Source organism: Amycolatopsis japonica (assembly GCF_000732925.1).
In the GTDB taxonomy this organism is placed as follows: Bacteria; Actinomycetota; Actinomycetes; order Mycobacteriales; family Pseudonocardiaceae; genus Amycolatopsis; species Amycolatopsis japonica.
Genome location: NZ_CP008953.1, coordinates 3741713 through 4659299, shown reverse-complemented (window position 1 = coordinate 4659299; position 917587 = coordinate 3741713). Strand labels below are relative to the sequence as shown.

Genomic DNA, 917587 nt, shown 5'->3' with positions numbered 1-917587 from the left:
GTTCTTCGCAGGAGTAGGCCCAGGCCGAGCAGGTAGAGCAACGCGCCCACCGCGAACGCGACCACCCGGCGGAACGGGGTCGCTCCGCCTTTGTCGGGGAGGTAGTGCCAGCAGAAGTACCCGCCCGCGAAGCCGATCCCGATCGCCAGGAAAAGGTGACCCGGCGGGCTGAACCACTCGTTCGTGCCGACCGACACCGCGCCCCACGCGAGTAACGCGGCGACGACACTCCACAAGGGAGCGAGGAAGCCGATCAGCAGAGGCGGCACGACCATGGGCTTGGTCACCGCGAACAGCGTCCGTCCCAGTTTGGCGCCCTTGCTCGTTCCCGCCGGTTGGATCGCCCGCCAGGTGACCAGGCCGAGGCGTAGGCCCGCTCTTCGGAGGTGGGGGCGTTTGAAGAGCACGCGCACCGTTTCGGCGCCGACCTTCCCGAGAACCTGGGCCTTGTCCGAGAGCCGGGCGACAGAGGTGCCGGTCGCTTCCTTGAGCTGCGTGCCGGTAGGCGGGATGTCGCCGTTGTGCCGCAATTCGGCGAGGCCGGTGAGCAGCGGGATCTCCTGTTGCAGGATGTTCCAGTGCAGCCAGGTGGTGAGCAGGATCGGGAGCTTGTGCCGGACGTTCGCCGGGGTCACGCCGAGTGCTTCCCAGGGGCCGATGAGCCCCGCCAGTTCGGGACGCGCGTCGAGGTCGTCCGAAGTCTTGCCGAACACGTGGACATACTGCTCGGCGTAGAGATCCCGGAGCCACTCGACGAGTTCGGTGTCCTTCCTCGCCTGGAGACGCTCGCTCCTGGCGACGACGTCGACCAGTGAACAGGCCGCGTCGAGGCGGCCCCAGGTCCAGTCGTTGAGCCGCCAGCGCGAGGACAGGAAACTGGCGAAGTTCATCAACTGGTTCCCGCTAAGCTTGCGCTCGACCCGCTGGATGTCGTCGACCGGTGGCTCGGCCAGCAGGATCGGCTCCAGGGGGCTTTTGGCGACCGCGGACATGGCGTGCACGCGGATCCGGCTCGGCTCGGAGAGCGGATCGGGGCGGAGGGGACCGATCAGGAGTTCGGCCACGGCGAAGACGTCGAGCGTCGACTTCAGGTCGATGCGTGCCGCCTCGTAGAGCGCGGTGAACCCCGGTGCCTTCGCGCGTTTCCCCAGCGCGGAGACGAGTTCCCTGGCCAGCTTTCCGACCCGGCGCCAGATCGGGATGAGGAACGGCTCCGGGAAGTCCGGCGCGACGGGGAGTAGATCCGCGTGGACGGCGTGTTCGGCGACGTCGGCGATGGCGCAGCACCAGTTCTCTCCGGACCGGAGTCCGCCGGCGGTCTCGATGAAGCAGGCGAGACGACGGCAGGCGGCCATGACCCAGGGAAGGACCTCGAAATCCGGTGAGCCACCGCGGAGGAGCAGCCGATCGCGGCAGGCAAGGAGGACTTCGCAGGCGAAGCGGGTCTCGTACAGCTTGTCGCGGATCGAACTGAGCGCCGCCTTCTGCTTCTTGTTCAGGCTTTGCCCGGCTTCGATGGCCTGGACCCAGTCCAGGACCAGTGCGACGGCGCGCGGGTGCCAGCAGGGAACGGAACCACGAAACGGTGAGCTTCTTCGCTCCGGGCACACAGACGAGATCGGGAACGGCGGGGCCCCGCAGGAGTTCGAGGATCGGAGCCGCGGCCTGCCCGGAGGTGAACGTGCGGCTGTCGGGGATCGGAAGCGGATCGGGACCGGTCAACGAGATCGGGTCGTCGACCAGTCTCGCCAGCCGGTCGGCCTCCACGGAGGCCACGGCCTCGGCATAGCGCGGCATCAGTTTCCGGCGTGCCTTCGGGCCGGGGAGATTCCGCAGGCCGGGGTCTCCGGGAAGGCCGCCGGCGGTGCCGTGCAGCCGTTGCGCGGACGTCCAGGCGTCGCTGAGCTCGGCCGCGTCGTCCAATAGGGACTCGCTGTTCATCTTGGTGCGGATCAAGGCCTTGACCACCCGTGCCAGCCGGGCGAGCGAGCCCTGTTCCTTGCTGTTGGCGGGGAGTTTGGCCGGCGTCGGCGGCACCGGCTGCAGATAGAGCAACCAGCGGTCGACGGGTGCCTGAGCGGGCGCGCCGGCGACCGCGCGGATGGCCCAGGAGAGCGGGATGTTGTCGAGGACACCGCCGTCCATCAACTGCGCCTGGGTCCCGCCCACATCCGGGACGCCGGTCTCGCTGCACGTGCCGACGGCGTCGAGCCACGGTTTGTCGTCGACGATCTCGGGACCGGTCACCGTCAACCTCGCCGGCTCGAAAGCCCCGGGGAAGGACGACGTCGTCCGCGCGGCGTAGGCGAGCCGGTCGAGATGCGCCGTCGAACCGGCGGGGAAATCGCTGAAGATCGGGTGGGCGACCCCGCATTCGGTCCGGTAATGGCGAAAGGCGAGATGAGCCTGAGACCAGCTCGCGAGCAGGGCCTGTCCGACGGAAGGGCGCAGGTATTCATTGCGCGGGAACAGTCTCGTGGCGGTGAGGATGAGGCGGACGAGTCGAGGGGAGGCATCGGTGCGCAAGGGATTGCACGACGAGGTGTCGAGCAATTGTTTCACCTGTTCCGCGAGCTTCGCGTAGAAGCCGCCGTCGCCGTCGAGCAGAGAAGGCGGGATTCCGTGCCCGGGGTGCCGGGTGAGCAACTCGAGATCGCCCAATTTGAGCCAGATGTCCCGGATTCCGTCGTCGAAACGCATTCCGTAGACGAGATGACTGGCGAGCAGCGCGCCGTTGAGCCCGCCCGCGCTGGTCCCGGCGATGACGTCGACATCGACGTGCTCGTATCCGGCGACGGTGAGGATCTTCCGGTAAATGGCGCGTTGGGTGATATCCCGTGCCGTCACCGCTTCCGGCGAATCCTGGGAACCGTCGGCGGAACGGAGCGCGGTGATTTCGCGGCACGCGCCACCCATCCACACGGCGAGGCTGACACCACCACGCATGCAGAGCGCAAGGCGGAGATCATGCGGACGTGCGGAAGAATTCATGACGGTCATCGCTGCCTCCCTGTGAAGAGGTCGGCGATTCCGGAACAGGGGTTACTGGAATGCGTAAACGATGAGTGGTCGTGACGCAGTCGAGGCTGATCCGCTTTGCCATTGCGAATATCTGCCAGCGAACGAGGGCCCCGGTCTGGTAGTCATCGGTCATGAGCGATGAGCCCACCGCGGCGGAATTGGCGGACGAACTCCTCGACGTCCTCGCGACCGAGCTTCCCTTGATGGCGACGTTCGACAACGTCCCCGGGCACGACCACGAATTGCGGGACGTTTCGAAGGCGGGGGACGATCGGCTGCGGGAGCGGGCCGTCCGGATCGCCGGGCTCGCCGCCCGGTCCACCGATCCGGATCGGATCACCCTCGGAGTCATCGCCCATCACACGGAATCGCTCCTGACCAGGCTGGATTCGCGGCTGACGGAATTCGTCCTCGCCGATCCGATGGCGGCCGAGGGGATCGGGGTGCTGGCGTGGCTTCCGCAGCTGGAGCCGTCGGGGGAGCAGGCGGAGGAGGACTATCTGGCCAGGCTGGCGGTGTTCCCGGAGTTCTTCGCGGCACTGGCCGAACGCCATCGTGCCGGGATCGCGGCCGGCCGGACCCCGGTGGAACGCGCGGTACGCAACGCCGTCGACTACCTCGACCGGGTCCTGGCCGCCGAACGCCACCCGTTGCTCGTCCCGCCGCTGACCGGCGACCGCGTCGCGCGACGGGAGCGGCTGTTCGCCGAGCGGGTGCGGCCGGCGCTCGTCGCCTACCGCGAGATGCTCGCCCGGGAGATCGCCGGACACGGCCGCCCCGACGACCGGCCGGGTCTCTGCTGGCTGGATGGCGGCAAGGAGAGCTACGCCGGCCTGGTCAAGACGCACACCACCACCGGGATCTCACCGGAGGAACTGCACGAGACCGGTCTCGAACTCGGCCGGGCGCTGGACGAGGAGTACCGGCGGCTCGGCGCGGCCGTCTTCGGCGAGGACGATCCCGTCGCGGTCCGGCGGCGGATGCGCACCGATCCGTCGCTGCGCTGGCGGGACGCGGACGAGATGATCACGACCGCGACGGAAGCGGTCGTGCGGGCCGCGGCCGCCGCGCCCGGCTGGTTCCGGCGGATTCCGTCGGCGGAATGCGTCGTGCGTGCCGTGCCGGAAGCCGACGGGCCCTCCGCCGCGCAGGCGTACTACATGCCGCCGTCGGCGGACGGCAGCCGTCCCGGCGTCTACTCCACCAACACCTACCGGGTGACCGAACGGTTCCGGTTCATCGCCGAGTCGGTCGCCTTCCACGAAGCCGTTCCAGGGCACCATTTCCAGGCCGGTGTGTCCTACGAACTCGAGGAAGTGCCTCGGCTGCGCAGGCTCGTCCCGCTCTCGGCGTTCGACGAGGGCTGGGCGCTCTACACCGAACGGCTCGCCGACGAGATGGGGCTGTACTCCGACGACGTGATGCGGCTCGGCATGGTGGCCGAGGATTCCTTGCGCGCCGCGCGGCTCGTCGTCGACACCGGACTGCACGCGCTGGGCTGGAGCAGGCAGCGATGCGTGGATTACCTCGGCGAACACTGCGTGCTCAGCGATGTCGAGGTGCAATCGGAGACCGACCGCTATATCGAATGGCCCGGTCAGGCGCTGTCGTACATGACGGGCAGGCTGGAGATCCAGCGGATGCGCGCCTTCGCCGAGGAACAACTTGGCGAGACGTTCGACATCCGCGACTTCCACGACGTCGTCCTGAAGAACGGGCAAGTGCCGTTGCCCGTGCTCGGCGACATCGTGCGGGGATGGGTGACGGACACGCGGCGCCGGGAGTGACCCGGCGCCGCGTGCTCGGGCTCAGTCGCGCTTCGCGAGCGTCGCGACCTCGGCGTCGGACAGCGGCCGGTCGTAGAGCCGGACGTCGTCCACCGCGCCACGCAGGAAGTCGACCTGCTGACCGCCGTACTGGCCGCGGCCGATCACCGTGTGACCGGTGCTCGGGGCGGCCGAGCAGGCGTTCTGCGAGGCGACCTTCGCGCCGTCGACGTACAGCGACAACGTGCCCGCCTTGGCGTCTCGAACGCCGGTCAGGTGGTACCAGCGGCCGACTTCCGGCTTCTCCGGCGACAGGGCGCGGAGGCCGACGAAGCTCATCGCCCACCGCTGGTCCTGCCCGGAGTACTGCAGGAAGAAGGCGCTGTCGCGGCCGGTGTCCTGGCTGACGACGGTCTGGAACGCGCCGCTCGCCTCATCCAGCTTCGCCCACGCCGAAACCGAGTAGCTGCCCGCCGTGTTGACGAGGTTCGCCCCGGTGTCGGCCTGCCCGTTGCCGGCGAAGGCCAGCGCGCCGCCTTCGACGCCGCCCGCCCACTGCGCGTTGGTCAGCGTGGCGTGCGCGGTGCCGACGGAGTCCTTGGCGCTGGAACCGGTGCCCTCGTCGAACTTGTAGGCGTGCACGCCGTCGATCCCCGGAGTGCCGGGGCCGGGGTCGGGTGCGCCCGAACCGCTGCCGTCGGCGTTGCGGATGATCGCCTGGTTGACCGCGCGCACCTGCGCGAAGTCCATCTTCTTCACCTGCCTGTCGTAGGTGAAGAAGCCGTTGACCTCGTGCTCGACGTCGGTGATCTGCGTGTAGATCGAGCCGCTGATACCGCAGCTCTGCGCGGACGCGAGCACGTCGCGCTGGTTCTGGACGTAGCGGCTGTTCAGGGTCGCCTGGTCCTTCACCATTTCGTAGGCGTGGCCTTCGCCGAACCACATGTGGTCCTGGACTTCGAGGCCGTAGCCGCCGTGCTCGCCGTCGATCGAGATCCGCTTGGCGTCGGGCATCGGCTTCGCGGGGCCAGGGTAGGAATGCCAGTCGAGGACGTCGCCCTTGCCCGAGTCGCCGAGCGAATCGCAGCAGTTGACCCCGCTGTGCGCGTTGACCAGCCGCGTCGGGTCCTGGGCCTTGACGCTCTCGGCGACCTGCCCGGTCTCCTCGCGCGACCACTCCGCCCAGCCCTCGTTGAACGGCACGTAGCCGACGATCGAGGTCCAGTTCTTCTTCTGGTCGACCAGTTCCTTCAGCTCTGCCTTGAACTGCCGTTGAGCGTCGACGGGCGGGCGGCCACCGGTGCGCATCGACGGCATGTCCTGCCAGACGAGCAGACCGAGCTTGTCGGCGTGGTGGTACCAGCGGTCGGGTTCGGTCTTGATGTGCTTGCGGACCGTGTTGAAGCCGAGGACCTTGTGCTGTTCTAGGTCGAAGCGCAGCGCCTGGTCGGTCGGCGCGGTGTAGATGCCGTCCGGCCAGTAACCCTGGTCCAAAGTGGACTGGAGGAAGAGGATCTTGCCGTTGAGGGTGAACCGGAGTTTGCCGTCGGCGCCCTTCGCGGTGCCGAATTCACGCATGCCGAAGTAGGACGACACCTTGTCCACGGTGCGGCGGCCGTCCTTCAACTCGACGTCGAGGTCGTAGAGGAACGGCGAATCCGGCGACCAGAGTTTCGCCTGGGGCACCGGCAGCGAGATCGTGCCTGCCGCGGACGCCTTGCTGCGGCTGACCACCTTCCGGCCGTCGCGGACCACGGCCTCGACGGTCAGCCCGGAGTTCCCGCCGGTGTCGACGGTGAGCTTGAGCGTGGAGGATTTGAGATCGGGGACCATGCCGAGCGTGCCGACGTGCTTGGCCGCGACCGGTTCCATCCACACCGTCTGCCAGATTCCCGACGCGCCTTCGTAGAAGATCCCGCGGTCGGGGACCCGGCGCTGTTTGCCGACGGGCTGCCAGGTGGCGTCGGTACGATCCTCGACGCCGACGATGATCTCCTGCTCTCCCTGGGGTTTCAGCGCCGAGGTGACGTCCGCGGAGAACGCGCCGTAACCGCCCTGGTGCGCGGCGACCTCCTTGCCGTTGACGTAGACCTTCGCCTTGTAATCGACCGCGCCGAAGTTGATCCGGAGGGTGTTGTCCTTGCCGACGTTCCAGTTCCGGGGCACGGTGAACGTGCGCCGGTACCACATGAAGTCCTCGTGCCGCTGGATCCCGGACAGCGCCGATTCGGTGGGGTAGGGGACCAGGATCTTCTCGGCGAGCTTCTCGCCGAAGGGCGGGACCTCGCCGGGTGCGGCGCCGGCGAACTCCCAGACCCCGTTGAGGTTCTGCCAGTTCTCGCGCACCAGTTGCGGCCGCGGGTACTCGGGCAACGCGTTGGTGGGCGAAACCTGGTTCGTCCACGGGGTGGTCAGGCGTGGCTTGCCCATCTTCCAGCCGCTCTCCGCGGCCGTCGCGGCCCCCGGCGTCGACGCCAGGGCAGTGAGGGCGACCACCGCGGCGGTCAGGGATTTCCGGAAGCGTCTCGGCCTCCGGGGGCGTTGTGGTGACAACGTTGGCAACATCTGCTCGACACCCTTCTCCGGGGGCGGCCGCCTCGGCGGAGGTGCGCCTCCCACTGGACCTGTGCAGGCGTGAAACCACGACCCCGTGGCCGGTGGGAACCGGTGTGAGCCGGGCCACGGCTGGCCGTCAGGATGTTTTTACATCGTTGATACAACGTTGTAAAGCGTCGAAGGCGTCGAATCGGTCGTGGGCGGGAGAGCTGTCCGGTGTGTCAGGGGCGGCGGGCTCCAGGTTCGGTCCGTGAAGGCCTCCTTGAGGGACCCTGGGTCCCTCAAGGAGGCCTTCACGGACCCTCGTCGTTGATCCAGGCGAACGGGCGACCTTGGGCGTGGTCCAGGAAGGGGCCCAGACGAGTTCGCCGGGAAGGGCTCACAACCGCGATCCAAGGGAGTGTCTTGGGAGCGGCCGTCACGAAGACGCACGTTAGCGGTCTTCGCAGTCCACCCACTCGAAATACCCGGTCCCCGAAACCGCCCGGCTCCTGAACGCGCCCTCGAACGAGTACGCGCCCACGTAACCGCGCCCATGCCCGTAGCGCAGCGGCGTGTCCACGGTCCCGTCGAGCACGGCGACCTCCTCGTCGCCGTCCCGCACGGTCCAGCGGAATGCTCGCGGAACACGCATCGCGCGTCCCTGCGGGTCGATCTCGGGCTCCTCGCGGGGAGTCACTTCGACCGAGACGTCCTGGAACACCGTCGCCGAACCGCCCAGAGTGCGCAGGTGCGCCAGCCGGCAGGCGGTCGCGCCCGCCGCGCGGACGTCGGTGAGCAGCAGCTGGGTGCGCTCGTCGAGGTTGATCACGTGGTAGGTGAAGAAATCGACCGGCAGCTTCCAGCGTGGCGACACCGGGTTGCGGAAGAGTGCTTGCGGCGTAACGCATCGCGCGTATTCGACGGTGCAGAGACCATCGACTTCGACACGTCCGGCTCCGTCGGTGACGGTCCCGCGATAGGTCGCCAGCAGGCTGAGATGGTCGTAGATCGGCGTCCGCACGAAGTACGAGACCTGCGGCGTCGTGGTGATCGCGAGATCCGCGCCGAAGCCGCCGTAATCCGCGCGCAGGCGGTACTCCGGATGGTCCGCCTCGATGACCAGATCCTCGCCCCAGGCAAGACGTGACCCGTCGGCGGCGAACCGGCAATCCGTCCGGGTGTCGTAGGCGCGGTAGTGATGGTGTCCCGGTGCGGCGGTCGAGGACAGGACCGTGGCGGTGCGGCGGGCGTCCGGCCGGGCGAGGTAGTCGTTGTCGAAGCACACCGTGCCGGTGGCGCCGATGAAGGTCATGGTGTTGAGGTAGCGCAACGGCGCTGGCAGCCGCGGCACGAAGACGCCGTAGTGCGTCCACGCCCAGGTCCGTGAATCCACGTGCGGGCGTAGGAGTCCGGGGCGGCTGAACGGGCGCCGTGATCCCTCGATGCGGTGATCCAGCCGGGGCAGGATCCGGTCGACCAGAACGGGGGCGGCTTTCCGCAGCAGCCCGGCGGTGCGGTGCTCCATGCGTTGACACGGTAACTGACTGATGAGTAACTTACTAGAGAGTCAGATCGAACGGAGGCGACGATGCCGGCCGAGGAGCGTTCGTGGTGGGGCTGGGGCACCACCGACGGCGAACTGTCCAAGGAAGAGTCCGACGCGCTGGTCGCCCGCACCTCGGGTGTGCTGCCCGGCCACGACTTCACCGACCACGCGCCGCCGGACCCCGCGGATCTCGACCTCCCGGCGCCGAGGATCCGGCCGCCCGCGACGCTCGCCGCGTTGTGCAATGACCGAGCGGTCGATCGGTTGTCCCACGCACGCGGCAAGGCGTTCCGCGACATCGTCCGCAATCTGCTCGGGCGGCTCGACCACGTCCCGGATCTGGTCGCCCGCCCGCGTACGGAACAGGACGTCGTCGACCTCCTGGACTGGTGCACGGCCTCCGGGATCCCGCTGATTCCTTACGGTGGCGGCAGTTCCGTGGTCGGCGGGGTCGAACCGCGGTTCGACGGCCCCGCGGTCTCGATGGATCTGGCCGGTCTCGGCGAGGTGCTCGAAGTGGACACGGTCAGCCGCGCGGCGCGGATCCAGGCCGGGATCTTCGGGCCCGCGCTGGAAGACCGGCTTCGCCCGCTGGGGCTGACCCTGCGGCATTTCCCGCAGTCGTTCGCCCATTCGACGCTCGGCGGCTGGCTCGCCACGCGCGCAGGCGGGCATTTCGCCACCCTCGCCACACATATCGACGATCTCACCGAATCGCTGCGCGTCGTCACGCCCGCCGGGATCAGCGAATCGCGGCGCCTGCCGGGATCGGGCGCCGGCCCCTCGCCGGACCGGATGTTCCTCGGCTCCGAGGGCACGCTCGGCGTGATCACCGAAGCCTGGATGCGGCTGCAGGACCGGCCGGTCTGGCAGGTGACCGCGTCCGTCGCCTTCGAACGGCAGGAAGACGCCGTCGCCGCCACCCGTGCGATCGCGCAGTCCGGGCTGTACCCGTCGAACTGCCGTCTGCTCGACCCTGCGGAGGCGTTCATCAACGCGGGCGCGAGTGTGGGCGGCGGCCTCCTGCTGGTCGCGTTCGAATCCGCCGATCACCCGGTCGACACCTGGCTCGACCGTGCGCTCGAACTGACCGCGGGCCACGGCGGTGTCGTGAAAGCCCGGCGCAGCAAGGATTCCGCCGGACAGGACAGCGCATCGGCCTGGCGGTCGTCCTTCTTGCGGATGCCCTATCAACGCGACGCGCTGGCCCGCCGCTCGCTGATCGTGGAGACCTTCGAAACCGCGTGCACGTGGGACGGCTTCCCGGAGTTCCACGACGCGATCACCTCGGCGGCCCGTGCCGCGATCGACGAGGTGTGCGGCGGCGCGGGTGTCGTCACGTGCCGATTCAGCCACGTGTACCCCGATGGACCCGCGCCCTATTACGGGATCTACGCCGCCGGGCGCTGGGGGAGCACGGTCGCCCAGTGGGACGAGATCAAGACCGCCGTCTCCGAGGCGATCGCGGGCCACGGCGGCACGATCACCCATCACCACGCCGTCGGCCGCGATCACCGGCCCTGGTACGACCGGCAGCGTCCCGACCCCTTCGCCGTCGCGATCACCGCCGCCAAGACGGCGCTCGACCCGGCGGGAATCCTCAATCCGGGAGTGCTGATCGGCTGACCGGAGGGCGGACGAACGACGTCAGCAGCGTGGTGAACCGCATGGCGGCCAAGGACAACGTCCGCCCCGCCATGGTCTGCACCTGGGCTTCGCGTTTGCGGAACACGGCGTTGTCAAGCAGCACGTAGGCGACCCCTTCGGTGGCCGCGTCCTGCTCGATGTCACCCAGCCCGCCGACCAGGGCGATCCCGCCGCCGCAGCGGACGAACTCGTACTTCGGGCTCAGTTCGTTGCACTCCAGCACCGGATGCGCCGTGAGATTCTCGATCCGCGCGGCGATGTCGAACAGGTCGCGCAGGCTCTGCCCCGGCGCCGGCAGCGCGAGCGGATGCTCGCACAGTTCGGCGAGCCCGACGGCGTCACGGCTGGTCAGCGGATGATCGAGCGGGACGATCGCGTAGACCGGGACCACGACGGCACTCTCGACGCGCACGCCGTGCTGAGGCCCGGTCGCGAACGTGACAGCGACGTCGGCCGCGCCTTCGAGGACGCGGCGCGTCGCCTCGTCCCTGGTCACCACGTCGATGTGGAACGAGACGTCGTGATCGCGCCGGAACGCGGCGATGGCCTGCGGGACCACACGGCGTGCGAACCCCTCGGAACAGGCGACCGTCAGGGACCGGGCGTGCAGCCCGCGGCCGGTGCGGAGTTCGTCGACGAGAACGGCGGATTCGGCCTCGCTGCGCCGGACGTGGTCCAGCAGCCGGGTCCCGGCCTCGGTCGGCACCATGCCCCGCGGATGCCGGACGAACAGTGGAACCCCGATGCCCGCTTCGAGTTTGGCGATCTGACGGCTGATGGCCGAGGGGGCCACCGTCAGTTCCGTCGCCGCCTCGGATACCGAACCGGTGCGGGCGACTTCGAGGAAGTACGTCAGCGCGATCGGCAGTAGTCGCATCAGGGGCTCCGCAGGTTTGCCGCAATGAGAACGCGGAGCACGGTAAACGGCAATGGTCAGGGTACGCAAACCGACTTACGCTCCTCTGCGACACTCGACGAGCGAATCGGGAGACAACGCGGTGATCCCAGCGGAACTGGTCACGAAGGCCCACGAGCACGTCGACTCCGGCGCGTTCTTCGCCGAACTCGCCGAGCTCGTCCGATATCCGACGGTGAGCGACCATCCGAGCGGCCGCGTTGCCATCAAGGCATACCTGGACGAGGTGCTGACCCCGGCGCTGACCGCGCTCGGCTGCTCCGTGGAGACTTACCCGAACCCCGACCCGGACGGCGGCCCGTTCCTGATCGGCACCCGTATCGAGCGCCCGGAGCTGCCGACCCTCTTGTGCTACGGCCACGCCGACGTCGTCGACGGGCACGAAGGCCGGTGGAGCGAGGGCCGGGACCCGTGGACGCTGACCGCCGACGGCGAGCGCTGGTACGGCCGCGGCTCGGCGGACAACAAGGGACAGCACCTGGTCAACCTGACCGCGCTCAGGCTCCTCCTCGCCGAAACGGGCTCGCTCGGTTTCAACGTCAAGTTCCTGTTCGAGACCGGGGAGGAGATCGGCTCGCCCGGGCTCGACGAGTTCGTCGAGGCGAACCGGGAGGCGCTGAGCGCCGACGTCCTCATCGCGTCCGACGGTCCGCGTCTGGACGCGGCGACGCCGACGCTGTTCCTCGGTGCGCGGGGCAGCGTCCGGATCGCGCTCGACGTCGATCTCCGGCCTGACGCCTACCATTCGGGGAACTGGGGTGGTGTCCTGCGTAATCCGGCCACCACCCTCGCCGGGGCGATCGCCTCTCTCGTCGACGGGCACGGCCGCGTCCAAGTGCCGGAACTCCTGCCGCCCGAGCTCCCCGACAGCGTCCGTGCGGCGCTCGCCGGCCTCGAGATCGGGAACAAACCGGGGGATCCGGCGCTGGACGACGGCTGGGGCGACACCGGCCTGACCGCGGCCGAGCGGCTGTACGGCTGGAACACGCTCGAAGTCCTTTCGCTCGGCGCGGCCGACATCGACCGCCCGGTCAACGCGATCCCTGGCCGCGCCCGGGCGATGCTGCAGCTGCGCTACGTCGCGGGGACCGACGTCGACGGCGTGGGCGAGGCGATCACGAAACATCTTGCCGCGAAAGGGTTTTCGATGGTCGACGTGACCGCGGAGGGCAGCTTCGTCGCCAGTCGCACGCCTGTCGACGACCCGTGGGTCGGCTGGGCGAAGAGCGTGCTCGACGAGGTTTCCGAGCAGCGGACGGCGATCCTGCCGAGCTTCGGCGGGGGATTGCCGAACCATGTGTTCACCGACCTGCTCGGCCTCCCGACGTTGTGGCTGCCGCACTCCTATCCCGGGTGCCTGCAGCACGCGCCCGACGAACACCTGCTCGCGCCGATCGCCCGGGAAGGGCTCGTCCTCGCCACGGCGCTGTTCCACGCGCTCGGACGGCGCGGGGAGGAGGCATGACGACCGACCAGACGGTGGCCAAGCCCCGTACGCCGTCGTCGACGCGGCGTGCGATCGCCGCGGCGACCATCGGCAACGCGCTCGAATGGTTCGACCTCGGCGTGTACGCGCTGATGGCGGCCTACATCGGCAAGACCTTCTTCCCCGGCGGGAACGCCGCCGTGCAGCTCGTCCAGGCGTACGCCGTCTTCGGCATCACGTTCCTCGTGCGCCCGCTCGGCGGTCTGGTGCTCGGCGCCTACGCCGACCGGTTCGGCCGCAAGAAGGCACTGGTACTGACCATCTGGCTGATGGTCATCGGGACGTTCCTGCTCGCGGTGATGCCGGGATACGCGACGATCGGTTTCCTCGCGCCGGTCGGCGTGATCGTCGCGCGGCTGATCCAGGGATTCGCCGCGGGCGGGGAATTCGGGGCGGCCACGTCGTTCCTGATCGAACAGGACGATCGCCGCAAAGGCTTCCTCGGTAGCTTCCAGTTCGCCAGCCAGGGTTTCGCGACGCTGATGTCCGCCGGGTTCGCCGCCGGGCTGACCGCTTCCCTCAGCGCCGACGCGATGACGTCGTGGGGCTGGCGGATCCCGTTCGTCTTCGGGCTGCTCGTCGGCCCGGTCGGCTACTACATCCGGCGTCACGTCGACGAACCCGAAGCCGCTCAAGGGAAACAGCCGACGTCGACGCCCGTCCGGACGCTGTTCCGGTTCCATTGGGGCGGTCTGCTGATCGCCGGGGGAGCGCTGGTCGTCTCGACCTCGCTGAACTTCATCCTGCAGTCGCTGCCGACGTTCGCGATCAAGAATCTCGGCCTGGACGACTCGCTGTCGTTCGTCGCTCTGATGATCACCGCGGCCATCCTGACCGTCGTGACGCCGATCGTCGGACTGCTCACCGACCGGCACGGCCGCATCCGGATCATGATCGGGGCGGCGGCGGTGATCGGGGCCGGCGTGGTGCCGCTGTACCTGTGGGTCACCACCTCGCCGTCGTTCCTGACTCTCACGGTGACGATGACGATCCTGGGACTGTTGAAGGCGACCTACTTCGGCGCGCTTCCTTCGGTGATGGCCGACGTCTTCCCGGCCCACACCAGGGCGACAGGGCTTTCGTTCGCCTACAACGCCACCGTCGGGATCTTCGGCGGATTCACGCCGACCATCGCGACCGCGATGATCGCGGCCACCGGATCGCCGGTTTCGCCCGGCTATTACCTTTTGGCGACCGCGTCGCTCAGTATTGTCGCGCTGGTCGCGGCGAATCGACGGCGCGGGATCCGGTGAATGGTGGTCAGTTCTGCTCGGGGATCGCATTCTTCAGGGCGTAACCGGGTGCCGTGCCCGGGCATGCCGAGGGGCCCGTCGCCAAGTTGGTCGGCGGGCTTCCTCGGGTTCAGCGGTGGTTGTGGCGGGGTGTTTGGAGCGGGTCGAGGTATTGCGGTGGGATGAATTCGGGTCGTCCGTTGGTGATGTGGACTGTCCAGCCGGATTGGCCGTGGATGACCATGTGGTGGTAGCGGCAGAGCAGGCAGAGGTTGTTGAGGTCGGTGTCGCCGAGCTGTCCCCACGGGAGGATGTGGTGGGCTTCGCAGTGTTTGGGTCTTCGTCGGCAGCCGGGGAATGCGCATCCGTGGTCGCGCAGGTTCAAGGCGCGTCGTTGGGCGGGGGTGACGCTGCGGGCGGCGCGGCCGATGTCGAGGGGTTCGCTTTCGCTGCCGAGGATGGCGGGGATGATTTTGGCGTCGCAGGCCAGCATGCGGGCGTGCCGGGCGGTGATCTGCGCGACCCCGTCCACGCAGGCCGCCCCCAGCCCCGAGGTCAGAGTCTCTAGGGGGATGGTGACCACGACGGTGGTGCGGTCTCCGGAGAGGGTGGGGGCTTTGTCGTTGGTCATCGCATAGTGGATCGCGTCGAACAGTGCGTCCCCATGGCGTTCGCCTGGGGTGCGGGGGTCGCGGTTGCCGTCCTCGTCGACGGGTCTTCGCTGCCCCCAGGTTTCGAACAGGGCGTTCGCGCGGGCCCCGAATTCCGGGTCGAGGAGGCCGTTGAGCCGCCACCACCCGTCGTCACGCTTGTGCAGATGCACCTCGCGTGACGGGGGTTTCAGGTCCTCGTCCTTGGGCTCGTTCCCATCGGGGTCCATATGTGCCAAGAGTTCCGCGCCGACGTTGGCGATCTCCTGCGGCCCGGCGTGGCGGGCCAAGGTGACCAGGATCTGTTCGGCGCCGGTCCGGTCATCGGCCGAGACTTCGGCCGGGATCTTCTTCAGCACCGCGAGGATCGGATCCAGCTGCTGATGCCCCAAGTCGCCCTCCGCCGCGGCGGCACCGGCGATCGGCGCGAACGCCGGGGCCGGGGTCCCGTCCAGATTCCGGCTCTCGTTCAACGCCAGAGCGCGGGCCACCGTGTCACCGGCTTCTTTCGGGCTGACCCGCGCGGTCTCGGAAAACCAACCGGCGGTCGAACCGTGCCCGAACAACTCCATCGGGCCCCGGGACTCGATCTCGACCAGGAACTGCCCGACCTCCGCCAACGCCTGCCGCGCCACCGACAACCGCTCCACCACACCATGCGCCAGCTCCCGCGCACCGGCACGCCACAACTCCTGCGGCGGTTCGAGGATACGTTGTCCGGACACCCCACAAGAATACCGTACATCGAACAAGTGTGCGAATGTGAAATAGATTCTCGAAAATCGTTCTAATTTGTGGATTAGTGTGGTGACAGGTGATATTTGGCATCTACGGGAGATAACTGGTCCAGTCATTGCCGCTAGAACGCTCAACCATCGAGACGATGGCGTGCGTTCGTTGCAACCGCCGCAGGATCTTGATCGTCTGCTCGTCCGAAAAGCCTGTCGTGATCGACCAATCCAGGCCAGATCCGAACACCTCTAGCCCCAGCGGCCATAGACGACGTTCACCTGGCCACCTGGCACCTGTTGTCACAATTAGTCGTAGCGTGATTCCAGAAGTCTCTTGCGAATGCCGTCGAGGTCGGTGTTGCTGACACCGCCGGCGAGGAGATATCGCTCGACGTCAAGGCCCTCGAGGGTGCTCAGGATGGCGGCTTGAGTCGTCGTGCCGCGGTCGGCGAGGGCGGACTGGATGATCGGTCCTTGGTCCTCGGCGCCCATCAGGGCGAACAAGGGTTTCAGGGCCTCGGTGGACAGGTCGTAATCCGCTGCGATGGCCTCCGGGCGGACGTCGGCCAGCGCCAGCAGCAGGAGGGTGACCAGGCCGGTGCGGTCTCGGCCCGCGCCACAGTGGAACAGGACACCGCCGGGTCCGCACTGGGCGAGCGCGGTGATGACGGCCGCGCATCGGCTGGCTTTCCGTTCGAGGAAGGGACGGTAGTAGAGCGGGCTGCCGTTGAGTCGTTCCTTGTTGATGTGCTGCCAGAACTCGGTGTCCTCGATGTCGTCGAGGGGTACTTCGATGCGGTCGAAGCCGTTCGGTGTGGTCGCACGTGCGGTGGCGGCGGCGAACTGGCCGGAGCCCGCCAGCGCTGTCGGGGACTTTGTCGTCGCCGGCCGGATCTCGTCGGCGTTGCGCAGATCGACAATGGTCCGGAGACCGGATTGTCGTGCCTGGGACCAACCTTCGTCGGTGACGAAACGAAGATCGGCTGCCCTGAAGAAGGCGCCGTAGCGAGTCGCACAGCCCGACCTGGTCGGCAAGCCGCCAAGATCCCTGGTGTTGTAGAAGCCTTTCCAGGTCACTACTCTGCTCGTGTTCATGGCGTGAGCGTGGATCACAATTCCCGCAACAGATACCGCTGAAGCTTCCCGCTCGCATTACGCGGCAACTCCTCGATGAACCGCACACGCCGAGGGTACTTGTACGGCGCCGCGGTCGCCTTCGCATGGTCTTGCAGGGCCCGGACCAGATCGGCGCCCGGCTCGATACCGGGCCGCGGGACGACGAACGCCGTGACGACCGAACCGCGATCCGGGTCCGGTGTGCCGATCACGGCGCATTCGTCCACGTCCGGATGGGTCAGCAGGACCTCTTCGACCTCCGGGGCGGCGATGTTGTAGCCCGACGAGATGATCATGTCGTCGCTGCGCGCGACGAACCTGAAGTAGCCGTCGGCGTCGCGCACGTAGGTGTCGCCGGTGAAGTTCCAGCCGTCACGGACGTAGTCCCGCTGGCGCGGGTCTTCGAGGTAGCGGCAGCCGGTGGGGCCGCGTACCGCCAGGAACCCGGGCGTGCCGTCCGGTACAGGCGAGCCGTCGATGTCGAGAACGGCCGCCTGGTAGCCGGGTACGACCTTGCCGGTCGCGCCGGGGCGCGCGTCGTCGTCGGCGGAGGAGATGAACACGTGCAGCATTTCGGTACTGCCGAGTCCGTCGATGAGCGGCCGCCCGACGATCTCCCGGTACTGCTCGGCCACGGGAGCGGGAAGGGATTCGCCCGCGGAGACGGCTCGCCGTACTCCGGCCAGCAGCCGGCCGTCGCCGGCGTTCAGGATCGCGCGGTACGCGGTCGGAGCGGTGAAGAGGACCGTGACCCTCTTCTCGGCGACGATGGCGGCGAGTTCCGCCGGAGTGGCGCGTTCGACGAGCAACGTCGCCGCCCCGGCGCGCAAGGGAAAGACCAGCAGGCCGCCGAGGCCGAAGGTGAACGCCAGCGGTGGTGTGCCACAGAAGAGATCGTCGGACGTCGGGCGCACGACATGCCGCGAGAACGTGTCGGCGATCGCGAGCAGATCGCGATGGAAATGCATCGTCGCTTTCGGGGAGCCCGTCGTGCCGGACGTGAACGCCAGCAGGGCGACGTCGTCGGCCGCGGTCGGGACGTCGGCGAACGTCGCCGGATGCGGTTCCGCGCGGGCGGCGAGTTCCGTTCCGTACGCCACGACGGGCAGATCGGGCGGGAGTTCGTCCAAGAGGCGCTCGTCGCAGACGGCGAGCGCGGGCTTCGCGCGGGCGACGATCTTGTCGAGTTCGGTCCGCCGCAGCATCGGCATGGTCGTGACGGCCACCGCGCCCGCCTTGAGCACGGCGAGCCATACCGTCGCGAGCCACGGCGTGTTGGTACCCCGCAGCAGTACGCGATCGCCGGGGACCACACCGAATTCGGTGACCAGGACGTGGGCGACACGGTTGGCGCGGGCCAGGACTTCGCCGTACGTCCAGGTTTCCGTGGGGGAGAGCAGACAGGGCCGGCCCGGGCCGAACCGCGCGACGGTGTCGTCGAGCAGTGCGGTCGCGGCGTTCAGCCGGTCGGGATAACGGAGTTCCGGCAGGGCGAAGACGAACTCCGGCCACTGATCGGCGGGAGGCAGCCGGTCGCGGCAGAACGGGTCGACATGCGCGCTGGGAGAAAGCCTCATCGTCGCCGCTCCTCGGTCCGGCCGTGCCCCCTCCCGCGAAGGTAGCACTTGTTACGACCGTCGAGAAGACGCGATGAAGCTCAGTCCACGACGTCGGCCACGGCCCGCGCCAGGGTGGCCCGCACGGTCTCGGGGTCGTCGAGGTTCCCGCCGTGAAGCGCGCCGTCGCGGAGGAGGACGAGGGTGCGGGCGGCGTGGTCGGGGTCGGCATGACCCTCCTCGCGCGCCAGGTCGCGGAGCACGCCGAAGAACCAGTTCCGGTGGTCGTCGATGACCTGCCGCACCTGATGTGCGGGATCGGGATATTCGGCGGCGGCGTTGAGGAACTGGCAACCGCGGAAGTCGTCGTCGAGCGTCCGGTCGCCGATGATGCCCAGTGCGGCGAGCAGTGCTTCGCGGGCGGGCTTCCCTTGCGTCGCCGCGCCGACACCCGCGCGGATCCGTTCGCTCGTGGTGCTCAGGTAGGCGGCGACGAGGTCGTCCTTGGTGGGGTAGTGGCGGTAGAACGTCGCCCTGGTCACGGCCGCTTCGGAGACCAGGCGCTCCACGCCGACGGCATGGATGCCCTCGGCGTAGAAGAGCCGCGACGCTGTCTCGAGCAGCCGGATCTTCGGGTGTACGTCCCGGTCGACAGTCGGCATCTTTCAACTCTAGAGAAAGAACGGTCATTCCACCAGGTCGCCTTCGTCACGTTGCGGAAGGCATCCGAGGGCAGCATGGTTGAGGCAGAAAGACCGATCATTCTCTCTGGCTCTGAAGGAGCAGCAATGAGCAACCAGAAGCCCACCATCGTCCTGGTCCACGGTGCTTTCGCCGACTCGTCCAGCTGGAACGGCGTCGTCCCGAAGCTGCGTGAGCAGGGCTATCGAGTGCTGGCGGCGTCGAACCCGCTGCGCGGGATCGAGTCCGACGCGGACTACGTCGCCGACGTCGTCAACGGTGTGGACGGCCCCGTGGTGCTGGCCGGGCACTCCTACGGCGGCGTCGTGATCAGCCGCGCGGCCACCACCGCGCCGAACGTCAAGGCGCTCGTCTACATCGCCGCCTTCCAGCCGGAGGCGGGGGAGAGCGTGTTCGAGCTGTCCGGCCGGTTCGAGGGCGGCAAGCTCGGCCCGGACACCACGAACGTCCTGGCTTCCCAGGGTGAGCTGTCGATCAAGCCCGAGAACTTCTCGGACGTGTTCGCGGCCGACGTCCCCACGGAGATCGCCGACGTCATGGCGGTCACCCAGCGTCCGGTCACCGAGCGCGCACTCGGCACCCCGTTCGACGGCGAGCCGGCGTGGAAGAACCTGCCGTCGTGGGCGCTGATCGCCGAGCAGGACCACGCGATCCCCGCCGCCGCGCAGGCGTTCATGTCCGACCGTGCCGGTTCGGAGGTCACCAGGGTCGACGCTTCGCACGCCGTCTCGGTCTCGCGGCCGGACGTCGTCGCGGAGGTCATCCTCGCGGCGGCCGCCAAGGTCGCCTGACCTCGGTCGCTTGACATGTGAAACCCTCCCCGGAGAGACTGCAAAAGCGTTTTTGCAGTCTCTCCGGGGAGAACCACGTGAAGGTCTTGGTGCTCGATTCGAGCCCGCGTCGTGAAGGCAACTCCTGGGCTCTCGCGCAGGCTTTGGGCAAAGGAGCGGAGGAAGCCGGGCACACGGTCGACTTCGCCCGGCTCTCCGATTTCGTCGAGTCGCCGCTGGGGGACTGCCGCGACTGCCGGCTGAGCGACCGGTCCTGCGGCATCGGGGACGGTTACGAGCGCCTGCTGTTCGATCGTGTGCTCCCGGCGGACGCGATCGTGTACGCGACACCGCTGCATTGGTACGGCATGACCGGACGGCTCAAATCCTTCTTCGACCGGCTTTTCTGTTACACCTCGGGCAGTTCGCCGCATACCGCCGACGTCGTGCCGGGGTTGATGGGCAAACGTGCCGCGGTACTGATCTCCTGCGAGGAGAGCTATCGCGGCGCGACACTCGGCCTCGAGGCCCAGTTCCAGGAACTCACCCGGTACCTGCGCCAGGACCTCGCCGGGATCGTGGTCGGCGTCGGCAACAGCCGGGGTGAGGTGGAGCGCGATCCCGCCCGGCCGTTGGCGGCGGCGGAGGACCTCGGTCGTAGGCTGGGCGACGCCGACGTCACCGACTATCGGCTGGACACCCACCGGCCGAACCGCGTCTGGGGACCGCCTGTGGAGGCCTGAGTGTCGCCGACCATCCGTGACGTCGCCGCCGCCGCGGGGGTCTCGATCACCACCGTGTCCCACGTGCTCAGCGGGCAGGGACGGATCTCCGAGCAGACCCGGCAGCGCGTCGCGCGGGCGGCGGCCGAGCTCGGCTATCAGGCGAGTGTGCACGCGCAGCAGCTGGTCACCCGGCGCAGCCGCACCCTCGCGATCCAGCTCGCGAACTCGGTCGACGCGAGCAGTGCCTGCGCGCTCGTGCCCAATTCGGATTACTTCCTCGAAGTCCTCAACGGAGCGGCCGAAGCCGCGTCGAAACGGTCGTACGGCTTGCTTTTGGCTCCGACGGACGCCGACCTCGACCGGCTGAACGCCTTCGCCGTCGACGGCGCGATCCTGGTGGATCCCCGCGGGGACGAGCCCTTCTTCGCGTCCGGCTGGTGCCGTGACCGCCCACTGGTGACCGTCGGACGGCCGATGGCGGCGCCGTGCCCGGTGCCGGTCGTCGTCGACAACGACCTGGTCGCGGCCGCCCGGCTGATGCTGGATCACTTGGCGGACAACGGTTACGAGCGGCCGGCGATGATCACCACCGACACCCGCCGGTCGTACGCGGCGGATCTGGTGGCGGGCTACACCGGCTGGATGCGGGACCGGGGGCGGGAGCCGGCGGTGGCCGAGATCGACGAGCCGCCGACCACCGAAGGAACGGCGGAGGCGTTGGGCAGGCTGCTCGACCGGCGGATCGGTCCGGACGCCGTCTTCACGACGTCGGAGAACCTCGCCCTCGGAGTGCTGCACGAGGCCCGCCGCCGACGGCTCGCGGTCCCCGGCGAGCTCGGGATCTGCAGCGCGGTCGACAGTGGTTCGCTCCGGCTCGTTTCGCCGCAGGTGACCGGGATGTTCGTGCATCCGCGTGAGGTGGGCGGCCGCGCGGCCACGGCGTTGATGGACCTCGTCGAGGGAACGGCGTCCAGCGTTGAGCCGCACCGGATCGAGGTTCCGGTGCGGCTCAACGCGCGGGAATCGACCGCTCGGGCTCACCAGGTGACGGGTAGCTCCCGCACGGTGTAGAAGACCGCGTTCTCGTCGAACTTCAGCTCTTCCAACGGGATGGCTGATTTCAGCGTCGGGATGCGGCGGAAGAGAGTGCCGTAGACGACCTGGAGTTCCACCCTGGCCAGTGGCGCGCCGAGGCACACATGCCTGCCGTGGCCGAAGGCGACGTGATGGCGGGCCTCGCGCCGCACGTCGACGGAATCCGGATCCGGGAAGGCGGCCGGGTCCCGGTTGGCCGTGCTCTTCACCGCGACGATGCCCTCGCCCGCGCGGACGAGCCTGCCGCCGATCTCCAGATCCTCCCGCGCGACGCGACGCGCTTCGGTGTGGGTGATGGAGAGGTAGCGCAGGAGTTCCTCCACCGCGCCGGCCACCCGCGCGGGATCGCCGTCCCGGACGAGGTCGAGCTGATCCGGGTTCGCCAGGAGTACGGCCGTGCCCAAGGCGATCATGCTCGCGGTGGTGTCGTGTCCGGCCACCAGGAGGAGCTGGCCCAAGGTGGCGATCTCGCGCGGGTTCATCGCGCCGGTCCTGAACTGCTCGACGGCCAGCGTGCTGAGCAGGTCCTCGCCGGGCTCGGCGTTCTTGCGGACCACCAGCTGTTCCAGGTAGCCGTTCAGATCCTCACTGGCGGCCACGGCCTTCCCTGGATCGGGCTCATCCATGACGAGCGTGTGCGCCACGCCCTGGAAGAAACCGCGGTCGGCGTAGGGCACGCCGAGCAGCTCGCAGATCACCTGGGTGGGGACCGGCAACGCGAACGCCGCCACCAGATCCACCGGCTGGGGACCGTCGAGCATCCCGTCGATGAGGTCGTCGACGATCCGCTGGATCCGAGGCCGCAGGGCCGCCATCTTCTCGATCGTGAATTCCGGGCTCAGCAGCCGTCGTTGGACGGTGTGTTCCGGTGCGTCCATCTGCATCAACGTCTTCATCGTCGTGTCGCGTGCCTTGCTCACCGCGTTGGTGTGCGGGAAGGCGGGACAGGTGGCGTCGACACTGACCCGGGGATCGGCCAAGACCGTCCGCACGTCCTCGTATCGGGTGATCAGCCACGGTGTGCCGCCATCCCAGAGCTTGACGCGCGACACCGGGTCTTCTTCGGCCCGTCGCGTCAGTTCCGGTGCCGGGTCGAAGGGGCGGTCTTCCGCGCGCGCCATGGGAAATCGCCGGTCTTCCACGGGTTCTCCTTGCTGTCGAGTACTTCGCGCTCGCAGCATGCCGGTGCGGGAGACCCCGGTAATCGGACAAATCAGACGTGAAGTGCGTCACATTTCGGTCAGGAACTCCGGCACACCGCGACCGGGGCGTCCCCGCCGTCGTCCTCGGTGGTCGCGATGAAGCCGAACGTGGTCGTCCCGCCGGCGGGCAGTACCGCGTTCCAGTCCACTTCGGACACTCGCACGCGGTCGCCGTCCTGCGCCAGGGAACCGTTCCACAGATTGGCGATGCGGGTTCCGGGTGGCATTGTCCAGCTGACCTCCCAGCCGGTGAGCCGGGTGTCCTGGGCGTTGCGCACCGACACGCGGATCTCCGAGCCGCCGGGCCAGCGGTTGGCGATCTCGTAACGCGCTTCGCACACCGGTTTCGCGGCCGGCGGGGACGGCGCCGCCACCGGGGCGACGGCGTCGGGTGGGTCACCGTCGAACAGCAGGATCCCCGTCAGGACGCCACCCGCCACCACGACACCGCCCGCGACGGCGAGCGGCAAACGCGACCGGCGGGCGGGCGCGGGAAGCCGTTTGGTGCCGGCCAGGATCGCCGGACGGCCGTCGGCGACGGCGGTGAGCATCCGTTCGGCCTCGGCCATGTCCGGCCGCTCCGCGGGATCGCGCCGGAGCATGCGCAGCAGGACGTCCGTGAGCGGGCCGGTGGTGCGCGGAGCGACGATCTCGCCGCGAGCGACCCGTTTGAGGAGCGCGATCTGGTTGGCGTCGGTGCCGAACGGCGGCGCGCCCTCCAGCACGGTGTAGAGCGTCGAGCCGAGTGAGAACACGTCCGACGGATAGCCGGGTTCCTCACCATCGGCGACCTCGGGCGAGAGGTACGCGGGAGTGCCGACGACGAGCCCGCCGCCGGTCATGGTCCCTTCACCGGTGGCGTGGGACAGGCCGAAATCGGCGATCTTCGCGTTCCCGTCGCCGGTGATCAGGATGTTGTTGGGCGTGACGTCGCGGTGCAGGATCCCGTCCTCGTGCGCGGCGGCCAGCGCCGAGGCGATCCGCGCGCCGAGTTCCGCCACCCGTCCGGCGGGGAGCGGACCGTCGTCCGCGAGGAGGTCCGTCAGCGGCCGCGACGGCAGGTATTCCATGACCAGGAACGGGGTTCCGTCCTGTTCCACGACGTCGTACACGGTGACGGCGTGCGGATGCTTGAGCCGTGCGGCGACCCTGGCCTCCCGCATCGCGCGCACGATCGACCGGAACGGCGCGCCGTCCGGCGAGGAGTCCGGCAGCATCTGTTTGAGCGCCACCGTGCGGTCGAGCCGCTCGTCCCGCGCCCGCCACACCACGCCCATCGAGCCCCGGCCGACCTCGCGTTCCAGCCGGTAACGTCCGGCAATGACGGCATCCCGGTTCACGGACGCAACTGTATCCGCTAGGGGAGCCGTGCCTCCTGGACCGGCGCCCCGGCGGCCGCGAGCCAGGCTTCGGCGAGCAGGCGATGTCCCAGCGGGCTGGGGTGGACGCCGTCCGGGGCCAGCGTCGCCGCCCCGTGCTCGGCGGCCGCCCGCGGCATGAACAGATCCGCACGGATCAGCCGCGCGCCGAACTCGGTCGCCACGTCGATCGCGGTTTCGATGCGGGGCGCGAGATCTGCGACCCACTCCTGCTGCTCAGGCTCCACCGGCAGCAGGAACGGTGTGATCACGTACAACTCGGCCGGGAGATGCTGCCGCGCGCCGGCCAGCAGCCGGGAGTAGGCGGCGCGGAACTTCTCGATCGGGCTCGGCAGGCCGCGGTCGAACGTCCGCCAGGTGTCGTTGATGCCGATCTTCACCGTCAGCACCGTGGGACGCGCGGCGAGGACGTCGGTGGTCCACCGGGCTTCGAGATCGTAGATCCGGTTGCCGTTGATCCCGCGGTTGACCACCTCCGGCCCGTCGCCGAGGAGGTCCGCGATCTGCCGGACGTAGCCCTTGCCGAGCGACGCCGGATCGGTGCGGTCGCGGCTGGAATCGGTGATGGAGTCGCCGGCGAACAGCAGGCGGTCGGCCTCGGTGAACCTCACGCGCCCGCCTCGATCAGCTTCCGCAGCGAGTCGGCCTCGCCGGGGATCAGGTCCGGGTCGTTGTCCGGGACGAATTCCAGCAACGCGTCGAGCGGTCGCCCCGCCTTGGCGAGCAGACCGAAGGCCCGTGTCCAGAGCTCCGTCCGGAAGGTCAGCGGATGCCGCTCGTTGCTGGGCCACCACGAGAACACGTGCACCGCGCGGACCTGGTCGAGTACCAGTTCCAGCCCCGCCAGCGCCTGCTCGTCCGGCAGATCCTGCGGCGGTTGCCAGTAGGTGCCGAGATTGTCGCGGCCCACCTCTTCGAGCAGCCGCACGGTCGATTCGGCGGTGTCGGTCAGCGTCCCGCCGTGGAACTCCAGCGCGACTTCGAGACCGTGTTCGTTCGCGACGTCGGCGGCCTCGCGGAGCCCGGCGACGATCTGCTCGCGCTCGTAGGAGTCGACGTCCTCGGAGCCCGCTTTCCCCGCCCACACCCGGATCCGCGAGGCACCGAGCCGGACCGCGGTGGCGGCGATCTCGCCGAACTTCCCGGCCTCCATCGGGGTCGCGCGGAAGTAGGAACCGTAGGAGTCGCAGGTCAGCCCGTGCCGTGCCATGGCCTCGAACGCGCGCTCGGCCGCCCAGTCGTCACCGGGGCGCACATGGACGTCGGCACCCCATTCGATCACCTGCAGTCCCGCCTTCTCGGCGCGACAGGCGACCTCGTCGGCGTCCAGCCGTCGCAGCGTCACCGAACACAGTCCCGGGCGGATCATTTTCCCTCCAACGGTTGAGTGCTTTCCCGCAGCACGACCTCGCCGGTGATCGGCTTGACACGGGGACCGTCCGCGCGGTGGTCGAGGATGAAGTCGAGGGCCTGTTCGCCCATGCGCTCGATCGGCACGCGCACAGTGGACAGCGACGGCCTTATGTCCCGCAACGTAATAATGTCGTCGAATCCGGCGATCGCGATCTGCGCGGGCACCTGCAGCCCGCGGTCGCGGCAGGCGGCCATCGCGCCGACGGCCATCACGTCGTTGACCGCGAACACGCAGCCGCGGAAGCCGTTCTCGATCGCCCGCACCATCGCCGCGTAGCCGCCGTCGCGGGTGAAGTCCGCGCGCAGCACGTGGTTCTCGGGCAAGGGGACGCCTTGCCGGGCGAGGCCGTCACGGAAACCCAGCACCCGGTCCCGGGAGGTCAGCAGGCCGGACGGCCCGGCGAGGACGAGGAAGTCGCGGTGCCCGAGCAGGGCGAGTCGTTCGGCCAGGTCCGCCGCTCCCGCGCGGTTCTCCAGCATGACCGTGTCGAAGGGGAGCTTCCGCTGCCCGATCACCACGACCTGGCCGTCGGCGGCCTCGAACGCCTTGAGCTCCTTGGTCAGATTCCGTTGCAGGGCACTGTCTTCGTTACGCGACCCGGCGAGGATGACCGCTCGCGCCCGCTGCCCGCGCAGCGTCGTGACGTACTCGAGTTCCTTCTCCGGATGGTTCTCGGTGCTCGCGATGGTGACCGTCAGCCCGTGCCGGGCGGCCACGCGCATGACGCCGGACGCGATCGAGGAGAAGTACGGGTCGACGATGTCGTGCACCAGCAGCCCGACGACGTTGCCGCGACCGCGGGCCATCGCCTGCGCGGGCACGTTCGCCGTGTACTGCAGGCGTTCCGCGGCCCGTAGCACCGATTCGCGCAGGGTGCCGCTGACCTGTCTGGTCCCGCCGTTGAGCGCCCTCGACGCCGTCGCGAGCGACACTCCGGCCTCGCGGGCGACGTCGGCCAGGGTGGCCGAGCCCGCGGCACGCTGCGCCATGGTTCCTCCTCGGTGGTGCGGTGGGGCTCACGCCGGCGTGGGCTGACGCCGGCGTGAGCCCGGCTCTGATGTCGACCGCCTCGCTACGGAGCGGCGGGGCCGACATCCGCGGTGGTGAGCGGCCGGTTGGCGATGGCGGCCGTCGAGTACTCGTCGGCGCCGACGTCACGCAGGCTGCCGCGGGACTGACCGTCGATGTCCAGCGTGACCGGCGCGGTCGAGAGGGTCGCCGCGTCGATCGCCGGGCTGCCCGCGGCGAGCCGCGAGACGCCGTCGGTGCCCTGCACGAGCTTCGGGTCGACCCGGCGGAAGGTGCCCGCCGGGATGTTGCCGTCCCCGCCCGAACCCCACAGGATGTTGCCGGACCAGGTGAAGTTGCCCGTGGTGCTCATCGCGACCAGGTCGCCGCTGCCGCTGACGAAGAGGTTGTCCGAGATCGTGCAGTCGCGCGGTTCGATCGTCCGTTTGGTCTCGCCGGCGAGTGTGCCGCCGTTGTTCAGCAGCGTGTTGTGCGCGATGAGCACGCGGTCCGCCGCGTCGTTGCCACGCCGGGATTCCTTCGATTCACCCGGGAAGTGGTCACGGACGGAGCCACTGCCGACGACCAGCGCGGTACTGGACACCCCGGCGACGTAGTTGTTGAGGATCTTGTGGTCGTTGCCGTAGATCCGGATGCCTTCCTTGCCGCCGAGGATGAAGTTGGATTCGACGACGGTCTTGTTGCCGTGGCGCAGCACGATGCCGCCGAGGCTGTTCCGGATGGTGTTGTTGCGGATGAAGTTGCCCGACGACTTGACCGAGATCGCCTCCGGGTCGCCGTTCGCGCGTTCGAACAGGTTGTACTCCACCGTGGCACCGGCGGTGCTGAGCGCGCGCGGGCTGACGCCGAGCCGGATCGGCTCGCCGCCGTTGTCGCCGGAGAAGGTGTGGTCGGAGAAGTAGTTCCGCACGACGTGGACGCCGGTCGCCATCTTGTCGTCGTCCGCGCCCTCGATGCAGAGCATGACACCGAGCGTCGTCTTGTGGTGGAAGTGGTTGCGGTCGATCTTGCTGTAGTCGGCGCGGACCATCACCCAGTGCAGGTCCGGGAGGTCGGCGAACTGGAGATCGTTGCGGGTCAGGCGGATCCGGGAGCAGTTCGCCGGGATCTCCAGCGTGGTGCTCTGCCGGAAATTGAACCCGCTGAGCGTGACGCCGGTGGAGTCGTCGAAGACGAAGCTCTGCTCGCCGTTGAACGTCACCCCGCCGCGGGTCTGGGCGACGATGGTGATCGGCTGGTCCTTCGTGCCGCGCCTGCCCTTGATGCTGATCGGTTTGCCCGTCGGCACGGTGTACGCGCCGTCGTTCACCGTGATGACGGTGCCGGGGACCGCCTGGTTGATCGCGTTCTGCAGTTCGGTCAGCGAACCGACGTTCAGGGCGCAGAGCCGCTTCGGCTTGGCCGACGCCGTGCCCGCGGTGACCCAGGGGACGGTGATCAGCGCGGCGCCGAGGGTGGCGCCGCTGAGGAACCTTCTGCGATCCATGATGCCTCCGTGCTCAATCGGTGGGGCGGGTTTCGGCGGCGGGGCTTTCCGTGCTCAGGAACAGTTCGATCACCGGGACCGGGGTGTCCGGTTTCCGGATGGGGAGTTTCAGGGTGAGCGTGCCTTCCGGCTGCACGCCCATCTGGGTGTTCTGCGCGGTCTGCCCGGGATCCGTGTGCACCTGCCGGATTTCCGAGGCGTCGTCGAGCAAGTGGGCGTAACGCACCCGCCCGGCGAGCCCGGGCAGGTGGACGTGGTTCATCGGCCAGCTGAACAGGTGCAGGTACAGCCGGTCGCCGCGCTGGGTGTAGCGGCCGTCGGCGGGCGCGGTGAACTCCGAGGGACCGCAGCCGCGGATGGAGCGTTCGTGCCGGTCCATCCAGCGGCCGAGCTCGGCGAGCACCTCGTGCGCGCGGGGGTCGATCTCGCCCCGGCCGTTCGGGCCGACGTTGAGCAGCAGGTTGCCGTCCTTGGACACGCCGTCGACCAGCATCCGGATGAGCAGCTCAGGGCTCTTGTAGTCGAGGTTGTCGCGGTCGTAACCCCAGCTGCCGTTCAGCGTCTGGCACGCCTCCCACACCACGGGGACACCGTCGCGGGTCATCGGGCCGGACGGCTGGTACTGCTCCGGGGTGATGAAGTCGCCTGGGATCCCGGTGCGGTCGTTGACCAGGATGCCGGGCTGCAGTTCGCGGACCAGCGCGAGCAGGCCGGGGGAGTCCCAGTCGTCCGGTCCCTTGCCGCCCCACCATTCCTTGCGGCCCTTGTAGGAGAAATCGAAGAACAGGTAGTCGATCGTGCCGAAGCGGGTGAGCAGTTCGCGCACCTGACCGTGGAGATAGAGCCGGTACTCGGCGATGTCGGCGTACTGGTGCGCCGCGATGTACTCCGCGTCGTCACGGCGGGGATGGGTGCCGTCGACGGGGAAAGCCGGGTGGTGCCAGTCGATCAGCGAGTGGTAGAAGCCGACCTTCAGGCCTTCCTCACGGCACGCGTCGACGAACGGGCCGAGCAGATCCTTGCCGTACGGCGTGTTCGTCACCTTGAAGTCGGTGAGGTCGCTGTCCCACAGGCAGAAACCGTCGTGGTGCTTGGTGGTCAGCACGACGTAGGTCATGCCCGCGGCCTTCGCGGCCCGCGCCCAGGACCGCGGGTCGTACTTGTCCGGCTCGAAGTGGTCGAAGTAGACCCGGTACTGCTCGTCGGTCAGCTTCTCGTGGTTCTGCACCCATTCGTGCCGGGCGGCCAGCGAATACAGTCCCCAGTGGACGAACATCCCGAACCGGTCGTGGGTGAACCAGGCGGTGGAACTCACTTCAGGATCGCTCCTTGCAGATGGTGGGTCAGCCCTTGAGCGCGCCCGAGGCGAGGCCGCGGACGAACGAACGCTGGAAGAACAGGAACGCGGCGACCGACGGGAGCAGCGCCAGCAGGGACGCGGCCATGATCACGCCGGGGGTGACGTTCGTGTCGATCCGCAGGGTCCGCAGGGCCAGCGGCAGGGTGTAGGTCGAGGCGTCGGTCGACACCAGCAACGGCAGCAGGTACTGGTCCCAGATCATCGTGAAGCCGAAGACGCCGATCACGCCGAGTGCGGGCTTGCACATCGGAAGGATGATCTGCGCGAAGATCCGCAGATCACCGGCGCCGTCGATCCGCGCGGCCTCTTCGAGTTCGCGGGGGACGTCCTTCATGAACTCGGTCATCACCAGGATCGAAAACGCCCACGCGCCCAGCGGCACGATCATCCCGGCGAGGCTGCCGATCAGATTGAGGTGCACCACCGGCAGATCCGACAGGATCAGCGACAGCGGGATCGCGAGGATCTCCTCCGGCAGCATCAGCGTCGCCAGGATCGCGACCAGCACGAAGGTCATGAACCGGAACTTCTTGCGCGCCAACGCGTAGCCTGCCAGCACCGAGATGACGACTTGCAGCAGGAGGCCGAAGCCGACCACCAGGAACGAGTTGAGGAGATACATCCCCACGCCCAGGTCGAAGGCGATGCCGAAGTTGTCCAGGGTCGGGCTGGACGGGACGACGCTCAACGCCGTCGGATCGGAGACGTCGTTGAACGCGCTGACCAGCAGCGCCAGCAGCGGCCCGGCGAACACCAGGAGCAGCAGGGCGTACAGGACGAACTTCAGGATCCGTCCGCCCGGCGATTTGACGGCGTCGAGGCCGAGCGCCGAATCGTTGGCCGCGGTCATGCGTCTCGCCTCCGTCGGAGCACCTGGACGAACAGGGTGAGCACGAGCGTCGCGAGGAACAGCAGGACCGCGCCCGCCGCACCGACGCCCAGCCGGTTCTGTTCCAGGCCGAGTTTGTAGATCAGGGTCATCGCCACCTCGGTCGAGCCGTTCGGCCCGCCGTTGGTCAGCAGGAACACCTCGGTGAACACGCGCAGGCCGCGGATCGCCGCGAGGACGAACAGGATCGAGAACACCGACCGCAGGCCCGGCAGCGTCACGTGGAGGATCTTGCGCCAGCGGGAGGCACCGTCCACAGTGGCCGCTTCGTAGAGGCCGCGGTCGATACCCGCCAAACCGGCGAGGAAGATCATCATGTCGTACGGGGCGCCGCGCCAGATCCCGGTGATGATCACCGAGATCATCGACGAATCGGGATCGTTGATGAATCCCGACGGGCCAAGGCCGACCAGGCCGAGGATGGAGTTCAGCATCCCGTCCTCGGTCGGGTGGTACATGATCCGCCAGAGCTCGGCGACCACCGCGATCGGCACGACCACCGGGAGGAAGGCCGCCGACCGCAGGAACTTCAGCCGCTTGCTCTGGCCCTCCATCAGCAGGGCGAGCGCGAGGCCGATGATCATCGACCCCGCGGTCTGCCCGACCGCGATCACGACGGTGTGCCAGATCGCGGAGTGGAACGCCTCGTCACCGAGGACGGTGCTGTAGTTCTGCCCGCCGACCCACTGGTTGCCCAGGTACGGCTGGACGTCCTGGAAGGACATCGTCACCGCGGTGATCATCGGGATGAACTTGAAGTACACGAACAGGATGAGGGCGGGGGCCAGGAACAGCCACGGCGTCCACCACTTCCCGTCGCGGTCGCTGCGCCTGCGGGCCTTCGGCGCGGGCGTCCGCTTCACGGCGGGACGGTCCGCGCCGACGGCCGCCGGCTTGGCGTGATCTACGGTCATGAGGCGCTGATCCCCTGTTGCTGCAAGGTCGCGGTGAGCTTGGTGTCGAGTTTGGACAGTTCCGCCTTGAGATCGAGCTTGCAGTCGGCGACGAGCGCGCTGATCGTGTCGGCGGTGTCCTGGCGGACCGGCGTCCAGTTCGGGATGGACGGCGCGTAGTGGCCGGACTTCGCGTAGATCTCGGCGTAGGTCTTCCACCGCGGGTCGGAGCGGACCTGGGTGATGTCGACGTTCTTGTTCACCGGGAGCTGCACGATGAAGGCCGACTCGCCTTCCATGCCGATCTTCTGGCCGTCGGCCGAGATCGCGAAGTCACCGAACGCGTCCTGCCCCGCCTGGTTCGGCGAACCGGCCATCATGAAGATCGACAGACCCTCGGCGAGGACGTCGGCGTTCTTGGCGCCCTTCGGCATCGGGACGACCTCGTACTTGTCCTTGCCGAGCGACTTGTCGAAGCGCGGCAGCAGGTACGGGCCGACGACGTACATCCCGGCCTTGCCCGCTTCGAAGGTCTCGTTGGTCGCCGGGGTCGGCATGGTGACCGAACCGGGCTGGATCACGTTGTCCTTGCAACCGAGGTCGCGGAACCACTGCACCGCGGCCACGGATTCGGGGGTGCTCATCGCCGGCTTGTACTTGCCGCCACCGGTTTCGGTGATGAAGTCGCCGCCCGCGGCCCACAGGAAGTTCGAGAAGTACCAGGAGGCGTAACCCCGCTTGGTCGACAGCGTCGCGTTCAGGCCCGCGGTGTCGTTCTTCCCGTTGCCGTCGGGGTCGCCGGTGGTGAAGGCCTTGGCGAGGTCCGCCAGTTCGGCCCAGTTCTGCGGGACGCCCTTGCCGAGCTTCTCGCGCCAGTCCTTGCGGATCAGCAGCGCCGAAGCCTGCGCGCTGTAGGGCAGGCCGTACAGCTTGCCGTCCGGGGTCTGGTTGGACTTCAGCGCCTGCTCGGTGAGCTCCGACGCGTGCTTGATCTTGCCCTGTTCGATCTCACGCACGAGACCCTGGCTCTTCAGTGTGCCGACCTGGGTGACGTCGTTCATCACGATGTCCGGCAGGTCGCGCTGGGCGGCGCGCTGGGCGAGCTTCGTCTCGAAGTCGTCGAAGATCGCGGTGACCTGCACCTTGAATCCCGTGGCCTTCTCGAAGGCTTCCGCGAGCCGCTTGGTGGCCTGTTCGCCGGCGCCGCCGGGGGTCGTCCGGGTCCACAGTTCCAACGGCGCCTTGGTGTCCTGCGCGACGTTCGTTCCGGCGGGGCCTGCCGAGCAGCCCGAAAGGACCAGCGCTGAGACAGTGAGTCCCACGCCGATCCACCGCGATTTCCGCATCGCTTCTCCTGTTCACTGTGGACCACGCTGTCTACCTCGGAGGGGACGGTAAGCGCTTTCCCGGTCTCCGGTCAATGGTCCGATCATTACGAATTTCAATCGCCCGTGTTTGCCTCTGCGCGAGACTCGCCGTGCGTGGACCGGCTTAAGCATCCGATGTATGGTCGCCGCCGGAGGTAGGGATGACCGAGCAGCAACACCGGCCGACGGCACTTCTCGTGATGGAGGAACGCCGCCGCGGCGACGTATACCCCGAGGCCGTGGTGAAGGAGATCGAAACGCTGGTGGACCTGCGTGAGCCGCTCACCCGAGAGCGGCTGGCGGAGGACCCGTCGGCACTGGAAGGCGTCGAGATCCTGCTGTCCGGCTGGGGTGCCCCGGTGCTGGACTCCGTCCTTTTGGGACACGCGCGGGACCTGCGGGCCGTGCTCGTCGCGGCCGGCTCGGTCCGGCCGCTGACCACGCCCGAGTTCTGGGCGCGCGAGCTGCCGATCGTGTCCGCCGCGGCCGCGAACGCCGTCCCGGTCGCCGAGTTCACCCTGGCCCAGGTCCTCTTAGGACTCAAGCAGGTGCACCGCATCTCCCGCGAGATCCGGGAGCGGCGCGCCTATCCGCCGGATCCGCGGGTCGCGGGCGCCTACCGGTCCCGCGTCGGCCTGCTGGGCCTCGGCGAGATCGGTGCTCTCGTCGCGTCGCATTTGCGTGGTTTCGACGTGGAAGTGCTCGCGAGCGACCCCGTCGTCGACCCGGCGACCGCCGAAGGCCTCGGCGTGCGGCTGGTGGGCCTGGAGGAACTGTTCGCCACGTGTCCCGTGGTGAGCCTGCACGCGCCGCTGCTCCCGGAGACCGAAGGGCTGGTCGACGGTGAGCTGGTGGCCAGGATGGGTATCGGCGCGACCCTGATCAACACCGCCCGCGGCGCCGTCGTCGACGAGCGGTCGGTCGTCCCGGTGCTGGCCGAACGTCCCGATCTCACGGCGATCCTCGACGTCACCTGGCCCGAACCGCCGGAGCCGGACTCGCCGCTGTACACGTTGCCGAACGTGGTGCTCACCCCGCATCTGGCAGGCGCGCTGGGCGCCGAGCGTGCCCGGATGGGCGAACTCGTGGCCGGTGAGCTGCGGCGGTTCGTCCTCGGGGAGCCGCTGCGGCATGCCGTCGCGCCGGACCGGGCGCATCTGCGGGCCTGATGCTCGCCTTCCGGGAGACCGGCCCGTCCGGTGGGGTGCCCGTCGTCCTGCTGCATGCCCTGGGCAGCAATACGGGCACTTGGGACGATTTCGCCGGTCGCCTGGCTCGTCGTGTCGTGGCCGTCGACCTGCCGGGGCACGGCGACAGCGCCCACGTCGAGAACTACTCGCTCGACGCGATGGCCGACGGCGTCGCCGAGCTCCTCGGGGACGAAGCGGACCTGGTCGGCCATTCGATGGGCGGCCGGGTCGCCGTGCTGCTCGCCCAGAGGCTGCCCGGGAGGGTGCGGCGGCTGGTCGTCGAGGACGCGGGGCATCGGGTGCACGGCAGCAGGCCGGAGGAGTTCGCGGCGGTGGCGGGAGAGTTCCTCGGCCCGGCGTAATCTGGACATCTGCCTGGGGAGGGTGCGGTGGTCGTGTTCAGTTGTGCGGGCTGCGCCGCCGAACTGACCGTGCCGGTCTCGCCGGTCGCTCTCCCGGTGCACGCGCACAACCGTTACGGGCACGCCCTTCTGCCGCCGCTCATGCGGGCGGGGAGCTACGCCGTCGACCCCGAGCCGTTCGGTCCGCCGTGGCGACCGTGGAACGAGGCCGAAGCCGAAGCTCGAAGTCTGTTCGCGCCCGTCGGCCTGCTTTCGCACGGGCCCGCCGGATCGATCGTGGTCGCGCCGGGGGACACTCGCGGGACCGTGCTGATCCCGGAACGATGCGACGGCTACTGCTACGGCGTGGACGGGCGGGACGGCCCCAATCTCGCTTGCGCCCGGTGCGGCCTGGAAGTGGGGAGCCGGATCGACGACTGCTCGCGCTGGCAGGAGGTGCGGTTCCTCCCGGACTCCGTGCGGTTCGAACCGGCGGGAGAACCTCCTGCCGACGACTGGACCGTCGAAGGAGTACCGCCGGTCGAACCCTCAGGGGCGTGGAACGCGTATTGGGAGGCGGCCGTCGGTGACGCGCTGGCCCGTCTGTTCGCGGTTTCCGGCGGCGGGACGATCGCAGTGCAGGACGGCCTGGTCGCCGACGTCTTCGGCCCGGCTCTTGCCCTGCCTTCGTCCAGCTCACCGCATCGGGCTCTGGCGCTCGCGGGCCCTGGAGAGCCGGATGCCGACGACATCGCGCTCGTGCCGCGGCACCCGGTGACCGGGCGGCCGTGGCCGCATTCGGGCGCGACCGACGTCGTCCCGCTGGCGGCCGAGGTGTGGACGTGGCTGGCTTTCGGTCAGGACCCGGTGACCGCCCCGGCTTCCGGAGTCATGCCGGTGGGTGTTCTCCGGGACGACCCGCTGCCGAAGCATCCGAGCGGGCCCTTCTCGCCCGCACGGGACGTCTTCCTGCACACGCTGGCGCGGCTTCCAGCCGTTCGGCAGCCGTGGCTGAGGGCGATCTACGACCGGGTGATGGCGGGCGGCCCCGTCTCGAGGGTCGTATAACGACCTATACCGCTTGCCGTACGGCCGCGAGGCCCTCCTGCAGATCCTTGACGAAATACCCGGGGACCTCCAGCGACGGGAAATGCCCGCCTGCTTCGGGCGACCTCCAGCGGACGATCCGCCGGTACCGCTCCTGCGCCCAGGGGCGCGGATATTTCTCGATGTCGCGGGGATAGACGGTGATCGCCGCCGGGACGTCGACGCGGAGTTCGGGATCGAGGGAGTTGTGGCTTTCGTAGTAGATGCGGGCCGATGACGCGCCGGTCCGGGTCAGCCAGTACAGGGTGACGTCGTCGAGGATGCGGTCCCGGGAGATCGTCTCGAACGGGCTGTCCTCGGTGTCCGACCATTCCGCGAACTTGTCGAGGATCCAGGCGAGCAGGCCCACCGGTGAGTCGACGAGCGAGTAGCCGATGGTCTGCGGGCGGGTCGCCTGCTGCTTGGCATAGGCGGCGCGGTGATGCCAGAAGTCGTGGGTTTCCTCGGTCCACTCGCGCTCGGCCGGGGTCAGCCCCTCCGTCGTCAGCCCGGGCGGTCCCTCCGCGAACGTCGTGTGGATGCCGAGAACGTGTTCCGGGAACCTGCCGCCGAGGACCGTGGTGATGTTGCCGCCCCAGTCGCCGCCGTGGGCCGCGAACCTGTCGTAGCCGAGCCTGCCCATCAGTTCGACCCAGGCGGCCGCGATCTTTTCGGTTCCCCAGCCGGTGGTGGCCGGTTTGTCGCTGTAACCGAAGCCCGGCAGCGACGGGACCACGACGTGGCACGCCGGTGTGTCCGGGTCCGCCGGTTCGGCCAGTTCGTCCACCACATCGACGAACTCGGCGATGCTGCCCGGCCAGCCGTGCGTCAGGACCAGGGGAGTGGCGTCCGCGCGGGTGGACCGGCGGTGCAGGAAGTGGATCCCCAGGCCGTCGATGGTCGTGCGGAACTGGCCGATCCGGTCGAGGCGCTTTTCGAACCACCGCCAGTCGTATCCGGTGCGCCAGTAGTCCACGACCTCGATCAGATCGGCGAGCGGAACGCCCTGGCCCCAGCGGGGGACCGTCTCGGCTTCCGGTAGCCGCGCCGTGGCCAATCGCGCACGCAGATCGTCGAGGTCGGCGTCGGTCGCGTGGGCTTCGAAGGCTTGCACTTCGCTGGTCATGGGACCTCCTCTTCGGAACCGGCTAAGACGGTTCTAACAGTTCGCCCCGTCCGGGCGCAACCGGCTAAGGTGGTTCCATGCGTTCCGGCTTTCCCGACTTCCGCCTCGGCAGCGTGCTGGCGACCAGCTTCACGGCGACTCTGACGGAGCGTCGTGGTGAGGCCGTGGAGCGCATTCCCACACCGCAGCGGCTCGTGGACTGGCTGGCCGTGAGCGGCCTGGCCGTGGAGTCCTGCACCGCGGCCCAGCTCGACCTCGCCCGGGAGCTGAGGGAAGCGATCCACGCCGCCGCGACCGCGACCGCGACCCGGGAAGCCCTGCCTGCCGGCGCCGTCCAGGTCATCAACGACCGCAGTGTCCAGGGGCGGGCCGCGGCCGTCCTGACGCCCGACGGGGAACGGCGATGGCGGGTCGCCGACGTCGAAGACGCCCTGAGTGTGATCGCCGCCGACGCGATCAGCATCATCTCGGGCGAACGGGACGGGAAGATGGCCTTGTGCGCGTCGCCTACGTGTATGGCTGCCTTCTTCGACACCAGTCAGAGCCGCACGCGTAGGTGGTGTGACATGAACACGTGCGGGAATCGGCAGAAGAAGGCGCGGTTTCAGGCGAATCAGCGGAAGAACTCTGGGGGTTCTTGAGCGGGCTTGGGGGCGCGTTGCCGGAAAACGGCGACAGACCAGCCAGGCGGCAGTCCTGTTGGGCGGCCCGCGACGCGCTGCCCTGAAACGGTAATCGTTCTTACCCTGGCGATGGTGTGGAGTTGCCTGTGAGGCTAGCCCCGCCCAGTCTGTTGCCGGTAAACGGCGACGGACTCGCGTGCCCGGGACTTCGCTACGTGCTGCTTTGGGCAGTTGCCGGAAAACGGCAACCGGTCGGACGGCTGCGGTCGTACATGGCTGGCCCCGCCCAGCCCGTTGCCGAGAAACGGCGACACCCTCACGCGAGGTCGGCTCGCGACCCGGGCCATCCCGGCCCGTCGCCAGAAAACGGCAACCGGCTGATCACATGACGCTGAGTCCATAGCCGCAAACCGGCAACAGCTCACCAGTTCCGAACCCCAGGCGCATACCCCGCAGGCTTGTCCCCGACCTTCACCCCAGGCGACACCACCCAATTCTGATACTCGGCCGTGAACATCCGATACACCGACTCCGGCGGGACAGCACTCGCCTCGTCGAGGAGCGCCCGCAAATCCGGCGGCAGTTCGAAGTCCAGCGCCGCCATGCTCTTGCCCAGCTGCTCCGCACTGCTCGCCCCGACGATCGCGGCCGCGACACCCGGCTGCGTCGCGACCCAGTTGATCGCGACCTGCGCCATCGTGACACCGAGTTCTTCGGCGACCTTCTCCAGCGGCTTCAGCAACGCCCAGTCCCGGTCCGTCCACGACTTCCCGGGGTTCCCCGGATCGCTCAGCCTGCCTTGGCCGGACGGCGTCTCGCCCGGCCGGTACTTGCCGGTGAGGAATCCGCCTGCCAACGGGCTCCACGCGGTGACGCCGAGACCGAGATGGTGCCCCATCGGCACGTGTTCCGTCTCGATGGTCCGCTCGACGAGCGAGTAGGGCAGCTGAAGGTTGACGACCGGGGTCAGCGCGTTCGCCTCGGCGAAGCTCTGCGCCCGGGCGGCGTACCAAGCGGGTACGTCGGAAAGCCCGGCATAGCGGATCTTTCCCACGCGCACCAGGTCGTCGAACGTGCGCATCACCTCTTCGACCGGAGTGACGCGGTCCCAGGTGTGCAGCAGGAACAGGTCGACGTGGTCGGTGCCCAGCCGTCGCAACGACGCTTCGAGTGCCGTGATCAGATGTTTGCGGCCGTTGCCGCCGGCGTTCGGGTCGCCGGGGTCGACACTGTTGGTGTACTTGGTGGTGAGCACGACCCGGTCGCGCACGTTCGCCTCGGCGATGAGGCGGCCGAGGATGGTCTCGCTTTCGCCCGCGGTGTAGAAGTCCGCGGTGTCGACGAAGTTCCCGCCCGCGTCGAGATACTCGCGGAAGATCGGGCGGACCTCGTCCTCGGTTTTTCCGTATGCGGCATGGAAACCGCCGGTGCCGAAGTTCATCGTGCCGAGCGCGATCCGGCTGACGCGCAGTCCGGAGCGGCCGAGCAGGTAGTACTGATCGAGTGCCATGGGGAACTCCAGGATTTCAGAGACGGCTGAAGGCAGACTTTTCAGTGGTGTCCACTGTGGACGGGAACGACGAAGTTCACCGTCTTCTCGTCGAGGATCTTGTGCGTCGGATCGGCGAGACCGATCCACACCTTGTGCGGCCCCGCCGGCAGTGACTGGATGATCAGCGGTTCCCCGCTGCCGTCCGCCCAGTGCCACGCGGCGTCGTCGACGGTCACGTGGATGTGGCCGATCCGCGGCGAAACGTCCAGCGCGGCCGGGCCGTAGACCGGCACGATCCGGAGGTTTTCCGCCCGGTACCGCAGCACGACCAGCCCCATCGCCAGCTGTTCGGGCAAGGGCGCGTCCACGACCAGCGAAGGCGGCGGTTGCGAAGGCAGCGGCACGACGGGAGCGGGCGACCAGCCGGCGGCCGCACCAGGAGGTGCGGGCGCAGCCGGGGGAGCGCCGCACGCGGCGGTGAGCAGAACGGCGGTGGCGAGGGCGAGTTTCCCCAAGACGGGCATGAACTCAAGCTAGGACCGGCCTGCGGACCGCGGCGCCCGTCGGACGACGTCATCGGTGTACGTCACCGTGACACTTTCCGGTGATCGGCAGGTGAACCGGCCGGATCCGGGGAATACGCGGGACATCGACCCGCCAGGGGAAGAAAAGGAGAGAACGATGAAGTCTCGAATCGCCGCTGCGGCGGCCGCTGTCACGTTCTTGGTCTCCGCGGGCGCCTTCACCGCCTCGCCCGCCGCCGCGGACCCGGTGCCCGGCAGCCCGAATCAGTTCTACGCGTCGTGCGCGGTCGACCTCCTGGGCGTCCCGGTGGGTTGCCTGGAAACCGACGAGGTGCACGCGACGCATATCTGTCAGTACGTCGTCACTGCGTTCGGACTGGGTCTCGACTGCATCCAGCGCTGAACGGGAACCGGGCGGGCGTCCCTGCGACGCGCCCGCCCGGCTCCCCTTCCCGGTGCGGTTCACCGGTCACCGCACCGCGAAGGTCACACCCCGGTGACGGAGGCGATCCATTGCCGATGAGCGACGACATCGGTGTAGATCGTGTCGCCGGTACCGCACGACGGGCTGTTGTGCCCCGCGCGGCTCGTCGCGCCGGCCAGTGCGCCCTGGACGACCAGTGGTCCGCCGGAGTCGCCGTAGCAGGCGGTTTGGTAGTTCGTGCTGTAGACGCACAGTTCCGAGGACCCCTGGATGCCCTGGCAGCGGCTGTCCGGATCGATGCGGGTGTTCAGCTGCTTCAGGTTCGCGGGCGGCCTAGGTTCGCAGCCACGCTGTGGGCAGGTCTGGCCCCAGCCGTACAACGTGACCCCGGTCCCGGCCGCCGGCGAGCTGTCGGCGATCCGGATCGGCGCGTTCTGCACCGGCTGCGAGAGCCGAACCAGCGCGATGTCGTACGGTCCGGCCTGCCCGCTGTAGTACGGATGCTTGATCATGCGCGACGCCGAGGTCAGGACACCGCCGTACTGCCAGGTCTTCGAGCCGATGCGCAGCTGGAGCGTCTGCTGCGGGATGCAGTGCGCCGCCGTCACGACCCACTGCGACGCGATCAGCGAACCACCGCAGCCGTGACTGCCGTTGACCTGGAGCGACGCGATCCACGGGAAGTCGCCGGTCGCCTGTCCGCCGCCGACGATGGCCGGGCCGATCTCCGCCGGTTCCTGGGCTGCCACCGGCGACGACACGGCCAGCGCCGCCATGCCCGCGACCAGCGGGATCAGTGCGGCGCGCAGCAGGGTACGCAGTCTCATAAGGAGTCCTCCTCGACGTTGAAGGGGATGTGCGGGAATCACCTTCGCCGTGCCGGGGCTTCCCGAGAACTCCCGGCTTTGTATAGCGTTCGTCTATGGAACTCGGGTTCCGGCAGATGCGGGTGGTCCGCGCCATCGCCGAAACGGGGACGCTGTCCGCCGCGGCGGCCGCCCTCGGCCTGACCCAGCCCACCGTCACCGACAGCCTGCGCCGGGCGGAGCGGGTCGCGGGCGGTCCGCTCTTCCACCGGGACCGGCGCGGCGCACGGATCACCCCGCTCGGCGAACTGGTCCTCGCGCACGCCCGCACCGTGCTCGACGAGCTCGACCGGCTCGAATCCGCTTTGGACGGAAACCGGTACGGCACGTTGCCCGATCCGGTCCGGATCTGCGGGATTCCCGGGCAGCTGGTGGGGAATCTGGCGGTGGCGGTGCCGCGTGTGCTGTCCACCGGAGCGGAGGTGCGCGGCGCGCTGAGCGTGACGGCGGCGCTGGACCTGCTCGCCGACCACCGGCTCGAACTGCTCGTCGTCGTCGACTTCCCCGGCCATGTCCATGATCCGCCACCGGAGGTCGCGCGGGCGACGGTCGCGGTGGAGCCGTTGTTCGTGGCCGTCGCCGAACATCACCCGCTGGCGGGCAGTGCCGAGATCGCGCTGGGGGAGCTGGCCGGCGAACGCTGGTTGAGCGTCGCCGACACCGCGGACCTCTCCGACACGGAATTCACCGGATACCTGGGCGACGTGTGCCGGGCCGCGGGGTTCACCCCGGAGATCCGGACGCTGCCGCCGAGTGTCTGCGCGCAGTTGTGCGAACTGGGTGAAGCGGTCCTGCCCATGGTGCCCGCCGCCCGCCGCAGGAGCGGGATCGAGGTCGTCCCGTTGCGCGGGAACCCGTTGCGCATGACCACCCGGTTGTACTGGAACGAGCGAGGGCCGTTGGTCGGGGACGCCGTCCGTGCGCTGTGGGAAGAACTCGTGCGGGCGCAGCGCACCGTCATGGAGGCCCCGGAACGATACCGGACCTGGCTCGCCGACAATCCACAGTGGACGACCACTGTGGATTCCTTCGAGGAAGCACGCTCAGGTGCCGAGCCAGCCGGGATTGGCCGCCGCCCACTCGGGAAGGCGGTGCCGGATCGCGGCCAGCTCGGTGACCGCGTGCACCAATCCACTTCGGACAGTCTGGACGTCGACCGGTGAACCTTCACGCCACAGCAGAAGATGCCGCGTCCTCAGCGGAACACCCCGCAGGGCCAGCACGGAGCCGGGCATCGTGGAACCGGAGTCGAGGGACTGGGCCAGCGCCACCGCGCGAGGATCACGCCGGACGGTCTGCCGCAGCACCATCGGTTCCAGCTCCTGCACGGTGATCGCGCCGAGCCCCGCCCGGGCGCACTGATCGGTCAGGTGATCGTGGAACTCGTCGTCCCCGCCCGCGACCGCGAGCCAGGTCGAGCCGTCGAGTTCCGCCAACGACACCTCACCGCGTCCGGCGACGGGATGGTCCGGGGACACGATCACGAACACCGGCTCCGTCCCGACGGGAAGCATGTGGACACCGCCGGGCGGGACGATCTCCTGCCCTGGATGGTCCACGTACAGCGCCAGTTCCACCGTGCCGTCGAGAAGCGCGGAGAACAACGCCTTCCGGCTGGTCACCGCCAGCAGTTCGACCGGGCGGCCGGGCGCGGCCGCGGCGACCACGCCGCTCAACGTCTCGGCGAAGACCGTCGGGAGCGCCCCGATCCGGAGCAGCCCTTCCGACGGCGCGGTGTGGAACCGGCGGATCGCCAGTTCGAGGTCGTCCGCCGCGGCCAGCACGCGCCGCGCGTGGTTCAGCAGCACCTCACCCAGCGCGGTGGGCCGCACGCCGTGCCGGTCGCGTTCGAAGACCGTCCGTTCCAGCGCCCTCTCGACCCGATGCAACTGCGCGCTCAGCGCGGGCTGGGAAAGCCCGAGCGAGGTGGCGGCCTTCGCGATGCTGCCGGCCGACGCGATCGCGTCGAGGAGGCGCAGATGCCGGACATCGATTTCCACCGGCCAAGTATGGCCGTCCCCGGGACCGATGAGGGGGCTGATCACAGGTCGTCCTCGCTGATGATCGTGCGGAGTTTGTGCAGGGCGCGATGCTGGTTGACCCGGACCAGACCGGGGCTCACCCGAAGCACCGCCCCCGTTTCGGGCGACGTCATCCCGACCGTGATCCGCAACCGGAGGATCTCCTGCTGGATACCGGGAAGGGTGCTCATCAGCCGCCTCAACCGGTCGTGGCCGTCGGCGGCGATGGCCAGCCGCTCGGGTTCGTCGGTCTCGGGTGTCGCGCGTTCGGGCGGATCGGGGGTGGGTTCCGATCGGTCCCGGGCGCGCCGCCGGAAGGCAGCGGCGACCTTCCGGGCGGCGATCCCGAGGACGGCGGCGAGGAAGGAGCCGCCGGTCGTCTTCGCGGTGGGCAGCGCGGTGAGCACGGCGAGGCAGGTCTCCTGCGCGACGTCCTCGGCGGCGATCTCCCGCGCGTCCGTCCCGTCCATCCTGTTCCGGCAGTAGTCCGCGACCACCGGCTGGACGATGCTCATGAGCTCGTTCGTCGCCGCGGGGTCACCGCGGCGGGCGCGAGGGACGAGGGATTCGAGATCCGCCGCCCGCGCGTCGTCGTCAAGGGGAGGAGCCGCCCCCGGCGAGGTCGGGTCGCCGGGGGCGGTCCAGGTCAGGCGAGTTCCCAAAGCGCGGGCACGTTCGGCGGTTCCCAGCCGGGCAAGGAGGTGTGCGGCTGGATGACCCGGTAGTTGCTGCCGCCGTAGCTGGCGGTCGCGCCGGAGCCGTAGTACGTGTACGGCGCCCAGGTGCCGCCCGGCGGGTTCGACGTCGTCGGGCTGGTCGGGGTGGTGGGCGTGGTGGTGGTGCTGGACGGCGGGTTGCCGGTGACCATCAGCCGCAGGTTGTAGACGCTCAGGATCTCCGAGATCGGCTGGAAGTAGATGGTGCCGCCGGAGGTGCAGTTGCCGGAGCCACCGGAGGTGACGCCCTGCGCCTGGTCGCCGGTGATCCACGAACCGCCGGAGTCGCCGGGCTCGGCGCAGACGTTGGTCCGGGTCAGGCCGGTGATGGTGCCCTCGGGGTAGGTGACCGAGGTGTTCTTCTGCAGGATGGTGCCGCAGTGCCAGCCCGTGGTGGAGCCGGAACGGCAGACCGAGGAGTTGACCGCGGCCTCGGTCGAACCCGCCACCGGCACGGTGCCCGGGTAGCGGTTCACCAGCGCGCGCGGGGTGTTGCCGGCGTCGGCGCGGACCCAGGCGTAGTCGTTGCCGGGGAAGCTGGAGCCGGCGACGGTCCCGCTCGGGTTCGAGGTGCGGGTGCCGGTGGTGCCGCAGTGTCCGGCGGTGACGAAGCCGCCCTCGACCGGGAAGCCGATGGAGCAGCGGCCCGAGCCGAAGGTGTAGGCGTTGCCGCCGATGATGTCGATCAGTGCCCGCGGCTTCTCGGCGCTGGCCTCGATCCGGACCACATCGGACGGAACACCGGACTCGGCGGCCCACGACTTCGCGGCGGCCTCGCCACCGGCGTTGGCGAGCACGACGATCGAGTTGGTGGTGACGTCGGTGTACCAGCCGGGCACGGTCTTCGGTGCCTTGGTGGATTTCGCGTCCAGCCGCAGTTTCGCGGCGTCGAGGTCGGAGGCGCTGCGAGCGACTGTCTTCGGCGTCGCGCCCGCGGCACGCACCAGGTCGGCCTGGGCGGCGTCGGTGACGGCCACGGTGAGCGTGGTCCCGGTGGAGTCCAGCCACGATCCGGCATACGACGTGCCGAGCTGCTTCTTCAGCGTGTTGTCGGCGACCGCGGCACGCTGCTCGCTCGCGAGCCGGAGCTTGGCCTGTTCGGGGGTGATCTTCAGGTCGCGGGACATCGCGGCCAGCATTTCGGACTGGGCCTGGTCGCCGGCGGTGGCTTGTTGACCGGCGCTCGCGCTGGGGGTCAGGGCGATGGCGGTGACCAAGCCTGCCCCGGTTATGGCCGCTGCGGTCGCGGCTAAGATCTTTCTGTTCATTTCAACGCTTTCCTCGAAACGGCGGGGGAGGGGGATTCGTCCCCGACCGTACGAGGCGTATCACTCGACTGGTACATACCATTTGGGTCATATCGCCCGGCTGTGGCGCGGGGCGATATGGCGAGGTTCCGTGCTGATCCGGCCGCCGATTCCGTTGCGGTACAACGGTTTCGCCGTCTCCGGAAGAAGTGGTGCGCAGCCGCGCGAGATGCGCCGTCGCGGTGTCCACTGTCGTCAATACCGTACTTTTGAGGGGTAAGGCAAAGAGTTCTCACAGAGTGAGGAAGTGCCCGTCGTGCCGGAGGGGGCGCCGGCACGACGGGCACGGGTCTGGCGGACCTCAGCGGACGGTGCAGCGGTAGCTCGACGCCATCGCGGGATCACCGTGGCCGCGGTACCGCGAAACCTGCGGATACGGGCAGAGATCGCGGGTCTTGCCGCCGTTCGCCGCGGGCAGGGTCGCCGGTGCCTTGCCGTGTTCGACCCAGTCGACGAGCGCGCCCAGCGCGTTCGTCGGCGTGGCGCCGGCGCCGCCGCCGCAATGCGCGACACCCGGCGCGAGGAACAGCCGGTAGAAGTCGTTGACGCGCTTCGAACCGCCCAGTTCGCGCTCCACCTCGTGGCGATACCGCAGCGTGCCGCCCGGCGGGATGAGCTGGTCGTCGGTGCCGACGAAGGTGATCAGCTTGCCGCCCGCCCGGCGGAAGTCCGACAGGTCCGGATCGGAGGTCCCGATGACGTCGTCGTATTCCCGCACCGACTGGCGGAACAAATCGGCGAACTGGCGATAAGTGAGCTTCTCGGTGTCGAACCCGGGCTGCTTCTTCAGGAACGTCTGCACCCAGCCCACCGCGACCGGGAAGCCCGGAGCCGTCGTCACCGGGCCGAAATCCGCTCCCTTGGGCAGACCCGCCCAGAGCCGTCGTCCGTGCTCGTCGGTCGGTCCGGCCCAGATCTTGCGTACGACTTCGGCGTCCGCCGCGGTGACGGTGACCTCCTTGTCGCCGCAGAGCACCTTCGTGCCGATGAGGGACCGTGGATCGTAACCGCATTCGTCCGGCCGGTCGACGATGCCGTTCGTGACCCCGTCGCTGCCGTCGCAGGCCTTGATCGCGGCCTGCTGGAAGGCGGTGAAGACGCAGGTCGCCGGGTAGGTCTTCTCCTGGTTCAGCACGACTCGCGGCCAGAGCGTCGCGACCGCGAACTCGGCCCAGTGCACGGCGGGCGCGTTCGCCAGGACACCGTCGAAGTCGCCCGGATACCGCTGCGCTTCGGAGTAGCCCTGACGACCGCCGGTCGAGCAGCCGTTCCAGTACGAGTAGGTGACTTCCCGCTGGTAGAACTTCTGCGTCACGTCCTTCCCGACGAGGGCGGCCTCGTGCACGGACCGGGTCGCGAAGTTCGTCACGAGAGGCCTGTTGATCTCGCCGCGGGAGGTGAGCGCCCAGGACGTGTCGAGGAAGGTCAGGGGGACGCCGGCGTCAGTGGTCACGCCGCTGAAGCCGTCCTTGACCGCTTGGACGAGCGGGGCGCCGAAGTCACCGGCGGTGTACGCGCTGCCGCCGACCGCCTGAAGCCTGCCGGTCCACCCGGTCTGCGGCAGGGTGACGGCGACCTTGACGTGGTCACCCGCCGTGCCGTGGGTCAGGGTGACGGTGATTTCGCAGTACGCGGGCACGTCGGTGATCGTGGCGGGGGCCGTGAACGGGGTGGGCGGGAACGTGACGGTCCCGCCGGGCTTCTGCGCCGCCTGGACGGACTCGATCCGCGCCCCGTCCGGCGCCGCGACGGGGACCGCCGCGCACGACGCCGCCGCCGCTTGGGCGGGCGCCGTCTGGGTGACCGAGGTCAGCACCAGCGGCAGCAGGGCGGCCAGCGGTGCCGCCGCCAGGAACAACTTCTTGCGTCTCATCACTTTCCCGAAGCTAGGCCGATCGTGTTGACACGCCGTCTACATCCTGTGGACGCCGCCGGTCCTAACCGGACCGTTTGGGTATCGTCGGACGGGCGGCCGCCCATGGCCGACGGGAGGAATGCCGCACCATGCCGCTTTTCGGACGGGAAGCCGAGCTGAAGGACCTGACCGAACTCGTCGACGGTCCTGCCGCGGGCTGCTGCGGCGTGCTCATCGAGGGCGAACCGGGCGTCGGGAAGTCCGCGCTCGTCGCGGAGGCCGTGGCCGCGGCGAGGCTCGGGGGCCTGCGGGTTCTGCGCGCGACCGGCGTCGAGGCCGAACGGAAGTTCGCGTACGCTGCGCTGCATCAGCTCCTCCATCCGGTCCGGGCGGGCGCCGACCTGCTGCCCGCGCCGCAGCGTTCCGCGCTGTGGGCGGTACTCGGGCTGGCCGAAGGGGCGGAGCCGAACGCGTACCTGGTCGGGCTCGCCGCGCTGACGCTGCTTTCGGAGGAGGCGGCGGCCAAGCCGTTGCTGATCGTCGCCGAAGACATCCACTGGATGGACCGCGAGAGCGCCGACGTGCTCGCGTTCGTGGCCAGGCGGATCGAGACGGAACCGATCGTCCTGATCGCGACCGTCCGGGATGGGGAGCCGTCGCCGCTGCGCGACGCGGGACTGTCCTCAATGGACCTGGACCGCCTTCCCGAAGAGGTGGCTGCCGAGCTGCTCGACTCCGTCGCCCCCGGGATCACCTCGCCGGTCCGTTCCCGGATCCTCGCCGAAGCCGGCGGCAATCCGCTGGCCCTGACCGAGTTGCCGTCGGCCGTCACCGACACCTCGGATCCCGTGCTGCCCCTGACCGAGCGGCTCGAGCGCACGTTCGGGGCCCGGTTCACCGCCCTGCCGGAACCGGCCCGCACGACCTTGCTGGTCGCCGCGCTCAACGAAACCGGCTCGCTCACCGACACCCTCGCGGCGGCGTCGACGCTGCTGGGTGAGGACGTCGAGCCGTCGGGGCTGGAAGCGGCCGCCGAAGCCCGGCTGATCGACCTCGAAGCCAGGACGGTGTCGTTCCGGCATCCGTTGATGCGTTCGGCCATTCCCGCTTCGGTGCCGGCCGAGGAACGGCGACGCGCGCACTTGAGCCTCGCCGAGATCTTCCGCGGACAGCCGGATCGCGCCGCCTGGCATTGGGCGGCGGCCGCGACCGGCGCCGACGAGAACGTGGCACGGGAACTGGAGAACGCCGCCGGCCGCGCGCGGCATCGCGGTGGTGTGACGGCCGCCGTCGCCGCGTTGGAGCAGGCGGCGTCGCTGAGCCTCGATCCGGAGCGCCGGGCGGACCGGTTGCTGCGCGCGGCCGAACTGGCCGTCGAATCGGGCGGACGTGAGACGGCGGAACGGCTCGTCCGCGACGCACGCGCGAGAGAGCTCACGTCACGGCAACGGGCGACGGCGAGCTGGCTGCTCAGCGGGTTCGAGGACGGCGCTCGCGAGGACCTTTCACGGATCGCGGAACTGGCGCGGCTGGCCGAGTCGATCGCCGAGGACGGGTACCCGGATCCGGCGATGCGCGTTCTGTGGGGTGCCGCCATGCGGTGTTTCTGGGCCGAACCCGGTGCGGACACGCGGCGGACGCTGCTGGCCGTCGCGGACCGCCTCCCGGTGGAGAACTCGGATCCGCGGCTGGTCGCTGTCGCCGCGTACGTGGCGCCGTTCGACCGGGCCGAAGCCGTGCTCGGCGAGCTGCGCGGACTCGCCGCCGCCACCGGTGCCGATCCCGAGGTCGACCGCTTTCTCGGCAGCGCGTCACTGCAGGTCGGCGCGGTCGATCTGGCCGCGCGGTTCTCCGCGGCCGCGGCTCCGGGGCTGCGGGCGCAAGGCAGGCTCGGGTTGCTGCCTCGCGCCTTGGCCGTCCAGGCGTGGAGCCGGGTCCGGCTCGGCGACCTCGCCGGGGCGGTGCCTGCCGCGGCGGAGGCGGCCAAATTCGCCAAGGAGACCGGGCAGCCGTTCATGTACGGGCTCGCCACCGCGGTCCAGGCCGAGATCGCCGCGCTGCGGGGTGAGCACAAACAGGCCAAGACGCTGGCCGACGAGGCCGAACGGACCGCGCTCGCCGCCGGTGCCCGGCCGGTACTGGCGACCGTGCGACTCGCCAGGGGGATCGCCGCGTCGAGCGAAGGCCGCTTCGACGACGCGTTCGCCGATCTACGGCGTCTCTTCGACCCCGCCGATCCCGCCTTCCAGCTCGCGCTGCGCGTCTACTTCGTCGCGGAACTCACCGAGGTCGCGGTCCGGGCGGGACAGGTCGAGGCGCTGCGCGAGATCGTCGCGGAGATGGAGCGGCTCGCCGTGACGACTCCCGCGCCCGCTTTGCACATCGGCCTGCGGTACGCCCGCGCCGTGCTCGACCCGAGCGACGAACTGTTCGAGACCGCGCTGGGGGCGGAGCTCGACGGCTGGCCGGCCGAACGCGGGCGGCTGCACCTGGCGTACGGCGAATGGCTGCGGCGGCAACGGCGCGCGGTGGACTCGCGGGCGCATCTGCGCACCGCGCGGGAGACGTTCGACGCGCTCGGCATGACCGCGTGGGCCGAGCGGGCGCGCCGTGAACTGCGGAGCGCGGGGGAGTCGAGTCCCAATCGCGGCCCCGACGCGCGGGAGAAGCTGACCCCGCACGAGCTGAGCATCGTGCAACTGGCCGCCGAAGGCCTGACGAACCGGGAGATCGGGCAGCGGCTCTACCTCTCGCACCGGACGGTCGGCACGCATCTGCACCGGATCTTCCCGAAGCTGGGGGTGAGTTCGCGGGCGGAGCTCAAGGGCGTCGTGTCATGAAAGGGTCGTTCAGGACGAAAAACGTCCTGAACGACCCTTTCATGACATCCGGGGACCGCGGCTCACGCGACGGTGGCGTCCAGCGTGACCTCGACGTTCCCGCGCGTCGCCTTGGAGTACGGGCACACCTGGTGCGCGCCCTGGACCAGTTCGTCGGCGGTGGCCTGGTCGATGCCGGTGGCCTCCAGATGCAGCGTGGCGCTCAGGTGGAACTCGCCCGCGTCGGTGTCGTGGTGCAGCGTCACCTCGGCGACGACCGCGAGGTCTTCCAGCTTCACCTTCTTGACGCCCGCGACGCGGCGGACGGCGCCGACGAAGCAGGACGCCCAGCCCGCGGCGAACAACTGCTCGGGGTTCGTGCCGTCGCCGGAGCCGCCGAAGGCCTTCGGGACGGCGAGGCCGACGTCGAGCACGCCGTCGTCGGAGGTCGCGCGGCCGCCGTTGCGGCCTTCCGCGGTCGAAGTGGCGACGGCGGTGTACGTGGTTTCAGACATGCCGCAACCGTAGGAATCCGGCACCGACCTCGGCGACCGTCGGATGACGTCATTCCTGTACGTCATGGTGGACGACGTACGCCGACGACGTCGTCCGACGGTCGCCGCCGCGGTCGGGACCCGCCTACCTTTCCGCTCATGTCCCCTCTGCCGCAGGAAGTCCGGTACCGCTTCACCGTGCTCGGCCCGCCGGGATTCACCAGTGGCGGCACCCGGCTGGACCTCGGCTCGCCCCAGCAGCAGGCGGTGCTGACGCTGCTGCTGGCCAACGCGGGCAGTTTCGTCCGGACCGGCGAGCTGATCGACGGGCTCTGGGGCGAGCGGGCGCCCGCGACCGGCGAGGCCGTCATCCGGACCTACATCTCCCGCCTCCGGCGGCTGCTCTCCTTGCAGGGACTGGGTTCGGCGATCGTCTCGCGCTCCGGCGGCTACCGGCTGGATCCGGATCGCTTCGAGGTGGACGCGGTCGAGTTCGCGGGGCTGATCGAAAGCGCGCGTCAAGCGCACACCGCGGAGACGGCGGCGAAACTGCTGGAGCGGGCGCTCGGGCTGTGGACCGGAACCGCGCTGGCCGGCGTCCCAGGCGAAGCGGCCGAACACGAGCGTGCGCGTCTGGAACGGCTGAAACTGACCGCAACCCAGGAACTGCTCAGGCTGCGCCTCGAACTGGGGGAGCACGACGAGGTGGTGGCCGAAGTGCCCGCGCTGATCGAGCGCAATCGGCTCGAAGAACCGCTGTACGAGATCTATCTCCTGGCCCTCCATCGGGGCGGGCGCCGCGCCGAGGCGCTGGAGCTCTATCGGGCGATCCACGACCTGTTCGACGCGGAACTCGGGGTCCGTCCGGGCCCGAAACTGCGGGCACTGCACGAGAAGGTGCTTCGTGCCGAGGACGAGCAGACACCCTCATTCCGCGAACCGGACCCGCTGTTCGTCGGACGTGCACGCGAACGTGCGGAATTCCGGCGGCTGCTCGCACGAGGCGGAGTGCTGTTCCTCACCGGCGCCCCCGGAATCGGGAAGTCGACCCTGCTCCGGAAGTTCGCCGACGACGCGGCGGCCTTGGGCAGACCCGTGCGGCTCTTCGACGGCCTCGACGATCCGGCGGCGGTCCTGCGACGCCTGCCCGGAGATGTCACGGTCGTGATCGCGGGCCGGACCGGCCCGGACGCCACCCTGCTGGTCGATCCGGCGTGGTCGGGCCGGATCACGATCCGGAAGCTCGAACCCTTGAGTGACAACGAGTCTGCTGCGCTGCTCGAAGCTCGCGGGGTCGACCCGAGTCTTCGGCAGTCCATTGTGGACTTCGCCGCGGGTAACCCGTTCGCGCTCTCCCTGTCCGCCGAAGTCAGCAGGTCACCGCGATCGGACGCGGCACGCTACGTGGTGGACACCGTCTACGCCCAGCTGGCCGGGGATCCGCCGACGGAGGCGCATCGCTGGGCGTTGTACGTGTGCGCGCAAGCGGAGCACACCACCGAAGACCTCCTCCGGTCCGTGCTGCCGGGAGGACGGTCTTCGGAGCTGTTCGACTGGCTCCGCGACCACCCCTGCGTCGAGGCCGCCACCCACGGCCTCGTCCTCGGCGGTGTGCTCCGCGAGGTGCTCGACAGGCACCTCCGGTGGCGTGACCCGGCGGGCCGCGCACGGATACGCGGCCGGATCAGCCGGGTCACGACCGGCCGGTGATCAGGTGCGCAGCCACACCGCCGTGTCCGTCGGGAGTTCTCCGTCGACCGGGCCGCTGACCAGGAGCACCTCGCGATGCGGCGGCAGCGGCACGGGCTTGTCCGAGAAGTTCAGCACGAAGGTGAAGCCAGGTTCCCGGGTGAACGCGAGCACGCCGTCGCCCAGCTCCAGCCATTCCAGTTCACCGGGGCCGAGCGCGGGAAGTTCGTCCCGCAGGCGCAACCCGGAGCGGTAGAGCCGGAGCATCGACGCCGGTTCGGCCGCCTGCGCCTCCGCCGTGTGGGAACGCCATTCCTCAGGCTGGGGCAGCCACGTCCCGCCCGTGCCGAAACCGAACGGCGGCGTGTCACCGGACCAGGGGAGCGGGACGCGGCAACCGTCACGGCCGGGGTCGGCGCCGTTCGTCCGGGCCCACACCGGATCCTGCCGGAGTTCGCCCGGGATGTCCTCGATCTCCCACAGGCCGAGCTCTTCCCCTTGGTAGACATAGAGACCACCGGGCAGCGCCATGGTCAGCAACGCCGCCGCCCGTGCCCGGCGGGTCCCGAGTTCGCGATCCACCGGGGTGCCGTGCAGCCGGTCCGCGAACGCGAAACCGGTGTCGCCCTCGCGGCCGTACCGCGTCACGTGCCGGGTGACGTCGTGGTTCGACAGCACCCACGCCGCGGGTGCGCCGACCTCCTCGTGCGCCGCCAGCGTCCGCCCGATGACATCTCTGAACCGGGCGAAATCCCAGGGGCACACCAGGAAATCGAAGTTGAACGCTGCGTGCAGTTCGTCGCGGCGCAGGTATCGCGCGGCGCGGGACATGTCCGGCAGCCACATCTCGCCGACCAGCACCCGGTCACCCGGGTAGCTGTCGGCGATCTTGCGCCACGACCGGTAGATCTCGTGCAGCCCCTCCTGATCGGAGAACGGCGTCTCGTCGCCCGGATCGACGTCGGGCAGCCGCGGGTCCTTCACCAGCCCGTCGGCGACGTCGATGCGGAACCCGTCGACCCCGCGGTCGAACCAGAACCGCAGCACGTCCTCGAAATCGGCGCGGATCTCCTGGTTGTCCCAGTTGAAATCGGGCTGGCGCGAACTGTACAGATGCAGGTACCACTCGCCGTCCGGGACCCGCGTCCAGGCGGAGCCGCCGAAACGCGACTTCCAGTTGTTCGGCGGCTCCGAGCCGTCCGGCCCGCGGCCCGGCCGGAACCAGAACCGTTGCCGCTCCGGCGATCCCGGCTCGGCGGCGAGTGCTTCGGCGAACCAGCGGTGCTCGTCGGAGCAGTGGTTCGGCACGATGTCGATGATCACGCGGATCCCCCTGGCATGGGCCGCGGCGATGAGTTCCTCCGCTTCGGCGAGGGTGCCGAAAAGCGGGTCGATCTCCCGGAAGTCGGCGACGTCGTAGCCGCCGTCGTCCATCGGCGACGGATACCACGGGGTGAACCAGATCGCGTCGATCCCCAGTTCGGCCAGGTAGTCCAGCCGCGCGCGGACACCGGCGAGATCGCCGACGCCGTCACCGTTCCCGTCCGCGAAACTGCGGAGGTAGACCTGGTAGATCGCCGCGCTCCGCCACCATCCGGCGGACTGCCCTGATGCGGTCACGAAATACCCTCCCAATCGTTTGTGGAAACCCCGAATGCGGCGAGAGTCAGCCTTTGAGACTGCCGGCGGTGAGCCCGGCGAGGATATGCCGCTGGAACGCCAGGAACAGCGCCACCATCGGCAGGCTGGCCAGGACCATGCCCGCGACGAGCACGTTCAGCGGCATGTCGATGGCCACGCGCTGCAGCATCACCGACAGCGTCTGCTTTTCGGTGTCCGGGAACACCAGCAGCGGCCAGATGAAATCCTTCCACGCGGCCACCACCGCGAGGATCGAGACCACGGCCAGGATCGGCCGGGAGATCGGCAGGATGATGCGCCACAGCGTGCGCACCGGTCCGGCGCCGTCGAGGCGCGCGGCCTCGATCAGCTCGTCCGGGATCTGGTCGAAGAACCGTTTCAGCAGATAGATGTTGAACGCGTTCGCGGCGGCGGGGAGCCAGACCGCCGCCGGTGAGTTGATCAGGTTGATGTCCAGCAACGGCAGGTCGGTGATCGTCACGTAGGTCGGTACGAGCAGGGCCGCGGCGGGGAGCATCAACGTCGCGAGCATCAGCCCGAGCACGACGTTGCCGAACTTCGGCCGCAGCTTCGACAACGCGAACGCCGCGGGAACGTCGATGGCCAGCTGGGCCAGCCAGGCGCCCCCGGCGACGATCACGGTGTTGAGGAAGTACTTGCCGAGGCTCAGCTGGTCCCACGCGTCGGCGAAGGTCTCCGGATGCCACTCGTTCGGGATGAACGTCGCCGGCGTCTGCGCCAGCTCCTGGGGTGACTTCATCGCGCCGGTCACGGCCCAGTACAGCGGGAACAGGAACGCGATGACGAACAGGAGCAGCGTGCAGGCGAAGATCACGGCGTACCCGATCTTGCCGCCGGGGCTGCGAAGCGTGCTGGGGGAGACGAGCGTCCTCATGACTCATCCGCCTTCCGGGTCAGGCGCACGTACAACGCGGAGAACACCCCGAGCGCGACGAACAACAGCAGGCTCAACGCGCTGGCCGAGCCGAAGTCGTTGTAGACGAAGGCATAGCGGTACAGCAGCAGGAGCACGGTGACGGTGGAGTCGTCGGGCCCGCCGCCGGTCATCACGTACGGCTCGGTGAACACCTGCATGGTCGCGACCACCTGCAGCAGCAGGAGCACCAGCAAGACGAACCTCGTCTGCGGCAGGGTGACGTGGATCAGGCGCTTCCACAGTCCCGCGCCGTCCAGCTCAGCGGCTTCGTAGAGTTCACCGGGGATGGTGCCGAGCGCGGCGAGATAGATCAGCGTGGTGCTGCCCATGTTCGCCCACGTCGACACGAACACCAGCGACAGCATCGACGTGTCGCTCGAGTCCAGCCATTGGCCGCCGGGCAGGCCGACGGCGCCGAGCGCGGAGTTGAACAGGCCGGCGCCCGGGTCGTAGAACCACTTCCACATCAGGGCGGTGACCACCGGCGGCAGCATCACCGGCAGGTACACCGCGAGCCGGAAGAACGCTTTGGCGTGCCGCAGTTCGTTGAGCAGCACCGCGGTCAGGAACGGCACCACGAACCCGAAGACCAGTGCGAGCCCGGTGAACAACAGCGTGTTGCGCCAGGCGACGCCGAACAGCGGGTCTTCGAACAGGCGGGTGAAGTTGTCGAAGCCGACCCACGTCGGCGGGTTGACGAAGTCGACCTGCTGGAAGCTCAGCAGCACCCCGCGCACGATCGGATACCACGAGAACAGGGCGAACACCACGAGCGCGGCGCACAGCAGGCCGTACGCGGTGACGTTCTCCTTGAGCTTGCGGCGTATCCGGTTCCGGCGGCGTTCGGCCGCCGAGGCGACCGGCCGACCGGCCCGCGACGACGTTGTCGCGGGCCAGTCGAGGACGCTACTTGACCTGGGCGAGGACACTGTTGACCTTCGACTCCGCGGACGACAGCTGCTGAGCGATATCCGCGTTCCGATCGGTGAGCACCGCCTGCATCACACTGTCGAGGATGGCGTAGACCTGCTGCGCGTTCGGCGGTTCGATGCTGCCCTTGATCCGCGAACTCGCGTCCACATAGGACTGGTAGTTTTCGGCGGGAACGTTGGCGTGCTTGGCCTTCACCGCGAGCTGCTGATCACGCACGGCGCCCTGCCAGACGTCCGGGGTCGGCTCGGCGGGCAGCCCGACCGGCTGCTTGCCGTCGACGTACTGCTGGACGTGCTTCTCGAAACGTTCCGGGTTGAGGTACTTCCAGCGGACCCATTCCAGGCCCGCCTTGATCTTCTCCGGCGAGGCCTTGGGGTTGATCATGTAGCCCTCGCCGCCGAGCAGCGTGCCCTGCCCGCCCGGCATGCCCGCGACGCCGTAGTCCTCGTACTTGCCGTTGAACTGCTTGACCAGCACCGGGACGTTGTCCGGGGCGGCCATGTACATGCCGAGCTGGCCGGCGCCCATCATGCGCTGGACGTCCTGCGCTTCGAGCAACTGCTTGCTGCCCATGGTGTCGTCTTCCCACCGCATGGCGCGCAACTGGTTCAGGGCGGCCTTGGCCTTGTCGTTGTTGAAAGCGGCGACCCATTTCTCGCCGTCCTTGCGGGCGACCTCGCTGCCCATGGAGTAGAGCCAGCCGGTCAGATGCCAGCCGCCCTGGTTGTTCTTGCTGTAGTCGGCGTATCCGACGGTGCCGTTGCCCAGCGCGGCGATCTTCTTCGCGGCCGCGCGGACCTCGTCCCAGGTCTGCGGCGGTTTGTTCGGATCGAGCCCGGCCTTCTGGAACAGCGGACGGCTGTAGAGCAGGCCCATGCTGTAGTTCATCGTCGGGAGGCCGTAGAGCTTGCCGTCGGCATCCCGGAAGTTGTCCAGTAATTCCGGTTTGATGTCGCCGAAGTTCTTCAAGCCCTTGGCCGCTTCGGTGATGTCGGCGGCCTGGCGGCGCGCGATGATCTGCGCCGGGTCGGTGAAGTAGACGTAGTAGACGTCTTCGAGCTGCCCACCGGCGAGTTTGGCGGAGAACGTCTTCGGGTCCATGAACCCTTCGTGCGGCTCGATGTCGATGTCCGGGTGGCTCTCCTCGAACTCCTTGACGTCGGCGTCGAACACGCCGCGCTCGAACGGCTGGCTGGTCGGGGGCTGCCCGGTCACGGTGATCTTGACCTTGCCCCCGGTGCTTTCACCGGAGCCGGAACCGCAGGCGGCCGCGCCCAGGGTGAGTCCGCCCGCAAGGAACAGGCAGAACATCCGGCGGCGCACGGCAGGGGACCAAGTGCTGCTCATCTTCAAGCCTCATCTCGGGATCGCGACGGCTGTCACGTGATTGCGGTCACTCTAAAGTGAAGCCCCGGATTAACGCAATAACTGGATGAGAACTTGCAACTTTGCGACAGACGCAGTCGCGGGGTGCCCCAAGTACGTGAAGGCCCCCTTCCTTGCGCTAGGCGCAAGGAAGGGGGCCTTCATGTACTTCATCGAACATGCGTGCTTGAAGCCGTAACTCGCGTGCTTGGAGGCGTAACACTCAGATCCGTCCCGAAGCACGCGTGATACGGCTCCAGGCACGCGTGATACGGCTTCCGGCACACGGGGTCCGGCCTGGGGCGAAGGACGCTTTCCCCGCATCGCACGAGCGGAAAGCGTCCTTCGCCCCGTGTCCGTCTCGGGTGGCCTTCGTCGGGGTGGCTAAACGCGGCGCGCGGTGGAGCCCCGGACGACGAGTTCGGGCGCGAACAGGAGTTCCTCGGCCGCGACCTCGCCGCCGTTTATGCGCTTGACCAGCAGTTCCACCACGGCGCGGCCCATCGCCTCGATCGGCTGCCGGGTGGTGGTGAGCGGCGGATCGGTGCAGTTCATCAGGGCGGAATCGTCGTAGCCGACCACCGAGACGTCTTCGGGGACGGAGAGCCCTTGCCGCCGGGCCGCGCGGATCGCGCCCAGTGCCAGGAGGTCGCTCGCGCACAGGACGGCGGTCGCGCCGCGCGGGTACAGCCGGGCCGCGGCCGCGTGCCCGCCTTCGATGGAGAACATGCCGTGTTCGACGAGTTCGTCCAGCACCGGAAGACCGAGTTTCGCCGCGTAGGCGCGGAAGGCCTCGAGTTTGCGCTGGGACGGGACGTGGTCGGTCGGGCCGAGGACGAGGCCGATCTTCTCGTGGCCGAGCGAGCTCAGATGCCCGACGACCTGTTCGACGGCGACCGCGTCGTCGCACGAGATCTGCGGCAGCCCGAGGTGGTCGACGGCGGCGTTGATCAGCACCGTCGGCAGGCGGCGCTCGGCGAGATGGTGGTAGTGGGAATGCACCGCGTCGGCCTGGGCGTAGAGCCCGCCGGCGAACACGACCCCGGACACCTGCTGCTGCAACAGCAGTTCGACGTACTCCGCTTCGGAGACGCCGCCCGCGGTGCGAGTGCACAGCACGGGGGTGAAACCCTGCTGGGCCAGCGCGTTGCCCATGATCTCGGCGAGCGCGGGGAAGATGGGGTTCTGCAGTTCGGGAAGGACCAGTCCGACCAGGCGGGCGCGATCCCCGCGCAGCTGGGTCGGCCGTTCGTAGCCCATCACGTCCAGCGCGGTGAGGACGGCGGCCCGGGTGCTCGCGGAGACCCCTGATCGACCGTTGAGCACCCGGCTGACCGTGGCTTCACTGACCCCGACCTTGCGGGCGACTTCGGCAAGACGACGCGTCATGGCTGAAACATTACCGCAAGCGAGCGCAAGAACTAGACACTCTTGATCGGTGCGGTTGCCCGGAAGTCACGCGAGGAAGGAACGAGGGCGGCGGCCGCCGGAGCGGCGAAGCAGACGACCGCGCACGCCGCCAGCACCGGCGCGGCTCCGAACCGGTCGATCGCGGGCGCGATGAACGCGAGCCCGGCGGGCGCGAGGCCGTAGGAGAACAGGAAGTCCAAAGAGGACACCCGGGCGAGCTTCCCCGGCTCGACCTCCCGCTGGGTCGCGGTGAACCAGGGGACGTTGAACAGTTCGATGCCCAGCCCGGCGACGGCGTAGGCGGCGATGACGAAGGCCGGGTGCACCGGGAACAGCAGGCTCAGCGGCGCGAAGCCGTAGCAGCCGAGCCCCGCCAGCGCCGTCCAGCCTTGCCGCTTCGGGCGCCAGCGCGCGATGACGACCGCGCCCGCGAGCGCGCCGAGGGTGTACGCGGTGAGTCCGGCGGCCAAGACCGTTTCGCTGTCATAGCGGTCACGGCTGACCAGCGGCAGCACCACACCCGTGGCGGAATAGCCGGTCGCGACGACGGCGGTCAGCGCGCCGAGCCCGGCGAGGAACCACGGGTGGCGGCGGGCTTCACGGAGTCCATCGGCGAACTCGCCGAAGAAGCGGGTCCCGGCGGCGGCCGGGGCGGGCGTGAAGGTGCCTCGCGGCGGGATCAGCGCCGCGCCGAGCCACAGCACTCCGGTCCCGATCACCAGGGCCGACGTCGAGGCGAACTGGGAGAGCAGGGCGGTGAGCCCCGGCGCGACCAAGGTCGTGACCCGGACGGCGAGGGTCATCGCGGCGTTGGCCTGCTGACGCCGGTCTTCGGCGATCACCTCGGCCGTGAGCGCCTGGAACGCCGGACGGCACGCGCCCTGCCCGACGCCGACGACGGCCGCCGCGGTGGCCATCAGTAGGACTGACCGGCCCATCCCGGTGGCGATCAGCGGAGTGGCGAGACCGGCGATCAGGCCCGCCCAGAGCACGACCCCGCGACGGGAATGCCGGTCGGCCAAGACGCCCGCCACCGGGACCGCCACGAGGAATCCCGCCGTCCGAGCGGCGAGCACGATGCCGAGGTCCACAGCCGAAAGCGATCGTTCGAGCACCGCGAGTCCGAGGATGAACGGCAGGGCCCAGGTCGCCAGCCCGGAGGCGGTGTTCCCGGTCCAGAGCCGGAGGAACGACAGGCTGCGAAGCACCGGGCCGACGATATCAAGGAGAGACAACGGGCCCGTTCGCGCTCTACTCTGCCTCCCGTGCGCACGCCGACCCCGACCCGAGGCCCGGCCAGGCGCCTCCGCGGCGGGGCCGTGGGGGTCCTGACCGGCACTTTGGCGACCGGTGCCCACGTCGGGACCAGCGGCCGCGTCCCGGATCTCGGTGTCGTGGTGCTGCTCGTCGCCCTGCTGAGCTGGGTGGCGTACGCGTTCGCTGGACGCCGCCGCGGCCCGCTGGCCATCCTCGGCCTGGTGGCGGGCGGGCAGCTGGCGATGCACGCCTGCCTGACCTTCCTGACCTGGCAGTCGCACGCCCACCACGCCGAAGCCCCGGGCAACGGCCTGTCCATGGCGGCCGGGCACGCCGCCGCGACCCTCGTGGTGGCGATGGTGCTCGCGGGCGCCGAGCACGTCATGTACGCGCTCACGACGCTCATCGCTTCGGTTCTTCCCCGGCGGTTGACCCCGCGGCCGGCGACGGCGCCGCTGCGGATCCACGTCCCGCTCGCGGTGGAGTTCCCCGCGACCGAGGCGCTCCTGCGAGACGTGCTTTCGCGGCGCGGCCCGCCGGTGACGTCCGCCTGATCCCCGAAACCCTGCCGAGACCCGTGTCGCGGCAGGGCTGAGGGTCTGTTGGTGAACCCGCGTCCGCGATCGACGTCGGCAGGGCGCCGCCTGGTCATCCACCTCACGGACGTGGACAAGGCGCCCTGCCACCGCGATAGCGGGGCCTTCGGCCGGGCGGGTTCACGCGTCTGGTCACTTTCCGGATGAATCTCAGCTCCGCCAACAGGCTCTCAGCACGCGTGCCGTGAGCATCCCGGCGCGCGGCGCAGGCGCACGCCTCCCCATCGACGCCTCAGGAGTTCCCCCATGGCAACGCGAATCGAATCGACCACGAGCCCGCCGCGCGCGACCGGCTGGCGCGGGCTGTTCCTCCGCTTCCACTTCTACGCCGGCGTTCTCGTCGGACCGTTCATCCTCATCGCCGCGCTCAGCGGCGTTCTCTACGCGGCGACGCCGCAGATGGAGTCCTGGATCTACTCCGACCAGCTCCGCGCTCCCGTCGGGCTGAGCCAGGCTTCACTCGCCGACCAGGTCAAGGCGGCGCAGGCGGCCCACCCCGGCGGCGACCTGGTCGCCGTCCGGCCCGCTCCCGAGCCGGGCGACACGACTCGGGTCCTGTTCGCCGAGGAAGGACTCGGCGAATCCGAACGGCGGGCGGTGTTCGTCGATCCGGCCACCGCGCAGGTGCGCGGCGACCTCGTCGCGTACGGCTCGAGCGGCGCCTTGCCGTTCCGGACCACGCTCGACCAGTTGCACCGCAACCTGCTCCTCGGCGAGCCGGGACGGCTCTACAGCGAACTCGCCGCGTCCTGGCTGTGGGCGGTCGCGCTCGGCGGCCTCGTGCTGTGGATGAGCCGCCGTCGTGCCCGCCGGGCCGAGAAGGCCGAATCCGCGCGCGGGAAGTCGGTGCGCCGTCACGGATCCGTCGGCCTGTGGGTGCTGCTCGGCGCGTTGTTCCTCTCCGCGACAGGGCTGACGTGGTCGGCGTACGCGGGGGAGAACGTCTCCGCGTTGCGTGAATCCCTCGGCTGGGCCACCCCGGCGTTGAAGGTGACCGGCGGCGACGAACATGCCGGGCACGCCGGGCACGGCGAAGCCCCCGCCGCGCCGGCACCCGCGAAACCCGAGAGCGTGGACGCGATGCTGGCCTCCGCCCGCGCCGCCGGGATCGACGCCGCCTCGGTGGAGATCGGGCTGCCCACGAAACCCGGCGCTCCTTGGCAGGTGGCGGAAATCGAGCGCGGCTGGCCGACGCAGGTCGACGCCGTCGCGGTCGACGGGACCACCGGGCAGATCCTGGGTGAGGTGCGCTTCGCCGACTACCCCCTGATGGCGAAGCTCGCCCGCTGGGGGATCGACGCGCATATGGGCGTCCTGTTCGGCTGGCCCAACCAGATCGTGCTGCTCCTGCTCGGCGCCGGTCTGGTCACGCTGGTCGTGCTCGGCTACCGGATGTGGTGGCAGCGCAGGCCGACCCGGGCCACCGGGCTGACCTTCGGACGGCCCATCCCGCGCGGTCAATGGCGCAAGGCGCCGCCGTGGCTGCCGGTGGGTCTTCTCGTCCTGGCCGCCGCGATCGGCTGGTTCGTGCCGCTGCTCGGGATCAGCCTGCTCGCGTTCCTGGTGGTAGACCTGCTGCTGGGCCTGCGATCCCGAGGCAAGTCCACACCGGACTCGACCGACGTCACGGTGTGAGTTCCGCGCTCGCCGCCCACAACCGGGCGGCGAGCGCGGTGTCGGCGAGCTTCCCGCGGACCGGCTCCCGCCTCGGCTCACCACGCAGACCGAACACGCGGGGGCCGAACATCTCACCGCCACGCACGGCGGGATCGAGTACCGCGCGTACCGCGGGCCAAGCTCCGGCTTCCTTGCCCTGCAACAGAAGCCCGGCCGGGAACTTCCGCCCATCGGCCTCGGGGTGAACCGGCCTCGGCGGCGTGAGGGAATCAAGCGCACCGCCGGGATGGTCGACGACGCTCAGGACCGAGCTCCCGGCCGCGCGCAGCCGCCTGTCGAGCTCGAAGGCGAACAGCATCTGCGCCAGCTTCGAGCGCGCATAAGTGCGTTTGGGCTGGTAGTCCCGCTTGCTCTGGAGGTCGTCCAGGTCGAGGTCCGCGGACTTGCCCACGAAGCTGCCCGTGGTGACGACGCGGCCTGCCTCCGCCGCTTCGAGCAGGGGCATCAACCGGTGTACCAGCACGAAATGCCCGAGATGGTTGGTGGCGAAGGTCAGTTCCAGGCCGTCGGACGTCTCCTGCCTGGGCTGATCCTCCAGGAGTACGCCCGCGTTGCAGACGACGGCGTCGAGCCGGTCGACCCCCAGAGTGTCCACTGAGGACTTGAGGGACGGGAGGTCGGAGAGATCCAGCCGCAGGTGCCCGAGATTCGCGTCCGGCACGAGGGAACGGATCGACGCCATCGCCGTCTCCGCCTTCGCGGTGTCCCGGCTGCCGAGGAGCACGGTGGCGCCGGTGCCGGCGAGCTGTTCGGCGACGAAATAGCCGATCCCCGCGTTGCCACCGGTGACCAGGAAGGTCTTGCCGTCGGCACGCGGCAGGTGGTGGACGTCCCAATGGCTCACGGCGCTCTCCTCAAAGTCGAAGTCACTCCGAACATACACTCGCTTCGAATTCGGAGTGACTTCGATGTATGGTGAAGGCATGGGAGCGACCGAGCCGGGCAGACGTGAACGCAAGAAGGCGGCGACACGCCAGGCCTTGTCGGGGGCTGCGCGAGACCTGTTCCTGGAACGGGGTTTCGACAACGTCACCGTCGCGGAGATCGCCGACGCCGCGGACACGGCGGTGTCCACGCTGTTCGCGCACTTCCCGGGCGGCAAGGAGGCGCTGGTCCTCGGCCACGGCCACGAACGCGAAGCGGCCTTGGCCGCCGCGGTGCGTGACCGGGCCGAGGGCACGTCGATCCTTCAGGCGCTGCAGGACTTCCTCGCGACGCGTGGCCCGTTCGATCCGGATCCCGATCCGCTGGCGCGGCGGGTCGCGGATCTGGTGGTGGCGACCCCGGCGTTGCGCGCCTACGCCAGGACGCTGTGGACGGGCTGCGAGGACGCACTCACGAAGGTCATCGCCGAAGCGTCGGGACAGGACGATTTCTCCGTGCGGCTGCTGGCGCGCTATGTCCTGGAGGTCCCGGACCTGGCCGGGGTCGAGGCGGATCCCGCCGCCGCGCTGGACGCCGCGTTCGTGTTCTTGCGGCGGGGCTGGCCGGGGTTCTGACCGTCCGTGCCGAGGTCCTCTGTCGGCACGTCGTGCGTTTCGCGTGCGGTGAGCGCGGCCGCGGCGCTGAGAAGGCATACGGCGGCGGTGAAGACGGCGACGCCGAGCCAGTCGTCCTTCCCCGAGCCGATCGCGGCCACCACGCTCGGGGCGAACCCGGCGATGGCGAACCCGATCTGCGTGCCGATCGCCATCCCCGAAAGCCGGACCTTGGCGCTGAACATCTCACCGTAGAACGACGGCCACACCCCGTTGACGGCACTGTAGGCGACGCCGAAAAGCAGGATCCCGACGGTGAAGATCAGCGGATACGAACCGTCCGAAATGGACCACAGGTACGGGAAGATCAGCGCCGCGCAGGCGAGGCAGCCCGCGATGAACACCGGTTTGCGGCCGACCCGGTCGGAAAGCCCTGCCAGGAACGGGATCGCGAGCAGCGCGACGACGTTTGCCAGTACTCCGACCCACAAAATCGGTCCGCGGTCCAGCCCGATCGTGTTGACCGCGTAGCTCAGCGCGTACACGGTGAAGATCGTGCTGACCGAGGCGATGGTGGCCGCGACGACGACGCGGAGCACGTCCTTCCAGTGCGTCCGGAACAGCACGGCGACCGGCAGTTTGGCGACGTCGGACCGGTTCTGTTCGAACACGGGGGTTTCGTCGATCTTGCGGCGGATCACGAACCCGACGACCACGACGGCGGCGCTGCACCAGAACGGGATCCGCCAGCCCCAGGTGAGCAACTGGTCCTGGGGGAGCGCGGCGATCGGCAGGAAGACCGCGGTGGCGAGGATCTGCCCGGCCTGAGTGCCGCTGAGGGTGAAGCTCGTGTAGTAGCCGCGCCGGTGGGACGGCGCGTGTTCCAGCGACATCGAGTTGGCGCCCGCCTGTTCGCCGGCGGCCGAAAGTCCTTGCAGCAGACGGAGGATCACCAGCAGGACCGGCGCGAGCACACCGACTGAGGCATACGTCGGCAGGCAGCCGACCAGGAACGTCGTGGCGCCCATCAGCACCAGCGTGAACACCAGGACCTTCTTGCGGCCGAGCCGGTCTCCGACGTGCCCGAGCACGAACGCGCCGACCGGGCGGGCGAGGTAGCCGACGCCGAAGGTCGCCAGCGCGAGCAGCGTGCCGGTGGCGGGGGAGGAGGCGGGGAAGAAGACCTTGTTGAACACCAGTGCGGCGGCGGTTCCGTAGATGAAGAAGTCGTAGTACTCCAAGGCGCTGCCGATCCAGGCGGCCGATGCGGCCTTGCGGGGCATGCCTTGCGTGACAGGGGAGGGAGAGGCCACGTCGACGCTCCAAGGGGCGAAATCAGCAATGTACGATCTAGTTAGTTAATACAGCCTGCGAGACGGTGCCCCGGTTGTCAAGAGCCGGGATTTCAGGCGGTCAGGTACTCGATCACCAGGTCGCCCAGCATCAGGCGATAGTGGGCGCGGCGGGCCGGGTCGAGCATGTCCCGCCCGAAGATCGCGGAGAAGGTGTGCCGGTTCGCGAGGCGGAACACGCAGAACGAGCTGATCACCATGTGCACGTCGAGCGCGTCAACGTCCTCGCGGAACCGGCCGGCCTCGCGGCCGCGGTCGAGGATGCGGGAGAGCACGTCGAGGGCCGGGTTCGCCATGCCGGACAAGGCTTCCGAGCGCGCGATGTGCTCGCCGTGGTGGATGTTCTCGATGCTCACGAGGCGGATGAAGTCCGGGTTCGCCTCGTGGTGGTCGAAGGTGAGCTCGGCGAGCTGGCGGATCGCGTCCTCGGGTTCGAGGTGGTCGACGTCCAGATCCTGTTCGAGCGCGCGGATGGTCGCGTACGCCCGCTCGAGCGCGGCGACGTAGAGCTGCTCCTTGCCGCCGAAGTAGTAGTAGATCATCCGCTTCGTGGTGCTCGTGCGGGCGGCGATCTCGTCCACTCTCGCGCCGGCGTAGCCCTTGTCGGCGAACTCCCTGGTGGCCACCGCGAGGATTTCGGCGCGGGTGCGTTCCTTGTCGCGCTGGCGCTCGACCTCGGACGACGGTGCGGCCACCTGACTCCCTCCGAACCGCTGGTGGAAGGCCTCACTCTAGCGCAGCCCTTCTCGTGCCGACCGGTCCGCGCTACAGTGAACTCACTAGTTCGTACATTAACGGAGGATCTTGGTGAGCGGCTACCTCATCGGCCTGGTCGGCACCGGTATCGGGCCGTCGCTGAGCCCGGCGCTGCACGAACGGGAAGCCGACGAACTCGGGTTGCGCTATCTCTACCGGCGCCTCGACCTCGACGTGCTGAGGCTCCCGATCGGTGAGGTGCTGGCAGCGGCCCGGACCGCGGGCTTCGACGGTCTCAACATCACGCATCCGGTGAAACAACAGGTGTTGCCGTATCTCGACGACGTGGCGCCCGACGCCGCGGCACTCGGCGCGGTGAACACGGTGGTGTTCCGCGAAGGGCTCGCGACCGGGCACAACACGGACGCGACCGGTTTCGCCCGCAACCTCACCCGAGGGCTGCCGGACGCCGACATGGACACCGTCGTCCTCCTCGGCGCGGGCGGGGCGGGCGCGGCGGTGGCGCATGCACTGCTCTCCCTGGGAACCGGACGGCTGATCGTGCACGACGTCGACGCCACGCGGGCCGGAACGCTGGTCTCCGCGCTGCGACGGCGTTTCGGTGACGACAGGGCCCTTTCCGGTTCCCTCGACGACGTCCGGGGTGCCGACGGCCTCGTCCACGCCACGCCGACCGGGATGGCCGCGTACCCGGGCTCGCCGGTTCCCGCCGAGTCGCTGCGCGAGGGGATGTGGGTGGCCGACATCGTGTACCGGCCGCTGGAGACCACGCTGCTCAAGCAGGCGCGCGAACGGGGCTGCCGGACGCTGCACGGCGGCGGGATGGTGGTGTTCCAGGCGGCGGACTCGTTCCGCCTGTTCACCGGCGCGGAGCCGGACGCCGACCGGATGCTCCGGCATTTCGAAGCACTGGAAGGAAAACCCGCCCATGCCCGGTGACACCGCCATCGCGACCGTCTGCCTTTCCGGCACGCTCGAGGACAAACTCGCCGCGGCCGCCGCGGCGGGTTTCCACGGTGTCGAGATCTTCGAGAACGACCTGATCGCGTCGAGGAGGTCGCCGTCGGAGATCCGGCGGCTCTGCGCGGATCTCGGGCTGACGATCGACCTCTACCAGCCGTTCCGCGATTTCGAGGCGGTGCCGCCGGACCTGCTCCGGGCGAACCTCCGCCGGGCGCGACGGAAGTTCGACCTCATGGCCGAACTCGGGGCGGACACCGTCCTGGTCTGCTCGTCGGTCTCGCCGGACGCCGTCGACGACGACGAGCTCGCCGCCGCGCAGCTTCGGGAACTGGCCGAACTGGCGGGGGAACGCGGGATCCGTGTCGCCTACGAAGCACTCGCGTGGGGCCGGTTCGTGAACACCTACGAGCACGCGTGGCGCATCGTGCGGCGGGCCGATCACCCGGCCTTGGGAGTGTGTCTCGACAGCTTCCACATCCTGTCGCGGCGCAGCGATCCCCGCGCGATCCGGACGATCCCGGGGGAGAAGATCTTCTTCCTGCAACTGGCCGACGCGCCATTGCTGGACATGGACGTGCTGCACTGGAGCAGGCATCACCGGCTCTTCCCGGGGCAGGGCGCGTTCGATCTGACCGCGTTCACCGGGCACGTGGTGGCGGCCGGTTATCTAGGGCCGCTTTCACTGGAGGTCTTCAACGACGTCTTCCGGCAGGCGGACCCGCGGCCCGCGGCGGTCGACGCCATGCGATCGCTGGTGGCCTTGCGTGAATCCGTCGGCGTTCTTGAGCTTCCCGAGGCTCCTCGGCTGGACGGCCACGCCTTCGCGGAACTCGCCGTGCCGGGAACGGTGCTCGCAGACCTCGGCTTCGCCCACGTCGGAACGCATCGCTCGAAGCCGGTTCAGCTGTGGCAACAGGGATCGGCGCGGTTGCTGGTGAACGAAGCCGCCGAGGACGGCACGATCAGCGCACTCGGCCTGATCAGCGCGAATCCGGCCGGATCGGCGCGGCGCGCGGAGTCCTTGCTCGCTCCCGTGCTGCCCCGCGAGCACGGCCCCGGCGAGGCGGATCTGTCCGCCGTCGCCGCGCCGGACGGCACCGAGATCTTCTTCTGCGGCGGCGATGGATGGCTTCAGGACTTCGTTCCGACCAGGGCGGTGCAGTCCGGGGCGGGGATCACCGGCATCGACCACGTCGCCTTGACCCAGCCTTTCGACCATTTCGACGAGGCGACGCTGTTCTATCGTTCGGTGCTGGGCTTGCGGCCCGACCCGGTGTCCGAGTTCGCGGCTCCGTTCGGGCTCGTGCGCAGCCGGGCGGTCGGCGATCGGGACGTCCGCTTGACGCTCGACAGCGCCTTGGTGAGGCGAGGGGAGTGGGCGCCGGGAGTGCCGTCGCCGCAACACGTCGCGCTCACTTGCGATGACGCTCTTGCGGTCGCGCGTGCCCTGCGGGAGGCCGGTGCGCCGCTGCTGGAGATCCCCGGGAACTACTACGACGACCTCGAAGCGCGGTTCGATCTGCCCTTCGCCGCGCGGCTGCGGGAGAACTCGGTGCTGTACGACCGTGACGAGGACGGCGAATTCCTGCACTTCTGCACCGAACTGGTCGGCTCCCGGGTCTTTTTCGAGGTGGTGCAACGGATCGGCGGCTACCGCGGCTACGGGGTCGTCAACACGCCGGTGTACATGACCGCCCATCGTGAGCGGCGGCTCAGTCTGGCCGGTGTTGAATGAGGTGGTGACCAGCGATTTCGCCCCGCCCGCCGACCTGGCCGACCGCGTCGGCCGGATGTGGCGGCGCAGCGGGGAACTGCCGCCCGCGCTGCCGCAGCCGTATGTGGACCTGTTGGTGTTCGCGGACGGTTCCCTGTGGTTGACCGGCCCGGAAACGGAAGCCAGGACCGGGAAGCTGGCCGAGCCGTTGACGGGCTTGCGGTTGCGGCCGGGGACGTGTGCCTCGGTGCTGGGGATCGCCGCGGACGAGGTGCCCTTGGCCGGGATGCCGCTCCCCGGTTCCGGTCTCGTCGCCGCGTTCCGGGCCTTGCGGGCACCGGCCCGCCCGGCTGACCCGGCGGTCGCTCAGATGCTCCAGGCCGTACGCGAGACGCCCGGGGCGCCGGTGTCCGATCACGCGGCCGCGGCCGGGCTGTCCGAGCGACAGCTGCGGCGACGGTTTTCGGTGGCCGTGGGGCTGAGCCCCAAGGCGTACGCACGGGTGGTGCGGTTGCACCGCGCGATGGCGCTGGCGCGGTCGTCTCCGGCGCCGGACTGGGCGGAGATCGCCGTCCGCAGCGGGTTCTACGACCAGCCGCATATGCTCGCGGAGTTCCGGCGCGCGGTCGGGTCGTCGTGTGTCCGTTTCTTCCAAGCGGCGTCAGCGGACGGATAGCACCCTCTGGGGGTATGTCCGTCGAGGAGATCTTCGCTTTCCACGCCCAAGAAGTGGGTCCGGTGCGGTACGCCGAGTCGTTCGGCGCCTGGGTGGTGACCCGGTATTCCGAAGTGGACAGAGTGCTCACCGACCACACGGTGTTCTCGTCCGACGAGCTGCGCCACAGCGTCGGGCCGGTCCCGCACGGCTCGAATCCGTTGGTGCGCGGCCTTCAGGCGATGGATCCGCCCCGCCATCACGCGCTGCGCCGGATCGTCAGCCAGGTCTTCACGCCCCGGGCCGTGGCGTCACTGGAACCGGGGATCACGGCGCGGGTCGACGCGCTGCTCGCCTCGGCCGGGGCGGATTTCGACCTGGTCGGGGAGCTGGCCTACCCGTTGTCGGTGCACACGATCGCGGGCCTGCTCGGCGTACGACCGTCGCGGTGGCCGGATTTCGTCCGCTGGACCGAGGCGATCACGTCGTTCTTCGGCACTTTCACCGCGGACGAGTCGCGTCAGGCCGCCTTCCACGAGGCGATCTCCGAACTGGGGGACTACTTCCGCGAAGAGTTCGCGCGCCCGACCGGCATCATCGCGACCCTCCTGGCGTCGGATCTCACCGAGGACGAGCTGATCGATTTCTGCGCGTTGCTGCTGATCAACGGCCACGAAACGACCAAGACCCTGCTCGTGAACGCCGTTCTTTGCCTCGCGTCCCGGCCGAAGCCCGCCGACCTGCGGCCCGCCGTCGAGGAGGTCCTGCGCTACCTGCCGCCCACGGGCGGGACGGACCGGTTCGTCACCCGGCCGACCGTCCTCGGCGGCCGGGAACTCCGTCCGGGCCAGAGGGTCGTCGCGATGATCTCGGCGGCGAACCGTGATCCCGCGGTCTTCGCGGACCCGCATACCTTCGACCCGGGCCGGATGCCCAACCCTCACCTGTCCTTCGGCCACGGCGTCCACTTCTGCCTGGGTGCCCATCTCGCCAGGATGGAGGTCCGGATCGCCCTCGCGGCCCTGCTGGACCGTTCCTGGTCGATCACGGACCTGGACACCCGTCGCACCCCGGTCGGCATCGACGTCCTGGAGGTCTCTCTGGCGTCAGCGGCCGAGGCGGATCGCCGAGACGAGGAAGAAGATCCCGCCGAGTACGGCGTATCCGGCCAGATTGACCAGTGAGGCGTCCGGCTGCGCGGCTTGCAGGACGAAGGCGGTGCCGGCGAGGGTGGAGATGGCGCCGCTGGCGATCATCGCCCATTGGCCGCCCAGTTTGCGGCGGCCGAGGCCGACGGCGAGCTGGACGAGGCCCGACACGATCGCCCAGGCACCCCAGACGCGCAGCACCGCCGGGATACCGGACGCGGCGGCGAACGCGAGACCGATCCCGGCGAGCGCGCTGATCGCGATGTTCACATACAGCCCCGGCGCGTCCTTTGACGAGCGAAGGTCGATGACGGCGGCGGCGACGTCGAACAGCGGGTACAGCACGAGCAGTGCGACGCTGACCGGCCCGAGCTTCGACGCACTCGTGAACAGCAGGCCCGCCCACACGAGGGCGAAGCCGAAACGAACGAAGTACAAGCGCCGGAGGCTGGCGGTTTGGCTGCTCACAGGAGCTCCTAGATGAGGTGAGGAGAACGTTCGGTCTACCGCGACTCTGGCAGTGATGTACGGCGCGGTCAAGACCGAACGTTCTATCCCGTAAGATGACCGTAATGGTTAAAGGTCAAGCGTCCGAAGCGCGCACAAGGCTGCTCACCACGGCGACCAGGCTCTTCTACGCGGAGGGCATCCACTCCGTGGGCATCGACCGGATCGTGGCCGAAGCGAAGGTGACCCGCGCGACCCTGTACCGGCATTTCCCGGGCAAGGACGATCTGATCGTCTACTACCTGCAGGAAGCCGACCAGGCGATCCGTGGGCAGATCGAGGCCATCGTCGCCCGGGGGGCGGCGGCGCCGGACACGCTGCGGGCGATCGCCGCCGACATCACGGAGGGCATCCGGTCACCCGGCTTCCGCGGCTGCGCCTTCCTCAACGCCGCGTCGGAGTATCCGGACCCGGCCCATCCCGTGCACAAAGCCGTCCTCGCCCATCGGCACTGGTTCGCGGGCGTGATCACCGGCGTGCTGGCCCACTTGGGGAGCGCGCGGGCCGAGGTCGCGGCCCGGCGCTTCGTCCTGCTGCGGGACGGCGCGATGGCCACGGGCTGTCTGACCGACTCCGCGCCGATCTGCGAAACCTTCCTTGAGGGAGTCGACGACCTGTTGCGGCTTCACGTCACGTCGTGAGTGGCATCGACGGCGCGGGTGAGTGACCGGGGTGAACGTCAGCTCGGCGGCTGCTGCTCTGTCGGCGGCTGCTGCGCTTGAGGGTTGGGCTGCGGCTGAGCCTGCGGGGCGTAACCCGGCTGCGCCACCGGGTAGCCCGGCTGGGGCGCCATCGGGTAGTTGGCAGGCGGCGCGAAGCCCTGCTGCTGCCGGGAAGGACGGCCGCTCTTGACGACCGCGATCGCGACCAGCAGCCAGGAGAGCAGTGAGGCGGTGTCGAACACGATGGCGACCGCCAGGTAGATCGTGCGGATGCCGTCGACGGACAGGCCGCCGGACTCGACCCAGTCCGACACGCTCAACGACAGGAACTGCCACACGATGGCCAACACCGTCGTGACGAGCATGACCGCGAAAGCGGCCACCATCAGACCGGAGACTCCCCGGGCGCGTCCCTTGACCGAGACGATCAGGCCGAGTAGGCCGACCGCGAGTTGCAGTACCAGGGGGATGGTCTCGATACTCGCGAACGTTAAGGGTGACATGCCTGCCTTCCACAGCTCTCCGCCGGAGATCGGGACGTCCGGCCACGCGGGGGCGATCCTATGCGGTGGCAACGCCTCGTGTGGTCAGAATCCGATGGGCAGTCCCGCGTAGTTCTCCGCGAGCCCGGCGCGGCCCGCTTCGCTCCGTGCCAGCCACTGCAGCTGCGAAAGCTGCAACTGCCGGTCGAATGGATCGTCCGAACGGTGCAGCATCGTCGTCATCCACCACGAGAAATGCGTACACCGCCAGACCCGGCGCAGCGCGGTGTCGGAGTAGGCGTCGGCGAGGGTGAAGTCCTTGTCCCGCACCAAAGCGGCGAGCGCGGGGGCGAGGAGGGCGACGTCGGCGACGGCGAGGTTGAGCCCCTTGGCGCCGGTGGGCGGCACGATGTGGGCGGCGTCGCCGGCGAGGAAGAGACGGCCGTGCCGCATGGGCTGCTGCACGAAACTGCGCATCGGCAGCACACTCTTGTCGGTGATCGGTCCCGGCGTGAGCGTCCAGCCGTCCTGGCCGTGGCCGAGCCGGGTCGCGAGTGCCTCCCAGATCCGCTCGTCGGACCAGTCGCCGATGTCGGTGCCGTTGGGCACCTGCAGGTACAGCCTGCTGACGGTGGCCGAGCGCATCGAGTGCATGGCGAAACCGTCGGGATGCCAGGCGTAGATGAGCTCGTCGGTCGACGGGGCGACGTCGGCGAGGACGCCGAGCCACGAGTAGGGATAGGTGCGCTCCCAAGTCTGCTTCGCGGCGTCGGGGATCGCGGTGCGGCAAGGCCCGAACGAGCCGTCGCAGCCGACGACGACGTCGGCGTCGAGCCGCTGCTGTACGCCGTCGGCGTCGGTGAACGTGACGTACGGCCGGTCGGTCTCGATGTCGTGTACGGCGGTGCCGGTGACCTCGTAGTGGATTTGTTGCCCGGCCGCCTCACGCGCCTTGCCGAGGTCCTTCGTCACCTCGGTCTGGCCGTACACGGTGACGCTTCGCCCGACCAGGTCCACGAAGTCGAGATGGTGCCGTTCCTCCGGCCACTGCAGGTAGATCCCACGGTGCTCGTCGCCCTCCCGGTCCAGCCGGTCGCCGAGACCGGTCTCGCGAAGGAGGTCCACTGTGGACTGTTCGAGGATGCCCGCCCGGATCCGCGCCTCGACGTACTCGCGCGAGCGGGTCTCCACGAGCACCGATTCGACCCCCGCCAGATCGAGCAGATGCGACAGGAGGAGTCCGGCCGGGCCGGCGCCGACGATGGCGACTGGGGTACGCATGACCGGAGTCTGGTCGCGTGGCGGCCGAAGGCCTAGTGTTCGCTTCCACTCAGTGAAACCCGCAGGCTCCGGCCGATCCCGGCGGCCGCGACCTGGAGCGCGGCGATCAACCTTGCCCGGCCGCGGCTCAGATCCGGGACGACCAGGCCGAGCGCGGCGACGACGTCGCCACCGGACTGCCGGATCGGTACGGCGACCGAGCAGGCGCCCCGGCTCATCTCCTCGACGGTCTGCGCGTAACCCTCCCGGCGGACGCGTCGCAATTGTTCGCGCAGGCGGCCTGGTTGAGTGACGGTGTACGGCGTGACACGGGTCAGCGAGGCGAGCACCTGACGCTGGACGTCCTCCGGCGCCCAGGCCAGCAGGACCTTCCCGACCCCGGTGGCGTGCAGCGGCAGCCGTCCGCCGATCCGGCTGACGACCGGCACGGACGCGTTCCCGGACAGCCGGTCGAGGTAGAGCACCTGGTCGCCGTTCCGCTCGCCGAGGTGCACGGTGGCACCGGTCGCGCCGTAGAGATCCTGGAGGAACGGAGCGGCGATCTGCCGCAGTTCGAACTGCACGGGCGCGAGCAGCCCGAGGTCCCACAGCCGCCTGCCGACGGCGTACCGATCTTCGCGCCGCTCCAGTGCGCCCAGGCCCACGAGATCGCGCGCGAGCCGGTGCGCGGTGGGCAGCGGCAGGCCGGCGCGGTTCGCGAGTTCGGTCAGCGACAGCTCGCGATGGTCGACGTCGAAGGCGCCGAGCAGCGCGAACGCCCGCGAGACGACACCGGCGCCGGGCGTGGACAGATTGCCGGGCATGCGCTCATGCTCTCACTGAGTGGAAGTCAAGGCGAGGCCGAGCCACAGGCCGGCGACGGCGAGCACGATGGACGCCGGAACGGTCAGCAGCCCGAGCCGCGTGAACTCGCCGAGATCGGGCCGGGTGTCGTGCCGGTGCAGGATCCTCCGCCACAACAACGTCGCCAGCGAGCCGACGTAGGTGAGGTTCGGCCCGAGGTTGACGCCGATCAGCACGGCCAGCACCACAGGTGTCCCGCCCGCGGTGGCCAGCGGCAGCAGCACGAGCACCGCGGGAAGGTTGTTGATCAGGTTGGCGAGGACGGCCGCCACCGCGGCGGCACCGAGCAGGGCGAGGAACGAAGTCGACGTCGGCACCAGGTGGCCGAGTGCCTCGTCCAGTCCGTTGTCGACCACGGCGCGGACCACGATCGCCAGCGCCAGTACGAAAGCGACGAAGGGAATGCTCGCCGAGCGGACGATCGCGGCGGGGGAGGTCCGCCGCTGCGCGAGCGCGCGGCAGGCCAGGACGGCGGCTCCGGCGAACGCGGCCCACGCGGGGCTGACGTCCATCAGCGACGTGACGACGAAACCCGCCAGTGTCAGCCCGAGCACGACCAGGACGAACGTCGGGACCTTCCCGGCCGTGACGACCTTCCCGCCCCGCGGCCGGGCCGCCAGGTCGGCGGCGAAGAACCGGCGGAACACCAGGTATTCGGTGAGGACCGCCGCGAGCCAGGGCAAGGTCATCAGCGCGGTGAACCGCAGGAACGAGATCCCGGTCGCGGCGACGGCGAGCAGGTTGGTCAGGTTGGACACCGGCAGCAGCAACGAGGCCGAGTTCGCCAGATGCGTGCAGGCGTAGGCGTGCGGTTTGGCCCGCGCGCCCATCCGCGCGGCGGTGGCGAACACGACGGGGGTCAGCAGGACGACGGTGGCGTCCAGGCTGAGCACCACGGTGACCGCCGCCGCGACCGCGAACACCGCGGGCAGCAGCCGTCGAGGCTTCCCCCGGCTGAACCGCGCCATGAGCGTTCCCGCCGCTTGGAACAGCCCTTCGTCGTCGCACAGTTTGGCCAGGACGAGCACCGCGGCGAGGAAGCCGACGACCGGGGCGAGCCTGGTGACCTCGTCGAGCGCGTCGGGGAACGAGATCGCACCCGCCACCAGCACGATCCCGGCGGCGGGGACGGCGGCGACCGCCTCCGGGAGGCCGCGTGGCCTGATCACCGCGAAGGCCAGGACGATCAGCAGGAGCGCGATGGACAACACCTCGCCGGGAATGCCGGTCAGCGTGAACCTCCTCGGTGTCGAGCCGCCCTCGGCAATCTAGGCTGGGCCTGGTGGGCGAGACGAACTGGGCGGGCAATCAGACCTTCACCGCGGAGCGGATCGTTCGCCCGCGCGATCTCGGCGAGGTCCGGGAAACGGTCGCCCGGGCGGTCGCGGTCAAGGCTCTCGGCAGCAGGCACTGCTTCAACGACATCGCGGATTGTCCGGGTGGTGTCCTGATCGATTTGTCCGCGCTCGGCACGGAGGTCGTCGTCGACCCGGAGTCGGCGACGGTCACGGTGCCCGCGGCGGCCCGCTACGGCGACGTCGCCGTCCAAGTGCACGCGGCCGGTTTCGCGCTGGCCAACCTCGCTTCGCTGCCGCATTGCACCGTGGCGGGCACTGTCGCGACGGCGACCCACGGTTCCGGGCGGCGTAACCAGAGCCTCGCGTCCGCCGTGTCCGGTTTGGAGCTCGTCACCGCCGACGGCGAGGTGAAGACGTACTCCCGGCACGACGGGGTCGTCGTCGGACTCGGCGCGCTGGGTGTGGTGACGCGGCTGACCCTCGATCTGGTGCCGGCCTTCGATCTCCGCCAGGACGTCTTCGACGGCCTGCCCTGGGAGTCGGTGTACGAGCACTTCGACGAGATCCAGGACGCGGGTTACAGCGTCAGCCTGTTCACGAACTGGGCCCGCGACGAGGTCGACCAGGTCTGGGTCAAGGGGCCCGGGCGGCCGGGCGCGGACTTCTTCGGCGCGAAGGCGGCGGACGGGCCGCGGCATCCGGCCCACGCGGCGGGCATCCCGGCGGACAACTGCACGCGGCAGCTCGGGGTGGCCGGGCCGTGGCACGAACGGATCCCGCATTTCCGCCTGGATTTCACGCCCAGTATCGGGAACGAACTCCAGACCGAGTACTTCGTGCCCGTCCGGCACGCCGTCGCGGCGATGGAGGCGCTGCGCGCCATCGGCGACCGCCTGGCACCCGTCCTGCTCACCTCGGAGATCCGCACGGTCGCGGGAGACGAGCTGTGGCTCAGCCCGTTCCACGGCGGCGACCGGGTGGCGCTGCATTTCACCTGGCTGCCGGACGAGGACGCGGTCCGGGCGCTGTTGCCCGTCATGGAGGACCGGCTGGCGCCGTTCGACGTCCGGCCGCATTGGGGGAAGCTGTTCCACCGCGCGGCCGATTACCCGAAGCTGGGCGATTTCCGGGCGCTGGCCACCGAACTGGACCCGGACGGCAAGTTCCGGGGCCCGTTCGTCCGGCGGCACGTGTTCGGGGAGGGCTAGTCCGACTGCGACCAGGCCGCGACGGGCAGCGCGAGATACACGCCGACGTCGTCGATGCCGGTCGCGGACTCGATGCTCGTGCGCAGCAGGTCCACCCGCTCCTGGCGGTTGTCCGCCCGGCTCGGGAACCACTTCGAGCGGACCTCGACGAGGAGGTCGAGTCCGAAGCGGTCGAACGGTCCGGGGGTGCGGAAGCGCAGTTCCACGTCGCCCGGCTGGAGGTCGCCGTCGTAGGGCTCCTCGGGGCATTCCACCGCGACGGACACGAGATGCGGCAGGACCGAGCCGAGTTCGCGCAGTGTGGCTTCGGGAAGGTGGGGCGCGTAGGTGATTTCCACGAGTGGCACGAACAACAGCCTAGGGCAGGCGAAACTGCTATCGTGGCGGTAGTTGCCTGCTCGCACGGGAAGATCCCCGGCTGCTGCACTGGGGTCGCACGTTTCTCCCGAGGAGCTTCCATGTCTCTTCCCCTCGCCCGTCGTATGGACGGCGTCACCAGTTCTCCCGTGCGCGACCTGCTCGCGCTCACCGCCCGTCCGGGCGTGATCTCGTTCGCCGGCGGCGTGCCCGCGCCGGAACTGTTCGATGTGGACGGCCTCCGTACCGCCTTCGACCGGGCACTCGCGGACGGGCCCGCCCAGCGCGCCCTGCAGTATTCGCCCACCGAAGGGAATCCGCGGCTGCGTGAGCTGCTCGCGGAGCGGCTGTCCGGTCGCGGAGTCCCGACCACTGTGGACGATCTCCTGATCACCACGGGTTCGCAGCAGGGCCTGCAACTGCTGAGCACCGCGTTGCTCGACCCCGGCGCCACCGTGCTGGTGGAAGAGCCGGTGTACCTCTCGGCGCTGCAATGCTTCCAGCTCGCCGAGGCGCGGATCGTGCCCGTCCCCGGTGACGAGGAAGGGATCGACCCGGTCGCGCTGGACGAGATCGCCGCCAGGGAACGGCCTTCGCTGCTGTATCTCGTCCCGACGTTCTCGAATCCGTCCGGGCGCACGGTCAGCCCGGAGCGGCGGCGTGCGCTCGCGGAAGTGATCGCGCGCCACGGGTTCTGGCTCGTCGAGGATGACCCGTATCACGAACTCAGGTATCGCGGCGAACGCGAGGAACCGCTGTCGGCCCGCCCGGAGCTCGCCGGGCGCACGATCTACCTCGGCACCTTCTCGAAGGTGATCTCCCCGGGGATGCGGCTGGGCTGGTTCCGGGCACCGAGTGACCTCCTGCGGCGCGTCACGATCCTCAAGCAGGCGACCGATCTGCACACTTCGACCATCGATCAGGCGGCCGCGGCCGAGTATCTGGCCGCCGCGGACCTCGACGCGCACGTGCGGCGGTTGTGCGCGACCTACCGTGTGCGCCGTGACGCGATGATGGCGGAACTGCCCGCGATCACGCCGCCCGGAACGACCTGGACCGACCCGGACGGCGGGATGTTCGTCTGGGTCACCCTTCCCGGTGGTGCGGACACGGACCGGCTGCTGCCCGAGGCGCTGCGTCACGACGTCGCTTACGTGCCGGGCTCGGCGTTCCAGGTGGGGGAGCCGGACCGGTCGGCGCTGCGGCTGTCGTTCGCCTCGCACGGGCCGGAGACGATCGCCGAAGGGTTGCGGCGGTTGGGCAAGGTCTTGTCGCCCTGATCGCCGGACCCCGGTTTTCGGTACCTTCCGCAGTGCGCGGATGGACGACACGCGTGATCAGCGGGACGACACGCGTGTCCAGAGGGACGCCTCGCCGTGTCGTCCAACCAATCACGCGCGTCGTCCATCGGCTCACGCGTGTCGTCCGTCCAGCCACGCGAAACGGCCAACCCTGCACAGGGGTGTCCTCGTGCGTTAGTCGGCCTGCGGGTCCCAGGTCAGCAGGCGGACCTTGCTGACGGTCTGGACGTGCTGCCGCATCGCGTTCGCGGCCGCCTTCGGGGCGCCCGCCCGGATCGCCTCGGCGATCTTCTGGTGCTGGCTCAGCGAACGCCATGGCCTGCCGGGCTGCCGCAGCGACTCGTTCCGGCTTTCCGCGATCTGCGTGTCGATCGAGCGCATGAACTCGGCGAGGAGGGCGTTGTTCGCGGCCGCGGTGATCGCTTCGTGGAACCGGCGGTCGCCTTCGGCGCCGTGCCCGCCGTCCTCGATCTCGGATTTCATGAACTTCAGCGCCGCGTCGATGGCGGCGAGATCCTCGTCCGATCGCCGCAGCGCGGCCAGTTCCGCCAGCTTGGTCTCCATCGCTTCCCGGGCTTCGAGCACTTCCGGAAGCCGGCTGCGACGGGCGACGAGTTCGTCGACCGGCTCGACGTCGAGGTGATCGTTGCGCAGGTACGTGCCCCCGCCGTGGCGTGACTCCAGCAGCCCCTGCACTTCGAGCACGACGATCGCCTGCTTGATCGACGCGCGGCTGACCCCGAGCCGCTCGGCGAGATCGCGTTCGCTGGGGAGCTTGTCTCCCGCGTGCAGGCCGGACGCCTCGACGTGCGCCTTGATCCGCTCGACGACCTGCTCGTAGAGCTTCGCCCGGTTCAACCGGCTCAACGCCTCCGGCACTCGGTCCCCTCCCTTGACTGGACAAGTGGCTCAGCCAATTTACCACTCATCCCTTGACAGGGTGAGCCACTCGCAGGGAAAGTGGCTCAGCCACTAGTCCACTCGGCCACTCGCCAGGGGGCTCCCGCCGTCAAGGAGGACGGTCATGTCCGCCCAGCTGATCTCGATCCTCGTCCTCGTGGTGATCTTCGCGCTCGCCACGACCCGCTCGATCAACATGGGGGCGCTGGCCTTCGCCGGCGCGTTCCTCGTCGGCACCCTCGCCGGTGGACTGGACACCGACGGCATCTTCGCCGGTTTCCCCGGCGACATCTTCGTGGTGCTGGTGGGGGTCACCTACCTGTTCGCCATCGCCAGGGCCAACGGCACCACCGACTGGCTGGTGGCCGCGGCCGTCCGGCTGGTCGGGGGCCGGATAGCGCTCATCCCGTGGGTGATGTTCGTGGTCACCGGCGCGCTGACCGCGATCGGCGCGGTGAGCCCGGCGGCCTGCGCGATCGTCGCGCCGATCGCGCTCGGTTTCGCCGCCCGCTACAAGATCAGCCCGCTGCTCATGGGCGCGATGGTCGTGCACGGCGCGCAGGGCGGCGGATTCTCGCCGATCAGCGTCTACGGCTCGATCGTCAACGGGATCGTCGAACGCAACCACATCGCCGGCAGCCCCGTCGTGCTGTTCTTCGCCAGCCTGGGCATGAACCTCGCCATCGCGGGCGTCCTCTTCGTCGTCCTCGGCGGGACCAAACTGCGGCGCCGCCAGCTCGTCAACGCGGGCGCGGGCGGAGCCGGGACCGACGAGGAGCCGCTGCCGCACGAACAGCGCATTCCCTTGGACGGCCCCAAGATCGTGACGCTGACCGGGTTGATCGCGCTCGTGGTCGGCACCCTGGTGTTCGACCTCGACCCCGGGCTGACCGTGATCACCGTCGCCGTCCTGCTCAGTGTCGCGTGGCCCAAGACCAGCCGTTCCGCGGTCTCCGAGATCACCTGGCCGACCGTGCTGCTGATCTGCGGAGTGCTGACCTACGTGGCGGTGCTGAAGGAGATCGGCACCATCGACTACGTCGGCAACGCGGTCACCACCGTCGGGATCCCGCTGCTCGCGGCGCTCCTCCTGTGCTCAATCGGCGGTGTCGTCTCGGCCTTCGCGTCTTCGGTCGGGCTGATGGGCGCGCTGATCCCGCTCGCCGTCCCGTTCCTGGCGCAGGGCACGATCGGGCCGGTCGGCATGATCGCCGCCCTCGCGGTCTCGGCGACGATGGTGGACGTCAGTCCCTTCTCCACCAACGGCGCGCTCGTCCTCGCCAACGCGAAGGACGTCGACCGCGACAAGTTCTTCAAACAACTTCTGGTCTACGGGGCACTCGTGGTGGCCGTCGTGCCCCTGATCGCCTGGCTCGTGTTCGTCGTGCCCAACTGGGGCTGAGGAGGAAATCCATGCTGTCCGGACTGACCGCCGGGAACGACCGCGTCGCCCTGCGCTTCGGTGACGAATCCCTGACCTACGGCGAACTCGCGTCCGTCGCGGGCCCGATCGCCGCCGGGCTGGCCGGTCGCACGCGGGTCGCGGTGTGGGCGACACCGACGCTGCGTACCTGTGTCGCGATCGTCGCCGCGCTGACCGCCGGAGTCCCGGTGGTGCCGATCAACCCGAAGGCAGGATCACGCGAACTGGCGCACATCATCGCCGACAGCGCGCCGGATCTCGTGCTGGCCGAGCCGGATGTCGCGCTGCCGCCGGAACTCGGGGCGCTACAACGGGTTCCGGTCGAACTTGACGTCGAAGGCACACCGTGGCGAGGCGACGAACCGGATCCGGAGGCTCCGGCGTTCGTCATCTACACGTCGGGCACCACCGGCCCACCGAAGGGCGTCCTGCTTCCGCGTCGCGCGGTGGCGTCGAATCTCGACGCGCTCGCGGAGATCTGGGACTGGACCGAAGCCGACGTCCTCGTGCACGCCCTGCCGCTCTTCCACGTGCACGGCCTGATCCTGGGCGTGGTCGGTCCGCTGCGGCGGGGCGGCTCGCTGCACCACCTCGGGCGGTTCTCGAGTGAAGCCGCCGCGAAGGAACTCGCCGGGGAAGGGACGATGCTCTTCGGCGTCCCGACGATGTATCACCGGCTGGCGGCCGACTGCGAGGCCGACCCCGCGCTGGCCGCCGGGGTGGGCTCGGCGCGGCTGCTCGTGTCGGGTTCGGCGGCCCTGCCCGCGACCGACCACGAGCGGATCACCGCCGCGACCGGGCAGCGCGTCGTCGAACGCTATGGCATGACCGAGACACTCATGAACTGCGGTGTCCGCGCCACGGGGGACCGGCGGCCCGGTGCGGTCGGCCCGCCGGTGCCCGGCGTCGAACTGAGGCTGGTCGACGACGCCGGTGAACCGCTCGACGGCGAGACGGTCGGCGAGATCGAGGTCCGCGGACCGAACCTGTTCCTCGGCTACCTGAACCGGCCGGACGCCACGGAAGTCGCGCTGCACGACGGCTGGTTCAAGACCGGCGACATGGCGATCCGCGATCCGGACGGGTACGTGCGCATCGTCGGCCGCCGCGCCACCGACCTGATCAAGAGCGGCGGCTACAAGATCGGCGCGGGAGAGATCGAGAACGCGCTCCTGGAACATCCAGGGGTCGCCGAAGCGGCCGTCACCGGGGAGCCGGACGACGACCTCGGCGAGCGCATCGTGGCCTGGATCGTCCCCGCCGCGGACAAACCGACGGCGGCCGAACTCGCCGACCACGTCGCCGGACTGCTGTCACCGCACAAGCGGCCGCGGGTGGTGCGCTACCTGGAAGCGTTGCCCCGCAACGAGATGGGCAAGGTCCTCAAGCGGGCGCTCCATGACTGACCCGCTGGGCTGGGACGGTTACGCCGATTCCCTGGCCCGCGCAAGGGAACGCACGGGCACGGACGAGTCGGTCGTCTGGGAGCGGGCGAAATTCGGCGGCCACGAGGTCGTGACGATCCGCTTCGAGTTCGGCTTCCTCGGCGGCTCGGTCGGCACCGGCACCGGCGCGCTGCTCGAAGAGGCGCTCGATCAGGCCTGCGCACACCGGCTGCCCGTCGTTTCGCTGCTGTCCACGGGCGGCACGCGGATGCAGGAAGGCGTTCCCGCGCTGCGGCAACTGCAACGGATCGCCCGCGGTCTCGCGCGGTTGCGGCAAGAAGGCCTGCCGCACATCACCGTCGCGCGACACCCCACCACCGGCGGCGTGTGGGCGTCCCTCGGCGCCGACGCCGACGTCGTGCTCGCCGTGCCCGGCGCCCAGGTGGGCTTCGCCGGACGCCGGGTCCGGCCACCGCGGTACGCGGACGATCCCGCCTATACGGCGGAAAGCCAGTACGCGGCCGGCTATGTCGACGAACTGGTGACCGAGGACGCGATCGCCGACCGGCTGGAGGTCTGGCTCGGCAAGCTGACCGGCCGTTCCCGCAACCGTCCGGCGGAGCTGCCCCGCGCGCTCGGCGCCCTGGATCCCGCGCCGGACGGCTGGCAGGCAGTCCAGCGCGCCCGGTCGGCGGACCGGCCCCGGGCGGCCGCTTACCTCGACGACTATTTCGACACCCGCGTCACCCTCCGGGGCGGCGTCGACGACGGCACCCTCTGCGGGATCGGCGGCCGGGGCGGACGGGCGATCGCGTTCGCGGCGCAGACCGGGACGCCGACCACTCCGGGCGGTTTCCGGTCGGCGACCCGGCTGATCCGCCTCGCCGACCGGCTGGGGCTGCCGGTGCTGACGCTCGTCGACACCCCGGGCGCCGCCGCCGATCCGGCCGCGGAGACCGGCGGCGCCGGGAACGCGATCGCCGAGCTGTTCGGCGCGATCGCGGCGGCCGAGGTGCCGATCACCACCCTGGTGATCGGCGAGGGAGGATCGGGCGGCGCGCTCGCCTTCTGTTCGGCGGACCGGATCTGGCTCACCCCGGACGCCTGTTTCTCCGTCATCGCCCCGGAACTGGCGGCCGGGATCCTCAAGCGGGGCCAAGAAGACGTCCCCGCCCTCGCCGACGCGCTGAAGCCATGCCCCGAAGATCTGCTCGCCCTCGGTGCCATCGACGGCATCGCGGGATCGGAGCCGGTCACCTTTACGAGATAAGGGGTTCGACATGTTCAAGCGGATATCCGCCGCGGTGCTCGCCGCGGCCTCGGTCGCCCTTCTGGCCACTCCGCCGGCGCAGGCGGACGCGCCTGCCCGCTATGTCGCGATGGGCAGTTCCTTCGCGGCGGGGCCGGGAATCCCGCCGCAGCAGCCAGGAATCCCGGCGGCGTGCGGACGTTCGACGAAGAACTACGCGAGTCTCGTCGCCGGGCAACGCGGTCTGGCCCTCACCGATGTCACCTGCAGCGGCGCGACGACGGCGAACATCCTGTCCGCCGGACAGGCCGGGCAGCCGCCGCAGATCGAGGCCGTCACCCGGGACACGCGGCTCGTGACGATCACCATCGGCGGCAACGACGTCGGCTACGTCGGGAGCCTGTTCACCTACGGCTGCCAGAACACCGGCGGCGCGAACTGCGGCCAGGTCGACCGGAACGCCGTCCGCACGGCGCTCACCACGGTGCACGAGAAGATCGGCGCCGTCGTCGCGGCGGTCCATCGGCGCGCGCCGCGGGCACGGGTGCTGGTCGTCGACTACCTGACGATCGTTCCGGGCGACAGGCCCGCCTGCGACGGCGTTCCGCTCACGCCGGAGCAACTCGCCTTCGAACGCGAGGTGGCGGACCGGCTGGCGGCGGCGACCCGGCGGGCGGCGCGCGACGAGCGGGCCACCCTGATCCCGGCGGCCGCGGCCAGCGCCGACCACGACGCCTGCGCCGCCGTTCCGTGGATGGAGCGCTACACGACCGCGCAGGGTCGCGTGCCGTACCACCCGAACGAGGCAGGGATGGCGGCCGTCGCGGACCTGATCACGGCACGGCTGCGCTAGCCGCACTGGCGGCAGCGGGGACGGGTGCGGCGACCGTAGCCGAGGGCGGCGAATCCGAGGGCAGCGCCCCACAGCCAGTACACGGGCACGGACACCCAATAAAACGCGTCCGGCAGTCCCTTGCCGAAGCCGAGGTCGTTCGCGCCGCTCAGCAGGATCCCGGCCATGTTGGTGAGGATCATCCCGAAGTACACGATCATCGCGATCGAGATGCCGGCGGCCGGGCCCAGCACCAGCCAGCGCGGCACCCGACGACCGGCGAGGCCCGGCACCCAGCGGGGAAAGATCCTGCCCCAGTCGTGGACCAGCGCCCACGGCAGCAACGTGCCCGAGAGAACGAACCCGATTTCGAACAGCACCAGAGAGACACCGACTCCCAGTCCTCCGCTGTCGAACCCCACCACGAGTTGAGCGCCGATCCGTACGGCGCAGCCCGCGGTGGCGAGATAGGCCGCCACACTCGCCCACGCCGGTGTGCGCTCCATCCGGGGAGTCGCGCCGATGCGCCCGCAGGCCGCGCAAGCGCCGCGCAGCCGCCTCGTGTGTGTCATGGCCACCATTGCCATCAGTGCTGCTCCCACCAGGCATGCGGTGCGGCTGAGGAAGCCGAGTGGAAAGAACTGCACGCCTATACCGGGCAGTAGTCCGCCCACCACGTCCAGCAGGAACAGGGCGGCAGCCACGACCAGCATCCCGCTCACCGCCCAGGACGCGATCACCAGGACCCGCTGCACAGCGGCCCGCTGCCCACCTCGCCCCAGGGCGAAGGTGATCGTCGCCCCGGCGAGGCTGAGCATGATCGCCTTCCATCCGGAGAACGCGATCAGGTCGACGCCCACCGGCGACATCCGGGGTGGACTGGCGACGAACGTCCAGTACGCCTGGAGCGCGCTGTACAGCAAGGACCATGCCAGCAGGGCACGCGGCGTCCGTGAACTCCAGGTAGTCGGCTTCCTCGCGGCGGCGCTGCCCTGGCTGCCCGTGGTGGCGGGCGCGGCATGCTCTTCGTCATGCCGGGAGGCTCTTCTTGGGACGGTGCGGATCATGCCCTCAAGCCTCGCCGGATGATCGTCGGCCGGGCTCCCTCCGAGGTCCTGGCTCGGCCCCTCGCGGGAGGGAAACTGTCCGAGACCGATCATTTAGCCGCGCGGAAGGTGCGGCGGTAGCTGTCCGGCGGCACACCGACCGTCCGGTTGAAGTGCCGCCGCAAAGTGGCGGCAGTGCCCATCCCGGTGGCCTCCGCGATCAGGTCGACGCTGTCGTCGGTCCGCTCCAGGAGTTCCTGCGCGCGGCGGATGCGCTGGGTCAGCAGCCAGCGGAGCGGCGTCGTCCCAGTCGCCGACCGGAAATGCCGGGCCAGGTTGCGGGAACTCATGCTGGCCTGCCGTGCGAGGTCCTCGACGGTCAGCGGCCGGTCCAGCCGCTCGGTGATCCAGGGGAGCAGCCCGCCGAGCGGATGGTCGTCCTGGTCGGGAACCGGGGTGGTGACGAACTGGGCCTGCCCGCCCGCGCGGTGCGGCGGGACGACCAGACGGCGGGCGACGGTGTTCGCGACCGCCGAACCGTGGTCGCGACGGACCAGGTGCAGGCACAGGTCCATCGCGGCGGCCTTGCCCGCCGAGGTCAGCACGCTGCCGTTGTCGACGTAGAGGACGTCGGGATCGACCTCGATCGAGGGATACCGGGCGGCGAGGACGTCGGTGTGCGCCCAATGCGTGGTCGCGCGGCGGCCGTCGAGCAGGCCGGCGGCCGCCAGGACGAACGCGCCCGTGCACAGGGAGGCGACCCGCGCGCCCGCTTCGTGGGCGGCACGGACGGCCTCGACCAGGTCCGCGGGCGGATCGACGTCGATGTCGGCCCAGCCGGGGACGATGACGGTGCCGGCGCGCGCGAGGCGATCGAGCCCGTGATCCGGTTCGAGCAGGAAACGCCCGACTTTCACCGGCTCCGCGCCGTAGACCCCGAATTCGTACAGGCCCGTGTCGAAGACCTCGTGGGCGATGGACAGCTCGAACTGCAGCATGCCGTCCGTGGCGGCGAGGGCGACCGTACTCATGTCCGAAAGTGTACGCATGATGGCGTTCCGGACACTGTCGATCGGCGGGCTCCGCCGACAGGATGGTCCACAGTGGATCGACCGAGGGCAGGAGAAATCATGGGTACGTACGACGTCGCGGTGTTCGGGGCCTACGGGCACACCGGGCGGTTCGTGGTGGCGGAATTGCGCGAGCGGGGCTTCGGCGTGCTCGCGGTGGGGCGCGACGAGGCCAAACTGCGCGGCCTGCCTTGGTCCGACGTCGAGATCCGCCAGGCTTCGGTCGACGACCCGGCTTCGCTCGACCGCGCGTTCGCGGGCGCGGACGCGGTGATCAACGCGGCCGGGCCGTTCGCCGACACCGCAGCGCCGGTGATCGAAGCGGCGCTGCGGGCCGGCGTCCCGTACCTGGACGTGGCCGCGGAACTCGAAGCGAACATGGACACCTTCGCGGACTTCGGCGAGCGTGCCGGGGGAGCAACGGTGATCCCGGCGATGGCGTTCTTCGGCGGGCTCGGCGACCTGATGGTCACCGCCGCGATGGGTGAGTGGACTTCCGCGGACGAAGCGCATATCGCGTACGCGCTGAGCAGCTGGCATCCGACGGAGGGGACCCGCGCGGCGGGCAAGGTCTCGCGGGAACGACGTGACGGCAAGCGGATCCGGTTCTCCGGCGGCCGGATCGAACGCCGCGAGGACGCGCTGCCGGAGCTGGACTGGGACTTCCCCGCGCCGTTCGGGACCCGCGCCGTGCTCGGCGAGTTCACGATGGCCGACGTCGTCACCGTCCCGAGCCACCTCGACATCCCCGAAGTGACCACGTACATGACCGTGAACGCGGCCCGCGAGGTGGTGACGCCCGAGACGCCGACACGTGCCGCGGACGGCCCGTCCGCCGAGGAGTTCGTGGTCGACGTCGTCGTGCGGTCCGGCGGTGAGGAACGGCGGATCGTCGCGCGGGGCCAGGACATCTACGCGATCACGGCGCCGCTGGTGGTGGAGGCCGTGCAGCGCGTGCTCGACGGGCGGGTCAAGGCCACCGGGGTCGTTTCGGCGGGCGAGATCTTCGACGCGCCCGGTTTCCTGGCGGCGCTGGCGCCGCGGATCACCGTCACCGGCTGACACCGGCCTGCCAGCCCGGATGCGGCAACCGTGCGGGCGGAGCCTCGCCGGGCCGGTACTCGAAATGCCACCATTCGTTGTCGTAGATCCGGTAGAGGGCGAAGCGGGCGCCGTGGTCTTCCAGCCACTGCGCGCCCTCACGCGGCCGGACGTCCAGCGCGGTGCCTCGGACGTGCGCGGAATCCTTGGGCGGCAAGACCCGCTTTCGCCCGGCCTCGGCGAGGAACAGCCGATGCTGCTCGGCGGCGTCGCGATGTCCCGAGGTGACGCCGAGGAGCGTGCGATGCCGCCAGAACGCCTCGGTTCTGGCGTCGGTGAACGCGGCGAGTGTTCCGGGGGTGAGCCCGGCGAGGTTCTCGGCGGGGAAGCGCAGCGACAGCGCCCATCCGCAGGCGAGACGGCGGGCCTGGCTGGGGGAGGCCAGCCACGCCGGGATCAGCAGCAGTACCGCGAGGACGCGGGTGATCGCCGCGAGCACGAGTTCTTTCATGCCGTCAACGGTCGCCGCCGCCTGTCCGAACCCGATCGCGGCGAAGTGCGCGGACGCCGACGAAAATGTCACCGTTCCGCACGGATCACGTCGTGACGCAACGATGACATTCCGTGGACGTTCCGCGGAAACAGGGCGGGCACCATGGCGTGTCATGGACGAGCGGATTCCGTCCGGCGCTGCGATAGTCGTCGGCATGCCCAGGGTGCTGCTCATCGAGGACGACCAAGCCGTGCGTGACGGGCTCAGCATGGCGCTGGGCGGACGCGGCCACGCGGTCGACGCGGTGGCCACCGGCGAGGAGGGCCTCGCCCGGCTCGCTTCACGGCCGCCGGACATCGTCGTGCTGGACCTCATGCTGCCCGGACTCGACGGCTTCGAGGTCTGCCGCCGCATCCGCGCGGCGGGCGATCTGCCGATCATCATGCTCACCGCGCGCAACGAGGACATCGACGTGGTGGCCGGGCTCGCCGCCGGCGCGGACGACTACGTGGTCAAACCCGCCAGGGCCCAGGTATTGGAGGCCAGGATCCGCGCGGTGCTGCGCCGCACCGGGCAACCGGCGCCCGCGGTGCCCGCGCCCGTCGAGATCGAGCGTCACGGCGATCTCGGCATCGACCGTGCCGGGCTGACGGTGACCAAGGCGGACAAGCCGCTCGCCCTCGCCCCGACCGAACTGCGGCTGCTGCTCGAACTCACCCAGGTCCCCGGACGGGTGCTCAGCCGCCAGTACCTTCTGGAAAGCGTGTGGGAGCACGGCTACTTCGGCGATTCCCGGGTCGTCGACGCCTGTGTGCAGCGGCTGCGCGCGAAGATCGAGGACGACTCGTCCGCGCCGGTGTACGTGCAGACGGTCCGCGGGTTCGGCTACCGGTTCGGGCCGCTGTGAAGCTTGGGGGTCTGCGCACCCGGCTGCTCCTGGCGTTCAGTCTGCTGGTCGTGATCACCGCGGCGACGGTCGCCGGAGGCGGCTACGTCCAGTCCCGGACCCTGATCCTCCAGCAGGCTCAGGACGCCACCGCCCGCGTGCTGGTCGACAAGGCCACCGCGCTGTTCCCGCTCGGCCCGCTGCCGCCGGGTGACGGGACGCTGAGCCGGATCAGCGGCGAACTGTCCGATCGTCAGCTGAGCTCGCTGGTCCTGTTCGAGGACAGGGCCAGCGGGAACCAGCAGATGCGGTCGCTGATCTCACCGGAGCTTCGCGAGCGGGTCCGGGCCGGAAACGTCGCCTGGCAACGGGTCGACGCCGGCGGCACGCCGATGCTGGTGGTGGGCACGAGGTTCACGGTGTTGCTTCCCGGTGGGCAGCAACGGGATTCGGGTATCGAGGCCTATATCGCGCGCAGCATGGTGCCGGAGGCGACGAGTATCGACGAACTCGCCACGCGCGCCTGGCTGATCGGCGGCGTGGCGCTCGTTTTCGCCATCGGGCTGGCGCTGCTGGCCGCCCGCGGTGTCCTGCGGCCGGTGCGGGAACTGGGTGACGCGGCGCGGCGGCTGGGCGAGGGCGACCTGCGGGCGCGGGTCGGCGTCCGCGGCTCGGACGAACTGGCCGGGGTGGCGCGGACGTTCAACGAGACGGCCGAATCGCTGGAACGCCACGTCGGGGAGCTGGAACGGATGGAAGCCGACGCGCGGCGGTTCGTCGCCGACGTCTCGCACGAACTGCGCACCCCGCTGGCCGCGATGACCGCGGTCGCGGACGTGCTGGAGCAGGAGGCGTCGAGTCTGCCGGGGGACGCCGGGCGCGCGGCGAAGATGAGCATCGAGGAGACGCACAACCTGACGCGGCTGGTGAACGACCTCATCGAGGTCTCCCGCTTCGACGCCGGGGCAGCCGCGCTGGCACGGGAAGAGGTCGACGTCGCCGAGGTGATCACGGCGAGCCTGCGCATCCGGGGCTGGACGGGCGAGGTGGAGGGAGATCTGCCCTCCGGGATCTTCGCCGAGTGGGATCCCCGGCGGGTGGACGTCATCGTGGCGAATCTGGTCGGGAACGCGTTGCGGCACGGGGAAAAGCCGGTCTCGCTCCGGCTTTCCGAAGCGGGGGAGCAGATCACGGTGGAGGTCTCGGATCGTGGTCCCGGACTGGCGCCCGAGGTGCTGCCGCACGTGTTCGACCGGTTCTACAAGGCGGATTCGGCGAGGGCGAGGTCCGGCGGCAGTGGACTCGGGCTGGCGATCGCCTGGGAGAACGCCCGTCTGCACGGCGGGATGTTGAGCGCGGCCAACGGTACCGACGGCGGCGCGGTGTTCACCCTGCGCTTGCCCCGGCGGGGAGGGACGGCATGAGGAAGACCTGGCTCGCGGCACTTCTGCTCGTCTCGACGGTCGCGGGTTGCGGCGTCCGGCCCAGTGCCGTGATCGCCGGCGCGCCCGCACCGGTGGGGCCCGCCAACGCCGCGGTGCTCTACTTCCTGTCCGGTGGGCAACCGGTCCGGGTGCTGCGCCCGCTCGCCGAGGAGTTGCCCCCGGCAAGCCCCGTCGACCTGCTCGCCGCCGGACCGGACGAGAGCGAGCGGGAACGGCAATACACCACGGAAGTCCCGACCGGCACGGCGGTGCTGGACCAGACGCCCGCGCCGAACGGGGTCACGGTGACGCTGTCGGTCGGCGTCGCCGGGTTGTCGTCGAAGGCGGTCGATCAGATCGTGTGCACCGCCAGGGATTCCTTCGGCGGAAGCGCGCAGATCACGTTGCAGGGCGGGGGATCCGTGCGCGGTCCGCTGTCTTGTCCCTTGCCTGGCTAGGGGGCGCGTGTGGCGATTCGGTTTAGGGCCAAGAGCGTCTCAGCTGCCCAAGTACATGAAGGCCCCCTTCCTTGCGCCTAGGTACAGGAAGGGGGCCTTCATGTACTTCAGGCGAGCCCCGGCGCCGGCAACGAGCCCGCCGAACGCGTCGTGAGTGGCGATTCGGGTCAGAACCAACCGTGTCCTGAGTACCTACTGGCGGTCTTGTGTGACTGGATGGACGGCACACGTGATCAGATGGACGACACGCGTGTCTGGACGGACGACTCACGGCGAAAGCTGCGCCGCGAGCGTGTCGTCCGTCGGATCACACGTGTCGTCCGTCGGATCACACGTGCCGTCCGCCCAATCACGCGAAGCCACCGTCTCGATACAGGTGGTCGTGAGTGGCGATTCGGGTTAGAACACGAATCGCCACTCACGACCACCCCGACCAACTCGGTGGCCGGTGCTGCGTCGGCACTTCACGGACCGCGGCCATGCACACATGGAACGCATGCACGACGGCAATTTTGCCGTCCAGGCTTGAAGAAGGAGTGGCCCGAATCACCGGTGTCGGTCCCTCGCTTTGTCCGGTTCGGCCCGCCAGCTTAGGCAAGGCTAAGCAAACGGGACGTGGGGTGGTTGTGGCGTGGAAGGGATCGAGGGCAAGGTCGCGCTCGTCACCGGAGGCGCGCGCGGGATCGGGGCGGCCGTCGTGGACGGGCTCGCCGAGGCCGGCGCGATCGTGGCGGCGGTGGACCTGGCCGAAAGCGCTTCCCGGGGCGGGGTGACCTCGTTCGTCGCGGACGTCGGGGATCCCGCCGCCGTCGCGCGGGTGGTCGGCGAGGTCGAAAACGAACTCGGGCCGATCGGCATCGGGGCGTCCGTCGCGGGTGTGCTGAAGCCCGGGTCCGTTTGCGACACGAGCGACGAGGACTGGGCGGCGACCTTCGCGGTCAACTCCACCGGCGTCTTCACCGTGCTCCGCGAGATTTCCCGCCGGATGCTGCCGCGCCGGAGCGGTGTGCTGGTGACGGTCGGGTCGAACGCGGCGGGAGTCCCACGCAGCGGGATGGCCGCGTACGCCGCTTCGAAAGCCGCGGCGACGATGCTGACCCGCTGTCTCGGGCTCGAACTCGCCGGTTCCGGTATCCGCTGCAACATCGTCTCGCCCGGTTCGACCGACACCGACATGCAGCGTCTACTGTGGACGGACGAGAACGGTGCGGACCGTGTCATCGCGGGAAATCCGGAGCAATACCGTGTCGGCATACCACTGGGCCGGATAGCCGAACCCGCCGATATCGCCGACGCCGTCCTGTTTTTGGCTTCCGATCGCGCTCGGCACATCACGATGCAGAACCTCTACGTCGACGGTGGCGCGACGCTCCGCGCGTGATCTCGATGACGCAACGAAGACTTTTCGGGTCCGTACGATTAGGTTAGGCTAACCGAAAAGTCGGCGCTTTCGTACTGGGGTATCACGGGCGCCTGTTCGGTCAGTAGTATTCGCGAAAGGGAATCCAGTCGTGTCCTCACCTGCACCGGCCCGACCAAGGCCGGTCCATCAGGCGGCCGATCTGCTGGCGGCGTACCTGCCCGGATCGTTCTACTACTCGTCCGCTCGAGGATCGCTGCTCGCCGACGGCGTGTACGCGCCGGTCCACGCGGCGCCGGGCCGGCGTGCCCGTGCGGCCGCCGAAGTCCTCGACGCCGCTCTCGTGGCGGGAGTGACCGAACCCGTCGTCGCCGGCGCGATCGGATTCCGGCCCGACGCGCCGAGCAGCCTGGTGGTGCCCGCCCTGGTACGCAAGGCAGGACCACCGAAGGCGAGTGGTCCGGTCGCGCCGCTCGGCGGGAGCTGGACGGTGTCGCCGCGGCCCGCGCCGGAGGTCTACACCACTGCCGTGGCGAAGGCGCTGGACGAGATCCGCGACGGTGACCTCCGCAAGATCGTGCTGGCCCGCTGTCTCGACGTCACCGGCGGTGACCCCGTCGCCGTGCCGCGGCTGCTGGCGCGTCTCGTCCACGCGGACCCGGCCGCCCACGCTTTCGCCGTCGACGTCAGCGCACCGGGGGATCCCGCGCCGCGCACCCTGATCGGCGCGAGCCCGGAGCTCCTGGTCTCCCGCCGCGGTCGCGTCGTCACGGCCAATCCGCTCGCGGGATCACGGCCGCGGGTGGCCGACGACGTCGAAAACGCCCGCCGCGTCGATGATCTGCTGGCGTCCGAAAAGGACCGTGCCGAACACGCGCACGTCGCCGCCCAGGTGGCCGAAGTGCTGGGCCGGTTCTGTGTCGACCTCGACGTTCCCGCCGAACCCGAAGTGATCGGCACGCCCACGATGTGGCACCTCTCGACCAAGATCAGCGGACGGCTCGCCGACGTGACCGACGCCGGTTCGTCCGCGCTCGGGCTGGCCGAGGCCTTGCATCCGACACCGGCTGTCTGCGGAGTCCCGACCGGACTCGCCCGCGACACCATCGCCGCGCTCGAACCCGAGGATCGCGGCTATTACGCGGGTCTCGTCGGCTGGACCGACCAGGACGGTGACGGCGAATGGGTCGTCACCATCCGCTGCGCCGAAGTCCGTGACCGGACCGTCCGGCTGTTCGCCGGAGCGGGAGTGGTGGCGGGTTCCGATCCTGCGGCCGAACTCGCCGAGACCGGGGCGAAATTCGGCACCATGCTGCGGGCCCTCGGTCTGGAGGGAGTGGAATGACCGCCGACCACGTGCCCTGGCCGCCGGAAACCGCGGCGCGCTACCGGGCTTCGGGATACTGGCGCGGCCAGACCTTCGGCAAGCTGCTGACCGGCCTCGCCGAGGCCTACGCCGAGCGTCTCGCCGTGATCGGCGAGAACGCCCGCTGGACGTTCGCCGAACTCGACGAGCGGGCGCACCGGCTCGCCGCGGGATTCACCGGAGCCGGGATCCGGGCCGGTGACCGGGTCGTCGTCCAATTGCCGAACGTGCCGGAGTTCGCGTCCGTCGTGTTCGGACTGTGGCGGGCAGGCGCGCTGCCGGTGTTCGCGCTGCCCGCGCATCGCGCGAGCGAACTACGGCATTTCGCCGAGCAGAGCGAGGCCGCGGCGATCCTGACCGTCGGCGAACACGAACGGTTCGACCACGCGGCCATGGCCCGCGCGGTCGCCGCCGAGATCTCCTCGGTGCGCAACGTCTTCGTCGTCGGCACGGAGGAATTCGCCGTGCTCGAAGCGGCGACTCCGCGCGCCCTGCCGGATCCCGATCCGGCAGGCGTCGCGTTCCTCCAGTTGTCGGGCGGGAGCACCGGCCTGCCCAAGCTGATCCCGCGCACGCACGACGACTACCTCTACAGCGTCCGGGAAAGCGCCCGGATCTGCGGTCTGCGCCCGGAAAGCGTGTACCTCGCCGCGTTGCCAGTGGCGCACAACTTCCCGCTCAGCTCACCCGGTCTGCTCGGCGCGCTGCACGCGGGCGCGGCGACGGTGTTCGCGCCGCGTCCCGACGCCGACACCGCGTTCCGGCTCATCGAGGCCGAAGGTGTGACGATCACCGGGCTCGTGCCGCCGCTGGCCGCCGCGTGGGCGCAAGCGGCCGGGCGGACCACCCGCGATCTGTCCTCTTTGGACGTCCTGCTGGTCGGCGGCGCGAAATGCGCCCGTGAACTGGCCGAGAAGATCGGGCCCGCGCTGGGGTGCCGTCTGCAGCAGGTGTTCGGCATGGCCGAGGGACTGGTCTGCTACACCCGGCTCGACGACCCGGACGAGTACGTCCTCGCAACGCAGGGAAGGCCGATCTCGCCGGACGACGAGATCCGCGTCGTGAACCCGGACGACCCACTGTCCACTTCGGACGATGTGGTCGCGCCGGGGGAGATCGGCGCGCTGCTGACCCGGGGGCCGTACACGATCCGCGGCTATTACCGCGCCGAGGAGCACAACAAGACCGCGTTCACCGAGGACGGTTTCTACCGCACCGGTGATCTCGTGCGGCGGCATCCGTCGGGACATCTGGAAGTGGTCGGCCGGGCCAAGGAGCAGATCAACCGCGGCGGCGAGAAGGTGGCCGCGGAAGAGGTCGAGAACCACCTGATGGCCCACCCCGGCGTGCTCGACGCCGCCGTCGTCGCGGTGCCGGACCCGTACCTGGGCGAGCGCACCTGCGCCTACGTCGTCCCCGCGGCCGGCGCCGAACCCGCCGCGGCGGAGCTGCGCCGGTTCGTCCGCGAGCGCGGGGTCGCGGCGTTCAAGGTGCCCGATCTGGTCCAGGTGGTGCCGGAGTTCCCGGTGACCGGCGTCGGCAAGACCAGCAAACGCGAGCTGCGGGCGGCGCTGGCCGCTCTGGCGAAGGAGAAGTGAACGTGTCACTGCCCAAGATCGAGCCCTACGCCCTCCCGACGGAGGCCGAGCTGCCCGCCGGACGGGTCGGCTGGAAACCCGACGCCGCCCGTGCCGCGCTGCTGGTCCACGACGCGCAGCGGTACTTCCTCGCGCCGTACGCGGGATCCCCGGTCCCGGAGATGGTCGCGAACATCGCCGCGCTGGCCGACGCCGCCCGTGCCGCGGGCGTCCCGGTGTTCTACACCGCGCAGCCCGGTCACCAGGCCGCCGAGGACCGCGGCCTGCTCACCGAGTTCTGGGGCGACGGGATCGGCGCGGTCATCGACGACGATCCGGCCGCGGCCGACGTGGTGGCCGAGCTCGCCCCGAAGCCGGGGGACAAGGTCCTGACGAAGTGGCGCTACAGCGCGTTCCAGCGCAGCACGTTCACCGAGCAGCTCGCCGAAGCGGGCCGGGACCAGTTGCTGATCACCGGTGTCTACGCGCATATCGGCTGCCAGGCCACCGCCGTCGAGGCGTTCATGCGCGACATCCAGCCGTTCCTGGTCGGCGACGCGGTCGCGGACTTCTCCCGCGAGCGCCACGACCAGGCCTGCGAGTACGTCGCCCAGCGCTGCGGCGCACTGACCACCACGGCCGCCGCGCTCGCCGCGCTGGCCCCCATCCACGCGGGAGCACAGCGATGAGCTTGACCGTCCAGAAGATCCACGCCGACGTCGCCGAACTGCTCGGCTGCGACCCGGCCGAGCTGAAGCCGGAGACCGACCTCACCGATCTCGGCCTCGACTCGATGCGGATCATGGGCCTGGTCGAGCAGTGGCGCACCGAGGGTGCCGACACGCTCGAATTCGCCGACCTCGCCGAGCAGCCGACCCTCGGCCACTGGACGCGGGTCCTCACCGGGAGCGCGACGTGAGCCGCGCCGACCATCGCCACCGGCACTTGGAGCGCATCGCCGAGGTCCGTGCGGGACGGCATGCGGAGAAGGTTCCGTATCCGATCCGCATCCGGCAGGCCGAGGTCGTGCGTACCGAGATGATCGGTTCCGGGCTCCTCCGGGTCACGCTCGGCGGACCGGGGACGGCGGGTTTCGAGGCGCATTCGCCCGACGAACACGTGAAGATCCTGTTCCCCGAACTGGACCCCGAGCCGCGGCTCCCGGTGCAGGACGGCGACATGCTGCGTTGGCCGAAGCCGTCGCCGACGTCGCGCGAGTACACGGTGCGCCGGTACGACCCGGCTTCCGGGGAGCTCGACCTCGACGTCGCGCTGCACGAAGGCGGGCTCGGCTCCGGCTGGGCCGAGAAGGTCACGCCCGGCACGCCGGTGCACGTCGCCGGTCCGCCCGGCGGGCTGATCGTGCCGCACAACTACGACCGCTACCTGCTCGCGGGCGACGTCACCGCGCTGCCCGCGATCGCGCGCTGGCTCGAAGAACTGCCGCGTACCGCCGCGGGCTGGGCGTTCATCGAAGTCACCGGCGCGAGCGAGGAGATCGAGCTCTCCGCGCCCGAAGACGTCGAGGTGCACTGGCTGCATCGAGGCGACATCGCGCCGGGCGCCTCCGATGTCCTCGCCCGTGCCGTCCAGACGATCGAGGTTCCCGCCGGGGAACGGCTTTACGCCTGGGTCGCCGGTGAAGCGGGGCAGATCAAACCGCTTCGCCGCTGGCTCAAGAACGACCTCGGGCTCGGCAAGGACGACCACGACGTGACCGGCTACTGGAAACGCGGCGTCGCGGACTTCGACGACGAGCACGACCACTGATCCCCACCAAGAAGAACGAGGAAATCCATGCGCACCACTAGAACCCGACGCCTCGCCGGAGCGATCGCGCTCGCGCTGACGGTCGCGACCGCGGCCACCGCCTGCGGTGCGGGCGAAGACGGCAAGGCCGCCGACGGCGGTCAGACCCGGGTGTTCGCCGCCGACAACGGCCAGATCACCATCCCGGTCTCGCCGAAGCGGGTCATCGCCACCGGCTACGCCGTGCCCGCCCTGCTCGAAGCGGGCGCGCCGCTGGTCGGGGTGTCCAGCTGGAAGCGCGGGATCCCGCTGTTCAACGAGCAGGAGCGCAAGAAGTACGACGAGCTGGCGAAGGTCGCGGGCGAGTCGGCGTCGGAGACGAACTACGAGGCGATCGCGCAGGCGGATCCGGATCTCATCGTGATCGGCGTGCCGAAGCCGGTGCTCGCCGACATCGACATCAAGCGGCTCGAAGCGATCGCGCCGGTCGTGGCGATCGGCCCGTCGGTTCCGTCGATGTGGCGTGAGCTGTCGCGCAAGCAGGCCGACGCCGCCGGCGCGGCCGCCGGGTTCGACGCCCTGAAGACCGCGTACGACACCAAGGCCAAGGCGCTGGCCGAGAAGTACAAGGCCGTGGTGCCGCAGCTGAAGCTGGGCCACGTCGGTGCCTACGGCGAGGTCGCCAAGGGCAACTTCCAGCGTGAGTTCAACGGTTCCTGGGGCACCAACATCGCGCAGGACATCGGTGCCACGTACTACGGCCAGGTCAAGGTCAAGGGCGGCGGCTCGAAGGACGTCAGCGAGTACCCGTCGATCGAGGAACTGTCGACCGCGTTCGCCCAGGCCGACGCGATCACCTACTCGGTCGCCGCCGACGGTTCCGTGCCCGCGCCGGTCAAGTACGTCCTCGATTCGCCGCTGTGGAAGGAACTCCCCGCGGTGAAGGCGGGCAAGGTCTACCCGTTCCGCTTCACCGAGGCCGCCACCTACCGGGCCGCGACGTCCACTTTGGACGCCGTCGACCAGGCGTTCGCGCCGCTGCTCAAGCAGTGACCACAACCGGGCGGTCCGCGCTGCTCGGCGCCGCACTGCTCGGGCTCGTCGTGGTCGCCGTGCTGAGCGTCGGCATCGGCGCGCACGCCATCGCCCCCGGCGAGGTCGTGCGCGCCCTGCTGGGCGAGGGGAATCCGAGTGACCGGGCGGTGGTCCTGGACATCCGGATGCCGAGGGCGGTGCTGGCGATCGGGGTCGGCGCGGCGCTCGCCGTCGGCGGCGTGCTCGTGCAGGCCTTGTCCCGCAACGCTTTGGCCGAACCCGGCGTGCTCGGCGTGACCGCCGGGGCCGGGTTCGCCATCGCGGTGGGGTCTTCGTTCGGTCTGGCCGCGTCGGCACCCGCCGAACTGGGTCTGGCGGTGCTGGGCGCGGTCGGCGCTTCGGCGCTGGTGTACGCGGTCGGCAGCAAGTCGCCGTTGCGGCTCGTACTCGCCGGGACCGCGTTGAGCGCCGTGCTGCTGGGTCTCACCCTCGGCCTGCGGCTGCTTTTCCCGGACACCTTCGACGTCTACCGGTTCTGGTCGGTGGGTTCGCTGGCCGGTCGCGAACAGGCGCCGACCACGGTCCCGCTGATCGTCATCGGCCTGTCCCTGCTGGGCGCGTTCGCGGTGAGCCGCCAGCTGAACGCGATCGCGCTCGGCGAGACGGTCGCGCATACGCTCGGCGCGAACGTCGCGCGCGTCCGGACGGTCACCCTGCTGCTGATCACGCTGATGGCGGGCGCGGCGACCGCGCTGGCCGGGCCGATCCTGTTCGTCGGGCTGATCGTGCCGCATCTGGCCCGGCGGGTGGCGGGCGCGTCGATCCCGTGGCTGATCGCGTTCGCCGCGCTGCTCGGCCCGGTCCTGATGCTGGCCGCGGACGTCGGCTCCCGGGTCCTGCTGCCGACCGGTGAGGTGCCGGTGGCGATCGTGACCGCGTTCCTCGGCGGTCCGGTGCTGATCTGGGCCGTCCGCAAATACGGGGCGGCGCCGCTGTGAGCACACTCGTCCTGCGGCGCGGGCGATTCTCCGCCCGGATGGAACGCCGCACCCTCGTCTTCCTCGTGGCGATGCTGGTGGTCATCGCCGGCCTGACGCTGCTCGGCCTCTGCTACGGCGCCGCGTGGGCGAGCCCCGCCCGCGTGTTCGCCGCGCTCACCGGATCCGGTGGCGGGCCGGGCGTGGTCATCCGCGAATGGCGGTTGCCCCGGGTACTGGCCGGGCTGGTGTTCGGTGCCGCGCTCGGCCTGGCGGGCGCGATCTTCCAGAACGTCACCCGCAACCCGCTCGGCAGCCCGGACGTGATCGGTCTCGACGCCGGGGCGTACACCGGCGCGCTGTTCGCGATCACCGTGCTCTCGGGCACGTCGACGCAGCTGACCATCGGTTCGGTGCTCGGCGGCGTGATCACGGCGGCCATCGTCTACGCGTTGTCGCTCGGTGGCGGGTTGTCCGGGCTGCGGCTGATCGTCATCGGGATCGCGATCAACGCGATGCTGACCGCGTTCAACTCGTGGATCGTGCTGCGCGCGGAACTCGAGATCGCGATCGCGGCCGTCGGCTGGAACGCCGGTTCCCTCAACGGGGTCGGCTGGGACGACGTCGCCATCCCGTTCGCGGTGCTCGCGGTGCTGTTCGCCGTGCTGTTCACCAGGGCGCCGGCGCTGCACCAGGCCGCGCTCGGTGGTGCGCTGGCGGTCACCACCGGGGTCCGCTGGGACCGGCTGCGGCTGGTCCTGGTGCTGATCGGGGTCGGCTGCACGGCCACCGTCACCGCCGTGGCGGGCCCGATCGCGTTCATCGCGCTGGCCGCACCGCAGATCGGACGGCGGCTGGCCCGCACGCCCGGTATCGCCCTGCTGCCCGCCGCCCTCACCGGCGCCGTGCTGCTCACCAGTGCCGACCTGGCCGCTCAGATGTTGCTCGCGCCGGAATCGCTGCCGGTCGGTGTGGTCAGCACCGTGATCGGCGGCGGCTACCTGATCTGGCTGCTCACCAAGGAGGTTCGGCGCACATGAGTGCCCGCTTGACCGCTCGGGACCTGACCCTGCGCTACGGCGACCGGGTCGTGTCGACCCGGCTGAGCCTCGACGTGCCCGACCGCGCGTTCACCGCCGTTGTCGGACCGAACGCGTGCGGCAAGTCCACCCTGCTGCGCGCGTTCGTCCGGCTGCTGCGCCCGTCGGACGGCGAGGTCCTTCTCGACGGCAAGAACGTGGGTTCCTTTCCCGGCAAGGGTTTGGCGCGGGAGCTCGGGTTCCTGCCGCAGGATCCGGTCGCGCCGGAGGACGTCCGCGTCCGCCAGCTGATCGCGCGTGGCCGGTTCCCGCATCAGTCGCTGTTCGCCACCTGGTCCGAAGAGGACGAACGCGCGGTGCTCGACGCGATGACCGCGGCCGGGGTGGCGGGACTGGCCGACCGGCCGGTGCAGGAGCTCTCGGGCGGGCAGCGTCAACGCGTGTGGGTGGCGCTGGTGCTGGCGCAGAAGACGCCGTACCTGTTGCTCGACGAACCGACGTCCTTTTTGGACATCGCGCACCAATACCAGTTGCTGAGCCTGCTGGCACGCCTGCGCGACGAGGGCCGCACGGTGATCGCCGTCCTGCACGACATCAACCAGGCCTGCCGGTACGCCGATCACCTCGTCGCCCTGCGGGACGGCCGGATCGTCGCCGAGGGCGCGCCGTCCGACATCGTCGACGCGGAGCTGATGAAGGAGGTCTTCGATCTCCCCAGCGTCGTCGTGCCCGACCCGGTGACCGGAACCCCGATGGTGGTGCCTTCATGCTGAATCTGACCGGTGCCCAGCTGGGGATCTGGACCGCGCAGCGCCTCGAACCCGACTCGCCGTATTACGTCGTCGGCGATGTCATCGAAATCGTCGGCGACAAGGCGGTCGACGTCGTCGCGCTGACCGAAGCGATCCGGGCGACCGCCGAGGAGGCGGACAGCCTGCGGCTGCGGGTTTTCGAGACGCCGGACGGTCCGCGCCAGGTCGTGTCGGAAGACGTGCTGCCGCTGCCGGACGTGGTGGATCTGCGCGGTGAGGCCGATCCGGTCGCCGCCGCGCACGAGCGAGTGGATGCCGAACGCCGCCGGGTCGCCGAAGCGTGCCGCGGGATGGTGGACCGGCCGCTGTTCGCCCATCTCGTGCTGCGGCTGTCCGACTCGCACGTGTGGTTCACCCAGCTCGGGCACCACCTGGTGTTCGACGGCTACACCGCGGCGATGCTCGCCCGCCGGACGGCGGCCCGGTACACCGCTTCGGTGCAGGGCAAGGACGTCCCGGCTTCGACGTTCGCCCGGTTCGCCGATCTCGTCGAGGCCGATCGCGCCTACCGCGAGAGCGAACGGTTCGTCCAGGACCGCGAGTACTGGCGGGAGCGGTTCACGCCGTTGCCGGATCTCGACGACGCGGGCAGCGCGTCAGGCCCGCCCGAGCATACGGTCACCGCCCGGTCGGTCCTGCCGGCTTCGGATGTCGCCCGGCTTCGTGAACTGGGCAAACGTGCCGGGACGACGTGGGGTGACGCGCTGATCGCCTGCTACGCCGCGTTCCTGCACCGCGTGCTCGGCTGGACCGACGTCGTGTTCGCGATGCCGTTGATGTGCCGCGAGGGCGGGGCGCTGCGGACCCCGGCGATGGCGGTGAACGTGCTGCCGCTGCGGGTCACGGTGCTCCCGGGGGACTCGGCGGCCGAGCTGACCGTGCGGGTCGCGGGCGCGCTGAAGGAAATGCGCACGCACCAGCGGTATCGCGGGGAAGACCTGCCGCAGGATCTCGCGGTGCCCGGCGCCGGGGCGCTGCTGCACGGCCGCGGCATCAACCTCAAGGCGTTCGACCTGAAGCTCGACTTCGCGGGCTCGCACGGCACGATGCGCAACGTCGCGGGCGGGCCGCCGGAGGACATGGGACTGTCGGTGCTGCCGACCGCGGACGGCGGGCTGCTGCTCGGGTTCGAGGTCGACGCGCGGACACACGACCAGGCCGCCGTCGACGCCAAGCTGACCGCGTTGCGCTGCCTGATCACCGCGCTGACCGAGCCGGACGGCCCGGCGGTCGCGGGTGCGGACCTGATCCCGGCGGGGGAGCGGGACACGGTGCTGGAGGCGTGGTCGACGCCCGCGCCCGAGAGTGAACTCCTTGGCGTACCTGAACTTCTCGACCGGCTGGATCCCGAACACGCCGCACTGGTCTTCGGTGACGAACGGCTGACCGCGGGCGAACTCGTCACGCGGGTCCACCGCCTCGCCCGGGCGCTGCGGGCTCGCGGCGTCGGAGCGGACGACGTCGTCGCGCTGGCCCTGCCGCGGTCCGCGGATCTCGTCGTCGCCCTGCTGGCGGTGCTCGACGCCGGAGCCGCCTTCCTCCCGCTGGACCTGGCGCATCCCGTCGAACGCCTGCGGGAACTCGCCGCCGAAGCCGGCGCGGTGCTCACGGTGGCCCACGACCCGGGAATCGTGCCAGGGCCTCACCTCCTGCTCGGCGAAACCGATCTGTCCACTCTGGACTCTTCACCGCTGGGGATTCCGCGCCACCCGGAACATCTCGCGTACGTCATCTTCACCTCCGGCTCGACCGGACGGCCCAAGGGTGTCCTCGGCCGGGTCGGCGGACTCGCGACGCTGCTGCGCCACCACCGCGCGACCACGGTCGCCGAGACCGAACGCGCCGCGGGCAGGCGGCTGCGCGTCGCACACACCTACTCGTTCGCCTTCGACTCCGCGCTCGACCAGCTGATGTGGCTGCTGTTCGGGCACGAACTCCACGTCTACGGCACCGACGTCGCGCGGGACGCCGACGAACTGCTGGCCGCGTTCGCCCGCGACCGGATCGACGTCGTCGACACCACGCCCTCGATGGCGGCGCCGCTGGTCGACGCCGGACTGCTCGACGGCCCCGACGCGCCCGCGCTGCTCGTCCTCGGCGGCGAGGCGACTCCGCCCGCGCTGTGGCGACGCGTCGCCGAGTCCGGTGTCCGCGCCCGCAACATGTACGGCCCGACCGAGGCCACTGTGGACGGTGCCGGATCCTGGCTGGACGACGGGGAACCGACCATCGGCACCGCGGTTCCGGGCACGGCGGTCCGGGTGCTCGACGCCGCGTTGCGTCCCGCGCCCGTCGGAACGCCGGGAGAGCTGTACCTGGCGGGACCTCATCTGGCGCGTGGTTATCTCGGACGTCCCGGCGCGACCGCCGAACGATTCGTCGCCGATCCGTTCGGCGCGCCCGGCGACCGGATGTACCGCACCGGGGACCTCGTCCGCTGGGTGCCCGGCCGGGGGCTGGAGTATCTGGGCCGCCGCGACGGCCAGGTGAAGGTGCGGGGTCACCGCGTCGAACTCGGTGAGGTCGAGGCCGCACTCGCTGCGGTTCCCGGAGTGCGTGCGGCCGCTGCGGCGGTGCGCGGGCCCAGGCTCGTCGGTTACGTCGTCGGCGAGGTCGTGCCGGACGAGGTCCGCGCGGCGCTCGCCGGGCGGGTGCCGGAACACCTCGTGCCCGCCGCGGTCGTCGTGCTCGACACGCTTCCGTTGACCCCCAACGGGAAGATCGATCGTCCGGCGCTGCCCGCCCCGCGCGCGGCGGCCGGACGCGTCGCGGCCACCGACCGCGAACGGCTGCTGTGCGCCACCATCGCCGAAGTGATCGGTGTCGACGAGGTCGCCGTCGACGACGACTTCTTCGCGCTGGGCGGCGACAGCATCACCGCGATCAGCGTCAGCAGCAGGCTGCGTGCGCACGGTCTCGACCTGCGTCCGCGTGACCTGCTGGCCCGCCGCAGCTTCGAGGCGCTGGCGGCGGCGAGCGCGGAGATCGGCGCCCCGGCCGGCCCGCCGGACGAGCCGGTCGGCGTGGTGCCCGCGCCGCCGATCGTCCGGGCGCTGCTCGATCCGCATCCAGACGTCACGACGATCGCCGGGTACACCCAGTGGACCGCCGTCCGGCTCGACGAGGACCTTCCACCCGCCCTGCTGACCGAAGGCGTGCAAACGCTGCTGGACCACCACGACGTCCTCCGTCTGCATTCAGAGGACGAAATGCGGGTCCGGGAACGCGGGGCGGTGAAGGCGTCGGACGTGGTCATCGAGACGACCGGCGAACCGGCCGAGGTCGCGGCGCGACTCGCGGAGTCCCTGGACCTCCGGGCCGGGGTGCTCAAGGTGGCGTTGCTGCCGGATCACCTCGTCATCGTGCTGCACCATTTGGCGGTCGACGGTGTCTCGTGGCGGGTTTTGCTGCCGGATCTGCGTGCGGCCTGTGCCGGTGAACCGCTCGACCCGGTCGGGACGTCGTGGCGGCGGCACGCGCTTCTCCTTGCCGAGCAAGGCACTTCCGGTGCCCGGCGGGGCGAACTCGACCATTGGCGTGGCGCGCTCGACGGTCCGCGCCTCGGCCACCGTCCGCTCGACCGCGGTGTCGACACGGTCGCGACCGCGCGGCGATCGGTCACCCTCGCCACCCCGGAGCAGACCGAAGCGGTGCTCACCGCGCTGCCCGTGGCTTATCGCGCCGGACCGGACGACGTCCTGCTCGCCGCGCTCGTGCTGGCTCTGCGGTCTTGGCGCGCTGCCCCGGTCGAGGCCGAGACGGTGTCGCTTGAAGGGCACGGCCGCGACCATGACGGCCTGGACCTTTCGCGCACCGTCGGCTGGTTCACCGCCGAGTATCCCGTGCGCGTTCCCACCGGCGTGGCGGCGGCCGGAGAGCTGCTGCGGGCCGCCAAAGAGGCCAAACGCGCGGTTCCCGACAACGGTGTCGGCTTCGGGGTCCTGCGGTACCTCGACCCGCTCACCCGGGACGAACTCGCCGCCGTCCCGCCGCCGGACGTCGTCCTGAACTACCTCGGCCGGTTCGCGGCCCTGCCCGGTACCGGCTGGCACCTGCCGGAGGAGGACCCGTTCGCGGTCACCGAACCGGACGCCAAGTCGCTGGAACAGGTGCTGGCGCTGAACTGCTTCGTCCGCGAGGACGGCCGTCCGCGACTCGCCGTCGAATGGACCGCGGCCGGTGCCGTCCTGTCCCAGGAAAGCGTTGCCGCGCTTCAAGAAGCGTGGTCACTCGCGCTGGAAGCGATGGCCGCGCACGCCGCTCGGATCGGTCCGGACGGCGGTGGGCTCACCCCGTCGGATCTCCCGCTGGTCGGCCTCGGCCAGGCCGACATCGACGCGCTCGAACGCCTGGGCCGCATCGAGGACGTCCTGCCCGCGACCCCGCTGCAGACCGGGCTTTCGTTCCACACCCTGGCGCGGGGCACCGAGGACACCGACGTCTACGTGGTCCAGGCCGTCACCCTGCTCAGCGGTGCGCTCGACGCGGACCGCATGCGCGAGGCCGCGGCAGAGGTGCTGCGGCGGCATCCAGCGCTGCGTGTCCACCTGCACACCACCGACGCGGGCGAGGTCGTCCAGGTGGTACCCGCCGACGTCACACTGGACTGGCGGTTCGCGCACGCCTCGCCGGACCAGGTCGACGCCGAATGCTGCACCGAACTCGCCCGCCCCTTCGACCCGGCGACCCCGCCGCTGATCCGGTTCCTGCTGCTGACGCTCGGCCCGGACGAGCACCGCCTGGTGCTCACGAATCACCACGCGCTGCTCGACGGCTGGTCGATGCCGCTGGTCGGCCGCACCCTGCTGGCCACCTACGCCGAACTCGGCGGCGGCCCGGCGGCCCCGGTCGCGCCCCCGCTATCGGAGTACCACCGGGTGCTCGGCGAACGCGACCCGGACGCCGCGGTGGAAGCGTGGCGCGAGGCACTGTCCGGATTGGACGAAGGAACGCGGCTCGCCCCGGCGAGCGTCGAGTCCACTGTGGAGCGTCCGGAACGCGTCACCGTGGAACTGGGCGGCGAGTTCAGCGAGCGGCTGCGCGCCTTCGCCCGCGAACGCGGCATCACCCCGACGACGGTGTTCCAGACCGCCTGGGGAGTGCTGCTCGCCAGGCTGACCGGCCGCCGCGACGTGGTCTTCGGCTGCCCGGTCTCCGGCCGCCCGGCCGACGTCCCGGGCGTCGAGCGCATGATCGGTCAGCTGGGCAGCACGATCCCGGTGCGCGTGCGGTTCGACGCCGCCGACACCGCGGCCACCGTGCTGGAACGCGTGCACACCGAAAGCGTCCGGCTCACCGATCACCATCACGCCGGGCTGCCGGACATCCAGCGTGCGGCGGGCGTCGGTGACCTGTTCGACACGATGCTGGTGATGGAGAACTTCCCGCTCTCCAGCCGCGCCCGCACCACGCTGGCACCCGGGCTCGACCTCGTCGGCGTCGACATCACCGACGCGACGCATTACCCGCTCACGGTGATCGTGCTGCCCGGCGACGAGTTCACGATCGGCCTCGGGTACCAGCCGCAGGCGTTCACCCGCGCGGAGGCCGAGTCCTACGGCCGCTGGCTGCGGGCGGTGCTGCACGAGATCGTCGCCGACCCGGCGCGGCCGGTCTCCCGGCTGCGGGCGCTCGACGCCGAGGAAGAACGCGCGATGCTGCGTCTCGGTGAGGGACCGGAACCGAAGCGTGAACGCGGCGGCATGCTGGAGGAGTTCGGCCGCTGGGTCCGGGAGACGCCGGACGCCGAAGCCGTCGTGTGCCGCGACCGGAGCCTGACCTACGCCGAACTGGACCGCCGCGCCAACCGGCTCGCGAACACCCTGATCGACGCCGGGGTGAAACCGCAGGACCCGGTCGCGGTCCTGTTGCGCCGCGACGTCGATCTCGTGGTCGCGCTGTTCGGCGTGATCAAGGCCGGTGCGGTGCACGTGCCGATGGACCCGGACTACCCAGCCGACCGGCTGGCCTACATGCTGGGCGACATCCGGCCCGCCGCCGTCGTGTCCACTTCGGACGTCGAAGGTCTTCCGGTGATCGACCCGGCCGAACTGTCCACTGAGGACTCGGATCCGGCCGTGCCCTCGAGTGCGGACGCGATCGCCTACGTCATTTACACCTCGGGCACCACCGGCAAACCCAAGGGTGTGGCGGTGCCGCATCGCGGTGTGCCGAGCCTGATCGCGTTGCAGGAGGACATCGTCGGGATCGGGACCGCCGAGCGGTACCTGCATTTCGCCTCGACGAGTTTCGACGTCGCGTTCTGGCAGTTCATGCTGCCGTTGCTGTCCGGCGGCACGTCGGTGGTCGCGCCGGAGGAGGTGCGGGTCTCCGGCGACGACCTCCTTGCGTACGCCGCCGAACATCGCGTCACCGGGCTCAACCTGTTGCCGTCGTTCCTGTCGGCGATGCCCGACGACGCGACCGTCGACCCGGACGTGTTCTTCGTCGTCGGCGCCGAGCGGCTCGACCCGGAACTGGCGCGGCGCTGGGGAAACCGGCGGGCGCTGTTCAACGCCTACGGGCCGACCGAGGTCACCATCAACTCGGTCACCTGGCACTACGACCCGGCCGACCCCGGCCCGTTGCCGATCGGCCGTCCGGACCCGGAGGTCCGCGCGTACGTGCTGGACGGTGGTCTGCTCCCGGTCGGCACGAACGTCACCGGCGAGTTGTACCTGGCGGGGCCGAAGCTCGCGCAGGGCTACGTCGGCCGGGCGGCGCTGACCGCGGAACGGTTCGTCGCCGATCCGTTCGGGCCGCCGGGGGAGCGGATGTACCGCACGGGCGATCTGGTCCGCTGGCGCCCGGACGGGCAGATCGTGTTCCTCGGCCGCGCCGACCACCAGGTCAAACTGCGCGGGTTCCGGATCGAACTCGGCGAGATCGAGACCGCGCTGACCGCGCACGACGACGTGCGGGCGGCCGCGGTGATCGTCCGCGAGGACCGGCTGGTCGCCTACGTCGTCCCCGTGGACGGCGCCGAACCCGATCCCGCCGCACTGCGCGAATACCTCGCCGCCGAACTGCCCGCGTACATGGTGCCGACCGCGTTCGTACCGCTGGACCGGCTCCCGCTCGGCCCGAGCGGCAAACTGGACCGGGCCGCGCTGCCCGCGCCGGAAGCCCGCTCCGACGGCGGCCGGGAACCCGCGACCCCGGCGGAAGCCGTGCTGCTGCGGGTGGTCCGCGAGCTGCTCGGCTCCGACGTCGGCCTCGACGACGGATTCCTCGACGCGGGCGGCGACAGTATCGCCTCGCTGCGGGTGGTCTCCCGCGCCCGCCGTGAAGGGCTGCACCTGACCGCGCGCGACGTCCTCGAAGGCGGCACGGTCGCCGAGATCGCCGCACGCTGCGGAGAACCCGAACGGGCCGAGGAAGCCCCCGCGGTCGGTGACGCCCCGCTCACGTCGATCATGCGGGATCTGCTGCGGCGCGCGGGAAAGGCGGCCGACGGGTTCTGCCAGTGGGTCGAGATCTGCGTGCCTTCGGCGGACGACGTCCCTCGCTGGACCGCGGTGCTCGACGCCGTTCTCGCCCGCCACGACGTCCTGCGCGCACATCTGGTCGAGGACGCGCTGCGCGTCCCGGACGTCGGGGCCGTGACCGGTGCCGACGTGCTCACCACCGTCCGCGTCTCCGGCGATCCTCGCGCGGCGCTGGACGCGGAGGTCGAGCAGATCGTCGCACGGATGGACCCGCGCACCGGACCACTGGTGCGGGCGGTGCTGGCGGACGCAGGGGACCGGCCCGGACGGTTGCTGCTGGTGGCGCACCACCTGGTCGCCGACGCGGTGACCTGGCGCGTCCTGCTCGACGACGTCGAACAGGCCTTCCACGGCAACACCCTGCACCGGCGCGGCCAGTCGTTCCTGGGCTGGGCGCGGTCGCTGCGAGCGGCCGCGCCGCATCGAGAGGACGAAATGCGGCATTGGCAGGGGGTCGCCGCCGCGCCGGTGAGCACGCTCGGCCGGACCAGACTCGATCCGATGCGGGATACCGTGGCGACCGCGCGGCATCACCGGATCGACGTCGGCGAGGTGACGACCCACGCCGTACTCACCGCGCTGCCGACGGCCTATCGCACCGGACCGGACACTGTGCTGCTGACGGCGCTCGCCCGCGCCGTCGCAGCCTGGCGGGGGACCGGCGCCGATCTGCTCGTCGCCGTCGAAAGCCACGGACGTCCGGGACACACCCCGGATTTCGCGGGCACGGTCGACCTGGCGCAGACCGCCGGCTGGTTCACCGCCGTGCATCCGGCGCGGATCGCACCGCCGTCCGGACCGGTGCCGGACGCGCTGCGCGCGGTGCGTGATCACCTGCGCGCGGCGGGGGACGGGCTCGGGCACGGGATTCTCGAGGTCGACGGCCCGCGTCCCGAGGTGGCCTGGAACTACCTCGGCCGCTTCCCCGCGCCGCCGAGCGAGGAGACCTTGTGGCAGCGCCCGCCGGACGCGGATCCGCTCGGTTCGGGTGGCGGCGCGGAGATGCCGGTGCCGTACGCGCTGACGGTGAACGCGATGGTCCCCGACGGCGGCACGCTCGGCGTCCGCTTCACCTGGCCGTCCGCGCTGTTCACCGAAGACGAGATCGTCGTGCTGGGCGAGCACTTCCGGCGTGAGCTGGACGCTCTCGCCGCCGACGTGCCGGGGCCCGGCGAGATCCTGCCGCTGACTCCGTTGCAGGAGGTGATCCTGCGCGAATCCCGGGCGGCGGACGAAGATCCGTATCGAGTGCAGGCGGCGTTCACACTGTCCGGCGAACTGGACGTCGAGGCGCTGCGGTCGGCGGCGGACGCGCTGGTGCGACGGCAGCCGAACCTGGGCGCGGTGTTCCCGCCGTCGCACGAGGTCCAGGTGATCCCCGCCGAGCCGCGGGTCGGTTTCCGTGTGCGTGAAGTGTCCGAAGTGGACGCTGCGTTGGAGGAGGAGCTCGCGGAACCGTTCGACCTGGCGCACGGTCCGCTGTGGCGGGTCACCGTCCTGAGGCACGGCGCTCAGACGCTCGTGCTGACCAGCCACCATTTGCTGTCCGACGGCTGGTCCGCGCCGCGCATCCTCGGCGAACTGTTCGCGTTGTACGCGGGGAAGCCGTTGCCGGATCCGGTGCCACCGACGCGGTACACGCGCCTGCTCGCCGCGGCCGATCACTCGGCCGACGTCCGGGCCTGGCGTAAGGAGCTCGACGGCCTGCCGGAAGGCGTCCACCTGCCGCGTTCCGGTGGTTCCGCCGATCCTGCCCTGTTCACTGTGGACGGTCGGCTGGTCGCGGAACTGACCAAGCTGGGTGCGGCACGGGGGCTCACCGTCAACACCCTGCTGCAGGGTGCGTGGGCGGCCGTGCTCGCGACCCATGCCGGACGTCCCGACGTCAGTTTCGGGGTGATGACCTCGAACCGGGCGTCCGATGTGGACGGTGTCGAAGACATCATCGGCCTGCTGGCGAACAGTGTCCCGGTCCGGGCCCGGTTCACCGGAACCGTCGCCGAGGCACTCGCCGATCTGCAGGCACGGCAGCAGGCGATGGCCGCGCACCACCGGATGGGACTGGCGGAACTCGCGTCACTGGCCGGGCGCGAGCGGCTGTTCGACAGCCTGCTCGTCTTCGAGAACTACCCGGTCGACCCGGCCAAGCTACGCGAACCCGCGCCCGGCCTGACCGTCACCGGGACGAGGTTCCGCGAACGCACGCATCACCCGATGAGCGTCACGGTCGTTCCCGGCGAGCAAGGCTGGGAGGGTGTTCTGTACGCGAGGGAGGCCGACGCCCGGTCGCTCGCCGACGACCTGGTCGGGTATCTCCGGAAGCTGCCGTCCTGGCTCGACGGCGACGCCGCCGGGTTCGTGGGGGAGCGGTGACCGCGCGCCCGATCGACGCCGCGCTGTGGCGCACGGCGGCCGTGCTGGTGCTCGGCACCTTCATGGCCACTTTGGACAGTACGATCGTCTCGGTGGGCGTCGACACCCTCGCCGACGAGTTCGGTGCGCCGGTCACGGGTGTCCAATGGGTGACGACGGCGTATCTGCTGGCCGTGGTCACCGCCGTGCCGGCGTCCGGCTGGCTCGCCGACCGGTTCGGCGGCCGTCGCGTCTGGCTCACCGCCGTCGTCGTGTTCCTGCTGGCGTCGCTGCTGTGCGCGCTGGCGACGACACTGCCCGCGCTCATCGCGTTCCGTGTCCTGCAAGGACTCGCGGGTGGTCTGCTCCCGCCGACCGGCCAGGCGCTGCTGGCGCGGGCCGCCGGACGGGACCGCATCGGCCGCGTGATCGCCGTCGTCGGGCTCGTGCCGCTCTTGTCGCCGGTGCTCGGCCCGCTGGCGAGCGGCACGATCCTCGCGGTCGCCGACTGGCCGTGGCTGTTCTACGTCAACCTCCCGATCGGTGTGGTCGCGGTTTTCCTGGCCCGGCGCTGGGTTCCCGAGAGCGAAGCCGGGGGCAAGGGCGAGCGTTTCGACTTCCGGGGTGCGCTGCTGCTCTCGCCGGGGCTGGCCGTCCTGGTCTTCGGGCTCACCTGGTTCGACCAGGGGACACCGCTGGTCGCCGGGATCGCCGTCGTGCTCGGCGTCGTGATGCTGGCGGCGTTCGTGAGGCACGGTCTGCGGGCCGAAGCGCCTCTGCTGGATCCGCGCTTGTTCACCAAGCCGCCGTTCGGAGTGGCCGCGTTGGCGCTGGTGCTGCTCGGCGCGTCGGTGTTCGGCACGATGTTCCTGCTCCCGCTCTATCTGCAGCGCGGTCCTGGACTGTCCACTTGGGACACCGGGCTGCTGCTGGTGCCCCAGGGCATCGGCGCGGCGGCCGGTTCGATACTGGTGAACCGGCTCGTCGACCGGATCGCGCCGCGCACCTTGGTGCTCGGCGGGATCGGGCTGGTCGCCCTCGGCACCGCCCCGTTCACCCAGCTCGGCCTGGGTCTCCCGGACTGGGTGATCGTGGTTTCCTTGCTGCTGCGTGGTTTCGGCGCGGCACTGATCGGCGCGCCGGTGATGACGATCGTCTACCGCCGGGTCGAACCCGCCCGGCTGCCCCGCGCGGCCGGGGCGCTGAATCTGCTCAACACGCTCGGCGGTTCGATCGGCACCGCGGTGCTGGCCGTGGTGCTCCAGGCCCGGCTCGCCGCGCGCGGCCCGGATGTCGCCGCCGCCTTCGCCGACGCGTTCTGGTGTGTTCTCGGCCTCGCCGTCGTGGCGGTGGCCGGTGCGACGCGGCTGCCCCGGGCCGGGGAAGCCGCCCCCGACAAGGAGAAAGGTCATGCGGATGCTTGACCAGCTGCCCAGCCCGGCCGAGGTGGCCACGAGCGGCTTCGTGCCGGAGGAGATCATCCGGCACCGCGAGACCGTCGCCGACGTCCTCGCGCGGCGCGATTCGCGGCTACTCGTCGTCGTGGGCCCGTGTTCGGTGCACGACACCGACGGCGCGCTCGACTACGCGCACCGGCTCGCGGAGGCGTCGCGCCGGTTCGCCGACGACCTCGTCGTGGTCCTGCGTGCCTACCTGGAGAAACCGCGGACGATCGCGGGCTGGACCGGCCTCGTGCCCGACCCCACCCTCGACGGCAAGGGCGATCTCGCGTCCGGCGTCCGGATCGGACGGCGGTTCCTGGACGACGCCGCCGCGACCGGGCTGCCGCTGGCGTACGAGTTCGTCGATCCGTTCCTGGCGCCGTACTTCGCGGACACCGTCAGCTGGGGCGCGATCGGCGCGCGGACCGTCGCCAGCCAGCCGCACCGGCAGCTGGCGTCGTGGCTGCCGATGCCGGTGGGCATGAAGAACTGCGTGTCCGGGCGGCTGGACACCGCCGTGGCCGCGGTCCGGTCGGCCGCGCTGCCGCACGTCTTCCCGGGCGCCGCCGCCGACGGCCGCCCGCGGATCCAGCGCAGCGCCGGAAACCCCGACGCGCACCTCGTCCTGCGCGGCGGCCCGAAACCCAATCACCACGCGCACGCGGTCGCGGACGCCCTCGACGCGCTGACCGCCGCCGGGCTGCCGCACCGGCTCGTCGTCGACGCCTCGCACGGCAACAGCGGCAAGGACCACAACCGGCAGCCCGTCGTCGTCGCCGACCTGGCGGACCAGATCTCGGCGGGCAACGACGCCCTGGCCGGCGTGATGATCGAGTCGTATCTGTCCGATGGCAGGCAAGACGTCGGCTCCGCACGCCCCCGGCCCGATCTGAGCATCACGGACGCCTGCCTGGGCTGGGAACGCACGGTCCCGCTCCTGGAGTCCCTCGCCTGCGCGAACGCGGTGCGGCGCCTGAGCGGCCCCGTCGGGTCACCCCGCGCCTAGCCGTTCCGGCGATCACGCGTGCTTAGACGGCGATCACGCGTGATTGAAGGCGGAACTCGCGTGATTGAAGGCGGTCCGGCTCCAAACACGCGAGTTACGGCTTCAATCACGAGAGTTCCGGCAAGGGGGACGGGTCAAAGCGCTTCGAGGGTCGCCTTCATCGCCGGAACCAGGTCGTCGCCCATCTTCTCGAACTGCCGTTTGAGGAAGGGGTCCGCGAGTTTCGCCAGGCCGTGGAACTCGATGGTGGCGTGGTAGCTGACGGTCGTCGTGCCGTCCGCTTCGGAGATCGTCAGGTCGTCGGTGGACGTCGCGGTCTTGTTGCTGCCGACGAACACGATCCGGTCCGGCTCCAGCCGGTCGAGCCGATAGGTCAGCTCGGTCTTCTTGCCGCGGAACTCGGACACGTTGTGCCACCGCGAGCCGACGGCGATCGGGCCGGTGTCGGCGCGGGTGCAGGACACGGTGCCGGGGTCCCACGACTCGGCGTGCGCGAAGTCCCGCAGATAGCCGACGACGGTCTGGGCGGGGGTTCGGACGGTGATCGTCCGGTGCACGTGGACCATCACGACAACGCTACGCAGGAGGACCGGCTCTCGCAGCCTCAGTGAAGCGCGTGAAGGCCTCCTTCCCTCGGCTCAGCAGAGGGAAGGAGGCCTTCACGCGCGTTGCGGGCTACTTCTTCCAGATGATCGGGTCGTCCTTGTACCCGTCGCCATCGTTGAATTCCGCGCCGCCGACCTCGCCGCCGTCCCTGATGGCCTGGAGCTCACAGGTCTCGTAGGTCGCGCCGGCGGTCTTGAAGTCCTTCTTCGCCGACTCGGACTGGCAAGCGGTGGTCTCACCGGTGATGATCACGCCGGTGCTCTTGTTGTCCGGACCGACCGCGCGCATCCGCACCGTGCTGTAGGTGAGATCCGTGCCGCCGACGTTCTCCACCGTCATCCGGATGTAGACCGGCGTCATGCCCTTGGCCTTCTCGCCGTAGGAGGCGAGGTCTTCCTTCGGGCCGAGTTCGATCGCCTTGACGGTGATCGCGATCGTGCCGCTCTTGTCCTTGCCGTACTTGAACGGGACGACGGCGCGTTCGCCGACCTTGAGCGCCGTGCCGGGCGCGGTGGCGTCCGCGTTCGAGACCGGGACGGTGCCGCTGGTCGCGGGCGAGGACGCGGGGGCCGACGTCGGCGCGGGCGACGGGGCGGGGGCCGGGCTAGCGCCCTTCTCCTCACCGCCACAGGCGGAAAGCAGCAGCGCGGCGGCGCAGCCGGTGGCGGACAGAGCGATACGGTCGAACTTCATGGATCTCCTCGGACTCCCCGCCGAACCCTGCTCCGGCGTTCTCGCCACGCACCGTAGTTGATGACGGAGTACATCGGTGTGGTCCATTCGCACCAGAGCAGGTAACGAATCGATTACGCTATTCGGCTCAATGGGGGACGCGGTCACTTCTTCCAGGTGATCGGGTCGTCCTGGTAATCGCCTTCCCGGAAGATCACGCCGCCGACCTCGCCGCCGTCCTTGACGCCTTCGGTCTTGCAGGTTTCGTAGGTCGCGCCCGCGGTGGTGAAGTTCTCCGGCGCCGACTCGCCTTTGCAGGCCGCGGTGCTGTTGGCGAGGATCACCTTGGTGCTCTTGCCGTTCGGGTCCACCGCGCGTACCGACACCGAGGTGTCGGTGAGGTCCGTGCCGCCGACGTTCTCGATCACCATCCGGACGTAGACCGGGAGCATGCCTTCGCCCTTGTTCTTGAACTCGGCGAGGTCTTCCTTCGGGCCGAGGTCGACCGACTTCACGGTGATCGCGATCGTGCCGGACTTGTCCGCGTCCTTGAACGGGACGACGGCGCGTTCGCCGACCTTCAACGTGCTGCCGGGCGCCAGGGTGCCGTCGGCCCTGACGGTCTTGTCACCCTTCTCTTCTCCGCCGCAGGCGGAAAGCAGGAGCGCGGCGGCGCAGCAGGTGGCGATCAGGGCGGACTTCATGGATCTCCTCGGACTCGTGGCTCGTCACGCAACGTAGTCGGTAAAGGAGGAGGCGGGGGTGGTCCGTTCGCACCACAACCGGTCACAAATCGCTTACGCCGATCAGCCCGTCTTGGATCGCCCGCGCGACGAGCGCGGCCTTCGTCGGGGCCTCCCTGCCCATCTGGGCGTACTTGACCCGGATCCGCTCGAGATGCGAGTTGACCGTGTTCGGCGAGATCCCCAGCCGGTGCGCCACGAAGTCCTTCGACTCGGACTGGAACCACTCGATGAGCACCTCGGTCTCGCGCGCCGAGAGGGCGGGGCGCCGTTCGGAGCGGTCCCCGGCCATCGCGCCCGCCATCGACGGCGGCGTGTACGACCGGTCGGCCGCCGCGGTGCGCACGGCTTCGAGGAGATGTTCCGCGCCCTCGGCCTTGGTGAGATAGCTGAGCGCGCCGAGTTCGAGGCACTGCAGCACGGTCTCGTCGTCGGCCCGCATCGAGTAGACGACGACGCGACGGCCCGCCTCGGTGAGCCGCCGCAGATCGCCCATCACCGGGGTGGTGCTGTTGAGGTGCAGGTCGAGGATGACGACGTCGGCCTGTGCGCCCTCGCCGATCCACGCGGCCCGCACGTCCTCGCCTTCGGCCACGACGGTCACCGGTGGGGTGCCGCAGGACAGCCAGTGCACGACCCCGGCCCGTACGGCCGGATGATCGTCGACGACCACCGCGGTCAGTTCGGTCGCGAACGCCATTTCGCCTCCATCCACGATCGTTCTCCCAGTGCGTGCCATTCGACGTCGACGGCGCCCGATCCGTTCGCCGTCACGCCCGTTTCACCGTCCGTGATCACCGCGACACGGATCTCGTCGTCGGTGCGCAGGACGCTGACCCTGGCGTGCGACCGGGCGGTGACCAGCGCGGTCATCAGCGGACCGGTCAGTTCGCGGCGGACGGCGGTCGGGACCGGGGCCGGTTCGCCGCTGACCGCCAGCGTCACCGTCAGTCCCCGCCGCTCGGCGAGATCGACGCAGGCCGAGACCTCGTGCAGCAGCGGGTCGGGGACGTCGTCGTTCTCGGCGAACAGCCGCCGCAATTGCGTGGCCGCGAGCGCGCACCGCCGCCGGACCTCGTCGTCACGCGGATCGAGGGTGCGGTCGGCCAGCCCGGCCAGCAGCGGCAAGGTGGCCCCGAGCTGCCCGGCGAACCGGTTCCGCTGGTCGGCCTCCCGTTCCTCGGCGAGCGCCTTGCGGTGGGCCTGGCGGTCCCGTTCGGCGGAGGCCTCCGCGGCCTCACCCGCCCGCCGGTTGACCACCCTGATCAGCGCCAGCGTCGCGGCCTGGAAGGTGAGCACGCTGAGCGCGACGATCACCACGCTGCCGATCTCGCCGCGATCCGTGAGCTCCACGCCGAACTGCCGGACGACGGCGAGCGTCATCTGGAGGACGAGCGCGGCCATCGCGATCGCGGGGCGATCCATCAGCAGCACCAGCAGATGCCAGCCGGCGAGACCGGACGCCCAGTTCTCGTCGCCGAAAAGCCGCTCCGGGGGCAGCGTCCAGACCGCGACCGTCGCCGCGGCGAGCACCACCACCGCCCCCGTGAACGCGACCGGCCAGGGGACCGGCTTCCAGCGCAGCACCCACCACGCCGCCACGACGAGCACGCCGGCGAGCGCCGCGTAGGCGATCCGGCCGGGGGTGTCGGTCAGCCGGGCCAGGCTCAGCCCGACCTGGATCGCCGCCGTCGCGAGCAGGACCGCGATCCGGCAGCCGCCGAGGACGCGGTCCGCGGTCTCATTCATGCGGCCACACCAGTTCCACCGTGGTCCCCGCGCCGGGCGCGGAGGTCACTTCGGCCCGGCCGCCCGCCGCGGCCATGCGTTCGACGAGCGATTCCCGGACACCTCGCCGCTGCGCCGGGGTCTTCGCCGGATCGAAACCGCGGCCTTCGTCCCGGACGGTCACGCGGACGCCGTCTTCGACCGTCAGCCTGGCCTCGCGGACACCCGCGTGCCGGTCGACGTTCACCAGCGCCTCGCGTACGGCGCGGACCAGCGCGAGCGCCGCCGACGCCGGGATCGGCGCGACCGGCGACCAGTGCGTGTCGACCTTCACCGGGCTTTGCGCGAGCACGCCGCGCAACGACGTTTCGAGGTCGACCACACTGCCGGGACCGGATTCGCCGGTGAGGATCGCGAGATCGCGGCGGGCGTAGCCGGCGACCTCGGCCGGATCGGTCGTTTCCCCGCGCTGGGCGACGGTGAGAAAAGTGGCCGCGGCCGTGTCGTGCAGCACGGCCAGATACTCCCGTTCCTGCAATCGTCGTTCCACGGCAAGGGATTCCTCACGCGTCAGCCGGGCTTGGCGCTCGCGGAGGTGGTCGATCCGGCGCGTGGTCCGCGACAGCAGGAGGAAGGCGCCGCGGGCGAGGGTGGCTTCGATGAGCACTCGCAGGACCACCGAGAAGCCGTCCTCGAAGCCGAGCGGCACCACTTCGATCGCCAGCAGGCAGGCGATGGCGGGCACGGTGATCTTCGGCGGCCATTCCCATTGGAGGGTGATGGCGGTGAGGGTGAGCACGTTCAGCGCCCACTGGTTCAGCTCGCCCGCTTCGGGCGCGGTCAGGAACTGGGTACCGCAGATCGCACCGGCGCGTACCAAGGTCAGCGCGAACGCCAGCGGCCTGCCCCGGCCCGTCTTCCCCACGACGTACTCGGCCACGGCGGTGACCAAGGCCAGCGCGAGCAGACCGAAGGCCAGTGGGAGCGCGCCCGACGGCGTGGCGAGCACGCCGAAAACGCTGATCACGAGCAGTCCGGCGCCCCTGGCCGGACCGGCGAACCGGCCGACCACCCGTGAGAACTCCGCTTCGACGGAGGTCTCACGATCGGACGGCACGGCAGCAGTCAAACAGATGCCTCGAGCGTGCGCAGGTCCAGTACCCGCCAGGTGAGCGCCTCGTTCCCGCCCACCGACCACCACACGTACGGCCCCCGCGCCAGCACGGTGCCGAACTCCGCGGCCAGGTCGGCCATCCGGCCGGTGGCGGTGTCGTAGAGGGCGAGCACACCGCGATCGTCGTCGACCACGACCGCGTACCGGTCGAGCACGACGACGTCGCCGAACGCGGGCCGGATCCCCTTCCCGCCGACCCGTCTCCGGTCGGAGCCGTCGGGTTTCATCAGGTCGAACCGCGCCGTCCCGCTCTGGCGCAGGACCTGCACCCGGCACCAGGACGGCGTGCAGTCGACCAGTTCGACGTTCTGCCCGCCGACCCGCGAGACCCGGCCGTCGCGCAGGTCCACCAGCTCCGACGGTCCCGCCTGCTCGACGGCGGCCGACGTCGCGAACGGCCAGGCGCTGAGCGCGAAGTCGCCGGGCAGCGGGGCGGTGGTCACCGGGCCGCCGGACAACGCGACCGTCCGCACTTCGGTGGCGTCGCCCCGCACGGCGGCCCAGGACGCTCGGCCTTCGTGCACGACGAGGTCGTACTGGGAGTCCAGAAGGACCACCCGCCCGGTGTCGGCGGTGACCAGGACGGGGCTCTCCCCGCGTGGCCCGGAGCGCCACAAGGCGCCCGTCCCGGTGATGTCGGACAGTTCCAGCCACACCAGCGAGTCCGGGGAAGTGGCGAGAACGAAGCGGGGCGAGCCCGACAACGGGACTTCGCGGAGTACCCGTTCTCCCAGCGTCAGCCTGAGCGAATCGCTCGCGCGGGTGATACCGGCGGAGGTCCCGGGATCCAGGTACGCCAGGGGCGTGTAGGGCGAACCGGTGACGGTGTTCGCGGCGATCCGCGCGCCCGGCCACACATCGGTGACCGACGTGGAGACCGGAGCCTTGACGGCCGGGACCGGTGCGGGCAGGACCACGACCACGACGGCCGCCACCGCCGCCAGCGCCAGGCCGATCGGGGTGCAGTCACGGGGGATCACCGCACCACCGCGGGGGAGGAGGCGTTCGCGCGGAGGAGCGTGGGCGCGCCGGTGCCGTCGGCGGGGACGGAGTAGATCGCCTTGTCCCGCCCGTAGGCGACGGTCTTGTCGTCCAGCCACTGCGCCTGATCGTCGAGATGCGCCGGGTCCGCGAGCGGGACGTCACGTCCGTCCACAAGGGACAGCACGTGCAGCCGCCAGCGGTCGCCGTCACGGAACTTGTAGGCGACGCGCGTGCCGTCCGGCGAGAGGGAGGGGCATTCGACGTTCTGCCGCACCGTGGTCAGCGTGCGGCCGCGGAGGTCGCCGCGGACCAGCCAGGTGCCGCCCGCGGACCGGGCCGTGGCGTAGAAGGTCAGATCGTCGCGGGCGAAGGTCACGCCCCAGTAGTTCAGATCCTTGGCGGGGTAAGGCTTTCCGTCGACGGTGAGCGCGAAGTCCTCCAGTGAGCCGTAATGGTTCCCGGTGTCGAGGTCGTAGATCCCGGCGGTGGTGGAGAACGTGCCCACCCCGCCCAGATACGAGTCCCCGGCGCGGAACACCGTCCAGCCCACCAGCCGCCCGGACGGCGACACCCTGACCCGCGACGGCGTTCCCCATTCGGAGATCTGTCGCGGCTCGGCCCCCGGTTTCGTGACGACCAGTTCGGCCTGGTCGGGCACCGCCGTCGCGCGCAGGCATGCCAGGGTGCCCGCGGCGACGTCCACGCGCTGGCAGGACGGGCCGACGCGCTCGTCCTGCCGGACGCGGCCCGACTCGTCGACGTACAGCAGCCCGCCGTGCGCGAGGTCCAGCCGCTGTTCCGCCACCGCGTCGCCGGTGCGCAGCCCGACGAACACCGCCCCGGCCACCACCGTGACCACGAGCGCCGCGACGCCAGCCCAGATCCGCCTCATGCCATCCTCGATCCGGCCAGTACCGACACCAGCAGCGCCACGGCGAACACCGCGAACGCGGGCCCCAGCGCCATTCCTGCCGCGAGCACGCCGAACAGCACCGCGCCGGCGGCCCTGGCCAGCGCCTGTCCGGTTTGGACGAACGCGAGACCGGTGGCCCGCAACGATTCCGGCACGTGCGGCGCCGCGTGCGCCATCAGCACGCCGTCCGTGCACGCGTAGAACACGCCGTGTGCCGCCAGGACGACCACCGCGACGAGCCAGCCGGTCGCCGAAGCGGCCAGGACGACATACGCGGCGAGCAACACGACGTGCCCGGCCAGGAACACCTTCCACTGGCCGAGCCGGTCCGCGAGCCGTCCGATCGGCGACGCCAGCGCCATGAACGTCAGCGCCGTCGCCAGCGGCAGCAGGGGCAGTGCCCCGGGCGGCAGCCCCGCGGACCGCTGCACGCCGACGAACAGGAACATGTCGCCGACCGTGCACACACCGAGAAGCGCCGCGGCCAGACAGGTTCCGCGGAGTCCCGGCTCGCGAAGCAGGGCGAATCCGGCGCGCAACCGGACCCGCGACCGCTCGACGGCCCCGGCGGGAGCACGGACGAACACCGCCAGCACGATCACCGCGATCACGGCGAAGCAGAAGCTCACCCCGAACACCGCCGGGTAGTCGCCGACGAGCACGGTCAGCAGGCCGAAGGCGGCGAGCGGCCCGAGCAGCGCGCCGGCGGTGTCCATGGCGCGATGGACACCGAACGCGCGGCCCAGGCCGTCGGCAGGGGTGGCGAGGGTGATCATCGCGTCCCGCGGCGCGGTGCGGATGCCCTTGCCCGCCCGGTCCGCGCCGATCACCAGGCCGATCGCGCCGAGCGACGACCCGGCGGCCGGGAAGGCGAGTTTGGTCGCCGCCGAGAGGCCGTAACCCACCAGGGCCACGGCCTTCGGACGGCCAAGACGGTCGGCGAAATAGCCGCCCGCCAGCCGCAGCAACGCCGTCGCCCCCGTGTACAGCCCGTCGATCGCGCCCAGCTGCAGGAATCCGACGCCGAGGCCGTACACGAGGTAGAGCGGGAGGACGGCGGTGACCATCTCGGCGGACAGGTCGGTGATCAGGCTGACCACGCCCAGCCCGATGACCGTGCCCTGGACCGCGTGCTTCGAACGGCTCGCGGGCCGGGCGGGGTCGGCGGAGCGGATGGAGGAGACGTACATGGCGGCCTTCCCGGCGCTGCTGTCGTGAGTGGCTGAAGGGACTTTCACCGCAGGAGATCGGGGGTCGTGAGCGACAAAGAGGATTGTTGAGAGGTAAGTCAAGGTGGCGTGATGGAGTCGGCCGTGCGAGTCGGCTCGCCACCGCGACCTAGCACACCCTTGAACTGTCCAAAAAGGACGCATTTCGAGATCAAAGCGTCCGATTCGAGCACTTTGCGCAGTGTTGGCCGGGGGTCGTGAGTGGCGATTGTCGTTCTAGCCCTCTTTAGCACTCACGACTGACCACTGTGGACACCAAGGGCCTTGGGCGGCGCAACGCGCCACATTTGCCTTATGCCTCAATAGAACGTCACGACCCCGGGCCGAAGGCTCCCTTGGCCGCGTCGAACGCGGCGAAGGGAGCTTTCACCCCGGCTGAGGCCTCGCTCGCGAACACGCACGACCCGCCTTCGGCACGGCCTTACGGCGCGAGTTGCAGCCGCATGGCGCTACGCGGTGACGCGGATGTCGTCGACCGCGGACTCCCACAGCGACGCGGTGCTCGCGTCGGCGGCTTCGACCAGCAGGCGCACGCTACGGCCGGCGAACGACGACAGGTCCGCCGTCGCGTTCTGCCAGACCCCGGCCACCTCGGTCGCGGACCCGGTCTTCTCGAACACCGTCGTCGGCGTGGTCCCGTCGAGGACGCGGATCCGCAGGTAGTCCGCCGACGTCGCGTTGTCGCCGTGCGCGAAGGTGTAGGAGAACGTCAGTTTCCCGCCCGCGGGCACCGTGAACGCCGGTGAGGCCATCGACGACGCCCCGCCGTCGAGGTCGTTGACGCCGTACTCCGACCCGGCCAGCCGCCCGGTGACCAGGCAGTTCACGCCGCTGGTGGTGTCGCCGCGCTGCTTGATCTGGTTGCTGTAGGTCGAGGTGGTCTGTTCGGGGTCGCCTCGTTCCCACTTGCCCGCCGTCGCGGTGTCGGAGCCGGCCGCGTTGAGCCGCCAGCCCTTGTCGGTCTCGAAGTCGTCGGCGAACGCCTCACCACCCGCTGTACCGACGCTCACCGTGACCTTCGCCGTCTGCGTCGTGGAACCCGAGGTCCCGGTGACCGTGGCGGCCGCCGATCCGGACGCGGTGTCCGAAGCGGACAAGGTCAGCGTCGCGGTCGCCGTGCCGTTCGCGGGCGGGGTGACCGACGAGGGGGAGATCGTCCCGGTCACGCCCGAGGGCAGGCCGGAGACCGAAAGCGCGGTCGCCGCGGTGAAGCCGCCGGTGCTGCCGACGTTCACCGTCACCGACGCCGTCCCGCCCGGTTTCACCGACACCGACGACGGGGTGGTGCCCACGGAGAAGGCGGGGGAGGAGACGGCCTTTTTGCATTTGCCGGTCGCGGTGTCGGTGAAGGTGCGGCCCGACACCGGCACGAAGTCGCTGCGGTAGTCGGTCGCGCTCAGCGTCAGCTTCCCGACGCCGAAGGTGTTGGTGTTGCCGGCCTCCTGCACGGCGGCCGAGGACTGGTCGAAGTTGTAGTAACCCCGGCCACCGGTTCCGATCAGCAGTTCGCGGACGCCGTTCGCGTCGTCGCGGGTGCCGTCCGGCCGGGACGGTGCGTAGCGCTGATAGTTGTGGTCGTGGCCGACGACGATGAGATCGGCCTTCGCGTTGTAGAGCGCCTGGAAGAACGGCGTGACCGACGAGTCGTCGCCGTGTGTGCCGCGGCTGAAGCGCGGGTGGTGGAAGAACGCGGCCGTGCAGGGTTTGGTGCTCGCCGCCAGGTCGTTCTTCAGCCAGGTCTCCTGCGCCGAACCGGTGCTGCGGGTGATGTTGGAGTTGAGCGCCACGAAATGCCAGTCCCCGACGTCGAAGCTGTAGTAGCCCTTGCCGCGTTCACCGGCTCGCGCGCCGAAGTAATCGAAGTACCCGGAGGCGCCGGACGTGTTGTATTCGTGGTTGCCCGGCGTCGGATAGGTGATCGCTTTGAACTGCCCGTAGTAGGGGTCGTAGTTGTTCTTGTATTCCGACAGCGTGCCCGAACTGTACGCGTTGTCCCCGGCCAGGATCAGCGCCTGCGGGTTCATGTTCTTGATCAGCGGCGCGGTCTGGTTGCACGAAGACCCGCAGACGTCGCCGACGGCGGCCACCGTGGTCGTCGCCGCGGCGAGCGGCCGGTCGCCCGCCTGGTAGGCGTCGATGGCGAAGCGGCTGGCGGGATCGGACAGTGCCGCCGACACCCGCACACAGTCGCCTTCGAACGCGCGGGTGTGGAACGCCTTGCCCGGCCAGTGACGCGAGGTGAGCGTGTACGAGCCCGCACTGCTGCCGGTCAGGGTCACGGAGTCGTTGCCACGCAACGAAAGCTCCGTGAACCGGACGCGTAGCCAGTGTGCGCCGGGCGCGCAGACGGACCGGTCGGCCGAAGTGGACGTGCCGCCACCGGATACCGACGCGGGGCCGCCGGTCACGCCCGCTTCGGTCAGTTGTGGAACCTGATCGGCCACTTCGGGCACGGCGGGCGGAGCGGCCCCGCCTGCCTGGGGATGCGCGGCGACCAGGAAGGCCCCGGCCGCCAGCGTGGAGGTCGCGACGGCGAGCGTGCGACGGCGCCATCGTTTCGTGGTTGAGCGCATGCGAAAATCATCCTCTTCGGTCATCGGCGGGAGGACGTGCGAGTCGTCGGGGATTCGGGGGATTCTTCCGACGATTCCGACCCTAATCGCGGCCCGGGGAGCGTCAACGAAAAGTCGTGGCGAGGCTGGATAACTCTGAACGGCGCCCGTTCACCCGACGAAAGTCGGGCGTTTCGGACGGTACGCTGCGCCTTCATGACGAGTCTCGCTCCGGCGGAATTCGGTGCCGCACTGCGCGCCGCGATCGAACGCAGCGGGCTGAGTCTCAGTGAGATCAGCCGCCGGTTGCGCGATCACGAGACGCCGGTCAGCGTCAGCGCGCTCAGCTATTGGCAGAATGGCGAGAATCGGCCGGAACGGGCGAGTTCCCTCGCCGCGGTGACCGCGCTGGAGGTCATTCTCGGTCAGTCGCCGGAAACGCTGACCGGATTGCTCGGCCCGCGTCGTCCTCGTGGGCGCTGGACCGTCCGCACCGGACACGCCCTGAGCTACGACCAGGTGTGGCGGCGGCCGGAGGAGGTGGTGCGCGCACTGTCCAAAATGGACGTGACACCGGACGAGCTCGACACCCCGCACCGGCTTTCCCAGTACCTCACCTACCGCGTCGACGGCGACGGCAACCAGGAATCGGTCCGGGTCCGGCGGCTGATCCGCGCCGATCGGGACGGCACCTCGCGGTTCGTCTTCGTGAACCGGTGTACCAGCATCACCCAGCCGCCGTCCGTGCTGTTCACCGACGGCTGCCGACCGGCGCGGTTCCGCGCGGACGTCCCGTCGTCCACCTGTGTGTTCGAGTTCGCCCTCGACCGCACCTTGGCGGCAGGCGAGCTCGCCGTCGTCGAGTTCGGCGTGCGCTATCCGCCGGGCCAGGGCAAACGGCACGTGCAGGTCGCGCTCTACCGGCCGGCGCGGGACGTCGCGGTGCAGGTCAGCTTCGATCCCGGCCGGTTGCCGCGGCGCTGCGCCGGTTTCTTCCGGCCGCGCGGTGTCCTGCCACCCGAGGAACGGTCCGAGGCGACGTTCGACCGGGACACCAGCACCTTCCAGTTCATCACCCTCGATCCACAGCCCGGCCAGTACGGCATCCAGTGGAGCTGGACCTGACTATTCGTAAGGCCGTTCGGGCGCGGGGACCGGCGTGGCGCTTTCGACCTTCAGGAACGGGATGCGTTCGCCGTTGACCTCGTCCACCACGGACCCCGGCCGGAACGTGCCGGTGACCTCGATCCAGGTGTCGGGTTCGCTCGGGACGCGACCGTCCAGCACGACCTTGACCGGTCGCTCGTCGGCGGCGCAGCAGGTCAGGATCATCCGGACGAGCAGTGCCGCGCCTTCCGCGCCGGTGGCGGTGAAGCCGGTGAGCACGACCCGCCTCGCACCGAGGGAACGGCCCTCGTCGAACACCGCGCGCGACGCGTAGTCCAGGACGGTCACCTTCACCGGGTCGCCGTCGGGGAGTGGCGGGTATTCGTCGGAGCGCGTCAGCGCCATACCCGCGTTTCCCGCCGCGTAACTGCCGAGCGGTTGCGGGGCGACCAGCAGCAGGGCGAGCACCGGAAGCGGGAGCAGCCACCCCACTTTCGGGTGACGATGGCGGTTCGTGGCCGCGAGCACCAGGACCAGGAGGCCCGACGCGAGCAGGAACGGCCAGAGCCCTTCCTTGACATAGCGGAGGTACTGGCCGGTCAGGCAGACCTTGAGCACCGCCGCGCCCAGCAGGAGCAGCACGACGGTCGCGGCGGTCCGGTTCACCAGAGCACCGTCCCGGTCACGGCCGCGCAGGCGAGCGCGACCACGAACGTGGCTGGCGCGAACCGCGCGGCGAACCGCCTGCCGAAGGTGCCGGCCTGCATGGCGAACAGTTTCAGGTCGACCATCGGCCCGACCACCAGGAACGCCAGACGGGCGGTGAGGGAGAACTGGGTCAGCGAGGCGGCGACGAAGGCGTCCGCCTCACTGCAGATCGACAACAGGACCGCCAGCAGCGACAGCGCGAGGACACCGAGCACCGGATCGTCCGCGACGGCCTGGAGCCAGCGGCCCGGGATCAGGACGTTGAGTGTCGCGGCCGCCATGGCCCCGACGACGAGGAAGCCGCCCGCGTGCACCAGGTCGTGGCCCGCGGCGCCCGCGAACGCCCGCCAGCGCGTGTCACCGTGGGCGTGTTCGGGCAGTTTGATCCATTCCGTCCGGCCGAGGCCGAGCCACAGCCAGCCCATCACGACCGAAGCGGCGAGCCCGGCCGCCGCCCTGGCGAAGACCATCGACGGCCGATCAGGGAACGCTATCGCCGTCGCGGCCAGCACGACCGGGTTGAGGGCGGGAGCCGCGAGCAGGAACGCGAGCGCCGCGGCCGGGGTGACCCCTTTGCGCACCAGGGCGCCGGCGACCGGGACCGAACCGCATTCGCAGCCCGGTAGCACCATTCCGGTCGCCGCGGCGGCCGGTACCGCGAGGGCCGGATGTTTCGGCAGGGCTTTCGCGAAGAATTCCCGCGGCACGAAGACCGCGATGGCGGCGGAAAGGGTCACGCCGAAGACGAGGAACGGAACGGCCTGGAGCACGATCGAAACGAAGACCGTCGTCCAGGTCTGCACGATCGGCGCCCCGAGGACGTCGCCGAGCAGACCCCGCGCGAGCAGAATCAGCACGAGAAAGCCCGCGAGCACTTCCACCGAACCGATGCGCGAGCGCACTCCGGTGTCCGTCATGTGGCGAACCTCCCATCGACGCTCACGACTTTAGGGATTTCGCGGTCCACCTGGAATTTCGTTGTCTGGATAACGCTGGACGGCCACGAATGGGCCGGGTCACCCGCCTCGCCCGGTCGGGGGTATTTCCGGATTCCGATTGTGTTCACCCGGCCGGTGGGCACAAGAATCGCCGCATGCGTGCAAGGCGATTCGCCTCTCTTTCCGCCGGTGCCGCCGCTGCGGTGTGCGTGGCGGCTCTCGTGGTCACCGACGGCGCGGCCGCCGCCCCTTTGCCGGGCGGGCTGGGACCGTGCGTCGGTCCGGCCTGCCCGGGTAAATACCCGCCGGTGAACAACAAGGACTACGCGGGCCGGGACAACGGCATCAACGTCTATGTCGGCGGCGAATTCCAGGTACGGGAAGCGGCGGCCGAAGCCGAAGGACGGGTCGTCGTCCTCGGCGATTTCGACATGGCGAAACGAGCGGGCGCGTCGTCCGTCTACAACGTCGGCATCGCCGGCGTGGGATCACGTGTTCCGCCGCCCGACGGCGCCGACTTCCTGACCACCGGCGGAAACGTCAGCGTCGCGGCCGACCAGCGGCTGCTCGCCGACGGCGGGGTCGTCCGGCACGCGGGAACCGTCACCGGGACGGTGACCGGGAAACTCGAGAAGGACCCCGACGCGGCGAAGCCTTATTTGAGCCTGCGCGAGGATCTGCGAGTGGCGAGCAAGTGCTACGCGCGGGACGGCGCCACACCGCGGCCGGCCACCGGCACGGCGGTCAACCAGGGCTATCGCACCCTGTTCACCGGGGACGGTAACTCCGCGCTGCAGGTGTTCACCGTGGACTTCGACCTGACCGGCGCCACCGGCGGCATGCAGGGAATCGAGTTCGAGGGCATCCCGGCCGGGGCGACGATCCTGGTCAACATGGTGGGAGCGGCCCGCACGATCAACACCTACACCGGTGACCTGAACGATCAGGACCCGCTCAACAAACTGCGCGAGCGGCTGCTGTGGAACTTCCCGGACGCCACCCAGGTGAAGATCGCCGGTGGCGCCCAGTTCCAGGGAAGTGTGCTGATCGGCGAACCCGGGAGTACCGCGACCGTCACCGCGTCCGGGATGAACGGCCGGTTCTTCACCACGGGCTCGCTGGTGCACAGCTCCGAAGCGACCGGTGGTGGCGGGCAGGAGTTCCACGCCTACCCGTTCGACGGTGATCTGCCGGAATGCGGCAGCACGCCGACCACTACGCCGAGCAGCTCGTCCTCTTCTTCGTCTTCGTCTTCGTCGAGCTCGGCCACGACGAGCAGCAGCTCCACCTCGACGAGCCCGACTTCGACGACGACCACGACCAGCTCGCCGACCTCGACCACGTCCACCTCGACGTCCAGCTCCTCGACGTCGGCCACGTCCACTTCGACCACACCGACGTCGACCACCTCGTCGAGTCGGACGAGCAGCACGTCGACCAGCCCGACGTCGAGCAGCTCTTCGTCCAGCGCGACTTCATCGAGCCCGACGTCATCCAGTGCCACGTCGTCGAGCGCTACTTCGAGCAGCGCCACCAGTTCGTCCAGTGCCACTTCGAGTAGCAGTTCGCCGACCACTACCAGCAGCTCCTCGAGCACGTCCCCGGCTCCCGGGGTGACCACTTCCGCGACACCGGGGCAGCCGGGAGCGACCACGCCGGGCGGCGGACCGTCCGACAGCGGCCCGTTGGCCTCGACCGGCAGCGAGATCCGAGGTCTGCTGGTGTCGGGCCTCTTCCTGCTGCTGGTCGGTGGCGCGCTGGTGGCGCTCACGATCCGGTCGAGGCGCCGCGAGTCCTGATACTCCGGCCACTCGGAAGGCTCGATCCACTGCGGACCTGTGCCATCGTGGGCCCGCAGGAAATCGAGGAGGAGCCGTTGCCCGATGAAGCCCGACGAGAACGAGTGCGCCGGCCGGCCTCGGTGCATTCACGCCCCGGGACGTCTCCCAGAGAACTCGTGCGCACCCACCTGGCCGAGGCCGGAATCGAGGACGTGACCGGATCATTGCGGGCCGCCCGGGAAGCGGGCGACATCGCCGCGAACCGTGATCCGGCACGGGAGGCGCATCTCCTGTGGAGCATGGTGAATCTCCTGCGCGCACCGGCCGGTGTGGACGAGCGGCAGGCAGCCGAGGTGCTGGCCACCGTCGACTACCACCTCGACCTCTTGTTCCGGCCACGCCCGAAACTCGCCGTCGTCGTGGTGGACTGCCCCGATCCACAGGCCCTGGCTCCGTTCTACGAAGCCCTGTTGGGCGTGCCCCGGACCGGGAGCGGCCCCGATCACGTCAGGATCACACTGGGCGGTGACCAGCCCGAGCTCGCCCTGCACCGCACCGATCACTTCGTCCGGCCGGACTGGAAGAGGGGCGACCCCGCGCAGCAACTGCACCTGGATCTGCTCGTCACCGACCTGGACGAAGCGGAGCGAGAGGTACTCGCCCTCGGCGGGCACCTCCTCGACGGCTCGGACAAACCCATCGGCTACCGCGTGTACGCCGATCCGATCGGACATCCGTTCTGCCTGGTCACCCCTGAGGGACTCGGATGACCTTCATCGCGGTGTCGATGACGTCGCGGCGGTCCACCAGCAGGGCCTCCGCGGCGGTCCGGCCGGTCGCGGCCAGGTAGGCGTCGACGAGCCGGTTGCCGACCGCGTATCCGGCGCCGGTCGGCAGGCCGACGGGAGTGCCGCCGTAGCGGGCGGCCGTCTCGTCGCCGTGCACCCAGGCCGCGAAGTTCTGCATACCGGTGATCTCCAGGCCGGAGACGACCTTCTCGAATACCGCGTCGTCACCCAGATGCGGCACGCCGATGCGGGCGTAGCCGAGTTCGTCGCCGTACAACTGGCGGGCGAACGCGTCGGCGAGGCCTTCGGACACGATCTGCTCGCCGACCGTGACTGTCGCCGGATCCCAGATCACCCCACCGGGGCTGTAGCGCAGGTTGTGGTTGAGCTCGTGGACGGCGGTGGCCTGCAGCCTCGCCAGATTCTCCGGATACGGCCAGAAATTGAGGTAGATGTAGCCGGACACGCTGCCGTTGGCCGACATCCCCAGGTTCGGGCCCATGAAGTGCCGGTCGCCGGGATCACCCAGCACGGTGAGCACGGTGATGTCCGGGATCGCCAGCCCGGGCGTCGCGGCGAGCTGGGCGGTGACGGCGTCGTCGAGGGCTCGTTGGATGCGGTCCCAGGCGTCCGCTTCGTGCAGGGCTTGGAGAGCCTCCAGACAGCGATCCTCGTCGCGGTCGAGAGGGAATCCGGAGCTCATCGCGTGCATCGCCACGAGGTCGACGTCGCCGGGGAAGTAGCGGTACATCCCGGCGGCGGGCTCGACCATCGCCTTGAACAGTGCCGCGCGGTCCGCCCGAGGTGCGCGCAGGATCTCGCGCATGGCGGGGTAGGTGTCGAGAACGGTGATCGTCATGGGAACGACGGTAAAGGCTCCAGTGGGTGGAGACTCAAGCGTTGTGAGTCGGACCCTGAGAACGGACCAGGGGAAAGCCCGGATGTCCCCGCCGGCGCCCGCTTCTAACGTCGTGATCATGATCCGACGGATGCTCCTGACGGTGCTCGCCGGTGCGGCGAGCCTGCTCGTGCCCTGGACCGTCTACCTCGCGCACACCCTGCCCGACCGGTACGACACCGGGCAGTGGCGCGCGGCCTGGGTCGGATTCGACGTCGCGCTCCTGCTCTGCTTCGCGGCGGGAGCGTGGCTGGGGATGCGCCGGCGGCGGGCGGCCGTGCCGCTGCTGTCGGCGACGGCCGCGATGTTGTGCTGCGACGCGTGGTTCGACGTCATGCTGGGCTGGACGTCGTCCGAACGGTGGACCAGTGTCGCGCTCGCCGTCTTCGTCGAGATCCCGGTCGCCGTGGTGCTGGCCTTCGCCGCGCGGCGGCTGTTGGGCGACGCGCTGCCGAAGCGATCGGTGAACCTGAACGACATCACGATGCGCGAGGACCCGCGCTACCACCTGGTGACGCGCGCGCTTCCCGCCGCCGAGGAGGACGTCGCGCGCCGGACCGGGCTGGCGCGCGCCGAAGTCGACGAGTGTCTGAAAACCTTGCAAGACAACGGTTTCGTGCGCCGCGACCGGAAAGGGAACTGGCTCTCGATCCCGCAGGACTTGCGCGAGCCGAAGCCGGACGACTACGACGGCGCGGATCGGGAACGGGTCACCGCGTTCCTCGACGCCAAGTACGCGAACGAGGTCGCTTTGCTGTCCTGGGCGGCGGAGCACCGCGACGAGTTCGGTCCGTGGGCGACGGCGCAGCGGACTTCGGCACGGCTGACCGAGGCGGAATTCCGGGAACTGGACGCGGAATACCGCGAGCTGATCACGCGGTACTGCCATCGCCGTCGCCGCCCTGTGCAGGGCGAGAAGGAACTTTCCGTGCGTTTCTACGCCTTCCCGCCACCGGAGACGGTCCCTGTCTAGGGATGCCGCCAGGCCAGGAAGGTCTCCAAAGTGGTCAACCGGTGCTCGCGCACGGCCAGTTCGATTTCCCCGGCCGGCGCGTTCCGGTCGAACAGGTCGAGGATCTTCTGGTGCTCCTGCACGGATTCGTGCGCGCGGCCGGGGACGAAACTGAACGTCGACGTGCGCAGCCCCGCCAGCCGGTTCCAGCCGCGGTTGACCAGATCGAGCACCTGCGGATTGGGACAGGTGCCGAACAGGACACGGTGGAAGTCGCGGTTCAGCGCGGTGAACCGCGACGGCTCGAAGTTGTCGAGACACGCCGTCAGCTCCGCGTTGAGTCCCTTGGCCTGGTCGAGCGCCTCATCGGGGAGGGAGGGCGCCGCCAGCGCGGCGGCGTACCCCTCGACCAGCGCGAGCGTCTGCATGGTGTGCTGGTAGTCGCTCTCGTCGGCCATCGCGACCTGCGCGCCGATGTTGTGCTCGTAGGTCACCAGCCCCTCGGCCTCCAGCCGCCGCACCGCCTCGCGCACGGGCACGGTGCTGACGCCGAGCTCCTGCGCGATCTGCCCGAACACGAGGCGGTAGCCGGGGGAGAAGGTGCCGTCGTCGATCCTCGCCTTGATCCAGTGATAGGCGATCTGCGACTTGCTCATCGCGGTCGAGTTCACCGCGTCGCCCGCGGTCACGAGTAGTGCAGCCAGACTGATTTGATCTCGGTGTACGCGTCGATCGCCCACGGCCCCATCTCGCGGCCCCAGCCCGACGCCTTGTACCCGCCCCACGGCGCGGCCATGTCGGGGATCGGCGGCATGTTGACGAACACCGCGCCCGCGCGGATGCCGTTGGCGAATCGCTGCGCGACGCCCAGGTCGCGAGTCCACACGGTGGCCGCGAGCCCGTATTCGGTGTCGTTCGCCCGCGCCAGCAACTCGTCCGGATCGTCGTAGGCGGTCACGGCGAGGACCGGGCCGAAGATCTCCTCGCGCATGATCGTCATGTCGTCGGCCACGCCGGCGAACAGCGTCGGAGTGTAGAAGTAACCGTCGCGGTCGACGGGTTTGCCGCCGGTGACCAGCTCCGCGCCCTGCTCACTGCCGGTCGACACGAGGAAGTCCACGTGCTCGCGATGCTTGGCGGACACGAGGGGCCCGAGCTGCGTCGACTCGTCCAGCCCTGGACCGAGCTTGAGGCCCTCGAGCCCGGCGGCCAGTTTCGCGACGAACTCCTGTTCACGCTTGCGGTCCACGAAGAAGCGGGTGTACGCGGCACAGACCTGACCGCTGTTCAGTGTCGCGCCCGCGAGGTTGCCGGCGACGGCGGCGTCGATGTCGGCGTCGCCCGAGATGATGCTGGGCGCCTTGCCGCCGAGTTCGAGGGTGAGCCGCTTGAGGTTCGACTCGGCGCTGGCCGCCGTGATCAGCTTCCCGACCGCGGTCGACCCGGTGTAGGACAGGTGGTCGACGTCGTCGTGCCTGCTCAGGAGCGCGCCCACCGCGCCGTCGCCGGTGACCAGGTTGACCACGCCGGGCGGGAACCCGGCCTCGTGCACGAGCTCGACCAGCCGGATGCTGGTCAGCGGCGTGACCTCGCTGGGCTTGATCACCACGGTGTTGCCGGTGGCCAGCGCGGGCGCGAGCTTCCACACGAGGATCATCAGCGGGAAGTTCCACGGCGTGATCAGCGCGTTCACGCCGACCGGTTCGCGCCGGGTGTAGTGCAGCGTGTCCGGGAAGGACACCGGGTTCGTGGTGCCCTGGATCTTGGTGACCCAGCCCGCGAAGTACCGCAGGTGCTCGGCCGCGCCGGTGACGCTGACCTGGCGGGAGATCCCGATCGGCTGGCCCTGGTCGCGGGTTTCGAGCGCGGCCAGCTCCTCGTGGTGCTCGTCGACCAGCGACGCCAGCTTGAACAGCAGCGCGGCCCGCTGGACCGGCAGCAGCCCCGCCCAGGCGGGGTCGTTCAGTGCCTTCCGTGCGGCACCGACGGCGGCGTCGACGTCGGCGGCCGACGCGGTGCCGACCTCCTCGATCACCTGGCCGGTGGCCGGATCGTACGTCGGCAGGGACCCGCCTCCCGCGGCGGTCCACTGTCCGTCGATGAACAGGCGTGTGGCCATGGCTAGCTCCTCCTCGACCGGTGTGTGATCGAGTATCGGGCGCCGCGACGTCTCCGGTCTTGCCCGCCAGGGCACGCCGATTGTCGGCCAGCGAACCGAATCCGCCGGACGTCCGCGTGCCTTGCGAGGGTGGGGGACATGGACGTCATCGTGGTGGGAGCGGGTTCGGCCGGTTCGGTGGTCGCCAGGAGACTGGCCGACTCCGGGGCGTGGGTCACCCTGCTCGAAGCGGGCGGGCCGGACACGAATCCGGCCATTCACGATCCTTCGCGGGCCGGTGAGCTGTGGCACGGGCCCGAGGACTGGGACTACTACACCGTGCCGCAGCCGCACGCGGCGAACCGGCGGCTGCATCTGCCGCGCGGCAAGGTGCTCGGCGGGTCGCATTCGCTCAACGCGATGATCTGGGTGCGCGGCGCCCCGGCCGACTACGACGGCTGGGACCTGCCCGGCTGGCGCTGGGACGACGTCCGGCCGGTGTTCGAACGGATCGAGAAGGATCTCCTCGACGTCGTGCCGAACGAGCCACTGCATCCGATCCAGCAGTCTATTGTGGACGCGGCGATGGAGATCGGACTGCCGTTCAACCCGGACTACAACGGGGACGAGCTCGACGGCGTGTCCGTGCAGCGGGTCACCACCCGCGACGGCAAACGCCTCAACACCTGGCTCGCCTACGGACAGCCCGCCGCCGAACGGATGACCGTCCACACGGGAGCGCTCGTCCACCGGTTGCTCTTCGAGGGCGACAAGGCGACCGGAGTGCTGGCCGAGGTCGACGGCGAGCTGCGCAAGGTCTTCGCCGACGAGGTCGTGCTCGCCGCCGGCGCGCTCGCGTCACCGGCGATCCTGCTGCGCAGCGGCGTCGGCCCGGTCGACGAACTGGAGGTGCACGGAATCGACGTCGTCGCCGAGCTGCCGGGCGTCGGGAAGAACCTGCACGACCACTTGCTCTCGCCGGTCATCTTCGCGACCGATCGCCGTCAGGTCGACCCACCCGCTCCCGGCCGTTCGGTCACGCAGACGCATCTGTTCTGGCGCAGCCGCCCCGGCCTGCCGGTGCCCGACACCCAGCCGATCCACTTCAGCGTGCCGATGTACGAGTCGTGGATGACCGGTCCGGAGACCGGGTTCTCGCTGATGGCGGGCATGGTCACGCCGCGCAGCCGGGGCAGTCTCCGGCTTTCGGGGCCGAGCCCGCTCGACGAGCCGCTGATCGATCTCGCCGCGCTGGAGGATCCGGCCGACTTCGAGAGCCTGGTCGCGTCGGTCGAGCAGTGCCGGGAGATCGGCCGCGCGTCCGCGCTGGCGGAGGAATGGGGCGCCCGCGAGCTGTATCCGGGGCCGGAGGCCGATGTCCGCGAGTACGTCCGCCGGACCGCGATCACCTACCACCACCAGGTCGGGACCTGCCGGATGGGCACCGACGCGGACTCGGTGGTCGACCCGGAGCTGGCCGTGCACGGGCTGAGCGGGCTCCGGATCGCCGACGCGTCGGTGCTGCCGCGGGTGACCACGGGCAACACCAACGCGCCGGCGGTACTGGTCGGCGAACAGGCCGCCAGGTTCATGCTCGGCCGATAGTGCGGCGAAGCCAGGAGGCCCGGGCGGCGAGCGCGGCCCGGGTCACCTCGCTGTCCGGGGCGATCCGGTCGAAACCGTGGTACGCGCCCGCCCAGACGTGCAGTTCGGTGGGCACACCGGCCTGCCAGAGCCGCCGCGCGTAGTCGACGTCCTCGTCACGGAAGATCTCGGCCGCGCCGACCTCGATGAAGGCGGGCGGAAGTCCGGTGAGGTCTTCCGCGGTGGCGGGGACCGCGTATGGCGACGTCTGTCCTTTGAGGAGTGACCGCCAGCCGAACTCGTTGGCCTCGCGTCCCCACACGCCGCGTTCCGCGAATTCCACTGTGGACGCCGAGTCGTTGCGGCTGTCGATCATCGGGCACAGCAGGAGCTGCCCGGCCAGCGCCGGTCCGCCGCGATCTCTGGCCAGCAGGGCGATTCCGGCGCTGAGCCCGCCTCCCGCGCTGCCACCGCCGACGATCAGCCGCCCGGGATCGAAGCCGAGTTCGGCCGCGTACTCGGCCATCCAGGTCAGGCCCGCGTAGCAGTCTTCGATCGGCGCCGGATGCGGATGCTCGGGCGCGAGCCGGTAGTCCACGGTCACCGCGACGAAGCCGAATTCCTCGACCAGCGCGACCATCCGGGGCAGGTCGGCGAACCGGTCGTCCAGCACCATGCCGCCGCCGTGGATGTTGTAGAACCCTGGCGCGTTCCGGGCATCGCGCGGTTTGACGACGGTGACGACGACGTCCGTGCCGGGCACCTGGTGGTCCTCCCAGACGAGATCCCGGTCGCCGATCGCCTCGGCGCAGGTCAGGTTGCCCTCGGCCATCGCCTGGCGGATGCCCGCCAGTGAATCGGCGCTCAACGGCGGCCCGGTGGGCAGACCGTCGAGGGCTCCGGCGAGCTCGGGATCGAAGACCGTCACGGTCCCTCCGGATCGACGACGCCGCGGTCGGCCCAGTACGGCTCGACCAGTTCACGGAGCTGCGCCGCACCGACACGCTCGACGAGGTCGACGGCGCCGAGGTTGTCCTTGAGCTGCTCGGTGCTCGTCGCGCCGAAGAGGGTGGTCGTATTGGCCGGGTGGGTGAGGGTGAAGGCGAGACACAGCTGCGCCGGCGTCGCGTCCAGGTCGCCTGCGATCTTCGCCAGCGCCGGGGCGGAGGCGGCGATGCGTTCGCGGATGTCGCCGGGGTCGCGGCCCACCTGACGCGCCCCGCTGTTCTTGCCCAGCAGGATCCCGCCCTCGAAGATGTCCGAAGACTGGAGTGTGACGCCGAGTTCGCCGAAGACCTTCGCGAACGGTTCACCGTCCGGAATGGACCGTCGCGCGACGCTGTACTTCAGCTGCGCTATGGCGGGGCCGGGTACGTTCTCGGCCGCGGCGAAATCGTGCAAGGCCCGGATCGTGGTGGCGGACCAGTTGTTGACGCCCCAGTGCCGGATGAGCCCGGCCTCGCGGAGTTCGTTCAGATCCAGCACGAGCCGGTGCAGGTCGGTGTCGTCGCGCCGGAGATCGCCCAGTACGACGAGATCGGCGTGCTCGACGCCCGCGCGGAACAACGCGTTGTCCAGCTGGTCGCGGAGGTTGTGCTCGGGGTATCCCTCCAGCCAGAGCTTGGCCGAAAGCAGGTAGTCCTCGCGGCGGAGGCCCGCGGCGCGGACCATCGCGGAGAACAGCACGTCGGTGAAGACCGGTGTGGCGCCGGGGAATCCGTAGACGCCGACGTCGAAGAGCGTGATGCCGGAATCGACCGCGGTGCGGACGAGGTCGACCGCCTCGCGGAAGTCCATCCGGTCGTAGGTGTGCCAGGAGCCGAGCGAGAGGACGCCGGTGAGCGGGCCGTCGCGGCCGATGCGACGCTGGGGAATGGTCATTCGGGTCTCCTAGGGGAGGCGGGGATCGATGACGGCTTTGAGTTCGCCGAGCCGCGACATCGACTCGACACGTTGGGAGGCTTCGGAAAGACCGACCGGTTCGCTGAACAGTTCGTCCCATGGCAGCCGATCGGCGAAGGTGCGGAAGAAGTCCACCGAGCGGTGGTAGTCGGCGATGTCGCCGTTGAGCGAACCGACGACCGTGAGTTCCTTGCCCATCACCGTGCCCAGCGCCACGGGGGAGGGTGCGGGGCCGGTGGAGCCGACGATCGCGATCGTGCCGCGCTGGGCGGCGAAGGCGACGGCCTCCTCGCCGATGGTCGGCCCGCCCGCGAAGTCGAAGACGTGATCGGCGCCCCGGCCGTCGGTGAGTTCCTTGACCCGTTCGATGCGGTCTTCGACGGTGCCGTCGACCGGGATCGTCGCCGTCGCCCCGAAACACTCGGCGGTCTTCAACCGGTCGCCGGGCCCGCCGATGGTGATCACGTCGCCCGCGCCGGAGATCCGCGCGACCGCGGTGGCGAACACGCCCAGCGCGCCCGCGCCCTGGACCACGACCGTCGCACCGGGACGGATCCCGCCGGCGCGGGAGACGGCGCGCAGCACGGTTTTGCCCGCACAGCCCGACATCGACGCCCAGGTGTCCTTGACGTCGCCGGGAAGCAGGAGTTTGGCCGCACCGGGAGTCACGTAGCAGTACCGCACGAGCCCGCCGGTGGCGTACGGGAAGACGTCGGAGCGCTGGAGGAATCCGTAGCCGCGCTTCTCGCAGGCGACCGGTTCGCGCAAGATCGTGCAGCCGTAACACTTTCCGCAGGTCGACTCGGACCAGCCGATGCGGTCGCCCTCGGCGATCGCGCGGCCGAGGGTGTCGGTGGTACCTGGTCCGACGGCCACCACCTCGCCGACCATTTCGTGTCCCAGCACCATCGGGAGCATGCCGGGGAAGGTCATCTGGCCGGACCAGAGGTGCACGTCGGTGCCGCACAGCGTGGTGCAGGTGATCCGGACCAGCGCGGCACCCGGTTCCGGCTCCTCGGGCAGCGGTAGTTCCCGCAAGGTGAGCGCGGAGCCGTGTTCGGTGAGCACCGCCGCTTCGGTTCTGTTGACCATCTTTTTAGTCTACAGTCGTAGGAGAAAAAGTCCAGATCCTGGAGGAAACCATGCCGTCGCAACGTATTCGTCCCGCTTCGCTCGTGGTTCGCGGCGGTCCTGTGCTCACCTTCGACCCGGCGGGCACCGTCGTGCGGGCGATGGCCGTGCGAGGAGACCGGATCGTCGCCCTCGGTGACGTCGCGCTGGACCACATCGGTCCGGACACCGACGTGATCGACCTCGCGGGGAGAACCGTTCTGCCCGGGATCAACGATGCGCACCTGCACGCGACCTGGCTCGGCGCGCGCTGGCCGGACACGCTCATCGGCGGCGCCGGATTCACCGGGGGAGAAGAGAAAACGGTGCGGACCGCGGCCGAACGGCGGGCCGCCATCCTGCGTGCGGGTGAGCTGTGCGCGTCACTGGGCATCACGAGCTACACCGAACCCGGTCTGGGGCCCGGCGAGACGGGCTGTTTCGGCGCCGAAGTGCTGGAGGAGTACGCGGCGCTGGCCGAGGAAGGCCTGCTGCGCGCGAGGGTGACGGCGCTGCGGTTGTTCGGCCTGCTCGACGGCGCCAGCTCGCTGGACGATTTCGAGCGAGGGCTGGCGACCCCGTCACCGGCCGCGAATCCGTTGTGGCTCACCGTGCCCGGGGTGAAGATCTTCGCCGACGGCATCCCGCCGATGCGCTCCGCGTGGACACATCATTGCTACGCCGACGGTTCACACGGCGCGCTCCTCGTCGACGGTGACGACGATCCGGGCCGCGCAGGCAATCTGGCCGCGATGATCCGGCTCGCCCATGACGCCGGGATGACGGTCGCCGTGCATGCCACGGGGGATCGCAGCATCGAGGCCGCGCTCGGGTCGCTTCGCCGCGGCGATCATCTGGTGCACGGCGATCTGGTGACCCCGGATCAGCTGGCGCGGATGGCTTCGGCGGGGGTGGGCCTGACCACGCAGCCCGCGATCGCGGTGGCGATGCGGGGAATGCTCACGGACGCGCTCGGTGCCGAGGTCGGCGCCCGCGCCTGGCCGCTGGCGGAAATGCTCGCGTCGGGTGTTCCGCTGACGTTGAGCAGTGACGCGCCCGTGGTGACCCCCGACTGGCGGGTGCACATCGCGGCGGCGGCCGGGATGCTGGCCGCGTCCGAAGTGGACGCCGGGCTGATGGCCCGGTTGCTGCGCTGCTACACGGTCGCGGCCGCCGAACAGGACGGCGCGGCGGACTGGAAGGGATCGCTGACCGTCGGCCGTGTCGCGGACTTCTGCGTGCTGGCGGCGAATCCGCTCGAGGTCGCGTTCGCGGACCTGCCGGACGTCGGTGTGGAACTCACCGTGTCCGGCGGCCGCGTCGTGTACTCAGGTGAGCAGCTGCCCGCCGTCGACCTGGAGGCTCACCCCGGTGAGATGGCCGGCGTCGGCGGAGGCGAGGAACAGGACTGACGGCACCACGTCGGCGACGGAAGCGATGGTTCCCAAGGGAATCCTCGCTTCCCACGCCGCGCGGGCGGCGGTGTCGGCGGCGAATCCGGCGGTCATCGGCGTCAGCACCGGTCCGGGGGCGACGGCGTTGACCCGGATGCCGTGCGGCGCCAGTTCGAGCGCGGCCGAGCGGGTGAGCGCCTCGACGGCGGCCTTGGTGGCCTCGTAGTGGCCGAGCCCCGGGGTCGGCTGCCGGGCACCGATGGAGGTGATGTTGACGATGGTGCCACGAGTGCCCGTCTCGACCATTTGCGCGCCGACCGCGCGGGTCATCAGGAAGGTGCCGCGGAAGTTCACCCGCATGCACAGATCGAAGACGCCGATGTCCAGTCCCACCAACGGTCCGCCACCGCCGGCGAGACCGGCGTTGTTGACCAGGACCTCGACCGGGCCGAAGCGATCGGTGACGAGCGTCAGCGCCGCGTCGACCGATCCGGGATCGGAGATGTCGAGTTCGACGTGCTCCGCGCCGAGTTCGGCGGCGAGGTCGTGGGCCGCCCGGGTGTCGACGTCGGCGATGACCACGCGGTCGCCCGCGGACTGGAAGGCTTCGGCGACTCCGCGGCCGATGCCACTGGCACCGCCGGTCACCACTACAAGTCTCTTGTTCATTCTACGATCGTAGACTAAAACTTGTTTCCGTTGCCAGCGAAAGGAAAACTCGTGGACGAGAAGCGGAACGGACTGGGCTTCGCCACTTCGGCGCTGAGCCTGGGATCGTGGAACACGTGGGACCGCATGGACTTCGACGACGCGGTACGCCTGATCCGGCACGCCGTCGATTCCGGGGTCACGCTGTTCGACGTGGCCCACTACGACATGGGGCCGCACGCCGAACAGTCGCGCACGGATCTCCTGTTCGGCGAGGCTGTCCGCGCCGCCGGAATCCAGCGTGACGAGTACCAGCTGTGCGGCAAACTCTGGCTGTGGGACTACCCGAACACCGGTTTCGCCGAGCAGCTCACCACTTCGTTCGACCGCGTCGGTGTCGAGCGCGCGGAAGCCGTCGTGGTCGGCGACTACTTCGAGCGGCCCGACATTCCACGCATCGTCACCGAGGTGGCCGAACAGATCCGCCTCGGCCGCTTCGACGTCTGGGGCGTGAACAACTGGCGTGCCGCGGATCTCGACCTGGCGCTGGAATTCGCCGCGAGTGAAGGGCTTCCGGCGCCTCGTTTCGCTCAGCTGAAGTACAGCATCGCGCGTCGGTCGATGGCCGAAGGTTCCTTCTACGGCAAGCATTTTTCGGCCGGAACCTTGACGTTGCAGGCGTCGGACGTGTTCGAGGGCGGTGTGTTGCTCGGGAGGACCCCGGAGCGGAAGATCGGCGCGGATCCGGGTGAGATCCGAGAGTCGATCCGCGCCGCCGCCGCGCGTGTCGCCGCTGTCGCCGGGGACTTCGGGGTGAGCTCGTCGCAGCTGGCTCTCGCGTTCTGTCTCGCGTATGAGCCGGTGGTGAACGTGTTGTTCGGGGTGAGCCGGATGGCCCAGCTGGACGACAACCTGGGTGCTGTCGCGTTGGCCGCTTCTCGTGGTGCGGAGGTGCGGTCGGCTCTGGAGGATCTTTGGCTGGACCGCTCGGTCGCCGCCGATGGGACGTTCTGATCTCCCGGTGGTGTGTCGCGAGCCGGGCGCGAACGCTATGAAAGGTCCTTTCCTTGCAAAATTTGCAAGGAAAGGACCTTTCATAGCATCGGTCGGTTCGGGGGAAGTGTTGCGAAAGCCACTTTCGCAACCTTCAACGTTGCGGAAGCCACTTTCGCAACGCGGCGGAGCCGCAATCCTCAGCCGAGGAAATCGAGCACGGCCGCCTTGAACTCGCCGCTCCGCAAAGCACCGCCGTGATCCCCGGGCACCCGCACGAGATCCGCGCCCGGCACCAGGTCCACCAGAGTCTCGATGCCCTGGCTCACCGGATCCTCCACCCCCGCCACGAACCGGGTGGGCACGGACACCGCTCCGGCGACCGGCGCGAAAGGCTCGGCGCGCAGATCCTCGATGCACCGCGCGAGCGCCGCGGGATTCCGCCCCGGCGCGGTGATCATATGCGCGATCATCCCGGTCAGCGGATCCGACGGAGCCTTGCCGCCACCGGCGAAGGCCAGTGCGGCCGCCACATCGACGGCGCCGAACGGTTCGAACGGGCTCACCCCGGCGAGTACGAGCCGCCGCACCGGAGCCTGGGCGGGCAGCTCCCAGGACAGCCGCGCGCCCAGCGAGTACCCGACGACGTCCACTTCGGACAGATCGGCGACGAGCCGCGCCAGTTCCGCGGTGATCGCGACGGCACCGAGCGAACCCGAGGGCGCCGGGCTGGAGCCGTGCGCGGGAAGGTCCGGTATCACCACCTCCCGGCCCGCGGCGGTGAGCGCGGCGGGCCATCCGGTGGTGATCCAGTCGGTGTGCCCGTCGGAGGCGAATCCGTGCACCAGGAGCACCGGCGGCCCCGAGACGGTTTCGGGGGCGAATCGGCGCACGGCCAAGGAAGTAGTGGCAGACAACGGGATCCTTTCTCAGCTGCCGGAGGGACGGCGGGTGCGCAGGCGCTGCATCTCGCTCAGCGTCCGCGCGCGGGCGTCGACGGCGATCCGCAGCGACGATCCGATGAGGTTCAGCAGGAAGACGCACACCATGATCGTCACGCCGGGCACGATCACCAGCCAGGGCGCCTGCACCAGGTACGACCGGCCTTCGGCGATCATGTTGCCCCAGGTCGGGGTCGGGGGAGCGATGCCGAGACCGAGGAAGCTCATCGCCCCGTCGACCAGCATCGCCGCGGCGGACAGGATCACCACCTGCACCAGCGCGAGCGGCAGCACGTTCGGGAACACGTGCACGACGAGGATCTTCCAGCGGCTCATCCCCGAAACCCGCGCCGCGCCGATGTAGGCACGGCCGGCGATGCCGAGCACGCGGCTGCGGATCACGCGGGCGGTGAACGGCGTGAAGATCACTGTCAGCGCGATCAGCTCGGTCCAGATGCTCGCGCCGAGCGAGATCGCCAGCGCCATCGCGAGGATGATCGCCGGGAACGACATCCAGGCGTCCATCACCCGCATCAGCACCGCGTCGGCCGCCCGGAAGAACCCGCTGATCAGCCCGATCACCAGGCCGGTGAAGGCCGCGCACAGGGTGATCAGGGCGGACAGCCCGAGCGACGCCCGCCCGCCGGAGACCAGGCGGGCGAGCACGTCGCGGCCGAACGAGTCCGTGCCGAGGGGATGCGTGGCCGACGGTGGCAGCAGCCGGTTCACCGGGTCGGTCGCGCTGACGCTCGGCAGGAAGAACGGCAGCACGATCACGGCAAGGACGATCATCGCCAGGATGGCGGTGGTGATCACCAGCATCCTGTTGCGCCGGAACACCTTGGCCGCGCGGCCGGACGACGGCTTCTCGCGCACCGGCGACGTCTTTTCCACGAGAGCGACGCTCACGAGACACGCACCTTCGGGTCGAGCAGCGCGTACGACAGGTCCACCAGCAGGTTGACCAGCACGAACAGCACCGCGACGAACAGCGTCACACCCTGGATCAGCGGGAAGTCGCGGGTGGACACCGCGCCCATCAGCAGATGGCCGAGCCCCGGCACGACGAAGATGGACTCGATGATCACGATGCCGCCGACCAGCATGGCGAAGTTGCTGCCCAGCTGGGTGATCAGCGGCATCAGCGCGTTCGGCAGGACATGTTTGGTCATCACCTGCCGCTCCGACAGTCCCTTGACCCGCGCGGTGCGCAGATACGCCAGCGGCAGTTCGCCGAGCAGGCTTTCCCGCAGGGTGAGCACGAACAACGCGGTCTGCCCGATGACCAGCACGGTCAGCGGCAGCACCAGCGCGGGCACCGCCGTCGCCGGGGCGGTGAACAGGTTCTCGTAGCCGCTGGAGGGGAACCAGCGCAGTGTCACCGAGAAGACGAGCACGAGCATCAGCGAGATCCAGAAGTCCGGCATCGCCATGCCGAGCGCGGACAGCCGGTCCAGCGCCCGCGCCACCGGGTTGCGCGGCGACACCGCCTGCCACGAGGTGATCGCGACCGAGAGGAAGAAGCTGATCACCGTCGAGAGCACGGCCAGCGTCAGCGTCGGCAGGATGTGGTCGGCGACCACGCCGAGCACCGGGGCGTGATAGGTGATCGACGTGCCGAAGTCGCCGTGCAGGACATTCCCGGCCCAGCTGAAGTACTGCTCCCAGAGTGTCCCGTTCAGCCCCATGCTCTCCCGCAGGGCGTCCACATCGGACGGTCGTGCGGTCGGGCCGAGGATGGCCTGTGCCGGGTCGCCGGGGATCAGCCGGATGACGAAGAACATCATCGTCCCGACGATCACCAGGATGATCACCAGATCGCGCAGTCTGCGCAGCAGCAGACCGGTCATGACGCCAGCCAGGTGTTCCAGAAGACGCGGTAGAAGTCGCCGTAACCCTTGAGCTTGGGGGAGTAGGCCGCGTACAGCCTGGACTGGCTCAGGGTGATCACCGAAAGCTGCTTCCAGGTGAACGCCTGCAGCTTGTCCACCACCGCCTTCGCCTGCTCAGGGGTGGTCGAAGCGTTGAACTCCGCCATGAGCCCGTCCAGCTCGGGCGAGGTCGAACCGTTCAGCGTGCCCAGGGTGAGCGCGGGCATCTGCGCGGGCGAGGTCAGCGCCGAGTCGAAGAACAGCGTGGTGATGTCCCAGCCGCCCGGCTCCTTGGTCAGCGTGCCGAGCATGGTGGCGAAGTCGAAGGTGTCGATCTTGGTGTTGATGCCGATCTTCGACAGGCTGTCCTGGATCAGCACGGCCCACTTGCCGAATTCCGGGTACGAGTTCGTGGTGACGATGCGGATGGTCGCGCCGGCGGTGATCCCCGCCGCGGCCAGCAGCTGCTTCGCCTTCTCCGGGTCGTGCGCCTTGTAGACCTCTTCGCCCGCGGTGGAATAGAACTGCTTGTTGTCCGGCGAGGCGAAGGCGCCGGTCTCGACGGTGAGGTCCTTGCTGCCGCCGGTGGCCGCGTTGATCGCGGGCTTGTCCAGCAGGAGGTTCAGCGCCTCGCGGGCACGGGGGTCGGCGAACTTCGAACCGGTGTTGAAGTTCGGGATCACCACGTTGTCGTTGCCGCCGGGCAGGTTGTGCACGACCACGGCCGGGTTGTTGCGCAGCGGCTCGTACTGGTCGTTCGTGGGCATGATGTGGTCCCACTGGCCGGTCTGCAGGCCGTTGATCAGCGCGTCCTGGTCGGAGACCACCTTGTAGGTCACGGTGTCGAGGTACGCGTGCTTGGCGCCCGCCTGCCCGCCCCAGTCCTCTTCGGACCGCGACTTGTAGCCGGTGTATCGCTCCAGCACCAGTTCACGGCCGATGTCCCAGCTCTTCAGCTTGTACGGGCCGGTCCCGATCGCCTTGTCCTGGGCGAACCCGGTCGGTGCGACACCGGTGAGGTTCTTCGCCTCATAGATCTCCGTGCCCGCGCCGGCGAGTTCGTTGATCAGCGGGTATCGCGGCTGCTTGAGCTTGATGGTCACCGTCGCCGGGTCGGTCGGCGTGATCGCCTCGATGTCCGGCGTGACCAGCTGACCGGTGCGGTGCACCTGCTGCCACCGCTTCAGGCTCGCCACGACGTCCTCGGACGTCAGCGGGTTGCCGTCGTGGAAGGTGACGCCCTGGCGCAGCTTGAAGGTGTAGGTGAGCCTGTCCGGGCTGGTGGTGTAGTCCTCGACCAGCATGGGCCGGGAGGTGAAACTCCGGTCCACCTCGAACAGCTTCTCGTACATCATATTGCCGATATGCGCGGTCACCTGGCCGGGGTTCGCGACCATGTCGAGGGACTGCGGGTCGGTGGGCACGGCCACGTTGAGGTTGCCGCCGGGCTTCGGGGGCCCGTCGGCGGCGCCACCGCCCGCCTGCCCTCCCATGCACGAGCCGATCAGCAGGACGGTCGCCAGGCCGAGGGCGGCCGAGGTCAGGGTTCGTCTCATGGGTTCCGCACTCCAGTGTGGGGGTGGGCGGGCAGTTCGGGATTCGCCGCGAGGAGACGGCGGGTGTACTCGTGCCTGGCGTGGAGCCGGATCTCGTCCGGTTCGCCGATTTCGATCAGTTCGCCCCGGTACATCACGCCGACCCGGTCGGCGACCGACAGCACCAGGCTGAGGTTGTGCGTGATGAACAGGAAGCTGAGCGCGCGGGTGCGCCGCAGGTCCAGCAACAGGTTCATCACCTGGCCCTGCACCGAGACGTCGAGCGCGGAGGTGGGCTCGTCGGCGACGATGAGGTCGGGTTCGGCCGCGATCGCGCGGGCGATCGAGACGCGCTGCCGTTGTCCGCCGGAGAGCTGCGACGGCAGCTTCTTCGCGGTGTCGGAGGGAAGCCCGACCTCGTCGATCAGTTCGGTGACGCGGCGGTCGAGTTCCGCGCCGCGGAGGCCGGTGAGCTCCCGCAGCGGCTCGGCGATGATCCTGGCGGCGGTGTGCCGGGGATCGAGCGAGCTCTGCGGATCCTGGAAGATGAGCTGCGCGCGGCGGCGGAACGCGCGCTCGTCTCCTTCGAGACCGGACGGCGTGCACCTGTGCTCACCGAAGGCGATGGTGCCCTCAGTCGGGGTTTCCAGCGCGCTCACCAGACGGCCGAGCGTGGTCTTGCCCGAACCGGATTCCCCGACCAGGCCGAAGAACTCGCCCGGCGCGATCTCCAGCGAGACGTCCTTGACCGCGTGCACCTCGGGTTCACGGCTCAGCGAGAACCGGCCGCGTCGTCCGTACACTTTGGACACCGAGTCGATGACGAGCGCGGTGCCCTCGTCCGTCTCCCTGGACTTCGGGCGGCTCAAGGACCTGGTCTCGGTCGCGACCGCCGATTCGCCGTTCATCGCGGCTTCGAGCAGTGCCTCGGAGATGGTGGGGAAGCCGTCGCGTCTGCTCACGCCGAGCTGCGGGACGCAGTCGAGCAACGCCTTGGTGTAGGGATGCTTCGGCGAATGCAGGATGTCCTCTGTGGACCCGAGCTCGACCAGTTCACCCCGGTACATCACCGCGATCCGGTCCGCGACCTGCGCGGCCACGCCCATGTCGTGCGTGATGAAGACGCACGCGGTGCCGTGGTCACGGCGGACGCGGTCGAACAGGGTGAGGATCTCCGCCTGCGTGGTCACGTCCAGCGCCGTGGTCGGCTCGTCGGCGATCAGCAGGCTCGGGTCGGCCATCAGGGCGAGCGCGATCATCACGCGCTGCTGCATCCCGCCCGACATCTGGTGCGGGTACAGGGAAAGCACGCGGTCGGTGTCGGTGAGGCCGACCTCCTTCAAGAGGCCTCGGGCCTTCGCCTCGGCCTCGCGGTGCAACGGCGTTCCCTTGCGCGCGGCTTGACGCGGCAGGGAGCCGGGCCTCCGGTAGGCCTCGATCAGCTGCTTGCCGACCCGTTGACTGGGGTTGAGCGAATCCAATGCCTCCTGGAAGATCATGCCGATCCGCGGGCCCCGGTACGCGCGCATCTCGTCGGCGGACAGCCGCGTGAGATCGACGCCGTCGACGCTGATCTCGCCGCGGGTGAACACCGGCGCGACGAACTCCAGCAACCGGATGATCGACAAGGCCGTCACCGTTTTACCGCTGCCGGATTCGCCGACCACGCAGAGTGTCCGGCCTTGGTCGAGGTCGAACGAAAGTTCGCGGACCAGTTCGCGTTCGGTTTCGTCGGCGATCACGCCGACGGTGAGTTCTCGTAATTCGAGCAGGGTCATGAATCCCCTTTCCCGAGCCCGCCCGGAGCGGACCGCACTGCCGGGGAACGGACCTCCGGCGGGGGTAGTTCTACGCATGTTGACACTGGGGGAGTGCGCTGTCAATGGGTATATTCTACGAATGTAGGAAGTTGATATCCGGCAGGTTTTTCCTGGTGGTGGGCGAAAACTTGCACTGGATTCTTTTGTCTACGCCTGTAGACTCTCGGCGGAAACGAGCTAAGGAGGGCACCCGTGAGCGGGTCGACCAAGACTGCCGGTCCCGAGCGGATCGTGGACATCGCCGTGGGGTACATGGCGGCCAAGCAACTCTTCGCGGCGAGCCGGATCGGCCTGTTCACCGCGCTCGCCGTCGGGCCGCTGACGGCCGCGGAACTGGCGGAGAAGACCGGCAAACCGGAGAAGATCACCCGCATCCTCGGTGACGCCATGTCATCACTCGGTCTGCTGTCCCGTGTGGACGGACGCTACGCGCTGGCCGCCGATGCCGCGGAGTACCTCAGCGGCGGGGACCTCGACCTGGCGCCGTTCCTCACGTTCCTGGACTCGATCAGCTACCCGCATTGGCTGCAGTTCGGCCACACGGCCGACAGCGGAGAGCCGGGCAAACTGGAGATGGACGACGCGCGGTGGGGCACGTTCATGGCGGGCGTCATGACGTACAACGCCCTGCACGCCAAGATGCTGGCCGGCGCGTACGATTTCGGCTCCCATCGCAAGGCGCTGGACCTCGGTGGTCTGTCGAGCGCGTTCGCCGTCGAAGCCATGAAGACCAACGACGAACTCCACACGACGTTCGTCTTCGATCCGGGCTTCACCGAGTCGGTCACCACCGCGGCGGCCGAGGCCGGGCTCGCGGATCGCGCGACCGTCATCGGCGCGGAGACGCCCACCGCGCGGCCCGAGGGCGAGTTCGACCTGGTGATGGTCAACCACGTCGTCCACCGTTTCGACGCCGAGCAGAACGCCGGGATCCTGCGCAACGCCCGCGCCGCCGCCGCGCCGGGGGCGACGTTGCTGCTGCTCGACTTCTTCCTCGACGACGACGCCGTCCAGCGGCCGATCGACGCGCTGCACGCGGGGGAGTACCTGGTGATCGACGGGACGGTCGTCTATCCGGAGGCCGAAGTCCGTGGCTGGCTGGACGAGGCCGGCTGGCGGGTCACCGACCGGCTCGCGTTGCCGGGCAGTCCGCGGGTGCTCGTCGCGGAAGCGGTGTGACCGTGACCCTCGATCCCGCGGTCAAGGAACTGCTGGCCCGTAGCGCTCCGGAGGAGGCGCCGGCCGGGCCCATGACGGCTCCCGAGTTGCGCGCCGCCTTCGCCGCTTCGTGGCGACGCCCCGATTCGGTCGAAGAGGTCGCTTCGGTGGCCGACCACGTGCTGCCTTCCGGTGTACGGGTGCGGATCTATCTGCCGGACGCCCCGGCGCCGGTGCCCGCGTTCGTCTGGATCCATGGTGGCGGGTGGACGATCGGCTCGATCGACGAGAACGAGGTCGCGTCGCGCGCGGTGTGCAACGCGGCCGGGGTCGCCGTCGTCGCGGTCGACTACCGGCTCGCGCCCGAGCACCCGTATCCGGCGGCCCCGGACGACTGCTACGCCGTCGTCGAGTGGCTCGCCGCGGGCGGTGCCGGTCCTTCGGTGGACGGGGCGCGGATCGCGATCGGCGGCGAAAGCGCGGGCGGCAACCTGTCGACGGTGGTGTCGATGATGTCCCGCGACCGGGGCGGGCCGGCGTTGGCCGCGCAGGTGCTGATCTGCCCGGTCTTCGGGCATCCGGACGACGGGTTCCGGTCCTATGTGGACTTCGCCGAGGGGTTCGGCATGACCGCGGGGGCGATGCGGTTCTTCTTCGAGCAGTACGTGTCGGATCCGGCGCAGCTGAACGATCCGTACCTGCTGCCGTTGCGGGCCGACGACCTGACCGGGCTCCCGCCGGCGTTGGTGCTCACGGCGGAGTACGACGTCCTGCGGGACGAAGGGGAGGAGTTCGCGCGGCGCCTGACCGATGCCGGGACCCAGGTGGAGATGACGCGGTATTCGGGCCAGATCCACGGTTTCTACGGTCTCTACACGGATCTTCCCGCGTCGCCGCGCTCGCACCGGCACGTGGCGAGCTTCCTGACCCGGACCTTCGACCCCCGCGTTTAGTCCTCTGAATGCGGTCCATCAGCGGCCAAGACGGTGGCAGGAAGCCGATCTCGCGTGCTTGAACACCGCACACCCGTGCTTGGAGACCGAACTCGCGTGATCAGAGGCGGATCTCGCGTGTGCGGTCTTCAAGCACGCGAGATCCGCCTCCAAGCACGCGAGTCACGCCTGGCAGGGTCGGCGAACAGGCCAGGCCACGCAGTGAAGGGCGCTTTCCCCGCATCACATGCGGGGAAAGCGCCCTTCACTGCGTGAGATGTGGGGAAAGCGTCCGTCAGGGGCGGGTCAGGCGCGCGAAGAACGACTCCAGGTGTTGCCGCTGCAGGGCGATCGTCGAGAACTCCCCGGCGACCAGGCTCATCACGTTCGCCCCGGCGTTGATCAGCACGACCTCGTCGACGAGCTGCTCGTCGGGCGTTTCGGTGACGATGTCGCCGTCCTCCCGGCCCTCGGTGAGATACCGGTGCAGCAGGCCCCGCCACGAGCGGATGTGCTCGAGGTACTTGTCCTGCAGTTTCGGGTTGGTCAGCGACAGCTGCCAGAAGGTGAGCAGGACGCGCCCCGCGGCGATGCGGTCCTCGTCGATGGGCATCGACGAGACGCACAGCTCGCGGAGCGCGGTCAGCCCGCGCAATTCGTCCAGCTCCACGTACTCGCGCATCATGCCGAGCGCGCGTTCGTAGGTGGCCTGGATGATGTCTTCCTTGCTCGGGAAGTACAGCTTGAGCGCGCCGTTGGCGAAGCCGGCGGCCGCCGCGATCTCGCGCATGGTGGCGGCCTCGATCCCGCCCTGGGTGATCAAATCCCAGGTGACGTCGACGATATGGCTGCGCCGCTCGTCGTGGTCGATGATCTTCGGCATCGGCAGACCTCCCGCACTGGTTCTTCTACCAGTGTAGGAGATCAGGCCTCGTGATACACGCGGTGCCCGGCGAACCACGTTTGCGTCACCTTTGTCTTGACGAGCGCCGACGGATCGGTCTTGAACGGATCGCGGTCCAGTACGACGAAATCCGCCGACTTCCCGGGGACCAGCGACCCGGTGACGTCGCCCAGCCCCATCGCTCGGGCGGCGGCCAACGTGAAGACCTCGATCGCCTCGGCGAGGGTGATCGCCTGCTCGGGCCACAGTGCGCCGGGGAACATGCCGGTCGGATCCTGACGCGTGACCAGGCCGTGGATGCCTTCCCACGCGTTCGGCGACTCGCTGACCGGCCAGTCCGAACCGCCCGCCACCAGCGCGCCCTCGTCCAGCAACGACCGGTTCGGCTGCATCCGCCCGGCACGCTCGCCGGGCAGCACCTCGGCGATCGCCGCCGGGATGACGCCGGGGACCCACAGGAACGGCGAGATGTCCGCGGCGACGCCCAGCGCGGCGAAGCGCGGGAGATCGTCGGGGTGGACGAACTGGCCGTGCGCGACCTGGAATCGCGCGTCGGCGAAGCCCTCGGCACGCACCTTCTCGACGGCGTCGAGCGTCGCGCGCACCGACGCGTCCCCGGTGCAATGCACCTTCGCCGAGAGCCCCGCCGCTGCCGCCGTGCGCAGCCAGCCCACGAGTTCGTCACCCGGCATGGTGGTGGCGCCGTGGTGACAGGCTCCGTGCGCGGCGTCCGGCAGGTACGGCTCCAGGAAGGCCGCGGTCCGCGTCGGCGGGACCCCGTCGAGGAAGATCTTCACGAAGTCCGGCCGGTGGTGCTCGCTTCGGTACTGCCCGGCGACCTCCAGCAGCGGTGCCCCGATCGGGTCGAAACCGAAGATCGGGTCGTTGATCAGCAGCGACGAGACGACCCACGCGTGCAGTTCGCCCGCGTCGTCGAGCGACTTCAGCGCCCGCAGGATGTCCGCGGAGACCCCGGCGTCTTGGAACGCGGTGACCCCGTACGAATGCAGCGTGCCGATCCCGTGCCGCGAGGCCGCCACATGCTGCTCCGCGGTGAGCGTCCGGGTCTCGCTGAGCGCCCGCTCGACGGCGACGCCCGCCGCTTCGAGCAGGACGCCGACGGGTTCGCCGGTGGCCGGATCGCGGACGATCTCCCCACCCGCCGGATCGGGTGTCGCGGCAGTGACCCCCGCGAGCTCCAAGGCCCGGCTGCTCACCCAGCGGTTGTGCCTGCTGTCGTCCGAAAGCATGACCGGACGCCCGCCGGCGGCCTCGTCGAGCGCGTGCCGGGCCGAAGTCCGCGACAGCGTGCCGACCAGGGTGGACGCCCAGGCGCCGCCGACCACCCACTCGTCGGGCCCGAGCCCCGCGGCGCGCGACCGGACCGCGGCGAGGATGTCGTCCAGGCCCGCGTCGAGGCCGAAGTTCAGCTCGAACAGCGCCGCGCGCCCGGCCAGGGCGTGATGGTTGTGCACGTCGACCAGGCCGGGCATCACGAACGCGCCGTCGAGGTCGACGACCTCGGTGCTCGGCCCGCGTTCGATGTCCTCCAGCGACAGCACCTTGCCGTCCTTGATCGCCAATGACGACGCCCAGGGGCGGTGACCGTCCACTGTGTACACCGTGGCGTTGGTGAGGACGATGTCGGCGGTCAAGGCTCAGCTCCCGGCCGGGTCGTACGCCTCGGGGTGCACGGTGGTGCTCAGCAGCTTGCCGTGCGCGCCGAAGGTGAAATGGGTGGGAGTGCTCCCGCTGGCGTCCAGTCCGAAAAGGACACCATGCGAGCGCAGCCGCTTCGCGTCCCGGTGGTCGGCGACGGTCACCGACGCGCACGGGATCACCTTCTCCCGCCAAGCGAAGACGTAGATGCCCGGCCGCAGCTCGTAGACCGAGTTCTCGTCGGTGTCCGCGAGCCCCCGCTCCGGTCCGGCGAGGCACTGCCACGTGTACCAGTGCGGGCTGAGGTACACGTGCTCGTACGCGTGCTCGGTGCTGTACACCCACAGCACCCGGCGTCCGACCAGCGACGTGGTCGGGGCGAGCGGCTCCCCGGCAGGCTCGACGCCGCCGATCGTGGCGGCCACGAAGGACTGCGTGACACGGGGTGAGGTGTCGCCGATCTTGCTCAGTACCAGCAGCGCCCGGCCGCGGCGCAGGTCGAGCAGCAGGGTGAACGCCTCCTCCTGCCGTGCCCGCGGGTGGAACTGGACGTAGTACAGATCGTCGTCGACCAGGAACGTCTCGCAGCGATCGGTGCCCTTGCCGTGGTAGGCCCAGTCGATCCGGGTGCCGGAGAAGGCGGCGGTGAACGTGGTGCCGTCTTCGCAGGCGAGTTCGAACGAGCGGCCGTGGAGGTCGCCGACAGTGGGCGCCTTGTTCGCGTCGAAGCCGGGGGCGAGTCCGTCCAGCGGCAGCCAGGTGGACGTGTCGGACAGGGTCAGTTCGGGCATTGAAAGAGTCCTAGTGCTCGTGGGCGGAACAGTGCTCGGCGGAGGCGCCGGAAGGCAGGTCGAGGGCCGGATTTCGGTCCAGGAAGCCATAGGGGCGCAACGAGAAACCGGAGTAGTCGACCGGCATGACCGGCCAGTCCTCCGGACGTGGGATGTGGGTCGGACCGAATACGTGCCACAGCACGAGATCGGTGTCGGTGAGGTCGCGGTCGGCGGCGGTCCAGGCGGGCAGCCCCGCGCCGCCCGGATGCGCGTTCGGGCGGTCGCCCGCCGGGAAGCGTTCATCGGCGCGGTACGGCGTCGCCCACAGGTGACGGGTGGCGAACGTCGCCCGCTGGTGGACGGTCGATTCCGGCTGCGCCATCAAGGTCGCTGAGGGCCGCGGCACGAGCTGGTACGCCGTGGGGGAGCCGAGGCGGTTGGTCCGCTCCGCGCTGCGGATCTCCCACACGCGTGCCTTGGCCGGATCCGCGAACCGCTGCGCTTCCCGCTCGGTCCGCAGCGGGGTTTCCTTCCAGGTGAACGCGTTCCCGTACGGGTTCTGTTCGCCCATGGGGACCCGTTCGACGTCGACCTCGACGAGCGAGTTGCGTTCGCCGTCGATCGCCACGTCGAGCCGCGCGCAGAACAGGTGCTGGTGCACCGGCGCGAAGAGGCCCGGCGCGATCTCGTTGGCGTGCGGGTGATCCGTGCCGGGATGTGCGGCGCCGGCGAACACGATGCCGGTGGCCTTCGCCTCCAGTTCCACGGTGCCGTCGAGGTAGAGGTACCAGAAGAAGCCGTAGTCGTAGTTGCCGATGGTGGAGATCGACGAGATCACCAGCCGCCGTGAGCGGCGGACCTCGGCGCGGCCGTCGAGATCCGTGTGCTTCCAGAGGATCCCGTAGTCCTCCTCGTGCATGCAGATCGCGCGCGGGATCTCGACCGGGTGGCCGTGGTCGTCGGCGACGAACGCGGGGAAGTAGTGGATGACGCCGAGGCAGTCGCAGCCCAGCCGCAGGTCGTTGCCGTTCTTGCCGAGCAGGTATTCGCCCGCGTCGAAGTAGCTGATCCAGAACCGGCCGGGGGCGGTGTCGCCGTAGGGCACCACCATCTCCGGTACCGACGCGCGGTGCAGCACCGACCGGTCCTGGAAGCCGATTTCGTGCAGCGTCAAGCCTTCGCGGGCGTTGAAGCCGACGCGGAGTTTCCAGCCCTCCCAGGTGACCTCGTTGCCGTCGACGGTGAAGCTCGGACCCTCCGGCTGGGTGATCTCGATCGGCTTGAGCGTGGTCCTGGCCGGGTCGTCGCCGTAGCGGCCGTGCTCCGGCGGCACGGGCACGTCGCCCTCGTCCTCCACCCGGATGACGTGCTGCTCGGTCAGGTCGATGTGGGCGATCAGGCCCTCGACCGGATGCGCCCACGGGCTGTCGGACGCGTCGTCGCGCAGGAACGTCAGCGTGCGGATGACCCGGCCGGTCTCGTCCGGCCTGCCGAAGAACCCGGGCGCCAGTGGAGCGCAGAAGGCGTGCTCGACCCGGTCGGCGAGCCCGCGTCGCTCCATGGCGGCCTGCCATTCCGGCGACGCCTTGGTGATCGACGCGGCGAGGTCGTATTCCTCGAACAGATACGCGGGCTGGCCGGGGCCGCATTCCTCGGTGGAGATCAGTTCGTGTTTCTCCAGCGAGACGACCACGTCGCGCGCCTCGCCGGTCGCGGTGTCCAGCAGCGTGTACCGGACGCGGCGATCGGGGGCGGCGTCGCCCTTCTCGGGCTCCACCGGCAGCACGGCCGGGAACCGTGTGGTGGCGGTGAGCAGGCCTTCGGCGGCCAGGATCGCTCGGCCTTCGGCGAGTTCGTCGGCGGTCAGCGGGTCGAGTGGATGCGGCCTGGTCATACTTCGCAGTCTTGCCGGTCCGTCCGCGGCTGGAAAGACCGTCATGCGGCTGCCGACAAGAAGGATGCACTGACGGCCAAGCTCCGTGAAAGGTCCGGACCGGAGGATGACGTCATGGGACTGGATCTCGCGGGCAAGGCCGTGCTGGTGACCGGCGCGGCATCCGGTATCGGCCTTGCCTGCGTCCAGGCCTTCCTCGCCGAGGGCGCGCGGGTCGGCGCCCTCGACCGGGCACCCGTGCCCACCCTGGCCGACGGTCTCCTGGCGGTGCAGGCCGACGTGACCGACGAGCCGTCGGTGGCCGCCGCGATCGACACCGTGACGAGCCGCTTCGGCGGGCTCGACGTCGTCGTCGGCTGTGCGGGGATCTCCGGTCCGGTCGGGACGCCGGTCACGGAAACCTCCTCGGCGGACTTCGCCGCGCTCTTGGCGGTCAACGTCACCGGCCAGTTCCTGCTGGTCAAACACGCCGCGCCCTGGCTCACCGCGTCGGGTGGCTCGGTCGTGCTGCTGGCCAGCGACTCGGCGTTCACCAGCGCGCCCGGCATGGTCCCGTACTGCGCGTCGAAAGGGGCCGTGGTCGCGATGACCAGGGCGCTGGCGGTCGATCTCCCCGGCGTCCGGGTGAACTGCGTCTGCCCGTCGGTGGTCGACACCCCGATGGCGCGCGGCGATCTCGGCGAGGTGCTCGACGATCCCGCGTTCCCGGTGCAGGCGCCGGAAGAAGTCGCCTGGCAGGTGCTCCATCTCGCGTCCGCGCGTTCGCGGGCGGTCAACGGCCAGGCCGTGCTCGCCGACTTCGGCGTCTCGGCCCGCTCCGGTTTTCCCGCTTAGAAAGGACTCCGCAAGTGAAGAAGGTTGTCGCGATCACGGGTGGCGGTACCGGAATCGGCGCCGCGGTGGCCCGCCGGTACGCCGACGAGGGCGCCCAGGTGGTGGTGCTCGGACGGCGGCTCGAGCCGCTGGAGAAGGTCGCCGCCGAAACCGGCGCGCACGTCGTCTCGTGCGACGCCAGCGATCGCGAAGCCGCCGAGAACGCCGTGGCGGAGATCGTCGGCAAGTTCGGCAGGCTGGACGTCGTGGTGGCCAACGCCGGCGGCCACGGGCTGTCCTCGGTGGTCGACACCGGTGACGAGGAATGGGAACTGGCGCTGCGCTCGAACCTGTCGAGCGCCTTCGTGTTCTGCCGCGCCACGCTGCCGTCGCTGATCGAAACCGGCGGCCAGGTCGTCGTCGTGTCGTCGCTGGCCGGACTGTTCGCCGGGCCGAACGTCGCCGGCTACACCGTCGCGAAGCACGCGCTGATCGGGCTGACGCGTTCGATCGCCCGTGACTACGGGCCGAAGGGCGTCCGCGCGAACGCGGTCTGCCCCGGCTGGGTGCGCACGCCGATGGCGGACGGCGAGATGGACCAGTTCGCGGAGGCCGCGGGCTTCGACGGCGGCCACGCCGAGGGCTACCGGCGCGTCACCGCCGAGGTGCCGCTGCGCCGCCCCGCCGAACCGGAGGAGATCGCGTCGATCGTGCGATTCCTGGGGTCTTCGGAGTCGTCGTACATCACCGGCGCGGTGATCGTGGCGGACGGTGGCGCGCATGCGGTGGATCTGCCGACGCTGGCTTTCGAACGGGCGGGGATGGGTTCTTAGCGCTTTCAGGATTTCGCTGGAGACAGCGCTGTTCGCTACAGATTCGCCTTCCTGTGGGGTGCCCGGTTGATCGAGGCGGGAGGCGAGGTGAATCGCTCGTGCCTCGTCACCCGGTCGGCGGTTTCGAGGTCGGTGTCAGAGGGTCAGAGTGGCCCTTGGTTGGTGGTAACCAACGATCGAGGGGGATCGGGGATTTCTCACCGTCATGGATAGTGTGCGGCCGCGGAATTCGCGTGCCCCGATTCATTCTGGACACCTATCGAGATGGGGAACTCGTGGTAAACAGACGTGTCAGCGCGCTTTCGGCAGTCGGACTGATGCTGATGACGTCGGGTTTCGGCGCCGTGTCGGCGCACGCGGACAGCGCGCCGCAATGCACGGCGACGGATCATTGCTACTCTGTCGGGGTCATCGGATCCCAAGCGGAACCCTTGTGGATGAACGCGGTCGGCGCGGATCTCGGAGTCGGATGCCTGCATGTCGACGATCGGGACAACGAGTTCGCGAATTGGGAGATGTGGATCCTCACGAACCTCAACGACCCGAAACTGGACACCTGGGTGGAAGCGGGAATGACCGCGGGAACACTCCACGCTTCACCCGGGCAGGAGAAAGGGTTTCTCTGGTACTGGGCGGACTCGCGCCCCGGGTCGCCCTACCGTGAGAGTTATATCAAGCCCGCACGCACGAATGAATTCGAGAATGTGACGTTCAAATGGGTTCCCGGCAGCGGCGACTGGGAAATTCACCAGGACGGCGACCAGGTCGCGGTGTCCGCGGGTAACGGGGCGTATGGTGGGCGAGCGGACAACGGACTGGAGGTGACCACGGCGGGCGCTCGGATTGCCGGTGCTTCGACGAACTTTCAATACCAGGATACCGGCAATGTGTGGCACACCGCTCCCACGTACATCGAGAACGACCGGCCCGACCTCTTTTTCGGCTATACGAACGGGAAGAATGTCGTCGCCGGAACACACAAGCCGTGCTTGGACGAAGTGGGCCCGATGACCGAGAACGACGAGGCGACGCCACCGACGCCGGCCGGCCTGTTGGCGGCGGCCAAGAAGCTGGCGAGCCTGAACGGCGAGCCCAACCCAGGGAACATCGAGTACGTCCAGACCGGCAGGCAGGCTCTCGCCAGTTTGGACGGTAGCCGGACGACCTCCGACGACCCGGCCTATCTCATTCAGATGACCGGAGAGTTCGTCGGGCATGCCGCGAAGGTCCCCCGGGGCAGCAAAGCGCCCAGGGGCAACGTGTTGACGTTGACGATCGACGCGAAGACCGGACGGACATTGGGTTGGGCCATAGCACTGGCACCGCACGATCTGTCCCGGCTCGGGACGGTGTCGGCACTGCGATAGTGCGGCAAAGGATCCGTTGCGCGTGAAGGCGCGTGGGGAGGGTGATCGCCCGGTACCGGATGTCATGAAAGGGTCGTTCAGGACGAAATGTGTCCTGAACGCCCCTTTCATGACATCCGGGCAGCCGCGAAGGCGAGTGCGACTGTCCGTGAAGGCCTCCTTGAGGGACCCAGAGTCCCTCAAGGAGGCCTTCACGGACCGATATTTGTTGATCTACGTCTGAACCGGGAGTGAGCGGGATTCGCTCTGGGTCGAGCGTTGTCGATGAAGGATTTGGGACGTTCACTGTCCCAAATCCTTCATCAACGAATCCCTGTGCGGAGGAGCCAGGACGTTCAACGTCCCGACCCCCTCTAGCTCGGCCCACACCAGCGGTAAGCAAAGCGAGTCCCTCAAGGAGGCCTTCACGGACTTCCGAACGGTCAGGATTCCCCGAGGTAAGCCGCGTGCAGGGTACCGGGGGAGTCCAGCAGTCCCTGAGCCGAACCCGCGTAGGTGACCCGCCCCGAAGACACCACCAAAGCGTCGCTCGCCACGCCGAGGGCCAGATGCGTGAACTGCTCGACCAGCAGAATCGCCGCGCCCTCCTCGGCGAACCGGGTCACCATCGGCAGCAGCCGGGTGAACACCACGGGCGCGAGGCCCAGCGACATCTCGTCGATCAGCAGGAACGACGGCCGCGCGGCGAACGCGCGGGCCAGCACCACCATCTGCTGTTCGCCGCCGCTGAGCAGCGCGGCCGGCGAGTCGCGGCGTTTCTCCAGTTCGGGGAACGCCTCGATCAGTTCGTCCGCCCGCGCGCGGGTCCGTGCGGTCAGCATCAGGTTCTCCAGCACGGTCAGGCCGCCGAACACCGCGCGACCCTGTTCGATATGCGCCAGACCCCGCCGCGCGCGGGCCACTCGGGACTGTTTCGTGATCTCTTCCGATCCGATGTGGACGGTCCCCGACGCGGCGGGCACCACGCCGGAGACGGCTTCCAGCAGGCTGGTCTTCCCGGCACCGTTGGGCCCGACGAGCGCCGTGATCCGGCCCGGCTCCAGGGTCAGGTCGACGTCGCGGATGACCGGCCCCGCGCCGCGGGTGACCGTCAGCCCCGCTATCCGCAAAGCGTTCACAGCATCTCCGTTTCACCCATGTACGCCTTGAGTACGGCGGGATCGGCGAGCACTTCGGCCTGCGGGCCGGAGGCCAGCACCCGGCCGAAGTCGAGGACGGTGATCGTGTCGCAGACCGAGCGCACGAGGTCCAGATCGTGCTCGATGAGCAGGACCGAAACCCCGAACCGCGCGGGAACCTGCCGCAGCCGTTCCCCGAACGCGACGTGCTCCTCGTGCGGAAGGCCCGCGGCGGGCTCGTCGAGCAGCAGGACACGCGGCCGGACCAGCAGATGCCCGACGACCTCGACCAGCCTGCGCGCGCCGACGTCCACTTGCGACAGTGGGGTGCGGGCGGCGGGGCAGCCGAAGAAGTCCAGCGCGTCGCCGATCTCGTCGGCGGTGAGCCGCCGCCTGGCGAGGAACTTGAGATACGCCCCGACCGTCAGCCCCGGCGGGACGCGGTCCTGCTGGAACGTCCGGCGCAGCCCGGCGCGGGCCCGGTTCGACGGCGATCCGGTCAGCGGACGGCCGCCGAGTTCGACGGCGCCCTCGGCGTTCGGCAGGAATCCGCTGATCGCGTCGACCAGCGTCGACTTGCCCGCGCCGTTCGGCCCGATGACGCCGAGCACGCCGTGCTCCGGCACCGAAATGTCCACTGAGGACAGTGCGGCGACATGCCCGAAGTTCACGCTCAGGTCGCGGACGGTCAGCACCGGCGGGCCGGGAGAGACCGGTTCGACGTCGCCCGCGCCGGCGGCGAGATCGAGTTTCGCCGGTTCCTTCTTGGACCGCCGGTACCAGACCTGCCGCACCGTGGTGCCCAGGTTCCCGCCACTGGCCAGCGCCTGGACCCCGAGCACACCGAACACCACGAAACCCCAGTCCTGCGGGATTCCCCAGCGTTTGAGCAGTTCCGGCACCCCGACCCACAGGATCGCACCGAACACGGCCATGTCGATCAGATGCGCGCCCGACATGATCGCCAGCACGTACAGCGCCAGCGATTGGATCGCGGTGAAACTGGCCGGGAAGGCGATCCCGACCTGCCCGGTGAGCAGGCCGCCGCTGATCCCGCCGAGGGTGGCGCTCACGGCGAACGCGGTCAGCTTCGACGTCCGCACGCTCGTCCCGGCGGCCGCCGTGCCGCGTTCGGAGAACGCCACCGCCTGCCAGGCGCTGCCCCAGCGCCCGCGGCGCAGGAAGTACACGACGAGGCAGCACAGCACCAGCACCACGACGGCGAGCTGGAAATACGACCGGTCGTCGGAGAAGGCCTCCGGTCGTTCGACCGAGATCCCGGCGGACACACCCGGGAACTGCAATTGGACGAGCGCGAGGTCCGCCGCCGCGGCGAGCCCCAGCGTGACGACGGCGAGGTTGATCCCGCGCAGCCGCAACGCCGGGAGCCCGACGAGCACCCCGACCGCCCCGGCGGCGAGACCGCCCAGCGCCAACCAGGTGAGGAACCCGCCGGGCGCCTGCGCCTCGTTGAGCGCCGACACCGTCCAGGCGCCGACGGCGCCGAAGGTCAGCTGGCACAGGGAGATCATGCCGGCGCTGCCGGTGACCACACCCAGCCCGAGCAACGAGATCCCGGCGACGACGGCGCTCATGCCGAGATAGACGAAATACCCGTCGAGCCCGACGCTCAGGCCGTACCCGACCGCGATCGCCACGATGGCGACCACGAACGGGATCCCGCGTTCAGCGAGCCGCATCCCACACCTCCTTGCGCTGCGACCACAGCAGCAGCGCGACGATCACTGCGAACGGCAGGAAGTACCGCACCACCGAAAGGCCGTCGACCTGCGCGGCCGCACCCTGGATCAGGCCGAGGCCGAGCCCGCCCGCGACCGCGAGGTCGAGACGGCGGAATCCGCCGAGCAGGGCCGCCGCGGCCGCGGGGACCACCAGCATCGCCAGCGACGTCGCGTCGTTGGACTGCGACGGCGCCACGATCGAAATGACCAGCGTGCTGACCACCCCGGTGACCGCCCAGACCGCGACGCTGAGCCGTCTCGCCGGGATGCCCAGCAGTTCCGCCGTCGTCGGGCGTTCCGACAGCGCCCTGAGCTGGACACCGGCCGGCGTCCGGCTCAGCACGATCCGGCTGGCCACCGCCACCAGGACCGCCAGCGCGACGGTGACCACGGTGACCTGGCTGATCACCACACCGCCGACGGTGACCGCCGGACCGTCCAGGATCGGGTGGAACGGCTGCGGTTTGTTGCCGAACAGGATGAACGACAACGAGATCAGCAGGAGCAGCACCGCCACGGTGACCGCCGAGCGGGTGCCGGTGTCCGCTTCGGCGAGCCAGGTGGACACGATCCAGCCCAGCAGCGCGCTGAGCAGCCCGCCGAGCACGATCCCCGCGACGGTGGCGAGCCACACCGGCAGGCCGAGATCGACGGACAGGAACACCGCCACGTAGCAACCGAACATCCCGGTGGCCGATTGGGCGAAGTTCACCACCCGCACCAGGCGCGACATCAGCGTCAGGCACACCGCCAACACCGCGTACAGTCCGCCGGCGGCCAGGCCTGCCAGCGCTCCCTGCAGCATCGAATCCTCCCGTTACTTCTTCGGAATCCGCAGCCAGTCGTTCGCGACGAGCTCCCATTTGTTGGTGCCGGAGGCGAGCTTGATCGGCCAGCCCGCGGTGTTGTCGTGGTGCGTCTGACCGGGGCCGAAGACGTACGGCGTGCCGACCATCGGATCGGTGACCGGTTTCATCTCGCGCAGGGCCTTGGTCACCGATTCACGGGTGATGTCGCCCTGGATGCCGCGAACGACGTCGAGGAAGTACTTCGCCGCCAGGTAACCGCCCTGGCTGAACGAGGTCAGCGGGATGTTGTTCTTGGTCATCAGCTCGCGCCAGTCCTTGTTCTGCGGGCTGGTCGCGTCGGTGAACGGGTAGAACTCGGCGGGCACGTACACCCCGGCACCGGCGTTGGTGATGGCCTTGGCGTAGTTCTCGCTGTAGACGCTGGTGAGCAGCAGCCACGTGACGTCGTTCCAGCCCTGCGCCGCGGCGGCCTTCAGCTGCCCGATCGAATCCGGTTCGACCGGGTTCACCGTGATCGCCTTGCAGCCCGCGTTGCGCGCCTTGACGATGTAGGAGGTGTAGTCGGAACCGCCGTAGGGCACGGTCGCGTCGAGGTACTTGAGCTTCTTGCCGGTGATGGCCGACCATTCGTCGATCGCCGCCTGGTACGACGGCAGCGTGTTGCCCGCGATCTCCAGCAGCGCGCAGATGTCGTTCAGCTTCAGCGTTTCCGAGCCGTAGAGCAGGGTCAGCGTCATGTCGTGGTACGGGCCGACGTTGACCGGGGCGATGTTCGGGCTGGAGAAACACGCCGGGTCCACGCCGATGCCCTGCATGGACAGGATCTTCTGCTGCTCGTAGTACTTGTTGTTGATCTCGCACTCGATGAGGCTGGACGAGCCGACGAGCGCCACCGCCTCGTCGCGTCCGACGACCTCTCGGGCCGCGGCCGCCGCGGCCGCCGGGTCACCCTTGTCGTCGAGGGCCTTGTACTGGATCTGCCTGCCGTTCACGCCGCCGCTCGCGTTGGCCGCGTCGAAGACCGCCTTGGCCGCCTGCGAAGCCTCGGGGAAAGTCGCCGCGCCGCTCAGCGCGTTGACCGAACCGACCACGATCGGCCCGCTCGAACCGCTGTCGGCTCCGGCGCAGCCCGCAGTGGTGAATAGTGCGGCCGCGAGCAGGACGGCTGCGGAGGCGACGAGGCGCCGCGCGGGTTTCACCGGTTCTCCATGGCGTCGACGACGGGCACCGAGTCGACGATCTGCTCGAACGAGGCGAGCTTGCCGCCGTTGAACCGCCACACGTGCGCGACCCGGGCGGTGAACGAACGACCGGTGCCGCGGTGCTTGCCGTGATAGGTCCCGAGGCCGATCACCGCGTCACCGGCGTCGAACAGGTCGCCGAGGGTGAAGGTGTAGTCGTCCCAGTCCTTCGCGATCGGGCCGAAGACGTTGTCCGCGACCTCCTCCGGGCCGGTGTACGTGCCGGCGTAAGGGAAACCGGCCGCCTCCGTCCAGGTGGTCTCCGGAGCGAGCGGGGCCAGCATGCCCGCCAGGTCGCCCCGGTCGCTCGCGGTGTAATGCGCGGCGATGACGTCTAAATTGGACACTGAGACTCCTTAAACCGGTTGCGCGTCGGGATAGGCGACGGCGCCGAGTGGGTAGATGTGCCCGCCCGCGCGGGAGTGTTCCGACCGGCCGTCGCCGGTCAGGCCGAGGAAGACGCCGGTGGTCTTCAGCGCGTAGCCGAGGTCGTGCAGCCACACGCTGGCCACGGCGATGCGGAATTCGCGGAAGCAGAACAGGTAGAGCCCGTCCTGGAACTTCCACACCGTCGACAGGTCCATGTCCCCGTGGCCGCGCTGCACGCCTTCGAGGCATTGCCAGGCATAGCGTTGCGAGGACACGTACACGTGCTCGTAGAGGTGTTCCGGGCTGTAGCGGTAGACGTTGCGCTTGCCGATCAGGTCGCGCGACGGGCCGGGGACCTCGCCGGACGGCGTGCCCGCGTCGGTCGTGCCGGACCAGAACGTCTGGGAGACACGGGGAACGCCTTCGACATCCTCGGCGCCGATGACCGAGCGCACGGCGAGCGCGCGGTGCGTCGTGGTGGAGAAGACGACGGTGAGCGCTTCCCCTTCGACGCTGGTGTGTGGGAGATTGACGAAGAAGACGTCTTCCCGGACGGCGACCGCGTCGTACGGATCCTTGATGCCGTTGCAGGTGACGGTTTCAGCGTCTTCGAACCGCAGCGCGAGCGTCGTCCCGTCGTCGAGCGTGACGGTGAGCTCGCGTCCCGACAGGTCCGCGTTCGGCAGGCGGTAGGTGGCTATTCCGGCGGCGAACTCGTCATAGGTACGCCACTGTTCCTCGGGTGCTTCGGGCATGCGGTCATCGTCGAGGCGACCGCCCGGGAAGGGCCAGCTGTCACGCGCTGGGCGGCAACAACCGATCGCTCACGGTCAAGCCGCGCCGCAGTTCGCTCGGCGAGCAGCCGAATTCCGTCTTGAACACCCGGCTGAAATGCGGCGCGTCGACGAAACCCCACTTCGCCGCGATGGCCGCGACGGGCCGCGAAGTGTGCACGGGGTCGAGCAATTCGCGGCGGCAGTGTTCGAGGCGGCGGGTGCGGATCCAGCCCGAGACGGTGGTGCCCTGCTCGTGGAAGAGGCCGTGCAGATGCCGGGTGGAGATGTAGTGCTCGGCGGCGATCTGTGCCGGTCCCAGGTCGGTGGAGGAGAGGTTCGCGTCGATGTACGCGAGGACCCGGCGCATCAGTTCGTGGTGCGGCCCGGCGCTCGTGCGGGCGAGGTCGAGCTCGCTGGCGAACAGGGTGGCGAGCAGATCGACCGCGGTATGCGCGAGCCGGACACCCGCCGGCCCGCCGAGCTGGTCGAGGTTGCTGCCGAGCTGCGCGAGGAAGGGCACCACCACGTTGCCCATGCCCCGTTTGCCCGACATCGGCACCGCGGTCAGCTGGCCGACCAGGTCGCGGGGGAGATCGATGAGCCGCTGCGGGAACATCACCACGAGCGTGCGGAAATCCTCTTCGAACGCGAGGGTGTACGGCCGGTGCGTGTCGTACAACGCCACGTCGCCGGGACGCAGCATCGCCTCACGGTTGTCCTGCACGAGCAGGCCGGTGCCGGCCAGGATCAGGCTCAGCTTGTAGTAATGCCTGTCCGCCCTGGCGATCAGTTCGGGTGTCCGCTCGACCACGTGCGCCGACGCGGTCACCTCGGTCAGCTGCACGTCGTCGGCTCCGCACGAGCGGATGCGGCCGCGGAAGTGGTCCCGGTGCTCGCTCGTCACGTGCAGCGGCACGAAGGATTGTGACACCACCGTGCGGAAATCGGTGAAATCTCGCGCGACCGTGGTGGTGGTCGGGTCGGCGGTGGCGGTGGTCACGGGGGTCACCTCGCAGCATCGGGGGGTGAATTTCATATACGATAAGCGATACGATGCTGCCGGGCAATGATCGCGGCGAGGTCAGTCGGCGAGGCGGAACAGGAGGGTCCCCGGGTCCACGTCGACGGGTACCACCGTGCCCGTTTCGTAGCGGCCCACGTCCTCGGTGAGCACTCGCGCACTGAACGGAGCCACGCCCGGGCCGGTCACGACGAGGTCGACGTCGTCCGCGGGCGTGCTCACCTCGCCGACCCAGATCCGCTTGCTGGAAACGACTTCGGCGGTCGCGCGGACACCTTTCCGGTCCAGTCCGCGATGGGCCTCCCTGGCCTTGGCGTTCTGCCAGAGGTGCGAGCCGACGGTGCCGGCCCCGCCGAGCGTGAACACGGCGCCCATGGCGACGACGACCAGGCCGTCGTCGTCGCCGGGATCGAAGCGGGTGCTGATCCAGAGCAGGGCCGGGCCGATCAGGACCAATACCGTCATGAAGAAGCCGAGGAGGCACCCGATGACCGTGACGGTAGGGAGCTCCGGGGCTTCCTTGCCTTCGCGGTCCGTCTTCACCGGCGTGAGGTTACTGGCCGGTTTCCCGTGCCGGTTCGGTAAAAATGCCCGCTTGCCCGGTCGTGAGCCGTCCGGTGAGCACGGCGTCGGAGCGCTTCGCCATTCCGGCGTCTTTCGTCCTTTGTGGACGAATTGCGGCGGAGGCCTTCACGGACCGGCGATCAACTGCCGCCACAGCCAGGAAATCCCCGCGTCAGATGAGCGCGGCCGGAAGCGTTTCGAAGCCGCGCAGGATCCGGGTCTCCCGCCGCCGGCCGCCACCCAGCAGCCGCAGGTCGGGGAAGCGCTCGAAGATCGACCGCAGCCCGATCTCGCCTTCCATCCTCGCCAGCGAGGCGCCGAGACAGTAGTGCCGCCCGGCGCCGAACGACACGTGATCCCGCGCGTTCGCCCGAGCGACGTCGAAGGCGGCCGGGTCGTCGAAGATCTCCGGGTCCCGGTTGGCGCCCGCGAGCACGGTGCTGACGATCGCCCCGCGGGCGATGGGGGTCCCGCCGATCTCGGTGTCCTTCGCGGCCAGCCTGCCGGTGAGCAGGACCGGCGGGTCGTAGCGGAGGACCTCATCGACGGCGTTGCTCCACAGGTCCGGATCCGCCCGCAGCTTCGCGAGTTCGTCCGGATGCCGGGTGAGCAGCGCGATGCCGTTGCCGAGGAGATTGACGGTCGTTTCGAAGCCGGCCGCCAGCACCAGCCCCGCGGTGGCCTTGAGTTCCCGCTCGGTCAGGCCGACGCCGTCCTCGCGTGCGGCGATCAGCTTGCTGAGCAGGTTGTCGCCGGGGTTCGCCCGCAGCTTCTCCAGATGCACGGTGAGCCACGAATCGAACTCCGCCAGCGTCGCCTCCACCGTCCGGAACGTCCGCCACGGCAGGCCGAGGTCGAGGCTCGGGGCCGCGGCCCCGCCCAGCGCGAGCACCTTGTCACGCTCCTCCGGCGGGACACCGAGGATCTGGCTGATCACGGTGACCGGCAGGAGCCCGCAGTACTGCTCGATGAGATCGACCGGGCTCGTCGGGTCGAGACCGTCGAGCAGTTCGTCGGTGATCGCCTGCGTGCGTTCGCGCAGTTGCTCCACCGCGCGGGCGGTGAAGACGCGGGTGACCAGCTTCCGGTAGCGCGTGTGGTCGGGCGGTTCGCTGGCGAGCAGCGACGGGGGCTCGATCGGATGGATCAGACCGGACGACGACCAGGCCACGAGCCGGTTGAGCAGCGGGTTGTCCGGGACGAACCGCACGGTCTTGAACGCGTCGCTGCCCAGGATCTCCTTGCACGCCGAATGCCGGGTGGTGACGTGCCCGACCCGGGTGGTGGCGATGGCGCCGTGCGAGCGGATCTCGTCGAACAGGCCGGTCAGGTCCGCTCCGCCGCTTGCCTCGACGGACAGCCTGCCCTGGAGGTCGCCCCGCCGCGCCGCGGCCCGCAGGGCGACCCGGGGGATGGCGTGGCCGATGCTCCAGCGGGTGACCGGTTTGGCGATCGCCTCCGCCTTGTGCCGGAAGGTCCGGGCGGGAGCGGTCTTGAGTGCGAACATCAGGACTCCGTCCGTGCGGGTTCCCTTCGAAGGTAGCGGAACGACGTGTCAGTAGCGAGCAGTCGCGATATCTGCGGACCTGCCTTCCGCTCGGTAATGTTCTGCACGTCCGGCGGGCCGGGGAGTGCTTGTGGGCGGCTACGGGTTCGACATCGCGCTGGTCGCGGTGCTGGTGGTGCTCAACGCGGTGTTCGCGGGCAGCGAGATGGCGCTGATCTCGTTGCGCGAAGGACAGCTGCGGGCGTTGGAACGCGACGGCCGCGCGGCCGCCCGCACCCTGGTGCGCTTGGCGCGCGACCCGAATCGGTTCCTGGCGACGATCCAGATCGGCATCACGCTCGCCGGGTTCCTGGCCTCGGCAACGGCGGCGGTGTCCCTCGCCCAACCCCTGGTGCCACTGCTGGGTTTCCTCGGCAACGCCGCCGGCGCGGTGGCCGTCGCGCTGGTGACGATGGTCCTCACGTTCCTGACCCTGGTGCTCGGCGAGCTGGCCCCGAAGCGGCTGGCCATGCAGAACGCGCTGCGGTGGGCGCTGCTGGTGGCGCGGCCGCTGAACCTGCTGTCGGCGATCTCGCGGCCCGTGGTGTGGGCGCTGAGCGTGTCGACGAACTTCGTCGTGCGGGCGCTGGGCGGCCGGGCGGAAGCCGATCCGGACCAGATGTCGCCCGAAGAGCTCCGCGAGTTGGTGTCCGCGCAGCGCGGCCTGAACGCCGAACAGCGCATGATCATCAACGGCGCCTTGGAGATCCACGAACGACGGCTGCGGGAAGTGCTCGTGCCCCGTCGGGCGGTGCTGACCCTGTCCGCCGAGCAGGATCTGCTCTCGGCGCGCAGGCAGCTGGCCGAATCCGGCCATTCCCGGGCGCCGGTCGCCCGCGGTGGCCATCTGGACGATGTCCTCGGTGTCGTGCGGTTGCGCGACCTGCTCGGCGACCACGAAGACCTCGCGGAGGTAGTCCGGCCGGCGGTGGTGTTCCCCGATTCGTTGCGGGTGTCGGACGCGATCCGGAGTTTCAAGGCCGAACGGGAGCAGATGGCGCTGGTGGTCGACGAGCACGGCGCCGTCGCGGGCATGGTCACGCTGGAGGATCTGCTGGAGGAGATCGTCGGCGAGATCTACGACGAGACCGACCGCGACGTGCTGGCCGTGCGCGACGGCAAGGACGGTTCCCTGGTCCTGCCCGGCACCTTCCCGGTGCACGACCTCGTCGATGTCGGGGTCGAACTGCGCGACGCGCCGCCGGGGGAGTACGCGACCATCGCCGGGTTGATCCTCGTGATCCTCGGCCGGATCCCGGAGAAGCCGGGCGACCGCGTGGTGGTCTCCGGCTGGACGGCCGAAGTGCTCGGCGTGGAGCATCACGCGATCACGCGGGTGGCACTGCACCGCGGGCCTGCCACGGAGCGATGAGTTGCGCCGGACGCGCGGGGTTGGCAGCGTGCCCGGTGTCCCGCCACGAAGGAAGGTGCCCCGATGCCGCAAGACCAGCCGGATTTGAAACCTCGTTCGCGCGACGTGACCGACGGCCTGGAGCGCGCGGCGGCCCGCGGGATGCTCCGCGCGGTCGGGATGGGCGACGACGACTTCGCCAAACCGCAGATCGGGGTGGCGTCCTCGTGGAACGAGATCACCCCGTGCAACCTGTCGCTCGACCGGCTGGCCAAGGCGGTCAAGAACGGCGTGCACGCGGCCGGTGGCTACCCGCTGGAGTTCGGCACGATCTCGGTGTCCGACGGAATTTCCATGGGACACGAGGGAATGCACTTCTCGCTGGTGTCCCGAGAGGTGATCGCCGACTCCGTCGAGACGGTGATGATGGCCGAGCGGCTGGACGGCTCCGTGCTGCTGGCGGGCTGCGACAAGTCCTTGCCGGGCATGCTCATGGCCGCGGCCCGGCTCGATCTCGCCTCCGTCTTCCTTTACGCCGGCTCGATCATGCCCGGACAGGTCGACGGGCAGGACGTCACGATCATCGACGCGTTCGAAGCCGTCGGCGCGTGCCTGGCGGGAAAGATCAGCCGCGCCGAAGTGGACAAGATCGAGCGTGCGATCTGCCCCGGTGAAGGAGCCTGCGGTGGCATGTACACCGCCAACACGATGGCGTCGGTCGCCGAAGCGCTCGGCATGTCGCTGCCCGGATCGGCCGCCCCGCCCGCGGTCGACCGGCGTCGTGACGGGTTCGCGCACCGTTCGGGGGAGGCCGTCGTCGGCATGCTCCGCCAGGGCATCACCGCGCGGCAGGTCATGACCATGGAAGCGTTCGAGAACGCCATCGCCGTCGTGATGGCGCTGGGCGGTTCGACCAACGCCGTCCTGCACCTGCTCGCGATCGCGCGCGAGGCGGAGGTCGATCTGCGCATCGACGACTTCAACCGGATCGGTGACAAGGTCCCGCACCTCGGCGACCTCAAACCGTTCGGGAAGTACGTGATGAACGACGTCGACAAGGTCGGCGGCATCCCCGTGGTGATGAAGGCGCTGCTCGACGCCGGGCTCATGCACGGCGACGTGCTCACCGTGACCGGGAAGACGATGGCCGAGAACCTCGAAGGCATCGCGCCCGCCGGGGTCGACGGCGAGATCATCCGGCCGCTCGACCGCCCGATCCACAAGACCGGCGGGCTGACCATCCTCAAGGGCTCGCTGGCGCCCGAAGGCGCGGTCGTGAAGTCGGCGGGCTTCGACGAATCGACGTTCACCGGCACCGCTCGGGTCTTCGACGGAGAGCGGGCCGCTCTCGACGCGCTCGCCGAGGGCCGGATCATCGCCGGCGACGTCGTCGTCATCCGCTACGAAGGCCCCAAGGGCGGCCCGGGGATGCGGGAGATGCTCGCCATCACCGGCGCGATCAAGGGCGCCGGACTCGGCAAGGACGTCCTGCTCATCACCGACGGCCGGTTCAGCGGCGGCACGACCGGGCTGTGCGTCGGCCACATCGCCCCGGAAGCCGTCGACGCCGGGCCGATCGCCTTCGTGCGCGACGGGGACCCGATCACGCTCGACGTCGCGAACCGGACGCTGGTAGTCGAGATCGACGACATCGAGGCCCGCAAGGAGGGCTGGACTCCCAAGGCGCCCGCGTACACGCGCGGGGTGCTCGGCAAGTACGCCAAGGTCGTGCGGAGCGCCGCGCACGGAGCCGTGTGCGAGTAGAGCGGCTGGCGTGGTCGCCCGAAGGTGGGGATTACCGCGGGTGAGGGGTAAGGCAAAGGTGGCGTGATCGAACCCCTGTCGCGCAGGCCGTCTTCGCCGGCTTTGCGATGAGATGACCACCCTGGACGGCAAACCGTGTCGCGTTCGCGGGCGGGGCCAGCGATGGCGTGAAGGCTCCCTTCACCACGTCTAATGCGGCGAAGGGAGCCTTCAGCCCTGGCCAAGCGCTGGTCGTGAGTGGCGTTTCGGGTTAGAACCCGAAACGCCACTCACGACCACCCGCACCGACCACGCCACGTTTGCCCTACCCCTCAAATAACGCGACACGATCGCCGAGGGTCAGGAGGCCTCCACGAACGGGTGATGCGTAGGCCCGCCGGACCCGAGTACGTAATTCACCCGATGTGCCCCGCTACTCCGGAGTAGCAGACTCGGCGGCCCGACGATTCCCGCTGCTCCGGAGGTCGACGATGACCGCGTCCTACGCCCCAGCCCGCTCCGCCGCCCTCGTGATCGCCCGCGTGGTCGTGGACGGGATCCGGCATTCGCTGCCCGAGCACGCGCCGCTGTTCGACGCGCGTGCCACGGAGTTCGTCGCCTCGGTACTCGAGCGCGACGGGATGAACCTCGGCATCGCGGCGGGCGCGGACGCCTTCCGCCAGGTCGGGGTCGCCGAGTACGCGGCGGGCAAGGAGCTGGACCGGCTCTCCCGGGCCTACCACTCGGCGGGCCGCGGCGCCCTTCCCGCGCTGGCGTCGTTGTCGCGGCAGCCCGGGGCCGGGTCCGGCCTGATGGACACCGGGGTGGAGGCCCTGCTCCGCTGCTCCGACGTCCTGATCCGGCTGTCCACCGCGGCCTACCGCGCCGCGCACACGCCCTCGGTCGCCGAGCTGCGCCGAGACCTGCTGAAAGAGATCTTGAGCGGCCGTCCGCCCGCGAAATGGGCGGGACTCGCGGCCGAGGCGGGCTGGGTGCCGCCCGCGCGGGTGGTGGCCGTCGCCGCCGAGCCCGGCGCGGTCCGCGCGTCGTTCGGTCCAGAGGTGCTGGCCGACCTCGCCGGCGAGTACCCGCTCCTGCTCGTCCCCGACGACGTCGAGATCGGCGGTGTCCTGGCGGGGACGCGGGCGGCGGTCGGGCCCGCGGTGGCGCCCGCCGACGCCGCGATCTCCCTGCGGTGGGCGCGCCGGACGCTGGAACTGGTCCGCCGCGAGGTGATCGAGGACGGCCCGCTCGTGCGCTGGTCGGATCACCTCACCACGCACTGGCTGTTCGCGGACGAGGTGCTCACCACTGCGCTGGTGACGCGCAGCCTGGCGCCGATCGCCGACCTGCCTGCCAACGAGCGCACCAAACTCGCCGAAACCCTCGACGCCATGCTCTCCGCCCGTGGCGGGGCGCCCGAGATCGCGAACAACCTAGGCGTGCACCCGCAGACGGTCCGGAATCGCATGCGCCGTCTGCGGGTCCTGTTCGGTGCCCGGCTCGACGACCCGCAGTCCCGTCTGGACCTGCGGATCGCCCTGCGCGCGGACCTGCTCACGACCGAACCGGCGCGGCAGGCCGCCCCGATGAAGGTGGCGTGAGCGTCAGGAGGGATCCGCGGACCGGGTCACCCAGGTGGCGACCTGGACGCGGTTCGAGTAGCCGAGTTTGGTGAGGATGTGGTCGATGTGGGTGTCCACCGTGCGCCGGGCGATGCCGAGCCGGTCGGCGATCTCCTGGTTCGTCAGGCCCTCGGCGATCACGTGCGCGATCTCGGTCTCCCGTTTGGTGAGCACCTGCGCGGTCTGTTTCCGCGGGCCGGGGGTGCGTTCTTCGAGGGCGTACGCGATGGCGTCGCGGGTGGGCATCGCGGCGCCGTCGGCGAATTCCTTGACCGCGACCTCCCAGCCCAGTGCGGTCGTCACGGTGTCGGTGTCGGCGAGCAGCGGTTCGGTGAACGCCGCGTACCGCGTCGGCCACGCGCCGACCGTGCGCCAGACGTTCATCGAGGCGCCCTGCAGGATCGCCGCCCGGTTGGGGCGTTTGGTCCGGGCCGCGCAGCCCGCCATGACGGTGAGCGTGAACCCGACGACCACGCGGTCGTCCACCCGCTCGTGCAGGCGCAGGACCTGCTCGCAGCAGCGTTCGGCGACGGCGATATCCCCTTGCAGGTATTCGGCTGCGGCACGCGACCACAGTGCCCAGCCACGCCAGAAGACCTCACCGCGCCGCTCGCAGCGTTCGACGGCTTCCGCGAGCACCGCCCGGCCCCGGTCGAGGTCGCCGTTCAGCCAGACGGCGAGTCCGTGGTTGTAACTCGCCCAGAGGTCCCCGCCCTCGTCGCCGTGCGCGCGGAACAGGTCGATGGCCGTGCCGAACAGGCGTGACGCCTCGGCCATGTCGTTGCCGATCAGCGCGGCGTAGGCGCGGACGTGGAGCACGTACGCGGCGGCGAGTTCGTCGCCGCTCGCCTGGGCTTCGGCGGCCGCCCGCTCCAGCATGCACCGGTGGGCGGACATGTCGCCCTGCACCACCGCCAGGAAACCGGAGAGCCACAGCCCGTGCGCCCGCTCCGGAACGTCCGGAGCCGCGGCCTCGTCGAGGCGGCGGACCCACATCCGGCCTTCGGTGTTCAGCCCGCGGACGATCCAGAACTCCTTGACGTCGCGCAGCATCCGCAGCCCGACGACCGCGTCCTCGGGGGTGCCCGTGCAGTAGTCGAGGGCGACGCGCAGGTTCGCGTGTTCGCGCCGCAGCCGTCCGATCCAGCCGAGCTGATCGGTCTCCAGCCATTCGGTGGCGTACCGGCCGGCGAGTTCGGCGAACCAGTCCCGGTGCCGTTTCCGGAACTCCGCCGTCCCGCCCGTCTCGCTGAGCCGGTCGACGCCGTACTCGCGCACCGATTCCAGCATGCGGTACCGCACCCCGCCGGGGTATTCCTCGCGCAGCAGGATGGACTTGTCGAGCAGCCCGTCGACGACTTCGAGGACGTGGTCGCGCGGCAGTTCGCCACCGCTGCAGACCTGCTCGGCGGCATCGAGGTCGAAGCTGCCGGAGAACACCGACGCGCGGGCCCACAGCAGCCGTTCGGGCCCGGTGCAGAGGTCGTGGCTCCAGTCGATCAGGGCCCGCATGGTCTCGTGCCGCTCCGGCCGCCCCCGCCGGTCCTTCGTGAGCACGGAGAACTGCCGGTCGAGGCGGTCGGCCAGCTGGCGTACGGACAACGCCCGCGCGCGGACGGCGGCCAGTTCGATGGCCAGCGGCAGGCCGTCGAGCCTGCGGCACAGCCGGATCAGCGGCTCGATGTCCTCCTCGGCGAGCCGGAACGACGGCGCGACCGCGGTCGCGCGATCGACGAACAGGCGCACGGAATCGTCGTTCATCACGCGTTCGAAGGAGTCGCCCTGTTCCGGGATCGCCAGCGGCGGCACCGGCAGGACACGCTCGCCCGCCACGCCGAGCGATTGCCTGCTCGTGGCCAGCACGGTCACCTGAGGACAGGCCCTGACCACGGTGTCGGCGAACCAGGCGCAGCTGTCGACCAGATGCTCGCAGTTGTCGAGCACGAGCAGCAGCCGGCTCGCCTGCAGCGCTTCGACGACGACGTCGATGGCCGGTTTCGCCGAGCGGTCGCCGAAGCCGAGCACGTTCGCCACCGTCGGCACCAGCAACGCGGGTTCCCGCAGTTCGGCCAGCGAGACGAACGCGACCTCGTCGGCGGTGGCCTCCCGGTGGGCCGCCGCGATGCGCCAGGCCAGCCTGGTCTTGCCCACCCCGCCCGGCCCCGTCAGCGTGACCAGCGACGATGCCTCCAGCAGGCGCCTCGCCTCGCCGGTCTCGGCGTCCCGGCCCACGTAGCTGGTCACTTCGGTGGGATCGGCCGACCACCCCGCAAGCGAGCCAACTCCGTCCGCCATGCACTCTCCCGCGATCGACCAGCCCCGCGTTCCGTCCGATGTAGACGGAAAACGCCCGGCTGCGGATACTAGCGGAACGGCGCCGGCCTAGCGGTCCGCTCGCTTGGCGCGATCATGCGCCCAGCCCGCCAGCACCGTTCCGGTGGCCGCGAGCAGCAGGAACACGATCAACCTGCCGCCCCACTCACCGGGTACCCAGTCGAACGCGCCCCACAACTGGGTCGCGGAATGATCGAAAAGGCTGCGGATGGCGGCCTGCGCGAAGACGGCGACGGCCACCATCCCGAAGATCTGCAGCCCCAGATAGCCGCCCTTGGTCATGCTTCCCACCTCCTGGTTCCTGGTCGGACCCCAGCATCGCCCGCGCGGAAACCGGCGCGCATCGGCGGCGCGTCGCACGTCGTGTCCGACCAAAGTCGATCCCCGTCGCGACCGAGGTCGGGGCCGGGATCGTCCCGTGTCCGGCTGCGCCGCCGCGGGCCGGTCGACCATGATGGGCCGGTGATCACCGACGCCGGCGCCCAGCCGCCCCTCCGGCCGTGGGGAGAGGCCTGGCGTCTGCTCGCCGCGGCGGCGCTGGGTGTGCTGCTCTGGGTCATCACGGCTGCGCAACTGCCGGTGGGCGCGTCGGGGCCGAGGGTCGAGTGGATGATCACCGGCGATCCGCTGATCGCGCTCGTCTGCCTGATCGCGCTGCTGTGGCGCCGCCGTTTCCCGGTGGTGATCGCCATCGCGGTCATCCTCGCTTCGACGGCGTCGGTGCTGGCCGGTGGCGCGTCGCTGCTGGCGCTCTGTTCGCTGGCCACCCGGCGGCGACCGGCCGAAACGGCGGTCGCGGCGGTGTTGTCCGTGGTCACGGCGGTCCTGGTCGTCGACCTGTACCCGGCGCGCGAGACGCCGGGGCCGCTGTGGCTGATGATCAGCCTCCCCACCTTGCTGGTGGGCATCGTGGTGGCCGTGGGCGCCGCGATCGGGGCGCGCCGGGAGGAGGTGCGCTCCCTGCGGGAACGGGTCGAGAGCGCGGAACGCGAGCAGGCCGCGCGGGCGGCCGAGGCCCGGATCGTGGAGCGCCACCGGATCGCCCGCGAGATGCACGACGTCCTCGCGCACCGCGTCTCGCTGGTCGCGATGCAGGCCGGGGTGCTGGGGCACCGCCCGGATCTGCCCGCCGAGCAGGTCGCGGAACTGGCGCGCGGCATCGCCGACGGTTCGCATCAGGCGCTGGAGGAACTGCGGGACGTCCTCGGCGTGCTGCGGGCGGACCCGGACGAACTGGAACCACCGCAACCCTCGCTCGCCGACCTTCCCGCGCTCGTCGCGGACGCGCGGGCGCTGGGGCTGGCCGTCACGATGGAGCTCTCGACCGAGGGCGAGCCGCCCGACGCGATCGCGAGGACCGTCTACCGGATCGTGCAGGAAGGGCTGACCAACGCGGGCAAACACGCGCCCGGCGCCGACGTGGTCGTCACGGTCGAAGGAAGGCCGGGCGACGGGATGCGCGCGACGATCCGGGATTCCGGGGCGGCGCGGGCGATCGCGGGCCCGCCCGCGTCGGGATTCGGTCTGCTGGGCCTCGCCGAACGGGTCGAACTGGCAGGCGGCGAACTGGACCACCACGCGGAACCTGGGGGCGGATTCGTGCTCGCCGCGCGTTTGCCGTGGCCGGTCCGCGAAGGGAGCGAATGAATGGACGACGAGCGGGTGCGGGTCGTGCTGGTCGACGACGAGCATCTGGTGCGGATGGCGCTGCGGCTCATCGTCGACGGCGAACCGGATCTCGTCGTGGTCGGTGAGGCCGCCGACGGCGACGCCGCGGTCGGGGTGGTGGGGGAGCAGCGGCCCGACGTCGTCCTGATGGACGTCCGGATGCCCGGCCGCGACGGGCTGAGCGCGACCGAGGAGATCCTCGGCCTCCCGGAGCCGCCGCGGGTGCTGGTGCTCACCACGTTCGACTCGGACGAGATGGTGCTGGGCGCGCTGCGCGTCGGCGCGCTCGGATTCCTGCTCAAGGACACCCCGCCGCCGCGGATCCTCGCGGCGATCCGCACGGTCGCGACCGGCGAACCCGCGCTCTCACCCGCCGCCACGGCCCGGCTGATCACCGCGGCCACCGGGCCGCATTCGTCCGACGCGCGCCGGGCGTCGCGGGATACCGCCCGCGGGCTGCTGGCCACGCTGACCGAGCGCGAACGCGAGACGGCGGGCGCCATCGCCGAGGGGCTGTCCAACACCGACGTCGCGCGAAAGCTGGACATCACCGTCGCGACGGTGAAGGCGCACACGAGCAGCATGCTCGCCAAGCTCGGCGTCGAAAACCGGGTCCAGATCGCCCTGCTGGTCCGCGACGCCGAAGAGTGAGAAATTCTTTTCGCCACGATGTCGAATCCGTCGTTCCCCGGTCGACGCAGTGTCGAAAGCACTTCCGAACCACCAAGGAGAAACCAGATGCGCACCCTGATCGCCACCGCGTTCGTCTCGCTCGACGGCGTCGTCGAAGGGCCCGGCGGAGAGCCCGGCTACCGCAACTCCGGCTGGACCTTCAACGGCATCGAGTTCGACGAAGCGGCCTACGAGCTCAAGGGGCGTGAGCAGGGCGAGGCCACGGCGATGATGATGGGCCGGGTCAGCTACCAGGCGTTTTCGCCGGTGTGGCCCGGTATGACCGAGGAGTTCGCGGAGTACAACGCGATGCCGAAGTACGTCGTGTCGACCACGCTGCGGGACGAGGACCTCGTCGACAACTGGGGCGAGACCACGATCCTGCGCTCGCTCGACGACGTCGCGAAGCTCAAGGAGACCGAGGGCGGGCCGATCATCGTCCACGGCAGCGCGGAACTCGACCGGAACCTCGCCGACGCCGGCCTGATCGACCGCTACCACCTGCTGCTGTTCCCGGTTCTGCTCGGCGCGGGCAAGAAGCTGTTCAGCGACACCGACAAGGACAAGCAGAACCTCAAGCTCGTCGAGAGCGAGTCCTACGGCAACGGGATCCAGAAGCTGGTCTACGACGTCATCCGGTGATCGGACACGTTCCGCCTCCAATCACGCAAGATCCGCCTCCAGTCACGCGAGTCCCGTGTCCGAGCACGCCCGGAGGAGACCGAAGCCGGTCAGAGGGCGGGGCAGGGCCACGCGAGCCGGACGATGGTCCCGGTGGGTGTGCTCGTCACCGAGGCCTCCGGCGCGAAGGCGCGGATGATCGGCAGGCCGCGTCCGCCGTCCGGGCGGCGGCCGTCGCGCCAGCGGCCTTCGTCGGCGACGCTGATCTTGAGCAGGCCGTCGTCGTGGGCGGCCGTCACCGTCATGACGTTGCCTTCGGTGCCGTCCGGGTAGGCGTGCTTGACGACGTTCGTCATCGCTTCGTAGGCGGTGAGTTTGAGATCCTCGGCCAGTTCGCGGGGGAGACCCCGGTCGAGGGCCCATTTCGCCAGGACGTCCCGCAACGCGGCGGCCTGGGCGGGGACGGCGGCGACCTCGAGGACCAGCTCGTCGGTGTGCTTGCGCACCGGCTCGTCGATCGGCATCACGAAGCTTCTCCTCGTCGTCCGCCGCGGTCCACGACCGCCGGATCCATCGACAAGGCTAAGGCACCGCCCGGATCGGGACACGTGAGCCGCGCGAGCGGGCGCCGTCATCCGATATGTTCGGGGCAGTCGGGTACCGATCGTGAGGGGTGGATGACGGTGACGAGCGGAGACGGCGAACACCGGGAGGTTCCGTTCTCGGTGTCCGTCGCGAGGCCCGATGGCGCCGAGGTCGTCATCGCGGTGGCGGGAGAGATCGATCTGACGACCTCCGAGGACCTCAAGGAGACCTTCGAGGAAGCGCTGGAGCCCGTGCCGGGCAAGCTGGTCGTCGATCTCGAAGGCGTGGAATTCTGCGATTCCACCGGTTTGGCGACCCTGGTCGGGATCAACGACCGGTGCAACACCCAGGGGGTCGCGCTGCGTTTCCTTCCGTCGCCCACGATCCGGCGGCTGGCTTCGAAGACGGGGCTGTCCACACTCCTGCCGCTCGCCTGATCGTCACTGGTTCGACACCTCGAGGATCGCGTGGTCGAGGCGCCGGTACACGGGGATCTGGGTCTCGGAGCCGAACAGGTGCAGCAGGCGCAGTACCGGCCGGGCCTCGGCGACGACGCCGGTCGTGCGGCGTTCGGCACGGGCGCGGACCGCGGCCGATTCGATGACCCGCAACCCGGCGACGCCGAGGAAGCCGACCTCGCTCAGATCGAGCACGGTGGCGGCGGGCAAGCGGCCACGCAGGGCCTGTTCCAGCCGTCCCGCCGTGGCGAGGTCGATCTCCCCGGCCGCGGCGATGACCAGCAGGTCGTCGTTCCACCGGATCCGCTGGACCCGCAAGAGGTTCTCGGCCGACGGACGGGGTAGCGGAACGGCGGGGTGGAGCGCGGGGCCGTCGCGGTTGCTCCGCGTGAAAGGAATGCGTTCGGTCATGAGGGTGTCTCCCGGATAGCCGGGGACGAGACGGACAACGGGTAAGCCTGCACAGCTGCTGCGCAAGTGAACTCGCCTCCGCGTCGCCCTGTGAAGGTGCTGGGCCGCGGACATGCGGGTCGTTCGCGCGGGCTGCTGGACTCAACCTCACGTACTGCTCACCGTACGCCGCTCACCTCTCCTGGCAAGGCCGCGTGCGGTGAACGGTGGGTGACCTCGTCACTCACGCAGCGCCTTTTCCCAGGCGAGGCCCCATTTCTCCAGTGGGTGCAACGCGTCGAGAAGCCGTTCCCCCAGTGGTGTCAGGCGGTAACCCTCGCCGCCGGTTTCGACGATGCGGGCTTCGGTGAGCTCGCCCAGCCTGGTGGCGAGCACGCTCGACGACATGCGCTCGCAGCGCCGCCGGAGTTCCCGGAAGCCGACGTCGCCCTCGCGCAGTTCCCAGATCACCCGCAGGGTCCATCGGCGCCCCAGCAGATCGAGCGCGGCCATGAGCGGTCGGCCGGTTTCGGAGCCGCGGACCGGCCGCCCGGGCCGCGGGATCGGATGGTCGGGCATGGCACCCCCTTGTGCTTCGACTTTCGAAGCAGCATAGTGGTTCTGAAATCGAAGCACCGGAGGTGGTCATGGCCCGCATCGCGCCACTCGCCCCGCCCTACGAGGCGGACGTCGAACAAGCCCTGCGCAAAGGGATGCCGCCCGGCGTGACGGAGGAGCCGCTGGCGCTGTTCCGGTTGCTGCAGCGCCATCCGGAGCTGGCGTCGCGGATGCGCGTCCTGGGAGCCGGTCTGCTCGCGCACGGCGAATTACCCGCGCTGGACCGGGAAATCGTCATCGCGCGGGTGACCGCCCGCTGCGGATGCCGCTACGAATGGGGTGTCCACGCCGCGGTTTTCGCGCCGATGGTCGGCTTGACGCCGGAACGGCTCGAAGCCACCGTAACCGGCGACTCCGGGCATCCCGCTTGGTCGGAGCGGCACCGCGCCCTGATCGCCGCCGTCGACGAACTCCACGACACGGCAACGGTTTCCGACGCCGCCTGGGCCGCGCTCGCCGCGCACTATCCGGCCTCGCAGCTCCTGGAGTTCCTCGTGCTGGCGGGCTGGTACCGGACGATCGCGTACGTCGCCGACGGGGTCGGCCTCGACGAGGAGCCGTGGGCCGCCCCCTATCCCGGTGGCTAGGGGTGGTGTGAGTCGATTTCCCTTGTGTCGTCCCGTTCTCGTTTCGGTGCCTTCCAGGCGGCGAGAACGCAGAGCAGCGCCGCCACGAAGCCGACCGCGGTGAGTGTCCCGGCCCAGACGGCGCCGGTGCTGGCGAGAAGGTAGAGCTGGACCACGGCGGTGCACGTGTAGACGACCGCCAGTCCCAGCCACAGCCGTTGCGTCATCATCTCCCGTCTCCGTTCGCCCGGTACGGGAGGTCAATCGCGTCGAGGCGGGATCGGGTTACAGGCTGTTCGAAACCGGTGGTTTCACACCGGTCCCGTCATGAACCGGCCACCCGGAAGAAGTCCACCAGCCCGTCCCACGACTGGGAATCCCGCCGCCGCTCCCACCACGTCCGGAACGGCGTCGACGCCATCGCGTGCCGCGTGTACGACGTCATCACCGCGCGGTAGACGTTCTCCGCTTGGTCCCACGTCAGCCGTTCCTTGCGCCACGCCAGCACGAGCCGCATCCGCATCGGGTCACCCTTCAACGGCCGGACGACCATGCCGGGCAGTTCCGGCGCGGTGGGTTCCACGAGCTGTACCGCCTGCCCGGCGGCGATCAGATGGCGTCCGCCGCCGTTCGGGCATTCGAAGCGGATCCGCGGCGTGAACCCCGCGCGATGCGTCGCCGCGCGCAACGACGTCAGCGAGCCGTCCTCGGGGCCGGGCGGCCCGATCCACGCCTCGTCCGCGAGGTCGGCCAGGTCGACCTCGAGCCCGCCGGCGAGCCGGTGCCGTGCCGGAATGCCGACGAAGATGGGCAGCCACGAGAACAGCACCCGGTGCCCGAGATGCTTCGCCAGCGGCACTTCCTGGTCGTCTGACATGGCGATGACGGCGATGTCCAGTGTCGCGCGGGCGAGTGCCTGCGCCAGCACCGCGCTGGAGGGTTCCACGTGGACGGTGACGTCCAGCCCCGGCAGCGCGTCGTCCAGCCGCTCGACGAAGGTGGGCAGACAGTCCATTTGGGACGATCCGAGCCGCACCGGGCCGTCGCCGAGCGCGCCGAGGAGGTCGCTCTCGAACCGGTCGAACTCCACGAGCAGGGTCAGCGCGCGGCGCAACGTCTGCTCGCCGACCGGGGTCGGCGTCACGCCGGTGTGGCTGCGGACGAACAACGGCGCGCCGATCTGCCGTTCGAGCCGCTGGAGCAGCGAGGTCAGCGAGGGCTGGGACATGCCCAGCGCGGCGGCCGCCTGCGAGAGGCTGCCCGCTTCGGCGATGGCGCAGATCGCCCGCAGGTGCCGGATCTCCAGGGCCATAGGCGGAGTCTATCGCCGCCGGTCATTACGGCCGGGTCCGTCGCGGTGCGAAGGTGCGGCCAGGACCATGACTACCTGAAAGGGGTGCCGATGACCGGCGACCGAACCCGGCCGGATCTGCGCGCGCTGCTGGCCGCCAAAGGGTTCCGGAACTGGATCAGCGACGGCTGGGAGCCCGCGGACGACGTGGTGGAGGTGCCGCCGGGGACCGCCGAGGCGGCCGCCGCCCATCGCGGCAGGCTGTCGGCGGAACTGCCCGGTCAGCGCATCGCGCTCGCGGCGGGCCGGGCGGTGGTTCGGTCCAACGACACGTTCCACGGCTTCCGCGCCGACAGCGATTTCGTGTGGCTCACCGGTTGCCAGCGCGAGGGCGCGATCCTGGTGATGACCCCGGCGGGGGACAGCCACCACGCCACCTTGTACGTCCCGCGGCCCGCCGAGGCGCACGAGCCGGACTTCGTCGGCGACGCCGACACCAGCCCGCTGTGGGTCGGCTCCGCCGCCGGACCGGCCGCGTACGGGGACGCGCTCGGCATCGAATGCCGCCCGCTGGAGGATCTCCCGCACGGTTTGCGTGGGCGGAACCCGAGTTTCCTGGTCGGTGCCGGGGTCGATCCCGCGCTCGACGCGTACCGCTTCGGCCACAGCGAGCGGCTCCGGACGGTCCTCGCCGAGTTGCGCCGGATCAAGGACGACTGGGAGATCGGCCAGCTGCGCGACGCCGTCGACGCGACCGCCCTCGGCTTCGCGGACGTGCTGGCCGCGCTGCCGGAGGCGGTCCGCGGTGGTGGGGAACGCTGGCTGCAGGGCACCTTCGACCGCCGTGCGCGCACCGAGGGCACCGGCCCCGGCTACACCTCCATCGTGGCGGCCGGGCCGCACGCCCCGATCCTGCACTGGACCCGCTGCGACGGGCGGGTGACCGAGGACAGCCTGCTGCTGCTCGACGCCGGCGTCGAAGTGGATTCCCTGTACACGGCCGACATCACCCGAACCTTCCCGGTCGGCGGGGAGTTCACGAAGGCCCAGCGCGACGTCTACGACCTGGTGCACAAGGCGCACGTCGCGGCGCTGGGCGAGGTCCGCCCCGGTCAGGACTACGGCGCGTTCCAGGCGACGGCGCTGCGCGTGCTCGCGGAGGGGTTGCACGATTGGGGCCTCCTCCCGGTGTCGGTGGACGAAGCGCTGTCGCCGGACGGGCAGCAGCACCGGCGGTACATCGTCTGCGGTACCGGCCATTTCCTCGGGCTGGACGTCCACGACTGCGCCGCCGCCCATCCCTCGACGTACCGCGAGGGCACGCTCGCCGAGGGGATGGCGCTGGCGGTCGAGCCGGGTCTGTACTTCCACGCCGGTGACCGCACCGTGCCGCCCGAGCTGCGCGGTCTCGGCGTCCGTATCGAGGACGACGTCGTGGTCACCGGATCGGGATACGACCTGCTGTCCGGCGGTTTCCCTTCGACCGCCGACGAGATCACCGCCTGGGTCCAGGCAGCCAGGAGGTGAGACCCGGAGGGCCGGATCGCGGTCCGGCCCTCCGGCGTCCGCGTCAGTACGAGATGGTGTGGCCGGCGAGGATCCGCTCGGCGGCACCGGTCGTGGACAGGCCCGCGGCCGGCCGGTCCTCGGTGAAGTACTCGCGGAAGTCCTGGCTGAAGTCGCGGGTCATCAGCGCGATCGTGCGGTTCCAGTTCCCGCCGTCCGGTCCGTCCGCCGCCCACAGGTCGAGCAGCGACGAGCCGACCCGCCCCTGCACGGTGTCGCCGTCGTCCCAGCCGGGGGTCGAAGCGTCGTTCTCGAAGCTGTACGAGCTCCCGTTGTCGTAGACGTAGCGGTAGTCGCCGAGGGCGTAGGCGGCGACGGCGTCGGCGAAGCCTTCGGTCCACGCGCACGATTCCGAGCTGTGCTTCTCGATGTAGTGCGGGTTGCAGCCGGTGACGACGGGGAAGTCGCGGCCGTAGAGCTGCCACTGCAGCCAGTGCCCGGCCTCGTGGAGGATGAGGTGCTTCGAATCGGGCATGGTGTTGCCGAGGAAGACGTAGTTCGTGTTCGGGTAGTCCCAGTAGCCGCCGTCGGCGACCTTCGGATCCCAGACGAAGGTGATCTGGTCGCAGCGTCCGTCGGACTGCCTGGCCGTCCAGCACGAGGACGACGGGTTGGCGCGCTTCCAGTACAAGACGTTGAGCGTGTCCACGACCTTCCACGCGCGCTGGAGCGTCGAGGGCACCTTCACCGTGCCGAGGTCCTGGGTGCCGGAGACGTTCGTGCGGCGCGCCGAGTCGAACGTGTAGTCGGTGGTGTTGTTCGCGGCCTTGACGACCCGCCACATCGCCGTGCTGCTCGACCGGAAGCGCACGTACGCCTCGGCCAGGGACGCCGTGTGGCAGGCGGTGAAGCGGCCGTCGGAGGCGCCGGTGATCCCGGCGGCGAGCCGGGTCGCCGTGCCGGAACCGGTGCGGCCCCACAGCTCCCAGTTCGCGTTCCGGGCGACCTGGGTGCGCAGCGGCTTGCTGGTCCCGGCCTCCGCGTCGAGATGGTCGAAGACGAGCGTGCCGGTGAGACAGGCGTTCGCGGCGGCGGTCGCCGGCGGCGCGACGACGGCCGCGGTCAGCCCGAGGGTGGTGATGAGCACCGCGCCGAACGCCCGAAGTCGTCGGCCTGCGGATCTGCGGATCAGCTGCACGGGAATCTCCTCGCTGGCAGGAACGACGGTGCGCCCGTGACCCTGTGTCGACGGTGACACACCGGTTGGTGAAGGAGTTTCATCGCGGCCCGCGCCGCCCACCATCGCGCCGCCCCATCGGCCGCGGCTATGCCCTCCCCGTCGTGGGGCGTGTCATGATGTCCGCGAACTCGATCGGCAAAGCGAACGAGGTCGTACGGTTTGACGAACGACAGGGGAGAAGCGGTGGAGGACGAGACGCCCTCGATCCGGGACATGCTGGCGGTCAACCTGCGCGCGGCCAGGGCGGCGAGGGGGATTTCGCTGTCGGAGCTCTCGCGGCGGTCGGGAATCGGCAAGGCGACGCTGTCCCAGCTGGAGTCCGGCGGCGGCAATCCGACCATCGAGACCGTGTTCAGCCTGTCCAGGGTGCTGGAGGTGGCGATCTCCGACCTGCTCGACCATCGGGCGGGCGGCGCGCTCACCGTGGTGCGCGGCGCCGACGTCGAGGTGCTCAGCGGCGAGGGAGTGGATCTCCGGCCGTTGCGGCGGATCGAGACCGGTGAGGGCGTCTTCGAGGTGTACGACCAGGTGGTGCGCGGGGACGCGCCGCAGCGTTCACAGGGGCACGTCGGGGTCGAGCACACCATCGTGCAGACCGGATCGCTGCTGGTCGAGGTCGCCGGCCGCAGCGTCGAGGTCGGCCCGGGCGATTACGTCGCCTTCGACGCCCGCGAGCCGCATTGCTACACCGCTTCGGCGGGGCCGGTGCACTCGGTCCTGCTGTTGCAGTACCGCGCCGACGAACGGCTCGACGGCAGGCCGCATCCGGTGCTGAAGGGCTGACCGCGCCCGAGGTATTGACACCCGTCCTGGGTGGAACCTACTCTCCGATCGTTCGCTTTACCGAACGCTGGAGGGTCGATGAACCGAACGCGTGTGGTCGTCCTCGGCGCGGGGATCGTCGGCGCCGCGTGTGCCCGTGAGCTGACCCTGGCCGGGTTCGACGTCGTGGTCGTGGATCGCGGCCGTCCCGCCGGAGGGACCACGTCGCACGGCGAGGGCAACATTTTGGTCTCCGACAAGGGACCTGGGGCGGAACTCGACCTCGCGAAGCTTTCGACCGCGTTGTGGCCCCAGGTGGTCGCCGAGATCGCCGACGAGGACGCGCGTGCCGCTTCGTCGATCGAGTACGACCCCAAGGGCGGCATCGTCGTCGCCACCACGGACGACGGGGCCGTCGCGCTCGCCGCGTTCGCCGCCTCGCAAACCGGGGTCCGCGCGGAACCGTTGTCCCACAAGGAACTTGCCGACGCGGAGCCCGCGCTGACCCGTGACGTGACCGCCGCGTTCCACTACCCGGAGGACGCGCAGGTCCAGCCCGCGGGCGCGGCGCTGGCCCTCCTGGGCTCGGCTCTCCGCCATGGCGCTCAGTTGCGCTTCGACACCGAGGTCGTCGGAGCGACCGTCCACAACGGACGGATCACCGGTGTCCGGGTGCCCGGCGAGGTGATCGAGGCCGACGTCGTCGTGAACGCCGCGGGCCCGTGGGCCGGTCAGGTGTCGGCGCGCCTCGGCGCCCCGATCGCCGTCCGCCCCCGCCGCGGCGAGGTACTGGTGACCACGCCGATGCCGGGTGTGGTGCGGCACAAGGTCTACGACGCCGATTACGTCGGCGCGGTCGGCGCCGATTCGGGCGAGCTGCAGACGTCCGCCGTCGTCGAGTCGACGTGGGGCGGCACCGTGCTGATCGGTTCCTCACGCCGCCGGGTGGAGTTCGACGACACGATCCGCCCGGAGGTGCTGAGCGCCATCGCGGTGAAGGCGCTGCGGCTGTTCCCGTCGCTCGCCGACGTCGCGATCATGCGCGCGTACGGCGGATTCCGGCCGTACGTCGACGATCATCTCCCCGTCCTCGGCGAAGATCCGCGGCTCGAGAACCTCTGGCACGCCACCGGGCACGAGGGCGCCGGGATCGGGCTGAGCGTCGGCACCGCGCGGTTGCTACGCGAACTGCTCACCGGGACCGAACCCGCGATGCCGGTCGGCGAGTTCACCGTGGACCGTTCCGCGGTACTGGCGGAGGCGGCGGCATGAGCGGATGGCTGCTGCCGCGCGATCGCGATCCGGTGGGCCGCACCGACCGCCCGATCCGGATCACCGTCGACGGCGAACCCGTGACCGGGATCGAGGGCCAGAGCGTGGCGGGGATGCTGCTCGCCGCGGGACGGACCTCCTGGCGGACCACGCGTTCCGGGGCTCCGCGCGGGGTGTTCTGCGGGATCGGCGCGTGTTTCGACTGCCTGCTCACGGTGAACGACGTGCCCGACGTCCGCGCGTGCCGCCGTCCGGCCGCCGATGGCGACGAAGTCCGCACCCAGTCACGGGAGGAGACGGCGTGAACGTGGTGATCGTCGGCGCCGGGCCCGCCGGGCTCGCGGCGGCCGAGCACGCGCTGCGGGCCGGTGCCCGGGTCACGGTGCTGGATCAGGCGGAGACCCCCGGCGGCCAGTACCACCGGATGCTTCCCGAGGTCTATGCGGCGAGGCGTCCGGACCGGATCCAGCACGGCCGGGCGGAATTCGACCGGCGCCGCCGGGTCCTCGCGCATCCGCGATGCCGGTGGTGGCCCGGCTCCACCGTCTGGGCGTTCGACCGGGCGGAGAAACGGGTGCACGTCCTGCGGGGACCGTCCGACGGCTCCGGACGGCGGCGGCTGACCCTCGTTCCGGACGCGCTGATCCTGGCGACCGGAGCGCACGACCGCACCCTGCCGTTCCCCGGCTGGGAACTGCCCGGCGTGTACACCGCGGGCGCGGCCCAGGCGCTGGCGAAGGGGGAGCGGGTCGCGATCGGCGGACGGGTCCTCGTCGCCGGTGCCGGGCCGTTCCTGTTGCCGGTCGCGGAATCCTTGCTGGGGGTCGGGGCCGAGGTGGTCGCGGTACTGGAGGCGAACCCGGCCTCGACCGTCCGAAAAGGATGGTCGTCCCGGCCGTGGCGCCTAGCCGCGCACGCCGGGAAGGCGGGTGAACTGGTGCGTTACGCCGCGACACTGGCCAGGCACCGGGTCCCGTACCTGATGGGCCGGGCGGTGATCGAGGCCCGCGGCGCGGACCGCGTCCGCGAGGTCGTGACCGCGAAACTACGCGCGGACTGGTCCGTCGTCCCCGGTACCGAACGCACGTACGAGGTCGATGCTGTCTGCGTGGGTCACGGTTTCAGCCCGCAGCCGGAACTGGCCGTCGCCGCGGGCTGCGTCCTGGACGACGGGTTCGTCCGGGTGGACACCGTGCAACAGACCACAGTGGACGGTGTCTTCGCCGCGGGCGAGATCACCGGCATCGGCGGGGCGATCACCGCCGCGGCCGAGGGCGCGGTCGCCGGCCGCGCCGCCGCGGGAGGAACGCCGGACGCGGCGCTGCTCCGTGCTCGTGACCGGGCCCGTACCTTCGCCGAACGTCTCGCCGTGGCCCACCCGATCGGCCCGGCCTGGCGAAGCTGGCTGCGCGAAGACACGATCGTCTGCCGCTGCGAGGAAACCACGTACGGCGAACTGACGCGTGCGACCGAGGACGAGTCCTGTCCCGGACCGCACGCACTGAAACTCGGCACCCGGGCCGGTCTCGGCCCGTGCCAGGGCCGGATCTGCGGCCCGACCGTAGCCGAACTCTGCGGTGGCGCCGAACGGCACCATCGCCCGATCGTCCAGCCGATCCGGCTGGGCGAACTCGCCGCCCGAATCGAAGGAGAACCTGAATGAGCACCCCCGACCTCGGTGGCGTCGTCGTCGCGACCGCCCTCCCGTACCGGGACGACGCGTCGGCGCACGCCGGGCTGGCCGTGGACTACGACGCCTACGCCGCGCACTGCCGGTGGCTGGTCGACAACGGCTGCCGGGGCGTCGGCCCGAACGGCTCCCTCGGCGAGTACTCGTCGCTGACCGACGAGGAACGCCGCCGCGTCGCCCGCACCGCGATCGAAACCGTGGGGAACGACGGGATCGTCGTCGTCGGCGTGCACGGCCCCGGATCGCACCAGGCCAAGTACTGGGCCGAAGTCGCGGCCGAGGACGGCGCCGACGGCCTGCTGTGCCTGCCGCCCACGATGTACCGAGCGAATCGCGGCGAAGTGCTCGCGCATTTCGAGGCGGTGGCGTCGGTCGGCCTGCCGGTGATGGTCTACAACAACCCCATCGACACGAAGGTCGACCTCACGCCCGCGCTGCTCGCGGAGATCGCGCAGATCGACAACGTGGTCGCGGTCAAGGAGTTCTCCGGCGACGTCCGCCGGGTGCTGGAGATCCGCGAGCAGGCACCGGGCCTCGACGTGATCAGCGGGGCCGACGACGTCGTGCTGGAGAGCCTGCTGATGGGCGCGACGGGCTGGTTCGCCGGGTTCCCCAACGTGTTCCCCGCCGAGTCGGTGCGCCTGTTCGACCTGGCGCGGTCCGGCAAGCTCGACGAGGCCAGGGCGCTCTACGAGCCGCTGGTGGCCGCGTTCCGCTGGGACTCGCGTACCGAGTTCGTCCAGGCGATCAAACTCGGGATGGACCTGGTCGGCCGGTACGGCGGGCCGTGCCGTCCCCCGCGGGGCCCGCTGACCGAGGAGCACCGCGAGCAGGTCACCGCCGACATGCGCCGCGCGCTCGCCTCGCTGGGGGTGGCGTAGGTGCGGTCGATCCGGTCGATCACCGCCGTCGACTCGCATACCGAGGGCATGCCGACCCGGGTGGTGACCGGCGGGGTCGGCGTCATCCCCGGCGACACGATGGCCGAACGCCGCCGGTACTTCATGGAACACCTGGACCATCTGCGGCAGTTCCTGATGAACGAGCCGCGCGGTCATTCGGCGATGAGCGGCGCGATCCTGCAGCCGCCGACCAGGCCGGACGCCGACTGGGGTGTGGTGTACATCGAGGTGTCCGGCTGCCTGCCGATGTGCGGGCACGGCACCATCGGCGTCGCGACCGTGCTGGTGGAGACCGGCATGGTCGAGGTGACCGAACCGAAGACCGTGGTCCGGCTGGACACCCCGGCCGGGCTCGTGCACGCCGAGGTCGAGGTCCGGGACGGCCGTGCGGTCCGCGTCAAACTGCGCAACGTCGCGTCGTTCCTCGCCGAGCGGGACGCCGTCGTCGCCGTGCCGGGACTGGGTGAGGTGCGTTACGACCTGGCCTACGGCGGCAACTTCTACGCCATCCTCGAACTGTCCCAAGTGGACATTCTGTTCGACCGGGCGGAGAAGGACCGGATCCTCGCCGCGGGGCTGGACATCATGGCGGCCATCAACGACCAGCGGCCGCCGGAACATCCGGCCGATCCGCTGATCGGCGGCTGCAAACACGTCCAGTTCCTCGCCCCGGGCTCCGACGCCAAGGCGTCGCGGAACGCGATGGCGATCCACCCCGGCTGGTTCGACCGATCACCTTGCGGCACCGGTACCTCGGCCAGGATGGCGCAGCTCCACGCCCGAGGCGAACTCCCGTTGCACACGCCGTTCGAGAACAGTTCGTTCATCGGCACCACGTTCACCGGTGAGCTGGTCGCCGAGACCGCGGTCGGCGGCGTCCCCGCGGTGGTACCGGAGTTCTCCGGCCGGGCCTGGATCACCGGCAACGCCACCTATCTGCTGGACCCGGACGACCCGTTCCCCGCGGGGTTCGTCCTCTAACCCCTGTCTCTCGAGGCGCGCTTTCGGATTTCCGCAGCCGGGCCGCCCCCACTCCAGTTCGGGAGACACGCTCTAATCCCCATACCCACCGCCGACCCGGGCCGCCTCACGCGGTCCGGAAGGGATTTGTCATGCCCGAATCAACGACGATCCGGCCTCGGCCCAAGCTTTTCTCGCGCTCCGGGCTCTTCCGGCGCAAGTCCTTCGAAGGCCCCGACGAGGCCGGTCCCGGCGGTCTGCCCCGCACGATGGGCCTCTGGCAGCTGGTCTCGCTCAGCCTCGGCGGCCTGGTCGGCGCCGGAGTCTTCTCGCTGGCGGGCGTGGTCGCGAACCAGCAGGCCGGACCCGGCGTGATGATCTCGTTCCTGATCGCGATCATCGCCAGCTCGGCGGCCGCCCTGTGTTACGCGGAGTTCGCCGGGCTCATCCCGCGTGCCGGATCCGCGTATACCTACTCGTACGCGGCGCTGGGGGAGATCGCGGGCTGGCTGATCGGCTGGGATCTGCTGCTGGAGTACACCGCGATCGTCGCGGTGGTGGCGATCGCGGTGTCCGGCTACCTGTCCTACGTCGTCGAGCAGGTCGGCCTTGACCTGCCGTCGTGGATGCTCGGGGCACCGGGAACCGGGCCGGGGCACCGCGTCGACCTGTTCGCCGCGCTGCTGTGCCTGCTGCTGGCGTTCGTCCTTTCCCGTGGCAGCAAGCAATCCGCGCGGTTCGAGACGGCGCTGGTGGTGATCAAGCTGGCGATCGTGGCGCTGGTGGTGGTCGCTGGCGCGTTCCACATCTCGGCGGGGAACTTCAGCCCTTTCCTGCCCTACGGCATCGGCGGCGCGGTCGCGGGCGCGGCGACGACGTTCTTCGCGGTGTACGGCTACGACGCGATGACGGCCGCCGCGGAGGAGAGCGTCGAGGCGAAACGGTTGCTGCCCAAGGCGATCATCGTGTCGCTCGCCATCGCGGCGGTGATCTACCTGCTGGTGTCGATCGTGCTGGTCGGCATGCAGCGCTACGACCAGATCGACGTGCACAGCCCGTTTTCGAGCGCGCTGGCCGCGGTCGGACTGGCCGGGCTGGGCACGGTCGTCGCGGTCGGCGGCATCCTCGGGATCACCACGTCGGCGTTCGCGAACATGCTGGCGGTGTCGCGGATCTGGTTCGCGATGAGCCGGGACGGCCTGCTGCCGCGGTACTTCGCCCGCACCCACCCCCGGCGCAGGGTGCCGACGCGGGTGATCTGGCCGGTCGGGATCGGCTCGGCGGTCATCGCGGGCTTCCTGCCGATCAAGGAGGCCGCGGATCTGACGAACATCGGGATCCTGGCCGCGTTCATCGTCGTGTCGATCGCGGTGGTGGTGCTGCGGCGCACCCGGCCGGATCTGCCGCGGTCGTTCCGCACGCCGTGGGTCCCGTTCGTGCCGCTGATCGGGGTGGCGTTCGCGGTGTGGCTGATCGCGAACCTGGACGCGCTGACCTGGCTGCGGTTCGCGGCCTGGATGGTGCTCGGGCTGGTGGTGTACGCGCTGTTCGGATTCCGGAACTCGGCGGAGAACCCGGAAAGGAAGGAACCATGAAGGAAATCGAGCGGGCGGCGGAGATCGCCGCCGCATGGGCCGCGGTGCCCCCGAGGACGCGGGCGGAGGTGATCACCGGTGTCGCCGACGCGCTGGACGCGGCGGGGCCGTCCCTGATCGAGATCGCCGACGCGGAAACCAGGCTGGGAACCGCACGGCTGACCGGCGAACTGGCCAGGACGACGTTCCAGCTGCGGCTGCTCGCGGCCGGGAGCGGCGCGTACTACGACGTCCGGATCGACCGCGCCGACCCGTCGTGGCCACCCGGCCCGCGTCCGGAACTGCGTCGTTACCGGACCGCGGTGGGGCCGGTGCTGGTGTTCGCCGCGAGCAACTTCCCGTTCGCGTTCAGCGTGGCGGGCGGGGACACGGCGTCGGCGTGGGTGGCCGGGTGCCCGGTGGTGGTCAAGGCACATCCCGGACATCCGGAGCTGTCCCGCCGGACGGCGGCGATCATCGAAGAGGCTCTCGGCCCATGGGGTGACATCTTCGGTCTCGTCGAAGGAGAATCCGCCGGCGTGGAGGCGCTGCGTCACCCGGCGATCGCGGCCGCCGCCTTCACCGGATCGGTGGCGGGCGGCCTCGCCCTGGCGCGGATCGCGGCCGAACGGCCGGTCCCGATCCCGTTCCATGGCGAGCTCGGCAGCGTCAACCCGGTGATCGTCCTGCCGGGTGCCGCGCGCTCTGAAGACCTGGCAGCGGGCTACGCAGGCTCGCTGACACTGGGCAACGGGCAGTTCTGCACGAATCCGGGTCTGGTGTTCGTGCCGTCGGAGAGCCCGTTCGTGGATCGCGTCGCCGAACGGTTGCGCGGCATCCCGGCCGCGCCGTTCCTGAACGACCGGATCGCGTCCGGCTTCGACGCGGGGGTGGAGCGGCTGACCGCGATCCCGGGGATGCGCGAGGTCGTCGCCGGTCCTGGAGCTCGGCTGCTCGAAATCGACCTGGCCGACTTTGTACCTGAAGCGGCCGAAGAGTGCTTCGGTCCGCTGGGCGTCGTCGTGCGGTACTCGCGGCTTTCCGACGTCCTGCCGGTGCTGTCGGCGTTGCCCGGTCAGCTGACGACGACGGTGCACGCGCTGCCCGAGGAGTCCTCCGAAGTCGAGGCGCTGCGGCCGGTGCTGGCCGACCGCAGCGGGCGGATCCTGTGGGGCGGCTGGCCGACCGGGGTCGCGGTGACCGCCGCGATGCAGCACGGCGGGCCGTTCCCGGCGACGACGTCACCGGCGTCGACCTCGGTCGGGACGGCGGCGGTGGACCGCTTCCTGCGTCCGGTGTCCTATCAGGACTGGCCTTCGCACCTGCTGCCGGAACCGCTGCGGGACGAGAACCCTTGGGATGTTCCGCAACACTTCTCGTGAGCTTGCAGTACATGAAGGCCCCCTTCATTGCGCTAGACGCAATGAAGGGGGCCTTCACGTACTTCGGGGTGACCGCGCGAGTCAGGCCGACACGACCGTCCCGCCCTGCACGACGTACCGGAACTTCTCCGGCTCGGCCAGCACGCCGACATCCTCCAGCGGATCCCGGTCGACGACCACCAGATCCGCGTGCGCGCCCGGCGCCAGAGTGCCGATCTCGCCGGTCAGGTTCAGCAGATCCGCCGCCGTCGACGTCGCGGAGCGGATCACCTCCAGCGCGGACTGGACCTCGCCGCGCAACCGGAACTCGTGGTTCTGGTGCCGGTGCATCCCACCGAGGAGGTCGCTGCCGTACACCAGTTTCACCCCGCCGCGCGCGGCCCGCTCCAAAGCGGCCATGCCCGCGCCGAGCACCTCGTCGACCTTGCGCCAGCTGGATTCCGGCAGCCCGTGCTCGCGCCCTTCCTCTTTCAGCGCCCAGTACGTCACCAGGGTCGGCACGAGGTACGCGTCGTGCCGGAGGAACAGCTCGACACTGAGATCGTCGATCAGGTTGCCGTGCTCGATCGAACGGACGCCCAGTTCCAGCGCGCGGTTCACCGCGCGGGCGGTGTACGCGTGCGCGGCGACGTAGCGGTTGGCCGCCTCCGCCTCCTCGACGATGGCGCGCAGTTCCTCGCCGGAATACTGCGTCGAGTCGATCCGGTCGGTGGGGGAGGCGACGCCGCCGGAGGCCATCACCTTGATGTGGTGCGCTCCCTTGCGCAGTTCGTCGCGGGCCGCCGCACGGACCGCGTCGACCCCGTCGGCGACCCGGCCGAGACCGGCGCAGCACGGGTGGTCTTCGCTGGTGTTGGCGCCGCGGGTCCGGCTGTCGCCGTGCCCGCCGGTCTGGCTCAGCGCGCGGCCGCAGAACAGCAGCCGCGGGCCGCGGAACAGCCCTTCGGCCTGCGCGTCCGCGAGACCGTAGTCGGCGCCGGAAGCGTCACGGACCGTCGTGAAGCCCCGGTCCAGCATCCGGCTCATGGTGCGGGCGCTGTGCGCGGTCACGTAGGAGGGCGACGACGCGGGCAGCGACCCGAGATCCGCGGTCGACGCGGTGACGTGCACATGGGCGTCGACGAGACCGGGCAGCACGAACGCCCCGCGCAGCTCTTCGGTCCGCGCGTCGTCCGCGGTGAGACCGGTGCCGATCTCGACGATCCGGCCGTCGGCGCACCGGAGGTCGCCCTCGGTGTACTCGCCGGTGACCGGGTCGAGCAGGCGGGCGTCGCGCAGCAGCAGCGATCCGTTCATCGGGTCTCCTCCAGGAGTTCGCGCAGGGCCGGGACCGCCAACGGTGCCAGAGATCGCGCCACCGCGACGGAATCGTCGTCGTAGTGGCCTTCCGCGTCGAGGAGGTTGAGGACGCCGAGGGTGCGGCCGTCGTCCACCACCGGCACGTTGATCACCGCGCCGCAGCCGAGGCTGTCGATGAGTTCGTGGTCGGCGAAGATCTCCCGCACCGCGGCACTGTCCGGCCCGAAGTAAGGCTCCTGTCCGGTGATGCACCGCTCCAGCCAGCCGGCGGCCACCTCGACGGTCTTTTCACCGCCGACCGGGTATTCGACGGGGTGGCTGCTGTGCACTCGCCGCAGCGCCCGCCGTTCGGGCACCCAGGCCAGCACGGTGAACAGCCGTACGCCGATCGTGGCTCGGGTCTTGTCCTCCACAGTGGACAGTGACACGGTCACTTCGTCATCTCCTTGGCGGTTTTCACGGGCGCGCCGTGTTCGGTCAGTTCTTCCAGGGAACGGCCGGCGGTGGACAGGCCGAACACGACCACGCACACCACCCCGGCCGCCAGGACGGCGGTGGTGAGGCCGAAGACTCCCGCGAAGCCGAGGCTCGCGGCGGAGAGGCCGATGATCGTCGGGGCCAGGATGCTGCCGACCCGGCCGAACGCGCTGGACAGCCCGGTGCCGCTGGCGCGGATCCAGGTCGGGAACACCTCGGGGGTGTAGGAGTACACGCCGGCGTACGTGCCGTTGAGGAAGAACGACAGCACCGCCCCGGCGAGGGTGATCGACCACGGCGCGTCCATCTGGCTCAGCCAGAACGCGCTGACCGCCGAGCCCGCGAGGTACAACGCGATGGTGTGCTTGCGGTCGAGCCGTTCCGACAGCCACGCGGCGGAGAAGTACCCGGGGATCTGCGCCAGGTAGATGATGATCGAGAACTCGAAGCTCTTGGTCACCGTGATGCCGCGCTCGACGAGCAGCGTCGGGATCCAGGAGAAGAAACCGTAGTACGAGAACGTGATCACGAACCACACGGTCCAGATCACCGCGGTGCGGCGGGCCATCGCCGGGCTCCACAGGAACTTCAACGCGCTGAGGAGATTGACCTTGGGTGTCTCCGTCGCGGGCTGCGCGTCGGCCTCGGCGACCGCCGGAAGTGCTTGCCCTGTCGCCTTTTCGACGTCCCGTTCGAGTTTCGAGACGATCTTCTCGGCCTCGGCATGACGTCCGTTCGCGACCAGGAACCTCGGTGATTCCGGCAGCGAGCGGCGCCACCACAGCAGCATGACGATCGGCAGCGCGGTGATCAGCTGCGCGACCCGCCAGCCCTCCGGCACGGTCGGGACGACGAACCGCCCGATCAGCGCGGCCATGACGAATCCGAACGAGAAGAACCCGGCCAGCGCGCCGACGAACCAGCCGCGTCGTTTGGCGGGGACGAATTCCGACAGGAACGGCGCGATGATCGCGCTTTCGGCGCCCGCGCCCGCTCCGGCCAGCACCCGCGCGCCCAGGAAGACCTCGTAGTTGGGGGAGAAGGCGGCGACCACCGAGAACACCGCGTAGAAGGCCAGCGCGTACATCATGACCTTCTTGCGGCCGATGCGGTCGCCCAGCAGGCCGGCGGCGATCGCGCCGAAGAGGAAGCCGAACGGCGTCGCCGAACCGATCAGCCCGAGCTGGCCGTTGTCCAGGCCCCAGGCGGCTTTCGCGCTCGGGAGGAGGAAGGCGACGACGGCGGAGTCCATGCCGTCGAAGGTGTAACCGAGTCCGCCGATGAGCAGGAGTTTGTAGTGGGGACGGCTCAGCGGGAGCCGGTCCAGTCGTGCCAGAAGCGTCATGGGGAACGCCTTCCGTGGTTCGGGCGACTAGGAGAGACGAGAGTGCGGACAACGTATACTGCGTTTCGGCAAAACTGCAATGGTTGTTGCAAGTGGTTCGACGGGCACGATGCGTTACCGTGGCGCGGTCGAGGGAGGGCGTGCGTGACAGAGACGGGAACCGACGACGGTTTCGAGGCGTGGCTTCGGGATCGGACACCGGAACGAGGCCTGCGGCCGAAGTCGGCCGCGGTGCTCGAAGTGCTGGTCTCGCAACCGCGCCGGGCGTCGTTCGGCTCGACCGCCGAGCTCGCCCAGCTCGCCGGGGTCAACGTCGCCACCGTCACCCGGACGGCGCAGGCGCTCGGGTTCGCCGGCTGGCCGGCGCTGCAACAGGAGTTGCGGGCGCGGTACATGTCGTCGCTGAGCGCGCCGCAGGTGGCCGAGGAACACCGGGACGTCGACTCGCCGGGTTCGGCTTCGTTGCGCCGGGACCTCGACAGTCTCGCCCTGCTCAACCGGCGGTTCGCCGAGGACGAGATCCGCCAGGTCGCCGAAGCCGTCGCGGGGGCGCGCCGCACGGTCGTCATCGCCGACGGCAGTTACGCCGCGGTCGGGATCGCGTTCGCGCACAACGCCCGGCTCGCCGGGTACGACGTCCACGCGATCACCGCGGGCGACGCCGAACTCGCCAACGCCACGGCGAAGCTCTCGTCCGAAGACGTGCTCATCGCGATCAGTTTCTGGCGCCTGTACGAAAGCACCGTGCTCGCCGCGAACGAAGCGAAGGCCAGGGGAGCGCGTGCGTTCGCCATCACCGACGCGGCGAGTCCGGCGCTGGCGGGCGCCGTCGAGCAGGTGCTGATGGTGCCCGCCGAGGGCGTGACCTTCTTCCCGTCGCTGACCGCGGGGATGAGCCTGGTGCAGGCGATCGTCGCGCAGCTCGCCGCCGTCGACCCGGTCCGCACCGGGGAATCGATCGAGGCGGCCGAGGCCATGTGGTCGCGGTTCGACCTGCTGCACCGCCGCCCGGGATCGGCCGATCGGACAGTGCCGAAAAGGCCGACCGGTGGAGGCGTCTCCGCCGGATGACCGATCCGCCGCCCCCTGCCGGGAGGCGATCCTGGTTCCAGGCCGCCGGAACGGGCGGCACGGGAACGAGGAGGCCGAAATGACGATCATCGCGACTTTGGGTGCCTACGCCGGGTTCGCGCTTCTGGCGCTGATGGCGGCGACGCCGCTGCTGGTCGAACTCGACCAGCGCTTCCCGGTCACCCGCCGGGCGAAGGCGGCCGAACGGGAACGCCGCGTGCCCGCCGGGCTCGCGTCAGCGTGACGCAGAGCACAGAGTCGCTCCCGGACTACCTCACGTGAGTGATTCGCGCTCCGCCAATTCGTAACTTTGTGTCGCGCTATGGAACGCTCTGTGACGTGACCGTGGATTTCTGCACCAACGCCCAGCCCTCCGACACCTTCGCGGAGTTCCGGAGGAACGTCGACGAACTGACCCAGGCGTTCGTCGACGCCTGCCGTCAGGGCCGTACGCCGGGCGATGCTTCCCTCGACCTGCTGCAGCGGGTCCATCGCGAAGACCGCAACTGGGTCGTCGTCCACCTGACCTTCGCCATCGCGGCGCTCGCGCATCAGCGAACGCTGGCGCCCTCCGACACCGTCACCCGGCCAGGTGGCGTGACATGTGCGCCGGAGCGCGCGTTGTTAGCTTCCGCGAGTGACTGATCCGACCATCTCCGCGGTCATCGCGGTGTTCGCGGGTTTCGTGCTCGCGGGCTTCCTGGCCGTCCCGTACATCGCCGCGAGTTACCGGCGCCGCGGCGAACTCGGGCTCTGGCGGGTTCTGCTGGTGTTCGGGTTCCTGGTCTACGCCATGTCGCTGTGGACGTACACGTTGCTCCCCATCCCGGAGACGACGACGGCGTGGTGTGCCGAACACGCGTCCAGCCATCTGCAACTGCGCCCCTTCCAGTTCGTCGCCGACATCCGCCGTGAACAGACCGGCGCGGGGCTGCGGGCGTTCCTGCGCAATCCGGCCGTCCAGCAGGCGGTGTTCAACGTCGCCTTGTTCGTGCCGCTGGGGATGTTCGTGCGGCACCTCTTCCGGCGGGGTTTCCTCACCACCGTCGCCATCGGCTTCGCGGTCTCGCTGTTCATCGAAGGCACCCAGCTGACCGGGGTCTGGTTCCTGTTCGAGTGCCCGTACCGGCTGGCCGACGTCGACGACCTGCTGACCAACACCCTCGGCGCCGCCGTCGGGTTCGGGCTCGCCCCGTTGCTGCGGCTGCTGCCGGGGAACGAACCGTCCGCGCCGCCCGGGGCCCCGCGGCCGGTCACCGCGCGGCGCCGCTTGCTCGGGATGGCCGTCGACGTCGTGTCCGTCATCCTGCTCGGCACGACGGTCGGGATCGTGACGACCCTGCTCGTGGGTGAACCGACCACCGTGGTCACCGCGCTGATCGGCACCTTCCTGCCCGCGCTGCTCCTGCTGTTCGTCATCCCGGTGGCGGGTAACGGCGCCAGCTTCGGGCAGCGCGTCGTGTTGCTGCGCCCCGCCGGTCCGGACGGCGGGAAACCCGCCCTGTGGCGGATGATCGTGCGATTCCTGACCGGGTCCGGCGGCTACTTCACGCTGCTCACCCTGGCGTCGGTGGTCAACGGCGGCTTCGAGCCGCTCGCGAACTTGCTGTTCTTCGCCAGCGGCATCCTCGCGATCCGGCCCGAAGGTCACCAAGGACTTTCCGGGCTGATCGCCGGCCTGCGCATGGCCGACGTGCGGGCGCTCGACGACCAGGAGGTGCCGAGTCTCGTGAGTGGGAAGGACGGTTAGGACCCGTTGGTGCTGGACGGACGACGCTCGGCCGTCGCCGCGTGTCGGCCGTGGCAGGGGGTTGCGAAAGCCACTTTCGCAACGTTGAAGGTTGCGAAAGTGGCTTTCGCAACGTCGGCCGTGGCCTGGCCCGGTACCGCCTCGCCACTCACGAGACTCGCCACCCGATCGGGTCGACCCTGCCGTTCCCGCGAGTCATTCCGCCTGGCAGGAGGCGCGGGCCGGAACACTCGCCCGGTGGATGTGGAGTCGATGGACGACGTGGCCGACTGTCTCCTGTCGGTGGCCTGGAACATCTTCCCGCTGATGGGGAAACCTCCCGCTAGCCCGGGCAACCGGACGGAGGAGATCCGGACCCTGCTCGTCGACGCCTGCCACGACGCCGGGATGCGCGCCCGCGAACGGGCCGCGTCGCACGGAGCGGGAACCGAAGAGGAACGCCGCCCCTTCCTGCGTCTCGCGGAGATCGGGACGGACGCGAACCTGTTCCTGGGCATGGTTTCCGGCACGCTGGTCGCCGATCCCGAGCGGATCCGCCGCCGCTGGGCCGAGATCGAGACGCTCGTCCTCGAAGCGGGGGAGCTCGCCGCGCTGATCGAGGGGCGACCGGAGGACCGGTCGCCCCTCGCCGCGGGAGATCAGTCCTTTTCCAGCGTCAGGTCGTAGCGGTCGAGCACCTCCTTGACGGGCTGGAAGAACGTGGTGCCGCCTTCGCTGCAGTCACCGGAACCGCCCGAGGTCATGCCCTGCGCCTGCACCAGTTTCGTGCCGGAGCCCGACGAAGGTCGGCTGACGAACGAGCCGCCGGAGTCACCGGGCTCGGCGCAGGCGTCGGTCTGGGTGAGACCTCGCACGATGTTCCCGTTGCCGTAGTTCACCGTCTGGTCCAACGCTTCGACGCGTCCGCAGTGCCAGTGGGTGGTGATCCCGGACCGGCAGATCCGGCCGCCGACGCCGACCACGTCGGCCCCCTCGATCCGCACGTCGGAACCGTCCTCGTAGCGGTCGACCCGGGGCGGGGTCGAGACGTCGGAATGCGTCACCTTGACCGTCCCGTAGTCGTTCCCGGGGAAGGACGATTTCGCGACCTTGCCGATCGTGCCGCCGACGCCGCGCACGGTGCCGCCGAGTTCGGTGCAGTGGCCCGCGGTGATCACGTAATGATCGTCATCGTCGTAGGCGTTGAACCCGACCGAGCAGGCGCCACCGCTGAAGTACAGACCCTGCCCGCCGACCACGCTCCATAACGGCCGCGGCGCGCTCTTCACCTGCTCCACCCGCACCGGTACGCCGGCGGAGGCGGCCCATGCCCGGCCCGCGGGATCACCGCCCACCACGCTCACCACGACCTCGTTCGCCGGTACGTCGACGTACCAGCCGGCGACCGAATCGGGCAGATCCGCGGTTCTGTTGTCCAATGTGGACTGAATTCGCTTCAATTCGGCGGCGCTGTGCCTGAGTACCTTCGGATTCGCGCCCGCGGCGCGGATCCTGGCCGACTGGCGCGCGTCGGTGGTGCCGACGACGAGTTCGCCGGTCGTGGTGTCCAGCCAGGTGCCGGCGAACGCGGCGCCGAGCGAGGTGCCGAGTTTCTGCTGCGCGGCGGCCAAAGTGACCGGTCCGGCAGCTTCGTTCAGCACCGATGTCGCCGCCGAAGCCGGGGACGCGAAAGCGGTGACTGCCGCCGCGGCGCCGATCAGGACGGTCAGGGTGCGCAGGGGGCGTCGGATCACGAAAACCTCCAGGAAATTCAGTGCGGGAAACCCTCTTCATTCGACGTTACGACAACGGGATGTCGCGCGAATGCCGCCATTTGAGTAGCGCTGCGAATTCGCCTTTCCGGCTCAGTGGAATGGTCATCCCTCACTCTTGTGAGTGGAAACTGCACGATTTGCCGTCCCCGATTCCCTGACCGGCGAACGACTGACAGCGACGTGTGTGCGTCCGTTCGGGAAAGACGCGGTCAAGGCCGGAAAACGCGGATCACCTGATGGTGTCCGTGCTGAACCCGTTCGTCCGCATCGGTGACGAACGCGTTTCTTTCACCAGCAGGAAACAAGGCCCGCCGTGAACATCACGCCGACGGTGAGCACGGGCGGGGCGAACAGGGCCAGTGTTCCGCCCGCGACGGCCCGCACCCGTTCCGGAAATCGCGACGGCCCGCTCGGGTGCCGCGCCAGCCAGCGCAGCCGGAGCGCGGTGTCGCCGTCGGCGGCCTGGATGGACAACAGCGCCGAGCGCACGGTGTCCGGTCCGTGCCCGGCCGCGGCCGCCCGGTCGGCGGCCAGTTCGACCAGCAGCCGGACCGCGCCGGGGAGTTCGCGCATGAGCGGCACGAACCGCAACGTGCGGCCGAGTGTTTCGGCGCAGCCGGCCAGGAAGTGATGCCTGCCGCGCAGATGGGCGCGTTCGTGGGCCAACACCGCGGCCAGTTCGCGGGACGACAGCCTCCCGGCCAGGCCCTGACTGGCGACGATCAGGCCGTCGCGGCCGCCGAGGCTGTAGGCGATCGGACGATCGTCGGGCAGCCACAGGGTCGGCCCCGGTCGCGATCCGGACAGGCGGAGCACATCGAGATGGCGCCGGTGCAGCAGTGTGCTGCGTTTCCGCCGCCGCGCGGTGGACAGCGCGAGCCGGGCCGCCGCGATCGCGAGCGCGATGGCGGCGAAGGTCCCGGCGACCGGATCGAGGCCCGGAAGCCCGCTGTGGCCGACGGCCGCCCAGCATTCGTGGAGGATCCGGGTGATGGCCCCCGCGGGACCGTGGTCCGGCAGGACGAGGAGCAGAACTGCACCAAGCGTGCCGGTGAGGACGCCCACCGCGGTCAGCAGCCACCACGCGAGCGCCGTGCCGGGGCTGATTCCGCCGGCGGTCAGCCTGCCCAGCAGCCGGGGTGAGAACCAGCCGGTCACCACGACGCCGAACAGGAGCACCGCCGCCAGGATCATCGCTTGCCGGGCTTCCGTCGCAAGGCCCGCCGCAGGATGTCCGACTCCTCTTCGGTGACCGAGCGCGCGAAATGCAGCAGCACGGATTCCCGGTCTTCCGAAGCGTCGAGGAGTTCTCGGAGGCTTTGCGCGGTGGCCTCCTCGCGGGTCGCCACGGCGCGGTAGCGATACGCGCGATTCTCCATTTCGCGTTCGACCCATTCCTTGCGGTGCAGGTTGTCGAGCACGGTCATCACCGTGGTGTAGGCGAGGTCGCGATTCCGGTTGATCGCCTCGAGGACCTGGCGCACCCGCAAGGGTTCCGCCGCGTCCCAGAGCACGTCCATCACCGATGCTTCGAGCTCGCCCAGCCGTTGCATGACACCTCCGCCGGGAAGGATACTGTGCCGCCCCCGCTCAGCCGACGACGCGCCGCGCGCCCATCAGGTGCCCGTCGCCCTTGACCGAGCGGACGTCGACGAGCTGGCCCTCGGTCGGCGCGTCGACCATCTTGCCGCTGCCGACGTACATGCCGACGTGGTGGATGGCGCCGGGATCGCCGGTGCCGTCGTCGTAGAAGACGAGGTCGCCGGGCACGAGCGCGTCCAGCGGGACGGGCTTCCCCACGGTGTACTGCTGACGGCTGGTGCGCGGAAGCGAGATGCCCGCCTGCTTGTACGCCCACGACGTCAGGCCGGAGCAGTCGAATTCGCTCGGGCCGGTGGCGCCCCATTCGTATTGCGAGCCCCGTTTGGACAGCGCCGCCTGCAGCGCGTCGTTCGCGGCGCCGGGCGGGCCGAGATAGGAGCCCTTGTCCTGGACCTTGCCGAGTTTCGCCTTGTCCGCGGCCGGCAGTTCGCCGAGTGCCTGCCGCACCTTGGCGATCTGGTCGTCGAGGTCCTTCTTGCGGGTGCGGACCTGCTCCAGCGCCACCGTCGCGTCGTTCGCCGCGAGCTGGGCCGTTTCCCGCGCGTCCGCCGCCGTGGCGCGTGCCGCCTGGGCCTTCCCGAGCGCGTCACGCAGGCCGTTCAACGCCTTGGCCTTCTCGTCGGCCAGGACCGACAGCGCCGAAGAACGGTCGAGGAACTCCTGCCTGCTGCCGCTGTCGAGCAGCAGGACGGCGTTGCCGAGCCGTTCGCCGCTCATCGCGGACCGCGCGATCACTTCGACCTGGGGCCGGAAGCGATCGATCGCCGACTGGGCCAGCGTGAGGTCTCCGTCGGCCCGGCCGAGGGCCGCCGTCGCCTGGTCACGCTCGGTTTCACGGGTCTTCAACCGGTCCTGGGATTCCTGCAGGTCCTCGTCGGCCTTGGCCGCTTGGGCGCCGAGTTCCTGATAGCGCCGCATCGGATCCTGGCCGTCCGGGGCCGGTTGCGCGCTCGCGGGGAGCGCGCCGAAGCCGAGGAGCATGAGGGCGGCGGTGGCGGCGAGGGGATGCCGCGACGAGCGCCGATAGGGGGTCACGGGTACCGAATCTCCTGTCGAGCAGGGTTCAACTATCGCGCTTAGTAGTACGGGGACGGTTGTGAGTGCCCGGTGAAGTCCTACTAAGACGGCTAGTACTAGGTCTCATGGGAGTTTGCTACGGTGGGAACCGTGAGTGTCTCTTCGGCTACTCTTCGTCGACTCGTGGTGGCCTTGCTGCTGCTGGTCGCGGCGGGTTCGGGAACCGTCGCCTGCCTGGACGGGCACGGCGAGGCCATCGCCGTCACATCGGCTGCCCATGACTTCTCGTGCCCGCCGCGCGAGGGACACGTGCACGCCCGCTCGCTCCCCGCCCTCGCCGTACGCAGCGAGGAATCTCCGTCCACGCCGGACCTCCCTTCCCCGGCGGCGCGTGTGCTTTCGCCTGTGCCGCAAGAGAAGACGCGTTTGCTTTCCGCTGTCCGGAGCGGACACCGGACACTCGTCGAGCTGTGCGTTTGGCGGACGTGACGGACCTCGCGCCGTCCTGTTCCCGTCCGCACAGCACAGAAAGACGAATCCTCGATGAACGCTGTCCTGCCCCGGCGCGCGGCGCCGGCCGTCGGCAACACACCCGTGCTCTGGATCGACGAACGACTCACCGGCTCCGGTAAGGGTTTCTGGGCCAAACTGGAGGGCTTCAACCCCGGCGGCATGAAGGACCGCCCCGCGTTGCACATGGTGGCGGCGGCCAAGGCCCGCGGCGAGCTGGCCGACGGCGCGACGATCGTCGAGTCGACCAGCGGGACACTCGGGCTCGGGCTCGCGCTGGCCGGGATCGTCCACGGGCATCCGGTCACTCTCGTCACCGATCCCGGGATGGAACCGATCGTGCGACGGATGCTCACCGCGCACGGCACCCGCGTCGACCTCGTCACCGAGCCTCATCCGGTGGGCGGCTGGCAGCAGGCACGCCGTGACCGGGTCCAGCGGGTATTGGCGGAACAGCCCGGTTCCTGGTGCCCCGACCAGTACCACAACCCGGACAACGTCGACGCGTACGCGGGTTTGGCCGAGGAACTGGCCGCGCAGCTGGGCCGGATCGACGTGCTGGTGTGCTCGGTCGGCACCGGCGGGCATTCGGCCGGGACCTTCCGCGCGCTGCGGCGGTATTCCCCGCATCTGCGCCTGATCGGCGTGGACACCGTGGGCTCGACGATCTTCGGGCAGCCCGCCACCTCACGGCTGATGCGGGGGCTCGGATCGAGCATCCATCCGCGCAACGTCGATTACGACGCGTTCGAGGAGGTCCACTGGGTCGCCCCGGCCGAAGCGGTGTGGACCTGCCGCCGTCTCGCCGCGGCGCAGTACGCGACCGGCGGCTGGAGCGTCGGCGCGGTCGCCCTCGTGGCCGCCTGGCTGGCCCGCACACACGATCCGGACGTGCGGATCGCCGCGGTCTTCCCGGACGGCCCCCAGCGTTACTTCGACACCGTCTACAACGACGAGTACTGCGCGGGACACGGGCTGCTCGACGTGGTCCCGGCGAGGGAACCGGACGTCATCGGCCACCCCGGCGACCGCGTGGTGGAACGCTGGACCCGGTGCCGCACGATCGTGGATCCCGCGCTGTGACGGGGTTCGCCGAGCGGTTCCGGTCGTTCGACCGGCCCAGCAAGGTGTTGATGGTCAACCAGTTCACCATCAACGTCGGGTTCTACATGCTGATGCCGTACCTGGCGGGCTACCTTTCGGGCCCGCTGGGGCTGGCGGGCTGGGCTGTCGGCCTGGTGCTGGGCATCCGGAACTTCTCGCAGCAGGGCATGTTCCTGGTCGGGGGCACACTGGCCGACCGGTTCGGCTACAAACCGCTCATCGTCGCCGGATGCGTGCTGAGGACGGCGGGGTTCGCGTTGTTGAGCGTGACTTCGTCCCTGCCGTCGCTGATCGTCGCGTCCGCGGCCACCGGTTTCGCCGGGGCGTTGTTCAACCCGGCGGTCCGCGCCTATCTGGCCGCGGACGCGGGGGAGCGGCGGCTCGAGGCCTTCTCGGTGTTCAACGTGTTCTACCAGGGCGGGATCCTCGCCGGGCCGGTGGTCGGGCTCGCGCTGACCGCCGTCGACTTCCGGTTGACCTGCCTGGTCGCCGCCGCCGTCTTCGGCGTCCTGACCGTGGTGCAGATACGGGCGCTGCCCGCGCACGAGAACGAACGCGACCGCTCGTCGGTCTGGTCGGACTGGCGCGCCGTCGTGGCGAATCGCTCCTTCCTGCTCTTCGCGCTGGTCATGATCGGCTCGTACGTGCTGTCCTTCCAGACCTATCTGGCGCTTCCGATGGAGGCCCGCCGGATCACCGGATCGGAGACGTCGGCGACCGTGCTCATCGCCGGGCTGTTCGTGATCTCGGGCGGCCTCGCGATCGCCGGGCAGCTCAAGATCACGGCCTGGGCCAAGGACCGGTGGCCGCCCGGCACCTGCCTGGCCGTGGGCATGACGTTCATGGCCGCGGCCTTCGTCGCGCCGCTGACCGTCGCCAGGGCGGGTCCGGTCGTCGCGGGAGCCGGATTGCTCGTCTCCGCGGCCCTGCTGGCGGTGGGGACGGTCGTCGTCTTCCCGTTCGAAATGGACACCGTCGTGCGGCTTTCCGGCGATCGGCTCGTCGCCACGCATTACGGCTTCTACAACACGATCGTCGGCGTGGGCATTCTTCTCGGCAACCTGTTCACCGGCACCGTTTTCGACCTCGCACGCCGGGCCGGTTTCCCGGAGTTCCCCTGGCTCGCCCTGACGGTGATCGGGGCCGTCTGCGCCTTCGGGTTGCGTGGTCTCGACCGGAGCCGGCTTCAGACGAGCGTCGTCCAGTAACTCCAGAAGGCCTGCAGGACCGCGACGGTGATGGCGGCGTACCAGACCACGAGCACCACGCTGTGGTACCGGATCGCCGCCCTCACCTCCGGTCCTTTGTGGAGGTTGTGCAGGGTCGTGTACCAGAAGACGGCGATGGTGACCGCCCACACGACCATGCAGTAGGGGCACAACGCGCCGATGACGTACAGGCTCTGGATCATCAGCCAGTGCACGAACACGACACCGAGCGCCGAGCCGATCTGGAGGCCCAGCCAGTACCACCGCGGGAGCCGCGCCCCGCCGAGCAGCACGACCCCGGTCGTGACGACGACGCCGAATCCCGCGATCCCCAGTAACGGGTTCGGGAAGCCGAACAGTTCCGCCTGCGGCGTCTTCATGATCGAGCCGCAGCTGAGGACCGGGTTGATACTGCAGGTCGGGTTGTAGGAGAAGTCCTTGAGCAGACGGAACTTCTCGATGGTGAGGACGAACGAGGCCAGCAGCCCGATCGCGCCGCCGGCGAGCAGGACCCACGGCGTCGCCCGGACGGCGAACGGCTTCACTTGGCCAGTTCCCGGTCGATGGCCGCCTTGAGACCCTGATAGGACGGCGAGCCCGAGAACTTCACGCCGTTGACGAAGAACGTCGGTGTGCCCTCGACGCCGATGTTCGCGCCGTCGGTGCGGTCGGCCAGCACCCGGCCGACGATGACCTGGTCGTCCAACGCGGTCTCGAACGCTTTCAGATCGAGGCCCAGCTGCCGCGCGAAGCCGAGGAAGGTCTCACGATGGGAGACTTGCTGGTCGCCCCACTCCGGCTGCTTCTCGAACATCAGGCGGTACATCGGTTCGAGCCTGCCCTGTTCACCCGCCGCCTCCACGGCCCGGGCGGCGAGCTCGGCGTTCCGGTGACTGGGGATGGGGAAATAGCGCATGACGAACGTGACCCGGTCGCCGTACTCGGCTCGGAGCCGCTCGACGCCCGGGAAGGCGGCGCCGCACGCCTCGCATTCGAGGTCGAGGAACTCCACGACGGTCACCTTGCTGCCCGGCGGATCGGAGAGCCGGTGGCTGTCGGGCCGGACGAGGATCGACGCGGGCACCACCGGAGGCGCGTCCGCTTGGGCGGTCGGGGTGTCTTCACCGAGATTGGTGAAGACGAGCAACGCGGCCACGACTGCGATCACGACGGCCACGACCGTCAGGGAAACCTTGGTGTTCTTGGTCATTCTGTTGTGTCCTTGGCTGGGTTCCGGCAACTGAAAACGGCAGGGCTACGCCGGATCAGGTACGGGAAACGCAAAGTCGGACAAGGGGTGGAGTGCTCGAAGAAGACTTCGCCGGTGAGGTCGGCGGCACTTCCGTTTCACGGCGTCGATGCTGCCGGACGAGGAGGAAAAGCACGGCGAGCAGCGCCACGCCGATACCCGTCAGGACTTCGGCTTCGTCAAATTGACGGAGATCGTGGATCCGGCGGGCAACAAGGTCACTTTCGTCTGGGAGAACCCGTCGCCGGAGTGATCGGGTCAATTCTTTCCGGAAGATGACGGCAGCGCGCTTGCCGTTGCCCGTGGCGGGCGGCCGATGGTCCGATTCCCTCCGTCATCGACACTGGAGGGAATTCCATGAAGCATTCGAGGCGCAAGGCTTTCGCGCTGGCCCTGCTCGTACCGCTCGCCACGCTCGTCGCGGTGCCCGGCGCTGAGGCCGCGACCGAACGCACGATCAAGGTCGTCACCTACAACGTGGGCGACGCGGGCGGGCTCAAGGCCGACCTCGTCCGTCTCCTCGAGACCGAACGTCCCGCCGTCCTGGGACTGCAGGAGGTCGCCGACCGCGAGGACGTCGTGCGGGAGGCCGCGGCGGCGACGGGCTATGTCGCCATCTACGAGACCGACCGCCGCGCGATCAAGCACAACGCCATCCTGGTGCGCGGCAACATGACCATCACCGGCCATGGCGCGGGCGAGATCTCACCAGCGTCCAAAGTGGACCCGTCCACGCCCGGTACCGGCCCCGCCGAACCCGGTGACTGCGGCTGCTGGGTGCCGCCCAAGTACGTCAACTGGGTGCGGGTGGGAGGCGCGGGCTTCGAGTGGGTCGTCGGTGTGGTGCACCTGACCCCGTCCGCGCAACGGTTCGAGCTCAACCGCGAACTGCACAACCTGCAGGTCCGCAACACCGCGGACTGGTTCTCCTCGCGGGCGGCCGAGCCGATCGTCATGGGGGACTTCAACGCCGAGCCGGGTTCGGATCTGATGACCGGGCTGCGGCGCGTGGCCGATTCCTACAGCGCGCCGAGCCACGACGGCAGGTCCATCGACCACGTGTGGGCGAAAAAGGACTCGACCGGGTCCGCTGTGGACGCCCTCGGCGGCTACGGGAGCGACCACCGGCCGGTGCGTGCCCGTGTGACGGTGACCCGATGATGCGGCGCGCCCTGATCGCCGTCCTGTGCGGCGTCGGCCTCCTGACGGCCGGGCCGAGCGCCACCGCCGAAACCGGGCCCCGCGACGAGTCGCTGGACTTCCGCTTCCCGGCGGCGGATCTGATGCGGATTCCGGAGACGAACACCTACGTCGCGGTCGGCGCGAGCGTCCCAGGCAAGAAGCTTCCGTACACGAAGGTCGAGTTCAGCGGCGGAACCTTTCAGCGCCGAGGCGCCGTCGACGGCGACGCCTGGGACGGCGTCACGTTCCCCGCGGGCTATTGGGCGAGACCGGACTCTCCACTGTGGACACCGGCGTTGTTCGCGCATCAGGAGGACGGCCGTGTCGTCTACTACGTCTTCTACAGCGCGGCGCTGCCCGGTTCCGAGCCTGCCGGGCAGGCCAAACACTGTATCGGCTACGCGACCTCGTTGCGGGCCACGGGCGGGTTCGTCGCCAACGCGGATCCGCTGTTCTGCCCGGATCGCGGGTGGGCGATCGACGCCGACGTGAGCAGGGGACAGGGCGAGGTCTGGCTGACCCTGCGCAACGGCGCCTGGACGCAAGACCGCGTCACCGCCCTCGGTGCCGCCAAACTGGACTTCGACCGGTCCCGCCACGTGCGGCGGATACCGGAAGCCGACGCGAAGAAGCTCATCGACAACGCGAACCTCGAGTGGACGCACCACAACAGCCCGTCCGACGACGTCCTCACGATCGAGAATCCCAACGCCGTCCGCATCGACGGGGACTGGTACCTCTTCTACTCGGGGAACAACTGGTACGCGAACCGGTACTCCACGGGCGTCGCCTACTGCGGAACCGCGCTGACGGACAACCGGTGCACCCCGATGGCCGAGCAGCGCGCGTACTTCTCCTACGAGCCCGACCCGGAGGGAGAGCCGCGGTTCCGGCCGGGACTGCCGGACAAGTTCCGCAAGAAGAACCTGCCGGGCAACAAACGAGGCCCTGGCGCGTTCAACGCTTTCCAGGCACCCGACGGATCGTGGTGGGCTTCGTGGAACTACATCACCGACGCGAGCCCGTTGCCGCAGGAGGATCCTTCTCCGGAACGGCGGAGCCGGATCGGTCGATTGACGAAAACCGGCAGCGGGGCCACGGCCGAGTTCAGCGTGAGCTGGTGAGTCTGTGAGGAAGCGGGTCTCCGTGTCCGCGGAGACCCGCTTCGTCGCTCAGTCGCGGGCGGCGTCCTGCAGCCGCTCGATGGTTTCGTCGATCCAGGCGACCCAGGTCTGCGCCATCATCTCGCCGGCTCGGCGGACCGAGTCCCAGACGAGCGGGTCGAGTTCGTTGCCGCCGGAGAGGGCGGTGGCCGCGGCGATCTGCTCCGGCATTTCGACGGCGAGCCGCTCGTGGTCCTTCACGTGGAGGTCGCGCATGACCCGGAGCTGGGTCACGGTGTCTTCCGGCGAACGGGAGCCGGCGAAGAAGAAGCGGACCATGAAGGGCACGCGGACGGGGTCGAGTTCGGTGACCAGCTCGCTCTGCCAGGAATCGAACGCCGCCCGCCCGGCGTCGGTGATCGTGTACACGCGGCGGTCCGGCCTGCTCTGCTGTGGCTCCACTTCGGACACGACCAGGCCGTTGTCCTCGAGCTGGCTCAGCGTGCGGTAGATCTGGCTGAGCTGGGCGGGCCAGACGAAGTGGATGCTGGAGCGGATCGCGGTGGCCAGGTCGTAGCCGGTCATCGGTTGCCGGAGCAGGAAGCCCAGCAGGGCGAATCTGAGCATCGGGCTCCTCTCGGCGGGAAACCCGGAGGATAGCAATCGGTCAGACCCGCTCGGCGTGCCGTGCGAACCAGGCGGAGAGGAGTTCGGTGACGTGCCGGGGCCGTTCGCGGTGCGGCCAATGCCTGGTGTCGAGCCAGTGCAGCTCGGCCTGCTCGCACCGCGCCGCACTCGGTTCGGCGAGATGCTTGCCGAGCGCGCCGTCACGGCGGCCCCAGATGATCTGCGTCGGCACGCGCACCGTCGCGGGATCCTTGGCGCGAAACGACGTCAGCATCGACCGGAACATCGCGCGGTACCAGAAGAGCGGGCGTTGGATCGTGCCGGGATGGCGCCAGACGGCGCGGTGCCGGTCGAGGTCGGCGTCGTCGAGGTGGGCGCCGTGTTCGAGCATCGCCGCCAGCAGCGCGCCTTTGCGGGCGCCGAGGATCGCCTCGGCGAGTCCGGGGATTTGGAACGCCACCATGTACCAGCTCCGCAGCAGCTGGGAAGGCTTGCGTCGCAACGAATCGGCGAACACCTGCGGGTGGGGGCAGTTGACGATGGTCAGCGAGCGGACCAGATCCGGTCGTTCGATCGCCACCGCCCAAGCGACGGCCCCGCCCCAGTCGTGCCCGACCAGATGCACCGGCGCCGCGTCTTGCCGCTCGATGAGCAGGACGATGTCCTCGACCAGTTCGGGCATCGCGTAGTCGGCGACGGTGGCGGGCTTGGACGACAGGCCGTAGCCGCGCTGGTCCGGCGCGAGTACCCGGTAGCCCTGCTCGGCGAGCGCGGTCATCTGCGGCTCGAAGGTGAACCACAGATCGGGCCAGCCGTGGAGGAACAGTGCGGCAGGGCCGCCGTCGGGGCCGTCGGTCTCGACGTGGAGCAAGACGTCGTCGACGTCGACGAACTGTGGCCGGAACATGGGCGGGCTCCTCGTCGGACGGGTTCAACCGGCGCCGAGGACGGCGGCGACGGTCGCGGACAGGGGACCGGGATCGCGGTCGCGCAACGGCCTCAGCACCCTCCGGACGATCCGCGGGGAGCCGAGCGACGACAATGGCCGGTGGAGATTGAGCACGTCGTTGAAGGCCGCCGCCACTTCGGGATCCAGCGCCGCCGCTCGTTCCAGGCGGTTGCGATAACCCTCGCCGAATCTGGCCGTCCAGGGCGACCGGACTCCTTCGGTGCGGCATCCGTAACGGATGTCCTCTCCGAGGGCGAGGCGCCAGGCTTCGGCGGAGGTGGCGGCGATGGCCCGCGCCGCCCGCCTTTCCAGCCCGGCGTCGTCCCCGGCGGCGAGCGCCCGGCCGAGCGCGGCCGCGGACAGCGCCGCCACGCTCATTCCCTGACCGTAGATGGGGTTGGCCGCGCTGGCGGCGTCGCCGAGCGCGATGACGCCGCCGGGCAGTTCGCGAGCCCGGTCGTAGTGGCGCCGGGTGTTGCTGCGGACGCGGAAGGCGCGGATCGGGCCTGCCGGTGTCGACCGGCGAAGTGCCTCGGCCACCACCGGCGCGGTGAAGCGATCGGCGAAGTCCCGCAACCCGGCGAGATCCGACGGTACGGGTTCGTCGCGGGCGATCGATCCGAACGAGATGTGCAGCAGGCCGTGCTCGATACGCAGGACGACGCCGCCGACGGAGGAGCCGGATTCGGCCTGGCCGCCCAGGATGGCCAGCCACTCGGGATCGAAGGACGGATCGGGTTCGGTGACGACGCTGACGTAGCGGACGTCGGAGTGGACGATCGATTCCGGCGGAGGCCGGTACCCGATCCGTTCGAGCCACTCCGGCAACGGTGAGCCGCGGCCCGAGGCGTCGACGACCAGGTCGGCGCCCAGAGCCTCGTCGGGCGTCCGGACACCGGTGACCCGTCGGCGGGCCCGGTCGGTCGTCAGCCCGGTGGCGGGTGTCCGGTCCAGGATCGTCACGTTCGCCAAGGCCCGGACGTGGTCGCGGATCGCGTGCTCGATCAGGACCCGGCTCGCGCCGAAGCCACCGCTCCACCAGGCGGGTATCCGGATGGTCGTCCCGCCGCGGACGAGGAAGAGCGAACGATCGCCCATCGCGGGGTCGCCCGAACCCGGAGTGAGCGCGCCACGGGCGGCCAGCTCCGCGGACAGACCGGGGAACAGCCCGACCAGTACCCGGCGGCCGGAGCCCAGCAGGCCGTGCGCGTGATGCGACTGCGGGACGAAGCGCCGATGCTCCGGCCGGTCCGGGAGTTCGTCACGCTCGACCACGACCACCTCGTCGTAGTGCTCGGACAGGATCCGTGCGGCCACGAGACCGGCGACCCCTGCTCCGAGCACCAGCGCCCGGTCCCGCCGAAGGTATGACATGAGTCATATATAACTTGTTGAATAGCGGAGGTCAATGGCCGGCGGCGAGGCCGTGATGACCGCTCAGCCGAGCTCCAGCGTCGGGAGTTCGGTGCGCGCGGTGATGCCGAGCTTGGGAAACGCCTTGTACAAGTGGTATCCCACCGTCCGGGCGCTGAGGAACAGTTGTGCCGCGATGTCCCGATTGGACAGTCCGCGCGCCGCGAGCCGGACGATCTTCCGTTCCTGTGGGGTGAGTGCCGCGAGCGCGCCCGCCACGGGTTCCGTCACGACTTCACCGGTCGCGTCGAGTTCGGCGCGGGCGCGTTCGGCCCAGGGGACGGCGTCGAGCCGCCGGAAGGTTTCGAACGCCTCACGCAGGTGAGTCCGCGCCGCGGACTTGCGACGCATGCGGCGAAGCCATTCCCCGTACAGCAACGCGGTTCGCGCGCGTTCGAACGGCCGGTCGCCGGGATGGCCGCGCAAGGCCTCCTCGTACAGTTCCGCCGCGGCGGAATCGGGGGCGAGCAGGGCGCGGCACCGGTGCACGTGGGCGGAGATCCACGGCTGGTCCGCGCGAGCCGCCCAGCCCACGAGCCGCTCGACCGGTTCGGCGGCCAGATCCGGCTTGCCGAGACGGGCCGCGGCCTCGACCAGATCCGGGACACCGCGCAGACCGGGCAACTGGTGGCGCATCGGACCGGTGCGCAGGGCGGTGAGCCGGGTGAGCGCGGATTCCCAGCGGGCGAGCCCGAGATCGAGCAGCGCCAACGCCCAGTGCGCCCACGACAGGCCCGGTGCCGGGGTCCCGGGTTCCGGCGCGGCGAGGGCTTCGTCGGCGTAGGCGTGGCAGCGGTCCTCGTCGCCGGCCGCCGCGGCCAGGTAGGCCAGCACGCCGTTGGCCTCGGCGATCCATTGCCGATGGCCGAGTTCTCGCGCCAGCTGCAGCGCTTCGGCCGCCTGGTCGCCCGCCTCGGCATGACGGCCGAAGAAAACCGCGGCTCGGGCCGCGCAGAGCAGCACCGGCGGGGTGCGCCCGAGCTGCCCGTTCTTCCGGCATTGGACGAGCAGTTCGTCGGCGACCTGATGCGCTTCGGTGTCGTGCCCTGCCGATTGCAGGCTGGTGGCACCGACGAGGATCGTGTCGTGCGGACCGCCGAAGCCGGTGCGGCGCGCGTCGGCGATCCGGTCGGCGAGCGGACGCCGCAGCGGGAGGCCGATCGCGGCACGGGCGACTTCGGACAGCAGCCCGGCGACGTGGGCGATCGGTTCGGGGGCGGCGGGCGCCGCCGCGTCCAGCCGCTCGACGGTGTCCGCGATCTCGCGTTCGCCGAGGTACCAAGCCGCGTGTACCGCGTCTAGCAGCAGGTGGACGGCGGTTTCCGGTTCGGCGGACGGGGCGGCTTCGGTGAGCAGGCGCCGTGCGGTGGTGAGGGCGCCACGATGGAACGCCGCGGTCGCGCGGACCCGGTCGGCGCGGACGCTCAGGGCGGGACCGGCGGAGACCAGCGCACCGGCGAGGGCCTCCATGCGGTCGAGATCGCCTTCTTCGGCCGCGGCTTCGGCGGCGAGAACCAGCCGTCGCGCGGAGTCCGGACCGGGCCCTGTCAGTTCCGCGGCGCGTTGGTACGCCGCGGAAGCGGCCGCGTAACCGCTGCGGGCGGCGGCGCGCAGGGCGGTGCTCTCCAGTTCCCCGGCGACCTGCTCGTCCGGGCCGTCGGCGACGACCGCGTGGTGCCAGGCGCGACGGTCGGCGTCGACGGGCTGGTCGAGCGCTTCCGCCAGCGCCGTGTGCACGACGAAGCGCAGGCTGACCGGTGCCGCTTGGTAGACCGCGGACCGGACGAGCGGATGACGGAAGCGAATACTGCGGTTGTCGACCTGGAGCAGCCCCGCGGTTTCGGCGGGGACGAGATCCGCGGGCCGGCAGCCGAGAGCGGTCGCGGCGCGCAGGACTACGCCGCGATCGCCGGTGTCCTCGGCGGCGGCGACGAGCACCAGCCGCCGGGTCGGTTCCGGCAGCAGCCGGACCTGGTCGAGGAACGCCGCTTGGACGGTGTCCGGGAGCGGCAGGGCCTCTCCGGCGGCGGGACGACCGGCGGCGAAGGCGGCGGGTAGTTCGAGGAGGGCGAGCGGATTGCCTTGCGCCTCGGCCAGGACCCGATACCGGTCCGCGGGGGACAGCGGCGTGGCGTGATCGGCCAGCAGCTCGGCGGCGGCGGGTGCGGTGAGCCCGGATAGCGGCAACGTGGCCACTCCGGGCGCGAGAAAGCCGTCACGGGCGGCGATGATCAGCGCGATGCCTTCGGCGTCCAGCCTCCGGGCGGCGAACAGCAGCGCTTCGGCGGAGGCTCGGTCCAGCCATTGCGCGTCGTCCACCAGGCACAGCACCGATCCGCCGTCGGCGAACTCGGCGAGGAGCGAGAGAACGGCGAGGCCGACGAGCATCCGGTCGCCCGGTTCGGCCGCCGCGAGACCGAACGCCCCGCGCAGGGCCCGTGCTTGCGGCGCCGGGAGCGCGTCGGCCCGGTCCAGCGCGGCGCGCAGTACGAGATGCAGGCCGGCGAACGGGAGATGGGCTTCGGACTCGATCCCGGTTCCACGGAGGATCCGCAGGTCCCCGGCTTGCGCGGCGGCGTACTCCAGCAGTGCGGTCTTGCCGATCCCGGGTTCGCCGGTGAGGAGCAGGCTGCCGCTGCGCCCGGCCCGGCAGTCGGCCAGTAGCCGGTCGACGACCGATGTCTCGTCCTCCCGTCCGCGCAACACGTCGCGACAGTACTTAATGCGCGAGGGAAACCGCCGCGAGACTGCCGGGTTGTGACAGATTCCGCAGGCCCGGCGAAGCCCTAGCGTCCTCGGTGAAGGAGGTGGCCATGTCCGGCATGGATGAGCTGGCCCGGCGGTATCTGGCGAGCTGGAACGAAACCGATCCGGTCCGGCGTCGCGCGCTCGTGGCCGAACTGTGGACGCTCGACGCCCGTTACGTCGACCCGATCGTGGTCGCGGAAGGCCACGCGGGCATCGACGAGGCGATGGCGACCGCGCAACGACGGTTCCCCGGTCTGCGTTACCGGGCGGCGGGCCCCGTCGACGCCCACCACGACGTGGCGCGGCTGACCTGGGAGCTCGGCCCGGACGGTGGTCCGGCCGTGATCATCGGCAGCACCGTGCTGGTCGCTGGGCAGTCCAGGCTGAGCCGCGGCTACGGCTTCCTCGACCCTGTCCCCACAACTGGAGCCGACAAGTGAACCCTGATCCGACGACGCTTCACCCGCTGCCCGCGCACGAGCGGGTGATCTTCCTGAAACCGCTGATCCGCTCGCCGAAGATCGTGGTCGGCGACTACACCTATTTCGACGATCCGGACGGCGCGACGGAGTTCGAGCGGCGCAACGTCCTCTACGGCTACGGGCCGGAACGACTGGTCATCGGCAAGTACTGCGCGCTCGCCAGCGGTACCCGGTTCCTGATGGCCGGTGCCGACCACCCGACTTTGGGGCCGTCCACCTTCCCGTTCACCATGTTCGGCGGCGACTGGACGGAGAAGACGCTCGACCTCGTCACCGGCATGCCGAGCCGGGGCGACACGGTGGTCGGCAACGACGTCTGGATCGGCCACCAGGCCACCGTCATGCCAGGGGTGACCATCGGCGACGGGGCCATCGTGGCGGCGGGCGCGGTGGTGACCGCGGACGTACCGCCGTACACCATCGTCGGCGGCAATCCGGCCCGGCCGATCCGGCAGCGGTTCGGCGACGCCGAGGTTTCCGCGCTGCGTCGCGCGGCCTGGTGGGACTGGCCGGTGGACCTGGTCACCGAGCACGTCCGGACGATCATGGCCGGCGACCCGGCCAAGGTTCTCCGTATCGCCGCCGAGCACGGATTCGCGGCTGCCGAATGAGCCGCATCGGCATCGAAGAATTCCCCGTCCCCGGCGAAGGCCCGTACGCGATCGCCCTCGGACCGGACGACGCCCTCTGGTACACGTTGGTCCGAAGTGGACACATCGGGCGACTGGTTCCGGGAGGAACGCCGGAGAACTGGCCGCTCGCTCCGGACAGCGGCCCGACCGTGATCGCGGCAGGCCCGGACGGCGCATTGTGGTTCACCGAGTACCAGGCGCACCGTATCGGGCGTATCACCACGGCTGGTGTGATCAGCGAGTTTCCCTTGCCCACGCCGGAATGCGGCCCCTACGGACTCGCCGCAGGCCCCGACGGAGCGCTGTGGTTCACCGAGATCGCCGCCGACCGGATCGGCCGGATCACGATGTCCGGTGACGTCACGGAGTTCGCGCTGCCGGGCACCGGAACGTTCCCGTCGGCGATCGTCGCGGGACCGGACGGCGCGCTGTGGTTCACGATGAACCAAGCCGACGCCATCGGCCGGATCACCACCGGCGGAGAGATCACCGTGCACCGGCTGCCGGCCCAGGCCGCCGGACCGGTCGGAATCGCCGCCGGTCCCGACGGGGCCCTGTGGTTCACCGAGATCACCGCCGGGCAGATCGGCCGGATCACCGTCCACGGGGACGTGACCGAATTCCCGCTACCCGACCGTTCCGCGCGGCCGCACGCCATCGCCGGCGGCGACAACGAGTTGTGGTTCACCGAATGGGGTGGCAACCGGGTCGGCTCGATCACCCCGGACGGTGTCATCGAGACACACGACCTGCCCACACCGGGTTCCGAACCGCACGGCCTCGCGTTCGGCCCGGACCGAGCAGTGTGGACGGCGTTGGAACTTGGGGCACTTGCCCGAATCGACAATGAAGGAGAGGTTCGATGAGCACCACGATCGACGCGGAGTTCGAGATCGACAGCTGGGACGAGAAGCCCTACGCCGAGCCGCCGGAGGGCCCGAAGCTGACCCGGATCGTGATCCGCAAGACCTACCGCGGAGCACTGGCCGGAACCGGGGTCGCCGAGGTACTCACCGCACAGGGAGAGGGCGGCGCCGGGTACGTCGCGTCCGAACGCATCGAAGGCACCCTCGACGGCAGGCCGGGCTCGTTCGTGATCCAGCACGGCGGACTGGCGGACGGGGACGAACAGAGCACTTTCGGCGCGGTGGTCCCGAAATCCGGTACGGGGGAGCTGGCCGGGTTGTCCGGGCGGGCGGTTGAAGCGCGGCACGGGGTGCTGACGCTGGAGGTCTGGTTCGGTGCCGGGGTGGGGGCGGAGGACGGCTGACAGCGGACGACGCCTCTGCGGTATGTGAACCTGTTGCCGCCATGGCAAAGCTAGGTGGCGAGCCCGTCGAGGAGCCGCTGGCTTCGCTCGGCCTTCTCCGTCCGGTTCTGGACTCGATAGAGGTCGTGCGCGTCCTGCCAGCACCGGCGGGCGGCCTCCCGGTCCCCGAGGGCGACGTGGACGTGGCCGAGGATGTCCTCCACTTGTGCCACGAAGTAGCTGTTGCCGAGCTCTCGAAGCATGGCGAGCCCCTGTTCGCACAGTCGCAGTGCGTCCGGATGACGGCCGGCCTGGTGTGCCAAGAAGCCTTGGATCGCCAGCGACAGAGCCTCGCCGTTGCGGTTTCGGTGACGGCGATGAAGGTCCAAGGCCGAGGCGGCGAACGGGGCTGCCTGCTCGTGACGGCCCATGAGCGCGAAGTACCACGCTGTCTGGTTGAGCGCGCGGGCTTCCCATTCCTCGTCCTCGGCCGACTGGAACAAGCGCAGCGTGCGGAGGATGTTCTCCAGCGCGAGACGGATCTCGCCTTGCTCACTCTGAGCCCAGGCGAGGATCCGTAGGACGTGGGCCTGGCCGGACGGGTCGCCGAACCGCTCGGCCAGCGGCAGTGCGCGCTGGAGGTGATCCACCGCCTCGGTATGCCTTCCCTGCAGGGCGTAGGCCTCGGCGAGCTGCCGATGCGCCAAGGCGCGCACGGCCGGGCTGCCGGTCCGCTCGGCGGCGACAAGCCCGAGGCACCCCATGGTGACCTGGTCATCGAGCCGTCCCACTCGCCAATGGAAGGTGTGCAGCGCCAGCGCGAACTGCACCGCCGCCGGATGCCAGCCGAGCTCGACGGCCAGCCGCTGAGCGGCGAGCACGCAGGTGTGCTCATCGTCCAGCCAGGCGAGCGCCGCGGCCTCGTCCCGAAACCTCAGCGGCAGGCACCCCGGCGTGACTGGAGCGACCTGGATCGCCTCGCGATGCGGGTCGAGCAGTTCGTCGGCCGCGTGGGCGGTGTGCAGGTAGAAGTCCACGACTCGCCGTAGCGCGTCGATATCCGCTTCATCGCGCGCCGACTCGGTGAGGTAACGCCGGACGAGGTCGTGCATCCGGTAGCGTCCGGCGCCGTCGTGGCCGACCAGCGATTTCTGCTCGAGCCCGCGCAGGAGGGTCCTGGCCCGGGCGACGGTCGTGCCGACGAGGCTCGCCGCCGCCCGCAGGCCGATGTCCGGTCCCGGCGCGAGACCGACGAGGACGACCGCTTCCGCCTCGTCGCCGGTGAGTGCCTGATGCGACCAGGAGAACACCGCGGGAAGGCTGGCCGCCGGATCCGCGGAGTCCAGTGCTTCGACTCCCGCTTCGTGCAGCTCGGCGGCAAGACCGGCGAGGGAGGCACCCTGGTGGGTGGCCGCGTTTCCCGCGACGATGCTCAGTGCCAAGGGGAACCCGCGGCAGAACTCGACCAGTTCGTCCACCACGGCGGGTTCGGCGTCGACCCGGGTGGTGCCGAGCCGGTCGGTGAGCAGCGCTCTGGCTTCACGGTCGTTGAGGACGTCGAGAAACAGCGGACGGGCGCCGTGCCCGGTCGTCAAACCGGGGAGCCTGCTGCGACTGGTCACCACGACCGCGCAGGAGGCGCTGCCGGGCAGCAGCGGGATCACCTGTTCGGTGTCGACGGCGTTGTCCAGCAGGATGAGCAGGGCCTTGTCCGCCACGATGCTGCGGAACAAGGCGGCTTGGGCGTGCGGGTCCGCGGGAATCCGGTCGGGAGTGAGACCGAAGCTCTGGAGGAAACCGCGGGTCGCCACCGCCGGGCTCATAGGCAGCCCGTCGGAGCTGAAGCCGCGCAGGTCGACGAACAACTGGCCCGCCGGAAAACGGTGAACGTTGTCGTGTGCCCACCGCAAGGCGAGCCATGTCTTGCCGATCCCACCGGGACCGCCGATCACCACCAGCCCGTTCGGCCGCTCCTCGTCCTCCAGCAGCGTGGTGAGTGCGGCGAGTTCGTCACTCCGGCCGACGAACGAGCGCGGTAGCGCCGGAAGCTGCCGTGGCACCTGTGCACCGGCACCCGCGACAGGACGGATCGCCTGCCGCGCGGGATCGGGAGGATAAGGATGGTCCGGCAGGCCGATCCAGCCCACCGTCGACGTCTCCTTCACCTGGACCGGTACGGGCCGGAACGTCGCCGGATCGACGACCCGGCTGTGCCTGACCACGTCTTCGAAGAACCAGTCCGAGGTGACCAACGCCAGCACTCCCGGCGACTCGGCCAGCGCGGCCCGGAGAGGGGCCGCGTCGAGCAGCCGGAACGTGAGGTTCACCGCCGCCGCGGCGACACCGTGCTCGTCGTAGGCGACCTCGCCCGCGTGCAACGCCATCCGCAACCGGATCCGTTCCTCGCTCGGATGCGTCCGGTTGTGCTCGGCCACTGCGGCGACGAGGGCCTGGGGGAGCGCGTCCACGAAAAGCGCTTTAGGAACCTGGGCGGGCACGAGGACGAACACCGCGTCGCCGCGATCCTCGTGATCGCAGTCCGCCCACGACGCCCCGATTTCGTCGAATGAGTGACGAAGAATTTCGTAAAGTGCGGCACGCACCACCAATTGATGCGAGTTGGTACGTCGTCGATCGCCGAAACCCTCGACATCCACGACGAACACCGTGCGGTGCACGGAATACCGATGCCGCTCCATCGCCGCCCTCCCACGCGAGAAGTTACGCCATCGTCGATTGCCCTGCCAGTCAGCGGGATCGACGCCTTTTCGCTGGTGCGGAAAAGTGGCTTCGACTTGCGGCCGTTCGCGATCGGCAGGAATTCACTCACCATTGGCGGGGGCGTTGTGATGACAAAAAGGCGTCGGACGGCGACCATTTTGACAATTCTTGTAATCGGGATCGGCGGAATGTCTTCGTCACGCTCGCGCCTGCCGGTGGGATACGGTCCAGCGTCCGGGGCTGGACCCAAGACGACGATGACGCTCTGTCCGATCTGGCCGGTGACGCGCAGCGAGATGTCGAGCAGTGCTCAGCGTCTCGCGAGATCGTGTCGCCGATCGTGACGTGCCCCAAGGCGGGCTGACGGCCCTCACGGATCGTTTCCGCAGCTCAGACACACAGTGACCCCTGGTTGCAAGCCACTGTTCGGGACCCGCTAAAGTACTCACATCGCACTCCACGGAGCGCGGGTCCGGGCTGTGGCGCAGTTTGGTAGCGCACTTGACTGGGGGTCAAGGGGTCGCAGGTTCGAATCCTGTCAGCCCGACCGGACGAAGCGGGTTTCCACAGCTCATCGGCTGCGGAGACCCGTTTTTTCATGCAGCCGGGGCGTCTTCCGGTTCAGCGCGGCGCTCTGGAAAACGGTCCGTGAGGGCCGCCCTGCCGCATTCGGGCGGCCCCACGGGGTCACTGAGGGTTGCCGGCGTGCGTGAGGGTCTGCCAGGCGACGAACAGACTGTTGGTGCCCGCCGGGCGTTGGCGCAGGGTGAGGGCCTCCGTGTTGCTCATGGTGTGCCCGAGGCGGGTGTGGAGGTGGTTGTACCCGACTTCGGTGATCGGGCCGAGGCCGAGCTTCAGGCTGCCGCCGCACAGCCACGACGGGACGGCCGCGCCCATCTGGTACTTGGCGTGGAAGCCGAGGCCTTCGCGGAGGCGGTCGGCGATCTCGGGGTAGAGGTCCTGGCCCTGGATGCGGGTGGTCTCGGCGAAGTCCGCGATGGCGGCGAGGCCGTAGCCGGTGTGCGTGAAGTCCCGGCAGGTCTCTTGGGAGAGGCCGTTGACGAACGTCGTCTGGCCTTGCCAGTACTTCACGATCTTGTCGCGCGTGTCCAGCCCGCTGCCGGGCGCGGTCTTCGGGAGCGCGCCGTCGCTGGTCAGGTAGAGATAGGCGGGGACGCGGGTGCGGAACTTCGCGACGGCCTTGTCGTAGACCGTCTTGTCGTCGAGGAACACGGCGATGCCGATCGCGGCCTCGGTCATGCTGAGTTCCCAGTTTCCGTTGCTGTGACTGCCGTTGATCACCTCGGGCAGGTACACGTTCCGGAGCATGGTGCCGAAACGGCCGGAATTCGGCCAGCTCGTGTACGTGTGCTTGATGATCTCCGCTGCGCGTGGCCAGGAGGAGGCCGACCAGGCCGACTGCAGGGGAGCGTTGCTGTTCGTGTGATCCTTCAGTACCGCGGACCAAGCGTCCATGATCTCGATCGCCTTGGTCGCGTATTTCGCGTCGCGCGTGATGTACCACGCCAGCGAAAGGGAATACGCGGCGATCGCGTCTTGCCGTTCATCGGTACAGCCGATGTTCGGATTCGAATAGGAACCGCATTCGACGATGGCGCGTGGTTTCGGTGACCGGGACAACGAGGCGTACGAACTCGACATCATCGCGTCGTAGGCCTGTTTCCACGGTTGCGCGCCGGCCTGGACCTTGGCGCGGACGAAGTCCAGTTGCGGGCGGCTGACCAGCACGCCGGGATGGGTGAACGTGGCGGGCGCGGCCTGGGCGGGAGCGCTGAAAAGGCCTAGCGCCAACGGGACGAGCGTGGCCAGGGCGAGCAGTTTCCTCGGTAGGGACATGGTTCTCCTCGGGCGGGTGTGAGCCAGGTCACCGGCGGCGTGCGTTCAGTGTCATGGTCTGAACCAGTTGCGTCAAGACCTTTATTCGCCTCGAAAAGAAAGAAGTGCCGCCCGTTCAGCGGGCTGAACGAATCAATGCGGCCAAAGGCCGACGAAGGCCGGGCTGCCGATCGGATAAGTGCCGATCAGACGCCAGGTCGCGCGTTCGTGGACCTGGATCGCGTCACTGCTCTGCGCGGCGATATAAACGTGCTCGCCGACGATGGAGAAGTGCCGGGGCCATTCGCCGGTGCCGTGGTCGGCCACGGCCACACCGTCGGAAGTGAATTCCGTGATCTTCTCGGGGCCACGGTTCGACAGGAACAGCCGGTCGCCGTGCAGGATGAGCTGCGCCGGGAGGTTCTCGCCGCCCGGTTCGAGCGTCGCCGGAACGGAGTTCTCCACGGCGAACGTGCCCGGCGGCTCTTCGCGCACCGTCACGAGCGACGCGGCCAGTTCGCCGACGACGTACGCGTGACTCGTGCCCGGACGCCGGACCAGTTGCCGCGGGCCGGTCCCGGCGGGCAGCGTCGACACCGACACGGGGATCAGTTCGCCTTCCTCGCCGAGGCGATAGCTGCGGATCTCGTCGGTGCCCAGGTCGACCGCGCTGACCAGCGTGCCCGTCTCATCGATGACGGCCATGTGGACGTGCGCGGCTTCCTGCCGCTCGGCGTTCGGGCCGCTGCCTTCGTGCCGGACCAGCGCCGTCCGCACGGTGGGCACCCCGTCCGGGCCCAGCGCGAACGCGGCCAGGCTGCCACCGCTGTAGTTGGCGCACAGCAGGAACCGGCCGTCCGGCGTGACCGACAGATGGCACGGATCCGCCCCGCCGGTCGGCAGCGAGTTCAAGGCCGACAGCGTCCCGTCTTCGGCGACCGACACGGCGGTGATCGCGCCCTCGGCCGTCTCGTTCACCGCGTAGAGCACCGGAAGTGTGGGATGCGGGGTCAGCCAGCTCGGCGAATCCAGAGCGAGAGAGCCCACCGGGGTCAGCTCCCCGGTCCGCGCGTCGCGTCGGAACGTGCCGATGCCTCCGCCGCGGCCGTCGCTCGCGGCGGTGTAGGAGCCGACGATGAGCAGAGTCCGGTCGTCGTTCGCAGAAGTCACGAGGCACACTGTGCAGCAAGCCGAGGTGGAGGTGAATCCCTTTTGACCACATCCTGCGCGATCGTTTCGGGAGCGGCGTCCGGTATCGGCGCGGCCACCGTCGCCCGGCTGGCCGAAGCCGGCCACACCGTCGTCGGCATCGACATCACCGAGCAGCCGGGGATCCGGCACAGCGTCGTCGGCGACGTTTCCGATGAAGACACGTGGCGCCGGGCCGTCGAGCTGGCGGAGGAGACGTGCGGCGGGGTTGACGTGCTGGTCAGCAACGCGTTCACCGCGGTGATGGCGCCGCTGCACGAACTCGGCAGGAAGGACTGGGACCGTCAGCTGGACGTCAATCTGGCGGGCGCGTATCTCGGCGCCAAGGCCTGCCTGCCGTCGTTGCGGGAGCGGCGGGGCTCGATCGTCCTCGTGTCCTCGGTGCACGCCATGGTCGGCCTGCCCGGGCGGCCCGCCTATGCCGCGAGCAAGGGGGCTTTGGTGGCGCTCGGCCGTCAGCTGGCCGTGGAGTACGCGCCCGACGTCCGCGTGAACTCCGTCCTGCCCGGCCCGATCCTCACGCCGATCTGGGACGCGGTGGCCGAGGCCGATCACGCCCGCGCGGTCAAGGCCACCCCGGCGGGGAGACTCGGGGATCCCGCCGAGGTGGCCGAGGTGATCGCGTTCCTCGCCTCGTCCGCGGCCTCGTACGTCACGGGGACGCAACTGGTGGTCGACGGCGGCTGGTCCGCGACCAAGGACTCGGTCTAGCCCTGGGTGCCGGACACCGGCACCCAGGGGGACCGTCACTTCAGCGAGTTGTCCACTGTGGTCATGAGGGTTCCGGTGTCACCGGACATCTCCCAGGCCATGACCCCGAGCAGCCCTCGTGTCTTGAGCCAGGCGACCTTCTGCTGGATGGACCAGGCGTCGTCGAAGGTCCACCATTGCCCGCCGTTGCCGGTGTAGCACGACGTGGCCACGGCCGCGGTGTCGTGCTGGACGGCGCAGTTGGGGACACTGGCCAAGAGATTCGCGTAGCCACGAGTACCTGCTTCCTCGGCGAACTGGCCGGGCGCGGCTCCGGTCGCGCTCTGCCATTCGCCCTTCTTCCCGCCTTCCGCGACCCCTTGCCAGCCTCTCCCGTAGAAGGCGAGCCCGAGGGTCAGTTTCCGTGGATTGGCACCGGCTTCGGTGTAGGCGTTGATCGCCGATTCCACACTGAACTTGAAGTTGTACGGGTCGTCCGCGTCGGCGTAGAGGTTCCCCTGATGGCCGGTGCGGTTCGGCTCCCACGAGTTGTCGCTGCCCGAGCCGTGGAAGTCGTAGCCCTGCACGTTCGCGACGTCGAGGTAGTCGAAGATCTTCGGGATCTCCCAGCCGCCCTTCACCTTCGCCGGGTCGGCGGGGGTGAACGCCTGCAGTTCGTACCGCTTGCCGGTGGTCGCGCCGTAGGCGTCCATCTGCGTGCGGAACTCGGCCAGCAGCGCGGTCAGGTTCGTCTTGTCGTTGGCGCTCCAGTGGTTCCCGGGGTGCCCGTCGGGGCTGCCGGGCCACTCCCAGTCGATGTCGATGCCGTCGAAGATGCCCGCGGCCGTGCCCGGACCGCCGGCGCCGCCGTACGCCTTCACGTTCCCCTTCAGGTACGTGTCGATGCACGACGCGACGAACTTCTGCCGCGACGCGGGTGTGGCCGCGACGTCGGAGAAGTACTTCGAGTAGGTCCAGCCGCCCAAGGAGATGAGCACCTTCAGGTTCGGGTACTTGGCCTTGAGCTTCTTCAGCTGGTTGAAGTTGCCGCGCAGCGTCTCCCAGCCGGTGTCGCCGACCCCGTCGACGGACTGGGACGCGGACATCGGCCGCGAGTAGTCGTCTTCCGCGTCGCCCGCGCCGTCGCCCTGGTTCGGGTCCTGCGGATTGGACGTCGTTCCCTTGGTGACGCCCGAAAGGCAGGTGTGGTTGACGGGGTCGATGTTCCCGAAGGCGTACAGCAGATGGGTCAGCTTGGCGGCCGAGCCGTTGGTCACCAGGTTCTTGACGAAGAACTGGCGGCCGTAGATGCCCCACTGGACGAAGTAGCCGACCCGGGCGTACCCGTTCACGATGTCACCGGTGCGAGCGCTGACGGCCGCGCTCGCCGCGGAGACGTTGTCGTACCCGTCACGGGCTTTGACCGTGAAAGAGTACGAAGTGGACGGTGAAAGCCCGGTCACCGTCGCCGTCGTCCCGGTGACGGTGGTGGCGAGGGTCGTGCCGCGGTAGACGTCGTAGGAGACGACGCCGGTGTTGTCCGTGGACGCGTTCCACGCCAACGAGATGGAGCCCGAGGTGACCGCTGTCGAGCGGAGGTTCGACGGCACCGTCGGCGCCTGGGTGTCGTCGCTCGGGTTGTTGGTGGTCACCGCCAGCGCCGGGGTGGGCGGGGATTTGGCGTCCTTGCGGTCTTTGGCGACGACGGTGAAGCTGTAGGCCGTGTTCGGCGTCAGCCCGGTGATCCTCGCTTCGGTGCCGGTGACCGACGCCGCCAGCGTGGTGCCCTGGTAGACGTCGTAGCCGACGACGGGCAGCGAGCCGGGGGCCGCGGCGTTCCACGCCAGCGCGGCGGTCGTGGTCGTCTTCGCCACGAGACGCAGGTTGGCCGGGGTCGACGGCGGCGCGTCGCCCGAGCCGTCACAGTTGGCGTCGTCGATCCGGCACGTGGTCGGGTTGACCGCGGAACTGAGCTGGAACGACGGGCTGTAGGGGTAGGTCGACCGGCCCGGCGCGAGCGACTTGATGTAAAACGCCGGGGTGAGGGTGACCTGGTTGCCCGACTGGGAAACCGTGGCGTGCGAGCCGCTCGTGGCGGTCACGCCGGCTGGCACGGTGAAGGTGATGGACCAGTCGGCGACGGTTTCGCTGCTGGGGTTGGTGACGGTGTACTCACCGGTGGTTCCGGCCAAGGTGAAGGCGGCGCGGAGGCGGCCCGCCGCCAACGCCGGATTACCTGCGGCCACGAGGAGCCCGGCGGCGAGGAGTGTCACGGTGAGTGCGCTGAGTAGTCTTCTTCTGGTGCGTCTCATGGCGGTTCTCTCCAAAAGAGGCGGCGAGACTGACCTGCTCGGAAAATGGCGCGTGTGGTCTAGACCACAGATGAATGTAGCGCGGCACGCATAAAAGGTCTAGACCGATTCGTCGGTCGTGAACCCGTTCGGCGCCGGATGCGGACAACAAGTGACACCGACGAACGGCGAAAGGCGGTCCATGAGCTCATCCGAGGCGGATCCGGGCGATCCGGAGGACGCGGAAGTGATCGCGAGGTCGGTGACCAGCCCGGACCGGTTCTCCGCGATCTTCGACCGGCACGCCGCGCACATCCACCGCTACCTGGTCAGACGTATCGGGCCCGCGGCCGCGGAAGACGCGCTGGGGGAGACGTTCCTGATCGCCTTCCGCAAACGCGCGGGATACGACACCGAGCGCCGCGACGCCCGGCCGTGGCTCTACGGCATCGCGACCAACCTGGTCGCGCAGCGGCGCCGAGACGAGGTCAGGGAGCTGAAACTGCGGGAAGCCCTCGGCCCGCCGCCTGACGAAGAGGGGCATGCCGAACGCGTCGCCGATCAGGTGACCGCCGAGGCGATGGGAAAACTGCTGGACTCCGCGCTCGCGGAACTGGCCGACGGCGACCGCGACACGCTCACGTTGTTCGCCGGGGAAGGTCTGAGCTACGAGGAGATCGCCGCGGCGCTCGACATCCCGCTCGGCACCGTCCGCTCCCGGCTGAACCGTGCCCGCCGGAAGGTCCGCGAGGCGCTCGGGCGCCCGGACACCACGATTGCGAAGGAGATCTCCACCCATGGATGAGCTGCAGCTGATCGCCGAGCGGACCGGATCGGTGCCCCTCGCGGAATCCGGCGCCCTCGGCTCGGCACGCGCGCGATTGATGGCCGAAATCGCCCGCACCGGAACGGAAAACGTGGTGCCGCTGAAGAAACGGCGGCGCTGGGCCTGGACCGGCGCCGGCGCGGTCGGGCTCGCCGCGGCGATCACCGCCGTCGTCACGCTGGCGCCGATCGAGAAGGTCGGCCTGGAGCCGACCGCGGCCGTCGCGGACCCCGTCGTCGTCCTCCGCAACGCCGCCGCGGCCGCGTTGAAGGCGCCGGGTACACCGCCGAAACCGGACCAGTTCGTCTACACGAAGACGAAGCAGCCCGACGGCGAGCGGGAGGCGTGGCTGTCGGCCGACGGCACCCGTGACGGGCGGATCAAGATGGCCGACGGCTCGCTCTTCCCGCTCCCGGGCTGCCGGGACGGGCGGGGGCAGGTCTACAAGGGCGACCAGCCGCTCAAGGGCGTCACGGAGCCCTGCACGCCGTCACCCGCCTACCGGACGGACCTCCCCGCCGACGCCGAGGCGATGTTCGCATACCTCAACGCCCATCACAGCGGTGAGACGGGTGACTACAACGCGATGGGCAAGGACATCCTCGCGCTGGCGAACGAGAACCTCCTCCCGCCCGCCGTCCGGGCCGCCCTGTTCGGCGCGGCCGCCAAGGTGCCCGGGCTGCGCGCCGTCGACCACACCGAGGACGCGGCGGGCAGGCCCGGTGTCGGCATCACGTGGCCGCTCGGACCGCATGACGACCCGAAGGTGGCGAAACCGGTGGTGATCGTCTTCGCCGCCGACACCTTCCTGTATCTGGGCACGAATTCGACAGCGGTGACCGCGTCCGGCGTGGTGGACGAGGCCGGACAACGCCCCTAGGGCGATCAGCGGCCGGTGAAGGTCGCCTTGCCGGGACCGTCGGCGAGGAACGACTTCACCGCGCCGCGCAGATCTTCGGTCTCGAAGAGCCCGGCGGCGATCGTCGTGATGTGCTCGTTCGCCTCGGCGACGCCGCCGTGCTCGTAGTGCTCGAGCACCTTCTTGGTGGCGGCGTGCGCCCGCGTCGGGCCCTGCGCGAGATCGGTCGTGAAAGCGCGGACGGCCTCGTCGAAGCCGTCCGCCGGGAACACCCGGTTGACCACGTTCCAGCGCTCGAGTGTCGCGGCGTCGTAGGTCGCGCCCGTCATCACGAACTCCTTGGCGCGGCCGACCCCGGCGCGGGCGGCGAGCCGTTGCGTGCCGCCCATGGTCGGGGTCAGGCCGACGACCCGTTCGACCAGGCCGAACTTGGCCTTCTCGCTCGCGAGGATGATGTCGCAGGCGACCGCGACCTCGAACGCCCAGGTCAGGCACAGACCGTGGGCGGCGAACACGGTGGGGAACGGGAGTGCGGCGATCCGGTCGGGGATCGCCAGCATCTCGTCGAAGAGCACCTTCGCCTCGGCGGCGCTCGACTGGGCGTCGAACAGGGAGACGTCCACCCCGCCGCTGACGATCTTGCCCTCGGCGCGGATGAGCGCCGCGCGTGGCGGCGTGGCCTCCAGTTCGCCGATCGCCTCGCCCAGTTCGCGCTGCAGGTCCGCCGTGTACAGGTTCAGCGGCGGCGAAGCGATGGTCAGGACGGCGAGGTCGTCTTCACGGTCGAGGCGGATCGAGGTGGCCAAGGCGGATTCCCTCCGGTGGGTCGGTTTCCCGTGACCCTAGCCCGAGGTCGCCGCGAGTTCGTCCCATTGCGCCTGTGCTTCCGGTCGCCATTCGACGTGCTTGCGGTGGAAGAGGTCCGCCGCGCGCACGCCGCTCCAACCGTCGGGGAGGAGTTTTAGCGGGAGCCGTGGATCGAGGAACGGGAAGCTGCGCCATTCGTGTACGAGTTCGGTCTGCGCGCGCAGGACCCCGCGTTCGCCGGAGGGCCGCGCACCGGTGAAGCGGTCGATGAAGTCCTCGTACCGGTCTTTCAGGTCGCTCAGGTCCCAGGACCGCGCGACCATCGTCTCCTGGTCGCCGACGTCACCGTAGGCGGCGGTGAACGACATCGCCTGGGCGTCGAGGCCGAGTTCCTGCACGATCTGCTGGGCTTCCCGCTGGCGGCTGAGATCCGGGCTGACCCAGACCCCGGCGACCGGGGAACCGAACCCGGCCCACGTCAGGCGCGTGCGGAGCCGGTGCCGGAGATCCCGCTTCGCTTCGGGGACCGAGACGATCAGCATCAGCCAGCGTCCGTCCCAGGCCTTTTCCTCGTTGCCGAAGGCGTAGATCCGTTCCGCGCCTTCGGTCAGCAGGCGCCTGCCTGGTGGGGTGAGCGACCAGCGCACTCTTCGTCCGACGCGTTCGGAGACCACCCAGCCTTCGGCGGAGGAACGGGCGAGCGCCTGCCGGGCGGACTTCTCCTCGATGTCCAGCACCCGCAGTGCCTCGACCAGTGTCGACGTCCAAATCGCCTGGTCGCGGGGCAGGACGTACTCGCCGAGGATCGTCATCAGCAGCGACCGCGCGCTGGCATGACCGACTTCCCGCCGCCTGCTCAATGTCGGCCTGCGGGTACCGCCTTTCTGCTGGTGGACGACGGGGACCGGGGTGGCGGAGTCCGCCATTTGCTGTCACCGACCTCAATGCTCGGGGGATTCGTTCGGGTCCAGAAGAACAACCAGGTTACCCACGTTCCGTGATCGCTTGGATACTTGCCACTCTTCCGAGGGACCACGAGCTGTTCAATCGGTCCCCGTAGACTTACCGATCTCATGAGCGCCACACTCGTTGCCAAGGATCTCGCCGCCGGCCACGGCGACCGTGTTCTGTTCTCCGGTCTCGACCTGGTCGTCGCCCCGGGCGAAGTGATCGGTCTCGTCGGGGTGAACGGCGCGGGCAAGTCGACCCTGCTGAAGACCCTCGGCGGCCTCGTGCCGCCGGAAGAGGGCAGTGTCCGGCTGAACCCGCCGACGGCCACCGTCGGTCACCTCCCGCAGGAACCGGAACGCCGCGAGGGTGAGTCCGTCCGCGCGTTCCTCTCCCGGCGTACCGGCGTGACCGCAGCCCAGGCCGCGCTCGACGCCGCCACCGAGGCTCTCACCGCGGGCGAACCCGGCGCGGACGACGCCTATGGCCTCGCCCTCGACCGCTGGCTCGCGCTCGGCGGGGCCGATCTGGACGACCGGGCGGGGGAGGTCGTCGCGGATCTCGGGCTCACCGTCAACCTCGACCAGCCGATGCTGTCGCTCTCGGGTGGGCAGGCGGCGCGCGCCGGGATGGCGTCGCTGCTGCTGAGCCGGTACGACATCTTCCTGCTCGACGAGCCGACCAACGACCTCGATCTCGACGGCCTGGAACGCCTCGAGCGGTTCGTGACCGGGCTGCGCGCGGGGACCGTCCTGGTGAGCCACGACCGGGAATTCCTCGCCCGCACCGTCGATCGCGTCGTCGAGCTCGACTACGCGCAGCAGCAGGTGCGGACCTACGGCGGTGGCTACGAGTCGTATCTGGAGGAGCGTGCCGTCGCGCGACGGCACGCCCGGGAGGAGTACGAGGAGTACGCGAACACCAAGGCGTCGCTCGAAGCCCGTGGCGCGATGCAGCGTTCGTGGATGGAGAAGGGCGTCAAGAACGCCCGGCGCAAGGCCACCGACAACGACAAGGTCGGCCGCAAGTTCCGGAGCGAGGCGACCGAGAAGCAGGCGTCGAAGGCACGCCAGACCGACCGCATGATCGAGCGGCTCGACGTCGTCGAAGAACCGCGCAAGGAATGGGAACTGCGGATGGAGATCGCCGCGGCGCCCCGGGCGGGCGCGGTCGTGGCGACCCTGCGCGGCGCGGTGGTGCGGCGGGGCGGGTTCACCCTCGGCCCGGTCGACCTGCAGATCGACTGGGCGGACAAGGTCGCGATCACCGGGGCCAACGGCGCCGGGAAGTCGACGCTGCTCGCGGCGCTGCTCGGGCGGGTCCCGGTCGACGAGGGCGCCGCCTCGCTCGGTTCCGGTGTCGTGGTCGGGGAAGTCGACCAGGCACGGAAGCTGTTCCTCGGCGACCTTCCGCTCGTCGAGGCGTTCGCCAGGGAGGTACCGGAACTCGCCGACGCCGACGTGCGGACGCTGCTGGCGAAGTACGGGCTCAAGGCCGCGCACGTCCTGCGGTCGGCGGCCACGTTGTCGCCGGGGGAGCGGACGCGGTCGGCGCTGGCGTTGCTGCAGGCGCGCGGGGTGAACCTCCTGGTGCTCGACGAGCCGACGAACCACCTCGACCTGCCTGCGATCGAACAGCTGGAGTCGGCGCTCGCGGACTACCCGGGGACGCTGCTGCTGGTGACGCACGACCGGCGGATGCTGGACGCGGTGGCGACGACACGGCGGCTGGAAGTGGCCGAAGGGAAGGTCACCGAACTCTGAGCGTTTAGTCCTCTGAATGCGTGCGCATTCAGAGGACTAAACGCGGGGTCAGCCCTTGGTGGCACCCCCGGTGAGGCCCTTCACGAACTGCTTCTGCAGCGCCAGATAGAAGATGAGCACCGGCAGCGTCGCCAGGAACATGAGCGCGAAGACGCTGCCGAGATCCGCCTGGTACTGGCCGATCGAGCGGTAGATCCCGGTGGTGACCGTGGTCCCCTGGCTGGGACCGAGGATGATCAGCGGATCGATGAAGTCGTTCCAGATCCACACGCCGAGGAAGATCAGCACACTCGCCGTGGCCGGGCGCAGCAACGGGAACACGATCCGCCAGAACACCTGTGCCCGGCTCGCGCCGTCGAGCCGGGCGGCCTCCTCGAGTTCCACCGGCACCCCGCGGATGAACCCGGTGAACACGAAGACCCCGAACGGCACGTAGTAGCCGACGTTGAACAGCACCAGACCCTGGATCGTCGCCAACAACCCGGTCAGCCGCAGCACCTCCGTGACCGGGATGAGGATCACCTGCGGCGGGATCATCAAGCCCGCCAACAGGATCAGCGCGAGCACCCTGGTCCACCGCTTGGCCGACCGCGCCAGGTAGTGCCCGAGCATGGCCGAAAGCACGGTCAGCACGAGGATCGACAGCAGCGTGACGAGCACGCTGTTCGCCAGGCTCACCCAGAACAGGCCGTCGGGGCGGGTGAGCACGGCGTGGATGTTGGCCGGCGTCGGTGGCAGCGGGACCGACGCCGGCGTCCGGGCGATCTGATCGCCGGGTTTGAACACGTTGACGAGCACGTAGTACAGCGGCACGGCGAAGAGTGCGCTCACCAGGATCGCGGCGACCGGCCGGATTTTCGCGGTCACAGGTCGACCTCCCGCCGCCGCAGGAAACGCAGCACGATCGTGGTCAGCGTCGCGACGATCACCAGCATCACCATGGCCATCGCGGACGCGTAGCCGACGTGGTTCGCGTCGAGGCCGGTGGCGAGGACGTCGAACGCGATGGTCGCCGTGGTCCCCGAACCCGGTCCGCCGTTGGTGACGACCTTGACGTAGTCGTAGGTCTTGAACGCCGAGATCAGCAGCACCACGGTGTTGATCGTCAGCGACGGCGCGAGCAGCGGCCACGTCACCGCGCGGAACCGGCGCACCGGCCCGGCGCCGTCGATCTCCGCGGCCTCCAGCAGTTCGGCCGGGACGCCCTGCAGGCCGGCGAGGTACACGACCACGCAGAACCCCAGCATCTGCCAGCACACGATCGACGCGACCGAGTACAGCGCCAGATCGGGGTCGGAAAGCCAGCCCGGCGGATGCTCGACGCCGAGGGCGCGGAGCGCGTCGTTGACCGGGCCCCGGTCGTCGAGCAGTTTCGTCCAGATGATGCTGACCACGACCGAGCTGAGGATCACGGGCGTGAAGAACACGCTCCGCAAAGCGTTGTACAGCCAGCCTTTCCGGTCGAGCAGCACCGCGACGCCGAGGCCGAGCACGTTCGGCACGACCACGACGATCACGGTCAGGATCGTGGTGACGCGGAGCGCGGTCAGGAACTGTTCGTCCTGGAACAGCAGCCGGTAGTTCTCGAGACCCACGAATTCCGCGGGCGGGCTGAACGGGTTGTGGTTCGTCAGGCTGTAGCCGAAGCTGATGAGGATCGGCGCCATGACGAAGCACAGGTAGATGACGACTCCGGGCGCGCCGAACGAGGCGAAATGCCACACCCGCGGCAGGATCGGTTTTCTCCCCATCGTGGTGTCAGCGCGCCTTCGCCCACTCGGTGTCCAGGAACGCGCACGCGTCGGCCACCGTTCTGCGGCCGGTGATGACGTCCTGCGCGGCCTGGTACACCTTGTCCTTCATTCCAGGCAGGAGCCCGTCGTCCGCGGTTTCCCAGCTGAAGGCGTTCACGACGGCGTTCTTCGCGACGGCTTCCTTGTACAGCTCGTATCCCGCTTTGAAGACCGGCCCGACGTCGGCGGGCGGTGTGTAGCCCTTGATCGCGGGGAACAGGCCGTCGGCCTTGACCGAGGCGTCGATCTGCTGCTTGTCCAGCTGGAACGCGAGCGCGAATTTCCTTGCCGCGTCGAGGTTCCGCGACTTCGCGTTGACGACGATGCCGCCACCGGTGTACGCGGGCACGACGAGTTTCCCGTCTTCGGAAGGAAAGTTGAAGACGCCGATCTCGAACGGCGGCTTCTTGGCGTCGGCGCTCGCGGCGAACCAGTTGCCCATCGGGTACATCGCGCCCTCGCCGTTGAGGAAGGCCGCCTCGGTCGCGGAGTAGTCGCGCGACACCTGCGTCTTGTCGAGGTAGCCCTTGGCCACCAGATCGGCGAACTTGCCGAACGCCTGCTGGAAGGCCGGGTCGGCGAACTTGACCTTGTCGGCCCGCCGCTGGGAAAGCCAGTCCGGTGTCTTGCCATAGACCTCGACGCTGACCAGGCCGTCCAGCAGCATCGCGGACGGGAACCCTTCCTTGCCGCCGCCGATGGTGAACGGCGTGATGCCCTTCGCCTTCAGTTTCTCCGACGCCGCGAGGAGCTCGTTCCAGGTCGACGGCGCCGACGTGATCCCGGCGTCGGCGAAGAGTTTTTTGTTGTAGTAGATCGGCGGGATGGTCTGGGTGTTGGCGGGCAGCTGGTGGTGCCCGCCCTTGATCGGGTTGGCGCCGGGGAACTGGAAGTCCTTGAGTTCCTCGGGTGTCCACGCGTAGAGGTTGCCCGATTCGGCGAACCCGGCCGAATCGACGGCGATCGCGACGTCGGGGAACTGGCCGGACTGCAGGAGTTGTTTGGCGTAGCCGGTGCGGTCGGTCGACGGGGCGACCAGTTTCTTCACGCTCAGACCGGGGTTTTTGTCCGTGACGCGTTTGATGGCGGAGTCCCAATAGGACGGTGGGAGGTTCGGCGTCTCGAACGTCAGGAAGGTGATCTCGCCGCCGGAGGCGTCCGTCCCGCCGCCGACGGTGCAACCTGTGAGGCTCGCGGCGAGGAGTAGTGCGGCTCCCAACGCGAAGGACCTTCTCATGCCCCAGTCACCCTTCTCGCGGCGATGCACGACGTCTCATATACGACGGCATTCGATCGGATGTCTAGGGTGATGTCAAGCAGTCCTGGTGGGCGTCGGTGGGCGAAAAGCGGCGATACATCTGATCTATCGGCGGGCTTAGACCTTCGTCAACCGGATCACCGCACTGGCGAAATCGCCGTCCGGAAGGCCGGGGAACAGGCCGTGTGCCAGGAGCGAGGCGCCGTGCCACACCTTCCCCGTGTCCTCGTCGCGGTATCGGGCGGCGGGGTCGAGACCGTCGAGCCGGAGCGGTCGTTCGCGAGTATGGAAATGTGCCGCTTGCCGGAACACGAACACCACCGCGCGTCCGCCATCGGCCGCCACGTACTGCAGCGCGGAGAGGCCGTCGGTGGCAGGCGGCACGAGCCGGTGGAGCCTGCCGTGCTGGACGATCGGCCGGATGTCCTTGTACAGCGCGATCTGTTCGCGCGCGTGGACCAGATCCTCCTCGGGCCATTTCACGATGTCGCCGCCGATGCCGAGCACGCCGGCCATCGCGACGTGGAACCGGAAACGCAGGGGAGTGGACCGCCGGGTGACGAAGTTGGGGTCGTCGGTGACCCACGCCGACATCGCGCGCGCCGGGTACACCTGGCCGTAGCCGTGCTGGATGACGAGCCTGTCGAGCGCGTCGGTGTTGTCGGACGTCCAGACCTGATCGGTCCTGGCCAGCACCCCGAGGTCGATCCGCCCGCCACCGCCGCTGCACGCCTCGATCCGCAGCCCGGGATGGCGGGCGCGGAGGCGGTCCATGATCGCGTAGACCGAGCGGGTGTGCTCCACCCACAGAGTGTCCGGATCGACGGCACCTGGCCAGCCCGCTTCGCTGAAGGGGCGGTTCATGTCCCATTTCAGGAAGTCGATCCCGTGCTCGCCGACGAGGGAGTCGAGCGTGCCGAACGCCCATTCGGCGACGTCCGGCCGGGCGAAGTTGAGCACCAGCTGCCGTCGCAGCTCCGACCGGGTCCGATGTGGATGGTGCAGGACCCAGTCCGGGTGGGCGCGGTACAGATCGCTGTCCGGGTTGACCATTTCGGGCTCGACCCAGAGCCCGAACTTCATGCCGAGCCGGTGCACCTCGCGGACGAGCGGTTCGAGACCGCCGGGAAACTTGTCGCGGTTGACCTGCCAGTCGCCGAGGCCCGCGTGATCACCGCTGCGGGCGCCGAACCAGCCGTCGTCCATCACGAACAGTTCCACGCCGAGCGCAGCGGCCATCTCCGCGAGCGCGCGTTGCCCGGCTTCGGTGACGTCGAAACCCGTTGCCTCCCAAGAGTTGTAGAGCACCGGCCGGAGTTCGCCGGGATGCGGGAGGACATGGTCGAGCGTGTATGCGTGCCACGCGCGGCTCGCGGCGCCGAATCCGCCGTCGGTGTACAACCCGGCGAAGACCGGGGTGGTAAGCGTGTCACCGGGTGCGAGCCGGGGGACGACGCCGTCCTGGCCGAAGCCGCCGGTCACGGTGAGCCGGCCGGTGGAGGAGCGGGTGGTGGTGATCCGCCACGAACCGCTCCACGCGAGCGCGGCGCTGTAGACCTCGCCGTGCCGCTCGGTGGCTTCGCCGTCGTCGAGCATCACCCACGGATTGGCGTGATGGCTGGTGATGCCGCGCCTGCTGCCGAACGTGGTCTCGCCGTGGGGGACGGGCTCGCGGAGCAACTGGCTCTCGGCGGCCCAGCCGCCGGTGACGTGGCTGATCCGGTAGTCCGGCCGGATCGGCGCGACCCAGGTCGCCGAGTCGGCGCGGATGATCTCGATCGGGCCGTCCGTGCCGTCGTGGGCGAGTTCGGTCCAGCGCTCGATGACGTCCGTGCCCGCCGGGACGTGGTAGCCGAGCGTGATCCGCAGCGGGTAGTGGCGATCGCGGAAGTGGACGCGCAGGCTCATGCCGTCGATGTCGTGTCCGAGGTAGCGCCATTCGAGGGCGCGGGTCCCGTCGGCGAACCGGACCTGGAGGGCGGGGGTCCAGTAGCGGGTGCCGCCGTCGGCGGCCAGTTCGTCCAGCCCCTCGTTGGGATCGTTGAAGGAATCCCAGCGTTCCTCGGTCCGGTTGAGGACGTCGGCGAGCTGATCGGCGGTGAGCGCCGGGCCCCAGTAGACGTGGGACGGCGCATCGTCGTCGGTCAGCCGGAGCGCGTAGCTCGTAGCTGCCGTGCGGATGAGCCAGGAACGGGTGCTGTCGTCGAAAACGATCTCGGCCACCGGCCCATCCTGACGCCCGGCGCCCGCGGTGACCAGGGGCTCCCGCTCGCCGGTACATGAAGGCCCCCTTCCTGTACCTAGGCGCAAGGAAGGGGGCCTTCATGTACTTGGGGAAGCGGTCAGCCGCCGACCTTCGCGATCGCCACGAAATGCTCAGGCCGCACCCGCACGATCACCTTTCCCGGCGACGTCGCGTACGCCAGCCAGCCGTCGATGACCTCCTGCCCCGCTTCGCCGAGGTACCGCCGGGCGATCAGTTCGGAGCCGAGACGGACGTCGTCCGGATCCGAAACGATCTCCGCGACACCCTCGACACTGACGAACGAGTACGGCGGAACAGGGTCGTCGGCGACCACCGAAACCCGCGGATTCTCCTTGAGCGCCTTGCCTTTGACCGTGTCCGCACCCAGGTTGACCAGGATGTCGTCCCCGTCGAGGGCGAACCAGACCGGCACCGCGTGCGGCCTGCCGTCGGGGCGGACCGTCGCGAAGACGGCGGTGCGGGTGCCTTCGGCGAGGAAGGCGCGGCGCTGGTCGTCGGTCATCTTCTCCGGCATTACTTTCCCTCCAGGATGGCGTCCAGGCCGAAGGCCGGGAACAGGTGACTGTCGAACGTGGTGAACTCAGCTGCCTTGCCGTCGATGACGCGGACGAGGTCGAGCTTGAAGGCGCGGAAGACGGTGTCGCCGGGACGCCGCAGGTACGAGGCGAACGCGGGCATCCGGTTCGCGTCGACGGGGACGGCGCGCCATTCGCCCATCTCTTCGGCGATCCTGCCGTGCCGGGCGAGGTGTTCGAGGCCGATGTAGCAGTGGGGTTCCGGCGGCATGGTCACGCGGACGTCGTCGCGGACCAGATTGCTCAAAGTGCTGAAATCGCCGCTGTCGTGGGCTTCGACGAGCCGTCGGACCAGTGCTCGTTCCTCTTCGGAGGGAGCCGAGACCGACCATTCGCCGCGTTGCTGCGGGAGGCGTTCACGCAGGGTCGCGCGGCCCCGTTGCAGGGCGCTGTTCGCGGCGGGGACCGAGAGATCGAGCAGTTCGGCGGTTTCGGCGGCCTGCCAGCCGAGCACGTCGCGCAGGATCAGCACCGCGCGTTGCCGCGGCGGCAGCATCTGCAGGACCGCGAGGAAGGCGAGTTCGATGGTCTCCCTGGCGATGGCGAGCGCGTGCGGTTCGGCTTCCGAGGGCGCGATCTCGTCCAGCAGGCGGTCCGGATACGGCTGGATCCAAGGGACTTCGGCGAACGAGCGGACCGACGGCACCCGGCGGTCCTTCTTGCGGATCGCGTCGAGGCAGGCGTTGGTGGCGATCCGGTACAGCCACGCGCGGAAGTTGCCGCCGTCGAAGGTGTCCAGGCCGCGCCACGCGTTGAGCAGCGCCTCCTGGACGGCGTCTTCCGCCTCGTCGAACGAGCCGAGCATCCGGTAGCAGTGGACGTGCAGTTCCCGGCGGTGTTGTCCGGTGAGCGCGGCGAAGGCGGTTTCGTCTCCCGCCTTCGCCGCGGCGATCGTGTCGGTCATGGCGCCTCCCATCGAGTGTTCTTACCCGATGTAACGGCGCCCTTCGCCGGAACTCATCGGTCCCGCGATGACTTTTTCGCGGGACCGCGGAAACCGCAGGTCAGGGACGAGCGGTGAGGTATCCGCCCATCGTGCGGAAGTACTCGGTCGCGGGCAGTTCGGTGCCGTCCTCGGTCCGCACCCGCTCGATGACGAGCCCGTGCGACCGGCCGCGGCGCGACTCGGGGCCGGCGACGATCACGACGCCTTCACCCTCTCGGATGAAGATCCGGCCGGGGGTGCCGCCGTACTGGCCCACCGACACCGACGAGCGGATCACGCGCAGCTGCTTGCCTCGGTGGTAGGTGAAGGCGTTGGGGTACGGGTCGGACTGGGCGCGCACCAGCCGCTCGATCTCGTCCGCGGGCCACGACCAGTCGATGAGGCTGTCTTGCAGGGCGCGCTTGTGGAAGAAGCTGGCCTTCGACCTGTCCTGTTTGACCGGTGTGAAGTTCCCCTTCGCGATCAGCTCGATGGCTTCGGTGGTGATCGGCGCGATGAGGTCGACCGTCCGGTGGAACAGATCGGTCGTCGTGTCCTTCGGTCCGACCGGGACGGAGCGCTGCAGCACGATGTCGCCCGCGTCGAGGTCGGCGTCCATCATGTGGGCGGTGAGGCCGACCTCCTTCTCGCCGTTGATGAGCGCCCAGATCAGCGGCGAGAAGCCGGCGTAGGCGGGCAGCAGCGAGTCGTGGACGTTCAGCGTGCCGTACCGCGGCATCTCGAAGATCTCCGGCGGCAGCCAGGTGCGCCAGTTGTTGGCGACGATCAGGTCGAGATCGGCTTCCTTCAGCTCCGCCAGGAGTTCCGCGTCGTCGGGACGCTGCCGCAACAGCGCGCGGATCCCGTTCTCCTCGGCGAGGTCCGCGACGGAGTCGGACCAGATCTTCTCGTAGGCGTGGTCACTCTTCGGGTGGGTGACGACGAGGGCGACCTCGTGACCCGCGTCGATCAAGGCCCGCAGGGTGCGGTGTCCCCAGGTCTGGTATCCGAACATGGCGACCCGCATGGGACCGGCCTCCTCCTGGTCGAGGGATGAACATCACCACTGAAAGTACTAGTTGAGCCTCACCTAACTTAGGTTAGGGTTCCCTGGTCTTTGTTGCGAAGTACCGAGATGCGGCTGAGCCGCGCAAGGGGTTCAAGATGGCACGAGCAGTGGTCGGTGAACGGGTTCCGGTCTACGACGTGGTCGGGGTCGGGTTCGGTCCCTCGAACCTCGCGCTCGCCATCGCCGTCACCGAGCACAACGCCGCGCCCGGGGCCGAGACCGTCACGGCCCACTTCCTCGAGCGCCAGGCCCGTTTCGGCTGGCACCGCGGGATGTTGATCGACAACGCGACCATGCAGGTGTCCTTCCTCAAGGACCTCGCGACGATGCGGAACCCGACCAGCTCGTTCAGCTTCCTGTCGTATCTGCACAGCAAGGACCGGTTGGTGGATTTCATCAACCACAAGAACCTGTTCCCGTTGCGGATCGAGTTCCACGACTACTTCGAATGGGCGGCGGAGAAGGTCGACGACCTGGTTTCCTATGGCACGGAGGTCCTTTCCGTCACGCCGGTGTTCGACGGTGACGAGATCGTGTTCTTCGACGTGCACGCCCGTACCGACGGCGAACTGGTGAACCTGCGCGCCCGCAACCTGGTGATGGGGACCGGGCTGCGCCCGAATCTCCCCGAAGGTGTGACGCCGGGCACACGGATCTGGCACAACAGCGAACTCCTGCACCGGCTCGAAGGCATGGCAGCCGAGGAGCCGCGCCGGTTCGTCGTCGTCGGCGCCGGCCAGAGCGCGGCGGAGGTCAGCGCGCTGCTGCACGATCGCTTCCCCCGCGCCGAGGTGTGCGCGGTGTTCGCGCGGTACGGCTACAGCCCGGCCGACGACAGCGCGTTCGCCAACCGGATCTTCGACCCCGAGGCGGTCGGCCGGTTCTACGAGGCACCGGAAGCGGTCAAGGACCGCCTGATGCGCTACCACGGCGCGACCAACTACTCGGCCGTGGACATCGAACTCATCGACGAGCTGTATCGCCGCGTCTACCGCGAGAAGGTGCAGGGGATCGAGCGGCTGAAGCTCATCAACGTCTCCCGGCCCACCGAGGTCACCGACACCGGCTCCGAAGTGCGGGTCACCGTCGAGGCGCTGGAAACCGGGGCGCGGACCAGGCTCGACGCCGACTTCGTCGTGTACGCCACCGGGTACAGCCCGGCGGATCCGACCCCGTTGCTCGGCGAGCTCGCCTCCACCTGCGCGCGCGACGACGAGGGAAGGCTCCGCGTCGAACGCGACTACCGGATCGTCACCGAACCGCCGCTCGACGGCGGGATCTACCTGCAGGGCGGCACCGAGCACACGCACGGCATCACGTCTTCGCTGCTGTCCAACACCGCCGTCCGGGTGGGCGAGATCCTCCAGTCCATTGTGGACCGGCGCGCCGCCGACGCGCCCAGGCCCGAGTACGCGGTGAGCGGGTCCGGGCCCGCCTGAGGCCGGACGATCCCGAGCGTTTCCGAACGGTGGAGGCAAACCCGATGAACCGCGGCTTTCCCCTGACCCCGGCACAACAGGGGATCTGGCTCGCCCAGCAGCTCGACCCGGCCGATCCGGTCTACACGATCGGCTGGGTCGTGGAGCTTCGCGGCGACATCGACCTCACCCGGCTGGGCGACGCCGTTCGGCGGGCGGTCGCGGAGGCGGAGTGCCTTCACGTGACGGTCGGCCTGGACGGCGACACGCCGGTCCAGCGTCCGGTCGCTCCCGGGGAGGTCGCCGTTCTCGACTTCAGCGCTGAGCCGGATCCGGAGCGGGCGGCCGACGAATGGGCACGTGGTGAACTCACCGTGGCGGCCGACCCCGCCCGGGGGCCGCTCACCGCGCACACGCTGCTGATCCTGGCCGGGGACCGGGTCCGCTGGTTCCAGCGCTACCACCATCTGGTGATGGACGCGCACGGGCAAGCCGTCCTGACCCGCCGCGCGGCGGCACTCTATTCGGGCACCGCCGAGGAGGTCTCCTGGCCGCTGTCGGGATTGGCCGAGGCCGGCTATGACGGGCAAGCCGACCGCGACTACTGGCTGGGTGAACTCGCCGGCAGGCCGAACCCGGTGCGGCTGCTCGGTCGTGCGTCGGCGGGCCGGGTCCGGCTGCGACGGCATTCGTGGGAACTGCCCGCCGCCGAGGCAGGACGGCTGCGGAAGTTCGCGCTGGACGCGGGGACGCGGCTGTCCCGGGTCGCGATCGCTGCCGTCGCGGCGTACGCCCATCGTGTGACCGGTGCCGAAGACCTCGTCCTCGGCCTGCCGGTCACCGCGCGCACCACCCGCGCCCTGCGTGAGCAGCCGGGCATGGTCTCCAACGTCCTGCCGCTGCGGCTGAGCGTGCGGCCGGAGACGACGCCGTCGCGACTGGTCGCCCAGGTCGCGGAGAAGGTCTCCGCCCTGCTGGAACACAGCCGGTACCGCGGGGAAGACCTCGCCCGCGAACTCGGCGCGAGCGGCGGGGTGCACGAACTCGTCGGGCTGAGCGTGAACTACATGGCCGTGGACGACGCGCTCGCGTTCGGCGACGCGAGCGCGACGGTGCACAACCTCGAACTCGGGCCGATCAGCGACGTCGCCATCGCCGTGTACGACGCCGGCGAGGGCCGGGGCCTCCGCTTCGACTTCGACGCCGACGAGGCCGCCTCGTCCGACGACGAACTCGCCGACCATCGCCGCCGGTTCGCCGCCGTACTGGACGCTCTGCTGGAAGGCCCGGACCTGCCGCTGGCCGCCATCGAGCTGCTTTCATCGGAAGAGCGGGCCCGGGTCTTGGAGCTCGGGACCGCGGTCGCGGACTCGCCCGAGGTGTCCTGGCCCGAGGCGTTCGCGCGGGTCGTGGCACGGAAACCGGACGCCGAGGCCGTCGTCTGCGAGGACGTCCGGATGACCTACGCCGCGGTCGACGCCGCCGCCAACCGGCTCGCGCGGCTGCTGCGCCGGCGCGGGGTCGGTGACGAGGACGTCGTCGGCGTGGCCATGCCGCGTTCGGCCGATCTCGTGGTCGCCCTGCTCGGTGTCATGAAGGCGGGGGCCGCGTATCTCCCGCTCGACCTGGACCACCCCGAGGACCGCCTCGCGTACATGCTCGCGCACGCGGGCGCGGGGATCGTGGTGTCCACTGTGGAGGAATCCGCTCAGCTCCCGTCCGGTGTGGACGTCGAGCGGATCCTGCTCGACGACCCGGCGATCACCGCCGAGCTGGCGGATCTCGATCAGTCCACTATGGACGTTAGCGGGATCGCGCTGAGCCAGGCCGCGTACGTCATCTACACCTCGGGCTCGACGGGTAAGCCGAAGGGTGTGGTCCTGTCCCACGATGGGATCGGCAGCCTGATCAGCACGGCGACCGAGCGGATCGGCATCGGCGAGGACAGCCGGGTGGTGCAGTTCGCCTCCACCGGGTTCGACGTGACGGTCTGGGATCTGGTCATGTCGCTGTGCGTCGGCGGGACGCTGATCGTCGTGCCGTCGCACCGCCGTGTGGCGGGCGTCGAGCTGACCGGTTACATCGCCGCCAACGCGGCGACGCATATGATCCTGCCGCCGTCGCTGGTCGCGGCCCTCCCGGCGGACTGCGAGCTGCCGATGGGCGCGGTACTGATCGTCGGCACCGAGACCGTCCCGCCGGAACTGATCGCGCGCTGGGCCGAAGACCTGAAGGTCGTCGCCGCGTACGGGCTGACCGAGGCGACGGTGAACTCGACGCTGTGGGCGGCCGAGCCCGGCTGGAGCGGGCCGATCCCGATCGGTGTCCCGGATCCGAACACCCGCTGCTATGTCCTCGACACCGCGCTGCGGCCGGTCCCGGTCGGCGTCGAAGGGGAGTTGTACGTCGGCGGACGCGGTCTCGCCCGGGGTTACGCGGGGCGTCCGGGGCTGTCGGCGGAACGCTTCGTCGCCGATCCGTTCACCGGTGGCGGCGAGCGGATGTACCGCACCGGCGACCGGGTCCGCTGGCGCGCGGACGGAAACCTCGATTTCCTCGGCCGCACCGATCACCAGGTCAAGATCCGCGGCTTCCGGATCGAACCCGGGGAGGTCGAATCCGCGCTCGCCGCGTATGCCGGGGTCGAGCGGATCGCCGTCGTGCCGCGCGAGGTCAAGCCGGGGGATCGGCGCCTGGTGGCGTACGTCGTGCCGCAGGCCGACGGCTCGCCTTCGTCGCTGAAGGAACTGCGCGCCCACGCGGAATCGGCGTTGCCGCACTACATGGTGCCGTCGGCCTTCGTGGAACTCGACCGGCTGCCGATCATGCCCAACGGCAAACTCGACCGGACCGCGCTGCCGTTGCCGGACTTCGGTGCCGCCGTGACCGGCCGCGCACCGGGCACCGAGCGGGAACGGATCCTCTGCGACGTCGCCGCACGTGTCCTCGGCCTGGCCACGATCGGCGCGGACGACGACTTCTTCTCCCTCGGCGGCGACAGCATCCTGTCCATCCGGCTCGTGCTGGGCGCGGCGGAACACGGTCTCGCCATCACCCCGCGCCAGGTTTTCCAGCACCGGACTCCCGAAGCGCTGGCCGTCTGTGCTGAAGCAGTACGCGGCGTGTCCACTGTGGACGACAGGCCGCTGCTGGAGCTGACCGACGCCGAACGTGCGTCGCTCGCCGAATACGCCGAAGTCCTGCCCGTGACGCCGTTGCAGGAAGGCTTCTTTTTCCACGCGGAGTTCGAAGGCGGCTCGAACGCCGACATCTACACGGTCCAGGAAGTGCTGGACCTCGAAGGCGACGTCGACGCCGACGCGTTGCGCCGGTCGGTGCAGACGCTGCTGGACCGGTATTCGTCGCTGCGGTCCGGCTTCCGGCAGCTCGACGGCGGCCGGGTCGTCCAGACGGTGGTACGGCACGCCGAACTGCCGTGGCGCGAGGCGTCCGCCGAAGACGCTGAAGTGGCCTTCGAAGCCGATCGTGCGCGGCGGTTCGACTTCGCCCGGCCGCCACTGCTGCGGGCGACTTTCGCCCGGCTCGGCGAGGATCGCGCCAAGCTGGCGCTCACGTTCCATCACATCATCGCCGACGGCTGGTCGGTCGTGGTGCTGCTGCGCGAACTGCTCGCGGCGTACGGGGGAGCACCCGTACTGCCGGAAGCGGGCACCCGTGCCGACCACCTGCGGTGGCTCGCGTCACGCGATCACGAGGTTTCGCGCGAAGCCTGGCGGACAGCACTGTCCGAAGTGGACGAACCCACCCGCCTGATCGACGAACGAGCCGGAGCGGCGAGACGGCCGTCGCGACTGCACTTGAGCCTCGGCGAGCAAGCGACGACGGCGTTGTCCGCGATGGCCCGCGAGCACGGGCTCACCCTCGGCACCGTCCTGCACGGCGCCTGGGGGCTGCTGCTCGGCGGGCTCACCGGACGGGACGACGTGCTGTTCGGGAGCACGGTCTCCGGCCGCGACACCGGCGCCGCCGGCCTCGAATCGGCGGTCGGCCTCTACATCAACACCGTGCCGGTGCGGCTGCGCTGGTCGGGCACCGAGACCGTCGCTGCCGTGCTGCGACGACTGCAGGACGAGCAGGCGGCCCTGCTGGACCACCAGCATCTGGGCCTCGGCGAACTGCAGCGCCTCGCGGGCGCGGGGCAGGAAGAACTGTTCGACACCCTGGTCGTCGTCGAGAACTTCCCGCGCGACGACGAGCGCGCCTCCGGAACCCTCCGCCTCGCGGGCGTCGAGGTCACCGACGCGGTGCACTTCCCGGTCGCGGTGATCGCGACCCCGGGTGACGACCTGGCGTTCAGCGTCAAATTCGACGCCGCCCGCATCGACGCGGTCGTGGCCGGGCAACTCGCGGAACGGTTCGCGCGGCTGCTGGAGACGTTGACCGCGAACCCCGGCCTGCCGGTCGCCGCGCTCGACCTGCTGTCGCCCGCCGAACGCGGCCGCCTGGCCGAACTCAACGCGACCGCGCATCCCGTGCCGGAGCGCACGCTGGTCGAGGCCTTTGCCGCGCAGGTCGCCAAGACCCCGTCCGCGACGGCGGTGATGTTCAAGGACACCGAACTGTCCTATGCGGACCTCGACGCCCGTGCGGAGAACGTGGCGCGCAGGCTGCGTTCCCTGGGAGCCGGTCCCGAAGAGGTCGTGGCCGTCGCCGTGCCGAGGTCGGCCGAGCTGATGGTCGCGTTGCTGGGTGTCCTCAAGGCCGGGGCCGCCTACCTGCCGATCGACCTCGACTATCCGGCCGACCGGCTCGAATACATGCTGGCCGATTCCGGCGCGCGTCTCGTGCTCTCCGAGCGCGGGACGGCCGCGCGGATCCCGGATGTCGCCGGGCTGACTCGGGTCCCCGTGACCGGCGAGCCCGTTGACGACGTCGAGGGTGTGTCAGCCGGACCGGACAACACCGCATACCTCATCTACACGTCGGGGTCGACCGGGCGGCCAAAGGGCGTTGCCGTCACGCATCGCGCGATCGTCAACCGGCTCGCGTGGATGCAGCACGAGTACCGGCTCACGCCCTCGGACCGCGTGCTGCAGAAGACGCCGTCGAGCTTCGACGTGTCCGTGTGGGAGTTCTTCTGGGCGCTGTGCGAAGGCGCCACGGTGGTGCTGGCCGAGCCGGACGGCCACCGCGATCCCGCCTATCTCGCGCGAGTGATCCGGGGCCGGCGGATCACCACCCTGCATTTCGTCCCGTCGATGCTCGCCGCCTTCCTCGGCAGCGACGAGGCCACCGGCGATCTCGGATCGCTGCGTCGGGTGTTCTCCAGCGGCGAGGCGCTGCCCGGCGAGACCGCCGCGCGGTGGCGCTCGCTGACCGGTGTCCCGCTGCACAACCTCTACGGCCCCACCGAGGCGGCCGTGGACGTGACCTTCTTCGCCTGCACCGATGCCGACGGCGCCACCGTCCCCATCGGACGTCCGGTGTGGAACACGCGGCTGCACGTCCTCGACGGCTGCCTCCGCCCAGTGCCCGACGGCGTGGCGGGCGAGCTGTACCTCGCCGGTGTCCAGCTGGCCCGCGGCTACCACGGACGGCCCGGCCTGACCGCAGAACGCTTCGTCGCCGACCCGTTCGGCGAGCCGGGACAGCGGCTGTACCGGACCGGTGACCTGGTTCGCCGCCGCGCCGACGGCGAGATCGAGTACCTCGGCCGCACCGACCGGCAGGTGAAGATCCGCGGCAACCGGATCGAGCTCGGCGAGATCGAAGCCGTTCTCGTCGCGCAGCCGGAGGTCACGGCCGCGACGGTCGTGGCGAAGGACGGCGCGCTCGTCGGCTACGTCGCCGGGAGCGCGGATCCGGAGAGCCTGCGGACCGCTCTCGGCGAGGCGCTGCCCGCCCCGATGGTCCCGCAGGCTTTCGTCGTCCTCGACGAATTCCCCTTGACCCCCAGTGGAAAGCTCGACGTCCGGGCCCTGCCCGCGCCCGAGACCGGCCGGACCGAAGCCGCGCCCGGGAACGATCAGGAGCGCGCGCTCGCGCGGATCTTCGCCGACGTCCTCGGCCTGGAGACCGTCGGCGCCGACGGCGACTTCTTCTCCCTCGGCGGCGACAGTATCTCGTCGATCGCCGTGTCGAGCCGTGCCCGGCGGGCAGGATTCGAGCTGAGCCCCAAGGACGTGTTCGAACTCAGGACCCCGGCCGCGCTCGCCGCGTCCGCCACGCCGGCCGAGCCGGTGGCCGACGCCGACGGCATCGGGGCCGTCCCCCTGCTGCCGGAAATGCTCCGGCTGCGTGAGCTGGGTGACGCGGTCCAGCCGGAGTCCGTGCTGCTGACCGTGCCCTCCGGGGCCGACCTCGAGACGCTCGCCGCGGCCCTGCAGCTCGTCCTCGACCACCACGACGGCCTGCGGCTCCGGCTGTCGCGGGTCGCCTCGGTGCTGTGGTCGCTCGAAGTCCGTCCACAAGGGACCCTCCAGGCCGCGGACCTGCTCCGTCACGCGACCGGTTCCCTCGAAGACGAGTACCTGGACGCCGCGGACAGGCTGACCGACAATCTGCTGCAGGCCGTCTGGTTCGACGAACCGGGCAGGCTGCTCCTGCTCGCGCATCCGGTCCTGCTGGACGCGCGGAGCCTGACCACGCTGTCCGCCGATCTCGCGACCGCCTGGCAGGCCGTGACCGAGGGGCACTCGCCGGTGTTCACTTCGGCGCGGACGTCTTTGCGGACCATCGCCCGCCGGATCACCGACGCGGCGCAGGATCCCGCGCTCCTCGGCGAGATCGAGCACTGGACCGAGACGCTGACGCCGGTCTCCTTCGAGGTCGACGGCGGCGAGCTCACCGAACGCCGGATCACGCTGTCCGTCGAGGACACCCGGACGCTCGTCGGCGCGCTGCCATCGGCCGTGCACGGCGACGTGACCGACGTCCTCCTGACCGCGCTGAAGATCGCCGTCGACGGTGACCTGCTCGTCGATCTACACGGCCGGGTCGACCCGTCGGACACGATCGGCGCGCTGACCTCGGTCCGCCCGGTGCGGATCACCGCGTCCGGCGAACCGCTCGCGATGCTCAAGGCCGTCAAGGAAACCGTCCGGAAGACACCCGAGGGCTACGGCCCGCTGCGCTACCTCAACGCCCAGACCGGACCGCTGCTCGCCGGGCTCGCGAAGCCGCGGATCGCCCTGCGGTACGACGGCCGCGTCCCGGCCGGACCGGGGGAGTGGCAGGTCGCCGGGTACGCCGCTGTGCCGCCGTCCGGAGACCATGCCGTGCGGATCGGGGTCGCCTGCGAGGAGACCGAGGAAGGTCCGAGGCTGACGGCGACGTTCGCGGGCGGTGACCTGGCCGAACGCTGGGCCGCCGCGCTCGTCGACCTCGCGGCCGTGGACACGACGGCACCGGTGGGACTCACCCCGTCCGACCTCGAACTGGTGTCGCTGACCCAGGAGGAGATCGACCGCGTCGAGCGGTCCAGCCCCGTGCCGGTCGCCGACGTCTGGCCGTTGTCGCCGCTGCAGGAAGGCCTGTTCTTCCACTCCAGCTACAACTCCGACCGGGTCGACATCTACACGATCCAGGAGGCGATCGACTTCGATCACCGCCTGGACGCCGACAAGCTGCGGACGGCGGTGGCCGCGCTGCTGCGGCGGATCCCGAGTCTCGGCGCCGGTTTCACCAGTGAAGGGCTGCGCGGCCCGGTCCAGTTCGTGGCGGCCGAGGTCGCGCCGCCCGTGTCCGAAGTGGACCTTTCGGCGCTGCCCGAAGACGAGCAACGGGCGAAGCTCGACGAGCTGATGGCCGAGGACCGCGCGACGCGGTTCGACCTCGGCGCCCCGCCGCTGTTCCGGCTGAAACTGGTGCGGCTCGGTGACGGCCGCGACCGCGTGGTGCTGAACCGGCATCTGCTGCTCTGGGACGGCTGGTCGGCCTGGCTGTTCATCGAGCAGCTGTTCGCGCTGTACGACCTCGGCGGCGACGACCGGACGCTGCCCGCGGCCGGGTCCTATGTGGACTTCCTGCGCTGGCTGGACCGGCAAGACATCGAGGCCGCCACGAACGCGTGGCGCGAGGCGCTGTCCGGTCTCGCGGAGCCGACCGTCGTCGGCCCCGAAGGCCGTGACCTGGCCCCGGCGACCCCGGTCAACCTCGACACCGTGCTGCCCGCCGGCCTCAGCCGTGCGTTGCGCGAGCAGGCCCGCAGGCACGGTCTCACGGTGAACTCTGTGCTCAACGCCGCCTGGGGTCTGGTCCTGTCGACGATGACCGGACGGCAGGACGTGGTGTTCGGCGCCGCGGTCGCGGGCAGGCCCGCCGCCGTGCCGGAGATCGAGAACACCATCGGCCTGTTCCTCAACACCGTGCCCACCCGGGTGCGGCTCGACGCGGGCGAATCCGTGCTGGACCTGGTGCGGCGCCTGCAGTCCGAGCGGATGGACCTGACCCCGTACGAGTTCATGAGCCTCGGGGTCCTGCAACGCGAGGCCGGGCACCGTGTCCTCTTCGACACGCTGTTCGTGCTGCGCAACGCCGACGGTGACGAACGGCGCGACGGCCTCCGTCACCGCCACGGCATCACCGACCTGTTGAACATCGATGCCACGCACTACCCGCTGACGCTGGTGGTCACCCCGGGCGAGGAAACGCGGGTCACGCTGTCCTATCGGGACGACGTCATCGACACCGCCGAAGCGGCGTCGGTGCTCGACCGATTCACGTCACTGGTCGAGCAGATCGTCGACGATCCGGCGAAACCGGTCGCCGCGCTGGCCACGGTGTCCACTGAGGACCGTGCGGCGCTGGAAGCGGGCTGGGCCGAGGCCGAACATCCCGTCATCGAGGACACGATCGCGGATCTGCTCGCCGTCCAGGCGGAGCGGACCCCCGACGAGACCGCCCTGGTGTTCGGCGAGGAACAGCTGACCTACGCCGAACTCGACGCGCGCATCAATCGGATGGCCCGGCTGCTGCTGGCCAAGGGCGCCGCGCCGGAACAGGTGATCGCGCTCGGCTTGCCGCGCTCGATCGACATGGTCGTCGCGCTGTTCGCCGTGCTGCGAACAGGGGCGGCGTACCTGCCGCTGGAACTCGACTACCCGGTCGAGCGGCTCGCGGTGATGCTGGAAGACGCCGGGCCGCTCTGCCTGGTGTCCACAAAGGACGTCTCGGCGACGCTGCCCGGTGCCACGCCCCGGGTGCTCGTCGACGACCACGAGGACAGGGCGTTCGGCGGCGGCCCGATCTCCGACGCCGAACGCCCGCTGTTCGCGCGGAGCCGCGCGGACCGCATGGAACACCCGGCGTACGTCATCTACACCTCGGGCTCGACCGGCAAACCCAAGGGCGTCGTCACGCCGTACCGCGGCCTGACGAACATGCAGCTCAACCACCAGGGCGCGATCTTCGCCCCGGCCATCGCATCGGCGGGCGGACGGCGGCTGCGGATCGCGCACACCGTGTCGTTCGCCTTCGACATGTCCTGGGAAGAGCTGCTGTGGCTCGTGGAGGGGCACGAGGTCCACGTCTGCGACGAGGAACTGCGCCGGGACGCGCGAGCGCTCGTGGCGTATTGCGACGAGCACGAGGTCGACGTCGTGAACGTGACGCCGACGTACGCCCACCTGCTGATCGAGGAAGGCCTGCTGGACGGGCACCGGCCCGCGCTGGTCCTGCTCGGCGGCGAGGCGGTCTCGGAGTCGGTGTGGAACCGGCTGCGCGACACCGACGGGACCTACGGCTACAACCTGTACGGCCCCACCGAGTACACGATCAACACGCTCGGCGGCGGTACGACCGACAGCGACACCCCGACCGTCGGCAAGCCGATCTGGAACACCCGCGCCTACATCGTCGACGCCTGGCTCCGGCCGGTCCGCGACGGTGTCGCGGGTGAGCTCTACATCGCGGGCGAGGGCCTGGCCCGCGGTTACCTCGGCCGTCCCGGCCTGACGGCCGAACGGTTCGTCGCCGATCCCTTCGTGCCCGGAGGCGGGCGCATGTACCGCACCGGTGACCTGGTGCGCCGCCGTCCCGACGGGAACCTCGACTTCCTCGGCCGCACCGATGATCAGGTGAAGATCCGCGGCTACCGCGTCGAACTCGGCGAGATCGAGACCGCGCTCAGCCGCTACTCGGAGGTCGCGCAGGCCGCCGTCATCGCGCGGCCGGACCCGTCGGCGCCCGGCCTGCAGCGGCTCATCGGCTACGTCGTCCCGGCGGAACTGAGCGGGGACGCGCGCGCCGAAGCGGAAGCCGACCAGGTCGGCGAATGGCAGCAGATCTACTCCGACGAGTACACCGAGATCCCGACGGCGTTGTTCACCGAGGACTTCGCGGGCTGGGACTCCAGCTACGACGGCGACCCGATCCCGGTGGAGCACATGCGGGAATGGCGGCGCGCGACCGTCGACCGGATCACCGAACTGAAGCCGGAACGGGTGCTGGAGATCGGCGTCGGCACCGGCCTGCTGATGGGGCAGATCGCGCCGCTGGTCCAGGAGTACTGGGGGACCGACCTCGCCGCACCGGTGATCGCGAAGCTGAACCGCGAGCTGGAACAGGACCCGGCGCTGGCGGCCAAGGTGAACCTGCGCGCCCAGCCGGCGCACGTGTTCGACGGCCTGCCCACCGGCCGGTTCGACACGATCGTGATCAACTCCGTCATCCAGTACTTCCCGAGCGTCGACTACCTGACCGACGTCATCACCCAGGCGATCGGCCTGCTCGCCCCCGGCGGCGCGCTGTTCGTCGGCGACGTCCGGAACCTGCGGCTCGCCCGCGCCTTCCACACCGCGATCCAGCTCACCCGCGCCGACGCCACCTCCGACGTCGCCCAGGTGCGCCGCGCGATCGAACGCGGTGCCGCGCTGGAGAAGGAACTGCTGATCGATCCGGACTACTTCACCGCGCTCGCACGGCGGCTCCCGGACGTCGCCGCGCAGGTCCGGATCAAACGAGCCCGGCTGCACAACGAGCTGAGCCGGTACCGGTACGACGCGGTCCTGGTGAAGGAGCCCGCCGAGACCTTCTCGGTCGCGCAAGCTCCGCGCTTGTCTTGGGACGAGGTCGGTTCCCTCGCCGCGTTGGAGGACCGCCTCGGCGGCGAGGAAACCCTGCGGGTGAGCCGGATCCCGGACGCCCGCCAGACGCCCGAGGTCGAGGCGACGCGGGCGCTGGACGCCGGTGCGCCGCTCATCGACGTCCTGGACCTCTTCCGTGCCCCGGCAGGGATCGAGCCGGAGGACGTGCACGAACTCGGCGACCGGCTCGGGTTCCGGGTGTACTGCACCTGGTCGACCGACGGCGCGTTCGAGGCCGTGTTCGTCCACAAGGGACAAGCGGACGCGCTGGTCACCGGTGTGCATCAGCCGGTTTCGGTGGGCACGAGCCTGGCCAAGTACGCGACGAGCCCGACGGCGGCGCGTGGCGGCGGCGAACTCGTGCAACGCCTGCGGGACCGGCTCAAGACGGAACTGCCGGACTACATGGTCCCGGCCGCGTTCGTCACGCTGGGCGCCTTGCCGCTGACCGACAACGGCAAGCTCAACACCCGCGCGCTCCCGGACGCCGAACAGACGGTGCGGCTCGCCGAAAGCCGTCCGGCCGAGACCGCCGAGGAAGAGATGCTGTGCGTGCTCTTCGGCGAGGTCCTCGGCGTGGAGGGGGTCGGCGTCGAGGACAACTTCTTCGACCTCGGCGGCCATTCCCTGCTCGCCACCCGGCTCATCAGCCGGGCCCGCACCGAACTCGGCGCCGAACTGGCCATCCGTGACCTCTTCGAGGCGCCGACGGTCGCGGAGCTGGCCGCTCGCGCGGGTGGCGGCGAACCGGCGCGGCCCGCCGTGGTCCGCGCCGAGCGCCCCGATCGGGTCCCGCTTTCCGCCGCTCAGCGCAGCCTTTGGCTCGTGGACCGGATGGAGGCGAACGCGGTCGCCTACAACTTCCCGCTGACCTTCCGCCTGCGCGGCGACCTGGATCTCGACGCGCTGCGGGCCGCGCTCGGCGACGTGCTCGGCAGGCACGAAGTCCTGCGGACCGTTTTCGAGGAGCATGACGGAGAGCCCTACCAGCGTGTTCTCGACGCGCCGGAGATCCCGTTCGCCGTCGAGGACTGCGACGAAGCCGACCTGGATGCCCGGATCGCCGAGCTCTCGCGGACGCCGTTCGACCTGGCGCGGGAGATCCCGGTCCGGCTGCGGGTACTGCGGATCGGCGATGGCGACCAAGTGATCTCGCTGGTCCTGCACCACAGCGCGACCGACGAATGGTCCGACCGGCCGTTCCTGGGCGACCTCACCTCGGCCTATCGGGCGCGGCTCACCGGCGACAGTCCCGTGTGGACGGATCTCCCGGTGCAGTATGCCGACTTCGCGTTGTGGCAGAAGGACTTCCTCGACCAGCACGGTGCCGCCCAGCTCGCCTACTGGGCCGAGTCACTGCGTGGGGCGCCGGACGAGCTGACCCTGCCACTGGATCGTCCGCGTCCGCTCCAGCCCACGGGCAAGGGCGGCAAGGTGAAAGCCCGGCTCTCCGAGGAACTGTCGGCCGCGGTGCGCGACCTGGCGGCGAAGGCGGGAGCGAGCCCGTTCATGGTGCTCCAGGCGGCGGTGGCCGCACTGCTGCACCGGACCGGTGCCGGGGACGACATTCCGCTGGGTGCCCCGATCGCCGGACGGACCGACGCGGCGCTCGACGACCTCGTCGGGTTCTTCGTGAACACGCTGGTGCTGCGGACCGATCTGTCCGGCGAGCCGACGTTCGCCGGCCTGCTCGCCCACGTGCGCGAGGCCGACCTGGCCGCGTTCTCGCACGGCGACCTGCCGTTCGAAAGTGTCGTCGAACGGCTGAACCCGTCCCGCGTCCCGGGGCGCAATCCGCTGTTCCAGGTGATGGTGGGTTACCACCGGCAGAGCGACGCGCACGACGTGCTCGGGCTGCCCGCCGAGTGGTTCGAGATGGACACCGGGATGGCGAAGTTCGACCTGCACTTCACGATGGTCGACGACGGCACGACCGCGACGTTGATGCTGGAGTACGCTGAAGACCTCGCCGGCGAGACGACGGCCGTGCGCCTGCTGGACCGGCTCACGTCCCTGCTGGTACAGGTCACCGCCGAGCCTGAGCGGCCGGTCGCCGCGCTCGACATCCTCGTCGGGGACGAACTCGCGCAACTCAGCGGCTGGAACCGCACTTCGCACGATGTCCCGGCGAGCACGTTGCCGGAGTTGTTCGAGGCGCAGGTGGCCCGGACGCCGGATGCTCCGGCTGTGGTGTTCGAGGGCGTCGCGCTGTCGTATGCCGAGTTCGACGCGCGGGCGAACCGGCTCGCGCGATGGCTGGCAGACCAGGGTGTGGGTGCGGAGTCGGTGGTGGCGGTGTCGCTGCCGAGGTCGATCGATCTCGTCGTCGCGTTGTACGCGGTGCACAAGGCCGGTGGCGCTTACCTTCCGGTCGACCGTGACTATCCGGCCGATCGCATCGCGTTCATGCTCGAAGACGCCGTCCCAGCGGTCGTGCTCGAAGAGCTGCCCGTTCTCGACGGGTACTCCTCCGAAAGCCTGGGGCGGATCGTCGACCCGTCGTCCCCGGCGTACGTGATCTACACGTCGGGCTCGACCGGTCGCCCGAAGGGTGTCGTGGTGCCGCATGCGGGCATCGTGAACCGGTTGCTGTGGATGCAATCCGAGTACGGGCTGACGGCTGATGATCGGGTGTTGCAGAAGACGCCGTCGAGTTTCGACGTGTCGGTGTGGGAGTTCTTCTGGCCGCTGATCACCGGCGCCACACTGGTGGTCGCCAAACCGGAGGGGCACAAGGACCCGGCGTATCTCGCCGAGCTGATCCGCACGGCCGGGATCACCACCGTCCACTTCGTACCGTCGATGCTCGCGCTCTTCCTGGAGACAGCGGAGTGCACCGGCCTCCGGCGCGTGATCTGCAGTGGTGAGGCACTGCCGTCGGACCTGGCGGCCCGCGTGGACGTCCCGCTGTACAACCTGTATGGTCCGACCGAAGCGTCCGTCGACGTGACCGCTTGGCGGGCCGGTGCCGAGACGACGCCGACCGTCCCGATCGGACGTCCGGTGTGGAACACGCGGACGTACCTGCTGGACGCGCGGCTGAACCCGGTTCCGCCGGGTGTCCCCGGTGAGCTCTACCTCGCCGGCGTGCAGCTCGCTCGCGGGTACCTCGCCAGGCCCGGGCTGACCGCGGAACGGTTCGTGGCGAACCCGTTCGTCGCGGGGGAGCGCATGTACCGCACCGGGGACCTCGCGCGCTGGTCGGACGACGGCGTACTGGAGTTCCTCGGCCGCGTGGACGACCAGGTCAAGATCCGCGGTTTCCGGGTCGAACTCGGCGAGGTCGAGGCGGCGCTGACCGCGGTCGAGTCCGTCACGCGCGCGGTGGTCGTCGCGCGTGAAGACCGGCTGGTGGCGTACGTCGTCGGTTCGGTCGACGGGCTGCGGGAAGCGGTGGCCGCGAAGCTGCCGGACCACATGGTGCCGTCGGCGTTCGTCGTGCTCGACGAGATCCCGCTGACCCCGAACGGCAAACTCGACCGCAAAGCCCTGCCCGCCCCCGAGTTCGCGACCGCCGAAGGCCGCGAGCCGAGGAACGCGCGGGAAGAGGCGCTGTGCGCGTTGTTCGCCGACGTGCTCGGTGTCGAACGGGTCGGGATCGACGACGGTTTCTTCGCCCTCGGTGGGCATTCGCTGCTCGTGATGCGCCTGGTCAGCCGGATCTCGGCGAGTCTGGACGCCACGGTGTCGGTCCGGGATGTCTTCGACGCTCCCACGGTCGCGGCTCTGGCCGAGCGCCTCGCGGACCCGTCCGACCGGCCGGTCCTGAGGGCGGGGAACCGGCCGGAGCAGCTGCCGCTTTCGCCCGCGCAGCAACGGTTGTGGTTCCTGTACCGGCTCGAAGGGGTCACGCCCACCTACAACATCCCGCTCGCCTGGCGGCTGCACGGCGAGCTGAACGTGGACGCGTTGCGCGCGGCGGTCGGCGATCTCGTCGAGCGGCACGAGCCGCTTCGGACGGTGTTCGTCGAGGAAGGCGGCGTCGCGGCGCAGCGCATCCTGACCGACGCGCGTCCGGAGGTCCGTTTCGAGGAAGCGGGCGATCTTTCCGCGCGGTTGGCCGCCGAAGCCGGTCGCGGATTCGCCCTCGACGAGGAACTCCCGATCCGGGCCACGGTCTTCGCCGTGTCACCGCGGGAACATGTCCTGCTGCTGGTGATCCACCACGTGGCGACGGACGAGTGGTCGCAGGGACCGCTCATGGCCGACCTCGCCGCGGCATACGAGGCGCGTCTCGCCGGAAACACTCCACAGTGGACAGAGCTGGCGGTCCAGTACGCGGACTACGCCCTGTGGCAACGCGAACTGCTCGATTCGACGGCCTCCGGGCATCTCCGGTTCTGGCAGGAAACACTGGTGGATCTGCCGGACGAACTGCCGCTGCCCGCGGACCGGCGGCGTCCGGCCGAATCGAGCCATCGCGGTGGTCTCGTCACCTTCCCGATCGACGCCGCGCTCACCGCACGGCTGCGTGCGGTGGCCCAGCGGCACGACGTCAGCATGTTCATGCTGGCGCAGGCCGCGGTCGCGGCACTGCTGCACCGGCTCGGCGCCGGGGACGACATCCCGCTGGGCGCCCCGAGTTCCGGCCGCGTCGACGAACGGCTGGAGCCGCTGATCGGCTTCTTCGTGAACTCGCTAGTGCTGCGCACCGACCTGTCCGGCGAGCCGGCGTTCGGCGAACTGCTCTCGCGGGTGCGCGCTACCGATCTCGCCGCCTTCGAACATCAGGAGCTGCCGTTCGAGCGCCTGGTCGACGCCGTCAACCCGGAACGTTCGCTGGCCCGGCACCCGCTGTTCCAGGTGATGGTGGTGTACCTGCCTGAGGCCGAGGAAGGGCTGAAGCTGCCCGGGCTTCGTGCGGAGCAGGAGGACTTCGCGCAGGGTGTCGCCAAGTTCGACCTCGAGTTCGGTTTCCTGGAGAACGGCGACGGGATCTCCGGCGCGATCGAGTACAGCGCCGACCTGTTCGACCACGCCACCGCCGAATCTTTCGCGCGGCGTCTGGTGACCGTCCTGGAGCAGGTGGCGGCCAATCCCGCGATCCCCGTCGGCGAACTCGACGTGCTTGCCGAAGACGAGCGCACGCTGCTCGGGCACTGGAACGACACCTCGCACGACGTCCCGGCGAGCACGTTGCACAAATTGTTCGAGGCGCAGGTGGCGCGGACGCCGGATGCTCCCGCTGTGGTGTTCGAGGGCGTCGAGCTTTCGTATGCGGAGTTCGACGCGCGGGCGAATCAGCTGGCGCGGTGGCTGGCCGAGCAGGGTGTGGGTGCGGAGTCGGTGGTGGCGGTGTCGCTGCCGCGGTCGATCGAACTCGTCGTCGCGCTGTACGCGGTGCACAAGGCGGGCGCGGCCTACCTGCCGCTCGACACGGACTACCCGGCCGATCGCATCGCGTTCATGCTCGAAGATGCCGTGCCGGCGGTCGTTCTGGACGAGCTGCCGGTGCTGGACGGCTATTCGGGAGAGAGCCTGCGGCGGGTCGTGGATCCCGCGTCTCCGGCGTACGTGATCTACACGTCCGGATCGACCGGTCGCCCGAAGGGTGTCGTGGTGCCGCACGAGGGCATCGTGAACCGTCTACTGTGGATGCAGGACGAGTACGGTCTGACGGCCGACGATCGCGTGCTGCAGAAGACGCCGTCGAGTTTCGATGTGTCGGTGTGGGAGTTCTTCTGGCCGCTGATCACCGGCGCCACGCTGGTGGTGGCCAAACCGGACGGCCACCGGGATCCGCGGTATCTCGCGGAGCTGATCCGCGACCAGGGGATCACGACCCTGCACTTCGTCCCGTCGATGCTGGAGGCGTTCCTCGCCGAAGAGCCGGAGTGGCATGGCGTCCGCCGCGTCCTGTGCAGTGGCGAGGCGCTGCCACCGGAGCTGGCCGCTCGCGTGGATGTCCCGCTGCACAACCTTTACGGGCCGACAGAGGCTTCGGTGGACGTGACCTCGTGGGAGGTCATTGACGACACCGTCCCCATTGGACGCCCGGTGTGGAACACGCAGGTCCACGTGCTCGACTCCCGGCTCCGGCCGGTTCCGCCGGGTGTGGCGGGCGAGCTGTACCTGGCGGGCAAGCAGCTAGCGCGTGGCTATCTCGGCCGGGCCGGGCTCACCGCGGAACGGTTCGTGGCGAACCCGTTCGCGGCGGGGGAGCGCATGTACCGCACGGGCGACCTCGCGCGGTGGCGGGCCGACGGCGCGCTCGACTATCTTGGCCGCGCCGACGACCAGGTCAAATTGCGCGGCTTCCGGATCGAGCTGGGCGAGATCGAGTCCGTGCTCTCCGCGCGGGTGGTCCTGCGGGAGGGCAGGCTCGTCGCGTATCTGACCGGGGAGGCCGACGTCGAGGAGGCCCGGCGGCTCGCGGAGGCCACCCTGCCGGAGTACATGGTGCCGTCCGCGTTCGTCGTGCTGGACGCGTTCCCGTTGACACCCAACGGGAAGCTCGACCGCAAGGCGCTCCCCGCGCCGGACTTCTCCGGCGAGGTCACCGACGACGCCCCGCGCACGCCTCGCGAGGAACTGCTCGCGTCGCTCGTCGCGGGTGTGCTCGGGTTGGCGAAGGTCGGTGTCCACGATGACTTCTTCCGCCTCGGCGGGGACAGCATCGTCGCGATGCAGCTGGTCGGCCGCGTGCGGAGTGCCGGGCTGCTGCTGAGCCCGCGTGACGTCTTCCGGCACCGGACCGTCGCCGCCCTGGCCGAAGTCAGTGCGGTGCGGCTCGACGCGTCCGCGCCCGAGAACGGGAAACCGTTGGTGGACCTCGACGCGGGGGAGCGCGCGGAGATCCTCGACGTCGCACCGGACACGGCCGAGGTGTGGCCGCTGACGCCGTTGCAGGCCGGGTTGCTCTTCCACGCGACGATGGACGGCGACGGGCCCGACGTCTACACCGTCCAGGTGTCCTTCGATCTCGACGGGCCGCTGGATCCGGCTCGGTTGCGCGACGCCGCTCAGGCGCTCATCGACCGGAACGCCGTCCTGCGTACCGGCTACCGCTACCTCGCGTCCGGGCGCCCTGTAGCGCTGGTGGCCCGTTCGGTCACGGTTCCCTGGCGTTTCGTGGATTCGCCGGACGCCGTCGAAGCGGAGATGGCCCACGACAGGCGTCGCTTCGATCCGGCTGCCGCGCCGGTGCTGCGGTTCCTGCTGCTCGCCCTGCCGGACGGACGGCACAGGCTGGTGTTCACCCACCAGCACGTGCTACTCGACGGTTGGTCGGTTCCGCAGCTTTTCGCGGAGCTGTCGCAGCTCTACTCCGGAGCCGACGTGGCGCCGGCCCGCCCGTATCGCGACCATCTCGGCTGGCTCGGGAGCCAGGACCGGGAGGCGGCGGAGGCGGCTTGGCGGCAGGCGCTCGACGGCCTGACCGAGCCGACACATCTCGTCCCGCACGACCCGCAGCGCGTCCCGGCCCTACCGGAGCGGCTGTCGCTGGAGTTGCCGGAGCAGGCGACCGGGGCGCTCACCGCATTGGCCCGCTCACGCGGCCTGACCCTGAACACGCTGGTCCAGACGGCGTGGAGCATCGTGCTCGGCAGGCTCACCGGCCGTGCGGACGTCGTCTTCGGCGCGACGGTCGCCGGGCGCCCGCCCGAACTGGCCGGGGTCGAGCGGATGATCGGCCTGTTCATCAACACCATCCCGGTGCGGATCGTGCTCGACCCGGCCGAGAAGCTGGGCGACCTGCTCGACCGGGTCCAGGACGAGCAGTCCGGATTGCTCGCGCACCAGCACTTCGGGCTCGCCGACATCCAGCGCGGCGCCGGGCTGGGAGAGCTGTTCGACACGCTGATGGTGTTCGAGAGCTACCCGGGCGCGGACGAGGACGAGACGGGTGCCGGGCTGCGCGGGGAGATCGTGCGCCACGACGACTCCACGCACTATCCGCTCACCTGGGCGGTGGAGCCGGGAGCACGGCTGAAGCTCACCGCGGAGTACCGTGCCGACCTGTTCGACGCCGGCCTGCCGGAACGGCTCCTGCCCGCGATGGAGCGCGTGCTCGCGACGATGGTGTCCGATGTGGACGCTCCCGTCGGCCGGACCGACATCCTGGGCGAGGCCGACCTGGACCTGATCGTGCGCGAGTGGAACGGGACGGCACTCGCCGTGGAACCGTCCACTGTGGCCGGTCTGTTCGAAGAGCAGGTCCGGCGCTCGCCCGACGCGACAGCGGTGGTGTCCGGTGCGGTCGCCCTGACCTTCACCGAACTCAACGAGCACGCCAACCGCCTGGCCAGGGCGCTGGTCGCCCACGGAGTGGGGCCCGAGGACTTCGTCGCCTTGGCGCTGCCGCGTTCGGCCGACGTGCTGCTGGCGATTCTCGCGGTCCACAAGGCGGGGGCGGCGTACCTGCCGCTCGACCCGGGCTATCCGGCCGAGCGGCTGGCCGCGATGCTCGCCGACGCGCGACCCAAGGTGATCCTGACCGAGCCCGAGCTGCTGGAGTCGTTGCCTCGGACGGAGATCGAGACGCTGGCGCTCTGCGCGCTCGTCACCGAAGACCGGCAGGCACACGACCTGACCGACCGGGACCGCGTCCGTCCGCTTGTCCCGGAGCATCCGGCGTACGTGATCTACACGTCGGGCTCGACCGGGACGCCCAAGGGGGTCGTGGTCCCGCATCGCGGCGTGGTGAACCTGTTCCACAGCCACCGCGCCACGTTGCACCGGCCCGCGGTGGAGGCCACTGGCAAACCGCATCTGCGGGTCGGGCACGCGTGGTCGTTCTCCTTCGACGCCTCCTGGCAGCCGCAACTGTGGCTGCTCGACGGGCATGCCGTGCACATCGTGGACGAGGAGACGCGGCGCGACCCCGGGCTGCTGGCCGCGATGATCGAACGGGAGGGCTTCGACTTCATCGAGGTCACGCCGTCGTTCTTCGCGCAGATGGCGGACGTGGGCCTGCTCGACGGCGACCGGTGTCCCCTCGCGATGATCGGTGTCGGCGGTGAGGCGGTTCCCGAGAGCCTGTGGCGTCGCCTGGCCACTTTGGACGGCACGGAGGCCTTCAACCTGTACGGGCCGACAGAGTCCACAGTGGACGCACTGGTGGCGCGGATCGGCGACAGCGAGAAGCCGCTGGTAGGCCGTCCGGTCGCGAACACCCGCGCCTACGTGCTGGACGCGGCGCTGCGGCCGGTACCACCCGGCGTCACCGGCGAGCTGTACCTCGCCGGGGCCGGGCTCGCCCGCGGCTACCTCGGGCGGACGGCGCTGACGTCGGAGCGGTTCGTGGCGGATCCGTTCGGGCCGGGGGGCGCCCGGATGTACCGCACCGGAGACCTCGCGCGCTGGACCGCGGACGGACGTCTGGACTTCGGCGGGCGCGCCGACGACCAGGCGAAGATCCGCGGGTTCCGGGTCGAGCCGGGCGAGATCGAAGCCGTGCTCGAACGGCACGGCGACGTCGCTCAGGCCGTCGTCCTGGTGCGTGAGGATCGCCCTCGGGTCAAGCAACTCGTGGCGTACGTGGTGTCCACTGTGGAGCGGGACGAGCTGCGGCGGTTCGCGGCCGAGACGTTGCCGGACTACATGGTCCCGGCGGCGTTCGTCACGCTCGACGCGCTTCCCACGCTGTCGAACGGGAAACTGGACCGCAAGGCGCTGCCGGCGCCGGACTACTCGGAGCTGGCCGGTGGCCGTGCGCCCGAGACCGCGCTGGAAAAGACGTTGTGCGCGCTCTTCGCGGAAGTGCTCGACGTGCCGGAACTGGGTGCTGACGACGACTTCTTCGCCCTCGGTGGGGACAGCATCGTCGCGATGCGGCTGGTCGGCCGGGCACGCGCGGCCGGGCTGAAGATCACGCCGCACGACGTGTTCGCGGGCCGGACGGTCGCGGCGCTGGCCGCGGTCGCGGAACGAATCGAGGACGATGGAGCGGTCGCGCTCACGCCGATCATGCACGCGCTCCGCGAACTCGGCGGTCCGATCGACGGTTACCATCAGGCCGCGTTGGTGCGGACACCCGCCGGGATGACCGGCGGGCAGCTGAAGACCGTGCTCGACGCGCTCGTGGCGAGGCACGACATGCTGCGTGCGCGGCTCGACCGGTCGGTCGACGGCTGGGTGCTGCGGGTGGCCGAATCAGCCGAGGCGCGCATCGAGCGTGTCGACGCCGAGGACGGCGATCTGTTCACGCTGATCGAGCAGCACGCGGTGCCGACTCGTTCCCGGCTGGACCCGGACGCCGGCGTGATGCTGAGCGCGACGTGGTTCGACGCGGGCTCGTCGGGCTCCGGCCGGTTGTTGCTGATGATCCATCACCTGGCCGTCGACGGCGTCTCGTGGCGGATCCTGCTGCCGGACCTCGCTTCCGCCTGGGAATCGGTCGCGCGCGGCGAGACGCCCGCGCTGTCCTCTGTGGACACTTCGTTCCGGCGATGGGCGCGGGCGCTGTCCACACAGGACCGTGCGGGTGAGCTGGAGCGGTGGAAGTCGGTGCTGGGCGGTGGGGATCCGATCCCACTGGAACGGCCGCTCGACCCCGCTCGGGACGTGCAGGCGACCGTGCGGAAGGTGTCGCTGAGACTGTCCGCTGAGCGGACGGCCCCACTGCTGTCCCGGGCGACGATCAACGACGTCCTGCTCACCGGTCTTGCCCTCGCCGTCGCCCGCTGGCGCCGGGACGGGGGACGGGCGGTGCTGGTCGACGTCGAGGGGCACGGCCGCGAAGAGGAACTGGCGGACCTTTCACGGACGGTCGGCTGGTTCACCAGCGTCGTCCCGGTGTGCCTGGACCTGGGCGACGTCGACCTGGACGACGCGTTCGCGGGCGGGCCCGCCGCCGACGACGCGTTGAAGCGGGTCCAGGCTCATCTCGATGGGCTGTCGGACGGCGGTATCGGGCACGGCGTGCTCCGCTACCTGAACCCGCGTACCGGGCCTGAACTCGCGAAGTTCGCGAAGCCGCAGATCGAGTTCAACTACCTGGGCCGGATCGGCGTCCCCGAAGCGACCGACTGGTCGTACGCGGCGGAGGCCGAGGCGGCCGAAGTCGGTGCCGACGACGGGATGCCGGTCTCGCACGCGCTGACGGTCAACGTCGTGGCCGAGGACCGCCCCGGCGGTCCTGAACTGAGCGCGCACTGGTCGTGGCCGGAGGCCGTGCTCACCGAAGACTCGGTGCGGGAACTCGCGGAAGGCTGGTTCCTCGCGCTGGACGCGCTCACTCGCCGGGCTGATTCACCGGCCGTACAGAAGGAGAACAAGGAATGACGAACCCGTTCGAGAACCCCGACGGCACATACCTGGTGCTCGTCAACGACGAGGGACAGCACAGCCTGTGGCCCGAGTTCGTCGAGGTCCCGGCGGGCTGGACCACGAAGTTCGGCCCGGCCGCGCGTCCGGAGTGCCTCGAGTACGTCGAGACCAACTGGACCGACCTGCGGCCCGCTTCGCTCGTCAAGGCCATGGAGTCCTGACCCGCTTCGGTCCGTGAAGGCCTCCTTGAGGGACTTCTGGTCTCTCAAGGAGGCCTTCACGGACTTGCGTTGTTCAGAAGCGCGACCGATTTCGGCCATAAAACGTGAGTAGCGTTCGGGTTATGGATCGAAGAGCGTTCATGGTGGCCGCCGGCGGTGCGGCCGCAGGGGTGACGATGCTGCCGGGACAGGCCGAGGCGCAAGGGAAGTGGGGCCCGCGCGGGCCGGTCGTCCGCTTCAACATCCTCAGTGACATCCAGGGCGATCTCACCGACTTCGGCAAGGCGCTCGACGACCTGCACGCGATCAACCCGGGCAGCGCGGGACTCGGTATCGCGGGTGACCTCACCCCGCGCGGCTACGACTTCGAGTACGCCCAGCTCCGCTCGACCTTCGACAAGCACCCGCATCCGCGCGAGGTGGCGTGGGCCATCGGCAACCACGAGTTCTACGTCCCGAAATGGCGCGATCCCGACACCCTCGCCCAGGAGACCTGGCCCAACGGGACGACCGAGGATTCGCTGTTCCGCAGTTTCTACCGGTTCGCGGGCCGCAACACCGTCTACAGCGAGACGTCGTTCGGCGGGGTTCCGGCGCTCTGCCTCGGGACCGAGCGGTACGCGAAGTACCACGACCCCAAGCTGTGGGACGAGGTCTGGATGAGCGACGGCCAGTTCACCTGGCTGGAGCAACGGCTTCGATACTGGTCGAACCGGCGCAGCCCGGTGATGGTGCTGACCCATCATCCGTTGCCCAACACGGTTTCCGGTACGCACAACAAGCTCTACCGGTCCGACTACCTGCAGCCCGACAGGCTGCTTTCGATCCTCGGCCGATACCGGGACGTGTTCCTGTTCTCCGGGCACACGCATTGGGATCTCAACCTGTCGGACTGGGTGGTCCGCCGGGTGGTCCCGGGTACCGGCAACCTCGAAGGGTTCACCGTGGTCAACACCGCGGCCGTGCAGACCGGGTGGACGGACGACGGCAAGGGCGGGGAAGTGTCCCTCGGCGGTGCTTTCAACCAGGGGCTACAGGTCGAGGTCTCGTCGGGCTCGGTGGTGATCAAGGCCCGCGACTTCACCACGAAGACCTGGCTGAAGCAGATCACCGTTCCACTGCACAACTCGCGGCCTCGTGAGTGGTAAGGACGGTGGGAACCGTCGGACTCGCGTGACCGGAGGGACGACACGCGTGTTCGGACGGACGACACGCGTGACTGGACGGACGGCTCGCGGCGGCCTCGCGTGTCGTCCATCTGATCACGTGTGTCGTCCGGTCAGACACGCGAAAGCGCCGGTTCGAACCTTGATCAACGGAGGATTGGGGACACTCAACGTCCCCGATCCTCCGTTGATCAAGGTTCGGGCCGAGTGGGGAAGATTCCGGACGCTCAACGTCCCAAATCCTCCCCGCTCGCTCAGACACGCGAAAGCGCCGGTTCGGCCCGAGCACGCGCCCGATAGCGCGTGAAGGCCTCCTTCCCTCGGCTCAGCCGAGGGAAGGAGGCCTTCACGCGCATCGGCCAAAGGCTCAGCTGGCCGGCTTGACCTCGGTCTTCGGGTCACCGTCGACCGCCGCGGAAAGCTGCGGGACGATCCGGTCGATCACGTACGGCAGGCTCAGCACGGTCACGAACGAGACCGCGCTGCCGTAGTTGCCTTCGTTCTCGATGAAGACCTCGCGCTTTTCCTTCGCCACCTTGAGGCCGGTGTAGAGCGCGTCCTTGCCGAGGATCTCCTGCGCCTTGGCCGGGGTGTCGATGAGCCAGACGAGCGCGTCGCGGTCGAGGAGGTCGGTCCGTTCGGCGCTGAGGCTCTTGCCGAACTTGTCACCGATGACGGCGTCGAGGTCGGCGGGCAGCTTGAAACCGAGCGATTCGAGGATGTGCGAGCGGCCGTCCTGGCTGCCGTAGACGAAATAGCCCTCGTAGGTCGACGCCATCAGCGCCGACTTGCCCGCGAACTCCGGGTGCTCCTTGCGAGCCTGGGCGAACTTGTCCTCGACGGCCTTGACCAGTTCGTTCGCCTTGGTGGCGCGCCCGACGGCCTGGCCGACCTTCTTGGTCGCCTCGTTCCACGGGATGCCGTAGTCGTTGTACTCCTTGGGCTGCGCGACGACCGGGACGCCGATCTGGCTCAGCTTGTCGTACTGCTCCTTGGTGAGCCCGGAGTACAGCGCGATGATCAGATCCGGCTTCAGCGCGGCGATCTTCTCGTACTGCGGCCCGTCCACGTCCTTGAGCACCTCGGGCAGCGCGGCGCCGCCGAGCTTGTCGGTCGCCCACGGGCCGATCGTGCCGGGGTACTTGCCGAGCCATTCGGTGACCCCGACCGGGACCACGCCGAGGGCGAGCAGCGCGTCCTGTTCGGTCAGGCCGACCGTGACGACGCGTTTGGGCTCCTGGGTGATGGTGGTGCTGCCGTACTTGTGCTCGATGGTGGTCGGGAACGCGTTCGCGTCGACCGCGGAGCCGGCGGAGTTCTGCGCGGCCGGGGTGGCCGACTCGCCGCCTCCTCCGCACGCGGTGAGCGAGGCGGCCAGCACCAGGGCGGACGCCAGTACACCGGCGGTCTTCAGGCGCCCTCGCACGGCGGAGAGGGTGGGGATTCGGGCCATCATCCGTCCTTCGTGATCGGAGGTCCGGCGGGACGCCGGATTAATCGAGAATCAGGTTTGGCTAACCTAAGACGCCGACGGGCCGATTGCAACCGGTGACGCTGCGTCCCGGATCACGTCTGTGAACGGTTGTCCGACCAGGCCGCCCAAAGTGTTGCGTATTGACCACCCGTGGCCACGAGTTCGTCGTGTGTCCCGCTTTCGACGATCACGCCCGCGTCGAGCACGACGACGCGGTCCGAGGCCGCCGCCTGCGTCAGCCGATGCGCGACGACGAGACCGGTCCGTCCCTCCAGGGCGGCGGCCGCGGCGGCTTCGAGGGTCTTCGCGCCCGCGCTTCCGGCTTCCGCGGTCGCCTCGTCGAGGATCGCGATCGGCGGATCCGCGAGCACCAGCCGCGCCAACGCCAGCTGCTGAGCTTGGGTCACCGTCAACCGATGCCCGCCCTCGCCGACGACGGTCGCGAGACCCAGCGCCTCCGCCCAGCCCCGTGCGCCGACCTTTTCCAGTGCTGCCACCAGGTCCGCGTCGGACGCGTCCGGACGGGCCAGGCGGAGGTCGTCCGCCAGCGAACCGGCGAAGACGTGCACTTCTTGACTGATCAGCGCGACCGCCCGCCGGGTGGCGGAGGGCCCGAGTTCGTCGAGCGGGACCCCGCCGACGGAGATCGTTCCCGCGGCCGGGGTGTGGATCCCGGCGATCAGCTTGGCCAGCGTCGTCTTCCCGGCCCCGCTCGCCCCGACCAGCGCGACCCGCTCGCCGGGGGAGAGGTCGAGGTCGACGTCCCGCAGCACCGGATGTCCGTCCACATAGGAATGAGAGATCCCGGCCGCCTTCACCGACGCGTCGACGGGCCTCGCCGGCCGCTCGGGTTCGCGCGGCGCGGGCAGGTCGGCGACTCCGATCAGCCGGGCGAGGCTCGCGGCGGCCGCTTGCGCGTCGTCCACCAGTGCGAGCGCGGTGTTGATCGGGCCGAACAGGCTGTGGAAGTACAACGCCGCCGCCGTCGCCGCGCCGACGGTCACCGCGTTCGCGCCCACCAACAGGAAACCGGCCGCGAGCACGGCCGAGAGCCCGATGAACTCGGCGAGGTTGAGCCGGGCGAAGAACTTCGTCATCAGCCGCACACCGCGCAGCATCAGGTCCATCGCGCCCTCGGACCGCTGCCGCACACGCTCCACATGGGCGTCGGCGAGCCGGAACGCGCGGACGGTTTTCGCGCCGCCGATCGTGTCGAGTAGTTGCTGCTGCTGCGAACCCGTCGCGATCCGCTGCTTCGCGTACAACGGAACGGCGTTGCGGACGTACCAGCGCACGGTGTGCAGCTGGATCGGCGCCGCCAGTAGCGCGGCGAGCAGAAACCGCCAGTCCAGGACGGCGAGCGCGCCGAGAGTCAGCACGATGGTGAGCACCGAGCGGCCCAGTTCGGGCAGGGCTTCGCGGACCGCCCTCGCGACCACCGTGACGTCGTTGGTGACACGGGCGGTCAGGTCCCCGGAGCCCGCGCGTTCGATCTGCTCCAGCGGGAGCCCCAGCGCGCGCTCGACGAACCGTTCGCGCAGTTCCGCCAGCAGTGTTTCGCCGAGTTTCGCGGTGAGCGAGACACCCAGTGCCGTCGCGATCGCCTGCGCGACGGCGACCAGGACCAGCGCCACCACCGGCGTCGCCAATTCGGTCGCGGGCCGTTTTTCGATGACCAGGTCGACGATGTGGCCGAGCAGGCGGGCGGTGAGCAGCCCGATCGCGGTGGCGCCGACGAGCATCGTGAGCGCGCCCGCGGCACGGGCCTTCGACGTGCGGAGCAGTTTGCCGAGGACCGCCCGGATCGGCTTGCCGTCGGCGGTGGGGAGAAGTTCGCGCGTCATGACAGCACCGCCGCGCGGTAGTCGGCGCGATCGCGGACGAGTTCGGCGTGGCCGCCCTCGCCGGTGATCCGGCCGCCGTCGAGCACGACGACGCGGTCCGCCACGGCGAGCAGGGCGGGGCTCGTGGTCACCAGGATCGTGGTCCGTCCTCGTCGTAGCCGGGCGAGCCCGGTGGCGATCTTCGCCTCGGTCACCGTGTCGACCGCCGTCGTCGGGTCGTGCACGACGAGCACCGGCGCGTCCGCGGCGAGCGCGCGGGCGAGCGCGACCCGTTGCCGCTGGCCGCCGGAAAGGGAACGGCCGCGTTCGGTGACCGCGGTCCCGGTGCCGTCCGGCAGCGCCGCGGCGACCTCGTCCGCCGCCGACGCGGCCAGTGCCTCGTCGAGCGGGCGGTCCCCGGCGTGGACGTTCTCCGCTAGCGTCCCTTCGAACAGGTCCGCGTCGTGCGCCGCGACCAGGACGACCTCCCGCACCCGTTCCGGGTCCACAGTGGACAGATCGACGCCGTCGACGTCGACTCTGCCCTCGGACGGATCGCCCGCCCGGCCGAGGCAGTCGAGCAGATCGGTCGCGGCGGCCGGATCCGCGGCGACGACTCCGATCAGTTGTCCGGCCGGGATGTCGAGGTCGACACCGCGGAGGCTGCCGTACGAGACCGCGTCGAGCCGGACGTTCCCGGTGGCGGGCGACGGGAGTTCGCCGTCGCCCGATTCGACCGCGGCCAGCGTGGTCAGCAGGTCGGCGACCCGGGACGCGGACGCGCGGCCCTGCGCCAATTCACCGTTGACCCACGAGAAGATCAGGAACGGCGTGAGCAGGAATTGGGCGAGCCCGACGGCCGCGACGAGGTCGCCGACGCTGATCGACCCCGACGCCGCGAGATGCCCGCCGACGAGGGCGACGATCGCGATGAAGACGCCGGTGAGTGCGAGCACGGCGCCGTCGTGCCAGGCCTTGGCCCGCGCGGCGCGCAGCGTCGCCTTGAGCGAGTCCTGGCTCGTGCCGCGGTAGCGGGCGACGGCGGCCGGTTCGGCGCCGATGCCCTTGAGCACCCGCAACCCGGAGACCAGGTCCGTGGCGACCCCCGAGGCGTGCGCGGACCGTTCCTGTTCCGCTTCGCTGCGGCGTTCGAGCGGCTTGCCGATGAGATGCGCGAGGTACAGCAGCGGTGGCGTGCCCAGCAGTACGAGGAGACCCAGCGGAAGCGAGATGCGCAGGAGGGCGACCGCGCTGACCAGCACACCGGCCAGCGCCGCGATCCCGAACGGCAGCACCGCGTTGACGACCCCGACGCGTTGCGCGTCGCTGGTGCCGATGTTGACCAGTTCCCCGGCGAGCTTGCCGTTCTCGGCGCCACCGCCGGGATGCAGGACCCGGCGGCTGATCGCGATGCGGAGGTCGTGCGCGGCCCGCAGCGACGCGCCTTCGGCCGCGCGCGCGGCGAACCGGTAGCTGTAGGACAGCCCCGCGAAGACCACGGCGAGCACGGCGAGCCAGAACACGAGCGTGCCCACGGAACCGCCGTCGACCGCCTGGTCGATCACCACGCCGATGATCACCGGGACGAGTGCTTCGCCGCCCTGATGCCCGGCGGCGAGCACGGACGCGAGCGTGACCTGCCGTCGCTGCCCGGAAATCGCCTGGCGCAGGACGCTTCGGCTGGTGGTGGCCGTTGCGGTCACCGGCGCCTCCTTGTGGGGAGTAGGTAAGGCTAGTCTAAGTAGGTAGCTCGTTGAGGTGAACTCCGGCGTTCGGTTAGCCTCGCCTCACTCGAAGGAGGTCCCGTGGTCGTCACCGAACGCCCGCCCGAAGCGGCGTCCCCGCCCAGCGCGGCGGCACGGACGTTCCGCGCCGGCGGACTGGTGGTCGGGCTCGCGCTGCTGGCGCTCGTCTTCCTACTCAGCATCTGGGTGGGGTCGAAGAGCATCCCGTTCACCTCCACCTGGTCGGTGCTGTGGCACAACGACGGCTCGACCGACGCGGTGATCATCCACGACCTCCGCATCCCGCGGACCCTGCTGGGCCTGGTCGTCGGGGCGGCACTCGGCCTGGCGGGCGCGGTGATGCAGGCACTCACCAGGAACCCGCTCGCCGACCCCGGCCTGCTCGGCGTCAACACCGGTGCCGCGGCCGCCGTCGTGTCGGGGATCGCGTTCGCCGGTGTCACCAGCGTGCTCGGCTACATCTGGTTCGCCTTCGCCGGAGCCGCGATCGCTTCGGTCGTGGTGTACGTCCTCGGCTCGGCGGGCCGCAGCGCCACGCCGGACCGGCTGGTGCTCGCCGGTTCGGCCGTGATGGCGGTGCTCCAGGCGTACATCGTCGGCGTGCTGCTGCTGATGCCGGAGACGTTCAACCAGTTCCGGTTCTGGAACGTCGGCTCGCTCAGCGGCCGCAAATGGGACGTGTTCCTGCAGATCTCGCCGTTCGTCGTCCTCGGCGTGATCATCGCGCTGCTGCTCGCCCGCCCGCTCAACGTCCTCGCGCTCGGCGACCAGACCGGCAAGGCGCTCGGCGCCCACGTCGGCCGCACCCGGGTGCTGGGCGCGATCGTGGTGATGCTGCTCTGCGGCGCGGGGACCGCGGCGATCGGCCCTGTCCTGTTCCTCGGACTCGCCGTGCCGCACGCCGCGCGCATGCTGGTCGGCCCGGATCAGCGCTGGGTCCTGCCGTACTCGATGCTGCTCGCGCCGATCGCGCTGATCGGCGCCGACGTCGTCGGCCGCGTGCTGAACCCGCCGGAGGAACTGCAGGCGGGGATCGTCGTCGCGTTCCTCGGGGCGCCGGTGTTCATCGCGCTGTGCCGCCGCAGGAAGCTGGCCCGGCTGTGACACCAGGCAAGGGGACCGCGATCAAGGAGCACCCACGGATGAGCACCCGCGTCCTGCGCAGCCCGGGCGGCGGGCTTTCCCTGCGCGTCACCCCGAGGGCGGCGATCGTCGTCACGCTGCTGGCCGTCGCCGTGTTCTTCGTCGGCGCGGTCAGCATGACCACCGGCGACTACCCGCTGTCCGTCGGCGAGGTCATCCAGACGCTGTTCGGTTTCGGAGACCGGGCCACCGAGTTCATCGTGACCACCCTGCGGCTGCCCCGGCTGCTGACCGCGCTGCTGGTCGGCGGCGCGCTCGCGGTCAGCGGCGCGATCCTGCAGAGCCTGTCCGGGAATCCCTTGGGCAGCCCCGATTTCATCGGCTTCACCGAAGGCGCGGCGGCCGGGGCGCTGCTGACGATCATCGTGGTGCACGGCGGCATGCTCCAGGTTTCGCTGGGCGCGCTGGTCGGCGGCGTCGCGACGGCGGCGTTGATCGCGTTGCTCGCGCTGAAGGGCGGCGTGCACACCTTCCGGCTGATCCTCGTCGGCATCGGCGTGAACGCGATGCTCATCGCGTTCAACTCCTACCTGATCACCAGGGCCGCCTGGCAGGACGGGCTCGCGGCGCAGGCCTGGCTGGTCGGCGGGCTCAACGGACGCGGCTGGGAGCACGTCGTCCCGGTCGCGATCGCCATCGCCGTCCTGCTGCCGCCCGGGTTCGTCTACGGCAGAAGGCTTTCACTGCTGGAGATGGGCGACGATTCGGCCATGGGGCTCGGCGTGCCGGTCCAGCGGAGCCGGATCGTGCTGCTCGGCGTCAGTGTCGGACTGTGTTCGATCGCGACGGCGGCCGCCGGGCCGATCGCGTTCCTGGCCCTCGCCGCGCCTCAGCTGGCGAAGCGGCTCACCAGGTCTTCGGGTCCGGGGCTCGCCGCCGCAGCGCTGATGGGCATGCTGCTGCTGGTGACGAGTGATCTGGTCACCCAGCAGTTCTTGGCCGGACTGCCCGTCGGACTGGTGACCGGGGCGATCGGCGGGCTGTACCTGGCCTGGCTGCTGGTTTCCCGGCGCGGGGTCAGCCGGGCTGCGCGCTGACCGGCTCGATCGGCGCGGGCTCGCCGAAGCGGGCCAGCGCGAGCGCCGCGGAGACCGCGAGCGCGAAGCCGACGACCGCCACGGCCGCGAAACCCGGTCGCGTGGTGTCGCCCAGGACGAGCACGCCGATCAGGGACGGGAAGACGGTCTCGCCGATCACCATCATCGCGGTCGAGGTGGTGACACTGCCGCGTTGCAACGCGGTGGCGTAGAACAACATCGCCAGCGCGCCGGCCACACCCAGCGTGTACGTGGCCGGGTCGGTCAGCAGATCCAGCGGGGCGAGGCTGGTGAGCGCGCGGCCGGAAAGCGCGACGACGCCGAAGCACAGACCGGCGATCAGGCCCAGCGCCGGTGTCCGGATGCGCCGTGCCGCGCGGCCGGCGAACATCCCGGCCGTGCCGAGGACGACCACCGCGCCGATCAGCACGAGCCGGAAACCCAGGCTGGTCGGCTCCGAACCCTCGCTCTCCGCCGACATCCCGAGCAACGCGAGCCCGGCGCAGACGACCGCGACCGCCGTCCACTCGCGACGGCCCAGCCGGACGCCGAGTGTGCGTGCGGCGACCGCGGTCACCGCGAGACTGCCGGCGAGCGCCGCCTGGACCACGAAGAGCGGCAGCACGCGCAGTGCGGCGACCTGGGCGACGAACCCGATGACGTCCAGCGCCAGGCCCGCGACGAACTTCCACTGCCGCAGCACCCGCACGAGCAACCGGGGATCGACTCGGTCTTCGGCGCCCGAAGTCGCCTTCGCGGCGATCGCCTGCATCACCGAAGCGACGCCGTAGGCACAGGCCGCGAAGAACGCGCAAATCAATCCCCACCACATGAAACGAGCCTAGCCCTGTGGCGATCTCGCGTGATCAGGCGCGTAATTCACGTGATTGAAGGCGGATCATCGAGTTCCGCCTTCAATCACGCGAGATCGCCGCTCAATCACGCGAGTTCGCCGTCTGATCACGCGACTTCGCCGTATGTGTACAGTGCCCGTATGTCGAACACGAGTTCGAGACCCGCCGAGCCGGTGGAGCGGGCCTGGCCGGACGGGATCGCGGAGGACGAAACCGGGATCCAGTGGGACTTCCTGCGTTTCCACCGCGCGACGGCGGTCAACAAGGTCGCCGGGCTGACCAGGGACCAGGCGGCCGCGACCCCCTTGCCGTCGTCGCCGCGGATGAGCGCGCTGGGGCTGCTCAAACATCTGACCGCGGTGGAACGCTGGTGGCTTTCGATCGAGGCGGGCGGTGCCGACCTGCCTTCGCTGTGGGAAGGCTCACCGGACCCGAGCTGGGATCTGTCCGAGGACGACGATCCCCGCTCGGTCGTCGAGGCGTACCGCGCCGAGTGGGCGTTGTCGGAGTCGTCGCTGGCGGGTGTCTCGCCGGACGACCGGGCGCGCAGGTCGGGGAAGTTCACCGTGCGCTGGGTGCTCGCCCACGTCCTCCAGGAGACCGCGCGCCACGTCGGGCATCTGGACGTCTTGCGGGAGCTGGCCGACGGAACCACCGGCGAATAGCACCGTAAGGTGTGCGCCATGGCTGACAGGCTGTACTTCCGGCAGTTGCTCGCGGGCCGCGACTTCGCGGTGGGGGATCCCGTCGCGACGCAGATGGTCAACTTCGCCTATCTGATCGGCGACCGGGAGACGAACGAGGCCGTCATCGTCGACCCTGCTTACGCCGTCGGGGATCTGCTGGACCTGCTGGAAGCCGACGGCATGCGGCTGACCGGTGTCCTCGCCACGCATCACCACCCCGACCACGTCGGCGGCGAGATGATGGGGTTCTCGCTGCCGGGGATCGCGGAACTGCTGGAGCGCGTCCAGGTGCCGATCCACGTCAACGGCGCGGAAGCCGAGTGGGTCCGCCGCATCACCGGCGTCTCCGGCACGGACCTGCGTTCGCACGAGCACGACGAGGTCGTGGAGGTCGGCGCGGTGCCGATCCGGCTGCTGCACACGCCGGGCCACACCCCGGGCAGCCAGTGCTTCCTGGTCGACGGGAAGCTCGTCTCGGGGGACACGTTGTTCCTCGAAGGCTGTGGCCGGACCGATTTCCCGGGCGGTGACGCGGAAGCCATCTACCGGAGCCTGCAGTGGCTGGCCGGGCTGGACGGCGATCCGGTCGTCTATCCGGGGCACCAGTACTCCGCCGAGCCGTCGGCGAACCTGTCCCGGGTGAAGGACACGAACTTCGTCTTCCAGCCGAAGTCGCTGGACGAATGGCGGCTGATGTTCGGCGGCTGAGGCGCATTCAGAGGACTAAATGCGTCCAGATCGCGGGACGCGGAGCCCGCCGATTGACCCGGCCCGCCCCGGAAGCCGAAGCTCGGAACCGTGACGCTCAAGCTGCATTGGTTCCTGCCCACCACCGGAGACGGCCGGACGATCGTCGAGCACTTCCACGCCAGCCGCGCCGCCGGAGCGTCCTCCGCGCGTGAGCCGAGCCTGGACTGTCTCGCGCAGGTCGCCCGCGCCGCCGAGGCCAACGGTTTCGAAGGCGTGCTGACGCCGACCGGCACCTGGTGCGAGGACGCCTGGCTGATGACGGCCGCGCTGATCCGCGAGACGCGCAGCCTCAAGTTCCTCGTCGCGTTCCGGCCAGGGACGATCTCGCCGACACTGGCCGCGCAGATGGCCGGGACGTTCCAGCGGATCTCCCAGGGGCGCGTGCTGCTCAACGTCGTCACCGGCGGCGACGCGGTCGAGCAGCGCCGGTTCGGCGACTGGCACGACCACGACGGGCGCTACGCCCGGACCGGCGAGTTCCTCGAGATCGTGCGCGGAGTGTGGAGTGGCAAGCCGTTCGATTTCGACGGCGAGCATCTCAAGGTCGAGGGTGCGACCACACGCGCGGCGCCGGATCCGGTCCCGCCGATCTACTTCGGCGGGTCGTCCGCGGCGGCGCTGCCGGTCGCGGCGAGCCACGCCGACGTCTACCTGACCTGGGGCGAGCCGCCCGCGCAGGTCGCCGAGAAGATCGCCAAGGTCCGCGAACTCGCCGAGGAGCAGGGCCGCAAGATCCGCTTCGGCATCCGGCTGCACACGCTTTCCCGTGACACGTCGGCGGAAGCCTGGGCGGAGGCGGGAAAACTGCTGGACGCGATCGACCCGGAGCGGATCGCCCACACCCAGAAGCAGTTGTCCGCCAGCGAATCCGTCGGCCAGCGACGAATGGCCGCGCTGCACGGCGGGAAGACCGACGGCGGCGTCCGCGGTCTGGAGGTGTACCCCAACCTGTGGGCCGGGATCGGCCTGGTCCGCGGCGGAGCGGGCACCGCGCTCGTCGGCAGCCACCGCGAGGTGGCCGACCTCATCGAGGAGTACCACGCGCACGGCATCGAGGAGTTCGTCCTTTCCGGATATCCGCATCTGGAAGAGGCGTACTGGTTCGGCGAAGGCGTGCGTCCGGAACTGGTCCGCCGCGGGCTCGTCGCGTAAAGCCCTTACAGGGTGCGAGAAAGAGCCAAAGCCGCGGTCCGGACCGCCGGCGCGACGCGGTTGGTGTGCATGCGATTCGCCCAGCCGGAGATCGACAACGCCGCCACCGCGACACCGTGCGCGTCGAGCAGCGGGCTCGCGGCGCAGACGACGCCGACGCCGGACTCCTCCCGCTCGAACGCGATCCCCTCGCCGTGGATCTTGGCGAGCTGACGGCGCAGCAGACCGGCGGCGGTGATCGTCCGCACGCTGACGCGGGGCAAGCCGGCGTCGATCACCTGTGTCACCACGGATTCCGGCGAGAAGGCGAGGATCGCCTTGCCGACGCCGGTGGCGTGCGCGGGGAACCGGCCACCGATCCGGGACGGCAGCGATGGAGCGTCGGGCCCCCGCAGGATGTCGAGATAGACCACCTCGGTGCCTTCCAGCACGGCGAGGTGCACGGTGTTGCGGGTCGCCTCGCGCAGATCGGCGAGATACGGCCGCGCCGCCTCGACCAGTCCACGCCGCCGGACCGCCAGCTGGCCGATCTCGAACAGCTTGAGCCCGAGCCGCAACGCCGCGCCCTCGCGTTCGAGCAGACCGGTCGCGACCAGATGTCCGGTGAGCCGGTGGACGGTCGACTTCGCCAGCCCGGTCCGCCGTGCCAGCTCGGAGACGCCGAGCGCGTCGTCGCCGGGCCGGAAGGCTGAGAGCAGCGCGGAGATCCGGGCGGCGACGAGGCCGTCCGCTCCGGTTCGTTCGGTGTCGTCGTTCCGCCCAGCGGCACGCATGGGTTGAGTGTGCCCTATCCGCTCAGGGAGCGTCACCTGGCATGGCGCAACGGAAAGCGGTGGCCGCGATCGTCGGTCCCGGGAACATCGGCACCGACCTGCTCGCGAAGCTGAGGCGCAGCGAGCACGTCGAGGTGCGGTACATGGTCGGCGTGGACCCGGATTCGGACGGGCTGGCGAAGGCCGCGGAGCTCGGGTTGGAGACCTCCGCCGGTGGTGTCGACTGGCTGCTTTCGCGGGACGAGCTGCCGGACCTGGTCTTCGAGGCGACCTCGGCGAAAGCGCATCTGGCGAACGCGCCGCGGTACGCCACCGCCGGGATCCGCGCGATCGACCTGACCCCGGCCGCGGTCGGCCCGTTCACCTGCCCCGCGGTCGGCCTGCCCGAACGGCTCGACGTGCCCAACGTCAACCTCATCACCTGCGGCGGCCAGGCCACGATCCCGATCGTGCACGCGGTGTCGCGAGTGACGCCGGTGCCCTACGCCGAGATCGTCGCGTCCGTCTCGTCGCGTTCGGCCGGGCCGGGCACGCGCGCGAACATCGACGAGTTCACCGCGACGACGGCGCGCGGGATCGAACTCGTCGGGGGAGCGAGCCGCGGCAAGGCGATCATCATCATCAACCCGGTCGAACCGCCGATGATCATGCGCGACACGGTGTTCTGCGCGATCGACCCGGACGCGGACTTCGACGCGGTGAGCGAATCCATCCACCGGATGGTCGAAACCGTCCAGGGTTACGTGCCGGGCTACACGCTCAAAGCGGATCCGCAGTACGACCCACCCCGGCCGGGCTGGAGCGGGCAGGCGCGGGTCGCGGTTTTCCTGGAGGTCGCCGGGAACGGGGACTTCCTGCCGAAATACGCCGGGAATCTCGACATCATGACGGCCGCGGCCGCCCGTGTCGGTGACCTTCTGGCCACTCAGGAGGTGGCGGCATGAGCTGGGACGACGTGAACCATGAGGTCCGGCTGGTCGACACCAGCCTGCGCGACGGCAGCCACGCGATGGCGCACCAGTTCACCGAGAAGAACGTGCGCGACACCGTCCGGGCGCTCGATGACGCGGGGGTATCGCTGATCGAGGTGAGCCACGGCGACGGGCTCGGCGGCTCGACGTTCAACTACGGCTTTTCCCTTGTGGACGAACGGAAGCTGATCGAGGCGGCAGTCGACGAAGCACGGCAGGCGAAGATCGCGGTGCTGTTGCTACCGGGACTCGGCACGGTCGGCGACCTGCGGGTGGCCGCGGACCTCGGTGCCGGCGCGGTCCGGATCGCGACCCACTGCACCGAGGCCGACGTCTCCGTCCAGCATTTCGGCGCGGCGCGCGAGCTCGGGCTGGAAACGGTCGGTTTCCTGATGCTGTCCCATATGTCCACGCCCGAGGCGCTGGCGAAACAGGGCCGGATCATGGTCGACGCCGGGTGCCAGTGCGTGTACGTCGTCGACTCCGCCGGGGCGCTGATCCTGGAGGACGCGGGCGAACGAGTCGCCGCGCTGGTCGCGGAATTCGGGGACGAGGCGCAGGTCGGCTACCACGGGCACCAGAACCTGAGCTTCGGCGTCGCGAACTCGGTGCTCGCCTATCGCGCGGGCGCGCGGCAGATCGACGGTTCGCTCGTGGCGCTCGGAGCGGGCGCGGGCAACTCGCCGACCGAGGTCCTCGCGGCGACCTTCGAGAAACTCGGGATCCGCACGGGCGTCGACAAGGACGTGCTGATGGACGCGGCCGAGAACGTCGTGAAGCCCTACATCACGCGGTTGCCGGTGATGGACCGGTCGTCGATCGTGCAAGGCTTCGCCGGGGTGTACTCGAGTTTCCTTCTGCACGCCGAGCGCGCCGCGGAGCGCTACGACGTCCCGGCGCACGAGATCCTCTACCGCGTAGGCGCCGCGAAGTACGTGGGCGGGCAGGAGGACATGATCATCGACATCGCCCTGCAACTGGTCGCCGAACGCGGTCAGGGTTGACGGTCGGCGCCGAGCACGAGGCGGACGCAATGCTCGATCAGGCGCTCGCGGCTCACCTTGAGCGAGCCGTCGAGGTAGGCGATGAACACGTTGCTCAGCGCGCCCACCAGCCCGATCGAGGTCATCTGCCGCTCGGCCGCGTCACCGTGGGACAGCTGCCCGCTGACCAGTTCGGCGAACGAGGGGAGGAGCGCGATCCCGCGCGTCGTCAGCGCGGGATCGGTGATCGGCGCGAGCAGGAGCACCCGGCCCTTGCGCGGGTCGTCGAGCATCAACTCGACGAAGGCGCGGACGGCCGCCTTCGCCCGTTCGGCGGGTTCGGCCGTGTCGCTCACCGCGTCGACCAGCGCTTGCCGGGCCTGCTCGCCGATGTGCTCGTAGACCGCGACGACCAGTTCTTCGCGGTCGGTGAAGCTCTCGTAGAAGTACCGCTCGGTCAGCTTGGCGTGGCGGCACACCGCGCGGACGCTCACCCCCGCGCTGCCCTGGGTGCCGAGCAGGTCGAGGCCCGCGTCGACGAGCTGTCCCCGCCTCGCGGCCTTGCGGTCGTCCAGGGTCGTGCCTGCCCAGCTGCGGCCGGCCATGATCGGCTCCTCTTGTTGACTACGGCCGTTGTCAACTTTAACCTGACAACAGTTGTGGTCAATTTAACCAGCTCATTGAGGAGACCGGGGATGACGCAGCCACGGCCGCTGGGACCGGATTCGCTGACCTGGAAGTACTTCGGCGACTGGCGCGGGCTGCTCATCGCGCTCTGGGCCGGATCCATGCAGAACATGCACCCCGAGCTGGGCGCGGGCGTCGAAGAGCACTCGCGGTTCTTCGAGGAGCGCTGGCAGCGGCTGTTCCGCTCGCTCTACCCGATCGGGGGAGTGATCTACGACGGCCCGCGGGCGCGGCAGACCGCGCTGGAGGTGCGGGGTTACCACGATCGGATCAAGGGCGTCGACAAACACGGGCGGCGCTATCACGCGCTCAACCCGGACACGTTCTACTGGGCGCATTCGACGTTCTTCGTGAGCGCGATCCTCATCGCCGACAACTTCTGCGGCGGCATCGGCGAGGCCGAGAAGCGGAAACTGTTCGAAGAGCACGTGCAGTGGTACGAGATGTACGGGATGAGCATGCGCCCGGTGCCGGAGTCGTGGGAGGACTTCCAGCTGTACTGGAAGCGCATGTGCGAGGACGTGCTGGAGGACAACAAGGCCACGCGCGACGTCCTCGAGATCCAGGACATCGCGAAACCGCATTTCCTGCCCTGGCTGCCGGATTTCGCGTGGAACCTCGTGCGCGGGCAGGTGGCGCGGAACTTCGTCTGGCTGACGATCGGCCTGTACGACCCGCCGATCCGTGAGCGGCTCGGTTACACCTGGACCGAACGCGACGAGCGACGGCACCGCCGGGTGGGGAAGCTGATCAACGCGGCGTTCAGGTTGGTCCCGCGCGATCGCCGCTACCACCCGCGGGCGAGGGCCGGCTGGCGCCGCGAGCGTGGCGAACTGGCCCCGGACGCGCCGTTGGTCGAGACTCCCGCGAGGAACCTTCCGCCGCTTTCGGAGCGGGGCAAACCCGAGCACTACTCACCGAACGTCTGACGAGGAGCCTCGATGAAGCTTGGTTACCACCTCGGTTACTGGTCCTCCGGCCCGCCGGAGGGGGCGCTGGACGCGATCCTGCGGGCCGAAGAACTCGGTTTCGATTCGGTGTGGACCGCCGAGGGTTACGGCTCGGACGCGTTCACCCCGCTCGCCTGGTGGGGCGCGTCGACCAGCCGGATCAAGCTCGGCACCAACATCGTCCAGATGTCGGCGCGCACCCCGACCGCCACCGCCATGCACGCGCTGACGCTGGACCATCTGTCCGGCGGCCGGTTCGTGCTCGGGCTCGGCGCGTCGGGGCCGCAGGTGGTGGAAGGCTGGTACGGGCAGCCGTATCCGAAGCCGCTCGCGCGCACCCGTGAGTACGTCGACATCGTGCGGAAGGTCGTGGCGCGCGAGGCGCCGGTGACCCATGACGGGCAGCATTTCCAGTTGCCGCTTCAGGGTGGCACCGGGCTCGGCAAACCGCTGAAGTCCACAGTGCACCCGTTCCGCAAGGAGATCCCGATCTTCCTCGCCGCGGAGGGGCCCAAGAACGTGGCGCTGTCGGCGGAGATCTGCGACGGCTGGCTCCCGTTGTTCTTCTCGCCCAAAAGCGATGCCTTCTATCGGACGGCTTTGGAGGAGGGCTTCTCGCGGCCCGGCGCCCGGCGCGGCTTCGACGATTTCGAGGTCGCCGCGTCCGTTCCGGTGCTCGTCCACGACGACGTCGAAGAGGCCGCGAGCTGGATCAAACCGTCGCTCGCGCTCTACATCGGCGGTATGGGCGCGAAATCGGTCAACTTCCACCATGACGTCTTCGCGCGGATGGGATACGAGGACGTCGCCGACAAGGTCCAGGAGCTGTATCTGGCCGGGCGCAAGGACGAGGCGACGGCCGCGATCCCGACTTCACTGGTCGAGGACACGTCGCTGATCGGGCCGGCGGAGAAGATCCGCGACGAACTCGCGGCGTGGGAGGAGACCGTGGTGACCACGCTGCTGCTGCGCGGGGATGCCGCGACGCTCACAAAGGTTGCCGAAACCGTCGGGTAGCCGCTCCCGGCCTCGTGAGTGGCAAGGCACCTACTGCTCCGTGGGCTTCTCGGCCGCCGCAGCCGGCCTGGGGCGGGCGGCGGTGCCGCCGCCTCGGGTGCGGTGGCGACCGTGTCGTCGGCGGTCGGGGTGCCGGTGGTGGTATCGGTCAAGCGGTCCTCCGTGCTGGTGTTGAGCGAGGTGAGATGGCCTGCCGGCCCGGTTTCCGCGGTGGGACAGGAAGCAGTCAGGGGGCTGTCCTCGGAATCCGGGCGGGCGGCCGGTCAGGAGGCGTTCGCGCGGCGCGCTTCGTAGGCACGGCGGAACGCGAGGCGGGCGTCCTTGCCGGACAGCCCTTGTGTGGAGTCGGTCCACAGGGCGGCGAACTCGCGTGTGGTGTCCGGGATCACGGGCATGTGGAAGAACGGCTCTGGTTGGCAGCCGCAGCCGTCGTGGCACTCGTCCTCGGTGCCACCTCGAGTACTGGCGGATTCTCGGGATAGGTACACGGCTCCGCGACTGGCGAGCATCGCGCACCACCAACACGGGTCGCCGTCGGTGACCCGCAGCCATCCGCGCGCGGCCGGATCGGCGGCGGTCGCCCGTTCCACGCGGGACCGCCCGGCGGCGAGAGTGTGCCGGACCGAGGCCGCCGCGACTCCTGGACCGGTCTGGTTCAGGATACGGACGAGGTCGAGACCGGCACCGACGAGCCGGGCGACGGTACGAGTACTGGTGACTGGAAGCGAAGTCAGTACCCGTTCGCGCCACCGGTCGTCCTCGACCTCGAGCTCGAACCGGGTGGCCTGGTCGTCGGTGGCGTTGAACAGCGCCTTGATTCGCGCGGCGCGGTAGGACTCGGCGGCCTGGGTGGTCGCGTCGGCGCATTCGACCAGGACGGCGAAGCGTTCCCGGTAGCGGTCTTTCTCCGGAGGTGTAAGCAGGCCGACGCTGCCGGGGATCTGGTCGGAGTTGGTCCTCGGTGTCATTCGGCAGGTTCCCTCTCGGGGTAGGGCTTCGCCAGTGCGGTGACCTGGCGGCGGGTCGAGCGGTTGAGCGGGTAGAGGTAGCGGTGTTTCACCGTGCGCTCGATCACCCGCGTGACGCCGGGGTCGATGGTGCGGCGCACGAAGGCTTCCGCGGTTTCCCCTGCTGGGCGGTGCACGGCCATGTGTCGCAGGGTGGGGCCGTGCACGAGCTGCCCGTGCACGACATAGGAGGCGTTGGTGGGCGCGGTCGTGCCGATGCAGGTCCAGTTACCGGCCTGATAGCCCGCCATGGTGCCCCTGGGCTGTGTCGGCATAGGACACGATCAGCCGAAGGCCAGGACAGGCGGCGCGGAGCTGACGGAGGCTGGCGGCGAGAATCTGCGTGACCGGGTGCTCATGCTGCCGGAGCGCCACCGCCGCCCTGGCAGCGGCGGCGCTGCGGCCGAAGATGATCACGCCGACGAACTCTCCGTGTTCCCAGATCCCGAACGGCGCGAGCTTGCTTCTCGGCATCTTCTGCGATTAGTGCCAGCGCAGGACGGCGTACTGCGCGGCGGACCAGTGGCACGGCGCGACCGGCAGCGGGACGGACGGGTCAGCGTGTGGTCCGCCCGGCAGCGGTCGCGTCACGCTGTCGTCGGGCAACGGTGCGGGCGGAGAGCTGGTCGAGCCGAGGGACGACAGTGCTCGGACGGAAGTCGGGTTCAGGCGCGGCCTTCTTTCGTTGAGTGCAGGACAACAGATTCACTGGGCGGCACCGCCTTCCTTGGCCGTGCACGACCTTCGACGCAGAGCGTTGCGGCCAGGAGCCGGAGGTCCAAGCGGTCTCACCAGGCACGATCCGTCGTTTCAAGATCACTCGACTGGCGTATCGACCCGAAACCGCGTTGGCGACTACCTTGAATTTGGGAGGGTTGGAAAGTTGTTCACAACTTTCTGCCAAGAGGGGTGGATTTCAGATGTCTAGATTGTCGCGATTCTTGCTGCGTACTGGTGTTCTTGCACTCACGCTGGGCGCGGCTGCGGCGTTCACGACCGGCGTCTCAGTCTCGTCGGGAATGCCGAAATTGGACCTGTCTCCTGGTTCTCCAGGAGTTGAACAGACCGGCGTCGATACGTGGGATATCCAATTCAAAAAATCTGGATCGACAGATGAGGCCGGGGTCTGTCATATGACATTTATCCAGCCGTCGATTGTAGCCATTGGCACCGCAACAGCCGTTCATTACGGCTTCAAAGCATTCTGCACAGAGCCGGTCGAGTACACTGTCAGGGCCAAGATTTTCACCACTGACCCCGCAGGATACCTCGATGAGGCGGGTTCGGTCAGTGGAGCTGGGGTGTCTCAGCAGCCGACAGTGCTGGGAAATTCGTTCCTGTGCTCGAATAACAATAACAGTGCGTGGACGCCATACGGCGAAGGCTAACTTCGAGGCGAAGGTTTCTCCCGCTCGGGAACCGCTGTGACAGTGGGCTGCACCTTTATCGGCTAGGTCGACGTTCGTCCCGGCGTCGACTCGCCAACCCTCCCCCTTCCAGGCTGGGATTTCAACGGGGTCGACGCCGGATGCGGACCTGACGCGAGCTGGATACCATGAGTTATGACTACATTGAGCCTGGTCCCTGCCGAGACTGTTGCACGCTCGGAAGGCGTGCACACCTGGCATGGCGGTCTGTCCTCAAGTGAGAACTTTCTTCACATCACGTTGATTGTCGAGAAGCAGCCGAGCAAGGGGCTCGGCAGTCGCCCCCTCGCACTCAATTCCCAGTTTCCTGAGCTATTCAGCGTTTCCGTAGAGGGTCCGCAAGGAACCATCGTCCCGTTGACGTATGGAGTCGCCAGTGGATCAGACCCGCTCATTACGTCCCTAGTAGCAAACGCCGATGCCGTCCCCGGTGATCACGTGCTGAAAATCGAGTCCGCTGAGCTCAACGTGAACTACAGCCGCACGTTCACCATAAAGTGACGTTCCGCCCTCCAGGCCGGGTCAAAGGTTCGTGGCGCGTGCGCCACAACAGGAGGCCCTGCGGCCGGCATCTGGGCGGTGCCGAAATCGCCCGAGTTTCGTACACACCGCGAGGTGCTGTGCCTAACCGGTGTGCGGCGGCCGTGGCGCGGGGGTCACCCCCTTCCAGGGGCAGTACGTGGCGAACGCCGTCCGCCGCAACAGCTTCACGCGCATGTGGTCACCTTTCGATCAGACCGGGATGCGGTTCGGGTGGTCGGCGCGCGGACGGGCAGCGCGTCCGCCTTCCCGTCCGCTCTTGCTCGCATGACACGGTGAGCAGATGCCTTGCAGGTTGGTCTCGCGGTGGTCGTCGCCGGGCACGATGTGATCGACCTCGGTTGCCGGCGCGGACCAGCACACGCGGCACGTCGGATCACATCGAAGGACACGGCGCCGGATCGTGGGCCAGGTGCGTGGGAGACGGGCGGCGCGATCGCTGCCAGACCATGCGGACATGAGAAAGCCCCGTCCTGTCGGTACGGGGGCGAGGCACGACAGAGCCCCGGCTACATGAGGGGGAGGGTGTAACCGGGGCTCTGTCGCTGTCGAGGCGGAACCGTGGCGCAGCCGAGGGACCTTCACGCCTTCCCCAAGTACATGAAGGCCCCCTTCCTTGCGTCTAGCGCAAGGAAGGGGGCCTTCATGTACTTCAAAGCGAGTGCGGCGGTGGCGTGGCGGGTCGCGCCTTTCGTGGGGTTGCGGCAGTGAGGCCCATCACGTAGCGTCCCGGCCACGAACATGAAGTCGGTTCATGTTCGTGGCCGGGAGGTGCGACTCATGACGGTGAGCCGGAGGCGGGTTCTCGCGGGTGCGGCGGCGTTGCCCGTCGCGGCGAGCATGCTCGGCACCCAGCAGGCGCAAGCGGCGCCGTCGAAGGGTTTCCGCGTCGGCGTCGGCATCTCCGACGTCACCGGCCCGGCCGCCGAGAACGGCATGATGGGTTACTCGATGCCGCAGCAGCAGACCGCCGGCATCCACCTCCGCACCCGGGCGCGGGCCTTCGTGGTCGACGACGGAGCCAAGCGGATCGCCTTCGTCACCGCCGACCTCGGCGCGCTGTTCCAGTCGGTCCACCAGGGCGTGCTGCGCAAGCTCCAGTCCGCGTACGGCGACCTGTACACCGAACAGAACGTGCTGCTCAACGCCACGCACACCCACTCCGCTTGCGGCGGGGATTCCCATTACGCCGCTTACGATCTGGCGATCCTCGGCTTCCAGCAGGAGGTCTACGACGCCGTCGTCGACGGGATCTTCGAGGCGATCAGCCGGGCGCACGCGAACCTCGCGCCCGGGTCGATCCGGCTCGGCCGCGCCGAGCTCACCAAGGCGAGCGTCAACCGCTCCCGCAAGGCCTTCGACCTGAACCCCCAGGCCGACAAGGACCACTTCCCGCAGGCGATCGACCCGGCCGTCACAGTGCTGCGGTTCAGCCAGAACGGCGTCGACGTCGGCGCGATCAGCTGGTTCGCCACGCACGGGACGTCGATGAGCAACGGCAACCACCTGATCAGCGGCGACAACAAGGGGTACGCCGCCTACGAGTGGGAGCACGACCACGCCGGCGTGCGCTACCTCGACGGGAACCCGCGGTTCGTCGCCGCGTTCCCGCAGACCAACACCGGCGACATGAGCCCGAACCTGAACCTCCAACCCGGCACGCCCGAAACCGAGTTCGAGAACACCCGCACCATCGGCGACCTCCAGTTCCGCGCGGCGAAGAGCGCCTTCGACGCCGCCGCCGAGACCGTGACGGGTGGCGTCGACCACCGGATGTGCTACGTGGACATGTCCGACGTGGCCGTCGACGCGAAGTACACGCCGAACGGGCGGCCGCAGCGCACCTGCACGGCCGCGATCGGCGTCTCGATGCTGGCGGGCAGCCGCGAGGACGGCCCCGGTCTGCCGCTGCCGGAAGGGGTGAAGAACCCGTTCATCGACTGGCTCGGCGGCATCGACGCGCCGATCCCGCAGGCACTCGCCGACGCGCACGCGCCGAAGGTGATCGCGGTGCCGTTCGGCGCGATGAAGCCGTATCCGTGGACGCCGGAAGTGCTGCCGCTGCAGCTCGTCCGGATCGGGCAGCTGCACCTCGTGGCCGTACCGGCCGAACTGACCATCGTCTCCGGGCTGCGCTTGCGCCGCACCGTCGCCGCCGAACTCGGCGTCCCGCTGGAGAACGTGCTCGTCCAGGGCTACTCCAACGCCTACAGTCAGTACGTCACCACTCCGGAGGAGTACGACTCGCAGCAGTACGAAGGCGCGTCGACCCTCTACGGCCGCTACACACTTCCCGCGTACCAGCAGGAATTCGCCAAACTGGCGGCCGCGATGAAGGCGGGGACCTCGGTTCCGCACGGTCCGACGCCGCGGGATCTGCGCGGCAAGCTGATCAACTTCCAGCCCGGCGTGGTCTTCGACAGCCCGCCCGCGTTCAAGAGCTTCGGTGACGTCCTGGCCGACGCGAAGAGCACCTACGCGCGCGGCGAGCAGGTCGCGGTCGAGTTCGTCACCGGGCATCCGAAGAACGACCTCCGGCGCGGCGGCACGTTCCTGGAGATCCAGCGGCTGGTCGACGGCAAGTGGGTCCGCCACGCCGACGACGGCGACTGGGACACGAAATACCACTGGGCGCGGACGTTCGTCGCCGAATCGAAAGCCGTCGTCCACTGGAAGATCCCCGCGAACGCCCCGATCGGCAAATATCGCGTGGTCCACTTCGGCAACTGGAAGAACGGCTGGAACGGGGCGATCTCCGCGTTCAGCGGGACTTCGCGGACGTTCGTCGTTTCCTGACACCGAAAGGGTCCTTCGTGCGGAAGCTCGCCGTACTCGCCATCGCCGCCGCCTTGCTCGCCGGAACCGCCGTCCCCGCCCAAGCGGCGGTCACGGTGAAGGTCATGGCGTTCAACATCTGGCAGCTGCCCTGGATCGCCAGCCCGAACACCGCGGACAAGCAGGCGCGCGCCCGCGCGGCGGAGGCCGTCATCCGCGCGAACGACGCCGACGTCGTCGTCCTGGACGAGGCTTTCAGCGCCCAGGCGGAGGAAATGCGGAACCGGCTGAAGGACGTCTGGCCGCATCAGACCCCGCTCGTCGGGCAGTACTGCTCCACGTCACCGGGCTGGACCACGGTGAACGGCAACTGCTCGAATTCCCCGATCGTGGTCAACGGCGGGGTCACCGTGCTGAGCAAGGCGCCGGTGACCGAACAGCACCAGCTGGTCTTCCGCAATTCCTACTCCGGCACCGCGGACTACCTGTCGAACAAGGGCGCCGCGCTCGCCCGTCTGGTCGTCGCCGGCAAGCCGGTCTGGATCGCGGGCACCCACATGCAGGCCGACGAGGGGCCGGAGACGCTGCCGAAGGCGCACGACGTCCGGATGGCCCAGCTCGGCGAGATCCGGGACCTGGTCACGAAATACGCCCCCGCCGGGGAGCCGGTCGTCATCGCGGGCGACCTGAACATCGAGTACTGGGCGGGGCAAGCGCGCAAGGATTCCCTCGGCCGGACCCAGGTTCAGCAAGGTGAGGCCTTCCTCGACGGCGTTCTCCGCACGACGGGCGAAGGCGCGTACACCTTCGACGCGGCGACGAACCCCAATGCGGCGAAGTCCGTTCCGGCGACCTACCGCGACTCGCTGGACTACGTCGGCGCCGTACGCGCGGGCGGCCGTCCACTCGCCGCTGTCGGCCCGGTACAGCTCGTGCATTACGACGGTGGCACGATTCCCTCCGACCACTACCCGGTGGTGGCCAAGATCCAATACTGAGGCCTTCATCGGGAGAATCGCCTCGAGGAGGATCATGGCATCGCTGCCAGCACGGACGAGGTACCGCTACTCGCTCGGCTCGTTCGTCACCGGCGCCTTCGGCACGGTTCCCGGCCTGCTCCTCCTGAAGTACCTCACCGACACGATGGGCGTCGCGGCGGGCGTGGCCGGCCTGATCGTCTTCGTTCCCAAAGCGTGGGACGTGCTCTTCAACCCGATCGCGGGACGGCTCTCGGACGCGGACATGGTCCGCACCGGGAGCCGCCGCCGTTTCCTGCTCTACGGCGGCATCGGCGTCGCGATTCTCTTCGCGGCCCTGTTCGCGCACCCCGGCTTCGGTGGCCCTGTGCCCGACGCGATCTACGTCGTCGTCGTGTTCCTGTTGTGCGCCACGGCGTACGCCTTCTTCCAGGTGCCGTTCAACGCGCTGCCCGCCGAGCTGACGGACTCGGCCGAAGAGCGCACGAAGCTGACCAGCGTCCGGATCGGTTTCCTCGCGGTCGCCATCCTGGTGTCCGGTGGCGGCGCGCCCGCGATCACCGACCTGATCGGCGGTGTCGCCGGCTACCGGGTGATGGGCCTGTTCATCGCCGTGGTCATCCTGCTCGCGACGCTCGGCGTGTACTTCGGGCTCAAGGACGCTCCCGTCGGCGCGCTGCGGCCGAACACGGTGAGCCCGCGCGAGCTGCTCCGGACGCTGGCGCAGTGGCGGCCGTTCCGCTGGCTGCTCGGCGTCTACTTCATCCAGGCGCTCGGCATCGGCACGGTGCTGGCCGCCATCCCGTTCTTCGCCGAGCGGATCCTCGGCAGCTCCGGCTACTCGACGGTCCTGTTCGTCGGCTTCGTCGGTCCGGCGCTGCTGACCATGCCGCTGTGGCCGAAGCTCGGGGCGAGCGTCGGGAAACTGGCCGGATTCCGGATCGCGACGGCCGCATTCGGGATCGGGCTGCTCGGTCTTCTCGGCGCGAAGGTGTTCCCGTTCCCCGTCACGATGGTGTTCGTCGCCTTTTGCGGCGTCGGGTACGCCGGGATCTCGGTGTTCCCGCTGGCGATCCTGCCGGACCTGATCAGCGACGAGGAGGAGCGGACCGGCGAGACCAGGGCCGGGGTCGCGGCCGGGGTCTGGACCGCGTCCGAGACGCTGGGGCTCGCGCTCGGGCCGGGGCTCTGGGGGCTGGTGCTGCAGTTCGGCGGCTACCAGTCCAGTCTCGACGCCAAGGCCGCGCAACCGGACAGCGCGCTCACGGCGATCCTGCTCGGCGCGTCGATCCTTCCGGCGGTGCTGATCGTGCTCGGCATCCCGTTGCTGCGCAAGTCGGTGCTGGAGCGCCGGTCGTGACCGCCGAGGACGTCCTGAAGGAGCTTCGGGAACTGCGCGCGGGAGACCTGCCGACCCACGGCGGCCGGACGCTCGCGTACGTCTACGACAGCGGTCTGTCCGAAGTGGACGAACTCGGCGCGGCGGCGCACGCGCTGGCCTCGTCGGCCAACGGTCTCGACCCGACGGCGTTCCCGAGTCTGCTGCGGATGGAGAACGACCTCGTCGGCACGGCCGCCCGGTTGCTGGGCGGTACGGCGGACACGGTCGGCTCGGTGACGTCGGGTGGCACGGAGTCGTGCATGCTCGCGGTCCTGGCCGCCCGCGACGCGCGCCCGGACGTGTCCTCGCCGAGCATCGTGCTGCCCACGACCGCGCACGCCGCGTTCCACAAGGCCGCGCATTTCTTCGGTGTGCGCGTGGTTTCGGTGCCGGTCGATCCGGTGAGCTTCCGCGCCGTTCCCGAGGCGATGGCCGCGGCGGTCGACGACAGCACGGTGCTCGTGGTCGCGAGCGCGCCGTCGTACGCCCACGGCGTCCTCGACCCGATCCCGGAGATCGCCGCGTCGCTGGACGGCGTCCGGTTCCACGTCGACGCGTGCATCGGCGGCTGGGTGCTGCCGTATCTGGGGCTCGGCCCGTTCGGGTTCGACGTCCCCGGCGTCACCAGTGTGTCGGTGGATCTGCACAAGTACGCGTACTGCCCGAAAGGCGTGTCGGTCCTCTTGCACGCCGACGCAGGGCTGCGTCGTTCGCAGTATTTCGCCAGTGCGGACTGGCCCGGCTACACGATGCTGAACACCACGCTGCAGAGCACGCGGTCCGGCGGTCCGCTCGCCGCCGCGTGGGCTGTCGTGCGGCATGTCGGCGAAGAGGGTTACCGCGAACTGGCTTCGGCGGCGCGTGAAGCGGCCGTGGAGATCCGCGCCGGGATCGAGGCGCTGGACGGGTTGCGGATCCTCGGCGATCCGGTGTCGACCCTGCTCGCGTTCACCGTGGCGGACGGCGCCGGATTCGACCTGTTCACCGTCGCGGACGAGATGCGCGAGCGCGGCTGGTACGTCCAGCCGCAGTTCGCCCACGAGTCCTCGCCCGCGAACCTTCACCTGACGGTCACGGCCGCGAACCGGGGGAGTGAGAAGGAGTTCCTCGCCGATCTCGGCGCTTCGGCCGTGGCCGCCCGAGAGGCCGGACCGGTGGTCGTCGATCCACAGGTGGCCGAGTTCGTCGCCGCGCTGGATCCCGCCACGCTCACGCCGGAGCAGTTCGCCGGACTGCTCGCCGCGGCGGCCCTCGGCGGCGACGCGGGCCTGCCCACCCGGATGGCGGAGATCAACGCCCTGCTGGCCACGGCGCCCGGTCCGCTGCGGGAGCGGCTGCTGCTCGAGTTCCTCGGCGCGTTGTACACGGCTTCCTGAGCTTCCCTTGACGCAATCAATCGGTTGCTATACAAAGTTATAGCAACCGATTGATTGCTACTTGAGGAGGCTGTCGTGGGATTCCCCGACCGGATCGAACGCACCGTCGAGATCGCCCATCCGCCCGCGAAGGTCTGGGCCGCGCTGACCACGGCCGAAGGGCTGGGCACCTGGTTCGGCAACCAGGCCAGCATCGACCTGCGGCCCGGTGGCGACGCCGAGATGAAATGGGACGAGGGGCACAAGGCGGTCATGCGCGTCGAGCGTGTGGAAGAGCCGGAGATCTTCGGCTTCACCTGGAACATCTACGGCCTGCCCGACGACGACCCTCGCCGCACCTACGTCGAGTTCACCCTCGCCCCGAACGGCGGAGGCACGCGGCTCACCGTCGTCGAGACCGGTTTTTCCCAGCTGCCGGACGACGTCCACCAGGTCGCGTTCGAAGGGAACACGAAGGGGTGGGCGGCCGAGCTGGGCGAACTGATCGAATACCTCGATGCCGCCTGACAACGAAGCGATCGCCGAACAGGTCTTCGTCGCCTTGGCCGACTCGAGCAGGCGGAGTATTCTCGCCGTCCTCGCCTCGGGCGGCCCGGCCACGGCGACCGACCTGGCGGACCGGCTGCCGATCACGCGGCAGGCCATCGCCAAGCACCTCGCGCTGCTCACCGACGCCGGCCTCGTGATCCCGGAGCAGGGGGAGCGGCGTCGCGTCCGGTACCGGCTGCACTCGGCGCCGATGCAGGTCGCCCAGCAGTTCCTCGCCGCGCTCGCCCGCGATTGGGACGGGCCGCTCGCGGCGCTGAAAGACCATCTGGAGGGTTCAGCATGAGTTTCACCGAGGAGTCGGCGCGATGAACACAGTGTCCGCCGCGGAATGGGAAGAAGCGCGTCTTCGGTTGCTGGTCAAGGAGAAGGAGCTGACCCGCGCCCGCGACGCGCTCGCGGCCGAGCGGCGGCGGATGCCGTGGCTCGCGATCGAGAAACCGTACGAGTTCGAAGGCCCATCCGGGACGGTGAACCTGCTCGACCTGTTCGAGGGACGCCGTCAGCTGATCGTCTACCGGGCGTTCTTCGATCCCGGCGTGGAGGGTTTCCCCGACCACGCCTGCAAAGGCTGCTCGCTGGTCGCCGACCAGGTCGCGCACGTCGCGCATCTGAACGCCCGTGACACCACGCTCGCCTTCGCCTCACGTGGCACCCAGCCGGATATCGCGCGGCTGAAGACGCGGATGGGCTGGACGATGCCGTGGTACACGATCACCGGCGATTTCGACGTCGACTTCGGCGTCGGCGAGTGGCACGGCACCAACGCCTTCATCCGCGAGGGTGACCAGGTGTTCCGGACGTACTTCGTCAACGGTCGCGGCGACGAGGCGCTGGGGGGCACCTGGGGCTACCTCGACATCACGGCGCTGGGGCGGCAGGAGGAATGGGAGGACTCGCCGGAGGGTCATCCGCAGACGCCGCCGTACGAGTGGTGGAACTGGCACGACGCTTACGAGGATTCCGCGTCGTCCGGTGGCGGGTGCTGCTCGGGGTCGTGAGCCTGGGTTAGGGTCCGGCCGGTGGAGAGTCTGTTTCTGACCAGGGTGCTGGACGCGCTGCGTTCGGGCGGAGCCGAGGTGCTGTTCATCCAGGACGGCGTGAAGACCACCTACGGGCAGGCACTCGAACTGGTACGCCGGATGTACGCGGGACTGCCGGACGGCGGAGTGGTCGCCATCGACGCCGGTAACCGGCCCGAAACCGTCCTCCTGCAGATCGCCGCCCAGCTGCGGGGTTCGACGGTCCTGCTCGTCGCCGCGTCGGCGAGTGCGCCGGATCGCCTCGCCGCGGTCGAGGCGGCCGGGGTCACGACCCTGGTGGCCGAGCACGCGGCGGACTGGCCGGACGGGGTGACCACGCTCGACGAACTGGTGGACCGTGACGGTGCCGACCCGGCGGAGCTGCCGCGGTCGGTCACCGTCGTCTTTCCCACCGGTGGCACCACCGGAACGCCGAAACTCATCCGGCACAGCGGGATCTACGACGGGATGGCCCATATCTTCGCGCCGGACCCGGCGGGGCCGGGACGCACCCTGCTGATCGCGCCGATGACGCATATGACCGGCAACGCCACCGTGCTGGGGGCGATCCTGCGGCGGGAAAGCGTGGTGCTGCTGCGAGGCTTCGACGCGGGCGCCGTCCTGGACGCGATCGCGGAACACAGGATCACCACGTTGTCCCTCACGCCCGCGCGGCTGGCCGCGGTGCTCGACCATCCGGCCATGGCCTCGACCGATGTCGGCAGCGTGCGCGGGCTGTCGCTGGGTGCCGCCCCGCTTCCGCCGCGGCGGCTGGCTCAGGCACTCGACGTGTTCGGGCCCGTGGTCGGGCAGGGATACGGGCTCACCGAGGCACCGATGATCGCGAGCATCTCCGCGGCGGAACTCGACGGACGGCCGGACCGGCTCGAATCCGTCGGCCGGATCGTCCCCGGCATGGAGGCGCGGATCGACGACGGGGAGGTCCTGGTGCGCGGGCTGTCCATGATGGACGGTTATCACGGGCAGGCGCCGATCGGGGACGGCTGGCTGCGGACCGGTGATCTCGGACGGTTCGACGACGAGGGGTATCTCTACCTGCTGGACCGGGCGAACGACGTCATCATCACCGGCGAACACGGCACCAAGGTGTATTCGACGGTGGTCGAGAACGCGCTCGCGCGGCATCCACTGATCCGTTCCGCGGCCGTTTTCGGTGTTCCGGGCGACGACGGCGAGGGTGAGCGGGTCCACGCCGTGGTGGTGCCGGTCGCTTCGGGAGCGCTGTCGGCCGAAGACGTCCGTGTCCAGGCCAGGGAGTTCTTCGGGCGGGAGCATTTCGTACCGTCCGATGTGGACTTCGCCGAGGCGCTGCCGTTGACGGCGATCGGCAAGGTCGACAAGCGGGCGCTGCGGGCGCCGTTCTGGGCCGGGCACCGCCGCGGCATCGCCTGAGCCGGGGGAACTCGGTCGGGTGAGAACGTCGCAGGACCACTACGACGACCACTGACCTCATACGTAGTGAGCGGCGAGGGCAGTTCCCCTGAGGGGTAAGGCAACCGTGGCGTTCGCAACGTTGAAGGAGCCGCTAAGTCGCGGAAGTGCCCGTTACCGAGTCCGTGAAGGCCTCCTTGAGGGACCCAGGGTCCCTCAAGGAGGCCTTCACGGACCGTACTTGCCGCAGGCAAGTCAGTGGACGTGCACCGCTTCCCACTCCGGAAACGGATCCACGCCGCCCGAACCGACGGCCAGACAGGCCTCAAGCGAGTCCAGCAGCGCGTCCTTCTCCAGCCCCACACCGATGAACACCAGTTCCTGCCGCGGCGCCTCCTCGACGCCCTGCGGCTCGAACCGGGCCACCGAACCGGCCTGCGACCACAACCCGGTCACCCCGGGCCGCGACGCCAGCGAGAAGAACCCCTTCGACCGCAGGACCGTCCCGAACTCCCCGGTGTCGAGCCGCTCGACGAAGTCCCACAGCTGTTCCGGATCGAAAGCCACGGAGGCCCGGAAGACGACGCTGGAGATCCCGTATTCCTCCGTCTCCGGCACGTGATCACCGTTGAGTTCCGCCACCCACCCGGGTGCTTCCTGCGCCCGCTCGATGTCGTAGCGCCCGGTGCCGAGCACCCGGTCGAGCGGGACGCGACCGTGGGTCGCGACGACGACCTCGGCAGCCGGATTGAGCCGCCGCAACACCGCCGTCAGCCGGTCGAGCGAACCGGCCGGGACCAGGTCCGCCTTGTTCAGCAGGAGGACGTCCGCGAACTCGATCTGGTCCATCAGCAGGTCGCTGACCGTCCGCTCGTCCCCGTCGTACTGGTCCAGCCCGCGTTCGGTCAGCGCGTCCCCGGCGGCCAGTTCCCGCTCGAAGTTCACCGCGTCGACCACGGTCACCATCGTGTCGAGCCGCGCGGAATCCAGGAACGAGAACGTCGCCGCCACCGGCATCGGCTCGGAGATCCCGCTCGATTCGATGAGCAGGTAGTCGAACCGCCCGTCCTCGCACAGCCGCGAAACCTCCTCCAGGAGGTCGTCGCGCAAGGTGCAGCAGATGCAGCCGTTGGTCATCTCGACGAGCCGTTCCTCGGTGCGGGACAGGCTGTTCCCGTCCCGCACCAGCGCGGCGTCGATGTTGACCTCGCTCATGTCGTTCACGATCACCGCCACCCGCAGCCCGTCGCGGTTGGCGAGGACGTGGTTGAGCACGGTCGTCTTGCCCGCGCCGAGGAAGCCGGACAGCACCGTGACGGGCGTCGTCACGCCCCACCCTGGTGAAAGTGTTTCATCAGCTTGCGCGGCACGAGTTTCGTTTCGCCGTTCACCTTGATCGGCACCAGATCCGGCACGGCCGCCTTCCACTGCGAACGACGGGACCGGGTGTTGCTGCGCGACATCTTCCGCTTCGGGACGGCCATTACTTCGACCCTCCGCGACGGCCGTAGCGGCGGTGGAACTTCTCGACCTGGCCGGCGCTGTCCATGATCCGCTGGTTGCCGGTCCAGAACGGATGCGACCACGAGCTGATCTCGACGTTCACCAGCGGGTAGGTGTTGCCGTCGCTCCACTCGATGGTCTGCTCGGAGGTGGCGGTGGAGCGGGTCAGGAAGGCGTCCCCGGTGGAGAGGTCCTTGAACACCACAGGGTGGTAGTCGGGGTGGATTCCCGGTTTCACTGCGTTTCGTCCTTTCGGTTCGACGCGTTCACGTCGTGCTTCTCGGGGTCGGTTTCCGTGTCCTCGCACGGTTCTTCATGCCACTCGCCGAACGGATCCGGATAGCGGAGCCATTCCTGCTCACCGGCGGCGAGTTCCTCCTCGGTCAGCAGCGCCCCGTTGAGGGCGGCTTCGATCTCGTCGGGGGTGGCCTGATCGGTGACGACGACCAGTTCCTGTGCGCGGTCGCCGAAGAGCGGGTCCCAGCGCAGGGACGCGAGGGTGCGTCGTTCGGGGGAGACGGCGGCCCAGTCCGGGCCGTCCGGGGCGGCGAGCCAAGGCCCGGCGTGCCCGACGCCGAGACCGCCGCCCGCGGATTCGATCCACAGCGCCATGTCCGGCTGGCTCGCCACCCAAAGCCGTCCCCGGGTGCGGACGACGCCGTCGAGCAGGACGTCGATCGCGTCGTGGAGGCGCTCCGGGTGGAACGGGCGCTGCGAGGTGAAGGTGAGCAGCCCGATCCCGCAGTCGGTGTGCAACGGCGGCTGGCCGCGCAGCAGCGGCCCGTGCATGTCGGTGACCTCACCGCGCCGGGCGTCGGCGGGGACGGCGTCGAGCACGGTCTTCCCGTCCACAGAGGACAGTTCGACGCGGGGGATCGACGGCGCGACCCGGTCGAGTACGGCCGAGGCCTTCGCCGCGGACCAGGCGTCGGTCGCCGCGCCGGCGAGGACGAGCAGATCGGCGAACTCGACCTGGGACAGCGCGACCTGTGCGACGGTGCGCTCGTCCTCCGGGCTGGCCAGCAGGTCGCGTTCGGCCAGTGTGTCGTCGCCGGTGCTGTCGGCCAGCCAGCCCGCGCAGTCGACGACCGTCAGCACGGCCCGCAGGTCGACGTCCTCGATCACCGGCCGCTCGCCGACGAGGACGTTGTGCAGAGCCCAGCTGACCGGCTCGGGCTCCATCGCCTCGTCGAGCCGCACCACGATCCGCCGCACCTGTGGCATCCGGGAGAGCTTGCGCAGCAACGGCAACAGGTCTTCGCGCAAGGTGCACGAGACACAGCCGTGCGCCAGTTCGAGAACCGTCAGCTGATCGCGGTCGCCGAGCCGGATCCGGCGCCGGACCACACCGGAGTGGATCTGCCTCAGGTCGTGGTGCACCACGGCGGTGCCGGCTTCGGCGAGGCGCAGCCGCTCGGCGAGGTCGGCGTTCGGTCCCGGTGCGAGGCCACTGATCAGGACGAGGGGCACACGGGGGTTGTCGGTCACTGAAGCTCCGGGGCGTCGAGGGCGTTCTGGTTCGGCTGTGTAGAGTAAATGAAAACGACAACCGATATCAACTTGGGAGGGTATATGTCCGCCGTGTGCCAGGTCACCGGCCGCAAACCGGGTTACGGGAAGCAGGTGTCGCATTCGCATCGGCGCACGTCCCGGCGCTGGGAGCCGAACCTGCAGGCCAAGCGGTACTTCGTGCCGAGTGAAGGGCGCTGGGTCCGGCTGCGGGTCTCGGTGAAGGGCATGAAGACCATCGACAAGCGGGGGATCGAGGCCGTCGTGGCCGAGCTCCGCGCGAAAGGGGTGAAGCTCTGATGGCCAAGAGCACCGACATCCGGCCGATCATCAAGCTCCGCTCGACCGCCGGCACCGGCTACACCTACGTCACCAAGAAGAACCGCCGGAACGACCCGGACCGCATGGTCCTGCGCAAATACGACCCGATCGCGCGCAAGCACGTCGAGTTCAAGGAGGAGCGCTGATGGCCAAGAAGTCGAAGATCGCCAAGAACGAGCAGCGCAAGGTCGTCGCCGCCCGCTACGTCGAACGGCGCCGTGAGCTGAAGGCCACCATCGCCTCGCCCTCCGCGTCGCCGGAGGAGAAGGCCGCCGCCGTGTCGGCCCTGCAGGCGATGCCGCGCGACGCCAGTGCGACCCGGATCCGCAATCGCGACGCCGCGGACGGCCGCCCGCGCGGTTACCTGCGGAAGTTCGGGCTCTCGCGGGTCCGGATGCGGCAGATGGCGCACAACGGCGAACTGCCCGGCGTCACGAAGTCGAGCTGGTGAGCACGATGGCCAAGCCGAACCGCGACCGTCCGTACAAGCGCAAGACGAACCTGTTGCACGCCAACAAGATCACCGAGGTGGACTGGAAGGACGCCGACCTGCTGCGGAAGTTCATCTCGGACCGCGGCAAGATCCGCGCCCGCCGGGTCACCGGGCTGACGCCCCAGCAGCAGAAACAGGTCGCCACGGCGATCAAGAACGCCCGCGAGATGGCGTTGCTGCCCTACCCCAACGCGGGGCGCTGACGCCGCCGGTCCGGGCGGTGCGACGCGCCGCCCGGACCGCGTCGCTGTGGAAGAATCGGCCCAATGACGGAGAACCCCGGACAGGCCGAGGAATTCGATCCCGAACTGCTGGAGTTGTGGGCCAAGGTGTTCGGCTTCGCCCGCTCGGGCGCGACGGCCGAGCTCGCCGCGTACGTCGACGCGGGGGTCTCGGCGAACCTGACCAACGACCGGGGCGACACGCTGGTCATGCTCGCCGCCTACCACGGTCACGCGGAGACCGTCGCGGCGCTGATCGAGCGCGGCGCCGATCCGAACCGGGAGAACGACCGCGGCCAGAGCCCGCTCGCCGGCGCGGTCTTCAAGAACGAGCCCGAGGTCGTGAAAGCGCTCCTCAAGGGCGGCGCGGACGCGACGGCGGGGGAGCCGTCGGCGATCGACGCGGCCCGGATGTTCGGCAACACCGAGCTGCTGGCTCTGCTCGAGCGCTGAGGCGGTTCTCACTCGGATCGCGGTCCGGGGCGCTGAATCCTTACACTGCCCCGCATGGATGACCCGCATTACCTCTCCGGCCTCGACCTGGCCGGCCGTCGTGTCGTGATGATCGGTGGCGGGACGGTCGCCCAGCGCCGCCTGCCACGGTTGATCAGCGCCGGCGCGCGGGTCGAACTGGTCTCGCCGCACACCACGCCGTCGGTGAGCGCCATGGCCGACGCCGGCGAGATCGTCTGGCACGAACGCCGCTACACCGAGGGCGACCTCACCGACGCCTGGTACGCGCTGGCGTGCACGAACGATCCCGACGTCAACGCCGCCGTCTGTGCCGAGGCCGAACGCGCGCGGGTGTTCTGCGTCCGCGCCGACGACGGGGACCTCGGCAGCGCGGTCACCCCGGCTTCCGGCAGGCACGGCGGGCTCCTGGTCGGCGTGCTCTCCGGCGGTGAGCCGCTGCGGTCGGCCACCGTCCGGGACAGCGTCCTCGACGGCCTCCGGGCCGGTACCGTCGCCGACGGCCGGGTGCCGGACGCCCACGACGACCTCCCCGGCGTCGCCCTCGTGGGTGGCGGCCCCGGAGACCCGGAACTGATCACCGTCCGCGGCCGCCGTCTCCTCGCCAGGGCCGACGTCGTCGTCGCCGACCGGCTGGCCCCGCGCGAACTGCTCGACGAGCTCGCGCCCCACGTCGAGATCGTCGACGCCGCGAAGATCCCGTACGGCCGCGCCGCGAGCCAGGACGTGATCAACTCCACCCTGATCGAGCGGGCCAAGGCGGGGAAGTTCGTCGTGCGGCTCAAGGGCGGCGACCCGTACCTGTTCGGCCGCGGCTTCGAAGAAGTCCTCGCCTGCGCCGAAGCGGGTATCCCGGTGACCATGGTCCCCGGTATCACGAGCGCGTTCTCCGTCCCCGCCGCGGCGGACGTCCCGGTGACCCACCGCGGCGTCGCGCACGAGGTCGTCGTGGTGTCCGGCCACGTCGCGCCGGACGACGAGAAGTCGCTGGTGGATTGGGATCAGCTGGCGAAGATGCGCGGCACGATCGTGCTGATGATGGGTGTCGAGCGGCTTCCGTTGTTCGCCAAGGCGCTCCAGGCCGGTCGGCCGGGTGACACGCCGGTGGCGATCGTCGAGGACGGCACCATGCGCACGCAGCGGGTGCTCCGCTCCACTTTGGACAAGGTGGTCGAGGACGCGGCGGCGGCCGGGGTGCGGCCGCCCGCGGTGATCGTCTTCGGCCCGGTGGCGGGGCTGGCTCAGCCCTCGTAGCGGCTGGTGTCCGAGACGTAGAACCAGTCGGCCCCGTCGTCGCCGGGTGTGTCGAGGTGCTCCGCGCGGACCAGCCCGGCCCGGAGCGCCACCCGCTGCGACGCGACGTTCTCCGGCCGGACGCGGGCGATCACGAGGTCGTCCGGCCGGTGGACGCGGGCCCAGTCCACCGCCGCGGTGGCGGCCTCACCGGCGTACCCGGAACCCCAGGAAGCGGGGAACAGCCGGTAGAAGAGGTTCAGGACCGGGCGGCGCCGGAAACCGACGACCTTCACCCCGCAGAACCCCAGCGTCTCGGCCGAGTCGTGGGGCCGGATCGTCCAGTAGCCGAAGCCGTACCGGTCCCACTGGTGCGACCAGCGGAGCAACAGCAGCTCCGCGTCTTTGCGTGTCTCCAGCAGATCCGACGGGTTGTGCGCGCAGGCCTCGGGATCGGTGTGAAGGGCGAAGATCGCGTCGAGGTCGCCGGGGCCCGGACGGCTCAGGCGCAGACGCCCGGTCCGCAGCTCTTCCGCGCCCACGTCCCGGGTCGGGGCCGGCTCAACGGTCATGACAGCGCGCGGAGAAGTCGGCGATGGTGTCGGTCAGGCGGGTCGGATCGAACCGCAGCTCGACCGGGCTGCGGGCCTGGACGAACTCGGCCGCCGGCATGTCCGCGGCCAGGGTGTCCGCGTCGCCGAAGGGGTGGATCGGGTCGCGCTCGTGCCCGATGACCAGCGCCGGCGTCTCGATCTTGCACCGGACCGACTTGGGCGGCGCGATCCGGCCGAAGAGCACGCCGTGCAGGAGCGCGGCCATCGGCGCGGGCTGCTGGGACAGCGTGTCGGTGACGACGTCGACCCACTGGTTGCCGTGCGGCACGAGTTTCGCCGCCAGTGCCACCCCCTGCACGGTCACCGGCAGGAACCGGGCGGCCATGAGCAGCGGCGCGAACGTGATCAGCCCGGCGACGATCGCGTTGTCCAGCACGGGCATCTCGACGACCAGGCCGAGCGCGCGTTCCGGCGCGGCGACGCCGACTTCGAGCGCGACGTTGGCGCCCAGCGACGTCCCGCCGATGACGGCGGCGTCGATCTCCAGGTGGTCGAGCAGCGCGACGGTCTGCTCGGCGAACGCGGGCATCGAGTACAGCCAGGAGTCGGTGGGCCGGTCCGAATCGCCGTGCCCGAGCAGGTCGAGGGTCACCGCCCGGAATCCGGCACGGGCCAGCCTGCGGGCGAGCGGGGCGTGCATCCGCCTCGTCAGCATGATGCCGTGGGTGAGCACGACCACCCGGTCGCCGGAGCCGAACTCGGTGTAGGCGAGCCGGTGACCCTCATGGGTGAAGGATCCCGACAACTCGATCGGCCGGGAGGATCGTTCCCGTCGCCGTCCGGGCGTCGGCGCGGGCAGGTCGGCGACCGCGGTGGCGCTGCTGGCCGGGCTCATATCCCACCGTCCTTCGTCGATCGTCGGTACTCACCGGTAGTACTCGCTGGTACCAGGAAAGCATCTCAGGCGCGGCCGGGCACAGTGGCCGTTGGCAGCCTGTCAATCACATGAGTCAAGATGACCCCATGACCGCTACAGCTGACAGTCTTCCCGATCTCGTTTCGCTCAAGGTGGAGATCGACGGGCACGTCGCCGAAGTGACGCTGCTCGGTCCGTCCAAGGGCAACGCGATGGGCCCCGATTTCTGGCGCGAGCTGCCGATCGTCTTCCGCGCGCTCGACGCGGACCCCCAGGTCAGGGCGGTCGTGCTGACCGGGAGCGGCAAGCACTTCTCCTACGGGCTCGACCTGCCCGCCATGATGCCCAGCTGGGGCGAAATGCTCGGCGGCGACGCGCTCGCGGGCCCGCGCACCAAGTTCCTCGACGAGGTCCGCACCCTCCAGGCGAGCGTGTCCTCGGTCGCGGAATGCCGCAAACCGGTCATCGCGGCCATTTCCGGCTGGTGCATCGGTGGCGGTGTCGACGTGATCGCGGCCGCGGACATCCGGCTGGCGAGCGCCGACGCGAAGTTCAGCGTGCGCGAGGTCAAGGTCGCGATCGTGGCCGACCTCGGCAGCCTCCAGCGGCTCGCGCCGATCATCGGCGAGGGACACCTGCGCGAACTGGCCCTGACCGGTAAGGACATCGACGCCGCCCGCGCGGAGAAGATCGGCCTCGTCAACGACGTCCACGCGGATCAGGACACCCTGCTGGCCGAGGCGCGCAAGCTGGCGGCGGAGATCGCCACGAACCCGCCGCTGGTCGTACAGGGCACCAAGAACGTCCTCTCGGCCAACACCGAACGTCAGGTCGCGGACGGCCTGCGTTACGTCTCGGCCTGGAACGCGGCCTTCCTGCCCAGCAAGGACCTGGGCGAGGCCGTGCAGGCCTTCCTCGAGCGCCGCGCGCCCGAGTTCAAGGGAGAGTAGAAAGAACCGGCGGCCCAACCAGCGGACCAGGAGGACGATCGTGAGCGCTTCGGAGGCATACCGCACGTTCCGCGAGGCACGGGACTATCTGCAGGCCCATCGCGAGGACTACGAAACCGCCTATCGGGACTTCACCTGGCCCCGGCCCGCCGAGTTCAACTGGGCGCTCGACTGGTTCGACGTCGTCGCGGCCGATCCGGCCAATCAGGACCGGTACGCGTTGTGGATCGTCGAAGAGGACGGCATCGAGAACCGCTGGACCTATCCGGAGATGGCGCGGAGGTCCAATCAGGTCGCGAACTGGCTCCGCTCGCTCGGCGTGGCGAGTGGCGACCGGCTGATCCTGATGCTGGGCAACCAGGGCGAGCTGTGGCAGACGATCCTCGCCGCGATCAAACTGGGCGCCGTCATCATCCCGGCCTCGACCCTGCTCGGCCCGGCGGACCTCACCGACCGGGTCGAGCGGGGCGCGGCGAAACACGTCGTGATCCGGTCCGTCGACGCGCACAAGTTCGAGAACGTCGAGGGCGACTACACGCGCATCGCCGTCGGTGAACCGGTCGAGGGCTGGCGGTCCTTCGTGGACGCCTACGAGGAAGCGGACACCTTCACGCCCGACGGACCGACGGCGGCGGAAGACCCGCTGCTGCTGTACTTCACCTCGGGGACCACCGCGAAGCCGAAACTGGTGCAGCACACGCAGGTCTCGTACCCGGTCGGCCATCTGTCCACAATGTACTGGATCGGCCTGGAACCGGGCGACGTCCACCTCAACATCTCCTCGCCCGGCTGGGCGAAACACGCGTGGAGCAACGTCTTCGCGCCGTGGAACGCCGAGGCGACGGTGTTCCTCTACAACTACGCGCGGTTCGACGCGGTCTCGCTGATGGCGCAGATGGAACGGTGCGGTATCACCAGTTTCTGCGCCCCGCCGACGGTGTGGCGGATGCTGATCCAGGCGGATCTGACCGTGCTGAAGACGCCGCCGAGCAAGGTGGTCGGCGCGGGCGAACCGCTCAACCCCGAAGTGATCGACCAGGTCGAAAAGGCTTGGGGCGTCACGATTCGCGACGGTTTCGGGCAGACGGAGAGCAGCGTCCAGATCGCCAACACGCCCGGACAGGACGTGGTGCCGGGGTCGATGGGCCGCCCGCTGCCCGGGTTCACCGTGGCGCTCGTGGACCCTGTGACGGGGGAGCGCGCGCAGGAGGGCGAGATCTGCCTCGACCTCGCCAAGCGGCCGGTCGGACTGATGGCCGGATACGCCGACGACGAGGAACGCTCCGCCGCGGCGTTCGCGAACGGCTTCTACCACACCGGCGACGTCGGTTCGATCGACGAACGCGGCTACATCACCTACGTGGGCCGGACGGACGACGTCTTCAAGGCGTCGGACTACCGGATCTCGCCGTTCGAACTGGAAAGTGTCCTGCTGGAACACGAGGCGGTCGCCGAAGCGGCGGTCGTCCCGGCGCCGGACCCGATCCGGCTCGCGGTGCCGAAGGCCTACGTCGTCCTGGCGAACGGGCACGCGCCCACGGCCGACACCGCGGTGTCCATCCTGGCCTTCTGCCGGGAACATTTGGCCCCGTACAAGCGAATCCGGCGGCTGGAGTTCACCGAACTGCCGAAGACGATCTCCGGCAAGATCCGCCGCGTCGAACTGCGCGGACGCGAAAACGAAGCCGACGGCCGCCCGGCGGGGGAGTTCCGCGAAGAGGACTTCCCCCAGCTGAAGGGCTGACAGCCCGGTCCCGAACTCCGAACTCGCGTGATTGGACACGGAACTCGCGTGATTGAAGGCGGAACTCGCGTGATCCTGGGCGTTCCGCCTCCGATCACGCGAGTCACGGCTCCGATCACGCGAGTTCCGGGTTCGGGCCTGTGGGTCGAACGACCCACAGCGCGGTAACCGGAACCGCGTTAGCATCCTCGGCAGTGAATCGTTGACAACCCGTGGGGGTCACGGGTCTCACCTTCCCTGCTTTGAAAGGTGTTCCTGTCATGCGCATTCGTTTCCTCCTGCCGATGCTCGCCCTCGTGGCCGGGCTCGGTACCGCGGTGGCCACCCCGGCCGCCGCCGATCCAGGTCCGGTGGCAGCGGGCAAAGTGTCCGTCGCCGACGCCTGCTACTCCTGGGGACGCACGTTGTCGGAAGGCGCGTCCGGTGAGGACGTCCGGCAGCTGCAGATCCGCGTGGCCGGGTACCCCGGCTACGGCGGCGTGCTCGCCCTCGACGGCCAGTTCGGCGCGGGGACCAAGGCCGCGGTCACCCGCTTCCAGCAGGCCTACGGGCTGGCGGCGGACGGCATCGCGGGTCCGGCCACGTTCTCGAAGCTCTACGCGTTGCAGGACGACGACTGCACGCCGATCAACTTCACCTACGCGGAATTGAACCGGTGCAACTCCGACTGGTCGGGCGGCAACGTCCCACCGGCGACGGCGAAGGCCAACGCGCTGGTCTCGATGTGGAAGCTGCAGGCGATGCGGCACGCCATGGGCGACCGGCCGATCGACGTCAACGGCGGTTTCCGCAGCGTCGCCTGCAACAACGCGGTCGGCGGCGCGACCAACAGCCGTCATCTCTACGGTGACGCCGTCGACCTCGGCGCCGGCTCGCAGGGCTTCTGCGGATTGGCGAAGCAGGCCCGTAACCACGGGTTCGCCGAGATCCTCGGGCCGGGCTACCCCGGCCACAACGATCACACGCACGTGGCACACCGGTCGACGCGCTTCTGGTCGGCCTCGTCCTGCGGGATCTGAGTCACTCCCAGCGCCACAGCGACGGCGGCCGTCCTCCCTTGGGGAGGGCGGCCGCGTGTTCGGTGGTACGCCGCAGACCGGGGACCCGCTCCATCGTCCGGCCGAGATTGGCCGGATAGGGGCGGTCCCCGGTCAGCGCTTCGGTGGCGTCCAGCGCCTGTGCCGTGGTGAAGATCGGTCCCAGCAGCCCGGCGGTGAAGGCGACGTCCCGCCACAGCCGTTCGGCCAGCATCGGACGGCAGTCGGCGACGATCCGGTCGTGGTCGAAGGCCAGCGGCGGGACCTCGTCCAGCGGCACCCACACGACGTTCCCCGGGACATCGAGCGCGGGATTCACGGTGGCCCACAACGCGATGGAGAGCGTGGGACCGCGCGGGTCACGGTTCGGCTCGTCGAAGGTGGCGAGCTGTCCGGTCGCCGAGACCGCGTCGGACGGAAGGCCGAGTTTGCCGACCACCGCCCGGCTCGCCGCCTCCCGCAGCCGTTCCCCGAGCCCCAGCAGCACCCCGGGCAGGGCGAGTTCCCCTTCGAACGGCTCGGCCGCCCGCGGCGCGATCCCCAACAGGACGTTCCGGGTGCCGGGGGCGAACCGCACCACGAGCACGTCAACGGACACCGGCGTCGAATCGATCACGCGTTGATTGTCGACCGTGCCTCCGCGACCCGGTAACCGGCCCTGTCCGGGCCGTACCCCATGACGGCCACCGGCAGCCGCGCGCCGAACCACGCCAGCGGATCCGGCAGGTCGACGGCGGGGGAGCCGTCACGGGGCACGACCTTCAGCCCGGTCGCGTCGAGATGGGTCACCGCGAGCGCGTCCACGCCGTCGCAGGCCGCGATCGCGTAGTCCAGCAGGGCCGCGTCGAGATGCCCCGCCCGCCAAGCGCCCTGAAATTCGCCGATTTCGTTGTGCGCCTCGGGAAAGCGGGCGAGCACGGCGGCGGATTCGGTCGGCAACGGTCCCGCGCCGTGCCGGGTGAGGTACGTCCGCGTCACCCCCACGACGGTGTGCGGGCGCCCGCCCAACAGGGTGCGAGCGTTGTGCGGCGTGGTCGTCGACCAGGTCGTGTGCGGATGGAACCCGTGGAACTGGTCGAGGAGAGCCCCCTGCGCTCCCTCGAACACCAGCCGCCCGGAATCCGCCAGCCGCCCCGTCTCGTCCCCGTCGGTGATCCGCACCGCGCCCGCGAAATCGCGGTACAGCGCCACCAGTTCGTCCACGCTGTGCGGCGGCGTGGCCAGCGGCGCGTAGAACCGCGCGAGCGCGTCCAGTTTGCGCCGCAACACCGACGGCCGGGCGCAGTCGGCGACCGTGGGCGCTTCCCCCGGCGTCCCGATCACCTCCTGGCTCTCCACCACGTCCCCCGGCGCGGCCCCGGGCAACAGCGAGTACCAGACGGTCTCGCCGATGCCCTTGCCGCACGAGCCGTGCCGGTTCACGCCGCGGGCCTCCTCCCTGGCCCGGTTGGCGTGGATGTGGAACGGCGTCGTGAGCAGCGCCCTGCCGTCCACACTCAGCAGTGACAGCGGATTCCGGACGCCGACCGCTTCGAGCCGTCGAGCTTCCGCGGCGAGCGCGAACGGCTCGACGAGCACGAACCGCGACAGATGGGTGGGCACGCCGGCGAACGTGCCCGCCCCGAACTGGCTGAAGGTGTGGTGCCGCCCGTCCACGACGACGTTGTGCGCGGCCTGCGCGCCCCCGTTGAAGCGGACCACCGCGGTGGTGGGCCGGGCGGCGCAGAGCGCGTCGACCACCGCGCCCTTGCCCTCGTCGCCGAAGCCGAGCCCGACCACCACCACGTGACCATCCAGGAGAGTCATCGCAGCACCACGTCGCTCGGCCCGCCGGCCTCGGGCACCGCCGACGTGACGACCGATTTGGTACCCAGCTTCGCCAGCGCCTTGCCGACCGCCTTGCTTTCGGCGACCGAACCGACGTCCGCGAGGTCGGCGAGCGCCCGGTCGACGTCGACCACCCGCTCTTCCAGCCCGATGGTGGCGGCGATCAGCTCGCACACCGCGCCCGGGTCGTCGAGCTTCAGGAAGTTCTGGCCGAGCAGCTCGCTCCAGTGCTCGCCGATCTGCGGGTCGTTGTAGTACGAAGACTGGTTCGGCAGCACGAAGTAGACGTGCCACTTGCGCGCCAGCTCCCGGTACACCGAGGCCGGGTCGATGTCCTCTCGCACGTCGTCCCCGATCACCCGGCGGATGTGGCGGGCCTCCAGCGCGGGCTTGTTCAGCTCGTCGCCGATGATGAACAGATAGCCCTTGCGGCCGCGGTTCTGCCACGCGTCGGTCACCACGTGCCGCGCCATGAAGTACGCGGCCAGTTCGTAGGACTCGCTCTTCTGCCCGCCGCCACCGCCTTCGAGGAACATCGTGCGCAGCTGCTCGTCCATCCGGTTGTCCGATTCGAACTGCCCGACCTGCAACGGGACCCGGTCGCTGTCGGCGTCGCCGATCGCGCCGAACAACACCTGCGGGTCGGCCAGATAACCCCGGCGCTTCAGCAGGCCGTGCAGCTTGCCGAGCTTGCCCTGCATGATCCGCGGCACCCGGCGCATCGAACCGGTGACGTCGAACAGCACCGCGATCGGCGTCGAATCGCTGTGGTCGGCCGAATCCCGGCATTCCCGCACGGCGTTCAGCGGGTCCAGCGCGGGCGCGACCTTCCATTCCTTCGCGGGCTTGGAACGGAGATCGGCGGTGTAGCCGAAATCGTCCTCACCCTTGGCCGCGCGGAAGGTCTTCGCGGCGGCGTAGGCGTTGTCGTCCCAGTGTCCGTGTCCCATGGTCAGGCTCCTGTCTCGGGAATGATGAACGGTCGGAAGGTGCGAGGGCCGTACAGATCGGCGAGCAGTTCGTCGTACTCGTCGAGCAGATCGGCGGCCTCGGGTCGTTGTGCCGGGATCTCCTGGAGACACCACTTGGCGAATTCGCGCTGGCGGGTTTCGCCTGGTGCCAGTAGTTCCAGCATCATGCTGTGGAGCATGTGGACGTCGGTGGCCGCGGTCATCGGCTGTCCTTTGTGGACTTCCGGTGGATAGTGGACGGATTTGTCCGCCGCCAGCGGGAGCGCACCGTCTTCGACGGCGAACGACCAGCCGGCCACGACGATGCCGTGCTGTCCGGGATGGACGAGCACGTTGTCCGCAGTGAGATGGCCGTGGACGACGCCCGCCCGGTGCGCGCCTGCCACGGCACGCAGGAGACGACGGTGCATCCAGGCGTAGTCGCGGCCGTCGAGCCCGCCGGGGAAGGCCTTCCCGATGTCGGCGAGGGTGAGGAAGCCGTCGACGAGCGGGTCGAGAACGCTGAACGCGCGATCGCCCCTCGCGACCGGCCCCGACGTGTCGAGCAGTCGCGGGTAATAGGGGCGGAGCCACCGATGCCGTTCGGTGAAGCCGTCCAGCGCGCGCAACGCCTCCCATTCGGCGTGGATCAACGGGTTGAGCGCCGGATCGCGGACGAGTTTGACCAGATGCGGGCCGGTGGTCCGGTATGTCGTGGCGACGCTGCCCACCGCGTGCGGCGCCGCGAGGGTGTAGGCCGACGTCGCCGTGGTGACCGTCTGCCGCCGGGCCCGCTTCCACTCGTCGTGGAGGCGGTTGAGCGTGGCTGCCGCGCGGTGGGCCCGCGCGTCGCCGGGGTTGCGGTCGGGATGGAGCACGGCCGCCAGTTCGCGGTAGCGATGGCGGGCGAACAGCGCGGCCGGGTCGGCCGCGTCCTCGACCGCCTTCATGGCGTCTTCCCTGGTGAGCATAGTTTGAGTCTAGACGACTCTTACCTCGGTCGGCAAGGGGGTGGGTACAAATCCCGTGCCGCTCCGTCGCTTTGGCGAATAGCCTGGAACGGCCGAGAAGAAGGGACTTTCTTGTCAGGTGAACCGGGGAATTCCAGGGTTCCGTTGCGAGTGCTGCTGGGTGGGATCCCGCTCGTTTTCCTGTTGTGGGTGACCGGGGGAGCCCTCGGTGACCGCGTGCGTGAACTGAACACCGGAGAGGACGTCACGGTCACCGCCGTCTCCGGATGTGTCGAGGAAGGGCCGCCGATGAGCGGCCGGTTTCCCTACTGTGAGGCCGGGTGGCGGTTCGACGACGGGCGCACCGGACAGGGGAAGGTCGACGGTGAAAGGATCGCGGAGGGCGACAGGATCTTCGCCGGTGACGGATTCGCCTACCGGTCGAAGACCTCGCGGGTCTTGAGCCTGGCGATGGTCGCGGTGGCAGGCCTGGTCTTGCTGGGAATGCTGATCGGGCTCGGTGTCCTGTACCGGAAGACCCGGACCCGGCGGCGTCGCGGGAAGTGACGCCGCCGGCCGTGCTCAGTTCCGGGTGGCTTCGATCTGCCGCTCGTCCTCGGTCGAACAACTCGTCACCGGGTCGTTCGGCCCGCTGCCGCAGGTCCAGGCCCCGACCACGACCGGACCCGGACCCTGCGGTGACGTCGCTTCGGCGGGGGTCAGCTTGGCGAAGTAGTCCTTGAGCACCTGCGTCGCTTCGGCACAGTCGGTCTTCCCTCGGACGACGACCTTGTTCTTCGCGCCTTGGTATCCGGCGACCTCTCCGCACGGCGATCCGGCGAGGGCCTGGTCGGCGGCGGCGGGGGAGGACGGGGGCGGTGCGGCCGCGGGCGCGGGATCGGCGCCGCAGCCGCTCAGCAGGACGACGGCGAACGCGGCGGGAAGCACGGCGAGGCTCTTCATGGGCCCTTCTTCTCGGGATGGTTCATTCGACGGGGACGACGGCGGCGAACACGTTCTGCTCGCCCTTGCCGCAACTGGTACCGCCTTGGGCGGCGGGGGCGCCGGAGACGCACAGCCAGCCGGCCACGGTCTCGCTGACCGGCTCGTCCGAGCCCGCGGACTGACGGCCGGCGATCCTCTTGTGGAACGCGTCGACGATCCCGGTCGCCTCCGCGCAGGAGACGCCGGGTCCGTTGAGCACCTGCAAGGTCAGCCCGCTCGCCGCGGTCACCGTTCCACAGGAACCCTGTACCGGTTCAGCGGGTTTCGGTTTCGGGGCGGGAGTCGGGGCGACGGACGGACTCGGCGCGGTTTGCGACGGGATCGGCGGTACCGAAACGCTGGATGCGCTCGTGGGGATCGCGGGCGATGAGACCGGCGTCGAAGTGACAGGCGGTGGCGGCGCTTCGCCCGAACAGGCGGCGAGCGATCCGGCGACGGCGCAGACCGCGAACAGGCGCCGCCACGTTCCCGTGGTCGTCGAGACGGGCAAGGCGATCCTTTCGTCGGCCGGTCGTGGCCGGCCCATTCTGACCCGGCCGGGCCCGATGCCGTGGCATTGAGCCACGTTCGGTTCGCGGGAGGCTATCGCGGCCCCGCCGCCGCGATACGCGAGGACCGCCCAATCACTGTCCACTGTGGACAATTAATATGCCGTTCACGGCGCGGCAACACCCTGCTGTCGTCGCGAACCGATCGGACGAATCCGGCGCCGAGCCGTTAACGCGCGGCCCCGTTCTGCCGAAAAGACAAGTAGCGCTCCGGCGTGTCCCAGTCCCCGTCACCGAAACCGTGAGAGCGATGAAGACCGACGAACAGACCGACCCCGCGTCACCCCAGGCCACCGCACCGGCGAGCACGGAGCTTCCCCCGACGGCCCCGTGCACCGTCGTCTGGTGTGGCGGCCGCCCGTACGTCCTGGAGAACTCGGCGGGCCACCATCGCTGGATGGGCACTGACCACCGAGGCAGGCCCGTGGCGCTGACCAGCGCGGACCTGCAACGCCGCGGCTGGACGCACACCCGGGCCAGCTGACGCGGGAGGACCTGCCGCCGCTGGCTAGGCTGAGCGGGTGAGTACGCCCCCCGAACCGAGCGTGACCAGCGAAGAGCCTTCCCTGCTGCGGCAGGCCCTGAACGTCCCCAACATGCTTTCCATCCTCCGGCTCGCCGGAGTGCCGGTCTTCCTGTGGCTGCTCCTCGGCCCGAAGGAGGACGGCTGGGCGCTCGCGCTGCTCGTGTTCAGCGCGCTCACCGACTGGCTCGACGGCAAACTGGCCCGCTGGCTCAACCAGATGTCGCGGCTCGGGCAGCTGCTCGACCCCGCCGCCGACCGGCTCTACATCCTCGCGACCCTCATCGCCTTCCTGATCCGCGACATCATCCCGTGGTGGCTGGTGGTCCCGCTGGTCGTCCGGGAGGCCGTCCTCGGCGTCTGCGTCCTGCTGCTGCGGCGCCGGGGGTTCGCCCCGCCGGAGGTCACCTACATCGGCAAGGGCGCCACCTTCGTGCTGATGTACGCCTTCCCGTTCCTGCTGCTCACCCAGGGCGGCTCCGACATCGCCGCGATCGCCCGGCCGATCGGCTACGCCTTCACGGCATGGGGTGCTGTCCTGTACGTCTATTCAGGCGTGCTGTACGTCGTCCAGACCGTTCGGGCGTTGCGCTCGGCCGCTCCCGGCGTGTCGCGGGAGGCGCCGGGCGCGTGACCCGGCGGGATGCGAAACTTCGCGCGTCGGTTTCGAGTGAGGGCATCAGAAAGGGGAGCGGCGTTGTCCACTCCAGAAGAACTGCGGTACACCGAGGAGCACGAGTGGGTCTCCGTGCGCGACGGCGGGCTCGTGCGTGTGGGCATCACGGAGTACGCCCAGGACCAGCTCGGTGACGTGGTGTTCGTCGAACTGCCCGAGGTCGGCAAGCAGGTCGGCTCGGGCGACGCGTTCGGCGAGGTCGAGTCGACCAAGAGCGTCTCGGAGCTGTTCGCCCCGCTCGACGGCGAGGTGGTCGCGGTCAACGACGCGGTGACCGAATCGCCCGAGCTGATCAACAGCGACCCGTACGGCGAAGGCTGGCTGATCGAGCTCCGTCTCGACGACGCGAGCTCGGTGGAATCCCTGCTGGAGGCCGAGGCGTACCAGGCGCTGATCAAGGAATAGCCGCAGGCCGTGGCCCTTCGGGAAGAGTAGGGGGAGCCGCGGGCCGGAGATTCGATCAGGCACGGTACGTTTGACCTCCACACGTTCTTGAGTAGTGGCAACACACATGCGTTAGGAGAGCTCAGGTGAGCACGAACGACGGGCCCGGCGTTCCCCCGGAGCAGTCTCCGGAGCGGACTTCTGTCTTCCGGGCCGACTTCCTGGCCGACGTCGAAGGCACTGAGGCTCCTCCGGCTGCCGAGGCCCCCGTCCAGGGTGTGGACGCGCTGCCCGCGGGTTCCGCGCTGCTGGTCGTCAAGCGGGGCCCGAACGCGGGTTCGCGCTTCCTGCTGGACCGCGACACCACCAGCGCGGGACGGCACCCGGACAGCGACATCTTCCTCGACGACGTCACGGTCTCCCGGCGGCACGCCGAGTTCCGCCGTGAGGGCGGCGAGTTCGTCGTCATCGACGTCGGCAGCCTCAACGGCACCTACGTCAACCGCGAGCCGGTCGACCAGGCCGTCCTCGCCGGTGGCGACGAGGTGCAGATCGGCAAGTTCCGCCTGGTCTTCCTGACCGGCCCGGGTTCCGGGGGCCAGGGGGCACGGTGACGGCGGCCGGGCGGCCTGATCGGGATGCGTCGCAGCGCGATGGGTTGAGCATCGGGGCCGTGCTGGCACAGCTGCGCGGCGACTTCCCCGATGTCACCATCTCCAAGATCCGGTTCCTCGAGGCGGAGGGTCTGGTCCAGCCGGGCCGGACCCCGTCGGGGTACCGGCAGTTCGCTCCGGCGGACGTGGAGCGGTTGCGATTCGTCCTGTCCGCCCAGCGGGATCACTACCTTCCGCTGAAGGTCATCAAGGAACAGCTGGACGCGGCGGATCGGGGTGCCGCGCCGGAAGCGGCGATGCCGAGGCTGCCGCGGAAACTCGTTTCACTCGACGCCCCCGGGGAGAACGGCGGACTGCCGTCCCCCGGGGACTTCGAGACCGATCGCGAGATCAGGCTGACCGAGGAAGATCTGCTCCGCCAGGCCGGCATCGACGCCGCCACCCTGGCTGAGCTGCGGCAATACGGTCTGGTGCGCCCAGGCGCGGCGGGGTTCTTCGACCCCGACGCGGTCCTCGTGGCGAAGACCGTGAAAGCGATGACCGAATTCGGTATAGAGCCGAGACATCTGCGTGCCTTCCGGGCCGCGGCCGACCGCGAGGTCGGCCTGCTGGAGCAGATCGTGACCCCGGTGTATCGGCATCGTGACGAGGACGCCCAGGCGAGGGGCGACGAAGTCGTCCGGGAGCTCGCCGCCTTGACCGTGGCGTTGCACACGCTCTTGGTGAAGGCCGGAATACGGGCTGTCACGGGCGGTTGAACGGTTCCAGGGGACCGGGAGCCGTTGCACGGCCACTTGTCAATGCCTGAATGTTCGGCACCCTATGCCGTACCGTGAGAGTCGGGTTTGCCACGGGCGAACCGAGAATGTCGGAGACAGCGAGCACAGCGCTCGGAAGACGGGTAGCGTCGGGACTACCGTCGCTTGGTCGTCGAGACAAGCGTTGCAGCCCGTGCGCACGAGAGGGAGGCGAAGCCCGATGAGCGAGATGCGCGTCGTCGGCGTGCGGGTGGAGCTACCCGCGAATCAGCCGATCTTGTTGCTGCGGGAAACCGAAGGCGAGCGTTACCTGCCGATCTGGATCGGCTCGGTGGAGGCCACCGCCATCGCCTTGGAGCAGCAGGGAGTCCGCCCGGCCCGTCCGCTGACCCATGACCTGCTCAAGGAGGTCATCGGCGCGCTGGGCCGCGAGCTGGAACAGGTCGTCATCACCGACCTGAAGGAAGGCACGTTCTTCGCGGAACTGGTCTTCGACGGGGACATCCGGGTTTCGGCGCGGCCGAGCGATTCGGTGGCGCTGGCGCTGCGGGTGGGGGTGCCCATCCACGCCGTCGACGCGGTGCTGGAGGAAGCGGGCCTCATCATCCCCGACGAGCAGGAGGACGAGGTCGAGAAGTTCCGCGAGTTCCTCGACTCGGTCTCGCCGGAGGACTTCCGCGGCGCGGACACCTGATCCCGAGAACTCGACGAAGGGGCGGCGCCTGATGGTGCCGCCCCTTCTTCGTATGCGTTTAGTCCTCTGAATGCGGGTCAGGCCGCGGTCGCCTTGAGGAACAGGTCCGCCAGCTCCCGGCCGTACCGCTCCAGGTCCAGCTTCGGATCCGCCGCGAACTTCGCCGCGACGCCGTCGATGGCCTGCGCGATCGACAGAGCCATCACGTCCGCCGCGAAGTCGCCGAAAGCGCCTTCCTGCTGGCCCTGGCGCAGCTGACGTTCGAGCCGTCCGGTCCGGAACTCCTCGACGAGCGGCGCCGACATGAACCAGCCCTCGGCGTCCGAGCCGCTCGAAGCCATCTCGACCATGACCCGCACCAGTTCCGGGTACGAGCCGAGGAAGGCGATCTCCGCCTCGATGTAGCCGCGCAGCAGCCCGGCACGGTCGGTCCTGCCCTCGATGCGCTCCTCGAGGAACTTGTCCTTCATCCCGGTCGCGGTGGTGACCACGGCCTGCATCAGGCCGGCCTTGTTGGTGAAGTGGTAGGAGATGATCCGGGTGCTGGACAGCCCGGCCCGCTCCTTGATCTTCGCGAACGACGTCTTGTGGTAGCCGAAGTCGGCGATCGTCGCGATCGCGGCCCCGACGATCTGGGCCCGCCGGGCCGCCTCGGTGACCGAGAGCCCCAGCTCCGCCTGAACCTCTTGCAGGGCAGTTTGGGTGGAGGGATTTACTTGCATGAGTAAAAATTAACACGACTGAGTAAATCCGGCAAGTGTGCGGCCGAACGGGGGACTGTCCTCGACAAGCCTCAAGAAGAGCTTGAGGCCGACCGCGCGTCGCGTTGACCGGTTTGCCGGACGCGCTTACCTTCAATGAAGGTGAATCGCCAAGGTGTGATTCGGATGTCTGGGGCATTCGTCTTGACGAGGAACTCCGGTGCGGACTCCCGTGGGTCCGCGCGGCTTTGTTCGCCGGCCGCCAGGTCGGGCGAGGGGAGGCATGGCGTGGTCGAGGCTGGTAGCCCTCAAGAGCCGCTCGTTCCGGTCGCTGACGGCGAGCAGGGCGAGCTGTTCCCCGACTCTTCCCTCCCGGACGAACTCGTCGGCTACCGCGGCCCGGCCGCCTGCCAGATCGCCGGGATCACCTACCGGCAGCTCGACTACTGGGCCCGTACGAAGCTGGTCGCGCCGAGCATCCGCACGGCACACGGTTCCGGCTCGCAGCGGCTTTACTCGTTCAAGGACATCCTCGTCCTGAAGGTGGTCAAGCGGCTGCTGGACACCGGTGTCTCGCTGCAGAACATCCGCGTCGCGGTCGACCACCTGCGCCTGCGCGGCGTCCGCGACCTCGCCAAGGTCACCCTGTTCTCGGACGGCACCACCGTCTACGAGTGCACCTCGCCCGAAGAGATCGTCGATTTACTCCAGGGCGGGCAGGGTGTCTTCGGCATCGCGGTCAGTGGCGCGATGCAGGAGATCAGCGGCACCATCCACGAGTTCCCGGCCGAACGGGCCGACGGCGGCGTGATCGAAACGGTCACGCCGGACGAGCTCACGCAGCGCCGCAACGCCCGTCGCACCGGCTGATCATGAGGCCGCGCGAGCGGCAGGGTAGGCTCACTTCCGCGGTCGACGAATCCGCGCGGGAGAGACCGAGCCGATAACCGTTGAGCTCGGCGCCGAAGGAGCAAGTCCTCCCCGGAACCTCTCAGGCACCCTGGACCGCGCGGAAGAGACGCCTCTGGAAAGTGGTTCGCCAGGTCACAGCCTGGCGGCCCCGCCGACGGTGCAAGCCCGGCTCAACACTCGGGCGAAACTCTCAGGCGCCCCCTCGGGGGTACGGACAGAGTGGGGAGGGCCAGGACAATCCGTCCCGGCCCCACCCCCGCGTCTTGGGAGGTCCCCGATGGAGCCTGTTTCACTGGTCGCTCTCGAATCCGGAACCCCCTTCGCCGACCGGCACATCGGTCCCGGCGCCGAAGAGCTCGCGCGCATCCTCGACGTCGTCGGCGTCGCCTCCCTCGAAGAGCTCGCGGAGCGGGCCGTCCCCGCGTCGCTGCGGGAGTCCGCGACCCCGCCGGATCTGCCGCCGCCCGCCACCGAGACCGGCGCGCTCGCCGAACTCCGCGCACTGGCCGGGCGCAACCGGCCGATGGTCCAGATGATCGGCCTCGGCTACCACGACACCGTGACCCCGCCGGTGATCCGCCGCAACGTGTTGGAGAGCCCGGCCTGGTACACCGCGTACACGCCGTATCAGCCGGAGATCTCGCAAGGGCGCCTCGAAGCGCTGCTCAACTTCCAGACCATGGTCGCCGATCTGACCGGGTTGCCGATCGCGAACGCGTCCATGCTGGACGAGGCGACCGCCGCGGCCGAGGCGATGACGCTGGTCCGCCGGGCGGGCAAGGCGAAATCGAGCCGGTTCGTGGTCGACGAGGACACCCTCCCGCAGACGATCGAGGTGCTGCGCACCCGCGCCGAACCGCTCGGCATCGACCTGGTGACCGCGGACCTGTCCCAGGGCATCACCGGGCTCGGGCTCGGCGGCGACTTCTTCGGCGTGCTGCTGTCGTATCCGGGCGCGTCGGGGGTCGTCCGCGAATGGGACCACACCGTCGCCGAGGTCAAGGCGCTCGGCGCCGCCGTGGTGATGGCCGCGGATCCGCTCGCGCTGACCCTGCTGCGGTCGCCCGGTGAACTCGGTGCCGACGTCGCGATCGGGTCGACGCAGCGGTTCGGGGTCCCGATGGGCTTCGGCGGACCGCACGCGGCGTACCTCGCCGTCCGGCAGGGGCTCGAACGGCAGCTGCCCGGACGGCTGGTCGGGGTGTCGAAGGACGCCGACGGCGCCCCCGCGTACCGGCTCGCACTGCAGACTCGTGAACAGCACATCCGCCGCGAAAAGGCCACGAGCAACATCTGCACCGCCCAGGTGCTGCTGGCGGTCATCGCGTCGATGTACGCCGTGTACCACGGTCCCGAAGGGCTGCGCGCCATCGCGAACCGCGCGCACCGGATGGCCACGGTGCTCGCGGCGGGCCTCGCCGAAAGCGGTGTCGACGTCGTGCACTGCGAATTCTTCGACACCGTCACGGTTTCCGTCCCGGGCCGCGCGGCGGGGATCGTCGGCACCGCGCGGGAACTCGGGGTCAACCTGAGGCTCGTGGGCTCCGACCACGTCGCCGTCGCCTGCGACGAGACGACCACACGTGAGCATCTTTCCTTGGTGTGGAAGGCGTTCGGCGTCGCGGTGTCCGATGTGGACTCGCTCGACGCGGACACCGCGGACGGCTTCCCGCCGGATCTGCGCCGCACCAGCGACTACCTGACCCATCCGGTCTTCCACGCGCACCGTTCGGAAACGGCGCTGCTCCGGTACCTGAGGTCGTTGTCCGACAAGGACGTCGCGCTCGACCGGAGCATGATCCCGCTGGGCTCCTGCACGATGAAGCTCAACGCCACGGCCGAGATGGAGCCGATCACCTGGCCCGAGTTCGCCGGTCTGCATCCGTTCGCACCCGCCGAGGACGCGGCCGGCCTGCTCACCGTCGTGAAGGATCTGGAGCGCTGGCTCGCCGGGATCACCGGCTACGACGCGGTCTCCCTGCAGCCGAACGCCGGAAGCCAGGGCGAGTTCGCCGGACTGCTGGCCATCCGCGCGTACCACCGCGAACGCGGGAACTCCGCACGTGACGTCTGCCTGATCCCGTCCAGCGCGCACGGGACGAACGCCGCCAGCGCCGTGATGGCCGGAATGCGGGTGGTCGTCGTGAAATGCGACGACGAGGGCAACATCGACCTCGCCCATCTCAAGTCCACTGTGGACGAGCACGCGGACGATCTCGCCGCGATCATGATCACCTATCCCTCCACGCACGGCGTGTACGAGGACACCGTCCGCGAGGTCTGCGCGCTGGTGCACGACGCGGGCGGCCAGGTGTACGTCGACGGCGCGAACCTGAACGCGCTGATCGGGGTGGCGCAGTACGGCAGGTTCGGCGCGGACGTCTCGCATCTCAATCTGCACAAGACCTTCTGCATCCCGCACGGTGGCGGCGGGCCGGGGATCGGGCCGATCGGCGTCCGCGCGCATCTGGCGCCGTACCTGCCGAACCACCCGCTGCAGCCGGACGCGGGCCCGGCCACCGGAGTGGGGCCGATCAGCGCCGCGCCGTGGGGGAGCGCGTCGATCCTCCCGATCTCCTGGGCCTACGTCCGGATGATGGGTGCTGAAGGCCTGAAGCGGGCGACGCTGACCGCGGTCGCGAACGCCAACTACGTCGCCAAGCGTCTCGCCGCGCACTATCCGGTGCTGTACTCCGGTCACGACGGCCTGGTCGCGCACGAATGCATCCTCGATCTCCGCGCGCTCACCAAACGGACCGGCGTCACCGTCGACGACGTCGCCAAGCGGCTGGCCGACTACGGGCTGCACGCGCCGACGATGTCCTTCCCGGTCGCGGGAACGCTCATGGTCGAGCCCACCGAGAGCGAGGATCTCGGTGAACTCGACCGGTTCTGCGATGCGATGATCGCGATCCGCGGCGAGATCGAGAAGGTCGCCGCGGGGGAGTGGCCGCTGGAGGGAAGCCCGCTGCGGAACGCGCCGCATACCGCGCGCTGTCTCGCGGGGGAGTGGGATCGCCCGTACAGCAGGGAGATCGCGGTCTTCCCGGCCGGCTTCACCGCGTCGAAGATCTGGCCCCCGGTGCGGCGGATCGACGGGGCCGCGGGGGACCGCAACCTCGTCTGCTCCTGTCCGCCGCCGGAGGCCTTCGCCTGATCGTCAGCCGGGCATCTTGTCGAGAAAGCCCAGCACCTGCTTGATCCGGCCGTCCTCGACGGTGATGACGTCGAAACCGATCGCCAGTGGTTCCTCGGCGCCTTCCGGGCCGAGGTACCACTGGAACCGCGCGATGTCGTGATGCGCGTCGGGCGCCGCGGGCAGGCTGAACTTCAGGCCCGCGAACTGGGCCTGCGCGCCGGCGATGAAGCCGTCGACACCGTCGTGGCCGGTCACGGCGCCGAGCGGGTCGGTGTAGGCGGCGTCCTCGGTGAACACTTCGGTGATGAGCGCGCGGCGCTTGTCCGCGTCGGTCTCGTTCCACACGGCGATGTACTGCTCGGCGACGCGCTGGATGTCCGACATGGTGTCTCCTCGTTCTGTTGTGGGGTAACCGATGCCGCAACTCTGTCGGCCGAGGGTGGGTCCCGTCGATTACGCGGGAGGTAATGGCGGCCCGGCGCCGGTGGCCGTAGTTTCGTGATCGTGACGACCACACTGACCGCGGGCCGCGCGGGCCGTCCCGTCGGGGAACTCCTCCGTGAATGGCGTGACCGCCGCCGGATCAGCCAGCTGGACCTCGCCATCTCGGCGGACATCTCCACCCGGCACCTGAGCTTCGTCGAAACCGGCCGGTCCAAGCCCAGCCGCGAGATGGTGCTGCGGCTCGGCGAACACCTGGAGGTGCCCTTGCGGGAACGCAATCAGCTGCTGCTGGCCGCGGGTTACGCGCCCGCGTACGCCGAAACCGGTCTCGCCGCCCCGGAGCTGGAGGCGGTCCGCAAGGCGGTGCGCCAGCTGATGGCAGGCCACGAGCCGTACCCGGCCGCCGTCGTCGACCGCTGGTGGAACCTGGTCGACGCCAACGCGAGCATCTCGCTGATGACCGACCTGGTCTCGCCCGCCTTGATGACGCCGCCGGTCAACGTCCTGCGGGTGACGCTGCATCCGGACGGGATGGCGCCGCACGTGCTGAACCTGGGGGAGTGGCGTGCCCATCTGCTCGGCAGGCTGCGGCGTCAGGTGATCCAGACCGCCGACCCGATGCTGACCGAGCTGCTGGAGGAACTGCTCACCTATCCGTGCGCGGATCCCGTCCCCGAGGTGGAGGTCCCCGGACCGGGCGACATCTTCGTCCCGCTGAAGCTGCGGCACGAGGACGCCGAACTCACGTTCTTCAGCACGGTCTCGACCTTCGGCACGCCGCTGGACGTCACGGTCGCCGAGCTGGTGATCGAGTCGTTCTTCCCGGCCGACGCGGACACGGCGGAGTATTTGCGCGCGTATGCCGCGCGCGGGGTGGAATGATGCGGGGCAAGAAGCCCTGCCACCGAACCCAGTGAGGATTTCCCTTCCATGGCCGTGCCTTCCGTCGTCCTGAACAACGAGGTAGCCATCCCCCAACTCGGTTTCGGCGTCTGGCAGGTGCCCGCGGGCGATACGGCCAAGGTCGTCCGGACCGCCATCGAGACCGGGTACCGCAGCATCGACACCGCCGCGTCGTACCGGAACGAAGCCGGTGTCGGCGAGGCGATCCGCTCATCGGACGTCCCCCGCGACGAACTGTTCATCACCACGAAACTGCCGAATCCGGGCCACGGTTACGACGAGGCGCTGCGGGCGTTCGACGCGAGCCTCGCGGAGCTCGGGCTGGACCACGTCGACCTCTACCTGATCCACTGGCCGATGCCCGCCCGCGGGAAGTACGTCGAAACCTGGCGGGCGCTGGAAAAGCTTTACGCGGACGGCCGGGTGCGCGCGATCGGGGTGTCGAACTTCCACGTCCCGCATCTGCGGCGGCTGTTCGACGAGACCGGGATCGTGCCCGCGGTCAACCAGGTCGAGCTGCATCCCCGGCTTCAGCAGAAGGCGTTGCGGGAGTTCCACGCCGAGCACGGCATCGTCACCGAGGCGTGGAGCCCGCTGACGCAAGGCTCTTTGCTCTCGGACGCGACGCTGACCGCCCTCGCCGCCAAATACGGCAAGAGCCCGGCGCAGCTCGTGCTGCGCTGGCATCTGCAGCTCGGCACGGTCGCGATCCCGAAATCCGTGACACCGTCCCGGATCCGCGAGAACTTCGACGTCTTCGACTTCGAACTCGCCGAAGACGATCTCGCCGCGCTCGCCGAGTTCGACGACGGGACGCGCACCGGCCCGGACCCGGACACCTTCTCCTCGTGAGTGTTGGGTTCTAACGGTCCCAACACTCACGAGGCCGGGACCGAATCGGGAGTCTTGCGTGATCAGGTGGACGACACGCGTGTCTGGAGGGACATCACGCGAGTCGTCCGTCTGGGCACGTGTGTCGTCCGTTCCGTCACGTGTGTCGTCCGTCGGATCACGCCAAACCGTCGGACACGGTTGGTGCTAATCGTTCTCACCACTCACGAGGACTTGGCCCGCTGGTACTGGCGTCCCAAGTACATGAAGGCCCCCTTCACTGCGTCTAGCGCAGTGAAGGGGGCCTTCATGTACTTGGGAAGGTGTGAAGGTCGAGTTCAGCAGAAGTCCAAGACACCCTTGGCCCTAACCGTCCCCACACTCACGAGGCGGAGGTACGGGAAAGGCCCCTTCCCGAGCGGCGAAGGGGCCTTTCCCGTGGTTCGGGGCCTCAGGTGGCCTTGATACCCGCAGCCGCGAAGTCGGCCTGCTGGGCGGGCTGCTGGAGGTACTGGCGGAACGTCTGCGCGGCGCGCATCTGGACCTCGTCGATGTTCTTGCCGGCGAGCCCGACGAGCGGGTAGTCGGCCGAACGCGCCGTCGCGACGGACTGGGCGGGCGAACCGACCAGCTCGGGCTTGGCGGTGTTCAGCTCGGTCACCCAGTAGGAAGACTCAGGGATCCAGGCGGCGGGAAGGCCGCCGATGGAGTCGAGGTTGGTCCGTCCGACGAGGCCGTCGAGCACCGAAGCGGAGGACAACGCGTCGATCTGGATGATCACGCAGTGATCGCGGACCACGGTCGCGGCGTTGTTCCACCGCTCGGCCGCCGCACGGACCGGCTTCTCGATGCTGGGGGTGACGATGACCCGCATCGGGGTGTCGCCGGCGCTGCACGCCTTGGCCTGGGCTTCGGCGCGGGTGTTGAGCTCGCCGTCCGCCCAGTTCCAGCCGAACACGCCGATCGCGACCAGGACCACGAGGACCAGGCAGGCGATGGGCCATTTGGCGATCCGCCGCCGTGGGGCCTTCTTCCCGACGATCCGGTGCGAACCGGTCGCCTCACCGCGACCCTGAGGCCGCTTCGGCGGGTCGAGGGGATGCGGCACCGGCTCCTCGGCCACGCTGTGTCGCCCCATCGTTGTCCTTTCGAAACGTGCGCGCTCGCGCTGCGTATGCAATCAAACCGTTATCACTCTAACAGGGGAGGATGTTACGGGGAATGCGACGACTCACAGTTGTTTTTCGCGTGTCGCGGGAACCTTCTTTAACTCGGCCAGGAGCCGTTGGCAATGCGCTATCAGGTGCTCACGCAGCGGCGCGGCCCGGCGGGCGAACCCGGCCTGCGCGCGGGCATACTCGGCACGGCCTTCCGGGGTCTCGATCCGCACGGGCGAGTACCCGAACGACGCCAGATCGTACGGGCTGGCCCGCATGTCCAGCTCGCGGATGTCCGCGGCCAGTTCGAAGCAGTCCCCGACCAGTTCGGCCGGGACGAACGGATCGAGCTTGTACGCCCACTTGAACAAGTCCATGTTGGCGTGCAGGCAGCCCGGCTGCTCGAAGTCGACCTGGTCTTCCCGTGCCGGCCGCAGGGTGTTGAGTGGCCGAGCGGGCTCGGTGAAGAACCGAAACGCGTCGAAATGTCCGCATCGGATCTCGAGCGACTCGACGACGCCGTCGGTCCCGGCCGAGCCGAGCCGGAGCGGGAGTTGTGAGTGGCGAACCTCATTCGCCGATTCCCGGTAAACCATTGCCCATTCGTGAAGCCCGAAACAACTGAGTCTCGGCGAGCGGGACGCGGTCGCGGAAAGCAGCCGGAGAACGAATTCCGCGGTCTTGGCCCGGCCCTCGGTGAAGCCCTCCGGGTCGAGCATGACGCCGTCCGGAGTCTCCAGGTAGCCCTTCCGCTCCAGGAACCGGCGCGCGGACGCGCCTTCGAGCACGACACCCGGGCCCGGCTGCCAGCGCTCGAGATGCCCTGGCCGGTGCGAGTAGTAGCTGAAGAGGAAGTCGAGCACCGGATGCTTCTCGCCCCGCGAGCGGCGGCGCTGGTGCGGTGTCGTCCAGCGCCGCATCCGCGTGACGTGGTCGTCCTCCCGAGCCCGCCAGACGGGCTCGGGAAGGACGATCAGGCCGGTCATGACATGACGTGGGTACCGTCGCGGACAGTTCCCACGTATTCCTCGACGAGGTCCTCCAGCGCGACGACGCCGACCGCGGCCCCGGCCGGGCTCAGCGCCCGCGCCAGGTGGCTGCCTTCCTTGCGCATCGCCGAAAGCGCCTCGTCCAGCCGGGCGTCGGCGTGCAGTTCGGTGAGCGCCCGCGTCTTGTCCGACGGCACCACGGTGGTCGGGTCCTCGCCCACGAGATCGAGGATGTCCTTGACGTGGATGTAGCCGGTCAGCGTCCCGTCGTCGGTGCACACCGGGAAGCGGGAGAACCCGGTCGAGGACACCGCGCGTTCGACGTCGCCCAACGTGGGCGAGCAGGGCAGCGTGGTCAGCTGGGCCGTCGGGACCAGCACGTCCGCGACCGTCTTCTCCACCGAGGACAGCGTCTTGCTCAGGCGCTGGTGCTCGGAATGCTCAAGCAACCCCTCACGGCGCGACTCACTGAGCAGCTCGGCGAGTTCGTCGGAGGTGTAGGCGGTCTCCAGCTCGTCCTTCGGCTCGACCTTGAACACCCGCAGCAGCGAGTTCGCCACGAAGTTCAGCAGCCAGATGAACGGGTTGGCGACCTTCACCCAGGCCACGTGCACCGGCACCAGCCACAGCGCCAGCCGCTCCGGCTCGGCGATCGCGAGGTTCTTCGGCACCATCTCGCCGATGAGGACGTGCAGGATGGTGATGAACGCCAGCGCGATCGCGAACGAGATCGGGTGCAGCAGGACCTCGGGGATCCCGAACAGCTCGAAGAACCCGGCCAGCCGGTGGGCGATGGCGGGCTCGCCGAGCCGTCCCAGCAGCAGCGAGCAGATGGTGATGCCGAGCTGCGCGCCCGCGAGCATCAGCGAGACGTTCCTGCTCGCGTTGATCACGATCCTGGCGCGCGTCTTTCCCTGCTCCAGCAAGGCTTCCAGCCGGTCACGCCGCGACGAGATCAGCGCGAACTCGGCACCGACGAAGAACGCGTTGGCCAGCAACAGGACCACGACGAGGAAGATGTTGAACCAGTCGCTCATCGGGCGGGCTCCTGCTCGGCGGAGGTCGCGGTTTCGCTGACCCGGCGGACTTCGACCTCGGCGATACGGAGACGGTCCATTTTGGTCACCGTGAGCCGCCAGGCGTCGAGTTCGGTGGCGTCGCCGGGGGAGGGGATCCGGCCGAGCCGTTCGAGGATCAGCCCGGCGATGGTCTCGTAGTCGCCGTCGGGCATCCGGAACCCGGTCTCGTCGGTGACCTCGTCGGCGCGAAGCTGTCCGGACACGAGCCAGTTGTCGGCGCCGACCTGCTGGGAGGACGGCGCTTCACGCTCGTCGTGCTCGTCGCGGACGTCGCCGATGATCTCCTCGACCACGTCCTCCAGGGTCACCAGGCCCGCGGTGCCGCCGTACTCGTCGACGACGATCGCGAGCTGGAAGCGGGAATCACGCAGCCGGTTGAGCAGCGAGTCGCCAGGCAGCGATTCGGGCACCGTCGGGATCGGCCGCATGACCGAACCGATCCGTACCGTGGCGCGCTGGGCGGCCGGGACGGTGAACGCCTGCTTGATGTGCACCGCACCCTGCACGTCGTCGAGATCCTCGGTGTAGACCGGGAAACGCGAGAAACCGGTGCGACGCGAGATCTCGATGAGGTCGGAGATCGTGTCGTCCACGGTCAGCGATTCGAGCTGGACGCGCGGCGTCATCAGCTCGTCGGCCGTCCGCTCGCCGAAGCGCAGCGACTTGTCCAGCAGTTCGGCCGTCGACGTGTCGAGCGTGCCGCTTTCCGCGCTGGACCGCACGATCGAGCCGAGTTCCTGCGGCGACCGGGCCGACCGCAGTTCTTCCTGCGGTTCCACCCCGAACTTGCGGACGAGGAAGTTGGCGCTGTTGTTCATCAGGGTGATGAGCCAGCGGAACAGCGACGAGAACCGCGAGTGGTACCCCGCGACGGCTCGCGCGGTCTGCAGCGGCCGGGCGATCGCGAGGTTCTTCGGCATCATTTCGCCGAGGATCATCGACAGCGACGTGGCCAGGATCAGCGCGACCGCCAGCGAGACGCCGTTCGCCACGCCTTCGGAGAACCCGACGGCGGTGAACAGCGGGTGCAGCAGATCACCGATCACCGGTTCCGCGAGGTAACCGGTGATCAGGGTGGTGATGGTGATCGCCACCTGCGCGCCGGAGAGCTGGAACGAAAGCGTGCGGTGCGCCTTCTGCACGGTGTGCGCACGTTTGTCGCCGACCTGACGGACGTTCGCGTCGACCGTGCTGCGTTCGAGCGCGGTGAGGGAGAACTCGGCGGCGACGGCGAGGCCGGTGCCGACGGTCAGCAGGAGGAACAGGAGAATGCCGAGAACGGCGAGCAGGATTTCCATCATTTCCTGCCGGCGGGGTCGGCGGGAAGAGCCGCGGAACAGCCGGGTGTGCCACCCGGCTCGATACTGTCACCAGGTGACTGCGCGTCGCGCACGAAAAGAGTCACTCCTCGATCGGAATCCACTGACACCGCCGCTGTACTGCGGCGATGGGACAATCTTAACGTGTTCCCCCGGCCGCGTGGGCACGGTGCCGCCGCACGCTCTCCTCGACCAGGTCGAGGACGGGGCCGAGATCGTCTCCGGGCTGGCCCATCGCGAGGTGGGAGACGAGACCCTCGAGAACGAGTTCGAGGTACGCGGTCAGGACGTCGACGTCGACGTCGTCACGCAGGATCCCGGCGTCGCGCTGGCGCTCCAGGCGGCGGCGGGTCGCGGCGGTCAGCTGGTGGGACCGCTCGGCCCAGCGGGCCCGGAACTCGGGGTCGGTGCGCAGCCGTCGGGAGACCTCCAGCCGCGTCCCCAGCCAGTCGGCGGGGTGCTCGCTGCGGTTCGTCAGCAGCTCGCGCATCACCTGGACGAGACCCTGCTCGGCGACGATGTCGGCCATGCGCACCGCGTCGTCCTCGGCCAAGGCCAGGAAGAGGGACTCCTTGTCGCGGAAATGGTGGAAGATCGCACCGCGGGACAGTCCGGTGGCTTCTTCCAGGCGCCGGACGGTGGCACCCTCGTAGCCGTGGCGTGCGAAGCACACGCGGGAGCCGTCGAGGATCTGGCGCCGGCGTGCGTCGAGGTGATCCTGGCTGACCCGTGGCATCCTGGGATCCTGTCACCGGGAACCCGGTTAATGCAATCCGTACGTACGTACTGTGACCAGTTCGCGGGATGATCCGCCCGACCGGGAACCGGACGGCTCCGAGACACGTCCGACCACTCGGCCGGATCGGCTGACACGCCGTCCGCCGCTTGGCTACTCTTTGTCCATCACCGTGTGTGAGTGCTGAGGGGAAGGTGCGGGTGTGAACATCATCGGCGACGCCGCGAGCGCGATCAAGGCCGTCTGGGGTGACCTCACCACGCCGAAGGAACCGACCGTCTACGGCGGTGGGGGCGGCGGTGGCGGCGGGTTCGAGATGAGCCCCGAGGAGCTGAAGACCGTCATCGGGCTCTGGCAGGACGAGCTGAAGAAGGTCTCCGAAGACGGTATGAAGATCGAGGACATCCTCGCCGATCTGAGGCCGCCGGGCCAGGACGAAGCCAGCTCCAGCTACGTCGATTCCGGCGTCGATTCGCTGCTCGCCTTGCAGAAGCAGAACGACTCGATGAAGGAATACATCACGGGCTACATCGCGAAGCTCGAGATCGCCAGGACGAAGACGATGGTCACCGACCAAGCCAACACCATGCGCACGACCTGAGGATGCCGAACGTGTTGAGGAAACGCGCCGCGGTGGCGGCGCTCATGCTCGTATCCGTCGCGGTGGCGGGCTGCACGGGGGAGAACCCCGGGAAACCGTCGCCCAGCAGCGGATCGGCGCCGTCATCGGACTCGTCGGCGGCACCGGAGGATCCGAACGTCCCGAAGGTGGCGAATCCGCTGGACGCCTCGGCGTACGTCGGCGACGCCTGCAAGCTGCTTCCCGCCGCCGCGGCAGCGGAGCTGGGGTTCACCGAGCCTGGCGAGCCCAGGTCCGAGTCGAGCAATCCGAGCTGCGGCTGGTTCATCAGGGGCAAAGGCGAGACGCTGCAGATCATCCTCGGCAGCGGAAACCGTGAAAAGGGCGCGGGCGGCCTGGCCGGAATGTACAAGGCCAAGGAATCCGGGCAGCTGCGGTTTCTGGAGCCCGGCCCCGAGGTCGACGGCTATCCGACCGTCTATTACGGAATCCAGGACCGGCGGGCGCGGGGTAACTGCGATCTCGCGGTGGGCGTCGCGGACGACCTGACGATCAACACCCTGGCCGCCGGCTACGGCGACGAACAGAATTCGTGCGGGACCGCGCGGAAACTCGCGTCGGCCATGATCAAGACACTCAAGGGGGCATGAGAGTGGACGGCAAACAGATCTTCGAGAACTTCACCCAGGGCGACACCCGCAACCTGCGTTCGGCGGCCGATCGCATCGCCGAACTCTCGGACGCCTATGTCGAACGCGGCATGGCCATCAAGTCCCTGCAGACACGGATGACGTCTTCCTGGACCGGTTCGGCCGCCGACGCGGCGAACGCCGGCGCGGGACCGCTGGAGCAGGCCTTCAAGGAGACCGCGCAGCCGCTGTTCCAGACCAGGGATTCGGTGACGACGCAGGCCGACAGCTTCGACGACTCCGGGCAGACGGTCGTCCCCGTGCCGCCGAAGCCGGACAAGCCCAACCCCTGGACCACCGGCCTGAAGGGCGCGATCCCGATCGCCGGGCCGTTCATGGTCAACAACGACATCAAGAACTACCAAGAGGGCGTCGCGAAGCACGAGGCGGCGAACCAGAACAACGTCCGCGTGATGGACCAGTACGACTCGGTCACCAGCAGCACGAGCTCCAGCCTGCCGACCGACTACGGCGTGCTGAAGAACGACGGTGCGGACGTCAGCGTCAAGACCCCCGGCGGTACGCCCCCGGTCCACCCGCCGGTCATCCCGGTCAAGCCGATCAGGAACGGCGGCGGGGACGACAACGACGGCACCGACACCAGCGGCACGGACGACAACGGCACCAACCCGAACCAGAACAGGCCGGGCGGCGACGATCGCACGCCGACCAAACCGGGCCCGAACGACGACCGTCCGGTGATCCCGAGGGACCGGCCCGACCCCACCATCCCGCCGCCCACGACGCGCAAGCCGGGCGACGGGGACGACACCACGCGGCCGTCCGGCGGTGGCAAGGGCAAGCCCGGGCCGACGACCGAAATCCCGGGCAGGATCCCCGGACGGGGTCCCGGCGGCGACTCGGACAACGTCATCGGCCTGCCGAACGGCCCCGGCCAGAACTACAACCCCAACGGTCCCGGGCAGAATCCGCCGGGAAGCACCGGCGGTCGCAACGTGCCCCCGCCCAACAGCGCCGCGGGCAGGCTGCTCGGTGGCGAGGGCGGCACCGGCGGCCGGGCGGGCGCTCCCGGTTCCGGCGGTCTGGGCTCGGGCCGGGGATCCGGCATGGGCGGTCTCGGTGGCATCGGTGGAGCCGACCACCTGGCCGGCGGTCGCGGAGCGGGCGGTCGTGGCGGCGGGCAGATGGGTCCGATGGGAGCCGGCGGCCGGCGCGCCGACGGCGACGAGGACGACGAGCACCAGCGTCCCGACTACCTGATCGAGGCCGACCCGGACGCGATCTTCGGCACCGACCAGCGGACCAGTCCGCCGGTCATCGGCGAGTAGCGGATGACCGTGAGAACAGGCCGGGTGGACGTCCCGGTCGAAGCCTTGGCGGTGCTCGCCGAACGCGAACGCGTCGGCGACCTGCACATCACGCTGCGTCCCGAACCGCGCTGGCTGTCCAGGACGGCCCGCGCGGAGGCGGACAAGCGTGTGGAAGCGGCGCTGGCGCAGGCCGGGCTGCTGGATTCGAGCGGCCGCGCGTCGGTCGACTTCCTGGACTGGCTTCCGGTGCTCACGAAACCGGCCATCGAGTACTACGGCTGGGTGAACACGGGAGGCCAGACCTACGGCGTCCTCGCCGCTTCGCTGGGGCTGCAGGCGGTCCTGGCGGTGGCGTCGGGCGACTGGGTCGGGCTGCAGGAGATCGATCGGCGACGGTTGCCCGAAACGCTGATCGAACAGCTGCCGCCCGTCCCGGCGGGTGGCGGCAGGCTGCGCACGGTCCGCGCGTACGAGCTCGAAGAAGCGGCCCGCCGCGGCCCGGACACGCATTCGCTGCCGCCGGTGATCGCGGACATCGTCAGCCTCGTGCAGCGACCGGTCGAGGGGAGCGGCGAGCTCTACGTCGGCAAGCGGGACGAGGTCGGCAGGCATGTGGCCGCCGAGGATCCGCTCCATTTCGCCGACACGGACTGGGGCCGGTACCTGAGCTACACGACCGGCCATGGCAACGACGCCGTGGTCCACATCGGACCGGCGGGCCCGGCGGAGCTGGCAGACGCGCTCAGGCACGTCTCCAGCACCCTGGCCGGCTAGACCGTCACCACGGGAACACCGCCCTGAGCGCGGCCGAGATCGGTTCGAGGTCGGCGACGAGACACTCGAGTTCTTGGGCGCTAAGGGCGTTGTATGGCGTCTCCGCGAGCCTGTCGGTCATGGCCTCGACGCGTTCCTTCGTGGCGCGCCCGGCCGGGGTGAGCCGGCCGTCGTCCCCGACGAGACCGCGGTCGCGCATCCCGTCGACGATCGCGGTCAGCCGGGCGGCGGGGAGGTGCCAGACCCGGCCGAACTCGTTCGCGGGGATGTCGACGGACAGGGCGTGGAGCACATGGGACTCCGTGCCGCCGATGCCCTCGGCCAGCAAGGCGACGGTGTGGCCGTCGCCGCGGTGTTCACGCAGGAGAGTGGCGGCGTGCCACAGCCTGGCCACGGGCTCCCGCGGGACCGGGACAGTGCGGAGGGCGGCGTAGAGGGCGCGTCCCTCCACCGGCGCGCTGGTCGCGGCTTTCAGCAGGAGGTCGCCTGCGCGGGTGATCTCGGAGGCGTCGGCGAGTTCGCCGAGGATCCGCCGCATCCCCGCGACGCATCCTCGTTCGCGGGCGGCCAAGGCCGCCTCGGGGGTGGTCAGCTCCCAGACCTTCGGGATGTGGCGGGCCACCTCGCCGGGGGCGAAGTTGTAGAAGATCGCGTGGACGACCTCGGCGGGCACCGACCGCCCGAACGGCGCGGCTCGCCCGGCGAAGTAGGCGTCCCATTGGCCGCGCAGGCCGAGCGCGATCAGGGCCTCGTCCGACTCGTCGGCGAAGTAGGGCACCAGGCCGATGGGCTCGATCAGGTCGTACATGCGGCGGGCGTTCGGCATCTCATCCCCTGAGGCTTCGTGGCGGCACCCTCGCGGCGGCCGCTCACCTTGTCCACGAATCAGTCACGCCGGAACAGACATCCGGTGCAGGGAATTTCGCGGAAGATCGGGACGCTCGCCCAAGTCCCCGCACTGCTTAATCCCGCGCGCCAGGACACGACCCCGGCTATTGTGACAGCGCTGTTGTATTTCTGGCGGGGTCTGGGAGGACGAGAACGTGACACGGCTGTATCCGGAAATCGAACCGTACGACCACGGGATGCTCGACGTCGGCGACGGGCACCTCGTGTACTGGGAGGTCTGCGGGAATCCCGACGGCAAACCCGCCGTCACACTGCACGGCGGCCCCGGCACCGGCTGCAGTACCGGGCTGCGCCGGTACTTCGACCCGGCCAAGTACCGCGTCGTGCTGTTCGATCAGCGAGGCTGCGGCCGGAGCACCCCGCACGCGGGGGAGCCCGAGGCCGACCTTTCCGCCAACACCACCGACCACCTGATCGCGGACATGGAACGCCTTCGCGAGCATCTGGGCATCGAGAAGTGGCTGCTCTTCGGCGGTTCCTGGGGCTCGGTGCTCGCGCTGGTCTACGCCGAGCGCCATCCGGACCGGGTCTCGGAGATGGTCCTGATGGGCTTGGCGACCGGACGGCGGAGCGAGACCGACCTGCTCACCCGCGGCCTGGGCGGCGTCTTCCCCGAGGCGTGGGCGAAGTTCCGCGACGGCGTTCCCGAAGAGGATCGCGACGGTGACCTGGCGGCGGCATACCTCAAGTTGCTGATGGACCCCGACCCGGCGGTGCACGAGAAGGCGGCGGCCGACTGGTGCGCCTGGGAGGACGCGATCATCCCGACCTCGCCGCCGTACAAGAGCTTCGAGACGCCGGAGTTCCGGCTCGCCTTCGCCAGGCTGGTCACGCACTACTGGAGCCAAGGGTCCTTTTTGGACGAAGGCGTGGTGTTGCGGGAGGCCGGGAAACTGGCCCACATCCCGGCCGTGCTCGCCGAAGGAAGTCTCGACCTGGGCAACCTCATCGGCACCCCGTGGGAGCTGGCGCACGCGTGGCCCGGCAGCGAACTGGTGGTCATCGACGAGGTCGGCCACAGCACCCAGGACGAGCCGATGCGCGAAGTCCTCATCGGCGCGACGGACCGCTTCGCTTCCTGAGCCACGGATCGCGCGTGAAGGCCTCCTTCCCTCGACTGAGCCGAGGGAAGGAGGCCTTCACGCGCGTTGTCAGGGGATGACCAGCGCGGGGGAGGTTTCGGGAGCGGTGGCGTCCGAACGGGTGGTTTCGGCGAGCCGCAGCCCGGTGGTGCGGGGTGCGATCCGGTCCAGGTTCCACGAACTCAGCAGCAGGGCCACCTTCGCCCGCATCTCGGTCCGCAGGCGCAGGAACGAATCGGCGGGATCGGCGCCGACCTCGCCGAGCAGGAGCCACCAGGCCCACGCGGCCGCGCCGGCGTTCGCGACGAAGTCCGGGATCACCGGGATACCACGGGCCGCCAGCCCCGCCTCGGCGTCGGGCGTGGTCGCCGCGTTGGCCGCTTCGATGACGACCTTCGCCTTGACGACGCCCTGGTTCCCGGCGCGCAGCGCGTAGGAGATCGCCGCCGGGACGAGGATGTCCGCCTCCGTCGCCACGATCTCGTCGCGGGGGAGCAGCCGGACGTCGGCGGGGAGCCGGCTCCGGTCGATCTCGCCGTAGGAGTCGCGCAGTTCCAGCAGCGCGGGGATGTCGAGACCTTCGGGCCGGTACAGCGTCCCGGCCGCGTCGGCGACAGCGACGACCTTCATCCCGGCTTCGTGCAGATACCAGGCCGCGCCGCCGCCCATGGTGCCGATGCCCTGGATGGCGACCGTGGTCTTCTCGGCGGCCCATTCCCACGCGTCGGCGACACCGAGGCAGGCCTGTGCGACGCCGTAGCCGCCGATCACGTCGCCGAGCAGGAGCCCGCCGGGGACCGGAGTGCTCAGCCCGGCCTGCACGCGGCGAAGGGTGTGCGCCGGATCGGCCGAACGACGGATCGCGGCGTGGTACGACTGCTCGAGCCCGAGCTTCGCGAACACCTCGTCGATCAGGTGCTGGGGCACGCCGAGGTCCTCGGCGGTCACCCAGTGGTTGTCGATCCACGGCCGCAGGAACGAGCAGAACCGTTCCAGCACACCGAAAGCACGCTCGTCCTTCGGATCGAAGTCGATACCGCCCTTGGCCCCGCCGACCGGCAGGCCGAAGGTCGCGGTCTTGTTCGCCATCCCCCTCGCCAGGTCTTCGACCTCGGTCATCGTGCAGCCCGCGCGCATCCGGGTCCCGCCGGTCGCGATACCGGAGACCAGGCTGTGCACTACGAGGTAGCCGGTGGCACCGGTGACGGGGTCGGTCCAGACGAGCCTCATCAGCGGTTCGGCGTTCCTCGCGGCCATGCGGCCACCTCCTTCGTGGATTCGGGGTCGTTCCTGCGCCACTTCCGAGGGTGCGCCCACGCGGGCGCGCGCGTCCATTTACCGAATCTGAACGATGATGTGCAGAGAAACTGGTGTAACGCGTCACCGGGCGTCCGCGACCGCACCCGATTACGTTGGGGCCATGGAGCTTTCGTTGCACCGCCTGCGGATGCTCCGCGAGCTGAGCAGGCGCGGCACCGTCACGGCGGCCGCCGCTTCGCTGCATTACACCGCTTCGGCGGTATCGCAGCAGCTGGCTCAGCTGGAGCGGGACGTGGGCGCGAAGCTGTTCGAACGATTCGGCAGACGGGTGCAGCTGACCGAACTGGGGTTGCTGCTCACCGAGCACGCCGAGGAGATCCTGGGGTCGGTCGAACGGGCGACACTGGCCTTGGAAGAGGCGCAGGAAACCGTTTCGGTGCGCCTCATGGCCGGAGTGTGGGCGTCGGTGGCGTCGGGTCTGCTGCCGCACGCTCTGGCCGCGCTCGCGGGTGAGCATCCGGGCATCCAGGTCCGGACCCGTGAGCTGGCTCCCGAGGACACCGCCGACGCCGTGCGTGACGGCGAACTGGATCTGTCGTTCGTCCTCGACTATTCCGACGCGCCGATGCCGTGGGACGCGGGCCTGGAGCGCGCGGTGATCGCGGTCGAACGGCTGCACGCCGCCGTACCCGCCGGCGCGGTGCCCGCCGGCAGCGCGTCTTTACTCGAACTGGGTGAGCATCCCTGGATCCTCGCCAGCCCGAAGAGTCATTTCGGCCGCGCGGTGCGCACGGCGTGTCACCGGCACGGATTCGAGCCCAAGATCAACCACGAGGTCGAGGAGCAGTCCACGGCGATGGCGATGGTCAGGGCGGGGCTCGGGGTGACCCTCGTTTCCGACCTCGGGCTCGGGCTCCGGCCGCCGGGGATCGACGTCGTCGCGTTGACCACACCGTTGCTCCGGACGGTTTCGATCGCCTACCGGACGACCTCGTCGCGGCGGCCGGCGCTGCAGCTGGTGATCGAGGCGGTGCGGAACGCGGCGGCCGCGCTGGGCCTGGGCACGGAGCCCGCTTTGCCCTGATCGTCCGTCCCGGAACGTGGTCCGGCGATCCTGCCCGGCAAGAACCGGACTGATTTTGTCGGACCCCGCGTGTAGCGTCCGAAGTCAAGGTATCTCAGTTATCGGACAACCGACTGGACGGCGGAAAGATGACTACTGTTCATGATTTCCCCGAGAAGTCCGGGAGCGCGTCGAACGCGACGGCGAAGGTCCTTTCGGACCGCGCCGAAGGTGAGGCGTATGTGGCTTCCGTGTGCTTCAAACACGGGCCACCGAGACTTCTCGGCGTAGAGCTGGAATTCACCGTGCACTACGCCGACGAACCCGCCCGGCCCCTCGATCCCGACGATCTCGCCGGCGCGCTCGGTCCGCACACACCGCGGACATTGCGCCCCGACAGCCCCGCCCTCCCGCTTCCGGCAGGTTCACCGCTGAGCCTCGAGCCCGGATGCCAGGTGGAGATCTCCGCTCAACCACAGACCACGCTGCGTCACCTGGACGCCGTCGTCTCGGCCGATCTGGCCCATCTCGAAAGTCTTCTCGCCGCACGAGGCCTGTACCTGGGGGACACCGGGATAGACAGGCATCGCGCCCCCGCCCGCAAGCTGGGCACCCCGCGCTACGCCGCGATGGAACGCCGTTTCGCCCCGATGGGCGACGGCGGCGCGACGATGATGTGCAGCACCGCGGGCCTGCAGGTCTGTGTGGACACCGGCGAGGCACACGATCTGCCGGTCCGCTGGGCCGCTGTCCACGCGCTCGGCCCACCTCTGCTCGCCACCTTCGCCAATTCCCGGATCCACGCCGGACGCGACACCGGCCACGCGTCCGCGCGCTGGCTCGCCGTCATGGAAACGGAGAAGGCCCGCACCCGGTCGGCGGAACCGGGCAAGGATCCGGCCGCCGGGTGGGCGGGCAGGGTCCTGGACACCCCGTTGATGGTCCTTCCCGGCCCCGACGGCCGCTGGGACGCGCCCGATTCCCTGACCTTCGCCGACTGGATCGACGGACGGGGCGAGGGCGCCGGGCTCGGCAAGCCGACCGAGGACGACCTGGCCTATCACCTGACGACGTTCTTCACCCCGGTCCGTCCACAGGGGTATCTGGAGATCCGTTACCTGGACGCCCAGCCCGCCGCCAGGTGGCTGCACCCGGTGGCCCTGCTGGCCGCACTGCTCGCGCGTCCGTCCACAGCGGACAAGGTGCTCGAACTGTGCGAACCGGTCATGGGCCGCTGGGAGTGCGCGGCCCGGTTCGGCCTCGCCGACCGGGCGATCGCCGACGTCGCGAGCAAGGTGGTGGACCTCGGCTGTGCCGAGCTGGGCACGACCGGTCTGCCGCCGGAGACCATCACCGAGATCAGCGAGGGCGTGCAATCCCTCGTGAGGGGTTCGAGGAGCCACCAGTCATGAGCGTGGAAAGCACCGAGACCAACCCGCTTCGCGCGCTGAGCCCGCAAGACCTGCGGGCTCACGCGGCCGAGGCGCTCACCAGAGCCCGTGAGCGCAGTGTCGCGCTGACGAGCGTCGACGACGAAGACCTGGTCCGCCAGCATTCGAAACTGATGTCGCCGCTGGTCTGGGACCTCGCGCACATCGGCAGCCAGGAAGAGCTCTGGCTGGTGCGCGACGTCGGCGGCCGCGAGGCGCTCCGGCCCGACATCGACGACATCTACGACGCGTTCCAGCACGCCCGCGCGGATCGCCCGGCGCTGCCCCTGCTGGGGCCGGAGGAAGCCCGCAAGTACGTCCGCGAGGTCAGGGAGAAATCCTTCGACATCCTGGAAACCGTTCCGCTGCAAGGCAGGCGGCTCACCGAGGACGCCTTCGCCTTCGGCATGATCACCCAGCACGAGCAGCAGCACGACGAGACGATGCTGGCCACCCATCAGCTGCGCAAGGGCGATCCGGTGCTGCACGCGCCCGCCCCGCCGTCGTCGCGGTCCGGGCCGCTGCCCGCGGAGGTGTTCGTACCCGGCGGTGCCTTCACCATGGGCACCTCCGCCGAGCCGTGGGCGCTGGACAACGAGCGTCCGGCGCACGAGGTCGCGGTGGAGGCGTTCTTCATCGACACCGCGCCGGTCACCTGTGGGGCGTACGCCGAGTTCCTCGACTCCGGCGGCTACGAGGACCCGAGGTGGTGGAGCGAGCGCGGCTGGGCGTACCGCAGCGAACACGGCATCGACGCGCCGCGGTTCTGGAAACGGGAGCAGGACGGCTGGTGGCGGACACGGTTCGGCGTCTACGAGAAGGTGCCGGCCGCGGAACCCGTGGTCCACGTTTCCTTCCACGAGGCCGAGGCGTACGCGGCCTGGGCGGGGCGGCGCCTGCCGACGGAGCCGGAGTGGGAGAAGGCCGCCCGGTTCGATCCGGCGACCGGCCGGTCGCGCCGGTTCCCCTGGGGCGACGAGGAACCCACGCCCGACCACGCCAACCTCGGGCAGCGGCATCTGCGGCCCGCGGAGGTCGGCGCGTACCCGGCGGGTGTGTCACCGCTGGGCGTGCACCAGCTGATCGGTGACGTCTGGGAGTGGACCAGCAGCGGTTTCGAGGCGTATCCGGGATTCGCCGCCTTCCCGTACAAGGAGTACTCGGAGGTGTTCTTCGGCGGGGACTACCGGATCCTGCGCGGGGGCTCGTTCGGCACGGACGCGGCGGCCATCCGCGGCACGTTCCGCAACTGGGATCACCCGATCCGGCGGCAGATCTTCTCCGGGTTCCGCTGTGCCCGGGACGCGCGGCCGAGCGAGGTGGCCTGAGCGGCATGTGCCGTCACGTCGCGTATCTCGGCGAGCCGCGTTCGCCCGCCGAGACGCTCTTTCACGCCCCTCATTCGCTGCTCGTGCAGTCGTACGCCCCTCGTGACATGCGGGGCGGCGGCTCGGTCAACGCGGACGGGTACGGCCTCGGCTGGTACGCCGAGGGCCCCGAGCCGCTGCGCCTGCGCCGGTCAGCTCCTTTGTGGACGGACGGTGACCTGCCCGCCCTCGCCGGGTCGGTCCGGTCGCACGCCTTCCTGGCGGCGGTCCGGAACGGTACGACGGGGATGCCCGTGGTCGAGGCGGCGAACGCGCCGTTCACCGGCGGCGGCTACCTCTTCAGCCACAACGGGCTGGTGCGGGGCTGGCCGGACTCGATGGCCGAGCTCGCCGCGAAGCTGCCGATCACCCGGCTGCTGACGCTGGAGGCGACCACGGATTCGGTACTGCTGTGGGCTTTGCTGCGTGAACGGCTCGAGGCGGGCGAAGACCCGCTCGCGGCCGTCACCTGGCTGACCGGAGTCGTCGAGGAGTCGGGGCCGGGTTCGCGGCTCAACCTCCTGCTGACCGACGGCCGGACGCTCATCGGTACCGCGTGGACGCATTCCCTGTCCTATCGGGACATCGGAGACGGTGTGCTCGTCGCGTCGGAACCGTGCGACGACGAACCCGGCTGGACTCCCGTTCCCGACCACCACGCCGTCCGGGTCACCGGCGCCGGCGTGGAGATCCTGCCCCTCGAAGCCGATCGGAGCCCTGAGGCACGATGACCGAACTCGACCTCGACGTACACCACAGCGAATCGGATATCACCGAGCAGCTGCGCGCGGACGTCCGTGCCGGCCTGGAGGCGGACCAGAAGTGGTTGTCGCCCAAATGGTTCTACGACGCGCGCGGCAGCGAGCTGTTCGAAAAGATCACCGCACTGCCCGAGTACTACCCGACCCGGAGCGAACGGGAGGTGCTCGCCGCGCGCGGCGGCGAGATCGCCGAAAGCTCGGGCGCGCACACCCTGGTCGAACTCGGCTCCGGATCGAGCGAGAAGACGAGGCTCCTGCTCGACGCGCTCACGAGCCACGGCACGTTGAAGGAGTTCGTCCCGCTCGACGTCTCCGAGACCGCGCTCGCCGAGGCCGCGGAAGCCATCACCGCCGACTACCCGTCCCTCGAGGTCCGAGGCGTGGTCGGTGACTTCACCCAGCATCTGGACCTGCTGCCGGGCGACCGGCCGCGGATGGTGGTCTTCCTCGGCGGCACGATCGGCAACTTCCTCCCCGCCGACCGAGCCACCTTCCTGCGCTCGGTCCGGGAGGTGCTCGACGAAGGGGAGTGGTTCCTTCTCGGGACGGACCTGGTGAAGGACCGAGAGACCCTGGAGCGCGCTTACGACGACGCCGCCGGGGTGACCGCCGAGTTCAACCGCAACATGCTCCACGTGATCAACAACGGCCTCGGCGCGAACTTCGACCCGGCCGCGTTCGACCACGTCTCGTATTGGGACGAAGAGAACGAATGGATCGAAATGCGCCTGCGGGCACGTGAGCCGCTGGCCGTCGACATCCCGGGTGCCGACATGCACGTGAAGTTCGACGAGGGCGAATACGTGCGCACCGAGATCTCCGCGAAGTTCCGGCGGGAGGGAATCGCGGCGGAACTGGCCGAAGCCGGTTTCTCGGTGGAGAAATGGTGGACGGACTCGGAATCGCGGTTCGGGGTGAGCCTGGCAAGATCTGTCCGTGGCTAACCCTCTCACGTCGCTCGCCCGTGTGCTCGGCACCAAACCGTGGCTGATGGGGCTCGCGGGCGGGATCATCTGGGTGGACAAGAGACTCCACCGGCTGTTCAAGGGGAAGGTGAGCCTGGTCGCGCTGGCCGGGCTCCCTTCCCTGCGGCTGACCACGACCGGCCGGAAGAGCGGGCTGCCCCGCAGTACCAATCTTCTGTATTTTCCGCACGGGGAAGGTTTCGTGCTCGTCGGCTCCAATTGGGGGAGGCCGAACGATCCGGCGTGGACGCACAACCTGCGCTCGCATCCCGACGCGGTCGTCGCGCTGGCGGGCAAGGAGATCCCGGTCAGGGCCAGGGAACTGCTCGGAGACGAGTACGAGGCGATGTGGAAACGGCTGCTGGAGTTCTGGCCCGGTTACTCCATGGAGGAGAACGCCGCTTGCCGTGTGTTACCGATTTTCGAGTTGAAGACAACCACTCGATAGGTTCGTACCATCCTTTCGGCCGGTGACTGGGTTACCGGCCTGTGCGAGGCTCCTTGGGTGTTACGCGCCGTGACGTCGGCGGCGCATCGTGCGACGTGGTCCGACACGTCGCCAGCCGAGGGAGGAGTCGTTTTGCCGAGATCCACAAGGAGGCCGGTGCGCGGTTTCGCACTGGTAGGGGCACTCGTGGCCGGCGCCGCGCTGACCGGGGCGTCCGGGACGGCGGTCGCCGCCCCAGAGGCCGGGCCGCCCGCCGCCCAGGTCGGTGCGACGGCGCCGGTGAACTGGGGTGCCTGCACGGCGGACCAGCTCCGCGGTGTTCCGGCCGATCAGGTGAAGTTCTACAGCTGCTCGAGGTATCGCGTGCCGATCGACCACGACAACGCGGCGCTCGGCACGATCGACATCGCGATGCTGAAGCGGGCGGCGAAGACGCCCGACAAGAAGGTCGGTTCGCTGTTCCTCAACCCGGGCGGCCCCGGCGGCTCCGGGTTCCGGATGCCGATCGGCGCGGCGAACTACTTCCAGCCGCAGGTGCTGGACCGGTTCGACCTGATCGGGTTCGACCCGCGCGGGGTCGGCGCCAGCAACCCGCTCAAATGCTTCACCACGCAGGAAGACGCGGACGACGTCTTCGCCGCGCAGATCCCCGTGCCGCTGTCGCGACAGGAGATCTCCGGGACGCTGGCCTCGTACCGCGACTACGGCCAGTTCTGCAAGAACAACGCGGGCGCGCTGCTGAACCACATGTCCACCAAGGACGTCGTGCGTGACCTCGACAAGATGCGGGCGGCCGTCGGCGACCAGAAGCTGACCTTCGTCGGCTTCTCGTACGGGACCCTGATCGGGTCGACGTACACGTCGATGTTCCCGAAGCAGAGCCGGGCGATCGTCATCGACGGCAACGTCGATCCGGCGCTGCGCACCAGCGACGGCGTGCAGTACGACCGCGAGCGCGCTCGCGGGTTCGAGATCGCGCTGGACGCCTTCCTGCGCAAGTGCGCGCAGGTCGGGCCGAAGTGCTCGTTCAGCGCGGGAACGCCGCGGGAGAAGTTCGACGAGATCCGCGACCACCTGCGGCAGCAGCCGGTCAAGCTGCCCGACGGGAGCAGCTACGACATCAACGCGTTCACCAGCACGGTGGCCGGGGTGCTGTACTCGCCGACGTCGTTCCCGCCGCTGGCCGACGACCTGCAGGCGCTGTACAACGTCGTCCACCCGCCCGCGGCGCAGGCGCAGACGGCTCAGGCCGTCGAGCTGAAGGTGCTGCGGTCCGGGGCGAACGGGCGCGCGGACGCGAACCCGGACAGCCCGTACACCGGCGACGACTCGTACTTCGCCGTGAACTGCTCGGACAAGAAGATCACGATCAAGCAGGAGAAGGTCCCCGAGATCGCCGCGAAGTGGGAGAAGGAATCGCCCACCTTCGGTCGATACCAGGCGTTCTCGGACGTGGCGGGCTGCCCGGTGTGGCCGGTGAAGAAGCCGGACGTCTACCGCGGCCCGTGGCAGGCCAAGACCGACACCCCGGTCCTGGTCGTCGGCAACTTCTACGACCCGGCGACCCAGTACCTGTTCTCGAAGCGGATGGCCGACGAGCTGGGCAACGCCCGGCTGCTCTCGGTCGATGCCTTCGGGCACTGCATCCTGGGCGACTCGCTCGGGGTGGACAAGGTGACGGCCGACTACCTGATCGATCTGAAGGTCCCGGCCAACGGCCAGGTCTTCCAGCCGAACGTCCAGCCGTTCGAAACCGCCTGATCCCAGGCTGAACACCACGAAGGCCACCGTCTCGGCGGTGGCCTTCGCGGCGTCCGGGGACCGGTCCCGAACTCCCGGCCCTAGGGTTCCGGACGGGGAGGGCCGGATTGGCCGGACGAACTGCTCGTCCAGGAGATCCGGGTGGGTAACCAGGGCACCGGCTTCGGCTTGGTCGCGGCCGCCGGTGCGCCTGGCTCACCCATCGCCTCAGGTGTCGACGCTCGCGTAGGCGTCCAGACCGTAGTTCGTGGCATACGCGTTCTCGACCCCGACCAGAAGGTCGACCATCTCGAAGTACCGATCCCAGAACGGCGTCTCGCGCAGCGCCTCGACGAGCAGCTGGTACGAGTGGTGGTCGTCGGCCTCCCACACCCACACGTCGGTCACTCGCGCGGAGTAGAACTCGGTGTCGAAGAAGCGGGACCGGACGCCCTTCACCTTGCTCTCGATGGCGGGGAGGACCTCGGTCTTGAAGGCCGACACCCGTTGTTCGACGGTGAGCCCGAGCCACTCGGGCGTGGTCTTCACCAGCATGAAAGCGGTCACTTCGGACATGGTGCTTCCTCTCGATCAGGCGTAAGCGCCGGCTTCGATGTCTTCGGCCAGGCTCGGTCCGTACGGGGTCCACTTCAGGAGTTCGCGGGTGCGCGCGCTGGACGCGGACATGTCCAGCGCGAAGAACCGGCCGACGAACCCGAAGTGCTCGGCGGCGTTCTCCGGCGCCACGGACACCACCGGGACGTCGAGCGTCCGTCCGATGGCTTCGGCGATCTCTTTCGTGGTGACGGCTTCTTCCGCGACCGCGTGGAGCAGCGAGCCGGTGGGCGCGCCTTCCAGCCCCAGGCGGACGAGCCGAGCCGCGTCGGTGCGGTGCACGGCGGCCCAGGCGGCGGTGCCGTCGCCGAGATACCCGGAGACGCCGTGCTTGCGGGCGGCCGCGACGAGCGCGGCGACGAACCCGTGGTCGCCGACGCCGTGCACGGACGGCGCGAAGCGGGCACTGATCACCCGCATGCCCTTTTCGGCGTACTCCAGCGCGAGGTTCTCGGCGCCGCCACGGTGGGAGCCGGGGCCGACGGCGGGGGAGAGGTCGGTCTCGGTGGCGGGGCGTCCGGTGGCCAGGGTCGAGAGGCCCGCGGCGAGAACGAAGGCCCGGCCGGTGCCGGTCAAGGTGTCGGCGAAGGTCTGGACGGCCGCCCGCTCGGCCCGGTCGGACTCCGCGGGGTTGGCCCAGTCGTGCTTGTTCGCCAGGTGGATGACGGCGTCGGCCGACTCGGCGCCCGCACGGAGGCCGTCGAGATCGTCCAGGTCGCCGCGGTGGACCCGGGCGCCCTTCCGCTCCAGAGCGGTGGCGGAGTCGTCCGATCGGGCGAGGCCGGTGACCTCGTGGCCGGCGTCGAGCAGTTCGTCCACGACGGCCGAGCCGATCCAGCCGGTCGCCCCGGTGACGAATACGTGCATGGGAATGCTCCTTCTACTTGGTGTTACGGGAAAGCCGTGATTGCAGGACGACGAGCGCCCCGAGGACGAGCACGCTGACCCCGATCACCCGGAGTGCCGTGCTCGCGCCGGTGACGAACGCGGAGATCACTTCGGGGGAGCGGCTGGGCGCGGCGACAGACAGGGCCTGCGCGACGGTGTGCGGATCGTGGGCCTCGCGGATGTCTTCCGGCAGCGCCGCGACGAAGCGTCCGGTGAGGACGGTGCCGATGACCGCGACACCGAGCGCGCTGCCGAATTCGCGCGTGGTGGCCTGCAGCCCGGCGCCGACACCGGCCTGCGCCGGGGGCAGTGAACCGGAGATCGCGGCGGACAACGTCGGCAGGGCCAGCGTGACACCGATCCCGGTCACCACGAGCCAGGCAGCGTAGACAGGATACGGCGTCGAAGAGTCGCTTGTGGACAGTCCGATGAGGCCGCAGCCGCAGAAGAGGAACGCGATGGCGACGACGACGTCGACTCCGAAGCGCTGGACGAGCTTGCCCACGTGCCGCGCGCCGAGGACGACCGGGACGGTCAGCGGGATGATCCCGAGCCCGGTCGGCAGTACCCCGAAACCCTTGCCGTACTGGAGGAAGGACGCGTTGACGTAGAACAACGCGAACATCCCGAAGAAGATCGCGGTCATACCGAGACAGGCGCTGCGCAGCGCGGGCACCCGGAACAACCGGGGATCGAGCAACGGGTGCTCGGCCTTCAGTTCCACGAACATCCACAAGGCGAACAGCACGACCGAACCGGCGAATCCGGCCAAGACGATCGGGCTGGTCCACCCTGCTTCAGGTCCTTCGACGATGCCGAGCAGCAGCGCGACCGACGCGCCGACGAGCAGGACGGCGCCGAGCGGGCTGAGCGGCCGCTCGTGCCGCGGCGACACCGGCGCGATCCGGGCGACTAGCGCGGCGAGCGCCAGCGAGAGCGGGACGGCGGCAGCGAACAGCCAGCGCCACGATCCGCCCGCCAGTACGGCCCCGCCGCCGACATTCCCGACGACACCGCCGATTCCGGTCATCGACGCCCAGGTCGCGATGGTCACGCCCTTGCGCTCGGCGGGAATGGCGTGCAGCAGGACGGCGAGCGTGTTGGGCAGGACCGCGGCGGCCCCGATCCCGGTGATCGCCCGGCCCGCCAGCAGGAAGGGCACGTTCGGCGCGATCGCCGACAGCAGCGCGCCGAGCGCGAAAAGCGCCAGGCCCGCGAGCAGGACCCCCTTGCGGCCGAAGCGATCGCCCGCCGCTCCACCGGGGATCACCAGACAGGCGAAGAAAATGACGTAGGTGTCGACGATCCAGATCAAGGCCGACGCGGACGGGTGGAGGTCGCTCGCGGCGAGCATCGGGACGGCGAGGTTGATCGCGGCGACCATCCCGACGACGAGTACGACACAGGCGCACATGGCGGTCAACAGGCCGCGTCGGTCCGCCGCGGTTTCGGCAGCGTCGCGGATTTGAAGTCGGAGTGGCATGTCCACGACGCTATGGGCCTGCGGATTCTTCGCGCCACGCAACATTGGCAAAAGAGAGTTGCGTACGATGCAACTATGGCCGATCAGCTGGATCTGAACCTCTTGCGGGTGTTCGACGCCTTGCTGCGGGAGGGCAGCGTGACGGCGGCCGCCGAACGCCTGCATCTGTCGATCCCGGCGGCGAGCCGGGCGCTGGGCCGGTTGCGGCGCGCGATGGGGGATCCGATCCTCGTGCGCGCCGGCCGCGGGATGGTGCCGACGCCGTTCGCGCTCCGCACGGCCCCGCGGGTGCGATCGCTGCTCGACGAGGCGTCGGCCTTGATCAGCGCGGACCGCGAGTTGTCTCTCGGCGACCTCGAACGCACTTTCACCATCCGCATCAACGACGGCGTCGCCGCGACACTGGCGACGGTGGCCGTCGAGGCGACCGCCGCCGTCGCTCCGGGCGTCGTCCTGCGCTTCGTCGCGGAAGGCAGTGAAAGCACCGAAGCCTTGCGAGACGGTTCGGTGGATCTGGACATCGGCGCGGGTGACATCACGGCCCCCGACATCCACTCGGAGCTGCTCTACCACGAACGTGTGGTCGCGATCGTCAGGGCGGACGGCCCGCTCGGCGGTGTGCGGCGTCCGACGCTGGCGCAGCTTTGCCGCTATCCCCACGTTTCCGCGTCACGGCGAGGCCGGGGCAGAGGCCCGCTCGACGACGTGCTCGAGGCGGCCGGCCTCCAGCGCCGGGTCGCCGCGGTCGTCCCCACTTCCGCGGTCGCCGCGTTCCTGGTCGCGTCGAGCGACTACATCGGGCTCGCGCCCCAGCGGCTCGCCGAGCACTACGGCCGGTCACTCGGCATCCGCTGGTTCCCGATCCCCGCCGAGCTTCCGCGGATCGAGGTCTGCCAGCTCTGGCACGCGCGGCTCGACGCCGACCCGGCCCAGCGCTGGCTGCGTGACACGATCCACGCCGCGCTCGGGCGGTCCGGTGGTAGAGTCCCGAAGGTTGATCAACACCGATCGAGTACGAAAGCGAGGTGAGCGGCACATGCCGGAAGACAGTTCTGGACCGACCGGACGTGGTCGCCGTTCACCCGTGTGCGCGGTGCGCTGACCTTCTCCGGTCTCCTTTCCCTGTCTGGCTTTGTGTACGCACGCCAGAAAAGAGCCGGAACCATGAACACCTTCGAAATGCTGCTCAGGGTCGGCACCGGCGTCGGCCTCGGCGCCGTCATCGGTATCGAGCGCCAGTATCGCGCCCGGATGGCCGGACTCCGCACCAACGCCCTCGTCGCCGTCGGCGCGACGCTGTTCGTCCTGTTGTCCGCCCACGGTTTCGGCGGGCTGAACACCAGCGGTGACGCCGACCCGACGCGGGTCGCCGCCCAGATCGTCTCCGGTATCGGTTTCCTCGGCGCCGGCGTGATCCTGCGCGACGGCCTGAACGTGCGCGGGCTCAACACCGCGGCCACCCTCTGGTGCTCGGCCGCCGTCGGATCCCTTGCGGGAGCGGGACTTTACGTCGTCGCACTCGCCGGGACTGCGGTGATCGTCGGGGTCAACGTGCTGTTGCGCCCGCTCGGCCGCGTCGTCGACCGCCGCCCGGAACAGCGGGAAGACGACCTCGTGAGTGGTAAGGACGGTTAGAACGAAGGGCGCCCACGGGACCTCGCTGTGGTCGGTCCCCGTTCGGGTCCGTGAAGGAGTCCTTCATGGCAGGGTGGGTCGTGCTCGTCAGCTGGGTATAAGGGGGCTTTCGCTGCGTCTTATGCGGTGATGGGACCCTTCGCGTCTTGCTGGGCCCCGTGTTGGCGATTTGAGCGCGTCCCCAATGTGGCATTGGGGACGCACACCGTCTCCCATGCCACATTGGGCGCATCGGGGCGCCGGAGCGCCGCCGATCACGGCGCCATCTTCGCCGTACGAGTCAAGAGAACCAATCGTGTCTCAGCTACCTACGTTCGGGCGGTTTCGCGTGACTGTAGGGACGACACATGTGATCAGACGGACGACACACGTGTCCAGACGGACGACTCACGAGCAGGACAGGAAGTCCAGCAATATCCCGGAGAACTCGCCGGGCTTCTCCAGATTGATCATGTGCGCGACCCCGGGGACGACCAGTTTCCGGGCGTCGCGCGCCTCGTTTTCGATCTGGTCCGCGATGGCGATGATGTCCGTGGAATCCAGATCCCCCACCAAGGTCAGGGTGCGCGGGGTCAGCTCGCCGACGCGCTCGATGGCCCGTAGCTCGTCCATCAGCGTGAAGCCGGCGAGCCCGTGGCGCACGATCGTCTGCGTGTACATCTCCTGGCACAGCAGCCGGACCCGCTGATCGACTTCCGTGGGCGCCCGCCGGGGCCCGTCCACCCACATGCGCAGGATGCACTCGATGGCGGCGGGAAGATCGCCCCGGGCGCCCGCCTCTTCGAGTTTCTTGTTCTGTTCCAGGACGAAGGGATCCTTCGTCACCATCGCGCTGAGGCCGGTCGCGACGAGGACGAGGTTCTCGACCTGCTCCGGATACGTCAGCGCGAAATCGACCGCGATCCGCCCACCGCCGGACAAGCCGACCAGTGACGCGCGGGGGAGGTCCAGCGCGGTCATCAGCGCGCGGAGATCCTCGTAGTGCCTGAACCGTTCCGTCGGCGTGGACGACTCGCCGTGTCCGCGCGCGTCGTACCGGATGGCGGTGTGACGCCGGCTGAGTTCGCTCATCTCGGCATCCCACATCCGGGAGTCGAGCATGCCGCCGTGGAGCAGGACGACGGGATCACCCTCGCCCCGGATCTCGTACGCGAGCTCGCCGTTCTCGACCGGGATTCGACCGTGGGTCATACGTCCACGCTACCGAAGAACGCACGAAGGCCCCTTTCCCGAAAGTGCGGGGAAAGGGGCCTTCGCGTGTGGTGCTTACGCCTGGGTCATCTTCCGCAGGACGTACTGCAGGATGCCGCCGTTGCGGTAGTAGTCCGCTTCACCCGGGGTGTCGATGCGGACGTCCGCGTCGAACTCCACCTTGGTGCCGTCGGTTTTCGTCGCGGTGACGTGGACCGTGCGCGGGGTCTCGCCGTCGTTCAGCTTCGTGATGCCCGAGATGTCGAACGTCTCGGTGCCGTCGAGGCCGAGCGACGAGGCCGACTCGCCCGCCGGGAACTGCAGCGGGATGACGCCCATGCCGATCAGGTTCGACCGGTGGATGCGCTCGAACGACTCGGTGATCACCGCACGCACGCCCAGCAGGCTCGTGCCCTTGGCCGCCCAGTCACGGGACGAACCGGAGCCGTACTCCTTGCCGCCCAGGACGACCAGCGGGATGTCCTGCGCCGCGTAGTTCTGCGCCGCGTCGTAGATGAACGCCTGCGGGGCGTCGGCCTGGGTGAAGTCGCGGGTGTAGCCGCCCTGCACGTCGTCCAGCAGCTGGTTGCGCAGCCGGATGTTCGCGAAGGTGCCGCGGATCATGACCTCGTGGTTACCGCGACGCGAGCCGTAGGAGTTGAAGTCCTTCTTCTCCACGCCGTGCTCGGTCAGGTACTGCGCGGCCGGGGTGCCCGGCTTGATCGCGCCGGCGGGGGAGATGTGGTCGGTGGTGACCGAGTCGCCCAGCTTCGCCAGCACGCGCGCGCCGGCGATGTCGGTGACCGGGGCGGGCTCCGCCTGCATGCCCTCGAAGTACGGGGGCTTCCGGACGTAGGTGGACTCCGCGTCCCAGTCGAAGGTCTTGCCCTCGGGGGTCGGCAGCGACTTCCACCGCTCGCCACCGTCGAAGACGTCGGCGTAGTCCTTGGTGAACATCTCCTGCGTGATCGCGTAGTCGATGGTCTCCTGGATCTCCTTGGCCGACGGCCAGATGTCCTTCAGGAAGACGTCGTTGCCGTCGGAGTCCTGGCCGAGCGGCTGGGCCTCGAAGTCGAAGTCCATCGTGCCGGCGAGCGCGTACGCGATGACCAGCGGCGGCGACGCGAGGTAGTTCATCTTCACGTCGGGGTTGATGCGGCCTTCGAAGTTCCGGTTGCCCGAGAGCACCGAAACCGCGGTGAGGTCGTTCTCCTGGATCGCGGCGGAGATCTCGTCCGAGAGCGGGCCGGAGTTGCCGATGCAGGTGGTGCAGCCGTAGCCGACCAGGTGGTAGCCCAGCTTCTCCAGATACGGCCAGAGACCGGCCTTGTCGTAGTAGTCGGTGACGACCTGCGAACCCGGCGCCATGGAGGTCTTGACCCACGGCTTGACCGCGAGGCCCTTGTCGACCGCGTTCCGCGCGAGCAGCGCCGCGCCGAGCATGACCGACGGGTTGGAGGTGTTGGTGCACGAGGTGATCGAGGCGATCACCACGGCGCCGTGGTCGAGGATGAACTCGCCGCGGTCCGAGGTGCTGACCTTGATCGGGTTGGTCGGGCGGCCGCTGTGGCCGTTCGCCGCCGACTGGATGTCGACCGCGCCCTCGTCCTTGAAGGACAGGGCGGCCGGGTCACTGGCCGGGAAGGACTCCTCGACGGCCTCGTCCACGTTGGTGTGCGGGACCTGCTCGCCGCCCACGTAGTCGTGGATCGACTTGCGGAACGAGTTCTTCGCGTCGGTGAGCTCGATGCGGTCCTGCGGGCGCTTCGGGCCGGCGATCGACGGGACGACCGTCGACAGGTCCAGCTCGAGGTACTCGGAGTACTCCGGCTCGTGCGACGGGTCGTGCCAGAGGCCCTGCTCCTTGGCGTAGGCCTCGACGAGCGCGACCTGCTCCTCGGAGCGGCCGGTGAGCTTGAGGTAGCGGACGGTCTCCTCGTCGATCGGGAAGATCGCCGCGGTGGAGCCGAACTCGGGGCTCATGTTGCCGATGGTGGCGCGGTTCGCCAGCGGCACCGCGCCGACGCTCTCGCCGTAGAACTCGACGAACTTGCTGACCACGCCGTGCTTGCGCAGCATCTCGGTGATGGTGAGCACGACGTCGGTGGCGGTCACGCCGGTCGGGATCTCGCCGGTGAGCTTGAAGCCGACGACGCGCGGGATGAGCATGGAGACCGGCTGGCCCAGCATGGCGGCCTCGGCCTCGATGCCGCCGACGCCCCAGCCCAGCACGCCGAGGCCGTTGACCATGGTGGTGTGCGAGTCGGTGCCGACGCAGGAGTCGGGGTACGCCTGGCCGTTGCGGGCCATCACCGTGCGCGCGAGGTGCTCGATGTTGACCTGGTGCACGATGCCGGTGCCCGGCGGGACGACCTTGAACTCGTCGAAGGCGCCCTGGCCCCAGCGCAGGAACTGGTAGCGCTCGCGGTTGCGCTCGTATTCGATCTCGACGTTGCGCTCGAAGGCGTCGGCGCGGCCGAAGACGTCGATGATGACGGAGTGGTCGATGACCAGTTCGGCGGGGGCGAGCGGGTTGACCTTGTCCGGGTCGCCGCCGAGGTCGGTGACGGCCTCGCGCATGGTGGCGAGGTCGACGACACAGGGCACGCCGGTGAAGTCCTGCATGATCACGCGGGCGGGCGTGAACTGGATCTCGATCGACGGGTCGGCCTTGGCGTCCCAGTTGCCGAGCGCGCGGATGTGGTCGGCGGTGATGTTCGCGCCGTCCTCGGTCCGCAGCAGGTTCTCGAGCAGGATCTTCAAGCTGTAGGGAAGGCGCTGGGAGCCCTCGACCTTGTTCAGGCGGAAAACCTCGTAGGAGGAGTCGCCCACCTTCAGCGTGTCTTTGGCGCCGAAGCTGTCCTTGCTGGCGGGTGCGGTCACTTCTAACTCCAGTGGCGGGTCAGTTCGGTGTGTTCTCCAGGTCGTTCGGGCCGACCCGGAGCGAGTGTTGCGCACCCCCACCGTAGGTCCGGACCCGGGATGGCACACCTCGTTCGTCCTTTCAAACAGTACGCCCGTCCTGTTTGGCTTGGCAAGCCGACACGCGGGTCGCGAAGGTCTCATCGACCTGCGGCCGTTCGAGTGACGAAACGTTCGTCTGTTCGTCCCCCGTTGAGGGGAAATGGTGCCTACGGTGTGTAAGTTCCTGGTGGTGCTTCTGGTAATGCTGTGACGGCAGTGGCACAGTGAGTTCATTGTTCAAGATCGGGAGGTGGGTGGATCGTGCGTGGTGAAGCCGGGTCGGGGACCGGTGCCCGCCGTGGCATGACCATCGGCGCCCTCGGCATCGCCCTGTTGCTCGGGGTGACGGGTACCGCCGTTGCGGTGCCGCCGCCTCCGCCTAACCCCAGTGACTCCGAGATCAACTCCAGCAAGGCCGACGCCAACGCCAAGGCGGGCGACGTCGGCAGGCTCACGAACCAGCTGGCCCAGGCCGAGTCGAAGCTCGCGCAGCTCAACGACGACGTCGAGCTGAAGATGGAAGAGGCCAACAAGGCCAGGGTCGACGCGGAGACCGCGCAGGACGAAGCCGCGCAGGCCGATCGCGAGGCGCGGTCCGCGCGCACCGAATCCGACGCCGCGCAGGCGACCATCGACAAGGCCCGCGCCGACCTCGACAAATTCGCCGCCGCGAGTTTCCAGCAGGGCAGCACGATCGGCTCGGTGTCGGCGTATCTGACCGCCAACAGCCCGAAGGAACTCCTCGGCCGCGCCCAGATGCTCGACGCGGTCGGCGGCAGCAGGCTCAACGCGCTCGACGCGATGAAGCGCGCGCAGACGGACAAGTCCAACAAGGACGCGACCGCGCGCAAGAAGCTGGAGATCGCGCAGGAGCGCAAGCGCGCGGCCGAGGCGGCCAAGCACGAGGCCGACAACGCGCAGAGTGCCGCGCAGCACGCCCAGGACACCCAGGCCACGCAGAACCAGAAACTCGAAGCCGACAAGGCCAGCGTCGAGAAGCAGCTCTTCGAAGCGCAGCAGAAGGTCAACGGCCTGCAGGGGCAGCGGCAGCGCTACGAGGACTGGAAGGCGCAGAAGGCCCGCGAGGACGAGGAGCGCGCCCGTCAGGCCGCTCTCGCCGCGGAAAGGCCCAGCCAGGGCGGCGGTGGCCGTCCGTCCGGCAGGCCCGTCCAGTCGGCTCCGGCCGGGGCGAGCGTCGAGGCCGTCGTCCGGCGGGCGCTGGCGCAGCTCGGAGTGGTCTACGCGTGGGGTGGCGGCAACACCTCCGGCCCCACCCGCGGTATCCGCGACGGTGGTACGGCCGACCGCTACGGCGACTACAACAAGATCGGCTTCGACTGCTCGGGCCTGATGATCTACGCGTTCGCCGGGGTGAAGTCGCTTCCGCACTACAGCGGCTACCAGTACAACGCCGGGCGCAAGGTGCCGCTCTCCCAGATGCGCCGCGGCGACATGCTCTTCTGGGGCGGCAGCGCGCGGGGCATCCACCACGTCGCGATGTACCTCGGGAACGGCCAGATGGTCGAGGCGCCGCAGTCGGGCCTGAGGGTCCGGATCGCGCCGGTGCGGTACGGCGGCATCATGCCGTACGCGACCCGCCTGATCGGATAGAGCGTGTCTCCCGAACTGAAGGCGGCAGGTCGGGCGACGACACGCGCGCGCGTTTCTTTTCGGCCGGAGGCCTCGGATTTGCGGAGGCGGGCCGTTGACACGGCTGAGCGAGTAGCTCCCCCATGCCGCGGCCCGGCTGCGGAAATCCGAAAGCGCGCTTCGAGAGACAGAGGCTAGGCGTGTCCTACGCGGGGATCGTGCTGGCGGGCGGCGCCGCGCGTCGGCTGTCCGGTGTGGACAAACCCGCGCTCCCCGTCGGCGGGAAACCGTTGCTGGCCAGGGCTTTGACGGCCCTCGCGGACGCGGAGCCGGTGATCGTCGTCGGGCCGGAACGGCCGGGATTCGGCGACGTCGTCTGGACCAGGGAATCGTCACCGGGAACCGGTCCGGTGGCCGCGCTGGCGGCCGGGCTCGCGTTGGTGCGCACGGAGCTCGTCGTGGTACTGGCCGGTGATCTCGCCGGCGTCCGGAAGTCCACTGTGGACCGGCTGATGGCGGCGCTCGGCCGGGCTTCGGGGGCCGTGCTGGTCGACGCCACGGGGGAGCGGCAGTGGCTGCTCGGCGCCTGGCGTGCGGAGGCCTTGCGCGACGCCCTGCCGGAAACGGTGGAGAACGCGTCGCTTCGGCGGACGTTGGGCGGTCTGGAGATCGTCGACGTGCCCGAGGAGCCCGGCGAGAGCGCCGACATCGACACGCCGGAGGATCTGGACAGGTTTTCCTGACCGAAGCCGGGGAACGCGGGCGGGTGGTTCGGCATCATAAGCCGGTGAGCGACCTGCATCCGGACGAGTACGAGTCGGACCTCCTGCGCGACGGCGAGGGATTCATCGAGGATTTCGACACGTGGTCCGCGCTGCTCGCGCTGGAGGCCGTGCTCGACGAAGCGCTCACCGAACCGGAGATCGCTTCGGGACTTCGCAAGGAGGGGCTGCGCGCCGAAGACGCCCGCACGGCCGTGCTCGGCGACGTCACCGCGCTCGCGCGGATCCGGATGGCGCGGGAACGGGCGGACGTGGTCTTCGAACGACCCCGTCGCCTGCCGTTCCGGCGGGTGACCTTCCGTGAGGCGGGCTGGTTGCTCGTGACGTGTGCGCTTCTCGTCGGGTACCTCCGGATCCTGCAGCTGACGTGGTCGTCGATGCCGTTGCCGTTCCAGCTGGTCGGCGTGCTGGGGCTCGGCGGCGTGATCGGGATGGCCGTCCTGGTCATCGGCCGCCGGATCCCCGGGCTCTTCGTCACCGAGGGCTGGCAACGCACCGAGGAGTGGGCACATCCGGAGATGGTCGGCTTGGGCGACCGGTGGGAGTTCGCGCTGCGGGAGATCGTCCTGCCCGCCCTCCGGGACCATCTGCGGGATCACCGGCGGATCCGCTCGGGCCTGGAGCTCGTCTTCGAAGAGCCGGACGCCTCGGAGGAGCTGGAAGCGGGGCTCGTGCGGACGGCCGCGGTGAAACGGCTGCGGCGGATCGTCGATCGGGCGGATTCGGTGGCCGTCGCGCTCGCCGGGCACCGGGGGACCGGCAAGACCACGTCGATCCGTTCGCTGGAACAGGGCCTGCTGAGCCGGTCGGACCGGGCGGCGCCACTGGTCGTGGTCGCCTCCGCGCCCGCCGCGTACGAGGCCCGCGACTTCGTGCTGCACCTGCACGCTTTGCTCTGCAAGGCGGTGCTGGCGAAGATCTCGAAGGGCGCGCGAACGGTGTCCGGCCGTCTCCGTCGGCGGCGGATGCTCGGGCGTTCACTTCGGAAGGCGTTGGCGTTCCTGGTGTTCTGGGGAGTGGCGGCGTCGGCCGTCTGGCTGCTGTGGGGCGGGACGCCTTGGCAGGACCTCTGGACGCTCGCCCTCGATGTCGCCAACGGGCGCGTGACGCCTCAGCAGGTGTGGACGGGACAGTCCACGGCGAAGCTCTTCGCTCTCGGAGTGGTCTCACTGTTCCTGCTGCGGCTGGTGTTCGGCGTGGTGACGTCCGGGGCCGCGGTCGTCCGGCTGCTGATCGCGCGGCGCCGGGACATCCGCCTGGCGGGCTTCCGTCGCCTCACCGAACAGCAACTCGACCGGATCCGGTTCCTGCAGACCTACACGACCGGATGGTCCGGGAAGCTCAGCATGCCGCTGAAGGGGGAAGCGGGCCGCACCTGGTCGACTCAGCGTGCCGAACAGCAGCTCACCCATCCGGAGGTCGTGGACAAGTTCCGCGAGTTCGCCGAAGAGGCGGCTCGGCGGCTCGACGTGGAGCGGGTCGCCGGCCGGGTGGTGATCGCGATCGACGAACTGGACAAGATCGGCGAGCCCGGCAAGGCGCACCAGTTCATCAACGACGTGAAGGGCGTCTTCGACGTTCCGGGGTGCCTGTTCTTCGTGTCCGTCTCGGACGACGCCGTCCTCGGCTTCGAACAGCGGGGGCTCGGCGTCCGGGACGCCTTCGACAGCGCTTTCTCGGAGATGGTGCGGCTCGAACCGTTCACTTTGGACGAAAGCAGGCTCTGGATCGCCTTGCGGTTGCGGGGGATCTCCGAACAGTTCTGCTACCTGGCCCATTGTCTGTCGGGAGGCCTGCCCCGCGACCTCAAACGCTGCGCCACGGAGATGGTCGATCTCGCGAACGAGGTCTATCAGCCGTCTTTGGAGATCGTCGCGCGAAGCCTCGTCACGGGGGAGCTGGCGGGCAAGGCCCGCGCCTTCATCGCCACCGCGGCCACGTTGGACCGATCGCCGGAACTGGTCGCGCTGACCACGGAACTGCTCGGCATGCCGGGCACGGAGGAGCCGGAAGCGCTGGCCGCGATCGCCGAACGACTGGTGGCCGACGGCGACACCGACGCCGCCGCGATCAGCGATCTGCGCTGGCACAGCGGCTGTTTCGTGCTGTTCTGCGCGACCGTGCTGGAGGTCTTCGACGACACGCTGACCGGCGACCGGCTGACGCCCCGCCTGCACCGGCTCGCCGTCGTCCGGCAGCGGATGGCGATGCATCCGAAACAGGCGTGGGACGACCTGGTGAAGTTCCGCGGCGAGGCCCCTTCACAGCCGTCATACCGCTGATCGGGTTGGCTACCGTCACGAACGGCTGTGTCACCGACCACTACGGTCACATCCGGACGCAAGAACGCAAGCGGGGAACACAGGAGGCACGAGTGACCGAGCCCGGCTACGCCGACGGCGCGCAGCAGCAGCCCGGAACGCCGGCGCGGGACGCCCAGTTGCTGGAGCGGACCGTGTTCGAGGTCAAGCGGATCATCGTCGGCCAGGACAGGCTGGTCGAGCGGATGCTGGTCGGCCTGCTGGCCAGGGGACACCTTCTGCTCGAAGGTGTGCCCGGTGTCGCGAAGACCCTCGCCGTCGAGACCTTCGCGCGAGTGGTCGGCGGCTCGTTCTCGCGCGTGCAGTTCACCCCGGACCTGGTCCCCGCCGACATCCTCGGCACCCGGATCTACCGGCAGGGCGCCGAGCGGTTCGACGTCGAACTCGGCCCGGTGGTGGCGAACTTCGTGCTCGCCGACGAGATCAACCGCGCGCCCGCCAAGGTGCAGTCGGCGATGCTGGAGGTGATGGCCGAGCGGCACGTGTCGATCGGCGGCCAGACCTTCCCGATGCCCGACCCGTTCCTCGTGCTCGCCACGCAGAACCCGATCGAGAACGAGGGTGTTTACCCGCTGCCCGAGGCGCAGCGCGACCGCTTCCTGTTCAAGATCGTCGTCGAGTACCCGACGGCCGAGGAAGAGCGCGAGATCATCTACCGGATGGGTGTCACCCCGCCCACCCCGCAAGAGGTGCTCAGCCCGGCCGAGCTGGTGCGGCTGCAGAACGTCGCTTCGCAGGTCTTCGTGCACCACGCGCTCGTCGACTACGTCGTGCGCCTCGTGCTCACCACCCGTACGCCGAACGACCACGGCCTCGCCGACGTCGCGGGCTGGGTGTCCTACGGCGCCTCGCCGCGTGCCAGCCTCGGCATCATCGCCGCGGCCCGCGCGCTGGCGCTGGTCCGCGGGCGGGACTACGTGCTGCCGCAGGACGTCGTCGACGTCGTTCCCGACGTGCTGCGTCACCGGCTCGTGCTGTCCTACGACGCGCTGGCCGACGGCGTCCCCATCGACCACATCATCACGCGGGTGCTGCAGACCGTGCCGCTGCCGCAGGTCTCGGCCCGTCCGCAGGGCGGCGCCGGGCAGGGCGGCCCGGTCCCGGCCGGCGCACCCGTCAGGTAAGGAATCCGAGTGAAGAACGAGAAGGGCGAACGTCCTTCCTGGGCTCCGCCGGTACTCCGCGGGGAGCGGATGGAGGCGGGCCTGCGCACGCTCGAACTCGACGTGCGCCGCCGTCTCGACGGGCTGCTGCAGGGAAACCATCTCGGCCTGGTGCCGGGGCCCGGTTCGGAACCGGGGGAGGCCCGGCCGTACCAGCCCGGTGACGACGTCCGCCGGATGGACTGGGCGGTCACCGCGCGCACGACGAGCCCGCATATCCGGGAGACCGTCGCCGACCGCGAACTGGAGACGTGGCTGGTGGCGGACGTGTCCGCCAGTCTCGACTTCGGCACGGCGCTGTGCGAGAAACGCGACCTGGTCGTCTGCGCGACGGCCGCGGTCGCGCATCTGACCGGCGGTGGCGGCAACCGGATCGGCGCGCTCGTCTCCAACGGAGCGGGCAGCATCACGCGTATCCCGGCGCGCGGCGGGCTCCCGCACGCGCGGGGGCTGGTCCGCAAGATCGCCGAGACCCCGCGTGCCGAGGAAGGTGTCCGCGGGGATCTCGCCGCGGCACTGGAGAAACTGCGCCGTCCGCCGCGTCGTCGCGGGCTCGCCGTCGTGATCTCCGACTTCCTCGGCGACACCGAATGGCAGCGTCCGTTGCGGGCGCTCGGCGGGCACCACGACCTCATCGCCATCGAAGTCCTCGACCCGCGCGACATCGACCTGCCCGACGTGGGCACCGTCGTGCTGGCCGACCCGGAGACAGGGAAACAGCGCGAAGTGCACGCTTCGGCCTTGCTGCGCAAGGAATTCGGCGCCGCGGCGCACGCACACCGGCAGGAGGTCGCGGCCGCGCTGCGCCGGGCCGGTGCCGCGCATCTGGTGCTGCGCACCGATTCGGACTGGATCGCCGACATGGTCCGGTTCGTGGTCGCCCGCAAGCGCCGCTGGTCCGGTGGTGTCGCGTGAGCCTCACCGGATTCGCGTCGCCGTGGTGGTTCCTGCTGCTGCTGGCGGTCGCCGCGGTGGCCGTCGGCTACGTGCTGTCCCAGCGCGCGCGGCGCAAGCGCACCATGCGGTTCGCCAACCTGGAACTGCTGGAGAAGGTCGCGCCGAAGAGCCAGGGATGGGTGCGGCACGTTCCCGCGATCCTGATCGTGCTCTCGCTGCTGGTGCTCACCGTCGCGCTCGCCGGTCCGACGGCAGAGCAGAAGGTGCCCCGCAACCGGGCCACCGTGATGCTGGTGATCGACACCTCGCTGTCGATGGAGGCGACCGACGTCGCCCCGACCCGGCTGAAGGCGGCGCAGGAGTCGGCGCGGTCGTTCGCGCAGAACATGACTCCCGGCGTGAACCTCGGGCTGATCTCCTTCGCGGGGACGGCGACCGTGCTGGTCGCGCCGACCACCGATCGCGGTGGCGTGGTGAAGGCGATCGACAACCTGAAGCTGGCCCAGTCGACGGCCACCGGGGAAGGGATCTTCGCCGCGTTGCAGTCGATCGAGAGCTTCTCGGCGATCGTCGGTGGCGCGGAGGGCCCGCCGCCCGCCCGGATCGTCCTGATGAGTGACGGCAAGCAGACCGTCCCGGACGACCTGTACGCCCCGCGTGGCGGCTATACGGCTGCTCAGGCGGCGAAGCAGGCTCAGGTCCCGATCTCGTCGATCTCGTTCGGCACCACGCACGGTTCGGTCGACATCGACGGCAAACCGCAGGACGTGAAGGTCGACGACGAATCGCTGGAGGAGATCGCGCGGCTTTCGGGCGGCGACTTCTACAAGGCGGCGAGCGCGGACGAGCTGAAACGCGTGTACGACGACCTCGGCGAGCAGATCGGGTACGAGCTCAAGGACGCCGACGCGAGTCGTCCTTGGGTCATCCTGGGGACGTTGGTGCTGATGATCGGTGCCGCGGCTTCGCTCTTCCTGGGGCAGCGATTGCCTTAGATGGGCTTTTCGACCGAGTTCGGGCCGAAGCCGGTGTTGCGAAAGCCACTTTCGCAACGTTGAAGGTTGCGAAAGTGGCTTTCGCAACGCGGTCCGGCTCGGGGACTGATCACAGGCTCGCCAACTGCCATGCCGACGGCGTGGTGAAGGCCCCCTTCACTACCTTCAGGGTAGGCAAGGAGGCCTTCACCACGCCGTCGGCGGGCGGCTCGGCGACGCGCCATCGTCGAGCACGACTTGCCACCCGGCGGCCCGTATGTGTTGCCTGATTCGGCCCCCGAGCGTGCTATGAAAGGTCCTTTCCTTGCAAAATTTGCAAGGAAAGGACCTTTCATGGCATTCGGGAGCGGGCGGCTACGGGGTCGCGAAGCCGTTCTGCCGCCAAGCCTCGTACACGCTGATAGCGGCGGTGTTCGAAAGGTTCAGCGACCGGCTCGACGGCAGCATCGGCAGCCGTACCCGGTCGGTCACCTCAGCCGACTCCTGCACGTCACGAGGCAGCCCCGCCGACTCCGGCCCGAACATCAGGACGTCGCCGGGCTCGTACGCGACGTCGGTGTGCAGCCGCGTCGCCGAAGCGCTGAACGCGTAGACCCGGGCGGGTAACAGGGCCGCCCACGCCGCGTCGAGATCCGCGTGGACGTGGACGCGCGCGAGGTCGTGGTAGTCGAGCCCGGCGCGCCGTAACTGCTTGTCCTCCAGCGTGAAACCGAGCGGCTCCACCAAATGGAGCTCGCAGCCGGTGTTCGCGGTCAAGCGGATCGCGTTACCCGTGTTGGGCGGGATTTCGGGGCGGTAGAACAGGATGCGGAACACGAGGGTTGATCGTCTTTCGTTCACGGGCGCTTCGCCTGAGCGCGGCCGGGCGGCCATCAAGCCGGACGAGCATGAGGCCCGCCCGTGACCATCCCACCACAGGAGGGCTTACATGCCTTCGCTCCCTCACCCCCTGTCGCGGCGTCGCTTCCTCGGTTATGGCTCCGCCGGCGCGGCCGCCGTCCTGCTGGGGACCGGTGCCTGGAACGCCGCCGGCGCGATGCCACTCGCTCGCGGTGCCGGCGACCCGTTCACCCTCGGTGTCGCGTCGGGCGATCCGTTGCCCGGCGGTGTCGTGCTCTGGACCAGGCTCGCGCCGAAGCCCTACGAGGCCGACGGGTTCGGCGGTATGCCGCGCACGCCGGTCCGTGTCGAGTACGAAGTGTCGCTGGACGAGCGTTTCCGCGCCGTCGTCCGCCGCGGGTCCGTGGTCGCCACGCCCGAACTCGGTCACTCCGTGCACCCCGAGGTCCACGGTCTCGCGCCGGATCACGAGTACTTCTACCGCTTCCGCACGGGCGGCGTGATCTCGCCGGTCGGGCGCACCCGGACGGCTCCGGTCGCCTGGTCGTCGCCTCGTGAGCTGAACTTCGCGTTCGCGTCCTGCCAGAACTGGGAGGCCGGGCACTTCACCGCGTACGACCACATGGCGGCCGAGGACCTCGACCTGGTCGTGCACCTGGGGGACTACCTCTACGAAAGCGGTGTCACCGGTGTCGGCCGCGGGACGCCGGTGGGATCGCAGTTCAAGGGCGAGACCTTCGACCTGGCCCGCTACCGGCTCCAGTACGCGCTCTACAAGTCCGAAGCGCCGTTGATGGCCGCGCACGCCGCCTTCCCGTGGATCCACGTCAACGACGACCACGAGGTCGAGAACAACTGGGCGGGCGACATCTCGCAGATCGACAAGGAACCGGACCAGGACCGCGCGGTGTTCCGGCAGCGGCGGGCCGAGGCGTTCCAGGCGATGTACGAGCACCTGCCGTACCGCATCGCCCAGCTGCCGAAGGGGCCGGACGCGCGGCTTCACCGGCGCCTCAGCTACGGCACGCTGGCCGATTTCACCATGCTCGACACCCGCCAGTACCGCGACGACCAGCCGTGCGGCGACGGTCAGTCGGCGAACTGCACCGAGCGGTTCGACGAGAACCGCACCCTGCTCGGCTCGGAGCAGCGGACGTGGCTGCTCGACGGGTTCTCGCGGTCCCGCGCGCGGTGGCAGATCCTCGGCAACCAGGCGCCGATGGGCCAGACCGACACCGACGCGGGCGAGGCGACGAACGTCTACCTCGACCCGTGGGACGGCTACGTCGCCGACCGCGACCGCGTGCTCGCCGCGGCGCAGGACCGCGGGGTGCGGAACCTGGTGGTCATCACCGGCGACAGGCACCAGAACTACGCCTGGGACCTCAAGCGCGACTTCAACGACCCCGGTTCGCCCACCGTGGCGAGCGAGTTCGTCGGGACGTCGATCACCAGCGGTGGCAACGGCGCGGACATGACGCCCGGCGGTGAGACCCTGCTGAAGGCCAACCCGCACATGAAGTTCTTCAACAGCCAGCGGGGCTACGTCCGAGTGAACGTCAACCGGCAGCGCTGGCGGAGTGACTTCCGGGTGGTGCCGTTCGTCAACACCCCCGGAGCGCCGATCAGCACGCGGGCCAGTTACGTCGTCGAAGATCGGCGGCCCGGCGTTCAGTCCGCCTGAGCGGGCACGAAGGCGGCGTACGCCTCGCGTACCGCCGCGGGCGGCGCCGCCTTCGTGAGCGTCGACGGGTCGACGAAGACGTAGCGGGTCTTGACTTCCGCGCACAGCCGGCCGTCGCGGGTGATCTCGAAGTCGATGATCAGCGACGTGGTGCCGAGGTGGTTCAGGTACACGGCGACGACCAGTTCGTCGTCGTAACGGCACGGCGCGCGGTAGCGGAGATTCGATTCGGCGACGACGACGTCCACACCGGCGGCCAGCGCCTCCTGGTGGGAGCCGAAAAGGGCTTTCTCCGCCTCGAACATGGCCATGTCCACATAGGCGAGGTAGTGCGCGTTGAACACGATGCCCTGCCCGTCGCATTCGTGGTAGCGCACGCGCAGTGGCATCTCGACGATCGGTTTCCGTGGCTCTGTCACGGTTCCAACCTACGTGAAGGCCCCCTTCCCTCGGCTGAGCCGAGGGAAGGGGGCCTTCACGCGCGTCCGGTCAGTCGATGAAATCGATGTTCGGATGACGCGGCGACTCGCCGTCGAGCAGGTGCCGGTCCCGGCCCTTCAGGTGCAGATCGAAGAACGCGCCGATGTAGTCCCGCTGCGCGGCCACGGAACGGCGGGGATCGATGGTGCCGATGACCGCCTCCCGCTTGTCCGGCGTCACACGCGAACCGAGCTGCGGCACGACGACCTGCAGATCGCTGTAGGCCATGTGCGTGCTGCCGCCGCGCAGGTACAGATCACGCTTCCAGCCCCGCTGGTTGGCCCAGAAATCCGCCCAGCTGCGGTCGAATTCGGGATGCCGGTGCGTGTGTTCGAGCGGTTTGCCGGTCTCGTCGGTGCCCTCGGCGCCCATCAGCATGAACGGCCGGTCGAGACCGCGTTTGGTGACCTCTCCTGGCACGTAGACGCTGCCTGGCGGGTAGCCGATCGCGCTCGCCATCGCGCCGTCGAGGTTGATCCCGGCATCGACGCGGCGGTCGTGGACCATCGTCTCGCCGGCGGTGAACCCGCCGTAGGAATGGCCGTAGGCGCCGACCCTGGACAGGTCGAGCGACCAGCCGAGCCCGCGGGGGAGCGGCCGGTTCTCCGCGTCCGGGTTCTGCCCGCGAGTGATCTTCGCCAGCTGGTCGAGGACGAACCGGCTGTCGGCGACGCGGGCGTCGAGCGCCTTCTTCATGAACTCGGGACCTTCGCCCGAGACGGCCGTTTCGAGCCGTCCGCCGGGGAACTCGACCGCGGCGCTCTCGTAGGTGTGCGAAAGCGAGACGACCACGTAACCGCGGCTGGCCAGGTCGTCGACGATCGCCGTGTACGTCTCGCGAGGGCCGCCGAAGCCCGGGGAGAAGAGCGTGACGGGCTTCGGCGCGCCGTGCGCCACGGGCACGCCGAGTTCGGCCCGCCGCTTCGCCGAGGCCCAGTCGATGGAGCCCGCCGGCAGACCGAGGTAGTCCTCGCTCGCCAGCACCTGGTCGAGGACGGAACCCACCCCGGGCGCGAGCCACGGCGCTCGCGGGCCGTCGGCGAACCGGTCCGCCGGATAGGTGACGGTGACCATGAGCTCCCGTCGCCGCTCCGGTTTCCACGGATCCGGGCGGGACGGGTCGACGAGGTGGAGGTCGGTGGTGCCGACGTCGTAGGGGCCGGTGAGGGCCGGTGCGGTGAGCTTGGCCTGGTCGGCCGCGACGGCGGGGGCCGCCGTGGCGAGCCCGCCCGCGAGCGCGAGGCCCGCGATCAGCGCCGAACCCCGCACCACCCTGGTGTGTCTCGATGACACTGTCCTATGTCGGCCATGTTGCGACGACCGCATGAATCCGCCCACTGCTGGAGTCCTTTCGGATCGGGGCGGCCCGATGGCCGCCTGTTTCCGACCCTGGCAGCGCCCGGGTGCGACGCGCATCCCTCTGGAGATGGAGCCGTGATCACCCGTGCAGGGCACGGTAGGCCGAGGCGGCTCCGGGATGCAGCGGGACCTTCCCGGTACCGATCAGCGTGCGGACGTCGAGGAACTGCGTTCCCACCGCGGCCGCGGGGACGAGGTCGGCGGCGTGCGCGGCCAGCACGCGTGCCACCGCGGCCGCGACGTCGTCGGGCAATGACGGTGCGGCCAGCAGCAGGTTCGCGACGCCGATAGTCCGCAGCTCGCCGACGCCCTGATAGGCCTGCGCCGGTACGTGGACCTGGTCGTACACGGGTCCGTAGCCGGCGCGCAGGGCGGGAAGGTGCCCGTCGAGCGGGAGGAGCGTGATCGGGGTGGTGCGGTTCAGTTCGGTGAGCGCGGGGGTCGGGATCCCGCCGGACCAGAGCAGCGCGTCGACCTCGTGCGCGGCCAGCGCGTTGATCGCTTCGCCCAGGAGCAGGTTCTTCGCCTTCACGGGCACTCCGGCGCGGGCGAACAGACGCGAGCTGAACACCGCGACGCCGGACCCGCTCGCGCCCATCGCCACCGGCCGTCCGGACAGATCGGCGAGCGACCGCACACCGCCGTCCACCCGGACGACGAGCTGGTGGTAGTTCTCGTAGACGCGGCCGATGGCCGAGAACGCGATCGGGACGGAGAACGGCTCCGCGCCGAGGAAAGCGGACTCGGCGACGTCTCCGAGGACGAGCCCGAGATCGGCCCTGCCGTCCCGCAGCCGCCGCAGGTTCTCGACGCTGGCCTCGGTGGCGACGGCGCTCGCCCGCAGCCGTGGTTCCGCCCGGTTCAATTGCTGGGCCAGGAGTTCCGCGAAGGCCAGATAGAAGCCGCCGCTCTCGCCCGCCGCGATGACGACCTCTCGCTCCTGGCCCCGGTAGCCCGCGGTCGAACAGCCCGCGAGCGTCGCGAGCCCGGCGAGGAGCGCGGTGCGCCTGGTGACGGTCATGGTTTTTCCCCTGCCGCGAGAGGGAGTTCGACGCGGACTTCGAGGCCGTGCGGTTCCGCCTCGCGCAGTTCGAGTTTCCCGCCCCTGGCGAGTACGTGCTGGCTCGCGATCGCGAGGCCGAGACCCGTGCCGCGCGGGGCGCCGTCGCCACCGGCACGCCAGAAGCGTTCGGTCGCGCGTTCCCTGTCCTCTTCGGACAGTCCGGGACCGTTGTCGGACACGAAGAGCGTCGCCGTCGTCTCGCCGGTTTCGTAGCCGGTGGTGATCGTGGCGCCGCGTCCCGCGTAGTGCACCGCGTTGTCCAGCAGGACATCCAGCACTTGGGCCAGTTCGCTTTCCTCGCACCGCACCGGCACCGGCTCGTCGTGGCCTTCCGACGCCGCGAGGCCCACTCCCGCGTCTTCGGCCGAGGGCCGCCACGCGTCGACCCGTTCCGCCAGGACGGCGGGGAGATCGCAGGGTTCGTCGCCGGATTCGCCCGCGGCCAGCCGGGTCGCGGCGCTTTCGGCGAGCGCCAGCGCGAGCAGCCCGTCGAGCAGGGACTCCAGGCGCTCGACCTCGGCGACGGTCGCCCGGTAGGCCCGCTGGCCGTCGCCGTCGACCTGCGCGGCGAGCGAATCCACCCGCAACCGCAAGGCGGCCATGGGATTCCGCAGCTGATGCGACGCGTCCGCGACCAGCCGCCGCTGCTGTTCGGACGACTCGACGACGGCGTCGGACATCCGGTTGAACGATGTCGCGAGCGACCGCAGCTCCCGGGGCCCGGCCCGCTCGGGGACCTGCGCGCGATGTCCTTCGGTCACCGCCTGCACGCCGGTCTCCAGTTCGTGCAGCGGCCGCACCATCCAGCGGGCCAGCAGGACCGCGAGCAGGACGAACACGGCCGCGACCAGCACCGCGCCCGCGACGATCGCGGCCCAGCGGGCGGCGACGTCGGCCGCCGCCGTGGTCACCGACGCGCGGAGCACGACCACACCGGCCACCCGGGTCCCGGTGCCCACTGGACGGGCGAAATGGACCGGATCCGCCGACCACGGGCTGAGCTGCTCCGGCCCTTTCGCGGGCTGGTTGCGCAACGCGGCCTCGACGAGCGAGCGGACCACCGGTTCCGCGGCGGTCATCCCGCCGGTTTCGACCAGCGGTACGCCGCGCGCGTCGACCACCACGACCGCTTCGCCGTATAACGACGAATACCGCGCGGCGTCGACCGCCAGCGCGGTCGGGTCGGCGGCGTCGACCGCCTGCTGGGCGAGGACGACGAACCGGTCGACGTCGGCGTTGCGCGCGATCACGAGCTGCTGCGTGCGCTGTGCGGCCGTCGACCCGAACAGCGGGATCGCGAACGCGGCGACCACCGTCAGCGCGAGGGCGACGAGGACGACCAGCAGCCGGGTGCGCACCGGTCAGTCCCGGCCCAGCCGGTAGCCGAAACCCCGGATGGTGGTCAGCAGGCCCGGCCGGTCGAGCTTCGCGCGCAGCTGGGTCAGGTGCACGTCGAGCGAACGGGAGACGGCGAGGTACGCGTCGCCCCAGACCTCGTCCATCAGCTGCTGGCGGCTCACCGCGGTTCCCGGCCGGGCGGCGAGTACCGCCAGCACGGCGAATTCCTTGGCGGTGAGCCCGATGTCGTGCCCGCCGACCAGCACTCGCCGCGCGCCGAGGTCGATCTCGACGTCCTCGACACGTACGACACCGTCCTGCGGGGCCGCGGAGACGGAGGCACGGCGGACGACCGCGTCCATCCTCGCCAGCAGTTCGGCGAGACGGACGGGTTTGGTCAGGTAGTCGTCGGCACCGAGCCGCAGCCCGCGCACGACGGACCGTTCGTCCCCGCTCGCGGTGAGCACGAGCACCGGTACCGGCGACACCTGACGGACCTTCCTGAGCACGTCGAGCCCGTGCATGTCGGGCAGGTTGAGATCCAGCAGGATCACGTCGGCGGCGCGATGCCGGTGCAGCGCGTCGCTGCCGCGGATCGCGTGGGAGACGGTGTGGCCGCGTGACTGCAGCGCTTCGGCGAGCGCGTCGGCGACTCCGGCGTCGTCCTCGACGAGCAGCACCCGCACGGCCACACCTTCCCGCCTAGCCTTCGCGGCCGGACACGAGCTCGGGCTCGGGCCGCTTCTTCTTGTCCAGCTCCGAGGTCTTCGAGGTTTCCCGCATTGTGCCGTACACGATCAGCGACACCAGGACACAGCCCGCGACGTAGTAGAAGAACACCGATTCGTGGCCCGCGCCCTTGAGCGCCTGCGCGATGAGCTCGGCGGTGCCGCCGAAGATCGCCACGGTGAGCGCGTAGGGGAGACCGACGCCGATCGCGCGGATCTTCGTCGGGAACAGCTCCGCCTTCACGATCGCGTTGATCGAGGTGTACCCGGTGACGATCACCAGCCCGGCCAGCATCAGCAGGAAGGCGAGCACCGGCTGCTTCGTCCCGCCCATCAGCGTCATGATCGGGACGGTCAGCAGCGTGCCGGCGATCCCGAAGAACATCAGCAGCGGTCGGCGGCCGATGCGGTCGGAGAGCTTGCCCGCGAACGGCTGCAGGATCGCGGCGACGAGGATCGCGCAGAACAGGATCAGCGTGACCGTGCGGCGCGGGATGCCCGCGGTGTTCTCCATGAACTTCTGGCTGTAGGTGGCGAAGGTGTAGAACGACACCGTGCCGCCGAGGGTGAGGCCGACGACGAGCGCGATCTCCTTGGGGTACTTGATCAGCGCGCGCAGCGTGCCCTTGTCACCCGCGTCCTTGCCGGTGCCGGAGGCCTTGGTCTCCTCGAAACTGGCCGACTCGTCCATCCCGCGGCGCAGGATCATCACCACGACCGCGGCGAGCGCGCCGACGACGAAGGCGATCCGCCAGCCCCACGAGGTCAGCTGCTGCTCGGTCAGCACGGCCTGCAGGAGCAGCTGGAGGCCCAGCGCCAGCAGCTGGCCGCCGTACAGCGTCACGTACTGGAAGCTGGAGTAGAAGCCGCGCTTGCCCGGAGTGGCCACTTCGGACAGATAGGTCGCGGAGGTCGAATACTCGCCGCCGACCGAGAGTCCCTGGACGAGCCGGGCCACCAGCAGCAGGATCGGCGCGGCGATCCCGATCGAGGCGTAGGTCGGCGTCACGGCGATCATCAGCGACCCCGTCGCCATCAACGTGACGGAAAGCACGAGTGCGCTTCGTCGCCCGAACCGGTCGGCGAACCGGCCCAGCATCCAGCCGCCGAGTGGCCGCATGAGGAATCCGACCGCGAACACCGCCGCGGTGCCGAGGAAGGCCGCCGTCGTGTCCTTGGTGGGGAAGAAGGACTTCGCGAAGTACGTGGTGAAGGCGGCGTAGGCGTACCAGTCGTACCACTCGACCAGGTTGCCGATCGAGCCGCGCAGCACGTTGCCGACGACTCGACGTTCGCTCACGGGCGGCGACGCTTCGCCGATCCGGGTTGTCATCTTTGACCTCCTGTGTTCCGGCTCACGGTGAACAATCCGTGACCGCCGGGCAAGGTTTCGGCGCGGTTCCTAACATCCGCTTAGGACGGTCGTGGTTACCCGGAGGTAGGGGTGGCGCGGCTCCGGCGCGAACCTGACGAGCCGATAACCTCAGTGCCGTCAGCGCGACAGGACGAGGCGAGGAGAGCTCTGTGGGACGGTCGGTACTGGTCACCGGCGGCAACCGCGGCATCGGTTTGGCGATCGCGAAGGACCTCGCGGCGCAGGGGCACAAGGTCGCGATCACGCACCGCGGTTCCGGCGCGCCCGAAGGCCTCTTCGGGGTGCAGGCCGACGTCACGGACGCCGAGCAGATCGACGCCGCGTTCAAGCTCGTCGAGGAGCACCAGGGCCCGGTCGAGGTCCTCGTCGCGAACGCCGGGATGACCGACGACACCCTCCTCATGCGCATGAGCGAGGAGCAGTTCACCCGCGTGGTCGACGCCAACCTCACCGGCGCGTACCGGGTCGCCAAACGCGCCTCCCGCGGCATGCTGCGGGGCAAATGGGGCCGCTACATCTTCATCTCGTCCGTCGTGGGCCTCACCGGTTCGGCCGGTCAGGTCAACTACGCGGCCAGCAAGGCGGGCCTCGTCGGTCTCGCCCGCTCGCTCGCGCGTGAGCTGGGCTCGCGCAACATCACCTCGAACGTCATCGCGCCGGGCTTCGTCGCCACGGACATGACCGACGAGCTCGGCGAGGACCGCAAGAAGGAGATCCTCGCCCAGGTTCCCTCCGGCCGGTACGCCGAGCCGTCGGAGATCGCCGCCGCCGTCCGCTACCTCGCCTCCGAAGAGGCCGGTTACGTCAACGGTGCGGTGCTGCCGGTCGACGGCGGCCTCGGCATGGGCCACTGACGTCCCCGTTTTCCCGTACCGATCGCAAACCACTCCGGACTGGAGGTCCCGTGCCAGGACTGCTCGAAGGCAAGCGCCTGCTGATCACCGGCGTCATCACCGATGCCTCGCTCGCGTTCCACGCGGCCAAGATCGCGCAGCAGGAGGGCGCGAAGGTCGTGCTCACCGGCTTCGGCAGGCTGTCGCTCGTCGAGCGCATCGCCAAGCGGCTCCCCGAGCCGGCGCCGGTGCTGGAGCTGGACGTCACCAACCAGGAGCACCTCGACTCGCTCGCCGACCGCGTGCGTGAGCACGTCGACGGGCTCGACGGTGTGCTGCACTCGATCGGGTTCGCCCCGCAGTCGTGCCTCGGCGCGCCGTTCCTGGACGCCCCCGGCGAGGACGTGAAGGTGGCCGTCGACGTGTCGGCGTTCTCCTTCAAGGCTCTGGCCGTCGCGACGCTGCCGCTGCTCTCGCCCGGCTCGTCGATCGTCGGCATGGACTTCGACGCGCGCGTCGCGTGGCCCGTCTACAACTGGATGGGCGTGGCGAAGGCGGCGCTGGAGTCGGTGAACCGGTACCTGGCGCGCGACCTCGGCCCGAAGGGCATCCGGGTCAACCTGGTCAGCGCCGGTCCGATGAAGACCATGGCCGCGAAGTCGATCCCGGGCTTCTCCGAGCTGGAGGAGGGCTGGGGCGACCGCGCGCCGCTCGGCTGGGACAGCTCCGACCCGGACCCGACGGCGAAGTCCGTCTGCGCCGTCCTGTCGGACTGGCTGCCCGCCACCACCGGCTCGATGATCATGGTCGACGGCGGAGTGCACGCCCTCGGCATCTGAGTTCGCGAGTACATGAAGGCCCCCATCCTTGCGCCTGACGCAAGGATGGGGGCCTTCATGTACCTCAGGGCTGGACGGCGTTCGCGACGTGCCAGGAGTCCTCGAGCATCAGGTACTTGGTGATCCGGCCGTCGTCGTCCACTTCGAACTCGAGGCTGAAGGCCGTCTGGATCACCTTGCCGGTGCTGCGGATCGTCGAGCGCAGGCGGCCGACCGCGACCGCGTGCGGCCCGTCGACGAAGACGCGTTCGACGTCGAACCGGTCCTTGATCAGGCCCTTGTCGAGCAGGTCGTAGAACTCGCGGATCTCCGCCCGGTTCCGGCGCGGGCCGATCCAGGGGACCAGGTCCGTCGCGCCGGGGATGTCCCACGCGACACTGTCGGCGAAGAGTTCCGTGGCGCCGTCAGTGTCTCCTGTGGACATTCGGCGGAAGAACTCGTCGAGGGTGGCCTTGGTGCGTTCGGGCATGATTCTCCTTACTGGGTAACGGGTTCGCGGAGCAGACGGGTGTCGTCGGTGCGCTGGACACCGGCGGCGAAGGTGAGTGCGACGACGGTGGCGACCCCGAGCCCGACGCTCACCCACGCCACGCTCGGGTAGCCGAGACCGGCGTCGATCGACTCGCCGCCGAGCCACGGGCCGACGGTGTTGCCGACGTTGAACGCGGCGGTCGTGCTCGCGCCGACGAGCGTGGGCGCGTTGCCCGCCACGGCGAAGGCACGGACGTTCAAGGCGGGATTGACCCCGAATCCGGCGACGCCGAAGAGGAAGACGGCGAAGATCGCGACCGGCGTCGCCGGACCGGAGACCGCGAGCAGCACCAGGGCGAGCAGGGCGACGGCGAGGCCGCCGTAAAGGGTCGCGAAAGGCCTCGCGTCGGCGAGCCTGCCGCCGGCGGTGATGCCGATCAGCGCGCCGAGCCCGAACAGGGAGAGCACGCCCGGCACCCAGCTTTCCGGCAGCCCGGCGACCTCGGTCAGCAGGGGCGCGAGATAGCTGAAGGTCGCGAAGATCATCGCCTGCGCGAGCGCGATCACGCCGAGCGCCAGCCAGAAGCGGCCGCCCCGGTAGAGCCGCAGTTCGGTCGCGACGTCGGTCTCGTCCTCACCGTTCTGCGTCTCCGGGACCAGGGCGAAGACCCCGATCAGCGCGATCACGGTCAGCGCCGTGACCGCCCAGAACGCCGCCCGCCAGCCCGCGTGCTGGCCGAGGAAGGTCCCGGCGGGGACGCCGGCGATGTTCGCGACGGTGAGGCCGCCGACGAGGATGGCCAGCGCGCGGCCGCGGCGTTCGACCGGGACGAGCGCGACCGCGGTTGCCGCCGCGACCGCCCAGAAGCCGGCGCACGCGACCGCGCTGACGACGCGCGTCGCGAAGAGCAGGGCGTACCCCGAGCCCAGCGCGCCGACGACGTGCGAGAGCCCGAAGACGACGAGCAGGGCCATCAGGGTGGCGCGCCTCGGCACCCTCAGCGTCGCGATCGCGAGCAGGGGAGCGCCGACGACCATGCCGATCGCGAAGGCCGAGATGAGCAGCCCGGCCTCCGGGATGCCGACGTTCAGATCGGCCGCCATCCCCGGGAGCAGGCCGGTGATCATGAACTCGGAGGTGCCGAGCGCGAACACGCTCAGTCCGAGTACGCAGACCGCCAAAGGCACGGGAAATCCCTCCAGTTTTGTATCGTTCAGTCCAAAATGTGGGCAGCGTCGCGCACAAGGGTTCGTTCGGTCTACTTCGCGGCGATCGCGTCCACCGCGATGGCCGCGACGGCCTCCATGGCCGCTCGTCCGGCGCCGCGCCGGGACATCAGCCGGAGCCCGGCGACGGTGCTGTGCGCGAACTCGGCGACGGCGCCGGGCTCGCGGCGGGCGTCGATCGTCCCGTCCAGCTGCCCTTCCTTGGCACAGGCCGAAAGAAGGGCGATGTGCCGCCGGGTGTCGGCGTCGATCCGCGCCTTGATCTCGGGATCGCGCTCGCCGAACTCCGCCACCGTGTTGACCACGAGGCAGCCCCGGCCGGGATGCTCGACTTCCTCGTCGATCGTGTACGCGAACAGGGCGCGGAACCGCTCGACGCCGGTCCCGGATTCCTCCAGCAACGCGGTCCTGGCCGTGATCCCGCGTTCGGCGTAGTGGTCGAGTGCGCGCATGAACAATGCGTGCTTGCTGGTGAAGGTGTTGTAGATGCTGCTGCGGCCCAAACCGGTGGCTTGGCAGAGGGCCTGTGTCGACGTGCCCTCGTAACCGCGTGCCCAGAACGCGTCCATGGCGCGCCCGACCGCGGCGCGCTCGTCGAATTCCTTCGGCCTGGCCATGGAGGCGACCGTACCAGGTTTTGGATCGGTCGGTTCAAAACGGGTCGGGTCAGCGTGCGGAGCGCCACAACGGCAAGATGGCGGGGTGGGTTACGACGCGCTGCTTTGGCTTTCGTTCGGTGGTCCCGAGGGACCCGACGAGGTGATGCCGTTCCTGGAGAACGTCACGCGGGGCCGGGGGTCCCCCGGGAACGGCTGCTCGAGGTCTCCGAGCACTACCAGCATTTCGGCGGGGTCTCGCCGATCAACCGGCTGAACCGGGACGCGATCTCCGCGGTCGAGAAGCGACTCGCGGCCGCCGGGATCGATCTGCCCGTCCACTTCGGCAACCGCAACTGGCGGCCGATGGTCGAGGACACCCTGGCCGAAATCACCGAGGCGGGTGCTCAGCGCGTCCTGGTGTTCCCCACGAGCGCGTACGGCGGCTATTCGGCCTGCCGCCAGTACGACGAGGACATCGAGCGTGCCCGCGCGTCAGTCGGCGACAGTGCGCCGGAACTGGTGAAGCTGCGGCAGTTCTTCGACCACCCGCTGTTCATCGCCGCCTTCGCTGACGCCGTCCGCGCCGCGCACGCCAAGCTGGGGAACCAGCCCGGGACCAGGACGGTGTTCTGCGCGCACTCGGTGCCCGAGTCCGCCGACAAGGCGTCCGGGCCGCCTTCGGAAGGCGGACGGCGTTACTCGCGCCAGATCGCTGAAGCGGCCCGGCTCGTCGCCGCCGAAGTGGGGATCGAGACCTACGACGTCGTCTGGCAGTCGCGCTCCGGCCCGCCGCAGGTGCCGTGGCTGGAGCCGGACATCGTCGACCACATCGACGCGCTGCACGCGGAAGGCGTCACCTCGGTGGTCGTCTGCCCGGTGGGTTTCGTGTCCGATCACCTCGAGGTGATCTGGGACCTCGACAACGAGGCCGCCGAGCGGGCCGCGGAGCACGGCATGGGCTTCGCGCGGGCCGCGACTCCGGACACCGACCCGCGGTTCGCGGAGCTCGTCGTGGAGCTGATCCGGGAACACATCGAGGGGGCGCCGGCGCGGAAGCTGTCGCCGTTCCCGGCGGCCGGGTGCACGATCAACGGGGCGCCTTGCGCGGTGGGGTGCTGCGAGCCCGCGAAGAGGCCCGCGCGTCCGTAAGTGCCTTGAAGTACATGAAGGCCCCCTTCCTTGCGTCTAGCGCAGTGAAGGGGGCCTTCATGTACTTGGGAAGGTGTGAAGGTCAGGCGGCGATCCTCGACAGGTGCAGATCGATCAGCGCGATGGCCTCGTCGCCGGTTTGGTAGCCGAGCAGCACCGCGTCACCGAGACCGGCGACCAGCGCCAGCAGGAGGCCGGCTTCGGCGGCCGGGTCGACGGACTGGGCGAGATCGCCGTCCGCTTGGGCGGCGGCGATCAGGGCCGCCACCGCGTCGCGAAGCAGTCCGTGGCCCGTCCGGAAGTGACCCGCGATCTCCGGATCCTTGAGCGCGCGCACCAGGAAGGCGTTGGCGACCAGCGCGTCGTCCCGTCCGGCGTCGTCGAGGGGGAGCAAGGCGACAAGCAGGTCGCGGACACGAAGTGGGGTGGCGATGCGCTCCTCGATCCCGCCTCGCAGGGTGGTCGCCGCGAACCGCAGCATGTCGTCCCGTGACGCGAAGTAGTGCTGGACGAAGCCTTTCGAGATACCGGCTTCGGCCGCGACTTCGTTCAGGCTGACCCCTTCGAGTCCCCGGTCGGCCGCGATGCGGCGAACGGCCGCGGCGATCTGCCGCCGCCGGTCCTCGTGATCGACTCGCTTGGGCACCCACTCCTCCTTTTGGCAGTCCGATCGGATTGCAAACTTCTCACCGACTGTTTACAATCCGATCGTACCGTAAAGAGGAGGGGTGCGAATGAAGGTGGGCGGTTTCGCCTCGTCGGCGGCGCGAGCCGAGTACGAGGCCGTCTATGACCGAGGTTTGGCGGCTTTGCCCACGCCGACCGGTGTGCACGACATCCAGACGGCGTTCGGGGTGGCGCGCGTGTACCGGTTCGGGCAGCCGGGCGGGACACCGATCGTGCTGCTGCCCGGTCGCGCGGGCACCGCGGTGATGTGGGAACCCAACCTCACGGCGCTGCTCGGACACGGCGAGGTCTACGCGGTGGACCTCATCGGTGAGCCGGGCCGCAGCGAGCAGACCGTCCCGATCCGCGACGGCGCCGACCAGGCCGCGTGGTTGACGACAGTGCTCGAGGAACTCGACCTGCCGTCCGTGCACCTGATCGGGTACTCGTTCGGGGGCTGGCTCGCCGCCAACCTCGCGGTGCGGGCGCCGGAACGGCTGAAGTCGCTCACCGTGATCGACCCCGTGCTGACCTTCGGCGGACTGACTCCGGGACTCGTCGTCCGCGCCACCCTCACCGCGATCCCCGTCGTCAACCGCTGGGCCCGGCCGTCGTTCCTCAACTGGATTTCCGGTGGCGCGGAGGTCGACGCCACGGATCCGGTCGCGCGGGTGATCGACGAGGGGATGCGGACCTACCGCATCGCCCTGCCGTCGCCCAGGTTGTTCACCGACGAGCAGTTGCGCTCGCTGCGGATGCCGGTGCTGGCCCTGATCGCCGGGCGCAGCGTCATCCACGATCCGGACCGCGCCGCCGCCCGCGCCCGCGAGCTTCTGCCGCGGGGACAGGTCGAACTGTGGCCGTCGGCGACCCACGCCATCGCCGGTGAATCCGCGGCCGAGGTCAACGCGCGCGTCCTGAAGTTCCTGGCCGACTGCGAAGCGGGCACGTGACCGCGCGCGGCAAGAATCCCACGCTGTCGTTGCTGCTCTGGGACGTGGCGCTCCCGCTGGCCGCGTACTACGGGCTCCGGCTCGCCGGACAGAGTGAGCGGATTTCGCTGCTCGCCGGGGCGGGGCTGGCGGCGATACGGATCGCGTGGGTCGCCGTTCGCGATCGGTCGTTCGACGGCTTCGCCGCGTTGCTGGCCGGTGTGCTCGGAGTCGGGCTCGTGCTCTCGCTGGTCACCGGTGACACGAAGTTCTTGCTGCTGAAGGAATCCTTCGCCACCGCGACCGCCGCGATCGTGCTGTTGCTGAGCTGCTTCGGCCGCACGCCCATGGTGCTCGTCGCCGTGCGGGCCGGCTCAAACGCGGCGAAACGCGCGGAGATCGACCGCCTCAGCGAGGAGGTTCCCGCTTTCCGGCGGGCGTTCACCCGGATGTCGGCGGTGTGGGGAGTGGCGCTGCTGCTGGAAGCCGCGCTCCGGGTGCCGCTGGTCTACACGCTGTCGGCCGACGTGATGAACGCGCTCAGCGTGATCCTGCTGCTCGCCGTCATCGGCGGGCTTTCGCTGTGGTCCGTCCGGTACGCCGGGAAAATCCAGGAGAAGCACGCCGCGACCGGGTGACCCGGCTACGGGAGATCGAAGGGGGCAGGGGAGTGGCCTTCCCAGATCTGGCGGGATGCGTGTTCGGGGTAGGGCAGGGTCTTCGACTCGGTGTCCAGGACGCGGGTGAGGTGCTCGCCGGGCCGGTGGGCGGGCCAGCCCGCGTCGCCGGTGGTAACGAAGCGGACCCATGCCTCCCGGAGTTCGCGGGAGAGCGCGATGGCGTCGGGAGTGGGTTCCTCGCCGATGAGCTGGGTGCCGACGGGGCTGTTCAGCGTGCCGAACGCCAGTGGCACGTCGAGGCTGTGGCAGGCGCCCAGGATTCCGCCGAGGGCCGGGGCGGTCCAGCACAGTTCGAACAGGTGGGAGGTGCCGCCGGCTGCGGTGTTCGCCTCGGCCAGCTTCTGTGACGGCATGCGGAAGAGGGCGTCGGAGTACACGGTCTCCACCAGTTCCTCCGGGCCTGCTTGCGGGAACGCGGCGCGGTAGGCTCGCGCGCCGTCCGGCTGCGGGGCGTGCAGTTTCAGGGCCGCGTGGGCGTCCTCCTCGGTGAACGTGCCGTACCGTCCGCTGACGACGCTGAAGTACCGGAACTCGTCCCGGGTGTGGCCGACGAGCAGTTCGGTCCCGCTCGCTCGCGCGCCGGTCAGCGCGGGCCAAGGCGTTTCCGGGAGGACCTCGCCGTCGACGACGGGGCACAGCGCGGTGCCGGCCTCCGTGAGGCGTCCCCAGCTCTCCCGGTGCGCGTGGAGGCCGGCGTTGAAGGACGTGAGCTCGGCGGCCAGGCGCCATGGGTCGATGTCGCGCAGGGCCTCGGCGGTGGGGGCCGTCGCGCCGAGCCGGTCCGCGAACGCGGCGGTGACCTGCCGCGCCAGCGCGGGGGTGCTGTACAGCCCCGGCACGGAATGGGCGATGGCCCGCCGGAACAGGCCGCGTGCGGACTTCATCGTCAGCAGGGCGGCGACCGAGCCCGCCCCGGCGGACACCCCGCCCACGGTGACCCGGCCGGGGTCGCCTCCGAAGGCGGCGATGTTGTGCTGCACCCACTCCAGCGCCGCGATCTGGTCGAGGAATCCGCGGTTGGGCGGCACGTCGTCGAGGAAGGCGAATCCCTCCGCGCCCACGCGGCAGTTGATGGTCACCACGACGACTCCGGCCTCGGCCAGCGCCGCCGGGTCGTACATCGGGTCGCTCGACGCCGCCGAGAGGTAGCCGCCCACGGGGATCCACACCAGCACTGGCAGTCCCGCCGCGCCGGGATCCGGAGTGCCGACGTTGAGCGTCAGCCAGTCGCCGCCCTGCGGGGGCACGTCGATCGGCAGGGACAGCGGCGCCACGGGGCCGAACTCGACCGCCTGCCTCGTCCCCTCCCAGCGGTGCGGCGGCGCGGGCGCGGCGAAGCGGAGCGCTCCGACGGGGGGCTGGGCGTAGGGGATGCCGCGGAACACCGCGTGGCCCTGCCGGCGGCGCCCCTGCACCACGCCTTCCGTGGTCCGTACCTTCGGCTGTTCGGACATGACGATTCCTTCCCCTCGATCGGACGTCAGGATTATGGGTCAGGTGTATTATGTCAACTGTATTGGAAAAGTCCCGGGGTACGAGGGGAAGGCCGGCGATGCCGAAACAGGTGGATCACCGCGGACGCCGCGAAGCGATCGCCCGCGCACTGTGGCGGGTGGTGGAGCAGCGCGGCGTCACCCAGCTGACGATGCGCGTGGTGGCGCAGGAGGCGGGCATGTCACTCGGGCAGCTGCAGCACTACTTCGCCTCCAGGACCGACATGCTCTCCTTCGCCATGGATTTCGCGTCCGAGCAGACCTCGGCGCGCGTACAGCAGGGGCTCGAAAGACTCGGTGACCGTCCGCATCCCCGTGACGTGCTGCGACTGACGTTGGCGGAAATGCTGCCCCTGAATCCCGACGCCCGCGCGACCAGCCGGATGAGCGCCGCCTACGTTTTGGAGGCGCTGCACGACGAGGCCGTGCACGAGCAGGCACGCCGCGGCCTCGTCCAAGGGCGGGCCCTCGTCGAGCAGCTGGTCCGCCAGGCGATCGCGGACGGGCACATCGACTCCGGCCGCGACCCGGCGACCGAGACCGACCTGCTCCTCGCCCTCACCGGCTTCACGTCCCTGATCGAACTCGACGTGATCAAGCCCCAGGACGCGCTCGCCGCGATCGACGTGCACCTGGACCGGCTGTTCAGGACCACGTGACCTCGTGCGGTGGAGTTGCTCTGGTCGGGACCTACGGGTGCCGGTCCGCCTGTTCGGCGAACACCCGCACGGCTTCGTTGATCGCCGCGCACCGGGCGTTGCGGACGGCTTCGGTCAGCGGCCGCAAGGCCTCCGCCCGCCGAAGCGCCGCCGACGACGAGAGCGCGCCGCCCGGATCGTCGGATTCGGCGATGGCGAGGATCGCCGCGATCTCCTGGGACCGCTGGAGTACCCGCAACGCCCGGCTGGGCATTCCGGCGGGCCAGGGCGCGTCGGTGGCCGCGCGGAGCCGGGCCGAGAGCTCGGCCCGCACCCCGGGCCGTTCGCTGGCGACGTCCAGTGCCTGCAGCGCACCCGCGCTCGCGCGGATCGCGTCGGTCAGGCCGTGTTCGGCCTCGCCCAGCGGACGGTACTCGAGGACACCCGGCATGGGCACCGAGTACACGGTCCAGCGCATGAGACCTTCGGCGATCGCCTCGGGGACCACTCCGTAGCCGAGATCCGGCAGCACGACGGCCTCGCCGGTCCGCAGCGCCGCCTCGGCGAACGGCCCGCCGCCACCCAGCCCCCGCACGTCACCGGGCACCGGGAGCACCAGCTGCATGCTCTTCGCCCCCTGTGAACGAAGGGCGAGCAGCAGCTGGACCGGGGTCGCGGCGCGGTTGAACGCGAGCGGCAGGTCGAACGCCTCGGCGGCGGCCGCGTCCGCGGCGACGAAGTCGTGGGCTTCGCCCCAGACCTGCAGGGCGTCAAGGACGTCGTCGGAGGCCGCGGCTCCGTTCAGCCACGCCGAAGACCAGACCGCGAGGGTCGCACTAGGACGGCACACCGGACTGATTTTAGTCGTGCTTTCGGTAAGACCAGGAAAGGGTCGCGTTGGTCGTTCGACGCGGAGCTGGAGTTGCTTCACGTCGACAGCGGCCACGCCCGCGACGTAGCGTCGAACGGGTGAACGATGTTCCCGCAAACCTGCCCCGGACCGCCGGGGACCTCCGCGCGGCGGGTCACCTGCCGCGGTCGATCAACCAAGAACTGCACGACAACCTGCTCGCCAAGCTCCGTGCCGGCGAAGACGCCTGGCCCGGGATCGTCGGCTTCTCGCGCACGGTTCTGCCGCAGCTGGAACGCGCGCTCCTGGCCGGCCACGACGTCGTCCTCCTCGGCGAACGCGGCCAGGGCAAGACCCGGCTGCTGCGGACCCTCGTGGGACTTCTCGACGAATGGACGCCCGTCATCGAGGGTGCCGAACTGGGCGAGCACCCGCTCGACCCGATCACCCCGGAGTCGCGCCGCCGCGCCGCCGAACTCGGCGACGCCCTCCCCGTGGCCTGGCGCCACCGCGAAGACCGGTACACGGAGAAGCTGGCCACGCCGGACACCTCGGTCGGTGACCTCATCGGCGACGTCGACCCGGTGAAGGTCGCGGAAGGCCGCAGCCTCGGCGATCCCGAGACCATCCACTTCGGACTCGTCCCGCGCGCCCACCGCGGCATCGTGGCGATCAACGAGCTGCCGGACCTCGCCGAACGCATCCAGGTCGCGCTGCTGAACGTGATGGAGGAACGCGACATCCAGGTGCGCGGCTACACCCTGCGCCTGCCGCTGGACGTGCTGCTGGTGGCGACCGCCAACCCTGAGGACTACACCAACCGCGGCCGCATCATCACCCCGCTCAAGGACCGGTTCGGCGCCGAGATCCGCACCCACTACCCGCTCGACGTCGAGGCGGAGATCGCGGTCGTGCGGCAGGAGGCCCATCTGGTCGCCGAGGTCGGCGAGCCGCTGCTGGAGGTGCTCGCCCGGTTCGTGCGGAACCTGCGTGAGTCGCCGGTGATCGACCAGCGGTCCGGCGTTTCGGCGCGGTTCGCCGTCGCGGCGGCGGAAACGGTCGGCGCCGCGGCGTTGCGCCGGTCCGCGCTGACCGGTGAGGAGCCCGCGGTGGCGCGCCCGGTCGATCTCGACGCCGTGCCCGCCGTCCTGCGCGGCAAGCTCGAATTCGAGCCGGGGGAGGAGGGACGCGAGACCGAACACCTCGTGCACCTGCTGCGCCGGGCGGTCGCGGAGACGGCCCGCTCGCGGTTCGCGGGCCTGGACCTGCTGCCGCTGGCCGACGCCGTCGAGTCCGGGCATCTGGTCGCCACCGGGGAACGCGTGCCCGGCAAGGACGTCCTCGCCGCGCTACCGGAACTGCCGGTCCTGCACGACGTCGCCGCGCGTGCGGGCGTCGCGCCGGACGAACCGGCCGGGCGCATCGCGGCCGCCGTCGAACTGGCGCTGGAATCCCTGTTCCTGTCGAGGAGACTCGCCAAGGACTCGGACGACTCGACGACCGTCTACGGCCGATGAGTTTCCCGCCGACGTACTTTTTCCCGCGGAGGCGGCGATGACACAGCCGGAGGGGTATTCGTACGGGCCGTGGCACGACGGTCCCGATCCGCTGGCACCGCCCGCCGATCTGCGGGACGCGCTCGACGAGATCGGCCGTGACGTCATGGCCGGCGCGTCGCCCCGGTCCGCGCTCGAAGAGCTGCTGCGGCGCGGTACCCCGCGCACCGCGGGGCTCGACGAGCTGACCAGACGGCTCTGGCAGCGCCGGTCGGAGATCCAGCGGCGGCACCGGCTCGACGGCACACTCCAAGAGGTCCAGCGGCTTCTCGACCAGGCGCTGGAGGCCGAGCGGCGCGAACTGTTCCCCGATCCGGACGACGACGCCCGTTTCCGCGAGGCGCAACTGGATGCGTTGCCGCCGGGAACGGCCGCGGCGGTGCGCGAACTCGCCGAGTACGACTGGCGTTCGCGGGAGGGCAGGGAGAACTACGAGAAGATCCGCGACCTGCTCGGCCGTGAGCTGCTGGATTCCCGGTTCGAAGGGATGAAGGAGGCACTGCGGAACGCCGGGCCGGAACAGGTCGAGCAGGCGAACCGTATGCTCGCCGACCTCAACGACCTCCTGGCCGCGCACGCCCAGGGCCGTGAGGACGTCCCGGAACGGTTCGCGGAGTTCATGCGTCGGCACGGCGAGTTCTTCCCGGAGAACCCGAAGAACGTCGAGGAGCTGATCGACGTCCTCGCCGCCCGCGCCGCGGCCGCGCAGCGGATGCTGAACTCGATGACTCCCGAGCAGCGGGCCGAACTGGCCGAACTGTCCCAGCAGGCGTTCGGCGACCCTCGGCTGGCGCAGCAACTGTCCACTTTGGATGCTCAGCTGCGGGCGTTGCGGCCCGGTGAGGACTGGACGTCTTCGGAACGGTTCCGTGGCAACGATCCGATGGGCCTCGGCGAGGGTGCCCGGGCGATGTCCGATCTCGCCGAACTCGACGCGCTGGCCGAGCAGCTCGGCCAGTCGTATCCCGGCGCCAGGCTGGAGGACATCGACGTCGACGCGCTGGAACGCCAGCTCGGGCCGGACGCCGGGGTCGACGCGCGGCGGCTGTCCGAACTGGAACGCGAGCTGCGGCGGCAAGGACTTTTCGAACGTGCTCCCGATGGCACGCTTCGCTTGTCTCCCAAGGCTTTGCGGAGGTTAGGCGAGACGGCGCTCGCAGACGTCGTGCACGCGCTGCGAGGCAAGACCGGGCAACGGGAGACCGAGTCCGCCGGCGCCGCGGGCGAACCGACCGGCGCGACGAGGCCGTGGCGGTTCGGGGACATGCAGCCGTGGGACGTCTCCAGGACGGTCCGCAACTCCGTCCTGCGCTCGGTTTCGGTGGGGGAGCGATCAGTCCGGATGGACGTCTCCGACGTCGAGGTGATCGAGACCGAGCACCGGTCGCGCGCGGCGGTGGCGTTGCTCGTGGACACCTCGTGGTCGATGGTGCAGGAGGGCCGCTGGCTGCCGATGAAGCGGACGGCGCTCGCGCTGCACCAGCTGATCAGCACCCGGTTCCGCAACGACGCTCTCCAGCTGATCACCTTCGGCCGCTACGCGACATCGGTCGAGCTGGCCGAATTGGTGGGCCTGGAAGGCGCTTGGGAACAGGGCACCAACGCCCACCACGCGCTGCTCCTGGCCGGGCGGCATCTGCGGCGGCATCCAGACGCGCAGCCGGTGGTCCTGATGGTCACCGACGGCGAGCCGACCGCGCATCTGGAACCGGACGGATCGGCGGAATTCGACTATCCGCCCCAGCCGAGGACGTTGCTGAAGACCCTGTCCGAAGTGGACCGGATGGCGAAGCTGGGCGCGTCGGTGACGGTGTTCCGGCTCGGGGACGACCCGCGGCTGACGGAGTTCGTCGACCTGCTCGCCCGCCGCTCCGGCGGCCGGGTGGTCGCTCCCGACCTCGACGGGCTCGGTGCCGCCGTGGTCGGCGACTACCTGCGGACCAGGAAGCGCTGAACTCGCCTACGCTGGCCCGATGGGGTATCCGGTCGGGAAGGTGGCGGCGCTCTCGGGCGTCACCGTGCGCACACTGCACCACTACGACGAGATCGGCCTCCTGTCCCCGAGCGGGCGGACGGCCGCGGGGTATCGGAGTTACAGCGACGACGACCTCGACCGCCTCCAGCGCGTCCTGTTCTACCGGGAACTCGGCTTCGGCCTCGAAACGATCGCGAAGGTGATCGAAGACCCGGGCGTGGACGCGCTGGAGCACCTGCGGCGTCAGCGCGCGTTGCTCGCCGACCGGATCGGCGAGCTGACGCGGATGGCCGAATCCGTCGAGCGGGTGATCGCGGCGAAGGAGGCCGGGAACGCGCTGACCCCGGAAGAGCGGTTCGAGGTCTTCGGCGAGTTCCGTGAGCCGGAGGGCTACGCGGAGGAGGCCGTCCGTCGTTGGGGTGATACCCCGCAGTGGCAGGCGACGGCCAGGCCGCGGTCCAAGGAGGAATGGCTCGAAGCGGAAAAGAGCCGGGAGGACTGGGTCCGGCGGCTGCTCGCCGTCTTCGACTCCGGCGCGCCCGCCGACAGTTCCCCGGCGATGGACCTCGCCGAAGAACACCGCCGGATGCTCGCGGCGTTCATGGGCGACTGCGACCTCACGACGCACCGCGAGCTCGCCCGGCTCTACGCGACCGAACCGGTCCAGCTCGGCTTCCTGGTGCGCGAGCCGGACCAGCGGCCAGGCCTCGGCGAGTACATCCGGGACGCCGTGCACGCCAACGCGGACCGGGCCGCCGGATAGCGGGTCCGGTTACTCCGGCCGTGTTCGTCTCCCACCGGGCGGGAACGGCGCGGCGGCTCCGCTTACAGTCGGAGTATGCAGACTTGGTCATCGGTCGACGTGCCCCGTATCCCCGGCACCCCCCGTCCGCTGCGGCTCCACGACACCGCGACGGGACAGATCCGTCCCACCGCGCCCGGGCCCACCGCCCGGATGTACGTCTGCGGCATCACGCCGTACGACGCCACCCATCTGGGGCACGCGGCCACGTACCTGACGTTCGACCTGGTGAACCGCCTGTGGCGGGACGCCGGGCACGAAGTCCACTACGTGCAGAACGTGACGGACATCGACGAGCCCCTGTTGGAGCGCGCCGAGCGCGACAAGGACGACTGGGTCGTCCTCGGCATGCGTGAGACGGCGCTGTTCCGCGAGGACATGACCGCGTTGCGGGTGCTGCCGCCGCGGCAGTTCGTCGGGGCCGTCGAGAGCATCCCGGAGATCGTCGAGGTCATCGCCAAACTGCTGGCCAACGGCAGCGCCTACCGCGCGGACGACGCGGAGTACCCGGACATCTACTTCGACCACAACGCGACCGGGCATTTCGGTTCCGAGTCGAACTACGACGCCGAGACCATGGCGAAGTTCTTCGCCGAACGCGGCGGCGACCCGGACCGTCCCGGCAAGCAGCACCCGCTGGACGCGCTGCTGTGGCGGATGGCGCGGCCGGGCGAGCCGTCGTGGGAGTCCGAACTGGGCGAGGGCAGGCCCGGCTGGCATATCGAGTGCAGCGCGATCGCGGTCAACCGGCTCGGTCTCGGCTTCGACGTCCAGGGCGGCGGCTCGGATCTGATCTTCCCCCACCACGAGTACAGCGCCGCGCACGCGGAGGCCGTCGCGGGGGACAGGCCGTTCGCGCGGCACTACGTGCACGCCGGGATGATCGGCCTCGACGGCGAGAAGATGTCGAAGTCGCGCGGGAACCTCGTGTTCGTCTCGCGGCTGCGCGCCGACAAGGTCGACCCCGGCACGATCCGGCTCGCGCTGTTCGCCGGCCACTACCGCGAGGACCGGCCGTGGACCGAACAGTTGCACGCGGATGCCGAAGCACAGCTGGCGCGTTGGCGTGACGCTGTCTCTCTCGCCACTGGCCCGGCCGCGGAGGACACCGTCGCGCGGCTGCGTGACCACCTCACCGACGACCTCGACACGCCCAAGGCGCTCGCGGCCGTCGACGCCTGGGTGGAGCAGGCGCTGAACCGCTCCGGCACCGACCCGGCCGCGCCCGGGCTGATCCGGAACGCGGTCGACGCGCTCCTCGGCATCGAGCTCTGAGGAACGTCAGGAAAGGGTCGTTCAGGACATCTTTCGTCCTGAACGACCCTTTCCTGACATCCGTATAACGCCCTACACGGCGACGCGACCTGCTTCCAGCCGAAGGTGGTCGCCCGCCCAACCGCGCCGCAGCCACCGATCGTGAGACGCGATGACGACGGCACCCGGCGCGGAATCGAGCGCGGTGAACAACTCCTCGGCCAAGGTGAGCGAGATGTGGTTCGTCGGCTCGTCCAGCAGGAGCACCTCCGGCGGGTCGGCGATGAGCAGTGCCAGCGCGAGCCGCCGTCGCTGCCCGACGGACAACGCGCCCACCCGGGTCCCGAGATCACGCGGGGCCAGCAGACCCAGCCCACGCAACGGGGGAGCGTCCTCGCCGAGGGCTTCGGCGTAGGTCCGTTGCGCGGTCTTCTCCGGCTCGGCGAACACGACGTCCTGTGCCAGCAGGCCGATCCGCACGCCGCGTCCGGAAAGGACGGTGCCGGAGTCAGGGGTCAGTGAGCCGGCGAGGACGGACAGCAGCGTCGACTTCCCGGCGCCGTTGCCGCCGGTGATCAGGAGCCTCGACGTGGTCGTGACATCCAAGGTCGCCAGCCGCAGCCGCCCCGCGATCTCGATGTCCCGTACCGAGATCGCCGTCTTCCCCTCGCCGGGCTCGCCGGTCAGATCGCCCTGGAACCGCAGCGGCGCGGGTGGTTTCCGCACCTGATCGCGTTCCAGTTCGTCCAGCCGCAGCTGGGCGTTGCGGACCCGGCGTGAGATCTGCTTCTGCACCCTCCCGGTCTTGAAGTCGTAGAGCATCTTGGCGTTGTCGCGCTGCGGCCGGTTGTGCGCGACGTTGCGCGCGGTGACGGCCACCGACTCACGCAGTTCCTTGAGCTCGTCCTGTTCCTCGGCGTAACGCTGTTCCCAACGCGCCCGTTCGGCCCGTTTCTGGTCCAGGTAGTCGGAATACGTGCCGCCGTACCGGGTCGGGCCGCCCAGCGCCGGGTCGAGGTCGACGATGTCGGTGCAGACCGCGTCGAGGAACACGCGATCGTGCGACGACAGCACGAGGACACCGGTCAGCGAAGCGAGATGCTGTTCGAGGAACTCCATCGCGGCGTCGTCGAGATGGTTCGTCGGTTCGTCCAGGACGAGGGTGCCCGGCCGCCGGATCAGCAACGCGGCGAGGCCGAGCCGCGACCGTTGGCCGCCCGACAGCGTGCCCAGTTCGCGCGCCGGATCGATCCCGGCCAGCCCGAGCCCCGCGCACACGACCTCGGCGCGCCGGTCGGCGTCCCACAGGTCGTGCGCCTGGGCCCATTCGAGCACCGTGCCGTACTCGTCGAGCACGGCGGCGTCGTCCGGATGCCGGGCGAGCGTCGCGGTCAGTTCGTCGAGCCTCGCCGACGCTCGCCGGATCTCGGCGAGCGCGTCGTCGATGACGTCGGAGAACCGCGCCGTGAACGGGAACGGCAACTCTTGGAGGAGGAATCCGAGGTCGTCGCCGCGGAGCACCTCGCCGCCCTGCGGCTCTTCCACTCCGGCCAGCAGGCGCAGGAGCGTGGACTTGCCGACGCCGTTCTCGCCGACCAGCCCGAGCCGCTGCCCGGCCGAAGCCGTCAGGTTCACGCCGTCGAGGACGACGCGGGCACCGTAGGAGTGGACGAGGTCCTTGGCGATCAGGGAAAGAGACATACGACATCACCGTGTTTCTTCGGACATGGGGGAACCCCGCCGGGCTTCGTGGCTTACGGGAGCTGTGCTCGACCGGAGCCGCCTCGGAACGGGGAAGGTGCGATGTCAGTTGTCCATGATGCGGAGAGTCTAACGCAACACCAGTAGCATTAGTCAACCCCTTTTGTGCGTCGAGACGTGACTCGCTTGACAGCGCGGCGGCCGCCTGTAAATCTGAAAGAGAACTTTCGAAAGACTTCTTTCAGATTGGATCGGGCGATGGCCGGGTTACCGCCGCGCAAGCGGATCGAAGACGTCGAGCTGATGCGGGCGTTGGCGCATCCGCTGCGTTCGGCGCTGGTGGACCACCTCATGGCGGTCGGCCCGCGGACCGCGAGCGAGTGCGCGGCGGCCGTCGGCTCGACCGCCTCGAACTGCAGCTGGCATCTGCGTCAGCTGGCGCGGCACGGTCTCGTGGAGCGGGTCGAGGGGGAGGACGGGCGGGAGCGGCCGTGGCGGGCGTGCCAGGTCGGCATCGAGTTCGGTGACGACCCGGAGCTGCACGGGGCGCAGCTGGCGGTCGTGGGCACCACCCTCGCGAGGGAAAAGGAGCTGACCGAGCGCTATCTCGACGCCGCCGACCGGCTCGGCAAGGAGTGGCGGGACGCGTCGGGGATCAACAACTACTCGCTGCGGGTGACCGCCGCCGAGCTGGAAGAGCTGGTCCAGCGGATCGACGCGCTCGTGCGGCCCTACGTCGGCGCGATCCGTGAAGACGCTCCCGCGGAGGCGCTCCCGGTCCACTTGGGACTGCGGGCGTTCCTCCGCATCGACGCCGAGGGGAAACCGGGCAGATGAAACCGTTGAGGGAACCCGCGTTCGCGCGGTTGTGGATCGCCGCGTTCTTCTCCGAGACCGCCGAGTGGATGCTGCAGATCGCGCTGCCGGTGTTCGTCTTCCAGGCGACGGGTTCGGCGGCCACCACGGCGTTGAGCATCGTCCTGGGCCTGGTGCCCGCGGTACTGCTGAGCCCGGTCGCCGGCGTGATCGCGGACCGCTGGAACCGGCGGCTGGTGCTGTGCGTGGTGTGCGCGGGACAGGCGTTCGTGGCGCTGCCGCTGCTGTTCGTCGCGTCCGGCGGTCCGGTCCACGTGATCTACGCGGTGATGGCCGCGCAGGCGGGCCTGGCTTCGTTGTTCGAGCCCGCGCGCAACGCGCTCGTCCCCGAACTGGTCCCTCCCGGCGAGCTGATCGGCGCCAACGGCCTGATGAGCATCAACGGCAGCGTCGCTCGGCTCGCCGGTGGCTGGGCGGGCGGTCTCCTGCTCGGGTTCGGCGGCCTGGGCTGGGTCGTGGTCGCCTATCTCGGCGTGCTGGTGATCGGCTCCGCCCTGCTGGCGCGGCCGTTCCATCGTGTCGCGGCGCCGAAAGCGGCCGGACCGCACGAGCCGGTGTGGCGAGCGTGGCTCGACGGGCTTCGCGAGATCGGCCGCGAAGGACGCCTTCGCCTCGCGGGCGTCGTCGTGGTCCTGACTTCGCTGGCGCAAGGGATGTTCCTGGTGCTGTTCGTGGTCTTCGTGCTCGACATCCTCGACGGCACCGAAGGCGACGTCGGCCTCCTGCGCGGCGTACAGGCGCTCGGCGGGCTGGCCGCGGGATTCGCCGTCGCCACCGTCGCCCGCAAGGTCGCGCCCGCCGCACTGCTCGGCTGGGGCGGGCTCGCGCTCGGCCTGCTGTCGGCGGTGATCTGGAACCTGCCCGCGCTGACCGCTTCGCTGGGCGTGTTCATCGGGCTCTTCGGCCTGGTCGGCGCCCCCGGAGTGCTCGCCGGATCCGGACTGCTCTCGCTGGTCCAGACCGCCGCGTCGCCGGCCCGCTCCGGCCGCGTGCTGAGCACCGTTTTCGCCGGGACCGCGGGGTTCACGGCGCTGGGCGCCTTGCTGACCGGCTGGCTGCTGAACGTGCTGGGCACGGGGGTCTTGCTGAACGTCCAGGCGGGTTTGCACACCCTTTCGGCGTTGATCGTGCTGGGCGTGTCGGCGTCGGGAAGGCTGCGCGGTAAGGCAATTCCGGCGATTCCCCGGACCGGGTGAAGCTACGGTGGTGGAGTGCCGCATCTCTTCGCCACCAGCGACCTCCACGTCACCCATGAGGGCAACGCCCCGCTCGTCGACGAGGTCGTCCCCCGGACCCCCGACGACTGGCTGCTCGTGGCCGGTGACGTCGCCGAACGCGCCGAATCCGTGATCGGGGTGCTCAAGACCTTGCGCGAACGTTTCGCGAAGGTCGTCTGGGTACCCGGCAACCACGAGCTGTGGACCACCCAGAAGGATGAATGTCAGCTGCGCGGACAGGCGCGCTACGAGCATCTGGTGGAACGCTGCCGCGAGATCGACGTCCTCACCCCGGAGGACCCGTATCCGGTGTGGGAGCACCAGGAGAAGCCGCTGACGATCGCGCCGCTGTTCGTCCTGTACGACTACAGCTGGCGGACCCCGCTGGCCGACGGGCTGCCGATGCTGGCGGCCATCGAGCAGGCGCGTGAGGCTGGCGTGCTGTGCACGGACGAGTTCTTCCTGCACCCCGATCCGTATCCCAGCAGGCAGGCGTGGTGCGCCGACCGGGTGAAGATCAGCACGGAGCGGCTGGAGGCGATCCCCGAGGACCACGGGACGATCCTCATGTCGCACTGGCCGCTCCACCGCCACCCGACCGAACCGCTGTACTACCCGGAGTTCGCGCTGTGGTGCGGGACGACCGAGACCGAGGACTGGCACCTGCGCTTCCGTGCCGAGGTCGCCGTCTACGGGCATCTGCACATCCCGCGCTCCACGGAGGCGGACGGCGTGCGCTTCGAAGAGGTCTCGCTCGGCTATCCGCGTGAGTGGCGGAAGCGGGCGCGGGGGCCGATCCCGCTGCGGCGCATCTTCTGACGCCTCGTGACTGGTAAGGACGGTTGGAGCCGGCCATGTCTGGAGGGACGACACGTGTGTGTGGATGGACGACACGCGTGATCCGGCGGACGACTCGCGGTGGAACGGCGGCCGCGTCGTGTCGTCCGTCCAGTCACGCGCGTCGTCCGCCGAATCACGCGTGTCGTCCGGTCGGTCACGCGAGACCGCCGGTCCTACGCCTCCCTCGGCTCAGCCGGGGAAACTCGACCTTCACACCTTGCCGAGTACATGAAGGCCCCCTTCCTTGCGCCTGCCGCAAGGAAGGGGGCCTTCATGTACGTGAGGCGAGCTCAGCCTCGCCCGGGACCGTCCTGGCCGGGACGGCGACGCCGCAGGTACCGCTCGAACTCGGCCGCGATCTTGTCCCCGCTGACGTCGTCCAGCGTGAACTCGGTCTCCGCGTCGCCGCGCTCCTCGAGCCCCCGGACGTACTCGCTGATCTCCTCGTCCTCCTCGGCCATCTCGGTGACCGTCCGCTGCCACTCCTCCGCCTGCTCGGGAAGGGCGCCGAGCGGGATCTCGACGTCGAGCACGTCCTCGAGTTTGTGCAGCAGCGCCAGCGTGGCCTTGGGCGACGGCGGATGCGAGACGTAGTGCGGCACGGCCGCCCAGATCGAGACCGCCGGGACACCCGCCTGCACGCAGTAGTCCTGCAGGACCCCGACGATGCCGGTCGGTCCCTGGTAGTTGTTCAGCTCCAGCCCGAACTGCGAAGCGGTGTCCTTGTCGTACGCCGTCCCGGTGACCGGGACGGGCCGGGTGTGCGCGGTGTCGGCCAGTAGCGCGCCGAGGGTGACGACGGTGGAGACCTCCAGCTGCTGGATGTGCTCCAGCAGTTCGGCGCAGAAGGCGCGCCAGCGCATGTTCGGTTCGGGCCCCTGCACCAGCACGATGTCCCGGCTGAAGCCCTCCGGGCGGCACACCGAGAGCCGCGTGGTCGGCCAGTCGACCCGCCGGGTGACGCCGTCCACCATGCGCACGGTCGGTCTGCTGACCTGGAAGTCGTAGTACTCGTCAGGACTCAGCTCGCTCAGTGGGGTCGCATCCCAGTTGAGCTGGAGATGCTCGACCGCCCGGCTGGCCGCGTCACCTGCGTCGTTCCATCCTTCGAAGGCGACGATCATGATCGGCTTGGTGTCATCCGGGTGGTCGCGGCCGGGCCGCTGGGTCTCGTCGACGGGCTCACTCACCGGACCAGCCTACGACCAGGGGGCCGTGCGCCGTTGGGCATGTCCGGTGGCGTTTCGTGGCGGCGAACCGCGCGGAGCCGACGCAATGCGACATTTCGGGCAACCACCTGGCCGTCGACGTGAATCCGTCTCGGCTACCGTGGGCTCCGGAAGGCCTGACCGAACGTGAGGGGGAGCCGTGACCGAACCGTCCACACCGGACGGACTCGCCGCCGTGCTGTGGGACATGGACGGCACGCTGGTCGACTCGGAGAAGCTGTGGGACGTCGCGCTCTACGAGGCCGTCGAAAGCCTCGGCGGCAGCCTGACCGAGGAACAGCGCCTGAGTCTCGTCGGGTCCAATATGGACGACACGGCCGCGTTCCTCCTCGAAGTGTGCGCCAGGCCCGTGACGCCCGAGTCGATCGCCGAGATGGGGGAGTGGATCCGCCGCCGCACGGCCAACCTCTTCGACGGCCCCCTCCCGTGGCGCCCCGGCGCGCAGGAGCTGCTCGAACTGTTGCGCGCCAACGGTGTCCCGATGGCGCTGGTCACCTCCACCGAACGGTCGCTGACCGAACTCGCGCTCAACACCATCGGCCGTGAGTACTTCGCCGCCACGGTCTGCGGTGACGAGGTCGATGGTCTGAACAAGCCGCACGCGAGGCCGTATCAGCTGGCCACGGAGTTGCTGGGAGTCCCGGCTTCCCGGTGCGTGGCGATCGAGGATTCACCGCCCGGCGCGGCTTCCGCGGCCGCCGCGGGCTGCACGGTGGTGGTGATCCCGAACGACGTCGACGTCGAACCGGGAGAGCGGCGGGTGTTCCGTTCGTCGCTGGTCGGGCTCGACGTGCCGGCGCTGACCGCGCTCCTGCCCTGACCGCCATGTCGCATTTCCGCTAGACCGCACCCGGTGCGGTCGGTGATGCTGGCCTGGTGCATGAGGATTTCGAACGCTGCGTCCGCGCGGTCCAGGCGAAGGACGCCCGGTTCGACGGCTGGTTCTTCACCGCCGTCCTGACGACGCGGATCTACTGCCGGGCGAGCTGCCCGGTCGTCCCGCCCAAGCCGGAGAACATGACGTTCTACCCGAGCGCGGCGGCCGCGCAGGAGGCCGGGTTCCGTGCCTGCAAACGGTGCCGCCCGGACGCCAGCCCCGGGTCGCCGCAGTGGAACGAGCGCGCGGACCTGGTGGCCAGGGCGATGCGGCTGATCGCCGACGGCGTCGTCGACACCGACGGCGTGAGCGGGCTGGCCGCCCGGCTCGGTTACAGCGTCCGGCAGGTGGAGCGGCACGTGCGCGCCGAACTCGGCGCGGGCCCGCTCAGCCTCGCCCGTGCGCAACGGGCGCAGACGGCGCGGCTGCTGATCGAGACGACCGGCCTGTCGATGATCGACGTCGCCCTCGCGGCGGGGTTCGGCAGCGTCCGGACCTTCAACGACACCGTCCGTGAGGTCTTCGCCCTGTCCCCGACGGAACTGCGCGCCCGTGTCCGCACCGCGCCGGCGACCGCGCCCGGGACGCTCAACCTGCGCCTGCCGTACCGGAAGCCGCTGTTCCCGGACAACCTCTTCGGGCATCTCGTCGCGACCGGTGTCCCCGGCGTTGAGGAATGGCGCGACGGCGCGTACCGCCGCACGCTGCGGCTCCCGCACGGCGCGGCCGTCGTCGCGCTCAAGCCGGAAGACGGCTACATCGGCTGCCGGCTCACGTTGTCGGATCTGCGGGATCTCTCGACCGCCATCAGCCGTTGCCGCCGTCTGCTCGACCTCGACGCCGACCCGGCCGCGGTCGACGAAGCCCTGGCCGCGGACCCGCTGCTCGGCCCGCTCGTGGCCGCGGCGCCCGGCAGGCGGGTGCCGAGGACGGTCGACGGTGACGAGTTCGCCGTCCGTGCCGTCCTCGGTCAGCAGGTGTCCACCGCGGCCGCGCGGACCCACGCCGCCCGGCTGGTGCTCGCGCACGGTGAGCCCGTCGACGATCCGGACGGTGGCCTCACCCACGTCTTCCCGGACGCCGCCTCGCTGGCGGACATCGACCCGGAAAGCCTCGCCATGCCACAGAGCCGCAAGCGGACCCTGCTCGGCCTCGTCGCCGAACTGAACGACGGCGGGCTCGACCTCGGCGCGGGAAGCGACTGGCAGTTCGCCCGCGAGCGGCTGCACGCGTTGCCCGGCTTCGGCCCGTGGACCGTCGAGAGCATCGCGATGCGCTCGCTCGGCGACCCCGACGCCTTCCTGCCGACCGACCTCGGCGTCAAAGTCGCCGCGAAGGGGTTCGGGCTCGGCCCAGCGGCTTTCGCCGCGCACGCCGAACGCTGGCGTCCGTGGCGCGCCTACGCCGTCCAGCACCTTTGGGCGACCGGAGATCACCCGATCAACCGGCTGCCCGCCGCCTGAGCCCGAGGAGCGCCATGCGCACGCACACCGTCATCGACAGCCCGTACGACAAGCTGACCCTGGTCGCGGACGGCGAAAGCCTCTGCGGGGTCTACATGGTCCAGCAACGGCACCGCCCGGCCGAGGAGAGCTTCGGCCATCCGGACCCGGGCGCGCCGATCTTCGCCGACACCGAGAAGCAGCTGAAGGAATACTTCGCCGGACAGCGGAAGGAATTCGATCTTTCACTGAGCTTCGGCGGCACCGAATTCCAGCGGATGGTCTGGGAAGGCCTGCTCGGCATCCCATATGGCGAGACGGTTTCCTATGGTCAGCTCGCCGACCGTCTGGGCAGGCCCACCGCGTCGCGCGCGGTCGGGCTCGCGAACGGGAAGAACCCCATCAGCATCATCGTGCCCTGCCATCGCGTGATCGGTTCCAACGGCGATCTCACCGGTTACGGCGGTGGTGTCGAACGGAAACGGCACCTGCTCGACTTCGAACGGGGCGGCGCCGCGCTGTTCTGAAGTGTGACGCGAGCGGCAACACACCGGCCCGGGGCAGCGCGACGCGGGCGCGGATGGAAGGATCTCCAGACCGTGAAGACCTTCGATGAGCTGTTCGCCGAGCTTGCCGAGCGCGCCCGCACGCGCCCTGACGGTTCCGGCACCGTCGCCGCGCTGGACGCGGGAGTGCACGCGCAAGGCAAGAAGGTGCTCGAAGAGGCGGGCGAGGTGTGGATCGCCGCCGAGCACGAATCCGACGACAGGCTCTCCGAGGAGATTTCACAGCTGCTGTACCGCGTACAGGTGCTCATGCTCGGCCGAGGACTGTCGACAGAGGACGTGTACCGGTACCTGTGACGCGTTCGCGTCCGGAGAACCAAGGAGAAGCAATGCTGCGTGTCGCCGTGCCGAACAAGGGAGCCCTCGCCGCCGCTGCGACGGAGATGCTCGGCGAGGCCGGCTACCGCAAGCGACATGAGGCCCGCGACCTGACCGTCCTCGACACGGTCAACGAGGTCGAGTTCTTCTTCTTGCGTCCCAAGGACATCGCGATCTACGTCGGATCCGGCGAACTGGACCTCGGCATCACCGGCCGCGACCTCGCGCTCGACTCAGGCGCCCCGGTCGAGGAGATCCTCGGCCTCGGCTTCGGCGGTTCCACCTTCCGGTACGCCGCGCCAGCGGGCCGGGAGTGGCGGGCCGAAGACCTGCAGGGCAAGCGGCTCGCGACGTCGTACCCGCGGCTCGTGCGCGAGAACCTCAAGCAGCACGGGGTCGAGGCGGAGGTCATCCGCCTCGACGGCGCCGTCGAGATCTCAATCCAGCTCGGCGTGGCCGACGCCATCGCGGACGTCGTCGAGTCGGGACGTTCGTTGCGCCAGCACAACCTCGTGGCCTTCGGCGACCCGATCTGCGTATCGGAGGCGGTGCTGCTGCAGCGGGCGGGCACCGAGCACACCCGGCCCAAGGACCAGCTGAAGGCACGGCTGCAGGGTGTCGTCTTCGCCCAGCACTACATGATGCTGGACTACGACTGCCCGCGGTCGCTGCTCGACGCGGCCATCGCGATCACGCCGGGACTCGAGTCGCCGACCGTCGCGCCGCTGGCGCACGAAGACTGGGTGGCCGTGCGGGCGATGGTGCCGCGCAAGGAGGTCAACCGGATCATGGACGAACTCGCCGAGACCGGCGCCAAGGCCGTCCTCGCTTCGGACATCCGGGCCTGCCGCCTCTGACCTCGCTTCAGACGCCATGAAAGGTCCTTTCCTTGCAAATTTTGCAAGGAAAGGACCTTTCATGGCATTGGCTAGCGGGGCCGGTTGGGCTTCTTGGGCATCAGGTCGTAAAGCTTCTTGCGCGCCCCGTTGTCCTTCGCGCTGCGAGTCACCGAGACCTCGGTGATGAAATCCTCGAAGACGAACTCCTCGTCCGCGGGCACGATCGCCGCGGCCGGATGGTTCCGCAGGTAGCCGTCGAGTGTCTCCGCGATCTCCCGGAACGACAATGCCTGCAGCGTTTCCGGCGCGTACGTCGTCACCGGAACGCCGTGCGCGGCGGCTTCGTTCATCACGACGCCGAGCGGGACGTGCGACAGCATCGGGATCCCGAACGCGTACAGCTCCTGCAACGCCGCGGCCGCGTAGTGCGAGATCGGGCGGCGGTACAGCCCTGGCACGAGGCCGTAGTAGGCGATCGGCGGACGGCCGACGGTCTGTTCGACGTAACGCACCTGGTCCGAAAGCAGGCGCAGCGCGCGGATGCTCGTCCGGTCCGGCTGCACCGGCACGAGGATCCCGTGCGAAGCGGCGAGCGCGTTGTTGGTCAGCACGTCGAGTGCGGGCGGGCAGTCGATGATGATGTGGTCGTAGTTGGCGAACTGGATGACCCTGGCCAGCTGCCAGCCGGGCACCCGGAACTGGTCCAGCCGCCGGATCAGGTCGAACATCCCCGGCGAGGTCGGGATGACGTCGAACGCGCCGCCCCGCCCGAGGTTGCTGCGCGGATGCCGGACGACGAGTTCCTCGATCGGGCCCTTCCACACCTTGGTCAGGGCTTTCGCGAGGCTGGGCATGTCCGGTGCCACCTCGTCCAGGCCGAGGAGTTCAGTGGTCGCGTGGCCCTGTGGGTCGAGGTCGATCAGCAGCACCCGGCGGCCGCGTTCGGCCAGTGCGGCCGCCGCGCCCACGCTGAGTGAGGTCTTGCCGACCCCGCCTTTCTGGTTGACCACCGAGGTGATCTGCATGCCGAAGCGCTCCCTGTGTCTGTTGTTCCGGGAAGGCTATTGGAAACCCGCCGAGAAAGCGCGTCTATCAGCCCGCCTGTCGCGGCCGCACCAGCAAGGCCTGAGCCCCCGAGGCGATCGGCCCCGACGTGTCGTGCAGCGTCGTGGTCGCCGTGCCGATCCCGTTCGGGCCGACCAGGGTGGCCGCGTCGACGCCGATCCAGTCGCCGAGGGGCGGGCGGCGGAGGTGCACCGTCAGCTCGGAGTTGATGAACCACCACTCCCGCGGGTCCAGGAAGTTCGAGATCCCGTTGCCGGAATCCGCCAGCACGAACAACCGCTGCAACGGGCTCGGCTTCTCCCCGTCCACGAGCGCGACGCGCTGCCTGCCCCAGACGGTCGCGGGGCCGGGTTCGTCCAGTGCGCCCTTGACGCTGCGCCACTCGACGGCCTCCAGGTATCCGCCGTGCCAGCCCTCCGGCCAGTTCGACGCGGGCAGGCCGTCCGGCGACGGCAGCGCGGGAGCATCCGCCGTGGCCACCGCGGTGGTGTCCGACGTCGCGATGCGCCACGCCGAGGCGCGGGCGACGACCCGCTCGCCGTGAGAGAGCTCGGCCGTCAGCCACTCGACCGACCGGCCCGGCCGTTCCACCCGGGCCCGTACCGACAGCTCCTTCAACGGCGCGGGCCCGAGGATCTCGACCGTCACCCGTGCCAGCTGGCTCGCGTGCGGCGCCTCGACCTCTTCGAGCGCGCGGACCAGCAACGCCGAAGGCGGCCCGAAGTGCTGCGCATCCGGGGTCCACGGGCCGGCGGTGTGCGGGGTCGGGAGGAAGACGCCGTCACCTGACGGCAAGTAAAAAGCTTCTGTCACATAAGCACCCTAATCCGCACGGTCCAATACGGACTCCTCGCCGGGATCCGGCTCCGGCCAGCCCGGGTACGGCGGGGGAGTGCCGCCGTACTGCGGGCAGAGGGCCTGGTGATCGCACCACGCGCAGAGTTTGCTCGGGTTCGGCCGGAAGTCGCCGGTCTTGCCCGCTTTGAGGATCGCCTGCCAGATCGCCTCCAGCGTGCGCTCGAAGCGGATCAGCTCGCCCTCGTCGGGTGTGTAGGCCAGGGACTGCCCGTCGGTGAGGTACATCAGTTTCAGCTGGCGCGGCACGACACCGCGAAGCCGCCAGAGGACCACGGCGTAGAACTTCATCTGGAACATCGCCTTGGCCTCGCCGATCTCGCGGGGCGCGGCACCGGTCTTGTAGTCGACGACGCGGATCTCGCCGGTCGGCGCCACGTCCAGCCGGTCGACGTAGCCCCGGAGCAGCACTCCGGAGCCCAGTTCGATCTCGACGTGCAGCTCACACGCTTCCGGCTCCAGGCGACGCGGATCCTCGAGGCCGAAGTAGGTGTCGACGAGTTGCTCGGCCGAGGAGAGCCATGAGGTGACGGCGTCGGGGTCCTCCTGATCGAACAGGTCGATCCACTCCGGACGTTCCGAGGACAGCTCCTCCCACGCCGGCGCGAGCAGCTCCTTGGCCTGCGGAGGGGTGCGATCGGCCTGCGGAAGGGAGAACAGGCGCTCCAGCACGGAATGCACCAGCGTGCCGCGCAGCTGGGCCTTCGTCGGGATCTCGGGCAGTCTGTCGACCGCGCGGAAGCGGTAGAGCAGCGGACACTGCTTGAAGTCGCTGGCACGCGACGGGGACAGGGCCGGCCGACGGCGCGGGACTTCGGCGCCGGGCGGCGGATCGGCGGTGACCGTGTCGGTGTCGGGCATGGGGGAAGCGTATCGCCGGGCACCGACAGTTCCGGGACCGCGACGCACCGGAGCGGCATGACCGACACCACCCGGACGGGAAGGGCGGGTTACCGGCACCCCACACCTGGGCATCTACGCTTCGACACATGGCGGTGACGGGTGAGCAGGGCCCGCCTCGACGAGGCGTGGCACCAGAGGGTGGGCTCCTGCTGTTCCGGGTCTCCGGGATCCCCGTGCTGCTGGCCCCTTCGTGGTGGATCGGCTCCCTGATCATCGTGGTGCTCTACACACCGCTGGTCGGCCGGATCCTGCCCGGAGTCACCACGCTGACCTCCTGGCTGCTGGCCGCCGCGTTCGCGGTCCTGCTCGGACTGTCGGTGCTCGCGCACGAACTCGGGCACTGCCTGGTCGCGCTGCGCCTCGGCATCCCGGTCAGGCGCCTGCGACTGTTCCTGCTCGGCGGCCTCTCCGAGGTCGCCAGGACTCCCCGCCAGCCTCGGCAGGAAGGGCTCGTCGCCGCCGCGGGACCGGTCGTTTCGTTGCTGCTCGGCGGATTCTGCGGGCTGCTGATGTTCGCCGTCCCGCCGGAAAGCGCCGCCTGGCTGCTCATCGCCGAATGCGCCGTCGCGAACTTCGCCGTCGGGATCTTCAACCTCCTTCCCGGACTTCCGCTCGACGGCGGACGACTCGTCCGCGCCGGGGTCTGGGCCGTCACGGGACGCCGCGAGAAGGGCACGCGCGCGGCGGTCGTCGGCGGCGGTGTCGTCGCGGCGGGACTGGTCGTCTGGGCGCTGTGGGGGTTGGCGGCGGGCAGCGAGGACCGTTGGCTCCGCCTCGGTGTCTGCGTCGTGACGGCGTGGTTCGTGGTCCTCGGCGCGCGAAGCGAACTCGCCGCCGAAACACGCCGAGGCTGGCCGGAAGGCGTACGGCTGAGCGAACTCATCCGGCCCGTTCTCCAGCTTCCCGCGGAAAGCCCCGTCTCGGACGCGCTGGCCGCTTCGGCGGGCCGTGGGGTGGTCCTGGTGCGCGCCGACGGCGTCGCCGCCGGGCTGCTCGACGAGACGGCCGCCGCGCAACTGGCCGGGACGTCACCGCACGCGCCCGCGGAGATGGCCGCGGAGCCGATCCGCGCAGACACCGTGCTGCTCTCCTCGGAGTCGGGGGAGGAGATCGCCGAGCGGGTCAGGGAAACCGCCGCGTGGCAGTTCCTCGTCGTGGACGACGAAGGCAGGCCCGCGGGGGTACTCCGGCGGGAAGACCTGCGCGCCGCGATGACCCGGAGCCGACCCCCGGCGTAGCGCGGCGAGGCCACCTGCGAGGATCGGTCGTCGATCAGTTAGCGGGTATGGAGGTTCAGTGTCGGTCCGTGGGCCGTTTCGTGTTGGTGACCGGGTTCAGCTGACCGACTCCAAAGGGCGGCACTACACCATGGTGCTCGCCGAGGGACAGCAGTATCACACCCACCGCGGCGCGCTGGCGCACGACGACGTGATCGGTGCGCAGGAGGGTTCGGTCGTCACTTCGGCCGGCGGCAGCCACTATCTGGCGCTGCGCCCGTTGCTGCCCGACTACGTGTTGTCGATGCCGCGTGGCGCGCAGGTGATCTACCCGAAGGACGCCGCGCAGATCGTGATGTGGGGCGACATCTTCCCGGGGGCGCGGGTGCTCGAAGCCGGTGCCGGTTCCGGCGCGCTGACCTGCTCGCTGCTGCGTGCGGTCGGTTCGGAAGGCACTGTGCAGTCCTACGAGATCCGGGACGACCACGCCGAACACGCCGAGCGGAACGTGGAGAAGTTCTTCGGCCACAAGCCGGACAACTGGTCGCTGACGGTCGCGGACCTTTCGACGCACACCGGCGAGGTCGACCGCGTCGTCCTCGACATGCTCGCGCCTTGGGACCAGCTGGAGACGGTCGCCGCGCATCTGGTGCCCGGTGGCGTGCTCACGGTCTATGTGGCGACGGTCACACAGCTTTCGCGGATCACGGAAGCCCTGCGGGATCAGCAGTGCTGGACCGAGCCGGAGTCATGGGAGACCCTCATGCGGCCGTGGCACGTCGTGAGTCTCGCGGTGCGGCCGGACCACCGGATGGTCGCGCACACCGCGTTCCTGCTGACGGCGCGCCGTCTGGCGGACGGGACCGTGTCGCCGCGGGTCCACCGTCGTTCCGGCAAGGGCTGATCGATACTGGTGGCCGTGCTCGCCTGAAGGACCCTTTCCCTGCACCTGACGCAGGGCACCGGCAAAGTCGTATAAGCGCTGGTCGGTGCCACTCTTGGTGATTCGGACCGGATCTTCGAACGGGGCGGTTGGCAGGAGGCTCGACCGGATTATGTCCACAAAGGACACCAGTCGTGTCTTGGGTTCTTCTGGCCTCGGGGTGGCTGAAGGGGCCTTTCACCGCATGGGACGGGGGTAAAGCGCCCTTCGTCGCATGCGATGAGGGGACGTGCCGTGAATGCCCGCAGGGACGCTCTTCGCCGGCTGAATGTCCGGTTGATGTCTACATGCCCGATTTGTCGAGGGGGTCGTGAGTGATAAAATGCGTTAGAACGCTCTTTATCACTCACGACCCAGCCCACACGCATCACGACTGGACACCGATACGGACTTAAGGCACGAACTTCTGACGCAGGACACTAGGCGCGAGGAAGGGTCCTTCACGGATCGCGGGCGATCACTTCACGCACCACTTGCCGTCTTGTTTCTTCAGCGGGAACGGCGTGTCCTTCTGGCCGCCCGCACCCTCGACGTGAACGGTCACCGAGGCGGAGTCGCCGCTGACCGACGGCGGATCGGGGACGGTCGCGGTGACCTTCCCCGCGGCCGCCCACTTCCGGCCGAGCTCGGCCAGATCGGCCGAGGACTGCTGGACACAGGTGAGCTTCCCGAACGCGGTCGCGTCGTGGTTGACGATGGCCGCGGCGATCGCCTTGCCGGCGACCTCGACCGCGGACACGTCCGGATCCACCGGCACCGGACGGGACGAACCCGGCCGCTGCTCGGGCGTGACACTGCTCGACGCGGCCGGGTCGGAGCCGGACGGGGCCACCAGCAGCAGCCCCACCACGACCCCGGCCACGACCGCGCCGCAAACCACCGCGACGGCGGTCAGCTTGTGGCTCACCGTCACGGGTAGGTCACTTCTTGTCGGCCTTGATGTCCTTGAGGCACCACAGGTCCGATTCCTTGGCCGCGGTGATGGTGCCTTCCGCGGTCTTGGTGCCCTGGGTGGCGCGGTAACGCCCGGTCGCCCGGTCGCCGCTTTCCTTGGCGGGCTCGATGATCTCGAGCTTGATCGGGTCGAGCGGCTTGCCCTCGTCCTTGGTGTTCTCGCTACGGCAGATCAGGTCGAGGAACGTCTTCTTGTCACCCGCGCTATAGGAAGTCGCGGCGCCTTCGAAGACCTCCTGCGGCGTGGCCTTGCCGCCCGGCGCCGGGCCGGAGCTCTTGGTCGACGACGTGCTCGGCGAGCTGGACCTGGTGCGCGTCGAGCTCGGCTTCTGCGACGAGGACGGGGCCTCCGACGGAGCGGCGCTGCTGGAGGGCGGCGCGGCGACCGGGTTGTCGTCGCCGGAGTTCAGCGCGATGACCAGTGCGGTGACACCGCCACCGACCAGCACGACCGCGCCGATCGCGATGCCGACGATCAGGCCGGTCTTCTTTTTCTTGGGTGGCTCTCCGCCGCCGTAACCGCCTTCCTGCGGGTACGCGTTGAAGCCGCCCTGCTGCCCGTACGGATCCGGCTGGCCGAACTGCTGCGTGCCACCGGGGTATCCCTGCTGGGGCTGAGGACCGCTCTGCGGGTAACCACCTTGCTGCTGGCCGTACGGGTCCTGCTGTCCGTACTGGCCGGCACCGGGGTATCCCTGTTGCGGCTGGGGGCCGCTCTGCGGGTACCCGCCCTGCTGGCCGTACGGATCCTGTCCGTAGCCGCCGGGCTGCTGCGGCGGGTATGTCATGGCTGGTGCCCCCTAGCTGTTCCGCGAAAATGCTCAACATGACCTGCGGGTCCGCCTCCCCGGCGAACGTCGCCCGATGCTAGCCATCGAGCCGGATCGCCGCTCGATTAGGGCCGAACTGAGACCCGAAACCCGTTTGCACCCGGACGGAGCCGGGTATTCCGTCGCAGGTCAGGGCAGGTGGACGGATTGTGACCATGAGTGCGCCGGACCCGGCACCGGGATGGCCCCTTGCGCGTCGCGAAGGTACGTGCTGGTGGGTCGTCCGGAACGCGACGCGCCGATCTTGTGATGCGGAAAGGCCTTTTATTGTCGGTGATCGCCGGTACCGTGGAATGAAAAGCACTCCGAGGAGGTGCCCGATGCATCATGACCTTCCCGGAGGTCGGCGCGAGGAGGCCGACCCTTCAGAAACGACCGGAGCTGGAACCACGTCCGACGAGCAGGCACGTCAAATCCGCTTCCTCGAGGAGGAAGTCGCCCTGCTGCGCCGGAAGCTCACCGATTCCCCACGTCAGAACCGAGTGCTGGAGCAGCGACTCGCCGAGGCGTCGGAACGCGTGAGCCAACTCACGGAACGCAACACGAAACTGGTCGAGACGCTCCGCGAGGCGCGTGGCCAGTTGCTCGCGTTGCGGGAGGAGGTCGACAGGCTGGCCCAGCCTCCGAGCGGTTACGGCGTGTTCGTCACCGCGTACGAGGACAACACGGTGGACGTGTTCACCGCGGGCCGCAAGATGCGGGTTTCGGTCTCACCCGCGGTCGAGGTCTCGTCGCTGCAGCGCGGACAGGCGTTGCGGCTCAACGAGGCGCTCACCGTCGTCGAAGGCGGTGACTTCGAGCGGATCGGCGAGGTCTGCGCGCTGCGCGAGGTGCTGGCCCCGGACGTCGAGGGCGGCAGCCCCCGTGCGCTCGTGGTCGGTCACGCGGACGAGGAGCGGGTCGTCCTGCTCTCCGACCCGCTGGCCGAACAGCCCCTCAAGCCGGGCGATTCCCTGCTGGTGGACTCGAAGGCCGGTTACGCCTACGAGCGCGTGCCGAAGGCGGAGGTCGAGGATCTCGTGCTGGAGGAGGTGCCCGACGTCCGCTACGAGGACATCGGTGGCCTCACCCGGCAGATCGAGCAGATCCGCGACGCCGTCGAGCTTCCGTTCCTGCACGCGGATCTGTACCAGGAGTACCAGCTGCGTCCGCCGAAGGGCGTGCTGCTCTACGGGCCTCCTGGCTGCGGAAAGACCCTCATCGCCAAGGCGGTGGCCAACTCGCTCGCCAAGAAGGTCGCGGAAGCCCGCGGCGACTCGGCGGACGGGAAGTCCTACTTCCTGAACATCAAGGGTCCGGAACTGCTGAACAAGTTCGTCGGGGAGACCGAGCGGCATATCCGCCTGATCTTCCAGCGGGCTCGGGAAAAGGCCTCCGAAGGCACCCCGGTGATCGTGTTCTTCGACGAGATGGACTCGATCTTCCGCACCCGCGGTTCGGGCGTGTCCTCCGACGTGGAGACCACGATCGTCCCGCAGCTGCTTTCGGAGATCGACGGTGTCGAAGGCCTGGAGAACGTCATCGTCATCGGCGCCTCCAACCGCGAGGACATGATCGACCCGGCGATCCTGCGGCCGGGCCGGCTCGACGTCAAGATCAAGATCGAGCGTCCGGACGCCGAAGGCGCGAAGGACATCTTCTCCAAGTACCTGTCCGACGGTCTCCCGATCCACGCGGACGACCTCGCCGAGTTCGGCGGGGACGTGAAGGCGACCTTCGACGCGATGATCCAGCACACCGTCGAGCGGATGTACGAAGAGACGGACGAGAACCGGTTCCTCGAGGTCACCTACGCCAACGGTGACAAGGAAGTCCTGTACTTCCGCGACTTCAACTCGGGCGCGATGATCCAGAACATCGTGGACCGGGCGAAGAAGTCGGCCATCAAGTCGGTGCTGGAGACCAAGCAGCCCGGCCTGCGCGTGCAGCATCTGCTGGACGCGATCGTCGACGAGTTCGCGGAGAACGAGGACCTGCCCAACACCACCAACCCGGACGACTGGGCCCGGATCTCCGGCAAGAAGGGCGAGCGGATCGTCTACATCCGCACGCTCGTCACCGGCAAGAACCAGGATTCGGGGCGGGCGATAGACACCGCCACGAACACCGGTCAGTACCTGTAGTCCGAACCGAAGGGGCCCTTCACCGCATACGTTGCGGTGAAGGGCCCCTTCGCGTCACACGGCCACGGCTTCTTCGACCTTCTTGCGCGGGCTCAGCCGCCCGTGTGCGGCCAGAATGCCCAGGACGACGAGCAGTGCGCCGACGGGCTGGTTCCACGCCAGGGGTTCGTCGAGTACGAGAACGCCGAGCAGGACACCCACAACGGGTGTGAGGTAGGTCACTGCCGAGGCGTTCGACGCGCCCCACGCCGCGATGATCGACGCGTTCCAGGCGTACGCCAGACCGGTTCCGAGTGCCCCGAGCGCGATCATGCTGAGCACGATCGGCGTGTCGAGGCGCACCGGCGTCGTCGCGATGAACGGCGCCAGCGCGAGCATCACGACGGCGCCACAACAGACCTGCCCGAGCGCGATGGTCGGCGCGTCGAGGTTCCGCCAGGAGATGAACCGTCGCACGTAGACGAACGAGATCCCATAGCAGGTCGTCGCGCCCAAGCAGGCCAGCTGCGCGGTCAGCTCGTGGGAGACGTCGATCCCTTGCCAGACCCCGACGATGGTGAGCACTCCCAGGAAGCCGAGGATCAGCCCGGTCGTGCGGGCCTTGGTGAACCGTTCCGACGGCAGCGCCGCGGCGGCGATGAGCATGGTGATCAGCGGTGTCGTCGCGTTGAAGATGCTGGCGAGCCCGGACGAGATGTACTGCTCGGCCCAGGAGAACAACAGGAACGGGATGACGCACAGCAGCACGGAGACGACCGCGAGATGGCCCCAGAGCACCGGATCGCGGGGGAGTGGCTTACGACGCCACGCGGCGATGGCCATCAGCGCCACCGCGCCGAGGCAGACGCGAGAGAGTGCCACCTGAGCGGGTGACAGGCCGGTGAGACCGACCTTGATGAACAGAAAACTCGCACCCCATACGATCGCGAGCGCCGCGAACCGGATCGCGATACTGAAACGTCCCAATTGTCCTTCTCCTGATTCCGCAAGTCCGCGCTCAGTGAATCCCGGCATCCCCCTTGCGCTCCAGCGGTTTTCGGACGATGTGTCCGACGCCTCCCGCGTGGCGCTCGGCCGAATCGTCCGTATAACGACCTATACTTCCGGGCTGTGAGCGAATCCTCCGGGCGCCCGCGCGCGCCGATCACCGAAGCCGATGTCCTGGCCTGGCTGGAAACCACGGCCGCCGCCGTCCGGTCGGGCGAGGTGAGCGCGCCCGAACTGATCGAGCTGCTCGGCGAGTTGCGCCGCGCTTCCGCGGCCTGCGCCGACGCCTCCGACTGGGCATTGCTCGCCGCGAGGGAGGAGGGTGCCAGCCTCCGCCAGATCGCGCCGGTGTTCGGCAAGGGTTACGTTCGGGCGCCGGCGGCCCGCCTCGAAAAGCTGCACCGGCAGGCGCAGAATTCGGGCCAGTGGCTCGCGATCCTCCGCCACAAGAACGAAGGAGCCCGGTGACGGACACGGAAATCCCCGTCGGCGACCGGATCGCCGTCGGGCTGGCGGCACTCGGCAGGCCCGCCTACATCAACCTCGGCCGGGCCGAGGCGTTGCCGCCGGGACGTGGGTTCGAGGCGATGCGCGCGGCGACCTACGCAGTGCTGGACGACGCGTACGGCGCGGGCGTCCGCTGGATCGACGTCGCCCGTTCGTATGGTTCTTCGGAAGAGTTCCTGGCCGGCTGGCTCGCCGACCGCGGCCACGCGGACGTGACGGTGTCGAGCAAATGGGGCTACCGCTACGTGGGGGAGTGGAAGCTCGACGCGCCGGTGCACGAGGTCAAGGAGCACACCGCCGCGCGGTTCGCCGGGCAGTGGGCGGAAACCGTTGACCTGCTGGGAAAGGCGGTTTCGCTCTACCAGGTCCACTCGCTCACTGTGGACAGTCCTCTGTTCACCGACGACCGGCTGATCGGCGCGCTCGCCGAACTCGCCGCCGGCGGTGTCCCGGTGGGCTTCTCCACGTCCGGTCCCGCCCAGGCGGACGCGGTACGGCGGGCGTTCGAGCTGGAGGTGGCCGGAACGCCGGTGTTCAGCGCCGTGCAGTCGACGTGGAACCTGCTCGAACCCTCGGTCGGCCCGGCGCTCGCGGAAGCGCACGCCGCCGGGAAACGGGTGCTGGTCAAGGAAACCGTCGCGAACGGACGGCTCGTGGTCGAGCCGCCGTCGCCGCTCGCGCGGATCGCGCGGGAGCACGGGACGGGGCCGGACGCGGTGGCCATCGCGGCGGTGCTCGCGCAGGACTGGCGGCCGGTCGCGGTCATCGGGCCGTCGAGCACGGCGCAGCTGCGGGAGAATCTCGTTGCCGCGAAGGTAAAGCCGACCGCCGACGAACTCGCAGAACTCGCCGCGCTCGCCGAGGAGCCATCCGCGTACTGGCGGCACAGGTCCTGCCTCGGCTGGCGGTGAAGGGCTGGACTAGTCTCGCGGCAAACGTCAGGCGGGACATCGGGGAGGACTCGAGAGTGCGTCATCGGCAGGTACTCGCGGTGGCGACGGTCGCGCTGTTCGGTCTGTCGGGATGCGCCGACCGTCCCAACGACCTCGACACCTACTACGACGACCCGACACCGACGCCCACGGTCGAGCCCGCACAGCCTTCGGTCAAGCCGCAGGCCAATCCGGTTCCGCCGTCGTCGACCCAGGCTCCCGTCCCCGCGGCCGTCTCCGCCGCGTTGCTGACCGACGAGGACGTCGCCGAGGAAGAGGTCGTTCCCGGTGAGAGCAAGGTGTCCGGCTGTCTGACCGGTCTGACGCGCGGCACGAGCCGTTCGGCGTCGTGGTCGTACCCGAGCGGCTCGACGCTGGAACACCAGGTCACCGAATACACCGACCGAGACGCTTCGGACGTCGTCACCCAGGCGGACTGCGAAGGCAGGAAACTCACCCTGACGAAGCAGACCGGCATCGAAGTCCAGCGCGCCTGGTGCGAGGACACGACGTGCACGGTGTTGCTCGCCAAGGGGAAACTCGTCTCCGCCCTCAGCGTGACCGCCGGAACCGAAGCGCGGGCGACGGACGCGGCGAAGCGGCTGTTGCCGATCGTCGCGCAGCGCCTCCGTTCGGCCTAGCGCGCGTCTTCCCGCCGGAACCATTCCAGGGCGCCCAGCCGACCGTCCGGGATGAACCGGCTCTCCGGATCGTCGAGCCACGAACGCAACTCACTCAGTGTCAGCCACCGTCCTTCGACCACTTCGGACGGCTGGTGGACGAAAGGGCCGTCCCAGCGCGTTTCGAAGGCGAAGTTGTGGGCCCGGATCGTGTCGTCGTCGGTGACGTGGACGAAAAGCGGGCGCAGTTCCACTCCGTGAACACCCAGTTCTTCAGCCAGTTCCCGGCGTGCGCATTCCTCCGGCGTCTCGCCCGCGGCGACGATGCCGCCTGCCCAGCAGTCCCATGTGGAGGGATAGACGTCCTTGGTGGCCGTACGGAGATGCACGTAGACACGCTCTCCGTCACTCGAACGGACCAACACCACGCCCGCCGCGTGCCAGAGTCCCTCGGCGCGGACCCGGGAGCGCGTGGCCGCCCCCACCGCGGTTCCGTCGAGGTCATAGAGCGCAACGAGTTCGTCACTGCCTGACATGGGGGGCATCGTCGCACGCCTCCGACCCCGTAGGGTGGTGGGTATGCGGCGGATCATGGGAACCGAAGTCGAGTACGGCATCGCGGTGCCGGGCGACGCGACGGCGAACCCGGTACTCACCTCGACCCAGGTCGTGCTCGCCTACGCGGCCGCGGCGGACGTCCCGCGGGCGAGGCGGGCACGCTGGGACTACGAGGTGGAATCACCCCTGCGCGACGCCCGCGGGTTCGACCTGACCGGCCCGAGCGGCCCAGGGCACGACCCGGACGTCGAGGACCTCGGCGCGGCGAACGTGATCCTGACCAATGGGGCGCGGTTGTACGTCGACCACGCTCACCCGGAGTACTCGGCGCCCGAGGTGACGAACGCGCGTGACGCGGTCATCTGGGACAAGGCGGGTGAACGGGTCATGGAGGAGGCGGCGCGCAAGGCGGCCACCGTTCCCGGGCAGCCCCCGCTTCAGCTGTACAAGAACAACGTCGACGGCAAGGGTGCGAGCTACGGCACGCACGAGAACTACCTGATGCAGCGGTCGACCCCGTTCACCGCGGTGATCGGGGGATTGACGCCGTTCTTCGTCTCCCGACAGGTGATCACGGGTTCCGGCCGGGTCGGCGTCGGGCAGCAGAGCGAGGAAGCGGGCTTCCAGCTCTCGCAGCGGTCCGACTACATCGAGGTCGAGGTCGGCCTGGAGACGACGCTCAAACGCGGCATCATCAACACCCGCGACGAGCCGCACGCCGACGCGGACAAGTACCGCCGTCTCCACGTCATCATCGGCGACGCGAACCTGGCCGAGTACTCGACGTATCTCAAGGTCGGCACGACGGCGCTGGTGCTGGACCTGATCGAGGCGGGTATCCGGTTCGACGACCTGAAACTGGACGAGCCGGTGCGGGCCGTGCACCAGATCAGCCACGACCCCACGCTGAAGGCCAAGGTGTCGCTGGCCAACGGGCGCAAGTACACCGGGCTGGACCTCCAGTTCGCCTACCACGAGATCGCGTCGGCGAACCTGGAGCGCACCGGCGCGGACGAAGCCTCCAAGGAGGTCCTGCGGGTCTGGGGCGAGATCCTCGACGCGCTGGCACGGGACCCCCAGGAATGCGCGGACAGGCTGGACTGGCCGGCGAAGCTGCGGTTGCTCGAGGGCTACCGCGCGCGGGACCAGCTGGCCTGGGGCGCGCCGCGGTTGCGGCTGGTCGACCTGCAGTACTCGGATGTCCGGTTGGACAAGGGCCTGTACAACAGGCTCGTCACCAGGGGTTCGATGAAGCGCCTGGTGACCGAGGAGGAGGTGCTGGAGGCGGTCACGACCCCGCCTTCGGACACCAGGGCCTATTTCCGGGGCCGCACGCTGGAGAAGTACGCCAACTCCATCGCCGCGGCGTCGTGGGATTCGGTCATCTTCGACGTCGGCAGGGAATCGCTGGTGCGGATCCCGACGTTGGAGCCGTTGCGGGGCACGAAGGCCCACGTGGGGAAGTTGCTGGACGACTCCGCGACCGCCGAGGAGCTGGTGGAGGCGCTCACCGGTTCGGACTAGCGGGATTTCCTTTCATCGGGGTTAAGCGATCACGGATCCCACGGAATGTCGGGACCGCTGGGTAGGCTAGGAAACATCGGCCACACCGGGAGGCGAGATGGCTCAGGAAAAGATCGAAAAGCACGGCGGAGGCGACTCGGACGAAGAGTTCGAGGGCGGCGGTCCGGCGGGCCAGGAGCGGCGCGAGAAGCTCGGTGAGGACGTCGACACGATCCTCGACGAGATCGACGACGTGCTCGAGGAGAACGCCGAGGACTTCGTGCGCGCGTACGTGCAAAAGGGCGGCGAGTAGCTCGTTTTCCGGCGGCCCCGGGCCGGGGCCGCCTGTGCGGAGCCGGCGGATCACACAGATTGGAACTTTGAGCACGTATGGAACACACCTCGGGTAAGTCGGCGCTGCCCGCCGCGTACTTCTCGTCGGCGACCTCGTCGTTCTCGGACTTCCTTCGGGCGCAGGCGCCCGAGCTGCTCCCGGAGCGGCGGGTCGCGACGGGCGCGGGCGGGCTGGACGCGCCGCACGGCACGACGATCGTCGCGGTCAAGTTCGCGGGCGGGGTGCTGATCGCCGGTGACCGGCGGGCGACGTCGGGCAACCTGATCGCCTCACGCGACATGGAGAAGGTCCACGTCACCGACGAGTACTCGGCGGTGGGCATCGCGGGCTCGGCCGGGCTGGCGATCGAGATGGTGCGGCTGTACGCGGTCGAACTGGCGCACTACGAGAAGATCGAGGGCGTTTCGCTCTCGCTCGACGGCAAGACGAACAAGCTCGCGGGGCTGGTGAAGTCCAACCTCGAGATGGCGATGGCCGGGCTGGCCGTGCTGCCGCTGTTCGTCGGATACGACCTCGACGCCGAGGACGCGAAGCACGCGGGCCGCATCGTCTCGTACGACGCGACGGGCGGGCGCTACGAGGAGAACGCCGGCTACCACGCCATCGGCTCGGGTTCGCTGTTCGCCAAGGGCTCGCTGAAGAAGCTGTACGACCCCGACGCGGACGCCGAAGGCGCGATCCGGACGGCGGTGGAGGCCCTGTACGACGCGGCGGACGACGACAGTGCGACCGGCGGACCGGATCTGGTGCGCCGGATCTTCCCGACGATCGTGACGGTCACCGCGGAGCAGGGTGCGGTGGCGTTGCCGGTCGAGCAGACGACCGCGGTGGCCGAGGCGGTCGTGGCCGGACGAGCCGAGCGCGGGCGCTAGCCCTTCTCCCTGTCCCCTTCCCGATGAGAGCCCGAAAGAGCGGAGCACCACAGTGACGATGCCGTTGTACGCCTCTCCCGAGCAGTTGATGCGGGAGCGTTCCGAGATCGCGCGCAAGGGCATCGCGCGTGGCCGGAGCGTGGTCGTGCTCAAGTACCGCGGTGGCGTGCTGTTCGTGGCCGAGAACCCCTCGGCGACGTTGCACAAGGTGTCGGAGATCTACGACCGGATCGGTTTCGCGGCCGTCGGCCGCTACAGCGAGTTCGAGAACCTCCGTGTCGCCGGTATCCGGCACGCGGATCTGAAGGGCTACCAGTACGACCGGCGGGACGTCAGCGCGCGTGCGCTGGCGAACGCGTACGCCGCGACGCTGGGCAGCATCTTCACCGAGCAGCTGAAGCCGTTCGAGGTCGAGGTCTGCGTCGCCGAAGTCGGCGCGACCGCCGCCGAGGACCAGCTGTACCGGTTGACCTACGACGGTTCGATCTTCGACGAGCCGAAGTTCGTCGTGATGGGCGGTCAGGCCGACACGCTCACCACGAAGCTGAAGGAGAGCTTCGAGCCGGACATGGAGCTGGGCGTGGCGCTCGGTGTCGCGGTGAAGGCGTTGCGCGACAACACTCCCACACCCGCGAACGGCGATTCGGACCCGGTGAAGCTCGAGGTCGCCGTGCTGGAGCGGGAGCGGCGGGGCCGCAAGTTCCGCCGGGTCGCCGGTGCGGCGCTGGAGGCGCTGCTGCCCGCCGAGCCCGAAGAGCCGAAGAAGGACGACGCCGACGGCGACAAGCCCGAAGGTGAGTCCAAGAAGGACTGAGCCTCTCTGTACGCGAAGGGCCCCTTCCCGCTTTGGGAAGGGGCCCTTCGCGTTCTCGCCCCACGTTTGTACACAGTGGAACGCAGTGGCGGAGTGGTGTGGGCTGAAGGCTCCCTTCACCGAGTCTGATGCGGCGAAAGGAGCCTTCGCCCCCGGTCGGCTACGGGAGCGGCGGTTCGGTCCTCGGCAGCGAATCAGGGCTCACTTGAGCGACGTGGACGCCGAAAGCCGTGAAGGCCTCCTTCCCTACCTTGAGAGTAGGGAAGGAGGCCTTCACGGAGCGATCAGCCGAGATCAGGCGGGGGTGTCGCCCCACCACTGGCTGCGGCCGCCGGCGATGAAGCTCCACAGCTGGAGCCGCGTGCCGTTGGTGGACGAGTTGCCCTCCGCGGTCAGGTAGCGGCCGCTGGCCGGGCTCTGGAAGCGGACGTAACCCTCGGGGTTGACGGTGCCGCTCCACCACTGGTTCTTGGCACCGGCGATGAAGTCCCAGAGCTGGACGATGGTGCCGTTGCGGTTGATGCTGTTGAGGTCCGCGTCCAGGTAGCGGCCGCTGGCCACGTTCTGGAAGCGGGAGTAGCCCTCGGGGTTGTCGGTGATGTAGAACGCCTGGTGGTCCGCGTTCAAGTTGCAGTCCCAGAGCTGCATCTTGGTGCCGTTGCGGTTGATGGTGTTGAGGTCGGCGTCCCAGCACTTGTTCGGGTTGAGCCCGGACGGGATGAGGTACATGTCCGCGTCGGCGACACCCGCGGCCTGCGTGCGCGCACCGGTCGAGGTGCGCTTCACCGGGATGAGCTTCATGCCGTGCACGGTGACCGTGTTGAATCCGTCGCCGGTGGGCTTCGGGGCCGCGGTCGCGGCCGGAGCGGTGACCAGGGTCAGGACACCCGCGGCGGCGGCGATGATTCCCGCCAGGCGCTTCATTTTCGTCATTTTCTTTCCCCTTTGTGGAAAGCGTTTTCTCCCAGTGAGGTGAAGGGGAACGGCAGAGGACGACAGGCCGCGACGAAACGCGGCCCGCAGGCCAAGCCGATGAATCCCCCTCGTGGAAGGCTCCGCGTAAACCCCCGAGAAGCGGGCCTTCTCCGAACATCATTCAGGTCTGAACCACGGCCGTCGAGGAGATTTCCGATAGCGGCAATAATGCTGTTCAGCGATGTAACGGAATGGCGCGCCTCGCGATCACACGGCGACGACTTCGAGCAAGGCGAGGACACCCGTGCGCATCGAGCTGACGTTGCAGGACCTGACGCGCGTGCGGCTCGCGCCCGAAGCCGATCCCTTGGCCGAGCTGGTTTCGAGTCTGCAGATCCTGCAACGGCGCGACGCGGGTTCGGCGTTGTTCAATCGGTGGCGGCATCGGGTCCGGCTTGGGCTGGGGGAGTCGGCTTCGGTGCTGTTGTGGTTGTGCCGCCCGTACGCGCCGATTCCGGCGTTCCTCGTGCCGGGCGTGGACGAAAGTGGTTTGGAGGCGGGGCTCGCGGAAGTCGCCCGCACCGACCCGCTGTGCTTGAAATCGGCGTTGCGGGATTTCCCGGTGAACCGGGAGCTGCCGTCGTGGGCGGCGGGATTGCCGGACGGGGACACGGCCGGGCTGCCGAAGCTCGTCCAGGCGATGCAGGACTATTTCGAACTGTCGTTGGCGCCGGGCTGGGAGCCGGCGCGCGCACAGGTGGACGCGGACCGGGGGATGCGGGCGCAACTGCTCCTGCACGACGGCGCCGACGCGATGCTCACGAGTCTGCGGCCGCTGGTGCGCTGGGCTTCGCCGGTGCTGGAGGTCGGCGACGGGATCGTCGGTTCCTGCGGCGCGGACGGCGGCGGGCTGATCATCTCGCCGACGTACTTCGCGGTGTGCCCGGTGATCGTCCCGGCGACGGGACGATCACCGGTCCGGCTGCTCTACCCCTCGGTGCGGCAGGCGGCCCCGTCGACCGGATACGGCCGCGACGTGCGGAGATCGCCGGACACCGCCCTCGCCGACCTGCTCGGCCCGACCCGGGCGGCGACACTGGCGGTCCTGGCGGTCGGCTGCAGCACGTCGGAGCTGGCCGCCCGGTTGGGCGTGACCCCGTCGGCGGCCAGCAAGCACGCCGCCGTGTTGCGGCGCGCGGGGCTGATCACCACCGAACGGGACCGCAACGCCGTGCTGCACGCGCTGACGCCCCTGGGCACCGCGCTGCTCGGTAATTAGAGCCGGTAGATGGTGAGCGCGCTGGGCCGCGACCGGAAGCGGAAGTCGTTGCCGAGCGGGCCGACCTCGCCGTCGGTGGCGACCCGGCGGTTGCCGTTGAGCAGCCGGACGTGCAGCTCCGGGACGTCGAGCTCCTGGTAGACGTGGCTGGCGTTGAGGCTGTTCGTGATCGTCGCGAGGATGAACCGCGCCCGCGAGTACGGCACGTCGGCGCGCAGGTAGCGCACGTCGAGAAGACCGGTGTCGAGGGCCGGGCGGCGTGAGGGCGCGAAGCCCTTCGGCGAGTAGGTGCCGTTGCCGACGAACAGCAGCCAGATGCTGGTGTGCTTGCCGTTGAGGGTCACTTCGAGCGGCTTCGCACGCCGGAGGGTGCGGGCGAGCGCGATCGCCGCGGACGGCCACTTCGGATGCCGCTTCTGCAGCTTTTCCCGGATGCGGACCATCTCCGGGTAGCCGCCGAGGCTGGCGGTGTTGACGAAGTAGCGGTGGTCATCGTCGTCGTTGATCTCGACCTCGCCGAGGTCCACCCCGACGGCGTTGCCCGCTTCGGTCGCGGCGTCCGCGTCGGGCATCGAACGCATGCCGACGTCGCGGGCGAAATGGTTGAGGGTGCCCGCCGGGATGAGCGCGAGCGGCAGGTCGTGGTCGGCCGCGACGGCGGCCACCGCGGCCACGGTCCCGTCGCCACCGGCGACACCGAGCGCGCGCACGGTGTTGTCGCGGGCGGCGATCTCGTCGCAGAGCTGATCGCGCAGGTCCCGTTTCGCGTCCGGGTACAGGATGGTGGCCTTGGGCCAGGCGAAGCGGGCTTCCTCGGTCGGGTCCTGGCCGTCGATCCCCGAATGCGGGTTGACCAGGACGAGCATGTCCTCGCCGTCGCGCATCTCGGGCGCCTCGGCGGTGTGCGCGGTGCGGCCGGGGACGTCGTCGTTCAGCGGCCACCAATGCCGCGTCAGCAGGCCCGCGCCGACGCCGATGCCGATCCCCACCCCGACGTCACTGGGCCAGTGGACGCCCGTGTGGATCCGGGAATAGGCGACCGCGGCGGCCAGCGGTGCGAGGGCGGCACCCGCCTTGGGCGATTCCATCGCGACGGCCGTGACGAAGGCGGCCGCCGACGCCGAGTGTCCGGACGGGAACGACGACGAAGTCGGGCGCCGGACGAGGCGCCGGTGCATCGGCACCTCCTCGGCGGCGGGACGGCGGCGCGGGAACAGCGGCTTGCCGATCAGGTTCGCCGCCGCGCTGGCCCCGGCGATGGCGGCCACGCCGCGGAGCGCACCCCGGCGCGTCGGACCCTTCTTCGCGGCGAGAGCGATCGCGACACACCACCAGAGTTTGGACTTGTCCGCACTTTTGGAGAGTGAGGTGATCACGTCGTCGGCCCTGGTCCTCGGCAGGGCCGCACTGCGGGCCATCAGCCGCCGATCGGTCCGTCCGACCTTGCGGAAAGGGCGTTTGAGCTGCTTTAACACGGGTTCCCCACTTCCGGGCCGGGACGTCATGCGCGTGATACCCGATCGGGACTTCCCGCACACCTTTCACCGAATGCAACGTACCGACCGCGTGTCGCCGCCCGAACGGCGCACCTTCAGTGGGTCCTCACCGCCTACTCTGGTGGGATGCAGCGGCGGATCTTTGGCATCGAGACCGAGTACGGGGTCACGTGCACCTTTCACGGGCAACGCAGGCTCTCCCCGGACGAAGTGGCGCGTTACCTGTTTCGGCGTGTCGTGTCCTGGGGGCGTTCGTCGAACGTCTTCCTGTCGAACGGCTCGCGGCTCTACCTCGACGTGGGCTCCCACCCCGAGTACGCGACGGCCGAATGTGACGACCTCGTCCAGCTCGTCACGCACGACAAGGCCGGTGAGCGCATTCTCGAGGACCTCCTGGTCGACGCCGAGCGGCGGCTGGCCGACGAGGGCATCGGCGGCGACATCTTCCTGTTCAAGAACAACACCGACTCGGCGGGCAACTCCTACGGGTGCCATGAGAACTATCTGGTGACCCGTGCCGGGGAGTTCTCGCGGATCGCCGACGTGCTGCTGCCGTTCCTCGTGACCCGGCAGCTGATCTGCGGCGCGGGCAAGGTGCTGCAGACGCCGCGCGGCGCCGTGTACTGCCTGTCCCAGCGAGCGGAACACATCTGGGAAGGCGTCTCCAGCGCCACCACGCGTTCGCGGCCGATCATCAACACCCGCGACGAGCCGCACGCCGACGCGGAGCGCTACCGGCGCCTGCACGTGATCGTCGGCGACTCGAACATGGCCGAGCCGACCACGATGCTCAAGGCGGGCTCGGCGAACCTGGTGCTGGAGATGATCGAGGCCGGCGTCCAGTTCCGCGACTTCACGCTGGACAACCCGATAAGGGCCATCCGCGAGATCAGCCACGACCTCACCGGCCGCCGCCAGGTGCGGCTCGCCGGCGGCCGCGAGGCGTCGGCGCTGGACATCCAGCGCGAGTATCACGCCCGCGCCGTCCAGCACGTCAAGGAGACCGGTTCGTCGCCGCAGTCCGAGCGTGTCGTCGAGCTGTGGGGCCGGGCGCTGGAGGCGGTCGAGCAGCAGGACTTCAGCAAGATCGACACCGAGATCGACTGGGCGATCAAGCACCGGCTGGTCGAGCGCTACCGCAACAAGCACGACCTCGATCTGTCGAGCCCGCGGATCGCCCAGCTCGACCTGGCCTATCACGACATCCGGCGTGGCCGCGGCATCTTCGACCTGCTGCAGCGGAAGGGCCTCGTGCGGCGGGTCACCGACGACGGCGAGATCGAACTGGCCAAGGACACCCCGCCGCAGACCACGCGGGCGAAGCTGCGCGGTGACTTCATCGCCGCCGCGCAGGCCGCCGGGCGCGACTTCACCGTGGACTGGGTGCACCTCAAGCTGAACGACCAGGCACAGCGGACCGTGCTGTGCAAGGACCCGTTCCGTTCGGTGGACGAACGCGTCGAGAGGCTCATCTCCTCGCTCTGAATTACTCCGTGAAGGCCATCTTGGAGGGCGCCGCGCGCTCTAAGGTGGCCTTCACGGATCTTCGAGGGAGAGGTGCGCCGATGCGCCGTGCGTTGCTGGTCCTGCTGGGAGCGGTCGTCCCGCTGGCGTTCACCGGCGTCGCGCACGCCGCGCCGGAGTGTCCCGATCCCGCGTGGGTGGAGACCCCGACGGGCACGGACGCTCAGCTTCGCGGTCTGTCCGCGGTGGATTCCCGTACGGCGTGGGTCAGCGGCAGCAGGGGCACCATCCTGCGCACCACGGACCGCGGTCGCACTTGGAAGCCTGTCGCTCCGGCCGGTACCGAGGCGCTTGACTTCCGCGACATCGAGGCCTTCGACGCCGAGCACGCGGTCGCCCTGTCGATCGGGCCCGGCGACGCGTCGCGGATCTACCGCACGGACGACGGCGGCGCGAGCTGGCGACTGTCCTTCCAGAACAGCGAACCGGCCGCCTTCTACGACTGTCTCGCGTTCTTCGACCACCGGCGCGGTCTCGCGATGAGCGATCCGGTGGACGGCAAGTTCCGGCTGCAGTCCACTTCGGACGGCGGCCGTACCTGGAAACCCGTACCCGCCGAGGGCATGGTGCCCGCGCTCGACGGCGAGTTCGGCTTCGCCGCCAGCGGCCAATGCCTTACGACGTCGGGTCCCCGTGACGCCTGGATCGCCACCGGCGGCGGTGCCCGCGCCCGGGTCCTGCATTCCGGCGACGGCGGGAAGACCTGGGAGGCGGCCGACACCCCGTTGCCCAGCGGCGCGTCCGCGGGCGTCTTTTCGGTGACCTTCCGGGATCCGCGGCACGGCGTGGCGATCGGTGGCGACTACGCGGCGCCGAACGCGCCCGGCCCGGCGGTCGCGCTCAGCGCGGACAAGGGCCGCACCTGGCGGACGCCGTCCGAGGCGCCGGTCGGCTACCGCTCGGGTCTGGCGTGGCTGGGGAACACGGTGCTCGCCGTCGGCCCCGGCGGAAGCGACGTGAGCCCGGACGGCGGGCGGCACTGGAAGTCGTTCGACACCGGATCGCTGGACTCCGTCGACTGTGCCCGCGGTGCGTGCTGGGCGAGCGGGGCGAAGGGGCGGGCCGCTCGCCTCGGGACGGCCTAAGCTCGAAGGACTATGACCGCACAAGCCGAACCGGTCCCGCAGACCACCGAGCAGCTGGTCGAGGTGCTGAAGGCGCTCGCCAACCCGATCCGGCTCCAGGTGCTCGGGTGGCTGCGCGAGCCGGACCGCCATTTCCCGCCGGAGAAGGCGATCGCCGACCAGAACGAAGTCGGCGTCTGCGTCAGTCATCTCCAGGCCAAGCTGGGGCTCGCGCAGTCCACGGTGTCCGCGTACATGGCGTTGCTGCAGCGCGCCGGGCTCGTCGAGTCCACGCGCGTGGGGAAGTGGACGCACTACCGCCGCGACGAGCGGCGGATCGCGCAGCTCGTCGACCTGCTGGGGCGCTCCATCTGAACTCGCCGGGAATAACATATCGAGAATCTGCGATACTTCGATATGTTGGACTCGACCTGAGGAGAGACAGATGGAACTGGGGCGTTTCGGGATCTGGACGTTCGACTTCGAGGATCAGCCCGCGAGCATGCTGCGGGATTCCGTGCGGGAACTGGAAGAACTCGGCTGGCCCGCGATCTGGATCCCGGAACGGGACGGGCGTGAAGCGCTGACCCACGCCGGATTCCTGCTCGCGTCCACCGAGCGGATGGCCGTGGTCAACGGGATCGCGCGCATCGGCTCCCGCGGCGCGCGCTGGACCCACGGCGCGGCACTGCTGCTCGCCGACGCGTATCCCGGCAGGCATGTCCTGGGGCTCGGCTTCGGTGGCGCGCAGCCCGGGGTCAAGCCGCTCGACGCGATGAGCGAGTACCTCGACGAACTCGACACCGTCACGAGTGCGAACCCGTTGCCCGAGGCGCCGATCCGGCGGCTGCTCGCGGCGTACGGACCGAAGATGCTCGGCCTGGCACGCGACCGGTCCGAGGGTGCGCACACTTACCACGTGACGGTGCCGCACACCGCCCAAGCGAGGGAAGTGCTGGGGGAGAAGGCCTTCCTCGGCGTCGAGCACGCCGTGCTGTTCGAAACCGATCCGGGCAAGGCGCGCGAGATCGCCCGCGAACACCTGCACGACTACCTGACGTCGGAGTACAACGTCGCCAAGTTCCGTCGTCTCGGCTACACCGAAGCCGACATCGACGGCGGCCGCGGCAGCGACCGGCTCGTCGACGACCTCGTGTTCTGGGGCGACCTCGACACCATCGTCGCGAAACTGCACGGGCACCTCGACGCCGGCGCCGACCATGTCGGCGTCCAGGTCATCGGTGTCGAACCCGGCGAGTCGGCCATGCCGCACTGGCGGCGGCTGGCCGAGTCGCTGCTGCCGCGCTAGCGGAGCTGGCCGGTCGGGCGGACCACGATCTCGTTGACGTCGACCGAGGGCGGCTGCTCCAGCGCGTAGAGCACCGCCCTCGCGATGTCGTCGGGCTCCAGTTTCGGCTTGGACTTCGAGTCCTCGGGGATCATCGAGGTGTCGACCAGGCCCGGCTGCACGACCGTGACCCGGACGCCGGTGCCGACGGCCTCCTCGCGGATGGAGCCGGCGAGCCCGGTCACCGCCCATTTCGTCGCCGAATAGAGGTTGCCCGGCCGGTGGTAGCGCCCGGCGACCGAGCCGGTGAGCACGAAGTGCCCCTTCGATTCGGCGAGTGACGGCAGGGTCGCCCGCGCGGTGAGGGCGGTGCCGTAGACGTTCGTCAGCACCATGTCCCGCCACTGTTCGGGGTCCGCGCCGCCGTCGCCGAAGAACGAGACGACGACGCTCTGCCCCGCGTTGGCGAACACCGCGTCCAGCCTGCCGAAGGTGTCCTTCACCGTTTCGACCGCGGCGGACAGCGAAGTCCAGTCGGTGACGTCGGCCGCGAGCGCCAGCGCCCGATCATCGCCGAATTCGGCGACGAGCGGGAGCAGTGCCTCGCGGTCGCGGGCGAGCAACGCGAGGCGGAACCCGGCCGCCGCGGCCCGGCGTGCGGTGGCTTCGCCGAGACCGCGGGAGGCGCCGGTGATCAGCAGTACTCGATCGTTCATGCCTCCAAACTAGGCGGCGTGTAGGTGTCCCACTCCGGCACCGGTTCGCCGACGAGCGAGGCGCCCAGCCGGTCGAGGTAGAAATGCCAGCCCTTGAGGATGTCCGAGGTGTCCCAGTCGGTCTTGGGCAGTAGGTGCACGAAATCGAGCACCGTTCCTTCACCGCGTTCGGTCAAGGTCAGCTCGACCCGCCACGCGGGCTGATCGGTCACGCCCAGATCCATCACCAGGCGCTTCGGCGGATCGCATTCGCGGATGACGGCCGGCCCCGGTTCGGAACCCTCCTCGGCGGTCATCGTCAGCATGATCGTGTTGCCGACCCCCGCCTCGCCCGTCCACGGACCGATCCACCGTGCCGTCCGGTCGGATTCGGTGAGCGCCGACCAGACGTCTTCGATCGGGTCCGGGTACTCGCGCCGGAGTTCGAGCCGGGTCACGTCGTTGTCCATGATGCGAAGATAACCGTGGACTTAATTAAGCGTCAACTTATGAGAACCAGCCGTCCGCGGAGACCGCCCGTCGCCAGGAGTTCGTGGGCTTTCACCGCCTCACTCAACGGCAGGGTGTCCGCGACCCGCAGGACGAGCGTGCCGTCGTCGACCATGTCCGCCAATCCGGTGAGTGCGGCGCCATCGGCGCGGATCCAGACATGCTCGACCGTGATGCCGCGCAAGGGGATCGGCGCCGCTCCGGCCGCGAACACCACGAACCGGCCACGGCTCGCCACGGCGTCCAAGGCTTCGAGCCCGAGCAGGGCCGTGTCCAGTGCGGCGTCGACACCGCCGGGGATCACCGCCCGCACGCGATCGGCGAGGAAATCCCCACGGGGCACGAAAACCTCCGCGCCGAATCCGCGGACCAGTGCCTCGTCGGCGGAACCGGCGACCGCGACCACCCGGAAGCCGCGTGCCTTGGCCAACGTGACCGCGTAGCCGCCGACGGCCCCCGCCGCACCGGTCACCAGGACCGTCGCTCCCGGCGGGAGATCGAGAAGATCGAGCGCCTGGACCGCGGTGAGACCGTTCAACGGCAGGGTCGCGGCCTCCTCGGGAGACGCCGTCCGCGGTGCCGCGGCGAGCGCGTCCGCGTCGAGGACGACGAACTCGGCGTACGTGCCGAGCGCCGCCGACGGCCGGTCCCGCAGTCCGATCACGCTGTCACCGGTGGCGAATCCGGTGACCCCGTCGCCCACGGCGTCGACCGTTCCCGCCACGTCCCACCCGAGCCCGAGCACCTCACGCGGCGGGACGATCCCCGCCTCGGTCAGGAAACCCGACCGGGTCCCGGCGTCGACCGGGTTGACGCCGGCCGCGGCCACTTTCACCCGTACCTGCCCGATTCCCGGTTCGGCCACCGGGACTTCGGCGAACTCCAGGACTTCCGGGCCGCCGAACCGGCGGACCACCACTGCACGCATCGTTTCTCCTCCAGGTGATCGTTCTCCACGAACGTATGGGGAGTTACTCTCCATCGGGAAGTACGCACTTCGAGGTGCCCAACCCACACGGAGGTACGCGCACGTGGTCACGCGCACGGCACAGGAACGGCGAGACGACGAGAAACGGGCCTACGACGCCTATCTCGCGGCCTGTCCCGCCCGGAAACTGCTCGACGAGGTCTCGGGCAAATGGGTCAGTCTCGTCCTCGTGGCGCTCGGCGACGGGCCCCAGCGCTACAGCGACCTCTCCCGCCGGATCGCCGGTGTCAGCCAGAAGATGCTCACGCAGACCCTGCGGACCCTGGAGCGGGACGGTCTGCTGACCCGCACCGTCACTCCGTGCGTGCCGGTGCGGGTGGACTACGAACTGACCGAACTCGGCCGGAGCCTCCGGCAACTGCTGGCCGGGATCAAGGACTGGGCCGAGACCCGGTTCGACGAGGTCGAGACCGCCAGGGATCGTTACGACGCGCGATCGGCGGCTGTCACCATCGGGTCGGACGGCGCGGGCTAGGGTAGCCGGGTGTCCACCGCACGCGCCGAACGTCTGGTCAACCTGGTTCTGGCCCTCCTGTCCACCCGGCAGTACCTCACCGCCGAGCGGATCCGGGGCATCGTGCCCGGGTACGCCGACGCGGCCAGCGACGAGGCGTACTTCCGCATGTTCGAGCGCGACAAGACCGAACTGCGCGAGCTCGGCATCCCGCTGGAGACCGGCCGCAACTCGGCGTTCGACGCGATCGACGGCTACCGCATCGCGCGGCGCGACTACGAACTCGGCGAGATCGACCTCGCGCCCGACGAAGCGACCGCGGTCGGGCTCGCCGTCCGGCTGTGGGATTCCCCGGAACTGACCGGCGAGGCCCAAGGCGCGCTGGTGAAACTCCGCGCGGCCGGGGTCGAGGTCGATGACCACGCCCCGACCGTCGTCGAACCCCGTGTGCGGGCCGAACCGGCGTTCGGTCCGCTGCTGGCCGCCGTCCAAGCCGGACAGGCGGTGCGCTTCGAGTACCGGCGCAGTGGTTCGGCCGAGCGCAAGATCCGCACCCTCGAACCGTGGGGCGTGGTGTCGTGGAAGGGCCGTTGGTACGTCGTCGGGCATGACAGGGACCGTGGCGCGTCCCGCTGCTTCCGCCTCTCGCGCGTGACCGGGAAGGTCGACGCCTTCGGGGAAACCGGCGTCGTCGAACGCCCGGAAGGGGTCAACCTGCTGAAGATGGTCTCCGCCAGCAGTGGCGAGGACCCGTCCGCGCCGACCATCGCCAGTGTCTGGGTCGCCGACGGCCGGGCCGCCGGGGTCCGCCGCCGCGGCCGGGTGGTCGGCCGCAGCGACGCCGGGGGAGAAGAAGGCGACCTCGTGGAGATCGAGCTGTACTACCCGGAATCGGCCGCGGACTGGCTCACCGCCCACGGCCCGGACGTCCTCGTCCTCGAACCCGACGTCCTCGCGAAGTCGGTCTTCAGCCGTCTCGAAGCCATCGCGCACGCCGGTGGTGCCCGATGAGCACCACCGGACGGATGCCGCGCCTGCTCGCGCTCGTGCCTTATCTCCTCGCCCGGCCCGGCATCAAGATCGACGACGCCGCCCACGACTTCGACGTCACGCCCAAGCAGCTGCGCAAGGACCTCGAGCTGCTGTGGATGTGCGGGCTGCCCGGCTACGGGCCTGGCGACCTGATCGACCTCTCCTTCGAGGGCGACACGATCGTCGTCACGCACGACGCCGGGATGAACCGTCCGCTGCGGCTCACCGGTGGCGAGGCGACGGCGATGCTCGTCGCGCTGCGGGCCTTGGCCGAGACCCCCGGAGTGGTCGACGCGGACGCCGTTCGCCGCGCCATCGCGAAAATCGAAGCCGCCGCGGGGCAGGCGCAGCCGTCGGGGATCGTCGTCGGCGGGGGAGTGCGCGAAGGCAAGAAGACCGCCGGGACGCGCGAAGCCGTCCGGGCCGCCCTCACCGCGAAGCGCGCGCTGCGGATCCGGTACTACACCGCGTCGAAGGACGAGATCACCGAACGGACCGTCGATCCGATGCGGTTGCTCATCGTCCAGGCGGTCGGCTATCTCGAAGCGTGGTGCCGCCGCGCCGAGGGAGTCCGGTTGTTCCGGCTCGACCGCATCGACGAACTGACCGTGCTCGACGAACCCGCCGTCCCGCCGGCACACGCCCGGCCCACTGACATTTCCGATGGTGTTTTCCGGCCGCGTCCCGACCAGCAGGAAGCCGTCCTCGTCCTCGATCCCGACACACGCTGGGTAGCCGAGTACTACCCCTGCGAGGAGCTCGACGAGCTCGACGGCGGGCGGCTGCGCATCCGGATGCGCTACGCCGACGAGTCCTGGATGGTCCGGCTGATCCTCGGTCTCGGCGGGGACGCGCAGGTCGAGAGCCCGGCCGCGCTCGGCGAGGCAGTTCGTCGACGAGCGGCCGACGCACTGGCCCGGGTTCGTCACCTAACGTCAACCTACGAGCAGTAGGGTGACGCCGTGTCGTACCTGCCGAGCATCGCGCTCGCCGTCGCCGGGCTGATCCTGCTCTTCGTTCTGCTAATCAAATTACGCAGAGTCTTGCGCGTGCTCACCCATACGGTGAGCATGGTGGCTACGAACACCCGAAAACGGACAGGGCTTCTTCGTGCCAGGTCGGCCGCGCTCCGCGTGGCGATCGCGCAACGACGCGAGCCCGAAGACCGGTAACATCACCTACGACAGACTCGAGAAGGAGGCCGCAAACGATGAACGCGCTGCAGCCGTGGCACATCATCATCCTGGTGCTCGTCGTTGTTCTGCTGTTCGGCGCCAAGAGGCTTCCGGACGCCGCGCGGTCCATCGGCAAGTCCATGAAGATCTTCAAGGCCGAGACCAAGGACATGGCCGGGGACAAGGCCGCCGAGACCGAAGAGGTCGAGACCAAGCAGCTGCCGCAGGCCACCACGCCCGCGCCCGCCGCGAACGCGCAGGACAAGCAGGTCGCCGACCTCCAGCGTCAGCTCGACGAGCTCAAGAAGCAGCAGGCCGCCACGCCCGCTCCGGCCGAGCAGGCGCAGAAGAACGCCAGCTGAGCGGTCTTACTAAGCCAAGCGGAGCCTGTTCGCGGATGAGCGCGCCGAAATCACGGCGCGCTCATGGTGGACCCTGACGAGAACGGACTGTCCAGTGGCGGATTCCGCCTCAGGTGAGGAGCGCCGCGGGTCGACGCGGCGTAAGCGCAGCCGTCGGAAGAACCCCGACGGCACGATGACGCTCATCGAGCACATCTACGAGTTCCGGCGCCGCCTGGGCTTCGCGCTGCTCGCCATCCTGGCGGGCGGGATCATCGGCTTCATCTGGTTCCAGACCAGGGTCGGCCCGATCCCGTCGCTGGGCGACATCATGACCGGCCCGTACTGCGGTATCCCTTGGGAGCGCAGGCTCGGAGCCAAACCGGACGGTCATTGCCAGCTGCTCCAGACGGTGCCGTTCGAAGCCTTCATGATCCAGCTGAAGGTCGGCCTGGCGGCAGGCGCGGTGCTGCTGGCCCCGCTGTGGCTCTACCAGATCTGGGCGTTCATCGCGCCCGGCCTCTACTCGAAGGAGCGCAAGTACGCGCTCACTTTCGTCTTCTTCGCGTCGATCCTCTTCGCCTTCGGCGCGGTGCTCGCGTACCTGCTCATCCCGCATGCTCTCGAGCTGCTGATGAACTTCGGTGGCGACCAGTTCATCACCGCCCTCACCGGTGACAAGTACATCTCGTTCATCCTGTCGCTGCTGCTGATCTTCGGCGTCAGCTTCGAACTCCCGCTGTTCGTGGTGATGCTGAACCGCGTCGGCGTCCTGAAGTACCAGACGCTGAAGAAGTGGCGCCGCGGCCTGATCATGGTCGTGTTCGTCTTCGCCGCCTTCGCGACACCTGGTTCGGACCCGTTCTCCATGATCGCCCTGGCTGGCGCGCTGGTGGTGCTCCTGGAACTCTCCATCCAGATCGCGCGCTTCCACGACCGCAAGCTCGACAAGGAACGCGGCACCGAGGGCTGGGACCAGCTCGCCGACGACGAGGCCGCGCCGTTCGACTACACGCCGAGCACGATCGACGAGGAGCCGTCGGCCGCCACGAACGGCAAGCGCACCAGCACCGACGACGTCACCTGAGCCGGGGATGCACGCGGCACTGGCCGTCCACCCCGCCTCGGGTAACGGGGCCGCGGAACGGCTGATGGAGTCGGTCGCGGCGCGGCTGCGGCCCGTCGTCGACCGGCTCGACGTCCTCGTCGCGCACACGGTCGAGGAATCCCGCGCGCTGATGACCGACTCCCGCGCGGCCGGTCTGGACGTCCTCGTCGTGCTCGGTGGTGACGGGGCCGCGCACCAGGGCGTTCAGTTCTGCGCCGAATCCGGTGTCGCGCTCGGGCTCGTCCCCGCGGGCACCGGCAACGACTTCGCCAGGGCGCTGGACATCCCCGAACGGCCGCACGCCGCCGCCGATCTCGTCGCCAGGCGGATCGCGGAGGGGAAACGGCGACGAGTCGATCTCGGACGGGCCGGTGGCGAATGGTTTGCCACCGTGCTGTGCTCCGGCTTCGACGCGCTGGTCACCGAACGCGCCAACCGGCTGACCTGGCCGCGCGGCCCGCGCCGCTACGACGTCGCGATCCTGGCCGAACTCGCCGCGTTCCGGCCCCGGCCGGTGGTGCTCCGCACGGACGTCGAGACACTCGAACTCGACGCCACCATGATCGCCGTCGGCAACACCCCCTTCTACGGCGGCGGCATGCGGATCTGTCCTGGAGCCGATCCGGAGGACGGGCTGTTCGACGTCACCGTCGTGGGCAACGCGACCCGGCGAGACCTGCTCCTCATGCTGCCCGGTGTCCGCTCCGGTGAGCACACCGCCCATCCGGCGGTCCGGACCCTCAAGGCCGCCCAGATCCACTTGGCGGGCAGCGACCTGCCCGTCTACGCCGACGGCGAGCCGGTGGGCAGGCTGCCGCTCGACGTCACCTGCGTCCCCGGAGCGCTCACCGTCGTCGGGTGAGCCCGGCGTAGTCACCCGCCCGCCATACCTGGCCGCGGAACGTCATGGCCGACATCAGGTCGCCGCGCGGGAAGAACACCCCGCCGCAGCGATGGCAGAACCACGCCTGCCGCCAGTACGCCAATGCGTCCGGGATACCTCGCCGGATCCGCGCGTTGCGCCGTAACCGGAGTACGAACAGCACGGCGAACAAGCCGACCAGCGCGAAGGCGCCGAAGGGGAAGATCCAGGCGCCGATGGCCGCACCGACACGGCCGCTCGCGGTCGGCGCGGGGTTCTCGGCGAGCGAGTCGGTGGCGAAGGAGACGAACGCGAACGCGGGGATCAGCAGCACCAACGCGAGCGTCAAGAAGCACCCGCCGCCGCGAAGCACCGGATACGGGTTGAGCGACGCCGCGGTCGCGGTCACCGACACACCCGTGTGCGTCGTCGCGGTGTAGACCACGCCGTCACCGGCGGGGGTGGCCGTCATACCGCCTTGCACCCGGTAGGTCGTCTGCCCGCTCTGGAACACCGCCGGCACACTCTGCACCTGGTCTACCTGCGCGCACTGCGGGCAAGCGATCTCCATGCCGTCCCCTCTCGATCACGAATCCGCCCCTTGGATGACAGAGGCGTGGCGGCCGTTCCCGAGATCGTCACACCGAGTGCGAACTGTCGGTGGGGTATGGAACCCTGACGAAGTGGTCAATAGCCCTTCTCAGACCCCGGCCGAGGCCTACGCGGCCTCCCAGCGCCGCGCTCGATACCCCCAGCTGACCCGCTTCGCGGCCGAATCGTCGTTCGAGTTCGACGACTTCCAGGTCCGCGGCTGCGAGGCGCTCGAAGACGGTCACGGTGTGCTCGTCTGCGCGCCCACCGGCGCCGGGAAGACCGTGGTCGGCGAGTTCGCGGTGCATCTCGCCCTCGCCGAGGGGCGCAAGTGCTTCTACACGACGCCGATCAAGGCGTTGTCGAACCAGAAGTACGCCGACCTCGTCGGCCGTTACGGCGTTGACGCGGTCGGCCTGCTGACCGGCGACACGTCGATCAACGGCAACGCGCAGGTCGTGGTCATGACCACCGAGGTCCTGCGCAACATGCTCTACGCCGGGTCGTCGACCATCGGCGAGCTCGCGTACGTGGTGATGGACGAGGTCCACTACCTCGCCGACCGGTTCCGCGGCGCCGTCTGGGAAGAGGTCATCCTCCACCTGCCCGAGCACGTCCGCGTCGTCGGCCTGTCGGCCACGGTGAGCAACGCCGAGGAGTTCGGCGAATGGCTCGTCGAGGTCCGCGGCGACACCACCGTCGTCGTCGACGAGCACCGCCCGGTGCCGTTGTGGCAGCACATGCTGGTCGGCAACCGCCTGCTGGACCTGTTCGCCGGCCAGGAGGAACACGCGCCCGGCGCCGAACTGCGAATCAACCCCGGCCTGCTGCGCCGCACCGAGGAGATCGGTGGACGGTTCGCCCCGGCCGGATTGCGCGGACCGCGCGGGCGGCGAGGCGCGCCGTCGCGGATGCCGCGGTTCCGGCCCACGTCCCGCACGGACACGGTCGAGCGGCTGGACAACGCCGGTCTGCTCCCCGCCATCGTGTTCATCTTCTCCCGCGCCGGCTGCGACGCCGCCGTCGGTCAATGCGTCCGGTCGGGTCTGCGGCTCAACGGCCCCGAAGAGGTCGAGAAGGTCCGTCGGATCGTCGCCGAGCGCACCAAGGACCTGCCCGAAGGCGACCTCGGCGTCCTCGGCTACTGGGAATGGCGCGAGGCGCTCGAACGCGGTATCGCCGGGCACCACGCCGGGCTGCTCCCGGCGTTCAAGGAGACCGTCGAGGAGCTGTTCGTCCAGGGGCTGGTGAAGGTCGTGTTCGCCACCGAGACGCTCGCGCTCGGCATCAACATGCCCGCGCGCACCGTAGTGCTGGAACGGCTGGTCAAGTACAACGGCGAGGCGCACGTCGACCTGACGCCGGGGGAGTACACGCAGCTCACCGGGCGGGCCGGGCGGCGCGGGATCGACGTCGAAGGCCACGCGGTCGTCGTCTGGCAGCCGGGGATCGACCCGAAGCAGGTCGGCGGCCTGGCCTCGACCAGGACGTATCCGCTGCGGTCGTCGTTCCGGCCCGGGTACAACATGGCGGTCAACCTGGTCGCCCAGGTCGGCGCCGACGCAGCCCGTGACCTGCTGGAACAGTCGTTCGCGCAGTTCCAGGCCGACCGGTCGGTGGTCGGGACGGCGCGGCGGATCGAGCGGAACAAGGAGGCCCTGCGGGGCTATACCTCCGCCATCACCGGCGATTTCGACGAGATGCTGGAGTACGTCGAGCTGCGGGCGAAGATCTCGGCACGGGAGAAGGCGCTGTCGCGGCAGAACACGTCCGCTCGCCGGGCGGGCACCGCCGAGTCGCTGGAGAAGCTCCGCAAGGGTGATGTCATCGCCGTGCCCGCGGGACGGCGCGCCGGGCTGGCGGTCGTCGTCGACCCGGGGCTCGACCCGATCCGCGAGCCGCGGCCCGTCGTGGTCACCGAGGACCGCTGGTCCGGACCACTCTCGGTCTCGGACTTCCCGTCGCCGGTCGAGGCGCTGGGGAACATCAAGCTGCCGAAGCACATCGAGCTCCGCTCGCCCAAGACAAGGCGCGACATCGCCTCCAGTCTGCGCAACGCGGGAATCTCCTTGCCCGGCAGGCAAAAGCGGCGCGCCGGGGCCAATGAGGACGGTGAGCTTGCCGCGCTGCGGCGGGCGCTGCGGGCGCATCCGTGCCACGGTCTGGCCGAACGCGAGGCGAATCTGCGCTGGGTCGAGCGCTACCAGCGGCTCACGGCCGAGACCGAGCAACTGGAACGCAAGGTCGCCGCGACCACGCACTCGCTGGCGCGCGCCTTCGACCGCATCCTGCGGCTGCTCGGCGAGCGCGGTTACCTCGGCCCCGCGTCGAAGGGCGACGGCGAGGACCGGGTCACCGAACACGGCAAGCGGCTCACCCGGCTCTACAGCGAGTCGGATCTGCTCGCCGCCGAATGCATCCGGCACGACGTCTGGAAGGGCCTGGCCCCCGCCGAACTCGCTGCCGTCGTCTCGACGCTGGTTTTCGAGGCACGCCGGGACACCGCGGGGGAGCCTCGCCTGCCCGCGGGCAAGGTGGTCGACGCCTGGCAGGCGACCACGCGCCTGTGGATGGAGCTCACCGAAGACGAGCGGCGGCACAAGCTGGACCGCACCCGCGAGCCCGACGCCGGTTTCGCCTGGCCCGTCTATCGGTGGGCGCGCGGCGAATCGCTGGAGAAGGTCCTCACCGCCGCCGAAGCGAACGGGCAGGAGCTCTCGGCCGGTGACTTCGTCCGTTGGTCGCGGCAGGTCATCGACCTGCTCGACCAGATCCGCGACGTCCTCGGCAAGGCGGATCCGGTCGGCGCGGCGGCTTCGGACGCGGTGAAGGCTTTGCGCCGCGGAGTCGTGGCGGCCGGCGGCGCGTGACCGGAGGCGTGACTCGCGTGATCAGACGGACGGCACGAGCGTCGGCCATCCAATCACGCGTGTCGTCCGTCTGATCACACGCGCCGTCCCCTCGAACACGCGCGACCGCCGAAGCGATACGGGCCCTCGAGTGGGGAGGATTCGGGACGTTCAACGTCCCGAATCCTCCCCACCCGGATCACCTGGCCGGCGCGAGTCTCGGAGGGCATCGTCGAGAGGCCGCCCGGTACTGGGGCTTGATCAACGGAGGATCGGGGACACTCAACGTCCCCGATCCTCCGTTGATCAAGCTCGTACGAACTAGTTCGCAGCCGAGTAGGGAGCCCGAAGCCCACCGAGATGAAGCGAACTCCCGTGGGCAGGCGAGTACAGACCCACTGGAACCGTCCTCACCGCTCGCAAGGCGTTGGGCTGACCGGCGGAACGGAAGCGCCTCCGGTGTGAGCACGGTCGCGGGGAGATGGCCCGACACCACCCGGGAACAGTGGGCAGGGGCGCCGACCTGTGGTTGGATCGCCCACGACGGCCATGCAGGTCGGCCGGTGACGATGGCGGAACAGGCGGAGGCGAACGATGAGCACGCCGTATGGCGGCAACGACCCGCAGCAGCAGCCCCAATGGGGGCAGCAGCCGGGCTACGGCCAACAGCCGGGCGGCGCTCAACCGCCGAGCGGCCCGCAGCAGCAACCGCAGTGGGGCCAGCAGCCGCAGTACGACCCGTCGCAGACCCAGCAGCAACAGCCTCAATGGGGTCAGCAGCCCGCGCCGTACGACCCGTCCCAGCAGCAGCCCGGGTATCCGCAGCAGGATCCCTCCCAGACGCAGCAACAGCAGCCCCAGTGGGGCCAGCAACCGCAATACGGCCAGCAGCCGGGATATCCGCAGAGTGGGCCCCAGCAGCAGCCGGGCTACCCGCAGAGCGGCCCGCAGCAGCAGCCCCAGTACGGGCAGCAGCAGCCCGGCCAGTACGACTACGGCCAGAGCCAGTTCCCGGGCACCCAGGGCGAGGCGCAGGACAAGCCGAAGTCCAAGAAGGGCCTCTTCATCGGTATCGGCGCGCTCGTGGTGATCATCGCCGCGGTCGGCACCCTCGGGTTCGTCACGCCGGGCTGGTTCAACACCCAGGTCTTCAACAACACCCAGATGCAGACCGACGTGCAGAAGCTGCTCACCGAGACCTACGGGATCAAGGAGATCAGCGCGGTCACCTGCCCCTCCGGCCAGGAGGTCAAGGACGGGGTGAAGTTCACCTGCACCGCCACGATCGAGGGCAAGCCGCAGGAGGTGCCGATCACCGTGAAGGGTGACACCGGCAACTACGAGGTCTCGCCACCCGCCACCACCAAGTAAACCGCGGGCGCCTGACACGGTCGATCCTGCATGATCGTGTCATGAGCGACTTTTCAGTGCGGCCGCTGCGGTCCGACGAGGAACGGGCCGCGACGGATCTGTTCAGGCGGGCCTTGCACGCCAAGGAGATGACCGACGAGGAATGGTCGGCCATCGCCCCGTCGATGCAGCCGGATCGTGGATTCGGCGCGTTCGACTCGGAGCTGATCGGCACCCTCCGGTCCTTCGACTCGGAGGTGACGCTGCCCGGTGGCGGCACCACGCCGCTCGCCGCGGTCAGCCTGGTCGGGGTCCGCGCCGATCGCATCCGTCGTGGCGTGCTGACAGCGCTGATGCGTGCCCAGTTCGAGGATTTCGCCGCCCGTGGGGTTCCCGCGGCGATGCTGCACGCGTCCGAGGGCGCCATCTACGGCAGGTTCGGGTACGGCGTCGCCGTGCGGGCCAAGTCGATCGAGATCGACAAGCGCCGCGCCCGGTTCCGTCCCGAAGTGCCCGCCGGTGGGCAGATCTCCCTCCTCGATCTCGAGAACACCATCGAGCAATGGCCTTCGCTCTTCGACGCGCTCCCACGCACCCGGCCCGGCATGATCGCGCGCAGCCCGCATCTGTGGCCGGGCTACGAACGCGAACTGCGACGGGCGACAACGCCGGTCACGACTGCGGTGCACAGCGGCGCGGATGGTGTCGACGGCTATGTCACCTACACCGTGGAGCGGGCCCAGTTCGGCTCACCGGCACTGCTTAAGGTCCAGTCCTTCCACTACGCGAGTCCCGACGCGTTCGCCGGGCTGTGGCGCTACCTGCTGTCCGTGGACCTGGTCGACCGCATCACCGCCGAGAAGCGGCCGCTCGACGAGCCGGTGGAGCTGCTGTTCACCGACCCGCGTGACGTGGCGGTGAACAAGGTCCAGGACGAGGGCTGGTTCCGGCTGGTCGACGTCGAGACGATGCTCGGCGCCCGCACGTACCGGGGTGAACCGGTCGTCATCGAGGTCACCGATCCCTTCCTGGAGCACAACTCCGGCCGCTATCGCCTGTCCGAGGACGGCGCCGCCCGCACCACCGACCCGGCGGATCTCGAACTGCACGCCGACACCCTGTCGATGGTGTACCTCGGTGGCTGGCGTCCCTCGGATCTCGCGTTCGCCGGACGCGTCCGCGCGACCGGGGAGACCGCCCTGGAGCGAGCGGACCAGCTGTTCGGCACGCGGGTGAACCCCTGGTGCGGTACCTTCTTCTGACGTTGGATGATCACACCGGTGGGGGTGCAGAAGCTTGAGCAGGCGAGCCGTCGCGACGGTCGGTCTGTGTGGTGCCGCTTTCGCGGTGCTGGTGGCGTGTTCGGACACCCCGGCGCCCGCGCCGGCGACGAAGACCGTCACGGTACCGCCGACGTCGAGACCTTCGTCGAGCGCGCCCGCGACCGCCGGCGGTTCGTCCTCCAACGCTCCGGGCAGGGTCTTCGATCCGAGGACGATGCAGGCGGACGTGCGGAAGATCCTCACCGAGACCTATCAGGTGAACGAGGTCGGCGACGTGCTCTGCCCGTCGAACCAGAAGGTCGAGGACGGCAGCACGTTCACCTGCACCGTGCAGGTCGCCGGCGAGGGCAAGACCGTCACGATCACCGTCACCGGTGAAGACGGCCGCTACGAAGTCGGCGCTCCCGCCTGAAAAACCGGTTGGGGCTCCCCGGGCCGGACGGCAGGATCCACGGTATGAGCGAATTCCTTGTGCGTGCCGTGGCCGAAGGCGAACAGCGAGCCTGCCTCGACGTCCTGGCGGAGTCGTTGCACGGCAAGCCCGCCACGGACGAGGTCTGGGCGAAGATGGCTCCGTCCTGGACCGCCGCGGGCAAATTCGCCGCGTTCGACGAGCACGGCGCCCCGGTGGGGATCGCGAGTTCGTTCGACGTCGAGCTGACCGTCCCGGGTGGACAGAAGCTCGTGACGGCGGCCGTCGACGGTGTCGGCGTCCGTGCCGACTGGACCCGCCGCGGGATCCTCACCACGATGATGGCCGTACAGCTGGAGGATTTCGCGGCGCGAGGTGTCCCGCTGGCCGCGTTGCACGCCTCCGAAGCCGTCATCTACGGCCGCTTCGGGTACGGCGCGGCGACGTTCGGCAAAGGCGTGTCGATCGAACGCCCGCGCGCCCGGCTTCGGGACGGCGTCGGCCGGACCGGCGAGGTCAGGTTCATCACCCCCGACGAAGCGGTGGAGCGCGTTCCCGCGTTGTACCACCGCTTCGAGGGAGCACGACCGGGGTTCGTCTCCCGGCCGCCGGCTTGGTGGCCGGGCTTCTTCGAGCGCGTGGTGAAGGGGGACGGCGGCTACCGGGTGGCGGTCCACAGTGGACCGGACGGTGACGATGGTTTCGTCGTCTACCAGACCATCGACGCGCGCGACCGGCAGGCGCCGGAGCGTGGGGCGATCCTGGACATCCGCGAACTCCATGCCGCCACGCCACAGGCCTGGGCGGGGCTGTGGCGTTTCCTGCTGTCGGTCGACCTGGTCTCGGAGGTCTCCGGACGGGGCCGCCCGCTGGACGAGCCGATCGCCGAACTGCTCACCGACCCGCGCGCGGTGAACACCACCGAGATCATCGACGACCTGTGGCTGCGGCTCGTCGACGTCCTCGCGGCGCTGCGGGCGCGCTCTTACGGCACCGCCGAACCCGTGGTGCTCGAAGTGCACGACAAGCAGCTTCCGGACAACAACGGCCGTTACGCCGTCGGCCCGGACGGGGTGGAACGCACGAGCGCCGAGGCCGATCTGCGGCTGGACGTGGCCACCTTGTCGTCGCTGTACCTCGGCCATGGTCTCTTCAGCGATCTGGCCCTGTCCGGGCGGGTCGAGGCGCTGGACGAGGCTGCGGTCGCCCGGGCCGACGTCCTGTTCCACACCGCGCGCTCGCCGTGGTGCGGGACGTTCTTCTAGGCACTCGAGCCCCCTGCAGTACGTGAAGGCCCCCTTCCTTGCGTCTAGCGCAATGAAGGGGGCCTTCACGTACTTGGGAAGGTGTGAAGGTCGAGTTTCCTCGGCTGAGCCAAGGGAAGGGGCCTTCACGCGCGGTCGCTGTGACTGCTGAGACTGGTGTTATTGCTGAGGCTGCGGATGGCGATCGTGTAGTCCGTGAAGGCCTCCTTGAGGGACCCAGGGTCCCTCAAGGAGGCCTTCACGTACTTGCGATCTACTGGCCGTCAGGACGGGTTGCGCCGCGGTTTGATCCGCACCTGCGGCAACGTGGGCGCGGGCAGCCAAGCCGTGCTGCCCTGGTAGCCCTCCACCCGGCCGAACCGGTCCGCCTGCGCCTGCCACGCCTCGCGGTACTCGGCGATGTCCTCGTGGCTGCGGCCCACGAAGTTCCACCACATGACTAGTTCCTCGGTGAACGGCGTCCCGCCGAGCAGGAGCACCCGAGCCGGTTCGGTGCCGGGGTTCGCGAGCTCCAACCGCCCGGCGCCGGGCGCGAGGTAGGCGAGTTCGCCGGTGTCCAGCGCGACTTCGGCGACGGTGACGGAGCCGATGTCCTGCAGGACACCGTGTTCGAAGGCCGGATCGACGTCGAGGGCCACGGTCGCGCCAGGCTCGACGGTGAGTTCGGCGCCCAGCAGGGGAGTGAACGCCGGGACCGGCGAGGTGGTCCCGGCGAGGCTGCCCAGGAACACCCGCGCCGTGGCGCCGGGCAGATCGAGCAGCGGCGGCGCGTAGTGGCGGAAGTCCCGTGCGGTGTCGCGATGTTCGTCCGGCAGCGCGATCCAGAGCTGGACTCCGTGCAGGGTCGAAGTGTCCGGTGTGGACACTTCCGAATGCGCGATACCGTGCCCGGCGGTCATCAGATTGAGCTCGCCCGGCCGCACCATGGCGTGGGTGCCGATGCTGTCGCGGTGCTCGATCTCGCCGCTGAACAGCCAGCTCGCGGTCTGCAATCCGGTGTGCGGATGCGGTGCGACGTCCATCCCGCCGGACGCCGAGACATCCTGTGGGCCGTAGTGGTCGGCGAAACACCACGCGCCGATCAGCGACCGCTGCCGCTGCGGAAGGGTGCGGCGGACCCGGATCGCGCGCGGGCCGCCGAGCGGGACGTCGCGCGGGGTCAGCACGGTGACGCCTTCGCCCGGCCGCTCTGAGCACAGCAGCTCGGCCGGGTCGGCCTCGGTGTTGCTCATGACTTCGGGAGCGCGGCCAGCAGACGCTCCACCGAACGGCCGAGATTCCAGCGTTCCGCGAGTTCCGCGACCTTGTCCGGGTCGGCGGGCTCGGACGGGACGATGTCCGGGCGGGACTGCTCGACCGGCGCGTCCGCCGCGACCCGGACGACGGTCGGGGCCACCGCGAGGTAGTCGGCGGCGTCGGTCAGCCGCAGCCGGGTCTTGAGCGGAACCCGCGAGTCGCCGGCGTTCGACGCCTCGATCAGCTCCTGCAACGAACCGAACTGGGTGATCAGCTTCGCCGCGGTCTTTTCGCCGATCCCGGCGACACCGGGCAGCCCGTCCGACGGGTCTCCGCGCAGCGCGGCCATGTCGGCGTATCCGGGACCGGCGTTCCCCGCCGGGATCCCGTACTTCTCGGCGATCTCGTCCGGGCCGAGGACTTCGGCCTTGTTCCAGCCCTTGCCGACGTAGATGACCACAGTGGACGTCGGCTCATGACGCACCAGCTGGAACAGGTCGCGGTCACCGGTGATGACCTCGACCGGGGACTCCTGTTCGCGGATCGCGAGGGCGCCGATGACGTCGTCGGCCTCGTAACCGTCCGCCTCGGCCGTCGCGATGCCGAAGGCCTCCAGTAGTTCGAGGATGATCGGCACCTGCGGGGTCAGGGTGTCCGGCACCTCTTCGACGTCGCTGCCTTCCGGGACCTCTTCGGCCACCCGGTGCGCCTTGTAGCTGGGCAGCAGATCGGTGCGGAATTTCGGCCGCCAGTCGGCGTCGAGACACGCGACCAGCCGGGAAGGGCGCCGGTCGACGAGGATCCGCGCGATCGTGTCGGTGAACCCGCGCACGGCGTTGACCGGTGTCCCGTCCGGGGCGGTCATCGAATCGGGCAGTGCGTAGAACGAGCGGAAGTAGAGGCTCGCGGAATCGAGGAGAGCGAGTGGTCCGGTCACGCGGACAGCCTGCCATGTTCCGCCCCGGATGTCCGTGAAGGACCCGACCCCCAGCCGAGTCCTCCACGGACACCGTCAAGCCGCGTAGGGCCGCACCTGGCGTGCGTCGCGGAGGGCGTTGGCCCACCAGTTCAGCTGGTTCAGCAGCGTGGTTGCCGCGAGCGAGGCGCCTTCGAAGTCGTCGTGCTCACCGTCCGGGCCGAAGTGGTTCCAGGCGTACGGGAAGCTCACGGTCTCGCGGATGGTGGCGGCGTGGAGCTCGGCGAAGACCGGGCGCAGGTGCTCCACCGCGCGCAGGCCGCCCGAGATACCGCCGTAGGAAACGAAGGCGACCGGTTTGCCGTGCCACTCGGGACCGGTGGCGTCGAGCGCGGTCTTGAGCGGGCCGGGGTAGCTGTGGTTGTACTCGGGGACGATCACGACGACGGCGTCCGCGCCGGCGACGCCGGGGGAGAGGTCGCCGGGGGATTCGGCGAGGTCGATGACGGACAGGGTGACGTCGTCGCGCTGTTTGGCGCGGTCGAGGAACCAGTTCGCGACGACGGGGGCGAAGCGGCCCTCGCGGACGCTGCTGATCACGACGGCGAGCTGATAAGGCGAGTTCGTTGTCATGGCACAGACCGTAAAACCTAGAGTTAAGTTGAAGTCAAACTCCAGAATCGCCGCATACTGGCAACTAATCGCAGAGAAGTCTTTGCAAAGAGCCCTTTGCGGTTGTAGGGTGACGGGTATGGGGAAGACCGAGCGCTATCTCGCGCGGGTCGACGGCCGCATCTTGCGGGCGTTGTCGCATCCGTTGCGGGTCGAGATCCTGGAATTGCTGCGAGAGGACGGTCCGGCCACGGCGTCCGGGCTGGCGAAGCGGGTGGGGGAGAGTTCCGGGACCACGAGCTGGCATCTGCGCCAGCTGGCCGAATCCGGGCTGATCGCCGAGGACACCGAACGCGGCAGCAGGCGCGACAGGTGGTGGAAGGCGGTGCACGAAGGCGATCAGATGAGCGCCGCGGATTTCCTCGACGATCCCGACTTGGCCGGTCCGCTCAACGCGTACGCGCACACGATGATCGAGCGGCGTTACGCCGCCGAATCGCAGTTCGTGGCCGAGGTGCGGGACTGGGCCGACGACTGGATCGACAAGGTCAACTTCCACGACTCGTCGCTCCCGCTGACGCCCGGCGAGGCGGCCGCGTTGAGCGACGAGATCCTTGAGGTGATCAGCCGCTATCGCCGTCCGGAGAAGGACGGCGACACCCCGGTCCGGGTGCATTGGGCCGCCTTCCCGAGGAAAACCCGGCCGGAGACGCCATGAGCCGGATGCCACTGGGGGCCTTGGTCGTGGCGTCGGGGTTCTCCTCGGCCGGGGTGATGATGACGCTGCTCGCGATTCCCTGGTTCGTCCTGCAGAGCACCGGGAGCGGCACCAAGACCGGCATCGTGACCGCGGCCGAGGTGCTGGGCCTGATGGTCGCCGCGTTGCTGGGCGGGCCGGTCGTGGACCGGGTCGGCACCCGCCGGGCAAGTGTCGGCGCCGATCTGCTGACCACGGTGACGGTGCTCCTGATCCCGCTCGCGATGGCCACCACCGGGCTCAGTCTGCCCGGACTCGTCGCGTTGTCGTTCGTGATGGGTGTTTCCCGTGGCCCTGCCGACACAGCCAAGCAGGTCCTGCTTCCCGGTGTCGCCGAACTCGGCGATGTCCGCGTGAGCCGGGCGGCGAGCGCCGTCGAGGCGGCGATGAGGACCGGCAGGATGGCGGGCGGCCCCGCCGCCGGTGCGCTGATCGCGCTGATCGGGCCCATTCCGGTCCTGTTCGTGGACGCGGGCACGCTCGTGCTGTCTTCGGCGCTGGTGTTCGCGCTCATCCCGGTCGCGGCCGGTCCACCGAGACCGCCATCGGGCGGCTATCTCAAGCAACTGCGCGAAGGACTGGGATACGTCAAACGCGACGCGGTGCTGCGCGCGATCGTCGGCATGCTGATGCTCACCAACAGCCTCGACTTCGGGCTGCTCGGCGTCCTGTATCCGGCTTACGGCGACCAAGTCCTGCACAGCACCGCGCTCATCGGGGCCATGATCACCGCGGTCGCGGTCGGCGCGCTCATCGGCTCGGCGCTCTACGGCTGGGCGGGCCACCGTCTTTCGCGGCGGACGGCGATCCTCGTGGCCGTCGGTATCGAAGGCGCGCCGAGATTCGCCTTGCTCGCGCTGGAACCGGCACCGGCCGTCTTGCTCGCCGGTCTGGTGGTCGCCGGGATCGGGGCGGGCGCGCTCAACCCGATCCTGCTCCCCGTGGTGTACGAACGGGTTCCCGAAGCCGTCCGCGGCCGCGTGCTCAGCCTTCTCGTGGGCGGGGTGCTCGCCGCGATGCCGCTCGGTTCGATGGCGGCCGGGTTGCTGCTGGACGGGATCGGGCTCGTCGGCGCGCTCGCCGTGTTCGGTGGTCTGTACCTGATCGCCGGCACGTTCCCGGCGATCTTCCGGGTCTGGCGCGGCCTCGACGATCCCGCCCCGATCGGGGGTGACCGGCCGGTGAGCCAAGGGGCGCGGACCGACTAGGCTCGCCATCATGTCGCGCCGTTCCCTTCACAACCCAGCCCCCGACGCCGCCAGCCTCCGCGCCCGCCTCGACCGGGCCCGCGCCGCGGCGGCCGCCGCCGACACCGACGCCCTGCTGATCGCACCCGGCTCGGACCTGCGCTACCTCATCGGCCAGGCCGGGGGCTCCTTCGAACGGCTGACCACGCTGGTGATCCCGGCCGACGGCGTCCCGGCGCTGGTCCTGCCGAAGCTGGAGGCCCCCGGCTACGCCGACGTCCCGGCCGACGAACTCGGCATCGAGATCGTCACCTGGGTCGACGGCGACAACGCCTACGAACTGGTCGCCGACCGGCTGGGTAAGCCCGGCCGCGTGGCGGTCAGCGACTTCACCCCGGCGCTGCACGTGCTCGCCTTCCGCGGCGCGCTCGGCGACGCCGAGCAGACGCTGGCCGGCCCGATCGTGCGCGAACTGCGGATGCGCAAGGACGCGGCCGAGATCCAGGCGCTGCGCGACGCGGGAGCGGCGATCGACCGCGTGCACGCCCGCGTGCACGAATGGCTGCGCCCCGGCCGCACCGAGGCCGAGGTCGGCGCGGACATCACCGCCGCCATCGTCGAAGAGGGCCACACTCACGCCGACTTCGTGATCGTGGGCTCGGGCCCCAACGGCGCCAGCCCGCACCACGACGTCTCCGAGCGGGTGATCGAGCGAGGCGACGTCGTCGTGGTCGACATCGGCGGCCCGATCGCCGAGGGCTACAACTCCGACTCCACCCGCACGTACGCGGTCGGCGAGCCGCGTGACGCCGACGTCGCCGAGACCTATGCCGTGCTGCAGCGCGCCCAGAAGGCCGCCGTCGACGCCGTCCGCCCCGGTGCCACCGCCGAGTCGATCGACGCCGCCGCGCGCGACATCATCGCCGAGGCCGGGTACGGCGAGTACTTCATCCACCGGACCGGTCACGGCATCGGCCTCGACGTGCACGAGGAGCCCTACATCATCAAGGGCAACGCGCTGCCGCTCGAGCCGGGCATGGCCTTCAGCGTCGAGCCCGGCATCTACCAGCCCGGCCGCTGGGGCGCGCGCATCGAGGACATCGTCGTGGTCACCGAGGACGGCGTCGAATCGGTCAACCAGCGTCCGCACGACCTGATCGTGCTCGACGCATGACCGGTTCCCTGGAGCCGCTGGACCAGGCCATCGTGCAGGAGCTGGCCGCCGACGGGCGGCGCAGTTTCACCGATCTGGCCGAACGGGTCGGGCTTTCGGTGTCGGCGGTGCACCAGCGGGTGCGCCGCCTGGAGCAGCGCGGGGTCATCCTCGGCTACACGGCGCGGCTCGACGGCGAGCAGATCGGGCTGCCGCTCACGGCGCTGATCTCGCTGACGCCGAACGATCCGGCCGCGCCGGACGACTATCCGCAGCGTCTGGAGCACATCAAGGAGATCGAGTCCTGTTACTCGGTCGCCGGCGACGAGTCGTACATCCTCCTGGTCCGGGTGGCTTCGCCGCTCGGCCTGGAGGATCTGCTCCGCCGGATCCGCGAGTCCGCCAAGGTCTCGACCCGGACCACGGTGGTGCTGTCGACGCCGTTCGAGGGGCGCTCGCCCACCCTGTGAGACGAGAGGAGGGGTGGGCTTGCGCGGCGCTGGTACGATAAAAGGTATGGCAACACGTAAGGTCACTCTCTCACTCGACAGTGGTGCGCTCGAGTTCGCCGAGCGGGCCGCGAAGGCACACGGGATCTCGGTCTCGTCGTGGTTGTCCAAAGCGGCCCGCAGGGAGGCCGTGCGCACCGGATACACCCCGCAGCGCGCCCCGGTCGAACCGTCCGCCGAATCGGACGAGGCCGAGCTGACCGCCGCGGAGAAGGATCTGCGTGCACAGGGGTGAAGTCTGGACGTACCACCCCCCGACCGAACCGGCACGGCAGCGCACCGTCGTCCTGCTGTCCTCGGACGGGGTGAACGAATCCGAGCGGCCGTGGCTGCTCGGCACCGAACTGCTGGACCGTGATCCGCAGGACATCCTCGGTGTCGCCGTCGACGCGCGGTACTGGGTCTCCACGCTGAACCTCACGCGCCTGTACCGGCCGTGGTTCGACGAGAAGATCGCGGAGATCGACCAAGAGGTCCAGGAGCGCATCGACATCGCGTTGCGCGCCGCGCTCGATCTCTAGCGAGCGACCACCTCGGGCGCCGCGTGCAGTTTGCCGTCGGGGCCGGAGAGGCACGACGCGTTGCCCGCGCGTGCGGCGAGGAACTCGTTGAGGCAGTTCGCGATCTGCGCGTGACCGTTGGCGTTGGGGTGGAAGGACTCCTGCAGCGCGTGGCTCGCGCGGTCGACCTGGCCGAGGTCGCGTAACTGCAGGGTCAGCCTGCTGAACCACTCGTTCGCCGGTTCGCTGCTGCACGCCTCGTGCCCGGCGCCTGCTCGCGAGAGGTCGAGGAATCGCGCGCTGGTCGCCCTCGACGCCTGTTTGAGCCCGTCCGACAGGACGGAGACGCCGTCACGGCGCATCCACTCCAGATCCTCGGTGCGGAACGGGCAGCCGTTCAGGCTGCGCAGCGCCTCCGGGATCTGCGGGCCGACAGGCGAGGCGTACGACATCAGCACGAGCTGGTAGTCCGCCGGGACGTAACCCGCCTGCGCGAGCACCTTCTTGACGTCGGCGACCGCGTTGGTCACCTTCGGCACCATGGCGTCCACTTTGGACTTCCAGGTGGTGCGAAGCGCCGCGCTGCACGGCGGGTTCTGCGGTGAGAACCACGCCTTGAAGCATTCGTTGACCTGAGCGGAGAACTTCGGCTCGTCGTTCGCGCCGACCGCGATCACCACCGCGGCGACCCGGTGATCCTTGATCAGGTTCGCGAGTTGCTGCGCTTGCGACGGCTCCGTCCACTGCTTGGCCTCGCCCAAGGCGATCTGCTCCGAGGGTGCTCCCGAACACGCGAGGTTCACGCGTGCGGTGACGTCCGGGATCTTGATCTGCTCGACGAAGGCGTTGGGGGAGCGGTGACACCAGTTGCCGCCCTGCCCGTTGGTGGTGGGCGTGTAGTCACCCGCGCCCTCACCGGAAACGGTGCTGTCGCCGATGGACACGACCGTCAGCGGCCCCGTCCCCGGCGGTCCTTGGCGCGGGGACGGTTGCCCTGGGCGGCTTTCCGACCCGGTAAAGGCAATGAACCCGACGAGAACCACCACGAACGTGAGCGCGAGAGCACCCCACCACCACCGGAAACGTCGCATCGTCACCGGATTCTACGGACCCCGTGGCCCGAGAGGGTGATCATGGCGGTGTGACGGTCGCGATGCCCGGTCAGCCCGCCTCCGTCAGATCCGTTCCGGCCGCCAGTTCCGTCACGATGTCGAGTACGCCGGGCAGCGCGGGCTTGTCGTTCTCCGGCGACCAGGCCACCACTGTCCGGGCGGTGTCGCCCGTCAGCGGGACGAACACCACCCCGCTCCGGCGCAGGCTGCGCGAAGACCGGGCCAGCCTGGTCACGCCGATACCCGCGGCGACGAGACCGAGCAGTCCTTGTACGGTCGCGGCCCGCTGGACGACGCGCGGTGTGAAGCCCGCCGCCTCGAATTCGCCGTCGTAGCGGAGATGCCAGGGCTCCCAGGAACTTCGCGGCGTGAGCACCCACGGCTCGTCCGCCAGGTCCGAGAGTTTCAGCCCGGTCGCGGACGCGAGCCGATGTCCCTCCGGGAGGACGGCGCAGACCTCCTCGGTGATCAGCGTGCGGGTCTCGAAGCCCTCGATCAGTGGAGGCCGGGTGAAGATCAGGTCGTAACGACCGCTGCCGAGTCCGTCGACGAGCGGCGCGATCTGGGTGTCGTCGGTGGTGAGGGTGAGATCGGGGAGGCGTTCGCGGACCGCGCGCACCACCGGCGGGAGCAGATAGTTGGCCGTGGTGGTGAGGAAGCCGAGATGCAGCGTGCCGAGTTCGCCGCGTACCGCGCGGTCCAGTACCGCCAGCGCCTCGTCGTTGCGAGCCAGGACCGCTCGGGCCTCGGGCAGGAACAGCGAGCCGATCTCGGTGAGCCGGGTCCCGCGGCTGTCGCGCCGCAGCAGTCTCGCGCCGAGAACCCGTTCCAGCACGGTGATCTGCTGCGAAAGGGACTGCTGGGCGATGTGCAGGCGCCGCGCGGCCTTCGTGAAGCTCGCATCCTCGGCGACGGCGACGAAATAGCGTAACTGCCGCAACTCGGGGGTCACAGGCTCTGACTGTAGCCGCACCAGGGAACCGGTGTTGGCGGTCCAGGCGCGGCCTTCGCAGGATGGGTCGAAGGAACTTCACTGGAGGAAACAGGAATGACGAAGGAAACCGACGGCCGCGTCTGGCTGATCACCGGCTGCTCGTCCGGGTTCGGCAGGCACCTCGTGCTGGCCGCGCTCGACGCGGGTGACCGCGTGATGGCCACGGCGCGCCGTCCGGAGACGCTGGCGGAACTGGAAGCCCTCGGCCAGGGCCGGGTGCGCACCGCGGCGCTCGACGTCACCGACCCGGCGCAGGTCGAGACAGCCGTGCAGGCGACGCTCGCCGAGTTCGGCCGGATCGACGTCCTGGTCAACAACGCCGGCCATGGTTCGGTCGGCGCGGTCGAGGAACTGACCATGGCCGAGCTGCGGTCGCTGATGGACGTGATGTTCTTCGGCGCCGTCGAGGTGACGAAGGCGGTCTTGCCGCATCTTCGGGCGCAGGAAAGCGGTGCGATCGTGCAGATGAGCTCGATGGGCGGTCAGCAGAGCCCGCCCGGGTTCGGGGCTTACTGCTCGGCGAAGTTCGCGCTGGAGGCGATGTCGGAGTCCCTGGCCGCGGAAGTCGCACCGTTCGGCGTGAAGGTGCTGATCGTGGAGCCCGGCGCGTTCCGGACCGAGTTCGGCGGCAGCCGGCTGCACCGCTCCCGGGTGATCGACGCCTATCGCGAATCCACGGGCGAAATCCGGGATTTCGTCGAAGGGATGGACGGTTCGCAGCCCGGCGACCCGGCGAAGGCCGCCGCCGCGATCCTGAAGGTGCTGGACAGCGACGACGCTCCGCTCCGGCTCGCGCTCGGCGACGACGCTGTCGACGGGCTGCGCGCCACGCACGAGGTGAGGGCGGCGGAGCTGGCCGCCTGGGAAGAGCTGAGCCGCTCCACCGCCCTCTGAATCAGCCGAGCCACCGCTGGATCGCGACGTCGAGCAGCTTCCGCGCGTGGTCGGACACGTCGGCCCAGGCGATGATCCCGTCCGGGCGCACGAAGAGACTCGGCTGTGTCACATCGGGATCCGCCACGCAGGCGACTCGGTCGTCCATTCCGGCGGCCGCGTCGGAGTAGCGCCCGTCGGCCGAGCGGTCCACGAGTACGAAGCGGCCGTCGTGAGCGTGGTCGGCGAGCCTGGTCCCCGACCCGAGTTCGACGTCCCCGGCGATCGAGCCGATCGGGTCGGAGGCGTCGTCGGCCACGTCGTACCGCTGCAAGATCCCCGAGGAGAGCGCGATCATGCGGTTGGTCGCGCCGGGGACCGCGAAGAGTTCGTCGCCGACGACCTCGCGCAGCCGGGCGGTCCGTTCGTCGCCGCGCATGAGCGCGACCTGTGCCCGGGTCCAGTCCAGGACCCACGCGCCGATCGGGTGCCGCTCGTCGTGGTAGGTGTCGAGCAGCCCCGCCGGGGCGTGGCCCTGGACTGTCGCGGCGAGCTTCCAGCCGAGGTTGACCGCGTCGCCGATGCCGAGGTTCAGGCCCTGCGCGCTGAACGGCGAGTGCACGTGGGCGGCGTCGCCTGCCAGGAGCACCCGGCCGCGGCGGTAGGCCCGCGCCTGTCGTGCGTTGTCCGACCATCGCGTCGCCCGCCCCCGCAGGCCCGTGATCGTGACCGGGACACCGGTGACGTCCCGTACCGCGCTCTGCAACTCGTCGACGGTCACGGGAGCGTTCTTGTCCTCGGGTTGGGGCGCGAACCTGGCGACGAGGATGCGCCCCGGCACCGGGCCGTAGGTGTAGATGCCGCGAGGCGTCCAGTTCCACCCGCGGCGCAGTTCGCTCGGGTCGTCGAAATCGGCGATGGCCTGATAGCCCACCAGTTCCGGGTCCGTGCCCACGAAGTCGACACCGAGCCGCTTGCGGACGACGCTACGGCCGCCGTCGGCGGCCACGACCCATCCGGCCCCGAAGTCGCCCGCGCTGGTCTCGACGACCACATCGGCATCGTCGTCGAGACCGGCGCCGGCGCTCCGTAGATCCCGCACCTCGACGCCGCGACGGATTTCGACGCCCAGCCGGGCGCAGTGATCGCCGAGCAGCAGTTCGAGATCGTGCTGCGGCACCAGGATCCCGTTGGCCACGGCCGTATGCGCGGCCAATACCGGATCGTCCTGGTCGACGAGGTCGTGCTGGAACATGATCCCCGCGAAATGCCCGAGGACGGGGAACCGCCGGGAGGCCTGGCTCGCCGCGTCGGTCAGTTCGCGCACGGTCCGGTTCGAGCGGCCGCCGGTGAAACCCTTGGCCTCGGCCAGCCGACGGCGCTGCACTTCCTCCGCGGCGGGCAGCAGGCCGCGCCTGTCGAGGATCTCGGCACTGGCGACGTTGATCGAACCGGATTTGATCGTCGGATCCGGTTCCGCGAGCCGCTCCAGCACGGTCGTCCGCACGCCTCGCAAGGCGAGCTCGCTCGCGAGGAACAGGCCGGTGGGCCCCGCTCCGACCACGATCACGTCGGTCCGCTCCATGATGACTCCAAGCTTTACTCGGTAAACTTACTCGGTAAGGTTACTCGGTAAGGTTACTGAGTAAAGGTACGCTTGTCACATGGCGAAGCGAGGAGATCGGGGCGGTTCGAAGACGCGGGCGCATATCGCCGAGGTCGCGACAGGGCTGTTCGTGGAGCGTGGCTTCGACGACGTCACGGTCGCCGAGGTGGCCGCCGCCGCCGGCGTTTCGAAGGTGACGGTGTTTTCGCATTTCGAGCGCAAGGAGGATCTCGCGCTCGATCGGCTGCCCGACGCCGTCGGTATCGCGCGGGCGACGATCCGGGATCGGCCGGACGGCGTGGGTGTCGTCGAGGCGTTCCGGCGGATGACCCTCGCGCTCGCGGAAGAGCGGCATCCGTTGTCCGGGCTGAGCGAGGCGGGCGAGCCGCTCGCGCGCACCGTCGCCGGGTCGCGCGCGCTCGTTTCGCGGTTGCGCGAGTTCGAGCACGAGATCGAGGCCGAGGTTGCCGACGAGCTCGAAAGCGACACCCGGTTCTCGGGCGACAGTGAGCTGGCCGCCGCGCTGATCGTCGCCGCGTACCGCACCGTCGCCGTGGCCACGACGCGGCGACGCCTCGCCGGGGACGATCTCACCGAAGTCGCCGCCGCCCATTGCGAACGGTTGAACACGGCCTTCGGCGCGCTGGCCAAGGCTTTGTGATGCCCTGAGGGCGGGCTCAACCGTCCATTCTGGACGCGAGAATCGCCGCTCCGGGACCGGAGAGTTCGTCCAGCGCCACGTCCCGGCCGGCGATCGACAGCAGGACCGCCTCGCCGGGGCCGCGGACTTCCGGTCCGGACCCGGCCGACCAGTCCAGGTCCGTGGCGACGAGCCGGAGTCCGCGTGCGCGCTTGCCCGCCTTGACCGGCGGCGCGTAGCGGGCGAAAGCCAGCGCGTGACGCAACCTCTCCGGCGGCACTTCGCGAGGGAACCCCAAGGGACGCCGGATGTCCTGGTGATGGAGCAACCCGTCGAGCAGCGCCACCCGTCCGCCGAACGCCGAGGTCAGGCCGCGCGGTTCGAGATGTTGCTCGATCCTCGCGATCAGCTCTTCCGGTGTCCTGTCCGGCTTTCGCGCGACACCGAGCGCGTTCATCCGGTTCAGCCGCAACCCGCCGCGGACTGCTTGGCCGACGAGATCGCGGAAGCGCTGGGCGTCGTAGTCGACGACGTGGGCGACCACCTCGCGGACCGTCCACTCCGAACACAAGGTCGGTGCGTCCCAGTGTCGCGGGGACAGAGTCCGGAGGAACGCGGCGAAGTCCGCCCGCTCGTCCCTGGCGAGTCGCGCGACCGTGTTCATCGGCGGCCTCCTGTGGTCATTCGTAATCGAGCCACCCGCAAACGTAGTAGTTCGTGTCCTCGTTCCGCTCGACGTACCAGGAATAGACGATGTCGCCCGCGAGTTTGCCGGTGCGCGCGTTCCGCTGGGTGATCTTGGCCTGGACCGTCACGAACTCCTGCCCTGACGGGACGGAGTACGGCAGCATCTCCCAGCGCTGGACGTAATGCCCGTGGAGTTCGAAGCCGAGCAGCGTCGACCGCAGGCGCGGGCAGGTCCCGCTGCGCAAGGCGGTCATGTCGTGATTGGCCAGCCCGTTCATGTAGACCTGGAACACGCGGTCGATCGCGGCGGGTTCGAGGCCCGGCGCGGATGACGTGGACGGCGCTGTCGGCGTTGTCGGTGCCAGCGTCGTCACGGTGGCGACGCTAAGCGGCGTTCATGAAATTCGCATGAAAAGGCTTCGGCGGGTCGGGCCAAGTACATGAAGGCCCCCTTCCTTGCGTCTAGCGCAAGGAAGGGGGCCTTCATGTACTTGGGAAGGGGCCCTACACGCGCGGCTGCTGTGACTGCTGGTCTTCACGGACCGGCGACCAAAGCGGCCAGGTACCGAGCTGTGGCTCAGCAGTTCTCCAGGAAATGGCGCAGCACCCGCGTGCCGAACCGCAGTCCTTCCACCGGGACCCGCTCGTCCACGCCGTGCGCCATCGCCCGGTACGGGAAGCCTTCCGGCAACAGCAGAGGCGCGAAGCCGTAGCAGTCGATCCCGAGAGGACTGAACGCCTTCGCGTCCGTTCCGCCGCCCATGCAGTACGGGACGACGACGGCTTCGGGGTCCTCCGAACGCAAAGCGTCGGCCATCACGTCGAACCACGGCGAATCCACCGGAGCCTGGACCGGCGGCTGGTGCGCGACGAACTCGCGGGTGACGCCTTCGCCGAGCATCGCGTCGATCTCGGCGAGCAGCTCCGGTTCGGCGCCGGGGAGGACGCGGACGTCCACCTGTGCCTCGGCCGAAGTCGGGATCACGTTCACCTTGTAGCCGGCGTCGAGCATGGTCGGCGTCGTGCTGTTGCGGACCGTCGGCACCACCAGCGCCCCGGCGGGCCCGAGCCGCGCGATCGTTCCGTCCACATCGGACAGATCGACCGGGACGCCGAGCGCTTCCCCGGTGCGTTCGAGGAAGGCCTGGACGGTCGGGGTCAGCTGCACCGGCCAGCGGTGCGCGGCGATCTTGCCGAGCGCCGTGACCAGCCGGGTGACCGCGTTCTCGTCGTTGGGCCGCGAGCCGTGCCCCGCGCGGCCCTTGGCCGTCAAACGCAGGTGCGCGGTGCCGCGCTCGGCCGTCGCCACCGGATAGAGCCGCACGATCCGGCCGTCGGCGGCGGGGACGTGGTAGGTGTACGCGCCCGACTCGCTGATCGCGGCCGCGCAGCCGTCGAACAGGTCCCGGTGCGCCGCGGCGAGCCAGTGCGCGCCGTACTCGCCCTTGTCCTCCTCGTCGGCCACGAACGCCAGGACGATGTCCCGCCGCGGCCGGACGCCGGTGGCGAGGGCGGCGAGCACCATCGCGCAGAAGTCCTTCATGTCGACGGCACCGCGGCCCCAGAGGAACCCGTCGCGGATCTCGCCGGAGAACGGGTCCACCGACCAGTCGGCGGCGTCCGCCGGGACGACGTCGAGATGCCCTTGCACGAGAAGCGCGGGCAGGCTCGGATCGGTGCCCGGAACCCGGGCGATCACGTTCGCGCGGCGGGGCGCGGACTCGATGATCTTCGAGTCGATCCCGAGCCCCGACAGCAGCGATGCCACGTACTCGGCGGCCTCGCGCTCGCCCTCGGAGTCCCCGTTGCCCCGGTTCGTGGTGTCGAACCGGATCAACCGCGAACAAACCTCGACCACATCGAGTTCAGCCATAGATACCCTGCACCGCCCCGGCCGCGATCGCCGTGACGATCTTGAACGCCTTCATCGCTTCGGTCATGTCCGGCGCGTCGAAGCCGACCCGCCGCACACCGATCTGTTCCACCGTCGGGATCACCGCCGCGGCCTGCGCGAGATGGCTCGCGTCGAACTCGACCTCGATCCGGTGCGGTGTGGTGTACCGCTCGACCCGGCCCGCTCGGTTCATCGAGTCCGCCGCCGCCGACGACAGCAGTTCGGCCGTCCTGGCGGGCGGCAGGCAGATCGCGGCGTAGCGGCTGACGCACTCCTTCACCGTGACCAGTTCGGCTTCGGGCGCGTAGTCTTGGGCGTCGTCGCAGGCCTTGTCGTCACCGGAAACGACCAGCACCGGGACGCCGTACTCGGCGGCCATCGCCGCGTTGAGCCTGCCTTCGCTGGCGGGGACGTCGTCGAGCCACACGCCGGTGATCTGATTCTCCAGGTACGTGTGGGACAGGACGCCGTCGAAACCCGCGCCGGCGTGGTAGCCGAGGAAGACGACGCCGTCCACGCCGCTGTCGATCCCCTGCATCATCGAGAGCGGCTTGTGCCTGCCGGTGAGCATGCGCGCCCGGCCGTCGAGGTCTTCGAGCAGCAGGTTCCGTTGCGAGGAATGCGCCTCGTTGACCAGCACGTCGGTGGCGCCGGAGTCGAACAGGCCCGCGATGGTGGCGTTGACGTCGCCGGTGAACAGGCGGCGGAATCGTTGCCACTGCTCGGTGCCGGGGATGACGTCGTCGGTCCAGGTGACGCCGGTGGCGCCCTCCATGTCCGCCGAGATCATGATGCGCATGCGGGGCACCCTAGCCGAGGCTCTTTGCCCTCGCCGCCGGGATTAGGGCCAGGAACCGGAACGCGGGTAGACCGCCCAAGCGCGCTCCCAGGCCGCGGCCCGCTGCCGGTCGAGCACCAGCCGGACGACCCGCTGCACCAGGACCAGCCCGGCGACCACCGCGAACCAGAGCCACAGGCCGACGAGCACGGAATCGAACACGGCAGTCGACGCGGTCCTCGGGGCGGTGGTGAGTTCACCGCGGGCGTCGATCCAGATCGGCATGGCCGATCCGGCGGGGCTGCCCGGCGCCGCGAGGACGCCGCCGGTGTGCCGGGCGCCGCGCGAGTCGGTCCAGGTCGCCTCGGTGGTGGAGGTGTCGGTTCCGACGCTCTCGCTGTCGACGATGCGGACGGGCGCCGCCTTCAGCAGGTACGCGGTGGCGGGCGTGCGTCCGGTCGAGTCTGCGGCGGCCGCGGCGACCTGCCTGCCGTGGTTGGCCGAGCCGACGGCGGCCGCGACCGGGATGGCGAGCAGCGCCGCGAGGATCACGAGCTTGAGAAGAAGGGCTTCGAACCGGTCGGAGCCACGAGCCAGCGAATTGTGACCAGGGAAGAGCCGTCGCCGGAAGCGGGCGATCGGACCACTGGACCCGTGCACGAGGAACCCCATTCCCTCAGACCGCGAAATACCTCCATCCTCGATTCTCGTTCACCGGGGCGCCGCTGTCGCGGTATGGGGACACAGAACACTCTGTGAACCCGTACACAACCTTTTATTCGTTTTGCCCGTCCGCGTTCTCCCGCTACCGTCTTCGGCATGGGGATTTTCTTCACTCTGTGATTCTCGCCTTCGACGCGGCCCTGGCGTAGAGCCTTCGCTCCGCCGGGTCGCGTCCTTCCTCGTCTGCTCTTCTTCCCCGCGAGAATCAGGAGGACGCCCCTGTGCGTACCCCGCATCGAAATCCCGGAACACAACTCGTGCTCTCCGGTGTCACCAAACGCTTCGACGACCACGTCGTGCTCGACCAGATCTCCTTCACCGCCAAACCGGGGGAGAAGGCGGGCGTCATCGGCGACAACGGCTCGGGCAAGTCCACCCTGCTCAGGCTGATCGCCGGCCGCGACCGGGCGGACAACGGCACCGTGACCGTCACCGCGCCCGGCGGCGTCGGCTATCTCCCGCAGACGCTGGATCTGCCCGACACCGCCACGGTCGGCGACGCGATCGACCTCGCGCTGGCCGACATCCGGGAGCTCGAATCCCGGCTGCGGACGGCGGAAAGGTCGCTCGAAACCGCCGAAGACCTGGCCGCGTATGGCGACCTCATGACCGCGTACGAAGCCCGTGGCGGTTACGAGGCCGATGCCAGAGTGGAGGTCGCCCTGCACGGGCTCGGACAGCCGGGCCTCGATCGCGACCGCGCGCTGGGCAGCCTGTCCGGTGGTCAGCGGTCCCGGCTGGCGCTCGCGGCCACGCTGGCCGCGTCGCCCGAACTGCTGTTGCTGGACGAGCCGACCAACGATCTCGACGACGACGCCGTCGCCTGGCTGGAGAACCATCTCCGTGGGCATCGCGGCCGGATCGTCGCGATCACGCACGACCGGACGTTCCTCAGCCGTGTCACCACGACGATCCTCGAGGTCGACGCCGACCGCCGTTCCGTGCAGCGGCACGGCGACGGGTACTCGGGCTATCTCGCGGCGAAGGAGGCCGCGCGGGCCCGATGGGTCCGCGAATACGAGGAGTGGCGGCTGGAGAAGTCCCGTTACGAACGGATGGCGGACGTCAACATCGACCGGTTTTCGGCGATCCCGCGCAAGGCCCCGGCCGCCTTCAGCGGGGCGGGCGCGTTCCGGGCCCGCTCCCGGGCGCACGGGGCGATGAGCAGGATCCGGTGGGCGCGCGAGCGGATCCAGCGGCTGGAGACGAATCCGGTCCCGCCTCCGCCGGAGCCGCTCCGGTTCACCGCGCGGATCGCCGCGGGGGAGACGGAGGCCGGTCAGTACGTGGTGAAGGCGTGCGGCGTGTCGGTCGACGGCCGCCTGCCGCGGACGTCGCTCAGCGTGCTGCCCGGCGAACGGGTCCTCGTGACCGGTCCCAACGGGGCGGGCAAGACGACCTTGATGCGGGTGCTCGCCGGTGAGCTCGCGCCGTCGACGGGATCGGCGGAGCGGGCGGGCCGGATCGGGTTCCTGCACCAGAACGGCGGGCTCGCCGCCGACGCGCGGACCGTCCTGATGGTCTTCGCCGGAGACGGCGACGAAGACGAGGCGGCCGAGAGGTTGCTGTCGCTGGGCCTGTTCCGGGCGCCGGATCTGCGTAAGCCGGTCCGGGAACTGTCCATCGGGCAGCGGCGCAGGCTGGAACTGGCCAGATTGGTGACGGCCAGGACCGACCTGCTGCTGCTCGACGAGCCGACCAACCATCTCTCCCCGGATCTCGTCGAGGAGATGGAGCAGGCGCTCGCGACGTACTCCGGCGCGCTCGTGGTCGTCACCCACGACCGGCGGATGCGGCGGACGTTCGAAGGCAGGCGGCTGGAACTGGTCACTTCAGCGGCGTGAGCGGTCCGTCCACTTTGGCCGGGTTGAGGCAACTGTTCAGCCCGTCCACGAGCGAGCAGAGGCCGGGCCCTCGGTTGAGCCGGTAGCCCTGCGGTACGCCGCCCGCGGTCACCAGATCCTGGTACGCGGGAACGGCGTCCGTGGGGCGCCGGGTCAGCGCGGGATCGGCGAGAGCGTCCACTGTGTACAGTCCGAACCGGGCGCGGTAGCTGCCCCATTCGTAGTTGTCGGTGAGGCTCCAGTAGTTGTAGCCGATGAGGTTCATCCCGTCGGCCTTCGCACGCTGGAGCCAGTACACGGTGTCGCGTACGTGATCGCCGCGGGTGTAGTCCGCGTCGCGGAGCTTCCCGTTGTCGGTCGCCATGCCGTTCTCGACGATGTAGAGGGGCATGCGCGGGAACCGGTTGTGGTAGCTGCGCAGTGCGTAGTAGATGCCTTCTGGCTGGAGTTTCACGTCCCAGAACTTGTCACTGGCGGCCGCGAACACCGTCCAGTTGTCGATGCTGAGCCCGTAGTAGTAGTCGATGCCGATGAAGTCGAGCTTGTCCTTGACCTGGTCGAGGAAGAACCAGTCGGCCATCCCGTTGACCCCGGTGATGTAGGCCTGGTTGCTGGTGACCTTCGAGGTCGGATCCAGTTCGTGGATGAGGTCGTAGGCCCGGCGGTGCGCCTGGACGACGTTGGACTGCGCCGCGAAGTACCGCGTGGCGTCCAGGGCGCCGACCTTCTGCTCGTTCCGGAGGAAGATGAGCGGCTCGTTGAACGTCACCCAGAGGACGTCCTGCCCGGCGTAGCGCTGGACGATCTTCCGGCTGAACTCCAGCCACGCGTCGGCCGTCCGCGTCTCGGCCCAGCCGCCCTGGTCGAGCGCCCAGCCCGGGTAGACCCAATGGTTGAGCGTGATCATCGGCGTCATGCCCGCGGCGCGGACCTGCCGGAACACGTCGTCGTAGAAGGCCAGTTCGGTCTCGTCCCACCGGCCGGGCGAAGGTTCGACACGCGCCCACTCGACACCGAAGCGGTAGGTGTTGACGCCGAGACCGGCCGCGAGGCGGATGTCGTCGGCGTAGCGGTGCCGGAAGTCCACGGAGTCGCGGTACTCGTCGACGCCGTCCTTGCCGGCGGAGCGGTCCACGAACCGCTTCCAGTTGCTGTCCGGGGCGTTGCCCTCGGACTGGTAGCCCGACGACGCGACACCCCAGTAGAAGTCCCGGGACCAGTCGTCATCCTGCGATGCGGACGCGTTCACGGCCGAAAGTGTCGCGCATAGTGAGACGGCGACCACCGAGGACAACACCCGGCGTAACCTTCTCCGATGCTCCGGCCACTTCGTCGATCGTTCACCGTCGTCCGCCATCTTCCGGACGCTAACGTGAGTGAACGGCGTAAACAAGCGGCCGTCCGGGGACTTCGACGATGACGTTGGGGAGATGATCGACTTGACCGGCAGCACGGTCCGCCATGCCGTCTATCTGCCGCCTTTCGGCCCGTTCGGTGAGCCGGGAGTGCTCGTCGACCTCGCCGTGCGCGCCGAGGCGGCGGGCTGGGACGGGTTCTTCCTGTGGGACCACGTGGTCGCGGACACCATGCCCATCGCGGATCCATGGACGACGCTCGGCGCCATCGCGCACGCGACCAGCAGGCTGTTGTTCGGCCCGATGATCACGCCGCCCGCCCGGCGCCGCCCGTGGGTGGTCGCGCGGCACGCGTCGACCGTCAGCCGCCTCTCCGGCGGCCGGCTGATCCTCGGCACCGGGCTGGGTTCGGACGAATCCGGTGACTTCAGCCGATTCGGTGAACAGACCGACCTGCTGACCCGGTCGGCGATGTTCGACGAAGGCCTCGACGTCATCCGCGCGATCTGGTCCGGCAGGCGGTTCGACCACGACGGCGCGCACTACCAGGTCGCGCTCGCCGAGGCGCCGCCCGAGCCGTTCCCGATCCCGATCTGGGTGGCGAGCTCGACGGACAACCCGCGTGTCGTCCGGCGGGCGGCGCTGTGCGACGGGATCTTCCCGAACCCGGAGGACCACACGCCGACCGCCGAGGAGATCGCCGAGACCCACCGCGCGCTCGGGCTCGCCGGGTTGGAACCGGGCCGTCCCTTCGACGTCGCCGTGGCAGGCAACGCGAGCCCGGCGTGGGAAGAGCCGATCAAGGTCGATCTGCCCGCGCTGGGGCAGGCCGGGATGACCTGGTGGATGGAGTCGCTGATGCATCTCGACCCGCTGGAGTTGTCGCAGAAGATCGTGGACGCCGGTCCGCCTCGGTGGTGAGCGGCCGCTCTGCCTCGTGAGTGGTAGGGCGGTTCTAACGACCCAAAAACACTCACGAGGCGGCACCTGCGACCGAACCGCCGGTCCCGTAGCCGGCCTGGGCGAAGGCTCCTTTCGTCGCATCAGACTCGGTGAAGGGAGCCTTCAGCCCACACCACTCCGCTGGTGCCTACTGACGCAGGTTGGATCAGCCACAGCCGCGCTCCGCGTAGGTACTTGACGCCGCAGCCCTTTGCTCGCCCCCCTGTACTTCCGCGCGTGAAGGGGCCCTTCACGCGCGGCCGTCGTAACTGTTGGTGCAGATGGGGCGTATGTGGCGATCATCGCGTCCGTGAAGGTCTCCTTGAGGGACCCAGAGTCCCTCAAGGAGGCCTTCACGGACTGGCCGGGTAAGTGCGTCTGTCCATAGTGGACCGGCTCTGCGCCGTCCGTAGGATTCCGTTGCTCCGAACGACTTCATCGCCCTTGCGGTCCCGCTCGCCTTTGATAGCGTCACCGCGGGCGTCCTGCGAACCAGTGACGCGCGGGGGAGGGGTCGAATGGTGGACGAGCCCGACGGGCATCACGCGATGCGGCTGGAAACCGGGGTCGCGCTGATCAACGCGTTGACCGGGGACCACGTCCACGGCAGGCCGAAACCCGCGCTCGGTGGCCACGATCTCGTCCGCGTCGCCGCCGAAACGCTCGGCAACGGGCAGATCGACCTGCTGACCGCGGAGCGGTTGCGGAATCTGGCGTCGCGGCTGCGGGAGATCATCGAGTCGTTGTCCCGGCGGGAACACGACGAGGCGGCGGGGCTGCTCAACCGGATGCTCGAAGACAGCAAGGCGCGCCCGTCCCTGCAACGCCACGGCGAACAGTCCTGGCACCTGCATTTCCATGGTCCCGAAGCCGACCTCGTCCAGCAGTGGGCGGCCGGGCTCGCGGTGTCGGTGGCCGCCGCGTTCGGCGAGCACATCCCGCATCGCGTCGGGTTGTGCGCGGCGCCGCGCTGCGATCAGGTGTACATCGACGCGAGCCAGGCGCAGATCAAGCGGTTCTGCGGGCTCGCCTGCCAGAACCGGGTGAAAGCCGCCGCGTATCGCGCCCGCCGGTCAGGATCGTGAGCCGTGCGGTGTCGCGTCGACGTACCACTCGCGGTTGAACACGAGGCCGAAGAGCGGCGCAGGGAGCCGGGTCACGACACGCATCAGCGGCGCCAGCCTGCCGCTTCCCTTCACCTGTGAGGAATGGGCGGCGATTGCGGCCTGTTTCTGACGCGCGAAACGCCGGACGTCGAAGGTGTGCGTGATCTCCGAGCGGGCGCTGTACGCGCGGAGAAGCGCGTCGACGTCGTAGCGGAAGGGGATCCGCGCCAGGCGCACGATCCTCACCAGGCGTGCGACGACGTCGCGGGGGATCGTCGCCTCCAGCAGCCGGACGTCGCCGGCGAGTTCCGCCGCGCGCTTGCCGACCTCGTGCACCTTGACGTGGTCGCGGTGGCCGTAGCCGCCGTTGCGGTCGTAGCTCAGCAGGACGGACGCCTTCTCCTCGCGCAGGATCGCCACGAGCCGCGCCGCCGCCTCGTCCGTGCTCGCGCGCACGAACCGGACCCAGCCCGGCGGATCCGGGTAGAGGATCGCGCCATGACCACTGCCCGCGTAGCCGAGATGGACCACTCGCTCGACGCCCAGCACCTTCGCGCTCGCTTCGAGTTCGGCCCGGCGTGCCGCGTCGGCGCCCAGCATGTCGATGGTGGCGACCACGAGGACCACCCGGTGGCCGTCCGCGGCGGCGCGGGCGAGGGTGCCGCCGGTCAGCAGGGCTTCGTCGTCGGGGTGGGCGTGGAAGGCCACGATCGTCGTCACGCTCCGAGCATGCCCGAGGTCGTCGGAACCGTCGGTGGTCGACTCTTGACCGTCCGTCGACCCTGTGGGTAATCTTCCCTTTACTTTCCAATAGTAAGGAAAGTTTCCTATTTAACTCCGCCGCCCTGACCGTCGGCGCGCCAACGTCGGTGCCGTCGACGCGAGAGGAGAAGCCGAATGCGTTGGGACAAGATCCGTCTCCGGGTGACGGCCGCACTGGCCGCCGGGCTGCTGGCCCCGGTCGCCGCCGCGAGCACCTCGATGGCGACCGAGACCGCGGCAGAACCCGCAACGCAGGCCGCCGCCGCGCTGCCGCCGGGCAGTCCGGCGGCGATCAACGGACAGCTGAAGGTCTGTGGCCTCCAGCTCTGCAACTCCGCCGGCAAGCCGATCCAGCTCCGGGGCATGAGCACCCACGGGATCCAGTGGTTCAGCCAGTGCGTGAAGACCGCTTCGCTCGACGCGCTGGCCAACGACTGGAAGGCCGACGTCCTCCGGATCTCCATGTACATCCAGGAAGGCGGCTACGAGACCAACCCGCGCAAGTTCACCGACATGGTGCACGGGTACATCGAAGAGGCCACCAAACGCGGGATGTACGCCCTGGTCGACTGGCACCAGCTCACGCCGGGCGACCCGAACGCGAACCTCAGCCGCGCCAAGACGTTCTTCACCGAGATCGCCCAGCGGCACAAGGACAAGACCAACATCATCTACGACATCGCCAACGAGCCCAACAACGTCAGCTGGGACCGGGTCCGTAGCTACGCGGAGCAGATGATCCCGGTCATCCGCGCCCAGGACTCCGACGGCGTCGTGCTGGTGGGCACCCACGGCTGGGGCTCGCTCGGCATCTCCGACGGCCGCAACGAGACCGACATCATCAACAACCCGGTGCGCGCCAGCAACTTCATGTACACGTTCCACTTCTATGCGGCGTCGCACAAAACGGAGTACTTCAACGCGCTGAGCCGCGCCGCGAGCAAGATCCCGCTGTTCGTGACCGAGTTCGGCACCCAGACCGCCAGCGGTGACGGTGGCAACGACTTCACGAACTCCCAGAAGTACCTGGACTTCCTGGCGTCGAAGAAGATCAGCTGGACCAACTGGAACTTCTCCGACGACAGCCGTTCGGGCGCGGTGTTCAAGCCGGGGACCTGCTCGGGCAGCTCGTTCACCGGCACGGCTCCGCTGAAGCCCGCCGGTGTCTGGATCCGGGACCGCATCCGCACCGCGGACAACTTCCCGACCTCCTGATCCCGGCAGCACGCACGTCAGGAAAGGGTCGTTCAGGACGGAAAACGTCTTGAACGACCCTTTCCTGACACTTCAGCCGAGCGGTTCGAAGTCCAGCGTGGCGAGGCGGTCCGGGTCGGCGAGGATGTCGATCGCCGCGATCTTCCCGCCCACGACGGTGAACGCGAAGACCGTCGTCGGGACGCCGTCCTTGGTGACGACCATCCCGGCCGCGCCGTTGACCAGCGCGGGCCGCAGTTCCGCGCCCTCGCCCGCGGCGCGGAACATGAGCGCCTGGCTCGCGATCGTGGCCGCCCCGCGCACGAAACGCGACGTCCCCGCCGGCGCCGCGCCGCCCTCGGCGCGCAGGATGACGTCCGGGTCGAGCACCGAAACGAGGGCGTCGAAATCGCCGCCCCGCGCGGCGGCGAAGAACGCGTCGACGACTTCCCGCTGACGGCCGAGATCCGCGTCCGGGACCGTCGGCGAACCCTGCAGACGACGGCGTGCGCGGCTGGCGAGCTGCCGCGTCGCCGCGGACGACCGGCCCACGATCGGTGCGATCTCGTCGAACGGCAGGGCGAACATGTCGTGCAGGACGAACGCCAGCCGCTCGGCGGGGTCCAGCGTGTCGAGCACGACCAGCAGCGCCAGTCCGACCGAATCCGCCAGCAGGGCCTGGTGTTCCGGGTCGATCCCGCCCGCACGGCCGATGATCGGGTCGGGGAGCTGGGCGCCCACCGGCTCTTCCGGCCGGGACTTGCGCGAGCGCAGCATGTCGAGACAGATCCGGCTGACGACGGTGGTCAGCCAGCCGCCGAGGTTGTCCACCTCGCCGGAATCCGACCGGCTCAGGCGCAGCCAAGCCTCCTGCACCGCGTCGTCCGCCTCGCTCAGCGAACCGAGCATCCGGTACGCCACCGCCCTCAAATGCGTCCGGTGCTCTTCGAAACGCCGCGCCAGCCAGTCGTGTTCGTCCACGGTCCCCATCCTTCATCGCTCAGTCGTAACCCTGACGCGTGGGGGAACGGAGATGTGACAGGCCCTCGGGCGCGGGGCATGGGCGGCCCTACCGCCGCGGGTAGCCGCCGTCGACCTCCTTCACCGGTTTGTGGGGGAAGCGGCGTTCGGCGTAGGCCTTCGCCGGGGAGCCTTCCCGCACGTACAGAGTCTCCACCTTGTCCTGCAAGGGTTTCACCACGGTGCCGAGGAAGCCGCGCCGGTCTTCGAGATAAGGCCCGAGCACGTCCTCGCCCGCCGGGCAGACCGCCATGCAGTACGCGGCCTTGTAGTTCGGCTTGAACGCGAGGCTCTGCCACATCGACACGTTCTCCGAATCGCTCACCCTGGACCGGAAGTCGGCGGCGTCCTCGCTGTCGGCCACGGTCTGCGCCCAGTCGGTGAAGCCGCTCATGAACTCGCGGTAGTTGTGCGTCGAACAGGCGAGGAAGTCGAATTCGCCGGTCTTCGAGATCGCGCCGATCGGGCACGCGGCGACACACAGCTTGCATTCCAGGCAAGGGTTGTAGCCGATCGCCTCGCCGTAGGTGGACACCTCGGCGTCGACCAGCAGGGTCGCCAGCAGCACGAAGTTGCCGAATTTCGGGTGGATGACGTTGCGATGCAGCCCCATGGCGCCGAGTCCGGCCGCGACGGCGACCGTCTTGTGCGCGACGACCCAGATCCGGCCGGGGTAGTGCTCCATCTCCATCGGGAACGTCGCCGACGGGTTGATCGCGCGGTACCCGGCGTCCTGCAGCGTCCGGACGATCGAGTGCCCGGCCTCGTTGATGATCTCGCCGGTGCGATGGAACTCCTGGTTGGCGACGCTGCGGGCGGGGGAGCGGACGTCGTCGCGGTTCATCCGCACCACGAGCGAGACGAGGGTCTTGGTGCCGGGCAGCGCGCGCTGGACGTGCTCGCGTTCGCCCGCGAGATCCGGGTGGTCGAGTGAGACCGCGGCCGCGTCGTCGGCGCCGGCGGCGAGGCAGATCTCCTTGAGCCAGGCGGCATCGATGACCGGCGACGGTTTGTCTCGCGGTTTGGCGAGCACCGCCTGTACCGACGGGTGATCCTTCAGTTTCCTGGGGAGCCGGTCGGTCACAACGCCTCCAGGATGGTCGCGTTGGCCTGGCCGCCGCCTTCGCACATGGCCTGCAGGCCGTACCGGGCGCCGTGGTGGTGCAGCGCGTTGACCAGCGTGCCCATCAGCCGGGTCCCGCTCGCGCCGAGCGGATGCCCGAGCGCGATCGCACCGCCGTGGACGTTCACCTTGGCCGGGTCGGCCCCGGTTTCCTGCTGCCACGCCAGCACGACACTGGCGAAGGCCTCGTTGATCTCGAACAGATCGATGTCCGCCAGGCTCAGCCCGGCGCGCCGCAGCACCTTCTCCGTCGCCGGGATGACGCCGGTGAGCATGAGCAGGGGGTCGGATCCGGTGACGGCGAAACTGTGCAGGCGGGCCCGCGGCCGGAGGCCCAGCCTCGCCGCGGTCTCGCTGGACGTGATGAGCACGGCCGAGGCGCCGTCGTTGATCGGGCTGCTGTTGCCCGCGGTCACCGACCAGTCGATCTGCGGGAAGCGCGCGGCCACGTCCGCGTCCTGGAACGCCGGGCGCAGTTTGGCGAGGGTTTCGAGGTCGGTGCCCGGCCGGACCGACTCGTCGGTGGACACCCGGCCCGACGGCGTCTCGATCGGCACGATCTGGCTCGCGAATCGCCCGAGTTCGTGTGCCCGCGCCGCCTTCCGGTGCGAGGACATCGCGAACTCGTCCATCGCTTCCCGGCTGAGCGACCATTTCGCGGCGATGAGTTCGGCGCTGATCCCTTGGGGGACCAGGCCTTCCGGATAGCGCTCCGCGACGCCGGGGCCGAGCGGATCGGTGCCCGGCAGCACGTTGGACCACATCGGGACCCGGCTCATGGACTCGACGCCGCAGGCGATGACGACGTCGTACGCGCCGGCCATCACCCCTTGCGCGGCGAAGTGCACCGCCTGCTGGCTGCTCCCGCATTGGCGGTCGACGGTGGTGGCGGGCACGGATTCCGGCAGCCCGGCGGCGAGCGCCGCCCACCGCGTGACGTTCTGGGCCTGTTCGCCGACCTGGTCGACCGCGCCGCCGATGACGTCGTCGATCAGCTCGGGGTCGAGCCCGTTGCGCTCCACGAGCGCCCGCAACGTGTGGGCGAGCAACTGGACCGGGTGGATCTCGTGCAGGGCGCCACCGGGCTTGCCCTTGCCGATCGGGGTACGGACGGCGTCGACGATGACCGCGTCGTGCACGGCTGCCTCCAGTGGTGAGTTGGGATCTCCAACTCACTGTGGCACCGAGTGGGTTGGAAATCAAGACTCACCGGGTTTACGCTGGTCGCATGACCGAAGGACCGAGGGACTGCTCGATCGCCAACGCGATGGAGGTGATCGGGGAGCGCTGGAGCCTGCTCGCGCTGCGTGAGGTGTTCTTCGGGGCGCGGCGGTTCGACCAGATCGTCCGCAACACCGGTGCGAGCCGGGACATCCTGACCGCGCGGCTGCGGAAGCTCGTCGAGACGGGAATCCTCGAGAAACGGCTCTACGAGGAGCATCCGCCGCGCTACGAGTACGTGCTCACCGAGGCGGGGCACGCGCTCAACCACGTGCTGCTGAACCTGATGGCGTGGGGTGACGCGTACGTCACCGAGGGACCGCCGCCGACGGTGTGGCGGCATTCGTGCGGCGAGGTGCTCGCGCCGGAGACCGTGTGCGCGCACTGCCATGAACCGGTGCGGGAGAAGGACATGACGCTGGTGCGGAGTACGCGCCGCTCTTGAGCTGTCCGTGAAGGCCTCCTTGAGGGACCCAGAGTCCCTCAGGGAGGCCTTCACGGACAGCCGCTAGCCGCGGGTCCGCCACTCCCGCGCGATCATCCGCATGAGCGCCGGGTAGATGATCAGGTACCGGAACGGCTTGATGAATCCCATGTACACCCGGCCGAACAGGCCGTTGGGTTTGACCAGTACCGCCATCTGACCGCGGTATCCGCCCTGCCCGTCTTCGACCCACGCGATGTGCATGACGCCGTGCATGGTCCGGTTCGCCATTTCGGCGGCGAACTCGTCTTCGAGCCGGTAGAGCGGGGTGAACGGCAACCAGTCCTCATCCGGGCCGGTGGGTGTGTCGCGGAGTTCTGGCGGCAGCTTGCCGCGGAGCGATCCCACTCGGGTGTCGAGGCCGGAACTCCGCTTGTCCAGCCCGAGCAGTCCGCCGAGCTTCCATCGCAGCGCCCACAACGCCCGGACGGGGAGTGGCGACCCGTCCGGGAAGTTCCCCGACGAGAACTGCTTCACCAGCTTGCCGAAATCGTCCGGTCCGCCGGGTGTTCCGAGCGCCCAGACGTCTTCGAGGTCGAAGTCCCCGGCGATCTCGTGGATCCGCCACGAGCGGGTGGTGTGGGCCGTTTCCGCGAGTTTCATGCCGCCACCACGAATCCGACAGTCATCGTCGTAGTTCCTCCCAGTGCTTCCGCCATCTGTACGGTAGCGTATATATCGTCCTCGTGGTGCTGAAGTGACGGGAGATACGGTGATCCCATGGCCGCCGAAACCCGGACCCCGCCGAGCGCCTGGATCGACGCGGGGCTGACCGCCCTCGCCTCCGGAGGTCCCGACGCGGTCCGCGTCGAGGTGCTCGCGAAAGCCTTGGGCGTCACCAAAGGCGGCTTCTACGGCCATTTCGCCGATCGAGGCACGCTGCTGGAGGAAATGCTCGCCACTTGGGAACGGATGAGCACCGAGCTGCTGTTCGAGAGCGTCGAGAGCGAAGGCGGTGACGCCAGGGCGAAGATCCGGCGCGCGGGATTGCTCGCCGGCGAGCGCCTGCTGCCGATCGACCTCGCCATCCGGGACTGGGCCCGGCGCGACGGGGCGGTGGCCGACCGGCTCCGGCGGGTCGACAACCAGCGGATGGACTACCTGCGTTCCCTCATGCGCGAGATCTTCACCGACGAGGACGAGGTCGAAGCCCGCTGCCTGCTCGCGTTCTCGCTCCTGATCGGCAAGCACTTCATGGCCGCGGACCACGACGGCCGGTCGCGGGACGAGGTCACCGAGCTGGCTGGAGCACTGCTGCTGGGCGGCGGACCCGTCGGGTGACGGGTTACTCGTCTTCATCCTCAGGAGTGGTCGGGACCTGCTTCCGCGCCACGTAGATGAGCAGCCCGATGATCACCACGGGGCCGACGAAGATCAGGATCTCGTCCCAGCCGCCCTGGTGCATCATCACCACCCGCGCCGCGATGCTCATGAGCCGGAGACCAGCGCGATCCCGAGCGCGGTGTAGCCGATCATCAGCGCCAGCATCGGGTACTGGCCCACCTTGACGTAGTTCGCGCGCAGCACGCCGACGGAACGGTCATGTGCCGAGGTTACGGCCAGCACGTGCCCGGCGACGATTCCGGCGATCTGCACCAGCGCGATCACGCCGGTCGACAAGACCGTGTAGTCGATCGCGCGGCCGAAGCCCTGCTGCCCCGAGAACACGGCGAACGAGAAGTAATGCGCGACCGTGTAACCGACCATGATCGGGATCAACGACGGCGCGAAGGCGGGATACGGGTCGAATCCGCGGCGCAGGTACGGCCTGGTCAGACTGATCGCGCCCGCGTAGGCGCCGTAGGTGAGCGCGATACAGATCGCGAGACCGGCGGTGCCGCCGAGGACACCGGCATCGAGCGACGTCCAGAACGGGAGCCGGGTCAGGCCGTCGAACGCCGTCGAGCCGAGCACCACCAGTACCAGCGCGGTCAGCCACGGCGCGGGGGAGATGGTGAGCAGGCCGTCCAGCGGATTCCGGACCACCAGACGTCCGTCGGCACGCCTGCCGAACGGGGAGAGGGCCGCGATCAGGCGCGCGTAGACCTCGAAAGCGTCACCGCGGTCGAACCAGCGCGGACCGAAGACCACACCGAGCGCGATGTGTATAACGGCATACACGGTGCCGAAAAGAGCGATCGCGCGAGGCGAATCCGAGTGCGGGAACACCAGTTCCAGCCATAAAAACGCCAAGAGGCCGACGATCGCGGGCAGATAGCCGAGCCGGTCCGGGAGCTCGCGGTGCCGGAACGGGATGAGCGACGCGACCGTCCTCAGTGGATTCAACCACCGCCAGGCCGGGCCGAACAGGAGCGAAAGCGGAACGAGCCCGACCCAGAACCAGACGTAGAACCAGGCGGGGGCCGGGTTGTCGGAAGAGCTGTCGGGACCGGCCCACGCCATCGCCAGAAACCCCGCGAACAACACCACGCCCAGCACGCCCGACGCGACCCGCGAGAACGCGCTGTCGACGAACCGTTGCAGGCCAAGAGGAAGAGGTCTCCCGGCGTCGGCGCCGCGCAGTTTGGGCTTCTTCCAGAGCACGGTGAGCGCGAAGAACGAGACCACGACGGCCGCGGCTCCCGCGTAGAGCGCGAGCCACAGCGGGACCGGCAGGTCGGACCGGCCGCCGAGCCCGTGCGCCAGGATCATCCGCTCACCCGGAGCTTGGTCACCGCCGCGCCGCTCTTGTGCAGTTCCACCTCGAAGATCCCGTCGATGTTCGCGGTGAAGGCGACCGTCCCCGGGACCCCGGGGGAGAGCTGGGCCGCCTTGTCGTAGCCGTGGACGTGGAGTTCGTCCGGCTGGTCGGAGGTGACTTCTAGGGCGACGTTCTCGCCGGTGCGCACCGCGACCTCCTCGGGGCCCGCCGTGCGCTTGCCCTCGGTGATCGAGAACTTGACGGTCCGGGTGCCGGTGGCCGGTTCCGGGCCGGTCGTTCCCGAGCAGCCGGTCACGGCCAACAGCGCGGCCACGGTGATCGCGCCGATCCTCCGCATCGAGGTCCCTCCAAGTCGTACGCCCCGGCTTGCCCGGCCGGGACCTTGCGCCTATCGTGTTACCCCAAGGTAACAGTTACTTAGGTTAGCAGGAAGGCGAGCACGGTGTTCATGGCTCAGGAGAGCCCGCCTGCCGGCGGAGCGCAATTCGGGCAGATCGTCATCGCGGGCCTGATGTTCACGGCGGTCTTCCTGCCCTTGGCTCTTTTCGTGCTTCGCGAGCGCGCGGGGAAGCGGACGGTCTTCGGTCGCGTCGCGGACTGGATGGCCGGGCTCACCGGCCTGCCGCGCTGGGCCGCGCTGCCGATGTTCGTCGCCTTCCTGTCCGGGATGTCGGCGCTGATCGGCGTCTACTGGGACGTGCCGATCCACATGGAGCTCGGCCGCGACGAAGGCCCGCTCGCGAACCCGTCGCACTACCCGATCTACTTCGGACTGATGGGCATCTTCGCCAGCGGCGTGCTCAGCGCGACCCTGGCCACGAAGGATCTGCCCAAGCGCACGTTCAAGATCGGCCCGCACTGGCGGGCGCCGATGGGTTCCATCCAGATGATGGCGACCGGGCTGGTCGGCATCGCGGGCTTCCCGCTCGACGACGTCTGGCACCGCCTGTTCGGCCAGGACGTCACCGAATGGGGGCCGACGCACGTCCTGATGATCGGCGGCGGCGTGTGCGTCGTGCTGGGCCTGCAACTGCTGCTCGGCGAGGCGCGCCAGGTCGGTGCGACCGGACCGGTCGTGCGCCTGCTCGGCCCCGTCCTCGCCGGTGCCTGGATGATGGGCGCTTCGGCGTTCCTCATGGAGTTCGATCTCGGCGTCCCGCAGTTCCCGATGCTGTCGCAGGTCGTGCTCGTCGGCCTGATCGGCGCCTGGACGCTGACCTACGGCCGGCTGTCCTGGGGTCCCGGCGGCGCGCTGATCGTCCTCGCGGTCTTCCTTGCCTCCCGCGCTTCGTTCGCCGTCATCCCGCTGTTCGCCGATCTGCACGTGGCGTCGCTGCTGCCGTACGTCGCCGAAGCGGTGATCATCGAGGTCGTCGCCTTCGCGATGCGTAACAGGCAGGGTTATACGTTCGCCGCCGTCGCCGGTCTGCTCGTGGGGACGGCCGGGATGCTCGCCGAGGCGGCGTTCACCCATTGGCTGATGCCGAATCCCTGGCCCACGGCGCATCTGCCGCTGTTCGTCCTGTTCGGGACCGGCGCGGCGCTCGCGGGCGCGTTCATCGGGGTCTGGCAGTACCAGCGAGTGGAGGAGACGGCGACGCGGGTGCCCGCGGCCAGCCCCCGGCACTCGGTCGGGCTCGTCGGCGCGCTGGGTGCGGTCGCGCTGATGTCGGCGGTCGCCGTCCCTGCCGATCCGGAACCGGGGTTCACCGCGGACGTCCGGCTGACCGAGGCCGCGACCGGGCTGCCGATCTCGAACCCGCACGGCGGCGGCACGCCTCGCTGGGTCGACGCGACCGTCACGCTCTCGCGGCCCGACCTGGCCGACGACGCCGTGTGGCTGAACGGTTTCGCTTGGCAGGGCGGCGATTTCTTCACCGCGCCGCTGGAGAAGATCGGCGACGGGGTGTACCGCACGGCCCAGCCGCTGCCGGTGTTCGGCCAGTGGAAGACCGGGATCCGCGTGCACGTCCCGAACCGCGTGATGGGGCTCGCCCCGATCTACGCGCCCGCCGACCCGGCCGCGAACGCGCCGTCGATCGACGCGACGTCCGGCACGCGCCCGTTCATGTCCGAGATCGAGTTCCTGCAACGAGAGCGGAAGTCGGAGACGCCCGCGGTGCTGTGGACGGTCGCGTACGTGACCGTCGGGCTCATCTTCGCCGGGATGTGGGCGCTGTTCGCGTGGCTCTACGCGGCCGCGGCCACCGCGCGGCGGCGCGAGGTCTCCGTCGGCTGACGTCCCCCGCGTTTCGTCCTCTGGATGCGGTACTTGCGCGTGCAACGACCGCATCCAGAGGACGAAACGCTTTGCTCGCACTTCGTCGCACGTATCGATTGGGCATCATCGCGCGCAAGACTTCTGCAAGCCCGCTTCCCTTGAATACCCAGGACACTGCACGTGTCGCCGTTTCGCGCGCCGAAACGGTGACGCACCGCAACGTCGGCAAGACGTAAAGTAGCTGTCGACCACGCGACGACATCCGCCGTGCACGATCGGTATTGGCGAGTCATTGCGCGGTTACCGCGACATGTGGTTACTTTTCCGCCTTGGGGGTTGGGTTACAGCGAGTTTCGATGGGGTGGTCTTCGTGCGCACAGAGCGTTTTCCGAGGCGACGGCGTGGTCTTCGCGTGGTCGCCGTCCTCGCCGCTTCGGCGGTCGCGACGGTGCCTTTCGTGCCCGCCGCGGCGGCACAGCAGCAGGGCAAGGTTCTCCGGGTGGCGCTCACGACCGGCATCGACCACCTGAACCCCTTCACCGCCCAGCTGGCGGCGTCGACCCAGGTCGGCCGGTTCAACTACGAGTTCCTGACCCTGCCTTCGGCCGAGGACACCCAGCCCACGGGCGGGATCGCGGAGTCGTGGAAGACGTCGGACGACAAGCTCACGTGGACCTTCGCCATCCGTCAGGGGATGAAGTGGTCCGACGGCAAGCCGATCACCGCGCAGGACCCCGCGTACACCTTCCAGCGGATGCTCGACGACGAGAACGCCCGCACGGCGAACGGCAGCTACGTCACCAACTTCGCCTCGGTGTCGGCGCCGGACGACAAGACGCTCGTCATCAAGACCAAGGCCCCGCAGTCGAGCATGACCTCGCTCGACGTCCCGATCGTGCCCAAGCACATCTGGGAGCCGATCAAGGATCTCAACGCCCCTTCGACCGACGAGATGGCCGTGGTCGGCGTCGGCAGCGGGCCGTACCTGCTGACCGAGTACAAGAAGAACGAGTTCGTGAAGTTCAAGGCGAACAAGGACTACTGGCGCGGCGCGCCCAAGGTCGACGAACTGCAGCTGCTGCAGTTCAAGGACGCCGAGGCCGCGGTCAACGCGTTGAAGCAGGGCGAGGTCGACGTCATCAACCGCCTCACGCCGACGCAGTTCGACGCGCTCAAGGGCGAAAAGAACATCACCACGAACAAGGCACCGGGCCGCCGGTACAACGAGCTCATCATCAACTTCGGCGTCAAGAACGTGCTCGACCAGCCGATCGGTGACGGGAACCCGATCCTCAAGGATCTCCGCGTCCGCAAGGCGATCGCGCAGGCCGTCGACACCAACACCATCGTCGAAAAGGTGATGAACGGCTACGGCCAGGCCGGGACCGGCGTCGTGCCGGCGATCTACAAGGCCTACACCTGGACCCCGTCCGACGCCGAGAAGACCAAGTTCGACATCGCGGCCGCGAACGCCACGCTCGACCAGGCCGGCTACGCCAAGGGAGCGGACGGCATCCGCGTCGCCCCCGGCGGCGCGAAGCTGGAGTTCCGCCTCGCCGGGCACGCGAACCGGCCGTTCGACCAGCGTGTCGCACAGTTCGTCACCGGCTGGCTGAAGGACGCCGGCATCGGCGTCAAGCAGGAACTCGTCTCCGACGACGAACTGGACGACCGCACCACGGCAGGCAACTACGACCTCGCGATCTCCGGCTACGGCACCTCGCCCGACCCGGATTACGCACTGAGCCTGAACACCTGTGCCGGCCGCCCGAACGCGGAGGGCAACGGCGGCAGCTCGGCGACGTTCTTCTGCGACCCGCGCTACGAAGACCTGTACAAGAAGCAGCTGACCGAGTTCGACCCGGCCAAGCGCGCCGAGCTCGTCAAGCAGGCGCAGGCCGTGCTGGCGGGCGAGTACGTCGACGTCGTCCTGGACTACGACAACGTGCTCGAGGCCTACCGCTCGGACAAGTTCTCCTCGTTCACCAAGCAGCCGCAGCCCGACGGCGCGATCCTCGAGCAGTCCGGCTACTGGGGCGTCTACGGCGCCACCCCGGCCGACGCGGCCGCTGCCGGGTCCGAGGAGAGCGGCAACACCGGATTGTGGATCGGCATCGGCGCGGTCGTGCTCGTGGTGCTCGTCGGCGGCGGTGTGCTGCTCGGGCGGCGCGGCAAGTCGGCCGAGGACCGGGAGTAAGAGCAGCGTTGACCGAAGCACTCAGTTCCCTCGACCAGTCCTCGGCGCTCGTCGATCCCGACGAGCGCCGGGGCGGGACCGGCACCGCCCGGTTCGTGCTCTCCAAGATCGGCGGCGCGCTGGCGAGCCTCGCGCTCGTCGTCGTGCTGGGGTTCTTCCTGTTCCGGACGCTGCCCGGTGATCCCGTGCGGTTCATGGTCCGCGACCGGCCGACCGACCCGAAGATGATGGCGGAGCTGCGTGCCCAGATGGGCGTGGACAAGCCTCTGCTGCAACAGTTCTGGGACTACGTCGTCGGTCTGCTCCAAGGCGACATGGGTGTCTCGTACCTGCAGCGGCGCCCCGTCTTCGACATGATCGGCGAGCGGTTGTGGCCGACGATCCTGCTCGTCGGCAGCGCGACGGTGCTCGCGGTCGCGCTCGGCCTGTGGCTCGGCATCCGCGCGGGCTGGCGCCGGGGGAGCGGGTTCGACAAGGCGCAGACCGGGATCGCGCTGACCCTGTGGTCGGTCCCGCAGTTCTGGCTCGGGCTCATGCTGCTCGTGGCGACCGACGGGCTCTTTCCCAGCCGGGGCATGCATTCCCCGGACGTCGCGCCCGGCTTCTTCAGCGAGGGGCTCGACGTCCTCCATCATCTGGTGTTGCCGTGCGTGACCCTGCTGGTGGTCTTCTACGCGCAGTACATGCTGGTCATGCGGTCGTCGCTGATCGGCGAGATGAACTCGGACTACCTCACCACCGCCCGGGCCAAGGGCCTCCGCGACGATCTGGTGCGCAAACGGCACGCCGTGCCCAACGCCCTGCTGCCGACGGTGACACTGGTCTTCATGCAGTTCGGCATGGTGGTCTCGGGCGCGGTCTCGGTCGAGGCCGTGTTCAGCTGGCCGGGGCTCGGGCAATTGCTCTACGAAGCGCTCCGCGGACCTGATCTGCCTGTCCTGCAAGGAGTCTTCGTCACCCTCGCCGGCGCGGTGGTGCTGATGAACCTGCTCGCGGAGTTGCTCTACCGCGTGCTCGACCCCAGGGTGCGGACGGCATGACCACAGCGGAAAAACCCGGTTCGATCGTCTGGCGCCGCCGCCGCGAGGCCGTGGCGAAGCGCTGGCACGAGTTCACGACGAACAAGGCGGGCGTCTTCGGACTGGCCTTCCTCGGCATCCTCACCGTGCTGGCCATCCTCGCGCCGGTGATCTCGGACGAGTCCGGCCTCGACGTCACCAAGGCCCACGGCGGTTCGCTGAACCCGCCCAGTGGGGAATTCTGGCTGGGCACCGACATCGACGGCCGTTCGGTGCTGCTGATGACGTTCTGGGGTGCGCGGATCTCCTTGCTCGTCGGGTTCTCGGCGGCCTTCCTCTCGGTGCTGATCGGCACGATCATCGGGATCGCGGCCGCGCATTTCGGTGGCTGGCTGTCCGGGTTGCTGCTGCGGTTCACGGACTTCTTCCTGGTGCTGCCGTCGCTCGTCCTCGCCGTGGCACTGGCGTCGGTGCTGGAGCAGGGCGCGATGACGGTGATCGTCGCCATCGGTGTCACCGCCTGGCCGAGCACCGCCCGGCTGGTCCGCGCGCAGACGCTGACGATCGAAGGCCGTCCGTACATCGAGCGCGCGAAGGCGCTCGGCGGCGGTCACCTGCACATCGTCGGCAAGCACGTCCTGCCCGGCGTCATGCCGCTCGTGCTGGCCAACACCACGCTCGTCGTGGGCAACGCGGTCATCGCGGACGCGACGCTGGCGTTCCTCGGTGTCGGCAACCCGAACACCGTCTCGTGGGGAGCCATGCTGCAGACCGCGCTGAACAACGGTGCGATCAGCAAGGGTGCCTGGTGGAACCTGCTGCCGCCGGGTGTCGCGATCGTCGTGGTCGTCCTCGCCTTCACCCTCGTCGGACGCGCGCTGGAGACCGTGCTGAACCCGCGCCTGAAGGGACAGCACTCATGAGCCCCTTGCTGGAACTGAAGAACCTCGGCGTCACGTACGCCACCGGAAGCGGCGAGGTCGCCGCCGTCCGCGGGGTCGACCTCGTGCTCGAACCCGGCGACACCCTCGGCGTCGCCGGGGAGTCGGGGTCGGGGAAGTCGACGGTCGCGATGAGCGTGCTGCGGCTGCTCCCGCGTTCGGCGAAGGTCAGCGGCGAGATCCTGCTGGACGGCGAAGACGTCACCGCCATGAAGTGGGGCAGGCTGCGCGCCGTGCGCTGGGCCGAGGCCTCGGTCGTCTTCCAGGGCGCGATGCACGCGCTCAACCCGGTGCGGAAGATCGGCGAGCAGATCGCGGAGCCGATCCGGCTGCACCCGCCCGGCGGCAAGGCGCTCTCGGACGGTGAGATCCAGGCCAAGGTCAAGGAACTGCTCGAGCAGGTCGATCTGCCGGCCGGCCGGGCCGGTGCGTACCCGCACGAACTGTCGGGTGGGCAGAAGCAGCGCGTCATGATCGCGATGGCGCTGGCCTGCTCGCCGCGGCTGATCATCGCGGACGAGCCGACGACCGCGCTCGACGTCGTCGTCCAGGCCCAGGTGCTCGACCTGCTGGGCAGGCTGGTCGCCGAACAGGGGATCGGGCTGATCATGATCAGTCACGACCTGTCGGTGCTCGCAGCGACCTGCCGCCGGATCGCGGTGATGTACGACGGCGAGATCGTCGAGGAGCGGCCGAGCGCCGAGTTGATGAGCGCGCCGCACCACGAGCACAGCAAGGCGCTGGCGGCCGCGTTCCCGACCGTCGGCGATCCGGTGTCGCGGTTCGCGCCCGCGACCAGCACACCGCTGCCACCGGAACCGGAACGCAGCGCCGACCAGCCCGCGCTGCTGGAGGCCGAGGACCTGCGCGTCAGCTTCCGCGATCGCAGTGGCAAGCGCATCGACGCCGTCGCCGGGGTGAGCCTGCAGGTGCGGAAGGACGAGATCGTCGCGCTCGTCGGCCAGTCCGGCTCCGGCAAGACGACGCTGGCCCGGACGCTGCTCGGGCTGCAGAAACCCGATTCCGGAACGGTGCGCTACGACGGCAAGCCGGTCCCGCTCGGTGGCGCCGGGCTCAAGGCGTACCGGCGGCAGGTCCAGCTCGTGCTGCAGGACCCGACGAGCGCGCTGAACCCGAACCACACGGTGTACGAGGCCGTCGCGGAAGGCCCGCGCATCCACGGAATGGGCGCGAACGAGCACGAGATCGTCGTCAAGGCGCTGGAAGCGGCCGAACTGCGGCCCGCGGAGAAGTTCCTCGACCGGCTTCCGCACGAGCTTTCCGGCGGGCAGCGGCAGCGGGTCGTCATCGCGGGCGCGCTCGCGCTGGACCCCGGCGTCATCGTGGCGGACGAACCGGTGGCGTCGCTCGACGCGTCGGTGCGAGGGGAGATTCTCGCGCTGTTGCTGCGCCTGCGGCGTGAACTCGGTCTCGCCGGGCTCGTGATCACCCACGACCTCGGGCTGGCCTGGAACATCGCCGACCGGGCCGCCGTGATGTACCGAGGGGAGCTGGTGGAGGTCGGCACGGTGGAGGAGGTCCTGCTGGACCCGAAGCACGACTACACGAAGTCGCTGCTCGCCGCGTTGCCCGGTGGAACCGCGCGGGAAACCCCCATTGCCGCGCACTCGCACAGGCGCGGTGTGTAACCTCCAATCTCGAAATGGCGACCACGACAGACCCCCAGCAGACGCCCTCGGCCGGTTCCCTCGGCGAGCGGCTACGGGTGCCTTCCCGGTTCCCGTACCGCACCATCGCGATGGGGACCATCGGCAGCACGCTGCTGATGCTGGCGGCGCTCGGCGCCGGTGGCATCCTCATCCGTGACCCGATCCTGGGGCACGGGCCGCTGTCGTGGATCCGCTACGGCCACGGCCGCATCCTCGCCAACACGATGCTGTACACGGGCTTCGCGCTGATCATCTGGGCGTGGGTCCGGCTGGGCCGCTACGCGCTCGCCGGCCGGATCGGCAGCCGCCCGATCGTCATCGCCGCCGCCTGCTGGATGGCGCCGCTGCTGGTGTCGCCGCCGCTGTTCACCCGCGACGTCTTCTCGTACCTCGCGCAGGGCGCGCAGCTGCTGCATGGGCTCGACCCGTATGCCAACGGTCCTGCCGAGCTGACCGTGCTGCCGGACGTCGTGCAGAACGTCCATCCGCTGTGGCAGACCACGCCCGCGCCGTACGGCCCGCTGTTCCTGCTGGTCGCCAAGGGGATCGTCTCGGTTACCGGCAACGACATGATCGCCGGTGTCATCGCGACCCGGCTGGTGCTGATGATCGGCCTGGCCGGGATGCTGTGGTCGCTGCCGCGCCTGGTCAAGCACCTCGGCGGCAAACTACCGATCACCCTGTGGCTCGCCATCGCGAGCCCGATGACGGTGATCCACCTCGTCGGCGGCCCGCACAACGACCTGCTGATGCTGGGCTTCCTCACGGTGGGCGTGCTGGCCGCGCTGGAGCGCAAGCACGTCGTCGCGATCGTCCTGGTCACCATCGGCATGCTGATCAAGCCGACCGCGGCGTGGGCGCTGCCGTTCCTGGTCTGGGTGTGGGCGAACCACCTGCCCGGCGACCGGAAGGTGGTCAACTTCTTCCGCGCGGGCGCCGCGTCGGTCGGGATCTTCCTGCCGGTGTTCGTCGCGGGCACCTGGCTCTCGCTCGGCTCGGTCAACCTGGGCTGGCTGACCGGCCTCAAGGCGCCGACGCTGATCGCGAACTGGATGAACTTCCCGACCGGGATCGGCGAGATCTTCTACTCGCTGGTGAACCTGGTGATCGACGTCGAGGTCTCGCCGTTCGTCACGGTGTTCCGGGCGATCGCGATGGTCGGCCTGTTCGTCTTCGCCGGCTGGCAGTGGTGGCTGGCGCGCGACGGCGGCTACCCGGCGATCCACCGGATGGCGATCGTCCTGCTGGCCGGTGCGATCGTCCCGCCGCCCTCGCTGCCGTGGTACCTGACCTGGGGTTTCGTGGTCCTGTCGGCCTTCGAATGGCGTCGCCGGAACCTGGCGGTCGTCGTCGCGGTTTCGGTGTTCGTGACGCTGGTCTACTACCCGACGGGGGAGCAGGCGCTGTACGACTGGTGGTTCATGGCCGGCGTCGTCGCGGCGAGCGTGTACGCGGCCGCTTCGCTGCTTCGGCCGGATCCGCTGGGGATCATCGCGGCCTGGCGGGGGAAGCCGGTGGAGCAGTTCCTGCCGGTCGAGGCTCCTCGGTCGTCCTGATTTTTGGTACATGAAGGCCCCCTTCCTTGCGCTAGACGCAAGGAAGGGGGCCTTCATGTACCTGAGGCAAGGGATTGGACTTCGCCTACCAGAGTGTATAACGGCCTATACGGCGTGGCGAAGGCCGTGTTGCCGTAAAGCGGCAACACGGCCAAAAAAGCTCAAGAAGAGCGCCATCCGCGCCAAGAGTGGACGAGCGTGGTGACCACGGCGTGCGGAGCGGGCTGCGCTTCGTACTGCGGGTACTTCTCCCGCAGCAGCCGCACCGGGAGAGCCTGCTCGTCGGGATCCGTCAGCACCCGGGCGACGCCGTCCGCCCGTGCCCACCACAGCCCGGCCCAGTCCTCGTCGTAGCGGTCGGTCAGGAAACTGACCACCGGGTTCTCCGCGATGTTCTTCAGTCGCCGCAGCGCCGTCGTGCTCTTCGGCTTGTGATCGATCGCGAAGGCGACCGAGTCGCCTTCGACGACGAACGTCACCGGCACGAGATGGGGGACACCGTCCGCGCCTGCCGTCGCCAGTCGCGCGATCCGCTCGCCTTCGAACTGTGACCGGGCTTCGGCAGGCGACATCCGCATGCCATGACGGTACCTAGCCCGAGCGGCGCACGCGGAGCACGTTGTCCGACCGCGTTCCGTGCTGCCCCTCCGGACCGGGGAAGTCGTGCGTGATCACTTCCTGCCGCTCGACCGTCCATTCGCCGTCGGCGAGGGCGAGCGCTTCGAGGACCTCGGCGGTCGTCGGGAAGCGGACGTCCTTGTGTGGCGGCTCCTCCATCCAGGTCGGCCAGCCCGCGTGGCCGGCGACCACCAGGGTGCCGCCAGGTGCGACCGCCTCGGTGGCGCGGCGAAGCGCCTTGTCCCGCTCGCCGTCGACCGCGACAGGAGAGTGGAAGAACTGGGCGGAGACGAGGTCGAAACGGCCCTCCGGGAACGATTTCGCCAGGTCGTGGCGCTCCCAGGTGATGCCCTCGGCGCCGGCCTCGGCCGCGTGGGCCGCGGCGCGTTCGAGTGCGACGTCGGAGATGTCGACGGCGGTGACGCGCCAGCCCTGCTGGGTGAGCCAGATGGCGTCACCGCCCTCGCCGCAACCGAGGTCGAGCGCGGTGCCCGGCGTGAGGGCGGCGACCTCGTTCACCAGGATCGGGTTCGCCTTCCCGCTCCAGACCTGGTCCTTGTCCCGGTAGAAGTCTTCCCAGAACTGCTGTGTCGAATCCATGACCGCAAGATGCCCTCGGTCCGGCCGTCTTCGCAAGTTCCGTTGCCGTTATGGCAAAAGTTGGAGCGTTCCCGCGTCGGCGTCGAGGGTGGCCCGCGCTCCGAGGGGGATGGTCGGCGAGGCCGGGACGTGTCCGACGCCGAAGTCCCACGCGATGGGCACACCGAGCGGCCCGAGCCGGTCGAGCATCAGGGCGCGGATCTCCTCGGGATCACCGCAGGACTTCCACGAACCGAGCACGAAGCCCTGGACACCGTCGAGCCAGCCGGAACGCAGCAGCTGGGTGAGCATCCGGTCGATCCGGTAGAGGCTCTCGGTGACGTCCTCCAGCAGCACGATCGACTCGCCCGCCGAGCCCTGTTCCGGCGCGCCGAGACCGGCCGTCAGCAGGGCGAGGTTGCCGCCGATGAGCGTCCCGGTCGCGGTGCCCGGCACCAGCGGCGACGACGTCGGCGAGGTGATCAGCCGGACGCCTTCCGGCTCGAACAGCGAAAGCCGCAGGTGTTCGGCGGCCACCGCGTCGAACAGGGTGGTCGCGGGCATGGGGGAGAACAGCGTCTCCAGTCCCAAGTGGACGTTCACCGCCCGGTGCAGTGCGGTGACGTCGCTCGACCCGGCGAACATCTTGGGCCCGGCCGCTTTCAGTGCCGCCCAGTCGATCAGGTCGAGCATGCGTTGCGAGCCGTAGCCGCCGCGGGCGGCGAGGACGCAGGTCACTCCCGGGTCCAGCCAGGCCCGGGTGAACTCGGCGGCCCGGGTCTCGTCGGAAGCCGACAGGTAACCGGCGGAGGTCGCGCGGACGCATTCGCCGACGTGGACTTCGACGCCCCAGCCGCGGAGCACCGGCAGCGCCTTCTCGACGAGGTTCGGCGGGACAGGGCCCGCCGGGGCGACCAAGGCGATCGTGTCGCCCGGTCGCGTCTTCGGTGGCCTCACCGGCTTAGCCGGAGCTTCGGCACGCCGGGTGTCTCGAAGCCGAATACCTGACCGTAGAACGACAACTCCGCTTCGAGCGCGGCCACGATCGTCTCCGCCTTCCGGAACCCGTGCTGTTCGCCCTCGAACCGCAGGTACGCGTGCTCGATGCCGCGTCCGGCCAGTCCGGCGACGAAGCGGTCCGCCTGCTCGGGTGGGCAGATCTCGTCTTCCAGCCCCTGCAGGAACAGCAGGGGACCGGCGAGAGTGCCCGCGTTGTTGATCGGTGACCGGTCGCGGTAGCGCTGCTCGGTCTCCGGCAGCGGTCCGATCAACCCGTCGAGGTAGCGGGACTCGAAGTCGTGTGTCTCGCCGCCGTCGCCGGTCCACTGGGTGAGGTCGAGGATCGGATACATGACGGTGCCCGCGCGATAGGTCGTCGTGGTGGTCAGGGACGCGGCGGAGGTGTAGCCGCCCGCGCTGCCGCCGCGGATCGCGAGCCTGTCGCCGTCGACGGTGCCTTCGGCGGCAAGGGCTTCGGCGACGGTGACACAGTCGGCGACGTCGACGACGCCCCACTGCTCCCGCAGCCGTTCGCGGTAGGCGCGTCCGTAGCCGGTCGAGCCGCCGTAGTTCACCGTGACGACGGCGATCCCGCGGCTGGTGAAGTAGGAGATCTCGTGATCGAGCACCGCGCTGTCCCGGCCGGTGGGCCCGCCGTGCGGGTACACGAACAGCGGTGGCAGTTCCCCTTCCGGCGCGGCGAAGTCGGGGTTCGCGGGGAGGTAGAGGAAGGCCGGGATCCGGTCGCCGCCGTCGGTCTTGAAGATCCGTTCGACGGGCGTCGACAGGTAGGCGGGCGAAGGCGGTTCGGGTGCCGAAGCGAGTTCGGTCACCGTCCCACCGGCGAGATCGACCTTCACGACGGCGGCTTCGCGCTTCGGGCCCGCCGCGACGCCGACGACGCAGCCTTCGTGGACGGCCAAACCGTTGGTGGACCACGCGGTCAGGTCGGCGGCGGCCGCCACCGGGGTCAGTTCCCGCGTCGCCTCGTCGAGGACGGCGAGCCTGCCCGAGGCGATGACGGCGAAGCGGCCGTCTCCGAGCGGCGTGAACCAGCGGGCGCCGAGTTTCCACTGCGCACCGCCGATCTCCTGTTCGGCCGGGGCCAGGTTCGTGATGCCGCCGTCGAGTCCGACCCGGTGCAGGTTCCACCAGCCGTGCGGGTCGAGCAGGGCCAGCAGGCTGTCCGCCGACTCCCAGTCGACCTGGCAGACGGAGACGTCGGCCGCGCCGGCGAGCACGCTGTGCGGCCCGAAGGTTCCGTCTTCGCGGAGTTCGGCGACGCACAGTTCGGTGCCGTCCCAAGGCATCGCGGGGTGGTTCCAGCCGAGCCACGCCGCACGCTTCCCGTCGGGCGAGAGTTGCGGCGCGGTGAGGAAGTGATGGCTGGCGGTCAGCACGCGTTCCGGGCCGCCGTCGAGGGGCACCGCGATGAGGTCGCGGGCGATGTCGACGCGCCGGGGTCCGGTGCTGCGTTCGCGGACGAGCCACACCTCGCCGGGCCGGCCGGGCCGGAGGTCGCTGTAGCGGAGCTGGTGCCGCGTCGCCGGTTCCGGGGTCAGTGGCGTCGTCTCGCCGGTGGTCAGGTCGCGACGGTAGACGCGCTGATCCGTCCAGTGGGTGAAGACGAGGACGTCGTCGAGGACGAGCCAGGGACGGCCGCCGTATTCGTGGACCCGGTTCCGGACGTTCCAGGGAGCGGGAAGGACATCTTCGACCGTGCCGTCTGCGCGGGACCGCACTAGGGTCACGCGGCCGCCTTCACCTGTTCTCGCTTCGGCCCACCAGACCTCGTTTCCCGCCGTTCCGAGCCATTGCGCGCTGACTCCCGAGGCCGCGACGTCGGCGGCCGACAGGGGAGACGTCCAGGTGCCGTAAGGGGCGATCTCAACCACAGGGGAAGCCTAGGTTCGGCCCTTTGCCTATGACGGCTCGGGGCGCAGCGGTTTCGCCCTTGGCTGAACCGTGGGGCGGCGGATGCCGATCATGGGGCCGTGGCCTAGGGTCAAAGGTGCCATGTCTCGCGTAATCCACGTCTTCCGCCAGCCCGACCGGTTCGTCGCAGGAACCGTCGGTGAGCCCGGCGACCGCACGTTCTACCTCCAGGCGTCCGAGGACGTCCGCACGATCAGTGTGACGATCGAAAAACAGCAGGTCGTGGTCTTGGCCGAGAGGCTCAGCTCGCTGCTGGAAGAGGTCGCCAGCCGGTTCGGCGCGGACGTACCGGACGACGCGCCCGACGAGCTCCTCGACGTCGACCCCCTGACCGTCCCGGTCGAGGAGGAGTTCCGCGTCGGCACGATGGGGCTCGGCTGGGACGCCGACAGCAGCGCCGTCGTCATCGAACTGCTCGCCATGACGGAAGGCGAGGTGGACGAAACGGTCGTTCTGGACGACACCGAAGAGGGGCCGGACGCCGTCCGCGTCTTCCTGACCCCCGGCGCGGCGCGCGCCTTCGCGGAACGGGCGGACCGGGTGGTCAACGCCGGCCGCAAACCGTGCCCGCTGTGCGCGGAACCGCTCGACCCGGCGGGCCACATCTGCCCGCGCCAGAACGGGTACCGGCGCGACGTCGACGTCCTCGAGGACTGACGAGGTGACGGAGACTTCGCGGGACCTGGTGACGCGCGGCAAGATCGACGTCGAAGGCAGGCTCGTCGACGCCTCCAACGTCACGTTGTTCTGCACGATCGAGCTCGACGGCGTCACCGGCAACGTCGTGTACAAGCCGGTTTCCGGTGAGCGGCCGCTGTGGGACTTCCCGGACGGGACGCTCGCCGGCCGTGAGGTCGCGACGGCGATGATCGCCGACGCCTCCGGGCTCGGCGCGATCCCGCCGACGGTGCTGCGTGACGGTCCGTTCGGGCCCGGCATGGTGCAGCTGTGGATCGAGACCACCGACGAGGAACTGGTCGACGTCCGGTCCCCGGACAGCGTGCCGGACGATTGGCGCGTCGTGCTGCATGCGCACGATCGCGACGGCGAACCCGCGGTGCTCGCGCACGCGAACCGGCAGGGGATGCGGGAACTGGCCGTACTCGACATCGTGGTCAACAACACCGACCGCAAGGGCGGCCACGTGCTCGCCGGCGCCGACGGCCGCGTCTACGGCGTGGACCACGGGATCTGCCTGCACACCGACCCGAAGCTGCGGACGGTGCTCTGGGGCTGGATCGGCGAGCGGCTGACCGAGGACGAGATCGGCAAGCTGCGTGGCTTGCGCGAGAAGCTGGACGGCGAACTCGGTGACGCGCTCGGCGAGCATCTCTCCGGGTTCGAGATCCGCGCGCTGGCCGAGCGCACCGAACTGCTCCTGGCCGAGGCTGTGTTCCCGGAGCCGGGCGACGACTGGCGTGCCATCCCGTGGCCGTTGTTCTGATCGACGACGAGGCGCGTGCGCGTCTGGTCACGCGGTTCGGGGCGGAGGTCGCGGCGTGGTGCGACGCAGTGCCCGCTCTCGTGGCGCGGCTGGCGGCGCGATGGGGGCTCACCGTCGTCGACGCGAAACCGGGTAACACCGGGCGGACTCTGATCTGTGCCGGGGACGACGGCGTCAAGAAGGTCCTCAAGCTGACGCCGGATCACGCGATCGCCGCGTCGGAGGCCGCCGCGCTGCGGGCGTGGGACGGCTGCTCGCGCGTCGTGCAGGTGCTGGACACCGCACTCGCCGACGGGGCGATCCTGCTGGAAGGCATCGACCCGGGCACGCAACTGCTGGAGGCGGGGGCGAACGTCCCGTGGGCCGAGGTCGGCGACCTGCTGGTCCAGATCCACGCGGTGGCCCCGCCGCCGGAGTTCTCGACGCTGGAAGACCGTGTCGTCTTCATGTACGACCTCGCCGAGCGTGGGCTGCGGGGTTCGGTGGCCGAAGCCACGCTTTCGCTGGAGACCCTTGATCGGGCTAGGCGGCGGGCGCTCGCGTTGGCGACCGGCGGGGGAGGTCACGCGATCGTGCACGGGGATCTGCATCCGGGCAACGTCCTCGACGGCGGGCCCGGGAGGGGCGCGGTCGCGATCGATCCGCGGCCGAGCGTCGGTGATCCGTGGTTCGATCTGGCCGACTGGGTCACGTTGCCGATGCGCGACGGCGGAACGCTCGAAGACGGTTTCGACGCGATCGCACCGTATCTGCCGGGTTTCGACGCCGAACGGGTCCGCGCGTGGTGCGTCGCGCTCGCACCGCTGTTCGTCATGCGCCCGCTGGAGCGGGGCGAGCGGACCCCGTTCGTCGAAGCGATGGTGCGGATGGCCGCCTGACCGGCGTGGCGGGGAGACGCCGGCCCCGGGCGCCGCTAGCGTCGGGCGCCGTGCGCTCCCATTCGTACGACGACGTGCTGTCCGGTCCGCGCAAGCGGAAGATCCCCGAGGTGCCCGCGGAACCGGGGCTCGTGGTCGAAGACCCCGCCAGCGGCTACTGCGGTGCCGTGGTGAAGATCGAGTACGGCAACGTCGTCCTCGAAGACCGCCACGGCAAGCACCGCGTGTTCCCGCTCAACCCCGCGGGTTTCCTGCTCGAAGGCAAACCGGTCACGCTGGTGCCGGCGAAGGCGGCCCCGAAGACCCCGGCCCGCCGGATCTCCGCGTCCGGGTCGGTGCAGGTCCAGGGACTCAAGGCCCGGGTCGCGCGCGATTCGCGGATCTGGGTGGAGGGCAAGCACGACGCCGAACTCGTCGAGCGGGTCTGGGGACACGATCTGCGCGTCGAAGGCGTGGTCGTGGAACCACTCGATGGTGTGGACGTGCTGTCCGACCGTATCGACGAGTTCGGCACCGGGCCAGGACGGCGGCTCGGCGTGCTGGTCGACCACCTGGTCGCGGGCAGCAAGGAGTCCCGGATCGTCGACGCCATCCGCGACGAGAACGTGCTGATCACCGGTCATCCGTACATCGACATCTGGGAGGCCGTGAAGCCGTCGGTGGTGGGTATCCGCGCCTGGCCGAAGATCCCGCGCGGCACGGAGTGGAAAGAGGGCGTGTGCGACGCGCTGGGCTGGGGTGAGCCGTGGGAGGGCTGGCAGCGGATCCTGGCGGCCGTCGGCAGCTACCGGGATTTGGAAACGCCGCTGATCGGAGCGGTGGAACGGCTCATCGACTTCGTCTCCGACCCTGGCGAAGAGTCCTGAATGACCGATTTGCGCGAGGTCACTCAAGGTCACGCGTCGGTCACGTCGGTTTCGCTTCTTCGGTATGAATCGACGCGATCTGGGAGCATGAACGCATGACAGGCGCTCTCATCTGGCTGATCGCCGGCATCCTCTTGATCATCGCCGAGCTGCTCTCGGGTGATCTGTTCCTGCTCATGGTCGGCGTCGGGGCCCTGTTCGGGGCGGGCTCGGCCGCCTTGACCGGGAACCCGTTCATCGACGTCGCGGTGTTCGCCGTCGTCTCGGTCGGGATGCTCGCGCTCGTCCGGCCGACCCTCAAGCGCCGGTTCCTCTCGGGGCCGGACATCAAGACCAACACCGACGCGCTGATCGGCGCGCGAGCGGTAGTAGTGTCCACAGTGGACGTCGAAGCGGGCCAGGTGAAGCTGGCGGGCGACGTCTGGTCGGCACGATGCATGACCGAAGGGGAACCGATCGCCCCGGGGACATCGGTGACGGTCGTCGAGATCTCGGGCGCCACGGCGGTCGTCTCGGCCGAGCTGTGAGCCGGACGGCCGCACCGCAACAGGTTTCTACGTAAGGGGAAGGTAGTTGTCAGAGACAGTGGTGTTCATCGTCGTCGGACTGCTCGCGTTGTTCGTGGTCGTCGTCGTGGTCAAGGCGATCATGGTGGTGCCACAGGCGCAGTCAGCCGTGATCGAACGGCTGGGCCGGTTCCGGACGGTGGCTTCTCCCGGCCTGACGTTTCTGGTGCCCTTCCTGGACAAGGTGCGGGCGCGGATCGACCTCCGCGAGCAGGTCGTCTCCTTCCCACCCCAGCCCGTGATCACCGAGGACAACCTGACCGTGTCCATCGACACGGTCGTGTACTTCCAGGTCACCGACTCGAGGGCCGCGGTCTACGAGATCTCGAACTACATCGTCGGTGTCGAGCAGCTGACCACCACGACGCTGCGTAACGTCGTCGGTGGCATGAGCCTCGAGCAGACGCTGACCTCGCGTGACTCGATCAACAGCCAGCTGCGCGGGGTGCTCGACGAGGCCACCGGCCGCTGGGGCATCCGCGTCGCCCGTGTCGAACTGAAGGCGATCGACCCGCCGCCCTCCATCCAGGATTCGATGGAGAAGCAGATGCGCGCCGACCGTGAGAAGCGCGCGATGATCCTGACCGCCGAAGGTCAGCGGGAATCGGCGATCAAGACCGCCGAAGGTCAGAAGCAGAGCCAGATCCTCGCGGCCGAAGGTGCCAAGCAGGCCGCGATCCTGAGCGCGGAGGCCGAGCGGCAGTCGCGGATCCTGCGGGCGCAGGGTGAGCGTGCCGCCCGGTACCTGCAGGCGCAGGGGCAGGCGAAGGCCATCGAGAAGGTCTTCGCGGCGATCAAGGCCGGGCGCCCGACGCCCGAGGTTTTGGCGTACCAGTACCTGCAGACCCTGCCGCAGATGGCGCAGGGCGACGCGAACAAGGTCTGGATGATCCCGAGCGACTACGGCAAGGCCCTGGAAGGCTTCGCCCGCGCGCTCGGCGCCCCTGGCGACGACGGTGTGTTCCGCTACGAGCCGCCGAAGGAAGACCCGGTCGAGAAGCCGGACCTGGAGGACGAAGAGGTCCAGGGCTGGTTCGACACCTCCAGCGACCCGAAGGTCGCCGAGGCCGTCGCGGCCGCGGAAGCCGTGGCGCGCAAGGAAGTTCCGGCGCTGGGCGTCGCGACGCCGCGGCAGGAGCCGCCCGCTCCGCGTCAGGTCCCGAAGGCCGCTCCGGCTCCCGAGCCGGAGGCTGCTCCGGAGCCTCCGCAGGCCCCGCCGCCTTCGCGGCTGCCGCAGCCGCAGCCGCCCGCGGGGCCGCAGGGTGGTCCGTACCAGGGCCCGCCGTCGCAGGGACCGGGCAGCGGGCCGTTCCCGCAGCAGGGTCCGTTCGGCGGTCCGCAGGGTGGTCCGCCGCCGCAGCGCTGAGCCGTTTCGACGTGAGAGAGGGTCGTCCTGTTCGGGGCGGCCCTCTCTCGTGTTTCTTGCGGGGTTCGGCAGGTCCGTGAAGGCCTCCTTCACTACCCTCAGGGTAGGTAAGGAGGCCTTCACGGACTTGGTCCACGGGCCGCTGGACCCCGGTTCCGCTGGACGAACCCCGCGGAAGCACCGTTCAATTCCTGAGGAACTCGAGCGTCCGGTACTCGTCGACCACCGAGGTGAGTTCGGCGATGCGGGCCTGCCCGGCGTCGATGAGCCGTTGCCCCGCGCGCGACCACTGCTCGAGATCGGGGGACATCGGCGGGATCTCGGCCAGGATCTCCGCGCTTTCGGCGAGGCTGAGCCCGACCCGCTGGGCGGCGACCGCGAGCCGGATCCGGCAGATGGCGTCGACCGTGAAGCGGCGTGCGTTGCCCGCGGTGCGCTCGGCTGTGATGACGCGGTAGCGCTCGTAGTACCGGACGGCGTTGGCCGAGACCCCGGCCTTGCTCGCGACCTCGCCGATGGTCAGGTGTGCACCGAGTGTCGTTGTCGTCATGCCGCGCTCCGTACCGTCGTGGGTTCCGCTGTCGGGGTGGTGGGCCGGGTCCGCAGCCTGACCACCAGGGCGAGCACCATGACCGCGAGCACGCCGACGAGGGTCAGACGATACGCGTCGACGATCTCCCCGGTGAGCGCCGGCGAAACGTTCACCGCGGCGAGCCCCTGTCCTCCGGTGGCACCCGCGATCAGCCCGGTGAACACCGCGCTCACCGCCGCGGTGCCGACCGCGCTCGCGATGGTGCTGGCCAGCGGGAGGATCGTGGAACCGGACGCGAGATCCGGGCCCCGCAGGTCGCGGCCCGCGCTCACGATGGTGGGCATCATGATCGCTCCGGTGCCCGCACCTTGGAGTACGCCCAAGATCGCCAGCACCGTGTACGACGTGTCCGGCGCGAGGACGAGGACGGTCAGCGCGGTCGAGGCGACCGCCAGGCTCAGCCCGGTCCCGACGACGATCCGCGGGCCGAAGCGTTCCAGGAGGCGGGCGGCGAACTGGATGGCGATGCCCATCCCGATCGTGCCCGGAACCATCATCGTCGCGCTGATCAGGGCCGAGTCGCCGCGGATCACCTGGATGTAGGCGGGCATCAGCAGCATCGAACCGAAGTACGGCCCGGCGTACAGGACGAGAATGGCGGCATTGCGCCCGAACGTCCGGTCGCGCAGGAGCCGGACGTTCAGCAGCGGTGCGCGATGACGCCACGAACGGCGCGTGAAGACCGCCATGAGCGCCAGCCCGACGGCGACGATCGCCACCCGGAACTCGAGACCTGCCGTCTCTTCGCTGAATCCGTACGCCACCGCGACGACACCCGGGACGAGCAGGAGACCACCGGCCACGTCGATCGGAATGCGTTCGGCCGACGGGACGTCGGCGGGCACCCAGCGGAGCACCCCTGCGACGGCGAGCAGGGCGGGCGGAACGGTGATGAAGAACAGTGCCCGCCACGACAGCGCGTCGAGCAGGATCCCGCCGAGCATCGGGCCGAGGATCGGCCCGATCAGCAAGGGAAGTCCGGTGATCGTGGTCATCCGGCTTCGGCGTTCCGGGGCCACCGCGCCGAAGCCGATGGTCATCCCCAAGGGGTTGATCAGGCCGCCCGCGAGACCTTGGACGACCCGTGCGGCGATCAGCCAGCCCAGATCACCGGCCGCACCGGCGGCCACGGACGCCACCGCGAACACGAGCAGCGCGGCCAGATAGACCCGGCGCGCTCCCCACCGTTGCGCGAAGGTCGCCGCGAGCGGCATCGCCGCGACCATGCCGAGCGCGTAGCCGGTCGCGATCCACTGGATCGTGGTGAGCGACGCGGAGAAGGTGGTCATGAACCGCGGCAGCGCGACGGCGACGATCGTGGTGTCGAGAACGGCCATCAGCCCGCCGAGCGCGATCACCGCCGCGATGCGCAGCTCCCGTCCGGTCAGGCGGTTCATGACGCACTCACCTGAGCCGCGACGCGTCCGGTGCGCAGGGTGCGGGCCCACCAGCCCAGTTCGGTCATCGTGGCGGCCAGCGCGCCGCGTTCGCCTTCGGTTCCTTCGTAGCCGTTCGGGCCGAGGCGGGTCCACGGAGCGTTCAGCAGGACCGCGTCGCGGATGGTGGTGGCGCGCAGTTCGGGGAAGATCAGCCGCAGTTGCTCGATCGCGCGGATCCCGCCCGATCCCGCGCCGTAGCCGACGAACGCGACGGGCTTGTACGCCCATTCGGTGAAGTGCCAGTCGATCGCGTTCTTCAGCGCCGCGGGGAAGCTGTGGTTGTACTCGGGAGTGACGACGAGGAAGGCGTCCGCGTCGCGCAGCCTGTCGCTGATCACCGTCTCGGTGCCACCGGGCCGCGTTCCCTGCAACGGAAGGTCGATGTCGGCGAGGTCGATCGGATCGACCTCCACACCGTCGATCGTGGCGAGTTCGGTCAGCAGCCAGCCCGTGATGGCGTCGGCGAAGCGTTCGTGCCGGACGCTGCCGATGATGACGGCGAGGCGGATGGGGGACTGCGTGGTGGTTTCTGTGCTCATGGCGACGACGCTAAAAGTTCGTCCATAGGCGAACTCAAGCCGTTGCGGCGCTGGTCACGAACCCTGGACCTCTATCTATGTCGAGGTTGTACGGGCGCCGAAAGTTGACATGTAGGAAATCTCCTACGTATGGTCGGGCCATGAACATCGACCGCATCCAATTCCTCACCGTGCCGGTCTCCGATCTGACCGAGGCGCGGGACTTCTACCTCGGCAAACTCGGCTTCGACCTGCTCGTCGACGTCAGCGGCCCGCACGGTCCGTTCGTCATGGTCGGCCCCAAGGGGGCGGACACCGGGCTCGTCCTCGTCGATCGCGCGGTCGGCGGGCTGGATCACGACACGCGTGTGCATTTCCAGCTGACCACCACGGACGTCGACGCCGACATCGCGGAGCTCCGCGCCCAAGGCGTCGAGGTCGGCGACGCGGAGGAGATGCCGTGGGGGCGGGTGACGTCACTGAAGGATCCTGACGGCAACGCGATGGGGCTGCTCGAAGCTTCGGGCTACGGGAACTGGCCGCGCTAGTGCCGGTCAACGACGACGTCTTCGCCGCGCTGGCCAATCCGGCCCGGCGGGAAGTGCTGGGCATCCTCCTCGACGGTCCGCGGGCGGCGGGGGAGATCGCCGAACGGTTCGACATGCGGCGGCCGAGCCTGTCGGAACACCTTCGGGTGCTCCGTGAGGCCGGGCTCGTCCGGGAGGAGAGGCAGGGCCGCAATCGCGTCTACTCTCTGGACGCCGCGCCGCTGCGAGAAGTCTCCGACTGGCTTTCGCCCTATGAGCGGTACTGGCGCGGAAAGCTGGGGAACCTGCGCGACCTGCTGGACGAGGAGGACTTCTGAACGACGACGATCCGACGGCCGTTCACGTCGACCAGTTCCTGGCGCATCCGCCGCGCAAGGTGTGGCGCGCGTTGACCGAACCCCAACTGCTGGAACGCTGGCTTCGGATGCCGAACGACATCAAACCCGTTGTGGGACACCGATTCGAGCTCCTCGCGGATCCTGTTCCCGCCGCGGGTTTCGCGGGCGGCCCGGTCGCCTGCGAGGTATTGGCCGTGGAGCCGGAGCGGCTGCTCAGCATCAGCTGGGGTCCGGAGTGGACGGTCACCTGGCGGCTCGTGCCGGAGGGCCATGGGACCAGGCTGTTCCTGAGCCACGAGGGCTTCGACCCGGACGACGACTTCCAACGTATGTCGCGCCGGATCATGGGCGGCGGCTGGCGGACCGGGGTGCCGAAGGCCCTGGCGCGCGTGTTGGACGAGATGCCCGACTAGGCGCTCGACAACGGGTCTAGGATCCCCGCTGTGACGGACGAGAAACCGCTCCGAGCCGATGCCCGCCGTAACCGCACACGGGTGTTGGAGGCCGCGGAGCGCGTCTTCGCGGCCAAAGGCACCAGTGCGCCCACCGAAGAGGTCGCCCGCGAAGCAGGCGTCGGCGTCGGTACGGTGTTCCGGCACTTTCCGACGAAAGAAGCGCTGCTGGAAGCGGTGCTCTTCGCGCGCCTGCACCGCTTCGTCGACGAAGCGGAGGCCACGGTTGCCGCCGACTCGTCCGACCCGGGCGCCGCGTTCTTCGGCTTCCTGACCGGCTGGATCGAGATGTCCGGCGCCAAGAACGCCTACTTCGAAGCCCTGTCGGCGGCCGGCGTCAGCGTGCCGTCGGCGGGGTCGGTCATCGGTGTCCGTCTGAAGGACGCGCTCGGCGTGCTGCTCCGCCGGGCGCAGGACACCGGCGACGTCCGCAAGGACCTCGGCGTCGAAGAACTGATCGCGGTCATCATCGGAACCGCGAAGGCGGCGGAGCATGCCGGACCCGAATTCCGGGCCCGGACGATCTGCATCCTCTTCGACGGGCTTCGGCCGCGTCAGGCGTAGGGGTCCATCGTCGGCCGCTTCGGCATGAGCGCGTCGCCCGAGGACTCGCCCCGCAGCCTGCGTTTGATCCACGGGACGGCGTGCTCCTTGCCCCACTGCAGGTTTTCGGTTCGCCGTGCTTGCGGGCTCAACGACGGCCGCGGCCCGAGCGTGGCGGGCGTCAGCTTGTGCGGCTCGCCGAGCGCGTCGAGGACGGCGATGGCGATCTCGTTGTGCCCCAACGAGTTCAGGTGCAGACGATCCGGCGCCCAGAGCCGCCTGTCCCGCAACTGGCGCATCGCCCACATGTCCACCAGAAGCGCTCCATGGCGTGCGGCGATCCCGCGGACGTGCTCGTTGTAGATCGCGACGCGGCCCCGGATCCTGCGGAACAACGCGTCTTCGACCCCGTCGACACCGGTGAACAGGACGACCCGCGCCCCGGTGGCGACCACCTTGCCGACCGCGACGTCGTAATCCTCGATGAGGGCGTCGATGTCGACCTTCGGCCGCATCAGGTCGTTGCCGCCGGCGTAGAGCGTCACGAGATCCGGGTTCAGCGCGAGCGCCGGGTCGAGCTGCTCCGTGAGGACCTGACCGAGGAGCTTGCCGCGGATCGCGAGGTTGGCGTAGCGGAAGTCTTCGTGATTCGCCGCGAGCGTGCCCGCGACGCGGTCGGCCCAGCCGCGGACGCCGTTGGGGGACGACGGGTCCTCGTCGCCGACACCCTCAGTGAAGGAATCACCGAGACAAACTAAGCGGTTGGTCATGCCTTGATGTTACTGGCGCGGTATGTCGTCGCTGAATCCGGTCGCGGGACGAGCATGTCGTCGGGCATGCTGCTCCGCGTGCCTCCAGCGTTCGTCTCCGGAGCGGAACTGTCGGGCCGCCTCTATGGCGAGGCGGTGCATCCCCTGCTGTCCCGGCATTTTCCCGGCCTGGCCCACACCGCGGCGTTGATCGGTCCCGGCTCCGAGGTGCTTGGGTTCGACACCGCCCGCTCCACCGACCACGACTGGGGCCCGCGCCTGCAATTGTTCCTGGGCCCCAGCGAACTCGCCGAACACGGCGCCAGGATCGCCGACATGCTCGCCGAGCGACTGCCCGCCACAATCGCCGGATATTCCACCAACCTGGTCCCGATCGGGGACCAGGGGACGCGGCACATGCGGCCGGCGCACGGACGCATCCAGCACGGTGTCGTGGTCGCCGAACTCGGTGCCTGGCTGACGGGCTACCTCGGCTTCGATCCCCGGGACGAAATCACCACCCTCGACTGGCTGGCCACCCCCACCCAGGTTCTCGCCGGAGCCACCGCCGGCGTGGTCTTCCACGATGGTCTGGCCCGGTTGCACCCGGTCCGACGACGGCTGGCCTGGTATCCCGACGACGTGTGGCGTTACCTGCTGGCCTGCCAATGGCAACGCCTCAGCCAGGAAGAACCCTTCGTCGGCCGCTGCGGCGACGTCGGCGACGAACTCGGCTCGGCGATCATCGCGGCGCGCCTCGGCCGCGATCTGATGCGCCTGTGCCTGCTCCTCGGCCGGGTCTATCCGCCTTACGGCAAATGGCTCGGCAGCGCCTTCGCCCGCTTGCCCTGCGCGGCGCGGCTGACACCGATACTCACCGCAGGTCTGGCGGCGACCGGCTGGCATGAGCGGGAGCACCACTTGGCCATCGCCTATGAAACCGTCGCAGCCCTGCACAACGAGACCGGACTCACCGAACCGGTCGACGACCGCACGCGCTCGTTCCACGACCGGCCCTACCGGGTGCTGCACGCCGAGCGCTTCGCAGCGGCCCTGATCGCGACCATCGACGACCCCGCTCTGCGCGACCTGCCGTTGACCGGGGCCATCGACCAATTCGTCGACAGCACCGATGCCCTCGGAGCACACGCCTTCACCCGACGTTTCGCCCAAGCGGTCTTTCCTCATCACCGAGAGCAATGACCGGCCTGCCGAGCGACTCTTCCAGCGGCGAAGTGGTGATGCGCAGCGACGCCTGGGCGGCGTCGAGGGTCCGGGCGCATTCGGCGATCGAATCGGCGACCGCGGTTACGTAGGCGACCCGGCCCCAGACCGTCCCTTTCGGCGGAGGGGACATCACGGCGCCCGGCTGGGCGATGGTGACCGCTTGGTCCAGGTTCGACGGCAGGGTCGCCGGATCGAAGCGGATCGCCGCGATGGTGGTGTCGTCCCGGTCGACGTAGCAGAACCGGATCCCGGCCACTCGCCGCCGGGTGGGCCGGACGTCCAGCGGGTGACCGCAGGCCGCCGCGGCGGCGAGGACGCCGGGGTCGATGCCGGTCGCCAGCTCGCCGAGGTAGGGGATCAGGTCGCCGCCGAGCCTGCCGTTGACCTCGATGAGTTTCGGGCCCGTCCCGGTCAGCATGTACTCGGTATGTGTCCAGCCGTCGCGGAAACCCAGCGCGGTATGCGTGGCTTGCAGGATCGAGGTGAACGCGGTGTCGGTGAGCAAGGGATCGTCCGCGTCCACGTAGTGGCCGACCTCTTCGGCGTAAGGCGGGAAACCGACCACCTTGCGGGCGAGGAAGAGCGGCGTGACCTTTCCGTCCGCGACGACGGAATCGATGCTGACCTCCTCGCCGGTCACGCACTGCTCGACCAGGACCGGATGGTCACTGGCGTAGACCACCGGATCGGGTGCCTTGGTGTCGCGGGTGAAGGCGAACATCTCGCGGAGCCGCTCCGGGCTGTCGACCCGGACCACACCGAGGCTGGCGCCGAGGCCGCGCGGTTTCAAGATCGCCGGGTAGCCCACCTCTTCCGCCGCGGCCAGCGCCTGCGCGAGGGTGCCCACCTTGACCGACCGCGGCTGGGGAACACCGGCCTCGGCCAGCGCGGCGCGGGTCTGCGCCTTGTCCCGGAGCCGCCAGATCATCGCCGGGTCGCCGCACCGCAGCCCGAGTGCTTCGGCGACGTGGGCGGTGGCGTGGATGCGGCCCTCGTCCCAGCACAGGACTCCGTCGAACGGCCCGGCGTCGTTCAGCCGGAGCGCCTCGCGGGCCATGGCGGGACCGTCGATGGTGCTGGGCAGCACGGTCCAGCCGGTGATGTACTCCCGTTCCCAGGTCGGCTCCGCGGTGTGGAACAGGTGCACCCGGAACCGGGTACCGATCGATCGCAGCAGGTACTCCCTGAACACCTGCCAGCCGGACGCGATCAGCAGTAGTCGTGGTCGCTCACTGGACATGGAACCCCTTCTCCCGTACGCGTTCCTGCTCCGTGACGGCGATCCGGCCCACCGCGCGGCGCAGGGTCGGCGGCGCCATCAGCGAGGTCACGATCGCCACCAGCACGATGATCGTGTAGGTGGCGGTGGTCAGTACGCCGAGCCGCAGGCCGACGATCGCGACGATCACCTGGATGACGCCGCGTGCGTTGAGACCGCTGCCGAGCGCCAGCCCCTCCCAGTGGCTGAGCCCGCCCACCCTGGCCCCGAGGTAGGCGCCGGCGAACTTGCCGAGGACGGCGACCACCAGCACCAGTAAGGCCGAGCCGAGCACGGCGGGGTCGCGCAGCGCCGTGAGGTCCATCCGCAGCCCGGCGGTGGCGAAGTAGATCGGGGTGAGCACGGCCAGCACGATCGTGCGCAACGGGGCCAGCCGCGCGAGGTCGACGTGTTTGGACGACCCGATCAGGATGCCGCACAGCAACGTCCCCAGCACCGGTTCCATCCCCATCGCGTGGGTGCCCGCGGCGGCCAGCAGGAGCAGGACCACGACGGTGGCGATGCCCGGCCCCTGCTCGGACGACCGGCTCGCCAGGCGCAGCGACGCGTTGACCAGCGGCCTTCCGGCGACGACGGTGAGGAGCAAGACCACCAGCAGACCGGCGATCGAGAACGCCACCTGACCGGCGACCAGCCCGGTGACGGCCAGCGCCGACACCACCGAGAGCAACAGCCAGCCGACGATGTCGTCCACGGCCGCGGCGCTGACGATCAGCTGGCCGATGTCGCGATGCAGCAGCCGCATCTCCAACAGGGTCTTCGCGATCACCGGGATCGCGCTCACGCCCATGGCCACGCCGAGGAAAAGCGCGAACACGGCCCGGTCGGTCCCGGCAGGGATCAGCGACGCGGGCAGCACGAAACCGAGCCCGACGCCGAGTCCCAGCGGCACCAGCAGACCGCCCGCACTGGTCCAGGCGGCGGGCCCGCCCTTGCGGCGCACCAGCTTCAGATCCATGTGCATCCCAGTGATCCCGACCAGCAGCAGGACACCGAGCTGCCCGACGGCGTCGAGCAGATTGAGCTGGGTGGCGTCATGCGGCAGCAACCAGGCCGACAGACCTGGCGCCAGATGCGCGAGCACCGACGGTCCGATGAGGACACCGGCGGTCAGCTCGCCGACCACCGCCGGCATCTTCAGCCGGATGGCGAGCCGTCCGAGGGCGAAGGCGAGCCCGAGCAGCAGTCCCAGCTGGAGCAGGAACAGCAGCATGCCGTGCGCGCTGATGGGAGCGACGGGTTCAGCCATCGACGTAGTACCAGTTCTCCGGGCTGATCATGCCGAACGGATTGACCGGTTCGAAGCCGCGCAGGGAGCGGGCGACCTCGAACAACCGGATCGGGAAGTTGGGGTTGAAGACGACCGGAACCTGCTCGGCGATGTAGTCCTGGTACTCGTAGAGGACGTCCGGATCGTCGGTGGTGACCGTGCGCTCGATCAGCTCGTCGGCCACCGGGTCGTGATAGTGGCCGAAATTGCCGCCCGCGTCGGTCCTGAACAGGATCTCGCCGGTCGGGTGGTGGTAGACCCAGCCGCCGTTCCAGCAGCACATCTCCCAGGTGCACGGGGTTTCGTCGGTGGGGTAGCAGGGCGCGTCCTCCGCGACCAGGATCGAGCCGTAGACCTCTTCGAGCCTCAGCTCGATCCCCGCGGCGGCGGCGTCACGCTTGTACTGGGTCATCAGCCGGGTCAGCGCCGGCCGTCCTTCGACGTAACGCAGCCGGAAGCTCAGCTTCGTACCGAGCGGGATCCCTTCGCCCGCGAGCTCCGGGTCGACGCACACCGCGGGCGTGACGCTGGTGTCCCAGCCGTTTTCGCTCAGCAGTTTCTTGGCCCGCCCGGGATCGAAGGGCAGCGGCCACGCCCCGCCGCGCTGCGGCGGCGACACCAGGTCGGTCACCGGAAGCATCGGCATCGGCCCGTTCTGGCGGTAGGCGTAACCCTGGTAGATGTCCCGGACCGCGGCGTCCTGGTCGAGCGTGCACTGCAGCGCCTGGCGGAGGTAGGTCTGGGCGAACATCTTCCCGACCACGGTGGGATTGTTGAAGTTCAGGCTGGTGTACCGGATGCAGTACGCCACCTGCGGCACCATCGTGTAGTGCTCCGCCAACGGGTTGACGCCGCCCTTGGTGGGATCGTCGGTGTGCCCGGTGGCAAAGCTCAGCGGCAGGTACCCCACCTGGACCGCGTCCTCGCCGTCCGGCCCGTTCTCCAGCCTGCGGTACTCCTCTTCGTCGGAGGAGAACGGGATCTGCCGGAATTCGTCGAGATACGGCTTGTTCGGGCCGGAGTAATGTTCGTTGGGCACGAACGTCACGACCCCGTCCAGGGTGTAGCTCTTCAACCGCCACGGCCCGCTCACGACACTCCACACAGGACTGTCGGCCCAGCGGGTGCGGTGCTCGTTGCCCTCGTCGATGATGTCGCCCTGCTCGGCCATCAGGTAGTCGTAGACCGCCTCGACGTCGGCGAGGTCGCCGGAGGCGTTCGCCGGGCCAGCCGCGGTGCGATCCCACGCCTTCGGCAGCGGGATGATCAGGCTGAGCTGGTTCATCAGGACCCAGCGCCGGGAGTAGACCTTGTCGAAGGTGAAGTAGCAGGTGTCCTCGGACAGCTTGCCGTAGTCCGTGCAGTTGTCGGGGAAATAGCCGGGGGTGTATTCGCCGTACCGTTCGCCCTTGACCTTGAGCAGGTTCACCCAGAACAACACGTTGTCGGCGCACAACGTCTCGCCGTTCGACCATTTCCACGGTTTGATCTTGACCGTGACGGTGAGCCCATCCTCGCTCCATACAGGAGGCTCGCCGATGCTGGAGGCGTAGTCGACCTCCGGTGTGCCGTCGCTGCCGAAGAAGTACAGGGTGCGGTACATGAGGGCCTGGAACTCCAGGACGTTGCGCATGCCCATGCGTTCCGCCGGGGTGAACGGGAAGATCACCGCCGGCGGGAAGCCGGGCGCGCAGGCCCAGGTGACCGTGCCGCCGCGGCGGGGCTCGCCTTCGCGGACCGATGGCATCGCGCTGGTGCGGGTCATCGCCGTCACCGGATCTCTTGCAGGCGGGAAACCCCGACGGACTGATGCGGGCCGTAGCGCTGCCACACCTCGTCGAGCTGGATCCGGCCGTCGTCGAGGATCCGCGGGATGCTCGTGCAATGGCCGGAAATCACCTCGCCGCTTTCCAAGACCATGCAGTACGCGAAGTCGAGTTTCCCGTCGGGGCCGCAGGTCCCGGTCAGCGAACCGTGGCGGGCCTTGCCGCCGGAGAACTCGCCCCAGATCAGGTCGCCGTTCTGCCGGTAGACCGCCACCCGGTCTTCGCTGCCGTCGTCGGTGCCGTCGACGGCGACCGGGCTGAACCGCCGTCCTTCGTAGTTGATCATGATGGCTCGCGGCGCCTTTCTGTGGAGGGGAGGGATTCGCGGAGCTCCAACGCGCAGCATTTGGCCGCGCCGCCGGCCTTCAGGAGTTCGGACAGGTCGACGGCGATCGGCGTGAAACCGGCCGCCCGCAGGCTTTCGGTGAGATGGACGGCGGACTGGGGGAGCAGCACGTGCTCGCCGTCGGAGATGGCGTTGAGGCCGAAGACGGCGGCGTCCGCCTCGTCGGCCAGGATCGCGTCCGGATACAGCTCCCGCAGCAGTGCCTGGCTGTCCGGCGAGAAGGCGCCGGGGTAGTACATGATCTCCTCGTGGTCGAGCACCGCCAAAGCCGTGTCCAGGTGGTAGAAGTACGGGTCGACCAGGTGCAAGGTGACCACCGGCAGCCCGAAATGGTCCGCCGCCTCGGCGTGCGCCCGATGGTCGGTGCGAAAGCCGGTGCCCGCGAGGATCCGGGCACCGGTGGGCAGCATGTCGCCCTCGCCCTCGTTGACGAACCCGGCCTGCCGGACCGGATAGCCGTGCTCGGCGAACCAGGCCTGATACGCGGGTTCCTCGCCGGACCGTTGCGGGTGGCGGTACCTGGCCGCCAGTACCCGCCCGTCGATCACGGTGGCCGCGTTGGCGGCGAACACCATGTCGGGCAGGCCGGGCCGGGGCGGCACGACGTCGACCCGGTGGCCGAGCGAGACCAGCCGGGCCCGCAACCGGTCCCATTGCACGAGGGCCAGCGGCGCGTCGGTCGGTTTGTCCGGCTCCATCCACGGGTTGATGGAGTAGCTGACTTCGAAGTGTTCCGGCGGGCACATCAGAAACCGCCGCGGACGGGCTGTTCTCACCGGTCACCTTCCAAGGTGACGGTGATCTTCCCGGCCAGTTCGGTCATCAGCCCGTAAGCGTCCTCTTTGGACGTTCCGGTGGTGCCGAGGAAGCCGAAGATGGTGTTGCCGTCGGGCGGCCTGAGGATCACATCGCCGGGACGGGCGGTGATCTGCTGGAGGAAGACCCGATCGGACTCGGTCACCTCGGGCGGCACTTCGATGTTCTCGACGACGCCGCCGTCGCAGATCAGGCACATCGCGGTGATATGCGTCCCGGTCGGCCAGTAGTGGCGGACGGGCGGTTTGACGCCGCGGCCGACGTCGACCACGGACCGGATCGGGTCGTAGTCCGCGGTGATCCGGGCGATGGTGTCCAGCCCGCCGCCGCCCACCCTGGCCGCGATCTCCAGTAGATGCGGTTTGCCCTCGTGGTAGCGCACTTCGGCGTGCATCACGCTGCGCCGCAGGCCCTGCGCGCGGGCGGCAGCCTTGACCGCGTGGTGCACCCTGGCCAGTTCCTCGGCGGGCAGGGAGGTCGGCGCGTGGTGCACGTCGTCGTCGAAACTCCTGCCCTCCGCGGTGATCCGGTCGACGACCGAGCCGAGGTAGACCTCGTCGTCCCAGGCGAGGGCCTCCATGAGGTACTCGGGTCCGTCCAGAAAGGACTCGACGAGCAACCCGATCGGACCGAGGTCGACGTCGTCCGCCTCGGCGTTGATCCAGAACATGTTCCGCAGGCCCTCGCTCGCCGTGGCGAAGTCCCGCGCCATCTCCTGCGGACCGTCCACCCGATAGACCAGATGACTCCCGGCGCCCAGAGTGGGCTTGAGGATCACCGGATAGCCGAACTCGGCGCCCGCCGCCAGCGCGTCGTCGAGTTCGGTGACGTACCGGAAGGCGGGGATCGGCACGCCGGCCCGTTCGTAAGCCTGGCGCATCAGCAGTTTGTTGCGGCTGTGGCGCGCCGCCTCGACACCGATACCCGGCAGCCCGAGCGCCTCGGCCACGGAGGCGACCGCGATCACCGCCGCTTCGGAGAAGGTGATCACCCCGTCGAAATGCTCGGTGGCGTGCCATTCCTCGGCGCAGGCGATCATCTCGTCGATCTTCTTCGAGCCGACGAGCCGGTAGTGGTCGGCGGGCCAGAAATCGGCCGTCCCCTCACCGTTCATCACGTACAGATCGACGCCGAACGCCTGCACCTGCCGATAACGGGAGTGGTAGTAGGTCAGGTACTGACGGGTCTCGATGGTCAGCAGCTTCATGGCCAGCCTCCTCGGGCAGCCGCGGGAGTCGGAACACGGGAACGGAAGCGGGCGTTTCGGCCGTGAGGGACAGGTCGGCCCCGGCCGCGGCCGCCGCGCCGGCCGCGTCGATCAGGATCGGGGCGGCGCCCGCCAGCAACGTGCGCGCCTCGAGCATCAGGTCGCCCGCGGCGATCGCCGAGCGGGCGGCCAGGTCACGCAGCCGGTTCAGGTGGGTGAGCACCGTTTCGGCGGCCCGGTTCATGCTGTAGCCGGGCAACTCGTAGCAGCCGCGGAACCGTTGCACCATGGCCGCGGCGCGCCGCCGCCCGTCCGGAGTCACCGGCACCGCGCCGGAGAGCCCGCGAGCCGTCTCCGAGATCGCCTCCGACAGCCCGTTCCACGGGGTGCTGAGCCGCCGGTACCCGTTGTCGCGCAGGCCTTCCCGGGTGAAGCCGGTGCGCGACAATTCCGGCGCGGTATGCGCCAGATGGAACCGGACGAGGTCGCGCGGGACCTCGGCGAGCAGGTCGGCGGTCCAGATCAGATGGTCACGGCTGGTGGAGAACTTCTCGCCGGCCAGGTCGTAGAACTCGTTGCAGACGTTGGCCGACGGCGTGACGTACCGGTCGCCGTGGGCCAGCAGGAACACGAGATCCATCAGACCCCAGTGGTAGACGTTGTCGTAACCGTGGAAGTAGACGACGTCGGCCTCGTGCTCGGCGCGCCAGTGCTCGTCGAGCGGCAGCGTGGTGTCGCCGACCGACCACCAGGTGCTGTACATGACCGCGGGCATCGCCTCGATCCACGGGTACAGCATCTGCCCGGGGGTCTCCGGGAACGGCGCGGGAATTCCCCACGCCGCCGGGATCGTCACGGGAACGTCGGGCAGCGGCTTGGCCAGCAACTCCCCGATGAGCTGCATCGCGTGCGGCCGCCACCGTCCCGCCTGCGCGGTGTAGTAGGCGGTCAACCGGTCCCGGTACTCCTCCATCGGCAGCACCAGGATCTCCGTGTCGCGGTAGGCGACCGGGTCGTCCGGGTCCATTGTGGAGTGGGGGTCGAGCAGCTCGTCGTAGTTGTTCGGGTGTCCGCAGGCCTCGCACACCCCGCCGCTGCTGCCGGCCAGGCACACCGGGCAGGTTCCGCTGACCAGTCCGTCGAACAGGTAGGTCCCCGAACGTGTCGCGACCGGCAGCCGCACCGTCCGCTGCCGGAACCGGCCCGCGTCGTACAGCGCGGTGACGAACTCGAGCACCGCGCGCCGGTACACGTGGTCGATCGGCGGGAGACCGGTCGTCGAGATGCCCATCGCGGAGAGCGAACGGGCGATCGCCTCGGTCGACCCGGCGCACAGTTCCCGCGGGGTGGTGCCCGACCGGCGCGCGGTGGTGACCACATAACTCTGACTGTCGTCGGTGCAGGTCGTGTAGATCACCGAGGCGCCGGTGGCCCGCAGATACCGGGCGTACACGTCTCCCGCCAGGTACGGCCCGGCCATATGTCCGATGTGCAGGTCGCCGTTGGACGTCGGCGTCGCGGCGACCACGATGGTCGTGGACATCTACACGCCGGCCTCGTCGCGGGTGGTGAACCGTCCGGCCATGTCCTTGTCCCACCAGACCGCGTACATCCGGAACTCCTCGGATCCGCTGTTCACCACCTGATGGTGCGAGCGGGGCGGGAAATGCACGATGTCCCCGGCGGCGAACGGCGTCCGGCGCCCGTCGCAGACGATCTCCGCGGATCCGGTCATGGCGACCCAGATCTCGTACTCGTGGTGGCTGTGCGCCCCGGACTCGGCGCCCGGCGGCACCACGCACCACGAGCCCTCGAAGGGCGCGTTCAGCTCCGGCCACGGCAGCAGCCGCGTGGCGGCCAGACCGTTGTCCGGCTTGAGCCGCGCGCTGTCGAACTTGCGGATCTCCATCATGGTCACTGCGCTCCTTGAGTTGCGGCGAGCGGGCGTTCGGCGCTTTCGGTGACGGCGGGCAACGGCGGCATCCGGCGGTCGGCGAGCAGATCGGTGACGATCTCCGCCGCGCGCGCGGCCAGCACGCTGAGCAGCGAATCGGCGATTCCGTGGGTGGCCTCGTTCACCCCCTGCAGATGGCAGGTCCCGCTGAACGACGGCGGCAGGCTCATCCGGTAGCTGCGGTTGACGGTGATCTCGTCCACCCCGACCGCGGACGCGAGATCCTTGACGATCCCCGGCATCCGCTTGGTGAAACCGGTGCCGAGCAGCACCACGTCACAGCGCTGCGTGAAGCGGCGGCCGGATTTGCGGTCGACGAGGGTGAGCACGATCTCGCGACCGTCCATCTCGGCGCCTGCCACGTCGACCATCGGGATCATCTCGATGCGTTCGGTGCCGGTGAGCCGCTCGATGTACATCTGGCGGTACAGCGTGTCGAGCATGTCCGGGGCGAGGCCGGCGTAGTTGGTCCGGTGCATCTCGCGCAGCAGCTGAGCCCTGGCCTCCGGCAGCGCCGAATGGAATTCGTCCACAAAGGACGGGTAGTACAGCTCGTTGGTGAACTTGCTCGCCTCGTAGGCGTTGAGGCCGATCGAGCGCATCACCATCGTGCACCGTGCCCCGGGGAACGTCTGGTGCGCCGTCCAGAGCATCTCGGCCGCGCTCTGCGCCCCGCCGACGACGACGATCCGGCGCGTCCGTTCGGGATCGAGTTCGCCGATCCTGGCCGCGAACTCGGTGCTGTGGATCATCAGCTCGCGCGGGATGGCCGAGAAAGTGTCCGGGATATAGGGATCCCGCCCGGCCGCGACCACCAGATGACGGCACACCACCGCACTGCCGTCGGCCATCTGGACCAGCCACTCACCGGCCCCGTCCGCGACACCGAACGGCCGGACCGAGACACACCGCCGCCCGTAGTCGATCCGCACGTTCGGCAGGGATTTCGCCACCCAGCCCAGATATCCGGAGATCTCCATCCGGTACGGCGTGAAGCTGCCCAGGTTGATGAACTGGTCCAGCCGTCCCACCGAGTGCAGGTAGTTGACGAAACTGAAGGCGCTGCGCGGATTCCGCTGAGTGACCAGGTCCTTGAGAAAGGACACCTGGCTCTGCGTCCACGGGATCAGCATGCCGCGCTGCCAGACGACGTCGTCCTGCTGCTCGACGATGAGCGTGTCCTTCGCGAGCTCCGCCTTCGCGAGCTCTTCGACGGCGACGCCGAGGGCGAGGCCGGACGGTCCCGCCCCGATCGCCAGCAGCTCTACTTCTTGAAATCGCACCGCAATCCTCCCCGGTTATCCGCGCCGTCCGGCGCCCGCGTTGCTCGTCGCGGCGGCCGCGACGAGGTCGATCAAGGCCGTCACCGTGTGGGCGGCGTGGTAGGCGCGCAGATCGAGCGTCACCGCCAGCCTGCTTTCCAGCCGGGAGAGGGCTTCCAGCGACGAGAGGCTGTCCCAGCCATGCGTGGCGAGCGCCTCGCGGGCCCGCAGCTCGCCGATCGGCTTGCCCAGCACTTCGCTCAGCGTGTTCAGCACGACGGACGCCGTGTCATCCAGTTCGGTCATCACTCGTCTCCGGGGTAGGCGATCCAGGTGGGCAGGCAGGTCGGCGCGGTGGCGGGCACCACGGTGTACGTGCCGTCCTCGTCGGACGGGGTGAAGCCGGCCTTCTCCCAGAAGCCGTCGGCCACCTTGTTGCGCTCGCTCGGCACGTAGCGGCCGGCCACGGCGGTGGCCCCGGCCTCGCGGGCCCGCCGCACGATCCAGTCCGCGATCGCGAACTCGATGCCCCGGCCGAACACCCGGCAGCTCAGTACCAGGTTCAGCACCCACCACACCCGCCCGCGGCTCTCGATCCACGCCGCGCCGACGATTCCCTCGTCGCCGAACCGGTCCGACACCGCGAACGAGGCGACCAGCCGGTCCGGGTCGGCGCACATCGCGGTCGTCGCGCCCTCGTCGAACCGGATCCCGGTCAGGTTGAACTGGTTGGTGCGGGCGGAAAGCTGGGCGACCCGGCCGATCTCGAACGTGGTGACCGGATGCGCGATCAGCCGCGTCCGCAGCGCGTGCAGGTAGTCCTCCGAGGAGGCGAACCCGGTGGAGAAGCCGGTGCGCAACGCACGCGAGCGGTACAGCGCCGGACGTTTCAGGTCGGTGTCGGTCAGCTCCGGTACGTCGAACCAGCCGGGACGCAGCAGCGAGCGGACCAGATGGGCGGGGTCGCCGTCGGCCGCCACCACGGCCATCCCGGGAAGTTCGGCGGCCACGTGCCCGCGTTCGAACGGGGAGTCGTCCATGAAGACGAACGCGTTCGCGGCCAGGTTGAGCGTCTCGGCGGCGTGCCGCAGGTTGTCCGCCTTGGCCGACCAGTTCACCGCGCGGACCGCGAAATCCTCGGGCCGCAGCAGCATCTCCGGATGGCGGGTCAGCACCTCGTCCACCGGCCCAGCGTCGTTCTTGCTGGCCAGCACGAGGATGACGCCTTGCTCGCGCAGACGGCGCACGGCTCGCTGAAGGTCCTGATAGCAGTTCCCCGGGTACAACCCGCCGAGCTGCAACCCCGCCTCGCCGGCTTCGCCGAGCACACCGCCCCACAGGGTGTTGTCCAGATCGACGGCGAGCACCTTGCGGGACAACCCGGAGCGGGCCGCGGCCACCCTGGCGACCCGCCGCGCCAGCGTGAGCAGCGCGCCGTCGGTGTACGGCAGGTCGGCGTACCGGTGCAGCCGGTCGTCCCTGGCCGCGACCGCGACGTCGGCGAGTTCGCCCGCCAGATCCACGACCGTGATCCGGCCGTCCTCCTCCGCGAGACCGAGGAGGTCCGCGTTGAGTCGGTGCCAGGCCCGCGCGGCCGTGGCCCGCGCCCGCCAGCTGATCGGCGAATCGCGCAGCTCGGCCGGAACCGGCACGGTGTGCAGCACGAACGCGCCCGGTGTGCGCCGCAGGCAGGCCAGAATCGCTCCCCGGAGCTCGGTGAACCGGGCCTCGATGTGCGCGGCCAGGCCCTCGGTGTCGACGGCGCTCCACTCGCGCGGCAAGAAGTACCGCTCGTCCATCAAGCACGCGACGAGGTCGGGGGAGCCGTCGATCTCACCCGCGGCCAGCGTGAGGTCGAACGTGCCGTAGTCACCGAGGAGCAGGGTGGGCTGCGCGCCGACGGCGACCATCGCGGCGCGCAGCAGGTGTTCGAACGGGCCGATCGTGCAGGTGGCCAATACGGTCACCTTGATCGGCCGGAGATCCGGCACGACCGAGGGGAGATCGGCCAGGACGTGCCCCGCACGGCGCATCGTCGCGGGGTCCTCGACCTCCGAGAGGAGCTGTCTCACCACCGGTGCCGGTGCCGTCCGGCCTTCCACCGCGGCTCGCAGGCCGTCGAGCAATTCCGTGAAATCGTTCATCGACCCCTGCCTAAACTCGGAAAATCGTGCAATACCAGCGCATGCCGATGGAGATTCCGGCGAGCGCGACGAGATCCCCGGAATTCAGTTCGCCGCGGTCGAGGTAGGTCCCGAGCGCGATCAACTGGTCGGCCGCCCCCATATGGCCGTGTTCGGCGGCGAGATCGTGGTTCGTCTTCGCCAGTGGGATATCGATCAGGCCTGCCAGTTCGGCGATGCCGTCCGGATCGTTGATGTAGACGAACCGCGCGAGATCCGCGCGCCGCACGCCCGCCCGGCGGCAGGCCCGGTCGATCACCTCGACGACCCGCGCGTTGAGCTGCTCGCTGAAATGCGCGAGCCGCCGGGGATCCTTCCGGAAATGGGCCTGCACGCGTTCGGTCCCGCTCGGCGCGGTCGCGCTCGACCAGCCGGGCGGCGGCACCGGCGTGACACTGCCGCCGACGTCGGTGCGGAACCAGTCGCAGAAGTCGGAATCCGTGAACTGTTCGGTGGCCAGCCAGGTGACGCGGTCGTGGTCCCGGCGCAGGACCACCGAGACCGCGCCGTCGCTGTGCACCGCGTTGTTGACGTTCATCCGGTTGCGGTGGAATTCGCTGACCCGGTTGACGGCGGTGAACAGCACCGTGCCGAGTTCCGGTTGCAGCGTCAGCTGTCCGGCGACGGCGCCCAGACCGGTGACCCCGCAGGCGCAGCCTTCGGTCAGCAGCATCGTCTGCCGCTCCCGGATCTTCAGCTCCCTCGCCAGTGCGGCGGAGGAGTCCCAGTACGGGTACTCCGCCAGCTCGGAATTGGCCACCACCACCAGATCGACGTCCGCGGGATCCACCGACGCCCTCGCCAGCGCGTGGCCTGCCGCCTCCGCCGCCAGCGCGGTCGAGGTCACGCCGTCCGCGGCGCGGTGGAAGGTCCGGTAACCCCAGCCGACGACGCGTTCCGGGTCGGCGACGTAGGAACCGGCGGTGCGTTCGACGTCCTGGTCTTCGCCGAACGCGTAACCGAAGCCGGCGATGCCGAATTCGGCGAGCGGTGCTGCCATTTCTTCTCCTCATACCGAGCCGGTCGGTTGCCTGGTCTTCCGATGGGAAATCATGAGCCGATTTCGAGGGCGTCCGTATTCGAAAACCGCCGAGCGTCATTCAAGAACCACCTGGCGTTCTCGGGCAATGACGGTCGGTTGCCGGGGTACGACCCGGCGCGATTCCCGAAACTGTTTCGGATCCCCGGGGAGTGGTGACCGGGAATATTGCCGCACGCTTCGCGCGCCGACAACTGCTCGATGTTCAACTGCGTCCCCGGTGCCCGGTTGAACACCGGTCGTATTCACTCGCGGTATCCGGGTTATGACTTCTGCGTGCCGACTCGCTGTTCCAGTTGTCGCGCGAACTCGATCCACTCGTTGGCGCACCGGCGGGCCAACGCGGCGAGGACGTACACGCTGTGTGGCGGAACGGTGTCGACGAGTTCGCGCCACTCCTCCTCGGCGATCACCCGGTGGACGAGCCAGCGCAGGGTCCGGGTGCCGGACTGGGCGAACCGCAGCGACGGATCGCGTTCCAGGTTCCTAAGGACCGCGTTGCGCTCCTTCGTCGAGAGACGTTCGGTGTGGTCGTGCGCGGGCGGGCCGGCGTCGCGGCGGTCGGCCACGGTCTCCCGGACGGCGCGGGGACGGCGTGGCGGCACCGGATCCTCGCCGCGCTGGATCCGCTCCCGCACGTCACGGACGGTGGCCGGGGCGATCCCCGCCGCCCGCGCGATCGAGCGCAGCGACGCGTCGGGGAAGGCCGCGATCAGCTGGCTCGCGACGCGACGGCCATCGGTGCTGTCCAGCGGGCGGACCCTGCCGTCACGCCCGAGCCGGGCCGTCGTCCGCGGCAGCCCGTCTATCCGGCCGCGAACCGCGGCGACGGTCCGGGGGCCGAGGCCCGCGGCCGCGGCGATGGCGCGATCCGACCAGTCCGGATGGGAGATGACGATGCGGGCGACCGCGGCCTCGCGGTCCGCGTAGGACAGCGGCAGGCCGTGCGCGACGTTGGCCTTGACCGCCAGCACGAACGCGTCTTCCTCGCTGCCGTCGAAGAAGACCACGTCGATGGTGCTCTGGCCGCGCAGGCGGGCCGCGCCGAGCCGGTGCATCCCGTCGATGATCCGCATGGTCGACCGGTGCACCAGGATCGGCGGCAGCGCCCGGTCCGGTTCGGCCAGCACCCGGATGTGCTCGGCGTCCTCACCGATCAGCCGCGGCGAGTCCGCCGGCCGCAACGCGGCCACCGGGACGCTGTAGGTGACCTGATCCGCCTTCGGATATCCGGTCGACGGTTCGTCTTGGTCATTCGAATCAGCCGAATGTTCCTGGCTCGAGGCGTGGTCAGCTTGCCCGGTCAATGGGCACCCCCGTCGGGTTGTGTACGGCAAACCTGCGACTTACTCTTCAATGAGTCCTAGGCGCCTGAACCGATTACCGAATATCGACTTCTTCGCTGTTTTCGGGCATGGTCGCCTCAGGCCGGAAAGTTCGATTTGTACGGCAGTGCGAGGATGTCGAATCAACGACCGCCGCGTCCCCTCTGAAATGTCCCCATTGGATCGGCGTCGTTCAACTCATGAACTGCGTGATCACTGTTTCCCCTCCCCGCGCTCCTGGTCAGAGGGTATGTCGTCGGTCGACGGTGAACTAGGTGCTCAAGTGAGTCCTCAACCCCGGTGTATCGGCGTCCGAGCGGGGTGCGGTGTTCAACTGGATCAGGCGGCACGGTTGCGCGGGGAATGCGCTGTCCGGCGGCCGGGGGATTGTCTATTCGGCGGCCGCCTGAGCTGTTCGGCGGCCACGATGCAGCTATTTGGAGGGCCGAGGAAATGCCCAGTCTGACGCAGGCCGAAGCGAAGGAGCGCGGCGCATTGCTGCGGATCCGTTCGTATCGGGTGGATCTCGATCTGACGACCGGCGACGAGACCTTTCGATCGACCACGAGAATCGTCTTCGACGCGAGCCCCGGTGCCACGTTCCTCGACGTGCGGCCCCGCGAGCTGCGCTCGGTGATCCTCAACGGCCGGGAACTGGACCCGGCCGCACTCGACGACGGCCGGTTCCCGCTCGACGGCCTCGCCGAGGAGAACGAGCTCGTCGTGGTCGCGGACATGGCCTACTCGCGGGAATGCGAAGGGCTGCACCGGTACATAGACCCTGCCGACGGCCGCGTCTACCTCTACGCCTACGTGTTCATCGACAACGCACCGCGGATCTTCGCCTGCTTCGACCAGCCCGATCTCAAGGCGCCCTTCACCTTCGACGTCACGGTTCCCGACGACGACTGGCAGGTGCTCGGCAACGCGCCGTCGACCCGGCTCGGGCCGGGACACTGGCGGCTGGCCGAAACCGCGCCGCTGGCGACCTATCTGACGACCCTGGTCGTCGGCCCGTACGAGTCGTTCCACGCCGAGCACGGCGGAGTGCCGCTGGGCCTGCATTGCCGTGCCTCGCTGGCGGACGGGCTCAAGGCCGACGTCGAGGAGGTCTTCGAGATCACCGGGCAATGCCTCGACGAGTACCGGCGGCTGTTCGGCGTGCCCTACCCGTTCGAGAAGTTCGACCAGGTCTTCGTGCCGGAGTTCAGCGTCCTCTCGCTCGACCATCCCGGTTGTGTGCTGCTGCGCGAGCTGTACCTCTTCGGCTCCGCGGTGCCGCGGAGCGAACGGGAGACCAGGGCCGTGGTGATCGCGCACGGCCTGTCCCTGATGTGGCTCGCCGGTCTGGTCACCAACACCTGGTGGGACGACCTGTGGCTCGGGCAGGCCTTCGCCGACTACATGGCCCATCGGGTGACCGGTGACGTGACGAGGTTTTCCGGCCCGCTGACCACGTTCGCGGTCCGGCGCAAGGCCCAGGCCTACGTGGCAGATCAGCGGCCGTCGACCCATCCGGTGAGCCTGGCCGGGCCGGACGTGCGGACGGTGCTGCTCGAACTGGACCGGATCTCCTACTTCAAGGGCTCATCGGTCCTGCGTCAGCTGGCGGCCCGGGTCGGTACCCCGGCGCTGCGCGCGGGCCTGAGCACCTACTTCACCCGCCACGCGTACGGCACGGCGACGTTCACCGACTTCCTCACCGCGTTGAGCGAGGCCGCCGGCACGGATCTGACGGAATGGGCGCGGGTGTGGTTCTCCACCTGCGACGTCGGCACGCTGACCCCGGAGATCACGGTTTCCGACGGGGTGATCACAGCGGCCGCCGTCCGCCAGGACGTCCCAGAGGGGCATCCGGTACCGCGACCGCACACCTTGGACATCGGTTGCTACGGCGAGGAGTCCACGACGATCCGGGTCACGATCGACGGACCGCGGACCGGGCTGCCGCAACTGGTGGGTCGTCCGGCGCCGGAATTCCTGCTGGTCAACGACGGCGATCTGACCTACGCGAAGATCCGCTTCGACGATCGTTCCCGCGCGGCTCTGCCCGGGTTCCTTCCCCGGCTGTCGCCGGTCAACCGCGCGATGGTGTGGTGCGCGCTGCTGATGGCGGTGCAGGACGGCGTGTACCCGGCCGCGGATCACCTCGAACTGGTGACCGGGATGCTCGCCGTCGAAACGGATCCGTCCATCGTCGTCGAGGTGCTGGAGCAGGCTCGTATCGACGTCGCCGACCGCTTCCTGCGCCCGGAGCGGCGGCCCGCCGCGCTCGCCGCGGTCGCCGGTGCTCTTCGTGACCGGATCGCCGAGGTCGAGCCGTCCGACGAGATCTGGCTGTGCCTGTGCCGGGGCCTCGTCGAGTTCAGCACGGACGTCGACGAGCTGCGTGGCTGGCTCGACGGCACCCGGCTGCCCGCGGGACTCGTCCTCGACGCGGATCTGGCCTGGCGCACCAGATACCGGCTCGCCGTGCTCGGCGCGCTCGCCGAGGACGAGATCGCCGCGGCCCACGACGCGGATCCCAGCACCCGCGGCGAGCAGTTCGCGGCGAAATGCCGTGCGGCCAGGCCGGATCCGGCGGCCAAGGAGGCGGCGTGGGAGGTGATCGTCGGCGACACCGAGATGTCCAGCTACGGGCTGTGGGCACTGGCCGAAGGATTCTGGCAACCGGAACAGGCCGAGCTGACCGCCGGCTACGTCCCGCGGTTCTTCGCCGAGATGCCCGCGGCCGCCCGGTCGCGCGGTGACCTCGTACTGGACGTGCTGGTGCGGTTCCTCTACCCGCGCTACGCCGCCTCGGCGGAGACCTTGCGGCTGGCCGACGAACTGCTCGCCCGCCCCGACGTCGAACTGCCGTTGCGCCGGCGGGTCGCGGACTTCACCGGCGACCTGCGCCGGGCCGTCGCCGCCCGGACCGGCGTCAGCGGCTGAGCCGGGGGAGGGAGGTCACCGTGCGGGTGGGAATCGTCGGCGGCGGTGTCGCGGGGGCGCTGCTCGCCTGGCGGCTGCGCCAAGCGGCGCCGCGGAGCACGATCGACGTGTACACCGCCCGGTCGACCGACGGCGACGCGACGAGCGCGTCCGGCGGGCTGGTCCGCGGCTTCGAGCGGCTGGAGCACGCCGGCCGGCTGGCCGCGACCGGTCTCGCCGAACTGCGCGCCAACCCGGCGTTGCGGGCGGCGTCGGACTACCGGGAGGTCGGCTCGGTGTACCTGGCGCTCTCCGGGGACGGGCTCGGCGACCCGGTCCGGGTGATCGAGGAAGCGCTGCCCGGTTCGGCGACCTTGCTCACCGCGCCCGAACTGGCCGCCCGGTATCCGTTCCGTGGCCTGCCTTCCGGGGTGACCGCGGTGGTCGAACGGCACGCGGGATTCGTGTCGCCCGCCGGGCTGCGGGACGCCGTGCTGGGCTGGCTCACCGACCGCGGCGCCACGGTCCGGCGGATGCCGGTGGCGACCGTGGACCCGGCTCCGGCATTGCGGTTGGCCGACGGCGTGACCGCGGGTTACGACGCGGTCGTCGTGGCCGCCGGTCCGTGGACGCCCGCCCTGCTGGCGGCGAGCGGGCTGCCTGCCGGAGGGCTGCGCGTCAAACAGATCCAGTACACCGTCTACGAAGGAGGACCCGCGGGGCTCGGCACGTTCGTGTGGGAGGGCACCGGTATGTGGGGCCGCCCGGCGGGCGACGCGGGATTCCTGCTTGGTCTGCCCGGTGACCGCTGGGACGTCGACCCGGCCGGTCCGCGGCCGGACGTCGCGCTCGTCGACCGGGTCGCGAGCGAGGCCCGCCGCCTGCTCGGGCATCCGCTCGCCGAGCACTGTCCACATCGGACGACCGTTTCGTCCGACTGCTATCACGATCCGCCCGGCCTCGAACTACGCGAGGTCGCGTCAGGGGTGTTCACCTTCACCGGCGGATCGGGCGGTGCTGCGAAGACCGTGGTCGCGGCGAGCCGGGTGGCGGCCGCCGCGTTGCTCCGATGAGCATCCGTCCCGGTACTGGACCAGTTCCACCAGCAGACCGGCGGGCCGGGCCAGGTAGGTGAAGGCGACCAGCATGCCCGGCCGTGCGCCGGCGCAGGGTTCGCGGTCGACCGGGGTGAACCCCGCGCCGCGCAGGCGGTCCAGCTCCGGTTCGAGGTGATCGACCTCGAAGGCGATGTGGTGCAGCCCGGGGCCGGATCTGGCCAGGTGGCCGTCGAGCGCCGAACCGGGGCCCGCCGGGGAGACCAGCTCGATCAGGGGGCTACCGCCGGGGCCGGGTGGCTGCCAGAACTCGCACGCCACCCGATAGGTGGTGGCGATCCCACTGTCCAGTTTGGACATCCCGAGGGCGGTCATGGCGGGAAGCAGCCCCGCGGGTTCTTCGGTGACGAGTCCGATGTGGTCGATACCGAGCAACATGGCCTGAGATTAACGCCGCCCGCGGCATTTTGTTGAGGGGTGCGGCGAAAGTGGCGTGATCGCGGGCGGGTCAGTGGTGGGCTGAAGGCTCCCTTCGTCGCGTCTAATGCGGCGAAGGGAGCCTTCGCCCCGGCCACTCGCCCGCGCCGGCCACTTCACCACCGGCGCCCGTGTCGCGAAAGCCACTCTCGCGACGCCTGATGTCCCGAAAGTGGCTTTCGCGACACGCTCGACAGGTGGAAACCTGTGAAAGCCCTTCCTGCCCTCAGAGAGAAGAAGGCCTCCCACCCGCGACCCCGAGTGAAGCGCCCAGAGCGGACACTCTGACGAGAACTGGCATCTCTTGTGGACAGTAGACGTCTTGGCTGCTCTCGGGCACGCCAGACGCCCGTCCGTCACAACGTCACTGCGAGCCTCTGCCGCCTACTGACGCCGCCTCCCGGCGTTCGATTCACCGTGCAGCTGACCGGGTCTTTTTCCGGCCGCCGCGTCGTACGATCCGATTCATGAAGAACAATCTTCCGACGGAGGCCGAATTGAGAGCGGCCGTCGAACGGGAAATGGCCCCGGCTCGGGCCGATCTTGAGAATCTGGTCCGCATTCCCGGAATAGCCTTCCCCGAATTCGACCACGCGCAGGTGGACCGTTCCGCGGAGGCGGTGGCGACATTGCTGCGCGGCTGCGGACTGGAGACCGGCATCGTCCGGGCCGGCGGGCAACCGGCCGTCATCGGCCGCAAACCCGCGCCACCCGGCGCGCCGACCGTGCTGCTCTACGCCCATCACGACGTCCAGCCGTCGGGAGACGAGGCGCTGTGGGACAGCGACCCGTTCGAGCCGGTGGAGCGTGACGGCCGGCTCTACGGCCGGGGCGCCGCGGACGACAAAGCCGGGCTCATGGCGCATGTCGTGGCGCTACGGGCGCTCGGCGACGCCCTGCCGGTCGGGGTGGTGGTGTTCGTCGAAGGCGAGGAGGAGTACGGCTCGGCGTCGCTTTCCGAGCTTCTCCGGCTGCATCACGACAGGCTTCTCGCCGACGTCGTCGTGATCGCCGACTCGGCCAACTGGGACGTCGGGGTGCCCGCGCTGACGACTTCGCTGCGCGGGATCGTCAACTGCGTGGTCGAGGTGCGCACCCTGCGCGACCCGGTCCACAGTGGAATGTTCGGCGGCGCCGTGCCGGACGCGCTCACCACACTCGTCCGGTTGCTGGCGACGCTGCACGAGGACGACGGCGACGTCGCGGTGGAGGGCCTCGCCATGGGACCGGAGTCCACTGTGGAGCTTCCCGTTGAACGAGTGCGGGCCGAGGCGGGGATGGTCGACGGCGTCCGGTTCACCGGCACCGGTTCGCTGGCGGATCGGTTGTGGACCAGGCCTTCGCTGTCGGTCCTGGGTGTCGACGCGCCGTCGGTCCTCGAGTCGGGAAACGCGCTGGTCCCGGCGGCCAGGGCGAAGATCAGCGCCCGGCTGGCTCCCGGCGACGAGCCGGTCAAGGCGTTCGCCGCGCTCCGGGAGCATCTGGAGGCTTACTGTCCTTGGGGCGCCGCCATCTCGGTCTCCCTGGACGGTGGCGGTGCGCCGTGTGTCATCGACACCACCGGACCACGGTATGAGACGGTCCGGTCCGCGTTGCGTACCGCGTGGGACGGGGTTTCGCCGGTCGAGATCGGTGTCGGCGGATCGATTCCGGCCGTTTCGACGTTCCAGGCGGAGTTCCCGGACGCCACGATCGTGGTGACCGGCGTGGAGGATCCGCAGACCCGGGCACACGGTCCGAACGAGAGCCTGCACCTCGGCGAGTTCACGCGAGTCTGCCTCGCCGAGGCGCTCATGCTGGCCGGACTGGGCCGCCCTACCGGATGAGCCGGGCCAAGTCGTGCCCCGCGGCGAACACCGACGTGTCGTAGTCGTCGATCATCGACGAGACCGGGCCGTCGTATTTCGCCAGCCATTCGTCCGTGGTGTAGAGCGATTGGGATCGTTCGACCCGCTCTTCCTCGGACGGAAAGGCGCGCAGCAGGAAATAGCCGTTTTCGTTGTTCAAGGACGGGCCGTGCGCGAGGACCGTGATCCCCAGGCTGCGCATCAGCGGAATGGTGCCCTCCCGGCTGATTCGGTCGAATTCCGCCCGGGTTCCCGGCTTCACCTTGAACAGCCGGATCTCCAGCAACCATGATTCAGCGTTGTCCATCCTGCACCTCACCCTCGGTATTCCGGAAGGGCGAGTAGAGCACCGGAGAATGGTGGTCGTCAATTAACGGCGAAGCGAACGAGTCATCGTCACCGGCCAGGTTCCGGTTCCTCGGCCCGCTCGAATTCTTCGACGGCGGGCAGTGGGCCTCGATCGGTGCGCCGAAGCAACGGGCTTTGCTGGCCGTCCTGCTGATCAACGCCAATCGTGTGGTTTCGGCGGATCAGCTCATGGCGGAGCTGTGGGGCGAGCGGCCACCGCCGAGCGCGGCCGGTCTGCTGGCGGGCTACGTCTGGCGGCTGCGCAACGGCCTCGGCGATCCGGGAGGCCGGATGCTGAGCACGAGAGCACCCGGCTACCGGCTCGTGCTGCCCGCGGGCGCGACCGACGTCGACGAGTACGAGAGTCTCGTGACGGCGGGAAGGAAGAGCCTCGCCGAAGGAGATCTGCCCGCGGCGGTCGCCAGGCTGACCGAAGGGCTCAGGATGTGGCGCGGGACGCCGATGGCGGACGTGGCCATGGTCCCGTCCGTCCTCACCGAGTCCGCACGGCTGGAGGAAGCGCGCCTGGCCGTGGTGGAAGCGCGGATCGAGGCCGAGATCGGGCTCGGCGGACACGAGACGCTGCTGCCCGAACTGAAGCTGATGGTCTCGCAGTTCCCCCTGCGCGAACGGCTGCACGCGCAGCTGATGATCGCGCTCTACCGCTCGGGCCAGCAGGCCGAAGCCCTTGGCGCGTACCGGGATCTGCGCGGACTGCTGGTCGAGGAGCTCGGTGTCGAGCCGAGCAAACCACTGCGGGAGCTGCAGGGCCGGATCCTGCGTGACGACCCGCTGCTGCTGGAGACGCCGCGGCGCGCGACCCCGGCGACCGCGATCCTGCGGCCGGCCGTGCCGCGCACCCTTCCTCCTGACGTGCCCGCGTTCATTGGCCGGGAGCGGGAGCTGGCCTGGATCACCGGCCGGTTGGCGAGCGGGGAGCAGCGCTGCGCGGTGCACGGTATGGCGGGCACCGGCAAGACCGCGCTGGCGGTGCACGCCGCGCACCGGATGACCGGGTCCTTTCCGGACGGTCAGGTGTATCTGGGGCTCGGAGCGTCCGCGGCGCACGGTCCGGCGTCACCGCTGGACGCGGTCGGGCGGCTGCTCGCCGCGCTGGGCGTACCGGCCGCGGACATCCCGCCGGAGGAGGAAAGGGCGGGCGCGCTGCTGCGGACCGTACTGGCCGACCGGCGGGTGGTCCTCGTCCTCGACGATGTCGCCGACTCCGCTCAGATCCGGCATCTGCTGCCCACCGCGCCGGGCTGCGCGGTGATCCTGACGAGCCGTCCGGCTTCCACCGCGGTGGACGGGGCGGGACTGCTTCGTCTCGGCAGGCTCCCCGCGACGGCCGCGACGGCGCTGATCCGCCGTTACGCCGGCGCCGCCCGGGTGGACGCCGATCTCGCCGCCACCGTCCGGCTCGCCGGACTCTGCGACCATCTGCCGCTCGCCCTGCGGGCCGCCGCGACCCGGCTCGCGCGCCGTCCGGAGTGGACGGTCGGCGAGTTCGTTTCGAGGCTGGCCGATTCCGGGCGCCGGTTGGACCAGCTGACCTGCGACGGGCTCAGCGTCCATGCCGCGCTGCGGGCCGGCGTCCGTTTGCTGCGGCACTGCGGCGATCCGCTGCCGACGCGCGTCCTCGGCAGGCTCGGGGTGCTGGACCTGCCGGTGGTCTCGACGGCCGTGCTCGCCGCCGCGCTCGACATTCCCGTCGCCTCGGCCGAATCGGCCGCGGAGCGGCTCGTCGACGCCGGGCTCGTCGAGACGCTGCGGATGGACCGGTATCGGGTGCCGGGTCTCGTGCGGCTGTTCGCACTCGGCGAGTACGTCACGGCGGACGAGGAACGCGCCGCGACGCACCGCGTCCTCGGGTACTACGAAGGCGCGGTGCGCGACCAGCTTTCCCGGCTCGCGGCGAACCGGGGGGCGGGCCTCGCTTGGTATCGCGAGGAATGCCTGACCTTGCGGGCGCTGGCCGCCCGTGCATCGGGCACCGAATTGCCCGGCCTGGTCAACAGGCTCTCCTCGGAGCTCAGCGGAGCATCGACCGGTCGGTGGGGGTGAGCATCAGCCGCTCGACCCGGTCCGGGAGGCGAGGCTCGACGTCGTCCCGCCACTCGGGGAGCGCGGCCAGCCGGTCGGTGTGCTCGGCGTAGGCGTCCTGCCCGGGGAACGACGCGAGCACGACGAGCACATGCTCACCCGTGCGAACCGGCAGACCGGTGAAGTCGTTCTCCGCGTACTCCGTCCGTAGCAAGGCGAGCGGTGTCGCGCCGGCCTTCGCCAGCAAGGGGAGAACGGTCTCGTCGAAGAACCGGACGAACTCTTCGTCCGGCGACGAAGGAAGATAGTGGATCGTGGCCGTGACCACCGACGAAGCGGGCGTGTCCCGGACTGCCGGGTCGAGGCCGGGCAACACACCCTGGCGGACCGGCCGCAGCAGCAGCACGTCGTCCGTGTCGATCATGGTGGCGTTGGCCGCCGCCGAGTTGGCCTTCCAGGTCGGACCGGTGTAGAAGCTCGTCAGGGCCTGGAACCGCGCGGGCATGCCGGGGAAACCCCGCAGCCATACGAAATGGTCCGGGCGGTCGAGGTCGCGGAACTGCCCGAGGACACGCATCCCGGTGGCTTCCTGGGTCTCGACGAACTCCCGGTCGAACAGCTCGATCAACACCTCGCGCTGTCCCGGCCGAAGGGTGTACTGCCGCAGCTCGATAACGTCCGTCACCCGAAGAACCCTATGGCATCCAGCCGGTCAGGCGTCGAGGATTTTGTCGAGGGTGATGGGGAGGTCGCGGACGCGCCGTCCGGTGGCGTGGTGAACGGCGTTGCCGAGAGCGGCGGCGATGCCGACGGTGCCCAGCTCGCCGATCCCGCGGACACCGAGGGGGTTGAAGACGGTGTCGGGACGTTCGAGGAAGCGAACGTCGATCGGCGGGATGTCGGTGCCGACCGGGACGACGTAGTCGGCGAGGTTCGCGTTGGCGATGCGGCCGGTATCCGGTTCGACGTGGGTGTTCTCGAGGAAGGCCTGGCCGACGCCGAAGATGACGCCGCCGACGATCTGGCTCCGCGCGGTCTTCTCGTTGACGATGGTGCCGGCGTCGATGACCGTCGTCACGCGGCGCAGGCGGGGTTCCCCGGTCCAGCGATTGACCGCCACCTCGCAGAAGTGCGCACCGAACGAGGTGAAGGCGAACCGCTCCCGTTCCGGTCCGAGCGCCGAGGTTTCGGTGGCGTCGATCCCGGCGCGATCCGTGATGCCGAGCAGGGTGCCGAAAGCGATCCGTCGCTTGGGGCCCACGACGTCACCGCGTTCGTAGCGCACCTGATTCCGGTCCATGCCGTGGAACGGGGATTTTTCGTGCGTCACGGCGAGATCGAGCAGCGCACGTGTCGCGGACAGCGCGGCCGCGTGGACGGCCGGGCCCGAGCTCGCCGTCCCCGCCGAGGCGAACGCGCCGGGGTTGTCGGCCAGTGCGGAGTCGCCGAGCGCGGAGCGGACGCGGCTCACCGGGATGCCGAGCGCGTCGGCGCCGATCATCGCCAGCACCGTCCACATCCCGGTGCCGAGATCCGAGGTCGCGGTGGACACCACCGCCGTGCCGTCGGCCTGCAGCCGGACCTTCCCCGTGGTGCGGTATCGCGCGGCCGGGTAGGCGGCGGTCGCCATCCCGGTGCCGATCAGCCATTCGCCGTCGACGACCGCCCTCGGGACCGGGGCCCGCCGGGACCATCCGAACGCCTCCGCGCCGACGCGGTAGCACTCGTCGAGATGTTTGCCGGACCACGGCACGCCGCGTCCCGGGTAGGTGGTGGCGTAGTTGCGCAGGCGTAACTCGACCGGGTCCACGCCGAGCCGGACCGCCAGTTCGTCCATCGCGGTTTCCAGCGCGAACGAACCGGCCTCCGGACCGGGCGCCCGCATCGGTGTCTGGGGCGGGACGTCCAGCGTCACCAGCCGTTGCCCGACATGGATGTTGGGGGAGGCGTAGAAGTAACGCGAGGTGGTGTGCGGCGCGGCTTCGTAGAGGTACCCGTCGCCGCCACTCGAAAGGGCGGCGTAGGCGTCGTGCTTGACGGCGACGAGACGCCCGCCGCGGTCGGCGCCGAGGGAGACCGTCTGGGACATCGCCGAGCGGTGGCCGGTGACGCCGAAGGTCTGCTCCCTGGTGAGCACGATCCGGACCGGACGGCCGAGCGCCTTGGCCGCCGCGGCGGCGAGGACGGGATGCCCACAGGTGAGGATCTTGTTGCCGAACCCGCCACCGACGTGCGGGCTGAGCAGGTGCACACGAGAAGGGTCGACGCCGACCGTCGCCGCGATCGTCCCGGCGGCCAGCTGAGGGGCCTGCGCCCCGCAGTAGAGGGTGAGGTAGCCGTCGCGCCAGACCGCGATGGCGGCGTGGGGTTCCATCGCGCTGTGGTACTCGATCGGCTGGGTGTAGGTGGCGGTGACGACCACTTCGCTCGCGTCGAGGGCCTGGTCGATGGACGCGACCCCGTCGGCGAGCAGATCGAGCAGCGGCGGCTCGCCGTTGACGTCCTCAGGCAGGGTGGCGCCCGGGATCCCGTCTTGCAGCGACGTACGCGGCCGGACACTCGCGTAGTCCACCCGGACCAGCGCGGCGGCGTCGCGGGCCTGCTCGAAGGTTTCCGCGACCACCAGGCCGATGATCTGCCCGTGGTAACGGACCTGGTCGTCCCGCAAGGGAAGCCAGTTGTAGCCGATGCCGGATTCGGCCCCGCCGAACAGCGGCAACGGGTCGGCGTGCGTGTACACGGCGAGGACGCCGGGGGAGCGGCGCGCGTCGGTCGTGTCGATGCCGCGGATGGCGCCGTGCCCGATCGTGCTCAGCACCAGGTAGCCGTTGGTGAGGCCGTCGACCGGGTAGTCGGCGGAGTAGCGGGCGGCCCCGGTGACCTTGAGCCGTCCTTCGACGCGGGAAATCGAGGTCATGGCCGGTCCGCCAGCTTCATCAGGGCACGGGTGATCGTGCGTTTCAGCAGAGGCACTTTGAAAGCGTTGTGGGCCAGCGGCCGGGCTCCTTCGGTGGCCGCGGCGGCTTTCTCGACGACTTCGAGCCGCAACGGCCTGCCGCGCAGTGCGTCCTCGACCGCGGTCAACCGCCACGGCCGCGTGCCGACCCCGCCCGCGGCGAGCCGCACGTCCCGCACGACGCCGTCGCGGACCAGCACCGCGGCGGCGACCGACACGAGCGCGAACTCGTAGGAGGTCCTGTCCCGCACCTTCACGTAGGCAGACCGATCGGCCCAGCCGAGCCGTGGCACGGTCACCTCGGTCACCAGCTCGCCCGGCCGCAGGTCGTTCTCGAGATGCGGCGTGGTGCCGGGCAGCCGGTAGAACCCGTCGAGCCGGACGTCGCGTGATCCTCCCCGGCCGGTGAGCCGCACCGAAGCGTCCAGCGCCACTAGGGCCACCGCGAGGTCACTCGGATGCGTGGACACACAGGAGTCGCTGGTGCCCAGGATGGCGTGCGAGCGATTGGCGCCCGCGATCGCCGGGCAGCCGGAGCCGGGGGCTCGTTTGTTGCACGGCGTGGCGGTGTCCCGGAAGTAGCCGCATCTGCTGCGCTGCAGCAGGTTGCCGCCGATGCTGGCCATGTTGCGCAGCTGAGGCGAGGCACTGGCCAGCAGCGCCTCGGCGAGCACGGGATACCGCGCACCCACCAGCGGATGCGCGGCCACGTCGCTCATCCGCTCGAGCGCGGCGATGTGCAGACCGTGCCGGTCCGTCCACACCCCGGTCAGCGGCAGGCGGTTGATGTCGACAACCCGGCTCGGTGTCAGCACCTCGAGCTTCATGAGGTCCACCAGCGTCGTGCCGCCCGCGAGATAGGCCGCGCCCGGCGCGCCGCCGCGGTCGAGCGCCTCGGCCACGCCGCGGGTGACCGTGAAGTCGTAGGGCCGCATCAGTCCGCCGCTCCCACAGCCCGGATCGCGTCGACGATGGGGCCGTACGCGCCGCAACGGCAGATGTTGCCGGACATGACCTCCCGGATCTGCTCCGGCGAACGTGCCTGTCCTTCCCGAAGGACGGCGACCGCCGACATGATCTGCCCGGAAGTGCAGAAGCCGCACTGGAAACCGTCGTGGTCGAGGAACGCCTGCTGCACCGGATGCAACGCGGAGCCGCGCGCCAGCCCCTCGATGGTGGTGACCCGTTTGCCGGTGACCGAGCCCGCCAGCGTCAGGCAGGCCAGCACCCGCCGTCCGTCGACGTGCACCGTGCACGCCCCGCACTGACCGCGGTCACAGCCCTTCTTCGTCCCGGTCAACCCGAGCCTGTCGCGTACCGTGTCGAGCAACGTCACCCGCGGATCGAGCCGCAGCCGCTCCACGCGCTCGTTGACCCGCAACTCCACGTCGACGAGACCGTCTCCCCGGCCGTCCGGCTCCGCGCTCGCCGCGTCCGGGCCGGCGACGGCCAGCGCGGCGGACGCGGTCGCGGTCCGCGCGAGAAAGCCGCGCCGGGAGATTCCGCCCTCGTTCGAGTCGTCACTGCTCACTGAACCCTCCAGAACCTGCTCGGCGGTCAGGGGATGGAGTCTCGTGGATCGCCTCCCGATCCGACATCGCTCAGGTGAACAGGCGCCTCGGGTAGAGTCCGCGGCATGCTCGAGATCAGGCCGAACTGCGAGTGCTGCGATCGGGATCTGCCGCCCTCGGCGGACGCGCGGATCTGCACCTTCGAGTGCACCTTTTGCCCTGGCTGCGCTGAAGAGCGCTTCGGTGGCGTGTGCCCCAACTGCGGGGGCGAACTCGTACGGCGTCCCGTGCGGCCGGCCGCTCTGCTCGAACGTCACCCGCCGTCGGCGCGGCGAGTGGTCAACGCGCACGCTTCCTGCACGCAGGCCTCGTGAGTGTTTTGGGTCGTTAGGGCCAAGGCTGTCTTAGGTATCTAATGAATGTGGGTGGCCGTTGGACTGCACGGGGCGCTCTGGTCCTGGGTACTCACGAGGGTTCTAGGCGGTACATGAAGGCCCCCTTCCTTGCGCCTAGCGCAAGGAAGGGGGCCTTCATGTACTTGGGAAGGTGTGAAGGACCAGCCCCACGAGACGCTCGCTACTTGTGGTCCACCCGGATCCGCATCGAAGTACCGTGCTGCGAAAGCACCCGGATCGTGGTCCCGGTGGCCGGCAGGAGCACACCGGCGTTCGGCTGCTCGGGGAACAGGAACGTCCCGGTGTCGTCGAACAGCGGCACGGCGTTCTGCCCGCGGATGTAGCTGGGCTTCCCGTTGACGTGAAGCGTGAACGAGTCGGCCTTGCGGAGCGAGAACGGCATGTCGTAGCCGGCGATCCTGGATCGCCACGGCACACCCTCGATGTTGTAGATCGGCGCCGGATGCGCGTCGATCGGGAGGATCAGCCCGGAGCCGAGATGCTCGCTGGTGTTGTTGTCCATTTCGGACGTGTCCCAATAGGACACCACGAGCCCGGTCTGATACGGGAAATGCTCGACGAACGCGGGCTTGTCCGGGAACCCGAAGTTGTAGGGACCCGTACGCAGATACCGCCCATAAGACTCGTAGGTACGGTTCGACGCGACGTAGAAGTTGTCGAACGAGCGGGTCTCGGTGGCGCCCGCGGTCCGGAAACCGTCTAGCTGCCAGCCGTTCGCGCCGTTCTCCGCTCCGTCGGTCAGCAGTGGCGCGCCGTCCGCGACGATCGAGATCTCGTCGGCGAAGAACCCGTTACGCGCCAGAGCGCCGTCGGTGCGGTACTGGAACCGGACCAGAGCCTTCTTGCCCGCCACGGCATCAAGCGGGACGGTCATGTCCACCCAGTTCCCGCCCGAGCTGCCGGACAACCCCGGCTGACCGCTGAAATTCCGCTGGAGCGGCGCGTCACCGGCGATTCCGTCCAGTGAGGTCCACGTGACGCCGCCGTCGGTCGACACCTGTGTGTAGAGGAAGTCGAAATCCGGTTGGATGTCGTAACGGGCCTTCAGGGTCAGCGACGCCGTCGTCTTGCCCGTCAGGTCGATCGGCCGGGTCATGGTGGTGGACAGATTGTTGCCCTTGGTGCTCCACCACTGGTTCAGCCCGGCGAACGGCTGTCCATAGTGGAACGTCTTCTGCTTGTCGGGCAGCACGACCACGACACCTTGGGCCTTGGCCGAGTTGTATTCGTGCGGGCCGAGTTCGAGGGTGCGGGTCCGGCCCGCCACCACGACCTCGTAGTCGAGCCAGCCCAGCTGAAGTTTCGACCACGCGTCCAGATCGTTGATGCGCGTGCCGATGACCTCGCCGGGCCCGGAGACGCGCTGCTGCGCCATCGGCGACCACCAGCTGACGTTGTTGGCGCCGCCGTTGGTGTCGTACAGGTCGGGCAGCCCGAGGTCGTGCGCGAATTCGCGGCAGAACACGCTTATGCCGCCGTTTTCCGGCTGGATGGTGTAGTTGCCGACCCAGATTCCGCTGTCACCGATCTGGGTCCCGCCCCGCCGGTTGCGCTGCGGGCCGGTGGTGGTGTTGGCGAACGCGTAGGCGCTATGGCTGTAGATGGCGTCCTCGCCGTGTACCCGGTCCCCATCGGCCTGATCAGCCCCGGCGTGCACGATCTGGAAGTGGTCGAGGTAGCCGTCCGGCTCGTCGAAGTCGCCGTCCCGGTCGAAGTCGTCACGGTCCCAGACGTCGAAGGTGGCGAGCTGGGCCCGGATCTGTTCCGGTGTCCGGCCGGCCGCGCGTTGCCCCTCGTACCAGGCGTTGGCGGCGTCGGTCACCAGGTCGAAGGCGTTGGCGCAGACGACGCCCGCGCACGGGAAACCGTTCGACCGTCCGTAGCGGGCTTCGTTGAACGGCACCGTGGTCCAGTCGGTGACCATGCCCTCGACCGAAAACCGGCCGGAAGACTGCTTCCGGTAGTAGTTGGCGACCGAGTCGGCGCCGGGAGCGGTGGAGAAGTACAGGTCCTGGTAATGGCGGCGGTCGTAGTCCGGTTGCCAGATGGTGGTGTTGTCGACGCGTCGGTCGGGCTCGGGGATCTGGTCGCGACGCGGGCCGTCGAAGCGTACCGGGCCGGGAGTGGCCGGGTCGGTGTCGACGTCGGGGTAGGACGGATGCCGCTGGTCGCCGAATTCGGCGAGCACCACGAAGATCCGGTCGGTCGATTCCCGCGCCAGCTCGACGTACTCGTCGACACCGCCGCGGCGCGTCTTCGCGACGGTGCTCGCGCCGCGTCGTTCGGCGACTTCCTTGCCCTTCAACACCTCCGCGAGGGCCTGCTGCCGCAGTTTCCGGCGCTGGACGTCGCCGGGGCCGGGCAGGTCGTCCCCGCCGAGAGGCTCGGCGGTCACCGGGACCGCGGGTGCCGCGGTGGCGGCCGGGATGTCGGCTGTCAAGCCGGAGACGAGGACGACGGCGCACAGGCCGGCACAAAGTCTTCGTAGCAAGGAAAATCACCTCTGGAGGTTCCGGTCTCGATTCGGCCGGGTCGGTCGTGAGTGGCGATTCGTGTTCTAACCCGAATCGCCACTCACGACCAACCCGGCCAACCGGGAACCGGCAGCGTTCAAGGGAGAGAACACCTTGCGCCACAAGCCGTTCCCGTGAACCATCGGGCTCCTTCGTTCAACTGGACCCGGAGCGGCAGTTGAACGGGCGAAGGCGCCGTTCGAATCCAAGGAGACTGACATGACCGAGAGCGGTCGCCGCTGGCGGATCGTCGTGGACCAGGACTCGTGCATGGGTTCCGGGGTGTGCGTGGGAGACCTTCCGCACCGGTTCCGGATCGTCGGCGACCGCTCGCAGCCGGTCGACGCCGAGATCGGAGCCGACGAGGAAGTGCTCGCCGCGGCCGATTCCTGCCCACGGGAGGCGATCCGCGTCGTGGACGTGGCGACCGGCGAGGTGCTGGCGCCCCTCGAATGACCCTGCCTCGAACAAGACACCGTGTCCGGCCCGCCGGACGCGTGGAGGACGTTGATGCAAAGCCGTCGAACGACGAACGTCGAAAGGCTCTCGGCCGACTTCGTCCAGGATTCCTACACGTTGTACGCGCGGTTGCGGGAAGCGGGCCCGCCCCGGCAAGTGATGATGCCGCACGGTATCAAGGTGTGGATGGTGACCCGCTACCACGACGCCCGCGCCCTGCTGGCGGACCCGCGGATCAGCAAGGACGGGCGGCGGGTCAACGAGTTGTTCGCCCGGCACGCCGAGTCGCCCGACAAGGCGCCCGCGTCGGTCGACGACGAGCTCGCCGCGCATATGCTCAACAGTGACCCGCCGAATCACGTCAGATTGCGGAGACTGGTCGGCAAGGCCTTCACCGAACGCCGGGTGAAGCTCCTCCGGCCGCGGATCGAGGAGATCACCGAGGAGCTGCTCGACAAGATGGCCGGTGCGCGGGAGGCGGAATTGATCGAGGATCTGGCCGCTCCGCTGACCATCACCGTGCTCGCCGAACTGCTCGGCGTTCCACCCGCGAACCGCAAAGTGTTCCGTACCTGGACAAACACGCTCGTCGGCGCCAATCACATGCCGGAAGAAGTGGCCACGGCTTCGGCCGCGGTCGCCAAGTTCACCGAGGACCTGATCGACGCGAAGCTCGCCGACCCGGGCGAAGACATGTTCAGCGCGCTGGTCCAGGCGACCGAAGAAGGGGACAGGCTCAGCAAAGACGAACTGGTGGCGATGGTCTTCCTGCTCGTGGTGGCCGGGCACGACACCACGTTGAGCATGGTCGGCAACGGGGTGTACGCCTTGCTCCGCCATCCGGACCAGCTCGCCCGGTTGCGGGCGGATCCGTCGTTGCTACCCGCCGCGGTCGAGGAACTGCTGCGCTACGAGGGTTCGGTCAGCCTGGCGACGTTCCGCTTCACCACCGACGACATCGCCCTGGACGGCGTGACCATTCCCGCCGGCGAGATCGTGGTGGTGGCACTGGGTTCGGCGAACCGGGACACGGAGAAGTTCGCGAACGCCGACAGCCTGGACATCACCCGCGGGCTCGGCAGCCATCTCGCCTTCGGGCACGGCATCCACTACTGCGCCGGCGCGCCGCTGGGCCGGTTGCAGGTCGAGATCGGCATCGGCAGGCTCCTGGAACGGTTTCCGGACCTGGCGCTGGCCGTGGAACCGGAACGGCTCCGCTGGAAGACCAGCACCATCATGCATGGCCTCGTCTCGCTGCCGGTTTCCCTGCACGGCTAGACCGCGTCCGCACGCCCCGTCGCGAAAGCCCAAGGCCTTCGCCGCGGGGCGTGATACCGTTTCCGCATGGGCGATTTCGATTTCCTCGTAGGATCGTGGAATGTCCACAACCGCCGCCTCGCCAAGCGATTGGCAGGCAGCGACGACTGGGTCGAATTCACCGCACCCGCGAAGTGTTGGAGCCTTTTCGAAGGAAAGGCGAATGTCGACGAGATCGTTTTCCCGGACGGCGTGCGGGGCCTGACCTTGCGCCTGTTCGACCCCGCGACCGAGAAGTGGTCGCTGAACTGGTCGAGCAGCGACACCGGGAGGCTCTTCCCGCCTGTCGTCGGCAGTTTCAGCGATGGCCGCGGGGTCTTCCACGGCGACGACACCGAGGGCGGCACCCCCGTGCGGGTCCGGTTCGTCTGGTCGGACATCACCGAGGATTCGGCCCGCTGGGAACAGGCCTTCTCGGTCGACGGCGGCGAGACGTGGGAGCTCAACTGGATCATGGATTTCCGGCGGGCCTGACGATCATATTTCCGTGAGCGGCGATTCGCGGTGTGCAATCGTCGCCGCGTGACCGGAGCGGTCGCGGTCTGCTTCTCTGGCCCGCATGCAGCAACGCATCGAAGCCTCTCAACTGATTCCCGGACGCGGCGCACCGATCGTCGACGGTGTCGTGATCGTCGAAGGCGACAGGATCCGCTACGCCGGTCCGCGTGACGAGGCGCCGTCCACTCCCGGCGCCGACGTCACCCGCGGGCATACCGTGATGCCCGGAATGTGGGACTGTCACGGGCATTTCATGGGTCTGCGCAGTGCGGACCTGCACGATCTGATGCACGAGCCGATCGCGTTGCGGTCGGCGCGGTGCGTGTCGGACTTGCGGGCCTGCCTCGACTCCGGCTTCACCTCCATTCGCGAGGTCGGTGGTCTCGGCATCCATCTGGCCCGCGCGGTCGCCGAGGGCACCATCGAAGGACCGACGATCTACAGCGCGGGCACGGCGTTGTCGACCACCGGCGGGCACGGCGACGTGCACGGATTTCCCGTCCCGTGGATCAACGACTTCGGACATCTCGGCGGCGAACTGCGGCTCGCCGACGGCCCGGCCGAATGCGCGCGGGCCGCTCGCGAGCAGCTGCGCAACAACGCCAGGCTCATCAAGGTCTTCGCCTCCGGCGGCGTCCTGTCCGAAGTGGACCATCCGCATCACCAGCAGTTCACCGACGCCGAACTGGCGGCGATCGTCGAGGTGGCCGGCCAGGCCGAGCGGGTGGTCGCGGCGCACTGCCACGGCAAGCCGGGCATCATGGCGGCGTTGAAGGCGGGGGTGCGCACCATCGAGCACGGCACCTACCTGGACGAGGAAGCCGCCGCGGCGATGCGCGAGACCGGCGCGATCCTGGTGCCCACCCGCGCGATCATGCACCTGCTCCTCACCAGCGATCTGGTTCCGCCGTATGCCAAGCGAAAGCTGGAAGAAGTGGCCGGGCGGCATCTCGACGCGATCGCGCTGGCCCGCGAGGCGGGCGTCACCATCGCGCTGGGCACAGACCTCGCGATGACCGGCCCCGACCGGCCGACGCAGTGGGGGAAGGGCGGCATCGAGTTGTCGCTGATGGTCAAGGGCGGCGCCACCCCGCTGGAGGCGATCGAGATGGCCACGGCCGTCGCGCCCGACACGCTCGGCCCGCAGGCGCCGCGCTCGGGGCAACTGCTGGCCGGCTACGACGCCGATGTCCTCCTGCTGGACGCGGATCCGGTGCTGGACATCGGGGTCCTCGCCGATCCGGCGCACGTGACCGATGTCTGGAAGTCCGGCCGCCAGGTGAAAGGCGGCGAATCCGGGCAACAACAACGGCTTTAGAACCCGAGTACATCGAGAGAACAGCCGCGACGGCAATGGTCTCGGTGACGAAGCCCCGGCCCCATGGAGAAAATGCCCATGAGTGACACGATTGTCGATTTCGACGCCATCATCACGCGGTACGCGACCTTCACCTTCGACGACTCGACGCCCTTGCTCGACGCGGGCCTGGAATCACTGGCGTTGCTGCGTCTCGCGGTCGACGTGGCGGGTGACGACGACGCCGAGATCGACGCCACCCGGCTGGTCGATCTGCACACGGTCGCCGACTTGAAACGCTGGCTGGCCGATCTGGCCACCGCCGGCCAGGACGGGGGTGCGCGATGACGACACGCAGGCTCTTCGACTGGTTCGGCGACACGGTGGCGGGTTCCGGTTCCTCGACGGCGATCGAAGTCGCCGGGCTCACCTTGACCTATGACGAACTGCGGGCCGCCGTGGAGAGGATGGCGGTACGCCTGGTTTCGGCGGCGGGCCGGCGGCCGGACCGCGTCGGGCTGCTGACGTCACGCAGCCTCGCGAGCTACGTGGGTTACCTGGCGATCCAGCGGCTCGGCGCGGCCGTGGTGCCGCTCAACCAGGGCGCGCCGGTCGCCAGGAACCTGGTGATCACCAAGGACGCCGGCCTGGACGTGACGATCGTCGACGACACCTCGGCCAAGCAGTTGCCGGAGTACCCGCGGCAGTCGGGGATCCCGATCGTCGACCTGACCGGCGACCGGTGGCGCGCCCTGCTGGAGGGTGGCGAGCCGCTGCCCGAGATCGGTTCCGGCGACGGCGACGTCGCGTACATCATCTACACCTCCGGCTCGACAGGAAGCCCCAAGGGCGTGCCGGTCACGCATGAATGCGTCTCCTCGTTGCTGGAGGACAACATCCAGCGGTTCGGTTTCGCCGACGACTGCCGGGTTTCGCAGACCTTCGAGCTCTTCTTCGACGGTTCGATCGTCGAGCTCTTCGCCACCTGGGGAACCGGCGCGACCCTGTGCGTCCCGCAGCACAGCGAGGTGTTCACACCGGTGCGTTTCGTGAACGAAAAACGGCTCACCCACTGGCTTTCCGTGCCGTCGATCATCTCCTTCGCCCGCAGGCTGCGCGCACTCGCCCCGGGCAGCATGCCGAATCTCCGCCGCGGCATGTTCGGCGGCGAGCCGCTGAACCTCGAACAGGTCGAGGTGTGGCGCGCGGCCGCCCCCAACGCGAAAATCCACAACTGTTACGGGCCGACGGAACTGACGGTCATCTGCACCGGTTACGAGGTGCCCGCCGAGCGCGCGGACTGGCCGGTCACCTCGAACCGGTCCATGCCGATCGGCGAGATCTTCCCGCATCTGGACTACGTCCTGCTCGACGAAGACCTGCGGGAGTGCTCGGACGGCGAACTGTGCGTGCGCGGCCCGCAGCGTTTCCCCGGCTACCTGGACTCCGGCGACAACGCCGGGCGATTCCTGTCCTTCGACGGCGAGCGGGGTGCGGTCTACGACGGCTCCGAGCCGCTGACCCCGGCGCACTGGTACCGCACTGGTGACCGGGTGCGCCGGGAGAGCGGCGAGCTGGTCCACCTCGGCCGTGTCGACGACCAGATCAAGGTCCGGGGCAACCGGGTCGAACTGGGCGAGATCGAATCGGCGCTGCGGCGGCATCCGTCGATCGCCGAAGTGGTCGTGGTGGCGCTCACGGCGGCCGACGGCGAGGTGGACCTGCACGCGGTCTACGCGGGCGATCCCGTGGACGAGAGCGAGTTCGTCCGGCTGCTCGACGAGCTCCCGGTCTACATGCGACCGAGGGGCTACCACCAGCGCGACAGCATTCCTTTGGCCGCCAACGGGAAGGTCGACCGCAAGGGACTGACCGAAGAGATCCTGCCGATCGTCCGCCGATAACCGGAAAGGAATTCCGTTGAACGCTCCCGTCGCGACGGACACCGGCATGTTCCCGGCCAGTGCCCTCATGGAGATGCTCTGGTGGATCCATCAGAGGGCCAAGAACAAGTCCGTCTACAACCAGACCTGGCCGCTGAAGGCCGACCGGCCGCTGGACTTCGACGCCCTGCGGGTCGCCTGGCAGGCCGTGGTGGACCGATACGAGGCGATGCGCGCGAGCCTGCACCACCGTGACGGCGCGATCATGGTGTCCATTGTGGACCATGTCGAGGTCGAGCCGCAGCGGATCGAGATCGAAGACCCCGGTTCCGTGCCGGTGGAGCCCCTGCTCCGTTCGATCGCGGGGGAGATCCAGGAGCGTCCGCTCGCGCTGGACGTGGCCCCGGCGGCACGGCTGGTGGCGGTGACCGTCGGTGACCAGCACGAGCTGCTGGTCACCGTCCACCACGCCCTCGTCGACGGCTGGGGGATGCAGTTGCTGATGGACGACTTCGCCAAGGCCTACGCGGCCGCGGTGGCGGGCGAGGAGCCGGAATTCGGCGGCGAGCCCCAGGTGTCGTTCCGCGAGCACATCCTCGCCTCGAACGCCGCCCGCACCGACGGCCGCTGGGACGCGAGCCTGAAGTACTGGCGCGAGAAGCTCGACGGCGCGGTGACCACGACCCTGGTCGCGGACCGGCACACCTACACCGGCACCGGCAACAAGGGCGGGATGGTGCGGTTCGTCTTCAGCAAGGAGGCCGTCGACGGCATCGGAACCTTGGCGAAGCGGTACTTCACCACGCCGTTCAGCGTGCTTTTCGCCGCGCTGCAGACGGTGCTCGCGCGGGGTGGCGCCGGGCCGGAGGTCTGCACGGGCCTGGTCAGCGCCAACCGGATGACACCCCAGGATCAGGCGCTGGTCGGGTATCTGGCCAACGTCCTGGTCACCAGGACCGTCGTCGAGGACGGCGATTCGTTCGGCACGGTGGTCGAACGGGTCCGCGACGGCATGTGGGACAGCCTCGCGCACCAGACGGTGCCCTTCTCCCTGGTGTACGGCGCGCTCACCGAATCGGCGCAAGCGCGGCTGCGGGACGCGATCCCGATCCTGGTCACCTGGTACGGGTCGATCGGGGTCGGGCTGCGGCTCGGCGACGTCGAGCTGACGCTGCAGCGCGCGCCGAACCGGGCCGCCCGCACCGACCTCGGGTTCGGGGTGTTCGACTTCGACGGCGAATACATCGTCGAGTCGGAGTACAACGTCGGCCGGTTCGACCATTCGACCGCGCGGCGGCTGTTCCAGGACATCGACCGGGTCCTCGCCGAGGGCGGCCTCGACCCGGAGCTGCCGGTGGGCACCATCGAGGTCGGGTCCAGGACGGCGCCCGCCTATCTGGAGCACACCATCACGACGGCCGATCTGGACACCACGGAGATGCCGGAAACCGCGTCGCTCGATCAGGTCCGCCGCGTTTGGACCGAAGTGCTCGGCACTGCGCCGACCGGAGCCGACGAGGACTTCTTCGCCACCGGCGGCCGGTCGTTGAAGGTCGTCCAGTTCGCGTCGGCCCTCGAATCCGAAAGCGGCGTGACGTTGGACATCACCGGATGGCTCACCGAGCCGACCCCGCGCAAGGCGGCCGAGCAGCTCGACGGCGGCGCCGGCGTCGACGACGGGAGCACGCTGGTCGTCCTCCAGGACGGCGAAGGCCCGCATCTGCATCTGCTGCCCGGCGCGGGCGGCACCGTGCGGGACTACCGCGAGCTGGTGGCCGAACTGCCGTCGGACTGGCGGGTCACGGCGTCGCAGGAACGTGCTCCGCTGGACTCGATCCCGGCCATGGCCGCGAGATTCCGCGCCGATCTCGACGCCGAGGACCTGCGCCCCGATCTGCTCGGCGGCTGGTCGATGGGCGGGCAGATCGCGTTCGAGATGGCGGCCACCGGCCACGGGACCCCGCCACCGGTGGTGCTGCTCGACTCGACACCGCCGGTCGAGCACGACATTCCTCGCGAAGTGCGGGACGCGGTGGTGTACGAGGTCTTCAGCGAGAACATGGCCGCGACCTTCGGCGCGACCCTCGACGGCACGCCCGCCAAGACCACGCCGGGGGATCCCGAACTGGCGATGCGGGTACTGGCCGCTCGGCTGGCCACGGCGAGCGGTCAGCCGGTTTCGGTGGCGATGCTCCTCGAGCGCTGGACGACGTTCAACCGGCACACCGACGCGGTCGGTTCGTACGTCAGCGAACGCCCGCTCGAAGCGCCCGCGCTGCTCGTCAGGGCGGAGCTGGCCGACCACCAGGTGGATCAGTGGTCTGGCCAGTTCTCCGCGCCACCACGGCTGATCCAGGTCGAGGCCGACCACTACGGGATGCTCCGAGCCCCGGCGATCGCGGAGATCGCCCGCGCGATCGTGGGGCTCCGGACCACCACCACACCGTCTGCGTGATCTTGGAGGAGCTGTGTCCGAGCGACCCTCGACCGTGCCCGCCCCTGCGACCGGGGCCGGGCCGTCGCCGCGGCGCAACGAGTGGCTGCTGATCTCGTTCACCGGCACGACCAACACCGCCGACGCGGTGATGCGCGTGGCGCTTCCGTTGCTGGCCACCACGGTGACCGACTCACCGGCGTCGGTCGCCGCCGTGGCGATGATGCTGACCCTGCCGTGGCTGATCACCGCTCTGCACATCGGTGTGCTGGTGGACCGCAAGAACCGGCGATCGCTGATGGTGGGCGCCGAATTCGCCAGGATGGCCGCGATGGCGGTGATGCTGGCGGCGGTCGCGGTGGACGTCGTGAACCTGCCGCTGATCCTCGCCGTGGCACTGGTGCTGGGTGTCGCGGAGGTGGTCGCGCAGCTGTCCGCGATGTCGATCATCCCCTCGGTGACCCCGAAGAACCGATGGCAGGCGCTGAACGCGCGGCTCACCGCGACCGAGTACGTCACGTTCAGCTTCCTGGGCGCGCCGATCGGCGGATTCCTGGTGGCCGCCGGGTTCGCCGTCGCGCTGGGGGCGAGTGGCGCGGTGTACCTGTTCGGCGCATTGCTGCTGACGCTGCTGGTCGGCGACTTCGCGGTGAAGCAGCCGAAGGAGCGCCGTCCGGCCAGGGCGGAGATCCGTGAGGGCCTGGTCTTCCTGTGGCGGCACCGGTTGCTGCGGACGATGGCGGCGCTGATCACGGGCATGGCCGGCTGCTGGGCCGCCTGGTACGCGCTGATCCCGGCATACGCGGTCGGCGGTCCGCTCGGCCTCACCCCGGCACAGTACGGGTTCCTGCTGACCAGCCTCGGCGCCGGCGGTGTGCTCGGCACGGTGCTGGTCGGCCCGGTCAACCGGCTGATCGGCAGGCGCTGGGCGATGTTCGTCGACATCGTCGGCACGGTGCTGATGGTCGGGGTCCCCGCGGTGATCCCCGCCGGTCCGGCCGCTGTCTGGCCGGTCGGGGTCGCCGCGTTCCTCGCCGGTGTCGGCGGGACGATGTGGACGGTGAACTCGCGGGTGATCAGCCAATCGCTGGTACCCAACGAACTGCTGGGCCGGTTCGGCGCGGCGAGCAGACTGCTCTCCTGGGGAATGCTCCCGGTGTCCGCGGCCGTGGCGGGCGGTCTGGCCGAACTGTTCGGTTTCCAGATCGCGTTCGGGGTCTTCGCGGTGGTCTGCCTGCTGATGGTCTATCCGTTCCTGCGGGTGATCACCGCGGACGCGGTCGCCGAGGCCGACGCTCCCGCCGCGGAAGGCAGCGGGAAGTGATCGATCCACAGGGGACGATGTACGGCTGGTTCCTCGACTCCGTGCGGAGATTCCCCGATGCGACGGCGATCGAGGTCCAGGACCACGCCCTGAGTTACCGCGAACTCCGGCTGCTCGCCGAAAGGCTGGCGGCCGGGCTGGTGCGGGCGGCGGGTGGGCGTCCGTACGCGGTCGGCCTGCCCGCCACGCGCGGCCTGGCCACGTACGCCGGCTACCTCGCGGCGCTGCGGCTCGGCGCGATCGTCGTCCCGCTCAACCCGAAGTTCCCGCCCGACCGCAACCGGGCCATGTGCGTGGCTGCGGGGGTCGACGTCGTGGTGGCCGATGACGTCGGCGCGGCGGAGGTGGCGGACGGCACCGGTGCGGTCGCGCTGCCCCTGCTCGGCGCGTGGCCCGAGCGGCTGCCCGAACCGTGGAGCCCGCCCTACGAGGGCGATCCCGACGCGGTGGCGTATCTGCTGTTCACCTCCGGGTCGACCGGGACACCCAAGGGCGTGCCGATCCGGCACCGGAACGTGGCCGGCTACCTGGCGCACTGCGTCGAGCGGTACGCGGTCGAGCCCGGCTGCCGGCTGTCCCAGACGTTCGACCTGACCTTCGATCCGTCGGTGTTCGACCTGTTCGTCTCGTGGAGCACCGGCGCGACCCTCGTGGTGCCCTCCGAAGCCGACGTGCTCACCCCGGCCCGGTTCGTCACCGGCAAGCGGATCACCCACTGGTACTCGGTTCCGTCCGTGGTGTCGCTCGCCGGGCGGCTGCGCGGGCTGCGTCCCGGGGCGATGCCCGATCTGCGCTGGAGCGTCTTCGCCGGCGAGCAGTTGACCATGGATCAGGCCAGGGCCTGGGCCGCGGCCGCGCCGAACAGTGTGGTGGAGAACGCGTACGGCCCCACCGAACTCACCGTCACGGTCACCGCGTACCGGCTGCCCGCCGATCCCGCGTCGTGGCCCGAGACGTCCAACGGCACCGTGCCGATCGGCCAGGTGCACGACGCGCTCGACGCGGTGCTGGTCACCGAAGACGGGCGCGCGGGCGAAGACGGCGAGCTGTGCGTCCGTGGCGGCCAGCGTTTCGACGGCTACCTCGACCCGGCGGACGACCACGGCCGGTTCTTCCGCGGCGAAACGTCGTTCGCCGTGGCCGACGGCGCGCCGCGGGCGGGTGACTGGTACCGCACCGGCGACCGGGTCCGGCGGGAACACGGCGAACTCGTCCACATCGGACGGTTGGACGATCAGGTCAAGATCCGCGGCTACCGCATCGAACTCGGCGAGATCGAGGCCGCGCTGCGGACTCATCCGGGCGTGCGTGACGCCGTGGTGCTCGCCGTACCGTCGCGGGGCGGGCCGACCGTACTGCACGCCCTGCACACCGGTGAGCCGGTCGACGCCGACGAGCTGACCGCCGCGGTTGCCCGGCGCCTTCCCGAGTACATGGTCCCGGCGTTCGTGCACCACGTGGACACCTTTCCCGTCAACGCGAGTGGGAAGATCGACCGGCGGCGGCTGGCCGCCGAGGCGCGGGAGGCCGGTCGGTGACGGGCAGCGCTCCGTAGGTGGGTAGCGCTGCGGTACCGAGTGGGTTGCGTAGGGCGTGCCCCAATCTTGTGGGGAGTGATGTCCTGAAGGCCACATTTGAGACGTCCAATGTCCCCAGCGAGGCCTTCACGCGCCATCCGCAGGGCGAGTGCCGCGGTACCGAGTGGGTTGCGGAGGCCTCGCCTTCTTCGCTTTCTTCAGGTGGGAAGGAAGGCCTATGCGGTTATGTCCTTTGTAGACAGCGAGAAGTCGCGAATAGCCCCTGCGGGCCAGTCCCACGAGACCTCCGAGGCCTACGAGAGAAGCTCATGCGAACGGTGCCGACCAGGAGCGCCGAAGGCTCCCTTCACGACGTCTAATGCGGTGAAGGGAGCCTTCAAGCCAGCCAACGAGCACACCAGGTTTGCCTTGCCCTGCAATAACCGCCCTAGCCCCTCACGAGGACCCTCACCCAGCCATTCGCCGGGCGAAGGTCGCACACAGCGAGTCGATGTCCCGCAATGCTTCCGGCGTCAGATCCTCATCGCCGAGTACCACCCCCAGCCGCGTCTCGGCCCGTTCGATGATCTCGACCAGCCCGAAGGAGTTGTAGTTCGGGAGCTCGCGCAGGCTGCCGGCGCCGCGGACGGTGGAGTCGTCGATCCGCAGCACCTCCTGGATTGCGGCGAGCACCGCCGCCCGGGCGGCGAGCCGGGCGGCGAGGGCGACGTCTTCGTGGAGCAGGCGGCCGAGGTCCGCCAGGACCGCCGCGGTCGGTGCGCCGTCAGGCGATCGGCGTGCGGCCACGAAGCTTTTCGAGGCCAGCGTGAGCCAGGCTTGGACGTGCGCGTCGACCTCGGGGCTCGGCCGGTCGTGCCGGGCGAGCCAGGCGGCGTGCAGCAGCCGTGACCGGCCGAGCAACCAGATGTCGAGCACCAGATCTTCGCCGTGGTCCGCCGAAAGGTAGGCGTCGATCGCCGGGACGGCGTCCGCCATCGCCCGCGCGTTGGCGGTGAGCACGTCCGGCGGTTCGGCGACCGGCTCGGTGGTGAACCGCAGCGCGGTGGCCGACGCCGGCAGGGCGTCCAGTTCGGCGGGGGAGAGCCGCCACACGCCGGGACGGCACGGACCCCACGGGGTCTCGTCGTGGTAGGCGTCGACGACGGTGTCCGATGTGGACAGAAGAAACGTGTGCTCGGTGTGACGGCGGCCGGCGTACGGCGTCCACGCCAGGTCGTAGGCGTCGGCGATCACGTACAGCGGATCGGCCTCGCCGGCGAGTTCACGCAACCGGGCACCGTCGACGCCCTCCCATCGGTCCGCGACCCGCAGGCCCAGTTGCTCGTGCGCGGCGGCCAGTCGATAGGACAGCGACGCGGCCACCCGTGGCCCCGGTTCGACGTCGAAGCGCAGCGGGGCGCCGAGGGCCAGGTGCGTGCCCTCCCCGCCGTGCCGGTCGGCCAGCACGGCGAGGTTGGCTTGCACGCAGTCCAGCGCGTCCGCGCGGACGGTCTCCAGCAACGGAGACCAGACCCGGTCGTACGTCTCGGCGACGGCGGTCACGATTCCCGCTCCCGGCCGAGGAACACATCGATCTCCTTGGTGAGCCGCTCCAGGTGCCGGGGCTCGAACACCTCGTAGTGCCCGGCGTCCAGTTCCGCCGTCCGCAGGTCCGGCGCGAGTTCCTCCCAGCGCCGCAGGGCGGCGCCCCGGCCGGAGATGCCGTCGTCGGCGTCCGCGCACATCAGCAGCAGCGCCCGGCCCGGGTATTCGCGTTCGGTGGCGTACTCGGCGAGCGCGTGCACCTGCGCCCGGAACGCGCGCTCCACCCTGGCGACGGTCTGTTCGTCCGGCCGGGGCCCGAGGCCCGCCAGGATGAGCTTCCTGATCCGTTCGTCCTCGTCGGACGAGGCGTGCCTGGGCAGCGGTGAACTGTCCACGATCACCAGATCGGGCCGCTGCCCCCGGTCGGCCAGGCGCACGCACAGCTCCCAGCCCACGATGCCGCCCAGCGACCAGCCGAAGACGAGGGCGGGGGAGCGGCCGTCGAGCGCCGCCAGCGCGGAGTCGGCCATCTCCGCGATGCTGTCCTCCGGCGTGTCCCCGGGTACCAGCCCGGCCGCCCGCACGGCGTAGACGCTGTAATGCTTGCCCAGATGGGAAGCGAGGCGCAGATACGGGTTCAGGCCACCGCCGGCACCGGGCAGCATCACGCACACCGGCCGGTCCTTGCGTCGCACCAGGGTGACCAGCCGTTCGCGTACCGGCGCGCTCATTGCCGCACCAGCGTCGCCAGGGTCGCGACGGTCGGCGAGCGGAAGAACTCGACCAACTGCACGGCCACTCCGTACCGCTCCTGCACCTGACCCACGACGGTGAAGATGTTCAGCGAGTGCGCGCCGTACTCCAGTACCGGGCGGTCCCGCTCGACCTGGGGCACGCCGAGCACCTCGGCCCAGATCGCGGCCAGCTCCCGCTCCAGGTCGTCGGCGTACTCCGCGGTGGGAGCGGGCGACTCCGCGCGCCGCGCGCTCATCTGCTCGGCCAGCGCCACCAGCGCCGCCCGGTCGGTCTTGCCGCTGTGGGAGGTCGGCACCGACTCGATGTCGACGATGTCCGCGGGTGCCATGTACGACGGCAGCCGTTCGGCGAGCACGGTCCGCACCCGTTCGTGGTCCGGTGTCACACCCGGCTCGGGCAGGAGGAACAACAGCGGCCGCCGATCGATCCCGTCGCCGCGCACCGCGGCCACCGCCTGCCGGACGTCCGGCAGGCCGGCCGCCACGGCCTCCAGCTCACCGAGTTCGACCCGGTAGCCGCGGATCTTCACCTGCGTGTCGTTCCGGCCGAGGAAGATCAGGGCGCCGTGTTCGTCCCGGACCACGTGATCGCCGGTGCGATAGACCGTCTCGCCCGGCGTGAACGTGCCGGGCTGGAACCGTTCGGCGGTGCGATCCGGGTCGTTGACGTAGCCCGCCGCGGGGGCGTGACCGCCGAGCAGCAGCTCACCCGGCACCCCCGCCGGCGCGAGATGGCCGGTGCCGTCGACGACGTACGCCGTCACGTTCGGCAACGGGAGACCGATCGGCACATGGCGTGCCCACGGCGGGTCGGCCGCGGTCAGCCGCCAGGTGGTCGCGGCGTTGGTCTCGGTCGGGCCGTAGTGATTGACCAGGGTGCACTGTGGGTGGTCGTCGACGAACGCGCGGATCTCGTCGTCCGCCAGCAACTGTTCGCCGGACACGCACAGGAACCGCAATGCCGGGAGATGTTCCCTCCTGGCGCGCACGGACAACACGAACGGACGCAGCGCCGCGACCGGGAGATAGAGGTGGGTCACCTCGGTGTCGGCGACCCGGCGCACCAGTTCGGGGAAGTCGCGCCGGTCGGCGGGCTCCCTGGACACCACGGTCCCGCCTGCCAGCAGCGTCGGCACGATCTCCTGGAACGACACGTCGAAACCGGCGGGCGCGTATTGCAGGAACCGGCTGTCCGCGGTCATGTCGAGCGCGGAGATCTGCCAGGCGGCGAGGTTGAGCAGCGGCCGGTGGCCCATGAGCACGCCCTTGGGCAGACCGGTCGAGCCGGAAGTGAACATCACGTACACCGGGGCGTCGGCCGTCGCGGCGAGCTCCGTGTCCACATCGGACTCGAAGTCGGCGGCCGGTGCGACCTCGACCCCGTGCAACGTGACCCCGGAGCCGATCACGACCCGGCAGCGGGACTGCCGCACCATGTACGACATCCGGTCGGCGGGCAGGCTCGGTTCGAGCGGCAGGTAAGTGGCGCCACGCCGCAGAATCGCCAGGATCGACGTGACGGTCTCGGTGAGCGAGTCCAGCCGCAGCCCGACGACGTCCCCCGGGCCGACGCCCCGGCCCGCCAGCCCCGAGGCGATGCGCTCGGCGGTCAGGGAAAGTTCGGCATAGGTGAGCGTGCGGCCGGGTTCGGTGACCGCGACCGCTTCCGGGGTCCGGCGCGCGGTCTCGGTGAACCATTCGTACAGCGTCGGTGCCGGTACGTGCGCCGGATACCCGTCGTGTCGTCTGCTCGGGACGGCCGAGGCGTCGTCGAACAGTTCGGCCAGGGGCAGGGAGCCATCGGTGACCGCGCGGGACAGGGCCGTGCGCAGCGATTTCAGGAGTCCGTCGGCCACCGCGGGCGGGATCAGCGCGCTGTCGTACTCGAGTTCGAGCAGCCACCGGCCGTCGACCAGGGTGGCCCCCAGCCAGAGGTCGAACTTGGCCGTGCCGTTGCCCGGCTCGTACGCGCCGACCACCGCGCCGGTCCCGGTCGCCGGATCGAACGTGTCCTGCATGGCGAGCATGCAGGAGAACAGGGGGTTGCGGTCACTCGGCCGGTCCGGCTGCACCTGCGCCACCAGCTGGTTGAACGGGACGTCGACCGAGGCGCGGCAGTGGTCCACCGCCGCGCGGACGGTCTTGTCGAGATGCTCGTCGACGGTGCGGGTCCAGTCCACGTCGACGGTGACCGGCAACGTGTTGACGAAGAAGCCGCACAGGTCGTACGACCCGATGGTGCGGCGCGCGGTGAACGGGCTGCCGATCAGCACCCGCGGCACTCCGCCGTGCCGCGCCAGCACCGTGCCGTACACGGCGGACAGCAGCACGAACGGGCTGACCCCGAGACGTTTGCAGGTGGCCTGGAACCGCTCGGATTCCGCTGCGCCGAGCGTCCAGGAGATCCGCTGCCCGGCGAATTCGGTCTGATGTGGACGGTCGGGGCGCGGGTACAGCACGAGCGGGGGGACTTCACGCAGGCTTTCCGCCCACGCGGTGACCTGGTCGGCCGTCCGCGTCGAGCCCGCCGCCCGGTTCTGGGCCTTGAGTTCCTTGACCAGCGCGGCTTCCCGGCTCACCCGCACCGTGTCGACGTCGATCGGGCCGGCGAGGGCGCGGTCCAGGTCGCGCACGATGGGACCCATGGACACCCCGTCGCCGACGAGGTGGTGCCCGCAGATCAGGATCGCCGCGGCGCTGTCGTCGTTCGCGCGCACGAAGCCGAACCGGTGCACCGGCCCGGTCTCCAGATCGAACGGCGCCCGGCCGATGTCACGGCCGAGCGCGGCGAGGGTCGCGGCGTACTCGGCGGGCGGCACGGAGACCGACTCCAGGGGCAGTTCGTCGGCGGTGGGCGGGGGACGCAGCACAGCGTGCATCTCCGGATGCAGCCGGAAGACCTGGCGCAACGCCGGTTGGACGGTGACCAGGGCGACCAGCGCCCGGGTCACCGTCTCGGCCAGCGGGGCGACGCATTTGGCCGGATCGAGATCGAATTGGATGACCTGGTTGTAGATCTGCTTCGTCGGCACCAAGCTGTCCACCACCAGCAGTCCCTTCTGGGACTCGGTGAGCGGCAGGGTCGCCGTGTCGGCCAGCTGGAGTTCTGCTGTCATGCCGAGAGAGTCGCCGGATCCGATGTACCGGCGATGTTCCGGGGATGCAGCCGTGCTGTGCCGCGACACAGTACGGCGGGGTACACCGGCGGCGTATCGCGAACACATCGGTACTACATCGGCGGCGGTGAGCATCTTCCCCATGTCGACCAACAGCTTGCCCGTCACCGCGACGCCTGCCGAAGACCTGGTGCCGCAGGAGGGCCGGGTGGTGCTCAAGATAGGCACGTCCTCGCTGATCACCGATGGCGGACTGGACACGGTCAAGCTCGACAGGCTGTGCGAGACCGTCCACAGAGGACTCCTCGCGGGCCTGCGCCCGGTGCTGCTCGCTTCCGGGGCCATCGCGATCGGCCGTCACTTGCACCCCGCGTTGGCCGTGGACGATCCGGTGGCACTCCAGGTTTCCGCCGCGCTGGGCCAGTCGCAGCTCTATTCGGCCATCCACGCCGCGTTCGCCGAACGCGGCGTGCAGACCGGCCAGCTTCTGCTCACGCCGCCCGACCTCGTCGACGACGACCGGGGCGGCGGTGTCCGGCACACCCTGCACACGATGCTGGCGCTGGGCATGGTGCCGGTGGTCAACGAGAACGACGCGCTCGGCGTGCGCAACAACGACGTGCTCGCCGCGCTGCTCGGCGGTTGTCTCCAGGCCGAACTGCTGCTGTTGCTGACCAACGTGCCCGGGCTCTACGACAGCAATCCGAAACTGGCCCCGGGCGCCCGGCACATCCAGGAAGTCCCCGTGCTCACGGCCGAGACCGAGCGGCAGGCGGGCGGCGCGATCGGCGACGGCGGCACCGGCGGCATGCTGACGAAGCTCGGCGCCTGCTGGATCGCCACGTTCAGCGGGGTCCGCACCGTCATCGCGGAGAGCGCGGATCCCGACGTGCTGATCGCCGCGCACGGTGGCCGTCCCACCGGCACGGTGTTCCATCCGCGTGCGGTCACCGGCGCGACTCCCGGCATCGGAACGCTCTGGCGCGCGTTCCGGACCCCGCCGTCCGGGGCGCTTCACTGCACCCCGGACGGCAGGGAAGCCGTCCTCCGCGGGGAGCCCGTATGCCATCACCACGTCGCGGCGGTACACGGGGCCGCCGTGCCGGGCGACGTGGTCGACATCTGTGACCGGCAAGGACGCCCGCTCGCCCGCGGCCCGCTGAGCCGCGCGGTCGAGCCCGGCGGCGCACCGGCTGCGCCCGTCGTCGAAGGCGGCGACTACGTACAGATCATGGAGGATCTGCCATGTCAGTGACCGACGTCTGCCGCGCCGCGGCCGAGGCGTGGACCGAGCTCAAAGGGCTGACGACCGAACGGAAGAACGCGCTGCTGCTGGACATGGCCGGCGCGATCGAAGAGCACCGCGACCGGATCATCGCGGCGAACGAGGCGGATGTCGCCGCGGCCCGTGAGAACGGCGTCTCGGCGACGTTGGTCGACAGGCTCACCTTGACCGACCGACGGATGGCCGGCCTGGTCTCGGCCATCCGGACCATCGCGGATCTGCCCGATCCGGTCGGCCAGGTGGTCGACGGCTGGACCAGGCCCAACGGCCTGCTCATCGAGCGTGTCCGCGAGCCGATCGGCGTGGTCGCGGTGATCTACGAAGCGCGTCCGAACGTCACCGCCGAGGTCGCCGCGCTCTGCGTGAAGTCGGGCAACTGCGCGGTCCTGCGCGGTTCCTCGATGGCCATGGCGACGAACACGGCGGTCATGGCCGCGCTGGACAGCGCGATCGCCCGGCACGACGCGGTGCCCGCGGCAGCCGTCCAGCTGGTCACCGATCCGTCCCGCGACGCCGCCCAGGAACTGATGCGCGCCAAGGAGTTCGTCGATCTGCTGGTGCCGCGCGGGGGCCCGGAGCTCATCGCGTCCGTCGAACGTCACGCCACGGTGCCCACGGTGATCGACGGTGCGGGCAACTGCCACGTCTACATCGATCGTTCGGCAGACCCGGCGATGGCCACCGCGGTCGCGATCAACGCCAAGACCTCCCGGCCCAGCGTGTGCAACGCCATGGAAACCCTGCTGGTCCACGAAGAACTCGCCCAGGACTGGCTGCCGGGCGTACTCGACGAGCTGGCCGCCGCCGGCGTGGAGATCCGCGGTGACGCGACCGTGCGCGAGGTCTGGCCCAAGGCGGTGGCCGCGAGCGAGGAGGACTGGGGGACCGAGTATCTCGACCTGGTGCTGGCCGTCCGGGTGGTGCCGGACGTGGGCGCGGCGATCGCGCATATCGACCGATGGGGCACGTCCAACGCCGAGGCGATCGTCGCGCGGGACATCGACGTGGCGCGCCGGTTCGCCCGTGAAGTGGATTCCGGCAGCGTGTTCGTCAACACCTCGACCCGCTACTCCGACGGCGGCGAGTTCGGCTACGGCGTCGAGATCGGCGTGTCCACCCAGAAACTGCATATCCGCGGTCCGATCGGGCTGACCGCGCTGACCACCGTGAAGAACGTCGTCTGGGGTACCGGACAGACGCGGGTCGTGTAGGGGAGCGAGTCCATTGTCCAGCGTCCGAACCGAGTCGCCGATCCGCCCGTCGTCCCTTGTGGACAGTACGGCGCAGGCGCTGTCCATCAAGTACAACAACCTGGTCTACGAGCTGAGCGCGGCCGGGCGGGACATCATCACGCTCTCGCTCGGCGAGGCGTTCTTCGGCCTGCCGCTGCCCCGCTTCGACGATCTGGCCGCGCACGGCCTGCATCACTACTCGCATTCGCGGGGCCTGCCGGAGCTGAGGCAGCGGCTGGCCGGGTACTGGGCCGATTTCGACGTCCCGGTCGACCCGGACACGGAGATCGTCGTCACCGCCGGTTCCAAGGTGGCGATCTACATGGTGCTGCTCGCGCTGCTGGAACCGGGGGACGAGGTGATCGTGCCGGAGCCGTTCTGGCTGAGCTACCCCGAACAGGTGCGGCTCTGCCGTGGCGTTCCGGTGATGGTCCCGCACGACGTGAGCGTGTTCGACCTCGCTCGTTACGTCACGCCGCGGACCAGGGCCATCGTGATCAACAACCCGAACAACCCGTCCGGCCGGGTGCACACGGACGCCGAGCTGGAGTTCGTGCACGATCTGGCGGACGCGCGGGGCCTGGTGGTGATCGCCGACGAGGCGTACCACGAGTTCGTGCCGCCGGAGACCCCGTTCCGGGCCTGCGGTTCGTTCGACCCGGAACTGCGGCACACCGTCACGATCAACTCGATGTCGAAGAACTACGGGGTTTCCGGCTGGCGGATCGGCTATCTCATCGCACACCGCACGCTGATCGATCAGGTGCTGAAGATCAACCAGCATCTGATCACTTGCGCGCCGACCATCCTGTCCTGGTACCTCGCCGAACACTTCGACGACATCCTGGCCGTCACCCGGCCACAGATCCGCCGGGTCGTGGACCTTCGCCGCGAGGTCGCCGGGCAGCTCGCCGACATCGGCATCGAGACCTTGCCGGGCTCGGCGACGTTCTACCTGTTCGCCTCGCTCGGCAGGTCCACTTTGGACTCCATGGAGTTCGCCACCCGGCTGCTGAGGGAAAGCTCCGTCAGCGTGGTGGCGGGTATCGCGTACGGCGATTCGTGCGACCGGCACATCCGCGTCTCCGTGGGCACGGAGTCGCCGTACCGGGTGGCGAGGGGTATCGCCGCGATCCGGGACCTGATCGACGCGACCAGTTCTTGACAGTTCCCGGCGTCGTTCATACAGTCATACAGCCAATGTCAATCTGTATGAATGACGCTGGGAGTTGGTCCGCATGCGACTCGGCAAGACCGCCGTCGTCCTCGGTGGCAGCGCCGCCGGTCTCTGCACCGCGGGAGCACTCGCCCCGTACTTCGACGAGGTGGTGGTGCTCGAACGCGACGAACTGCCCGCCGAGGCCGAACATCGGCGCGGGGTGCCGCAGAGCAAGCATCCGCATTTCCTGCTGAACTCGGGCCGCCGCGCGATCGGCGCGCTGTTCCCCGGATTCGAGGACGACCTCATCGCGGCCGGCGGACTGCATCTGATGCCGTCCATGGACGCGGCGTATCTCGACGGAAAGGGCTGGTCGGCGCGCAAACGCAGCGCGATGACGATGATCTACGGCTCCCGGATCCTCATCGAACGCGTGCTGCGCGACAAGGTCCGGGAGCTGCCGAACGTCGTGATCCGCGACGGTGTCGCGGTGAGCGGCTTGACGACCCGGGACGGCGAAGTCACCGGGGTCACCCTCTCCGATCGCGACGAGCACATCGACGCCGACTTCGTGGTCGACGCGATGGGCCGTGGTTCCTCCGTATCCGCCTGGCTGGTGGCGGCGGGCTGGCCCGAACCGGAAGTCCGGACGCTCGACGCCAAGGTCACCTACACCTCGCGCTGGTACGACCTGCCGTCTCCCGAGGAACGGCCACCTTCCTGGTGGTGGCGGCATCTGGTGATCATGCCGACCCCCGACAAGGGCGCGCATCCGGACGAGCACGAGTTCCTGGTGAACTTCTTCCCGATCGAGGACAACCGGGTCATCGCGTGCATGGGCTCGTGGGGACTCGAAATGCCGCGCACCACCGAGGCGTTCGTCGAGTCCGCCCGCCGCGTGCGGGCGCCGTTGTTCGCGGCCGCGATGGACCGGTCCACACCGACTTCCGAGGTGCATCTGACGCGATCGACCGGGAACAAATGGCGCCGCTACGACCGGCTCCGCACCCCGCCGCGGCGCCTGGCGTTCGTCGGCGACTCGATCTGCGCGTTCAATCCGTTCTACGCGCAGGGCATCAGCTCCGCCGCGGGTTCGGCGCTGCTGTTGCGCGAGCATCTCTCCCGCGCCGAGCGGTTAAGGCCCGAGTTCTCCGCACGGTTCCTGGCGGAACAACGAAAACTGCTCAACGTGCCGTGGAGCCTGGCGATGGCGAGGGATCAGGGCTACGCCTGCGCGGTGGGCACCGAAAAGGCGCCGGAGTGGAGGCGACGGCTGCTCGAAGCCGTGTCCGGCCCGGCGTTCAGGCTCATCGTCGGCGCCGCCCGCGAAGACGACGTCGTCGACGAGCATTTCGCGAAGGTGTTCAACCTCGACGAATCACTGCGCGACATGATGACGAACCCGCGGGTGATCGCGGGGCTCGTGCGCTACCGGATCCGGGCAGCGCTGGGGCGGCACCGGGTCCCGTTCGACTTCGACGCCCGGGCCGAGCCACCGGTCACGGACTACTCGCCGAAAGGCGCCGCGCAGCAGGCGGTCGCCCGGTGAGCGCCGGATGCGGGCCCGACGCGGAAGCCGTCACCCGCGGACTCGGCTTCGACTGCCATGACGTCTCCCCGTGGCTCTCGGTCCGCGCACCGTGGGCGGAGGCGCACTGGACGATGCCGCTGCTGGAACTGCTCGTCCTCGGCGGAGCCGTGTTCGCGCTGGTGCACGCCGTCCGACGGCACCGCCAAGGCGACTCGACGAATCTGGCGTTGTGGTGCGCTTCGCTGGTCTACCTCTTCGTCATCGAACCGCCGCTGTACTTCCCGGAGTGGTTCGGCCTGGAACGCCAGTACGGGTTCATCTTCGCCCACAACCGGTTCACCGTGCAGTTCATGTGGGACCGGCTGCCGCTCTACATCGTGGCGTTCTACCCGATGATCAGTCAGCTCGGCTATGAACTCGTCCGGTCGCTCGGGATCTTCCGCGCCCGCGGAGCCTTGATCGGGTCGGTGGCGGTCGCCTTCGCCTGCCAGGTCTTCTATGAGGTCTTCGACCAACTCGGCCCGCGACTGAAATGGTGGGCCTGGAACGACAACAACCGGATCGTCAACCATCCGGCGCTGGATTCGGTCCCCATGACCAGCATGCTGCTTTTCGCGTCCGTGTCGATGGGCGCCATGACGTATCTCGTGGTGCGGTTGGCGAGCGGAGCGCGGCGCGGGTGGTCCCTGGCGGCCCGCATCGGGCTCGCCGGGGTCCTCACGCCGCCGAGCATGGCGATCGCCGGGCTCCCGTCGAGCCTGCTCGACGGGAACGTGACCGCGCAGGCTTGGGTTCTCGCCGTCGAGCTGGCCCTGCTGTGGCTGGCCGGCATCTGGATCTTCGTCCGGTACGGACGTCCCGAAGAACCGTTGGCGCCCTTCGCCCGGTTCTATCCCGCTATCTATTTGGGCGGAATGGCGGTGTTCTGGATAGGCGGCGTCGTCGAAAACGGCACCTCGACCGGGAGTGGCCTGTACGCGCTGGCCTGCTTCGTGGCCGCCGGACTGATGCTGACCGCGCTGTACCGCGTTCGCCGTGCGGCACCTGCCACCGTCTGAGATTCTCCGTTCGGGGAAGATGAGCCGTATGGGCCACCACGGATGGCGGGGGAACCCGCCCGGAACCGAGCGCGAGGCACGCCGCCGGATCGTCGAGGCGGCGACGGCGTGCATCGACCGGGTCGGTCTCGCCAAGACCAGCCTCTCGGACGTCGCCGCGGAAGCGGGCGTGACCCGGCAGACCGTCTACCGCTACTTCCCGAGCCTCGCGGACATCCTCAGCGCGGTCGCGCTGGACCGGGTCGAGGAGTTCGCCGGGCGGATGGAACGGCATCTGGCCGCGTTCGCCGATCCCGCCGAAGTCGCCGTGGAGTCGGTGGTGTTCGGCGTCCGCGCGGTCCCCGACGAACCGTATCTGGGGCTGCTCCTGAAAGCGGGCGAAGCCGACGTCTTCACCGTCGCGGTCACTTCGGCGCAGTCGTTCGCGCTCGGCGCGCGGATCCTCCGGAACGTGCCGGTCGACTGGGCGGCGGTGGGCGTCACGACCGACGACGACTTCGAGGGGCTCGCCGAAATGCTGATGCGGCTGTTCCTGTCGTTCCTGCAGTACCCGTCGACGCCGGCGCACACGGACGAGCGGCTGCGTGCCATGGTCCGCCGCTGGATCGGCCCCGCGCTGACCGCACGGCCGTGACAATCGAAGTCCGTGAAGTATCAACGCGGATGGTAGTTATTCACCGACAATAGCCGGGGTTCTTGTCTGGCCTTCACGATGCTGCCACCCTCGCCGAAGACGATCATCGGCGAAAGGGGAGTGCATGGGGTGGTGGTGGTGGCAGGCATTCTCGGCCGCCGCACCGTGGTCGCTGCTCGTCGCCGCGGCCGGTGCGGGCGTCGCCGAATTCATCGCGCGCCTGAGCGGAAAACGGCGCGGCCCGTTCGTGGTCGCCCTGGATTTCGCTTTGCTGGCAGCGCTTTCGGCGGTACTTCTGATCGTCTTCGTACCCGCGCCGACGGCGGCACGCGGTTCGTCGGTGATTCTTCACCTGCTGGCGGACGTCCTGCCCGTCTTCAGCGACCGTCCGCAACTCGCCTTGTTCCAGTTGGCGGGCAACGTCTTCCTGTTGATGCCGCTCGCGATCCTGGTGCCGGTGCGCTTCGGCTGGGCGAAACCCGTGTCACGGATCGTCCTGTCGGCTTTCCTGGTGTCCGTGTCGATCGAATGTCTTCAGGTCTGGCAGGACGCCGGCCGCGTGGGCTCGCTGGACGACGTCCTGTGCAACACGGCGGGGGCCGCGTTCGCGGCCTGGTGTGCCAGCCGGTGGCGTGGCCGGACGGCGACGGCGGGCAGCGTCCGCGTATGGCATCGGTCGGGGATCGAGGTCCGGCGTTCCGGAGTGGTGCACGCGCGCCGCGGGCAGCGGTTGATCGGCCGCGTGACCTTGAGCGACCTGCCGCCGCTGGCCGAAGGCGCGACCCTCGAGATCACCCTGTCCGAATCGGACGGTGGGGCGCTTCTCGTTTCCGCGCAGGCGTCGGTGGCGGCGTGAACAGCGGGTGTTACCGCGGCCGGACGGCGGCGAGGACCGCGTCCAGGCTGGGAAGCCAGCGCTGCCGAGGGTCCGGCGCCGAGAGCCATTCGGCGTGGGCCTCGGCGCGCCCGGAGTCGGTGGGCAAGGGGAGCTGTGTGCCCCAGGCGAGTACTTCGACGTGCTGTGGCAGGGAGATCCGCGGGGGAATCAGGCCGTCGGTCTCCGCGAGGATGGCCACGCGCGGGCCCTGCTGGGTCAGCACCGCCATCGCGGGACCTCCGCAGCCGGTGTCGGCGAGCCGGGTGAGGACCTGGGCGCCGTTGATCTTGGGCAGGGTGACCGCGCAGATCCCGCCTTCCAGCACCAGGAACGGCTGCGGGCCCCGCCATTTCAGCGACCAGCCGAAAAGACGGCCGTAGAAGGCGTCGCCGCGGGGGCGGATCGAGCGAGACTCGACCGGGAGCACTTGGTGGTCCAGCGACATCGTCGGCGCCTTCCGAGCGGGGAGTGAGGACTCGGCACAGCCTAACGGCACTCAGTGCCACTAGCAAGTGGCTGCTACCGTCCCGCTATGACCGATTCGCCGCGCCGAGCGCCGGTGACCAGAGCCGGCGCAACCCCCGCGGGGAGGCGCAAACTGCGCCGTGCGCTCGCCGCGGCGGCCGTTGACCTGTTCGCGGCCAAGGGCTACGAGGCCACCACGGTGGACGAGATCGCGGCCGCCGCGGGAGTGGGCCGCCGGACGTTCTTCCGGTATTTCGACGCCAAGGACGACGTGCTCTTCGCCAACCACGACGAGATCGTGGCCGAGATGGAGGAGACGTTCGCCGCCGCGGACCCGGAGCGTGATCCGGTGGAAGTGGCCTGTGAGGCCGTCGGTCTGGTCCTCGACTCCTACGCCGCCGAACTCGACGTGTCGCTCAAACGGTTCACCCTGACCCGAACGGTTCCGTCCCTGCGGGACAAGGAGGTCGCGACCGTCGACCGCTATCAGCGCGTACTCGCCCGCTACCTGCGGGCGCGTTTCACCGAGCAGGGTGACGAGACGGCGAGCCTGAGGGCGGCGGTGGCCGCCGCGGCGATCGCGGCCGCGAACAACCACGTGCTGCGGCGCTGGCTGCGCAGTGGCGGGCAGGACGACATCGCCGCCAGCGCGGCGGAGGCCTTCGCGCTGGTGATCGACGCGTTCCGGGTCGAGGAGCCCGCGGCCGAAACGACGGTGGTGGCGGTGATGACCACGGCGACGCCGCTCCACGCCGTCATCGCCAAGGTCAACGCCGCCTTGAACGAGTCTTAGACCATCTGGCACTCAGTGCCATCGGTAAGGTCGGTCCTGATGATCGACCGACAGCGCCTGCGGCTGTGGTTGGCCGCCCTGCGCTACACGGCCTACGCCGGAACCGATGCCCCGCCGAAGCGTTCGGCGGGGCTGCGCTGGCTGCGCGCTCTCGCGATCCTCGGTTGTGGACTGTGGGCGGGTTTCGTCACGTTCTCGACGGTTTCGGTGCCGGCGCCGGTGAAGACTTTCAACGTGCTCATCTCCGTGCTGCCGTGCCTGCTGGCGGTGCGCTCGCCGCTGTGGGGATGGCGCCTGTTGATCGTCGGCATCGTCAGCACTCCGCTGACCCTGCCCGGAATCGCCGGATCGTGGGGCTGGCCGTGGGCGCCGGGCTTCGCGGTCACCGCGGCACTCGTCTTCTACCTGGTGGGGGAGAGCAACGATCAGCCGGAACTCGCCTGGGCGGGGCTGATCTCGTTCGGTGCCGCCGCCCCGTTCCTCCGTGACTGGCGGGACGCGGCGTTGCTCGTGCTGCTGGGCGGGATCCTGTTCTTCCTCGGCAACACGGTGCGTCAGCGCAGACTCGCCGAAGAAGAACGCGCGGCGCAGCAGGAACGCAGGCTCGCCGAGGAGACCCGGGCGGCTCTGCTGGAGGAGCGCGCGGGAATCGCGCGGGAGCTGCATGACGTGGTCGCGCACCACATGTCCGTGCTCGCTCTGCGCGCAGACTCGGCGAGGTTCCGTTTCGCGGATCACGGCAAGGCCGATCGGGAAGCCGAAATCTGGCAGGAGTTCGCCGACCTCGCCGGGACCGCCCGCGAGGGCTTGACCGAGCTGCGCAGGCTGCTCGGGGTGCTCCGGTCCGAGGAACACGCGCCGGCGATCGCTCCGCAGCCGGGATTGGGCAAGGTGGTCGAACTCGTCGAAGGTGTCAAGGCCGCGGGCACCGCTTGTGAGCTCGATCTGCACGGCGACCTCGACACCGTTCCGGTCGGGGTCGCGTTGTCGGTGTTCCGGATCGTGCAGGAGGCACTCAGCAACGCGATCCAGCACGCGCCAGGGGCGGCGATCTCCGTCGAACTCACGGCCGATCCGGGGTCGGTCCGGCTGCGCATCGACAACGGCCCCGGCGACGGTCCGAAAAGGACGGAACAGGCACGAAGCGGGCACGGTCTGGTGGGGATGCGGGAGCGGGCCGCTATGCTCGCGGCTGATCTTGAGGCAGGGGAGCGCACGGACGGCGGTTTCCGCGTCGCCTTGACCGTTCCGCTCGATCGTGAGGGGCGTCTGGAACCGTGATCTCGGTGGTCATCGCCGACGACCAGACCATGGTCCGGCAGAGTTTTCGCGCGGTGCTCGACGCGCAGCCCGACATCCGGGTGGTCGGGGAGGCCGCGGAGGGGAACACCGCCGTCGCGCTGTGCACCGAACTCGGACCGGATGTCGTGCTGATGGACGTCCGCATGCCCGAACTCGACGGTCTCGAGGCGACCCGGCGGATCGTGGCGGGCAGGCCGGAGGTCCGCGTGCTGATCCTCACCACGTTCGACATCGACGAGTACGTGTTCGGCGGGCTGCGGGCGGGCGCCAGTGGATTCCTCCTGAAGGACTCGCCCCTGGACGACCTGGTCACCGCCGTCCGGGTGGTGTCCGCGGGCAACGCGCTCTTCGCACCGACCATCACCAGGCGACTGATCGGCGAGTTCACCCGCACGCATGCTTCGGCGCACACGGGTCGTGCCCTCGTGACCGAGCTGACCGCGCGGGAGACGGAAGTGCTCAGGCTGATCGCGCGTGGCCTTTCCAACGCGGAGATCGCCGAAGCGCTGGTGATCGCGGAGCAGACCGCGAAATCCCACGTCAGCAGGGTTTTCGCGAAGCTCGGCGTCCGTGATCGCGCGCAAGCGGTCATGGTCGCCTACGAGGCAGGGCTCGTCGTGCCGGGAAGCACGCCCTGATACCGGGGTAGGGGTCCGCGCGAGATCGGGTACCGGGGTAGTGGTGCCAAGACGGTTCCGCGGGGCGATGTCTTCCGACGCGGTTCGGGAGATCGTTCCGCCATGCATTCGTCAAGAGGACCGCGCGCCGACCCGGCGTTGATCGTCGTCGGCGGGGCCATGGCCGTTTTCGTCGTGGTCGCACTCGTCTGGTGGCTCTCGGATACGCCGCTCGGCGTCGATTCGGCGGTCTACCGGGCAGGCGGATTCGCCGTGCTGCACGGGGAAAGCCTGTACTCGCCGCTGCTCGCGCTCCCCGAATGGGCGCCGGAGCTCCCGTTCACGTATCCGCCGTTCGCCGCGCTGCTGTTCACCTCGCTGACCGCGTTGCCCGCTCAGCTGTCCTGGGGCCTGCTCGCGCTGGCCGCCGCACCGTCGCTGTACGTCGCGCTCCGGCCGTTCGCCCAGCGGGCCCACCTTCCGCTTCTGCTGCTCGGCGCTTTCGCGCTGCAACCAGTGTGGCAGACCGTCGGCCTCGGGCAGGTCAACCTCGTTCTCATGGCCGCCGTGGTCGCGGACATGGTCCTCCTGCGTGATTCGCGCTATCGGGGGATCGTCGTCGGGCTCGTCGCCGCCGTCAAACTGATCCCGCTGATCTTCCTCGTCCACCTCCTGGTGGTCAGGAGGACCGCGGACGCCGTCCGTGGGCTCGCCGCCTTTCTCTGCGCGACGACGTTCGCGATGGTCGTCCTTCCTGCGGACTCCGTCCGCTACTGGACTTCGGCGATCTTCAACGATCACTTCGCCGAGATGAAGGGCTGGGTGGGGAACCAGTCATGGCAAGGTTTCGTCGCGCGGACCGTCCCGGAAGGACGGACGGCCGCGGTGGTGATCGTGGCGTTCGGCGCGCTATGCGCGGCCGCGGCGATGTGGCTGGTGCATCGGCTGCACCACGAGGGGGACGACCGCGCCGCGTTGCTGGTGACGGCGGGTTGCTCTCTGCTGCTCAGCCCGATCTCCTGGACCCACCATTGGGTGTGGGTGGTGCCCGCGCTCGGCCTTCTCGTCGCCAGGGGAGGCCACAGGACGGCGCTCGTGGTCGCCGTCCTGTTCACCGGATGGACGGTCGCGGTGGTCCCGAACGGGGGAGGAGCCGAACGCGACTGGAACGGCGTGGAGGCCGTCATCGGCAACGCGTACCTGATCGCCGCCCTTGTCGCGGGGCTCGTCCTCCTCTTCAAATGTATAACGACCTATACGGCCTGGCGGCGTAAAAGATTGCAGCTACTCGGCAATGCCGAGGAAAAAATCCTTGACGTCGGCGGCCAATAGATCCGGAACCTCCATAGCCGCGAAGTGGCCGCCACGGTCGAATTCCGACCAGTGCCTGATGTCGAACAACCGCTCGGCCAGTGGGCGGACGGATTGCGTGATGTCGCACGGGAGCACGGCGACGCCGAGCGGCACGCGGCAGGGGAGGTTCACCTTTCCGGCGTCGTGGTGCAGCCGCGCGGACGAAGCCGCGGTGGCGGTCAGCCAGTACAGCGAGACGTCGGTGAGCATGCGGTCGTCGTCGACCGGCGTGCGCGGGTCCGTCCACTGCGCGAAACGTTCGGCGATCCATGCCAGCTGGCCGACCGGTGAGTCGGTCAACGCGTAGCCGATGGTCTGCGGGGTGGCGACCTGCAGGGCCTGATACGGCGGGCGATTCGCCATGAGCTGCCTCACCTTGTCGAGGCGGGATTCGTCCTCTTCGGACAGTTCGAGGCCGGCTTCGGGATCGGGCCGGGTCGGCAGGTAGTTCACGTGCACGCCGACGACGTGCTCCGGTGCGACTGCGCCGAGCGCTGTCGAAATGCCCGAGCCGAAGTCGCCGCCTTGGGCGCCGTAGCGCTCGTAGCCGAGTCGGCGCATCAGCTCGGCCCAAGCTCGGGCGATCCGCTCGACGCTCCAGTCGCGTTCATGGGTCGGCCCCGAGAAGCCGTAACCCGGAATCGAGGGGATCACCAGGTGGAAATCGCGCGCCAGCGGCTCGATCATGCCCAGGAACTCGAGGAATGATCCTGGCCATCCGTGGGTGAGGACCAGTGCGAGGGCGTCCGGGTTCTCCGATCGGACGTGGACGAAGTGGACGTTCTGGCCTTCGATCTCGGTGGTGAAGTGCGGCAGCTTGTTGAGTTCGGCCTCGTGGGCGCGCCAGTCGTAGCCGGTTCGCCAGTATTCGGCGAGTTCTCTGAGTCGGGCGAGCGGGAAGCCGTAGTCCGAGCCCGCGTCGGCGACCTCGTTGGGCCAGCGGGTGCGGGCGAGCCGGTCGGCGAGGTCGTCGAGGTCGGCCTGGGGGATGTCGATGTGGAAGGGCTTGATCACGGCGGATCTCCTCGGTTCGTTGGGTCGCTAAACGTTTGGTAGCCCAACGATACCGCAATCGTTCGGGCGCCCAACGATTCGTTAGACTCGTCACATGGACGACCCCTCGGAACCGCGTGGCGGCTGGCGAACGCTGCCCAGCTGGCTGCTCACCCAGACCGCGAACCACGCGCATCGCCTGGTGACCGACGGGTTCTCCGCGGCTGACGCCCGCGGCTACCACTACCGCGTGCTGGCGACGCTGGACGAGTTCGGGCCAGCCAGCCAGGCTGCGCTGGGCCGCCGGAGCGGCATCCACGTGAGCGAGATGGTCGCGACGATCAACGAGCTGGCCGAGCGCGAACTGGTCGAGCGTGCCCCGGATCCGGCTGATCGGCGGCGCAACGTCGTCTCGCTGACGACGGCGGGCAAGCGGCAGCTGCGACGGCTGGAGAAACAGCTGGCCGAACGCCAGGAAGAACTGCTAGCACCGCTTTCGTCCGACGAGCGGAAGCGGTTCACCGATCTACTGTCGAAGTTGCTGGAGCACCATGACCGGCGCAGCGGCGAGGCCGGCTAGAACCCCTGAGCGGAAGCCAAAAACGCCTGACGGGCGTCAGAAGTGCTGTGCTGCGGCCAAAGGGCCTGCAGCGGTACATGGACGGCCGGGTGCAGCTCCCTGACCATGACCGCGCCGCCCGCCGCCGGCCCGGGTGGCGCGGTCACAAACGCGACCGCGTCGCTGTCGAGGACGGCGGTGACCGGTGGCGTCCCCTGGATGGGGTTGCGCCGGACGCGTGGTTCGAATCCCGCGTCGCGGCAGAGGTTGACGAGCAGATCGGTGTATCCGGACCGGCCGGGATGGCCCCAGACGGTGATCTCTTCGCCATCGAGGTCGCTCAACCCGAGATTCTCGCGGTCGGCGAGGCGGTGACCGGCGGCGACGGCGACGTTGAGCCGCTGCCGGATCAGGGTGGTCCCGACCAGGCCGTGGGCGAGGGTCAGCGCGCGGCCGAGGCCGAGGTCCAGTTGTCCGCCGAGTAGTTGTGCGACGAGTTCGTCGGGGTAGCGCTGGTTGACGTCGATGACGAGGTCGGGGTCGGTCTGGTGTTTGCGCAGCAGGGCGGTGACCTCGTCGCCGGTGACGGCGGGGGTGTGGCCGACTCGGAGTCGTTCCGGTTCGCTCCGGCCGATGCGGCGGGCGCGCTGGACGGCGGAGTCGGCGATGCCGTGGAGGAGGTGGGCGTCGGCGATCAGTGCCTGGCCGGCGGGGAGCACGGTGACCCCGGTGGCGCTTCGCTCGAGGAGAGGGACGCCGACTTCCCGCTCGAGCGTGCGCACCGAGGTCGACAGCGCCTGCTGGCTCAGGTGCAGCCGGGTCGCCGCGCGGGTGAAGCTGCCTTCTTCGGCGACGGCGATGAGGTGGTTCAGCTTGTACAGGTCCAGGCCCACCCCGGGGTTCCCCTTTGTTTCCGGTCTGCGGCGTCTTGGTCAGGGTAAGGGTCAGCGCGTGGTGTAGCCGCCGTTCGGGAACATCGTCTGGCCGGTGAACCAGCCGCCGTCGGTGGCGAGGAAGCGGATGATCGGCACGATGTCCTCGATCTTCGTCAGTCGTCCGCCCTTGGCCTGGGACTTGTGGAATTCGACCCGCTCGGGGGTTTCCTGCGGGTAGAAGAACGGGGTGTCCATCGGGCCGGGGGCGATGACGTTGACCGAGATGCCGCGGTCGGCGAACTCCTTGGCGGCGGCCCTGGTGAAGTGTTCCAGCGGGGCTTTGCCGCCGGCGTAGGTGGAGTAGCCGTCGGTGAAGGCCGCGAGCAGGGAGGTGCCGAGGCTGATGATCTTGCCGTTGTCGGAGAGGCGCCGTCCGGCTTCCTGGATGAAGAAGTAGGCGGCTTTCGCGTTGACCGCGAACATGCGGTCGTAGTCCTCTTCGGTGGTTTCGAGGATCGGCTTGCGCAGGACCATGCCGGTCGTGTTGACCGCGATGTCGGCGCCGCCGAAGGTGTCGACGGCGGTGTCGAAGAGGCGGCGGACGTCGGCGACCTTGGTCAGGTCGCCTTGGACGGCGACGGCTTCGGAGCCGGAACCGCGGACGGCCTCGACGGTCTTGTCGGCGTCGGCCGCGGAGGCGTCGCCGTGGTAGTGGACGACGACCTTGGCGCCGGCTTCGCCGAGGGTGGTGGAGAGGAGTCCGCCGAGGTTCTTCGCGCCGCCGGCGATGATCGCCACTGTTCCGTTCAGGTTCTGTTCGCTCATGACTTCGAACGTAGGAGCCGGGGGCGGGGGCTGGGAAACACAAGATCGAGGTGGGGTCACAAGCGGGGTTTGTGGGCTTTCCCACCTGCGTGGAGCTGGGAATCTCCGGGATCGAACGGCGAGATGACTTCACATTGTGGACACTCTGATCGTGCTCCGAGAAGTCGACGACCTTGATCAGCCCGCTGCCCCCGAGGAGGCGTCCCGGCAGGGGCGTCCGGCGCGTGTGTTCGAGAGAGTCCTCGACAGACTGGCGCGGTCGCCTTATCCGAGGGCGATCCTGCTGTATCTCGTGATCCGCACGGCGAGTGTCCAGTTGCTCGATCTGCTGGCCGCCCGGCGTGGTGCGACGTTGACCGATCGGCTGACGGCGTGGGACGGGCAGTGGTATCTGCGGCTGGCGGTCCATGGGTACGCGGATCTGCCGGGGACGCTGGACGCGGCGCGGCAGCCGTATCCGGACGCGCCGATGGCGTTCTTCCCGTTGTATCCGAAGCTCGTCGGTGCGGTGATGTGGCTCGGGCCCGATGTCGTGACGGCGGCGTTGACGGTGTCGGTGCTGGCCGGGCTGGTGCTGGCGTGCGGGCTGATCCGGATCGGGCGGGCGGTGTCGCCGGATCGGCGTGATCGGACCGGGTTGCTGCTGGTGGCGTTGTGGGCCGGTGCGCCGATGGCGATCGTGTTCTCGATGGCTTACACGGAGGCGGTGTTCTGCGCGCTCGCCGTTTGGGCGCTGGTGGGTGTGCTGGAACGGCGTTGGTTGCTGGCCGGTTTGTGTGCTTTCGGGGCCGGGTTGTCGAGGTCGACGGCGGTGGTGCTGGTCGCGGTGGTGGTCGTGGCGGCGTTGATCGAGGTCTTCCGGCGTGGTGAGAAGCGCTGGTGGGCGCTCGCGGGTGCGGTGATCGCTCCGTTGGGGGTGGCGGGGTATCTGGGGTTCGTCGCGTACCGGACGGGGAGTTGGACGGGCTGGCAGGACATCGAGTTGCGGGGTTGGAACACCGAGTTCGACTTCGGTGCGGAGACCGCGGATTCGGTGCTGGCGCGGTTGACCGGGGACGAGTCGGTGTTCAGCACGCTGACGGTGTTGCTGCTGCTGGGTGCGGTGGCGTTGGTGCTGGTGGCGGCGTTCATCCGGGTGCCGTGGCCGTTGACGCTCTATGGTGCCGGGGTGCTGTTGCTGGCCATCGGCACGCGGGGGCTGCCGGACGCGAAGATCCGGTTCATCCTGCCCGCTTTCCCGGTGCTGGTGCCGATCGCGATCGGGTTGTCGAAGCGGCGGACGGTGACGGCGGTGTCGGCCGCGGTGGCGTGGGTGGTGCTGGGTGCGTGGTTCTCGGCGCACGCGCTGACTGCGTGGCGGTACGCGATCTAGGTGTGAAACACGCCCTAGCTCGCCTGCCGGGTGCGGTGGTCGGCGACGTGGACCCTGGTGGCGCAGCGGGTCGAGCAGAACCGGCGGCGGCCGTTGCGGGAGACGTCGACGTAGACGGTTTCGCAGCCTTCGCGTGAGCAGACGCCGAAGCGGTCCGGGGCGTCGCAGACGAGGTGTGCGAGTCCGCCTGCGGTGTAGGCCCGGACCCGGGGCGCGGTGCCGGCCTGTGCGTCGACGTAGTGCAGGTGGGGTGCTTTGCCGTCGTGGGTGGAGATGTAGGGCTTGGACGCGGAGTCGTGGAGCAGCGCGTTGACCAGGTCGACGCGGGTGTCGGGGTCGGCTTCGAAGACGCGTCGGAGTCTCTTGGCCCAGGCGACGATTTCGGTCGCTTCGTGGTCCTGTACGGCGGAGACGGTCATGCGGTCCTTGAAGATCGCGGTGAGCGTGGCCGGGTCGGCGGCGTCGCCCAGGTTGACCAGCTCGGCGGCGATCTGCGCGGCCGCCCCGCCGTAAGGGTTGAAGTGCATTGACTCATTACAGCACGATCGGGGTATGGAAGCGAACAAGTGCCCGCGGTGCGGCTGGCCGCTGGCCGAACTGCCTGGAAGCGCGACGACGTCTCAGCGGGTCTCCCAGGGGAGGCTGGAGTACATCCGGTGTCTGTGCGGGAGCTGGCTCGCGCGGGTGGACGGTGTGGTGATCGGGGCGACGAGGTCGCAGCTGGGGTCGGCTCGGCTTTGACGGGGTCGTGAGTGTTTTTGGTCGTTAGAGCCAAGGGTGTCTTAAGCACCTACGCGGTGCGCGGGTGCGGCTGATCCAACCTGCGTCAGTAGGCACTAGCGGAGTGGTGTGGGCTGAAGGCTCCCTTCACCGAGTCTGATGCGGCGAAAGGAGCCTTCGCCCTCGGTCGGCTACAGGGAGCGGCGGCTCGGTCGCAGGTGCCGCCCTTGCTCAGTTCTGCAGTACATGAAGGCCCCCTTCCCTGCGTCTAGCGCAAGGAAGGGGGCCTTCATGTACTAACGACCAAACATCCGGCTCTAGGTGTAGTAGCCCTCGACGGGAACGCGGGCCTCGTCGTACAACGCCGGACCCTCCAGGCGAACCGGCGGCGCCGTGGCCGGCGGTTTGAGCGCGGTGACCTGTTCGCCGGAAAGAGCGAACACGACCCGTCCCAGGCCCGAGCGTTCGATGGCGCCCTGGCACATCCCGCACGGTTGGCAGCTGGTGTACATCGTGGTCGCCGCGGCGACGGCGGGTTCGAGTTCGCGCGCGGCCCACACGGCGAGTTTCAGCTCCGGGTGCAGGCTGATGTCCGATTGGGACACCGTGGTGTTGTGGTCCTCGGCCAGCACCGTCCCGTCGGGGCCGACGAGCAATGAGCCGAAGGGTGGATCGCCGTCGGCGCGGGACTTCGCGGCGAGTTCGATGGCGCGGCGGAGGAACTTCTCGTCTTCGTCGGTCATGATCAGTCCTGTTCGGTTCGGTAGCGGCCCAGTTCCCAGTGGGCGGCGACGGTCGCCAGAGCCTGCCACGCGTATTCCGGCCGCAGGGTCTCTTCGGGATCACCGGAGAACGGGTCGAGGACGACCGTCTCGGCGCCGAGGTGGCGAAGCCGGTCGAGGTCGTCGACGATCTGCTCGATCGTGCCTTCCCCAGCGGCGCGATCGGGTGTGGTGACCGGGCGTTCGGTGACGTTCAGCAGGATCCGCGGCGTGAACGCGGGGACCGGCCGGTCGTGTGCGTCGGCGATGGTCTTGACCCTGGTGAGCGCTTCGGTGAGCCAGGGGAGGGTGGCCCGCAGCGGATGCCAGGCGTCCCCGACCCGGACGGCGCGGCGGATGCCGGCGTCACTGTTGCCGCCGACCCAGATCGGGATGTCGCCGGCGCGGTAGTCGGCGTCGTCGGCCCAAGCCTTCCGGACGGCGTCGAGGTGGTCGTCGGTCAGCCGTCCCCGTTTCTCGAACGGGACGTCGAGTGCTTCGAACTCCTGCCGGGCCCAGCCGGACGCGACGCCGAGCACGAGCCGTCCGCCGCTGAGCTGGTTCAGATTCGCGGCCATGCGGGCGATCAGCAGCGGATGCCGGTACGGGACGATGAGCACGGTGGTGCCCAGCCGGATCCGGGTCGTCACACCGGCTAGCCACGACAGCGTCGTGAACGGTTCGTAGAACGGCGCCGGGTACTGCTCGGCGACGTCAGGGGTGATGGCGACGTGATCGGACACCATGAGCAGGTCGTAGCCGAGGCCTTCGACCGTGGTGGCCCAGCCGCGGAGGATCCCGGGATCGGTCCCCGGGCCGAAGTTCGGGACGTTGACACCTATTCGCACAGGTCAAGGCTATCGGCGAGGCGGAAACCCGGGAAGGGATCTTTCCCGGCGTATGACGGCTTCCGCCGTGGATCTGCCGGTATTCTGGCCGGATGGCCGAGACTCTCGACGCGACCGACTGGGCGATCCTGGTGGAGCTCCAGAAGGACGGACGCCTTCCGCTCACCGAGCTGGGTAAGCGGGTCAGCTTGAGCGCGTCGGCGACGACGGAACGGGTCAAGCGGCTGGAGTCGGCCGGGGTGATCACCGGCTATCGCGCCGAGGTCGACCTGGAGAAGGCCGGGTATGTGGTGCTGGCGGTGGTGCGGTTGAAGTATCCGGGCAGCAAGCACGCGCCGTTGCACAAGCTCCTGGCCGAGCGGACGGAGATCCTCGAATGCCTCCGCACGACCGGCGACGACTGCTATTCGCTGAAGATCGCGGCCCCGTCGATGGGGCGGCTGGAGGAGATCGTCAACGAGCTCGCGCTGTTCGGGAGCACGAACACCAACATCGTCTACAACCAGACGTTGCCCTATCGGGGGCCGCAGGGCCCGTGACCGCACCGGCCACGGGCCGTGCGGATCACGCGGTCTCCCAGAGCCCCATGACGTTGCCTTCCGTGTCCTTGAAGTACGCGGAGAAACCCATGTCGCCGACCGCGGTCCGGCCGACGAGCGTCGCGCCGCCCTGCTTCTCGATGACCGCGAGCGTGTCGTCGACGCTGTCGACGTCGAGCACGATCACCGGGCCCGACGCGGGGCTGAACTCCTTCGCCAGCATGCCGCCGTTGATGTAGCCCGGCTCCGAGGGCATGCCGGTCTCGGCGGTCGGCCCCGAAGCGACCATCGTGTAGTCCATCCCGGGCATCGTGTCGGCCTTCCAGCCGAAGACCTCCCGGTAGAAGCCGCGTGCGCGTTCGCCGTCCTCGAACGGAATCTCGAAATGCACGACCCGTCCGGCCATGGTCATCAACTCCTGTCGTGGCGTCGGATTCGGAACGCCACCAGCCAATAACCGCCGGACCTGGCGCGCTAGAGGACTTCGCCCTCTCCGAACCACCGGCACAACGCCTCGGCCAGATCGTCCTGGTCTTCGCCCACCCAGGCCACGTGTCCGTCCGGGCGCAGCAGTACCGCGGGTACCTCGAGGTCCTCGCTGGTGTCGACGACGTGATCGACCCGATCCGCCCAGCCTCGCGCCGAGAGCGAGCCGGTCTGGTCGAGCAGCAGGCCGCGGCCGCCGCGGGTCAGTCCGTAGAGGTGGCCCTGCTTGAGCTCCAGATCCCGCATGCGGTGGCCGAGCAGTTCGTGTCCCTCGCCGAAGTCGTAGCGGATCGCGGTCGCGGTGATCTTCTCGGTCAGATACCGGCTGACGTCCTCGAAATCCATCAGTTCCGCCAGCAGCCGCCGGACCGCCTGCGAGCCCGGATCGAGCGACATCAGCTGCATCTGCGCGCGGGTGTTGTCGAGTACCGCTGCGGCCACGGGATGCCGTTCGGTGTGGTAGGTGTCCAGCAGGTCGTCCGGCGCCCAGCCGTTGACCGCGCCCGCGAGTTTCCAGCCGAGGTTGAAGGCGTCCTGCACGCCGAGGTTGAGCCCCTGCCCGCCGACCGGCGGGTGGATGTGCGCCGCGTCGCCCGCCAGGAACGCGCGTCCCGCCCGGTAGCGCTCGGCCAGCCGCGTCGCGTCGCCGAAGCGGGAGAGCCAGCGTGGCGAGTGCACGCCGAAGTCGCTTCCGGCGACCGCTTTGAGCTGTCGTTTGATCTCGTCGAAGGTCGGCGGGATCCGCGGGTCCTCGGCGAGGCCTTCGGCGGGCACGCCGACCCGGTACACCCCGTCGCCGATGGGGGAGAGGCCGAACCGGAGCTGGGTCTTGCGGACCTCGGTCATCACGGCGAGCACCGTTTCCCAGTCCTCGGTCAGTTCCATCTCGCCCAGGAGTGTCTCGGCGGTGGCGGGCTCGCCGGGGAAGTCGATCCCGAGGAGCTTGCGCACGGTGCTGCGGCCGCCGTCGCAGCCGACGAGGTAGCGCGAACGCAGCTTCGTCCCGTCGGCCAGTTCGACGTCCACGCCGTCGTCGTCCTGCGTCAGGCCGACCACTTCACAGCCGCGCCGGATGTCGACGCCGACCTCGGCGGCATGGTCGATGAGCAGGCGGTCGGTGACGGTCTGGGGGATGCCGAGGATGTAGGCGTGCGCGCTGTCCAGCACGGGCGCCGGTTTGATGATGCCCGCGAAGGAGCCGCCGACCGGATACTTCTTGCCGTGTTCGAGGAAGCGCTCCAGCAGACCGCGCTGGTCCATCACCTCGATACTGCGCGCGTGCAGGCCCATCGAGCGGACGACCTTGGACTGTTCCGGATCCTTTTCCAGGACGACCACCCGCACGCCGTGCAGTCGCAGTTCGGCGCCCAGCATCATGCCGGTTGGTCCGCCGCCGGCGATGATCACGTCGATCAAGAGTTCCCCCGATTGTCGAGCTCGTGTTCTCCGGCGGGGGATTCTGCGGCATGACCGGGGTCTTGCCGCAAGCCCCCAGGTGCGTTATACGTTAGAAGTGGCAGGGAGAGTCGATCTCTCTGCCGTTGTCGTTTTCAGTCCGCGGTGGACGGACAAACCCCCGTTAGAGGCAGCAGGGCATCATTGTGACCTGTGACGAACTTGTTCGTAACGAACATGTTCGTTATGGTGGTGGCATGGCACCTGCGAAGAGCCGCCGGGAGCGACCGGCCAAACCCGCGCTGACCCGCGACGGCATCGTCGCCGCCGCGGTCGCGATCCTGCGCGAGGAAGGCCTGCGCAAGGTCACGATGCGCCGCCTGGCGCAGGAACTCGACACCGGCGCAGCCTCGCTCTACGTCTACGTCCGCAACACCGCGGAACTGCACGCGGCGATCCTCGACGAACTCCTCGGCACCATCACGCCGCCGGCGGCCGAAGGCTCCTGGCGTGACCGGCTCGAACGGCTGCTCACGGCCTACACCAAAACGCTGCTGGAGTACCCCGGTCTCGCCCTGTCCGCGCTGGTGGCCCGCCCGAGCGGCGAGAACTACCTCGGCCTGGTCGAGAACCTGCTCGCCCTGCTCGCCGAGGGTGACGTGCCCGCCGAGCGGCGCGCCTGGGGGATCGACATCCTCCTGCAGCACGCGACGTCGACCGCGGCCGAGCATGCCGAGCAGGACTCGCCGGACGACTGGGACGCACTGGCCCGCGCCGTGCGGAACGCCGACGAGACGACCCATCCCCAGATCGCCGCCCACGCGGCCGACCTGCTCACCGGACGGCCTGAGCAGCGGATGTCGTGGGGGCTGCAGGTGCTGATCACCGGAATCACGCACACCGGCCTGCCGCCGGAAAGGAACCCGACATGACCACACACCACCCGATCGCGATCATCGGCGCCGGCCTCGGCGGACTCACCCTGGCCCGCGTCCTGCACGTCAACGGCATCGAAGCCGCGGTCTTCGACCTCGACGCGTCGCCGTCCGCCCGCACACAGGGCGGCATGCTCGACATCCACGAGGATTCCGGACAGGTCGCGTTGCGCGCCGCCGGTCTCCACGACGAGTTCCGCACGCTGGTGCACACCGGCGGCGAGGCCATGCGCATCCTCGACCGGCACGCGGTCGTGCACCTGGACGAGACCGACGACGGAGACGGCGGGCGCCCTGAAGTCGCCCGAGGCGACCTCCGCGACCTGCTGCTCGGCTCCCTGCCCGACAGCACCGTGCGCTGGGGCGCCAAAAGCACCGGCGCACGCCCGCTCGGCGACGGCAGGCACGAGGTGACCCTGGCCGACGGCACGTCCTTCACCACGGACCTGCTGATCGGTGCCGACGGCGCGTGGTCCAAGGTCCGCCGCCTGCTCTCCGACGCCGAACCGGCCTACGAAGGCATCTCCTTCGTCGACATCCACCTCCACGACGCCAAGGAACGCCACCCCGCGAGCGCCGCGCTCGCCGGCGACGGCATGTTCTTCGCACTCGGTGCGGACAAAGGACTTCTGGGACACCACGACAGCACCGGCAGCCTCCACGTCTACATCGCGCTCAAGATCGCCGAGGACTGGATCTCCACCATCGATTTCCGCGACACCGTTGCCGCGAAGGCCGCCGTATTGGACCACTTCGACGGCTGGGACCCCGCTCTGCGCGCGCTGATCGCCGACGCCGACGGCGAACTGATCCCTCGGCTGATCCACGCACTGCCCATCGGTCACCGCTGGGATCGGGTACCCGGCGTCACCCTCCTCGGGGACGCCGCCCACCTGATGTCGCCATTCGCCGGCGAGGGCGCCAATCTCGCGATGCTCGACGGCGCCGAACTCGGCCTCGCGCTCGCAGCGCAACCTGGCGACGTCGAAGCCGCACTAAAGGCCTACGAGACGGAACTGTTCCCGCGCAGTGAGGCGTCGGCGGCGGAATCCGCCGAAAGCCTCGTCCTCTGCTTCGCCGAAGACTCCCCGAAGCCGTTGCTGGAGCGCTTCGCGTCCTACCGCTGAGCCGACCCCGCCGGCTGGGAGCGCCTGGCGTAGGCGCGGGCGGCACGGGCCCGGTCGCCGCAGCGCACGGAACACCACTGACGCCGCCCGTTGCGCAGGAAGAACCGCGTGCACGGCGGGGAACCGCAGGCCGCGATCCGCTCCGCGTCCGGCCCGGTCAGCAGATCCGCGGCGTTGGCGGCGAGGGTCGCCAACGCGTGCTCGACGATCTGGGTGATCGGATGCGACGCGGTGCGGTACAGCCCCCGGGCCGGGTCCCAGCGCAGCAGTTCGGCGGTGGGCGCCTTGCTCAGCGCCTCGTTGACGGCGTTGAGCGCGCTCTGCGGAGCCGGATCCGAACAGGAACGCGACGCGAGCAGGATCCGCACCTGCTCACGCAACGAGCGGACCAGGCCGGCGCACAGCTCCTGAAGACCGGCGTCGACCGGGGCGAGGCCCCGTTCGGCGAGCCAGTCCGTCGCGGCCGCCGGAGTGCCGAGCAAATCGGTGAACTGGCCGCCGGGCAGCGCGATCGTGGTGTTGGCGAGCGCCAGCGCGACGTACTGCTCGGCGCCCGGGGCAGGAGGAAGGGCAGCGGTGTCGTCCACGTTCTCATGGTAGGCGCTGAGTTCATCCATGAGAAACTCTCACGGAAGTAGTTGCGGTCTTCCGTGACAACTGGATAGGGTCACTCACGGAAAGAACAATACCTATCCGTGAGGTGGATGATGAACCAGATCAGCGACCAGCTCTCCGTCCAGGTCTTCGGCGGGCCGACCGCCCTGATCGAGTACGGCGGCCTGCGGTTCCTGACCGACCCGACCTTCGACGAGCCCGGCCACTACCCGAGGCCCAACGGGAGACCCGGCCTCACCAAGACGGCGCCGTCGTCGGCGAACCCCGCGGACCTCGGCCACCTCGACGCCGTCCTGCTCTCCCACGACGAGCACCCGGACAACCTCGACCACTCCGGCCGGAAACTGCTCGCAGACGTGCCGCTGACCCTCACCACGGCCAGCGGGGCGGGAAGGCTTGGAGGCACCGCGAGAGGGCTGGAGAACTGGGAAACCGTCGAACTGGACCGGCCGGGCGGGGGAGTCGTGACCGTGACCGCCGCACCCGCGGTCCACGGACCTTCAGCGGACAAGGTCAGCGGTGACGTCGTCGGCTTCGTGCTCACTGGCGACGGCCTGCCGACGGTCTACGTCAGCGGCGACAACGCCTCGCTCGACGTCGTCCGGCAGGTCGCGGAACGATTCGGGCCGGTCGACACCGCCGTGCTCTTCGCCGGGGCCCCGCGTCTGAAGCCGGTCTTCGACGGCGCCCTGCTCGTCCTCGACAGCGAGCTTGCCGCCGAGGCGACGCACATCCTCGGCGCCCGCACGGTCGTCCCCGTGCACATCGACAGCTGGAACCACTTCACCGAAGGCCGCGACGAGCTGGTGGCCGCGTTCACCTCGGCCGGGCTGGCCGATCGGCTGCGCCTGAGCCGAGCTTGATCGTCTACGTTCGGGGGACGCCGACGAGAAAGCGAGCACCGCCATTCCCTCCGCCACGCTGAGCATCCCCACTCCCGACGGCCGGTCCGACGCCTTCGCCGCCGCCGGATCGCGACGCCACTGGGAGAGGTTGCTCGCACTTCTCGAGAACACGTTCAAGGCGTGAGTTCTTCTGGGCGACTGCGCAATCTCTCCGTGACGCGGTCGAGCGGGGAGGATTCGGGACGTTGAGCGTCCCGAATCCTCCCCGCTCGAATCACTTGACCGGTCCGACGTTGGCTGCTCGGCGTGCCAGGTGCCGACGATGTGGGAATTGGGACGTTGAATGTCCTAATTCCCACATCGTCGGGGGCAGCACGGGTCTCGAAACTTGATCAACGGAGGATTTGGGACGCTCAACGTCCCGAATCCTCCGTTGATCAAGCTCCCGCCCAGCGGGCGGGCAAATACAGGTCCACCAGAACCGTCCTTGCCACTCACGACCGCCCAGCGGAGTGCTTGGTCAGGGCGCGGCCGTCGGAAGATCCATGATGCCGGTGGCCTGCGACCAGACACAACGCCACGTGCCGCCGGCGTCGGTGTACACGTCGGTGTGCCAGGCCTCGTGCCGCGGGATGTCCGCGCCGTCGACGGTGAGTTCGATGAAGCACCGGTAGCGGAGGACGACGACGTCGGTGCCGACGATGGCGTCCACGTCACCAGTCAGCTCCAGTTCACGGTAGACGACCCGCCCGGTGGTCAGGAGATCCAGGTACTCGGCCTTCGTCCACACCGTGCCGGTCGGGTTGCACAACCGGTACTCCTCGGCGTGCAAGCGATCGTAGGTGCCGCGATCCACGTCGAGGAGACATCGGGTCCGATCCCGCTCGGCCTTGATCACCCGGCCGGCCACATCGTCGGTCATACCCGCTCCTGTTCACTCGTTCTTGGTCACGGCGAGGACAATCCGGTCGGCGGCCCACAACGCGACGCCGATGACGCCGGGCCAGGTCAGCCCGACGGCGATCAACCCGGCCCCGACGCCGAGGAACAGCGCCGTTTCCAGGACGAACCGGATCGACTCTGCCAGCACGAAGCGTGCCTTCTCGGCGAGGAACAGTCCCCAGAACACCGCGACGGCGAGCGGAGCGAGGACCACGGCCACCCACCGCCATCCGTCCGGCCCCAGCCGCCAGGCGACGACCGCCGCACCGGTCAGCATGGCGAGTTCGAGGAGGAACCGCACGATCAGCGCGGCACCGCGCACACCGTGGAGTGGTTCGGACAGCTGCTCGCTCATGGCTTCCCCTGTGTGCTCAGCCGAGGTGGACAACGGTACCGAGCCCCTCCTCCCGGGCCTTCGCGGAGACCGCCGCGTACAGCGCGACATCGAGGACTCCCATGCCGAACGGGTTCAGCACCACGTACGGCGACGCGACCCCGTCCGCGCTGTGCCGTCCCGTGAGGATCCCGCCCAGCGTGCCGTCGAGGGGACGTGCGGACCCGGCGGAACCGGGGCGTCCGAACATGCCTTCCGCCATCAGGCGGCCCAGCGGCCGGCGCGGGTTGTCGGCGACCAGGTCCACGTCGTCGACGTACACCGCCGCCGCGTCGCGGAACGCCGCGTCCGTCAGGTCGCCGAGGGAGACGTTGATCAGCAACGCGCTCGGCGACGCCCAGTCCGGCTCGACGTAACCCACGTCCATCGTGGTCGTGAACACGGCGATCTCGGCCGCGGACACCGCTTCCCGCGCGGTCGGGCAGACCTGCGCCGAAATCCCCGGCAGGGTGGCGGCCAAGGCCCGCGCGGCCTCCGGGGACCGGTCGTACAGCATGATCTTCCGCAGTGACGGCAGCCGTTCGGTGAGCAGCGCCGCGTGCATCCGGCCCTGTGCGCCGCATCCGACGACGGCCAGCGAAACCGCGCCGCCGTACCCGAGCGCGTCCACCCCCACCGCGCTCACCGCCGCCGTCCGGACCGCGCTCAGCAGACCGGCCTCCATGATCGTGGTGATACGGGCGGTCTCCGCGTCGAAGCACAGGCCGATCCCGCCCGCGCGTTCCAGCCCGCGGGCGGGGTTCGACACGCTGGCGTTGATGATCTTCATGCCGTACGACGACCGCACCGCGCCCGGCATCCCGATCGACCGGGTGTAGGCGCCTTGCGAGTTCTCCCAGCGCAAGTACGCCTCGGCGGGCAGGAGACCGACGCCGCGGTCGTGGTCGGCCAGGGTTTCGCGGACGACGCCGACCGGGTCGAGGTTCGTCAGGCATTTTCGGACCTCTTCGCGGGACAGCATCGTCACCTCGCCCGCACCGGACAGGCCGCTGTCGGCCACGTCGAACCAGCTCATGCCAGGTCCTCCCCGCCACACCACTCGAGCGCGGCCATCGCGCTGTACAGCTTGTTCTCCGCCTGGGCGAAGGCGATGGACCGCGGCCCGTCGAGCACGTCGGCCGTGACCTCCTCGCCCCGGTGCGCGGGCAGGTCGTGCAGGAACACCGCGTCCGGGCTGGTCCGCCACAGGTCCGCCGTCACCTGGAACGGCGCGAACGCCGTGCGCCAATCGGGATCCGGTTTGGCCGTTCCCGTGGTCTGCCAGCGGGTGGTGTAGACGATGTCGACGCCGACGGGCAGATCGTGGACGTCGTGTCGCTCCACAAGGGACGAACCGTGCCGGGCGGCGTGCTTGCCCGCGCGCTCCAGGACGTCCGGGTCGACGCCGTAGCCCGGTGGGGTGCGAAGGTGCAGTTCGGTGCCGGGGAACCGGCTGAGCGCCAGCGTCAAGGCCGCCGCCGTGTTGTTTCCTTCGCCGACGTACAGCATGCGGACGCCGTCGACGCGGCCGAAACGCTGGACGATCGTCGTCAGGTCCGCCAGCGCCTGGGTCGGATGCTCGTCGGCGCTCATCGCGTTGACGACCGCCATCCGGTCCTGCGCCGCGATGGCCCGCAGCTCCGCCGGGTCGGCCGCGGTACGCGCCACCAGGAAGTCCAGCATGGACGACAGCACCCGTCCGGTGTCCTCGATCGACTCCCCGGTGTTGGTCTGCAGATCGTTCGGGCCGTACGCGATGATCCGGGCGCCCAGCCGCAGCGCGCCCGCGGAGAACGCGGTGCGCGTGCGGGTGGAGGTCTTGCGGAAGTGGATGCCGACGACCGCACCGTCCAAAGTGGAGTACGTCGCGCGCGGCCGTTCCGCCAGGCCGACGGCACGGCGGACGATGGCGCGCAGGTCGTCGTCGGTCAGGTCGTCGAGTGAGATGAGGTGACGCAAGGGAAGGCTCCTCAGGAGATGGTGGCCAGGGCGCGGGCGGTCACGTCAGGCACTTCGCCGAAGTGACCGCGGACCCACGCGTCGGAGTAGATGGTGTCGAGATAGCGGTTGCCGTCGTCAGGGAAGACGAGCACGCAGCGGGAGCCGGGCGGGATGCGGTCGCGCAGCTTCGCGAGCGCGGCCACGGTCGCGCCGGAGGAACCGCCCGCGAGGATGGCTTCGCGCGCGACGAGCGTCCGGCAGGCCCGCACGCATTCGAGATCGGTCACGTGCACGACCTCGGCCACCGCGGACGTGTCGACCAGCGGCGGCCGCCGTCCGGCGCCGTGGCCCGGGATCCGGCGTTCTTCCGTCGGCACGTGGAAGATCGCGCTGCCCGCGGCGTCGACCGCGATCAGTTTCGTGCTCAGCCCTTCGCGCCGGATGTGGTCGGCGCAGCCGCGCATCGTGCCGCCGGTGCTGACCGCGCAGAACAGATAGTCGACGCGGCCGTCGAGCGCGTCCGCGATCTCGCGCATCGTGTGCTCGTGCGCCGCCGGGTTGAGCGGATTCGCGTACTGATCGGGCCAGAACGCGTCCGGCAGCAGCGCGAGGAGCTCCCGCACCCGGGCGATCCGGGCGCCGAGCAGGTCGCCGTCCAGCGGGGCGGTGACGACCTCGACCGTGGCGCCGTAGGCCCGCAGCAGCGCGAGGGTCTGCGCGGTCGTACGGGTATCGACAACACACACCAGGTCGAGCCCGAAATACGCGCACATCTGGGCGAGGCCGACACCGAGATTGCCCGACGTGGACTCGACGACCACCGATCTGCCCGGCACGAGCCTGCCGGAGCCGATCTCGCCGCGCAGCATATTCAGCGCGGTCCGGTCCTTCACGCTGCCGCCCGGATTGAACTTCTCCAGTTTCGCGAACACCCGGGAACCCGCCAGTGGGACGACCCGGTCCAGGGCGACCAAGGGAGTGTTCCCGATCGTGGCGAGCACACCGCCGATTTCAGCCGTGCTCAACGGACACCTGCTCTCTCCTTGCCCCCAGTGGTGGCGCGGCGACGTTCCCGCCGGAGACGACGGCGACCGTCGCCCTTCCCGACGACCCGGCGCGCCCGGTCAGATGGGCGGCGGTCGCCACCGCACCGCTCGGTTCGGCTACCACGCCGAACCGGTCGAACAAGAACGCCTGCGCGGCGACGATGCTCTCCTCGTCGACCGTGACGACGTCGTCCACGAGCGTCTTGACGTGCTCCCACGCCAGCTCGCCGAGCACCGGGGCACGCAAGCCGTCGGCGATCGTCCGGTAGGTCCGCGAGACCGGCCAGCGCGTCAGGCGGCCGGTGCGGAACGAGTCGGCCGCGTCGGCGGCGAGTTCGGGCTCCACACCGACGACCCGCGTCCCCGGCGAGTACGCCTTGACCGCGACGGCGACGCCCGCGAGCAGGCCGCCGTTGCAGACCGGGACCAGGACGGTGCCCGCGTCCGGCAGATCCGTCACGATCTCCGCGCCGACCGTGCCGTGGCCGGCGATCACCGCGAAATCGGCCGACGTGATCAGCGTGGCACCGGTGCGGGCCAGCAGTTCGGCCGTCGCGGATTCCCGTTCACCCGGTGGCACGACGACCACCTCGGCACCGAGCGCGCGGACCGCGTCGACCTTCAACGCGGGCGCCGTTTCGGGCAGCACCACCGTGGCCTTCACCCCTTGGCGTGCCGCGGCGTAGGCGACCGCGCGGCCGTGATTGCCGGACGACTGGGCCAGGACGTGGCCCGTCAGCCCGGCGACCGCGTTGAGCGCGCCGCGGACCTTGAACGAACCGGTCCGCTGCCGGTTCTCCGGTTTGATCCACAGTCCGTCGACCGGTCCGAGTACGGGGGTGCGGCGCACGGAGTACCGGATCCGGTCGGCCGCCCGCGCGACGTCGTCCCCGGTCACCAGGCGCGTCATCGGGCCACCGCCCGGTCGGCGAGCGCCTGGACACGGTCGAGGTCGGCGTCGACCTCGGTGGGCGGGGCGGCGTCCGGCAGGAGATCCTCGATGTCCCGCAGCCGCCGGTACCGCAGCCCGAGCACACCCCAGACGACCAGGACGATCCCGGAGAACACCATCAGCGCGGCGACCCCGGCGTGGGCATCGTTGGCCGTGACCGGATCCAGCGCGCCGAACCCGCGGGCGAGCGGACTGAACCAGTCGGACAGCGCACCGGCCGTGAGGAACCCGAGCGGCGACATGGCCGTGGCCAGCATGACGTTGATGGCGAGCACCCGGCCCTGCAGATGCTGGCCCACCTTCGTCTGGATGATCGACAGCCAGTGCGCGTTACCGATGCTCATACAGGCCAGCCGGATGAACAGACCCGCCGCGATGACCAGCGCCGACGGCCAGACCCCCATCAGCAGCACCCCGAGACCGGAGCCGATGACGAACCCGATCATCCCGGTCGCGCGGCGTTTCGTTCCGCCCCACCAGATCACCACCACGGCTCCCACCGCGGCACCGACACCACCGGCGGCGCTGACGAACCCGAGCTCGCCGGGACTCCCGATCGACAGCACCAGCGGCGTGATGACCACCCACATCAGCGCGGTGAAGTAGTTGACCACGGCGAAATAGCCGACCATCGCCAGCAGGGGTTTGCGGCGCAGCACGAACAGGAAGCCGCCGGTGAGGGCCTTGCGGAACGGCTCCTGGCGGGTGAAGAAGAGCCGGTCTGGGAAGCGCACGGCCAGGAGTGTCACAACGCCGACGGCGAACGTGGCGGCGTCGACCACGACGACCGAGGTGAGGCCGGACAGTCCCATGAGGACACCGCCGAGGATCGGGCCGAGCACGGTGCCGAGCCCGATCCCGATGTCGGCCAGCGCGTTCGCCTGCGGCAGGTACGGCTTCGGCACCAGCTGGGCGATCGCGGCGAGGTACGCGGGCCGGTGGAACGCCGACGCCAGCGACGTCACCCCGACGATCACGCAGACCGTCGGCAGGTCCAGCCGCCCCAGTGCGACGAGGACGGCGAGCGCGACCATCGCCGCCCCGCTCACCAGATCGCAGGCCAGCATGATCCGGCGGCGGTCGAACCGGTCGGCCAGCGCGCCGCCGACCGGGGTCAGCAGCATGCTCGGCAGCCGGGCCAGGAGCACCACGAGCGCGAGGTCGAACACCCGACCGCTGCGTTGGTAGGCCCAGACACCGAGTGCGAACGAGCTGAGTTCGTTGCCGATCATCGACATCGCCTGGCCACCGGCGACGGTGTAGAACGCGCGCAACCCGCGGCGGCCGTCGGCCACCGGGACGTCGTCCACCCGCGGCGGCAGTTCCCCTGCGGCCCACTGGGTAAGCCGCGTCCGCAGGATGCCGGCGACCTCCGCGGCCTGGTGGCGAAGGAAGTAGTGGCCCGCCTTCGGGAGGACGGCGAGATCGACGCGGTCGGCGAAGGCACCCCACTCCCGGTGGCGTTCCCGGTACAGCTCGGTCGCCGGGTCGCTCGCCCCGACCACGCACAGGATCGGCGCGGACAGCCGGGTCTCGGTACCGAGTTCGCGGCCGAACCAGGCCTGCGCCTGCGCGGCGTCGTGCCGCAGGCCCCGCAGCATCGCGGTGCTCGCCTTCTCGTCCATGTCGTCGAGGAGGCCGCCGCCCGCGCGGAGCGTGTCTCGGTAGAGCCGGTCGGACACCCACCGCTCGCGCGGGAACTTCCGTTGCAGCCAGGCGGAAAGACGGCCAGGCAGGCGGGCGGCCGGGAAGCTGCCCGCGACGACCACGCCCAGGACGGTCCGGCCGTCGGCCTCCAGCCGCGCGGCCAGCGCCGTGGCGACCGCCGAACCGACGCAATGCCCGTACACCGCGACGGGCCCGGTGACCGTCCGGCCGATCTCGTCCGCGAGGGCGGCCACGATCTCGTCGATCGTGCCGAACTCCTCGTCCGGGCGGGCGACGTCGTGGCCGGGCAGTTCGACCGCGCGGACGTCGACGCCGTCCAGCTCGTTGGCCAGGGGCTGGAACACCGCAGCCGAGGCACCGCCGTACGGCACGCAGATCAACGTCGCCTCCGCCGCGCCCGCCCGCGCCGGGGAAAGACGGTGGAGCATGCCGCCGGTCTCCTCGCCCGCGTCGAGGTAGGCGGCCAGTTCGCGGACGGTCGGGCGCAGGAACAGGTCGATGACGCGCAACCGCTCGTCGAGCAACCGCACCGCGCGCACCGCGGTGAACGAATGCCCGCCGAGCGCGAAGAAGTCGTCGTCGACGCCGACCTCGGGCACCTCGAGCACCTGCGCCCAGACCTGGGCGACCCGCTGTTCGGACGGTGTCGCCGGGACGCCGCCTCCTCGCTTCGCCGCGGCGGGGACGACCGTCTCGCCGGGGACGACCGTGACGCCGACCGTGGCGTCCACATCGGACAGAAGAACTTCGAGCAGATCCTGGAAGTCCGCGACGATCCGTTCGGCGGTCGAGGCGTCGAACAGATCGGTCCGGTAGGCGAGTTCGCCCGAGTAGGTGTCGCCGACGTTGACCAGCGCCATGCTGAGGTCGAATTTCACGCGTTCGGTGGCCGAGGGCAGCGGCGTGACGTCGAGACCGGGGATGACCGGCTCCGGCGCGGGCTGGTCGAGGACGTTGAGCAGCACCTGGAACAGCGGCGTCGCGGACATCGTGCGGTCCGGTCTGAGCCGCTCGATGATCGCTTCCAGCGGCGTTTCCGCGTGCGCGAACGCGCCGAGCACGGTCTCCCGGACCCGGCCGAGGAGTTCGCGCACGGTCGGCTCGCCACCCAGATCGGTGCGCAGCACGAGCGTGTTGACGAAGCAGCCGACCGTGGCTTCGACACCCGAGTGATGGCGTCCGGCCTCCGGCACGCCGATGGCGACGTCGTCGGCGCCCGCGAGCCTGCCGAGCAGAACCTGCCAGCCGGCGAGCAGCACCATGAACGGGGTCGTGCCCGTCTCGCCGGCGACACGGCGGAGCGTCGCGGTGAGACCGGCGGGGAGCGTGTAGCGGACGTGCCCGCCGGACCAGGCGGCCACCGGCGGCCGGGGCCGGTCGGTGGGCAGGGTGAGGAGGGGTGGAAGCCCGGCGAGGCGCTCGCACCACCAGTCGAGGTCTTCCGGACGTTGCCGCGTGGCCTGCCAGGCCGCGTAATCCGCGTACTGCACGGGAACCGGGTTCTGCGTCCGGCCGCTGTAGGCGTCCGCGAGGTCGGTGCCGATGATGCCCCGCGACCAGTTGTCGGTGGCGATGTGGTGGATGGTGATCGCCAGGACGTGGTCGTCCTCGGCGACACGGAACAGCTTCGCCCGCCATGGCGGCTCACGGTCGAGCGAGAAGGGCCGTTCCACCTCGGCCTGATACGCGGCCATGGCGTCATCCGTATCCACAATGGACAGTTCGATCGCGTCCGGGGGCAGCGGGACGGCCATCGGGGTGCCGTCGCGGTCTTCGATCACGCTGCGCAGCACCACGTGCCTGGCCGCGACCTCGCGCACCGCGCGGGCCAGGGCGTCGGTGTCCAGTTCGCCGCGCAGGCGCAGCACGATGTCCCTGTTGTAGGCGGATCCGGGCTCCAGCAGATCGAGGAACCACAGCCGGGCCTGCGCGGAAGACAGCGGAGCAGGCGCCTCGGGATCGGGGCGCACGGGGATCGGCGCGCCGCCGGACACCCCGCCGGTGTCGGCCTCCAGCACCGCGGCCAGATCCGCGAGCACCGGATACTCGAACAGCGTCCGCACCGACACCTCCCGGTGCAGCGCCTCGCCGAGCCGTCCGGCGACCCGGACCGCGGCGAACGAATGGCCACCCACGGCGAAGAAGTCGTCGTCCGCGCCGACGTCGGACCGGTCGAGGACCTCTGTCCAGACCCGGGCGACCAGCCGTTCCGCCGGGGTGGCGACCGGGCGGCGCACCGCCGGGGCGGGCGCGGAGGCCTGAGGGAGCGCGGCGCGGTCGATCTTGCCGTTGGCGTTGAGCGGCAAGCGTTCCAGCACGGTCAGCGAGGCGGGCACCATGTAGTCCGGCAGGCGTTCGCGCAGTGTCCGGCGCACGGTCGCCACGTCGAGCCCCGGCCCGACGAGCCACGCGGCCAGACGCCGGTCGAGGCCGTCACCGACCGGCAGCACCACGGCCTCGGCCACCCCGTCGACGTCCCGCAGCGCGGCGGTGACCTCGCCCAGCTCGACCCGGTTGCCGCGAACCTTCACCTGGTCGTCGGCCCGGCCACGGAACTGCACAGTGCCGTCGGCGCGCACACGCAGCAGATCCCCGCTGCGGAAGCACCGGACCCCCGCGCCGAGCGGGTCCGGCCTGAACCTGTCGGCGGTCTGGGTGTCGTCGCCGAGATAGCCGCTGGTGATCTGCGGTCCGCCGATCACCAGCTCGCCGGTCATCCCGGGCGGCACCACCGCACCGGCACGGTCGACGAGGTAGCCGACCACGCCGGGCAGCGGGGTGCCGAGCGGTACGTAGCCGTCCCGCTCGTGGCCGGGGATGGCGGCCACGTCGCAGGTCATCGAGATCATCGTGCTTTCGGTGTGCCCGTAGTGGCTCTGCACGCGCAGCCCGGGCCGGGCCGCTTCGGCACGTTCGACCAGTGACCATGGGCAGGCCTCGCCCGCCAGGATGAGCAACGCGCGCGGCAGCACCGAGGCCAGATCTCCGTGACGCGCCAGGAGTTCCAGGTGACTGGGCACGCACTTGAGCACGTCGACCGGATGCTCCGCCAGGTAGCGGGCGAAGGATTCCGGGTCCATCGCGGTGTCCCGCTCGACCAGATGCACCGTGCCGCCGGTGGTGAGGGCGCCATAGACGCAGGTGAGGCCGAAGTCGGCCGCCGGCGTGGAGACCACCGCGAACGACGCGCCCGCCACATCACCGAGCCGCGGCAGCATCCCGGCGAGGTAATGCGCGACATTGCGGTGCTCGACCGCGACACCCTTCGGCGCACCGGTCGAACCGGACGTGAAGATCACGTGGATCAGGTCGTGCCCCGCGACCGGGACGCCCGGCCGTGTGGCGGGCTGACCCGCGACGGCGTCGTCGACGGTCAGGACGGTGACATCGGGAACGGTGATGTCGAGGCCGGGCTGGATGAGCAGGATCCGGGCCTTCGCGGTGCGAAGGATGGCCGCCACCCGCGACGGCGGGTAGGTGGTGTCCATCGGCAGATACGCCCCACCGGACTTCATGATGCCCAGCACCGCGACCGCGACATCGGTGCCCTGCTCCAGCAACATCCCGACCGGCTCGTCGGCGCGCACGCCCAGTTCACGCAGCCGATGCGCGAGCCGGTTGGCCCGCTCGTCGAGCTGCCGGTAGGTCAGCGAACCGGTCCCGCCGACGACCGCGACCGCGTCCGGGACGCGGCCGGCGGTCCGCTCGATGAGCACGTGCACCGGCGGGTATTCGGTGTTCTCCGGCGCGGGCCCGGCGAGCACGGGACCGGTCACCGTTTCGAGGGGGACGCCGGCGACCGGCCGGTCGAGATCGGCGGTGACGCCGTCGAGGAGCGCGACGAACCACCGGGCGATCCGTTCGGCCGTGCCGGGATCGAACAGGTCCGTGCGGAAGGACAGCCCACCGCGGTAGGCACCGTCCACCCGGGACAGTGCGAGATTCAGATCGAATTTGACGCCGCGCACCGGCGCCGGGAGCACCCGCGCGTCGAGCCCTGGCCACTCGGGCGTGCCCGGCGGGTCGTCGAGGACGTTGAGCATGACCTGGAAGATCGGTGAGGCGTCGAGGCTCCGCTTGGGCGCGAGCCGTTCGACGATGCGCTCGAAGGGCACATCCGGGTGCGAGAAGGCGTCGAGCACGGTGTCGCGGACGGCGGCGAGCAGGGTGCGGCCGGTGGTGACGCCGGAGAGATCCGTGCGCAGCACGAGGGTGTCGACGAAACAGCCGACGATCCGTTCCGATCCGGGCTGTCGTCGTCCCGATTCCGGGACACCGACCGCGACGTCGTCCGTGCCCGCGAGACGTCCGAGCAGTGCCTGCCAGCAGGCGAGAAGGACGGCGAAGGGCGTGCAGCCGGTCTCCCTGGCGACGTCCTGGATCCGGTCGGTGAGCCCCGGCGGGATCTCGACGGGCACCTCGGCGCCTTCGCCGGAGGCGACGACCGGACGCGGCCGGTCGACGGGCAGTTCCAGCACCCCCGTCCCCGCGAGCTGCCGACACCACCAGGCCAGATCGTCCTCATGCGGCAGGGGAGGCGTGAAGTCCGCGTACTGGCGGTCCGGCGGTTCAGGTGCGGGACGGAGGCCGAGCCGGGCGGCATAGCAGGCGGCGAGATCTTCGAGCACGACGTCGACCGAGGCGGCGTCCATGGCGATGTGGTGGAAGGTCAGTTCCAGCAGGTGACGGTCTTCCGCGGCCGGGAAGAGCGTGGCCCGCATGGGCGGCTCGTCGGCGAGCGCGAAGGGCCGGTCGGTTCCTGTGCCGAGGGCGTCCACAGTGGACACAGGGATCTCGTCGGCGGACCGGGGAACGGCGCGTGGTTCGCCGTCGATCTCCCGATGGACACTGCGGAGGACGACGTGCCGCCGTGCGACGTCCCGGACGGCGGCGAGGAGCGCGCCGGTGTCGACGGGTCCGGTGAGTTCGAGGGTGACGGGGATGTTGTAGGCGTGCCCGTCGGGTTCGAAGCGGGCGAGGAACCACAGCCGGGCTTGCGCGGGGGAGAGCGGCGTGGGGCGCTCAGTGGTGTCGCCGCGCAAGGCGGCTGCGGCGCGCTGCGCGAGAAGGCTGGAAAGGTGCGGTGCCGCGGTCATGTGGTGCCTTTGGTCGATGGTCATGCCGTGCCGCCCGTGGGCACGGATTCGAGGGCCGTCATGGCCATGGCGTTCAGTGCCTTGGCGAACTCGCGCAAGACCGGGTGCTCCAGCACGCTCCCCGCCGGGATCGGGAAACCGAGCGCCGCCGACAGGCGGTCCGCAACCTGGGCGGCCTTCGCCGGATCGCCGCCGAGTGACGGGAAGTCGTCCAGCGCGCCGACCCGGTCGTGGCCCAGTGTCTGGGCCCACACGACCGCCACCAGTTCTTCGACCGGACCCGCCGGTTCGGCGCGCAGGCCGCCCAGCTGGGCGGTGAAGTCCGACAGCACCGGGTGGTCGAACAGCGTCCGCACGGTGATCCGGTGGACCGCCCGCTCACGCAGCGTCCCCACCACCCGCGTCGCCGCCAGGGACCGGCCGCCGAGGGCGAAGAAATCGCTGTCCGGGCCGATCTCGCCGACGTCCAGGCAGGATCGCCAGACCTCGGCGACCACTTCCTCGTCCGCTGAGAGCGGGGCCGCCGCGGCGGTCGTGGCGGACGGCACCGGAGGCAACCCGCGCCGGTCGAGCTTCCCGTTGGGCAGCAACGGAAGCGCGTCGAGCGTCAGCCAGCGGCTCGGCACCATGTATCCCGGCAGCAGCCGTCCGACGTGTCGCTGGGCGGCCGACGGGTCGGCCGACGCCGGCGTGAGGTAGCCGGCCAGGTGGGCGTCGCCGCCGTCCGCGATCACCGCGACCGCCGCGTCGTCCACATCGGACAGTGACCGCAGGGCGGCCTCGATCTCGCCGAGCTCGAAGCGGTTGCCGCGCACTTTCACCTGGTCGTCGGCGCGACCGAGGAACTCCAGCGTGCCCTCCGGCCGCCACCGGACGAGGTCGCCCGTCCGGTACCAGCGGCCGTCCTCCTCGGTGACGAACGCGGCCGGCTCCGGGTGCCCGCGGTAGCCGCGCGCGACGCCGCTCCCACCGATCCACAGCTCGCCGATCGCGCCTGCCGGAACGGGCCTGCCGCCGACGTCGCGTACGGACAGGCGGGCGCCGGGCGTCGGTTCGCCGATCGGCACCCAGGTGTCGCCGGGCGTGACCCGGTGCGCGGTCGCCGCGACCGTCGCCTCCGTCGGGCCGTACCCGTTCCACAGCTCGCTCACCAGCGGCAACACCCGTGCGGCGAGGTCGGGATCGAGTGCCTCACCGCCGAGCAGCAGCCGCAAGGACGGGTCGCCCGGCCAGTCCGCCGCGAGCAGCATCCGCAGGCTCGTCGGCGTCAGATCGGCGATGGTGACGCCGTTTTCTGCGATCCACCGGGCGAGTTGGTGGCCGTCGACAGCCTGGTCGCGGTCGGCGATCACACACCGCGCGCCCGAGGCGAGCGGCCACCACAGTTCTTCGACGGAGACGTCGAACGCCAAGGGCGCGATCGCCGCCATGGTGTCGCCCGGCGCCATGCCGTGCGACACCTGACGAGACTGGACGAAGGCGTGCAGGTTCGCGTGCGTCACCTCGACGCCCTTCGGCCGCCCGGTCGAGCCGGACGTGTAGAGCACGTAGGCCAGCGAGTCACCGCTCGGCACGACCAGCTCCGCCTCGGCGTCGGCGACCGAATCGGCGTCGAGCACCGTGCCAGGCAAGGCGATGTCGCGCGTGCCGCCGCGCGTGAGGACGACGTTCACACCCGCCTCGGTGACGAGCTGGGCGAGCCGGGCGGGTGGCAGGTCGGGGTCCAGCGGCAGATACCCGGCGCCTGCCCGCCATACGGCCAGCAGCATCGCGGGGAGCAGTTCGTCGCGGGGCAGGCACACCCCGACCGCGTCCCCTCGCCGGACGCCCGCCGCGACCAGGGCGCGGGCGACCCGGTCGGCACGCGCGACCAGCTCGCGATAGGTCAGCGTCGACACCGCGAGCGCGTCCGGGACGCGTGCGGCGTGGCGCAGGACCGCGTCCGGGACGCTGACCGCCTCGGACGGCGGTAGCGGGGCGCCGGTGCCCCATTCCGCGAGCTTCGCGCGTTCTTCGTCGCCGATCAGGTCCAAAGTAGACAATTCGGCGTCCGGAGTGGACAGTGCGGACCGAAGGATGTGCAACAGGGACTGGGTGAACCACTGCGCCCGGGCGGGGGAGAGTAGCGCCGGATCGTGCTCGAGGATCAGCTCACCACCATCGACGTGCTCGTTCACGAAGACCGTCAGCGGGGCGTGGCTGCCGCCGGTGGGCAGTTCGCCGAGCAGGTCCAGCCGGGTGCCCGGCCCGTGCACCGACACCGGCAGCCCGGCGGGCTGCACGGAAAGCGACACCGGGGTGAGCGGCATCCCCGCCGGACGGTCGCCGCCCCAGAGTTCGGTGAGCTCGCCCGAGGACAGGCCGCGGTGGTCGATGGCCCGCACGGTGGTCGTCATGGCGGTGCGCAGCAGGTCGCGGAACGAACCGGCCGGATCCGGGCGCAGCCGGACGGGAAGCACGTCCACCAGCGGGCCGACCGTATGGGCGAGATCGGCGGAATCCCGCCGCGCCGCGGCCGTCCCGAGGAGGACGTCCGAGCCGTTCACCAGCGAACCGGTCAGCACACCCAGTGCGGACAGGTAGACCGCGAAGGGCGTGACCCCGGAGGCCGAGGCGAGCCGGTCCACCGCCGTGCGCAGGGTTTCGGGCAGGGGAACGGTCACCCGCTCGCCGAGGAACCGCTGTATTCCGGGGGCGGGCCGGTCGAAGAGCGCGTCGGGCGGGACCGCTCCGGCCAGTTCGGCCGCCCAGTACCGCGTCAGCCGGTCGTCCCGCTCGAGTGCCTGTTCGCGGAGGGCGACGTCGCCGATCTGCGCCCCCGGCTCCGGCGCGTCCGCACCCGCCAGACCGGTCATGAGCTCGCCGATCGAGACGCCGTCGGTGGCGATGTGGTCGGAAACGACGATCAGCTCGGTGACTTCGTCGGCGACCCGGAGCGCCGTGATCCGCAGCAACGGGGTTTCGGTGCGCAGATCGAACGCGTGCCGTGCCGCGGCCGATCCCTCGCCTGCCTGGAGGACCTCGAGAGGAACCGGGGCTGGTGGACCGATGACGAGCACCGGCTCGCCGTCGTGATCCTGGACGGTGCCGCGCAGCGCGTGATGCCGGGCCACCAGCGCGTCCGCCGCGCTCTGGATCGCCTCGCGCGAGAACGAGCCATGGTGACGCAGGCGCCAGGCGGCCGTCGTGGCGGTGCCCGTCGGGCTGAGCTGGGCGAGGGTCCACAGGTCGCGTTGCGTGTGGGTGAGCGGGAAGACCTCGCGGCGCGGGTCGCTGAGCGGTTCCGCCGCCGGTTCGGCGACCGGGGCTTCGTCGAGCCGCCGCGCGACGGTGGCCACCGTGCCGTCGGTGAGGAAGCCCTCCAGGCTGATCATTCGGTGGGTCGTTTCGCGCAGCCGCGCCACCGCTCGCGCCGCGGCGAGCGAGTGACCGCCGGAGTCGGTGAACCGGTCGTGCACGCCGATGTCCGTCAGCCCGAAGGCCGCCGTGACGGCTTCGGCGACCAACCGTTCGGTGTCGGTGCGCGGAGCGACGAACTCGGCCGAGGCGTCGCGATCGAACACCCAGGCCGCCAAAGCCGCCCGGTCGGCCTTTCCGGTGGTGCCGAGCGGGATCGCGTCGAGTACGGCGATCCGGGAGGGGACGAGGTGTCCGGGCAGTCGTGCGCGCAGCCAGGCGAGCAGCGCGGCTTCGGTCGGCCGGTCGCCGTCCGGTTCGGCGAACCCGATCAGGCGTCGTTCCCCGGATTCGTCGGCCGGGGCGAGCACGACCGCGTTGCCGACCGCCGGATGGGTCAGCAGCACCGCCTGAACCTGGCCGGGTTCGACCCGGAACCCGCGGACCTTCACCTGATCGTCGACACGGCCCGCGAAGTGGTGGACGCCGTCCTGCCGCCGGACGAGATCGCCGGTGCGGTAGTACCGGACGCCGTTCTCGGTCACGTACTTGCTCGCGGTGAGCTCGGGCCGTCCGAGGTAGCCCCGGGTCACGAGCGCGCCGCTGACCCACAGCTCGCCGGTTTCGCCGTCACCGAGTGGACGGCCGTCCCGGTCGCGTACGGAGAATTCCGCGCCGGGCAACGGGGTCCCGATCGGCGGGTCGGTCCGTTCGTCGCGGCCGACCTCGTAGGACGAACAGTTGACGGTGGCCTCGGTCGGGCCGTAGCAGTTGACGATCCGCCGGACGCCGTCGTTGCGGTGGATCCGGTCGACGAGCGCGCGGCTCAGCGGTTCGCCGGCGATGGCGACGGTCCGCACCGAAGGCGGGAGCGGTGTGCGGGTCAGGACGGCGAGCACGGACGGGACGCCTTGCACGAACGTGACTTCGTCGCGAAGACCCGGCAGCGCCAGCAGGTTCTCGGCGAGGACGAGGCTGCCGCCGGTGACCAACGGCGGGAACAACTCCGCGACCGACGCGTCGAAACACACCGAGGCGGCGCCGAGCACGCCCCGCAGTTCGTCGTCGGAGTAGGTGGCGGCCGCCCAGCGCAGCAACGCGAGCACGTTGCGGTGTTCGACTTCGACGCCCTTGGGTCGTCCGGTCGAGCCGGACGTGTAGATCACGTAGGCGAGGTCCGAACCCGCGCCGGTGACGCCGGGGGACGTGGTGCGCGTGACGTCGATGTCCGCGACGGCGAGCACCGGTGCCGGTTCGTCCGCGCCGGGTTCGTCCACCACGACCAGCCGCAGCCCGGAGTCCTCGACGATCTCGGCGACCGCCGCACGCGGGGCGGCCGGGTCGAGCGGCACGTACGCGCAACCGGCCTTCAGTACCCCGAGCAGCACCGGCACCAGCCACGGTCCGCGACGCAGGCGCACGCCGACCAGGGCGCCGCGCGACATCCCGCGTTCCAGCAGCGCGTGCGCCACGGCGTTCGCGGCCTCGTCCAGCTCCCGGTAGGTCGTCCGCCGGTCTCCGGCGATGACCGCCACGCGGTGCGGGGTCCGGCCCGCCTGGTCCTCGAACGCCTCGTGTACCCGGCCGGCCCTGCCCAGTTCTGCCCGCAACTCCGCCGAACTCCTTTACGCCCCAGTCGGTCCGAAGTGGACCTCGGCCGATTCAACTGGGGCCGGACCGGCACGGTCCATGAACAACCGACCGGAACTTCGACGCCGGAAGTTCCGGTCGGCGAACCGCGCTCACCAACCGGAACCACAGGCACACGGACCGCGATCGAGCAGCGTGATTGAACGACGATCACACGTGATTAGACGGCGATCATGCGTGATTGGGCGGCGATCATCGTGTTCGCCTTCTGATCACGCGAGTTCCGCTTCCAATCACGCGTGTGCGCTTTCTGATCACGCGTGATCGCTTATTGCTCAGCCGGGGATGCCCATGGCGTCGTACAGGGCCCGTGCGCGATGGCGGTACGGACGGGCCTTTTCGGTCTCGCCGGCGTCCTCGTAGGTCGCCGCGATGCCGTCCAGCGCCCGCGCTTCCTCGTGCTGCTCGCTGGTCAGCTGGGCGACGTCGCGGGCCCGCAGGTAGTGCGCCAAAGCCGCCGCACGGTCGCCGCCTGCCCGGGCGTTGTCGCCCAAGCCGTTGTGCGCCAGCGTTTCCAGCGGACGGATACCGGTCGCGGCGGCGATTTCGAGCGCCTTCTCCTCGTACTCGCGCCCGGTCACCGGGTCGCCGAGGTGCAGATGCACCAGCCCGAGGTACACCAGCGCGTAGCCCTCGGCCTCGCGGTGACCCGCCGCCCGGCTCACGATCAGCGACCGGTCGAGGTGCTCGCGAGCCTCCTCGTAGCGGCCGAGCGCCCGGTAGACGTCGCCGAGGTTGTGCAGGGAGATCGCGACGGCGGCGTTGTCGCCGATCCGCTCCGCGATGTCCAACCCCCGCTGATAGCTCCCCAGCGCGGCATCCAGCTCACCCAGATGCTCGTGGACGAACCCGAGATTGCCGTAAGCCCGGCCTTCGTTGAGCGTGTCGCCGACCTCGCGGGCCAGCTCGACGGCCTCCCGGAGGTGCTGGGCCGCCTCCGGGTACCGGCCCAGTTGGGCGTACACCGTGCCCAACGTGGTGAGCGCGCGGGCGGTCGCCGTCCGGCTGCCCGGTACTTCGAGGCAGGCGGTGAGCCGCTCGACGGCTTCGTCGTACCGGCCGACGCGGGCGCAGATGGCGGCCACGTCGGTCAACGCCTGCTGTTCGCCGAACGGGTCCCCAGCCCGTCGTGCCTCGGCGAGCGCGAAGCCGTGCAGCGTGTGCAAGGCGTCGTAGTGGCCGTGGAGACGCAGCGCCTGCCACAGCACGGTGGACAGGTCGCGGGCGTACGCGGTGCCGCCCGCGCCCGCGGACTCCTCGGCGATCGCGAGCAGCGTGGGCAGTTCGGTCGCCAGCCAGGAAGCCGCCTCCTCGGAACCCTCGAACGTCCGGACGCCGACCTCCGGGGTCAGGAGTGGTCGCCGGTTCGGGTCCCTCGCCGCGATCGCGTCCGCGGCGGCGGCCGCGCCGGACAGGTAATGCCCGGCGAGACGGCGCATCGCGGCCGGCCGCCGACGGTCGGCGAGGCTGCGCGCGTAGTCGCGGACCAGGTCGTGGAACTCGTGACGGCCGTCCACGCGGTGCTCCAGGAGATGCCCCGCCACCAGCGCCCGCAGCAGCCGCCGCGTCTCGGCCGCGTCGGCGTCCAGCAACACCTCCGCGGCGGTCGCGTCCCAGTGCTGCCCGGGGTGCAGACCCAGCAGCCTCAACGCGCTCGCGACGTCGCCGGGCAGTGCTTCGTACGACCACGACAGCACTGCCGGCAGTGACGTCCTCGCCTCCTCGGTGGTGAACGCGTCGAGCCGGTCGTTCGTCGACCGCATCGCCGCGGCCACCTCCGCCAGGCCGCGGTCGTGCGCCAGCCGTTCGCCGACGATCCGCAGCGCGAGCGGCAGCCCGCTGCAGCCGGACACGACCTCGGCCAGCGCGGTCTCGTCGGCGCCGAGCCGGGCCTTGCCGGTGAACCGGCCGAGCAGCGCGACCGACTCGTGTTCGTCGAGCGGCGGCACGGTGACCCGGTGCGCGTCGTCGCTGACCGCCAGCCCCTGCAACGTCGAGCGGGTCGTCACGACCACGACGCAGCCGGCGTGCCCGGGCAGCAGCGGCCGGACCTGGTCCGCCGACCGCGCGTTGTCGAGGACGACGAGCACCGAACGCGTGGCCAGCACACTGCGCAGCAATGCCGAACGGCCGTCGAGGTCCGCCGGAACCTCCGCGCCCGGCACGCCGAACGCGCGCAGGAACGAATGCAGCACCTCGGCCGGGTCGGCAGGCGCGCCCGGGCCGTAGCCGCGCAGGTTCGCGAACAGCTGACCGTCCGGGAACTCCGCGCGGACCGACTGCGCCCAGCGCACGGCCAGCGACGTCTTGCCCACCCCGCCCATGCCTTCGAGGACCGCGACGACCACGGCCCGGTCACGGCGGGCGGCCAGGTCGTCGAGCATCGCGAGCTCGTCACGCCGTCCGGTGAAAGACGTGCTGCTGGACGGCAGTTGGGCGGGCACGGAAGCCGAAGGCGGCGCGCTGGCCGTCCGCGGAGCGGGGTCGGCGTCCGGCAGATAATGCCGCACGAATCCGGCGATCTGGTCGTTCCGCAGCCCCAGCCCGCGAGCCAGGGCCTCCAGCGACCGTCGCCGCGGCCGGGCGACGCGGCCGCGTTCGATGTTGCTGATCCCGCGCACCGTCAGCCCCGTGCGTTCCGCCAGCTCCTCCTGCGTCAGTCCGGCCACACGCCGCAATTCTCCGAGCAGGTTCGTCCCAGGCTGACCGTCCACTGCGGCAGGCTAGTCCGCTTTCGCTGCGGGACAGGGGAAAACGGGCCGATCCGGCCGCCGCGTGACCGTCCGCAGCCGGTCCGGCACCGTCAGCCCGTGACTTTCGACGGATGCGCCGCCAAGGGTGTGACTTCGATGTCCATATAGGGAAACAACGGCAAACCGGACAAAAGCGTATGCAGCTCGTCGTGATCCGCGACGTCGAGGATCGAGAAGTTCGCGTATTCGCCCGCGATCCGCCAGATCTGCGGCCACTTCCCTTCGCGTTGCAGCTGCTGGCTGTACGCCTTTTCTCGCGCGATGATGTCGGTCCGTTCCGCCGGATCGAGATCCGGCGGCAGGCGAACGTCCATGCGAACGTGGTAAAGCATCGATCACTCCAAAAAGGACATTCGGGTCAAGAACGTTCGGGGTCGAGGACGAAGCCGTACTCGATGGCCTCGCCGTCGCCCGACGGACGCGGGTCCAGCACCAGTTCCGGTTTGACCGCCGAAGCGATGTCGTCGTCGTTGTGCTCGTCGCCGGGGAAGTACAGCTGCGCGGTGAGCAGTTCGTGGCCGGGCGCGGACACCTTGACGTGCAGATGCGCCGGACGCCACGCGTGCCAGCCCGCCGCGGCGATGAGCTTGCCGCAGGCGCCGTCGGTCGGGATCTGATACGGGGCGGGACGAACGGTGTGGATCTCGAACCGGCCGTCGTCATCGGCGGTGAAGCTCGCGCGCAGGTTCCACTCCGGGATCTTCGGCGCGAACTGGGAGTAGAAGCCGTCGGCGTCGGCGTGCCACAGCTCGACCTTCGCGCCCGCCAGCGCGGACCCGTCGGTCGAGGTGACCCGGCCGGTCCAGGCGAGCGGCGTACCGGACTCGTCCTCGCGCATCGGGACCGAACCGCGGGCTCCCTGCTCGGGCGCGTCGGGCACGTAATACGGGCCTTCGATGGTGCCCTTGTTGCCCTCGCGGTGCTCGGTCGCGACCTCTTCGACGACGTGCTCCACCCACACATCGAGGAACAGCGGCCACTCGCCGTCCTCGCCCACGCTGATCAGCCACGCTTTGAGCGCGTTGTACTCGTCGTAGGTGACCTTGTGCTTACGGATCGTGCCGTGCACGGCCTCCAGCACCTCGCGAGCCAGCAGGCTGACCCGCTCCTTGGGCGTTCCGGCGACCCCGGCGAACTTGTCGCTCTTGAACCGTTCGGTCGCGTTGGCGCCGGACGCGGCCGCGGTGGCCGTCTCGTGGATGGCGGTCATGAATCCTCCTTGATCCGTGGTGGGCGTCAGTGGTCCTGGCGGTAACGCCGGAGCTTTTCGGGATCGATCTCGGCGCCGAGGCCGGCACCGGGGCGGACGGTGAGTTCGCCGTCGGTGATGCGCAGCGGCTCGGTGAGCAGGTCGTCGCTCATGTCGAGGAAGTTCGACAGCTCGCCGGGACGACGGGACGTCAGCTCGTAGGCCGAGCCGAACGCGACCGTGCACAGCGAGCCGAGCTGGCCGTCGATCTGGTTGCCCATCACGACCTCCAGACCGAGTCCCTCGGCGAGGTGATGCGTGCGCTGCGAACGGGTGAAGCCGGTGCGGGCGGTCTTGATGCTGATCGCGGTGGCGGAGCCGCCGAGCACCTCACGGGTGACGTCGGCCGGCGTCACCGCGGATTCGTCGGCGATGAACGGAACGCCGATCTGTCCCACCAGCCAGCGCCTGCCGAGAACGTCGTCGGCCGGGCACAGTTCCTCGGCGAAGAGCAGGTCGAGGTCGGCCATCTCCCGCATCGCACGGGCGGATTCGGCGGCGGTCCAGCCGCGGTTGCCGTCGATGTAGAGGTCGACGCCGTCGCCGAAATGCTCCCGCAGTGCGCGCACGACAGCGGTGTCGAGCGACACGGGACGCCGGCCGACCTTGACCTTGAAGGTGCTGATGCCGTGGGTGTCGCGCATCTTCTCGGCTTCGGCGACCATCGCGGACGGCTCGTCGAAGCCGAGCATGTGGGACACGCGCATGCGGTCGGTGTAGCCCCCGAGCAGTTCGGTCACCGACACGTCGAGGCTGCGGCCGAGCGCGTCCCAGATGGCCATGTCGATGGCGGATTTGGCGGTCGGGTTGCCGACCGTGCGGGCGAGCCGGGTGTGCACCGTTTCGCGGTCGAGCAGGCTGAGGCCGACGATCTGCGGGGCGAACAGGGAGTCGATCACCGCGATGATGCCCGCCTGGGTCTCGCCGTAAGTGAACGGCCGCGGGGGTGCCTCGGCCACGCCGACGATGCCGTTGTCGGCGTGCACCCGCACGAGGACGTGCTCGGCGATGTGCACCTCTCCCGAAGCGAACTTCAGCGGTTTTCGGTACGGGATGGCGAACGGGATCGCCTCGATTCGCGTGATCTTCATCAGGTGCCCCCTGTGGACGGTGTGGTGGAAGGAAAGACGTCCTCGAGCGCGTCGAGGACGGTCGTGACGAGCGGGGACGGGGTCTCGCGATGCCAGGCCAGCGCCAGCTCCACGGTCGCCGCTCCGGCGAGATCGCGGAACACGACACCGGCCAGGGGGAGGGCACGGGCCGAGGCGGGGACCACGCCGACCCCCAGCCCACCGGCGACCAGTGCCAGCAGGACCGCGGTCCCGGAGGCTTCGTGCAGCTGATGGGGCGTGAGCCCGGCCTCGCGGCAGCTGCGCGCGACGGCTTCGTACACGACCGAATTGCGCCGGTCGTAGGTCACGATCGGTTCGGTCCGCAGATCCGCCATCGCGACGACGGGTTCGACGGCCAGCCGGTGGTCGGCCGGGACGGCGAGGATCAGCGGCTCACTCTCGATCACCCGGAAGTCGATGTCGTCACCGGTGACCGGCGGGCGGAGCACCCCGATCCCCAGCGTGCCCGTGCGCAGGCGTTCGCACTGCTCGGCGGTCAGCAGATCGGCGCGGATCTCCAGCTCCACCTGTGGCACCCGCTGCGCGAGCGCCCTGGCCAGATGCGGCAGATGGGAGAACGCCGCCGTGCCGGTGAACCCGACCCGGAGCAGACCCAGTTTGCCTTCGCCGATGCGCCGGACCCCGCGGACACCCACGTCCAGCCCGGCGAGCACACGCCGGGCTTCGGCCAGGAAGAACTCGCCCGCCGGCGTCACCCGGACCTGCCGGGTGGTCCGGGCCAGCAGGACGACACCCAGTTCGTCCTCTAATTGCCGGATGGTGTGCGAGAGCGCGGGCTGTGCGACGTGCAGCTGCTCGGCCGCCCGGCCGAAGTGACATGTCTCGGCGACGGTGACGAAGTAACGCAGGTGACGAAGCTCCATGAGACGTTTCCTCCCTGCCTCTGTCGCCGATTCGTTCACGGTAGGAAGCAAAATCATCGAAGACAAAGACTTTATTGCGGTCTATTGATAAACAGCGATTATCAATAGCACCCTAGGTCTTGCCACTCACGAGGCGTGCGGCGGAGGACGAGCGACAGGAATCCCCAGGTCTCCCGGTAGACACGCAGCCATTCGGTCCGGCGGATGGTCGCCATCGAGAGCGCTTCCTTGCCGTTCGGGTCTTCAGGATGGTCAAGTGCCCACGACGCCAGTGATCCCCAGCATGCCCACTCGTACTCGTCCAGTTCGTGGCGTGTGCTGACGTGTCCGTGGATCGGGGTCCATCCGTCGGCGACCACGCGGTCCACTGTGGTGGCCAGGTCGGCGAAGTCCCCGAGCATTTCGACGGCTTCAGGGGAGGGCGTGCGGCTCCAGAAGCCCTCTCCGATCAGGACACGGCCTCCTGGAGCCAGATGACGCCGGGCCGCGGCCAGGGTGGGCAGCAGTCCGCCGAAGGCATGCGAGGATCCGACGCTCAGTACCAGGTCGAACGGCTGCGCCGAGACGAAACCGTCGGCCTCGCGGTGGTGGAGGACGAGGCGATCGGCGACGCCGCGATCGTTCGCCGCGCGACGCGCGTCTTCCAAAGCGCCGCCGGAGATGTCCACGCCTTCGGCGAGCAGATGTGGCCGCGTGGCCAGGGCGCGCAAGAGCCATTCCCCGGTGCCGCATCCGAGATCGAGGACGCGCGCGTCGCCCCGGGAAAGGCTTCGGTTCAGGAGCCGGCCGACCGACGCGTCGTCCAGTGGCGACTTGATCGGGTGATCGGCATGGGCGATACGGGAGATTTGTTCGCGGTTCACGTGTGGGTTCCTTCGACAACGGGTTCGGTGCTGGGTCGGGTCATGCCCGGTTTCGTTGTCGACCACCCACGAGGGGCGTCGCGTGGCGGCTCAGGATCGAGACACCCTGTGGCTCATCGCGAAGTGCGGATCGCCGAAACCGGGTTCGACAGCTCGACATGTGTGCGCATGTGCTGCACACCTCCCTTTCCGCGATGGTCCGGCCTGATGCGGTCGGCCGGACCCTAGCCAGGCGAGGAACGGGCACGCAATCGAGATTTCGGCGGCCCGCCCGGCTCACATCCGGCGGGGCGGTTTCGTCGTAGTACCGAGAACGCTTTCCCTCATCCCGCCAGGAGCCCCAGCATGACGACCGTGACCCCGCTCAGCGAACTGACCGGCGACTACTCACTCGACGCCGCCGGTACGACGCTCGCCTTCATCGCCCGGCACACCATGGGAAGCCGGGTGCCGGGCCATTTCGACGAATTCGACGGCAGCGCCCACCTCGACGGCGACGATCCGGCCAGGTCCAGCGTCCGGCTCACCATCAAGGCCGCGAGCATCGACACCGGCAACCAGAAGCGCGACGACCACCTGCGCACCGCTTTTTTCGACGTGGCAGGACATCCGGTCATCACCTTCGTCTCGACCGCCGTCCGGCACGTCGGCGGCAGCGGGTTCGAGGTCACCGGCGACCTGACCATCCGAAGTGTCACGAAACCGGTCCGCGTCGCCGTCGAGCTGGTCGACGCCAGGCCTGGCGCGGACGGTGTCCGTACCGGGTTCACGGGCGCAGTTTCGCTCAACCGCCTCCGCTGGGGTGTGAACGAGAACCTCGCCACCAGGCTCATGGTCGGCTCGAAGGTGACCCTGCAGCTGACCGTCGCCGCGAGCCGCCAGGGCGGTTCTCCGGCGCGCTGAGCACGAAGCGTGCCGATACGCCGTTCGCCGTAACGCCTGGTCGTGGGCGGACGACAACTCAGGCACGAAGAGCCGATCGGTGCACGCGACCGCGGTGGAGGTCACTGATGCTTACGGACGATGTGACCGGCACCGTCGGAGGTATTCCGATGGGCATGGCGCGCGTGCCCGGCCGTTCGGTGCTCGAGGGCGCGTTCGCGTTGCTCGAAGTGCTCGCCGCCGCCGACGCCGGCGCGGGTCTGGGGTTGACCGAGGCGGCGCACCGGGCGGGCCTGCCCAAGTCGACGGCGCACCGGCTGCTGGAACAGATGTGCGGGATCGGCGCGGTCGAACGGCTGTTGCGCGGCTACGTCGTCGGCCCGCTGGCGGGCAGGCTCGTCCAGGGCCGGGGACGACTGCACGCGAGGATCCGCGCCGCCGCGGGGAAACCGGCGATCCGGTTGGCGAAACTGACCAGGACCGACGTCGCGGTCTGCGTGCTGGCGGGGTCCGACGTCCTGGTCGTCGCGGCGGTCTCGGGACACTCCGCGAGCGTGCCCGCCGTCTCGCCGGGCACGGTTCTGCCGTCCTCGGCCGCGGTGGCCGGGGTGCTGCTCGGCGGTGCCGCGCACGGTGCCGCCGCGCCGATCCGCTGCCCGGAAGGCCGCATCGTGGCCGCGATCGGCCTCCTGACCGCCCCGGCGAGCGACCTCGCGGTGATGCGGAGGCTGGTCGACGCCGCCGCGCTGGAGGCCGGTCACGAGTTGACCGAATCCGCACACTGATGGCCGGGAAGTCACCAGTCCGCTGAGCGGACCGCCCTCTTCACGTGGATTTCACCTTTGGTCAGCCTTCTCCGAGTGAACGGCGCGTCGTCGCGCGCCCGTGAACGGGGAGGTGCCCGATGGGCTCACGTGCCGGCTCAAGGTGGCTCGCATCGGCGACGGCGTTCGTCGTCGCGATCGGGATGGGCGTGGTCATCACCCCACCTCCGGCACGGGCGGCCAGCCCTGGCGTCGGCACGCTGGTCAACGCGTTGGCCGGGCCCACGAACAGCTTCGCCACCTGGAGCAAGGGCCTGGGCACGATCGGGCAACTGGCGAAGGCGCTGCCGGCCGTGCAGACCAGTCCCGGCGCCGCGCTCGGGTTCGACACCCTGGCCCAGGAGGCGTTCAACACCGGCGCCAAGAAGCTTTCCGCCGCGGTCGACGACGCGGATCTGGACATCGACCAGCCGATCACGTTGTCGGCCGACCGGGCTGGGACGCTCAAGACCACACTGAGCACCGTCGGCGAGGACAAGAGACTCGATCTCACCCTGTCCGTCTCCCGTGTACTGCTGAACCAGGCGCTGAACATCCCGGTCCCGATCGGGGAGGGCGGCAACGCCCCGCAGTCGGCGTTCTCCTCCACCGGCGGCGTGCGGCTCACCGTCGGCACCACGGTGAAGCTGACCCTGATCTGGGACAAGGCGCACGACAAGGCCTACATCCTCAACGACGGCACGACTCCGGCGTTCACCGTCGACGCTTCGGCCGACTTCCCCGACGCGAACGCGATCAAGGCCGTCAACGCCGCGATCGGTGTCCTCGGGGTGAAGCTCGTCGAGACCGACACCTCGCTGGACCTGAAGGCGCATTTCGCCGCCACGATCAACGACCCGGACAACGACGGGCGGCTGGCGTTCCTCAACAACGACGGCACCGCGGGCGAGCTGGCCCAGAACGGTTCGCTGGCCGGTTTGGTCAGCTTCGGCTTCGCCAGCCCGGCGGGATCGCTGAATGGTTCGCTGCACCTCGCGGCCGCGCCCGCCGCTTCCTTCTCGCTGAACCTTCCCTCGGTGGATGCCAAGATCGGCCTCAGCTGGCCGGACATCGCCACCGGAACGCCGGAGATCAAACCGGAAGGCATCGGCACCGTCGGCCCGTTCCTCAACCTGACCCCGCGTGATCTGGCCACCGGCCTCGCACAGCTGGCGACGACGCTGACCTCGATCCAGCGCGCGAAGTGGGGCGACGCGGCGAACCCGATCGGCAACCTCGACCTGCCGTTCCTCAAGGGCACCCTCGCCGACGCGATCCAGCTCAACGAGTCGATCAAGAAGTTCCTGCAGGACAACACGAAGACCGCGGCGGACCCGACACAGGCCGGTGAACCGCTGTTCGTTTCGCTGCAGCAGATGCTCGACAAGCTCAACACCGCGGCGAACCTGCCCGGCGGTGGCAAGATCGGCATCTCCGACGTCCACTTCCCGCCGGGTTCGACCAAGCTCGATTTCAAGATCACGTTGTCCCGCAAGGCCCCGGCGACGGCGGTGGATCTCAATGCGGCCGCCGCGGCGGCGTCCGGACCGGCGGGCAACCCGGCGAAGACCAGTTACACGCAGACCACCCTCAAGGACGAGAACCAGAGTTGGAAGCCGGGGGAGTTCACGGGGCGGCGCGTCGTCGCCGGGGCGGCAGGGGCGACCGTCGAGAACAACGACGGGAACACGCTCTTCCTGCAGGCACCGGGCTGGACGCCGGTGATCCCGGCCGCCAACGCGCCGTACACGATCTCCGGGATGCAGGGCGACGTCGGCGTCGTCCAGCTCGGCAACGACCTGAAGACCGGCGGCCGCGGCGTGGGCGAGGCCAACGCCGTCAACGCCACCGCGAAGGTCAAGCCCAGCTACGACGCCGCGGTCACCCTCGTACTCGACCTGCAGAACCCGACCGTGCACAACCCGCCGATCGAGCAGAAGAACCCGGACGGCAGCACGACCCTCGTCGGCGCGACCCCGACCGGGCCGGACCGGGTGCTGCTGCGCACTTCCGGTGCCCCGTCGCTGTTCACCGCCGACTTCCCGATGGACGCGGGCATCGACCTGTTCGCCAACGCCGGATTCCTCCAGGTGCAGCTGAAAGGCGCGGCGCACGTCTGCCACCCGAACGCCGGTGCCGACTGTGCCGGGACACCGGGCGCCGACGACCACATGGCACAGGTGAAGTTCAAGGACCTCGGTGACCTGACCTTCGGCGCGGTCGTGGACAAACTGCTGCACGACCCCGGCGCGCTGCTCGACTTCCAGGTGCGTGTCCGCGGTGCCGGCGGCGTCGACGCCAGCGCACCGGGTACGGGCGACTTCCTGAAGGGCGCCTCGGCGCACGCGGGATTCACCTGGAACGACCTGACCAAGACGACCGGTCCCGACGGGCCGCAGTTCAGCACGAGCGACCTGTCGGAACTGGTGAACTTCGACTTCGACCCGGCCAATCCGAAGGCGCTCTTCTCGATCCTCCTGAAGACGCTGCAGACCCTCGACGCCTCCCTCGGTGACGCCTCGCCGTCGGGCGCCGCGGTGTTCGGCACGAAGATCCCGCTCGTCGGCCGTTCGCTCAAGGACCTGTTGCGGGCCGACGAATCCGGCTCCGGCCCGACCGTGAGCTACGGCCCGAACTCGGTGAAGGACATCGCGCGCACCGTCGAGAAGGGCAACGCGTTCCCGCCCTCGCTCGTCGGCCGCACGGTCGTCGCCGGTACCCAGGTGGGCATCGTCGGCAGCGTCACGCCGGACACGCTCGTCCTGGCCGGACCGTGGGCCAGCCGGCCCTCGCCGTCGACGTCGTACGTGATCCGGTCCGAGCTGGACGACGTGATCTCGTTGCTGGAGGCGGCGCCGTCCGACAACCTGCAGCGCCTCGTCCAGACCATCAACACGCGGTTCAAGGACAGTGTCCCGGTGACGTTCGAGTACGCCGAACCCGGCGGAACGCCGTCGCTGATCATCCGGTTGGACTGGAAACGCGCGTACCACACCAGCACACCGGTGCAGTTCGACTTCAGCCTGCCGTCCGGTGGCCAGCGGGTCGCCGGGGTGCAGGGCGACGGCTCGGTCTCGCTCAGCGTCGGCGGTCAGGTCAAGATGGGCCTGGTCGTCCCGCTGCAGCCCGGTGCGGGCCCGGCCGACGCGAACGCGCTGCGCGTGCTCGACGACTCGAAGATCGGCGTGAAACTCGACGCCACCGTGGAGAACGCCACCATCGCGACCACCTTGGGCCCGCTGAGCGTGTCACTCGGCGACCCCAAGTCGGCGGACAAGGCGACCGCGAAGGCGTCCTACTCGATCGACCTCGCCAAAGGCGGCGGCACCGGCGCGCCGGTCAGCTTCACCGACTTCCTCGGCGCCGTCGGCCCGACGATCAACGCCGGGAGCACCGCCGTGGGCTGCGGCCTCGACGGCGGGACACCGCTGGCCTTGTGCGCGAAGCTGCCGTTGTACATCAGCGAGGACGGCGGTGCGACCTACAGCAAGGTGATCACCGACGCCACGAAGTCGAACAACTTCGCCTTGCGCCTGCCCAAATCGACCGCGGCCGACGACTACTTCAACCTCGGCGGCGCGGCGATCGACGGGCATCCGCGGCTGGAGACCCCGGATCCGGCGCTGCTGGCGGACGCGCTCGCGGCCAAGCTGATCGACTTCGGCAGGCTCGACGGTCTCGACAGCTACCTCAACCTGGTGGAGCAGGCGCTCAACACCGCCAGTTTCGGCGGCAAGCTGCCGCTGCTCGGTGACGACCTCCAGCAGGGCGCGGACTTCATCGGCAAACTGCGCGCCGCGATCCACACCGCGCTGGAACAGCTGCCTGCGAACGGCCACTTCACCGACATGGCGGCGGTGCGCGGCTGGGTCAACGACCAGCTCGGCGGGAAGCTCGCCGCCGCGGGTCTGAACCCGGACACGGTCACCGTGGACACCCTGTGCAAGACACCGCTGGGCACCGTCGGCGCGCCGACGGTGAAACTGCACGAAGGCGCCACGGCGGCGGACAAGACCTACCGCTACGTCGTCGCGTCGTACGTGATGATCGACGGCGCGAAGAAGCAGGCCAAAGCGAGCGACCCCGGCGAGATCACCACCGGCCCCGCCGCACTGTCCACAACGGACTCGCTCGACATCGCCTGGGAACCGGTAACCAACGCGGCCGGCTACCAGGTGTTCCGTGAAGAAGGCGGTGCCTTCAAGCTGATCGCGGACGTCACCGACGCCAAGTTCACCGACGTCGGGGCCGCTTCGATCGGCGGGGCGCCGGAGAACCCGGCCGAGAACCCGCGGCCGCACGATTGCTCGTACAACGACCTCGACGCGGTCACGATCAGCCTGAACGTCAGCCAGGGCGACTTCAGCGGTGACCTGCTGAACTGTGCCGGGCTGCCGTCCGGCCACGAATGCCTCAAGAAGACGGTGCCGCTGGACCTGGGCATCCCCGGGTTCTCGTTGAAGGCCGACGGCGGCGCCGGCCCGGAGGTCCAGCTCGGCTGGCGGCTGCACCTGGCCATGGGTATCAGCCGGAGCGAGGGATTCTTCGTCAACACCAAGGATTCCGCGCAACCCGAGTTCGCGGTCGGGCTGAACGTCACTCTGCCGAAGAAGATCGACGCGCAGCTCGCGTTCATCAACATCACCGCGGAGAACTGCACGAAGCAGAAGAGCGTGGACGACTGCGACCACACGGCGGCCCCGGCGAACGACGCGGGTGTCCTGCCGTTGTTCGGCGGCGCGTTCAAGATCGACCTGGTGGCGCCGGACGACCCCACCAACGGCAGGCTGCACCTGACCGATCTGCAGAACGCCGGGCTGGACCGGCTCGCCGACGTCAAGCTGCACGCGAGCGCGGACATCAACTGGCTGCTCAAGGCGCGGCCGGGCGAGGACGCCGGGTTCCCCGGTATCCAGGCGAACTTCCGGTTGCACTGGGCGTGGAACAACGTCAAACCGGGGACCAACAGCGCCGACGGCGGCAACTCCCCGCTGACGCTGGCCTTCGGCAAGGTGGCCATCGACAGCGGTGAGATCTTCGGCAAGATCCTGGGCCCGATCGTGAACAAGATCAAGCAGGTGACCGGTCCGCTCGATCCGGTGATCAAGACGCTGTACGCGCCGATCCCGGTGCTTTCGGACCTGTCGCATCTGGCGGGCGGCGGCGACGTCACGATCGTGTCGATCGGCAAGGCGTTCAGCACGATCGCCGGCGGCCCGGACCTGAAGTTCGTCGACACCATCGCCGGGGTCGTGAACTTCATCAACCACTTCCCGAGTTGCGCCACCACCTGTCTCATCCCGCTCGGGTCGTTCGAAATCGGCGGTCAGAAAGCGCTCGACACCACGGTGACGCCGGACAACACCGAAAGCCTGATCAGCGCGAAGAAGAACGCCGTCGGCGGAACCGACTTCGCCCCGATCCTCGGCGCGATCAACGGCAAGAACCAGAACAACGATCCGGAGTCGGCCAACCCGATGACCAGCAAGGCGTCTGCGGCCGGGTTCAGCTTCCCCGTGTTCGAGAAGCCCGCTTCGCTGTTCAATGTGCTGCTCGGCGGTGACGTGGACCTGGTCAAGTTCGACTCCGGTCCGCTGCGCCTCGGTTTCGACTGGCGTCAGCAGTTCGGGCCGGTGTACGCGCCGCCGCCGGTGGTGATCACCTTGCACGGTTCGGCGTCGGTGACGCTGCGCATCGTCGCGGGCTTCGACACCTTCGGCATCCGCAAGGCGTTCGAAGCGGCTCGTGCCGGCCAACTCGACCTCGGGACCGTGGGGCAGGCGTTCCTGCAGAGCCTGTTCTTCTACACCACCGAAAACGGGAAGCCGATCCCGGTGGTGTCGTTCACCGGCGAACTCGCGGCGGGGGCGGCCGTCACGGCGGTGATCATCACCGTCGGCATCGAGGGCGGAGTGGGCCTCACGGTCTCGTTCCTGTGGAACGATCCCAACCACGACGGGAAGTTCCGGATCACGGAGTTCCTGCAGACGGCGTTGAACAACCCGATATGCCTGTTCACCGTGTCGGGGCGGCTCTATGTCTTCCTCAAGCTCTACGTGACGGTCGGCTTCGGCCCGTTCTCGGTGTCGTTCAGCTTCACGATCGTCGACGTCACGCTGCTCGACTTCACCGCCACACCGAACTGCACGCCACCACCACCGAAACTCGGCGGCCTAAGCGGTGACGGCAAGACACTCGTGGTTTACGCGGCGGCGCTCGGCCACACCGCCCAGCGCGGTGGCGGCGCCGGTGACCCGTACGAGTCGGACAAGCAGGAGAAAGACACCGTCAAGATCACGTCGCTGCACGACTACGCGAACCCGGCGAACCCCGCGTTCACCGGCGTGGCCGTGGACATGCTCGGGATCCGGCGCGAGTTCCGGAACGCGAGTATCGAGCGGGTGGTCGTAGACGGCCGTGGCTACGGCAAGCCGATGAGCGTGACGTTCATCGGGGACGCCAAACAGGACACCGCGAAGGACGGCCCACCGCCGCCGACCGCGCAGTTCGACCGGGACGCGATCGTGTTCGGCGGCGAGAAGAACGACCAGATCAAGACCGGTATCGGCAACTCGTGGGTCGATGGCGGCAAGGGCGACGACGTCATCGTCACCGGTGACCGCACCGTGCTCGCCGCGGACCGGAAGAGTTATGTCCGAAACGAGGCGAAGGCGCGCGTCGCGGGTGGCCCCGGCGTCGACAGCATCACGGTCGGCAACGGCCTGGACGTCGTGGCGGGCGATTCGAGCCTCGGCGCGCCTCCGGTGACCTCGATCGGGTTGAATGAGCTGAAGAACGACGGCCGTGACGGTGGCGACCCGATCGCGGACGGCACCGGCGGTCCGACGGTCTCCGTGCCGAACTGGGCGATCCTGCCCGATCCGGCGGGCGGGACCGGAAGCGGCGACGGCGGCGACACGATCAAGGTCGGGCTCGCCAGGTCGACCGCGTTCGGCAACGGCGGTGACGACACCCTCGGTGTCGCGGCCGACGATCCGCTGAAGGACGTTCCGACGCTGCCGCAGTCGCTGTTCGTCTCCCCGGGCGCGATCCTCGTCGGTGGTGACGGTAGCGACCGCTTCGCCGGCGGCACCGGACCGGACGAGATCTACACCGCGGATCAGGTCGACCCCGGCATCGACGGCTACGGCTCGGCCGACGCCAACACCACGGGCGGCCCGGCGGGCGGGCCGATCAACACCGTCGACACCGGTTCCGGTGACGACAGGGTGTTCGGCGGCAAGGGACAGGACCGGGTCACCGGCCACTCGACGAAGACGCAGAAGGACGACTTCCGCGGTGGCGGTGGCAACGACATCCTGTTCGGCGGATTCGGGGCGGACACCCTCTACGGCGGGCCGGACGACGACTACGTCATCGCCGAACCGTCCACTTTGGAATTCCCGGACCCGGCGAAGACCGACGACTACGGGCCGCTCTACTTCGTCACGCACACTCCGCTCCCGCAGGGGGTGAGCCCGTCGCACAAGACGCTGGTCGGCGGCCTCGGCCGGGACCACATCATCGGTGGCGACGGCGGTGCGGACGTGTACGGCGACAAGCAGACGTCACCGTGCAAGGCCGGTTCGCCACTTCAATCGACCCCTGTCGACGAGACGGTGAACGACGCGCTCGACGGCAACGACCGGGTCATCGGCGGCGCCGGGGTGGAGAACGTGCGGGCTGGCGGCGGTGACGACAATGTCGACGCCGAGGCCAACGAAGATCTGGTGTGCGGCGAGAAGGGCAAGGACGTCCTGCACGGCGGCCGCGACGCGGACCAGGTCTGGGGCGGCTCGGACGACGACGCCGTCTACGGCGACACCGGAACCGACACCCTGTACGGCAACGACGGCGTCGACACGATGTTCGGCGGCGACGACCCCGACACCATCGAAGGGAACAACGGCAAGGACTGGATCTCCGGTGGCCTGGCCGGTGACGTGATCGTCGGCGGCACACGGGCGGCGGGGCAGCCCGACGACGGCGACAAGCTGTTCGGCGACGGCGGCACCGACACGATCATCGGTGACAACGGCGATCCCGCGGCGGCGGGCGGGCCGGTGTTCGACCTGGCCACCAGCGCGGACGCCACGCTGGGCGGCGACGACACCATCGGCGGCGGCATGGACGCAGACGCGCTGTACGGCGGGCTGGAGAACGACACCGTCTCCGGTGGGAAGGATCCGGACCGTATCGAAGGAAACCCCGGTTCCGACACGCTGAACGGCGAGACCGAGGCGGACGACATCATCGGCGGCAGCCACCAGACGCCCGGCGACCCGGTGGCGAAGAACGCGGCAGGCTATCCGGACGCGGGTGACACGATCTCCGGCGGCGACGCCGACGACGTGATCACCGGTGACAACGCCACGATCACCGGTACGGGTGGCGCGGACTCCGGCGACCCGGTCACCCGTGGCCGCGGGCTGTCGGCGGGCAGGCACGTGGTCCTGTTCGACCTCGGGCACGCCCCGAACCCGGCGAACTCCGGCGGCGACACCATTTCCGGCGGCACCGCGACAGACGTCGTCTACGCACAGTCCGGAATGGACACCGTGCACGGCGACGCCGGGGACGACTACGTGGAAGGCGACCAGGACGCCGACAAACTGTTCGGCGACTCCGGTCAGGACGATCTCGTCGGCGGTTCTTCCGCCGTGGAGATGGGCGGCGGCCAGGGCACCGTCGGCCAGCTCGACACCGGGGACACCATCTCCGGCGGCGAGGACGCGGACGTGATCACCGGCGACAACGCGCTCGTGACCAGGGACGCGGGCATCCCGAAGAGCCCGATCACCCAGGGCCGGTTCGACACGGACCTGCCCGGCGCGGTCCCGATGACGCACCGCAGCATCCAGCTGTACGACCTCGGTGACACGCCGGTGCCGAACACCTCCGGCGGCGACGACATCACCGGTGACAACGGATGCGACGCGATCCTCGGCCAGTCCGGGAACGACCGGATCAAGGGCGGCAACGACGGAGACCACGCCGAAGGTGGCCCCGGCCGGGACTGGATCGAAGGCAACAACGGCGACGACGACCTCGTCGGCGGTAGCTCGACGATCCACGGCGACGACACCGCGCTGACCACCCAGGGCCAGCCGGACACCGCGGACGTGGTCTTCGGCGGCACGGGCGACGACGTCGTCCTCGGCGACAACGCGATCACCGACCGCATCGCGCCGCCTTCGCCGTACCTGCTGCGAGTGGGCAGCAACGGGACGTTCGAGACGCAGCGTTCACTGCGGCTGCTGGATCTCTCGTGGAGCAACGGCTTCCTCGGCGCGCCGGCCCGTCCGGTGGCCGGCGGAGACCAGCTGTCCGGTGGTGGCGGCGTCGACGTGATGTTCGGCCAGGACGGCGACGACCAGATCTCCGGTGGCGCGCACGACGACTACGCCGAAGGCAACGGCGGGCACGACACGATGTTCGGCGACCGCACTCTCGCGGAGGCCGGAATCGCGATCAGCCCACCGGAGCCGGCGTGGCCGGGTACGGCGTCGGACGACCTCGGCGACGTCTCCGCCCCGAACGGCCAGGACGACCTGATCGGCGGCAGCTCGCTGGAGGTCTTCCGCGACACGGCCGACGACGTGCACGGCGACGGCGCCGCCGACTTCATCCTCGGCGACAACGGCACCGCGGTGCGGGACATCGTGGACCAGACCGGCAAACCGGTGGCGCTCGGCGACGACCTGTCCAAGGTGTCGCTGCCGCTGACGAACCGGATCTACGCGAAGCGTTACGACCCGCAGAACCTCCCGCAAGGGGCGGCGTTCGTCCGCCACGGCGTCAACGGCGCACCGACCCGCTTCTGCACCACCACGCAGGCCACCTGTGAGGCACTCGGCGCCTCCGGCGGCGACAACCTGTGGGGCGACGCGGGGGAGGACACCCTGTACGGCCAGGACGGCGACGACCTGATGTACGGCGACACCGGCACGACGACGGCTCCGGGTGACGGCGCCGACGACATGTACGGCGAGCTGGGCGGCGACCGGATGTGGGGCACCGGCGGCGAAGACGCCATGGTCGGTGACCGCGGCGGAATCGTGGACGTCTTCCAGAACGGGTCGAACAAGTTCGTGATCGACAACCCCCAGGTGCCCGCGATCCACTACGAGGGCTTCCTGGCAGGCTCGGTCACGCGACAGGCCGATCTGCAGCACGACGTCAACGGCGACGCCTTCGCCGCACCCGGCAACGCCCCGGCGATGCCGCACCGCGGCGACCTCGAAGGCGGCGACGACCGCATCCGCGGCGGCGACGACCACGACTCGATCCACGGCGGCTTCGGTGACGACCTGGCCAACGGGGATTCGGGCGGTGACATCGTCTTCGGCGACGACGGCGCGGACGTGCTGTGGGGCGGCAAGGGCGGCACCGACCCGGCCAACCCGAATGACCGGGGTGTCAACGACTCGCTCGTCGACCACCTCGCCGGCGGCAAGGGCGCCACGTCCGGTCCGTCGGTCGACCCGAACACCGGCGCGCTGGGTTCGGACATCCTCGACTGGCGCCCGCGCGGCAGCTACGGCGCGCCGGGGCAGACGACCTGCACCGCGAACCCGTGGCCGCAGACGTTCGGCAACGGCAAGAACGCGGTCACGGTCGACCCGTGCTCGTGGTTCGAGATGACGAACCTCGACAACGCCGATGTCGCGGACAACCAGCATCACCAGGGCATCGACTGGATCTACGGCGGCTGGGACCGCGACGTGCTGCAGGCCGACGTCGCGGACAACGGGCCGAACCTCGGTGACCGGCTGCTCGACTGGGGCGGTGCGTACAACCTCTACACGCACTGCAACGCGGCCTACGGCGGCTACAACGACGTCCGGCAGCACAGTCCGACGCATCAGGAGTTCCTGCAGCGGTGGGCGTATTCGCTGGGCGCCGGTCAGGTGGCCGGGGAGGTGACCACGGAGGGCACGTCGGCGTACGACGAGCTGGCGCTGGTGTACCAGCCGGACATGAAGGACCACGGCACGGGACCGGCGTTCCCGACCACGCCGGGGCACTTCGACAACCCGAACGCGTGCGCACCGTGAGACCGGCGCGGTCTGGCCGGTGAGGAGCAGGCCGTGTGGGGAGGATTTGGGACGCTGAGCGTCCCAAATCCTCCCCACACGCGTCGCATCTCAGGAACACGGCGGGCTGTACGGCAGCTCGGCCGACACGAACTTGTCCCACATCTCGCGAGTGAGGGTGTTCCCCGTGATGGCGCAGATGCTGTGGATGGCTCGGGGAACGGTCATGTCCCACAGCCGCACGGTGTGGTCGCGGCCGCCGGTGGCGAGGGTGGCGCCATCGGGGCTGAACGCCGCCGTGTCGACGTCGGCCTGGTGCCCGGTGAGCGGCTGACCCGACTGCGTCCGCTCGGCTGTCCGCCAGAGCCGCACGGTGTTGTCACTGCTGCTGCTGGCCAGCGTCTGTCCATCCGGGCTGAACGCCACCCCCGAGACGGGGTTGGTGTGGCCGGCAAGGGGTTCGCCGAGCGGTGTGGCGTGAGCGGGATCGGTGACGTCCCACAGCCGCACTTGCTCGTCGTCGCTGCCGCTGGCCAAGGTCCGCCCATCCGGGCTGAACGCGACCCGGCGGACGTCGTCCTTGTGCCCTTTGAGGGGGCCGGTCAGCAACGTGGGCTTGGCCGGATCGGAAACGTTCCACAACCACACCGCGACGTCGCTGTATTCGGTGCCCGTCGCGAGGGTTCTTCCGTCCGGGCTGAACGCCACCGCCAAGGCGTTGGCGTCCGATCCGATCACGATCCTGGCCAGCAGCACGGGTTCGGCCGGGTCGGCGACGTCCCACAACCGCGCCGCGTTCTCGTCCTTCACGTCGCCGCCGGTGGCCAAAATGCGGCCGTCCGGACTGAACGCCACCGATCGGACGCCGTCGGTGTGCCCGGTGATCGGCGCGCCGATGGGTGTGGGGTGGGCTGGATCGGCGACGTTCCACAGCCGCACGGTCCGGTCGCCGCCGCCGGTGGCCAGGATGCGCCCGTCCGGGCTGAACGCCAAGGTGTTGATGTCGCCCTGGTGGCCGGTGAGTGGCCCGCCCAGCTGCCGCCGATCCGCCGTCGTCCACAACCGGACGGTCCGGTCGCCGCCGCCGGTCGCGAGGATGCGCCCGTCCGGGCTGAACGCCAACGTTTTGACTTCGCTCGTATGTCCGGTCAGGACAGTGCTGGGGATGTTCCAGAGCCTTACCGCCCGGTCGCCGCCGGCGGTGGCCAGGGCGCGGCCGTCCGGGCTGAACGCCATCGACCGCACGCCGTCGGCATGTCCGGTGATCGGCGCGCCGATGGGTGTGGGGTGGGCTGGATCGGCGACGTCCCACAGCCGCACGGTGTAGTCGTCGCCGCCGGTGGCCAGTGTCCGCCCGTCGGGCCCGAACGCCGACGACCAGATCGCGCCGGCATGCCCCGTGATCGGCCGGCCCAGCGCCACCGGGCGAGCCGGGTCGGTGACGTTCCACAGCCGCACCGTCCGGTCGTTGCTCGCACTGGCCAGCGTCCGTCCATCGGGACCGAACGCCACCGAATGAATGGCCCCGGTGTGTCCGGTCAACGGTGACCCGGAGGGTTCGGCCCGGTCCGGCGCGGCGATGTCCCACAGCCGCACGGTCCGGTCATCGCTGCCGGTGGCCAGAGTCCGGCCATCAGGACTGAACGCCACTGAGTAGATGGTGTCGGTGTGCCCGGCCATCGGCAGGCCGATGGCCGAGTGCCGAACGGGGTCGGTGACGTTCCACAGCCGGACGGTCCGGTCTTCGCCCGCGCTGGCCAGCGTCCGCCCGTCAGGACTGAACGCCAACGACCGGATCGACTTGGTGTGCCCCGTGATCGGCGGGCCGAGCGCCTCCGGGCGGGCCGGGTCGGTGACGTTCCACAGCCGCACCGTGTTGTCGGCGCCGCCAGTGCCCAGAGTGCGGCCGTCCGGGCTGAACGCCAGCGCACGGGTCGCTTCGCCGTGACTGATGGTTTCGTTCAGCAGCACCGGGCGGGCCGGGTCGGCGACGTTCCACAGCCGCACGAGTCTGTCACCGCTGCCGCTGCCGGTGGCGAGCGTTCGCCCATCGGGGCTGAACGCCACCACACCGGCGCCCTTGCTGCCCGAGGGCAACATGGCGGACAGCGGCGCGTTCGCGTCGACGATCAAGTGGGTGCCCGTGTCCGGATCGGCCGGGCGCATCCGGTGGGCGACGAGATCGAGCTGGGCCGCGAGCGACACGTCGACGGCCCGTATCCGGTTCGCCTCGGCGGTGACCTTGTTGAAGATCGCGGCGTCACGTTGTTCGTGGGCGATGTCGCGTTGCTGGAAGGCGTACACAGCGGCAAGGGACGCGACGAGGCTGAGAACGGCCAGCATGGTGACCGCGGTTCGACGAACTCTTCTCCGTCGGCTTTCGTGCCGGATCGAAGCGCCGAGGAAGGCCGCTCCGAGCGGCGTGAGGGCGGCGCGGTGCTCACTCCTGGACTGCCACCCCCTCGCGATGGCCAGCCGATCGCCGCGATACAGCGATCCGACCGGTTTCCCTTCTCTCTCCCATTGTTCGGCGGCCTCGATCAACTGTTGCCGGATGACCTGATCGTTGCGGCCCGTCTCGATCCAGGTGCCGAGCCGCGGCCACGCCCGCAGCAGCACTTCGTGGGAAAGCTCGACGGCGTTGTCGTCCAGCGTGACCAGACGTTTCTCGATCAGCCAGCCGAGCACCGTCTCGGCGGTCCGCGGTGCGTCGAAACCCTTGACGAGGTCGGCCGGATCCGCGCGCCGCCTGGCGGGCGGTGCGTCGTGCCTGACCACGACCAGATGCATAAGGATGTGCTGGAAGATCACGCGCTGCTCGGTCGTGGAGCAACGCGCGTAGGCCTCGTCCGCGGTAGCCGCGATCGCGCCGTGGATCCGCCCGGTCCGGTCGTAATCCGCCAAGGTCAGCTTGTCGCCCGTGCGCCGCTGCCAGGTGACGGCCAACGCGTGGGCCAGCAGGGGGAGCCCGCCCGCGTCCGTCCCGATCTCGTGCAGGAGGACTTCGACGAGGCTCGGCTCGACGTCGACGCCGATCTGCCGAGCCGGGCGCTCGATGGCCGCTCGCAACCCGGCCGGAGTCATCGCCTGGAGGTTGAACTGGCTTGCCGGCAGGAACTTCGCGAGCTGATCGTCGGCGAGGCAGTGGTCGTAGAAGTCGCCCCGCACCCCGAGAACGGCACGCATCGCGATCAGTGCGGCGATGAAACGCCGCCGCTCGGACTCGCCGGCGCAGAGGGTGAACACCTCTTCGAACTGGTCCACCACGACGACGGTCCCGTCAGGCAGCATGCTCGCCAGCAGGGCGGGATCGGATCCGACCGCCGAGAGCACGGCATCCACGTCGCCGCCGATGAGCTGCGCGACCTGCTGTGCCAGTGTTTCGCAGGGCTTCTTCGCCGGGGTGAGCAAGAGCCATGGGCGTCCGCTGCCGGCCACCGCGGTCGTCACGCCTGCTCGAAGCAGCGACGACTTGCCGACGCCGGACGGTGCGACGACGAAGACCGGCCCGCCGCGGTGATCGATCTTGTCCATCAACACCGACAAGGTCGCCTCGCGGCCGAAGAACCACCGCGCTTGGTCAGGTTGGAACGCGCGCAGACCCGGATAGGGGCAGACGTCTCCCGGCCATTCCGCTTGGCTGACGTCGGGCGGGTACGGGTCGTCCGGCAGGCAGATCCACCCCAGCGCCTCCGTTTCCTTGACCCGGATGCGTTGGGGCCGATAGCGGGTCTCGTCGGCGGCGCTGTGCCAGACCACTTCACGGAACAACCAGTCGGAGGTGATCACCGCGAGCACGCCGGCCGATCCGGCGAGGGCATCCTTCAACGGCGAAGCGTCGAGCAACCGGAACGTGTGGTTGATCGCGACGCCGGTCGCGCCGTGCGCGTCGAGCAGAACCTCCCCGGCATGCACCGCCATCCTCAGCCGGATCTGTTCGCCGGTCCCGTGCGCCCGGTTGTGCCTGTTCAACGCTTTCACCAGACGACCGGGCACCTGCTCGACGAACAGCCGCTTCGGAATCTCCGCCGGTGCCAGAAGAAGCACACCGTCACCCCGGTCTTCGTGGTAGCAGGTGTTCCAGTGCGAGCCGAGCGCGTGACCCAAGGCCGCATAGAGGGCGCTGCGCACGTTCCTCTGTTCCGGGTTCTTCCGGCCGCTGAATCGCTCCACGTCCACAACCAGAACAGTGCGATGCAACGCATCAGGCGACACGAAACCTCCGCAGATCACGTCACGTCGGCCAAAGATGCCGCCCATAGTCCCCGCAGCCTCACAGAGGCTGATGAGCTTTCACTCGTTCGCGTGAACCGATTGACGTTCTGCGGAGCGGAGGGGGCGTTCAACGCTCGCATGAGCCTGAACGCCCCCTCCGGGACCTATCCGAGGAGCCGGCCGGTCAGGCCATCGGGGGCTGCTCGCGCCACCAGCGCTTCCCGACGTACGGCACGTCGTAGACGATCCGCGGGGTTGCGTAGCCGGGCAGGTAGCCCATGATCGCCTGCTGCAGTTCCTGTGCTTCGTGCACTGAACGCGCCAGTGCTCGACGTTGGGGATCATGTCGCAGTAAGCGAAGTTTGGCATGGGGCGTCGCCTTGATGCGCACTTCACCTGCTGTGTTCGCTGTCGCGAACGTCCTATCGCTTGATTGGGTGAGCGATGTCGGGTGAGAGGTCCGAGGTTGTTGGTGGTCCGGCGTGGTTCGATGCGTTTCGAAGCTCGTATGCCGGAGACCTGTCGCCCGTTAACTGAGGCTAATAGCGCTGTCGTGAGCCAGATTGGGGGAGTGAGGAAACTTGCACTGTGTCACACCCAGTCGCGACCTCTGTGTCGCCCTGTCCGGGCATCGCAGAGACCTCATTTGCAGGCCTTCGTTTGGTGTGCGCCGAACTTGGCCTGGGCGTTGGTGAATTGCCCGCCGTACCTTGACGACAGCTGCTGGATCAGGCCGGTGCACGAGAACGAGGTGTAGTCCAGGTAGGACTGTGCCGCCTTGGCTGCCTGCGCGTTCCAGTCGACATCCAGGCTGTCCACTGCCTGGGTGGCGATGTTCTTCGGGTAGCTGTCTCCGTATTTCGAGGACAGTTGATCGATCAAGCCGTTTCGCGAGAAGGCGGTGTAGTCGAGATACGACTCCGCGGACCCGCGGGCCTGTTCGACCTGAGGCGGGTACTGCGGAGCCTTGCTGGCTGGACTGGATTCGACCTGGGGCGGTGGCTGCGGAGCTTCACTGGTCGGGCTGGACTGGACCAGTTGCCCGTTGATGCATGACTGTCCGGTCTGCAACGGAGGGCACGACGCTTGCGGCGTGTAGCTGGGCGTCGAAGCGGGGACGGGAGTCGTGACACCGACGGCGAGATCGCCGACGTCACGACCGGAACAGGCGGTGAGGGTGACCGCCGCCGCGGCCGCCGCGGTGAAGAGGGCGACGCCCTTGATCATGAGGATGCTCCTTGGCACGAGGTGATTCGTAGTCGTGTGTGCTGCTCTGTGCGTTACGCCGGCCATGTCCCTCGAGACGCGGGCCGTGCCATGCCAATCCGCGTAAGCGAGCGACGGACCAAGATCGGGTCGTTGGCGGCGAGGACCCAGGTCGGGTCAGGCGTCATGATCCAGTCCCGTTACGTCGCGGTTGTGCTCGGTCAGGAGGTGGCGGGGGTGGACGAAGAGCAGCTGTCCGCGGATCGAGGCGGCGAGGACGAGAGGCCGATCGGGTTCGATGCCGCACATGTGGCGGGCCGCAGCGGGAAGGGTGAGAGCTCGGCGGGCATCGATCACGTGCCGCCCTGACGGTTCGGGGCACGATTTAGCCCGCGTGCAGCGTGTCCAGCGCTGGTTGGCGGTCTGAGTGCCAGCCGAGTGCGTGGAACAGGAGCGGTTCATTGAAGTGGCCGTACTGACCGCGCGGTCTCGGGGACTCGTTGTCCAACCATGCCACGGTCGCGCCCGGCTCGGCTCGCGCATCACGCTGGGTGCCAGGTCCATGGAGAAGTAAGCTCAGACCGTCACAGGTCGATGCGGGACTGCTGATCAGCAGCGCCAGCAGTTGGATCGGTGGCCAGGCGGCGACGGCGTCCGCACGGACCAGTTCCTGGGCTGTCCGCCCATTCCGCTGAGCGCACATAGGACAAGCGGTCCCACAGCTCATGGCCGAGCCATTCGTGCCCAGTGGCGTTTGACCAGTCGAACGTTCCGGTTTCCTGAACGGCGAGCCCGGCCATCGCCGCCCACTCTTCGGCGTCTGCCCAGGCCGGGGCGTGGTGCTGCTCGGCGCCCCGGCCGCGGCAGGGGCGCAGGGGTCGACCGGGCGCACCAGGGCGGAGTGGGCGGCACGACCGCCCACTCGGCTTCGAGGTTGATGACCAAGCCGTCCCGCGCACGGATCTCGGTGCCGTCCACCGCAGCGCCGGCTGCCGCGGTGATCAGACCGCTGCTGGAGGCCCTGTGGGCCCACTCGTCCGTCACCGAGCTTTCGTCGGTCGGCGTGCGGCCCTGGCGTAAACAAGACTATCTTCGCTATGAAATCCACAGAAAACCACGCCAGGGAATCTTTTTTCCGCAAAAGGGCACTGTTTCGAAAATCTGGTCCATTCGAGTGATCAACACTCAAAGGGGTTACGTCGAGTCTTTACTGGGCGCTAGGTTCCTTGAGGAGTCGAGTTCATGACGCGTTCCATCTGGGGTTTTGTTGTGAACGATGCTAGTTGGCGATGATCGCGATCATTCTGTTGACGGTCGCAAAGGGGGATTTGCGCTGAGTAAGTGTGTCGGTAGTTGACGGCCTGGGGTGCAGTGTAAGGACCTTCGCTCAAAGTGCTTGTCACGCGCTCGCCCAGGTATTGATTCCACGCCTATCTGGCAAGGCGTTTCTCGGGTGCTGTCGACTCAAATAGGTCGGCCGTAGGTCGATTTCGTACACTTCGGCGAGCTGAATTGTCGATGTCCCGAATTATGGTAGAGAATTATTTTGGGAGGTTTTGTGCGCTTATTTGGCATGGAAAGAAACAGAACACGAGTCGCGGCACTGGCCGCGACCGCGGCGGTGGTCGCGCCACTCTGCTTGACGTCTACCGCGCAAGCTGCACCTGGCGATGAGCCCGAGGTACTGCTGGCACTGACCCAGCAGTACCTGCAGGACCGGGCCAGCCGGGTCACAGATTCCCGGCCCATGGCCCTGGCGGCCGCATCGTTGACGTCGGTATCGACGACCAGCTCCCTCGCGGCTCGGCTGGCCACGGAGATCCCCGCGCTGGATCGCTTGCGGGCTACGACCGTCGGCACCTACGCCCAGTACAGCAACGCAGTCGTCGAGCTGATGTCTCCGACGGTAACGGTCACCGGCGATGCCGCCCGCGTCACGGTGCAGGAGCTGACTCGGTTGGTGTTCGCGAAACGTGAATCGCCGGACTCGGCGGACGCGACCCGCTACCGAGTTCCGCACGTGCTCGAGTTTCAGCGTCAAGGATCCAGTTGGATCCTCACCTCTGACGCCCTGGATGTCCCAGCTGACGCGCCCGATCCAGTCCCGTATGAGAACCCGGTCAAGCTGCAGCCGGCCACACCGCGTGATCTGGCCAGCGAATCCCTGCTCTCCAAGGACATCAAGCCGAACTATCCCGGGGCACAGCCCTTCAGTAGTTCCCCGTCTGCCGGCCTCAACGGGGGTGTACCGATCGACCGCCAGACCGCGGTCCGCTACGCCCGCACGTTCGCCATCAATTACAACCCTGCGTACGAGCGCTATGGCAACGACTGCACCAACTTCGTCTCCCAGGTCATGCGCGCCGGAGGGTGGACCGACGTCGGTAGCCCGGGGCCGGACGGTCCCGACAAGTGGTTCCAGTACAACAGATTTTCGCACAGTAGGACTTGGACCATCGCCCACGAATTCTCGGACTTCGGCTTCTACCACAGCCGGCGCCTGCGTAACTACGGAGGTGAAACTCCCCTGATCGCCGACGTAGTATCCGCGGACTGGGAAAACGGAGTTGCCGACGGCCATGTCGACCACCTTATGGTGATCACCGAGAACGCCCCGGGCAATATCCACGACTGGTCGAAGATCAAGCTCACCTACCACACCGCTGATCAGCTGGACATACCACTGAGCACCGTGTCCCAAAAAGTCGGCAATCGTGTCGCCTTCTACTTCTTCGACACACGGGGAATGCCCGGATAAAAGTGAGTGATCACTAAGCCACAAATATGAAGGGTTGCTCCTCGCCGCAGCGAGGAGCAACCCGGCTAGCCGCACCACCGCTGGCGCGGTCATCCCCGACGCACCTCGCGACTAGGGTGTCGGGGGCGCCCCCGCCCGCTACCGTAGTGAGCAATAATTCACCAGGCCGAGAGGGGCCACTATGTCGGGCCAGAAACCTGAGCCTGCGCCGCGCTACGACGGTGAGGACATCGAGGGACAGTCCACGACACGTCGACGCCGCATCCTCCGGCGTGCCGTGATGCTGCCAATCGCGGTGTTGGCGATTCTCGGCGCGCTCTGTGGAGCAGCGTTCACCTCTAAGGTGGCGAACCACTTCGGCTACGCCCTGCCAGAAGACAAGGGCCTTCCACACCAAGTCCAATACAACGGCAGGGACTACCGCAGCCCCATAACATGCGCTGGCGCACAATGGTGCGAAGACGAGAAAACCCCCGAACAGCGAGCAATGCCTTACTGCATGCCTCGTGCCGGACTAGGCATGACGGAAGGCGCAGGAGACGCGCAGTTGATGAAGGTTGATGACGTCTTCACCCTGTTCGGACCTTCACACCCCCTTTTCACGGCTGGTGCCATCCCGCCGGGAGAGACAGTGACGAGGGTGGTCGTCGCGGCATCCAACGACTGTTACCTGGCATACGACCTGGTGGGCGGCCCTTAGCTCGTCCGCCGACGACGCGGCGAACGGCGCTACGGCCACCCGCGTCCACCCGCATGAGGCGCCGCTGGACCTCTTCGGCGAGACGACTGCTCCGATGCCAGGGCTCCGGCCGTGACCCGCGCCCGCCAGATCCTCCAGAAAGAAGATGCACACCGACGACCTACTTCGACCGGGACGTCGTTCTCAACGCCATCATTCCGCCATCCACGAGGTACTGACACGGTCGTCGCAACATCACTACACCCCTCCAACGGCGTTCACCCTTTTGGGGGTTTGCAGGGGTTAGCAATTCGGAAGTTTTTGTTGACCTGGCGAGTTCGCGTGAATATAAAGCGAAGCGGGCCCCGAAGGTTCTCTCCTGGGATTTAGGGAGAGGACTGCGCGATGTGGGTTTGGGTGTTCGTCGGCGGCTACGCCGTCTTCGTCGCCACGCTGGCCGCCTGCTGTCTTCGCGTCGCGCTGAGCAGGCACTCGACCAAGCCGCGGCGGGACATGGCCTACAAGATGTTCCGGCTTATCTGGGGCGTCAACCTGCTCGGCGGGCTGGCCACCGCAGTCGTCAAGCTCCACCACGCTGGCCTGCTGTGAAGCTGCGGGCGGGCTTCTCGACGTCAGATTGACCAGCCCAAAGACTCGCGCTTCTCACTGATCGCCGTGCCGCACCCACCAGGGCAGCGTCCTGACGATCATTAGCAGTTCGGCGCCGGCCAAGCAGGGCCCACGCCGTCAGGATGTCGAAAGGAGCGCCGATCATGGGTGGCGAATCGCCAACCGAGTGAGCACGCCGACGAGACCGTGCCAGGCTTTGTCCGGCATTCCGCCACAATCTTGGCGACCTCCTTGCGTCACCGGTTGGTGACCTGGGGTGCGACGCGGGCACCCTCATGGTGAGGGCGAGCACGGTATCTCGTCGGGAGACAGTGCTGCGCTGTCGGTCGACCTGTCGATCGCGACTTGCCGATCGATCGGGTGGCTGGTTTGTCTGCGGCTTGCCGTTACCGGTGGTCCCGAACGACGTTCGGGACCACCGGTTTCATCTACGAACATGCGGAAGTCAGCCGGGCTGGCTGGCCCACCAGCGCTGGCCGGCTTCCGGCAGCGTGGAGATCGGGTCGTAGTAGGGGTACCGACGCTGCAAGGCTTCCGGGTCCTCGTGCTCGATCCCGGTCCGGTAGTTCTTGGTCCAGTAGGAAATCCCCAGCTCGCGGTCATATTCGGCGAGCTGGTGGACCCAGCGCTTCCCGACGTAGGGCACGTCGCAGACGATCCGCGGCGTGGCGTAGCCGGGCAGGTAGCCCATGATCGCGTGCTGCAGTTCCTGTGCCTCGTGCACGGAAACCCGCCAGTGCTCGGCGTTCGGGATCATGTCGCACATATAGAAGTAGTACGGCAGGATGTTCGCCTCGCCCTGCAGCGCGAAGCACAGATCGAGCAGGTCGGCAGGGGTCGCGTTCACGCCCTTCATCAGCACGCCCTGGTTGCGCACGTCGCGGACGCCGACGTCGAGCGCGGTCCTGGCGGCTTCCGCGACCAGCGGGGTCACCGACTGGGCGTGGTTGACGTGGGTGTGGATCGCGAGGTTGACGCCGCGGCGCTGAGCGGTGCCGGCTACGCGTTCGAGACCTTCGACGACCTTCGGCTGGATCCAGTGCTGCGGCAGGGCGGCGAGCGCCTTGGTGGCGAGCCGGATGTCGCGGACGGTGTCGATGTCCATCAGTCGCATCAGGAACGACTCGAGCTGCGGCCACGGCACGTTCGCGACGTCGCCGCCGGAGACCACGACGTCACGTACGCCGGGGGTCTTCCTCAGGTACTCGATCATCGCGTCCTGGCGGTCGACCGGTTTGAGCGAGAGCTTGTGCTTCTCGACCTGTTCCGTGGAGTTGCCGACCAGGTCCATCCGGGTGCAATGCCCGCAGTACTGGGGGCAGGTGGAGATCATCTCGGCGAGGACCTTGGTGGGGTAGCGGTGGGTCAGCCCCTCCACGACCCACATCTCCGCCTCGTGCAGCGAGTCCCGCTCGGAGTGCGGGTGGCTCGGCCACTCGGTGTCGCGGTCGCTGCGCACCGGGAGCATGTAGCGGCGGATCGGGTCGGCGTACCAGGCCTCGGTCACCTTCGCCGGGTCGGTGCCCGCGTTGGGCGCCATCGTGTTGATCATCTGCGGCGGCAGGAGCATCGACATCGTGGCCATCTCGCGCTGGTCGGCGAGCATGTCCTCGTAGAAGCGCTCCTCCAGCTGATCGCCCATCAGGGCGCGCAGCTGCTTGGCGTTACGGATGCAGTGCACTCGCTGCCACTGCGCGTCGCGCCACTCTGCCTCGGTCACGTCGTGCCAGCCGGGGAAGCGGCGCCAGTCGGGTTCGGTCAGCTCGACACGGGTGTAGTCGTAGGGCTGATCGTAGGCGGCCACCGGCGAGGTCGGTTCCTGGATCGCAGTCACTTGTACTCCTCGTCGTCGGAAACGCGTGAAAATATCCTGTCACATCGTTCTGAAGACGTAAATATTCCTGTCCTGCGGGGTGTGTCGAAATCTTGCCGACCCGCCGGTCACGTGGGCTTCCGCACGCTGCAAACTCAGGAGGGTGACGAACGCGCGAACGACGCTCCTGCTCGGCGGGCGCATCTACAGCCCCTCGGCTCCCGACGCCACCGCCATGGCGATCACCGACGGCATCGTCGTCTGGGTGGGGCAGGACGGCCCGGCCAAAGCACTGCATCCCGACGCCGAACCGGTCGACCTCGACGGCGCCTTCGTCGCCCCGGCCTTCGTCGACGCGCACGTCCACGCCACCGCGACCGGACTGCACCTCACCGGCCTGAACCTCGCGAACGTCCGCGGCGCCGCCGAACTCCTGGCCGCGGTCCGCGACGCCGTCCGGCCCGGCCAGGTGCTGGTCGCACACGGCTGGGACGAATCCCGCTGGACTGACGGCAGGCTGCCCAGCCGCGCCGAGATCGACGAGGCCGCGAACGGCGCCCCGGTGTACCTGAGCCGGGTCGACGTCCACTCCGCGCTCGTCTCCAGCGCCCTCGTCGCGCTGGCCGCCGGAGTGCACGAGGCGCCGGGCTGGTCGCCCGACGGACCGCTGACTCGCGACGCCCACCACCTCGTGCGCGCCGCGATGCGCGACGCCATCACCCCGCAGCAGCGCCGCGAGGCCCAGCGCGCGTTCCTCGCCGAAGCCGCCGCGCGCGGTGTCGTGAGCGTCCACGAATGCGCGGGCCCGGACATCTCCGGCGCGGAAGACCTCACCGACCTGCTCACGCTCGCGTCCGAGCCGGGACTGCCGGAGGTCGTCGGCTACTGGGGGGAGCGTGGCGGAGTCGACACCGCCCGCGCGCTCGGCGCCAGGGGAGTCGCGGGCGATCTGTTCGTCGACGGCGCGCTCGGCTCCCGCACGGCCGCGCTGCACGAGCCGTACGCCGACGCCCACGGCACCACCGGAACGCTCTACCTCGACGCCGCCGCCATCGCCGAACACGTCGCCGCCTGCACCGAGGCCGAACTGCAGGCCGGTTTCCACGTCATCGGCGACGCCGCCGTGGCCGAGGTCGTCGAAGGATTCCGGCGCGCGGAGAAGATCGTCGGCCGTCGAGCGCTGGCGGCCCGGCACCACCGGCTCGAGCACGTCGAGATGATCGACGCCGGTCAGGCGAAGGAGCTCGCCGGCTGGGGCGTGGTCGCGTCGGTCCAGCCGCAGTTCGACGCGGAATGGGGCGGCGAGCACGGCATGTACGTCGACCGTCTCGGCGGCGAACGGGCTCCGAAGCTCAACCCCTTCGCCGCCATGGCCGCCGAAGGGGTCCTGCTCGCTTTCGGCTCCGACGCTCCCGTCACACCTGTCGACCCGTGGGCCACCGTCCGCGCCGGGACCTATCACCGCACGCCGGGTTCGGGTCTGTCGGCTCGTGCGTCCTTCACTGCCCACACCCGCGCGGGACACCGCGCCGCCGGAGTGAACGACGGCGTCACCGGCAGCCTGGTCCCGGGCGCTCCCGCGCACTACGCGATCTGGGACGCCGAGGATCTCGTCGTCGCGACGCCGGACTCGCGGGTGCAGCGCTGGTCGACCGACCCGCGCGCGGGGGTGCCCCCGCTGCCGAACCTGGCCGAGGGGGCGACGCTGCCCCGGTGCCTGCGCACGGTCCGCGACGGAGAGGTCATCCACGATGTGTTCACCCGCACGGCCTAGGGTTCAGGGGTGTCCTCGACCGTGACCGATCCGGACCCCGAAGCGGCGCCCCGGAAGCGGTTCTCCCGCGCCTGGCTCCTGCGTTTCCTCGTCGCCGCGGCGTCGGGTTTCACGCTGTACCTCAGTTTCGCGCCGCGTCCGCTGTGGTGGCTCGCGCCGCTGGCGTTCACCGGCTTCGCGCTGGTGGTGCACGGACGCAGGTTCCGGGGCGCGTTCGGCTACGCGTTCGTGTTCGGGATGGGGTTCTTCCTCCCGCTGCTGACGTGGCTGCTGGACTTCCTCGGCCCGGATTTCGGGCCGTGGCCGTGGATCGCGCTGTCGATGGCGCTGTCGGTGTACCTCGGTTTCGGCGGCGCGTTCGCCACCGTGGTGTGGAGGCTTCCGCTCGGACCGTTGTGGGCCGCGTTGGTGATCATCGCGCTGGAGACACCGCGGGCCTGGTTCCCGTTCGGCGGTTTCCCGTGGGGCCGGGTTGCGTTCAGTCAGCCCGAGGGCGCCTTCGTCTCGCTGGCCTCGATCGGTGGCGCTCCGCTGGTCGGTCTCGCCGTCGTGCTGACCGGTTTCGGGCTCGCGGCGCTGTGCCTGCGGCTGAGGGGCGCCGATCCGCGGCGTTCCCTGATCGCCACGTCGGCGCTGACGCTGGTGCCGGTGGTGGCGGGACTCGCGGTGTGGCCGACGATCGGCACCGAAGCCCAGGACGGCGAACTCACCGTCGCCACGGTGCAGGGCAACGCGCCGGACATCGGCCTGGCGCTGGAAGGCCGCCGCGACGAACTGCGGAGCAACCACCTCACCGAAAGCGCCCGCCTGCTGGAAAAGCTGAAGGCGAGCAACACCAAGGTCGATCTGCTGGTGTGGCCCGAGACCGCGATGGCCATGCGCACCGGTGACGCCGGCGTCGACCAGATGGTCCGCGACTACGGCACGCAGGCGATCATCGGCGCGCTGGTCCGGCTGCCCGACGGCACCGCCCAGAACTCCGCGCTGGTCTGGGATCCGGCGACCGGCCCCGGTCAGCGCTACGCCAAGCAGCAGCTGGTCCCGTTCGGCGAGTACGTCCCGGCCCGCGAGGTCGCGAAGCTGGTGACGCCGTTCGTCGACAGCGTGGCGAACATGACACCGGGTGACGGCGCCAACGCCGCGCTGTCGGTCGCGGGGACCAAGGTCGGCGTCTTCATCTGCTACGAGACCGCGTTCGACTACCCGGCCCGCGAATCGGTCGCCGACGGCGCGGAACTGCTCGTCGTGCCGACCAACAACGCCTGGTACGGACCGGGGGAGATGAGCTACCAGCAGCTGGCGATGTCGCGGCTGCGAGCGGTCGAGCACGGGCGCGCGGTGATCGTTTCGGCCACCAGCGGGGTCAGCGCGATCGTCGCGCCCGACGGTTCGATCAAGGCCTCCACCAGCCTGTTCACCGCAGACTCCCTGGTGGGGCGCGTACCGCTGAGGCAGCAGACTACGCTGTCGGATCTACTCGGTGTGACGACGGAGTACGGGCTGCTGGCCCTGGCGATCGCCGGGGTTACCGGCGGGTACGTACTCCGTTTCCGCACCCGGCGCGCGAGCGCCGCCAAGGCAACGAGGGAAGCGGCGGGCTGACCCGCCGGAACACGGAGGAAAAGCGGATGGCGCAGGCGCCGCGGGGGGCCCAGGGAATCGACCCGGTGCTGGTGGTGGTCCCGACGTACAACGAGCGGGACAACATCGGCCCGATCCTGGAACGTCTGCTCGAAGCACTCCCGGACGTGCACGCCCTCGTCGTCGACGACGGCAGCCCGGACGGCACCGGTGACGTCGCCGACGAGCTCGCGAAGGCCGACGAGCGGATCCACGTCATGCACCGCACCGAGAAGGCCGGCCTCGGCGCCGCGTACGTCGCGGGATTCCGCTGGGGGCTCTCCCGCGACTACGCCACCATCGTCGAGATGGACGCCGACGGCTCGCACGCGCCGGAGGATCTGCCCCGGGTGCTGGCCGCACTCGAGGACGCGGACTTGTCCATCGGCTCCCGTTACGTTCCCGGCGGCAGCACGGTGAACTGGCCGTTCCAGCGCAAGGCGCTGTCGTGGATGGCGAACTTCTACGCGAGGGTCGCGCTCGGCACGAAGATCAAGGACATCACCGCCGGTTTCCGCGCGTACCGCCGCACGGTGCTGGAGAAGCTCCCGCTCGACGAGATCGCCTCGCGCGGCTACTGCTTCCAGATCGACCTGGCGTTCCGTACGGCGCTCGCCGGGTTCGAGGTCGTCGAGGTACCGATCACCTTCACCGAACGCGAGGTCGGTCAGTCGAAGATGAGCGGCTCGGTCGTGCGCGAGGCGATCGTCCTGGTCGGGCTGTGGGGGCTCAAGCGTCGCTGGCAGCAGCTTCGCGGGCTGGCCAAGAAGGGCTGACGCCCAGCACGCTCACCCCGAGTTTCCCCAGTTCCTTCACCGTCGGCTCGTCCGGCGCGGCGTCGGTGATCACGCCCGCGACGTCGGACAGGGGGAGCACGGTGAACGGCGAGGCCGCGCCGATCTTCTCGGAACTGGCCAGCACGTAGGTGTCGGCCGCCCGTTTGGCGAGCGTGCGTTTCATCGCGGCCTCGTCGGAGTCGCCGGTGGTGAGCCCGGTTTCGGGATGCACCCCGGTGACGCCGAGGAAGAACAGATCGGCGTTGATCCCCATCGCGGCCTCCGCCGCGGCCGCCCCGCAGGTGACGGCGGAGTGTTTGAAGAGCCGCCCGCCGATGAGGAACACCTCGACCCGCGGATGCGTGACGAGCGCGGCCGCGACCGTGGGGCTGTGCGTGACGATCTTCGCCTCGAGGTCGACGGGGAGCGCCTTCGCCAGCGCGAGCGCGGTCGTCCCGCCGTCGAGGATGGCCGTCGAGCCGAGCCGGATCAACGCTGCTGCACGTTTCGCGATCCGTTCCTTGCCCGCGACACTGACCGCCATGCGCGTCGCGTAGTCCGCGGTGGCGGGTGAGACCGGCAAGGCTCCGCCGTAGACCCGTTGGCAGAGTCCGGCGTCTGCGAGTTCTCGCAGGTCACGGCGAATACTGTCCTCCGACACGCCGAGTTCGGCGGCGAGGTCCTTGGCCACGATCCGGCCTTCGGTCTTGAGTCGTTCTATCAGCAGGTCTCGACGCTGCGCAGCCAACATGTGCACGTTCCTCCTTGTTCCTGCCGATTGTTGCACATTATGCTTCGTCGCATGAGCAAACCTCTGATGATCCTCATCGCCGGACCGTTCCGTTCCGGCACCGGCGACGACCCCGAACTTCTCGCCCGCAACCTCGCCCGGCTCGAGGAAGCCGCTTGGCCGATCTTCCGCAGCGGGCACGTGCCGATGATCGGCGAATGGGTCGCGCTGCCGGTGCTGCGCGGCGCGGGAGGGAAGACCGTCGCCGATCCGGTCGCCGAGGAGGTCATGTACCCGACGGCAGACCGGCTGCTGCACCACTGCGACGCCGTCCTGCGGCTGCCTGGCGAATCCACCGGCGCAGACCAGGACGTCGCCATCGCCCTGTCCCGCGGGCTCGACGTCTACCACCGCGTCGAGGACATCCCTGGGTATCAAGCCGCATAATGCGTGACTTGATCGAATGTGACGTTTTGAGGGGAAGGTGAGCCGTGACCGGGAAGGTCTGCGGGATATGCGAAGGCCCGCTGCCGTCGAAGGCGGATTCGCGCGGCCGCACGGCCGTCTACTGCTCGGCCGCGTGCCGCCAGCGGGCCTACCGGTCACGGCGCGAACCCGCCCCCGACGTGCAAGCCCTCATCGCCGAGGTCGGCCGCGTCGCGAACCGGCTGACCCCTCGGCCGCCGGAGGCGTTCCTCGCCGATCTCACCTCGCTCAACTCCGACGTCGGCAAGCTGCGGCGCATCGCTCGGCTGGCGCAGCGGACCAAGGACGAAAACGTCACACCGGCGCCCGTGACGGAAACCGTCGACGAGGTCGCCTTCGCCGGGAGTCTCGAAGAGCACCAGCGAGAACTGCGCGTGCACTGCTACCGGATGGTCGGGTCCTACGACGACGCGGAGGACCTGGTCCAGGAGACGTTCCTGCGAGCGTGGCGCGGCCGGGAAGGGTTCGAAGGCCGGTCGAGTTTCCGCGCCTGGCTCTACCGCATCGCCACCAACACCTGCCTCGATTTCCTGCGGCGCAACAAGAGGGTCCCGCGCCCCTACGACCCGATGCCCGGTGTCGACCAGCTGGGTGAACCGCCTCAGTTCCTGCCCTGGTTGCAGCCGTTTCCCGACGACGTCGCGGAGATCGCCGAGACGAGGGAAACGATGGAACTCGTCTTCCTCACCGCCATCCAGCACCTTCCGCCGAAGCAGCGGGCCGTGGTGATCCTCAACGACGCACTCGGCTGGAAGGCCGCCGAAACCGCGGACCTGCTGGAAACCACCGTCGCGTCGGTCACCAGCGCCCTGCAGCGCGCCCGCCCGACGCTGCGCGAACGCCTGCCCGAACGCCGCGCCGACTGGGCCCGGACCGTGCGGCCGACCGAGGAGGAGCAGGCGATCCTGCGGCGCTACATGGCCGCCGCCACCGCCGACGGGGACAGCCGGGTCATGGCCGAGCTGCTCAGGGAGGACGTGCTGGTCACGATGCCGCCGAACCCGCTGTGGTTCTCCGGCCGCGACGTCTTCCTGAAGTTCGTCGCCAAATCCCTCGATCCCGCCTCGCCGATGTACTTCGGGGAGTGGAAACACCTTCCGGCCGTCGCCAACGGGCTTCCCGCCGCGGGCGGCTACGTCCGGCGGCCCGGCACCCGCGTCTACCGGGCGCAGGTGCTCGACGTGCTGCGCATCGAAGACGGGAAGGTCGCCGAGATCACCGCCTTCGAGCCGCATCTGTTCCCCGCGTTCGGGCTGCCGCTGACGATCACCTGAGGACCGATGAGCCCCACGCCCCTTCCGCGTCTCAATGGTCGAACCGACCAAGCGGAAGGAAAACCCATGAGCCTCCAGAACAAGAACGCGATCATCTACGGCGCCGGCGGGGCGATCGGCAACGGCGTCGCCAAGGAGTTCGCCGCGCGCGGGGCCCGCGTCTTCCTCACCGGACGGCACCTGCCGGCGTTGACGAAGCTCGCGGGTGAGATCGAACAAAGCGGGGGACTGGCCGAAGTCGCGGTGGTCGACGCCCTGGACGAGACCGCGGTCGACGAGCACGCGGCGGCCGTGGCCACCGAGGCGGGCAGCCTCGACATCTCGCTCAACCTCGTCCCGCGTGGCGACATCCAGGGCATCCCGCTCGTGGAGATGTCGGTCGAGGACTACATTCGCCCGATCACCACCGGCATCACGACGAACTTCATCACCGCACGGGCCGCCGCCCGGCACATGACCGCCCAGGGCTCCGGCGCCATCCTCGCCCTCGACAGCGGATCCGCCCACGGCAGCCCGATGATGGGCGCCACGGGCTCGGTCGACGCCGCGCTGGACACCTTCATCCGCAATCTCGCCGTCGAGATCGGACCGCACGGCGTCCGCGCGCTCGGCATTTGGGTCGCAGGCATCCCGGAGACCCTCACGCCCGAGAAGCTCTCCGCGGTGAACGACCAGCTGCCGGCGAGCCCCGAGATGGTGCAGAACGTCCTCGGCGGACTCGCCGAGGCCCGGCTGACCAAACGCTCACCGCGCCTCGCCGAAGTCGCCTCCACGCTGGCGTTCCTCGCCTCCGACGACGCCATGGGGATCACCGGCACGTTCGTCAACGTGACCAGCATGTACCCCAGCTGACCGAGCCGCCTCGAGCTCCGTCAGCACCGCCCGGATCGCGGGACTCGACTCGGCACTGCGGCGCCACGCGGCGTGCACCTCGCGCGTCGGCGGGCGCCGCAGCGGCCGGGCGACGAGCCCCTCGGCCAAGGGCGGGCGCGCCAGCCGCGGGATCAACGCGACGACCTCGCCCGAGGCGACCAGCGACAGCTGCGTGGAAAAGTCGTCCACCAGATGCCGCACGTCGGGTTCTTCCGGAAGGCCTGCGAACACACGCCGGAACCACTGGTGGCAGACCGTGCCCGGCGGACTGGTCACCCACGCGTGCCCGGCCAGATCCACGCCGTCCAGCGGCGGCGAGGACCTGGCCAGAGGATGGGTCTCGGCCATGACGACGTCACCGAGGTCGGTGTGCACCAGACGCCGCGACAGCGCGGGGGACAGCGGCACCGGCAGACCGTCGGCGTCATGCAGGAGCGCGAGGTCGGCCGTCCCGGCCTCGACCGAATGCAGAGCCTGGTCGGGATCCTGCTCGGTGATGTGCAGCCGGAGGTCGGGGTAGCGCGCCAGGAGCCGCGGATGGACGGGAGCGAGCAGGCCGCGGATACCGGTCGAGAACGCGGCCACCCGCAGGACCCCGCGTGGCGCGCCCTCCGCGACCGACTGCGCGGCCTCGGCGCACCGCTCGAGTGCCTGGAACACCTCCAGCGAGGAGTCGACGACCGCCTGGCCCGCCGGAGTCAGCACGACACCGCGGCCCGCCGGAGCGAGCACCGGCATCCCGATCTGGCGTTCCAGCCGCTTGATCTGCTGCGACACCGCGGACGCCGTGAAGCCCAGCTCGTCCGCCGCCCGCGCCAACGTCCCCAAGGCGGCCACCGACCGCAAAGCCCGCAGGGCCCCGACCTCGATCATGAAGCCAGGCTACGCAATACCGTCCAAAAACCATCGCTGGACCGCAGGTATCGGCGCGGACAGGATCGACCGCATGACCGGAACACTCTTCGGCTCCAACCTCGTCGCCATGGTCACCCCGATGGAACCCGGCGGCGCGCTCAACGAACCCGGCCTCACCGGCCTGGTCGACCACCTGCTCGCCACCGGCTGCGACGGCATCGTCGTCGGCGGAACCACCGGGGAATCACCCACCCTGACCGACGCCGAAACCGCCCGGCTCGTCCACACCGTGGCGAACCGCGCCGGGAAACGCGCACGCGTGATCGCCGGAGTCGGCACCTACGACACCACCGCCTGCATCCGCCGCGCGAAGGAAGCCGAGGCGGCCGGCGCCGACGCGCTCCTGCTCGTCTGCCCCTACTACTCCAAGCCGACCCAGGCCGGGATCGTGGCCCACTGCCAAGCGGTCGCCGACGCCACCGACCTGCCCGTCATGCTCTACGACGTCCCGGCCCGCACCGGAACGGCCATGGAAGCGGCCAGCCTGATCGAACTCGCCCGCCACCCCAGGATCCGGGCCGTGAAGGACGCCAAGGGCGACCTGTTCGAAGCGATGACCGTCATGGCGCACACGCCGCTGGCGTATTACTGCGGCATCGACGAGCTCAACCTGCCCTATCTCGCCGCCGGCGCCACCGGCCTGGTCAGCGTCGTGGGCAACGCCTTCGCCGACCGCAACGCCGAACTCATCCGAGCCGTCCGCGGGGGAGACCTCGACACCGCGCGTTCGCTCAACGCCGGGTTGCTTCCCCTGGCGGAGGCCGTCATGCGCACTTCGCAGGGGGCGATCATGGCCAAGGCCGCACTGGCCGAACTCGGCGTCATCCCACACGCGACGGTCCGGCTCCCGCTGCTCGAATCGCCGCCGGAGCACCTGCGGCGCCTTCGCGACGCGTTGGCATTCCTCGGCGTCGGGGCTCTCGCGGTGTCTTAGCCCCCTACGCTGCGGCTGATCCCCGACTGGGATCCGTTTCGTCGTGTGGTCGTGGGCGATGGGCTCGATGCCCCCAATGTGGCATTGGGGACACCGAGCGCCTCCAATGCCACATTGGGGGCATCGAGCTGCGAGGAGGAGCGTCTCGGGCCCCTCAATGATGGTCGTCGGTAGGTAATGAAGGCCTCCTTGAGGGACTCTGGGTCCCTCAAGGAGGCCTTCACGGACTGGAAGATCGCCACATGCGCCCCAGCGGCAACAATGGTCACGACGAGCGCGCGTGAAGGGCCCCTTCCCCAAGTACATGAAGGCTCCCTTCCTTGCGCTAGACGCAGTGAAGGGGGCCTTCACGTACCTAGGCCGAGCAGGACCCCGAGACACGGCGAAGCCCCCGCGGAGGGAGGTCGCGGGGGCTTCGCCGGTTCGTGGTGGGGCTAGCTACTTGTGCCGTGCGTCAGGCGGACCGGGTGGTCCTGCGTCCCTTCAGCTCGGCGAGACGTTCGTTGAGCAGATCTTCGAGCTCCGGGATCGAACGGCGCTCCAGGAGCATGTCCCAGTGCGTCCTCGGGGGCTTGACCTTCTTCTGCTCCGGCTGCCCGCCGTCCACGATCTCGGACTCGCTGCCGTGCAGCCTGCACTCCCACACCGAAGGGATCTCGGCGTCGTCGGAGAAGGGCACCTCGAACTCGTGGTTCTTGGGGCAGGCGTAGCGCACGGTGCGCCGAGGCGCGAGGTCGTGGTTGCGGTCGGTCTCGTAGCTGACCGCTCCCAGCCGGCTTCCACGGAGAACACGGTCGGCCATGATGGGGGTCCTTTCAGTCAGCTCCGGGTGGAGCCAGGGTGATGCTCACCCTATGCAACGACGATGAGCCCCAGGAGATTCCCTGGACAGCATGTCCTTGCTCACGATGAGCTGTGTCACCCGGTGGCAACAGCTTCTCCTAGTAGGAGTGGTTTCGCGCTCTGGCGTGACGTCAATCCGGCCATCTTGGTGCGGATATCCCCCAGATGGGCTAGTAGTACGCCTGTCACGTCAACCGTAACTGACCGTGTTGGGCCGAGGTCGGCCCCAGGTCGCCCAGTCGAAAGTGCCGACGGCACAATACCTGATAACGGACAGTGTTCGGCTCACCCTCGGAACGTGATGCCGATGAAGTTTCAACTAGCGCCTGCTCGGTATCCGCGACCACCACGGTGTCCCCGGCCCGCAGCACCTCGCCATCGGAAACCCGCGCGTTGAACCGCCCCGTCTGCCCGCACCAGCACAACACCTCGACCTGGACCGGCTGCAACTCGTCCGCCAGCTCGAACAACCGCGCGGCACCCGGGAACAACATGCTCCGGAAATCCGTCGCGATCCCGAAGCAGTACACGTCGATCTGGACGTCATCGGCCAGTTCAGCCAGCTGATCCACCTGATCGGGCGACAAGAACTGCGCCTCGTCGACGATCAGATAGTCCACATGCCGCCCGGCCGCCCACTGCTCACGCACCAGCAACCGCAGATCGGTCTCGTTCCCCACCTCGATCGCCTTGCGCGTCAGCCCGATCCGGCTGGTGATCTGCGGCTCCCCGGACCGGTCATGCCGCACCAGCACCATCCCGCGACGACCCTGCCGCGCGTGGTTGTGGTCGATCTGCAACGCCAGCGTCGACTTCCCGCAGTCCATCGGCCCGTAGCAGAACTTCAACTTCCCGACGACCGGCACACCCCGCCGTGAACCCGCCACCGGCACCGACGACAACGCGTCCGTGGGATCCGGGCCACTCTCCTTCAGTACGGTCACGACGCTCGACCCTATCGGCACACTCCGCCGTCACAGCACCGCCGGTGGTCGGTTACCCGCCGCCTCGATCGCCCGGCGCACCGGGACCAGCCACACGAACACGAAACCGAGCACGAAGAAGACCACCAGGGCGATGATCGCGTACCGGAACGAACCGGTGATCTGCCCGACCGCGGCGAACAACAGGGGACCGAGCCACGACGTCCCCCGCTCACCGACCACGTACAGCGAGAAATACTGCGCGTCCTTGCCCTCCGGGATCATCTGCCCGAACAACGACCGCGACAACGCGTTCGTCCCACCCAGCACCAACCCGATCCCGACCGCCACCGCGTAGAACTGCAACGGCTCACCGGCCTCGATGAAATACGCGAAGCACAACACGACCACCCACGCCACCAGACTGCCCAAGATCGTCTTCTTCGCCCCGATCCGGGCCGCGATCGCGCCATGGATCATCGCGCCGGCGTATGCCAGGAACTGGATCACCAGGATCGTGACGATCAGCACCTGGGTGCTGTACTTCAGCTCGTCCTTCCCGTACTGCGCCGACACCGCCACCACCGTCGTGATCCCGTCGGTGAAGACCAGGTAGCTGCCGAGGAACGCCAGCGTCAGGGGATACGCCTTCGCGTCCTTGATCGTCCGCCCCAGCTCCTTGAACCCGGCCGTCAGCACCGACAGACCCCGCTCACCCGACTTCGGCACATGAGTCTGGGGGAGTGCCCGCACCGCCGGGATCGTGAACACCGCCCACCAGATCCCCGACGTCAGGAAGCAGATCTGGATCGCCAGCCCTTCGCTCACCCCGAAGAACTCGTGCCCCATGAAGAACCCGAGCTGCAACGCCAGCGCCAGGCCACCGCCGAGATACCCGAACGCCCACCCCTTCGACGACACCGCGTCCCGCTCGTCCGGCTCCGCGATGTCCACCAGGAACGAGTAGTAGACGACCAGCGCGCCGCCGTAACCGATGTTCGCCAGGATGAACGTCCAGACACCGACCTCCCAGTTCGTCCCCGCGATGAAGAACATCAGCGCCGAGGCCACCGCGCCCAGGAACGCGAACCCGCCGAGGATCCGCCGCTTGTGCCTGCTGCGGTCCGCGATCGCGCCGGCGATCGGCAGCACCAGCACCTGGGTCACCGTCGCGATCGACAGCAGATATCCCCACAGCGAACCCGCCGGGAACTGCAACCCGAACAACGAGACGTCGCAGTTCTGCAGGGTGCTCGAAGCTCCACTCGAATCGGTGCACGCCCTGTCCCCGTTAAGGGTGAAATTCGCCTTCGCGTCCGCGGACGCGATCTCGCTCAAATAGAGCGCTCCGAAGACGGTGATCACCGACGAATAGAACGGCGAATTGGCCCAGTCGTAGAGGTACCAAGCCCGCCACACCCGCTTGCGTTCACGGGTCACGGCCACCGTCATGCACAGCTCCTGAAGTAGAGAACGTCGAGGTCAGCGGGAGACTACTGGTGTTCACACCCGCCTGTCCGGCACGAGTCCGGACCGTGTTCGTTTCGACGCGAGACGAACCCTCGCCGGACACCTTCCCGACCATCGTCGGCGTGTCGCTGCCATGATCCCCGTGTGTTTCGTGTGAGGCTGGTGAGCGAGCTGTGACTCTTGTGAAGCAAGTGTCCGGTATTTACTGTTCCGCTCATGAGGACCCATCGCCTTCGCACAGCACACCGCGTAGTGGCGAGAACGCTCCTGCTCGCCCTCGCCGTGACGGGCCTGCAGATCGCCACCACCGGATCCGCCGCCGCGGATCCCCACGGCACCTACTGGTCCAAGCTCCGCATGTGTGAATCGAGCGGGCGCTACAACATCAACACCGGCAACGGCTACTACGGCGCCTACCAGTTCGACCTGCCCACCTGGCGCAGCGTCGGCGGCCAAGGACGACCCGACCAGGCCACCCCTCGCGAACAGGACTACCGGGCCCTCTACCTCTACCGCATGCGCGGCTGGCAACCCTGGGAATGCGCCGGCAAACTCGGCTTCCGCAACGACAGCGACGGCCGCAGCAAACGCGTCCCGTCCTACGCCGACTCCGCCTACATCGGCGGGGGAGGACAGCCCGCCCCGCCGCCCGCACCCAAACCGAAGCCCACCCCGCCCGCTCCGCCCGGCGGCCCCAAACCCGCCTGGCCCGGCGTCGTCTACGCCTACGGCGACTGCGCCGTCGCGCTCAAGCAGTTCCAGCTGCGGATGAACGCCTTCGGCTACGGCTTCACCGGAACCGGCTGCTACTACGACAAAACCCGCGAAGCCGTCCTCGCCCTCCAGCGCGCCAACGGCATCAACGACTCAGGACGACTCGGCCCCAAGACCTGGGACGCCGCCTGGAACGGCAAACCACCCCGCTGACCCCCACGCGTTTAGTCCTCTGAATGCGTGTGAGCGCATTCAGAGGACTAAACGCGGGATCAGGAAGGCCACGAGCCTCGCTCCCGAAGCACCTCACGCAGCAGATCCGGCCGATCCGTCACGATCCCGTGCACCCCCAGATCCAGCAGCAACCGCATCTCCGCCGGATCGTCCACCGTCCACGTGTGCACCTCGAAACCCCCGCGCGTCGCCTGCCGCAGGAACGCCCGGTCCACCACCTTCAACCGCCCCTGCCGCACCGGCACCTGCGCCATCGCACCCCGCGACAACGCCCGCAACGAGAACAGCGGCAAGAACCCGTTCGCCCACATCACCGCCACCGAACGCGGCCCCATCGCCGTCACCAGCTTCGGCCCCGCCAGCTTCCGGACCCGGGCCAACCGCGCGTCGGAGAACGACGCCGCCGCGACCCGGTCATGCGCACCGGTCCGCTCGATCGCCCGGACGAACGGCTCCACCGCCTCGTTCGACTTCACGTCGATGTTGAACCGCGCCTCCGGCAACTCCTCGAGCACGTCCTCCAGCCGCGACAGGGGCGCACGACCCCCGATCTTGACCGTCCGCAGCTGCGCCCACGTCTGCCGCGAGATCAACCCCGCGCCATCGGTCGTCCGATCCAACGACGCGTCGTGATGCACGACCACCACGCCGTCCGACGTCGCGTGCACGTCCGTCTCGAGATAGCGGTAACCCTCAGTCACCGCCTGCTGGAAGGCCGGCAACGAGTTCTCCAGTCCTTCCAGGTCACCGAGGTGCCAGCCACGATGGGCGAAGGCACGCGGAAGCGGATCGGCGAGGTACGGAAACAGTGTCGGCACCCCACTAGTGTGCACTTCGGTCGTAGCCCCGGCATGATCGTCGGGTGGCCAGCTAGGGTCTGAACCGTGAGGGAAGTGGCCGAACACCCGAAGACGTCCGCCGAAGAGGTGTCCGAGCTACGCCGCGCGGGGGCACCCAAACACTGCGGATGGTGCGGCCGACGCCTCGAACAAGGCGGCAACGTCGGCAGACGCCGCCGTTACTGCGGGCAATCGTGCCGCCAGCGGGCTTACGAACGCCGGACCGCCCTCCAGCGCAGCGGCCTCCCCGAAGACGCCGTCGTCCTCTCCGACACCGAGATCGCCACCCTCCAGGACCGGCTCTTCCAGCTCCGCTGCGCCGCGGAAGACGTCGTCACCGCGGCCGACGACGGCGCCTCCGTCGCCGAACTCCGGAACCTGGCGGGCGAAATCGCCCAGGCGGCCAAGGACCTCGAACAACTCCGCTGACCTACACGATCCCGTCCAGCGCCCGGTACGTCCGATTGCTCGCGGCCGCCGCCCGCTGCTCACGACCGGTCGCCTCGATGTAGTTCTGGCTGGTCGCCAGGCTCGCGTGCCCCAGCAGCGCCATGATCTCCGACGCGGTCGCACCGTCCTCCGCCAGCCGGGTCGCGAAGGTGTGTCGCAACGCGTGGAGATTCGCCCCGACCGGCACCCGGTCGTGCAGGCCCGCCCACCGGTAGCAGGATTTGACCAGGTACTCCAAGGCCCCGCGGCCGATCGGCTCGCCGGCACGATCCCGGAGGAGGGGAGTGGAGGGCCCGAACCGCTGCTGCGGGAACCGGCGGCGGCAGGAAGCGAGGTACTCCTCGATGATCTTCTCCATGATCGGCTGCACCGGGATCGACCGGTCCCGGCTTCCCTTGCCATGGACGTGCAACCGCATCTCGCCCTGACGGCCGACCAGCGACCGCGCCGTCAGCGCCCGCATCTCCGCGGCGCGCAGCCCGGCGACCAGCCCGAGCGCGATCACCAGGACGTCCCGCTCCGGCCACGGATCCCGCGCGCGGCGCGCACCGTCGGCGGCGGCCGCGAGCAACTGCTCCGGGGTTTCCTCGCCCCGCAAGGGTTTCGGCGTCAACGGAGGCGCCTTCGGCCGGGCGACGGCGCCCATCGGATTGCCTGCGAGCAGCCCGTCGGACACACAGAAGGTGAGGAACTGGTTCCAGGTCGACCACGCGCGCAGCACCGAACTCTTCGCGTGGGTGTCCGCGAAGGCACCGAAGGCGTTGCGGAGTGCCTGGGCGGTGAGCATCTCGACCGTGAGGTCGTCAGGGGATCGGTCCAGTTCGCGGAGCAGAAGAGCGGTGATGCCGGCGAGGTCGCGGCGGTAGGCGTCGGTGGTGTGAGGAGAATCCTTGCGGGGACGACGTGCGGCGAAAAAGGCTTGCTGTGCCTCGGAAACCCTCATGAACATCTTGTACCGCATGGCACCGACAGTCTTACACTGGGTTATATTCCGTTTCATGCATAATAGTGATTATGCATGAAACGGAGTGATGGGTCCGGAAACTCCTCGCGGGGGATGTAGGCGCTCCCGTCGCTCTCTGATGTGTCATGAAAGGGTCGTTCCTGACGTTTTTCGTCCTGAACGACCCTTTCATGACACATCGAGCCACCAAGGCGCTCTGGAGCCTGCGGGGGTCGCCGGCTGGGTCGGCTCGGCGAGATCTGCCAGCGACTGACGCCCTCCGTTGATCATCATCGGCCGGGACGTCCGGGTCAATTCGTCACAGTGACGTATTGGGGTCGGGTGATCGGACATCGGTTCCTCGTCCTCTGGGGGCGTCCTGAGGCGTCCTGAGCCTCAGGGTCGGCCTCGCAGGGAGAGTTGAAGGGAGCGATGCCCGCGTCGTGTGCAGCGAAGGGCGCTTTCGCTGCGTGACATGCGGTGAAGGACGCTTTCAGCCCACGTCAGGGCTCCTCTCGACCGCCGTTATCCAGGTCGGGCAAAGTGCCGATAATGTACATTATGTCAAGTAAGCGTCATGAGCGTCTTCCCCGCGGCGTGTGGTTCGATGCCCCGATGACTCCGACCGAAGCCGACCTCTCTGACGCCTTGACCGCGGCCACCCGTGCGGCTGTCACAGACCTGTTCCTCGACAACCCCGGCCACACCTTCTACTACGTCACGCTGACGACGCCTGGCGAAGCGTTCGGTCCGGCGTTGTCCGCGTGGTCGCACGAGGCGCTGGCTCAACGGGCCGAGGCCGACGAGGTCCGCTACTCCTACGCCGATTCGCCGTTTTCGATCTTGGGTGAGGAACATCTGAAGCCGGTACGCGACCTGTTCGCCGCCCGGCCGGCGGTCTTCGAACTCGACGACGAAGAGTCCGATGCCGAGTTCGACCTTCGACTGCGTGCGATGGAGACGGCACTGCGCAGGCTGTCCGATGAAGGCCTCTTCGGTGTCGGCGAGGCTCGCGCGGAAGTCCTGATTCTGGCCGAGGTCGTCCCTGAAGATGAGGACAACGTCGCCCGGGCTCGTCGGCTCAACCCTCCTGGTCCGGCGCTGGATGCCTGGCTGACCTACTGGGGCGTCGGCTGATACACGACACAGATGTCGCGTATTGGGTGGAATGGTTCTGGCATGGAATCTGGACTCAACCCGTACATCAGGTCTCCCACCGCCGACAAGGTCATGCACGCTCAACTCGACACCGCGAACGGTCACACGCTGATGGCCTGCGATGTCGATGGCCAGGTCGAGGACGTGCCCCACTCCCCTGGCAACAACGTCGCGGTCTACCTCGGCGGCGACGGCGAACTTCGCGAATACTTCGAGAAGCTGTCCGTCGGCGGCGCCGTGACGATGTCTCTGGAGAAACAGCTGTGGGGTGACGAAGCCGGCGCGCTTGTAGACAAGTTCGGGATTTCCTGGATGTTCAACATCACCCTGCAGTCGGAGCCACTCGCCGGGTGATCCGGTCGAACAGTTCGACCAGCGGCTCACTGACGTCCCGGCCGAACTCGGTCAGCCCGTAGGTCACCTGCGGCGGCGTCGTGGGCTCGACCTGTCGCCAGATCAGGCCGTCCTGGACGAGTGCGCGCAGGGATTGGGCGAGCATCTTCTCGCTGATCCCCTGGATGCTTTCGCGTAGCTCGTAGAAGCGGAGATCGTTGCGCTGCAAGGAGATCAGTACCCAGATCCCCCACCGGCTGGTGGCGTGACCGACCACGTCGCGGGCGGCGCAGTCAGTGTGAAACACCTCATAACGCGGCTCGGTGTCGGCCGGTGTGAACTGCGCGCCTCCTGCCATGGGAGGAGCTTACCTCTGGGTATGTACTTACGAAAAGTTAGCCGCGCTCCCTAGCGTCGTCGCCACAGGAACATCGAGCGAAGGAGTTGGCCATGATCGTGGTGACCGGGGCTACGGGGAACATCGGTAAGCCGTTGACGAGGGCGCTGGTCGAGGCGGGCGAGCAGGTGACGGCGGTGTCGCGGCACGTCGCGACACCGCCCGGTGGTAGGCATGTGGTGGCCGATCTGGCCGAGCCCGTAACGCTCGAACCCGCCTTGGCCGGGGCGAAGGCGTTGTTCCTGCTGCTTTCCGGCGATCTGCACGCCGTCGGGGCGAATCCGGCCGACATCATCAGTCTGGCCGCGGCGAGTGGGGTGCGCCGGGTCGTCCTGCTCTCGACGTTGGGTGTGGCGACCAGGCCTTTCGGCACGACGCGGATGGCGATGCGTGAGCTGGAGGACGTGGTGCGGGAGTCCGGTTTGGACTGGGCGATTCTGCGGCCGGGTGGTTTCGCCTCGAACGCGTTGTGGTGGGCGGAGTCCGTGCGCTCGCGGCAGGTGGTCGCGGCGCCGTTCGGAGACACCGGGGTGCCGATCGTCGATCCGGCGGATATCGCCGACGTCGCGGCCGCCTGTCTGCTGGACGATCGGCATCTCGGTGAGGTGTACGAGCTGACCGGTCCGGCGGTGATCACGCCGCGTGAGCAGGCTGCTGCGCTCGCTGCTGTTTTGGGCTCGCCTGTGGCTTTTCAGGAGCTCACGCGGGAGGAGGCGAAGGCGGGGATGGTCTTGAGCATGCCGGCGGAGCTGGCCGACGACACCTTGGACATCATCGGTGCGCCGACTGCTGCCGAGTTGCGCGTGAGTCCGGATGTGGAGGGGGTGCTCGGTCGCGCGCCGCGGTCGTTCGCCGAGTGGGCTGCCAGGAATGTCGCGGCGTTCCGCTGACGGGTCGCGCTAGGGTCGTCTCCGGATACCGAATCTGGGGGTTGCCGAAATGTCCGAGAGCACGGCTGTGCGTGTCGATCCGTCCAACGAGCGGATGTTGAAGGCGTGGGATGGTGACGACGGCTCGTTCTGGGCGAAGCGTGCGCAGCGGTTCGACGACGGTGTCGCGGCGTACCGGGATCTCTTCTTCGCCGCGGCTGATGTCCAGGTGGCGGACCGGGTTCTCGACGTCGGCTGTGGTGCCGGTCAGACGACGCGGGACGCGGCCCGGCTGGCTGCCGAGGGTTCGGCGCTGGGTGTCGATCTCTCCGGTGAGATGCTCGGTGTCGCTCGTCAGCTGGCCGAGAAGGAGCGTGTCCTCAACGTTTCGTTCGAGCAGGCGGACGCGCAGGTCCATCCGTTCGCCGAGGCGTCGTTCGATGTGGTGATCAGCAGGCATGGCTCGATGTTCTTCGGTACTCCCCTGGCCGCGTTCGTCAATCTGGTCAGGGCGACCCGGCCGGGTGGCCGTCTGGTTCTGCTGACGTGGCAGCCGTTGCGGCTCAACGAATGGATCACCACGTTCCGGACGATCTTCGCGGCAGGCCGTGAGGTGCCGTCGGGGGATCTGGCGCTCAGCGATCCGCGGGAGATCGAGGAGTTGCTGAGCTCCGCCGGGTACGTCGACGTCGAGTGCACCGCGGTGAACAAGCCGATGTTCTTCGGTGAGGACGTCGACGACGCGGCCGAGTTCATCGTCGAGCAGCACGGTGGCAGGTTGAGCGACCTGGATGACACCGCGCGCGACAGTGCCATCCAGGCCTTGCGGGCGGATCTCGCCGAGCACCAGGCCGACCAGGGCGTTTTCTACGGTTCGGCGGCTTGGCTCGTCGAGGCGCGGCGTCCTTGAGCTACTGCTTGCGGGCGATCAGGTAGGCCTGTGGGGTGCTTTCGAATTCCTCGGACGGCTCACGGACGAGGGTGGAGAGCAGGCTGAAGCCGGCCTCCCTCAGCTGTTCGGCGATCTTCTCGGGTACCAGCCGGTACGCGTCGCAGGAGATGTCGTGGCCGTACGCGTGCTCGATGTGGCGTACTTCGTCGCCTACCTGGAAGGCGAGCAGCAGGTGGCCGCCCGGGGCGAGGATCCGGTGGAAGTCGGCGAAGATCTCCGGCAGCCGCTCTCGTGGGGTGTGGATGATCGAGTACCAGGCGACGGCGCCGGCGAGCGCACCGTCCTCAAGGGACAATCCGGGCATCTCGCCGAGCTGGAAGTCCAGATGTGGGTACCACTTCCGGGCGACGGCGAGCATTCCCGGTGAGAGGTCGACGCCGCGGATGTCGAGCCCGAGCTGGTGGAGGTACTCGGTGATGCGGCCGGTTCCGCAGCCGATTTCGGCGACGCGGCCGCCACCGGCGGCCTGGACGAGCTCGGTGTACGCGCCGAGGACGGCGCGGTCCCAGGTGGATCCGGCGAGGTGGTCGCGGAGGAGTTCGGCGTAGTCGGCCGCGACCGTGTCGTAGGCGGTGCGGGTGGTTTGGAGGTAGTCGGTCACGGCGGCGACCCTAGACCCGGGCACCGACAACAATCGTCGCGTACAGGTCTTCGTCGGTGATCACTTCGGGGGTCAAACCGTTGTGTGCCATGGCTTCCGCGGTGCTTACGGCTTGGCTTTCGCCGGTTTCGATGAGCAGGTGCCCGCCTGGTGCGAGCCAGTGGAGGGCTTCGGCGGCGACGCGGCGGTGGACGTCGACGCCGTCGTGTCCGCCGTCGAGTGCGACGCGGGGTTCGTGGTCTCTCGCCTCGGGCGGCATCATCGCGATGGCGTCGGTGGGGACGTACGGGGCGTTGACGACCAGGATGTCGACGCGGCCTTGTAGCGACGTGGGAAGTGGTGCGTACAGGTCGCCTTCGAAGACCTCTCCCCCGGCTTGGGCGACGTTCTTGCGGGCGCAGCGGACGGCGGCGGGTTCGATGTCGGCCGCGTAGAGCCGGATGTCGCCGAGTTCGGCGGCGATGGCGGCGCCGAGCGCGCCGGTTCCGCAGCAGAGGTCGAGGACCACCACTCCCGGTCCGGCGAGGGTGACGGCGTGGCGGACAAGGAGTTCGGAGCGTTGCCGTGGCACGAAGACGCCGGGTTCGACGGCGATGCGGAGTCCGTGGAATTCGGCCCAGCCGAGGATGACTTCGAGTGGTTCGCCGTCGACGCGGCGTTGGACCATGGTGTCGAGTTCGGCCGGGGTGCGGGCTTCGGCGGTGAGGAGCCGGGCTTCGTCTTCGGCGAAGACGCACCCGGCCGCCCGCAGCTTGTCGATGATGATCACTTGTCCCGCAGTCTGGTGAGGATTCCGTCGAGGGCCTCGCGGACGGTGTCGGGGACGCCGTTGGTGCGCAGGTCGGTGAGGAACTGTTCGTTGAGCCCGCCGGGGGTCATGTGCTTGCCGGTGAGGGTTTCGAGGGAGCCGTTCTGTTCGGCGAGGGACTGGCCGAGCTGGCCGAAGATGTGGCTGGTGAAGGCGGTCGCCGTGGTGTCGTCGATGCCCTGGTCGGTCATCCAGGCGGCGATGGTGCCGAGGTAGTCGAGGTGGGCGGCGAAGGTGGCGGTGGCGCCGCTGAAGATGTCGAGGTCCTTCTCGGCGGCGGGGACGACGCTGCCGCCGATGCTGTCGAAGAGGGTTCGGGCTTCGGGGTTGTCGGGGTACATCGCGGTGAGGCTTTGGCGGCGCGCGGCGGGTGGCAGCGGGATGCTCCGGACGACTTCGCGGGCGGGGGCGGCCCAGTCGCGCAGCCGGTCGAGGGGCACGCCGGCGAGGGCGCTGATCAGGACGTGCTCGGGGCGGAAGGTGAGGTCGCGGAGGACTTCTTCGGCGATGGGCGGGCGGACGGCGAGGATGATCGTCGAGGCGCTGTCGACGACGGCTTGGTTGCTGTCGCGGACTTCGACGTTGGCGAAGCGGGCGGAGAGTTCATGCCCGACACTGCGGCTGCGGGGTGAGAGGAAGATCCGGGGCGGGTCGGTGACGTCCTTGCTGAGGCCTTCGACGATGGCGGCGGTGATCTCCCCCGCGCCGATGAATCCGTAGTCCATGGTCAGGCTCCCGTGTGGCCGTCGACGCGTTCGCGGATGAGGTCGGCGTGGCCGTTGTGGCGGGCGTATTCGCCGATCATGTGGACGTAGAGCATGCGGAGTGAGAACGGGTTTCCGCCGAGGTCGAAGGTGTCGTCGAGCGATCCTCCGGCGGCCGCCTCGTCGGCGAGCCGGATCTCTTCGAGGAGGATGTCGTAGGCCTCTTCGGCTTTGGTCGCGTCGAGGACTTCGAAGTCGTGGTCCTTGCCGAGGGCGGGGTCGTAGAGGGGTTCGATGTCCTGTGCGGCGTAGCGCAGGCGGAACCAGAAGCGTTCGACCTTGGCGAGGTGCCGGACGAGGCCGAGGAGGGTGAGGTTGGAGGGCGGGACCGACGCCGTGGCGAGCTGTTCCCCGGTGAGACCGGCGAGTTTGTGGAGGAAGGTGCTGCGGTGCCAGGTCAGCAGGGAGGGCAGGAGGATCCGCTCGTCGGCGGCGGTGTCGCCGGACGGCCGGGTGACCTCGGGGGCGGTCCATGTCATAGCGGCGATCATGCCATCGGGTGACGTGGGATTCGTGGTGCGCCGGCTGGGGTGAGCGGGGTCACGTGAGCGGGGCTGAATCCTTTCGTGGTGTCCCCGGCTCTTGTAAGGGCCGGGACAAGCTCGGCGCGGGAGGAGGTTCGTCGTGGAGGCCGATTGGCCGCGGGATTCGTTGATCGTGGCGGCGCAGGGCGGGGACGCGTCCGCCATCGCCGCTCTGGTCTCGGGTTCCCATCCGCATGTGCAGCGGTTCGCGCGGTCGCTGTGCGCTTCGCCTGAGGACGCGGAGGATTCGGCGCAGGAGGCGCTGATCATCCTGTATCGGAAGATCGGCTCGCTGCGGGCCACCGGTGCGCTGGCGTCGTGGATGTTCCGGATCGTGCGCAATGAATGTCTCCGGCGGGCGCGCCGGGCGTGGCATGGTGACGATCTGGCGGATTCCGTGGTGATGGTGTCGGCCGAAGAGGACGCCTTGGATCGGCTGGAGGCGCAGCGGGTGGCCGCGGCGATCGCCGAGTTGCCGTCCGATCAGCGTCGCGTCTTGATCATGCGTGACATCCAGGGGCATCCGGGCCGTGTGGTGGCCGACGCGCTCGGGCTGAGCCCGGCCGCGATGAAGTCCCGGCTGCATCGCGCGCGGGCGGCGGTCCGTGCCTCTCTCGACAACCCTGCTTCCTGACCTTCTGTTGAGGAGTTCTTCAATGCTGGAAATCGGTTCCGCTGTCCCTGATGTCGTTCTGGAGGACACGTCTGGGCAGGTCGTGCGGCTTGCGGAGTTCCGTGGCACGGGGAACGTGCTGATCTATTTCATGCGGTCGACCTCGTGCCCGGTGTGCAACGGCCATGTGAAGGATCTCGTGGGGCGCGCGGAGGAGCTGGCCGCCGCCGACGTGCGGGTGCTGGTCGCCGTCCCCGAGGAGCGGGCGGAGGCCGAGGCGTGGCGGGCGAAGCGCGAGGTGCCCTTCCGGGTGGTGACCGGTCGGGGCGGGACGCCGCACGAGGCCTTCGGGCTGGGGAAGAAACTGCTGCAGCAGTCGGGCAGTGTGCTGTTCGACCGGGACGGGGTGGTCCGGCACGCGCATGCGGCGACGATGCCGACCAGTGCTTATGACAAGAAGGGCATCGCCAAGGCCGTCGAAGGGCTCGCCAAGGTGCGTTGACTGAAGGTGTGAATCGGTGCTTCACTTCTTGGGTGCCGTATCGACGTACACCGAAGGTCCAGGAGCGTTTGGACGCTCAGCGCGACGCCGTCCTCGCCGCCGCCATGGAGCAGTTGGCCGAGCGCGGGTACGCGGGCTGCTCGGTGTCGGCGGTCGCGGAACGGGCGGGGGTGGCGGTCGGCAGCGTGTACCGCCACTACCCCACCAAGGCCGCGCTGGTCGTGGAGCTGTTCCGCAAGGTCGTCACGCGCGAGGTCGAAGCTGTGCGCGAGGTGTCGGAGCGGCCCGGTACGCCCGCGGAGCGGGTTGTGGCGGTCTTCGACACCTTCGCGAGCCGGGCGTTGAAGACGCCACGGATGGCGTACGCGCTGCTGGCCGAGCCTGTCGACGCGCCGATCGAGGCCGAGCGGCTGGTGTTCCGGCGCGCGTTCCGTGACGTCGTGGCCCAGCACGTGGCCGACGGTGTCCGGTCCGGGGTCCTGCCCGCCCAGGACGCGGACGTCACCGCGGCGGCGCTCGTCGGCGCGGCCGCCGAGGTGCTGATCGGCCCGTTGACCACCGGCAGTGCGGACGAGGTGTCCGGGCTGCGCACTTTCGTCCTGCGTTCCTTGGGAGGTTCCGATGCCGGTCACTCATGAGGTCACCAATCAGGTCCCGCCGCTGGCGGAGTACGACGTCGCCGCCGATCCGGCCTTGCTGGAAGGGCTGGAGCGGGCGGGCGCGGGCTGGGCGGTGGCCGAGGTGCACGCCCTCGGCAGGCTCGCCGGGAGTGAGCAGGCGCAGGAGTGGGGCAGGCTGGTCAACGAGAACGAGCCGGTGCTGCGGACGCACGACCGGGTCGGGAACCGGATCGACGAGGTCGAGTTCCACCCGTACTGGCACGAGCTGATGGACGTCGCGGTGTCCTACGGGCTGCATGCGGCGCCGTGGCGGGATCCCCGCCCGGGCGCGCACGCGGCGCGGGCGGCGAAGATGTACGTCTGGGGCCAGGTCGACGCGGGGCACACGTGCCCGATTTCGATGACGTACGCGGCGGTGCCGGCGCTGCGGTTCAATCCCGAGCTGTCCGCGCGGTACGAGCCGTTGCTGGCGGCGACGGAGTACGACTTCGGGCTGCGTGAGCCGAGTTCGAAGCGCGGCCTCATCGCCGGGATGTCGATGACGGAGAAGCAGGGCGGGTCCGACGTCCGGGCGAACACGACCACGGCGCGTCCGCTGGGTGACGGTAGCTATGTGATCGTCGGGCACAAGTGGTTCACCTCGGCGCCGATGTCGGACATGTTCCTGACGCTGGCTCAGGCGCCGGGCGGGCTGTCGTGTTTCCTGCTCCCCCGTGTCCTGCCGGACGGCTCGCGCAACGGGATCCGGTTGCAGCGGCTGAAGGACAAGCTGGGCAACCGGTCCAACGCGTCGTCGGAGATCGAGTACGACGACGCGATCGGCTGGCTGGTCGGCGAGGAGGGCCGCGGGGTGCGCACCATCATCGAGATGGTCAACAACACCCGGCTGGACTGCGCGGTCGGCAGCGCCGCGGGGATGCGGTACGGCGCGGTGCGGGCGATCCACCACGCGCGGCATCGTCGTGCGTTCGGGGCGAATCTGGTGGATCAGCCTTTGATGGGCAACGTGCTGGCGGACCTCGTCGTGGAGTCGGAGGCGGCGACGACGGTCGGGATGCGGCTGGCGTCGGCCACCGACCGGCCGGAGGACGAGCAGGAGCAGGCGTTCCGGCGGCTGGGGCTGGCGGTGACGAAGTACTGGGTGTGCAAGCGTGGTCCGTCGCATGCGGTCGAGGCGCTGGAATGCCTGGGCGGCAACGGGTACGTCGAGGAATCGGGGATGCCGCGGCTCTACCGCGAGGCTCCGCTGATGTCGATCTGGGAGGGTTCGGGCAACGTCGCGGCGCTGGACGCGCTGCGGGCGATGGCGAAGCAACCCGAGTCGGTGGCGGCGTATTTCACCGAGGTCGAGCAGGCCTCCGGTGCCGACGCGCGGCTGGACGACGCGGTGGGCAGGCTGCGCAAAGAGCTGTCCGATCTGTCGGACATCGAGTACCGGGCGCGTCGGCTGGTCGAGTCGATGGCGCTGGTGCTGCAGGGTTCGCTGCTGGTGCGGCACGGGACGCCGGCCGTGGCCGACGCGTTCTGCGCGTCGCGGCTGGGCGGCGACTGGGGTGTCGCGTTCGGGACGCTTCCGTCCGGAGTGGACACGCGGGCGATCGTCTCGCGCGCGGAGGTCTGAGCGCGTCGTACGCGTGCGCGATCGGCGATCTCGCGTGATTGAAGGGCGCACTCGCGTGATCGGAGGCGGATCTCGCGTGATCAGGCGGCGAACACGGCCGGGACTCTCGGTGCCCGTATGACCACGTGCTGCGGCGGTCCGGCCGATTCACCCGGCCGGACCGCCGCCGAGCACTGCGAACAGCCGCAGGATTGCGGAATTCGGGTGCATGCAAGGGCTCTCGGGTCGGCTACGTTCCTCGGTCATGGTCGATCGCCGAAGATGCCTGGTCCTGGTCCCCGTGGCGCTGTTCGCCGCCGGCTGTGCGACGGCCGCGCCGACGCCGATCTTCGCGGCGGCGAGTTCGACGCCTTCCGTGGAGAGCGCGCCGATGCTGGGGGCGGCGGCCCCGTCCGGTGCGCCGTTCGTGGCGGCGGACGGACGGGATCTGAGGGCCTGCGCCGACGGTGAGTGCGAGGTGCTCGTCCGGACCGGCGACCAGATCCCCAACGACGGCGGCGCCGGACCGCTCTCGGTCGCGGTCCAGGCCGGGAAGGTGGGGCTCGCCCCGGCCTCGGGCGGGATGGGCGCCGCGGTGTCCGGTCCGCCGGGGATGGCCCATCAGATCAACCGCCAGGTGATCGTCGTCGTCGCGGTGCAGGGCGACGAAGGGATCGTCCGGCTCAGCCGGAAATAGCCGCTCAGGTCAACCCGGCGACGAATTCGCTCAGCAGCCGGTTCGCCGTCGCGGAGTTGTACAGGCGGTCGAAGTCGGCGCGCGCCACCCGATGCCGGAACTCCCCTCGGTGAGACGGATCGCCGGCGTCGTGGACGGTGTCGGTGAACCAGGTCGCGAAGGCCTGGTAGTTCCACACTTCACGCAGACGGTCGTCTGAGTACGCATCGAGCGGACCCGTGTCGCCCTCTTTGTAGTAGTGGATAAGCGCGTCGGCGAAGGCGTTGGCGTCGTACAGCGCGAGGTTCATTCCCTTCGCGCTCATCGGCGGGATGATGTGCGCGGCGTCGCCGAGCAGGTGGAGCCTGCCGTGGCTCATCGGGCTGAGCACTTCGCCACGCAGCGGCAGTAATTGTTTCTCCACGATCGCGCCCGTTGTGGCGGGTGGTTCACCGAAGCGCGTTTCGAGTTCGCTCCAGATCCGTTCGTCCGGCCAGTCTTCGGTGGTGTCCTCGAGCGGGCACTGGAGGTAGAACCGGCTCGCGCGCGGACCCCGGGCGAACTGGGCCGCGAATCCGCGCCGGTGGATCGCCATCACGGTCTGGTGGGTGGCGGGTACGTCGGCGAGGACGACCAGCCACGCGTAGCCGTATTCGTGGGTGTGGCGGGTGATCCTGTCCTCGGGGATGGCGGCGCGGGAGGCGCCGTGGTTGCCGTCGCATCCGGCGATGAAGGCTCCTTCGACGATCGTCCCGTCGCCGAGCCGGACGCATGGGCGTTCGCCGATGTCCTCCACGGAAACCTCGGTGTCGAACCGCAGGTCGCCTCCGTCCTCCTCGAACGCGGTGATGAGGTTCCGGACGAGGACCTGTTGAGGGCAGAGCCTGCCTTCCCCGTGTTCTTCGAGGGAGAGCGTCAGGGGCCTCGGCTGTCCGTCGACGCGGAAGCCGAGCGTCGGCTTGATGGGAGTCCCGCCGACCACGCGGTCTTCGAGGCCTCGTTTCCGGAAGACGCGCGTGGCCCTGGTGTCGATGACCCCGGCGCGCTGCCGTCGCTCGACGTACTCGCGGCCGCGCCGTTCGAACACGACACAAGGGATTCCCTCGCGCAGGAGGAAGTTGCCGAGCGCGAGTCCGGCTACGCCCGCTCCGACGATCAGGACGGGTCTGTGCTCGTTTCCTGTTGTCATGCTTCAAGTTTCGGCAGCACCACGATCTGGGGCGAAGACGATCTCTGTACCTACTAGTATGTACGGCATGCATGCGATGCAGTACGAGATCACCCTCCCCGCCGACTACGACATGGGCATCATCCGCGACCGCGTCGCCACCCGCGGGCATCTGCTCGACGACTTCGGCGGCCTGGGGCTGAAGGTGTACGGGATCCGTGAGCGCGGCGTCGACGGCTCGACGCTGAACCAGTACTCGCCGTTCTATCTGTGGCACGACGAAGCCGGGATGAACGCCTTCCTGTTCGGCGGACCGTTCAGCGGCATCGTCGAATCCTTCGGGCGTCCCGCCGTGCAGCACTGGACCGTGCTCGGCTTCGAGGAAGGGCCCGCGTTCGGCTCGTCCCCGGTCGCGGCGGGAAAGCACATCGTGCGGATCCCCGACGAGACCGACCCGGTGGCCTTCCTCGGCGAAGCACTCGACGGGCTCCGCGAGCACCTGCGCCAGGACGGCGCGCATTCGGGCGCGCTGGCCGTCGACCCGCGGACCTGGCAGGTCGTCCGCTACAGCCTGTGGGCGGACGAGGCACCGGAATCCGACGAGGTCCGGTATCAGATCCTCCACCTGTCCTCGCCGCACCTGGAGCAGCTGCGGCGAGGACGGCAGTGGGATCAGCCGAGCAACGCGGCGAACAACGCGCCCGGATCGGCTTCGGGCGGACCAGCGGGCCACTGATCCCGGTACGGGTACCAGAGCCCGTCCTTGCCCAGCCGCACCTGCACCCCTGTCCCGTGAACGGTGCAGCGGTTGCGTTCGACGTCCAGTCCTTCGCCGGGATCGTCCACGACCTCGGCGAAGGCGGCCCGTGCCCGGCCCATCGCCTGCGACGGCGGCGTCCATACGGTCTCCAGGGCGTCGAGACCGGCACGGCCGCCGTGCCGCCACGCGAGCACCGCGCGATCGAAGTCCTCACCGTGCTCGGCCGGGCGCAGCCTCTCCACGGTCTCCGGGCGAGTGGCGGCGAGGCGGACGGCGTCCTGCTTGCGGGTGAGCTTCGGCTGCGACGCCAAGAGCGCACCGGCCATCTGTCGCGCGTTGTCGATCAGCAGGGCGAAGGCCTCGGCCGGGATCTCGGGCGCCCCGGGCACGGTCGGGCCTCCGGTGGGCGCGAACGCGGCGAGATCCGGCAACGGGCCGGGCTCGCCGGCGTACGCCCGCTCGGCGTCGATGTCGTCGTCCCCGGTGCGCACGAACCGGGGCGCGTTGCGCCGCTGCAGCTCGTCGAGCAGCTCCCGCTCCCCCTTGCCGCGCATCAGCAACAGCACGAACGGGTCGGCGTCGAGCAGCCACGACGCCTGGAACGACAGCGCCGCGGCATGGCGGCACGGCAGCTCCCAGCCGGGGCAGTCGCAATCCGGATCGAGGTCACCGATCCCGGGCAGCAGATGCACCCCGGCGTCGTCGGCGGCCTCGACGAGGTCGTGCGGCATGTCCCGGTCCAGCAACGCGGCGAGATGCCCGGCACGCGAGGCGACCCGGTCGAGGAAGCGGTCCCACTCGTCACCGGTCAGCTCCGCGAGCCGGACCTCGGTGCGGTACTGCCCTTCCTGATCGTCGACCACCGCGGCGATCCGCCCCGGGCTGACCGTGATCGGACCGACCCGGCCCGCCGCGGCGTACTTGCGGCCCTGTTTCAGCTGCCGCAGATCCAGCGCGGTGTCCTCCATCGCGCTGATCCACGCGCGACCCCACCACGAGCGAGCGAACTGACCTCGTCCACCCTGAGCGCCGAAAGCGGGGAAACCGCGGACGCGATCTTCAGGCGTGCTCATCGGCGGCTCCTCAACTCGACCAGATCGGCCAGCTCCTCGTCGGTCAGTTCGGTCAAGGCGGCCTCGCCGCCCGCGAGCACCGCGTCGGCGAGCGCACGCTTCTCCCGCAGCATCGCCGCGATGCGGTCCTCGACGGTGCCCTCGGCGATGAGCCGGTGCACCTGCACCGGCCGGGTCTGCCCGATCCGGTACGCGCGGTCGGTCGCCTGGTCCTCCACCGCGGGGTTCCACCAGCGGTCGTAATGCACGACGTGATCGGCGCGCGTCAGGTTGAGCCCGGTCCCCGCCGCCTTGAGCGACAACAGGAACACCGGCACCTCACCGGCCTGGAACCGGCGCACGAGATCCTCGCGTTTGGGCACCGGGGTGCCACCGTGCAACAGCTGCGTGCCGATCCCACGCTGCGCGAGATGCCGTTCCAGCAGCCGTGCCATGGCGACGTACTGCGTGAACACCAGCACCGCGCCGTCCTCGGCGAGGATCGTGCCCAGCAGTTCGTCGAGCAGCTCGAGCTTGCCCGACCGGCCGTCCAGCACCGCGTCCGAGGGCTCCTTGAGGTACTGCGCGGGATGGTTGCAGATCTGCTTGAGCCCGGTGAGCAGTTTGACGATCCGGCCGCGGCGCGCGATGCCCTCGCTCCCGGCGATCTCGGCCATCAGCTCGCGCACCGTCGCCTCGTACAACGCCGCCTGCTCGGCCGTGAGCGTCACCGGCCGGTCGGTCTCGGTCTTGGCGGGCAGCTCCGGCGCGATCCCCGGATCGGATTTGCGGCGGCGCAGCAGGAAGGGGCGGACGAGCCGGGACAGGCGCTCCGCCGCTTCCGGGTCCTTTCCGGACTCGACCGGTTTCGCCCATACCCGACGGAAATCGGCCATCGTGCCGAGTAGGCCCGGTGTCGTCCAGTCGAGGATCGCCCACAGTTCGGCGAGGTTGTTCTCCACCGGGGTGCCCGTGAGTGCCACCCGCGCCGACGACGTCAGCGTCCGCAACGCCTTCGCCGTGCCGGAGCGATGATTCTTGACGTGCTGGGCCTCGTCGGCCACCAGCAGTCCCCAGTGGACGGACCCCAGCGGTTCCGGATCCACGCGCAGAGTGCCGTAGGTGGTGAGCACGAAGCCGTCGCCGAGGTCTTCGAGTGAGCGTTCCGCGCCGTGGAACCGCCGCACCGGGACACCGGGGGCGAACTTGGTGATCTCGCGTTCCCAGTTCCCCAGCAACGAGGCCGGGCAGACGACCAGCGTCGGACCGTCCGCGCGATGCAGATGCAGCGAGATCAGCGTGATCGTCTTGCCGAGACCCATGTCGTCGGCGAGACAGCCGCCGAGCCCGATCGAGGTCATGGCGGTGAGCCACTGCAGGCCGCGCATCTGGTAATCGCGCAAGGTCGCGGCCAGGCCTCGCGGCGGCGCCTGCGGCTCCGGCGGGGCGAGCAGCCGCTCCCGCAACGCGGCGAGCCAGCCGTCGGTGAGGACGTCGACGCGTTCACCGTCGATCTCGGTGGTCCCGCTCAAGGCGGCACCGAGCGCGTCGATCGGCGTGAGCGGCTTGAGCGCGCGATCCCGCGCCTTCGCCGCGAGAGCCGGGTCGACGAGCACCCACTGATCGCGCAGGCGCACGACGGGACGGTGGGCCTCGGCCAGCGCGTCCATCTCGGCCGCTGTGAGCGGCGCACCGCCGAGGGCCAGCTGCCAGTCGAACTGCAGCAGCGTGCCGCCGGCGAAGAACGACGGAAGATCGGCGGGCGGCGCGTCACCGCCGCCGACCACCGCCTTCGCGCTCAGGTCGCGGGCGAGATCGGCGGGCCAGTGCACGTCGATACCCGCCGTGGCCAGCAGCGGCGCCGCGGTGGTGAGCAGTTCGGTGATGTCGGTGTCGCCGAGCCCGACCTCGTCGGGGACCGCCGCGCCGAGCAGGGGTTCCAGCGGCGGCCACACCTGCGCGGCCCGGCGCAGCGCCAGCATCACGTCGATCCGCGCCCTCGGACCGAACCGGTCGTCACCCGCCCAGAGCGCGGCGGCGTCGGCCAGGACACCGGGATCGGCCAGGCTGTGCACCTGGACGACCCCGCTGAACCGGCCGATCGTGAAGTCGTCACCCGGCGCTTCGATCCGTATCGAGACCCGGACCCCGGAATCCAGCCCGGCCGCGACCTCGGCCGCCCAGTCCCGCAACTGCGGAACACGGTGCGAAGGCGCCGCGGCGAACGCCTTCACCCCGGCCGCCTGCGCGGCGGCGGGCGTGCGGGGAAGGGTGTCGGCCACGGCGTCGAGGAACGCGCGCAGCAGCGGATACCGCGCCGGCAGGAGGTTTCCCTCGCTCGGGATCGCCCGCGCTCGCGCGGGCATCGCTTCGGACAGCTCGCGCAGCCAAGCGGCGTCGGCCGGTTCCAGCGGGCCGGCGCGCCAGGCGTCCACATCGGACTCCGTGAGCCCGGGAAGCAGCCTGCCCGCCTCGGCGAGCTTCAACGCCGCCGTGGCGGCCGTGCTCCAGAAACGCGCGGAGTCGTCGTCGCTCTCCTTGAGACGCAGCAGCGCCGGAAGCGCCTCGGCCATCGGCAGCCGGACGCACGGCACCGTGGTGATCTCGGGGAGAGCGACCGTCACCTCCCCGGCCCCCGGCGTGTTCCTCTCGGCGTTCCAGAAGACGAATCCGCTGGTCCGAGGGGGATTTTTCGGTTCGAAAGCGACACTGCCGAAGCCGTCGTGAGACGCCACTCAACCCCAATCTCTGTACGGTGTACAGTTCAGGATAACACAACTCTGTACACCGTAGAGAGAACGTGATGACGGACGCGGACCACACCGGGGCGGGCGACCCACGGCGGACCATCGAACTGCTCTGGGGCGTGCGTGAGAAACCCCGCCGCGGCCCCAAACCGAAGCTCACCGTCGACGAGATCGTCACCGCCGCGATCGAGATCGCCGACACCGAGGGCATCACCTCGCTGTCGGTGCGCCGGGGCGCGGAAAAGCTCGGCGTCTCCCCCATGACGATCTACACCTACATCCACAGCCGCGCCGAGCTGCTCGACCTGATGATGGACCGGGTTCATGGTGAGCTGACCGATCCGCCGGCCAGTCACGACTGGCGGGTCACGATGACGGTCCTCGCCGAGGACGCCTGGGAGATGTACCACCGGCATCCCTGGATGCTCCAGCTCACCACCGGCCGTCTCCCGCTCGGCCCGCACACCTTCGCGAAGCACGAACGCGAGCTGAAGGCCGTCGACGCGATCGGGCTCACCGACCTGGAGATGGACGCCGTCGTGGCGATGGTCAACGGCTTCGTCCAGGGCATCGCACGCGGTTCGGTGGAATCGGCGAGTCTCGTGCGGCGCTCCGGCCTGACGGACATGGAGTGGTGGACGGCCAGCGCGCCCGTGCTCGCGGAGATCCCCGAAGCCGACGCCGGCCTCTTCCCGCTGGCGGCGCGCATCGGGCAGGCCGCCGGGGAGACCCACGGTGCGGCGAGCGCGCCGCTGCACACCTTCCGGTTCGGGCTGGCGCGGATCCTGGACGGGGTCGAGCAGCTGGTCACCGGTGGTTCCGGTACCTCGGGGACCGAGCTTCCCTCCTAAGCGTTCTCGCGTGATTGAGTGGACGACACGCGTGATCCGACGGACGACACACGTGACTGGACGGACGACACTGTCGCGGCCGTGGCCGGGTCAGTTACCGCGGCGGCGCAGCCGGCGGTAGAGCAGCCACAGCACCAGCGCGACCGGCGTCAGGACCGTCCCGAACAGGATTCCCGCGAACATCCCGTACCCGTGCGGATCCGACGACAGCCCGGTCGCGCTGAGCACCGCGCTGCCGACGAGCAGCACGATCACCGCCACGACACCGACGAACGCGCCGAGCACGACGCGTCGCACCACCGTCCGCGAGGCCGTCATGCCGGATCGGGAGTACAGACGGTCAGGAACGACTTCCGGTTCTCGCGCTGCACCGCCGCCGCGTCCATCCACCCGCTCCGGCCGAACAGGTAGCTCCCGGTCGGATGCCCGGCCGACTCACGCAGCACCTGGGCGACGTCGGCCTTGGCACCGAACGCCTTCGGACCGTCGACGGCGATGCTGACCGAGCCCGCCTTCGTCCAGTCGTACGCCGAGGGCAACGGTGTCCGGACTTGGAGACCACCGGCGTCCGAAGAGGAACCACCCAGCAAGTCCAGCCGCTCGACCCGCACACCCGGCCGCGGCGCAGCCCACACCTGCTCCGTGCTGTCCTGCGTACCGGAGTCGAAGGTCAGCCGCAGACCGGTGACGCCCTCGCAGGGGGTGCCCGTCCACAGTTTCAAGACGCCGCCATCGACGCGGAACCCGGCCTCCGGCGGCAGCGACGGCGCGAACTGCGCCTTGGTGTCACACGCCGCGGTCACCGCCACCACGAGCAAGGCGGCGCAGACCCGCTTAGTGATATCCGCCATCGGTGAGTCCCGCGTCTTCCTCGGTTTCGTTGCCGCCGGTGACCTTCTCCCACGCGTAGGAGGCGAGGAATCCGGCATAGCCTTCGCGTGCCCATTGCTGGGAGTGGCGCTCCTCGTGGTGCAGCAACCGATCCAGGTCGAGCGAGCCCTGGGACGCGCCGTTGTCGTCCTCGTACCAGGCGTGTCCCGACTTCGCCACCTCCCGCAGCTGCTGCGCCGGATCCTTCGCGTCGTCGATGTTCAGCATGAACGTGTCACCCCAGGCGGTCCCGCCCTGCTGGCTGAACTGGTCCTGGATGAGGTTCCCGCCCAGGCCCATCATCATGCCGTTCGGGGTGGTCGCCAGCCGCCCGCCGTTGCCGTGCACGAAACCCACGTCGTCGTCGTAGCTCCAGGAGTTCTCCCGCTGCCGGTCGGTGATCCGTCGCAGCTCCTCGGATCCATACGGTGTCGGCGCGAAGTCGGTCTTCTCGCCTCCGGCGCCGTAATCGGTGCCCGCGTTGAGGATGTAGGTCATCCGCACCGCCTTGGCGGCGTCGTCACCGCTGACGTCGGTCGGCATCAGGAAGTACGACTTGTAGGTCCCGTCGCCGTCCTCGTCCTCGCGGATCTCTTCCATCCCGTCGAGGACCTTGAAGTCCTCCGGCGTGATGTCGTGGTCGTCGGCGATCTTCTTGATGGTGTCGATCGATACACCCCGGCGGACGGCGTTCTCGAGCCACTGCCGATAGTGGCCGGACGCGGGTGGCCCGCTCAGCAGCCCGGCGTCGCGCAGCGCCTGCTCCATCTCGATCACACCGGCGTCGATCTGCCCGCCCTTCTTGGCGCCTGCCAGGTCGGTCGCCTCGTGGTCGCTGATCTGGCCGTCCTGCACGAGCCGCATCACCCGGGCGAGGGCGGCGTCGATGCTGTTCGCCGTGGTGAGGATCGCCTTCGATTCCTGCTCCAGCTGCTTCCGGATGGTCTCGCGGTGCCGCTGGGACTCGGCGCGCTCTTCGGCCTCGAACCGTGACTTCGGCGGCGGGTCGGCGGGTTTGCCGTCCACGATGGCGCCGTCGGCGGCGACGCTGAACTGGTAGGTGCCGGCGAGGGAATCGTTGTTGGCGACCCTGGTCTTCAGCGCGGACACGTCGTCCGACGCGTTCTGCAGGGCACGTTCGACGGCGGACAGCTCGGCGATCAGGATCTCGGCCTTGTTCCGGGTGTCGCCCAGCGAATCGCGGGCGCGCTCGCCCGCAGGGCCACGCCAGTCGGGCAGTTTCCTGGCGTCGTCGAGTTCGTCCTGCAGCCCGACGAGTTTGTCCCGGCGGCCACCCAGATCGGTCGCCGCCGCGTGGAGTGCCTCGGCGTCCCATTCGCGGACGTCGCCGTAGCCGACCGTCATCCTCCGAACGCCTCCTCCGCGGAGTTCTCGTTTTCGGAGTACGCCTTGGCGGCCTTGGTGATCGATTCGCTCCAGCGGTCGATCTCGCCGGCCCACCCCTTCGCCCGCTCGGTGCATGTCGACGCCAGCGTGGGCGCGCCCTTGGCGGCCTCCCCGCCCGGCAACGCAGTCGCGATCGCACCCAAGCCGGTGCCCGGTTCCACGGCTCTGGCCTGGTCCGCGGCGGAACCCGCCGCCTTGGCCGCGGCCCGCAGCTGACCGATCTCGACCTCGTACCCGCTCACAGCTCGTGCCCCCAACCCTGGATGGTGAGCGGCACTCTACGTCAGCTCGGAACGCTCCACAGCCGATTCGCGCGAAGGGGTGGCAAGCCGCCGGACGACGTCGTCGTACCGCGCCTGATCGGCGGCCGCGCGGGCGTGTGCCCGCTCCAGCTCCTCGGCGAGAGCCGTCGCCCGGGCTTCGGCGAGGCTCCTGGCCGTATGTTCTTCCGCGAGGGACGCCCGAAGCCCTGCCGAGTCCTTTTCGGACACCGCCGCCCGCGCCTTGGCCTCGTCGAGCCGGTCCTGCAGGGCCGCGCGCTCCGCGGCCGCCCTGGCCAGTGCCGTGTCGCGCTCGGCCAGCTCCGTGGTCAGCCGGGTCTTCTCCTCACGCAGCGTCCGGAGCTCGGCGACCAGCTCGTCACGGGCACGTTCCGCCGCGACGGTCGCGGCTTCCGCGGCACCGCGGGCCCGTTCGTGCGCGGCGACCTCGGCCCACGAACGCTGCCGGGTCTCCTCCGCGTCCTTCAAGGCCTGTTCGGCGGCGCGTTCCGCCTTGACCTTCGCCGCCTTGTCGTCGCGGGACGCGGCCAGCGCGGTCGCGCGCGCCGTGTCGGCCCTCGCCGCCGCCTGCTGAGCGTCCTCGGCCTCGCGCCGGGCCGTCGCGGCGTCGGTCTCCGCTTCGGTCACCCGGCCCAGCGCCGCCTCTCCGGCGTCGTCGAACCGCGAACGCATCGCGTCCAGCAGTTCCACGAGCGACGACGCCGCCGGCGTGAACTCGTCGGCGATCCTGCGGACCTCCAGCAGCGGATCGGCCACGCTCGCCACCGCGGCCGCCCGCCGGGCCCGCGAGGCGGCGTCGGCGTGGGCCTTGCCGCAATAGGCCGAGGGACGGCCACCCTTGCGTTTCCCCTCGGCGTCCACCGCGGGAGGGGGCAAAGGATTCTCGCAGCCTTCCAGCGCGCACAGCCGGACCTCGTCGGCGTCCGTATCGATCACCGCAGCAGGGTAGCGCCGCCAGCCCGCCGATAGGGTCGCTGACATGCGTGTCCTGTTCACCTTCGCCGGCGGCAACGGCCACTTCCGGCCGCTGCTCCCCCTCGCCCACGCGCTCGCCGGCGCGGGCCACACGATCGCGTTCACCGGCGAGCCGCTGATGGTCCCGGTCGTCGAGGCGACGGGGTTCACCGCGTTCCCGTCGGGGCCGAACCTCGGCAGCGACGGCGGCGGACTTCGCCCGTTGCTCCCCGTCGACAGGGACCGCGAGGACAGCGACCTCCGTGACGGTTTCGTCCGCCGCACCGCGCCCCAGCGGGCGAAGGACGTCATGGCGCTCTGCGAGGACTGGGAACCGGATCTGCTCGTGTGCGACGAAGCCGATCACGGCGCGATGATCGCCGCCGAACGCCTCGGCCTCCCGCACGCCACCGTCCTGGTGATCGCGGCGGGCGTGCTCATCCGCGCCGAACTGATCGACGACGCGCTCAACGAGATCCGCGCCGTCCACGGCCTCCCGCCGCAACGAAACCTGGAGATGGCGTACCGGCACCTCGTGCTTTCCCCGTTCCCCGCGAGCTTCCGCGACCCCCGGTTCCCGTTGCCGCCGACCGCGCGGCCGTTCCACAGCCCCCTTCCCGGTCGCGGACCGGCGCCGGAGTGGCACGTCGAAGGCCGTCCCACCGTCTACTTCACCCTCGGCACGATCTTCAACACCGAATCCGGCGACCTGTTCGCCCGGGCACTGGCAGGCCTGCGGGAGGTCGACGCGACCTGTGTGGTGACCGTCGGGAACCTCGTCGATCCCGCCGAGTTCGGCCCGCAGCCCGAGCACCTCCACCTCACGCGGTACCTGCCGCAGGACGACGTCCTCCCGTACTGCGACGCCGTCCTCAGCCACGGCGGTTCGGGCAGCCTGCTCGGCGCGCTCGCCCACGGGCTGCCGATGGTGCTGCTCCCGATGGGCGCCGACCAGCCCCACAACGGCGATCGGGTCACCGAACTCGGGCTCGGCACCGTCCTCGACGTCATCGACGCGACACCGCGGGACATCCGCGACGCCGTGTCCACGGTGCTGAGGGAACCGTCCTACCGGGAGGCGGCAGGGCGGTTGCGGGACGAGATCACCGCGTACCCGGCGCCGGAGGAGATCGTGCCGCTGCTGGAAGGGCTCCTCAGGTGACCACCGAACTCGACGCCGCGATCACGCGGGCGTTCCGCGAGGAGTCGGGGCAGGTGATCGCCACGCTGATCCGCGTCACCGGCGACTGGGACCTCGCCGAGGAATGTCTCCAAGAGGCGTTCGCGCTCGCGTTGCGCACCTGGCCACGTGACGGCGTCCCGGCGAAACCCGGCGCCTGGCTGACGACGGCGGCCCGCAACCGCGCCACCGACCGGATCCGGCGAGAGGCCGTCGGCGCGGCGAAACTACGCGAAGCCGCCGAACTGAACGTCCCCGCCGAGCCGGACTGGGACGAGAGCGGCGTCCACGACGACCGGCTTCGGCTGATCTTCACCTGCTGCCACCCCGCGCTGCCGCTCGAAGGGCAGGTCGCGCTCGCGTTGCGGACCCTGGCCGGGCTCACCACCGCCGAGATCGCGCGCGCCTTCCTCGTCTCCGAGGCGACGATGTCGCAGCGTCTGGTCCGGGTGAAACGGAAGATCCGCACGGCGGGCATCCCGTACCGGGTCCCGCCGGCTGATCTGCTGCCCGAACGCACTGCCGCGGTGCTGGGGATGCTGTACCTGCTGTTCAACGAGGGCTACTCGGCCAGTGCCGGTACAGATCTGCTCCGGCCCGACCTGTCCGCGGAGGCCATCAGGCTCGCGCGGATCCTCGCGAGCCTGATGCCGGGAGAGCCGGAGGTCCTCGGGCTGCTGGCCCTGCTGCTCCTGCACGACGCCCGCCGCGCCACCCGCGTCGACGCGCAGGGCACGCTCGTCTCGCTCGAAGACCAGGACCGCGGCGGCTGGAACACCGCCGAGATCGCCGAGGGCACCGAGTTGCTGGAGACCGCGCTCCGTCACGGTGTCGCCGGGCAGTACCAGATCCAGGCCGCCATCGCCGCCTGCCACGCGACGGCCGCCCGCGCCTCCGACACCGACTGGGCGCAGATCGCCGCGCTCTACGGGGAACTGCTGCGGTTCGTGCCTTCACCCGTCGTCGAACTGAACCGCGCGGTCGCCGTCGCCATGGCCGAAGGTCCCGAGGCCGGGCTCGAACTGGTCGACAAGCTCACCGCGGACGGCGCTCTCCCCGGCTACCACCTGCTTCCCGCGACCCGCGCGGACCTGCTCCGGCGGCTCGACCGGCTCGAGGAGGCCGCCGGCGCGTACCGCGAGGCACTCGCGCTCGCCGGTACCGACGCCGAGCGCGCCTACCTGTCGGGAAAACTCGCCGAAATCTCCTGACTCCCGGCTGTCTGTCCGCGGCGTCACCGTTCGTCGGTGGGCGACAAGTCCGAAAAGAGGAAGGGGTCATCCGATGGCCGTTCTCGACGTCCCCGGCGCCCGGCTGCACCACACCGTGACCGGCAGCGGCCCGGTTCTGCTGTGCGTTCCCGGTGGCGCGGCCGATTCCGCGATGTTCGCGCCGATCGCGGGCCTGCTCGCGGAGCACTACACGGTGATCACCTACGACCCGCGCGGGATCTCCCGCAGCACGCTCGACGATCCGGACGGGGAGCAACGGATCGAGGCCCACACCGGCGACGCGCTGCGCCTGCTCGACAGCGTGAGCACGGAACCGGCGGTGATCTTCGCGTCCAGCGGTGGTTGCATGCAGGCTTTCGACCTCGTCACCCGTCATCCCGGGCGGGTCAAGACGCTCCTGGCGCACGAACCCCCGCTGACGAGCCTGCTGCCCGGCCGACCCGACGGTGACCCGGACGAACTGCAGCGCCTCCACCGCGAACAGGGCATCGAGGCGGCGATGGCCAAGTTCATGGCCGACGCCGGTTTCGAGATGGACTGGAGCGCGCTCCCGCCGGAGATGCGGACGAATATGGAGTTCTTCGTCGTGCACCTGATGAAGATGATCGGGGAGTTCACTCCGGACTACGAAGCGCTGAAGGCGTCGGAGACCCGGATCGTCGTCGGCGTCGGGAAGGACTCGGCCGGGCAGCCCGCGCACGAGGCGGCGGTGCTCGCGGCCGCCCGGCTCGGCGTGGAGCCGGTCTACTTCCCCGGTGACCACGGTGGTTTCGCGGCCGAGGCCGTCGCGTTCGCGCCGCAGCTTCTGGCGCTTCTCGACGCCTGATGTCAGGAAAGGGTCGTTCAAGACATCTTTTGTCCTGAACGACCCTTTCCTGACACACGTCAGGCGCGGACGTGCGCGATCAGCCCGCCCACCAGTGCCCCGAAACCGCCGATCGCGGCCAAGGTCCGGACCAGGTTCCACCGTTCCCAGACACCCTCGAACTTCGCCCGCAGGGCCTCGAAGTCGGTGCTGTCGCCGTCGAAACCCGCTTCGAGCGCGTTGTTCAGCGGCACGTTGATCGCCATCGTCACGATCAGCATCACCAGCAGCAGGGCGAACCCCGCGATGAGCCACGGCAGCGCGGGCCGCAGTTCCGCCTTGAAATGCAGTGCCGCCGCGGCCGCCGCGAGCAACGGCGCGCCGCCGAAGCTCAGCGCGAACCAGCCGTTGAGGATCGCGATGTTGATCTCCCGCATCCCCGTCACGTAGGTCCGGGCGTCCGCCCGCCCCAGCCCCGGCATCACCGAGCACGTGTACGCGTAGAACAAGCCGGCGATCAACCCCGCCGTGATGACGGCCGCGATCAGGACGATTTGGCTCAGTGTGGCCATTCCTGTCGCCTCCCTTCCGATTCCAGCTCGTTTCATCGATTCCAGACCCCAGTGGCCGCCGCTTTCGCGGCGTATTCGGAGAAGTCCCTCGCGGGCCTGCCCAGCACCCGCTCGACGTCACCGGTGAGCGAGGAGTTCCGGCCGTCGAGGATGCGCGTGAACAGGTCGGTCAGGCCCTCGATCTCCTCCTCCGGCACGCCCTGTTCGGCCGCTCCCGCCGCGAATTCCGCGGCGGAGACCGGAACGTACCGGACATCCCGCCCGGAAGCCTTGCCGATTTCCGCCGCCGCGTCCGCGAAACCCAGCAACCGGGGGCCGGTCAGCTCGTAGACCTCGCCGTCGTGCCCGTCGGTGGTCAGCGCCATGACGGCCACGTCGACGATGTCCTCGACGTCGATGAACGGCTCGGTCACCGGCCCGGCGGGCAGCACGATCTCCCCGGCGAGCACCGGTTCCAGCAGGAAGTGCTCGCTGAAGTTCTGCGCGAACCAGCTGGCCCGCACGACCGTCCACTCGGCACCGGACTCCCGGACACCCTGTTCGCTGACCACGGCCTCCTCCTCGCCGCGGCCGGACAGCAGGACCAGCCGCCGCACCCCGTGTTCCACGGCCAGCTTGGAGAAGTCGCGGATCGCTTCGGCGGCACCGGGGAAGGCCAGGTCGGGGTAGTAGGTCAGGTAGGCGGCGCTGATCCCGGTGACCGCGGCCGTCCAGGTCGAGCGGTCGTCCCAGTCGAACACCGGCCGTGAAGCCTTCCGGACGTCGATCCCCAGATCGGTCAGCCGCTGCGCGACCCGGCTCCCCGTCTTGCCCGTCGCGCCGAGGACCAGGACCGTCTCGTTGTTCTTCGTGTTTGTCATGGCACTAGTCAAGCGCCTACGAATGAGACGTAACATAGTTCAAAGGCTCTATTCCATGTTTCATCGTCTACCCTTGCGCTATGGATCCCCTCGCCGGTCTGCTCGATGGACCCCGCGCCCGCGGCGCGTTCCTGCTGAAGTCGGTCATGACCCCGCCGTGGTCGCTGCGGATCGAGGACGAGGCGCCGCTGACGGTGATGGCGCAGGTCCGTGGTGAGTCGTGGGTGGTGCCCGATCGCGGGGACGCGGTCCGCCTCGGCACCGGTGACATCGCCATCGCCCGCGGTCCGGACCCGTATCTCGTCGCGGACGACCCGGCCACCCCACCGCAGGCGATGATCCTGCCGGGACAGGAATGCCTGACGCCGGACGGGAAACACCTCACCGAGCTGTCGGATCTCGGCGTCCGGACCTGGGGCGACGACCCGGACGGCCCCGTTGTCCTGCTCACCGGCACTTATCCGCTCGAAGGCGAGATCAGCAAACGGCTCCTCAACGCGCTGCCGTCGCTGCTGGTCGTCCGGGACGAGGAGTGGGACAACCCGCTGGTGACGCTGCTCGCCGGCGAGATCGTCAAGGACACGCCCGGCCAGGAAGCCGTCCTGGACCGCGTGCTCGACCTGCTTTTGGTCGCGGCACTGCGGACCTGGTTCGACCGGCCCGACGCCGCCGCGCCCGCCTGGTATCGCGCGCACAGCGATCCGGTCGTCGGACGCGCACTGAAACTGTTGCAGCACAAGCCTTCCGAACCGTGGACCGTGGCGAGCCTCGCGGCCGACACCGGCGTGTCCCGGGCCGCGTTCGCCCGGCGGTTCACCGCCGCCGTCGGCGAACCGCCGATGGCCTACCTCGCGAGCTGGCGGATCGCGCTCGCCGCGGATCTCCTGCGCCAGCACCCCGACGTCACCATCGGCGCGGTCGCCCGGCAGGTCGGCTACGGCAGCTCGTTCGCGCTCAGCACCGCGTTCAAACGCGAACACGGTGTCAGCCCGCAGGGTTACCGCGCCGGCGTCGCGTAACGCTCGACCAGTTCCGCGCCGATCCGCGCGAGTTCCTCCTGGACCGACTCCGGGCCCAACACCTCGATCATCGAACCCCAGCCCGCGAGCTGCTGCGCGATCATCCACGCCACCGGCGCCGACACCGTCACCCGCACACGCCCGTCTTCGAGCGTTTCCTCGACACGTGCCTGCCGTCCGAAGTGGTCCTGGAGGATCGGCAGATGCCGCTCGGCGATGAGCACGGTCGCGTCCAGCCCAGAACGCCGATGCTCGACCCGGTCGACCACCTGCTCCCACGCCCGCGACAGTTCGAAGTCGTCCGGCCGCCCCGCGGGCAGGTCGCTGACCTCGGCATCGGACATGCGATCGACGCGGAAGGTGCGCTGCCCCTTCTCGGTGCCCGCGATGAGGTACCAGATGTCGTCCTTGTCCACGAGCCCCCACGGATCCACGACCCGCTCGACCGGCTCCGCGCCTTTCTTCGCGTAGCCGAACCGGACCTTGCGGCGGCGCACGATCCCGGCCTGCAGCACGGTGAGCAGCTCGGGCCGTTCCTTCTCCCGCTCACCCCACCGCGACGGATCGATGACGACGGCGTCCGCGGCGGCCTGCGCATCGGCGCGGAACGTGTCCGGCAGGGCCCGGACCAGCTTCCGCAGCGCGGATTTCACCTCGGGCGAGATCGACGCGGCCGGACCGGCGAGCAGGAACAGCGCCTGGGCCTCCGACGCGGACAGTCCACTGAGGTCGGTCCGCGCGCCGCCGACGAGCGACCAGCCGCCGCCCCGGCCGGGCTGCGGGTACACCGGGACACCCGCCGACGACAACGCCTCGAGGTCACGTCGCGCGGTGGCAACCGAGATCTCCAGTTCGTCCGCCAGTTCGGAAGCCGTGACGCGGCCACGCGCCTGCATCAACAGGAGGGTGGCCACCAGGCGATCGGCACGCATGGCGCCCAGTCTCGCAGGCAAACCGCTCATCCGGTGAACACTTTGCGGTGCGGACTTGACCTTCACATCGATGTCAGGCCCTACGGTCGGCGCACCTCACTCAGAAGGAGAAGCACATGGCAGGCGCAGTGATCATCGGCGCGGGACCGGGTATCGGCCGCTCGGTCGCGCACCGCTTCGCCAAGGAAGGGCTGCCGATCACCTTGCTGGCCCGCCGTTCGGCGACCCTGGAACCGCTGGCCGCCGAACTCGGGACCGCGCTGGCACTCACCGCCGACGTCACCGACGAGGCTTCCCTCAAGGCCGCTCTCGACACCGCGGTGCGGGAACACGGCGAGCCTGACGTCGTGGTCTACAACGCGGCGATCATCCAGGCCGACGCCCCCGGCGAGCTGTCCGTCGAACGGCATCTCGCGGCGTGGTCGGTCAACGTCGTCGGAGCGATCACCACCGCGGCGCACGTCGCGCCCGGGATGGCGAAGCGCGGATCGGGCACGATCATCGTGACCGGCGGGATGCCGGAAGCCGTACCCGCCTACACGAGCCTCTCGCTCGGGAAAGCGGGCGTGCGGGCGCTGGTTTCCCTGCTGGACAAGGAATTCGGCCCCTCAGGAGTACACGTCGCCACGGTGACCGTCGCCGGACCCGTCGCGAAAGGAACCCCGTTCGACCCCGACGACATCGCCGAGCACTACTGGCGGCTGCACACGCAGCCGCGAGAAGACTGGGAGCAGGAGATCATCCACACGGCGTAGCAGGCCTACCAGTGCGCCGGATGGGAAAGCGAGTCCGGCAGTTTCGTCGTCGCGTCGCCCTTCGCCGCGTCCAGTTGCGACTGGAGGAGGAAGAGCGTGTCACGGAAGTCCGCGCCGCGGATGTCGGCGTCACGCAGGTCCGCCCCGGTCACGTCGGCCTGCCGGAGATCGGCTCCCCGCAGGTCCGCGCCGATCAGATACGCCCCGCGCAGCAGCGCTCCGCGCAGGTTCGATCCCTTGAGCTTCGCGCCGATGAGGTCGGCGCCGCGCCGGTCCTTCTTCTTGCCCGGCACGGCGGCGCGGGCGAGCTCGCTCGCGCGCAGCAGCAGCCCGTTCACCGCGCCCCGATGCGAGTGGACGTCGAGTTTCCGCAGCACGCCGGGCGTGTCCAGCGTCATCCGTTCGGTCCGGTCGATCATCTCGGCCAGGTCGTCACGGATGGGCGCGGACGTCGGCAGCGAGGCCGCCTCGGTGAGGTAGTAGAGCAGCTCCTGCAGATCCCGCATCACCGGGAAGACCGCGAACATCGTCTTGGCCGTCTTCGGTGACTTGCGCCAGTCCTCGCCGTCGAAGGTGACCTGGGAGACCTTCTGGCCCGCGCCGAAGCAGTCGTAGACCGTGCAGCCGGTGAAGCCCTTCTTGCGGAGCTTGTCGTGGATGCCGCACCGGGAGTCCTCGCGCAGGTTCGGGCACGCCTGACCCGCCGGTTTGGTGATCGCGAAATCGGCCGACGCCGCGAAGGCCGGGACGACACAGCACAGGCCGAAGCAGTTCTCGCAGTCGGCTCGCAGGCTGGAAAGGGCTGGCACGGTGGTTCGGACTCCAGAAGCTCGGCAAGGTGTTCCAGCCACAGGGTACGGAGCACACTTTCCGTGCAGGGCACCCGCCGCCAATGGCCGCCAGACGAAGGTCGGGTCCTGCCCCATTCAGTCGATTCGGACATGTCATGCGCTCAATAACCTCGATCCCCGTGGGAATCGGCAGGTGCCGTCCCATGCGGTCGAGCTGGACCGCCTTTCCGCCGCTGTGGTCTTGACCGGCCGGTCCCCTGCGAACGACAGGACGAACACATGCGAGAGACGAGACAAGCGCGTTGGCTGTCACGTGCCGGGATGGCGAGCGCGGTCGCGGTGGCGATCAGCGTGACCGCTGCTCCCGCCCAAGCCGCCGAAGGACAGATCCTCGCCGCGGGATCCGCCGAAGCGATCCCGAACAGCTACATCGTCACGCTGAAGGACACCGGCGTCGTGGGCGCGCTGGCGAACCGCTTCGGCGCGAAGGTGGAGCAGGTCTACAGCAACTCGCTCAAGGGCTTCTCCGCGACACTGTCGGAGCGGCAGGCCAAGCGCCTCGCCGCCGACCCGTCGGTGGCCTCGGTCGAGCAGAACCAGGTCGTCCACGCGGACGCGACCCAGACCAACCCGCCGTCCTGGGGCCTCGACCGCGTCGACCAGCGCAACCTGCCGCTCGACAACAAGTACAGCTACACCAGCACCGGCGCGGGCGTGAACGTCTACGTCATCGACACCGGCGTGCGGATCAGCCACCAGACCTTCGGCGGCCGCGCCCGCAACGGCTACGACTTCGTCGACAACGACGCCGTCGCGCAGGACGGCAACGGCCACGGCACCCACGTCGCCGGCACCATCGCCGGTTCGCAGTACGGCATCGCCAAGGGCGCCACCGTCTACGGCGTCCGCGTGCTGAACAACTCCGGCAGCGGCACCACCGCCGGGGTCATCGCGGGTATCGACTGGGTCACCAAGAACCACGTCAAACCGGCCGCGGCCAACATGAGCCTCGGCGGCGGCGCCTCCAGCACGCTCGACGACGCCGTCCGCCGGTCGATCGCCGCGGGCGTCACCTACGGCGTGGCCGCCGGGAATTCCAACTCGAACGCGTCGGGCTTCTCCCCCGCCCGCGTGACCCAGGCGATCACCGTCGGCTCGGCCACCAACACCGACGCGCGCTCCAGCTTCTCCAACTACGGCAGCGTCGTGGACATCTTCGCGCCGGGCACGAACATCACGTCGTCGTGGAACACCAACGACACCGCGACGAAGACCATCAGCGGCACCTCGATGGCGACCCCGCACGTGGTCGGCGTCGCGGCCCGCTACCTGCAGAACAACAAGAGCGCCACGCCCGCGCAGGTGGCCACCGCGCTGATCAACGCGGCCACCCCGGGCAAGGTGACCAACCCGGGCTCCGGTTCCCCGAACCGGCTCCTGTACTGGTCGCCGACCGCCTGACCTGCTTGAGGTACGTGAAGGCCCCCTTCACTGCGCTAGACGCAGTGGGTGGATTCCAGGGATGGTTGCAACACGGGTGATCAACTGGTTTCGGTGAGGAGTTTGGTCAAGCGCTCGGCTGGGGTGTCCCAGCCGAGCGTTTTGCGTGGGCGGCGGTTGAGCTGGGCGGCGACGGCGGTGAGGTGGTCGGGGGTGTGGACGCTCAGGTCTGTGCCTTTGGGGAAGTATTCGCGGAGCAGGCCGTTGGTGTTCTCGTTGGAGCCGCGTTGCCAGGGTGCGTGGGGGTCGCAGAAGTAGACGGGCATGTTGGTGGCGATGCTGAATTCGTGGTGTCGCGCCATTTCCGCGCCTTGGTCCCAGGTGAGGGAGCGGCGTAAGTGTTCGGGCAGGGTTGTGATGGTGGTGACGAGGGCGTCGCGGACGTGTTCGGCGGTGCGGGATTGTCCGAGGTGGACGAGCATGACGTAGCGGGTGGAGCGTTCGACCAGGGTGCCGATCGCGGATGCTCCGTTCTCGCCGATGATGAGGTCGCCTTCCCAGTGGCCGGGGACGGCGCGGTCGTCTGCCTCGGCCGGGCGGTCGCTGATCATCACCATCGGCGTGGTGAACCGGGGCTGGCGTTGCTCGCCGTTGCCGCGGGGTTTGCGCTGGGTGCGGCCGGTGCGTAGCGCGGCTTTGAGTTCGCGGCGCAGCTCGCCGCGGCCTTGGACATACAGGGCTTGATAGATCGTTTCGTGGGCCACGTGCAGCTCCGGCTGGTCGGGGTGATCACGGCGCAGCCGGTTACTGGCTTGTTCGGGGCTGCACCGGTCGTCCAGCATGTCTTGGATCCGGTCCCGCAGCTCGGGGTTGGCCGCGATCTTGCCAGGTTTGGGCCGGGGCCGGCGAGCGTCGGCCCGGGCCTGCGCGGAATAGGGAAGATACTCATCGCTGGCGGGATCGGCGTTGCGGCCCAGTTCCCGGCTGACCGTCGAGGCCGGGCGGCCGATCCGGCGGCCGATCTCCCGGGGGCCGTGCCCGGCCCGCGCCAGATCCGCGATCAGAAGCCGCTCGTCCTGAGACAGAAACCAGGTGGACGGAACCCGTGCTCCGCCCGCAGGCAGGCGGTCCGAGGAAGGCGACTCCGGCACGGACGGGCACGACGGCGGGGCGGAAGGCCTGCCGGCCTTCCGCCCCGTCTGACTCGCGCGTCCTTGCCGCCACCGATGCCCGGTCCGGCGGTTGATCCCCACGATCCGGCACGCCTCAGCAGTGCCCATCCCTTGCGCCACAAGATCAAGATATGCCCGGCGCTCGGCAAGCAGCTTCTTCGGCCCCTGAGGCGACCGATCCATACGGATCTCGAACAACACAACCCCTGAACAACTCAGGTGTTGCAACCACCACTAGAACCCAAGGTGAAGGGGGCCTTCACGTACTGCTGGTGTGCCTGTAAGTCCAGTTTCGCGCGGGGTCGTGAGTGGCAAAGAGGGTTAGAACGACCATTGCCACTCACGACCCGCGGCCAGTACTACGCAAAGTACCCAACTCGGGCGCTTTGATCTCGAAAAGTGACCCTTTTTAAAGTCCGAGGGGGCGCGCTAGGCCTCGGTGGCGAGCCACGACTCACGAGACATGCCCGTCGACGGCGCTACAGCACCTTCCGGATACTCGGCACCACGGCCGCGAGACCGGCGGCGTTCGGGTGCAGCGGGGCGAAACTGTTGTTCACCACCGACGGGATCAGCCCTTCGATCCATTTGACGCCGATCGGCTGGCAGGCGTCGTGACCGATGCTCGGCGTCCGGATGTCGACGTACTTCGCGCCGTGCGCGGCGGACTGCTCGGCCATCCGCGCGTTGAGCCGGTCGATGTTGGCCTGGATGTAGTCGGCGTCCTGCGGCAGGACCGGGACGAGTGGCCAGCAGCCACCGGATTTGATCCCGGTCGGATAGCCCACCATGACGATCTCGGCCTTCGGCGCGCGCTGGCGGATCGTCTCGATCACCGTGCCGTAGGTCGCGGCGAAGGCGTCGATCTTGGTGGCGTACTTGTCCACCCCGCCCGTGGTGTTGGCCGCCTTGCACGAAGCACCCACCGGCAGCAGGTTCACGCACGACGTCGCGAGCCCGACCAAACCGATGTCGTTGCCGCCGATGCCGACGGTCACCAGTGTCGTGTCGGCCGAGAGCGCGTCGTACTGCGGCGGGTTCGTGCCGGAGATGATGCCCTTTTGCGGGTTGGTGAAATGGGCCGTGGTCGCGGCGCCACAGGTGACGTCGCGCAGTTCGTCGACCTCGATCTGCTTCGCCAGCAGACCCGCGTAGTTGATCGCCGACCGGGCGCAGGTGAGCAGATCGGACTGCGGCAGCACCACCGAGCCCGCTGAGAACGAGTCACCCATCGCGACGTACACCTGCCGCTCCGCCGAGGCGAGGGCCGGTGTCCCGATTCCGACGAGGGTCAGTGCGGTGCCCGCCACCGCGGCGATCCGGGCGATTCTTCCCCAGCGTGTCACTGCCGCCTCCTGCATGCGTCGTCGAATGCTGCGGTCAGCGTCCGCCGGAGCGGGCAGAACCACTAGAACGGAGGCGCGCGTTCTTGATCGGAGTTTTGTAGGTTCCCTCTATGACGAAGGCGTCGGCACAGCCCTGGCGCAGGCTCGACGCCTCGGTGCTGACCCGCCTGGAGCCCGACACCGCCGCGATCGCGTCCGCCGCGATGGACCAGGTCCGTGCCGGGCTGCGGACCCCGCTGGACGACCGGACGGCGGCGAACCTCCAAGTCACCCTCGACGTCGCGCTGCACGCCTTCTTCAGCGAGATCGGCCATCCCGACATCACCACCGACCGGGAGGTCTACCGCGCGCAGGGCCGGGCCCAGCACACCGCCGGCCGCAGCCTCGAGGAGATGCTCGGCTTCTACCAATCCGCAGCGCTGGGCGTGTGGCGGCAGCTGACCTCGGCGGCACCGGCGGTGGATCTGCCGACCCAGGCGATCGTCGAACTCGGCGAGGCGCTTTTCGCCTTCATCGCGGAACTCTCGGCGGCGGCCGCCGACGGATACGCCGAAGCACGCTCACAGGCGGCGCGGGCCGGGCAAGCGCGGCGGGACCGGCTCCTGGGTCTCCTGCTCGCCGAACCGGCCGCCAGCCGGGATTTGCTCGAAGACGCCGCGAGCCAAGCCATGTGGGTCCTGCCCGGCAGGCTCGTCGTCGCGGTCACCAGCGCCGATGTCGCACCCCAGCTGCTGGACCGGATGCCGGGGCGGGTGCTGGTCGGCCGTCACCACGACCTGACCGCGGTGGTCATGCCCGCCGACCGGCTCGAGTGGTACCTCGGCCGGTTGCGGGACCTGCTCGGCGACGACCAGGCAGGCGTGGGCCCGATCGTGCCGCTCCGCTCGGCCGCGCTCGGTGCCCGCCGGGCGAGCGCGCTCTGGCGGCTGACCCGCACCGGCGCGCTCGGCGACAGTCCCCTCGTCCACACCACCGATCACCGCATCGATCTGCTGCTGACCGCCGATCCCGAACTCGCCGCCGAGTTCGCGGAAGACGTCCTCGCGCCGTTGGCCGGTCTCCCGGAACCGGCGCGGCAACGGCTCACCACGACCCTCGCCGCCTGGCTCGCGCGGCCTGATCAGCCGCAGGCGATCGGCGTCGAACTGCACGTCCACGTCCAGACCGTCCGGTACCGGATCCGGCAGTTGCGGACGCTGTTCGGCGGCACGATCGACGACCCGGCAGGCCGCTTCGCGCTCGCGATCGCGCTCAGGATCGACCCGCTGGTATCGAGGGAACCTACAAAACCATCAGAGCGGAGCGTCCATCCGCTGCGTCCCGACGACGGATAGCAGCCGCAGCGCGTTCTCCGACGGAGTGCCGGGATCGGCGGTGTAGATCACGACCTGCTGGTCCCGGTCGCTGATGTCGAGGACGTCGCAGTTCACGCTGACCGGGCCGACCACCGGGTGCTGGAACGTCTTGCACAGCGTGGGCGCGGCGCAGACGTCGTGCGCGGCCCACAGCCGGGCGAATTCCTCACTGCCGTCGAGGAGTTCCCGGATCAGCCCGGCGACTTCGGGGTCGTCGGGATAACGGCCCGCGGTGACCCGCAGATTCCGGACCGCGCTCGCCGCGAACTCGTCCACATCGGACACCCCGTACAGCCGCCGCCCCTCCGGCAGCGGCCCGAGGAACGCGCGGCGCACGAGATTGCGGTCCCGCCGGGGCAGCGCGGAGAAGTCCTCCATCAGCGCCGCGGCGAGGTCGTTCCAGGCGAGCACCTCGTAGGTCGCCGACAGCACGATCGCCGCCGCCTGCGGAAGGCGGTGCAGCAGCGCGAGAATGCTCGGCCGGACCTCACGCGACGGGCCAGGCGGTGGTCCCGGCGGCGCGCCGGCGAGGTGGTGCAGGTGGTCCCGTTCCACATCCGACAGCCGAAGCGCCCTGGTCAGCCCGCCCAGCACCTCACGCGAGGGACGCGGACCGCGAGCCTGCTCCAGCCGCGTGTAGTACTCGGTCGAGATGTAGGCCAGCTGCGCCACCTCCTCGCGCCGAAGGCCGGGGGTGCGGCGGCGTGGCCCGGCGGGAAGGCCGACGTCGGCGGGGGTGATCCGCTCGCGCCTGCTGCGCAGGAAGTCCGCCAGTTGTCGTCTGTCCACCACTCCAGTGTGGACGATGGCGGCCCGCCAGCCAGGTACCGCCGATGCCTGGATAGGCGCCGAAAGCGGGAGAACCCTCGGTGCCATGACCACCACAACGACTGTTTCAGGCCTGCTCGAGGGCAAGGTCGCCTTCATCACCGGTGCCGGCCGAGGTATCGGCGCCGCCGCGGCGCGGCTGTTCGCCAGGGAAGGCGCCCGCGTCGTGCTCGCCGCCCGCACCGAGTCCCAGCTGAAGACCGTGGCCGAGGAGATCCGCGCGGAGGGCGGCATCGCGGACCACGTCGTCTGCGACCTCGGCGACGCGTCTAGCATCCGCGCGGCCGTCGACCGCGCGGTGGAACTGCACGGCAGGCTTGACGTCGCGTTCAACAACGGCGCGACCAACGTGCCGCCCGGCCCGATGGACCAGGTGACCGAGGCCGATTTCGACCATATCTATGCCGTGAACCTGAAGGGTCCGTGGCTGGCCATGGTCGCCGAGATCGAGGCCATCCGCGCCACCGCGAAGACCGGCGCCATCGTCAACAACAGCAGCGTCGGCAGCCTGATGGCCAACCCGGAACTCCCCGCGTACGGCGCGATGAAACGCGGCGTCAACAGCCTCACCGCGTCGGCCGCCGCCACCTACGGCCCGGAAGGGATCCGGATCAACGCCGTCGCACCCGGCACGACGCTGACCGAGATGTTCTCCGAGTGGGTCGAGAGCTCGCCGGACATCCTGCAGCGGCTCAACGCCCAGACCCCGCTGGGGCGGGTGGCCGAGCCCGAGGAGATCGCGCAGGCCGCGGCGTGGCTGCTGAGCGATCGCGCCTCCTACGTGACCGGAGCGGTCCTGCGGGTGGACGGCGGCATGCTGGCCTGACCCCGGGGAGGGGGTGGGTGATGCGGGGGAACCGGTGTCGGCCTTCCGACGTCTGAACGCGCACGACCCGCCCTGACCAGGGGTTTGCCCGAGGAGAAGCCGATGCCGTTCCTGGATCCCGAACCGCTCTACGCCAAGCTCACGTCGGGGGACGCGGCGGGCATCGCCGAGGTCGGCGCCACCATCGCCGACGCCAAGACGTCGTTGCAGACCGTGGCGGACGGGATCTCCGACGGCGCCCTGCGAGCGGCCCGGTCCTGGCGCGGGAAAGCGGCGGCGGAGTTCGTCGGCAAGGCGAAACAGTCCTCGCGAACCGTCGCCGAGGTGTACACCCAGCTCAACACCGCCGAAGCGGCGGTCAAGGGCGCCGCGAAGGCGTACTCCGCGCTGCGGACGTCGGCCGACACCGCCATCGGCCCCTGGCGCAAGCTCGGCCTGACCGACCTCCTCGAAGCGCCGGAGATCGCGATGAAGACCATCCGGGCCCTGACCGTCGCGCAGCAGACCTACGAAAGCCGGCTCACCGCGCTGGCGGCCACGACCGACGGCGGCGGAAGCGAGGGCTGGGACAGCGACGGCAACGCCGACATCAGCGGCGTCAACCCAGGCGAGCCGTGGACCTCCCAGGGCTTGGCCTACGACGGCGAGAACCTGCTGGTGGGCTCATACCACGACGGTGATGGGGACGGCTCCGGCGACAGCCCCATCGGCCCCGGGCTGACGCCGAGCAGGCTGACCTACGTCGACTACGAGACCGGCGTGGAAACGGGGAACGTCTACCTCAACGGCAATGGCGACGTCGGCGCGCCCACGCACACCGGCGGCGTCGCGACGGACGGCGAGCACGTCTGGGTGTCGTCCAACGGCTACGTGTACGTCTACGACAAGGCCGAACTCGACGCCGCGCAGGACAGCGGCAAACCGGTCAACGCCGTGGACGTGGTCGACACACCCGCCCACAGCTACGTCACCTACGCGCAAGGCAAACTCTTCGTGGGCGACTACACCAACAACCGGCTCTACGAAGTCCCGGTCGGCCCCGACGGCTCACCCCGTCCGGACGAAGCCGGAGATCCGATCGAGACGCCGAACAACGTCCAGGGTGTCGTGGTGCGCGACGACGAGTTCATCTTTTCGTCCTCGGACGGGCACAGCGGCAAGTTCTACCGGCAGGACCGGACGCCGGAGTGGTACGACTTCAACGATCGCGAAGAGATCGAGCTGAAGGGCGGCGAGCTGGGCAACGAGGACGGCTACGACTCCCACGGCGTCGAGGAGGCCGTCGAAATCGACGGGGAGATCGTGCTGGCGCACGAATCCGGCGCCTACGGCTACCAGAAGAACCCAGGCTCGAAGTGGGACGAACCGGAGCTGACCAGGATCTCCCTGGACGAACTCGGCCTCGACCCCGACGGCGCGCTCTCCCCCGGCGACGCCGGATACGAAACCGACCCCGACTCGCTGGTCGGTGCCGCGGGCGTCCTGGACGGGGCGACGTCGACGTTGAGCACCGCGGCCGGCGCGATGTCGCGGCTGCAACTCGTGCCGCATCTGCTCGGCGACGTGCCCGCGGCGACCACCTTCAGCGACGCGCTGACCAAGCACGTCACGGCGGCGGGCGACCGGCTGACGGCGGGAGTGGAAACGGTCGGCGGCATCGCGGACAGCCTGGTCACCGGGGCGGACACGTACCGGCGCGTCGAGGACGGGGTTAAGGAAGGGCTGGACAAGCTCGGCGAAGTCCTCTCCTGACCTACCGGCAAGGGGGATTGCCGATGTGATTCAACGAGGAACGGGATCGACGAGGCGTAGTCCGTGGTCAGTGGCGGCGAGTACGCCGAAGTCGGGGTGAGCTGCCAAGGCATTCACCGGGCCTGTGGTGTGGTCGTGGCGTGCGGGTGTACCGGACTCGGCGTTGAGCCACAGGACACCCGAATCAAGCCCGACCGCGAGCCAGGAGCCGTCGGGGGTGAAACACAGCGACGCCGATGTGGCGTGTCCTGGGGCGCCGGTGATGTCGTCGTCCACGTGCAGATGCCAGGCAGGTTCGCCCGACCGTGTCCAGGTGGTGGCGACGAGGCCGCGGTAGCCGTCGGGCCCGCGGCGGCCGTGGTCGGGCCGTACCCAGGTCGCGAACCTGTGCCCGTCCGGGGTGAAGGCGATGTCAGTGACGATCTCGGGACCGTTACCCGTGGGGAGCCCGTCCTCGCGTTCGTAGCGCTGCCGGAGATTCCCGTCGTCGCCTTGTTCGAGCACGGTCAGCCACCAGCTGCCCTGCATCGAGTTGCCGACGGCGAGTGTCCTCCCATCCGGGGCGAACCGCGGCTCCACGCTCCAATCACCGAAGCCGCCCAGCTCGCCGACGATCTCACCGCGATCGAGGTCGATCACATGCACGCGTTCGCAGGAAGGAACCACTAGTTGCCGTCCGTCGGGAGAGAGCACCGGGGTGGCGTACAGGTCCTCGGGCAGCAGCTCCTTGGGGACCTGGCGAGATCGCCGCAGATCATCCCAATCCTGCAGCCACACCGACTCCTGGTCGGCGGAGGCCAGCGTGGCGCCCGCGGTGTAGGGGCCCAAACTGCGCTTCCGCCCAGACCCCCGGATGATCTCGACCGGGGTGAGCGTCGGGATCAGCTGCCACCGCACGAGTACCGTGCCGGAATACATGGCGGTCAGCGCCTCCGGCCGATCCGGACGAGCCGCAACATGGTGCTGCGGGCTCACCGCTACCTCGTCGGGTAGCAGTTCCACCGAACGCCCGGATGCCACCACCAAGGCGTTCAGCCGGTCCCGCAGATCCTGCGGCCCCTGCTCGCCAACCAGATCAGAAGGCAGCTTTCCGAGTTCATTCCGCACGCCCGGATCGGCGCCACGCTCGAGCAGCAGATCGACGACCCGCTCCCAGACCGCGTCAGTGGCGGTCCGTCGGCTGGCATCGTGCAGCGGCGTGCTCGATCGGCTTGTCCGGTGCGGGGCGCCGGCCTCGATCAACAGGCGCGCGATACAGGGGTCGTCGGCCAGATCCAGTGGTGTGTGTCCGTGCTCATCGAGCAGCGCAGGGTCAGCGCCGGCGGCGAGGAAGGCCCGCGCCACTTCCACGTAACCTTTTTCGACCACGACGTGAAGCGGCGTCTGGGCGAACAGGTAACGCGCAGCCAGTCCGGGCGGCCCGGCCGCTGTAGCCACCAGCCTTGCCACCTCACCGCTGGCCGCCCAATGCAGCGCTCCGTCCCCGTTCTTCCGAACGGCAAGCGGATCCGCGCCATGCTCCAGCAGCAAGCGGACCGCTGCGGCGGAATTGGCTTTCCAGGTGGCCGCGATCAGCGGAGTGACGCCCATCCAGCCCCTGACGTTCACGGCTTCCGGCTCGGCGCTCAGCAAGTCCGTCAGCCGCTCCAGATCCCCGGCCTCCGCCGCCGCGATAACCGGATGATCGTCTCGCACGCTTCTCCCCCGAGCCCACAGCGCGCCGACGCCCGCCTTTCAGGGGCATCATGTCAGCATGAGCTACACGCCCATTGCGGCGTGTAGCTCATGCTCCCGCGTGACGGGCTGAGCGGGTTACGTTCGGCCAGGCTCCGTTGTCATCTCCTCACCGAGGAGAATCTTCAGTAGGTCGTTTCGTAGCGGCGCCGACGGTTCCTCTGTCGCGGCGAGGGCGCGTTGGCGGATGCGGGACAGCGTTGCCGCGATTTGATCGTGCAGTGCCTGGGATTGGGTGACCCGAAGCTGAGCCGCAGCGAGTTGCCCGCGCACGGCGGTCAGTTCGGTTTGAACGTCTGCGAGTCGCGTGCGCGATGCCGTCTCGCGCGCTGCTTGCTCGGCGAGAGCTTCCCGATGGCGGACGTCTTGATCCCGTAACTCCCCCCGGACCGCGTCCAACTCCGCGGTCAGCTCGCGCTTTTGCGTGTCCACGAGCCGCTCCCATGTCTTGCGGCGCTCGTCCGACTCAGCCAGCGCGGTCAACGCGGCATCTCGTTCAGCGGTCCGTGTCGCCAGTTCCTCGCCGCGGGCCGAGAGCGTGGCGGCCAGCTTGTCGGCCCGGGTCCGCTGTTCGGCCGCTTCTTCGGCGACCTCTTTCGCCCGCTGCGTGATCACGGCGGTGGCCGATTCCGCTTTCGCTTGAGCCAGCTGGGCGGCGGACCGGGCCTCGACGGCCTCGTCGGCGATCACCTCGGCCCGAAGCTCAGCCTGTTCAGCGACTCGTGCTGCTTCCGTCGCCGTCTCGGCGGTGTGTTCGGCCTCGGCTGCCCGCTCCAGCGCGGCGTCCCGTTGCCGGTCGGCTTCGGCCGCGGCCGCATGGGCGGCGTCGGCTTGACTGACAGCAGCTGCGATCTCATCGCGCAGATGGGCGGTGACCGCGTCGAGCGCGTTGCTCAACGTTCGGAGAGGGTCCGTCAGCGCGGCGGCGGCCTGGTCGAAGGCCTGTCCGGCGTCCGCCAGCGCCACGGACGGCACGGCCTCGTCGCCCAGCGCCTCCCGTAGCGCCTGTTCGGCCGCGGCCAGTTGCTTGCAGCTTTTTCCGCCGGGCCATGTCCGGTCTGGGCAGAACTCGTAGGGCCTGCCTCCACGCGGTCCGGGCGGCGGCAGCGGCTCCCGGCACTTGCGAAACCCGCATCGTGCCTGCTCCGGCGCACTTTCCTCGGCTACCACGCTCGCGTTCTCGACCATGTCCGGAGCTTACCTTGTTGGTTGCATAACCTATAACTGAGGTATAGGTAACTACAACTACAACCTAACTTAGCTACAGAAGATACATTTTGTAGCTAAGTGGTTCGCGGAGGTCGGATCTGGAGGTGTGAGCGTCCGGAGACGAAGAATCGGGGCGTCTGAGGGGCTGCCGAAAACTGGGCAAGCGATCAACGCCGATACGGTGTGCCGATGATCGTGACTGGTGTGGCGCAGGACGACAGCGTCGCCAGGACCGGGCTATCCCCCGCCGGCGCACTCACCGACGAGGTCTGGCCGGGACTGGCGGATCCGGCGGGGCTGCTGTCGGGAATCACCGACTGGCTCACCGGCTACGGCAACCGCCAGACCCGCCGCACCTACGCCGAAGGACTCGGGCTGCCGGTCAGCGCGGCCGACATCGCCGCGGCTTGGACACCGACCGGCACTCCGAGCGACGCTCGATGGAGCGCCGCGGTGGCGGCTTACGCCGACGCCGTGCTCACCGCGCCCGCGTCCGGGCGGACGGGGCCTCCACCGGCGGGTCGCGGCAGATTGCGGTCCTGGCATTGGCTGCGCTGGTGCGCCACGCGCGGTATCGACCCGACGGCGGCGACGTCGGCGCACGTGAAGGCCTGGCTGGGAGAACTGGACGAGGCGGGCGCCGCGCCGTCGACGCGCGACCGGATGCTCGCCACGGTGAAGACCCTGTACGCGTTCCTGGCCGACGCGGGACTCGTGGCGGCGAACCCCGCGGCACTGGATCGCCGTCGGCTCGGGCTGACCGCGGCCGCGGCGAGCACATCCGCGACGATCACGCTGACCTCACGGCAGGTCGCGGCGCTGCACCGGGCGGCGGGTGCGCCGCGGCGTGGTGCCGGCGCGTGCGATGTCGCCCGCGCGGTCGCGATCGTCTCCCTCTTCACCCTGGGGTTGCGGGTGAGCGAGCTGTGCGGGCTCGACGAGGCGGATCTGCACGTCACGCGGGGGCGGCGGGCGCTACGGGTGCGAGGCAAGGGCGGGAAGGTCCGTGTCGTGTACCTGAGTGTCCCTGCCGAGAACGCGGTGCTGGAATACGCGAATTTGCGTGGCGACGGCGCGGGAACCGCGATCGTGGCGGGGGTCGGCCGGGCCGGTCGTGGCGGCGACCGGCCGCTGCTGGTGACCCGAGGCGGACGTCGTTTCGCCCGGCAGGCGATCTGGCAGCTGCTACGCCGGGTCGCCGCGGCCGCGGGCCCGGAGCTGGCCGGTGTCGCCGAAGTGATGCATCCGCACGCGCTGCGGCATTTCTACGTGACCGCGGCGGTGGAGGCGGGTGCGTCTCTGGAATATGTCCAGGCCGACGTCGGGCACGCCAGTATCGACACCACCAGCGCGGTTTACGACCACGCGGCCCGCGACCCTGCCCGCAGTGCGGTCGACCTGGTCGCCGACGCCTGGCACCCCGGCTCCTGATCCGCCTCGAGGACGAAGAACAGGAAGCTCAGGAAGGCGGTCTTGCCCGCGAGCTCTTCCGGGAAACGCTCTCGCGCGCCCGGCGCCGGGTGGGGCTCGCTGACGACGGACGTCCGGAAACCCGCCGCGGTGAAGGCGTCGGTCATCGCGTGCAGGGGCCGATGCCAGTACGTCAGAACGGCTTTCTGGCCGCTGAAGGTGTACTCGTCCGACCACTTGACGGTCTTGAAGTAGTCGCCCTCGGGGTGGACCAGCTTGAAGATGATCGGGTGGTTGACGGCCATGATCAGCCTGCCGCCGGGTTTCAGCACACGCCGGATCTCGGCCAGCGGTGCAGTCCAGTCTTCGAGGTAGTGCAGGACGAGGGCGGCGATGACGTCGTCGAAGGCACTGTCGGAATAGGGCAGCGGCTCACCGATGTCGGCGATCCGCAATGCCGCGTCGTCACCGAGGCGTTTCCGGGCCAGCTCCAGCATTTTGGTGCTGGAGCTGGCCCGGTCACGATGGCGCCCCGATCGCGCAGCGCCTCGAAAAGAGGACCCGCCCCGCACCCCGCGTCGAGGATCCGCCTGCCGGTCACGTCGCCGGCCAGATCGAGGATGGCGGGCCGCGTGTAGTACGCGTTGATCAGGCTGGTTTCGTTCTCGGCCGCATACGCCTCGGCGAAGGTGTCATAGTCGTTTTCCACCAAACCAATCTATCGAGGGGTAAGGCGAAGGTGGCGTGGTCGGCAGATGGGCTGAAGGGGGCTTTCGCTGCGTCCGATGTGGTGATGGGCCCCTTCGCGTCGTGCTGGTCGATAGAACCGACCGTGTCTCAGCTACCCGCAGCCGGGCGGTTTCGCGTGACCACAGGGACAACACACGTGATCAGACGGACGACACGCGTGTCCAGGCGGACGACTCGTGACGGGACCCGGCCACGCCACATTTGACTTACCCCTCGATAAGTCACGACGAGGACTTGCCGAGACCACCCGTGACCGACGGCGACGACGCGAGCGGAACCAGCAGCCGCGCCGCGCCACTGCCGTCCGCGGGCACGGCCCAGATGTCGCTTTCCTTCCCGTTCCCGCGCGGCAGGCTGTACCCGATCGTGTCGTTGTCGAGCCACACCACCTGGTCGTCCACACTGCGCGTTTCCGCCAGCGGGGTCTCACGCATCGTGGCCAGATCCAGCACGTGTTCCCGCCACGGGTTGACGTCGCCCTCCACCACCCGCTTCTTGAACGCGAGCTTCTTCCCGTCCGGCGACAGCGAAGGACATTCCGCGTTCTCCCGCAGCGTGCGGGCGTTCCACGCCGTGTTGTCGCCCTGCACCAGATAAGTCCGCCCGCCGGTGGCGACCGTGGCATAGAACGTCCGCTCGTCCGCGGCGAACGTGACGCCCCAGTAGTTGACGTCCTCGCCACGATGGGGCACGTCCCCGATCCGCAACGGGATGCCCTCGATGTTGCTCGACAGTTCGTTCAGCTCGCGATCCATGATGGCCGTGCGCGTCGAGAAGGTGCCGGGCGTCGAGTAGGAGTCACCGGTGACGAAGGTGGTCCAGCTCCCCATCCGGCCGCCGGGTGAGAGCTTCGCGCGGTTGGGGATTCCGGGGACGTCGACTCGTTTGACCTCGCCGAGCGCGGCATCGACGAACCGGGCGACCGCACCCGCCATCGGCGTGGAGTCCTTCGCCAGGCACAGGCCACCGTTCGCCACGGTGTAGAACCGTTCGCACGTGAGCGAGCTGATCCGTCGCGGCCCTCCGGGATCGGAGACGGGGACCGAGGCGACGTTGCCGTACCCCGGCCCCGAAGCGCCGTTGCGGAACAGCAGTCTGCCCTGCTCCCCCAGTCCGACCTGCCCCGCGGAATCCACCGCGACCGTCGCGTCGGCCGTCTGTCGCTCGGGGCTCTTCGCCTTGGCCTGCACCACGTACACCACCGAGGCGGCGGCGAGAGCGGCGACACCCGCCAGCGCGACGACGAACTTCACCGGAAGCTTCATCCCGTCTCCTTCCCCGTCACCGGCAGTGGTACGGGCCTGCTTTGTCGAGCAGTTCGCCGTTGGTGCCGATGATCTCCCAGGAATAGGTCTTTCCCTTGAGGACCAGCTTCATCACCCCGTGCTTGCCCAGGACCTTCTCGACGCCTTCGCGGGCTTTGTAATCGAGGTACAGGCTGTCGCCGCCGATACCGGCGATGACCGAACGCACGCCGTTGGCCTCGTCGACGTGCCCGTTGACGTCCAGTGGCTTCGTTCGCTCGTAATGGTGGTCGTGCCCGGCGAACACGACGTCCGCCTTCGCCCTGGCAAGCTCGTTCCACAACGGCGCCACGCTCTTCGCGTCACCGGAATTCCCCGAGTTGAAGCGCGGGTGGTGCCAGTAGCCGGCGATACAGGACTTCTTCGTCTTCGCGAGGTCCTTGCGCAGCCACGCGACCTGCTCGGCGCCGCCGCCGTTGTACACCGGGTCCGAATCGAGCGCGACGAAATGGAAGGCTCCGACGTCGAAGCTGTAGTACGGCTTGCCCTTCGGCGTCGCGATCTTGCCGAAGTACTGTTTGTACCCCGCCAGCTCGTTGTTCCACTCGTGGTTGCCCGGCGTGGGTTTGGTGATCTTCTTGAACTTGCCCCACGTCTTGTCGTAGTACGAACGGAATTCTTCGATGGTGCCGTCGACGTACTGGTTGTCTCCGACCGTCAGCACGTATCGAGGCTTGATCTTCGCGACGAGTTCCGCGGTCTGCTGGTGCTCGGAAGGCAGCTCCGGTTTGGCGATGTCGCCGGCGAGCGCGATGACGATACCGTCGGACGGGGTCGACCGGGTGGACGCCTTCACCGGCGCGGTCGACCCGGACAGGTTCCCGGCCGCGTCCCGTGCCCGCACCGCGTACTGGAAGTCGAAGCCCGAAGCCAGCGACGTGTCGGTGTAGGACGTCGTCGCGGACCTGCCGATCACGTTGCCGTTGCGCAGGATCTCGTACTCGACGACCCCGACGTCGTCGCTCGCCGGGTTCCAGCCGAGCGTGATGCTCTCGGTGGTGGACGACGCCTGCCGGAGCCCGGACGGCACCGACGGCGGCTGGATGTCGCCGTCGCCGGTCCGGACGCCGTAGACCTCCAGTTCCCACAGCGAGTACCCGTAAACGGTCGCCCGTGCCGTGCCGAAGATCCGGACGTGCCGGGCGGAAGTGTTCAGACCGGTGAACTCGTCGAGTCCGCCGTCGCTCCCCACCACGGTCTTCACGTCACGCCAGTTCTGGCCGTCGTCGGACGCCTGGACCTGGTAGTCCTTCGCGTGGGCCGATTCCCAGAAGACCTTGATCCGGCTGATGTCCGCCGGGCCGCCGAGGTCTACGGCGATCCACTGTGGATCGCCTTCCAGGCTCGCCCAGCGGGTCGTCGAATCGCCGTCGACGGCGAGAGCACCGCTGAAACTCTCGTTCTCGACGGTGGACGTCGTGGTCCGTTTGTTGACCGACAGCAGTGATTCCACCGGTCCGGCCGTGGCGCTGGAAGCGATCACGGGCTGAGCGAGCAGGACGATCGCCGCGATCGCGGCGGTGCCCGGCTTCACCATTCGATTCACCTGTACTCCTGGAGGTGCTTACGTCGTCGTGAACCACGGACCGGGTCCGGTGCCGCGGACGGCACCGGACCCCGGCTGTCAGCGGCAGGTGTACGGACCCGCCTTGTCGAGCACGTTCCCGTTGGTGTCGACGATCTCCCAGGAGTAGGACTTCCCGTTCAGCATCAGCTTCATGACGCCGTGCTTGGCGAAGATCTTCTCCACCCCTTCACGTTCCTTGTAGTTCGTGTAGAGGTAGTCCCCGCCGATACCGGTGATGACCGAACGCACGCCGTTGGCCTCGTCGACGTGCCCGTTGACGTCCAGCGGCTTCGTCCGCTCGTAGTGATGGTCGTGCCCGGACATCACCATGTCCGCCTTCACCTTGGCCAGCTCGTTCCACAACGGCGCGATCTGCTTCTTGTCGCCGTATTCGCCCGAGTTGAACCGCGGGTGGTGCCAGTACCCGATGACGCAGGCCTTGGTGTTCTTCGCCAGGTCGTCGCGCAGCCAGGCCACCTGCTCGGAACCGCCGCCGCCGTAGATCGGGTTCGAGTCCATCGCGACGAAGTGGAACTCGCCGATGTCGTAGCTGTAGTACGGCAAGCCCTTCGGGTACGCGATCGCGCCGAAGTACTCCTTGTACCCCCTGAGCTGGTCGTCCCATTCGTGGTTGCCCGTCGTGGGCTTGGTGATGCTCTTGAACTTGCCCCATGTCTTGTCGTAATGGGCGCGATACTCGGAAATGGTGCCCTTGTGGTACTGGTTGTCCCCGACGGTCAGCACGTACTGCGGGTTCATCCTGGCGACCTGGTTCGCGGTCGCCTGATGCGTCGAGAAGAGCTCGGGGTTGGCGATGTCACCCCCGACCGCGATGGTGATGGGACCGGTTCCGCCGGGCTGGGTGGAGGCCTTGACCACCGAACTCGCCGCGGAGACGTTCCCGGCCGCGTCCCGTGCCCGCACCGAGTAGCCGAACTCCGCTCCGGACGCCAGCCCGGAGTCGGTGTAGGTGGTCGTCGCCGTGGTTCCGACGACGTTCCCGTCGCGGAGCACCTCGTACTCGGTGACCCCGACGTTGTCGGTGGACGCGGTCCAGCCGAGTGAGACGCTGTTGGTGGTGGTGCCCGTCGCGGCGAGACCGGTCGGCGCCGTCGGTGCCTGCGTGTCTCCGCTGCCGGAGCGGTCACCGTAGACTTCCAGCTCCCACAACGAATAGCCGTACGACGTTCCCCTGGCCGTGCCGTGGATACGGATGTGGCGCGCGGACGCGTTGAGGCCCAGGTGTTCGTCGATGGCGCCGTTGCCGCCGGTGACCGACTTGATGTCGGTCCAGGTCCGGCCGTCGGCCGAGCCCTGGATCTTGTAGGTCTTGGCGTAGGCGGCTTCCCAGTTCAGTTTGACCTTGGTGACGGTCGAGGTCCCGCCGAGGTCGACGGCGATCCATTGCGGATCGACTCCTTCCTCGCTGGCCCATCTGGTCGTGGTGCTGCCGTCGACCGCGTTGCCACCACCGAATTCGGCGGCCTCGACCGACGACGTGGTCGTCGGCTTGCCCGCTGACAGCAGGGATTCCGCTTGCGCGGTGGTACCCGACGAAATCAAGGTCTGCCCCAGCAGGGCCAGGGTCGCCACCGCGACACCGGCCAGGGGTGTTCTCCGTTTCATGCGAACTCCTCGACGTTGCGGAGTCGGCGAGTACCGGCGGTGGGCGGCGACTGTCAGCCGGAGTCGCTTAGTTAAGTAAGTTTCCTAACGATCGCAGTGTAAAAGGTTCTTAAACTCACAGTCAACGGGTCATCGCCCGGTGCTCGGCACCATTTGATGGCAGGGTCGCGGCCATGGTGACGCTGGATCGGCTCGTGAACGTCCTCGGTGGATACGGGGCGCGGTTGTGGTGCTGCCCGGTGTCGCGCGAGGTGGCCTTGCGCGACGTGGTCATGCACGACGCCGCCGACCCCCGCGACCTGCGCGGGGACGTGTATCTCGCCGTCGGCGCGGAGTCGGTCACGGCCGCCGTCGAGCTGGCCGCGGCGGCACAGGCCTCCGTCGTCCTGGTCCGCGGCTCGTCGCCGGATCCCGAGGCGGCCGAACGGGCGGAACGCGGCGGCGTCGCGGTGCTGCTGGTGGACCCGGACGTGTCCTGGGGACAGCTCGCAGGAGTGGTGTACGGCCTTGTGCTGGAGGGCCGCGAGACCGAGTCGGGCCGCGGGCCGACCGACCTGTTCGCGCTCGCCGACAGCCTGGCGGACGCGCTCGGCAGCGCGGTGACCATCGAAGACCGGCTGTCCCGCGTCCTCGCCTACTCCAGCCGCCAGCATCTGGCCGACCGGGCACGGCTGGAGACGATCCTGGGCAGGCTCGTCCCGGAGCCGGTGCGCGAGCTGTTCGAACGGCGGGGCGTGTTCCGGCACCTCGCCGAGTCCGACGAGCCGCTGTTCGTCGAGGCCGATCCCGAACACGGGCTGACCGGACGCATGGTCGTCGCGGTCCGCGCGGGGCGTGAGCTGCTGGGTTCGATCTGGGTGGAATGCGACCGTCCGCTCTCCGACGCCCGGCGCGCGGTCCTGCGGGACAGCTCGCGCACGGTCGGCCTCCACCTGCTGCGCTCACGCGCGAGCGCGGATCTGGAGCGGCAGGTCGAATCCGATCTGGTGATCCGGCTGGTGGAGGGCACACCGGACGCGGCGGCCGTGCTCAGCAGGCTCGGTCTCCCGCCCGGACGGTTCCGGGTGATCGCGCTGCAGGCCCATATCGGCGACGAGCGCCATGCCGCGCTGCTGCTCGCGTTCGAGCGGGCGACCACCGGTTTCGGCTGGTCACGCCCCGGCCGCAGCACGCTGTTCAGCAACACCGTCTACACCGTCCTGCCCGGGGACGACGTCGAAGCGGCCAGGGCGTGGGTCGGTTCGATCCGCGAGGCGCTGCCCCGGCAGGTGACGATGCTGGCCGGCATCGGGGCGGGTGCGACGTCGGCCGAGCTGCCCGCCAGCAGGCTGGAAGCCGACGAATGTCTCGCGCTGCACAGCGTGCGTCCCGGCACGAAATCCGCGATCGCCTACGACGAAGCCTGGGACGACATCTTGGTGCAACGACTGCGGGCGGCGGCCGCGTCCGGCCGGGCGCCCGCCCGCGGCCCGATCACCGAGCTTCGGCGGCACGACAGTGCGAACGCCACCAGCTACGTCGCGACGCTGCGCGCCTGGCTCGAGGCGCAGGGGGATCTCGCGGAGGCCGCCGAGCGGCTGGAGGTGCACCCCAACACGATCCGCTACCGGCTCCGGAAGATGGCCGAAGTGACCGAACTGCGCCTCGACCAGCCCGCGAAACGGCTGGCGATGATCATCGAGCTGGCCGTGTCCGACCCCACCCCTTGACCGTTCCGGCCAAAACGATCCGCCCAGGTTGTCGGATCCGGACAATCGACACCGCCTGAATCCGAGCCATCCTGACCGCGACAGCACCACTCGTAGCGGAGGAACTCATGGGCGATCTCGACCGGATCGACGGCGGCCCGCGTTCGGCGATCGTGATCGGAGCCGGCGTGGTCGGCCTGTCGACCGCGTGGTTCCTGCAGGAACGCGGCGTCAGTGTCACGGTGGTCGACCGCGCGGGTATCGCGGCGGGCGCGTCGTGGGGCAACGCCGGCTGGCTCTCCCCCGGGCTCTCGATCCCGCTCAACGAACCCGGAGTACTGCGCTACGGACTGCGGACGCTGCTGGACCGGCAGGCCCCGCTGCACGTTCCGCCGTCGCCCGACCCACGGCTGTGGTCGTTCCTCGCCCGATTCGCCGCGAACTGCACCGGCCGGTCGTGGACCCGCGCGGTCGAGGCGAACGCGCCGCTGAACGACGAATGCCTGGAAGCGTTCGACGTCCTCACCACGAACGGCGTGGACGCGCCGACCATCGAAGCGCCGATCACGGCGGCGTTCGAGACCGCCGACCACGCCGCCGGGCTGATCGGCGAACTGCGGCGGATCGAGGAAGTGGGACAGGGCGTTTCCTACACCCGTCTCACCGCGGCCGACCTCGCCGAACGATTCCCCCAGGCCACGGCCAGGCTCGGCGCCGGTGTCCGGATCGACGGGCAGCGCTACGTGGACCCTGGCCGGTTCGTCGAGTCGCTGGCACGGTCGGTGGTGAGCCGGGGCGGGACGATCCGCCACAAGTTCGAGGTCGCTTCCCTGCGCGCGTACCGTCACGCGTTGAGCGTGCGCTCGAAGACGGGGCAGACGGTGAACGCCAACGCGGTCGTGCTGGCGACCGGCGCCTGGCTCGGAGACCTGGGCCGCAAGTGGGGCGTCAAGATCCCCGTGCGGGCCGGACGCGGCTACTCCTTCACCGTGCCGACCGACGAACCGGTACCCGGACCGCTCTACCTGCCGGACATCCGCGTGGCGTGCACGCCGTACCGCGGAGGGCTCCGCGTGGCCGGGACGATGGAGTTCCGGAAACCGGACGCTCGGCTGGACCCGGCCAGGATCGCCGCGATCATCGCCTCGGCGCGGCCGTACCTCACGGGCCTGGACTGGGAACGGCGCACGGACGAATGGGTCGGCTCCCGCCCCGTCACCACCGACGGGCGGCACGTGATCGGCGCGACGAGCACACCCGGGCTCTACGTCGCGGGCGGGCACGGGATGTGGGGACTGACCCACGGCCCGATCACCGGACGCCTCCTGGCCGAGCACATCACCACCGGCAAACAGCCCGAGGCGCTGCGGCCCTTCGACCCCCTTCGCTGATTCGGACGGAAATGCTCCCAGAGAAAGAAACCCCACCGGGCGAACAGTCCGAAGTGGACCGGCTCCGCGCCGAGAACGCCCTGCTGCGCACCGAGAAGGATCTTCTGCTGAAGGCCGCGATCGGGTTCGCCACCGACGCGGGCGCCTTCCAGCGGCGGTCCCGTGAACCAGAGACCCGCTGACCGACGCGGGACTCATCGAAGGTCTGTGGGGGCCGGGTCCTTTCCGCGCCCGGCCCTCACAGACGTATCCACCGAAAGGCGATCACCACCATGTCCACCGTCTCGTCAGGCCCTTGGTTGACCAAGGAAGCGCACGCTCGGCTGGTGCGGGAGCTCGCGACGTTGCGGCGCCCCGGCACCGACGACCGGTACGGCGACGACGAAATCACGCACAACGCCCACCGGCAGGCACGGATCCGGCAGATCGAGGACATGCTGCGCGGCGCCGTCGTCGGGCAGGATCCACCCGATGACGGGATCGCCGAGCCCGGCATGGTGCTCACCGTCCGATATGACGACGGCGACACCGAGACCTTCCTGCTCGGCACCCGCGACGAGGCGGGACACGGCGCCCTGGAGGTCTACTCGCCCGATTCGCCGCTCGGCCGCGCGCTGCACGGCGCGAAACCGGGTGACCGGCGGGAATATCTCGTGCCGAGCGGCGGGTCGGTCCACGTCACGTTGCTGGACGCCAAGCCTTACGGGCGGCATCGGGAGACCGCTGACTGAGGCTGGAGCGCGCCGGCGCGAGATTCCGTAACCTGGGTCCTGACGACCGGCTTGGGGAGTGCGTATGGGGAAAGTCGCCCTCATCGGCGATGTCGGCGGGCATCCGGATCAGCTGCGCCGGGCCCTGGCCTGGCTCGGCGTGACCTCGGAACGACTCCCACCCGAGCTCACCGTGATCCAGGTCGGCGATCTCGTCGATCGCGGCCCCGACAGCGCGGGGGTGCTCGACATCGCGGGGAAACTGCTGGAGGACCGGCAATGGATTCAGCTCGCCGGGAACCACGAGACGCAGTACCTGCCGGGCGGAGAGATCTTCTGGCGCGAGCCGCTACCGGAAGGCGACGTCACCAGGTTGCGGGAGTGGTGGGCCGACGGCCGGTTGCGGGTGGCCGAGGCGGTACGGACCGCCGACGGCGAAGAACTTCTGGTCACGCACGCGGGTCTGACGCTCGCCTGCTGGCAGCGTCTGGGAGGACCGACGTCGGCGACGGAAACCGCGGCGATCCTCAATGAGCGCCCGGACTTGATCTGGGAAAGAGGCGAACACGGCCGCGACGAGGACGCAGGGCCCTTGTGGGCCGAATCGGGAGCGGCCTTGCACGAACCGTGGATGGGGTACTTCGGCGTCGTACCGTTCGGCCAGGTCCACGGGCACTCCACGGTCGTGCGGTTCGCCGAGCGGACCTGGCGATGCGCGGGCCGAATCCGGCACCATGCGACGGTCGACTGGCGGGCCCGCCACGTTCGCGTACGGATCGGAGGGCGGGTGTTCACCGGTATCGATCCGGGGCACGGCCGCACTGGTGCCGACGAGTGGCGACCGCTCATCCTCGACGACGCCCACGTCACGACACCGAGCCGACGCTAGATTGTCCTGTGTGGACCAAGACGAGTACCGCCGCCGACTTCGCCGCGTCCTCGACGCGCATTCCGACGACGTCGCCGCGCGGCTGAGGGTGATCGTCGGAGCGATCGGCGACAGCGTCGAGAGCGTGCGGATCGAGGTGTTCCCCGACCAGGACGGCGAGGGCACCTTCGATGTCTGGGCCCGGTTCGAGGGCCCGGACTCCTATGTCCTCAACAAACCGATCGACGAGCACCGCCACCTGTTCGGCGTCGTCCACCACGAGACAGGCTGGGAACCCGACGTACCGCCGCTCCCACGAGGCCTTTCGGCGGACCTCATCGTGGATACGGTCGTCGAGTGGCTCGACTCGGTCTGGGCCAGGACGTTCGACCCGCGGCCGTCGATTCCGGTGGAGGTCTCCTGCCCGGACGGTTACGGCTCGGCCGCCCAGATACCGCGGACATGCCCGATGTGACGACGCATCAGCGCCTCCGCACCGTCGGCGTCACGGGCCTCGACGAGGTCGACGAGTTCGGCATGTTCGCGTGCCGAGGCGACGAGCTGTCCGCGTTCGGCCAGGACCCTGAGGCCGTAGATCCGTGATCGGGCACGCAGCGACCGGACGATTTCGACGAGGTGTTCGTTGCCTGCCAGTCCCAGCAGCGCGAGATGGAACTCCATGTCGAATCTGACGTGCCCGATCAGGTCCTGCTCGACGGAAGCGCGCTCGATCCCGGCCGCGAGCTCGCGGAGTCGCTTCAGAGCGTCGGTGTCGGCGCCCGTCTCGGCGATGCGGCGCACGGTGGGCACCTCGATGAGGGCACGTAGCTCGGTGAAGTCGTCGAGTTCGTGTTCGGTTGGCTCGGTGACCCGGAAACCCTTGTTGCGCACGGTTTCCATGAGCCCTTCCTTGACGAGGTCGAGCATCGCCTCCCGCACCGGCGTCGCGGACACACCGAACTGTTCGGCCAGCGTGGGCGCCGAGTAGACGACACCGGGGCGCATCTCGCCGGAGATCACCGCACCGCGAAGGTTCTCGATGACCTCGTCGCGCAGGTTGCGACGACCACCGATCGACGACAGTCCTTCGACCGCACCCATCATCGACCCCTTCACCAGGCGTTGTCTCAGTACAATGTCACATGTTACGTTCGTTCACCATGACAGACGACGGGATCGAGGCGGTCGATTACCACTGCGGTGGCGAACCGTTCAGGATCGTCACGGCGACGGCCGGGCCGGCCGGAGCGACGGTCGCGGAAAAGCGCGTCGCGGCCGCCGTCGATCCCGAGGTCGACGGTTTGCGAAAGTTGCTCTGCTCCGAGCCTCGCGGGCACGCCGACATGTACGGCGGTTTCATCGTGGCGCCGGACGATCCGGGCGCCCATTTCGGCGTTCTCTTCTGGCACAAGGACGGCTTCTCCGCCGCGTGCGGCCACGGCACCATGTGCCTGGGCACCTGGGCAGTCCAGACCGGGCTGGTGCCCGCCGATCCCGGCGGAATCACCGACGTCGTGATCGACGTTCCGTCCGGACGGGTGGCCGCACGGGTCTCCACGGCCGAATCGAAGGTCACCGCGGTCGACTTCGTCAGCGTCGCCGGCTACCTGCTCCATGACGAGGTCGTCGTGGAAACCTCGCGAGGCGCCGCCTCTTGCACGGTCGCGTTCGGCGGCGCCATCTACGCCCACGTGACGGCGGCGACCTTCGGCCTCTCCGTCGACACGGCCTCGCTACCCGAATTGATCACGCTGGGGCGGGAGATCAAGAACGAGATCAACGCGACCGCGTACGCCGAGCACCCGCTCGATCCGCGTCTCAGCGGCGTCTACGGCGTGATCTTCTTCGACGAACTCGGCGACGAGGACGGAGACGTCCGCCAGCGCAATGTGACCGTCTTCGCCGACGGGCAGGTGGACAGGTCGCCCTGCGGTTCGGGGACCGCCTCCCGCGTCGCGGCTCTGCACTCGTCCGGACGGCTGGCGACGGAAGGCACCCTCGTCCACTCGTCGATCGTCGGTTCGACGTGGTCCGCCCGGATCGCGGACACGACCGTGGTCGCCGGCCGGAACGCGGTGCTGCCCATCGTGACCGGCCGCGCGTTCCGCACCGGTCACCACCGGTTCGTCGTGGACCCCGACGACGACCTGGTCCCGGGCTTCGTACTGCGCTGACAAGGAGGATTCGTGGACGTCGTGACCTTCGGCCCGGACGAGATCCGGTCCGCCGTGTCCATGCCCGCCGCGATCGACGCGGTCCGGGACGGGTTTCTCGCCCTGCACCGCGGAGAGTTCGAAATGCCGACGCGAACCGTGTTGCGCGACGGCGGATTCCTCGTGATGTCGGCGCACCACCGTCCGACCGCGTCGGCGATGATCAAGACCTTGAGCCTCGATTTCGACCGCGACCCGGCCATCGCCGGCACCGTCGTCTGGAGCGAACTCGGCCACAGCCGTCAGCTCGTCGCCGACGCCATCGAGGTGACCCGTATCCGCACCGGCGCCATCACCGGCGTCGCGACCGATCTGCTGGCCCCGCCGGAAGCGAAGACGTGCACCCTCATCGGCGCGGGCGGGCAGGCGGCCGACCAGATCCGCGCCGTGCACGCCGTCCGGCCGCTGACCGAGCTCAGGATCGTCAGCCGCGGACTCGAACGCGCCGAAGCGCTGGGCAAGGCACTCGGCGCGGAACTGGACATCAGCGCCGTCGTCCTCACCGATGCCGACGAGGCCGTTCGCGACGTGGACATCGTCTGCTGCGCGACGACGTCCACCGCACCCCTGTTCTCCCTCGAATCGCTGGCCGGACACGCCCACGTCAACGCCATCGGCGCGTACCGCCCCACCATGCGAGAACTGCCCGACGAACTGCTCGCCGACGCGACCGTCGTCATCGACGAACGAGACGCGATCCTCGAGGAGTCCGGGGAGATCATCCACGCTCTCGCGGCGGGGGCCATCACCGAGGACGACCTCATCGAACTGGGTACCGCGCTGACCGACGGCGTCGTGAAGCCGGGAGGCCGCACGGTCTTCAAGTCCGTCGGGGTGGCCATGCAGGACTGGGCGATCGCGCGTCTTCTCGCTGCCAGGCAGGCAAGTCAGAGGATCCCGCTGACGTAGCGCATGTCCCCCATCCGCATGCCGTCGTCCGTCAACGCGGGCAGACCGTTGACGGCGAACAGTTCCCGGATGGTGATTCCGGTCAGGGTCCAGCCGCGATCGGCCAGGTACGGACCGGCCTCGTTGCGCTCGCCGAAGTAACGCAGCCTCGCCATGTCGGTGTCGACGCTCTGCTCGCGCCAGCGTTCGGACATGCGGTTCAGGCGTTCCTTCGTCTCGTCTTCCTCGCCCGGCCGGGGGTTCGGCCTGCTTTCGGTGGCCACGCGGCTTCCCGGTGCGCTGAGCTCGGTGATGCGGTCCAGCAGGTCGTCCTGCGCCTCGGGTGGCAGGTAGCCGAGAAGACCTTCGGCACTCCACGCCGTCGGCTGAGCAGGATCGAAACCGACGGCGCCCAAGGCACCGGGCCAGTCGGCGCGGAGGTCGGCCGCGACCGCCCTCCGGTCGGCGGTGGGCTCCGCGCCCAGTTCGGCCAGCGTGCGTGTCTTGAACTCGATGACCTGCGGCTGGTCGAGTTCGTACACCACGGTCCCGGCAGGCCAGGGCAACCGGTACGCCCGGGAATCCAGCCCCGAAGCCAGGATCACGACCTGCGCGATCCCGGCTTCGGTGGCGTCGAGGAAGAACTCGTCGTAGAACTTGGTGCGAACTTTGGCGACGTCGATCCACACCTGCTCGACGAGTTCGCCGGGGGCGGTTTCCCCCGACGCGAGCCGGGTGAGGGAGTCGACGCCCACCGCCCGGACGAGGGGTTCGGCGAACGGGTCGTCGATGAGCGAACGATCCGCGCGCGTGGCCATCGCCCGCGCCGTCGCGGCCATGGTCGCGGTCGTGCCGACGCTGGAAGCCAGATCCCAGCTGTCTCCGTCGTGCCTGGTGGACATGATCCTCCCCGTGGACTTTCCCGGATTATCGTTTCCGGTCAGCGTCCTTCGGCGAACGGGGTCAGCTTCTTCCAGAATCCGCAATGATGCTGACGCGGGATGTCGGTCGTGAGCCTGCTGTCCCCCGCGGCGTTGAGCGACATGACGACGGGATTCTCAGCGGTGTAGCGATCCCAACGCGGAGTGCCGTCCACGGTCGGATCACCGGTGCGGGCGAACCCGGTCCACTGCGCGACGAGCTGGTCGGACAGGACCTGCTGATTCGGCGCGAGTTCGACACCGTCCGGGAACAGCAGGAGCCATTCGGCGATGTGGTAGGCGCCGTTCGGTTTGGTGGGATCGAGGAAGAACTGGGGCGGGACGTCCGTATCGTCCATCTGGTAGGCGAAGACCGGGAGGTGTTCGGCCAGCCGTTCGTTGTTGATCATCGAAGGGCAGACCGAGTTGGAGTCGGCCACGATCGTCCGGAAGGCGAGGAACGGCGCGGGCGCAGGGAACCGGGTCAGCGGATAGAGGCGTTGGACCGCGGCGGCGTGCTTGCCGTACTGCTGGCGCACCAGTTTCTCGTAGTCGGCCGGAGTCGAGGCGGACGGCAACTGGGTCTCGTCGCGAGCGACGCCGTGCATCAGCGCGACGTCGTTGACGCGCCCGGTGGCGAAGGCCTCCCCTGGCGACATCGGCAACGTCTTCCCGTCCACGATCGGCGCGACCGTCCCGTTGTCGGGGTTCCTCCCGTGATCCGCCTGCTTGAGCAACACCGCGGCAGGCGTCTTACGCAGGCAGGCGGCTGCTTCGGCGACGTCGCCGCAACCGACGGCCGCGGCGAACCGTGCCCCTGTGCGCTGAGCCTGCGCTTCGGTGGGCAGCTTCGCTTTGCAGTCCTGCGCCTGCCACACGGTGTCGACGCCGAGCAGCGAGTTGTACTCGCCGCTTTCGCTGATACCGCGCTGGAACAACCCCGCCGAGGCGGGCGAAATCGTGTGGGCGCAGACGCTCGACCCGCCGGCGGAAGCACCGTAGATCGTCACGTTGCGGGGGTCGCCGCCAAACCGCGAGATGTTGCGCTGCACCCAGCGCAACGCGGCCTGCTGATCCTGCAGTCCGTAGTTCCCGGCCTGCGCCCCGAACGCCTCGTGGGCTAGGAAACCGAAGATCCCCAGCCGATAGTTGACCTCCACGCTGATGACGTTCCCCGCGGTCACCAGGCGGCTCGCGTCCTGCGGTTTCCACAGCAGGAACCCGCCTCCATGGAGCTGCACCATCACCGCGAGCGGACCGGGGCCGCGCTTGGCGGGCACCCGGACCGTCAGGTTGAGGCAGTCCTCGTCGTCCGAGCCCGGCCCCGCGCCTGCCGGTTGCGCGCATTGGTTTCCCTCGGTGGTCGCGACGAACGGCTCGGTCCACGGGGTGGGCCGCCGCGGCGGCTTCCACCGCAGTTCGCCGGTCGGCGGTGCGGCGTAACGGATCCCTTGCCACGACGTGACCGCGGCGCCGGCGACACCGCACACCGGGCCGTCATCGGTCGTCACCGTGGTACCCGGCGAACAGGCCGGTGTGGGTTGCTTCGCTTCGCGCAGATCACCGGCCATGGACGCCGAGCCTGCCAACGGCGTCATCAGCACGACGGCCGCCACGACGGCGGCCACCTTTCTGTCGAGTCTCATCCGTCCTCCTTCACTCCCGCCCGGCACGAGGGGACGAACGAGAGATTCGCGATTCAACGAGTGGACATCCACAGACCGAACGAAACGGCCTACCGGCGCGGGCCCGACGGCGACAGTGCCCGTGTCCCGATCTTTCCAGTCTGGCCACGCCCAATCCCGGCGCAACCACCGTTCGGTCGCGCCGGAATTGTCAAATCGAGGGAGGACATGGTCTTTCGCGGGGTTGGTCTCTCCACTTCGGACGGACAGGCCGCGAAACTCAGTGGTCCTGGCGGCCTTCACGTTCGCGGAGGACACGGGCTTCCCGGCGGCGCAGGTCGGCCCGTTCCGACCAGCGGTCGATCAGGTCGTAACCCGCGATGCAGAGGCCGAGCAGGCCGAGGATGCCGACGATCACCGCGGCGGGGATCAGGTCCAGCTTCGAGCACAGCACCGCCGCCGCCATCAGAACGGCACCGATGCCGAGATTCCACTTGCCGAAGCCGCTCATGCTCGTTCCTGATTCCGTAGAGAAGACGCGATCAGGGAGACATGATGCCGCACGGCGGACGCGAGCGTGGAGATTCGGGACGTGACGTGTCCCGAATCTCCACACCCTTCTAGGACTCGTCGAGGAGATCTTCGATCACGATGGGGATGTGCCGCACCCGGATGCCGGTGGCGTTGTGGACGGCGTTCGCGACCGCCGCCGCCATCCCGACGGTGCCGATCTCGCCGAGACCCTTCGCGCCGACCGAGTTGTGCAACGTGTCCGGGTACTCGACGAAGTGGACGTCGACCTCGGGGATGTCCGCGTTCACCGGGATCAGGTAGCTCGCGAAATCCCCGTTGGCCAAGCGCCCGTTCTCCTCGATCTCCAGCCCCTCGTGCAGAGCGGCCGAGACACCCCAGATCATGCCGCCCATGATCTGGCTTCGCGCCGCCTTCGGGTTGATGATCCGGCCGGCGTCGAACACCCCGAGCATGCGCGACACCCGGATCTCGCGTGTCCACTTGTGCACGCGGACTTCGCAGAACTGTGCGCCGAACGAGCTGAACGAATGCTTCGTCAGCTCCTCGCCGGGCGCCGAAGAACCGGTCACGGACAGCGCCGGCCGGTCCAGAGCGCGCAACAGCTCGCCGAAGGTCATCATCCGCTCGCCGGCCTGCACGCGACCGTCCGCGTAGGCGACCTCCATGCCTTCGAACGGCGCACCCGGGGCCGACGCCAGCGCCAGCAGCTCGTCGATCGCCTTGGCGGCGGCGATCATGATGGCCGTCCCGGCGCTCGCGGTCGCCGTCGAACCGCCGGACATACCTCCGGACGGCAGGCGCGAGTCACCGAGCCGCGCCTTGACCCGATCCGGCGAGATGTCGAGCGACTCCCCGCCGACCAGGGAGAGCACGGTCAGCAGGCCCGTGCCCGGGTCGGCCCCGCTGGTCGCGACGGCGGCCGTGTCGTCGGACAGCAGGGTGATCTCGACCGTGGCCGGGAATCGCAGCGCGGGGAACATGGCGGTGGCCGTGCCCATGCCCACGAGCCAGTCGCCGTCGGTCCGCCCTTCGGGTGAGCGGTCGGCCCAGCCGAACCGCTCCGCGCCGACCCGGAAGCATTCGTCGAGATGCTTGCTCGACCACTGCAGGTCCTTGCCGGGCGGAGCGTTCGAGTTGTTCCGCTGCCGCAGCTCGATCGGGTCCATGCGCAGCGCGACCGCGAGTTCGTCGATCGCGCTTTCCAGCGCGAAAGACCCGGGCGCTTCTCCCGGTGCCCGCATGAAGGTGGTCGGCGGGATGTTGAGCGGCACCATCTTCTGGCTGATGGACAGGTTGCGGGTGGCGTACCACTCGCGCGAGGTGCCGTGCGAGGTCGGCTCGACGAACGACCGGTCCATGGGCGTGCTGCACCACGAGTCGTGCTGGAGCGCGTTGAGCGCGCCGTCGTGTTCCGCGCCGAGGGCGATCTTCTGCACCGTCGCGGCCCGGCCCGCGGTCGCGGTGAAGACCTGTTCCCGGCTGAGCACGGCCTTCACCGGCCTGCCCAGCGCCCTCGCCGCGGCCGCGGCCAGGAACGCCGGGGTGGACGTGTGTCCCTTCCCGCCGAACGCACCGCCCACGAACGGGTTCACCGCGTGCACCTCGGTCGGCTCCACGCCGAGCGCCATCGCCAGTTCCGCCGCCTGCAGATCGGAGGCCTGGTTGCCGCTGTGGATCGTGAGTCCGTCGGGCCCCCAGACCGCGACCGCCGAATGCGGTTCCATCGCGGCATGGTTCTGCGTCGCGGTGGTGTACGTGGCCTCGACGACCACCGGACTCTCCGCGAGCGCGTCTTCGATCGACTCGACCCCCTCGGCGAGGATCGCGAGGGACGACGGACCGCCCCTCCCGTCAGGCGCGTCCTCGGCCGAAGCGAGGCCGTCCTGCAGCGAAGTCAGGGCGGGCCGGGTCTGATAGAAGACCTCGACCAGCATCGCCGCGTCGCGCGCCTGCTCGTACGTCTCGGCGACCACGAAGGCGATCGGCTGGCCGTAGTAAGTGACTTCCTTGTCCTGCAAAGGAACCCAGGTCTCACCCATGACCGGCGTCGCGGGCGTGTGCAACTGCAGCGTGTCGAACGGCGTATACACCCCGACCACACCCGGAGCTTCCTTCGCCGCCGTGACGTCCATCAGGTCGATCTCACCGTGGGCGACGGTGCTCAGTACGACGTAGCCGTGGACCAGCCCGGGAAAAGTGAAGTCCGCCCCGTATTCGGCTCGGCCGGTGACCTTCAGTGGCCCGTCCACCCTGCTGGTCATGAGTGGTTCCCTTCGGTCAGCTCGAGCAGCGCGCGGACGATGGTCCGCCGCAGCAACGACGGCTTGAACGCGTTCGCGGACAGCGGGCGCGCGCCCTCGGCGGCGAGCGACGCCGCCTCTTCGAAAGCGGTGACGGTCGCGGGCGCACCCCGCAGGGCCTCCTCGACGGCCGGCAGCCGCCACGGCACGGTCGCCACACCGCCCGCCGCGACCCGGGCATCGACGATGCGCGAGTCCTCGACCCGCAGCGCGACCGCCGCGGAACACAGCGCGAACTCGTAGGACTGCCTGTCACGCACCTTGACGTACGTGGAGTTCGACGCCCAGTCCAGCCGAGGGACCACCACCTCGGCGATCAGCTCGCCGGGCCGCAGATCGGTCTCGACCTCGGGGGTCTCACCGGGCTGCCGGTAGAACGAGGCCAGGTCGACGGTGCGGGTCCCGCTCTCGCTGACCAGCCGGAGCCGCGCGTCGAGGGCGACCAGTGCGACGGCGACGTCGCTGGCGTGGGTCGCCACGCACGCATCGCTCGTGCCCAGCACGGCGTGCATCCGGTTGGCGCCCTCGATCGCCGGGCAGCCGCTGCCCGGCACCCGCCGGTTGCACGGCATGGCGACGTCACGGAAGTACGAGCAGCGCGTGCGCTGCATGAGGTTTCCGCCGATGCTGGCCATGTTCCGGATCTGCTGGGACGCGCTGAGCAGCAGCGCCCGGGAGATCACCGGGTACACCCCGGCGTGTCCGGCGATGTCGCCCATCCGCTCCAGCGCGCCGAAGCGCAGCCCGTCGGTGGTGTCGATGCCGCGCAGCGGGACCGCGTTGATGTCCAGGACCTGTCGTGGTGTCAGGACGTTCAGCTTCATCAGGTCGACGAGGGTGGTGCCGCCCGCGAGGAAGGTGCCGGGCGAAGCGACCGCGTCTTCGACGGTCTCGGGTGCGAGAAGCTCAAAGGGACGCATCGGCCCTCCTCGCCTGCTCGACCGCCGCGATGATGTTCGGGTACGCCGCGCACCGGCAGAGATTGCCGGACATGAACTCGCGGACGTCCTCGACGTCCTGTTCGACGGCGGCGACCGCCGACATGATCTGCCCGGACGTGCAGAATCCGCACTGCAGGGCGTCCTGGTCCACGAACGCCTGCTGGACCGGATGCAGAACGTCCTCAGTGGACAGTGCTTCGACCGTGGTCACCGGCTGTTTCACGGTGGCGGCCAAGGTGAGACAGGACAGCACCGGCCGTCCGCCGACGTGCACCGTGCAGGCGCCGCACTGCCCCCTGTCGCAGCCCTTCTTCGGACCCGTGACGGCGAGCCGCTCTCGCAGCGTGTCCAGCAGGGTCACCCCGGGATCGACACTCAGGTGTTCCGTCCTGCCATTGACTTCGAGTGAGATGTCCACTGAAACTCTTTCCGCAGATCGTCCTGGCCGCGGCCGGGACGGCGTAGGTTGAGGTGGTGGGAGTCCGTTCGTGAATCGAAACGGATATTCATCCGCTTCGATTCAAGTTAGCGGATCGCGATCCACCCGGCAAGGTCGGTGTCCACTCCTGGAGTCGCTCCAGGTTTCCCGGTTCCCTCGGCTACATTCACGGAGAACGGGATCGGTGGACAGGAGGGCAGATGACGACGGGTTCGGTCAATCCCCGGCGTGCGGACACCCGGCGCAACCACGAGCGCATCCTCGCCACCGCCGCGAAGTCGCTCGCCTGCTCCGGTGAAGTGTCGTTCAACGCCATCGCGAAGCAGGCCGAGGTCGGCGTCGGTACGGTGTACCGGCACTTCCCCACCCCGGAAGCCCTCATTCTGGCGGTGTACCGGCGCGAGGTGCGCCAGCTGGTCGAGATCGTGCCCAGCCTGCTCGAGAAGTACCCGCCGGAACAGGCTTTCCGAGTCTGGACGACCGATCACCTGGCGCACTACATGATGACCAAACGCGGCCTGGCCGACGCCTTGCGCGCCGCGGGAGCCTCACGCGGAGAGCTGCCGGCGGGCGCCTATCAGGACATGGTCCGGGCTGTCTCGACCTTGCTGCAGGCCAATGTCGAGGCGGGCACCGTCCGCGCGGATCTGAAGCCCGAGACCATCCTGCGCGGCCTCGGCGGGCTGCTCTACCTCGATCCGAAGGGCGAATGGCGAGGCGACGTCGCGAGCCTCCTCGACCTGCTCTGGCGCGGGATGGGCACCGGCCGAGCCTGACCATCCACAGTGGACGCCATATTCGGAATCGATGCCAGGAACTTATTGAGCGGTAAGGCAAAGGCGTCGTGGTCGCTCACCCGCGCCGACCACGTCGCCGCCGGCGCCCGTGTCGCGAAAGCCACTTTCGCGACGTCTGATGTCCCGAAAGTGGCTTTCGCGACACGTTCGACAGGCGGAAGAGCGCGGTGACCCCTACGCCACGTTTGCCTTACCCATCAATAAGCGGCAGCGCCTATCGAGTCCGTGAAGGCCTCCTTCCCCACCTTGAGAGTAGGGAAGGAGGCCTTCACGGACCCATCAACCGTCGTCGGCGAACTATCAGTGACGAACGGGCATATCTGCTGGAGCTGGGCTTCACACGCAAAGTCGGCGCAGCGGTCTCACGGCCGCGGGATGTTGCGGAGGTTGGCCCGGGCGAGATCGATCATCCGGCCGACCCCGCCTTCGAGCACGACCTTGCTCGCGGCCAAGGCGAATCCACCGAGCTGACCGGCGGTGATGTGCGGCGGGACGGACAGCGCGTTCGCGTCCGTCACGACATCCACCAGCGCGGGTCCGTCGTGACTCAAGGCTTCCTTGAGCGCCGCGCGCAGGCGGGTCGGATCGGTCACCCGCTCGGCACGCAGTCCGGCGCCGCTGGCGATCGCGGCGAAGTCCACCGGGCGGTGATCGGTCTGATAGTCGGGAAGGCCGTCCACCAGCATCTCCAGCTTCACCATGCCGAGCGAGGAGTTGTTGAACGTCACGATCTTGACCGGAAGGTCGTGCAGGGCCACGGTGAGCAGTTCGCCGAGCAGCATGCCCAGTCCCCCGTCGCCGGACATCGACACGACCTGGCGCCCCGGGTAGGCGAACTGCGCGCCGATGGCGTGCGGCAGGGCGTTGGCCATGGTGCCGTGCAGGAACGACCCGATGACCCGGCGGCGCCCGTTGGGCGTGAGATACCGGGCCGCCCACACGTTGCACATGCCGGTGTCGACGGTGAAGATCGCGTCGTCGGCGGCGAGTTCGTCGAGGAGGTCCGCGGCGAACTCCGGATGGATGGGTACGTGCCGTTCGACGTTGCGGGTGTAGGCGTCGACGACCTGCTCCAGCGTCTTGCAGTGATCACGCAGCATCCGGTCCAGGAACGTGCGGTCGGACTTGCGGCGCAGGAGCGGCAGCACGGCCCGCAGGGTCTCCCGCACGTCGCCGTGCACCGCCAGTTCCAGCGGTGTGCGACGGCCCAGCCGGGTCGCGTCGTGGTCGACCTGCACCGTCCGCGCCTGGGGAAGGAAGGAGTTATAGGGAAAATCGGTGCCGAGCAGGACCAGCAGATCCGCGTCGTTCATGGCCCGGTAGCAGGCGCCGTAGCCGAGCAGACCGCTCATCCCGACGTCGAACGGGTTGTCGTACTGGATCCACTCCTTGCCGCGCAGGCTGTGGCCGACCGGCGCCTGCACGGTCCCGGCCAGCTCCATCACCTCCGCGTGCGCGCCGCGCACTCCGGCACCGGCGAACAAGGTGACGGTCTCGGCGTCGTTGATCAGCTCGGCGAGCCGGGCCACCTGCGGCTCGGGCGGCACGACCGTCCCGTGCTCGGTGACCGGCACTCCGTTCCCGGTGGGTGCGACGGCGTCGAGATGCGCGACGTCCCCAGGCAACACCAGCACCGACACCTCGCCGCGGGACAACGCGTGCTGCATGGCGATCCGCAGCACCCTCGGCATCTGGGCCGGCCTGCTGATCTGCTCGCAATAACCGCTGCAGTCCACGAACAGCCGTTCGGGATGGGTCTCCTGGAAGAACCCGGTCCCGATCTGACCGGACGGGATATGCGAAGCGAGCGCGAGAACCGGGGCTCCCGTGCGGTGCGCGTCGTAAAGTCCCTGCACCAGATGGGTGTTGCCGGGACCGCAGCTGCCGGCGCACACCGCGAGCCGTCCGGTCAGCTGGGCCTCGGCCGCCGCCGCGAACGCGCCCGCCTCCTCGTTGCGCACGTGCACCCATTCGATACCCGGTGTCCGGCGGATGGCATCGACGATGGGGTTGAGGCTGTCTCCGACCACGCCGTAGATCCGCTCCACCCCGGCCTGGACCAGGACTTGGACGAACTGCTCGGCGACGTTGGGCTTGGCCATCAGGACCCCTTCGATGCTTCGGCGGCGGGAATACCCTCATGATCCACGCGCGGGCGCGGCCTCGCAGGGCCTAGCCGAGCTCGGCCGCCGTGCCGACCACCACCGCGTAGAGATCACCGATCGTGGCGAGCGCCGCGCGGTGCTGTTCGGCGGCGGTCACCGGTCCGGCGACGGATGGGAGCGGGCGCGTGGCACAGGCGGCGGCCACCACGGTCGGGCTGTTCCCACGCAGGAACGCGCCTTCCGCGGTGAACGTGACGCACATATGCGTCATGAACCCGGCCACGACGACGTCCTGGTGCCCGGCGGCGTCGACCAGTTCCCCCAGCCGGGTTCCGACGAACGAGTTCGGCGCGGTCTTCACCACGACCTCCTCGCCCGGGGCGGGGGCGACCCGCTCGTGGATCCGGCCGATGTCCTGCTGGAGGTCGTACGGGCTGCCCTCGCCGCCGTCGTGCATGACGTGAATGACCGTCGCGCCCTCGGATCGGGCGCGCGCCAGCAACGTGGCCGCCTCGTCGAGCGCCGCTTCCCAGCCGTCGAGCTCCATCACGCCGCGCGTGTAGGTGTTCTGGTAGTCGACGAGGATCACCGTCGCGTCCGAGAGTGCGGCGGGGGTCGTCGGCAGGGTGCTGATTTCGCGGAGAGTGGTGCTGGTCATCGTGTTTCCTTCGCTTTCCGTCGGTACGGCTACCATCTTGGCTGACCCGATTCGATATCGAGATACGGAATCGGGTCAGGCAGGGTCGAGATCGGCCGACATCCGCGGAAAGAGGGATCGATGAGTGCTCCGAGGGTGGCCGTCCTGGCGTTCGAGGGGATCAGCCCGTTCCACCTCGCCGTCCCGTCGCTGGTGTGGGGTCCGGAAACCCCGGCGGGCGACATGGAGCCGTGGCCGCTCACGGTCGTCGCCACCGAACCGGGCAGGCTCACCACGAGCGCCGGATACACGATCGACGTCTCCGCGGGGCTCGATGCCCTCGCGGACGCCGACATCGTCGTCGTGCCCTGGTGGTCCGCTCCGGAAACCGCGACGCCCGCGCCCGTGTCCGCCGCGCTGCGGGCCGCGCACGAACGCGGTGCCCTCGTCGTCGGGCTCTGCCTGGGGGTATTCGCCCTCGCGGACGCCGGCATCCTGGACGGCCGCGCCGCGACGACCCACTGGAAATGGATCGAGACGTTCCAGCGGCGCTTCCCGTCGGTCGAGCTGCGCCCCGAGGAGCTGTACGTCGACGAGGGCGACGTCGTGACCGGCGCCGGTGCGACCGCCGGGATCGACACCTGTCTTCACCTGCTCGCCCGCACGGAAGGCCAGGTCGTCGCCAACCGCGTCGCCCGCCGGATCGTCGCGGCGCCGCACCGTCCCGGCGGCCAGGCCCAGTTCATCGAACTTCCCGTACCCGCCGCGGACGAGGATCCGCTCGCCGAGGTGATGGGCTGGGCGCGAGCCCACCTGGGCACGCAACACAGCATCGACGGCCTCGCCGCCCGGGCGCATATGAGCCGCAGTACGTTCACCCGCTCGTTCCGCGCCCGCACCGGGACCACCGTCCACAACTGGCTTGTCGCGCAACGTCTCGCGCGGGCGCGGCACCTGCTCGAGACGACCTCGCTCGGCGTCGACGCCGTGGCCGCACAGTCCGGCTTCGGCACGCCCGCCCGGCTTCGCGAGCACTTCGCCACCGCGCTGGGCACGACGCCGACCCGCTACCGGGTCGAGTTCTCCGCCCCGCGCTGACCAGCCGCGAGACGAGTGAGCAATCCTTTTCTCATACACGGCGGGAAAGTGGAATCATCATTTCCGCAAAACCCGGCGAAGCCGCCGAAAGGGCCATGTCCTACACTTCGCTTTTCACATCGATGAATAACTCACCCCCGAGGGTGAGCTCAATCGAGTGCATTGCCCGGCGGAACTGGATCGAAGAAGCCGTTCCGGGGCAAGATGATCGGGCACGAGGACCGGCGCGACGGAGGACCATGTGGAGCTGTGCGGAACCCCCATCTTCGACTCTTTGGTCGAGGAGACACGGCGGACCCGGGACGGCGAGGACCATTCCGAATCGAATGGGAAGCACGCCGATTCCGACAACGAAAACAAATGACGGTCGCAGCGAGGCCGTGAATATCCGAAATTGCTTTTCATCCTGATTCGGGCGAATCCGCACCGGTGGAACTCTGTAGATCGTCGAGCAGTCCCAGCTGGCCGGTTATGACCCCGGTCAGAATCCCGCGCGCGACGGCGAGCAGTTCGGCGACCGACGGACTGGTCAGGGAGTAGGAGACGGTCGTGCCGTCCTTGTGCGGCACCACCAGGTTGGCCCGGCGCAGGACGGCGAGCTGCTGGGACAGGTTGGCGGGCTCGATACCGAGGTCGGCCAGCAGCTCGGAGACGTGATGGTCCCGCTCGCTGAGCAGTTCGAGCACGCGGATCCGGACGGGATGCCCCAGCGTTTTGAAGAACTCCGCCGTCGCCTGATACAGGGGGCTGTTCATCGGCATCCCTTCCCCGCAGAGCCGTCCGCACCTCCCTGATCGTGCCCGACATCAAGGGCGGCCGAACGTCACCTCACACGGAACGGGCACGACCACACCCGATCAGGGCACAAACTCGCGGTTCTTGAGCAGCACCGCACATCCATTAATTGCATATTTATGCAAGTCTGCATATCAGAGAAGGTGAGAACACCTGTGAGTCACGGCATGCGGGATTCCGCGAGCCTCTTGTCGAGCCTCCGGCCTGCCCCGAGGAGCGGACGGTGACCACACGCCACACCATCCCCGCCGCGGCCACCCGGGCCCATCTGGTCCTCGCCGCGCACGCGGCGGAACTGGCCGATCTCGCGGCGAACGCCGCCAGGGTGGACGCTTCCACCCCGCCGGACCACTCCGGCCTGATCGGGATGGCGCAGCAGATCGTCGAGGCGGCGGTGGTCGCCGCGCGACTCGACGGAAAGACCTGGCAGGAGATCGCGGGCGGTCTCGACGGGGAGACACCGAAGTCGGCTCGAACCCGGTATTGGCCCTCGGTCGCACGGTTCCGGGCGGACCCCTTCCCCGCGCAGGGCTCCCGTCGCGAGGGTGTGCCGGGAAACACCGAGCAGACGACCCTCCGGCTTCGACGCTTGCCCACTGTGGAACAGCGATCCGACACGCCCGCCGAGCCCACGACTCGCGCGTCTGCCGGACACTTGGCCCTGGTCACGATCCCGGCCGAGCCGAGCGACCCCGAACCGCCTGCCGTGGAAGCCCGCCTGAAGATCGCGGAACGGCTCGTCGCCGCCTACGAGCGGATCGCGACCAACGACCGGCAGCCCCCGCAATGGATACTCGACGGCCTGGCCCATGCCCGTCGCACGGCCGCGGAACTGCGCGGCCACGCCGGGACACCGGCTGAATGACCTGCCGCGGCAGGAAGCTACACCGACGTCGCGAGACCGGCTTCGCGGTCCAACTCGCGCTCGTCCTCGGTCTGCGTCCGCGACACCATCTTCGCGACCAGATCGAAGATCGGCGTAGCTTCCTGCGGGAAGGTCACGCTCTGCTGGTTCGCGCTCTCGGCGATCATGAACTGCTACTCCTCAAGGGTGACGACTACAGCGACTGTTCACTCTAACGGCCGGGTATCGATCACGGGCCGTATCCGGAGTTTTGGTCGCTTCCCCTGAGGCGATCGTCACCAGATGCGCACCTCGTACACCCGGACGGTCCCGGCGAAACCGACCCCCTGCCAGTACCCGAGGGTCGACGATTCGTACCGGCCGTTGCGCTCGTAGTTGACCGTCACCTTGTTGTTGCCCGAGGTGACGTTGTAGACCCCGCCGATGTCCGTGCCGGTGACGCCGCCGTTCGCGAAGCACCGGTTGGTGCCCATCCCGTTGCCGAACGAGATGTCCAGCTTCACGAAGTCGTCCCTGTTGCCGCAGGCGACCTGGTCGATGGCGAAGGCCGGGCTCGCCGGAACCGCGACGAGCAGGCCGAGCGCGGCCGCACCGACGACCGAAAGCCTCTTGGCACTCTTCCGCATGGGGCTGGATTCCTTTCCTCGCAACGGATAGCTGCCCGATGGGGCGTGAGCGAGCCTATCCACGCAAGAGCGGCGAAGAACGAAAAGCCTGCGATGCTGCCTGTTGCGCACACCGACGCTGTCCGAAGAGGCAACGGCCTCGTGAGTGGTGAGGACGGTTCTAACCGTCCCCACCACTCACGAGGCGGGACCTGCGGATTCCCTACTGCGGCGGGCCACAGCGCACGATCGCGTCCAGCAGGATCGCGCAGGCGAGGTCGATCTCCTCGGCGGCCACGGTCAGCGGTGGCATCAGCCGGATCACGCTGTCGTCGCGGCCGCCGAGTTCGACGATCAGCCCGCGCTGCAACGCGTACGCCTGCACGGCGCGGGCGTATCCGCCGGCCGGGCGGCCGTCGCGCGGATCGGCCAGCTCGATCCCCCACATCAGGCCGAGGCCGCGCACTTCGCGGACCCAGACGTCGCCGTGCAGGGCGCCGAGCCGTTGCGCGAGTTGTCGCCCGCGCTGCCGGACATTGCCGAGCACGTCGTCCCGCCGGATGATGCGGACCGCCGTCGCGCCGGCGGCGAACGCGGCCTGGTTGCCGCGGAACGTCCCGGTGTGCGCGCCGGGCGCCCAGCCGTCCAACCGCCGGTCGTAGAAGATCACCGCCACCGGGAGTCCCATCCCGCTCAAGGCCTTCGAGGCGATGATCACGTCGGGCTCGATGTCGTAGTGCTCGAACGCGAACCAGGTCCCGGTGCGGCCGCAACCGGTCTGCACCTCGTCGACGACGAGCGGGATGTCCAGTTCCGCGGTCAGCGCACGGACCCGGCGCACGAAGTCGCGGTCCGCCGGGATGATCCCGCCTTCGCCCTGCACCAATTCCAGGATCACCGCGGCGGGAAGGGGGATGCCGCCGTTGGGATCTCGCAGCGACCGTTCCAGCAGGCCGACGCAGTTGGTCGCGCAGGTGTCCGGCGAAAGCCCCACCGGGCACCGGGCGCAATAGGAGTACGGGAAGAAATGCACGCCGGGCACGCCGTTGGCGATCGGCCGTTTCTGGGCGACGAGCCCGGTCAACGCCATCGCGGCGTGACTCGAGCCGTGGAACCCGCCCTGGAAGGACACCAGGTCACCGCGTCCGGTCGCGGTCTTGCACAGTTTGATCGCGGCGTCCACGGCGTTGGCGCCACCGGGACCGCAGAAATGCATTCGCATCCGTGAGCTCAGGCCCGGCGGCAGCATGGACAGCTGGGCGTCGACGAACTCGCGTTTCGCCGCCGTCGGGAAGTCCAGGCCGTGGGTGAGTACGTGCATCTGTTCGGTGGCCGCGTGCACCAGTTCGGGATGGTTGTGGCCGAGGGAGAGCACGCCCGCGCCCGCCAGGAAGTCGACGAAGACGTTCCCGTCCATGTCCCACAGGTAGCTGCCCTCCGCGCCCGCGATGGCGATCGGCAGATGGCGTGGATACGCCCGCGCACTGGATTCCCACTGTCGCTGGTGTTCGAGGAACTCGGCCGAACGCGGCCCGGGCAGGGCACCTTCGACGCGAGGGGCGAGTGCCGGTCTCGCCGTGGGAGTCCGGGTCATGGCAGCCTCCTTGCCGCGGTGATCTCTTCCGCCGTGTCGAGTTCGACCGCCGGATTGGCGTACCAGCGGGTCCGGGCCGGTGCCGTGGTGCCCTTCATCAGGAACGCGTCCGCTTCGGCGATCGCCCCGTCCGCCATCGTCACTCCATAGTGGACGAAGGAGCCGGTGCTGAGGGTGCACCCCGCGCCGATGTCGATGTAGTCGGATTTGAACGTGCCGTCCTCGAGCGAATGTCCTTGCACGACGGTGTGCAGGTTGAGCACGCAGTCGTCGCCGATGCTCACCAGCGACCGTTCCGGGATCGCGCAGCCGTCGTCGAAGACCCGACGACCGATTCGGACGCCGAGGCGACGCAGCAGGAACGGTTTGAACGCCGTCCCGTTGAACAGCGCGAGATAGCGGGCCGGGCTGAGCTTCCAGAACCGCTCGTGCCGCCAGAAGACCGGATCGTAGATCGAGCAGAACCTCGGCCGCAGCGCCCGGAAGCCCTGCACGGCGAGTTCCGCCACCATGAGGAACGCGACCGAGAACACGAGTGTCGCCACGATGCCGCCGCCGACCGCGAGTGGACCGATCCGCTCGTGCAGGGCACCTGCCGCCGTGCTGATCAACAGGATTCCGAGCAGGTGCAGCCAATGCACGAGCAGGTAGACGCCGATGGTGACGGTGTTGTGGCGGTTCTTCGCCCGCAGGCCCCGGCGCAGCGCGTCCCCGCTGCCGAGATGCTCGAATCCGGTGTCGCGGCGGACGGTCCGGGGAATCTCGAAGGCGGGCGACCCCAGCAGGCCGACGTTCTCCCGGACCGGCCCGTCCAGCGGAACGAGGACCTTGGTGGCCAGCAGGCAGTTCCGGCCGATCCGCGCGTCCGGCGGGAAGGCGATCTCGTTGCCCAGGAACGCCTCCGGCGCGACGGACGTCCTGCGCAGCCGGAACGACGAGGACGAGAAGTCGGCGTTGAGCAGCGAAAGACCGTCCGAGACCATCGTCCCGGTGCCGACCGTGCTGAGGAACGGCGTCTCGTGTTTGACCTCGACCCCGAAGTTGGATCCGGTCTGCTGGATCTTCGACAGGTCGTATCCCAGCGCGCGCAGGTAGTACACGATGTAGCTGCTGTCGCCGAACAGGTACGTGTACGCACGCATGTTGGTCAGCCGCGCGATCAACCGCTGGATGGCGAAATGCCTGCCGTAGAGCGGATAGACGTGGTCCGGCCGGAGGAAGAGGCCGAGCAGGCGCGGGATCACGAGGACGACCGCGAGTCCGGCGAGCAACGCCCCGAAGTACAGCAGAGCGGAGTCGAGGATCCGGCCGCGGTAGAAGGCCCAGCTCGTGAAGTCCGTCGTCGTGGTGAGCCAGCGGTCGACGAACACATCGGCCCCGCCCAGGGTCACGGGAAGCGTCACCGAGAGCAGGAGCAGCAGGCTGGACGCGCAGAAGACGATCGGCCTGAGCCTGCCGCGCGGGACCGTTCCCAGTGCCCGGTAGTCCACTGTGGAGAGGCGGGCGGGCGACCCGTGCCAGCTTTCGCCGTCGGGGACCGATTGCCCGGAGTTCAACGACGACGAGTGGCCGAGCTGCGAGTCGTGGCCGAGCGCCGTGCCGATGTCGAGCACGGTCATCTCACCGACGAAGGCGTTGTCGCCGAGGGTGACCCGCCCGGTCTGGATCCGCCCCGCCCTGGCGCGGTAGCAGGAGAAGTACGCGTCCTTCCGGATGACCGCCCCGGCGCCGACGCTGAACAGATCGGTGCACACCGGCGGGTTCCGCGACAGGATCACGGCGCCTTTGCCGATGTCCGCGCCGAGCGCCCGCAGGTACCACGAGTACAGCGGCGTACCGATGAACAGCATCAGCGGGCTGAACCTGACCAACGTCCTGACCGTCCAGAAGCGCAGGTAGCCGACGCTCCACAACGGGATCTCCCCCGGCTTCCACCGGCCGACGATCGCCCACTTCGCCACGATCGGCACCACGGACAGGATGACGAAGACGACGAGCCCGAGTCCGGCGGCGCGTGCGTAGCTCTCGACGAAACCCGTCGCGGCGGAGATCCAGGCGAATCCCGTGTCCAGGATCCAGCCCGAACCGGCGGCATACGCCAGAAACGCCAAGAGTTGGAACACTCCACAAAGGACATACGACATGGTCGACGCGCGGCGTGGCTCCTCGGCGCGAGCGACCGTCACGGGGGCCGTGGCGGCGGTCGACTCGGCGAGACCACGAACGGTGGAGTTGAGGTACACGTCCCTGGCCGACAACGGCGCGAGATCACCGCGTTCCCGGATCACCGCGCAGAACTTGGCCAGCAGCAGGGAGTCGGCTCCGTAGTCGTCGAAGAAGTGCCCCGTCGCCGAGATCCGCTCGATCCCGAGGACACCGCCCAACGCCTCCGCCAAGCGGAGTTCGGTTTCGGTGGCCGGTGCCACGTAGCCGACGTCGTTTCCCGCTCTTCGCGGACCGCTGGGCGCCGGGAGATGCTTGCGGTCGGCCTTGCCCGCCGGGGTCAGCGGGATGTGATCGAGCCTTTCGAGATAGGCGGGCACCATGTAGCCCGGCAGCAGTTCCGCCAGGCGACCACGGAGTTCACCGGGATCGACATCCGCCTGGTCGCGGCGCAGGCTGTAGTAGGCGACCAGTTCGACGGTGCCGGGTTCCGCATGGTGGGTTTCGACCACCGCCTGGGCGATTCCGGGGATCTGCAGGAGGACCGACTCGATCTCGGTGAGCTCGACCCGGTAGCCACGGATCTTCACCTGGGTGTCGGCGCGGCCGTGGTACTCGATCTCGCCGTCCGGGGTGATCCGGCCCAGATCACCGGTGCGGTAGATGCGCTGGGACGGATTGTGCCCGATGCCGAGGAAGTCCGGGATGAACGCGCGCTCAGTCAGGTCGGCCCGGTTGAGATAGCCGCCGGCGAGCCCGATCCCGGCGATGCCGATCTCGCCGAGCTCACCCGCGGCCAGCGCCCTCGGCTCGTCCGGGTCGAGGATGACCACGGAATACGTCGGCAGGGGCACGCCGATGGTCACCGGCCGATCGGGCCGCAGCACCGACCACGTCGCGGTGACAGTGGCCTCTGTCGGGCCGTAGACGTTGAGGAACCGTCTGTCCGGGCGATACCAGCGGCGCACGAGGTCTTCGGGGCACGCTTCACCGGACACCAGGAGGAATCTCAGCAGAGGCAGGTCCTCGTCGAGGCTGGCCAGCAGGGTCGGGACGCAGCACAGCGCGGTGACCTTGTTCTCCCGCAGGAATTCGAGGAGGTCGTGACCGACGAGCGCGGCACCGCCGGGTTTCGGCACGAGCGTCGCGCCGCTCAGCAACGGCACCCAGATCTCCTCGACCGAGAAGTCGAATGCGATCGTCATGCCCTGGTAGACCCGGTCGGTGTCCTGGATGCCGTAAACCTCGGCGGCGACCTGGACGAAATTGCAGATCGAGGCATGGTCGATCGTCACGCCCTTCGGCCGCCCGGTCGAGCCGGACGTGTAGACGACGTAACAGAGTTCGTCGGCCGGTGCACCCTTTTCGACTGCGGTGAGCCGCTCGCCCGAAAACCCGGCGATGCGATCCGAGTCCTCGTCGACACAGAGCACCTCGACACTGCCCGGCTCGAACCGGTTACGCAGGTCGGCGGTCGACACCACGAGCCGGACGCCGGCGTCCTTGACGATGTAGGCCAGGCGGTCGTCCGGAAACCCCGCGTCCAGCGGCACATACGCCGCGTTGACCTTGAGCACGGCGAGCATCGCGACGTAGGGGTGAACCGGCTCGCCGAACAACAACCCGATCCGGTCACCGGGGCGCACCCCGTGGGCTCGCAGATGCCGGGCGAGCCGGTTCGCCCGCTCGTCCAAGCCGTCGAACGTGAGCTTCTCGCCCTCGGCGTCGACCGCGAGACGGTCGCCGAGGCCTTCGGCTCGCAGCCGGTCGCAGAGCCGCTCGTACAACTCTTCCAGCCGATCGCCGACCCGCCAGCGAATCCGCTGATCGTGGCCGTCGCAGGTCAGGACCAGGCCATCGGTGGTGAACTGGCCCGACGGCAGTCCGTAGGGGCTCATGTCCTGTCCGCCGACAAGCCGAACGAGTCGTGCAGGGCGCGGACGGTCGTGTCCACGGCGTCGGCGGGGATCACGGCGGTGAGGCGCGACTGCGAGGTCGTCATCGCGGGCACCGTGACCCGGTGGTCGGCGAGGACCCGCAGCAACTCGGGGAGGAACCCGGGCGGATCGAGCAGCGCGGTGCCGACCACGGAAACCGAGCCGAGTTCCTCGAAGACCGTGGAGCGGGCGTCCAGTTCCATCGCGAGCCGGGTGATCGGCAGGCCGAGCGGCTCGGTCCCCCGGACGGTGAACCGCAGTTCGCCGGGATCGGGCCAGCTCAGATTGTCCGGCCGCACCCCGCAGCCCGCCAGCGTCGCGAGAACGCGCGCGTAGTGGTCCGGGCCGGAGGCCGAAACCTCGACGCGGACGAGCCGCACGTCGCGCTCGTGGGCGATGCCGATGACGCGGGGCGTGCCTTCCAGCGACGGTTCTTCCGCCGTCACGACGGTCGACGGGCCAGGATCCGACGCGTGCGTCACCCGCACCGCCACTCCGTGACGGCGCGCGAGCTCGACGGATCTGGGATGCAGCACCCGCGCGCCGAGCCCAGCGAGCTCCACCATGGCGTCGTACGAGATCGTCCGGACAGGCCGGGTGTCTTGCACGATCCGAGGATCGGCCGTGCGAACGCCGTGCACATCGGTCCGGATCTCGCATTCGGAACCGCCGAGCGCGGCCGCGAGCGCCACCGCGGTGGTGTCGGAACCGCCTCGGCCCAAGGTCAGCAGTTCGCCGTCGGCGTCGCGCCCCTGAAACCCGGCGACCACGACGACCCGCGCGTCACGCAGCCGCGCGACGATCTTGCCCGGATCGACCCGCACGATGGTCCCCGCGCCCGGTTCGCCCGCGACCTCGATCCCCGCCTGGTCACCGGACAACGAGACGGCCTCGATCCCGCGCTCGGCCAACGCCATCGCGAGCACCGACGCGGACACCTGTTCACCCGTCGCCATCAACTGGTCGAGTTCCCGGGGCGCGGGTGGTTCGGCGAACTCGCCCGCCAGCGCGATCAACCGGTCGGTACTGTCCCCCATCGCCGACACGACCAGGACGACCCGATCTCCCGCTTCGGCGAGCGCGGCCACTTCGGCGGCCACGTCGTTCACCATTTCCGGCGTGGCCAGCGACGAGCCTCCGTATTTTCGTATGACCAGTCCTTCGTTTCGCGTCTTCGACAGGGGCGGGTTCGGGCTGACATCGAGTTTCGGGGAAGAATTCACCATTTTCCTTAATAGGTAGCCACAGTGGCCGCATTCGCGGTGGGGTATAAGGCGGAGTTCGGAAGTACCTGCCGGACAAGATGCCCTGGCGGAGGTGACAGGTTTGGAAAGTAGTGCGGGACACTTTCCACGGGTACCTCCGTAAGTACGAAAGATCGGTCGTCCGTTTCTCCCAGGCCATAACCCGACGACAGTGCGCAAGGTTATGACGGCAAACAGCCGAGTTCGATGGAATTAGGGCAGACGAATGACGTATTCGCAGTGACTTCGAAATTCGGGAGAACGACGGCGTGACAAAACGGAACGAATTTCCCCACTCGCCGGAGATTACGAGATCCTTTTACCCGCCCGAAGCCGAGGAGGAACCCGTCAAAATGACCATGCCGCGCGCGGCGGCCGAAACCCAGCATTTTTCCCACTGTTCGGAAAGAGGACATGACGACGCGCGGTCCCATATCGTGGACCGAGTCGTCGTATGTCCTTTGTGGAGGCTCGGGTTCAGAAACCGCGACCGAGTATTTCGTCGATCGCGCGACGCGGGCTGGACGGCACCGCACCGGCGGGATAGCCGAGCCGCATGAGCACCTGCGGGAAACCGGCGAGTTCGAGATCCTCGCACAACGCGGAACGCACTTCGGGCAGGTGCAGCGGCTGGGTCAGCACCGAGCCGACGAGACCTCCGTCGACCGCGTCAAGCCAAGTGCGCTGCACGGCCTGCCCCACGGCCAGGTGGTCGTGGCGAGTGTCGTCGAGGGTCAAGAAGACGAGCAACGTCTCTTCCGTCAGCCGATGGGTCAGGATCACGCTGTCCGGCAACGCCGTCGACGGCCGGACCAAGCCCGCCCAGGGCAGCGAGCCCGGAGGAAGCGCCGTCGCGGCGAGCCCCACACCGTGTCGATGCGAGACCTCGTCCCGGATCGTCCACAGGGCGAGCTCGCGCTGGTATCCGTGGTCGTGCTGATGGGCCTCCGCCGCGAATTCGAGCAGTTCGGCGACGCGAACCAGTTCCAGCTCGTCACGGATCGGCCTGGCTTCGACGCCCGCCGAAGCGGCGGTGTCCGCCAGCTCGCCGATCCGCTGACGCGAGACCGGTCGGCCGGCGAACCGCCGCCGGTGGCTGCGCCGTCGTTCGATGGCCGAGTAGCGGTGCAGATCGTCCGCGGACGGCAACGCACGCTCGCCTGGCGTGACCGACGCGACCACTTCCGGGCGGCCCGGTTCCGGGAAGGCCTCCGTGCGCGGTGCGTAGCCGAGCACACGGACGGCGAGCTCCAGGTTCGTGAGGGCGGCGCCGCAGGAGATCACCCGGTCGCGGCCCAGCGGATCGTGTTCCGGGAGGGTCAGATCACGGCGTTCGATCAACAGGAGCCTGCCGCCGTCGAACTCCAGGATCCACGGCTGGGTGTTGTGCACCGAGGGCGCCCGAAGCAAGGTCCGTGCCAGAACCTCCGTCTCCCCCGTCGACCAGTTCTCTCGTCGCTCCATGCTCCCTGCCCTCCGCGGTGGCGCCGTGCTCGAATCCACCGTGCGCCACCCCGGGTCCGGTGCGCAGGTGCGGACGGCTCCGATCTCCGGGACCAAAGCCCTACGACGCCGGGACGTCCAGACCGCTGTGCCGCCCCGCGTGCCGGAGTAGGTTCGGCAGCACGGCCAGGACCCTGCGGCGGGAGGACGAGCCATGGTGACCAAGGTGTTCCTGGTCGACGATCACGAGATCGTCCGGCGGGGGCTGTCCGATCTGCTCGGCAGCGAGCCGGACATCGAGATCTCCGGCGAAGCCGCGTCGGTCTCCGAAGCGCTCACCCGGATTCCCGCGACCGAAACCGACATCGCGGTGCTGGACGTCCGCCTCCCGGACGGCACCGGCATCGAGCTGTGCCGCGAGCTGCTCTCGACTCGGACCGACCTGCGTTGCCTGATGCTCACGTCCTACGCCGACGACGAGGCCCTGCTCACCGCGATCATGGCGGGCGCTTCCGGCTTCGTCCTGAAACAGGTGCTCGGCAACGACCTCGTCTCGGCGATCAGGACCATCGCCGAAGGCGGCTCACTGCTCGACAGCCGCACCACCGCCGCCCTGATGAACCGCATCCGCCGGGAGCACGACCGCGACGATCCGATCGCCGGGTTGTCCGAGCAGGAACGAGCCGTCTTCGAGCTCATCGGGGAAGGGCTCACCAACCGGGAGATCGGCGAACGGCTCTTCCTGGCGGAGAAGACCATCAAGAACTACGTTTCCCGCATCCTCGGCAAACTCGGCATCCAGCGCCGGACCCAGGCCGCCGTGCTCGCGAACGAGCTCAAGAAGGAAGACCGGCTCCGCCTGTTCGGCGACCGCTAGGCGCTTTCGTGCGACAGCGGGACACGCCACGTGATCCGGGACCCGCCGCCTTCCCTGCCGGTGAACTCGGCGTATCCGCCGCATCGTTCGGCACGCTGCAAGAGGTTGTCGAGCCCGCTGCGTCTGCCGGACGAGGGCAGCCCGACGCCGTCGTCGCTCACCTCGATGGCGAGTTCGGTGCCGGCCTCGACGGTCACGGAGATCTCTTTCGCGCCGGAGTGCCGGATGGCGTTGCTCAACGCCTCACGGACGACGGCCTCGGCGTGCTCGTACACCTCGACCGGCACGAGGGTGTCCACCGCGCCCGCGATCCGGACCGACGGTGTCACGGCCGAAGCCGTCGTCAGTTCCGTGACGATGTCGAGCAGCCGCCGGCGAAGGCCGGCCGACTCCCCCGCTCCCGCGGTGTGCAGGTCGAAGATCGAGGTCCTGATCTCGCGAACGGTCCGGTCGAGTTGTTCGACGGCCTGCGTGACCCGGTTGCGGGCGAAGTCGTCCGGCACTCTCGGCAGGATGCTCTGGAGGCTCATACCGGTGGCGAAAAGCCGCTGGATGACGTGATCGTGAAGGTCCTGCGCGATCCGGTCCCGGTCGGCGAGCACGTCCAGGAGGCGCTGGTTGCGCTGCTTTTCGGCGAACTCGAGCGCCACCGCCGCCTGGTCGCCGAACGACGACAACATCGGGATCTGGTCGGCCTTGAACTGCTGCGTGCCCTTCTCCCGGCTGGCGACCAGCACGCCGCCGACACCCGACGCGCTGGTCAACGGCGCCAGCGCTCCGGGGCCGGAAAGCGCCTTGTCCGCCGAACCGAACACGGTGCCGAGGTCGGCGATGAGACAGGGCTGCCCGCCGGCGAAGATCTCGTCGAGCACGGGATGCTCGCCGGAGACCTGCTTCCCCCGTAGCGGACCCTGCCGTCCGCCGCTCACCGCGGTGACCGTCAACGGCCGCGTTCCCTTCTCGCCGTCTTCGGCGAGGAGGATCATCACCTCGTCGGCACCGGCCAGCTCACGGACGCTCCCGACGATCAGCGCCAGCGTGTCCACGACCGACGCGCCACCGAGCAGCTCGCCGTTGACCTTCGCCACCGCCTCGAGCCATCGCTCCCGGGTCCGGGAGCGCTCGAACAAGCGGGCGTTGTCGATGGCCACGCCCGCGGCCGCCGCGAGTGCCTGCAGGACGACCTCGTCGTCCGCGGTGAATTCGGCGGCTCCGCGTTTCTCGGTCAGGTACAGGTTCCCGAACACCTCGTCCCGCACCCGGACCGGCACACCGACGAAGCTGTGCATGGGCGGATGGTTGGCCGGGAAGCCGACCGAGGCGGGATGCGCCGACAGGTCCGGGACCCGCACCGGCTGCGGATCCTCGATGAGCAGGCCGAGCAGGCCCCTGCCCTCGGGCAGGTGACCCATCGTCTCGCGTACGTCCTGCTCGATGCCGACGTACACGAACTGGGAGAGGCCGTCCTCGTCGCCGAGGACACCCAACGCCCCGTATTGGGCGTCGACCAGCTCGACCGCGGCCTGGACGATGCGCTGCAGGGTCGAATCGAGTTCGAGACCGGTCCCCACCGCGAGAACCGCGTCGAGCAACCCTTGCAGCCGGTCACGGGTCTTGACGATCTCCGAAAGCCGCTCCTGGACCTCGTGCAGCAACTCGTCCAGCCGGAGCCCGGTCAGCACCGCCGCGCTGGGCGGCGGATGCCCGCCCGCCGGTGATGGCTCGGACGCCATCGCCACCTCCTTCCGGATAGGGTGACGACTCGTTCATCGTCCGCACCGGCCTCAGCGTTCCATTCGGCGGACCACCATCACAGGGCATTCCGCGTGCTGGGCCAACGCCTGGCTGGTCGAGCCGAGCAGGAGCCCGGTGAACCCGCCACGACCGCGGCTGCCCACGACCACGAGCCTCGCCTTGGCGCTCCACTCCAGCAGAACCTGCCGCGGCCGGTCACGCACCAGCGAGCGTTCCACCGTGACGTCCGGGTACTTCTCCTGCCAGCCCGCGAGACGTTGCGCGAGCAGCCTGCGCTCATCGTCCTCAATGGACTCCCACTGGCTCACCAGCCGCGCCATCCCGTAGACGTCGTCATAGGTGACGTCCGACCACGCGTGCACGGCGACCAGTGTCGCGGACCGGCGCGAGGCTTCGTCGAAAGCGGCCTCCAGGGCCCGCTCGCTCGTCGGGCTCCCGTCGATCCCGACGACCACCGGCCCCGCGTCGGGCTGATTCGTCGTGCCCTTCCTGCCGCGAAGCACGACCACGGGACAGTGCGCGTGCGCGATCAGCGCGGATGCCGTCGATCCCAGGGTCATCTGCCCGAAGAAGCCCTTGCCCGTCCCGCCGACCACGACCATCGTGGCCGACTTCGACGCGTCGACCAGCGTCGAGACCGGCGAATCCGCGGGCATGAGGGTGTCGACCCGGACACCGGGCGCGGTCGATCCTGCTTCCGTCACGGCCTCTTCGAGAACGCGCCGGCCTTCGCCCGCGAGCACGTCGAACCACGGCACCGGCCCGGCCAGCCCGCCACCGTAGGCCCACTGCTCCACATGCAGGGCATGCACGATCAGCAGCCCCAAACCTCGTTCGGCCGCGACGGCGGCCGCCCATCGCACGGCCGCCCGGCCCGGTTCCGCTCCGTCCACCCCGACGACGATCCGGTTCATCTCTCACCTTCCTGGTAGGTCACTTTCGCTTGGACGACACCGGGGATCCCCTCCGCGATGACCTTCGCGACGTGATGGTCGGTGTCGTTGCCGTATCGGTCCCCGATGCGGACAAGGCCGTCCTCGACGTCGACCGTCCAGCGGCCGGGGCCGCCGTAGATCGCGAGGTGGTGCCGGACGTCGGCGGCGATCGCGCTGTCGGCTCTCGCGAAGGCGCGGACGAAGTCGGCCCTGGTGACGATGCCCACCACAGCCGCACCGTCCACAATGGGCATCGCGCGGGTCTTCCCGTCGAGCAACGCCTTGCCGACCTCGGCGAGGTCCGCCCCGGCGCTCATCGCGGTGGCGGGCGTCGTCATCACCTCCGCCACGGTGGCGCCCGGTGTCCCATGACCGGCGGAACTCCGGGCGAACCGGACGTCTTCGGGGAATCGGTCCCGGATCAGGTCCGCCTCGGTCACCATGCCGATCAAGCGGTCGTCGTCGTCCACCACCGGCAGAGCGGTGAAGCCGTGCTCGGTCAACAGTTCGGCGGCGTGTTTGGCGCTCGTCCCCGCCGTGACGGTGACGACCGGCCTCGTCATCAGATCCCTTGCCCGCATGTCGTTCCCCGTCTCACAGGTCGGCGTCGTCGCTCGGTACAGCGGGCCGGATGACGGCGACAGGGCACTCCGCGTGGGCGATCAACGCCTGGCTCGTCGAGCCCAGAAGCATCCCTTCGAATCCGCCGCGGCCACGGCAGCCGACGACGAGCAGGCCCGCCCGCTTGCCGAGTTCGAGCAGGGCACGGACGGGACGCCCTTGCCGCAGGACGAACTCGACCGGCACCTCCGGGTACTTGTCCCGCCACGGAGCCACTTGCTCTTCGATCGACTTCCGCTCGTCGTCCTCGACCCGATCCGACAGATCGGACCAGGTCCGGACGACGGTCAGCCCGGTGTTTCGCGAATTCGCTTCGTCGAAGCCGAACCCGAGGGCGCCCTCGCTCGCCGGAGAACCATCCGTGCCGACCACGATCCGGTCCTCGTCGCGCCAGGCGCCACGGACCACCACGATCGGACAATGACCGTGTTTGGCGAGCGCGACCGCGGTGGAACCGATCAACGGTCCGGTGAACCCGCCCAGCCCCCGTGATCCCAGCACCAGCATCGTCGCCCTGGTGGACTCCTGGACCAGCGCGGGCACCGCGCTCCACTCCCGGACCGCGGTCTCGACGACCAGGCCCGGAAAGCGGGCCAGCACCGCCTCCCGTACCTGGGACACCCACTCTTCCCCCAGACCGGCGAACCCCGCTCGGATCGTCTCGGCCGGCGGAAGGACACTCGGTACCTTCGCGAGCGGCACGGCGTAGACATGGACGAGCCGGAGCGGCACACCCCGTCGTGAAGCGGCGCCCGCCGCCCAAAGGGCCGCCGTCCTCGCCGAGCGGGATCCGTCGATCCCGGCGACGATCGAACCTTCCGTGGCGATCGGCATCCCCGGCTCCTTTCGAGGTCGGACCCGCTGTCATGGGCCGGTCCCAGTCTCGAATGGCGGCACCGCCCGATCGCAGAGGACGAAGTCCCCCGGCACCTGCTCCCGAGTCCCGGTCGCGTCGCCGACCGGCCCATGAGGAAGGGGCGAAAGTCCCTATGACCGGAGACGGATCAGCCGACCGGCGCGGGGCTGCCCAACCGTCCATCGTGGACTTCGACGATCCGGTCGACCGCGGTCAGATGGGCGCGGTCGTGCGTGACCAGGACGGTGGCGGTGGCCCGCTGACGGGTCAGGCGCGTGATCAGATCGATGACCGCGGCGCCGCGGTCGTGGTCGAGGGCGCTCGTCGGTTCGTCGATCAGCAACACGGTGGGCTCGTTCATCAGCGCACGAGCGATGTTCACCCGCTGCCGTTGGCCGCCGGAGAGCTGGTGCGGGCGACGTCCGGCCTGCGGCCCGAGCCCGACGGCGTCGAGCAGATCCAGGGCCACGCCGCGTGCCGCGGACGGCGAGCGGCCGTCGATCCTGGCCATGACCTGGAGTTGTTCGGCGGCGGTGAGGGCGGGCAGCAGATTGGGTTGCTGGAAGACGATCCCGATCTTGCGGCGGCGTAGCTCGGTGAGTTCACCGCGGCTCAGCCCGGTGGTCTCAGTGCCGTCGATGGTGACGGAACCGTGGTCCGGGGTGATGAGGGTGGCGGCGACGGCGAGCAGGCTGGACTTGCCCGAGCCGGAGGGCCCGGCGACGGCGGTGATCGTGCCCGGCGGGACGTCCAGGGTGACGCCGTCGAGGGCGGTGAGGCGGGAATCGCCATCGGGATAGGTGAGGGTGACATCGGTCAGGTTCAGGCTCATCGGGCACTCCCCAATGCGGTCAGCGGGTCGACGGAGGTGATGCGGCGGACGGAAAGCGCGGCCCCGAGAGCGCCGAGCAGGATCATCACGGCGGCCAGGACCAGCACGGTGGCCGGCGTCAGCAGGAAGGGCACGGCGGATCCGGCGACGACCGCGCCGAGGCCGACGGCCAGTGCGGTGCCGACGGCGGTGCCGCCGACGAGAAGGACGACAGCCTGGCCGAGCGCGTCCTTCAGCAGGAAGGCCGTACTCGCTCCCAGCGCCTTGAGGACGGCGATGTCGCCGCTGCGCTGGATCGTCCAGACGGTGAAGAAGGCGCCGATCACGAGCGCGGAGATGGCGAACAGGAACCCTCGCATCAGTTGCAGCGAGCCGTTTTCCGAGGCGTAGGAGCCGATCGCGGACAACGAGTCGCTCTTCGAGACCGTCTTCGTGCCGGCGGCGAGATCGGTGGCCGCGAGATCGGCGTCGGCAGTGGTGGTCAGCGCGAGCACCGTCGCGCTCGGCTCGCCGCCGGTGGGTGGCACCGTCTTCGCCCAGACGTCGAGGCCTGCCCATACCACCGGGGTGTGGCTGAACCAGGCGTCCCCCGACACGGCGGAGACCGTCAGCTGACGCCCTGCCACGGCGATGACGTCCCCGCTCCGGACACCCAGGTCGTCGGCGGCGGACGTCGACAGCACCACCGAGCCGCGGGTGATGTTCGCGCCGCCCGGGGCGAGCGCCGAACCGGGCCGGACTCCGAAGACGGAGATCCCGGCACTGCGGTTTCCCGCGGTGGCCTTGGTGGTGGAGATGCCCAACGGCTCGGCGCCGGTGACGCCCGGGGATTCGGCCCACTGCCGCCGCTGCGTCTCGGTGATCGCGGAGTTGGCGTAGGAAAGGCTCTGCCCGTCACCAGGAGCGGCGAAGACGATCTTGTCGGCGGGCAGGCCGGTGATCGCGGAAATGTTCTGCTCACCCAGCCCGGCGGTGAGCCCGGACAACAGGCCGACCAGCAGGGTGATCAGCACGACCACGGCTCCCATCAGGGCGAACCGCCCTTTGGCGAATCTCAGATCTCTCCAGGCGACGAACACGGTTCCGGTCTGTCCTCTCCGGCGGGTGGGCTGGTTACCTCTCCACGATCGCGGCCGGAGACCGCGACGACATCTGGCCGGAGATGGCACTTCGCCCGCCGGAAGACGGCACGCCGGTTCTACCTTTGGATAGAGGCGCCCGCCGGTCGCGCTCCGTAATCTGGAGGCACTGTGACCACCGCGCCCCCTTTGACCCCGACCAGCCGGGTGCTGACCTGGTGTCTGCACCTGCTGCTCATCGCCCTGCTCGCACTCGCGGCCGTCCGTGCGGTGGCGAACGGCTCGTCCGACGCGGGAGCGGTCGTCGCGACGGCGTTGGCGTGCGCTGTCGTGTACGCGGCAGGCCCGCTCCTGCCGCGTGTCAGGACGTCCCGGCAGGCCGCCCAGTGGTGGCTGATCGCGGTGGGCGTCGTGTGGCTGGTCCTGCTGGTGCTGACCGCCGACGGCGTCTGGGTCGCCTTCCCGCTGTACTTCCTGCAGTTGCACCTGCTGCCGCGCCGTCAGGGCCTGGTCGCGGTGATCGCGACCGCGTTGGCGGCGATCACCGCGTTCGCCGCCCACCAAGGTTCCTTCGTCCCGGCGGCGGCGATCGGCCCGGCGCTGGGAGCCGCCGTCGCCGTCGCGGTCGTCTGGGGATATCAGGCGCTGTACCGCGAAAGCGAACGACGCCGGAACCTGATCGAGGAACTGACCGCCACCCGCGCCGATCTCGCCGAAGCCCAGCACGCGGCGGGAGTGCTCGCCGAGCGGGAACGGCTGGCCCACGAGATCCACGACACCCTCGCCCAGGGGCTGTCGAGCATTCAACTCCTGTTGCGTGCCGCGGAAAGAACCCTGCCCGACACAGCCGGGAACGCCGCCCGCTACGTCGAACAGGCCCGGCAGGCGGCCGCCGACAACCTGGCCGAAGCCCGCCGCTTCGTCGTCGCGCTGTCCCCGCCGGCGCTCGACGACACCACGCTCACCGACGCGCTGGAACGGTTGTGTGCCACCACCAGCGCCCGGCACCTGATCACCGCACGGTTCCGGTTCACCGGTACGCCCACTCCCCTGCCGACCGCGTACGAGGTCACCCTGCTGCGCATCGGCCAGGCGGCCCTCGCGAACACCGTCCGTCATGCCGACGCGTCCACCGCCGAAATCACCCTGTGCTACCTCGACGAGCACGTCCTCCTCGACGTCGTCGACAACGGTGTCGGCTTCGATCCGGAACACAGCGGCTTCGGTCTGACCGCGATGCGGACCCGAGTCGAAGCCTTGGACGGAACCTTCGCCATCGAGTCCTCCCCCGGTCATGGCACCGAGTTGTCCGTGCGGCTGCCCGTCGAAACCAAGGAACGTCCGTGACCGAACCCGCGATCCGGCTCCTGCTCGCCGACGATCATCCGATCGTCCGGGCGGGCCTCCGCGCCTTGCTGGAAACCGAACCCGGTCTCGTCGTCTCCGCCGAAGCCGCGACCGCGGAGGAAGCGGTGGCCCGCGCGGCTGAAGGCGACATCGACGTCGTGCTGATGGATCTGCGCTTCGGCCCCGGCATGACCGGCGCCGAAGCCACCGCGGTGATCACGGCGCGGCCGGACGCTCCGCGCGTGCTGATCGTCACCACCTACGACACCGACGCCGACACACTGCCCGCCATCGAAGCGGGCGCCACCGGCTATCTCCTCAAGGATGCCCCACCCGAGGAGCTGGTGACCGCCGTGCGTACCGCCGCCGCCGGACGCACCACCCTCGCCCCGACCGTCGCCGACCGGTTGATGAACCGGATGCGGATGCCCACCACCGCGCTGACACTGCGCGAGATCGAAGTCCTGGTCCTGGTCGCCGACGGCCTGTCCAACCGGGCCATCGCGGAACGGCTCCACCTGACCGAAGGCACCGTGAAATCCCACCTCGCGCGCAGCTACACCAAACTCGGCGTCGACTCGCGCACGGCCGCCGTCGCCACCGCGACCGACCTGGGCCTCATCCGCCGTTGACCGCCTGCTGCGGCAGGTTTCGGCTCCGTCCGTGAAGGCCTCCTTGAGGGACTCTGGGTCCCTCAAGGAGGCCTTCACGGACAGGTACTCGTTGATCTACGTCTGACCTGTGCGTGAGCGGGATTCGCTCCGTTCCGGACCGGGGGTCAAGCGTTGTCGATGAAGGATTTGGGACGTTCACTGTCCCAAATCCTTCATCAACGAATCCCTGTGCGGAGGGGCCAGGACGTTCGGCGCCCCGAACCCCTCAGGCTTGATCCATACCAGTGGGTAAGCAAACGAGTCCATCAAGGAGGCCTTCACGGGCCTTCCTGTACCGCAAGCGGAGCAAAGGCTCGGCCGCGTGATGGGGCACGTCTCGTGAGTGGTGAGGACGGTTCTAGCCGTCCCTCGCCACTCACGGAGTCGATCAGCCTCCGAGCACCCCGCTGACCTCGTTCGGCGTTCCCGGGATCGTGCCGGTCGCGGTCTTCGCGCCGGACGCGAGGTCGACCGAGTGGATCTCCTTCTTGCCGGGATCGGTCACGTACGCGGTCCCGCCGCGGACGAAGATCGCCGGGCGCGGCTGCTGCCACTCGATCGGCTCCTGCCAGGTGCCGATGACGGCGATCTTCTTCGTCACCGCACCGCTCACCGGGTCGATCACGTGGATCTGACCGTCGGTGCCCAGCACCAGCGCCTCGCCCTGAGGACCGCGGGCCAGCGAACGGAAGGTGTAGCTGGTCCCGATGTCGACGTGCTTGAGCGTGGCCTTCTCGGTGTCGATCAGGGAAATCCGGGTCGGGCGCTCGAGCTCGGCCGCTTCGTCGACCTTGTAGTCGCCCAAGGTGATCGGAGAGACGTCCGAACCCGCCTGGTTGCCGATACGCCCGTATGCATCCGGGCTGGTCACCTTGGTGATCACACCGTTCCGGTAGATCAGCGCGCCGGTCTGGCAGCCGACCACGATCGCCTCCCCGCGCGCGGCGGCTTCACCGTGCACACCGGGGCACTGCTCGTTGCGCGCGATCTCCTTCTTGTCCTTGTCCAGCACCACGATCCCGGACCGCTTGTCCTTGTTCCCGACGGTGGTCACGAGTTCGCCGTTCTCGAGTTCGACGGCCACGCCGTGATGCGCTTCCGGCGTCTTGTGCTTCGGCGCGGGGAAGGCCGCGGTACCGATCGCCTTCGGGTCGAAGACGGTCACTTCGCCGGTCCCGTCGGCGAACAGCACCGTCTTGCCGGCGTGACGGACGACGTGGCCCGGCTTGGCCGCCTTCACCTCGTTGTCCGTCAGCACGGCGCCGACGGCGTCGAGGACCCGGAATCCGGTGGAGGTCGAGACCATGAGGTGCCGGTCGTTGCCGGCCGGGTTGAGCCGGTTGAAGCCTTCCAGCGGAAGGTTCTTCGCGACCTGCAGGGACTTCCCGTCGAGCAGGACGATTCCGCCGTCATAGGTGACGGCCACCGGATTCGCGACGACGGGAGCCGGAGCCGCGTCCTTCCCGGGGTCCGCCGCCGGCTGTTCGGTCGCGCAGGCGGCGAGTGCGAGGGTGCTCGCCGTCGTCGCCATCAGCGCGAGATATCGGGTCTTCCGTGCCATTTCACTGTGCCTTTCGTCTGTTCCGATCAGGAACGGGTCAAACCGGTGGTGATCGATTCGGTGTTGGCGCGCATCATTTCCAGGTAGGTGGCCGCGCCCTGGCCTGGTTCGCTGAGCGACTCGGAGAACAACGGGGCCACCTGGACGTGCAGCCCCGCCTGCTCGGCCAGTACCCGCGCGAGCCGGTCCGGCTGGGAGGAATCCGCGAAGATCACCGGCACTCCCGCAGCGCGAACGGTGTCGGCGAGGGATTTCAGATCCGACGAACTGGGTGATGCGAGCGTCGTCCCGCCAGGGATCACCGCACCGACTACCTCGAACCCGAACCGCTGGGCCAGGTAGCCGAACACGTGATGGTTCGTCACCAGCTTCCGGCGTTCACGGGGAATCCCGCCGAACTTCTCGGTCATCATGCGGTCCAGCGCTTCGATTTCCCCGCGATAGCGGTCGGCGTTCGCGCGGATGACCGCTTCGTCGACGCCGCCGACGTGGGCGACGACCTCGTCCGCGATCGTCTTCACCGCGTCGCGCACCCGTGCCGGATCCGTCCAGAAATGCGGGTCCGGCTTGTTGTCGGCGTAACTGATCGGGTTCACCCGCTCCCCGGCGGGCAGCGCCGGTACGCCGCTTTCCTCGGCCGTGCGGACGGTGCGCAGCATCCCCTCTTCAAGCCCGAGTCCGTTGTAGACGATCAGGCCCGCCCGCTCGACCTGGGCGGCCTGCTGTGCGGAGATACCGAACGAGTGCGGATCGGCGTTCGGCTTCATCAACACGGTCACTTCGGCCTGATCGCCGACGACGGCGCGGGTGATGTCACCGAGGATGTTCGTCGTGACGACGACCGACTTGCCGCCCCCGCCGCTTCCGGAGCACCCCGCCGCCGCCAGCAACGCCACCGCGACCAGTGCGAGCGCCCGGCGCCTCATCGGCCGGTCTCCACGATGTGGCCCGCCTTGCCGCCGACCTTCAGGGTCCTGGCACGCCGGAGGTTGTCGTTGTAGTCGATCTCGTACACGTCCGCGGACAGCGGGTTGTTGACGTAGGCGCGCGTCAGATCGACCTGGATCGAGGCGGCGGCGGTCGCTTCCGGAGCCAGGAGCGGGATCGCCGTATGTTCCTTTCCGGCGCCGTCGAAGGAGCGCAGCTTCCCGTCGCGGTTGAGGACCAGCAGCGGGCCACCTTCCCCGACGGCGTTCACCGCAGCGACCGGCCCGGTCTCGACGTACTGCCAGCTGCGGCGTCCGACGTCCAGCGACCACACGGCCGACTCGCCCGCCCTGGCGGCCAGCGTGGCGCCACCCGGCCGATGGAAGAAGGCGGTGGCACGTTCCTGAGCGGTGACGCTGCGCGGATACGGGATCTTCACCCCGGCGAACGCGCCGTCCTTTTCGGTCACCAGCAGAGCGCCGTCCGCGCATCCGAAGACGACACCACGCCGGGTCACCGCCTGGCCCCGCAGTTCCGGACACGGCTGGTCGATCTCGGCCACGGCCTTGCCCTGGCGGTCGTGAACCCGCACTCCGCGGGCGAACGGCTTTCCGGCGTCCGCCACCGTGGCGATGATGTGCTCGCCGTACGGGATCGCGACGCCGGCATGCGGCTCACGTGGGATCTTCCCCAGTTCGGCGACCGTCCCCTTGTCCAGCGCGGCACGGTCGAGCAGGGTCGCCGTTCCGTCCGAATAGGACAGTGCCGAGACGGCGGGATCGCTGTAGGCCGCCAAAAGCTGCTTTCCCGGCGCCACCCCGACATCACGGACCTTCGCCCGGTAGTAGTGGACGTGGTCACCGTGATCGACCATCCAGGATCCGCTGTCGATCACCCGGATCGTGCCGTCTCCCGCGGTCAGGTAGCCGAAGCGGCCGTCGCCGGTCACGGCTTGCACACCGTCGACGCGCCCGACTTCGTGGACCTCCTCGGTGATGAGGTCCACGACCCGCACCGCGCCCGTGTCCGAATCGGCGACGATCAGCCGTGACTGCGCCTCGGCCGCTTCCTCGGCGCCTTCGACATAGCCGTGCGGGACTTCCGCGGTCACCTCCTTCGGCTGCTCGCCGCCGCACGCCGCCAAGGTCAGCGCCGCGACGACCGCCGTCACTGCTTTCAGTTTCATCGTGAGCACTCGATCTCCGGTGTCAGGGAACGGAATCGCTGTCGTACGAAGGACAGGAACGCGGAAAGGAAGAACAGGAGGACCGCGGCGGCGGCGATGGTCGCGCCCGCCGCGGTGCCCCAATGCCAGGACACGAGCAGACCGACGACCGTGGCGGCGATGCCGAGCAGCGCCGCGACGAGCATGATCGTGGTGATCCGCCGCGACCAGAAGAGCGCCGCCGCGGCGGGCGCGATGAGCAGGCCGAACACCAGCAGCGTCCCCACGACACGGAACGACGCGACGATCGTGAGCGTGACCAGCCCGAGCAGCACCGCGTTCGCGAGCCGTGGCCGCAGCCCCAGGGTGTGCGCTTTGCGGACGTCGAAGGTGAGCGCGGTGAACGAGCGGTGTCCCACCAGCGCCACCACCCCCACGACGAGCAGGGTGATCGCGAGGCCCACCAGGTCGCCGGAGCCGACGGCGAGCACGTCACCGAACAGGAATCCGGTGAGATCGACGGCGAACGACCGCGAGTGCGACACGATGATCACGCCGCTCGCGAGCATGCCGACGAACAACAGCCCGATCGTGGTGTCCTCGGAAAGCCGCCGCGAACGCCCGAGCGCCGTCACCCCGAGCGCCATCACGCCTGCGCTGATCGCCGCACCGATCAGCAGGTTCACGCCGGTCAGCGAGGCGATCGCCACGCCGGGCAACATGCCGTGCGACATCGCGTCGCCGATGAACGCCATACCGCGCAACACCACCCAGGTGCCCACGACCGCGCACACCGCCGAAACCAGCACTCCCGCCACCAGCGCACGCTGCACGAACGACACCTCGAAGGGGATCAGCAACCACTCCACGCGTCACACTATAGTGGTAATGATTGTCATTATCTGAAAGAGGGTGGGATGACCCCGGACACAACGGCGCTCACGATCGACCGTGCGCACGCCCATTACGGCTCCCGCGAGGTGCTGCGCGGGATCACCGCCCAGGTCCCGTCGGCGCGGCTCACCGCGGTCGCCGGCGCGAACGGCGCGGGCAAGTCGTCGCTGCTCAACCTCGTCGCGGGTGTGCTTCCGCCGACCACCGGTTCGGTGACCCGCCGGGATCCGGGCCGCGTCGCCTACGTGACCCAGCAGAGCGAGGTGTCGCGATCGCTGCCGATCACCGTGCGCGCGACCGTCACGATGGGCCGCTGGGCGCACCGGGGTCATTGGCGACGACTGTCCAAGTCGGACCGAAAGATCGTCGGGGAATGCCTGGAGCTACTGGAGATCACGTCGATCGCGGACCGGCCGATCGGCATGCTGTCCGGAGGGCAGCGGCAACGCGCGCTGGTGGCACAGGGACTCGCCCAGCGATCCGGGTTGCTTCTGCTCGACGAGCCTTCGGCCGGTCTCGACCTGCACGCCCGCCGTTTGATCGACGAAGCCTTGCGCGCCGCACTCGCCGAGGGCACGACGGTTCTGCGGGTCACGCACGATCTCGAGGTGGCGGGCCGGGCCGATCACTGCCTGCTGTTGCAGGACGGCCGCCTAGTCGGTGAAGGCGTGCCCGCTTCCGTGCTGACTCCGGAGCGGGTGGCGGAAGCCTGGGGTCTTCCGACCGGCATTCGGTCAGGAGCCGCCGACGCTCGCTAGGGTGCACCAGTGGAAGCGACGTGGCAGCACCTCGAGCGCCTGAAAACTCGCGTCGGCCTGGAACTCCCGCCCGAGCTGCTCACCTGGTGGGCCGTCATGGACGGCGTCGACGACCAGCGCGATCACGGAGCGGGGAACCGATCCGTGGAGCTGATCCCGAAGGGCTACCTGCCTCTGTCGGTGGCGCGTGCCGAGGAGGAGTACGCCCGACAGTCGCAGTACCCCGACCCTGGCTGTTGCACTCCCGAAGGAACGCACCTCAAACAGGCGGGCGCGAACGGATTCCCGTACTGCACAGCGGTTCTGCCCATCGGCCGGGCCATCGACGGCGGCCTGCTGTGCGTCGATCTCCGGCAGGGCGAGCACCACGGTCGGGTCATGGAGTGGTACGCCAGTGAAGGGATCTACGACTCCGGCTGGGCGAGCGTCACCGAGATCCTCGACGAGATCGCCGAGCGGCTCGACGACGGTGAACCGCCGGCGGGCGCGGTGTGACGTGACACTCCCCTGACGGTGGGAACGAAATCACCCTGGGTCACCACCTAGGCTGCCAGGACGTCCGACCGTCAGTGAGGAATCGCGTATGCCAGCCGCCGAAGCAGCGGAAACGCGCCGCCGCTATCGGCCAGAGTTGCAGGGACTGCGCGCCCTCGCGGCGCTACTGGTCGTGGTCTACCACGTGTGGCTGGGCCGGATCTCCGGCGGCGTCGACGTCTTCTTCCTGATCTCCGGGTTCCTGATCACCGGCCAGTTGGTGCGGGCCGCCGGCCGCGGCCGGATCGCGTTCCGGCCGCTGTGGGGCCGGATGGTCAAGCGGTTGTTCCCCGCCGCGCTGACCGTTCTGCTCGCGGTGCTCTTCCTGGGGATGTGGCTGCTGCCGCAGGATCGCTGGTTCCAGACCATCAAGGAGGTCTTCGCGGCCGCGCTCTACGTCGAGAACTGGCGGCTGGCGGCGGATTCGGTCGACTACTTCGCCCAGCACAACACGGCGAGTGTCGTTCAGCACTACTGGTCGCTGTCCATTCAGGGGCAGTTCTATCTCGTGTGGCCGCTGCTGATCGGGCTCGTGGCGTTCGCCGCCACCCGGCTGCGCCGTTCCCTGACCGGCTCGGTCGCGATCACTCTCGGTGTGCTGTTCGCCGTCTCGCTGGCGTTCTCCATCCGGCTCACCGCGACGAACCAGCCGCTGGCCTACTTCCACTCCCTCACCCGGGTCTGGGAGTTCGCCCTCGGCGGGTTGCTCGCGCTGGCCATCGACCGTTTCGTCCTGCCTCGGCTCGTCCGGATCCTGCTGGGCTGGATCGGCGTGGCCGGGCTCGTGACCTGCGGGATGATCCTGGACGTGGGCGAGGTCTTCCCCGGCTGGGCGGCCTTGTGGCCGACCGTCTCCGCCGCGCTCGTGATCGTCGCCGGCGCGACCGGCAGCCGTGCGGGCGCGGATCGGTTCCTGTCGTCCCGGCCGCTGGTGTACCTCGGCAACCTCAGCTACGCGCTGTACTTGTGGCACTGGCCGGTGTTGCTGTTCTACCTGGTCGCCCGGCATCGCGAAGCCGTCGGACCGCTCGGCGGGGCGGTGGTGATCGGGGTGTCCCTGGTCTTGGCGGCCGCCACCTACCGGTTCATCGAAGAACCGGTGCGGAAGTCCTCGATCGGCGAGCGGACGCCGTGGGGTGCGTACCGATTCGCCGTGCTCGCGATGCTCCCGGTGCTCCTGGTCGCCGGAACCTGGCAGGTGGTGAGCACCAAGAAGGCCGACTTCACCATCGCGCTCGACGACGAAAACCATCCCGGCGCGATGGCCCGTGACCCGGAAGCGCCGAAGAAGACCGTCCCCGGCAAGGAAGCGCTACCGCCGCTGATCGCCGTCCCGAACGACTGGGGCGGTATCCCCGACGCGCGGTGCACCCCGTCCCGGTTCGACCAGATCCTCGAAGTCTGCACCTCTCGGCCGGAGGGTGCCCCGGCTAAGACGATCGTCGCCGTCGGTGACTCCCATATGCAGCAATACCTGGCGGCGATCAAACCGATGGCGGAGAAGAACGGCTACCAGGTCACGTTCATGCTCAAGGGGGCTTGCCCGTTCTCCACGACGTCGGACGTGATGCCGGGCGACCCGGGATGCCTCGCGTGGAATTCCGCGGCACAGAAGGAAATCCTGGCGATGCGACCGGACGCCGTCGTGGCACTGTCCACTCGGGACGTCCGGGTCGGCCCCACCGAGAAGACCCCGCAGGGGTTCGTCGACCAGTGGAAGGTCCTCGATCGCGCGGGGATCCCGGTGGTGGCGATCCGCGATAGCCCCCGCCCCGGCTTCTCCCCGCCCACCTGCATCGACACTCACGGAATCAAAGCACCGGAATGCACCGTGCCGCGGAACAAGCTGCTAGCCGAGCCGCCGTACGCGAAGCTGAAGGACGTACCCGAGAACGTCTCCTTTCTCGACTTCAGCGACTACTTCTGCGGACGGGGACTCTGCCGTCCGGTCGTGGGGAACGTGCTGGTGTACATGGACGACAACCACGTCACGGCCAGCTTCATGACCACCCTTTCCCCGGTGCTGGAACGAGGAATGATCAGCGCGCTCAGCTGGTGATCACAGACCGAGCAGCGTCTTGACGGCCTCGCGCGCCTGACGGGCAGGCGACGGGTCGCCACTGATCCCCGCCGTCACGATCGCCCCTTCGGCGAGCAGGTACACCGGTTCCGTGACCGGCCGTCCGGTGGCCCGCACCCAGTTGTCGATCTGCTCGTGGAACGCCTGCTTGTGGGCCCGCACCTCGGCCAGCACTGCCGCGGACGACGGGCCGAACTCGCCGTGGGCGTTGATCCAGGCGCAGCCGCGGAAGCCGGGTTCGGCGAACCAGCCGGCGAGCCAGTCGAAGATCGCGAGCACACGCTCCCTGGGATCCTGGACTTCCTCCACTCGAGCGGCCAGGCTGCCCCGCCAGCGCTGATCACGGCGTTTGAGCATCGCCACCACGAGGTCTTCCTTGGCTTCGAAGAACCGGTAGATCCGCTTGAGCGAGAGGCCGGACGCCGCACGGACCTGATCCATGCCGACCGCCTGGATGCCGTTCTCGTAGAAGAGTTTCTCGGCGGCATCGAGCAGGGCTTCGCGGTCCACGCGGTTCTGCTCGTCGGTGACGGCGGCCGGCATCGGTACTCCCTTGACGTCGAGAACGGTCGTTCCCTATCGTAGGCGTCAGACGTAGAGAACGCACGTTCTCAACACGAGGAGGTTCGACATGACGGAAGATCGCCCGCCCTACCCACCGTTCACCCGGGAGACGGCGCTGCGGAAAGTCCAAGCGGCGGAGGACGCCTGGAACACCCGCGATCCCCGGAAGGTGGCGTCGGCGTACACGCCGGACTCCGTTTGGCGGAACCGCGACACCTTCGTCCAGGGCCGGGAGGAGATCGCCGCGTTCCTGACGGCGAAGTGGGAACGAGAGCTGGACTACGCGCTGCGCAAGAATCTCTGGACGTTCACCGAGAACCGGATCGCCGTCCGGTTCCAGTACGAATGGCACGACCAGGCCGGACAGTGGTGGCGCAGCTACGGCAACGAGCTCTGGGAGTTCGACGAGCACGGCCTCATGAGCCGCCGCGAGGCGAGCATCAACGACGTCGCCATCTCCGAGACCGAGCGACGCATCTTCGGCCCGCGCCCTCAGGAGGAACACGGCGAGGAGTTCCCGCTCCGCTAGTCCACGATCGCTGAGATCTCCCACAGCCCCAAGGACTTGTCGGCGTAGGCGCCGCCCTCTTCGGTGCACCCCTCGACCAGTACGGCCAGCGGTTCGGGGAACCCGAATGGTTCCCGGCACAGGTTCAGCGGCCGCCAGTCTCCGGTCACGATGTCGTTGTTGGTGGCCAGTTCGGTGAACGTCGTGGTCAGCAGGTATCGGGAGCCGCTCCGCCGGAGGTTGCGCAACGCCCGCTCGATGTCGGCGAAACTGAGATGTACCAAGCAATCCCGGCACAGCACGAGATCGGCCTTCGGCAGCGGGTCGGCGGTCAGATCGAGCACCTGGAACTCGTGGACCGGATCGCCCCGGAACCGCTCCGCGTTCAGCTCGATGAGATCGGGCACGATGTCCGCACCGACGTAGCGGTCGAGGTCGAGATCCACCTCGCTGAGCCAGCCGTAGTCGCCACACGGAAGATCGAGCAGCGTCCGACCCCCGAAGCGATCGAGGAGCAGAGGCAACTGATCGCTCAGCTCCCGTGTTTGGACGGACTCGGAGCCGGGCCCGGAGGCCGACGAGGAACTCCACAAGCGGGAGCGGAAGATGTAGGTGAAACGATCCTGGGTCCCCATGCTCTCCAGCTCGCCGGCGACCCTCCGGAAGTTGCGCTGCGCCGTGGTGATCGGTCGTTCGTCCACTTCCGCATCGTAGATGACCTTGTGAGTGGTAAGGACGGTTGGAGCGGATCGGTCTCGGAGTTCGATGACAGCGCAGTCTCTCCGTGGCACGGTCGAGTGGGGAGGATTTGGGACGCCCAACGTCCCGAATCCTCCCCACTCGACGACAGCGGCTCGACCACGCCGGCAGGTAAGCAAGTACAGGTCCATCAGAACCCGAAACGCCACTCACGAGGCACTGGGAGCAGCTGATGAGCGATTGGGATTCCGAACGAGAACGGCTGCTCGAGGCGAGCGAGGACACCTTGGCCAAGACGGCGTTGACGAACGTCGTGCGTGAGTATCCGCACCACGAAAGTCACTGGCACCTCGAAGGCGTCCCTATCCTCTCCCCGCGGCTGGCGCATCCGTGCTCCTACGGCAGTTTCGATTGGCATTCGTGCGTCGAGATGTTCTGGGTGCTCGTACGCTTGCTTCGCCATCACAGCGACCTCGTGCCCGCCGACGAGATCCGCAGCATCCTCGACGAACACTTGACCATCGACGCACTCGCGGGCGAGGTCGCTTTCTTCACCCCAGAGGAACACCGCACCACCCAGCGCCCCTACGGCTGGTCGGCGTTGCTGGAGCTCACCTTCGAAACCGCCACCTGGGACGACCCGGACGCCGCGCGTTGGTCGACGGGGCTGCGAGAGTTGAGTGCGATCTTCGTGACCCGCTACCTCGGCTGGCTGCCCAAGGCCACTTACCCGATCCGGTACGGGGTGCATGACAACGGCGCGTTCGGGTTGTCCCGCGCCCTGCCGTACGCGCGCCATCTCTCCGAGCACGGCGACCCGCGGCTGCACCAAGTTCTCACCGAGACCGCCTGGCGCTGGTTCGGGTCCGACCACGACTACCCCGGCTCGTGGGAACCTTCCGGGGCCGACTTCCTGTCCCCCGCCCTCGCCGAAGCCGAACTCATGTCCCGCCTGCTTCCCGCGGCCGAGTTCGCCGATTGGCTGGGCGGTTTCCTGCCCGGCGTCGCGGAACGGAAACCCGCGACACTCTTCGCGCCGGTGACCGTGTCCGACACCTCCGACGGACTGCTCGCCCATCTGCACGGCCTCAACCTGCACCGAGCCTGGTGCTGGCACCGGCTCGCGCGCGCCCTTCCCGACGATGACGAGCGAATCCCCGCCATACTCGAAACCACGCGCGCTCACACCCAGGCCTCATTCACACAGGCGACCGGTGGTGCCTACATGGTCGAACACTTCCTCGCCTACTACGCACTCCTACTGCTCAGCTGAGCGCCCACCCGTTCAGACCAGTCACTCGCTGTTGGTAAGCCGAGCGGGTCGGCCACGGGCGACCAAGCGCCTGAACGAGTGAACCCAACGTGAGCATGACTGCTCGAATCTCGGCGAGCTTGACCGAAGTTCGACCGTACTCGACAGTTGCGATCAGCATTTCGCATCTTGCGAAAAGGGCGCGCACGCAGGGGAAGATCTTGGTCGTCACCTGCGAAGAGAACCGCAGCTGCACTTTCACGTCGGCGCCGGGAAAGGCAAGTTGCCGAGCTGTCGGCGGCGCTGGTCCATTCGGCCCTACCCGCTACTTTTAGTAGTTTTCCGGGTCACCCAGACCGTTGAGCGACGCGTGCATACCGTTCAGCGCGACACACGCTGTACTACTGAACGGTCACAGTCCGCTTTCGCCAAGATGTCCTCAGCCGCACCGGTCAAGAACCGGTAACGCACGCGTGGCCCCCTGCTGTCACAGGAGGCCACGCGGATGTCCATTCGCAAGCTCGCTAGAACAAGGACAGGACGGTCGTGACCATACAGCCTGATAACGCGAAGACACCAGACAACGGACCGCCCCAACGGGTCAAGGTCGTCATCGAACACGTCGAAAAGCCGGCTCGGCGAGTCGCGACGTCCGCGGAGATGATCCGCGCGGCGCGGCCGCTGCTGAGGACGCCGGGACGCCACCGCAAAGTGCAGAGCCGCGACAGCTGGCTCTGCCTCGCGATGGCGGTCCTCGCCGGCTGGGCACCGACCTTGCGGATGTGCCTTCTGCTGACGGTCGGCGGCGCCATCGTCGTCGGCGTCGTCGAGATCAGCACTCCGAAAGTCGGGGTGTCGGCGGGGACCAGCATCGGTCTCCTGACTCTTTTCGGCGCCTGGATTGTCAAGTCCCGACAAGGTAAATCGCGGCGAGAGCCGAGTCTGTAAACGAATTCCGCCCCGTGCCCGCCTCGTCGCGGGCACGGGGCGCGGCAATGTCGGAAAATCTCCACGCCCGTTCGGTGCCCTCCGGTTAAATGATCGCGAAGTCCCGACATGTGAGGAGATCTCGTGCGGAGAGCTAGAAGACTGGGGGCCCTGGTCGTTTCGGTGCTGGCTGCGGCCACGGCACTGGGCGGCTCGGCGTCGGCCGAAACCGTGCAGTCGTTCCACACCTCGCTCGACCCCGCTTCGGTGCGGGAGTCGGTGCGCTATCTCGTCGAGAACTACCGAGTGACCGAACAGGAGGCGTTGCGCCGCCTGGAATTGCAGACCGACGGCGGCAAGCTGGACGAACTGCTGCGACGCGACCGCGGCGCCGAGTACGGCGGCATGTGGCTCGACCAGGACCGGGGGCAGCTGGTCGTCGCGATGACCAAACCCGCGGCGGCCGAGCCGTATCTGAGGGCGATGCCCTCCCGTTCCGCTGTTCGCACGCAACAGGTCCAGCACTCGTTGCAGCAGCTCACGGCGGCGAAGGAACGCGTCGCGGCCAAGGTCGGCGCGGGACCGGACGCGGTCTACCTGCCGTCGGTGAGTGAGTCGGAAAACCGTGTCGTGCTTTGGGAACGCGACTGGGTGGCGCGGGCGAAGGCTGCCGTGGCCACCGAGACGAACACCGCGCAGCGGGCCACGGCGGAGGAATCCGGCATGGTCGTCTCCCGGGTGCTGAAGAATCCGAACGCGCTGGCCACGCCGAACGTGGATCTCGGTTTCTGTCATCCGCTCTACTGCACGAACTACGGTCCGATGCGGGGTGGTCTCCGGCTGGACATGAAGCGGGACGACGGCACCTGGGGCGGCTGCACCAGCGGGTTCAACCTGCGGTCCACCGGTGGCGGTTTCCCCGGCAAGGGCTGGGTGCTCACCGCCGGGCACTGCATGCGGACGAAGACCAACAACACGCCGACCCAGCACAACGGCAATGACGTCCTGCAGCAGCACGGCATCGAGAAGAGCTCGTATCCGTACGACTACGCGGCCCTGCCGTACGTCAACGACGCGGCGTCGACGAAGTGGCTCGAAGGCCAGACCGGCCGCAACCGTGTGCTGAAGTACTGCCGCAACGGAGGCATGGACAGCAACGGCGACACCCCGTGCGGTGCGCAGGCCACCTCGGTCGACGAGTACATCACCGGCGCGCGCAAGCTCGCCGAGATCAAGGCCGGGTATGTCGTCTGCGCTTCCGGCACGGCGTCGAGCAAGGTGAACTACCCCGATTCCGTCGACAGCGGAGCGGGTGCCGGCTACCTCGTCGGGACCCGCTGTGGCCGGGTCCTGTCCACGGACGTCGGCATCAACACCGACCTGTGCGCTCGTCCGGGTGACTCCGGCGGGCCTCTGTTCAGCCAGGCCGACCACGCGGCACTGGGCATCCTGGTCGGCAACCAGCAGTCCCGCTCGGGCCCCTGCCAGGCCGGTGAGCTCAACAATTACGCGCCGATCGAGACGATCACGACCGATCTCAGCGAGCGGATCGCCAGTCAGGGATCCACCTTCGCGGTGATCACGACTCCGAACGGCTGATCGCGCCAGTAACTGGAGGCCCCCTTCGTCGCGGACGCGGTGAAGGGGGCCTTCGCGTCACCTGGTCAGCAAGGGACCTTCGTAGCGCAACGCGTCGTCCTCGCCGTACACCCGGACCGTCAGCTCCGGCGGCTCCCAGGGCGCGAACACCTCGTCGATCGTCCGGGGCTCCGGCCCCAGGTCCACGTCCACGGCGAAGGTGTGTGCCACGATCTCGGCCTGGACGACCACTCCGTCCGCGTCGGTCACGTCCAGCCGGGTCACCCCGGGGTCGATCGCTCCCAGCGCGCCCGGCCGCGCGCTCCACACCGCGAACCCACGCTCCGTGGTGTCACTCCCGTATCCGGTGCTCATGATGTTGAACAGTGTGCTTTCTCCCGCCCGGAAGACGCATTCCGCCTCGACACCCGAATCCTGGTAGGCCAGCATCCGCCCGTCCCCGGTACCGGTCCCGATCCGGGCTCCGGTGTGCCACCCCTCGTATGACACCTGACCCGCCGATCCGGCGGACCGGTAAAGCTCGGTGAGGGCCGTCAATTCCGCGATCCACCGCGCGGTTTGTTCATCACTTGCCGGGGCCACTACGCGTGTGCCCTCCTCTCGGACTGTCCACAATGGTCACCATCGAGGCTGGCACACCCGGCTGTCGATCACATCGGGGTTTCCCCGGAGATCGCCCCGCCCACTGCACGGTTCGGTGCAACCGGCGTCGGCGATTAGGCCGAGCAGAGCAATCTCGCGGGATCCCCGTCATGGGTGATCCGGTCGCCCGTCGGAGTGTCGCCGGGGCGAACCGGCGACACTCCGAAGCAGAGGGGTACGGCTGATGACCGCGCAGCGCACGATCACGGACGAGATCGGCGAAATCGGTGTCTGGCTGATGGGCGAGTTCGGCGGCCGGTTGCCCGCGAACGTGATCAGCCGGGTGCTCAACGCGAGCAAGCGCGACCTCGAAGGCCGCATCGACCCCGAAGAGCTGGGCGAGATGTTCCATACGCTCTGCCGGTTCCGGCTGCAGCGGATCCTGGCCGCGGACGAGCGGATCACGGTCAAGATCCCGGACGCTCGCCTTTCGTGACGGTCTTGAGCTCGACGTACTGAGCGAGGCCGGCCGCGCCGTATTCACGGCCGATGCCGCTGGCCTTGTAGCCGCCGAAGGGACCATCGAAGCCGATCGGCGCCCCGTTGACGGTGACCGTCCCGGTGCGCATCCGTCGTGCGACGGCGAGCGCGCGGTCCTCGTCGGCCGACCAGACACCGCCGGAGAGCCCGTACTCGGAGTCGTTGGCGATGCGGACCGCGTCGTCCTCGTCGGTATAGGGGATGACGACGAGCACGGGCCCGAAGATCTCCTCCTGGGCGATGCGCATCGTGCTCTCCACGTCGGCGAACAACGTCGGCGTGACGTAGTTGCCCTTGTCCAGACCTGGCGGGATCCCGGAGCCTCCGGTGACCAGGCGCGCGCCCTCGGCGATTCCGATCTCGATGTAGTCGCGCACCCGCCGCTGCTGGTCCGGCCGCACCATCGGGCCGATGAAGGTCTTCTCGTCGGCCGGGTCGCCGACCACGAGCGATTCCATCATCTCCTCGAGCCCGGCGACGACCTCGTCGTACCGGTCGCGCGGCGCGAGGATCCGTGTCTGCGCGATGCAGGCTTCGCCGTTGTTGAGCAGTGATCCGAACTTCAGCCCGGCGATCACGTCCGCCATGACCGCGTCGGGCAGGATCACCGCCGCGGACTTCCCGCCCAGCTCCAGGCTGACCCGCTTCAGCCGCTCCCCCGCCAGCGACGCGATCCGGCGGCCGGCGGCGGTCGAACCGGTGAACGCGATCTTGTCGACGCCGGGGTGCTTCACCAGGTATTCGCTGGTCTCCCGGTCCGCGGGCAGCACGCTGATCACTCCGGACGGCAGCCCCGCCTCCTTGAGCAGGTCCGCGAGCAGGGTCATGCTGAGCGAGTTCTCCGGCGAGACCTTGAGGACGACGGTGTTCCCCGCCAGCAGCGCCGGGACGATCTTGGCCATCGACGCCGAGAACGGCGAGTTCCACGGGATGATCGCGGCGACCACGCCGATCGGCTCCCGTCGCACGATCGAACGGAACGGCGCGGACGGGTCCGAGGGCGTGAGCGTCTCCTCCCACCCGAATTCCTCCGCCGCCTTCAGGTACGAGACGGCGAGACGTCCCACTCCGGGCTGTCCGGCCCTCGTGAACCAGAGAGCGGAACCGTTCTCGGCCGAGATGAGCTCGGCGATCTCGTCCGCTCGGGCCTCTCTCAGCGCGTTCAGGCGCCGGAGCACCGCGATCCGCTCCTCCGGCGGCGTCCGTGGCCACGGACCTTCGTCGAAGGCGAGCCGGGCCGCGGCGACGGCGCGGTCGACGTCGGCCGGAAGAGCTTGGACGACGCGTCCGAGAACCGACCGGTCATGCGGGGACACGATGTCCAGCCGCGTCGGATCGCTCGGTGTTGTCCACTCGCCTCCGATGAAGAGCCTGTCGTTCGTGATCACCGTTCCGCCTCGCTAACTGTCACATCGGAGTAGCACTTATAACGGTTAACGACACAGCAGCGTGATACATTCCCGGAATGAGAGCCGACGCTACGCGCAATCTCGAAGCCGTCCTGACCACCGGCGCGCGCATGCTCGCTCACGACCCCTCGGCCAGCATCGGCGCGATCGCCGCCGAAGCCGGTGTCGACAGGCGCACCGTGTATCGGCGCTTCGCCTCCCGCGAGGAGCTCTTGGCCGCCATCTACGACTCGCGGCTGACCGCGGTCGAGCAGGTCGTCCACTCCGCCCGGCTCACCGAGACGGCTGTTCCCGTGGCCTTGCACCGCTACGTCGAGGGCATCATCGAGGTCAACCGCGCCTGGCCGGTCGAACTGACCCGGATGCGCGCCGAACCCGCCATCCAGGACCGCCGGAACCGGCTCTCCGCCGAGGTGGAGAGGTTCCTGCAGCGGGCCACCGACGAGGGATTTCTCCGCGCGGACGTCCCGGACGGCTGGGCGGGCAGGCTGCTGATCCAGCTCCTCCATCTCGCTTCACGGGAGGACATGGACGCGCCGCGCGCCGCCGATCTGCTCGTCGAGACCTTCCTGAACGGGGTCGGCGCTCGCTAAACTTCGTCACCCCGCGACCCCCATGGAGCGGCGACGTCACGCAGAGTGTGCGAAGGTGGCGGCATGGCCGCTTCCCACAGGCGATTCCCGCTGTCCTGGACCACCGTCATGCCGGTCGTCGCCATCGTCGTGCTGGCGCTGAGCTGGGGACGCGACCTGGGCGCGGTGCCGGTGATCATCGTCGCGCTCGCGCTCGGCGGGACGGTGCTGGCCGCGGTTCACCACGCCGAAGTGGTGGCACATCGTGTCGGGGAGCCTTTCGGCTCGCTGGTGCTGGCGATCGCGGTCACGGTCATCGAAGTCGCGCTGATCGTGACGATGATGTCCTCGGGCGGCCCCGAGGCCGGGACGCTGGCCCGCGACACGGTGTTCGCCGCGGTGATGATCACCATGAACGGCATCGCCGGCATTTCGCTCATGGTCGGCGCCCGTCGGTACGGCGAGACGCACTTCAACCCCGAAGGCAGCGGCGGCGCGCTCGCCACCGTGGCGACGCTGGCGACCGTCAGTCTCGTGCTGCCGACCTTCACCACCAGCACCCCGGGGCCGGCGTTCAACGGCACGCAGCTCACCTTCGCCGCCGTCGCCTCGCTGCTGCTCTACGGCCTTTTCGTGCTCACACAGACCGTGCGCCACCGCGACTTCTTCCTGCCGGTCGACAGCGAGGGTTCGGTCAAGGAAGAGGAACACGCCGAGCCGCCGACCAACAAGGCCGCGCTCACCAGCCTCGGCCTGCTGCTCGTCGCGCTGGTCGCCGTCGTCGGCCTGGCGAAGGTCGAATCCCCCGCCATCGAAGCGGGGGTCAGCGCGGCGGGCTTCCCGCAGTCGTTCGTCGGCGTCGTGATCGCCATGCTGGTGCTGCTGCCGGAAACGCTGGCCGCGACCAGGGCCGCGCGGCGCGATCGGATGCAGACCAGCATCAACCTCGCCTACGGTTCGGCGATCGCGAGCATCGGGCTCACCATCCCGACCATCGCGCTGGCGTCGATCTGGCTGGACGGGCCCCTCCTGCTGGGCCTCGGCGCGACCCATATCGTGCTGCTGGCGCTGACGATCGCGGTCAGCGTGCTCACCGTCGTCCCCGGCCGCGCGACCCGGCTGCAGGGCGGCGTGCACCTGGTCCTGCTGGCCTCGTTCCTGGTGCTCGCCATCAACCCGTGACACGAGTCCTCTTCGGACCGGGTTCTGTCGGGGGTCCCGGGTAATCTCAGCCCCGTGAACGCTCGGGACCGCATCCAAGAACTCGCCGATCAGATCGTCGTCCTTCGCGACGCCTACTACCGGGGCTCGCCGAAGGTGGCCGACGCCGACTACGACGCGATCGAAGACGAATTGCGCGGGCTCATCGAGGCGAATCCCGAGCTCGCCCCGGAGCCGAACCCGCTCGACCAGGTCGGCGCGCCCGCCGTCCTGCATGCGCCCATCCGCCACTCGCGGCCGATGTTGTCGCTGGAGAAGGCGACCAAACCGGAGCAGGTCGAGGCGTTCTTCGCCCGGTTCCCCGGGCAGCCGGTGGTCGTCATGCCGAAGCTCGACGGTCTGTCGCTCGCCCTCGTCTACGAGAACGGCCGCCTCGCCAGGGCGGTCACCCGCGGCGACGGGACCACGGGCGACGACGTGACCATGCTGGTCCGGGCGCTGACCGACGGCGTCCCGGACAAGGTCGACGCCCCAGGCCGGGTCGAGGTCCGCGGCGAGGCCGTCATGCTGCGTTCCACTTTCGCCGCCTACAACAAGGTCCACCCGGACAAGCCGCTGATCAACCCGCGCAACGCCGCCGCGGGCACCCTGCGCGCGAAGGATCCGGCCACCGTCGCCGAACGGCGGCTGCAGTTCTTCGCGTTCGACCTCTCCACGGAGCCCGACAGCGCGGAAACCGATCTCGACGGCGCGCTGCGGACGCTCGGGTTCGCCGCCGCCGACATGCGGCACTGCGAAGACGCCGAGTCGGCGCAGGCCGTCATCACGACCATCGAGCAGCAGCGCAACGATCTCGACTACGACCTCGACGGTGCGGTGCTGCGCCTGGCGGATCGCGACGCGTACGCCGCCGCCGGAACGCGGTCCAGTTCACCGCGCGGGGCGCTGGCCTTCAAGTTCGCCGCCGAGGAGAAGACCACCGTGCTCGCCGATGTCGTCTGGGACGTCGGCAAGACCGGCAAGATCGCGCCCGTCGCGTGGCTGGAGCCGGTGTTCGTCGGCGGGACCACCGTCACGCGGGCGACGTTGGCCAACCAGGAGGTCATCAAGGCCCGCGGGATCAAGATCGGCGACACCGTGCTGGTGCGGCGTGCCGGCGACGTGATCCCGTTCGTGGCCGGTGTCCTCGACGCCGCCAAGCGGACCGGCGAGGAGCGGGAGATCGTGCCGCCGTCGGTGTGCCCGTCGTGTGAAGAGCCGCTGACCGAACAGGGCAACAGCCGGGAACTGTTCTGCACCAACGTCGCCTGTCCCGCCCAGACCGTCCGGCGGCTGATCCACTGGGCGTCGCGCGCGGCCGCCGACATCGACGCGATCGGCGGCGTCTGGATCGAGCGGCTCGCCGAGGCCGGGATTCTCGAACACCCGTCGGACTTCTACCGGCTCACCAAAGAAAGGCTGCTGGAGTTCGATCGCATCGGCGACATCTCCGCCACCCGCATGATCGAGTCGATCAACGCGAGCCGGGCCGTCGGCCTGCGCCGCGCGCTGATCGGTCTCGCGATCCCGATGGCCTCCGAAGGCACCGCCGCGCGGCTGTGCCGGGCCGGGTTCGGTTCGCTGGAAGCCGTCGTGGACGCGGGCGAAGAGGGGCTCGTCGCCGTCGAGGACATCGGTCCGAAGGTCGCCGCGTCCCTGATCGAGCACCTCACCCGCCTCCGTCCCGAGCTCGAGCGGCTGCGCGAAGTCGGAGTCTCACTGGACGTGCGTGAAGAAGACCTCCCGCCGGTCGTCGCGGCAGGCGCCCCGCTGGAAGGAAAGACGGTCGTCGTCACCGGATCGATCAGCGACCCGCGCTCCGGTGAGAAGGTGCCGCGCCCGACCTTCCAGCGGCTGTGCGAAAAGGCGGGCGCGACCATCGCGTCGTCGGTCTCGGCGAACACGGACCTGCTCATCACCGGCGCGGACGTCGGCGCGAGCAAGCTCACCAAGGCCGAAAAGCTCGAAGTCGAGGTCGTGGACCAGGGCGTGATCTGGGGCCAGCTGATCGAGGCCGGCGTCGTCTGACCTCCTCCCGCGTTTAGTCCTCTGAATGCGGAAGTTCGTGTCGCGAACCACCGCATCCAGAGGACTAAACGCTGGGCTTCGTCCGGTAGCGCGGGCTCGTCGAGTGCCATTCGAAACCGCCGCCCATCCAGCCCCGCAATCCGCGCAGGAACCGTTGCAGTTCAACGGAAGGAACCGCGCTCAGCTTTTCGTGGGCGGCCTGGAAGTCACGGACGACGTCGTTGTGCAGTTCGACGGTGATCGCCGTGGCCTCTTCGATCGTGCATTTCCGGTCGTCGGCGATCAGCAGGACCGCGTTGCAGGGCGGCGATTCGTCCTCCAGATCCTTGGTGACGGAGTGCACGTCGTTGACGAGCACTGCCGCCGTGCCCGCTTGGATCGCCGCCTCGCGGACCCGAGGGTCGTAGTAGACGTTCGACGTCAGTTCGTACCCGCCGAGGACGTCGATCAACGTCATCGAGGTGTAGAAGCTGTCGTGCTGCCTGGCGGCGAGATACTCCCACGCGGGCGGGTATTTTCCGCTGTGGCGCCACGCCGCGTAGGCCGTCCAGCTCACGAACATCGCGAAGGTCGAGTAGCAGACACGCTGGACCTGCGCGGCCGTCCCGGATCGCCGCAGGAAATCCGTCGCCGAGCGCAAGGCCACCAGGACCCGGTCGTTTCGCAGCGTTTCGTCGAGGTCCCGGCTGAATTCGCCCAGTGACGGCACCGGGTCCATCGCGGCCATCGCCAGCGCGAGCTTCGGCGGCAGCTCGGCCGGCACCGCGCCGAGCGACGTGTCGTCGGCGTAGAGGTCGTCGGCCGCCCACCAGGCGGCGTTGAGCTTCGCCGAGATCAACAGCCGCTCGGGATCCTCGCAGTCCGGATGGGCGAGCATGACGAGCCTGCCGAAGCCCGCCTTCCCGATCTGCTCGCACTCCTCCTCGTCGAACCCGCACTCCCCCGCCCACAGCACCAGCCGCCGGTCGACCTCCACGGCGAGCGGGTCGTTGATCCGTTCGGTGACGGGGCAGTACAGCGGCGGCGCCGACCCGTCACCCCACGGCCGGTACGCGTAAGCCGGGTCGAGACCGGGTCCCTCAGGTGACGGAGCCTCCTGAGGAACCGCGGTCAGCCGGGCCGCCAGCCGGGCGGCCGACGTGCCCAGCCCGCTCGGACCGGCCAGCAGTGTGGCGAGCGCACCCTGTTCGGTCATCGCTTCGCTCTCCAGGTTCAGACGCGGTCCGCGGCGATGAGCAGATAGTGGAAGCTGCCTTCGCGGTAGGCGTCCAGGAACGGTCCTTCGATCCCGGTCGCTACCGAAGACTTCGCCCGCAGCTCCCAGTACGGGATCGTGTCCGGCGTCAGATCCACCACCGAGATCGGCACCAGGTCGTTGGCCGTCATGGCCTTGAAGTACGCGCTGCGCGGATGGATGTTGCACGTGTAGTGCTGGTCGATCTGCGCCACGGCCTTCGACCGGCCTCCGGTCACGTCGTTGTAGCACCCGGTGATGGTGACGTAGCGGCCGCCGAACTCCAGCTGTCGCGCGTGCTCGGCGAACAGCTCGTGGAGGTCCACGTACATGGTGCTTTCGTTGTTCCAGATCGCCTTGCGCGAGCCGCTTTCGAAGCCGGTGTCGAGCATGTTGCGGAAGTGGTAGCGCACCCGGTCGGCGACGCCGCGGATATCCGCCTGGTGATTGGCGAACTCGACCTGTTTCTCCGAGATCGAGATCCCGTCGACGTGGCAGCCGAACCTCGCGTTGGCCATGATGCTGGACCCGCCGCGCCCGCAGCCGGCGTCGAGGAGGTGGTCGTCCGGTTTGACGTCGCCGAGGTGATCGAGCAGGACATCGGCCTGCGCCGTCTCGAGGCGATGCATTTCAGCGATGATCCGCTCGTCGCGGGTCTCTTCGGGGCCTTCCAGCACCGACCAGTCGACCTCGCCGACCCCGTAGTGGTGGTGATAGAGCCCGTCCACATCGCCCAGACGCAGGTTGACCGGGTCCTTCTCCTTGTTCCAGTACGACGCCACCGACTTCTGGTACTCGGTGCGCAGAACCTTGGCGGGAGCGGGAGTACGGGCGATGGTCACGTGCGTGGTCCTTTCTGGAGCGTTGTTGTTCGTTGTCGTCGCGGGGCGAGGGGTCACCGCGCGACCTCGACGTTCTCCAGCACACCGAGCGCGTCGGGCACGAGCACGGCGGCGGAGTAGTAGGTGCTGACCAGGTAGCTGGCGACCGCCTGATCGGAGATGCCGTCGAACCGCACGTTCAGTCCCGGCTCGTACTCGTCGGGCAGGCCGGTCTGGTGCAGCCCGATCACGCCGTTGTCCTCCACGCCGGTCCGCATGGCGAGGATCGAGGACGTGCCGTTCTCGGTGATCGGAATCTTGTCGCAGGGCAGGAGCGGCACCCCGCGCCACGCGGCGACCACCTTGCCGTCGACGGTGGTGCCCTCCGGATACAGGCTGCGGCGCGTGCATTCCCTCCCGAACGCGGCGATCGCGCGCGGGTGGGCGAGGAAGAACTTCGTCTTGCGGCGGCGGCTGACGAGTTCGTCCATGTCGTCGGGTGTCGGCGGACCGGACCGGGTCTGGAACCGCGACTTGAGATCGGCGTTGTGCAGCAACCCGAACTCACGGTTGTTGATCAGGTCGTGCTCCTGCCGCTCACGCAGCGCCGAAATGGTCAGCCGGAGTTGCTCTTCGAACTGGTCCATCGGCCCGTTGTAGAGATCGGTCACCCGCGTGTGCACCCGGAGCGCAGTCTGCGCGACGGCCAGGTCGTACTCGCGCGGCGAGATCTCGTAGTCGACGAACGTGCCCGGCAGCAGCGGCTCACCGTCGTGTCCGGACGACATCCCGATCTCGGCCTCGCCCTTGGCGTTCTGCGGCTTTCCCTTGTGCGACAGCATGTCCTGCACATGGCGGCGCATCGCCTCCGACCGGCCGTTGAGGTCGGCGAAGTCTTCGGCACGCAGGGTCAGCACGATCACCGGGGTGACGGCCTTGGCGGTGAACGGCCAGTTCCGGTCGATACCGGCGAGCATCTCGTCGCCGAAATGGTCACCATCGGCCATGCTGCCGACGGAGGCTTCGGCACCGTACTCACCTGGCACGACCTTGGCGATCTTGCCGTGCGCGACCAGCACGACCTCGTCGAGCGGAGCGCCGTGGCTGACGATCGTTTCGCCGGGCTGGTACTCGTGTTGCACGAACCGGTCGGCGAGCGCGGTGAGCGTGTCCTCGTCGTCGAAACCCCGCAGCAGGGCCAATTCCGCGAGTTCCTGCGGGACGACCCGGACCTCCGTGCCGACGTTGGTGAAGCTCACCCGTCCATCGCCGATCGCGTAGGTCAACCGCCGGTTGACCCGGAAGGTACCACCGGTCGCCTCGACCCAGGGCAGCATCTTCAGCAGCCAGCGCGGCGTGATGCTCTGCATCTGCGGCCGCGTCTTGGTGGTCGTCGCCAGGTTCCGCGCGGCGGCTGGGCCGAGACTGAGCCGCCGGTCGGCCTCCGGCGTCGCGGCGGTCATCCTTCGCGGCCGAGTTCGGCGGCTTCGAGGACGGCCAGCGCGTCCGGTACGAGCACGGCGGCGGAATAGTAGGTGCTGACGAGGTAGGAGATGATCGCCTGCTCCGAGATGCCCATGAACCGGACGTTCAGCCCGGGCTCGTATTCGTCCGGCAGGCCGATCTGACGCAGGCCGACGACGCCCTGGTTCTTCTCCCCGGTGCGGATCAGCAGCACGGAACTGGTGCTGGTCTGGCTCACCGGGATCTTGTTGCACGGCAGGATCGGGACGCCACGCCACGACGGCACCTTGTGCCCGCCGAGGTCGGTGCCGGTCGGGTAGATGCCGCGTTTGCTGCACTCACGGCTGAACGCGGCGATCGTGCGCGGATGCGCGAGGAAGAAACCGGGGTCCTTCCACACCAGGGCGAGCAGGTCGTCGAAGTCGTCCGGCGTCGGCGGGCCGGTGCGCGTCGCGATCCGCTGGGTGAAGTCGGCGTTGTGGAGCAGGCCGAAGTCGGTGTTGTTGATCATTTCGTGCTCTTGCCGCTCACGCAGCGCTTCGATGGTCAGGCGCAACTGCTGTTCGGTCTGGTCCATCGGCTGGTTGTAGAGATCGGACACCCGGCTGTGGACCCGGAGCACGGTCTGGGCGACGCTCAGTTCGTATTCGCGCGGCGAGGTCTCGTAGTCGACGAACGTGCCCGGCAGCAGCGGCTCACCGTCGTGTCCGGACGAGATGTCGATCTCGGCCTCGCCGAAGTCGTTGGAGCGTCCGGAGTCCTGCGACGCCTGCTCGATCTGCGCCTGCAGCGATTCGGACTGTTCGAGGACGCGCTCGAAGTCCTGGCGGGTCAGGGTGAGCACGGTGCAGGCGGTGGACGCCTTGGCGGTGAACTCCCAGATGCCGTCGTCGTCCACGAGGGCCTGCGCGCCGAAGTAGTCGCCGTCCTTGACGACGCCGAGCGCGGTCTCGTCACCGTAGTGACCGGGGCCGGTCTTGCTGATCTTGCCGTGTGCGATGAGGAAGACCCGATCGGCGCGGTGCCCGAATTCGACGAGTACGTCGCCGGCCGCCACTTCCTGCTGTTCGAAGCGGCGCGCGAGTTCGGCGAGGACCTCTTCGTCGTCGTATCCCTTGAGCGGTTTCAGTTCACCGAGTTCCGCCGGGATCACGCTGACCTCGGTGCCCGCCTTCGAGAAGGTCACCCGCCCGTCGCCGACCGCGTAATTGAGCCGCCGGTTGACCCGGTAGGCACCGCCGTTCACCTGAACCCATTCGAGGGACTTCAGCAGCCACCGGGAAGAAATTCCCTGCATCTGCGGAACGGATTTGGTCGTCGTCGCCAGGTTTCGCGCGGCGGCGCGACCCAAACTCAGCTGCGGGTTTTCCGACCCCTGGACACCTTCGGCGGAAGTGCCCGATTCGGTCACGGTCACAGCAAGGTCCACCCTTCGATAGTCGTGTGAACAAACAAGATCCACAAATCGCGGCGTGCCGGTCATGCCCCGAAGTGCGGCCCCGCAGGATCAACATAGCAAGGGGTTTTTCCCACACAAGCGCACTTTCAGGTAATACGACAAGGCCACCCGAATGCCGATTTTCCCATTGTGCAGGAAAGCTTTTGCCAGCGTCACTCGGCGCTTTATGGCCGCCACGCAATCGGGCCAGTAATTGTTCTGAGGTGTCACGCGGGGCCGCGCCGAAACTCCCCGCCGTGCCCGCGGCAGGGCCGTTTGAGTGGCCCCACCGGACTCTTTCGGGTCGCCTCCGCATCGTCGTTCGCCACTGGCTTGACAGACAGCGACGAAACAGAGGGTTGCGTCCGGACACTCCGTCGGGTCATGGCTCAGCCGTTGCTGACATATCAGCGATGGCTGTACTGTCCCGCGCGTGCCGACCCGAATCGGTGCCGAACCCTGGTCTCCCTCCTCGATGGAGTGAAAGGAGCCCCATGACCCCGCCCGCACGGTGGAACCGGTACTGGGACGGCAAATCCCGCAACTATGACCGGGAAATGCAGTTCATGGACCGGAAGCTCTTCGGTGATTCGCGGGCGTGGGCCTGCGGACAGGCAACCGGCGACGTCCTCGAAGTCGCCGTCGGGACCGGCCTGAACCTGCCGCTCTATCCCGAAGGGGTCACGCTCACCGGCATCGACCTCAGCGACGGGATGCTCGCCATCGCCCGCGGCCGCGCCGAACGCCTCGGCCATCCGGTGACGCTACGGCGCGCCGACGCGCACGACCTGCCTTTCGACGCCGATTCGTTCGACACCGTGGTCTGCACCCTCGGGCTCTGCGCCATCCCCGACGACGGCAAGGCGTTGCGGGAGATGGCCCGGGTGCTCCGGCCCGGCGGCAGGCTCATCCTGCTCGACCACATCGTGAGTTCGTCCCGCGCGGTCCGCGGTCTGCAATGGATCGCCGAGAAGATCACCGTGCCGATGGCGGGCGAGCACTTCCTCCGGCGGCCGTTCGACAAGATCGGCGATCTCGGCCTGGCCGTCGAACAGCGGGAGCGGTTCAAACTCGGGCTGGTGGAACGGCTCGTCGCCCGCAAATGAGCCGTGTCATCCAAATTTCATCGACGTGGACGATCCTGAGGACGTGACCTTCCCTCAGCAGCAGTCGCCCATCTGGCAGCAGTACCCCGTCGCACCGCCGAAGAAGACGCCGAACACCGGGCTGATCGTCGGCATCGCCGCCGCGGCGCTCGTCGTCACCGGTGGAGCGATCGCGGTGACCGTCGCGCTCGTCACCGGCGGCAGCGCCCCCGAGGTCGACCCCGACCCGTTTTCCGCGCAGGCCGGGGATTGCCTGTCGGCCGACGAAGACGCCGGCTCCAACGGCGCGTTCAGCTCCAGCGCCGTGCGGGTGCACTGTTCGGACGGTTCCGCGAACTACACGGTGATCGCACAGCTTTCGAGCAGTTCCGGCTCGGACTGCAACGCCGTGCCCGGCTACGAGTACGGCAACCCCGTCGTCTACGACTTCACTTCGGGGCAGTCGCGCGAACTCTGCGTCATGCCCAAGGGCTGAGAGAGGCGCTGTACCTGCCCGGCGTGCAGATCGCTCACCCACTCCCATCCGGGTTCGGCCGACGAGCCGATCCGCGGGTCGTCGGGAGTACGGCCGTCGCGCACCGCGTGGACATACGCCCGGTCCAGGTCGATCCGGACGCGCGTCTGACCGGGGCCGCCGACGGCCCCGTGGCCGGGTACGACGACCTCGACGTCGTCGGCCACCTCTTCGAGCAGCCGGAGCCCGGTCAGGTAGTCGCCGAGCGGATCGGCGGTGTCGTCGAACATCGGCACCAGGACGTCGGAAAGCATGTCGCCGGCGACGAGAACACCGTGCTTCTCGATCACCAGCGCGGCATGGCCGGGAGCGTGAGCCGGATGCTCGACGATCCGCAGTTCCGGGCCGTCCCACGGAATCCGCGTGCTTCCGGCGGGCAGAGCGGTGATGAGGCCGAACAGCTCGAACGGCACCTCACCGGCGATCTCCGGCGGCAGCCCTTCGGCGAAGTCGGCCTTCCAGTCCTCTTTCGACCGAAGATCGCGCAGGTAGGCGGCGCAGCGGTCCGTGCCGTAGCGGGGTACGTCGCCGAACGCGGCGTGCCAGAGCGCGTGATCCCAATCGGGGTGGGTCGCGAAACCCGCCACCACGCTCCGGCCGGACTGGGCCAGGTCGTTCGCGAGGCAGGCCATCTCGTCTTCGGTGATCCCGGGATCGACGAGCAGCACGCCTTCCTCGCCATCGACGATGACCGTGTTGTTGCGGAGCAGCGCGCTCTGGTGGACCAGCACACCGTTCGCGATCTGGGTCAACATGCCGCGGTGACCTCCCAGGCCGCTTCGATCATCCGGAAGATCTCGTCCACCGCGGCCTCGGGATCGGCCGCCTCCCTGCCGATCGAGTAGGCGTCGAGCACGAACCTCGCGATGGTCCGGCAGGTGGTCGCGGACCGCGCCGATTCCGGATCGGCCGCGATCGCCGCCGCCAGCGACTCCGCGTGGCGCAGCCTCATCGCGTCCTCGTACTCCCGCAGAGCGGGCGATCCGTCGATCATCCGCCAGATCGGGGCGGCGCCCTCCGCGGTGCAATGCCGCACCATCGCGTGCACCTCACGGCACAGTGCGGGAATGAGCGGGTCTCCAGCCTGCCGTTCGGTGACCGCCCGCGTAAGGCCTTGCTCGAAGTTCGCGTCCTGCTCGAACACCAAAGCCTCTTTCGAGGCGAAATGGGAAAAGAGGGTCGTGACGGCGACGTCGGCCTCCGCGGCCACCTCGCGGATGCCGATCGCGTCGTATCCGCGCTCCAGGAAAAGCCGCAAGGCGGTCTCGGCGATCTTCTGACGGGTCGCGGCCTTCTTCCGCTCGCGACGTCCGGTCGGCGCTGTCATGCGGTGAAGCTACCAGATACGAAACAACAACCGTTTCAAAACACTAACCGTTAGTGCTACGGTCGGTCGCATGAAGCAAGTGATCTTCACCGAGTTCGGTGGACCGGAAGTTCTGCAACTCGTCGACGCCGAAGAGCCGCATGCGGGACCGGGCCAGGTACGCATCGCTGTGCGAGCGGCCGGAGTGAACCCCGTCGACTGGAGAATCCGCGAAGGCCAGGTTCTCGGCGCACATCCGACCGTGCTGCCGTCCGGCGTAGGCCTCGACGCAGCCGGTGTGGTGGACGAGGTGGGCGAAGGCGTGGCCGGTGTCGCGGTCGGCGACTCCGTGTTCGGCGAGGGTGCGAGCACCTATGCCGAGTTCGCCGTGCTGTCGGCCTGGGCGGTCATGCCCGACGGGCTCACCTTCGAGGAGGCGGCCGGATATCCGTCCGTCGTCGAGACCGCACTACGGCTCATCCGCGAAGCCGATGTGCGCCCTGGCGAGACACTGCTGGTCAGCGGCGCGTCCGGCGGGGTCGGCTCGGCGGTACTGCAGATCGCGCGTGAACGCGGCATCACCGTGATCGGCACGGCGGGCGCCGCGAACCAGGGCTATCTACGGGATCTGGGCGCGCTCGCCACGACCTATGGCGAAGGCTGGGTGGACCGTGTGCGGCGGCTCGGCCGGGTCGACGCCGCCCTCGACCTGGCCGGGTCAGGCGTGATCGCGGAACTGGTCGAGCTGACCGGGGATCCGGGGAAGGTTCTCTCGATCGCCGATCTCGGCGCGCCCGAGTTCGGCGTCCGTTTCTCCGGCGTGGCCGGAAGCGTGCCGGACGCGCTGGCCGAGGCCGTCGACCTCATCTCACGGGGCAAGCTGCACATCCCCGTCGAGAAGTCCTATTCGCTCGCCGATGCCGCGGCGGCACACGCCGACAGCCATGCCGGGCACACCCGCGGCCGCCGGGTCATCGTCGTCTGAGCGAGGTCAGGCGGCGGGAAGGATCACGACGCCGTCGTCGTCGGAGTAGAGCGTGTCGCCGGGAGTGAAGGTCACTCCCCCGAAGCCGACCGGGACGTCGACAGCGCCGACACCCGCCTTGGAGCTCTTGCGCGGGTTGGTGCCGAGCGCCTTCACCCCGAGCGGGAGCCCGGCGAGCTCGGCGCTGTCGCGTACCGCGCCGTTGACGACGATGCCGGCCCAGCCGTTGTCGACGGCGGACTTCGCGATCATGTCGCCGGTGAGCGCGCTGTGCAGGGAACCGCCGCCGTCGACCACCAGGACGGCGCCGTCACCCGGGGTGGCCAGGAGTTTCTTGACCAGGCCGTTGTCCTCGTGACAGGAGACGGTGCGGATCGGGCCGGAGAAGGTCCGGTGCCCGCCGAACTGCCGGAACTGGGTGTCGCAGACGCGCAGCCGGTCGCCGTGTTCGTCGACGAGGTCGGCGGTGGTGAAGGAATCGATCACGGCTCCCGAGTGTAGGGCGGGAAGAGCGTGTCCAGCGCGTGGGTGAGGATGGCGGCGGGATCCGCGGCGGGCGCGACCGTCTGACGCAGCGCGAGGCCGATACCCAGGGCACCGAGCATGACGACGGCCTGATCCAGCGGCAGGGCGGGTTCGAGACGCAGGCGACGGGTGTGTTCGGCGAGCAGGGCGACCACTTCGTCGTCGTGGCGCCGCTGGATCGCCGCTACCAGCGCGGCGGTTTCCGGTTGCTGCGCCGTCGCGGCGAGCACCTCCGCGGCCGCCGCGCTCCACTTCGCCGCGTCCTTGTCCGCGACGTCGACGGGATTCAGCGCCGCGATCACCTCGTCGCGTGAAGTGGCCTGAGCCAGCGCTTCGCGCAGTCCCCGCAGATGACCGTCCGCGTCGGCCTCGATGATCGCCAGCCACAGCCCTTCCTTGCCGCCGAAGTGCTTGTAGACGGCGCCGCGGGTGTACCCGGCGTCGGCGGCGATCTCCTCGACCGTCGCCGCGAGGAAACCGCGCCGAAGGAAGACCTGGCGTCCGGCGGCCAGCAGGTTCTCATGGGTGCGGCGCTGCTGCTCGGCCCGCGTCAGCCTGGTCATCGTCTCGCATTCAGTAACAGAGTGTTTCTGGAAACGCGACGTTACTGTACCGTCGTCCGCATGGACTTCCTGGCACCGGTGGCGGCGTTTCTGAGCCTTCCCCTCTTCCTGGCCGGATTCGCGTGGTACGCCGCGCGGGCCCGGCGTTGCGGTGTCAGCCAGTCCTTGCTCGCGCCGATCGAGGAGATCTGGGATCCGATCGCGCACAAGACGAACATCGAGATCCAGATCGAGGCCGAGCGGAGTCCGGAGACGCCCTCCCCCGGTGATCCACCCGAGTTCAGTATCCGACGGTGAAATGGCGGTCCTGTCCCGGATTCTCGAGTTCGTCGACGATGGCGACGGCGAGATCCTCCGCCGAAATCCGGGACGACCCGTCCGCCGCGGCGAGGATGGTCGTCGTCCCTCGCCGGTAGGCCCCGGTCCGGACGCCGGGCTCGAGGAGCGCGGGTGGGCTGAGGTAGACCCAGTCGCCTGTGTGCGCTTCGCAGGCTTGGAGCTGCGTCGTGCTGGCCGAGGCGATGGTCCGCCACGCCGCCGGGACGAACAACGGATCGTCAATCACGAGCCCGCCCAACGGCGAGCGCAACGGCCCCGCGCCGCCGACGACCAGGACACGGGTGCCGGCCGCAGCATCGAGCAGCGCCGTGACCGTGGCGGCGACGGTGTCTTCCGCGCCGGGCCGGGGTCTCGTCGCGCCCACGACGGCGTCGACTCCCGCGAAGACTGCGCTCATCCGATCGACGTCGGTGGCGTCCCCGCGCACGACCTCGACACCCGGATGCGGCGATTTCGGCGGCGTACTGCGGAAAACGGCGGTGACGTGGTGTCCACGGGAAGCGGCTTCGGCGACGACGCGGGAACCCGCCATCCCCGACGCTCCGACGACGGCGATCTTCATCGGACGGCACCCTTCGGGGTGATCTGGCCAGCGACGATCGAGGCCAGGGCGAGCGCGAACCCGGCGAGCTGGATCGGGCCGAGCGACTGACCGAGGAGCGCGGCGCCGAGCAGCGCGGCGACCATCGGCGAGAGCAGGCCGAGAACGGCGACCGAGGTGACTGGCAGCGACGTGATTCCGCGGAACCACAGGACGTAGGCGAGCAATCCGCCGATCAGGCCGAGCCAGAGGTAGCCGAGAGCCGCGTCCAGGTCGATGGCGGGCGGGGCTCCTTCGAACAGGAAGGTCACCGGCACCAGGAACAATCCGCCCGCGGTGAGCTGCCACGAGGCGAAGGCGGTCGGCCCGACGTCCGCGGGGCGTCCCCAGCGTTTGGTGAGCGTGACGCCGAGTGCCATCGTCGCGGCGCCGCCGAGTCCGGCGATCACACCGAGGACGTCGAAGCCCGCGGCCGGCCCGAGCACCACCAGCCCGACACCCACGATCCCGACGATCCCCCAGGCGAACCGCCACGCGGACGGGCTCTGCCGCAGTACGGCCACGGCGAGGATCGCGACGAGCAGCGGCTGGGCGGCGCCGAGTGTGGCGGCGACTCCGCCGGGCAGCCGTTCGGCGGCGACGAACAGCAAGGGGAAGAACATCCCGATGTTGAGGACACCGAGCGCGGCGGCCTTCAGCCACCAGGTGCCGCGCGGGAGGGTGCGGGTGATGGCGAGCGCGATGAGTCCGGCGGGCAGGGCGCGCATGAGCCCGGCGAACAGTGGGTGCCCCGGCGGGAGGAGTTCGGTGGTGACCACGTAGGTCGACCCCCAGACCATGGGGGCGAAGGCGGTCAACGCCGTGCCGGTGAGACCGGCAGCGAGCGGTGTGGTCGTCAGCGTTTTCACGCTTCTCAGCTTCGACGGTGCGGATCAATGAGTCCAACACATGTTTGTCACTTGATCCATCGTGATTCAAGATGGATCCGTGGAGCTTCAGCAGATGCGGTACGTCGTGGCCGTGGCGGAGACGAACAGCTTCACGCGGGCCGCGCAACGGTGTCTCGTCGTGCAGTCGGCGCTGAGTCACCAGATCGCCCGGCTGGAACGCGAACTCGGCGCGAAGCTGTTCGAACGCACGAGCCGCCGGGTGCGGCTCACCGCCGCGGGCGAGGCGTTCCTGCCCGCCGCCCGGCAATGCCTCGAAGCCGCCGAACGGGCCGGTTCGGAGGTCGCGGCGGCCGTCGGCGAGATCCGCGGGCGGCTCACCGTCGGGGTGATCCCGACCGTCGCGGCGGTCGACGTCCCGGCCGCCCTGCAGACCTTCCGCAGCCGGTACCCGCACGTCCGGATCGGGCTGCGGGTCGGAGCGAGTGGGCAACTGGTCGAACAGATCAAGGACGGCGCGATCGAAGTGGCGTTCCTCGGCCTCCCGGTGACCGATCGGCCGGACGGCGTGGCCACTTGCGAACTGGGGCGCGACGACCTGATCGCCGTGGTGGCGCCCGGACATCCGCTCGCCGTCGAGTCCGAAGTGGACCTGAAGCGGCTTTCGTCCGAAGTGTTCGTGGACTTCCCGTCAGGGTCGGCGGGGCGGGCCCAGACGGATCAGGCGTTCGCCGCGGCCGGGGTGACACGGGAGGTCGCGTTCGAGGTGACGGCCGCCGACTTCATGGCGCGGCTCATCCATCAGGGATTGGGGGTGGCGCTGCTGCCCTCGAAGTACGTGCCGAACCTGACCGACGTCGTCACCGTGCCGGTGCGGGACGCGCCCGCGCGGATCGAGCACCTGGTCTGGAACCGCTTCACCGTCACTCCGGCGGCGAAGGCCTTTCTGGAGGTGCTGGGCGTGCTTACCACGTCACCGCCGCCTTTGCTCGCTTGAAGTACGTGAAGGCCCCCTTCATTGCGTCTAGCGCAGTGAAGGGGGCCTTCACGTACTACAGATGCGAGCGCGATCGCCTACTTGACGTCCGCCTTGATGATCTCGAACAGGCTGGTCCACGAGCTACGCCCGTGGCCCGCGGCGATCGCCCGGTCGTAGTGCGACTTGATGGCCTCCGGCAGGACCAGGTCGATCCCCGCGTCCCGGCTCGCCTCGACGATGTGGTCGGCCGTCGCGCCCATCATCGTGACGTTGGCTTCGTCGCCGGGGTGCTCGCCCTTCTCGATCTGCTCGGCCGCGGCGTCCAGGTAGAAATCCATCATCTTGAAGTTGTCCTTGGCGTACGGGACGAACTTCTCCACCGGCACCCCGGCCGAGCGCACCAGCGCGCTCGCGTGCATGAACACCGAAAGCGAGGTCAGGAAGACGTCCAGCTGCGCCTGGTAGAACAGCTGTGCCAGCCGGACGTCCTCGCCGAGGTAGTCCGGCCGCCCGATCAGCGCCAGGGTGTCGCGGTGCTTGTCGAACACGTCGGTGGGGCCGCTGTAGAAGACATACGCCTCGTCCTTGCCCACCAGTTCGGCGGGCACCATCACTCCGCCGGCGACGAACCGCGCCCCGCGGGCCTCGACCCACTCGGCGGCTTCGCGGGTCTTCTCCGGGGTGTCGGAGCTGAGGTTGACGATCACCTTGCCCGCCAAGGCGTCTTCGGCCTTGCCGAGGATGTCGTACATCGCGGCGTAGTCGGTGAGGCTCAAGAGCACCAGCTCCGACGCCGACACCGCGTCCGCCGGGGTCTCGGCACGCACGGCACCGGCGGCGACGACGCCGTCCGCGCGGGCGGCGGTGCGGTTCCAGACGGTCACTCCGTGGCCGTTCTCCAGGAGCACTCGGACCATGGCCTGTCCCATCGGGCCGAGCCCGATCAGTGTGATCATTGCTTTTTCCTTACTTCTTGAGGAGTTCGATGACGCCGATCAGGTCTTCGGCGCCGTGTCCGCGGGCGACCCGCTTGTCCATCAGCGACTGGAGCGGCGTGAGCAACTCGGCGCTGATGCCCTGGTCTTCCGCCGCCTGCGCGAGATTCGGGTAGGCGGCCGCCTGCATCCCGATGTTCGACACGACATCGGTCACGTAGTCGCCGTCGTCGATCTGTTCGGCCGAGCGCTCCAGGAAGCCGCCCATCGCGTCCAGCCAGCCGCGCAGCAGCGGCGCGAATTCCCGCGCCTTGACTCCGGCCGAGCCGACCAGCGCGTACGCCTGGATGACGCCGACGAAGTACCCGTACATCCCGCTGAGCAGCGCGATGTCGTGCAGTGGCGCCAGTCCGGGGTCGGCGCCGAGGTAGTTGACGCCGCCGAAGGTGTCGAGCGCGGTGCGGGCGTGGCCGAAGACGGTGCCCGATCCGCTGTAGAAGATGAACGCCGCCGGCGTGCCGATCATCGGCGGGACGGCCATGATCCCGCCGTCCAGGTAGGCCGCCCCCAGTCCCTCCGCCCAAGCGCTCATTTCGCGGGCCTGGCCGGGGGTGCCGTTGGTCAGGTTGATCAGCTGCCGTCCCTCGAGCTCCGCCGCCACCGGGTCCAGGACCTCGTGCACCGAGTCGTAGTCGAGCAGGCAGGCGATCACGATCGTGTTGGCCGCGAGAGCCTCCGAGATGGTCGAAGCGACCGAAGCTCCCTGCGCCGCCACCGCCTCGGCCCAGCTCGCGGTCCGGTTCCAGGCGGTGACCGGATGGCCCGCCGCCAGTAGTGCTTCTACGAGCGCGGTTCCCATCGCGCCCAGCCCCAGCACCGTCACCGGGGTCTTTCCGTGTTCGCTCATGGGACCACCGTGACGCGGCCCGCGCACGGATCGCTGCGGGTTCACGCACGGTCTTGTCGGTGGTCCGCGCTAACGTCGGTTTCGTGCGATTCGGAGTGCTGGGGCCGCTCGCCGCGTGGACGACCGCGGGCGAGCCCGTCGTCGTGCCCGAGGCGAAGGTCCGCCTCCTGCTCGCCGCGCTGCTGTCGCGCGAGGGCAGGGCGGCGTCGGTGTCGTCGTTGACCGACGATCTCTGGGGCGAGCACCCGCCGGGCAATCCCGGCAACACCCTGCAGACCAAGGTCTCCCAGTTGCGTCGCGCCATGGATCGGGCCGAGCCGGGCGCCAGGGAGCTCGTGACCCACCAACCGGCCGGCTACGTCCTCGCCGTCGAGCCCGGCGAGCTGGACGTCCATCGGTTCCGCGCGCTCACCGCCCGCGGCCGCGACGCGGTCGACCCGCGCGCTCGTGCGGCCCTGCTGGCCGACGCGCTGGCGTTGTGGCGAGGGCCTGCCTATGCCGGATTCGAGGACGAGCCCTTCGCCGTCGCCGCCGCTCAGCGGCTGGAGGAGGAAAGGCTGCTCGCCGAGGAAGACCGTGCCGAAGCCCGGCTGGCCCTCGGCGAACACGGCGTCCTCACCGGGGAACTCGCCGGTCTGGTCTCGCGGAATCCGCTGCGAGAGCGGCTGCGCGGGCTGTTGATGCGCGCGTTGTACGCGGCGGGGCGGCACAGCGAGGCGCTCGAAACCTATGCCGAACTGCGGGCCCGTCTGCGTGACGAGGCCGGCCTCGAACCGGGCCCGGACCTTGCGGCGCTGCACCAGGCGATCCTCACCCGCAGCCCGGAGCTCGAGACCGCTCGCGCCGCCGAGCCGGTGCGCGGAAACCTTCCTGAGGCGCTGACCGAGCTGATCGGCCGCACGACGGCGGTCAAGGAGGTCGGGGCGCTCGTCACCGACGCGCGGCTGGTCACCCTCACCGGCCCTGGCGGTGTGGGCAAGACCAGGCTCGCCATCGAGGCGGCGTCGCGGCTCACGATGGCCGACGGCACCTGGCTCGTCGAGCTGGCGGGCCTGGACGTCGTCGAGTGCCCGACGTGCCCGCCGGAGGATCTCGTCGCCGTCGTCGTCGCGGCCGTACTGGACCTTCGCGAGGAGGCGACGTCCACCGGAACCCTGACCCAGTCGATGGCCGCCGCCTTACGGGACAAGGAGATCCTGCTCGTCCTGGACAACTGCGAGCAGGTCGTCGAGCCGGTCGCCGCGCTGGTGGAGCGGTTGCTCGCGGCGGTTCCTCGGCTGCGAGTGCTCGCCACCAGCCAGGAACCGCTCGGGCTGCCCGGGGAGAACGTCTGGGCGGTGCCGCCACTCGAACTGCCCGAGCACCCGGATTTCGCCGCCGTGCGGGAATCGAGCGCGGTCCGGCTGTTCGCGGCCCGTGCCGAGGCGGCGGCGCCGGGGTTCGCGCTCGACGCGGAGAACGCGGCGGTGGTCGCCCGGATCTGCCGCACCCTCGACGGAATCCCGCTGGCGCTCGAACTCGCCGCCACCCGGGTCCGGACGCTCGGCGTGCACGAGCTCCTCGCCCGCCTGGACGACCGGTTCGGCCTGCTGTCCTCGGGCAGACGAGGCGGGCCGCGCCGTCAGCAGACCCTCCGCGCGATGATCGACTGGAGCTGGAGCCTCCTGAGCGGGCCCGAGCAGATCGTGCTGCGCAGGCTCGCCGTCCACGCCGAGGGGTGCGGGCTCGATGCCGCCGAGTCGGTCTGCGCGGGCGGGGAAATCGCCGCCGGGGACGTCCTGGATCTGCTGTCCCGCCTCGTCGACAGGTCGCTGGTGGTCAGCAGGCCGGGCAAGTCCGGCGAGCCGCGGTTCCGGCTGCTGGAGTCCGTTTCGGCGTACGCCTTGGAGCACGCCGAGCGAGCGGGCGAACTCGACGATCTGTACTTGCGGCACGCCCGTTTCCACGTCGAGCTGGCCGAACGCGGTGACGCGGGGTTGCGCGGCCGGGAGCAGCGCCGTTGGCTCGACAGGCTCGACGCCGAGGGCGCCAACACCCGGCGAGCGCTCGAAACGCTGCTGAGGCAAGGAGAACACCGGCTCGCGGCGCGGCTGGTGAACGCGACGACCTGGTTCTGGTTCCTGCGCGGACGGCTCACCGAGGCCCGGCGCTCGCTCGACCTCGTGCTCGGCATGGAGATCGACGCCGGAGACGAGTACGCCCAGGCTCTCGGCTGGCGCACCGGGATCGCCGTGCTCGACGGCACCGGCACGGACGCCGCCGTGGACGAGACCGTGCGGGGCATCGCCGATCCCGGTGCCCGGGCGCGGATGTCGTGGTTCCTCGGCTACGCGTGGTCGACGGTCGGCGACCTGTGCCGCGCGGAGAAACTCACTCTCGACGCGTTGGAAACCGCCCGCGACATCGGCGACGACTGGAGCGCCGCGGCCGCGCTGAGCGACCGGGCGTCCCATCTGATCTCCGGCGGCGACCTCACCGGCGGTGGCCGGGTCGCCGCGCAGAGCGCCGCGATCTTCGACGGACTCGGCGAACGCTGGGGCTGGCTGCAGGCGTCGTTCGTCCTCGGCATGCTGGCGTCGATCGCCGGGGACTACGAGCACGCCCTCCGCGTCCATCGGGAAAGCCTTCGCCGCGCGGAGGAACTCGGGCTGTGGCCGGAGGTCGCCTACAAACTGTCGTGGCTGGGCCGGACGGCGCTGCTCATGGGCGACTTCGACGAGGCGAGGGAGTACCACGAGCGGGCAAGGACGCTGGCCGTCGAACACGGCTTCAAGCCCGCTGAGGTCTACGCCGAAACCGGGCTCGCGCTCGGCGCGCGACGCCAGGGGTTGTTCGACGAGGCCGAGCGGCGCCTGCTGTCCATACTGGACTGGCATCGCCGCGTGGAGTCCGAAGCGGGCAGCACCCTCGTCCTCGCCGAGCTCGGGTTCATCGCCGAACAACGCGGAGACGCGGTGACGGCGAAACGACTCCACCTCGACGGCCTCGCGATCGCACGCCACAGCGAAGATCCCCGTGCGATCGCTCTCGGCCTCGAAGGTCTCGCCGGCGCGGAAGCGGCGGCCGGCGCGTATCGCCTGGCCGCGCGACTGTTGGGTGCGGCGGCGGCTTCCCGCCGCTCGGTGGGCGCTCCCCTGCCGAAGGCCGAACGCGGTGACGTCGACCGGATCACCGGCGTCGTCGTCGCGGCGCTCGGAGAAACCGCATTCTCGGCGGAGTGCGAGGCGGGTGAGGCCTTACCGATCGATCAGTTGGTGACGGACAGTCAGTAGGCATGCACCCGTATCACCACAATGGACCATCCCTTACTTCACGTCAGCAACAAACGGTGATTTCTTTCTGTCGCCCGGGCGCCTCGACCGGTAGCGTGCGTATCCATGCGGGTGAGGTGGGGGGCTCCCGGCGGGCCCAGGGTGACAATGCCGTGGCGAGCGGCTCCAAGGGCGGCACTGACCAGTCCCCTGACTTTGATCATCGCCGCGGTGACCGCGTTGCTGGCCTGTTTCCTCGGCACGGCAGCGGTCCTGCAGGCCTCGGCCGCGGGCGGTGCGGCCGTCACGTATCAGTCCGACATCGTGTGCCCGGACTACTACGGGCCCGTGTTCAGCAAGGACAACGTCCCCGCCGCGGTCGCTCCGCAGGTGATCGATTCGGTCCGCCGGAACGCGCCGGCGCACGGTTTCCCCGCGCCGGTCACCTCCCGCTACACGCCGTATCTCTTCGGTACCGAATTCAACGGCGACCCCAACTACAAGGTCGTCCTCGCTCACCGGGATCAGGCGCTTCAAGGCCATCTCGATCTGGCGGGCGGCTCGACGGGCGCCGGATTCCTGCTCGGCACCGTCGTGGCCGGGGCGGAGAACATCAAGCCCGGCGCCACCCCGAGTATCAAGGGCACCCCGATACCGCCGGTGACGGGGCTGTACCGCGACCTGCCCGATCCCGCGCCGCGCTGGTGGTGTTCGCAACAGCGGAACGCGGTCGTCAGCAGGCTCGCCAACGACCCGCTCGACTCGGTCATGTTCGCCAACGACGGCAAGACCTTCGACGACACGGTCCGCGCGCTGAACCTCCCGACGATCAAGACGCTCCACATGTCGTTCTACGACGCCCCGCCCAAGACCGTGGGCGAGGCCGAGGATCTCCAGGAACGCGGGAAAGCGCTCATCGCCGCGGTCAAGGCGGATCTGGGTTCGCGCGGACTCGGTGACGCGATCGTCGGGTCGCTGCCGTTCGAGCGCTCCGTGGAGATCAGCAACCAGGCGGAATCGAACGTCCTGGTCTCGATCCTGCCGCTCGCGGCCATCAGCATCCTGGTCGGCTGCGCCGGGATCGGCACGGTTGCCCTGCAGTGGTACCAGCGGCGGCATCCGCAGCTGAGGTTGCTGTCGGCCCGCGGCAGCGGCCCGGGGGCGCTCGGACTGCTCGCGGTGGCCGAGCTCGGGCTCCCGATCGTGGCGGGCGGCGCGGCCGGCGCGGTGCTGGCCCGGCTGTTGCTCGGCGTGTACGGACCACCGGGTGAGCTGAACGACGGGGCGACACTGTGGGGGTCGCTCGTCGCGGCCGCGATCCTGCTTGTTTCGCTCGCGCTGCTCGCCGGCGTGATCTCCGTCCGCACCCATCGGGAATTCGAACTCGGCCGGGTCCGCTCCGGGCGGCGCAAGAAGGTGAAGCTCCTGGCCTTCTTCCCGTGGGAGCTGCTCACCGCCGCTGTCGCCCTGCTCGGCTGGAACCGGCTCGTCGACTACAGCAAGGGATCGCGGATCGGCAACCCGCTCCCCCAGGTCGATCCGCTCGCGCTCACGTATCCGGTGTTCGTCGTGCTCACCGTCGGGCTCGTCGCCGCGCGGCTGGCCTGGCTCGCGCTGCACGCGTCGCATCGCGCACGCCTGTGGTCCCGGCCCGCGCTGCAACTGGCCATCCGGCGGCTCGCCAGCGCCCGCGCCCCGGTCACCGGCGTGCTCGTGATCGGCACGCTGGCCATCGGGACGCTGGCCACGGGGATCGGCATCGCCCGAGGCCAGGAGGAGGCGCTGCAGACGAAGTCCGCCATCTTCGTCGGGGCCGAGACCAGGGTCGACACCGAAAGCGTCGTCGGCACCGGGAAGGTCGCGCTGCCCGACTCGATCACCGGCAGCGCCGCGATCGTCGGCGAGCTGACCGGTGCGGGCAACGTCGTGCTGGTCGTGGATCCGCGGACGTTCCGGCAGGCGGCCACGTTCGGCCCACTCGACGGGGCGGAGGTCGACCGGCTGCTGGGCGAACTGTCGAGCCCCGGCGCCGGTGTTCCCGCGATCCGGATCGGGAACGACCCCGCCCAGAAGGCCACGCTGCCCGCCGGTCTCGGGGAAGCCAGGGCGGTCGGCGAACTGCCGATGTTCCCGATCATCGGCACCAAGGCCGGGTACGTGGTCTCCCGGGATTCGCTCAGCGAGGCGCAGCTGCGCTCCATACCCAAGTGGAGCCTGCTGTCCAGCTCCTCGATGACGCAGGTGACCGAGGCGCTGGCCTCCGTGGGGGTGATGACCGCGGTCAACCGGGTCACCCGCGAGTCCGCGCTCGACGCGCTCCCGTTCTACGTGGTGTCGTGGACGTTCTCGTTCATGGCCCTGCTGGGTGCCGTCCTCGGCGTGGTGGCGGTGCTGTCGCTCCTGGTCGCGGTCGAAGTCCGCCGTCGCCAGAACGCGCTGGCCGGGGCCTTGGTGCTGCGGATGGGGATGCGGCCTCGCGCCCTGCTGGCGAGTCACCTGATGGAACTGGGCGCGCTCAGCGGGCTCGCCGTGGTGATCGGCGTCGTCTGCGGTGTGTCGGTGGCGGGACTCTCGGTGCCGCGCTTCGACCCGGCGACGTTCCTCCCGCCGCAATCGGCGCTGCCCGACCCGACCCCGCTCGCCCTGACCGTGCTCGCCGTCGGTGTGCTCGTCGTGGCGCTGGCGGGCTGGATCGCGATGCGCTCGGTGCGCACCGCCCGGACCGCGGAGTTGATCCGTGCCTGAGAAACCGATCTTCCGGCTCCGCGGCATCGGCGTCGACTACCAGACCCCGGCGGGCACCGTGACCGGCGTCGACGACGTCACCATCGACATCCCCGCGCGCGGCATCACCGTGCTGGCGGGACCGTCCGGCTCCGGAAAGTCCACCCTGCTGCGAACGCTCGGCCTGTTCGAACAGCCCGTGCGGGGCACGATCTCGTTCCAGGGCACCGAAACCGGAAAGCTCCGGCATCGCGACCGGCGGGCGCTGCGGCGGCACCACCTCGGCCTGGTGTTCCAGAACCCGACCGACAACCTGCTCGGGTATCTGAGCGTCGCCGACAACCTCCGCGCGGCGGCGGAATCGGCCGGAACCGAATGCCTGCCCGACGACATCCTCGATCAGCTGGGGCTCGGCGGGACCGGCAGCTGGCGGATCTCGGCGCTGTCGGGCGGGCAGCAGCAGCGTCTCGCGTTCGGCTGCACGCTCGCTCGCCGCTCGACCGTCGTTCTGGCCGACGAGCCGACGTCCCAATTGGACGAAGCCTCGGCCGACCGCGTGCTCGACACCCTGAAGTACTTGGCGGGTCAGGATTTCGCCGTCATCGTCGCCTCGCACGACGACCGGCTCATCGAACTCGGCAGCCGGGTGGCGCGGATGCACAAGGGCAGACTGGAAAAAGTCGAAGAACGGGAGGTCGTGCCGTGATGGCGGAACCCGCCCTCGAGGCCGTCGGGTTGCGCCGCCGGTTCCCCCATCCCAGCGGGGACGTCGAAGTCCTGCGCGGGCTCGAACTGCGGGTGGCCGCGGGTGAGCTGGTCACCGTGTCCGGCCGCTCCGGCTCCGGCAAGAGCGCGTTGCTGGCCCTGCTGTGCGGTTTCGACTCGCCCGATTCCGGCAGTGTCCTGCTGGACGGCGTCCCGATAGCGGGCGCGCCGCCATGGCACACCTGCGCAGTCCTGCCGCAGGCGCTCGGCCTGGCGAACGAACTGACGATCGCGGAGAACGTGGCGTTGCCACTGCGGCTCCGGTCCGACATTCCCAAGCCCAGCGCGAAGGACATCCACGCACGGGTTTCGGATCTGCTGGAGGAACTCGGGATCGGCGACCTCGGCGAGCGCTACCCGCTGGAAGTGTCTTTCGGGCAGCAGCAGCGCGTCGCGCTCGCCAGGGCGGTCAGCGGGCGGCCCCGGGTCCTGCTCACCGACGAGCCGACGGCGCATCTGGACGCGGGGAGCACGCCGCGGGTGCTGCGGCTGTTGCGGCGCTGCGCCGAAGAAGGCGCCGCGGTCATCGTGGCGACCCACGACGACGAGGTGCACCGGATCGCGGACAGGCGGGTACGGCTGCTGGACGGGGTCCTTTCGTAGCTTCCGGATGTCATGAAAGGGTCGTTCAGGACGTTTTTCGTCCTGAACGACCCTTTCATGACATTTGGCGCGGCTAGGGAGCGACCGGCCCCGGCTTGCCGTACAGCCCATTCCCCGCCCAGTTCACGAGATCGTGCGAAGGCCGTGAAGGCGGAGCCGGCACGAAGTTCGCGGCGTCGTCGACGCTTCCCGTGCCGTCGTACTTGGCCTGCAGCGGATACGGGAACACGGGCCGCGTGCGGAAGACCTTGCCGTCGGCGTCGCGGCCGGTGGCGATCGTCCGGTCCGGTGCGGTGCCGCGTTCGACCCAGGAGACCAGTTCCTTCAGCGGGTCGTACTCGGTCAGCTTGTCGCCGGTCGCGCAGTGGTACAGCGCGGGAACCATGAACAGCCGGGCCCAGTCCCGCGTCGCGGCGGGGCCGCCGTTGGCGCGGGTGAGCCGCTCGTAGTAGTCGATGCTGCCCGCGGCGGGGATCGCCTGGTCCGCCCAGCCGTGCCAGATCACGAGTTTCCCGCCAGCACGGCGGAATTCGCGCAGATCCGTCGACATCGCGTTGGAGCGGATGCCTTCCGGGGTCAGCCGGTCGAACTCACGGGAGGTGAAGGCGAATTTCTCGACCGACGAATGCGGTGTGCCGATCGGGTAGGCCATGTACTTCAGGTAGTTGTCGGCGAGTGCCTGCGCGAAGGCGATGCCGCCGGTTTCCGGCGACGGGATGATCCAGCCGTACCACGAGAGTTCGGAGCCGACGGTCTGGCCGCCCGGGTACAGTTTGCGGCCGCGTTCGTCGGTCGGCGGCGCGTAGATCTTCTTCGTGGCGGCCACCTGCGCCGGGGTGAGGCAGCCCGCGTTGTCGGTACCCGGCGGGCAGGCGATCGTGGCCGGGTCGAAGCGGCAGGTGCGGGGATCGTCGATGGCGCCGTCGCCGAGCCCGTCGGACTTGTCGCAAGAGGACAGTGCGGCGGCGTGCAACGCCGGGAGTTTCTCGGCGGTCAGGATCGGTTTGCCGTCGGCGCCGGTGTTCACCTTGGCGAGCCAGGTCTGATACACGCCGAGCAGCGGGCCCCAGTATCCGGCCGGTGCGCCCGCGACGATGCCGTCGAAGTCGTGCGGATAGCGCTGCGCGAGCAGGAGCGCCTCACGGCCGCCGTCGGAGCAGCCGCTGAAATACGACTTCCTCGGCGGAGCGCCGTAGAACGCCGTGATCAGCCGTTTGGACGCCTTCGAGACCACATGCGGCGCACGGAACGCGAAGTCGTCACGGGCGGCCTGGTCGTTTTCGGCCCACTTGCCGTCGTCGACGACGGAGGGGGTCTTGCCGACGTGCCCGTCGTCGGTGGCCGCCACGGCGACGTCGCCCCCGTGCGGGAGACCGCAATCGGCGAACGGCGGTGTGGTGACCACCCCGCAGAACCCGCCGCAGCCGAACTGCAGATACCGGCCGGCGTAGGTCTTGGTCGGCAACCGCAGCTGGAACCGCACCGCCGGCTCCACGTAGCCGCGGACGTCGCAGTTCTCCGGTTCGGTCGCCGTCGCCGGTACGACGGTCGCGCTCTCGACGTGTGTGGTCGCGCCGGGAACGTCGTAGGTCCGCACCAGGTCGGCGCAGGTGCGCACCGGGCGGAACGTCGTTTCGCCGGCGGTGGCCGCCGGAGCCGTGAGTATCGAGCCTGCCGTGATGAGCGCCGCCACGCCGAGCATGGACAACCGCCGCATGTCCCCACCCCAGTTTCCGGGATCGACTTCAGCCGTCACTTCACCCTGGCCCCGGCTCTGTCCGTTGTCCACCAGGTTTCCGGGCATCCGGGTTGTCCAGTTCGGGCCAGGTTTGTCCGAGTGTCTTGACATCGATGTCACAGCCGGGCTTTTCTCTCTGGGCGCCACCGGTCCCCCTGCCTGGTCGGCGCCCAGCATGCCCCCGCGAGAAAGCATTGGTGCAACGATGCCCCGAAGCGTCAGACCTTGGGTCTGCGGCCTCCTGAGTGCCACGGTGGTGGCGTCCGGGCTGGTGGCCCTCCCGGCCACCGCCTCGGCCGAAGAGCTCCCACCGGATTTCTACTCCTCTTTCGAACAAGGCGAACCGGAGCCGACGTGGAGCGACACCGTCGACGTCGACCCGTCCGGCAAGCCCAAGGCGTTCGGTGTCGACGGCGCGAACGCCACCACCATCCCCGGTGACATCCGCGGCAAGGTCACCGAGGTCTCCGCCAACAGCGAGAACACCCCGAACGAGGGCGTGGCGAACCTGGTCGACGGTTCGACCGACACCAAATGGCTGGCCTGGACCCCGACCGGCTGGGCGCAGGTCACGCTCTCCGAGCCGACGTCGATCACCCGGTACGCGCTGTCCTCGGCGAACGACTTCGACAACCGCAACCCGCAGGACTGGACGCTTCAGGGCTCCACCGACGGCAAGACCTGGACCGATCTGGACAAGCAGACCGGGCAGAAGTTCAGCGAGCCGTTCCAGACGAAGGAGTACCGCCTCGCCGCCGCGAGTGCGGCGTACAAGTTCTTCCGCCTCGACGTCACCAAGAACAACGGCGGCCCGATCATGCAGCTCTCGGAGTTGCTCCTGGCGAACGAGGACCCGGCCCCGCCGGCGCTGCCGAACATGCGCAGCTTCACCGACAGCGGTCCGGGCAGCGGCTACACCAGCAAGAACCGGGTCGGCTTCACCGGCCTGCGCGCGTTCCGCTACTCCGGCAGCCACAAGGCGCAAGGACACGGCTGGTCGTACAACAAGATCTTCGACGTCGACATCCCGGTGGCGGCGACCTCGGAGCTGTCGTACAAGGTGCAGCCGGAGTTCATCCGCGGCGATCTGAAGTACCCGAGCACGAACGTCGCGGTGGACCTGGCGTTCACCGACGGCACCTATCTGAGCCAGCTCGGCGCCGTCGACCAGTACGGTTTCGGGCTTTCCCCGCAGGGCCAGGGCGCGAGCAAGGTGCTCTACACCAACCAGTGGAACCTGGTGCGCTCGCAGATCGGCGTGGTCGCGAAGGGCAAGACGATCGACCGGATCCTGGTCGGCTACGACAACGCCGACGGGCCCGGTTCGCTGCAGGGCTGGCTGGACGACATCAAGGTCTCGGCGACGCCGACACCGCCGGCGAGCCTGCGCCCGTCCGACAACGTGCTGACGACGCGCGGTTCGCTGTCCAACGGGTCGTTCTCCCGCGGCAACAACATGCCCGCCACGGCGGTCCCGCACGGGTTCAACTTCTGGATCCCGACGACCGACGCGGGCACGTTGAGCTGGATGTACTCCTACCACTCGCGCAACAACGAGCAGAACCTCCCGGCGCTGCAGGCGTTCTCCGCCAGCCACGCGCCGAGCCCGTGGATGGCCGACCGGCAGACCTTCCAGTTCCTGCCCTCGACCGCGAGTGGTGTGCCGAATCCCGATCGTGAGGCGCGGAAGCTGCCGTTCAAGCACTCCAACGAGACAGCGCGGGCGCACTACTACGGCGTCGACTTCGAGAACGGGATCAAGACCGAGGTCGCGCCGACCGATCACGCCGCGCTGTACCGCTTCAAGTTCCCCGGTGCGGACTCGAACCTGATCTTCGACAACGTCAACAACAACGGCGGGCTCACCCTCGACCCGGCCGGCCGGTCCATCACCGGGTACAGCGACGTGAAGAGCGGGCTGTCGGCCGGTGCGACCCGGATGTTCGTCTACGCCACCTTCGACAAGCCGGTGACGGCCGGTTCGAAGCTGTCCACCGGTTCGGGTGACCAGAAGCGGGACAACGTCCTCGGCTACCTCAAGTTCGACGCGGGCGCCGACAAGACGGTGAACATGCGGATCGCGACTTCGCTGATCAGCGTGGACCAGGCGAAGAAGAACATGGAGCAGGAGCTCGCGCCGAACGCGACCCTCGAATCCGTCGCCGACGCCGCGCAGAACGCGTGGGATCAGAAGCTCAAGGTCGTCGAGGTCGAAGGGGCCTCGAAGGACCAGCTGATCACGCTGTACTCCAACCTCTACCGCCTGTTCCTGTACCCGAACTCGGGCTTCGAGAACGTCGGCACGGTGGAGAAGCCGGTGAAGAAGTACGCGAGCCCGGTGTCACCGAAGGCCGGTCAGGACACTCCGACCCAGACCGGGGCGAAACTGGTCGACGGCGAGTTTTACGTCAACAACGGGTTCTGGGACACCTACCGCACGGTGTGGTCGGCGTATTCGCTGCTCAGCCCGGAGACCACCGGCAAGCTCGTCGACGGTTTCGTGCAGCAGTACCGCGACGGCGGCTGGATCTCGCGCTGGTCCTCCCCCGGCTACGCGGACCTGATGACCGGCACCAGCTCGGATGCCGCGTTCGCGGACGCCTATCTCAAGGGAATCAAGGGGTTCGACGTCCAGTCGGCGTACGACTCGGCGATCAAGAACGCCACCGTGACCCCGCCGAACGGCGCGGTCGGGCGGAAGGGCATCGACGAGGGCACGTTCCTCGGGTACGCGCCGAACACCGCGGACCACGGGTTCTCCTGGGCGATCGAGGGCTACGTCAACGACAACGCCATCGCGAACATGTCGAAGAAGCTCTACGACGAGGCTCCGGCGAACGACCCGCGCAAGCAGGAGTACCTGGACAACTACGGGTACTTCACCGAGCGGGCCACGCAGTACGTGAACGTGTTCGACCCGAGTGTCGGCTTCTTCCAGGGCCGCGACGCGGCGGGCAAGTTCACCCGGAGCAAGGAACAGTTCGACCCGGAGGTCTGGGGTATCGACTACACCGAGACCAACGCGTACGGCATGCGGTTCTCGGTTCCGCAGGACGGACAGGGCCTGGCGAACCTCTACGGCGGCAAGGCGGGGCTGGCGTCCAAATTGGACGAATTCTTCGCCAAACCCGAGCAGGGGCTGAAATTCGGCACCTATCCCGGCGTCATCCACGAGATGACCGAGGCCCGGGACGTGCGGATGGGCATGTACGCGCATTCGAACCAGGCCGCGCACCACACGCTCTACATGTACGACTACGCGGGTCAGCCGTCGAAGACGCAGGCGAAGGTCCGCGAGGCGCTGGCCAGGTTGTACGTCGGCAGCGAGCTCGGCCAGGGCTACGGCGGTGACGAGGACAACGGCGAGCAGTCGGCCTGGTGGCTGTTCGGCATGCTGGGCTTCTACCCGCTGCAGGTCGGCAGCTCGGACTACGCGATCGGCTCGCCGCTGTTCACCAAGGCGACCGTGAACCTTCCCGGCGGCAAGAAGATCGTGGTCAACGCGCCGAAGAACAGCGCGAAGAACGTCTACGTGCAGGGCCTGAAGGTGAACGGCAAGGCGCAGACGTCGACGTCGCTGGCACATGCGGCGATCGCGAACGGCGGGACGCTCGACTTCGACATGGGTCCGAACCCGTCGTCGTGGGGCACGGGCCCGGACGACGCGCCGAAGTCGATCACCAAGGGCGACGCGGTGCCGACGCCGGTGCACGACCTGACCAAGCCGGTCTCCGGCGGGGACGCGGCGTTCTTCGACAACACGTCGCGGACCGAGGCGAAGGTCAAGGCGCCGATCCAGTACCAGGTGCCCTCGACGAACGAGGCGGGTTCGTTCTACACGCTGACTTCGGGCAAGGGCGCGGGCGACGCGAAGAGCTGGGTGCTGAAGGGCTCCTACGACGGGAAGAACTGGGCGGTCGCGGATCAGCGGACCGAGCAGAAGTTCTCGTGGCGGCAGCAGACCAGGGCGTTCAAGATCGCGAACCCGGCGCATTACGCCTACTACCGGCTCGAGGTCACCGCGACCACGGGCGGCGAGGCGTCGCTGTCGGAGTTCGAGGTGCTGGGCAAGCCCGACGCGGCGTGCACCCAGACGATCACGGGTGAGCGCAAGGGTCCGTTGACCGTGCAGACCGGCGTGACCTGTGTGGACGGTGCGACGGTGTCCGGTCCGGTCTCGGTGGCGGCGGGTGCGAGCCTGATCGTCCGCGGCGGCTCGATCTCCGGGCCGGTGACCGCGAACGGTGCGGCGCAGGTCGTGCTTGACCGGACGAAGGTGGGCGGCCCGGTGGCGATCACCGGGACGACCGGGACGGTCTCGATCGAGCTGACCGAGATCGGCGGGCCGGTGGCGTTGACGGGCAACAAGGGGCCGGTGCTGACCTCCAGCACGATCGGCGGACCTCTGGCGTGCGCGGCCAACTCCCCCGCTCCGACGGACTACGACCTGCAGAACACCGTCCGCGGCCCGGCCGCCGGGCAGTGCGCGAAGCTGTAGTCCTCCGGTATGCGCGTGAAGGCCTCCTTCCCCCGGCTGAGCCGAGGGAAGGAGGCCTTCACGCGTTTCGGGAACGCAGGATGCCGAACCCGACCAGGGCCGCGGACAGCACCGTGAGGGCGAGACCCGCGTAAGTGGTCGCCGTCAGGAAGTCGGCCGAGTGCAGAGCCGCGGTCAGCGCTCCGGGGAAGGCCAGCGCAAGGATGGTGCCGCTCGACGCGATGCCGATCCCGGTCGTGACCTCGCCGGCGGTGTCGACGAGCGCGGCTCCGATGGTGGTCCGGTTCGCGGGCAGGCCTCGCATGACGTTGGTACCCGCGACGACGCCGACCACCCGCATCCCCGCCGCGACCAGGGCGAGCGCGACGGCGATCCAGGCATAGCCGAGTCCGCCGAACACGGTGTAGACCGCGAGCCCGCACACGACGGCGGCGGCGCTGAGCCAGGCGGCCTTGGTGAGCCCGACGCGGGTGATCAGCGGGCTGATGACGGCGCCGCCGGCGATGAGGACGACGACCTGGGGCAGCATCCCCAGCGCCGCTTCGGCCGGCGCCCAGCCGAGACCGAACTGGAGGTGCAGCGTCACGAGGTAGCTCAGTCCGGCGGTCGCCAATCCGGCCGCGGCCTTCAGCGCCAGGCCGCTGGACACGAGTGGCCTGGCGACGAGTGCCAGGTCGAGCAGAGGATGCCGAGCGGCCTTCTCACGGACGACGAAGCAGGCTCCGGCGACAAGGGCGGCCGCGGCGGCGCCCCACGGCAGAGCCGAGGAGGTTCCGGCTTCGACGAAGAACGTGGGAGCGAGCAAGGCGAGGACGATCGTCGCGGTTCCCAGGACGGCGCCCGCGACGTCGATCGGTTCGCGGTGCAGATCGGCGGGATCGTCGGCGGGGATACCGGTCCGGATGCCGAGGAACGCGAGCGCGGCGACCGGCACGTTCACCAGCAGCAGCGCCTGCCACGGCGCGACGGTGAGCGCGAGCCCGCCGGCGGTGGGGCCGACGGCGAGGCCGATCAGGCCCACCGTCGAGATCAGCGTGGTCGCGCGGACGCGCAGGACGTCTTCGTCGAACAGCCGGAAGGCGAGGGCGAGGGAACCCGGCGTCGTCATCGCGGCCGCGACACCCATGAGCGCGCGGACGGCGATCAGTTGCCACGCGGCGGTGACGACCATCGTGGCCTGGCTCGCCACGCCGAGCAGGACGAGACCGGTGAGCATGATCTTGCGCCTGCCGATCCGGTCGGACAGCGCGCCGAACGCGAGCATGAGGCCACCGAACACGACGGAATACGCGCCGGTGATCCATTGCAGTGTCGTCGTCGAGGCGGCGAGTTCGCGGCCGATGGTCGGCAGCGCGACGTTGAGGATCGAGTTGTCGAGCATCTCGAACAGGAACACGGCCGAGAGCCCGGCCAGCGCGGGCCATTTCTCGGCGAGAACAGGGGTACGCAAAGGGTCTACTCCTTCGGAATGAAGGAGTGACGGTTCGTTCGATCCCGCGTATGCGCGTGCTCAGCGAGGTGAGCACGTTTCTACCCCGATGGCTCCAGCCTACTGCACTCGTGAGTGTCAAGGACGGTTAGGGCCAACGCACCTACTGGTCAAAGTCCGCCATCCGCAACACCAGCGGCCGCGCGTGAGCAACGGCGTGACTCGGGTGATCAGGGACGTGACTCGCGTGATTGGGGGCCGCACTCGGGTGTTCCGTCTCTGATCACGCGAATTCCGGCTTCGATCACGTGAGTGCGGTGCCAGGTCCTTGTGAGTGGTGAGGACGGTTAGGGCAAGGAGGCCTTCACGGACTTCTCGATCGCCACCCACGGCTCGACAACACCACCAGCTTCAGCAGCGGCGTGTAAGGGCACCTTCGGGTGAGCAAGGGCGGCGGCGCGGCGGTCGTGAGTGGCGATTCGGGTTAGAACCGTCCTCGCCACTCACGAGACCGGTGGGCGAGTCAGGCCGCGGCGCCCCGCACCGCCAGTTTCTGCACGTCCATGTACAGGCACCCGGCCGTCGTCGGCTGCGGCGAGCAGGGCCTGTCCGGATAGAACGACAGCTGGTTGGACGAAACGGTCAGCCGCACGAACCGCACCCCGGTCGCGCTGCCCGGAGCGAGCTGGAGCGCGGTGAGCTTGTTCAGGTCGGCGGGTTTGAAGTCGCCGGTGCCCGCCTTCACCCAGGCCGTGCCGTCCACCGAGGTCTCGACCGTGACGTCCTTGGCCGCGGCGGGCGGGTCGTCGCCGCAGACATTGGTCGGATCGATCTCGATGGCGCTCACGTTGACCGGTTTGCCCAGCTTGATCGTGACGAAGCGCGTCTCGATCTTGCCGTCGGGTCCGACGACCTTGTCGGTCGACCAGCCGCCACCGCCGAGCGCCGACGAGGCGACGAGATCACCGGGACCGCAGCCGTACGGGGTGAAGTCTTCACCGTTGAACGCGGTGACGCCGGCGCCCGCGTCGCCGGACGCCCAGTTGAACCGCAGCGCCCAGTCGACCTTGGTGGTTCCCGACCGCACCGAGACCGCGCGGGTCTCGCTGTCCGCGCCGCCTCCGGAGGCGTAGACCTTCGGATAGGTGCCGGGGAGCACGCCGGGGATGGTGTAGCCGCCCGCGGCGTCGGTGACGGCGGCCAGCGAACCGGCGAAACCGGAGTCGTGCCCGCTGAACCGGACCGCGACGCCCGCGATCGGGGTGCCGCTGTCGCGGTTGGTGACCTTGCCGGTCACGGTTCCGGTCGGGGTGCCTGCCGGCGGCGGGGTGGAGAAGTCCTCCGCGGGCGCGGTGTCGGCGCCGGTGATCGACGCGGCGAAGTAACCCATGCCGCGGGCGGCGAACGTCTTCCACAGTTTGGCGTGCGCGCGGCCGCCGTTGATCACCGTGTCGGCCTGCAGGATCGCGTTCCGCATGTCCAGGAACGACGGCGCCGCGGGCGAAAGCTCCATCGCGCGGGTGACCAGCGCCCGCGTCAGCTGCACCCCGAGAGCCGAGCGGACGTCCCACAGCGTGCTCGCCCAGATCTCGCCGTCGGCGTGGACCTCCGGGAAACCGATGATCCGGCCGAGGTCGCCGTAGGTGTAACCGCCGGGACCGGCTCCGGGCGTGCCGGGGCATTGCGGCGCACCGGCGCCGACCGGGCAGTCCAGCGGCTGGGTGCGGGCGAGGGGGACGCCGTTGCTGACGTAGTCGCCGCCGAGGAGTTCACCCGGTGCCGAGGTGTCCTTGATCGCGTTGCGCCCGACGAGGTAGTCGAAGGCGTACCAGTCGCTCCAGGCCTCGCCCATGGAGCCGGACTGCAGGGAGCTCAGGGTGGAGTTGCCCTGTGCGTCGACGACGAGCCGGTTGGACAGGCCGTGGGTGTACTCGTGGTGGATGATCGTGGCGTCGTCCGCGGAGTTCGCCGCGAGGAACGGGTCGGTCGGGTCCCTCGGGTCGCGGAACAGGAACATCCCCATCGTCGGCGCGTGGCCGTCCGGCGGGGTGCCCATGAACGCGTTGTTGTAATAGCCCGGCGTCTGCGCGCCGAGCAGGGTGTGGACCTGGACGGCGTCGCCGTCGACCTTCTCGAAGTTGCCCGCCTCGCGGGTGAAGCCGATCGGGAACGACGCGAGGTGGTCGTGGAAGCTCCCGACGTAGGCCAGCGCCTGCACGGCGTTCTGCTCGCGGTTCTTCGCCCACGAACCCGGTGTCTTCGGATCCCAGGAGCAGGGCCTCGCCGTCGAACACGGCGGACCGACGGCCGCGTTGAAGTCGCTGAACTTGTACCGGAAGGTGCCGTCGGTGTTCCGGCCGATTTCTTCCTGCGGCTGGAACTTCTGGTCGCCGTTGACGTCGGCGGCGACGTGCGCGACGTTGCCGTCCAGTGTCTTGGCGTCGGCGGGCAGCCAGCCCTTCTGGCTCAGGTTGACCTGCTTCTGCGGCCCGGGCTGAGCCTCCCAAGCGAGGCCCTTGGCTCCGTCGGCGTCGTTGGCGTGGTTGACCAGGTTCTTGCGGTAGAGCAGTTTCCCGGTGCCGGCGTCGGTCACTTCCTGGAACATCTGGTCCACGGCGGGTTTGGTCAGCGTGTACCAGGCGGGACGAATGCCGTCGCCGGTCAGGAACGCGACCTGCTTCGAGTCGGGGCCGGGCGCGGCCAGCGTCGCCGCGCCGAGTGACGCGGGAAGGTCGCGCACGGGCGCGCCGTCCAGCTGGATCAGCCTGCCGTCCTTGGTGACGTGTGCCTTCAAACCGTTGCCGAACACCGGAACGGCGCCGACGGACTGGGTGAAGGACAGATGGTGCGTGCCTTCGACGTCGACGTAGTCCTTGCGCAGGTTCAGTTTCGCGGTGTCGGCGGCGCTGAGACCGACGAGGCCTTCCTTGTCCCGCAGGTAGTTCAGCACGATGTCGCGGGGTGACCTGCCGCTCGGTCCGGTGAGGAAACCGTCGGTGCGGGCCAGGATCCGGGGTGTGCCGGTCAGCTCGTCGAAGTCGAGCAGGGCTTGGTTGCCCAGTTCCGCCCGCGCGGTCGCGACGGAGTTCGCCCGCGACGCCGCGAGCCGGTCCCGCGCGGCCAGGACGCGCGGACTGGTTCTCGCCGTGTCACGGACATCGACGTCCTTCCCTGATCTGTCCGGTGTGGTGTGCACGGCGCCCGGTGCCGGTGCCGCACCGGCTTGGGGCGCCGTGACCAGCGCTAATACGGTGATGGCGGTCGCGGCGCACAGCGAGGCACGCGAACGCGACGAACGTGACGTCACTCCAGACCCCTCTCTCGGTGGTGACGCAGACGTTCCATTCGTACCGATACAGTCACAGTGGACGTCAGCGCCGATCAGGTACGGCAATCCCGGTGAGCGGTACCCCTGGCAGGATGGTGTCCACAGTGGATTCAAGAGGGATTCGTAGGGGACGATGGACAGCGCGACGGAATTCGAGCGGCTGAGGCCCGCCATGTTCGGGCTCGCGTATCGCCTGCTCGGTTCGGCCGCCGAGGCGGAAGACGCCGTTCAGGACGCGTATCCGAAATGGGCGGGCGCCGAGCGCGAGTCGATCGGCTCGCCACGGGCGTGGCTGGCGAAGGTGGTCACCAATCTCTGCCTTAACCGGCTGACGTCGGCCAGGGCGCAGCGCGAGCGGTACGTCGGGCCGTGGTTGCCCGAGCCGGTTCTGACCTCGACCGACGTGCTCGGTCCGTTGGAGACGGCGGAGCAGCGGGATTCGGTGTCGCTGGCGATGCTGGTGCTGCTGGAGCAGCTCAGCCCGGTGGAGCGCGCGGTTTTCGTGCTGAAGGAGGCCTTCGCCTACAGCCATCGGGAGATCGCCGGGATCCTCGACGTCTCCGAGGTCAACTCGCGTCAGCTGCACAGCCGTGCGCGAAAGGCGTTGGACCGCTCGGATGAGCGACGGGTTTCGAACCCGCGCCATCACGAGAAGCTGGTCGAGAGCTTCCTGTCCGCGGCGCGGGACGGCGATTTGCCCGCTTTGGAGAGTCTGCTCACCGCCGACGTGACGGCGTGGTCGGACGGTGGCGGCAAGGTCACCGCGGCGCGGCGTCCGGTGCGCGGCGCGGCCAAGGTCGCGCGGCTGTACGCCGGGATGTTCGCCGGCGCCGGCGAGGTGTCGATCGAGATCCTCGAGGTCAACGGTGGCCCGGCGGTGGTCGCGACGGCCGGTGACGCCCTGTTCGGAGTCCTCGGGTTCGAGGTGGTGGACGGCCGGATCCGCGGGCTGCGCGCGGTCGGCAATCCGGACAAGCTCGCCTTCCTGTCGGGGCAGCTGTCACGTTCCGGATGGCTCGCTGGTTCTTGAGGGTGAAAGCTCTCGAGAAGGAGGACCAAGGTGGCGAACCCGATTCTGGTGACCGGCGGTACCGGCGATCTCGGCCGCGAGGTGGTGCGGCGGCTGGCGGCCGAAGATCGGCGGGTCCGCGTCATGAGCAGGCGCCCGCGGCCCGCGGACGTGCGGCACGAGTGGGCGCGGTGCGATCTGAAGACCGGTGACGGTCTCGCCGAGGCGGTCGACGGTGTGTCGGCGATCATCCATTGCGCGTCCACGCTGGGCCGCAGGGACGAGCAGGTGACGAGGAACCTGGTCGAGGCGGCGAAGCGGGCTGGCGATCCGCACGTGGTGTACATCTCGATCGTCGGCATCGACGTGATCCGGTTCTTCTACTACAACGAGAAGCTGGCCTCGGAGAAGGTGATCGAGGAGTCCGGTCTGCCGTGGACGGTGCTGCGCGCGACGCAGTTCCACGAACTCGTCGCGCGGGCCTCGTCGGCGCAGCGGCGGCTGCCGGTGACGATCATGCCGTCGGGCTTCCGGTTCCAGCCGGTCAGCACCGGCGATGTCGCGGACCGGCTGGTCGCGCTGGCGTCCGGTGAGCCGTCGGGGCGGGTGGCGGACATGGGCGGCCCGGAGGTGCGGAGCGCGCGTGACCTTGCGGAGGCGTATCAGCGCTCGGTGGGGCGCCGGAAGCCGATCGTCTCGCTGTGGGTGCCGGGTAAGGCGGCCAGGGCGTTCCGGGCGGGCGGCAACCTGACCCCGGAGAACGCGACCGGTGTGGGCACCTTCGAGGAGTTCCTCTCTACCCGCGTTTAGTCCTCTGGATGCGGCACACCGAGCCGGGCTCACGCGCGGGAGTTACGGTGGCCTGGTGACGATCACCGGGTTCTTCTCCTCCTTCGAAACGGGTGATCCGCAGCCGGTGGATCCGGCCTTGCGTGTCGGCACCGGACCGCGTTCGTCGCCGACGGCGAAGCCCGGCGTCGGGTTCACCGGCGCGCACGCGCTCCGCTACGAGAACACGCTGCGCGCGACGGTGTTCGAAGTGGACGTCGAGGTCACCGGCCACACCGAACTGTCCTATGTGGTCTTCCCCGAGGCCGAGTCCGACGTGCCCGGCTATCGCGGCACCTTCGTGGCGCTGGACGTCGAGTTCGACGACGGGACGTCGGCCGGGTTCAGCGCCACGGAGCAGGGCCTGGGCAAGACGCTGTACGTGGACCAGTGGAATCTCGTGCGCCGACGGCTGGGTGAGTTCGCCGGACGGCGGATCACCCGGATCGTCCTGGTCAGCGAACCGCCGGACGGCGACAGCGCGGGCTGGGTGGACGACGTCCGGCTCACCGAGCGCACGATCGAGATCCGTGAGCCGGTCGACCACGTCCGCACCACCCGCGGCACGCACTCCAGCGACAAGTTCTCACGGGGCAACAACTTCCCCGCGACGGCGATCCCGCACGGCTTCAACTTCTGGACCCCGGTCACCGACGCGAGCGCCACCAACTGGATCTACGGCTACCACCGGCACAACGACGCCGAGAACCGTCCGGCACTGCAGGCCTTCGCGCTGTCACATCAGCCGAGCCCGTGGATGGGCGACCGGCACACCTTCCAGGTGATGCCGGGCATCGGAGAAGTGGAGGCCGACCGGTCCCGCCGCGCGCTCGCGTTCTCCCACGACGACGAGATCGACCGGCCGCATCACTACGGTGTCCGGTTCGCCAACGGCGTCACCACCGACATCGCCCCGGCGGATCACGCGGCGCTGTTCCGCTTCACCTTCCCGGGTGATCGCGGCTGGCTGCTGTTCGACAACGCCCGCAACCGGGGCGGTGTGCGCCTCGACGCGGCGAACGGTGTGGTCACCGGGCACACGTGGGTCCGCAGCCGGTTGTCGGCGGGGGCGCGACGGATGTTCGTGTACGCCGAGTTCGACGTCCCGGCCGAACGCGGCGGGAGGATCCGGCGTCCGGTGTGGCGCACGGTGACCGGGTTCGTGGAGTTCGCCGCGGGTGAGGTGACGATGCGGATCGCGACGTCGCTGATCAGCCTCGCGCAGGCGAAGCGGAACCTCGACCAGGAGATCCCCGCCGGGACGACCTTCGAGCAGGTCCGTGACCAAGCCCGCGCCCGGTGGTCCGAGGTGCTGGACCGGATCGAGATCGAGGGCGCGACCGAGGATCAGCGCACCACGTTCTACTCCAACCTCTACCGGCTCTTCCTGTATCCGAATTCCGCGCACGAGGACACGCCGAAGGGCGTCCGTCACGCGAGTCCGGTGATCCGCCGGTGGTGGCCGAGCACGCGCACCAAGACCGGCGCGAAGGTCGTGGACGGCGAGATGTACGTCAACAACGGCTTCTGGGACACCTACCGCACCACGTGGCCCGCGTACGCCCTGCTCACCCCGGGCCGGTGCGGGCGGATGATCGACGGGTTCGTCCAGCAGTACCGCGAGGGCGGCTGGATCTCGCGCTGGTCCTCCCCCGGCTACGCCAACCTCATGACCGGCACCAGCTCCGACGTGGCGTTCGCCGACGCGTATCTCAAGGGCGTGCGCGGCTTCGACGTCGAGGCTGCCTACGAAGCGGCACTGAAGAACGCGACCGTGACACCGAGCGGCCAGAGCGTCGGACGGAAGGGGCTGCACGAGTCGATCTTCCTCGGGTTCACGCCGACGTCGGTCCACGAAGGCCTGTCGTGGGCGCTGGAGGGCTGCGTCAACGACTTCGGCCTCGCCAATTTCGCCGAGGCGCTCGGGCGGAGCGACGACGCCGCGTACTTCCGGCAGCGCTCGCAGCAGTACGCGAACCACTTCGACCACCTGATCGGGTTCTTCCAGGGCCGCAACCGTGACGGGAGCCGGCATTTCGGTGCCGCGGGTTACGACCCCGAGGCGTGGGGCGGCGACTTCACCGAGACGAATTCCTGGAACACCGCGTTCTCCGTCCCCCACGACGGCGCCGGGCTCGCCGCGCTGCACGGCGGCACCGAAGCGCTGGAGTCCAAACTGGACACCTTCTTCGCGACCCCGGAGACCGGCCGCAAACCGGGTTCCTACGGCGGGCTGATCCACGAGATGACCGAGGCCCGCGACGTCCGGATGGGACAGTACGGGCATTCCAACCAGCCGTCGCACCACATTCCCTGGATCTATCACCACGCGGGCGCACCGTCGAAGACGCAGCGGATCGTGCGGGAGGTCCTGCGGCGGCTCTATGTCGGGAGCGACCTCGGCCAGGGTTATCCGGGCGACGAGGACAACGGCGAGATGTCCGCCTGGTACGTCTTCGCCGCGCTCGGGTTCTACCCGCTGGCGATGGGCAGCCCCGGGTACGTGATCGGCTCGCCGCTGTTCACGAAGGCGACCGTCCACCTGGAGAACGGGAAGGACCTGGTCGTCGAGGCGCCCGGCAACACGGAGGACACCGTGTACGTCCAGGGGCTGACGATCGACGGGCGACCGCACGACAGCAGCGCGCTGTCGCATTCCGTGCTGGCCGAGGGCGCGGTGCTGAAGTTCGCGATGGGCGAGCAGCCGTCGGAATGGGGCCGCTCCCCCGCCGAGCCCGCCGCCCCGGGCCCGCTCACGGACATCACGGTGGCCGACGGCCCCCTGTTCGACGACACCACCAAGACCGAGATCACCTTCCCCGGACGCGAACCCGTCATCGAGTTCCCGGTCGAGGACGCCTCGCGTGAGGTCGTGATGTACACGCTGACCTCGGGAAGCCGGCGGGGTGACCCGCGTTCGTGGGTGCTGGAGGGCTCCGACGACGGCGAGCAGTGGACGCTGCTGGACCAGCGGGAAGGTGAGCGGTTCCGCTGGCGGCGTCAGACGCGGCCGTTCGCCCTCGCCGGGCCGGTGAGGCACGCCCGATACCGTCTTCGCGTCACCTCGTCCACCGCCCGGCGGGTCACCCTCGCCCAAGGAGAGCTGCTCGCCCGATGATCTCCCGCATCACCCAGGCCACGACCGACCGTCTGGTCGCCTCCGATCCCGGCCTGGTCCGGCTCCGGCTCGGTTTCTCGGCCGTGCTCAGCATCGTGGTCGCGGTGCTGGCCATCCTGCCGTTCCACCAGCCGCTCACGGTCACCCTCGTCGCCGCGATCGCCGCGATGACGTCCGCTTTCACCGTCAACGACGAGACCCCGGGGAAGCAGGCAGTGACGCTGATACTCGGGCTGGTCCTCGGTGCGGCGTCGCTCACCGCGGCGAGTGTGGGCTCGGCGGTGCCGCCGCTGGACAGCATCGTGTTCGTGTTGCTGATCTTCGTCGCGGTCTACGCGCAGCGATTCGGTGCGCGCGGGATCGCGCTGGGTTCGCTGTCGTTCTTCCTGTTCTTCTTCGCGATGTTCCTGCAGACCCATTTGAAACAGGTCCCGGTGCTGCTGCTGGCGCTGACGATCGGGATCGCGGCCAACGCGGTGGTCCGTTTCGTCCTGCTGCGCCGGCATACCGACGCGGAGTTCCTGCGGATCCGGCGGGCGTTCCGGGCCAGGCTCGCCGCGGTGGTGCGCGCGGCGGAGGACCACCTCGCGGTCGGGGGCAGCGAGCGCACCCGCAAGCGGCTCCGCACGACGAACGCCCGCATGCACGAGTCCGTGCTGCTCATCGAGGACACGGCGCCCGAGGTGACCGGCGCGGATTCGGTGAACCGGCTGCGCCGCCGCGCGATCGAGGTCGAGCTGGCGGTGCAATGGCTGACGATCACGGTGCAGCGCACCTGCGCCGAGGATCTCGACGACGACGTCCGCGACGATCTGATCGCGCGGATGCGGCGGTTCCGGTCGCTGATCGAGCGGGACCCGCGGGAGCTGCCGCTGATCAGCGAGACCGAAGAGTTCAGCAAGATGCTGGTGGAAGGCAGCCGGATCGACGAGCACGCCGCGCCCGGTGACGGCGTCCGGCGCGCGCTCGCCGAACTCGCGCTGGCCGACGTGCGCGCGCAGCGGGTCGCCGAACACGACGTCTCCGATGCCGTCGACGATCCCGAGGATCCCGACGAGGAGAAGTCGTCGGCGTTCGCCTACGACAACCAGACGCGCAGCGCCATCCAGGCCGTCGTGGGTGGCGGCCTCGCCGTGCTCGGCGGGGAACTGGTGTCGAGCCAGCGGTGGTACTGGGCGGTGCTGACCGTGTTCGTGGTGTTCATCGGCTCGTCGACCGCGGGGGCGACGTTCGTCAAGGGCGTCCGGCGGATCGGCGGCACGCTGATCGGGATCGTGGGCGGGCTGGTGCTGACGCTGCTCGTGTCGGGCAGTGTGCCGGCGACGTTGGCGCTGATCCTGGTGTGCGTGTTCGGCATGGTCTACATGGCGCGGGTGTCGCAGGTGATCATGGCGTTCTTCATCACCAGCATGCTCGGGTTGCTGTACAGCCTGCTGGGGACGTTCAGCCTCGAGGTGCTGTGGATCCGCGTGGCGGAGACCGCGGTCGGCGCGGCGGCCGGGGTGCTGGCGGCGGTGGTGATCGTGCCGGTGCGCACGCGCGCGGTGATGCTCGACGACGTCTCGGCATTGCTGGAGGAACTGGACGAGTTCGTCGAGAAGACCGCGGGTCTGTTGTCCGGTGCGGAGAACGTGAGCGTCATCGAGAAGTCGCGTGACCTGGACCGGGCGGTGGACAAGGTCCGCACGACGATCGAGCCGCTGACGCATCCGGTGAACCTCAGCAGCCGCCGGGACTACGGCTGGCACGTGCTCACGACGGTGGAGACGATCGCGTTCCGCGCCCGGCACGTCGCGGCGCGGTCGCAGGCGGGGCTGCTGCTCAACGAGGCGGACCGGCTGCTGCTGTACACCGGGCGGATCCGGGCGAACACCGCCGTGCTGCGGGAGGCGATCGGCGATCCCGGCGGTTCGGGGCACGGGACGCTGGTCCGGGACGACGGGACGCCGGTGGCGGACCGGATCGACGATCCGCGGGCGCGTTCGGTGCTGACGAGTCTCGGGCATCTGGACGAGACGGTGATCGCGTTGGGGCGGGTGTTCGGCGTGGAGGCCACCGATCCGGAGCCGTCCGGGAAGCCGTGACGTCCCAGGTCGGTCCGTGAAGGCCTCTTCCCCAAGTACATGAAGGCCCCCTTCCTTGCGCTAGACGCAAGGAAGGGGGCCTTCATGTACTTCAAACCATCCGCGAGCACTCACGAGGTGTTCAGGGGTCAGTTCTTCGGTTTCGGGCAGTTCTTCCACGAGAAGTGGTACGTGGTCTTGATGGAACCGTCGGTCGAGTCCATGGTGACGAAGCTGGTGGTCTTCTTCGGATCGGAAGTGCCGACCGCGGCCCGCAGTTCCGTGTTGATGTTGAAGTTCCGGTCCTCACCACAGGGTTTGTAGACGATGGCACCGACTTCGATGTCGTCGGTGAACTGCCAGTTGTCCTCGAACGGGCCTTTGAGACTGTGGTTCACGTACGACGTCGGCGAATTGCCTTGGAAGTAGTAGTTGGCGCGTTCCAGACCGGTGGCTCCCGCGGCCAAGGAGGCGAATCCGCGGTAATCGGTGCCCGCGATGCCGTAGGTGAATCCCTGCGGCACGTGGACGTAGAGATTGAGCTGACAGTTCTTGCGCAGATCGGTCGGTTTCGCGCCGACGCCGACCTGGGCGGTGTATTCGCTGTAGGTGACGGTGAACGCGGTGTTGTCCGGCGATACGGAAACGGCCGCCGTACCGGGTTTGCATCCGGTTCCGTTGACCGTCACGACGTCGATGACTATCTTGTCGGACGGCAACGGGGGTGGCACCCACGCGTTCGGGGTGACGACCGAGGAGAAAAGCGTTACGGCAGCGACCAGCACGTTGAGCATGGGATCCTTCCCAAAGCTTCGACACGGCGGGATCGGCGGATTCAGCGAGACGATTTCTCCCTGCCGCCCGCCGGAAATGGGGTCGTCGAGAAGACTCGTCGCCGCCGGGCAGGGCGGCGACGAGCGGTGAAGTCCTCGTTCAGAGCGGCCAAGGCCCTGACCAGGCATGGGTGGGACGGCCTTCTTCCGGACCGGGAAGCAGGCCGTCACCCTGGAGGAGAGGTCAGGAGGCCGGGCAGGTCTTCCACGAGAAGTGGTAGGTGGTCTTGAACGCGCCGTCGGTGGAATCCATCGTGATGAAACTGGTGGTCTTCTTGGGATCCGACGAACCCGCGCCGACCCTCAGTTCCGTGTTCACGTTGAGATTCCGGTCCTCGCCGCACGGCTTGTAGATGATGACGCCACCTTCGGCTTCGTCACGGAATTGCCAGTTGTCCGACAGTGGCCCGTTGACGGGATGGCTCACCTGTGCGGTCGGCGAATTCCCTTGGAAGTAATAATTCGCCCGCTGCAATGCCTTGGCGCCGGATTCGAGCGATGCGAAACCGCGGTAATCGGCGCTGGCGATGCCGTAGGTGAATCCCTGCGGCACGTGGATGTTGAGGTTCAGCTGGCAGTTCTTCCGGAAGTCGGTGGGCTTCGCGCCGACGCCGACCTGCGCGGTGTATTCGCTGTAGGTGACCGTGAAGGAACTGTTGTCCCTGGCCACGGCCACGGCGGACGAACCCGGCGGACAACCGGACCCGTTGACGGTGATGACGTCGATGACGACCCGGTCGGGCGGCGGTCCGGGCGGCGGGGACATGCTGTTCGGCGTTATTATCGACGAGAAAAGAGATACGGCGGCAACCACTGCATTGAGCATGGGGTCCTTCCCAAAACTTCCACACGGGGGGCGGGGAACTGGGCGGACTCATGCTAGCGAGTCGATCTTCACGATGCCGCCCGCCGATCGGACGAAACCGTCTCGGCAATCGGTTCATGAAAAGATATTATGGACTGTAACCGTTTTCCGGGGCCAATGGGAACACCATCGGACCCGGAAAACACCATTCGATTCGCACGATATGAAAAATGCTTTCGCGGCTTCACCGTTGACGATTTCGCGGAGACAAGCCGGTTCAGGCTGCCAGCAGGCTCGCGGCTTCACCGAGCACGGCCACCGCGCCGGGTTCCCAAGCGCCGGCGGTGATCACCACGACGTGGTCCAGCCCCCAGGACGCGAACTCGTCGCACCGGCCGGCGAAGTCCTTTGAGGACTCCCCCGGCGCGAGCCGGGTCGCGATGGTCTTCTCGATCTCCTCGACGGGCCGTCCCACATCGGCACAGTGCCGGGCGAGGACGTCCAGCTGCGCGCGGACGGTCTTGCCTCCGTCGGGGATGTCGAAGAGGTTGCAGGCGTCGGCGTGCTGAGCGACCAGCCGCAGGGTCCGTTTCGGCCCGGTACCGCCGATGAGCACCTTCGGCCGCCGCACCGGCAAAGGGTTGTTCACCGGCCGCTCCAGTCGGTAGTGCCTGCCGACGAACTCCGACGTGTCGCCGTCCCACATCCGGCCGGCGATGCGGAGGGCCTCCTCCAGTCGTTCGAACCGTTCGGGGATCGGCGGAAGCGACAGTCCCATCGCGCGGGCCTCGTCCTCCTGGTAGCCGGCGCCGATGCCGAGCCAGGCGCGGCCCCGCGAAAGGACGTCGAGGGTCGTGACCGCCTTCACCAGCAGGGCGGGAGCCCGGAAGGTGGCGGCGCTGACCATGGTGCCGAGCCGGATCCGGGACGTCGCCGAGGCGAGGAAGCCCAGTGTCGTGTACGCCTCCAGCATCTCCGAGTCCGGCGTGCTGCCCGGCGCGGTCTGCAGGAGGTGGTCCGCGACCCACAAGGTGTCGAGCCCGGTCGCGTCGGCCGTCCGGGCGATTTCGAGAAGGTTGTCGACCAGATCGCCGGGCCAGGAGAAATCGGTGACGCTGACGCTGATTCGCATGATCTTCCTCATCTTCCGGGGGCTTCGGGGCGAGCGAAGGGGGGCGGCCCGCCGATCGGGCTCAGGTGGATGCCGGCGATGAGCCAGCGGTCGTCGTCGCGGACGAACACGTGGGTGACGCGGAACCGGCCGTCGACGCGGTTCCCCTGATGCGTGCCCTCCTGGGTGTGCACGCCGACGGACACGGCGGCCGTGCCGTGGTCGCGGACGTCGACCTCGGTCCAGTCGAGTTTCTCGGTGACCAGGTCGCCGCCGCGGTAGCGCTGCAGCCATTGCGGTTTCCCGAGTACGAACCCCAGCGGCCCGACCAGGGTGAAGTCGGCGGTGGTCATCGCGTCGAGTGCCTCCGTGTCGCCGCGGACCTCGGCGTCGGCCCAGCGGGCCCCGAGGTCGCGGATCTCGTTCTCCGTACTGCGCATGGCGTTTCCTCCGTTTCGTTCGACGCCTTCAACGTTAGATATCGAACGATTTGATGTCAAACCCTTAGATTGATGCGCTATGCTTCGGGACGTGCAGAAACCCACCGCGGCACCCATCGGGGTCGTCCTCGCCAAGACCGCCAAGTCCGTCGGGCGTGCCTTCGATCAGGCACTGGCCGCCGACGGCGGCTCACAGCCCGTCTGGCAGATCCTGATCACGCTCAAGACCCGGCGCGTGGCCAACCAGCGAGAGCTCGCGGCCGCGGTCGGCATCCAGGGCGCCACGCTCACCCATCACCTGAACGCCATGGAGAGTGCGGGCTTGATCACCCGGCGGCGCGATCCCGACAACCGGCGGGTGCACGTCGTCGAACTCACCGACGAGGGTGAAACGGTCTTCCACCGGCTGGCGAAGGCGGCGATCGCGCACGACAAACGGATCCTGGCCGGGTTCAGCGACGAAGAGATCACCACGCTGGCCGGGCTGCTCTCGCGACTCGCCGCGAACGTGGCCGCCGACGGCATCGATCAAGAAAACAGTGACTGGACGCACCCGAACGGCGACTCGGGACAGGACTAGCATCGCGGTACAAGTCGATGTCGCCTCAAGCTGGAGAACCGCAATGACCCAAGCCCCTGTCAACGTCACCGTCACCGGTGCGGCCGGCCAGATCGGCTACGCGCTGCTCTTCCGCATCGCGTCCGGTCAGCTGCTCGGCCCGGACACCCCGGTGAAGCTGCGGCTCCTGGAGATCCCGCAGGCGGTCAAGGCGGCTGAGGGCACCGCGATGGAACTCGAAGACGGCGCGTTCCCGCTCCTGTCGGGCATCGACATCTTCGACGACCCGAAGCAGGCCTTCGAGGGCGCGAACGTCGCCCTGCTCGTCGGCGCCCGTCCCCGCGCGAAGGGCATGGAGCGCGGCGACCTGCTCGAGGCCAACGGTGGCATCTTCAAGCCGCAGGGTGAGGCCATCAACGCCGGCGCGGCGAGCGACATCAAGGTCCTCGTCGTCGGCAACCCGGCCAACACCAACGCCCTCATCGCCCAGGCGCACGCGCCCGACGTCCCGGCCGACCGCTTCACCGCGATGACCCGCCTCGACCACAACCGCGCCCTCGCGCAGCTGTCGAAGAAGCTGGGCGTACCGGTGACCGAGCTGAAGAAGGTCGCGATCTGGGGCAACCACTCCGCGACCCAGTACCCGTCGATCGCGCACGCCGAGGTGTCCGGCAAGGCCGCGACCGAGGTCATCACCGACCAGGCCTGGCTCACCGACGACTTCATCCCGACCGTCGCCAAGCGCGGCGCGGCGATCATCGAGGCCCGCGGCCTGTCCTCCGCGGCGTCGGCCGCCTCCGCGGCGATCGACCACGTCCACACCTGGGTCAACGGCACCCCCGAGGGTGACTGGACCTCGGCGGCGGTCGTGTCCGACGGTTCCTACGGTGTCCCGGAGGGCCTGATCTCCTCGTTCCCGGTCACCGCCGCGAACGGCGAGTACAAGATCGTCCAGGGCCTGGAGATCGACGACTTCTCGCGCGCCCGCATCGACGCTTCGGTCAACGAGCTGGCCGAAGAGCGCGACGCGGTGAAGAAGCTCGGCCTCATCTGAGCCTGAACCACCTCACGAAGGCGGCCGTGTCCCCCGGGACACGGCCGCCTTTTCGCGGCCGATGATCGTGTCGAGGTTCGCGCGCGTGCTCTCCAGCTCGCCGATCGCGCTGTCGATCCGGGCACGCTGCTCCCGCAGGGCTTCGACCAGCTCCGGGCAATCGGGGGTCAACCAGCCGTCCTCGTCGACGATGCAGGGCAGGATCTCCAGGATCTGCGCGGTGTTCAGCCCCGCCCCGAGCAGGATCCTGATCCGCCGCACCGCCGCCACGTCGGCGTCCCCATAGACGCGATAACCACTCGGACGCCGCTCCGGAGTGAGCAGACCCTGCTCCTCGTAGTACCGCAACGCGCGCTCGCTGACGCCGGTCCGCCGCGCGAATTCCCCGATCCGCATCCGCACTCCCCGGACTTGACTCTCACGTGGATGTCAAGGTTTAGCTTAGCCGCCATGACCACCGTGACCGTCCTCGGACTCGGCCCCATGGGACACGCCCTCGCCGCCGCGTTCATCGCCGCCGACCACCCCACCACCGTCTGGAATCGCACCCCTGGCAAGGAAAACGGCCTCGACGCCGCCGTCGCCGCGACCGCCGCCGAAGCGATCACGGCCGGCCCGCTCGTGATCGTCTGCGTGCGCGACTACACCGTCGCGCGATCGATCCTCGACACCGACGCACTCAAAGGCCGCACCCTGGTGAACCTCAGCGGCGGCTCACCGGAACAGGCCCGCGCGATGGCGGAATGGGCCGCCGGGCACGGCATCGACTACCTCGACGGCGTCATCATGGCGACCACCGACGCCATCGGCGGCCCGGACGCCGCCCTGTTCTTCAGCGGCCCCGCCGACGTCTACGAAACACACCGGCCCACACTGGCCGCGCTCGGCGAGAACGTGCTGTACGTCGGCGACTCCCCCGGCCGGGCCGCCGCCTTCGACGCGTCGTTGCAGGACATGCTCTGGACGTCGATGAGCGGCGTGATCCACATGTTCGCGCTCGCCAAGGCGGAAGGCATCCCCGCCGCCGACATCGCCGAACACGCCAAGGCACTCCTCGGCTTCTTCCCCGCCATGATCGACCTGCTCGCCGAACAGGTCACCACCGAGAACTACCCCGGCGACGCGGGCACCCTCCACGCCACCGCCGCGACGATGGACCACATCCTCGACGCGATCCGCGCGCAAGACCTCGACAACGGCGTCCTGTCCGCCGCCCGCGCCGAAGTGCGGCGAGCCATCGACGCGGGACACGGGGAAGACGGATTCGGCAGGCTCGCCGCACTTCCGTGAGAGCCGGGGCGAACTGGCCTGGTCTCGTGTGTGGTGAGGACGGTTAGAACCGGCCTCACCACACACGACACAATGGGCCCGTGCACCTCGACGCGCTCCTCACCGGCCAGCCCTCGGAAGTCCTCACCAGGGCCCTCGAGCTTTCCCAAGCCGAGCGGAAAGCCCTCGTCCCCGAACTCCTGGCCACCTTCAAGGACAGCCGCGAGTTCGTCGAGATCAAGCCCGACACCTACGGCGCCCGCAACCCGCTCAGGGCCCAGCAAGCCGCGACCGCCCTCTGGACCGCCCTCCCCGCGAGCGACCCCCTGCTGCGCAAACTCTGGATCGCCTCGCCCACGATCCTCGAACGCGTCCTCCATGACCGCTCGCTCACCGAACGCAAGACGATCGCGCTGCGCATGATCGGCCACCACACCGCCTGGGAAACCGTCCGCCGCATGATCCTCGACGGCGACCTCGAACCCATCCGGACACCGGAGTACCACGCCGGCTGGTTCCGGTGGGCCGGACGCTTCGGCGGGAAACCACTCGCCGAACGGCTCCGGACCGAACGCGAAGCCCTCACCGAGATCTGGGAACTGCTCACGATCGAAGGCAACGGCGACGGCAGCTTCGCCGCCTTCGACAAGTACGTCCGCGACGAGGACAAATGGTCCACCGCGCTGCTCGAACTCACCGGAACCGGCGAACTCGACCGCACCCGGCTCCTCGACCTCACCCTCGACGTACTCGCCCGCGACTTCGCCGCCTTCCGCGCCCAGTGGTACGCCGCGCTCCACGAAGCGCTCGCCCCCACCCCGGACGAACGCACCGCGGCGCAGCACCGCTATGCCCGGCTGTGCGGAAGCAGCCTCCCCCGCACCGTCTCCTTCGCCGTCAAAGCACTGTCCCTTGTGGACAAACAGGGCACGCTCGACGACGAAGTCGCCCTCCAGCACCTCCCCGCCGCAGCAGCCGGACGCGGCGCCGCCACCGCCAAACTCGCACTCAAACTCGCCGGCCGCATCGCCGACCGGCGACCCGAACTCACCGACCTCGCCAACGAAGTCTTCGAAGCGGCACTCACCCACGAAGCCTCCGACGTCCGCGCCATCGCCACCACCCGGCTCGGTGTCACCCCGGAGGCGCCGCCCGTCATCGAGACCGCCGAGTACCCGGAACCCACCCGAACACCGTGGCACCAGCGCGAAACACTCACCACCCCGCTCGAAATCCCCGACACTCCCGCCGCGGTCGCCGAAGCCCTCTCCTCCCTCCTCGCCGACCCCGACCAGGCCGACCTCCTCCTGGCCACCCTCGACGGCGCCCACCGCGTCGCGGGTGAACTCCAGGACGCCCTCAAACCGCTGGTGAAACGCGCCGCGCGAATCGCCGCCCAGCAGTACAGCGCGGCGGTGCCGAAGATGATCGCCACGCTCGTCCTCGGCCTCACCGGCCGCGACGTCGCCCCTCTACCGCAGGTCGACGGCTGGCGCCGCCCCCTCCACCACCGGATCACCGCCCTCCTCGACGGCACCGCCGTCCCCGTCTCCGCCGCCACCCATCAAGGCGGCTGGCTCGACCCCGTCGTCTTCGTCGCCCGCATGCTCGAACACCCGGACGCGGCGGAGGACGACGTCGCCGACGCACTGCTCCGTCTCGCCCCCGACACAAGGCCCGCGGCCCTCGCGCTCGCCACGGAACTCACCGGACCGCACGCCGACACCATCCGCTACGCCCTCGGCGGGCCGCCCATCGACGACACAGGCTGGACCGCCCTCGCCGCAGCCCGCGCCCGGCACCCCGAATCCGCCGACCCCGCCGCCGCGCTCCGCGGCGAACCCGGACCGCCCATCACCTGGACGCTGAAAGCCGGTCTTACCGACTACGGCTCGAACACACTGGACATCGAACGAACCCCGGAACCCGCCGCGCAGGAGGTTCCCTGGCTGGGCACGCCCTTCGAGAACCGGGCCCCCGAGTGGCTCGGCTTCACTGAATGCCACGAAGCGGTCTCCTCCCCCTACGACCGCGACCACCTCGAAGCCACCGTCGCCGGAAACCTGTACTTCAACGACATCGAAGTCGGCTATCCCGTGGAGAAGGCCGCGCTGCCTCCGTTCCTCGACAGCCCCTCGGTCCCGGGCATCCCCGGCACGATGCTCCTCGCCACCACCCTCGCGCTGAAACGCCCCGCCGCCGTCCAGCTCGGCACGGACGCCGTGCTGACCCTGCTGGACCGTCGGATGCTCGGCCCCCGCGCACTCGGCTTGGCGCTGGGCGCACTCGGCCCGCAGCTCATCATCACGCGACTGGCGCCCCGGCTCTCGGTCATCGCGAACGAACACCCGATCGCCGTACTGTCCACACTGGACACATTGCTGCCGAAGCTGGAGCCCTCACACCGCGGCATCTTCGCGCTGCTGGAACTCGCCGCGGACCTCGTGGACCGCGGCGCGGGCACGATCAGCGCCGAAACGAAGGAGTGGCTCACCGGCTTCAAGGGCAGTTCGAAAGCGGCGAAGGCGGCGTCACGACTCAGCGGCTGACATCCGGGCCGCCAGCACATGCGAACAAGGCCCTCGGTTCTCCTGATGCTTGGCCCACCATGCACACGTGCATCCGGCGGGCGAAAGCCGGACGCGCTGCACCGAGGCGGCACGGGTGATCTCGTAGCCACCGTCCGGCAACTTCCGGACGGCTCCGGCAGCGAGCAGCTCACGGGCTTTCGCCAGCCGGCCGTTCGCCGGAGCGGCCCCGCTAGGCAGCTCACGCGGGAACCACGTGCCGTCGACGACGTCGTGACCGGCGCGACCCGCGACGAGTTCCGGCGCATCGAGACCCGCCGCCAGCGCGTTCAGCCAGCCGCCTTCACCCGAGAAACCACGGGACGGCTCCGGGGACAACGTGACGACGAGCCGCGCTCGCTCCAACCGCAGCACCCAGGTCGCGACCTCGCTGTCCGGTCGCGTGTAGACGGTCAGCCCCTGAGCGAACCGGACGAGCGGCTCGACGACCCGCAACCGATGGAGCCCGGTCGCCGGGATCGAATCCCGCCCCGGCCGTGACGTCAGGCGGAGCCCACGGCCCGACGCCACCGCCCACGACTGGCCGACCGACGTAGGCAGCCTCCGCAAGAAGTTCCGTGTCTCCGCCTTGTCCAGCTCCGCCTTCTCGATCGCTCCCGCCGTGACGGCGGCGACCTCGGCGAACCCCGACACCCAGCGATCCGGCAGCGGCACCACGGACTCGTCGTTCTGCCCGTCGAGAGTGCGGAGCCGGATCCCCTCGCCACGAACGGTCAAATGCAACGGATCCTGGGCGACGACCCCGGCCAGAACGGTTCGCGTCGCCTCGGACAGGTCCACATTGGTGCAACCCTCGCCGAGGTCACCCGCTTCCAGCAGATCCAGCCTGGCGTACAGGCCACAGCACGGCGAGAAAGCCTCCGCGCGCAACGTCGTCCGGTCCGCGGTGAACACCGGATCGGACTCGGCGATCAGCCGGTTCACCATGGACGGAGGCATCCAGAACCGGGTGCGGGCGACCTTCCCGAGCACGAGCAGCGCCTGGGCCGCCTGTGCTCCGGGCTCCAGAAAACCCTGGAAGAGCACGGACGTCGGGGCGTCCTCTTCCAGCTGCTCCAGTAAGACCTCGGTGATCACCGGACAACCCTAGCCAGGGCCTCCGACAGTCTTTGCGGGTTTTGCAATGGAGCTGAAGTTGATCTTGTTCAAAGCCCAGCCGAATAGGTCGTTATACACTTTGAGTCTGACGACGCCGGTACGCGCGTTGCTGGCACGCCCGCGAGCAGTAGTCCCGAGGCCGGCCCCGCCCTCCCCCGTCCAACGGCTTACCGCAGACGACGCACTCCCCTCCCCCGGTTTCGTCACTGATTACCTCACTCCCCTGGCTTTGGACGAGCGTCTCTACACCGTCGAGGGTTCGCCGCAGCCCGAATTCGAAGGCGTCCAGCGGAGCATCCATTCCCCCGGCCTTCCACAGCCGCTCCAACGCCGGATAGCGGTCCAGACGCTCGAAGAGTGACTCGCGTTCGCTCCACCAGCGCTCATGGGTCACCCCCGTGCGCCGCTGGAGTTCCGCGGCCTCCCCCGCCTGACGTGCGGCCGACTCGACGAATCCGCCCACCAGGTTCACCACCGCGATCACCTGCGCCGGCGCCAGACCGCTACGCGAGGCCACGTCCAGCGCATGGTCATAGCCGGCCATGATGTTCGGCCCCGGCAGGCGGCGGGACCCGGCGCTGTGGACCAGCCACGGATGCCGGTGATACCTCTCCCAGGCCAGTCGCGCCCAACGTTCGAGGCCCGCTCGCCAGCCGAGCCCGTCCGAAGACCCCATCGGGAACTCGCCGTACACCGCGTCCCGCATGAGTTCCACCAGTTCCGCCTTGCCGGGGACGTACCGGTAGAGCGACATGGTGGTGGTGCCGAACCGTTCCGCGACCTTGCGCATCGACAGCGACGCGAGCCCTTCAGCGTCCGCGACCTCGACGGCCGCCGCGACGATCCGGCCGAGGCTCAATCCGGGCCGCTCCGGCTCGGAGGCCCCCCACAGCAGTTCGATCGCGCGCTCCGGATCCGGCTGCGCGTCGTCTTCCGCCACCCGCTACTCCCTTGACGCTCTTCGCTCGTTCGTGTTTAGCTGATAAACCTCAGTATATCCCATATACCTCTCGCAGGAGCGCTTCAGCATGCCCGAAATCAGGTTCTTCGTATCTCCGGACGGCAGCGACGGCTGGCCTGGCACCGCCGACCGGCCGTTCGCCACGCCGAAAGCCGCCCAGAAGGCGGTCCGCGCCGCGACGGCCACCATGACCGGTGACGTCATCGTTTCCTTCACGACGGGCGTCTACCGACTGGACGAACCCCTTTCCTTCGCCGACACACAAGCCGATTCCGGCTCGAACGGCTTCCGCGTGATCTACCAGGCACACGGCTACGGAACAGCCGACCAGGCAAAGGTCGAACTGAGTGGCGGCCGCGAGATCACCGGCTGGTCGACAGGCGACGACGGCGCCTGGACCGCGCCGATCGGCGACCTGGCACCGCGACGGCTCACCGTCGACGGCAAGCCCGCGGCCCGGGCAGCCCGCGCGGACGGGCTCCCGGGAAGCGTGACGAAAACAGCCACTGGTTACGTCACGGACAGCGTGGAGCCTCAATCGTGGCCGGACCCCTCCGGGCTGGAGTTCGTGTACCCGGGCGTCTATCCGTGGTCCGAAGCCCGGCTCGCGGTCGCGTCCATCTCCGGCGACGCCTCCTCGACCACGATCACGATGGCTCAGCCCGCCTTCGACAACGCCAAATCCCTCTACGACGCCAAGTGGTACGGCGCCGGTGGCGACGGTGCCTGGGACGGCCTCGCCGCGCCGTCCACGCTCGAGAACAACCTGGCCTTCCTGACCGAACCGGGAACCTTCGCCGTCCGCCGCACCGACACAGGCGATCACGTCCTCCACTACCGCCCGCGGCCCGGCGAGAAGATCAACGAGACCAGTGTCGTCGCTCCGATGCTCGAAACGCTCATCAGCGGACGAGGCGTCCACGACCTCGTGCTACGCGGCTTCACCTTCACCGACGCGACCTGGTCCGGTCCCGACCGCACTGGCGGCTACCTGCACTATCACGGCAACGCACGCTACGAACGGGGCGACTTCCAGAAGATCGACCTCGGCGCGGACGTGGGCTACGTCCATGTGCCCGCCCAGCCGGTCCAACTGCCCGCCAACGTCAGCCTCACGTCGGTCAGCCGCGTCTCCCTCGAAGTCAACCACTTCACCCGACTCGGCGCGGGCGGTCTGCTGATCGAGGACGCCACCGACGTGCGGATCCTGTCGAACGTCTTCGACGAGATCTCGGGCAGCGGGATCGCCGTCCACGCGAGCACCCGGGTCGCGGTCGAAGACAACCTCGTCCACCACATCGGCACCGAGTACCGAGGTTCGCCCGCCGTCCTCGTCGTCGAGTCCGCGGAGACCTCCGTGGCACACAACGAGATCCACGACGTCCCGCACAACGGCATCGTGATCACCGGCGGCGAGTACGCCAAGGGCACGCAGGTGATCTCGAACCTCGTCGAGCGCAGCATGGGCAAGCTCATGGACGGCGGCGGGATCTACCTGTCGGCACCACAGGGCTCGTCGTTCGCCGGCGGGGCGCTGGTCCGCGGCAACGTCATCCGCGACGTCCTCACTTCGTACAACTTCGGCCTCTACACCGACTACGGCGCGGTGTGGATCACCGTCCTCGGCAACATCGTCCACCGGGCCGACACCCCGATCGTGCTCCAGGTGGGCCCGCCGATGGAGAACGTCGCCTTCATCGGCAACTTCTGGGACGCCCTGCCCGACGGCTACGACACCCCGCCCGAGACGGTGACCGTGGCCGGGAACACGGTGCTGCCCAAGGAGAGTTTCGACGAGGCAGTCCGGGCGGACCCGGCGGGCGCGGACATCCTCGCGCGGGCGGGCCGCCGAGGTCTGGAACGATGATCACCGCTCCTGCCGGGCGCGAGTCCGGCAGGAGCCGCTCCGGCCACGATCATCGAGGAGACCACGCGCGATGCCGACCCAGACCACGGAAGCCACCGGGACCCGCCGACGGCTCGCGCGGATCGCGACCGAGGTGCTCGCTCCCTGGGTCTGGGTGCTCGGTCTCCCGCTGATCGTCGCCTGGAAGGTCACCGGATACCACGTCGGCGAGACAGTGCTCTGGGGTCTCGTCGTCGGCGTCACCGGCTCGCTGATCCCGATGGCCGTGATCGTGCGCGGCGCCAGGAAGGGCAAGTGGGACAGCCACCATGTCACCGATCGCGCCGGACGGCTCGTCCCGTTCGCGGTCTGCATCGGCTCGCTGACCGCCGGCTTCGTCGTCCTGATCGCCGGCGGCGCCCCGCACGAGATGATCGCGCTCGCGGCCGCCGAACTCGTCTGCCTGGTCGCCGCGCTCGCGATCACCTTCGGGCTCGAATTCAAGATCTCGATGCACGCGATGGTGGCGGCGGGTGCGGCCGTGATGCTGATCCGCGTCTACGGCCCCTGGCTCGCCTTGGTCTTCCTCGGCGTCGGCTGGGTCTGCTGGTCCCGCGTCGAACTCGGGGATCACACCAAAGCCGAGGTCACGGCCGGGATGGCCACCGGTGTCGTCCTCGGCGGCGGTGTTTACCTGTTGCTTGATGCGATTTTGGCCTGAGCCCCACCGTATAGGTCGTTATACACTTAACGGAGCCGCTTGATGCCTTCGACGAGCTCGGCGACGTCGTTCGCGGCGGCGAAGCCGAGCCGGAGGAACGGTCCGGCCGGCTCGGCGGCGAAGAACCGGTCCCCCGCGCCCACCACGACTCCCCGCTCCCTCGCCGCGCGAGCGACCGCGTTCGCATCACTCCCCGCCGGCAACCGCACCCACAGATGCAATCCGCCCTCGGGCAACCGCGCGACAGTCCACTCAGGACACTCCCCCGCCAGCGTCGCGGCCGCCTTTCCGCATCGCTGCCGCAGTTCGGAGCCCAGCTTCCGCACGTGACGTTCCCAGGACGGCGCGCTGAGCAGTTCGAGGGCCGCCTCCTGCAGCGGACGGGAGACGAAGAAATCGTCGACCCGCCGGATCGCCTTCATCCGGTCGAGAACGGGTCCACGCGCGATCAGCGCCCCGATCCGGAGGCTCGGCGCGGCGGCTTTGGTCACCGACGTCAGATGCACGACCGTGCCGTCGCGATCGTCGGTGATCAGCGGACGCGGTGCCGTGGCTCCATGCGAGAGGTGCCGCGCGAAGTCGTCCTCCAGCACGAAAGCGCCCGCCGCGCGCGCCACCTCGAGGACGTGAGTGCGGCGTTCCGGCGTGAGCACGGTCCCGGTCGGGTTGTGGAAAGTGGGCTGGCAGTAGAAGAGCCGGGCGCCGGTCATCGCGAACGCCTCCGCCAGCAGATCCGGCCGGACCCCGTCGTCGTCGAGGGGAACCGGCACCGGGCGGAGCCCCGCCGCCCGTGCGGCGGCGAGCGCTCCCGGATAGGTCGGCGATTCGACGAGGACCGGGCTGCCGGGCGCCGCGATCGCCCGGAACGCCATGGAGAGCCCGCTCTGGCCGCCGGCGGTGATCAGGACGTCGTCCGGTGACGCACCGGCCGGGCCTGCGAACACCGACCTCAACGCGGCCAGTCCGGAAGCGGGGGCCCGATCCCAGGAATCCGGACGGCGCCCCGCCCGCGCGAGCGCCGCGCTCAGGAAACGGGTCGCCTGCAGTGATCGGTGTGGATATCCGCCGTCGAGCAGGATCGCGCCCTCCGGTGGCGGGCCGAGGACGCCGGTGAGCGATGTGGTGTCGACGCTGCGATCGGTCAGCGCGACGGTCTGCCACGCCGTGTCGAGTGGCCCGTCCGCCGTCGACGGCCTGGCCGCCACATACGTCCCGCTTCCGGGGCGGGTCACGACAGCGCCCTCGGCCGCCAGCAGAGCGATCGCGCGCGAGACGGTCACCGGGCCGACTCGGTAGCGCTCGATCAGCTCGCGGCTGCTGGGCAACCGGTCCCCCGCGGCCGCCGTGCGGATCAGGGAACGCAACTGGAGAACGAGTGCGGAAGTGCTACTATCCGACATGAAAGACCATGATAGTGCTACTGGAAATCGCACGGAATCACTACTGGACATTCCCGCGCTGCGGGCCGATACACCGGGCAGCGAGAAGGTCGTCCACTTCAACAACGCGGGCTGCGGACTGCTGGCGAAGCCGGTACTGGCCGCCATGCTCGATCATCTGAATCTCGAAGCCGAGTTCGGCGGCTACGAGGCCGCCGCGGCACGGTCGGATCAGGTCGCCGGCTTCTACCGCGAGACCGCCGCGTTGATCAACGCTCGGCCCCGCAACATCGCCTTCGCGGCGAGCGCCACCCACGCCTACTCGACCGCGCTTTCCTCGATCCGGTTCGAGCCCGGCGACATCGTGCTCACCACCCGCAACGACTTCATCTCCAACCAGATCGCGTTCCTGTCGCTGCGGAAGCGGTTCGGGGTCGAGATCGTGCACGCACCGGACACGCGGGAAGGCGGTGTCGACGTCGAGGCCATGGCGGCCCTGATGCGCACGAGGAAACCTAAACTGGTCGCCGCCACGCATATCCCGACCAACTCGGGGCTCGTCCAGCCGGTCGCCGAGATCGGGCGGCATTGCCGGGAGCTCGGTCTGCTGTATCTGGTCGACGCCTGCCAGTCGGTCGGCCAGTACCCCATCGACGTCGAAGAGATCGGCGCCGACCTGCTCACTTCGACGTGCCGCAAATTCCTGCGTGGCCCACGCGGTTCGGGGTTCCTGTTCGTGTCCGACCGGTTCCTCGAAGCCGGGCACGAGCCGCTGTTCATCGACATGCACGGCGCCCGCTGGAGCGCGCCCGGCACGTATGAACCCGCGAAGTCGGCTTCCCGGTTCGAGGAATGGGAATTCCCTTACGCCACCGTGCTCGGCTGCGCGACGGCGGCGAGGTATGCCCGTGAGGTCGGCCTGGAGGCGATCTCACGACGCACCCCCGCGCTCGCGGCCAGGCTGCGGGACGGTCTCCGCGCCATCGCGGGCATCGAAGTGCTCGACCGTGGCCCGGAACTGGGTGCCTTGGTGACGTTCTCCATCAAGGGCTGGGAGGCCGTGCCCTTCAAAGCGGCGATGGACGCCAGGCGGATCAACTCGGCGCTCAGCTACCGGGAGTTCGCGCAGTTCGACTTCGGGGACAAGGACGTCGACTGGTGCCTGCGGCTGAGTCCGCATTACTACAACACCGAGCGGGAAGTGGACGACGTCGCCGCGGCCGTCGCCGAACTCGCCGCCTGAACGCGGTCTCCCCGCCTGGGCACTGGGGGTGTCCGGGCGGGGAGACCGTCAGGAGGGTCAGGCCCCGGCGAGGCCGCGGCGCTTCAGCAGCGGCTCGATTTCCGGGTCACGGCCGCGGAACGCGCGGAAGGCGGCCATCGGGTCGACGCTGCCGCCCCGCCCGAGCAGTTCGCGGCGGAAGTGGTCGCCGTTCTCCCTGGAGAGCCCGCCGTTCTCGCGGAACCACTGGACGGTGTCGGCGTCGAGGACCTCGCTCCAGATGTAGGAGTAGTACCCGGCGCTGTAGCCGCCGCTGAAGATATGCGCGAAATAGGTGGTGCGGTAGCGCGGCGGCACCGCTTCCAGCGCGACCCCGGCCTTGGTCAGCGCCTCGGCCTCGAACCGCTGGACGTCGTCGACGTTGTCCTCGGTGCCCAGCGCGTGCCACGCCTGGTCGAGGAGCGACGCCGCGAGGTACTCGGTGGTCGAGAAACCTTCGCCGTACTGCTGCGACGCCAGGAGCTTGTCGATCTGCTCCTGCGGCAGCGGCTCGCCGGTCACGTGGTGCTTGGCGTAGTTGGCCAGCACCTCGGGCCACAGCATCCACATCTCGTTGACCTGCGAGGGGTACTCGACGAAGTCACGCGGGACGTTGGTGCCGGAGAACATCGGATACTCGACGTCGGAAAGCAGCGAGTGCAGCGCGTGCCCGAACTCGTGGAACGCGGTGACGACCTCGTCGAAGGTCAGCAGGGTCGGCTCGCCCGCCGGCGGTTTGGCGACGTTGAGCACGTTCACCACGACGGTCTTGGTGCCCAGGAGCTTCGTCTGGTCGACGAAGTTGTTCATCCAGGCGCCGCCGCGCTTGGAGTCGCGGGCGTAGTAGTCGAGCAGGAACAGGCCGAGTTCCGAGCCGTCGGCGTCGAAGACCTCGAAGATCCGGACCTCGGGGTGGTACTTCGGCAGGTCCTCCCGCTCGGTGAAGCTCAGACCGTAGAGCTTCGACGCGGCGAAGAAGACGCCATCGGTCAGCACGCGGTTCAGCTCGAAGTACGGGCGCAGCGCCGCGGTGTCGACCTCGAACCGGTCCTTGCGCACGCGCTCGGCGTAGAACGCCCAGTCCCACGGGCGCAGGACCGCGCCGGGGATGTCGGCTTCGAGGTAGCGCTGCAGTTCTTCGGCCTCCGCCTTGGCGTTGGCGACCGCGACCGGCGCGAGACGTTCCAGGAGCCCGACGGCGGCCTGAGCGGTCTTCGCGGTCTCGTCCTCGATGACGTACGACGCGTGGTCGGGGAAGCCGAGTACGGCGGCCCGCTCGGCCCGCAGGCGGACCAGTTCGGCCACGACCCCGTTGTTGTCGGACTCGTTGCCCCGGTTGCCGCGCGAGACCGACGCGGTGAAGATCCGCTCGCGCAGCGCACGATCCTCCAACGAGGCCAACGCTGCCTGCGCCGTCGGCAAGGTCAGTTTGAGGACGTACTTGCCTTCCTCGCCGGCGGTTTCGGCGGCGGTGGCGATCTCGTCCTCGCCCAGTCCCGCGAGCTCCGCGACGTCGTCGACGACCACGGCGAGTTCGTTGGTGTCCTTGAGCAGGTTCTGCTGGAAGCGGGTCGAGAGCGTCGAAAGCTGCTCGTTCAACTCGCGCAGGCGCTTCTGGTCGGCCTCGGGCAGCCCGGCGCCGGCCCGGCGCACGTCGGTGTGGTGCCGCTCCAGGAGGCGGAGCGACTCCGTGTCGAGGCCGAGTTCGTCCTTGCGCTCGAACAGGGAGTTGATCCTGGCGAACAACGCCGGGTTCAGGTTGATGGCGTCGGCGTGCGCGGCCAGCCGCGGCGCCATCTCGGCCTGCACGCGCTGGATCTCGTCGTTCGCGTTCGATCCGGCGAGGTTGAAGAACACGCTGGACACGCGGGACAGCAGCCTGCCGGACTTCTCGAGGGCGACGATCGTGTTCTCGAAGGTCGGCGGCTCCGCGGAGTTGGCGATCTCCTCGATTTCGGCGGCGTGCTCGGCAAGGCCCGCCTCGAAGGCGGGAAGGAAGTGTTCGTCGGCGATCCGGTCGAACGGCGGAAGGGCGTAGGGCAGCTCACTCGGCGCGGCGAACGGGTTGTCCTGCGAAATCATCGGTGTTGCTCCCGGGTCGTCGAATCTGCTGTTCTGGCCACCTTACGGGCAGTGAGGGGCCGGTGGATGCCGTCCGTGGCGTGACACCGCGGACGGGAGTGGTCACGCTCCGGTGGTACCGCCCACCACCGCGTCGGAGCTCTGTTTTCCCTTGCCACGCTTGGTTTTCGCCTTGGGCGGCGGTGGGGCGATACCGGCGAGGTCGCCGCCGTTGTCGTTGACGCGCAACACGAACGGACGAGTCTCGGTGTACCGGACGACCGAAACCGACGCCGGGTCGACCACGATCCGCTGGAAGGAATCGAGATGCTGGCCGAGCGCGTCGGCGAGGATCGCCTTGATCACATCGCCATGGCTGCATAAGAGCCATACCGCGTTCTCGCCGTATTTCTCGGTGATCCGGGCGTCGTGCGCGCGAACGGCCGCGACCGACCGCGCCTGCATCTCCGCCAGGCCTTCGCCGCCGGGGAAGACCGCGGCCGACGGATGCGCCTGCACGACCCGCCAGAGGGGTTCCTTGACCAGATCCTTGAGCGCGCGCCCGGTCCATTCGCCGTAGTCCACTTCGGACAAACCGGGCTCTTTGACCTTGTCCAGACCGCGTGCCTCGGCCAGCTTCGCCACCGTCTGGCGGCAGCGGAGCATCGGCGAGACCACCAGCTCGGCGAGTGGGACCGGCGCCAGGCGCTCGACGAGCGCGGCCGCCTGCGCCCGGCCGGTGTCGTCCAGGCCGACCTTGGGCGTGCGCCCGGCCAGGACGCCAGAACCGTTCGCCGTGGACTTGCCGTGGCGCAGAAGGATCACAGTACTCACGTGGCCCACCCTACGTGTCGTGCTTTGCCCCCTTCCCGCGTTTCGTCCTCTGGATGCGGTCCTTGCGCGTGCAAGGACCGCATCCAGAGGACTAAATGCGCGGGGGGTTACAGGTGCGGGCCCTCTTGGGGGTCCAGGACGCCGGTGAAGATCAGGACGAATAGCAGCGCACCGAGCACCAGCCGGTAGATCACGAACGGCACGAAGCTCTTGGTCTTGATGTACGACATCAGCCACGCGATGACGGCGTACCCGACGCCGAACGCGACCAGCGTCGCCAGGATCGTCGGCCCCCACTGCGCCGGGGCGCCGTCCTTGCCGATGTCGGTCAGCTTGTACAGCCCCGAGCCGAACACCGCCGGCAGCGCCAGCAGGAAGGAGTATTCAGCCGCCTCGGCGCGGGTGTAGCCGAGCAGGAGCCCGGCGCTCGTGGTGCCACCGGAACGCGAGACACCCGGGATCAGCGCCAGCGCCTGCGCGAACCCGAAGCCGAGACCGTGCGGCACCGTCAGGTGGTCGAGGGTGCGCTCCTGCTTCCCGATGCGGTCGGCCACCAGGAGGATCAGGCCGAACACGATCAGCGTGGTCGCGGTGATCCGCAGGTCACGGAAGGTTTCGTCGATGGCGTCCTGCAGCAGCAGGCCCAGCACCACGATCGGCAGCGAGCCGACGATGATCAGCCAGCCCAGCCGGGCGTCGGGATCCTGACGCCAGTCCTTCTTGTAGATCGAGAAGAACCAGGCGCGGAGGATCTTCCCGATCTTCGACGAGAAGTACAGGATGACCGCGAGTTCGGTACCGATCTGGGTCACCGCGGTGAACGCGGCGCCCGGGTCGTCCCAGCCGGCGAGCGCCGCGGTGATCCGCAGATGCGCGCTGGACGAGATCGGCAGGAACTCCGTGAGGCCCTGGACGAGCCCGAGGACCAGTGCTTCGAACCATCCCATCAGGCGACACCGGCCGATTCGACGGCTTCGGCGGTGACCTGGAGGGCGTGTGCGGAGCCCTCGGGATCCGGCATGGCGGGCGCGACGGTCAGCGTCGTGACACCGGACTCCGCGAAGGCCTGCATCCGCTCCGCGACGCGCTCCTTGGGCCCCAGCAGCGACGTCGCGTCGATGAACTCCAGCGGGACGGCCGCCATGGCGCCCTCGTAGTCCCTGCCCAGATACTTCTGCTGGACGTCGGCCGCTTCGCGCTCGAAACCCATCCGGCAGGCGAGCTGGTTGTAGAAGTTCTTCTCCCGGCTGCCCATCCCGCCGATGTACAGCGCCGCGTACCCGCGGACCGCGTCGGCGCAGGCCTTCCAGTCGTCACCGACCACGAGCGGGACGGTGGGGACGACGTCGAATCCGTCGAGGGAGCGCCCGGCCTTGTCCGCCCCGGCCTGGATCAGCTTCAGCTGCTCACCGGCGTGCTCGGGCGAGTAGAAGACCGGCAGCCAGCCGTTCGCGATCTCACCGGTCAGTTCGAGGTTCTTCGGGCCGATGGCGGCCAGGTACACGGGGATCTCTTCGCGCACAGGGTGCACGGTCAGGGTCAGTGCCTTGCCGGGCCCGCCAGGCAGCGGCAGCTGGAAGTGGTCGCCGTCGTACCGGACCCGCTCGCGGCTGAGCGCCTTGCGGACGATCTCGACGTATTCGCGAGTGCGGCCGAGCGGCGACGCGAACTTCACGCCGTGCCAGCCCTCGGAGACCTGCGGACCGGAAACACCGAGGCCGAGGCGGAACCGGCCGCCGGAAAGCGTGTCCAGGGTCGCGGCGGTCATCGCGGTCATCGCCGGTGTCCGCGCGGGGATCTGCAACACCGCGCTGCCCACGTCGATCCGTGAGGTCTGCGCCGCCACCCACGAGAGCACCGTCGGCGCGTCCGAACCGTAGGCCTCCGCGGCCCAGACGACCGCGTAGTCCAGTTCGTCCGCCTTCTTCGCCAATGCCAGGTTGGCCGCGTCGTTCCCCGCGCCCCAATAGCCCAAGTTCAGTCCGAGTCGCACGGCGTGAATGTATCCATCGGAGTGTCACTCCTCCGTTCAGGGTGTTGACAGCCGATGACCCGCACGGTGGTACTCGATCACGACACGCTCACCTGCTCCGCGACCCGCACTTGCCTTCCGGCTAGGCTCGCCCGTCGTGGAAAAGCGACAGCTCGGCCGGTCGGGACTTCGGGTCTCGCGGATGGCCCTCGGGACCATGACGTGGGGTGGCGACACCGACTCGGAGGAGGCGGCCAGCCAGCTGGTCGCGTTCGTCGATGCCGGGGGCACCCTGGTCGACACCGCCGACATCTACGGCGAGGGTGAGAGCGAACGCGTCCTGGGCGCGCTGCTCGGCGACCTGGTCCCCCGCGACGACATCGTGCTCGCCACCAAGGCCGTCGCCCGCCGCACCGACGGCCCGTTCGGCGGCGGAGCCTCGCGCGGTGCCCTGCTGAGCGCGCTCGAAGGCTCGCTGCGACGGCTCGGCACCGACCACATCGACCTGTGGCAACTGCACGCCTGGGACACCACCGTGCCGGTCGACGAGACGCTCGCGGCCCTCGAATACGCCGTGACCAGCGGAAAGGCCCGCTACGTCGGCGTCTCCAACTACTCGGGCTGGCAGCTGGCGACCGCCGCGGCCCGCAGTTCGGCCGTCGCCCCGCTCGTCTCGACGCAGGTCGAGTACTCGCTGCTGGAGCGCGGAGTCGATCGCGAGGTCGTCCCCGCGGCCGAGCATCACGGCATCGGGCTCCTGCCGTGGGCGCCGCTCGGCCGGGGCGTGCTCACCGGCAAGTACCGCAGCGGGACGCCCGCCGATTCGCGCGGCGCTTCGAGCGTTTTCGCGGGCTATGTCGAACATCACCGGACCGATCGCGCGGCCAGGATCGTGCAGGCGGTCGCGACGGCCGCCGACGGCCTCGGCACCTCGCCGCTGGCGGTCGCGCTGGCCTGGGTCCGCGACCGGCCCGGAGTGGTCGCGCCCGTGGTCGGAGCCCGTGACACCGGTCAGCTGACCGGCTCGCTCACCGCCGAGGACATCACGCTCCCGCCCGCCATCCGCTCGGCGCTCGACGACGTCAGCGCGATCGAGGTCGGGTACCCGGAACGCGGCCTCTGAGCCGTCTCGAATACTGGATTAGGTGACTGTTGGGTGACGCTGACGTGACGTGGTGGAGTTCCAGGAGGATGCTGGACAAGTCCGTTCGACGAATAGCAGGTGGAGGCACCAAGGTGGGTCGGCTGTCCGCCGTTTCCCGGATCGCGATCCCGCTCGCCGGTGTCCTGGTGCTCTCGTCCTGCAGTACGGACGACACGCCGAACGACTCCTTGCAGATCGTGCAGAACCCCGTCGCGGCGACGGCGGCGGTCTCCCCCGCCGTGACCGTCAAACCCGCCGGTTCGGTGTTCGCGGTGCCGGGGGTGCGGGCCCTGGTGACCGACGAGGCGAGCAAGTCGCTGGTCGTCGCCGTTTCGGAGCCGCCGTCGCTGCGTATCTACGATCTCGCCGCCTTGGACGCCCCGAAGACGACAGTGGCCCTGCCCGGTCCTGCCGAGCGCCTGACGGTCTCGGGCTCCCAAGTGCTCGCCAGCGTTCCCAGCAAGAGTCTCCTGGCGAAGGTCTCCCTGCCCGGTGGCGCGCTGGAGACGGTCCCGGTCGCGGGGCAGCCGTCGGCCGGCCTCGCCGACGGCGACGCGACGCTGGTGTCCGTCCGGGACCGCAAGGCCGTCGAGGTGCTGTCGAAGAACGCGGGACCGAGGACCATCACCGGCCAGATCTACAGCGCCGACGACGTGCTGAACACCGGTGACGGCGTGGTCGTGCTCGACAAGCTCCGCACCGCCCTGTTCGCCGTCGACCTCGCCGAGGGCAAGATCGGCGAGGGCCTGCGCGCAGGCGACGGCGCGGCCAACGCCGTCACCGACGATCTCGGCCGCGTCTTCGTCACCGACGCGCGCGCGGGCGCACTGCTGGCGTTCTCCACGACGCCGCTGCTGTTGCGCCAGCGCTACCCCGTTCCCGGCGGGGCGTACGGCATCGCCTACGACCGCACGCGCGGCCTCGCCTGGGTCACGCTCACCGAACGCAACGAGGTCGTCGGTTTCGACGTCCGCGGTGGAGAGCCGATCGAGAAGCACCGGTTCCCCACCGTGCGGCAGCCAGATTCGGTCACCGTCGACGAGCAGGGCGGCCGTGTGGTCGTCGGCTCGGCCATCGGAGAAGGGATCCAGGTGATCACGCCATGACAGTGGTGGACGAGGCGGTGGTCGAAGGGGATTGGGAGTACCGGCGGCTGCAGCTGCCTCCTGGTGTTTCCCGGCGGGCGGCGGCGACGCAGCTGTCGATCCACGCCGAGTTCGCCGGCTGGGAGCTTTCGACCGTCCGGCTCTACTCGGACGGGACCCGGAGGGTGTGGTTGCGCCGGAAGCGCACCGCTACACCGCTGCCCGGCCTCATCACCTGAGAAGCAGCCGATGATGTGGGCCCTCCCGACTGGCTCCGTGCCGTCGGGTGGTCGCTGTAGTACGTGAAGGCCCCCTTCATTGCGTCTAGCGCAGCGAAGGGGGCCTTCACGTACTTGGGAAGGTCGAGTTTCCTCGGCTGAGCCGAGGGAAGGGGCCCTTCACGGACTTGGCACGCGCGACGAAAGCGTCCTTCACCGCATGAGATGCGGCGAAAGGCCCCTTCAGCTCTTGAAGACCCGGCCCAGCCAGCCCGCCCAGATCCCGTCCTGTTCCACAGGATCGACATCGCCGAACAGGTGATGCATCGCGACCATCGGCCCGGCGAACCCGCGCACGAAGCGCAGGAAAGCGTCCGAGGTCCGGATGCCGACCGTCTGCGCGTTCGCGAGATAGACCTCGCCCTCCACAGTGGACACGGAGTCGGTGGAAAGCCGGACCCGGTCCCCCGTTTCCGGCCGCCCCGCGAGGCCGAGTTCCCGGCCCAGCTTCAGCCATGCGCTGTCCCAGTCCCCGATCATCGGCCCGAACACCGTCACCGGCACGGCCTTCCGGCCGGCGAACCGGTTGAGGTATTCGACGAGGGTGCGGAGGAACAGCTCGCCACCCGCGGTCATCGCCTCGAACTCGTCTTCCCAGTCGTCGCCGGGCAGGAAGCCGCTCGTCACGGTCCGCAGTACGGTGCTGCCGCCGGAGCGGCCCTCGATGAGGAACTCGTACGCGACGAACCGTCCGTCCGGCGCGGGTTCCGTGCCGTAGACGAGCCGCTCCAGCGGGTCCCAGGACGTGATCGCCGACGTGGGTTCGTAGCCGCCGAACGCGGTCTTCACGGTTCCGCCGACGCCGCCGTCGACCTCGTTACGGCCCATGAACCACGACGTGATCCCAGGTCCGGTCGCGATGGCGTCCCAGACCTGTTCGGGCGTCGCGTCGACCTCGAGGCGGTCGGTGATCTCGAATTCGTGGCCCACTCAGCGCTCCTCGGGCTCGGTTCTGACACTCGGATGGACGGCGACGACGATCCGGTGATCGCGGCCCTGTTCGGCGCCCTCGTCGTGGTATTTGCTCACCAGATTCGTGATCGCGACGGTGAGCTCTTCGGCGAACGCGGCCCGGTCCGCGGCGGAGGAGAACCGCACCTCGCCGTCGATCGCGAAGGTCGCGACCCGCTTGCGCGCCTTGGTCGCACCGGTGATCAGCAAGCCGACGTCGCGCACGAGCCTCCCGGCCACCGCGAGCAGCCAGCGTGCGGACAGCCGGTCCGGTGACTGCGCCGGATCGGGCTGCACCGCCGAGAGCGCCGTCGGCGAGATGACGTACGAGGACGCCGTCGCGCGCATCATGCGCTCGGTGACGTTGCCCTTCCGCCGTTCCTCGACGAGCTCGACCAGCCCGTGCTTCTCCAGCGCGCGAAGGTGGTAGTTCACCTTCTGTCTCGGCAGGTCCACCCGCGCGGCCAGCATCGTGGCCGACGCCGGCTCGGCGAGTTCGGCGAGCAGCCTGGCCCGGACCGGATCCAGCGACACTTCGGCCGCTTCCGCGTCCTCGATCACCGCAACGGAGAACATGCCAAGAAGGTGTCACCGGAAAGAGTTTTTGTCAAGGAAATCAGTCTTGTCGGTGCGCACGGTTCGCCAGGGCCAGCAAGCGGGGTACCACCTGCGGGGCCGCCTCGAGCGGGACGACGTGCCCGACCCCGGGGAGCACCACGGACGTGCCGTTCTGCACGGCGCCGGCCAGCTCCTCGACGTCCGCCGTGGGCACGAGCTTGTCGCGCTCCCCCACGATCGCGATCACCGGCACCGCGCCGACCTGCGACAACGCGGATTCCCGCGTGTAGGCGTCCAGCGCTGGTCGAAACGCCGATACCGTCTGCGGCCAGTTGCCGCGGATCATCCGCACCGTCAGTTCGACGTCGGCGGGCACCGGGTCGTCCCCGAAGAGCCACCACCGCAGCCCGGCGGTCACCGCCTTGCTCGTGTGCTCACGCACCAGGCCGATGAGTTTGGTCCCGAAGACCATCTCCAGGTCGCGGCCGAGTTTCCCGAGCGCGTTCGGCCAGATCGCGTCCGGCGTGACACCGCCCGCCGACATCGCGAGCAACCCGATTCCCGCCACTCGCGCCGCGAAGGCATCCGGGTGGCGCTGGGCGAGCGACAGGATCGCGAGCCCGCCCATGTCGTGGCCGACCAGGACGACCTTGCCGTCGGGGATCACCTTCTCCAGCACCTCGGCCAGATCGTCGGCGAGGTGTCCCATGGTCGCCGACGCGGCCCGGACCTCACCGGATTCGCCGTGCCCGCGCTGGTCGTAGGCGAGCACCGCGACCGGCTTCTCCGCGGCTTCCGCCAGCACCGGCGCGATGGCGCGCCAGCTTCGCCTGTCGAGGGCGTACCCGTGGAGGAGGACGACGGTCACCGGCGCCGACGGATCACCCCAGCGTTCGAAATGCAGGGGTGTCCCGTCGGCGGCCAGCAGACCGGGCATCAGGCCGAACGGAGGAAGCGGTCGAGCACGCGCACGCCGAACTTCAGCGCGTCGACCGGGACGCGCTCGTCGACTCCGTGGAACAGCGCCGAGAAATCGAGGTCCGCGGGCAGCTGCAGCGGGGCGAACCCGAAGTTGCGGATCCCGAGCGACTGGAAGGACTTCGCGTCGGTGCCGCCGGAGAGCATGTACGGGAGCGTGCGGGCGCCAGGGTCCTCGGCGAGGACGGCGTTGGTCATGGCGTCGACCAGGGCACCGTCGAAGGTCGTCTCGACCGGCGGCAGCTCCATCCACTCCTTCTCGATGTCCGGGCCGAGGATCTCCTCCAGCTCGGCGTTGAACGCTTCGAGACGGCCGGGAAGGATCCGGCAGTCGACCGAAGCCTCCGCGACCGAGGGGATGACGTTCGACTTATAGCCCGCCGTGAGCATCGTCGGGTTCGCCGTGTCACGCAGGGTCGCGCCGATCATCCGGGAGATGTTGCCGAGTTTCGCGACGGAACCCTCGATGTCGTCCTCGGGGAAGTCCCAGCCGGTGATCTCGGTGACGCCGTCCAGGAACTCGCGGACGGAGTCGGTCATGACCAGGGGGAAACGGTGGTTGCCGAGCCTGGCGACGGCCTCGGACAGCTTGGTGACGGCGTTGTCGCGGTGGATCATCGAGCCGTGACCGGCGGTGCCGCGCACGCGCAGCTTCATCCAGCGGATGCCCTTTTCGGCCGTCTCGATGAGGTACGCGCGGACGTTGTCCTTCAGCGTGATCGAGAAGCCGCCGACCTCGCTGATCGCCTCGGTGACGCCCTCGAACAGCTCCGGCCGGTTCTCGACCAGCCACTGCGCGCCGTACTTTCCGCCCGCTTCTTCGTCGGCCAGGAACGCGAAGACGAGGTCACGCGGCGGGACGATGCCGTTGATCTTGTAGTGACGGGCCAGCGCGAGCGCCATCCCGCACATGTCCTTCATGTCGACCGCGCCGCGGCCCCAGACGTAGTCGTCCTGGATCGCGCCGGAGAACGGGTGCACAGACCACTCCGAGGCGTCGGCGGGGACGGCGTCGAGGTGACCGTGGATCAGGAGCGCGCCGCGCGAGGGGTCGGCGCCCGGCAGCCGGACGATCACGTTGTGGCGGTCCTTGCCGCCGGACTCGACATAGGTGATCTCGTAGCCCGCGTCGGTGAGCTTCTCGGCGACGTACTCGGCCGCGGCGCGTTCACCGACCAGCGTGTCGGGGTCACCGGTGTTGGTGGTGTCGATGCGGATCAGTTCACTGGTGAGGGTGACTGCCTCTTCGGCTGCTGCTTCGATCAAATTCGGTTCGGTCACCAGGCATTCCTACCATTGGTGGAGTCCGCCGACCCGTTGCCACCGCGTGATGGACGTCGTGTGACGGCCCACTCCCCCGCGTGCCCGGCCATCTGCTCTCTTCGAGTGGTTGTGATTTTCAGGTACTGCGGGTGGCGAACGCCGGCCGCTAGCGTCGGCTCACGTCGGCCGGGGAGAGCCTTTGGGCTTCTAAGGGGGATTTTCGCATCATGCAAAGAAAACTCTCGCGGGCTTCGCTGAGAATCCGGCTCGTCGCCGCGCTCACCGCGGCCGGTCTGATCGCCACCACGGGCACCGCGCTGGCCGACGCCGACGCCGATCGCAAGGTCGTGCAGGAGGCGCTGGACCAGCTCACCACAACTGGAGGAGCGCTCGGCGCGCAGGCCAGGGTGACCGATGGCCACCAGCGTTTCACCGCGCGCTCCGGCAAGGCGGAACTGGGTTCGAACCGGCCGGTCCCGGAGAACGGCCGGTTCCGCGTCGGCAGCATCACCAAGACGTTCGTATCGACGGTGCTGCTGCAACTCGCCGGCGAGGGCAAGCTCGACCTGGACGTGCCGGTCGTCCGCTACCTGCCCGGCCTGATCGACGGCCGCATCACCGTGCGCCAGGTCCTGCAGCACACCAGCGGCCTCTACAACTACACCGACGCGTTGCCGCTCGACCCGGCCGAGTTCGAGAAGATCCGCTACAAGCACTGGAAACCGCAGGAACTGCTCAAGATCTCGACCGGCAAGCCGCTCGACTTCGAGCCCGGAACCCGGTGGAGCTACTCCAACACCAACTACGTGGTCGCGGGTCTGCTGGTGGAACGATTGACCGGCAGGCCGTATGCAAAGGCGGTCGAGCAACGGATTTTGACGCCGTTGCGCCTCCACGACACCGAGGTTCCCGGCGACGACGTCGACATCAGCGGCCCGCACGCCCACGGCTACGTGTCCGTGGCGGGCAAGCCGACCGACATCACCCGTCTCAACCCTTCGGTCGCGTGGGCCGCGGGCGAGATCATCTCGACGACCCGTGATCTGGACACCTTCGGCGTGGCCCTGGCGAGCGGCAGGCTGCTCAAACCCGCACAACAGCAGGAGATCACCAAGACCACGACGGTCAGCCCCGAATACGGTCTCGGCCTGCAGGTGCAGACCCTGCCGTGCGGTACCCGGGTGTGGGGCCATAGCGGCGGTATCCCCGGCTATTCCTCGCAGCTGCTGACCACGCCGGACACCCGGAAGCGGCTGGAGCTTTCGGCCACGAGCGCGCCGACCGGAGGCGATCCGAACCCGGCGTTCGTCAAGCTGCTCACCGAGGTCTTCTGCTGATGCTCCACCGGTCCACGGGCACGATTTTCATCGAGGACAACGTTTTCTCCCTCGGGGACCGCGACGACCCGCGAAGCCCTCTGCACATCGCCGGAGCCTTCCCCACCCCCGACACCACGGGATTGCTCGCCACGGCGCCGGGTTTCGTCGCGGTCACGCTGCCGCCGGCTCCGGACGGCGACTTTCGAGTACGGGACTCAGTACGTCACCGCGACGCCGGTGAAGACCGCGGACCGAACGACCCGATCGAACATCACCTGATCCAAATCTGGCCGGACACACCACACCCCGACGAACTGCTGAAGGCCACCGACAAAACCGGCGCACTCTGGCGGTATCACCGACGACGGTGAACGAATTCACCGGGAACGGCATTTTTACTCTCATAACCCGGCTGCTTCGCCGCTAGTTTTCTTCCCGAAGGGACCGGGGGAACTGGTCATCGAATCAGCGAGATCGGAGATGACCCGGCGTGAAAGGCACCGTCCTCGGGCGCTCGGCGGGGGCGGCATTGCTCCTGTTCGCGGCGGCCTGCAGTACTCCCACGACTCCCCCGCCCAGCACTCCATCGTCGGCTCCGGCGACCACCGCACCCACGAGCACGACGCCGACGGTCGATCTTTCGTCCCTGCGTCAAGGCGCGGTCCCGGCGAAGTACCCCGAGCCGGATATGAGCAAGTTGCCACCCAAGCCCGCGGACTCCGCACCGCTGCGGGAGCGGATCGCCTGGGAAGCACTGCAAAAAGTGACCAGATTCGCGCATCGCCTCGACCCCGCGGCGCGCTCGTCCTGCCCCGCGTTCGACCCCGGCCGCACCACCACGGCGACCTGCACGGTCACCTATCTCGGCGAGGGTTACGACTACGTGCTGCGTGACATCAAGTTCCAGGGCACCGGGCTGACCAACGGCCGCACCGAACAAGGAACCGTCTCCTACAAGGCGGACCTCACCGCCGGGCCGATCATCCGCGACCAGGTCGAGTCGGTGCTGCGCTATCAGAACAGCACCGAATACACGGCCTGTGACATGCCCGAGCACGTGCGCTTCGGATTCGACTCCACCCGGCGACGGCCATCCGGGTCGTCAGTCGTCGGCGAGTGGATCTACGTTCCCGGCATCTCGTGCCGCTACCTCGATTCCAAGGCCCGAGCGGTCAAGGCCATTCCCTTGGAGCTCTACGACTGGGGCGCGCCCATCCATCCGTGATGGCGGTTCGGCGGCTGAGGCGGGCGCTTGCCTGGGCGTCGCCGTCATCGGCCGCGGTGAAGGGCGAGTAACCGATCTCGACGCGGTCGACCGACAGGTCGGAGAACACGAGCGAGATGGCGTGGCCGATGGCCTCGATCATCGCCTCATGGAACGGCCGCCCCAGCCCGCCCTTGCTCGAAGTCGACCAGCCGATCGTCCAAAGGACCGGCTCCACGTCTCGGGCGTCACTGCGGAAGTCACCGACGCACGGACACAGTGCTTGAAGCGACAGCGCAGGAACTCCGGCCGGATCCCGTCCGAGGATCCGCGGTCGCGTAGACGAGCACGTCGTAGTCGGTGAACCCGCGAAAGACGAGCGCGGTGAGCCTCGAGGAGAACGTGCTTCCCCTGGCCCGATCACCCGTATCGGTGATTCTCGCCGACTCACCATTCGTGGCATGTGGATCACCGGTTCGTGTCACCTCGCCGCCCACTTGCCGTAGCGGAGGCTCGGCGTCCACATCGGCGCACCGCAACCCCGCTACACACGGTGTCAGCGCCCGCGAAACCCACCCCTGGCCTAAAACACGAAAGACTTACGTGTTTATCGTAGGAAGATTCACGACCCGCCGAACGCTCGGGAAATCGTTTTTTGACAGGTCGCCAACGTGGTGAAAATCTTCGATCGCTCCTCGCGAGAGCACAACCGAACACGAAATCCGAACAAGGAGCCCCTCAATGCAGATGTTCACCCAGCACGTGCACCACGGTCACGACCTCATTTCGGGTCTGCTCGCGCACCTGGCCCACGTGCTCGGATGGCTGGTCTGACGCTCTAAGCACAGGGATTGACGGGGGCCAATCTGTTGGCGCGGGTCGGCCCCTCGTGTTTGCGACCCGGTAAAGGGGCACATTCGTGTCCCTTTACCGGGTTCCGGTTTTTCGAGCCGAAAGAAATACCGCTAAAGCGCGAATCCCAGGTCCCTGCCCCGCGCGATGAGTTCTTCCCGAGCCGAGGGATGCGCGACCTGGTCGACGATCTGCCGCGCCTGCTCGCTCGCGTCGTTGCCCCAGATGGTCGCGACACCGTGCTCGCTGACCACGAAACTGTGCTGGAACGACGTCACCGGACCGGTCAGCCGGGGCACGACCGTCGAAACGTCGGCCTTCGGATGCCACGACGGCAGCGCGATGATCGCCCGGCCACCGGGTGAATGCAACGCCCCGACCACGAAGTCGGTCTGCCCGCCGAACCCCGAGTAGATCGCCCCTCTCACCCGGCTCGCGTTGGCCTGGGCGTACAGGTCGACTTCGAGGGCGCTGTTCACCGAGACAAGACCCCGCTGGCGGGCGATCACGGCGGGATCGTTCGTCTTTTCCGTACGCAGCAGGCGGATCCGCGGATTGCGGTCGAGCCAGCGATACAGGTCCGCACTGCCGAACACGAACGACGCCGTCACCGGTTCCGCCGGATCGAGGGCCCCCGCTCGGTCGAGCGCGAGCACGCCGTCGCTGAACATCTCCGACCAGATCGCGAGCCCGCGCCGTCCGGTCACCGCCGCCAGGGTCGCGTCGGGGATCCCGCCGATGCCCAGTTGCAGGGTCGCGCCGTCCTCGACCAGCCCGGCCACCCGCTCACCGATGGTCCGCGCCGTGTCCCCCACCGGCCGCGGGACCGGCGACAGCAGCGGTTCCACCACTTCGATGCCGTAGTCGATCTCGTCGACCGGCACGAGGCCGTCGCCGTAGGTGAACGGCATCTCGGGATTGAGCTGCGCGATGACCAGGCCGCCGCGGGCCCGCACCGCCTCGATGGCGGCCGGCAGGATGTTCACCTCCGTACCCAGCGACACCACGCCGTCCACCGGGGCCGAGGTGTGCAGCAGGACGACGTCCGGCGGCAGCGAGTGCTTGAGCAGCTGTGGCACCAGCGAAAGCCGGGACGGGAAGTACCGCAGCCCGGGACGGCCGCGCATACCCGCGCCCACGAACGGCGTTTCCAGCAGGACACCCTCACGGTCCGGCATGCCGGCCTGCGCGTTCAACGCGAACAAGCGGTACTCCGCCAGTGCCGCGTCCAGCACCTTCAGCGCCCGCATCGGCGTGGCGAAGTTCCCGCTCACCACCACTCGCGGACGCGAAGCGGGCACGCCCGCGAGAACGGAACCGAGCTGGCTCTCCGACAAGACGCGCATGAGCCGATCATGCCCGAGGAGCCCCTCGCCGGCGCGGGCCGGACCCCCAGAAACCGGCCCGCGTCCGGCCCCGCCCGACCATGGTGCGACCGGGACCGGTGCCCGCGCATGGGTGCCGGGACCCCATATTCCGGTGCGGCGTCGAACGGCCACCGTCCGTGCCCGGCGGTCACTCTCCGGACATCTTCGTGTGTGCGCTGAATGTGGGGGTGCCGCCCCCATGTGCGTACCGCGCCGGACTGAAAGCATTACCGCCGTGACGCCCCCACCATCGGCGACGTCCCTGCCGCCGAGGTGGTGGGAGCACGGCCGGACCCCGCGCGAACGGACAGCGGACAAGCCCCTCTGGGCCGACTTCGCCGAACACGCTGTCACCACGCTTCTGCCGGAGCGCCCCCCAGTCGGTGACTGGCGTGTGCGGTTCGCCGGGGTCTTCAGGTCTCTCGTCGACGCCGCCTCGCGTGACGCGGTCCCGGACGGTCTCCCCGGCGCCGACGTCGACGCGCTTCGTCGGGGCTTCGCCGCGCAACTCGACCAGCACCTGCTCAACCTCTCGGTCCGTACGCTGGTCCTCGAACTCCACCGCGCCCGCAAGGCCGGAGCCCTCCAGGGCGAGACGCCCGAAGAGCGCTTCTCCGATTTCGTGCGTCGGCAATCCACTCCGGCCGGGCTGGTCCGGTTGTTCGGCGAGTACCCGGTGCTGGCCCGGCTCCTGGCCCAGGCCTGCCTGTACGCCGCCGAGGCCCACGCCGAAACGCTCGCCCGGTTCTCGGCCGACGCGGCCTTGCTGCCCTGCTCGGTCATCGACGGCGAACTCGGCACGCTCGTCGAGGTCGCGGGCGGGTTCGGTGACTCGCACGCCTGCGGACGTTCGGTCAAGCTGCTCCGCTTCTCCAGCGGCGCCAAGGTGATCTACAAACCGCGCTCGCTGATCCTGCACGAGCGGTTCACCGACGTCGTCGAACAGCTCAACAAACGGCTGCCCGGGCTCGAACTGCGCACCGCCGACGCGCTGACGCGTGACGGATACGGCTGGCTCCGGTTCGTCGAACATCAGCCGTGCGCCGACCTCGGCGACGTCGACCGTTTCTACCGCAGGCAGGGCATCCTCCTGGCACTCCTGCACGCGCTGGACGCCACCGACGTCCACTACGAGAACATCATCGCCTGCGGCGACCAGCCGGTGCTGATCGACATCGAGACCCTCTTCCAGCCGTCTCCGCCCGTCCCGCCGGAGGGCGACCCCGCGGCGGCGATGCTCGCGCGTTCGGTGCAGCGCACGCTGCTGCTCCCCCAGCTCTTCGCCGGCGAGCACGGTGCCGTCGACATCTCCGGGCTCGCCGGCCGCGGTGGCAAGCTGCCCACCGACCGGGTCGATTGGGCCGACGCGGGAACCGACCGGATGCGGTTGGTCCGGGTGCCCGGCGAACTCGCCGGAAGCAACAACCTGCCCCGCCTCGACGGCCGCGACGTCGCCCCCGCCGAACACAGCGCGGCGCTGCTGGCCGGATTCCGGCTCGGCTACGACGCGATCTCCACCGGACGGGACGAACTCGCCGAGCTTCTCCGGCGCTGCGCCGAGGATCCCATCCGGGTGCTCATCCGGCCGACGAACTTCTACTCCCGCCTGCTGGACGAGACCACCCATCCCGACCTGCTTCGCGACGCCGCCGACCGCGACCACGCGTTCGACCTGCTCGAAGAAGACTCGGTGCGGGAGGAGAAACTGCTCCGGCTCGTGCCGCACGAGCGGGACGATCTGTGGGCGGGAGACGTACCGATGTTCACGTCGAACCCCGGTTCGACGTCGCTGCTGGATTCGCGCGGCGACAGCGTCGAAGGGGTCGTCGAACAGCCGTCGCTGGACTCCGTGCTGGCGAAGGTCGCCGACATGGATCCGCTCGACCAGCGTGATCAGGAGTGGCTGATCTCGGCCACCCTCGCCATCAGCACGTCGGCCGACGGCCACCACGGCGGCGGCGAGACCGCGGAAACGGCGGTGCCGAATCAGGCGCCGGACGCGGAGCGGTTGCTGGTCACCGCGTGCGGGATCGCCGACCAGATCGTCGCCAACGCCTTCTCCGACGAGCATCGCTCCAACTGGCTCGGGATCGAACTCGTCGACGACCGCTACTGGACCGTTCTCCCGATGGGCGCGGGCCTCGGCGAGGGCTACTGCGGTGTCGCGTTGTTCCTCGCACAGCTCGCCGAGCTGACCGGGATCGCGCGGTACCGCGATCTGGCCGCGTACGCGATCAGCCCGCTTCCCGGCCTCTTCGCCACCCTCCGAGCCGATCGCGAACTGGCCGCCACCGCCGGCTGCGGCGGGCTTCTCGGACTCGGCGGTGTCGCGTACACGATCGCCCGGCTCAGCACCCTGGTCGGCCTTCCCGCGGGTGACCTCATCGAGCAGGCCGTCGAGCTGATGCCCGAGGCCACCTCCGAAACGCCATCCGGGTTCACGACCGGACTCGCGGGTGGTGTCGCCTCGATGCGTTCGGTGTATGTCCAAACAGGACTGGAGACGGCGCTGGCGCGAGCCGACCGCTACGCCGCACAACTGCTCGAACGCGAACGTCCGTCGGAGAAGGCCTTCGCCCGCGGTTCGGCCGGGATCGACTGGGTCCTCCGGGCACACGACCGTCCCGGCGAAGAACCACCCGGAAAGGCGGACGATCGGGCGGAAAGCACCGGCGGCTGGTGCGACGGACTCGCGGGCGACGCCCTCGGAATGGCCGCGCACCTGCCCGATCCCGAGCACGCCAGGGACCTGGACCGGACGATCAGACGGCTGACCGACGGGGCACCGCTCAAGGATCTCAGCCTGTGCCACGGCGAGTCCGGAGTGCTGGACGTGTTGTGCGTGCTGGCGGAGAACGGGCACACTGGCGCCGCGGCCGCGGTACGCCGCCGGACCGGTCATCTGCTCGCCGCCATCGACCAGCGCGGTGCCCGCTGCGGGACACCCGGCGCGGTCCCCTCGCCAGGGCTGCTGAGTGGCCTGGCGGGGATCGGCTACGGCCTGCTGCGGCTGGGATTCGGCGACCGGGTCCCTTCCGCGCTCCTGCTCCGCCCCGACCGGCCGCATCCCGCGGCCACCGTTTTTCCGCCGGTAAACCGAGTATGAGGAGAAGAACCACATGTACGAAAGAGATCTGCCCGCCACCGAAGACGTCCTCGGCGCCGTGAACCTGCCGCGCGCCCTCGAGGTCGGCTCGCGCAACCACGCGCTGGCGGGCAGCAAGCCGCGGCTGAGCGCCAACCCGCTCGCCACCCTGTCCACGGACACCGGTTCGCCGTCCGTCGTCAGCGTCTTCACCGGCGGCTGGATTTAAAGACAGGCTCACGGAGGCGGGCTCGCGCCGCCCGCCTTCGTGATCAACTTTTGGCCGTGACAGCGGAATCCGCTCGCTATAGTCACGGCGGTGGGTATCCGTTCGTCGCGGGTGATCGGCCGCGACGCCGAACTGGCCGAGCTCTCCGGGGCTCTCGATCGCGCCATCGCGGGTCGCGGCGGCGCGATCTTTCTCGTGGGCGAAGGCGGCATCGGCAAATCCCGGCTCGCCGTCGAAGCCGCCTCGCGAGCGGTCGCCGCCGACATCCCGGTGCTGCAGGGCAGGGCCAGTTCGATCGGCCCGCTCGTCCCGTTCCGTCCGCTCACCCAGGCGCTGCTGTCGCATTTCCGCGGCGGGGGCCCTCCGGAGGCGACCGAACTCGACCCGTTCATTCCCGTGCTCGCCCAGCTCATCCCCGATTGGAGCCGAGGAGATCGGCCCAGGGAGTCAGGCTCCCTGATGGTGCTCGCCGAAGCGGTGTTCCGGCTGCTGGCCGTCACCAGCCGCGACCGCGGCGCGCTCCTGGTCCTCGACGATCTCCAGGACGCCGACGCCGAGACACTGTTCATCCTCGAATACCTCGTCGACAACCTGCCGGCGGCGCAGACCCTGTTCGTCGGCACGCTCCGCAACGAGCCCTCCGACGCGCTGCGCCTGGCGACCTCCGGAGCACAGCGGATGAGTTGCACAATCGCTGAACTCGGCAGGCTCGGCCTCGCCGACACCCACGCGCTCGCCGCCGCCTGCCTCGAGACCGAACCTGGGCAGTTGCCATCGACCGCGACGGAACTGTTGTGGCGCAACAGCGCCGGCCTTCCGTTCATCGTCGAGGAACTGCTCCACGGCATGGTGAACGACGGTCTGCTGGTCGAAGGCCGCGACGGCTGGCGCGTCATCGGCGAACTCCGCGCCCGCGTCCCCGCCGCGCTGGTCACCAGTATCGGCGCTCGGATGGAGCAACTCGGCGAGCAGGCCGGCGAACTGCTTTCGGTCGCGGCGATCATCGGCCGCCGCTTCCCGCTGACGGTGGTGCAGAAGGTCACCGGGACCAACGACCGGACGCTGCACAACCACCTCGGCGCCGCGGTCTCCGCGAACCTGGTGACCACCGACGAGATGACGCCCGGCTGGTACGCCTTCCGACATCCGCTGACCGCGGAAGCGCTGCTGGCGCGCCAGTCACCGGCGCGGAAGGCGGAACTCGCCCGGCAAACCGCCGACGCGGTCGAGGAGCTGTACCCGGGACTGCCGGGCGACCTGTGCGCGCTCGTCGCGTCTCTCCGGCTGACCGCCCTGGACGAGCGGGCGGCGGGCCGGCTGTTCGCGGAGACCGGCCGTCGCGCTCTCGACGCGGGTGCCGCGGACTCCGCGGTCACGATGCTCACCAAGGCCCTCGACCTGCTCGCCGGGGCCGACGCGGGTGATCGGGCCGAGGTGCTGGAGACGCTGGTGCACGCGCTCGGGCAGACCGGCCAGTTCGACCGGGCCGTCGAGCTTTCCGCGGCGTTCGGTGAGATCGGCACGCTCGAACGGGCCGCGAAACTGCGCACCCAGCTGGCGTGGGCCGCCTACATCGCGGGACGGCACGACGAATGCCTCGGCCAGATCGAACGCGCCCGTGCTCCCCTCGGCTCGGCGATCACCCGCGCTCAGCAGGCGGCACTCGACGCCGTCGAAGCGAACCTCTGGCTCGACGTCCCCGGCAAGACCGGCACGGCCGAGCGGCTCGCGCGTCAGGCGTGGAAGGTCGCCGAGGCGACCGAGCAGCCGTTCGTCGTCTGCCAGGCGTTGCAAGTGCTCGGGATGCTCGCCCTGTCGCGGGATCTCAGCGAATCCGAGCACTACATGCAACTCGCGCGGCGGACCGCCGAAGACAACCATCTGCACCATCTCCGCACCCAGGCGCTGGTCCGGCTCGGCGGACATCGCGTGCTGATGAACGGCGACGAGCAGACCTTGCTGCTCGCTCGCGCCGACGCCCAGCGGACCGGGTCGATCACGCTGCACTGCGCGGTCGATTCCGTGCGCACCATGCACGCGATCCTGCGCTGCGATTTCGGCACCGCGCACACGTTGCTCGCGGAGAACCTCGCCGTGCTGGGCAGGCTCCGGCTGACCGCGTTGCTGCAGTACGCGCATATGACCAGGGCGATGTCGGCCGGGCACCGGGCGGACCGGCCCGCGATGGAGCAGGCACTCGACGACTTCCGCGAGAGCGGCGGCGAGAACGCGCAGGAGATGGTGCTCAGCATCGGGCTGGCGCGTGTCTTCTGCTCGCTGCTCGAGGAGGACTTCGACCGGGCCCGCCGCGAACTCGGCCAGGTCATCGAGCTGGAGGACCGGCGGCCGAGCCGGTTCCATCTCGCCGGCCAGCACGGGCTCCGGACGCTCGTCGACACCCTCGGCGGCGCGCCCTGCCCGGAGGACGGCTCCGCGGTGAGCGGGATGCGGTGGAACCGGCAGTTCGTCGAATTCGCGCGCGCCGTCGAGCACGGCAGGCGCGGTGACGCGGCCGAAGCCGAACGAGCGGTGGCCTCCGCGCTGGAGACGTCGGCGCCCTATCCCCTGGCCCGCCATCTCGGGCTCCGGCTGATCGCCGAGCCGGCCGCGGCCGACGGCTGGGGCGATCCGGCGGGCTGGCTCAAGGAGGCCGAAGAGTACTTCCACGGCAGGGACATCCAGGCGGTGGCGGCCGCCTGCCGGACGCTGCTCCGCAAGCTCGGCGCGCCCGTCCGGCAACGGCGCTCCGGGGTCGACCGGGTGCCCGGCGACCTGCGCGCGGCCGGGGTCACCGTGCGCGAATACGAGGTGCTCGTGCTGCTCGCCGAGCGGATGGGGAACAAGGACATCGGCGCCCGCCTGCACATCTCGCCCCGGACGGTCGAGAAGCATGTCGCGAGCCTGCTCGCCAAGACCGGGCTCGCCGACCGTGCGGCCCTCGCCGAACACGCCGCCGGACCGCGACCTGGCATGCTGTGAGCCATGAGCGACCTCATCGTGTACGGCGCCGGCTGGTGCCCCGACGTCAAACGCAGCCGGGCCCTGCTGGACTCGAAGGGCGTCGAGTACGACTACATCGACGTCGAAGCGGACTCCGGCGCGGAGGAGACGGTGCGCGCGCTGCAGAACGGTGAGCGGCGGATCCCGACCATCGTCTGGCCGGACGGCACCCACCTGGTCGAGCCGAGCGACGACGAGCTCACCGCGCACCTGAACCGGTGACCCTCCCGGACGTCCCGGTCGGCACGAGGGTCGTCGTGCGGTATCGGATCGAAGGCGGGTTCACCGACGCCCTCGGCTACCTGCGCTCCCGTGACGACACGGAATGCACGGTGGAGACCAAACGCGGACTCGCGACGATCCGGCTGGCGGACATCGTCCTGGCGAAGACGGTCCCGCCGCCTCCTACTCCACGCACCCCTCGTGAGCGGTAAGGACATCAGAACCACCGCGTCCTCTGTATTCCCGGTCGGAAGTCCGTGAAGGCCTCCTTGAGGGACTCTGGGTCCCTCAAGGAGGCCTTCACGGACTGGGGCGCACAGGACGCGGCGTGAGCGGAGGCGTGACTTGCGTGATTGAAAGCGGTACTCGGGGAGTTCCGCCGCTGATCACGCGAGTTCCGGCTTCGATCACGTGAGTGCGGTGCCAAGGGCTAGCTCTTGCGCGATTTGGTGGCCTTCTTCTTCGCGTCCTTGGCCTTGCCCTTGACCGTCCCGACGGCGTCCTGCAGCGGCGCGTAGGTGCCGAACAACGCGGGATCCGGTTTCGGAGCGGTGCCCGGACCGCCGAGCGGCTCCGGGTCCATCAGGTACTCGATCCCGTCTTCGCCGAAGCTCCAGCCGCCCTTCGCGCCGTCCGGCCCGTCGGACAGATGCCACACGGTGTTGTTGTGGTCCTGGTTCTCCTCGTCGAACAACGCCGTCGGCGCGATGTCGCTTTCCAGGCCGTCGGCCTTGAGTTCCTCGATCGCGGCGAGCCACTGCTTCTGGTGCACCGTGTCGCGGGCGAGATTGAACTGCAGCATGGCCTTCACGCCAGGGTCGTCGGTCATGTTGTACAGCCGGGCCGTCTGCAACCGGCCCTGCGCCTCGGCCGCGGCGTTCGCCCGGAAATCGGCCAGCAGATTGCCCGACGCGACGACGTAGCGGCCGTTCCAGGGGTAGCCCTGGCTGTCGCTCGGGGTGGCCCCGCCACCGGAGATGATCGCCTGCTGGGGGTCCATCCCGCCCAGGATCGCCGCGGTGGCTGGATCTTTCGCCGCCTCGGCCACCATGGTGGCGGGTGCCCCTTCCAGCAGCCGGGCGACCATCGTCGCGAGCATCTCGACGTGCCCGATCTCCTCGGTCGCCGTATCCATGATCAAATCCTTGTACTTGCCCTCGATCCGGCAATTCCAGCCTTGGAAGAGGTACTGCATGGTGACGGTCATTTCGCCGTAGGCGCCGCCGATGAGTTCCTGCAGCTTTCGGGCGTACAAGGCGTCCGGCTTTTCCGGCTTGGCCTCGAACTGGAGCGATTTGGTGTGACGGAACACTGATTACCTCCGAATACTGGGAGAAGAACGGATCAGCGAGAGTCGGCGATCGGCGCCTTCGAACCGGAAAGCGGAATGAGCCCGAGCGCGATCATCCCGACGGCCAGCCCGAGGTGCAGCCAGTTGTCGGCGCTGTTGACCGGCACGAAATTCGCCGCCGACCCGTGGTCGATCAGCAGTCCGTACAGCCAGAGCACGAGATAGACCACCCCGCCGCCGACGAGGAACGCTTTCGCGCCGCTCGCCGTCCGGGCCAGCAGGATGCCCGCGACGCCGAACGCCAGATGGACGATGTTGTGCAGGATCGAAACCTGGAACACGCCCAGCAGCAAAGCGCCGGACTCGTGCCCGGCACCGCTCAGCTGCTCGTAATTCGTCGTGACGCCGGGAATGAAGCCGAGAATGCCGACGAGCAGGAAGACCGCGCCCACGCCGAGGGCGATGAGCTGGCGCGGAGCCCGCCGAACGGTGGCCGGCGATGCAGTCATGATTTCCTCCGATCCAGGTGGAATGAGCTTCTGGAACGTCGAGTACCCGTGCCGGAGCCGGTCACACCGGGGAATCGGTGTTTTCGAATTCGTGGGAATTCCCGTGTAATCCGATGCCGCCGGGGTAGCCACCGCCCAGTACTCACCTGGCAAGGAGGCGGAAATCGTGGCCGAGCACGAGGCACCGCAGGCAGGGCCGGTCGGCAGGCTTTTCCGGGCCGGCTTCCACTCGCTCTCCGCACTTCGCGGCGCGCGAGCGTTCCACCCGAACGGCCTACTGCTCAAAGGCGAGCTTCACGCTTTGAGGCGCGACGATCTAGCGTTGCCGCCGGAACCGGTGACCGTCACCGTGCGAATGTCCAAAGGGGCCGGTCTCCCGGGTCGTATCCCCGACGCGCTGGGGCTCGCGATCCGCGTCCCCACCGCCGACGGCGATCCGTGGGATCTCACCCTGACCACTTCGGCCGTCCGGGTGGTGCCGCGGCCGGCGCGATCCTGGACCACCGGCCGCTTCAGCTCGCTGCTGCCCTATCGCGTGAACGGCGAACTGGTCTGGCTGTCGGCCCGCGCGGAAACGCCGCGGCGCGCCGGAGCCTCACTCGACGCCTTGAGCCGACTGGTGCAGGAAGGACCGGTGACCTACCTCGTCGAAACCGTCCGCGCGAACGGGCATCGGAAACCCTGCGCGACGCTGACCCTCCACGAGGTCGACCAAGACGCCTCGCGCCCCGCCTTCGATCCGATGCTGAACGCTCCCCCTGGCTGGGAGCTGCGGCCCCGCTGGCTCACCGGGTTGCGCGAGCGCGCCTACGAGGGCAGCCGCGAAGGCCGCTGATCATCCCGCGAGCGGCTTGTCCAGCACCGCCTTCACGTGGCTGAAATTCTCGATCGAGTAGCGCCCGTGATAGCGACCCATCCCGCTCTCCCCCACCCCGCCGAACGGCAGTTCCGGCGCCGCGAGATGGATGATCGCCGCGCCGAACACCAGCCCGCCCGACGAGGTTTCCGTCTCGATCCTGCGCTTGGTTTCCTCCGATTCGGTGAAGGCGTACAGCGCCAGCGGCTTGTCGCGCTCGTTGACGAACGCCAGCGCCGCGTCGACGTCGGGCACGTCGATGATCGGCAGGATCGGGCCGAAGATCTCGTCCCGCATGACCGGGGCATCCGGCGAGACATCCGTGAGCACGGTCGGCGCGATGTACTTCTCGTCGCGGTCGGCCTGGCCGCCGACGACCACGGTTCCGTTGTCCAGCAAGGCGGCGAGCCGGTCGTGGTGCCGGGTCGAGATGATCCGGCCGTAGGCTTCGCTGGCGGCCGGGTCGTCGCCGAACATCGCTCGGACGGCCTCGGCCAGGTGTTCCGCCAGCTTCGGGCCGGTGTCGCCGATCGCGAGGACGTAGTCGGGCGCGACGCAGGTCTGGCCCGCGTTGGCGAACTTGCCGTAGGCCAGCCGCTGGGCGGTCACGGCGAGGTCCGCCCCCGGCTCGACGATCGCCGGGCTCTTACCGCCCAGCTCCAGCGTGACCGGCGTGAGATGCTTCGCCGCCGCGGCCATGACGATCCGGCCGACCGTCCCGTTGCCGGTGTAGAAGATGGTGTCGAACTTCTGCTCCAGCAACGCCGTCGTCTCGGGGATCGCGCCTTCGACGACACGGACGCCCTCGACGTAGTTCGGCAGATGCTCCGCGATCGCGGCCGAGGTGTTCGGCGACAGCTCACTCGGCTTGACGACCGCGCAGTTGCCCGCCGCCAGCGCGCCGACCAGCGGCGCGAGCACCAGTTGCAGCGGGTAGTTCCACGGCCCGATGATCAGCGCGACCCCTAGCGGCTCGCGAACGACGCGGCCGTCGGCCGGTCGCAGCGGATACGGCAGGCCGGCGGGCTCCGGGCTCAGCCAGGAGTCGAGATTCTCCAGCGTGTGGTCGATCTCGTTCCGTACGAGCGCGATCTCCGCGCGCTTTGCCTCGGCGGTGTTCTTGCGCAGATCGGCGTAGAGCGCCTTGAGGAAGACGTCGGCCTGCTCGGACAGAAGGGTCCGCAGGCCCGTGAGCTGCGTTCGCCGCCACTCCACCGGTTTCGTGACACCGGAGCGGAAGAGGGTGCGCAGTTCTTCGACGACGGCGGGGGCATCGCTGCTGATCATGGTTCTGAGCCTAACCGTGGGCGGTCACTGCCGCGCGGTATAGGGCGTTATACAGAAGCCGAAGGCGTGATTCGCGTGATCAGGGACGTGACTCGCGTGACTGGAGGCCGCACTCGGGTGTTCCGCCTCCTTCACTACCTTCCCCAAGTACATGAAGGCCCCCTTCCTTGCGTCTAGCGCAAGGAAGGGGGCCTTCATGTACTTCAAGGTGCTCAACCCGGCGGTCGGGAGTTACGGGTAGCTCACCAGGTTGCTCGGCCGCGTGTCCGGCGGCGTCACCGCCCCGGCGTCGTTGATCACGTGGGTGATGGTGCCCTTGTAGTTCAACGAGACCGTCACCAGATTGTGGAACCGGACGCCGGAGCGGTTCGGCACCTCGAACGCGTGATACAGATTCACCGACGGGTTGTCGTTGAAGAAGCAGTAGCTGCCCAGGCCCCACGCCTCGTGCGTGGTCACGTTGTCCCCCACCTTGTAGGCGGCGTACCCGTTGAGCCCGTTGGGACTCTTCCAGCCCGCCTGGTCCGGGACGTCGTACGGGATCTCGTTCTGGAAGAAGATCGTCCTGCCGTTCTGGCCGTTCCAGATCACCTGGTACTTCTGGTAGTGCTCGACGAACAGGCCTGTCGCCAGCACGTTGTCGCCGTTGACGACCACGCCGGTGTCGCCGGTGTTGATCGTCCAGCCGTAGGTGCCCGCGTTGCCGTGGTCGGCCCGCCAGGCCCAGATGTGGTCGATGATCGTGTCACGGCTGTTGACGATCAGGCTGTTCGTCGCCTTCCCCGCGATCTGACCGCCGATCCGGAAGAACACGTCCTGCAAGGTCGTCGGGTTCGCCGCGTGGTTCGTCGTCGAGCCCGCCTGTCCGACCGTGAGCAGCGACTGCGAGTTGGTCGTGCCGGCGTCGAACAGCAGCCCCTTGAGCCGGACGCCGTCGACGTCCGCGACCTTCATGGCGTCGACGCCGTTGTCCGGCACCAGCGTCGGGTAGCCGACGCCGAGGACGACGGTGTTCGCCTTCGTCACGTTGAGCGTCTGGTTCAGGTGATAGACGCCCGGCGTGAAGAACAGGTTGCAGCCCTGGGAAAGCGCGGTGTTGATCGACGACGCCGTGTCCCCCGCCTTCACGACGTAGAACTGGCTCATCGGCAGCGAGGAGCCCTGGGTGCCACCGTTGGCCCAGCTCGGCCCAGAGGCGTTGGTGCGCAAGGAAGGCAGGAACACGCGGTACTTGCCGGAGCCGTCGAGGTAGAGATACGGGACGTCGCGGGACACCGGCGTGGTGCCGAGCGTCGTCTCCGGCGGGTTCGGGAAGGTGTTCGCGGGAGCGCCGCTCGTCCCGGAGAAGACCATGTTCCAGACGCCGCCGTCCCAGCTGCCGTAGCTGCTGTCCCGGGTGTACCACTGCTGCTGCGAGATCGACGCGGCCTGTCCGGAGACCTTGGTGTCGGCGGTGTAGCCACCGCTCGCGAACCCGTAGCTGGCCGGGTAGAGCTGGAGCCCGCCACGGATGTCCATCCGGCGGAACGGCGCGGCCTGCGCGACGGCCCAGCGGGTCGAACCGCTGCTCGGGACGACGGCGAGGTTCTCCGCCGAGCGCCAGAAGTTCTGCAGCGCCACACCCTTGTCCGACTCGTTGAACGCGTCGACCGTCACGTCACCGTTGATCACCACGTCGCCCGGGTTCTGCCCGAGGCCCGCGACAGAGGTGTAGTAGCCGACGTTGTCGTGGATGCCGTTGTACACACCGGGCTTGAACAGGTGCGCGTACCGGCGCTCGGTGAACTGCGCGGTCAGGGTGTCCTTCTGCGCGTTGAAGTCCGCGTCGAGCCGGGACTGGATCGACGCCGCGGACATCCCCGGGTCGAAGATCCGCACGTTCGGGCCGAAGTCCGGGACCTCGGCCTGCACCGGGCAGGTCGCCTGTGTCGATCCGATCGTGTAGCTCGCCGACGCCACCGGGGAGTTCGCCGAGCCGGATTTGAGCGCGATCGCGGAGATCGTCGAGGACGCGGAGACCGTGATCGGCCCGGTGTACAAAGTGGACGACGCCGTCGGCGTGGAACCGTCCACTGTGTACCGGATCGTCGCGCCGGAGGTCGCGCTCGACAGGGTCACCGAACGTGCGCTCGGGTAACTGCCGCCCGGCGGATCGAAGGTCGGTGACGCGACGGTCGTGCCGCTGCCGCCGTGGGTGTACGTGAAGTGCGGGGTGTCGTACTGCGGCCCGTTCTTCTCGTAGGTGAACCAATAGTCGAGCACCGTGCCCGCCGACAGCGAGCCGACGGTGTGCCGCCACGTGCCCCCGTTGTCGGTCATGCGGACGTTCTGCTGCCCCACTCCCGGAACGCCGGTGTAGTGGATGTCGACGTAGCGCGCGGGGCTCGCCGGCGTGAAGGAGAACTGCGCCTGGGTCGCATTCAAGGACGCGGCACTCTGGCTGTAGTCGGCGGCCGCGGCGGTGGCACCGCCGAGCCCTGCCGCGATCAGGAGCGCGGAAAGGCCGAGGGCGAGCGCGCCCCGGACCCCTTTCCGCCGTTCGGGCTGCACAAAGATCCGGTTCACGTCGTGACACCTCCGGCGTTGGAAATCCACGGGCGAAGCAATTCGTTGCGCGCCACAACAAAGTAGCCGTCCGTGCGATATGTCCAGATCACGCTTCGGTAACACTGGTGGTCCAAACCACTGACTACTCCGGACAGCCCCTCCGGGTACCGCCGTTCCGCTCGCCTCGTACCGCCGTTCGGGTCACCCAGGCCGCGATCTGCGCACGGGAATCGAAGTCCAGCTTCCGCAGGATTCGCTGGACGTGCCCCTCGGCGGTGCGGCGGGAGATCACCAGCCGATCGGCGATCTCCCGGTTGGACAAGCCGTCGGTGATCAAGAGTGCGACCTCGTGCTCTCGGTCGGTGAGCACGGTCTCGACCTCGGCGACGGGACCGCTCTCCGTGCCCTCGGCTTCGTCGAGCGCGAAGGCGACGGCCTCTTCCAAGGTGAACTCGCTCCCGTACCGCGCCAGGACCGCGTACCGGCTGTCACCGAGCGCCTCCCGGGTCCGCGCCTCACAGTCACCGTGCGGGGCACCGAAATACTTCGAGCCGAACATCGGGTAGCCGACCGATTGCCAGATCCGCCCGGCGCAGCCGAGCAGGGTCGCCGCACGCGCCCAATGCCGCAGCGACGACTCGATCCACGCGAGCACCTCGATCGACAACACCATGCCGAGCAGGTCGTTGAAGGTGCGCTTGATCCTCAGGCAGCTGCGCGCGTAACCGATCGCCGGCTCGAATTCGCCCCGGTTCAGCGCCACGAGCGCCAGCACGTAGATCGCGTAGGCGTAGGCCCATTCCTCGCCATGCGCCGCGCCGATCGCGCGCGCCTCTTCGCACAGCTCCGCGGCCTCCTCCAACTCGCCGAGGAATATCGACGCGATCGCCATCTCGATTCCGGCCAGCATCACGTTGCCGTTCAGCTCGCCCAGCCGGCGATAGCGGATCCGGGCGTCCTGGAACAGGTCCTTCGCGTAGCCGACGTCGTCGCCGACCAGCGCGTTGCAGCCCAGGCGGTGGACCGCGTAGGCGAGCGCCGCCTCGTCCCCGACCCTGCCGGCTTCGGTGCGGCACTCCCCCAACAGAGTCACCGCACGCGCGACGTCACCCTGCAGCGTTGACACGTATCCGTTGACCCACAAGGCTTTCAGGCGGTCTTTGCCGCCTTCGCGGACGGTTTCGAGCGCGTGGTCGAGCCAGTGCCTCCCCTCCCCCAGCACACCGCAGCCCGCCCAGTAGAACCACAGCGTGCCCGCGAGCTTCAGCCCGGTCCTGCCTTCGGACGGCGTGGCGAGGCAATAGTCGAGCGCGGCGCGCAGGTTCGCGTGCTCTAGTTTGGTCCTCGCGCAGATCTCCGCCTGCTTCGGCCCGAACCAGTCCCGCTCGCTCCGCTCCGCCTGCGCGAGGTAGTAGTCCCGATGGCGGCGCAGGACCGCGTCCTCGTCACCCATGCCGTGCAGCTTCGCCCTGCCGAACTGGCGAAGCGGCTCCAGCAGCCGGTATCTCGTCCGGTCGCCGTCGCGTTCGAAGAGCAGGACCGACTTGTCCACCAGCCCGGCCAGGTGCCCGAGCACCGACCGGGCGGACAGCCCCTCCCCGGCGCAGACGAATTCGGCCGCGGACAGGCTGAACCCGCCTCCGAAGACCGATGCGCGCGCCCAGAGGACCCGCTCGGCGGCACCGCACAGGTCGTGGCTCCACTCCACTGCCGCCAGCAGCGTCTGGTGCCTGGGCAGTCCGCCGCGTTCCCCCTTGGCGAGCAAGTGGAAGTTGTCCGCCAGCCGGGTCGCGAGCTCGTCGAGCGACAGCGCCCGGACCCGGACCGCGGCCAGTTCGATCGCCAACGGTATCCCCGCGAGCATCCGGCACACGTTCGCGATCAAAGCCTGGTTCTCGTCGGTGACGACGAATCCCGGCTCGACCGCGGCCGCCCGTTCGGCGAACAACGCCATCGCCGGATAGTCACGCCAGGCCCCCGATCGCAGCGGGATCCGGGGCGCGGGCAGCGGTAGCGGCGCGACCTGCCAGAGATGCTCTCCCGGGATCCCGAGCCGTTCCCTGCTGGTGACGAGGAAGCGGAGCCCCGGCGACACCCTCAGCAGCCGATCCGCCGACGCCGCACAGACCTCTATCAGGTGTTCGCAGTTGTCCAGGATCACCAGGATCCGGCGCCCCCGCAGGTGATCCGCGAGCACGTCCGCCTGGTCACGGCCCGTGTCGTCGCGGACGCCGAGCGCCTCCAGCACCGTGTGAGCCAGCAGATCAGAGTCGGTCAGATCCGCGAGTTCGACGAACCAGACACCGTCGGGGAAAGCTCGCCGCAGTTCCGCGGCGGTATGCAGGGCCAGCGTCGTCTTGCCGACGCCGCCGACCCCGGTCAAGGTCACCAGCCTCGCCTTGGACAGCAGTCTTTTGACCTCGGCGACGTCCCTTTTCCGACCTACGAAACTCGTGGTCCCGGCGGGGAGGCTGCCCGGCCGGTCTGCTGCGGCCGCGGTGCCCACCCCAGAACCGTACGGACGCCCGCGACCGGCGGTCAACGAGGCCGGTGGCCCGTTCCCTCGGTCAGCCCAATCCGGCTTCAGTCGTCCGGCACCACGTAGAGCGTCGACACTTCGCCTCCGTGCATGGCCACGAGGCTGGTCCGGCAAGCGAAGAGCACCTCGCGGTTCGCGACCGTGTCCGGCGGGACACCACAGCCGTCGCAAGAGAGTTCGACCGATCCCGGAAAGGTCTCGTCGATCTCGACGTCGACCGTCCGGTCGCAGCGCCGGCACCAGCGATGCCCGGTGACGACCAGTACGTGCAACGGATCGGAGATGCACTGGTGCACCCAGCAGCGGTGCACGTAACAGGTCGTACGCGCGTGTGCGCTCAACCCGTGCTCCTCCGCCACGTCCTCGGCGGCGAGGATCGCGGCCAGCCGACGGTCGGCGAGCTCGCCGTACCGATCCAGACGACCGCCCGCCCGGGGTGTCGTACGCGCATCCTCCGAGGAGACCAACCGGAGACGGGCTCGCGAGGGCGGTGTAGCACTTAGCACCATGTGGGTCTCGACCTTTCGGCATCCACTGGAAGTCCTACCAGGTTGCTCTCGTTCCGCCTGGGCGACACCCGTACAACTACCTGTCTTCTTACCTGAGCGCACTTTGAGTTTCGCGGTGAGACAGTCGCGGCGGCGCGTCCTCCGGGCTACGCTTTGAGCCACGAAATCGCGCTGGGGTTACGTCAGGGGTTAATGACCATGACAGATCCTGAAGCCGCCTCTCGCCACCACCTCATTCCTGACCGGGTGCGGGACCATGATGTCGAGGCGCTGGAAACACAGACGAAAGCGCTTCGTGCCGTCGACTACCAATGCGGGGGTGGGATGTGCCGCGACGCGGTCGTGGTCCGGATCCGGCGCGGCCATCGGATGCTCGCGATGCCGATCTCCGAACCGTTGCGGGCCAGGCTTTTCTCCGCGGTCGCGGATCTCCACAACCTCGCCGGATGGACGTGTTTCGACAGCGGTCACGTCGGCGCCGCGCAGCATCATCTCGATGTCGCGCTGAAGCTCGCCGCCGATGGCGAAAACGCCGAATTGATCGCGAACATCCATTACCGGCGAGGCCGGATCGATCTGCATTACGGAGTGATGGACGAAGCCCTCGCACAATTCGAACTGGGCAGGCTCGCCGCGAAGCGGGCCGGTTCGAAGCTGGCCGCGAGCATCCTGAGCGCGAACCAAGGCTGGGCCTACGCCAAGAAAGGCGACGCGAACCTCGCCGTCGGGTTGATGGGCCAAGCAGGCGAGGAATTCGCCGAGAAGGGTGACGCCGAGTCACCCGACTGGGCGAGGTTCTTCACCGAGGTCGACGTTTCCGCGATGGCGGGCTCGGTGCACACCGACCTGGCTTTGCGTAGGGGTGGCCGCCATGTCGGACAGGCGATCGCCGCGCTCACCGACGCCGTACGCGGATACGGTCCCGAAATGGCGCGCAGCCGTTCCCTGTGCCTGGCCATGCTGGCCACGGGACACGTTCTCGGCGGAGACGGCGACCAGGCGCTGTCCGTCGGCATCCAAGCGATCGAAAGCGCCGAAACGGTCAAATCGGTCCGCACGAAAGACCGGCTGCGCCCGCTTGAGCGAGAAGCCGCCAAACACCCCGATGACGCCGCTTGCCGGACTTTGTCCGAGGCGGTGACCTTGTTCGTCACCGGCCGCGACCAAACCTGAAGAAGATCCGTTTGTACGGCCCTTGTATTCCCGCTGCCCATGCTTCCCGGACCAACCGGACCCGTTCAGGAGGCAGGAATTGTTGACCAAGGTAGCCGTGCTCGCGACAGCGACCGCGCTCTCCTTCGGCGTGGCCGCACCGGCCGGCGCCGAAGTGACCGCGTTGCCGACCGCCAGCATGGAAGCGGTGCTCAAGGCCGCGCAGATCGACCCGCGCCGCGCGGACAGCGCGCTGACCCCCGGCGCCAAGGACAGCGTGCTGCTGGTGGAGCAGGCACTGGCCGCCAAGGGACTGCTCGACCAGCAATACGTCGACGGCCACTTCGGCACGTCGACGATCACGGCGTACTCCAGCTACCAGAAGTCGCTGGGCTACACCGGGATCGACGCCTCCGGCCTGCCGGGAAAGACGTCGCTCGAGAAGCTGGGCGAGAACCGTTACACCGTCACCGCGGTGGTCTCGGCGGGTAGCCGCCTGACCTACCACGGCAAGACGATGAACACCCGGACCAAGGCGATGCTGGTGAAGGCCGAGGGTCTGCTCGGCAGGCAGCTCACCATCACGCAGGGCTCGTACAACCCCGGTGGCGTCGGCGCTTCGGCCGGGACGCACGACGGTGGCGGCGCGCTCGACATCGGCGTCGAGGGCATGTCCTCGACCACTCGGACCGACGTCGCGCGGAAGCTGCGTCAGGTCGGTTTCGCGGCTTGGGTCCGGACCCCGGCCCAGGGCTTCGCCTACCACATCCACGCCATCGCGCTGTCCGATCCGGACCTGTCGTCCGGCGCGCAGCACCAGGCCGGTGACTACTACCTCGGCTACAACGGCCTCGCCGGTCGCGGTGCCGACGACGGCCCCGCCGTGTCGCCGAAGCTCACTTGGGAGGAGTACCTGCGTTCCTGAACACCCTCACCGAAGGCCACCTTCACCGACGTAGATCGTCGCGAAGGTGGCCTTCGGGCTGTCCGGGAACGCCCAGGTAGGCTTCGGCGCGACGGCAAAACCAGCGGGAAGGGAACATCGCGTGGAGGCTCAACCGGTCGGTCAGTGGCTCGACGAGCTGGCATCGAAGGCCTCGACGCCCGGTGGTGGCGCGGGTGCCGCGATGAACGCCGCGGTCGGTGCCGCCCTGGTCTCCATGGTGTGCAACCTGACCATCGGCAAGCCGAAGTACGCCGAGCACGAGGCCACCATGACCGAGGCGCTAGCCAAGGCCGAAGACCTCCGTGCACGCGCTCTCGGCCTCGCCGCCGACGACGCCGCCGCGTTCGACGCCGTGGTCGCCGCGTACAAGCTCCCCAAGGCCACCGACGAAGAGAAGCAGGCCCGCACGGCCGCGATCCAGGCCGCGCTGGTCGGCGCCGCCGAGGTGCCGCTGCGCACGGCCGCCCTCGCCGCCGAGGTCATCGACGTCGCCGCCTCGATCCTCGAAGGCGCCAACACCAACGTCATCTCCGACATCGCGGTCGCGGCCTCGTCCGCGAAGTCCGCGCTCGAATCGGGCGTGGTCAACGTCGAGGTCAACCTCGCGTCCATGTCGGACGAGCAGCTCCGCAAGGAGACCGAGGCCCGCCTCACCGAGTACACCCCCGCGACCGGGCGCGCCGACGCCCTGATCGCCCAGGTTCGCGAAAGGCTCGCCCGATGACCCTGATCGACGGGCGCGCGATCGCCGCCGCCATCACCGCCGAGGTCACCGAGACCGCCGCCAAGCTTCGCGAATCGGGCACCGCCCCGACGCTGGCCGTGCTCGTGCCGACCGACGACGACGCCACCGCCTGGTACGTGCGCTCGATCGAGCGCGCCGCCAAGAAGGTCGGCGTCGACTGCCGCGTGGTCCAGCTCGAGAAGCCGACCGGCGCGGACGTCACCCGCGAGCTCGACAAGCTGTCCGCGGACCCGTCGGTCCACGGCATCATCTGCCAGACCCCGCTACCCGAAGGCGTGACGCTCGACGACGTCGGCGCGCATATCGACCCGCGCAAGGACGTCGACGGCGCCAACCCGGTCAGCCTCGGCCGCCTCACCGCCGGCCTCCCGACCTACGCTCCCGCCACCGCGGCCGCGGTCCTGGAGATCCTGAAGCGCGAGCAGGTCGCCCTGTCCGGCGCCCAGGTCTCCGTCGTGGGCCGCTCGACCATCGTCGGCAAGCCCGCCGCGCTGCTGCTGCTCGGCGAACACGCGACGGTGACCATCTGCCACTCCCGCACCAAGGATCTGGCGGTGGTCACCAAGGCCGCGGACGTCCTGGTCGTGGCCGTCGGCCGCGCGCACTTCCTCGGCGCGGACCACGTCAAACCCGGTGCCGTGGTGATCGACGTCGGCACGAACCCGACTCCCGAAGGCGGGCTCGTCGGCGATGTCGACCAGGCCGCGGTCGAGGAGATCGCGGGTTCGATCACGCCGGTCCCCGGTGGCATCGGCCCCGTCACGACGTCGCTGCTGCTGCGGCACACCGTCACCGCCGCGCAGTCCTGATCCACCGAGGGAGGCGGCGAGTCCTCTGAGGACTCGCCGCCTTTTTCACGTCCCGATCACCGTCTCCACCACCTTCCGCACCTGAGCGATCTCCGGTGCGGGCGCGGTGCGGTCCGCGTACAGCAGATGCGTGGCACCGATGAGCGTTGCGGCCAAAGTCTCGACGTCGGCACCCTCGGCGACCCGGCCCAGATCCCGTTCCGCCTTGAGGTAGCCGCCGATCATGACGGCGGCCTGAGTCAGCACCGGAACCCCGGCAGGCCATTCGCGGCGTAACCGGGCACGAAGCTCGTCGCGGAAGATCACGAGCGGGACGATCGCGACCGCGACCGACTCGAACACCGCCGTGAGCGCCGTGGTGAGGTTGTCCACAACCGTCCCGGTGCCAGCGGCCTCCCGCAGTCCCTTCTCGTCGAGTTTCTCGATCCGGTCCAGCACGAACTCGGCGAGAAAGCCGTCGAAATCGTCGAAATGCCGGTGCAGCACGCCTTTCGCGCAGTCCGCCTCCGTGGTCACCGCACGGCTGGTGAGCCCGCTCGGCCCGTCCCGCAGCAGGACCCGTTCGGCGGCGTCGAACAACTGCGCGCGGACGGCACGCAAAGCCACTCCTGTCGGCATATGGCTCCTTTGCATTGACGAGTGGGCACGTGCCCACTTAAGGTGGGCGCATGCCCACTCTACCTTCGGGGCAAGAGCCTCATCGTCATCGACAGGCCGCGGAATCCTTCGGCGTGGACGTCGAACGCTACGACCGCACCCGCCCCGCCTATCCCCCGGAACTCGTCGAACACCTCATCGCCGCCGCTCCCGGCCGCGAGACCCTCGACGTCGGCGTCGGCACCGGCATCGAAGCGCGCCAGTTCCACGCGGCGGGCTGTCACGTGCTGGGCGTCGAGCCGGACGAGCGAATGGCCGAGTTCGCCCGGCAGAGCGGAATCGCCGTCGAAGTCGCGAAGTTCGAGGATTGGGAGCCCGCCGGACACCGGTTCGACCTGCTCGTCTCCGGACAGGCCTGGCATTGGGTCGACCCCGTGGCCGGCGCCGCCAAGGCCGCCGAGGTCCTACGACCCGGCGGACTCTTCGCCGCGTTCTGGCACGTACCCGAACCGCCGGAAGAGGTCGCGGACGCCTTGGCGGACGCTTACCGGCGGCTCGTGCCGGACGCCCCGATCGATCTCAAGAGCGTGCCGAAACAGCCCTCTGACCCGTACGGGCCACTCATCGTGAAGGTCGCCGACGGTCTGCGCGAAGCGGGCGGGTTCGGCGAGCCGGAACGAAGCCGTTACGACTGGGACCGGGTCTACACCCGTGACGAATGGCTGGACCAGCTTCCGACGTTCGGCTCGCTGACCTGGGTCGAATCCACAGTGCGACAAGAGATCCTCGCTGAAGTCGGGGCGGCGATCGACAGGATGGGCGGCCGGTTCACCACGCGCTACGCCACCGTCGCGATCTCCGCGGTCCGGGACTGACCCGCCGGTGACGGGAGCCGCGCCGCTCCCGTCACCGGCGTCCGTCAAGGCGTGACGGGGACGTTGGTCAGCCCGTTCACCGCCCTGGACACGGTGTTGGACGCGTAGACCACGTTCGGCCGTTCCGAGCATTTCGACGTCGACGTGATCTTGATGGCGTACTGGCCGACGCCGCCGAGATCGGACTTGTTGTCCCGCCAGACGTTCCCGCAGCCGTTCGGGAACGACGGGGTGGTGGCGGGATTGTGCGTCTCGTAGCCGTTCGCGAAGGTTCCCGGCGAGACGAAGGTGCCGGTGTTCCCCTCGATGACGTATCCGAACCCCTTGACGTCGATCCAGGAATCGGCCGAGTTCTGCCCGGAAATCCCTTGACCGTCGAAGGTGTTGCCGCGGATCACGCCGCCTTCCGTGCCCTCCTTGACGTCGATGCCCTCCGCCGCCACGTACGGTCCGATGTGGTTGTTGAGCACCTGGATCCGGTCACTGCGATCGACCCCGCCGGAGTTCCCGTGGCAGGCCCAGTTCGAGTTCGCCGAGCCGAGGTAGACGCCCTCACCGTACCCGGCCTGCACGAGCCCGGTGTGGCTGATCGTCGAGTCACGGATGACGCTGTCGGCCGAGGAACGGCGGAAGTGCACGGCCTCCTCGTCGATCCGGTGCACCCGCACCCCTTCGATCACCGTGTGATGCGAGTTGTCGGCCACGATCCCCTTCTTGGCTTCCTGCACGGTGAAGCCCTGGAGGTGCCAGTACGGCGCGCCGTACAGCCAGAACCCGTACCCGGAATCCCAGCCCGCCGTCGGGGCCGGGCAGGACGGTGCCTCACCGGACGGGCCGTCGTTGATCAGGATCGCCGTCGACGGTCCGGTCACCGTGATCGGCGCGTCCGCCGTGCCGGGTTTCGTCGCGACGAACGAACCCCGATACGTTCCCGCGGCCAGCCGGATGGTCCGGCCCGGGATCGCCGCGGCCAACGCGGCCTGCAGTTCCGCCGCGGTGCCGACGTCGACGACATCACCGGACGGCACGCTGGTGGTGGTCGTCGGCGAAGTGCTTGCGCTGGTCGGCGACGGCGGTGTGGTGATCGTCGGCACTCCTCCCCCGCATGGGCTGCCGTTGACCGTGCATCCGGTCGGCAGGCCCAGCCCTGTGGTGTTGAATCCGAAGGACGCCGTGGCGCCGGGTTTGATCGTGCCGTTGAAGGCGGCGTTGGTCACCTTGTAATGCTGCCCGCTCCTGGTGAGCACCGAGCTCCACGACGTGGCGATCGCGGTGCCCTCGGGCAGATCGAACTCGATCGTCCACTGTGTACTGTTCGCGTCCCCGGCGTTGGTCAGCGTGTACTTCCCGCCGTATCCGCTGTCCCAGGCCGAGCTTTGGGCGAACGTCGCGGTCAGGCTCGGGGCGGCGGCTTCCGCCGTGACGACGGCGCCGAACAGTCCCGCCGCCGACGCCGTGGCCGCGATCGCGGCGAGCAGTCGTTTCCTCGTCATTCCGTGCCTCCGCATTTCGTTCCAGCGATCGAGCAGGCGAACGGCAGCCCCTGGCCGGCGGTGTTGAAACCGAACGTCGCCGTGCCGCCGGGTTGGACGCTCCCGTTGTACGTGGCGTTCCCGAATCGATAGTGCTGCCCGCTCTTGGTCAGCACCGAACTCCAGGAACTCGTGATCGTCGTCCCGGCGGGCAGGTCGAACTCGACCGCCCACGAACCCACGGAGGCCGAACACGTGTTGCTGATCGTGAAGCCGGCGCCGTAGCCGCTGTCCCACACCGACTTTCGGGTGAAGGTCGCGTTCAGGCAGGCAGCGGGGTTCTGTGTCGTCGTAGTGGAAGTGGGGGTGGTCGTGGTGGGGCTCTGGCTGGTCGGGGAAGACGGCGGCGTCCCGTCGACGGCCTTCAGGAACAGCGACGACGCGGCATCGGTCTTGAACGCGTCGACACCGTGTCCGCCGGTGTAGTCCCGCTGCTCGTTCTTCGCCCAGTCGGCGATCGGGGTCCCGCCGACGTCGAGGTGTTTGTAGGCGGTGCCGTCCCAACCGAAGGAGTAAACGCGGTGGCGGTCGGCGTAGAAGTCGTTATACGGGCCGTTGTCCGCGAGCTGTTTGGTCATGGCGTTGTTGAAGAACACGTTGCGGTAGCCGGAGGCACCCGACCACTTGACGGCCTTTTTGCCCGCGCCCCACCAGATCGGGAACCAGTTCGAGTCGTCGGGTCCGCCGCCGCCCTCCTCGCCGCAGTTGGCACGGCAGTTCCCGGACCGGTGCGCGTACGGGACCTTGACCGTGTTGAGCTCGAAGAGGTTGTTGCGTTCCCAACCGCCGTGGAGATTCAGGTCGGAGTCGAACGAGTTGCCGATCACCACGTTGCCCGCGGCCGACCACTGGAAGGTGAAATGCCGCAGCAGGGTCGAGGTGTTGCCCGCGTAGAGCGAATCCCAGACCCGGGAGCCGCGGAAGTACCCGTTGCCGCCCTTGCCCTTGTTCCACGATCCGTTGAGTTCGTTGTCGACGATCTGGAGGTTCTTCGCCTCCTCGGTGACGATCGGGTGCGAGCCGGTCATGTCCGCGCGGATACCGCGGACCCAGGAGTTCGCCGCCCACTTGAACACGATCCCGTGCATCTCCGCGGCGGGCGCCATGTTGCCGTAGTTGTTGTTCGCGTCCGCGGGGTTCAGGCCCGGCATGTCCTGGGTGAACCCGAGATTCTCGAACCCGACACCGAGCACCGGGTCGACCAGCGGCGCCGCCTTCGAATCGTAGGTGGCACCGTCGATCGGGGCCGAACCGTCCGAAGTGGAGTTCACCGGGACGTCGTACTCGAGCGGTTTGTCGAGGGTGATGGTGCGTGCCGTGGTGTCGAGCGCGGCGATCGTGAAGATCTGCTGGCGCATGTGCATGTTCAGCAACGGGAACGTGGTCGGTGTCGCCTGCTGCTGCTCGTAGAACTTCTGCGAGTTGGCCGCCCGGATGTTGACCAGGTTCCCGGCGGCGAGCGAGGTCAGGGCGCCGCTGCTCGCCAGGTGGACGACCTTGTCCCCCGTCCTCGCGGCGAACGCGGTGTCACCCGGCTTGCCCCGCAGCTTCACCCCGGCCTTCCAATGGACGTTGATCGTGCCCTCGAAGATGTCCTTGCGGTTCGCGGGCGCGGCGGCGTAGTCGCTCGCGTAGGACGTGTGCACTCCCCTCGACTGGACGCGGAACAGCCCGCGGCCGGGCCACAACCAGCCGCCCTTGCCCGCGCCCGAGGTCATCCCGTCCTCGTCCCAGTCGGAACCGTCCGGGGTGAGGGCGTCGTACAGGGTGTTCGCGTCCGGCTTGTAGACGAACTTCGTGGCGTCCTTACCCGCGCCGCGCAGGATCAGGTAGTCGGCGTCGACGTGGATCTCGTGCGTGACGTCGAACCGGCCGGCCGGGAAGGTGATCGTGCTCAGCTTCGTGTAGCTCCCGGACGGCGAGCACGCGCTCTTGATCCCGTCGATCGCAGCCTGGATCCCGTTCGTGTCGTCGGCGCCGTCGTCCGGTTCGACTTTGTACTGGCTCGCCAGCTCGGCCGCGGTGACCTGGCAGGCGGCGTTCGGATTCATTTCACCGGCGCCGGGTAGCGCGGCACCACCGCGATACCCGGCTTTGGACCAGTCGTAGAGGCCGGCGACCGGCGCGCGGCGATTGGCCGCACCGAGGTCGAGGCCGGTCAGCGCGCCTGGTCCCGGCGCCGCGTCCGCCGCTGTGGGCGGTACCTGCAGGAGCGCGACGGTGGCGACCACGGCGGCGACCGCCGGTAGGACGGCACGACGAAGAGGACTTTTTCGGGACACCCGAAACCTCCGTGACGGACTGACGGAAGGTGTTGCGGCGTGTACACCCGGACCCCGTCTTTATAGTTCACGTCCCTGGCGTCCGTCAACGGATGTGAATCACGTCCACGTATGTGAACGGTCAGCGCTCTCCTGAGCGGAAGCGGTCGAGAACCCGGCGTTCCCGTTTGGTCGGACGCCCCGCGCCCCGCTCCCGCCGCGCGACCGGCACGGCAGCCTCGGGCGGCGGCGCCGGCGTCCGGTCGATGAAACAGGTCGCCGCGTCGACGGCACCGACCCGCTTCTGGATCACCCGCGTGACTTCCAAGATCCGCGTCGTGTCGTGAACCCGCGCACGGACCTCGTCCCCCGCCACGACGGTGGTCGCGGGTTTGGCTGGTTTGCCGTTCACGCGGACATGGCCGCCACGGCAGGCCGCTGCGGCGTCCGGACGCGTCTTGGTCAGCCGGACGGCCCACAGCCAACGATCAACTCGAGTGGACTCCACAGCAGTACATAGTGGCCTATCGGCCGACTTTATTGCCACTCGGTATAGACGCAGGTATAACTTGTTCTAAATCCCTCAACGGTGAGGAAGATCACGTGAGCGACGAAACCATGTGGAGAAGCGCTTCCGGACAGTTATCACGTCGCCTCTTTATTGCTGGAACTGGTTCTATCTTGGGGGCCGCAGCCCTCGGTGGGACGGCTTCCGCGAAAAGTTCGATCGCCGACGCCGCCCGAATCCCGGCGCTCGTCATCGGCTCCGGATACGGCGGCTGTGTCGCCGCGCTCCGGCTCGCCGAAGCCGGCGTCGACGTCCACCTCGTCGAACTCGGCATGGCATGGGACACCCCGGGCACGGACGGCAAGATCTTCGCCAACACCACCAAGCCCGACTATCGCTCCTTCTGGCTGCGGACGAGGACCAAGCAGCCGTTGAGCAACTTCCTCGGCTTCCCGCTCGACAAGGACGTCCCGCGCCACACCGGGATCCTCGACGCCGAAGAGTTCAGTGGCATCACCGTCTACCAGGGCCGAGGTGTCGGCGGCGGCTCACTGGTCAACGGCGGGATGGCCGTCACGCCGAAGCGCGAGAACTTCGGATCGGTTCTGCCGACGGTCAACGCGGACGAGATGTACGGCGTCTACTACCCGCGCGCCAACGCTGGTCTCGGTGTGGCCACCATCGACCCGGACTGGTTCGAGACCGCCGAGTGCTACCAGTACGCACGAGTCGGCCGGAAACACGCGCAGCGGTCGGGTTTCCCGTTCCTGTTCGTCCCGGACGTGTACGACTGGGACTACATGAAGAAGGAACAGGCCGGCACCGTTCCGAGGTCCGCGCTGGCCGGGGAGATCCTCTACGGCAACAACGCGGGCAAGAAGTCGTTGCAGCAGACCTATCTCCCGCGGATCAAGGCGACCGGGCGGGTGACGATCTCGGCACTGCACCGCGTCACGTCGGTCATGCCCGCGTCCGGCGGCGGATACACCGTGGTGATGGAACAACTCGACACCGGAGGCACGGTGACGGCGACGAAGTCGGTCACCGCGGACAAGGTGTTCTTCGCGGCAGGCAGCGTCGGCACGAGCAAGCTCCTGGTCAAGCTCAAGGCGACCGGCGCCCTGCCCAACCTCAACAACGAGGTCGGAAAAGGCTGGGGCGACAACGGAAACGTCATGTGCGGCCGGGCGAACCACATGTGGGACGCCACCGGGGCCCTGCAGTCGTCCATCCCCACCGCGGGGATCGACAACTGGGCGGCGGGCGGGGCGTTCGCCGAGGTGGCGCCGCTGCCGACCGGTATCGAGACCTACGCCTCGTTCTACCTGTCGATCACCAAGAACCTCAACCGCGCGACGTTCTCCTGGAACCCGAGCGCGAACAAGGTCGACCTGAACTGGCAGACCGCCTGGAAACAGCCGTCGATCGAAATGGCGAAGACGATCTTCGACAAGATCAACGCGAAGGAAGGCACGATCTACCGGACCGACCTCTTCGGCACGTACAAGATCTGGGGTGACCACCTCACCTACCATCCGCTCGGCGGCGCGGTGCTCGGCAAGGCGACCGACAATTACGGCAGGCTCCACGGCCATCCGGGGCTTTACGTGATCGACGGCGCGTTGATTCCGGGTAATACGTCGGTGAACCCGTTCGTCACCATTACCGCGCTGGCGGAAAGGAACATCGAAAAGATCGTCGCCACCGATCTGTGACGACGATCTACAATAGGCCGGGGCCGCCACCCCGGCCTATTCTTATATCTTCGGAAGAACGCAGACGGTGTCGATCCCCAGAACGTGGTTCAGCCGTCCGAAGGCGAGCCAAGAACCGATGCTCATGCTCAGTTCGACGATCTCCTTCTGGCTGTAATGCTCGGCCATCCGCTTCCAGAAATCGTCGTCGATGCCGTGGTGGTCGAGCGCGTAGCGTTCGGCGTACTCGGCGGCCAGCCGGGTCCTCTCGTCGAACGCGTCGGTGGTGCGCCACTCGGTGACCGCGTCGGCGAACTCCTCCTCGACCTTCACCCCGTCGCGTTCGGTCCGCCAGTCCAGGCAGAAGACGCAGCCGTTGATCTGCGCGATCCGCAGCCGGGCCGCCTCGAACTCGCGCAGCCCCAGCGTGGTGTGCGAGTACACCGCGAGCGAGAGATTCGACGCCGCGACGCCGATCCCGGGCACCATCTCACCCCACACGTAACCGATCGGGTCCTTGCCCTCGGGAATGTCGATGTTCATCGCGCGCTCCTTCCGAGCTTGCCGGTGGCCGGTCGCAAGGGGACGTCGAGTGCGTCGTAGAGGCCCGGTTTCGCGTCCACGAGCCAGTCGATGGCGCCGACCAGCCTCCCGACCGCGGTCGCGTTGCCGCCGGCGGACCGGTTCTCGCCCTCGTCGGTGGCCTCGACGGAGACCTCGATCCTGGGACGGCCTTCGATGATCACCTTGTGCGCGCCGTCGCCGCTGGGCGGCATCGGCCAGTCCGGCGCGCACGAGGCATGGATCCGGGTGACGTGCTCGACGACGATGCGGGGTTCGCCGTCCACGATCCCCTGCACCTCGAACCGAACGGCGCCTTGCGTGCCCACTTCGAACTCGCCCATCGCCCGCGTGGTCACGGTTTCCTCGAGCGGGCGGCGCTCGAGCGTCTCGCGGATCTCGTCCAGTTCGACGCCCAGACCGCGCGCGATGAGCCGGACCTGCCCGCCCCACACCATCGTGGGCACCGACGGGGCCAGCATCGGCGGCTGATAGTCCATCGGCTGACCCATCCCGACCAGATAGCGGACGGAATCCGGCTGGTCGTAGGTGGAGTAGTCGAAGATCTCCTGGCAGCGGACCGCGTCCACGGTGGTGCCGAGCCCGCTGATCAGCAACGGCAGGATGTCGTTGCCCCAGCCTGGATCCACCCCGGAGACGAACAGCGAACCGCCGCCCTCGGCGACCGCCGCGAGCACCGGCTCACGCAGTTCGACCGGCGCGTTGCGCTGGTCGTACAGCGCGTAGAGCGCGGGCGTCACCACCACCGCCCCGGCCCGGACCGCGCGGACGATGTCGGCCAGCGCTTCGGCGGGCCGGATGTCACCGGACGCCGCGTACACCACCGCCCGTGGACCCGCCGCCATGACGGCTTCGACGTCCTCGGTCGCCGCCACACCCAGTTCGCCGTCGATCCCCGCGAGCGCGGCCGCGTCACGGCCGACCTTCGCGGGATCGTGCACGAGCACTCCGGTGAGTTCCAGCGCCGGATGCGCGTCGACGGCCCGGATGGAGGCACGGCCGATGTTGCCCGTACCCCAGACAACCGTGGGAATCATGAAGTCGAGGTTAACCGAATCCAAGTGCGGTTCCCAGTACCGAAACAATCACGAAAACCGCAGGTCAAAGCGCATTACTCGGGTTCATTCGAGCGGGCAACGAAACCGTTCCGGTACGCGGAACGAGCGCCGTTTTCCCTTGACCGGCGATATCCGTTGGACCGGTCGCACGACGTCTGTGTAGTGTGCGCTCTCGTGACGAGCCCCGAGTCGGACAGAACCCCGCCGCCGGTCATCCGGCGGCGAGTCTTCCTGTCCTGCCGTTAGGTCCTCTCGCCTCCCGGTGACCGGAGCGCTGTTCCGTGCGCCCGGCCGGGTTCCTCCTGTCCAGCGCACGGCTCCTCCTGCTCACTTTCCCATGGGAGTCCTCCGTTGCCCCTGTTCGTCTATGTCCTCGGCCTTGCCGTTTTCGCGCAAGGCACCTCTGAATTCATGGCCTCCGGTCTCGTACCGGGGATCGCCGGTGAGCTGTCCGTGCCGGTGGGCGCGGCCGCCACGCTGACCTCGGCCTACGCCGTCGGAATGATCGTCGGCGCTCCCGCGATGGCCGTGCTCAGCGCGCGCTGGCCCCGGCGCCGGGCGTTGGCCGGGTTCCTGGCCGCTTTCGTCGTCGTGCACGTCATCGGCGCGGTCACGACGAGCTTCCCGCTGCTGTTCGGCACCCGGGTCGTCGCGGCGGTGGTCAACGCCGGATTCCTCGCCGTGGCGATGCCGGTCGCGGTCGCTCTGGCGCCGCAAGGGAAACAGGCGCGGGCGACCGCGATCCTGTTGGCGGGCATCACGTTGTCGTGTGTGGCCGGAGTACCCGCGGGCGCCGTGCTCGGCGATCTCGCGGGCTGGCGTTCCGCGTTCTGGGCGGTGGCCGCCTTGTGCCTTCCCGCACTGGTGCTGGTGTTCCGTTCGGCACCCACCGGCGCGGCGACGCCGCCCGAAGTCTCGATCAGGCGCGAAGCGCGCGAACTGAAAGCGCGTCCCGTCCGTCAGGCGATGCTCTTGGCCGGGTTGGTCAATGGCGCGACCTTCGCGACGTTCGCCTTCCTCGCGGTCATCGCGACGGACGTCGCGGATCTTCCGGCCGGAGCGGTTTCCGGGCTGCTGGCGGCGTTCGGCGTCGGCGCTTTCCTCGGTGTCACGGTGGCGGGCCGCACGGGAGACGGCGAACTCCGGCGCGGTCTGGTGCTCGCGTTGTGCGCCTTGCCGGTGGGCTGGGCCGCTCTCGCGGCCACCGGCGCGCACCCGATCGCGTTGTTCGCCCTGGCGACCGTCCAAGGTGGACTGTCGTTCGGCTGCGGTTCCGCGCTCGTGGCCCGGGTCATGCACGTGACTCCCGGAGCCCCGACGCTCGGGGGTTCGTTCGCGACGGTCGCGCTCAACGTCGGCGCGTTCCTCGGGCCGGTGCTCGCCGGTTTCGTCACGGAGTCGACGGCCGACTACCGCTACGCCATCTGGATCAGTGCGGCGATCGCACTTGTCCCGCTTCCGTTCGTTCTGCGGAAGAGGTCGCCGGTCCGTTCCTGAGCCGCGCGTGCAGGTGGACGTCGTGCCACCCGTCGACGTGCAACATCGATGAGCGCAGCGTGCCTTCGAGTTCGTACCCGGCCTTGCCCGCGACGCGGCACGAGGCGGCGTTCGCGGTGGAATGCAGGAGGAATAGCCGGTTCAACCGGACGGTTTCGAACGCCCACCGCGTCAACGCCGCCACCGCGTCGCCCGCGATCCCCGCGCCGCGGGCAGCCGGGAGAACCCAATAGGACAGTTGCGCAGACGCCTCGAAGAGCGAGATCGCGCGAAGACCGACCTGCCCGACCGGCCGGTCTTCGCGCGCGTCGACCACGGCCCAGCTCGCGTCGGTCTCGTCCGTCCAGCGCCGTTCCCAGCTCGCGATCCACTCGCGGGCCTCGTCCGCCCCGTCGATGCGGCGGACGTGCCAGCGCTGGATGACGGGGCAGGCGAAGGCGGCTTCGACGTCTTCGGCGTCGTCAGCGCACCAGGGCCGCAACACCAGCCTGTCGTCGACGATCAGACACGGCTGCCGGGTCGAGCGGAAGGTACCGGCGGGGAGAGCGGGCTCGATGAGCAGAGGCACGCGCCCATCATGGCGGGTCCGGCTGGGTAACATCGGCCGGACCATGGAGATGATCACCGTCCCGGCAGGCCGGGCGACGCTGGCGGACCGGCGGACGCAGCGGAACTGGACCGTCGATGTCGCGTCGTTCCTGCTCGCCCCGGTTCCGGTCACCCAGGAGACCGGGTGGCTTCCCCTCGTCGACGTCTCCTGGCAGGACGCGCTCCTGTTCTGTAACGCCCTGTCCGAACGCGAGGGTCTGACTCCCGTCTATGAGCTGGATTCGCCGACCTGGGACCGGTCCGCGAACGGCTACCGCCTGCCCACCGAAGCGGAATGGGAACACGCCTGCCGCGCCGGCACGACCGGCCCCCGTTACGGACCGCTCGACGAGATCGCCTGGTACCGCGAGAACTCGGCGGAGTCCGTGCACGACGTCGGCGGGAAGGCGCCCAACGCGTGGGGCCTGCACGACATGCTCGGCAATGTCTGGGAATGGTGCTGGGACGTCTACGACGCCGAGGTGTACGGCGAGTACAGGGTGTTGAAGGGCGGGGGCTGGTTCGACGAGCAGTGGAGCTGCCGGGCCTCGGTGCGGCGTCGCAGCCACCCCACGTTCCGCGTCGACGACGTGGGCTTCCGCCTCGCCCGGTCACTGTGACCCCGGCCTCTCGCACGCGTCGATCACCCGATTGAATGACGCCAGGACACCCGGCCAGGGTGTCGGACCTCTGGAGGAAACCGTGACCGGAACCGCTCCCCGAGACGTCGAACGCGTCTACTCCACCGCTGACGTCGTCGCGAAACTGCGCAGGCTCGCCGATGCGCTCGAGTCCGAGACCTCGTTCCGCATCCAGATCGCCGGGGAACGTTTCCGCGTCCCCGCCCGTGCGCAGTTCTCGATCGAGCACGAGCGCGGTGACGGTGAGGAGGAGGTCGAGTTCCAGCTGAAGTGGAAGATCGAGGAGACCGACTCGGACGATGACGCCGAGGGCACCGTCGTCTGAATCTGTCCACAAAGGACAAGTTGCGGGCCAAGGGAGCCCCGAGCGTCGGCGATGCAACCTCCGCTGACGTTGTGAAAGCCACTTTCGCAACCTTCAACGTTGCGAAAGTGGCTTTCACAACCTGCCCAACCGTCGTCACCACTCACGAGGGCGTCAGACGATGCCGCCGTTGGCGCGAAGAACCTGCCCGTTGACCCACCGCGCCGGACCGGCGAGGAACGAGACGACCTCGGCGATGTCGGACGGGGTGCCGAGGCGTTCGAGCGGGGGCTGCGCCGCCATGCCCGCGATGGTCGCCTCGTCCTTGCCGTCGAGGAACAGCGCCGTGGCGGTCGGGCCGGGGGCGACCGCGTTCACGGTGATGTCGCGGCCGCGCAGTTCGCGGGCGAGGACCAGCGTGACGGCCTCGACGGCGCCCTTCGTGGCGGCGTAGGCGGCGTATCCCGGCAGGGCGAGACCGAGCACCGAAGTCGAAAAGTTGATGATCGCGCCGCCGTCGCGCACGCGGCGGGCGGCCTGCTGGTCGACCACGAAGGTGCCGCGGATGTTGGTGCGGTGCAACCGGTCCAGCCGGTCGAGATCCAGTTCTGCCACCGGCGCGAGATACATGATTCCCGCCGCGTGGACCACGACGTCGACACCGCCGAAGGTCTTCTCCGCGGTGTCGAAGACGGCCGCGACGGCTTGCTCGTCGGCGACGTCGGCCTGGGCCGCGATCGCCTGGCCGCCCCTGCCGGTGATCGCGTCGACCGCGGCCTGCGCCTCGTCCTTGTTGCCGCCGTACACGACGACGACCGCGAACCCATCCGACGCGAGCCGCTCCGCGGATTCCCTGCCGATGCCCCGCGACCCGCCGGTGACGATCGCTACGCGTGCCATGACTTGCTCCCATCAGGCGTTTCCATTGGTAACGGCATCACAGTATCACCGATATCGAACCACTGCTACCGGACGAGTGTTATCGTCGATTCATGACATTGACGACGAAAGACCGGTTGGTCCGCGCGGCCGCGGAGCTTCTGCGGGAGGGCGGGCGTGAGGCGTTGTCGACGCGTGCGGTCAGCGCCGCCGCCGGAGTGCAGGCGCCCACGCTCTACCGGATCTTCGGCGACAAGGACGGGCTGCTCGACGCAGTCGCCACGTATGGCTTCAAGAGCTATCTGGAGGGGAAACACGCTCTCGGCGAGACCGACGATCCGGTGGGCGACCTGCGGCGAGGCTGGGACCTGCACGTCGAGTTCGGCCTACAGCAGCCCGCCTTCTACATGCTCATGTACGGCGAGCCCCGCGTCCGCGAAGCCCGTCGTGAGGCGGACGCGATCCTCCGCCGGATCGTCGGCCGCATCGCCGAGGCCGGCAGGTTGCGTGTCCCGGTCGAACAGGCCGCGCAGCTGGTGCACGCGACCGGGATGGGCGTGATCCTCTCGTTCCTCGCCAGCCCGCCCGACCAACGCGACCCGGACCTGATCGTCGCCGCGCGCGAACATGTCATCGCGGCCATCACCACCGACAGCGCGGACGAGGCGTCGGACATCCCCAGCCGTGCGATCGCACTCAAAGCCGCGCTGGAGAAGGAACCCGGGGACGTGCTGACCCCGGCCGAGCACGCGATGCTCGCCGAATGGCTCGACCGCCTCGCCCGGTGACCTACCGGCCGACGGCCTTCGCCGCCGCGACCGCCTGACCGGCGTACGACCGTCCGAAAAGGACGGTGTGGACCAGGAGCGGGAACAGCTGGTGCGCGCCGATCCGGTCGGTCCAGCCGTCGGCGAGCGGGGCGACCTCCTGGTAGGCGGCGAGCACCCGGTCGAGCAACGGGCAGCCGAACAACTGCAGCATGGCGAGATCGGTTTCGCGGTGGCCGCCGTGCGCCGCCGGGTCGATGAGCGAGGCTTCGACAGGTCCCCACAGCACGTTGCCGTTCCACAGGTCGCCGTGCAGGCGCGCGGGTGGTTCCGCCACCTCCGGGAGCCGCGCGCAGGCCCGCTCGATGACCGCGGCCTCGTCAGCGTTCAGAGTGCCCTCGTCGACCGCACGACGGACATAGGGCAGGACTCGATACTCGGCGTACCACCGCGACCAGTCTTCCCCTGCCGTGTTCTTCATCGGGGCCAGGCCGATCCACGCGTCGACGGGGCCGTCCGGCGGCGCCGCGCCGAACGCGGGCGCGCCCGCCGCGTGCAGTGCCGCGAGCCCCCGCCCCAACCGCTCCGCGGCGTGATGAGTCGGCCGCCCTCCGCCGACCAGATCCGTGACCAGCCACTCGTCGTCGTGGCCGCGCACCTCGGGCACCCGCACGGCACCGGGCTCCCCCAGCCACCGCAGGCCCGCGGCCTCCGCGGGTATCGCGTTGCGGGCATGGCCCCGTTTGACGACCACGGTGTCGCCGCTGTCCAGCACCACTTCGGTCACCCCGCTCGAGAGGCTCCTCTGCCCGGAGACAGCGCGTCCGGTGATCCTCGTGGCAGCCTCGGCAGGCGGCGAAACCTGGGTCATGTCCGCAACCTACCTCCGCCGATCGGGTGAACGCTCGTTGGCTAAAGTGCACTTCGGGGGAAATCCAAATGTTTTCACTTTTCCGAGGGGAGATCGGTCGTGCCCACACGTCCGAGAGTTCGTCATGCCGTCGTCACCGCGATGCTCGGTGCCGCGCTGGTCGGCTGCACAGCACCGCAGAACGTCGGTCAGGCCCGGAGCGCCGGCGCCATCACTTCCGGCGAGACGTCGGCCAGTGAACCGACGACGACGCCGAAGCCGTATCTCACCACCACGCCGACCCTGGAGGTCACCGGCGAGGCGGTCAAACCGGGTACGAAGCTCAAATTCGGCGAGCAGGCGATCATTCCGTTCTACAGCCACTACGCGAAGGGCGTCATCGGGCTGACGGTCACCGTGGAATCGGTCAAAGCGCCCGACGCCGACATCGACGGCCTGCCGCTCAAGGACGAGGACAAGGCGAAGCTGCGGGGCAAGAATTTCTTCTTCGTCCGCGAAAAGCTCACCAACGTCGACGGCTCCAACATGGCCGAGGTGTACACCCCGATCCTCAGCGCGAAGACCAAGAGCGGCGGCTGGCCGGGTTCGCTTCTGGGCATGGGCGACGCCGACGTCACCGGGTGCGAAGACCAGAATTTCGCACCGAAGGACTTCTCGACCAAGGGCGCGGTCTTCGAGTCCTGCCGTCTGCACTTCGGGGTCGCGTCCGATCCGATCACTTCGCTGTCGTACACCTCGCAGCCTTACGAAAGCGCCGATTCACGCGCCGTCACGTGGCGGAACAAATAGCCCCGCCGGTTTCCCCGCCTCGGTCGGGCTGCACCCGGTCAACGCCCGGAACTCCCGGACGAGATGCGCCTGATCGCTGTAGCCGCCCAGGTGCGCGACCTCGGCCCACGGAAGGGACGACGCCCGGCTCATCAACGCCAGCACCCGATTGAGCCGGGCGATCCGCCCGGCCGTGCGGGGGTTCAGCCCGATCTGTTCGCGAAACCGGGCGTTGAGATGCTGCCTGCTCCAGCCGACCTCGTCCGCGAGAGCGTCGATGCGGACCGGGCCCGCCGAAAGCCGGTCCCACGCGTGCCGGACCGGGGCGGCCAGCACGGGGCCACGAGCCAGCTTCGCCGCGAGATACTCGTCCAGCAGCCGGAATCTCTCCGCCCAGTCCGCCGCCCCGGCCAGCCGCTCGGTCAACGCCCCGACCGGCAAAAGCGCGGACGCCGCGACCACCGAATTCGTCAGTTCCCGCAACGGAATCCCGAACAACGCGTACGCACCGAGCGGGGTCAGGGTGACCACGATCCCGCGCGAAGCCCCGGTCTGTTCGACACGCAACGGCCGGTCTCGCAGCCCCAGCACCGGCGAAGGGGGAACCCCGGCACCGCGGGCCGGGGCGTCGAGGTCGATCATCCAGGTGAGCACTGACAACGGGGTGATCTGCCAGGAGTTCGCGCCCACGTCAGGTAGGTCGTGCGCGACGTAGCTCGCCACGTGGGCGGCAAGCGCGGGATGGGGCCACCGGAGAACCCGCTCGCCGGGCGCGCGGGCGATATCCCGCCGCGGCACCACGAGACCCCACCCGCCCATGCCTTCACCTTACTTTCGTTCAAGACCGGAAACGCGGCTTTGCCTAGCGTTCCGCTCATGCAGAAAATCGGGGGTTTCAAAAATCCGGCGGCCGAGAAGCACTACTTCGCCGCCTATGACCGCGCCATGGCCGAGTGCCCGGACCCGGACGCGGTCTTCGACGTCGAAACGCACCATGGCACCACGCGGGTCTACCGCTACGGGAACGACGGCACGCCGATCGTCCTCTTGCCGGGGCTCATGGCCACTTCCGCCTGTTTCGCGACCCTGATCCCCGCTTTGGCGGAGCGGCACTCGGTCTACGCGATCGACACCCTCGGCGAAGCGGGCCGAAGCGTGCATAAGGCCCCGTTCAAAGACATCCGCGACCGGGCGAGCGCTCTGAACGACGTCTTCGAGAACCTGGGACTGACCGACGTGCATCTCGTGGGCGGTTCGACCGGCGGCTGGCACGCGGTCAATCAGGCGATCCACGCGCCGGGAAGACTCGCGTCCATCGGATTGCTGGACGCCACCACCGTTTCGGCGCCGTTCTCCCGGCGCGTGTCCTGGTACGGCTTGCCCGTGGCCGTACTCGACAACGATCGCCTGTGGCGGCGGTTCGTGGCGTGGACCGCCGGGGAGGACGTCCTCGACCAGCCCGCCGCGCGGCTGATCCTCGCCGGGATCCGGTGCTATCGCGCCCGGGTGCCGTTCCAGGTTCGCCCGAGCGAAGCCGCGTTACGGTCCATCGAAGTGCCCACGTTCGCCCTGTTCGGCGGACGCAGCGTCGTGCACGATCCGGTCAGCGCCGCCACACGGCTCGAAAGCCTCATCCCCCATGCCGACGTCGAAATCCTGCCGGACGCCGGTCACTATCTCTATCTCCGCCCGCTGGATCGCGACCGGATCATCGAGCGCGTCCTCGGCCGGGTCGGTTAAGCGGCCTGAGCACCGAAACGACGGCGCGCGGCGGCCAGGCTGGCCCGGCACGCGGCGATCAGCCGGGCGGAGGCGGCGCTTTCGCCGTGACCGCACCGAGGGCAGAACATCGTGACGTCGCCGGACAATTCGTCGATGGAGACGGTCAACGCGGTCGCGCACGAACGGCACCAGCGGTGCCGTGTGATCGGGTTGACGTGCAGCGGCGAAGCCACGCATTGGTGGATCCAGCGGCCGTGCACGTGACAGGTCAGCCGGTCGTCCGGGGACAGGCGGCCGACGTCTTCCGCGTCGTCCTCCATCGCCAGCAGAACCGGCAGGGTGCGGCTCACCGGGTTCAGCCGCGTGGTCGAGGCCAGTGTCGTGGTGTTCATCGCTTTCTCCTTCCGGCTCTTATCAAGACGTCGAACAGGGAGTGCCAGATACGACACGGCCGGGCATCTTTTCCCGAAGAGCTCCCCCTCGTGGGTGAATTGATCTTGGTCGAATCCGAACCGTTACCCCATTCGGGTTAATGGCGCGTATCTTTCGGATCATGACGGCCGCACTCGTTCCACTGTCCACATCAGACAGTCGTGGCCGCGGCTACCTGGTGTTTCCCCCCGCCGGCGGCACGCTGCGCGCGTTCGACCCGCTCGCCGGCGCGGCCGATGCGGACGTTCGGGGCGTCGAATACCCCGGACACGGGGAAAGGCTCGCGGAGTCACCCGCTTCCGCCGTCGAAGAACTCGCCGCGCAGTCGGCCGCCGCGATGCCGACGGCCTGGTTCTCCCGTTCCGTGACCATCGGCTTCGGCATGGGCGCCTTCGTCGCTTTGGAAACGGCTCAACGGCTGGGTGTGTCGCCTCGCGCGCTGATCGTCGTGGACGCCTGCGCCCCGCAACGGCGTTCACCGGACAAGAACGCCAAAGCGGGGGCCTCGGCGATGGCACGGGTTTTCGGCCGCACCGGGCTCACCCCCGTCGCGGGCTACCGTGATTCGCCCGAAAGCTGGGAGTACGCCCTGGACCTGCTACTCGGCGATCTCCAGTTGCTGAACGCCTACCGCGGGCCCGCCAGGACCCAGCTCTCGTGCCCGGTCGCGGCGATCCGCGGCACCGACGATCCCGCGTCCGCTTCGGGCGACGACGCCACGGGCGGCTGGCGGGTGTGGACGTCCGGGCCATTCGTGGGCCGCGTCGTCCCCGGCGGCTACCTGGGCGTTCTCGACTCCGGCCGAGAGGCCGAGTTCTGGGCGCGGATCCGCCGTCTGGAAGCGGCCTTCGTGGCCGCCGAGCCGGAAGTGGCCTAGGGCGACTTACACCGGTGACGTCGTCCGACGGTCGCCGCGCCCGGAGCCGCCCCCTTAATTTCGTCCCGTAACAGGCGTTTCGCGGGAGGAATCAGGATGCTCAGCAGGAGAAGGTTCGCGCAGGCCGTCGTCGCCGCGACAGCGGGTGCCACCGTGGCGGGCTGCTCGGCCCAGCCCGCGGCGGCACCGATGGCCGCGCCGGCCACGACCGGCGGAAACACCTCGTTCGCCCCGCTCAAGCAGATCGACGCCGGAGAACTGAGCATCGGTTATGCCGAAGCCGGCCCCGCCGACGGCCCGGTGGTGGTCCTCCTGCACGGCTGGCCCTACGACATCCACAGCTACGTCGATGTCGCCCCGCGCCTGGCCGCGGCCGGGTACCGGGTGATCGTGCCGTTCCTGCGTGGCTACGGGCCGACGCGGTTCCTGTCGAAGGACACGTTCCGCAACGGCCAGCAGTCCGCGATCGCCGCCGACATCGTCGCGCTGCTGGACGCGCTCAAGATCGAGAAGGCCGTCTTCGGCGGCTTCGACTGGGGCGCCCGCACGGCCGTGATCATCGCCGCGCTGTGGCCCGAGCGATGCAAGGCGCTCGTGTCGGTGAGCGGCTACCTGGTGACCAACCGGGAGACGAACAAGCAGCCGCTCTCGCCCACCGCCGAGCTCGGCTGGTGGTACCAGTACTACTTCGCCACCGAGCGCGGCATCCTCGGCTACACGAAGAACCGGCACGACTTCAACAAGCTGATCTGGAAGATCGCGTCGCCGAAGTGGACCTTCGACGACGCGACCTACGACCGTTCGGCGGCCTGTTTCGACAACCCGGACCACGTGGCCATCGTGATCCACAACTACCGGTGGCGGCTGAGTCTCGCCGAGGGCGACCCGAAACTCGACGCGCTCGAACAAAAGCTCGCGCAAGGGCCGGCGGTTTCGGTGCCCACCATCACGATCGGCAGCGACTTCGACGGCCCGAACACCGACGGCAAGGCGTACCGGTCGAAGTTCTCCGGCAAGTACGAGCACCGCGTCCTGAACGGCATCGGCCACAACGTGCCGCAAGAGGCGCCGGAGGAGTTCGCCAAGGCCGTCATCGACGTCGACCGGTTCTAGCGGGCCCCGGTGAGGTGTTCGAGGGCCAGCTGGGACAGGCGGATGAAGCCGTAACCGCGTTCCGCCGCCTTGTCCGGGTCGAAGTCCTCGAACGCCGACCGGTCCGCCAGGAGATCCGCCGCCGTCTCGCCCTCGTTCAGCGTCGGCGTCGCCAACTCGGGAACGAGGGCGGCGTCCAGCGCGGCCCGCACCTCGGGATCGGCACGGAAGGCGCGGGCACGTTCGGCGAACAGGAGATAGCTGGCCATATTGGCCTCGGCGCTGGCCCACACGCCGTCCATGTTCTCCGTGCGCAGCGGCTTGTAGTCGAAGTGGCGCGGCCCGTCGTAGCCACCGTGCTCCAGCAGATCGACCAGGAAGAACGACGACAGCACGTCGCCGTGACCGAACACGAGGTCCTGGTCGAACCGCGGGCCACGCTGGCCGTTGAGGTCGATGTGGAACAGCTTGCCCTGCCACAGGGCCTGCCCGATGCCGTGGACGATGTTGAGCCCGGCCATCTGCTCGTGCCCGACCTCGGGGTTCACGCCGACGATCTCGTGGTTGTCGAGGGTGGAGATGAACGCGAGCGCGTGGCCGATGGTCGGCAACAGGATGTCGCCGCGAGGTTCGTTCGGCTTCGGTTCGAGCGCGAGCCGGAGGCCGTAGCCCTGGTCGATGACGTACTGGGCGAGGAAGTCGATGCCCTCGCGGTAGCGGTCCATCGCCGCGCGGACGTCCTTCGCGGCGTCCGTCTCGCTGCCTTCGCGACCGCCCCACAGCACGAACGTCGACGCGCCGAGTTCGGCGGCGAGGTCGAGGTTCCGCAGCACCTTCCGCAGCGCGTAGCGGCGGACGTCACGATCGTTGCTGGTCAGGCCGCCGTCCTTGAAGACGGGGTGGCTGAACAGGTTCGTGGTCACCATCGGGACCACGAGACCGGTCTCGGCGAGCGCGCCCTGGAAGCGCTTCAACTGCCGCGCGCGGTCGTCGTCGGCCGAACCGAATGGAACGAGGTCGTCGTCGTGGAAGGTGATCCCCCAGGCGCCGAGGTCCGAGAGGCGGTGCACGGCTTCGACCGGGTCGAGCGGAGGACGGCTCGCCGGACCGAACATGTCGTTCGCCTGCCAGCCCACGGTCCACAGCCCGAAGCTGAACTTGTCCTCACGCGTCGGTGCCTGAGCCATCTCGCCTCCTATTAGTTTGATGCCTGAACTTATCGACGCCCGACCCGGCGGGTCAAGGCTTTCGTTCAGGCATCGAACGAATACAATCGCGCGATGATCGGCACGCGCCCGGCGGGACAGCACACCGTGCGGCAGCACAACGCCGCGCTCGTCCTCAGGGCGATCGCGGACGGTCCCGGCACGTCGCGGGCAGGCCTGGCCGCCGCCACGGGACTCACGAAGGCGACCGTGTCGAGCGTGGTCGACCGGTTGATCGCCGCGGATCTGGTGGCCGAAGGCGAGCCGGAACAACGCGTCGGCCCCGGGCGGCGCGGTACCGTCGTTTCGCTCTCCCCCACCGGCCCGCACGGACTCGGCATCGAGATCGGCGTCGACTACCTGGCGTCCTGTCTCGTCGATCTGACCGGCGCCGTCCGGGCTCAGGAGGTCCGATACGCGGACAACCGGACCCCGCGGGTTTTCCAGCGCGTGTCGGCGTTCCTGCGTACAGCCCGGAAGCAGGCGGACGCGATGGGCGTCCCGGTCGGCGGCGTCGGTATCGCGGTGCCGGGCCTGGTCGAATCCGGCCTCGTGCGGCTCGCCCCCAACCTGGGCTGGCGCGACGTCGACCTCGCCGACCGGCTCGGCGGGACGTTCACCGTCGCCAACGAAGCGAACTTCGCGGCGCTCGCCGAACTCTGGCACGGCTCGGCGTTGCCGGATTTCGTCCACGTGTCGGGTGAGATCGGGATCGGGGCGGGCATCGTGCTGGACCGCGCCCTGTTCGAAGGCGTCCGCGGCGCGGGCGGCGAGATCGGCCACCTGCCCGTGGCACCCGACGGCCCGCCGTGTTCCTGCGGCGCGAACGGCTGCCTGGAACGCATGGCAGGCCAGGAAGAGATCCTGCGGCTCGCGGGCGCGGAAACGGTGGACGAACTGGTTTCCTCACTGGAATCCGGCGACGCCGCCGCGCTCTCCGCGGTGACCAGTGCCGCAGGACATCTCGGCGTCGGACTGTCCACTGTGGTCAATCTGATGGACGTCCCGGCGGTGGTGCTAGGCGGAACCTACGCGCGGCTGGAGCCGTGGCTGCGTGAGCCACTCCTCGCCGAACTGGAACGCCGCGTGCCCAGCACGGCGTGGTCGCCGGTGCGCGTCGTCCGCTCGGCGCTGGGCACGGGCGCGGCCGTCCGCGGCGCCGCCGGCTCCGTGATCCGCGGCATCCTCGCGGACCCCGAGCACCATCTCACGACTCACTCGCCATCCGATCAGGACGCTCGGGATCGGTGACCCCGGGCAACGACGCTTCGATGGCCTGCGCGCGCTCCTCGATGTCCGCGCGTTGGACGCGTCGGGCGTAGGCGATGAGTTCGTCGCGATCCGCGTGCGGGAGCCAGCCCTGCTCGCAGCCGGTCTCCAGCCGCACGAGGTAGCGCACCAGCTCCGCCGACTCGGCGCCGAACTCTCGCATGCGGCGCGTCAGCAGCTCCGCCGCGGCGAGGTAGCCGTTGTTCCAAGCGTGGACCGCCAGCAGTTGCGCGGTCGCGGCGAGGATGTCGCCGAGGTGGAACCCGCCCTCCGCGGCGAGATGCCCGGCGATCCGGAAACTGCGTCTGCCCTCACCGACCGGCCCCTCCTCGCGAATCGCTTCGAGCAGCGCCCCGATCTGCCGCGTCAGGTAGTCCTGACCCGCATCCTCCACCGTCACCGCATTCCTCCACCCAGTCGCCGTGATCGCAGGAAGGTGTCAATGGGGTGTACGGCAGATACATCGAATGCCGAACCGTTATCACCCGAATGGCGTGTGTCGGTCAACAGGGTGCCACCGCTCCGGTCTCGCCCGCGGGGCACCAACCCGGATGCTCGCGGAGCCACTTGTCGCACTGTTTCTCGACGTCGCGCTGCGTCATCCCGCGTCCGGCATCGACGCAGCCGCCGGTCTGGCATTTGGTGTTCGTCCCTGGCTCGTAGCACTGCTTCTCGTCCTTGCGGCAGGCCGCTCTCCGTTGGTCCGCCTTCGACCGTCGTGGTCACGTCAGTGCTCGGCAGGGCCGTCAAGACCGGTTCGACGCTCGTGGCGACCGCGAACAGGACCAGCACACGCGCCACGATTCCTCCGCCTCCGCCATCGAACCCGCCTGTATTCGGCGTAGGCGCGGAGAGCGTTACAGCGTCAGCTCATTGTGGCGGTGTTGATCGCCCGCGCGTAGTCGGCGGCCGTGCCTTGCGCCGAACACTTCTTGATGTCGTCGTACAGCCACATGAAGCCACCCGGAATCCCTGCGGACGACTTCCAGGCCCGCATCTTGCTCTCCACCTGAGCGGGCGAATCCCCCGCTGTGCAGCCGGAGCCGTTCTTGCTCCAAAGTCCCGGATCCACCGGCATGCCGAGCGACCGCGTCCAGGTCGCCGGGTCGTTGCCGCTGCCACCCGCGTAAGCCTGCAGGTACACGCGATCGACCAAGCCGCCGAGCCCGTTCTTCACGCCTTGCCAGTACGACACCGCGGTGTACGGAGCGAGCGTGAAGCTCCGGTAGCCCATCGCGTTCGCCATCCGCGCAAACGTGACGGTGGAGTCGACGTCGTAATGCGCCTCGTCGTCGTTGTTGATCGCGTCCGCGCCGGTGGCGTTCTTCAGCGCCAGGAAGTTGCGGTACAGCACGGTCCCGCTGCCGGTGCCGTCGCGCGTGATCAGGTTGTCGATGGCTTCCCAGTCCGGGGTGCCCCAGGCACCGACGGAGACCTCGATGCGATCGACCGACGTTGGCGCCTGCTTCAGCGTCCGCAGCCGCGCCAGCCACCCCGCGTCGCCGACATATTGGCCGTCTTTTACCACGAGGTGGTCGTTGTAGTACAGATCCCCGTTGTCGTGGACGTGGATGCTCCACAGGATGACCGTGGTGAAACCCGACGACCGCAGGACGTCCATGACACCCTGTCCGTCCTGATAGAACGGTCCCCCGCCGTAGATCGCGGACCGGCCGGCCGCGGCGGGATTCACCTGCGCTTCGGCCGTATCCGGTTGACTCGTTTGGACGATCGACGCGGCGACCACCAAGGCCACCGCTGTTCGCACCCAGGTCCACCGCATCAGGTCAGCTCCCTTCGGCCTGCTTCGGAGGGTATGAGATTTTCCAACGGTGCGGCCAGGTTTGTTCGGCGACCTGTCCGGTGGAATGGACCATTCGGCTCACGCCACCAGTCGCTCGACGACCAGGAGTGCTCCCACCAGGATCATCGAGACTCCGGAAACCCGGGAAACGACAAGGGAAACGGCGGGGCGGGCGCGCAGCAGGGCTTGTGCTCCCACGCCGACGCAGGGGTAGACCATCGCGCAGGTGCCGACGAAGGTCAGCCCGAGTACGGCCAGCTGGACCGGGATCGGCCAGCGCGCGGCCGGGTCGGTGAACTGCGGCAACATCGCAACGAAGACCAGCAGTCCCTTGGGATTCAGTCCGCTGACCGCCATCCCTTCCAGCAGCGTTCCACCCCGGCTCCCGACTTCCCCACGAGCGCTACCCGGCGTCGACGGATGGCGCACCGTCTTGAATCCGAGCCAGATCAGGTAGAGCCCGCCGGCGACGGTGAGCGCGAGCAAGGCGATCGGCGTCGACGCGACGAGGACGCCCAGTCCCGCGGCGACCACCAGCGTCATGGCCAAGTAGCCGAGCACGATGCCGCCGGCGGCCGGCAGGACCTGGCGACGAAGCCCGGCGCTGATCGCGAAAGCCCAGTCGGCGCCGGGCACCGCGATGAGCAGGGCCGCGACGCCCCAGAAGGCGAGAACGGATCCGAGAGGCATGCTCGAAAAGCTATTCGCGATCAGGCCAAAGGTGCTTCCAACTTCTGCTCCCTAGTGCGCTGAGCGTGGAAGAATCTTCCCCATGGACGCTGTCGATCGGAAGATTCTTGCCATCCTCCAGGAGGAGGGGCGTCTAACGCTCACGGAACTGGCCGAGCGGGTCCAGCTGAGCGCGTCGCCGTGTCACCGCCGGCTGCGCGCGCTCGAACGGGACGGCACGATCAGCGCGTACCGGGCGGTGGTCGATCCCGCCGCGCTGGGACTGAACTTCGAGGCGCTCGTGTTCGTCACCATGCGGCAAGAGGACCGCGAGACGTTGCTGAGCTTCGAAGACGCCGTCACGCGGATCCCGAACGTCCTGCTCGCGCAGCGTCTTTTCGGCGACCCCGACTACCTGCTACGCATCGTCACCGCCGACCTCGCCGCATATCAGCGGCTCGAGGACGACGTGCTGTCCGCGCTGCCGGGGGTGCAGCGGCTGAACTCGACGCTCGTGATGAAGCAGGTGGTCAACGACCGGCCGCTGCCCACCACCGCCTCGTAAGCGGTGAGGTGAACCGTCCCCCTATGTACCTACCAGTCCGAAGTCCGTGGCGTGATCGAAGGCGTGACTCGCGTGATCAGGGACGTGACTCGCGTGACTGGAGGCCGCACTCGGGTGTTCCGCCGCTGATCACGCGAGTTCCGCCTTCGATCACGTGAGTGCGGCGCCACGTCCTCACCACTCACGAGGGGCGACGCCTGGCTGCTCCTCGAAGATCAGCCAGGTCCGCGTCGAGCGCACGCCGTCCAGCGCCTGCAAGCGTTCCAGGACGACATCCCGCAGCGAAGCGTTGTCCGGTGTCCGCACCAGCAGCAGGATGTCGAAGTCGCCACCGACGAGCGAGACGTGCTCGACGAACGGGATTTGCCGCAGCTCGGCGGACATCGTGCGCCACGACGTCTGCTCGACGGTGATCAGGATGTACGCGCTCGTTCCGAGCCCGGCCCGCCGAGGGTCGATCCGGGCGCCGAAGCCGGTGATGACGCCTTCGGACATCAGCCTGTCCAGCCTCGCGTAGGCGTTGGTGCGCGAGATGTGCAGCCGTTCCGCCAGCGCCCGGACGGCGAGCCTGCCGTCCGCGGTCAGCTCGGCGAGGATGGCGCGATCGATGTCGTCCAGGGCAAGGACCGTTCGTCCCGGATCCGGCCCGTGAGCCACGCCACTACCGGACGGTCGGCCCGGCTGAACCGATTCTGCCGACAGTTTGTCGCTCATTTCGCGCACCTCTTGAACACTGGGACTCCGGAAACCACGATCTCAGCATCATATGTCTGTGAAAGGTGGTGCTGCGCCATGTCGCGGGAGACCCCTGCCGCCGCGTTGCTGCCGTCCGGGATCCCGGTGCGGTTCCTCGCCGAGGACGGCACGCGCGTCGACGAGCACGGTGACTACACCGTGCCGCCGGCCGAACGGCTCGTCGAGGCCTACCGGCTGATGGTGCTCGGCCGCCGGTTCGACGCGCAGGCGACCGCGCTGACCAAGCAGGGCCGCCTCGCCGTGTACCCGTCCAGCGCCGGGCAGGAGGCCTGCCAGGTCGCGAGCGCGCTCGCCCTCACCGACGCCGACTGGCTCTTCCCCACCTACCGCGACTCGGTCGCGCTGGTCGCCCGCGGCCTCGAACCGGGCGAGATCCTGACGCTGCTCCGCGGCGACGCGCACTGCGGTTACGACCCCGCCAAGACCCGTGTCGCTCCCCAGTGCACGCCGCTGGCGACGCAGACCCTCCACGCCGCCGGGCTCGCCCACGCGATGCAACGCCGGGGCGAGGACGCCGTCGCGTTCGCGCTCATCGGCGACGGCGCCACCAGTGAGGGCGACTTCCACGAGGCGCTCAACTTCGCCGCCGTGTTCAAGGCTCCGGTGGTGTTCTTCGTGCAGAACAACGGGTTCGCGATCTCCGTCCCGTTCGAGAAGCAGAGCGCCGCGCCCGCCCTGGCGTACAAGGGTGTCGGCTACGGCGTCCGCTCCGAGCAGGTCGACGGCAACGACGCGCTCGCCGTCCTTTCCGTGCTGGACGACGCCGTCGCGCACGCGCGTTCCGGTCGCGGGCCGGTCCTGGTGGAGGCGCACACCTACCGGATCGACGCGCACACCAACGCCGACGACGCCACCCGTTACCGCGACCAGGCCGAGGTCGAGAAGTGGCGCGCGGCCGACCCGGTTCGCCGACTGGAGACCTATCTGACCGCTGAGAACCTGTTGTCCGACAACGACATCGAGCGATTCCGGGCCGAGGCCGAGACGTTCGCCGCCGGAGTGCGCGACACCCTCAACGCCGACGTCGAGCCGGATCCGTTGTCGCTGTTCGAGCACGTGTACGCCGTCCCGACCCGTCAGCTGGCCGCCCAGCGGGCGCTGGTCGCGGCCGAACTGGAGGCCTGATGTCCGAGCTCTCGATGGCACAAGCGCTCAACGCCGCCCTGCGTGACGCGGTCAAGGACGACGACCGCGTGCTGATCTTCGGCGAGGACGTCGGCCCGCTCGGCGGCGTGTTCCGGGTGACCGACGGCATCACCGCCGATTTCGGCGAGGAACGCTGTTTCGACACGCCCTTGGCCGAGTCCGGCATCGTCGGTTTCGCGGTCGGGATGGCGATGGGCGGGTTCCGTCCGGTGGTCGAAATGCAGTTCGACGCTTTCGCCTACCCCGCGTTCGAGCAGATCACCTCGCACGTCGCGAAGCTGCGGAACCGCACCCGCGGCGCCTTGTCGCTGCCGATGGTCATCCGGATCCCCTACGCGGGCGGCATCGGCGGCGTCGAGCACCACTGCGATTCGAGCGAGGCCTACTACACCCACACGCCCGGCCTGCGCGTCGTCACACCCGGCACGCCTCAGGACGCCTACGACCTCCTGCGCGACGCGATCGACTCGCCGGATCCGGTGATCTTCCTCGAACCGAAATGCCGCTACTGGTCGAAGGAACCCGTGTCCTTCACCCGGGAAGGCGCGGCCATGGACCGCGCGATCGTGCGCCGCGAGGGCAAGGACGTCACGCTCATCGCCTACGGCCCGATGGTCGCCACCGCGTTGGAGACCGCGGAGGCCGCGACCGCCGAAGGCTGGGACGTCGAGGTGGTCGACCTCCGGTCGCTGAGCCCGTTCGACGACGAGACCGTCGCCGCCTCGGTGCGCCGCACCGGCCGTGCGGTCGTCGTCCACGAGGCGGCCGGGTTCGGCGGCTACGGCGCCGAGGTGGTCGCCCGGATCACCGAGCAGTGCTTCCATCAGCTGCACGCGCCCGTCCTGCGCGTGACCGGGCTCGACATCCCTTACCCGCCGCCGAAACTGGAGCGCCATCAGCTTCCGGACGTCGACCGGATCCTCGACACCGTCGCCCGGCTGCAGTGGAACGACGAACCGGTGGTGGCCGGTGCCTGATTTCCTGCTCCCCGACCTCGGAGAGGGCCTGACCGAGGGCACCATCGTCACCTGGCTCGTCGCGGAGGGCGACACCGTCGGCGTCGACCAGCCCGTCGTCGAGGTCGAGACCGCGAAGGCCGCCGTCGAGGTGCCGGTGCCGTTCGCCGGCGTCGTCACCCGCCTCCACGGTGAACCCGGCCAGTCGCTGCCCGTCGGCGCTCCCCTGCTCACCATCGGACCCGGGTTCAGCGAACCCGGCGTGACGACCGCGAGCGAGGGCAGCGGCAACGTCCTCATCGGCTACGGCACGACCACCACGACCAGGCGCCGCCGGACGCGCACCGTCGTCGCCACCCCGGAGAAGCCGTCGAAAGCGCCGGGCGTGATCTCGCCGTTCGTCCGAAAAATGGCCGTGGACAACAAGATCGACCTGACGAAGCTGACCGGCACCGGTCCGGGTGGCATCATCCGGCGCGCCGACGTCGAAGCGGCCCTCGCCGTCCCGGAGCAGCGAGACGGCGAGACACGGATCCCGCTGACCGGCGTCCGCAAGGCGGTCGCGGACAAGCTGACGACCTCGCGGCGTCAGATCCCCGAGGCGACGGTCTGGGTCGACGTCGACGCGACCGGGCTCGTCGCCGCGCGGAAGTCGCTCAACGCCTCGGCGCCGCATCGTCCGGTCAGCCTGCTCGGTCTCGTCGCCCGGTTCGCCGTCGCGGGTCTTCGCAAGTTCCCCGAGCTGAACTCTCGCGTCGAGGGCGACGAGATCGTCCAGCTGCGGGACATCAACCTCGGTTTCGCCGCGCAGACCGACCGAGGTCTCGTCGTGCCGGTGGTCCGCGACGCGGGCTCACTGTCCACAAGGGAGCTTTCGGCGGCGATCGGCGACCGGACGACGCAAGCCAGGGAAGGGAAGCTCGGCCCGGCAGGCCTCACCGGCGGAACCTTCACGGTCAACAACTACGGGGTGTTCGGGGTAGACGGCTCCGCCGCGATCATCAATCACCCGGAGGCGGCGATCCTCGGCATCGGCCGGATCATCGACCGCCCTTGGGTGGTCGATGGCGAGCTGGTGGCGAGGAAGATCTGCGAGCTGACCCTGGCGTTCGACCATCGGGTGTGCGACGGCGGGACCGCGGGCGGGTTCCTGCGGTTCGTCGCGGACTGTGTCGAGTCGCCGATCACCGCGCTCGGGGACCTCTGAGCGGGTCGCACAACCGACGGTTGTGACCCGCCAACGACCCGTTGTTCGACTTCGGGGCTCCGCCTTGCTTTGATCTCGCGCGTGACTGGGAGATCGCTGGGGCGACGGTTCGGCTGGCTGTGGGCGGCATACGCGGCGAGCGCGTTCGGGACGAGGTTCGCGTTCGACGCGTTCAGCCTGATCGCGATCGTGGTACTCGGCGCGGGCACCGCGGAGGTCTCGTTGCTGGCGGCCGCCGGTCTCGTCGTCGGCGCCGTGGTCGCGCTGCCGCTTGGCCCGTGGGTCGAGTTCCGCCGCAAACGACCGGTGATGATCGCGATGGACCTCGTCCGGTGCGTGGCTTTGCTGACCGTCCCGGTGGCGTACGCGTTCGGGTTGCTGGGCTTCGGCCAGCTTCTCGCGGTGTCCGTCGTCGTCGCGGCGGCCGACATCACGTTCCTGGCCGCCAGTGGGGCTTTCCTCAAAACCCTGCTGCCCCGGGAAGATTTGCTGGTCGCGAACGCCCGGTTCGAGTCGACCACCTGGACGGCGACCGTGCTCGGGCCGCCGCTCGGGGGTTTCGCCGTCGGCCTGTTCGGGCCGGTGATCACGATCGCCGCCGACGCGGTCAGCTATCTGCTTTCGGCGCTCGGGATCCGTGCCGTCGGTGGTTCGGAGCCGCCGCCCGCGAAACCGGAAGGCGCCCGGTTGACCGGCCGCGACCTGCGGGAAGGCTGGCGATTCATCCTCGCCCATCCGTTGTTGCGGCCCCTGTTCGTCAACACGATCGTGGTCAACGGCCTGATCATGGCGACCGCGCCGCTGTTCGCCGTGCTGATGCTCGGGCAACTCGGCTTCGCGCCCTGGGAGTACGCGGTCGCCTTCGCGGTGCCCTGTCTCGGCGGGTTGGTCGGGGCGCGGCTCTCCCGGCCGTTGGTCGCCCGGTACGGCCGGGACAAGGTCCTCTTCGTCTTCGGGTGGCTGCGGGTCTGCTGGCCCGTTGGGCTGGTCTTCATCCAGCCCGGTGTTCCCGGCCTGATCCTGGTCATCGTCGTCGAACTGTGCCTGATCACCTGTATCGGTGTGTTCAACCCGGTACTCGCCACCAGCAGGCTCGAACAGGTGCCCCTCGACCGCGCGGCCCGCACGCTGTCGGCCTGGTCGATCGCCGGGAAGCTCACCACCGCCGGCCTGACCGCGCTGTGGGGCCTGCTCGCGGTATTCACCGGCCCGCGCGCCGCGGTCGGCATCGCGGGTGCGCTCATGCTGGCGACGCCGCTCCTGCTCCCCCGAAACCGTCGGACCCCTGTGCCAGTATCCGGGCATGTCGATCAAGAGAGTGGTCACCGACCTCGAGACCAAGACGCTGGCGGAAGCGAAGGCCTTCTACGTACAGGTTCTCGGCTTCGAGGTGGTGATGGATCACGGCTGGATCGTGACCCTGGCCGACCCGGAGCGGCCGGAGGTCCAGCTGAGCCTCATGACCCATGACGAGACGGCGCCCGTCGTGCCGATCGCCTCGATCGAGGTCGACGACGTCGACGCGCGCTACGCCGCGGCTAAGGCCTCCGGCGCGGAGATCGTGCACGAACTGACCGACGAACCGTGGGGTGTCCGGCGGTTCTTCGTCCGGGATCCGAGCGGGTACGTGGTCAACGTCCTGTCCCATCGCTGACGTCCGAAGGGGGTTTCATCAAAATTTCATGACTCGTCCCTAGCGTTCGACCACGCACCGTAGTCGAACGAAAGGACGATGAATGTGAAGAAACTCAGGGGGGTCCTGGCGGCGGCCGCACTGGCCACCGGCTTGATCAGCGTCATGGCGCCGTCGGCCCAGGCCGACCAGGCGCGCTACTACATCCTCGTCGGCGGCACTTGCGACGGGGCCGCGACCGTGTACAACGACGCCTGGTTGCGGGGCGGGATCAAGAAGGTGGTCCACTACCCGGCAGGGGCCGCCGGAGCACCCAACTGCGACCAGACGCCCATGGACCAGAGCGTCGCCCGCGGGCACGAAGAGGCCCGCCGTGTCGTCCAGAGCTCCTTCGACGAGAACCCCGGGGCGGAATTCACCGTCGTCGGCTACTCGCAGGGCGCCCTCGTCGCGAACCTGGTGCTGAACGACATCGCCGACGGGAAACTGGCCGTGGACAAGTCGCGGTTCCGGGCGAAGATCTTCGCCGACCCGATGCAGCCCGTCGGTCCTCCGGGACGCGGGATCAGCGCGGTGCTCCCGGCGGGAACCGGGGCACCGTCGCCGTTCGGCGGCTACGTGTCGTTCGGGCCCGGCCGCACCGACTTCGGCGGCATCCCGTTCATCCGCTACTGCATCGAAACCGACGGTGTCTGCCACTTCGACACCATCGAGGCGCCTGGCGGCTATTTCGCCCAGCACCTCTGCTACCAGTGGGCCCGTCCCACCGATCACCGTTCGATCATGGAGGACACGATCGCGGACGGCGTGTACACCAACGGATCGCACGCGCTGCCGCGGCAGAACTGCCGTCCTCCGTGGCCTTCGGTGTGACCGGATGAAGACGGCTGCCGCCCGGCGCCCGATAGCCGGGTGACAGCGATTCGGGCGTTGGCCCGCCCACAGTGTCGTGGGCGGGCCATCGTCGGGCTACTGCCTGCTTGATGGATGTATGTCCGATTCGCGATGGGGTCGGCCCCCGAGCCGTCCGCCTGGACACGCGTGTCGTCCGTCTGATCACACGCGCCGGCCATCCAGTCACGCGATACCGCCACCTCGCGCATCAGCCCCGCGCTAACCCGAACCGCCACTCGTGATTCCTGTACACAGCGTCGGCCGATCCCTCATCTCACCGGGCGAAGGACGCTTTACCCGCGTCGTATCCGGGTAAAGCGCCCTTCACCCCGAGACCAGAATGGTGCGAACTACCGGACCGGCAGGCCCTCCGGTGCCGGAGCATGGCCGACCGGCCGGGCGGTGAACGTGCCCCGGCCCTGGGTCCGGCTCCGCAGCCGTGTCGCGTAGCCGAACAACTCGGCCAGCGGCACGGTCGCGGTGACCACGGTCGTTCCGGCGCGCACCACCGATCCCAGCACCCGGCCACGCCGGGCGGCGAGGTCGCCGAGCACCACGCCGACGGCGCTTTCGGGCACCGTGACGGTCACTTCGGCGATCGGCTCCAGCAGCGTCATCGCACCGGCGGCCAATGCGGCCCGGAGCGCGAACCGTCCGGCCGCCCGGAACGCCAGCTCCGAAGAGTCCTTCGGGTGGGTCGCCCCGTCCGTCAGCGTGACCCGGACACCGGTCACCGGATGCCCGCCGAGCGGGCCTTCCGCCAGCGCGTCACGGCAACCCGCTTCCACGGCACGGACGTATTCCCGCGGCACCCGCCCACCGACCACAGTGGACTCGAACGCGAACTCCCCTTCCTCCAGTGGTTCCGTGTCGATGACGACGTGGGCGAACTGCCCGGCGCCACCGTCCTGTTTGACATGCCGGTGGACGAAACCGGACACGCCGCGCGCGACCGTCTCGCGATAGGCGACCCGAGGCCGTCCGACGCCGACGTCCAGCCCGTGGTCGCGCCGGATCTTCTCCACCGCCACCTCCAGATGCAGTTCGCCCATCCCCGACAACAGGGTCTGACCGGTCTCACGATCGGTCCGGACGACCAGCGAGGGATCCTCCTCGACCAGCCGTGCCAACGCCGACATCAAGCGTTCCGTGTCGGTGCCCTTCCGCGGTTCGACGGCGACCGAGACGACCGGATCGGCCACGACGGGCGGCTCGAGCAGGATCGGCGCCGATGGCGTGCACAGCGTCGCGCCGGGACGGACCGTCTTGAGCCCGACCACCGCGACGATGTCGCCCGCGACGGCGCTGTCGACCCTGGTGTGCCGGTCCGCCTGAACCCGCAGGATGCGGCCGACGCGCTCGCTACGGCCGCTGCCCACGTCCATCACCGCCTCCGAAGTCCGGATCGTGCCCGAATACACCCGCAGGAACGTCAACCGCCCGGTGGCGGTCGAGGTCACCTTGAACGCCAGTGCCGCGAACGGTGCCGACGGATCGGCGGGACGTTCCTGGCCCGTGCCCTCGTACTCACCTCGGACCGGCGGAACATCCGACGGCGCGGGCAAGTACGCCACCACGGCTTCCAGCAACGGCTCCACCCCGCGGTTGCGGTAGGCCGAGCCGCACAGGACCACGACGCCGTCACCGGTCCGGGTGAGCTCACGCAGCGCCGAGACCAGCGTGTCCGTCGACACCGCCGACGACGCGCAGAACTCCTCCAGCGCCACAGGATGGGCCTCCGCGACGGCCTCGTCGAGCAGGCGCCGTCGCCGGTTCGCTTCGTCCACAAGGGACTCCGGAATCGGTCCTTCCTCGGCGGCCTCGGCGCCGTCGGCCCAGACGAGTGCCCGCATCCGCAACAGGTCGACGATGCCGACGAAGCCGTCTTCCGCCCCGATCGGCAGCTGGACCACCAGCGGACGCGGATGCAGCCGTTCCCGGATGGACGCCACGGCCGCGTCGAGGTCGGCGCCCGCGCGGTCGAGTTTGTTGACGAACGCGATCCGCGGCACGCCGTGTCGATCGGCCTGTCGCCACACCGATTCGCTCTGCGGTTCGACCCCGGCGACGCCGTCGAACACGGCGATCGCGCCGTCGAGGACCCGCAGCGACCGCTCGACCTCGTCGGAGAAATCGACGTGGCCGGGGGTGTCGATCAGGTTGACGCGATGGCCGTCCCACGAACAGCTGACGGCGGCGGCGAAGATGGTGATGCCACGGTCTCGCTCCTGGGAATCGAAGTCGGTGACGGTCGTGCCGTCGTGGACCTCACCTCGTTTGTAGGTGGTGCCGGTGACGTACAGGATCCGTTCGGTGAGGGTGGTCTTGCCGGCGTCGACATGGGCGAGGATGCCCAGGTTGCGGACGGCGGACAGCGGGACGGTGCGCATGGCGCAGGCCTTTCGAGCTGAACTGGTGGAAACTCCGACGGCGCGATTCGGCGAACGCGGACAGGCAGGTACCCCCGTTGCACGGCAACGGGAAGAGGTCAGGCGTTCGTGAGACGGGCCGGTGCTAGCCGCGCGGCTGGCACCGGGTGCGCGGAGACACCAGGATCACCTCGTAGCGAGCCGAGGGGACGACGACGGCGTGGTGATGACGCACGGTCCTGTCCTTCCTCGCCGGGGTGATTTCGTGGCGAGTGTAGCCACTCCGCTGTGGACCGCGAACCGGTTTTCCGCGAATTCGGGGGAAACTGGTCGGCGACCGACAAGTTTCCGGCGACGGCGGTGTCCATCCCTTCGAGAGACACCACAAGAGGAGGGAACCCGGTATGCGGGTGGACGAACTGCTGGCCCTGGCGAAAACCGGTGACGGCGAGGCGTTCCGTGATCTCGTGGCGCCGTACCGCCGTGAACTGCAGGTGCACTGCTACCGCATCCTTGGCTCGGTGCAGGACGCCGAGGATCTGCTGCAGGAGACGCTGCTGGCCGCGTGGCGCGGGATCGACGCGTACGAGGAACGCGCGTCCATCCGGACCTGGCTGTACCGGATCGCGACCAACCGCTGTCTCAACGCGCTGCGGGCGGGCGCCCGCCGCCCGCACGACCACGCGGCCTACCGACCGGAGGTCCCCTTGCCCGAGCCGACGCGCCGCCGCCCCGAACCCAGCTGGCTGGAGCCGTACCCGGATCGGCTGCTCGCCGAGATCGCCGACCGGGTGCCCGGCCCGGAGGCGCGCTACGAGGCCAGGGAGTCGATCTCGCTCGCGTTCCTGGCGGCGCTCCAGCGGCTTCCTCCCCGGCAGCGGGCCGTGCTGGTCCTGCGCGACGTCCTCGGGTTCCGCGCGGCCGAAGTGGCCGGGATCCTCGACACCACCGAGAACTCCGTGACCAGCGCGCTGAACCGGGCGCGGTCGGCGCTGGCCGAGGAGATGCCGCCGGGTGAACGGGAGTCCGCTCCCCTGCCCGATTCCCCGCGGGAACGCCGGATCGTCGACGAGTTCACCCGCGCCTTCGAGAACGGCGACGTCGAGGCCATCGTGGCGCTTCTGACCGACGACGCCTGGCTGACCATGCCCCCGCTTCCTCTGGAGTACCAGGGCCCGGAGGCTGTCGGGCACTTCCTGGCGACCGTGGCGCTCTGCGATGGCCGCCGGTATTCGCTGATCCCGACCCGCGCCAACGGTCAACCCGCTTTCGGTTGCTACCTCCGCGACCCGAGGACGCCCATCGGCCACGCGCACGGCGTGCTCGTGCTGGAACTCGCGGGCGATCGGGTCACCGCGGTGACCCGGTTCCTCGACAACTCACTGCTCGCGGCCTTCGGGCTGCCCCGCTCGCTGCGCGGCTGACACCCGCACTTCCCTGACCACGCCCCGCGGGGCGTGTGCCTCGTCATGCCCGGAAACCCTTCCACCAAGGAGAAATCTTGACCCCGAAACAGGCGTGGGTCCTGGCGCTCGCCTCAGTGGCGTCGTTCATGATGGCGCTGGACAGCCAGGTGGTGACGACGGCGCTGAGCACGGTCCGCGAGGATCTGTCCGCGTCGATCGAGCAGCTCGAATGGATCGTCAACGCCTACAACCTCAGCTTCGCCGTCTTGCTGCTCACCGGGGCGGCACTCGGCGACCGGTTCGGCCGCCGCCGGATGTTCGTCACCGGTCTCACCGTCTTCACGCTCGCTTCGGTGGGCTGCGCGATGTCCGGGGACATCGGCACGCTGATCGTCGCGCGGGCGGTGCAGGGCGCCGGCGCCGCGATGGTGCTGCCGCTGTCGCTCACCCTGATCAGCGCGATCTTCCCGCCCGAGCGGCGGGGCAAGGCGATGGGGCTCTACCTGGGGCTCACCGGGCTGGCGACGTTCAGCGGCCCGTTCATCGGCGGCGTCATCGCCGAAGGGCTGGCGTGGCAGTGGATCTTCTGGCTCAACCTGCCGGTCGGCGTGGCCGCGGTCCTGCTGGCGCTCCGGCGTGTCGACGAGAGCACCGGCCATGGTCACCGGCTCGACCACGGCGGCGTCGTCCTGGTGTCCTTGGGATCGCTGGGCATCGTGTGGGGCCTCGTCCGCGGAAACCTCGCGGGCTGGGACAGCGCCGAGGTCCTGGGCTCGCTGGCCCTCGGCGTCGCGCTGGTGATCGCCTTCGTGTCGTGGGAGCGACGCAGCGAGACGCCGATGCTGCCGATGCGGTTCTTCAGGCTGCGGGCCTTCTCGACGGCCAACGCGGCGAACTTCTGCGTCTTCGCCTCGCTGTACGGCACGTTGTTCTTCCTGCCCCAGTACTTCCAGACCGCGCAAGGTCTCGGGCCGTTCGAGGCGGGATTGCGGATGATGCCGTGGACCGCGACCCTGATGATCTGCGCGCCCGTCGCCGGAAAGCTGGCGGACAGGTACAGCGCGCGGATGTTCGTCGCCGTCGGATTGCTGCTCCAGACGATCGGCATGAGCTGGATCGTGCTGGTCGCCGAACCCGGCGCGGGCTACGCCGTCCTGCTGCCGGGGCTGATCGTCAGCGGCGCCGGGATCACGTCGGCCATGCCCGCCGCACAGCGCTCGGCCGTCGGGGCGGTCCGGCCCGCCGAGATCGGCCAAGCGTCCGGCGCGTTCATGACGCTGCGGATCTTCGGCGGGGTCTTCGGGGTGGCGGTGGGGGTCGCCGTCTTCGCCGGCGCCGGAAGCCATCTGTCCCCGGAGGAGTTCGGCAGCGGCTTCACGGCGGCGATGGCCGCTGTCGTCGCGTTCGCCTTCGTCGGCATGCTCGTCGCGCTACGCATGCCGGCCGCCCTGTCCACTACCGATCGAGGAGGAAGCCGATGACCGATCCGAAGACGCAGGCCGAAACACTGCGAGGCCTCCACGGCGGGGAAATGCTCGTGCTGCCGAACGTCTGGGACGCGGCGAGCGCCGAAATCGTCGCGGAGGCGGGTTTCCCCGCGGTCGCCACGGCGAGCGCCGCCGTCTCGGCGATGCTCGGGTACCCCGACGGCGAAGGCGCGCCGTGGCAGGAGATGTTCGCGGCGGCGGCGCGGATCGCCCGCGTGGTAACGGTCCCGGTCACCGTGGACGCGGAAGCCGGTTACGGCCTGGCGCCGCGGGAGTTCGTGGAACGGTTGCTGGAGACGGGAGCCGTCGGCTGCAATCTGGAGGACACCGATCACCGGTCGGGCGGACTGGCCGACGCGGACGAGCACGCCGAGCGGATCGCGGAGATCCGTTCGGCCGCGACCGGCGCCGGGGTCCCGATCGTCGTCAACGCACGGGTCGACACGTTCCTGGGCGACCGCGGGATTCCGGAGCCCGACAGACTCGCCGAGGCCGTCCGGCGCGGCAGGCTCTACCGGGAAGCCGGTGCCGACTGCGTGTACCCGATCGGGGTCCGACGCCGGGACGATCTCGCCGCGCTGGTCACCGAACTAGCGTGCCCGGTGAACGGGAACGTCGGCGAGGAACTGGATCTGGCCGCACTCCGCGACCTCGGTGTGGCGCGGGTGTCGTACGGCCCGCGCTTCTATCGCGCGGCGCTGGAGGGATTCCGCACCGCGATCGGGAATCTCGAGGGGTGAGGCGTTGCGAAAGCCACTTTCGCAACCTCGCGAAAGTGGCTTTCGCGTCGTCACTTGCAGAACGCTGTGTCCACAGTGGCCATGACGGCGTTGGAGCCCTTCTCCCCGTCGCCGAAGGTCCCCGGCATCGCGGTCACCGCGAGCCCGACGGTGCGGCCGTCTTCCGTGGCGCCGCCGCGGGTTTCGAACCCGTGGATGTCCCCGCCGTGTCCCCAGTACACGCCGCCGCAGCTGAGCGGGTTGCTCATCAGGCCGAGCCCGTACTTCGTCCCCGGGAACAGGGGCGCGTCGACCGTCTTCCGCATTTCGGCCAGCTGCGCGGCGGGCAGCAGCCTGCCTTCGAGCAGCACGCGGAAGAATTCGCCGAGGTCACTGGGCGTCGAGATCAGCTGACCGGCGGCACCGCCCCAGGACGGATCCAGTTCGGTCGCGTCGATCACCTTGCCGGTGGCGGCGTTGCCGATGGCGTAGCCCTGCGGGTGCCGTCCCTGGATGGTCTGGTCACCGACCTGCGGCCAGTAGGTGTTCTTCAAACCCGCCTTCTTGATCACGCGTTCGGTGATCTGCTCGTGGAGCGGGCGTCCGGTGACCTTCTCGATCACCATCCCCGCCAGCAGGTACCCGGTGTTGCTGTACTCCCACTTGGTGCCGGGCGCGAACTTCGCCGGGTGGCTCAGTGCCGCGGCGAGCAGCTCGTGGGTGGGGAAATACCGGTGCTGCACCTGTTCGAAATCCTGAAGTCCCAGGTACTCGGTGTAGTTCGGCAGCCCGCTCGTGTGCTGCAGGAGGTGCCGGATGGTGATCTTGGTGGCGTCGATGCCCTCTCCGCGCACGATGCCGGGCAGGTACTTCTCGATCGGCGCGTCCAGTTCGACCTTGCCCTCGGCCACCAGTTGCAGGACGGCGACCGCCGTGAACGTCTTGGTGTTGCTGCCCGCCCGCACCCTGCCGTCCCGCGGGACCGGGACCTGGCGGTCGATCCGCGACGAGCCCGCGACCAGCGACGTCGTCCGCCTGCCGTCGGACACGGCGACCAGCGCGGCGGGGAATTTCTCCTGACGCACCAACGAGTCGAGGCTCTTCCGCAGCTCCGCGCCCTTGGCCGGGGCCGCGTCCGCCGCCGTCGTCCACGCCGTGCCCATCAGCCCCGCCACCGTCAGGACCACCACACCCTTGCGTACCGTCATTCGCACTCCCTCTCCGACGAAATCGACACTGACAACATTGGCCGATGCGGAGGCGAAGATCAGCAGTGCAGGCTCCCGAATCCGGGGTGGTGCTGGCGCTACCCCACGAAAATTTTCGACCCGAATTCGTCCCACCATTGTCCGCGCGGGACGTGGCTGGGCTAAGGTCAGTCCGGTAAGTGGACTAGACCACCCGAGGCCGGGAGGCGACGATGCCCCTCGACGAACAGCAGACCTGGGCACTACTGCGAGAGCTGGACGAACCCGGCCACTGGGAGGTGCCGCACGACTTCGACGGACCGGCCGCACGGGCCCGGTTCGAGCGGCTGGCCGAACGGTTGGAGCGCCTGTTCGACTGTTCCTGCGAAGTCGACCGCCATATCCAGGACGCCAGCCACCTCGGCCGGATCGTGATCCCGGCGGACGCGACCGCCGCACTGGACCAGGTGACCGTGACAGTCAGCAACTTCGGCGGTCTCGTCGCGGTGACACTGGGAAATCCGGGCAGCTACGACGAAGACGAGGAACGCGAGTTCTTCCCGGCACAGGTGCGAAGACAGGTCGAAGACGAGCTGGAAGCGCTCGGCTACCTGCCCGTCTCCGAACACCCGCTGTGGACCAAGTACACCGGGATCAGCGGATTCGACGCGCTTTATCCGCCGGATAGGCCACCTTCCTGGTGGGACCGGTTCTTCGACTACCTCTAGACGAGCACGCCGACGAGATCCGCCGCGTTCGGCGCGCTGACGAGCACCTCGTCGAAGGGGAGCCCGGCGACCGCGCGATCGATCTCGATCCGCAGCCCCGGCACACCCCGGCGAGCCGACACCAGCTGGCGCGTCCCCGTCCCCAGCCCCCAGTAACCCACCTTCAGCACTCCGCTGATCAGCACCCCGGCCCGTCCCCCGCGCGTCCGTCGCACGGGCTCTTCGACGAGCTCGACGGCCTTGATCGCCGACGACGGCACGACCACTTCGTCACGCCATACGGCCAGTCGCTCCCAGGACGAGAACCTCACCCGCACTCCGCCATCGGCGATGTCGATCGTCGCCATCATGACCACCTTCCCCTGCATAGCCAGCTGATGTAGTTGTTATAGCAACTGTATAGCAGATATCCTGACCGGGTGTTGCTGACTCTCGACCTCGACAGCGAGGTCCCGATCTACCAGCAGATCCGCGATCGGATCGTCGAAGCCGTCGCCGACGGCACGCTCGCCGAGGGCAGCGCCCTGCCCTCCACCCGTCAGCTCGGCGCCGACCTGGCGATCAACTTCCACACCGTCAACAAGGCCTACGACCTGCTGCGGACGCAGGGGTTCATCCGCATCAACCGCAAGACCGGCGCGGTCGTCCGGCGGGACGCGACCTCCGGTCCGGCGGAGGACGGCTACGCGGACGAGTGGCAGGAGCGCCTGCGCACCCTGCTCGCCGAGGCCGTCGCTCTCGGCGTGGGCCCGCGCGAAGTGACAAGCCGCTGCGAAACGGTGTTGGACTCCTTCGCGGTGAGCGCGCGGCGATGACCTGGCTGTACTTGGCCTTGATCGCGTTCACCGCGGCGGCCTTCGCCTCCGCGCCCGCGCTCGCCCGGCCGACACTCCCCTTCGGCGTCCGGATCCCGGCCCGGCGTTCCGGCGAGGCCGTCGTCCTCCTCGCCCGGCGCCGCTACAACCGGGGTATCGGCGCGGGAGCGATCGTGGCCTGCGTCGTGCTCCTCTTCGATTGGCTCACGCCCGAGGTCGTCCTGCTCGTTCTCGCCGGCATCTACTCCCTGCTCGGCTGCCTGGCCCACCGCTCGATCGCTGCCGCGAAACGCGAGGAAGGCTGGTATTCCGGCACGCGGCAGGCGGTCACCACCGACACCTCGCTGCGCTCGGATCCGGTCCGTCCACAGTGGCTCCTTCTGACGCCCGCCGTCGTGCTCGCCGTCGCCACCGTGGCCGGCGGATGGTTCACCGGGGCGACGGACTTCTCGACGGTCTTCGCGCAGATCCTGGTCATCGTGCTGACCTCGCTCATGACCGTCGCGATCTCACGGGCCAGGCCGGAGATCGACGCCGCGCAGCCGTCGGTGTCGGCGTCGCGGTACCGGGAGTATCTGCACGGCGTGCTCGCACTCCTGCTGATCTCGGCGGGCTGCGTCAACGCGACCCTGCTCGTCGTCTCGCTTCAGCTGTGGGGTGTCGTCGATACGACGGTGCCGGTGACGATCGTGGCGTACCTTCCCCTCGCCGCCGCGTTCATCGCGTGGATCGGTTTCACCGTGCGGGCGGGCGACGCCGGGCACCGGTTGCCGCGCGCCGGCGACGAACCGGAGACCCGCTACGAACAACGCGACGACGACCGCCACTGGTACGCGGCCGGGATGGTCTACCTGAACCGGAACGATCCGGCGCTGCTGGTGCACCGGCGGGTCGGGACCTACTGGACGCTCAACCTCGGGCATCCGATCGCGTGGGTCGTCCTCGCCGCGGTCGCCGTGGCCGCGGTGCTCACCGGATTCGGCGTCGTGACCCTCCCGGCAAAGGGCGGCTGACGGTACTCTGGCCGTGGGTGAGGAACCGTGGCCGTGGTGCCGGACTTCGTGGGAAAGCAGGCGCTCGACGCCTGGCTGTCCGGGCACGACGCGGGACTGTCGCTGCAGGGCCCCGATCCGGACAGCCCGCATCCCCTCCTGAACGGCCTCGTCGTCGCGCAGGTGCCCGCCGCCGGGACACGACTGCCGCGGTGGAGCGTGGTGACCGTCTGGATCACCGGCGGCGGTGACCCGTCCGGCGTCCGCGAGCCGGGGCGCCCACTGCCGAACCTTCTGGAAGACCAGGCCGAGGGCTGATCACCGGGTGTGATCGGTGGTGTCCGGGCCGCTCGTTACCCTGAAGCAATGACGTCGCAGAAAACCCCTCAAACGATGAAGCCCGCGACAGCGGCGAAGAAGCTGGGTGTGTACCTGGAGGCAACCCCGGCGGAGTTCCAGGAGGGTGTCGTCTCCCGCGACGAGCTGAACGCACTGCAGACCGAGCCGCCCGAGTGGCTGCGGGACCTGCGCCGCAACGGTCCGCATCCGCGCCCGGTCATCGCGGCGAAACTGGGCGTCTCGATCAGCGGTCTGGCGCGCGGCGGGATCACCGGCGCCCTCACCACCGAGGAGATCGACGCGGTCAAGTCCGAAAACCCCGACTGGCTGCAGCGGGAGCGCGAGACCCAGGCCGAGGTCCGCAAGGAGGAGGCGCGGCTCAAGGCCGCCCGCACCGAAAGCTAGCCGCGACGACGGGGTTTGCCGAGCCGGCAGGGGTTGCGAAAGCCACTTTCGCAACGTTGAAGGTTGCGAAAGTGGCTTTCGCAACCCCTTCTTCGGTCGGCCCCGCTAGTTCGGCGATCGCGTCGCGAAAGCCACTTTCGCGACGTCTGATGTCCCGAAAGTGGCTTTCGCGACACCCTCCGTGACCCGGCGCGGGCGGAGGCTAGCCGCGACGACGGGGCTTGCCGCGTTTCCCGCCCTGGGGAGCGCGGCGATTCCCCGACTGCGGCTTCCGGCCGCCGGCCTGGGGACGGTTGCCCTTGACCGGGGCCTTCTTCGCCGGCGCTTGCTTTTCCTGGGCCTGCTGCCGACCGCGCGTGCTGTTGACCGTCCGGCCGCGGACGATCCCGATGAACTGCTCCATCAGGTCGGTGGTCTCGTCGTCCGGCCAGGACAGCGCGACCCCGGATTCCGGAGTGCCGGAGATCGGACGGTAGGTCAGGTCACGCCGATGGTGCAGCCGCGCGAGCGACTGCGGGACGATCAGGAGCCCGACCCCGGCGGCGACCAGCTCGATGGCGTCCGCGGTGGTGGCCGGCCGCTCCAGCGCGGGCTTCCCCGGCGGCGTGTTCCAGTCCAGCGTGTCGTCGAGCGGGTGCAGCACGATTTCGTCGGCGATGTCGTCCACGGAGACCTCGTCCGCGGCGGCGACCAGGTGGTCTTTCGGGACCACTACGACCGTCGTCTCGGTGTAGAGCGGGATCGCGTGCAGGCCCTCACGGTCGATCGGGAGCCGCAGCAGGACGGCATCCACCTCACGCTCCCGGACGAGCCCGACCGCCTCGGCGGCCGTCGTCTGGACGAGCTCGAGCGGGACGTCGGGTGACCGCTCGTCCCAGATCCGGACCCACTTCGAGGGCGTCACGCCGGGGACGTACGCGAGCTTGAAGGAGGCGGGGGTGTCCGGGCCGGTCATGGAGGCAAGGTTACCGAGGGTTGGGCACCTGAAGTACATGAAGGCCCCCTTCACTACCCTCAAGGTAGGCAAGGAGGCCTTCACGGACCCGACCCGCGATCAGCCACAGCCAAATGTCCAGTAGGTACTTAAGGTGGCACCGCACTCACGTGATCGAAGACGGAACTCGCGTGATCAGAGGCGGAACACCCCGAGTGCGGCCTCCAATCACGCGAGTCACGTCTCTGATCACGTGAGTCACGCCTTCGCTCACGCCGCGCCTATGTGTCCAGTCCGTGAAGGCCTCCTTGAGGGACCCAGAGTCCCTCAAGGAGGCCTTCACGGACTTCGGACCAGCGAAAGAGGACGCGGTGGCGCTAACCGTCTGCGCCACGCACGAGATCCATTACGGAGCCCAGGGCGCGGAGACCGCCCACGTGACGTCCTGGTCGTACGAGACCGGGTTGTCGAACGGGTGGCCGCCGCCGCTGGTGGCGACGTAGACCTCCTCGGCGTAGTGCCGCATGTTCGTGCCCAGTTCGTTCACCGACGCCAGCCGCACGCCGCCGGCCCCGGGCTGGGCGCAGAACGTCGCGTCCTTCCGGAACAGGTCGGTGTTGTCGTTCCCGTTCAGCCGCACCCGGAAGTCCGCGTGCCGCAGGAAATTGCCCGGATAGTTCCGCGCCTCCAGCGAGTAGCACGACGGATCCGCGAGACCGCGCCGCACGACGAACGTCGCGTCCGCCTTCAGCAGAGCCGCGCTCCCCGCGTTCACCACGTCCGTCCGCGCGAGGCCGTCACGATGCCGCAGGAAGCGGTCCGTGAAGCCGGGCGTGGTCACCTTGAACGACCGCGCCTGGTCCAGCGGCAGATCAGCACCACTTCGCCAGAGCGGGATCGTCGCCGCCCACGTCGTGTCCGCGGCGAAGCTCGACGGCGTGTCCCACGGGTTCGGCCCGCCGCTGCGCGCGAGATAGACGGTCGCGGCGTAGTGGCGGATGAAGGCACCGGGCTGGTTGAACGACTCCAGTGCTGTTCCCCCGGCGCCTTCCCTCGCGCAGAACGTCGCGTCCCCGGCGAACTGCGCCGAACCGTCGTTCGCGTCCTTGCGGATCCGCGACGACGCGTGGCGCAGGAAGTGCCCGGGGTAGTTCCGCGACTCGAACGACAGGCACGACGCGTCGGCCAGTCCCTGCCGGGCCCAGAACGTCGCGTCCTTCTTCCCGAGGTCCGCGCTGCCTTCACCGAGGACATCCGTGCGGACGAAGTCGTCCTGATGCCGCAGATAGCGATCCGTGTACCCGGCCGTCGTGACCCGAAGCGACAGGAGTTCGCCCCGGCCGACCTCGGTGCCCTTGGCGATGGCGAGCACCTTCTGGTTGATCTCGCGCACCCGCGCTTCGGACATCTTCAGCACGCGGCGGTCGTAGGTGTAGAAGCCGTTGACCTCGTTCTCGACGTCGTACGGTTCGGTGTAGACCGACGCGGAAAGCCCCCGTCCGTGCACGAACCGCCCGACCTGTTTGGTGATCTCGACGTACCGGTTCGTCAGCGACGTCTCGTCCGGATACAGCGCGCCGTACGCGAAGCCCTTGCCCGGTTCCCATTCGTGCCCGGTGACGCGTCGCCCGAGGCCGCCGTACTCCCCCAGCACCGCGATCCTTCGCGCGTCGGGTTGCCTCGTGCCGGTGGAGACCTGGTACGCGTGGTCGTCGATCACGTCGCCGTTGCCCGGATCCGGATCGGACACACAGCAGTTCGACCCGGAGTTGTGGTTGATCAGCCGGGTGTCGTCGATCGAGCGCACCAGATCCACGATGCGACCGGCGTCGTACTCACCCCAGCCTTCGTTGAACGGCACCCACTGCACGATCGAGGTGATGCCCTTGTGCTGCTCGATCATCCGCCGTAGTTCGGATTCGTAGTTCGCGTGCCCGTTCGGGACTTCGTCGATCGAGTCGAGCGACGGCATGTCCTGCCAGACCATCAGCCCCAGTTTGTCGGCGTGGTAGAACCATCGCGCCGGCTCGACCTTGATGTGCTTGCGGACCATGTTGAAGCCCAGGGCCTTCTGGCGTTCGAGGTCGAACCGCAATGCCTCGTCGGTCGGCGCGGTGTAGATGCCGTCCGGCCAGTAGCCCTGGTCGAGCGTGCCCAGCTGGAAGACGAACTTGCCGTTGAGCAGCGGCCGCATCACGCCGCCGACCATCGCCTTGCCCAGCGAACGCATGCCGAAGTATCCGGTGACGACGTCGCCACCTGGCAGCCGCACGCGCAGGTCGTAGAGGAACGGGTCGTCGGGCGACCACAGCCGCGCGTTCGGCACCGGGACCCGCAGATGAGACCCGACGGCACCGGTCGCGGTGCCGACCACTTGGCCGCCTGAAAGCACTTCGGCGGTCGCTTGCTGCCCGGGAGTGCCCTGGACGACGAGGTCGAGCGCGCCGCCGGGGACGTCGGGAGTGGTGTCGAGCCGCGTGATGTGCTCGGCCCGGACCGGTTCCAGCCAGACGGTCTGCCAGATCCCCGACGCCGCCGTGTAGAAGATGCCGCTGGGCGACTTGCGCTGCTTCCCCACCGGGTACCGGCTGCCGTCGACCGGCGACGCGACGCCGACGACGATCTCGTTCTCCCCCGCCTTCAGCGCCGGGGTGATGTCGAAGGAGAAGGCGTCGAAACCACCGGCGTGGCTCCCGATCGACGTCCCGTTGACCCACACCTTGGTCTCCCAGGTGACGGCGCCGAAGTTGAGCTTCACCCGGCGACCGTCCCAAGTGGACGGAACGGTGAACGTCCGCCGGTAGAACATGTTGTCCTCATGCCGTTTGATCCCCGAAAGCATCGACTCGATCGGGTAAGGCACGAGTACGTTTTCGCTCAACGGCCTGCCGATCGGCGGCGAATTCAGGTTCGGCGCACCGGTGAAACCCCAGGTTCCGTTGAGGTTGAGCCATTCCGAGCGCACCAGCTGCGGGCGCGGGTACTCGGGCAGCGCGTTCGACGGCGAGACCTGGTCCGTCCACGGGGTCGGTAGCGGTACGGGAGCGGCTTGAGCGACGGGAACGAGTGTCGTCGCGGCGGCCAGCAGACCGGCCACGACGCTCAGGGCGCGCGCGGTTCTTCGGTGCATGCGATCTCCCCTATCTCCTGGCGGTCGTGCGCGCCAGTGACCGCTGCAGAACAACGACCACCAGCAGGAACGCACCGCTGACCACCGACTGGTAGTTGCTGTCGAGAGTTCCTATCTGGTTGATGACGTTCTGGATGACCGTTCGGATGCCCACGCCGATGACCGTTCCGAGAATCGTGCCCATCCCGCCGGTCAGCAGGGTGCCGCCGATGACGACGACGGAGATGGCGTCGAGTTCGAGGCCGACGCCGATCACCGTGACACCGGATTGCAGGTAGGCCGCGGTCAGCGCGCCCGCGAGCCCGGAAAGCACCCCGCTCATCACATAGACGGTGACCTTGGTGCGCGCCACCGGCAGCCCCATCAGCTTCGCGGACTGCTCCGAGCCGCCGGTCGCGAACACCGCTTGCCCGAACCGGGTCCGCCGCAGCAGGAGCCCGCCGATCAGGCACAGCGCCGCCGCGATGAACACCGGATAGCCGAACCCGAACAGCGTGCCGCGCCCGAGTTCGACGAACGCCTCGCCCTCCGGGATCTTGTACGTCGTCGCGCCCTCGGTGGTGATCGCGAGCAGCAGCCCGCGGGCGAACAGCAGCGATGCGAGCGTGACGATGAACGGCGCCATCCCGGTCTTCGCGACGAGCAACCCGTTGATCAGGCCGATCAGCCCGCACACCGCCAGAGGCAGCAGCAACGCGACGAGGAAACCCCATTGCGACCCGTAAGCCGCGAGGACCCCGCCGAGCGCGTAGACCGACCCCACCGAGAGGTCGATCCCGCCGGTGATGATCACGAACGTCATCCCGAGCGCGATGATCGCGAGGAACGAGCTCTGCAACGCGATGTCGCGCAGGTTGTCCAGGCTGCCGAAACGCGGGAACAGCAGCCACGCGACGGCGACCATGAGCACCAGCGCGATCGCCGCGCCCTGTTTCTGCAGGACCCCGGTCATGAGCTCGCGCCGGGTGGAGTCCTGGGCGGCCATCGTGGGCGCCGCGGTCATCGGCTGCTCCGTTCCCGTGCGACGTACACCGCGCCGACGATGATCGCGGCCTGGATCATCTGCGCGGTCGAATCCGGCAGGTTGTGCTTGATGAGCGTGGCGCGGACGAGCTGCATGAGCAGGACACCCATCACCGTGCCGAGGATGCGGACACGGCCGCCGGTCAGCGGGGTGCCGCCGACCACGACCGCGGTGATCGCGGACAGTTCCATCAGCAATCCGGCGTCCGCGGGGTCGCCGGCGCCGAGCCGGGCGGTGGAGAGCACCCCGGCCAACGCCGCCAGCAAGCCGCAGATGGCGTAGACGCCGATGAGGACCCGGTTGACCGGCAGCCCGGCGAGCACGCTGGCCCGCCGGTTGCCGCCGATGGCGACGAGCCGCCTGCCGAACGCCGTCTTCCCGACCAGCGCCGCCACCAGCACGGCCAGTACGGCCGCGATGAGCACGCTCACCGGGATCCCGAGCACCTCGCCGTTGCCGAGCGCGAGGAAATCCGGATCGTGCAGCTGGATCAGCTGGCCGTCGGCGAGGACGAGCGCGAGCCCGCGCCCGCCGACGAGCAAGGCGAGTGTCGCCACGATCGGCTGGATCCCGACTTTGGCGACGAGCACCCCGTTCAGCGTCCCCGCGGCCAGCCCCGCCGCGAGCGCGACCGCCACCGCCGGCAGGGTCCCGGCGCCGAGGTACAGCGGGACGAGCGCGGCCGAGAGCGCCATCACCGCGCCCACCGACAGGTCGACGCCTTCGGTGCCGATCACCAGCGCCATCCCGAGCGCGACCACCAGTACCGGCGCGGCCTGGATGAGCTGGGTGCGGAAGTTGCCGACGGTCAGGAAGTTCGCCGTGAACGCGATGTTGAACAGCACGAGCGCGACGACGGCGACGTACACGCCGTACTCCTGCAGCCACCGCGCCACGCGGGTCCGGTCCACCGTTTTCGCCGTGTCCGTCATGGTGGGTCCCGGTTCCTCCGTTCTCCGCTGGGTACTGGTCATTCCGCGCCACCTGAAGCGATCGCGGCCAGCACGTGGCCCTGCGTCAGCTGCTCCCCCGCGAGTTCCCCGACCACCGCACCGTCCTTGAGCACGACCAGCCGGTCCGCTCCGTCGAGGAGCTCTTCCATCTCCGACGAGATCAGCAGGACGGCGAGCCCTTCTTTCGCGAGTTCGTCGATGAGCGCCTGCACCTCGGCCTTCGCGCCGACGTCGATACCCCGGGTCGGCTCGTCGAGCAGCAGCACCTTCGGCTCGGTGCAGAGCCAGCGGGCCAGCAGTACCTTCTGCTGGTTGCCGCCGGAGAGCTCGGCGACCTTCTGGTCCGGGCTCGACACCTTGATCCGCAGGCGTTTCACGAACGTGTCGACGATCCTGTCCTGCCGGGCCCGGCTGACCAGACCGAAACGGGACAGCTTCGGCAACGCGGCGAGCACGATGTTCTCCCGCACGGACAGATGCGGGATGATGCCTTCGGTCTTGCGGTCCTCGGCGAGCATGCTGACGCCCGCGCGCATCGCGGCCGCCACATTCCCTTGCTGCACTTGCTTTCCGCCGACGAGCACCGTGCCGCCCGAGAGTGGCAGATCGCCGACGATCGCCCGCGCGGTCTCCGTGCGGCCGGAGCCGAGCAGCCCCGCGAGACCGACGATCTCCCCTGGTTTGATCTCCACCGAGACACCGCCCAGCCGGTTGCCGCTGGTGAGGTTCTCCGCGCGCAGCACCGGTTCCCGGCCCGCCTCATGGTCACCCTCGAAGGCCGTCGCGCCGTGCGAGCGGATGTCGCCGACGCTGCGGCCGAGCATCATCGACACCAGTTCCAGCCGCGGCAGGTCGGCGAGCGGTCCGGTGTGGACTCGCCTGCCGTCCCGCAGCACCGTGACGCGTTCGCAGATCCGGTACAGCTCGTCCATGCGGTGGCTGACGTACACGATCGCGATCCCGCGTTCGTGCAGCCTGCCGATGACCTCGAACAGCGTCTCGACCTCGCGCGGTTCCAGCGAAGACGTCGGCTCGTCCATGATCACGACGTCGGCGTCGACCGACACCGCGCGGGCCAGCGCGACCATCTGCTGCGCGCCGACGCCGAGTGTCCCGAGTGGACGACGGACGTCGGCGTCGATGCCGTAGTCCGCAAGCAGGGCCGCCGCGTCGGAGTTCATCCGCGCCCAGTCGACCAGCCCGAACCGCTTCCTCGGCTCACGGCCGAGGTACACGTTGCCGGCCACGCTCATCAGCGGGATGAGGTTGACCTCCTGGTAGATCGTGGAGATCGCGCCCCGCGCGTGGATCGTGCCGGAATCCGGCTTGTGCACGCCGGTGAGCACCTTGATCAGCGTCGACTTGCCGGCGCCGTTCTCGCCCACCAGCGCGTGCACCTCGCCCGGTCGCAGCGCGAACGACACGTCGTCGAGCGCGCGCACCCCGGCGAACGTCTTCGTCACGCCTTCGACCTCGAGAACCGGTTCCATCGTCAGTACGCGTTTCCGAGCTTCTGCGCGGCGTTCGCCGAGTCGTACTGGTCGTCGGAGATCACGACGGTCGGCGGGATCTCCTTGCCGGCGGCGAAGTCCTGCAACGTCGAGAAGGCGAGCGGACCGAAACGCGGGTTGGACTCGATCACCGCGTTGTAGCTGCCGTCGGCGATGAGCTGGACGGCGTTGCGGGTGCCGTCGATCGAGACGATCTTGACGTCCTTGCCCGGCGTCTTGCCCGCGGCCTTGAGCGCGGTGACCGCGCCGATGCCCATCTCGTCGTTCTCGGCGTAGACCGCGGTGATCTCGGGGTTGCTCTGGATGAGCTGCTCCATGACCGCCTGCCCCTTGGAGCGGTCGAACTCGCCGGTCTGCTCGGCGACGACCTGGATGCCCGTGGTCGCGGCGATCTCGTCCTTGAAACCCTTGGTGCGGTCCGTGGTCACGTTGTTGCCGGACGCGCCGAGCAGGATCGCGACCTTGCCGGTGCCGCCGGTGGCCTTCACCATCTCCTGCGCCGCTCGCTTGCCCTGCTCGACGAAGTTCGAGCCGATGAAGGTCAGGTAATCGGTGCACGGCTGCGACGTCACCTTGCGGTCGATCGTGATGACCGGGACCTTCTTGGCCTTCGCCGCGTCGAGGGCGGGCTGGAGGCCGTCGGAGTTCAGCGGAGCCACGATGAGCAGCTGCGCACCCCGGTCCAGCAACGACTTGATGTCGCTGACCTGCTTGTTGAGATCGCTCTGCGCGTTGGTGACCAGGAGTTTGTCGTCCGGGACGCCGAGTTTCTTCGCTTCGTCCTTGATGGACTGTGTTTCGGCGATCCGGAACGGGTTCGCCTCCTTCTCCGACTGGGAGAAGCCGATGACCGCGTTCTTCACGTCCACCTGCGGGTAGCCGGTCTTCTCGCGGGCGCAGCCCGGCCCCGCGGCCTGGTTCGGCGCCGCCGAAGCGGCGGGACCGGCCCCCGACGGGGCGGATTGCTGGGTCTCACGGCTGGTGCAGGCCGTCAGCGCGAGCGCGAGGCCGGTCACCAGGAGCAGGGTGCGGCGGATGGGCAGGGACATCGATCGCTCCTCGGGGAAGTCGAGTACACGGATCTGCGGTGACCCATGTCACTCGTAGGGACGATGCCAGATTTACATCGTTGGTACAACGTTGTAAATCCGCCGTTCGCGCGGCTAGGCTGTGCCGGATCTGTACCGGAGCACTGCGGAGGGGAGCGAGGGTGGCCACGCTCAAGGACGTCGCCAAGCTTGCGGGCGTCTCGGTCAAGACCGTGTCGAACGTGGTCAACGGCTACGACTTCGTCAAGCCGGAGAACCGCAAACGCGTCGAGGAGGCCTTGGCCTCGACCGGATACCGGCCCAATCTCGGTGCCCGCAACCTCCGCCGTGGGCGCACCGGATTCCTCGGGCTGATGCTGCCCGAGCTGAGCATCCCGTACTTCGGCGAGCTGGCCGGTCTGGTGCTGCAGGCGGCGCAGGAGCACGAGTGGAACGTCCTCATCGAACAGACCCTCGGCACCAGGGAACGCGAGCGCAACGCGCTGTCCGCGCTGGGCCCGCATCTGATCGACGGCGCGATCATCAGCCCGGAGGCGTTGCACACCAACGACTTCGAGGATCTCGCACCCGGGGTCCCGCTGGTGATGCTCGGCGAGCACGTCGTCGACGTCCCGATAGACCACGTCGGTATCGACAACGTCCAGGCCGCCCGGATCGCGGTGCGGCATCTGATCTCGCTCGGCCGCCGCCGGATCGCCGCGATCGGGGCGCATCCGCAACGCCATACCGCCGCGCAGCGGCTTGAGGGCTACCACTCCGCGCTCGCCGAGGCGGGGCTCACGCCCATCCCGGAACTGGTCCTGCCCGCGCTGCGGTATCACCGCGCCAACGGCGCCGAAGCGATGGCGCATCTCCTCGCGCTGCCGGAGCCGCCCGACGCTGTCTTCTGCTTCAACGACCTCCTCGCCATCGGCGCCCTTCGCGCCGCGGCCGAACGCGGCGTCCAGGTGCCTTCGGACATGGCGATCGTCGGTTTCGACAACAACGAGGAGAGCGCGTACAGCCTGCCGTCCCTGACGACGATCGCGCCGGACAAGGCGGCGATCGCTCGGGCCGCCGTCGATCTGCTGCGCCGCCGTATCGCGGGCGGGAGCGACCTCGAACCGGAAGACGTCCAAACCCCCTTCTCGCTCGAAATCCGGAACAGCACCATCGCTTGACCCCCGCATTTCGTCCTCTGAATGCGGTAGTTGCGCACGCAAGGACCGCATTCAGAGGACGAAAAGCGGGAGGCGTGGCATGGTGTGTCCGTGAACCGGGCCCTGGCGGTGCTGACCCTCGTCGCGTACGTGACGTTGCCGCTCGGCTCGGCCAAGTACGAGACGCTCGTGCTGCCGACGCTCCTCGCCGGACTGGTCTACGCGGCGATCGCGATCGTGGGCTTCCCCTGGGTGCAGAAGCACGGACGCGCGTGGGCGATCGTGTACGTCTGCGTTCAGTTACCGCTCGGCTTCACCTTGTTCTCGCTGTCGGGCGCCGCCGTCGGGGCGGTCCTGCTTCTCGTGGTCCTCGTCTGCCACACCGTGTTGCTGCTGCCCTTGCCGGTGGCGTTCGGGGTCGCGGTCGTGATCCCGCTCATCCACCTGCCGATGGCGCCGATGGACGGCCTCCGCGAGGGGCTCGGGACGCTGGCGGTCATGGTCTTCGCCGCCGTGGTGACCGAACTGGTCGTCCGCGAGAAGCGGGCACGGGAGGAGCTGGCCGAGGCGCACGAACGTCTTCGCGACCACGCCGCCCAGGCCGAACAGCTCGCGACGATCCAGGAGCGCAACCGGCTCGCGCGCGACATCCACGACGGGCTCGGCCATCACCTCACGGTCGTCCAGATGATGTTGCAGGCCGCCCGCGCGGTGATCGGCACCGGCGACACGGAGCGGGCCGACGGGATGCTCGCCAAGGCACAGGATCAGTCGCGTGAGGCGCTGGCGGAGGTCCGGCGCTCGGTGTCGGCGTTGCGGGAGCCGCGCTCCGAGCCGCTCATGGACTCGTTGCGGACGCTGACGGACGAGGCTTCCGCGGCGGGTGTGCCGACCGGGTTCGAGGTCAAGGGCACCGCACGGGACATCCGCCCCGACGTCGAGGAGTCGCTGTTCCGGGCGGCGCAGGAGGGACTGACCAACGTGCGCAAGCACGCGCGGGCCAAGGCCGCGACCGTGGTGCTCGACTACGCGCTCGCCGATCTCGTCCGCCTCGAAGTCCGCGACGACGGTCTCGGGATCGCCGCGGATTCCCCATCGGACAAGGGTTTCGGTCTTGTCGGGCTCCGCGAGCGGGTCGCCGGCCTCGGCGGCCGGGTCTCCGTCGACTCCACCGAAGGCCAGGGCCTGACGCTCACCGTGGAGGTGCCGGGATGACCGTCCGCGTGCTGATCGTCGACGACCAGGCGTTGTTCCGCGAGGCCTTGGCGACCCTGCTGGAAGTCCAGCCCGAGATCGACGTCGTCGGCGAGGCGGCGAACGGCGAGGAGGCCGTGCGGCTCTGCGCCGAACTCCGCCCCGACGTCGCGTTGATGGATCTGCGGATGCCCGTGCTGGACGGAATCGCGGCCACCGCGCGGCTTCGGGCCGAGCAGCCCGGCGTGCGCGTCCTGGCACTGACGACGTTCGACGACGACGAAGACGTGTTCGCCGCGTTGCGCGCGGGCGCCGTCGGCTATCTGCTCAAGGACGTCTCGTCGACGCGGCTCGTCGAAGCGCTGGTCGCGGCCGAACGAGGCGAATCCGTACTGCAGCCTTCCGTCGCGGCGAAACTCGTCGCGAGGGTGGCCCGGCTCCCCGCCGAGACACCCCGGCCGTCGGCGACACCGCTTTCGGAACGGGAACTGGAGGTCGTCCGGCTCCTCGCGGACGGCCGGAGCAACCGCGAGATCGCCAAGACGCTGTTCCTCGCCGAGGGCACGGTGAAGAACCTCGTGACGAGTGTCCTGTCCAAACTCCAGGTACGGGATCGCACCCAGGCAGCCCTGCGCGCGAAGGAACTCGGCCTGTTCTGAGCGTTGCGTACCTACTCCGGTCGGAAGTCCGTGAGTAAAGGCGTGACTCGCGTGATCAGGGACGTGACTCGCGTGACTGAACACCGGTCACATGACCTCGCGCATGACTTCCGGCACCTGCCCTCGTGCCCCGCCGCGGCCGACCATTGCTCCCGTCGCAACGACCGAGGGAGCCGGAAATGAACCACACGACCGAACAGAAGACCCGCAAGCAGGCCGTCCTGCACTTCACCCGCCACGCCGTGGAGATGCTGATCTCGATGGTGGCCGGGATGATCGTCCTCGAACCGGTCTGGTCGTTCCTGTGGCCGGGCCTCACCGGGAACGTGACCGCGAACGCGCTGGTGATGGCGACGAACATGTCGCTCGGCATGGCGCTGTGGATGCGGATCCGGCGCCACGGCTGGGCTTCGATCGCGGAGATGTCGGCCGCGATGTACGTGCCCTATCTGCTGTTCCTGCCGTTCTTCTGGACCGGCCTGATCTCGGGATCGACCCTGATGACGGCCGGGCACGTGCTGATGGTGCCCGCGATGCTCGCCGCCATGTTCCGCCGCCGCGCCGAGTACGGAGCCTGACCATGCGATCCTTCGTCCGTGTCACGCTGACCGTGCTGGCGTTCACCGTCGCCGCGCTGGCCCTGCCGGTCACACTCGGTGCCGTCACGCTCAGCGCCAGCTTCGAGAACCGCTACACGCAGAGAACCGACGGGGTCGCGCCGCCGCCGACACCCAAGGCGCACGATCCCGCCAAGCCGACCGCGGTGGTCGTCGTCGGGAACGAAGGCGCCGTCGTCTCCGACGCGCTCGCACCGTACGAAGTCCTGGCGGCGTCCGGCGCGTTCAACGTCTACACGGTCGCGCCGCAGGCCCGGCCGGTCCCCTTGACCGGCGGTCTCGATCTCAGCCCGGATCTCGGTTTCGCCGATCTCGATCGGCTGCTCTCGTCGAAAGCCCCGGACGTCGTGGTGATACCCGCGTTGCCGGATCTCGGCGAGCCGACCACGCGGCCGGTGACCGAGTGGCTGAAGCGGCAGTCGTCGCGGGGCTCGCTGATCATGAGCGTCTGCAACGGTTCGGGCGTCCTCGCCTCGGCCGGGCTCCTCGACGGGCGGCAGGCCACCGCGCACTGGATCCGCATCGGCGGGTTCGACGACGAATTCCCCGCCGTCAACTGGATCCGCGGCACGCGCTACGTCGACGACGGGAACATCGTGACCACGGCGGGCATCCTCTCCGGGATCGACGGGGCGCTCCACGTCACCGAGCGGTTCGCCGGCACCGAGACCGCCCGGAAGGCGGCCGAAGCCGTCGGCTGGGCCCACTACTCCCCCGGTTCGAGCGCGCCGATGACGCAGAACAGCTTCGACGCGGCGGACACCGTCGTCGGGTTCAACACCGCGTTCCGGTGGGACAAGCAGATGCTGGGGGTCCTGCTGACTCCCGGGGTACGGGAACTCGAACTCGCCGCGGTGTTCGACACCTACGGCCAGTCGCTGGCGGTCGAGACGACGGCCGTCGGTCTCGACGGCGCGCCGATCCGGTCCCGGCACGGCCTGACCTTCGTCCCACGCGGCACGCCGACGGCTGAAGACCGGCTCGTCGTGCCCGGCGCGGACGCCGCCGCGAGTCACGCCGCCGATCGGTACTCCGCGCTCTCACCGGTGTACCTGCACGCCGGGCCCGGGTTCCCGTTCGACGCCGTACTCGAAGACCTGGTGCGCACCACCGACACCGCGACCACGCGGTGGACGGCCAGGACCTTGGAGTACGAGACGGGACATCTCACGCTGGACGGCGAGACGTGGCCTTGGACGATCACGCTGCGCCCGTTCGGGCTGGCCGTCCTCGGGCTGCTCGTGGCCTTCGGGATCCGAGCCCTCTACCGCATGATCCGGAGGACGTCGCCGACCGGGCGGCGAGGGGTGGTGGACCCCGGGAAGCCATAGCCCAGGCGGAAAACGGCCTGCGGGTGCGCGTTCTCGCCGAGCAGCGATCGGAGGACGGCGCGAGCGGACGGGATCTCCATGGGCTGCGAGTAGAACGACGCGCTGAGGCCGAGCGAAGTCGCCGTCAGCAACGCTCGCTGCATCGCCCGTCCGGCCCGGATCTGGGCGAGCGGCCCGTCGGTCGGTGTCGTCAGCACCGCGACGACCGGATCGCGTTCGAACTCCCGGGCCTGCTCGCTCTCCCCGTGATGCCGGACCGGAAGCAAGCCGCCCGACGGACGCGGTCCGCCCGCGTAGGCCGGGACGCCGTCGTTGCCCCCGCTTTCCCTGGTCCACGCCCGGAGTTCCGCCTGGAAGCGGTCGTCGAGGGTCTGCAGGTGATCCGCCCGCCGGATGAGTCCCGCGACGGCCTCCAGCAGACCCACCTCGTCGAGCAGGACCAGTTTCGCGCCCTCGTCCCCGGCGGCCCGCCGCACCGCGTGCCGGGCTCCGGCGGGCACCGGGGTCGAGGCGAACGGCCGCCGGTTGCTGTACCGCACGCGGATCGACGCCGCCAGCCGCTGCTCCGCCGCGCTCGCCCGGTGCCGGGGCCCGATCCCCACCCTGGCCAGCAGTTCCGGCCGGTCTTTCTCCGGCAGAAACTCCACGTCGCAGGAGCGTCCCGCGACGGCGATCGCGAGTTCGAGGTTCAGCAACGCCGCGCCGCAGGACAACCGCGCCTCACGACGGTCCGGGTCGCAGACCTCGAGTACGCGATCCTCGTCGAGGACTACGCCGATGACGTCCGATCCGACTTCGAAGAGCCACGGCTGGGTGTTGTGGGGTGACGGTGCCCGGACGGCGGCCTCCAGCGCGGCGGTGACGACCGGTGCTTCGGTGAGGATCATCGCGGCTCCCTAGCCCGTGGAGGTCACCTCAGCCTTTCGCGCGGGAGCCGGGGCCGGAAGTGGCCGTGGTCCTTTCCGGATCGGGACCTTCGGCCCTCAGTCACCCGCCCGCGGGCCGGGGCCGGTCTCCCGGACGACGCGGTAACGGGGGTTCGCGCTCACCCGCGACTCGACCTCGCCGGGCAGGCCGTCGAGCGCCGCCTGGATGGCCGCGAGCCGGCCCTCGGTGTCGGACGTCTCCTCGAAATGCCGGTAGTCAGCCTCGCTCGCCCAGCTGACCAGGTTGACGACCCGCGTCCCGTCCACGCTCGCGTGGAACCGGGCCGAAACGTAGCCCGGGTAGAACCGCACCCAGCGGTCCTGGATCTCGGCGAACGCCTCCACCAACGCCGCCTGGGTCTCCGGCCCGTCGACCGCGTACTCGATGATCGAGTAGAAACCCTTGTCCTCACTCATGTTCACTCCTCGAAAGCCGATGATGAACCCAGCCTTCACCCTCGACCTCGGTGGAGATCAAGAGTGACCTGCCCGACATTTCGGGCACATTGCTCCGGCCGGGCCTGGTGGGCGGACGCCGGCTCGGCGAGGATCGCCCGATGCGCGACAGCAAGACGTTCGGCCTCATCGCCCGGGGCGGGCTGGTCTGCTACGCGGTCGTGCACCTGCTCGTCGCTTGGCTCGCGGCGCAGGTCGCGCTCGGCGACCACGCGAAGGCCGACAAGGCGGGCGCCCTGCAGTTGGTCGTCGCCGAAGGGGGCGCGTGGCTGCTGTGGCTGATCGCGGCCGGTCTCGCCGTGCTGGCGATGTGGCAGCTCGGCGAGGCGATCACCGGGCACCGGCACGTGAAGACGCGCCGACGGACCGTGCGCAGGATCGTCAGCGGGATCGAAGTCGTGCTCTACGGCCTCGTCTCCTACAGCGCGGTGAAGATCGCCCTCGCGGGCGCCGACGACGGCCAAAGCTCTCTCGTGGCCGGGATCCTCGCGAAGTCCTACGGGCCTCTCCTCATCACCCTCGCCGGAGTCGCCGTCGTGGCGGTGGCGGTGTTCCTCGCCCAGCGCGGCTTCCGGAAGACCTTCGTGCGGGAGCTCGACTTCGGCGGTGCCACCGGGACGGCCAGGACCGTGACGATCCGGCTCGGGCAGATCGGCTGGATCGCGCTCTCCGCCGCGTACGGCACCATCGGCGTGCTGACCGTCGTCGCCGCGATCACCTTCGACCCGGCCAAGGCGAGCGGCCTCGACGCCGCGTTGAAGACGCTCTCCGCTCAGCCGTACGGCGGCCCGATGCTCCTCGCGCTCGCGGCGGGCATCGCCGCGTTCGGCGCCTTCGCGCTACTGGACGCGCGTTTCCGCAAGATCTGATCTGCCCGGCGAAGCGACCTGTGGCACCGTGAACGACGTCGGGAGGTCGTGATGGCAGGTGTGGTCGAGTCGATCCGCGAGCAGGGCGAGGACGCTCGTCAGGCGCGGATCGTCGAAGTGCTGGTGGAGGCCTTCGAAGATCTCATGCGCGCGGACGCCGACGCGTTCCGCCGCAAGTTCCGCAAGATGGCCGCCGCCCCGTTCGCCTTCTACCGGGGCTCGGCGTGCCTGTTCTACGCGGACATGGCGCACGAGGACGATCCGTGGTCGAACGCCGAGACCGGCCGCGTGTGGATCCAGGGCGATCTGCACGCCGAGAACTTCGGCAGCTACATGGATTCGTCCGGGACGCTCGTGTTCGACGTCAACGACTTCGACGAGGCCTATCTCGGCTGCTTCACCTGGGACCTCAAACGGCTGGCCGCCAGTGTCGCGCTGCTGGCGTGGAGCAAGGCGATCTCCGACGACGACATCGAGGCGCTGATCGGCACCTATCTGCGCGCCTACGTCAAACAGGTCCGCGAGTACGCCGAGCGACCCGGCGACGAACTCGTCCGGCTCCAGCTGGACAGCACCGAGGGTGTCCTGCACAACGTCCTGCTCAGGGCCCGGCTCAAAACCCGGATCGATCTGCTCGACGAGCTGACCACCGTGGAGGACTACGACCGCAGGTTCCGGCACGGGCCGGGCGTCCGCGTCCTCGACCAGGCCGAACGCGAAATCGCGATCCGGGCCTTCGAGTCCTATTTGGACACCATCCCGGAGAACAAGCGGTTCGGCAGCATCACCTACCGGGTCAAGGACATCGTCGGCCGGACCGGATTCGGGATCGGCTCCGCCGGGCTGCCCGCGTACAACATCCTCGTCGAAGGCCGGACCCAGGCGCTCGAGAACGACGTCGTCCTGTCGATGAAACAGGGGAACGTCGCGGCGCCGAGCCGCATCGTCGCCGAGGAGCGCATCCGCGGCTACTTCACCAACGAGGGGCACCGCACCGCCGTCTCCCAGCGCGCGTTGCAGGCGCACGCGGACCCGTGGCTCGGGTACACCGAGATCGACGGGACCGGGTTCGTCGTCTCGGAGTTGTCGCCCTACGTCGACGATCTGGACTGGTCCGAGCTGACCGAACCGTCGGAGATGGGGCCGGTCCTCGACTATCTCGGCCGCGCCACCGCGAAGATGCACTGCGTGTCCGATTCGGACTCCGAGCAGACGCTGGTCGATTTCCAGAGCGAAGAGGCCATCGCCGCGGTCATCGGCGACCGCGAGGACGAGTTCGTCCGCACGCTGACCGAATTCGGGATGGCCTACGCCGAGCAGTCGCGCGACGACCACCGGTTGTTCGTGGACGCCTTCCGCGGCGGGAAGATCCCCGCCGTCCGGCCCGCCGCGGAGGGCTGACCGGACGACGGGAACGCGCTATTCGCGGAGACCGATGGCCTCGATCGGCTTCGACCGCAGCGCCACGCGGGTGGCGAGGCCGAGCGAGACCAGCCCGAGCAGGATCGCCCCGGCGATGACCCCGCCGAAGACGGTGACCGTGCCCGACGGCAGCGGTGTCCCGCGCAGGCCGAGGTTCAGCAGCATCAGGGGGATCCCCGCCACCACGGTGCCCAGCAGGGCCGCGACCCCGACCGTCGCCAGTGCTTCGAACCGCATCATCCGCACCACCTGGCGTTTCGTCGTGCCGATCAGGCGCAGCAGCGCGAACTCCCGCGAGCGCTGCGCCGTGCTCATCACCAGCGTGTTCGCCACCGAGATCACGACGTAGCCGAGGATCACCCCGACGGCGACCAGGTTCACGTAGAACTGGGCGTCCTGCTGCCCGTTCGCGGGTGCGGCCACCGCCGATCCCGGTGTCACGGCCAGCCCCGGATACCGGACCGCGAGTTCGTTCAGCGCGGCGGTCACGGCGGCGGCATCCGCGTCGGGTTGCTGCCGCACCAACACCGCATCGTCCATCCGGTCGCCGGTGTGCGCCCTCGCGAGCTCGGCGGGGAGCACGTACCGACCGAAGGCCTGCTCGCGGGTGTAGGTGGCGACCAGCCGCAGCTTCGCCGGAGCGCCGTCACCGAAGAAGAACTCGACCTCGTCGCCGACCTTCTTCTCGTACCAGTCGGCTTCCGATTCGCTCATCGCCACGGTGTTCCCGGTCAGGTCGGTGATCTTGCCCGAGACGACACCCGGATCGACGTTCCCTCGGACCTGCGCGCCGTCCAGACCTTGCGCCGCGTACCGCTCGACGCGCAGTTTGTCCTGCTCCTGCACCGTGTTCAGCACCTCGGTGCGCACCACGGGCGTCGCGGCGGAGACGCCGGGGACACGCCGTGCCGCCTCGGCGACCTCCGGGGACAGTCCGCCGGTACCACTGGCGAGCACGTAGTCGGCCGTGGTCGACTCGACGGTCTCCTCCTGGCGTGCCGCGGCAGCCGAGGTCTGGCTGTAGAACATCGTCAGCGCGAACGACACCGCCAGCATCACCGGCGTCACCGCGGCCGCCAGCCGTCGCGAATTGGCCTGGCTGTTCGCGGCGGCCAGATAGCCGCTGATCCGCGAAGTCCGGTTCAGCACCGGGCCGACCAGCCGCGTCATGAGGGCGACCACCTTCGGGCCGAGCACGCCCAGCCCGATCACGATCACCAGCGCCGAACTGCCCGAAGCCGCCAATCCCGCCTCACCGCGCACGAAAATCGGGACCATCGACCCGGCGAGACCGGTCACCACCAGCGCGCAGCCGACGATGAGGCGCACCCTGCCGAGTTCGCGCCGCTCCACCGCGGCCTCGCCGAGTGCCTCCACCGGCCGGATCGACGACGGGCGCCGCGAAGCCGACCAGGCGGCCAACCGCGCCGTGCCCAGGCCCAGCACCAGCGCGGCGACGAGCGGGATCGGGCTGATCGCCAGTTCGAAGTCCGGCGGGATCACTCCGATGGCACCGAAGGCGTTCCGCAGGCCGAAGCCCACCGCGACCCCGAGACCGCTGCCCAGGACCCCCGCGACCGAGGCGACGATCATCGTCTCGGCGCCGATGAGCTTGCGGATCTGCTGCGGTGTCGCCGCGATCGCCCGCAGCAGGGCGAACTCCCGGCGGCGCTGGTTGATGACGAGCGCCAGGGTGCTGGCCACGACGAACACCGCGATGAGGAGCGCGAACCCGCCGAACGATCCCGCGAGCGCCATCAGCAGCATCCGGGTCTGGCTGACGTCGAGGAACTCGACCGTGCTGCGCTCGACCCCGGTCGCCACCGTCACCTTGTCGCCGACCGCGGCGCTGATCTTTTCGGCGAGGTCGCCCGGCGTGACACCCGGCTCCGCCAGCACGCCGATCGCGTGCGCCTGTCCGGGGATCCCGGCGAGTTCGGTGGCCTTCTCCGGCGAGAAGAACAGCGCGGACTGCCGGGTGAGGCCGTCGCCCGTCTTCGGGGCGGCGATCCCGGAGACCCGGAACTCGACCGGCGCCGAACGGACGGCGATCTTCACCCGCTGCCCCACGGTCACGCCGCTCCGTGACGCGAGGTCCGCGTCCAGGACCACCTCGTCGGCACCGACGGGCGCGCGGCCGTCACGCAAGGAGAACGGCGCCAGCACGGCGGCGTCCCAGTTGTGGCCGAGCGACTGGCCGCCTTCCGGCCCGGTCAACGGCCGGCCGTCGGCGGTCACCACGGTGGCCGGGAAGCTCTGCTCCGCCACCACACCACGCACGCCGGGCACCGCGGTGATCGCGCCGGTGAGCGTCACCGGCACCGTCGCCTGCTCGGCGACCTGCTGGCCGTCGAGCGCGCCGGTCCCGGGCGGTGCGACCGTCTGCCCGCCGCCCACGACGACCGCCGCGTCGGCGTACCGCTGGGTGGGGACGCCGGCGCGCAGTCCGGATTCCATCAGGACGCCGCAGCCGGCGACCAGCGCCGTCCCGCACAGGATCGCGACGAACGCGCCGACGAAACCGCTCAAGCGGGTTTTCGTCGTCTGCCAGGCCAAATCCCACATGACGTCACCACTCCCCGAGGTGGGTCATGCGCTCGGCGACCCGTTCCGGCGTCGGCGCCGGGAGGTGGCCGGCCAGCTTGCCGTCGGCGAGGAAGAGCACGCTGTGCGCGGCCGACGCCGCGACCGGGTCGTGGGTGACCATCAACACGGTCTGCCCCATGCCGTCCACAATGGAGCGAAGGAGGTCGAGGACCTGCTTCGCGGTGCGGGTGTCCAGTGCCCCGGTCGGCTCGTCGGCGAGGACGACCTCCGGCCGGGTGACCAGCGCGCGGGCGATCGCGACCCGCTGCTGCTGGCCACCGGACAGTTCGGACGGACGGTGTTCGAGCCGCTTCGCGATCCCCACGCCCTCGACGATCTCGCGCAGCCACTGCGGGTCCGGCTTCTTCCCGGCCAGCCGCAGTGGCAGCGTGATGTTCTGCAGCACGTTCAGCGACGGCAGCAGGTTGTAGGCCTGGAAGATGAACCCGATGCGGGTCCGCCGCAGCTCGGTGAGCGCTTTCTCCCGCATCCTGCTCAGTTCCGTGTCCCCCAGCAGCACCCGGCCCGAGCTGGGCTTGTCCAGCCCGGCCGCGCAGTGCAGGAAGGTGCTCTTGCCCGAGCCCGACGGTCCCATCACCGCGGTGAACGTGCCCCGGCGCACTTCGACGGTCACCCCGTTCAAAGCCGTGACCGCGCCGTCACCGGATCCGTAGACCTTGCTCACGGAGTCCAGCGACAAGGCGCACGCGCCCCCTGAATTCATCGTTTCCCCTTAGCGGTGGTGATCTCTCTCGCCAAAACCTACGGGCGGCGAGGGCCGTGATCGATCCCGCGTGAGGGAAGACTCGTGGTAGCGCTGGCACCACCATGAGACGGTCAGGCCGGTCTGCGAGCGGTGTGACCGTTCGCCTTCTCCAGCGCGTGCGCGATCCCGAGGGCGCGAAGATCCGTGTGATGCGGTGTGACCACCTGGACCCCGATCGGCAGCCCGTCGGCGGTGAACCCCGCCGGGACGGCCGTGGCCGGGCATTCCGTGGCCGAGATCAGGTAGGCCGCGCGCATCCAGTGCAGATAGTTCTCGACCTCGGTCCCACCGACGATCTTGGGGTACTCCAGCTCCGCGTCGAACGGAAGTGCCTGGCTGGCGGGAAGAACGACGGCGTCCACATCGTCGAAGTAGGCACGTACGCGGTGGAACAGTTCGGTGCGCAGCCGGTTGGCGGTCGCGATGTCCGCTCCGGTGAGCGCGCGTCCTTTCGCGACGTTCCAGCGGACGGTCTGCTTGACCTTGTCCGGCTCGCTGTCGACGAGGTCGCCGGCGGACTGCGCGTAGTTCAGCGCGCGGAAGGTCTGGAACACCTCTTCCGCCCCGGTCAGATCCGGGCAGCCGGAGACGACCTCGGCGCCGAGCCGGCGCAGCAAGTCCACCTGTCCTTCCACGACCGTCGCGATGTCGGCGTCCACGGGCACAAGGCCGCCCAGATCGGGCGAAACCGCGATCCGCAGGCCGTGCAACCGGGTCGGCAGTCCGGCGGTGAACACGCTGCCGGGCTCGGCCAGCGACAGCGGCGCGCGATCGTCGGGGCCCGCCTGGACGGACAACAGCAGCGCCGTGTCGGCGACCGTGCGTCCCATCGGGCCTTGCACGCCGAGGGTGAACCAGGCGTCCTTGGCCGGCCAGGTCGGCACTCGCCCCGGACTCGGCCGGTGGCCGACGACATTGCAGAACGAGGCGGGATTCCGCAGTGATCCGCCCATGTCGCTGCCGTCGGCCAGCGACGTCATCCCGGCCGCGAGCGCCGCGGCGGCGCCTCCGCTCGAACCGCCCGCCGAACGGTCCGGCGCGTAGGGATTGCGGGTCAGACCGAACACCGGATTGAAGGTGTGCGAACCGGCGCCGAACTCGGGCACGTTCGTCTTGCCGAAGACGACCGCCCCGGCCGCGCGCATCCGGGCGACGACGAGTTCGTCGGCGTCGGGAACGTTGTCCGCGAACGCGGGCGAGCCGAAGGTGGTGCGCATCCCCGCCGTCGCGTGGAGGTCCTTGATCGCGAGCGGAAGCCCGTGCAGCGGCCCGAGCGACCGACCGGCGGCCCGTGCCTCGTCGGCCGCCGCCGCGGCGGCCCACGCCCGCTCCTCGTCGATACTGACGACGGCGTTCAGCACCGGGTTCACCGCCGCCACGCGGTCGAGGGTGGCGTCGAGCAGTTCCCTCGCCGACAACTCTCCGGAGGCCAGCAGTTCGGCCTGAACGGTGGCCGGCAGATCGTTGATCGCGCTCACGACGCACACCATCGCACCCACCGGCCCTTTCAGACAAGAAGTGGGTTGGAACTGCCGACTACCGCCACATCCATGGCCGATTCTGGCACCAGATGGCCCGCGGTAGGGAAATCCTTCAGCCCGCCAACAGGTTCCTCCAATAGGCGCGGCACCCCCGCCTTCCTACCTTGGGACGAACGTTGCCGGGGAGGGGCGCAACGTCGACCGCCCGTCACCGTTCAAGGAAGAGCGCGCATGACAGCATCCACCGCTCCATCCAGGACCACCTCGTCCCAGACCCGCCGGCTCGCGATCGGCGCGGGTGCCGGGACCTCGCTGGAGTTCTTCGACTTCTCCATCTACACGGTCGCCTCCGCGCTGGTCTTCCCGAAGGTGTTCTTCTCCGGCGACACCGATCCCTGGTTCGCCTCGTTCATGAGCCTGGCGACCTACACGATCGGCTACGTCGTCGCGCCGCTCGGCGCGATCGTGATGGGCTGGGTGGGCGACCGCTACGGCCGCCGTCGCGCCATGCTCATCACCTTCTATCTCATGGGCGCGGCCACCGTCCTGATGGGACTGTTGCCCGGCTACGCCACCATCGGGGTCGCGGCGCCGTTCCTGCTCGTCCTGTTGCGCCTGGTGCACGGTTTCTCCCGTGGTGGTGAGCTGGGCGGGGCGTCGGTGCTCGCCGTCGAGCACGCGCCGCCGTCACGACGGGCGGCGTTCGGCGCCTTCGTCGCCTTGGGCTCGCCGCTCGGCGCGCTGCTGGCGAACCTCGCCTTCGTGCTGATCTTCTATTTACCGCAGGGGGCCATCACCAGCTGGGGCTGGCGGATCCCGTTCATCGCGGGCGCGGTCGTCCTCGCCATCGGTGTCTGGGCGCGGCGCGCGCTCGAGGAATCGCCCGTGTTCCACGAGCTCGCGGCCAGCAGACTGGACGAGAAGATCGTCAAGATCCCGATCTGGAACGTCATCCGGGACAACTGGGGCAGGCTACTGCTCGCCGCCGGCGCGAACACCGGGCTCAACGGTGTCATGTTCGTCCTGGCCGGATTCATGCTCTCCTACGCCGCCGGTCCCGCGCCGAAGGGCCTCGGACTGGACATCCAGGACGTGCTGTGGTGCACGTTGCCCGGCCTCGCGATCCATGCGGTGACGGTCGTGCTCGGTGCCCGGCTCTCCGACCGGCTGGGCCGCAAACCGGTGATGCTCGCGGCGTCCGTCGCGGTGCTGGCGTACATGTTCGCGCTCTTCCCGATCGCGCGGGTCGGCACGCTGACCGCCTGGGCGCTCGCCATCGCCGTCGGTTTCGCGCTCACCGGGTTCCTGTTCGGCCCGCTGATCACCTACCTGACGGAACTGTTCACGCCCGAACAACGGCAGTCCGGCGCCGGGCTGGCGTACCAGATCGGTGCGGTACTCGGCGGCGGCCTCGCGCCGTCGATGGCGAACCGGCTCATCGAATGGACGGGCACTTCGACGTCGGTCGGCTACTACCTGGCGGGCGGGATGGCGCTGACCGTCGTCTGCCTGCTGGCCCTTCCCGAAACCGCACCCGTGAGGACCCACCGATGAACGACGAACTCACCGAACTCCGGCGCCGCGTCGAGGTGCTGGAGGCCGAGGCCGAGATCCGCCGTGTCCAGGCCCGCTACATGTTCCTCTGCGACACGCCCTGCCCGGAGTACGGTGTCACCGACGACGACCGGCGCATCGACCTGATCCTCGAGCTCTACGCGGACGACGCCGTCTGGGAAGGCGTCGGCGAGCACTACGACGGGCAGTTCGGCCGTGCGGTGGGCAAGGACGCGATCCGGGCCCATTTCCAGCGGTTCTGGGGCGAGAAGCGGGACCCGGCGCTGGTCCTCAACGCCCATTACCTGACTTCGGAACAGATCCGCGTCGACGGCGACCGGGCCGACGGGCAATGGATCCACGTCCAGCCGTGGCTCTACGCCGACGGGACGGGGCTGCTGCGGTCGAGCAGGCTCAACAACGCGTTCCGGCGTGAGGACGGGCGTTGGCTGATCACCCGTACGCGGACCGAGAACGTCTTCATCGCGCCGCTGCCCGCGAGGTTCGCTTCGGACTTCCCGGCGACTTCCGTACTGATGGCTTGACCTGGCACCGCACTCACGTGATCGAAGCCGGAACTCGCGTGATCAGAGGCGGAACACCCGAGTGCGGCCCCCAATCACGCGAGTCACGTCCCTGATCACGCGAGTCACGCCTTTCCGCTCACGCCGCGCAGTCCGGAATTCCCACTCGCACCTAGACGGTGACCTGGTGCTGAAGGACATCGCGCACCAGAGTGCCGAGGCTGTCCGACTCGGTCTTGGCCTTGATCCGGGCCCGGTGCACGTCGACGGTCTTCACACTCGTGCCCAGCCGCCGCGCGATCAGCTGACTGGGCAGACCATCGATCACCAGCAGGAGCACCTCCCGTTCGCGCGGGGTCAGCGTCGCGATCCGCTCGGCGACGGCCTTGCGGCACGCGGCCTCCGCGAACCGTTCCGCCGCGACCACCAGTTGCGCCTGGACGACCTCCAGCATCCGCTGCGGCTCGTACGGCTTCTCGAGGAAGTCGACGGCACCCAGGCGCAGCGCCCGCACCGACATCGGGATGTCGCCGTGCGCGGAACAGAAGATCACCGGGGCCGGGAATTCACGGGCGACCAGTTTCTCCTGCAGTTGCAGGCCGCTGAGCCCCGGCATCCGGACGTCGATGATCAGCACGCTCGGCTCGTCGGGATCGAACTCCTCCAGGAAGGTCGGCCCGTCCGGGTAGACGAGCGCCTGGATCCCGACGCTCTCCAGCAGGAACACCAGGGATTGGCGGATGGCCTCGTCGTCGTCGACGATGTAGACCACCGGCGACGTCTCGCCGCCGGACGCGGAATCGGTGGTGACCATGAAGAGCTCCCTATCATGAATCCCCGGCGAGCACCCGCTCCGCCCAGCACGCGTGCCCGAGCAGTTCGTTCTCCCCGCCGTGACGGCCGACGAGTTGCAGGCCGAGCGGCAGACCCGCCGCGTCGGTGAATCCGGGAACGGTGACCACGGGCAGGCCGAGCGCCTGCCAGCCTCGGCTCAGCACCGGGTTCCCGGTCGCCTCCAGTCCGTGTGGCGCCGCGCCGGGCGCGGCCGGGCCGAGGACAACGTCGAACACGTCGGCCAGCCGGTCTGAGCCCTCGGCGATGGTGGCGCGGGCGGTTTCGTATTCGTCGGCCGAGGTCGCGGCCCCGGCCCGGAGAAGCTGCGCCAAAGGTGCACTCAAACGCTCGGCCACCGCGAGTTCGGCAGACCTTTCCCGCGCTGCTTCGTAGGCCATCACCACGGGATGCGCGGCCGTGAGCTCGACCATCAACTGTTCGTCGCGGAACGGCTCGACGGTCGCCCCTGCCTCCCGCAGACGTTTCGCCGCTTGCGTCAGCGCATGCCGCATCGGTGCTTCGACGACGTCGAGCGCGTCGGCGGACCACACCAGGATCCGCGGCGGACGCGGTTCTCGTGCGGAATCGCCGGTCAGCGCGGACCACGCGAGCGCGAGGTCGGCGGCCGTGGCCGCGAAGACGCCGTGGCTGTCCAGGCTGGGGCTCAATCCCGTCACCCCGGTGGACGGGTACCTGCCGTGGCTCATGACCAGCGAGGCAACGCCGCAGTACGACGCCGGTCTGGTGACCGACCCGGCGGTCTGCGAACCGAGCGCCAACGGCACCTGCCCGGACGCGACCGCGGCGGCCGACCCGCTCGACGAGCCGCCCGGGGTGTGGCCGAGGGCCGCGGGATTCCGGGTCGGGCCGGGCGCGAAGAACGCGAACTCGGTGGTGACCGTCTTGCCGAGCGGAGCCATTCCGGCCGAGCGCCACGCGGTCACGATCGCCGCGTCCGAGGTCGCCGGAGCGGCCTCCGCGCGCAGTGTCGAACCGCAACGGGTGGGCACACCCGCCAGATCGATGATGTCCTTGACCCCGAGTGGCACACCCGTGCCCGGCAGGAAGGCCGTCCGGTCGACCCACGCGCGCAGCTCCGCGTCCGTTTCGGCGATCCGGGCGAGCGCGCGTCGCGAAGCCGCCTCCGGAGTGGTGCGCCCCTGCCGCAGGTCCTGGACGAGTTCCCGCAGCGACCACGGGCGCATGAGGTTCACTCGTCCTCCCAAGCGGCGTCCGCTTCCCAGTAGTCGACGCCGCCGGCGCTGACCGCGTGCCGCCACTCGGACGTCCGCTTCAGCCTGGGTTCGACCCGCGCCGTCACTTCGTCGGCGACGTCGGGACCGTCGGCCGGGGCCTGCCAATGGACCCAGTTCAGCTCACGGCCCTCGGCGTCGTGCACGAACAGATCCACATGGCGCCAGCCGTACCCGTGGTTGTCGTTGTAACACATCAACGTGGTGCGCTCGCTCATGGCGCGATCCGGTGGAATTCGCGGCGGAAGTAGGCGAGTCCCCCGGCGTCCTCGTCGACGAAGACGTCCTCGACCTCGACGAAGAGCACCGTGTGCGTCCCTTGGGTGAACTCGGCGCCGACTCCTCCGATGAGGACGGCGGCCGCGTCGCGGACGACGGGGATGCGGAACCTGTCGTGGTCCCAGACCTCGAACCGGAACCGGTCGAGCATCGGCACGTCCGTCGCACCGGCGAACTGCAGGGCGAGGTCCTCGTGCTGGGCGGCCAGGACGTTGATGGCCATCCTGCCGTTGGTCCGGAAGATGTCGTGCGTGTAGCTCGACTGGTTGACGCAGACCAGCAGGGTCGGCGGTGAGTCGGTGACCGAGCAGACCGCGCTCACCGTGATGCCGGCGCGGCCGCTGACGCCGTCGGTGGTGACGATGTTGACAGCCGTCGAAAGGTTCGCCATCGCCGCGCGAAACCGTCGCTGGGTCGTGGTCAGCTCATCGGGCATACCTCGACGCTAGAGCCGGGGCCGAAACCGGCGATATCCCGACTTCCACCGCGCCGCCTGAGGATTTCCCTTACGTGTCCAGCGGCAGCGCGAACCCGAACCGCGAGCCCCCGCCGTCCCGCCGCTCGGCCCAGATGCTCCCGTGCTGCCGGGTGATGATGCGGTGGCTCAGCGCCAGCCCGATCCCGCTGCCACCGGGTTTGCTGGTGAAGGATTCGGCGAACGGATCCCTGGCGACGCCGCGGCCGTGATCGTCGACGGTCAGGACGCCGACCCCCTCCTTGGCTTGAGTGCCCACCGTGATCCGCCGCTGCGGGGGTTCGCATTCGGTCGTCTCGTCGATCGCGTTGAGGCAGAGGTTCATCACCACCTGCCCGGTGAGGACGCGTTCGCACCGGACCAGCACCGGCGCCGGGTCGAGCCGGACCTCGACGGCGACGGAGTTCGGCGCGGCGCTCAGTTCGATGAAGTACAGGCACTCCCGGACGATCTCGTTCAGGTCGACCACCTGCTCGACCTGTTCCAGGTGCCCGACGAAGGACCGCAGCGAACCGACGATGTCCTTGGCCCGGTCGATCTGCCGGGCGACGCTGTCCAGGCCGTAGCCCATCTGCTCGCGGACGTCACCGCCGCCCGCCATCGTGGCGGCCCGCGCGCGGATCCCCGCGATGAAGTTCGCGGCGGCGGCCAGCGGCTGCCCGAGTTCGTGCGCGATCGCCATCGCCATGTCCCCCATGGCGTTGTAGCGCGCCAAGTAGTTCTCGTGCCGCAGCTCCAGCTCTCGCCGCGCTTCGCCGCGGACGCGCTCGGAGACGTCGTGCAGGATCATCAGATACGCGTCGACCTCGGACTCGGAAAGCCGCTCCAGGCTCCCTTCCAGCCAGGTCGAGCTCTCCCCCGGCAACTCCAGCTGCACCGGCCCGACCGGATCGGCACCGGCGACCACCTCGGCCCAGCGCACCGGCCTGCCGCCCAGGTACAGCCGCGCGTACGCGGTCAGCGGCTCCCCCGCCAGCCGATCGTCGTCGCCGGTCAGGCCGAGGAACGTCAGGGCGCTGTCCGTCGCGAACCGCACCGCGCCGGCGGCGTCGAGCATGAACGCCACGGTCGAGGTGTGCCGTGCCAGCGCGTCGACGTACGACGTCGTCAGCTTCAGCTCTCGTTCGATCTCCTCCGCGCGCTGGATGTCGCGGAACTGGACCATCACCGCGGGCCCGCGCTCCAGTTCGACCCGGATGGCGACCGCGTCCGTGGGGATGACCCGGCCGGATTTGCTCCGGTAGTGCCACACGATCCGGCTCGAACCGTGTTCCACCGCCGCCTGGAGCCACGCTCGACCGATCACCCGGTCGTACTGCTGGGCGGAGCTGCTCATGTGGTTGGCCTTGAGCGGGCGCAGCTCGGACAGACTGAATTCGAGCATCTCGCACGCGGCGGGATTGGCCCACAGGATGTTCTTGGTCGCCGCGTCGTGGACCAGCACGCACGCCTTCGAGGCGTTCATCATCGCCACGAAGTCGCCGGTGGCCAGCTCAGGCGCGATCGGGTCGACCTCCACGGCCTCAGCATAGGAGTTCGCCGCCGGGCCCTCCGGTAAGGATTTCCCCTACCCGTCTGCGTGGGAATCCCCGGCCGTCGGCAGGCAATGACCAATGGCCACACGCGGCGGTGATCCCTAGCGTCGGAGACATCTTCCCTACGACGCGAGGAGCGCCCGATGGCCCAGATCCAGGAGAGCCCGGCCGTGACACTCGACGATGTCCTGGCCGAACTCCTCGAGCGCCGTCAGGAGTTCCGGGACCAGAGGTACGTCTCGCGTGACTTCGTCGGGCGGCTCAAGGCGGCAGGCGTCTACCGGTCCGCGACGCCCGAACGGTTCGGCGGCAGGCCCCTGCCCCCGGCCGAATTCCTGCGGATGGTGGAGCGGATCTCCGTCGTCGACGGATCCACCGGATGGGTGGCCAGCTTCGGCTCCGCGCTGGTCTACCTCGCGGCGCTGCCCGTCGAGACGCAGGCCGAGCTCTACGCCGACGGTCCCGACGTGTGCTTCGCCGGTGGTCTCTTCCCCGTCCAACGAGCCGAGCCCACCGCCTCCGGCTTCCTGGTCGACGGGCGCTGGAAGTTCGCGAGCGGCTGCATGGGTGCGGACATCCTCGGCGTCGGGATCCCAGGCGACGACACGACCGCCGGAAAGCCCCGCACTGCCCTGCTGCGGCCCGAGCAGGTCGAGATCGTCCAGGAGTGGGACGTCGTCGGGATGAAGGGCACCGGGTCCTTCGACCTGGTCGTCGACAAGGTCGAGGTGCCACGCGAATGGACGTTCATCCGCGGCGGTGAACCCACCATCGACGAGCCGTTGTACCGCTACCCCACCCTCGCCTACGCCTCCCAGGTGCTGGCGGTCGTCGGTGCGGGTGTCGCCCGCGCGGCGCTCGACTTCGCGACCGAGGTCGGCAGCGGCCGTTCGGGTGTCACGGGCGCGCCGAAACTCGCCGACCGCGCCTACTACCGGACGGGACTGGCCGAAGCCGAGGCGACGATGCGTTCGGCGCGCGCGTACTTCTACGAGGTCACCGACGAGGCGTGGCAGACCGTGCTGAGCGGCGATCCCGTGGCGCCGCACCAGAACGCCCACCTCCGGCTGGCCTCGACCCATCTCGCGAAGACCGCCGCCGAGACCGTCAACCGGGTCATCGGCCTGTCCGGGACGGGTGCCATCGCCACGAGTCATCCGCTGCAGTGGCTGCTCGGCGACGCGCTCGTCCCGCAGCAGCACGCCTTCCTGGGGCCGGCCATGTACGACGCCGCGGGTGCCGTGCTGATGGGCCATCCGCCCACCGTTCCCGGCTTCCAGTGACCCACTACCGACCGACGAGGAGTTGGACCACCACCATGAGCGACACCCCGTTGCGTGTGCTGTTCTGCATCGGCATCAACCAGAACTTCTTCGACCTTCCGGAAGGCGGCGTCGCCACCGGAGACGTCTGGACCGCCTTCGTCGCGCTGATGGACGGCATCAAGGGCCTGCCCGGCGTGGACTTCATCGGCGACATCGACGACGACTCGCATATGGTCGGGCCGTCCGACGGGTGGCCGTGGACGTGTTACCTGCTCTGCGACGTCGACACGCAGGAAACCGTCAAGCAGGCGTGCGACTTCCTGCGCAGCACCCCGGTCGGCGACAGCCCGTGGAAGCTGTGGAAGTACGCCAAGATCGAAGCGCGTATCGGCCGCGCCCTCACACCGCGCGAATACCGGGGCTGATCGCGATGACCGAATTCACCGCCGCCACCGTGTACGACCTGCCGCCCGCGGACCTCGTCCTCGGCGACCGGGTCGCCGGCCGGATGTACACCGACCCCGCGATCTTCGACCAGGAGAGGACGAAGATCTTCGAGCGGTCCTGGATCTGGGTCGCCCACGAATCGGAACTGCCCAAGGCCGGCAGTTTCAAGTCGACCCATGTCGGACGGCATCCGGTCATCGTCACCAAGGACCGCAAGGGCGAGATCCGCACGCTGGTGAACCGCTGCCGCCACCGGGGCGCGTCGCTCTGCGAGAAGAAGACCGGCCACGCCAACGGATTCACCTGTCCTTATCACGCCTGGTCCTACGGGCTGGACGGCAAACTGCGCGGCATCCCGTACCCCGACGGGTACGAGGGCGTGATGGACAAGGCGGATCTCGGGCTGAAGACCCTGCGCACCGAGTCCTACGGCGGGATGATCTTCGCGACCGTGGACGCCGACGCCGAGCCGCTGGCCGACTTCCTCGGCGACGTCAAGCTGTGGATCGATCGCTTCATGGCGCAGGGTGGCGGCTATCCGGTGAAGGTGCTCGGCACCCACCGGTTCACCTACCGGGGCAACTGGAAGATCCAGCTGGAGAACACCACCGACGGGTACCACTTCCCCATCGTGCACCGCTCCTGGATGGCCTCGGTCGACGCGGAAACCGCCGAGATGATGTCGTTCATGACCGATCCGACGGCGGTCACCCACGATCTGGGGAACGGCCACTCGGTGATGCAGATGGTCCCCGAACACTCCGATCTGGAGGCGGACGACGGCAGCGAACCGCTCCAGCCGCGGTTCGACGGCCTGGTCGCCCAACTCGAAGCCGCCGGGGCGGACGAGGCCGAGATCCGCAGGCTCGTCCGTGCCGTGCACGGCACGGGGTTCAACCTCAACCTGTTCCCGAACGTGTCGATGTCGATCTCGTTCTTCCGGGTGTTGCGGCCGATCAGCGTCGACGAGACCGTCATCGAGCACGTCGCCCTCGGCAGTGACGGCCCGGCCGAGATCGTCGGGCCGGTCAACCGCGAGCGGCTGCGCGCCCACGAACATTTCCAGGGTCCGTTCGGGTTCGGCACCCCGGACGACTCCGAGGGCTGGGACCGGGTGCAGCGCGGCGCCCAGGGCGCGCCCGAGCTGCCGATCATGGTCAACCGCGGTCTGGGGCGCGAAAAGCCCTCCGCCGAAGGCTGGCCGACCAGCCATGTCACCGACGAGACCGGGATGCGGGCGGCGTACGCCCAATGGAAGCGGATGATGAGCGATGACTGAGACCCTCACCGATCCGCGGGTGGTCCGCGCGATCGAGCTGGCCTGGCGCGAGGCCGCGCTGCTGGACGCCAAGGAATACGAAGCCTGGCAAGGGCTTTACGCCGACGACGCGCGGTACGTCATCCCGATCGAACGCGACGCCGAGGATTTCGACGACGTCCTCAACATGGTCCACGACGACGCCCGGATGCGCGGATTGCGCGTGCGGAGGATGACCGAGGGCTACGCGATCGCCGCGGTGGACTCGGCGATCACCGTGCGGACCGTCTCGCGTTTCATCCCCACGGACGTCGACGACCGGTCGGTCACGCTCAAGGCCGCCCAGATCATCGTGGCGTACAAACGCGGCCGTCACGACCTCTGGGCCGCGGACGTCGACTACGTCGTCCGTCTCGGCGCCAGCGGCGACGAAGACCGCTTTGCCCGCAAGGTCGTCCGGCTGGTCAACGCCGACGAAGCCGTTCCCGCCGCGGGATTCCTGCTGTGAGCGGCTCCGCGCCGGTCGCCGTGATCACCGGCGGGGCGACCGGGCTCGGCGAGCGGATCGTCCGGCGCCTGCACGGCGGCGGCCACCGCGTGGCGATCGCCGACCTCGACGAGGCCGCCGCGAAACGGCTCGCGACCGAGTTGGACCGGACCGGGGCGCACGCCCAGAGCTACCGCGTCGACGTCGCCAGCCGCCCGGACATCGACCAGCTGCTCGCGTCGGTGCTCGGCGATTTCGGCGGCGTCCAGGTGCTGGTCAACAACGCCGCCCGCACCCAGGCACGACCGTTGCTGGAGATCACGCCGCAGGAGCTCGACGAAGTGATGGCGGTGAACTTCAACGGCACCTTCCACGCCTGCCAGCTGTTCGGCGCGCACATGGCCGAAGCCGGGTACGGCCGGATCGTCAATCTGGCCTCGCTGGCCGGGCAGAACGGCGGCACCTCGACCGGCGGGCACTACGCGTCCTCCAAGGGCGCGATCCTGACCGCGACCAAGGTGTTCGCCCGCGAGCTCGCCGCACGGGGAGTCACCGTGAACGCGGTCTCCCCCGGACCACAGGACAGCCCCATGGTCCACCGGATCGTCGGTGAGGAGAACCTCACGAAGCTGACGGCAGGCATCCCGGTCGGACGCCTGGGCAGCATGGCGTTCATCGCCGAGATGGTGGCGCTGCTCGCCTCCCCCGAAGCCGCCTCCGTCACCGGCGCCTGCTGGGACGCGAACGGCGGCCTGTTCATGCGCTGACCAGGAGGCATCCAGATGACGAACGTCCTCTTCCGCGTCGTCGAAATCACCGAGGAGACACCGGAAATCCGTACCCTGCGGCTGGTCCGGCAGGACGACGAGCCGCTGCGCGTCCGTTACCGGGCCGGTGCGCACGTCGACGTGATCGGCCCGACGGGGGTGCTGCGGCAGTATTCGCTGTGCGGCGCCCCCGACGACCCGCGTTCGATCCTGATCGCGGTCAAACGGGAACCGGCCTCGCGCGGTGGATCCGTGGCGATGCACCAGGTCTCGGTCGGCGACCACCTCAAGATCAGCGAGCCGCGCAATCTGCTGGCCGTCGCCGAAGACGCCGACCGGCACGTCCTCGTCGCCGGCGGTATCGGCATCACGCCGCTGCTTTCGATGGCCTACGAGCTCTACACCTGGGGCAGCGAATTCGAGCTGCACTACTTCGCGCGCTCGCGGGAAACCGCGGCGTTCGTGGAACTGCTGGAAGAACGGGTCGAGTTCGCCGACCGGATCCGGCCGCATTTTGGCGTCCCCCGCGCCGGACATCCCGCCGTGCTGCGGACGATCGCCGAGGAGCTGACCCCGTCGACCCACGTCTACACCTGTGGCCCCGACGGTTTCATGCGACAGGTCGGCGACGTGCTCGGCCCGGTCGTCGGCGCGGACCACGTGCACGTCGAACATTTCGAGGCCGCCGAGGTGGACACTTCCGGCGACCGTCCCCTCACCGTCGAACTCGACACCGGCGAGGAATTCGAGGTACCGGCCGGGAAATCGATCCTGGCGGTGCTCGAGGACAACGGCATCGAGGTCTTCAAGTCCTGCGAGGAAGGGATTTGCGGCTCGTGCGTGTCCGGCGTGCTCGAAGGCACCCCGGATCATCGGGACAACTGCCTGACCGCCGCCGACCGCGAAAGCCAGATGGCACTCTGCGTTTCGCGCGCGCTCACCGACCGGCTCGTCATCGAGCTGTACTGAGCGACCACCGTTTGGGCGACCACCGTTTGGCGAATAGCCGGGCGACGGGCGCCGCTGGCAGGCTGGACCCGGTCCGCTCCGCCGAGAAAGGGTGATCCCCGGTGACGCGTCCCCTGGTTCTGGACCCGAACGGCCAAGACATCCACGCCGAGAATGAACGACTTCGCGAGCAAGGCCCGATCACCCGGGTCGAGTTGCCGGGCGGTGTCGTGGCCTGGTCGGTGACCGGCTACGAACTCCTGCGTGACCTGCTCAGCGACCCGCGTGTGTCCAAGGACGCCCGGCAGCACTGGCCGGCGCTGGCCGAGGTCAGCGCGGACTGGCCGTTGCTGGTGTGGGTCAACGTGCGGAACATGTTCACCGCTTACGGCGCCGACCACAAACGGCTCCGCTCGCTCGTGACGCAGGCCTTCACCGCACGCAGGATCGCCACGCTGGAGCCCTGGATCACCCGAATCGTCACCGATCTGCTGGACGGACTCGCGGCCCTGCCCGCCGACGAACCCGTGGACCTGCGGGAGAACTTCGCTTATCCGGTGCCCATCGAAGTGATCTGCCACCTGTTCGGCGTACCGGACTCGGCCCGCGGCAGACTGCGGCACTCGGTCGACGTCTTCTTCCGGACTTCGGCGAGCCAGGAGGCGATGCTGGCCGCGTACCAGGACATCCATTCGATCTTCACCGAGCTCGTCGCCGCCAAGCGGGAGAACCCCGGCGAGGATCTCACCACCGCGCTCATCGCCGCACAGGACGACGGCGCCCGGCTCGACGAAACCGAACTGATCGACACCCTGATCCTGTTCATCTCGGCCGGTCACGAAACCACCGTGAATCTCCTCGACCAGGCCATTACGGCGCTGTTGACCCATCCCGATCAGCTCGCACTGCTGCGCGCGGGGCAGGTCTCTTGGACCGACGCGATCGAGGAAACCTTGCGGTGGCAGGCTCCCGTGGCGAACCTGCCGTTGCGCTACGCCGTCGAGGACATCGCCGTCGCCGATGTGGTCATCCAGCAGGGCGACGCGATTCTGGCGGGCTACGCCGCCGCCGGACGGGACCCGGCGCTGCACGGGCACGACGCCGACGCGTTCGACGTCACGCGGAAGGACAAAGCGCATATCGCGTTCGGGTACGGCGCGCATTTCTGCATCGGCGCGCCGCTGGCCCGGCTGGAGGCGGCGATCGCCCTTCCGGCCCTGTTCGAGCGTTTCCCGGACATGACCCTCGCGGCGCCGCCGGACGCCTTACGGCATCTCGACTCGTTCATCTCCAACGGCCACCGATCGCTGCCGGTCCGGCTCAAGAATCCGGCGTCAGACTCGTAGCTCGGGTGTCAGCACGCTGCTCCGCTTCAGTCCCTTCGTCACCAGCCCGGTGTGCACGGAAACCGCGAGCCGCGCCCAGACCGATTCGACGACGAACCGGTGCAGGGTCTCGAAATCGGGCAGCGTCACGTCGGCCATCAGCTGGTGCTCCCCCATGGTCGCCGCGGCGTACCGGACGTACGGCGAGGCGAGCAGCTCCCGGCCGAGTTCGTCCACATCGGACGGACGGCTGCGGATCCACAGCAAGGCCTCGATCGGGAGGCCGAGCACCGCCGGTTCGACGACGGCGCGGATGAACATCTCCCCGCTCCGGCGCAGCGATTCCACCCGGCGGCGCACCGTCGACTCCGACACCCCGACCAGCCGGGCGAGCTCCTCGTGGGTCCGTCTGCCGTCCTCGCGCAACGCCCGGACGAGCGCGCGCTCGTCCGGGGTGAAGACGTCACCGTCCGGATGCCGGGGTTGCGGCGTCAGCTGGGGAAGTTCGCCGAGTTCGGCCACTTCGGCCGCGGTCAGAATCCCCGGCTGCCATTCGTGCACGGTGCGGTAGTACTTCGTGATGGGATCCGCGGTGAGCTCGTGGAGTCCCGGGGTCGTGGCGATGTCCTCCGACAAGTAGGCCGCGAGCCGCTCGCGCGAGCAGCACACCTCGGCGGCGACCTCGGCCTGCCCGGTGAGCAGATAGCAGAAGCTCGCCTCGGCGCGGCGGGCCAGCGCGGTCGCGGCCGTCCTGGCGAGCCCGGCGGCGCATTTGGCGCGAACCAGCATCGGCACGCCGTAGGGCGTCACCGCCATCACCGTGACGATCCCGGTTTCCAGCAACCGCACCCCGCGCCTGGCCACGGTGCGTTCGGGGGCGCCGAGCGCTTCGGCGATACGCCGCCACGACGCCCGGCCGTCCACCTGCAGGGCGCCGATGATGCGGAGATCGAGTGGATCCATCCGCCCATGATGTGGCCGATTCCGCCAGATGTCGAGCGCGTCTTGTCGAACCCGGTCAGGTCGGTGTCGCACTCGCGTGATCGAAGCCGGAACTCGCGTGATCAGAGACGGAACACCGAGTGCGGCCTCCAATCACGCGAGTCACGTCCCCGATCACGCGAGTCACGTCTCCGCCCACGCCGCGCCTGTGTGCTTAGTCCGTGAAGGCCTCCTTGAGGGACTCTGGGTCCCTCAAGGAGGCCTTCACGGACTTCGGGCCAGTAGATACAGAGGACGGCGCGTGTGCTCAGACGGACGACACGCGTGACTGGACGGACGCCACACGCGTAGTCGCTCGCCGTCCGCCTGGACACGCGTGTCGTCCGCCTGATCACACGTGTCGGCCATCCAGTCACGCGACATCGCCGCCGCGCATCAAACCGACAGCGACATCGGACGTCGAAACCGTCAGGTCACCGTTCGCGGAACCGTGCGGCCAACGCGGCCACCGGCGATCGCCGCGCCCGCACCGGAAGCGCGCCGGAGGTGATGTCCTCCAGCAGAGTCGCCACGGTCTCCCGCGCACAAGTGCGGTTCGCGCCGATCCCGCCCGACGGACCGCGTTTGATCCAACCGACCACATACGCGCCACTGCGCCCGTCGACGCGACCCGCGGTGTTAGGGATCGTGCCGCGGTCGTCGTCGAACGGAAGCCCGGGTACCGGGACACCTCGATAGCCGACGGCGCGGACGACCTGACCGGCGGCGATCTCCACCGTCCCGTCCTGCCCTGTGACGCGCAGGCCGCGCACCTGGGTGTCGCCGACGATCTCGGCGGGCGCGGAGTGGAACCGCAGGACGATCCGGCGAGCGTCCGAACCCGGCGCAACGGTCCAGTCGACGGTCTCCCGGCCGAGGTCGCGCAGCAGCGCCGCCTTGCCGGTGCCCACGTCGATCGCGGCCGTGGTGCGCGGGTCGGCGTCATCGACGACGAGCGGTACACCGGCGCGTCCCGCCAGCGCGAGCAGCTCCGGTGACGTGTAGGCGGCGTCCTCCGGTCCGCGCCGGGCGAGCAGTACGACCTCCCGGATTTTGCTGGTGCGCAAGCGTTCCAGTGCGTGCGGGGCGATCGTCGTGCCGGCGAGGTCATCGGGGTCGGCGGTGAGGATCCGGGCCACGTCCAGCGCGACGTTCCCGGTGCCGACCAGCACGACACGCTCCGCGGACAGGTCGACCGCGTTCGCGGGCACGTCCGGATGGCCGTTGTACCAGGCGACGACGGTGGTCGCGGCGATACTGCCGGGCAGATCCTCGCCGTCCAGGCCCAGCCGGCGCGCGGACGAGGCACCGACCGCGTAGACGACGGCGTCGTGCCGTTCGGCCAGCTCGTCCACCGATACGTCGCGGCCGATCTCGGTGCCCAGGCGCATCTTCAGCCGCGGATGCTCGTGAAGCCGCGAGAAGGTCTCGCCGATCCGCTTCGTGGCGGGGTGGTCCGGGGCGACGCCGTAGCGGACGAGCCCGCCCGCGACCGGCAGCCGGTCGATCAGCGTGACCCGCGCGTTCGTGTGGAGGAGCAGGTCCTCCACCGCGTACATACCGGCCGGGCCGGTGCCGACGACGGCGATGTCCGGCGGCGCGAAGTCGCTCGGGATGGCCCGGTCGAACGTCGGCGGGCTCCACCGGTGGAAGTTCGGCGCCGGATCCACCGAGGCGACGGGCTCGCGGTCGGCGTAGAAGGCCGCGTTGATTCCCGCGTAGACCTGCAGCGGTCCGGTCAACAAGTCCGCCGGGAAGATGGCGTCCACCGGACAGGCGTCCGCGCAAGCCCCACAGTCGATGCACGTGTCCGGATCGACATAGAGCATCTCGGTGGTGCCGAAATCGGGCTCGTCCGGCGTCGGGTGGATGCAGTTGACCGGGCAGACCGACACGCAGGTGGCGTCGTTGCAGCAGGTCTGGGTGATCGCGAAGGCCATGTCAGATCAGGTTCGCCCGCTTGTAGAACACCAGCGCTGGGCGGGTCAGCAGACCGCACGAGCCGAGGAACTCCATCAGCCCGGCACAGCTGGACCGCATCATCGACTTGTGGTGCTCGTTGGCCTTCGCCTCGCGCAACGCGCGCTTGGTGTCGAGTCCCGCGTGCTTGTACACGTCGCGGTTGATCATGCTGCTGACGATGAAGTACGAAGCGATCGCGATGACCAGCGCGTCGATCCGGCGGCGCAGGAAGCCCGCGCCCTCCAGCTGCTCGCGGGTCTCCTCCCTGGCGAACTTCATGTGCCGGGACTCCTCGACCACGTGGATGTTGTTGATGGTGCGCACGAACGGGACCACGCGCTCGTCGCGCATCCAATCGCGCTGCATGACGTCGAGGACCTCCTCGGCGACGAGGATCGCCGCGTACGCCGCTTCGCCGCTGGCCGTCGCCTTGAAGATGCGGCCGAGTTCGACAGCGAGCTTGCGTGGGCGATACGGCGGCGCGCCGAGCTTCGCCGCGCCGCGGGCGAACATGATCGAGTGACGGCATTCGTCGGCGATCTCGGTCAGCGCCCACTGGAACGCCGGATCGGTCGGGTCCTTGGCGTAGAAGTCGCGCAGCACCATCTGCTGCAGGATCATCTCGAACCAGATGCCGGTGCTCGCCACGGAAGCAGCTTCCTGGCGCGTGAGCTCCTTCTGCTGCTCCGGGCTCATCTCGGCCCAGTAGCTCGTGCCGTAGAGCGTGCTCCACTCCGGGCTGGCACCGTGGAAGTCCTTGTCCAGCGGTGTCTCCCAGTCCACCTCGGTGGCCGGGTCGTAGGACAGCATCGCGGACGAATCGAGGAGCCGCTGCGCGGTCTCGTGGCGGCCTGCCCCGGCCGTTCGTGGCACATCGGTGCTGGTCATACGGACCTCCCTGACGACGTCGACAGAGTGCGCGGCTACCTGTTACCGCGATTCACTGTTACTCAAGGTAACATATACGAGCAGTCCACGAAAGAAGGGGAAATCCGCCCATGACCGCGCCCCGCCGCATCGCCACCTTCGACCACGACGGACTCGTCTTCGATGTCCGGGACACCGGACCGCTCGACGGCGACGTCGTCGTCCTGCTGCACGGTTTCCCGCAGACCGGCGCCTCCTGGGCCGACACCGCCGCCCTGCTCCACCAGCGGGGATACCGCACGATCGTGCCCGACCAGCGCGGCTACTCACCCCGCGCACGCCCGCGCGGCCGCTTCGCCTACCGGTCCAGCCGTCTGGTGGCCGACACCGTCGCCCTCATCGACACCCTCGGCACCGGGCCGGTCCACCTCGTCGGACACGACTGGGGTGCCGTCGCCGCCTGGTCGACCGCGGCCCGGCGACCCGACCTGGTCACCTCTCTGACCACCGTGTCGGTCCCCCATCCCGGGGCGTTCCTCCGCGCGATGCTCGGCAGCGACCAGCTCGTCCGGTCGTACTACATGTTCCTGTTCCAGCTCCCCTGGCTGCCCGAACTCGCCATCCGGAGCCGGCCACGCGTACTGGAACGCACGCTGGCCGGCACCGGGATGACGCCCGCCCAGATCGACCAGGTCCGCCAGGACATCGTCCGCGGCGGCGCCCTCACCGGCGGCTTGAACTGGTACCGCGCGATGGTCTTCAACCACCCGGCCGCCCTCCGCGCCCGGGTCACCGTGCCGACCACCCACGTCTGGAGCGACGGCGACACCGCCCTGTCCCGGCGCAGCGCCGAACTCGCCGGCCAGTACGTCGACGCCGCCTACCGGCTCGAAATCCTGTCCGGCGTCAGCCACTGGGTGCCCGAGGAAGCGGCCACGACACTCGCCGCCATCATCGACCGCACCGCCACGGACGCCGCTAGTCGACCGGTGTGACCTCGGCCATCTCCGACCACGCGTCGCCGTCGAGGTTCTGGTAGTTGATCCGGGGCTTCTCGGCGACGACGGTCGCCATGAACGGGAAGAACTCCTGAGCGTGCTGCGTCGCGACGTGCGCGTCACCGGCGGCGCTGTCGGCGAAGACCTCGACGAGGACGAATTCGTTCTCGTCGCCGGCATTCTGGTAGTAGTCGAACGAAATGTTGCCAGGTTCGCTACGCACCTGCTGCGTGTAGCGGTCGATACCGGCGAGCCATTCGGTGCGCTTCTCGGGGCGGATCTGTGCTTTGAGAACGATCAGGATCATGGTCCGAGTATCGCAAAGCGGGCCTTCACGCGCTCCGCTCCGAGGCCGCCGACGGCCGGATGAAAGACTGGCGGGGTGATCACCCGGCTCCGGTCCAGTTGGTCCGCGATCCGGTACCTGGCGGTCGGCGCGGCCTCGTCCATCGTCTCCTGGTTCGTCCTCGTCGGCATGCTGTTCGTGTTGATGATGTGCCCGTTCGGTGTCGGGATCCCGGCGGTGCCGCACGCGCTCAAGCTGATCAGGTATCCGGTCAACTTCGAACGACGGCGATCGGCGCGCCTGCTGGACGAGCCCATCCCCGAGCCGTACCGATCCGGGAACCCGGTGACCGACCCTGCCTCGCGACGGGATCTGGCCTGGCTCGTCTTCCACGCCGCCACCGGTTTCATCGTCGGCATCTTCGCCATCGCCTTTCCGCTCGGCGGGCTCCGCCAGATCCTCACGGCGTTCATCTGGCCCATGGTGCCCGGCGGAGTGGAAAGCTCGCTCGGGTTCATGGTCACGTCGTGGCCGCTCGCGGCGCTCAGCGCGGTCACGGGCGTCGGGATGATCGCGCTCCTGTTCCTGTATCCCCGCTTGGCCCGCTGGCAGGCTTCCATCGCGCGCAGGCTGCTCGCACCGGCGCCCGGGGTGGTGCTGACCGACCGCGTCGTCGAACTGGCCGCGTCGCGGGCCGCCGCGCTGGAGGCCCACGGCGCCGAACTCCGTCGCCTCGAACGCGACCTGCACGACGGGACACAGGCGAGGATCGCCGCGGTGGTGCTGCAGCTGGGGATCGCCGATTCGCTCTTCGACAAGGATCCGCAGCGGGCGCGCGAACTGCTCGGCAAGGCGCAGGACACCGCGACCGGCGCGCTCGCCGAACTCCGGACCGTCGTGCGCAGCATCCATCCGCCGCTGCTGACCGACCGCGGCCTCGACGGCGCCGTCACCGCGCTGGCCGACCGCTGCCCGGTTCCGTGCACTGTGGACGTTCGCAGCCGCAGTCGCCGTCCCGCCGCCGTCGAAGCGGCCGCCTACTTCGTCGTCGCCGAGATGCTGGCCAACATCACCAAGCATTCCGGCGCCGAACACGCCTGGATCACCCTCGACGGCACCGCCGACACCCTGCTCATCGAAATCCGCGACGACGGCCACGGCGGCGCCGACGAAGCCGCGGGCAGCGGCCTGTCCGGGATCCGCAAACGCGCCGAGGCCTTCGACGGGACCTTGAAACTGTCGAGCCCATCCGGTGGGCCGACCGTACTGAAAGTGGAGTTGCCATGCGGGTCGTGATCGTCGAGGACGACGCGCTGCTGCGCGAAGGCCTGGTGATGCTGCTGAACACCTCGGGCATCGACGTCGCCGCCGCGGTGGACGATGTGGACGAGTTCCTCGAACTGGTCACCAAGGACCGGCCCGACGCGGTGATCACCGACGTCCGGCTGCCGCCGACCCACACCGACGAAGGCCTCCGCGCGGCCGTCAAGGCTCGGAAGATGTATCCCGGGCTGCCTGTGCTCGTGCTTTCCGCGCACGTCGAAACCGGCTACGCGGCGGAACTCCTGGCCGACGGCAAGGGTGCCGTCGGATATCTGCTCAAGGAGCGGGTGGGGAAGGTCGAGAAGTTCCTCGACGCGCTGGACCGGGTCGTCAAGGGCGGGACCGCGATGGACCCCGAGGTGATCACCCAGCTGATGGCGCACCGCCGGGCGACCGATCCGCTCGAAGGGCTGACCGCGCGCGAACGCGAGGTGCTCGGGCTGATGGCGGAGGGCTACAACAACACGACCATCGCGGAACTGCTGGTGGTGAGCGACGGCGCGGTGCACAAGCACATCCGGAACATCTTCGCGAAGCTCGGGTTGCCGGAGGACAGCGGGCATCGGCGGGTCTTGGCGGTGCTGGCTTACTTGGGCGGTAAGGGCTAAGGCCCTCCCGAGGTCCGGGCGGCAAGTACATGAAGGACCCCTTCACTGCGCTAGACGCAGTGAAGGGGTCCTTCATGTACTGCACGGGGGCGTTGCGAAAGCCACTTTCGCAACGTCAGCGCCTCGGTCCGCCAGACGCGGTAGCGCTGGCACCACCCCACGACGGGGGTCACTCCCCTGGTCCCCCGATCCGCCGGACCATAGCGTCTTTCCCATGAACGACACCAAAAACGCCGGCGGCGCGCTCGTCACCGCCTCCCTCTGGCTGGTCCTCCTCGTCAGCTCGGCCACCAACGCGATCGGCCAGTTCGCGGGGCTGGACTGGACTTTCCGCACGATCGCGGGCGCCGTCGCGGTCGTGTGCATCGTGCTGCTGATCGTCCGTTACGTCGCCCGGCGCAGGGCCTGAGCACTTCGGCCCGCCCGGAAGTCCGGGCGGGCCGAGCGCTTTCAGGACACCTTCGGCGTCGCGCGCACGCCGTGGTGCATGTACGGCTCACCGGTCGGCAACGTGTAGAACGTGACCGGCATCCAGGTCTGCGCGCCCGGTTCACGGCAGACGTAGAGGGAGTCGGTCACCGGGACCAGGTCGAATTCCATCGTCTTCTCCGGCATCAGCTCGGCCAGCGGGCCCGTGGCGGTCTGCCGCAGCCGGAGTCCGTCCTTTTCGGACAGTACCTCCATCAGCACCCCGGCCCGCTCGTAGACGCCGACGTGCCTCGAACCGTCGACGGTGACCGGAGGCGAGGGCGGCGTCAGCGGCCGCGGCATCGCCACATCCGCCAGTTCGGCGAAGATCTCCCGGTACAGCTCCTCGAACAGGTCGCGGGCGTTGCCGCCGTTGGTGAGCAACGTGACGGCGAGCCCCTGATCGGGCAGCAGCCGCAGGAACGCCGACTGCCCGATCGTGTTGCCGTCGTGGCCGACGACCCGTCGTCCGCTCCACTCGTCACGGATCCAGCCGAGGCCCCAGGAGTCACCGAGCGAGTGCTTGTCGGGGAGGTCGGCGTGCTTCTCGGCCATCGCGGTGGCGGACGCCGTGGTCAGGATCCGCTCACCGGACGGGGTGAGCCCTCCGGTCAGATGCAGCCGCGCGAAGCCGAGCACGTCCTTGGCGGTGGCGGTGATCAGGCCCGCCGGGCCCATGTTCCGCGGCAGGCCCCAGACCGGCGCGGGCTTCGGGTCTTCGTCGGCGCCACCGACGTGCCCGACGGCGGCACGGAGCAGCAGCGCTTCCTCCGGCAGCGTCACCGTGTGGGTAAGACCGAGCGGGGCGAACAGTTTCTCCCGCATCGCGGCGTCCCAGGTCTGCCCGGTGAGCTTCTCGATCACCCGGCCCATGAGCACGAAACCCGAGTTGCAGTAGGAGAACGTCTCGCCGAGAGGATGGTTCTGCGCGGCCTGGTCGAGGATTTCGACATAGCGTTCGAGGCAGTCGTCGCCTCGGCCGGTGTCGGTGAAGACGTCCCCGTCGATCCCGCTGGTGTGCGTCAGCAGATGCCGCATGGTCACCTGCTTGGCGACGTCCGGATCGGCGAGCCGCAGCTCGGGGACGACGTCGGCGATCGGCGCGTCGAGGTCGAGAAGGCCGTCGTCGACCAGTTGCATGACCACGGTCGCGGTCCACACCTTGGAGATCGAACCGATCTGGAACACCGAATCCTCGGTGACCTCGACCCCGGTCTTCGTGTTCAACATGCCGTAGGAGGCCAAGACTTCGGCGTCGTCGCCGACCCGTGCGATGCCCAGCGCCGCACCGGGAACGCGATGCTTGCGTGCCAACTCGGCCAGACGGCGACGCCAGTGCGCCGCTTCGATCGGCACTCGCGACACTCCGTCCGCGGGCGCTGCGTACTGCTCGACCCACTCGAGAACGCGCCGGTTGAGGTCGACGCGCTGCGAGGGCGGCCCGTCGAGGATGAACAGGTGCGAGGCGTCCGGGTACAGCACCAGCCGCGACGGGACACCTCGGGCACGCAGAGCGCCGAACCACTGCTCGGCCTGACCGACCGGGCACCGGTCGTCGTTCGCGCCTTGGACGACGAGCGTCGGCGTCCGCACGTCGGCGACGCGGGCAAACGGCGAGAAGCGCTCGTTCGCCTTGTCCCAGGCCGGACCGCCGAGCTCGCCGACGGCCAGGTAGTGCCCGGCGTCGGACGTGCCTCCCATGCTGGTGAGATCGCTGACGACACCGCCGGCCACAGCGGCGGCGAAGCGGTCGTCGCGGCTCGTCAGGTAGCAGGTCATGAACCCGCCGTAGCTGTAACCCGCCACGGCGAGCCGGTCCACGTCGGCGACGCCTTCGGCGACCAACTGGTCGAGGGGTTCGAGGAAGTCGGCCGCGTCGGCGACCCCCCACGCGCCCACGGCGCCGGTGTAGAAGTCCTCGCCGTAGCCGTCGCTACCACGCGGGTTGAGCAGCAGCACCGCCCAGCCTCGCGCCACGAGTTCCTGGTGATAGAGGTGGATCGAGTCGGCCGCGCCGTTCCAGGCGTTGTGCGGCCCGCCGTGGATGTCGAGCAGCAGTGGCGCCGCACCGGATCGTGACGGGTCCCGCAGGAGCCAGCCGTGGACGACCGTGCCGTCGCCGATGGTGAATTCCCGTTCCTCGTGGCGGAAAAGCTCGATGTCGGACTCGCCGTGCTTCGTCCGCACGTCGACCGCGCCGGTGGCCGGGTCTACGACGGTGACTTCGCCGAACGACGTGCCCGTGGCCAGGACGACCACGGCCCTGCCGCCCGCGATGTCCATTCCGGACACGACGCGGTCCGCGCCGACCAGCACCGGTCGTGGCGTCCCGCCCGCGTTGTCCACTTTGTACAGATGGGTGCACCCGCGGTCCCGGACGCCGAACAGCACGGCTCCGTCCTCGGTCACCTGCGGCAGGGCTCCCGGATAGCCGGGGCCGCCGGACATCACGTTGCGGTCCAGCGCGGCGGCCAGATCGGTTGGCTCGCCGCCGTCCAGCGGCACCCGCCACAGCCCCAGGTGCCCGACCTCGGTATCGGGCCTGCCGACCACCAGCAGCGCGGTGCCGTCGGCGGTCCAGCCGACCGTGCCCGCCATCCCTTCGCCCGAGCCGATCAACCGCGGCTCGGAGGTCTTCGTGGTCACATCGAGCACGTAGGCACCGGAACGGAACGTCAGATCCGCGTCACCGTCACGCCCGGCGGAGAAGGCCAGCCGGGTTCCGTCGGGCGACCAGGCCGGTTCGCCGGCGTGCCAATCGCCGAAGGTCACCTGCCGGACTTCCCGGGTGGCGACGTCGAGGACGTGCAGATGCTTGCGAATGGTCTTGATCAGTCCGGCGCCGTCGGCCTTGAAGTCCAGCCGGTCGGCCACCACCGGGGCGTTCGGCGCGAGTTCCCCGCCCGCCAGGTCGACCGCGGCCGAGAACGCGATCTTGGCGCCGTCCGGGCTCCAGACCGGGGCGCCCGCACCCAGCGGGAGTTCGGTGATCCGTTCGGCCTCCCCACCCGACGACGGCAGGAACCACACCTGCGGCGGTCCGTCCTGGGCACGGAGGAACGCGATCCGTGTGCCGTCCGGCGCCCATTTCGGTGCCATGTCGGCGGTTCCGCGCGTGAGCTGACGCGCTTCGCCGCCGGTCGCGCCGACCTCCCAGAGCGTGTACACGTTCCGGTCCTCGTCGCGGTCGGCGGTGCGCAGGACGTAGACGATCCGGTCGCCGTCCGGGGAAAGCGAAGGCTGGCTGGGGACGGCGATGTCGTACAGGTCGTCGAGACCGAGACGTCGGGTCATGATGCGCTTGCTCCTCTGGAGATCGTGAGCGGGTGGCTCTCGTTTTCGCTGAAGTGGCAGGCCGCCGAATGACGTCGGTGTGCCACGCCTTTGATGGGCACAGCTTCGGCGGGGTCAGCCTCGAGGCAGAGTTCGCGGCCGGCCCGCACGAGCGGGCCGACCGGACAGCGGGTGTGGTAACGGCATCCGGCCGGCGGATGGTGCGGGTCGGCGGGTTCGGCGTCGGCGGTCTCGCTCGCGTCACCCAGGTCGAGCAGCGAGCCGGTCGCCGACGGCGCCGCTGCCAGCAGGTCACGGGTGTACGGGTGCCGCGGGTCGGTCAGCACCTGTTCGGCCGGGCCGACCTCGACGATCCGCCCGAGGTACATCACGGCGACGATGTCGCTGAGATAGCGGATCACCGCGAGGTTGTGCGAGATGAACAGCATCGACAGGCCCAGCCGCCGTTGCACGGACCGGACGAGGTTCAGCACCGCGCCCTGCACCGAAACGTCCAGCGCGGAGGTGATCTCGTCGGCGATCAGCACCTCGGGCCGTCCGGCCAGCGCGCGGGCGAGCGCCACGCGCTGCCGCTGACCGCCGGAAAGCTGCCCCGGCAGGTGGGCCGCCCGCTCGGGGTCGAGATTGACCAGCTCCAGAAGCCGGGCGACCTCGTCCCGGCGCGCGGCGCGGCCGGGCAAGACACCGCGCGGGATCGCCTCGGTGATCGATTCCCCGATGCTCATCCGGGGGTCCAAAGAGGAATACGGATCCTGGAACACCATCTGCAAGGGAGGACGCCGGGGCAGCTTGCGCACGTCTACGCCGCCCAGCAGGACGCGTCCGGCACTGATCGGCGAGAGCCCGACGGCGGCACGGGCCAGCGTCGATTTCCCGGAGCCCGATTCGCCGACGAGCCCGACGACCTGTCCGGAAGGGACGGTCAGGCCGACCCGGTCGACGGCGGTGAGCCCGCGCCTGCCGCCGTACCGCACGCTCACCGCGTCGAACACGAGATCGCTCACTCCGCACCTCCGGCGGTCACGGTTTCCTTGGCGGGCTGGGAAAGCGGCGCGGGATACCAGCAGGCGACGCGATGCTCGGCGTCCACGCGCTCCAACGCCGGGTCTTCGAGACGGCAGCGGTCGGTCGCCGCCGGACACCGGTCGGCGAAAGCGCAGCCGTTGGGCACGCGATCCGGCTCCGGCGGACGGCCCGGGATCACCGCCAGCGAAGCCTCACGATCGGTTTCGAGGTCGAGCGTCGCGGCCATCAGGGCCCGTGTGTAGGGATGCCGCGGCGTCGCGGCGGACGGCAGATCCTCCACCACCCGGCCCGCGTACATGACCAACATCCGTTCGCACGTCTGGGAAACGACCGCGATGTCGTGGCTGATCAGGATGATCGCCGTGTCCCGCTCGGCCCTGGTCCGCGCCAGCAGGCGCAGCAACTGCCGCTGCACGGTGACGTCGAGTGCGGTGGTCGGCTCGTCGGCGATGATGAGCTTCGGGTCGCCCATCAGGCCCATGCCGATCATCGCGCGCTGCCGCATCCCGCCGGAGAACTCGTGCGGATACTGCCGCGCGCGGCGCTCGGCGGCGGGGATCCGCACCGCGCGCAACCGGTCAACGGCCCGCTCGAAGGCCTTGGCACGCGGAAGTCCCTGGTGCTGCTCGGCGACTTCGGCCAGTTGACGGCCGATCCGCCTGGTCGGGTTGAACGACGTCATCGGATCCTGGAACACCATCGCCAGCGAGGTGCCGAGCAACCCGCGCAACTCCCGTTCCGGCGTCGTCAGCACCGGTTTCCCGGCGAATTCGAGCTTGTCCGCGGTGACCACGGCCGGCGCTTCGACCAGCCGTGACACCGCCAGCCCGGTCAGGCTCTTGCCCGAGCCCGACTCGCCGACGACCCCGATCGCCTCGCCCGCGCGGACGGTGAAGCTCACCCCGCGCACCGGAACGGTCCAGCCCGCTGGACGCGGGAACGCCACCTGGAGGTTCTCCACCACCAGCACCGCGTCGTCGCGGGCGTCGGCGGCGGCCTCCCTGGCGGGTGTGACCGGCCGCGGCGCGAGCTTGCGCAGCCCCGTGCGGACGCCGATCACCCCGGCGACGGTCTCACCGACCAGGTTGAACGCGAGCCCGGCCAGCACCACGGCCACACCAGGCGCGAGCGCGGCCGCCGGGTTGACGTAGATCCCGTTGAGCCCTTCGCCGAGCAGCCGACCCCAGTCGTAATCCGGTGCCTGCACGCCGATGCCGAGGAACGACAGTCCGGAGAACGCCAGCAGGGAGGCACCCGCGCCGATGGTCGCGTTCACCACCAGCGGTTCGCCGATGTTGGGGAGGATGTGCCGGAGCAGCAACCGTATCCGGCCGACCCCGGAGATCCGGGCGGCGGAAACGAAGTCCTGCCCCGCGACGGAGGCCGACAGTGTCTGCGCGAGCCGCGCGAACGCCGGCGCCAGCGCGAAACCGACCGCGAACACCGCGCCGTGCGTCCCGACCCCGAAGATGACCGAGAAGAACAACACCAGCAACAGCCCGGGGAACGCGACCGCGATGTTCACCGCCGACGTCACGAGCCGTGCCGCGGGACGCGGCAGCAGCGAGGGCAATGTGCCGAGCACAAGCCCGGTCACCACTCCGATCACCGTCGCGAGCACCGCGAGCAGGACCGAAAGCCGGGTCGCGACCAGGACGCGGAAGAGGATGTCGCGGCCGAGGTCGTCGGTACCGAGCCAATGCGCAGCCGACGGTCCCTGCCCGATGGCGTTCGTGTCGATCGCGAAAGCGTTGTCGTGCCACAGGATCGGGGCGAACACCGCGAGCGCGAGCACCAGCGTCAGCAGGGCCGCCGCGAACGCGCCCACCGGGGTGCGGAGGGCCGCGAACCATTTCGCCATCTCAGGTCTCCCGGATCGTCGAACGCGGATCGAGGACGGCCAGCAGCACGTCCACCGTCAGATTCACCAGCAGGACCCCGATGCCGTAGACGAGCACGATCCCCTGCACCAGCGGATAGTCCTTCTGCAGGATCGACTGCGCGATGGTGGAACCGAGGCCCGGCCAGGCGAAGACGTTCTCCACCAGCACCGTCCCGGCGACCATGCCGGTCAGCATCAACCCGCCCATGGTGAGCGTCGCGGTCAACGCGTTCGGCAAGGCGTGGCGCAGGTAGACCAGCCGCGCGGGCAGCCGCTTCGCCCGCGCGGTGCGGATGAAGTCGTTGCCCAGAACGGAAAGCGTCTCCACCCGGACGATACGGGCGAGTACCGACGCCGGGCCGAGCGCCAACGCGATCACGGGGAGCACGAACGAACTCGCGTCCGCGTTCCCCGCGACCGGGAACCACCCCAGCTGGACCGAGAAGAACGCGACGAGCGCCACCGCGAGCAGGAACTCCGGGATGGCCGCGAGCAGCACGGTCGTCGAAGTGAACGCCAGCTCGCCGCCCCGACGGCGTCCGCCGCGGGTCAGCACGGCGAACAGCAGGCCCAGCGGGATCGCGACCGCGATGACCACCGCGAAGGCGGGCAACGCCAGTTCGAGGGTGGCGGGCAGCCGGTCGCCGATCACCTCGGAGACCGGCTGCCCGCTCGTCATCGATGTCCCGAAGTCACCGGTGACCAGCCCGCCGAGGTAGTGGACGTACTGCAGCCACAGTGGATCGTCGAGGCCGAGCGCCGCCCGCCGCGCGTTCACCAGCTCGACCGGCGCGGTCAGTCCGAGCGCCGCGCGGACCGGGTCACCGGGGATCAGCTGGATCATCAGGAACGCCGTGGTGATCAGGACCCACAACGAGATCGCGAACCGGCCGAGGCGGCGCACGGCGAACGACAGCCACGGGCTGCCGCGCAATCCGGCCGGGGCGACCGCGACGGCCATCAGCTGTACATCCGGATCGACGACGGCTCGACCGAACCGAAGATGACCTTGAACCGCGCGTTGCTGCCGAAGGTCGGGATGACCGAGTTGACGTAGGGCACGACGTCCAGCCGCTCGATGAGCGCCTGTTCCGCCGCGAGCCAGGTCGCGCAGCCCGACTCACCGGACATCTGCGCCGCCTGCGCGGCCTGCGACGTGTACTTCTCGTTCTCGATGTGGGCGAAGTTCGTGCCCGCCGGCGGTTTCGGTCCCGAGACGAACGGGCCGACCTGGCTCGGCAGCAGCAAGGTCACCGGTGCCAGCGAGATGTCCCACTCACCGGTGTTGAAGAGCACCTGGCTGGTCCCCGGGCTGTCGAGACCCTTGAGCGTCACGTCGGCGCCGACGGCCTTCCACGACTGCTGCATCAGTTCCGCGGCGGGCGCCATCGTCGGCCCGAGTTGTGTGCCGTAGATGGCGGTCAGCGCGAGCCGTTTGCCGTCCTTGACCCGCACCCCGTCCGCTCCCGGCTTCCAGCCGGCCGCGTCGAGGGCCGACTTCGCGGCGGCGACGTCGAACGCGGGGAGTTTGCCCGCCACCGCGTCCCCGGCGCACGCCCTGGGTTCGGTGGTGACCATCCCCTGGCTGGGCGCCCCGGAGCCGCTGGTGAGCACCTTGCCGATCTGGGCGAGGTCGAGTGCCTGCACCAGTCCGCGACGCACGGCCAGGTCGCCACCCGCCCGGCCGGGCGCCTGGTTGAAGAACATCTCGCCCATCGGCACGACCTGCTCGCCGTGGAACAGCTTCTGGGCACGCAGCCGCTGCTGGTCCTGGCCGGTGATCCGGGCGCCGTTGAGCTCACCGGACAGCAGCAGGTTCGCGGCGGTCGTCATGTTCTGGATGACCCGGAAGGTCACCTTCTCCGGCAGTCCTGGCTGCTCACGCTGCCAGTCCCCCGGCCCCCACGCGTAATCCTTGCGCCGGGTGAGGGTGTAGTGGTCGTTCGGCACGATCTCGGTCATGGTGAACATGCCGGTGCCGTACTTGCCCTTGGCGAGCGCCTGCCGGTCGGTCACACCCTTGCCGCACACGATCGGCAGGCCGCCGACGTTGCGCAGCAGGAACGCGTCCGGCGCACCGCTGGTGAGCGTGATCTTCCGCGCCGAGTCGTCGGCGGTCGCCTTGGTCCCCGGCGCGACGGTGAGCCCGGACATCGGCGACTTGTTGGCGGGATCGCCGACGAAGTTGACGTTCGCGGCGACGTCGCTCGCGGTCAGCGGAGTGCCGTCGTCGCAGGTGATCCCGTTCCGCAGGGTGAAGGAGGCCGTGGTCGTGGTGGCATCCCATTTCTCGGCGAGACCGGCGATCGGCTTGCCGGCCTCGTCGAGGTTGATCAGGCTGTCGTAGAGGTAGCGCCCGATGTCGAGCGCGACCGAGAGCACGGTCATCGCCGGGTCCAGCGCTCCCGGATCGGTGCCGATCGCCATCGTGAAGGTCTTGCCCTCGGTCAATTTCTGGTTCGCGGTCCGGTCCTGCCCGGATTGCGACGTCCCCCCGCACGCGCTCACGGTCAAGGCCACCACGCTCGTGATCGCGGCGGTGAGCCGGGCTTTCTTCATGCGGTTTCTCCTACTGTCCCGAGTCGTTGGTTCGCGTCTTGAGTACTTCTGGTCGTGGGGTGGCTGAAGGGGACCCTTCATCGCGTGAGGTGAGGGGGCGGGCGACGGTGCCAGGGGTCGTGAGTGATTTGGGCCGTTCTAACGAGGGGTAAGGCGAATGTGGCGTAGAGGGTCACTTTTCCGCTTGTCGAGCGTGTCGCGAACGCCACTTTCGGGACATCAGGTGTCGTGAAAGTGGCTTTCGCGACATGGGCGCCGGTGGGGAGGTGGCCGGCGCGGGCGAGTGGTGGGGTGAGGGCTCCCTTCACCGCATTAGACGCGGCGAAGGGAGCCTTCACCCCACCACCGACTCGCCCGCGACCACGACACATTTGACCTACTCCTCAATAACGACCCGTATCACTCACGAATCACTCACGACCCGACGGTCTGCGCACGGAGGTGATCGACGGCGAGGCGGGCGGCCTCGCCGAGGGAGGAGTCGACCGCGGGCTGGCGGTCGGCGAGGGATTCGGCGCGGGTGAACACCGCGACGGCGTACCGGCGACCGTCCACATGGGTCACCACACCCGCTTCGTTGCGGACGGCGGGGAGCGTCCCGGTCTTGGCCGCGATCGCGACACCCGCGGGGAAACCGGACGAGATCCGGTGCGGCCAGATCTGCTGCGCCATGATCGTCCGCACGCGTTCGCAGGCGGCCGGGTCGCCCGCGCGGTCGGTCCAGATCGCGTCGAGCAACGCGGTGATCTCCCTCGGCGTCGACGACGTCGTGCGTTCCGGGTCGAGCACCGAGAGCTTCCACATCTGTTCTTCGGTCGCCGCGGCGAAGACGGCTTCCAGGTCGTCGTCCGGTTTCGCGCCGAGATCGGCGATCACCGAGGCGAACAGGTCTTCGCAGCAGCCGACCAGCCGCGTCCTGGCGAGGCCCAGGTCGGTGAGCACCCGGTCGACGGCCTCCTGCCCGACCCGGTGATAGACGACGTCGGTCGCGGCGTTGTCGCTCATCGTCAGCATGAAATGGGCCAGGTCGCGCCAGCTCATCTCGACGTCGTCCGCGCAGCCGGCGGTCCCGATCCCGCCGATCCGGTACCGCGCGGTGACGCGGGTCCGCTCGGTCTCGTCGATCCGCCCGGCGGCCACCTCACGGGCGAAGGCGACCGCCACCGGGATCTTGAACACGGACGCCAGCACGACCGGATCGTCCGCGCCGACACCGACTTCGGGACCGTCGGGGACGCCGATCTCGCGCGCGTGCACGAATCCGCGCGCCCCCGCCTTGGCGAAGACGGCCTCGATCTCGTCGGCGATCGCCGTCACCGGGCCACCCGGCGGTCGGCTCGTCCCGTGTGGACGAACAACGCGCGGCCGGTGCCGTCGTCACCGACGAACGCGTGCGGCATGTGCAGGCCGAGGCCGTCGTGCTCGGCGACCAGGGTGTCGCCCTTGTAGCCCAGCAGCCTGCTCTTCTCCGGCGCCGAGCCGAGGTCGGCGAACATGCCCTTCATCGTGCGTTCCAGCCACAGGCCGCCCTCTTCGTCCTGCGTGACGACGATGTCCGCCACCTGCGACGAGTACTCGCCCACATACCGCGACGGGTCCGCCGGCGCCTCCGCGGCGTTCGGCTCCGGCAGCGGCGGGACCTCGACACCGGCGAGGTCGCCCAGCACCTTCCGGAAGACGTCCAGGTACAGGTGCAGCGGTTTGCCGCCGTTGGTCAGCAGGGCCACCGCGACGTTGCTGCCCGGCACCACGCGCAGGAACGCGGACTGGCCGATGGTGCCGCCGTCGTGGCCGATCACCGGGCCGCCGTCCCAGTCGAAGATCATCCAGCCGAGGCCCCACGCCCCGCCCATCAGGCCGAGGTAGGGCAGTTCGACCTGGCGTTCCCACATGGCGCGGGCGGTTTCGGGCTTCAGGACCTGGGTGCCGTCGTCCGCGCGGCCTTCGTTGAGGTGCATGCGCACGAAGGTCAGCAGGTCGCGCGGGCGCATCGCCAGATGCGAACCCGCCGGCACGTTGGACCGCGTCAACGCCCAGGCGGGCGCGGCCACCGGCTCGTCGTCCGGCTTCGGCTGGAGGTGCCCGATCGCCGCGCGGTACCGGATCGCGTCGTACGGCCCGGCCGCGGCGTGGGTCAGGCCGAGCGGCGTGAAGAGATGGTCGCGCAGGCAGTCGTCGTAGGACTTGCCGCGCAGGACCTCGACGATCCTGCCGAGCACGCAGTACCCGGCGTTGTTGTAGGAGAACATCTCCCCCGGCTGGAACAGCTGGGGCACGTCGGAAAGCGTCGCCACGAGCTTCGCGACGCAGTCGTCGCCCTGCCCGGTGTCGGTAAAGATGTCGCCTTCGAATCCGGAGGTGTGACAGGTCAGCTGCCGCACCGTGATCCGCGACGCCGCGTCGTCGTCCGCGAGGGTGAACTCGGGAAGGTAGTCGCGGACCGGCTTGTCGAGGTCGAGCCTGCCTTCGTCGACGAGCTGCATCGCCAGGGTGGTCGTCCACACCTTGGTGATCGACCCGATCTGGAATACCGAGTCCACTGTGGACTCGACGCCGGTGTTCTTGTTCAGCACGCCGGCCGCGTGGTCGATCACCTCGCCGTTCGCGAAGACCGCGATGGCGGCGCCGGGCACCTGATGCTTCTCCAGCAGGGCGGAAAAGTTCTCCGCGAGCCAGGTATCGATTTCGGAAAGTTTCGACATGCGCACCTCTTGTCCGTGGAAAGGGTGGTCCGGCGGTTCCCGGAATGCTAGGCCGGTGACGGGCGTCACCGGTTCGTGCGGAACGACGAGAGCGGCGGGAAAATTCATCCGGGCGGACGAATCATTCGCGGTCGGCCTCGGGAAGCCTGAGCCATTCGACGGCCTGTGCCGCAGCGAACCCGATGAACGCGTCCCGCTCCGGCACCCGCGACCGCCCGTCGACCGCGTCGGTGAAAATCCCTACCGCGTAACGGCCGCCATCCGGGTACTCGACCACGCCGACCTCGTTGCGCACCGACGGCAGGGTCCCGGTCTTGCCGCTGACGCGGATCCCGTCGTCCGGGAAGCCGGACCGCAGCCGATGCGGCCACACCTGGAGGTCCATCCAGCGCCGGACGTCCGCGCACGCCGCCGGAGCCGCCGCCTCGTCGCGCCAGATGAGCCCGAGCAGCCGGGTGATCTCCTCCGCGGTCGTGGCACAACTGTGCTCCGGTTGCAGGGCGCGCAACGACTTGATCCGCTCGATCGGGAGCTCGGTCAGCAGTCTTTCGTCGTCCTCGTAGGAGATTCCGAGGTCTTCCCCGATACCGCCGAGCACCTCACCGCAGTCCTGCGAAACCGTGGTGTGCTCGAAACCGAGATCTCGCAACGTCTTCTCCGTCGCTTCCTTGCCGACGCGATCGAGGATCAGGTCGGTGGCGACGTTGTCACTGATCCCGATCATCAGGATCGCGAGGTCGTACCAGGACATCGTGATCTCGTGCCGGAAGGTGGCCAGACCGTACGGGCTGGGCGTGGGATGCCCCGGCGGGACGGTGATCCGCTCGCCGAGGTCGAGCGCGCCCTCGGCGCCCTGCTTCGCCAGTTCCAACGCGATCGGGACCTTGAAGACCGACGCCGTGACGACCGGGGCGTGTTCGTCGACGCCGATCCGCCGGGAGCCGTCGATTTCGGCCGCGTGCAGCCGGACCCGGACGCCGACCTCCTTCGCGCGCTCGGTGATCGTTTCGGTGACTTGGGACGCGGTGGGCATGGAACTCCTTGTCTGCGTTGGGCTCGTGAGTGAGGTTGGGACCCGGGAGGGTGTTGCGAAAGCCACTTTCGCAACGTTGAAGGTTGCGAAAGTGGCTTTCGCAACGCCGTCGGATGGGTTCACGCGGCAGGTCGCCGAACTCCGCCCCAGCCGCCGCCTGCCGTGTCGCGAAAGCCACTTTCGCGACGTCTGATGTCCCGAAAGTGGCTTTCGCGACATGCTGCGATCAGCGATCCGGCGCACTCACGACGCCGAGCCGGGGCTCGCCGGGGAGAACGTGAACTGCGCCGGGTTCTGCGGCACCCAGAACGCCATCACGGCGGTGAGGAACGTCGTGCCGATGAGGAAACCGAACGCCGCGGTGTAGGAGAAGGCGTCCGCGAGCCAGCCCATGGCCACCGGCGCGACCGCGCCCGCCACCTGGCCGCCGAAGTTCATCACTCCCATACCGATCCCGGTGACCGCCGTGGGAAGCACCCGCAGCGGCAGACCGAAGACCGCCATCGTCGCCATGCCGAACACCGCGAGCGCGAGCGTCTCGTACAGGGTGAACTCCGCCGTGGTCTCCGCGGACACCATCAGGATCAGCAGTACCACGGTCACCAGCGCGATCGAGCTGAGGTACCACCGGCCGTGGTCGTGGAAGTAGCGGTCGAACAGCCAGCCGCCGAGGATGGTGGTGCCGATGCTGACCAGCATCGGGATCGCCGCGAGCACACCGGTCTGGTTCAGCGTCAGGCCCCGCGCCTCGAGCAGATAGCTGGGCACCCAGGTGATCAGGCCATAGTTCAGCATGTTGGTGGCGCAGAACAACAGCGTGAACTTCCAGACCACAAAGGACTTCAGCACCTGTTTGCGGGAGACCTCCGGGGTCTTCGCCTCGTCGCGCGGGAGGCTGCTCAGCCTTTCGGGCAGTGCCTTGGGAAGCAGCGTCCAGACGACCACGCCGATGATCGCGCCGACACCCGCCATCCAGAAGAACGTGTGCCGCCAGCCGACCGCCATCAGCAGTGGTCCGACGATCAGCGGCGCCAGCCCCGCGCCGATGCCACCGGCGGACAGCATCACGCCGGTCACCGTCGCGCGGTTGCCGGGGGTGGTCCGTTCGGCGATCGCCTTGAACGATGCGGCCGGGAAAAGTCCTTGACACACACCGAAAAGGCCGCGGACGACGAGCAGCATGCCGAACGTGCCCGCCATCCCGGTCATCGCCGTGAACGCCGACCAGAGCAGCAGCGTGGCCAGCATCGGCCCCCGCGAGCCGTACCGGTCGGCGAGGAAGCCCGCCGGGATCTGGCAGACCATGTACACCAGCGCGAACACGGTGACGAGCCAGCCCTGCTGGGTCTTGCTGAGCTCGAATTCGGCGCCGATCATCGGCAGCGCCATCCCGATCGAGAACCGGTCGATGTAGTCGACCGCCCAGGCGAACACCATCACCACCATCGTGATGAGCGCCGTCCGGTTGATCCGCCGTGCTGTCCAGGTGTCCTCGTTGACCACTGCCGTCATGGCGCCTCCGCGGAAACTTTGGGAGAGAAGGAGAACGACGCGAGCGTGGCGCCGATCACTCATTCTGAAACGCGGCCGGCGAGCGGAGTTCGTGCGATCACACGAACATCCGCCGTCGTTTCGGGCCGGAAGACCAACGTCAGTCTTCGGCGCCCGGCGGTCCGGTCCGCGCGTCACGGGGCAGCAGCCGCAACTGCAGCATCGCCGCGAACCGCTCCCCCGCGTCGTCGAGGTCGATCTCGCCGACCTCGGCGAGCCGCCGCAGCCGGTAGCGGAAGGTGTTCGGATGGACGTAGGCCGACGCGGACGCCGCTCCGATGTCACCGAAGGCGTCGAGCCAGCATCGAAGGGTGTGCACCAGTTGTGACTGGTGCTGCGCGTCATAGGCGAGCAATCGCGCGACAGGTCCTGTCGCGACGTCTCCCCTGGCCGCGGCGAGGTCGGCCAGATCGAGCATGAGCGCGTCGACGTGGACGTCGTCCGCGGTGGCGACGCGTTTGGCGCCGCCGTTGGTGAGCAGCACCCGCAACGCCCGGTCCGCGCCGTCGCGGGAGGCGTGCAGTCCGGACGCGTCGAGCGCGAGCGGTCCGATGCCGATCGCGGCCGCCGCCCGGCGTCCCGTGCGCTCCAGAAAGGTCGACGCGACCCGCACCGAACGCTCCTGGCAGTCGGCGTGCCCGCCGGGCATCGGGAGGATGCCGTAGGCGACGTCGCCGACCAGCGCGACGGCCGAGCGGGGCTGGACGGCGCTCAGGTGCATGGCCAGTGCGTCGGCGACCCGCTGGCGGTCCGCGACCAGCCTGAGGTCGTCCTCGGGATCGGGTGCGCCGAGCAGGCCCATGGCGAGCACGATCGACGGCTGGCCGAGCAGGCCGAGCCGGGCGATCGCCTCCGGCGCGCCGGCGCCGCCTTCGAGCGCCGTGCTCACCAGGTCCGCACGCAGCCGTCGTTCGACGTCGGCGCCCGCACGCAGCCGGAGCAGGTGCAACGCGACGAGTTTGGCGGCGTCGATCAGCGCCTGCGTCCGCTCTTCGCTGAGCGGCTCCCGCACCGCGGCCCAGATCGACCCGAGCACCTCGTCACCGGCGCGGACGGCGAACGCCACCCGCGGGATCGCGATCTCGTTGTCGTCGTACCGCTGCGGATCGACGTAGACCGGCGCATGGTCGCGGTACAGCCGCTCGAAGACGCCGTCCCGTTCCAGGCCGCGGGCGAACCGCTCCGGCACCTGGCGGCCGAGGATGGTCTCGACCCGGGAGGGGTCCGCTTCGTCCTGGCGCCCGGAGAACGCGAGGATCCGGTTGCTGCGGTCCTCGATGGTCACCGGCGCGTCGATGAGCGCGGCGATCGCGTTGGCCAGCGCGAAGAGATCACCCGACGGCATTCCGCCGAGCGTCTGGGGCGAGACCTCGCCGACGTCCTCTTCGGCCAGCAAGGTCCGGAGCATGGCGGCGAGCTGTGTCCAGGACGCGCCGCGCGCGAGGCCGAGGAGGGCGACCCCGGACGAGTCCGCGGCGCGGCGGAGTTCCGGCGCCGGGGTGACGGGAGACCGGACGACGAGTGCCGCCGCGCCTCTCGCACCCACGTCGTGCAAGAGGCGGACGACCTCGTCCTGATCCCGCACCCCGACGCCGAGCACGACGGCCCCGCCAGGGATTTCGGATTCGTCGTGCGGATCGTGGATGACCACCCCGCCGAGCTGCTTGCGGGTGGTCCGGCCGACCGCGACCGGCTCCAGGAGCACGTCCCCGAGGTCTTCGAGGACGCGTCCCAAGCTCGTATGCGGCTTGCTGGGCACCGGTGTCAGCACCCCCCGAAGTTAAACCCGGTCTCACCGAACCGACTGGTTCGATCCGACCAAATCTAACCCCGGATTTCGTGGCGCGCTACGAACCGATCCACGTTTTCTCCGTGGTGACCTCGTCCAGGATGGCGGGAATCGGAGTCACGCCGAGCCCTGGCCCGGTCGGCACCGGCAGCTGTCCGGCATCCAGCACGAACGGCTCGGTGATATCGGTGCGGTAGAACCGGCCGGAGGCCGACGTGTCACCCGGCAGCGTGAAACCGGGCAGCGAAGCCAGCGCGACGTTGGCCGCGCGGCCGAGTCCGGTTTCGATCATCCCGCCGCACCACACCGCCACGCCGTGCGCCGCGCAGACGTCGTGCACCCGGCGGGCTTCGAGGTAACCGCCGACGCGGCCCGGTTTGATGTTGACGATCTGGCACGCGCCCAGCTTGATCGCGTCCGCGGCGGCCTTGGCCGAGACGATCGACTCGTCGAGGCAGATCGGCGTCCGGATCCGCTTGGCCAGTTCGGCGTGGCCGAGCACGTCCTCCTCTTCGAGCGGCTGCTCGATCAGCAGCAGGCCGAACGGGTCGAGCCGGGACAGCAGGGGCGCGTCGCCCAGGGTGTACGCGGTGTTCGCGTCGACCTGGAGCAGCACGTCGTCACCGAAGCGCTCACGCACCTGACGGACCGGCTCGACGTCCCAGCCCGGCTCGATCTTCAGTTTGATCCGGACATAGCCTTCGTCGAGGTAGCCGCCGACGACGTCGAGCAGCTGCGGGATCGAGTCCATGATCCCGACCGAGACCCCGCAGGCCACGGAGTCGCGTGTGGACCCGAGCTCGGCCGCGAAGGAGCGTTCGTGTGCGCGGAGTTCGGCGTCGAGGACCGCCATCTCCAGCGCCCCCTTCGCCATCCGGTGCCCTTTGAACTTCGCCAGCAACGGCGTCACCTTGTGCGCGGTCACGTCCTCCGCGGCCAGCAGGGCGGGGATCAGATGGGTGCGCAGCACATGCTCGGCGGCGTCGTTGTACTCCGACGAGTAGAGCGGCGCCTCCATCGCGACGCATTCGCCCCAGCCCTCACCCGCCGGGGTCACCGCGCGGACGAGCAGCAGTTCCCGTTCGGACTGCGTTCCGAACGACGTCCGGAACGGGGCCACGAGCGGCATCCGGATCCGGCGCAGTTCCACACCGCTGAGTTTCACGACTGCTCCTTCGAGATCACGTACCAGCCGGCACGATCGAAACCGGTGACCTGGGCGTTGTCCGCCATCAGTCCACCGAGGACTTCACGCAGGGCGGCGCGCCACGCGGTGCCGCGCCCGGGGTCGGTGCGGCGCAACCGTTCGATGTCGGGCGGGACCGCGACGAGCACGGTCGGCGCGTCGGCCGATCCGATACTCGGACCGCCGTCGGAGTCGACCGTGAGCGCCTTCGCCGCGCTCAGCGCTTCCGCGTCGATGAGCACGGGTTCTCCGAAAGCGGCGGCACGGACCTCCGGGCTTTTGAGATCCCACCCGACCATCAGCCGGTCGGTGTCGCCCGAGCCGTTGATGCTGTCCTCCATCGGACCGTAGAAATCGGGCAGGTAGCCGATCGGGCGCGCGCCGAGTTTCCCCAGGTTGAAATAGGCGTTGCGGCGCACCAGCGGGTCGAACGTCCAGGTGATCACCGAGACGTCCTGGAGCAGCGCCCACCCGCGCTGGTGCAGTTTGAGCGCGTACCCGATCCCGCGGCCCACCCCCGCCTTGGCGACACCGGCGATGTGGCTGTGCAGGCTCGCCTTTCCGGGATTCCCGAAGAACCCGAAACAGGCCCCCAGGAGTTCACCGTTCTCGAAGGCGCCCGCGACGTAGTTGCCCGCGCTGGACATCGCGCGGAGCAGTTCCGTGCTCACCGGCCGCGCGCCGGGTGCCGATCGCCAGATCGACTCGAACAGGCCGACCACAGCGGCCAGCTCGGCGATTTCGGTGAGTTCGCGGATTTCGACGCCCGAAGCCGCGGCCGCGGCCCGCGCGGCGGCGACGGCTTCGTCGCGCACCTCCGCCGACGCGAGGCTTTCCGCGTTCGTCGCAAGATTCGTCACGGGACAATCCTTTCCCCGCACGACGGCCGAGTCACCGTCGTGCCGTACCAGATTCGCCCGCGCGATTCGTCGCACCGGACGGATCCCGTTTCGCGAGCACGTTCTCCACGAGCGCGGCCAGCAAAGCGGTGCGGCGCGGCAGTTCCGCGACGACGACGTGTTCGTGATCCGCGTGCGCCCCGCCCCCGACGGCGCCCAGACCGTCCAGAGTGGGAATCCCGATACCCGCGGTGTAATTGCCGTCCGAGGCGCCACCGACCGACGCCGAGGTCAGTTCCCCGAGGCCGAGTTCGCCCGCCAGGTCCTGGGCCAGCGCGAACAATCCGGCCGACGAGCCCGCTTCGAGCGGCGGCCGGTTGATCCCGCCGGTCACCCGGACCTCGGCTCCTTCCAGTACCGGAGGGAGTGCCCGCATGGCCCGGTCGACGCGGAGTTGCTCGGCCTCGTCCCAGACGCGGACGTCGACGGCCACACTCGCGGCGGCGGGCACGGTGTTGACGGTCGTTCCCGCCGAGACGACGGTGGGTGTCACGCTCGTCCCGGCCATGGGGTCGGCGAGCGCGGCCACCGCGAGGATCTGGTGGGAGATCTCGATTCCCGCGTTGACGCCCTTCTCCGGTTCGAGCCCGGCGTGCGCGGCGCGGCCGACGACCTCGACCCGGTAGTGGGAAACGCCTTTGCGGCGGCATTTCAGCGCACCACCGTCGGCCGAAGCCTCCAGCACGAACGCCGCGTCACAGCCCGCCGCGGTCTCCTCGATCAGCGCGCGTGACGACGGTGAACCGATCTCCTCGTCACCGGTGACCAGAATGGACAGTCCGTCGCGGTCGGGCACGGTCGCCGCGGCGTGCAGCGCCATCACGACGCCCGCCTTCATGTCGAAGCAACCGGGGCCGCGCAGCACCCCGTCCCGCACCGAGAACGGATGCGTCTCCAGCGAACCGTGGGGCCACACCGTGTCGTGGTGACCGAGCAGCAGCACCCGGGGCGGGCCGTCGCCGAATCGCCACCGGAGATGGGTGACCCCGTCCACGACGATCCGCTCGGGCTCCGCACCGAGCAGTCTCAGGCCGACCTCGGCCACCACCTCGGCACTGCGGGCCACCGCCTCGTGATCCGACGACGGCGACTCGCAGCGCACGAGCGTCTCGATGTCGGCGAGCAGGTCGCTCATCGAGGCTCACCCCGCAACGGCTTGCCGGGGAACGCGTCCGTGCGCAGATTCCCGTCGGTGACGACCGGGACCCCCGAGACGAACAGGTGCCGGACGCCGACCGACGGCCTGGTCGAGTCGAAGTAGGTCGC

General features: G+C 69.4%; 824 protein-coding genes, 1 tRNA gene, 6 pseudogenes and 1 riboswitch (2 of these 832 cut by a window edge). Of the genes and pseudogenes, 413 read left to right on the top strand and 418 right to left on the bottom strand.

Going from position 1 to position 917587, the window contains the following annotated elements; translation table 11 throughout:
• Positions 1–1610, bottom strand: the 5' portion of a protein-coding gene (locus AJAP_RS21595) for a DUF3376 domain-containing protein (protein WP_038514653.1). It extends 355 nt beyond the left edge of the window; only the first 1610 of its 1965 coding nucleotides appear in the window; the start codon lies at positions 1608–1610; the stop codon falls past the left edge of the window.
• A gap of 559 nt (positions 1611–2169) precedes the next feature.
• Positions 2170–2916 (bottom strand): annotated as a pseudogene (locus tag AJAP_RS45345) (patatin-like phospholipase family protein); the annotation flags it as partial.
• A gap of 236 nt (positions 2917–3152) precedes the next feature.
• On the opposite strand from AJAP_RS45345, the gene AJAP_RS21575 reads away from it, so the two are divergent.
• Entirely contained in the window at positions 3153–4808 is a 1656-nt protein-coding gene (locus AJAP_RS21575) for a DUF885 domain-containing protein (RefSeq protein ID WP_038514641.1), read from the top strand.
• A 21-nt stretch (positions 4809–4829) separates the two neighbouring features.
• On the opposite strand, the gene AJAP_RS21570 is transcribed toward AJAP_RS21575, so the two are convergent.
• On the bottom strand, positions 4830–7352 hold the full coding sequence (locus AJAP_RS21570; protein WP_407639372.1) for a LamG-like jellyroll fold domain-containing protein: 2523 nt from the start codon (positions 7350–7352) through the stop codon (positions 4830–4832).
• Between the two features lie 424 nt (positions 7353–7776).
• Positions 7777–8850: a DUF6670 family protein gene (locus AJAP_RS21565; RefSeq protein WP_038514639.1), complete on the bottom strand. Its 1074-nt coding sequence runs from the start codon at positions 8848–8850 to the stop codon at positions 7777–7779.
• Positions 8851–8913: 63 nt separating this feature from the next.
• Here AJAP_RS21565 and AJAP_RS21560 point away from each other — a divergent pair, with 63 nt between their 5' ends.
• Positions 8914–10497: an FAD-binding oxidoreductase gene (locus tag AJAP_RS21560; RefSeq protein WP_038514637.1), complete on the top strand. Its 1584-nt coding sequence runs from the start codon at positions 8914–8916 to the stop codon at positions 10495–10497.
• Here AJAP_RS21560 and AJAP_RS21555 read toward each other — a convergent pair.
• Positions 10472–11395 carry a LysR family transcriptional regulator gene (locus AJAP_RS21555; protein ID WP_038514635.1) on the bottom strand — a complete coding sequence of 308 codons (924 nt, stop codon included), beginning with the start codon at positions 11393–11395 and terminating at the stop codon, positions 10472–10474. The genes AJAP_RS21560 and AJAP_RS21555 overlap by 26 nt on opposite strands.
• A gap of 121 nt (positions 11396–11516) precedes the next feature.
• Between AJAP_RS21555 and AJAP_RS21550 the strand changes: the two genes are divergently transcribed.
• Together AJAP_RS21550 and AJAP_RS21545 are read left to right on the top strand one after the other, a co-directional pair.
• The gene (locus AJAP_RS21550) at positions 11517–12899 is read left to right on the top strand and encodes a M20 family metallopeptidase (protein WP_038514634.1); all 1383 of its coding nucleotides are present in this window, start codon (positions 11517–11519) and stop codon (positions 12897–12899) included.
• Positions 12896–14173 carry an MFS transporter gene (locus tag AJAP_RS21545; RefSeq protein ID WP_038514631.1) on the top strand — a complete coding sequence of 426 codons (1278 nt, stop codon included), beginning with the start codon at positions 12896–12898 and terminating at the stop codon, positions 14171–14173. Before AJAP_RS21550 ends, AJAP_RS21545 begins: the two co-directional genes overlap by 4 nt.
• A 109-nt stretch (positions 14174–14282) precedes the next feature.
• Here the strand turns inward: AJAP_RS21545 and AJAP_RS21540 are convergent, their stop codons facing one another.
• The 4 genes from AJAP_RS21540 to AJAP_RS21525 all read right to left on the bottom strand — a co-directional run bounded on the left by AJAP_RS21540 (position 14283) and on the right by AJAP_RS21525 (position 18867).
• On the bottom strand, positions 14283–15527 hold the full coding sequence (locus AJAP_RS21540; RefSeq protein WP_038514628.1) for an HNH endonuclease signature motif containing protein: 1245 nt from the start codon (positions 15525–15527) through the stop codon (positions 14283–14285).
• Between the two features lie 312 nt (positions 15528–15839).
• On the bottom strand, positions 15840–16628 hold the full coding sequence (locus AJAP_RS21535) for a tyrosine-protein phosphatase (protein ID WP_038514625.1): 789 nt from the start codon (positions 16626–16628) through the stop codon (positions 15840–15842).
• A 14-nt stretch (positions 16629–16642) separates the two neighbouring features.
• Positions 16643–18226 carry an AMP-binding protein gene (locus AJAP_RS21530; protein ID WP_038514623.1) on the bottom strand — a complete coding sequence of 528 codons (1584 nt, stop codon included), beginning with the start codon at positions 18224–18226 and terminating at the stop codon, positions 16643–16645.
• A gap of 80 nt (positions 18227–18306) precedes the next feature.
• A complete protein-coding gene (locus tag AJAP_RS21525; RefSeq protein ID WP_038514621.1) occupies positions 18307–18867 on the bottom strand; it encodes a TetR/AcrR family transcriptional regulator in 561 nt (186 codons plus the stop codon).
• Between the two features lie 126 nt (positions 18868–18993).
• Here AJAP_RS21525 and AJAP_RS21520 point away from each other — a divergent pair, with 126 nt between their 5' ends.
• The 3 genes from AJAP_RS21520 to AJAP_RS21510 all read left to right on the top strand — a co-directional run bounded on the left by AJAP_RS21520 (position 18994) and on the right by AJAP_RS21510 (position 21473).
• A complete protein-coding gene (locus AJAP_RS21520; RefSeq protein ID WP_038514618.1) occupies positions 18994–19698 on the top strand; it encodes an alpha/beta fold hydrolase in 705 nt (234 codons plus the stop codon).
• A gap of 77 nt (positions 19699–19775) precedes the next feature.
• Positions 19776–20420: a flavodoxin family protein gene (locus AJAP_RS21515; protein WP_038514615.1), complete on the top strand. Its 645-nt coding sequence runs from the start codon at positions 19776–19778 to the stop codon at positions 20418–20420.
• Positions 20421–21473, top strand: coding sequence for a LacI family DNA-binding transcriptional regulator (locus AJAP_RS21510; protein ID WP_051972544.1), 1053 nt, complete (start codon positions 20421–20423; stop codon positions 21471–21473).
• Here AJAP_RS21510 and AJAP_RS21505 read toward each other — a convergent pair.
• From AJAP_RS21505 to AJAP_RS21460, 10 genes and pseudogenes are all read right to left on the bottom strand, one after another.
• Positions 21440–22678, bottom strand: coding sequence for a cytochrome P450 (locus tag AJAP_RS21505; RefSeq protein ID WP_051972543.1), 1239 nt, complete (start codon positions 22676–22678; stop codon positions 21440–21442). The genes AJAP_RS21510 and AJAP_RS21505 overlap by 34 nt on opposite strands.
• A 59-nt stretch (positions 22679–22737) precedes the next feature.
• Complete coding sequence (locus AJAP_RS21500; protein ID WP_038514609.1) at positions 22738–24039, bottom strand: protein kinase domain-containing protein; 1302 nt, start codon at positions 24037–24039, stop codon at positions 22738–22740.
• Between the two features lie 17 nt (positions 24040–24056).
• On the bottom strand, positions 24057–24689 hold the full coding sequence (locus AJAP_RS21495; protein WP_038514607.1) for an SGNH/GDSL hydrolase family protein: 633 nt from the start codon (positions 24687–24689) through the stop codon (positions 24057–24059).
• Positions 24686–25447: a sugar phosphate isomerase/epimerase family protein gene (locus tag AJAP_RS21490; RefSeq protein ID WP_174492035.1), complete on the bottom strand. Its 762-nt coding sequence runs from the start codon at positions 25445–25447 to the stop codon at positions 24686–24688. The genes AJAP_RS21495 and AJAP_RS21490 overlap by 4 nt, the downstream gene beginning before the upstream one ends.
• Positions 25444–26481, bottom strand: a complete 1038-nt coding sequence (locus AJAP_RS21485; RefSeq protein WP_038514604.1) for a LacI family DNA-binding transcriptional regulator — start codon at positions 26479–26481, stop codon at positions 25444–25446. The genes AJAP_RS21490 and AJAP_RS21485 overlap by 4 nt, the downstream gene beginning before the upstream one ends.
• Positions 26482–26564: 83 nt before the next feature.
• Positions 26565–28007: a polysaccharide lyase 6 family protein gene (locus AJAP_RS21480; protein ID WP_038514603.1), complete on the bottom strand. Its 1443-nt coding sequence runs from the start codon at positions 28005–28007 to the stop codon at positions 26565–26567.
• Between the two features lie 13 nt (positions 28008–28020).
• Positions 28021–29325 (bottom strand): annotated as a pseudogene (locus AJAP_RS21475) (alpha-L-fucosidase); the annotation flags it as partial.
• Positions 29326–29350: 25 nt separating this feature from the next.
• On the bottom strand, positions 29351–30217 hold the full coding sequence (locus AJAP_RS21470) for a carbohydrate ABC transporter permease (RefSeq protein ID WP_038514598.1): 867 nt from the start codon (positions 30215–30217) through the stop codon (positions 29351–29353).
• Complete coding sequence (locus AJAP_RS21465; RefSeq protein WP_038514595.1) at positions 30214–31170, bottom strand: carbohydrate ABC transporter permease; 957 nt, start codon at positions 31168–31170, stop codon at positions 30214–30216. The genes AJAP_RS21470 and AJAP_RS21465 overlap by 4 nt, the downstream gene beginning before the upstream one ends.
• Positions 31167–32495 carry a sugar ABC transporter substrate-binding protein gene (locus tag AJAP_RS21460; RefSeq protein ID WP_038514592.1) on the bottom strand — a complete coding sequence of 443 codons (1329 nt, stop codon included), beginning with the start codon at positions 32493–32495 and terminating at the stop codon, positions 31167–31169. Before AJAP_RS21460 ends, AJAP_RS21465 begins: the two co-directional genes overlap by 4 nt.
• Positions 32496–32677: 182 nt before the next feature.
• Between AJAP_RS21460 and AJAP_RS21455 the strand changes: the two genes are divergently transcribed.
• The 3 genes from AJAP_RS21455 to AJAP_RS21445 are packed head-to-tail and all read left to right on the top strand — an operon-like array spanning position 32678 to position 35115.
• The gene (locus AJAP_RS21455; protein WP_038514590.1) at positions 32678–33685 is read left to right on the top strand and encodes a hydroxyacid dehydrogenase; all 1008 of its coding nucleotides are present in this window, start codon (positions 32678–32680) and stop codon (positions 33683–33685) included.
• A complete protein-coding gene (locus AJAP_RS21450; RefSeq protein ID WP_051972542.1) occupies positions 33685–34068 on the top strand; it encodes an alpha/beta fold hydrolase in 384 nt (127 codons plus the stop codon). Before AJAP_RS21455 ends, AJAP_RS21450 begins: the two co-directional genes overlap by 1 nt.
• A 27-nt stretch (positions 34069–34095) precedes the next feature.
• Positions 34096–35115, top strand: coding sequence for a hypothetical protein (locus AJAP_RS21445; protein ID WP_038514587.1), 1020 nt, complete (start codon positions 34096–34098; stop codon positions 35113–35115).
• A 4-nt stretch (positions 35116–35119) separates the two neighbouring features.
• Here the strand turns inward: AJAP_RS21445 and AJAP_RS21440 are convergent, their stop codons facing one another.
• Complete coding sequence (locus tag AJAP_RS21440; RefSeq protein ID WP_038514584.1) at positions 35120–36259, bottom strand: epoxide hydrolase family protein; 1140 nt, start codon at positions 36257–36259, stop codon at positions 35120–35122.
• A 77-nt stretch (positions 36260–36336) separates the two neighbouring features.
• On the opposite strand from AJAP_RS21440, the gene AJAP_RS21435 reads away from it, so the two are divergent.
• Positions 36337–36900 (top strand): CGNR zinc finger domain-containing protein, encoded by a 564-nt coding sequence (locus AJAP_RS21435; RefSeq protein ID WP_038514582.1) that lies wholly within the window; start codon positions 36337–36339, stop codon positions 36898–36900.
• Between the two features lie 403 nt (positions 36901–37303).
• On the opposite strand, the gene AJAP_RS21430 is transcribed toward AJAP_RS21435, so the two are convergent.
• Together AJAP_RS21430 and AJAP_RS21425 are read right to left on the bottom strand one after the other, a co-directional pair.
• Complete coding sequence (locus AJAP_RS21430) at positions 37304–38392, bottom strand: aldo/keto reductase (RefSeq protein WP_038514580.1); 1089 nt, start codon at positions 38390–38392, stop codon at positions 37304–37306.
• Positions 38393–38433: 41 nt separating this feature from the next.
• The gene (locus tag AJAP_RS21425; protein WP_228694538.1) at positions 38434–38898 is read right to left on the bottom strand and encodes a DUF6130 family protein; all 465 of its coding nucleotides are present in this window, start codon (positions 38896–38898) and stop codon (positions 38434–38436) included.
• 157 nt (positions 38899–39055) lie between these two features.
• Between AJAP_RS21425 and AJAP_RS21420 the strand changes: the two genes are divergently transcribed.
• Positions 39056–39301 (top strand): hypothetical protein, encoded by a 246-nt coding sequence (locus AJAP_RS21420; RefSeq protein ID WP_038514576.1) that lies wholly within the window; start codon positions 39056–39058, stop codon positions 39299–39301.
• A gap of 83 nt (positions 39302–39384) precedes the next feature.
• Here AJAP_RS21420 and AJAP_RS21415 read toward each other — a convergent pair whose 3' ends face one another.
• Positions 39385–40149 carry a S1 family peptidase gene (locus AJAP_RS21415; RefSeq protein WP_038514574.1) on the bottom strand — a complete coding sequence of 255 codons (765 nt, stop codon included), beginning with the start codon at positions 40147–40149 and terminating at the stop codon, positions 39385–39387.
• A gap of 95 nt (positions 40150–40244) precedes the next feature.
• Here AJAP_RS21415 and AJAP_RS21410 point away from each other — a divergent pair, with 95 nt between their 5' ends.
• Positions 40245–41351 (top strand): LysR family transcriptional regulator, encoded by a 1107-nt coding sequence (locus tag AJAP_RS21410; RefSeq protein WP_148311540.1) that lies wholly within the window; start codon positions 40245–40247, stop codon positions 41349–41351.
• Here the strand turns inward: AJAP_RS21410 and AJAP_RS21405 are convergent.
• From AJAP_RS21405 to AJAP_RS21390, 4 genes are all read right to left on the bottom strand, one after another.
• Positions 41232–42188: a LysR family transcriptional regulator gene (locus AJAP_RS21405; RefSeq protein ID WP_228694537.1), complete on the bottom strand. Its 957-nt coding sequence runs from the start codon at positions 42186–42188 to the stop codon at positions 41232–41234. The genes AJAP_RS21410 and AJAP_RS21405 overlap by 120 nt on opposite strands.
• A 41-nt stretch (positions 42189–42229) precedes the next feature.
• Positions 42230–42871 (bottom strand): sigma-70 family RNA polymerase sigma factor, encoded by a 642-nt coding sequence (locus AJAP_RS21400; RefSeq protein WP_228694536.1) that lies wholly within the window; start codon positions 42869–42871, stop codon positions 42230–42232.
• The gene (locus AJAP_RS21395; protein ID WP_038514566.1) at positions 42856–44193 is read right to left on the bottom strand and encodes an alpha-lytic protease prodomain-containing protein; all 1338 of its coding nucleotides are present in this window, start codon (positions 44191–44193) and stop codon (positions 42856–42858) included. The genes AJAP_RS21400 and AJAP_RS21395 overlap by 16 nt, the downstream gene beginning before the upstream one ends.
• Before the next feature lie 340 nt (positions 44194–44533).
• The gene (locus tag AJAP_RS21390) at positions 44534–46105 is read right to left on the bottom strand and encodes a tannase/feruloyl esterase family alpha/beta hydrolase (protein ID WP_038514564.1); all 1572 of its coding nucleotides are present in this window, start codon (positions 46103–46105) and stop codon (positions 44534–44536) included.
• Positions 46106–46236: 131 nt separating this feature from the next.
• Between AJAP_RS21390 and AJAP_RS21385 the strand changes: the two genes are divergently transcribed.
• Complete coding sequence (locus AJAP_RS21385; RefSeq protein ID WP_038514561.1) at positions 46237–48927, top strand: helix-turn-helix transcriptional regulator; 2691 nt, start codon at positions 46237–46239, stop codon at positions 48925–48927.
• A 62-nt stretch (positions 48928–48989) separates the two neighbouring features.
• Here the strand turns inward: AJAP_RS21385 and AJAP_RS21380 are convergent, their stop codons facing one another.
• Positions 48990–49421: an organic hydroperoxide resistance protein gene (locus tag AJAP_RS21380; protein WP_038523557.1), complete on the bottom strand. Its 432-nt coding sequence runs from the start codon at positions 49419–49421 to the stop codon at positions 48990–48992.
• A 138-nt stretch (positions 49422–49559) separates the two neighbouring features.
• Here AJAP_RS21380 and AJAP_RS21375 point away from each other — a divergent pair, with 138 nt between their 5' ends.
• The gene (locus AJAP_RS21375) at positions 49560–51110 is read left to right on the top strand and encodes a BTAD domain-containing putative transcriptional regulator (protein ID WP_038514558.1); all 1551 of its coding nucleotides are present in this window, start codon (positions 49560–49562) and stop codon (positions 51108–51110) included.
• Here AJAP_RS21375 and AJAP_RS21370 read toward each other — a convergent pair whose 3' ends face one another.
• From AJAP_RS21370 to AJAP_RS21345, 6 genes are all read right to left on the bottom strand, one after another.
• Entirely contained in the window at positions 51111–52709 is a 1599-nt protein-coding gene (locus AJAP_RS21370; RefSeq protein WP_038514557.1) for a glycoside hydrolase family 13 protein, read from the bottom strand.
• A gap of 46 nt (positions 52710–52755) precedes the next feature.
• Complete coding sequence (locus tag AJAP_RS21365; protein WP_038514554.1) at positions 52756–53625, bottom strand: carbohydrate ABC transporter permease; 870 nt, start codon at positions 53623–53625, stop codon at positions 52756–52758.
• The gene (locus AJAP_RS21360; RefSeq protein ID WP_038514552.1) at positions 53622–54596 is read right to left on the bottom strand and encodes a carbohydrate ABC transporter permease; all 975 of its coding nucleotides are present in this window, start codon (positions 54594–54596) and stop codon (positions 53622–53624) included. Before AJAP_RS21360 ends, AJAP_RS21365 begins: the two co-directional genes overlap by 4 nt.
• Positions 54574–55947 (bottom strand): ABC transporter substrate-binding protein, encoded by a 1374-nt coding sequence (locus tag AJAP_RS21355; RefSeq protein WP_038514549.1) that lies wholly within the window; start codon positions 55945–55947, stop codon positions 54574–54576. Before AJAP_RS21355 ends, AJAP_RS21360 begins: the two co-directional genes overlap by 23 nt.
• 402 nt (positions 55948–56349) lie before the next feature.
• On the bottom strand, positions 56350–57354 hold the full coding sequence (locus tag AJAP_RS21350) for a LacI family DNA-binding transcriptional regulator (protein WP_038514546.1): 1005 nt from the start codon (positions 57352–57354) through the stop codon (positions 56350–56352).
• Positions 57355–57386: 32 nt separating this feature from the next.
• Positions 57387–58583, bottom strand: a complete 1197-nt coding sequence (locus AJAP_RS21345) for an MFS transporter (RefSeq protein ID WP_084098269.1) — start codon at positions 58581–58583, stop codon at positions 57387–57389.
• Between the two features lie 57 nt (positions 58584–58640).
• Here AJAP_RS21345 and AJAP_RS21340 point away from each other — a divergent pair, with 57 nt between their 5' ends.
• Positions 58641–59186, top strand: coding sequence for a hypothetical protein (locus tag AJAP_RS21340; RefSeq protein ID WP_228694535.1), 546 nt, complete (start codon positions 58641–58643; stop codon positions 59184–59186).
• A gap of 288 nt (positions 59187–59474) precedes the next feature.
• On the top strand, positions 59475–60863 hold the full coding sequence (locus AJAP_RS21335; RefSeq protein ID WP_038514538.1) for a PepSY-associated TM helix domain-containing protein: 1389 nt from the start codon (positions 59475–59477) through the stop codon (positions 60861–60863).
• On the opposite strand, the gene AJAP_RS21330 is transcribed toward AJAP_RS21335, so the two are convergent.
• Positions 60853–61749 carry an SDR family NAD(P)-dependent oxidoreductase gene (locus AJAP_RS21330; protein WP_038514536.1) on the bottom strand — a complete coding sequence of 299 codons (897 nt, stop codon included), beginning with the start codon at positions 61747–61749 and terminating at the stop codon, positions 60853–60855. The genes AJAP_RS21335 and AJAP_RS21330 overlap by 11 nt on opposite strands.
• Before the next feature lie 79 nt (positions 61750–61828).
• Here AJAP_RS21330 and AJAP_RS21325 point away from each other — a divergent pair, with 79 nt between their 5' ends.
• A complete protein-coding gene (locus AJAP_RS21325; RefSeq protein WP_038514533.1) occupies positions 61829–62404 on the top strand; it encodes a TetR/AcrR family transcriptional regulator in 576 nt (191 codons plus the stop codon).
• On the opposite strand, the gene AJAP_RS21320 is transcribed toward AJAP_RS21325, so the two are convergent.
• Together AJAP_RS21320 and AJAP_RS21315 are read right to left on the bottom strand one after the other, a co-directional pair.
• A complete protein-coding gene (locus AJAP_RS21320) occupies positions 62302–63666 on the bottom strand; it encodes an MFS transporter (protein ID WP_038514530.1) in 1365 nt (454 codons plus the stop codon). The two genes, AJAP_RS21325 and AJAP_RS21320, sit on opposite strands and share 103 nt — an antisense overlap.
• A gap of 122 nt (positions 63667–63788) precedes the next feature.
• Positions 63789–64430 carry a TetR/AcrR family transcriptional regulator gene (locus AJAP_RS21315; RefSeq protein WP_016333863.1) on the bottom strand — a complete coding sequence of 214 codons (642 nt, stop codon included), beginning with the start codon at positions 64428–64430 and terminating at the stop codon, positions 63789–63791.
• Positions 64431–64542: 112 nt separating this feature from the next.
• Between AJAP_RS21315 and AJAP_RS21310 the strand changes: the two genes are divergently transcribed.
• From AJAP_RS21310 to AJAP_RS21295, 4 genes are read left to right on the top strand one after another with little or no spacing between them, the layout of a single operon-like run.
• Positions 64543–65391: a shikimate dehydrogenase gene (locus tag AJAP_RS21310; protein WP_038514527.1), complete on the top strand. Its 849-nt coding sequence runs from the start codon at positions 64543–64545 to the stop codon at positions 65389–65391.
• On the top strand, positions 65381–67150 hold the full coding sequence (locus AJAP_RS21305) for a bifunctional sugar phosphate isomerase/epimerase/4-hydroxyphenylpyruvate dioxygenase family protein (RefSeq protein ID WP_038514524.1): 1770 nt from the start codon (positions 65381–65383) through the stop codon (positions 67148–67150). Before AJAP_RS21310 ends, AJAP_RS21305 begins: the two co-directional genes overlap by 11 nt.
• Before the next feature lie 4 nt (positions 67151–67154).
• On the top strand, positions 67155–67805 hold the full coding sequence (locus AJAP_RS21300; RefSeq protein ID WP_148311539.1) for a helix-turn-helix domain-containing protein: 651 nt from the start codon (positions 67155–67157) through the stop codon (positions 67803–67805).
• Positions 67806–67819: 14 nt separating this feature from the next.
• Positions 67820–68968 carry a cytochrome P450 gene (locus AJAP_RS21295; protein WP_051972540.1) on the top strand — a complete coding sequence of 383 codons (1149 nt, stop codon included), beginning with the start codon at positions 67820–67822 and terminating at the stop codon, positions 68966–68968.
• Here the strand turns inward: AJAP_RS21295 and AJAP_RS21290 are convergent.
• The gene (locus AJAP_RS21290) at positions 68891–69400 is read right to left on the bottom strand and encodes a hypothetical protein (protein WP_038514518.1); all 510 of its coding nucleotides are present in this window, start codon (positions 69398–69400) and stop codon (positions 68891–68893) included. The genes AJAP_RS21295 and AJAP_RS21290 overlap by 78 nt on opposite strands.
• A gap of 104 nt (positions 69401–69504) precedes the next feature.
• On the opposite strand from AJAP_RS21290, the gene AJAP_RS21285 reads away from it, so the two are divergent.
• On the top strand, positions 69505–70080 hold the full coding sequence (locus AJAP_RS21285) for a TetR/AcrR family transcriptional regulator (RefSeq protein WP_038514514.1): 576 nt from the start codon (positions 69505–69507) through the stop codon (positions 70078–70080).
• Between the two features lie 38 nt (positions 70081–70118).
• Here the strand turns inward: AJAP_RS21285 and AJAP_RS21280 are convergent, their stop codons facing one another.
• The 4 genes from AJAP_RS21280 to AJAP_RS21265 form a co-directional block, all read right to left on the bottom strand.
• Positions 70119–70604: a hypothetical protein gene (locus AJAP_RS21280; RefSeq protein ID WP_038514513.1), complete on the bottom strand. Its 486-nt coding sequence runs from the start codon at positions 70602–70604 to the stop codon at positions 70119–70121.
• 84 nt (positions 70605–70688) lie between these two features.
• A complete protein-coding gene (locus tag AJAP_RS21275) occupies positions 70689–71864 on the bottom strand; it encodes a 4-hydroxybenzoate 3-monooxygenase (protein WP_038514510.1) in 1176 nt (391 codons plus the stop codon).
• A 32-nt stretch (positions 71865–71896) separates the two neighbouring features.
• Entirely contained in the window at positions 71897–72667 is a 771-nt protein-coding gene (locus AJAP_RS21270) for an IclR family transcriptional regulator (protein WP_038514507.1), read from the bottom strand.
• A 12-nt stretch (positions 72668–72679) separates the two neighbouring features.
• Positions 72680–73918 carry an ArsB/NhaD family transporter gene (locus AJAP_RS21265; RefSeq protein ID WP_084098264.1) on the bottom strand — a complete coding sequence of 413 codons (1239 nt, stop codon included), beginning with the start codon at positions 73916–73918 and terminating at the stop codon, positions 72680–72682.
• 71 nt (positions 73919–73989) lie between these two features.
• Between AJAP_RS21265 and AJAP_RS21260 the strand changes: the two genes are divergently transcribed.
• Positions 73990–75213, top strand: a complete 1224-nt coding sequence (locus AJAP_RS21260) for an FAD-binding protein (RefSeq protein WP_038514501.1) — start codon at positions 73990–73992, stop codon at positions 75211–75213.
• Here AJAP_RS21260 and AJAP_RS21255 read toward each other — a convergent pair.
• Positions 75210–75560 (bottom strand): hypothetical protein, encoded by a 351-nt coding sequence (locus tag AJAP_RS21255; RefSeq protein ID WP_038523550.1) that lies wholly within the window; start codon positions 75558–75560, stop codon positions 75210–75212. The genes AJAP_RS21260 and AJAP_RS21255 overlap by 4 nt on opposite strands.
• 111 nt (positions 75561–75671) lie before the next feature.
• Between AJAP_RS21255 and AJAP_RS21250 the strand changes: the two genes are divergently transcribed.
• Positions 75672–76850, top strand: coding sequence for an aminotransferase-like domain-containing protein (locus AJAP_RS21250; protein WP_038514498.1), 1179 nt, complete (start codon positions 75672–75674; stop codon positions 76848–76850).
• 195 nt (positions 76851–77045) lie between these two features.
• Here the strand turns inward: AJAP_RS21250 and AJAP_RS21245 are convergent, their stop codons facing one another.
• Positions 77046–77750, bottom strand: a complete 705-nt coding sequence (locus AJAP_RS21245) for a FadR/GntR family transcriptional regulator (protein WP_038514497.1) — start codon at positions 77748–77750, stop codon at positions 77046–77048.
• 145 nt (positions 77751–77895) lie between these two features.
• Here AJAP_RS21245 and AJAP_RS21240 point away from each other — a divergent pair, with 145 nt between their 5' ends.
• The 4 genes from AJAP_RS21240 to AJAP_RS21225 are packed head-to-tail and all read left to right on the top strand — an operon-like array spanning position 77896 to position 82681.
• Positions 77896–79173, top strand: coding sequence for an SLC13 family permease (locus tag AJAP_RS21240; RefSeq protein ID WP_038514494.1), 1278 nt, complete (start codon positions 77896–77898; stop codon positions 79171–79173).
• A gap of 11 nt (positions 79174–79184) precedes the next feature.
• Positions 79185–80600 (top strand): acyl-CoA synthetase, encoded by a 1416-nt coding sequence (locus tag AJAP_RS21235; RefSeq protein WP_038514491.1) that lies wholly within the window; start codon positions 79185–79187, stop codon positions 80598–80600.
• Positions 80593–81849 carry a carboxyl transferase domain-containing protein gene (locus AJAP_RS21230; RefSeq protein ID WP_038514488.1) on the top strand — a complete coding sequence of 419 codons (1257 nt, stop codon included), beginning with the start codon at positions 80593–80595 and terminating at the stop codon, positions 81847–81849. Before AJAP_RS21235 ends, AJAP_RS21230 begins: the two co-directional genes overlap by 8 nt.
• Positions 81850–81859: 10 nt before the next feature.
• Positions 81860–82681, top strand: coding sequence for an SGNH/GDSL hydrolase family protein (locus AJAP_RS21225; RefSeq protein ID WP_038514485.1), 822 nt, complete (start codon positions 81860–81862; stop codon positions 82679–82681).
• Here AJAP_RS21225 and AJAP_RS21220 read toward each other — a convergent pair.
• A complete protein-coding gene (locus AJAP_RS21220) occupies positions 82678–83583 on the bottom strand; it encodes a hypothetical protein (protein WP_148311538.1) in 906 nt (301 codons plus the stop codon). The genes AJAP_RS21225 and AJAP_RS21220 overlap by 4 nt on opposite strands.
• A 233-nt stretch (positions 83584–83816) precedes the next feature.
• Positions 83817–84737: a helix-turn-helix domain-containing protein gene (locus tag AJAP_RS21215; protein WP_051972538.1), complete on the bottom strand. Its 921-nt coding sequence runs from the start codon at positions 84735–84737 to the stop codon at positions 83817–83819.
• A 99-nt stretch (positions 84738–84836) separates the two neighbouring features.
• Between AJAP_RS21215 and AJAP_RS21210 the strand changes: the two genes are divergently transcribed.
• Positions 84837–85838 carry a saccharopine dehydrogenase family protein gene (locus AJAP_RS21210; RefSeq protein ID WP_038514480.1) on the top strand — a complete coding sequence of 334 codons (1002 nt, stop codon included), beginning with the start codon at positions 84837–84839 and terminating at the stop codon, positions 85836–85838.
• Here the strand turns inward: AJAP_RS21210 and AJAP_RS21205 are convergent.
• The gene (locus AJAP_RS21205; RefSeq protein WP_038523544.1) at positions 85828–86328 is read right to left on the bottom strand and encodes a M15 family metallopeptidase domain-containing protein; all 501 of its coding nucleotides are present in this window, start codon (positions 86326–86328) and stop codon (positions 85828–85830) included. The genes AJAP_RS21210 and AJAP_RS21205 overlap by 11 nt on opposite strands.
• Before the next feature lie 154 nt (positions 86329–86482).
• On the opposite strand from AJAP_RS21205, the gene AJAP_RS21200 reads away from it, so the two are divergent.
• From AJAP_RS21200 to AJAP_RS21125, 16 genes are all read left to right on the top strand, one after another.
• Complete coding sequence (locus tag AJAP_RS21200; RefSeq protein WP_038514478.1) at positions 86483–87217, top strand: response regulator transcription factor; 735 nt, start codon at positions 86483–86485, stop codon at positions 87215–87217.
• Positions 87214–88620, top strand: coding sequence for an ATP-binding protein (locus AJAP_RS21195; protein ID WP_038514475.1), 1407 nt, complete (start codon positions 87214–87216; stop codon positions 88618–88620). Before AJAP_RS21200 ends, AJAP_RS21195 begins: the two co-directional genes overlap by 4 nt.
• Positions 88617–89078 (top strand): GerMN domain-containing protein, encoded by a 462-nt coding sequence (locus AJAP_RS21190; protein ID WP_038514473.1) that lies wholly within the window; start codon positions 88617–88619, stop codon positions 89076–89078. The genes AJAP_RS21195 and AJAP_RS21190 overlap by 4 nt, the downstream gene beginning before the upstream one ends.
• A 631-nt stretch (positions 89079–89709) precedes the next feature.
• Positions 89710–90459 carry a 2,3-dihydro-2,3-dihydroxybenzoate dehydrogenase gene (gene dhbA / locus AJAP_RS21185; RefSeq protein ID WP_038514470.1) on the top strand — a complete coding sequence of 250 codons (750 nt, stop codon included), beginning with the start codon at positions 89710–89712 and terminating at the stop codon, positions 90457–90459.
• A 130-nt stretch (positions 90460–90589) separates the two neighbouring features.
• A complete protein-coding gene (locus tag AJAP_RS21180) occupies positions 90590–91783 on the top strand; it encodes an isochorismate synthase (protein WP_038514467.1) in 1194 nt (397 codons plus the stop codon).
• Positions 91780–93402 (top strand): (2,3-dihydroxybenzoyl)adenylate synthase, encoded by a 1623-nt coding sequence (locus tag AJAP_RS21175; protein ID WP_038514464.1) that lies wholly within the window; start codon positions 91780–91782, stop codon positions 93400–93402. The genes AJAP_RS21180 and AJAP_RS21175 overlap by 4 nt, the downstream gene beginning before the upstream one ends.
• On the top strand, positions 93399–94070 hold the full coding sequence (locus tag AJAP_RS21170; protein ID WP_038514460.1) for an isochorismatase family protein: 672 nt from the start codon (positions 93399–93401) through the stop codon (positions 94068–94070). The genes AJAP_RS21175 and AJAP_RS21170 overlap by 4 nt, the downstream gene beginning before the upstream one ends.
• Positions 94067–94300 (top strand): phosphopantetheine-binding protein, encoded by a 234-nt coding sequence (locus tag AJAP_RS21165; RefSeq protein WP_038514458.1) that lies wholly within the window; start codon positions 94067–94069, stop codon positions 94298–94300. Before AJAP_RS21170 ends, AJAP_RS21165 begins: the two co-directional genes overlap by 4 nt.
• The gene (locus tag AJAP_RS21160) at positions 94297–95151 is read left to right on the top strand and encodes a siderophore-interacting protein (protein WP_038514455.1); all 855 of its coding nucleotides are present in this window, start codon (positions 94297–94299) and stop codon (positions 95149–95151) included. The genes AJAP_RS21165 and AJAP_RS21160 overlap by 4 nt, the downstream gene beginning before the upstream one ends.
• 27 nt (positions 95152–95178) lie before the next feature.
• Positions 95179–96183, top strand: coding sequence for an ABC transporter substrate-binding protein (locus AJAP_RS21155; protein ID WP_038514453.1), 1005 nt, complete (start codon positions 95179–95181; stop codon positions 96181–96183).
• Positions 96180–97163: a FecCD family ABC transporter permease gene (locus tag AJAP_RS21150; RefSeq protein ID WP_038514450.1), complete on the top strand. Its 984-nt coding sequence runs from the start codon at positions 96180–96182 to the stop codon at positions 97161–97163. The genes AJAP_RS21155 and AJAP_RS21150 overlap by 4 nt, the downstream gene beginning before the upstream one ends.
• A gap of 38 nt (positions 97164–97201) precedes the next feature.
• The gene (locus AJAP_RS21145) at positions 97202–98182 is read left to right on the top strand and encodes a FecCD family ABC transporter permease (RefSeq protein ID WP_038523542.1); all 981 of its coding nucleotides are present in this window, start codon (positions 97202–97204) and stop codon (positions 98180–98182) included.
• Entirely contained in the window at positions 98179–98955 is a 777-nt protein-coding gene (locus AJAP_RS21140; RefSeq protein ID WP_038514447.1) for an ABC transporter ATP-binding protein, read from the top strand. The genes AJAP_RS21145 and AJAP_RS21140 overlap by 4 nt, the downstream gene beginning before the upstream one ends.
• Entirely contained in the window at positions 98949–108854 is a 9906-nt protein-coding gene (locus tag AJAP_RS21135) for a non-ribosomal peptide synthetase (protein WP_038514445.1), read from the top strand. Before AJAP_RS21140 ends, AJAP_RS21135 begins: the two co-directional genes overlap by 7 nt.
• Positions 108851–110257, top strand: a complete 1407-nt coding sequence (locus AJAP_RS21130; RefSeq protein WP_038514442.1) for a DHA2 family efflux MFS transporter permease subunit — start codon at positions 108851–108853, stop codon at positions 110255–110257. Before AJAP_RS21135 ends, AJAP_RS21130 begins: the two co-directional genes overlap by 4 nt.
• The gene (locus tag AJAP_RS21125) at positions 110244–111281 is read left to right on the top strand and encodes a 3-deoxy-7-phosphoheptulonate synthase (RefSeq protein WP_038514440.1); all 1038 of its coding nucleotides are present in this window, start codon (positions 110244–110246) and stop codon (positions 111279–111281) included. Before AJAP_RS21130 ends, AJAP_RS21125 begins: the two co-directional genes overlap by 14 nt.
• 134 nt (positions 111282–111415) lie before the next feature.
• On the opposite strand, the gene AJAP_RS21120 is transcribed toward AJAP_RS21125, so the two are convergent.
• From AJAP_RS21120 to AJAP_RS21075, 10 genes are all read right to left on the bottom strand, one after another.
• Positions 111416–111847, bottom strand: a complete 432-nt coding sequence (locus tag AJAP_RS21120; RefSeq protein WP_038523539.1) for an SRPBCC family protein — start codon at positions 111845–111847, stop codon at positions 111416–111418.
• A 109-nt stretch (positions 111848–111956) separates the two neighbouring features.
• Positions 111957–112580, bottom strand: coding sequence for a hypothetical protein (locus AJAP_RS21115; protein ID WP_038514437.1), 624 nt, complete (start codon positions 112578–112580; stop codon positions 111957–111959).
• A 143-nt stretch (positions 112581–112723) separates the two neighbouring features.
• Positions 112724–113263: a hypothetical protein gene (locus tag AJAP_RS21110; protein ID WP_038514434.1), complete on the bottom strand. Its 540-nt coding sequence runs from the start codon at positions 113261–113263 to the stop codon at positions 112724–112726.
• Between the two features lie 82 nt (positions 113264–113345).
• A complete protein-coding gene (locus AJAP_RS21105) occupies positions 113346–114002 on the bottom strand; it encodes a response regulator transcription factor (RefSeq protein ID WP_037336921.1) in 657 nt (218 codons plus the stop codon).
• Entirely contained in the window at positions 113981–115051 is a 1071-nt protein-coding gene (locus AJAP_RS21100; RefSeq protein WP_038514431.1) for a hypothetical protein, read from the bottom strand. Before AJAP_RS21100 ends, AJAP_RS21105 begins: the two co-directional genes overlap by 22 nt.
• Entirely contained in the window at positions 115044–116147 is a 1104-nt protein-coding gene (locus tag AJAP_RS21095) for a sensor histidine kinase (protein WP_038514429.1), read from the bottom strand. The genes AJAP_RS21100 and AJAP_RS21095 overlap by 8 nt, the downstream gene beginning before the upstream one ends.
• An 8-nt stretch (positions 116148–116155) precedes the next feature.
• Positions 116156–117184, bottom strand: a complete 1029-nt coding sequence (locus AJAP_RS21090; protein WP_038514426.1) for a hypothetical protein — start codon at positions 117182–117184, stop codon at positions 116156–116158.
• The gene (locus AJAP_RS21085; RefSeq protein WP_038514423.1) at positions 117181–118080 is read right to left on the bottom strand and encodes a TolB family protein; all 900 of its coding nucleotides are present in this window, start codon (positions 118078–118080) and stop codon (positions 117181–117183) included. Before AJAP_RS21085 ends, AJAP_RS21090 begins: the two co-directional genes overlap by 4 nt.
• Positions 118077–119291, bottom strand: coding sequence for an MFS transporter (locus AJAP_RS21080; protein ID WP_038514419.1), 1215 nt, complete (start codon positions 119289–119291; stop codon positions 118077–118079). Before AJAP_RS21080 ends, AJAP_RS21085 begins: the two co-directional genes overlap by 4 nt.
• Positions 119292–119779: 488 nt before the next feature.
• A complete protein-coding gene (locus AJAP_RS21075) occupies positions 119780–121903 on the bottom strand; it encodes a metallophosphoesterase (RefSeq protein WP_038514415.1) in 2124 nt (707 codons plus the stop codon).
• Positions 121904–122098: 195 nt separating this feature from the next.
• On the opposite strand from AJAP_RS21075, the gene AJAP_RS21070 reads away from it, so the two are divergent.
• Positions 122099–123007 (top strand): helix-turn-helix domain-containing protein, encoded by a 909-nt coding sequence (locus tag AJAP_RS21070; protein ID WP_038514413.1) that lies wholly within the window; start codon positions 122099–122101, stop codon positions 123005–123007.
• On the opposite strand, the gene AJAP_RS21065 is transcribed toward AJAP_RS21070, so the two are convergent.
• On the bottom strand, positions 123008–123655 hold the full coding sequence (locus tag AJAP_RS21065) for a TIGR03943 family putative permease subunit (protein WP_038514411.1): 648 nt from the start codon (positions 123653–123655) through the stop codon (positions 123008–123010).
• Positions 123652–124614 carry a permease gene (locus tag AJAP_RS21060; protein ID WP_038514410.1) on the bottom strand — a complete coding sequence of 321 codons (963 nt, stop codon included), beginning with the start codon at positions 124612–124614 and terminating at the stop codon, positions 123652–123654. Before AJAP_RS21060 ends, AJAP_RS21065 begins: the two co-directional genes overlap by 4 nt.
• Before the next feature lie 176 nt (positions 124615–124790).
• On the opposite strand from AJAP_RS21060, the gene AJAP_RS21055 reads away from it, so the two are divergent.
• Both AJAP_RS21055 and AJAP_RS44820 read left to right on the top strand, forming a co-directional pair.
• Positions 124791–126434 (top strand): choice-of-anchor A family protein, encoded by a 1644-nt coding sequence (locus AJAP_RS21055; RefSeq protein ID WP_051972537.1) that lies wholly within the window; start codon positions 124791–124793, stop codon positions 126432–126434.
• Positions 126435–126592: 158 nt separating this feature from the next.
• A complete protein-coding gene (locus tag AJAP_RS44820; protein ID WP_228694534.1) occupies positions 126593–127186 on the top strand; it encodes a VOC family protein in 594 nt (197 codons plus the stop codon).
• Here AJAP_RS44820 and AJAP_RS21045 read toward each other — a convergent pair.
• Positions 127164–128063: a DUF2268 domain-containing protein gene (locus AJAP_RS21045; protein WP_038514405.1), complete on the bottom strand. Its 900-nt coding sequence runs from the start codon at positions 128061–128063 to the stop codon at positions 127164–127166. The two genes, AJAP_RS44820 and AJAP_RS21045, sit on opposite strands and share 23 nt — an antisense overlap.
• A gap of 118 nt (positions 128064–128181) precedes the next feature.
• Between AJAP_RS21045 and AJAP_RS21040 the strand changes: the two genes are divergently transcribed.
• Positions 128182–129075: a helix-turn-helix domain-containing protein gene (locus AJAP_RS21040; RefSeq protein WP_051972833.1), complete on the top strand. Its 894-nt coding sequence runs from the start codon at positions 128182–128184 to the stop codon at positions 129073–129075.
• Here the strand turns inward: AJAP_RS21040 and AJAP_RS21035 are convergent.
• Both AJAP_RS21035 and AJAP_RS21030 read right to left on the bottom strand, forming a co-directional pair.
• On the bottom strand, positions 129072–129743 hold the full coding sequence (locus AJAP_RS21035) for a GntR family transcriptional regulator (RefSeq protein WP_081975771.1): 672 nt from the start codon (positions 129741–129743) through the stop codon (positions 129072–129074). The two genes, AJAP_RS21040 and AJAP_RS21035, sit on opposite strands and share 4 nt — an antisense overlap.
• Complete coding sequence (locus AJAP_RS21030) at positions 129740–131173, bottom strand: aldehyde dehydrogenase family protein (RefSeq protein ID WP_038514403.1); 1434 nt, start codon at positions 131171–131173, stop codon at positions 129740–129742. The genes AJAP_RS21035 and AJAP_RS21030 overlap by 4 nt, the downstream gene beginning before the upstream one ends.
• Positions 131174–131311: 138 nt before the next feature.
• On the opposite strand from AJAP_RS21030, the gene AJAP_RS21025 reads away from it, so the two are divergent.
• Entirely contained in the window at positions 131312–132757 is a 1446-nt protein-coding gene (locus AJAP_RS21025) for a GMC family oxidoreductase (RefSeq protein WP_038514400.1), read from the top strand.
• Here AJAP_RS21025 and AJAP_RS21020 read toward each other — a convergent pair.
• Genes AJAP_RS21020 through AJAP_RS21010 form a run of 3 tightly spaced genes read right to left on the bottom strand, consistent with a single transcriptional unit; the run spans position 132741 to position 135730 of the window.
• Entirely contained in the window at positions 132741–133664 is a 924-nt protein-coding gene (locus tag AJAP_RS21020; protein ID WP_038514398.1) for an alpha/beta hydrolase, read from the bottom strand. The genes AJAP_RS21025 and AJAP_RS21020 overlap by 17 nt on opposite strands.
• On the bottom strand, positions 133661–134617 hold the full coding sequence (locus tag AJAP_RS21015; RefSeq protein ID WP_038514396.1) for an aldo/keto reductase: 957 nt from the start codon (positions 134615–134617) through the stop codon (positions 133661–133663). The genes AJAP_RS21020 and AJAP_RS21015 overlap by 4 nt, the downstream gene beginning before the upstream one ends.
• A gap of 9 nt (positions 134618–134626) precedes the next feature.
• On the bottom strand, positions 134627–135730 hold the full coding sequence (locus AJAP_RS21010; protein ID WP_038514393.1) for a zinc-binding dehydrogenase: 1104 nt from the start codon (positions 135728–135730) through the stop codon (positions 134627–134629).
• Between the two features lie 50 nt (positions 135731–135780).
• Here AJAP_RS21010 and AJAP_RS21005 point away from each other — a divergent pair, with 50 nt between their 5' ends.
• Positions 135781–137160: an amidohydrolase gene (locus tag AJAP_RS21005; protein WP_174492033.1), complete on the top strand. Its 1380-nt coding sequence runs from the start codon at positions 135781–135783 to the stop codon at positions 137158–137160.
• Here AJAP_RS21005 and AJAP_RS21000 read toward each other — a convergent pair.
• Positions 137077–137793 carry an SDR family NAD(P)-dependent oxidoreductase gene (locus AJAP_RS21000; RefSeq protein WP_084098260.1) on the bottom strand — a complete coding sequence of 239 codons (717 nt, stop codon included), beginning with the start codon at positions 137791–137793 and terminating at the stop codon, positions 137077–137079. The genes AJAP_RS21005 and AJAP_RS21000 overlap by 84 nt on opposite strands.
• A 69-nt stretch (positions 137794–137862) precedes the next feature.
• Between AJAP_RS21000 and AJAP_RS20995 the strand changes: the two genes are divergently transcribed.
• Positions 137863–138804, top strand: a complete 942-nt coding sequence (locus tag AJAP_RS20995; protein WP_038514385.1) for an aldo/keto reductase — start codon at positions 137863–137865, stop codon at positions 138802–138804.
• 179 nt (positions 138805–138983) lie between these two features.
• Here AJAP_RS20995 and AJAP_RS20990 read toward each other — a convergent pair whose 3' ends face one another.
• From AJAP_RS20990 to AJAP_RS20970, 5 genes are read right to left on the bottom strand one after another with little or no spacing between them, the layout of a single operon-like run.
• Positions 138984–139676, bottom strand: coding sequence for an alpha/beta fold hydrolase (locus tag AJAP_RS20990; protein ID WP_038514383.1), 693 nt, complete (start codon positions 139674–139676; stop codon positions 138984–138986).
• Between the two features lie 36 nt (positions 139677–139712).
• Positions 139713–140633 (bottom strand): ABC transporter permease, encoded by a 921-nt coding sequence (locus AJAP_RS20985; RefSeq protein ID WP_038514380.1) that lies wholly within the window; start codon positions 140631–140633, stop codon positions 139713–139715.
• Positions 140630–141574: an ABC transporter permease gene (locus AJAP_RS20980; protein ID WP_038514378.1), complete on the bottom strand. Its 945-nt coding sequence runs from the start codon at positions 141572–141574 to the stop codon at positions 140630–140632. Before AJAP_RS20980 ends, AJAP_RS20985 begins: the two co-directional genes overlap by 4 nt.
• Positions 141571–143151 carry an ABC transporter substrate-binding protein gene (locus AJAP_RS20975; protein WP_038514375.1) on the bottom strand — a complete coding sequence of 527 codons (1581 nt, stop codon included), beginning with the start codon at positions 143149–143151 and terminating at the stop codon, positions 141571–141573. The genes AJAP_RS20980 and AJAP_RS20975 overlap by 4 nt, the downstream gene beginning before the upstream one ends.
• Positions 143148–144908, bottom strand: coding sequence for a dipeptide ABC transporter ATP-binding protein (locus AJAP_RS20970; protein WP_038514372.1), 1761 nt, complete (start codon positions 144906–144908; stop codon positions 143148–143150). Before AJAP_RS20970 ends, AJAP_RS20975 begins: the two co-directional genes overlap by 4 nt.
• Positions 144909–145142: 234 nt before the next feature.
• On the opposite strand from AJAP_RS20970, the gene AJAP_RS20965 reads away from it, so the two are divergent.
• Positions 145143–146129 carry a methyltransferase family protein gene (locus AJAP_RS20965; RefSeq protein ID WP_038514369.1) on the top strand — a complete coding sequence of 329 codons (987 nt, stop codon included), beginning with the start codon at positions 145143–145145 and terminating at the stop codon, positions 146127–146129.
• On the top strand, positions 146126–147061 hold the full coding sequence (locus tag AJAP_RS20960; protein WP_038514366.1) for an alpha/beta hydrolase: 936 nt from the start codon (positions 146126–146128) through the stop codon (positions 147059–147061). Before AJAP_RS20965 ends, AJAP_RS20960 begins: the two co-directional genes overlap by 4 nt.
• Positions 147062–147335: 274 nt before the next feature.
• Here AJAP_RS20960 and AJAP_RS20955 read toward each other — a convergent pair whose 3' ends face one another.
• The 4 genes from AJAP_RS20955 to AJAP_RS20940 are packed head-to-tail and all read right to left on the bottom strand — an operon-like array spanning position 147336 to position 152270.
• A complete protein-coding gene (locus AJAP_RS20955; protein WP_016333932.1) occupies positions 147336–147923 on the bottom strand; it encodes a TetR/AcrR family transcriptional regulator in 588 nt (195 codons plus the stop codon).
• Between the two features lie 41 nt (positions 147924–147964).
• Positions 147965–149599: an amidohydrolase gene (locus AJAP_RS20950; protein ID WP_038514361.1), complete on the bottom strand. Its 1635-nt coding sequence runs from the start codon at positions 149597–149599 to the stop codon at positions 147965–147967.
• Positions 149600–149602: 3 nt separating this feature from the next.
• On the bottom strand, positions 149603–150394 hold the full coding sequence (locus tag AJAP_RS20945) for a molybdenum cofactor biosynthesis F family protein (protein ID WP_038514359.1): 792 nt from the start codon (positions 150392–150394) through the stop codon (positions 149603–149605).
• A gap of 10 nt (positions 150395–150404) precedes the next feature.
• Positions 150405–152270, bottom strand: coding sequence for a primary-amine oxidase (locus AJAP_RS20940; protein WP_038514355.1), 1866 nt, complete (start codon positions 152268–152270; stop codon positions 150405–150407).
• 114 nt (positions 152271–152384) lie between these two features.
• Here AJAP_RS20940 and AJAP_RS20935 point away from each other — a divergent pair, with 114 nt between their 5' ends.
• The 3 genes from AJAP_RS20935 (at position 152385) to AJAP_RS20925 (ending at position 155283) form a co-directional block, all read left to right on the top strand.
• A complete protein-coding gene (locus tag AJAP_RS20935; RefSeq protein ID WP_038514352.1) occupies positions 152385–153104 on the top strand; it encodes an SDR family NAD(P)-dependent oxidoreductase in 720 nt (239 codons plus the stop codon).
• A gap of 14 nt (positions 153105–153118) precedes the next feature.
• Positions 153119–153916, top strand: a complete 798-nt coding sequence (locus AJAP_RS20930; RefSeq protein ID WP_038514349.1) for an SDR family NAD(P)-dependent oxidoreductase — start codon at positions 153119–153121, stop codon at positions 153914–153916.
• A gap of 317 nt (positions 153917–154233) precedes the next feature.
• Positions 154234–155283 (top strand): hypothetical protein, encoded by a 1050-nt coding sequence (locus tag AJAP_RS20925; protein ID WP_038514346.1) that lies wholly within the window; start codon positions 154234–154236, stop codon positions 155281–155283.
• Between the two features lie 422 nt (positions 155284–155705).
• Here AJAP_RS20925 and AJAP_RS20920 read toward each other — a convergent pair whose 3' ends face one another.
• The 9 genes from AJAP_RS20920 to AJAP_RS20880 form a co-directional block, all read right to left on the bottom strand.
• Positions 155706–156401 carry an ABC transporter ATP-binding protein gene (locus AJAP_RS20920; RefSeq protein ID WP_038514343.1) on the bottom strand — a complete coding sequence of 232 codons (696 nt, stop codon included), beginning with the start codon at positions 156399–156401 and terminating at the stop codon, positions 155706–155708.
• The gene (locus tag AJAP_RS20915; RefSeq protein WP_038514340.1) at positions 156398–158101 is read right to left on the bottom strand and encodes a branched-chain amino acid ABC transporter ATP-binding protein/permease; all 1704 of its coding nucleotides are present in this window, start codon (positions 158099–158101) and stop codon (positions 156398–156400) included. Before AJAP_RS20915 ends, AJAP_RS20920 begins: the two co-directional genes overlap by 4 nt.
• Positions 158088–158948 carry an ABC transporter permease subunit gene (locus tag AJAP_RS20910; RefSeq protein WP_038514337.1) on the bottom strand — a complete coding sequence of 287 codons (861 nt, stop codon included), beginning with the start codon at positions 158946–158948 and terminating at the stop codon, positions 158088–158090. Before AJAP_RS20910 ends, AJAP_RS20915 begins: the two co-directional genes overlap by 14 nt.
• Before the next feature lie 12 nt (positions 158949–158960).
• Positions 158961–160151 carry an ABC transporter substrate-binding protein gene (locus AJAP_RS20905; protein WP_038514334.1) on the bottom strand — a complete coding sequence of 397 codons (1191 nt, stop codon included), beginning with the start codon at positions 160149–160151 and terminating at the stop codon, positions 158961–158963.
• Positions 160148–160540, bottom strand: coding sequence for a nuclear transport factor 2 family protein (locus tag AJAP_RS20900; protein ID WP_038514331.1), 393 nt, complete (start codon positions 160538–160540; stop codon positions 160148–160150). The genes AJAP_RS20905 and AJAP_RS20900 overlap by 4 nt, the downstream gene beginning before the upstream one ends.
• 9 nt (positions 160541–160549) lie before the next feature.
• Positions 160550–161317 (bottom strand): MoaF C-terminal domain-containing protein, encoded by a 768-nt coding sequence (locus tag AJAP_RS20895; RefSeq protein ID WP_038514328.1) that lies wholly within the window; start codon positions 161315–161317, stop codon positions 160550–160552.
• A gap of 40 nt (positions 161318–161357) precedes the next feature.
• On the bottom strand, positions 161358–162338 hold the full coding sequence (locus tag AJAP_RS20890) for an AraC-like ligand-binding domain-containing protein (RefSeq protein WP_038514326.1): 981 nt from the start codon (positions 162336–162338) through the stop codon (positions 161358–161360).
• Between the two features lie 81 nt (positions 162339–162419).
• Positions 162420–162902, bottom strand: a complete 483-nt coding sequence (locus AJAP_RS20885) for a hypothetical protein (RefSeq protein WP_038514323.1) — start codon at positions 162900–162902, stop codon at positions 162420–162422.
• Positions 162903–163095: 193 nt separating this feature from the next.
• Positions 163096–164430: a cytochrome P450 gene (locus AJAP_RS20880; protein WP_051972535.1), complete on the bottom strand. Its 1335-nt coding sequence runs from the start codon at positions 164428–164430 to the stop codon at positions 163096–163098.
• A gap of 130 nt (positions 164431–164560) precedes the next feature.
• On the opposite strand from AJAP_RS20880, the gene AJAP_RS20875 reads away from it, so the two are divergent.
• The 3 genes from AJAP_RS20875 to AJAP_RS20865 all read left to right on the top strand — a co-directional run bounded on the left by AJAP_RS20875 (position 164561) and on the right by AJAP_RS20865 (position 169167).
• Entirely contained in the window at positions 164561–165841 is a 1281-nt protein-coding gene (locus AJAP_RS20875) for a hemolysin family protein (RefSeq protein WP_038514320.1), read from the top strand.
• Between the two features lie 63 nt (positions 165842–165904).
• Positions 165905–167584, top strand: coding sequence for a dihydroxy-acid dehydratase (ilvD, locus tag AJAP_RS20870; RefSeq protein ID WP_038514318.1), 1680 nt, complete (start codon positions 165905–165907; stop codon positions 167582–167584).
• A 470-nt stretch (positions 167585–168054) separates the two neighbouring features.
• Complete coding sequence (locus AJAP_RS20865; RefSeq protein WP_038514315.1) at positions 168055–169167, top strand: helix-turn-helix domain-containing protein; 1113 nt, start codon at positions 168055–168057, stop codon at positions 169165–169167.
• A gap of 3 nt (positions 169168–169170) precedes the next feature.
• Here AJAP_RS20865 and AJAP_RS20860 read toward each other — a convergent pair whose 3' ends face one another.
• A complete protein-coding gene (locus AJAP_RS20860; RefSeq protein ID WP_038514312.1) occupies positions 169171–171483 on the bottom strand; it encodes a LuxR C-terminal-related transcriptional regulator in 2313 nt (770 codons plus the stop codon).
• Positions 171484–171570: 87 nt separating this feature from the next.
• On the bottom strand, positions 171571–171804 hold the full coding sequence (locus AJAP_RS20855; RefSeq protein WP_037337039.1) for a hypothetical protein: 234 nt from the start codon (positions 171802–171804) through the stop codon (positions 171571–171573).
• A 180-nt stretch (positions 171805–171984) separates the two neighbouring features.
• Between AJAP_RS20855 and AJAP_RS20850 the strand changes: the two genes are divergently transcribed.
• The 3 genes from AJAP_RS20850 to AJAP_RS20840 all read left to right on the top strand — a co-directional run bounded on the left by AJAP_RS20850 (position 171985) and on the right by AJAP_RS20840 (position 174504).
• Positions 171985–173169 (top strand): sensor histidine kinase, encoded by a 1185-nt coding sequence (locus tag AJAP_RS20850; RefSeq protein WP_038514309.1) that lies wholly within the window; start codon positions 171985–171987, stop codon positions 173167–173169.
• Positions 173170–173841 (top strand): response regulator, encoded by a 672-nt coding sequence (locus AJAP_RS20845; RefSeq protein WP_038514306.1) that lies wholly within the window; start codon positions 173170–173172, stop codon positions 173839–173841.
• An 87-nt stretch (positions 173842–173928) separates the two neighbouring features.
• Positions 173929–174504 carry a dihydrofolate reductase family protein gene (locus tag AJAP_RS20840; RefSeq protein ID WP_038514304.1) on the top strand — a complete coding sequence of 192 codons (576 nt, stop codon included), beginning with the start codon at positions 173929–173931 and terminating at the stop codon, positions 174502–174504.
• A gap of 89 nt (positions 174505–174593) precedes the next feature.
• Here the strand turns inward: AJAP_RS20840 and AJAP_RS20835 are convergent, their stop codons facing one another.
• Positions 174594–175007, bottom strand: a complete 414-nt coding sequence (locus AJAP_RS20835; RefSeq protein ID WP_038514301.1) for an ATP-binding protein — start codon at positions 175005–175007, stop codon at positions 174594–174596.
• Between the two features lie 153 nt (positions 175008–175160).
• Between AJAP_RS20835 and AJAP_RS20830 the strand changes: the two genes are divergently transcribed.
• A complete protein-coding gene (locus AJAP_RS20830) occupies positions 175161–175505 on the top strand; it encodes an STAS domain-containing protein (protein WP_038514299.1) in 345 nt (114 codons plus the stop codon).
• A gap of 3 nt (positions 175506–175508) precedes the next feature.
• Here the strand turns inward: AJAP_RS20830 and AJAP_RS20825 are convergent, their stop codons facing one another.
• On the bottom strand, positions 175509–175937 hold the full coding sequence (locus tag AJAP_RS20825; RefSeq protein ID WP_037337057.1) for an STAS domain-containing protein: 429 nt from the start codon (positions 175935–175937) through the stop codon (positions 175509–175511).
• A gap of 219 nt (positions 175938–176156) precedes the next feature.
• Complete coding sequence (locus AJAP_RS20820; protein ID WP_038514296.1) at positions 176157–176495, bottom strand: winged helix-turn-helix transcriptional regulator; 339 nt, start codon at positions 176493–176495, stop codon at positions 176157–176159.
• 68 nt (positions 176496–176563) lie between these two features.
• Between AJAP_RS20820 and AJAP_RS20815 the strand changes: the two genes are divergently transcribed.
• On the top strand, positions 176564–177121 hold the full coding sequence (locus tag AJAP_RS20815; protein ID WP_038523526.1) for a carboxymuconolactone decarboxylase family protein: 558 nt from the start codon (positions 176564–176566) through the stop codon (positions 177119–177121).
• Here the strand turns inward: AJAP_RS20815 and AJAP_RS20810 are convergent.
• Together AJAP_RS20810 and AJAP_RS20805 are read right to left on the bottom strand one after the other, a co-directional pair.
• Positions 177118–177330, bottom strand: coding sequence for a hypothetical protein (locus tag AJAP_RS20810; RefSeq protein WP_038514293.1), 213 nt, complete (start codon positions 177328–177330; stop codon positions 177118–177120). The two genes, AJAP_RS20815 and AJAP_RS20810, sit on opposite strands and share 4 nt — an antisense overlap.
• Before the next feature lie 95 nt (positions 177331–177425).
• Positions 177426–178412: a LysR family transcriptional regulator gene (locus AJAP_RS20805; RefSeq protein ID WP_038514290.1), complete on the bottom strand. Its 987-nt coding sequence runs from the start codon at positions 178410–178412 to the stop codon at positions 177426–177428.
• A 90-nt stretch (positions 178413–178502) separates the two neighbouring features.
• Here AJAP_RS20805 and AJAP_RS20800 point away from each other — a divergent pair, with 90 nt between their 5' ends.
• Complete coding sequence (locus tag AJAP_RS20800; RefSeq protein WP_038514288.1) at positions 178503–179918, top strand: aminopeptidase P family protein; 1416 nt, start codon at positions 178503–178505, stop codon at positions 179916–179918.
• A gap of 43 nt (positions 179919–179961) precedes the next feature.
• Here the strand turns inward: AJAP_RS20800 and AJAP_RS20795 are convergent, their stop codons facing one another.
• Positions 179962–181095: a hypothetical protein gene (locus AJAP_RS20795; protein ID WP_038514285.1), complete on the bottom strand. Its 1134-nt coding sequence runs from the start codon at positions 181093–181095 to the stop codon at positions 179962–179964.
• A 225-nt stretch (positions 181096–181320) separates the two neighbouring features.
• Here AJAP_RS20795 and AJAP_RS20790 point away from each other — a divergent pair, with 225 nt between their 5' ends.
• The 8 genes from AJAP_RS20790 (at position 181321) to AJAP_RS20755 (ending at position 189679) form a co-directional block, all read left to right on the top strand.
• Positions 181321–181920 carry a helix-turn-helix domain-containing protein gene (locus AJAP_RS20790; RefSeq protein WP_038514283.1) on the top strand — a complete coding sequence of 200 codons (600 nt, stop codon included), beginning with the start codon at positions 181321–181323 and terminating at the stop codon, positions 181918–181920.
• A 78-nt stretch (positions 181921–181998) separates the two neighbouring features.
• Entirely contained in the window at positions 181999–183171 is a 1173-nt protein-coding gene (locus AJAP_RS20785; protein WP_038514281.1) for an NAD(P)/FAD-dependent oxidoreductase, read from the top strand.
• Positions 183168–183476 carry a (2Fe-2S)-binding protein gene (locus tag AJAP_RS20780; RefSeq protein ID WP_051972534.1) on the top strand — a complete coding sequence of 103 codons (309 nt, stop codon included), beginning with the start codon at positions 183168–183170 and terminating at the stop codon, positions 183474–183476. Before AJAP_RS20785 ends, AJAP_RS20780 begins: the two co-directional genes overlap by 4 nt.
• Positions 183473–184834 (top strand): FAD/NAD(P)-dependent oxidoreductase, encoded by a 1362-nt coding sequence (locus tag AJAP_RS20775; RefSeq protein ID WP_038514279.1) that lies wholly within the window; start codon positions 183473–183475, stop codon positions 184832–184834. The genes AJAP_RS20780 and AJAP_RS20775 overlap by 4 nt, the downstream gene beginning before the upstream one ends.
• Positions 184831–185742 carry a dihydrodipicolinate synthase family protein gene (locus tag AJAP_RS20770; RefSeq protein ID WP_038514276.1) on the top strand — a complete coding sequence of 304 codons (912 nt, stop codon included), beginning with the start codon at positions 184831–184833 and terminating at the stop codon, positions 185740–185742. The genes AJAP_RS20775 and AJAP_RS20770 overlap by 4 nt, the downstream gene beginning before the upstream one ends.
• Positions 185743–186744 carry a proline racemase family protein gene (locus tag AJAP_RS20765; protein WP_038514274.1) on the top strand — a complete coding sequence of 334 codons (1002 nt, stop codon included), beginning with the start codon at positions 185743–185745 and terminating at the stop codon, positions 186742–186744. It abuts the gene before it with no gap.
• A gap of 131 nt (positions 186745–186875) precedes the next feature.
• Positions 186876–188318, top strand: coding sequence for an amino acid permease (locus AJAP_RS20760; protein WP_038514270.1), 1443 nt, complete (start codon positions 186876–186878; stop codon positions 188316–188318).
• Positions 188315–189679 carry an aldehyde dehydrogenase (NADP(+)) gene (locus AJAP_RS20755; protein ID WP_038514267.1) on the top strand — a complete coding sequence of 455 codons (1365 nt, stop codon included), beginning with the start codon at positions 188315–188317 and terminating at the stop codon, positions 189677–189679. The genes AJAP_RS20760 and AJAP_RS20755 overlap by 4 nt, the downstream gene beginning before the upstream one ends.
• 81 nt (positions 189680–189760) lie before the next feature.
• Here the strand turns inward: AJAP_RS20755 and AJAP_RS20750 are convergent, their stop codons facing one another.
• The 3 genes from AJAP_RS20750 to AJAP_RS20740 are packed head-to-tail and all read right to left on the bottom strand — an operon-like array spanning position 189761 to position 192800.
• On the bottom strand, positions 189761–190975 hold the full coding sequence (locus AJAP_RS20750; protein WP_038514264.1) for a metal-dependent hydrolase family protein: 1215 nt from the start codon (positions 190973–190975) through the stop codon (positions 189761–189763).
• Positions 190972–191412 (bottom strand): GAF domain-containing protein, encoded by a 441-nt coding sequence (locus tag AJAP_RS20745; protein WP_038514261.1) that lies wholly within the window; start codon positions 191410–191412, stop codon positions 190972–190974. The genes AJAP_RS20750 and AJAP_RS20745 overlap by 4 nt, the downstream gene beginning before the upstream one ends.
• Positions 191409–192800 (bottom strand): MFS transporter, encoded by a 1392-nt coding sequence (locus AJAP_RS20740; protein ID WP_037337101.1) that lies wholly within the window; start codon positions 192798–192800, stop codon positions 191409–191411. Before AJAP_RS20740 ends, AJAP_RS20745 begins: the two co-directional genes overlap by 4 nt.
• A 144-nt stretch (positions 192801–192944) precedes the next feature.
• On the opposite strand from AJAP_RS20740, the gene AJAP_RS20735 reads away from it, so the two are divergent.
• The 5 genes from AJAP_RS20735 to AJAP_RS20720 all read left to right on the top strand — a co-directional run bounded on the left by AJAP_RS20735 (position 192945) and on the right by AJAP_RS20720 (position 196287).
• A complete protein-coding gene (locus AJAP_RS20735; protein WP_037337104.1) occupies positions 192945–193871 on the top strand; it encodes a MurR/RpiR family transcriptional regulator in 927 nt (308 codons plus the stop codon).
• A gap of 79 nt (positions 193872–193950) precedes the next feature.
• On the top strand, positions 193951–194115 hold the full coding sequence (locus tag AJAP_RS44105; RefSeq protein ID WP_158073271.1) for a hypothetical protein: 165 nt from the start codon (positions 193951–193953) through the stop codon (positions 194113–194115).
• A gap of 95 nt (positions 194116–194210) precedes the next feature.
• Positions 194211–194516 carry a hypothetical protein gene (locus tag AJAP_RS20730; RefSeq protein WP_038514259.1) on the top strand — a complete coding sequence of 102 codons (306 nt, stop codon included), beginning with the start codon at positions 194211–194213 and terminating at the stop codon, positions 194514–194516.
• Positions 194509–195621 (top strand): VanZ family protein, encoded by a 1113-nt coding sequence (locus tag AJAP_RS20725; RefSeq protein WP_038514256.1) that lies wholly within the window; start codon positions 194509–194511, stop codon positions 195619–195621. The genes AJAP_RS20730 and AJAP_RS20725 overlap by 8 nt, the downstream gene beginning before the upstream one ends.
• A gap of 252 nt (positions 195622–195873) precedes the next feature.
• Positions 195874–196287 (top strand): hypothetical protein, encoded by a 414-nt coding sequence (locus AJAP_RS20720; protein ID WP_038523520.1) that lies wholly within the window; start codon positions 195874–195876, stop codon positions 196285–196287.
• Here AJAP_RS20720 and AJAP_RS20715 read toward each other — a convergent pair.
• The 4 genes from AJAP_RS20715 to AJAP_RS20700 form a co-directional block, all read right to left on the bottom strand.
• Entirely contained in the window at positions 196260–197354 is a 1095-nt protein-coding gene (locus tag AJAP_RS20715; RefSeq protein WP_038514253.1) for a S1 family peptidase, read from the bottom strand. The genes AJAP_RS20720 and AJAP_RS20715 overlap by 28 nt on opposite strands.
• A gap of 309 nt (positions 197355–197663) precedes the next feature.
• A complete protein-coding gene (locus AJAP_RS20710; RefSeq protein WP_038514249.1) occupies positions 197664–198569 on the bottom strand; it encodes a M56 family metallopeptidase in 906 nt (301 codons plus the stop codon).
• A complete protein-coding gene (locus tag AJAP_RS20705; RefSeq protein ID WP_038514248.1) occupies positions 198566–198928 on the bottom strand; it encodes a BlaI/MecI/CopY family transcriptional regulator in 363 nt (120 codons plus the stop codon). The genes AJAP_RS20710 and AJAP_RS20705 overlap by 4 nt, the downstream gene beginning before the upstream one ends.
• Before the next feature lie 37 nt (positions 198929–198965).
• Positions 198966–200012 (bottom strand): C40 family peptidase, encoded by a 1047-nt coding sequence (locus tag AJAP_RS20700; protein ID WP_038514245.1) that lies wholly within the window; start codon positions 200010–200012, stop codon positions 198966–198968.
• 165 nt (positions 200013–200177) lie between these two features.
• Here AJAP_RS20700 and AJAP_RS20695 point away from each other — a divergent pair, with 165 nt between their 5' ends.
• The 3 genes from AJAP_RS20695 to AJAP_RS20685 are packed head-to-tail and all read left to right on the top strand — an operon-like array spanning position 200178 to position 202816.
• Positions 200178–200483 carry a hypothetical protein gene (locus AJAP_RS20695; protein WP_174492032.1) on the top strand — a complete coding sequence of 102 codons (306 nt, stop codon included), beginning with the start codon at positions 200178–200180 and terminating at the stop codon, positions 200481–200483.
• Positions 200484–200537: 54 nt separating this feature from the next.
• Positions 200538–201587, top strand: coding sequence for a PLP-dependent cysteine synthase family protein (locus tag AJAP_RS20690; protein ID WP_051972532.1), 1050 nt, complete (start codon positions 200538–200540; stop codon positions 201585–201587).
• Positions 201584–202816 (top strand): MDR family MFS transporter, encoded by a 1233-nt coding sequence (locus AJAP_RS20685; RefSeq protein ID WP_038514242.1) that lies wholly within the window; start codon positions 201584–201586, stop codon positions 202814–202816. Before AJAP_RS20690 ends, AJAP_RS20685 begins: the two co-directional genes overlap by 4 nt.
• Here AJAP_RS20685 and AJAP_RS20680 read toward each other — a convergent pair.
• Positions 202795–203361, bottom strand: a complete 567-nt coding sequence (locus AJAP_RS20680; protein ID WP_038514240.1) for a vitamin K epoxide reductase family protein — start codon at positions 203359–203361, stop codon at positions 202795–202797. The genes AJAP_RS20685 and AJAP_RS20680 overlap by 22 nt on opposite strands.
• Positions 203358–204026, bottom strand: a complete 669-nt coding sequence (locus AJAP_RS20675) for a DsbA family protein (protein ID WP_038514238.1) — start codon at positions 204024–204026, stop codon at positions 203358–203360. The genes AJAP_RS20680 and AJAP_RS20675 overlap by 4 nt, the downstream gene beginning before the upstream one ends.
• 148 nt (positions 204027–204174) lie before the next feature.
• Between AJAP_RS20675 and AJAP_RS44535 the strand changes: the two genes are divergently transcribed.
• From AJAP_RS44535 to AJAP_RS20665, 3 genes are all read left to right on the top strand, one after another.
• The gene (locus AJAP_RS44535) at positions 204175–204318 is read left to right on the top strand and encodes a hypothetical protein (RefSeq protein WP_174492031.1); all 144 of its coding nucleotides are present in this window, start codon (positions 204175–204177) and stop codon (positions 204316–204318) included.
• 104 nt (positions 204319–204422) lie between these two features.
• Positions 204423–205226 (top strand): endonuclease/exonuclease/phosphatase family protein, encoded by an 804-nt coding sequence (locus AJAP_RS20670; RefSeq protein WP_038514236.1) that lies wholly within the window; start codon positions 204423–204425, stop codon positions 205224–205226.
• Positions 205223–206371: a family 43 glycosylhydrolase gene (locus tag AJAP_RS20665; RefSeq protein ID WP_038514233.1), complete on the top strand. Its 1149-nt coding sequence runs from the start codon at positions 205223–205225 to the stop codon at positions 206369–206371. Before AJAP_RS20670 ends, AJAP_RS20665 begins: the two co-directional genes overlap by 4 nt.
• A 48-nt stretch (positions 206372–206419) precedes the next feature.
• Here AJAP_RS20665 and AJAP_RS42530 read toward each other — a convergent pair whose 3' ends face one another.
• The 4 genes from AJAP_RS42530 to AJAP_RS20645 all read right to left on the bottom strand — a co-directional run bounded on the left by AJAP_RS42530 (position 206420) and on the right by AJAP_RS20645 (position 212045).
• On the bottom strand, positions 206420–206977 hold the full coding sequence (locus AJAP_RS42530; protein WP_051972531.1) for a PadR family transcriptional regulator: 558 nt from the start codon (positions 206975–206977) through the stop codon (positions 206420–206422).
• A 40-nt stretch (positions 206978–207017) separates the two neighbouring features.
• Positions 207018–207884, bottom strand: a complete 867-nt coding sequence (locus AJAP_RS20655) for an alpha/beta fold hydrolase (protein WP_038514231.1) — start codon at positions 207882–207884, stop codon at positions 207018–207020.
• 24 nt (positions 207885–207908) lie between these two features.
• A complete protein-coding gene (locus tag AJAP_RS44100) occupies positions 207909–209300 on the bottom strand; it encodes an NAD(P)/FAD-dependent oxidoreductase (protein ID WP_051972530.1) in 1392 nt (463 codons plus the stop codon).
• Positions 209301–209363: 63 nt separating this feature from the next.
• Positions 209364–212045, bottom strand: coding sequence for an ATP-binding protein (locus AJAP_RS20645; RefSeq protein ID WP_038514228.1), 2682 nt, complete (start codon positions 212043–212045; stop codon positions 209364–209366).
• Between the two features lie 107 nt (positions 212046–212152).
• On the opposite strand from AJAP_RS20645, the gene AJAP_RS20640 reads away from it, so the two are divergent.
• From AJAP_RS20640 to AJAP_RS20625, 4 genes are read left to right on the top strand one after another with little or no spacing between them, the layout of a single operon-like run.
• Positions 212153–212527 (top strand): nuclear transport factor 2 family protein, encoded by a 375-nt coding sequence (locus AJAP_RS20640; RefSeq protein WP_038514225.1) that lies wholly within the window; start codon positions 212153–212155, stop codon positions 212525–212527.
• Entirely contained in the window at positions 212524–213180 is a 657-nt protein-coding gene (locus tag AJAP_RS20635; RefSeq protein WP_038514223.1) for a CatB-related O-acetyltransferase, read from the top strand. Before AJAP_RS20640 ends, AJAP_RS20635 begins: the two co-directional genes overlap by 4 nt.
• On the top strand, positions 213177–214067 hold the full coding sequence (locus AJAP_RS20630; protein ID WP_038514220.1) for a Vgb family protein: 891 nt from the start codon (positions 213177–213179) through the stop codon (positions 214065–214067). Before AJAP_RS20635 ends, AJAP_RS20630 begins: the two co-directional genes overlap by 4 nt.
• On the top strand, positions 214064–214471 hold the full coding sequence (locus tag AJAP_RS20625) for a DUF3224 domain-containing protein (protein ID WP_038514218.1): 408 nt from the start codon (positions 214064–214066) through the stop codon (positions 214469–214471). Before AJAP_RS20630 ends, AJAP_RS20625 begins: the two co-directional genes overlap by 4 nt.
• 50 nt (positions 214472–214521) lie before the next feature.
• Here AJAP_RS20625 and AJAP_RS20620 read toward each other — a convergent pair whose 3' ends face one another.
• On the bottom strand, positions 214522–217149 hold the full coding sequence (locus tag AJAP_RS20620; RefSeq protein ID WP_038514216.1) for an ATP-binding protein: 2628 nt from the start codon (positions 217147–217149) through the stop codon (positions 214522–214524).
• A gap of 495 nt (positions 217150–217644) precedes the next feature.
• Between AJAP_RS20620 and AJAP_RS20615 the strand changes: the two genes are divergently transcribed.
• Positions 217645–217718 (top strand) — tRNA-Pro (locus AJAP_RS20615).
• Between the two features lie 140 nt (positions 217719–217858).
• Here the strand turns inward: AJAP_RS20615 and AJAP_RS20610 are convergent.
• Both AJAP_RS20610 and AJAP_RS20605 read right to left on the bottom strand, forming a co-directional pair.
• On the bottom strand, positions 217859–219028 hold the full coding sequence (locus tag AJAP_RS20610; protein WP_038514213.1) for an alginate lyase family protein: 1170 nt from the start codon (positions 219026–219028) through the stop codon (positions 217859–217861).
• Positions 219029–219160: 132 nt separating this feature from the next.
• Complete coding sequence (locus AJAP_RS20605) at positions 219161–220177, bottom strand: lactonase family protein (protein WP_051972830.1); 1017 nt, start codon at positions 220175–220177, stop codon at positions 219161–219163.
• 42 nt (positions 220178–220219) lie between these two features.
• Between AJAP_RS20605 and AJAP_RS20600 the strand changes: the two genes are divergently transcribed.
• Complete coding sequence (locus tag AJAP_RS20600; protein ID WP_038514210.1) at positions 220220–220927, top strand: SDR family NAD(P)-dependent oxidoreductase; 708 nt, start codon at positions 220220–220222, stop codon at positions 220925–220927.
• Between the two features lie 35 nt (positions 220928–220962).
• Here the strand turns inward: AJAP_RS20600 and AJAP_RS20595 are convergent, their stop codons facing one another.
• Positions 220963–223179: a glycosyl hydrolase family 18 protein gene (locus AJAP_RS20595; protein ID WP_038514208.1), complete on the bottom strand. Its 2217-nt coding sequence runs from the start codon at positions 223177–223179 to the stop codon at positions 220963–220965.
• A gap of 220 nt (positions 223180–223399) precedes the next feature.
• On the opposite strand from AJAP_RS20595, the gene AJAP_RS20590 reads away from it, so the two are divergent.
• Together AJAP_RS20590 and AJAP_RS20585 are read left to right on the top strand one after the other, a co-directional pair.
• Positions 223400–224002, top strand: coding sequence for an RNA polymerase sigma factor (locus AJAP_RS20590; protein ID WP_038514205.1), 603 nt, complete (start codon positions 223400–223402; stop codon positions 224000–224002).
• Positions 223995–224903 carry a CU044_5270 family protein gene (locus AJAP_RS20585; protein WP_038514202.1) on the top strand — a complete coding sequence of 303 codons (909 nt, stop codon included), beginning with the start codon at positions 223995–223997 and terminating at the stop codon, positions 224901–224903. The genes AJAP_RS20590 and AJAP_RS20585 overlap by 8 nt, the downstream gene beginning before the upstream one ends.
• 5 nt (positions 224904–224908) lie before the next feature.
• On the opposite strand, the gene AJAP_RS20580 is transcribed toward AJAP_RS20585, so the two are convergent.
• Positions 224909–225688, bottom strand: coding sequence for an enoyl-CoA hydratase/isomerase family protein (locus AJAP_RS20580; protein ID WP_038514199.1), 780 nt, complete (start codon positions 225686–225688; stop codon positions 224909–224911).
• 36 nt (positions 225689–225724) lie between these two features.
• Positions 225725–226615 (bottom strand): PaaX family transcriptional regulator, encoded by an 891-nt coding sequence (locus AJAP_RS20575; protein WP_073842725.1) that lies wholly within the window; start codon positions 226613–226615, stop codon positions 225725–225727.
• A 147-nt stretch (positions 226616–226762) separates the two neighbouring features.
• Here AJAP_RS20575 and AJAP_RS20570 point away from each other — a divergent pair, with 147 nt between their 5' ends.
• Positions 226763–228400: an ABC-F family ATP-binding cassette domain-containing protein gene (locus AJAP_RS20570; RefSeq protein WP_038514196.1), complete on the top strand. Its 1638-nt coding sequence runs from the start codon at positions 226763–226765 to the stop codon at positions 228398–228400.
• 48 nt (positions 228401–228448) lie between these two features.
• Here the strand turns inward: AJAP_RS20570 and AJAP_RS20565 are convergent, their stop codons facing one another.
• From AJAP_RS20565 to AJAP_RS20535, 7 genes are all read right to left on the bottom strand, one after another.
• Positions 228449–229267: a carbohydrate ABC transporter permease gene (locus AJAP_RS20565; RefSeq protein ID WP_038514193.1), complete on the bottom strand. Its 819-nt coding sequence runs from the start codon at positions 229265–229267 to the stop codon at positions 228449–228451.
• A complete protein-coding gene (locus AJAP_RS20560) occupies positions 229264–230151 on the bottom strand; it encodes a carbohydrate ABC transporter permease (RefSeq protein WP_228694990.1) in 888 nt (295 codons plus the stop codon). The genes AJAP_RS20565 and AJAP_RS20560 overlap by 4 nt, the downstream gene beginning before the upstream one ends.
• Positions 230152–230158: 7 nt before the next feature.
• Positions 230159–231430: an extracellular solute-binding protein gene (locus AJAP_RS20555; protein ID WP_038523501.1), complete on the bottom strand. Its 1272-nt coding sequence runs from the start codon at positions 231428–231430 to the stop codon at positions 230159–230161.
• A 138-nt stretch (positions 231431–231568) separates the two neighbouring features.
• Positions 231569–233674, bottom strand: coding sequence for an alpha-galactosidase (locus tag AJAP_RS20550; RefSeq protein WP_038514191.1), 2106 nt, complete (start codon positions 233672–233674; stop codon positions 231569–231571).
• Positions 233675–233793: 119 nt separating this feature from the next.
• Positions 233794–234231 (bottom strand): PPOX class F420-dependent oxidoreductase, encoded by a 438-nt coding sequence (locus tag AJAP_RS20545; RefSeq protein WP_038514188.1) that lies wholly within the window; start codon positions 234229–234231, stop codon positions 233794–233796.
• Positions 234231–235196 (bottom strand): RNA polymerase subunit sigma-70, encoded by a 966-nt coding sequence (locus tag AJAP_RS20540; RefSeq protein ID WP_038514185.1) that lies wholly within the window; start codon positions 235194–235196, stop codon positions 234231–234233. Before AJAP_RS20540 ends, AJAP_RS20545 begins: the two co-directional genes overlap by 1 nt.
• A gap of 100 nt (positions 235197–235296) precedes the next feature.
• Positions 235297–236244 carry a methionyl-tRNA formyltransferase gene (locus AJAP_RS20535; protein ID WP_038514182.1) on the bottom strand — a complete coding sequence of 316 codons (948 nt, stop codon included), beginning with the start codon at positions 236242–236244 and terminating at the stop codon, positions 235297–235299.
• A gap of 137 nt (positions 236245–236381) precedes the next feature.
• On the opposite strand from AJAP_RS20535, the gene AJAP_RS20530 reads away from it, so the two are divergent.
• The 4 genes from AJAP_RS20530 to AJAP_RS20515 all read left to right on the top strand — a co-directional run bounded on the left by AJAP_RS20530 (position 236382) and on the right by AJAP_RS20515 (position 261329).
• Positions 236382–237725 (top strand): lysine N(6)-hydroxylase/L-ornithine N(5)-oxygenase family protein, encoded by a 1344-nt coding sequence (locus AJAP_RS20530; protein WP_038514179.1) that lies wholly within the window; start codon positions 236382–236384, stop codon positions 237723–237725.
• On the top strand, positions 237722–259975 hold the full coding sequence (locus AJAP_RS20525; RefSeq protein WP_228695013.1) for a non-ribosomal peptide synthase/polyketide synthase: 22254 nt from the start codon (positions 237722–237724) through the stop codon (positions 259973–259975). Before AJAP_RS20530 ends, AJAP_RS20525 begins: the two co-directional genes overlap by 4 nt.
• Complete coding sequence (locus AJAP_RS20520; RefSeq protein WP_038514173.1) at positions 259972–260181, top strand: MbtH family protein; 210 nt, start codon at positions 259972–259974, stop codon at positions 260179–260181. The genes AJAP_RS20525 and AJAP_RS20520 overlap by 4 nt, the downstream gene beginning before the upstream one ends.
• A gap of 122 nt (positions 260182–260303) precedes the next feature.
• The gene (locus AJAP_RS20515) at positions 260304–261329 is read left to right on the top strand and encodes a metallophosphoesterase family protein (protein ID WP_228694989.1); all 1026 of its coding nucleotides are present in this window, start codon (positions 260304–260306) and stop codon (positions 261327–261329) included.
• A 385-nt stretch (positions 261330–261714) separates the two neighbouring features.
• On the opposite strand, the gene AJAP_RS20510 is transcribed toward AJAP_RS20515, so the two are convergent.
• From AJAP_RS20510 to AJAP_RS20500, 3 genes are all read right to left on the bottom strand, one after another.
• The gene (locus tag AJAP_RS20510; RefSeq protein WP_038523498.1) at positions 261715–262800 is read right to left on the bottom strand and encodes an iron-siderophore ABC transporter substrate-binding protein; all 1086 of its coding nucleotides are present in this window, start codon (positions 262798–262800) and stop codon (positions 261715–261717) included.
• Between the two features lie 113 nt (positions 262801–262913).
• The gene (locus tag AJAP_RS20505; RefSeq protein ID WP_038514168.1) at positions 262914–264665 is read right to left on the bottom strand and encodes an ABC transporter ATP-binding protein; all 1752 of its coding nucleotides are present in this window, start codon (positions 264663–264665) and stop codon (positions 262914–262916) included.
• Complete coding sequence (locus AJAP_RS20500; protein WP_038514165.1) at positions 264662–266347, bottom strand: ABC transporter ATP-binding protein; 1686 nt, start codon at positions 266345–266347, stop codon at positions 264662–264664. Before AJAP_RS20500 ends, AJAP_RS20505 begins: the two co-directional genes overlap by 4 nt.
• A 102-nt stretch (positions 266348–266449) precedes the next feature.
• Here AJAP_RS20500 and AJAP_RS20495 point away from each other — a divergent pair, with 102 nt between their 5' ends.
• A complete protein-coding gene (locus tag AJAP_RS20495; protein WP_038514162.1) occupies positions 266450–267493 on the top strand; it encodes a FecCD family ABC transporter permease in 1044 nt (347 codons plus the stop codon).
• A 38-nt stretch (positions 267494–267531) separates the two neighbouring features.
• Positions 267532–268569 (top strand): FecCD family ABC transporter permease, encoded by a 1038-nt coding sequence (locus tag AJAP_RS20490; protein ID WP_051972529.1) that lies wholly within the window; start codon positions 267532–267534, stop codon positions 268567–268569.
• On the opposite strand, the gene AJAP_RS20485 is transcribed toward AJAP_RS20490, so the two are convergent.
• The gene (locus tag AJAP_RS20485; protein WP_038514155.1) at positions 268550–269401 is read right to left on the bottom strand and encodes a DMT family transporter; all 852 of its coding nucleotides are present in this window, start codon (positions 269399–269401) and stop codon (positions 268550–268552) included. The two genes, AJAP_RS20490 and AJAP_RS20485, sit on opposite strands and share 20 nt — an antisense overlap.
• A gap of 162 nt (positions 269402–269563) precedes the next feature.
• On the opposite strand from AJAP_RS20485, the gene AJAP_RS20480 reads away from it, so the two are divergent.
• The 3 genes from AJAP_RS20480 (at position 269564) to AJAP_RS20470 (ending at position 272011) form a co-directional block, all read left to right on the top strand.
• Entirely contained in the window at positions 269564–270088 is a 525-nt protein-coding gene (locus AJAP_RS20480; protein WP_038514152.1) for a DinB family protein, read from the top strand.
• A gap of 18 nt (positions 270089–270106) precedes the next feature.
• On the top strand, positions 270107–270817 hold the full coding sequence (locus AJAP_RS20475) for an MBL fold metallo-hydrolase (RefSeq protein WP_038514150.1): 711 nt from the start codon (positions 270107–270109) through the stop codon (positions 270815–270817).
• Positions 270818–270907: 90 nt separating this feature from the next.
• On the top strand, positions 270908–272011 hold the full coding sequence (locus tag AJAP_RS20470; RefSeq protein WP_038514148.1) for an LLM class flavin-dependent oxidoreductase: 1104 nt from the start codon (positions 270908–270910) through the stop codon (positions 272009–272011).
• Between the two features lie 5 nt (positions 272012–272016).
• Here AJAP_RS20470 and AJAP_RS20465 read toward each other — a convergent pair whose 3' ends face one another.
• Positions 272017–272784: an IclR family transcriptional regulator gene (locus AJAP_RS20465; protein WP_037337219.1), complete on the bottom strand. Its 768-nt coding sequence runs from the start codon at positions 272782–272784 to the stop codon at positions 272017–272019.
• 41 nt (positions 272785–272825) lie between these two features.
• Here AJAP_RS20465 and AJAP_RS20460 point away from each other — a divergent pair, with 41 nt between their 5' ends.
• A complete protein-coding gene (locus tag AJAP_RS20460) occupies positions 272826–273728 on the top strand; it encodes an acetaldehyde dehydrogenase (acetylating) (protein ID WP_038514145.1) in 903 nt (300 codons plus the stop codon).
• On the top strand, positions 273725–274759 hold the full coding sequence (gene dmpG, locus AJAP_RS20455) for a 4-hydroxy-2-oxovalerate aldolase (protein ID WP_038514143.1): 1035 nt from the start codon (positions 273725–273727) through the stop codon (positions 274757–274759). The genes AJAP_RS20460 and dmpG overlap by 4 nt, the downstream gene beginning before the upstream one ends.
• Here the strand turns inward: dmpG and AJAP_RS20450 are convergent.
• Complete coding sequence (locus tag AJAP_RS20450) at positions 274750–275343, bottom strand: TetR/AcrR family transcriptional regulator (protein WP_016334041.1); 594 nt, start codon at positions 275341–275343, stop codon at positions 274750–274752. The genes dmpG and AJAP_RS20450 overlap by 10 nt on opposite strands.
• A 90-nt stretch (positions 275344–275433) precedes the next feature.
• On the opposite strand from AJAP_RS20450, the gene AJAP_RS20445 reads away from it, so the two are divergent.
• The gene (locus AJAP_RS20445; protein WP_038514138.1) at positions 275434–276354 is read left to right on the top strand and encodes an oxygenase MpaB family protein; all 921 of its coding nucleotides are present in this window, start codon (positions 275434–275436) and stop codon (positions 276352–276354) included.
• Between the two features lie 12 nt (positions 276355–276366).
• The gene (locus AJAP_RS20440) at positions 276367–277392 is read left to right on the top strand and encodes an LLM class F420-dependent oxidoreductase (protein ID WP_038514136.1); all 1026 of its coding nucleotides are present in this window, start codon (positions 276367–276369) and stop codon (positions 277390–277392) included.
• 263 nt (positions 277393–277655) lie between these two features.
• On the opposite strand, the gene AJAP_RS42525 is transcribed toward AJAP_RS20440, so the two are convergent.
• The 3 genes from AJAP_RS42525 to AJAP_RS20425 are packed head-to-tail and all read right to left on the bottom strand — an operon-like array spanning position 277656 to position 278873.
• On the bottom strand, positions 277656–278360 hold the full coding sequence (locus tag AJAP_RS42525) for a VG15 protein (RefSeq protein WP_051972528.1): 705 nt from the start codon (positions 278358–278360) through the stop codon (positions 277656–277658).
• On the bottom strand, positions 278357–278650 hold the full coding sequence (locus AJAP_RS20430) for a Mom family adenine methylcarbamoylation protein (protein ID WP_038514133.1): 294 nt from the start codon (positions 278648–278650) through the stop codon (positions 278357–278359). The genes AJAP_RS42525 and AJAP_RS20430 overlap by 4 nt, the downstream gene beginning before the upstream one ends.
• Positions 278628–278873, bottom strand: coding sequence for a Mom family adenine methylcarbamoylation protein (locus AJAP_RS20425; RefSeq protein ID WP_073842767.1), 246 nt, complete (start codon positions 278871–278873; stop codon positions 278628–278630). The genes AJAP_RS20430 and AJAP_RS20425 overlap by 23 nt, the downstream gene beginning before the upstream one ends.
• A 467-nt stretch (positions 278874–279340) precedes the next feature.
• Here AJAP_RS20425 and AJAP_RS43675 point away from each other — a divergent pair, with 467 nt between their 5' ends.
• Together AJAP_RS43675 and AJAP_RS43670 are read left to right on the top strand one after the other, a co-directional pair.
• On the top strand, positions 279341–279787 hold the full coding sequence (locus AJAP_RS43675; RefSeq protein WP_148311536.1) for a hypothetical protein: 447 nt from the start codon (positions 279341–279343) through the stop codon (positions 279785–279787).
• A gap of 174 nt (positions 279788–279961) precedes the next feature.
• On the top strand, positions 279962–280327 hold the full coding sequence (locus tag AJAP_RS43670; protein ID WP_148311535.1) for a hypothetical protein: 366 nt from the start codon (positions 279962–279964) through the stop codon (positions 280325–280327).
• A gap of 231 nt (positions 280328–280558) precedes the next feature.
• On the opposite strand, the gene AJAP_RS45340 is transcribed toward AJAP_RS43670, so the two are convergent.
• Complete coding sequence (locus AJAP_RS45340; RefSeq protein WP_073842771.1) at positions 280559–280825, bottom strand: HNH endonuclease; 267 nt, start codon at positions 280823–280825, stop codon at positions 280559–280561.
• A 321-nt stretch (positions 280826–281146) separates the two neighbouring features.
• Between AJAP_RS45340 and AJAP_RS20415 the strand changes: the two genes are divergently transcribed.
• The 8 genes from AJAP_RS20415 (at position 281147) to AJAP_RS20380 (ending at position 289856) form a co-directional block, all read left to right on the top strand.
• Complete coding sequence (locus AJAP_RS20415; RefSeq protein ID WP_038514129.1) at positions 281147–283162, top strand: neutral/alkaline ceramidase; 2016 nt, start codon at positions 281147–281149, stop codon at positions 283160–283162.
• A gap of 17 nt (positions 283163–283179) precedes the next feature.
• Positions 283180–284139, top strand: coding sequence for a sphingomyelin phosphodiesterase (locus AJAP_RS20410; RefSeq protein WP_038514126.1), 960 nt, complete (start codon positions 283180–283182; stop codon positions 284137–284139).
• Positions 284140–284173: 34 nt separating this feature from the next.
• Positions 284174–285478, top strand: a complete 1305-nt coding sequence (locus AJAP_RS20405; RefSeq protein ID WP_038514123.1) for an MFS transporter — start codon at positions 284174–284176, stop codon at positions 285476–285478.
• Positions 285475–286875, top strand: coding sequence for a pyridoxal phosphate-dependent decarboxylase family protein (locus tag AJAP_RS20400; RefSeq protein WP_038514120.1), 1401 nt, complete (start codon positions 285475–285477; stop codon positions 286873–286875). The genes AJAP_RS20405 and AJAP_RS20400 overlap by 4 nt, the downstream gene beginning before the upstream one ends.
• 75 nt (positions 286876–286950) lie before the next feature.
• On the top strand, positions 286951–287382 hold the full coding sequence (locus AJAP_RS20395; protein WP_038514118.1) for an SRPBCC domain-containing protein: 432 nt from the start codon (positions 286951–286953) through the stop codon (positions 287380–287382).
• Complete coding sequence (locus AJAP_RS20390) at positions 287372–287707, top strand: ArsR/SmtB family transcription factor (protein WP_038514115.1); 336 nt, start codon at positions 287372–287374, stop codon at positions 287705–287707. Before AJAP_RS20395 ends, AJAP_RS20390 begins: the two co-directional genes overlap by 11 nt.
• Positions 287708–287729: 22 nt before the next feature.
• Positions 287730–288422 (top strand): DUF899 domain-containing protein, encoded by a 693-nt coding sequence (locus AJAP_RS20385; RefSeq protein WP_038514112.1) that lies wholly within the window; start codon positions 287730–287732, stop codon positions 288420–288422.
• A gap of 21 nt (positions 288423–288443) precedes the next feature.
• The gene (locus AJAP_RS20380; protein WP_038514110.1) at positions 288444–289856 is read left to right on the top strand and encodes an AMP-binding protein; all 1413 of its coding nucleotides are present in this window, start codon (positions 288444–288446) and stop codon (positions 289854–289856) included.
• A 234-nt stretch (positions 289857–290090) separates the two neighbouring features.
• Here AJAP_RS20380 and AJAP_RS20375 read toward each other — a convergent pair whose 3' ends face one another.
• From AJAP_RS20375 to mrf, 4 genes are read right to left on the bottom strand one after another with little or no spacing between them, the layout of a single operon-like run.
• Positions 290091–291164, bottom strand: a complete 1074-nt coding sequence (locus tag AJAP_RS20375; RefSeq protein WP_038514108.1) for a GTP-binding protein — start codon at positions 291162–291164, stop codon at positions 290091–290093.
• A complete protein-coding gene (rpmF, locus tag AJAP_RS20370; protein ID WP_038514106.1) occupies positions 291161–291319 on the bottom strand; it encodes a 50S ribosomal protein L32 in 159 nt (52 codons plus the stop codon). The genes AJAP_RS20375 and rpmF overlap by 4 nt, the downstream gene beginning before the upstream one ends.
• Positions 291319–291576, bottom strand: a complete 258-nt coding sequence (locus tag AJAP_RS20365) for a type B 50S ribosomal protein L31 (protein ID WP_034306403.1) — start codon at positions 291574–291576, stop codon at positions 291319–291321. The genes rpmF and AJAP_RS20365 overlap by 1 nt, the downstream gene beginning before the upstream one ends.
• Entirely contained in the window at positions 291573–292826 is a 1254-nt protein-coding gene (gene mrf, locus AJAP_RS20360) for a ribosome hibernation factor-recruiting GTPase MRF (RefSeq protein WP_038514102.1), read from the bottom strand. Before mrf ends, AJAP_RS20365 begins: the two co-directional genes overlap by 4 nt.
• 84 nt (positions 292827–292910) lie before the next feature.
• Here mrf and rpmB point away from each other — a divergent pair, with 84 nt between their 5' ends.
• The 6 genes from rpmB (at position 292911) to cobA (ending at position 295607) form a co-directional block, all read left to right on the top strand.
• Complete coding sequence (gene rpmB / locus AJAP_RS20355) at positions 292911–293147, top strand: 50S ribosomal protein L28 (protein ID WP_005149951.1); 237 nt, start codon at positions 292911–292913, stop codon at positions 293145–293147.
• Complete coding sequence (gene rpmG / locus AJAP_RS20350; RefSeq protein WP_016334057.1) at positions 293147–293314, top strand: 50S ribosomal protein L33; 168 nt, start codon at positions 293147–293149, stop codon at positions 293312–293314. The genes rpmB and rpmG overlap by 1 nt, the downstream gene beginning before the upstream one ends.
• Entirely contained in the window at positions 293314–293619 is a 306-nt protein-coding gene (rpsN, locus tag AJAP_RS20345) for a 30S ribosomal protein S14 (RefSeq protein ID WP_016334058.1), read from the top strand. Before rpmG ends, rpsN begins: the two co-directional genes overlap by 1 nt.
• On the top strand, positions 293616–293864 hold the full coding sequence (gene rpsR, locus AJAP_RS20340; protein ID WP_038514098.1) for a 30S ribosomal protein S18: 249 nt from the start codon (positions 293616–293618) through the stop codon (positions 293862–293864). Before rpsN ends, rpsR begins: the two co-directional genes overlap by 4 nt.
• 63 nt (positions 293865–293927) lie before the next feature.
• Positions 293928–294335 (top strand): ankyrin repeat domain-containing protein, encoded by a 408-nt coding sequence (locus AJAP_RS20335; RefSeq protein ID WP_038514095.1) that lies wholly within the window; start codon positions 293928–293930, stop codon positions 294333–294335.
• A 54-nt stretch (positions 294336–294389) separates the two neighbouring features.
• Complete coding sequence (gene cobA / locus AJAP_RS20330; protein WP_038514093.1) at positions 294390–295607, top strand: uroporphyrinogen-III C-methyltransferase; 1218 nt, start codon at positions 294390–294392, stop codon at positions 295605–295607.
• Here the strand turns inward: cobA and AJAP_RS20325 are convergent.
• Both AJAP_RS20325 and AJAP_RS20320 read right to left on the bottom strand, forming a co-directional pair.
• Entirely contained in the window at positions 295595–296158 is a 564-nt protein-coding gene (locus tag AJAP_RS20325) for a GNAT family N-acetyltransferase (RefSeq protein WP_051972527.1), read from the bottom strand. The genes cobA and AJAP_RS20325 overlap by 13 nt on opposite strands.
• Positions 296148–297035: an alpha/beta fold hydrolase gene (locus tag AJAP_RS20320; RefSeq protein ID WP_038514088.1), complete on the bottom strand. Its 888-nt coding sequence runs from the start codon at positions 297033–297035 to the stop codon at positions 296148–296150. The genes AJAP_RS20325 and AJAP_RS20320 overlap by 11 nt, the downstream gene beginning before the upstream one ends.
• A gap of 128 nt (positions 297036–297163) precedes the next feature.
• On the opposite strand from AJAP_RS20320, the gene AJAP_RS20315 reads away from it, so the two are divergent.
• The 3 genes from AJAP_RS20315 to AJAP_RS20305 all read left to right on the top strand — a co-directional run bounded on the left by AJAP_RS20315 (position 297164) and on the right by AJAP_RS20305 (position 300769).
• Positions 297164–298006, top strand: a complete 843-nt coding sequence (locus AJAP_RS20315) for a crotonase/enoyl-CoA hydratase family protein (RefSeq protein WP_038514086.1) — start codon at positions 297164–297166, stop codon at positions 298004–298006.
• Positions 298007–298046: 40 nt separating this feature from the next.
• Positions 298047–299750, top strand: coding sequence for an AMP-binding protein (locus tag AJAP_RS20310; protein WP_038514084.1), 1704 nt, complete (start codon positions 298047–298049; stop codon positions 299748–299750).
• Between the two features lie 260 nt (positions 299751–300010).
• Entirely contained in the window at positions 300011–300769 is a 759-nt protein-coding gene (locus AJAP_RS20305) for a D-Ala-D-Ala carboxypeptidase family metallohydrolase (RefSeq protein ID WP_038514081.1), read from the top strand.
• Between the two features lies 1 nt (position 300770).
• Here AJAP_RS20305 and AJAP_RS20300 read toward each other — a convergent pair whose 3' ends face one another.
• Genes AJAP_RS20300 through AJAP_RS20285 form a run of 4 tightly spaced genes read right to left on the bottom strand, consistent with a single transcriptional unit; the run spans position 300771 to position 304535 of the window.
• On the bottom strand, positions 300771–301403 hold the full coding sequence (locus AJAP_RS20300) for an NUDIX domain-containing protein (protein ID WP_038514078.1): 633 nt from the start codon (positions 301401–301403) through the stop codon (positions 300771–300773).
• Positions 301400–302593 (bottom strand): adenylosuccinate synthetase, encoded by a 1194-nt coding sequence (locus AJAP_RS20295; RefSeq protein WP_038514075.1) that lies wholly within the window; start codon positions 302591–302593, stop codon positions 301400–301402. Before AJAP_RS20295 ends, AJAP_RS20300 begins: the two co-directional genes overlap by 4 nt.
• On the bottom strand, positions 302590–303564 hold the full coding sequence (locus AJAP_RS20290) for a hypothetical protein (protein WP_037337299.1): 975 nt from the start codon (positions 303562–303564) through the stop codon (positions 302590–302592). The genes AJAP_RS20295 and AJAP_RS20290 overlap by 4 nt, the downstream gene beginning before the upstream one ends.
• 2 nt (positions 303565–303566) lie before the next feature.
• Positions 303567–304535: an adenylate cyclase gene (locus AJAP_RS20285; protein WP_038514072.1), complete on the bottom strand. Its 969-nt coding sequence runs from the start codon at positions 304533–304535 to the stop codon at positions 303567–303569.
• A 111-nt stretch (positions 304536–304646) separates the two neighbouring features.
• Here AJAP_RS20285 and AJAP_RS20280 point away from each other — a divergent pair, with 111 nt between their 5' ends.
• Positions 304647–305081, top strand: coding sequence for a hypothetical protein (locus tag AJAP_RS20280; protein WP_228694988.1), 435 nt, complete (start codon positions 304647–304649; stop codon positions 305079–305081).
• A 15-nt stretch (positions 305082–305096) separates the two neighbouring features.
• On the opposite strand, the gene AJAP_RS20275 is transcribed toward AJAP_RS20280, so the two are convergent.
• Together AJAP_RS20275 and AJAP_RS20270 are read right to left on the bottom strand one after the other, a co-directional pair.
• On the bottom strand, positions 305097–305477 hold the full coding sequence (locus AJAP_RS20275) for a hypothetical protein (RefSeq protein ID WP_038514066.1): 381 nt from the start codon (positions 305475–305477) through the stop codon (positions 305097–305099).
• A gap of 22 nt (positions 305478–305499) precedes the next feature.
• Positions 305500–305748 (bottom strand): hypothetical protein, encoded by a 249-nt coding sequence (locus AJAP_RS20270; RefSeq protein WP_038514063.1) that lies wholly within the window; start codon positions 305746–305748, stop codon positions 305500–305502.
• On the opposite strand from AJAP_RS20270, the gene AJAP_RS20265 reads away from it, so the two are divergent.
• The 7 genes from AJAP_RS20265 (at position 305711) to AJAP_RS20235 (ending at position 309716) form a co-directional block, all read left to right on the top strand.
• A complete protein-coding gene (locus tag AJAP_RS20265; RefSeq protein WP_228694987.1) occupies positions 305711–306079 on the top strand; it encodes a hypothetical protein in 369 nt (122 codons plus the stop codon). The genes AJAP_RS20270 and AJAP_RS20265 overlap by 38 nt on opposite strands.
• Before the next feature lie 238 nt (positions 306080–306317).
• Positions 306318–306551 (top strand): hypothetical protein, encoded by a 234-nt coding sequence (locus AJAP_RS20260; protein ID WP_016334075.1) that lies wholly within the window; start codon positions 306318–306320, stop codon positions 306549–306551.
• A gap of 37 nt (positions 306552–306588) precedes the next feature.
• A complete protein-coding gene (locus tag AJAP_RS20255; protein ID WP_051972526.1) occupies positions 306589–307224 on the top strand; it encodes a CDP-alcohol phosphatidyltransferase family protein in 636 nt (211 codons plus the stop codon).
• A gap of 63 nt (positions 307225–307287) precedes the next feature.
• A complete protein-coding gene (gcvH, locus tag AJAP_RS20250; RefSeq protein ID WP_005150021.1) occupies positions 307288–307671 on the top strand; it encodes a glycine cleavage system protein GcvH in 384 nt (127 codons plus the stop codon).
• A 125-nt stretch (positions 307672–307796) separates the two neighbouring features.
• Complete coding sequence (gene garA / locus AJAP_RS20245) at positions 307797–308264, top strand: glycogen accumulation regulator GarA (RefSeq protein ID WP_016334077.1); 468 nt, start codon at positions 307797–307799, stop codon at positions 308262–308264.
• Complete coding sequence (ftsR, locus tag AJAP_RS20240) at positions 308261–309022, top strand: transcriptional regulator FtsR (protein WP_038514056.1); 762 nt, start codon at positions 308261–308263, stop codon at positions 309020–309022. The genes garA and ftsR overlap by 4 nt, the downstream gene beginning before the upstream one ends.
• A gap of 220 nt (positions 309023–309242) precedes the next feature.
• Positions 309243–309716, top strand: a complete 474-nt coding sequence (locus tag AJAP_RS20235; protein ID WP_005150031.1) for a bifunctional nuclease family protein — start codon at positions 309243–309245, stop codon at positions 309714–309716.
• 77 nt (positions 309717–309793) lie between these two features.
• Here the strand turns inward: AJAP_RS20235 and AJAP_RS20230 are convergent, their stop codons facing one another.
• The gene (locus AJAP_RS20230) at positions 309794–310438 is read right to left on the bottom strand and encodes a TetR/AcrR family transcriptional regulator (RefSeq protein WP_051972525.1); all 645 of its coding nucleotides are present in this window, start codon (positions 310436–310438) and stop codon (positions 309794–309796) included.
• A gap of 267 nt (positions 310439–310705) precedes the next feature.
• Here AJAP_RS20230 and AJAP_RS20225 point away from each other — a divergent pair, with 267 nt between their 5' ends.
• Together AJAP_RS20225 and gcvP are read left to right on the top strand one after the other, a co-directional pair.
• Entirely contained in the window at positions 310706–311287 is a 582-nt protein-coding gene (locus AJAP_RS20225; protein WP_005150040.1) for a MerR family transcriptional regulator, read from the top strand.
• Between the two features lie 46 nt (positions 311288–311333).
• A riboswitch (glycine riboswitch) is annotated at positions 311334–311435 on the top strand.
• 171 nt (positions 311436–311606) lie between these two features.
• On the top strand, positions 311607–314486 hold the full coding sequence (gene gcvP / locus AJAP_RS20220; RefSeq protein ID WP_038514052.1) for an aminomethyl-transferring glycine dehydrogenase: 2880 nt from the start codon (positions 311607–311609) through the stop codon (positions 314484–314486).
• Between the two features lie 3 nt (positions 314487–314489).
• On the opposite strand, the gene AJAP_RS20215 is transcribed toward gcvP, so the two are convergent.
• A complete protein-coding gene (locus AJAP_RS20215) occupies positions 314490–314852 on the bottom strand; it encodes a nuclear transport factor 2 family protein (protein WP_038514050.1) in 363 nt (120 codons plus the stop codon).
• Between the two features lie 114 nt (positions 314853–314966).
• On the opposite strand from AJAP_RS20215, the gene AJAP_RS20210 reads away from it, so the two are divergent.
• Both AJAP_RS20210 and AJAP_RS20205 read left to right on the top strand, forming a co-directional pair.
• The gene (locus AJAP_RS20210; protein ID WP_051972524.1) at positions 314967–315794 is read left to right on the top strand and encodes a helix-turn-helix domain-containing protein; all 828 of its coding nucleotides are present in this window, start codon (positions 314967–314969) and stop codon (positions 315792–315794) included.
• Between the two features lie 48 nt (positions 315795–315842).
• On the top strand, positions 315843–316667 hold the full coding sequence (locus tag AJAP_RS20205) for an aldo/keto reductase (protein ID WP_038514048.1): 825 nt from the start codon (positions 315843–315845) through the stop codon (positions 316665–316667).
• Positions 316668–317097: 430 nt separating this feature from the next.
• On the opposite strand, the gene AJAP_RS20200 is transcribed toward AJAP_RS20205, so the two are convergent.
• From AJAP_RS20200 to AJAP_RS20180, 5 genes are all read right to left on the bottom strand, one after another.
• Complete coding sequence (locus AJAP_RS20200) at positions 317098–317784, bottom strand: hypothetical protein (protein ID WP_228694986.1); 687 nt, start codon at positions 317782–317784, stop codon at positions 317098–317100.
• A 93-nt stretch (positions 317785–317877) separates the two neighbouring features.
• Positions 317878–318789: a 3-methyladenine DNA glycosylase gene (locus tag AJAP_RS20195; RefSeq protein WP_038514043.1), complete on the bottom strand. Its 912-nt coding sequence runs from the start codon at positions 318787–318789 to the stop codon at positions 317878–317880.
• Positions 318786–319829 carry a hemolysin family protein gene (locus AJAP_RS20190; RefSeq protein WP_038514040.1) on the bottom strand — a complete coding sequence of 348 codons (1044 nt, stop codon included), beginning with the start codon at positions 319827–319829 and terminating at the stop codon, positions 318786–318788. Before AJAP_RS20190 ends, AJAP_RS20195 begins: the two co-directional genes overlap by 4 nt.
• Positions 319826–321172: a hemolysin family protein gene (locus AJAP_RS20185; RefSeq protein ID WP_038514037.1), complete on the bottom strand. Its 1347-nt coding sequence runs from the start codon at positions 321170–321172 to the stop codon at positions 319826–319828. The genes AJAP_RS20190 and AJAP_RS20185 overlap by 4 nt, the downstream gene beginning before the upstream one ends.
• A gap of 157 nt (positions 321173–321329) precedes the next feature.
• Positions 321330–321926 carry a TetR/AcrR family transcriptional regulator gene (locus tag AJAP_RS20180; RefSeq protein ID WP_037337340.1) on the bottom strand — a complete coding sequence of 199 codons (597 nt, stop codon included), beginning with the start codon at positions 321924–321926 and terminating at the stop codon, positions 321330–321332.
• Between the two features lie 202 nt (positions 321927–322128).
• Between AJAP_RS20180 and AJAP_RS20175 the strand changes: the two genes are divergently transcribed.
• From AJAP_RS20175 to AJAP_RS20160, 4 genes are read left to right on the top strand one after another with little or no spacing between them, the layout of a single operon-like run.
• Complete coding sequence (locus tag AJAP_RS20175) at positions 322129–322527, top strand: hypothetical protein (RefSeq protein ID WP_038514035.1); 399 nt, start codon at positions 322129–322131, stop codon at positions 322525–322527.
• Between the two features lie 2 nt (positions 322528–322529).
• Entirely contained in the window at positions 322530–323156 is a 627-nt protein-coding gene (locus tag AJAP_RS20170; protein WP_038514032.1) for a DUF3558 domain-containing protein, read from the top strand.
• Positions 323153–324484, top strand: coding sequence for a hypothetical protein (locus tag AJAP_RS20165; RefSeq protein WP_148311534.1), 1332 nt, complete (start codon positions 323153–323155; stop codon positions 324482–324484). The genes AJAP_RS20170 and AJAP_RS20165 overlap by 4 nt, the downstream gene beginning before the upstream one ends.
• A 24-nt stretch (positions 324485–324508) precedes the next feature.
• Positions 324509–325240, top strand: a complete 732-nt coding sequence (locus AJAP_RS20160) for an ESX secretion-associated protein EspG (RefSeq protein WP_083649725.1) — start codon at positions 324509–324511, stop codon at positions 325238–325240.
• A 4-nt stretch (positions 325241–325244) separates the two neighbouring features.
• Here AJAP_RS20160 and AJAP_RS20155 read toward each other — a convergent pair whose 3' ends face one another.
• Positions 325245–326066, bottom strand: coding sequence for a MarR family winged helix-turn-helix transcriptional regulator (locus AJAP_RS20155; RefSeq protein ID WP_038514025.1), 822 nt, complete (start codon positions 326064–326066; stop codon positions 325245–325247).
• Between the two features lie 259 nt (positions 326067–326325).
• Between AJAP_RS20155 and pip the strand changes: the two genes are divergently transcribed.
• Positions 326326–327231, top strand: a complete 906-nt coding sequence (gene pip / locus AJAP_RS20150; RefSeq protein ID WP_051972829.1) for a prolyl aminopeptidase — start codon at positions 326326–326328, stop codon at positions 327229–327231.
• A 69-nt stretch (positions 327232–327300) separates the two neighbouring features.
• Here pip and AJAP_RS20145 read toward each other — a convergent pair whose 3' ends face one another.
• On the bottom strand, positions 327301–328488 hold the full coding sequence (locus AJAP_RS20145) for a Glu/Leu/Phe/Val dehydrogenase dimerization domain-containing protein (protein ID WP_038514022.1): 1188 nt from the start codon (positions 328486–328488) through the stop codon (positions 327301–327303).
• 163 nt (positions 328489–328651) lie between these two features.
• Here AJAP_RS20145 and AJAP_RS20140 point away from each other — a divergent pair, with 163 nt between their 5' ends.
• The 7 genes from AJAP_RS20140 to AJAP_RS20110 all read left to right on the top strand — a co-directional run bounded on the left by AJAP_RS20140 (position 328652) and on the right by AJAP_RS20110 (position 336286).
• Positions 328652–329575 carry a LysR family transcriptional regulator gene (locus AJAP_RS20140; RefSeq protein WP_037337353.1) on the top strand — a complete coding sequence of 308 codons (924 nt, stop codon included), beginning with the start codon at positions 328652–328654 and terminating at the stop codon, positions 329573–329575.
• Positions 329576–329703: 128 nt separating this feature from the next.
• Positions 329704–330966, top strand: coding sequence for a glutamate-cysteine ligase family protein (locus AJAP_RS20135; protein WP_038514019.1), 1263 nt, complete (start codon positions 329704–329706; stop codon positions 330964–330966).
• Positions 330963–332312 carry an ergothioneine biosynthesis protein EgtB gene (egtB, locus tag AJAP_RS20130; protein ID WP_038514016.1) on the top strand — a complete coding sequence of 450 codons (1350 nt, stop codon included), beginning with the start codon at positions 330963–330965 and terminating at the stop codon, positions 332310–332312. Before AJAP_RS20135 ends, egtB begins: the two co-directional genes overlap by 4 nt.
• A 5-nt stretch (positions 332313–332317) precedes the next feature.
• Positions 332318–333082: an ergothioneine biosynthesis protein EgtC gene (gene egtC / locus AJAP_RS20125; RefSeq protein ID WP_038514013.1), complete on the top strand. Its 765-nt coding sequence runs from the start codon at positions 332318–332320 to the stop codon at positions 333080–333082.
• On the top strand, positions 333079–334056 hold the full coding sequence (egtD, locus tag AJAP_RS20120) for an L-histidine N(alpha)-methyltransferase (RefSeq protein ID WP_038514011.1): 978 nt from the start codon (positions 333079–333081) through the stop codon (positions 334054–334056). Before egtC ends, egtD begins: the two co-directional genes overlap by 4 nt.
• A 46-nt stretch (positions 334057–334102) precedes the next feature.
• Positions 334103–334525 carry a nitroreductase family deazaflavin-dependent oxidoreductase gene (locus AJAP_RS20115; protein WP_051972828.1) on the top strand — a complete coding sequence of 141 codons (423 nt, stop codon included), beginning with the start codon at positions 334103–334105 and terminating at the stop codon, positions 334523–334525.
• A gap of 156 nt (positions 334526–334681) precedes the next feature.
• Entirely contained in the window at positions 334682–336286 is a 1605-nt protein-coding gene (locus AJAP_RS20110; protein WP_038514006.1) for an alpha/beta hydrolase, read from the top strand.
• Between the two features lie 207 nt (positions 336287–336493).
• Here AJAP_RS20110 and AJAP_RS20105 read toward each other — a convergent pair whose 3' ends face one another.
• The 3 genes from AJAP_RS20105 to AJAP_RS20095 are packed head-to-tail and all read right to left on the bottom strand — an operon-like array spanning position 336494 to position 339182.
• Complete coding sequence (locus AJAP_RS20105) at positions 336494–336841, bottom strand: darcynin family protein (protein WP_038514004.1); 348 nt, start codon at positions 336839–336841, stop codon at positions 336494–336496.
• Between the two features lie 15 nt (positions 336842–336856).
• The gene (locus AJAP_RS20100) at positions 336857–337747 is read right to left on the bottom strand and encodes an SDR family oxidoreductase (RefSeq protein WP_038514001.1); all 891 of its coding nucleotides are present in this window, start codon (positions 337745–337747) and stop codon (positions 336857–336859) included.
• Positions 337748–337760: 13 nt separating this feature from the next.
• Positions 337761–339182: an MFS transporter gene (locus AJAP_RS20095; RefSeq protein WP_038513999.1), complete on the bottom strand. Its 1422-nt coding sequence runs from the start codon at positions 339180–339182 to the stop codon at positions 337761–337763.
• 144 nt (positions 339183–339326) lie between these two features.
• Between AJAP_RS20095 and AJAP_RS20090 the strand changes: the two genes are divergently transcribed.
• Complete coding sequence (locus AJAP_RS20090) at positions 339327–340280, top strand: LysR family transcriptional regulator (RefSeq protein ID WP_038513996.1); 954 nt, start codon at positions 339327–339329, stop codon at positions 340278–340280.
• A gap of 135 nt (positions 340281–340415) precedes the next feature.
• On the top strand, positions 340416–340886 hold the full coding sequence (locus tag AJAP_RS20085) for an MgtC/SapB family protein (RefSeq protein WP_016334107.1): 471 nt from the start codon (positions 340416–340418) through the stop codon (positions 340884–340886).
• A gap of 387 nt (positions 340887–341273) precedes the next feature.
• Here the strand turns inward: AJAP_RS20085 and AJAP_RS20080 are convergent, their stop codons facing one another.
• Together AJAP_RS20080 and AJAP_RS20075 are read right to left on the bottom strand one after the other, a co-directional pair.
• Complete coding sequence (locus AJAP_RS20080) at positions 341274–342077, bottom strand: alpha/beta fold hydrolase (RefSeq protein ID WP_038513993.1); 804 nt, start codon at positions 342075–342077, stop codon at positions 341274–341276.
• A 75-nt stretch (positions 342078–342152) separates the two neighbouring features.
• Positions 342153–344960: an aconitate hydratase gene (locus AJAP_RS20075; RefSeq protein ID WP_038513991.1), complete on the bottom strand. Its 2808-nt coding sequence runs from the start codon at positions 344958–344960 to the stop codon at positions 342153–342155.
• Positions 344961–345302: 342 nt separating this feature from the next.
• On the opposite strand from AJAP_RS20075, the gene AJAP_RS20070 reads away from it, so the two are divergent.
• From AJAP_RS20070 to AJAP_RS20045, 6 genes are all read left to right on the top strand, one after another.
• Positions 345303–346652, top strand: coding sequence for an NlpC/P60 family protein (locus tag AJAP_RS20070; RefSeq protein ID WP_038513988.1), 1350 nt, complete (start codon positions 345303–345305; stop codon positions 346650–346652).
• A 179-nt stretch (positions 346653–346831) separates the two neighbouring features.
• Positions 346832–347374, top strand: a complete 543-nt coding sequence (gene mobA, locus AJAP_RS20065; RefSeq protein WP_038513985.1) for a molybdenum cofactor guanylyltransferase — start codon at positions 346832–346834, stop codon at positions 347372–347374.
• Positions 347375–347418: 44 nt separating this feature from the next.
• A complete protein-coding gene (locus tag AJAP_RS20060; protein WP_038513982.1) occupies positions 347419–349695 on the top strand; it encodes a hypothetical protein in 2277 nt (758 codons plus the stop codon).
• 92 nt (positions 349696–349787) lie between these two features.
• Complete coding sequence (locus AJAP_RS20055) at positions 349788–350858, top strand: AAA family ATPase (RefSeq protein ID WP_037305078.1); 1071 nt, start codon at positions 349788–349790, stop codon at positions 350856–350858.
• A 69-nt stretch (positions 350859–350927) separates the two neighbouring features.
• Entirely contained in the window at positions 350928–351812 is an 885-nt protein-coding gene (locus tag AJAP_RS20050; protein ID WP_225950060.1) for a DUF58 domain-containing protein, read from the top strand.
• The gene (locus AJAP_RS20045; RefSeq protein WP_016334115.1) at positions 351809–352789 is read left to right on the top strand and encodes a VWA domain-containing protein; all 981 of its coding nucleotides are present in this window, start codon (positions 351809–351811) and stop codon (positions 352787–352789) included. Before AJAP_RS20050 ends, AJAP_RS20045 begins: the two co-directional genes overlap by 4 nt.
• 354 nt (positions 352790–353143) lie before the next feature.
• Here AJAP_RS20045 and AJAP_RS20040 read toward each other — a convergent pair whose 3' ends face one another.
• Positions 353144–353605, bottom strand: a complete 462-nt coding sequence (locus tag AJAP_RS20040) for a tRNA (cytidine(34)-2'-O)-methyltransferase (protein ID WP_038513977.1) — start codon at positions 353603–353605, stop codon at positions 353144–353146.
• 112 nt (positions 353606–353717) lie between these two features.
• Between AJAP_RS20040 and AJAP_RS20035 the strand changes: the two genes are divergently transcribed.
• The gene (locus tag AJAP_RS20035; protein WP_038513974.1) at positions 353718–355313 is read left to right on the top strand and encodes an alkaline phosphatase D family protein; all 1596 of its coding nucleotides are present in this window, start codon (positions 353718–353720) and stop codon (positions 355311–355313) included.
• On the opposite strand, the gene AJAP_RS20030 is transcribed toward AJAP_RS20035, so the two are convergent.
• The 6 genes from AJAP_RS20030 to AJAP_RS20005 form a co-directional block, all read right to left on the bottom strand.
• Complete coding sequence (locus AJAP_RS20030) at positions 355301–355732, bottom strand: acyl-CoA thioesterase (RefSeq protein WP_038513971.1); 432 nt, start codon at positions 355730–355732, stop codon at positions 355301–355303. The two genes, AJAP_RS20035 and AJAP_RS20030, sit on opposite strands and share 13 nt — an antisense overlap.
• A gap of 70 nt (positions 355733–355802) precedes the next feature.
• On the bottom strand, positions 355803–357065 hold the full coding sequence (locus tag AJAP_RS20025; RefSeq protein ID WP_084098258.1) for an alpha/beta hydrolase family protein: 1263 nt from the start codon (positions 357063–357065) through the stop codon (positions 355803–355805).
• Between the two features lie 166 nt (positions 357066–357231).
• Positions 357232–358173 (bottom strand): TAXI family TRAP transporter solute-binding subunit, encoded by a 942-nt coding sequence (locus AJAP_RS20020; RefSeq protein ID WP_038513965.1) that lies wholly within the window; start codon positions 358171–358173, stop codon positions 357232–357234.
• Positions 358170–359573 carry a sensor histidine kinase gene (locus tag AJAP_RS20015; protein ID WP_038513963.1) on the bottom strand — a complete coding sequence of 468 codons (1404 nt, stop codon included), beginning with the start codon at positions 359571–359573 and terminating at the stop codon, positions 358170–358172. Before AJAP_RS20015 ends, AJAP_RS20020 begins: the two co-directional genes overlap by 4 nt.
• A gap of 3 nt (positions 359574–359576) precedes the next feature.
• On the bottom strand, positions 359577–360245 hold the full coding sequence (locus tag AJAP_RS20010) for a response regulator transcription factor (protein WP_083649726.1): 669 nt from the start codon (positions 360243–360245) through the stop codon (positions 359577–359579).
• Between the two features lie 10 nt (positions 360246–360255).
• Positions 360256–361614 carry an MFS transporter gene (locus AJAP_RS20005; RefSeq protein WP_038513961.1) on the bottom strand — a complete coding sequence of 453 codons (1359 nt, stop codon included), beginning with the start codon at positions 361612–361614 and terminating at the stop codon, positions 360256–360258.
• Positions 361615–361805: 191 nt separating this feature from the next.
• On the opposite strand from AJAP_RS20005, the gene fabG reads away from it, so the two are divergent.
• Together fabG and fabI are read left to right on the top strand one after the other, a co-directional pair.
• Positions 361806–362510 (top strand): beta-ketoacyl-ACP reductase, encoded by a 705-nt coding sequence (fabG, locus tag AJAP_RS20000; RefSeq protein WP_016334125.1) that lies wholly within the window; start codon positions 361806–361808, stop codon positions 362508–362510.
• Positions 362511–362560: 50 nt separating this feature from the next.
• Complete coding sequence (gene fabI / locus AJAP_RS19995) at positions 362561–363328, top strand: enoyl-ACP reductase FabI (RefSeq protein ID WP_038513958.1); 768 nt, start codon at positions 362561–362563, stop codon at positions 363326–363328.
• Between the two features lie 64 nt (positions 363329–363392).
• Here fabI and AJAP_RS19990 read toward each other — a convergent pair whose 3' ends face one another.
• The 3 genes from AJAP_RS19990 to AJAP_RS19980 all read right to left on the bottom strand — a co-directional run bounded on the left by AJAP_RS19990 (position 363393) and on the right by AJAP_RS19980 (position 365643).
• Entirely contained in the window at positions 363393–363797 is a 405-nt protein-coding gene (locus tag AJAP_RS19990; protein WP_038513956.1) for a nuclear transport factor 2 family protein, read from the bottom strand.
• Positions 363798–363805: 8 nt separating this feature from the next.
• On the bottom strand, positions 363806–364987 hold the full coding sequence (locus tag AJAP_RS19985; protein ID WP_038513954.1) for a Cmx/CmrA family chloramphenicol efflux MFS transporter: 1182 nt from the start codon (positions 364985–364987) through the stop codon (positions 363806–363808).
• Between the two features lie 71 nt (positions 364988–365058).
• Complete coding sequence (locus AJAP_RS19980; protein WP_038513951.1) at positions 365059–365643, bottom strand: TetR/AcrR family transcriptional regulator; 585 nt, start codon at positions 365641–365643, stop codon at positions 365059–365061.
• Positions 365644–365728: 85 nt separating this feature from the next.
• On the opposite strand from AJAP_RS19980, the pseudogene AJAP_RS19975 reads away from it, so the two are divergent.
• Positions 365729–366774 (top strand): annotated as a pseudogene (locus AJAP_RS19975) (ferrochelatase).
• 82 nt (positions 366775–366856) lie between these two features.
• Here AJAP_RS19975 and AJAP_RS19970 read toward each other — a convergent pair.
• Positions 366857–367420 carry a TetR/AcrR family transcriptional regulator gene (locus AJAP_RS19970; RefSeq protein ID WP_038513948.1) on the bottom strand — a complete coding sequence of 188 codons (564 nt, stop codon included), beginning with the start codon at positions 367418–367420 and terminating at the stop codon, positions 366857–366859.
• A gap of 88 nt (positions 367421–367508) precedes the next feature.
• Between AJAP_RS19970 and AJAP_RS19965 the strand changes: the two genes are divergently transcribed.
• Both AJAP_RS19965 and AJAP_RS19960 read left to right on the top strand, forming a co-directional pair.
• Positions 367509–368393 carry an alpha/beta fold hydrolase gene (locus AJAP_RS19965; RefSeq protein ID WP_038513945.1) on the top strand — a complete coding sequence of 295 codons (885 nt, stop codon included), beginning with the start codon at positions 367509–367511 and terminating at the stop codon, positions 368391–368393.
• Complete coding sequence (locus AJAP_RS19960) at positions 368390–369010, top strand: VC0807 family protein (RefSeq protein WP_038513943.1); 621 nt, start codon at positions 368390–368392, stop codon at positions 369008–369010. The genes AJAP_RS19965 and AJAP_RS19960 overlap by 4 nt, the downstream gene beginning before the upstream one ends.
• Positions 369011–369015: 5 nt before the next feature.
• Here the strand turns inward: AJAP_RS19960 and AJAP_RS19955 are convergent, their stop codons facing one another.
• Positions 369016–370506 (bottom strand): carboxylesterase/lipase family protein, encoded by a 1491-nt coding sequence (locus AJAP_RS19955; RefSeq protein ID WP_038513940.1) that lies wholly within the window; start codon positions 370504–370506, stop codon positions 369016–369018.
• A 98-nt stretch (positions 370507–370604) separates the two neighbouring features.
• On the opposite strand from AJAP_RS19955, the gene AJAP_RS19950 reads away from it, so the two are divergent.
• Positions 370605–371204: a TetR/AcrR family transcriptional regulator gene (locus tag AJAP_RS19950; RefSeq protein ID WP_038513937.1), complete on the top strand. Its 600-nt coding sequence runs from the start codon at positions 370605–370607 to the stop codon at positions 371202–371204.
• Between the two features lie 31 nt (positions 371205–371235).
• Here the strand turns inward: AJAP_RS19950 and AJAP_RS19945 are convergent, their stop codons facing one another.
• On the bottom strand, positions 371236–372033 hold the full coding sequence (locus AJAP_RS19945) for a hypothetical protein (RefSeq protein WP_038513935.1): 798 nt from the start codon (positions 372031–372033) through the stop codon (positions 371236–371238).
• A gap of 119 nt (positions 372034–372152) precedes the next feature.
• Here AJAP_RS19945 and AJAP_RS19940 point away from each other — a divergent pair, with 119 nt between their 5' ends.
• The 4 genes from AJAP_RS19940 to mshC all read left to right on the top strand — a co-directional run bounded on the left by AJAP_RS19940 (position 372153) and on the right by mshC (position 377641).
• A complete protein-coding gene (locus AJAP_RS19940; RefSeq protein ID WP_038513932.1) occupies positions 372153–373550 on the top strand; it encodes an ATP-binding protein in 1398 nt (465 codons plus the stop codon).
• 37 nt (positions 373551–373587) lie between these two features.
• On the top strand, positions 373588–375543 hold the full coding sequence (locus tag AJAP_RS19935; protein ID WP_038513930.1) for a vWA domain-containing protein: 1956 nt from the start codon (positions 373588–373590) through the stop codon (positions 375541–375543).
• Between the two features lie 19 nt (positions 375544–375562).
• Positions 375563–376327 (top strand): MerR family transcriptional regulator, encoded by a 765-nt coding sequence (locus AJAP_RS19930; RefSeq protein ID WP_038513927.1) that lies wholly within the window; start codon positions 375563–375565, stop codon positions 376325–376327.
• A 75-nt stretch (positions 376328–376402) separates the two neighbouring features.
• Positions 376403–377641 carry a cysteine--1-D-myo-inosityl 2-amino-2-deoxy-alpha-D-glucopyranoside ligase gene (gene mshC / locus AJAP_RS19925; protein ID WP_038513925.1) on the top strand — a complete coding sequence of 413 codons (1239 nt, stop codon included), beginning with the start codon at positions 376403–376405 and terminating at the stop codon, positions 377639–377641.
• Positions 377642–377713: 72 nt separating this feature from the next.
• Here mshC and AJAP_RS19920 read toward each other — a convergent pair whose 3' ends face one another.
• The gene (locus AJAP_RS19920; protein WP_038513922.1) at positions 377714–379321 is read right to left on the bottom strand and encodes an ABC-F family ATP-binding cassette domain-containing protein; all 1608 of its coding nucleotides are present in this window, start codon (positions 379319–379321) and stop codon (positions 377714–377716) included.
• A gap of 258 nt (positions 379322–379579) precedes the next feature.
• On the opposite strand from AJAP_RS19920, the gene AJAP_RS19915 reads away from it, so the two are divergent.
• Genes AJAP_RS19915 through AJAP_RS43660 form a run of 3 tightly spaced genes read left to right on the top strand, consistent with a single transcriptional unit; the run spans position 379580 to position 382233 of the window.
• The gene (locus AJAP_RS19915) at positions 379580–380158 is read left to right on the top strand and encodes a helix-turn-helix domain-containing protein (protein WP_038513919.1); all 579 of its coding nucleotides are present in this window, start codon (positions 379580–379582) and stop codon (positions 380156–380158) included.
• Entirely contained in the window at positions 380155–381393 is a 1239-nt protein-coding gene (locus AJAP_RS43665; RefSeq protein ID WP_038513916.1) for an MFS transporter, read from the top strand. Before AJAP_RS19915 ends, AJAP_RS43665 begins: the two co-directional genes overlap by 4 nt.
• Positions 381394–381408: 15 nt before the next feature.
• A complete protein-coding gene (locus AJAP_RS43660; protein ID WP_038513915.1) occupies positions 381409–382233 on the top strand; it encodes a metallophosphoesterase family protein in 825 nt (274 codons plus the stop codon).
• 311 nt (positions 382234–382544) lie between these two features.
• Here the strand turns inward: AJAP_RS43660 and AJAP_RS19900 are convergent, their stop codons facing one another.
• Positions 382545–383444, bottom strand: coding sequence for a PAC2 family protein (locus AJAP_RS19900; protein ID WP_037337460.1), 900 nt, complete (start codon positions 383442–383444; stop codon positions 382545–382547).
• Positions 383445–383622: 178 nt separating this feature from the next.
• Between AJAP_RS19900 and AJAP_RS19895 the strand changes: the two genes are divergently transcribed.
• From AJAP_RS19895 to hisG, 5 genes are all read left to right on the top strand, one after another.
• Positions 383623–384303, top strand: coding sequence for an HAD family hydrolase (locus AJAP_RS19895; protein ID WP_038513912.1), 681 nt, complete (start codon positions 383623–383625; stop codon positions 384301–384303).
• Positions 384304–384359: 56 nt separating this feature from the next.
• Positions 384360–385823 carry a DNA-3-methyladenine glycosylase 2 family protein gene (locus AJAP_RS19890; protein WP_038513909.1) on the top strand — a complete coding sequence of 488 codons (1464 nt, stop codon included), beginning with the start codon at positions 384360–384362 and terminating at the stop codon, positions 385821–385823.
• A 14-nt stretch (positions 385824–385837) separates the two neighbouring features.
• Positions 385838–386329, top strand: a complete 492-nt coding sequence (locus tag AJAP_RS19885) for a methylated-DNA--[protein]-cysteine S-methyltransferase (protein ID WP_038513907.1) — start codon at positions 385838–385840, stop codon at positions 386327–386329.
• Positions 386330–386401: 72 nt separating this feature from the next.
• Positions 386402–386665, top strand: coding sequence for a phosphoribosyl-ATP diphosphatase (locus AJAP_RS19880; RefSeq protein ID WP_016334149.1), 264 nt, complete (start codon positions 386402–386404; stop codon positions 386663–386665).
• 32 nt (positions 386666–386697) lie between these two features.
• The gene (gene hisG, locus AJAP_RS19875; protein ID WP_038513903.1) at positions 386698–387543 is read left to right on the top strand and encodes an ATP phosphoribosyltransferase; all 846 of its coding nucleotides are present in this window, start codon (positions 386698–386700) and stop codon (positions 387541–387543) included.
• 71 nt (positions 387544–387614) lie between these two features.
• On the opposite strand, the gene AJAP_RS19870 is transcribed toward hisG, so the two are convergent.
• The 3 genes from AJAP_RS19870 to AJAP_RS19860 all read right to left on the bottom strand — a co-directional run bounded on the left by AJAP_RS19870 (position 387615) and on the right by AJAP_RS19860 (position 390306).
• Positions 387615–388550 (bottom strand): ParA family protein, encoded by a 936-nt coding sequence (locus tag AJAP_RS19870; protein ID WP_037337476.1) that lies wholly within the window; start codon positions 388548–388550, stop codon positions 387615–387617.
• A 67-nt stretch (positions 388551–388617) separates the two neighbouring features.
• Positions 388618–389403, bottom strand: coding sequence for a thioesterase family protein (locus AJAP_RS19865; protein ID WP_038513901.1), 786 nt, complete (start codon positions 389401–389403; stop codon positions 388618–388620).
• A gap of 9 nt (positions 389404–389412) precedes the next feature.
• The gene (locus AJAP_RS19860) at positions 389413–390306 is read right to left on the bottom strand and encodes a RecB family exonuclease (protein ID WP_038513898.1); all 894 of its coding nucleotides are present in this window, start codon (positions 390304–390306) and stop codon (positions 389413–389415) included.
• A 128-nt stretch (positions 390307–390434) separates the two neighbouring features.
• Between AJAP_RS19860 and AJAP_RS19855 the strand changes: the two genes are divergently transcribed.
• Positions 390435–391586 carry a M50 family metallopeptidase gene (locus AJAP_RS19855; protein ID WP_051972523.1) on the top strand — a complete coding sequence of 384 codons (1152 nt, stop codon included), beginning with the start codon at positions 390435–390437 and terminating at the stop codon, positions 391584–391586.
• A 58-nt stretch (positions 391587–391644) separates the two neighbouring features.
• Entirely contained in the window at positions 391645–392469 is an 825-nt protein-coding gene (locus tag AJAP_RS19850; RefSeq protein WP_007035384.1) for a tRNA (adenine-N1)-methyltransferase, read from the top strand.
• A 496-nt stretch (positions 392470–392965) separates the two neighbouring features.
• On the opposite strand, the gene AJAP_RS19845 is transcribed toward AJAP_RS19850, so the two are convergent.
• The gene (locus AJAP_RS19845; protein WP_084098256.1) at positions 392966–393421 is read right to left on the bottom strand and encodes a hypothetical protein; all 456 of its coding nucleotides are present in this window, start codon (positions 393419–393421) and stop codon (positions 392966–392968) included.
• A gap of 7 nt (positions 393422–393428) precedes the next feature.
• Complete coding sequence (locus tag AJAP_RS19840) at positions 393429–394250, bottom strand: hypothetical protein (protein ID WP_038513892.1); 822 nt, start codon at positions 394248–394250, stop codon at positions 393429–393431.
• A 362-nt stretch (positions 394251–394612) separates the two neighbouring features.
• Between AJAP_RS19840 and arc the strand changes: the two genes are divergently transcribed.
• On the top strand, positions 394613–396415 hold the full coding sequence (gene arc, locus AJAP_RS19835) for a proteasome ATPase (RefSeq protein ID WP_037337492.1): 1803 nt from the start codon (positions 394613–394615) through the stop codon (positions 396413–396415).
• Positions 396416–396469: 54 nt separating this feature from the next.
• Here the strand turns inward: arc and AJAP_RS19830 are convergent, their stop codons facing one another.
• Complete coding sequence (locus tag AJAP_RS19830; protein WP_038513889.1) at positions 396470–397381, bottom strand: DMT family transporter; 912 nt, start codon at positions 397379–397381, stop codon at positions 396470–396472.
• Between the two features lie 144 nt (positions 397382–397525).
• Between AJAP_RS19830 and AJAP_RS19825 the strand changes: the two genes are divergently transcribed.
• From AJAP_RS19825 to AJAP_RS19815, 3 genes are read left to right on the top strand one after another with little or no spacing between them, the layout of a single operon-like run.
• Positions 397526–397870, top strand: coding sequence for a hypothetical protein (locus AJAP_RS19825; RefSeq protein ID WP_038513887.1), 345 nt, complete (start codon positions 397526–397528; stop codon positions 397868–397870).
• Complete coding sequence (locus AJAP_RS19820; protein ID WP_038513885.1) at positions 397867–398820, top strand: aldo/keto reductase; 954 nt, start codon at positions 397867–397869, stop codon at positions 398818–398820. The genes AJAP_RS19825 and AJAP_RS19820 overlap by 4 nt, the downstream gene beginning before the upstream one ends.
• A 56-nt stretch (positions 398821–398876) precedes the next feature.
• Positions 398877–399482, top strand: coding sequence for a hypothetical protein (locus tag AJAP_RS19815; protein ID WP_038513882.1), 606 nt, complete (start codon positions 398877–398879; stop codon positions 399480–399482).
• Here the strand turns inward: AJAP_RS19815 and AJAP_RS19810 are convergent.
• Positions 399479–399997, bottom strand: coding sequence for an NUDIX hydrolase (locus AJAP_RS19810; protein WP_038513880.1), 519 nt, complete (start codon positions 399995–399997; stop codon positions 399479–399481). The genes AJAP_RS19815 and AJAP_RS19810 overlap by 4 nt on opposite strands.
• Before the next feature lie 43 nt (positions 399998–400040).
• Between AJAP_RS19810 and dop the strand changes: the two genes are divergently transcribed.
• From dop to prcA, 4 genes are all read left to right on the top strand, one after another.
• A complete protein-coding gene (dop, locus tag AJAP_RS19805; protein ID WP_038513877.1) occupies positions 400041–401543 on the top strand; it encodes a depupylase/deamidase Dop in 1503 nt (500 codons plus the stop codon).
• Positions 401544–401640: 97 nt separating this feature from the next.
• Positions 401641–401835, top strand: coding sequence for a ubiquitin-like protein Pup (locus AJAP_RS19800; RefSeq protein WP_005150863.1), 195 nt, complete (start codon positions 401641–401643; stop codon positions 401833–401835).
• 77 nt (positions 401836–401912) lie between these two features.
• Positions 401913–402749: a proteasome subunit beta gene (gene prcB, locus AJAP_RS19795; protein ID WP_038513874.1), complete on the top strand. Its 837-nt coding sequence runs from the start codon at positions 401913–401915 to the stop codon at positions 402747–402749.
• 52 nt (positions 402750–402801) lie between these two features.
• Positions 402802–403563, top strand: coding sequence for a proteasome subunit alpha (gene prcA / locus AJAP_RS19790; RefSeq protein WP_038513871.1), 762 nt, complete (start codon positions 402802–402804; stop codon positions 403561–403563).
• A gap of 294 nt (positions 403564–403857) precedes the next feature.
• Here the strand turns inward: prcA and AJAP_RS19785 are convergent, their stop codons facing one another.
• Entirely contained in the window at positions 403858–404496 is a 639-nt protein-coding gene (locus tag AJAP_RS19785) for an RICIN domain-containing protein (protein WP_038513868.1), read from the bottom strand.
• A 286-nt stretch (positions 404497–404782) separates the two neighbouring features.
• Here AJAP_RS19785 and AJAP_RS19780 point away from each other — a divergent pair, with 286 nt between their 5' ends.
• Complete coding sequence (locus AJAP_RS19780) at positions 404783–405757, top strand: ArsR/SmtB family transcription factor (protein ID WP_038513866.1); 975 nt, start codon at positions 404783–404785, stop codon at positions 405755–405757.
• Here the strand turns inward: AJAP_RS19780 and AJAP_RS19775 are convergent.
• On the bottom strand, positions 405754–407232 hold the full coding sequence (locus AJAP_RS19775) for a bifunctional phosphatase PAP2/diacylglycerol kinase family protein (protein WP_038513863.1): 1479 nt from the start codon (positions 407230–407232) through the stop codon (positions 405754–405756). The two genes, AJAP_RS19780 and AJAP_RS19775, sit on opposite strands and share 4 nt — an antisense overlap.
• A 147-nt stretch (positions 407233–407379) precedes the next feature.
• Between AJAP_RS19775 and pafA the strand changes: the two genes are divergently transcribed.
• From pafA to AJAP_RS19755, 4 genes are all read left to right on the top strand, one after another.
• Positions 407380–408738, top strand: coding sequence for a Pup--protein ligase (gene pafA / locus AJAP_RS19770; protein WP_037337524.1), 1359 nt, complete (start codon positions 407380–407382; stop codon positions 408736–408738).
• An 80-nt stretch (positions 408739–408818) separates the two neighbouring features.
• The gene (locus tag AJAP_RS19765) at positions 408819–409862 is read left to right on the top strand and encodes a WD40/YVTN/BNR-like repeat-containing protein (RefSeq protein WP_038513860.1); all 1044 of its coding nucleotides are present in this window, start codon (positions 408819–408821) and stop codon (positions 409860–409862) included.
• Positions 409863–409874: 12 nt separating this feature from the next.
• On the top strand, positions 409875–410216 hold the full coding sequence (locus AJAP_RS19760; RefSeq protein ID WP_037337530.1) for an ArsR/SmtB family transcription factor: 342 nt from the start codon (positions 409875–409877) through the stop codon (positions 410214–410216).
• A 70-nt stretch (positions 410217–410286) separates the two neighbouring features.
• Positions 410287–411150 carry a TIGR03620 family F420-dependent LLM class oxidoreductase gene (locus tag AJAP_RS19755; RefSeq protein WP_038513858.1) on the top strand — a complete coding sequence of 288 codons (864 nt, stop codon included), beginning with the start codon at positions 410287–410289 and terminating at the stop codon, positions 411148–411150.
• On the opposite strand, the gene AJAP_RS19750 is transcribed toward AJAP_RS19755, so the two are convergent.
• The 3 genes from AJAP_RS19750 to AJAP_RS19740 are packed head-to-tail and all read right to left on the bottom strand — an operon-like array spanning position 411147 to position 413262.
• Entirely contained in the window at positions 411147–411845 is a 699-nt protein-coding gene (locus tag AJAP_RS19750) for an SDR family oxidoreductase (protein ID WP_038513855.1), read from the bottom strand. The two genes, AJAP_RS19755 and AJAP_RS19750, sit on opposite strands and share 4 nt — an antisense overlap.
• Positions 411842–412294 (bottom strand): SRPBCC family protein, encoded by a 453-nt coding sequence (locus tag AJAP_RS19745; RefSeq protein ID WP_038513854.1) that lies wholly within the window; start codon positions 412292–412294, stop codon positions 411842–411844. Before AJAP_RS19745 ends, AJAP_RS19750 begins: the two co-directional genes overlap by 4 nt.
• A gap of 32 nt (positions 412295–412326) precedes the next feature.
• The gene (locus AJAP_RS19740) at positions 412327–413262 is read right to left on the bottom strand and encodes an NADP-dependent oxidoreductase (protein WP_038513850.1); all 936 of its coding nucleotides are present in this window, start codon (positions 413260–413262) and stop codon (positions 412327–412329) included.
• A gap of 103 nt (positions 413263–413365) precedes the next feature.
• Here AJAP_RS19740 and AJAP_RS19735 point away from each other — a divergent pair, with 103 nt between their 5' ends.
• The 7 genes from AJAP_RS19735 to AJAP_RS19705 all read left to right on the top strand — a co-directional run bounded on the left by AJAP_RS19735 (position 413366) and on the right by AJAP_RS19705 (position 418294).
• Entirely contained in the window at positions 413366–413797 is a 432-nt protein-coding gene (locus AJAP_RS19735) for a winged helix-turn-helix transcriptional regulator (protein WP_038513847.1), read from the top strand.
• Between the two features lie 9 nt (positions 413798–413806).
• Positions 413807–414787 carry a helix-turn-helix transcriptional regulator gene (locus tag AJAP_RS19730; RefSeq protein WP_038513844.1) on the top strand — a complete coding sequence of 327 codons (981 nt, stop codon included), beginning with the start codon at positions 413807–413809 and terminating at the stop codon, positions 414785–414787.
• Positions 414784–415761 carry a helix-turn-helix transcriptional regulator gene (locus tag AJAP_RS19725; protein ID WP_038513841.1) on the top strand — a complete coding sequence of 326 codons (978 nt, stop codon included), beginning with the start codon at positions 414784–414786 and terminating at the stop codon, positions 415759–415761. Before AJAP_RS19730 ends, AJAP_RS19725 begins: the two co-directional genes overlap by 4 nt.
• A 9-nt stretch (positions 415762–415770) precedes the next feature.
• A complete protein-coding gene (locus AJAP_RS19720; protein ID WP_038513838.1) occupies positions 415771–415980 on the top strand; it encodes a bacteriophage holin in 210 nt (69 codons plus the stop codon).
• Positions 415981–416018: 38 nt separating this feature from the next.
• Positions 416019–416345: a Sec-independent protein translocase subunit TatA gene (tatA, locus tag AJAP_RS19715; RefSeq protein ID WP_038513835.1), complete on the top strand. Its 327-nt coding sequence runs from the start codon at positions 416019–416021 to the stop codon at positions 416343–416345.
• A 94-nt stretch (positions 416346–416439) separates the two neighbouring features.
• Complete coding sequence (tatC, locus tag AJAP_RS19710) at positions 416440–417411, top strand: twin-arginine translocase subunit TatC (protein ID WP_038513832.1); 972 nt, start codon at positions 416440–416442, stop codon at positions 417409–417411.
• 7 nt (positions 417412–417418) lie between these two features.
• Positions 417419–418294 (top strand): diacylglycerol/lipid kinase family protein, encoded by an 876-nt coding sequence (locus tag AJAP_RS19705; protein WP_038513830.1) that lies wholly within the window; start codon positions 417419–417421, stop codon positions 418292–418294.
• Here the strand turns inward: AJAP_RS19705 and AJAP_RS19700 are convergent.
• Complete coding sequence (locus tag AJAP_RS19700) at positions 418278–418865, bottom strand: hypothetical protein (RefSeq protein ID WP_038513827.1); 588 nt, start codon at positions 418863–418865, stop codon at positions 418278–418280. The two genes, AJAP_RS19705 and AJAP_RS19700, sit on opposite strands and share 17 nt — an antisense overlap.
• Before the next feature lie 112 nt (positions 418866–418977).
• Between AJAP_RS19700 and AJAP_RS19695 the strand changes: the two genes are divergently transcribed.
• The 5 genes from AJAP_RS19695 (at position 418978) to AJAP_RS19675 (ending at position 426044) form a co-directional block, all read left to right on the top strand.
• Positions 418978–421755 (top strand): DEAD/DEAH box helicase, encoded by a 2778-nt coding sequence (locus tag AJAP_RS19695; protein WP_038513824.1) that lies wholly within the window; start codon positions 418978–418980, stop codon positions 421753–421755.
• A 573-nt stretch (positions 421756–422328) separates the two neighbouring features.
• On the top strand, positions 422329–423105 hold the full coding sequence (locus tag AJAP_RS19690) for a DUF4333 domain-containing protein (RefSeq protein WP_038513822.1): 777 nt from the start codon (positions 422329–422331) through the stop codon (positions 423103–423105).
• 41 nt (positions 423106–423146) lie between these two features.
• Entirely contained in the window at positions 423147–424346 is a 1200-nt protein-coding gene (locus AJAP_RS19685) for a GNAT family N-acetyltransferase (protein WP_038513820.1), read from the top strand.
• A gap of 34 nt (positions 424347–424380) precedes the next feature.
• Positions 424381–424779 carry a DUF4333 domain-containing protein gene (locus AJAP_RS43035; RefSeq protein ID WP_084098254.1) on the top strand — a complete coding sequence of 133 codons (399 nt, stop codon included), beginning with the start codon at positions 424381–424383 and terminating at the stop codon, positions 424777–424779.
• Between the two features lie 44 nt (positions 424780–424823).
• The gene (locus AJAP_RS19675) at positions 424824–426044 is read left to right on the top strand and encodes a GNAT family N-acetyltransferase (RefSeq protein ID WP_038513817.1); all 1221 of its coding nucleotides are present in this window, start codon (positions 424824–424826) and stop codon (positions 426042–426044) included.
• 263 nt (positions 426045–426307) lie between these two features.
• Here AJAP_RS19675 and AJAP_RS19670 read toward each other — a convergent pair whose 3' ends face one another.
• The 3 genes from AJAP_RS19670 to AJAP_RS19660 all read right to left on the bottom strand — a co-directional run bounded on the left by AJAP_RS19670 (position 426308) and on the right by AJAP_RS19660 (position 428829).
• Positions 426308–427276 carry a pirin family protein gene (locus AJAP_RS19670; RefSeq protein WP_038513814.1) on the bottom strand — a complete coding sequence of 323 codons (969 nt, stop codon included), beginning with the start codon at positions 427274–427276 and terminating at the stop codon, positions 426308–426310.
• A complete protein-coding gene (locus tag AJAP_RS19665) occupies positions 427273–428217 on the bottom strand; it encodes a 5'-3' exonuclease (RefSeq protein ID WP_037337579.1) in 945 nt (314 codons plus the stop codon). Before AJAP_RS19665 ends, AJAP_RS19670 begins: the two co-directional genes overlap by 4 nt.
• 75 nt (positions 428218–428292) lie before the next feature.
• Positions 428293–428829, bottom strand: a complete 537-nt coding sequence (locus AJAP_RS19660; protein WP_038513811.1) for an NADPH-dependent FMN reductase — start codon at positions 428827–428829, stop codon at positions 428293–428295.
• A gap of 118 nt (positions 428830–428947) precedes the next feature.
• Here AJAP_RS19660 and AJAP_RS19655 point away from each other — a divergent pair, with 118 nt between their 5' ends.
• The 6 genes from AJAP_RS19655 to AJAP_RS19630 are packed head-to-tail and all read left to right on the top strand — an operon-like array spanning position 428948 to position 432935.
• On the top strand, positions 428948–429526 hold the full coding sequence (locus tag AJAP_RS19655) for an ArsR/SmtB family transcription factor (protein ID WP_038513809.1): 579 nt from the start codon (positions 428948–428950) through the stop codon (positions 429524–429526).
• On the top strand, positions 429523–430773 hold the full coding sequence (locus AJAP_RS19650) for an MFS transporter (protein WP_038513806.1): 1251 nt from the start codon (positions 429523–429525) through the stop codon (positions 430771–430773). The genes AJAP_RS19655 and AJAP_RS19650 overlap by 4 nt, the downstream gene beginning before the upstream one ends.
• Positions 430774–430783: 10 nt before the next feature.
• A complete protein-coding gene (locus AJAP_RS19645; RefSeq protein ID WP_038513803.1) occupies positions 430784–431926 on the top strand; it encodes a M24 family metallopeptidase in 1143 nt (380 codons plus the stop codon).
• Positions 431923–432375, top strand: a complete 453-nt coding sequence (locus AJAP_RS19640; RefSeq protein ID WP_016334198.1) for an Lrp/AsnC family transcriptional regulator — start codon at positions 431923–431925, stop codon at positions 432373–432375. The genes AJAP_RS19645 and AJAP_RS19640 overlap by 4 nt, the downstream gene beginning before the upstream one ends.
• 46 nt (positions 432376–432421) lie before the next feature.
• Entirely contained in the window at positions 432422–432649 is a 228-nt protein-coding gene (locus AJAP_RS19635) for a hypothetical protein (protein WP_007035425.1), read from the top strand.
• The gene (locus AJAP_RS19630; RefSeq protein ID WP_005150941.1) at positions 432636–432935 is read left to right on the top strand and encodes a hypothetical protein; all 300 of its coding nucleotides are present in this window, start codon (positions 432636–432638) and stop codon (positions 432933–432935) included. Before AJAP_RS19635 ends, AJAP_RS19630 begins: the two co-directional genes overlap by 14 nt.
• On the opposite strand, the gene AJAP_RS19625 is transcribed toward AJAP_RS19630, so the two are convergent.
• The gene (locus tag AJAP_RS19625) at positions 432932–434005 is read right to left on the bottom strand and encodes a GDSL-type esterase/lipase family protein (RefSeq protein WP_051972825.1); all 1074 of its coding nucleotides are present in this window, start codon (positions 434003–434005) and stop codon (positions 432932–432934) included. The genes AJAP_RS19630 and AJAP_RS19625 overlap by 4 nt on opposite strands.
• Before the next feature lie 70 nt (positions 434006–434075).
• Positions 434076–434978, bottom strand: a complete 903-nt coding sequence (locus tag AJAP_RS19620; protein ID WP_038513796.1) for a LysR family transcriptional regulator — start codon at positions 434976–434978, stop codon at positions 434076–434078.
• Positions 434979–435074: 96 nt separating this feature from the next.
• Here AJAP_RS19620 and AJAP_RS19615 point away from each other — a divergent pair, with 96 nt between their 5' ends.
• On the top strand, positions 435075–435914 hold the full coding sequence (locus AJAP_RS19615; RefSeq protein ID WP_038513792.1) for an oxidoreductase: 840 nt from the start codon (positions 435075–435077) through the stop codon (positions 435912–435914).
• Position 435915: 1 nt separating this feature from the next.
• Here AJAP_RS19615 and AJAP_RS19610 read toward each other — a convergent pair whose 3' ends face one another.
• Positions 435916–437478, bottom strand: a complete 1563-nt coding sequence (locus tag AJAP_RS19610; RefSeq protein WP_038513789.1) for an FAD-dependent oxidoreductase — start codon at positions 437476–437478, stop codon at positions 435916–435918.
• Between the two features lie 79 nt (positions 437479–437557).
• On the opposite strand from AJAP_RS19610, the gene AJAP_RS19605 reads away from it, so the two are divergent.
• Entirely contained in the window at positions 437558–438160 is a 603-nt protein-coding gene (locus AJAP_RS19605) for a TetR/AcrR family transcriptional regulator (protein WP_038513786.1), read from the top strand.
• A gap of 16 nt (positions 438161–438176) precedes the next feature.
• On the opposite strand, the gene AJAP_RS19600 is transcribed toward AJAP_RS19605, so the two are convergent.
• The 5 genes from AJAP_RS19600 to AJAP_RS19580 form a co-directional block, all read right to left on the bottom strand.
• Positions 438177–438803, bottom strand: coding sequence for a maleylpyruvate isomerase family mycothiol-dependent enzyme (locus AJAP_RS19600; RefSeq protein WP_038513783.1), 627 nt, complete (start codon positions 438801–438803; stop codon positions 438177–438179).
• Positions 438804–438819: 16 nt separating this feature from the next.
• Complete coding sequence (locus AJAP_RS19595; protein WP_051972522.1) at positions 438820–439200, bottom strand: hypothetical protein; 381 nt, start codon at positions 439198–439200, stop codon at positions 438820–438822.
• Between the two features lie 203 nt (positions 439201–439403).
• Positions 439404–440699 (bottom strand): M20/M25/M40 family metallo-hydrolase, encoded by a 1296-nt coding sequence (locus AJAP_RS19590; RefSeq protein WP_038513781.1) that lies wholly within the window; start codon positions 440697–440699, stop codon positions 439404–439406.
• Positions 440692–441519 (bottom strand): M55 family metallopeptidase, encoded by an 828-nt coding sequence (locus AJAP_RS19585; protein WP_037337603.1) that lies wholly within the window; start codon positions 441517–441519, stop codon positions 440692–440694. The genes AJAP_RS19590 and AJAP_RS19585 overlap by 8 nt, the downstream gene beginning before the upstream one ends.
• A 42-nt stretch (positions 441520–441561) precedes the next feature.
• Positions 441562–442158, bottom strand: coding sequence for an Rv1733c family protein (locus AJAP_RS19580; RefSeq protein ID WP_228694985.1), 597 nt, complete (start codon positions 442156–442158; stop codon positions 441562–441564).
• Positions 442159–442442: 284 nt separating this feature from the next.
• Between AJAP_RS19580 and abc-f the strand changes: the two genes are divergently transcribed.
• Positions 442443–444065, top strand: coding sequence for a ribosomal protection-like ABC-F family protein (gene abc-f, locus AJAP_RS19575; RefSeq protein ID WP_038513776.1), 1623 nt, complete (start codon positions 442443–442445; stop codon positions 444063–444065).
• Here abc-f and AJAP_RS19570 read toward each other — a convergent pair.
• Complete coding sequence (locus AJAP_RS19570; protein WP_084098678.1) at positions 444049–445314, bottom strand: family 1 glycosylhydrolase; 1266 nt, start codon at positions 445312–445314, stop codon at positions 444049–444051. The genes abc-f and AJAP_RS19570 overlap by 17 nt on opposite strands.
• Before the next feature lie 181 nt (positions 445315–445495).
• Here AJAP_RS19570 and AJAP_RS19565 point away from each other — a divergent pair, with 181 nt between their 5' ends.
• The gene (locus AJAP_RS19565; protein WP_038513774.1) at positions 445496–446341 is read left to right on the top strand and encodes an LLM class flavin-dependent oxidoreductase; all 846 of its coding nucleotides are present in this window, start codon (positions 445496–445498) and stop codon (positions 446339–446341) included.
• Positions 446342–446880: 539 nt separating this feature from the next.
• The gene (locus tag AJAP_RS19560; RefSeq protein WP_038513772.1) at positions 446881–447447 is read left to right on the top strand and encodes a CGNR zinc finger domain-containing protein; all 567 of its coding nucleotides are present in this window, start codon (positions 446881–446883) and stop codon (positions 447445–447447) included.
• Here the strand turns inward: AJAP_RS19560 and AJAP_RS19555 are convergent.
• Positions 447436–448188 carry a PIG-L deacetylase family protein gene (locus AJAP_RS19555; protein WP_038513770.1) on the bottom strand — a complete coding sequence of 251 codons (753 nt, stop codon included), beginning with the start codon at positions 448186–448188 and terminating at the stop codon, positions 447436–447438. The genes AJAP_RS19560 and AJAP_RS19555 overlap by 12 nt on opposite strands.
• Positions 448189–448365: 177 nt before the next feature.
• On the opposite strand from AJAP_RS19555, the gene AJAP_RS19550 reads away from it, so the two are divergent.
• On the top strand, positions 448366–449445 hold the full coding sequence (locus tag AJAP_RS19550; RefSeq protein WP_037337618.1) for a glycoside hydrolase family 5 protein: 1080 nt from the start codon (positions 448366–448368) through the stop codon (positions 449443–449445).
• Positions 449446–449517: 72 nt separating this feature from the next.
• On the opposite strand, the gene sigJ is transcribed toward AJAP_RS19550, so the two are convergent.
• From sigJ to AJAP_RS19535, 3 genes are all read right to left on the bottom strand, one after another.
• Positions 449518–450405: an RNA polymerase sigma factor SigJ gene (gene sigJ / locus AJAP_RS19545; protein ID WP_038523459.1), complete on the bottom strand. Its 888-nt coding sequence runs from the start codon at positions 450403–450405 to the stop codon at positions 449518–449520.
• Positions 450406–450493: 88 nt separating this feature from the next.
• Positions 450494–451528, bottom strand: a complete 1035-nt coding sequence (locus tag AJAP_RS19540) for a (4Fe-4S)-binding protein (protein WP_038513769.1) — start codon at positions 451526–451528, stop codon at positions 450494–450496.
• The gene (locus tag AJAP_RS19535; protein ID WP_038513767.1) at positions 451525–452706 is read right to left on the bottom strand and encodes a thiolase family protein; all 1182 of its coding nucleotides are present in this window, start codon (positions 452704–452706) and stop codon (positions 451525–451527) included. Before AJAP_RS19535 ends, AJAP_RS19540 begins: the two co-directional genes overlap by 4 nt.
• Before the next feature lie 89 nt (positions 452707–452795).
• Between AJAP_RS19535 and AJAP_RS19530 the strand changes: the two genes are divergently transcribed.
• Entirely contained in the window at positions 452796–453233 is a 438-nt protein-coding gene (locus AJAP_RS19530) for a winged helix-turn-helix transcriptional regulator (protein ID WP_038513765.1), read from the top strand.
• Between the two features lie 63 nt (positions 453234–453296).
• Here AJAP_RS19530 and AJAP_RS19525 read toward each other — a convergent pair whose 3' ends face one another.
• A complete protein-coding gene (locus AJAP_RS19525; RefSeq protein WP_038513763.1) occupies positions 453297–453875 on the bottom strand; it encodes a DUF2867 domain-containing protein in 579 nt (192 codons plus the stop codon).
• A 117-nt stretch (positions 453876–453992) separates the two neighbouring features.
• On the opposite strand from AJAP_RS19525, the gene AJAP_RS19520 reads away from it, so the two are divergent.
• A complete protein-coding gene (locus AJAP_RS19520) occupies positions 453993–454553 on the top strand; it encodes a TetR/AcrR family transcriptional regulator (RefSeq protein ID WP_038513761.1) in 561 nt (186 codons plus the stop codon).
• Between the two features lie 4 nt (positions 454554–454557).
• On the opposite strand, the gene AJAP_RS44385 is transcribed toward AJAP_RS19520, so the two are convergent.
• From AJAP_RS44385 to AJAP_RS19510, 3 genes are read right to left on the bottom strand one after another with little or no spacing between them, the layout of a single operon-like run.
• A complete protein-coding gene (locus AJAP_RS44385; RefSeq protein WP_167551714.1) occupies positions 454558–454704 on the bottom strand; it encodes a hypothetical protein in 147 nt (48 codons plus the stop codon).
• A complete protein-coding gene (locus tag AJAP_RS19515; RefSeq protein WP_038513759.1) occupies positions 454701–455924 on the bottom strand; it encodes a hypothetical protein in 1224 nt (407 codons plus the stop codon). Before AJAP_RS19515 ends, AJAP_RS44385 begins: the two co-directional genes overlap by 4 nt.
• A complete protein-coding gene (locus AJAP_RS19510; RefSeq protein WP_038513758.1) occupies positions 455921–456271 on the bottom strand; it encodes a cupredoxin domain-containing protein in 351 nt (116 codons plus the stop codon). The genes AJAP_RS19515 and AJAP_RS19510 overlap by 4 nt, the downstream gene beginning before the upstream one ends.
• Before the next feature lie 111 nt (positions 456272–456382).
• On the opposite strand from AJAP_RS19510, the gene AJAP_RS19505 reads away from it, so the two are divergent.
• The 6 genes from AJAP_RS19505 (at position 456383) to mptB (ending at position 465538) form a co-directional block, all read left to right on the top strand.
• Entirely contained in the window at positions 456383–458173 is a 1791-nt protein-coding gene (locus AJAP_RS19505) for a hypothetical protein (protein WP_228694984.1), read from the top strand.
• A gap of 394 nt (positions 458174–458567) precedes the next feature.
• Positions 458568–460352 carry an ABC transporter substrate-binding protein gene (locus AJAP_RS19500; RefSeq protein ID WP_038513755.1) on the top strand — a complete coding sequence of 595 codons (1785 nt, stop codon included), beginning with the start codon at positions 458568–458570 and terminating at the stop codon, positions 460350–460352.
• Between the two features lie 8 nt (positions 460353–460360).
• Complete coding sequence (locus AJAP_RS19495) at positions 460361–461392, top strand: ABC transporter permease (RefSeq protein ID WP_037337648.1); 1032 nt, start codon at positions 460361–460363, stop codon at positions 461390–461392.
• Entirely contained in the window at positions 461389–462294 is a 906-nt protein-coding gene (locus AJAP_RS19490) for an ABC transporter permease (protein ID WP_016334228.1), read from the top strand. Before AJAP_RS19495 ends, AJAP_RS19490 begins: the two co-directional genes overlap by 4 nt.
• On the top strand, positions 462291–463961 hold the full coding sequence (gene nikE / locus AJAP_RS19485) for a nickel ABC transporter ATP-binding protein NikE (RefSeq protein ID WP_038513753.1): 1671 nt from the start codon (positions 462291–462293) through the stop codon (positions 463959–463961). Before AJAP_RS19490 ends, nikE begins: the two co-directional genes overlap by 4 nt.
• Before the next feature lie 14 nt (positions 463962–463975).
• Positions 463976–465538: a polyprenol phosphomannose-dependent alpha 1,6 mannosyltransferase MptB gene (gene mptB / locus AJAP_RS19480; protein WP_038513751.1), complete on the top strand. Its 1563-nt coding sequence runs from the start codon at positions 463976–463978 to the stop codon at positions 465536–465538.
• Between the two features lie 161 nt (positions 465539–465699).
• Here mptB and AJAP_RS19475 read toward each other — a convergent pair whose 3' ends face one another.
• The 4 genes from AJAP_RS19475 to AJAP_RS19460 are packed head-to-tail and all read right to left on the bottom strand — an operon-like array spanning position 465700 to position 469629.
• A complete protein-coding gene (locus AJAP_RS19475) occupies positions 465700–466116 on the bottom strand; it encodes a TIGR03668 family PPOX class F420-dependent oxidoreductase (protein WP_038513749.1) in 417 nt (138 codons plus the stop codon).
• A 13-nt stretch (positions 466117–466129) separates the two neighbouring features.
• Positions 466130–466756 carry a class I SAM-dependent methyltransferase gene (locus AJAP_RS19470; protein ID WP_038513746.1) on the bottom strand — a complete coding sequence of 209 codons (627 nt, stop codon included), beginning with the start codon at positions 466754–466756 and terminating at the stop codon, positions 466130–466132.
• A gap of 48 nt (positions 466757–466804) precedes the next feature.
• The gene (locus AJAP_RS19465; RefSeq protein WP_038513744.1) at positions 466805–467692 is read right to left on the bottom strand and encodes a S66 peptidase family protein; all 888 of its coding nucleotides are present in this window, start codon (positions 467690–467692) and stop codon (positions 466805–466807) included.
• Entirely contained in the window at positions 467689–469629 is a 1941-nt protein-coding gene (locus AJAP_RS19460; RefSeq protein ID WP_038513741.1) for a dipeptidyl-peptidase 5, read from the bottom strand. Before AJAP_RS19460 ends, AJAP_RS19465 begins: the two co-directional genes overlap by 4 nt.
• A gap of 121 nt (positions 469630–469750) precedes the next feature.
• On the opposite strand from AJAP_RS19460, the gene AJAP_RS19455 reads away from it, so the two are divergent.
• The 6 genes from AJAP_RS19455 to AJAP_RS19430 all read left to right on the top strand — a co-directional run bounded on the left by AJAP_RS19455 (position 469751) and on the right by AJAP_RS19430 (position 474789).
• Complete coding sequence (locus AJAP_RS19455; protein ID WP_016334235.1) at positions 469751–470326, top strand: DUF3090 domain-containing protein; 576 nt, start codon at positions 469751–469753, stop codon at positions 470324–470326.
• Between the two features lie 4 nt (positions 470327–470330).
• Positions 470331–471113: an SCO1664 family protein gene (locus AJAP_RS19450; RefSeq protein WP_038513737.1), complete on the top strand. Its 783-nt coding sequence runs from the start codon at positions 470331–470333 to the stop codon at positions 471111–471113.
• A complete protein-coding gene (locus tag AJAP_RS19445) occupies positions 471098–471991 on the top strand; it encodes an aminoglycoside phosphotransferase family protein (protein ID WP_038513735.1) in 894 nt (297 codons plus the stop codon). The genes AJAP_RS19450 and AJAP_RS19445 overlap by 16 nt, the downstream gene beginning before the upstream one ends.
• A 50-nt stretch (positions 471992–472041) precedes the next feature.
• On the top strand, positions 472042–472857 hold the full coding sequence (locus AJAP_RS19440; RefSeq protein WP_038513733.1) for a DUF3097 domain-containing protein: 816 nt from the start codon (positions 472042–472044) through the stop codon (positions 472855–472857).
• A gap of 95 nt (positions 472858–472952) precedes the next feature.
• The gene (locus AJAP_RS19435) at positions 472953–473384 is read left to right on the top strand and encodes an NfeD family protein (protein WP_038513731.1); all 432 of its coding nucleotides are present in this window, start codon (positions 472953–472955) and stop codon (positions 473382–473384) included.
• Positions 473385–473442: 58 nt separating this feature from the next.
• Positions 473443–474789, top strand: a complete 1347-nt coding sequence (locus AJAP_RS19430) for an SPFH domain-containing protein (RefSeq protein WP_016334240.1) — start codon at positions 473443–473445, stop codon at positions 474787–474789.
• A 184-nt stretch (positions 474790–474973) separates the two neighbouring features.
• Here AJAP_RS19430 and AJAP_RS19425 read toward each other — a convergent pair whose 3' ends face one another.
• From AJAP_RS19425 to AJAP_RS19415, 3 genes are read right to left on the bottom strand one after another with little or no spacing between them, the layout of a single operon-like run.
• A complete protein-coding gene (locus AJAP_RS19425; protein ID WP_038513725.1) occupies positions 474974–475339 on the bottom strand; it encodes a MerR family transcriptional regulator in 366 nt (121 codons plus the stop codon).
• Positions 475336–476778 (bottom strand): DHA2 family efflux MFS transporter permease subunit, encoded by a 1443-nt coding sequence (locus tag AJAP_RS19420; RefSeq protein ID WP_038513722.1) that lies wholly within the window; start codon positions 476776–476778, stop codon positions 475336–475338. Before AJAP_RS19420 ends, AJAP_RS19425 begins: the two co-directional genes overlap by 4 nt.
• On the bottom strand, positions 476775–477359 hold the full coding sequence (locus tag AJAP_RS19415; protein ID WP_038513720.1) for an NADPH-dependent FMN reductase: 585 nt from the start codon (positions 477357–477359) through the stop codon (positions 476775–476777). The genes AJAP_RS19420 and AJAP_RS19415 overlap by 4 nt, the downstream gene beginning before the upstream one ends.
• A gap of 140 nt (positions 477360–477499) precedes the next feature.
• Here AJAP_RS19415 and AJAP_RS19410 point away from each other — a divergent pair, with 140 nt between their 5' ends.
• From AJAP_RS19410 to AJAP_RS19395, 4 genes are read left to right on the top strand one after another with little or no spacing between them, the layout of a single operon-like run.
• Positions 477500–477886, top strand: a complete 387-nt coding sequence (locus AJAP_RS19410) for a VOC family protein (protein WP_038513717.1) — start codon at positions 477500–477502, stop codon at positions 477884–477886.
• On the top strand, positions 477886–478203 hold the full coding sequence (locus tag AJAP_RS19405; RefSeq protein WP_038513714.1) for a metalloregulator ArsR/SmtB family transcription factor: 318 nt from the start codon (positions 477886–477888) through the stop codon (positions 478201–478203). The genes AJAP_RS19410 and AJAP_RS19405 overlap by 1 nt, the downstream gene beginning before the upstream one ends.
• Positions 478149–478637 (top strand): SRPBCC family protein, encoded by a 489-nt coding sequence (locus AJAP_RS19400; protein WP_228695011.1) that lies wholly within the window; start codon positions 478149–478151, stop codon positions 478635–478637. The genes AJAP_RS19405 and AJAP_RS19400 overlap by 55 nt, the downstream gene beginning before the upstream one ends.
• A 30-nt stretch (positions 478638–478667) precedes the next feature.
• Positions 478668–479240, top strand: coding sequence for a TetR/AcrR family transcriptional regulator (locus tag AJAP_RS19395; protein WP_038513709.1), 573 nt, complete (start codon positions 478668–478670; stop codon positions 479238–479240).
• On the opposite strand, the gene AJAP_RS19390 is transcribed toward AJAP_RS19395, so the two are convergent.
• Positions 479231–479989, bottom strand: coding sequence for an SGNH/GDSL hydrolase family protein (locus tag AJAP_RS19390; RefSeq protein ID WP_038513707.1), 759 nt, complete (start codon positions 479987–479989; stop codon positions 479231–479233). The two genes, AJAP_RS19395 and AJAP_RS19390, sit on opposite strands and share 10 nt — an antisense overlap.
• Before the next feature lie 66 nt (positions 479990–480055).
• On the opposite strand from AJAP_RS19390, the gene AJAP_RS19385 reads away from it, so the two are divergent.
• Positions 480056–481171, top strand: coding sequence for a DUF4037 domain-containing protein (locus AJAP_RS19385; RefSeq protein ID WP_038523457.1), 1116 nt, complete (start codon positions 480056–480058; stop codon positions 481169–481171).
• On the opposite strand, the gene AJAP_RS19380 is transcribed toward AJAP_RS19385, so the two are convergent.
• The 13 genes from AJAP_RS19380 to AJAP_RS19320 all read right to left on the bottom strand — a co-directional run bounded on the left by AJAP_RS19380 (position 481122) and on the right by AJAP_RS19320 (position 495570).
• Positions 481122–482435, bottom strand: a complete 1314-nt coding sequence (locus tag AJAP_RS19380; protein ID WP_063777813.1) for an ATP-grasp domain-containing protein — start codon at positions 482433–482435, stop codon at positions 481122–481124. The two genes, AJAP_RS19385 and AJAP_RS19380, sit on opposite strands and share 50 nt — an antisense overlap.
• Positions 482425–483723 carry a cation:proton antiporter gene (locus tag AJAP_RS19375; RefSeq protein WP_038513705.1) on the bottom strand — a complete coding sequence of 433 codons (1299 nt, stop codon included), beginning with the start codon at positions 483721–483723 and terminating at the stop codon, positions 482425–482427. Before AJAP_RS19375 ends, AJAP_RS19380 begins: the two co-directional genes overlap by 11 nt.
• Complete coding sequence (locus tag AJAP_RS19370) at positions 483716–485509, bottom strand: ABC transporter substrate-binding protein (protein ID WP_038523450.1); 1794 nt, start codon at positions 485507–485509, stop codon at positions 483716–483718. The genes AJAP_RS19375 and AJAP_RS19370 overlap by 8 nt, the downstream gene beginning before the upstream one ends.
• A 5-nt stretch (positions 485510–485514) precedes the next feature.
• Positions 485515–485856, bottom strand: a complete 342-nt coding sequence (locus tag AJAP_RS19365; protein ID WP_037337764.1) for a hypothetical protein — start codon at positions 485854–485856, stop codon at positions 485515–485517.
• Positions 485853–486662, bottom strand: a complete 810-nt coding sequence (gene ddaH, locus AJAP_RS19360) for a dimethylargininase (RefSeq protein ID WP_051972520.1) — start codon at positions 486660–486662, stop codon at positions 485853–485855. The genes AJAP_RS19365 and ddaH overlap by 4 nt, the downstream gene beginning before the upstream one ends.
• Positions 486663–486688: 26 nt before the next feature.
• Complete coding sequence (locus AJAP_RS19355) at positions 486689–487939, bottom strand: ATP-grasp domain-containing protein (RefSeq protein ID WP_038513702.1); 1251 nt, start codon at positions 487937–487939, stop codon at positions 486689–486691.
• Complete coding sequence (locus tag AJAP_RS19350; protein ID WP_063777812.1) at positions 487836–489482, bottom strand: class I tRNA ligase family protein; 1647 nt, start codon at positions 489480–489482, stop codon at positions 487836–487838. Before AJAP_RS19350 ends, AJAP_RS19355 begins: the two co-directional genes overlap by 104 nt.
• Positions 489483–489851 carry a cupin domain-containing protein gene (locus AJAP_RS19345; RefSeq protein WP_202965588.1) on the bottom strand — a complete coding sequence of 123 codons (369 nt, stop codon included), beginning with the start codon at positions 489849–489851 and terminating at the stop codon, positions 489483–489485.
• Between the two features lie 2 nt (positions 489852–489853).
• On the bottom strand, positions 489854–491176 hold the full coding sequence (locus tag AJAP_RS19340; RefSeq protein ID WP_038513699.1) for a lysine N(6)-hydroxylase/L-ornithine N(5)-oxygenase family protein: 1323 nt from the start codon (positions 491174–491176) through the stop codon (positions 489854–489856).
• Positions 491177–491191: 15 nt separating this feature from the next.
• On the bottom strand, positions 491192–491461 hold the full coding sequence (locus AJAP_RS19335) for an acyl carrier protein (protein ID WP_063777811.1): 270 nt from the start codon (positions 491459–491461) through the stop codon (positions 491192–491194).
• Positions 491461–493299, bottom strand: a complete 1839-nt coding sequence (locus tag AJAP_RS19330; RefSeq protein ID WP_051972519.1) for an HAD-IIIC family phosphatase — start codon at positions 493297–493299, stop codon at positions 491461–491463. The genes AJAP_RS19335 and AJAP_RS19330 overlap by 1 nt, the downstream gene beginning before the upstream one ends.
• 10 nt (positions 493300–493309) lie before the next feature.
• A complete protein-coding gene (locus AJAP_RS19325) occupies positions 493310–494338 on the bottom strand; it encodes a 3-oxoacyl-[acyl-carrier-protein] synthase III C-terminal domain-containing protein (protein ID WP_038513697.1) in 1029 nt (342 codons plus the stop codon).
• A gap of 302 nt (positions 494339–494640) precedes the next feature.
• On the bottom strand, positions 494641–495570 hold the full coding sequence (locus AJAP_RS19320) for a ParB/RepB/Spo0J family partition protein (protein ID WP_037339934.1): 930 nt from the start codon (positions 495568–495570) through the stop codon (positions 494641–494643).
• 585 nt (positions 495571–496155) lie between these two features.
• Between AJAP_RS19320 and pepN the strand changes: the two genes are divergently transcribed.
• Positions 496156–498636 (top strand): aminopeptidase N, encoded by a 2481-nt coding sequence (gene pepN, locus AJAP_RS19315; protein ID WP_038513695.1) that lies wholly within the window; start codon positions 496156–496158, stop codon positions 498634–498636.
• A gap of 20 nt (positions 498637–498656) precedes the next feature.
• A complete protein-coding gene (locus AJAP_RS19310; RefSeq protein WP_051972518.1) occupies positions 498657–499688 on the top strand; it encodes an NAD(P)/FAD-dependent oxidoreductase in 1032 nt (343 codons plus the stop codon).
• Here AJAP_RS19310 and AJAP_RS19305 read toward each other — a convergent pair.
• Positions 499596–500108 carry a VOC family protein gene (locus AJAP_RS19305; RefSeq protein WP_038513690.1) on the bottom strand — a complete coding sequence of 171 codons (513 nt, stop codon included), beginning with the start codon at positions 500106–500108 and terminating at the stop codon, positions 499596–499598. The two genes, AJAP_RS19310 and AJAP_RS19305, sit on opposite strands and share 93 nt — an antisense overlap.
• 506 nt (positions 500109–500614) lie before the next feature.
• On the opposite strand from AJAP_RS19305, the gene AJAP_RS19300 reads away from it, so the two are divergent.
• A complete protein-coding gene (locus AJAP_RS19300) occupies positions 500615–501973 on the top strand; it encodes a dipeptidase (protein ID WP_038513687.1) in 1359 nt (452 codons plus the stop codon).
• Here the strand turns inward: AJAP_RS19300 and AJAP_RS19295 are convergent.
• Positions 501963–502301 carry an NIPSNAP family protein gene (locus AJAP_RS19295; RefSeq protein WP_038513685.1) on the bottom strand — a complete coding sequence of 113 codons (339 nt, stop codon included), beginning with the start codon at positions 502299–502301 and terminating at the stop codon, positions 501963–501965. The genes AJAP_RS19300 and AJAP_RS19295 overlap by 11 nt on opposite strands.
• Positions 502302–502363: 62 nt before the next feature.
• Here AJAP_RS19295 and AJAP_RS19290 point away from each other — a divergent pair, with 62 nt between their 5' ends.
• Positions 502364–504406, top strand: coding sequence for an AfsR/SARP family transcriptional regulator (locus AJAP_RS19290; RefSeq protein WP_321167131.1), 2043 nt, complete (start codon positions 502364–502366; stop codon positions 504404–504406).
• Here the strand turns inward: AJAP_RS19290 and AJAP_RS19285 are convergent.
• The 4 genes from AJAP_RS19285 to AJAP_RS19270 are packed head-to-tail and all read right to left on the bottom strand — an operon-like array spanning position 504375 to position 508728.
• Positions 504375–505070, bottom strand: a complete 696-nt coding sequence (locus AJAP_RS19285; protein ID WP_038513682.1) for an NIPSNAP family protein — start codon at positions 505068–505070, stop codon at positions 504375–504377. The two genes, AJAP_RS19290 and AJAP_RS19285, sit on opposite strands and share 32 nt — an antisense overlap.
• Before the next feature lie 27 nt (positions 505071–505097).
• Entirely contained in the window at positions 505098–507302 is a 2205-nt protein-coding gene (locus AJAP_RS19280; protein WP_038513652.1) for a xanthine dehydrogenase family protein molybdopterin-binding subunit, read from the bottom strand.
• Positions 507299–508276, bottom strand: a complete 978-nt coding sequence (locus AJAP_RS19275; protein ID WP_038513649.1) for an FAD binding domain-containing protein — start codon at positions 508274–508276, stop codon at positions 507299–507301. The genes AJAP_RS19280 and AJAP_RS19275 overlap by 4 nt, the downstream gene beginning before the upstream one ends.
• Positions 508276–508728, bottom strand: a complete 453-nt coding sequence (locus AJAP_RS19270) for a (2Fe-2S)-binding protein (RefSeq protein ID WP_228695009.1) — start codon at positions 508726–508728, stop codon at positions 508276–508278. Before AJAP_RS19270 ends, AJAP_RS19275 begins: the two co-directional genes overlap by 1 nt.
• A gap of 249 nt (positions 508729–508977) precedes the next feature.
• On the opposite strand from AJAP_RS19270, the gene AJAP_RS43030 reads away from it, so the two are divergent.
• Positions 508978–509226, top strand: coding sequence for a DUF1272 domain-containing protein (locus AJAP_RS43030; protein ID WP_084098252.1), 249 nt, complete (start codon positions 508978–508980; stop codon positions 509224–509226).
• 202 nt (positions 509227–509428) lie between these two features.
• On the opposite strand, the gene AJAP_RS19265 is transcribed toward AJAP_RS43030, so the two are convergent.
• Complete coding sequence (locus AJAP_RS19265; protein ID WP_228694983.1) at positions 509429–511708, bottom strand: immune inhibitor A domain-containing protein; 2280 nt, start codon at positions 511706–511708, stop codon at positions 509429–509431.
• A gap of 292 nt (positions 511709–512000) precedes the next feature.
• On the opposite strand from AJAP_RS19265, the gene AJAP_RS19260 reads away from it, so the two are divergent.
• From AJAP_RS19260 to AJAP_RS19220, 9 genes are all read left to right on the top strand, one after another.
• The gene (locus tag AJAP_RS19260) at positions 512001–512237 is read left to right on the top strand and encodes a ferredoxin (protein ID WP_037337791.1); all 237 of its coding nucleotides are present in this window, start codon (positions 512001–512003) and stop codon (positions 512235–512237) included.
• A 54-nt stretch (positions 512238–512291) separates the two neighbouring features.
• On the top strand, positions 512292–513518 hold the full coding sequence (locus tag AJAP_RS19255) for a cytochrome P450 family protein (protein ID WP_038513641.1): 1227 nt from the start codon (positions 512292–512294) through the stop codon (positions 513516–513518).
• Positions 513519–513584: 66 nt separating this feature from the next.
• Positions 513585–514031 carry a hypothetical protein gene (locus AJAP_RS19250; protein WP_038513638.1) on the top strand — a complete coding sequence of 149 codons (447 nt, stop codon included), beginning with the start codon at positions 513585–513587 and terminating at the stop codon, positions 514029–514031.
• Between the two features lie 85 nt (positions 514032–514116).
• On the top strand, positions 514117–515373 hold the full coding sequence (locus AJAP_RS19245) for a metal-dependent hydrolase family protein (protein WP_037337798.1): 1257 nt from the start codon (positions 514117–514119) through the stop codon (positions 515371–515373).
• 78 nt (positions 515374–515451) lie between these two features.
• Complete coding sequence (locus tag AJAP_RS19240) at positions 515452–515700, top strand: phosphopantetheine-binding protein (protein WP_037339943.1); 249 nt, start codon at positions 515452–515454, stop codon at positions 515698–515700.
• Complete coding sequence (locus tag AJAP_RS19235) at positions 515697–517256, top strand: amino acid adenylation domain-containing protein (protein ID WP_038513635.1); 1560 nt, start codon at positions 515697–515699, stop codon at positions 517254–517256. The genes AJAP_RS19240 and AJAP_RS19235 overlap by 4 nt, the downstream gene beginning before the upstream one ends.
• A gap of 16 nt (positions 517257–517272) precedes the next feature.
• A complete protein-coding gene (locus tag AJAP_RS19230) occupies positions 517273–519690 on the top strand; it encodes a condensation domain-containing protein (RefSeq protein WP_051972516.1) in 2418 nt (805 codons plus the stop codon).
• Positions 519691–519703: 13 nt separating this feature from the next.
• The gene (locus AJAP_RS19225; RefSeq protein WP_202965574.1) at positions 519704–520993 is read left to right on the top strand and encodes an MFS transporter; all 1290 of its coding nucleotides are present in this window, start codon (positions 519704–519706) and stop codon (positions 520991–520993) included.
• Positions 520990–522531 (top strand): amino acid adenylation domain-containing protein, encoded by a 1542-nt coding sequence (locus AJAP_RS19220; RefSeq protein WP_321167127.1) that lies wholly within the window; start codon positions 520990–520992, stop codon positions 522529–522531. The genes AJAP_RS19225 and AJAP_RS19220 overlap by 4 nt, the downstream gene beginning before the upstream one ends.
• A 447-nt stretch (positions 522532–522978) precedes the next feature.
• On the opposite strand, the gene AJAP_RS19215 is transcribed toward AJAP_RS19220, so the two are convergent.
• The 3 genes from AJAP_RS19215 to AJAP_RS19205 are packed head-to-tail and all read right to left on the bottom strand — an operon-like array spanning position 522979 to position 527926.
• Positions 522979–524073: a hypothetical protein gene (locus tag AJAP_RS19215; RefSeq protein ID WP_051972515.1), complete on the bottom strand. Its 1095-nt coding sequence runs from the start codon at positions 524071–524073 to the stop codon at positions 522979–522981.
• The gene (locus AJAP_RS19210; RefSeq protein WP_038513632.1) at positions 524070–524786 is read right to left on the bottom strand and encodes a thioesterase II family protein; all 717 of its coding nucleotides are present in this window, start codon (positions 524784–524786) and stop codon (positions 524070–524072) included. Before AJAP_RS19210 ends, AJAP_RS19215 begins: the two co-directional genes overlap by 4 nt.
• A complete protein-coding gene (locus tag AJAP_RS19205; RefSeq protein WP_038513630.1) occupies positions 524783–527926 on the bottom strand; it encodes a non-ribosomal peptide synthetase in 3144 nt (1047 codons plus the stop codon). Before AJAP_RS19205 ends, AJAP_RS19210 begins: the two co-directional genes overlap by 4 nt.
• Positions 527927–528068: 142 nt before the next feature.
• Between AJAP_RS19205 and proB the strand changes: the two genes are divergently transcribed.
• The 7 genes from proB (at position 528069) to AJAP_RS19170 (ending at position 535681) form a co-directional block, all read left to right on the top strand.
• Positions 528069–529181 carry a glutamate 5-kinase gene (gene proB, locus AJAP_RS19200; RefSeq protein ID WP_051972514.1) on the top strand — a complete coding sequence of 371 codons (1113 nt, stop codon included), beginning with the start codon at positions 528069–528071 and terminating at the stop codon, positions 529179–529181.
• Positions 529172–530422, top strand: a complete 1251-nt coding sequence (locus AJAP_RS19195; RefSeq protein WP_038513628.1) for a glutamate-5-semialdehyde dehydrogenase — start codon at positions 529172–529174, stop codon at positions 530420–530422. The genes proB and AJAP_RS19195 overlap by 10 nt, the downstream gene beginning before the upstream one ends.
• Before the next feature lie 13 nt (positions 530423–530435).
• On the top strand, positions 530436–531608 hold the full coding sequence (locus AJAP_RS19190; protein ID WP_083649734.1) for a pyridoxal phosphate-dependent aminotransferase: 1173 nt from the start codon (positions 530436–530438) through the stop codon (positions 531606–531608).
• 73 nt (positions 531609–531681) lie between these two features.
• Positions 531682–533151 (top strand): FAD-dependent oxidoreductase, encoded by a 1470-nt coding sequence (locus tag AJAP_RS19185; protein ID WP_038513622.1) that lies wholly within the window; start codon positions 531682–531684, stop codon positions 533149–533151.
• Positions 533148–534191, top strand: coding sequence for a hypothetical protein (locus tag AJAP_RS19180; RefSeq protein WP_038513620.1), 1044 nt, complete (start codon positions 533148–533150; stop codon positions 534189–534191). Before AJAP_RS19185 ends, AJAP_RS19180 begins: the two co-directional genes overlap by 4 nt.
• 28 nt (positions 534192–534219) lie before the next feature.
• Positions 534220–534825, top strand: a complete 606-nt coding sequence (locus AJAP_RS19175) for a TetR/AcrR family transcriptional regulator (RefSeq protein ID WP_038513618.1) — start codon at positions 534220–534222, stop codon at positions 534823–534825.
• A 124-nt stretch (positions 534826–534949) separates the two neighbouring features.
• Positions 534950–535681, top strand: a complete 732-nt coding sequence (locus AJAP_RS19170; RefSeq protein WP_038513615.1) for a VanZ family protein — start codon at positions 534950–534952, stop codon at positions 535679–535681.
• Between the two features lie 10 nt (positions 535682–535691).
• Here AJAP_RS19170 and AJAP_RS19165 read toward each other — a convergent pair whose 3' ends face one another.
• Positions 535692–536147, bottom strand: a complete 456-nt coding sequence (locus AJAP_RS19165) for a hypothetical protein (RefSeq protein ID WP_038513612.1) — start codon at positions 536145–536147, stop codon at positions 535692–535694.
• An 87-nt stretch (positions 536148–536234) separates the two neighbouring features.
• On the opposite strand from AJAP_RS19165, the gene AJAP_RS19160 reads away from it, so the two are divergent.
• From AJAP_RS19160 to AJAP_RS19145, 4 genes are all read left to right on the top strand, one after another.
• The gene (locus AJAP_RS19160) at positions 536235–536960 is read left to right on the top strand and encodes a TetR family transcriptional regulator (protein ID WP_038513609.1); all 726 of its coding nucleotides are present in this window, start codon (positions 536235–536237) and stop codon (positions 536958–536960) included.
• 39 nt (positions 536961–536999) lie between these two features.
• Positions 537000–538241 carry a sensor histidine kinase gene (locus AJAP_RS19155; protein ID WP_038513607.1) on the top strand — a complete coding sequence of 414 codons (1242 nt, stop codon included), beginning with the start codon at positions 537000–537002 and terminating at the stop codon, positions 538239–538241.
• Complete coding sequence (locus AJAP_RS19150) at positions 538238–538900, top strand: response regulator transcription factor (RefSeq protein WP_038513604.1); 663 nt, start codon at positions 538238–538240, stop codon at positions 538898–538900. The genes AJAP_RS19155 and AJAP_RS19150 overlap by 4 nt, the downstream gene beginning before the upstream one ends.
• A gap of 102 nt (positions 538901–539002) precedes the next feature.
• Entirely contained in the window at positions 539003–540211 is a 1209-nt protein-coding gene (locus AJAP_RS19145; RefSeq protein WP_084098248.1) for a glycosyltransferase 87 family protein, read from the top strand.
• On the opposite strand, the gene AJAP_RS19140 is transcribed toward AJAP_RS19145, so the two are convergent.
• On the bottom strand, positions 540164–541246 hold the full coding sequence (locus AJAP_RS19140; RefSeq protein ID WP_038513602.1) for an epoxide hydrolase family protein: 1083 nt from the start codon (positions 541244–541246) through the stop codon (positions 540164–540166). The genes AJAP_RS19145 and AJAP_RS19140 overlap by 48 nt on opposite strands.
• A 94-nt stretch (positions 541247–541340) precedes the next feature.
• On the opposite strand from AJAP_RS19140, the gene AJAP_RS19135 reads away from it, so the two are divergent.
• Complete coding sequence (locus AJAP_RS19135; RefSeq protein ID WP_038513599.1) at positions 541341–541805, top strand: MarR family winged helix-turn-helix transcriptional regulator; 465 nt, start codon at positions 541341–541343, stop codon at positions 541803–541805.
• Here AJAP_RS19135 and AJAP_RS19130 read toward each other — a convergent pair.
• Together AJAP_RS19130 and AJAP_RS19125 are read right to left on the bottom strand one after the other, a co-directional pair.
• Positions 541802–542677 carry a LysR family transcriptional regulator gene (locus tag AJAP_RS19130; RefSeq protein ID WP_038513596.1) on the bottom strand — a complete coding sequence of 292 codons (876 nt, stop codon included), beginning with the start codon at positions 542675–542677 and terminating at the stop codon, positions 541802–541804. The two genes, AJAP_RS19135 and AJAP_RS19130, sit on opposite strands and share 4 nt — an antisense overlap.
• A 51-nt stretch (positions 542678–542728) precedes the next feature.
• A complete protein-coding gene (locus tag AJAP_RS19125; protein ID WP_038513594.1) occupies positions 542729–543484 on the bottom strand; it encodes an SDR family oxidoreductase in 756 nt (251 codons plus the stop codon).
• Between the two features lie 151 nt (positions 543485–543635).
• On the opposite strand from AJAP_RS19125, the gene AJAP_RS19120 reads away from it, so the two are divergent.
• A complete protein-coding gene (locus AJAP_RS19120) occupies positions 543636–544856 on the top strand; it encodes a hypothetical protein (protein WP_228694982.1) in 1221 nt (406 codons plus the stop codon).
• A gap of 14 nt (positions 544857–544870) precedes the next feature.
• Here AJAP_RS19120 and AJAP_RS19115 read toward each other — a convergent pair whose 3' ends face one another.
• Positions 544871–545383, bottom strand: a complete 513-nt coding sequence (locus AJAP_RS19115; protein ID WP_038513590.1) for a CGNR zinc finger domain-containing protein — start codon at positions 545381–545383, stop codon at positions 544871–544873.
• A 25-nt stretch (positions 545384–545408) separates the two neighbouring features.
• On the opposite strand from AJAP_RS19115, the gene AJAP_RS19110 reads away from it, so the two are divergent.
• Positions 545409–545597 (top strand): hypothetical protein, encoded by a 189-nt coding sequence (locus AJAP_RS19110; RefSeq protein WP_038513587.1) that lies wholly within the window; start codon positions 545409–545411, stop codon positions 545595–545597.
• Between the two features lie 296 nt (positions 545598–545893).
• Here the strand turns inward: AJAP_RS19110 and AJAP_RS19105 are convergent, their stop codons facing one another.
• Positions 545894–546319 carry a nucleoside deaminase gene (locus AJAP_RS19105; protein WP_037337862.1) on the bottom strand — a complete coding sequence of 142 codons (426 nt, stop codon included), beginning with the start codon at positions 546317–546319 and terminating at the stop codon, positions 545894–545896.
• 2 nt (positions 546320–546321) lie between these two features.
• A complete protein-coding gene (locus tag AJAP_RS19100) occupies positions 546322–547185 on the bottom strand; it encodes an LLM class flavin-dependent oxidoreductase (RefSeq protein WP_038513586.1) in 864 nt (287 codons plus the stop codon).
• 92 nt (positions 547186–547277) lie between these two features.
• On the opposite strand from AJAP_RS19100, the gene AJAP_RS19095 reads away from it, so the two are divergent.
• On the top strand, positions 547278–547724 hold the full coding sequence (locus AJAP_RS19095) for an Lrp/AsnC family transcriptional regulator (RefSeq protein ID WP_007034427.1): 447 nt from the start codon (positions 547278–547280) through the stop codon (positions 547722–547724).
• A 25-nt stretch (positions 547725–547749) separates the two neighbouring features.
• Here the strand turns inward: AJAP_RS19095 and AJAP_RS19090 are convergent, their stop codons facing one another.
• Both AJAP_RS19090 and rox read right to left on the bottom strand, forming a co-directional pair.
• Complete coding sequence (locus AJAP_RS19090) at positions 547750–548130, bottom strand: VOC family protein (protein ID WP_038523413.1); 381 nt, start codon at positions 548128–548130, stop codon at positions 547750–547752.
• A 68-nt stretch (positions 548131–548198) separates the two neighbouring features.
• Entirely contained in the window at positions 548199–549626 is a 1428-nt protein-coding gene (gene rox, locus AJAP_RS19085) for a rifampin monooxygenase (protein ID WP_038513582.1), read from the bottom strand.
• Between the two features lie 236 nt (positions 549627–549862).
• Between rox and AJAP_RS19080 the strand changes: the two genes are divergently transcribed.
• Together AJAP_RS19080 and AJAP_RS19075 are read left to right on the top strand one after the other, a co-directional pair.
• On the top strand, positions 549863–550537 hold the full coding sequence (locus AJAP_RS19080) for a TetR/AcrR family transcriptional regulator (protein ID WP_038513579.1): 675 nt from the start codon (positions 549863–549865) through the stop codon (positions 550535–550537).
• Positions 550534–551667, top strand: a complete 1134-nt coding sequence (locus tag AJAP_RS19075; protein ID WP_038513577.1) for an FAD-dependent oxidoreductase — start codon at positions 550534–550536, stop codon at positions 551665–551667. Before AJAP_RS19080 ends, AJAP_RS19075 begins: the two co-directional genes overlap by 4 nt.
• Here AJAP_RS19075 and AJAP_RS19070 read toward each other — a convergent pair.
• A complete protein-coding gene (locus tag AJAP_RS19070; protein ID WP_038513573.1) occupies positions 551658–552284 on the bottom strand; it encodes a CGNR zinc finger domain-containing protein in 627 nt (208 codons plus the stop codon). The two genes, AJAP_RS19075 and AJAP_RS19070, sit on opposite strands and share 10 nt — an antisense overlap.
• Before the next feature lie 90 nt (positions 552285–552374).
• Here AJAP_RS19070 and AJAP_RS19065 point away from each other — a divergent pair, with 90 nt between their 5' ends.
• On the top strand, positions 552375–553145 hold the full coding sequence (locus AJAP_RS19065; protein ID WP_148311533.1) for an MBL fold metallo-hydrolase: 771 nt from the start codon (positions 552375–552377) through the stop codon (positions 553143–553145).
• Between the two features lie 502 nt (positions 553146–553647).
• On the opposite strand, the gene AJAP_RS19060 is transcribed toward AJAP_RS19065, so the two are convergent.
• The 14 genes from AJAP_RS19060 to AJAP_RS18995 form a co-directional block, all read right to left on the bottom strand.
• Positions 553648–554049 carry a nuclear transport factor 2 family protein gene (locus AJAP_RS19060; RefSeq protein ID WP_038513567.1) on the bottom strand — a complete coding sequence of 134 codons (402 nt, stop codon included), beginning with the start codon at positions 554047–554049 and terminating at the stop codon, positions 553648–553650.
• Between the two features lie 12 nt (positions 554050–554061).
• On the bottom strand, positions 554062–554424 hold the full coding sequence (locus tag AJAP_RS19055; RefSeq protein WP_051972512.1) for a YrdB family protein: 363 nt from the start codon (positions 554422–554424) through the stop codon (positions 554062–554064).
• Between the two features lie 16 nt (positions 554425–554440).
• Entirely contained in the window at positions 554441–555478 is a 1038-nt protein-coding gene (locus AJAP_RS19050) for an ornithine cyclodeaminase family protein (RefSeq protein WP_051972511.1), read from the bottom strand.
• Complete coding sequence (locus tag AJAP_RS19045) at positions 555475–556401, bottom strand: ornithine carbamoyltransferase (RefSeq protein ID WP_051972510.1); 927 nt, start codon at positions 556399–556401, stop codon at positions 555475–555477. Before AJAP_RS19045 ends, AJAP_RS19050 begins: the two co-directional genes overlap by 4 nt.
• Before the next feature lie 11 nt (positions 556402–556412).
• Positions 556413–557408 carry a 2,3-diaminopropionate biosynthesis protein SbnA gene (sbnA, locus tag AJAP_RS19040; protein ID WP_038513562.1) on the bottom strand — a complete coding sequence of 332 codons (996 nt, stop codon included), beginning with the start codon at positions 557406–557408 and terminating at the stop codon, positions 556413–556415.
• Positions 557395–558339, bottom strand: coding sequence for a threonine ammonia-lyase (locus AJAP_RS19035; RefSeq protein WP_038513560.1), 945 nt, complete (start codon positions 558337–558339; stop codon positions 557395–557397). Before AJAP_RS19035 ends, sbnA begins: the two co-directional genes overlap by 14 nt.
• Positions 558336–565169, bottom strand: coding sequence for a non-ribosomal peptide synthetase/MFS transporter (locus AJAP_RS19030; protein WP_084098244.1), 6834 nt, complete (start codon positions 565167–565169; stop codon positions 558336–558338). The genes AJAP_RS19035 and AJAP_RS19030 overlap by 4 nt, the downstream gene beginning before the upstream one ends.
• Positions 565166–570151, bottom strand: coding sequence for a non-ribosomal peptide synthetase (locus tag AJAP_RS19025; protein ID WP_038513558.1), 4986 nt, complete (start codon positions 570149–570151; stop codon positions 565166–565168). Before AJAP_RS19025 ends, AJAP_RS19030 begins: the two co-directional genes overlap by 4 nt.
• Before the next feature lie 315 nt (positions 570152–570466).
• Positions 570467–572905 (bottom strand): ATP-binding protein, encoded by a 2439-nt coding sequence (locus AJAP_RS42520; RefSeq protein ID WP_084098242.1) that lies wholly within the window; start codon positions 572903–572905, stop codon positions 570467–570469.
• 89 nt (positions 572906–572994) lie between these two features.
• A complete protein-coding gene (gene catC, locus AJAP_RS19015) occupies positions 572995–573276 on the bottom strand; it encodes a muconolactone Delta-isomerase (RefSeq protein ID WP_038513555.1) in 282 nt (93 codons plus the stop codon).
• 26 nt (positions 573277–573302) lie between these two features.
• The gene (catA, locus tag AJAP_RS19010) at positions 573303–574154 is read right to left on the bottom strand and encodes a catechol 1,2-dioxygenase (RefSeq protein ID WP_038513553.1); all 852 of its coding nucleotides are present in this window, start codon (positions 574152–574154) and stop codon (positions 573303–573305) included.
• 26 nt (positions 574155–574180) lie between these two features.
• On the bottom strand, positions 574181–575284 hold the full coding sequence (locus AJAP_RS19005; RefSeq protein ID WP_038513551.1) for a mandelate racemase/muconate lactonizing enzyme family protein: 1104 nt from the start codon (positions 575282–575284) through the stop codon (positions 574181–574183).
• Positions 575284–576189, bottom strand: a complete 906-nt coding sequence (locus AJAP_RS19000) for a LysR substrate-binding domain-containing protein (protein WP_038513548.1) — start codon at positions 576187–576189, stop codon at positions 575284–575286. The genes AJAP_RS19005 and AJAP_RS19000 overlap by 1 nt, the downstream gene beginning before the upstream one ends.
• A gap of 101 nt (positions 576190–576290) precedes the next feature.
• The gene (locus AJAP_RS18995) at positions 576291–577052 is read right to left on the bottom strand and encodes an SAM-dependent methyltransferase (protein WP_038513545.1); all 762 of its coding nucleotides are present in this window, start codon (positions 577050–577052) and stop codon (positions 576291–576293) included.
• A gap of 345 nt (positions 577053–577397) precedes the next feature.
• Here AJAP_RS18995 and AJAP_RS18990 point away from each other — a divergent pair, with 345 nt between their 5' ends.
• From AJAP_RS18990 to AJAP_RS18980, 3 genes are all read left to right on the top strand, one after another.
• Positions 577398–577955 carry a YceI family protein gene (locus tag AJAP_RS18990; RefSeq protein WP_038513542.1) on the top strand — a complete coding sequence of 186 codons (558 nt, stop codon included), beginning with the start codon at positions 577398–577400 and terminating at the stop codon, positions 577953–577955.
• A 107-nt stretch (positions 577956–578062) separates the two neighbouring features.
• Positions 578063–578719, top strand: coding sequence for a helix-turn-helix domain-containing protein (locus AJAP_RS42515; RefSeq protein WP_051972508.1), 657 nt, complete (start codon positions 578063–578065; stop codon positions 578717–578719).
• A gap of 119 nt (positions 578720–578838) precedes the next feature.
• A complete protein-coding gene (locus AJAP_RS18980; RefSeq protein WP_051972507.1) occupies positions 578839–589794 on the top strand; it encodes a calcium-binding protein in 10956 nt (3651 codons plus the stop codon).
• 90 nt (positions 589795–589884) lie between these two features.
• On the opposite strand, the gene AJAP_RS18975 is transcribed toward AJAP_RS18980, so the two are convergent.
• The 3 genes and pseudogenes from AJAP_RS18975 to AJAP_RS43025 all read right to left on the bottom strand — a co-directional run bounded on the left by AJAP_RS18975 (position 589885) and on the right by AJAP_RS43025 (position 595215).
• Positions 589885–593952 carry a WD40 repeat domain-containing protein gene (locus tag AJAP_RS18975; RefSeq protein ID WP_051972506.1) on the bottom strand — a complete coding sequence of 1356 codons (4068 nt, stop codon included), beginning with the start codon at positions 593950–593952 and terminating at the stop codon, positions 589885–589887.
• 247 nt (positions 593953–594199) lie between these two features.
• Positions 594200–594348 (bottom strand): annotated as a pseudogene (locus AJAP_RS45095) (lysine 2,3-aminomutase); the annotation flags it as partial.
• A 282-nt stretch (positions 594349–594630) separates the two neighbouring features.
• Positions 594631–595215 carry an Ltp family lipoprotein gene (locus tag AJAP_RS43025; protein ID WP_174492030.1) on the bottom strand — a complete coding sequence of 195 codons (585 nt, stop codon included), beginning with the start codon at positions 595213–595215 and terminating at the stop codon, positions 594631–594633.
• Positions 595216–595380: 165 nt separating this feature from the next.
• Between AJAP_RS43025 and AJAP_RS44815 the strand changes: the two genes are divergently transcribed.
• On the top strand, positions 595381–595563 hold the full coding sequence (locus AJAP_RS44815; RefSeq protein WP_148311532.1) for a hypothetical protein: 183 nt from the start codon (positions 595381–595383) through the stop codon (positions 595561–595563).
• 215 nt (positions 595564–595778) lie between these two features.
• Here the strand turns inward: AJAP_RS44815 and AJAP_RS43655 are convergent, their stop codons facing one another.
• The gene (locus tag AJAP_RS43655; protein ID WP_148311531.1) at positions 595779–595994 is read right to left on the bottom strand and encodes a hypothetical protein; all 216 of its coding nucleotides are present in this window, start codon (positions 595992–595994) and stop codon (positions 595779–595781) included.
• A gap of 773 nt (positions 595995–596767) precedes the next feature.
• On the opposite strand from AJAP_RS43655, the gene AJAP_RS18960 reads away from it, so the two are divergent.
• The 3 genes from AJAP_RS18960 (at position 596768) to AJAP_RS18955 (ending at position 599240) form a co-directional block, all read left to right on the top strand.
• Positions 596768–597952: an amidase domain-containing protein gene (locus AJAP_RS18960; RefSeq protein WP_148311530.1), complete on the top strand. Its 1185-nt coding sequence runs from the start codon at positions 596768–596770 to the stop codon at positions 597950–597952.
• Positions 597953–598133: 181 nt separating this feature from the next.
• Complete coding sequence (locus AJAP_RS43020; protein WP_228694981.1) at positions 598134–598652, top strand: hypothetical protein; 519 nt, start codon at positions 598134–598136, stop codon at positions 598650–598652.
• A 384-nt stretch (positions 598653–599036) separates the two neighbouring features.
• Entirely contained in the window at positions 599037–599240 is a 204-nt protein-coding gene (locus AJAP_RS18955; RefSeq protein ID WP_038513535.1) for a hypothetical protein, read from the top strand.
• Between the two features lie 466 nt (positions 599241–599706).
• Here the strand turns inward: AJAP_RS18955 and AJAP_RS18950 are convergent, their stop codons facing one another.
• Positions 599707–601095 (bottom strand): KamA family radical SAM protein, encoded by a 1389-nt coding sequence (locus AJAP_RS18950; protein ID WP_038513533.1) that lies wholly within the window; start codon positions 601093–601095, stop codon positions 599707–599709.
• Positions 601096–601237: 142 nt separating this feature from the next.
• Between AJAP_RS18950 and AJAP_RS18945 the strand changes: the two genes are divergently transcribed.
• Genes AJAP_RS18945 through AJAP_RS18935 form a run of 3 tightly spaced genes read left to right on the top strand, consistent with a single transcriptional unit; the run spans position 601238 to position 605244 of the window.
• The gene (locus AJAP_RS18945; RefSeq protein ID WP_038513531.1) at positions 601238–602848 is read left to right on the top strand and encodes an amidohydrolase; all 1611 of its coding nucleotides are present in this window, start codon (positions 601238–601240) and stop codon (positions 602846–602848) included.
• A gap of 9 nt (positions 602849–602857) precedes the next feature.
• Positions 602858–604450 carry an apolipoprotein N-acyltransferase gene (lnt, locus tag AJAP_RS18940; protein WP_038513527.1) on the top strand — a complete coding sequence of 531 codons (1593 nt, stop codon included), beginning with the start codon at positions 602858–602860 and terminating at the stop codon, positions 604448–604450.
• Positions 604451–604476: 26 nt separating this feature from the next.
• Complete coding sequence (locus AJAP_RS18935; RefSeq protein ID WP_038513525.1) at positions 604477–605244, top strand: polyprenol monophosphomannose synthase; 768 nt, start codon at positions 604477–604479, stop codon at positions 605242–605244.
• Here AJAP_RS18935 and AJAP_RS18930 read toward each other — a convergent pair.
• The gene (locus AJAP_RS18930) at positions 605198–605995 is read right to left on the bottom strand and encodes a DeoR/GlpR family DNA-binding transcription regulator (protein WP_038513523.1); all 798 of its coding nucleotides are present in this window, start codon (positions 605993–605995) and stop codon (positions 605198–605200) included. The two genes, AJAP_RS18935 and AJAP_RS18930, sit on opposite strands and share 47 nt — an antisense overlap.
• Before the next feature lie 51 nt (positions 605996–606046).
• Here AJAP_RS18930 and AJAP_RS18925 point away from each other — a divergent pair, with 51 nt between their 5' ends.
• From AJAP_RS18925 to AJAP_RS18915, 3 genes are all read left to right on the top strand, one after another.
• Entirely contained in the window at positions 606047–606421 is a 375-nt protein-coding gene (locus AJAP_RS18925; protein ID WP_228694980.1) for a DUF4406 domain-containing protein, read from the top strand.
• Positions 606422–606465: 44 nt separating this feature from the next.
• On the top strand, positions 606466–607734 hold the full coding sequence (locus tag AJAP_RS18920) for an RNA polymerase subunit sigma-70 (RefSeq protein WP_038513519.1): 1269 nt from the start codon (positions 606466–606468) through the stop codon (positions 607732–607734).
• Positions 607735–607800: 66 nt separating this feature from the next.
• Positions 607801–608586: an SDR family NAD(P)-dependent oxidoreductase gene (locus AJAP_RS18915; RefSeq protein WP_038513518.1), complete on the top strand. Its 786-nt coding sequence runs from the start codon at positions 607801–607803 to the stop codon at positions 608584–608586.
• On the opposite strand, the gene AJAP_RS18910 is transcribed toward AJAP_RS18915, so the two are convergent.
• Positions 608479–609480, bottom strand: coding sequence for a LysR family transcriptional regulator (locus AJAP_RS18910; protein ID WP_038513514.1), 1002 nt, complete (start codon positions 609478–609480; stop codon positions 608479–608481). The genes AJAP_RS18915 and AJAP_RS18910 overlap by 108 nt on opposite strands.
• 73 nt (positions 609481–609553) lie before the next feature.
• Here AJAP_RS18910 and dapA point away from each other — a divergent pair, with 73 nt between their 5' ends.
• Positions 609554–610456, top strand: a complete 903-nt coding sequence (dapA, locus tag AJAP_RS18905) for a 4-hydroxy-tetrahydrodipicolinate synthase (RefSeq protein ID WP_038513511.1) — start codon at positions 609554–609556, stop codon at positions 610454–610456.
• A 454-nt stretch (positions 610457–610910) separates the two neighbouring features.
• Here dapA and AJAP_RS18900 read toward each other — a convergent pair whose 3' ends face one another.
• From AJAP_RS18900 to AJAP_RS18890, 3 genes are all read right to left on the bottom strand, one after another.
• Complete coding sequence (locus tag AJAP_RS18900) at positions 610911–611258, bottom strand: RNA polymerase-binding protein RbpA (RefSeq protein WP_005151365.1); 348 nt, start codon at positions 611256–611258, stop codon at positions 610911–610913.
• Positions 611259–611484: 226 nt separating this feature from the next.
• Complete coding sequence (locus AJAP_RS18895; protein WP_038513508.1) at positions 611485–612243, bottom strand: thymidine kinase; 759 nt, start codon at positions 612241–612243, stop codon at positions 611485–611487.
• A gap of 30 nt (positions 612244–612273) precedes the next feature.
• A complete protein-coding gene (locus tag AJAP_RS18890) occupies positions 612274–613674 on the bottom strand; it encodes an MFS transporter (protein ID WP_038513506.1) in 1401 nt (466 codons plus the stop codon).
• A gap of 270 nt (positions 613675–613944) precedes the next feature.
• On the opposite strand from AJAP_RS18890, the gene AJAP_RS18885 reads away from it, so the two are divergent.
• Positions 613945–614619, top strand: a complete 675-nt coding sequence (locus tag AJAP_RS18885; protein ID WP_038513504.1) for a transglycosylase family protein — start codon at positions 613945–613947, stop codon at positions 614617–614619.
• Positions 614620–614678: 59 nt separating this feature from the next.
• Here the strand turns inward: AJAP_RS18885 and AJAP_RS18880 are convergent, their stop codons facing one another.
• Complete coding sequence (locus tag AJAP_RS18880; protein ID WP_038513500.1) at positions 614679–615458, bottom strand: glycerophosphodiester phosphodiesterase; 780 nt, start codon at positions 615456–615458, stop codon at positions 614679–614681.
• A 66-nt stretch (positions 615459–615524) separates the two neighbouring features.
• Between AJAP_RS18880 and AJAP_RS18875 the strand changes: the two genes are divergently transcribed.
• Positions 615525–615908, top strand: coding sequence for a hypothetical protein (locus AJAP_RS18875; RefSeq protein ID WP_037337960.1), 384 nt, complete (start codon positions 615525–615527; stop codon positions 615906–615908).
• Between the two features lies 1 nt (position 615909).
• Here AJAP_RS18875 and AJAP_RS18870 read toward each other — a convergent pair whose 3' ends face one another.
• Complete coding sequence (locus AJAP_RS18870) at positions 615910–616890, bottom strand: tyrosine-type recombinase/integrase (protein ID WP_038513499.1); 981 nt, start codon at positions 616888–616890, stop codon at positions 615910–615912.
• A 597-nt stretch (positions 616891–617487) separates the two neighbouring features.
• Between AJAP_RS18870 and AJAP_RS18865 the strand changes: the two genes are divergently transcribed.
• Together AJAP_RS18865 and AJAP_RS18860 are read left to right on the top strand one after the other, a co-directional pair.
• On the top strand, positions 617488–618009 hold the full coding sequence (locus AJAP_RS18865; RefSeq protein WP_038513496.1) for a DUF4303 domain-containing protein: 522 nt from the start codon (positions 617488–617490) through the stop codon (positions 618007–618009).
• 42 nt (positions 618010–618051) lie between these two features.
• Positions 618052–618384, top strand: a complete 333-nt coding sequence (locus tag AJAP_RS18860; protein ID WP_202965573.1) for a VOC family protein — start codon at positions 618052–618054, stop codon at positions 618382–618384.
• On the opposite strand, the gene AJAP_RS18855 is transcribed toward AJAP_RS18860, so the two are convergent.
• On the bottom strand, positions 618353–618721 hold the full coding sequence (locus AJAP_RS18855; protein WP_038513494.1) for a winged helix-turn-helix transcriptional regulator: 369 nt from the start codon (positions 618719–618721) through the stop codon (positions 618353–618355). The two genes, AJAP_RS18860 and AJAP_RS18855, sit on opposite strands and share 32 nt — an antisense overlap.
• Positions 618722–618813: 92 nt before the next feature.
• Here AJAP_RS18855 and AJAP_RS18850 point away from each other — a divergent pair, with 92 nt between their 5' ends.
• Both AJAP_RS18850 and AJAP_RS18845 read left to right on the top strand, forming a co-directional pair.
• On the top strand, positions 618814–619650 hold the full coding sequence (locus tag AJAP_RS18850; RefSeq protein ID WP_038513491.1) for an NAD(P)H-binding protein: 837 nt from the start codon (positions 618814–618816) through the stop codon (positions 619648–619650).
• A 49-nt stretch (positions 619651–619699) separates the two neighbouring features.
• Complete coding sequence (locus AJAP_RS18845) at positions 619700–620539, top strand: class I SAM-dependent methyltransferase (protein ID WP_038513488.1); 840 nt, start codon at positions 619700–619702, stop codon at positions 620537–620539.
• A gap of 1 nt (position 620540) precedes the next feature.
• Here the strand turns inward: AJAP_RS18845 and AJAP_RS18840 are convergent, their stop codons facing one another.
• From AJAP_RS18840 to AJAP_RS18825, 4 genes are read right to left on the bottom strand one after another with little or no spacing between them, the layout of a single operon-like run.
• A complete protein-coding gene (locus AJAP_RS18840) occupies positions 620541–621182 on the bottom strand; it encodes a class I SAM-dependent DNA methyltransferase (protein WP_038513486.1) in 642 nt (213 codons plus the stop codon).
• A gap of 10 nt (positions 621183–621192) precedes the next feature.
• Complete coding sequence (locus AJAP_RS18835) at positions 621193–621951, bottom strand: putative protein N(5)-glutamine methyltransferase (protein ID WP_038513484.1); 759 nt, start codon at positions 621949–621951, stop codon at positions 621193–621195.
• Positions 621948–622715: an NAD(P)-binding domain-containing protein gene (locus tag AJAP_RS18830; protein ID WP_038513481.1), complete on the bottom strand. Its 768-nt coding sequence runs from the start codon at positions 622713–622715 to the stop codon at positions 621948–621950. The genes AJAP_RS18835 and AJAP_RS18830 overlap by 4 nt, the downstream gene beginning before the upstream one ends.
• Positions 622716–622717: 2 nt before the next feature.
• On the bottom strand, positions 622718–623245 hold the full coding sequence (locus tag AJAP_RS18825; protein WP_081975793.1) for a DinB family protein: 528 nt from the start codon (positions 623243–623245) through the stop codon (positions 622718–622720).
• 133 nt (positions 623246–623378) lie between these two features.
• Between AJAP_RS18825 and AJAP_RS18820 the strand changes: the two genes are divergently transcribed.
• The 5 genes from AJAP_RS18820 (at position 623379) to AJAP_RS18800 (ending at position 627310) form a co-directional block, all read left to right on the top strand.
• Complete coding sequence (locus AJAP_RS18820; RefSeq protein ID WP_038513478.1) at positions 623379–623912, top strand: RNA polymerase sigma factor; 534 nt, start codon at positions 623379–623381, stop codon at positions 623910–623912.
• A 22-nt stretch (positions 623913–623934) separates the two neighbouring features.
• On the top strand, positions 623935–624393 hold the full coding sequence (locus tag AJAP_RS18815; RefSeq protein ID WP_038513476.1) for a peroxiredoxin family protein: 459 nt from the start codon (positions 623935–623937) through the stop codon (positions 624391–624393).
• Positions 624394–624425: 32 nt separating this feature from the next.
• A complete protein-coding gene (locus tag AJAP_RS18810; protein ID WP_038513474.1) occupies positions 624426–625031 on the top strand; it encodes a TetR/AcrR family transcriptional regulator in 606 nt (201 codons plus the stop codon).
• On the top strand, positions 625015–626634 hold the full coding sequence (locus tag AJAP_RS18805; RefSeq protein ID WP_038513472.1) for an acyl-CoA dehydrogenase family protein: 1620 nt from the start codon (positions 625015–625017) through the stop codon (positions 626632–626634). The genes AJAP_RS18810 and AJAP_RS18805 overlap by 17 nt, the downstream gene beginning before the upstream one ends.
• A gap of 244 nt (positions 626635–626878) precedes the next feature.
• Positions 626879–627310 carry a hypothetical protein gene (locus AJAP_RS18800; RefSeq protein WP_051972820.1) on the top strand — a complete coding sequence of 144 codons (432 nt, stop codon included), beginning with the start codon at positions 626879–626881 and terminating at the stop codon, positions 627308–627310.
• Positions 627311–627314: 4 nt separating this feature from the next.
• Here AJAP_RS18800 and AJAP_RS18795 read toward each other — a convergent pair whose 3' ends face one another.
• Positions 627315–628478 (bottom strand): 4-hydroxybenzoate 3-monooxygenase, encoded by a 1164-nt coding sequence (locus tag AJAP_RS18795; protein ID WP_038513468.1) that lies wholly within the window; start codon positions 628476–628478, stop codon positions 627315–627317.
• A 67-nt stretch (positions 628479–628545) separates the two neighbouring features.
• On the opposite strand from AJAP_RS18795, the gene AJAP_RS18790 reads away from it, so the two are divergent.
• On the top strand, positions 628546–629193 hold the full coding sequence (locus AJAP_RS18790) for a DUF4865 family protein (protein ID WP_038523385.1): 648 nt from the start codon (positions 628546–628548) through the stop codon (positions 629191–629193).
• On the opposite strand, the gene AJAP_RS18785 is transcribed toward AJAP_RS18790, so the two are convergent.
• Both AJAP_RS18785 and AJAP_RS18780 read right to left on the bottom strand, forming a co-directional pair.
• Positions 629130–630290: an SWIM zinc finger family protein gene (locus AJAP_RS18785; protein ID WP_038513465.1), complete on the bottom strand. Its 1161-nt coding sequence runs from the start codon at positions 630288–630290 to the stop codon at positions 629130–629132. The genes AJAP_RS18790 and AJAP_RS18785 overlap by 64 nt on opposite strands.
• Positions 630287–633004: a DEAD/DEAH box helicase gene (locus tag AJAP_RS18780; protein ID WP_038513463.1), complete on the bottom strand. Its 2718-nt coding sequence runs from the start codon at positions 633002–633004 to the stop codon at positions 630287–630289. Before AJAP_RS18780 ends, AJAP_RS18785 begins: the two co-directional genes overlap by 4 nt.
• A gap of 68 nt (positions 633005–633072) precedes the next feature.
• On the opposite strand from AJAP_RS18780, the gene AJAP_RS18775 reads away from it, so the two are divergent.
• On the top strand, positions 633073–633867 hold the full coding sequence (locus AJAP_RS18775) for a TetR/AcrR family transcriptional regulator C-terminal domain-containing protein (protein ID WP_038513460.1): 795 nt from the start codon (positions 633073–633075) through the stop codon (positions 633865–633867).
• Between the two features lie 90 nt (positions 633868–633957).
• On the opposite strand, the gene AJAP_RS18770 is transcribed toward AJAP_RS18775, so the two are convergent.
• The 5 genes from AJAP_RS18770 to AJAP_RS18750 are packed head-to-tail and all read right to left on the bottom strand — an operon-like array spanning position 633958 to position 637361.
• On the bottom strand, positions 633958–634185 hold the full coding sequence (locus AJAP_RS18770) for a hypothetical protein (RefSeq protein WP_038513457.1): 228 nt from the start codon (positions 634183–634185) through the stop codon (positions 633958–633960).
• Entirely contained in the window at positions 634182–634718 is a 537-nt protein-coding gene (locus AJAP_RS18765; protein WP_038513454.1) for a hypothetical protein, read from the bottom strand. Before AJAP_RS18765 ends, AJAP_RS18770 begins: the two co-directional genes overlap by 4 nt.
• Entirely contained in the window at positions 634702–636102 is a 1401-nt protein-coding gene (locus AJAP_RS43015) for a WXG100 family type VII secretion target (RefSeq protein ID WP_084098233.1), read from the bottom strand. The genes AJAP_RS18765 and AJAP_RS43015 overlap by 17 nt, the downstream gene beginning before the upstream one ends.
• Entirely contained in the window at positions 636099–636401 is a 303-nt protein-coding gene (locus AJAP_RS18755; RefSeq protein WP_228694979.1) for a hypothetical protein, read from the bottom strand. Before AJAP_RS18755 ends, AJAP_RS43015 begins: the two co-directional genes overlap by 4 nt.
• Positions 636402–636422: 21 nt before the next feature.
• A complete protein-coding gene (locus tag AJAP_RS18750; RefSeq protein WP_038513450.1) occupies positions 636423–637361 on the bottom strand; it encodes a hypothetical protein in 939 nt (312 codons plus the stop codon).
• 43 nt (positions 637362–637404) lie between these two features.
• Between AJAP_RS18750 and AJAP_RS18745 the strand changes: the two genes are divergently transcribed.
• The 3 genes from AJAP_RS18745 to AJAP_RS18735 all read left to right on the top strand — a co-directional run bounded on the left by AJAP_RS18745 (position 637405) and on the right by AJAP_RS18735 (position 640617).
• The gene (locus AJAP_RS18745; protein ID WP_038513446.1) at positions 637405–638541 is read left to right on the top strand and encodes a glycosyltransferase; all 1137 of its coding nucleotides are present in this window, start codon (positions 637405–637407) and stop codon (positions 638539–638541) included.
• Complete coding sequence (locus AJAP_RS18740) at positions 638538–639770, top strand: RNA polymerase sigma factor (RefSeq protein WP_038513444.1); 1233 nt, start codon at positions 638538–638540, stop codon at positions 639768–639770. The genes AJAP_RS18745 and AJAP_RS18740 overlap by 4 nt, the downstream gene beginning before the upstream one ends.
• 73 nt (positions 639771–639843) lie before the next feature.
• Positions 639844–640617, top strand: a complete 774-nt coding sequence (locus AJAP_RS18735; protein ID WP_038513441.1) for an alpha/beta fold hydrolase — start codon at positions 639844–639846, stop codon at positions 640615–640617.
• Positions 640618–640676: 59 nt separating this feature from the next.
• Here AJAP_RS18735 and AJAP_RS18730 read toward each other — a convergent pair whose 3' ends face one another.
• Positions 640677–641168: an anthrone oxygenase family protein gene (locus AJAP_RS18730; protein WP_038513438.1), complete on the bottom strand. Its 492-nt coding sequence runs from the start codon at positions 641166–641168 to the stop codon at positions 640677–640679.
• Positions 641169–641200: 32 nt separating this feature from the next.
• On the bottom strand, positions 641201–642028 hold the full coding sequence (locus AJAP_RS18725) for a Rossmann-fold NAD(P)-binding domain-containing protein (protein WP_038513436.1): 828 nt from the start codon (positions 642026–642028) through the stop codon (positions 641201–641203).
• Between the two features lie 80 nt (positions 642029–642108).
• Between AJAP_RS18725 and AJAP_RS18720 the strand changes: the two genes are divergently transcribed.
• Entirely contained in the window at positions 642109–643047 is a 939-nt protein-coding gene (locus AJAP_RS18720; RefSeq protein ID WP_038513434.1) for an AraC family transcriptional regulator, read from the top strand.
• Here the strand turns inward: AJAP_RS18720 and AJAP_RS18715 are convergent.
• A complete protein-coding gene (locus AJAP_RS18715) occupies positions 643026–643979 on the bottom strand; it encodes a helix-turn-helix transcriptional regulator (protein WP_038513432.1) in 954 nt (317 codons plus the stop codon). The genes AJAP_RS18720 and AJAP_RS18715 overlap by 22 nt on opposite strands.
• Positions 643980–644095: 116 nt before the next feature.
• Here AJAP_RS18715 and AJAP_RS18710 point away from each other — a divergent pair, with 116 nt between their 5' ends.
• Entirely contained in the window at positions 644096–644734 is a 639-nt protein-coding gene (locus AJAP_RS18710) for an SDR family NAD(P)-dependent oxidoreductase (RefSeq protein WP_038513429.1), read from the top strand.
• Between the two features lie 5 nt (positions 644735–644739).
• Here the strand turns inward: AJAP_RS18710 and AJAP_RS18705 are convergent, their stop codons facing one another.
• Entirely contained in the window at positions 644740–645543 is an 804-nt protein-coding gene (locus tag AJAP_RS18705) for a pentapeptide repeat-containing protein (RefSeq protein ID WP_038513426.1), read from the bottom strand.
• 261 nt (positions 645544–645804) lie between these two features.
• Here AJAP_RS18705 and AJAP_RS18700 point away from each other — a divergent pair, with 261 nt between their 5' ends.
• Positions 645805–646986 (top strand): S8 family peptidase, encoded by a 1182-nt coding sequence (locus tag AJAP_RS18700; RefSeq protein WP_321167124.1) that lies wholly within the window; start codon positions 645805–645807, stop codon positions 646984–646986.
• A gap of 80 nt (positions 646987–647066) precedes the next feature.
• Here the strand turns inward: AJAP_RS18700 and AJAP_RS18695 are convergent, their stop codons facing one another.
• Together AJAP_RS18695 and AJAP_RS18690 are read right to left on the bottom strand one after the other, a co-directional pair.
• On the bottom strand, positions 647067–648245 hold the full coding sequence (locus AJAP_RS18695) for an IS30 family transposase (protein ID WP_228694848.1): 1179 nt from the start codon (positions 648243–648245) through the stop codon (positions 647067–647069).
• Between the two features lie 371 nt (positions 648246–648616).
• Positions 648617–649483 carry an SGNH/GDSL hydrolase family protein gene (locus tag AJAP_RS18690; RefSeq protein ID WP_228694978.1) on the bottom strand — a complete coding sequence of 289 codons (867 nt, stop codon included), beginning with the start codon at positions 649481–649483 and terminating at the stop codon, positions 648617–648619.
• Between the two features lie 110 nt (positions 649484–649593).
• Between AJAP_RS18690 and AJAP_RS18685 the strand changes: the two genes are divergently transcribed.
• Positions 649594–650817 carry a PucR family transcriptional regulator gene (locus AJAP_RS18685; RefSeq protein ID WP_038513420.1) on the top strand — a complete coding sequence of 408 codons (1224 nt, stop codon included), beginning with the start codon at positions 649594–649596 and terminating at the stop codon, positions 650815–650817.
• On the opposite strand, the gene AJAP_RS18680 is transcribed toward AJAP_RS18685, so the two are convergent.
• The gene (locus tag AJAP_RS18680; protein ID WP_038513417.1) at positions 650776–651627 is read right to left on the bottom strand and encodes a helix-turn-helix transcriptional regulator; all 852 of its coding nucleotides are present in this window, start codon (positions 651625–651627) and stop codon (positions 650776–650778) included. The genes AJAP_RS18685 and AJAP_RS18680 overlap by 42 nt on opposite strands.
• Before the next feature lie 85 nt (positions 651628–651712).
• Between AJAP_RS18680 and AJAP_RS18675 the strand changes: the two genes are divergently transcribed.
• Positions 651713–652492 carry an SDR family NAD(P)-dependent oxidoreductase gene (locus AJAP_RS18675; protein ID WP_038513415.1) on the top strand — a complete coding sequence of 260 codons (780 nt, stop codon included), beginning with the start codon at positions 651713–651715 and terminating at the stop codon, positions 652490–652492.
• Positions 652493–652594: 102 nt separating this feature from the next.
• Positions 652595–654244: a WXG100 family type VII secretion target gene (locus AJAP_RS18670; RefSeq protein ID WP_038513412.1), complete on the top strand. Its 1650-nt coding sequence runs from the start codon at positions 652595–652597 to the stop codon at positions 654242–654244.
• Positions 654245–654274: 30 nt separating this feature from the next.
• Here the strand turns inward: AJAP_RS18670 and AJAP_RS42510 are convergent, their stop codons facing one another.
• Entirely contained in the window at positions 654275–655939 is a 1665-nt protein-coding gene (locus AJAP_RS42510; RefSeq protein WP_051972505.1) for an ankyrin repeat domain-containing protein, read from the bottom strand.
• A 117-nt stretch (positions 655940–656056) separates the two neighbouring features.
• Positions 656057–657166 (bottom strand): coiled-coil domain-containing protein, encoded by a 1110-nt coding sequence (locus tag AJAP_RS18660; protein WP_038513410.1) that lies wholly within the window; start codon positions 657164–657166, stop codon positions 656057–656059.
• Positions 657167–657376: 210 nt separating this feature from the next.
• Between AJAP_RS18660 and AJAP_RS18655 the strand changes: the two genes are divergently transcribed.
• On the top strand, positions 657377–658618 hold the full coding sequence (locus AJAP_RS18655) for a tyrosine-type recombinase/integrase (protein WP_038523373.1): 1242 nt from the start codon (positions 657377–657379) through the stop codon (positions 658616–658618).
• 2 nt (positions 658619–658620) lie between these two features.
• Here the strand turns inward: AJAP_RS18655 and AJAP_RS18650 are convergent.
• From AJAP_RS18650 to AJAP_RS18635, 4 genes and pseudogenes are all read right to left on the bottom strand, one after another.
• Positions 658621–659309: pseudogene (locus AJAP_RS18650) on the bottom strand (class I SAM-dependent methyltransferase); the annotation flags it as partial.
• Positions 659310–659568: 259 nt separating this feature from the next.
• Entirely contained in the window at positions 659569–660612 is a 1044-nt protein-coding gene (locus tag AJAP_RS18645; RefSeq protein WP_038513406.1) for a TolB-like translocation protein, read from the bottom strand.
• Between the two features lie 16 nt (positions 660613–660628).
• A complete protein-coding gene (locus tag AJAP_RS18640) occupies positions 660629–662188 on the bottom strand; it encodes a discoidin domain-containing protein (protein ID WP_038513403.1) in 1560 nt (519 codons plus the stop codon).
• A gap of 87 nt (positions 662189–662275) precedes the next feature.
• Positions 662276–663844: a discoidin domain-containing protein gene (locus AJAP_RS18635; protein WP_038513401.1), complete on the bottom strand. Its 1569-nt coding sequence runs from the start codon at positions 663842–663844 to the stop codon at positions 662276–662278.
• Positions 663845–664017: 173 nt separating this feature from the next.
• Between AJAP_RS18635 and AJAP_RS18630 the strand changes: the two genes are divergently transcribed.
• From AJAP_RS18630 to AJAP_RS18605, 6 genes are all read left to right on the top strand, one after another.
• On the top strand, positions 664018–665553 hold the full coding sequence (locus AJAP_RS18630) for a PucR family transcriptional regulator (RefSeq protein WP_038513398.1): 1536 nt from the start codon (positions 664018–664020) through the stop codon (positions 665551–665553).
• Between the two features lie 107 nt (positions 665554–665660).
• Entirely contained in the window at positions 665661–666923 is a 1263-nt protein-coding gene (locus tag AJAP_RS18625) for an NAD(P)/FAD-dependent oxidoreductase (protein ID WP_038513395.1), read from the top strand.
• 11 nt (positions 666924–666934) lie between these two features.
• A complete protein-coding gene (locus AJAP_RS44380; RefSeq protein WP_038513393.1) occupies positions 666935–667105 on the top strand; it encodes a hypothetical protein in 171 nt (56 codons plus the stop codon).
• Between the two features lie 90 nt (positions 667106–667195).
• Positions 667196–667654 carry a GreA/GreB family elongation factor gene (locus AJAP_RS18615; protein WP_038513391.1) on the top strand — a complete coding sequence of 153 codons (459 nt, stop codon included), beginning with the start codon at positions 667196–667198 and terminating at the stop codon, positions 667652–667654.
• A gap of 64 nt (positions 667655–667718) precedes the next feature.
• Positions 667719–668522, top strand: a complete 804-nt coding sequence (locus AJAP_RS18610) for a metallophosphoesterase (protein ID WP_038513389.1) — start codon at positions 667719–667721, stop codon at positions 668520–668522.
• Positions 668523–668532: 10 nt separating this feature from the next.
• Positions 668533–668976, top strand: coding sequence for a DUF6389 family protein (locus AJAP_RS18605; RefSeq protein WP_038513386.1), 444 nt, complete (start codon positions 668533–668535; stop codon positions 668974–668976).
• Here the strand turns inward: AJAP_RS18605 and AJAP_RS18600 are convergent.
• On the bottom strand, positions 668934–669602 hold the full coding sequence (locus AJAP_RS18600) for a GntR family transcriptional regulator (RefSeq protein ID WP_038523370.1): 669 nt from the start codon (positions 669600–669602) through the stop codon (positions 668934–668936). The two genes, AJAP_RS18605 and AJAP_RS18600, sit on opposite strands and share 43 nt — an antisense overlap.
• A 59-nt stretch (positions 669603–669661) precedes the next feature.
• On the opposite strand from AJAP_RS18600, the gene AJAP_RS18595 reads away from it, so the two are divergent.
• Positions 669662–670675 carry a proline racemase family protein gene (locus tag AJAP_RS18595; RefSeq protein ID WP_038523368.1) on the top strand — a complete coding sequence of 338 codons (1014 nt, stop codon included), beginning with the start codon at positions 669662–669664 and terminating at the stop codon, positions 670673–670675.
• A 12-nt stretch (positions 670676–670687) separates the two neighbouring features.
• Positions 670688–671623 carry an ornithine cyclodeaminase family protein gene (locus tag AJAP_RS18590; protein WP_038513384.1) on the top strand — a complete coding sequence of 312 codons (936 nt, stop codon included), beginning with the start codon at positions 670688–670690 and terminating at the stop codon, positions 671621–671623.
• On the opposite strand, the gene AJAP_RS18585 is transcribed toward AJAP_RS18590, so the two are convergent.
• The 6 genes from AJAP_RS18585 to AJAP_RS18560 form a co-directional block, all read right to left on the bottom strand.
• Complete coding sequence (locus AJAP_RS18585) at positions 671602–672504, bottom strand: SAM-dependent methyltransferase (protein ID WP_228694977.1); 903 nt, start codon at positions 672502–672504, stop codon at positions 671602–671604. The two genes, AJAP_RS18590 and AJAP_RS18585, sit on opposite strands and share 22 nt — an antisense overlap.
• A 38-nt stretch (positions 672505–672542) precedes the next feature.
• Positions 672543–674168 carry a carboxylesterase/lipase family protein gene (locus AJAP_RS18580; protein ID WP_038513381.1) on the bottom strand — a complete coding sequence of 542 codons (1626 nt, stop codon included), beginning with the start codon at positions 674166–674168 and terminating at the stop codon, positions 672543–672545.
• Between the two features lie 259 nt (positions 674169–674427).
• Entirely contained in the window at positions 674428–674658 is a 231-nt protein-coding gene (locus AJAP_RS18575; protein ID WP_038513380.1) for a hypothetical protein, read from the bottom strand.
• A 109-nt stretch (positions 674659–674767) separates the two neighbouring features.
• Entirely contained in the window at positions 674768–676942 is a 2175-nt protein-coding gene (locus AJAP_RS18570) for a xanthine dehydrogenase family protein molybdopterin-binding subunit (RefSeq protein ID WP_038513377.1), read from the bottom strand.
• The gene (locus AJAP_RS18565) at positions 676939–677901 is read right to left on the bottom strand and encodes an FAD binding domain-containing protein (RefSeq protein WP_038513374.1); all 963 of its coding nucleotides are present in this window, start codon (positions 677899–677901) and stop codon (positions 676939–676941) included. The genes AJAP_RS18570 and AJAP_RS18565 overlap by 4 nt, the downstream gene beginning before the upstream one ends.
• The gene (locus AJAP_RS18560) at positions 677888–678340 is read right to left on the bottom strand and encodes a (2Fe-2S)-binding protein (protein ID WP_038513372.1); all 453 of its coding nucleotides are present in this window, start codon (positions 678338–678340) and stop codon (positions 677888–677890) included. The genes AJAP_RS18565 and AJAP_RS18560 overlap by 14 nt, the downstream gene beginning before the upstream one ends.
• Positions 678341–678561: 221 nt before the next feature.
• Between AJAP_RS18560 and AJAP_RS18555 the strand changes: the two genes are divergently transcribed.
• Positions 678562–679137, top strand: a complete 576-nt coding sequence (locus tag AJAP_RS18555; RefSeq protein WP_038513371.1) for a TetR/AcrR family transcriptional regulator — start codon at positions 678562–678564, stop codon at positions 679135–679137.
• A 383-nt stretch (positions 679138–679520) separates the two neighbouring features.
• Here AJAP_RS18555 and AJAP_RS18550 read toward each other — a convergent pair whose 3' ends face one another.
• A complete protein-coding gene (locus AJAP_RS18550) occupies positions 679521–681260 on the bottom strand; it encodes a pyruvate dehydrogenase (protein WP_038513369.1) in 1740 nt (579 codons plus the stop codon).
• Between the two features lie 70 nt (positions 681261–681330).
• Positions 681331–681921: a cysteine hydrolase family protein gene (locus AJAP_RS18545; RefSeq protein ID WP_038513367.1), complete on the bottom strand. Its 591-nt coding sequence runs from the start codon at positions 681919–681921 to the stop codon at positions 681331–681333.
• 120 nt (positions 681922–682041) lie between these two features.
• Between AJAP_RS18545 and AJAP_RS18540 the strand changes: the two genes are divergently transcribed.
• Positions 682042–682998 (top strand): helix-turn-helix domain-containing protein, encoded by a 957-nt coding sequence (locus AJAP_RS18540; protein WP_038513365.1) that lies wholly within the window; start codon positions 682042–682044, stop codon positions 682996–682998.
• A gap of 401 nt (positions 682999–683399) precedes the next feature.
• Here the strand turns inward: AJAP_RS18540 and AJAP_RS18535 are convergent, their stop codons facing one another.
• On the bottom strand, positions 683400–683753 hold the full coding sequence (locus tag AJAP_RS18535) for an ArsR/SmtB family transcription factor (RefSeq protein WP_038523362.1): 354 nt from the start codon (positions 683751–683753) through the stop codon (positions 683400–683402).
• 263 nt (positions 683754–684016) lie between these two features.
• Between AJAP_RS18535 and AJAP_RS18530 the strand changes: the two genes are divergently transcribed.
• A complete protein-coding gene (locus AJAP_RS18530) occupies positions 684017–684658 on the top strand; it encodes a hypothetical protein (RefSeq protein WP_038513363.1) in 642 nt (213 codons plus the stop codon).
• A gap of 17 nt (positions 684659–684675) precedes the next feature.
• Here the strand turns inward: AJAP_RS18530 and AJAP_RS44375 are convergent, their stop codons facing one another.
• From AJAP_RS44375 to AJAP_RS18505, 6 genes are all read right to left on the bottom strand, one after another.
• Positions 684676–684825 (bottom strand): hypothetical protein, encoded by a 150-nt coding sequence (locus AJAP_RS44375; protein WP_167551713.1) that lies wholly within the window; start codon positions 684823–684825, stop codon positions 684676–684678.
• A gap of 108 nt (positions 684826–684933) precedes the next feature.
• Positions 684934–685284: a beta/gamma crystallin domain-containing protein gene (locus tag AJAP_RS18525; RefSeq protein WP_038513360.1), complete on the bottom strand. Its 351-nt coding sequence runs from the start codon at positions 685282–685284 to the stop codon at positions 684934–684936.
• A gap of 202 nt (positions 685285–685486) precedes the next feature.
• Positions 685487–686857 carry an aspartate aminotransferase family protein gene (locus AJAP_RS18520; RefSeq protein WP_038513358.1) on the bottom strand — a complete coding sequence of 457 codons (1371 nt, stop codon included), beginning with the start codon at positions 686855–686857 and terminating at the stop codon, positions 685487–685489.
• Complete coding sequence (locus tag AJAP_RS18515; RefSeq protein WP_038513356.1) at positions 686854–690918, bottom strand: Pls/PosA family non-ribosomal peptide synthetase; 4065 nt, start codon at positions 690916–690918, stop codon at positions 686854–686856. The genes AJAP_RS18520 and AJAP_RS18515 overlap by 4 nt, the downstream gene beginning before the upstream one ends.
• Positions 690915–692183 (bottom strand): aspartate kinase, encoded by a 1269-nt coding sequence (locus tag AJAP_RS18510; protein WP_084098231.1) that lies wholly within the window; start codon positions 692181–692183, stop codon positions 690915–690917. Before AJAP_RS18510 ends, AJAP_RS18515 begins: the two co-directional genes overlap by 4 nt.
• 495 nt (positions 692184–692678) lie before the next feature.
• Positions 692679–693665: an Acg family FMN-binding oxidoreductase gene (locus AJAP_RS18505; RefSeq protein ID WP_038513354.1), complete on the bottom strand. Its 987-nt coding sequence runs from the start codon at positions 693663–693665 to the stop codon at positions 692679–692681.
• Between the two features lie 193 nt (positions 693666–693858).
• Between AJAP_RS18505 and AJAP_RS18500 the strand changes: the two genes are divergently transcribed.
• Complete coding sequence (locus AJAP_RS18500; RefSeq protein ID WP_038513352.1) at positions 693859–694521, top strand: response regulator transcription factor; 663 nt, start codon at positions 693859–693861, stop codon at positions 694519–694521.
• On the opposite strand, the gene AJAP_RS18495 is transcribed toward AJAP_RS18500, so the two are convergent.
• The 6 genes from AJAP_RS18495 to AJAP_RS18470 all read right to left on the bottom strand — a co-directional run bounded on the left by AJAP_RS18495 (position 694518) and on the right by AJAP_RS18470 (position 700599).
• Positions 694518–696254 carry a sensor histidine kinase gene (locus tag AJAP_RS18495; protein ID WP_038513348.1) on the bottom strand — a complete coding sequence of 579 codons (1737 nt, stop codon included), beginning with the start codon at positions 696252–696254 and terminating at the stop codon, positions 694518–694520. The genes AJAP_RS18500 and AJAP_RS18495 overlap by 4 nt on opposite strands.
• Positions 696255–696305: 51 nt before the next feature.
• The gene (locus tag AJAP_RS18490; RefSeq protein WP_038513346.1) at positions 696306–697190 is read right to left on the bottom strand and encodes a universal stress protein; all 885 of its coding nucleotides are present in this window, start codon (positions 697188–697190) and stop codon (positions 696306–696308) included.
• Entirely contained in the window at positions 697187–697792 is a 606-nt protein-coding gene (locus AJAP_RS18485; RefSeq protein WP_038513343.1) for a CBS domain-containing protein, read from the bottom strand. Before AJAP_RS18485 ends, AJAP_RS18490 begins: the two co-directional genes overlap by 4 nt.
• A gap of 13 nt (positions 697793–697805) precedes the next feature.
• On the bottom strand, positions 697806–698666 hold the full coding sequence (locus AJAP_RS18480; RefSeq protein WP_038513340.1) for a universal stress protein: 861 nt from the start codon (positions 698664–698666) through the stop codon (positions 697806–697808).
• A 170-nt stretch (positions 698667–698836) separates the two neighbouring features.
• The gene (locus AJAP_RS18475; protein ID WP_038513338.1) at positions 698837–699520 is read right to left on the bottom strand and encodes an ABC transporter ATP-binding protein; all 684 of its coding nucleotides are present in this window, start codon (positions 699518–699520) and stop codon (positions 698837–698839) included.
• Positions 699517–700599 carry an ABC transporter permease gene (locus AJAP_RS18470; RefSeq protein WP_038513336.1) on the bottom strand — a complete coding sequence of 361 codons (1083 nt, stop codon included), beginning with the start codon at positions 700597–700599 and terminating at the stop codon, positions 699517–699519. Before AJAP_RS18470 ends, AJAP_RS18475 begins: the two co-directional genes overlap by 4 nt.
• Positions 700600–700770: 171 nt before the next feature.
• Here AJAP_RS18470 and AJAP_RS18465 point away from each other — a divergent pair, with 171 nt between their 5' ends.
• Together AJAP_RS18465 and AJAP_RS18460 are read left to right on the top strand one after the other, a co-directional pair.
• Entirely contained in the window at positions 700771–701946 is a 1176-nt protein-coding gene (locus AJAP_RS18465; protein ID WP_038513333.1) for a sensor histidine kinase, read from the top strand.
• Positions 701943–702578 carry a response regulator gene (locus AJAP_RS18460; RefSeq protein ID WP_038513331.1) on the top strand — a complete coding sequence of 212 codons (636 nt, stop codon included), beginning with the start codon at positions 701943–701945 and terminating at the stop codon, positions 702576–702578. The genes AJAP_RS18465 and AJAP_RS18460 overlap by 4 nt, the downstream gene beginning before the upstream one ends.
• A gap of 409 nt (positions 702579–702987) precedes the next feature.
• On the opposite strand, the gene aztD is transcribed toward AJAP_RS18460, so the two are convergent.
• Genes aztD through aztB form a run of 4 tightly spaced genes read right to left on the bottom strand, consistent with a single transcriptional unit; the run spans position 702988 to position 707121 of the window.
• Complete coding sequence (gene aztD, locus AJAP_RS18455; RefSeq protein ID WP_038513328.1) at positions 702988–704160, bottom strand: zinc metallochaperone AztD; 1173 nt, start codon at positions 704158–704160, stop codon at positions 702988–702990.
• Positions 704161–704186: 26 nt separating this feature from the next.
• Complete coding sequence (gene aztC, locus AJAP_RS18450) at positions 704187–705086, bottom strand: zinc ABC transporter substrate-binding protein AztC (protein ID WP_038513325.1); 900 nt, start codon at positions 705084–705086, stop codon at positions 704187–704189.
• Positions 705083–706273 (bottom strand): WD40 repeat domain-containing protein, encoded by a 1191-nt coding sequence (locus tag AJAP_RS18445; protein ID WP_038523356.1) that lies wholly within the window; start codon positions 706271–706273, stop codon positions 705083–705085. Before AJAP_RS18445 ends, aztC begins: the two co-directional genes overlap by 4 nt.
• Entirely contained in the window at positions 706270–707121 is an 852-nt protein-coding gene (gene aztB / locus AJAP_RS18440; RefSeq protein WP_038513323.1) for a zinc ABC transporter permease AztB, read from the bottom strand. Before aztB ends, AJAP_RS18445 begins: the two co-directional genes overlap by 4 nt.
• Positions 707122–707169: 48 nt before the next feature.
• Here aztB and aztA point away from each other — a divergent pair, with 48 nt between their 5' ends.
• The 3 genes from aztA to AJAP_RS18425 all read left to right on the top strand — a co-directional run bounded on the left by aztA (position 707170) and on the right by AJAP_RS18425 (position 710497).
• Positions 707170–707904: a zinc ABC transporter ATP-binding protein AztA gene (gene aztA, locus AJAP_RS18435; protein WP_038513320.1), complete on the top strand. Its 735-nt coding sequence runs from the start codon at positions 707170–707172 to the stop codon at positions 707902–707904.
• Between the two features lie 9 nt (positions 707905–707913).
• Entirely contained in the window at positions 707914–708399 is a 486-nt protein-coding gene (locus AJAP_RS18430) for an SMI1/KNR4 family protein (protein WP_038513318.1), read from the top strand.
• Positions 708400–708487: 88 nt separating this feature from the next.
• Complete coding sequence (locus AJAP_RS18425) at positions 708488–710497, top strand: acyltransferase family protein (protein WP_038513315.1); 2010 nt, start codon at positions 708488–708490, stop codon at positions 710495–710497.
• Here the strand turns inward: AJAP_RS18425 and AJAP_RS18420 are convergent, their stop codons facing one another.
• Positions 710498–711061 carry a TetR/AcrR family transcriptional regulator gene (locus AJAP_RS18420; protein ID WP_038513313.1) on the bottom strand — a complete coding sequence of 188 codons (564 nt, stop codon included), beginning with the start codon at positions 711059–711061 and terminating at the stop codon, positions 710498–710500.
• 88 nt (positions 711062–711149) lie between these two features.
• Here AJAP_RS18420 and AJAP_RS18415 point away from each other — a divergent pair, with 88 nt between their 5' ends.
• Positions 711150–711611: a nuclear transport factor 2 family protein gene (locus tag AJAP_RS18415; RefSeq protein ID WP_038513311.1), complete on the top strand. Its 462-nt coding sequence runs from the start codon at positions 711150–711152 to the stop codon at positions 711609–711611.
• Here the strand turns inward: AJAP_RS18415 and AJAP_RS18410 are convergent.
• On the bottom strand, positions 711608–712291 hold the full coding sequence (locus tag AJAP_RS18410; protein ID WP_038513309.1) for a class I SAM-dependent methyltransferase: 684 nt from the start codon (positions 712289–712291) through the stop codon (positions 711608–711610). The two genes, AJAP_RS18415 and AJAP_RS18410, sit on opposite strands and share 4 nt — an antisense overlap.
• A gap of 230 nt (positions 712292–712521) precedes the next feature.
• On the opposite strand from AJAP_RS18410, the gene AJAP_RS18405 reads away from it, so the two are divergent.
• From AJAP_RS18405 to AJAP_RS18395, 3 genes are all read left to right on the top strand, one after another.
• The gene (locus AJAP_RS18405) at positions 712522–713562 is read left to right on the top strand and encodes a DUF2891 domain-containing protein (RefSeq protein WP_038513307.1); all 1041 of its coding nucleotides are present in this window, start codon (positions 712522–712524) and stop codon (positions 713560–713562) included.
• Between the two features lie 525 nt (positions 713563–714087).
• On the top strand, positions 714088–714489 hold the full coding sequence (locus tag AJAP_RS18400) for a hypothetical protein (RefSeq protein WP_228694976.1): 402 nt from the start codon (positions 714088–714090) through the stop codon (positions 714487–714489).
• Between the two features lie 123 nt (positions 714490–714612).
• Positions 714613–716067, top strand: coding sequence for a trypsin-like serine protease (locus tag AJAP_RS18395; protein WP_228694975.1), 1455 nt, complete (start codon positions 714613–714615; stop codon positions 716065–716067).
• A 57-nt stretch (positions 716068–716124) separates the two neighbouring features.
• Here AJAP_RS18395 and AJAP_RS18390 read toward each other — a convergent pair whose 3' ends face one another.
• A complete protein-coding gene (locus tag AJAP_RS18390) occupies positions 716125–716556 on the bottom strand; it encodes a hypothetical protein (RefSeq protein ID WP_228694974.1) in 432 nt (143 codons plus the stop codon).
• A gap of 337 nt (positions 716557–716893) precedes the next feature.
• Between AJAP_RS18390 and AJAP_RS18385 the strand changes: the two genes are divergently transcribed.
• Positions 716894–717145, top strand: a complete 252-nt coding sequence (locus AJAP_RS18385) for a hypothetical protein (RefSeq protein WP_038513300.1) — start codon at positions 716894–716896, stop codon at positions 717143–717145.
• Here the strand turns inward: AJAP_RS18385 and AJAP_RS18380 are convergent.
• A complete protein-coding gene (locus tag AJAP_RS18380; protein WP_038513296.1) occupies positions 717117–718577 on the bottom strand; it encodes an aldehyde dehydrogenase in 1461 nt (486 codons plus the stop codon). The two genes, AJAP_RS18385 and AJAP_RS18380, sit on opposite strands and share 29 nt — an antisense overlap.
• Before the next feature lie 77 nt (positions 718578–718654).
• Between AJAP_RS18380 and AJAP_RS18375 the strand changes: the two genes are divergently transcribed.
• The 3 genes from AJAP_RS18375 (at position 718655) to ligA (ending at position 722398) form a co-directional block, all read left to right on the top strand.
• Positions 718655–719191 carry a TetR/AcrR family transcriptional regulator gene (locus AJAP_RS18375; RefSeq protein ID WP_038513293.1) on the top strand — a complete coding sequence of 179 codons (537 nt, stop codon included), beginning with the start codon at positions 718655–718657 and terminating at the stop codon, positions 719189–719191.
• A gap of 63 nt (positions 719192–719254) precedes the next feature.
• Entirely contained in the window at positions 719255–720352 is a 1098-nt protein-coding gene (locus tag AJAP_RS18370; RefSeq protein ID WP_037338171.1) for a calcium:proton antiporter, read from the top strand.
• Between the two features lie 54 nt (positions 720353–720406).
• A complete protein-coding gene (ligA, locus tag AJAP_RS18365; protein ID WP_038513291.1) occupies positions 720407–722398 on the top strand; it encodes an NAD-dependent DNA ligase LigA in 1992 nt (663 codons plus the stop codon).
• A gap of 64 nt (positions 722399–722462) precedes the next feature.
• On the opposite strand, the gene AJAP_RS18360 is transcribed toward ligA, so the two are convergent.
• The 4 genes from AJAP_RS18360 to AJAP_RS18345 are packed head-to-tail and all read right to left on the bottom strand — an operon-like array spanning position 722463 to position 727334.
• Positions 722463–723593 (bottom strand): family 2 encapsulin nanocompartment cargo protein terpene cyclase, encoded by a 1131-nt coding sequence (locus tag AJAP_RS18360; protein ID WP_038513290.1) that lies wholly within the window; start codon positions 723591–723593, stop codon positions 722463–722465.
• 17 nt (positions 723594–723610) lie between these two features.
• Positions 723611–724474: a geranyl diphosphate 2-C-methyltransferase gene (locus AJAP_RS18355; protein WP_038513287.1), complete on the bottom strand. Its 864-nt coding sequence runs from the start codon at positions 724472–724474 to the stop codon at positions 723611–723613.
• Positions 724475–724527: 53 nt separating this feature from the next.
• Positions 724528–725916, bottom strand: coding sequence for a family 2B encapsulin nanocompartment shell protein (locus AJAP_RS18350; RefSeq protein ID WP_038513284.1), 1389 nt, complete (start codon positions 725914–725916; stop codon positions 724528–724530).
• Complete coding sequence (locus AJAP_RS18345; protein WP_038513282.1) at positions 725913–727334, bottom strand: family 2B encapsulin nanocompartment shell protein; 1422 nt, start codon at positions 727332–727334, stop codon at positions 725913–725915. Before AJAP_RS18345 ends, AJAP_RS18350 begins: the two co-directional genes overlap by 4 nt.
• A 515-nt stretch (positions 727335–727849) precedes the next feature.
• Between AJAP_RS18345 and AJAP_RS18340 the strand changes: the two genes are divergently transcribed.
• Positions 727850–728461, top strand: coding sequence for a class I SAM-dependent methyltransferase (locus tag AJAP_RS18340; RefSeq protein WP_038513280.1), 612 nt, complete (start codon positions 727850–727852; stop codon positions 728459–728461).
• Positions 728462–728486: 25 nt separating this feature from the next.
• Positions 728487–728936 (top strand): LppU/SCO3897 family protein, encoded by a 450-nt coding sequence (locus AJAP_RS18335; protein ID WP_038513277.1) that lies wholly within the window; start codon positions 728487–728489, stop codon positions 728934–728936.
• On the opposite strand, the gene AJAP_RS18330 is transcribed toward AJAP_RS18335, so the two are convergent.
• A complete protein-coding gene (locus AJAP_RS18330; RefSeq protein ID WP_038513275.1) occupies positions 728882–729730 on the bottom strand; it encodes an MBL fold metallo-hydrolase in 849 nt (282 codons plus the stop codon). The genes AJAP_RS18335 and AJAP_RS18330 overlap by 55 nt on opposite strands.
• Positions 729724–730302 carry a TetR/AcrR family transcriptional regulator gene (locus AJAP_RS18325; protein WP_038513272.1) on the bottom strand — a complete coding sequence of 193 codons (579 nt, stop codon included), beginning with the start codon at positions 730300–730302 and terminating at the stop codon, positions 729724–729726. Before AJAP_RS18325 ends, AJAP_RS18330 begins: the two co-directional genes overlap by 7 nt.
• A 70-nt stretch (positions 730303–730372) precedes the next feature.
• Between AJAP_RS18325 and AJAP_RS18320 the strand changes: the two genes are divergently transcribed.
• Positions 730373–731266 (top strand): NADP-dependent oxidoreductase, encoded by an 894-nt coding sequence (locus AJAP_RS18320; RefSeq protein WP_038513269.1) that lies wholly within the window; start codon positions 730373–730375, stop codon positions 731264–731266.
• Between the two features lie 6 nt (positions 731267–731272).
• On the opposite strand, the gene rraA is transcribed toward AJAP_RS18320, so the two are convergent.
• Together rraA and AJAP_RS18310 are read right to left on the bottom strand one after the other, a co-directional pair.
• Positions 731273–731752, bottom strand: coding sequence for a ribonuclease E activity regulator RraA (gene rraA / locus AJAP_RS18315; protein ID WP_038513267.1), 480 nt, complete (start codon positions 731750–731752; stop codon positions 731273–731275).
• Positions 731749–732354: a TetR/AcrR family transcriptional regulator gene (locus AJAP_RS18310; protein ID WP_038513265.1), complete on the bottom strand. Its 606-nt coding sequence runs from the start codon at positions 732352–732354 to the stop codon at positions 731749–731751. The genes rraA and AJAP_RS18310 overlap by 4 nt, the downstream gene beginning before the upstream one ends.
• A gap of 60 nt (positions 732355–732414) precedes the next feature.
• Between AJAP_RS18310 and AJAP_RS18305 the strand changes: the two genes are divergently transcribed.
• Positions 732415–732651: a hypothetical protein gene (locus tag AJAP_RS18305; RefSeq protein ID WP_038513263.1), complete on the top strand. Its 237-nt coding sequence runs from the start codon at positions 732415–732417 to the stop codon at positions 732649–732651.
• Here AJAP_RS18305 and AJAP_RS18300 read toward each other — a convergent pair.
• Both AJAP_RS18300 and AJAP_RS18295 read right to left on the bottom strand, forming a co-directional pair.
• The gene (locus tag AJAP_RS18300; protein ID WP_038513261.1) at positions 732635–733255 is read right to left on the bottom strand and encodes an NAD(P)-dependent oxidoreductase; all 621 of its coding nucleotides are present in this window, start codon (positions 733253–733255) and stop codon (positions 732635–732637) included. The genes AJAP_RS18305 and AJAP_RS18300 overlap by 17 nt on opposite strands.
• The gene (locus AJAP_RS18295; RefSeq protein WP_073843277.1) at positions 733252–734142 is read right to left on the bottom strand and encodes an EamA family transporter; all 891 of its coding nucleotides are present in this window, start codon (positions 734140–734142) and stop codon (positions 733252–733254) included. Before AJAP_RS18295 ends, AJAP_RS18300 begins: the two co-directional genes overlap by 4 nt.
• 79 nt (positions 734143–734221) lie before the next feature.
• Here AJAP_RS18295 and AJAP_RS18290 point away from each other — a divergent pair, with 79 nt between their 5' ends.
• The gene (locus AJAP_RS18290; protein ID WP_038513259.1) at positions 734222–735118 is read left to right on the top strand and encodes a LysR family transcriptional regulator; all 897 of its coding nucleotides are present in this window, start codon (positions 734222–734224) and stop codon (positions 735116–735118) included.
• 77 nt (positions 735119–735195) lie between these two features.
• Here the strand turns inward: AJAP_RS18290 and AJAP_RS18285 are convergent, their stop codons facing one another.
• Complete coding sequence (locus tag AJAP_RS18285) at positions 735196–736056, bottom strand: NAD(P)-dependent oxidoreductase (protein ID WP_038513257.1); 861 nt, start codon at positions 736054–736056, stop codon at positions 735196–735198.
• A 10-nt stretch (positions 736057–736066) separates the two neighbouring features.
• On the bottom strand, positions 736067–736942 hold the full coding sequence (locus tag AJAP_RS18280; RefSeq protein WP_038513254.1) for an NAD(P)-dependent oxidoreductase: 876 nt from the start codon (positions 736940–736942) through the stop codon (positions 736067–736069).
• Between the two features lie 83 nt (positions 736943–737025).
• Between AJAP_RS18280 and AJAP_RS18275 the strand changes: the two genes are divergently transcribed.
• From AJAP_RS18275 to AJAP_RS18260, 4 genes are all read left to right on the top strand, one after another.
• A complete protein-coding gene (locus tag AJAP_RS18275; protein WP_038523348.1) occupies positions 737026–740214 on the top strand; it encodes a BTAD domain-containing putative transcriptional regulator in 3189 nt (1062 codons plus the stop codon).
• Between the two features lie 147 nt (positions 740215–740361).
• Positions 740362–742938, top strand: coding sequence for an FtsX-like permease family protein (locus AJAP_RS18270; protein ID WP_084098229.1), 2577 nt, complete (start codon positions 740362–740364; stop codon positions 742936–742938).
• Complete coding sequence (locus tag AJAP_RS18265; protein WP_037338214.1) at positions 742931–743623, top strand: ABC transporter ATP-binding protein; 693 nt, start codon at positions 742931–742933, stop codon at positions 743621–743623. Before AJAP_RS18270 ends, AJAP_RS18265 begins: the two co-directional genes overlap by 8 nt.
• Positions 743623–744285 carry an ABC transporter ATP-binding protein gene (locus AJAP_RS18260; RefSeq protein WP_038513250.1) on the top strand — a complete coding sequence of 221 codons (663 nt, stop codon included), beginning with the start codon at positions 743623–743625 and terminating at the stop codon, positions 744283–744285. Before AJAP_RS18265 ends, AJAP_RS18260 begins: the two co-directional genes overlap by 1 nt.
• 73 nt (positions 744286–744358) lie before the next feature.
• On the opposite strand, the gene AJAP_RS18255 is transcribed toward AJAP_RS18260, so the two are convergent.
• Positions 744359–746002 carry a tannase/feruloyl esterase family alpha/beta hydrolase gene (locus tag AJAP_RS18255; protein WP_038523346.1) on the bottom strand — a complete coding sequence of 548 codons (1644 nt, stop codon included), beginning with the start codon at positions 746000–746002 and terminating at the stop codon, positions 744359–744361.
• A 226-nt stretch (positions 746003–746228) separates the two neighbouring features.
• Here AJAP_RS18255 and AJAP_RS18250 point away from each other — a divergent pair, with 226 nt between their 5' ends.
• Positions 746229–750521 carry a GH92 family glycosyl hydrolase gene (locus AJAP_RS18250; protein ID WP_038513248.1) on the top strand — a complete coding sequence of 1431 codons (4293 nt, stop codon included), beginning with the start codon at positions 746229–746231 and terminating at the stop codon, positions 750519–750521.
• A 58-nt stretch (positions 750522–750579) separates the two neighbouring features.
• On the opposite strand, the gene AJAP_RS18245 is transcribed toward AJAP_RS18250, so the two are convergent.
• On the bottom strand, positions 750580–751971 hold the full coding sequence (locus tag AJAP_RS18245) for an MFS transporter (protein ID WP_038513246.1): 1392 nt from the start codon (positions 751969–751971) through the stop codon (positions 750580–750582).
• A gap of 502 nt (positions 751972–752473) precedes the next feature.
• A complete protein-coding gene (locus AJAP_RS18240) occupies positions 752474–755257 on the bottom strand; it encodes a M36 family metallopeptidase (protein WP_051972504.1) in 2784 nt (927 codons plus the stop codon).
• 154 nt (positions 755258–755411) lie between these two features.
• Between AJAP_RS18240 and AJAP_RS18235 the strand changes: the two genes are divergently transcribed.
• The 4 genes from AJAP_RS18235 to AJAP_RS18220 are packed head-to-tail and all read left to right on the top strand — an operon-like array spanning position 755412 to position 762317.
• A complete protein-coding gene (locus AJAP_RS18235; protein ID WP_038513244.1) occupies positions 755412–756308 on the top strand; it encodes an RNA polymerase sigma-70 factor in 897 nt (298 codons plus the stop codon).
• A 30-nt stretch (positions 756309–756338) separates the two neighbouring features.
• Positions 756339–757097 (top strand): SDR family oxidoreductase, encoded by a 759-nt coding sequence (locus tag AJAP_RS18230; protein WP_038513242.1) that lies wholly within the window; start codon positions 756339–756341, stop codon positions 757095–757097.
• A gap of 55 nt (positions 757098–757152) precedes the next feature.
• Entirely contained in the window at positions 757153–760233 is a 3081-nt protein-coding gene (locus AJAP_RS18225; RefSeq protein WP_038513240.1) for a GH92 family glycosyl hydrolase, read from the top strand.
• Entirely contained in the window at positions 760230–762317 is a 2088-nt protein-coding gene (locus tag AJAP_RS18220; protein WP_148311528.1) for an FUSC family protein, read from the top strand. Before AJAP_RS18225 ends, AJAP_RS18220 begins: the two co-directional genes overlap by 4 nt.
• 128 nt (positions 762318–762445) lie before the next feature.
• Here AJAP_RS18220 and AJAP_RS18215 read toward each other — a convergent pair whose 3' ends face one another.
• The 4 genes from AJAP_RS18215 to AJAP_RS18200 form a co-directional block, all read right to left on the bottom strand.
• The gene (locus AJAP_RS18215; RefSeq protein ID WP_038513238.1) at positions 762446–763090 is read right to left on the bottom strand and encodes a DUF4360 domain-containing protein; all 645 of its coding nucleotides are present in this window, start codon (positions 763088–763090) and stop codon (positions 762446–762448) included.
• 223 nt (positions 763091–763313) lie between these two features.
• A complete protein-coding gene (locus AJAP_RS18210; protein WP_038513236.1) occupies positions 763314–763955 on the bottom strand; it encodes a DUF4360 domain-containing protein in 642 nt (213 codons plus the stop codon).
• 256 nt (positions 763956–764211) lie between these two features.
• A complete protein-coding gene (locus AJAP_RS18205; protein ID WP_038523337.1) occupies positions 764212–765066 on the bottom strand; it encodes an LLM class F420-dependent oxidoreductase in 855 nt (284 codons plus the stop codon).
• Positions 765067–765074: 8 nt separating this feature from the next.
• Positions 765075–765485: a nuclear transport factor 2 family protein gene (locus tag AJAP_RS18200; protein ID WP_038513234.1), complete on the bottom strand. Its 411-nt coding sequence runs from the start codon at positions 765483–765485 to the stop codon at positions 765075–765077.
• Between the two features lie 91 nt (positions 765486–765576).
• On the opposite strand from AJAP_RS18200, the gene AJAP_RS18195 reads away from it, so the two are divergent.
• Together AJAP_RS18195 and AJAP_RS18190 are read left to right on the top strand one after the other, a co-directional pair.
• Entirely contained in the window at positions 765577–766065 is a 489-nt protein-coding gene (locus AJAP_RS18195; RefSeq protein ID WP_038523334.1) for a MarR family winged helix-turn-helix transcriptional regulator, read from the top strand.
• A gap of 43 nt (positions 766066–766108) precedes the next feature.
• Positions 766109–767098, top strand: a complete 990-nt coding sequence (locus AJAP_RS18190) for a malate dehydrogenase (RefSeq protein WP_016334432.1) — start codon at positions 766109–766111, stop codon at positions 767096–767098.
• 12 nt (positions 767099–767110) lie between these two features.
• Here the strand turns inward: AJAP_RS18190 and AJAP_RS18185 are convergent, their stop codons facing one another.
• On the bottom strand, positions 767111–767494 hold the full coding sequence (locus AJAP_RS18185; protein WP_038513232.1) for a MerR family transcriptional regulator: 384 nt from the start codon (positions 767492–767494) through the stop codon (positions 767111–767113).
• A 54-nt stretch (positions 767495–767548) separates the two neighbouring features.
• Here AJAP_RS18185 and AJAP_RS18180 point away from each other — a divergent pair, with 54 nt between their 5' ends.
• On the top strand, positions 767549–768388 hold the full coding sequence (locus AJAP_RS18180) for an NAD(P)-dependent oxidoreductase (RefSeq protein WP_084098227.1): 840 nt from the start codon (positions 767549–767551) through the stop codon (positions 768386–768388).
• Positions 768389–768468: 80 nt separating this feature from the next.
• On the top strand, positions 768469–770916 hold the full coding sequence (locus tag AJAP_RS18175; RefSeq protein ID WP_038513228.1) for a DUF6493 family protein: 2448 nt from the start codon (positions 768469–768471) through the stop codon (positions 770914–770916).
• Here AJAP_RS18175 and AJAP_RS18170 read toward each other — a convergent pair.
• Together AJAP_RS18170 and AJAP_RS18165 are read right to left on the bottom strand one after the other, a co-directional pair.
• Complete coding sequence (locus AJAP_RS18170) at positions 770899–772032, bottom strand: SWIM zinc finger family protein (protein ID WP_038513226.1); 1134 nt, start codon at positions 772030–772032, stop codon at positions 770899–770901. The two genes, AJAP_RS18175 and AJAP_RS18170, sit on opposite strands and share 18 nt — an antisense overlap.
• Positions 772033–772123: 91 nt before the next feature.
• Entirely contained in the window at positions 772124–772993 is an 870-nt protein-coding gene (locus tag AJAP_RS18165) for a TetR/AcrR family transcriptional regulator C-terminal domain-containing protein (protein ID WP_038513224.1), read from the bottom strand.
• Between the two features lie 88 nt (positions 772994–773081).
• Between AJAP_RS18165 and AJAP_RS18160 the strand changes: the two genes are divergently transcribed.
• Both AJAP_RS18160 and AJAP_RS18155 read left to right on the top strand, forming a co-directional pair.
• Positions 773082–774881, top strand: coding sequence for a right-handed parallel beta-helix repeat-containing protein (locus tag AJAP_RS18160; protein WP_038513222.1), 1800 nt, complete (start codon positions 773082–773084; stop codon positions 774879–774881).
• Between the two features lie 70 nt (positions 774882–774951).
• A complete protein-coding gene (locus AJAP_RS18155) occupies positions 774952–775581 on the top strand; it encodes a hypothetical protein (protein ID WP_038513220.1) in 630 nt (209 codons plus the stop codon).
• Between the two features lie 26 nt (positions 775582–775607).
• Here AJAP_RS18155 and AJAP_RS18150 read toward each other — a convergent pair whose 3' ends face one another.
• A complete protein-coding gene (locus AJAP_RS18150; RefSeq protein ID WP_038513218.1) occupies positions 775608–776981 on the bottom strand; it encodes an aminotransferase-like domain-containing protein in 1374 nt (457 codons plus the stop codon).
• Here AJAP_RS18150 and AJAP_RS18145 point away from each other — a divergent pair.
• A complete protein-coding gene (locus AJAP_RS18145) occupies positions 776980–778203 on the top strand; it encodes an aminotransferase class V-fold PLP-dependent enzyme (RefSeq protein WP_038513216.1) in 1224 nt (407 codons plus the stop codon). The genes AJAP_RS18150 and AJAP_RS18145 overlap by 2 nt on opposite strands.
• Positions 778204–778260: 57 nt before the next feature.
• Here the strand turns inward: AJAP_RS18145 and AJAP_RS18140 are convergent, their stop codons facing one another.
• The 4 genes from AJAP_RS18140 to AJAP_RS18125 all read right to left on the bottom strand — a co-directional run bounded on the left by AJAP_RS18140 (position 778261) and on the right by AJAP_RS18125 (position 783109).
• The gene (locus AJAP_RS18140; protein WP_038513215.1) at positions 778261–780303 is read right to left on the bottom strand and encodes a M3 family metallopeptidase; all 2043 of its coding nucleotides are present in this window, start codon (positions 780301–780303) and stop codon (positions 778261–778263) included.
• A 102-nt stretch (positions 780304–780405) separates the two neighbouring features.
• A complete protein-coding gene (locus AJAP_RS18135) occupies positions 780406–781116 on the bottom strand; it encodes a histidine phosphatase family protein (RefSeq protein WP_038523332.1) in 711 nt (236 codons plus the stop codon).
• 107 nt (positions 781117–781223) lie between these two features.
• A complete protein-coding gene (locus AJAP_RS18130; protein ID WP_037311927.1) occupies positions 781224–782063 on the bottom strand; it encodes an undecaprenyl-diphosphate phosphatase in 840 nt (279 codons plus the stop codon).
• Positions 782063–783109, bottom strand: coding sequence for an LLM class F420-dependent oxidoreductase (locus AJAP_RS18125; protein WP_038513212.1), 1047 nt, complete (start codon positions 783107–783109; stop codon positions 782063–782065). The genes AJAP_RS18130 and AJAP_RS18125 overlap by 1 nt, the downstream gene beginning before the upstream one ends.
• Before the next feature lie 136 nt (positions 783110–783245).
• Here AJAP_RS18125 and AJAP_RS18120 point away from each other — a divergent pair, with 136 nt between their 5' ends.
• The 3 genes from AJAP_RS18120 to AJAP_RS18110 all read left to right on the top strand — a co-directional run bounded on the left by AJAP_RS18120 (position 783246) and on the right by AJAP_RS18110 (position 785556).
• Entirely contained in the window at positions 783246–784211 is a 966-nt protein-coding gene (locus AJAP_RS18120) for an aldo/keto reductase (protein ID WP_038513211.1), read from the top strand.
• Between the two features lie 113 nt (positions 784212–784324).
• Positions 784325–785338 (top strand): YncE family protein, encoded by a 1014-nt coding sequence (locus AJAP_RS18115; RefSeq protein ID WP_038513209.1) that lies wholly within the window; start codon positions 784325–784327, stop codon positions 785336–785338.
• On the top strand, positions 785335–785556 hold the full coding sequence (locus AJAP_RS18110) for a DUF5703 family protein (RefSeq protein ID WP_016334446.1): 222 nt from the start codon (positions 785335–785337) through the stop codon (positions 785554–785556). The genes AJAP_RS18115 and AJAP_RS18110 overlap by 4 nt, the downstream gene beginning before the upstream one ends.
• A 222-nt stretch (positions 785557–785778) precedes the next feature.
• Here AJAP_RS18110 and AJAP_RS18105 read toward each other — a convergent pair whose 3' ends face one another.
• Genes AJAP_RS18105 through AJAP_RS18090 form a run of 4 tightly spaced genes read right to left on the bottom strand, consistent with a single transcriptional unit; the run spans position 785779 to position 789363 of the window.
• Positions 785779–786525, bottom strand: a complete 747-nt coding sequence (locus tag AJAP_RS18105; RefSeq protein WP_038513206.1) for an SRPBCC family protein — start codon at positions 786523–786525, stop codon at positions 785779–785781.
• Positions 786526–787122: a winged helix-turn-helix domain-containing protein gene (locus AJAP_RS18100; protein WP_007029600.1), complete on the bottom strand. Its 597-nt coding sequence runs from the start codon at positions 787120–787122 to the stop codon at positions 786526–786528.
• 40 nt (positions 787123–787162) lie between these two features.
• Complete coding sequence (locus AJAP_RS18095) at positions 787163–788041, bottom strand: alpha/beta fold hydrolase (RefSeq protein WP_038513202.1); 879 nt, start codon at positions 788039–788041, stop codon at positions 787163–787165.
• Positions 788041–789363 carry a M20/M25/M40 family metallo-hydrolase gene (locus tag AJAP_RS18090; protein WP_037338283.1) on the bottom strand — a complete coding sequence of 441 codons (1323 nt, stop codon included), beginning with the start codon at positions 789361–789363 and terminating at the stop codon, positions 788041–788043. Before AJAP_RS18090 ends, AJAP_RS18095 begins: the two co-directional genes overlap by 1 nt.
• A 209-nt stretch (positions 789364–789572) precedes the next feature.
• Between AJAP_RS18090 and AJAP_RS18085 the strand changes: the two genes are divergently transcribed.
• The 3 genes from AJAP_RS18085 to AJAP_RS42505 all read left to right on the top strand — a co-directional run bounded on the left by AJAP_RS18085 (position 789573) and on the right by AJAP_RS42505 (position 791889).
• Positions 789573–790682 carry a serine hydrolase domain-containing protein gene (locus tag AJAP_RS18085; RefSeq protein WP_051972502.1) on the top strand — a complete coding sequence of 370 codons (1110 nt, stop codon included), beginning with the start codon at positions 789573–789575 and terminating at the stop codon, positions 790680–790682.
• Positions 790682–791035 (top strand): hypothetical protein, encoded by a 354-nt coding sequence (locus tag AJAP_RS18080; protein ID WP_038513200.1) that lies wholly within the window; start codon positions 790682–790684, stop codon positions 791033–791035. The genes AJAP_RS18085 and AJAP_RS18080 overlap by 1 nt, the downstream gene beginning before the upstream one ends.
• 119 nt (positions 791036–791154) lie before the next feature.
• Positions 791155–791889: a hypothetical protein gene (locus AJAP_RS42505; RefSeq protein ID WP_228694973.1), complete on the top strand. Its 735-nt coding sequence runs from the start codon at positions 791155–791157 to the stop codon at positions 791887–791889.
• Here the strand turns inward: AJAP_RS42505 and AJAP_RS45435 are convergent.
• The 3 genes from AJAP_RS45435 to AJAP_RS18070 form a co-directional block, all read right to left on the bottom strand.
• Complete coding sequence (locus tag AJAP_RS45435; RefSeq protein WP_456061795.1) at positions 791837–792055, bottom strand: YxiG-like protein; 219 nt, start codon at positions 792053–792055, stop codon at positions 791837–791839. The genes AJAP_RS42505 and AJAP_RS45435 overlap by 53 nt on opposite strands.
• Positions 792028–792183 carry a YxiG-like protein gene (locus AJAP_RS45430; protein WP_456061794.1) on the bottom strand — a complete coding sequence of 52 codons (156 nt, stop codon included), beginning with the start codon at positions 792181–792183 and terminating at the stop codon, positions 792028–792030. The genes AJAP_RS45435 and AJAP_RS45430 overlap by 28 nt, the downstream gene beginning before the upstream one ends.
• A 650-nt stretch (positions 792184–792833) precedes the next feature.
• Positions 792834–794066 (bottom strand): acetyl-CoA hydrolase/transferase family protein, encoded by a 1233-nt coding sequence (locus AJAP_RS18070; protein WP_038513198.1) that lies wholly within the window; start codon positions 794064–794066, stop codon positions 792834–792836.
• Positions 794067–794322: 256 nt separating this feature from the next.
• Here AJAP_RS18070 and AJAP_RS18065 point away from each other — a divergent pair, with 256 nt between their 5' ends.
• The 5 genes from AJAP_RS18065 to AJAP_RS18045 all read left to right on the top strand — a co-directional run bounded on the left by AJAP_RS18065 (position 794323) and on the right by AJAP_RS18045 (position 800835).
• Positions 794323–797193: a type 2 lanthipeptide synthetase LanM family protein gene (locus AJAP_RS18065; protein WP_038513196.1), complete on the top strand. Its 2871-nt coding sequence runs from the start codon at positions 794323–794325 to the stop codon at positions 797191–797193.
• Positions 797194–797206: 13 nt separating this feature from the next.
• Positions 797207–797401 carry a hypothetical protein gene (locus tag AJAP_RS18060; protein ID WP_016334466.1) on the top strand — a complete coding sequence of 65 codons (195 nt, stop codon included), beginning with the start codon at positions 797207–797209 and terminating at the stop codon, positions 797399–797401.
• A gap of 90 nt (positions 797402–797491) precedes the next feature.
• Positions 797492–800380, top strand: a complete 2889-nt coding sequence (locus AJAP_RS18055) for a helix-turn-helix transcriptional regulator (RefSeq protein WP_038513194.1) — start codon at positions 797492–797494, stop codon at positions 800378–800380.
• A gap of 3 nt (positions 800381–800383) precedes the next feature.
• Entirely contained in the window at positions 800384–800623 is a 240-nt protein-coding gene (locus tag AJAP_RS18050) for a glutaredoxin family protein (protein WP_037338316.1), read from the top strand.
• A complete protein-coding gene (locus tag AJAP_RS18045) occupies positions 800620–800835 on the top strand; it encodes a putative acetyltransferase (protein WP_038513192.1) in 216 nt (71 codons plus the stop codon). Before AJAP_RS18050 ends, AJAP_RS18045 begins: the two co-directional genes overlap by 4 nt.
• Before the next feature lie 218 nt (positions 800836–801053).
• On the opposite strand, the gene AJAP_RS18040 is transcribed toward AJAP_RS18045, so the two are convergent.
• A complete protein-coding gene (locus tag AJAP_RS18040) occupies positions 801054–801935 on the bottom strand; it encodes a manganese catalase family protein (protein WP_038513190.1) in 882 nt (293 codons plus the stop codon).
• 32 nt (positions 801936–801967) lie between these two features.
• Positions 801968–802423 carry a DUF4383 domain-containing protein gene (locus AJAP_RS18035; protein ID WP_038513188.1) on the bottom strand — a complete coding sequence of 152 codons (456 nt, stop codon included), beginning with the start codon at positions 802421–802423 and terminating at the stop codon, positions 801968–801970.
• A gap of 166 nt (positions 802424–802589) precedes the next feature.
• Between AJAP_RS18035 and AJAP_RS18030 the strand changes: the two genes are divergently transcribed.
• Positions 802590–803258, top strand: coding sequence for a catalase family protein (locus tag AJAP_RS18030; RefSeq protein WP_038513186.1), 669 nt, complete (start codon positions 802590–802592; stop codon positions 803256–803258).
• Here AJAP_RS18030 and AJAP_RS18025 read toward each other — a convergent pair whose 3' ends face one another.
• The 4 genes from AJAP_RS18025 to AJAP_RS18010 form a co-directional block, all read right to left on the bottom strand.
• Positions 803259–804566, bottom strand: coding sequence for an aldehyde dehydrogenase family protein (locus AJAP_RS18025; RefSeq protein ID WP_038513184.1), 1308 nt, complete (start codon positions 804564–804566; stop codon positions 803259–803261).
• A 231-nt stretch (positions 804567–804797) separates the two neighbouring features.
• Positions 804798–807131 (bottom strand): chitobiase/beta-hexosaminidase C-terminal domain-containing protein, encoded by a 2334-nt coding sequence (locus AJAP_RS18020; protein ID WP_038513182.1) that lies wholly within the window; start codon positions 807129–807131, stop codon positions 804798–804800.
• A gap of 124 nt (positions 807132–807255) precedes the next feature.
• A complete protein-coding gene (locus AJAP_RS18015; RefSeq protein ID WP_051972500.1) occupies positions 807256–809619 on the bottom strand; it encodes an ATP-binding protein in 2364 nt (787 codons plus the stop codon).
• A 77-nt stretch (positions 809620–809696) separates the two neighbouring features.
• On the bottom strand, positions 809697–810119 hold the full coding sequence (locus AJAP_RS18010; protein ID WP_228694972.1) for a hypothetical protein: 423 nt from the start codon (positions 810117–810119) through the stop codon (positions 809697–809699).
• A 195-nt stretch (positions 810120–810314) separates the two neighbouring features.
• Here AJAP_RS18010 and AJAP_RS18005 point away from each other — a divergent pair, with 195 nt between their 5' ends.
• From AJAP_RS18005 to AJAP_RS17990, 4 genes are all read left to right on the top strand, one after another.
• Entirely contained in the window at positions 810315–811334 is a 1020-nt protein-coding gene (locus tag AJAP_RS18005; RefSeq protein WP_148311526.1) for a hypothetical protein, read from the top strand.
• 79 nt (positions 811335–811413) lie between these two features.
• Positions 811414–812238 carry a hypothetical protein gene (locus tag AJAP_RS18000; protein WP_038513178.1) on the top strand — a complete coding sequence of 275 codons (825 nt, stop codon included), beginning with the start codon at positions 811414–811416 and terminating at the stop codon, positions 812236–812238.
• A 121-nt stretch (positions 812239–812359) separates the two neighbouring features.
• A complete protein-coding gene (locus AJAP_RS17995; protein WP_038513176.1) occupies positions 812360–812983 on the top strand; it encodes a cyclodeaminase/cyclohydrolase family protein in 624 nt (207 codons plus the stop codon).
• Positions 812980–813813 carry a bifunctional 5,10-methylenetetrahydrofolate dehydrogenase/5,10-methenyltetrahydrofolate cyclohydrolase gene (locus tag AJAP_RS17990; protein WP_038513174.1) on the top strand — a complete coding sequence of 278 codons (834 nt, stop codon included), beginning with the start codon at positions 812980–812982 and terminating at the stop codon, positions 813811–813813. The genes AJAP_RS17995 and AJAP_RS17990 overlap by 4 nt, the downstream gene beginning before the upstream one ends.
• A 45-nt stretch (positions 813814–813858) precedes the next feature.
• On the opposite strand, the gene AJAP_RS17985 is transcribed toward AJAP_RS17990, so the two are convergent.
• The gene (locus AJAP_RS17985) at positions 813859–814431 is read right to left on the bottom strand and encodes a TetR/AcrR family transcriptional regulator (RefSeq protein ID WP_038513172.1); all 573 of its coding nucleotides are present in this window, start codon (positions 814429–814431) and stop codon (positions 813859–813861) included.
• A 113-nt stretch (positions 814432–814544) separates the two neighbouring features.
• Here AJAP_RS17985 and AJAP_RS17980 point away from each other — a divergent pair, with 113 nt between their 5' ends.
• Positions 814545–815285: a class I SAM-dependent methyltransferase gene (locus AJAP_RS17980; RefSeq protein ID WP_038513170.1), complete on the top strand. Its 741-nt coding sequence runs from the start codon at positions 814545–814547 to the stop codon at positions 815283–815285.
• A gap of 44 nt (positions 815286–815329) precedes the next feature.
• On the opposite strand, the gene AJAP_RS17975 is transcribed toward AJAP_RS17980, so the two are convergent.
• The 3 genes from AJAP_RS17975 to AJAP_RS17965 form a co-directional block, all read right to left on the bottom strand.
• Positions 815330–816778 (bottom strand): cellulose binding domain-containing protein, encoded by a 1449-nt coding sequence (locus tag AJAP_RS17975; RefSeq protein ID WP_084098223.1) that lies wholly within the window; start codon positions 816776–816778, stop codon positions 815330–815332.
• A complete protein-coding gene (locus tag AJAP_RS17970; protein WP_228694971.1) occupies positions 816775–819099 on the bottom strand; it encodes a cellulose binding domain-containing protein in 2325 nt (774 codons plus the stop codon). Before AJAP_RS17970 ends, AJAP_RS17975 begins: the two co-directional genes overlap by 4 nt.
• 121 nt (positions 819100–819220) lie before the next feature.
• Positions 819221–819586, bottom strand: a complete 366-nt coding sequence (locus AJAP_RS17965; protein WP_038513165.1) for an RNA-binding S4 domain-containing protein — start codon at positions 819584–819586, stop codon at positions 819221–819223.
• 173 nt (positions 819587–819759) lie between these two features.
• On the opposite strand from AJAP_RS17965, the gene AJAP_RS17960 reads away from it, so the two are divergent.
• On the top strand, positions 819760–821301 hold the full coding sequence (locus AJAP_RS17960) for a GMC oxidoreductase (protein ID WP_038513163.1): 1542 nt from the start codon (positions 819760–819762) through the stop codon (positions 821299–821301).
• Positions 821302–821343: 42 nt separating this feature from the next.
• On the opposite strand, the gene AJAP_RS17955 is transcribed toward AJAP_RS17960, so the two are convergent.
• Together AJAP_RS17955 and AJAP_RS17950 are read right to left on the bottom strand one after the other, a co-directional pair.
• Positions 821344–821823: a carboxymuconolactone decarboxylase family protein gene (locus tag AJAP_RS17955; RefSeq protein ID WP_038513161.1), complete on the bottom strand. Its 480-nt coding sequence runs from the start codon at positions 821821–821823 to the stop codon at positions 821344–821346.
• The gene (locus AJAP_RS17950) at positions 821820–822899 is read right to left on the bottom strand and encodes an NAD(P)H-dependent amine dehydrogenase family protein (protein WP_038523317.1); all 1080 of its coding nucleotides are present in this window, start codon (positions 822897–822899) and stop codon (positions 821820–821822) included. Before AJAP_RS17950 ends, AJAP_RS17955 begins: the two co-directional genes overlap by 4 nt.
• Positions 822900–823271: 372 nt before the next feature.
• Here AJAP_RS17950 and AJAP_RS17945 point away from each other — a divergent pair, with 372 nt between their 5' ends.
• Positions 823272–824417 carry a Cmx/CmrA family chloramphenicol efflux MFS transporter gene (locus AJAP_RS17945; protein ID WP_038513159.1) on the top strand — a complete coding sequence of 382 codons (1146 nt, stop codon included), beginning with the start codon at positions 823272–823274 and terminating at the stop codon, positions 824415–824417.
• Here the strand turns inward: AJAP_RS17945 and AJAP_RS17940 are convergent.
• The gene (locus tag AJAP_RS17940; RefSeq protein ID WP_038513157.1) at positions 824350–824985 is read right to left on the bottom strand and encodes a GNAT family N-acetyltransferase; all 636 of its coding nucleotides are present in this window, start codon (positions 824983–824985) and stop codon (positions 824350–824352) included. The two genes, AJAP_RS17945 and AJAP_RS17940, sit on opposite strands and share 68 nt — an antisense overlap.
• 43 nt (positions 824986–825028) lie before the next feature.
• Here AJAP_RS17940 and AJAP_RS17935 point away from each other — a divergent pair, with 43 nt between their 5' ends.
• A complete protein-coding gene (locus tag AJAP_RS17935; RefSeq protein ID WP_038513156.1) occupies positions 825029–825625 on the top strand; it encodes a formylglycine-generating enzyme family protein in 597 nt (198 codons plus the stop codon).
• An 82-nt stretch (positions 825626–825707) separates the two neighbouring features.
• Positions 825708–825971: an amphi-Trp domain-containing protein gene (locus tag AJAP_RS17930; RefSeq protein WP_016334492.1), complete on the top strand. Its 264-nt coding sequence runs from the start codon at positions 825708–825710 to the stop codon at positions 825969–825971.
• A 153-nt stretch (positions 825972–826124) separates the two neighbouring features.
• Here AJAP_RS17930 and AJAP_RS17925 read toward each other — a convergent pair whose 3' ends face one another.
• Positions 826125–826850, bottom strand: a complete 726-nt coding sequence (locus AJAP_RS17925) for an SDR family oxidoreductase (RefSeq protein ID WP_038513154.1) — start codon at positions 826848–826850, stop codon at positions 826125–826127.
• Positions 826851–826942: 92 nt separating this feature from the next.
• Between AJAP_RS17925 and AJAP_RS17920 the strand changes: the two genes are divergently transcribed.
• Positions 826943–827617, top strand: a complete 675-nt coding sequence (locus AJAP_RS17920; protein WP_038513152.1) for a TetR/AcrR family transcriptional regulator — start codon at positions 826943–826945, stop codon at positions 827615–827617.
• Position 827618: 1 nt separating this feature from the next.
• Here AJAP_RS17920 and AJAP_RS17915 read toward each other — a convergent pair whose 3' ends face one another.
• The gene (locus tag AJAP_RS17915) at positions 827619–828467 is read right to left on the bottom strand and encodes a fructosamine kinase family protein (protein WP_038513150.1); all 849 of its coding nucleotides are present in this window, start codon (positions 828465–828467) and stop codon (positions 827619–827621) included.
• A gap of 99 nt (positions 828468–828566) precedes the next feature.
• On the opposite strand from AJAP_RS17915, the gene AJAP_RS17910 reads away from it, so the two are divergent.
• Positions 828567–829256 (top strand): hypothetical protein, encoded by a 690-nt coding sequence (locus AJAP_RS17910; RefSeq protein WP_038513148.1) that lies wholly within the window; start codon positions 828567–828569, stop codon positions 829254–829256.
• On the opposite strand, the gene AJAP_RS17905 is transcribed toward AJAP_RS17910, so the two are convergent.
• The gene (locus tag AJAP_RS17905; RefSeq protein ID WP_038513146.1) at positions 829227–830054 is read right to left on the bottom strand and encodes a helix-turn-helix domain-containing protein; all 828 of its coding nucleotides are present in this window, start codon (positions 830052–830054) and stop codon (positions 829227–829229) included. The genes AJAP_RS17910 and AJAP_RS17905 overlap by 30 nt on opposite strands.
• Before the next feature lie 57 nt (positions 830055–830111).
• Here AJAP_RS17905 and AJAP_RS17900 point away from each other — a divergent pair, with 57 nt between their 5' ends.
• A complete protein-coding gene (locus AJAP_RS17900; protein ID WP_038513145.1) occupies positions 830112–830975 on the top strand; it encodes an alpha/beta fold hydrolase in 864 nt (287 codons plus the stop codon).
• Here the strand turns inward: AJAP_RS17900 and AJAP_RS17895 are convergent.
• Positions 830972–831349, bottom strand: coding sequence for a hypothetical protein (locus AJAP_RS17895; protein WP_038513142.1), 378 nt, complete (start codon positions 831347–831349; stop codon positions 830972–830974). The genes AJAP_RS17900 and AJAP_RS17895 overlap by 4 nt on opposite strands.
• A gap of 161 nt (positions 831350–831510) precedes the next feature.
• Between AJAP_RS17895 and AJAP_RS17890 the strand changes: the two genes are divergently transcribed.
• On the top strand, positions 831511–832266 hold the full coding sequence (locus tag AJAP_RS17890; protein WP_038523315.1) for a thioesterase II family protein: 756 nt from the start codon (positions 831511–831513) through the stop codon (positions 832264–832266).
• A gap of 96 nt (positions 832267–832362) precedes the next feature.
• Positions 832363–833379, top strand: a complete 1017-nt coding sequence (locus AJAP_RS17885) for an alpha/beta fold hydrolase (protein ID WP_038513140.1) — start codon at positions 832363–832365, stop codon at positions 833377–833379.
• On the opposite strand, the gene xylA is transcribed toward AJAP_RS17885, so the two are convergent.
• Positions 833376–834545, bottom strand: coding sequence for a xylose isomerase (xylA, locus tag AJAP_RS17880; RefSeq protein WP_038513138.1), 1170 nt, complete (start codon positions 834543–834545; stop codon positions 833376–833378). The genes AJAP_RS17885 and xylA overlap by 4 nt on opposite strands.
• 93 nt (positions 834546–834638) lie before the next feature.
• On the opposite strand from xylA, the gene AJAP_RS17875 reads away from it, so the two are divergent.
• Entirely contained in the window at positions 834639–835814 is a 1176-nt protein-coding gene (locus AJAP_RS17875; RefSeq protein WP_038513137.1) for an ROK family transcriptional regulator, read from the top strand.
• On the opposite strand, the gene AJAP_RS17870 is transcribed toward AJAP_RS17875, so the two are convergent.
• The 3 genes from AJAP_RS17870 to AJAP_RS17860 all read right to left on the bottom strand — a co-directional run bounded on the left by AJAP_RS17870 (position 835771) and on the right by AJAP_RS17860 (position 838326).
• A complete protein-coding gene (locus AJAP_RS17870; protein ID WP_037338385.1) occupies positions 835771–836232 on the bottom strand; it encodes a hypothetical protein in 462 nt (153 codons plus the stop codon). The two genes, AJAP_RS17875 and AJAP_RS17870, sit on opposite strands and share 44 nt — an antisense overlap.
• Positions 836233–836697: 465 nt before the next feature.
• Complete coding sequence (locus AJAP_RS17865) at positions 836698–837615, bottom strand: hypothetical protein (RefSeq protein WP_038513135.1); 918 nt, start codon at positions 837613–837615, stop codon at positions 836698–836700.
• Between the two features lie 99 nt (positions 837616–837714).
• The gene (locus AJAP_RS17860; protein WP_038513133.1) at positions 837715–838326 is read right to left on the bottom strand and encodes a LysE family translocator; all 612 of its coding nucleotides are present in this window, start codon (positions 838324–838326) and stop codon (positions 837715–837717) included.
• Positions 838327–838408: 82 nt separating this feature from the next.
• Between AJAP_RS17860 and AJAP_RS17855 the strand changes: the two genes are divergently transcribed.
• A complete protein-coding gene (locus tag AJAP_RS17855; RefSeq protein WP_038513131.1) occupies positions 838409–838870 on the top strand; it encodes an Lrp/AsnC family transcriptional regulator in 462 nt (153 codons plus the stop codon).
• Positions 838871–839044: 174 nt separating this feature from the next.
• Here AJAP_RS17855 and AJAP_RS17850 read toward each other — a convergent pair whose 3' ends face one another.
• Positions 839045–839527, bottom strand: a complete 483-nt coding sequence (locus AJAP_RS17850) for an Lrp/AsnC family transcriptional regulator (protein ID WP_037340072.1) — start codon at positions 839525–839527, stop codon at positions 839045–839047.
• A gap of 135 nt (positions 839528–839662) precedes the next feature.
• Here AJAP_RS17850 and pdhA point away from each other — a divergent pair, with 135 nt between their 5' ends.
• The 6 genes and pseudogenes from pdhA (at position 839663) to AJAP_RS17820 (ending at position 845441) form a co-directional block, all read left to right on the top strand.
• Positions 839663–840751 (top strand): pyruvate dehydrogenase (acetyl-transferring) E1 component subunit alpha, encoded by a 1089-nt coding sequence (gene pdhA / locus AJAP_RS17845; RefSeq protein WP_038513129.1) that lies wholly within the window; start codon positions 839663–839665, stop codon positions 840749–840751.
• The gene (locus AJAP_RS17840; RefSeq protein ID WP_038513128.1) at positions 840751–841749 is read left to right on the top strand and encodes an alpha-ketoacid dehydrogenase subunit beta; all 999 of its coding nucleotides are present in this window, start codon (positions 840751–840753) and stop codon (positions 841747–841749) included. The genes pdhA and AJAP_RS17840 overlap by 1 nt, the downstream gene beginning before the upstream one ends.
• Entirely contained in the window at positions 841742–842935 is a 1194-nt protein-coding gene (locus AJAP_RS17835; RefSeq protein ID WP_038513126.1) for a dihydrolipoamide acetyltransferase family protein, read from the top strand. The genes AJAP_RS17840 and AJAP_RS17835 overlap by 8 nt, the downstream gene beginning before the upstream one ends.
• 81 nt (positions 842936–843016) lie before the next feature.
• A complete protein-coding gene (locus AJAP_RS17830) occupies positions 843017–844405 on the top strand; it encodes an MFS transporter (protein WP_084098663.1) in 1389 nt (462 codons plus the stop codon).
• A pseudogene (locus AJAP_RS17825) lies at positions 844314–844589 on the top strand (VOC family protein); the annotation flags it as partial. The gene AJAP_RS17830 and the pseudogene AJAP_RS17825, both read left to right, overlap by 92 nt.
• 78 nt (positions 844590–844667) lie before the next feature.
• Positions 844668–845441, top strand: coding sequence for a PE-PPE domain-containing protein (locus AJAP_RS17820; RefSeq protein WP_016334513.1), 774 nt, complete (start codon positions 844668–844670; stop codon positions 845439–845441).
• Positions 845442–845812: 371 nt separating this feature from the next.
• Here AJAP_RS17820 and fusA read toward each other — a convergent pair whose 3' ends face one another.
• Positions 845813–847852 carry an elongation factor G gene (gene fusA / locus AJAP_RS17815; RefSeq protein ID WP_038513122.1) on the bottom strand — a complete coding sequence of 680 codons (2040 nt, stop codon included), beginning with the start codon at positions 847850–847852 and terminating at the stop codon, positions 845813–845815.
• Between the two features lie 383 nt (positions 847853–848235).
• Between fusA and AJAP_RS17810 the strand changes: the two genes are divergently transcribed.
• The 3 genes from AJAP_RS17810 (at position 848236) to AJAP_RS17800 (ending at position 851464) form a co-directional block, all read left to right on the top strand.
• Positions 848236–849255 carry a sigma-70 family RNA polymerase sigma factor gene (locus AJAP_RS17810; protein WP_038513120.1) on the top strand — a complete coding sequence of 340 codons (1020 nt, stop codon included), beginning with the start codon at positions 848236–848238 and terminating at the stop codon, positions 849253–849255.
• A gap of 77 nt (positions 849256–849332) precedes the next feature.
• Entirely contained in the window at positions 849333–850718 is a 1386-nt protein-coding gene (locus AJAP_RS17805; protein WP_038513119.1) for an MFS transporter, read from the top strand.
• Complete coding sequence (locus tag AJAP_RS17800; protein WP_038513117.1) at positions 850715–851464, top strand: isocitrate lyase/PEP mutase family protein; 750 nt, start codon at positions 850715–850717, stop codon at positions 851462–851464. Before AJAP_RS17805 ends, AJAP_RS17800 begins: the two co-directional genes overlap by 4 nt.
• A 50-nt stretch (positions 851465–851514) precedes the next feature.
• Here the strand turns inward: AJAP_RS17800 and AJAP_RS17795 are convergent, their stop codons facing one another.
• Positions 851515–852651 carry a serine hydrolase domain-containing protein gene (locus AJAP_RS17795; protein WP_038513115.1) on the bottom strand — a complete coding sequence of 379 codons (1137 nt, stop codon included), beginning with the start codon at positions 852649–852651 and terminating at the stop codon, positions 851515–851517.
• Positions 852652–852863: 212 nt separating this feature from the next.
• On the opposite strand from AJAP_RS17795, the gene AJAP_RS17790 reads away from it, so the two are divergent.
• Positions 852864–853358, top strand: coding sequence for a hypothetical protein (locus AJAP_RS17790; RefSeq protein ID WP_038513113.1), 495 nt, complete (start codon positions 852864–852866; stop codon positions 853356–853358).
• On the opposite strand, the gene AJAP_RS17785 is transcribed toward AJAP_RS17790, so the two are convergent.
• A complete protein-coding gene (locus AJAP_RS17785) occupies positions 853355–853705 on the bottom strand; it encodes a hypothetical protein (protein ID WP_038523310.1) in 351 nt (116 codons plus the stop codon). The two genes, AJAP_RS17790 and AJAP_RS17785, sit on opposite strands and share 4 nt — an antisense overlap.
• A gap of 72 nt (positions 853706–853777) precedes the next feature.
• On the opposite strand from AJAP_RS17785, the gene AJAP_RS17780 reads away from it, so the two are divergent.
• The 4 genes from AJAP_RS17780 (at position 853778) to AJAP_RS17765 (ending at position 855909) form a co-directional block, all read left to right on the top strand.
• Positions 853778–854173, top strand: coding sequence for a GntR family transcriptional regulator (locus tag AJAP_RS17780; RefSeq protein ID WP_037338426.1), 396 nt, complete (start codon positions 853778–853780; stop codon positions 854171–854173).
• Positions 854170–855186 carry a DUF1648 domain-containing protein gene (locus AJAP_RS17775; RefSeq protein WP_038513110.1) on the top strand — a complete coding sequence of 339 codons (1017 nt, stop codon included), beginning with the start codon at positions 854170–854172 and terminating at the stop codon, positions 855184–855186. Before AJAP_RS17780 ends, AJAP_RS17775 begins: the two co-directional genes overlap by 4 nt.
• A gap of 27 nt (positions 855187–855213) precedes the next feature.
• Entirely contained in the window at positions 855214–855483 is a 270-nt protein-coding gene (locus AJAP_RS17770; RefSeq protein WP_038513108.1) for a PASTA domain-containing protein, read from the top strand.
• Positions 855484–855558: 75 nt separating this feature from the next.
• Positions 855559–855909, top strand: coding sequence for a DUF5997 family protein (locus AJAP_RS17765; RefSeq protein ID WP_084098217.1), 351 nt, complete (start codon positions 855559–855561; stop codon positions 855907–855909).
• 202 nt (positions 855910–856111) lie between these two features.
• Here the strand turns inward: AJAP_RS17765 and AJAP_RS17760 are convergent, their stop codons facing one another.
• The 6 genes from AJAP_RS17760 to AJAP_RS17735 form a co-directional block, all read right to left on the bottom strand.
• The gene (locus AJAP_RS17760; protein WP_038513102.1) at positions 856112–856864 is read right to left on the bottom strand and encodes a LysR family substrate-binding domain-containing protein; all 753 of its coding nucleotides are present in this window, start codon (positions 856862–856864) and stop codon (positions 856112–856114) included.
• A 385-nt stretch (positions 856865–857249) separates the two neighbouring features.
• Positions 857250–859973, bottom strand: coding sequence for an AbfB domain-containing protein (locus AJAP_RS17755; RefSeq protein WP_038513099.1), 2724 nt, complete (start codon positions 859971–859973; stop codon positions 857250–857252).
• Positions 859974–859983: 10 nt separating this feature from the next.
• Complete coding sequence (locus AJAP_RS17750) at positions 859984–860976, bottom strand: ABC transporter permease (protein WP_038513096.1); 993 nt, start codon at positions 860974–860976, stop codon at positions 859984–859986.
• Positions 860973–861929, bottom strand: a complete 957-nt coding sequence (locus tag AJAP_RS17745; protein ID WP_037338443.1) for an ABC transporter permease — start codon at positions 861927–861929, stop codon at positions 860973–860975. Before AJAP_RS17745 ends, AJAP_RS17750 begins: the two co-directional genes overlap by 4 nt.
• Positions 861930–861967: 38 nt before the next feature.
• On the bottom strand, positions 861968–863440 hold the full coding sequence (locus AJAP_RS17740; protein WP_038513093.1) for a sugar ABC transporter ATP-binding protein: 1473 nt from the start codon (positions 863438–863440) through the stop codon (positions 861968–861970).
• A gap of 2 nt (positions 863441–863442) precedes the next feature.
• The gene (locus AJAP_RS17735; protein WP_038513089.1) at positions 863443–864510 is read right to left on the bottom strand and encodes an ABC transporter substrate-binding protein; all 1068 of its coding nucleotides are present in this window, start codon (positions 864508–864510) and stop codon (positions 863443–863445) included.
• Between the two features lie 161 nt (positions 864511–864671).
• Here AJAP_RS17735 and AJAP_RS17730 point away from each other — a divergent pair, with 161 nt between their 5' ends.
• The 5 genes from AJAP_RS17730 to AJAP_RS17710 all read left to right on the top strand — a co-directional run bounded on the left by AJAP_RS17730 (position 864672) and on the right by AJAP_RS17710 (position 869450).
• The gene (locus AJAP_RS17730; RefSeq protein WP_038513086.1) at positions 864672–865670 is read left to right on the top strand and encodes a LacI family DNA-binding transcriptional regulator; all 999 of its coding nucleotides are present in this window, start codon (positions 864672–864674) and stop codon (positions 865668–865670) included.
• Between the two features lie 90 nt (positions 865671–865760).
• On the top strand, positions 865761–866864 hold the full coding sequence (locus tag AJAP_RS17725) for a sensor histidine kinase (RefSeq protein WP_174492029.1): 1104 nt from the start codon (positions 865761–865763) through the stop codon (positions 866862–866864).
• A complete protein-coding gene (locus AJAP_RS17720) occupies positions 866861–867502 on the top strand; it encodes a response regulator (RefSeq protein WP_038513080.1) in 642 nt (213 codons plus the stop codon). The genes AJAP_RS17725 and AJAP_RS17720 overlap by 4 nt, the downstream gene beginning before the upstream one ends.
• A gap of 179 nt (positions 867503–867681) precedes the next feature.
• Positions 867682–868080, top strand: a complete 399-nt coding sequence (locus tag AJAP_RS17715; RefSeq protein WP_038513077.1) for a hypothetical protein — start codon at positions 867682–867684, stop codon at positions 868078–868080.
• Between the two features lie 2 nt (positions 868081–868082).
• A complete protein-coding gene (locus tag AJAP_RS17710; protein WP_038513074.1) occupies positions 868083–869450 on the top strand; it encodes a DJ-1/PfpI family protein in 1368 nt (455 codons plus the stop codon).
• Here AJAP_RS17710 and AJAP_RS17705 read toward each other — a convergent pair.
• Both AJAP_RS17705 and AJAP_RS17700 read right to left on the bottom strand, forming a co-directional pair.
• Complete coding sequence (locus AJAP_RS17705) at positions 869384–870337, bottom strand: Acg family FMN-binding oxidoreductase (protein ID WP_038513071.1); 954 nt, start codon at positions 870335–870337, stop codon at positions 869384–869386. The two genes, AJAP_RS17710 and AJAP_RS17705, sit on opposite strands and share 67 nt — an antisense overlap.
• A 96-nt stretch (positions 870338–870433) precedes the next feature.
• Positions 870434–870793, bottom strand: coding sequence for an antibiotic biosynthesis monooxygenase (locus AJAP_RS17700; protein ID WP_038513069.1), 360 nt, complete (start codon positions 870791–870793; stop codon positions 870434–870436).
• Positions 870794–870843: 50 nt separating this feature from the next.
• Between AJAP_RS17700 and AJAP_RS17695 the strand changes: the two genes are divergently transcribed.
• Both AJAP_RS17695 and AJAP_RS17690 read left to right on the top strand, forming a co-directional pair.
• Positions 870844–871701, top strand: a complete 858-nt coding sequence (locus AJAP_RS17695; RefSeq protein ID WP_038513064.1) for a DUF1206 domain-containing protein — start codon at positions 870844–870846, stop codon at positions 871699–871701.
• 51 nt (positions 871702–871752) lie between these two features.
• Positions 871753–873102, top strand: coding sequence for a DUF2252 domain-containing protein (locus AJAP_RS17690; protein ID WP_038513061.1), 1350 nt, complete (start codon positions 871753–871755; stop codon positions 873100–873102).
• An 18-nt stretch (positions 873103–873120) separates the two neighbouring features.
• On the opposite strand, the gene AJAP_RS17685 is transcribed toward AJAP_RS17690, so the two are convergent.
• From AJAP_RS17685 to AJAP_RS17675, 3 genes are all read right to left on the bottom strand, one after another.
• On the bottom strand, positions 873121–875688 hold the full coding sequence (locus AJAP_RS17685; RefSeq protein WP_084098215.1) for an FtsX-like permease family protein: 2568 nt from the start codon (positions 875686–875688) through the stop codon (positions 873121–873123).
• Between the two features lie 4 nt (positions 875689–875692).
• Entirely contained in the window at positions 875693–876433 is a 741-nt protein-coding gene (locus AJAP_RS17680; protein ID WP_038513058.1) for an ABC transporter ATP-binding protein, read from the bottom strand.
• 113 nt (positions 876434–876546) lie between these two features.
• On the bottom strand, positions 876547–877953 hold the full coding sequence (locus tag AJAP_RS17675; protein ID WP_228694970.1) for an amidase: 1407 nt from the start codon (positions 877951–877953) through the stop codon (positions 876547–876549).
• Between the two features lie 234 nt (positions 877954–878187).
• Here AJAP_RS17675 and AJAP_RS17670 point away from each other — a divergent pair, with 234 nt between their 5' ends.
• Both AJAP_RS17670 and AJAP_RS17665 read left to right on the top strand, forming a co-directional pair.
• Entirely contained in the window at positions 878188–879510 is a 1323-nt protein-coding gene (locus AJAP_RS17670; protein ID WP_038513054.1) for an MFS transporter, read from the top strand.
• The gene (locus tag AJAP_RS17665) at positions 879507–880055 is read left to right on the top strand and encodes a nuclear transport factor 2 family protein (RefSeq protein ID WP_038513051.1); all 549 of its coding nucleotides are present in this window, start codon (positions 879507–879509) and stop codon (positions 880053–880055) included. The genes AJAP_RS17670 and AJAP_RS17665 overlap by 4 nt, the downstream gene beginning before the upstream one ends.
• A 151-nt stretch (positions 880056–880206) precedes the next feature.
• Here AJAP_RS17665 and AJAP_RS17660 read toward each other — a convergent pair whose 3' ends face one another.
• The 5 genes from AJAP_RS17660 to AJAP_RS17640 all read right to left on the bottom strand — a co-directional run bounded on the left by AJAP_RS17660 (position 880207) and on the right by AJAP_RS17640 (position 884394).
• Entirely contained in the window at positions 880207–880848 is a 642-nt protein-coding gene (locus AJAP_RS17660; RefSeq protein WP_038513048.1) for a response regulator transcription factor, read from the bottom strand.
• Positions 880849–880861: 13 nt separating this feature from the next.
• A complete protein-coding gene (locus tag AJAP_RS17655) occupies positions 880862–882073 on the bottom strand; it encodes an amidase (protein WP_038523302.1) in 1212 nt (403 codons plus the stop codon).
• A 5-nt stretch (positions 882074–882078) separates the two neighbouring features.
• Entirely contained in the window at positions 882079–882339 is a 261-nt protein-coding gene (locus AJAP_RS17650) for a hypothetical protein (RefSeq protein WP_038513045.1), read from the bottom strand.
• On the bottom strand, positions 882336–882836 hold the full coding sequence (locus AJAP_RS17645; RefSeq protein WP_038513041.1) for a flavin reductase: 501 nt from the start codon (positions 882834–882836) through the stop codon (positions 882336–882338). The genes AJAP_RS17650 and AJAP_RS17645 overlap by 4 nt, the downstream gene beginning before the upstream one ends.
• Positions 882837–882906: 70 nt before the next feature.
• Positions 882907–884394, bottom strand: coding sequence for a PAS domain-containing sensor histidine kinase (locus tag AJAP_RS17640; RefSeq protein WP_038513038.1), 1488 nt, complete (start codon positions 884392–884394; stop codon positions 882907–882909).
• A gap of 159 nt (positions 884395–884553) precedes the next feature.
• Between AJAP_RS17640 and AJAP_RS17635 the strand changes: the two genes are divergently transcribed.
• The 7 genes from AJAP_RS17635 to AJAP_RS17605 all read left to right on the top strand — a co-directional run bounded on the left by AJAP_RS17635 (position 884554) and on the right by AJAP_RS17605 (position 890928).
• Positions 884554–885693: an acyl-CoA dehydrogenase family protein gene (locus tag AJAP_RS17635; protein WP_038513036.1), complete on the top strand. Its 1140-nt coding sequence runs from the start codon at positions 884554–884556 to the stop codon at positions 885691–885693.
• A 35-nt stretch (positions 885694–885728) separates the two neighbouring features.
• Complete coding sequence (locus tag AJAP_RS17630) at positions 885729–886100, top strand: hypothetical protein (RefSeq protein ID WP_038513032.1); 372 nt, start codon at positions 885729–885731, stop codon at positions 886098–886100.
• 5 nt (positions 886101–886105) lie between these two features.
• On the top strand, positions 886106–887401 hold the full coding sequence (locus AJAP_RS17625; RefSeq protein WP_051972498.1) for an aromatic ring-hydroxylating oxygenase subunit alpha: 1296 nt from the start codon (positions 886106–886108) through the stop codon (positions 887399–887401).
• Complete coding sequence (locus tag AJAP_RS17620; protein WP_038513029.1) at positions 887394–887888, top strand: aromatic-ring-hydroxylating dioxygenase subunit beta; 495 nt, start codon at positions 887394–887396, stop codon at positions 887886–887888. The genes AJAP_RS17625 and AJAP_RS17620 overlap by 8 nt, the downstream gene beginning before the upstream one ends.
• Complete coding sequence (locus AJAP_RS17615; RefSeq protein WP_038513026.1) at positions 887885–888634, top strand: SDR family NAD(P)-dependent oxidoreductase; 750 nt, start codon at positions 887885–887887, stop codon at positions 888632–888634. The genes AJAP_RS17620 and AJAP_RS17615 overlap by 4 nt, the downstream gene beginning before the upstream one ends.
• Before the next feature lie 15 nt (positions 888635–888649).
• On the top strand, positions 888650–889603 hold the full coding sequence (locus AJAP_RS17610; RefSeq protein ID WP_038513023.1) for a PDR/VanB family oxidoreductase: 954 nt from the start codon (positions 888650–888652) through the stop codon (positions 889601–889603).
• 101 nt (positions 889604–889704) lie between these two features.
• Entirely contained in the window at positions 889705–890928 is a 1224-nt protein-coding gene (locus tag AJAP_RS17605) for a cytochrome P450 family protein (RefSeq protein ID WP_038513021.1), read from the top strand.
• Here the strand turns inward: AJAP_RS17605 and AJAP_RS17600 are convergent.
• The 3 genes from AJAP_RS17600 to AJAP_RS17590 form a co-directional block, all read right to left on the bottom strand.
• On the bottom strand, positions 890917–891870 hold the full coding sequence (locus AJAP_RS17600; RefSeq protein WP_038513018.1) for an Lrp/AsnC family transcriptional regulator: 954 nt from the start codon (positions 891868–891870) through the stop codon (positions 890917–890919). The two genes, AJAP_RS17605 and AJAP_RS17600, sit on opposite strands and share 12 nt — an antisense overlap.
• Positions 891871–892322: 452 nt before the next feature.
• Entirely contained in the window at positions 892323–893828 is a 1506-nt protein-coding gene (locus AJAP_RS17595; RefSeq protein WP_038513014.1) for an FAD-dependent oxidoreductase, read from the bottom strand.
• A 1-nt stretch (position 893829) separates the two neighbouring features.
• The gene (locus tag AJAP_RS17590) at positions 893830–894738 is read right to left on the bottom strand and encodes an AurF N-oxygenase family protein (protein ID WP_038513012.1); all 909 of its coding nucleotides are present in this window, start codon (positions 894736–894738) and stop codon (positions 893830–893832) included.
• Between the two features lie 110 nt (positions 894739–894848).
• Here AJAP_RS17590 and AJAP_RS17585 point away from each other — a divergent pair, with 110 nt between their 5' ends.
• Positions 894849–895712, top strand: a complete 864-nt coding sequence (locus AJAP_RS17585) for an alpha/beta fold hydrolase (RefSeq protein WP_038513009.1) — start codon at positions 894849–894851, stop codon at positions 895710–895712.
• Here the strand turns inward: AJAP_RS17585 and AJAP_RS17580 are convergent.
• Positions 895696–896022, bottom strand: a complete 327-nt coding sequence (locus AJAP_RS17580) for a putative quinol monooxygenase (RefSeq protein WP_038513006.1) — start codon at positions 896020–896022, stop codon at positions 895696–895698. The genes AJAP_RS17585 and AJAP_RS17580 overlap by 17 nt on opposite strands.
• A 75-nt stretch (positions 896023–896097) precedes the next feature.
• Between AJAP_RS17580 and AJAP_RS17575 the strand changes: the two genes are divergently transcribed.
• From AJAP_RS17575 to AJAP_RS17565, 3 genes are all read left to right on the top strand, one after another.
• Positions 896098–897297, top strand: coding sequence for a sensor histidine kinase (locus AJAP_RS17575; RefSeq protein WP_038513004.1), 1200 nt, complete (start codon positions 896098–896100; stop codon positions 897295–897297).
• Positions 897285–897932: a response regulator gene (locus AJAP_RS17570; protein ID WP_038512999.1), complete on the top strand. Its 648-nt coding sequence runs from the start codon at positions 897285–897287 to the stop codon at positions 897930–897932. The genes AJAP_RS17575 and AJAP_RS17570 overlap by 13 nt, the downstream gene beginning before the upstream one ends.
• Positions 897933–898146: 214 nt before the next feature.
• Positions 898147–898341, top strand: a complete 195-nt coding sequence (locus AJAP_RS17565; RefSeq protein WP_038512996.1) for a hypothetical protein — start codon at positions 898147–898149, stop codon at positions 898339–898341.
• 41 nt (positions 898342–898382) lie between these two features.
• Here AJAP_RS17565 and AJAP_RS17560 read toward each other — a convergent pair whose 3' ends face one another.
• The 14 genes from AJAP_RS17560 to AJAP_RS17495 all read right to left on the bottom strand — a co-directional run.
• A complete protein-coding gene (locus AJAP_RS17560; RefSeq protein ID WP_038512993.1) occupies positions 898383–901694 on the bottom strand; it encodes a serine hydrolase in 3312 nt (1103 codons plus the stop codon).
• Positions 901691–902698 (bottom strand): ABC transporter ATP-binding protein, encoded by a 1008-nt coding sequence (locus AJAP_RS17555; protein WP_038512990.1) that lies wholly within the window; start codon positions 902696–902698, stop codon positions 901691–901693. The genes AJAP_RS17560 and AJAP_RS17555 overlap by 4 nt, the downstream gene beginning before the upstream one ends.
• Positions 902695–904581, bottom strand: coding sequence for a dipeptide/oligopeptide/nickel ABC transporter permease/ATP-binding protein (locus AJAP_RS17550; RefSeq protein ID WP_038512986.1), 1887 nt, complete (start codon positions 904579–904581; stop codon positions 902695–902697). Before AJAP_RS17550 ends, AJAP_RS17555 begins: the two co-directional genes overlap by 4 nt.
• Before the next feature lies 1 nt (position 904582).
• On the bottom strand, positions 904583–905563 hold the full coding sequence (locus AJAP_RS17545) for an ABC transporter permease (protein ID WP_038512984.1): 981 nt from the start codon (positions 905561–905563) through the stop codon (positions 904583–904585).
• Positions 905563–907161, bottom strand: a complete 1599-nt coding sequence (locus tag AJAP_RS17540) for an ABC transporter substrate-binding protein (protein ID WP_038512981.1) — start codon at positions 907159–907161, stop codon at positions 905563–905565. Before AJAP_RS17540 ends, AJAP_RS17545 begins: the two co-directional genes overlap by 1 nt.
• Positions 907162–907575: 414 nt before the next feature.
• Positions 907576–908478 carry a serine hydrolase gene (locus tag AJAP_RS17535; protein WP_038512978.1) on the bottom strand — a complete coding sequence of 301 codons (903 nt, stop codon included), beginning with the start codon at positions 908476–908478 and terminating at the stop codon, positions 907576–907578.
• Positions 908475–909863: a serine hydrolase domain-containing protein gene (locus AJAP_RS17530; RefSeq protein ID WP_038512975.1), complete on the bottom strand. Its 1389-nt coding sequence runs from the start codon at positions 909861–909863 to the stop codon at positions 908475–908477. The genes AJAP_RS17535 and AJAP_RS17530 overlap by 4 nt, the downstream gene beginning before the upstream one ends.
• A 121-nt stretch (positions 909864–909984) precedes the next feature.
• On the bottom strand, positions 909985–910896 hold the full coding sequence (locus AJAP_RS17525) for a serine hydrolase (protein ID WP_038512972.1): 912 nt from the start codon (positions 910894–910896) through the stop codon (positions 909985–909987).
• A gap of 243 nt (positions 910897–911139) precedes the next feature.
• Positions 911140–912408 carry an MFS transporter gene (locus AJAP_RS17520; protein ID WP_038512970.1) on the bottom strand — a complete coding sequence of 423 codons (1269 nt, stop codon included), beginning with the start codon at positions 912406–912408 and terminating at the stop codon, positions 911140–911142.
• A 139-nt stretch (positions 912409–912547) separates the two neighbouring features.
• On the bottom strand, positions 912548–914218 hold the full coding sequence (locus AJAP_RS17515) for a PucR family transcriptional regulator (protein WP_038512966.1): 1671 nt from the start codon (positions 914216–914218) through the stop codon (positions 912548–912550).
• 76 nt (positions 914219–914294) lie between these two features.
• Positions 914295–915401: an o-succinylbenzoate synthase gene (gene menC, locus AJAP_RS17510; RefSeq protein ID WP_038512963.1), complete on the bottom strand. Its 1107-nt coding sequence runs from the start codon at positions 915399–915401 to the stop codon at positions 914295–914297.
• On the bottom strand, positions 915398–916282 hold the full coding sequence (locus tag AJAP_RS17505) for a hypothetical protein (protein WP_038512960.1): 885 nt from the start codon (positions 916280–916282) through the stop codon (positions 915398–915400). Before AJAP_RS17505 ends, menC begins: the two co-directional genes overlap by 4 nt.
• Positions 916283–916313: 31 nt before the next feature.
• On the bottom strand, positions 916314–917456 hold the full coding sequence (locus AJAP_RS17500) for a M20 family metallopeptidase (RefSeq protein ID WP_038512957.1): 1143 nt from the start codon (positions 917454–917456) through the stop codon (positions 916314–916316).
• Positions 917453–917587, bottom strand: partial view of an amidohydrolase family protein gene (locus AJAP_RS17495; protein ID WP_038512954.1) — the end only. Its footprint extends 1341 nt past the window's final position; 135 of the gene's 1476 nt are visible here — the last part of the coding sequence; its start codon lies off the right edge, out of view — the gene reads right to left on this strand; it ends in the stop codon at positions 917453–917455. Before AJAP_RS17495 ends, AJAP_RS17500 begins: the two co-directional genes overlap by 4 nt.

What these genes read in the sequence shown, in the direction of transcription:
- AJAP_RS19035 (WP_038513560.1), bottom strand. Translation starts at nt 558,339, where the DNA reads ATGACGCGCCTGGTGACCGGGGACGACGTCGCGCGGGCGGCCGACCGG.
- AJAP_RS20200 (WP_228694986.1), bottom strand. Translation starts at nt 317,784, where the DNA reads ATGGGGCGACACAGCGTGGCCGAGGAGCCGGTGCCGCATCCCCTCGAC.
- AJAP_RS19005 (WP_038513551.1), bottom strand. Translation starts at nt 575,284, where the DNA reads ATGAAGATCACGCGAATCGAGGCGATCCCGTTCGCCATCCCGTACCGA.
- AJAP_RS19955 (WP_038513940.1), bottom strand. Translation starts at nt 370,506, where the DNA reads ATGTCCGAACAGCCGAAGGTACGGACCACGGAAGGCGTGGTGCAGGGG.
- AJAP_RS21100 (WP_038514431.1), bottom strand. Translation starts at nt 115,051, where the DNA reads ATGAATGAGACCGCGGACCGCGTCCTCGGCGGCTGCCGGATCGCGGTC.
- AJAP_RS20315 (WP_038514086.1), top strand. Translation starts at nt 297,164, where the DNA reads ATGACCGCTACAGCTGACAGTCTTCCCGATCTCGTTTCGCTCAAGGTG.
- AJAP_RS20260 (WP_016334075.1), top strand. Translation starts at nt 306,318, where the DNA reads ATGAAGACCGACGAACAGACCGACCCCGCGTCACCCCAGGCCACCGCA.
- AJAP_RS19355 (WP_038513702.1), bottom strand. Translation starts at nt 487,939, where the DNA reads ATGAAGCTGCTGACCATCGAGACCCGTCAGTACCTGACCTACTACCAC.
- AJAP_RS18550 (WP_038513369.1), bottom strand. Translation starts at nt 681,260, where the DNA reads ATGGCCAAGCCCAACGTCGCCGAGCAGTTCGTCCAAGTCCTGGTCCAG.
- AJAP_RS18660 (WP_038513410.1), bottom strand. Translation starts at nt 657,166, where the DNA reads ATGGTCGAGAACGCGAGCGTGGTAGCCGAGGAAAGTGCGCCGGAGCAG.
- AJAP_RS18035 (WP_038513188.1), bottom strand. Translation starts at nt 802,423, where the DNA reads ATGACTGCATCGCCGGCCACCGTTCGGCGGGCTCCGCGCCAGCTCATC.
- AJAP_RS17690 (WP_038513061.1), top strand. Translation starts at nt 871,753, where the DNA reads ATGGCAGGTGTGGTCGAGTCGATCCGCGAGCAGGGCGAGGACGCTCGT.
- AJAP_RS44815 (WP_148311532.1), top strand. Translation starts at nt 595,381, where the DNA reads ATGATCCAGTCCCGTTACGTCGCGGTTGTGCTCGGTCAGGAGGTGGCG.
- AJAP_RS21455 (WP_038514590.1), top strand. Translation starts at nt 32,678, where the DNA reads ATGACCGAGCAGCAACACCGGCCGACGGCACTTCTCGTGATGGAGGAA.
- AJAP_RS19645 (WP_038513803.1), top strand. Translation starts at nt 430,784, where the DNA reads ATGTCGCGCCGTTCCCTTCACAACCCAGCCCCCGACGCCGCCAGCCTC.
- AJAP_RS17710 (WP_038513074.1), top strand. Translation starts at nt 868,083, where the DNA reads ATGCGATCCTTCGTCCGTGTCACGCTGACCGTGCTGGCGTTCACCGTC.
- AJAP_RS21420 (WP_038514576.1), top strand. Translation starts at nt 39,056, where the DNA reads ATGAAGTCTCGAATCGCCGCTGCGGCGGCCGCTGTCACGTTCTTGGTC.
- AJAP_RS17525 (WP_038512972.1), bottom strand. Translation starts at nt 910,896, where the DNA reads ATGCCCACCGCGTCCCAAGTCACCGAAACGATCACCGAGCGCGCGAAG.
- AJAP_RS18855 (WP_038513494.1), bottom strand. Translation starts at nt 618,721, where the DNA reads ATGGCAGGAGGCGCGCAGTTCACACCGGCCGACACCGAGCCGCGTTAT.
- AJAP_RS20925 (WP_038514346.1), top strand. Translation starts at nt 154,234, where the DNA reads ATGCTGATGACGTCGGGTTTCGGCGCCGTGTCGGCGCACGCGGACAGC.
- AJAP_RS18190 (WP_016334432.1), top strand. Translation starts at nt 766,109, where the DNA reads ATGACCCAAGCCCCTGTCAACGTCACCGTCACCGGTGCGGCCGGCCAG.
- AJAP_RS21240 (WP_038514494.1), top strand. Translation starts at nt 77,896, where the DNA reads ATGTCCGCCCAGCTGATCTCGATCCTCGTCCTCGTGGTGATCTTCGCG.
- AJAP_RS44105 (WP_158073271.1), top strand. Translation starts at nt 193,951, where the DNA reads ATGACGATCATCGCGACTTTGGGTGCCTACGCCGGGTTCGCGCTTCTG.
- AJAP_RS17565 (WP_038512996.1), top strand. Translation starts at nt 898,147, where the DNA reads ATGAACGACACCAAAAACGCCGGCGGCGCGCTCGTCACCGCCTCCCTC.
- AJAP_RS21165 (WP_038514458.1), top strand. Translation starts at nt 94,067, where the DNA reads ATGAGCTTGACCGTCCAGAAGATCCACGCCGACGTCGCCGAACTGCTC.
- AJAP_RS17660 (WP_038513048.1), bottom strand. Translation starts at nt 880,848, where the DNA reads ATGGTCACCACCGATTCCGCGTCCGGCGGCGAGACGTCGCCGGTGGTC.
- AJAP_RS19740 (WP_038513850.1), bottom strand. Translation starts at nt 413,262, where the DNA reads ATGCGTGCAGTGGTGGTCCGCCGGTTCGGCGGCCCGGAAGTCCTGGAG.
- AJAP_RS21485 (WP_038514604.1), bottom strand. Translation starts at nt 26,481, where the DNA reads ATGGCGCAGCGTGCCGCGGGCTCGGCCACCCTGGCCGACGTCGCCCGC.
- AJAP_RS20740 (WP_037337101.1), bottom strand. Translation starts at nt 192,800, where the DNA reads ATGACGCTTCTGGCACGACTGGACCGGCTCCCGCTGAGCCGTCCCCAC.
- AJAP_RS18485 (WP_038513343.1), bottom strand. Translation starts at nt 697,792, where the DNA reads ATGCGGGCAAGGGATCTGATGACGAGGCCGGTCGTCACCGTCACGGCG.
- AJAP_RS20935 (WP_038514352.1), top strand. Translation starts at nt 152,385, where the DNA reads ATGGGACTGGATCTCGCGGGCAAGGCCGTGCTGGTGACCGGCGCGGCA.
- AJAP_RS20520 (WP_038514173.1), top strand. Translation starts at nt 259,972, where the DNA reads ATGACGAACCCGTTCGAGAACCCCGACGGCACATACCTGGTGCTCGTC.
- AJAP_RS18280 (WP_038513254.1), bottom strand. Translation starts at nt 736,942, where the DNA reads ATGAGCGAACACGGAAAGACCCCGGTGACGGTGCTGGGGCTGGGCGCG.
- AJAP_RS19330 (WP_051972519.1), bottom strand. Translation starts at nt 493,299, where the DNA reads ATGAACGATTTCACGGAATTGCTCGACGGCCTGCGAGCCGCGGTGGAA.
- AJAP_RS18515 (WP_038513356.1), bottom strand. Translation starts at nt 690,918, where the DNA reads ATGAGCCCCTACGGACTGCCGTCGGGCCAGTTCACCACCGATGGCCTG.
- AJAP_RS19135 (WP_038513599.1), top strand. Translation starts at nt 541,341, where the DNA reads ATGGACGACCCCTCGGAACCGCGTGGCGGCTGGCGAACGCTGCCCAGC.
- AJAP_RS20750 (WP_038514264.1), bottom strand. Translation starts at nt 190,975, where the DNA reads ATGAACGGATCGCTGCTGCTGCGCGACGCCCGCCTGCTCGACCCGGTC.
- AJAP_RS19745 (WP_038513854.1), bottom strand. Translation starts at nt 412,294, where the DNA reads ATGGACAACGACGTGACCCGGCTCGAACTCCGGCGCGAGTACCCGGAC.
- AJAP_RS17735 (WP_038513089.1), bottom strand. Translation starts at nt 864,510, where the DNA reads ATGTCCCTGCCCATCCGCCGCACCCTGCTCCTGGTGACCGGCCTCGCG.
- AJAP_RS18700 (WP_321167124.1), top strand. Translation starts at nt 645,805, where the DNA reads ATGCGAGAGACGAGACAAGCGCGTTGGCTGTCACGTGCCGGGATGGCG.
- AJAP_RS17665 (WP_038513051.1), top strand. Translation starts at nt 879,507, where the DNA reads ATGAACGACGAACTCACCGAACTCCGGCGCCGCGTCGAGGTGCTGGAG.
- AJAP_RS18900 (WP_005151365.1), bottom strand. Translation starts at nt 611,258, where the DNA reads ATGGCCGACCGTGTTCTCCGTGGAAGCCGGCTGGGAGCGGTCAGCTAC.
- AJAP_RS21325 (WP_038514533.1), top strand. Translation starts at nt 61,829, where the DNA reads ATGGGAGCGACCGAGCCGGGCAGACGTGAACGCAAGAAGGCGGCGACA.
- AJAP_RS19855 (WP_051972523.1), top strand. Translation starts at nt 390,435, where the DNA reads ATGGCGGTGACGGGTGAGCAGGGCCCGCCTCGACGAGGCGTGGCACCA.
- AJAP_RS21275 (WP_038514510.1), bottom strand. Translation starts at nt 71,864, where the DNA reads ATGCGTACCCCAGTCGCCATCGTCGGCGCCGGCCCGGCCGGACTCCTC.
- AJAP_RS20285 (WP_038514072.1), bottom strand. Translation starts at nt 304,535, where the DNA reads ATGCTCACCAGGGAAGACGCCATGAAGGCGGTCGAGGACGCGGCCGAC.
- AJAP_RS17885 (WP_038513140.1), top strand. Translation starts at nt 832,363, where the DNA reads ATGCTCAGCAGGAGAAGGTTCGCGCAGGCCGTCGTCGCCGCGACAGCG.
- AJAP_RS18150 (WP_038513218.1), bottom strand. Translation starts at nt 776,981, where the DNA reads ATGTCGGATAGTAGCACTTCCGCACTCGTTCTCCAGTTGCGTTCCCTG.
- AJAP_RS19755 (WP_038513858.1), top strand. Translation starts at nt 410,287, where the DNA reads ATGGAACTGGGGCGTTTCGGGATCTGGACGTTCGACTTCGAGGATCAG.
- AJAP_RS21085 (WP_038514423.1), bottom strand. Translation starts at nt 118,080, where the DNA reads ATGAGGCGGATCTGGGCTGGCGTCGCGGCGCTCGTGGTCACGGTGGTG.
- AJAP_RS18570 (WP_038513377.1), bottom strand. Translation starts at nt 676,942, where the DNA reads ATGACCAGCAGGGTGGACGGGCCACTGAAGGTCACCGGCCGAGCCGAA.
- AJAP_RS18310 (WP_038513265.1), bottom strand. Translation starts at nt 732,354, where the DNA reads ATGACCAGGCTGACGCGGGCCGAGCAGCAGCGCCGCACCCATGAGAAC.
- AJAP_RS20090 (WP_038513996.1), top strand. Translation starts at nt 339,327, where the DNA reads ATGGCCGATCAGCTGGATCTGAACCTCTTGCGGGTGTTCGACGCCTTG.
- AJAP_RS21280 (WP_038514513.1), bottom strand. Translation starts at nt 70,604, where the DNA reads ATGTCACCCTTAACGTTCGCGAGTATCGAGACCATCCCCCTGGTACTG.
- AJAP_RS18830 (WP_038513481.1), bottom strand. Translation starts at nt 622,715, where the DNA reads ATGGACTACGGATTCATCGGCGCGGGGGAGATCACCGCCGCCATCGTC.
- AJAP_RS21395 (WP_038514566.1), bottom strand. Translation starts at nt 44,193, where the DNA reads ATGAACAGAAAGATCTTAGCCGCGACCGCAGCGGCCATAACCGGGGCA.
- AJAP_RS19370 (WP_038523450.1), bottom strand. Translation starts at nt 485,509, where the DNA reads ATGACCCGCACCAGCGCGATGCCATCGGTCCGCGAAGGCGAGCCCCGC.
- AJAP_RS21320 (WP_038514530.1), bottom strand. Translation starts at nt 63,666, where the DNA reads ATGCCCCGCAAGGCCGCATCGGCCGCCTGGATCGGCAGCGCCTTGGAG.
- AJAP_RS20945 (WP_038514359.1), bottom strand. Translation starts at nt 150,394, where the DNA reads ATGCCCGAACTGACCCTGTCCGACACGTCCACCTGGCTGCCGCTGGAC.
- AJAP_RS18505 (WP_038513354.1), bottom strand. Translation starts at nt 693,665, where the DNA reads ATGGAGCGACGAGAGAACTGGTCGACGGGGGAGACGGAGGTTCTGGCA.
- AJAP_RS18060 (WP_016334466.1), top strand. Translation starts at nt 797,207, where the DNA reads ATGTACGAAAGAGATCTGCCCGCCACCGAAGACGTCCTCGGCGCCGTG.
- AJAP_RS43025 (WP_174492030.1), bottom strand. Translation starts at nt 595,215, where the DNA reads ATGATCAAGGGCGTCGCCCTCTTCACCGCGGCGGCCGCGGCGGCGGTC.
- AJAP_RS18405 (WP_038513307.1), top strand. Translation starts at nt 712,522, where the DNA reads ATGAGCGATTGGGATTCCGAACGAGAACGGCTGCTCGAGGCGAGCGAG.
- AJAP_RS20630 (WP_038514220.1), top strand. Translation starts at nt 213,177, where the DNA reads ATGAGCCGCATCGGCATCGAAGAATTCCCCGTCCCCGGCGAAGGCCCG.
- AJAP_RS20165 (WP_148311534.1), top strand. Translation starts at nt 323,153, where the DNA reads ATGAGAGTGGACGGCAAACAGATCTTCGAGAACTTCACCCAGGGCGAC.
- AJAP_RS18490 (WP_038513346.1), bottom strand. Translation starts at nt 697,190, where the DNA reads ATGAACCGGATCGTCGTCGGGGTGGACGGAGCGGAACCGGGCCGGGCG.
- xylA (WP_038513138.1), bottom strand. Translation starts at nt 834,545, where the DNA reads ATGGCTCAGGCACCGACGCGTGAGGACAAGTTCAGCTTCGGGCTGTGG.
- AJAP_RS20560 (WP_228694990.1), bottom strand. Translation starts at nt 230,151, where the DNA reads ATGGGGAGAAAACCGATCCTGCCGCGGGTGTGGCATTTCGCCTCGTTC.
- AJAP_RS18990 (WP_038513542.1), top strand. Translation starts at nt 577,398, where the DNA reads ATGACGACCGTGACCCCGCTCAGCGAACTGACCGGCGACTACTCACTC.
- AJAP_RS20805 (WP_038514290.1), bottom strand. Translation starts at nt 178,412, where the DNA reads ATGGCCCTGGAGATCCGGCACCTGCGGGCGATCTGCGCCATCGCCGAA.
- AJAP_RS19530 (WP_038513765.1), top strand. Translation starts at nt 452,796, where the DNA reads ATGACCGAAGGACCGAGGGACTGCTCGATCGCCAACGCGATGGAGGTG.
- AJAP_RS21380 (WP_038523557.1), bottom strand. Translation starts at nt 49,421, where the DNA reads ATGTCTGAAACCACGTACACCGCCGTCGCCACTTCGACCGCGGAAGGC.
- ilvD (WP_038514318.1), top strand. Translation starts at nt 165,905, where the DNA reads ATGCCGCAAGACCAGCCGGATTTGAAACCTCGTTCGCGCGACGTGACC.
- aztA (WP_038513320.1), top strand. Translation starts at nt 707,170, where the DNA reads ATGACCCCGGACACAACGGCGCTCACGATCGACCGTGCGCACGCCCAT.
- AJAP_RS19670 (WP_038513814.1), bottom strand. Translation starts at nt 427,276, where the DNA reads ATGAGCAACACCGAGGCCGACCCGGCCGAGCTGCTGTGCTCAGAGCGG.
- AJAP_RS19090 (WP_038523413.1), bottom strand. Translation starts at nt 548,130, where the DNA reads ATGGCCGGACGGGTCGTGCATTTCGAGATTCCGTTCGAGGACGGCGAA.
- AJAP_RS19550 (WP_037337618.1), top strand. Translation starts at nt 448,366, where the DNA reads ATGCGTTGGGACAAGATCCGTCTCCGGGTGACGGCCGCACTGGCCGCC.
- AJAP_RS21030 (WP_038514403.1), bottom strand. Translation starts at nt 131,173, where the DNA reads ATGGCCACACGCCTGTTCATCGACGGACAGTGGACCGCCGCGGGAGGC.
- AJAP_RS19380 (WP_063777813.1), bottom strand. Translation starts at nt 482,435, where the DNA reads ATGTCCAGTGAGCGACCACGACTACTGCTGATCGCGTCCGGCTGGCAG.
- AJAP_RS17775 (WP_038513110.1), top strand. Translation starts at nt 854,170, where the DNA reads ATGACCTGGCTGTACTTGGCCTTGATCGCGTTCACCGCGGCGGCCTTC.
- AJAP_RS18320 (WP_038513269.1), top strand. Translation starts at nt 730,373, where the DNA reads ATGAAGCAAGTGATCTTCACCGAGTTCGGTGGACCGGAAGTTCTGCAA.
- AJAP_RS21015 (WP_038514396.1), bottom strand. Translation starts at nt 134,617, where the DNA reads ATGACCATTCCCCAGCGTCGCATCGGCCGCGACGGCCCGCTCACCGGC.
- AJAP_RS19470 (WP_038513746.1), bottom strand. Translation starts at nt 466,756, where the DNA reads ATGGATTCGACACAGCAGTTCTGGGAAGACTTCTACCGGGACAAGGAC.
- AJAP_RS18360 (WP_038513290.1), bottom strand. Translation starts at nt 723,593, where the DNA reads ATGACCGAACAGGGTGCGCTCGCCACACTGCTGGCCGGTCCGAGCGGG.
- AJAP_RS17875 (WP_038513137.1), top strand. Translation starts at nt 834,639, where the DNA reads ATGATCGGCACGCGCCCGGCGGGACAGCACACCGTGCGGCAGCACAAC.
- AJAP_RS18185 (WP_038513232.1), bottom strand. Translation starts at nt 767,494, where the DNA reads ATGCGGATCGGGGAATTCGCGCGGCGGACCGGCGTCAGCGAGCGCGCG.
- AJAP_RS19675 (WP_038513817.1), top strand. Translation starts at nt 424,824, where the DNA reads ATGAGCGAATTCCTTGTGCGTGCCGTGGCCGAAGGCGAACAGCGAGCC.
- AJAP_RS18025 (WP_038513184.1), bottom strand. Translation starts at nt 804,566, where the DNA reads ATGATCAGCAGCGATGCCCCCGCCGTCGTCGAAGAACTGCGCACCCTC.
- AJAP_RS17860 (WP_038513133.1), bottom strand. Translation starts at nt 838,326, where the DNA reads ATGCCTCTCGGATCCGTTCTCGCCTTCTGGGGCGTCGCGGCCCTGCTC.
- AJAP_RS20570 (WP_038514196.1), top strand. Translation starts at nt 226,763, where the DNA reads ATGAGCGCCACACTCGTTGCCAAGGATCTCGCCGCCGGCCACGGCGAC.
- AJAP_RS19095 (WP_007034427.1), top strand. Translation starts at nt 547,278, where the DNA reads ATGGCCGAGACTCTCGACGCGACCGACTGGGCGATCCTGGTGGAGCTC.
- AJAP_RS18340 (WP_038513280.1), top strand. Translation starts at nt 727,850, where the DNA reads ATGACCCCGCCCGCACGGTGGAACCGGTACTGGGACGGCAAATCCCGC.
- AJAP_RS19935 (WP_038513930.1), top strand. Translation starts at nt 373,588, where the DNA reads ATGACACAGCCGGAGGGGTATTCGTACGGGCCGTGGCACGACGGTCCC.
- AJAP_RS18330 (WP_038513275.1), bottom strand. Translation starts at nt 729,730, where the DNA reads ATGTTGACCCAGATCGCGAACGGTGTGCTGGTCCACCAGAGCGCGCTG.
- catA (WP_038513553.1), bottom strand. Translation starts at nt 574,154, where the DNA reads ATGACCGCCATCCACGAGACGGCCACCGCGGCCGCGTCCGGCGCCAAC.
- AJAP_RS20180 (WP_037337340.1), bottom strand. Translation starts at nt 321,926, where the DNA reads ATGCCACGGGTCAGCCAGGATCACCTCGACGCACGCCGGCGCCAGATC.
- AJAP_RS19335 (WP_063777811.1), bottom strand. Translation starts at nt 491,461, where the DNA reads ATGACCGAACTGGATGACACGGCGTCCGTCGTGCTGAACACGCTGAGC.
- AJAP_RS18805 (WP_038513472.1), top strand. Translation starts at nt 625,015, where the DNA reads ATGCCGGTCACTCATGAGGTCACCAATCAGGTCCCGCCGCTGGCGGAG.
- AJAP_RS21385 (WP_038514561.1), top strand. Translation starts at nt 46,237, where the DNA reads ATGCCGCTTTTCGGACGGGAAGCCGAGCTGAAGGACCTGACCGAACTC.
- AJAP_RS18155 (WP_038513220.1), top strand. Translation starts at nt 774,952, where the DNA reads ATGCCGACCCAGACCACGGAAGCCACCGGGACCCGCCGACGGCTCGCG.
- AJAP_RS20755 (WP_038514267.1), top strand. Translation starts at nt 188,315, where the DNA reads ATGAAGGAAATCGAGCGGGCGGCGGAGATCGCCGCCGCATGGGCCGCG.
- AJAP_RS18525 (WP_038513360.1), bottom strand. Translation starts at nt 685,284, where the DNA reads ATGCGGAAGAGTGCCAAGAGGCTTTCGGTCGTCGGTGCGGCCGCGCTC.
- AJAP_RS21205 (WP_038523544.1), bottom strand. Translation starts at nt 86,328, where the DNA reads ATGAAAGAACTCGTGCTCGCGGCGATCACCCGCGTCCTCGCGGTACTG.
- AJAP_RS21575 (WP_038514641.1), top strand. Translation starts at nt 3,153, where the DNA reads ATGAGCGATGAGCCCACCGCGGCGGAATTGGCGGACGAACTCCTCGAC.
- AJAP_RS18645 (WP_038513406.1), bottom strand. Translation starts at nt 660,612, where the DNA reads ATGAAGCTTCCGGTGAAGTTCGTCGTCGCGCTGGCGGGTGTCGCCGCT.
- AJAP_RS20235 (WP_005150031.1), top strand. Translation starts at nt 309,243, where the DNA reads ATGAGCGAGATGCGCGTCGTCGGCGTGCGGGTGGAGCTACCCGCGAAT.
- AJAP_RS43665 (WP_038513916.1), top strand. Translation starts at nt 380,155, where the DNA reads ATGAAACCGTTGAGGGAACCCGCGTTCGCGCGGTTGTGGATCGCCGCG.
- AJAP_RS21145 (WP_038523542.1), top strand. Translation starts at nt 97,202, where the DNA reads ATGGAACGCCGCACCCTCGTCTTCCTCGTGGCGATGCTGGTGGTCATC.
- pip (WP_051972829.1), top strand. Translation starts at nt 326,326, where the DNA reads ATGCTCGACGTCGGCGACGGGCACCTCGTGTACTGGGAGGTCTGCGGG.
- AJAP_RS21140 (WP_038514447.1), top strand. Translation starts at nt 98,179, where the DNA reads ATGAGTGCCCGCTTGACCGCTCGGGACCTGACCCTGCGCTACGGCGAC.
- AJAP_RS18935 (WP_038513525.1), top strand. Translation starts at nt 604,477, where the DNA reads ATGGCGCAGGCGCCGCGGGGGGCCCAGGGAATCGACCCGGTGCTGGTG.
- AJAP_RS19125 (WP_038513594.1), bottom strand. Translation starts at nt 543,484, where the DNA reads ATGAGCGAACAGAACCTGAACGGAACAGTGGCGATCATCGCCGGCGGC.
- AJAP_RS20205 (WP_038514048.1), top strand. Translation starts at nt 315,843, where the DNA reads ATGGCCGTGCCTTCCGTCGTCCTGAACAACGAGGTAGCCATCCCCCAA.
- AJAP_RS17520 (WP_038512970.1), bottom strand. Translation starts at nt 912,408, where the DNA reads ATGACGGCAGTGGTCAACGAGGACACCTGGACAGCACGGCGGATCAAC.
- AJAP_RS18865 (WP_038513496.1), top strand. Translation starts at nt 617,488, where the DNA reads ATGACTCCGACCGAAGCCGACCTCTCTGACGCCTTGACCGCGGCCACC.
- AJAP_RS20575 (WP_073842725.1), bottom strand. Translation starts at nt 226,615, where the DNA reads ATGGCGGACTCCGCCACCCCGGTCCCCGTCGTCCACCAGCAGAAAGGC.
- AJAP_RS18915 (WP_038513518.1), top strand. Translation starts at nt 607,801, where the DNA reads ATGAGCCTCCAGAACAAGAACGCGATCATCTACGGCGCCGGCGGGGCG.
- AJAP_RS43020 (WP_228694981.1), top strand. Translation starts at nt 598,134, where the DNA reads ATGTCGGGCCAGAAACCTGAGCCTGCGCCGCGCTACGACGGTGAGGAC.
- AJAP_RS17680 (WP_038513058.1), bottom strand. Translation starts at nt 876,433, where the DNA reads ATGAATTCAGGGGGCGCGTGCGCCTTGTCGCTGGACTCCGTGAGCAAG.
- AJAP_RS20540 (WP_038514185.1), bottom strand. Translation starts at nt 235,196, where the DNA reads ATGACCGACACGATCGCCGCGGCGAAGGCGGGAGACGAAACCGCCTTC.
- AJAP_RS17715 (WP_038513077.1), top strand. Translation starts at nt 867,682, where the DNA reads ATGAACCACACGACCGAACAGAAGACCCGCAAGCAGGCCGTCCTGCAC.
- AJAP_RS21560 (WP_038514637.1), top strand. Translation starts at nt 8,914, where the DNA reads ATGCCGGCCGAGGAGCGTTCGTGGTGGGGCTGGGGCACCACCGACGGC.
- AJAP_RS19000 (WP_038513548.1), bottom strand. Translation starts at nt 576,189, where the DNA reads ATGGAGCTTCGTCACCTGCGTTACTTCGTCACCGTCGCCGAGACATGT.
- AJAP_RS18825 (WP_081975793.1), bottom strand. Translation starts at nt 623,245, where the DNA reads ATGATCGCCGCTATGACATGGACCGCCCCCGAGGTCACCCGGCCGTCC.
- AJAP_RS19240 (WP_037339943.1), top strand. Translation starts at nt 515,452, where the DNA reads ATGAGTGACACGATTGTCGATTTCGACGCCATCATCACGCGGTACGCG.
- AJAP_RS17760 (WP_038513102.1), bottom strand. Translation starts at nt 856,864, where the DNA reads ATGACCGGCCCGGACACCCCCGCCTCCTTCAAGCTCGCGTACGTCCCC.
- aztC (WP_038513325.1), bottom strand. Translation starts at nt 705,086, where the DNA reads ATGAGGCGCCGGGCGCTCGCACTGGTCGCGGTGGCGTTGCTGGCGGCG.
- AJAP_RS18795 (WP_038513468.1), bottom strand. Translation starts at nt 628,478, where the DNA reads ATGACAACAGGAAACGAGCACAGACCCGTCCTGATCGTCGGAGCGGGC.
- AJAP_RS18735 (WP_038513441.1), top strand. Translation starts at nt 639,844, where the DNA reads ATGGCCGTTCTCGACGTCCCCGGCGCCCGGCTGCACCACACCGTGACC.
- AJAP_RS20610 (WP_038514213.1), bottom strand. Translation starts at nt 219,028, where the DNA reads ATGTCCCTACCGAGGAAACTGCTCGCCCTGGCCACGCTCGTCCCGTTG.
- AJAP_RS19425 (WP_038513725.1), bottom strand. Translation starts at nt 475,339, where the DNA reads ATGACGACAACGACACTCGGTGCACACCTGACCATCGGCGAGGTCGCG.
- AJAP_RS21425 (WP_228694538.1), bottom strand. Translation starts at nt 38,898, where the DNA reads ATGCCCGTCTTGGGGAAACTCGCCCTCGCCACCGCCGTTCTGCTCACC.
- AJAP_RS20895 (WP_038514328.1), bottom strand. Translation starts at nt 161,317, where the DNA reads ATGCCCGAAGCACCCGAGGAACAGTGGCGTACCTATGACGAGTTCGCC.
- AJAP_RS20480 (WP_038514152.1), top strand. Translation starts at nt 269,564, where the DNA reads ATGTCGAACACGAGTTCGAGACCCGCCGAGCCGGTGGAGCGGGCCTGG.
- AJAP_RS21565 (WP_038514639.1), bottom strand. Translation starts at nt 8,850, where the DNA reads ATGGAGCACCGCACCGCCGGGCTGCTGCGGAAAGCCGCCCCCGTTCTG.
- AJAP_RS18325 (WP_038513272.1), bottom strand. Translation starts at nt 730,302, where the DNA reads ATGACAGCGCCGACCGGACGTCGCGAGCGGAAGAAGGCCGCGACCCGT.
- AJAP_RS19490 (WP_016334228.1), top strand. Translation starts at nt 461,389, where the DNA reads ATGACCACAGCGGAAAAACCCGGTTCGATCGTCTGGCGCCGCCGCCGC.
- AJAP_RS17765 (WP_084098217.1), top strand. Translation starts at nt 855,559, where the DNA reads ATGAAGCCCGCGACAGCGGCGAAGAAGCTGGGTGTGTACCTGGAGGCA.
- AJAP_RS17700 (WP_038513069.1), bottom strand. Translation starts at nt 870,793, where the DNA reads ATGAGTGAGGACAAGGGTTTCTACTCGATCATCGAGTACGCGGTCGAC.
- AJAP_RS20095 (WP_038513999.1), bottom strand. Translation starts at nt 339,182, where the DNA reads ATGTGCGCCTGTGTCGTACTCGTCGTCGGGATGGTCGCCGCGATCAAC.
- AJAP_RS18850 (WP_038513491.1), top strand. Translation starts at nt 618,814, where the DNA reads ATGATCGTGGTGACCGGGGCTACGGGGAACATCGGTAAGCCGTTGACG.
- AJAP_RS21570 (WP_407639372.1), bottom strand. Translation starts at nt 7,352, where the DNA reads ATGTTGCCAACGTTGTCACCACAACGCCCCCGGAGGCCGAGACGCTTC.
- AJAP_RS19690 (WP_038513822.1), top strand. Translation starts at nt 422,329, where the DNA reads ATGAGCACGCCGTATGGCGGCAACGACCCGCAGCAGCAGCCCCAATGG.
- AJAP_RS18725 (WP_038513436.1), bottom strand. Translation starts at nt 642,028, where the DNA reads ATGACAAACACGAAGAACAACGAGACGGTCCTGGTCCTCGGCGCGACG.
- AJAP_RS18715 (WP_038513432.1), bottom strand. Translation starts at nt 643,979, where the DNA reads ATGCGTGCCGATCGCCTGGTGGCCACCCTCCTGTTGATGCAGGCGCGT.
- AJAP_RS20155 (WP_038514025.1), bottom strand. Translation starts at nt 326,066, where the DNA reads ATGCCGAACGCCCGCCGCATGTACGACCTGATCGAGCCCATCGGCCTG.
- AJAP_RS45340 (WP_073842771.1), bottom strand. Translation starts at nt 280,825, where the DNA reads ATGTCCGCATGGTCTGGCAGCGATCGCGCCGCCCGTCTCCCACGCACC.
- AJAP_RS19210 (WP_038513632.1), bottom strand. Translation starts at nt 524,786, where the DNA reads ATGAGCGCGCCGGTACGCGAACGGCTGGTCACCCTGGTGCGACGCAAG.
- AJAP_RS17795 (WP_038513115.1), bottom strand. Translation starts at nt 852,651, where the DNA reads ATGACGGTACGCAAGGGTGTGGTGGTCCTGACGGTGGCGGGGCTGATG.
- AJAP_RS17895 (WP_038513142.1), bottom strand. Translation starts at nt 831,349, where the DNA reads ATGAACACCACGACACTGGCCTCGACCACGCGGCTGAACCCGGTGAGC.
- AJAP_RS21295 (WP_051972540.1), top strand. Translation starts at nt 67,820, where the DNA reads ATGTCCGTCGAGGAGATCTTCGCTTTCCACGCCCAAGAAGTGGGTCCG.
- AJAP_RS44375 (WP_167551713.1), bottom strand. Translation starts at nt 684,825, where the DNA reads ATGATCGCCGAGAGCGCGAACCAGCAGAGCGTGACCTTCCCGCAGGAA.
- AJAP_RS17685 (WP_084098215.1), bottom strand. Translation starts at nt 875,688, where the DNA reads ATGTGGGATTTGGCCTGGCAGACGACGAAAACCCGCTTGAGCGGTTTC.
- AJAP_RS17745 (WP_037338443.1), bottom strand. Translation starts at nt 861,929, where the DNA reads ATGACGGACACGGCGAAAACGGTGGACCGGACCCGCGTGGCGCGGTGG.
- AJAP_RS20295 (WP_038514075.1), bottom strand. Translation starts at nt 302,593, where the DNA reads ATGACTCTCCTGGATGGTCACGTGGTGGTGGTCGGGCTCGGCTTCGGC.
- AJAP_RS43655 (WP_148311531.1), bottom strand. Translation starts at nt 595,994, where the DNA reads ATGGCCGGGCTCGCCGTTCAGGAAACCGGAACGTTCGACTGGTCAAAC.
- AJAP_RS20135 (WP_038514019.1), top strand. Translation starts at nt 329,704, where the DNA reads ATGACTACTGTTCATGATTTCCCCGAGAAGTCCGGGAGCGCGTCGAAC.
- AJAP_RS19560 (WP_038513772.1), top strand. Translation starts at nt 446,881, where the DNA reads ATGGTGGACGAGCCCGACGGGCATCACGCGATGCGGCTGGAAACCGGG.
- AJAP_RS18205 (WP_038523337.1), bottom strand. Translation starts at nt 765,066, where the DNA reads ATGCGAATCAGCGTCAGCGTCACCGATTTCTCCTGGCCCGGCGATCTG.
- AJAP_RS44385 (WP_167551714.1), bottom strand. Translation starts at nt 454,704, where the DNA reads ATGAGCATCGCGGCGCGGGTGGTGATGATGCACCAGGGCGGCTGGGAC.
- AJAP_RS18870 (WP_038513499.1), bottom strand. Translation starts at nt 616,890, where the DNA reads ATGCGGTACAAGATGTTCATGAGGGTTTCCGAGGCACAGCAAGCCTTT.
- AJAP_RS20970 (WP_038514372.1), bottom strand. Translation starts at nt 144,908, where the DNA reads ATGACCCTGCTCGAATTACGAGAACTCACCGTCGGCGTGATCGCCGAC.
- AJAP_RS21470 (WP_038514598.1), bottom strand. Translation starts at nt 30,217, where the DNA reads ATGACCGCGGCCAACGATTCGGCGCTCGGCCTCGACGCCGTCAAATCG.
- AJAP_RS19605 (WP_038513786.1), top strand. Translation starts at nt 437,558, where the DNA reads ATGGCGAAGCGAGGAGATCGGGGCGGTTCGAAGACGCGGGCGCATATC.
- AJAP_RS18625 (WP_038513395.1), top strand. Translation starts at nt 665,661, where the DNA reads ATGGGCGATCTCGACCGGATCGACGGCGGCCCGCGTTCGGCGATCGTG.
- dop (WP_038513877.1), top strand. Translation starts at nt 400,041, where the DNA reads ATGCGGCGGATCATGGGAACCGAAGTCGAGTACGGCATCGCGGTGCCG.
- AJAP_RS19650 (WP_038513806.1), top strand. Translation starts at nt 429,523, where the DNA reads ATGAGCCGGATGCCACTGGGGGCCTTGGTCGTGGCGTCGGGGTTCTCC.
- AJAP_RS19505 (WP_228694984.1), top strand. Translation starts at nt 456,383, where the DNA reads ATGGCTCAGGAGAGCCCGCCTGCCGGCGGAGCGCAATTCGGGCAGATC.
- AJAP_RS17530 (WP_038512975.1), bottom strand. Translation starts at nt 909,863, where the DNA reads ATGTCGAAACTTTCCGAAATCGATACCTGGCTCGCGGAGAACTTTTCC.
- AJAP_RS20215 (WP_038514050.1), bottom strand. Translation starts at nt 314,852, where the DNA reads ATGTCGGACATCCAGCGCGTCGCCGAGCAGTACATCGCCGTGTGGAAC.
- AJAP_RS42525 (WP_051972528.1), bottom strand. Translation starts at nt 278,360, where the DNA reads ATGACACCGAGGACCAACTCCGACCAGATCCCCGGCAGCGTCGGCCTG.
- AJAP_RS18580 (WP_038513381.1), bottom strand. Translation starts at nt 674,168, where the DNA reads ATGAGACTCGACAGAAAGGTGGCCGCCGTCGTGGCGGCCGTCGTGCTG.
- AJAP_RS18610 (WP_038513389.1), top strand. Translation starts at nt 667,719, where the DNA reads ATGGGGAAAGTCGCCCTCATCGGCGATGTCGGCGGGCATCCGGATCAG.
- AJAP_RS19410 (WP_038513717.1), top strand. Translation starts at nt 477,500, where the DNA reads ATGAACATCGACCGCATCCAATTCCTCACCGTGCCGGTCTCCGATCTG.
- AJAP_RS17820 (WP_016334513.1), top strand. Translation starts at nt 844,668, where the DNA reads ATGAATGTGAAGAAACTCAGGGGGGTCCTGGCGGCGGCCGCACTGGCC.
- AJAP_RS19250 (WP_038513638.1), top strand. Translation starts at nt 513,585, where the DNA reads ATGGGCGATTTCGATTTCCTCGTAGGATCGTGGAATGTCCACAACCGC.
- AJAP_RS17635 (WP_038513036.1), top strand. Translation starts at nt 884,554, where the DNA reads ATGGCCCAGATCCAGGAGAGCCCGGCCGTGACACTCGACGATGTCCTG.
- AJAP_RS18655 (WP_038523373.1), top strand. Translation starts at nt 657,377, where the DNA reads ATGATCGTGACTGGTGTGGCGCAGGACGACAGCGTCGCCAGGACCGGG.
- AJAP_RS19990 (WP_038513956.1), bottom strand. Translation starts at nt 363,797, where the DNA reads ATGCCCGAACGCACCAAGGCCACCCTCGACGAGTTCTTCCGCCGAATG.
- AJAP_RS20815 (WP_038523526.1), top strand. Translation starts at nt 176,564, where the DNA reads ATGGCCCGCATCGCGCCACTCGCCCCGCCCTACGAGGCGGACGTCGAA.
- AJAP_RS19800 (WP_005150863.1), top strand. Translation starts at nt 401,641, where the DNA reads ATGGCTCAGGAAAAGATCGAAAAGCACGGCGGAGGCGACTCGGACGAA.
- AJAP_RS20085 (WP_016334107.1), top strand. Translation starts at nt 340,416, where the DNA reads ATGAACACCTTCGAAATGCTGCTCAGGGTCGGCACCGGCGTCGGCCTC.
- AJAP_RS20190 (WP_038514040.1), bottom strand. Translation starts at nt 319,829, where the DNA reads ATGAGCGACTGGTTCAACATCTTCCTCGTCGTGGTCCTGTTGCTGGCC.
- AJAP_RS19325 (WP_038513697.1), bottom strand. Translation starts at nt 494,338, where the DNA reads ATGGCAGCACCGCTCGCCGAATTCGGCATCGCCGGCTTCGGTTACGCG.
- AJAP_RS19300 (WP_038513687.1), top strand. Translation starts at nt 500,615, where the DNA reads ATGAAGAACAATCTTCCGACGGAGGCCGAATTGAGAGCGGCCGTCGAA.
- AJAP_RS21460 (WP_038514592.1), bottom strand. Translation starts at nt 32,495, where the DNA reads ATGCGGAAATCGCGGTGGATCGGCGTGGGACTCACTGTCTCAGCGCTG.
- AJAP_RS20035 (WP_038513974.1), top strand. Translation starts at nt 353,718, where the DNA reads ATGCCTTCGCTCCCTCACCCCCTGTCGCGGCGTCGCTTCCTCGGTTAT.
- AJAP_RS18745 (WP_038513446.1), top strand. Translation starts at nt 637,405, where the DNA reads ATGCGTGTCCTGTTCACCTTCGCCGGCGGCAACGGCCACTTCCGGCCG.
- AJAP_RS18720 (WP_038513434.1), top strand. Translation starts at nt 642,109, where the DNA reads ATGGATCCCCTCGCCGGTCTGCTCGATGGACCCCGCGCCCGCGGCGCG.
- AJAP_RS21135 (WP_038514445.1), top strand. Translation starts at nt 98,949, where the DNA reads ATGCTGAATCTGACCGGTGCCCAGCTGGGGATCTGGACCGCGCAGCGC.
- AJAP_RS20450 (WP_016334041.1), bottom strand. Translation starts at nt 275,343, where the DNA reads ATGGCCGGCCGCAGCTGGGCAGGCACGACCCTGGACGACCGCAAGGCC.
- AJAP_RS17570 (WP_038512999.1), top strand. Translation starts at nt 897,285, where the DNA reads ATGCGGGTCGTGATCGTCGAGGACGACGCGCTGCTGCGCGAAGGCCTG.
- AJAP_RS20620 (WP_038514216.1), bottom strand. Translation starts at nt 217,149, where the DNA reads ATGGAGCGGCATCGGTATTCCGTGCACCGCACGGTGTTCGTCGTGGAT.
- egtC (WP_038514013.1), top strand. Translation starts at nt 332,318, where the DNA reads ATGTGCCGTCACGTCGCGTATCTCGGCGAGCCGCGTTCGCCCGCCGAG.
- AJAP_RS21125 (WP_038514440.1), top strand. Translation starts at nt 110,244, where the DNA reads ATGCGGATGCTTGACCAGCTGCCCAGCCCGGCCGAGGTGGCCACGAGC.
- AJAP_RS18255 (WP_038523346.1), bottom strand. Translation starts at nt 746,002, where the DNA reads ATGCGGCGGTTGTCCATGCTCGGCGTGGCGGCGCTCATCACGGCAGGC.
- AJAP_RS18845 (WP_038513488.1), top strand. Translation starts at nt 619,700, where the DNA reads ATGTCCGAGAGCACGGCTGTGCGTGTCGATCCGTCCAACGAGCGGATG.
- AJAP_RS21120 (WP_038523539.1), bottom strand. Translation starts at nt 111,847, where the DNA reads ATGGTCCACGTGCACCGGACGATCACCGTCCGAACCCCCGCCCAGACC.
- AJAP_RS19195 (WP_038513628.1), top strand. Translation starts at nt 529,172, where the DNA reads ATGTCAGTGACCGACGTCTGCCGCGCCGCGGCCGAGGCGTGGACCGAG.
- AJAP_RS19235 (WP_038513635.1), top strand. Translation starts at nt 515,697, where the DNA reads ATGACGACACGCAGGCTCTTCGACTGGTTCGGCGACACGGTGGCGGGT.
- AJAP_RS20785 (WP_038514281.1), top strand. Translation starts at nt 181,999, where the DNA reads ATGAACCGAACGCGTGTGGTCGTCCTCGGCGCGGGGATCGTCGGCGCC.
- AJAP_RS19760 (WP_037337530.1), top strand. Translation starts at nt 409,875, where the DNA reads ATGACCGCACAAGCCGAACCGGTCCCGCAGACCACCGAGCAGCTGGTC.
- AJAP_RS20485 (WP_038514155.1), bottom strand. Translation starts at nt 269,401, where the DNA reads ATGTGGTGGGGATTGATTTGCGCGTTCTTCGCGGCCTGTGCCTACGGC.
- AJAP_RS21505 (WP_051972543.1), bottom strand. Translation starts at nt 22,678, where the DNA reads ATGCTGCGAGCGCGAAGTACTCGACAGCAAGGAGAACCCGTGGAAGAC.
- AJAP_RS19070 (WP_038513573.1), bottom strand. Translation starts at nt 552,284, where the DNA reads ATGGATGAACTCAGCGCCTACCATGAGAACGTGGACGACACCGCTGCC.
- AJAP_RS19295 (WP_038513685.1), bottom strand. Translation starts at nt 502,301, where the DNA reads ATGGACAACGCTGAATCATGGTTGCTGGAGATCCGGCTGTTCAAGGTG.
- AJAP_RS19635 (WP_007035425.1), top strand. Translation starts at nt 432,422, where the DNA reads ATGGCAACACGTAAGGTCACTCTCTCACTCGACAGTGGTGCGCTCGAG.
- AJAP_RS19145 (WP_084098248.1), top strand. Translation starts at nt 539,003, where the DNA reads ATGCATTCGTCAAGAGGACCGCGCGCCGACCCGGCGTTGATCGTCGTC.
- AJAP_RS20640 (WP_038514225.1), top strand. Translation starts at nt 212,153, where the DNA reads ATGTCCGGCATGGATGAGCTGGCCCGGCGGTATCTGGCGAGCTGGAAC.
- AJAP_RS18415 (WP_038513311.1), top strand. Translation starts at nt 711,150, where the DNA reads ATGACGGAAGATCGCCCGCCCTACCCACCGTTCACCCGGGAGACGGCG.
- AJAP_RS19930 (WP_038513927.1), top strand. Translation starts at nt 375,563, where the DNA reads ATGGGGTATCCGGTCGGGAAGGTGGCGGCGCTCTCGGGCGTCACCGTG.
- AJAP_RS19115 (WP_038513590.1), bottom strand. Translation starts at nt 545,383, where the DNA reads ATGCACTTCAACCCTTACGGCGGGGCGGCCGCGCAGATCGCCGCCGAG.
- AJAP_RS20980 (WP_038514378.1), bottom strand. Translation starts at nt 141,574, where the DNA reads ATGACCGGTCTGCTGCTGCGCAGACTGCGCGATCTGGTGATCATCCTG.
- AJAP_RS20845 (WP_038514306.1), top strand. Translation starts at nt 173,170, where the DNA reads ATGGACGACGAGCGGGTGCGGGTCGTGCTGGTCGACGACGAGCATCTG.
- AJAP_RS18250 (WP_038513248.1), top strand. Translation starts at nt 746,229, where the DNA reads ATGCCCCGAAGCGTCAGACCTTGGGTCTGCGGCCTCCTGAGTGCCACG.
- AJAP_RS21530 (WP_038514623.1), bottom strand. Translation starts at nt 18,226, where the DNA reads ATGAGGCTTTCTCCCAGCGCGCATGTCGACCCGTTCTGCCGCGACCGG.
- AJAP_RS21010 (WP_038514393.1), bottom strand. Translation starts at nt 135,730, where the DNA reads ATGGTCAACAGAACCGAAGCGGCGGTGCTCACCGAACACGGCTCCGCG.
- AJAP_RS19515 (WP_038513759.1), bottom strand. Translation starts at nt 455,924, where the DNA reads ATGATCCTGGCGCACGGGCTCGGCGGCCGGTCCGACCTGCCGGTCCCG.
- AJAP_RS19750 (WP_038513855.1), bottom strand. Translation starts at nt 411,845, where the DNA reads ATGAACGATCGAGTACTGCTGATCACCGGCGCCTCCCGCGGTCTCGGC.
- AJAP_RS19615 (WP_038513792.1), top strand. Translation starts at nt 435,075, where the DNA reads ATGACGAAGGAAACCGACGGCCGCGTCTGGCTGATCACCGGCTGCTCG.
- hisG (WP_038513903.1), top strand. Translation starts at nt 386,698, where the DNA reads ATGCTGCGTGTCGCCGTGCCGAACAAGGGAGCCCTCGCCGCCGCTGCG.
- AJAP_RS18425 (WP_038513315.1), top strand. Translation starts at nt 708,488, where the DNA reads ATGCCAGCCGCCGAAGCAGCGGAAACGCGCCGCCGCTATCGGCCAGAG.
- AJAP_RS20720 (WP_038523520.1), top strand. Translation starts at nt 195,874, where the DNA reads ATGGACGACGTGGCCGACTGTCTCCTGTCGGTGGCCTGGAACATCTTC.
- AJAP_RS18930 (WP_038513523.1), bottom strand. Translation starts at nt 605,995, where the DNA reads ATGTTGGCTGCGCAGCGTCGAGACCTGCTGATAGAACGACTCAAGACC.
- AJAP_RS20530 (WP_038514179.1), top strand. Translation starts at nt 236,382, where the DNA reads ATGGCACGAGCAGTGGTCGGTGAACGGGTTCCGGTCTACGACGTGGTC.
- AJAP_RS20915 (WP_038514340.1), bottom strand. Translation starts at nt 158,101, where the DNA reads ATGCGGCTCGCTGAACGCGGGATCCCGTTCGTGGTCGCCATCGTGGCG.
- AJAP_RS20535 (WP_038514182.1), bottom strand. Translation starts at nt 236,244, where the DNA reads ATGCGGGTCGCCATGTTCGGATACCAGACCTGGGGACACCGCACCCTG.
- AJAP_RS18640 (WP_038513403.1), bottom strand. Translation starts at nt 662,188, where the DNA reads ATGGTGAAGCCGGGCACCGCCGCGATCGCGGCGATCGTCCTGCTCGCT.
- AJAP_RS18270 (WP_084098229.1), top strand. Translation starts at nt 740,362, where the DNA reads ATGCCGTGGCGAGCGGCTCCAAGGGCGGCACTGACCAGTCCCCTGACT.
- AJAP_RS18145 (WP_038513216.1), top strand. Translation starts at nt 776,980, where the DNA reads ATGAAAGACCATGATAGTGCTACTGGAAATCGCACGGAATCACTACTG.
- AJAP_RS21230 (WP_038514488.1), top strand. Translation starts at nt 80,593, where the DNA reads ATGACTGACCCGCTGGGCTGGGACGGTTACGCCGATTCCCTGGCCCGC.
- AJAP_RS19165 (WP_038513612.1), bottom strand. Translation starts at nt 536,147, where the DNA reads ATGTCGCTGGACCACCAAGTGCTCCCGGTCGAGTCTCGCTCGATCCGC.
- mptB (WP_038513751.1), top strand. Translation starts at nt 463,976, where the DNA reads ATGGCGACCACGACAGACCCCCAGCAGACGCCCTCGGCCGGTTCCCTC.
- AJAP_RS18480 (WP_038513340.1), bottom strand. Translation starts at nt 698,666, where the DNA reads ATGCCGATCGCCACGGAAGGTTCGATCGTCGCCGGGATCGACGGATCC.
- AJAP_RS18370 (WP_037338171.1), top strand. Translation starts at nt 719,255, where the DNA reads ATGGCCGCTTCCCACAGGCGATTCCCGCTGTCCTGGACCACCGTCATG.
- AJAP_RS19030 (WP_084098244.1), bottom strand. Translation starts at nt 565,169, where the DNA reads ATGACCATCGACCAAAGGCACCACATGACCGCGGCACCGCACCTTTCC.
- AJAP_RS21430 (WP_038514580.1), bottom strand. Translation starts at nt 38,392, where the DNA reads ATGGCACTCGATCAGTACTACCTGCTCGGCCGCTCCGGACTGCGCGTC.
- AJAP_RS19105 (WP_037337862.1), bottom strand. Translation starts at nt 546,319, where the DNA reads ATGACCGACGAAGACGAGAAGTTCCTCCGCCGCGCCATCGAACTCGCC.
- AJAP_RS20390 (WP_038514115.1), top strand. Translation starts at nt 287,372, where the DNA reads ATGCCGCCTGACAACGAAGCGATCGCCGAACAGGTCTTCGTCGCCTTG.
- AJAP_RS21440 (WP_038514584.1), bottom strand. Translation starts at nt 36,259, where the DNA reads ATGACCAGCGAAGTGCAAGCCTTCGAAGCCCACGCGACCGACGCCGAC.
- AJAP_RS17610 (WP_038513023.1), top strand. Translation starts at nt 888,650, where the DNA reads ATGACGAACGTCCTCTTCCGCGTCGTCGAAATCACCGAGGAGACACCG.
- AJAP_RS21375 (WP_038514558.1), top strand. Translation starts at nt 49,560, where the DNA reads ATGTCCCCTCTGCCGCAGGAAGTCCGGTACCGCTTCACCGTGCTCGGC.
- proB (WP_051972514.1), top strand. Translation starts at nt 528,069, where the DNA reads ATGTCGACCAACAGCTTGCCCGTCACCGCGACGCCTGCCGAAGACCTG.
- AJAP_RS18800 (WP_051972820.1), top strand. Translation starts at nt 626,879, where the DNA reads ATGGTCGATCGCCGAAGATGCCTGGTCCTGGTCCCCGTGGCGCTGTTC.
- AJAP_RS17595 (WP_038513014.1), bottom strand. Translation starts at nt 893,828, where the DNA reads ATGGCCTTCGCGATCACCCAGACCTGCTGCAACGACGCCACCTGCGTG.
- AJAP_RS43015 (WP_084098233.1), bottom strand. Translation starts at nt 636,102, where the DNA reads ATGACGGTCGGCTACGGCGACGTCCGCGAATGGGACGCCGAGGCACTC.
- AJAP_RS17590 (WP_038513012.1), bottom strand. Translation starts at nt 894,738, where the DNA reads ATGACCAGCACCGATGTGCCACGAACGGCCGGGGCAGGCCGCCACGAG.
- AJAP_RS17550 (WP_038512986.1), bottom strand. Translation starts at nt 904,581, where the DNA reads ATGGCGAAATGGTTCGCGGCCCTCCGCACCCCGGTGGGCGCGTTCGCG.
- AJAP_RS19170 (WP_038513615.1), top strand. Translation starts at nt 534,950, where the DNA reads ATGGGGTGGTGGTGGTGGCAGGCATTCTCGGCCGCCGCACCGTGGTCG.
- AJAP_RS20170 (WP_038514032.1), top strand. Translation starts at nt 322,530, where the DNA reads ATGCCGAACGTGTTGAGGAAACGCGCCGCGGTGGCGGCGCTCATGCTC.
- AJAP_RS21480 (WP_038514603.1), bottom strand. Translation starts at nt 28,007, where the DNA reads ATGGATCGCAGAAGGTTCCTCAGCGGCGCCACCCTCGGCGCCGCGCTG.
- AJAP_RS20780 (WP_051972534.1), top strand. Translation starts at nt 183,168, where the DNA reads ATGAGCGGATGGCTGCTGCCGCGCGATCGCGATCCGGTGGGCCGCACC.
- AJAP_RS19280 (WP_038513652.1), bottom strand. Translation starts at nt 507,302, where the DNA reads ATGACCTCGATTTCCCGCGTCGAAGGACGGCTCAAGGTCACCGGGGCC.
- AJAP_RS20910 (WP_038514337.1), bottom strand. Translation starts at nt 158,948, where the DNA reads ATGCTGCAGGGAGCGCTGGCAGGCCTGGCCGCCGGCGGACTGTACGCG.
- AJAP_RS20940 (WP_038514355.1), bottom strand. Translation starts at nt 152,270, where the DNA reads ATGACCAGGCCGCATCCACTCGACCCGCTGACCGCCGACGAACTCGCC.
- AJAP_RS19275 (WP_038513649.1), bottom strand. Translation starts at nt 508,276, where the DNA reads ATGCGGCCCTACGACTTCACGGTCACCCGCGGCGTGGCCGAGGCGCTC.
- AJAP_RS18210 (WP_038513236.1), bottom strand. Translation starts at nt 763,955, where the DNA reads ATGCTCAATGCAGTGGTTGCCGCCGTATCTCTTTTCTCGTCGATAATA.
- AJAP_RS20760 (WP_038514270.1), top strand. Translation starts at nt 186,876, where the DNA reads ATGCCCGAATCAACGACGATCCGGCCTCGGCCCAAGCTTTTCTCGCGC.
- AJAP_RS17650 (WP_038513045.1), bottom strand. Translation starts at nt 882,339, where the DNA reads ATGAGCGAGCGCACCACGTTGATGTGTTACAACGACAACCACGGGTAC.
- AJAP_RS20955 (WP_016333932.1), bottom strand. Translation starts at nt 147,923, where the DNA reads ATGCCGAAGATCATCGACCACGACGAGCGGCGCAGCCATATCGTCGAC.
- AJAP_RS20475 (WP_038514150.1), top strand. Translation starts at nt 270,107, where the DNA reads ATGGCTGACAGGCTGTACTTCCGGCAGTTGCTCGCGGGCCGCGACTTC.
- AJAP_RS21305 (WP_038514524.1), top strand. Translation starts at nt 65,381, where the DNA reads ATGCCCGGTGACACCGCCATCGCGACCGTCTGCCTTTCCGGCACGCTC.
- AJAP_RS21225 (WP_038514485.1), top strand. Translation starts at nt 81,860, where the DNA reads ATGTTCAAGCGGATATCCGCCGCGGTGCTCGCCGCGGCCTCGGTCGCC.
- AJAP_RS18595 (WP_038523368.1), top strand. Translation starts at nt 669,662, where the DNA reads ATGACAGACGACGGGATCGAGGCGGTCGATTACCACTGCGGTGGCGAA.
- AJAP_RS21105 (WP_037336921.1), bottom strand. Translation starts at nt 114,002, where the DNA reads ATGGCGTTCGCGACCGAACTGACCGCGGTGGTCGTCGACGATCATCCG.
- AJAP_RS17560 (WP_038512993.1), bottom strand. Translation starts at nt 901,694, where the DNA reads ATGACCCGACGTCTCGGTCTCGACGACCTGTACGACATCGCCGTCCCC.
- AJAP_RS19185 (WP_038513622.1), top strand. Translation starts at nt 531,682, where the DNA reads ATGCGACTCGGCAAGACCGCCGTCGTCCTCGGTGGCAGCGCCGCCGGT.
- AJAP_RS21250 (WP_038514498.1), top strand. Translation starts at nt 75,672, where the DNA reads ATGTCTCTTCCCCTCGCCCGTCGTATGGACGGCGTCACCAGTTCTCCC.
- AJAP_RS19655 (WP_038513809.1), top strand. Translation starts at nt 428,948, where the DNA reads ATGGGGAAGACCGAGCGCTATCTCGCGCGGGTCGACGGCCGCATCTTG.
- AJAP_RS20665 (WP_038514233.1), top strand. Translation starts at nt 205,223, where the DNA reads ATGATGCGGCGCGCCCTGATCGCCGTCCTGTGCGGCGTCGGCCTCCTG.
- AJAP_RS17740 (WP_038513093.1), bottom strand. Translation starts at nt 863,440, where the DNA reads ATGGAACCGGTTCTCGAGGTCGAAGGCGTGACGAAGACGTTCGCCGGG.
- AJAP_RS18385 (WP_038513300.1), top strand. Translation starts at nt 716,894, where the DNA reads ATGACCGCGCAGCGCACGATCACGGACGAGATCGGCGAAATCGGTGTC.
- AJAP_RS21080 (WP_038514419.1), bottom strand. Translation starts at nt 119,291, where the DNA reads ATGTACGTCTCCTCCATCCGCTCCGCCGACCCCGCCCGGCCCGCGAGC.
- nikE (WP_038513753.1), top strand. Translation starts at nt 462,291, where the DNA reads ATGAGCCCCTTGCTGGAACTGAAGAACCTCGGCGTCACGTACGCCACC.
- AJAP_RS19080 (WP_038513579.1), top strand. Translation starts at nt 549,863, where the DNA reads ATGGCACCTGCGAAGAGCCGCCGGGAGCGACCGGCCAAACCCGCGCTG.
- AJAP_RS18475 (WP_038513338.1), bottom strand. Translation starts at nt 699,520, where the DNA reads ATGAGCCTGAACCTGACCGATGTCACCCTCACCTATCCCGATGGCGAT.
- AJAP_RS20820 (WP_038514296.1), bottom strand. Translation starts at nt 176,495, where the DNA reads ATGCCCGACCATCCGATCCCGCGGCCCGGGCGGCCGGTCCGCGGCTCC.
- AJAP_RS19245 (WP_037337798.1), top strand. Translation starts at nt 514,117, where the DNA reads ATGCAGCAACGCATCGAAGCCTCTCAACTGATTCCCGGACGCGGCGCA.
- AJAP_RS19160 (WP_038513609.1), top strand. Translation starts at nt 536,235, where the DNA reads ATGACCGATTCGCCGCGCCGAGCGCCGGTGACCAGAGCCGGCGCAACC.
- AJAP_RS18575 (WP_038513380.1), bottom strand. Translation starts at nt 674,658, where the DNA reads ATGAGCGGCTTCGGCAAGTGGAATCTCGGCATCGGTGCCGTTCTGATG.
- AJAP_RS21110 (WP_038514434.1), bottom strand. Translation starts at nt 113,263, where the DNA reads ATGAAGTCCGCCCTGATCGCCACCTGCTGCGCCGCCGCGCTCCTGCTT.
- AJAP_RS20505 (WP_038514168.1), bottom strand. Translation starts at nt 264,665, where the DNA reads ATGACGCGCGAACTTCTCCCCACCGCCGACGGCAAGCCGATCCGGGCG.
- AJAP_RS19075 (WP_038513577.1), top strand. Translation starts at nt 550,534, where the DNA reads ATGACCACACACCACCCGATCGCGATCATCGGCGCCGGCCTCGGCGGA.
- AJAP_RS20195 (WP_038514043.1), bottom strand. Translation starts at nt 318,789, where the DNA reads ATGACCGGCCTGATCGTCCTTCCCGAGCCCGTCTGGCGGGCTCGGGAG.
- AJAP_RS20490 (WP_051972529.1), top strand. Translation starts at nt 267,532, where the DNA reads ATGAGCACCCGCGTCCTGCGCAGCCCGGGCGGCGGGCTTTCCCTGCGC.
- mshC (WP_038513925.1), top strand. Translation starts at nt 376,403, where the DNA reads ATGCAGACTTGGTCATCGGTCGACGTGCCCCGTATCCCCGGCACCCCC.
- AJAP_RS21555 (WP_038514635.1), bottom strand. Translation starts at nt 11,395, where the DNA reads ATGCGACTACTGCCGATCGCGCTGACGTACTTCCTCGAAGTCGCCCGC.
- AJAP_RS19585 (WP_037337603.1), bottom strand. Translation starts at nt 441,519, where the DNA reads ATGCGCATCATGATCTCGGCGGACATGGAGGGCGCCACCGGCGTCACC.
- rpsN (WP_016334058.1), top strand. Translation starts at nt 293,314, where the DNA reads ATGGCCAAGAAGTCGAAGATCGCCAAGAACGAGCAGCGCAAGGTCGTC.
- AJAP_RS20835 (WP_038514301.1), bottom strand. Translation starts at nt 175,007, where the DNA reads ATGCCGATCGACGAGCCGGTGCGCAAGCACACCGACGAGCTGGTCCTC.
- AJAP_RS21055 (WP_051972537.1), top strand. Translation starts at nt 124,791, where the DNA reads ATGCGTGCAAGGCGATTCGCCTCTCTTTCCGCCGGTGCCGCCGCTGCG.
- AJAP_RS19510 (WP_038513758.1), bottom strand. Translation starts at nt 456,271, where the DNA reads ATGCGGAGGATCGGCGCGATCACCGTGGCCGCGCTGTTGGCCGTGACC.
- AJAP_RS21025 (WP_038514400.1), top strand. Translation starts at nt 131,312, where the DNA reads ATGGACGTCATCGTGGTGGGAGCGGGTTCGGCCGGTTCGGTGGTCGCC.
- rpmG (WP_016334057.1), top strand. Translation starts at nt 293,147, where the DNA reads ATGGCCAAGAGCACCGACATCCGGCCGATCATCAAGCTCCGCTCGACC.
- AJAP_RS18510 (WP_084098231.1), bottom strand. Translation starts at nt 692,183, where the DNA reads ATGGTGAATTCTTCCCCGAAACTCGATGTCAGCCCGAACCCGCCCCTG.
- AJAP_RS18545 (WP_038513367.1), bottom strand. Translation starts at nt 681,921, where the DNA reads ATGACCAGCACCACTCTCCGCGAAATCAGCACCCTGCCGACGACCCCC.
- AJAP_RS17630 (WP_038513032.1), top strand. Translation starts at nt 885,729, where the DNA reads ATGAGCGACACCCCGTTGCGTGTGCTGTTCTGCATCGGCATCAACCAG.
- AJAP_RS18420 (WP_038513313.1), bottom strand. Translation starts at nt 711,061, where the DNA reads ATGCCGGCCGCCGTCACCGACGAGCAGAACCGCGTGGACCGCGAAGCC.
- AJAP_RS19155 (WP_038513607.1), top strand. Translation starts at nt 537,000, where the DNA reads ATGATCGACCGACAGCGCCTGCGGCTGTGGTTGGCCGCCCTGCGCTAC.
- AJAP_RS21235 (WP_038514491.1), top strand. Translation starts at nt 79,185, where the DNA reads ATGCTGTCCGGACTGACCGCCGGGAACGACCGCGTCGCCCTGCGCTTC.
- AJAP_RS19260 (WP_037337791.1), top strand. Translation starts at nt 512,001, where the DNA reads ATGACCGAGAGCGGTCGCCGCTGGCGGATCGTCGTGGACCAGGACTCG.
- AJAP_RS19420 (WP_038513722.1), bottom strand. Translation starts at nt 476,778, where the DNA reads ATGAACCGCCTGACCGGACGGGAGCTGCGCATCGCGGCGGTGATCGCG.
- AJAP_RS19305 (WP_038513690.1), bottom strand. Translation starts at nt 500,108, where the DNA reads ATGTTGCTCGGTATCGACCACATCGGACTCGTCACCGAAGAACCCGCG.
- AJAP_RS19700 (WP_038513827.1), bottom strand. Translation starts at nt 418,865, where the DNA reads ATGGAGATCGCTTGCCCGCAGTGCGCGCAGGTAGACCAGGTGCAGAGT.
- AJAP_RS18635 (WP_038513401.1), bottom strand. Translation starts at nt 663,844, where the DNA reads ATGAAACGGAGAACACCCCTGGCCGGTGTCGCGGTGGCGACCCTGGCC.
- AJAP_RS21190 (WP_038514473.1), top strand. Translation starts at nt 88,617, where the DNA reads ATGAGGAAGACCTGGCTCGCGGCACTTCTGCTCGTCTCGACGGTCGCG.
- AJAP_RS18375 (WP_038513293.1), top strand. Translation starts at nt 718,655, where the DNA reads ATGAGAGCCGACGCTACGCGCAATCTCGAAGCCGTCCTGACCACCGGC.
- AJAP_RS17755 (WP_038513099.1), bottom strand. Translation starts at nt 859,973, where the DNA reads ATGCACCGAAGAACCGCGCGCGCCCTGAGCGTCGTGGCCGGTCTGCTG.
- AJAP_RS20080 (WP_038513993.1), bottom strand. Translation starts at nt 342,077, where the DNA reads ATGACCCACGGTCGAATCCCGGTCGAGAACGGCGAGCTCGCGTACGAG.
- AJAP_RS42515 (WP_051972508.1), top strand. Translation starts at nt 578,063, where the DNA reads ATGCTTACGGACGATGTGACCGGCACCGTCGGAGGTATTCCGATGGGC.
- AJAP_RS18555 (WP_038513371.1), top strand. Translation starts at nt 678,562, where the DNA reads ATGACGACGGGTTCGGTCAATCCCCGGCGTGCGGACACCCGGCGCAAC.
- AJAP_RS19860 (WP_038513898.1), bottom strand. Translation starts at nt 390,306, where the DNA reads ATGCCCGACACCGACACGGTCACCGCCGATCCGCCGCCCGGCGCCGAA.
- AJAP_RS18585 (WP_228694977.1), bottom strand. Translation starts at nt 672,504, where the DNA reads ATGTCCACCAGGCACGACGGAGACAGCTGGGATCTGGCTTCCAGCGTC.
- AJAP_RS19205 (WP_038513630.1), bottom strand. Translation starts at nt 527,926, where the DNA reads ATGACAGCAGAACTCCAGCTGGCCGACACGGCGACCCTGCCGCTCACC.
- AJAP_RS19065 (WP_148311533.1), top strand. Translation starts at nt 552,375, where the DNA reads ATGAACCAGATCAGCGACCAGCTCTCCGTCCAGGTCTTCGGCGGGCCG.
- AJAP_RS20290 (WP_037337299.1), bottom strand. Translation starts at nt 303,564, where the DNA reads ATGGGACACGGACACTGGGACGACAACGCCTACGCCGCCGCGAAGACC.
- AJAP_RS19375 (WP_038513705.1), bottom strand. Translation starts at nt 483,723, where the DNA reads ATGGCTGAACCCGTCGCTCCCATCAGCGCGCACGGCATGCTGCTGTTC.
- AJAP_RS20545 (WP_038514188.1), bottom strand. Translation starts at nt 234,231, where the DNA reads ATGCCGGAGAAGATGACCGACGACCAGCGCCGCGCCTTCCTCGCCGAA.
- AJAP_RS21005 (WP_174492033.1), top strand. Translation starts at nt 135,781, where the DNA reads ATGCCGTCGCAACGTATTCGTCCCGCTTCGCTCGTGGTTCGCGGCGGT.
- AJAP_RS19725 (WP_038513841.1), top strand. Translation starts at nt 414,784, where the DNA reads ATGAGCACCACCGGACGGATGCCGCGCCTGCTCGCGCTCGTGCCTTAT.
- AJAP_RS18220 (WP_148311528.1), top strand. Translation starts at nt 760,230, where the DNA reads ATGATCTCCCGCATCACCCAGGCCACGACCGACCGTCTGGTCGCCTCC.
- AJAP_RS20690 (WP_051972532.1), top strand. Translation starts at nt 200,538, where the DNA reads ATGAACGCTGTCCTGCCCCGGCGCGCGGCGCCGGCCGTCGGCAACACA.
- AJAP_RS20555 (WP_038523501.1), bottom strand. Translation starts at nt 231,430, where the DNA reads ATGAGAAGGTCCTTCGCGTTGGGAGCCGCACTACTCCTCGCCGCGAGC.
- AJAP_RS18200 (WP_038513234.1), bottom strand. Translation starts at nt 765,485, where the DNA reads ATGCGCAGTACGGAGAACGAGATCCGCGACCTCGGGGCCCGCTGGGCC.
- AJAP_RS19870 (WP_037337476.1), bottom strand. Translation starts at nt 388,550, where the DNA reads ATGCAGATCACCTCGGTGGTCAACCAGAAAGGCGGGGTCGGCAAGACC.
- AJAP_RS20020 (WP_038513965.1), bottom strand. Translation starts at nt 358,173, where the DNA reads ATGACCGTCACCAGGCGCACCGCGCTCCTCGCCGGGCTCGCGACGCTC.
- AJAP_RS18765 (WP_038513454.1), bottom strand. Translation starts at nt 634,718, where the DNA reads ATGGCGGATATCACTAAGCGGGTCTGCGCCGCCTTGCTCGTGGTGGCG.
- AJAP_RS21270 (WP_038514507.1), bottom strand. Translation starts at nt 72,667, where the DNA reads ATGCCCGGCAATCTGTCCACGCCCGGCGCCGGTGTCGTCTCGCGGGCG.
- AJAP_RS18960 (WP_148311530.1), top strand. Translation starts at nt 596,768, where the DNA reads ATGGAAAGAAACAGAACACGAGTCGCGGCACTGGCCGCGACCGCGGCG.
- AJAP_RS18080 (WP_038513200.1), top strand. Translation starts at nt 790,682, where the DNA reads ATGCTCCACCGGTCCACGGGCACGATTTTCATCGAGGACAACGTTTTC.
- AJAP_RS21040 (WP_051972833.1), top strand. Translation starts at nt 128,182, where the DNA reads ATGATCCGACGGATGCTCCTGACGGTGCTCGCCGGTGCGGCGAGCCTG.
- AJAP_RS20460 (WP_038514145.1), top strand. Translation starts at nt 272,826, where the DNA reads ATGGCGCAACGGAAAGCGGTGGCCGCGATCGTCGGTCCCGGGAACATC.
- egtB (WP_038514016.1), top strand. Translation starts at nt 330,963, where the DNA reads ATGAGCGTGGAAAGCACCGAGACCAACCCGCTTCGCGCGCTGAGCCCG.
- AJAP_RS18285 (WP_038513257.1), bottom strand. Translation starts at nt 736,056, where the DNA reads ATGATCACACTGATCGGGCTCGGCCCGATGGGACAGGCCATGGTCCGA.
- AJAP_RS20405 (WP_038514123.1), top strand. Translation starts at nt 284,174, where the DNA reads ATGGCATCGCTGCCAGCACGGACGAGGTACCGCTACTCGCTCGGCTCG.
- AJAP_RS19685 (WP_038513820.1), top strand. Translation starts at nt 423,147, where the DNA reads ATGAGCGACTTTTCAGTGCGGCCGCTGCGGTCCGACGAGGAACGGGCC.
- AJAP_RS19980 (WP_038513951.1), bottom strand. Translation starts at nt 365,643, where the DNA reads ATGGCCAGGCCGAAGGAATTCGACGAGCGCGCCGCGGTCGGGCGCGCC.
- AJAP_RS17990 (WP_038513174.1), top strand. Translation starts at nt 812,980, where the DNA reads ATGACCCTGATCGACGGGCGCGCGATCGCCGCCGCCATCACCGCCGAG.
- AJAP_RS19705 (WP_038513830.1), top strand. Translation starts at nt 417,419, where the DNA reads ATGCACGCGGCACTGGCCGTCCACCCCGCCTCGGGTAACGGGGCCGCG.
- AJAP_RS20100 (WP_038514001.1), bottom strand. Translation starts at nt 337,747, where the DNA reads ATGCACGTATTCGTCACCGGGGCGACCGGCTGGATCGGCTCGGCCGTC.
- AJAP_RS18445 (WP_038523356.1), bottom strand. Translation starts at nt 706,273, where the DNA reads ATGAAACTGAAAGCAGTGACGGCGGTCGTCGCGGCGCTGACCTTGGCG.
- AJAP_RS21365 (WP_038514554.1), bottom strand. Translation starts at nt 53,625, where the DNA reads ATGAGGACGCTCGTCTCCCCCAGCACGCTTCGCAGCCCCGGCGGCAAG.
- AJAP_RS18160 (WP_038513222.1), top strand. Translation starts at nt 773,082, where the DNA reads ATGCCCGAAATCAGGTTCTTCGTATCTCCGGACGGCAGCGACGGCTGG.
- AJAP_RS18050 (WP_037338316.1), top strand. Translation starts at nt 800,384, where the DNA reads ATGAGCGACCTCATCGTGTACGGCGCCGGCTGGTGCCCCGACGTCAAA.
- AJAP_RS19765 (WP_038513860.1), top strand. Translation starts at nt 408,819, where the DNA reads ATGCGCCGTGCGTTGCTGGTCCTGCTGGGAGCGGTCGTCCCGCTGGCG.
- AJAP_RS20705 (WP_038514248.1), bottom strand. Translation starts at nt 198,928, where the DNA reads ATGCAACGGCTGGGCGAGCTCGAAGCATCGGTGATGGACGTGCTCTGG.
- AJAP_RS21175 (WP_038514464.1), top strand. Translation starts at nt 91,780, where the DNA reads ATGACCGCCGACCACGTGCCCTGGCCGCCGGAAACCGCGGCGCGCTAC.
- AJAP_RS20975 (WP_038514375.1), bottom strand. Translation starts at nt 143,151, where the DNA reads ATGAGACGAACCCTGACCTCGGCCGCCCTCGGCCTGGCGACCGTCCTG.
- AJAP_RS21075 (WP_038514415.1), bottom strand. Translation starts at nt 121,903, where the DNA reads ATGCGCTCAACCACGAAACGATGGCGCCGTCGCACGCTCGCCGTCGCG.
- AJAP_RS19385 (WP_038523457.1), top strand. Translation starts at nt 480,056, where the DNA reads ATGCTGCTCCGCGTGCCTCCAGCGTTCGTCTCCGGAGCGGAACTGTCG.
- AJAP_RS21045 (WP_038514405.1), bottom strand. Translation starts at nt 128,063, where the DNA reads ATGACGATCACCGTTCTCGACACCTACCCCGCCATGCGCGAGATCCTG.
- AJAP_RS20880 (WP_051972535.1), bottom strand. Translation starts at nt 164,430, where the DNA reads ATGTTCGCACTCAAGACCGCTCCCGCCCGGACCTTCCGGCACAAGGCG.
- AJAP_RS21070 (WP_038514413.1), top strand. Translation starts at nt 122,099, where the DNA reads ATGACGAGTCTCGCTCCGGCGGAATTCGGTGCCGCACTGCGCGCCGCG.
- AJAP_RS18130 (WP_037311927.1), bottom strand. Translation starts at nt 782,063, where the DNA reads ATGGGATGGTTCGAAGCACTGGTCCTCGGGCTCGTCCAGGGCCTCACG.
- AJAP_RS20050 (WP_225950060.1), top strand. Translation starts at nt 350,928, where the DNA reads ATGGAGGCGGGCCTGCGCACGCTCGAACTCGACGTGCGCCGCCGTCTC.
- AJAP_RS20465 (WP_037337219.1), bottom strand. Translation starts at nt 272,784, where the DNA reads ATGCGTGCCGCTGGGCGGAACGACGACACCGAACGAACCGGAGCGGAC.
- AJAP_RS19920 (WP_038513922.1), bottom strand. Translation starts at nt 379,321, where the DNA reads ATGTCTCTTTCCCTGATCGCCAAGGACCTCGTCCACTCCTACGGTGCC.
- AJAP_RS19350 (WP_063777812.1), bottom strand. Translation starts at nt 489,482, where the DNA reads ATGTCCACGACCATCGTGGTCGCCGCGACGCCGACGTCCAACGGCGAC.
- AJAP_RS20105 (WP_038514004.1), bottom strand. Translation starts at nt 336,841, where the DNA reads ATGTCCGAAGTGACCGCTTTCATGCTGGTGAAGACCACGCCCGAGTGG.
- AJAP_RS43030 (WP_084098252.1), top strand. Translation starts at nt 508,978, where the DNA reads ATGCTCGAGATCAGGCCGAACTGCGAGTGCTGCGATCGGGATCTGCCG.
- AJAP_RS19885 (WP_038513907.1), top strand. Translation starts at nt 385,838, where the DNA reads ATGCGCACGCACACCGTCATCGACAGCCCGTACGACAAGCTGACCCTG.
- arc (WP_037337492.1), top strand. Translation starts at nt 394,613, where the DNA reads ATGCATCATGACCTTCCCGGAGGTCGGCGCGAGGAGGCCGACCCTTCA.
- AJAP_RS17840 (WP_038513128.1), top strand. Translation starts at nt 840,751, where the DNA reads ATGTCCGAGCTCTCGATGGCACAAGCGCTCAACGCCGCCCTGCGTGAC.
- fusA (WP_038513122.1), bottom strand. Translation starts at nt 847,852, where the DNA reads ATGCGCACCGTCCCGCTGTCCGCCGTCCGCAACCTGGGCATCCTCGCC.
- catC (WP_038513555.1), bottom strand. Translation starts at nt 573,276, where the DNA reads ATGCTTTACCACGTTCGCATGGACGTTCGCCTGCCGCCGGATCTCGAT.
- rpmB (WP_005149951.1), top strand. Translation starts at nt 292,911, where the DNA reads ATGTCCGCCGTGTGCCAGGTCACCGGCCGCAAACCGGGTTACGGGAAG.
- AJAP_RS17975 (WP_084098223.1), bottom strand. Translation starts at nt 816,778, where the DNA reads ATGACGAGGAAACGACTGCTCGCCGCGATCGCGGCCACGGCGTCGGCG.
- AJAP_RS17985 (WP_038513172.1), bottom strand. Translation starts at nt 814,431, where the DNA reads ATGCCGACAGGAGTGGCTTTGCGTGCCGTCCGCGCGCAGTTGTTCGAC.
- AJAP_RS18615 (WP_038513391.1), top strand. Translation starts at nt 667,196, where the DNA reads ATGTCCACCGTCTCGTCAGGCCCTTGGTTGACCAAGGAAGCGCACGCT.
- AJAP_RS21215 (WP_051972538.1), bottom strand. Translation starts at nt 84,737, where the DNA reads ATGAGTACGGTCGCCCTCGCCGCCACGGACGGCATGCTGCAGTTCGAG.
- AJAP_RS19590 (WP_038513781.1), bottom strand. Translation starts at nt 440,699, where the DNA reads ATGGCTGAACTCGATGTGGTCGAGGTTTGTTCGCGGTTGATCCGGTTC.
- AJAP_RS17790 (WP_038513113.1), top strand. Translation starts at nt 852,864, where the DNA reads ATGCCCCTCGACGAACAGCAGACCTGGGCACTACTGCGAGAGCTGGAC.
- AJAP_RS44535 (WP_174492031.1), top strand. Translation starts at nt 204,175, where the DNA reads ATGCTGCCGGACGAGGAGGAAAAGCACGGCGAGCAGCGCCACGCCGAT.
- ddaH (WP_051972520.1), bottom strand. Translation starts at nt 486,662, where the DNA reads ATGTGCCCGCCGGAACACTTCGAAGTCAGCTACTCCATCAACCCGTGG.
- AJAP_RS18910 (WP_038513514.1), bottom strand. Translation starts at nt 609,480, where the DNA reads ATGATCGAGGTCGGGGCCCTGCGGGCTTTGCGGTCGGTGGCCGCCTTG.
- AJAP_RS17915 (WP_038513150.1), bottom strand. Translation starts at nt 828,467, where the DNA reads ATGACCCAGGTTTCGCCGCCTGCCGAGGCTGCCACGAGGATCACCGGA.
- AJAP_RS19610 (WP_038513789.1), bottom strand. Translation starts at nt 437,478, where the DNA reads ATGGAGCGGACCGACGTGATCGTGGTCGGAGCGGGGCCCACCGGCCTG.
- AJAP_RS18925 (WP_228694980.1), top strand. Translation starts at nt 606,047, where the DNA reads ATGAGCAAACCTCTGATGATCCTCATCGCCGGACCGTTCCGTTCCGGC.
- AJAP_RS20325 (WP_051972527.1), bottom strand. Translation starts at nt 296,158, where the DNA reads ATGACCGTTGAGCCGGCCCCGACCCGGGACGTGGGCGCGGAAGAGCTG.
- AJAP_RS21520 (WP_038514618.1), top strand. Translation starts at nt 18,994, where the DNA reads ATGAGCAACCAGAAGCCCACCATCGTCCTGGTCCACGGTGCTTTCGCC.
- AJAP_RS17925 (WP_038513154.1), bottom strand. Translation starts at nt 826,850, where the DNA reads ATGGCACGCGTAGCGATCGTCACCGGCGGGTCGCGGGGCATCGGCAGG.
- AJAP_RS19640 (WP_016334198.1), top strand. Translation starts at nt 431,923, where the DNA reads ATGACCGGTTCCCTGGAGCCGCTGGACCAGGCCATCGTGCAGGAGCTG.
- AJAP_RS20115 (WP_051972828.1), top strand. Translation starts at nt 334,103, where the DNA reads ATGGGGCTCGCGGGCGGGATCATCTGGGTGGACAAGAGACTCCACCGG.
- AJAP_RS20865 (WP_038514315.1), top strand. Translation starts at nt 168,055, where the DNA reads ATGACCGCGTCCTACGCCCCAGCCCGCTCCGCCGCCCTCGTGATCGCC.
- AJAP_RS19520 (WP_038513761.1), top strand. Translation starts at nt 453,993, where the DNA reads ATGGCCGCCGAAACCCGGACCCCGCCGAGCGCCTGGATCGACGCGGGG.
- AJAP_RS17645 (WP_038513041.1), bottom strand. Translation starts at nt 882,836, where the DNA reads ATGCCCGATGAGCTGACCACGACCCAGCGACGGTTTCGCGCGGCGATG.
- AJAP_RS18500 (WP_038513352.1), top strand. Translation starts at nt 693,859, where the DNA reads ATGGTGACCAAGGTGTTCCTGGTCGACGATCACGAGATCGTCCGGCGG.
- AJAP_RS20825 (WP_037337057.1), bottom strand. Translation starts at nt 175,937, where the DNA reads ATGACCGAACGCATTCCTTTCACGCGGAGCAACCGCGACGGCCCCGCG.
- AJAP_RS20385 (WP_038514112.1), top strand. Translation starts at nt 287,730, where the DNA reads ATGAACACAGTGTCCGCCGCGGAATGGGAAGAAGCGCGTCTTCGGTTG.
- AJAP_RS20230 (WP_051972525.1), bottom strand. Translation starts at nt 310,438, where the DNA reads ATGCAAGTAAATCCCTCCACCCAAACTGCCCTGCAAGAGGTTCAGGCG.
- dmpG (WP_038514143.1), top strand. Translation starts at nt 273,725, where the DNA reads ATGAGCTGGGACGACGTGAACCATGAGGTCCGGCTGGTCGACACCAGC.
- AJAP_RS18890 (WP_038513506.1), bottom strand. Translation starts at nt 613,674, where the DNA reads ATGACGGTGGCCGTGACCCGTGAACGCAAGCGGGTGTGGCGGGCTTGG.
- AJAP_RS18770 (WP_038513457.1), bottom strand. Translation starts at nt 634,185, where the DNA reads ATGACGGCCTCGCGGACGGTGGTGCGACGCGTCGTGCTCGGCGCGTTC.
- AJAP_RS19415 (WP_038513720.1), bottom strand. Translation starts at nt 477,359, where the DNA reads ATGAGCACAGAAACCACCACGCAGTCCCCCATCCGCCTCGCCGTCATC.
- AJAP_RS21490 (WP_174492035.1), bottom strand. Translation starts at nt 25,447, where the DNA reads ATGATCCGCCCGGGACTGTGTTCGGTGACGCTGCGACGGCTGGACGCC.
- AJAP_RS18600 (WP_038523370.1), bottom strand. Translation starts at nt 669,602, where the DNA reads ATGGGTGCGGTCGAAGGACTGTCGTCGATCGGTGGTCGTCGCAACCTG.
- AJAP_RS20855 (WP_037337039.1), bottom strand. Translation starts at nt 171,804, where the DNA reads ATGACCAAGGGCGGCTATCTGGGGCTGCAGATCTTCGGGATGGTGGCC.
- AJAP_RS17800 (WP_038513117.1), top strand. Translation starts at nt 850,715, where the DNA reads ATGACCGATCCGAAGACGCAGGCCGAAACACTGCGAGGCCTCCACGGC.
- AJAP_RS19475 (WP_038513749.1), bottom strand. Translation starts at nt 466,116, where the DNA reads ATGCGGATGTCGCCTGCCGAAGCCCGGTCACAGTTCGAAGGCGAGCGG.
- AJAP_RS20005 (WP_038513961.1), bottom strand. Translation starts at nt 361,614, where the DNA reads ATGACAACCCGGATCGGCGAAGCGTCGCCGCCCGTGAGCGAACGTCGA.
- AJAP_RS19365 (WP_037337764.1), bottom strand. Translation starts at nt 485,856, where the DNA reads ATGATCAACTACGAAGGACGGCGGTTCAGCCCGGTCGCCGTCGACGGC.
- AJAP_RS17855 (WP_038513131.1), top strand. Translation starts at nt 838,409, where the DNA reads ATGGACGCTGTCGATCGGAAGATTCTTGCCATCCTCCAGGAGGAGGGG.
- AJAP_RS18670 (WP_038513412.1), top strand. Translation starts at nt 652,595, where the DNA reads ATGCCGTTCCTGGATCCCGAACCGCTCTACGCCAAGCTCACGTCGGGG.
- AJAP_RS17890 (WP_038523315.1), top strand. Translation starts at nt 831,511, where the DNA reads ATGACGGCCGCACTCGTTCCACTGTCCACATCAGACAGTCGTGGCCGC.
- AJAP_RS18540 (WP_038513365.1), top strand. Translation starts at nt 682,042, where the DNA reads ATGAGTGCTCCGAGGGTGGCCGTCCTGGCGTTCGAGGGGATCAGCCCG.
- AJAP_RS21060 (WP_038514410.1), bottom strand. Translation starts at nt 124,614, where the DNA reads ATGACGGACACCGGAGTGCGCTCGCGCATCGGTTCGGTGGAAGTGCTC.
- AJAP_RS44380 (WP_038513393.1), top strand. Translation starts at nt 666,935, where the DNA reads ATGCTCCCAGAGAAAGAAACCCCACCGGGCGAACAGTCCGAAGTGGAC.
- AJAP_RS18260 (WP_038513250.1), top strand. Translation starts at nt 743,623, where the DNA reads ATGGCGGAACCCGCCCTCGAGGCCGTCGGGTTGCGCCGCCGGTTCCCC.
- AJAP_RS19785 (WP_038513868.1), bottom strand. Translation starts at nt 404,496, where the DNA reads ATGACGAAAATGAAGCGCCTGGCGGGAATCATCGCCGCCGCCGCGGGT.
- egtD (WP_038514011.1), top strand. Translation starts at nt 333,079, where the DNA reads ATGACCGAACTCGACCTCGACGTACACCACAGCGAATCGGATATCACC.
- AJAP_RS19840 (WP_038513892.1), bottom strand. Translation starts at nt 394,250, where the DNA reads ATGACATACCCGCCGCAGCAGCCCGGCGGCTACGGACAGGATCCGTAC.
- AJAP_RS20830 (WP_038514299.1), top strand. Translation starts at nt 175,161, where the DNA reads ATGACGGTGACGAGCGGAGACGGCGAACACCGGGAGGTTCCGTTCTCG.
- AJAP_RS18085 (WP_051972502.1), top strand. Translation starts at nt 789,573, where the DNA reads ATGCAAAGAAAACTCTCGCGGGCTTCGCTGAGAATCCGGCTCGTCGCC.
- AJAP_RS21390 (WP_038514564.1), bottom strand. Translation starts at nt 46,105, where the DNA reads ATGAGACGCAAGAAGTTGTTCCTGGCGGCGGCACCGCTGGCCGCCCTG.
- AJAP_RS17950 (WP_038523317.1), bottom strand. Translation starts at nt 822,899, where the DNA reads ATGATTCCCACGGTTGTCTGGGGTACGGGCAACATCGGCCGTGCCTCC.
- AJAP_RS18730 (WP_038513438.1), bottom strand. Translation starts at nt 641,168, where the DNA reads ATGGCCACACTGAGCCAAATCGTCCTGATCGCGGCCGTCATCACGGCG.
- AJAP_RS18775 (WP_038513460.1), top strand. Translation starts at nt 633,073, where the DNA reads ATGACGGACGCGGACCACACCGGGGCGGGCGACCCACGGCGGACCATC.
- AJAP_RS20145 (WP_038514022.1), bottom strand. Translation starts at nt 328,488, where the DNA reads ATGGCCGCGAGGAACGCCGAACCGCTGATGAGGCTCGTCTGGACCGAC.
- AJAP_RS20585 (WP_038514202.1), top strand. Translation starts at nt 223,995, where the DNA reads ATGGATGAGCTGCAGCTGATCGCCGAGCGGACCGGATCGGTGCCCCTC.
- AJAP_RS18630 (WP_038513398.1), top strand. Translation starts at nt 664,018, where the DNA reads ATGGTGACGCTGGATCGGCTCGTGAACGTCCTCGGTGGATACGGGGCG.
- AJAP_RS18955 (WP_038513535.1), top strand. Translation starts at nt 599,037, where the DNA reads ATGTGGGTTTGGGTGTTCGTCGGCGGCTACGCCGTCTTCGTCGCCACG.
- AJAP_RS19915 (WP_038513919.1), top strand. Translation starts at nt 379,580, where the DNA reads ATGGCCGGGTTACCGCCGCGCAAGCGGATCGAAGACGTCGAGCTGATG.
- AJAP_RS18785 (WP_038513465.1), bottom strand. Translation starts at nt 630,290, where the DNA reads ATGAGCACGCCTGAAGATCGCGTCCGCGGTTTCCCCGCTTTCGGCGCT.
- AJAP_RS18140 (WP_038513215.1), bottom strand. Translation starts at nt 780,303, where the DNA reads ATGATTTCGCAGGACAACCCGTTCGCCGCGCCGAGTGAGCTGCCCTAC.
- AJAP_RS19055 (WP_051972512.1), bottom strand. Translation starts at nt 554,424, where the DNA reads ATGAGCGAGCAGCTGTCCGAACCACTCCACGGTGTGCGCGGTGCCGCG.
- rpmF (WP_038514106.1), bottom strand. Translation starts at nt 291,319, where the DNA reads ATGGCCGTCCCGAAGCGGAAGATGTCGCGCAGCAACACCCGGTCCCGT.
- AJAP_RS19110 (WP_038513587.1), top strand. Translation starts at nt 545,409, where the DNA reads ATGGAAGCGAACAAGTGCCCGCGGTGCGGCTGGCCGCTGGCCGAACTG.
- AJAP_RS20840 (WP_038514304.1), top strand. Translation starts at nt 173,929, where the DNA reads ATGCGCACCCTGATCGCCACCGCGTTCGTCTCGCTCGACGGCGTCGTC.
- AJAP_RS21450 (WP_051972542.1), top strand. Translation starts at nt 33,685, where the DNA reads ATGCTCGCCTTCCGGGAGACCGGCCCGTCCGGTGGGGTGCCCGTCGTC.
- AJAP_RS20515 (WP_228694989.1), top strand. Translation starts at nt 260,304, where the DNA reads ATGGATCGAAGAGCGTTCATGGTGGCCGCCGGCGGTGCGGCCGCAGGG.
- AJAP_RS20625 (WP_038514218.1), top strand. Translation starts at nt 214,064, where the DNA reads ATGAGCACCACGATCGACGCGGAGTTCGAGATCGACAGCTGGGACGAG.
- AJAP_RS20590 (WP_038514205.1), top strand. Translation starts at nt 223,400, where the DNA reads ATGAGCTCATCCGAGGCGGATCCGGGCGATCCGGAGGACGCGGAAGTG.
- AJAP_RS20655 (WP_038514231.1), bottom strand. Translation starts at nt 207,884, where the DNA reads ATGTTCCGGCCACAGTTCGTCGACGTCGACGACGTCTTGCTCCACGTC.
- AJAP_RS43670 (WP_148311535.1), top strand. Translation starts at nt 279,962, where the DNA reads ATGACTACATTGAGCCTGGTCCCTGCCGAGACTGTTGCACGCTCGGAA.
- AJAP_RS21335 (WP_038514538.1), top strand. Translation starts at nt 59,475, where the DNA reads ATGGCAACGCGAATCGAATCGACCACGAGCCCGCCGCGCGCGACCGGC.
- gcvP (WP_038514052.1), top strand. Translation starts at nt 311,607, where the DNA reads ATGGAGCCTGTTTCACTGGTCGCTCTCGAATCCGGAACCCCCTTCGCC.
- AJAP_RS17810 (WP_038513120.1), top strand. Translation starts at nt 848,236, where the DNA reads ATGCGGGTGGACGAACTGCTGGCCCTGGCGAAAACCGGTGACGGCGAG.
- AJAP_RS21535 (WP_038514625.1), bottom strand. Translation starts at nt 16,628, where the DNA reads ATGAACACGAGCAGAGTAGTGACCTGGAAAGGCTTCTACAACACCAGG.
- AJAP_RS19345 (WP_202965588.1), bottom strand. Translation starts at nt 489,851, where the DNA reads ATGATGGAGATCCGCAAGTTCGACAGCGCGCGGCTCAAGCCGGACAAC.
- AJAP_RS18980 (WP_051972507.1), top strand. Translation starts at nt 578,839, where the DNA reads ATGGGCTCACGTGCCGGCTCAAGGTGGCTCGCATCGGCGACGGCGTTC.
- AJAP_RS19965 (WP_038513945.1), top strand. Translation starts at nt 367,509, where the DNA reads ATGAAGGTGGGCGGTTTCGCCTCGTCGGCGGCGCGAGCCGAGTACGAG.
- AJAP_RS20445 (WP_038514138.1), top strand. Translation starts at nt 275,434, where the DNA reads ATGACGCAGCCACGGCCGCTGGGACCGGATTCGCTGACCTGGAAGTAC.
- AJAP_RS21355 (WP_038514549.1), bottom strand. Translation starts at nt 55,947, where the DNA reads ATGAGCAGCACTTGGTCCCCTGCCGTGCGCCGCCGGATGTTCTGCCTG.
- AJAP_RS18815 (WP_038513476.1), top strand. Translation starts at nt 623,935, where the DNA reads ATGCTGGAAATCGGTTCCGCTGTCCCTGATGTCGTTCTGGAGGACACG.
- AJAP_RS17955 (WP_038513161.1), bottom strand. Translation starts at nt 821,823, where the DNA reads ATGAACATCGACATTCCCGAGGGCAAGGACCCGATCGGTTACGTGTGG.
- AJAP_RS20710 (WP_038514249.1), bottom strand. Translation starts at nt 198,569, where the DNA reads ATGATCCTGGCGGCGGTGCTCCTGTTCGGCGTCGTGGTGACCGGCTGG.
- AJAP_RS20670 (WP_038514236.1), top strand. Translation starts at nt 204,423, where the DNA reads ATGAAGCATTCGAGGCGCAAGGCTTTCGCGCTGGCCCTGCTCGTACCG.
- pafA (WP_037337524.1), top strand. Translation starts at nt 407,380, where the DNA reads ATGCAGCGGCGGATCTTTGGCATCGAGACCGAGTACGGGGTCACGTGC.
- AJAP_RS20425 (WP_073842767.1), bottom strand. Translation starts at nt 278,873, where the DNA reads ATGCCGAGAAGCAAGCTCGCGCCGTTCGGGATCTGGGAACACGGAGAG.
- AJAP_RS20185 (WP_038514037.1), bottom strand. Translation starts at nt 321,172, where the DNA reads ATGATGGAAATCCTGCTCGCCGTTCTCGGCATTCTCCTGTTCCTCCTG.
- AJAP_RS21545 (WP_038514631.1), top strand. Translation starts at nt 12,896, where the DNA reads ATGACGACCGACCAGACGGTGGCCAAGCCCCGTACGCCGTCGTCGACG.
- AJAP_RS18215 (WP_038513238.1), bottom strand. Translation starts at nt 763,090, where the DNA reads ATGCTCAACGTGCTGGTCGCTGCCGTAACGCTTTTCTCCTCGGTCGTC.
- AJAP_RS17865 (WP_038513135.1), bottom strand. Translation starts at nt 837,615, where the DNA reads ATGCGGTGGACCTGGGTGCGAACAGCGGTGGCCTTGGTGGTCGCCGCG.
- AJAP_RS18110 (WP_016334446.1), top strand. Translation starts at nt 785,335, where the DNA reads ATGACAGTGGTGGACGAGGCGGTGGTCGAAGGGGATTGGGAGTACCGG.
- AJAP_RS18095 (WP_038513202.1), bottom strand. Translation starts at nt 788,041, where the DNA reads ATGCCCGGTCTGCTGGCCGCCGACGGGACACCCCTGCATTTCGAACGC.
- AJAP_RS18305 (WP_038513263.1), top strand. Translation starts at nt 732,415, where the DNA reads ATGGACTTCCTGGCACCGGTGGCGGCGTTTCTGAGCCTTCCCCTCTTC.
- dapA (WP_038513511.1), top strand. Translation starts at nt 609,554, where the DNA reads ATGACCGGAACACTCTTCGGCTCCAACCTCGTCGCCATGGTCACCCCG.
- AJAP_RS21200 (WP_038514478.1), top strand. Translation starts at nt 86,483, where the DNA reads ATGGACGAGCGGATTCCGTCCGGCGCTGCGATAGTCGTCGGCATGCCC.
- AJAP_RS19175 (WP_038513618.1), top strand. Translation starts at nt 534,220, where the DNA reads ATGGGCCACCACGGATGGCGGGGGAACCCGCCCGGAACCGAGCGCGAG.
- AJAP_RS19565 (WP_038513774.1), top strand. Translation starts at nt 445,496, where the DNA reads ATGATCGACTTGACCGGCAGCACGGTCCGCCATGCCGTCTATCTGCCG.
- AJAP_RS17935 (WP_038513156.1), top strand. Translation starts at nt 825,029, where the DNA reads ATGGAGATGATCACCGTCCCGGCAGGCCGGGCGACGCTGGCGGACCGG.
- AJAP_RS19810 (WP_038513880.1), bottom strand. Translation starts at nt 399,997, where the DNA reads ATGTCAGGCAGTGACGAACTCGTTGCGCTCTATGACCTCGACGGAACC.
- AJAP_RS19060 (WP_038513567.1), bottom strand. Translation starts at nt 554,049, where the DNA reads ATGACCGACGATGTGGCCGGCCGGGTGATCAAGGCCGAGCGGGATCGG.
- AJAP_RS20770 (WP_038514276.1), top strand. Translation starts at nt 184,831, where the DNA reads ATGAGCACCCCCGACCTCGGTGGCGTCGTCGTCGCGACCGCCCTCCCG.
- AJAP_RS18710 (WP_038513429.1), top strand. Translation starts at nt 644,096, where the DNA reads ATGGCAGGCGCAGTGATCATCGGCGCGGGACCGGGTATCGGCCGCTCG.
- AJAP_RS18565 (WP_038513374.1), bottom strand. Translation starts at nt 677,901, where the DNA reads ATGCGTCCCTTTGAGCTTCTCGCACCCGAGACCGTCGAAGACGCGGTC.
- AJAP_RS20800 (WP_038514288.1), top strand. Translation starts at nt 178,503, where the DNA reads ATGACCGGCGACCGAACCCGGCCGGATCTGCGCGCGCTGCTGGCCGCC.
- AJAP_RS21115 (WP_038514437.1), bottom strand. Translation starts at nt 112,580, where the DNA reads ATGAAGTTCGACCGTATCGCTCTGTCCGCCACCGGCTGCGCCGCCGCG.
- AJAP_RS17540 (WP_038512981.1), bottom strand. Translation starts at nt 907,161, where the DNA reads ATGAAGAAAGCCCGGCTCACCGCCGCGATCACGAGCGTGGTGGCCTTG.
- AJAP_RS19050 (WP_051972511.1), bottom strand. Translation starts at nt 555,478, where the DNA reads ATGAGCTGGTTCGACGTGGCCGACAGCGGCCTGTCCGGTGCGGGCGAG.
- AJAP_RS17500 (WP_038512957.1), bottom strand. Translation starts at nt 917,456, where the DNA reads ATGAGCGACCTGCTCGCCGACATCGAGACGCTCGTGCGCTGCGAGTCG.
- AJAP_RS19950 (WP_038513937.1), top strand. Translation starts at nt 370,605, where the DNA reads ATGCCGAAACAGGTGGATCACCGCGGACGCCGCGAAGCGATCGCCCGC.
- AJAP_RS21465 (WP_038514595.1), bottom strand. Translation starts at nt 31,170, where the DNA reads ATGACCGTAGATCACGCCAAGCCGGCGGCCGTCGGCGCGGACCGTCCC.
- AJAP_RS17620 (WP_038513029.1), top strand. Translation starts at nt 887,394, where the DNA reads ATGACTGAGACCCTCACCGATCCGCGGGTGGTCCGCGCGATCGAGCTG.
- AJAP_RS20430 (WP_038514133.1), bottom strand. Translation starts at nt 278,650, where the DNA reads ATGGCGGGCTATCAGGCCGGTAACTGGACCTGCATCGGCACGACCGCG.
- AJAP_RS17750 (WP_038513096.1), bottom strand. Translation starts at nt 860,976, where the DNA reads ATGACCGCGGCGCCCACGATGGCCGCCCAGGACTCCACCCGGCGCGAG.
- AJAP_RS20320 (WP_038514088.1), bottom strand. Translation starts at nt 297,035, where the DNA reads ATGAGCCCGGCCAGCAGCGCCACCGCGGTCGCCGACCTGCCCGCGCCG.
- AJAP_RS44100 (WP_051972530.1), bottom strand. Translation starts at nt 209,300, where the DNA reads ATGTCATACCTTCGGCGGGACCGGGCGCTGGTGCTCGGAGCAGGGGTC.
- AJAP_RS20140 (WP_037337353.1), top strand. Translation starts at nt 328,652, where the DNA reads ATGGAGCTTTCGTTGCACCGCCTGCGGATGCTCCGCGAGCTGAGCAGG.
- AJAP_RS18100 (WP_007029600.1), bottom strand. Translation starts at nt 787,122, where the DNA reads ATGTTCTCCGTTGCGGTGATCGAGGACGCGGAAGCGGCCGAAGTGTCG.
- AJAP_RS18675 (WP_038513415.1), top strand. Translation starts at nt 651,713, where the DNA reads ATGACCACCACAACGACTGTTTCAGGCCTGCTCGAGGGCAAGGTCGCC.
- AJAP_RS18695 (WP_228694848.1), bottom strand. Translation starts at nt 648,245, where the DNA reads ATGGGCACTGCTGAGGCGTGCCGGATCGTGGGGATCAACCGCCGGACC.
- AJAP_RS19660 (WP_038513811.1), bottom strand. Translation starts at nt 428,829, where the DNA reads ATGACAACGAACTCGCCTTATCAGCTCGCCGTCGTGATCAGCAGCGTC.
- AJAP_RS20335 (WP_038514095.1), top strand. Translation starts at nt 293,928, where the DNA reads ATGACGGAGAACCCCGGACAGGCCGAGGAATTCGATCCCGAACTGCTG.
- tatA (WP_038513835.1), top strand. Translation starts at nt 416,019, where the DNA reads ATGAACGCGCTGCAGCCGTGGCACATCATCATCCTGGTGCTCGTCGTT.
- AJAP_RS19255 (WP_038513641.1), top strand. Translation starts at nt 512,292, where the DNA reads ATGCAAAGCCGTCGAACGACGAACGTCGAAAGGCTCTCGGCCGACTTC.
- AJAP_RS20305 (WP_038514081.1), top strand. Translation starts at nt 300,011, where the DNA reads ATGCGCATTCGTTTCCTCCTGCCGATGCTCGCCCTCGTGGCCGGGCTC.
- AJAP_RS20510 (WP_038523498.1), bottom strand. Translation starts at nt 262,800, where the DNA reads ATGGCCCGAATCCCCACCCTCTCCGCCGTGCGAGGGCGCCTGAAGACC.
- AJAP_RS18235 (WP_038513244.1), top strand. Translation starts at nt 755,412, where the DNA reads ATGGACAGCGCGACGGAATTCGAGCGGCTGAGGCCCGCCATGTTCGGG.
- AJAP_RS17670 (WP_038513054.1), top strand. Translation starts at nt 878,188, where the DNA reads ATGACAGCATCCACCGCTCCATCCAGGACCACCTCGTCCCAGACCCGC.
- AJAP_RS18350 (WP_038513284.1), bottom strand. Translation starts at nt 725,916, where the DNA reads ATGACCGCCGCGACGCCGGAGGCCGACCGGCGGCTCAGTCTCGGCCCA.
- aztD (WP_038513328.1), bottom strand. Translation starts at nt 704,160, where the DNA reads ATGGCACGGAAGACCCGATATCTCGCGCTGATGGCGACGACGGCGAGC.
- AJAP_RS18520 (WP_038513358.1), bottom strand. Translation starts at nt 686,857, where the DNA reads ATGACCCGGACTCCCACGGCGAGACCGGCACTCGCCCCTCGCGTCGAA.
- AJAP_RS19455 (WP_016334235.1), top strand. Translation starts at nt 469,751, where the DNA reads ATGTCTCGCGTAATCCACGTCTTCCGCCAGCCCGACCGGTTCGTCGCA.
- AJAP_RS17905 (WP_038513146.1), bottom strand. Translation starts at nt 830,054, where the DNA reads ATGGGCGGGTGGGGTCTCGTGGTGCCGCGGCGGGATATCGCCCGCGCG.
- AJAP_RS17585 (WP_038513009.1), top strand. Translation starts at nt 894,849, where the DNA reads ATGACCGCGCCCCGCCGCATCGCCACCTTCGACCACGACGGACTCGTC.
- AJAP_RS18535 (WP_038523362.1), bottom strand. Translation starts at nt 683,753, where the DNA reads ATGAACAGCCCCCTGTATCAGGCGACGGCGGAGTTCTTCAAAACGCTG.
- AJAP_RS17600 (WP_038513018.1), bottom strand. Translation starts at nt 891,870, where the DNA reads ATGGATCCACTCGATCTCCGCATCATCGGCGCCCTGCAGGTGGACGGC.
- AJAP_RS19435 (WP_038513731.1), top strand. Translation starts at nt 472,953, where the DNA reads ATGACAGGCGCTCTCATCTGGCTGATCGCCGGCATCCTCTTGATCATC.
- AJAP_RS17920 (WP_038513152.1), top strand. Translation starts at nt 826,943, where the DNA reads ATGACATTGACGACGAAAGACCGGTTGGTCCGCGCGGCCGCGGAGCTT.
- AJAP_RS19600 (WP_038513783.1), bottom strand. Translation starts at nt 438,803, where the DNA reads ATGAACACGGTCGCGCGACTCGCCAGGGACGAGCGGGCGGACTTCGCC.
- AJAP_RS19390 (WP_038513707.1), bottom strand. Translation starts at nt 479,989, where the DNA reads ATGACCAACCGCTTAGTTTGTCTCGGTGATTCCTTCACTGAGGGTGTC.
- prcB (WP_038513874.1), top strand. Translation starts at nt 401,913, where the DNA reads ATGGAACACACCTCGGGTAAGTCGGCGCTGCCCGCCGCGTACTTCTCG.
- AJAP_RS21415 (WP_038514574.1), bottom strand. Translation starts at nt 40,149, where the DNA reads ATGAGACTGCGTACCCTGCTGCGCGCCGCACTGATCCCGCTGGTCGCG.
- AJAP_RS17625 (WP_051972498.1), top strand. Translation starts at nt 886,106, where the DNA reads ATGACCGAATTCACCGCCGCCACCGTGTACGACCTGCCGCCCGCGGAC.
- AJAP_RS21285 (WP_038514514.1), top strand. Translation starts at nt 69,505, where the DNA reads ATGGTTAAAGGTCAAGCGTCCGAAGCGCGCACAAGGCTGCTCACCACG.
- AJAP_RS19525 (WP_038513763.1), bottom strand. Translation starts at nt 453,875, where the DNA reads ATGAAACTCGCGGAAACGGCCCACACCACCCGCTCGTGGCGGATCCAC.
- AJAP_RS19625 (WP_051972825.1), bottom strand. Translation starts at nt 434,005, where the DNA reads ATGCGACGTTTCCGGTGGTGGTGGGGTGCTCTCGCGCTCACGTTCGTG.
- AJAP_RS17720 (WP_038513080.1), top strand. Translation starts at nt 866,861, where the DNA reads ATGACCGTCCGCGTGCTGATCGTCGACGACCAGGCGTTGTTCCGCGAG.
- AJAP_RS21350 (WP_038514546.1), bottom strand. Translation starts at nt 57,354, where the DNA reads ATGACGCGTCGTCTTGCCGAAGTCGCCCGCAAGGTCGGGGTCAGTGAA.
- AJAP_RS17785 (WP_038523310.1), bottom strand. Translation starts at nt 853,705, where the DNA reads ATGGCGACGATCGACATCGCCGATGGCGGAGTGCGGGTGAGGTTCTCG.
- AJAP_RS18495 (WP_038513348.1), bottom strand. Translation starts at nt 696,254, where the DNA reads ATGGCGTCCGAGCCATCACCGGCGGGCGGGCATCCGCCGCCCAGCGCG.
- AJAP_RS42530 (WP_051972531.1), bottom strand. Translation starts at nt 206,977, where the DNA reads ATGCTCAGATTCGCCCTGCTGGGCTTCCTGCTCCGGCAACCGATGACC.
- AJAP_RS21155 (WP_038514453.1), top strand. Translation starts at nt 95,179, where the DNA reads ATGCGCACCACTAGAACCCGACGCCTCGCCGGAGCGATCGCGCTCGCG.
- AJAP_RS20440 (WP_038514136.1), top strand. Translation starts at nt 276,367, where the DNA reads ATGAAGCTTGGTTACCACCTCGGTTACTGGTCCTCCGGCCCGCCGGAG.
- AJAP_RS17900 (WP_038513145.1), top strand. Translation starts at nt 830,112, where the DNA reads ATGCAGAAAATCGGGGGTTTCAAAAATCCGGCGGCCGAGAAGCACTAC.
- AJAP_RS17580 (WP_038513006.1), bottom strand. Translation starts at nt 896,022, where the DNA reads ATGATCCTGATCGTTCTCAAAGCACAGATCCGCCCCGAGAAGCGCACC.
- pdhA (WP_038513129.1), top strand. Translation starts at nt 839,663, where the DNA reads ATGTCGCGGGAGACCCCTGCCGCCGCGTTGCTGCCGTCCGGGATCCCG.
- AJAP_RS21525 (WP_038514621.1), bottom strand. Translation starts at nt 18,867, where the DNA reads ATGCCGACTGTCGACCGGGACGTACACCCGAAGATCCGGCTGCTCGAG.
- AJAP_RS21435 (WP_038514582.1), top strand. Translation starts at nt 36,337, where the DNA reads ATGCGTTCCGGCTTTCCCGACTTCCGCCTCGGCAGCGTGCTGGCGACC.
- AJAP_RS17705 (WP_038513071.1), bottom strand. Translation starts at nt 870,337, where the DNA reads ATGATCCTCACCGAAGCACCGGTCGTCACCGCCGCGCTGGAGGCCGCC.
- AJAP_RS18180 (WP_084098227.1), top strand. Translation starts at nt 767,549, where the DNA reads ATGACCACCGTGACCGTCCTCGGACTCGGCCCCATGGGACACGCCCTC.
- AJAP_RS20415 (WP_038514129.1), top strand. Translation starts at nt 281,147, where the DNA reads ATGACGGTGAGCCGGAGGCGGGTTCTCGCGGGTGCGGCGGCGTTGCCC.
- AJAP_RS18790 (WP_038523385.1), top strand. Translation starts at nt 628,546, where the DNA reads ATGCATGCGATGCAGTACGAGATCACCCTCCCCGCCGACTACGACATG.
- AJAP_RS18070 (WP_038513198.1), bottom strand. Translation starts at nt 794,066, where the DNA reads ATGCGCGTCTTGTCGGAGAGCCAGCTCGGTTCCGTTCTCGCGGGCGTG.
- AJAP_RS20860 (WP_038514312.1), bottom strand. Translation starts at nt 171,483, where the DNA reads ATGGCGGACGGAGTTGGCTCGCTTGCGGGGTGGTCGGCCGATCCCACC.
- AJAP_RS20275 (WP_038514066.1), bottom strand. Translation starts at nt 305,477, where the DNA reads ATGAAGAGCCTCGCCGTGCTTCCCGCCGCGTTCGCCGTCGTCCTGCTG.
- AJAP_RS18685 (WP_038513420.1), top strand. Translation starts at nt 649,594, where the DNA reads ATGACGAAGGCGTCGGCACAGCCCTGGCGCAGGCTCGACGCCTCGGTG.
- AJAP_RS18860 (WP_202965573.1), top strand. Translation starts at nt 618,052, where the DNA reads ATGGAATCTGGACTCAACCCGTACATCAGGTCTCCCACCGCCGACAAG.
- AJAP_RS18300 (WP_038513261.1), bottom strand. Translation starts at nt 733,255, where the DNA reads ATGAAGATCGCCGTCGTCGGAGCGTCGGGGATGGCGGGTTCCCGCGTC.
- AJAP_RS17655 (WP_038523302.1), bottom strand. Translation starts at nt 882,073, where the DNA reads ATGCGCCCGTGGTCGCTGCGGGAACTCGTCCAGGACCTGCGGCAGGGG.
- AJAP_RS20810 (WP_038514293.1), bottom strand. Translation starts at nt 177,330, where the DNA reads ATGATGACGCAACGGCTGTGGCTGGGACTGGCGGTCGTCTACACGTGC.
- AJAP_RS17545 (WP_038512984.1), bottom strand. Translation starts at nt 905,563, where the DNA reads ATGGCCGTCGCGGTCGCCCCGGCCGGATTGCGCGGCAGCCCGTGGCTG.
- pepN (WP_038513695.1), top strand. Translation starts at nt 496,156, where the DNA reads ATGCCCAGTCTGACGCAGGCCGAAGCGAAGGAGCGCGGCGCATTGCTG.
- cobA (WP_038514093.1), top strand. Translation starts at nt 294,390, where the DNA reads ATGGATGACCCGCATTACCTCTCCGGCCTCGACCTGGCCGGCCGTCGT.
- AJAP_RS21210 (WP_038514480.1), top strand. Translation starts at nt 84,837, where the DNA reads ATGGGTACGTACGACGTCGCGGTGTTCGGGGCCTACGGGCACACCGGG.
- AJAP_RS20675 (WP_038514238.1), bottom strand. Translation starts at nt 204,026, where the DNA reads ATGACCAAGAACACCAAGGTTTCCCTGACGGTCGTGGCCGTCGTGATC.
- AJAP_RS21410 (WP_148311540.1), top strand. Translation starts at nt 40,245, where the DNA reads ATGGAACTCGGGTTCCGGCAGATGCGGGTGGTCCGCGCCATCGCCGAA.